Below are 922,746 nucleotides of genomic sequence, written 5' to 3'. Positions count from 1 at the left end.
ATCCAGAACATCAGCACGAGGTCGAGCAGCGAGGTGCGGCTCATCACGAAGTGCAGGCCGTCGAGCGACATCAGCAGTCCGGCGACGCAGCCGAGCAGCGTGGAGCGGAACAGGCGGCGGCCGATCCGGCACAGCATCAGCACCGAGAGCGTGCCGAGCACGGCGAGGGCGAAGCGCCATCCGAACGGGGTGAGTCCGAAGAGTTGCTCGCCCAGCGCGATCGTCCACTTCCCGATCGGCGGGTGCACGATGTACGAGCCCTGCGTCTGCAGGATGTCGTGTTGCCCGGCCAGGATCTGCTCGTTGGCCTCCTTGGGCCAGGTGCCCTCGTAGCCGAGTTCGAGCAGCGACCAGCCGTCCTTGGCGTAGTACGTCTCGTCGAATATCACCGCCCTGGGCCTGCCCAGGTTCCAGAACCGGATGAAGCCGGCCAGCAGGGTCACCAGAACGCAGGGCAACCAGCCGCCGCCGGTGTACGCGCTGTTGTCGGTGTACGAGGGCACCAGCCGCTCGCGCAGCGAGGTCGGCGGTCGGTCCCGGTAACCGAATCGGGCCAGTGACCAGGCCCACCCGCGCGGCTCGGGACGTGCGGCCCCGGTGCTGCCGGGGGACTCCGCATCCCCCTGCGGTACTTGCCTGCGGGTCGGCTGACCGGTCGCCACGTCACTCGTCACCCGAGCATCGTATTGATGTACGAACCAGCCGATTGCCGCTGCGCAACGTTCTGATCCGCGGAGAAGCGGAGAAGCAATGTCGGGCGAGTCGCCCGCGCCGTGAAGTCTCAGTTGCCGTGGTCGGCCGGCCGACCACGAATGCGCCGCCGGCGAGATCCGCGCCTTCCCCGCGCACCGCGGTCGCCGCCGTCGCGGAGCCGACGGAGGACCCCGCGTGAGGGCGGTGTTCAGCCGCCTTCGAGTTCCCGGCGCACGGTGGCGGCGATGCGGGTGAGTGCGGTCTCGAGGTGGCGGCGTTGGGCGGCGGTGAGTGGGTCGAACACGAGTCGCTTCACCTGGGCGACGTGTTCCGGTGCGCTCTCGACGAGTTTCTGCCGGCCGGCGTCGGTCAGGGTGGCGAGGGTGTAGCGGCCGTCGCCGGGGTCGGGTCGGCGGGCGACCCAGGCGCGGGCCTCGAAGCGGTCCATCGCCTTGGACAGGCGGGGCTGGGTGCTGTCGCAGACCCGGGCCAGGTCGCCGAGCCGCATCGTGGCCTCGTCGGCCGTGGACAGCCGGGCCAGCACCCCGTACTCGAAGTTCGAGATGCCCGCGTCGCGCTGTAGTTGGCGGTCGAGGGCCGCCGGGAGGGCGATGACGACCGTCAGCAGCGCCTGCCACAGGTCCTGCTGATCGTCGTCGAGCCAGGGCGACCGAGAGTCCATGAGCCTCATCATACTTGCCCGAGCAACTCGCATCACTTGCCTGGGCAACTCTCCATGAGCTACTTTTTCACTTGCCCAGGCAAGTGAAAGTGCTTGCCGAGGCAAGTGAAGGAGCTGATTTCGATGACCACCACGAGCAGCCCGGCCTCCCCGAACCGCCTGACTTCCCCACTCCCGTCGCGCACACCGGCCGCGGCGTACGACGATCTCCTTGCCCGGGTCCTGCCACAGGCGCGCGAGCAGCGGGTGTGGAACCCCTCCGACGGGCCCTTGCCCAGCCTCTTCGTCAGCCACGGCGCGCCGTTCACCCTCGACGATCCGCAGTGGCTCGGCGACCTCTTCGACTGGGCCCGGTCACTGCCCAAACCTCGGGCCATCGTGGTCGTCTCGGCCCACTGGGAACACGCACCGGTCGTGATATCCGGAGCCGCCGCCGGCACTCCGCTCCACTACGACTTCAGCGGCTTCCACCCCCGCTACAAGACCCTTCCCTACGCGACCCCCGACGCCGGCGACCTGGCTCGACGGCTCAGCGGCCTGCTCGGCCCAACGCCGGTGCACGAGTTCGCCGACCGCGGCCTCGACCATGGCGCCTTCATCCCGCTCATGGCCATGTACCCCGCGGCCGACGTCCCGGTCGTGCAACTGTCGATGCCCAGCCTCGATCCCGGCGCCCTGCTCGAACTCGGGGCACGCCTGCGGCCGCTGCGCGACGAAGGCATCCTCGTTCTCGGTTCGGGCTTCATGACGCACAGCTTCGCCGTCTTCCGCCGACCGGAACTCGCCGCCGACACTGCGGCCTTCGACCAATGGGCCGTCGACGCCCTCGCCCGGGGCGACGCCGATGCCCTCGCCGACTACCGCAACAAGGCACCGGGCGCCGCGGTCGCCCACCCGACGGCCGACCACTTCGTACCGCTGCTGCTCACCGTCGGCGCCGCCGACGACCCCGGCAGCGCCGTGAGCGCCATCGACCGCATGGTGCTGGGCAACTCCACTCGGTCGATGCAGCTGACCTGAGCACACCGACGTGCTCAGCCTTCCCACCCCGATCGCCGCACCCGTCGGCGACGACATCACCACACCCCGAAGGAAGTGCCATGAAGGCAATACGTTTCCACGAGTTCGGCGGCAGCGAGGTCCTGCGCCACGAGGACGTCGACCGCCCGGTCCCCGGCACCGGACAGGTCCTGGTACGGGTCGCGGCCACCTCGTTCAACCCCGTCGACGACCACATCCGCGCCGGCGTCCTGGCCGAGATGATCCCGATAACTCTCCCGTACGTGCCCGGGATCGACCTGGCGGGCACCGTCGCCGAACTCGGCCCGGGCGTCACCGGCCCGCAGGTCGGCGACCGGGTCGTGGCGATGCTGCCCCTCGACTCGGCCGGCGCCGCCGCCGAGTACGTCCTCGCCCCGGCCGAATCCCTCGCCCCGGCGCCCCGCACGATCGAGCTGATCGACGCTGCGGCACTGCCACTGACCGGCCTGGCCGCCTGGCAGACCGCGTTCGAACTCGCCGAACTCGAGCCCGGCCACACCGTCCTGATCAACGGAGCCGGCGGCGCGGTGGGCAGCCTCGTCGTGCAACTCGCCGTCGACGCGGGAGCACACGTGACCGCGGTCGACGCGCCGCAGCACGCCGACCGCCTCCGCGGCTACGGCGCCGACCGGGTGGTCGGCCCCCTCGACCTCGCCGCGGGCCCGGCCGTCGTGGGCGGTCCGTTCCAGGTCGTGATCAACCACGTGCGCCTCTCCCCGGAGGAACTCGCGCACCTGACGCACCACGTCGCCGACGGCGGGGTCGCCGCCAGCACGGCCGGCCCCGTCCCCGACGACCCCACGCGTGGGGTGCGCAGCGCGAACCTGTGGGTCCGCAGCGACGCAACCCAACTCGCCGAACTGGCCGCCAAGATCGACGCCGGCACCCTCCGCCTCCACATCGCCGCCCACCGACCGGCCACCGACCTGGCCGCCGTCCACAACGACGCCGGCACCGGACGACTGAGCGGTAAAACGGTCGTACTCGCCCCCTGAACACACCCCACCCCCGACCGGGCCGCCCGCCATCCCCTTCACCACCGGCGGGCGGCCCGCACCCCCGACAGCGACCACACCCGCGACCCATCGGCACCAGTGGGCCACGCGGGCAGGCCCCGCACTGAAACCCGGCACTGCCGCTCACACACGTTGCCCGGGACGCCGAAGCGTCCCGGGCAACATCGTCTTCACTCGGGCTCCGGCCAGGCCCGGAGCCCGAGTCATCTCGAACGGCGAAGGTGGCGTTCACCAGCTTTCGCGAGGCGGCACGCATGGAGGCCATTCCTGCCTGCTCCCCGCCATCGTCGATCCGAACGATCCCGGGCGGGATCCGACAGGCCTCCTGCTGCCCCCGACGGTTCCGGACCCGTCGACGTCCGACAGGTGACGCACCGCCCACGCACGCCCCGAAACCACCCGACGCAACTGAAACCCACAACCGACAACCGGCCACATCACCAGATCCAAGCCACCGCCCCGGCCGCCACCGGGGCCGCAACGAGAGCACCGTGGGCGAGCGCCTGCCGCGCCCGTACCTTCGCCTTGCGGCTCTTCGCGGTACCCCACATGGCGGAGAACGCCGCTATCTGGCCGGCCGCCAGGAACCATGTGACCGCTTTGGCTCTGAGCTTCCCGGCTTCGGTGTACGGGCCGTCGCAAGAGTTGTCGTCGTGCTCGCAGTTCCCGAACCACAGGTCCGCCAGGATGTGCCAGTCGGCGAAGAGTAGGACCGGCAGTCCGATGAGCGTCACCGCCACCGGGACGCACCACCACCACTGCGGCCGACTCGCCGCAGAGCCAGCACCGTTCCGTTCGTCCAAGGCAGGCATGGCCGTTCAACTCCCCCGAGTCCGGGACACCCCCCAGCGCCCCTCGTGCCCCGACGGTACCCAACCGCGCCCACGAGCGCCGAAGTCAGGCCCGGGTCGGTGTAGCTCGGTCGTGCTCGGTGGCGGGATCTCCTGGCCACCCGACCCGCCGACGAAGTGGGCGCCCTCGACGGCCACCGGGTCCCTGATGCTCGGCGAGCGGCTGCGCGCCTGCCGGTAGTCGTTGCCCGGCCATCCGACTTGGCGAAGTCCGAGTCGTGTTCGGTGCCGTGCACGAGTTCGCGGAGGCCCGAGCGGAAGAAGCTCGGAAGGCGTGTGGGCGCGCGGTGCTTTCCCCACCGGATTCCCAGTCCCGATTGCGCGAGGATGCGCGCACGCGCATGCCCGCATAGGACAATTTCCCCACCCGGCGCACATCGGTTCCCGTCGCATCGAAAAGGCATCCGCACATCCGCATCAGTGCACCACCGCAAGACGGAACGTAACTCCCCCCAACACTCCACTGCGACACACGTATCGTCGGACAGCCCTGCTCCCGGTACACCGCCCACAGAGAGACCGAATTCATGCACTCCGCACGTCAACGATTGACCACGGCGGCGGCGGTGGCCCCGCTGCTGCTGTTCGCCGTCGGCTGTTCCGACGGCTCCGGCAACAACGCGGACGGCAAGAGCGGTTCGCCGACGAACAGTGCCACGACCGGATCCTCGACCAGTGCCCCCGGTTCCCCCCAGGCGTCCGGGTCCGGCGCCCCCGGGCCGTCCGGCAGCGGCACTTCACGACCGTCGGATGGCAAGGGCTCGCCGGCCAAGACGCTCAACGCGGCACAGCTCAAGGCGGCATTCGTGGTCGCCGCCGACCTCCCGTCCACCGGCTGGCGGGTTGCGGCACCGGAGGTCGAGAAGCCGGACGTGTCGACCGTCGACAAGCCGGCCTGCCAGTCCATCATGGATCTGATGGGCGGAGGCGGCGTGACCCATTCCTCCGTCGCACACATCAGCGGCGAACTGACGCCGCCGGGCGCAACGGAGTCGCAGTACGCGTTCTCCCTCGCCTCGTATCAACCGGGCGTGGCCGAGAAGCTGTTGAAGGACGCCAAGGCGGCTCTCCCCTCATGCGGCACCTTCCGCTATGGCACGCCGTCGCTGACATACCACGTAACGCCGCTGCCGAACCCGAACACCGGTGACGAAAGCATCGCCTTCAAGGTCTCTTCGGATATCGGCCTCAGCGCCAGGATGACCACGACGCGCGCCGGTTACGTCATCGTGCAGGGCGCCTCGCAAAACGCCGACCAAGAGATCCCACCGGCCGTCCTCAAGGCGCAAACCGACAAGGTCACGGCGGCACAGCGCGGTTGAGACCTCGTCTCATGCGGAGTACCGGCGGTAGCCGACGAGTGCAAACGGCAGGCGCGCCCGATCACCGTCGCCACCGTGCCCGGCCATCGGTGGTCGCCGACGGCCGGCGACGCCGACCAGGGTCGAACCACACCCGGGCGCCGTGTCGCCGGCCGACGTCGCGTCGGCGCCGCCGTCCCGGGGTGGGACGCGGACGCGTTGGACCCGCGGGTTGCGCCGCACTACGCGTACGCCACCGCCCGGCACTTGCGGTCGGCCGCGTGAACTCACGCCCGGTTGGCCGACCTCGACTACGACTTCGATGGGTCGGCCGGCTTCACGCGCGCCACGGGGCGCCGCATCGTCCCGGTGCGCCCCCGACGGAGCGGCTCCGCCGGGGGCGCACCGCCTCGACCGTCAGCCGCGCTCCACCTCCACGCGAGGGAGCAGCCGATCCAGCCACGCCGGCATCCACCAAGCCCAGCGGCCGAGGAGTTGCATCATCGCCGGTACGACAAGGCACCGGATAACCACCGCGTCGGCGGTACCGGCATCGCCGTCGCCCACCGCCCGCTGCTCCCGCGTCCGCGCCCGCGCCCGCGTCGGGTCGGTTCGCACGAGTGGGCGATGTCGGTGACCTCGGCGACGACCCCGACCGGCTCCGGCTCCGCGACGGTTCGCGCTGGGATCGGACGACCCTGGGATGATCGACCGGGCGCGCGCACCCCACCGCCACACGCACGCGGTTCGTCGATCATGCGGCGCCCCGTCCGCCCGTTTCCCCTGGCAACTGCGATTCTCATGCCCTCCAGACGACGCAGATCCAAGGAGTGTGACATCGGCTCCGGAGACGACGACCGACACCACGTTGCCCCCGCCGGAGCACGCTGCGACCCACCGCCGCTTCGGATTCTGCGGTGATCCCCGGACGGGGGCGTCCTTGTCCTTCGGCACATGCCGAGTCCGGGGCTCACCCGTCGGCCGGCATCGATCCGAACGCGCCGATCAACTCGTCGAACTCCGCGTGCAGCAAGGGCACGTGGGCATCGGCGCCCGGCAGCACCCAGAACCGGTCCTCGCGGATCGCCGCGGCGACCTGTTCGCCGGCCTCCCGGGCGCTCATCGCCCCCGCCTGTGACCTGCGCATCGCGTCGATCACGTCCCGCGCCGCCGGAGTCGGCCCGCCGTCGCCGGGAGTCTCGTCGGCGGCGTCCGCGGCGGGGCGCGCGTTGACCCGGTCGAGCATCTCGGACCGCACCTTGCCCGGACACAGCAGCGACACCCCGACCGCGGTTCCGGCGAGTTCCGCGCGCAGCCCCTTGGTCAGGCCGACGATGGCGTGCTTCGTGGCACTGTAGGGTCCGGTCATCGCGCCGCCGATCAGGCCGCCCATCGACGCGGTGTTCACGATGTGCCCGCCTTCCGGTTGCGCGAGCATCAGCGGGACGAAGGTCCGTACGCCGTGCACGACGCCCCACAGGTTGACGTCCACGACCCACCGCCAGTCGACGAGTTCGGTCTCCCACTGCCTGTTCAGCGTCCACACCCCGGCGTTGTTGCAGACGACGTCGACCCGTCCGAACCCGGCCAGCGCGGCATCCGCGAGGGCTTGGACGGCCGCCGCGTCCCGCACGTCGGTGGGCACCGCCAACACCTCGGCGCCGTCCGCCCCCAGCGTCGCGGCGGCCTCCTCGAGCCGTACCGCGTCCCGGTCCGCGAGGACCACCCGCATCCCCTCGCCCGCCAGCGCCCGCGCGATGCCGTAGCCGATCCCGCCGGCCGCCCCGGTGACCACACCGACACGTCCCACACGTTCCCGCATTCCGCTCTTCCCGTCCGGGCAACCCGCACCGGCCGCCCTCGCCCGCGCGTCCACCGCCCGGGAACCCAAGACCTCGACGTGCGAGACCCCCGATGATCGAGGCTCGGGTGTCCGACCCGATTCGACCGGCGGATTGCCCTCTCTCCCAGTCTTCCGGCCCCGTCAAATCCGGCACCTGGCGAAAGCTTCGGCACTTCCGGCGGCCGAGACCAACGCCACATCCGACACGGCGGCGACCATGCCCCGACGAGGACGCCCCCGCACCGTTCCCGAAACCGAGATTCTCAGGGGCGATCCACCGGACGGCCATCCGGCGTCCGAGTCGGGACGACGCTCAGGACCAGGGCCGAATCCGGATACAACGCCACGCTCGTCGGCACGATCTCCCGCGCCGTGTGCGCGGGCTCCCCCGATCCGGTGTTGCGGGCGAAGCGTGGGTGGGCGCCGCCGCTCAACTGGAGGCGCATGCGATGCCCGGCCGCGAAGCGGTACGCGGTGGCACTCAACACGACGACGACCCGCGCCGGCGATGAGCCGTTCGGGGTCAACCGGAGGATGCCGTCGCACACATTGGTCGACCGGCCGCGTTCGTCGACGTCGCACAGACGGGCGAACACGTCGATGTGATCGGTGCCGGTGGCCGCGTACAGCTCCGCGAGCACGGGACCGCACACCTCCAGCGGCTCGGTCAGCGGCGGTGTGGTGAAGATCAGGACGTCGTCGCGAGCCTCCAACGCGGTGTTGTCACGGGGGCCGGCCTTGGGCGAGAGCGTCGCGCCGCCGACGGAGGGTGTCGGGTCGGCGGGGTCGTAGCGGAGCGTCAAGGGCGCCGAGGCCGGATCGGGCCGGTCGCTCAGCGCGCCGTCGGCCGCGATGTACCGGCGCTGCGCTGCCGCATCCACCGGAGGCCACTCCGGTAGATCCCGCCAGTCGTCGGCGCCGCCCACGTGCACCCGCACCGGGGACTCCCGCAACGTCGACCGATCGTCATACAGGTGCGCGCGCAGCCAGGCCAGACTGTCCGCGAACACCTCCGGCCACCCCTGTTGCAGCATCGAGGCGTGCGTCCACGGCCCGACGAGCAGTGCCGTCTCGCATCCGGCCCGTCGCAGTCGGTGGTACTGGCCGAGGTTCTGCTCGAACATGACGTCGTGCCGACCGGCGACCAGGAGCGTCGGCACGGAGAGCGTGTCGGCGGCGCGGCCCGCGTCCGCGCCCGCCCAGTGCGGGTCGGCGGCGTCGGGGTGGGCGAGCGCACCCTCCAGGAACGGCACCCGCTCGCCGAGTCCGAGGGCGCAGGCGTCCGACAGTGGGAGCGTGCGGGCGACGCGCCGCAGGGTGCGCTGGAGACGGATGGCCGCCTTGACGAACCGCCAATTGCTTCGGTGCTGGTGCAGGAAGCCCGCGGTGGTGGCGAGCGCGTTCTCCAGGTGGAAGACGCCGCCGGCGTGGAAGTACGCGTGCGGGTCGTGCAGGCCGGCGTGGAAAACCATCGCGCGCAACTCCGGGGGTGGGTCGAGCGCCGTGGCCCACTGTGTGTAGCCGAGGTAGCTCGAGCCGATGGTGCCCAACACCCCCGTGAACCAGGGCTGTTCGCGCAGCCACGCAAGTGTCGACTGCCCGTCGGCGGCCTCGTTGTGCCAGAGCGCGAACGTGCCGCCGGATCCGCCGGTGCCCCGGCAGCTCTGCAGGACGACGTGGAACCCGTGTTCGGCGAAGGCGAGTCCGTACATCGAGGACCAGGGGAAACCTCGTCCGTACGGCGAGCGCAGGAGCAACGTGGGGAAGTCGCCGGGGGCGGCCGGGAAGTAGTGGTCGGCCACCAGCGGGCTGCCGTCGGCGGCGGGAATCCGCAGGTCGGCCTCGTATGCCACCCGATACGGGGCGGCGGGCATTCCGCGCAGCGTGCGCCGCATCGCCCGGACCCGACGCGGCGGCTTCCGCGGGGGTCGGTCCGGGGACATCGGGTGGGAGGTGGTGCTCGTCATGGTGCTCTCGCTTTCCGACCTTGCGCGCGATGCACTGGGTCACCGTCGGGCCGTGCTTGGTGGCGATCGCCATTCTCGTACTAAGTACCAGAATAGCGCATGCTTGGATGGACATGCCCGGCACCCACCCGGCACCCATCGAGCACCCACCTGTGAAAGGAGCCGCCGTGGCCGGTCCGGACTCATCCGAACGAAGCCCTGGTGTGGACCCCGAGGCGTTGTGGCCGGCTCGGCCGCAACCCCGTCGTGGCCGCCCGCCCACGCACAGCCGCGCCGAGGTGACGGCCGCGGCCGTCGCGATCGCCGACGCCGACGGGCTCGCCGCCGTGACCATGCGCAGCGTCGCGGCGCGCGTCGGTGTCGGGGTGATGTCCCTGTACTCCTATGTGCCCAACAAGGAGACCCTGCTGGAGTTGATGATCGACCGAGTCGCCGGTGACCAGCCGGATCCATCCGCCCCGACGGGGGCATGGGCCGAGGATCTGCGAGAAATCGCGCACGCCCAGCGGGACCTGATGCGACGTCATCCGTGGCTGCCGGCCGCCCTGTCGGAACGGCAGACGCTCGGGCCGAACACGCTCGCCTTCACGGAACACGCGCTCGCCGTGCTCGAACCGGCGGGGTTCGACGGACACGGCGCACTCGAAGTGATCAGCCTGGTGGTGGGATTCGTGGCGAGCCACGTCGGATACGAGGTCGCCCAAGACCGCGCCGCGGCCCGCGCCGGCCGGACCACGCGCGAACTGGCCGAGGCCCAGGGCCGCTACCTGCGGGCGGTGGCGGCGAGCCCGGATTACCCGCGCCTGTCTCGGGTGATGGCGGAACCGGCCCGTTCCGCCGACCCGGACGCGACATTCGACCGCCTGCTGAGGCACCTCCTGGACGGACTGGCCGCGACTCACGGTACCCACGAGAGGTAGCGATCGGCGGTTTCGTGTCACCAGGCCACGCAACACGGGCCGCCCGATAATCCGGTGGCTCGCTCGGAGGCGCGTCGTTAGCCTCCGTAGGGTGATGTATGAGGACCCGCGGGCGTACCTGCTCGGGCTTGAGGGCATTGCCTTGTTGCGCGCATTCACCGGAGAGTTCGACCGCGACTTCGTGGAGGCCCGGATCGCGGAGATCCGCAGAGTGCTCGCCGACGAGGCACTGGCAGACGCAGCCGTGGAAGTCGACCGGGTCGACACCGTTACAGGCTATCGACTGTGGTCGGCGACATATGACCGGCCCAACTCGGCGTTCGACCTCGACGAGCCCGTGGTCAAGGAGATCGTGGACTCGCTGCCCGGGGGTGTTGCTCTGGACGCCGCGTGCGGGACTGGTCGGCATGCCGAGTTTCTGGCCGGTCGTGGCCATCGGGTGATCGGCGTGGACAGCTCGCCCGAACATGCTCGCGCGGGCGCGTACCCGGGTGCCGCAGGGCAAGTTCCTGCTCGGTGATCTGCACCGACTCCCGGTGGCCGACGCCGAGGTTGATCTGGTCGTGTGTGCCTTGGCGCTGACCCACGTCTCGACACTCAAGCCGGTACTGGCGGAGTTCGCCAGAGTTCTGCGTCCGGGCGGACACCTGGTGATCGCCGACATGCACCCCGAGCGAGTGGCGCAGGGCGCGATTCCACCCGTGCGCAGCGCTGATGGCCGACCTGGACGGCTGAGTACCCACCGCCACTCGATCGGGGACTACCTGCGTGCCGCGCTGCCGGTGGGACTGCACGTGCGTCGCTGCGAGGAACCTCCCCTGCCGACCAACGAACGGGCGGAGTCCGCGGATCGGACAGGCACGTTCGGGGCGGTGGGACCGTGGGAGCTGTGGCCGTGGTGTCTGGCCGACATGGTGCCCGAGGCAACACGAGCCGTCAGCGCAGGCGCGCCGGCGCTGGTCGTCTGGAACTTCCAGTTGGGTGAGTCGTGACACCACTACCGGTGCGGGGCTCTGGTCACGATTCGTTCCAGGAGGAAATACCAGTCCTCATAGGCGTGTTCGTCGAGGAAACCAGAGTTGTAGGTCCTCATGGTGACGTCGGGTGGTGGAACTGTCCGAATCCCTGCGGTGATCAAACCTCGTGGTCTTGACGCGGGAGGTACGGGCTGAAGTGGTCGGCGACGATCTCTGCGACCGCGGCGGCATCGCGGGAACCGTCGACTTCGATCACGCGGATGCCGAGTTGGTGGGCGGTGTGGACGGCGTCCTTGGCAACGAGGTGATCCCGGGCGAAGCGGTTGGCCTGGGCTCGGACCGGATCGCTGACGCGGTGCCCGAGCGAGGCGGCTCGGGGAAGTTCACGGAGTTGGTGTCGGCGGAACGCCGGCGTGGGCACCATGACGACCATCCGGCGCGGTGAGTCGATGATGGGTGCGACGAGTTCGGGACGCAGTCCCCAGCCCTCGGCGATGATCGGGTGGCCCGAGACGAGTGCGCGCAGGTCGTCCAGGGCCCACTCGAACCGGTCCGGGAAGCCGGCCAGGGTTTCGGTGGCCATCTGCTCCGGGGTGGAGTGCACCCACACCTTGTCCGGGTCGGCCTCGGTGGCGGGCTCTCCGAGGCCGAGGCCGAGGCGACGGGCGATCCGGCGATCGTTGTGACCGCGAGCGTCGTGGTAGTCGTAGTGATAGACGGTGACGCAGAACCGGACGGCCAGGAGCCGGGCCACGGTCGACTTTCCGGCCCATTGGCCGCCGCCGATCCACAATGCTCGGTGCAACGTCCCGAAGGGGTCGCGGACTTCGCCGGCCGCGAGGGAATCATGGCTGGTCATCTGCTGTCCTCCTGCGTTGAGGTGCGGCGGCTGACTTCGGCGGCGCAGGCAACCCGGTCACCCGCGGAGAGATGTTGCCGGGCGACGGCGACGTCGGTGTGGATACCCAGGGTGCGGGCGAGTATCGCGGCGGGAATCCCGGTGACGAGCTGGCGGAGCGCGGTGCTGCGAGCCTGGTTGGGCCGAGTCCCGAGCTGGTTCGGCCGCACGTCGTGAACCACCGCCTCCACGAGCATCACCGCGGGTCGTGGAGCCTCGTCTTCAGGCTGCGGCTTCGGGACGTCGGCCGTTGGCGGACCTCGTCGAGATGGCCCGGGTCGAGGGTATCGGCGACGGCCGGCCCCGTCATCATCGCCGAACTCGTCGATCTGGAGGCGACGTCGGACATTCCGTCAACCGGCGCCGCATTCCCGGAGCTTGACACTGCAACACAGGTACGACCTGCTGCGGATGTTCGGGCGGGTGGGCCACCCCACCCGGCCGGGCCGGGCGTTCACCGAGGACGGGCGGATCGGGAAGTCCTTCGTGGAGGCGTCGGGCCGGGAGACCACAGCCGGGCAGGATCAAAACGTCAGCTGGGCAGGCTCATGACGTCCCGCACCCGGCGGACCCGTACGCACAGCCCGGCCCGGCCCGGCCAGGTCAGGCCAGGAACCGGCCACACGCGCGGCCCGCGAAAACGGGAGGCACACAGACGCGGCCCCATCGGTTTTCGGCCGGTGGGGCCGCGTCCCAGGTCGGTGGTTCTACGGCGACCGCATGGCGAGCCGCCACCAAGTCGCCGACGACCCGGCCGCCCGCCATGCGCGATGACGGGCGGGACGGGCGGTGCGGCGCCCGATGTTCGTGGCTACGTGTTCAGGCTGGTGTGGTTCCACCAGCCTTGGCGCCCGGCGGTGAAGGTGACCTCGCGGGTCCCGATCAGGCCCTCGTACGGCTTGCCCTTCACCAGGGGGCTCGTCTGGACCACGCCTTTCGGGTCCTTGATGGCGGGGATGGTGACGGCTGCGGCGTGGTCGAGGTCGCTCTGCTGGAAGCCGGCGGGCTGTGTGGTGGTGATGACCTCGTCCCAGTTCGGCGAGGCCGCGAGCTGGTGGGCGAGGTGGACCTCGGATCCCTGGCCGAAGGCGAGGTAGGTGAGATGGTCGGGGTAGCCGGTGGCGTTGAGCGGCTTGTAGTGGACGACGTCCTGCTCGCGGCACGTGGCGGTGGTCTCGTCGAGGATCTTGGTGAAGGTGCGATTGCCGGCGCTGTCGACGGTCACCCGCTCGAGTTCCACGGGCAGCGAGTCGCGGGTGCCGTCGACGATTTCCTGGAGGGGCCAGTGGCCCTCGGAGAACAGGGAGTAGTACACCCGCTGGTCCTCGTGGTTCGCGAGGTCGTCGAGGTACTTCTTCCGCAGGCCCCCGTCCAGGCCGAACTTGTTGATCATCTGGAAGGCGTGGATGGGGACGCGGTAGAGCGCGAGGTGGTAGGCGAAGATCGTATCGGTGCCGATGAGCAGGAACCGGTGGCCGTGGCGGGGGGCGGCGTCGGCGTCGGACACGGAGATGACGTCTGTGGTGGTCATGCGGACACTCCTGGGGGTGGGATCGGGTCGGGTCGGGTGTTCGGTCGGCCGTCGGCGGGATCCGTCGGGCCGGCCGTGTGGCGGCGACGCCAGAAGGCGTGCCGGGGCCATCGGTGTTCGAGGCCGTAGAAGGTGCGCCGGTTGCGCAGGTGGACGGCGGTGATCGTGTCGAGTTCGGCGGCGTAGCGGGTGAGGGCGGTGCGGTCGCCGCCGAGGTGGTCGTGGACCGCCTGGCCGGCCCGCATGCCGGTGTACAGGGCGGTGAGGATGCCCTGCGACGACAGCGGGTCGAAGGCGGCGGCGGCGTCGCCGGCGGCGATCCACCCGTCGCCGTGGACGGTGTCCAGGCGGACGGTGTGGGCGGGCGCGCGCCGTACGGCGGCGGCCGGCCACGGGTGCGTGGACACCCGGGCGCCGGTGTGGCGAGTGCGGGCCACGTCGGTGAGCAGGCCGGTGCCGCCCTTCCGGGCGCCCGGCAGGTCTGCGTCGGTGTACCGGGCGAGCAGCCGGTGGCCGGCGGGCAGCAGCGCCGTGTACCACCAGCCGTCCGGCGAGGCCTCCACGAGGGTCGAGGCGTCGGGGGTCGGCGTGGTCGAGGGGGGCAGGGTCAGGCAGAGCGCGACCAGCCGGTCGTGGACCACCCGGCGGGCGCCGGCCGCGGTGGCCAGGCCCGCTCGGCGGCCGGTGGCGTCGACCAGCCGGCGGCAGCGCACGGTGGTGCGGCGCCGGCCGGGGCCGCGCAGTTCCACGGTCCAGGTGCCGTCGCCGGAGCGGCCGGCGGGGCGGGCCGTGGTGTGTTCGGCCACTTCGGTGCCGAGGAGGCGGGCGTGCTCGCGCAGTTCCCGGTCGAAGCGGCCGCGGTCGAGGTGCCAGCCGTGGCCGTGCGGGTCGAGGATGGTGTCCTGGGCGGCGAGGTCGTTCGAGCCCCAGGCCGACAGGTTCGCGTAGCAGGGCAGATGGTGGCGTTCGTCGAGGACGTCCTGCGCGCCGAGGTCGCGGAGCACGACCCGGGCGGCGGCCGGTAGCGCCTCGCCGACGGGCGGCGGTCCGGTGGCGGCGTCGGCGAGCAGGACGGTGCGGCCGGCGCGGACCAGGGCCAGCGCGGCGGCGGCGCCGGCCGGGCCGCCGCCGGCGACCACCACGTCGTACCCGCGCGCGGTGGCCGCCGGACCGGTGTGGTCCACCGTCACGAAGGGCCCTCGCGGCGGCCGGTGCCGTTGGCGGCGTCCTCCCCGAAGGGGTCGAGCTTGTCGATGTAGCCGACGGTGATGCTCTCGGGGGCGAGGCCGATGTGCTCGGCGAGGGCGGACAACGCCGCGCCCTGGGCGGCGACGTCGGCGGTCTGCGGTACGTGCAGGGTGACCAGGTTCCGGTCGTCCGGCACCCCTTCGAGGGCGAAGCCGGGCACGGACTCGACCTGGACGTGTGGCGGGTATTTGTTGTCGCCGACGGTGTAGGGGCGGGTCTCCACCACGCCGAAGTGGTGCCACTCCGCCGCGGCCTGCTTCAACTGCTCCTTGTAGGTGCCGTGCAGGCCTCGCAGCCAGGAGGCCCGATTGTTGAACGCCGCCTCGCGCTCGTCCTCCGAGGGGGTCGGGCCACCCTCCTTGTTGACGATCCGGAAGTCGCGCTCGGTCAGCACGTGGTTGGGCACCCGGGCGGGCCAGAAGGTCGGCAGGTGGGGGTCGTAGCGGGGGCCCAGGCCGGCGGTGGACTCGTAGCCCGAGCGGCAGCTGGCGGTGTCGGCCTGCCAGGGGATGGCCATCCACCGGGTCAGACCGCCCGGGCCCTGCGCGTGCAGGGGGCCGTCGGCGGCCAGCGCCTTCTCGGGAGTGAGTTCCGCGCCGTAGTCGGGCTCCGCCTGTCCCGCGGCGCGGTGCAGGATGCGGAACGGTTCGGCGAACATCGTCGCGTGCCGGATCGGCCAGGTGACCTCGCAGCCGGGGTGGAAGGCGTCGGCGAGGCAGAAGTCGAGGGCGGCGCGGTCCAGGAGTCCGGGCTGATCGGCGACGGGTGCCTTCTCCAGGTCGCGTGGGAAGCCGCTCCAGGGGGTGTCGACGAATTGGCCGTTGGACCACTTGAGCAGCATGTCCATCTGGAGGGCCGACAGGGTCATGTACTGCCGCGGTGACTTGGGGCGGCTGGCCATGCCGTCGCCGTAGAACCACGGCCAGGTCATCGGCGCCAGTCCGTCCCGCTCGTAGTCGCGCATGGCGGTGTACACCTGGCGGCGCAGCTCGCGGTAGGTGTTGCCGGGTTTGGCGAGGCGCCGCAGCACCTCGGTGGTGGTGAAGTCCTCCGGGCCGGCGAATCCGAAGTGGGTGGCGAAGCCCTTGTTGACCCACTGCAGGTCGCCGAAGCGCCGCAGGAGGGGCTCGATGTGGTATCTGAAGGACACCTGGGCGGGCCGGGGCAGTTGGCCGTTGCCGACGAAGACGTCGAGGAGCAGGTCGTAGACGGTGCGCACGGTCTTGATGTCCGGCGCGTAGTTGGGCGGGCCCACCACGACCCAGGCGGGTTTGACCTCGATGGGGCGGCCGTCCAGGGTCAGCGTGGCGGTGACCGGGCCGTCCGAGATGTCGTCGTACCAGCCGTCGTTGTTGCCGAACGAGTGCAGTTCCTCATTGTTCTTCGCGCCGGACCGGCCGGAGCCGCCGAGCACCACGAGCCGACCGCGCTCGTCGGTGTGCATCCGGCCCAGCGGGACGGCGATGCCCTGGAACACGCCGCCGGTGAACTCCACGCTCTGGCCGGTGTCGGCGCGCAGGGTCTTGCGGCCGGGATCGATCACCAGGCTGCGGCGGTCGATGCCCTTGTTGCGCCTCGGCGTGCTGTGGCCCTGCATGTCGGGGATGTCGAGGGCGAGGCTGAACTCGTACCAGGCGGCCTTCTGGTTCGCGACGTGGACGCCCCACTCGATCGCGACTCCGGCGTCGGTGGCCGTCAGTTCGCGTACGACGTTGCCGGCGCTGTCGTAGCCGTAGAGGCGGAAGCGGGCCGCCTGGCGCTTGAAGGCACCGGTGTCGTCCTTGAGGGAGCCGACCGGCGTCGGGTCCGGGTCCGGTGTCTCGGGGCCGTAGTACCAGCCGTCGTCGCGGGTGCTGTTGCCCACCCGGGCCACTCCGATCGCGGGGTGGATCTTCGCGTAGGCGATGTCGTTACTCATGGTGGTTGCGGGTTCCTTCCGAGATGGTGAAGGTCGCAGGGTCGTCGTGGCGCACCGGCGGGCGGCCGGGTGAGCGGGTGACGAGGCGGCGGGCCGGGCTGGATGCGGCAGTTCGCGGGCCGGGAGGGCTCCCACGATCGGCCGGGAGAGGGCGGCACATCATTCAGATTGACAGCTCGCATACAATCCATCCCTTTCGAGTGAAGGCTGTTCGCGTACTTCACCCGAATGGCGCGCGCCCGCCGTGTCGGTGGGCGGCCGGTGGGCGAGAGTGCGGTGCGGCAGTCCGACCGGTCCGGTCGAGTGGCGGAGCGAGAGCACCACCGACCACCACCGACCACCGCACGGATACCGGCCCGGTCGCCCAGCGACCGACGACGCTCTCCCGCGCCGGGCACGTCGTGGCGCAGGTGCCGGAAGCCGGCGCCGGCGCGTCGCAATTCGGCGAGGTGGGTCTCCGGGTGGCTTGAAACACCCGAAATGTCATGACCGGCGGGGATATCCGACCCACCGAATCTCCCGAGACGGCGCGATCCCCCGAGGGCACACCCGCGGGCAACTATCTGTTGGGATCTCGGGGTTTGTCTGTGCTTGTGCTCACAATTGGATCTTTGTGTTGTACAAGATCCTTTCGATACCCCATTCTTGGTCATCCTGGGTGGGGACCCCGGGGGGGAACGGATGATTCGCTTCTCGGCGAGCTGAAACTCGTCGGCCTTTCGGGCTGCCCGAACGCCGGTCACGGCTTCGGGATTCGCGCGTGCGCTCCTGAGCGATTTCTTCCATTCGCCATGATTCGATCGGGAGCGCGACGGCGAGATGAACAACATGGGGTACGCGAGCGGCGTGCCCGGCGGGCGGCACCGAGGACGTGCCGAACAGCCGATTGGGGCGGATCACCCGACGGAGATCCTGGCGCCGATTCGCGATGAGCCGCGCCCGGTCCCGGCCTTCGAGCCGACTCCCACAGCAGAGCGTCCCCGGCGACACCGGGCGCGCAAGGCCGAGCCGTTCCGGCTCAGGACCAAGCGTCGGCGTCGTCGTTCGCTGCCGGCCGTGGACGTGCACTCGATGCGGATCACCGCACTGGTGCCCGCGCACAACGAGGAAGCGCAGATCGGCGAGACCATCCAGTCCCTGTACGGTCAGCGTCGACCGCCGGAGACGATCATCGTCATCGCGGACAACTGCACCGATCGGACCGTCGAGATAGCCCGCGGCATGGGTGTGCAGGTCTACGAGACCGTCGACAACAAGCACAAGAAGGCCGGCGGCCTCAATCAGGTCATCGATCACATCCTGCCGAATCTCGGGCCGGCCGACGCGATCCTGGTGATGGACGCCGATTCCACCCTCGGGCCGGAGTTCCTCGGCCATGGCCTGGAGCGGCTGGCGACCGGCGAGTTCGGAGCGGTCGGCGGCACGTTCACCGGCAAGCCGGGCGGGGGTTTCGTCGGCATGTTGCAACGCAACGAATACGCCCGCTATGTCCGCGATGTCGAGCGGCTCCAGGGCAAAGCCCTCGTACTCACCGGGACGGCCACCCTCTTTCGCGCGCTGACCCTCCAAGAGGTCGTCGCGGCCCGAGCCACCGGTGAACTTCCCGGCGCGGCGCACGTGTACGACACCCGCGTGCTCACCGAGGACAACGAACTCACGCTGGGCATCCTGCACCTGGGTCTGCGTATCGTCTGCCCGCCCAAGTGCACGCTGATGACCGAGGTCATGGGCACCTGGTCGGACCTGTTCAAACAGCGACTGCGCTGGAAGCGCGGCGCCCTGGAGAACCTGACCGACTACGGGTGGACACACATCACCCGCACCTACTGGGGACGACAGGTGCTCTCGTTGATCGGCTTGCTGATCATCGTGATCTACCTCGGTTCGCTGCTGCTGTCCCTCGTCCTCACCGGACACGTGCGTATTCAGCCCGTGTGGATGGTGGTGACCTTGATCTTCTCCGTGGAACGCGCCGTGAGCGTCCGCAAACGCGGACCACTGCAAGTGGTGCTCGGCGCGCTCATCGTGGTCGAGATGGCCTTCGACCTCTACCTGCAAGCGGCCCAGGCTCAGGCGTTCTGGGACGCGATCCGAAGAAAAGAAAGGAAATGGTGACCATGTATCACGCAAGTACGGGAGCGGCCGCAGCCGGCGCCGGAGGCGCTCTGGCCGCGACCGGCGCGAACGTCATGTGGGCGCTCGTGGCAGCGTTCACGCTGTTCAGTGCGGGCCTCGCGCTCAAGCGGATCCTGCCCGCGCGCACTCGCTGACGTTCGACCTGCGGTCGACCTTCCGCCCCGGGGGCAACCGGTAAGCCGTTCCCGGCCGCCCCCGGCGGCGGGAGGCCGACCGCAGGGCCACCATCCTTCGATGGTGGCCGGGTTCGTGATGATGTCGAATCTTCGAAAGGAAGTCCGAGATGAAGTCCAGCGTGCGAGTGCGCGCATGGGCGGCCGGGGCGATGGTCGCGGTGGCGGGTCTGATCCTGGGCCCGACGACGGCCGCGCACGCCGATCCCGCGTCCCCCGCCCCATGCTCCGCCGGCTATGCGGCGATCTCGTTCGACGACGGCCCCTCGACCCTGACCCCCGCCTACGTCCAGGCACTGAACGACGCCGGTTGGGTCAAGGCGACCTTCTTCCTGACCGGGGCCCACGCCCTGGATTACCCGCAGTACGTCGCGCAGATCGCCGCCGGCGGCCACTGGATCGGCAACCACTCCTTCTCCCACCCCTTCCTGGACGACCTCGGCGAGCCCGACGCGTTCAACGAACTCCTGGGTACGAACCAGATCCTCCAGTCCCAGACCGGCCACGCGCCGACGCTGTTCCGCCCGCCGTACGGCCGGACCAACGCGGGAATCCGCCAGGACGCGACCACACTCGGCATGACCGAGGTGCTGTGGACCACCGACTCGTTCGACTACAACGGCATCTCCACCGACGACATCGTGGCCAACGCCCTCCAGGTCGGCCCGGGTGGCATCATCCTGCTGCACGAGGGTTACCAAAGCACCCTCGCCGCGATCCCGCGCATCGTCGACGGGCTGGCAGAGCGCGGACTGTGCGCGGGCAGGATCGTGCCGTCGACGACACCGGTCCAGGCATGGCCCGGCGCCACCTACTACGCGACCGCCGCGCACTGGTGACACCACCGCCGAGTTCGGCGCCGGCCGCGCAACCAGGCCCGGTCCGCGCCGAATTCGGTGAACGCCCCTCCCGGGCGTCGGGGTATGGCCTGCCTCCACGTTCGTGATCATGGTGACGAGAGTCCCGCGCTCGTACCGTTGCACGGTGCCGGGCGGTCACTCACCGCTTGGAGCGCCGCCGCCGTTCCCGCCAAGCGCCTTCGGGTGCTCGCCGTCCATCCGCCAAGGCACGGCCGCTCGCCCGACACCGCTGGACGTTTCCCCGGAATCATGGTCCTGGCCCCGGACGACCCCACCCTGCGCAGCATCGTCGAGACCGCCACCTGCGGCGGCGAACGCCGGGTGATCGTCCAAAGGTTCGTCGCCGCGTCCTCCCGAGTCGGCCGGCCGAGCCGGGTCGCACACAACCGTGTCGAGGCGTTCCACCCCGAGTTCGGGCCGGAGCGTTCGAGCGCGTCCGGGTGTGACCCCGCTGGGCCAAGTGGAGGTGCCGGCCGGCGCCGAAGCGGCTCGGCCGCGTGCCGGCTCCGAGCAAGAAGTCGTACCGGCGGCCGTTCGCACGAGTTCGGTGAACCGAGGGTGGGCGAGGGTGAACTCCGAGTAATCTCCGTGTCGAATCAACGACTCGTGAATCAGGGATGCCCAGTGTCCACGGATGTGGGATGCGTGGTCGCCGACCGCTACGCGTTGGTGGCGCGGATCGGCTCGGGAGGCATGGGCGACGTGTGGCTCGCGAGGGACACGATGCTCGACCGTGTGGTCGCGCTCAAGCGCACCCGGGTGGACGATCGACGCGCCGGCCGGCGTCTCAGGGTGGAGGCTCGTATCGCGGCGCGTCTCGACAGCGCGTTCATCGTTCGCGTCCACGACGTCTTCGTCGAGGGCGGGACGTGGTGGGTGGTGATGGAGTACGTGGAATCGCGCAGCCTCGCGCAGGTCGTGGCGAAGGGCGGGCTCCTGCCGCCCGAGCGCGCCGCGTGGGTCGGCCTGCAGATCGCGGAGGCGCTGCGGGTGGTGCACGGACACGGTGTGGTGCACGGCGACGTGACGCCGGAGAACATCCTCGTCACCGAGGATTGGAGAGCCAAGCTCGCCGACTTCGGTGTCTCCCGCATCCTGGGCGAGGACCAGACGCGGACCCGCGGCGGGGTGGTGCGGGGCAAGCCCCGCTATCTGGCTCCGGAGGTGGTCCAAGGGCGCGGATCCGGCCGGCCGTCGGACCTGTTCTCGCTCGGTGCGTCGTTGTTCGCCGCGATCGAGGGACACTCCCCCTACGGGCGCATCGACGCGGACGTGCTGAAGCGGGCGTTCGAACAGCGGATCGAGGCTCCCGTCCGGGCCGGACCGCTGACCGACGTCCTGACGGAGTTGCTCTCGGCCGAACCCGAGCGTCGTCCGCTCGCGAAGGATCTCGCCGAACGATTCGCGTGGGGGGACGACCGCCGGCCGACGGGTCCGGCGTGGGAGCGTGCCGCCGACGACGCCCGATCGGTGACGGTCACCGTCGACGACGGGACACCGATCGTGTGCTCGTTGCCGGTCGACCACACGGATGACCCCGCCGCGTCCGTCGGGTCGCCGGGGCGGGGACCGAGACAATGGTTCCTGCGCCGCCGCGGCCCGATCCTGTCGGTTCTGGGCGCGGCGGTGGTGGCGATGGTGATCGGGGTGGTCTCCTCGATCGTGACGCCGACGTCACCGTCGCGGCCGGAACCGAACGCCATCGGCGACCCCAGGTCGGCGGACCCCTGCGCGCTCCTCGAGCCGACCTCGTTGTCCGCCTACGGCACGGTCGTCCTGGACCCCGCCTACGGCGGGTTCGACAGGTGTGATCTTCTCGTCGATGTTCCCGACGCCGGCCGGATCGCCGACGTCAAGGTCGACTTCTCCACCGGGGGCCAGGAACTCGGGTCCAACGCGCACACCCGACGAGTCGGCGGTTTCACCGTCGTCCTGGAACCCAACAGCGGCAAACGCGAGTGCACGCAGCTCGTGCGTCTGGGGGCCGACAGACAACTCGCGATCGTCGCCAAGCAGTTGGGATCCCGGCCGGCCGACCTGTGCGCGATGGCCGACATCACCACCGCCCACGCGATCACCGTCATGGCACGCGGCCCGATCCCGAGGCGCCCCTCCGCGTCGGCCAAGGAGTCGCTGGTCCGACTCGACGCCTGCGCGATGCTCGATCCCGCCACCCTGGACACGGTTTCGGGCATCGACCCCTCGGAACCCGACGCCGGATTCGCGAACTGGAACTGCCGCTGGCGCAGCACGGTCGACAACGGCGGCGTCGAGGTCTGGTTCGACCAGAACGTGCCGCTGACCGCGCAAGACGGCCTGCCGAGGCGACTGGGCGACAGAAAGGCTTTCGTGAGCCCCGGGGACGGGGACGACGCCTACTGCGTCGTCAAGGTGGAACACCGAACGTACGTGAACGTTCGCGAGCTTCCCGTCGCCGAGGTGGTCGAACTCAAGGTGTCGGGGCCACGCCTCAAGGAGAGCCTCTGCGACACCGCCGTCGAACTCGCCGCCGCGGTTGTCGGGAAGTTGCCGAGAATCTGACCGGCGGGCCCCGGTGGGTCCGTGCTCGCAGCGTCGGCGGGGGTGTGGTCGGCGCTCGCGGGCGGCTTCGTCCGGGCCGGGGTGGTCGTCGGGCTCGGCATGCGTCGACGTCGCGGGTCCGGGTACACGCGCGGGATGGAAACCTTCGAGGTGCTGATCTATCCGTACAACGTGCAGGACATGCCGCCGTCGGCCCGCGGGCCGGCCGTGCGGTCGGCGACGGTCCGTCCCACCGGGGAGAAGGGAGCCACCGGCCATCCACGCTACGCGGGCGACGACGTGCAAGCCGACATCGATCCGGTCTCCAGAACGGTCGAGGCCATCACCGTGGACGGCGCCGAACTCGAGGACGGCTGGTCCGCACAGGTCGCGGACGCATAGCGCGGCGCGCACACCTGTGCGACGCGGCGCGTTCCTGTGTCACCCGGGTGACCCGGGTCGCCCCGGAAGGACCGAGCGGGCCGCTTCACTCGGCCGGTGCGTCCTTGCGGTGCAGCCCGGGATCGGGCAGGTCGAGCCGGAAGTTGTGGCCGCGCCCGGCCACGGTCCCGTGGTGGTTCGGTTCGTCCGGGTCGTTGACGCCCATGGCTCTGATCGCCTCCACGAGCATGGCCGCCGCGGTATCGGTGTGCCCATCGTCGTCCGCGGCGTGGTCGAAGCGTCGTTGCCACCGGCCGCCGGCGTCCGACCGGCCGCGTCCGGCGAACAGGTCGGGGTGGATCGGGTCGGCGTGGTGGACGAAGGACTCGATGCGCACAAGTCGAGCCCGTCGTTCCACGCGCTGACGAAGCGCGGTGGGTCGCGGTGCTCCCCCGAGCGCGCCTTCCACCATCACGCCCGGCCGCGCGCGCCGGTGGCCGGCTCGCGGGTGCGCCACGCGGTCGGCGCGCCCGGGTCCGCGCCGCCGGGGTTTCCGGCGGTGCTGTCGCGGGGTCCGGTGCTCGTCTTCGGACGGCTGTCGTCGGGTGGGGCCGTTACGAGCCGGCGCACGCCGTGAACGCGAGGGCGTAGCACAGGACGTCCTCGCCGATCGCCGCCGGCAGTGCGGGAATTCCGGTATTCGTGGCCGCTTGGCGCCACGCCGCGCCCAGGATCGCGCCGCCCACCGAGGCGCCCGCTCCCACGAGGGCCGCGAGTGTCACCCCACCGCGCGTACGACGGGCCAACATCGCGGCGGCCGTCGCTCCCAGCAGAACACGCGGAGCCAGGCCCGGCAGGCTCAGTCGCGACGGGGCGTCGGGGCGCTTGTCCGCGACGAGTTCGCCGATCGCGGCCGAGCCGACCGCGAGCCGCGACAGCCTGCCCGCGCCGCGAGTGGTCAAGCGAACGGCCGTGACCCCGGCCTGGCTTCGGCCGCCGCTCGCCGCGCCGACCAGGAAGGCCCGTACGAGGGCACTCACTTGGGATCCATCGTCGCGAGCGCCGCGTATGTCGTGAAGCCGTATGCGACGTGCGGCACGATGTCGGCGACCCAGTCGGTCCTCGACCACGCACGCGGGTCCGACACCCGCAGCCCGGCCATCGGGCCGTTGGCGGCGATCATCGCGACGGCGCCCACGAGCAGCGAACCCGCCCAGATCGGCGGTCGTAGGCCGATGCCGCGCAGCAGGCCGAAAGCGGCGCCGACGCCGACGCCGGTCACGATGCCCGACAGCGCACCGAGCCCGGTCAATCGGTTCACGCGCGTGTCGGAGTCGCCTTCGACGGGATGCCCGATTCGGCGCGCGATCGTGTCGATCGTGCGTTGTGGCGTCTCACTGGCCGGGCGCGCCCGACCGGCCATGTCGGCGTAGGTGACCGCGTCGAGGGCGGTCGTGCCGGCCGCACCCGCAGCGGCACCCCGCAGGATCCCTGAAAACATGTCCACCCGTTGCCCGCGCGCCGCATTCACAAACCGTCGTCGGGCATCCACGCGGCCAGGGCTCGGGCGCAGGAGCGGCCCCGCGTCCGGCCGGCGACAACCGCGCGTACCTCACCGGCCTCCACCGCGAGGCATCGGCGAACGTCACCCGTGCGCACGCGGCCGATACCGACGCCGGCCGGGTGGCGTGGGCGGTGGCCGCCGCCCTTGGACGCAGGCTTTCAAGACCGGATCGCCGCCCGGGCCCTGGCCCCCTTCGACGCTTCTGCCGCCAAGCCGGCGACCTGACCGCGCTCGCCCATTGGCGACTTCGTCGCGGTCGTGTACCCGCGGGTTCGCCGGTTCCGCTGTGACTGGTGCCGCGCCACTGGAACGCCTGCGGGAAGCGGACAGTCGCCGAGCGGATCGAGTCCGACCGCGCCCCTGGGACTGCTCGCAGAGGGTCAGGTGACTTCCCAGGCCGCCTCGATCATCCGGAAGATCTCGTCCATGGCGGCCTGCGGGTCGGCCGCCTCGCGGGCCAGCGAATAGGCGTCGATCACGAACCTCGCGATCGTTCGGCAGGCCGTCGTGGTCTGTGCCAGGTCGGGATCGGCGGCAAGTGCCGTGGCCAGCGAGTCGGCATGGCGCAGCCGCATCGACTCCTCGTACTCCCGCAGGGCACGTGACTCGTCGATCATGCGGTAGATCGGGGCGGTGCCGTCCCCCGTGCAGTGCCGGACCATGGCCTGGATCTCGCGGCGCAGTGCGGGGATGAGCGGTTCGTGCGGTGCGCGGTCGGTGACCGCCTGCGTGAGGCGTTGTTCGAAGTTGTCGTCCTGCTCGAACACCAGGGCCTCTTTGGAGGCGAAGTGGGAGAAGAGCGTGGTGACGGCCACGTCGGCCTCGGCGGCCACATCGCGGATGCCCACCGCGTCGTATCCGCGTTCCAGGAAGAGCCGCAGGGCGGTGTCGGCGATCTTCTGGCGGGTGGCGGCCTTCTTGCGTTCGCGGCGTCCGGTCGGCACGGTCATGCCGCTGACACTATCAAATCCAAAGGAGTAACGGTTCCAAAACAACAACTGTTAGTGTTACGGTCGACCGCATGAAGAAAGTGAGCTTCGCCGAGTTCGGCGGTCCGGACGTGCTACAACTCATCGACGCCGAGGAGCCCCACGCGGGCCCCGGCCGTATCCGCATCGCCGTACGGGCGGCGGGCGTGAACCCCGTCGACTGGCGGATCCGTGAAGGGCAGGTCCTCGGTGCCCATCCGACCGTGCTGCCCTCCGGCGTCGGGCTGGACGCCTCCGGGGTGGTGGACGAGGTCGGCGAGGGCGTCGAAGGGGTGAAGGTCGGCGACCACGTGTTCGGCGAAGGTGACAGCACCTACGCCGAGTTCGCCGTGTTGTCGGCCTGGGCGCGGATGCCCGAGGGCCTCACGTTCGAAGAGGCCGCCGGGTACCCCTCCGTGGTGGAGACCGCGCTGCGCATCATCCGCGAGGTCGGTGTGCGGCCCGGGCAGACACTGCTGGCCAGCGGCGCGTCCGGGGGAGTCGGATCGGCGGTGCTACAGATCGCCCGGGAGCGCGGCATCACGGTGATCGGCACCGCCGGGGCCGCGAACCAGGACTATCTGCGCGGCCTGGGCGCCCTCGCCACGACGTACGGCGAGGGCTGGGTCGAGCGGGTGCGGCAGCTCGGCCGTGTCGACGCAGCCCTCGATCTGTCCGGCTCGGGCGTGATCCGCGAGCTGGTCGAGCTGACCGGGGACCCGCGGAAGGTGATCTCCATCGCCGATCTCGGTGCGCCGGAGTTCGGTGTGCGATTCTCCGGCGTCGCCGGGAGCGTGCCGGACGCGCTCGCCGAGGCCACCGACCTCATCTCGCGGGGAAGGCTCCACATCCCGGTCGAGAAGTCGTACACGCTCGCGGAGGCCGTGGCGGCGCACATCGACAGCCGAACAGGTCACAGTCGGGGACGCCGGGTCATCGTCGTCTGAGTCGTTTCCCGCCCGGTTGCACGGCCCGGCAAGCTGCCCGGCCTCATCGCGGAGAGCCGCCTCGCGGACTTCGACGCCGACCGACACGGCGTGCGCTTCTCCCGCTCCGAAGCCGGGGAGTCGCCGGGCTGGGCAGGGCTGCCGCCGGCGGCCGATCTCGCCGACCGCGGCCGCCTCACCGTCCCGCTGCACGCCGTGTTCCCGCTGAAGGAGGCCGCCACGGCTCACGACGTCAGCGCCACCGGCCACGCGCGCGGCAAAATCGTCATCACCGTGCCCTGAACAGCCGTGGGCCCGGTCGCACTCGCCCCCTACCGCCTGGCGACCGGGCCCGACCACCGGCCCATGAAGTTCCGTTCCCCGACCAGGACTTGGCCGTTCCCCCGGGTCGTTCGCTATCCGGTCGACAGACGGTAGGTCACGACTCCGAACCGCACATGATCACCCGGCCGCACGGACACCGGGCCCATGATGCGCAGCCCGTTGACGTGCGTACCGTTCATCGAACCCAGGTCCTCCAGGACCCAACCGTCGGCCCGAACACACAATCGCGCGTGCCTGCGCGAGACGGAATCGTGCGCGAGCCGAAGATCGGCGCGGTGGCTGCGTCCGATGTGCATGGCGGCCGAACCCGGATCCGGCAGTCGCAGTCCGGGCACGCGCGGCTCCACCGTGCGGGAGACGCGCGATGCCCCGGACACGAGGGCGTTCAGCCGCGTCGCCACGCGGCGCAGCAGTCTCGGCCACCACGACTCGTGCGCGGGCAAATCCGCGATCACGTCAGCGACTTCGACGCGGTTGCGGGCGTTGAGCACGATCAGCATCCGGTGCATGAACGTTTCGTGGGACAGCCGCCCCGATCCGGCGCCGTCGCGCAGCACGCCCAACGCGCGTTCCCGCTCGGCCTCCGACAACCGGATCAGCTGGAACTCCCGCGACGACATGGGGAGATCTTCGCCGGCGCTCGACGACCGTGTCCATACCCGTGTGTTGCAACCCTGTCGCAAAACTCTGGCCGTCGAGCCGGTGGTGGCGGCCGACCTCGGCCAAGTGGACGCGGTCGGCGATGGCGCGCATCCGATGGCTGCGACGGCTGCCGAGGCGCCGCTGTGCTCCGTCAGGCGGCAAAAGGCAACGCGGTGGTCGCCGGCGGCCGGATGGAGAAGACGAACACCCGCGCCCGGTCCGGCAACCACGCTCTCGCTCCGTATCAACCTGCGCCCCACCCCTCCCCTGCCGCCGGGACGGGTTCCTCCGCTCCTGCCGTGACGGGTTCTTCCGCTGCCCCCGTGACAGGTTCCTCCGGTGCCGCCGTGACGGGTTCCTCCGGTGCCGAGGGCAGGCCACGGAGTCGACTCACCGGGGAAAGGGCGAGTGCGATGAGCACGGCGGCGGATCCGAACGCCGCAACGGTCAACGCGTCCCGGGCGCCGATCCGGCCGGCAAGCAGACCGGTGGACAGGCCGCCGAGTGCGCCACCGCCGAACAGCAACGTGCGGAAGACCGCCGTCATCCGGCCCATCATCGACTGCGCGGTGCTCGCCTGGCGCAGGCTGACGATGACGACGCCGGCCACGCCGAGCCCGAGGTAGGTGATGAAGAAGGAGAGGACGAACATCCCCACCATCACCGGCCGGGGGCCACCGGCGACGATGATCGCCATCGGGCCGAGGAGAAGGGCCGACTGGGCGACGAGGTAGACGCGACCGAGTCGGAAACGCCGGATGCCCCTCCGGGAGATCGCCGACCCGCTCGGACCGCCACCGGCCGGGACCATCACCTTGGACGGCGACTACGTGCACCGCTCGCTCCAGCCCACCCGGGTTCTGAGCGCGGCGTTGGCACGGGCGGCACGCCGTCCGGATGCCTGGGACCGCGCCCCGACCGGCGGCCTGACGGCGCTGCGCGCCGTGTTCGCCCGCATCGTCGGCGGCGGCGTGACCCCGGAGGACGTGCTGGTCACCGCCGGCGGGGAGAGTGCCCTGTCGATCGCGTTCCGCGCCATCGCCGGGCCGGGCAGCCCGGTGCTGGTGGAGTCCCCCACCTATCCCCGGGCCTTGGCCGCGGCCCGCGCCGCGGGGCTGCGACCGGTGCCGGTACCGCTCGACGCCGACGGGGTACGGCCCGACATGCCGGCCGACGCGTTCGCGATGACCGGGGCACGGCTGCTGTACTGCCAGCCGACGTTCCAGAATCCGACCGGCACCGTGCCGGCGCCCGAACGACGCCGCCAAGTCCTCGATGTGGCGCACGCCTCGGGCGCGTTCGTGATCAAGGACGACTTCGCGCGGCACCTGGGACACGGTGGCGCCGTGCCGCGACCTCTGGTGGTGGACGACGAGGACGGCACGGTCGTGCACGTGACCTCACTCACCAAGCCCGCGGCACCGAGCCTGCGGATCGGGGCTCTGGTGGCCCGCGGGCCGGTGATGGAGCGCATGCGGGCGGTGCGTGTGGTCGACGACTTCTTCGTCACCCGCCCGCTCCAGGAGACCGCGCTGGAGGTGCTCGGTTCCCCGTCCTGGGATCGGCACGTCCGGTCGCTCGGTGCGGCGCTCCGGGAGCGCCGCACCGTGTTGGCCGACGCGCTCGCCCGGGAGGCCCCCGACGCAACCTTGACCGGGCTGCCCGCGGGTGGACTACGCCTGTGGGTTCGTCTGCCGCCCGGCGTGGACGACATGGTCCTGGCCGGCGCCGCCCGGCAACGCGGCGTCGCCGTCGGCGCCGGCAGTCGCTACTTCGCCACCGAGCCACCTGCGGGTCACCTACGTATCGGGTTCGCTGCCACAGCCGACCTCGCCGAGCTGACCGAGGGTGTACGCCGGCTGGGAGTCGCGCTCACGGACCTCGGCCCCGGGCAGGAGTGAGGCGCACGGCGAACACCGGCCGCTGCGGGCCGAGTCGTACGCGCGGCGGACGTCGAGCGGCGGCCGGCCATCCACCGGGCAGCATGCCGCCCCCGGCCCGGGCACCGCAGGGCGGGGCAGGGCAGCGGCATGAAATCTCGCGCGCCACGGCCGGGGGTCGGACGGCCGGAGACTGGGCCGAGGGCGACGGCACCACCAGGGAGTGGCTCCGGTGGGTCCCGGGGTTGGTGCGCACAGGCGCTCAGGCGTACGGTTCGAGGTCGGCGGCCGAGCGGGCCGCCCGCGAGGGGGCGGAATGAAGGCGGTAATCGGCGGATTCGCCGTACTGACAGTGGCGTTGGCCGTGTCGCGGTCCTGGACTGCGGTCGTACTCGGGGTGGTCCCCGTAGTACTCATCGTGCTGTATCAGTGGTGGGAACAGCGCAAGCCGGACCACTGAATGTAGCTTCGGGTGTCTCCTCCCCCGCAGTCGGAGGAGACGCCCACACACCACAGCCGGTTCGAGGCGGGTGGGGTCGGTGACGTGGGTCGCGGCCATGTCCCCCGGAGCGCCGGGCCGTTCCACACCTGTGGCCGCGTCGGCGCCTCGCCGGGCCGGTCGGCGGCGGTGTGCCTGAAAGGCAGGGCGAGCCGGGCAGCCTTCGCACGACGGCCGGTCGACCGGAACTCAGCCGAACTGTCTCGCGAGCCCGGATTCAGCCCCCTCCGGCCCGGGAAGGAAACCGTGCCCACCCATCCCCGTTCCGACGGGACGACGCCACAACCGGGAGCGCCATGCCGACCTGCGAGAACACGCGATGAGCACACCGACACTGGTCGTCGTGAGCGGTGGTCCGGGAACCGGGAAGACCACCCTTGCGCACGCACTCGCCCGAGCCCTCGGATGCCCCGCCGTCATCCGCGACGAGATCAAGCAGGGCATGGTCATGTCCCGCCCGGGCCACCGGAGTGGCGGCGACGACCCCCTCAACCGCCCGACACTCGAGGCCTTCTTCGGGGTGGTCAAGGTGCTCCTGAGCGCCGGCGTCACACTCGTCGCCGAAGCGGCCTACCAGGACCGGCTCTGGCGGCCGAACCTCGAGCCGCTCACCGGCCTTGCGCACCTCCGCGTGATCCGCTGCGCGACCGAGGCCGATGTCGCCCACGACCGCATCGGCCGGCGCGCCAAGGAAGACGCCCACCGGGCCGCCCATGGCGACCAGGCCCTGCTCGACGCCATCGCCGCCGGAGAGCACTCGCTCGAATCCTTCGTGTCGATCTCCTTGGACGTCCCCACCCTGACCGTGGACACCTCACACGGTTACCAGCCGGCCCTGCCGGACATCGCGGCATTCGCCCGCGCGACCGTCCAGGACGATGCGCCACGCGAAAGCACGAGGGCACGCTGACGCTCCTACGAATACGGCTTCGACGCGCTGCGCGGTCGGGCGGGGCAGCCGGCTTCCTCGTCGAGGACGTCCTCCCCGGTGACGGGTGCGGTAGTACTCCCCCGGGTCGCTGACCTTTCGGTGCACGACCACCGACACCCGGACACCGTCTCAGCCGAACTCGACAGCGACCCACGCAAGACGCTCGGCCGGCGGAAGCCCAGCCGAGCGACTGCATGAACTGCCCGCCAGCACACGTCGATCATCACGTGTCACGACGATTCCCGGACTCCGCCCCATCGGCCGGTGCGCGGGCGCACGGCAAGGGCATCCTTGTGCGGGTCGGGCGTCCGGTTGCGCTGGGCCGCAGCGGCGTTGGCGGGGCGGCGGGCCTGCCGACGGGCTACCGGAGCCGGCCCGACGACTTCAGCGCAGCCGGCACCCGCCGATCTCGCCCGAGAGCACAACTCCTGTGCATATGAACGGCGTTGGCTGCTACCCCGGCACTGGCATCACTGCGGTGACACCGACCCGTCAGGCATCGCTCCCCTGAGGAACACGGGAAGCGGGAGCGGGTGTTCCCCGGACCGCCCCGGGCGGAAGAACCAGCGCCAGGACCGCGGCCAGGAGATAAAGCCCGATCACCACGCCCATCCCGATCACCGCGGATTCCACCCCGTCGTGTCCGCCGTCGAGCCGGCCGAAGTAGACGGTCCCGATCAACGCGACACCCGCCGCCACGCCGACCTGAATCGAGGTGTTGATCAGCGCGGATGCCGCGCCGGCCTCGGCCTCGGGTACTTTCGCCAGGACGATGGTGAGCAGCGTGCCGGCGACCATGGCCATGCCGAGCCCGGCAACGACCAGACCGGGGATCAGCTGCCAGGGCGCGATGCCGGTGCCGTACCGATCGACGCTGAACACGATCAGCGCCATTCCGGCCGCCATGACCAGCGCGCCGAGGATCACCACCGTGCGGCCCAGCGGCATCAGTCGTGGTGCGAAGCCCGAGCCGATACCGACCCCGATGGTGAAGGGGATCATCGACAGCGCCGTGCGCAGTGGGGAGTACCCGGCGGCGGTCTGGAGGTGCACCGTGAGCACCAACGTGTACGCGGTCCCGCAGAAGAAGAGCACGGCCACCGAGAGTCCGCCGATCACGCCGCGGTGGCGGAACAGGGCCGGATCCACCAAGGGCGATCCCCCGCGGCGAGCAAGGATCCGCTCGTGTCGGACGAACAGCCACAACAGGAGGGGGCAGGCGGCGGTCACCGCCAGGATCCACAGCGGCCATCCCAACGGGCGCCCCTCGACCAAGGGGTAGAGCAGTGCGAGCAGGCCCGCCGTGGCGATGGCGGTGCCGCGTACGTCCGCGGACAGTGCCTGCTCGGAGCGTGATTCCCGGGTGAGTACGACGGCGGCGATGAACGCCGCGACGCCGATCGGGATGTTGACGAGGAAGATCGGTCGCCAGCCGAGGCCCAACAGGTCGGCGTCGAGCAGGACTCCGCCCAGCAGCGGGCCCCCGAGGCCGCCGAGGGCGAAGCACATGCCGTACATCGACATCGCCTTGCCGTGCTCGGACTTGGGGAACTCGACCTGGAGCATGGCGAGGACCTGCGGCACCATCAGGGCCGCGGCCACGCCTTGGAGTACGCGCGCCGCGATCAACATCTGCGGTCCGGTGGCCGAAGCCGCCAGAGCGGAGGTGACGACGAAGCTCCCGAGCCCGGCGAGATACACCCGACGGCGCCCGTACATGTCGCCGAGCCGGCCCCCGGTGATCATGGCGGCGGCGAACGCGAGGGTGTATCCGGCGATCGCCCACTCCACCTGTGCCGACGAGGCGCCCAGGTCGTCGCGCAGCGAGGGCAGTGCCACGTTGAGCACGGTCGCGTCGATCATGTCCATCAGCACGGCGGCCAGCGTCACGACGAGCGCGGCCCATCGACGCGGGCTGTAGCGCGGATCCGCCACCGGGTCCTTGTGTTTCGTGCTCGGATCCTGCGTGGAGCTCGGATCCTGCGTGGAGCTCGGATCCTGCGTGGAGCTCGGATCCTGCGTGGAGCTCGGATCCTGCGTGGAGCTCGGATCCTGCGTGGAACTGGGCATGGGGTGGCTCCCTGATTTCGGCGTGTCGTCGTTTCGACACACATCGCGTTGAACGCAAGGTCGCTTCGGCGCGGGAAGACACGTCAAGACCGCCCGGTCTCGCGGGCCTTCGTGCCGCCGGTACAGCAGGTTTCGGGGTGGTGCCGCGGCTCTCGGGCCCGGGGCTGAACGTTCGGCCCAGTCCTGCCGAGGCCGGCCGGCCTGGGCCGGCCTGGGCCGGTGCGGCCGGGGCCGTACCGGCGCTTCGTCGATCGGCCGACGCGGCGGGGGCATCGGCCGATCGGTGGTTTTGCGATCTGCGTCCCGGGAGGCGGGTGCGCGGATCATCGCCGCGGCCCGGCGCGGGCCCGTGTCTTCATCCGTCGTCGGATGGAGGCCACGGCCTTCGGTGCCGTGGCTCGGCCCGTCGGGAGGCAGTCGATCCGCGAAGCGTTACGGCAACGAACCTGGGCCGGGACGTCGCCGACCCGATCGACTCGGGAGAACCCGAACCGGACCGGAACGTCGCCGGCCGGTCGACTCGGGAAAGCCCGGCCGGCGAACTGCCCGCCAAACGAGCCTTTACGCTCCGTCCTCGTCGCTTTCCGCGGGCCCGATCCGGCGGAGCTCCACCACCGGGATCACCCGCGATGTTCCGGCCTGATAGGCCGCGAAGGCCGGATCGCGGTCGCACTGGGCCGCGAAGAGGCGGTCGCGTTCGGCGCCCACGAGGGGCGTCGCCTCCGCGACGTAGGTCTCGACGACGGCACGCCCGGCGTCGTCGACACCCAGCTCGACGGCGACCTGTGGCCGCGCGAGCAGGTTGTGATACCAGGCGGGATGGTTTGGACCGCCCGCGTTCGAGGCGAAGATCAGGGTTCGGTCGCCATCGGATGCCCAGACCACGGGGTTGGTGCGCGGGCGGCCGGTGCGCGCGCCGACCGTGGTGAGCAGGACGAGAGAGGCGCCCTCGAACATGCCGCCCACTCGACCACCGTTGGCGCGGAACTCCGCGATGACGTGTGCGTTGAAATCCGCTGGTCCCGGGTGTTGCTCCGACATGGGATGACCTCTCGGCTGGCATCGACAGGAGAATGTCTTTGCTTTGCAAGCAAAGACATTGAGAAACTACGGAGAGCGGTGACGGATGTCAAGAATCGATCGAGCACCCGACGCGCCCGGACCGGCCGCCGTGCCCGCGAGGGCCTTACGGGGCGCCGATCGGGTTGATCAAACTCGGTACGAGGACGGTCTCTCGTCCCCGGGTCAGAGCTCCACCCGCTGGGTGAAGTTGAGCAGGACCTTGACCGGCGTGCGGTCGCGGTTCACCGTGAGCCGGCCGAGACGCAGGTTCTCCTGCGCGTGGTGAAGGTTCCGCTGCCACGTCTCATGCCAACTCGACGGGCTCCCGGTGTACTTCGTCTTCTCGGCGTCCGAGTTACGGATGGCGAACGGCACTTGCTGGGGAACGCGGACGACGCTCATGCCGAGGGCGCGTGCCCGGTCGACCAGGTCGCTGTCCTGGCAGCCCATCGGAAGCAACCGCTCGTCGTAACCACCGAGCGTGTCGAAGCCCCCGCGGGGTAGGCCGATGCGCCCGTACGAACCGTTGCCGGGGTCCGGTCTGCCGTCCGCATTGGGGCTGAATCCCCTGCTGAGGAGGTCCGGCTCCCCGCACTGCAATCGTGGCTGTCCAACGACGTGTCCGAAGTCGTCTGTGTCATCCACGAGGACGACCGTGCCTGCCTCGACGTGGCGCGTCGCCCGCCCGTTCGCGTTCTCGTCACCGACAGGGCCGACAAGCGCGAGGCACTGCGACGAGGATGGCGGACCGTCCCCGCCGACCTGGTCGCACTCGTCGACTCCGACGTCGTCTGGGCCCCCGACGTGGCCGAAACGGTCCGCGCCCCGTTCGCCGACTCCCGGGTGGGCGGCCTCGCGACCGCCCAGCACGCCCTGGACCCGGTCAGCGTCTGGGAGTTCGCGGGAGCACGCTTCAAAGGACGGGACAGGCTACCCGCGTTCACCGTGTCCGGCAGGGCGATGATCCGTCCCATCGGGCGGGCCGCGGTCTACCGGCGTTCCGTGCTCGACGAGGTCGCCGACGCCTTCGTCGACGAAACCTCCCTGGGCCGCCGGTGCGTCGTCGGGGACGACCTGCCGACCACGGCCTCGGCCGCTCCCACGGTGCCGGCATCCGGCTCCCCGCTGGAATCGTGGACGCTCGTGAAGCCGATCACAGGGGAACGCGGCGCCAGTGCCGGCTGATGCTTCCGGAGTCGGCCTGTTGAACAAGAGCCGCCCCGTCGTCGCCGGAGTCCCCGGTCACACCGATCACCTTGCCGCTGCGTACGCTGACCAGCTTGACGTGCCCATCGCCCGCGTCGACGAGGTTCCACAGCTGATTGGTGGCCCCGGTGGGGGCGTATTGGATGATCGGGGCGCCGTCTCGCTGGGTGCCTTCGAAGACGTCCATGGCCAGCCCGGAGTGCACGTTGGTGATCTGGTACGCGCCGCCGGGAGCCGGGCTGAACCTCCAGTGCTGATTGTTCGAGCCGCGCGAGGAGTACTGGATGAGTCCGATGGGGTCGTCGGACGACCCGGGGACGTCGATCAGCTTGCCACTTCGGCGGTTGACCAGGGTGAAGACCGCCGGAGGAACCTCTGGAGCGAGGGTGACGGATCCTCCCGGGGCGAGCCGGACGTCCCGCTCCCAGGACCCGACCCGGACGGTGGTCTCGGTCCCGGCCGTACTGTGCAGGCTGAGCGTGGTGACCGCGCCGGCGGTCCAGGCGAAGTCCACGGTGAACCCGCCGCGTACCCCGACGCCCTCAACACTGCCGGACGCCTGCCAGGCGGCGGGAACGGCCGGCAGGAGTTCGACGAGGCCCGGCCGCGAGTAGACCAGCATGTCGAGGATCGCGGTGGCGGTGCCGAAGTTGGCGTCGATCTGAAAGGTCGAACTGCCACCGAAGCTGTACATGTCGAACATGTTGATGGCGCTGCCGTTGCCGTGGTTCACCGACGGCTTCATCACCGTCGTGACCAACTCGTAGGCCCTGTCGGCGTTCTTCAGCCGGGCCCAACACAGCGCACGCCAGGCACAGGCCCAGCCGAAGCCCCCCGTGCCTCGGTCGGCCAGGAGGTTGCGGGCGCCCACGACCAGTGCCGCGGGGCCGTCCTCGAAGCTGATCCGGTCGCCGGGAAAGAGGCCGATCAGCGGGGACAGGTGGCGATGGGCGGTCTCGCCGAGGCCCTCATCGGTCATCCACTCCTGGAGCCGTTCGGTGGTGGCACCGACCCGCGGCAGGTGGAGCCGGTTCTGGAGCTCGCCGACGACGGCCGCGTGGGCGAGGTCACGACCGAGCACGGCGCATGCCGCGCGGTAGTCCCGGAAGAGTTGCCAGACCAGTTCCTGGGCGTAGGTGATGCCCTTGGCGTCGGTGGGGCCGTGCTCGGGAGACCAGTCGCTGTCGTCGATCAGGACCTGACGCGAGGCACCGGTGGCCGGATCGGTGATCGTGCTGGTGAGCAGCCGGGCCTCCCAGAACTCGCAGGCGCCCTTGAGCAGTGGGTGGATCCTGGCCAGATACGCGGCGTCCAGGGTGAATTCGTAGTGCTCGAACAACTGGACGCACAGCCAGGCGTTCCCGGCCGGGTGCCACCACCAGCCCATGCCGCCGTAGATGTTGGTGGAGATCGCGGTCGTCCAGCCAGCGATCCTGCCGGAGCTGTTGCGGAACCCGTTGCGGGGATCGTTGAACAGCGCGTGGGTCTGCTCCTGCCAGGACGCCACCTGGTTCACGCAGTAGTCCGCGAAGGCGTCGAAACAGCTCGACAATCCCGCGCGGTCGGACAGCCAGTAGTTCATCTGCACGTTGATGTCGGTGTGGTAGTCGCTCATCCAACTCGGGTCGTTGCGGTCGATCCACAGACCCTGGAGATTGAGCGGGAGCCCGCCGCGCGAACCCGCGATCATCAGATAGCGACCGAACTGTAGGTAGCACGCCTCCAGTTCGGGGTCCGGGGCGGAGCCGGCGGCTCCCCGGGCGGTGAGCCTGGCCGCGGTGTCCTGCGATCGCTGCGCCGCGGTGGAGGGGCCGAGGTCGACCGCCAGGGAGCGGAACAGCGGCTGATAGTCGGCGACATGGGTGGCCAAGAGGGTCGCGCCGCCCACGGCGGCGGCGGTGCCGGCCCGCGCGCGGGCCGTCGCCACCGGGTCCACGGACGCGTCCTTGAATCCCGTGGCGGCGTTCGTGGAGTAATTGGTGCCCGCGCAGACGACGATGAGTACCTCCGAGCATCCGGCGAAGCTCACCGTCGCACCGGCCGCCGAGACCGTCCCGCTCGTACCGGTCGCGCAAACGACCGCGCCGTACCGAAGGCCGTTGGCCAATGTCGCGCCGAACGAGACCGTCGCGGCGGCCCGGTCGGCCGTGACCGGCTCCCCTCTGGTCCCCTCCAGCTTCAGGCCGCCGGTGTAGGACCCACCGCCACTGTGGGTCAGCCGGACCACGACGACGTCGTCCGGGTGACTGGCGAAGACTTCGCGGCGGTAGGTCACGCCCTCGAAACGGTAGGTGGTGACGGTGAGTCCGTTGCTCAGGTCCAGTCGACGCTGGTAGTTCTCGATCACCTCGGCGGCGTGGGCGGGGATCGACAGGAAGGCCTTGGCGAGCAACCCGAACGTACCGAAGTTATCGCTGCCGTAGGGGAATTGGCCGTCCCGGTCCAAAGTGGCGTTCAGCCCGCCGGTCCACAAGGTGTTGTCCGCGACGTACAGGGCGTCACGGGCGGGGTCGCCCGTCACCAAGGCGCCGATCCGGCCATTGCCGATCGGGAGGCCCTGTTCGAGGATGGCTGCTTCGGCCCCGGGCCGGCTGTACCAGAGCTTCAAGGCGTCGGCGTCCGGTACCGGCGAGGCCGACGAGGGCCGGATCGCCTCGGCGCGCGCCGTGAAGGTCGGCAGCGACGCGGCCGCCAGGAACATGCCCAGCGATCCGCCGATCCGAAGGAGATCGCGACGGGAAACGGAGGGTGGGCGATGGGAGTCGGACATGACGCCTCCTGGTCGTAGAGGTCTCGACTCGCGCCTCGAAGGCGCGCCTGCGCAGGGCGTGCTCGGCACCGTTCGGGACATGGCCCGTGGAGCGACCACCGGCCATCCGTGATCCCCCTGCGTCGAGGACCGACGACGACCGAGCCGGGTTCCACCGGCGCGGCGCGGGGCGGCTTGCCCGTGTGTTCAGCCGCCGAGTGTCTCCATCCTCGTGGGCCGGAGGGATCGGGCTCAGCCTCCACGCGACCGCGTGAATTGTCCATACACAGGAAGAAGTTTGTTCTCCAGCAAGGAAGATCTTCTTGCTACAGGCAGAAGTCGTCGAAGGGCAACGGTCTTTCCCACCCGAGGCCGCTCGGCCTGCCTGGCACCGCGAGGGCTCAGGACGCGTGGCGCAAAAGGCCCTGGCTCCACGACGACGCGCGCCAGGTCCTCCACGACACAGCCGAGCAACTGCCGCCCGACGGACTGCGGCCGATCGTGGAGCGGACACTCCCCCAGGACTTCGCCCGCCCCCTGCACCAACTCCAACTCCGCTGCGCGTTCGGAAGCCGGGTTCGCCTGAGCGTGCATCCCTCGTCACGCCGCCAACGCCGGCACACCGATGGACGTCGCCTTCGAGACCGGACTCGCCCCTTCGCCAACGCGCGGCAACGACGCGCCGGCTACAAAGAGTGGTCGATGGGGTCAAGGCTGTTCGACGCTGTTGCCGCACTCCACGGCTGCGCCGTCGCTCGATACGTGTTGGCATGGAGTGGTAGGGCCACCCGAGCGGGCCCGGTCGTGCCCGGTGGCCGGGTTCTTGACCGGGTCGCTCAGCCGCGAAGGGTACGCACATGACCTCCGACCCCGACTCGGTCGCGGAATCCGGGCAGGAAGCGGTGGTCGTCGCCGCCTTCGACGACCACCGAAGCGCCGAACACATGCCGGCATCGCTCGGCCGGGATTTTCGCAGGAAGGCGCGCAAGGACGGAACGACCGCCTTCGTGATCACGGGCAACACCGACGGGTCGCTGAAGCTGACACGGTCCCGCGTGCTCACGGCCAGTGGTCTCACGCACACCCTGATGGCCGTCTCCCTCGCATGGACGATCGGACTCGTGGGACTGCGCTCGATGTGGAAAGGCGCCAAGGACGAGGTCCACGCCGTCCACGCGCGTCAAGGACACGTCGGAGCGCAGGAGCAGGCCCGCGAGATCCTCGCCGAAGCCGGCCCGCACGCGGCCGTCACGCTGGTTCGTTGCGCGGACCGGGACACGCGGCAGACCGTCGCGGCAGCAGCCGCCGACTGCGCACGACGCAGCTGGGACGGCACGCTCACGGACTTTCTCGCCGCCCTCGATCCCGGAAGCGCCCACGACTGGGTGCGCGCGGCCCTCGGCGAGCCCACCGGCACGAACCGCTGACCTCCGCGCCCCACGTGCGTTCGCGAAGGTTCCGCGCGGGAGCGAACCTCTCCCCGCGGACCCCGGTACCCCCCAATACCCCGGACGACCTGTGCCACGACTGCGCGGGCGCCCCGCGCCCCTGACCACCTCCGTCGGGGGCGTCGTCGTCGCGCAGGACCGGTCGACCGCGCGCCGGCCACACGGTGAATGGTGGCGGTAGACCGGCCCGCAAGCGCACCGACTACACCCTCGTCGACCCCGGCGGGCCCGGACATCCGCCGCCCTGATCGTCGAAGTCGATCGCCACGGACGTGAGTTCGCGAGCGGCTTCGGGCGCTCACGTCGACCGTGACCCACCATCCGGGGTCGGCACGACGTCGCCCGCGCCGGGACCGGGCGAGGGCGTTTCCCGAACCGACCCACGGATCAACACCCGAGCCGGTCGCGGGCCGGTCGCGCGTCGGCAACCTTCGCGTGCGCGCCGGCGAACGCGACCCGACCGCGAAGAGGTGCCGTGGACGCGGGAGGCCATCCGGACGATACTGACCAGTGAATCCATGCCGGGCCGATTCTCTTCAGGTCGACCACGGACCGTGGGGAACCGAGGCTGTGGTGTCCGTTCGACCGCGTGAGGAATCGCTGGCGGCGGCGTTCGTGGATCTCGCGGACACGCTGGTGCGGGATTTCGACGTCATCAACTTTCTGCACACCCTCGCCGAGCACTGCGTCGAACTGCTGGACGTCGCGGCGGCCGGGGTCATGCTGGCCACACCCGAGGGCCGGGTGGTGGAAGCCGCCGCGTCCGACGAACGCACCCGCGGCCTGGAGTTGGCGAGCATCGAGTGGGACGAAGGGCCGTGCCGGGACTGCTGCCACACCGGTGCCCCGGTCTCCGACGTCGCGCTGGACACCCACAGGGCGCGAGAACGATGGCCACGCTTCACCCCGCACGCGCTGGCCATGGGCTTCACCTCCGTGGTCGCCGCCCCGCTGCGCCTACACGAGACCACGATCGGCGCCCTCAACCTCTTCCGAGACCGCTCCGGCCCACTCGATCAGGCGCAACTGCGCCTGGGACAGGCCCTGGCCGACACCGCCACCATCGGCGTGCTGCAACACCGGGCCGCACACGAGCAGATGACCGTGGCCACCCAACTGCAGGCCACCCTGGACAGCCGGATCGTGGTGGAGCAGGCCAACGGCTTCCTCGCCCACCATCGCGGCATCGGGGTCGATCAGGCGTTCCGGCTGCTGCGCGACCACGCCCACGCCCACGGCGTCCGACTCACCGACGTCGCGCGGGCGATCCTGGACGGCACCGCGGATCCGGCCGCCCTGCTCGGTCCCGGTGCCTGACACACCGCCGGGTGGTGCCACCGCCCCCAGGCAGCGGGATCCGCGATGACCTCGGTGCCGCAGCGCGCGATGGCCCGATACCTACTCGGCCAACAGGCCCGAGCGGGCCCCGGCCTGGGCCCGCTCCCCCTGCCCGAGTGCGCCGACTCCCTCGGCCTGGACGGACTGGCCTTCCTCCTCGCCCCCACCGGCCCACCCCCCGAACTCCTGCAATCCTGCGGCACCTTGACCGCGCCGCTGGAGGACCTGCAACTCACCCAGGGCCAAGGACCCAGCACCGACGCGGCCCGCGGCACGCTCTTCCTCGCCGCCGAGCTCTCCACGATCTCGCCGACCCGCTGGCCCGGACTGCTCCCCGCCATCATGGACCTCGGCGTGCACGCGATCTTCGCCTTCCCCCTACGGGTGGGAGTGATCGTCCTGGGCGTACTCACCGGCCACCGCGCCGCGTCCGGCCCGATGAACCCCGGTCAACTCACCGACGCGTTCGTCCTGGCCGGATCCCTGGGCTCGCTCCTGATCGGCGCCGCCGCACACCCCGACGCCCCCACCGCGCTGCTCGCCGAGGGCCAAGGCCTGCACTTCGCCGAGGTCCACCAAGCCACCGGCATGGTCAGCGCACAACTGGGCATCACGCCGGCCCAAGCCCTGGTACGACTGCGCGCGTACTCCTTCGGCCACGACACGCCCCTCTTGGAGACCGCCCGAGCCGTCCTCGACCGCCGACTGCGTTTCCACACCGGGGACGACGACGACACGAGAGCCGGCCGCCCCTGACAACAGCAAGCCCTCCCGACACGCCCGAAACCCCAGAGCCCCGCCGCGCACCTTCGGACCCGACTCGGATCCATCCCAAGAGGACGACATGACGCCCATCGAAACGACCCGAGACCCGACCACCTCGAACATCACCGCGCAACCGTCGGCCGCCGTGTCCGATCCGGAGCGACTCGCGGCGGTGACCGCGGGCGGCCTGCTCGACAGCCTCCCGGAGGAGTTCTTCGACGATCTCGCCCGCCTGGCCCTGACCATCACCGGCGCCCGCGCCGCTTTCCTGACCGTCGCCGACTCCGAGCGCGCGTTCTGGAAGAGCGCGATCGGCATCGACCCCGACGCCGCCGCCCGCGAGAACCGGCTCGCGGACAGCCCCTGCCACCTGTTGATCACCACCCGCGCACCGCTGATCGCCGAGGACGCCCGCTACGCGCCCCGCGTCGACGGCTTCGAGGTCCTGTCCGCCGCGCGGATCGGAGCCTGGGCCGGCTACCCCCTCTTCTCCATCAAAGGGCATGTCCTCGGCGGCTTCTACGTCGTCGACACCCACCCACGCCCCTTCACCACCACCCAACTCCAGGCACTGCAGACCGTGGCCCGCGCGGCGGCCTCCGAGATCGCCCTGCGCCAGGCCCTCACCCGGGAACGCGACGCCGGCCGCGCCTCCGCCACACTCGCCCGAACGCTCCAGGACAACCTCCTGCCACCACGCCTGCCCACCGTGCCGGGCCTGGACGTCGCCGCGATATACCTGGCCGCCGACGTCACCGGCACCGACGTCGTCGGCGACTTCTACGACCTCTTCCACACCCGCGGCAACGACTGGTGCGCAGTCATGGGCGACGTCTGCGGCAAAGGCATCGAAGCCGCCAGGATCACCGCACTGGCCCACTACACGATCCGCACCGAGGCCACCCAACACCCCGCCCCCGCCAAGGTCCTGCGCCGCCTGCACCAAGCCCTGGTCGAGCAACGCACCGACGACCGCTTCCTCAGCGCCGCCCTCGCCCTCCTGCGCCCGGGCCCCGACGGCATCACCGGCCGCCTCTCCAGTGCGGGCCACCCACCCCCGCTCATTCGCCGCGCCGACGGAGGCGTCGAGGAAGTCCACTGCCCCGGCACCCTCGTCGGCGCCTTCATCAACGACGTCCGCCTGACCGAGACCCGCTTCCGACTCGCCCACGGCGACGCGCTACTCCTGTACACCGACGGCATCACCGAAGCCCGCGCCGGACGCGGACACCCCATGTTCGGCGAACAACGCCTCGCCGAAACCCTCGGCGCCACCCGTGGCCTGGACGCCACCGCGACGGTGAACCACCTCTCCCGCACGGTCGCCGACCACGCCCGAGGCCACGCCTCCGACGACACCGCCCTCATGCTCCTCCGAGCCCCACCCAGGTGACGTGAACCGTCCCCCGCGCGGTCCGCACCGCGTCGGACACATCGCGCGGCACCGGAGGTCGACACCATGTCCGACAGGCATGGCCACGCAGGACGGCCGGATCGGGTGCGTGTACTGCGCCACCGCCGACCGCAACGGCCGTGGTGGCGGGTTTCATCGACGACCTGCCCCGCGATGGTCGAGGAACTCGTCACCACGGGAGGAGACTTCGCGCTCAACGAGCCGATGGTGCCATCCGACCACCGACGCCGGGGTGTCGCCACCGAGCTGATCGGCCACCTGCTCACGCGGTGCGACGGGGCGCGGCACAAGGGGACCGCCTTCCTGTTCCGGCACCGCGAACTCCCGTACGTGCTTCGCCGAATCGGACCTCGCACCGCACGTGGCGTGGCGCGGCTCGTGCCGGGTAATCAGGCGGTTGCCTGGTGGTGTTCGCGGAGGAACGCGGCCAACGCCGCGCGGAAGTCGCGGGCTTCGGGCAACAGGGCCGTATAGACGTGTGCGTTGTGGACGAAGCCGTCCCAACGGCGCAGCGTGGTGGGGATTCCGGCCTCGTGCAGACGCCGGGCGTACGCCTCGGCGGCGTCGCGGCCGAGGTCGTACTCGCAGGTCATCACGAGGGCGGGCGGGAGTCCGGCGAGGCTCTGCGCGCGTATGGGGGACACGTAGGGGTCGGCGGGGTCGCCGTGGCCGCCGAGGTAGAACGCGACAGCCTGCCGGACGAGCGACGCGTCCGGGCCGTAGCCGACGCCGTACTCCGCCACCGAGGGATAGTCGAGCGACAGGTCGGTGGCCGGCACCGTGAGTGCCTGGGCGACCGGCATCGAAAGGCCCCGATCGCGCGGGGCCAGGCACGCGGCGGCTGCCAGGTTGCCGCCGGCGCTGCCGCCGCCGATCGACATCCTGGTCGGATCGACGCCCAGCGCCGTCGCGTGCTCGCCCAGCCACACCCATGCCGCGATGCCGTCCTCCAGCGGGACGGGGTACGGGTATTCGGGCGCCAGTCGGTAGTCCACCGAGACCACCACGCAGTCCGCGAGGGTGGCGAGGTTGCCGCATCCGGAGTCGAAGTGCTCGACGGTTCCCAGCCACCAGGCTCCGCCGTGCAGGAACATGTGTGCCGGGCGACCGCCGGCCGGGGCGTCGCCGGGCGGTGTATACGTGCGCACGCGGATGACCCCGGGCTGCGGGTGGCCGACCGGAACCTCGAGGTCGCGGCACACCACGTCGTTCGGCGTGGGCTCGGCGAACCGGCTGCCTTGCGCCATGCCCAGGTGGATGAGCTCGCGCTTCTCCGCGATCGGCAGATCGGCCGACAGCAGGGCGTCCGCGCCGGCCATCGCTTCGAGGGCCAGCAGGCCGGCGAGTTCGACGATGCGGCGGGTGCCGGTGGACAAGTCGCCGATGAACGCGTTCGCGTAGCGGCCGAGTCCCAGGAAGTCGATCAGTTCGCCTGCTTCGGACTTCTTGGCACGTTCGCCCTTGACCGACTTGGGCAGCCACAGCGCGGCGGAGAGCAGGTCGGTCCGGCCGCGTGCCTCCAGGGCGATCTGCACGGTCTCGGCGACGGTGAGCTCGGGGAACAGTGTCGCGGCCTGGAACGTGCGGCCGAAGCCGAGGGCCGCGCGGCGTGCGGGGACCATCCCGGTCACGTCGCGCCCGAGCAGTTCGACGGTACCGGTCGCGGGGACGAATCCGCCGATGGCGTTCATCAGGGTCGACTTGCCGGCCCCGTTGGTGCCGATGAGGCCGACGATCTCGTGTGCGCCGACCTCGATCGACACGCCGTCCACCGCGGTGACACCACCGAACCGCACTCGGATCTCCGCCGTCTTGAGGACGGGGCCGTCCTCGGGCAGCGGCGCGCGCGCCGGGCGGGCGAGTGCCTTCGGCAGCGCCGTGACGGTCTTGGCGGGCGCCGGGCCCAGGCGCTGTTCCGCCCAGGACAACAGGGCGTCCCGGGCGCTGTACCCGATCTGGACCAGGCCGCCCGGGAAGTACAGGAGCAGCAACAGCAGTCCGACGCCGGAGGCCAACAGGGGCACGATCGAGTTGCCGGGGAAGAAGGTGGGCAACCCGATCACCCACAGCGCGCCGAGCACCGGCCCGCTCGTCGAGCCCAGGCCACCGATGACGACGACCGAGACAAGCATTTGGCCCGCAGGGTATTGACCAGGCCACCATCGAAAGTTTCTTTCGAACCTAGTCAGCCGATCGGCTCCTCTGGCGGACGACGGGCTTGGCGCCGCACGTGTGCCGGGGCCGACGTCGGCATCGCCTACCCGGACATGGCGAGCGTCAAAGCGTCCGTCAACATCGACCTGGGCAACTACGAAGCGGCGTGCAGGGCCCTGATCGACCGGATCAACGCCCGGGGCGGAATCAACGGCCGCGAGATCCTCACGGTGTTCGGAAAGGGCCCGGCATAGTCCTCCCCACTCACTGGCCAAGCCGCGCCCGCGCCTCCTCGACCTGAAGCACGATGGCGTGCGCCCCATGAGCCCGCGCGAGCGCATCCGCCTCGGCGAGAATCTGCAACGCGTGGTCACGGCGCCCGTCGGCGGCGGCGATGTAGCCAAGGCCCACCATGTTCGCCGCGACCCCCGCCGGCTGCCCGGCCGCCCGGCGAAGCTCGGACGACCTGGTCAAGTGCTCCCGAGCCGCCTCGAGACGACCGGCGGCATGGTCGGCGATGCCGAGATGGCGAAGCGCCTCGGCCAAGGTCTCCCGGTCCTCGACCTGTATCGCAAGGTCGCGGGCGCGTTCGAGAAGCGGTACGGCCGTGGCGTGGTCGCGTCGGACGACCTGATGGACGACGCCGATCCAGAACAGCGACTCGCCCTCGCCCCGCACCTGGCCCAGGGCCCGGAACAACGCCAACGCGCGTTCGAATGCGGGCAGTTCGGCCGGATCCTCGGTCGCGTCCAGGTCCCGCCTCGCCAGGAACCGAGCGTGCCGGACCCGTCCGCGAGACAGTGCCAACTCGGCCTCCACCGCGTCCAGTTCGCGATCGGCCGTATCGAGCCCGGCGTGGTCACCGGCAAATACGCTGCGTTCATAGCACGCCTTGGCCCGTTCGATCCGACCATCCGTGACCATGGCTCGCTCCTCGTCGTCTCCCCGGTCGGGTCGTCGACCCGACCCGAGATGTGCGTCGAACAGACCTACGACGGCCACCATGGCCACGGGCACGGCCCGGGCCCCGAATACTCGCCCACCCGCCGGGCGCCGGGCGATGTCCGGGGCATCCGAGGCCCCACGGCATGGCTACACCCAGGTCGGCCGCCGGCTTCGGCATCGCGTCGACCACGCCGGGCCGACAGCGGCGGAAGTCGAACGTCCGGGTCGAAATCCGGCCCTGGGCGGGCAGTACGCCCACTCTGCCGTCACTTGACCACCGATCCTGGCCGCACCAGCGAAAGCCGGTGCGGCCGCCTCGCATACGCAGCCTGCTACACCCAGGCCGTTGCGGTCCCTGAGCAGCTGGCATTCCCGTGGTAACGCTCCACCGAGCAGACGGAGAGAGTGATCTTGTCACCGGACTGCCACGTCGAAGGTATCGGGACGTTCTTCCGGTTGTTGTGGCTCGGCGATCCATCGTGGGTGTAGACCCTGGGGTCACTCCGCGTCACGTTCGTGACCCGCAGCCGCACATAGTCGTTGTCGATCTCGGAGTTGTCCCACATCGACAACGTGTCTGTCGAACTTTCATAGCGGCCCCCGGCCAGATTGCCCGGGCTCTGCACATTCGTGGCCACCGCCTGCGCCGGTGACACGGAGACCATCGTGAAGACGGCGGCCGCAGCCATGACGCCCATCGCGTAGAACTTCCGCACGTTGCTTCCTCTCGTCGGAACCACGGACGCTGCACATCCTCACGACACAACCCCGGCGTTCACCAGGGGAATTGCTGTTCGGGACATGTCCCGAACAGCCCACCGCGCGGATCCCGAGCCAGGGGTGGACGCCGCCGGCCAGGTGATCGCATGGCCCGTGTCCGCGTTCACGCGGTCGGGGCGGGTGCCGCGCGTCGCCCCGGCCCGACGCGTGGCACCCGAGTCGACTCACCCCTGGAGACGGCACGAATCCGCCCCGTGGACGGCCGCATCCCTCAGCCGCCCGAAAATTCGGGTGGTCGGCAGTCAGTGGTTCCGTCCATCCTGTCCGGATGGGAGACAGAGCCAACGTCATCGTGGTCCGCGAGAACGGCACGCACGAGCTGCACCGGACCGGCTGGGCCGTCGGGATCGACCTCGACCTGCTGGACGGGCCGGCTGCCGTGCTCGCCATGCTCCCCGAACTCCGCCGGGACGAATGGTGGTTGGACGACACCATGGCCCAGGGCGGGGTACTGCTCGGCCTCGGCCGGAAGGTGCTGCTGTTCTTCGCCTGGGACGGACCGAGCACCGAACTCCGGCATCGCGCGGCCACCTTCGAGCTGGTCCGGGCGACGTGGCAGGGCTGGGAGGTCCGTTGGCTGTACGACGGCCCGGCCGAACTGCGCGGGTACGTCGGGCTGGATCCGGAGTACGTCCGCTGCCGCGAATCCGCCCTCTCCGTGGCCCCGTTCCTCGCCCCCGAGGACGAGGACCTGGCCTGGCCGGACCCGGGCGATGTGGTGGTCACGGTCGGCACCGACCACTGCCACGTCGCCTCCGGCGTCTTCGACCACCCCGTCCGCGAGGGCACTTCCCTGTTCGACCGCCTGGCGGACGCTCCCGAGCACGGAGTGTGTCACCTGCACGTGAGCTCCGGCATCCACCTGGACCCGGAACGCCGCCGCATGGGCTGGTGGTCCCTCTCCTCCTGCCCGCAGGCATACGAGGTACCGAAGCTGTGGCCGGGCTGGTCGGTGGAGTTCTGGCAGGACGACTGGGCACGGCACGTCCGGGCCTGCGGCGGCCGCTTCTCCCCCGCACCGTTCGACGCCGGGGAGGAGGCCAGGGCCACGGTGCTCGCCGAGGCCGAGGAACGCCGGACCCAGCGGGCCCGTCACCGCGCCCCGGTCGCTCACCTGCGGAGCACAGATGATCTCGGAGGCGAGGCGACCTTCTGATCCCGATCACCGCCGGCCCTCGCCCCCGCACCCGCCACGAACTCCGCCCCCGCCCGCAGGCCCCGAACCCGCCGCGAGTCCGCGCCTACAACATGCTCCCGTCGGACACATCGGACAACGCGTAACGAAGTCCTGCCCGGCGAGTGCGGCGCCTGTGACGGTCTCCGATCCACCGGTGAGCCAGCCGGACGACGGGAGGGAACAACGCGCGGATTGCCTGCTGTCGGTCGGGGGGCATGTCGTCGATGAGCCAGGCGCACAGCGCCACTCCGCTGGTGACTCCGAGGGGGTGGCGTTGGGCGGCGTCCAGGTCCGCCCACTCGCCTGCGGTGATGACGTTCGCGGCGAGCGGCAGGACGACTGCCTGCTCATAGTCGAGGTATCCCGTCAGTGCGGTATCCAGGTCGGCCATGTATTCGGCCGTGCGGCTCGCCGGCCCACGACCGGTCAGGCAGTCGTCGACGGTCGCCGCGAGCAGGGTGATGCGGCGACGCCGGCGCTGCATTTCGGCGGCAACGAACTCGTGGTGGGGGCCGGGAAGGTGCCGCCTGCGAAGAACAGGCCAGAGCACGGCGGCATCGGCGTCGAGAGTGGTGGTCAGGTGGCGCCGGAACCGGCTCCAGCCCGGCGAGGCCACCGGAAGGCACGTGAGCGACCGGATGACGAGACGGTGCAGGTCTCGGCGCAGGGCGTCGTGCACGGCCCGGATCAGCAGCAGGTCGGTGCTCGGACGGTGGGCGGGGGCATCGTCGCCTGGATGGGCGAGCTGTGGTGTCGGGCGCACGCGGGTTTCTCCCGGTTCCGGGGTCACCGGTCGGCCCCAGACCTGTGCTCGGTGGAAATCTCTCCGTGGCCGTGTGGCGCGGTGGCTCCGGCCAAACCCTGCGCGGCCGATGGTTTGCGGATCTGATCCGCGAAGTACCAGTGGGACAGGCGCGCGCGCAGCCGCCGGGTCGGTTTCGCCCGGCGGATCACGCCGTTCTCGTCCGCGGGCGGATCGAGTTCGATGGGATCGTACTGTTCGTGGGCGGTGAGGACGTGTCGCGCTGCGGCGTCCAGCGGCTCGTGGATCTCGATGTACTCGCCGTGCGGGAGCTTCTTGATGACACCGGTCTCGCGTCCGTGCAGAACCTTGTCGCGGTCGCGGCGTTGCAGGCCCTTGCACCAGCGAACGGTGACGTTGTACGTGAGCACCGGCGCGACGAGGAAGGCGACCCGTCCCGTCCAGGTGATCGTGTTGATCGACAGATGGAAGTGGGTGGCGATGATGTCGTTGCTGCCGCACACCCACAGCACGCCGTAGGCGGCGATCCAGGCGGCGCCGAGCCCGGTACGGACCGGCATGTTCCGCGGCCGATCCAGCAGATGGTGTTCACGCTTGTCCCCGGTGATCCACGCTTCGATCCACGGGTACGCGCCCAGGAGAACGAAAAGCACGCCGGGGACGATGACGGCGGGAACCAGGATATTGAAGCTGATCGTGTGGCCCCACGCGGTCCATTCCCAGTTCGGCATGATGCGCAGGGCTCCCTCGAGGAACCCGATGTACCAGTCGGGTTGGGATCCCGCGGTGATCTGCCCCGGGTTGTACGGCCCGTACGACCAGATGGGGTTGATCTGGACCAGGCCACCGAGCAGCGCCATGACGCCGAAGACGAGGAAGAAGAAGCCGCCCGCCTTGGCGGCGTAGACCGGCATGAACGGCTGGCCCACGACGTTGCCTTCGGTACGCCCGGGGCCGGGGAACTGCGTGTGCTTGTGGTAGAAGACCAGGATGAGGTGGATGGTCACCAACGCCACCATGAGGGCGGGCACCAGCAGCACGTGCAGCGTGAACAGCCGTGGGATGGCGTCGTCGCCGGGGAACTCACCGCCGAAGAGGAAGAACTGCAGGTAGGTGCCGACCACGGGGATCGCCAGGACGACGCCGTCCGCGACGCGCAGTCCCGTACCGGAGAGCAGATCGTCCGGCAGCGAGTAGCCGGCGAAGCCGTTGAGCATCGCCAGCACCAGCAGAAGGAAGCCGAACAGCCAGTTGACGTCGCGCGGTTTACGGAACGAACCGGTGAAGAAGTGCCGGAACATGTGCACGAACAACGCCGCGATGAAGACCAGCGCGGCCCAGTGATGGATCTGACGGATCATCAGGCCGCCGCGGACGTCGAAGCTGATGTCCAGGGTCGAGGCGTACGCCTGCGACATGTGCACGCCCTGCAACGGCACGTAGGAGCCGTCGTAGACGACCTCCTGCGCGCTCGGCTGGAAGAAGAGCGTCAGGAACACGCCGGACAACAGCAACGTGATGAAGCTGTAGAGCGCGACCTCCCCCAGCATGAAGGACCAGTGGTCCGGGAAGACTTTTCGGATGTACTTGCCGCCGCCGCGGTACAGACCCAGTCTCGCGTCGAGGGCATCGGCGGCGCGTACGGCCCTGTTGTCCGGAATGGAACTGTGGGCGGCTTCGCCGTTCTTGCCGACCGTGATCGTCGATTTTTCGGCACTCATGCGAGGTCTACCTTTCCCGTCTCCCGCGCTCTCGGGACATGACGTCGTCCTCACTCGTGTGTCGCGCGCGATGTGGATCCTTCGCCCGCGCCTTGCTGCCCTTGAGACACCGCCGTTCCGGTGCCTGTGACAGCGCCGCCGTGTGACGTGCGCCACCGATCGTGGATTCGGAGGCGTGCGGCGCGCGCCCGCAGCGCAGAAGGGAGGCGGGGTGGGCCGTCGTCGATGCGTACCAGGTGTCCGTAACCCAGGTCTTGCCGGCGCCCGAGCGGCCTCACGAGTGGACGCCGCGCTCCGCGACACGACGACGGCGGTCGACGACGGCTGCGGGGGCATAGGGGCTTGTCCGCGCTGACGCCACCCCGGCGTTCGCGGCCGCCAAGCCGTCCGCGCCGCAGGATCAGCCATTACCGGTCGGCGTCGGCGACGTGCTCATGGAGAGGCTTCAAGCCCTCGCGGAGAGCGCGAACGGCGCGAGCCTCTCCCCCGGCCGTCTCCCGGAGCAACCCTTCCCCGCGCTCACACCGGCCGGCCCACCGGGCTCGGCGCGACACCGGCGCAACAGGAGCGTGGCGGTATGCCTGTGCCGAGAGCGCCGGCCGGCCGGGAGGGGCTCGTGCTCAGGCTGCCTGGAGCAGTTCTTCGGTCAGGATGCGGCGGTACGCGGCGAGTCGGCCGGGGCGGCCCACCGTCACCGCGCCGACGAGGCGCCCCGCGCGGTGGTACGTGACCTCCAGCCTGCGGCCGAGGAGGTCGTACCGGGTGACTCGGTGCTCGTCGGCGTAAGCCGGCAGGCCGACGGCGCGCAGCGTGGACCCGTGCAGGTCGGACCAGAAGGACGGCACCGCGGTGAACGGCCGGGCCTCGTCGCGGTGGAACAGGGTGCGCGCGGCGGCCGCGGCTTGTTCGGCGGCGTTGCTCCAGTGGCCGAGCGCGATCGACGCGCCGTCGGCGAGCGGGTGCGGCCACATGGCGACATCGCCCGCCGCGACCACGTTCGGCAGCGGCGCACCGTTTTCGTGCAGCACCCGCAGGCACGGATCGCACGCCACGCCCCCGGCCACCAGCAGGCCCGATCCGGAAAGCCATCCGGTGTTGGGATCGGCGCCCAGGGCGAGGACGGCGAGGTCGGCGTCGATGGTGTCGCCGCCCGAGAGGACGACCTGGCTCAGGGCGGGATTCCCGGTGAAGCCCAGCGCGGTCCGATGGGTGACCAGGGCGATTCCGGCGCCTCGGTGCAGCTCGGCGACGTAGGCGCCGACCCGCTCCCCCACCAGGCGGGCCAACGGCTGGGCGGTCGACACCACCAGGGTGACGTCGAGCCCGCGGCTACGGGCGGCCACCGCGAGCTCGCTGCCCAGGAAGCCGCCGCCGACCACGGTGATCCGCCGGCCCGCACGCAGTTCGGTCCGCAGTGCCGCCGCGTCGTCGCGCCCGCGCAGGGTGCGGACCCCGTCGGGGACGTGGCCGGCCGGATGGGTCCGAGCGGCGGCGCCGGTGGCGATGACCAGTCCGTCGTAGTCGAGTTCGCGGCCGTCGGCCAGTCGGACCGTGCGGCTCGCCGGATCGAGGGCCTCGGCCGGGGTGCCGAGCAGCCAGGTCGCGTCGAGGTCGGGCGGGATCGGCAGGTCGCCGTCCTCGGGCCGTGCCGCATCCGTCAGCTGACGCTTGGACAACGGCGGTCGGTCGTACGGGAGATGGGGCTCGGCGCCGACAAGGGTCAGGGTGCCGCGAAACCCTTCGGCGCGCAGCGCCTGTGCGGCGCGCAGGCCCGCCAGTGACGCGCCCACGATCACGATGCGCCTCATGCGCTGTCCTCGGCGATGGTGATGGCGCGGACCGGGCACATCGAGGCGGCTGTGCGTACGTGCTCGGCCAGGGCGGCGGGGGGTTCCGCGTCGTGGACGAGGTAGTCGTCGTCGTCGAAGGCGAACACGTCCGGTGCGGCGAAGACGCATTGGCCATGGCTCTCGCACACCGTCATGTCCACGGTGATACGCATGGGCGAACTCCCTTACAGGGTCAGGCGACAGGAGGGTTGAAACGCGAGTACTCCGGGGCGCTCCAGCGCAACCGCACGGCGTCGGCGATCTCGACCACGTCGTGCACGGTGAACTCCACGAGGCGCTGGGCGCCCGGGACGGCGGCGATCTCGTCCGTGTCCCAGACGGTGCGCGCCGTACCGGACAGGTGCAGCGACGAACCGTTGTCCCAGCCGGGGACGAACAGGCCGGCGGCCGGATGGTATTCGAGGTTGCCGAGCGTGAGGAACATGGCGTTGCCGAGGTAGTCGGGCCAGCGCAGCAGGGTCGGCGAGAGTACTTGGACGAAGCCCGGATTTCCGCCGCGGTGCGAGGCGTCCGCGTTGCCGGACCCGTCGGTCGTGGCGACGAAGAAGGTGTCGGTGGCGCGGACGATGTCCTGCTGCGCGGTGGTGAGCGCGGTGCCCCGGCGGACCGCACGCGAGCGTGTCGCGCCGCCGGGGGTGTCGACGACTCGGGCGTCGCGCCTTTGGATGTATTTGGGGCAGTTGGCGATGACCTGGTCCAAGTCGACCCGCAGCCCGCCGTCCACCGGGGTGGAGTGCCCGTTGACCCGCATGCGGCGGCGGGTCGCGGGCTCGATGGCGATCATGCCGACCCGGGCCGGGCCGGAGAGCAGTTCGGCCAGCGGGTCCTCGGGGATCGGCAGCGCGTCGACGACCAGGGTGCCCGGGTGGGGAACCCGCAGGAATCCCGGGGCGCCGGTCAGTTGCGTAGCCCAGACGCGGCCCTCGCGGTCCGTGCCGCCGACGATGATCACGGGTTGGTCGGCGAGGAACGCCGCGGCGACCGGTGGGATCGTGTCGCCGATTCCGGCCAGCGCGTGTGATGCCTGACGGGTCAGGCCGGCGCGCTCTTGGACGGCGATCTCCCCGGGTTCGTAGTGGGTTGCCACGGCGTTCCTCCCGAATCGGTGTTGCGGTTGGCTGTTGCGGCGCGACCGCCGCGCGGGTTTAGAAGAAGCCGCAGGTGGGCGCACCCTCGGTGGGCGCGTCGGCCGGGTCGGCGCCGGTCGGGGCGTAGATCTCCAGACGAATGCCGTCCGGGTCGGTGAAGAAGATGCCGCCCGACGTGCCGTTCTCGCCGTGCGGTACCACGCCGTCGTACGCGAACCGCGCGTCGAGGCCGCGCAGGATCTGCTCGACGGCCTTCACCTCGTCGATGGTCTCGACCTGGAACGACAGGTGATGCAGGCCGGCCCGGTCGGCCGGGAACGCCCCCTCGCTCTGCTGCCACAGGGTGACCAGCAGCTTCCCGTCGCGGGCCAGGAAGGCGAACCGGCGGTCGGCCTCCTTGCCCTCGGCCGCGACGTCGAACCCGAACACGGCTTTGTAGAACGACACGGAACGGTCGAGGTCGGTGACGTTGAGGCCGACGTGGCCGGTCTGCAGTGCCTTGATGGTGCTCATCTCGTCCTTGCTCCTCGGATGGTGATGGATGGAGGCGATCGGAAAGAGCCTATCTAATGCTCAGCATAGACTCTATCCATTAGTATGGGAAATCTGTTCCCGTGTTGGGGCGCCTACGGTGTGACGACGACGCGGCCTCGGGTCGCGGGGTGTTCGGCGGTCTCGTGGGCCTGGACGATGTCGTCGAGGGCGAAGCGCCGGACGTCGGGGAAGCACAGGTCGCCCGCGCACAGCGCGGCGGTGAGCTCCACCGCGGCGGCGTGGTTGGCGTGGTCCGGGAAGTCGTCGTTGCCCAGGAAGTGCACGGTGACGTTCTTGACCGCGAGCGACTGGAACGGCACCGGGGCCGCGCTGCGGCCGTTCGCATAGGTCGCGATGGTCGCGCCGTACGCGAGCGTCTCCAACCAGGTCGCGAGGTTGTCGGTGAACGCGCAATCGGCGACGCGGTGGACCCCGTCGGGCGCCAACTCGCGGATCCGTCGGGCGACCTGACCGGACGTCAGGTCGACGGCGTGATGCGCCCCCGCAGCCAACGCCCGGGCGACATGGGCACCCTGCCGCACCGCCGCGACCACCGTGGCGCCCGCGCGCCGGCCCACCGCGAGGGAGCTGCGGCCGACCGAGCCCAGCGCGCCGGTGACCACGACCGTCTGCCCGGTCACCGTCCCGTCACCGAGGATCGCCCGGTGACCCGTGATGCCCGGCCTGCCCAACCCCGCCGCCTGGTCGAACGGGATCCCCGCCGGCAGCGGAACGGCCTGCGGGTCGGGCACGACGGTGTACTCGGCGGCGGTGCCGAACGGCCGGTAGGACTGCGCGAGGTAGACCCAGACGCGCTCCCCGAGCCGGCGCGCGTCGACACCCCGTCCCACCGCGTCGATCACTCCCGCGCCGTCGTCATGGGGGACGACCCGGGGAAACCGCATGACCGATTCCGGCGTCCCCTGCCGCTTGCGGGTGTCGCACCGATGGACGGCGGAGACGGCGACCCGGACCCGGACCTCGCCCGGTGCGGGAAACGGTGTCGGCAACTCGCCGAGGGTCAGGACATCGCGGGCCGGACCGTGGCGCTCGTACCAGGCCGCTCGCACAGCGGCTCACCGCGCGCCGGCCGCGCGGTGCGTGTCGACGGGCGGGGCCGGCGGCGGCGCCGAGTCGTGCGACGCGCCGCGCAGGCTTTCGGAGCGCGCGAGGAGCTTCGCGATATGCGTGGTGGGGTGGTTCACGGCAGGTTCCGTTTCGCTCGGGAGGATACGCGGCACGTCCCGTCGGGCGGCACCGTTGCGGTCCGTCCGCGGTTCGCCGCAGCTCGTTCTGTGACTCTTCGACCGTATGGTCGCCACCCCGACCGGACGAGGGACCCGGCCCGCCACCGAAGGGACGGCACATGCCAACGAGACGGCCACCATCGACGCGGCACCGATCGTGATCTAGCCTCGGGCACTGTGCTCAACGGAACCGTCTCCGCCCGCATGGGGCGCTTCATGGTCGACGCCGCGCGCCAGGCAGGGATGAATCCGGCCAGGCTGATACGACTACCCGACGTCGGCGACATCGTCCTGGCCGACGAGTTCGCCCGGGTGTCCACACCCACCGCACTCGTCCTGTGGGAGCAGATCATTCTCGGACGCCCCGCGGTGCACGCCGGCATGCACGCCGTCCGACTGGCCCCGATGGGGACCTTCGGCGTGTGGGACTACCTGTTCACCTCCGGCGACACACTCGCGGAATCGCTTCGCACCGGCTCGGCTATGTCACGGTCATCGGGGATCCGGGCGCGGAGAAGCTGCACGTGACCGACGACGGCCGCCTGTTCACCGTGACGCACTCCACCGGCCCCGCCGAACCCGATGTGGTCGCCGCCGTGGAGCAGTTCGTCCTGCCGTTGATCAGCCGCCGGGCAACCGAGGGGCTGCGGCGTCCCGTCGTCCCGGTGCGCGTCACCTTCCGACACGGACCGCCGAACACGCTCGGGCCGCTGACCGATCTCCTGGGCACCCGGAACATCGAGTTCGGCGCCCCGGTCAACTCGATCACCTACCTCGCCGAGGACGCGCACGCCCCGATGCCGCAAACCCAGCCGGGTCTGCAGGACGTCCTGCGCAGCCACGCGGACATGACCATCGCATCGGCCAAGCCGGTCCTCGGCTGGCACGGCACCTTCCGCACCACGCTCCGCGCGACCTTCCACGACCCCGACCTGTCCCTGGCCTCGGTCGCCCGGCGGATGGCACTCAGCCCGCGCACGCTGCAACGCCGACTCGGCGAGCTCGGCACCACGTGGCGCGACGAAGTGGAAGTGGTGCGCGAGGAACTCGCCATGGACCTCATCCGCGACAGCGACGTCCCCATGCGAACGATCGCGGCCCGCGCGCGCTTCAGCGACGCGCGTGCCCTGCGCCGCGCCGTCCACCGCTGGCACGGCACCACCCCGGGCGACCTGCGGCGGCGTTACGAACACTCGGCGCCCCCGGCTAGCGAGAACGGATCCCCCGAACCGCCGACCGACAGACCCGCGCCCGACCCGCACACGTGATCCGCACCGGGCACCACACCGGGCCCGCGCCGGCGGCGGCGTCAAGCGCGTAGACGTCCCGTCCCGGCCGATCACGTAGCCGACCACGCCCGCGCGCAGGTCGCCGCCGACCCGGCCGACCGCGAAACGCTCTTCAACGCCGCGACGTACGCTCACATCGCCGGCCGGGACCCCGACTGTTCGACCACCACCCACCCGCCAAGGCGGAACCCGGCACTAGGGTGCGAATTGCAGGCCCTGGACCGCCGTCACGTACCAGTCTCCCGGGGCTTGGGACTTCCTCCTGGCCACTGCCTGGTTGTTGGTGTCGAGGTTGTTGTACTGGGTGCCCCGCCACCCGGTGGTGAGGTCGGCCAGGGGAACGGCGCCGAAGAGTTGGCCGACGGCGGAGGCGTCGTAGGCCCGCGCGGAATGGAGTTCCTGATCCTGCGGGACCTGCGCCTGGATGTTGGTGTTGCAGGTCCTCTCGACGAACTCGACGTCCTGGACCTCCTGGTAGACGCAGTGAGCACCGTTTTGCTGGTCCAGCACGCGCGACCAGGCGTTGCCGACGGTCTTCATCTGTTGACGCACGACGTCCTGCCTGAGGTCGATGCCGGTCTCCTCGAAGAACTCGATCCGGCCCGCGGTGATCACGTCGGGGGCGGTGACGGAACCTCCGGGGATGACGAGTTGCCCCGACCCGTTCAGGACGGTGGGCTGGGTCGGGTTGCCGCCGAAGCGGGACCCGTACACGTTCTTCCAGGCGACCAGGACCCGGAACTGCCTGGGATTGGTGGTGGGGATGTCGTAGATCAGGTGGTAGGCGTACATGTCTTCACCTCTCGCTCGGCGAGTTGCGGTCAGGGTGGCGCGGGCCCCGTCTGCATGTGCCCGCGCTGCCGGGGCGACAGCCGGGACCCCGGTGTGCGGGCTCCGGTGCGAGGCCCCGACGCCGATCGGGAACGTCCACAGGGCGGATGGCTTGCCCGGGGCTGTCGCCCTCAGTCGTCCGTGTCGTCCGTGTCGTCCGTGTCTGCCGTATCTGCCGTGTCTGCCCTGGCCGAGAGGGCGTTGACGACGTCACGCCGGATCACCCAGGCCGGCGGCCCCCGGAACGGCTCCGGCCCCCGCGCCGACCTACCGTTGTCCCTCATCGCAAGCCCCCCGGCTCGATGGGTGCATCTCAGTACGAAACACCCGATACGGCGTCAAGCACCTTCACTCTAGGCACTCCGCCCATCGCTCTGCAGCCGTATGACTATATGGGTGAGGTTTGGCGTAAATCCGTACGGTGTCACCCGAAGTGGCCGGATATACCGCCATCCGTATCGACCGCGCCCCACCGTCGTCGATCCACTCGACTCCGCGGCCACCCGCCCTCGACCTCGCCGAGCTTCCACCCGCACGCGCCACAGGACGGTGGAACGCGCCATGGACCGCCTCACGGCCGATCCCTACGCGCACGCAACCGCCCCGGATGGGTACGAAGACCGCCACAAGGCCGCCGTCACCGACGTCTTCATCGTCCGGGGGCTGGGGCTTCGAACCGGTAACCGCGTTCCACCCGAGCGATACGCACCTCGTAGGAGGCGTACCAGCGCTCCCGTCCCAGCCGCTGGGCATGTCGGTGCTCGGCGTTGTCACGCCAGGCCTTCAGCGACTGCTCGTCGGCGTAGTACACGAGGGTCACGTCGCGACCGTCGGCGGTGCGGGCCGACTCCCGCCCCAGGTAGCCCGGCTGTTTCTCCGCGAGTTCGAGCATCCTCGCCTCGGATCGCGTGTAATTCTCCGAGTCCTCTCCGGACAGGACGGTGCTGAGAATTGCCACGTAATACGGTGGGACGGGCCAACCGCTTCCCGGATTTTCGATGATGACGACTCTCCCAATTCACGACGGTCCGCACATTTCCGGCAGTAGGGGCCGAGTTCGGTTGTTCAGCGCGCCGGCGGGGCCGAGAATCCCCGGGCTAAGGCCGGCCGGGAAGGTCGCTCGGACTGTGCTGAACACACGAGGCAGTCGGCCCTGAGTCCGGCCGGCACTCAGGTCACCATGCCGAGGAAAACACCGCATCGCCGGCGGAAATCGGACCTCGCGTTCGACCCGCGCGGCTTCGTAAGAGTTCGGAAAGATGGGGGACTCCGTCGGAGTCGGTTTCTCCGCTTGACTGTTCGGTGTCGCTGTCGGAGTTCGACCGTCGGGGGATCAACCATGACGCGGGTGTTGCGGGTATTGGCCAAGCCGTGGGTGTCGGGGCTCTTGGTCGCGGGCGCGGTCGCCGTCGGGTTCGGGTTGTACTGGTTCCAGCCGTGGAAGTTGTGGGTGGACGACACGGTCGACGAGGCGCTGCCGCCGGTCGCAGCGGCGCCACCCCTTCAGGTGGGGCCGCCGGCGGCCCCAGCCGGATCGGCCGGCTCGACTCCGGTCACCTCCGCTGCCCCCGCCGAGCCGGGTACGCTCGCCGCCGGTGAGTTCATCAGCCACGAACACGCCACATCGGGCAGTGCGCGGATCGTGCGCCTCGCCGACGGCTCGCGCATCCTGCGCCTGGAGGATCTCGACACCAGCAACGGACCGGCCCTGCGGGTGTGGCTGACCGACGCACCGGTCAAGTCGGGCAAGGACGGCTGGCGGGTGTTCGACGACGGCGCCCATGTGAACCTCGGTGAGCTCAAGGGCAACAAGGGCAACCAGAACTACACCCTGCCCGCCGACCTCGACCTGGCCCGCTACACGAGCGTCTCCATCTGGTGCGATCGGTTCGACGTCTCTTTCGGAGCGGCGGCGCTGACCCCGCCGGCGTGACCGGCCGCGAACACCGATGCCGCCGCGTCCACCGCATCCGCGATGCCGCCTCCCCGGAGGTCGTGGGGGGTTGATGCCGACGTACTCGACGGTGGGTTGGCCGTCAGTCGTCTGCCTTGAGCCCGGACGGCTCCTGGGTGGAGGTGTAGTCCGCAACCAGGTCCGCGTCCGCTGCGTGGACGAGCAGGGTGCCGTCGGCGACCACGTTCGCGCACAAGTCGGGATCGTAGTGGTGGTCCGGCAGCGAGCGTGGACAGCCGGCGGGGGCCGCAAGGCGGCGGGTCAGGAGCAGGGGCATGGCCATGGGCAACCTTCGGATGCGTCGGGTGGTGGCGGCGCGAACCGCCGCGCGTTTCATGGAGACCGAATCGGCTCACGCGTCGGAGGGGCGTGTGCGGTTCGCGCAGTCGGCGTGCGGGTTCGCACACGCCGCGACACCCGGTGTTCGGTGACTACCGTGGGCCGGACACCGTCTGCGCGGCCGTTGTCGGGTGGAGTGTTTTCGGGAGGGCTACGGCTATGGTGAGGCCGCCGTGGTGGTTGGCGGTGGTGGTTATGTGGGCTGCGTGGGCGTGGACTATGGCTTGGACTATGGACAGGCCCAGGCCGGAGCCCTTGGAGGAGCCTGTGCGGTTGGGGCGGAAGCGGCAGAAGGGTTCGTAGAGTTCGGGGATGTGGTCGGCGGGGATGACGGGGCCGGTGTTGCGGACGCGGAGGGAGCCGGCCGAGACGCCGACCGTGACGAAGCCGCCGGCGTGGTTGTGACGGACCGCGTTCTCGACCAGGTTGGTGACCAGTTGGCGCAGGAGCAGCGGGTCGCCGGCGACCATGCTGCCGGCGAGGTTCGCGTCGACTCGTACGCCCGCCCGTTCGGCCGCCGGGCGGGTCTGGCGCAGGACGTCGGCGGTCAGTTCGTCGAGGGCGACCGGGGACGCCTGGACGTTGCCGCGTTCGCTCACGGCGAGGTCGAGCAGGCCGTCGATCAGGCGTTCGGTGCGACGGTTCAGTGCGAGGAGTTGTTCGCGCGTCGCCACGATGTCTTCCGGGGAGTGCGGGTCGGCCAGGCCGATCTCGATCGCCGTGCGTTGGATGGTCAGCGGCGTACGCAACTCGTGTGAGGCGTTGGCGACGAACAGGCGCCTGCTGTCGAAGGACTTCTCCAGGCGATCGAGCATTCCGTCGAACGTGTCGGCGAGTTGCTTGAGTTCGTCGTCCGGGCCCGGCATGGCGATCCGCTCGTGCAGGTTGTGTTCGGACAACCGGCGGGCCGTCGCGGTGATTCCGTGGACCGGACGCAGCACTCGGCCGGACATCCACCAGCCGACCAGGATCGAGGCCGCAGCGAGCAGGAGCAGGGCGGCGCCGAGCACGGTCAGCAGTTGACTCATCGTCACGTCCTGGCCTGTGTCGATGGCCCGACGGATCGATTCGGCGGGGATCACCGTGAATTGGCTCGCAGCGCCTGGCAGCGGCACGGCGGGTTGGGACCGGCCGGTGACGTTCTCGGTCTGGTCGTACGTGCCCGACGTATCCACCGCGAACGTCCTGGCCATCGCCATCGGCAGTTGTCGGGACAACCGCTGGTCGACGAACCAGTACACGATGCCCAGCAGCACCGTGCCGACGACGAGCGACATGCCGCCGTACAGGAGCGCGAGTCGCGCTCGCGCCGACGGCCGGCGAAACAGCGCCCGGGAGAGCAGCCGTACGCCTGTCACCGGGCCGCTCGTCCGGAATCCTCTCGGGCCCCTTCCCACGCATACGCGCCGTCTGCTCATGTCAGGTATCCCGATCCGGGCAAGGTTCGGATGACTTGGGGGGTCGCCGAGTTCGGCGCGCAGATCGCCGCCCAGAGCGGTCCTCGGGCAGTCGGATCGGCCGGTGGTTCCTCGTCCTCGGTCACCAGGACTCGCAAGGTCTCGTCGCTCCGCTTCGGCCAGGGGGAAGGGTGGGGAGTCGGGCCGGAAGGCGTGGGGCGAAGAGCGAATTGCCCGGATTGGCAGACTTCCAACCCGACCCCACCGGTTATACGCGACCTGGCGTTTACTCCGGATAACCGGTTCGAGTAACAGCCTGGAAACCCCCCGACGCATAGAGCTGTTGCCGCATCCTTCGTCGTCACGGCGGTGTCGACGAGGGGTGGCCTCACGACCGACGGCAGGACTACAGGTGGGAGCGGCAGTGATGACGAGGTTTGGGCGCACAGGATCGGGACGACCCTTGGCGCTGCGGTTGGCGGTGGGGGTGGTTCTGGCGAGTGGCCTCGCCTTGAGCACGGCCGGGTGCGGTGACGACGGCGGCGGCTCGGCGAAGAACAAGGTGGCCTCGGGCGGCGGCAGCGGCGCGAAGGCCGAGAGCAGCGGCGGCGGCTCCGGCTCGGGCAAGGGTGACGACGCCGAACGCCGCGACCAGATGGTCAAGTTCGCGAGTTGCATGCGTGAGCACGGCGTCGACATGCCGGACCCGGAGCCCGGTGAGGGCGGCGCGATGCGGATCGGGGCGATGCCCGCGGACGAGGGGTCGTCCAAGACCGAGGACGCGATGAAGGCGTGCGAGAAGTTCCAGCCGAAGAGCGACTTCGATCCCAACGACCCCAAGTTCAAGGAGTGGCAGGCCAAGCACATGAGTTGCCTGCGCGAGAACGGCGTGAACGTGGGCGACGCCGGTGCGGGCGGCGCGATGGTCACCCTCGACGGGAGCGACGACAAGGTGAAGAACGCGATGGAGTTGTGCAACAAGAAGGTTCCGCCGCTGACGAACAAGAAGTAGGGGCGGCCTCGTGGTTTCGATCGACACCCCACAGCACGAGTACGACAAGGAACCCGCGTCGGCCCCTGCCGACCCGGACGGCACGGCGCACCCACGCGGGCGTCGACGTCGCCGTCGCCGGCGGGCCATCGCGGCGGCTCTGGTGCTCGCCTCGGCGGGCGGCGCGGCGGCCGTACTGCTCTCGGACGGCGGCGACGGCTCCGGCGCCTCCACGAACCGCACGAAACTGGATGCGGTCCCGGTGACCCGGGCGGACCTGGTGGACCGGCAGAACGTGGACGGCAAGCTCGGGTACGCGGGTACGTACTCCGTGAACGCGGCCGCGCCCGGTCCGGACAAGGAGACGCCGCCCCCGAACGGCGGGAACAGACCGCAGGGTGGCGGCACTCCGCCTCCGTCGCAGGGCCCGGGTGGCGGCAATCCGCCCCAGGGCTCGGGTTCGGGTGGAGGGGCCGGTACGGGTGGGGGGTCCGGTCAGGGGGGTACGCCGCCGGATGCCGGGAACAACGCGGGTCCCGGCACCATCACCTGGCTCCCGGGCGTGGGCGACACGTTGACGCGCGGGGATCGGGTGTACGGGCGGGACGGGACGAAGGTGCCGCTGTTCTACGGCGAGACGCCGTTCTGGCGGGCGCTGTACGTCGGCGTCGAAAAGGGGGTGGACGTCCGCGAGTTGGAGCAGAACCTCCAGGCCCTGGGCTACGGCGGGTTCACCGTGGACGAGAAGTTCACCGACGCGACCGCCGGCGCGCTGAAGAAGTGGCAGAAGGACATGGGCCACAGGCAGACCGGCCGGTTCGATCCCGGCGACGCGGTCGTATTGCCCGACTCGGTCCGGGTCGGCGAGGTCACCGCCTCGCTCGGCGCGACCTCGCAGGGGCCGCTGTTCAAGGCGAGCGGCACCGGCCGCCGGGTCACCGTGAACCTGCCGGTCAACAAACAGACCCTGGCGAGCAAGGACGCCAAGGTCCAGATCACCCTGCCCGGCGGCAAAACCGCCACCGGCACCGTCACCCGCGTCGGCACCGTGGCCAAGGAGGGCGAACAGTCCCAGGGCGGCGCACCGCCGGGCGGGGACAAGGCCACCATCCCGGTCGACATCGCGCTCGACCAGCCCAAGGACGCGGGCACCCTGGACGGTGCGCCGGTCACCGTCGGGTTCACCGGCAAGGAGCGGAAGGGCGTGCTCACCGTCCCGGTCAACGCGCTGCTCGCGCTCGCCGAGGGCGGCTACGGCATCGAGGCCCTCGAACCGGACGGCAACACGCGGCTGCTGAAGGTCGAACTCGGGATGTTCGCCAACGGGCGGGTCGAGGTGACCGGCGACGGCGTGACCGAGGGCCTGAAGGTCGGGGTGCCGAAGGCATGAGGAGGCATCGCAGAACGAAGCACAACACCGACGAACCGGGGGCGCCCGATCCCGGCGCCCCGGTACCCGTGATCGAACTCGAGCACGTCGGCCGCTCCTACCCCGGCGGCGTGCACGCGCTGATCGACGCGAACCTGACCGTCGGGGCGGGTGAACTCCTCGCGGTCGTCGGGCCGTCCGGGTCCGGCAAATCGACCATGCTGCAACTGATGGGCACCCTGGACCGGCCGACCGAGGGGGTGGTGCGCCTCCTCGGGCACGACATCGCGCGGCTGAAGGACCGTCAACTCTCCGGCGTGCGGGCCAACTGGATCGGCTTCGTGTTCCAGCAGTTCTTCCTCACCGAGCACTTCACCGCGGTCGACAACGTGGCCAACGGCCTCTACTACCACGGCATCCCGGTCCGCGAACGCCGCGAACGCGCCGCCGACGCGCTGGCCCGGGTCGGCCTGGGCAGCCGACTCGACCACGTCCCCCGCGAATTGTCCGGCGGCGAACGCCAACGCGTCGCCATCGCCCGCGCGCTGGTCGCCCGACCCGCACTGGTCCTGGCCGACGAGCCCACCGGCGCACTCGACTCCCGCTCCGGAGCGACGGTGATGCGACTGCTGCACGAACTGCACACGGACGGCACCACCATCGTCGTGATCACCCACGACCCCGGGATCGCCCGATCGCTGCCCCGCCGGGTGGAGATCCTCGACGGCCGCATCCACGCCGACAGCGGTGTCTCCGGCGAACTGCCGGTGGGGGTGCCCGGATGACGATGCCCGACCACGACACCGCCCCCCGCCCGACGCCGACGCCGGTGCCGCTGCCGGGGACGGCCCGGCTCGGACCCGTCGACGTGGTGCGGGTCGGCCTGCTCGGAGTACGCGGCCGACCGATGCGCGCGGTCCTGTCCGGCCTGGGCATCGCGATCGGCATCGCCGCCATGGTCGCGGTCCTGGGCATCGGCACCGCCAGCCAGGCCCGACTCATGGACCAGATCCGGAGCCTGGGCACGAACATGCTCTCGGTGGGACCCGGCGACTCGATGTTCGGCGGCCAGGTGAAACTGCCCGAGGACGCGGTCGACATGGTGCGCCGGATCGGCCCGGTGACCTCCGCGAGCGCCACGGCCCAGTTGGACGGTCGCAGCGTCCGGCGCACCGACCGGATCGATCCGCGCGAGACCAAGGGCATCACCGTCGCCGCGACCCGCGTGGACCTGCTCGACACGATCGGCGGCCGGGTCGGCAAGGGGCAGTGGTTCAACGCCGCCACCTCCCGCTACCCCACCGTCGTGCTGGGCTCGCGGGCCGCCGAACTCCTCGGCGTCGACGGACCCAACCGGCAGGTGTGGATCGGCGACCGGTGGTTCACCGTCATCGGCATCCTGGACCCCATACCCCTGGCCCCCGAAGTGGACCGCACCGCGCTGGTCGGCTGGCAGGCCGCCCGCGACCTGCTCGACTTCGACGGACACCCCACCCGGATCTACGAGCGCTCCGCCGAGGACGCGGTGACCGACGTACGCAACGTGCTCGCGGCGACGGTCAATCCGGCGGACCCGGCCGGGGTCAAGGTCAGTCGCCCCTCCGACGCGTTGGAGGCGCAGCTCGCCGCCAAGAACACCTTCACCGGACTGTTCGTCGGCCTGGGCGCGGTCGCGCTCCTGGTGGGCGGGGTCGGGGTCGCCAACACGATGGTCATCTCCGTCCTCGAACGCCGCCAGGAAATCGGACTGCGCCGAGCACTGGGCGCCGGACGCGGCCAGATCCGGCTGCAATTCCTGACCGAGGCGGTGACGTTGTCCGGCATGGGCGGCGTCGCGGGCGTACTGCTCGGCCTGATCGTCACCAGCGGATACGCCCACGCCCAGGGATGGCCACTCGTACTGCCCTGGCCAGCCATCCTGGGCGGCGTCGCCGCATCCGTGGCGATCGGCGCACTCGCCGGCCTCTACCCGGCCGGTCGCGCGGCACGACTACCACCCACCGAGGCACTGAGCTCGGGCTGAGGAAGGGACGCGGGAGGACTCGGCCGAGCCGGCCGGATCGGTTCCGGATGCTGTCTGGAAGACAGAACCCGGGCACCGGCCGGCCAAGGGTCGGCACTGATGCGGTGTCCGCCCGGCGCCGACTCGGATGCGTATCGCATTCGGCTCGACCCGGCCGGTTTCGCTCCCAATCGGTGACGTCCGACGCCGATTGCACTTCGGTACAGCCCTCCGCAGCCGCTCGCAATCACCCTCGACCCGAAGCGCCCTCCGTTGAAGCCGCCCGTTCGTGGATTCCACCATCCGTGATCGGGCGGCTTCGCGGCTTCGCTACATCCGACGTCCGAAACGGCCGATACCTATGCCGGCGTCCCGCTGCCGCCGGACTTCACGCGGTGCCGGCACCAGCCCGGCGAGGCGGTCGGGTGAGCATCCTTCGCCGTCGAAGCGGACCGCATCTTGCGCATGCCGCAATCCACATCGCACCCGAAAGGCCCTCACCCGTCCAAGATCAACCCATCCTGCGATCCGTCATCAATCTCCGTGGGCAATACATCTACGCTGCGTTCTCCTCCGGGCGAGGGAAGAAGGGGAGTTCGAGGTAGACGCGGTCGGCGGCGGCGAGGATGGCGGAGGCGTCGTCGACCGGTGGGTGGATGGCCTGGTTGATTCGTGTCTTGATGGCCGCGCCGTCCGCGCCCGAAGCCATCACCTTGCGGTCCCAGCCCCGGGTGAAGATCGCACCGGCACCGCCCAGGTCCAGGCAGGTGACGTACGGGCCCGGGGTGAAGTCGCGCAAGGGCAGGTCCAGCAGGTCGGCCGCCGCGTTGTACCCGGCGACCTTGCCGAGCGGGGTCGCGTGTTGGCACGCCTGCATGACCGTGTGCTCGGCGTCGTACGCTGCCGCTGCCGTGTCCCCGGCGACGAACACCTCGGGAAGCGCGCGCAGCCGATGGTCCACCGGCACCCGGCCGAGATCGTCGAGTTCATCCGAAATCTGCCGGGTCAATTCGCTGGCCGTCATCCCCGCGCACCAGACCACCGCGTCGGCCTCGACCCGGGTGCCGTCGGAGAGGACGGCATGGCCTGCTCCGACCTCGGTGACCGTGGTCTCCAGGCGGCGTTCGATGCCCAGCTTGTCCAACGCCGCCTCGATCTCCTCGCGCGGGCCGGGGCCGAGTTGATCGGCGACCGTCTCCGATCGGTCCACCAGCAACACCCGGCCTCGAGCGGCCAGTGCGGTCGCGGCCTCCAAACCGACGAATCCGGCGCCGACCACCACCGCGGAACAGTCCGCACGGTCCCGCAGATGGTCGGCGAGTCGCCGGGCACCGTCCAGCGTGTCGATGTCGAAAAGCCGTTCGGCGCCGGGCAGTTCCCGTGGCGCGACGAGTTTGCTGCCCGCCGCCAGCACCAGGCGGTCGTAGGCGATCTCCTCGCCCGCGGCCACCACCACACGACGGGCGGTGTCGATCGCGTCGACCCGGGACCGCAGGTGCCGGACGCCGATCGGATCCAGGATCCTGGCAAGCTTCACCTTGGCCAGGTCCGGCTCCGGCTCGTACAAACGCGGCCGGAGCACCAGGTGCTCGTTCGGCGCGACGAGGGTGATACTCAGGTCCGCGTCCCCGCGTGCCAGTGCCGCCCCCGCCGCGCTCCATACACCCGCGAAACCGCCTCCGATGATCACAACGTGTGCCATCCCGTCGTCCTCTCTCGCGCGTCGCCCCCGATGGAGGGGGGTTCGGCAGGGAGACAAGACAGCGGGTTCAGATGTGACCGACGCGGGCGAGCTTCTCGGGATTGGCGAGCCTTCTGAACGTCGTGATCCGTCCGTTGGCGACTTCCACGGTGTCGAGCCAGACCGGTTCGCCGCCGCTGTAGGTGACCAGGGCCGGGTGCCCGTTCACCTCGATGATCCGGAACGCGTCCGGGCGCCTGATCCGGATCTGCCCGACCGCGAGCAGCGCGATCGTCTCGGCGCCGTGAACCGGCCTGCGCGCGGCGGTCGTCTTGCCTCCCCCGTCGCCGATGTAGACGGCGTCGGGATCCAACAACCCGACGAGTCCGGCGATATCCCCCGCGTCGGCCGCGGCCTTGAACGCTTTGAGGACGCGTTCGGTCTCGGCCTTGCTCGCGCGGGGCCGCTCCCGGACCTCGGCGACCCGGGCCCGCGCACGGGAGGCGAGCTTGCGACCGGCGGCGGGTGTGCCGCCGAGCACCTCGGCGATCCTGGCGAACGGGAAGTCGAAGACGTCATGCAGGACGAGTGCGACGCGTTCGGCGGGAGAAAGCGTCTCCATCACCACCAGCATCGCGGTGCCCACCGACTCGTCCACGAGCACCCCGACGGACGCGTCCGGCCCGGTCACCACCGGCTCGGGCAACCATGGACCCATGTAGCACTCGCGTCGGACCCGCGCGGATTTCAGCACGTTGAACGACATTCGGGCGGCCATCGTCACCAGCCAGGCCCGCAGATTCCGCACCTCGGACAAATCCTCGGCGGCACTGCGCAACCAGACCTCCTGCGTCACATCCTCGGCCTCGGCGACCGTACCGAGGATCCGGTAGGCCGCCCCGAAGACCGCAGGACGATGCGACTCCCAGTCGGCCTCCGTCAACGTGCCGGTGAGCTCCAACCCGGTCTCCCTGTCCTTTCGGATCGGTTCAGTGGTCGACCTGCGATCCTAGGCAAGCCGCTCTCCCGTCCCGGGCTGGGGGTCGACCACGCGAGCGCGAAACCCGCCGCGGCCACCGAGGGGCTCGGGCCCGCAGCGGTCAACCACACTGTGCCCTGATCGCGCGAAGGACCGCCGTGTGTCACTCCGGGGTGTAGCCGGCGCAGGCGAGCAGAAAGCCCTTGGGGGACCTGGGCGTTGGGGACCGCGGCGGCGATGACGCATCCGCGCGGCAGGACGGGCCGGGTCGGCGGTCGTGGCCGGGTGTCGGCCGGGTCGTGCGGGGTGGTCGCCGCGGCGTACGCCCGGCCGAGTTCGCGTGCCGCCAGGTAGGTCGAGCAGCCGGGTTGTGACTCGTGGGCGAAGCATCCGTGGTCGGCGGCCTTGACCAGGCGGTCGGATCGTGGGTCGAGGCCGCGTGCGCGCAGTATGCGGACCTTCTCCAAGGCGACGTCGAGCCCGCCGTGTTCGGTCCGGTGACCTCCGACCCGACCGTCTCGCGCCTGGTCGACACCCTCGCCGCGGCCAGGCCCGCGCACTCGCGGCGATCCGGCGGACACGACCGACGTCCGCGAGCGAGCCGGGCCGTCGGCCGGCGAGGCGGACCGGGCGCGGGCGACTAGACGAGCAGCCCGCGTCGGTACGCCTCGGCCACCGCTGCCGCCCGGTCGCGGACGCCGAGCTTGCCGTACAGGTGCAGCAGGTGGGTCTTGACCGTGGCCTCGCTGATGAACAGGGCAGCCGCGGCCTCCCGGTTGGTGCCGCCGGCGGCGACCAGACGCAACACCTCCGACTCGCGCGGACTGAGTACCGCCGGGGTCGGCTCCGGTGCGCGGACCCGGCTCATCACCAGGCCGGCCACCGACGGGGACAGCACCGCCTGTCCCGCGTGCGCGGCTTGGACGCCACGCACCAGGTCGTCGCGCGGCGCGTCCTTGAGCAGGTAACCGGTCGCGCCCGCCTCCACGGCGGGCAGGACGTCGCGGTCGGTGTCGTACGTGGTCAGCACCAGCACACGGACGTTCGGCGCCACCTCGCGCAGCGCCCGGATCGCTTCGACGCCGCCCATCCGGGGCATCCGCAGGTCCATCAGCACCACGTCCACTCCGCCCACCCGGACCCGGTCGACCGCCGCCGCGCCGTCACCCGCCTCGCCGACCACGTCGAAGCCGGGGTCGCCGGCGAAGATGCCGCGCAGGCCGTCCCGAACCACCGGGTGGTCGTCGACGATGAGCAGCCGGATCGGGGCCCCGCCGATATCGCCCGGGACAGGGCGCGGGTCGGAACCCGGGCCGGGAGCGGAGTGGGCGGCGGGGGTCATGCGCGGGTCTCCTCAAGGGTGGTGCGGGGAGCGTCGACGGGCAGCCGGGTCGTCGGATCCGGCTCGGCGCAGACCGAGTCCGCGGCCTGTGCGAGTACGCCGCAGGGAGCGTCGACGGGCAGCCGGGTTGCCGAATCGGGTTCGGCGCAGACCGACTCCGCGGCCTGTGCGAGTACGCCGCAGGGAGCGTCGACGGGCAGCCGGGTTGCCGAATCGGGTTCGGCGGGGGCCGGGTCCGTGGCGTGGGCGAGTGCGCCGCGTCCGGTGGGCGGGCCGGTCGGGACGGACACGTTCACCGTGGTGCCCTCGCCGGGCGCGCCCTCGATGGTGACCGTGCCGCCGACCCGGGCCAGACGGTGGCGCATCGCGTACAGGCCGTACCCGCCGTGCCCATCGGGGCGCACGTCGTCGGTCCCGGCCGGGCCGACGCCGTCGTCGCGGACGTCGAGCAGGACCACGTCGTCCAGGTACGTCAACGAGACCCCCGCGCGGGTGGCGTGCGCGTGCTTCGCGACGTTGGCGAGCGCCTCCTGCGCGGCTCGGAACAGGGCTACCTCACAATCCACCGGCAGCGTGCGCACCACGCCGTCGGTTCCGGCCGCGGCGGGCGTACCGGTGGACTCCGACCAGCGCGCGACCAACTCGGCGATCGCCTCGGGCAGATGCACCCGGTCCGCGAGCAGCCCGGGTCGCAGCGCCTCGACCGACCGGCGCGCCTCGCTCAGGCTGTCCCGGGCCAGGTCCCGGGCCTGATCGAGGTGACGTTGCCAGTCGACGGGTACACCGCCGTGTCGGCGGGCCTGCTCGTGGGCCGCGCCCAGTTGGGTGACGATGCCCGCCAGGCCCTGCGCGATGGTGTCGTGGATCTCGCCGGCCAGCCGCTGCCGCTCGGCCAGGACGCCCGCCTCCCGTGCCTGGCTGAGCAGTTGCGCGTGCAGCCCGGTGTTCTCCCGGAGCGCCGTCTCCAACCGCGCGTTGGTGACCGCGAGCGCGTCGATGACCTGTTTGCGCTGGTCGTTCTGCACCTGTACGGCGTTCGCGACCAACACGATCGCCGAGGCGACGATCGTGTTGATGGCGGTGAGCGAGAGGTAGAGCGGGACGTTGGCGACGGTGAGCTGGGTACGGCCGCCCATCTGGGCCGCGGTGATCACCGCGGCGGTGGCCACCGTTCCGACGGTGCCGAGCGTGGTGCGCCGGCCGACGCCGAAGCGGCGGACGTCGACGTAGCCGAGGAACGCGAACACCGCGTACCAGGGGTTGAGCGCGACCAGGACCCCGCTCAGCGCCCATCGGACCCAGTAGTAGACGTGGATGCGCCCCGTTTGCTCCTTCCGGATCGGGCGCAGCGTGTCCATCCACAACGACCACGCGCCGGCCACGAGGGTCAGGGCGAGTGCCGCGAGGTATTCGCCGGCGTCGCCGTAGCCGTTCGCGACGCTCAGGCTCGCGAGCACGGTCGAGGCGAAGAGGAGGAAGAACGGGGCGAACTTGCGGTAGCGGGCGATCCGCGCGTCGTCGCGTTCGGTGCGGCCTTCGAGCGAGGAGGGGTCGAGGTCGGACGGGGGCGGTGTGGTCGGGGCGCTCGGGGTGCCCGCGTTGCTCGAGTCGGTCGTCGTCATCGGCGCGGCGGCCCTCCCTCTCCGTCGGCGATGTGTCCCGCGTGGGCACATCCGGGATCCTCTCACCGGACCCGGTCGGCCCGCCCGGTCCGGGGTCACTCCCAGCGGAAGCGGCGTGCCGCGCCGATTCCGAAGACCAGAGCGTAGCCGGCCAGGACCGGCAGCGCGGACCCGTGCGACCAGCGTCCGGAGGTGGCGTCGCCGAGGGCCTGGACGCCCGCGCCCAGGGGCGTGCAGTCGCCGATCGTGCGCAGCGTGTCCGGCATCTCGGCGCGCGGCAGCCACAGGCCGGCGAAGAACATCGACACGAAGAACAGGCCGGCGCCCGTGCCGTTGGCAACCTTGGTGTTCGCGGCGACGGCGGAGACGAACAGGCCGATCGCGAACAGCGCGAGGGCGGTGAGGACCACGGTGACCACGAACGCCAGCGGTGCTCGCGGGAGGTGTACGTCGAAGGCGAAGCGGCCGATCAGTTCGATCAGCACGGTGGCGAGGGCCGCGATCGCGCCGTGGATCAGGATCTGCGCGGCCAGGACGCGGCTCGGCGGCAGCGGCGTCGTGGACAGGCGGCGCAGCACCCCCTTCTCCCGATAGCCGGCCAGGGTCGGCGGCATCGCGTTGAGCGCGAGCATCGCGAACGTGAAGGCGACCAGGATCGGGACGTACGTCTCGACCGTGGTCTGTCCGTCGAACTTGTCGGTGCGCTCATCGGTGCCGGGGATCGAGCCGAGCACCACCAGCATCAGGACGGGGAAGCCGAGCCCCCACAGCAGCCCGACCGGTTCGCGGGCGAACAGGCGCAGCTCGGTGCGAGTGACCTGGGACAACAAGCGTCGGCCGGGTCGACGTCGAGGGGTCAGGGCGATCGGGGCGATCGGGGCGCGGGTGGTGGGGGTGGAGGCGGACATGCGGGCTCCCGGGTGGGTGGATGTTCGGGTGCTGGGCTGGGACGGCAATCCGGGCTGCGGGTCGGTCAGTTCCGGGTGCCGAATGTGGGTGGATGCTCGGGTGGTGCGGTGGGACGGCAATCCGGCGCGCGGGTCGGTCGGTTCCCGGTGCCGGAATCGGTCAGCGCGAGGTACGCGTCGTCCAGGTCGGGGCTGTCCACACGCAGGTTCTCGGCGATCACGCCTGCCCGCGCGAGCACGGTGGTCACCGCGGCAAGCACGTTCGGGTCGCCGACGATCAGGACCTGACCGTCGATCTCCGTCAGCTCCCGGACCTCGGTGAGCCCGGCCAAATCGGCCCGCAGCGCCGGGCTGAGCGGGGTACGGGGGCGAAAGCGTACGAACTGGTGCCGGCCGACCCGGTCGACCAGTGCCTCCGGGGTATCCAGGGCCACGATCCGACCGCCGTCGAGCACCGCGACGCGGTCGCAGAGCCGTTCGGCCTCCTCCATGAAGTGGGTCACCAGGAGCACGGTGACCCCCGCGTCGCGGATCTCCTCCACCAGCGACCAGGTGTCGCGCCGAGCCTGCGGGTCGAGTCCGGTGGTGAGTTCGTCCAGAATCACCACGCGCGGCGCGCCGAGCAGCGCAAGGGCGATGGACAGCCGCTGCTGGAGCCCGCCGGAGAGCTTCGCGTACGGGGTGCGCAGGTGCGCGTCGAGGCCGAGCCGGGTGAGCAGCGGACCCGGGTCGATCGGCGCGCGGTGGCACGCGGCGTACAGCTCGATCGCCTCGGCCACCCGCAACTTGTCCGGCAGCGCGCTCTGTTGCAGCTGCACGCCGAGCACGTGCCGCACCTCGTCGCGCTGCGTCAGCGGGTCGAGCCCGAGCACACGCACCGCCCCGGCATCGGGCCGACGCAGCCCGGTCACGCACTCGACGGTGGTGGTCTTCCCGGCCCCGTTGGGCCCGACCAGGCCGAAGATCTCACCGACGCCGACCGTGAACGACACATCCCGCAACACGGGCTTGCCGGGGTATCCCTTGCTCAACCCCTCGACCCGCACCGCTTCGACATCCACCATGGCGGCCCCTCCTCACATCCCGGGCCGACCCCGCGCCGCCCCCTGAAGAGCATGCGACGCACCCCACCACCCCCGAATCCACCGACGAGCCCCACCCCGAACTCCCCGCGGTGGACCCACCCCCTCCACCGGGGGACCCACCCCATCCACCGATCGGTGGACCCCCGGGGCGAACGCACCGGGACCGGCCGACCGTGTTCCGCTTCCCCGCCCACGCGCCCGGCCCCAACCCCGCCGAGGGCGTACGGATGGGCACGCATCGCGGTCCCGCCGTGCCCAGGTCGGGGTGCGCCGCGGGAGGATCCGCGTAATCCTCGGATGAGAGTCGATCCCACCACGACTTTCAAGTCCCAAGAAGCGGAGACAGTCGCCATGGCACGAGCCACCACCGGAGATCTCGACGGCTCAGCCGGGAGCCTCTCCGCTGTCTGCGCGCCCGCGGACGACGTCGAGCGACGCGGACTCACTGCGCAACCGCCCCACGCGGGGCCAATGCCGGAGCAAACCCGACACCTTCCCGGCTTGCCGTCACACCCCGGTCCCACGGCCACCGTGCGTCACGCGCACCGCGCCGTCACCGTCCTCCCTCATGACTGAGCCCGACCACCGCAGCGGGCCGGTGGTGTCCAGTCATCGGGCCGAGGCGTCCGCCGTCCGGGCCGGCACCGATCTCGATGCTTCGCCGCTCCCGCGCGCCGACGTGCGGGAAACCCATACCGCGGTGCTGTTCTTCGTAGGCGATCGCGCCTACAAGCTCAAGAAAAGGGTCGATCTGGGTTTCGTGGACTACACCACCCGGACGGCACGGCGGGATGCGTGTGAACAGGAAGTCGCTCTCAACCGTCGCTTCGCCCCGGACGTCTACCTGGGCGTGGGAGAGTTTCACAGCCCGGACGCGGAGATGCCCGAACCCCTCGTGGTGATGCGTCGTATGCCGGCGGAACGCCGCCTGTCCCGGCTCGTGGGTGAGGGAGTCGACGTCGACGACGTCCTGCGCGCCGTCGCCCGACTGCTCGCCGCCCGTCACGCGGAAGCGGCACACGGCCCGGAGATCGACGAACAGGGCACGCGAGGGTCCCTGTCGTCGCGCTGGGCGGACAGCTTTGCGCAGGTCCGCGCGCTGGCCGCCGACGGTCCTGTGCCCGACGGTGTGGAGGAGGTCGAGCGGTTGGTGCACCGCTACCTCGCCGGCCGCAAACCCTTGTTCGACGCGCGCATCCGGCAGGGGCGGGTGGTCGACGGTCACGGCGACCTGCTCGCCGAGGACATCTTCTGCCTCGACGACGGCCCCCGCGTCCTGGACTGTCTGGAGTTCGACGACCGCCTTCGCTACGTCGACGGTCTCGACGACGCCGCCTTCCTCGCCATGGACCTGGAACAGCTGGGTGCTCCGGATGCCGCGGCGTTCTTCCTCACCCGGTACAGCGAGTACTCCGGTGACACCGCACCACCGTCCCTGTGGCACCACTATGTCGCCTACCGAGCGTTCGTCCGCGCCAAGGTCTCCCTGATCCAGGCACGACAAGGCGCGCCGGGTGCGGCTGCCGCGTCACAACGACTGGTCTCGACGACACTGCGCCACCTGCGCGCCTCCGTTGTCGGCCTGACTCTCGTCGGCGGACTTCCCGGCAGCGGGAAGTCCACGCTGTCCGGCGCACTGGCCGATCGCCTGGGCGTCACACTGCTCAGCAGCGACCGCCTCCGCAAAGAACTCGCGGGCATTCCACCGGAGGAGGCCGCGGCCGCCCGCTATGGCGAAGGCCTGTACACGCCCGAGCGGACCGCCACGACCTACGCGGCCCTGCTCAGCCGCGCATCCGCCCTGCTGTCCCGCGGCGAGTCCGTGGTCCTGGATGCCACCTGGTCCGACGCACGACAACGCGAAGCCGCCGTGGACATGGCGGAACGCGCCCACGCCGACCTGGTGGCTCTGCACTGCCAGGCTCCGAACGAGGTGTCGGCGGCCCGCCTGACCGCCCGCTCGGCCGGGGCGTCCGACGCAGACCTCGACGTGGCCGCCGCCATGGCGGCCATCGAGCCGCCGTGGACAGAGGCCGTGGGGATCAACACCGGCGGGCGCTTGGAAACCGCAGTCGCCCAGGCTCTGGCGGCCGTACGCCCACACAGCCCCGGCGACCGAGCCTCGACCTTCCGCCGTTCCCACATGGAGCCGGATTAGAGGCAGCTTCCACGCATGTGCGTGCGCTCCCCTGGGCGGTGAGCATGCCATCCATCGCGGTTCGGGTCTCCTGCGTTTGGCCGGACGGTCGATGCACGCGGTGGTGGGGATCTCGGGTGGTGTGGGGCGTCGCCCGAAGCGTTCGGGATGGGCGGCTCATGCCCGGGCGAGGGTGACCGCACGTTGGTCGCGGACCTGGCCGGCGGCGCCGAAGTGCACGGCGCGCGCGTGTGGTGGCCGATTTCGGAGGGTCGGTGCTCGTGGTTGAAGTAGGCCACGAGTGCGTCGAACCAGTCGCGGGCGTGGGCGGGCGAGTCGATGAGGCGGGAAAGTCGCCCGTTTACCGCCGAGCGCCGAGGCCGCCACGAGGCGAGGCCGTGGAGGCCGCAGAGCGGCGACGCGCGTTCGGACCTGCGCTTTGCCTTGTCAGAGCTTGGCCAACTCCGAAGGGGCGACTCGCACGGTCAGGGCTCGCCGATCACCGAGCAGACCGTGCAGCGTGAACCTGACCTCCAACCGCCCGGGGTTCAGGCAGCGGACGACCACACCTTTGGTTCCCTCGGGGATCGTCTGCCTCATGAAACCGTAGATGTCCTCGATGGCGACGACCTTGTTGCCGGCACGCATCCGTACCCGGGTCACGGCGTCCATTGCGGATCCTCTCGCAGTTTCGATCGGCTCCGGCGCGGTGCCGCACACATGGCGGGCACCGACGACCGGCACCGTCGCGGCTTCCCTCACGAATCGAAGGAGAGCTCGACCCCAGGCTCGTCCCGGTACGGCCGCACCGGCAGTGCCTGTTCGCACCGTGCACAAGGCCGTTCGCCTCTCTCACGAGTCCCGGGGCCAAGCGGGGGTCGAACGGCCCTGTCCGACCGCCCGCGGTTCGAGCAGGCTGATCCGAACGCACGACGGCACGGCCACGTCCGTGTCGAACCCGAGCACGAGGAGATCGATCGCGGCTGCGGCGAACACCCACGCCCCGGGCGAGGCCCGTTCGCACCGCGCGGCGGCTGTTCGACGCAACCCGACCCGACCTGCGTGTCCGAGTTCGGGTCCACCACCGAATGGAGTTGTGACATGAACGAAACCCCGCTCGTGATCGTGGGCATCGACGGATCGGCCGAGGCCGTGCTCGCGGTCGAGGAGGCCGCCGACGAGGCGGCGCTGCTCGGCGCCGAGTTGGAGGTCGTGCACGTGTGGGAGTGGTTCTCTCACGAGGGACGCGATTGGTACGGGCGGGCGTTGCGCGATCACGCCGAACGTCTCGTCCACGACGCGGCGGACAGGGCGCGGATCCGGCAGCCGAGGATTTCGGTGCGCGCGACCCTCTTGGACGACACCCCTGTGGTGGCCCTCATCGAGGCGAGCAAACACGCCCGCCTGCTCGTCCTGGGCAGTCGCGGTCTGGGCGGTTTCGCCGGACTTCTGCTCGGCTCGGTCAGCCTGGGAGTCTCCGCCAGGTCCCAGTGCCCGGTCCTGGTCGTGTCGAAGCCGAGCGTGCCCTCGCGTCCCGTACTGGTGGGGGTGTCCGGTGAGGACAGCAGGCCCGCGATCGAAGCCGCGTTCGAGGAGGCTCGGCGTCGCCACACCTCGCTGGTGGCGCTGCACGCCTGGGCCTTCCCGGACATCCCCTCCAGCCTGTTGTCGCGCCACGACCCGGAATCGCCGCACCATCGGGCGCAGGAGTTCGCGCGGCACGTTCTGGCCAACGCGATGTCGCCCGTCCGGGAGCGTCATCCCGATGTGGCCGTCGAGGAGGTCGTCGTCCGGGCCGGTCGGGCGGCGGCACTCGTCCAAGCGGCCGAAACCTCGGCACTGGTGGTGCTCGCCGCACACCGACGCGCCTATCCGATCGGTGCCCGGCTCGGCCCCACCACGCACGCGGTGCTGCACCACTCACCCGTGCCGATCCTGGTCGTGCCGGTCCAGCCGTGACCGGACTCGCAACCGCCCCGAGGGTGTCTCGACTCGACAGAGCCGCCCGGCCAACGAACAACGGGCCCGACGGCACGGGCACAATCCCCCACAACGCGGGCAAGCACCGCACCGGGTCGAGGTCGAACAGACCCGACCGCGCCGCCGGTTGGTCGATGTCGACCTATCGGCGGCGCGGGGACCGGATCGACCGGTCTACTGGCGGGCCAGGTGCATGCGCATCTCGCTCTCCGCGTCGGTGATGAGCTCGCCGGACACGTCGATGGTCACGGTGTGCAGCGTGCCGGTGAAGCGGAACGGTGAGGTGTATTCGGGGGTCACCGGCGGTCCGGGGTTGGCTCCGCAGGTGAGGCCGCCGGGGTTGAACATGATCGGTGTGGTGACCGGGAAGTCCTTGGCGCCGACGAGTCGGCGGTCGATGTAGAGCTGGGCGCGGCACGGCGTGCCCTTGCCGGCGGCCAGGTCGGGCTTGCCGGTCGGCTCGAATTCGAACCGCAGTTCGTGGTGGCCTTCGGGTACCGGGTCCTCGGAGGTGACGGTGTCCCACGTGCGCCGCACGTAGTTGTGCGTGTAGTGCAGCCTGCCGTCCTTGAGGTAGAGGGCCCAGCCGCCGGCGCTGGTGCCCTGGCTCATCAGTACGCCTTCGGCGCCGTCGGCGGGGATCTCCACGTCGGCGGTGATGCTGTGGGGGCGGTTGAGCACGCGGGGGGAGACGGATGCCGGCAGGGTCTGGGTGCCGGGCCGGAAGGTGAAGGAGTCGCGGGCTCTGGTGATCTGGGGGCGTTCGACCATCATGCGCGCGAGGGTGCTGCTGTCGATGGGCAGCACGCCGTACTTCCCCGCCTCCACGTACCACAGGGCGATCATCTCGACCAGCTTGTCGCGGTGGTCGGCGGCGATGTCGCGGGTCTCGGCGAAATCCTTTTCGACGTGGTAGAGCTCCCAGTTGTGGGCGTCCAGCGCGGAGAGCGTCTCGGAGGTGATGGGGGTGCCGAACGGCTGTTCCGACTCCGTGAACGAGGGACCGGGCCACGGGCACACCGCGCGCCATCCGTCGTGGTCGATGGCGCGGTGGCCCAGCATCTCGAAGTACTGGGTCCGGTGGCGACCGGCCGCGGACGCGTCGTCGAAGGTGTGCGCGAAGCCGACGCCGTGCAGTGGTGATTGGGTGACGCCCTTGATGGTCTCGGGCGGCTCGATCCCGAGGACGTCGAGCACGGTCGGGAGCATGTCGATGAGGTGGGCGTACTGGGTGCGCACCTCGCCCCGTGCCTTGATTCCGTGCGGCCAGTGGACCAGGAACGGGTCGCTCGCGCCGCCTCGGTAGGTCTCTCTCTTCCAGCGCCGGAAGGGAGTGTTGCCCGCCCAGGTCCAGCCCCACGGGTAGTGGTTGAACGTCGTGGGGCCGCCGAGGTCGTCGATCGCGTCGAGGCTGTCCTCGATCGGCTCGGGCGCGTTGTTGAAGAACTGCGCCTCGTTGGCGGTGCCGGCGACGCCGCCCTCCGCACTGGCGCCGTTGTCGGAGACGACCATGATCAGTGTGTTGTCGAGTTCACCGGTCTCGGCGAGGAAGTCGATCAGGCGGCCGATCTGGTGGTCGGTGTGGGAGAGAAAGCCCGCGTAGACCTCCATCATGCGTGCTGCCAGGCGCCGGCTTTCGGGTGTGAGGGAGTCCCATTGCGGCACGTCCGGGTCGTGCCGGGAAAGCTCGGCGTCGGGTGGCGCCACACCGAGGCGCAGTTGGTTGGCGAAGGTCTTCTCCCGGTACGCGTCCCAGCCGTCGTCGAACTGCCCGCGGTAGCGGTCGGCCCATTCCTTCGGCACGTGGTGCGGGGCGTGGGTGGCGCCGGTGGAGAAGTTCATGAAGAACGGCTTGTCGGGGGCGACCTGCTTGGAGTCGGCGATGAACGCCATCGCCTTGTCCGCCATGTCCACGGTCAAGTGGTAGCCCTGTTCCGGTGAAGCCGGGGGGTCGATCCGGTGGTTGTCGTGGACCAGATCCGGATACCACTGGTTGGTGTCGCCGCCGAGGAATCCGTAGAACCGCTCGAAGCCGCGCCCCAACGGCCAGCGGTCGTACGGTCCCGCGGGCGACTCCTGCTCCGAGGGCATCAGGTGCCACTTGCCGAGCATGTACGTGTTGTATCCGTGTTGCAGCAGCATCTCCGACAGGAAGCCGTTCTCGAAGGGGATGTTGCCGTTGTAGCCGGGAAAACCGGTGGCCATCTCCGTGACCGCCGCCAAGCCGTTGGCATGGTGATTGCGGCCGGTCATGATGCACGACCGGGACGGCGAACACAGGGCCGTGGTGTGCATGTTGTTGTACAGCAGGCCGCCTCTGGCGAGCCTGTCCAGGTTCGGGGTCCGTATCGGGCTGCCGTAGCAGCCGAACTGCCCGTACCCGGTGTCGTCCAGGACGATGAACAACACGTTCGGCGCACCCGGTACGGCGCGCATCGGCTCCGGCCAGGCCGGGCTGGACTCGTCGGTCGTCCGCCCGATCACTCCGGGAAACGTACTGCCCGGCTTGTACTCGTCAACAGGCATCGCACCCGTCCTCCTTCTGATCGATCCCATGCGTGTACGTCGCTGCCCGGCACACGTTCCAGGGCATTGCCGAACCGGCTCCGGATATCGCGGAGACCATGAAACGCCCACGGAAATGCGCGTGGTGGAATGAGGCCCCGCGCTTCACTCGAGTGGCAGGGAGTCGCGAGATGACGCACAGCATCTTCCGGTACGAGACCCACCGTTGAGGGGATTTCGGGCACCATCCTTGTGCGCATCGCACGAGATTCATCCTAGGCGCGGCCGAAGGTGAATGCCACTTGCGTATCAAGCGTGTTTCCGGCACGTTGTTCCGGGTAATTCCCAGTGCGTTCAGCGTTCAGCGTGCCGCTGTCGCTGCACCGTGTCGCTGTCGGGAGGCGGCCGGACGAGGGGCTGGACCCTGGCAGTTCACCTGGGCAGTTGCGTAGCGCGACTCATCGTGGACGACGAGTACGTGCCCGCGGCGGGGCCCCTGACCGGATTGGTATCGCAGTGCCGGGCGTTGCGCCCACCGAACAATTGCGGTCGCCCGGGTGGCGCTTCCTTCCGCTCGATTCCAAATGACTTCGCCTCGTTCTCGGGAATGCGGCGATTTACAGCCACCCGGCGCGCGGAGGTCGCCTTTCATGTTCGGACACTGGCATCCTCTCGCCGAAAGCGGAGACGTTTTTCTGAACTCCGCGCCATTCCGGTGCGTAGACTCCGTTGACGTCGCTGCGCCGCCCGCACGCATCTGGGAGATCATCACGGGCGATGCGCTGGTCGAATGGACTCTGGTGTTCACCGCTCTCGCCTGGCACCCCGACCCACCGTCCGGCCCGGGCGCGACCCGAGAGGTCACGCTGCTGCGGCTGCTCACCGTGCGCGAGCGGTTCTTCCGGTGGGAGGAGAACAAGCGCTACACCTTCAGCGCCGTGGCGGCCTCCCTCCCCGGCCTTCGCCGCGTGGCGGAGGACTGGGTCGTCGAACCCACTCCGGGCGGCTCTCGTCTCGCCTGGACCCTCGTCGCCCAAGCCGCCACGCCCGCCGTCCCGCTGCTGTGGGCGAGCAACCCCCTCGTCAAGCTCATGCAACGGCATGTCCTGCGTTCGGTCAGACTGCACGCGGAAGGTGGAAACACGCCGCGCTCACGACCACGGTCCGGACAGCGCCACCCCGGCGGCGGCCGAGCGGCGCCGCTGTGATCCGGGTCATGGCAGCCCTGTCGAATCGGACATATGATGCAAAAATCGTGCCCGGGGTCGCATCGAGCGGATCGTCGACGCGGCGGTTGCCGGGCTCGTTTTTTCGGGTGTCCACACAGGGAGAGCTTCGTAAGGTGCGGCAAGCTTCCCTGGACGACGTGCGGGTGCGCGCGGTCATACAGACTCTCGGTCCCTACAGGTGGCGCAGGCTTACCCCCGAGATGGTGAGCCGTCGCGCACTCGCGGCCGTCGACGGTCACGTAGCCACCGAGACGGTCCCCGTAACGCGGCACGACGAGCGAATCGAAGTGCTCCTCGAGTTCCTCGGGTGCTGTTCCTGGCGCACCCTGACAGTCGGCGCCTTGAGTCGCCGGCTGGTGACCGCTCTGGACACGTGGCGGACGGAAAGCCAATGGCTCGAACTCGAACTACGTTGGGTGCTCGACGCCGACGACTGAGCGAAGCACGGCCCAAGGGCCTGTCTGGCAATGCCCGGCCCCTGCGTCGCCGGACTCCGAAGCAGGGGCCGGGCACACGCGCCGGGGACGCGGGGCATCGCCCTCGTGGGGCGGTCATGGCGTCCGCCGCATTTTTGCCACGTTCGGCCCTGTTCGGTCGACTTCAAGGATGGATGCCCGGTCCCTGAAGGCACCGGGGAGCGACGGGTACAGGAACGTTTCTTCCCACGCCCGGTCAATCCGCGATCAGGACCGCCGCGCCGCGGACGCGATCGGCCGCGAGATCCGCCAGCGCCTGGTCGGCCCGGCTCATCGGGTAGCGCGTCGTCGTCACCTGGAGGTCGATCTCCGTCGCCAGGCGAAGGAACTCGACGCCGTCGCGCCGAGTGTTCGCGGTGACGCTGCGCAGGTTGCGTTCGTGGAACAGGTGTCGTTGGTAGTTAAGCGGTGGAATGTCGGACAGGTGGATGCCGGCGACCGCCACGGTGCCGGACCGATCGAGCGCGGCCAAGGCGGCCGGTACGACCTCGCCTACCGGTGCGAACACGATGGCGGCGTCCAGTGGTTCGGGTGGTGGCGCGTAGGTGTCTCCTGCAGAAGCGGCACCGAGTTCCAGGGCCAGGCGGCGTGCCTGTTCGGACCGGGTCATGACGTGGACGGACGCACCGCGCGCAAGCGCCACTTGGGCGGCGAGGTGGGCGGACGCGCCGAAGCCGTAGATGCCCAGCCTGCCCCCGGGTGGCAGATCGGCGCGCAGCAGGGCGCGGTAGCCGATGATGCCCGCGCACAGCAGCGGCGCCAGGTGCTCGGCGTCGCGGCCGACCGGCAGGGCATAGGCGTAGTCCTCGGGTACCAGGGCTCGGTCGGCGAAGCCGCCGTCCGCGTCCCAACCGGTGTATGTGGAGTCAGGGCACAGATTCTCCGCGCCGGCCCGGCAGTATCGACATCGGCCACAGGTGTGGCGCAGCCACGCGATGCCCACCCGATCGCCGGGTACGAAGCGCGTCGAGCCCGCGCCGACGAACTCGACCTCGCCGACCACTTCGTGACCGGGAACCGTGTTCGCTCTGTGTGGCGCCAGGTCGCCCTCCGCGAGGTGCAGATCTGTACGACAGACGCCGCAGGCCTCCACTCGTACCAAGATTTCGCCCGGGCCCGGTTGCGCCGGTTCGCGTTCGACGACCGCGAGGGGGCGGGTGTCGATGGGCCCGGGGTGGGTCACGACCCATGAGCGTCCCGTGCGGCGTCCAGTCGGTGACGTGTCGACGCTCATGTCATCGTCCAAGCGGTGAGGGGCGGGGCCCGGCCGTCCGCCGAGCACCTTCTTTTCACCGTCGCGCGCGCGAATCACGGACTACAGGGCCGAGTGGCGCGCCTCGCAGGGCCGAAGGTCCCACCGCGGGTCGCCGCACGGTAGGCCGAGCGGCGTCTTCGTCCCGGTCCGAGGGGTCTGGGGGCGAGGGTCCGATGGGGCGAACGGCCCTGTTCGATCCGGGACGGACGGAGCATGGTCGAAACCAGGGCTGCCCTGGTCGGCCCCGGCGAAGGGAGCAGGACATGTCCACCTCAGACGGACGGGCGCCGATCGTCGTCGGCGTCGAAGCGACCACCTCCGCACGCGCTGCCGTCGCGTGGGCGGCGGACGAGGCCGATCGACGGCGACTGCCACTTCGTTTGGTATCTGCGCTCGACTGGCCCGCGGACGCGGATCGGGATCCGGCCGAGCGGAGGCCGACGGAGACGTGGCGCCGAATGTTCGAGGATCCGGGGCGGCGTACGCTCGCCGAAACCCGCGCGCAGGCCGTCGCTGCGCATCCGGCACTGCACGTTGAGGAAGCCCTGATCGACGGCGATCCGGCCGACGTCCTGCGTGCCGAGGCACGTACCGCGAGCATGGTGGTCCTGGGCTCACGCGGACTGTCCTCGGCACGGGAGTTGATGACCACCGGTGGCATCGCGGTACCGGTCGTGGCGCACGCCCCGTGTCCCGTCGTGGTGGTTCGCAACGCGGAGCGTCTCTCGGGTGCCGCGCCGATGATCGTGGTCGGAGTGGATGGATCCGTGGTGTCGGAACGCGCCGTGGCGTTCGCGTTCGAGGAAGCGTCGCTGCGGGGCGCCGAAGTGCTCGCGGTTCATGTCCGTGACCCGCGCCCCGGGTCGGTGGCGGCCTCGGTGGCGGACGCCGACGAGATCAAGGAGGGGCGACGTCGGCTGAAGGGCGCGCTCACCGGCTACCACGAGAAATACCCGGGTGTGAAGATGCAGCGCGAGGTCGCGCTGGGACACCCGGTGCACGTTCTGGTGCGGGCGTCGGAACACGCGCTGTGCCTGGTGGTCGGCACACGCGGGGTCGGCGGATTCCGGGGCATGCTGCTCGGCTCGGTCGGCTACGGAGTGCTTCACCACGCATGTTGCCCGGTGGTCGTCCTGCCACGGACGGGGTCGTAGGTGAACATCAGTTCTTCGGCCCGTACCCCTTCGGCTTTGCCCGCCCCACGTCTGCGGATCCGGAAGCGGGCTCAGGCCGGACGCGTCGGCCCGGTCGGTGGCCTTGCGCAACAGGTCGGCCCGGGACACCACCCCCCACGGGGCGGTCCATCCCGTCCACCACGGGGACGGCGGTCACGTGGTTGTCCGCCAAGAGTTCGACGATCTCCTCGAATGGCCTGTCGGGCCGTGCGCGGACGACCTCTCCGGTCTGCATTCCGCAACCGATCGGTGATGCATGTCGCCTCTCCTTCCCGGGGGTCGGCCGGGATGTCGGTGCGCGTGATCGACCCCCGTGTGATCGGCCCCCGCGTCAGCGGCGCGTCGCCGAGGGAAGCAACGCCTCGGGCTTCTCGACGTGCGTTTCGGGGCCTGGGAAGAACAGCGATTCGTGGTCGTCTTCGGTCCAGCGGACCATGTAGGGCGGGCTGCCGTCCGCGTGATCCACTCGGATCACCATGCCGACGCGCCGGTGTTCGCCCACACGCGGAGACTCGACCACGACCCAGTCACCTACCTGCGCCTCCATGTTGCCGCTCCCTTCCGAAGGGTGTCCCGAGTTCACGGCGGTGGCGGAGTTCATGCGATCCGCCGACTTCAGGATGCCGCCGGGGGATCGCCCGCGCACAGGGCCGAAGGGCCCGGGGCTCTTGCCGACGACCGCACGTGAACGAGTGCCTCGTGGTTCGTCGGGTGGGTCGTGCGCGGCCCCGGGCCGGGGCCGCCTCGTCGGACCCTGGATCGGTCTGCTCGGCGACGGATGGGCAGCCGCCGGGCACGTCCGTGGCTTGGGTGTGTTCCGACGTCGTGGACCTACCCGTTTTCACCGTCGCCGTGCGCGTGTCGCCACTCGTGGAAGGCGTCCACGGCGGTGGGCAGCGTGGGAAACAGGCGGTCCGCGCCGATCGACGCGGTGAGGCCGTAGGCGTGCAATTGCGTGCGCAGGTCCTGTTTCACGCGTGCCAGGGCGATGATCACGCCGCGTTTGTTCAGTTCCTCGCGCACGGACTCGACGGCGTCCAGGGCGGTGATGTCGACCTCGACGATCGCCTCGGTATTGAGCACGAACCACGACACCGGGCATGTCTCCGCGGACAAGGCGGCCAGCGCTCGGCGCCGGAAGTCCTCGGCGTTCGCGAAGAACAGCGGAGAGTCGTACCGGTACACCACCAGTCCGGGGATCGTCCGGGCTTCGGGGTAGTCGTCGATGTCGTGCATGCCTGCCATGCCCGGGACGATTCCTTGGACGGCGTCGTGCGGTCGTGCCACCCGGCTCAGCAACTCGGCAACGGACAGACCCACCGCCACCAGGACGCCGTAGAGGATGTCCAACGCCAGGACACCGATCAGACACGCCAGCGCCAGGAGGAACTCGCGGCGGCGGAAGGACATCAAGCGCCGGAACCCCGCCACGTCGATCATGCGCACGGCCGCGAAGACGACCAGGGCGCCGAGAACCGCCGTCGGCATATGCGTGAGCACCGGACCGAGGAAGAGAAGCACGGCGACGACCACCGCCCCGGCGGCGAGCGCGTACACCTGGGTTCGCGCGCCCGCCGACTTGGCCAGCGCGGTGCGACTGGCGCTGCTGCTCACCGCGAATCCGTGCACCGCGCCGGAGGCGAGGTTGGCGGCGCCCAAGGCGAGCAGCTCCTGATTCGGGTCCAGGCGGGGTGTGCCGTCGGGCGACTCGAACGCGCGCGCGGTGAGTATCACGTCGGTGTATCCGACGAGCAGGATCCCGGCCGCGGGTGCCAGCAGGTCGCGTGCCTGCCCGAAGTCGGGTGCGAACACATCGGGGAACCCGGTCGGGACGTCGCCGACGACGTCGATCCCGTGCCTGGTCAGTCCGAACGCGAAAACCAGCGCGGTGCCCAGAGCGACGGCCGGCAGCGGGCCCGGGAACCGAGGCAGGAAGCGGGCCATGCCGAAGAGGAAGACCAGTGTCGCCGTGCCGAGGAAGACCGTTCCCCAGTGCACGTCGGACACGTTCGTCACGAACGAACGCAACTTCGAACCGACGCCGTCGCCCTCCACGGGTACGCCGGTGAGTTCGGGCAGCTGATCCACCATCATGATCAGTGCCAATCCGGTCAGGTAGCCGACCAGTACCGGCCGCGAGAGCAGGTCGGCGACAAAGCCCAATCGCAGCAGCCACGCCACGAGGGAGAGCACCCCGATCAGCGTGGCGAGGGTGGCGCAGAGAACCGCGTAGCGTCGGGTGTCGCCCGCGGCCAGGGGACCCACCACCGTCGCGGTCATCAACGCGGTGGTCGATTCCGGGCCGACCGACAACAGGCGCGACGATCCGAAGAGGGCGTACATCACGATCGCGGGCAAAATAGCCCAGAGGCCGGCGACGGGCGGGAGGCCCGCGACGGTGGCATACGCCATGACCTGGGGTACGAGGTAGGCCGCGACCGTTGCGCCGGCAAATAGATCGCCGCGCAAATGCTTGCGCTCGTACCCTCGCATCCTCGCCACCCCGGGTACCGCGCGCGCCAAGCGTCGACGAAGCGCCCCGGGAAGGGCCGCAGGCTGCGACATGGGCATCCCTTCGGTGAAGACTTCATGATGCCGCGCACAGTGGACGAATCCGTATCGGACACGAAAACCGGTGTGGGATCAGCGTGCCGCCGCTCCCCCGAAGCGGTCGCCGCGAGCTTGGCTGCGGCGCCGGGCCGTCCCGGTCGGCTTCATCGACGTGTGTCGATCGCGGTGGCCGCCGTCGAGGCGACGGGGTCGATCCCGCGTCCCTCGTGGGTTCGTTTCCGGGCCGGGGCACCCGCGACCGTGTGGGGACGATGGGTCCTTCGCCGAACCGACCGGGCCGAACGGCCCTGCCCCGGGCCGCGCGCCGAGAGCAGAGTCGGGCGAGAGGGCCGGCGCACCGAGTCGGCTCGCCCGGAAGGGAGTGCGTCGTGACCGCCTTCGAAGGATCGGCGTCCGTGGTCGTCGGGGTCGAGAACACCGACGCCGCCCGGCTCGCCGTCCTGTGGGCGGCCGGCGAGGCCGATCGCCGCGGACTTCGGCTGCGTTTGGTACACGCTTTGGACTGGCCCGTCGGCGCCGAGCACGACCCGGACATGAGTAAGCCGTGGGAGACCTGGAGCGGGATCTTTCGACGCTCCGGGCAGCAAACGCTGGAAGAGGCCCACGCACTTGCGCTGGGCGCCCGTCCGGGCCTCGACATCACCCGACTCCTCGTCGACGGACAACCCGATGCGGTCATCCGGGGTCAGGCCACGAATGCCGCCATGGTCGTCCTGGGTTCGCGCCGGCTGTCGTCGGTCAAGGAGTTGACGACCGCCGGAAGCATTGCCGTTCCCGTGGTCGCGCACGCCACCTGCCCGGTCGTGGTCGTCCGCGATCCGGAACACGTCGAAGACGATCCCGGGACGGTCGTCGTCGGAGTGGACGGATCACGCGTGTCGGAAAGGGCCGTCGCCTTCGCGTTCGAGGAGGCCTCGCTGCGTGGCGCGACCGTACTCGCCGTCCAGGTTCGTCCCTTCATCGCGAGCCCGGTGGTCGGCGCCGTGAACAACGCGGAGGAGATCGTCGAAGGCCGGATCCGCCTCGGGGAAACGCTCGCGGGTTGGGCGGAGAAGTACCCCGATGTGCCGGTGCGGCGCCAGGTCGTCCTCGGTCATCCCGTGCACACCTTGGCGCAGGCGTCGGAACACGCGCTGTGCGTGGTGGTCGGGACACGCGGACTGGGCGGGTTCAAGGGCATGTTGCTCGGCTCGGTCGGCCACGGGCTGGTACAGCACGCCCACTGTCCCGTCATCGTCGTGCCGCGCGAGCGCGACGACGGGGACTGACGTCCGCGGGAGAGCGTCCGACCGCGTCGGACGACGCGAACCCGTCGACCTTCTTCGCGCACACCATGATCGGCTCGGCCGCGCCACCCCATCGCCCGGGGAAGCGGCCGAGCTGCCGTCCACCGGCCTCGCCTGCCCATTCCGCTGGTCGCCGCGCGGATTCTGTGGATCGACCTGCTCACCACGGGCTCACCGGGTCGCTCCGGGTGCCGAGCCCACAGGACCGGGCACCATGCGGCGCCCGCTCCGCGCGGCTGCCCGCGCCGACCGGTGGTTCGCGGTACGTGACCGACCGGTCGGCGACCGGTGAAGCCGGATGTGGGACTGGGACTCACGGCCCTGGTCCTCCCGGGGCATCCGGCCCTGTGATCCCGACGTCGGAAGCCCGAGACTGATCACATCCGGCGTCATCCCGATCGGGCCACGTGTTCGACGGCAGGAGGCCCCGGATGAGCGACCGTGCGTCCGCGCGTGACCGGGCCGCCGCCGTCTCCGCCCCTGAAGGCGGAGCCCGACGGGTACAACCAGGACGCGCCGAATCCGCCTTTCCGCATTCGGACGCATCGATGGGCCGTAGGGAGAAATCGACATGACCAAGGCATCCCTGAACCCCGCCGACCTGCGGTATCTGGCCGCCGCGGCCGGTGCGGCACCCTCGCTTCACAACAGCCAACCGTGGTTCTTCCGACCCACGACCGACGGCTGCGGAATCGCGGTGTACGCGGACGGCACGCGAGCGGTTCCGCTCACCGACCCCGATGGCAGAGCCATGCACATCTCCGTCGGCGCGGCCGTGTTCAACCTGCGCGTCGCCGCTGCTCTACTGGGTCGGGAACCGCTGGTGACGCTCCTCCCCGACGATGATGCCGATCCCTCACCGACTGCCGTGCTCGACCTGGGTCGATTCGCCCACACCCCACTTCCCTACGGCCCGGACCTGTACTCGGCGATCGCCCGACGACACTCCAGTCGCCTACCGTTCGCCAACCGCGACGTCCCGGAGCGCGTCCTCGGTGAACTCATCGCCGCCGCCGACGCGGAGGACGTGGTCTTGGCCGTCCTGGAGGAGGCCGACGCGCGCCGCGTCCTGAACCTGACGGCCGAAGCCGAACGCCGAACGGCCGCGGACCTCGCCCGGCAGGCCGAGACGCGCGCGTGGCTGCGCCTGGAGGAACCCGCGGCCGACGGCATCCCCCGGGAGGCCCTGGGCCCCCAGGACCACGACGCCCGGGTACCGGTCCGCGCCTTCACCGGCCACCCGCCGATTTCCCCCACCTCCACGCAGCGCTTCGAGGCGCTGCCCCAGGTGGCGACCCTGACCACCCATTTCGATCGTCCGCAGGACTGGCTGCGCGCAGGCCAGGCCATGGAGCGGGCATGGCTGGTGGCGACCGTCCACGATCTGCGCGTGTCGGTCCTTCACCAAGCCGTGGAATGGCCCGACACCCGCGCGAACCTTCGCGATCCGCAGACCGGTCCCGGCTACGTCCAGATGGTGCTGCGGATGGGGTACGGGCCGCCCGGAACCCCCACCCCTCGCCGCCCCGTGGCGGAGACACTCGATCCGGCCGAAGCCGGTGACGACGTATCGGCCGTGAACGGAACCGACGAGGGGACGCGACCCCCCGTCGCGTCGAATGGGCGATGATGCCTCGTCCGCATCGATGGGGCGGCAACCGGACGCCGGCTCGCCGTGGTCCGGGCAGCCGACGAGCCTGATACAGGCGCTCGACCGGCCGGTCGGAGCCGACCGCGACCCCGTCCCGCACCGCCGGACCCGGAGCGGACGTTTCCGCGACGCGGGCTTGCGTACCCTGGCCGAGGCCGCCGTCCCGGCCTCGAGTAGGCACGCCGAACCGGTCGTGGACACCGCCGTGATCGACGGGCAACCCACCGCCGTCACACGCGCAGAGGCGCTCCGTGCGGCCATGATCGTCCTGGGCTCACGGAAATTGTCCGATCGGACCGCCATGCCACGACGGTCCGGCGACGAGAATCGCGGCGATCAGGGGTGGCGGTGAGCGCAGTCGTCATCACGGGCTCCTTCGTCCTGCTCCATCGAACCCGACCTCTCCCCCGGCCTGCGCGCTCTCCATCCACTTCGACCCGGGTCGAACGGCCTTGTCGGGCAAGCCGAGAGACCCACCCCGGCCGAACCACTCCGCACCCGCGCAGCAGCCCTTGCGGACGCCCCCGACCCGACCGCCGCACGAAGCGAAACAGGACTCGACCTCCAGCCCCATCGTGTGTGGCTCCAACGACGGAGCCATCCGGCGTGTCGCCCGGGGCGGTTCGCCCCGGACCGGACTTCCGGCGTACAGGACCGATTCACATCCCGCGCAAAGCGGGGAATTCGGCCTCCCGGTCACCGGCGGCAGCCCGCGACGGCCCACCGCCATAGGGCCGTTCGGCCCTTCACCCCACGCGTGGTCGGCGCGAGCGTGGGAACGAGCGGAGTTCAGACGACGCACGAGAGAAAGAGAGGAAGACCGATGACGATGGCGATTCCCGAGAGTCCGGACCTGACCACGGTCGACGCGTGGTGGCGGGCGGCGAACTACCTCGCGGTGGGCCAGATCTACCTGAGCGGGAACCCGCTCCTGACCGAACCGCTGCGCCCCGAACACATCAAGCCGCGCCTGCTCGGGCACTGGGGCACCTCCCCCGGCCTGAACCTGATCTACGCCCACCTGAACCGGGTCATCCGCGAACGCGGCACGCACGCCCTGCACGTCACCGGCCCCGGTCACGGCGGCCCCTCCGCACTCGCCGCGTCGTGGCTGGACGGCACCTACAGCGAGCGCTACCCGAACGTCCCGCAAGACGCGGACGGCATGGTCGCGCTCTTCCGCCAGTTCTCCTATCCGGGCGGCGTCCCCAGCCACATCGCCCCCGGCGTGCCGGGCTCCATCCACGAGGGCGGCGAACTCGGCTACAGCCTCTCGCACGCCTTCGGCGCCGCCTTCGACAACCCCGATCTGGTCGTGGCGTGTGTGATCGGCGACGGCGAGGCCGAGACCGGGCCGCTCGCCGCGTCCTGGCACGGAAACAAGTTCCTCAGCCCCCGCACCGACGGCGCGGTGTTGCCGATCCTGCACCTGAACGGCTGGAAGATCGCCAACCCGACGCTCCTCGCCCGGATGCCACGCGAGGAACTGGACGCGCTGCTGACCGGCTACGGATGGCGCGCCATCCACGTCGAGGGCGACGAACCCGCCCGCGTACACGCCGCGTTCGCCGCCGCGCTGGAGGAGTCACTCGACGACATCGCCCGGCTCAAGGCGACCGCGCAGGGGCGCCCGAGGTGGCCGATGCTCGTCCTGCGCACCCCCAAGGGCTGGACCGGACCGGCCACCGTGGACGACCTGCCCGTCGAGGGCACGTGGCGCTCGCACCAGGTCCCGCTGGCAGGCGTACGCGAGAACCCCGAGCACCTGGCCCTGCTCGAGACGTGGATGCGCTCGTACCGTCCCGACGAACTCTTCGACGAGGGCGGCCGGCCCACCCCGATCGTGCTCGCCAACGTGCCCGCCGGCGACACCCGCCTGGGCGCCGTGCCCGAGGCGAACGGGGGCACCATACTGCGGGATCTGCCGCTGCCCGACCCGAACGCCTTCGCCGTCAAGGTGGTCGAACCCGGCGCGTCCTCGTCGGAGCCGACCCGGGCCCTGGGCGAGTACCTGCGCGAGGTCTTCGCCCGCACGGCGACCCGGCGCGACTTCCGCCTGTTCGGTCCGGACGAGACCGAGTCCAACCGACTCGGCGCCGTCTACGGCGCGACCGCCAAGGCCTGGCAGGAACCGATCACCGACCTCGACACGCACCTGGCGCCGGACGGCCGCGTGGTGGAGATTCTCTCCGAACACACCTGCCAGGGCATGCTCGAGGGCTATCTCCTGACCGGGCGGCACGGCGTCTTCTCCTGCTACGAAGCCTTCACTCACATCGTCTCGTCCATGTTCAACCAGCACGCCAAATGGCTGCACGCCTGTCGCGAGATCGGCTGGCGCCCACCCATCGCCTCGCTCAACTACCTCCTCACCTCCCACGTCTGGCGCCAGGACCAGAACGGCTTCTCCCACCAGGACCCCGGCTTCGTCGACAACGTGATCAACAAACGACCCGAGGTCGTCCGCGTCTACCTGCCGCCGGACACCAACACCCTGCTGTCGGTGAGCGACCACGTACTGCGCAGCCGCGGCCTGGTCAACGTGATCGTCGCCGGCAAGACGCCCAACCCCGACTGGCTCACCATGGACGAGGCCGTCCTGCACTGCACCCGCGGGGCCGGGGTCTGGGAATGGGCCTCCAACGACGACGGCGACCCGCAGGTGGTCCTGGCCTGTGCCGGCGATGTACCCACCCTGGAGACCCTCGCCGCCGTCGACCTGCTCCGCCGACACCTGCCCGAGCTGCGGGTGCGCGTGGTCAACGTGGTCGACCTGATGCGGCTGACCCCCGAGAGCGAACACCCGCACGGCATGCCCGACACGGAGTACGACGCGCTGTTCGGCACGGACGTTCCGGTCATCTTCGCCTACCACGGCTACCCGTGGCTGATCCACCGCCTCGCCTACCGCCGCCACAACCACGACCAGCTGCACGTACGCGGATACAAGGAATACGGCACCACGACGACCCCGTTCGACATGGTCGTCCTCAACGACATGGACCGCTACCAACGCGTGATCGACGTGATCGACCGCGTCCCCGGCCTGGGTTCGCGCGCCGCGACGGTACGTCAGGCCATGGCCGACGCACGCACCCGGCACCACGCCTGGATCCTCGAACACGGCGAGGACATGCCCGAGGTCCGCGACTGGGCCTGGTCGAACGACCTGCCGGGTCGCCGCTGACCCCACGCCGGGGCCCGCACAGGAGTCCGCGCCACCCGCATCGGGAGGCGTCGTCGAGTCCTTCGCGGGCCCCGGCACGTCGTCCCGCCCGACGCCCGGCCGCCGGATGCTCGCCCGACTCCGTCGATCGCCCCACCACCACCCAGGAGAATCAGCCATGAGCAACCGCTCCGAGACCGTCTTACTCGCCCCGACCGCGGACACGGGTCCCTCCGACATCGACACCGCGGTGGACACCCTTGTCGCCGATGCCGCCAACGCACTCGCCGCCTACGACGCGTTCACCCAGGAGCAGGTCGACCACATCGTCAAGAAGGCGTCCGTCGCCGCCCTGGATCAGCACACCCGACTGGCCCGCGAGGCGGTCGAGGAGACCGGCCGAGGCGTCTTCGAGGACAAGGCGGCGAAGAACATGTTCGCCTGCGAGTACACCACCGACAGCATGCGGAATCTCAAGACGGTCGGCGTCGTGGCTCGCGACGAGATCACCGGCATGATCGAGGTCGCCGAACCGGTCGGCGTCGTGTGCGCGGTCACGCCGGTCACCAATCCCACCGCAACGGTCGTCTTCAAGGCGTTGATCGCCCTCAAGAGCCGCAACCCGGTGGTCTTCGCCTTCCACCCCTCGGCCCAGCGGTGCAGCGCCTCGGCGGCACGGGTGGTGCGCGACGCGGCCGTCGCCGCGGGCGCGCCCGAGCACTGCGTGCAGTGGATCGAGACCCCCTCGATCGAGGCGACCACCGCGCTCATGCGTCACCCCGGCGTCGCACTGATCCTGGCAACCGGCGGCGAAGGCATGGTGAAGGCGGCATACTCGGCGGGCAAACCGGCCCTGGGGGTGGGTGCGGGCAACGTACCCGCCTACGTCGACCGCGACGCGGACCTGCGTCGAGCGGTCAACGACGTCGTGCTGTCCAAGTCGTTCGACAACGGCATGATCTGCGCCTCCGAACAGGCCGTCATCCTGCACGCCGACATCCACGATGCCGCCCTGTCCGAATTCGCCTCCCTGGGTGCCCACTTGGCCACCGAGGACGAGAAGCACAAGCTGGAGACCTACCTCTTCGGCGGCGGCGCCGGGCCCGGTCGCGAAGCACGCGTCAATCCCGAGGCCGTGGGCCGGAGCCCGATGTGGATCGCCGCCCAGGCGGGGTTCACGGTGTCCGCGGACACCACCGTGATCCTGGCCCACGCCGACCGAGTGGGCCCGCAAGAGCCCCTCACCCGCGAGAAGTTGTGCCCCGTCCTGGCCGTTCTGCGCGCGGACTCGCGCGAGCAGGGGTTCGCGCTCGCCGCCGACATGGTCGCCTTCCACGGCATGGGACACAGCGCCGTCATCCACACGAGCGATCCCGCCGTGGCCGAGGACTACGGGCGACACATGAAGACTGCCCGCATCATCGTCAACGCGCCCTCGTCCCAGGGAGCCATCGGCGGTATCTACACGGGCCTGTTGCCCTCGCTGACTTTGGGCTGTGGATCCTGGGGCGGCACTTCGACGTCCAACAACGTCTCGGCGGTCAACCTGTTGAACGTCAAACGGGTGAGCACCCGCCGCAACAACATGCAGTGGTTCAAGATCCCGCCCAAGATCTACTTCGAACCGCACGCGATCCGCTACCTGGCCGAGATGCCGCACGTGCATCGGGTGACCATCGTCACCGACGCGACCATGACCCGCCTTGGCTACGTCGACCGCGTCCGCCGGGTGCTGCACTCCCGCGAACTCCCGGTCACGATACAGATCATCGACGACGTGCTGCCCGAGCCGAGCATCGACTCGGTACGGCGCGGCGCGGACCTCATGCGGACCTTCCGCCCGGATACCATCGTCGCCCTGGGCGGCGGCTCGCCCATGGACGCCGCCAAGGTCATGTGGCTGCTGTACGAACAGCCCGACGTCGACTTCTCCGACATGCGGCAGAAGTTCCTCGACATCCGCAAGCGCGCCTTCCGCTTTCCCGTCCTGGGCGAACAGGCCCGACTGGTGTGCGTACCGACCACGTCCGGCACCGGCGCCGAGGTCACCCCGTTCGCCGTGATCACCGACTCCGTGACCGGCAAGAAGTACCCGCTGGCCGACTACGCCCTCACCCCGAGCGTGGCCATCGTCGACCCGCTGCTTGCCGCGGAATTGCCGTCCGCGCTGGCCGCCGACAGCGGGATGGACACCCTCACCCACGCGATCGAGGCGTACGTCTCGGTCTACGCCAACGACTTCACCGACGGCCTCGCGCTGCACGCCATCCGGCTGGTCTTCGACAATCTCGAACCCGCCGTCACCGACCGGCAAGCCAGTCCCGAAGCGCGCGAGAAGATGCACAACGCGGGCACCATCGCGGGGATGGCCTTCGGCAACGCCTTCCTCGGCATCGTGCACGCCATGTCCCACACCCTGGGCGCCACCTTCCACATCGCCCACGGGCGCACGAACGCCGTCCTGCTGCCCCACGTGATCCGCTACAACGGCGGTCCGCCCGGCAAACTCGCCGGCTGGCCCAAGTACGAGCACTACCAGGCGCCCGAGCGCTTCCAGGACATCGCCCGCACGCTCGGTCTCCCCGCCGGCACCCCCGCCGAAGGAGTGCGCTCCCTGGCCGCCGCGGTCGAGCGGCTCAGGGATCGAGTCGGCATCGAACCGTCCTTCCGGGCCCTGGGCGTCGACGAGCGGGCATTCCTGGACGCGTTGCCCGAGCAGGCGCTCAACGCCTACGAGGACCAATGCGCCCCGGCGAACCCGCGGATGGCCATGCTCGACGACATGATCGCCATCATGCGCGACGCCTACTACGGCCCCGCCGCCGTCTCGACACTGTGAGCCACCAGTGGCGACCTGCTCGCATGGGTCACGGGCCGTAGCGCAGCCGCGGGCCGGGGACGCGATCGGCGTCCGCCTTCACCCGATCCGAGGGCCGGGATCCGTACCATCGCCGTCCCGCTCACCCTCGCCAGAGCTGCGCCCAAGAGCTCGCTGGGCAAACGGGACCTGTCGGGCCACTCGCTCGGGTCCATGAGGAGGGCCGCGACCCGGGGTGATACCTGCGGCGGCACCACGAGAAGTTCCCTGAAGGGGGCGATCAGCGAGAAGAGCTCGATCCGGTGCGGGTCCTGTCCGGCCACGAATCCGCCCCACCGCACCACGCGGCCCAGCCCGGCGATCCGGAACGGCCGGGGCGTACCTGGCCACAGGCTGCGGTCGAGTGTCGCGCGTGAATACGAACCCACACATTCCATCCCCGTGAACAACGCGGCGAGTTCCTCGACCGTCGCCCTCGAACGGGGCCACCACACGCCGTCCAACTCGTGACTGTTGCCGCCCGCGTGGGGGCAGAGGAACAAACGTGCTGCGGGAGCCGTATCGCTCACTGCCACGGTCAACACGGAAGACCTACCTGCCCGACCGGCACAGCCGCCCTCCGGGGCGACACGACTGTCGGCATCCTGTCGATATCGTTCTTCACCTCAACCGTAGCCCCGTGGCTGTCGGGACGAAACTCCGTGGGTCGCGCGGCGGCGACGGCCCGGATGCCCGACGGCAGCCCACGATGACGCACCGAACGTACGCGGCCGTCATCCGGCCATGGGATCGTGATGGATCCGGGCCAGAACCCGCGCCACATCGTGGCCGGTGACGATTCCGAGCGGCACTCGGCTCCGATCGGCGACGATCAGTGCGTCGGCACCGGCGTCGAGCATGCATTCGACGGCGGTGAGGGTGTCGACCTCGGGGTGGACGATCGGCGCGCAGCGCCGGACGAGTTCGGCGACCGTGCGCGGGCGGCATCCCAGGTGGCGCGGTGCCCCTGCGGTTCGGCGAGTTCACGATCGCTCAGGAGGCCTACCACCGCTCCGGTGCCCGGATCGACGACCGCGAGGTGGCGAAGGCCCAGCGCGAGCAACAGCTCTCGTGCCGTGCGCGGCGTGTCCGTCAGAGCGACATGCGCGACCGGCGCGCTCATGACGTCGCGGATCCTGGGAATCATCGCCTGCGGCACCGAACGCCGGTCCCTCGCTGCCCTGCGTGTCCTCGCGGAGTTCACGTCACCCTCCGTCGGTCGGTCCGCCACTGGTGTCCCCGTCAGCGGCACGCACATCCGGCGCCGACCTCTCCGGAGTGCGTTCACTGTCCACTGTCCGGACCGGCGACATCGGCCGGGAGGGTCGTTCGGCCCGGGCCGGTGGGCCGAAGTGCTCCGGTGCCCGTCGGGTCCCCGATGCACGATGAAGAAGGGGAACTCGGTACGACGTCCGAGGACGGTGAGGACGATGGAATTGGTTCCGGCCCTGGCGGCGATGCCCGCGCGTTACGGCGGGCACATGGACGAGGACAACGGCTGGATGTGGGTGTGGGGGTCACTCCTGATGCTGCTCTTGATCGCGGTGATCGTCGCCGTGGTGTGGCTGTTGGCGCGAGGACCCTCGCTCGGCCACAGGGCCTCGGAATCGCGCGGCTCGTCGGCGACCGAAGTGTTGGCTCTGCGGTATGCCCGAGGCGAGATCGACACCCAGGAGTACCGAGAGCGCCTGGCGGCCTTGACCGGGTGGCCGAGCGCAGCCCGTGAAGGCAAGGCTCGCGGTGGAAATCGGCCGGACGGGCCGGACGGGCCCAGCGGCTGATCGCGGAGACTTGATCGTCAAAGAGTGAAGGTGTGACTGCCCCCGGGCGGGATCTCGACCACCGAGCCGCGGAAGCCGATCGGAACCGATCCGTGCTGCTCCGGACGCAGGCTCACGGTGACCTCCCGTCGAGTGATGGTCACCACCACGCCCCAGTGCTCCCGGTAACGCAACTCGACCTCCAAGCGGGCGAGTCGGGCGGGAAGGCGGGGGTCGAGCCACAGCACGTCCCCGCGTGTGTCGAGTCCGGTGTAGCAACGCTGCAGCGCGTCCACCGTGCCTGCCATGGCACCGAGGTGGATGCCTTCCGCGGTGGTGCCGCCCTGCACGTCGAGAACGTCGCCGCCGAGGGCGTCGCGGAAGAAGAGCCAGGATCGCCGGCGATCCGTTCGGGCCGGCACCCACGCGTGCACCACGGAACTGAGCGTCGATCCGTGCACCGTCCGCGCTCGGTAGTAGGCAATGGAGCGTTGCGCCAACTCGTGACTGGCCGGGTAGCCGAGGCGGCGCAGCAGGTCGCGGATTTCCTGTGGCGGGAAGAGGTAGTAGAGCAGCAGGACGTCGGCTTGTTTGGATGCCTTGTAGTGATTGACGCTGTCGCCCTCGGCCTCGAGGATGCGATCGAGGCGGCGGTTGTTCGGGTACCGACGCCGGTAGTGCTGCCAGTCCAGCTCGGCCAGGCGCTCGTATCCGGCGAACTGGCTCGGCACGCCGTCGTGGAAGGGGACGTGGAGTCGACGGGCGACGCTGCGCCAGCGGTCGAGTTCGGTCGAGTTCATCTCGAGTCGCTCGGTCAACTCCTCGCGCCGGTATCCGGGTAGCGCGTCGAGCACGCGCGCGAGGAGATCGCCTGCCCGAGTGCCTTGGGCGGCGAACCCGACGATCATCACGGTGTTGCGGGGATCGGGCAGCAACTCGCGCAGTGCCCTGGGCCCTCGTGTCCGGCTCTGTGATCCGCGCTCCCGGTCGCCGGGGCATCGAGCACGTGGTTCGCGCGGGCTCAATGCTCGATGCGGCCGCTCCAGGTCGGCTCCACCGCTGCCCAGTCCCGCTCCCACGCGAGCGCACGACGACGGGAGGTCAGCAACCACTCCGCGCCGAAGGCCCCGGCCATCACCAGGAACGCCCCGCCGAACGCCATCGTCCCCGCGACGATCTCGTCGACGACGATCGCGGTGTGGGTCAGCGGCGGGTCTGTGGGGCGACCCGCGACGTCGAGCCAGATGTGGGTGGTGTCGCCCTCGGATGTGCCGAGGGGCACCCGGGCGGTGCCGGTTTGCGTGACGCCGTCGGTCGCGACCCATCGCACGTTCGCCGCCACCGTCTCGGCGCCGGGCGCGGCCACCTGGGGCGGCTTGGCGGTCAGCACGGCGGGAACGCGTTGTTCTTCGGCGAGTTGGCGATTTCGCGTCGCGTCTCCGGAGGTCGCGCTCGCGTCGACGGCCATCACGATCGCCAGCGGTACCACGAACAGCGTCAGGAGCGTCAGCAAGAGCATCGAACGGACGTGCACGACATCACAGTGCCGGTACATCGGCTCGCGCCCGACCAGTGCTCGGACCCATCGCCGCGGTCCTTCGTGCCTGCGCCGAGGTCGCGGCGCCGCGGCGTTCATGGCCCTGCGACGGGTATCGGCACGACGGCCACCGGACAGGACGCGTGGTGGAGCACCGCGTGGGTGGTGGGGCCCAGGCGCATCGGGAAGGGTCCGTGTGCCCGGTGGGCGGCGACCACCAGCAGATCCGCGTGCGCGGAGACACCGATCAGGGCGTGGGCGGGGGCACCGGTCGTGACGATCGCCTCGATCGTGACATCCGGTGTCCGTGCCCGGATCGGGTCCAGGATTTCGGCCAGGAGGTGGTCGTGGGTTGCCGCCATGTCCAGCGGGTCCCCGAGCAGCGGGGCGACCACACCGGGACAGTAGCCGGCCATCGCGAGTGTCCACACGTGCACGGGGACCACCCTGCCGCCGATCCGTCGAGCCCGCTCGACGGCGAACTCGACCGCGGGCGCGTCGCTGCGATCGGCGATGCCCACGACGACGCTCGGGGTGTCCACGTCGTCGGCCGCCTCGGGTACGACCACCACGGGGCAGGTCGTGTGCGCGCACACGCGCAGCGACACCGATCCGAGCAGCAGCCCGGCGAAGCCCCCAAGGCCTCGGCTGCCGACCACGATCAGCTCGGCCCGTCGGCTCGCCTCCAGGATCGCGTCCGCCGCCGGCCCCTCGACCAGCGATGTCTCGACCGCCAGGTGCGGGTGGGCGGCGCGGCTGCGGTCCGCCGCCCGCTCCAGCAGAGCACGGGCGCCTTCCCGAACCTCCTCCGCGTTACCGTGCCGGCCGAGAGCGGCAGCGGGAATGGCCATTGCCAGGTACAGCGGCGTTTTCGCCTCGGCGGCGGCGTGGGCGCCCCAGGCGAGCGCGCGTTCTCCGCCGGGTGAACCGTCGTAGCCGACCAGGACGCCGAGGCCGGGAAGGTGGGTTCCGGTGCTCATGAGCTTGTCCAATCGTCGCGTGCCGACGGCTCTGGCGGCGGGGCCGGTACCGCGAGATCCGATCGACCCCTCACTCTCAGCGTGCTCGCGCTCCACCGGCGGGCACAGGGCCGCCCAGACCCGGGGCCCGGGACCTTCGGCCCGGCCCACCACCCCCACCGGCCCTGTGTTCGGTGCCGCGGAGGTCCGATGGTGGAGACAGGGTGAACCGCGCGATCGCGGACCCCGGACACACAGGAGGCGAGCGCGATGAGGACGAGCAGCGAAACCGCCCCGGGTAACGGCTCCGCCACGCACGCGAACGCGTCCGTGGGTAAGCGCGGCGTGGCCGACGTGATGAGTACGGCGTTGCTCACCGTCGCGAGCGACGAATCCCTGTTGATGGCCTGGGAGCTCATCCAGCGCACCGGGTTCCACCACCTTCCCGTCGTGAACGAGGACGGGCGCTGTGTGGGGCTGCTGGAGCGGGGCGAACTGGCCGTGGCATGTGCGCTCCCGGCGATCTCGCTGGCCGAGCGCTACGTGGGCGACCTCCTACCCGGCGGTTCCCAGCCGCACGTGCCGGTCACCGCTCGACTCGCCGAGGTGGCCGACGTGATGACCGACCACGCGGTCGACGCGCTCGCGGTCACGGACGACGACGACACGATGGTCGGCTTGGTGACGGCTCGCGATCTGGTCTCGGCAATCGCCGGACGCAAGCCCGCGCACGGTCCCAGGGACCACGGGCCGGTGCTCTTCCGACTGGAACCGGTACTGCCCCCGACACGCGACACCTGATCGGCCCTGCCAAGACATCGCCGTTCGGCACTCGATGGCGACCACGACCACACGAAGGAGTCGGACATGGAATCGCTCGGCACCCGCTTCGACCGGGAAACCAACGGCGTATCCCCTCGGCAGGGCGCCGTCCCCGCCGACGAAACCACCGGGAACCGGCCACAGGCCCGGATCGTGGTGGGCTTGGACGGCTCCTTCGGGTCCGCCGTCGCCTTGCGCTGGGCCGCTCGCGAGGCCGCCGAACTCGGGGCGGTCCTGGACGTGGTCGCGGCCTGGACGGACGCCGATCCCGAGCGCCCGACCCTGGACCGGCCCGATGCCCCACTGTCGGTCGCCCGCGAGCGGCTTGAGCACGCCCTGGCAAGCCTGGTGCGCGCCCCGATCCCGCCCGAGCGGATCGTGGCGACCCCACTGCACGGCACGGCCGGCGAGGTCCTGGTCGCCCACGCGCGAAGTGCCCGGCTGCTCGTGCTGGGCACCAGCGGCATCGAGTGCCCCACGATCCCGGGCCCCACCGGCGTGTACTGCCTGCGTCACAGCAACACCCCGGTGGTGTTCGTCCCCGCGCCGGACGCCTGACCTCGCGCACCGTCGAACGCCCGAACCCGGCAATCGGGTTCGGGCGTTCGGGCGTTCGGCGGAAGCAGTCGGCGCCATGAAGCGACGACGGGCTGTCACTGCGCCCTGGAAGGAGTTACCGCCGACCTGTGCGTGGGCGCAACCGGCGGCCGGTCACCCTGCCGGGATGGATACGGAACCACAGTTCGTTGTGCCGGCTGGGCCAGGTATCGTCTCCGGCTTCGGTGAGCCTGGCGATTTCGATGAGGTCGGTGACCGGCTCGACCACACCGATCAGCAGGACGCTCCAGCCCAGTCGGGCGTGCCGGTCCACGTCGTCCACTTCGAAGGCCACCGTTCCGCGAACGTGGGCGAGGGGTGAGCCGGGTCGGGTGGAGAAGACGATATCCCTGCCGTCGGGCACGTAGTTGACGGGAAGTACCCACGGCGTGTGGTCCATGCCACCGGCGAGACGACCGACCTCGTGGGTCGTGAGGCGGGCGTAGCACTCGTTTTCGCTCATCGGGATCAGCTTGCGGGCATCCGGGCGGCTCGGTTCCTCCCGGGTGGTCGGTGGCGTACCCGAGGTGCCGGACACGAGCGCGGTGACACTGGTCTCCAGCGCCACCGCCAGGCTGCCGAGGGCGGCCCGGGACAAGGGGGCGTCTCCGGCCTCGAGTTCCACCAGCCACTTCAGGGGCAGCCCTGCCCGGGCACAGACGTCCGCCCGGGTCAGGCCCAGTTGTTCGCGTCGGGTGCGGATGGTGCGGGGAATGTCGACCATGTCGGGAAGGCGAGTGCCGGCCGTCTCGTTGTCCATTGGATCCTCCTTCTCGACGGGGCCGTTCCACCGACGCGAACGGTCCTCGGTGCTGCTCAGTCGGGCTGGGGTTCGGTGGGTGCGGGCTCGGCCCGGTTGTGGCGGGCGGCGATCGCGGCCCGGGCGGCTTCCAGGCGGGCGCCGGGGAGGCGGTAGGGCGAGCAGGAGACGTAGTCGACGCCGCAGTCGTGGAAGAAGTGGATCGAGTCGGGGTCGCCCGCGTGTTCTCCGCACACGCCGATGCGCAGGTTCGGTGTGGTCGCACGGCCCTGGTCGACGCCGATTCGGACCAGTCGCCCGACGCCGTCGCGGTCGATGGTCTCGAACGGGGAGACGGAGAGGATGCCCTGTTCCAGGTAGGCGGCGAGGAAGGACGCCTCGGCGTCGTCGCGGGACAGGCCCCACGTGGTCTGGGTCAGGTCGTTGGTGCCGAACGAGAAGAAGTCCGCCGAGCGGGCGATCTCGCCTGCGGTCAGTGCGGCTCTGGGCAGTTCGATCATGGTACCGATCGGGCAGTCCACGTCGATGCCGGTGCGGGCGCGGACCTCGGCGAGCACGCGTTCGACCTCGGGGCGGACGATGCGCAGTTCCGCCTCGGTGGCCACGAGCGGGATCATGATCTCCGCACGAGGATCGCCGCCGGCGCGCACGCGGGCGACGACGGCCTCGGCGACCGCGCGGACCTGGGTGGCGATCAGGCCGGGTACCGCGAGTGCGAGGCGTACGCCGCGCAGGCCCAGCATCGGGTTCTCCTCGTGGAGCAACTCGCCGGCTTCGTGCAGGCGCAGGTCGCGGGGATTCGGCGGCTGTCCCAGGGCCTGTGCGCGAGCGATCCGGACGGCCGATTCGGTGTGGTCGGGCAGGAATTCGTGCAGGGGTGGGTCGATCAGGCGGATGGTGACCGGCAGTCCGTCCATCGCGGCCAGGATGCGGGTGAAGTCCTCGCGTTGGAGCGGGAGCAGCGCCGCCAGGGTGGCGTCGCGTTCGGCGTCGGTGCGGGCGAGGATCATGTCCTCGACCAGCCGGCGACGGGCACCCAGAAACATGTGCTCGGTGCGACAGAGTCCGATGCCGCGCGCTCCGTAGCGTCGGGCGCGGGCCGCGTCCTCGGGCGTGTCCGCGTTGGCCAGGACGTCCATTCGACGAATCTCGTCGGCCTGTTCCAGACAGCGGGCGACGGCGTCGACGATGCCGGGCGTTCGGGTGCCGGTCTCGAGGTAGCGGGTGACCGGGGAGGCGACCAACGGCAGTGCGCCGAGGTGGACGGTGCCGGCGGTGCCGTCGACGGAGACGACGGTGCCCTCCTCGATCACGATGCCGTCGGCGGTGGTGAACCGGTGGTGCTCGGGGTCGATGTCGAGTTCCGCCGCCCCGCACACGCACACCTTGCCCATGCCGCGGGCGACCACCGCCGCGTGGCTGGTCTTGCCGCCGCGGCCGGTGAGGACGGCCTCGGCGGCGATCATGCCGGGCAGGTCGTCGGGGCTGGTCTCGTGCCGGACCAGCACCACGTGCTCGCCGGCTTCGGCCCGGCGCACCGCCTCGGCGACGTCGAAGACGACGGCGCCGACCGCGGCTCCGGGCGAGGCAGGTACGCCGTGCGCCAGGATCGGGGTGTCGGGGTCCGCGTCGAAGCGCGGGAAGGTGAGGTGGTCGAGTTGTTCGGCGTTCACCCGCGACAGGGCCTCGGGCCAGGTGATCATCCCCTCGTCCACGAGGGCGCAGGCAATCCGGAACGCCGCCTCGGGGGTGCGCTTGCCGACCCTGGTCTGCAACACCCACAGTCGGCCGCGTTCGATGGTGAACTCGACGTCGCACAGGTCCCGATAGTGCGCCTCCAGCAGACGCAGGTGGGCGCGCAGTCGGGCGTACGAGTCCGGGTCCAGGTGCTCGAGTTCGTCGAGCGCGAGGGCGTCCCGCACGCCCGAGACCACGTCCTCACCCTGGGCGTCGGCGAGGTAGTCGCCGTAGACGCCGGGCCGGCCGGTGCCCGGGTCCCGGGTGAAGGCGACGCCCGAGCCCGAGTCGGGCCCCAGGTTGCCGAAGACCATGACCTGGATGTTCACCGCGGTGCCGAGGTCGGCCGCGATGTGCTCGCGCCGGCGGTAGACCGCGGCGCGCTCGCCGTTCCACGACTCGAACACGGCCACCACCGCGCGCCGCAGTTGCTCGCGCGGGTCCTGCGGGAACTCCCGGCCCGTCGCGGCGTGGATGATCGCCTGGAACTCGCGGACCGTTTCCGCGAGTTGGCGCGCGTCCAGACCCAGGTCGTCGCCCGCCCCGACCTGTCGCCTGCGCCGGGTCAGCACGGCTTCGAAGCGGGCGGCGTCGATGCCGAGCACGGTGGCGCCGTACATCTGCACCAGGCGCCGGTAGGAGTCCCAGGCGAAGCGTTCGCGGCCGGTGCTCTTGGCGAGGCCGATCACGGACGCGTCGTTGAGTCCGACGTCGAGAATCGTGTCCATCATGCCGGGCATGGAGAAGCGGGCGCCCGAGCGTACCGACACCAGCAGCGGGTCGTCGGCCTGGCCGAGGCGGCGCCCGGTGAGCTGTTCCAGGCGCTTCAGGTGGGCGGCGATCTCGCCGTCCAGTCCCTCGGGGACGCTCCCGGTGCGCAGGAAGGCCCGGCACGCGTTCGTGCCCACCGTGAAGCCGGGCGGGACCGGGAGCCCGAGGCGGGTCATCTCGGCGAGGTTGGCGCCCTTGCCACCGAGCAACCCGGCCTGTTCGCGGGAGCCTTCGGTGAAGTCGTACACGTACGCGGTGGTCATGTCCGGCCTTCCTGCGGGTTCGAATGACGTGACGGCTCAGAGACGGCGGGCGACGTACTCGGTCAGGTCGAGCAGGCGGTTGGTGTAGCCCCATTCGTTGTCGTACCAGCCGAAGACCTTGACCAGGTCGCCGTTGACCTGGGTGAGTTCGGCGTCGACGACGCACGAGTACGGGTCGCCGATCACATCGCGGGAGACGATCGGCGCGTGACTGACCCGCAGGATGCCGCGCAGCGGACCCTCGGCAGCCGCCTCGAAGGCCGCGTTGACGCCCGCGGCGTCGGTCTCGCGGCGCAGGATCAGGGTCAGGTCGGTGAGCGAGCCGTCCTCGACGGGAACGCGAACCGAGATACCGTCCAGTGCGCCGGCCAGTTCGGGCAGGACCAGGCCGACCGAGCGGGCCGCGCCGGTACTGGTGGGAATCATGCTCAGCGCGGCGGAACGGGCCCGGCGCAGGTCCTTGTGTGGTGCGTCGAGCAGGGATTGGTCGTTGGTGTAGCCGTGGATGGTGGTCATCAGGCCACGTTCGATGCCGAACGCGTCGTGCAGGACCTTGACCATCGGCACGACGCAGTTGGTGGTGCAGGAGGCGGCGGAGACGACGTGGTCGGTGCTCGGGTCGTACTCGCCCTCGTTGACGCCCATCACGATGGTGGCGTCGACGCCGCGGCCCGGCGCGGACAGCAGCACCTTGCCGGCGCCGGACTTCAGGTGCGCGCCGGCGTCCTCGCGGGTGCGGAAGCGGCCGGTGGCCTCGATCACGATGTCGACGCCGTACTTGTCCCACGCGAGCGCGGCGGGATCGCGGTGGGCGGTGACGGCGATGGGGACGCCGTCGACGACGATCGTGTCGCCGTCGGCCTCGACCGAGCGGGCCAGAACGCCGTAGGTGGAGTCGTACCGGAGCAGGTGGGCGAGCGTGGCGGCGGGGGCGATGTCGTTGATCGCCACCACCTCGATGGGGGTGGTGCCGTCGTCGGCGCGGCCCAGGACGGCGCGCAAATAGTTGCGGCCGATGCGGCCGAAGCCGTTGATTCCCACTCGTACGGTCATCGCGGGATCCTCCTCGGATCTCGTGGAACGCGGTTGGGGCAGGGCCGGCTCACCGGCGGAAGAGGGCGACCTTGAGCGCGCCGGTCTCCCCCGCGCGGGCGAAGGTGTCGTAGGCGGTGAGCATCTCGTCGAGGTCGAACCGGTGGGTGATCATCCCCTCCGTGCCGAGCCGGCCCTCGGCGAGCAGGTCCAGGAGCAGCGGTGTGCTGATGGTGTCGACCAGGCCGGTGGTGATGGTGAGGTTGCGGATCCACAGGTCCTCGAGGTGCAGGGTGGCCGGTTTCCCGTGCACGCCGACGTTGGCGACGTGTCCGCCGGCGCGAACCAGGCGGGTGCACAGTTCGAAGGACTCGGGCACGCCGACGGCCTCGATGGCCACGTGCGCCGCCTGTCCGTCCCTGGTGAGCGAGGCGAGCGCGTCGGGGTCGGCTTCGGGGAGGTCCAGGACGACGTCTGCACCGAACCGCTTGGCGGCGTCACGGCGTGCGGGCGAGGGGTCGACGGCGACGATGCGTGAGGGGGAGAAGAGGCGCGCGGTGGTGATGGCGGCGAGTCCGATGGGCCCGGCTCCCACGACGACCACGGTGTCGCCGGGGCGTACGTGTCCGTTGCGGACGCCGACCTCGTAGGAGGTGGGCAGGATGTCGGCGAGCATCAGGGCCTCCTCGTCGCCGACGACCTCCGGGAGCTTGTGCAGGGAGGTGTCCGCGAAGGGCACCCGGACGTATTCGGCCTGGGTGCCGTCGATCAGGTGGCCCAGCACCCAGCCTCCGCCGCCGGAGCACTGTCCGTAGGCGCCGGCGCGGCAGTTGCGGCAGCGCCCGCACGAGGAGATGCACGAGATCAGCACACGGTCGCCGCGGACGAAGCCTCGTACACCGGGGCCGATTTCGGTGATGGTGCCGATTGCCTCGTGACCGAGGACGCGGCCCGGTTCGACCTCGGGCACGTCGCCCTTGAGGATGTGCAGGTCGGTGCCGCAGATGGTGACGGCGTCCACGCGAATCACCGCGTCCTGGGGGTCGCGGACGGTGGGGGTGGGCACGTCCTCCCACCGGTGGGTTCCGGCGCCGTGGTAGGTCAGGGCCTTCATGGCGTCCGCCTTTCCGAACGTGAGCGGCAACGCTTACGCCTTCAGCGTCACGCCGCGCGGGAGGCCGCCGTAGGGCCGAGTGGCCCGGCCCGGCGGGCCGAGTGACACGTGGATCCCATTCCGCTCCGCTGGGACTCGAGTGGCCGCCGACAATCGCGCACGACGTTTCCGCCGGGCGGGGTCTCGCGCGCGAAGCGGAGCCGGCCCGCGTTGGAATCGGCGGCCGAACTGCCGGTGGCGACCGGCACGTCGTTCTGCGCGATCACCTCGGGCAATGCGCTGCCGTCCGACGATGGCGCCTGCGGTATCGGCCACCGACTCGATGGCGAAGACGGCGGGTCCACGTCTGCTGCCACGCCTCCGTCCGCACCAAGGCTCCTTCGGTTCCGGGGTCGACGATCCCGGAATCGAACGAGCCTCTCACGGCTGTCCGATGCCTCGGGGCCTTGCCGACGGGAGGGTTCCCGCGAACACCGCCGCTTGGACGCGGCGTTCGAAACCCAGCTTGTGCAGCATGGTGGAGACGTAGTTCTTGACGGTCTTCTCCGCGAGGTGCAGGCGCTCGGCGATCTGGCGGTTCGTCAGGCCTTCGGCGACCAGTTCGAAGATCCGGCGCTCCTGGTCGGAGAGGGAGGCGACCCGCGGGTCCTCGTGTGTTCCGGTGCGCACCCGCTCCAGGACCTTCGCGGTGACCGCCGGATCAAGGAGTGATCGGCCTGCGGCGATCTCCCGGACGGCGCGCACCAGGTCACCGCTTCGGATCTGCTTGAGGACGTACCCGGCGGCACCGGCCATGATCGCGGAGAAGAGCGCGTCCTCGTCGTCGTACGAGGTCAGGATCAACGCGTTGATCTCGGGAAAGGACGAGCGCACCGCCCGGCAGACGTCGATCCCGCTGCCGTCCGGAAGCCGTCCGTCCAGAACGGCGACATCGGGGCGCAGCGCCGGTATCCGCCGCATGGCCTCCATGGCCGATGCCGACTCGCCGACGATCTCGATGTCCGCTTCGGCTCCGAGCAGATCCGCCAGGCCGCGGCGGACGATCTCGTGGTCGTCCAGCAGGAACACTCTGATCGCGGTGGCCGAGGACGAGGTCGGCGTCTGTGGCACGAGGGTGCGCGTGGCACCGGCGGTACGGGGCAGACGTGCTCCCGCGACGGTTTCGGTGGTGATGGCGGCTTCCATGGTCTGCTCCCCGAGGATATGGACGCGCTCACCCGGTCGGGTCGGCGCGGTGATCAGTTTCGGGGCGTCGGATTCTCCCGGGCAGGGCCGGTGGTCCCGGGTCGTTCAGGGCCGAGTGGCCCCGGCGCGCGCCGGCGTGGAGGCCGGCTCGAGCGCGCGGGCGACACCGGGCGCGCCGTGTCGGGGCGCGGGCGGGGCCATGAAGCGGCACACGATCGTGCGATGGAGTCGCACCAACCGGATGACGCGGGCCGGTTGGCCGCGGACGCCGGTCAGGACGAGTGTGGTGCGGGTGCGGGCGCATCGGTGCTGCAAGCGCAGGAACAGGTTGATGCCGGAGGTGTCGCAGAAGGCGAGCGCGCCCAGGTCGAGGCGCAGTTCGGCGGGCCCGGATCGGGCCAGTGCGGCCAGGGTCGGTTCGATGATGGCCGTGCTGTCGATGTCCAGTTCGCCGCGCAGTTCGACGGTGATGTGCTCGGCCGGTGACGCCGCGCCGCGGGATTCGCTCCGGGTGGTCGCGATGGTGATCACAAGGCGTCTCGCTTCATCGGGCTGTCGGATCCGCCGGGGCGGCTGCGCGATCAGTCCAGCGGGATCCGCTGCCGGTGCCCAGGGCCGGGCGGCTCCCGGGCGGGGCCGAAGGTCCCGCCCGGGGTCGTCGACGAGTGGACCGCGTCGCGTCCGCAGAGGCGGTCAGGCCGCGCGCCCGGGGGACTTCGGGGAGGTCTCCGAGGCGGCGGGCCACTCGGGAGACGCGGATGCGGAGCACGTCGCCCGCTCGCCGTATTCGCCGCGGTCGCGCTTGAGGTAGATGTAGACCGGGATGCCGAGGAGGACGGCGAACAGTCCGTAGTAGACGGTCTGGTAGCCGCTGCCCTGGATCGACCAATAGGAGAATGCCAGGGCGGTACCGGAAACCGCCACGTCGCGGACGAAGCGGCCCCGGCTCGCCTGACGAGCGTGCGTGAGCAGCCAGTAGAGCTGGGCGGCGGCGGAGAAGAGGTAGGGGATGGCCGCCGTCAGGACGCTCAGCAGCACGATGGTGGTGAAGACGTGGTCGAAGCTGCTGTAGGCGGCCACGGTGATCAGCGAAGCCAGGACGGTGGCGGCGAGGATACCGAAGACGGGGGTGTCGCCGCGCTTGCGGGCGAACGCCTTGGGGAACAGCCCCTCGCGGGCGGCGGCGTACGGCATCTCCGCGCAGATCATCGTCCAGCCGCCCAGCGCCCCGATTCCGGAGACGATCGCGGCCACCGCGACCGCGTTCCCGGCCCACGAACCGCCCGCCATGTGGTCGGCCGCGGTGGTGAACGGCGCGGTGGAGGAGACGAGTTCGGCGTGCGGAACGGCGCCGAAGACGGCCAGGGTACCCAGCAGGTAGACCGCCGCGCAGGCCAGCGTTCCGTACACGGTGGCGCGCGGCACGTTGCGGCCCGGCTCGCGGACCCGGCCCGCGGCGACCGAGACGGTCTCCAACCCGATGTAGCTGAACAGGGCGATGGCCGCGGCCGCGGAGATCGCGCCCATCGGTGATCCCCCCTTGGCGTTGAAGGCACCGAGGTTGTCGGGATCGAGGAAGAACAGACCGAGAGTGCCCATCAGGATCAGCGGGACGAACTTGAGTACGGTCGTGACGACCTGGAAGGCGCCCATGCTGCGCAGGCCGGCGAGGTTGATCGCCGCCGGAATCCATAGGCCCGTCAGCGCGATGACCACCGAACCCCATTTGTCGTGGCCGGTGTTGACGAAGACCTCGACGTAGCCGACCCAGGCCACCACGATCGCCGCGTTGCCCGCCCAGGCGGTGATCCAGTAGGACCAGGCGTTGAGGAATCCGGCGAACTCGCCGAACGCCTCCCGCGCGTACACGTAGGGTCCGCCGCTGCCGGGGACCCGCTGGGACAGCCGCCCGAAGGTGACCGCGAGGGCGAGGGCGCCGACGGTGACGATGGCGAAGGCCACCAGCGAGATGGGGCCGTACGGAGCGAGCGCGGACGGAAGCGCGAACACGCCGGTGCCGATGATGCTTCCCACCACCAACGCGGTGGCGGTGGGCAGACCGAACGTGGAAGCGGAACCACGGGCTCGATCGGCAGGCGAACCCGGTTCCCGACCGATGGCGTCGGTGGGGATCGTTCTCTTTCCGAGCATGGCGAATCCTCGTCGTCGCGATGGAGTTCGGCCGGACGGGGCGATGTGCCGTGGACGAACTGCGCCGGCCGAACGCTTGCAGCGTGGCCGCCGGCGCGCCGGCGCGCCGGTGCCGAAGGTCCCGGCATCAACGCCGATGGTCACCGAGCCCGGCGGGGCCGCACGGCACGCCCCGGCGAGGCACCTGCCGGACCGGGTCGAACGGCCCTGCCCACCGGGCAACGCGGCCCTGTCACACCGCCCGAATCGGCGAGACGCTCGTGGTGTCCGGCCGAAGACGTCGTCGACGCCTCGGCGATTCGTCGCACATCAGCCAGGGGGTTCGCATGTTGCACCGGAAGATCGAGGACGTCATGACCCGCGAGGTCGCCGCCGTCGGTCCCGACGCCGAGTTCCAGGACATCGTCGCCGTACTGGACACCCACCGGATCAGCGCCGTGCCGGTGGTCGACGACGAGCGGCGAATCCTGGGCATCGTCTCGGAGGCCGACCTGCTGCGCGCCCAGGTGGAGCAGGCCGAGGACGCCCACCTCCTGCCCGGCCTGCGCCGGCTGACGAACCGCCGCACCAAGGGTGAGGGGCACACCGCGCGCGACCTGATGACCACACCCGTAGTGAGCGTGGACCCCACGTCGAGCACGCTGCGCGGCGCGCGTCTGATGGACCGCCACCACGTCAAGCGCCTCCCCGTGACGGACGGCGACGGTCACCTGGTGGGCATCGTCAGCCGCTGCGACCTGCTCCGTACCTTCCTGCGCCCGGACGCCGAGATCCGCGCCGAGATCGAGCACGACGTGTTGCGTACCGCGCTGTGGCTCGAGCCCGGAACGATCGAGGTGGACGTGCGCGACGCCGTCGTATGCCTGTCCGGAAACGTCGACAACCGCAGTCTGATCGACATCGTGCTTCGCCTGTGCCGGGCCGTCGACGGCGTGGAGAACGTGACCCACACCCTCACCTTCGACTTCGACGACAGCCACATCAGGCCCGGCCCGGCGCACTTCGCCCGCCGCACGCCCGGCCGCTGAGGAGGATCCCGTGTTCCACGCCACCGGCCGGATCGGCCGCATCCCCAAAGAACACCTGGACCGACTCCTGGCCTTCGGCCGGCCGGTCACGTTCGAATCGGGCTCCCGCCTGTTCGAGGAAGGCCACCCGGCCCGCAACTTCTGGCTCGTCGAAGGCGGCTCCGTCCGTCTGGACGTGCACGTCCCCGGCCGCCACGCGGCAGCCGTGGAGACCCTGGGCAGCGGCGAACTCATCGGATGGAGTTGGCTGTTCCCGCCCTACCGATGGCACCTGGGCGCACAGGCCGTGGGAACCGTCCGCGCCCTGGAATTCGACGCCGCGGCCGTCCGCGCCGAATGCGAACGCGACCCCGACTTCGGCCGCGCGATCACCCTCGCGTGCGCACAGGTGATCGCCGCCCGACTCCAGGCGAGCCGGCTCCGGTTGCCGGACCTGTACGGACCACACGCCTCGGCGGACGACGACTCCACGCGGAACTGACACCCGGCAGGCTCCGGTCGACGCGCTCTCGGCGTCGACCGGGGCCTGCGGCGCTCGCGTGCGGGCGGCGAAGGCCGCGCCCGGTCGCGACCTGGGCGGGTTCGCGGCCCTGCCGCCGGGCTCCGTCTCCCTGTCCGTCGCCGCCGTCGCGCGCTGCCCGATTCTCGTCGTCCGCGCGCGGCACACGAACGCCCCCGAGGACTGCTCGTGCCCATCGACCGACCCGCCCCGACGCGCCACCGCCGGAATCCGCCGGGTGCCGGCCACCCGGCGGATTCCGGCGCGAAGCGGGCGTGGTCAGTCGGGCGGCAGGATCAGCAGTGGCGCGTGCGCGTGATGCAGCAACGCGATCGGCGCGTGCCCCAATCGAGGGCCGAGGTGGTGCGGCGACCGATGCCGCCCCAGGACCACCAGGCCCGCGTCCCTCGATGCCTCGACCAGTGCCGCGCCGGGCCCGGCGCGCACCACACGTTCCTCCACCGGTACCTGCGGGTGTCGTTCACGGATCGGCGACACCGCGGCCGCGAGCACATGCCGCGCGAACTCCTGGGCCCGGTGATAGGGGGACTCCGCTCCCTGCGTCTCCAGGAGCGAGCGCGGGATCTCCGGGAAGTCCCAGGCGTGCAGCGCGATCACCCCCACCCGGCGCGATTCGGCCTCGGTACAGGCGCGTTCCACGGCAGGCCGGCTGTCCTCTCCGACGACACCCACCAGCACCGGAAGGTCGGCCGGCACCCGGCTGCGGACCACCAGCACGGGGCAGCTCGCCCGGCCGGCCAGGCCCAGGCTCACCGATCCCACGAGCATCCCGGTGAACCCGCCGTGCCCCCGACTGCCCACGACCAGCAGATCGGCGCGCTTGGCCACCTCCAACAGGCCTGCCACGGGGGTGTCGTGCACGACCGAGCAGCGGATCCCGATCCCGGGCTGCCGGGCCCGCGCCACCCCTACGGCGTCGCGGCGGATCCGTTCCACGCGGTCGCGCAACGCGTCGCCGTAACCCGCGTGCCGCTCGTGTGCCGGCCACTCCCAGACGAAGACGATCTCCAGTTCCGCGTCCCGGCGGGCCGTCTCGTCGGCGGCCTCGATCAAGGCGTCGGTCGAGGCGGGTGACCCGTCGGTCGCCGCGACCACGAGCGGTGTCCGGTCCATGTCGCATCTCCATTCGCGAGGATCGGTGGAGCCTCATCCCCACCGTCCCGCTGCGACCGGGCATCCACCAGGGCCGACTGCCCCTGGTGGCCGAGCCGCCCGGCCCGCCGCGACGCCCGGGAGGAGGCCGCAGCGGCGCGGGACGGGGTCGGCCGAGGCCGGGCGTCCACGCACGTACCGTCGCCCGAGCCCCGAAGCGGCCCGCCGCCGCACCCGCCGGGGCGCCGGCGAGTGCGCCGTCCGCGGTGATCCGGGCGACGGTGACCTCGGACGCGGCCATTCCTCCCCCGACGATGCGGCGTTCGTGCGGTATCGGTCATGCTCACGCGGGTCGTCGTGCGCGGTCACACCTCCGCTCAGTGGGCCCGCAGTCCGTGTGCTCGGAACTGCGCACGGACGCGATCGACGAGTTCGGCCGTCGGCGACGGTGTGTCCCGCAGTGGGAAGACGATGCCGAGCTCGTCGTACTTGGCGGCACCGAGTTTGTGGAAGGGCAGCACGTCCACTCGTTCGACGTTGCCCAGCCCGGCGGCGAACGCCGCCAACTCGTCGATCATCGCCGCGTCCTCGGTCACGTTCGGAACCAGGACGAAGCGCAACCACACCGGGATGTCCGCCGCGGCGAGCCGGCGGGCGAACGCGAGGGTGGGCGCGAGCTCGCGTCCGGTGAGAGCGCGGTAGGCACCCGGGTCGAAGGACTTGATGTCGAGCAGAACCAGGTCGGTCACCGACAACAGTCGATCCCCCGCCCGGGCGCCGAGGAAGCCGGAGGTGTCCAGTGCCGTGTGCAGGCCCAACTCGCGGCAGCGGCCCAGCACCGTTTCGACGAAGCGCGCCTGGAGCAGCGGTTCGCCGCCGGTGACGGTCACGCCGCCGCCGGCCGCGAGGAGGAAGTCGCGGCAGGCGGTGATCTTGTCCATCACCTCCTCGGTACCCATCCGCCGGCCGTCGCGCAGGTGCCAGGTGTCGGGGTTGGAGCAGTACAGGCAGCGCAACGGACAGCCGTTCAGGAAGAGCACGAAGCGGGTCCCGGGACCGTCCACGCCCGTGGACATGTCCCACGAGTGCACCCGCCCGATCTCGCCGTCGCCGTGCGCGTGGCTGTGCCGCGGAATGGGTCGGGGTGACCGCATCGTGCTCACCGGGTCTCGTGGAAGGTGCGGCCGATCACGTCGAGTTGCTGTTCGCGGGTGAGGCGGACGAAGCGCACCGCGTAGCCGGAGACGCGGATGGTCAGGTCCGGGTAGCGGTCCGGGTGCTCCATGGCGTCCGCCAGTGTGGCCCGATCGAGCACGTTGACGTTCATGTGGAAGCCGCCGGACGCGATGTAGCCGTCGAGGAGGCCGACCAGGTTGTCGGCGCGTTCGCTCGGGTCGTGACCGAGTCCTTCCGGGGTCACCGTCGAGGTCAGCGAGATGCCGTCGCGGGCCAGGTCGTAGGGGATCTTGGCGACCGACAGCGCGGAGGCGGCCATGCCGTGCCGGTCGCGGCCGTTCATCGGGTTGGCGCCGGGGGCGAACGGCGTGCCGGCGCGGCGGCCGTCGGGGGTGTTGCCGGTGTGCTTGCCGTAGACCACGTTGGAGGTGATGGTCAGCACCGACAGCGTGTGTTCGGCGTCGCGGTAGGTGGGGTGCCGGCGCAGTTTGGCCAGGAACGAACGCACCAGGTCGACGGCGATCACATCGGCTCGGTCGTCGTTGTTGCCGAACGCGGGGTACTCGCCCAGGACGCGGTAGTCGACCGCCAGTTGCGTGTCGGGGTCGCGGATCACCTCGACGCCCGCGTGCCGGACCGCCGAGAGGCTGTCCACGACCACCGAGAGTCCGGCGATGCCGCACGCCATGGTGCGGTGCACGGGGTGGTCGTGCAGCGCCATCTCCAGACGCTCGTAGGCGTACCTGTCGTGCATGTGGTGAATGATGTCGAGAGCGTTCACGTAGGTGCCCGCCAGCCAGTCCAGGACGGTGTCGAACGCCGCGTCGAGTTCCGCCGCATCAAGCCGATCCCCGGTCAGTGGAGGGGATTTCGGGCCGACCTGTTCGCCGCTGACCTCGTCCCGGCCACCGTTGATCGCGTACAGCAGGGCCTTGGCGAGGTTGACCCGGGCACCGAAGAACTGCATGTCCTTGCCGACGGCCATCGCCGAGACGCAGCACGCGATCGCGGTGTCGTCACCGGTGCGCGGACGCATCAGGTCGTCGGACTCGTACTGGATCGAACTGGTGTCGATCGAGACCCGGGCGCAGTACCGCTTGAAGCCGCGCGGCAGCCGGGGCGACCACAACACGGTCAGGTTCGGTTCCGGAGCGGGCCCGAGGTTGTACAGGGTGCGCAGGTAGCGGAAGGAGGTGCGGGTGACCAGCGGCCGCCCGTCGGTGCCGACGCCGCCGAGGGATTCGGTGACCCAGGTCGGGTCGCCGGAGAACAGCGCGTCGTACTCGGGGGTGCGCAGGAAGCGGATGATCCGCAGTTTGATCACGAAGTCGTCGATCAACTCCTGCGCACGGCTCTCGTCGATTCGGCCCTCGCGCAGATCCCGCTCCAGGTAGACGTCCAGGAACGTGGAGGTGCGCCCGAGCGACATCGCGGCGCCGTTCTGTTCCTTCGTCGCGGCCAGATAGGCCAGATACAGCCACTGCACGGCCTCGTGCGCGGTGACCGCCGCTCGCCCGACGTCGCAGCCGTAGGTCGCCGCCATCTCCTTGAGTTCTCCCAAGGCCCTTGCCTGCTCCGCCAGTTCCTCGCGGTCGCGGATCACCTCGACGGAGGCGGGCAGGCAATCCAGGGCGCTGCGCTCGGCGTGCTTGGCCTCGATCAGGCGGTCCACGCCGTACAGTGCCACGCGGCGGTAGTCGCCGATGATGCGGCCTCGCCCGTAGGCGTCCGGGAGCCCGGTGATCAGTCCGGCCCGGCGGGCCCGCAGGATCTCGGGGGTGTAGGCGTCGAAGACCGCGTCGTTGTGGGTCTTGCGGTACGTGCCGAACACCGCGCGTACGAAGGGGTCCATCCGGTAGCCGTACGCGTGCAGGCCGGCCTCTACCATGCGCAGCCCGCCGTTGGGCATGATCGCCCGCTTGAGCGGTGCGTCGGTCTGCAGGCCGACGATCAGCTCCCGGTCGCGGTCGATCCAGCCGGGGGCGTGCGAGGTGATCGTGGAGGGCGTCGCGGTGTCCACGTCCAGCACGCCCCTGCGGCGCTCCTCGGGGAACAGCGCGGAGACCTTGGTCCACACCGCGCGGGTGCGCTCCGTGGCCGCGCACAGGAAGCCACCGTCGCCGGTGTAGGGCGTGTAGTTGGTCTGGATGAAGTCGCGGACGTCGATGGTGTCGTTCCACGTCCCGGGGCGGAAATCCCGCCAGGGCGCGTGCTCGGCCTGCGCGTTCGACGCGACGTCGATGGTGGTCATGGTGGCCCTTCGGTTGGCTCGATCGACCATGTCTGCTCACCTCCCACGGTTGTCCCGGGCCGCCGTGCCGAACAGGGTCCAACGGCCCTGCGGCGTGCGCCGGTTGGGCCGGGCGCGCGGACCTCGGCATCCGCGGGGTCGCGTTCCCGGCCACACGCGCGTCGATTCAGTCCTGCTCCCTCAAATGGGGGCGCAGTCGGCGTCCGGTGATGTCGCGCGGGTGGATCCGGGTCCAGACCTCGTGCGTGCCCTCGGACCAGGTCCGGGTCCGGGCCTCCGCGAGCCGGTGCGTCTCGGTCGGGTCGGTCACGTGTTCGGCGTCGCCGATGACCAGCACGCTCCATCCCAGTCGGGCCATCCGGATCAGGTCGTCCACCTCGAAGGCCACCGGGCCGGTCAGGGCGGCGGGCCGGGATCCCGCGGTGCTGCGAAAGACCACGTCCCCCGCGTCGATCACGTAGTCGACCGGCAGGACGAACGGTTCCCGGCTCATCGCGGGGGCCACCCGGCCGACTTCGTGCAGGAACAGTCGGGCTCGGCACTCCTCCCGCGTCATCACGACCAGTTCCCGGATGTCCGGTGCGGGACTCGCCGGGGCCGTCGGGGCCGTCGGGACGTTCGGCGGCGCCTCGACGTTTCCGCTCAGCAGTCGTTCGACGCTGGTACCCAACGCGCCGGCTACGCTCGTGAGCGCCGCGTGGGAAACCGGGGCGGATCCCTCTTCCAGGTTCTCCAGCCATGTCACCGGCAGGTCGGCGCGGCGCGCGAGTTGACGCACGGTCAGTCCCAGGCCGCGGCGCCGCGCGCGGACGCCGAACGCGAGGGCTAGGTGGTCGGGGCGGAGCGTTCCCGCCGTCTGGTCGTGCATGGGTGTACCTCCGTCGGTGGGAGTGTCCGGTTCGACCGACGGTCTCGCTCCGGGCCGCGGATCGACAGGGCCGTTGGACCCACGGGGGGCGAACCTTCCTTGCCGCCGCGGAGGTTGCCCGGCAAAACGCCCGCAGTCACCCACGATCGGCCGTCGGCATTCGGTGGTACAGCGTCACGGGTGTGTACGGCCACGTCGGTGTGAAGGGGGCCAGGGCCAGTCGAACGGCACCGCGAACGCGGCGGAAGGCGGTGGCCGTCGGGGACGCGCCGACCGTGACGTCCGCGAGGACCATGCTCTCGCGCACCGTCAGGTCGACGTGCACGTCGGCGGGGGCGGTCACGCCGCCGAGCGCGAGGGACACGGCCCGGGTCACCACGCGGTGGGCGGTGGGGCCCACCGGGGAGAACGCCGTGCGACAGGCCGACTCGACGTCGGCTTCGCGACACAGGACGTCCGCGCGCGCGAGCATCCCGTCGTGGGCGTCGACGGGTCCGCAGACCACCAGTGGAACTCCGGCCACGAGCGCGCACATCGCCCCCTGCTCGCGCTCGGTCCGCGGTCCCGCGTTCGCGCGCACGTCCACGACGACGTCGATGTCCGGGGCGAGCAGGGGACATCCGCGTCCGGCCGCCCAGGCCACACACGGCTCCTCCGGTTCCGCCCCCGGTTTCTCGTGACAGCGCAGCACGGTGTGTCCGGCCTCGGCCAGATCCGTCGCCACCTGCCGGCATCCGCCCGAGTGCGACTCGGTGATCACGATCTTCAGTCCGCGTCGGTGCACGATCCCTCCCCTGGGTCGCGTCCCAGACTGTCCGCTCCCCCGGGGATCGGGACAGGGCCGAACGCCTCTCGGGGGATGACTCGTTCGGACCCGACGGCCCGCCCCCCTCGCGGGTGCGCGCGCCGGCCCACTCCGGGTGGCGCGCACCGTGGCGCGGCAGGGTTCAGCTCGCCGTCTCGCGGGTTTCGCGCGCGATCCACACATCCTCGCCGGCGGTGACGACCACGGTGCGTACCTGTGCGCCCGCCTCGCCGATCTCGGCATCGGCCCGTGTGCGCGCGTTGGCCTCGAGGTTCACACGCACCCCCAGGAAGCGCAGGTCGGCGACGACGTCGGCGCGCAGCGTGTCGTCGTGCTCGCCCACACCGCCGGTGAAGACCAGGACGTCCAGGCCGCCCATCGCGGCGGCCATGGCGGCGATCCTGGTGCGCACCCGATAGGCGTAGATCCCGCGCGCGAGCCGGGCGCGCGGATCTCCCGCCTCGGCGTCCGTCCGGATCGCGCGCATGTCGCCGCCGTGCCCGGCCAGCGCGCTCAGGCCCGCCTCGTGCTCCAACACCCGCTCCAGCTCGTCCAGTTCGAGGCCGTTACGAAGCAGCCACACGAGCATGCCCGGGTCCAGGTCGCCGGCGCGGGTGGCCATCACCAGGCCCTCGGTCGGCGTGAAGCCCATCGTCGTGTCGACGCAGATCCCGCCCCGGACCGCGGCCAACGACGCCCCGGCACCGAGATGGCAGCTGACCACACGCGCCGACGAGGGTTCCAGACCGGCCAGTTCGCATGCTCGGGCCCCGGCATACGCGTGCGAGAGCCCGTGGAAGCCGTAGCGGCGCAGGCCCCATTCGGCACGCCACGCCTCGGGGAGCGCGTAGGTGCTCGCCTCGGCGGGGAGAGTGTGGTGGAACGCGGTGTCGAAGCAGGCGACCGCGGGCAGTTCCGGACACAGCTCACCGATCGCGTCGATGCCGGCGATCGCCCGGCCCTGGTGCAGGGGCGCGAGGGGGCGCAGCGCGGCGATCCGCGCGTACACCCGCGGATCCAGTCGTGCCGGGCCGGTGAACTCCGCGCCGCCGTGCACGATTCGGTGTCCGACGGCGTCGACGGTCCCGGCCGCGCGCACGAATTCGGCGATCGCCTCGGATGGAATCGTGTCGGCGCAGCTCAGGTTCGAGGTGCACGCGATGGTGTCGTCCGGCTCGACGACCGACAACTTCAGGCTGGACGAGCCGGCGTTGACGACCAGGACCCGCCCGGAGGCGACGGCGCTCGTGGAAGGGGCGGCGTCAGCACGCATCGCGCACCACCGTGTCGGCCAAGGCGCGCAGCCGCTCGCGATCGGCGGCGAGTGCGGCGTCCATCGGACGCCCGTACCGACGCGCGACGGGTCGCCACCACGACCGCCGTACGGCGTGCGTTTCGGCCTCGCGTACGCACCATTCGAGGTCGGCCAGGACCAGGGACATCAGCGCCGGCGACGAGGTGGCGGCGCCCGGTGCGAGTCCGACGTCCATCGAGCGCAAGTACAGCGTGCACGCCTTCGCGCGGCGACCGACGAGGCGACGGCGCGCGGACGTGGGGGTCATTCCGGGGTGTGCGAAGAGGAACACGACAACCGCCTCCTGAGATCCGGGCACCGGGACGCTTCCCAGGACAGCGCACTTCACGCCGGCACACCCGGGCCGAACGGCCCGGTGCCTCGGGTAACGCGGCCCTGACACGGGGTCGGCGGCGGCCGCACGCTGAAGGTGTCCGCCCACCCATTCGGGAGGTGACACCGTGAACGGCCTCGTCGCGTGCGCAAGCGCACGGCGGCAGGCCTCCGCGACCGGACCGGGATCGAGGATGGGCGGACTCCATCGCCGAAGCGCTCGTCGCGAACGCGTCGCCGTCGAGTTCAGGAGGAATGTCATGACACACGGCACCATCGGGGACGTCATGACGCGTGACGTCGCCACCGTCGGCTCGGGCGCCCGGTTCCGGGACATCGCCGGCGTCCTGGAGACCTGGCAGGTCAGCGCTCTACCGGTGGTCGACGACGCCCATCGGGTGCTCGGCATCGTCTCGGAGGCCGACCTGCTGCACGCGCGGCCGGCGGGCTTCGAGTCGTGGCGGGCCCGGCCGGGACGGTGTCGGGAGGTCGCCGGTTCGTCCGACGAGGAGTGCACCGCACGGGGGTTGATGACGTCGCCGGTGGTCACCGTGACGCCCGCGGACAGCACGGCGTGGGCGGCTCGGTTGATGGATCGCCATCACGTCAAGCGCCTGCCGGTGGTGGATCGCTCCGGGCGACTGGTGGGCATCGTCAGTCGTGGAGATCTGCTGGGTGCCCTGGTGCGGTCGGACGCGGACATCCGCGCGGAGATCGAGCAGGACGTGCTGGGCGAGGCGTTGTGCCTGGAGCCCGGGACGATCGGGGTCGAGGTCCGGGACGGCGTCGTCCGCCTGTCCGGCGAGGTGGATCATCCCACTCTCGTCGACATCGTGGTGCGGTTGTGCGCCGCCGTCGACGGCGTCGAGCGCGTCACCCACACGCTCACGCACCCCATCGACGTCGCGCCCCCGGCGCCGACCTTCGAACGCCTCGGGGAGGGACCGGTCCGCTGAACCTGGGACGTCCCCGGGCCCGCTGTCGGGTCCGGGGGCGTCGACGCGGCGGCCGGGGGCGCTCGGGGCCCGTCGTCTCAGGTCCTGTGTCGCTCGGCGTCCTGGTGCAGCTCGGTCGCGTAGACGGCGGCCTGGACACGGCGCTCCAAGCCGAGCTTGTTCAGCACCGCCGAAACGTAGTTCTTGACGGTCTTCTCCGCCAGGCCGAGGCTCTCGGCGATCTCGCGATTCGTCTGGCCCTGCGCGATGTGCTCCAGAACCTGCTTCTCGCGTTCGCTCAGCCCGGTGGGGCCGGGTTCGGCGGTGGGGCCCTTGCGTACCCGGTCCAGGACGCGGGTGGTCACCGCCGGGTCCAGCAGGGATTGGCCGGCGGCCACCGCGCGCACGGCCGCGATCAGGTCCTGTCCGCGGACCTGCTTGAGCACGTAGCCGGCCGCGCCCGCCATGATCGCCGCGAACAGCGCGTCCTCGTCGTCGTAGGAGGTCAGGATCAGCGCGTTGATCTCGGGAAAGCGGGAGCGCACCTCGCGGCACACGTCGATGCCGCTGCCGTCGGGCAGGCGTCCGTCCAGGATCGCGACGTCCGGGCGTAGCGCCGGGATGCGCCGCGTGGCCTCGGCGGCGGAACCCGACTCGCCCACGATCTCGATGTCGGGTTCGCCACCGAGCAGGTCGGCGAGGCCTCTGCGGACCACCTCGTGGTCGTCGAGCAGGAACACGCGAATGGGCGGTGTCGACACAGCCCTCCTCCGAAGGTCAGTCGTGACTCCATTGTCGGACGTCGAAGACGCCCGTGCCCGTCACCGTAGTGGGCGGTGCAGCCCCAGGAGAACGGTCAACAGATCGCGGTCGGTCAGGACGCCGATCGCCGTGCCGTCCGCGTCGACGACGAGCAGGGCGTCGCGGCGGTGCTTCAGGAGTTCCTCCCCTGCCGCGATCACGTCGGTTTCGGGGGCGACGAAGGTGGTCTCGTTTCCGGCGAGAGCGTGTCCGGCGGTGTGCTGTTTGAGGCCCAGCGGGTCCAGGGCCCACACCGCGGCGAGGTCGCGGTCGCTGATCAGACCGAGCGCCCGGGTGCCCTCGACGACGCTGACGTGGTGCAGGTGGGTGGCGATCATCTTGTCCATCGCCGCCCACAGGGTGTCTCGGGTGGTCACCGAGATCACCGGGCCGTGCATCACCTCGCGCACGGTCGGGATCCGAGGGCTCGTCCGTGTGCTGTCCTGTGTCGTGTCGGTCATGGCGTTACTCCTGTCATGTGTGTCGCAACCGATATCGGGCGGTGGTCTTCCTCGACGGACTCGGCGCCCACGGTGACCACCGGGCACCGGGCGCACCGGAGGCACTCGCGGGTGACCGGCCCCAGCGGGCGTCGGTCCGCGTGGCGCGGTCGGCCGCCCAGAACCAGCAGGGAGGCCTCGCTCGCCGCGCCGAGCAGCACCGGCACGACCGGTCCCTCGATCGGCCGCCGGACCACGGTCAGGTCGGGCCGGACGTGGTGCGCGGCCTGCTCGGCCCCGTCCAGAAGCTCGCGGACCCACCGACGCTGCACGGTGGGGTCGACGAGGGTGTGCATCGGCGCGTAGTGCGCGCGGTGGGCGGGAGTCGGCTCCCAGGCGTACACGAGGTGCAGTGCGGCTCCGCGCAGTGCCGCCTCGTGGGCGGCCCATCGAACGGACCTGTGGTTGACCGCGGGGTCGGGATCGACCCCGACCACGACGCACGGCGGGGTGCCCCGCGGCGGGCGCGTGTCCATGGATTCCTCCTAGGCAAGAGGTACGACCCTCACTCTGCTCCGCCCCGGCAGGCCCGCACAGGGCCTCCTGGCCCTGCCCGGGGGCCGTCTCCAGAGTCGTTCGGCCCCACGGGGCGCATCGACAACCGGAATCACAATCGTGTGCATGTGGCGAAGGGCAGACGCGCCCGCCAGGGTTTGACACCATGGCCTCGACAACGTTTCCGCAGGTAACCGAGGCTTGGAGGGGTGGTTGTGGCGTCGGACGAGCGGCCGGTACTGCCGCGCATGCGCCTGGACGAGCTGCTGGACGAGCTCCAGGCGCACGTGGAGGTGGTCCGCGCGACCCGGGATCGGGTGAACGGGCTGCTGGAGGCCGTCCTGTCGGTCGGCAGCGACCTGGACCTGGAGACCGTGCTCCGCCGAATCGTGGAATCGGCGGTGACCCTGGTCGACGCCCGGTACGGCGCCCTCGGGGTGATCGACGACGAGGAACGACTCGCCCGGTTCCTGCCCGTGGGCATGGACCCGGAGACCATCCTGAAGATCGGCCCGTTCCCCACCGGGCGCGGCATTCTGGGACTGATCATCCGCGACCCGCACCCGCTGCGCCTGCACGACCTGTCCGACCACCCCGATTCGTTCGGGTTCCCGGCCGGCCACCCGCCGATGAACACCTTCGTGGGCGTGCCGATCCGCATCCGCGACACCGTTTTCGGCAACCTCTATCTCACCGAGAAACGCGGCGGGGCGGACTTCGACGAGGACGACGAAGCGGTCCTGCGCACGCTCGCGGCGGCGGCCGGCGTCGCGATCGACAACGCCCGCCTGTACGACGACGTCCGCCGCCGCGAACGCTGGCTCGGCGCGAGCTCGGAGCTGACCCGGAGCCTGCTCTCCGGCAACGCCCCCAGCGACGTCCTGCGCACGTTCACCACCACCATCCGGGACATGGCCGACGCCGACCTGGTGACCCTGGCCGTGCCGGTGCACGGGACGGGCGATCTGGTCGTCGAGGCCGCCTCGGGCCCCTTGGCGGACCGCGTCCGCGGGTTGGTCCTGTCCGGTGAGAGCACCCTGATGGGCAAGGTGTTCAGCTCCGGCGAGACGATCATCAGCACCGACATCGGCCACGATCCGGGCGCGGTGGTGGCCACCGCCGCGGGATCCGATCTCGGTTCGGCGTTCCTGCTGCCGCTGGGCACCCGCGAACGCATCCGAGGTGTGCTCCAGGTCGCCAACCGGGTCGAGCGGCCGCAGTTGTCGGACGCGGTGGTGCGCATGGTCACCGGCTTCGCCGACCACGCGGCACTCGCCCTGGAGATCGCGGAACGGCGCCGCGACGCCGAACTCTTGACCGTGCTACAGGATCGCGACCGCATCGCCCGGGACCTGCACGACCTGGCCATCCAACGCCTGTTCGCCACCGGCATGACCCTCCAGAGCGCCACCCGCTTCATCGACCACCCCGAGGCCCTCGAGCGCGTCGAATCCGCCGTCGACGCGCTCGACGACACGATCAAAGTCATCCGGTCGACGATCTTCTCCCTCAAGGCTCGCGGTCGCGACACCGGCGCCGGACTGCGTTCCCGCTGCCTGCGCGAGGTCGACGCGGTGACCGAAATGCTCGGCTTCGCACCGACGTTGCGCGTCGACGGCCTGCTGGACACCCACGTACCGGAGCCGATCGCCGCCGAGGTGATCGCGGTGCTGCGCGAAGCACTCGCGAACGCGGCCCGCCACGCCCACGCGAGTCGGGTGGAGGTCCACATCGAGACCGACGGCGATCACGTGCGGCTTCGGGTGCGCGACGACGGCGTGGGCCCGCCGGCGCACCCGACCCGCGACAGCGGTCTGGGGAACATGCGCGAGCGGGCCGAATCCCTCGGCGGCACCTGCTCGTTCGGGCCCGCCCCCGACGGCGGCGCCCTCCTGGAATGGCGCGTCCCACTGGGCTGACGCCGGCAAACGCCGCCGTCCCGTCTCGACCGGGACGCGGTATCGAACCCCGACGCACGAGCGGTGCCGACGGGGCCGCGACCGGGCCGACCGGCCCGGTCCGCCATGCCGAACGGCCCCTACGGCGCCCTTCGAAATGCGCTGACATGGACTCAACAGGCAGGCCCTGCCGGGGTGTTGCCGTCGAGAAGGGACAAGTCCATGTCTGTCACCCCGCACCCTCCCGCCGGACACGTGGTCGTCGGCGTGGACGGTTCACCCGCCGCGCTGTCCGCCGTCACCCAGGCCGCCCTGGAGGCGGCGAACCGCGGTCTGCCGTTGGAGATCGTCAGCGCCTGGACGCTACCGCAGGACGGCCAACTGGACACCTACGTCAGGCAGGTCCGCCGGGAGGCGGAGGAGGCGACCGAGGCGGCCGTCGCGCACGCACAGGCGCTGCACCCGCAGGTATGGACGATCGCGCGGGTCCGCCGTGGCGCCGCGCACGAGGTGTTGCTCGCCTCCGCCGAACACGCTTCGCTCGTGGTGGTCGGCAGCCGCGGGCACGGACGCATGGCCGGCCTGTTGCTGGGCTCGGTCAGTCTGTCGGTGGCCGCCTACACGCCGTGCCCGTTGCTCGTGGTGCGCGACGTCTCCCGCACGGCGGACGACCTCACTCAGGGGTTGGTCGTGGTCGGCGTCGACGGCGCGGACTGCCGCCCCGCCGTGGAAGCCGCCTACGAGGAGGCCCAGTTGCGGAACCTGAGGGTGTGCGCGCTGAACGCGCTCCCACCGGTCGCGCCCGTGCCGATCGGGCTGCCCGCACCCGCGCTGGAGTCCCTGGCCGCGGCGAGCGCGCTGCGGCGCGACGCCGTGGACACGTGGTTGGCCGCCCCTCGGGCCAAGCACCCCGAGATCGAGTCCCAGGCGCGGCTCGTACGCGAAGGCGCGGGTCACGCGCTGGTTCAGGCATCCCGCGAGGCCGACCTGGTGGTCCTGGCCGCCCACCGACGCACCGCCCGATTCGGGACCCGCCTGGGTCGGGTCAGCCACACGGTCCTGCACCACGCGCACGCACCCGTCCTCCTCGTGCCCGTGGGCTGACCCCGCCGTTCCGGTCCCGCGCGAGCGGAGGGCATGGCATCGATGTGCGGTGCGCTTCGGGCGCTCGTCGGCCGGGGTCGCGGCGCGTGTCCGCGGGCACCGCCGTGAAGCGTGTGACGAGGAATGCCGGCCGCGGGCGGTCGCCCCCGATTCGTCGCGGGCGACCGCCCGCTTTCGGTGTGCGCCTGCGCGACTCGCCCGCAACGCCCCACGGGCAACCGGCTGTTGGACCCGACAGGTCGGGCCGGTCGGCCCTGGGGCGGGCACCGGGCACGCGGGACATTGAAGTCAAGGCCCAGGAAAGCACGTTCGTGGCCGAGCGCCGGGCACCGGGCCCGGCACCACCAGGGAGGGAATCGACATGGCAACCTCACACGATCACCGGCTGTCCCCGCGCCTGCACCTGCCGCACCGCTCCCGTGCGGCATCCCGCCGCACGGGCGGCGAGACCACGCCCGACGTCGCGGCCGGCTCGCCCGCGATCGCCGCCACCGGCACCGCCGATGTCGCCGTGGCGGGACTGCGGGTCCTGCTGGGCTTCGTGTTCCTGTGGGCGTTCTTGGACAAGACGTTCGGCCTCGGCTACGCCACCGCGAGCGGCAAGGGTTGGATCGACGGCGGCTCCCCCACCAAAGGTTTCCTCTCCCACGTGGACGTCGGCCCGATGGCCGGCACCCTGCGCGGCTGGGCCGGCGAGCCCTGGGCCGACTGGCTGTTCATGCTCGGCCTGCTCGGCGTCGGCGTCGCACTGGTCCTGGGCATCGGTCTGCGCCTGGCGGCTGTCGCCGGTACCGCCATGATGGCGCTGATGTGGATCGCCGAATGGCCGCCCGCGAAGCACCTCGACAGCGGCAAGCCCAGCTCCTCCACCAACCCCTTCACCGACTACCACGTCATCTACGCCATCTCCCTGATCGCCCTCGCCGCGGTCGCCGTCGGCAGCCGGCTCGGCCTGGGTGCCCTGTGGGCCCGCCTGCCGATCGTCCGGGACCACCGTTGGCTCCTCTGAGATCGCCACGCGACCCGGCCGGGCATCGTCCATGTGACGGGCCCGGCCGGGTCTTGCGTGCATGGGCCTCCCTGATCCGATCCCATCCCGACGGGGCCGAAGCCATGCGGACACCGCCTTCGCGGCCCGTGGAACCCATCCCCGCACCACCGACCGGACACCCCACCGAATCGGCCGATCCCGTACGTGGCGAGCCACCCGAGCCGATCAGGCGATGGCTCGCCCACTCGGCCCCAGGCACCGCACCCGCCTGGACCTCGGTGGACCTACGCACGCACGGACGAATCCGGGTGCGCCGAAGGTGGTGTCCTTTCGTGTCTCGGCAGACCCCGACCCCGCCCACCGCCTTCCCCTTGGACCCGGCGCGTCCGCGGGCGGCCGGCCGTCCCCCGCCGCTCGACTCCTCGTGCCGTCCGCCCGCCGTGCGGGATGCCGAGCCGGCGGGTGGGGCCCATGCTGGAACCGCCGGACAAGATCGCATGGCTTGCGGGCACGGGCGTCGCCCGTGCCCGTGCACCGCTGCGCGTTCTCGGTCATCGCCGCGTCCTCCCGGATGCGGCGCCCTCGGAAGGGATCAACGAAATGGCGAAGCCCGACTCGGTGTTCATCTACATCGGGACCTACCCGGACCAGGCGGCGGCCCGTGCCGACTACGACGTCGTGAAGGACCTGCACGCGCTGGGCGCGGTCGGCGGCTACGACGCTTCGGTGGTCACCAAGGACGACGCGGGCAAGGTGCACGTCAACAAGGACGAGACGTCCACGCGACACGGCGCATGGGGCGGCGCGGCGGTCGGCGCGCTCGTCGGCATCCTGTTCCCGCCGGCGATCATCGGCACCGCGGCCGTGGGGGCGGCCGTGGGCGGGGTGGGCGGCCACCTGTGGCGCGGCATGTCCCGTGCGGACGTGAAGGAGTTCGGCGAGCTCATCGACGAGGGCGAGGCCGCCCTGGTCGTCGTCGGCGAGAGCACGCTTCAGCACGCGTTGGCCAAGGCGGAGCTGAAGGCGGAGAAGAAGGTGGCCAAGGAACTCGACGTGAGCTCGAAGGACATCGACAAGGCCGTCCGGGACGCCGCTACCCAAGTCTCCTGACCCGCCCTCGCACCACGGCTTCCCGGCCGGGACGCCGCCGACCACGGCGCCTCGGCCGGGAGACCCCGGTGTCCTCCGGATCGACCGCCTCCGCTCGCCCGCAGACCGAGGCCGGGCCGCCCGCCTCGCCCGTGCCGGGGCCGGCGAAAGCCGCCCCGGCGGCGCGTCCGGGGCCTGACCCCCACCGGTGGACAGGTGCTTGAAGAGGCACCGCTCGGGCGCGCGGAGTATCCGGCTCCCCCGCGGTCAGGCGTGGGCATCCGCCGCGAGCCCAGGGTCAGCGCAGTCGCCGCAGGTATGGATCCTGTCCGTGTCGCGGCGCCAACCGGATTCGGGCGTCGACGACGGTGACGCCGTCGGGGCGGGCGACCAGGGGGTTCAAGTCGGCCTCCGCGAGCTGCGGCACATCGTCCGCGAGCCTGGACAGCCGGTGCAGGACGTCCTCGATCCCGGCGGTGTCGGCGGCCGGCCCACCTCGATGGCCGTACAGCAACGGCGCCCCTCGTGAGGCGGCCAGGAGCGAGTGCGCGTCCAGGTCGGTCAGCGGGGTCAACCGCGCACCGTGGTCGGCGAGGACGTCGGTGGCGACCCCGCCCAGCCCGAACACCACCAACGGACCCAGGACCTCGTCCTGGGTCACCCCGGCGATCAGCTCGACCCCCGAGGCGGCCATCGGCTGGACGACCACGCTCTCCATCAACGCCCCGATCCGGTGGGCGAGGTCGGTGAACGCCTCACGTACCGCGTCGTCGCCGACCAGGCGCAATCGCACGCCGCCCACATCGCTCTTGTGCACGATGTGCGGGCCGTACGCCTTGAGCACGACCGCTCCGTCGACGCCCAGCGGGGCGAGTTCACGCGCCACCGCCACCGCCTCCTCGACGTCGAACGCCTGCCGCCACGGGCTCACCTCGATGCCGTACGCGCCCAACACGCGCGCGCATTCGCCGGGTGGCAGCCATCCGCCGTCGGGCTCGCGCAGCAGGAAGTCGGCGGCGAGCGAGCGGGCCGCGGTGCGATCGACGTCGGCCAGGGCCGGCACCGTGCCGCGGGGGCGGGTCAACCACATCGCGCGTTGGTAGGCGTGCGCGAGCGCGACCGCTGCGGTGCGCGCGTCCCCGTACACCGGCACCGCGCCGCCCACGGCGGGCAACAGCTCCACCGCGGCGGCACGTTCGGGGGCGATCACCAGGACGGGCCGCTCCCGAACGGCGGGACCCTCGAGGATGTCGCCGAGCGGGTCGCCGAGGGCCGTCGGCGCCAGGGCCAGGACCACGGCGTCGACGTGACCGGCCGCCAACACCCGGTCCACGCACCGGCGCAGCGTCTCGCCGTCGACGGTGGCGGTGGTGTCCACCGGGTTCGCGCACGCGGCGCCGGCGGGTAGCAAGGCGCGGAGTTCGGCTTCGAGGTCGGGACCGAAACGCGGCACCGCCAGGCCGGCGTCCACGCAGGCATCGGCTGCGAGCACTCCGGCGCCGCCCGCGTTGCCGATCACCGCCACCGATGCTCCGTCGGGCAGCGGTTGGGCATGCAGCAGGGCCGCGATCGCGACCAGATCGCCCAGGGTCTGTACCGCCGTCACCCCGGCTTGACGGAACAGCGCCCCGCGCGCCACGGTCGGAGTCACCGCCGCGGCGGTGTGCGAGCCCGCGGCGCGACGCCCGGCCGCCGAGCGACCCGCGTCCACGGTGAGCACCGGCTTGATACGGCCGACGGCGCTCGCGATCCGGGAGAACTTGCGCGGGTTGCCGAAGGACTCCAGATGCAGAATCGCCATCGTGGTCCGGGCCTCGGCCTGCCACCACTGCAACATGTCGTTGCCGCTGACGTCGTACTTGTCACCGAGCGACGCGAACGTGGACACTCCGATCCCCAGCCGGTTCAACTGCTCGGTCAACGCAATCCCCACCCCACCGGACTGCACCGCCACCCCCGCACTGCCGGAGGCGGGGACCACCCACCCGAACGTCGCGTTGAGTGCGGTGGCGGGGTCGGTCTGCGCGATCCCCAGACAGTTCGGGCCGACCATCCGCATCCCGTGCCGGCGCACGGAGGCATGCACCCGCGCGGCCTGCTCCGACGTACCCCCCGAGGTCACCACCACCAGGGCCCGCACACCGACGCGCCCGCAGTCCTCGACCAGATCGGGAACCCGGTCCGCCGGAACGGCCACCACCACCAGATCGGGCACCTCGGGAAGCAGGTCCGGCGTCGGGAACGCCGGCACCCCGTCCACCTCGGTCGCGGTGGGGTGCAGCACGGCCAGAGACCCGGTGTAGTGCGCCCCCTTCACGTTGCGCAGCAGCGCCCGGCCGACCGAGTCCGGCCGATGCCCGGCGCCCGCGATCACCACCGACCGAGGTGCGAACAGCGGCACCAGACTGGCCACGTCCGCCAGGGCCTCGCGCCGCGCCATCGCGGTCAGATAGCGCTCCGTCGAGGCGATGTCGCCGTCCAACGGGATCACGCAACTCATCACCCCGGCCACGAGTCGGTTGCGCACCGGCAATCCCATGTCCTCCAGCACCCGGAGCATCGGACGATTCCACGGCAACGTGTCCGCGACCAGCGTACGGACCTTGTCGGCGCGGGCCATCGTGACCACGTGCTCGATCAGCAGGGTGCCCACCCCCCTGCCGTGCCAGGCATCGGCCACCGCCAGGGCGAGCTCCGCCTCGCCCGAGTCGGCGTCGCCGTCGTATTCGACGACCCCGATGACCTCGCTCCCGTCGTGGGTCAACGCGATCAGCGCACCGCACCCGGCCCGGCCGGGCGTACTCACCCGCTCGGCGGTCTCCCGTACCGACGTCTGCGAGGTGCCGAAGAACCGCAGGTACAGATTCTCCGCCGACATCGCGCGATGCATCGCGAGCACCCCGCCCCGGTCCTCGGGTCCCGGAGGCCGCAGCAGGACCGTCTCGCCGTCGACGGCCAGTACCCAGACCTCGCGCGGTGTGCCGATCTCGTTCATGGACCCGATCCCTTCCGCCGGGGCGCGTCCGCGCCGCTCACCGCCAGCCTCACGCCGATCCCGCGCGCGAGGCAGGGCCGACCGGTTCCCACGGCCCGGGTCGAACGGCCCTGTCCGCGTCCCACCGGCACGAGCAGTGTTCGTGTCACAGGGCCGACAGCCGATCGGCCTCGGGAGAAGGAGTCGACCGTGACCACGCACGAGGGAACAGCGCCGATCGTGGTGGGAGTGGAACACACCGACGCGGGCCGACTCGCCGTGCTGTGGGCGGCCGACGAGGCGGCCCGCCGAGGTCTGTGGGTGCGCCTGGTGCACGCGCTCGACTGGCCGGTCGGCGCCGACCGCGACCCCTGGACCAACCCGCACCGGCAGACCTGGGACGGACGGTTCCGCGACGCCGGCCTGCGCGCGCTCGACGCGGCCCGCGACTTCGTCGCGACCCGACACCCCGGACTGATCACGGTGACGGTCCTGGCCGACGGAGCACCCGTGGCCGCGTTGCGCGAGCACGCCCGGGATGCGGCGATGATCGTGCTCGGCTCGCGCCGACTGTCCACCACGACGGAACTGCTGACCACCGGCGGCATCGCCGTCCCGATCACCGCGCACGCGAAGTGCCCGGTCGTCGTCGTCCGCGAGCCCGAGCACACGAGCAGCGAGCCCCCGACCATCGTGGTCGCGGTGGACGGAGCACAACGCTCCGAGCCGGCCGTGGCGTACGCCTTCGACGAGGCCGCCCGCCGCGGCGCCACGGTCGTGGCCGTCAACGTCCGCCAACCGCCCGGCGGACTGTTGGCCGGGCTGCGCATGGAGGAGGAGATGCAGGAGGGCAGGCTCCGCCTCGCCGAGACCCTTGCCGGTTGGACCGAGAAGTACCCGGCCGTGCCGGTCCGTCGCGAGGTCACCGTCGGGCATCCGGTCAAGGCATTGCGCGACGCCGCCGAGCACGCCCTGTGTCTGGTGGTCGGCACCCGCGGCCGAGGCGGCTTCACGGGCCTGCTGCTGGGCTCGGTCAGCCAGGGACTGATCCACCATGTCCGCTGCCCGCTCGTGATCGTCCCCACCGGACAGGACGACGCGGAATCGGCCGCCCACGAGTGAATGTGGACCGCCCCGGGCACCCGAGCCACACCCGCCGATCCCGCTCGAACGGGTGGTCTCCGGTGGCCGCCGCGAGGTTTCGCGCGACCGCGGCCATCGGGACCCGACCCGTCGTCAGTTCCGGGAGATCCCCAGCGAGGTCAGCGCTTGGCGGACGCGACCTCCGGAGTCGGCCAACGCGATGCGGCACCGGGCCGCGGTCGGGGCCGGGTGGTCCGCCTCGCGGGCGAGCAGGTACACGACGGCCGTCTTGATGTCGCCGCATTCGTCGAGGGCCGCTGCGGCGTCGGCGGGTCCGGCGCCGGTGGCCTGGGCCACGATCTCCAACGAACGGCCCCGGAGCTTGGCGTTCGTGGCCTGGAGGTCGACCATGAGGTTTCCGTAGGTGTGCCCGAGACGGACCATCAGAGCGGTCGAGAACGTATTCAGGATGAGCTTTTGTGCGCTGCCGGCCTTGAGCCGGGTGGAGCCGGTGAGTGCCTCGGGGCCGGTGTCCGCGACGAGCAGGTGGTCGGCCAGCGCCGCGAGCGGCGCGTCGGGGTTCGAGGTCACCAGGGCCGTGGGCGCGCCCAGTGCGCGTGCCGTCGCGAGGGCCGCGCCCACGTAGGGGGTGCGGCCCGACGCCGCGAGGCCGATGACGACGTCCCCCGGGCGGACGTCGTGCGTGTCGGTGGGCTCTTCGACGTCCTCGGCGTCTTCGACGGCGGTGACGAACGCGGCCGGCCCGCCTGCCTGGTGGGCGATCACGACCTCCTGGCCGACGCCGAAGGTCGGCATGAGTTCGGCGGCGTCGAGTATGCCGAGGCGTCCGGATGTGCCCGCGCCGAAGTAGTGCACGCGTCCCCCGGCTTCGACGCGGTCGACGGCGACGTCGACGAGCGCGGCCAGTTCCGGCAGCAGTTCGGCGACGGTGCCGGGGACACGCAGGTCCTCCTCGTTGAGCAGGCGTACGAGTTCGATCGTGGACACCGTGTCGAGGTTGCCGGTGCGCTGGTTGATCTCCTCGGTGGGTGAGGTCACGCGGACTCCGGTCTGCTTCACGTGCGGTCCTCCTCCTGCCGGCCGTTGCCGATGCCCACGCGGCGGCTCGCGACCGCCTTGCGTGTGATGTCGAGCGCGGCGATGGACTGGTCGTAGCGGCGTTGTGCGACGGCCACGAACAGCACGTCGACGACGCTCAGGGCGGCGATCCGTGAGGCCGTCGCGCCGGAGCGGAAGGTCGTCTCTCGATCGGCTGTGGTCAGCAGCACGTCGGCTGCCCCGGCGAGCGGGGAGTTGGGGGCGCTGGTCAGGGCGATGGTCCGGGCGCCGCGCGCGCCGGCCTCACGGATCGCGTCGATGGTGTCGAGCGTCGCGCCCGAGTGGGACACGCCGATCACCACATCCGAGGGACCGAGCAGCGCGGCCGCGGTGAGTGCCGCGTGTGTGTCGTGCCAGGCGTAGGCGATGAGGCCGATGCGGTGCAGTTTCTGCTGCAGATCGAGCGCGACCACGGCGCTCGCGCCGACGCCGACGATGTCGACGCGGCGTGCTCCCGCGGTCAGCCGTACCGCCTCCGCCATGGCGCCGCGGTCGAGAATCCGCGCGGTGTCGGCGATCGCCTGCCGGTCGGTGTAGGTGATGGTGGCGATGATCGCGTCGAGGTCGTCGTCGCGGCCGATGTCGCTGCCGATCTCCCGGTTGCCGTCCGCGCGTTCCTGCTCGCGGCCGGACTCGGTGGCCAGCGCCACGCGCAGGTCTCGGTATCCCTTCAGGCCGAGTTCGTGGCACAGGCGCAGCACCGTGGTCTCCGACGTCTGTGCGGCCCGGGCGAGTTCGCTGATGGTCTGCGCCGCGACCGAGGCCGGGTCGCGCAGGATGCAGGTCGCCACGCGTCGCTGCGAGGGCACCAGGGACGGTGTGAGTCCGCGCAGGCGCGCGACGAGGTCGCGACGGCCGGTCGGCGTGCCCGGGGCTTGTCCGGGCGGCGCGTTCTCGATGTGGGCCACGGTCATTCTCCCGCTTTCTTGCCGAAGTTCGGGGTGTCTCCCGAGATTGTGCCTGCGGCGGCGCCGGTGAGCCTGCGCCGCACGACGTGGCAGGCGAGGCGGTGTGCGTCGGTGGGCGCTCCGGGCGTGGGTATCGGCAGGAGTTCGGGTTCGGTGGTGCGGCAGAGGTCTTCGGCCAGTGGGCAGCGCGGATGGAAGCGACAGCCCGTCGGGGGGTTCGCCGCGTCCGGTACCTCGCCGACGACGGTCCCTTCGGGCACCGGTGTGTCCAGGGTGGGGTCGGGGATCGGGACGGCTGCCTGGAGGGCGCGGGTGTACGGGTGCAGGGGTTGGTCCGATACGGCGTCCCAGGGGCCGATCTCGACGATCTTTCCGAGGTACATCACCGCGATCTCGTCGGCGAGGTGGCGCACCATGCCGAGGTCGTGGGTGATGAAGACGTAGGTGAGTCCGAGTTCTTCGCGGAGCCGGGCGAGCAGGTTGACGATCTCGGCGCGGACCGAGACGTCGAGCGCGGAGACCGGTTCGTCGAGGACCAGGACCTGTGGTCGGACGGCCAGCGCCCTTGCGATGCCCAGGCGTTGGCGCTGTCCGCCGGAGAGCTGGTGCGGGTAGCGCTCCGCCGCGGTCGCCGGCAGGCCCACCGACGTCAGGAGTTCGCGGACCGGTCCGTCGCCCGAGGGGAGTCCGTGCACGGAGAGGGCTTCCGCGAGGGCCGCGCCGACCCGCTGTCGAGGGTCGAGGGAGGCGTACGGGTCCTGGAACACGAGTTGGATCGTGCGGCGCAGTTCGCGCAGGGCGCCGCGGCGGGCCCGGTCGATGCGGGCGCCCAGCACCTCGACGCTGCCGGCGTCGGGGCGTTCCAGGCGGGTGAGCAGGCGGGCCAGCGTCGACTTGCCGCAGCCGCTCTCGCCGACGATGCCGAGCACTTGTCCGCGCTCGACGTGCACACTCACGTCGTCGAGTGCGTGGACGGTGCCGCGGCCGGGAGCGCGGTAGTGCTTGACCACGTTGCGCACCTCGATCGCCGTCTCCCGCGCCGACGCGGCGTCGGCGATGGGGGTGGCCGTGTCCAGTGCGGCACCGGCACCGGTGGCGTTGCGTGGTTCAGGCATGCGAGGTCACCTCCGACCTGTGTGTGTTCCAGTCCTGCGGCGGCACCCAGCAGGCCGCACTGGAGCCGGAGCGGTGCAGCAAGGGGGGTTCCTCCTCGGCGCAGCGATCGCGTCGGTGTGGGCAGCGTGCCGCGAACGGGCAGCCCATGGGCAGTTCGGACAGGGAGATCGGTGTGCCGCCGATTTGTGGCAGTGGTGCCCGGTGCGGGTGCGCGGGGGTGGGGAGGGAACGCAGGAGACCGTCGGTGTAGGGGTGTTGGGGGTCGGCGAACAGTGGCCGTGTGGGGGCGAGTTCGGCGATACGGCCGGCGTACATGACGGCGACGCGGTCGGCGATGCGGGCGACGACGCCCAGGTCGTGCGTGATCCAGACGACGGCGAGCCCGTACTCGTCGCGGAGCCGGGCGACCAAGGCGAGGATCTGCTGCTGGATGGTGACGTCGAGTGCGGTGGTGGGCTCGTCCGCGATCAGCACCTTGGGTCGCGGTGCGATGGCGCAGGCGATGAGCACGCGCTGGCGCATGCCTCCGGAGAGTTGGTGGGGGTAGAGCCGCATCAGCGAGCGCGGTGACGGCAGTCCGACTTCGCCGAGCACTTCGAGGGCGCGCCGGAAGGCGTCCTGCTTGGACCATCCGTGGGCGCGCAGCCCTTCGGTGACCTGTGTGCCGATGCGCATCACCGGGTTGAGCGAGGTCATCGGGTCCTGGTAGATCATGCCGATCTCGGCGCCGCGCACTGTTCGGCGTTCGTCCTCGCTCAGGTGGACCAGGTCGCGGCCGTCGAGCAGTACCTGCCCGCCGGTGATCTCCGCGCCGGAGGGCAGGAGGCCGGCCACGCTGAGTGCGGTGAAGGACTTTCCGGAGCCGGACTCCCCCACGACGGCGACGGTCTCGCCTCGGTCGACGTCGAGGTCGACGCCGCGGAGGATCTCCAGGGGGCGACCGGCGCTGCGGACCGTGGTGCGCAGGCCCCGGACGGTCAGGAGGGGGCCGGTGTCGGGTCGGTCGTGGTCCTGCCGTTCCTGCCGCCGGTCGTCGTGCGTGCGTTTGTCGCTCCCGTGCCGCTCGTCGCGGTCTCGCGTACGGGGCTCGTTCATGACCTGCCGTCCCGTCGGGGGTCCAGTGCGCTGCGCAGCCCGTCGCCGAGCAGGTTGAGGGCGATGACGGCCACGACGATCGCGAGCGCCGGGAAGGTGAGCGTCCACCAGGCGTTGGCGACGGTGGAGCGGGCGTCCGAGACCATCAGGCCCAGGCTTGCCGCGGGTGGCTGGGTGCCCAGGCCGAGGAACGACAGGGACGACTCGGTGAGGATGGCCCAGGACAGCGCCAGGGTCACCTGGACGACGATGGGTGCGCTCACGTTGGGCAGGACGTGTCGCAGCATGATGCGCGGCAGCGGGGTGCCGAGGACACGCTGTGCCTTGATGTACTCCGCGGCGCCCACGGAGAGTGTGGGTCCGCGGGAGACCCGGGCGAAGATCGGCGTGTAGACGACCGCGATGGCGATCGCGGTGTTCTGCCAGCCGCTGCCGAGCGCCGTCACCACGGCGAGTGCCAGCAGGATGGCCGGGAACGCGAACAGGATGTCGATGAAGCGGCTGATCAGTTGATCGGTCCAGCCGCGGAAGAATCCGGCGCAGATCCCCAGGATCGAACCGATCACGACGGCGATGGCGACGGAGACCGCGGCCACCCGCAGCGAGGTCCAGATGCCGACGGCGACCCGTGCGGCGATGTCGCGGCCGAATTGGTCGGTGCCGAACCAGTAGGTGCCGGACGGGCCTTGGAGCCGGTCGTCCGGGTGTTGTGCGATCGGGTCGTGGGGCAGCACGCCGGCCGCGCCCAGCAAGGCGACCAGGACCAGGAGACCGGTGAGGACCAGACCGACGCGTCCGTTGCGGTCTTGCCAGATCCGGGCGGGCAGTCGGGATCGGGTGGTCGCGGCTGCCGGGACGACTACGGGCTCGGGCTCGGTGACGACGGGTTGGATGCTCATACCGCACGCGTCCTGGGGTCGATGGCCCGATAGAGCAGGTCGACGAGGAGGTTCACCAGGACGAACAGCACCGCGATCACCAGCACCGTGCCCTGCACCACCGGGTAGTCCCGGTTGGTGATCGAGGTGAGCAGCAGTCGTCCCATGCCCGGCAGCGCGAAGATCTGTTCGACGATGACGGTCCCGCCGAGCAGGTAGCCGAACTGGATGCCGGTCAGGGTCACGATGGGGATCGTCGCGTTGCGCAGGATGTGCGCGCGGCGGATCCGTCCGGGGTGCAGGCCCTTGCCGCGCGCGGTGCGCACGTAGTCGGCCTCGGCCATCTCGACGTACTCCGATCGGGTCGTGCGCATGACGTTCGCGGCGAAGGGGATGGCGAGCACGAGCGACGGATACAGGACCTGGCTCATGTTCTCGGAGAGGGAGGAGGTCAGCGAGACGAACGTCCCGGTGTTGGGGAAGTAGTCGAACGCCTCGGCGAGGATGGTGACGACGGCGGTGCCGACCACGAACTCGGGTACCGCCAGTCCGAACAGCGCGACGCCCTGGGTCGCGGTGTCGGCGGTCTTGCCCGCCCGAGCGCCGGCGAGGACACCGAGCAGCACGCCCGCCGCGGTGCCCATCAGGGCTGCCAACGCGGCCACTTCCACGGTGACCGGGAGCGCCGTGCCCAGGAGGTCTGTCACCGATTTTCCGCTGGTCAACGAGATGCCCAGATCACCGTGCAGGGCGCCGGAAATCCATGTCCACAGCTGTTCGAACCAGGACTTGTCGATGCCGTAGTAGTGGTTCAGGGAGGCGCGTTGGGCGGGGGTGAGGGTGCCGGACTCGGTGCCCAGGGATGCCGTGACGGCGTCGCCGGGGATGGTGCGCAGCACCACGAAGACGACGATTGTCACCCCCAGCAGTGTGATGACGGCTCCGCTCATCCGCGCGGCGAACCATCGCCAGGTCAGCATCGCGGCGGGCTCCTCTCCTGCTCGTGGTGGTCCTGTCGACCGATGTTCCGGCCGGGGTGGGGGCCGGCCGGGTGGCGTCCGGCTCGCGTGATGGTGGGCGGTCGCGAGCCGGTCGCCGCGGTGTCACTTGACGGTGGCCAGTGAGGTCAGCAGTTCGTCCGGGCGCGGGGCGAAGCCGTTGACGCCGGACTTGACCAGGTAGTAGTCGTCGGACCGGAACATCCACACCCAGGGGGCCTGGGCCGTGAGTTCCTTCTGGAGGTCGCCGTAGACGGCCTTGCGTCGGACTTCGTCGTTGGTGGCGTTGCCCTGTGCGAGCAGGTCGGCCAGCTTCGGCGACTCGATGCCGCCGGGCTTGGACAGGCTGCCGCCGGTGGCGAAGTAGCGCCCGTACATCAGGTAGGGGTCGTACGAGCCGCCGTTGAGCGCGACCGCGGCGTCGTAGTCCGCGGCCAGCCACGCCTGTACATAGGGCGAGGTGGGCAGTTGCCGCAGTTGCAGGTTCACGCCGATCTTCGCCAGTTGGGCCTGAAGGTTCTGCGCCTCGGCGCCGGCGGTGGCGTATTCGCCGGTCTCGACGATGGTGTTGAGGGTGAACCCCTTGGCGTATCCCGCGGACGACAGCAGTTCCTTCGCCCGGTCGAGGTCGCCGGGCGTGCAGGGCAGGCCGTCGGTGGGCGGGTACTGGTAGGCGGGGCTGGTGATCGGTCCGGTCACCTTGCCGTCGCCGTAGGCGGCCGTCTTCAGCACTTGGTCGCGGTCGACGGCGCATGCGATGGCCTGGCGCACCTGCTGGTTCTGCAGTGGGCCGCGGCGTCCGTTGAGCATCAGCGTGTGGTACGACAGGGCGGGTTGCTTGACCAGGTCGAAGCCGCCGCCCGAGCCGGCCTGCTGGGCGATGGCGGGATCGGAGATCTGGCCGATCTGGAAGGCCCCCGCCTTCATGCCGGACAGGATCGACGCCTCGTCGGGGATGACCCGGAAGGTGAGCGTGCCGATCGCCGGGGCGCCGCCGTAGTAGGTCCGGTTGGACGTGAGCACGACCTGCTGCCCCTGGTCCCACTGCTTCCAGGCGAAGGGCCCGGTGCCGTGCAGGGTCTTGCCGACGGTGCCGGCGGCGATGTCCTTGGCCGAGACGATCGAGGCGTTGACGGTGGCGAGGGAGTACAGGAGCGCCGCGGCCGGCTTGGACAGGTGAAGCACCACGGTGGCCGCGTCCGGTGTGTCCACGCCGGATATCACCGTCAGGTTGGAGCGCGCGACCGCGCCGGTGGCCTGGTCGAGGATCCGCTCGAGCGACGCCTTGACGTCGGCCGACGTGAACGGTGAGCCGTCCTGCCAGGTCACCCCGGAGCGCAGGGTGAGGGTGAGGGTCAGATTGTCCGGCGCGAGCGTCCACTTGGTCGCCAGGTCCGGCTGGATCGAGCCGTCGTTGCCGGTCTTGACCAGCGACGAGTAGACCAGGCCCAGGGTCTGCTGGGTCTGGAACGCGGTGGCGAGCTGCGGGTCGAGCTTGTCGATGTCGCCGGTGCGGGCGACCGTGAAGGCCGAGACGCCGCCCGACGACGAGCCGTTGCTGGGCGAACACGCGGCCAGGCCCAACGTCAGGGCGACCGCCGCGGCTGCGAGGCCTGTGCCGAGCCGACGTCTGCGCGCGATGGGGTTTCGAGGAGGGTTGGTTCCGGTCCGGGCGGTGCCGCGACCGGGCGCTGTACGAGCTGTCATGGCGACGTCCTTCGAGCGACGAGTTGCCATACGTTAAATCTTCACCTCAGTGACAGGCAAGAGGTAAACCATTAACCTGGCGCTCGTGACCCTCCCCACACCACCCCCGTCAGCGGTCCCTCCGTACGACGCGTCGTCGTCACCGGGACCGGTACGCCACACCGTCGGCCCGTTGGCCGACGCCGTCGCCGCCCTGGTCGGCGACACCCTCGAAGGCGCGCCGCCGCCCGGCGCCCTGGTCGCGGTCGCGGCCGGCGGGACGATCGCGTACGCGTCCACGGGCCACGCCAGATCCGGCGCGGCGGGTGTGCCACCCGTGCCGATGGAGTGGGCGACCAGGACCGACGCCGGATCGGTCAGCAAGGTCATGGGCACCACCGCCGCGCTGATGACCCTGACCGACACCGGCCGGATCTCGGTGGACGACCGGGCCGCCCGCTACCTGCCCGTCCCCGATCCGGAGATCAGGCTGCGCGATCTGCTGGAACACCGCGCGGGGCTGTGGGAGTGGTGGCCGCTGTACCTGTCCGCCGCACCCGCGGCCGGTGCGCCTGTGGACGCGTCCGCGGCGCTGGCGTTCGTCGGTCGGTTGCCCCAGCGCCACCGACCGGGGGCGGCGCGGCACTATTCGGACCTCGGGTTCATGCTTCTGGGCGGGGTCGTGGCCCGGGTCGGCGGAGGCCGCCTGGATCGAGCCGTCGGCGAACTGGTGCTCGCCCCATACGGGTTGGCCCAGACCGGATACGCCGCCCCGATCCCCGGCGGCCCGGTGGCGGCCTCCTCCCACGGCGACGGGATCGAGCGGCGCATGATCACGACGGGTGAGCCCTACCCGGTCACCGCGGATGCGGACGCGTTCGCCGGCTGGCGCCGGCACGTCCTGGTCGGCGAGGTGAACGACGGCAACGCCTTCCACGCCTTCGACGGCGTCGCCGGGCACGCCGGGCTCTTCACCACCGCGGCCGACCTGCTGCGCTTCGGATCCGTCCTGTCCGACAGCCTGCACGGCCGCGGCCCGGTACGCCGGGCCACCGCCGAACTCTTCGCCACTCCGGGAGCCGACCCGGGCCAGGCACTCGGGCTGCGCGTGTGGGACGGCCCGTGGGGCCGGGCGATCGGACACACCGGATTCCCCGGCGTCGCCGTCGCGGCACTGCCGGGACACGGCGCCGCCGTCGCCATGGTCACCAACAGACTGCACGCCGCCCCCACCGGATCCCCCGAATCGGCGCAGCGCACGGCGTTCCGGCCGACCGACACCATGTGGCAACTCGTACTCTCGGCGGCCGACCGGCACCTGACCGAGCGGGAAGGGCCCTGAGCCCGCCCTCCCCCGAGCGCGCACCGCCCGCGCCCCCGCATCGCCTCGGCCACGACCGACGAGGCACGCGGGCCACCGGACGGACACGACACACGACGTACGACATCGACCCATACAGACAGGAGACCGGAATGGATCTCACCGTCATCGGCATGATCTCCGGAACGTCCTACGACGCGATCGACGCCGCCGTGGCCGAACTCGCCCTGGACGGCGAAGAGATCGTCTGTCGCCCTCGCGGACTGCACAGCGAGGACGTACCCGAGGAACTCCGCTCCCGACTCGCCGCCGCACTGCCGCCACACCCCACCACCCTGGAGGAGGTGTGCCGCCTCGACACCGAGTTGGGCCGGTTGTTCGGCTCGGTGGCGGCCAACGCCAACGAGCGGATCGCGGGCGGCGGCGCGCAGTTGGTGGTGTCCCACGGCCAAACCGTCTTCCACTGGGTGGACGGCGGACGCGCGCTGGGCACACTCCAACTGGGCGCCGCTGCCTGGATCGCCGAGGCCACCGGCCTGCCGACCGTCTCCGACCTGCGGACCCGCGACATCGCCCGCGGCGGACACGGCGCGCCCCTGGCCTCCATCCTGGACGAACTCCTGGTCCTGGCCGACGAGTCCGATCCGAGCGGGCCCGTCACGCGCGGTTCGCTGAACCTGGGCGGCATCTCCAACATCACGGTGCGCGACCCGCACGGCCGGGTGATCGCCTACGACATCGGTCCGGCGAACGCGCTGATGGACTCCGCGGTCACCGACGGCACCGCAGGAGCCGAGCGGATGGACGCGGGCGGTGTCCGAGCGGCTCGAGGCCGGGTGGACCACGCGCTCCTGGACCGCCTCCTCGCCGAGCCCTACTACCGGCTGCCTCCCCCGAAGTCGACCGGCAAGGAACTCTTCCACGCCGACTACGTGCGCGACGCCGTCGGCGACCGGGCCATCACCACCGACGACCTCCTCGCGACGCTCACCGAACTGACCGCGCGCCTGGTCGCCGACGCCTGCCGGGAACACGGCGTCACCGAACTGGTCGCCGCAGGCGGCGGTGTACGCAACCCCACACTCATGCGCCGGATCGGCGAGATCGCCGCCCCGACCCGGGTACGGCCGATCGACGACTTCGGGTTGCCCGCGCAGGGCAAGGAGGCGTACCTGTTCGCGCTGCTCGGCTACCTGTCGGTGCACGGCATCGACGGGACCATCGCGTCCGCGACCGGCGCCGCGACCGGCTCGGTACTGGGCTCGCTGACCCCCGGCGCACGGCCGCTGGTCCTGCCCGACCCGGTCGGGGTACGGCCGCGGCGGCTGCGTGTGGTGACGTGACCATGGCCGACCACCCGGCCGCGACCCACACCCTGCGCCCGGCGGCCGCCGACGACCTGCCCGCGATGGCCGACGTGTTCATCCAGGCGTGGCGCTCGGGCTACCGGGGCGTCGTGCCGGACGAGGTGATCGACTCCCTGCGCCCCGCACAGGTCGCGCTGGAACTCGCGGGAGGACTCGACGACGCACGGCTGACCACTGTCCTGGCGACCGACACCGACGGACGACCGGTCGGGTTCGCGCGCTACGGCGACTCCGCCGAACATCCGGGCGACGGCTGCCTCGCGGCGTTGTACGTCCATCCCCTCGCGGCCGGCGCCGGCCTGGGCCGCCGCCTCCTGCGCCACGCCCTCGACGCGATGGCCGAACGCGACGTGTGGCTGTACGTCTTCGAGGCCAACACCCGCGCTCGCGGCGTGTACGACCGGGCCGGCTTCCGCCCGGCCGGCCCCCGCCGCACCGACCCGCGCCGGCGGACCCCGGAGGTGCTCATGCTGCGTCGGGCCCGCAACCGGCCGCGCCCGCTCGCGCCACTGCCCGATGTCGAGCTGCCGCGGATTCGCTCGGTGACCACCACGGTGCTGCGTCGGCCGCTGCGCCGACCGTTTCGCACCGCGCTCCGCACCGTCCGCGAGTTGTCGGCTGTCGAAGTGGTTCTGCGCACGGGGGACGGCGACACGGTGTCGGGCACGACCGTGGCGACTCCGGCGATCACCGGCGACACCGAGGAGGCGATACTCGCGGCCGTACACGGCCCGATAGCGAACGCGCTGTGTCGGGGTCCGCGCCCCTTCGGCGAGGGACTGGCGGCGGTCGCCGCCGCGCTGCGCGGGGTGCCGTCCGCGCGTGCCGCCGCCGACATCGCCCTGCACAACCTGGCGGCCCGACGGATCGACCCCGATCCCGGCGGACTAGAGGGCTTGGCGGCGCTGTTCGGCAACCGGCCCGCGCCGGTGCGCACCGACCTCACGATCAGCCTCGACGACCCACCCACCATGGCCGCCGCGGCGCGGGAGGCCGTCGCCGAGGGCTTCGACACGCTCAAGCTCAAACTCGCCGATCCCGAACACGATGTCGAACGCGTGGCCGCGGTCCACGCCGGGCTCGGCGGCGCCTCGCGCACGGCCGTCCTGCGTCTCGACGCCAACCAGGCATGGACCCGTGACGAAGCCGTCCGCACCCTGGATCGGATCGCCGCGCTGGACATCGACATCGAACTGGTCGAACAGCCGGTCGCCGCCGGCGACATCGACGGGCTCGCGTATCTGCGGGCACGGTCGCCGTGGCCGGTGTTGGCCGATGAAAGCGTCTTCACCGCCGACGACGTCCGACGCGTCGCCGACGCCTCGGCGGCCGACCTGGTCAACCTCAAGCTCCTCAAGTGCGGCGGCCTGGGCCCGGCCCGTGACGTGATCGCCGCCTGCGCCGAGGCGGGCCTCGGCCTCGTGGTCGGCTGCATGCTCGAACCCGAGGAGGGCGTGGCGGCCGCCCATGCCTTGGCCGCGGCCGCGTCCACGGGCCCGCACGCCCACGACCTCGACGCGGGCTGGTGGACCGCGACATGACACGCCGTTCCGTTGAACCTCACGTCCACCCCGTCGCGACCACACCGCCGCCTGCTCGGACACTCCGTGGCTGATCGAGACTCCGAAGTAGACAGCTCTTGCCCAGCCGATGCGTGGTGGATCCTGTTCCACTGTCTGCGACCAAAAACCCGTCGCTGACTGGGAGTTCCCGAACACACCCGGGCGGACGACCAGGCACGAGTGGCCACGAACGGTTCCTCCGGGGGCGGACAGGGGCTCCGGGCAGCGCGCGGAAAGCATGAAGAGGATCGCGAAACGCGAGATCGTGCGCTGACGTGCCCCTGTTGCGCTCCGCCATCAGAGTGAGCGGATACCGGAACTCTTGTGGCTGGATTCATTCGTATGGGTTACTGGAGCCATCCAACCGGTGGGCGCCCATCCTCTCGGGGGACACGGCATTCAGCGCATCGCCGACACCCCTGTACCAAGAGGTGAGCGGCTTCCACGCCAAGTGCGGTGATGGGCACCCCCGTTGGGACCTTGGATAGGCCGGTCGGTGTCGAAGACCAGGCACCGACCGGCCCAGTGACCCGTTTCACGCCAGAAGACACCGGCACGGGACACACCGTGATTCGTCTCTTGCTCCTCCAGCCCTTGCCCGGGGCGTCATCCGGTCGCCGATTCCGGCGACCCGGTCGGGATCCGCTCGTGCCCTGAACGATCGCTGCACGAGACGACTCCAAGGATCGGCGCAACCGTTCGGGCCGGCTCACAACCCGGTTCCGGATCGAGCAAGTCAACAAGGAGGAAATCGTGCCCATCTCACCGAACCAAGGATCCACCGGGGGCGGAACCCTGGTGACCGTAACCGGCACGAACCTCACCGGCACCACTGCGGTGAAGTTCGGAATCAAGCCGGCCACCAGTTTCACCAACGTGTCCCCCACCACGGTCACCGCCGTTTCCCCGTCCGGCAGCGGCACGGTCGGCGTGACCATCACCACCCCGGGCGGGACCAGCAACCCGATCCCGTTCTTCTACGTCGGCGCACCGTTCAAGGCCTCGCTCAGCGCCACCGCCGGAGCCACCTTGGGCGGCGAGACCATCACCATCAACGGCACCGGACTGTCGACCGCCACCAGCGTTTCGTTCGGCGTGACCAGTGTGAGCCCCACCATCGTGTCGGACAGCGTGATCACCGTCGTCGTGCCGTCCGGCGCGGCGGCCGGCTCGGTGGGCGTCACCGTCACCACCGCAGGGGGGACCAACAACGGTCTGACGTACACCTACATCGACGCCCCCACCATCACCCTCGTCAGCCCCGACCAGGGCCCCACGTCCGGCGGTACGGCGGTGACCATCACCGGCACCAACCTGGGGAGCACCGAACAGGTCACCTTCGACGGCACGGTGGCACCGTTCTCGGTCATCTCGAGCACCACGGTATCCGCCGTCTCGCCGGTGGGCGCCGCGGGACCCGCCGACGTCGCCGTCACCAACCCGGCCGACACCGTCGTCGACACGGGTGCCTTCACCTACGTCGCCGGCCCCGGCATCTGATGCGCCCCGGCGGTGGCCCGCCGCCGGGATCGCCCGAACCGTGCGATCGCACATCGCTTCGCCGTCCGTGTCCGACGAGGAGCACCGAAATCCCGCACCGAGCCACAGCGGATGGCCCGATCTCGGTCGTGGCTCACCCTTGCGCGAGACAAAGGACTGAAGGCTGTGAATCACCCCGAGTTTCAACAAACCGTCGGCCGGGAGGCCGTACTCGCCGCGCCTGTCGTTTCGGTGCTTTCCCCGGCGCAGGGGCCGGCCGCGGGCGGCAACACGGCGACGCTGACCGGGAGCGGTTTCACCGGCGCTTCCGCGGTGAAGTTCGGCACCACGTCCGCGACATCGTTCACCGTCGTCTCCGCCACCCAGATCACCGCCGTCGTTCCCACCGGAACTCCCGGCCCGGTCGCCGTAACCGTCACCACCCCGAGTGGCACCAGCAACGGCATCACCTACACCTATGTCCCGTTCGTTTCGGCGGTGTCCCCGGCGCAGGGGCCGGCTTCGGGCGGCAACACGGCAACGCTGAGCGGGAGCGGTTTCACCGGCGCTACGGCGGTGAAGTTCGGTACCACGTCCGCGACATCGTTCACCGTCGTCTCCGCCACCCAGATCACCGCCGTCGTACCCGCCGGAACCCTCGGCCCGGTCGCCGTAACCGTCACCACTCCGAACGGCACCAGCAACGGCATCACCTACACCTATGCCGGCGCGCCTGTCGTCACGGTGCTTTCCCCGGCGCAGGGGCCCGCTTCCGGCGGCAACACGGCAACGCTGACCGGGAGCGGTTTCACCGGCGCTTCCGCGGTGAAGTTCGGCACCACGTCGGCGACATCGTTCACCGTCGTCTCCGCCACCCAGATCACCGCCGTCGTACCCGCCGGAACTCCCGGTCCGGTCGCCGTAACCGTCACCACCCTCAGCGGCACCAGCGCTCCGAACATCTTCTACTTCTATCTCTCCGCACCGGTGGTCATCGGGGTCGACCCGGCGCAGGGGCCGATCTCGGGCGGCAACACCGTAACGCTGAGCGGGACCGGGTTCACGGGCACTACCGCGGTGAAGTTCGGCACCACGTCGGCGACATCGTTCACCGTCGTCTCCGCCACCCAGATCACCGCCGTCGTCCCGGCCGGAACCGGCACGGTTCAAGTCACGGTCACCACACCGGGCGGCACCGGCAACGACTTCCCGTACACGTACATTCCCGTGCCTGTCCTTTCGGCACTTTCCCCGGGTCAGGGGCCGACCTCCGCCGGCAACATCGTCACGTTGACGGGTGCCAACCTCACTCTCGTCGGGGCGGTGCGTTTCGGCGTCACCCTCGCCGCCTTCACCGTCGTCTCCGACACCGCACTCGTCGCGGTCGCTCCGATGGGGCCGGCCGGATCGGTCAACGTCACCGTTGAGACACCCGGTGGCACCAGCACCGGCCAGACGTACACAAGAGTTCCGCCACCGAGTGTGTGAGACGCCGAACGCCCGCGAGAGCCGCCCGACGGCCGTCGAGCCGCCGTAGTGCGTTCGCGCTTTCACGGCGATCGCGACCACCGCTCGCGCGCCATCCCCTCGCGGATCCGAACGGCCGCCCAGGGTCGGCGATTTCGGGCTTGGCAGCACGCATGCAGACGAAGGGTTGAAGGGTTCGGGGTCGTCCCCGCGGCGGAGGGGACGACCCCGAAGTGGTCGTCACGTCATCCGTCGGCGTGTGGGTTCTTCACCACGGTCGGGTGACGCCGTTGGTGTCCAGCGTCACGGAGCCGTCGCGGGCCAGGACCTGGCCGTTGACCGTCGTGCCGGCGTTCAGCGTGATCGATGTCTGCGCCAGGACCCTGCCTGCCAGAGCGGTGTCGGTACCCAGAGTGGCCGAACTTCCGATCAGCCAGATGACATTGCGGGCCGTGGCGCCGTTGGTGAGGAGCACACGGCTTGCGGTTGCCGTCGTCAGGGTCGATCCGATTTGAAAGATCCAGTCGGCGTTGCGGTCGCCCTCGGCGTCCAGCGTGAGCGTGCCGCTGAGCCCGATGGACGACACGGCGTTGTAGACGCCCGGAGACAACGTCAGGCCGCCCAGGTCTCCGGAGATGCTTGCGTCCGGGATCCGACCGACGGCGTCGTCGTACGTCGCGACCAGATCGGCGTGCGCCTCGACGGCGTCCGCGTCCGAAGTGTGGATGGTTCCGTTCACCTGGCCGGGCGGGAATCCGGTGACGGACACTCCCGGGCTCACGCCGAGGTCTCCGGTGACGGTGGTGAGGCCGGTGCTGGTGACCGACTGTCCGCCCAGTACCGCGAAGCGACCCAGATAGGTATAGGCGTCCGAGGCGGATGTGGTGCCACCGAGGGTGGTGACGGAGACATCGGCCGAGCCGAGCGCTCCCGCTGGTACCACGGCGTCGATCTCGGTGTCGGATGCGATCCGATAGGAGAGAGCGGGTATGCCGGCAAAGGTGACGCTGGTGGCGTACGAAAACGCGGTCCCGGTGATCACGACCACATTGCCGCCGCCGACCGGGCCCGAGTCGAGGGTGACGACGGTGATGGACGGCGAGTCGAGATACGTGTAGACGACTCCGCCGCCGACGCCGCCCCTGGCGCGTACGGTGACCGCAACCGGGCCCGCGGACGCCGCCGCGGGGACCGTCACGGTGAGTCGGCCATCGGAGTCGACAGTGAATTCGGCGGCCTGCGTGCCGAATCGAACCTCGCTCGTCGTGTAGAGGCCGAGGCCGGTGAAAGTCACCGTATTGCCGCCGGCCGGCGGGCCCGCAGGAGGTGGGGTGAGACGAAAGGAGGGCGGCGGCAGGTAGTAGAACGTGCCGACGACCCCCGTTCCTCCGGCGGTTGTCACGGAGACCGGAACGGGGCCGTGGCCGGAGGGGGTGATGGTGGCGGTGGTGGTGTCGCTGACGACCGTGAAGCTCGCAGCCTGGCGGGAGCCGTAGCGCACGCCGATGCTGCCGGTGAAGTGGCTGCCGGTGAGGGTCACCGCGTCGCCCCCGCCTGTGGATCCCTGGTTTGGTGAGACCGGCATGAGGTCGCTCCCTGAATCCATCGGTCGATGGACGGGACGTCCCTCGAGCCCGCCCGCCCCTCGACGACCGCAACGGTTTCACTTCCTCATTCAAGTAGCCCACCCGTGGAGTGCTGCGGCAATGCCAAGGACCTGATGTCACCCGAAAGGCGGGGTGTGCTCGGTACTCCCCGTCGAGCGGTCGTCTCCAACGCACCACCTCCGCACCACCCATGCACCCCCGCGAACAACACTGCGCCGTCGGCTCACGAATGCGTCCCGGGCCGGCCGAGGCACGCGCCGGGCCGGTGGTCGAGGAACATCGGGACGAGAACTCGGCGCCAATGCCTTCGCGCGCGTGCGGGTGCTTGCTAGGGTCGCGAACGCTCCGAGGGTCGTAGCGGGCGGGGGATCGAGTGAGCGGCCATGGTCAGCCGAAGTGGGCTTGGTGGGTGGTCGGGATCGTCATCCCGGTCGTCGGCATCGCGGTGACGATCTGGGTCGCCGTCGGTCTGTCGTTCGGTGGAGGCGACCGCTCGGACGAAGCCGCAACGGGCTCCGCGCGCTCGCCTTCGCGGACGCTGCCGGCGACGGCTGGTGGTTCCGCCCCCGACGTTCCACCGTGGGCCTCTCCACCCGCCGAGGCACCGCCCGAGGTGCGCATCGGCTCCGTCGAACTCGTGCTGGAACCAGGTTTGCAGTACCTGGACTTGGATGCCGGGCCTCCCATGGCGACGCCGTCCGCCGCGGGTGCCGAGCTCGTGGCGCTGTTCGACGCCCGCCCACCGTCACTGGCCACGGAGGGCCCGACCGCGAGGGTCGCTCGCCTGCCCCAAGGCGCCCGCGCCGCGACGCCCGCGGAATGCAGGGCCGCGCTGGCGAAGTACGGCAGCAGCCAAGCCGTTGCCGCCGCGGTGGGCACGCGTTACTGCGTGGCCACCGACGAAGGCCACGTGGCATACGTGGAGATCGTCCTCGGTGTGCCCGTGGAGCCGCACGTGCGTATGAAGGCGACGGTCTGGAAGTAACGCGCTGTACGGAGCCGGGACGGTTACGCCAATCGGCGAGGTCCTGTGCGGGCTGTTCGTCGTCGCCCTCTTGTGGTGCGCTGTGGGCCCTGGTTCGTGTGTGGTCACGGCACTGTCGTCGCAGGCTAGTCGACCGGTTCGTGCTCCGGGATCGAACCGGCCAGGGTTGCCAGGACCTCCAGAGCCGCCGACAGGGCGTCCGGGGTCGGGGAGGCCAGTCCCAATCGGATCGCATCGTGGGCGGTGGCGGGCGCGACCGCGAAGGCGGCGCCGGGTGTGACCGCGATGCCCCGGCGCGCGGCCGCCGCCACGAACGTGTCCGCCCGCCACGGTTCCGGTAGTTCCCACCAACACATGTAGGCGCCGGGAGCGGTCCGCAGCCGGAAACCCGCGAGCTTGGAGCGAACGGCGTCCTGACGAACGCGCGCGTCCACGCGCTTTGCCTCCAGAACGGCGGCGAGTGTGCCGTCGCTCATCCACCCGGTGGCCGCCTCCAGGGCGTAGCGCTGGGCCGTCCACGCACCGGTTCGCAGCGACGCGCGCACCGCGCCGGCGATCCGGTGCGGGACGACCGCCATCCCGATGCTCAGGCCCGGCGCCACACGTTTGGACAGGCTGTCGATGACGACGGCGTGCTCCGGAGCCCCGAGGGCGATCGGCGGCAACGCGGTGTCGCCGAACCGCGACCAGACCGCGTCCTCGATCATCGGAAGGCGCAACCTGTTCGCCAGGGCCGCGAGTTCGTTCCGCCGCTCGGCCGGCATCGTGATCGAGAGTGGGTTGTGCAGGGTCGGTTGGAGATAGATCGCCTGGAGTCTCGCCACACGGTGCGCGGCGGCGACGGCCGCGGGTCGTACACCGGCGGAGTCCATGGCCAGGGGGACGAGAACCACCCCCAGCCGTGCGGCGATCGCACGGACCACCGGGTAGGTCAGTTCCTCGACCCCGAGCCGGCCTCCGGGCGGAACGAGCGCGGCGATGGTGGCGGCGATGGCCTGGCGCCCGCTGCCCGCGAAGAGGATGTCGGCCGGGTCGGGGGCCCATCCGGCACACGCCAGTGTCGCCGCGGCCGCCGTCCGGGCCTCCGGGGTGCCGGACACGCCGACGGGGAGAAGGGCGTTCCGCAGGACATCGGGCCGATGCATGCGCGCGAGGCCCTCGGCAAGCAGCGGAAACTGCTCGGGGACCGAGGGCACGCTCAGTTCGAGATCGGCGGGGGCGTTCGAGGGGTCGGACAGTGCGAGGGGATGCTTGGCGGCGGCGCGGACGAAGGTGCCGCGGCCGACCTCACCGAGGATCAGTCCCCGACGACCCAATTCGGCGTAGACGCGCCCGGCGGTGGAGTTGGCGATGCCGTGGGTGCGGGCGAACTGCCGTTGGGTGGCCAGTCGATCGCCGGGCCGGAGCCGCCCCGCTTCGATGTCCGCCTGGACCGCGTCGGCCACGCGTCGGAAGTCTTCCATGCAAGTGCACCGCCTCGTAGCGTTCCCGAACTCCCAATTGCACCGAGTGCAATTTCATGATTGCACTGAATGCGGTATGTGCATAGCATCGCATGGTGATCGGTGCACGGGGGTTCCTCACGAAACCGCCGCGGTATCACTCGACACGGTCCCATTCGTCGACCTCGTCGACACCACGACCCGAGCCCGCACCCAGCGAGTGCCGTCTCGGCCGACTCCGACAAGGCCGGAGACGATGCATCCCGACTTCTTCACCATCGGCGGAAGTCCGTTGCCCCAGCGTCTGGGTCTGTCCACCAGGGGCCTGACCGCCCCGGGGATTCCGAGGACGCCCGAGGCGGGTCGACAGGCTCGAACCGTCCTGCGTCGAGCCGTCGACCGCGGGGCGCGCCTCGTCGATGTCGAGGACACCGCCGAGGAATGGGTCGCTCACGCGCTCCACCCCTATCCGGCGCACCTCCTGGTCGCGGCCCGCGCCGGCGACACGAACGCGGGTACCGGTGGCGCGTCCGCGCCGGATCACCCCGATCGGCTCCGTGCGCAGTGCGAAGCCGGCCTCCGCCGACTGCGTACGGAGACGATCGACCTCTACCGCTTGCCCGCGGCGGATCCCGCCGAGACGCCTTGCTGGATGGACCGACTCGGCGTGCTCGCGGATCTGCGCCGTGCGGGGAAGGTACGCCACATCGGGGTCGAGGCCGGCAGCATCGCAGAGGTGCGGCGGGCCATGACGATCACCGAGATCTCCTCCGTCCACGCCCCGTACAACGTCGCCGATCGGACCACGGAGGATCTTCTCGGGTTCTGCGAATCCCACCGCCTGGTGTTCGTGCCCCGACGGCCCCTGGGTACGGGGGCCCGGACGAGATCGGCCGTCACCGCCGTGGCCGAACGCCACGGAGCGAGCGCCGCCCAGATCGCACTGGCATGGCTGCTCGGCAATTCGCCGGTACTGCTCCCCGTCGTCGCCCCGAGCACACCGCGACAGCTGGACGCCTACTGGGAGGCCGCCGAGATCGACCTCTCCGACATCGATCTGGACGCCCTGAACACACTCGCCCGAAGGCACATACCGGCGTGACGCGTCGCCCGCACCCGCGTCCGAGTTCGCACCCGCGTCGACCCCCGCCGCTCGGCGACATGGTGCGCCCCCACGGCTGCCGCAGGCGATACGGCTGCTCGAGAAGGCGGCCGGCGCTCTTGGCGTCGGCAGGCCGACCCGGACACCCGGTCCGGGGCGGCGAAGCACGGCTCAGCAGAAGACGGTGGTGTTCTCGCCGGCCCCGCGGGGCCGGCGAGAACACCACCGTCTTCGGTCGTTGCGTGTGTGGGGTCGAAGACGACCGTCCGTCAAGAACGACCGTTCGCTGCCTCCTGCCACGCCGCCATCCCCGCCCGTGAAGCGTGCTTCGCCTGCCGCAGCTTCACGGCGGCCATTTCGCCTGGCGGGGTGTCCAAGTCCCGGATCAGTTTGCGTACCGCGCCCAGCAGTGCGGATGCGGTGATGGCCAGGCCGGTCAGCGCGATGATCGAACCCGAGGCGGTGAGCACGCTGCCCACCGTGACCGCACGGGTGTCGACGCCGAACCGGTGCTGTGATTCGTGGTGGTTGTTCACAACTCCACAGTCGGCCCGTTCCGGACATCCCGCACCGCGGGGCGGGCGAACGGGTGGCGAAGCCCTGCCCGCGGCCGGAATGCCCGCTCGGCAATCGGGGGACACCGACAGGTCCTCCCGTCATCGTGCACGTGCATCGCCGCCGCGAACTTCTCCGGACGGCCGTCGAGTCACGTCCTCTCTCGTGCGGGCCCGGACGGTGGAAAGGTGCGGGTCAGCGCCGCCCCGGCGGCCCTCACGGTCGTCTCGGCGCTCATCGCGTCGTTCACTTCGGCGTTCGACCCCGTGGGCGACGACGGCTGCCGCGCCCACGACGGCCGCCGGCGCGCGAACCGGTCGGTGCGCCGGTCCCGGACACGTTCGGGCCCCTACGCGCCCCACACCTGCCGGGCGCCCACCCAAGTCGAAAGGATCGGGATCTCCGCGATGTGTTCGGGGGCGACGGACAGCGGGTCCTCGCCCAGGACGGTGAAGTCCGCGAGCATGCCCGGGACGAGGCGGCCCTTCAGATGGCCCTCGCCTGTGGCGTGCGCGGAGCCGATCGTGTAGACGGCCAGGGCCTCGCGGGCGCTGATGCGCTGGTCCGGGCCGAGGACTACGCCGTCGCGGGTCTGTCGGGTGACCATGGTGCGGATCGCGAGCAGCGGCGGGAGGGGGCCGGCCGGGTGGTCGGAGGAGCCGCCCACGAGGATGCCCGCGTCGAGGAAGCGGCGGTGGCCGCAGGCCGCGGCGGCGCGTTCGTCGCCGTAGTAGTCGCGCAGCTTGCCGCCGTGGTCGTGGACGAACGAGCCGAACGGCACGGGGGTGACCCCGGCCGCGGCGATGCGCTCGACCAGGCTGTCGTCGACGAGACTGCAGTGCTCGATACGGTGATTGATCCCCGCGTACGCCGGGTCTGCGGCGCGGGCGGCTTCGATGGCGTCCAGGACCTTGCCGACGGCCAGGTCCCCGTTCGCGTGCACGGCGACGCGGCTGCCGGTCCGGTGGATGGCGAGGACCGTGTCGGCGAACTCCTGGTCGGTCATGAGTTGGATGCCGTTGTCGGCGCCTGTCTGGCTGGGGTACGGGGCGCGGCACAGGCAGGTGCCGCCCGCGAGCGCGCCGTCGATCATCAGTTTGACGCCGACCAGCCGCAGACGCTCGTCGCCGAAACCGGTGCGCAGTCCGGTCCGCGCCAGGTCCGCGAAGTAGCGGTGCCACATGAGCATGCCGACGCGGGCGGTGAGGACCCCGCGGTGCGCGGCCTCCTGGTACAGCCGCAGTTCGCGCGGCGAGACCAACGCGTCGCACCAGGAGGTGATGCCCGCCGCGTGGAACTCACGGACCACCTCGGTGAACGACGGGACCAGGTCGTCGAGGGTGAACTCGCCCAGCAGTTCGGGGGCGCCGCTCGGGCGGAACCACTGGTCGAACCACGCGCCCTCGTACATCCACCCGTCGAGCCGACCGTCCGCTTCGCGGCCGAGCGTGCCTCCGTTCGGGTCGAGGTCGGTGTCGCGGTAGCCGGCGAGTTCCAGAGCGCGGGAGTTGGCGACGGCCATGTGGCACGAGAAGTGCACGGCGAGGAGCGGGTGTTCGGTGGATATCGCGTCCAGGGCCGCACGATCGAGGCGGCCCTGCGGGTCGGCGTTGGGGTCGTATCCCTCGGCCACCACCCAGCCTCCGGGCGGGGTCGCTCGGACGCGCTCCGCGAGCGGGTCGCGTGATCCGCCGGTGGCCGCCAGGGTCTGCGGCGTCAGTGGCACCCGCATGCGGGTGTCCGCCAGCCCGGCGGGGTGGCAGTGCGCGTCGTTGAAGCCCGGGACCACGACGGCGTCGCCGAGGTCGACCAGCTCGGCTGCGGGAAGGCGCGACCGCAGGTCGGCGACGTCCCCGACGGCGACGACGCGATCTCCGAAGGTGGCGAAGGCCTCCGGTTCGGCGGTCGCGGCACCGCCCGAGTCGGCGAGGGTGATGATGCGGCGGGATCGGAAGATCCTCGCGGTGGGCTCGTCCGGGTGGGACAGGCTGCTCCCCGGAACGGATGCCGTGGCGCCGTGGATGCCGTGGGTCGTCATTGCATGTGCCATTCGTTCGTTTGTTCCCTGTCGTGTCGTTCGGGCTCGGGCTCGGCCGGTGCCGGGCTCACGCGGCCGTCTTCCGCGTCGGGCGCGGCATCGCGTCGACCGTCGGCGGCCTGCCGACGGCCAGGCGCCGAGCGGCTTCGGCAAGGAGGCCGACGGCGAGGTTGACGCCCAGGCCGATCAGCCCCGCGTTGACGTGGTTGGTGTCCACGACGTGGCCGTTGTCGCCGAACGTCAGCCAGATGACCACCGCTTCGCCCGCGAGGATTCCGGCCGCCACCGACCACGCGCCGACGAGCGGACGGCGGCCGGTCAGCGCGTACAGCAGTCCGGGCGCCATCTGCGCGAGACCGGAGTAGGTGAGCAGCAGCAGGTTCGCCAGGGCGTCCGGCCGCTCGACGGCCAGGACCAGCGCCACGCCGACGGCGCCGACGACGGTGGTGTGGTTGACCAGCAGGCCCGAGCGTTCGGTGCGGGTCCGGACGACGTTGCGGGCGACCAGCGACGATATGCCGAGCACGATCGCCGCGGACGGCACCATGGCGCACGCGGCCGCCGCGGTGACGACGACGCCGACCAGCCAGTCGGGCATGGCGCCGTTCGTCAGGTGCAGCAGTACGCCGTTGGCACCGCCGGATGCCGCGCCCGCGACCACGATGCCGGTGAACCCGATCAGCATCGGGATCGCCTGGCTGGCGCTGTAGAACGGGATCCAGATGCTGTTCTGCCGCAGGGCCTTCTCGTCCTTGGCGGCCAGGACCGCGGGCCAGCCGTGCGGCATGGTCATGAACATCACGCTGACCAGGCTGGTGATCATGCTGGTGAAGAACCAGGTGCGGTCGAACGGCCCGTCGTGCACGGTGAGCTTGGCCGCGTGCGTGTCGGCGAGCCGGTGCGTGACGTCGCCGAGACCGCCCGCGTAGTGCGCGGGGATGGCGATGGCCAGCACGATCAGCACCACGACCATGAGCGCGTCCTTCAGGTACGCCGCACGTGCCACGCCGCCGATGCCCGACCACAGTACGAAGCCGGTGATCAGCACGGATGCGGCGATCATGCTCGCCGTCCCGGAGCCGCTGTTGCCGGTGGCCAACTCGACGACCAGGCCGAGGCCGGTGATCTGGAGTTGGAGGTAGGGCAGCAGGAAGGCCACGCCGAGCACCGCGGTCAGCGTGCCCAACGCGCGGCTGCCGTAGCGGTCGGCGAAGAAGTCGCCCTGGGTGAGGTAGCCGCGGTCCTTGCCGATCCGCCACACCAACGGCGCGACGACGTACATGCCGACGTACGCGAGCGGAAGGTACGGCAGCGCGTAGACCACGCCGACGCCCGACGCGTACGCCAGGCCGGCGAGACCGAGGAACGTGAAGGTCGTGTAGACCTCGCCGGCCTGGAGGAACCAGGTCGTCACGGCACCGAAGCGGCGCCCGCCGACCGTCCATTCCTCGAGGTTGGCGGCCGGCTTGCGGCGGCCGAGGACGCCGAGCCCGGCGATCAGCAGCATGCCCGCGACGGACACGGCCAGGGTCGTGTTCATTCGCCGCCCCCGTTCCGGCGGCGCGTGCTCTGGTACTCGACGTACGCGAGCGCGGGAGTGAGGGCGATCACCCAGCCCACGCTCCAGGTCATCATCGACGGCATACCGAGCCAAATGTGCGGAGCGTTGACGAACGGCAACCACACCGTCGCCAGCAGTGCCGTCACGGGCACCATCAGCAGAAGCACTGCGAGACGCATGGACCGCTCCTGGGGTCGTCGTATTTCGCGAACCCCTGGAGCATGAAACTTACGGATAGAATCTCGTGGAATTTGTTGATAAGCGTCACTCGGAGGTCCGTGATGAAGCATTCCGCCGAACTTGCGCCAACCGCCGAACTGCGGCCCACCATCCTGGACGAGACCGACTTGGCGCTGGTCAACGCCCTGCAAACGGCACCACGCGCATCGTGGACGCTGATCGGGCAGGCCCTGGGCATGAGCGCCGTCACCGCCGCGCGCCGCTGGGAGCGCCTGCGCTCACGCGGCCTGGCGTGGGTGACCGCCTACGGCGGGCCGTTCGTCCTGCAGGTCAACTGCTCGGCGTACGTCGAGGTCGACTGTCATCCCGCCCGGGTGCGCGCGGTCACCGAGCGGCTGGTGCGCGACCCGCGCATCACCGGTATCGAACATGTGTCCGGTGGTACCGACCTCCTGCTGACCGTGATGGTCGCCGACCTCACCGCGCTGTCCAGACTGGCGATCGAGGTCATCGGCGCGCAGGAAGGCGTCACCGCCATCCGCAGCATGATCGCCACCCACCTGTTCACCGAAGGCAGCCGCTGGGACCTGCGCTCCCTGGACCCCCACCAGCGCGGCCTGCTGCGCCCGGGCGACGACACACCGTCGGCCGGCATCGGGACCGTTGCCCCCGAAGACCGCTCACTGCTCATCGCGCTCGGCGCGGACGGGCGCCTCGGGTACGGCGAACTGGCCGAGGCCACGGGCATGAGCGAGTCGACCGTACGCCGTCGGGTGACGCGCATGCTTCGCGAGGGCAGCGTCGTCCCGCGCTGCGAAATCGCGCACAGCGTCTCGGGGTTCCCGGTGTTCGTGCACTACCTGGCGAACGTCCCCAGTGCGGACCTGGCCCGCGTGGGCGCGTCGATCGCCGCGGTGGCCGAGGTCCGCATGTGCGCCGCGATCGCGGCACGGCACAGCCTGCTGATCACCGCCTGGGTGCGCTCGATTCCCGACACCCGCCGCCTGGAGGCGCAGCTCGCCGAGCGATTTCCCGAACTCACCATCGAGGACCGGTGGTTGACGCTGGCCAACGCCAAGCGGATGGGCCACCTCCTGGATCCCGAAGGACGCAACACGGGGTTCGTGCCGATGGATATCTGGGCGTGACGGCTGGACGTCGCGCCGTGGCGAACGGCGTGCGGAAGTCGGGAATGACAAGCTTGCGAGGTTGGATCACCACGTCGGCGCGCGCCCGGGGCCGGCGTGTCGAGGAGTTCGACGGCGGTGTGGGCTCGGGGTCCACGGGGTGCCTGTCGTCGAGTGAACAGGTGCGTGCCGTTCTCGTCCGCAGTGGCGAACTGCATGCGTGCGTCCGGCCCGTGGCCGGGTCGCCGACCACGGCGCCGTCGCGGGTGGAAGCCCCGGACGGGCGGTTATCGTCGGCGGCATGAGTGCTTCGGCGGTATCACGGGTCGAGATCGACGGCCGGTCCACCACGGTGGAACGGCTGCACGCCGTCGCCGTGGCCGGCTACGGGCATTTCACCGCGATGCAGGTGCGCGGCGGCCGGGTGCGCGGCCTCGCCGACCACCTCCATCGGCTCGACACGGCCAACCGGGAGTTGTTCGGCAGCCCCCTGGACGGGGACCTGATCCGGCGGTACATCCGGCACGCGCTGACCGACGACGTTCCCGACGCGTCCGTGCGGGTGCATGTGTTCGCCGTGGACGAGCCCGGGTCGGTCGCGATCCTGGTCACCGTGCGGCCACCCGGCGACATGCCGCCCGCGCCACAGGCGTTGCGGTCCGTCCCGTATCTGCGTTCCGTCGCGCACATCAAGCGCGTCGGGGACTTCGGGCAGGCGCACTACCGCCGACAGGTCGCCCGCGAGGGCTTCGACGAGGCGCTCCTGACCGGCCCGGACGGACTCGTCGCGGAGGGTGCGATCACCAACGTCGTGTTCTTCGACGGCACTTCGCTGCTCTGGCCGAACGCGCCCGTCCTGGAAGGCATCACCATGGGTCTGCTCGAAAGGGCGCTCTCCGCAGGGCCGTTGCCCTCCCGACGCGGCCCGGTCCACCTGTCCGACGTGGGCTCGTTCCGGGCCGCGTTCGTAACGAACTCGCGCGGGATCGCGCCGGTTCGGCTCATCGACGACGTGCCGATCCCGATCGACACCGCGTTGACGGGGACGCTCGGCAGACTCTACGAGTCGATCGTGTGGGACCCGATCTGACACACATCGTGTGCGGAGGCCGTCGTCGGGGAGGGCGGTATCGGCCGTGATCCGGAAGCCGAACGGCTCGTAGCCGGACGCCGGCGCGCTCGGCGGCTTCGACATCGGGCGTCGGCGCTACCCGGCCAACGCCCTGTCGTCGGGGTTCGGGCCGGGTCTCGCACCGCCTCTCCCCGGACCGGACCGGAAATTCCTTAGGCGAACCCGGGGGGTGACGTTAGGGTCGACCTGCGGGGGCGGCTCCGCGGTGTGCTTCCTTCTCACTCCGATAACCGACAGCGCACCCACTCTCCGCCCTCGCTTCGTCTTTCGTCGGGGGCAACCGGTACATGAGTGGTGGCGTGCGCAGCATCGTTCGAGTTGATACCAGTACCGCGGCCGACGATCTCGACGGCCTCCTGGTACGACGTCTGGCGCAGGTGTACATCGACGCGGAGCGGGTCGGGCCGGATCAGGCGGGTGTGAACGCCCGCGGGATCGCCGCGCTGGAAGCGGATCTGGTGCAGCGCGGCCATGTACTGAGCGCCCCGTTGCGGACCGCGCTGGCCGGCTTGCGACCGGTGGATCTCGCGACACACGGAATGCGGCTGCTGGCGCGGCTGGACGCCCGGCTGGGCAACGACCGCCGGCACCGCCCGCTGTTCGCAGGCTTTCCCGCACAGGTGCCGAACTACGCGCAGGCGCGCTACTCCACCCGAATCCGAGCGTTCCTGCTCAACCAGCCGAACCAGCCCTGCGCGATCTGCGGCCGGGCCGGCGACATCGGCGCGCTCGCGCCCTGCGCGCACCTGCTGTGCTCGACCTGTGCGCCGGCCGAGGAGTTGCGCGCGTGCCCGGTGTGCGCCGAGCCGATACGCCTGCGCAAGCCGCATCTGACCCCGGCCGGCAGCCGGACCGCGGACATACTCGTCCCGATCACCGGCACCCTGGCACCGCTCCGGCTCGGCGTGGACCGGGACGCGGACGCGCTCGGCGAACTGCTGGCCCTGCTCGCCCGGCGCACCCCGCTCGGGCCACAGGACCGGCACGATCTGATCCTGCTCGCCGAGCACGCGCCGGCCGACGCCGAGCGGTGGTTGCCCACCGAGATCCCGGTCCGCGAAAGCAAGGCCGTCGTACTCGCCGGCCTGCTTCCCGACCACCTGCCCGCCGGCCGGCTGGACACCGCGACCGACGTGCTGCGGGTGTTGTGGGCCTGGTCCGGCGCCCACCCCGATCTGCTCACTCCGCCTCGGCTGCGCACGGTGCCGCGGCGACTGCGCCGCATGCTGCTCGCGGTCCTGGACGGGCTGCCACTGGAGCACGTGTACGAGGACCTGTGCCGGCATCGCCAGGCGTGGCTGCGCGCCGGTGAACTGCTGCATCCCTTCGACTACATCGGCACGTACCCCAATGCCGCGCTCGCGTTCGCGGCGCTGCGCGGCACCGACCCGCAGGCACTTCGGGCCGGTCCCGCGCTGCTGCTCGCCGCCGACGCGCACGGCGACGCGGTGGCGGTCGTGGCGAACCGGATCGTGGTGCGCACCTTCGCGTCCCGGGTCGAAACGCTGCTCGCGGCCGGCGACACGACCGGCGCGACCGCGCTACTGATCCGGCGCCCCGGCGAACTGGTGCGCCGGCTACACCACTTGCTCCGGGTCCGGGCGGGCAGCGGCGCGACCACGCTGCCCGCCGGGCTCGTCGCCGCGCTGCCGCACGTGCTGCGCCGGGTCGGCCCCGGTCCCCTGCTCGGCGCGTGGGGTCGGCTGCGGGCCGAACGCGCTGTGGGGGAACGGCGGGTGTGGTTCCCGCGCGGCAGTATCGCGGGAGCGTACGCGCACAACGACCCGGGCGAGCCCGTCCCGGCTGCGCTCAGCGCCCCGGTCTGCGCCCTCATCGAGCGCGAACTGACGCGCCGGGCAGTCAAGTTGCCGCGCCACGACATCGCGTTTCTGGACGCCGGACTGGGCGACCTGATCGCGCCGTTCGCCGAGCACTCCACTGCGAAAGCGCTGGTCGCCATCCCACGCGGAAGCGTCCAGCCGATGCCGCGCGGCGGCCGGATCCGGCTGTTCCTGCACTGGATGCAGGCCGCGGACCAGCGAGTCGACCTGGACCTGTCCGTCGCGCTGTACGACGCGAATTGGGAGTACCTCGGCCTGTGCGACTACACGAACCTGGTCTACGGCCCGGACCGCGCGGTGGTGCACTCGGGTGACTTCACCTCGGCGCCCGCACCGCACGGCGCAACCGAGTTCGTGGATCTGGACATCGCCAAGCTGGCCGCACTGGACGTGCGGTACGCCGTCGTGGTCGTCTTCAGTTACAACGACGTGGCGTTCGACGACCTGCTCGACGCGTTCGCCGGTTTCCAGGACCTGGACGCGGTGGCCGCCGGGCGCACGTTCGATCCGAGTGCGGTCCGGCAGCGTTTCGACCTGGCGGGCGACGCGCGGATCTGCGTCCCGATGACCGTCGATCTGGCCGCGGGCACCGCGCAGTGGACCGACTTGAACCTGTCCGGCCGGGACGGCCTGCACGACGTCTTCCGGCACACCGACCGCCTCGCCGAACTGGCCCGCGACCTGCGCATCCACTTCGCCCCGGGAGGCCGGGCCACGCTCGGCGACCTGGCCCGGATCATCGCCGCCGCGACCACCGACCGGGTGCTGATCCGCGGCCGGCGCGAGGGAGAGGTCACCGAGTACCGCCGAGGCGCCGACGAGGGAGTCGACGCCTTCACGGCCCGCGTGCGCGACGACGTCGGCGCGACAGCGGCCCACCTCGACCCGGCCGAGGAACTCGCCGCCGGCCGCGCGTTCGTGGCCCTGGTCCACGGCGACGTCCCGATCGCCGGCACCGGCACCTTGTACCGGCTCTACCCGGGCCCCTCCGACAGCGCCCCCGCCGACATGCTCCGCTGGTCGGCCCCGGACCTGACCTCGGCCTTCGCTCCGACGGAGTAGATCGCCGAACCGGCATGCCCCGGACGACCATCGCACGCGAACTCGGACGCCGGACACACAGTGTGCGAGCCGCGAATGCGACGCCCGCGCCGGGACGCACCGACCTGTCCCCGTGCGGCCGGGAACCCTACTGCGCGCTGGACGTTCGCTCCGAACGCGACGGACGAGCGCGGGTGCGCCTGGCGTGAGTGCCCCCTGTGCTCCCGCAACGACCCCGACACCGCGCAACCTCCGGCGCTGTCAGCCGGACACGCCGGGGTGTACGAGGCGCTGTCGTTCCCGGATCGGCCGGTCCTCGAGGGATTCGGCGCGGTCCACGCCGAGCGACGCCGCACCCCGTACGCCTACCGGCAGGCGCTGACCGTGGCGCCGGCCGACGGGTTGCCCGAGTATCCGTCGCGGCGGCGTGCCAAGAGCGGCGAACCATGGCCGCCGCGCGCGCCGGGCGAATAACCCCGTTGCCCCGCCTGCGGCTCGGGCCTAGTGTCGTCCTCGTCGGCAGGCACTGCGCCGGCGCACCACAACGTGTAGCTCAGTCAGTAGAGCACCGGGCTTCGGACCCGGAGGGCGCGGGGGCGGGACCCGCCACGTTGGCGAACGCGACAACGGCGTGTAGCTCAGTCAGGGAGAGCACCGGGCTTCGGTCCCGGAGGGCGCGGGGGCGGGACCCGCCACGTCGGCGACATCGGAACGCGGCGGCATGGGACTCGGCCCGGAGAGCTCCGGGCCCGGAACCCGCACAAGGCGGCAGGGCGCGCGGTGCCCGCCGTGCCGACCACACCGACCACGACGTGTAGCTCAGTCAGTAGAGCACCGGGCTCTCAACCCGGAGGGCGCGGGGGCAGGGCCCGCCACGTCGGCATGAACGAGATTCACGTGCAGCCCGTCGCCAACCCCGGCTATGCGGATTGGCAGTTGGCCAAGGCATTCCACACCGCCGCCTCCCACGAGAGCCAGGCGACCCGGCTTCGCGCCGAGGAGCGCGTGCGCCGCTGGACGCAGGTCGCCCGCGGCATGGCCGACGGCTCGTTGGCCATCGGCTCGCGCACGCCCGTGCGCGGGCTTCCCGCCTGGGTCACCCCGGAGGTCGTGCGCGGCGGATTCGCCACCGGCGACGCCGCGGCCGGCGGGCCGTGGACCGCACACGAGGCCGAAGCCGCCGCCCGCGCCGGGCTGCGTACCGGCGATCGGCTCGCGGTGTTCCGGTACTTCCTCACCGACGCGGGCCTGGCCGAGCTCCACACGATGCTCGACACCGGCCGGTATCACGTCGCGGTGCCCGAGGAGGCCGCGCTGCTCACCATCGCGTGGCTGCTGCGCGCCGGGGACCGCTTCGCGGCGCTCACGCTGCTCGACGAGATCGCGCCGTACGCGGACCGCCTCCGCTTCCTGCCGGGCCCCAGCGACACGCCGGTGCCCGACGGCTCCGCCGTGCACCGCGAGTCCGTGGGCTCGTTGCGGGCCACGCTCGGCGCGCGGCGACCCAAGCCCGCGGTCGAGGCGATGAACGAGGCGCTGACCGTGTGGAACCCGTTCGCCGACCAGCTGCTCGCGCACTGGCTGGAGACCGTCGAGGACGGCCGGCTCGACGCGATCCGACCGGCGGGCTGGATCGAACGCGGCCGTGAACTCCTCCAGCGCTACCGGCGTTTGGCGGCGCAGCACACGCTGTGCACCAAGCACCACAACCCCAGGGAAAACTCCGCGATCCTGCTGGCCGCCCTGGCCGAGGCGCTCGGTGACACACGGGCCGGTGATGTTCGCAGCGCCGGCACCCGCATCGCGAACGGCCGCGCCGCCCGCGCCACCGGACCCCGCGCCGCCGGACCCCGCTCCGGCATCCGCGCGAACGTCGGTACGCGTGGGCCGGCCCGCCCCGGCCTGCTCCGGCACGCCGTCGACGCGATGGTCGTCAAGCGCGGCGCGCCCGGTTCGCCGCCGCACGCCGCACTGCGGGCCCGTCAGGCCGAGGACGCGTCGACCGCGACGCTCCACGAGCTGGCACGTGTCCTCATCACCCGGTTGGCGAACCTGCGCGACGACGCGGGTCTGCCCGACACGGCGTGGCTGCTCGTACCGGTGACCGACGCGGAAGCCGAGCGGACCGGCGTGCGCGCGGGCAGCCCGATTCCGGACAGCCTGCGTCACCCGGTCGAGCGCGCGCTGAGCGCGCCCGTCGCGACGCTCGTCGAGCGCGGCATCGTGCCGTCGGCCGAGGTGCTGGCCGAGCTGGTCCCGCAACTGGTCGCCGCGACGACCGCGTTGGCGTACCACGACCCGGCGCTGCGCACGCTGATGACCGCGGGGTACGGGGCGTTCGCCGAGCGTCGGTCGCTGCTGCTCCTCAACCTGGAGCACCAGGTGCGGCTGGAGGAGTTGCCGTGGGTGCGGGCGGTGTCCGCGTATCGGCGGGTGTCGACCGACACCGCGGGAAACGCCTGGGAGGCGCTGACCGAGCTGGGCACGCTGACGGTGCGCGCCTTCCCGGGCACGATCGTCCCGAACCCGCTGCTCCAGGAGCTCGGTTCGCTCGCGCGCCAGGCCGGGGTCAAGGCGGTGTTCACCGAGGAACTCGCGGCGGACATCTTCATGGGCACGTTCTCCGCGAAGTTCTTGCGCGCCGCGCAGGACGCCGCGGTACTGCTCGAAGGGTCGCTGTACGCGCGGTATTACGGCATCGACTACGCCACGATCCGGACGATCGACGACGTCAGGCGCGAGCGTGGGTTCGCGGCGAACACCTCGGACGCCTTCGCCGAGCTGTGCCGGGAGCGGGCCGGCATCGATCCGCGGGGCCGCTGGTGGGTCGCGGCGAATGGGAAGGTCATCGAGCAGGCGCAGATCCTCACCACGCACAACCTCGCCGCGCTCGTGTACCCCATCGGGGTGGAGCCGGTGGAGGGCTGGGCGGAGCCGGCGCGGGGCGCGTACCGCACGGTGTGCCGTCTGGTGCAGCAGATCGCCGGGAACCCGCGGTCGCTCGGCACCGTCAAGGACGCCGCGTACGCGTGGCGGCAGACGCTGTTCTTCCTGTCCCTGTGCGGGGTGGAGGACCAGTTCGCGGTGATCGCGTGGATGGCGGAGGAGACGGCGCGGCGGCCGGAGCACACCGTGCGCCGCCTCGCGCCGGTTCTGGCCGGGCTGCGGCATGTGTTCACGGGCGGCAGCCTGGACGATCCGGCGGTGCCGAACGTCCGGCGCTTCCTCGGCTGGGCCACGGACGGGCACTGGATCCGCGACGTGTGAGGGGCGGGAGCCGCGACCGCAAGCGCGTCCCGCGCGGCAAGTGACGCGCCCGGGTGTTCACCCTTGTCCACTGCGGCGACATGACACCGGCCTCGTCCCGTCGGGACGAGGCCGGTGTCATGTCGCCTGGGCGGTTACACGTCGTACGGCAGTGACCAGCGTGTGCCGGGCTGTCCGACGCAGTCCCAGAGCTGGGCGCGGGCGCCGTTGGACCTGGAGGAGTTCTCGATCTCCAGGCACCGGTTGCTGGTCCAGCTGACGATCTCCGACGACTGCGTGTCGGACTGCCAGAAGAACGCCCAAAGGGCGCCTTCCTGGCCGACGCAGCTCCACTGCTGGACGCGAGCGCCGTTGTAGCCGTTGGAGTTCTCGACTTCCAGGCACTTGCCGCTGTTCTTGTTCACGATCTTGTAGAGGCCGTTGCTCTGCCGCACCGGGTACCAGTCGTCGCCGCGCCGGGAACTGCACGACCACTGCTGGACACGAGCACCGTTGGCGGTGGAGGAGTTCTCGACCTCCAGACACAGCCGGCTGTTCGTGTTGACGACACGATCGAAGTCCACCAGGGCCGGCGCGGCCCCGGCGGTGGAGGTACCCGCCATCATGAGCAGGCCGGCCGCTGCGCCGAGTATGCCGAGTGAACGTCTGCCCAGCCCCATGGTGATTCCTCACTGTCGAATTCGGGGCATGCCACGAGCAGTTCGCGGCCGAGCGTGATCGGCCTGTGAAGGTGTGGTGTGCCCCGCGAGGTGGTCGGTCGCAGCCTAGGCGGCGCCGGTACGGGGCGCTGTCCAGATCACGCGGGGCTTCGTCGCCCGTCAGCGCGCCGTCCGGACTCGCATCCGGTCGGCGCCGCGCTCGCCGAGTTCGGTGTCGAGCCCGCCGGGCAGTTCGGTGACGAAGCCCCGAGGCGACACGCGTCAAGCCTTCAACTCAGCGAGCGGCCCCGATCAGTCGGTGCCGGCGAAGACGCCGGCGAGGGCGGCGGTGTGGACCGCGGCCGCGGCGCGGTCCGCGAGCGCGGTGTCGAGCGGCCGGCGTGTGACGAGCATCCGGTAGTAGACCGGCGCCCCCAGCGCCGCGATGAGTTCGACACCATCGGTCTCGGCGGGCAGCTCGCCACGTGCGATCGCACGCTCGACGATCACCGCGGCGCCGGCGTTGCGGTCGGCGAAGAAGTCGCGCAGGGCACGTTCCGCCGCCGGATCCCTGGTGGCGCCCGCGATGATGGTCTCGATCATGTTGCGGTAACGGATGTCGTCCTTGTACAGGGTCACGATCGACCGCGACAGCGCCCGAAGGTCACCTTCCAATGATCCGGTGTCGGGAAAGGGAATCTCGTTGAAACTGATCCACGTCAGCAGGTCCACGATCAAGCCTTCGACCGTGCGCCAACGCCGGTAGAGGGTGGCCACGTGCACACCGGAGCGACGTGCCACGTTCTCCATGGTGAGTCCGCCTCGGTCGGGCTCACCGAGTTCCGCCAATGCCGCCCTCAGTACCTCCGTGCGGGTACGCGCCGTGCGTCCACCGGGACGGACGGATCCGGGCGTGTGCGCCGGTTCACTCGCGGCTGGCATTGGGCTCCACGACAGTTGGACGGGCTACTGGCAGAACGCCGGTGGGAGTACCCGCGTTCCAGGGTGGCCATCCCCCGCGCCGACAACTCGGTCGTGAGACCCGAGCCATTCTGCCGACCGGTGCCGGATGGACACATCGGCGGGAGAGAACCACACCCCGGTCCCCGATCGAGGCGGCCGACGAACTCTCATCGGCAGCACTCCACGGGGTGACTCCGTGATCGGGGGCCGGGTGTTCCCTCGTCGATCGGACAGTCCCCGAGCGAGGGAGCCCGAGACAGATCGAGGGTGAACCATACGGCCTTCCCGTCGGGCAGCGGGTGCCGGCCCCAGTCGGTCGCGAGTGCCGCCACGAGGGTGAGGCCGCGGCCCGAGTCCTTGAGCTCGGCGGGGTCGTCGGGGCCGGCGGCCCGGGGGTGGGCGTGACCGTGGTCCTGGACGGCAACGGTGAACAGGGATCGTTTCGGGTCGTGCACGAACCGCACGGTGATATCGGTTCCGGGTGCGTGTCGAACCGCGTTGCCGTGAAGCTCGGATACCAGCAGAACGGCGTCGTCCACCACGTCCGACAAGGCTCCGAGATCGGTCAGCCGAAGCCGGACGAAGTCGCGGACGGCGCGCGCGGAGTGAGGATCCCCCGACGCGACGGTGAGATCCGACGGCGCTTCGACGTCCGGAGGTCTGGTGCACGGCGATTCGGGCGAGCGTTCGACGGGAGGAAGACCCGCCCAGCGGGTGCTCGGGCAATCGAACCGGGCCGTTGGGCAGGTGATCGTATGGTTCACGGCGGTCTCCGCGGCAGTGGGCTGTCGGATGGCTTCCTGCTTGGCCCCCGGCCGGACGCGCCCCGGTCTGCCGAACGACCGACGAGGCACCGCCCCACGTGTCCACCTTAACGCGATATGATTCGTATTAGAAGATCATGGGCGAATGTGCGCCTGCGCACAAGCGCACGTGCAAGGCCTTCGCCGGACGGAAGCTCAGGCAGCCCGCGTCGCGGCTTCCGGTGGTGGCGGCTGCCTCCCTCGGTCGGCGCGGCACCAGCGGGTAATAGAGTGCGGGGTCGAAGTTCGTCGGGTCGGAGAGTGCGTTGAGTGAAGGTCCGGCGCCGCCGGGAACCCGGAGGCCTGGAGGGCGTACCGCCCGTACGCGTGCCGCCGTTCTCGCAGCCGTCCTGAGCGAACTGGAGGATGTCGGCTACGGAGCCCTGACGGTTGAGGGTGTCGCGCGCCGCTCCGGTGTGCACGTGACAACGGTCTATCGTCGGTGGCGGTCGGTCGAGGGTCTGGTCGTGGACCTGATGAACACGATCGGATCACGTGAGATCCCGTTGCCGGACCATGGATCGTTGGCCGCCGATCTGCGGGGGCTGGCCCGGGGCATCGTGAACCTCTACCTCAACGACGCGCGCACGCGTGCCCTGTTCGACACGATGGTGGTGGCCGCCACGAGGAACCCCGACGCGGCAGTCGCGATGGCCCGGTTCTTCGAGCTGCGCAACGAGGCCGCCGGAGTAATCGTGGAGCGTGCCGTCGAGCGGGGCGAACTCGCCCGCGAGACGGACAAGTCGGAGGTCATCGCCGCAGTCGGGGCGCCCCTCTACTATCGGATGATCGTGGCACGCAGGCCGCTCGATCTCGATCTGGCCGACCAGGCGGCGCGAGCCGCGTGCCTGGCGGCCGAGAACGGTGTCTTCACGTCTTCGTCGCAACCGGCGGCGCAGCACCCCTGACACGTCCCGCGTTTGCCGACTGCCCGGGCACCGAGCGAGGCCGGGAAGGCCCCGGCCCCGATGCCCGTGGTCGGGTCCGGTCCCCGGGCCATCACCCGGCAGTGGACAACGCTTTCGTGGCCGGCCCTCCCGGCCCGCGGCTCGCTGTCCCTCCTATCCCTCCTATCCCTCCCATCCCTCCGGGATGGCGGCATCCGGCTGTGCGAACCCACCGGTGGCGCCGACGGCCGCGCTCGGGCCGTGCGCCATGCGCTGCTCGGGAACGCACGCCGCTCCGGCCGTGAGGTGTTCGAGGAAGAACGACGTCATAAGCCTCTGCGACTCCGCGAATTCCTCGTTGTAGACCACGAAATGGCCACCGGGCAGGATGGCGAGCCGCTTCGGGTGCAGGGCGCGTTCGTAGGCCGCGAAGGCGAGGTCGCTGTGCGTGAGGATGTCCTGCTGTGCGACGACCATGAGCAGCGGCGTGGGCGAGATGCGCCCGATGTAGTCGCCCGGTTCGTACCCCGACAGCAGTTCGATCGAGCGCACGGTGATCTCGTTGCGCCACGTGGCGAGTCGTTCGGGCTCGATGGACTGGTACCACGCGTACGTTTCGCGGTCCGCCATCGCGGCCATCGCCGTCGGGTCCTCGGTGATCAGCGGGATGACACCGGGCTCCGCGCCTTGGAAGCGTGCCAGGCGGTCCTGGTCGAACATGCGCCGAATCCCGCGCATGGCCTCGGAGTTGATGAATCGGGACAGGCTCGTTCCACCGCTGATGACCGGGACCTGCGCGTATACGCACTTCACCCGGCGGTCGACGGCACCGACGACCAGAACATGGCCGCCGGCGAAGCTGGAACCGAACACGCCGATCCGGTCGGAGTCGATGTCGGACCGGGACTGCAGGAAGGTAATGGCGTTTCGGTAACCCTGTATCTGCGCGACCGGGTCCGCCTCCTGGCGCGGTAGCCCATCGCTGGCCCCGAAACACGGGTGGTCGTACAGGATCACCGCGATGCCGGCATTCGCCAGATTCTCGGCGATGGTGTCGGTGTACTGCTCCTTCACCGCGCCCAGTCCGTGCGTCACCACGACTGCGGGGTGCGGCGCCACTCCGGATTCGGGAATGTAGAGCCAGCCTCGCAGGGTCGTCCCGTCGGAGTCGAACTCGATGTCGTGGCGCATCCTGAATTCCTTTCGACAGGCGTGGACCTGATCGGATGTGAGGTTTGTCGCGATCGTGTCGCGCATCAATGGCAGTACGTCCCCCAGAGCCGGGACATCCTCCCGCTCCGAGCGTCGAACCCGTCTCGGCGCATGCCGCACGTCGTGGCCGCGGGCGAGTCCTCCGGAGGGTCCGAGGGCCGCGGAGGATCGTCGGGAGAGGCTGCGTCGGCGGCGCCCGTGAACTGCGCGTCCGCGATGTCGTCCATCGGTATGCCAGGTGTGAACATGATCGACCCCGGGCGTAGGAGGGGCCGCACCCCGCTCGGGACGTGGGCGATCGAGAGGAGTCGGGGTACGGCGTGGTGCGCGCATCCGGCACTGCGGATACATTAACGCTAGTTCTTTCGTATTAGTAGTGCGCGCGGCTCCGCCTGCTCCTCGACCGCCACCCGGAGAAACAAGGTGATGCGTCGTACCGGTTCACCGGATTCGTTCGTCGAAATCCGTCGTAGCCGGTCAGCCCACCGGGCGTCGCGTCGCCAGGCGCGACGCCGTTCCGAAGGATCGATCACCGACGATCGCCACTCCCCCACGCCGTCGGTTTCGGGGGCGCCGATCCCCTGCCGACTATTGCGTTGGCGCTTCGGGCCCGACCACACCCGCCGTACCCGCCCGGGCCGAAGTGCGAGCCTCTCGCTCCCACTTCCCACCCCGGCCGCGATGTCGCCTCACCGTGTTCCGAACCAGGTTTCGGCGAGGGCGCCCAGGGTTCCTTCGGCGGGTGTGCGGAGTTCGCGCATGTACCAGGGGAGATTGCCGTACCTGTGCAGGAGTGCGTAGGCGAGAAGCACACGGGGGTCGAAGTCGCGTCCGTAGGACGTCGTGAGTCCGGTGAGCAGCGCCGGGTCTCCACCGGGCCGAACGCGTCGGCGTCGCGCTGGGCGATCCTCACGCGTCCACGGGGACGGCGATGATCTCGGCGAGGTCTACCGGCACGGCGGCGAGCGGAAGTTCCGAGCCGTTGGGCCGGGCAGGTGACAGGGCCACGAGGCAACGCCCTAGACTCCGGGTCAACGTTTCGTAAAGCCCGGTACGGCGCGGGGGAGCCCCGTACAAAAAAACGATTGGGGTAGCCAGTGCTTCTGAAGACGTTCGGCTGGTCGTTCGCGGTCACCGCGCTCGGCCTGGTCGCGGCGATATTCTACGGGGGGTGGACCGGCTTCGGGGTCGTGGCGATCCTGTCCATCCTCGAGATCTCGGTGTCCTTCGACAACGCCGTGGTCAACGCCGGGATCCTGAAGAAGATGAATGCCTTCTGGCAGAGGATCTTCCTCACCATCGGCGTCCTGGTCGCGGTCTTCGGCATGCGCCTGGTCTTCCCGGTCGTGATCGTCGCCGTCAGCGCCAAAATCGGTCCGATCGAAGCGGTACGGCTCGCGCTCGACGACAAGGACAAGTACCAGCAGCTGGTGACCGACGCCCACCCGTCGATCGCCGCCTTCGGTGGCATGTTCCTGTTGATGATCTTCCTCGACTTCATCTTCGAGGACCGGGAGATCAAGTGGCTCGGCTGGCTGGAGCGTCCGCTCGCCAAGCTCGGCAAGGTCGACATGCTCTCCGTCTGCATCGCGCTCATCGTGCTGCTCGCCTCCGCGATGACCTTCGCCACCAACGCCCACCAGCACGGCGGCATCCATGTGGACAAGGCGGAGACCGTCCTGATCGCCGGCATCGCGGGCTTGGTCACCTACCTGATCGTCGGCGGCCTCTCCGGCTACTTCGAGAACAAGCTCGAGGAAGACGAGGAGCGCGAGCACGAGGCCGAGGAAGAGGCCAAGAGGACCGGCAAGAAGGTCCCGGCGGTCGTGATGGCCGGCAAGGCCGCGTTCTTCATGTTCCTCTACCTGGAGGTCCTGGACGCGTCCTTCTCCTTCGACGGCGTCATCGGTGCCTTCGCGATCACCAACGACATCGTCCTGATGGCGCTCGGACTCGGCATCGGCGCGATGTACGTCCGCTCGCTCACGGTCTACCTGGTCCGCCAGGGCACCCTCGACGACTACGTCTACCTGGAGCACGGCGCGCACTACGCGATCGGCGCCCTCGCCGCGATCCTGCTCGTCACCATCCAGTACGAGATCCACGAGGTCATCACGGGCCTCGTCGGCGTCGTCCTGATCGGCTGGTCCTTCTTCTCCTCGGTCCGGCGCAACCGCAAGCTTGCGGCGGCCGAGGAAAAGGACACGGGGTCCAACGAGAAGGCCGAGGTCTCCTCCGGCGTCTGAGCCGCTCCGCCGGCGGGGGCCTTGCGGCCACCGCCGGCGGACGGTGTCCGCACCGTATGTGGTGCTGTGACCCGGAACGTGCGCCATGTCGCGTGGTCATGCGGCGAGAGCGTGTCGGCCGCCCCGCGCGTGACGAGGGCGCGGCGCAGCGGCTCAGCCGTTCGTCCTCTGCGGCCACGGTGCCGCCCGGTCGCGCGGAACCTCGACGACGGACCGGTCCCCCGCAATGGGTACGCCGAGGACTTCGTGTGCACCGCGTTGCGCGGAGCGGGCCTCGCGCAGGCCGTCCGGGCCCCAACCCAGGAGGTCGGCGGCGGTGGCCGGGTCGACCAGGAACCGGCGCCATTCCCGACCGGTCGCCGGATCCGGCCGGGCCGGGCCGAGGCGGGTGAGGCGGGCCGCGTAGCGGGCGCGGGCAACCGGCGTGCCGCCGTGGACGAGCGCGTCGTGGTCGTGGAGGTAGCCGAGGTAGGTGCTCGCGCCCAGCACGGCGCCGGCCTCCTCGTATGCCTCGCGGGTCAACGTCGCCAACGCGTCGCCGTCCTCGTCCTCGGTGCCACCGCCGGGCAGAGCGAGCATTCCCTGGTCCGCGACCAGGAGCACCCGCCCGTCGTCGGCGAACAGCCAACCCGACGACTGTGCGACGCGCAGCGATCCGGGTACGGGCTCGTCCGGCTGCCAGACCCACCGCCGACCCATGCGCGGGGCGGCCCGAAGCCCGAGTTCGCGGCGCAGCGGTTCGTTCCCGTGGTCGCCTGCCCGGATCGCGGCCAGGCGCTGCCAGGCGTTGCCGTCGTCGTGCACGGTGTCGTGGGGTTGTTGCAGGTGCAGGGCGTAGGGGGTGCCGGCGCGGATGGCGTCCAGGGCGGCTCGTGTGTAGGCGACGAGGTCGTGGGGCGGGTCGTCGGGGTCGACCCAGACGAGTTCGTCGTGTTTGTGCGGTTCCGCGTTGCGCACGGTGTCCGGTGTGGCGGGGTCGCGTGCGCCGGGCCATCCCTCGGCGGTGAAGAACCAGCCGATCCGCAACGGCCCCTGGGGTGGCCGGTGTTGCAGCACGAGGTCGCAGCGGAGCATGGTCGGGTGCAGGACGACGCCGGTTTCCTCGGCGACTTCGCGCACGGCTGCGGTGACGACGTCCTCGCCGGGTTCGACTTTGCCGGAGGGTAGGCACAACAGGCCGGGTGCGTAGGGCGAGGTTCGGCTCCGGCGCAGGAGCAGCAGTCTCGGTCCGCGATGCAGCAGTACGTGCACGTCGACCGGGCATCCGGTTCCGGGGTGTGCGGTCGGTTCCATCGAGGGACCCTTCGTGAGTCGGTTCGTTGTCCGGCGCGCGGGCACCTTGATCGCGACCATGACCGATCTGCTGCGCGCGAAGTTTCGACTCCGCGGTCACCGCGGCACACGACGCCCCACCGCCATGCGCGCACGCACCCTCTCCTCCGCTCCCGTGGCGGACGCCGCGATGACCACGGCGACGCCCGGCGGCGGCGGATGTCGTACACGACAGACCCCACAGACCCCGAATGACGGGACGAACGGGGGCAGTTCCCGGCCCTCCGCCGCCCACTCCCGAACCAGACCCGCGAAGATCGGAGTCCGAACCTCCCCGGGAACGTCACCGTCGACCCCGGAGACCCCCGCCCGCAGCACAGTCGGGCCGGACGACATCTCGCGCAACGACCGCGCGCCCTCACATGTTCGATCCACATCTCCCATCGATAGCCTCCCGGATACACCCGCCGCCGGGCATTCCAGTGCCGTCACCCGTTCGGACGCCGGCCACGAACACCTCACACCGCTCACGCCCTTCGGTCACCGGCACCGGCCACTCGACCCGCCCATTCGCGAACGAGACCGGCCGCCGCCCCTGCGACACCGCGCGGCCCACATCACCGAACTGCCGACCGCACCGCACAGCGGGGATCCGGCCGAGGCGTGGTTCGGCGAGGCTGCCCTTGCGTTCTGCGCCCATCGGGCCTGCGGGTCGTCTCGACGATTGCAAATCGGGCGGCACCTGCCGGCGCCGCCCGATTTCGGTTTCGGCGGGTCTTGTGGAGTGGAGGGCAACGACGCCGGAGGGGATCCCGCGGCTCGTGCGAACGGGCGCGGTTCAGGGTGCGGGATCGCGGCGTTGGACGGCGGTGGATCGTCGGGGTGGTCGGGTGAGGGTGATCTGGCGTACGAGCTGGTGCAGGCAGGCCGTGGTCGCCACCGCGGGCAGGACGGCGACGACGACGCCCTGGACGGTCATGGAGGCGTGGCTGACGGACAGCGCCATGGACAGGCCGGCGAAGGCGGTGACCACGATCCACGAGTGCAGTGCCCGGCGGCGGTGCAGGCTGGAACGCAGGATCGACAGCGAGGCCACCACCCACGGTCCCTGGACCAGGACGGGCCACCACCGGGCCGGGCCGTCGGTGGCGCCGGCGGTGTGCCGTAGCGGTGCGAGGGTGATCACCGCGCCGAGCACACCGATCGCGGCGACCAGCACGACGCTGACCACCACCAACGTGCGGCTGAGCCGGTCCAATCGCCGCGCACCGGTGGCCGGCAGGGGGGCCTCCGGGGGCCGTCGGCGATGACTGCCGCGCACCCGCATCGGAGCCGAGAGTTCGACGGTGGCGGGAGCGTCCTCGGCCTGGTTCCCCAGCAGCCGGGCCAGGTCGGCCTCGAATCCCGGATCCCCCACCACCGCGAACGACGAGGCGAGCCCGTCGAACGTCGCGGCCTCGTCCGGAGACGGCCACTCCGCCACGCCGGGGAACGATGCGGCACCGGGAGGGAATTGCATGCCGGGCGGGGGGTACGGGTCGTATCCATAACCTTCGTACATGGGCCTGATTCGTTCAAGGGCTCGGGCGTTGCCGGGTGCCGAATACACATTCTCGATGCTCGGTGGGTGGTCGTGGGTGGTCCCGGGATTCACGATCGCGGATCGTCCAGGACGTCGTCGAGTCGGCGCGCGTACTCCGCCGCGATCAACACCATCGTCAGAGCGAACTGCTCCATGTCGGCGGAGCAATGACGAAGCAGGACGCGATGGCCGGCGCGCTCGATGTACGCGTAAGGAGACCGTTTGAGGAACGTCGCCGCGCGAGGGGTGAGTACCCAATCCCCCATGGGGAAGGTGCGTTGGGCGAGCGCGGGGGGAACCGCCACGGAGGCGGAAGCTCGGGAAGTCACGCCGGAGTAACGACGAGATCTGCGCTTCAGCTCTGGTCCGAAACGGTGAACGACGGCCCGGGTCGTGTCTTCTTCGATCTCATTTCGTACATTTCCGAACGCGGGCGCCGGGTATCTCTCGTCACCGAGGACGAGAATTCCGTGCGGCAACAGGGAAGCGTGATCGTTGCCCCAACCAACTCTTTACTTCCACCATGAACAACTCATGAGTCGGCAAAATCTTCCGGACACCGCCGAACGGCAGTCCCATCTTCCGCCGAGCACATATTCGGGTGGATAACTTGTAACCCCGGCCCACCCGGCGCCGGCCCGTCCCGCGCCCACCGGGAGAGGTCCGCCGGGACGACGAGGTCGCTGCGCTCAAGCGGGCGGCGCGCACGTCCCGAATCCCGTCCCGCCGCCACGCCCCGCCCGGGCCCGACCCGTATACCCGGGCAGGACACCGCCGGCCGTCCACTCGGCCGCAGGCCCTCGCCGAGCAGCTCCGCACACCGCCCGTACAGCAAAACCCGTTGCCCGCTGTCGAGCCCCGTGAGAGCATCAAGGATTCAACGGTCCGTCTCCTTTCATTTACGCTTCGCAACGCGAATGAAAGAGTGCGGGCCGTTGCCATGTCCACGGTTTTGAGCAATCCATCAAGATCCGCGAATGGCAGGTACCGTTTGATGTACACAAAAGAGCCGACAGAAGCCTGCATCGAGGATTCGAGCAACATTTTGGTTGCGCCTGCGATGTTGCACGATGATGACTTGATCAGGGACTTCTTCGGGTCCGCAATCACGCCGGATGACCTTGCTTCCGGTTCGGCCGACCTCGCGCAGAAGACCGTCTACCTGTGTGGCGATATACCCGCGATCAGCGGCAGCCGACTGCATGCTGCTGCCCGGGTATTCGTTATCCGTGAGCTGTCACACGGTTACCACGAGGACGTCGACGGATCTTGGCCCCTCGTCGACCTCGGCCGAGTTCCCATCCGTGTGCACGGCATCGGCGTCTACTACCGTCGCTTTTTCGGACTCGGCGCCGATCACTTCGGGCGGATCCGTGCGGAGCACGAGTTCCAGTCCCTGACGGAGTCCACCAAGCCTGGAACAGCCCATCGCAGCGGAATCTATCTGACGCCCGTCACACAAAACGGTGACGAACTGCATTTCCGCCTGCTCCGGTGCTCCACGAATCTCTCGGGGCCGACCGAGAGCTTTCGCCCGACCGACACGCACATCGTCGAGGCTCTGAACCGCGAGGCGGCCGTCGTCTTCCGGAACCAGGCACCGCTGAATCACGTCCTCGCTCAGATCTACCACAACACCCTTGCCACGGCCGAGCGCAAGCAGTCCAAGGCCAAGATCTCGGCCCATGCCGACAAGACCAAGGACATGCCCGTCAATGGCGTCATGGCCTTCTGCACCTTCTATGACGGGCTCGACCATTGTCAGCCCCTGACCGAAGACGCCTTCGACTACGGCGTGAAGGGGGCCAGTGGGCTGACCAGACTCCACTTTCGCCTCAAGGAGCCGATCGAAGAACGCGACGGCGTCGCACTCCCCTCGCAGTTCACCCTGACCCTCTATCCCGGCTCCGTGTTCTTCATGCCGCTTTCCACCAACCGCCTGTATACGCACGAAATCCGGCCCTCAACGCTGGACGCCGAGTTGCTGCCGACCCGCCTGGGGTACGTGGTGCGCTGTTCGAGCGCCGAAGCCGTTCACAAGAACGGCCACACGTTCCTCAAAGCGGCCGGAGATCTGGTGAAGCTGGGGCCACCCACACCGGCCGGCATGAACGAGCTGCGCAGGCTGTACGCCGAGGAGAACAGGACCTCGTCCTTCATCGATTACGGCGACGAATTTCTCTTCAGCATGAACACAGGAGACTACGTTGCCCCCCGAGTCCAGGATCTCGGATGAGATCCTCTCGTGCGCTCTGCCAACCGAGGACAATCTCTTTGCGGAGCTGTCCGCGTCGGCTCGTTTGGAAGACGTGGGAAAGGGCCGACGAGGCGCCGCGCTTACCAGGATCGACGAGACACGTGGTGTGCCCCTCGTCCGTACTACCACTCGCTACAGCAGCCCGGCGCAGCGTTTCCGGGCAGTGCACGAACGGCTGGCGCAACGGGTTCAAGAAGGTGCGGCGCTTTCGGTCGGCTTCAACAACGCTCTCATCGAGAGCTACACGAACGCTTACACAACCATGGGCAGCCATTCGGACCAAGCCCTCGATCTGGCCGACGAGTCGTTTATCGCCGTCTTCTCCTGCTACGAACATCCCGAAGCGAGCCCGCCGAGGAAGCTGATCTTCGAATCGAAGAGGTCCGGTGACGAGAGGTTCGAGATCCCCCTCGCGCACAACAGTATCGTCGCGTTCTCGGTCGACTCGAATCGGCGGCTCAGGCACAAAATCGTATTGGACACGCCCGCCGTCCGGACGGCGGACAACCAATGGTTGGGTGTAACCTTTCGAACGTCGAAGACCTTCGTTCGGTTTCGCGACGGACATGCGTACCTCCCGCAGGGTGCGCGCCTCACGTCGGCCGACGATGAGCAGCGGCGCGAGTTCTACCGACTACGGCGCCGTGAGAACGATGAAACGGATTTCATCTACCCCCCGCTGACGTACACCGTCAGCGAGAGCGACCTGATGTCGCCCGTCTGACCTCGAGGGCTTTTGAACAACCCTCACGGAGCGAAAGGCGCATCACCCAAGCCGAAACGACAACCGTGAATAAACTCGGGTGGCCTCGGCACGCCGTCCGGGTAGAGTTGCGCAATGCCCGAGCTGAAGCGGTTGCATGCCGGCAACGCCCCGGCGGTCCTGGCCTTCGAGCTGGCGAACCGTGCCTACTTCGCCGCCTCGGTCTCCGACCGCGGCGACGAGTTCTACCACCGGTTCGCCGACCGGCACAGCGCCTTGCTGGCTGAACAAGAGGCCGGCGTCTGCGCCTTCTACGTGCTCGTCGCCGAGGATGGCGCGGTTCTGGGCCGGTTCAACCTGTACGACCTCGAGGACGGCGCTGCCGAACTCGGTTACCGGGTCGCGCAGCACGTCGCCGGCCGCGGCGTGGCAACGACGACCGTCCGAGAGTTGTGTCGGCTGGCGACCGTGCGGCACGGGTTGCGAACACTGCGGGCAGCCACCGCTCTTGCCAATGCCGCGTCCCAAAAGGTGCTGACCAAGGCCGGGTTCGTCCCGGTCGGACCGGCCGACCCGGCCGACCTCGGCGGCAAGCCGGGTACCTGGTACCAACGCGACCTGACACTCCAGCCGTAGACCGCGATCTTCCCGGTGCACCAACACGGCACCGCTGTTCGTCGACCTCTTCGACCGTCGCCCACGGTCCGACACGCGTGCGAACAGTCGCCGCGGGGGCGTGCACAAGTGCTTCGACGATGGGCGGAACGGGGACGCCGCTCCCCGCTCGAACGAAGGCCGCGGCATCGTCGGCGGGTAGCGCGCGTGGGCGAAACCACTCCCCGGTACGTCGCGTGCCCGGTGATGGTTCTGACAATTGCCAGGCCGAGGCCGACGCCCGCGTGATCGGCGTGGATGCGCTCGGCCCGGGCGCCTATCCACGGTCTGCTCCGTCGTCGCCGGCCGCCGGTTGCGTGTCGATGCGGTAGCCGACGCCAGGCACGGTGGCGATGATCCAGGGAGTACCGAGCCGCTTGCGCAGTGCCGAGACGGTGATGCGTACGGCGTTGGTGAACGGGTCTGCGTTCTCGTCCCACGCGCGTTCCAGGAGTGCTTCGGCACTGACGACACCGCCTTCGGCGGCGACGAGGACCTCGAGCACCGCGAACTGCTTCCTGGTCAGCGCCACGTAGTGGCCGTCGCGGTAGACCTCTCTGCGAAACGGGTCGAGCCGCAGACCTGCGATCTCCCGCACCGGCGGCCTGTTGTGCGCACGTCTGCGGTCGAGGGCCCTGATTCTGAGCACGAGTTCCCGGAGTTCGAAAGGTTTCGTGAGGTAGTCGTCGGCACCGAGCTCGAACCCGGACGCCTTGTCGTCGAGACGGTCGGCCGCGGTGAGCATGAGGATCGGCATGCCGCTGCCGGAGGCGACGATGCGTTTGGCGATCTCGTCACCGGACGGTCCGGGGACGTCGCGGTCGAGGACGGCGATCTCGTAGGTGTTGATCCTCAGCAGTTCCAGAGCGGTGTCGCCGTCACCTGCGATGTCGGCCGCGATCGCCTCCAGGCGCAAGCCGTCGCGAATGGCCTCGGCCAGATAGGGCTCGTCCTCGACGATCAACACACGCATGCTCTCGATGCTATGAGTGGGCGCGTATCGTCGGCGTACCGAAAACCACATACGTGCCGACAACACCGCGCCGCCTTGACTGGCGGCATGACTCGAACCCCATCATCGGCACGAACACCGACCCGCCGGATTCGCCGGCTCCCCGTCGTCGGCCTGACAGTCGTCACGGCAGCGATCATCGCGACCCTCTTCCACCAGGTTCCGAAGTTCTTGCCCTCCTCGAATACCGATCGCGCTGAGCACCGTGGTGTGTTCGGCGAGGCCGACGGTGTCGTCCCCGACGGCGTGACCGTCTTCGACGACGCGGTTCCGGCCGTGGCCAACCTCGATCCGGATCTGCTCAAGGCCCTCCGCCGGGCCGCCAAGGATGCCGCGGACGACAAGGTCGTGTTCTACGTCAACAGCGGCCGGCGTTCCCCGGCGTACCAGAATCAGCTTCTTCGCGAGGCCGTCGCCAAGTACGGGTCCGAAGACGAGGCCGCCCGATGGGTGGCCACCGCGGCGACGTCTCTTCACGTTGCCGGGGACGCGGTCGACCTCGGGCACTCCGACGCGACGGCGTGGCTGTCCCGGCACGGCGCCGCATACGGGCTGTGCCAGATCTACCGGAACGAGCCCTGGCACTACGAACTGCGCCCCGAAGCGATCAAGCGAGGCTGCCCACGCATGTACGCCGACCCCACCCAGGACCCGAGGATGCGGCAGTGAAGGGATCTGCTGTCCCAGATCCGGGCCCGCCCCGACAACGTCGGCCCGAACTCGCCGCCGAACGACAGTCTCAGCCCGGCCGGGGACGGAAGGTCCGCGAGGGCTGATCGTTCCTGTGGCGCCGGAGGTTGTTCCTGGCGCCGTTGCGGATGCGTTTGGTACGGCCGTGCTCGGCGAGCACCGCGAGGGCATCGGCGACGTCGGCGTCCCGGGCGATCATGAGTTGGAGCCAGTCGGAGGAGTCCTGCCGGCCGACTGAGCGAGTATCCCGCGTATCGCCCCCGGAGACGGGCACCGACGCACGCTACTGCGCCGGTCCGACGTACCGCCCGCATGCCGCTCTGTCGCGGGAGCGATCGGGGGTGTGCCAGGGCTGTCAGCGGTTGCCGGCAGCATCTTTCGTATGAATTCTCGTACTACTCCGCCGCGGCCGGTCGATGTGACCGCGGTGTTTCCCGAGCTGGCTCCGCTGGGGCGCCCGGCGATCCGCCTGCATCCCCGGCCCGGGACTGTGTCGCCGTACGAGAGCTCGGTGGGCGGGCCGTTGCTGTGGCCCGCCGGCGAGCCGTGGCCGATCTGCCGCGAAGACCATACGGGGAGCTCCGCAGGGGGGTATCTGGGATTGGTGCGGCTGGAGCGGCGCAGCCGGGCCCGGCTGCGCCTCGATCCCGGCGGCGACTCCTTCCCCACGCCCGAGGCACAGGCGACGATGCAGCGGCTCGACGCGGCGCTCATGGAGCGGTACGAGCCGTCGGCGAAGACGGGGGACACCGGTCTTCCGCCGCCCGTCGACGAGTCGGTCGCGATGCTGCCGGTGGCTCAGCTGTACGTGCGCGACGTGCCGCTGCTGCGCCCGCCCGCGGGGGCGGATCTGCTTCAGGTGCTGTGGTGTCCGCTCGAACACGAGCCGGAGAACAAGCCTCTCACCATGCTGTTCTGGCGGTCCGCCGCCGAAATCGCCGACGTCGGCGGGCCGCCGGAATGGTCCGAGACTGACTCGGTGGATGAGTGGTACGTGCCGGAGCCGTGCGCGCTCGCGCCGGAGCGGATCACCGAGTACCCCTGCACCGCCGCGGAGTTGGGCGAGGAGCTGTGGCAGCGACTGGGAGACGTGAGCAGGTGGCAGGCGGCCGGCGTCACGCCGGCCGCCTTCCGCCCGTCCGGAGCCAAGAGCGGCTCCCACGTGTCCTACCCGGATTCCTTCTACCGGAGGGAGCTGTCCGTGGCTCCCGGCTGGAAGGTCGGCGGCTGGCCCCCGTGGGGCGTCACGGATCCCTGCATCCGGTTCTGTGCGGCCTGCGACGCCGAGATGGTCCCGCTGCTGACCGTCGCCTCGGGCGAATGGGACAGCGGCAACCGCGGCTGGGTCCCGCGGGAAGATCAAGCCGTCGCCGCGCTCGGCAGGGCCGACGGGTCCAACCCACCCGAGGTCGTGGTCGGCAGAAGCAACCATCTCCAGCTCTACGTCTGCCCCCGATCCCCGGAGCATCCACACACCGACCTGATCCAGTGACACGCAGCCCGGTCGCGGTTCTCTCGCTCCTACCGCGGGAACTCCGTCACATCGGCGACCACACAACCGACGTTGTCGGGACCGCCGGAGCCGTTGGCCAGGGCGACGAGTTCGTGTACGGCCCGCTCGGGATCGGCGACGTCGGCAAGGACCCGCTGCACCTCCTCGGTCGGGACGACGGAGGACAGGCCGTCCGAGCACAGGAGGTAGCGGTCTCCGGGGCGGGCATCGCGCAGGCGTATGTCGGCGGCGGCGTCGGATGCCCCGGCCAGGGCCCGCATCAGGAGCGACCGCTGCGGGTGGGAGGCGGCTTCGTCCGCGGTGATGCGGCCCTCGTCGACCATCGACTGCACCAGCGTGTGATCGTGGGTGATCTGGAAGAACTCGCCGTCGCGCAGAAGGTAGGCGCGGGAGTCTCCGATGTGGACCAGGGCCAGCCGGGATCCGGTCCAGAGCATCGCGGTCAGGGTCGTGCCCGCCTCCTGCGGCGGGGTGCCGCCGCAGGCGACCTCGCGCACGGCCTGCCGAGCCTGCTCGATCGCGTCGCCCAGGACGTTGAGGAGGTCGCCCCCCGGGATGCCGTCGGTCTCCAGACGCTTGAGTACCTCGACGGCGGCCGCACCCGCGGGGGCGCCGGCGGGGCCGAAGCCGTCCGCCACGGCGAACAGCCGGGATCCGGCGTAGGCCGTGTCCTGGTTGCTGTCGCGGACCCGACCGGTGTCGGAGAGTGCGGCATAGCGGATGTGCAGGCGTTCGTTGGTCGATGACACGGCGGGGTCCTTCCAGGACAGGTGGTCGATGAGGAAGGCGGCCAGGTCCCGGCGTGCGGCGGTGTCGGCTTCCGTGCGGGCCCAGAATGCGCGGATCTCCTGTGCTGCCGCGGCCGTTTCCAGGTCGCAGACCTCGCGGATGCGAGCCAGGGGCATGCCGAGCCGGCGCAGCCAGGTCACCAGTTGGGCTCGCTCCAGTTGGTCGGGGGCGTAGAACCGGTAGCCGGTCACCGGGTCGACGCGAGCCGGGGGCAGCAGTCCGAGTTCGTCGTACAGGCGCAGTGCCTTCGGCGACAGCCGGGACGCCTTCGCGAATGCCCCAATGGTCAGCAGCCCCATGCCCGCTCCTCTTCGTGCCGGGCGCCTCGCCCGGTCTCACCGATGCTGGGCCTTCCCCCAAGGTCAAGGTCAACCCGCGGCTCCGGCTCCGCCGACACGGTCGGGTCGTGGGGGCGAAGAAGACCTCGTTCGGCTCGCCATCCGAGGCCGCGGCCAACCGGGGAGTCGTGGGCCGGTTCGCTGGGCACGACGACCGCGGTGCGGAGTGGGCGTCGGCGTGAACGCGGTGGGACGAACGAACACGTGGATGTTCGTACATGTCACCGAACGGACCGCGTCGCCGTCCTCCGAAATCACCCATCATCGGGACCGGTTGATCGTCGGGGTCCGCGAAGCCGTTGCTATCCGTGCTATGTTGATCTCAGTTGCAGTTGTGGTACCCATGAACTTTGTGTGCACCTGACGGGCGTGTTCCGTGGGTGCATTTTTTGTTTGGCCGGTCATCTCCGGGTGGGCTCCTTGCGGCGACGCGGAATCGCACTGTGTGGATTCCGGTACTGCTTCCCAGACAAAGGAGAACGACATGGCGACCACCGGCACCGTGAAGTGGTTCAATGCGGAAAAGGGCTTCGGCTTCATCGAGCAGGACGGCGGCGGCCCGGACGTCTTCGCCCACTACTCGAACATCGCCGCCCAGGGCTTCCGCGAGCTCCAGGAAGGCCAGAAGGTCTCCTTCGACGTGACGCAGGGCCAGAAGGGCCCGCAGGCGGAGAACATCGTTCCCGCCTGACGCCTTTCGGCGGCCGTACCAGGGCCCGCCGCACCGTGAGGTCGCGGGCCCTGCTACGGCGTTCGTGTTTCCACCGCGGGCCGCCCGTCCCTCTTTCCCGAGATCGTGGCGACGGCACGCGACGCAGTACCCCGCCCGGTGGGCGGCAGTCGACGGCTTACGACCGCACACCGCCCACCGCCCCCGGACTTTGCAGTCCGCTCCAGCCGGCCGCCTTTTCCCACGGCGCCGCGCCTCCGAAGTGTGTTCGCGCGAATTCCTTCGCCCCACTTCGTTTCTGCTTTTCATTTCGGCTCGTTCTCGTGATACCTTGCGCGGCTTTCGGCTGCCGGGTCTCCGCGGTACGTGCCGTGTCGAGAAAGGTTCCCCGTGAACCCGAACGCCCGCTCCACCAATTCTTCGTACAGTTCCTCTTCCCGCGGCCGCAGCGGCGGCACCGGCGGCTACGCCCGCTCGGCCTCCGGCGGCAGCGGCTACGGCCGTTCCGGCTCCTCGGGTCGCTCCGGCGGCTACGGCCGTTCGGGCGGTTCCGGCGGTTCCGGCGGCTACGGCCGTCGCTCCTCCGGCGTCCGAGGGGAGTTCGCGCTTCCGGTGACCATCACCCCGGCGCTGCCCGCGGTGGCCTCCTTCGCCGAGTTGCACATGCCGTCCGAGCTGCTGGCGACGCTGACCGGTCTGGGGATGACCGAGCCGTTCCCGATCCAGGCGGCGACGCTGCCGAACTCGCTGGTCGGCCGCAACGTGCTGGGCCGTGGCCGGACCGGGTCGGGCAAGACGTTGGCCTTCGGCCTGGCGTTGCTCGCCCGTACCGCCGGCCGGCGCGCCGAGCCCAAGCACCCGCTCGCGCTGGTGCTGGTGCCCACCCGTGAGCTGGCCCAGCAGGTCACCGACGCCCTGACACCGTACGCCCGTTCGCTGCGACTGCGGATGGCCACGGTGACCGGCGGCATGCCGATCGGCCGCCAGATCACCGCGCTGCGGGCCGGTGCCGAGGTGGTCGTGGCCACGCCCGGTCGGCTCAAGGACCTCCTCGACCGCGGCGCCTGCGTGCTGGCCGACGTCGGTGTCACCGTCCTGGACGAGGCCGACCAGATGGCCGACATGGGCTTCATGCCCCAGGTCACCGAACTCCTGGACCAGGTACGCCCCGACGGCCAGCGGATGTTGTTCTCCGCCACCTTGGACCGCAACGTCGACCTGTTGGTGCGCAAGTACCTGCACGACCCGGTCGTGCACTCGGTCGACCCCTCGGCCGGTGCGGTCACCACGATGGAGCACCACGTGCTGCACGTGCAGGGATCGGACAAGAACGCCGCCACCACGCACATCGCCGCCCGCGAGGGCCGGGTGATCATGTTCCTCGACACCAAGCACGCGGTCGACCGGCTCACCGCGCACCTGCTCAACAGCGGCGTCCGCGCCGCCGCGCTGCACGGCGGCAAGTCCCAGCCCGAGCGCACCCGCACCCTGACCCAGTTCAAGTCCGGCCACGTCACCGTCCTGGTCGCCACCAACGTCGCCGCGCGCGGCATCCACGTGGACAACCTCGACCTGGTCGTCAACGTCGACCCGCCCAGCGACCACAAGGACTACCTGCACCGCGGCGGTCGCACCGCCCGCGCCGGCGAGTCCGGCAGCGTGGTCACCCTGGTCCTGCCCGGCGAGCGCCGCCAGATGGTCCGCCTGATGTCCGACGCCGGGATCACGCCGCAGATCACCCAGGTCCGCTCCGGCGAGGCCGAACTGACCCGGATCACCGGTGCCCAGGCGCCCTCCGGAATCCCGGTCGTGATCACCGCGCCGGTGGTGGAGCGCCCCCGCCGTACCGGCAGCGGTTCCTCCTCACGTGGACGCCGCAGCGGCTCCGCCCAGGCCCGCCGCTCCGGCCCGGCCACCCGCCCCGCACCCCGCGCGGTCACCGCCGCCTGACCCGCGCCCCGCGACATCCGGCCCTGAAGAGCCGGCCACACCCGCCCACCGGGCGGAAGTGGCCGGATACTTCAGGGCCTTCGCCGTCTCCAGGACCCTTCGCCGCACCGGACCCGTCGACGGCGCGAGCCGCGACCATCGCGTACGTCACTGCGGCCTCCGGCGAAAGGTCCCACCGACAACGGTGCATGGACGATCCACCGTGCCCGCGCCGAGAGTCCTGCCCGGAAGTCGCGTGCACGAGCGCCGGCGAACCCGGATCGCGGTGCCTGGGCGTGGTGTTCGGCGTGTGGGCGCTTCCGAAGGCGACGAGGGCGATCGATCCCGCGCGCTCCCGTCCCGCCGAACGGGTCCGACCGCAGGCCGACCTCGAGCCGAATCGGGCCGGACCACGGGCCGGGACCGAGAGTGGCGCGGTGCGGCAACCAACGGAGAGCCGCGTACGATCCGCCGCGGGAGCGCCCGTTGCCTGTCGGATGGGGCACCCCCCGGTCCATCCGATCCCACCCCAGGGCGACCCCACCCCCTCGGCGGGAATCCGTGACGACGGTGTGCGGAGGCCGGTCGGGCAATCCCGTCCGCGGCAACCGCGGCGAACAAGCACGACAGGACACGGCGTATCCGGTGCGAGACCCACCAACTACGCTCGGTACCAGACACGTTCACGACGGGGGCGAACATGGCGAACCTTCACATATCGCGCGCGGGCAGGATCACCGTCGGATGCGCGGCCGCGCTCCTGGCGATCACGACGGCCGCCGCGTGCTCCGGCGGACACGACAAGCCGCGTTCGAAGCGGGCCGAGGCCGGATCCTCCGCGCCTGCCGAATCCGCGGAGCCCGACGCGGACGACGCGAGCGCGGACGACGGGGACGACCTGCCGCCGCCGGGCGTCGACTACTGGGCCGGGAAAGCGGATCTGGCGGTGTTCCTGTGCCGGACCTCCGACCCGAAGGAGAGCGGCTGCGCCGCCGGCCCGGTCACCAACGTCCAACGCGAGGCGACCCTGGCCGCGCTCAAGGCCATGCCGCAGGTCCAACACGTGTACTACGAGAACCGACAAGAGGCCTGGAGACTGTTCCGCGCGCAGAACGCGAACAATCCCCTCCTCCTCGACGCCATGACGGCGGAGCAACTCCCGGAATCCTTTCGCGTCAAACTCAAGGACCGCGCCGCCCTTCCGATCGTCGTCTCCGCGATGGAGGGCCGCCCCGGCGTCGCCTCGACCATGACCCACGGCCCCGCCGCTCCCCCGCCCTCCGGCACCGCGGCTCGACTGACGCAGGAACAGGCGCGGCGGGCGGTGTTGACGGCGAACGACGTCGGCCCCGGATGGCGGGCGGACACCCTGACCGACACCGGATCCAAGCCGGCCTCCGAACCGTACTCGGGGAGCAGTGGCGACGCCGGGTGCGACCGCGCCCTCGCGGACGCCCCGACCGGCTCGATCACCATCGCCCTGGGCGCACAACGGGCGTTCGAGGACCCGAACGGGCTGCGCCTGGTCGCGTCCGTCCAGGTCTACGACGGCGACAGCGCCGCCCTGCAACTGGCCAAGACGCGCGCCCTGCTGAGCGGTTGCTCCGGGCTCTCCCTGCCGTTCCAAAACACCACCGCCCGCTTCTCCGCACTCCCCACCCCCGCCCTCGGGGACGAGGCACTGGGCATGCGCGTCGTCTTCGACCACAACGGCCCCCAGACCCTGGACTCGGTCCTGATCCGCATGGGACCCGACCTCGCCGCCGTCACCGTCGCCGGAGCCACCTCCCTCGCCCCCGCCACCTTGGAACGACTCACCCGCCGCGCCGCCGAACTCCTGCGCTCCGCCGTCCGCGATTGACCCCGGCGTACCGGGCCGTGGGCACCGCGAGGCAAGAGCGGAATCCGTCATGGGATCGAGCAGGGTTGCCGGCAGGTCGAGGACGAGTCGGGTTGGGCCGACTTCCAAGTCCGTTCCGACACCGCTGTCCGCCGCCGGACCCCGGTCGACCGTCACCGGCGTCGCGAAGCCGACGGATGACCCTGCCTGAGGGCGGTGTTCAGCCGCCTTCGAGTTCCCGGCGCACGGTGGCGGCGATGCGGGTGAGTGCGGTCTCGAGGTGGCGGCGTTGGGCGGCGGTGAGTGGGTCGAACACGAGTCGCTTCACCTGGGCGACGTGTTCCGGTGCGCTCTCGACGAGTTTCTGCCGGCCGGCGTCGGTCAGGGTGGCGAGGGTGTAGCGGCCGTCGCCGGGGTCGGGTCGGCGGGCGACCCAGGCGCGGGCCTCGAAGCGGTCCATCGCCTTGGACAGGCGGGGCTGGGTGCTGTCGCAGACCCGGGCCAGGTCGCCGAGCCGCATCGTGGCCTCGTCGGCCGTGGACAGCCGGGCCAGCACCCCGTACTCGAAGTTCGAGATGCCCGCGTCGCGCTGCAGTTGGCGGTCGAGGGCCGCCGGGAGGGCGATGACGACCGTCAGCAGCGCCTGCCACAGGTCCTGCTGATCGTCGTCGAGCCAGGGCGACCGAGAGTCCATGAGCCTCATCATACTTGCCCGAGCAACTCGCATCACTTGCCTGGGCAACTCTCAATGGGTTACTTTTTCACTTGCTCAGGCAAGTGAAAGTACTTGCCGGGGCAAGTGAAGGAGCTGATAGCGCCGGCGGGACGCCGTACACGCGCGGCGTCTCGCCGGACCGGCCCGGTCGGCCCGGTCCGCCCGGTCGGGCAGCTTCTTCGGCGTCCCCTGACGTGGGTGACCCCGTCGCGATGTCGTAACCCGCAGGAGGGGCTTGTGACAGAGACCGGTCGGCAGTTGCGGCGGGCCTGGATCGCGCGGCTGGGCCCGCAAGGTGAGGTCGACGTCGACCGAGCGGCATGCCCGCGCGCGATCGTCGAGGACGCCGTCGCGCGCGTCGGCGCGAACCCCGTGCGCTGGGCGATCGAACTGAGCTCGGTGGTCGTGCGGCGGATCGTCGAGGAGGTGCCGACCCTCGGCGGTAGCCCAGCCGCGGTCGAGATGCTCCGCCGTGGCAATGAAGCGACCACCCTGCGGGCGCTGTTCACTCTGGTGGAAGGCCCGGGCGCCGCTCCGCCCACCGCCGAGGCGACCCTGGAGGGCATCCGCGAGTTCGTCCACCGGGCCGTACCGCTCGAACAGGTGTTGCAGGGCGTCCGGATCGGGCACGCGGCAACGGCCGAGGCGTTCCTGCGGGCCGGTGCCGAGCTGGTCGACCCGGAGGTGGCGGTCGACGAGGTCACGGCGATCTCCCGCGAGCTGTTCTCCTACGTCGACAACCTGTCCGACACCATGATTCGCACCTACCTCGCGGAGCACGAGGTGTGGAGCACCAGCGCAGCCGCGGCCCGGGCCGACATCGTACGTTCCCTGTTGAGTGGTGCCGCGACGGCGGACGTCGGCGAGGCGTCGCGTGTCCTCGGCTACGACCTGCGGCGGACCCACGAGGCGGTGGTGGTGTGGTCGGACTCGCCGAACGGCAACTCCGGTCTACAGGCGGCGGCGATCGCGGCGCTCCAGGCTCGGGGCGCCACCGCGACGCTGGTCGTACCCGTGGCCTCGGGGCGGTTGTGGGCGTGGGGCACCGTGCCTCCGGGCGGCACGCGCCGGACCGGCTCGTGGGAGACCATCGCGAAGGCACTGTCTCGGCAGCAGGTGCGGGCGGCCTTCGGCACCCCGGTCGACGGCGTCGCGGGCTTCCGCCGCTCTCACCGCGAGGCCGAGCGCGGGGAGCGGGTCGAGCGACTGCGGTGTGAGGCCGGGCGGGTTCCCAGGCATGCGACCGCCTACGCGGACGTCGCCGCCATCGCGTTGTTGGCCACCGATCTCGACGCGGCCGGTGACTTCGTGCGCCGTGAACTCGGTGGGCTTGCCGCCCGGAGCGCACCGATGGAGGCACTGCGGACCACGCTGTACCACTACATCGGCGCCGAGCGCAGCCTCGTGGATGTCGCCCGACGCCTGCACGTGGCCAGGGGGACCGTGACCTACCGCGTCAAGCGCGCCCAGGAGGTGCTGGGACGCGACCTCGACGACCGCCGCTTCGCCCTCCACACCGCCCTGGCACTCGCCGAGGAGCTGGGGGACGCGGTCCTCCTGCCCCGCGACGTCGAACGGTGAGCCCGATGCGCCGGTCGCGGCCCGGACCGACACGGCAGACCAACGGGAGGCCGGAATCCTCGGCCGGCAGACCAAGCGCCCGCCCCGGGAGTCGAAGTTCACTGGGTGATGTCGGACGCGGTGACGCACGAGGCCACGCACCCCGACAGACGGACTCGAACACACCGGGAGGCGCATGATGATCGACCGAGAGACCTTCGTCGAGTTGATGAGCGGGGTGTGCTCCCCGGTCACCGTGGTGACGGCGACGACCGCCGACGGACGACCGCACGGCAGCACCGTGTCGAGTTTCGCCTCGCTGTCGCTCGACCCTCCGCTGGTGAGCTTCGCCCTGGACCGCGCCTCGGGTCTGCTGGCCCACCTCCAGCCGGGTGACCGGGTGGGGGTGAACATCCTCGCCTCCCACCAGCAGGAGTTGGCGTCGACCTTCGCCCGCCGACACCGGGGCCCGGGCCTGAAGTTCGACGGCGTCACCTGGACCCTCCGCGCCGGACTGCCCTACCTGCCCGAGTCTGCGGGCTGGACCGCCGGATGCGTCGAACGCCACCTGGACGGCGGTGACCACGTCCTGCTCGTCGTGCACGTCGAGGAGGCCGAGTCGACCTCCACTGCCCCGCTGATCTACGCGCGCCGGGTCTTCGGCACGCACTCCCTTCTCGCCGACGCGAGCTGACCCGTACCCCGCACGGCCCCCGACACCGGAGTGACGACGATGAGCATCATCATGGACGCCCCCCGCACCACCGACGCCGCGCGCATGCTGCGGGCCGACCTCGTCGAGCGCGCCGCCAAACTGCGACCGCTGCTGGCCGGCAACGCCGATACGACCGACCGCGAGCGTGGGGTGCCCGCGGAGAACATCGACGCCCTGGCCGAAGCCGGCCTGCTGTCGTTGATGCAGCCCGCCCGTTACGGCGGTCTACAGACCGACTACCGCACCCTGTTGGAGATCGGCCGCGAGGTCGGGCGTGCCTGCGGCTCCACCGCCTGGGTCGCCGCACTGCTCAACGCCAATGCGTGGTTCGTCGGCCTCTTCCCCGCCCAAGCCCAGGACGACGTCTGGGCCGACACCCCCGACGCCCGAGTCGCCGGCGTCGTCACTCCCTCGGGTACCGCGCGCGTTGTCGAAGGCGGGTACCGGGTGAGCGGGCGCTGGGCCCCCGCCTCCGGGTGCGCCCACGCCGACTGGGCGGTCCTCGGGGTCACCCGGCCGGACGCCGAGGGCACGTCGGACGCCGTCGGCATCGTGCTCGCGCCGATGTCGGAACTGACCATCGAGGACACCTGGTTCGTCGCGGGCATGCGCGGGACCGCGTCGAACACGCTCCTCGGCGAGGACCTGTTCGTGCCCGCGCACCGCTTCCACTCCGTCCCCGACGCCGTCCAGGGCCGCTACGCCACACCCTTCACCGACGAGGCGCTCTACCGGGCACCGTTCGTGCCGGCCGCCGCGCTCGTGTTGACCGGGCCGCAGCTCGGGCTGGCCGCGGCCGCCGTCGATCTCCTGGCCGAGAAGGCCCCGCGGCGAGCGTTGACCATGACGGGCTACGCCTCCCAGGCCGACGCACCCACCATCCAACTCGCCGCCGCGAACGCGGCGTCGCTCGCCGACTCCGCCCAGCTGCACGCCTACCGCGCCGCCGCCGACATCGACGAGGCCGCGCGGGCCGGGGTGTTCCCCGATTACGACGCCCGGGCACGAATGCGGATGGACGCGGGGATGGCGGCGGTCCACGCGCGTGAGGCGGTTCGCATCGTGTGCTCGGCCCAAGGGGCTTCGAGCTTCGGCGAGGCCAACCCGCTGCAGCGCATCTGGCGCGACGTCGAGACCGGGAGCCGGCACGCCGTCCTCAACCCCGAGGTGGCCGCCGAGATCTACGGGAAGTCGCTGTTCGGCATCCGAGGCACGGTGTCCGCACTGGTGTAGGACGATCCCCGCCGACCGCCGGCTGCCGGTCCACGACGCCGATGCTCCGGCTCGGTCGATCGATGCGCTCGGAAACTCACGATCGTTGCCCCGGCCGGCCCGGCCGGAAGCCCATGTCGTTCACGCGGCAGCACAGGAGAGGTTTGATGACCATCGCTGCAATCGTAGGAAGCTCCGTCGTCGACGAGATCTCGGAGCGTGATCCGGACCTGGTCTCTGTCGGTGGCAGCCGGACGTGGTCGGTGTGCGGCCGGAACTTCGTGGTCGCGATCACCGAACTCGAAGCGGGTGACCGCCTCACCGAGCACGACCTGCCCGACGAGTACGTGCTGCTCGTCCAGGACGACGCGGTGGTGGGCGTGGAGCACCACGACCGGACACCGGTGTCCGTGTCCGAACCCGCACTCGTCGTCGTACCGGCCGGCACCAGTGCCGTGCACGCGACGTCGTCGACCACGGTGGCGCGGGTGTTCACCGCTCGTTGCGACGAGCAGATGAGGCGGGCCGTCAACCACGCCGTCGGGGTCGATCTGCGGGCCGCACCGCTACCGGAGCCCATCGCGACCACCGGTGGCACCGGAATCCGGGTGCATCGCATGCGCGACGTACCCGACGAGGAGGGACGCCTCGGCCGGATCTTCCGGACGACGTCGCTGATGGTGAACTGGTTTCCGGTGCACGAGGGGCCACGCGACACCGAACGGCTCTCGCCGCATTCCCACGGGGACTTCGAGCAGATGTCGGTGACCCTGGTCGGGAACTACGCCCATCACCTCCGGGTCCCGTGGACCCCCCGGATGAGTGAGTGGCGCGACGATGAGCACGTCCGGGTCGGTAGTCCCTCGATGACACTGATCCCGCCGACCGTCGTGCACACCACCCGCGCCGTGGGCGCGGGCCCGCACACGCTCATCGACGTCTTCGCCCCGCCGCGCGAGGATTTCCTCGCGCGGGGTTGGGTACTCAACGCCGGCGACTACCGGGGAACCCACCCGTGACGGCCGCTGCGTTCCCTCGGCTCGGTGCCTGGGTCAAGCTCCCCGCACCGGAGAGCGTCGAGTTGCTCGCACTCGCCGGGTTCGACTTCGTCGTGATCGACGCCGAGCACGGCGCGATCGACACCCACACGATGTCGACCATGATCGGACTGGCCCGTGGCTGCGGGCTCGCCCCGTTCGTCCGGGTCGCCGGCACCGCACCACGCGACGTCCAGGTCCCGCTCGACGCGGGTGCGGCCGGCCTGTTCGTCCCGCAGGTCGACGACGCCGCCCGGGCGCGGGACGCCGTGCGAGCGGCTCGCTTCCCTCCGCTCGGACGACGCGGCGCCAGTACCTCCGGGCGAGCCGGGCGATGGGGACTCGACGCTCTCGGCGACTACCTGCGGTCCGGCAATGACGAGGTCCGCCTCGTGGTCCAGGCCGAGAGCATCGGAGCTCTCTCGGCGATCGTCGAGATCGGTGAGGTCGCCGGCGTCGACGCGGTCTTCATCGGCCCGACCGACCTCGCGGTCTCCAGCCGGTCCCGCGAGGGTGACGGCAGGCTCGCAGACCTCGTCACCGCGGCCGAACGACGCTGTGTCGACCACCGCATCACCCTGGGCACCACGGCCTCGGGCAACGCGTCGGAATTGTTGGATCGTCGTGGGTACGACTTCCTCGTCCTGGGGGCCGACACCACGATGCTGCGTCAGGGCGCACACACGTTGGTGAGCGCTGTACGCACCGCCGCGACGGCGGTCGGCCCATGACCGCCGACGCGCGCATCGACGGCCGGCCGACCCTCGCCCGCGTGCACACCGATCTGTCGATGCTGGTGACGGCGCTGTGGTTCGAGATCGACCACGCTGACGGTTCGGCGGCAGCCGGCTTCTTCACCGCCGACGCCGAACTGACCTTCTCGCGCAGGACCTTCCGCGGCACCGACGAGATCGACGGCGCGTACCGCGACCGCGCCGCACGGGGACCGCGGGTCTCGCGTCACCTGATGTCCAACTTCCACGTCCTCCGTCACGAGAGCGATCTCGTCGAGGCCGTGTCCGCCCTGGTGCTCTACGCGCAGGACGGCAAACCTCCCATTGCGACGACCGTTCCGGTGCTGGTCGCCGACGTGTTCGACCGCTTCGTCCGAGTCGGCGAGCCGGACGGACAGGCGTGTCGGTGGCTCATCGCCTCCCGACGGATCGAGAACCGCTTCCTCCTGCCGGGCGACGTCCTCGCTGTTCCCACCGAGTAAGGAGACCGATGTCCAGCCCTCGACACCCGGAAGAATTCCCCCTGCCGAGCACTCGTGGCGATCTGCCGATCGTCGACTCCCATCTGTACGACGACCTGCTGCCCCCGGAGGCGGCCTTCGAGCTGACCGCCGGCCTACGCCGTCATCTCGAGCCCTATGTCGGCGTCACCGAGAACGGCACGCCGCGCCCGGGCCTCTACCGCCTCGACGGTGCGGGGATATCCCCGTACTCCGCCGTCGTGGCCGCCCGGACCTACCTCGACGGACTGGCGCCCCACCAGAGGGTGGTCGGCGCCCTACCGATGGATGCCCCGGAATGGCGGTTGTGGACGAACGCGATCCCGACGTGGCACCCGAAGGGCATGCGCCTGGACCGGCTCGCCGACCGGGACCGCGACCGCGCACTCGCCGTCGTCGAGGCGAGTCTCAGCCGTGCCGGCTACGCCCAGGTGCGCGCGGTGATGGCGCTCAACGAGAACCTGGGCGAGCTCATCGACGACTACCGGGACACCCTTACGGAGTTCGCCTACTGGTTCACCGTCTTCGGGACCCCCTCGGGCGACTCCCCGTGGGGATGGCAGCTGATGGGTCATCACGTGGACCTGCACTGCGTCTTCGTCGGAGGGCAGGTGATTCTCGCCCCCGTGTTCCTCGGCGCCGAACCGACGACCGGGACGGGGCGGTTCGAGGGCGTCCGCGCCCTGGGCGACGAGACCGAGGTCGCCCTGGCGTTTCGCCGCGTTCTGGACCCCGACCGGGAGGAAGAGTTCCTGATGGGGTCGTCGCTGCGCGCGGAAGACCTTCCGCCCGAGCTCGCCGGCCCGTGGAACGGGCGACATCTCGCCGGCGCGGGCAGCGACAACCTCATCCTGCCTCCCGAGGGGATCGTCGCGGCGAGCCTCCCGGCAGACCAGCGCGACGGTCTCGTGGAGCTGATCCGGGTCTATCTCGACCGCCTCCCGCCGCCACAGGCCGAGCGCACCCTGGCGCTCGTCCGTGATCACTTCGACGAGACGCGGTTCGCCTGGCGCGGCGGCCACGACGACGAGTGCGCCTTCTACTACCGGATCCACTCCCCCGTGCTCCTGGTCGAGTACGACAACCATCCCGGTGTCTTCCTCGCCAATCCCGAGCCCGCCCGCTATCACGTGCACACCATCGTGCGTGCGCCCAACGGCAACGACTACGGACGTGATCTCCTCGCCCAGCACTACCGGCTTCACCACGGCGGACGAGGAGTCGATTGACGTCGGGCTCCTCAGCCCTTGACCGCGCCCATCGTCAACCCTCGGACCAGGAACTTCTGGAACACCAGGACGATCACGAACGCCGGGATCAGCAACACCGTCGCCGCGGCCGCGAGCGCGCCCAGGTTCACCGACTGGAAGCCGACGAAGTTGAACAGGCCCACCGGTGCCGTGGTGTGGTTCGACGTCAGGATCAGCGCGAAGAAGAACTCGTTCCAGGACAGCAGGAACGACAGCACCCCGGCTCCGACCAGCCCGGGGACGGCCAGTGGTGCCATCACCCTGCGGAACGCGCCCCAGTGCGAACAGCCGTCCATCTGGGCGGCCTCCAGGAGTTCGCGGGGCACTCCGTCGAACGTCTCGATCAGGATCCAGGTCACCACGCCGATCACGATCACCACATGCATCAGGGCCAGGCCCCACAGGGTGTCGAGGAGGTCGGTGTGTTGGTAGACCAGGTAGAACGGCAGGGCCACCGCCACGGGTGGTGCCATCCTGGTCGACAGCACCCAGAACTCGTAGTCGCGGGCCTGGTGCGTGCGCAGGTGTACGAGCGCGTACGCCGCCAACAGGCCCACCACCAAGGCGATCGCGGTCGCGAGCACCGCGACTTGGAGGCTGTTGAGCAACAGGGCCCGCATCGGCGCGTCGGTGAACGCCTGCCGGTAGGCGTCCAGCACCGGTTCGAAGATCCACTTCGGCGGGATCGAGTTCTGGTCGAGCGGCTTCTTGAAGCCCATCTGCACGAGCCAGTAGATCGGGAACAGGCTCCAGAGCGTGAACACGGTCAGGCCCAAGGCGCGCAGCGCGGCGGTCGCCGGGCGGGCCTCCATCGGGGATCGGCCGCGGCTCATGCCCGAGCCTCCCGTCGCATGAATCGCATGAACACCTTTCCGAAGACGATCGCGACGATCAGCAGCAGCGTGGACACCGCCGCGCCCTTGCCGAAGTCGAGGAATTGCAGTCCCGTTCGGTACGCGAGCATGTTGAGCGTGGTGGTCGCGTCACCGGGTCCGCCTGCGGTGAGGACCTGGAAGCTGTCGAACGCCTTGAGCGAGTCGATGCCGCGGAAGAGAAGCGCCAGCATCAGGAACGGCTTGATGTGGGGCAGGACGACGTAACGCAGTCGCTGCGCCCAGCGCGCGCCGTCCACGTGGGCGGCCTCGATGGTCTCGGCGGGCAGGCCGCCGAGTGCCCCGAGGAGGATGACCACGACGAACGGCGTCCACATCCACACGTCGACCAGGATCATCGTGACCATCGCCATGGTCGGTGTGCCGAGCCAGTCGGGTTGCGGCAGACCGATCTCGCCGAGCAGCCAGTTGACCACGCCCTGGGAGGGGTCGAGAAGCACTTTCCAGCCGAACAGCACCGCGACCGGTGTCGCGGCCATCGGCAGGATCAACGCCGCCCGCAGCAACCGGTGTTCGCGGCGCAGCCCGTTGAGGCCGAGCGCGACCAGGAAGCCGAGCACGATCTGGGCGCCGACCGCGACCACGCAGAACACGAGGGTGAGTCGCAGCGCGTGCCAGAACTGGTCGTTGCCGAACAGGTCGGCGTAGTTGCGCAGTCCGACGAAGTCGCCGCCTCCGCTCGCGGTGCGGTCGGTGAGGCTGATCCACAGCGAGTAGGCGAACGGAAACGCGGTCAGGCCGAGCAGGATGACCGTCATCGGGGTGAGCATGAACCGCCGAAGTCGCACCATCTCCCGCGAATCCCCGCCGACCGTACCGGCACGGCGACCGGGACGCTTCGCGGCGGAGCCGGCGGCGGCCGGCTCGACGGGGGTGAGGGTGGTCGTGTTCGTCACAGCACCCCCTTGAGTGTGCGTCGGGCCTCGCCGAGCGCGCTTTGCGCGCTGCGGTCGGAGGTGAAGACGGAGTTGACCGCGCGCGCGAACGCGTCGCCGATCCGGGGCCATTGCGGGTGCATCCACGCGAGGGTGATCGGCCGGCTGTCGGCGCGCAGGAGCGATGCGAGCGCGGCGTCGGCCGCGTCCGTGCCGAAGGAGGCGCGAAAGCGCGGGTCCTGCCACGCGGACACCCGTGGTGGGGTGCCACCGGAGGCGGCGATCTGGGCGGCGCCGGGACGGCTGGTGGCCCAGAGCAGGAACAGCCAGGCGGCGCGCTTGTGCTTGCTGCGCGCGTTGATGCCCATGATCCAGTGGAAGATGTTCGGCTTGCTGACGCCGTCGTGGGCGGGGAAGGCGGCGGCTCGGATCAGGTCGGGGAAGCGACTCTTCTTGGTGTCGCGCAGGTCGATGGACGCGTTCGAGGAGTCCTGGAGCATCGCGACCTGGCTCTGTTGCATGGCGGTGGTGATCTCCAACCACGACCAGGTCGAGACGCCCTTGGGGCATGCGGACTTGACGATGTCGGCGTACTTCTGCACGCCGGCCGCCGCCTGTGGGGAGTCGAGGGCGAGGCCGCCGCCGGGGTCGACGAGGTAGCCGCCGTAGGAGAACACGTAGCCGGCGGCCGGCCACGCGATCGCGTCCGCGGTCGGTTTGCCGCGCAGCGCGACCCCGGCCGCGGTCTTGCCCGACTCGCCCGCGCGGCGGGCCGCGTCGTGGAAGCCGTCGAAATCGGCCAGGGACGCGGGATCGGTGACCACGTCCTGCCGGTAGAAGGTGACCTGTGCCTCGGCGGTGATCGCGACGCCGTACGTGGAGCCGTCCGCGCGGCGCACGTAGTCGCGCGCGGTGGTGAACACGTCGGCCTGGTCGTACCACGCCGCGTCGGTCAGGGTCGGGTCGTTCAGGTATCCGTCGAGGGGCTCCAGCCAGCCCGACTCCACGGCCTGACCGTAGGACCAGACCATGTAGACGTCGGGCGTGCCGGACTTGCCCGCGAGGGTGATCGGCATCTTGGCGACGTACTGGTCCTCGCCGGACACCTGAATCTGCAGGGTGATTCCGGTGAGTTTCCGGAACTGGGCCAGGTACGGGCGGACGGCGGTGATCCATGGATGCTGTTCGGCGCCCAGGATCAGGGTCGTGCCCTTCTCCGCCTGCCAGTCGATGTTCGCGGCGGTGAAGGCGTCGGCGTTCTGCTCGCCGTCGCCGGTGACACCGAGTTGGGTCGATTGGGCACACGCCGCGAGCGCGCCCGCGGCGGGTACGGCGAGGGCGAGGGCGCCGGCGCGGGACAGGAAGGACCGGCGGGTGACGGCGTTCGGGCGGGGTATCGGCCCGTTCATGGCGTGGCCTGCGACGGCATGGCGTTTCCCTCCGGAGACGGGTGGGTGGCGAAGGATCAGTGGACGGCGCGGGGATCCGGGTCCTGGAGCAGGGCGGAGCGGCCACCGTCGAGGGTCAGGCAGGTGCCGGTGACGAATGCCGACTCCTCGGCCGAGGCCAGGAATCGGATCGCGCGGGCGACGTCCTGCGGGCGGCCGATCCGGCCGAGGGGGTGCAGGGCCTCGACGCGGGCGCGTTCGGCGTCCGGGTCGGCGAAGCCGGCGAAGTACCGCTCGTTGACGGCGGTGTCGATGTAGCCGGGGACCACGGTGTTGACCCGGATGTCGCGGGAGCCGAGTTCGATCGCGAGGGACTGGGTCAGCGCGACGACGCCGGCCTTGGCCACGTTGTACGGGAAGATGCCGGGCATGGTCGCGAACGCGTGATTGGACGCGACGTTGACGATCGCGGCCGGTCCGCGCATCACCTCGGCGGCGGCCCGGGCGCACAACCACACCGCGCGCAGGTCCAGGTCGAGCGCGTGGTTCCAGGTGTCGAGGTCGGCCGCCTCGGCGCCGGCGAACACGTTCGCTCCCGCGTTGTTGACCAGGACGTCGAGCCGGCCGGTGAGCTCGACGGTGCGGCGGATCAGGTCCCGCGGCGCTCGTTCGTCCCGAAAGTCGGCGGGGAGAAAATGGGCCGCGCCGCCGGCGGCGCGCAGTGTGCAGGCCATGGCCTCGCCCTCGTCCGGGTCGAGGCCATGGACGATCACGGTCGCACCGTCCGCGGCGAGGAGCTCGGCGGTCGCGGCGCCGATGCCGCGCGTCGATCCGGTGACCAGTGCGGTGCGTCCCTGCCAGAACACGTCGTTCGGCTCCTGTCGTGAGGGTCGTGATCGGTGGCCCCTGGGTCGAGCGGCCCCGGCGGGTTCTCGCCCGCCGGTCGATGCCGGCCGGCGTCGTCGTCGTTGATCGACATGGCCATGCCTATCAGACAAGCTGTGAGGCAGACAGGGTACCGATCGCACTGTTTACCCATCCGCAACTTCCCGGGAAGTTGCCGTTCCTCCAAAGATGCAGGTGGGAGACACGGGGAGAGAACGAGGGCGCATTTTCAGGGCTTGCGCTACCTGGCTGCTTATCTGATAGGTATGACTCATGCCTGATCCGACTGTGAACCGCGTGGTGACGCTCCCCGCCCCCGACAGCCCCCTGGTGGTGCGCGAGCAGCCACTCCCGCCCGTACTCGACGACCAGATGCTGGTGAGGGTCGAACTTGCCGGGGTCTGCGCCACCGACCTGCACATCCAGCGCGGCCACATCCCGGACTTCGGGTATCCGGCCACGCTGGGCCACGAACTCGTGGGTACCGTCGAGCGGTTGGGCGCAGGCTTCGGCTCCGATGTGAGCGGACGGCGGCTCGCGATCGGCGACCGGGTCGTGGTGATGCCGGCGACGCCCGACGGCGTCTGCCCGTCCTGTAGGCGCGGCAGCCGGGTGCCGGCATGCGACGACTGGGACGTGATCGGCTTCGCGAACCCCGACGAGCGACCGGCGGGCGGCGGCTGGGGACGGTACGTGTTGTGCACATCGGCCCGGGCCCGGGTGTTCGTCACCCGGGCTCCGGCCGAGGTCACCGTGCTCACCGAACCGGCCGCGACCCCGATCGAGGGACTGACCCGGGCCGGGCTTCGTTACGGCGACTCCGTCCTGGTCCAGGGCACCGGCACGATCGGACTGCTCGCGATCGCGGCGGCCCGCGCGCTGGGGGCCGGACACATCACCGCGATCGGCGGTCCGGCGCGCCGTCTGGGGATCGCCCGCGCGCTGGGCGCCGACACCGTCGTGGACATCGGCGAGGTACGCGACGGCGCCGCCCGGATCGAGCACGTCACCGCGGTCTCGCCGGGCGGCCTGGGTTATGACGTCGTGATGGAGTGCGCCGGCGTACCCGCCACCCTGGCCGAGGGCCTGTCCTGCCTCGCCGCCGGCGGCACGTACATCGAACTGGGCCACTTCTCCGACGTCGGCGACGCGTCGATCAACCCCTACCGCCACCTGCTCTCGCGCGACGCGCGCCTGGTCGCGGTCAGCGGATACACCCCCGACGCGTTCCGCACGGCGCTGCGCGTGGTGGAGGGACTCGGCGACGCGGCCGCCGCGCTGGTCACCCACCGGTTGCCCCTGGACCGCGCGCAGGACGCGGTGGACGCGCTGTCTCCGGAGGGCGGCTACCGACTCGACGGCACCGAGGTCGGCAAGATCGTGATCGACCCGTGGATGTGACGGATGGTCACGAGCCGTACGGTGACGGCCGAAGCACTGCCGGCAAGAGCACGCGCACACGAGGGGAATGTCGAGACGATGAGCGAAAGCAGCGCGTCATGGGGTGAAGCGGGCCATCCGGAGCGGATGCGGCGGTCGACGCTGGCCGACCAGATGGCCGAGCGGATCATCGAGCGGATCATGACGCTGGGTCTGCGCCCGGGCGACGAGGTGCCGTCCGAGGGCGAGTTGGCGCGACAGTTCGGCGTCAACCGGCTCGCCGTGCGCGAGGCGATCCGTACGCTGGTCGCCCGCGAGATCCTGGCCTCCAGCCAGGGCAGGCCCGCGCGCGTGACGATTCCGTCGTCGCGCGTCTTCGGGCAGATGCTCGAATTCCGGCTCCGTCAGCAGTCGCTCGACCTCGACAACCTGGTCGACACCCGGCGGGTCATCGAAGGCGAACTCGTCCGCCGCGCCGCCCAGCGCGTCGCGGCCGGCGAAGCGGACCCCGCGCCGGCCCGCGCGCTGCTGGAGGAGATGGCCGGCCGTCAACACGACCGTGACCGCTTCGTCGAACTCGACGTCGCCTTCCACCACGCGATCGCCGAACTCGCGGACAATCGCATGCTCACCCTGATCCTGGAATCCCTCGAGGGCGTCCTGCTCGAGACCCGGCGCGCGAGCTTCGAGGGCCGCGCCCGCGCGGGGCTGAGCCAGGGCCGCGCCCTGCTCGCCCACGCCCGCATCCTCGACGCGATCACGAGCGGCGACGCGGACGCGGCGACGAATGCGATGGCCGACCACCTCTCCGACACCATCCAAGACCTGCGCGCGCCCTGACCGTGGATCCGGACCGCGCCACCCGCACACCCACCGAGGAGCATCACCGATGGAGCCGCAGGCCCCTCCCGCACCACGCAGCCGGAGCTGGTTCGGCGACGGGGACAAGAACGGGTTCATCGCCCGCCACCATCTGCGCGCGGCCGGTTTCGGCGCACACAATTTCGACGGGCGCCCGGTCGTGGGCATCTGCAACACGTGGTCCGAACTGACACCGTGCAACGGGCACTTGCGCATCCTGGCCGACGCGGTGCGACGCGGGGTGCTGCAAGCGGGCGGATTTCCGCTGGAGTTCCCGGTGATGTCGCTCGGCGAGCCGTTCCTGCGGCCCACCTCGATGCTGTACCGCAATCTGATGGCGATCGACGTCGAGGAGTCGCTGCGTGCGAACCCGCTCGACGCGGTCGTCCTGTTGACCGGCTGCGACAAGACCACACCCGCCGCGCTGATGGGCGCGGCCAGTGTCGACCTGCCCGCGATCATGCTCACCGGCGGTCCGATGCTCAACGGCAGCTTCCGCGGCAGGGCGGTCGGTTCCGGCACCGACATCTGGCGGATGACCGAGGACCTGCGCGCGGGCAGGATCAGCCGAGCCGACTTCGAGGAGTTCGAAGGGAGCTTGAACCGCTCGGCCGGACACTGCATGACGATGGGCACCGCGTCCACGATGGCCTGCCTGGCCGAGGCGCTCGGCATGCAACTCCCGGGCGCCTCCGGGCTGCCGGCCGTCGACGCGCGACGCGGCACCTTGGCCGAGGCCAGTGGCGCCCGCGCGGTCGAGTTGGCCCGCGAGGGGCTGCGCCCGTCGCACATCATGACCCGCGAGGCGTTCGAGAACGCGATCGTGGTCAACGCGGCGATCGGCGGATCCACCAACGCCGTGCTGCACCTGCTCGCGATAGCCGGCCGGGTCGGCGTTCCGCTCGACCTCGACGACTTCGACCGGCTCGCCGCCGACATGCCGCTGCTGGTGGACCTGATGCCTTCCGGGCGGTTCCTGATGGAGGAGTTCGCGGGCGCGGGCGGGCTGCCGGCACTGCTCAACGACATCGCCGCGCACCTGCACCGCGATCCGATCACCGTGACCGGCCGTTCGCTCGCGGACAACGTCCAAGGCGCCGAGGTGTACGACCGACGGGTGCTGCGCGCGTTCACCGACCCGGTGCAGCCGGCCGGATCGGGCACCGCCGTCCTGCGCGGCTCGCTGGCCCCCGACGGCGCGGTGATCAAACAGTCCGCCGCCTCGGCGCACCTGCTCGCGCACCGGGGCCCGGCGCTGGTGTTCGACTCCCTGGAGGAGTACGCGGCGGTCGCGGACGACCCCGACCTGGCCGTGGACGAGAACACGGTGCTCGTGGTGCGCGGGGTCGGACCGCGGGGATATCCGGGCATGCCGGAGGTCGGGAACCTGCCGATGCCGCGCAAGCTGCTGGAGCGCGGGATCACCGACATGGTCCGCGTCTCCGACGCGCGAATGAGCGGCACGGCGTACGGCACGTGCGTGTTGCACGTCGCGCCCGAGGCCGCGGTGGGCGGACCGCTCGCGCTCGCGCGCACCGGCGACGAGATCGAACTCGACGTCCCCGCACGGTCTTTGGTCCTGCACGTCGCGGAGGACGAACTCGCCCGCCGGCGGGCCGCATGGACTCCCCCGGCCGAGCACGCGAGCCGCGGCTGGACCCGCCTCTACACCGACCACGTACTCCAGGCCGATCGTGGCGTCGACCTCGACTTCCTGGTCGGCGCGAGCGGTGACGTGCCGCCGCGCAGCGCGTTCTGATCCGCGGACGTCCCTTCGACGGCCTTCGCAGTCTTCCGCAGTCCTTCGACGTTCTCCCCGGGGAGTGCCATGACCACCGACCTGCCCGCGATACCGGGCGTATCCCCCGTCCTGGAGGTGCCCTTCCACCCGGACGGCTCGCTCGACGAGGGTGGGTTTTCCACCGTCGTCGAGCGCGTCCTCGACACCGGCGTGGGCTCGGTGATGTTCCCGGGTTTCGCGTCCGAGTTCCACAAGCTCTCCGACGCCGAACGCACCCGCCTGCTGGCCGTCCTGCTCGGGCACACCGGAAACCGCGAGGACGTCTGCGCGATCGTCTCGATCCCCGACCACGGCACGGTGTCGGCGCTGGCCCGCGCCCACGAGGCGGTCGAGGCCGGGGCCGACGCGATCAACCTGCTGCCGCCGCACTTCCTGGGGCCGACGCGCGACGCGGTGACCGCGCACCTGGCCGCCGTGCTGGACGCGGTGGCATCGCTGCCGGTGATCCTGCAGTACGCCCCCGCCCAGACGGGAACCGCGCTCGACGCCGACGGCATCCGGGAGTTGGCTGCGGCGCACCCGAACCTACGGATGGTCAAGGTCGAATCACAACCGCCGCACCGACTGGTGGCGGCGCTCGGTCACGGCCCCCGCCCGCTGCCGGCGATGGTGGGTTACGCGGGCGTACAGTTGCCGGCCGCCCTGGACGCGGGCGCGGTCGGGGTGCAGCCGGGTTGCTCGTTCGTCGAGATCTACCAGGAGATCTGGCGGCTGCACACCCTCGGCGACGGGGCCGCTGCGCGCGCGCTGCACGGCAGGCTGCTGCCGTACATCTCGACGTGGATGCAGCACGTCGAGTTGATCGTGGCGGCGGAAAAGCTGGTGTCGGTGCGGCGCGGCTGGTTCGCGTCCGCCCACTGCCGGGCCCCCGGATGGATTCTCGATCGCACCGAACTCGCCCTGGTGGACCGCTTCGTCGAGGAATTCGCCTACCTGTTGCCGAAGGTCGCGGCGTGAGCGCGCCCGAGGTCGTGACCTTCGGCGAGGCGATGGCGTTGCTGTTGGCCGAGCCCGGCCGGCCGCTCGACCACGCCGAGAGGTTCCGGCGCTCGATCGCCGGGGCCGAGTCCAACGTGGCCGTGGCCCTGGCCCGATTGGGTCACCGGGTGGGCTGGTTCGGCCGGGTCGGCGACGACGCGTTCGGGCGCACGGTGCTGCGCACGCTGCGCGGCGAGGGTGTGGACGTGTCCCGCGCCCGAGTGGACCCGGCCGCGGCGACCGGCCTGATCGTGCGCGACTGCCATGCCGAGCGGGCCATCGAGGTCCTGTACCACCGCGCCGGTTCGGCGGGCAGCCGCCTCGCGCGCGAGGACATCGATCCGGCTTGGCTCGGCTCCGCCCGGATCCTGCACGTCACGGGCGTCACCGCGGCGCTGTCGGCGACGGCCCTGGACGCGTGTGTGGCCGCGGTCGAAGCCGCGCGTTCGGCGGGCGTGCTGGTCTCGTACGACCCGAACGTGCGCCGCAAACTGCTCGCCGCCGAGCACTGGTCCCCCCTACTGCGGCCGCTGACCGAACGGGCCGATCTGGTGTTGACCGGTCTGGACGAGGCCGCGTTGTTGAGCGGATCACCCGAACGGGCCGCCGCGGCACGGTACTTCCTTGATCTGGGAGCGCGCCTGGTCGTGGTCAAGGACGGCGCCCGGGGCGCCTGGGCCACCGACGGCACGGACACCTGGGCCGAACCGGCCCGGTTGGTCACCGCGTGCGACCCGGTCGGGGCGGGCGACGCGTTCGACGCGGGGTTCCTGTCCGCGTACCTGCGGGGTCTGCCGGTGCCGACCGCGCTCGCCGAGGCCGCGGTCGTCGCCGCCCACGCGGTCCAGGTCCCGGGGGACCTCGACGGCCTGCCCACCGCCCACCAACGCGACGCGGCCCTGACCGGGTTCGCGGACGCCGTGCAACGCTGACCTGCCCACGCCACCGAGGCGGACGCCCACAGCGCCGACTCGTTCACACCGCCGAGAAGGGCGTCATCACGTGTACCGCTGGCAACACCTCGAATTGATCACCCGTCAACGCGTCGTGGGCATCGTCCGCGCCACCGGTGCCGCCGAGGCCGAACGCATGGCCCGTGCGTGTCTGGCGACCTCTCTGCGCGTCGTCGAAATCTCGCTGACCACGCCGAACGCCCTGGAAGCGATCCACACGATCGCCCACGAGCACCCCGATGCCCTGATCGGCGCCGGCACCGTCCTGGACGCCGCCTCGGCACGCGCCGCCGTCGCGGCCGGAGCCCGCTTCCTGGTCTCGCCGTCACTGCACCGCGACGTGATCAAGACCGCGCACCGGCACGGCGCGAGCGCCATCCCCGGAGTGGCCACCCCCACCGAGGCGATCGCGGCCGTCACCGCCGGCGCGGACGCCGTCAAGCTGTTCCCCGCGAGCCAATGGACCCCCCGGTCCTTCCGCGACATGCGCACGGCCCTGCCGCAGATCCCGTTCGTCCCCACCGGAGGTATCACCCCCGCGCACGCCCCGGACTGGATCGCGGCGGGAGCGATCGCGGTCGGCATCGGCGCCTCCATCACCGCGGGCGCCCCGGAGGAGGCGGTCACCCGAGTCGACGAACTGCTCACAGCCTTGGCGTAGTTCCCCGCCCCGTGCGCCGGGACGCCCCGACGCACGGGCCCGCCGGCAGCGACTTCGTCGACCCGCCGGCGCCGCTCGCGTGGAGGTCGCCTCGACGACCGGCACCGATGACGACGTCGCCGTGCGCGTCTTGCGAGCAGAGTCCGTAGGCCTTCTCGAACGACGCCTGCGTGTCGCCTCGGGCGGCGCAATGGGCGCCGCCGGCGGACGTCGTGTGCGGCGGCGGGCCCGGATCAAAACCGTCGGCGACCACTCACTCGGGCGCCGCGATGCCGCAGCCTGGAGGATCGGTCATGAAATGTTCCAGCCCAGCAGGACCGGCTCTTCGCGCTCGTAGCCGAGTGTGCACAGGCGAGCCGTCTCCAGGCGGAACAGCCGGCCGTCCTCGGGCGGCAGCCCCAGCCAGCGGGCGGTCAGCGCTCGCAGCAGGTGCCCGTGCGCGACCAGCACCGCGTCGTGACCGGCCGCCAGCACGGGCCGCACCCGCGCCAGCACCCGGTCCACCCGCCGGCCCACGTCGACGATGGACTCGCCGGGGTGGTCGGCGTCGCCCGGGATCACCCCGTCGCGCCACACGAGCCAGCCCGGCACGCTCTCGCGGATCTCGTGGGTGGTGATGCCCTCGTAGCCGCCGTAGTCCCACTCGACCAGGTCGGGTTCGATCTCGCCCCCGGTGATCCCGGCCAACTCGGCCGTGTGTCGAGCCCGCCCGAGCGGGCTCACGAGCGCGAGCGCGAACTCGCGCCCCGCGAGCAACGACCCGACGGCCTTGGCCTGCGCCTCGCCCTCCGCGGTCAGAGGAATGTCGGTCAGGCCCGTGTGCCGGCCGGACCGGGTCCACTCGGTTTCGCCGTGTCGTACGAGCATCAGTTCACGCATGTGGTGCGATCCCACCTTCATCCGGGTTTGCGGCGACGTATCGACCGCTTGGAAACTGCGCGCTGTCGTGTTCATCCGCCGGCACGCACGAGACTCGCGCAAGGGCGAGCGAGGCGAGCCGGGAGCGCGGGACGACGTGGTCGACGACGTAGGTGACGTCGAGGGCGGCGTCGAGCGTGACCCGTGAGGATCACAGGAGCCCTGGTTCCTCGGTACGGGCGGGGCCGTGCGCATCGTCCGCCGCGCGCCATGCGTACACACCGGCGCCCAGGCAGCCCGCCTCGTCGCCGAGTTCCGCGCGGACCAGGCTCGGGTGGCGCTGGAACGTCAGCCCTTCGGCCAGGCGGGCGCGGACCGGACCGAAGAGGAGTTCGCCGGCCTCGGCGAGACCACCGCCGAGCACGATCAACTCGGGGGCGAGCAGTGTCGTGGCGATCGCGAGAGCGGCCCCGAGCGCCTTGGTCGCGCGATCCCACACGGCCTGCGCATCGGCGTCGCCGCGGGCCACCAGCGCGGCGACCTCGTCGGCACCGCTCACGGGTCGGCCCGACCGAGCGGTGTAGGCGGCGGCGATCGCGGATGCGGAGGCCACCGTTTCGAGGCAGCCGCGGCCGCCGCAGCCGCACACCGCGCCGTCCGGGTCGATCCGAAGGTGGCCGAGTTCGCCCGCGTAGCCCTTCGCCCGGACCGGCCGCCCGTCGCTGACGACGGCGGATGCGATGCCGGTCCCGATCGCCACGAACAACACGTAGCGGGCACCGCGGGCGGCTCCCACCAGGCATTCGGCGGCGCCGCCCGCCCGCACGTCGTGACCGAGCACGACCGGAAGACCGGTCCGCTCCCGGAGGAGGTCGGCGAGCGGGAGGTCGCGCCAGCCGAGGTTCGCCGAGTACACGGCACGGGCCAGATCCTCGTCGACGACCCCGGGGACGACGACCCCGACCCGGCAGACCGTCAGCTCGCCGGCCTCGGCGCACTCCGCGAGTTCCATCAGGACGGCGGCGATCTCGGCCACCACCGCGTCCGGACCCGCATGGCGCGGCGTCGCCCGACGGACGGCGGCCAACGGCCGCAGGCGTCGATCCAACAGCGCACCTTTCATGCCCGTGCCGCCGACGTCCAGGGCAATCACGCATTCACCGGCCGATCCGGCGTCCCGGGCGAGGGTGCGTATGCCGGCGAGTCGGGTGCCCTCGGATTCCAGGTGGGTCCGCAGCGGTGCAAGCGTGGTCGTGGTGCGGGACGGGTTGGTGGTCGGCATGCGACTCCTATGCGCAGATGCAACTTGAGATGCACTGTGACTGCTCGAAGTTGCTTGATGTCTAGCACATCTGCTCAAAATCAAGCAATCTCATCGCCCGTTTGGGCACCATTCGGTCGCTCAAGCGAGCCCGCGGGCGACCGGATCGCCGAAGCGGAGCGCATCGCAAGACACCGGAAACCTCCACAGTGAAGTGCGCAACGCGCACCCGGCCGTCCTGCCTGACGTGCCCCGACTGCCTCGTCGGATTGGTCTAGACCCTGCGTCCGGCCTTCGGGATCGGTGCGGATCTTTCTCCGGCGAGGTGTTGACTGCCGCCACGACGAGTCCGCAAAATGCTCGCTGTTGCTCAACAATTTTCACCAAGTCCACGTTGCGAACAGTTTTGCGCATGTGTGCGCATCACGAGCGCGGCCAACCTCTCACCAACGGTCCTGTTTTCCCGAAGATTTGAAGGCGGTACTGCGATGAAGCGGCACCTGATGGCATTGGCGGCGACAGGACTGTCGGCCGCACTGCTTCTGTCGGCGTGTGGTGGCTCGGACGACAAGAAGGACGAGGACAAGGCGACGCCCGGCGCCTCCGGTGAGGCCGGTGCGCCCAAGGACGGGTCGATCAAGCTGGTCGTGGCCGACTACGGCAGCGGCGACGGCAGCATGCAGAAGTACTGGAACGGCGTGATTTCGAGTTTCAACGCGAAATACCCCGGCATCAAGGTGAACCTGCAGGTCGTCAACTGGGACGACATCGACAAGCAGGTCGCGACCATGATCCAGAACAACGACATGCCCGACCTTCTGCAGACCGGCGGTTATGCCGACAAGGTCGTCGACGACCTGCTCTACCCGGTCGACGACGTCATGTCGCCCGCCACCAAGGCCGACTTCATCGAGTCGTTCACGCCGGCCGCGACGGTCAAGGGGAAGCAGTACGGCATTCCCTTCACCTCCAGCACCCGGCAGCTGATCTACAACACCGACCTGTTCGCCAAGGCCGGTCTGACCGAGCCGCCGAAGACCTGGGACGAGGTCAAGACCTTCTCGGAGAAGCTCAAGTCCTCCGGTGCCAAGGTGCCCTTCGGCCTGCCGCTGGGCAAGGAGGAGGCCCAGGGCGAGTTCATGAACTGGGCGCTGGGCAACGGTGGCGGCTACCAGACCAACGGCAAGTACACGGTCAACAGCCCGCAGAACGTCGAGGCCCTGAACTGGGTCAACGACAACCTGGTCAAGACCGGCCTGACCGAGTCCAACCCCGGCACCAAGAACCGCAAGGACGTCTACACCGACTTCTACGGCGGCAGCGTCGGCATGGTGAACAGCAACCCCACCATGATCGCCACGCTGAAGAAGGACTACCCGAACCTCAAGTACGCGACCGCGGCGATTCCCGGCAAGACCGGTCCGCTCACCGACACGCTCGGGGTCTGCGACTGGATGATGGCGTTCAAGAAGAACGGCAGGAAGGACCAGATCAAGGCCTTCCTCGACCACGCCTTCAGCACCGACCAGCAGCTCAAGTTCCAGGAGCAGTACAGCTTCCCGCCGGTGACCAAGTCGGTGATGGCCAAGATGACGGCCAACCCCGCCAACGCCGGCCTCAAGCCGTACATCGACCAGCTCCCGAAGGCGAAGTTCTACCCGCTCAACGACGTCGCGTGGGACGTGCTCTCGCCCAAGATCAAGGAACAGCTCGGCAGCGCGGTCTCCGGCAAGTCGCCCAAGGACGTGCTGGACCAGCTCCAGAAGGAAGCCGAAGCAGCGGTCGCCCAGCAGAAGAGCTGACACGTCGCCGACTACACGTCCCAGCTCCGAAGGAGGAGGACGGCCTCGTGGCCGAAACCGCCGTACGCGAAACCGCCATACGCGGAACACCCAACGTTCTCACCAGAGTCAAGAAGGCGCTGGCCCCGCTGCCGTGGATCGGCCCGGCCGTCCTCCTGATCGGTGTCGTGGTCCTGTGGCCCGTGGTCGTGATGGTCTGGAGTTCCTTCCAGCGCATCCGTCGCACCGGCATCGTGGTGGGATCCAACGGCACCGACAACTACACCAAGCTGTTCGACGAGCCGGACTTCGTGGCCGTGCTGTGGAACACCGTGGTCTGGGTGCTGGTGGTCGTGGCCATCACGCTCGTGTTGTCGCTGTTCCTGGCGCAACTGTTCAACCAGCACTTCCCCGGCCGGCGGTTCGCCCGCTGGGCGATGATCGTGCCGTGGGCGGCCTCGGTCTTCATGACCGCCGTCGTCTTCAAATGGATGCTGCACGAGAGTCACGGCGCGATCAACACGCTCATGGTCGACCTGCACCTGATGGACGCCGGCAAGGACTGGCTCGGCAGGCCGTCCACCGCGATGCCGTGGATGATGGCGGTCGCCGTCTTCGTATCGCTCCCCTTCACCACCTACACCCTGCTCGCGGGCCTGCAGACCGTACCCGGCGAGGTCTACGAGGCGGCCAAGATCGACGGCGCGTCCACCTGGCGCACCTACCTGTCGATCACCCTGCCGCTCCTCAAGCCCGCGATCCTGGTCGCGGTCGTGATCAACCTGATCAACGTCTTCAACTCGTTCCCGATCATCTGGGCGATGACCAACGGCGGACCGGGCTACGAGACCGCGACGACCACGGTGTTCATGTACCAGCTCAAGGCGTCCGACATCGGCGAGAGCGCCGCGATGTCCGTGGCCAACTTCGCGATGATCATCATCCTGGTCGCGTTCTTCCTCGTCGTCAGCCGCGGGAACAAGGAGACCGACCGATGAGCACGAGCACCGCCGCCGCCGGCCGCAGGCCGGACACCGGCACCACCGGAAAGCCCTCGGGTGCCGCGGCCGGCGGGAACACGCCCGGACGAAGGAAGTCCGTGCTCGGGGGCTCGAAGTACAGCCACAGACAACTGTGGTTCGGCGCGCTCGCGTGGGTGATCGCGATCGTCTTCGTCGCCCCCTACATCGAGATGGGCATCACCGCGCTGCGGCCCAAGGACGAACTCACCGGCGACGGCTACCTGCCGTCGAGGTTCGAATGGGCCAACTTCGTCGACGTGTGGGACAAGTCCACCCTCGGCGACAACCTCAAGGTCTCGCTCCTGGTCGCCGGCATGTCCACCCTCCTGGTACTGGTGGTCTCCCTGCCCGCGGCGTACTACACCGCGCGCAAACGGTTCCGCGGCCGGGGCGTGTTCCTGATGCTCGTGCTCGTCACCCAGATGTTCCAGCCCACCTCCCTGCTGGTGGGCCTGTACCGCGAGTTCTACATCCTGGACCTGCTCGACTCGTACTGGGCGCTCGTCCTCGTCAACGGCGCGTTCAACCTGGCCTTCTCGGTGTGGATCCTGACCGCCTACTTCAGCGCGATCCCGGTCGAGCTGGAGGAGGCCGCGATGATCGACGGTGCCTCCCGTCTCGGGGCACTGCGCAGGGTCACCCTGCCGCTGGCGATGCCCGGCATCGTCACGGCGGTCATCTTCACCTTCATCGCCGCGTGGAACGAATTCACCGTCGCCCTGGTACTGGTGACCACACCGGACAAACAACCCCTCACCGTCGGCATCAACAGCTTCCTCGGCGCCTACCGGGTGGAATGGCAGTACCTCTTCGCGGGATCGGTGGTGGCCATCGTGCCGGTCGTGATCCTGTTCGCCTACATCGAGAAACACGTCGTATCGGGCCTGACCGCCGGATCGGTCAAGTAACCCGAACGACCCTCGGCCCGGGACACCCCCGGGAAACACGAAGCCCACATGAGCACTTCCATCATCGATCTGCTTCCCACCCCGGTCCGGGCGGGCGGACAACCGCCTCCCGGACCGGGCTCCCCGGCCGAGTGGGCAAGGACACGGCTGTACCCCTCGTTCTCCGCCAGTGGCGTCCCCGCGCGGCGCGGCAGCCATGGAGATCCCATCCGGCAGCCCACCCGGACGCAGTTGCGGACCCTGGCGTCCGATGATGCGTGGCAATGCTTGAAGATGATTTCAGATGGAGTAGGAATGCGCCGGAGACTGCTGGTGATTATCGGGGCGCTGGGGGTGGCCGCCACGGCCGTACGCCTGCTTCCTCGCCTCGAGAGCGCCATCGCCGCTGTGCGGGGAGGCGACGAGCCCGCGGAGGAGACCTACGTGGTGTCGCGGCCGAGACCATCGACCGACATCGACGTGTGGCACGACCACCCACTCGGGTCCGGTTTCCAGGCATTCCTCAAGGAGGCCGACCGATGAGTCGCACGCGGCCGGGGCTCGCGAGCCGCTGATGGGCGGTGCGATCGCGTGAGCCCGCCCCCTCGTCATGGGTCTTGGGGGGTGCCGCGATCCGGTTACGACCACAATGGGTCATCCGAGCCGCGGAGTTCGACGCCGTCCGCTGCGCGGCGGCGTCGAAGGCCTATATCGCGCGGACGTCGTCCGCGGCCTCCGCCAGGCGCAAACCGCGGCCCTGACCACGAGTTGCGGAACGTAGAGGCGGGAGCAGCGCCGCGGAGCTTCCCGTCGTCATCGGCGTTCCCGAATGTCGCGTCGCCACAGAGCCGCCATCGCTGTCGAGATCCCGAGAGCCGGATCTCGACATGCACCCAGGCCTGCACGTGGATGTTCGAAGATGCGCAATATCCGCGTCATATGAGTGTGTTCAAGCACTGTCAAGCATCATCGGACGCCGTCGACGCGGGAGTCAATCCCCTGCCCGGAGGGCCGGGACGGCTCTCGGCATGCGGACGGAAGTCTGTGCGCGACCTGACATGTCCGTACAACACCTCGACTCACCTGTGCCCTTCGCCCGGGCCGACATCGCCGAGGTGCCCGTGAGCGGACCAGGACTGCACCGTGGCGGCGGGGGCGTTCACACCCCGAAACGCTCCGTCGACCCACTGAGGCAAGTTCCCCACGAATTGGCAAAGTCGCGAGGGCTCAAGCCTTGACACCCCCCTGAACACCCTGGCACCTTCATGCTTGAAGTTGCTCACAAAGCGCTTGATTCAAGCAATTACAAGCACCATCGCGCTCAGTTGCGTTACGTGCCGCGTGTTTCGCTGCCCACCATGAGCGGCCGGCAGCGCGGCAGGAGTCGGCGGGTTGCACGGAGTGCGCCGGATCGGACCCCCGTGGTCCGGTGCCTGTGCACGAGCACCACGCAGCACCGTCGCCGCCGACGCCAATCGCACACTCCCGACCGCCCCATCCTGGTGTGCGGTCCCCGTGCCTTCTTGTCCGAAGGAGCCGACCATGCGCTGGTTGCACCGACGAGGCAGACGCCTCGTCGCACTCGCCACAGCCGCCGTCACCCTCCCGCTCACGGCCACGCTCTCCGAGGCCTCCGCCGCTCCCCCCACACCCGCCGCCCCAGCTCCGTACGCCCTGGTGCCGCAGCCGGTCTCGCAGAAAGCGGTGCCGGGTGAGGGGTTCTCCCTCACCCCCCAGACCCGGATCTCCGTCCTGTCCCGGGACTCGGAGGCGGTGGGCGTGGGAACCTACCTCTCCAAGCTGCTCGCCCCCGCGACGGGCTACGACCTGCCGGTCGTCAAGGACACCCACGCACCGAAGAACGCCGTCGTCCTCGACCCCAACGGCCCCAAGAAGCTGGGAGCCGAGGGGTACACCATCTCGTCCGGCAAGAACGGCGTCGTCGTCAAGGCACACGGGGCCCAGGGCCTGTTCCGCGGTGTGCAGACCCTGCGCCAACTGCTCCCCGCCGAGGTCGAGTCCCGGACCGGACAGTCCCGTGCGTGGACCGTCTCGCCCGTGCAGATCTCCGACTCGCCCCGGTACGAGTACCGCGGCGTGATGCTGGACGTCGCGCGCCGCTTCTACCCGGTCGCCCAGGTGAAGCGCTACATCGACGAGGCCGCGGCGTACAAGATCAACACCCTCCACCTGCACCTGACCGACGACCAGGGCTGGCGCATCGCCATCGACGCCATCCCCGACCTGACCAAGGTCGGCGCGAGCACGCAGAGCGGCCACACCGGCGGCACCGACTGGTTCTACTCGAAGGCGGACTACCAGGAGATCGTCTCCTACGCCACGTCCCGCTTCATGACGGTGGTACCCGAGATCGACGGCCCCGGCCACACCATGTCCGCCCTGGCCTCGGTACCCGAACTCAACTGCGACGACAAGGCGAAGCCGCTCTACTCCGGCTTCGACGTCGGCATCAGCACCTACTGCCTGGCGGACGGGACACACCAGGGCAACACCAGGCGCTTCCTGAAGGCCGTCATCAAGGAGGTCGCCAAGCTCACCCCCGGCCCCTACATCCACCTCGGCGGCGACGAGGCCCCGCACACCCCGCCGGACCAGTACGCCTCCTACGTCAAGTCCGCCACCGAGGCGACCACCGGACGCCACAAGACGGTGATGGGCTGGAACGAGCTCGCCGACGCCGACATCCCCGCCGGCAGCATCATGCAGTACTGGGGAGAGGACGACGACCGCAAGAGCATCGGCACCGCGGAGGAGAGCGCGAGCATCGTCTCCACCCGCAACGGGGTCGCCCAGGACGCCAAGTTCGTCATGTCCCCGTCCGACCACGCCTACATGGACATGAAGTACGACGCCTCCACCCCCTACGGCCTGAGCTGGTCCGGATACGTGCCGGTGGAGCGGTCCTACAACTGGGACCCCGCGACCATCACCGGCAAGATGGACGGCACCGGCTCCATCGTCCCGGCCGACAAGATCGCCGGCGTCGAGGCCGCCCTGTGGGCCGACCGCGCCTACGAGGGCAGCAGTTCACTGCCCACCCCGGCCACCCGCTGGCCCGAACCCCACGCCTACGCCGACTACATGAGCTTCCCCCGCCTCCCCGCCCTCGCCGAGGTCGGATGGACCCCCCAAGCCGCCCGCGACTGGAAGGACTTCCGTCAGCGCCTGGCCCAGCACGCGCCGCGCTGGACCGCTGCCGGCATCGCCTACCACCCCGCCCCGGGCGTCCCGTGGCCCGGCACCGTGCGGACCGTGGAGGGCGTACACACCATCGAGACCGAAGGCGTCGCACTGGACAGCGCCGGCTCCACGTCCGACGGCACGGACCTGGTCCTGTGGGCACCCAACCGCGGAAACAACCAGACCTGGACCATCGCCCCCCAGTCCGACGGCACCTACACCGTGACCAGTAAGACCTCCAACAAGTGCGCCGAGGCGACCGGCGGCGCCGGCACCACCGTCGTCCAGCGCACATGCAACGGCCAACCCACCCAGCGCTGGAAGATCAACCCGATCGGCGACGACCACACGATCGCCTCCGCCGGCAGCGGCCTCCTGCTCACCGCAGGCTCGGCCACCAACGGCGCCAAGGCGACCGTGCAGTCCGACACCGGCTCCGCACTGCAACGCTGGTACATCGGATAACCCGGCCTCTCCAGGGGCCATCGCACGCCCCCGCTCCGGACGCGCCCCGTCCGGAGCGGGGGTTGCGCCTGTTCTACAGTGCTTCGCCTCTTTCGCAAATCAACCCGGCGGGCGCACAGATGCCTCGCCTCGGCAATGCCGATCGAACCCCGCCGTCCCGGTGCTATTTTCCGACCATGCTCTGGATGGAGGATTGATGGAGAGCATCACCAAGAACCGGCAACCCGTCGAGGTGCTGCGCGCGATGGTCGCCCGCGCCTACGGCCCGGACCAGGTGTGCGACGCGGCCGAGGACTGGGTCGGCGAACTGGGCGACGGCTGCTTCAACGTGGCCTATCGGATCCGGTTGCGATCCGGCGTGCAGGTCGTCCTCAAGATCGCGCCGCCGCCGGACGTCGAGGTCATGACCTACGAGCGCGGCGCCATGGCCACCGAACTGGCGGCGCTGCGGCTGATCCGGGAACACACGAAGGTTCCGGTGCCGGCGGTCGACTTCGCCGATCGAAGCCATGAACTCTGCGACGCCGACTACTTCTTCATGACGTACGTGGAGGCGGACAATCTCGATGCCGTCAGGAACACCCTGGCCGCGACGGAGATCGACGCGTACGACGAGGCGCTCGGCGCGATCACCCGCGAGCTGAACGGCATCCCGGGCACCGCCTTCGGCCCGCCGACAGGACCGAGCGAAGGCACGTGGCGTGCCGCCTTCCTGCGGATGGTCGAGGAGTTGCTGGGCGACGGCGAACGACGCGGCGTCGACCTGCCCCACGGCTACGACGCGATCCGCGAAGTCGTGGCCGCCCACGCCGATTCGCTGGACGAGGTGACCGAGCCCCGGTTCGTGGAATGGGACCTGTGGCCCGGCAACTGCATGGTGCGCGACGGCCGGATCGTGGCGATCGTGGACCACGAGCGGGCGTTCTACGGCGATCCGCTGATGGAGTTCGGCTTCGCCGGGAGCGAGTCCAGCGCATACGGGGACTCGACGGCTTTCATCCGCGGCTACGGCCACCGGCCGTTCACCACCGCCGAGCGGACCCGCCGGCGGCTGTACAACCTGCACCTGGCTCTGGTCCAGATCATCGAGACGAACTTCCGGGCACACACCGGCACCGAGCAGTACGACTGGGCGTGCGAACGCCTGCGGGAGACCGTGGCCCTGCTCGGCGAGCAAGCCCGCTGACGCTCACGCGACCGCAGCGTGCGACGCCACGCGCCGAGCGAGCTTGACGGCCGAATCGCGCTCGCGTCCCAGACCGGATCGACAGGACGGTCTTCAGCGTGCGCACAAACGTGTCTTGTATGCCGGGAGCGCCCGGGCAGTGTCAGCCCGCCATCGCCGGAGCACCGTTGCGCAGCGACTCGGAGACCGGGGCGGCGACCGGGAGCATCGCCCGGACGGTGCGGCCGGCACCGCAGTCTTCGACGTCCACCCCGCCGGCGAGGCTCGCGACGATGTCCAGGCCCCGGCCGTGCTCGTCGGGGTCGCAGACCCGCGGCCGACGCCGGGCGCCGTGGTCCCCGTGGTCGTCCACCACGATGTCCAGCACGCCGGCGTCCAGGACCAGGCGAACGGTCATGACGCTCCGGCCGTACTGCGCCGCGTTCGCGGCCAACTCGCCGACGATCAAAACCGCGGAGTCCCGATCGTCACCGCCCAGACCCCAGCGGGCCAGCACCGCACCCGTGAAGCGGCGGGTGTCGGCGACCCGGACGTCCCGCGCGGGCAGCGCGATCACGGCATGCCGCCGGTCGAGCGACGGCGCGGGATGGCGAACCCGGCCCAGGACACCCGCCCGCGATCCGCCCGTCGCGACCTCACCGCGACGCTGCGGGGCGTCCAGAACGCCGGCGTTTCGGTATGGGCACATCTCGGGTGCCTCCACATCGTGCAGCTCGACCTGCGGCCGAGCGGTCGTGCCGTGCCGGGGGGTTTCGGGGGTTTCGGGCTCTTCCCACAACCCAAACTACCCCTTGGTCCAATAGGTGTAAATAGTATCTTCCGGGACTTAGAATAAGGGGAGACTGTCGCGGACGGACGAGGAGTTTCATGCGCAAGCGAACGGCACGGGACATCCGCCGGCACAACAGGTTCGAGGTGCTGCAGAGCACCTACGCGGCCGGCGAGCACGTGAGCCGGCAACAGATCGCAACCGCGACCGGGCTCTCCACGGCCACGGTCGCCAACCTGACCGGCGAGCTCCTCGACGTCGGCGTGCTCGTCGAGGTCGGACGGGAGGACTCCGGCGGCGGCCGCCCCCGCGCACGCCTCGCGGTCAACGCCGAACGCGGCCTGCTGGTCGGCGTCGACGTCTCCGAGGACTTCGTCCGTCTCGAACTCTACGACCTCGCCATGAACGTCCTGCGCGCCGTCGAACGACGCATGGACCCACGCGGCAGCACCCCGGGCGACGTGGTCGAACACATCACCCTGGGCGTCGACGACCTCCTCGCCACCCCCGACGTGGATCCCGACCGGGTCCTGGGCATCGGGGTCAGCCTGCCCGGACTCGTCGAACGCGAGGGCGGCGTCTCCGTGCTCGCCGTCTACGGACACTGGCGCGACGTCCCCATGAAAGCCCTCCTGGCCGAACGCCTCGACTTCCCCCTCTACGTGGACAACCCGCTCAAGGCCAGCACCGTGGCCGAACTGTGGTTCGGCGCCGGACGCGACGTCGACGACCTCGCCGTCGTCACCCTGCGCACCGGCGTCGGCGTCGGCGTCGCCATCGACGGAACCCTCTACCGCGGCACCACCAACAGCGCCGGCGAATGGGGCCACATCATCCTCGTCATGGACGGACGCACCTGCCGATGCGGCGCCCGCGGATGCGTGGAGGCATACGTCGGCGCCCCCGGCATCCTGCAGACCCTGCGCGAGACCGACCCGCACCACCCGATCCTCACCATCGACGACCAGATCGCCGCGATCGAGGCCCTCGCCGACGCGGCCCGCCGACACGACCCCACGGCCCAGCGGGTCATCGAGGAGACCGGCCGCCACCTCGGCGCGTCCGTCGCCACCATGATCAACATGCTCAACCCCGCCAGGATCGTACTCGGCGACTGGGTCGCCGACCGCCTCGGCGAACCACTGCTGACCGCCACCCGCAACGCCGCAGCACACTACTCACTCGACCAACCATTCGGCGCGGTCACCCTGAGCCTGTCCGAACTACCCGACAACGCGGTATGCCTCGGAACGGCAACCTTCGCCCTCGAAGGCTTCCTCAACGACCTCACCTCGCGTCCCAGCCCGCTGCCCTGATCCACACGGCCGCGTCCGCCGCCGTCACCGGGCCCCGAGTCGGTCCTCCGTGACCTGGAACGCCGCCTCCGACCCCGGGCCGACCGCGGCGTCGATGCGGGCCCGCATGGTGGCGGACATCGGCGGCAGTTCGTCCACCGGGAACCAACGAGCGTCGGTGTTCTCCCCGTCCGCCGGATGCGGCTCGCCCGCACGCCACCGGCACAGGAACACCAGGTTGAGATACTGCGTCCGGTCCCCGTTGGCGTAGACGATCGGCTCGGTGACATCGACCATCGCCAGCCGCTCCGGAACGGCCTCGACGCCCGCCTCCTCGCGGACCTCCCGCACCCCGGCGTCCGCCGGCTGCTCACCGGGATCGATGATCCCGGTGACCGCCGTCCAAGCCCCGTTGTCCGCCCGCCGAACCAACAACACGTGCGCTTCCCGCACCACCACCGCGGTCACCCCCGAAAGCCACAGGGGTGCGGTACCGATTTTCTCCCGCAGCGCGAGCACAAACTCCGGTGTCGACATTCACCCAGTATAGAAAGGCCGGATCGTCGAACTCCCCCCACACACCCCCGAGATGCGCGCTTGCCCAACGCAGGCAACACAGGGCCGAGTTCGAACCGCCGGATGTCCGGGCGACGTCGGCCGTGACCGGCTCGGCTCCGGCAGGGTTCGCTTCACGATTGCTCCACTCCCAGGTCGGGGGTGTCGACCAGCCACGCCTGTGGTCGAGTCGTGGCGTCCAGTTCGAGCAGGACGAGCTCGTTGGTCCCGGTGCGCAGGGTGGGGGCGGGCACGTAGAGGGTGCGCTGGGGCCCGCGGTTCCAATAGCGGCCGAGGTTGAACCCGTTGATCCAGGCCTGGCCCTTGGTCCAGCCGGAGAGGGAGAGGAAGGCGTCGGCGGGGGTGTCGACGTCGAATGTTCCGTGGTGGAAGGAAGGCGTGCCCGGCGGTGTGCCGTCGGCGGGACCGAAGGTGAGTGGGCTCAGGTCGGTCAACGCGAGGGGATGAGTGTCCCATTCGTGCAGCACGGTGCCGTTGAAGGACACCGGCCCGAGCAGTCCCTTCGGATCACCGATGCGTGGCCCGTAGTTGACCCGCCCCATGTTCTCCACCAGCACCTCGAGGGTGGCTCCGGGGCGGGGTACGTGGACCGGCAGGCTCTCTTCGTGGCGTTCGCGTTCCAGGACGCCGGCGGGCGAACCGTCGATGTAGACCCGGGCCCGGTCGCCGACCCCCTCCGCGAAGTGCAACACTCCTTCGCCGGCGGCGGGCAACGTGGTGCGGTAGAGCGCGAGGCCGGCACGCACGCCCAGCGCGTCCAACGTGGGCGGCTCGGTGGTGCGGACCGGGGCGGCCAGTACGCCGGCGCTCGCCGGCAGCGGGGTCCGGCGGTCCAGGTCGACGACGGTGGCGGGCAGTTTCGGCCCGGGTGCGGGCACCGGTTCGTCCGGGACCGGAGCATGGCGGGCGATGACCTCGCGGAAGGCGTGGTACTTCGGGCCGGGGTCCCCGGATTCGGACAACGGGGCGTCGTAGTCGTAGGAGGTGACGATCGGGGTGTAGGCGTGATCGTGGTTGGCGCCGTTGGTGAAGGCGAAGTTGGTACCGCCATGGAACATGTAGATGTTGACCGACGCGCCCGCGGCGAGCAGTGCGTCCAGGTCGGCGGCGGCATCGGCGGCATCGCGCACATGGTGCGGCTCGCCCCAGTGGTCGAACCAGCCGATCCAGAATTCGGCACACATGAGTGGCCCGCTGCTCTGGTGGGTGCGCAACCGCTCCAGGTTGCGGGTGACGTTGCTGCCGAACGTGCCGGTCGCCAGTACGCCCGGCAGGCTTCCCGCGGCCAGATGGTTTTGGTGGGTCTGGTCGCAGGTGAAGAGCAATTCGCCGACGCCGCGGGTGCGCAGCGCCTGTTCCACGTACTGGAGGTAGGCGGTGTCCTCGCCGTAGGCGCCGTATTCGTTCTCCACCTGTACCGCGATCACGGGACCGCCTGCCGCCGCAAGGTGCGGGAGAAGCGCCGGCAGCAGCAGATCGAGGTAGCGGTCGAGCACCTTGGTGAAGCGGGGATCGCTGCTGCGCAGTCGGATGCCGGGGTCGTCGGTCAGCCACGCGGGCAGGCCGCCGCCATCCCATTCCGCGCAGATGTACGGGCCCGGACGCAGCAGGACGTGCAGCCCTTCCTCCTTGGCCAGTCGAAGGTAGCGGGGCAGATCGAGCAGGCCGTCCAGGTCGATGACATCCGGGGTCGGCTGGTGCAGGTTCCACGGTATGTAGGTCTCCACCGTGTTGAGCCCCATCAATCGGGCCTTGTGCAGCCGGTCGGCCCACTGGTCGGGGTGGATGCGGAAGTAGTGCATGGCCCCGGAGATGATCCGGAAAGGCTCGCCATTCAACGCGAACCCGTCAACGGTCGTGGTGAGAGCACTCATTCGGGGTCTCCTCGAAGGGGATCGGTGAGCTGTCGTGGTCTGGTGGTGTGGCCGTGGCACGGCTCAGCCAGAGCGTGGCGGCCACGCACAGTGCGGAAATGCCGGACAGGAGCAGCGGGACGGTGCGAACGCCGGACCATTCGATGGCCTTGCCCAACGCGGGCCCGGCGACGACACCGCCGATCATGGAAGCGGCGATCACCAGCGCTCCGGCCCGGCGGGCCCGGGGAGCCGCCTGGATCAGCCAGGGCAGTGCGGTGGGAAAGATCGGCGCGATGAACAGTCCGACACCGGCGTACGCGTAGGGGGCGAGTCCCGGCACGGTGGCCAGGAGCAGGCACAGCGTCATGCCCAGGCAGGAGGTGGTGATGATGGACTGTGCGGAATACCGCAGTGCGATGGGAGCCACCAGGAACCGGCCCACCGTCATCATCAGCCAGTAGATCGAGGTGGCGGTGGCGGCGAGTCCCGCGCTGTAGCCGACCGTCCGCAGGTGGGTGGGCTCCCAGCCGCCGACGCCGACTTCTATGCCCACATGCAGGACGTAGAGCGCGACGAAGATGGTCAACACCATGGCCAGGCTGCGGTTGCGTACCTGTGTGCGGTCCTCCGCGGCGGTGCTCTCCCCGCTCGTCGACCGTGGGGCCTTGCTGCGCACGCCGCCCAGACACAACAGCAGCGGCAGGTTGAGCAGGGCGAAGCCGAGGAACACCGTCGGATAGTGCTGCGAGCCGACCACACCCAGCAAGGCGGGGCCGAGAATGGCGCCCACGCCGAAGTGGGCGTTGAGAATGTTGAGCATGGCGGTGGAGCGCGGCCCGAAGCCGATGGCGAAGAGTTGGTTGAGGCCGTAGTCGATGCCGCCGAATCCAAGGCCCGCAAGGAACGCCGCGAACAAGCTCAGCTGCCAGTTCCGCGACACGGCGAAGCCGGCGGCACCGACGGCCATGAGCAGGTACGAACTGCCGAGAATCCGGCGGTTGTCGATCCTCCCGAACATCCGGTCGAAGATCAGTACACCTGCCACTCCGCCGATGAAGTGGGCGCTCAGTCCGAGACCGGCGGCCGACGGGGAGAGCCCGAATTCCTTCCGGAGAGCTGGAATGGCGGGCCCGTACAGCGCCTGCAACGCGCCGATGAGGACGAATCCCACGCAGGAGGCCACCACAGCGGCCCTGCTGAAAATCGGGTCGTCCGAAGTGACCGGGGGCCTGGCGACCTGTCTACTCGTCGAACTGTCGGTCATGGGGACTCCAGGTGGCGGCCCACGACCTCGTGGACAACGGACATGATCTGTTCCCTGCGAGCCGGTGCCCGGGCCCGCGCAGTACGCCGGAATCGCACGGATGCCGGTCACCGAAGCCGTGCGGACCGGCGGGCATCCCGCCCGTAGCCGACGAACACACCGCCCACTACGGTCACTCGGTCTCGAGCGATTGCCCCGTGCCGCCGTGCTCGGTCGGCAGCGACCCCAGGACGGCCACTCCTCGCGGGGCCAGGGTGGTTCGGTGCGTGAGGCGGTGATCGTCGGTGAGCAGATCGCGCCGTGCGGTGGGGAGTTCGATGTCGTGGATCGATCCCGTGTGGTTGAGGAGAATCAGGACGTCGTATCCCTCGCCCCGGCGGATGGCCGCCTGGATACCGGCCGGCAGGTTCGGCAGGACGGGGTCGACAGCCGCGTCGGCGCACGCGCGGGCCAACAGGGTGCGCATCGTGGCGACGTCCGGACGGGTCGCGATGTAGCGGGCGGTGCCGGCGCCGTACGAATGGACCGTGGCGGCCGGACGTCCTTCCCAGTGCGGGCCGACGAATTCCAGTTCCGTGCGGGCGCCCTTGAGCGTGACATCCTCGCGCCAGAGGTCGGCGGCGCCGGCCTCGGGCTCCGCCGCTCCCGGTGTGCGCAGCGCGAACGTCCGGCCCACGTCGGTGGGCCAGAACTCCTGGACCGACACGCCCAACGCCTCGCGCAGCGGACCGGGGTAGCCGCCGAGATGTACGCGGTCGTGTTCGTCGACGATGCCGCTGAAGAAGGACACCACGATCGAGCCGCCGTCGGCGACGAAGCGGGAGAGCTTCGCGCCATGTTCGGCGGACAGAAGGTAGAGGCTCGGTACGACGACCAGGTCGTAGCCGGACAGGTCGGCCGAGGGGTGCACGACGTCGACGCCGATGCCGAGGTCGAAGAGCGCGGCGTAGTGGTCGAACGCGCGGTCCAGGTGGCGCACGGCGTCCGAGGGGTGCGAGTCGAGTTCGAGGGCCCACCAGCTGTGCCAATCGGACAACAACGCGACCCGGTTGTGGATCCGGGTGCCGGCCAGTTCCGGTACGCGGGCCAACTCGCCTCCGAGTTCGGACACTTCGCGGAATACCCGGGTGTCGACGCCGGCATGCGGGACCATCCCCGAGTGGAACTTCTCCGCGCCGCCCCGGGACTGGCGCCACTGGAAGTACATGATCGCGTCCGCGCCCTGTGCGACGGCCTGCCAACTCCACAGCCGCATGTCGCCGGGGGTCTTGCCCGCGTTGCGGGAGCGCCAGTTGACGGCGGACGGCGCCTGTTCGGTGAGCAGCCATGGTTCGCCGCCGCCCGCGCAGCGGATGGTGTCGTAGCTCATCGCCGCGCCGATGTGGGCCTGGTCCCGATTCGGGTCGGGGTAGCTGTCCAGGGACAGGACGTCCATGGTCGGTGCCCAGTCGTAGATGTCGACGCTCTTGAGGCCGGCCAGGAAGTTGGTGGTGACGGGTACGTCGGGGGTGATCCGGCGCAGGATCGCGGTTTCCGTCTCGAAGCAGGTGCGCAGTGCGTCGTTGCCGAAGCGTTTGAAGTCCAGTTGTTGGGAGGGGTTGGGGTAGGTCGGTGCGGTGCGTGGGGGCAGGATCTGGTCGAAGGAGGCGTAGCGTTGGGACCAGAAGTCGGTGGACCAGGCGTCGTTGAGGGCGTCGACGCTGTTGTAGCGTTCGCCCAGCCAGCGTCGGAAGTCGGCGGCGGAGGTGTCGCAGAAGCATTCCGCGACGTGGCAGCCGTACTCGTTGCCGACGTGCCACAGACCGAGGGCGGGGTGGTCGCGGTAGTGCGTGGCGACCGCCTCGACCAGGCGCGCGGCGCGGTCCCGGAAGACGGGTGAGGACGGGCAGAAGTGCTGGCGGCCCCCGGGGGACAGGACGACGCCGTCGGCGGTCACCGGCAGCACCTCGGGGTGCTCGGTGACCAGCCACGGCGGCGGCGCGGCCGTCATGGTCGCCAGGTCGGCGGTGATGCCGTGTGCGGCGAGGTCGTCCATGACCTGGTCGAAGTAGCCGAAGTCGTAGGCGTCGCGTGCCGGTTCCACTCGGGCCCAGCCGAAGATCGCGAGGTTCACGACGGTGACCCCGGCCTCGGTCATCAGCTTGAGGTCCTCGGTGCGGGTGGCCTCGGGCCACTGGTCCGGGTTGTAGTCGGCGCCGAACCCGATGCCGCCCAGGCGCGCGCGCAGGGCGGCCACACGGCGGGCGGGAGTGGGTGTGGTGTCGTTCATCGGTGCGTTGTGGCGCGGCGGGGCCTGTGGCCACCGGTCCGTGCGCCACTTCTCCTTCGAGGTTACGGGGCGGGTTCTGGAGGCACGTGACCTCCCAGGATGTGCCGGTTCGCGGGGGACTTCGAGCGCCGCGCACTCGCCGCCGGCCCACATTGGCTTCGCCGGCACGCGACGCGCCCGTGTGGGTTCTTCCGGTTCGGTATGTGCTGGGGTTTCGTTTGGACGGTGGTGGTCAGGCGCCGGGCGGTGCGGCGGTGCTGTCGCGGACGATCAGGTTCGACGCGACCGAGGTCGCGCCGCGGACGTCCGCGTGGCCGATGCGGAATTGGTCGAGCAACAGTGCGACGCACTGCCGGCCGACTTCCTCGAAGTCCTGGTGGACGGTGGTGAGCGAGGGCAGGAACCAGGCCGACTCGGCCAAGTCGTCGAAGCCGACGACGCTGACGTCATCGGGTACGGCGCGGCCGGCCTCGTGCAGTGCGCGCACGATGCCCAGCGCCATCTGGTCGTTGGCCGCGAACACCGCGGTCACATCCGGGTTCGCGGCGAGTTCGAGGCCGGCCGCGTAGCCGCTTGCCGCCGTCCAGTCGCCGTACAGCAGTGGGGGAACGCGCGAGCCGGCGTCCTTGAGTGCGCGATGCCACGACTCGGCACGGCGACGGGCCGCGTACGAGTCCTGGGGGCCGGACACGTGCCACACCGTGCGGTGGCCCAGGTCGAGCAGGTGCTCGGTGGCCAACCGGGCGCCCTCGGCCTGATTGGTGTCGACTCCCGGGTGACGCCGTGTCTCCTCGCCGTCGACCACCACGACCGGCAGGCCGGAGGGCAGGCGTAGCGCGGAGGTGTCGAGGATCTGCGCCTCGATCAGGATGATGCCGTCGACGGCCTGCATGGTCAACCGGTCGAACGCCTCGTGCACGGCGCTCTCGGTCTGCGCGCGCACGCTGACGACGTTCACCGAGTAGTCCGCGTCCTGCGCGGCCGACACGATGGCTTCGAGCGTGCGGGCGTTCCCGTACGCGTTCAGTCCGAAGCTGATCACGCCGAGCATCCGGAACTTGCCGGTGGCCAGTGCCCGGGCGGCCGTGTTGGGTCGGTAGCCGAGCATCCGCATCGCGGCCAGCACGCGTTCGCGCGTCGCCTCGTCCACGTTGCTGCGGTTGTTCGCGACCCGCGAGACGGTCTGGCTGGAGACCCCGGCCATCTCGGCGACATCGGCCATGGACGGGGCGCGCTTGCGCGCTGTGGCGGATCCACCCGTCCCGGGCTTCGCCGGTCCACCTTCCTTCGGCATACCCCGGTCCTTTCACTCACCGCGTGGCGCTTCGGCAGCGCACGGGTCATGTTTGCGCAAACACGAAGCCAGGTCAACGGGGTCAGGATCACGACCTGAGATTGTCCGTTCCGAGGCACCGATGGCGGACTATTTCCGACTTCTTGCCCCACGGTCAACTATTGACAGCACGACACGCTGAGGACACACTCTCGAATCGCAGCCGAAATGTTGGCGCAAACATCAACGAGCGATCCTCGTTTCCGCGATCCCGCCCCCTTCCACCCGAACCGCCTGCGATCCGTCCTCGACTTCGAGCCCGACGTGACGCAGCGTCCCGGAGGACCTTCCGTGAGACTCGACTCGGCCCCGCGTTGCCGCAGAGGTCCGCGGTGAAGCGCGGCGCCCTACGGCGCAACCTCACCGGTCATGCCTTCTTCGCCCCCTTCCTGATCGTCTTCGTCATCGGCGTGGCCGCCCCGCTCGCCTACGCGTTCCGGCTGAGCCTGTACGAGGACCGGATGATCGGGGGCACGGTCTTCGTCGGCTTCGACAACTACTCGAAGGCGCTGAGCGACCACCTGTTCACCGCCGGGCTGGCCCGGGTCGCGCTGTTCTTCGCGATCCAGGTACCACTGATGCTGACCCTGTCGCTGCTCATGGCATTGGCCATCGACAGCGGCCGGTTGCGGGCGCCGGGCCTGTTCCGGGTGGGCATTTTCATTCCCTACGCGGTGCCCGGCGTGGTCGCGGCACTGATGTGGGGCTACATATACGGCGACCGCTTCGGCCTCGCGGCCGAGGTGGGTGACCTGCTCGGCACGAAACTGCCCGATCTGCTCGGCCCGGACTGGATGCTCGCGTCCATCGGCAACGTGGTGACCTGGTCCTACGTCGGCTACAACATGCTGATCCTCTACGCCGCTCTGCGGGCGATCCCCGACGAGCTCTACGAGGCCGCCGACATGGACGGCGCGGGTTCCTTCCGCAAGGCATGGAGCATCAAACTCCCGGCGCTGAAGCCGGCGTTGCTGCTGGCCACCACGTTCTCCGTGATCGGCAGCTTCCAACTCTTCAACGAGCCGAGCATCCTCCAGACGCTCGCCCCGGCGTCGGTACCGACCAACTACACCCCGAACCTGTACGCCTACAACCTCGCGTTCAGCGGCCGCCAGTTCAACTACTCGGCCGCCATCGCGGTGGTCCTCGGCGTGGTCACCGTGTTCGTCGCGTACCTGGTCCAACTCGCCACCGCACGACGGGAGCGCATGCAGTGAGCACTTCCACCCTGCCGGATCGACCGGCCGTGACCGACGAGGCGCCGACCAGGTTCCTGCGCCCGCGCAGCCGCCGACCGCGGCGCGGGCGCCGCGATCGCAAGAGCGCCGCGCTGACCATCGCGATGGCGCTGATGCTCGCATACACCCTGTTGCCGCTGGTGTGGCTGATGTTCGGTGCGACCAAGTCCAACGAGGGCCTGTTCTCCTCGCGGGGCCTGTGGTTCGCCGACGACTTCGCGTTGTTCGACAACATCCACGACGTCTTCACCTACGACGACGGCATCTATTTGCGCTGGTTCGCCAACAACCTGCTGTACTCGGTGGTCGGCGCGGGCGGCGCCGCGCTGATCGCCACCCTCGGCGGGTACGCGCTCGCCAAGTTCGATTTCGTCGGACGCAGGCTGATGTTCGCACTCGTGGTCGGGGCGATCTCGATCCCGGGCACCGCGCTCGCGGTCCCCACGTACCTGCTGTTCAGCGACGTGGGCATCGTGAACACTCCCTGGGCGGTCATCCTGCCCTCCCTGGCCAGCCCGTTCGGCCTGTATCTGATGCGGGTGTACGCGGCCGACGCGGTACCGGACGCGATGCTGGAGGCCGCCCGCATGGACGGCGCCGGCGAGCTGCGGATCTTCTTCACCATCTCACTGCGACTGCTCATGCCCGGCTTCGTCACGGTGCTGCTGTTCGCACTCGTGGCGACCTGGAACAACTACTTCCTGCCGCTGATCGTGCTCAACGACCCGAACTGGTTCCCGCTGACCGTCGGCCTCAACCGGTGGAACGGACTCGCCAACGGCGGCAGCGTCGCGGGCGACACGCCCATCTATCCGCTGCTGCTCACCGGCAGCCTGCTGGCGATCGTGCCGTTGGTCGTGGCCTTCCTCTTCCTCCAGCGGTTCTGGCAGTCCGGCCTGTCGGCCGGTGGCGTCAAGCAGTAGCGGACCTCTCGTTCGCCCGATCCGCAGCCGCTCGCCGAACATCGTCGGCTCGACCACCCCTTCGTCACCCACCCGTTCCCACGTTCGCTTGTCCTCGACCACGCGAAATACCTCTGGAGTGGCACACATGAACGCAAGACTGCCGATCGTCCGCCGACGCACGGCACGCGGGATCACCGCCGCGACCGCCGCGACCCTCGCTCTCGCGCTGACCGCGTGCGGCTCGGACGGCAAGTCCGACGACCAGGGCGGCGGTAAGAAGTCCGACCCCGCCGCGGTCGCCGGAGCGCTCGACAAGCCCGCCGAGATCACGTTCTGGAGCTGGGTGCCGAACATCGAGAAGACGGTGGCCCTGTTCGAACAGAAGTACCCGAAGGTCAAGGTCAAGGTCACCAACGTCGGCCAATCCGCCGACGAGTACACCAAGTTGCAGGCGGCGCTGAAGGCCGGGACCGGCGCCCCGGACGTGGCGCAGATCGAGTACTTCGCGCTGCCGCAGTTCGCGCTCACCAAGCAACTGATCAACCTCGCCGACTATGGGGCGGCTTCACTCCAGGACAAGTTCGCCAAGTCGGCGTGGTCGCAGGTCAACGTCGGCGGCGGGATCTACGGCATCCCCCAGGACACCGGACCGATGGCGATGTTCTACCGCAAGGACATCCTCGACAAGCTCGGCGCGACACCGCCCAAGACGTGGGCCGAGGTCGCCGAACTCGGCAGGAAGATCAAGGCCGCGAATCCGGAGAACTTCGTCACCTACGTCGACCCGGGCGACGCGGGAATCGGCAACAGCATGATCTGGCAGCAGGACGGGAAGCCGTACCAGGTCACCGGCGAGAGCACGGTCACAGTCAAGCTCAAGGGCGACCCGGGCGCGGACAAGTGGGCGGCGACCTGGGGACAAATGCTCGCGGACAAGACCGTCGACACCACCCCGAGCTGGAACGACGAGTGGTGGAAGTCCATGGCAGCCGGCAAGTACGCGCTGTGGATGGCAGGGGCATGGGCGCCTGCCGTGTTCCAGAAGAACGTCCCCCAGAGCAAGGGCCAATGGGCGGTCGCACCGATGCCGCAGGGGCCGGACGGGGCGCCGGCCAGCTCCGAGAACGGCGGGTCCGCGGTCGCGGTGACCAAGCAGGCCAAGAACAAGGAGGCTTCCCTCGCCTTCGCCCAGTGGCTGAACTCCGACCCGGAGGCGGTCAAGTCGCTCAACAGTGACGTCGGCCTTTTCCCGGCGACCAAGGCGCTGCTCGAAGACCCCGCCTTCCGAAACGCCGAAGTCCCGTACTTCCCGGGCTCGAAGCCCAACGAGGTCCTCGCGCAGATGTCCGAGGCCGTCCGGCCGGGATGGCAGTACCTGCCGTTCCAGGTGTACGCGAACAGCATCTTCAAGGACACCATCGGCCAGGCGTCCAAGCCCGGCGGCGACCTGCCCGGAGCACTCTCGACCTGGCAGGAGCGCATCGTCTCCTTCGGCAAGGACCAGGGCTTCACGATCAAGTGACGCTTGCTCTCGTCGCGGGTCGAACAGCGCTCCCCGGGGCGCTTGTTCGACCCGCTTCGGCACGCGTAGGCGCCGCGTCCGGAGGTCACAGACCCGTCTCACCCACCGGCACGGACTTGACTCCACCGCCCGGCGGAAGTGTCATATGATCCAACATGTTTGAACGCGTTGAATCTTGATGGTTCGTGAACCCCCGTCGTGTTCCATCAGCCGCCCGGTCCGGGACCGCCGAACCGCTCCCCAGTACCCGAGGAAACCGCCACAGACCACTGCATGTTCTTGCCGCGGCGTCCCCACGGCAGCGACTGCGACACGCCCACAAGCTACCCGCCCTCACCCCTCGCCATCGGCCACCACACGTCCGGCACTGTCACCACCACGCCCAGAGGAAACTCTTCATGTTGCAGCGTCTCGGCCGCGGGCCTCTGGCCGGCGTAGTCCTGGCGGTCCTGTCGGTGGCGCTGGGCGCGGTCGGCATCGCGAGCGGGACCGCCGCCGCCGAGGGAAGCCCCGTTCCCTTCACGGGCGGTTTCGAGTCCGGCGGCACCGCCGCCTGGCCCCCGCAAGGGCGTCGAGGCCGGAGGCGCCGTGAACGTCACGACGGCGCCCGGCGGCGGCAACGGCAAGGCCGCCCGGTTCACCATGCCCGACGACGGGTCCTACCGGGCCGAGATAGCCACCAGCCACCTCCCCTACGGCAGCTACCGCTACTCCTTCTCCAATCATCTGCCCGGCGACTGGGTGCGGTACGAGAACATGACCATCGTCTCGCAGTGGCACGGCGGGACGGACACCATTCCCGCCATCGCGCTCGCGGTCAAGAACGACCGGTGGATGATGGACATCCACTGGCAGGTGGGCTCCCAGCCGGTGCAGGGGCTCAAGTACGACCTGGGCGCGGTGACGTTCGGGCGCTGGAACCGGTGGACCTTCGACGTCCGGTCATCCTCGTCTGTGCCGGCGCACTGTCGGCCACCGGCCTCCTCATCGCCGTCCGCAGCCGCTCACGGGCGAGGGGCAGGGCAGGTGGGTAGCACCAACTGCTGTTCCCCGCGCACGACTTGACAGCAGGGATGCAGTTCCCTTCCGCCTGCGTGACCCCACGCCCGCCGCGCCGATCCGACGACAGGGACGCCGAACCGGCGCAGCGGCATCGAGTCGGGTCCCGGGTTCCTGATCATGCGATCGGACCCCCGCAGAGCCATCCGATCTCCTCCCCACGAGGGAGGGACAGGAGGCGCGGCCCTCATCCGGGCCGCGCCTCCGCGCCTGTTGACGCCCCAACCATGAGACTCGCCGAACTCACCGGCATGCGCCCGACTGCGCTATTCCGTCCGACACCGGCTACGCCGTGTGGACTCCGTCGGATACGCATAGGCCACCGGGGCACGCACGTTGCGACCCCGAGTCCGCTCCGCGACGACTTCACCGCGGTCGAGGCCGACGTGGCGGCCGGGGGCGTGCCTTCAACGCAGACGGAAACGAACGCGCCGACTTCCTGTGGTCACTCGGGCTCGAGCAGACGCCGCGTTGGCGGGCCGGCATGGAACCCGGGAACGGTCACACCTCGCGGGCGCGCGGTGGTTCGGTGCGTGAGGTCGCGGTCGTCGGCCGGCACATCACGCCGCGCGATGGGCAGTTCGACGTCGGGAATCGAATGCGTGGGGTTGCGGGAGATGACGTGCACGGGTCGGGGGACTGTGCGGGGACGTTCGGGCGGGCCGGGCGCCTGGGTCAGTCGCAGCCCACCATGTGCAGCACCTTGATCGTGCCGCCCTTGCGAATCGGCGCGCCCTCGCCGGGGCTGAAGCCCCGGAGTCGGCACATGCGAAGGTGGTCGCCGTACGGCAGGTCGAACTTGAGACCGGCCGCGCGCACCATGGCGAACGCGTCGGGCATGTACCGGTTGTAGAGGTTGGGCACCACCGTCATGGCGTCATCTTCCTTGGCCACCGTCACGGTCACCGTGGATCCGGGGGAAGCCGTCGCGCCCTCCGCGGGGCTGGTCCGCAGCACCGTGCCCGCAGCCGAGGTCGAGGTCTCGTCCACACGAGTGACCATGAAGCCGAGGGCGATCAGCCGGGCCTCGGCTTGCTCGTACGGGAGGTTCGCCACGCCCGGCACGCTCACCGTGGCGGCGGGCGTGCTCGCGGACGCCGTCGGTCCGGACAACGTGACCGTGATCGTCGTCTTCGCGGGGTGCACCTTCTTGCCGGGAGCCGGATTCGTCGAGGCGATCTTGTCACCCACGCCCACAACGGTGGAGCGAAAGCCCTTCTCGCGCAGGATTGCCAGGCCCTGGGTCCGGGACTTGCCGACCACGTCGGGTACCGCGACGGTGGCGTCGGTCGATGTGCTCGGCGTGATCGGCGCGGGAGTGTCGGAGACGGGTGGGCTGCTCACGGCGGTCGGCGAGGCGATCGCCGACGAACCGGTCACCGGCTGCGCAGCCGGCCTCTCGGCGTCGCCGGGTCCTGACGCGCCGAATCTCACCAGGACGACGGTGACCACGAGCGCGGCGGCGACTCCGGCCAGGCGGAGCCCGCGACCGCGACCTCCGCGCGGACCCCCATACGGGTCGACCGATTCGTAGGGGTACGGCGCCGACGCGAGCCGGTCCGGACGATCCGCGGACGCGGCGCGGATCGAGAACACCGCGACCGCCTCCACCCTCGAATTCCTGGTGGAGACCACTCGGATCACCACGTCGGTGTCCGCCGGCTCCCGTTGGATCGATTCCTCGAACGCACCGCCCGCGCCGAAGTCGGACGCTTGGGCACCGCCGTCGCTCGGGATCCAGGTGTCGACGTCGCGATCGTCCTGCCCGACCGTGTACACGATCGCCCACGTCCGCCGTTCGCCCGAGAAGACGTCGGGAAGACCGGGCCGGTCCACGGCCGTCCGCGACTCGGCATCCGGCGCCAACCGCAGTTCGTAGCGGTCGAGAGCGCTGCCGGCGTTGCGCAGGTTCAACCTGACCATGACCGTCTCGCCGGGTCCGGCCGTCACCTCGCGCGGTTCGCACCACGCCTGCACGGCATACACCGGATTCCCCGATCGCTGACCGCTCAGGTCGGCTCCGCACTGCCCACCCGGGCAGTAGACGTCGGTCTCCGCGTATGGCGAGCCGCACAACACACACCACAACACGTTCGTCGTCCCTCTCGATCCTCATCCAAACGGTCCCGTGCACGGGTGCACCACCTCTCGTGCAGGGTGCGAGGGCGTCCGGAATCGCTGTTCACGGAGCTCTGTCCGGTGTCGTCGGGTCGGACCGGCACGAAGATTCGTGCCGGTCCGACCCGACGATCCGATCCGATCAGGCCCGGGGACGGCCGCGACGCCGGTTCGGGTACGGCGCTCCACCACCGATCGCCATCAGTGCGACCACCGCACCGGTGACGAGGACGACGGCGGAGTCGTGCCCGCCGGTCTTGGCGAGGTCCTCGAAGTCCCGCACCGGGACGACCGGCAGCCACGGGCCTCCTCGGGCACTCGACCTCGGTGGCCGAATCGGCGCCCGGCGTGCTCTCGTTCCGTTGTGCCGCTCGCTATGTCGGGAGGCCGACGGCGCGTTCGCCGCTGCGGCGTTGTTGGATGACGACGGCGACGACGAGGAGGGCTCCCTGGGCGACGTTTTGCCAGAAGGAGTTGACTCCGACGACGTTGAGGCCGTTGTCCAGGGCGCCGAGGAGGAAGACGGCGAGGAGTGTGCCGCCGATGCCGCCCTTGCCGCCCTGGAGGGCGCAGCCGCCGAGTGCGGCGGCGGTGATGGCCTTGAGTTCGAGGCCTTCGCTGCCGGATGTGGGTTGTCCGGAGCCGGTGCGGGCGGTGAGGATGACGCCGGCGATCGCGGCGACGACGCCGGCGAGGGCGTAGACGGCTACGAGGTATTTGTTGATGTTGATGCCGGCGAGGCGGGCGGCGGTGTCGTTGCCGCCGATGGCGTAGATGTTGCGGCCGATGTCGGTGTACTTGAGGAGGACGTGGACGGCGGCGGCGACCAGGAGCAGGGCCCAGATCTGGACGGAGAGGCCGAGGATCTTGCCGCGGGCGAGGAAGATGAAGAAGTCGTTGCCCAGGACGTAGCCCTGTGCGCGGCCGCCGGCCAGGAGTTGGGCGACGCCCTTGTAGGCGGCGAGGGTGGCGAGGGTGGCGATGACGGGGTTGACCCGTCCGTAGACGATGACGATGCCGTTGACGACGCCGGCTGCGATGCCGACGGCGATCGCGGCGAGGATGCCGACGGCGGCGTTGCCGCCGGCCGAGGTGAATGCCATCGCGCTGACCACGGAGGCTATGCCGGCCTGCGAGCCGACGGAGATGTCGAGGGCTCCGCAGATGATGACGACGGTCTGGACGACCGCGAGGAGGCCGGTCACCGCGACGGTGTCGCCGATCACGGTCATGTTGGCGGTGGTGAGGTAGCCGTCGTCGAGCCAGGTGAAGATGCCGACGACGGCGATCAGTGCGGCGATGAGGCTGGTGTTCTGCGCGCCGATCGCGGTGGTGAGGCGGCGTGGGAGTGCCCGGGCGGAGCCGCCGGCGGTGGGGGTGGGCATCGGTGCTGGTGCCTGCCTGGTCGTGGCGGTCATGACGGGTTCCCTGAAGTCGATTTGGCAAGGTCGTAGGCCATGGCGAGGGCGAGGACGCTCTCCTCACTCGCGGCGGCGCGGTCGAGTTCGCCGGTCACCCGCCCGTTCTGCATGACGACGATCCGGTCGGCGAGGCCGAGGACCTCGGGGAGTTCGGAGGAGATGACGAGGATCGCGACGCCGGATCCGGCCAGCTCGTCGATCAGGCGGTAGATCTCCGCCTTCGCGCCGACGTCGATGCCGCGGGTGGGCTCGTCCAGGATCAGGAGCTTGGGACGACGGGCGAGCCAGCGGGCGAGCACGACCTTTTGTTGATTGCCGCCGGACAGCTTGCGGACCTCGTGGTCGGTGGAAGGTGTCCGTATGCCGAGGCTTTCGACGAACTCCTCGGCGAGCAGACGTTCTCCGCGCGAGCTGACGAACCTTTGGCGTCGCAGGCGGTCGAGGACGGCGATGCCGATGTTGAAGCGGACCGAGCCGGTCATGAACAGCGCCTGGGCCTTGCGTTCCTCGGGGGCGTAGCCGATGCCGGCCCGCACCGCGTCCCGAGGCATCCGCAGTCGAAGTTTTCGGCCGTCGACGCGGACCTCGCCGGAGCGGATCGGCTGATCGCCCACGAGGGCGGCGGCCAGTTCGGAGCGGCCGGCGCCGACCAGGCCGGCGAGTGCGACGACTTCGCCCTCGCACACGTCGAGGTTCACCTTGGCGACGTGGTCGGTGGTCAGGTTGCGTACGTCGAGGACGGTTTTGCCGACGGCGTTGCGCTTGCGGGCGAACATCGCGGACAGGTCGCGCCCGACCATGAGTCGCACGACCTCGCCCTCGCCGGTCCGCGCCGCGTCGCGGATGCCGGCCAGTGCCCCGTCGCGCAGTACCGCGATGCGGTCGGCGAGCCGGAAGATCTCCTGCATCCGGTGGGAGACGTAGATGATGGCGAGCCCTCGGTCACGGAGCTGTCGGATGAGGCCGAAGAGGGCCTCCACCTCGTGATCGGACAGGGACGAGGTCGGTTCGTCGAAGGCCAGGACGGTGGCCTCGGTGGTCAGCGCGCGCAGGATCTCCACGAGTTGGCGCTGCGCGGGCGAGAGCTGGGAACCGAGCGTCTGCGGGGCGATGGCGTGCGCGAATCCCAGGCGCTCGAGGTCGGAGCGCATGCGCCGGTACAGAGCGGCCCGGTCGAGTATTCGACCCTTCTTGCGCGGCAACGCGCCGACGTAGACGTTCTCGGCGACGCTGACGTGCGGGACGATCTCGGGTTCCTGCGCGATCACCCGGATCCCGTGCCTGCGCGCGTCCGCGGGGCTGTGCAGCTCGCGGGGGGTGCCTGCGACCGTGATGCGTCCGTCGCTGGGACGGTGGTCGCCGTTGATGATCCTGATCAGGGTCGACTTGCCGGCACCGTTCTCCCCCATCAGGGCGGTGACGGTGCCGCGAGGGAAGTCGAGTGTGATGCCGCGCAGGGCGTGGACCCCGGAGAACTCCTTGTGGATGTTCTCGACCGTGAGCGCGGATCCGGGCGAGTCGAGGGGTGGGCTTTGCGTCATGACTGACCTCGGGGCGTTTCGGGGAGTCGCGACGACGCGGGTAGACGTCGGGTCGTCGCGACTCGCACCGGTGGGTGCCGTCGAAGGCGACGGCTTTCAGGTCGTTGCGGCCGTGGATGCGGGCTCGGTCAGCTGCACTTGAGGCCGGATTGTTGCCAGTTCGAGGGGTCGACCATCTTGGTGGTGGCGAACGCCTCGGGCGCGAAGGGCTTGCCGTTCTTGAGGCGGTCGACCATCGTCTGCACGGCGAGACCACCGACCTCGTAGCCGTTGATGAACAGCGCGGCCTTCATCCCGCTCGGCTTGCCGGAGCCCCAGTCCTTGCAGGCCAGATAGCCGCCCAGGCCCACCCCCGCCACGTCGGCCGCCCCGTAGCCGCCGTTCTGCAGCGCGGTGACCGCCCCGCTGACGTTCTCGTCGTTGCAACCCCACACGATCCAGTGCTTGACCGACCGGTTGCCGCTCATCGTGGCCGCGGTCTTGTTCTGGGCGTCGGGCGGAGTGTTGTCGGTGCCGACCTTGAGCACCTTGACGTCCGCGCCCGTCGCCCGCTTGAAAGCCTCGTGTGCCGCGTTGACACGGTCCGAGCAGACCGTCACGTCCTGCTTCCACGCGGCGATGATCGCGGTGTCCTGCGGAGCCCAACCCGCCTTCTTGAACTCCTCGGCGGCCCGGTCGCCGACCTGGGTGCCCATCTGAGCCCCGCTGAAGCCGACACGCGGCACCAGTTGATCGGCGGAACACTTGGTCGGATCGGCGCCGTTCACACAGATCTGGTCATCCGACGCCAGGAGTGCCGCGCCGTTCTTCGCGATCTCGACGACCTGCGGTCCCACCGCGGGGTCCGGCACGACGATCACCACGCCGTTGTATTTCTGTGCCAGCGCCGCCTGGACCTCGCTCACCGCCTTGTTCGTGTCGTTGCCGAGATTGACGACCTTCAGATCGACACCCAACTCCTTCGCCTTCGCCTTGGCCCCGTCCGCCTCGTCGATGAAGTACTGCTGGTCCCCCTGCTTCTGCAGATACGCGATCTTGACGTTCCCCGACACGGGAGCCGTGCCCGACGTCGTCCCCGCCTTGCCCTCATCCTTGCCCGACGAGCAGGCGGTGAGCCCCACGGCGAGCGCGAGGGCGGCCACCATCGCGGCGCCGTGCCGACTGCGTCTGCGGTGCATCATCATCGATCTCCTTGGGGACAGCGGGGAGCTTGCGATTGTCAAACAAACATCTTCCGACGCAATCACTCGCGACGTGAGGCATATATCTAGCAGTTCAAACATTAACCAACAAGACTCATTTCGGTAACGCAACATCTTGCGTCGAACCGAGCCCGAAACATGCCGATGTGGGACCAAGGTGGAAGTGAAACGAGGGATGAGACGAACGTTGGTACGTTGGAATGTGTTGGATTGCCGTTGCGTCCGGCAGGTTGCTTGGGATAGCGGCACATCGGAGACCGAGTGCGATCCCGGAAAACGGTCGCGGGTCGGGGCAGGGTCCGGGTCGCGGCCCTACGGCGGGGGTTGCACGCCTCGCACCCGACGATTCGACGGAGCGAACGCGTCGGCGGTGGATGAGCGATCGCCCGGGCACGCGATGAAGCGACCGGGGTCGACGGCGGCTCCATCGGGGCCGGGGTTCACGACCACGCCCGATCGGCAGCCGCGCACCTGCGAGGGGTCGCCGGGCGAGGACGGTCGCGCCCGGCGATGAGGTCACATGCCAGGCGGAAACATGACCAGGACCTTGACCCGACATCTGGTGGACGCCCAGGGATCACGGTGGCCACGAACTCGGTTCCGGTGCCCGCCATCTTGCATGAATTCGGTCATATCGACAATTCCGACCAGACCATGATGGCGGCGGACGGGCCGCGCTCCCCCGGGACGCTCTGCTTCGGCCCGCGTCGAGTCGTGAGCGCGCGGCTCGCCCCTGCCGTCGCGCCGGGAACGGCGGTATCCCCCGCGAAGGGGCGTGGGCCGTTCGACCGGGGCGCCTTCACGCCGCCGAAGGATCACCAGCCCGCGAACGGCCGGAACAGAGGCCATGGGCCCGCCCGGCGATGCGGCCCCGGCCGGTCACGTGCTCGTCCGCGGCGAACCGCCGCGTGCCACGACCGCTCCGGTCACCCGGCCATGTCGTTGTTCGGATCGACCACCACGAGTTCCCCGACGTGTTCGGCCAATTCCTCCTGGACTTCCTCGCCCAGGCGCGAGTCGACGATCAAGGCGTCCGCCCGGCCCAGAGGGGCGATCGTGCTGATGCCGATCACTCCCCACTTCGTGTGGTCCGCGACCACCACGAGTTTGCGAGCCGCCCGCACCAGGGCGCGGTCGGTCTCCGCCTCCAGCAGATTGGGCGTGGTGAACCCCGCCCCGACACTCATCCCGTGCACCCCCAGCACGAGCACGTCGACGTTGAGGTTCTCCAACGACGCGACCGCGACGGGGCCCACCAGCGCGTCCGACGGGGTACGCACGCCGCCGACCAGCACGACGGTCTGGTCGACGCGGCCCTGACGATGGAAGACGTCGGCCACGGGAATCGAGTTGGTGACCACCGTCAGGCCGGGCACGTCCGCCAGATGCCCCGCCAGAGTCCACGTGGTCGTTCCGGCCGACAGGGCCACCGCGCTGCCGGGCGGCACCAGATCCGCCGCACGACGCGCGATCGCCTCCTTCTCGGCGGCCTGCCGGCCCGACTTCGTCACGAAGCCGGGCTCCTCCGTCGAACCCATCTCGACCGAGGTCGCGCCCCCGTGCACCTTGGCGACCAACCCCCGCTCGGCCAGCACCTCGAGGTCACGCCGGACGGTCATGTCCGACACGCCGAACATCTCCACCAAGGCGGCGACACGCACCGCTCCCTGCTTGGCCACCAGGTCGACTATCGCGAGTTGCCGCTGCCGGGCCAGCATCCCGCCTCCTATTGATTGCATGGGGCACGTATCAACAGTTTCAAACATATCAGTCACCGAACCGGTCGTATCGGACCCTCGCTTCCAACAAGTCGACCGCTCTCTCGGCAGGCTTCGAGACGTACCCGGGGGCGTGCCGTGATGCGAGTACGAGTCGCTGAGAAATGTTTGAAACCGAGGAACTGATTGTGTTCTTATGATCGAACCTGTTGGGAGAGTGGCTGTAGCTCGTCCCGACCCCGGCCGCGCGATCAAGGTCGCCGCGTTGCGACGAGGACGACATCGTGACGAGCAGGCGGGCGCGTACATCCCCAAGGAGTCGAAAGTGACCACGGTCGACACGAGATGCGCGGCCCGCCGGTCCGCCGCGAACCCCGACCTACCGCGCATGGTCGCGGCCGGAGAAACCTTCGACGTCGTCGAGGTGAGTGCCGCGATCGGCGAGGCGGCCCTGAGTCTCCTGCGGACCCGAGGGGTCCGACCCGGCACGGTCATCCTCGATCGCAGGCGTCACACCGTTGGTTTTCTGGTTCCCCCTCGGCACGAAGGCGCCGGTCGCCGCCTCCGGGAACTTCCCAGACGCCACGGCGCCGGCGTGTGGATCACCTTCCCGCCGTCACCCTGCCCATCGGACGCGGCCGTCGCGTGGCTCGTGGCACCGGATCGGGGCACCTTGCGCACCATGTCGGACCAACAGCTCCAGAGCGCGATCGCCGACACGGTCCGCGAATCCACGGCGTCGAACACCGGCGGCGTCGCACGCGACGGCTGCCGGGACACCAGCGTCGCGACCCGGCAGTGCGAGTGACCCACACATCCGTCGAGCCGAATACCTTGAGCTTGTCGCAGATGCACGCGAGCGTGGCGGCATCGATGGACCGGGGAGTGGAGCCGGCCCGGACCCCCCGTGGCGCATCGCCGCATCGCCGCCTCGCCGGCCACGGCGTCGGAAGAACCTTGTTCGTTCATGACCGCGACACCGACCACACCGGATGAATGGAATGGACATGGACTGGGACGACGCGCACTGGCTCAACCCGCCGACCTCGGCCGAGCGGGACGGCACCGCGCTCGTGGTGATCCCGGCGGAGGGCGCCGACTTTTGGCAGCAGACCTCGTACGGCTTCTCCCGAGACAGCGGGAGCGCTTTGTTGACCGAACTGCCGCCGGACACCTCTGTGGAGGTGACCTTCGAGGGTGACTTCGACGCCCTCTACGACCAGGCCGGCGCCTTCGTGCGCATCGACGAACACAACTGGGTCAAGGCCGGGGTGGAGGTCACCGACGGCGCGCTGCATGTGGGCGCCGTCGTCACCCGCGGAGTCTCCGACTGGTCGATCGCGCCCGTGCCCGAATGGGCCGGCCGACCGGTCACCGTCCGGGTCAGCCGGGCCGGCGACGCCCTCACCATTCGGGCGCGTTCGGCCGACGACCCCTGGCGGACCATCCGACTCGCACCGCTCTCCCCCGACGCGCGCGCCTTCGCCGGACCGTTCTGCTGCTCACCCGAACGCGCCGACCTGCGAGTGCGGTTCACCCGCTTCGTCGTCGGACCTCCGGACGCAGGACTGCACGAGCACCCGTGACCACAGCCATCGGCCGTGCGTTGCCGGGGGCTTGGCAGGCGGCCGTCCTGACCGAACCGCCGTAACGGCGCTCTCGCACCAGGTGGTTTCTCGCGTCGTGGCAACGATCACAGTGTCGATGCCTGGGGTCTTCTTCTGACGCATTGCATGTTGCGGGGGATTCCGGTTCGACGGGAAGCTGACGGCCCGTCGGATCGCGTTCGTCCTGTTCAACGAGGAACCGGAGAACAGGCGTCCGTCAGACGTGTCGTGCCGTTTCCGGCCGCACCCTCAAGGAGGTGGGATGTCCACCCAGCAACAGCCCCTCGACAGTGCCGAGGTCGACGTGGCCGTGCCGATCCCCGGCGAACAGGTCAACCGGCTCAAGGCCAACTCCGTCGGGTTGGTCGGCGTCGTCTTCATGGCGGTCGCCACCGCCGCCCCGATCACCGCGATGACCGGCAACCTGCCGATCATCGCCGGGTCGGGCAACGGCATCGGCGCCCCCGCCGCGTACCTGTTCGCCACCCTCGTGCTGACCGTCTTCTCGGTCGGGTACGTCGCGATGGCCAAACACATCACCGCCGCCGGCGCCTTCTACGGCTTCATCTCGCACGGCCTCGGCCGGGTCGCGGGCATGGCGTCGGGCCTGCTCGCGGTCCTGGCGTACGTCGTCTTCGAAGCCTCCATCATCGGCTTCTTCGCCGCCTCCTTCAAACAACTCGCCGGCGACCAGTGGGGACTCGACCTGCACTGGGGCCACTACGCGATGTTCGGACTGCTGGCCATCGCGGCGATGGCGTTCTTCGACATCCACCTCACGGCCGGGTTCCTCGGCGTCGCACTGGTCCTGGAGATCGCGGTACTCGCCGCCGTCTCCCTCGCGGTGCTGTTCACCGGCGGCGGACCGGACGGCATCCTCGGCGAGGCGGTCGACCCGCTCAAGGCCTTCGACGGAGTCAACGGCAGCATGGGCGCCGCCGGGCTCGGACTGTTCTTCGCCTTCTGGTCCTGGGTCGGCTTCGAGTCGACCGCGATGTACGGGGAGGAGTCCCGCGACCCGAAGAAGGTGGTCCCCCGGGCCACCCTCATCTCGGTGGTCGGCGTCGGCCTGTTCTACATCTTCGTGTCCTGGATGATGGTCTCCGCCGCCGGCAGGTCCCACCTGGCCGAAGCCGCCTCCGAGGGCACCCTGTTCTTCGCACCCCTGGGCGACCACTTCGGCGACACCTCGGTCGAGATCTTCCAATGGCTGGTGGTCACCGGCTCCTTCGCCTGCGCGATGGCCTTCCACCAATGCGCCTCGCGCTACCTCTACGCCATCGGCCGCGAGGGCTTCATCCACCCCGCACTCGGCAGGACCCACCCCAGGCACGGCTCCCCGTACATCGCCTCCTTCGTCCAGTCCGTCATCGCAATCCTCCTCGTGGCGGCGTTCATCGTCGCGGACATGGACCCGTCGGTACACCTGTACGGCCTGCTCGCCCTACTCGGCACAATGGCGATCCTCATCGTCCAGACACTGTGCTCCTTCTCCGTCGTCGGCTACTTCCACGTACAGAACAGACACCCCGAGACCAGGCACTGGTTCACCACCCTCACCGCACCGATCACCGGCGGCCTCGCGATGGCCGCCGTGGTCGGCCTCCTCGTCTACAACATGGACACCGCCGCCGGCGCAGCCGCGGACACCCTGCTCTTCAAACTCATCCCCTACATCGTCGGCGGCTTCTTCCTCGCGGGCATCGCCCTCGCCCTCTACATGAAACACCAACGCCCCGAACGCTACGAGCGGATGGGCCGCATCATCCTCGAAGACGCAGCCGAACGCTGACCCCCTCCACCCGGCCCCGGGCCGTACGCACGTCCTTCTCCGTTCTGCGTACGGCCCGGGGCTTCGTCATGCGTAAGCCCTTCCCGGTTCCGCCCACGAGCCGAGGCTTCGGCGTGCCCCGAACGCCCCGCTCCGGGCCGGGAATCGACTTCCTTCTGTCCAAGGAGCATCACGATGAGCCGAACCCGAGCGATGGCCGCGCTGCAACGCATGGCCGCCGACCACCGGAGCGCAGCGGCCCTGCGCATGCCGGTCGGCGAGTACCGGGACATCCGTGACGAGGCCGCCGCCGACCCCGCCGGGCCGAGCCGACGTGCGCTGATCAAGCGGGCCGGAGTGCTGGGAATCGGCCTGGGCCTGGCCGGCACCGCGCTGAGCCGCCCCGCGCTCGCCGCGGAGAGCGCGCCCAAGCCCCCGGTGAACCCGGGCCGGGTGGTCATCGTCGGGGCCGGCATCGCCGGGCTGACGGCGGCGCTGACCCTGGCCGACGCGGGCGTGAAGTCCACCGTGTACGAGGCGAATCCCACCCGTGTCGGCGGCCGGATGTACTCGCAGAAGACCTACTGGGGCGGCGGCCAGACCTCGGAGATCGGCGGCGAGCTGATCGACACCGGGCACAAGAAGATGCTCGAACTGTGCCGCCGGTTCGGACTGGCCACCGTGGACTTCGCCGGCTCCGGGCCGAACGGCGCCACCGAGACCCTGTGGTTCGACAACGCCTACTACCCGCGCGCCCAGGCCGACGAGGACTTCAAGGCGATGTACCAGGCGGTCCGCCGGGACTACCAGGAATGCGGCGACGTCACCTGGAACCGGACCACCGCCGCCGGCACCGCGATCTCGAACACGACCCTGCGCGACTGGATCCACTCCCGGACCCCGGGCGGCTCCTCATCCGCGCTCGGGCAGTTCCTCGACGTCGCCTACACCGTCGAATACGGCGCGGAGACCGTCGACCAGTCCGCCTACGCCGCCGTCTGCATGCTCGGCTGGCAGTCCAACCCGGGGCACTTCAACATCTGGGGCGGCTCCAACGAGCGCTACCACGTGGTCGGCGGGAACGACCAGGTCCCGCACGCGATCAACGCCGCACTGCCGTCCGGCACCGTGCGGATGGGACACAAGCTGCTCGCCGTCCGGGCCAACGGCGACGGCACCCAGACCCTCACCTTCGACACCGACGGCACGACGACCACGGTGACCGCCGACCACACGATCCTGGCCGTCCCGCTGCCGATCCTCAAGGGCCTCGACCTGACCCGGGCGGGGTTCGACCCGATGATGACGAACCTGCTGCGCGACTCCCGCATGGGCCACGTCTCCAAACTCAACATGCAGTTCACCAAGCGCACCTGGCTGGGGGTGAGCGGCAACGGTCTCGGGCCCTGGCCCGGTGTGGCGGCCGGCGACGCCTTCACCGATCTGCCGTTCCAGCAGACCTGGGACACCACCAAGGGCCAACCCGGCACCAAGGGCGTACTGATCCAATACGGCGGCGGCACCATGGCCTCCGCCCTCAACCCGTCCGGCCCCTTCAACACCGCCGAACAGGACGCCTACGTCGCGAACCTGGCGAACACCTACCTGGGACAGATCGACAACCTCTTCCCCGGCACGAAGGCCCAATGGACCGGCAAGGCCCAACTGTCGGCCTGGACCAGGAACCCGTACTCCCTGGGCGCCTACTCGTACTGGCCGGTCGGCTACCTGCACCGCTACGCCGGCTATGAGGGAACCCGCCAGGGCAACGTGCACATCTCCGGCGAACACACCTCCTACGACTTCCAAGGCTTCATGGAAGGCGGCGCCACCGAGGGCGCGCGCGCCGCGAAGGAGGTCCTCGGCCTGGCCTGACCCAATCCACCGGTGCGGGGCGCGTCCGTCCGGCCGCCCCGCACCGGCCCCGTCTCAGCGGTACCGCAACGCCCCGGTCGCCGTGTGGCCCGCCCCCTGCCGGAAACGAAACGAGGCCTGCCGTCCGCTGTGCAGGGAGCATTCGACCCGGGCCGGCGGATCGAACTCGGTGAAATACGGCGTCCGCAGCCGAAACGCCGTCGGCCGCAACAGTTCGCCGTCGCTCGCGAGTGCGATCGCCTGCCGGGCGGCTTCGACGAGGACCATCCCGGGCACGTGGTCGCCGGCGTGATCGAAGAAGAAGGGATGCAGGTGATCGGCGGGATCCAGTTCCAGGACCCCACCCCCGCCGTGTGCGAGCAGGACGTCGCGGGGCAGGACCGCGTCCACCGCCTCCGGTGTCGGTCTGCGGCACGGCCGAGGCGCTCGAACCCCGGCCGAATCGCCGCGCAGAGCCGCATACGTGCCCGCGTCCAGGAATCGCGCGTTGCCTCCCGCGCGCGCGAAGGTCGTGAGGCCGGCCGAGAGGTGGATACGCAACCGCATGCCCCGAAGTCCGCGCCCGTCGCGGGTGGGCCGCAGGTCGTCGACTTCGGCCAAACAGGTGATATCGGTGGCGCCACTCCGCAAACGCGGCTCCGTGGCGACATTCACGCCGTAAAAAAGGTCCTTGATCAGAAAGTGCGCTTCGAGAGGCACGGAGAAGAACCGCGACGGGATGAAGATTCCCAGCTGACGTAGCGTTTCCACGATCATCAGCCGGCTGTGTCCGCCGTCGCCGGACGGCGGGAATGTGGGATGCGAGCGTGGCCATTGGGCCGCGGCCAGAAAGGTCGCCTCGGCGAGACGGACCACATCGGTCAGCAACACCTCGGCCACCGAGGCCCGGTGTACCGACTCCCGGGCCACGGTGCGCGACCAACTCAACTGCCTCGCCGACAGGCCCGAAGACGCTGCGCGGCCACCGAACGTAGTCATGGATACAAGCAGAACCCAGGGGCCGGGATGGTGCATGTCGTCTTCTCGCCACGACTCCCGCGGCATGAAGCGCGCCTTGGGAAATGCGGCGGTTCCGCTTCCGAGCGATGTCGTGTCGCGTCCGTGGTGCGTCACCACGAGCCCGAACGGCATTAGTTTCTACGCAGGCATCCGAGCTGGAGGTGGCACGTGCAGGAACGGGCAGGAGCGACTCGCCAATCCCTTCTGGAGACGGCGGCACGCCTGTTCCACGAGCGAGGGTTCGCCGGGACGAGCATCAGCGATATCGGCAACGCGTCGGGACTCACCAGCGGTGCCATCTATTTCCATTTCACCAACAAGGATGCCCTGGCCCGCGCGATCGTCGAAGCCCACTTCGCCACCTGGCCGGAGCTCATCGAACGGCAAATCCCGGCGGGCGCCCCTGCCTTGGCGGGCCTGGTGCGGCTCAGCTTCGCGGTGGCCCGGGCCTATCGCGACGATCCCGTGGTCCGCGGCGGGGCGCGGTTGTGGGGAGAGCGCTACGCCATCGACGCGACACTGCCGACCCCCTTCGTGGACTGGATCGCCGCCGCCCACGCCCTCCTGGATCGTGCGCGAGCGGAAGGCGATCTCGCGGACCGCGTCGATCCGGCGGCGGCGGCTCGCTCGATCATCCACGCGTTCTTCGGCATGCACACCGTCTCCGACGCGCTCTCCGGCCGCGCCGACATCGAGAACGACCTGACCGACCTCTGGCGCCTGCTCCTACCGGCCCTGCTCGCCGATCCCCTGCGCACCGAGGACACCCTGACCCGCGCCCTGGCGTGTACTACCGACGGCCCCGGAGTCGCCCGGAAGATCTGCGCGGACGCCGAATAGCCACGGGCCGACAGCGCCGGACGCGCCGTCCCGACCACCCGCGCGAACGCCCTCCGCACCTGCCGGCGGATCACCGTACGACGCGGCGACCCGCCATGACCGGTGCCCCGTGGCGCGACGCACACCGCCGGATCCAGCGGGGCCCGCGCCCGCCTACACCCGCCATCGAGAGCAACACGCTGCCAGAGCGTCATTATTTGATTACTTAACGTATTCAATCTAACGTAATGAGCGTTATGTTTCGGGTCGGCCCACAACGCCGTCTCCGGACCTCGCGCGGGCATCTCGGGGGCCCGCCCTCTCTCGATCGGACGGCCCCATCGATGACAGGCAACTCCCTCCTCTCCTGGACCCCCGCAGCCATCGTCTTCGACTGCGACGGAACCCTGCTGGACAGCGAATGCCACTGGGAAGAAGCGCGTGAGCTCGTGCTTCGCGGGTACGGGGTCACCACCCCGGCCGACTTCGGTGAACGCACCAAGGGCCTGCACTTCACCGAATGCGGGCGGCTCATGACCGAGGTGGTGGGCCTGCCCACCACCCACGCGGACCAGTTGACCGGGCAACTCCTCGAACACTTCCGCAAGTTGGTCGCGGCCCATCCCGTGACGATTCCCGGGGCGGTCGAATTCGTACGCCTGGCCTCGTACTTCGCGCCCTTGGCGGTAGCCAGCAACTGCCCCCGTGACGTGGTGGAATCGGGCCTGGCACATGCCGGACTGGTCCACCGCTTCGTCGACGTCGTGGTCCCGGACGCGAACCTGCGCCCCAAGCCCGATCCGGACGTCTACCTCGCCGCCACCCGAGCCTGTGGCGCCACTCCCGCCGTCACCCTGGCGGTGGAGGACTCGTACTGCGGCATCCTCTCCGCGACGCGGGCGGGGTTGCGCGTCCTGGGCGTGGGCGCCGATCCTCGGGACGAGGAACTGGCACTCGCCGACATGTGGGTGAGCACACTGGCCGACGCCGACCTCCTGCACTGGGCGAAGACACGCGAGAGCCTGCCGGAGTCCCGCGTGCCCGCCGCCGACCGGGGAGCCCGGGCAACGGAGGCGGTCGTGGTCTCGTGACGGCGCGACGGGGGCACCGACGCGCCCTGTGACACCACCGCGACGGTGCGGAGACCCACGGCGCCGCCACCGACGACCGTTCGCCGCGCGACCGGCCGGTTCGCCGAGGGGTCGTTGGAGGCGAGGCGTGGGAAAGGTTGTCACTCCGGCCTGAAGGCGCTTCGACGCGCGCTCGGGGGCGGGCGGCGCACTTTCGGGAGGGGGCGATGTGCACGCCATGCGGTGGCGCCTGCCGGCTCCGAGGGGCCGGTGGCGTGCCGTTCACGGCGGCTGCCGTCCGGTTTCGCGTGTGGTCAGCGGTGTGCTGCTCCCAGTGCGCCGGTGGTGTAGTCGATCAGTGCGTCGGCGACGTCGTGCGCATTGTGGTCGTCGGTCGGGGGCGCGTCGGCGAGGGCGGTGACGATGGTGAGTGCGGCCCAGGCGAAGCGGGTGCGAAGGACGCCAGGCGGCAACGCGGGCAGGGCACGGGCGAGTTCGGCGTCGAAGGGGGCCCGGTGCAGAGCGGCCTGTTCGGCCAGGCGGTCGCGCCAGGGCTGTGCGGCCCGGGCCAGGGCGGCGAGGAAGCCGAGGTAGGTCGGGCCCCAGGGCTCCTCGCGGCGGATTTCGTCCAGGGGACGTACGAAGGCTTCGACGACCGCGCCGAGTTCGGGGGTGTCCGCGACGCCGAGCCGGTCGAGGTAGCGGGCGCGGCGCTGCGCGAGCCGGCTCATGCGGTGGGTGAGCACCGCGTTCACGAGGGCCTGTTTGGAGCCGAAGTGGTAGTGCGCGGCGGCCACGTTCACACCCGCTTCGGCGTTGATCGCGCGCATCGAGGCGCCGTCGACGCCGGCTTCGGCAATCCGCCGCTCGGCGGCCTCGATCAGCCGCGTCGCGGTCGTGTCTCCGTCGGTCTCGGTCATGCCGCCGGTCCGCGCCCCGTCGCTGCTGCCCACCGTGTCCCGCCTTTCCGGTTCTTGCCGATCACACCGGAACCATGATAGCCATCACCTGTTTCCATCACCTGATTCAATCATCTGTTTAAATCAGTCGATGGACGCTCTGGACTCTCGGAGGTTTACATGAACGACCACTTCGCCGATCCGCCCGGCCACGCCGCGGACACGCCGGCTCCCGCCGAGCACCGCACTCCATCCGGCACCATGGGCAGGTTGTTCGAGGTCTGGGCGGAGCCGAAGGGCCGGGCGATCGAGGTCGCGCCGCGCACGTGGCAGGTCACCGCCGGAGTGGTCAACGTCGCGGTGATCGAGACGGACGAGGGCCTGGTCCTGGTCGACACCGCGATGCGGCACGACGGACCGGAGCTGCTGCGCCTGATCCGCACCGTCACCGACGCGCCGCTGCACACCGTCGTGTACAGCCACGCGCACATCGACCACGCGTTCGGGCACGGCCCGCTGCTCGCCGAGGCGGCCGAGCGCGGCGACCCGCCCCCGCGCATCGTGGCGCACCGCGCCGTCCTGGACCGGTTCCGCCGCTACATCCGCACCGCCGACCTCAACACCACCGTCAACGCCCGCCAGTCCGGCGGCCCGCGCACCTGGTGGCCCCGGCACGACACCGACATATTCTGGCCGGACACCGTGTACGACGACACGCTGACCCTGCGGATCGGCGGCGAGGAATTCCACCTGCACCACGCCCGCGCCGAAACCGACGACGCCACCTGGGTGTGGATCCCCGGCCGACGCGTGGTCTGCGTCGGCGACCTGTGGAACGGGGTGTGCCCGAACGCCGGCAACCCGCAAAAGGTCCAGCGCTACGCCGACGAATGGGCGGACGCCTTCGACCGCATCGCCGCCGTCGGCCCCGACGCCCTCATCCCCGGCCACTCCATGCCGATCCTCGGCGCCGCCACCATCCGCGAACGCCTCGGCAACGCCGCCGAACTCCTGCGCCACATCGTCGCCCACACCCTGGACGCACTGAACGCCGGCCGGCGCCCGGACACCATCCTCGACACGCTGCGCATCCCGCCGCGCCTGGCGGACCTGCCGTACCTGCAACCCCTGCACGACCGGCCCGAGTTCATCGCCGCCAATGTCATCCGGCTCAACGGTGGCTGGTGGAACGGCTACGCCGCCGACCTGCTCCCCACCCCCCGCGAGCAACTCGCCGCAGTCCTCGCCGAACTCGCGGGCGGCGCCGACACCCTCGCCGCCAAAGCCCGCGACCTCATCGGCGACGACCTGCAACTCGCCTGCCACCTCGCCGAACTCGCCGTCCTCGCCGCACCGGACAACACCGGTGCCCACGAGGCGGCGGTCGAGGCGTTCACCCGGCGCTTCGACGCCGAGACCTCCTTCATGGGCCGCGGCATCTACCGCATCGCCGCCACCACCTCCCAAGAGGCCCTCCGCACCCTGACGACCACCAAGGACAGCCGGTGAACCCCGCCCACGACCTGACCGACCGGATCGCGGTCGTCACCGGAGCCGCCGGCGGCATCGGCCGCGCCACCGCACTGCGCCTGTCCGACTCCGGCGCCACCGTGATCTGCACCGACCACGACGGCCACGGTGCCGCAGCAACCGCCCGGATGATCGAGACCGCGCACGGGACCGGCCGCGCCTGGCACCACCCCCTCGACGTCACCGACGCCGCCGCCGTCGACGACCTGATCGACCGCACCACGCAACGCCACGGCCGCCTCGACACCATGGTCAACATCGCCGGCATCTCCCACGCCCGCCGCGTCGTCGACACCGACGAAGCCGACCTGGACCGTGTCCTCGCCGTCAACCTCAAAGGCGTCTTCTTCGGCTGTCGCGCCGCCGCCCGTGTCATGACCGCACAAGGCAGCGGCAGCATCGTCAACGTCGCCTCCAGCGCCATCGACACCCTGCGCCCCAACGTCGCCTGCTACGCCATGTCGAAAGCCGCCGTCGCCCAGCTCACCAAAACCCTCGCCGTCGAAGCCGGCCCCGACGGCGTTCGCGTCAACGCCGTCGCCCCCGGCGTCATCGCCACGCCCATGACCGCCGGCGTCCCCCAGGAACGCAACATCGAAGCCGCCGCCCTCCGCCGGATCGGCCAACCCGACGACGTCGCCTGGGCCATCTGCTATCTCGCGTCACCCGCCGCCGAGTTCATCACCGGCCAGATCCTTCGCATCAACGGCGGCACCGCCATGCCCGGCTGACCGGGAGGCAATCCGGAGCAGCCCGGCCGACCGCTTCGGTCGGGCCGCTCCCCCGCCACGTGTCAGGCCTTTTGGCGGGCCGTGTGGTAGAGCTTGACGGTCAACGCGGCGACCTCGTCCTGCGAGGCGCCCTCGCCGCCGATCGTCATCTGCGCCAGGCCGACGACGTTGACGCCGCCGAGGGTGGAGTAGTCGGCCCAGGCGCAGACCGGGAACCGGAAATCCGCGACGTTCTTCGGGGCCGCGTCGCCCGTGCCGTGGGTGACCTTCATGTCCTGGCACTTCATCAGCGCGCCCGCGAAGCCGGCGGGCTTGACGGTCCTGGCCCTTCCGTCGGGCTGTATCTCGATCCCCTGCGCCTTCCCGGTGCCTTTCAGGCCCTTGTTGCCGACGTCGGCCAAGTATTTGTCGAGTGCCTTGGCGGGGTCGGCGATCTCGCCGGAGAAGCCGTCGAAGGTCAGCCGCGTGCCGCCCACCTTCGCCCGGTTCCCGGGATCGGTGCCGGGCGCGTTGTAGACGCCGGACACCGCCTGGGCGTTGTCCACCCCGAGGCCCTCGCCCTCCTTCTCGCCGGGCGTGCTGCCCGGACCCGACTTCGTGTAGGCGTCGACCGACGCCGGGACGACGAGCTTGTGGCCCTTGGTGCCGGCGGCGATTGCATCGCTGCCCACGGAGCCGCCGCCCGAGGCACCGGCGGGGGTCGCGTCCGCGGTTGCGCCGACGCCGGGCGCCTTCGCGTCCTCCTTCTCGTCCTCCGACCCGCCGCACGCGGCGGTCACCACGAGGAGGGGTACGACGGCGGCAGCTAGGCGGGCGCGAAAGCGCATGAGGAATGGGTCCTTCCCAAGACGGTTCGTAGCAGACCGGAGCGTCCGCCAACCGAGGTGACGGGCCGTCAGGCTGCCGCAGCGCCACGGCCGGTGTCCTGGGGATTCCCCTCACCCGGCCGACGACGGCCGGGAAAGCCACGCTGCCTGTGCCGACTTCCGGCCGGCCCGGGCTACCACTCCGGGGCGGGCCGGCAGGCGGGGCTCGCCGTACGCGGTCCGGAGCATGGCGAGAGCACGGGTGACACCCGCCCCACAGATACCCACCCCACCGGGTCACAAGGTCTCGGCCACGGTTTTCGTGTCCGCCGGCGACTACCCGTGGCGGAGCGGGCGGGCCGGCGTCACGTACCGCAGGTGGACGAGGATGTCGAACCACTCGGCCAGGGATCCTCCCGTCATGTGGTGGGCGGTGTCGTCGGCCGGGTCGTGCCGCGGTCCGATGACCCGAGTCTTGGCGGTCCGGGCGAGCCAGTCGGCGACCGGGCGCGGGGGGTTCGCGTGAAGGTCCAGGAACCCCGGCCGGCCCGCAACCGAACCGGCACACCGAACCCGTGACCACCGTCATGCCACTCCGGGCCATCTGCTTGTGCCGCACCCCCCGGCGGTTCGATGCCGGGGGGGTGCGGCACAAGCTCGGTGCCCGTCCGTGAACCGAATGCATCGCGCCCGACCCGCGGTCACGCCGAACCTGCCCATCGGGGCCGGTCGCGGCGGTCGCGCCGCGAGTTCACCGGTGGGCAGGGGCCGTCCCGCGTGGCCGGCGAGGGCCGCGTCCCGCTCTGTCCGGACGCTGTCCTCGGCGGCTACTCCGCGTAGAGCTGGTCTTCGCCCTGGGCGCTGTAGGCGAGGCTCCAGATGTAGCCGTCCGGGTCGGCGAAGGTGCCGCCGTACCCGCCCCAGGGCAGGGCGCCGGCGGGCTTGAGGATCGTGGCGCCGGCCTTCTCGGCCTCCGCGATGACCGCGTCGACCCGCGCCTCACTGCGGACGACGTAGGTGAGGACCAGCCCGCTGAAGCCGCTGCCTTCCGAACTCGTGCCCACCTGGTCGGCCAGGCCTTGGCGGCCGTAGAAGCCGACGGGTGAGGCGCCGTCCGATTCGAAGAACACCGAGATGCCGTAGTCGTTCGCCACCTTCCAGCCCAGCCCCTCGGTGTAGAACCGCTTGGACTCCTCCATGTCCCGGACGCCGAGAAGGATCGAGCTCACGTGCGCTTTCATTGTTGTCTCCCTGGTACTCGAGGTGCTGTGCCGTTCGACCGCCGGCAGGCCGGACAACCGGGTCGGGCCCGGATGTCACATCGGCACGGGTTCACCGGTCAATCGGTAATGACCGACGAGACGAAGGAATGTGACACATGGTCGATCAGGACTGGGTGAACGAGCGGTTCGCCGAGCACCAGGGCCGCCTGCACGCGGTGGCCTATCGGATGCTCGGCACGCCCGGCGAGGCCGAGGACGCGGTGCAGGAGGTGTGGCTGCGGGTCAGCCGCGCCGACACCGGCCAGGTGGAGAACCCGGGAGGTTGGCTGACCACGATCGTCGCCCGGGTGTGCCTGAACATGCTCGAGGCGCGCCGGAATCGGCGGGAGGAGTCGGCCGGGGCGCTGCCGCCCGAGCCGGAAGCGCCGCATGCGACCATCCGGCCGACCGCCCCGTCCGGCCCCGAGGACGAGACGCTGCTGGCCGATTCGGTCGGTGTCGCGCTGACGGTGGTGCTGGACACGCTCACTCCCGCCGAGCGGCTCGCGTTCGTCCTGCACGACGTCTTCGCCGTGTCGTTCGGCGAAATCGGCGCCATCACCGACCGCTCCCCGGCGGCGGCGCGACAACTCGCCAGCCGGGCCCGGCGTCGGGTACAAGGAGCCGCCGACGCATCCGATGCCGCGCGATCGGCCAAACGGGAGATCATCGAGGCATTTCTCGCCGCCGCCCGGGGTGGGAACTTCGCCGCCCTGGTCGAGGTGCTCGATCCGGACGCGGTGGTCGGCGACATCCGCGGCGGCCACGAGGTGGCGACCTTCTTCGCCGGACGGGCTCAGGCCGCCCGGCTCGCTCTGGTCGACGGAGTACCGGCGGCCGTCTGGTCGCACCTGGGCCGACCGAAGGCCGTCTTCGCGTTCACCGTCGACGACGACAAGATCACCCGCATCGATATCGACACCGACCCCGACCGGCTCCGCGACCGCGACATCGTCGTACTTCCCGGCGGCGACAAGGGGCGGCGGTGACCCGCACGAACCTCAGGCTCTCGTCCTGCACGCTCACCGTCCACGATCTCGACGCGGCGCTCGGCTTCTACCGTGACGTGCTCGGCTTCGAGGTACGCGACGGCCACGGATCCGGGAGGATACGACGGGTGAGCGTCGGCCCGCCCGCACAGCCGGATGTGCGAATCGTCCTCGAATCCCCCGGCGCGGACCCCCATGTCCCACCGGCCGACCGGCAGGCGATCGCCGGCCTGATGGCCGACGGCCTGCTGGGCCCCCTCGTCTTCGCGACCGACGACTGCGACGCCACCTTCGAGCGTATCGAGGCCGCGGGCGCCGAGGTGATGCAGGAACCGATCGACCAGCCCGACGGCGTCCGCGACTGCGCGTTCGTCGATCCCTCCGGCAACATGTTGCGCTTCGCCCAGCCGCGGCAGGTGGTCCCGCCTCTGGAAGCAGAGCGGGCTCGATCTGCGACAACCCGGCAGGACGGCGGGAGCAGACCGTGAAGTCCCGAGCCCTCGCGCTCGGTAGCCGTCCGCCGCACTACCGCAGTGTCCCGCCGATTGTTGCGGGTCCCATGCCGGGTCGTCCGACGCCGCACCGCACGGTCGTATCGGGTTGTCCCGCGAGCCGACCATCCGTGGATCGGCCGCTTGTGCCCGTCCAGGCATGGGCGGTCTCGCACGAGGCGGGATCCGGCTGCGCCGTCGCGTTCGAGCGGTACACCGGAAGCGCGTTGCCCGGTGTGCGGTCACAGAGCGGCGAGGCCGAGTCGGGGATCTCGTACAACTTCCTGCCGGCCGCGTTGTAGGCGGTGAACCGTTCACGGCTTTCGACAGGGCCGGTGTTGAGCGGGTTGCGGTTGACGTTGGTTGTCCCCACCCTCTGCTCAGGGATGGCCGCTCCTGCGCGGTTTGTTCCCTCTCAATGGGGCGCCGGCTCGTTGAGGTGGGGACGACCCGTCAGGTGCGGTGCCGGCTGCTGCTGCGGATCATCGACATCAGCAGTTCGTGGGTTTCACCGTCGGCGGCCACGACGAGTCCGCGGCCGGCCTGACCGATCGGGGCACCGTCGATGCCGGTGACCACGCAACCGGCGGCCCGGCACAGGGCGATGCCGGCGGCAAAATGTACGCTCCCGGACAGGTCGCCGCCGTCGGTGACGTATGCGGCGCGCTTGCCGGCGGCGACCCAGGCCAATGCCAGTGTCGTGGACACCACCCGGGGCCGGAACCGTTCGACGAACCGGGGCTGGGCCAACAGGTCCACCGCCCGGAAGCCGGGTGCGTTGGGGAACGGCGGGTCCAGGTTGACATCCACGAGTCGGGTGGCGGGCGTGGGCGACAGCAGGGCATCGGCCCCGTCGTGCCGCACCCGGGCGGTCTCACCGTCGGTGAAGAAGATCTCGCCGCCGAACGGGTCGGCGACCGCCGCAGCCCCGTCGCGCAGCGCCACGTTGACGGCCACCAGCATGTTGCCGACGGCGTAGTTCAGCGTGCCGCACAGGGGATCCACCAGCCACCGGCGCTCGGTCTCCGCGGCACCCTGCTGTCCGCCCTCTTCGCCGAGGACGGCGTCGTCGGGCCGGGCGGCATGGATGACGCCGAGGATCGTCTTTTCGGCCTCCACATCGGCGGCGGTGGCGAAGTCCCCGGCGCCCTTGTCGATGCGCGTGAGCCGCCTGCCGTACATGTTGCGCACCACGTCCGCGCCCGCACGCACCGCTGCTATCGCGACTCCGGCATCGTCAAGGTCCGCATACGAGTTGATCATGCTACGCAGGATATGGGCGCCGGCGGAACCCGCCCGGGGTCGGTCGCCGTCACCGGAGATCTCGTCGGCCGTCGGCGCCGACCGCTGTACGAGGTCCGACCCGTGATCGTCCTGACGTCGATCGCGGAAGCCGCGAACGCCTCGCGACCCGAAGCGCCGGCCCGGCAGTTGCTCATTCTCGTGGAAGGCGCCACGGTGGTGGCCGACCATCCGGCGGACCCACACGCGGCCCAGGCCGCGCTCTCCGCCGCGCGGATCCTCCTCGAAACCGCCGCCGATCCGAGGCGGTAGCCGCACAGCCGCCGGGTGTCGGGCCGCCCGACCCGCTCGGGTCGGTCGGCGCCGCGGCGGCTGAACCCTCGACCCCGTCGTCGCGCAAACCGGGAAGGGTCGATGCCGACCCGACCGCCCCGGGCGTCCGGCCGGCCCGGCGGCTCCTCCGGTGGGAAGGTCGTCGGGAAGACGGCCCGGGAGAGTGCTCCGCAAAGCCCGGGTACGAGGGGACGTGTCGAAGGTAGGGCACGAAGGTGCCGGTCCGCCGGCCGCGCGGTCGGCGGAGCGAGTCCGGGGGCGCCCGTGCGGGTGGGATTCAGTGGTGAAGGGTGAGCGTTGTGTCCCGGGCTTCGGGTGGTCGGGCCGGCTCGGTGGCGGGCGCGGCGTCCAGGTCGGCGCGGCGCCGCCGGCACAGGCGTTCCAGCGCCTCCACCCCCGGTTCCGCGCCGCGGAGCAGGGAGGGTCCGGAGCCGACGAAGCGCGAACAGACGCCCACGTGGGCATGGTGGACGTCCGTCAGAACCTCGGCCAGGCGCCGGTGGGCGGGTCGCAGGGTGGCGGACTTCGCCGGTGCGACCCGGCCCCACTCGCGCAGGCTCCGCACCAGGACACGGTGATCGGCCGACCACAGGCCGGAGAATCCCGTTCGCGAAACGTGCGGTGGGGCCATCGAGGGTCGGACGATGTCGTGGTAGTCGTCGACGCCGAAGCTCGCGGTGACACGCAGGGCCGACGCACTGGCGCGCAGGAAGTGCGCGGCGCTGTCCAGGCCGAGGACGGATCCGGCGGGCGTGGGGGCGTGGAGGGCGTGTCGCAGGGCGACGATGGTGGCCTGGGTGAGGGCGAAGAACAGTCGGTGCCCCTGGATCCAGCGTTCGCGGACCGTGGCGTCCGTCCGGCGTACACGGGAGTCGCTTCGGGGGGTCAGCCCGGCGGCGTGCGCGGCGAGTTCGAGGTCGGGCTCCGTCGGGGTCCCGTCCGGGTTCCGGGATAGGGCGCGCACTTTGGCGAGGGTGTCGTCGAGGGCGTCGATCAACAGGAGCGCGGGGGCACAGGCGCACCGGGCGACGGCGAAGTATTCGTCGAACACGGCTTCGCGAGGCCTGCGTTCGGGGACGCGTCGGTGGTCGGGGGGCGCGTGGTGACGATCGCGTCGGTGTGCGGCCGCGCGCAGGGTCGCGAGGTCGTGGGGCAGTTGCTGCGGAGGAGCGAGCCACAGCACGGATTCGCTTGACATATAGGCCGTTTCAGTAGGTTTTTGCGGTACGTTACCCGTCATGTCACGAATTCCAATGGATGATTCGTTTCGCGGCGCGATCGGCATGGTCGCCGAGATCCTCGAGGACTACTGGGAGGACCTGCGCGAGGAACGCCTGCCGGTGACGCCGGACCTTCGCCCCGGGGACGTGCGCGCGATGTTGCCCGACGGCGTGCCGACGCGGGGGGAGCCGATCCGGGAAGTGCTGGCCGATGTGCGGCGTGTGGTGATGCCCGGCCTCGTGCACTGGCAACACCCGTCGTTCCTGGGCTACTACCCCACCCAGACCAGCCCCGCGTCGGTGGTCGGCGAGCTTTTGGCATCGGGCCTGGCGGTCCAGCACATGATGTGGTCGACGGGCCCGGCCGCCACCGAACTCGAGGAGGCCGTCCTGGACCACCTCGCGCTCGCGCTGGGCCTGCCGGAGCGGTTCCTCAGCGGCGGGGACGGCGGCGGGGTCCTCCAGGACTCCGCGTCCTCGGCGGTCCTGGTGGCCGTGGTCGCCGCCCTGTACCGGGCCTCGGGCGGGCGCTGGCGCGAGCACGGCACCGAGGGCCGCCATCGCCTGTACTGCACCGACCAGGCGAACTCCTGCGTCCCGAAGGCCTCGCGCATCGCCGGCCTGGGCGAACCGGCCCTGATCGCCACCACGCCGGGCACGTGCGAGATGGACCCGCACGCCCTGCGCGAGCAACTGACGGCCGACCGCGCCGCGGGCGTCGTTCCCGCGATCGTGGTCGCCTCCGTCGGCACTACGGGCACCTGCGCCATCGACCCGATCGCCGCCGTCGCCGCGGTGTGCCGGGAATTCGGCGCGTGGCTGCACGTGGACGCCGCCTACGCCGGATCGGCGGCCGTCTGCCCGGAGAACCGCTGGATCAACGACGGCGTCGAACACGCCGACTCCTATGCCGTGAACTGCCACAAGTGGTTGCTGACGGGACCGCCCTGCGACGCCATGTGGGTGGCCGACCGGCACAGCCTCACCGCCGCCATGGACATCCGCCCGGACTTCCTGCGGAACCGGGCCAGCGACTCGGGCGAGGTCACCGACTTCCGGGACTGGCAGGTGCCGCTCATGCACCCCTTCCGCGCCCTGAAACTGTGGTTCGTCCTGCGCACCCACGGCATCGAGGGCCTGCGCACGCACATCCGCGAACAGCTCCTGCTCGCCGACCTGTTCGCCGACCTGGTCCGGGAAACCCCCGGGTTCGAACTCGTCTCGCACACCCTCGGACTGGTGTGCTTCCGCCTCGTCGGCGACAACGCGCGCACCGAACGCCTGCGCGCCGACCTGGACGCCACCCACCGGATCCTGGTGACGCCCACCACCGTCGACGGCCGCTACGTCCTGCGCGCGGCCCTGGGCTCGCGTCTGGCATCGCAGACCTCCGTACGCAACGCCTGGGCACTGGTACGCGAGGTCGCCGCCGCGATCCCCGACCACCGACCCCCATCATCCGAAGCCCCGACGACGGCCCCGGTGGGCGCGCGGTGACCACGAACACGCCCACGCGCGGCCACACCTGCCCAGGGCACCGCGAAACCCACCCCACGCCCCGGGAAGCGGGGACTGCGCACGTGACCGGAATCCGGCCGCACCGGCGCGCCGATGATGCGGGGGCCGAAGACGTGACACGCCCTATGTACACGCGCCCACGCATCAGCCCTCTCACCATGCGAACGACATCCGAGGGAGAACACCGTGCACGGACATGATGCCGCGGCCGCGGCGGGCGAACGCTGGTTCGACTACGCGGCGGCGCACCCCCACTCGAGCATGGAGATCGGTGGCGTGGCCGTGATCACCGGCCCCGCGCCCTCGACCGTCGAACTGCACGCGCTGATCGACTTGGCCCGCGCGGCCCACCCCCCACTGCGCGACCGAGCCCGCGCGCCCGGCGCGAACACGCGCGGTCCGGCCGCGCCCGCCGATCACCTCGAGGAGGTCGCGCTGCCCACCCGCGGCGGCGACGTCGCGCTGCACGCGGCGATCGAGCGCGTGTGCGCCCGGCCCCTCACGGACGTCACCTGGGGCATGACGTTGCTCCACGGCCACCGTGACAACGAGTTCGCCCTGCTCCTTCGCGCCCACCACGGCCTCATGGACGGCATGTCCCTGATCGGGGTCATGCTCGCCGCGCTGGGGGAATCCGGCCTCCCGCGCCGCCACGCACCCCCCAGGCCGGCACGCATCTGGACGCCCGGCCGCGTGCGCGCCCTGCTGCGCGCCGCGATCGACATCGCGCTGCCCGCGCACGCGATCGACCTCGGCCCGGCGCGTGTGCAAGCCCCGACCGGCCCACCGCTACGCCGATGGGCCCACACGCCGCTGCCTCGCATGAAGGCGATCGCGCGCACGAGCGGCACCAGCCTCAACGACGTCTACCTGGCCGCCCTCGCCGGCGCCCTGCGACCCTGGCTGCCCGACGGCGCCACGGGCACCGTGCGGGCGATGGTCCCCCTCGACAGCCGGCGCCGGGACACGAGTAGCGCGGTGGGCAACTTCCACCGCGGCGTCCCCGTCGTCCTGCCGTGCCGAGTGCCCACCGCGGCCGAACGACTGGCCGCCACGCACCTGGCCACCGCGAGCATCCGGACCGGCCGCTGCGATCCCGACGCCGACATCCTGTTCGATACCCTGCCCACCCGTTGGCACGGTCGGGCCCTGGCACGCGTGCTGCACCCGCGGCGCACCACCGTGGTGGCCACCCATGTCCCCGGCCCCGCACGGCCCCTCGAACTCCACGGCCACAACATCCACACCCTGCTGCCGCTGATGTTCCTGCCCGCGGGACACCGCCTGTCGATCTGCCTGGCCGAATACGCCGGAACCGCGCACCTGGCCATCGTCGCCGACCCCAGCCTGCCCGCCATCGACGAACTCCCCACCCGATGGCTGGCCGAACTCGACGCGCTCGAAGACACCCACACGCCCCACCTGCCGATCGCCGCCTCCGCGATCACACCGGGAGCGATCGTCGACTCGGCATCGGGCAGCCCGGAGCGCACCACGACACCCTGACGTCACCGCCACCGCACACCGCGACCCGGGCGGCGCGTGGAGACCCGGCGGTGGCGGCACCATCGAAACCTCCGGGGCCCGCGAGCCGGCCATCCGTGCGCAGCGGCCGGATCGCCGCCCCCGCCGCTGCCGCCGGGCCCGGGTCAGGTGCTGCGCTTGGTGGCGTCGAAGCGCTTCATGCGTTCGAGGACCCGCTCGTGCGTCGGCGTGTTCATCTCGTCGACGATGTGGCCGTCGCCGAGGAAGACGACGCGGTCCGCGTAGGAGGCGGCGACCAGGTCGTGGGTGACCATGACCACGGTCTGGCGCAGTTCGTCGACGCTGCGGCGGAGTACGCCCAGCACCTCGGCGCCCGCGTGCGAATCCAGGTTGCCGGTCGGCTCGTCGGCGAAGATGAGTTCGGGGCGGGACGCGAACGCCCGTGCACACGCGACGCGTTGCTGTTGCCCGCCGGACATCTCCGACGGACGATGGCGCAGCCTGTCACCGATCTCCAGGGTCGCCACCACCTGGTCGAGCCAGGCCCGGTCCGGCTTGTGGTGGGCGATGGACATCGGCAACACGATGTTCTCCATCGCGGTGAGGAAGGGAAGCAGGTTGAACGTCTGGAAGATGAAACCGATCTTGTCCCGGCGCAGTCGGGTGAGATCCTTGTCCTTGAGCGCGGTGATCTCGGTGTCCCCGACCCAGATGTGACCACTGGTCACCGAGTCGAGGCCGGCCAGACAGTGCATCAGGGTCGACTTGCCCGAGCCCGACGGCCCCATGATGGCGGTGAAGCAACCCCGTTCGATGCCGATGTCGACCGCGTCCACGGCCACGACCCGAGTGTCGTCGGCCCCGAACGTCTTGGTCAGAGCGCGCGCACGGGAGGCGAGTTCGGGCCCGCCCGGCAGATCGCGCGGAGTCGCATCGGTGTGGTCGCCGTCGTTCCTGCGGTGTTTGCGCACGGGCTCTCCTCGGTCGGTGAGCGTACGGACTCCTCGAGTATCGACCCGCCGTCGACACATGGGAACGCACAGGAGGGACCGGAGTGCGCCGGAACGAGGCTCCCTTGGGGGCGTCGAGTCCTTTGCCCGACACCGGAAATCGTCGGATCGGCACCCGGTACCCGGGATGCGGTGGGTGACCATTGACGATCCCGGCCGCCCGGCAGAGCTTCCGTCACGGGTGCCGGCGCACTTCGCGCCGCCGAACTCCCGTGGCCGGCCGCGCCGGTGGTCGCTTCGCATCGGCACGTCCGGGACCGCTCCGCGGCCGGGCACCGGTGGTAGGCTCTCCGCGCTTGAACAGGCGTGTATACGGGGGCATTATGAGTAATCAGCCGAAATGGGCCTGGTGGGTCGTCGGGATCGTGATCCCCGTGCTGGGGATCTTCGTGTCGATCCAGTTGGCCACGAAATCGGGTTCCGACGACAAGTCGCCGTCGACGAACGCCGGCGTCCCGGTCGCCCCGGCGTCGGACGGCGGGAACCGGGCGCCGGCGTCCACATCAGGGACCTCACCAGCGGCGAACACATCCGCGACAGTGCTCGCCGGGCCCGTGAAGATCACACTCAAGCCGGGCGCCAACTACATCGACCTGGACAGCCCGTCGCCGTTCCCCCAGCCCGCGGAGAAGGGCGCCGACGCCTTCGTCGGGTTCAACCTCCCCGACCTGGCGCTCGGCCCGCTCAAGTCGGCAAACGTCGTGGCCATCACCCCGCCCGACGGCCCCGGACCCACCCGGGACGACTGCAACCAGGCCATCACCAAACGCGGCACCTACACGAGCGGCGAACTGTCCCAGGGCATGCGCGTATGCCTCCAGACCGGGGAAGGGCACACCGCCTACCTGCGCATCACGACCGTACCCACCCGCGCCGCGCTCACGTTCGAAGCCACAGTCTGGGAGTGACCGAAGGCGTGGACCGAGGGTTCGCGCGCCTTCGACGGTCGTCGCGCACGGCCTCGACGTCGTCGGCGTAGCTCCTCCCGGCGAAACATCGCCCGGGGAGCACCGGCGAGCACTCCTGCCCGTCGCCGTCGTGATCCGGCAACGCCGCGACGGCGAACGGGCCATCGGCCTGCCCACACAGGAACCGGCGGGCGCGGACGGGCAGTTCCGCCAAGGGCTCGCCGGGCACTCGCCGGGCACTCGTCGGGCGCCCGCCGCGGCACTTCGGCCACCCGAACAACCCGACACATATCAACATCACCACGCCCCGAACACTGCGACAAGTGACGTATCTTGCTCCGGTCCATCCCTTGACACGCCCAACTCCCCACCGATGGGATGTCAATTCCCGTTGAAATACGTTCGATCACGATGATTTCCACGGGCCGGAAGTACCCATCGCACCAATCAGCACCTGCGCTCACTCGAATCCCCGAGCTCTGGAGCCGTCCGTGCACAAGGTACGAACCACCCTCACCCGCCGCCTCGCGGCGATCCTCACCGCCCTGCCCCTCCTGACCCCGATGGTGGGCACGGCCGCACTGGCCGGCGCATCCGTCGTCGCCGCCCCGATGGCCGCCGCCGCACCCGACGGCCAAGCCCTGGTACCCCCGATGGGGTTCAACAACTGGAACTCGACCCACTGCCGGGCCGACTTCAACGAGGCCATGGTCAAGGGCATCGCCGACCTCTTCGTGTCCAAGGGGCTCAAGGCCGCCGGCTACCAATACGTCAACCTCGACGACTGCTGGGCCCTCCCCAACCGGGACGCGGCGGGCAACCTGGTCGCCGATCCGGTCCGCTTCCCCCACGGCATCAAGGCCGTCGCAGACTACGTCCACGACAAGGGCCTCAAGTTCGGTATCTACACCAGCGCCGGCACCAAGACCTGCGACAGCGCCGGATTCCCCGGCGCCCTCGGTCACGAGCGCCAGGACGCGAACCTGTTCGCCTCCTTCGGCGTCGACTACCTCAAGTACGACAACTGCAACAACCAGGGCGTGGACGCCAAGAAGCGCTACACCGACATGGCGAACGCCCTGCACGACACCGGCCGTCCCATCGTCTTCTCACTCTGCGACTGGGGCGAGAGCAAGGCCTGGGAGTGGGCCGCCCCGATCGGTCACCTGTGGCGCACCACGGGCGACATCTCGGACAACTGGTTCTCGATGATCAACATCGCCCACCGCAACCAACCCCTCGCCCCCTACGCCGGCCCGGGCCACTGGAACGACCCGGACATGCTGGAGGTCGGCAACGGCGGCATGACCGCCGCCGAGTACCGCACCCACTTCACCCTGTGGTCGATGATGTCCGCGCCGCTGCTGATCGGGACCGATCTGCGCAAGGCGAGCGCGGAAACCTTCTCGGTCCTGTCCAACCCCGACGTGATCGCCGTCGACCAGGACCCCCTGGGCAAGCAAGGCACCGTCGTCGCGAACAGCGGCGGCCTCGTGGTCATGGTCAAGGAGTTGGCCAACGGCGACCGCGCCGTCTCGCTGACCAACGAGACCGGCGGCACCGCCACCATCTCCACCACCATGGACGCCCTGGGCATCGCCAACCGCAGCCCTTACCGGCTCAAGGATCTGTGGACCAAGGTCGCCTCCACCAACACCACCGGCACCATCAGCGCCTCCGTACCCTCCCACGCCACCGTCGTCTACCGAATCACCCCCGGCCCGGCCTCTCTTCCCCCCGCCGGCACCTCGCACCTGTCCGACATCCCCTGGACGGGCATGCTCAACGGCTGGGGCCCGGTGGAGAAGGACCGCAGCAACGGTGAACGGGCAGCCGGCGACGGCCGGGCCCTGACCATCAACGGCACCGTCTACGCCAAGGGCCTCGGCGCACACGCCCCCGGCACCCTCACCTACCACCTCGGCGCCCGCTGCACCCGCCTGACCGTGGACGTCGGCGTCGACGACGAGAGCACCTCGACCGGATCGGTCGCGTTCCGGATCTACCGGGACGACACCAAGGTCGCGGACAGCGGCGTGCTGACCACGTCGGACCCGGCCAGGGCACTCACCGCCGACCTGACCGGAGGGCGCACGCTGACCCTCGCCGTCACCGACGGCGGCAACGGCATCGACTACGACCACGCGGACTGGGCAAACCCCAGGCTCACCTGCACCTGATCCCCGCTCCCGGTACGCCCCCGACGGCCGGCTCCCGGTCACGGTCGATCCGGCCGCGACCGGGAGCCGGTGCTTTCCCGGAGCCGGCCGTGCCCGCGCACCAGCCCGCGCGCACGCCCCCGAGCAGGGTTTCTCGGACACCATCCGGTCCGACGCCGACACGCTCCCGCAGTGGAGCGTTGACCCGGTGAACCAACTGAACCGGGACCACCCGCGGAACTCCTGCGGCCTGCTTGTCCGGGCCGGCGGAACTACAGGCCCGGACCGCGCAGTGCGATGGTGCAGCCGACCTTGGACTGGATGTTGACGTATAGGATCCGGCCTTCGGGATCGAAGGTGGCGCCGGCGAACTCCGCGTCCGGGTCGCCCGGGACCGGGGCCAGGCGCGCGATGTCGAACAGGACACCGCCGCTGGTGAGGCCACGCAGGTAGTTCTCGTTCTTGCCGTCCTCGCACAGGACGAGGGTGCCCCGCGGGCTGACCGCGATGTTGTCGGGCATGTCCAGCACGGAGGAGTGCGGCGACTGGTGGACCAGGCGCAGCCGCTCCGCGCGAATGTCGTAGGCCCATACCTGTCCGCGTCCGGCGCCGAACGCGGACAGTCCCCCCGGACCGGGAGGGAACTCGTCGCCGGGCGCGGCGTCGCCGCCTTGGGTGGAGACGAAGTACACGGTGCCGTTGTCGTACACCGAGCCCTCCAGTCGGGAGAACACCGCGGCGCCCTTGGCCTGGCCTTCGCGGCTGACGGTGGGGGCGGCGTCGAACCAGGTCGCGCCGGGCGCGAAGGTCGGGTCGGGGTCCTCGATGTCGACCCAGGTAATCCGGTAGGTCGCGCCCTCGGGTTGGCCGAGGTGCAGTTGCGCGCGGGGAGTGCCCGTGACGGCGAGCATCTGCAGGCGACCGCCGTCCAGGACGCGCCCGGCGCGCATCGGGTGAACCGGCGGCAGGTAGCGGTAGAACCCGGACGCGAACAGCGGGTTGTCCTCGGTCAGGTAGAGCGCACCACCGACGGGGTCGAGGGAAACCGACTCGTGCTGGAACCGCCCGGCCGCGCGCACGGGTTCGCGGATGCCTCGCCCGCGAACCGGCACCTCGAAGAGGTAGCCGTGCTTGCGTTGAAGCTTGCTGTTGTCCGCGCCGGGGATCGCACTTTTGACGTCGGGCCCGTCGACGGACTCCTCGCAGGTGACCCAGGCTCCCCACGGCATCGGTCCACCGGAGCAGTTCATGATCGTACCGTTGAGGCTGATCCGCTGGTCGGTCAGGCGGCCGTGCCGGTCCAGGGTCAACGTGGTGGTACCGCCTCCGCCGAGGGTGTCGTACGCCTGGGAGAGGTTGCCGAACGCGCCAGGGGTTCCGGGGACTTCGTGGTTGCGGACCAGGACGGTGGTGCCGCCCCAGCCGCGGAACGCGGCCATGCCGTCGGGCCGTGCGGGGGCGGGGTGGCCGTCGTCCATCGGGTCGCCGACCGCGGAGAAGGACCGGTAGCCGAACCCGGGCGGCAGATGGAGTCGTACCTGGCCGTCGCGGTCGTCGGCCACCGGGCGCAGCGGTCCCAGCGGGTGTGATCGTGAGGGGCGGCCGGGGCCGCCGGGTGCGGCGGCGACCAAGCCCTGGAAGGGGCCGGCGGCGACCGCGGTGGTTCCGGCGGCGACCACGGCGGCGCGGGCCAGAAACTCTCTTCGTTCCACGGGGATCTCCCAGCTGAAGGTGTGGAGGTGTTTCGGGTGAAACCGTGCGCTGATCGACGGGCGGTGGAGACGGACGGGGTCTTCCGCGGACGAGGCGGTCGAGGTCTGGGGCATGGCTGGGTCGGTCGGTTGGGCAGGCCGCAGGAGAGGTTTGCCACCCGGGCGGCGGTGGCGGGCCCGCGGACGGCCTGCGTCGGCGGGTCCGTGCTCGGCGCCGGGGTGGGCGCGCCGTGTGCACATGCGGACTGGTTAATGGATTCAGCATCGTGCCGTCCCGCGTCGTCGCCGGGTGTGCGGCGGGTGCGGGGTGGGAGGACGGCCGGCGCCGGACGGGGCGCCGGCGGGAAAAGCGCCCGGACAAGGCCAAGGGCGTGCCGGACGGACAAACCGGGGAGAGCCGGTGGACGCTCGCGGAGCCGACATCCTTGGCGGCCGTGCGACGGGCGCGGGGTGCTGTGGGTGTCGGGACGGGGTCTCGACGGCCGGAACGTTATCGCGTTCTGTTGACCGCCGCCAGGTCTAGGACATGAATCTCTGCTGCGCCAAGAACTCGCACCCGAACGACGGAGCTTTCCCGAACGGCGCGGCCGCGCCATGCGCGCCTCGGAAACGGTCGGTGCAGCGGGCATCAGGCCGGGGTGGGACGGCACCCGACGCGATTGATGGACCACAGACCAGAGACACGGTCGACGCGAGTCCGGACCCGACACGCGTGCCGGCTGCGAGTGCCGGCGTCCCCCGGGGCCACGCGTGCAGCGTCGGTCGCAGAGTTCCCGGTCATCGCCGCCGAGCCGGCCGGCGCACTGGACGTGTCCGGCCGGGCCCAGGCGCTCGACCTGCGCTGCGGCACCCACACGGCGTCGGCACCGGCACCGACGCCGCCGGGCGTCGCCGGGCGCCGCCGGGCATCGCCGCCGCGCGAATCACCCTGCGGCGCGCGGCGGTGCCGGGCCCGGCGCCCGGTCCTCAGATCTGGCAGGCGATCTCGTCCGCGACCCGCTCGCCGGAGGCCACCGCCGCGTTCAGGGTGGAGTTGTCCACGTCGGTGTGCTCGCCCGCGAAGTGGATCCTGCCCTCCTGGACGCCCTCGTAGCCGGCGATCGAGGTGTACTGGCCGACCCGGTAGTAGTGGTAGGCGCCCAGCGACCAGGGGTCGAGGGACCAATGGTCCTCGTACGCCTTGCCGTTGTACGCCGCCTTGGTGCCCGGGAACAGGTACTCGATCTGTCCGTGGAACCATTGCACGTCGGCGGCCGGTGCCGGGCCGTGCGCCGCTCCGGTGAGGGTGTTCCGGGCGGTGTTGCCGCCGGGGAAGTTCACCAGCAGGGCCGGCGCGCCGTTCTCGCCCAGGTGCACCGAACCGTCCCAGGAGGTCTGGTATCCGGCCGGGCCGGTGTTGCTGATGCCGTTGCCGCCGACCGCGGGCCAGGTCTTGCGGGTGAGCTGGGTGACGATCTTCGCGTTCTGCCCCATGCCCTGCTCGCGGATCGCCTTGAGTTTGAGCGCGGACAGGCTCGCACCGGACAGGTCGACGTTGCGCAGCGTGCTGAACGGCAGGGCCAGCACCACGTGGTCGGCGGTGACCGAGACCGGGCTGCCGGCGTGGTCGAACGTACAGGTGTAGCTGCCGGTGGCGTTCCGCCGCAGTGCGACCAGTCGATGGCCCGGTTTGACGGCGCCCGCCGGGAGTTGCCCGACCATGCCGCTGACCAACTGGTCGTTCCCACCGACGAGATGGTACTGCTCGTCGAAGCCGCCGCCGGCGAAGATCTCGGAGGAGCCGAGGAAGCCGACCAGGCTCATCGCCGAGGTGTCGCCCGGCTCGCCGCCCGATTGCAGTTGCAGCGACTGGATGAGTTGGCCGAGCCGGGAGCCCGCCGGCAGTCCGATTTCCGCGAGGTAGTCCAGGGCGGACATCCGGTCGAGTCGGCGCGCCTCGGCGGTGAAGTTGTTGTAACGGGGCGTCCCCGCGGCGGCGTAGGAGGCGCTGAACGCGCTGTAGGCCTGCGCGACCCAGTCGTCCTGCTGGACGGCGCCGTCGTACCCGGCGCCGTTGATCCACGCCTTGTAGTCCCCGGTGGCCAGCGCCCCGCCGGCGGCGACCTCCTTGTTCAGACCCAGTCGGCGGGCGAGGGCGAGGATCTCGGTGTCGGTGGAACTGATGAACGCGCCGCCGTGTTCGTGCACTTGACCGCCGGCGAAGTAGCCGCGCAGGGATCGGCATCGGCCGCCCAGGTGGGTGTCGGCGGCTTCGTACACGGTCGCGGCGACGGGGGTGTGACCCGTCCAGAGTCGGTGTGCGCAGCGCAGTCCGGCCAGACCCGCGCCGACCACGACGATGCGCGGTGCGCCGGTCGACGTGGTCGCCGAGGCGCGTGCGGGTGCGAGCAGCCCGCCCGGCATTGCGGCGGCGGCAACGGCGAACGCGCCCGCGCCGCCGAGGAGTCGGCGTCGGCTGGGGCCGGCCGCGGCCGCCTCGCGTTCCTCGGCGCGCAGGGCCCGTTCGCGCCGGACGGCCTCGGCCCGCTCGCCGGCCACCTCGGCCACGGGCACACCGCGCCGACGAGCCTCGGCGTGGGTGGCGAAGACGGCGCGCAGCGGTGCGGGCAGCCCGGCGCGGTCGACGGTTCTTGCGGGCGAGGTGCGTGGGCCGGAAGGTTCCTTGGGCATGAAATCCCTCGTCTCGGGATCGTGGCGACAAGTGCCGAGCGGTGGTGTTCGCTCTGTCGGGCGAACGCGGCCGACTGCGGCAAGGGGACCCGGACCGGTCGGCGAGCGAAGCGCGACCTGTGCGATGGGACGAGAGTGAAGCGCCTGCGCATCACCGATGTCAACAGTGTTGCGCAGGCGCCGTGGAGAGGATCTTCGTTGATGGTGAGGACGAGTCGGACCGGTTCGCTCGTGCGGCCGGGGTGTCAGCCCTCCCGAATCGCGGCCGCGCGCTGCTCGATCGCGGTGATCAGCGCCTCGACCCGGGTGTGGAAGATCCGGTCGTGCGAGACCTCGGCCAACTCCGCGCCCAGCCGGGTGATGTGCGGGAATCCGCGCCCGTCCACCAGCCGATATTCGATCTTCCAGGCGGACTCGTCCGACGCCCGGACCTCGGGATCGAACAGCAGATACGCCGCGCGCTGGCCGACGTACGCCAGCAGCGAGTCGCCGACCATTCGGTAGTGCAGGGCCGCGTCGGCGCCGTCGAGGCCGGCTTCGGTGACCATGCCCAGGATGAGTTCGACGACGCGGAACTCGTTGGGGCGTCTGGTGGTCCGGCTGGCCATGGTCGAGGCGACCACCGGGTATTTCAGCGCGACGGCGAGCGAGCCGTCGGCCAGCGCGCGCAGTCGACCCCGCCAGTCGAGGCCGTCGGGGATGCTGTCCAGCACCTCGCCCAGCGTGCGGTCCGCGACGGACAGCAGCAGCTCGTCCTTGTCGCGGAAGTGCCGGTAGATCGCGGTCGGATCGGTGCCCAACTCCTCGCCGAGGCGGCGGATCGTGAACGCGTCCGAGCTGCCCCGCGCCGCGATGCGCAGGCTCGCGTCGATGATCGCCTCGGGGGTCAGTTGGGTGCCGGTTCGCTTGCTGCGGACTGGGGTTGCGGGTGGTTTCGGCATGGTGGGACCAGTGTATCGATTCGACCGTCGGGCTGCGCATCACTGTTGACAACAGTGTTGCGCTGCCGTTTCACTCCTCACCACGGCCCACGCCCACCGCGTTCACCGGGCCGAGGTACGCGGCCCGACCGGCGTTCGAGACCGGCGGGTCGCCGCCCGCCCGACCGGCCCGGCGCCGGACGGCACCACGTACCGGCTCGGCGCCGGGCGCACCACAACCTGCCCGACGCCGGACGGCACCACGTACCGCACCGAACACCAAGTGGGCACCGAACACCGCTCCGCGGAACACCGCACCGACCCAGAGGACGCGTTGATGGGGACCACCCGGCCCAGGGCCGACACCGTTTTTGTAGGAGGCAGGGTCTTCACCGCGACCTCGGCCGCCCCGATCGACGCCGCGGTCGCGGTCCGCGACGGTCGGATCCTGACCGTCGCCGACGAGCACGCCGTGCGCGAACTCGTGCACGCCGACACCGAGGTGGTCGACCTCGCGGGCGGCCTGCTGATCCCCGGATTCCAGGACGCACACGTTCACCCGGCGGTCGCCGGCGTGCAGATGGGACGCTGCGATCTGGCGGGCGAACGCTCCGTCGACGGCTACCTCGCGGTGATCGCCGCCTACGCCGACGCCCATCCCGACGCCGACTGGATCTGCGGCGGCGGCTGGTCGATGGACGTCTTCCCGGGCGGCATCCCCACCCGGGCCATGCTCGACGCGGTGGTGCCGGACCGACCCGTACTGCTCACCAACCGCGACGGCCACGGCGCGTGGGTCAACAGCCTCGCGCTGACCCTGGCCGGCGTCGACCGCAACACCCCCGACCCGGCCGACGGCCGGATCGAGCGCGAGCCCGACGGCACCCCGGGAGGCACGCTCCAAGAGGGCGCGATGGACCTGGTCGGCGACCATGTACCGGCGGCCACCCCCGACGAGGCGCTCGCCGGGCTGCTGGCCGCGCAGCGCCATCTGCACGGACTCGGCGTGACCGCGTGGCAGGACGCCATGATCGGCGTCTTCCCCGGCAACCCCGACAACTTCGACGTCTACCTGCGCGCCGCCGGCGACGGCTCGCTCACCGCCCGCGTGGTCGGCGCCCTGTGGTGGGACCGCGAACGCGGCCTGGAGCAGATCCCGGACATCCTCGAGCGCCGGCGCACCGGCCGCGTCGGTCGCTTCGCCGCCACCACGGTGAAGATCATGCAGGACGGCATCGCGGAGAACTTCACCGCCGGGATGCTGGAGCCCTACCTGAACGGATGCGGCTGCGCCACCGCCAACTCCGGACTCAGCTTCGTCGATCCGAAGCTGTTGGCCGAGGCGGTCCGCGAACTGGACCGGCTCGCCTTCCAGATCCACTTCCACGCCCTGGGCGACCGCGCGGTCCGCGAGGCCCTGGACGCCCTGGCCGCCGCCCGCGCCGCCAACGGCGACAACGACAACCGGCACCACCTGGCCCACCTCCAGGTCGTGCACCCCGACGACCTGCCGCGCTTCGCCGCCCTGGACGCCGCCGCGAACATCCAGGCGCTCTGGGCGGCCCACGAACCGCAGATGGACGACCTGACCATCCCGTTCCTGGGCCCCGAACGCGCCGCGCTGCAATACCCGTTCGGCGACCTGGCCCGCGCCGGCGCCCGACTGGTCGCGGGCAGCGACTGGTCGGTGAGCAGCCCCGACCCGCTGTGGGGCATCCACGTCGCGGTCAACCGGATCGTGCCGCACGACGCCCCCAATGCGCCCGCCGATCGGGCCCCGCGCAAGCCGTTCCTGCCCGAACAGTGCCTGACCCTGGCCCAGGCACTGACCGCCTACACCGCCGGCAGCGCGTGGGTGAACCACCTCGACGACGTCACCGGCACGGTCGAGGAGGGCAAGTACGCCGACCTCGTCGTGCTGGACCGGGACCCGTTCGCGGGCCCGCCCCAGGAGATCGCCGGCACCCGGGTCCGCCGCACCTACGTCGAGGGCCGACCGGTCTTCGACGCGGGCGACTGAGCAGCGCGAGCAACCGGGCATCGCGACCGCCCGAGCATCGCGACCGACACCACGACCGACACCACGACCGCGACCGCGACCGCCCGAGCATCGCCGCCGACCCCACCACCGATCGAGTACGGACCCCGCCCCGCCCGACCGCCCCGCCCCCACTTCCCGGAGGAAGACGATGCCCGCACCTCGTACCGGACGCCCAAGACGCCTCCGCCGCATCGCCCTCGCCTGCGCCCTCGCCGCGACGTTGGCCGCGAGCGCGTGCAACGGCGGCAGCGGCAAGCCCGCCGCATCCGGCGACCGCGCCTACGAGTTGACCGCCAAGACGCCACCCGGCACGCAGATCGACTCGTTCACGTGGTCGCTGTTCGCCGAACCCGCGTCGATCGACTACGCGTACGCCTTCGACTACCCGCCGAACCAGATCCTCGCCAACGTGTGCGAGAGCCTGCTGCGCTGGAACCCCGACCTGACCACCTCGCCCGGCCTGGCCAGTTCGTACACCAACCCGACACCGACCTCGTGGGTCTACGAGATCCGGCCCGGCGTGCGTTTCCACGACGGCACCGCACTGACCGCGGACGACGTGGTCGCCTCGCTGCGCCGCAACCTCGACCCGGAGGTAGGCAGCTACTGGGCCTACCCGTACCGCAATGTGCAGTCGGTCGACAAGAGCGGCCCGATGCAGGTCACGGTGACCCTCAAGACGCCGGACTCCACCTTCAACAAGTACCTGGCCGCGAGCCCCGGCACGGTCGAGTCCGCGGCCACGCTGGCCAAGGCCGGCAAGGACTACGGAAACCCGGCCAAGGGCGTCAACTGCACCGGCCCGTTCGCGTTCTCGTCCTGGACCGCGGGCCAGTCGATCGTGCTCAAGCGCTTCGACGACTACTGGAACCCCGACCTCAAGGCCAAGTCGGGGCAGGTGAAGTTCGTCTTCCTGCCGGACGCCACCACCCGGGTCAACGCCTTCCAGACCGGCGAGGTGGACGGCGGCTGGATGGTCCCCGCCAACTCCTACGGGCAGTTGCGCAACACCCCGGCCGGCAAGCTCTACTTCGGCCGCAACACCACCGTCGCCGACGAGGTGGTCGGCAACCTCCAGGGCCCGCTCGGCGACGCCCGGGTCCGTCAGGCGCTGCTGATGGCCATCGACCGCAAGGGCATCGTCGACGCCGGCGTGGGCGGCATCGGCCGAGTGGCGAACTCGCTGGTCACCGACGACGTGTGGGCCGGCGCCCCGGGCCCGGTCCGGGACGAGGTCGACAAGACGACGCCCGTCTACCCGTACGACGTGGCCAAGGCGAAGGAACTGGCCTCCCAGGCCGGCGTCAACGGGCAGAAGATCGTGATCGCCACCAGCCCACTGGACTCGCAGACCACGATCATCACCCAGGCCGTCGCCCAGGCCGCCACCGCGATCGGCCTGAAGCCGCAGATCGACACCATCTCGCCGGAGAAGTACTCCTCGCTGTTCACCGACCCCCAGGCGCGCAAGGGCATCGACCTGTTCCTGACCTTCTGGTACACCTCGATCACCGACCCGCTGGACATGTACGGCTCGCTGCAGACCGGCGCGTTCAGCAACTACGGCGGCTGGTCGCACCCGGAGTTCGACACCGCGGTGAACCAGGCCCTGGGTGCCCCGGACCCCGCCGCGCAGTCCGCCGCGGCCGTGCAGGCCCAGCAGATCGCACTGCGCGAACTCCCGTGGCTGCCGCTGTACACGTCGCCGGTGAGCGTCTTCCTCGGCAAGCGCATCACCGGCGTGCAGCCGTCCATCGCCTACCTCTACTACCCGTGGGCCGCCGAGATCGGGGCGAAGAGTTGACCCTCGCATCCTCGACCGAGGCGGCCGTGCCCGTCGCGACCCGCCGATCCGGCGGGCGCGGCGGGCGCGGCCCGGCGCTCGCCCTGGCCGCGCTGCGCCGACTCGCCGGCATGGCGACAACCCTCCTGGTCACCTCCTTTCTGGTGTTCTCCTCGCTCTACCTGGCTCCCGGCGACCCGGTGAGCTTCCTGGTCAAGGGACGCAGTCCCAGCCCACGGGAACTGGACACGATCCGCGAGCAGTACGGCTTCAACGACCCCTTTCCGGTGCGCTACTGGCACTGGCTGGAGGGCGTGTTGCAGGGCGACTTCGGCCGCTCGTACCTCTTCCACCAGGGCGTCGGCGACGTGGTCTGGGCCCGACTGCCCGCGTCGTTGTTGCTGATCGGCGTATCCATGCTGCTGATCGCGGTGTTCGGGATCGGCGCCGGAATCGTCGGAGCGCTGCGCCGCGGGACCTGGGCGGACTCGACCGTGCTGCTGATGGTCACCGTCGGCGCCGCGGTGCCCTCGTTCGTCGCGGCGATCCTGCTTCGCTCGGTGTTCGGTGTGCAACTGGGCTGGTTCCCGACCTTCGGCAACGGCGAGGGTGTGCTGGACCGGCTTCACCACGTGGTGCTGCCCGCGATCGCCCTCTCGGTGACCTTCACCGCGCTGGTCACCCGGGTGACCCGGACCGCGATGCTCGACGAACTGCGCCGCGAGCACGTCGAGGTCGCGCTCAGTCGCGGTATTCCGCGGCGCAGCGTGATCAGGCGACACGTGCTGCGCAACGCGCTCGGACCGATCGTGACCGTCTCGGCCCTGCTCGTCTCCGGAATGTTGGTGAGCACGGCGCTGGTGGAGACCGCGTTCGGGATGGCCGGCGTCGGCTCGCTGCTGGTGCAGGCGGTGAGCCAACAGGACTTCCAGGTGGTACAGGCCATCGTGCTGCTCGTGGTGGCCGCGTTCGTGCTGATCAACGCACTGGTGGACCTGCTGTATCCGCTGATCGACCCGCGGGTCGCGGCACGAGGGAGCGCCCGATGAGCGCCGTCACGCTTGATTCCACAGCGGCCCCACCGCGCCGCGACCCGCTGCGCCGACTCCGCCGACTCGGCGGCTCGTGGCTGGTGAACACGTGCCTGGTCGTCCTGGCGGTATTCCTGGTGGTCGCCCTGGCCGCGCCCTGGCTGGCCCCGCAGGACCCCAGGTTCGGCGCGTTGTCGGAGACCTTCGCGGACCCGGGCCCCGCCCACTGGCTGGGCACCGACCAAGGCGGCCACGACACCTTCTCGGCCCTGATCGAGGGCACCCGGACCAGTTTGTTCGGGCCGCTCGCGGTGGTCGTCTTCGCCACCGTCGCGGGCATCGCCGTCGGACTGTTCAGCGCGTGGCGTGGCGGCTGGGTCGACGCGGCCATCGGGCGCGTGCTCGACATCCTGTTCGCCTTCCCCGCGCTGCTGCTGGCGATCCTCGCGGTCGCCCTGTTCGGCAAGGGTCTGACCGCGCCGGTGCTCGCCATGGCCGTCGCCTACCTGCCGTACACCGCACGCCTGGTCCGCGGCCTGGCCGCCGCGGAGAAGTCCCGGCCCTACATCGCCGCCTACCGAATCCAGGGCCACTCACCGGTGTTCGTCTCGGTCCGCGGCCTGCTGCCCAACATCACACCCACCGTGCTGGCCCAGGCCACGGTCAACTTCGGCTACGCGCTGCTCGACCTCGCGGCGCTCTCCTTCCTGGGCCTGGGCGTGCAACCGCCGACGCCCGACTGGGGCTCGATGATCAACCAGGGGCAGTCCGCCGTACTCCAGGAACGACCGCTCTCCGCGATCGTGCCCGCGGTCGCGATCGTGCTGGTGGTCGTCGCGTTCAACGTCGTCGGGGAGCACCTCGCCGACCGGGTCGCAGGACGGGACGCCTGATGACGCTGCTCGACATCGACGCGCTGAGCGTCACACTCCCCGGCATGGCCCGCCCGATCCTGGACGGGATCGAACTGACCGTCGCCGCCGGTGAAACCGTGGGCCTGGTCGGCGAGTCCGGCTCCGGCAAGTCGGTCACCGCCCGCGCCGCGCTCGGCCTGTTCCCGGCCGGCGCCGACCTGGCCGGCCGGGTCCGGGTGGAGGACATCGACCTGGTCGGCGCCGACGCCGCGCGGCTGCGCGAGGTGCGGACCGGCATCGCGGCGATGATCTTCCAGGACCCCCGGGCCGGGATCAGTCCGGTGCGTCGGATCGGCGACTTCCTGACCGAGGCGCTGCGCCTGGTCGGCGGCTGGTCCCGGGCCCGCGCGGACGCCCGCGCGGCGGAACTGCTGGCCGCCGTCGGCCTGCCCGACCCGGAGGCCCACCTGCGCCGGTTCCCGCACGAGATGTCCGGCGGCATGCTGCAACGCGTGATGATCGCCGCCGCGCTGTGCGGCGAACCCAGGCTGTTGTTGTGCGACGAGCCGACCACCGCCCTGGACGTCGCCACCCAGGCCGAGATCCTGGCCCTGCTGGGACGCCTGCGCCGCGAGCGCGACCTGGGCCTGCTGCTGATCACCCACGACATCGAACTCGCGGCCGCCTCGTGCGACCGGATCTACGTGATGTACGCGGGACGGATCGTGGAGACCGCGAGCGCGGACGAGTTGTTCGCCCACCCCCGTCATCCCTACACCGCCGGACTGCTCGGCTCCTCCCCACCGCTGGAGGGGCCGTTGACCCGGCTCACCCCCATCCCGGGCGCGCCGATGAGCCTGTTGGAGTCCGCGACCGGGTGCGCGTTCGCGCCGCGCTGCCGGTACGCCGAGCCGGGACGGTGCGATCAGGCGCCGCCCGCGCTCGAACCGCACGGCGCCGGCCTGGTCGCCTGCCATCGCGCGGACGAACTCGGCTCGCCCGAGCCCGCCCACCTCGCCCCGGACTCGGAGGACCGTTGACCACCGACGTCACACCCCATGACGGCACACCCCTGATCGAGGTCAGCGGCCTGCGCAAGACCTATCGCACCGGCACCGGCGAGGTGGTCGCCGTCGAGGACCTGTCCTTCTCGCTGCCGGTCGGCGGCGCGCTGGGCCTGGTCGGCGAGTCCGGATCGGGCAAGACCACCACGGCCCGGATGCTGCTCGGCCTGGAACGCCCCGACGCGGGGCGCATCGTGGTGCGCGGCACACCCTTGGCCGAGACCGTGCGCGGCCGGGCCGCCCGGTTGGCCCGGGCCAAGGCGGTCCAAATGGTCTTCCAGGATCCCTACCTGTCCCTGGACGGCCGGCTGTCCATCGGCGCGACACTCGACGGCGTACTGCGACTGCACGGAGTGCGCGATCCGGCCGCCCGCAGCGCGCGGATCGCCGAACTGCTGGCCCAGGTCGGCCTCGGCCCCCGGGAGGCGGCGACCCGACCGCGCGGACTCTCCGGCGGCCAGCGGCAACGCGCGGCCATCGCCCGGGCGCTGGCGGTGGAGCCCGCGCTGCTGGTCCTGGACGAGGCAGTCTCGGCGCTGGACGTCTCGGTCCAGGCGCAGGTCCTCAATCTGCTCGCCGACATCCGCCGGGATACCGGCATCGGGCTGATCTTCGTCAGCCACGACCTGGCCGTGGTGCGCTACCTGTGCGACGAGGCGCTCGTGCTGCACCGGGGCCGCACCGTGGAGCACGGACCCGTCGGCGACCTGCTCACCGCGCCCGCCGACCCCTACACCCGACTGCTGCTCGCCTCGATCCCGCGCCCCGGCTGGGACCCGGAGCACATCGCCCGACAACGCCGCGAACTGCCCGCGCCGGCCCCCGGCTACGCGGTCCCGAGCGCCTCATGACGGCGAACCGCACCGGTCGACCCGTGACGGTGTGGCGTTGGCTGCCACTCGAGGGTGTGTCGTTCGCGGCCACTCAGTCGATACAGAACTCGTTGCCCTCGATGTCCTGCATCGGGATGCACGAATCAGTGCCGTCATACAGCGTTTGCACGTGTACCGCGCCGAGCGGGACCAGTCGTGCGCACTCGGCCTCGAGTACGGCCAGGCGCTCTTCACCCACGAGTCCGGTGCCGACCCGCACGTCGAGATGCACCCGGTTCTTGGCGGCCTTCCCTTCGGGGACGCGCTGGAAGTACAGCCGCGGCCCCACGCCCGAGGGATCAACGCAGGCGAACCACGCGTCCTGCCGCCCGGGAGGCAGTGAGCGCCGGTAATCGTCCCAAGTGGCAAACCCCGCCGGCGGTGGCGGTGCGACGTACCCCAGCACCTCGCACCAGAAACGAGCGAGGCGCTCGGGTTCCGCACAGTCGAAGGTGACTTGGAACTGCTTGATCGATGCCATCGGTCCATCGTAGAAGCGGGTCTTTCGTCGCCTCCACGGGGCCGTCGCCGACCACGCAGTGTCGCACGCGACCCACTCTTGGCGACGAGCGGGACCTCGAGCCGTGACGATCCTGACGGCGCCCCCCGCTGTAGCCACGCCGCACACAACGAACGCGCGTGCTGGAGGCAACCCGCCCGCGCTCGGCGTCGGCGCGGACGACCCGCGCGCGGGCAGGATGGTGACTTCGGCGATGGCCCCGGACGAGGCAACGGACCCTGACGAACTCTGACGAACCCTTCCGAAGAGGCGACGGCCCCCACCCTCCCGGCTGCCGCAGCCTGACGCGTCCACCTCGTACTGCTTGCCCCTCCCCGGGCGGTCCCGCCTCCCACTCCCGCGTGCGCCCGGCGCGTGGCGGCGATGTCCGGGCGAGAACGGACCCCCGTGGAGTCCGCGCCGAACGGCATGCGTTCGTGCCGGGCAGCGACCCGTTTGGTCGAGCGCCCGTTCGAGGCACGCTCGTTGCTCCCGCGCCCGGCTCGTACATCCGTGCGCTCTGCCGGGGCGAAGCCCACGCCGGAAGCATGAGCGCACGCTTCCGCGAGCGTCCTACGCGGTCCGACCAGGAGGCAGCGACATGACCACGAAAGCCGGAGGAGAACCCTCCTCGCCACGCACGTCCCGCTCGAAACCCGAGGCCGGCGGCATTCCCCGGCAAGCCGTCGCCGAGGATCCGGGCGCGCCGGCAGCGGACGAATCCTCTGATCAGGAACCGGCGTTCGCGCCGCCGGGCCGGGTCACCGACGTCGCGCTGACAAAGATCACCACCCGGGCGATGGCGGGCCGCCTGCCCCGACTGATCATGCGCGCGATGCGCCTGGCGTGGCGGGCCGATCCCGGCGCACTGGTCGCACTGTTGGTGTGCCAGGTCCTCGCCGGTGTCCTGGAAGCCGGTGGCCTCCTCGCGACGACGGGAACGATCACCGCCCTGATCTCCGATGGCGACGTCGCCGACCGCCTGCGCGAGGCCCTGCCCTCGATCGTCCTGCTCGCCTCGGCGGTCGGCCTGCGAGCGGTGTTGGGCATCGCCGTCGTGGGCCTGTCCGCGCGGGTCACCCCTCGCCTGACCCGCGAATCCGAATGGCTCCTCCTCCAGGCCGCCTCACAGGCGGAGTTGGCGGCCTACAACCACCCCGGCTACCAGGACCGATGGGACGCCGCCGACCGCGGCATGCAGTCGATGCGCGGCCTGATGCCCCAATCCCAGGACGTCCTCGCCGCCTGCGCCTCCCTGATCGCCGCCGCTTCCGTACTCACCGTCCTGCACCCGGTGTTGCTCCCGCTCCTCCTGCTCGGCGCGCTGCCTCGCGGGGTCGCCGCCGTGCGCGGCGCCCGCGTCGAGTACCTGACCACACTGCAAACCCAGGACGAACGGCGCCTGCTCGGCATGCTGCGCCGGCACATCTCGGACCAACACTGGGCCGACCAACTGCGCGCATGCACCATGGCGCCGTACCTGCTGAACCGGTACTCCGTCGCGGCCGAGCGCGTGCAACGCGTGACCCAGGCGGGCGCGTGGACCACGGCGAAGATCGGCCTCGTCGGGGCGGCCGTCGGCGGAGTGGCCGCGAGCCTGGTCTGGGGCGCACTCGCCTACCTGCTCTCCACGGACCGCATGTCGGTGGCCGCGGCCGGCACCGCCGTCATCGCGCTGCGCACGGTCGGCACGGCGCTCGGCGGCCTGGTGGCGTCCGGGAGCCGGTTGTACAGCGTGGGCCTCTACCTCGACGATTGGGCGCGGTTCCTGGACCAGGCCGGTGGGCACGGGATGAACCGGGGCGCCCTCGCCCCGCAAGCACCGGTCGTCGTGCGCGCCGAGAAGGTCACCTACAACTATCCGGGGAAGGCGACACCCGCCGTCGACGGCGTCGACCTCGAGGTCCGCAGGGGCAGGATCCTCGCCCTCGTCGGCGAGAACGGATCGGGCAAGTCGACGTTGTCCCGGTTGTTGTGCGGCCTCTACCTGTCCCACGAGGGCCGCGTCACCTGGGACGGGGAGGATGTCGCGGACCTCGACCCGCACGCCGCCTGGTCCCACCTGGGCTACGTTCCCCAGGAGATCGCCCGCTGGCCCCTGTCGGCACGCCTCAACATCAACCTCGGGCAACCACGCGCCGACGACACCGAAGCCCTGGCGCGAGCCGCGACCGCCTCCGGAGCCGACGACGTCATCGCCGGACTCCCACGCGGCCTCGGCACACTGCTCGCCCGGGAATGGTGGGGCGGCGTGGATCCCTCCGTCGGCCAATGGCAGCGATTCGGCATCGCCCGCGCCCTCTACGGCGAACCCGCCCTGATCTGTCTGGACGAACCCACCTCCGCCCTCGACCCCCGAGCCGAACACCGCATCTTCGCCGGACTGCGCGACATCGCCCGGGACAGCGCCGTCGTCCTGGTCACCCATCGCCTGGCCAACGTCGCGGTGGCGGACGAGATCGTCGTCATGGAATCCGGCCGAGTGGTACAGCACGGGTCCTTCGACGAACTCCTCGCCGACTCGGGGGGCCTGTTCGCCGAACTGTGGCAACTCCAACAGGACAGAGGAACCGAACCGGCGCCACGGACGTAGCCGACGCCACAACCTTCCGGGTCCGGACGGCCCTTCCGACCGTCCGGACCCACCTCGCTGCTCCCCCGCCGGCGGGGTCGAGGATCGTCCCGGACGCCCTCTGTTTCGTCCACGGGCTCCCCCGACGCCGCTCTCCCACCCGTCACCTGTCCGACGCGCCTGACCGGCGCGCTTTCCGTCCGACGCGCCCCGACTGGTCATCGAATGTGATCCGGGCCATACCGTGTCACACGTTCCCTCCGTCCGGCGCCTTGTGTGCGAAACCCCGAGCGAACGAAGCGAACGAACGGAACAGGGACCATGACCAAGCACAACAGCGGCCGGACCGAAGTCGTCGTGATCGGCGGCGGATACGCCGGAGTCCTCGCGGCCAACCGCCTCACCGGCCGCGACGACGTGGCCGTGACCCTCGTGAACCCGCGCCCGACCTTCGTCGAGCGCCTGCGCCTGCACCAGCTGGTGGCAGGCTCCGACGACGCCACCCGCCGACAACGCGTCCAGGCCGAGTACCCGAGCCGACCCGCACGCGTGTCGTAACCCCCGGGGCGGCGGGCGGCACCCGCACGCCGCCCGCCCCCAAACCCGGAACCCCCGGGGACGGGCCACCAGGAAAGGGAATGGAAGGATTCGAGGATGCGCGACCACACCGCGGACGCGGCGACCGATGCCTTCGTCGCCCACCGCAATCTGCTCTTCACCGTGGCCTACGAGATCCTCGGCTCGGCGGCCGACGCCGAGGACGTCCTCCAGGAGACCTGGCTGCGCTGGGCCGAGGTCGACCTGGAGCAGGTCCGCGACCAGCGCGCCTACCTCGTCCGCGTCACGAGCCGGCGGGCGCTCGACCGGCTGCGGACCCTGCGGCGGCGCAAGGAGACCTACGTCGGCCCCTGGCTTCCCGAGCCGCTGCTCACCTCGCCGGACGTCGCCGAGAACGTCGAGCTCGCCGAGAGCCTGTCCATCGCCGTGATGCTCGTCCTGGAGACCCTCTCGCCCACCGAGCGGGCCGTGTTCGTCCTGCGCGAGGTCTTCGACGTCGACTACGACGAGATCGCGGAGGCGGTCGGCAAGTCCCCCGCCACGGTCCGCCAGATCGCCCACCGCTCCCGCAAGCACGTCGACGCCCGCCGCCCTCGCCAGGTGGTCTCCGCACGCCAGGCCAAGGCCGCCATCGCGTCGTTCCAACACGCCGTGGAGACCGGCGACCTGCAGGGCGTGCTCGACGTACTCGCCCCCGACGTCGTCCTGATCAGCGACGGCGGCGGCGTCAGGAGCGCCGCGCTACGGCCCGTCATCGGCCTCACGAAGGTGGTCCGCCTCCTGCTCGCCGCCCTCGGCGACAAGGAGGGCGCACTCACCGGCGAGCCCACCACCGTCAACGGCGATCCGGCGCTCCTCCTGCGCGTCGACGGCGAGATCGACAGCATCATGGCGATCCATCTCGACGACGGCCTCGTCACCGACATCTACTTCGTCCGCAACCCCGCCAAGCTCACCCACATCGCCGCCGACACACCACTCACCCTGAACTGACACCACAACGGCCGCGGCCCCACCCCGAGAAGGGGACGAAAGCCGCGGCCGTCATCACTCGAAGGAGCGCGGCCGCCCTCCACGACCCGGCCGCGGGCGACGCGATCCCCCGCATCGCTCGTCGACGCGCTCACCGCGGTCGGGTGGTTCCGGCACGACCCACAGGACGAACCCACCACCGAAGTGGTCGCCGCCGCCGAGGCAAAAGCACGCCACCGCGGCCGACTCGCCCATCCCGCCCGGGAGTCGGCGTCCGGTCGGTACGTCGTACGGATCGGTGCCGGGTGAGCCGACGACCCGCACACCGAACGACTCCTCGCTCGACTCGTCGACCGCCACCGGGAGTTGGGCCCCGCCGAGCTGCTGAAACAAGGCACGCGCGGGCCGCGGCCGACCGCCCGCCCATTGAGCCCCCGCCGCTCCGCCACTCCGGCTCCGCTCCGACGTCTCACCGGGGGGCCGGGCCGCCGAAGTGCTCCATCTCGCGGCCGGTCGGCGGGAATCGCACACGGCAACGACCCCGCACACTGCCCGGCGCGGCCGGGGTGAAGTCGCACCGACTGTGTACGACGGTTGAGTAGAAGTACGGATGCCCGGCAAGCCGGATCCCGGGCAGGGTTGCCGCATGAATCCTCGTACGGTGGCCATCGGGCTGAAGGGGCTGTTGGGCGCGCTGTTGGCGCTCGCCGTCGTGTTCGACGAGTGGGCGCGGTTCGCCGACAAGGCCATGGGCATGCGGGCCGTCTTGTACCCGGTCGCGGTGTTGGCGCTGCCGGTGTGGTGGTGGGTCCGGCGGCGGGGCCAGGCGTTCCCCTGGGATGTGGACGCGCTGATCACCCTGCCGTTCGTGGTGGATGTCGCCGGGAACGCGGCCGACCTGTACGACCGGGTCGCGTGGTTCGACGACGCCTGCCACTTCGGCAACTGGGCGGTACTCGGAACGGCGTGCGCGGTGGCGCTGCTGCGGTGGAGCACCTTGCCGGCGTGGGCGGTCGCATGGTGCTGCGCGGGGGCCGGGGCGGCCACGGCAATCCTGTGGGAGTTCTTCGAGTACGGGGCCTTCGTTCTCGATACGCCCGAGTCGGTGTCGATCTACCGCGACACCGTCGGGGATCTGTTGCTCGGGCTGCTCGGAGCGTCCGCCGCCGGGGCCGCCGCCGGGTGTTGGGCGCGACGGCAGCACCGCAGGCACGTCCCATAGCCCCACCCGGCTCCATCCGGCAGCGGTCGTTCGACCGAGCGGGCGGTGACGCCGATCCGAGGTGATCAAGCCCGAACGCCTCGGTCACGGAGACGGCGGTGTGGCACCTTCAGAGGGTGACCGGGTGCCCGGGAGGGTCAGCCGGCCTTCGGGATGTACAGGAACTTGACCGGGTAGGGCGCGGCTCGGCCCGGCTGATCGACCGTCACCCACACCTCGAAGCCCGCGGCGAAGCCGGATTCCTCCAGCGCGAAGCCGATCACCGCGTCCTTGGTTTCCTTGCTCGTCAACTGCCCGTTGAACGAGGGGGCCGGAGTCCGGTCGGGGAGCAGCGGGTCGATCTGTGCCATGCGTACGGCGTTGTCGTCGTGGCGCACCACGCTCACGTGGACCTGACCGTCCAGGGTCAGCGGCTTCGCGCCGTCGTGACGGAGCCGGAGGTGCACGTCGCCGCGCCGCGATCCGGCGGGCGCGGGGACGTCGCCGGGTGTTGCGACCTGGGTCACCGATACGCGGGCGAGGTTGGGCAGAACGAATTCGGAGCCCAATGCCAGTGGCGGCGGGTCCTCGGGGCCGAGCCACTTCGTGGGTCCGGGTCCGCGCGGTTCTTCGACGGACGACCTGTCCTTGGTCGCGGTCGGTCGCCTCTTGTCGGCTGGAGCTTCCTTCGGTGGGTGGTCGAGGCTGGTGGTGGGCACCGATTCGGCCCCTGATTCGCGGCCGGCCTCGGTGTTGCCGCACCCCGTCAGTGACAGGCCGAGCGCGAGGGCGGCCGAGCAGACGAGCAGGGTGCGGGTGGATAAGGCGATGGACATGTCGTGTCCTCCTCGGATGGACCCGGCGTAACCGGTCACCCTCGGGGACGGCCCGCGGGACACGTCCGGTTGCGGCAAAAGCCACACGTGACGGCGAGACGTACGGGTTTCCCGTCGGGACCGAGTGCGGGCTCGATCGAACGGCTCGCCCGCCCCGACCCGAGGCCGGGTCGGGGCGATGCCGCGTATGCGGCGGACAGGTGCGACGGGATCGGAGCCGCCTACGCCCGGACGCCGGAGGGCACTTCGGAGGATTGCGCGGTCCGGGTCAGCGCGGTCGGTCGCCGAGGATGGTCACACGTTCCATGATTCGCTCGTGTGGGTAGTAGTCGGCGCTCGCGTAGTGCTGTGTGGCGCGGTTGTCCCAGAACGCGATCGTGCCGGGGCGCCAGCGCAGCCGGCACTGGTACTCGGGGTGGCGGGCCTGGTCGTAGAGGAATGCCAGCAGTTCGCGGCTCTCGTCGTCCGGCAGGTCCTCGATGTGGTGGGTGAAGATGCGGTTGACGTAGAGGAGTCGGCGGCCGGTCTCCGGGTGGGTGCGGACGACGGGGTGGGAGACGGCGGGGTACTTCTGCTGTTGCCGGGCCAGTTCCTCGGGTTCGAGGGCACTGCCGAAGGTCTGGGTGAAGTCGTGGACGGCCGTCAGCCCGTCCACGCGGGTCTTCGTCGCCTCCGGCAGGCCGTCGTAGGCCGCTGCCATGTCCAACCACGAGGGCCTCCTTCGGACGACGTGGTGGCGCGGCGTGACGTGGCTCCGGGCAGGGCGAGGTGGCGCGTCGGCCGGGCGGGGGCGGCGGGCGCGTCGGCGGGCGCGGCGACACGCGCGGGCATGGCACGCGGGCGGGCGACTCTGCTCCGGTGGGTGGGGGGATCGCGCCGGGGGAACGAAGGGCGATTTCCTTCCGGTCACGGAAGGGGATCACCCCTGTGGGGCGTGCGGGATTGCTACGGGGCGCCGGGTTTCCGGAACTGTTCCGAAGGGGTTTCCGATGCGGCCAGTGCCAGGGTTTCCGGGCGGCACGGCGCGGTGAGGATGCCGACGCCGGCGTCCACCAGGTCGGCCACGTACAGCGCGGTCGTGCCCGGGGCGTAGTGGGAGTCGACGCTCTGGCGCAGCTCGCGTTCGGCGAGCGCGCGCGTGGCGAATCCGGCGAAGTGTTGCCAGCGTCGCAGGGCGAGCCGGTCCGGGAGGGTGCCGCCGGACAGGTTCAGGGCGCGGGTGTTGAGTTCCTTCAACCCCGTGGTCCACGGGCTCCGCCCGAGGTCGTCGAGTGCGAACGTGACGACGTCGGGGTGCACGGTGTAGGCGGCCTGTACGCAGAACCGCAGGTACCAACTGCCCTCCGACGGGCTGTCGCGCAGTCGGTCGAGCAGTTCGGCGAGGGGCAGCACGAATGCCTCGGCGAGGGCGTACGGATCCTGTGCCCGTCCCTGCCGGTCGAACAGTGCGGTCAGTTCGGTGCGGCGCGCGTTGATCGGACCCATGCGGTACTCGAAGATCGCGTCGACCAGGCCCTGGGGCGACCCGAAGTGGTATTTGACGGCATTCGTATTGCGCTGCCCGGCCGCCACGGCGATCTCCCGAGCCGAGACCGCGTTGATGCCCCGCTCGGCGAACAGGCGTTCCGCCGTCGTCATCAAGCACAGCCGGGTGGCCGCCGAATTTTCCATGCCGCGGACGTTAACGCACATGCGTTAACCATTCAAGAGCCCGAGGCATCCCCAACGCCGGGACGCCGCACCCTTGTCTCGACACTCCGGGAAGGCCCTGCCGCGTCGTGCTTGGCGAGTGCTTCGCGGCGAATCCACCGGAGCAGGGTGGGGTTGTCGACGGTCGTGACGACACCGACGGTGGTGCGCAGGTGACGGTCGTCGTCCAGCAGGGCGAGCATGCAGGCGGCCAGGTCCACACGGGCGGTGAACCTGCCGTCGGCGTGGCCTTGGACGAGGGTGTAGTCGGTGGCGGACGGCAGGTGGTAGAGCCCGCTCGGGCGCACGATCGTCCAGTCCAGGTCGGCGGACCGGACCAGCGTTTCCATCCGCCGCATGTCGTCGTACAGCGTCTTGCCCAAAACCTTGGTCACGTAGGGCAGGAGTACTCGGTTGAACAGGAACCCGCCGTCGGAGTACGGGTGCGGGTCGACGCCGCTCGAGCTGACCACGGTGAGTCGACGCACGCGATGCCGTTTCATCGCGGCGACGATATTGGCCGCTCCCTGCGAATAGGTATTGATCGGCCCCTTCGCGGCGGGCACCCCGAGCGTGGACAGCACCGCGTCCCGCCCGGTCACGACGGCGTCGACGGCCACTGGATCGAGCACGTCGGCACCGACCACCTCGAGTCGATCGTGGTGCAGCGGAAACGAGTCCGGCTGTCGGGTGACCGCGGCGACCCGATGTCCGGCGGCGAGGGCCCGGCCGGTGACCAGGCGCCCGGTGGGGCCATTGGCTCCGAAGACTGCGATCCGCATGATGACGGTCCCTTCCTGATGACGACGCGTTCTCGGAGACGATGCGGGAAGCGGCGCGCGGCGGTCCGGGTGCCCGCGCCCGCGCCGGCGGTTCGTCGAGCGATGCGTGTACCTGCGCCGGGTGCGGCTCCCGCGGCCGGAAGTCGGCGCAGCCCTCGAAGTCCTCGCGCCGCGCCGACGGCGCCGGCCGCGGTCCGATGTCCGCCCTCTGCGGCACGCCTGCCCGCGCGGCATCCGCACCGCCACGACCGCGCCGAACACGCCGTGGTCGAGCGGGCCCGACCGGCTCGGCGCCCCCTGGCCGGTCGGGTCCACAAGCTCGAAGTCCGCAGCGTCGCCCGCGTGTTCGACTACCGGATCCCGTACCCGGTGTGGAACGCGGCGGGCTTTTCGGTCAGTCCGAGTCCCGGTCGGCCTGCTGTGTTTCGCGCAGGACCGCCCAGGCATCCGCCACCGGGCCCACATGCCCGAGCTTGTCGGGGTTGCTCACCGTACGGATCGCCTGAATCCGCCCGTCGAGGATGTCGAGCGTCCAGGTGTTGACGACCCTGCCGTCCCGGTCACGGAAGATCGCGCCGGGCTGGCCGTTCATCCGGTGCGGTTGCACGACGCCGCCGATCCGGGCGAACGGCGGGAGGAAGACGGCGAGCACCTGGGAGACACGGTCGGCGCCGAAGAAGCCCCCGGCCCACTGCGGGGCCTTGCCTCCGCTGTCCGCGACCAGCGCCACGTCGGCGGCGAGCAGTTCCCGCAGCCCGTCGACGTCGCCTTCCCGCAACGCCTCGAAGAAGCGTTCGGCGAGTTCCTCGCGCTCGCGGCGGTCGGCCTCGAAGCGGGGCCGACCCTCGTCCATGTGGCGGCGCGCACGCACCACCAACTGGCGGCACGCCCCTTCGGAGCGGCCCACCGCCGAGGCGATCTCCGGGAAACCGAAGGCGAACACCTCCCGCAGCACGAAGACCGCCCGCTCCAGCGGACTGAGCCGCTCCAGCAGCAACAACGCCGCCATCGACACCGAATCGGCCAGTTCCGCCGACTGCTCCGGGTCCTGGTAGGGGTCGGTGAGCAGCGGCTCGGGGAACCACGGTCCGACGTATTCCTCGCGCCGGACGCGAGCCGAGCGCAGCACGTTGATCGAGACGCGGGTGACCACGGCCGACAGGTACGCCTTGGCCGAGGTGGGGGTTGTCGTGGAGGTCGCGTAGCGCAGCCAGGTCTCCTGGACGGCGTCCTCGGCCTCGGTCACGCTGCCCAGGATCCGGTAGGCGATCGAGAACAACAGCGGTCGCAGCTCCTGGAACTCCTCGGTGTGGGTCACTTCAGCTCCTCCTTGAAGCCCTGCCGCCACGAGGGGTGGCGCAGCTGCCAGCCCAATTCCCGCTTGGCCTTGGCGTTGGAGAAGCCGCGTCCCTCGGTCATCATCACCACCGCCTGATCACCGGCGAGCAGTCGGGCGAGCCACACCGGGATCCGGATCGGCCGCTTCGCGCCGGCGCACGCCGCCAGGTGGGGCAACCACTCGCTCGCCGGGGCCGGTTCGTCGTCGACGATGTTGAACACGCCCCTCGCCTTCTGCTCCACGGCCAGGACCGTGGCGCTCGCCGCATCGTCGAGATGCACCCACGAGCTGTAGCCGGTGGCGCGCCCCACGAGCGGGTACTGCCGCTTGCGCACCAGTTCGACCTGGTCGTCGATGGCGCCCGGCCCGTAGAACGCGCCGTAGCGCAGGACCACGCCGCCGGCCTCGAGGACCACGTCCTCGACACGGCTCAACGCCTTCAGCCCCACGTGCGCCGCCGTGCCCTCGAGCAGGTCCAACGGGTCCTGTTCGGTCTTCACCCATCCGCCCTCGCGGATGCCGTTCCAGGAGGCGTAACCCTGCGCGACGAAATGCGACACACCGGTCGCCTCGGCTGCGGCCAGAAGATGGTCCGTCCCCTCGGTACGCAGCCGGTTGGTCGTGGCGAACCAACGGTCGGGATGCTTGATATCGGGCTTGCCGGCGTGCGCCATGGAGATCGCCGTCATCTGGTGCACGATCACCTCCGGCCGAGCCTTGGCCACCGCCTCGCCGACCGACACCGCATCCAACCCGTCCATCACCACGCCGTCCGCGCCCTGCTGCGCCAACCCGCGCAGCTTGGCCGCGCTCGTGGTCGTGGCCGTCACCTGGTGGCCGCGGGCCACGAGCTGTGGCACCAGCCGCCTCCCCAGAACCCCGGTTCCGCCCGCCAGGAACACCCGCATGATCATCACCTTCCCGACGCAAGAATCTGTCTTCGCTACCCGAGACAAGACAGCGCGGCCGCCTGTGACATGGCGGGGAAGATCAGCCGACCGACAAGGGATCGGTCGCACCCGCCGCGGCGAAGGCGGGGTGGTCGGCGGCGCGGGATTCGAACCGGGACAAACGTGCGGGCGATCGGGGTTCCGTCGCCGACCAGGCGCGGCCGTCGAAGCGGGCGAGGCGGATGCCCGCTCGTGTGGGATCGGCCGGAAGCCCGGCCACCGAAGCCGGATCGCGGCTCTCGTGTGTACGCCGGGTGTTCAGGCGGCCCATTGTCACCCGTGACGCTTCGCCCGCCGCCGAATCGACCGGATACGTCCGGCCCTCGCGCAGGTGTGCCCGTCACGCAACGAGTGGCAGGCCCGGCGCGCGGAACACCGGTGCTCGACGTCGACCGCGAATACCCCATAGCCGTCACGGGCGGCGGCCCGGCACCCCGGCGAGGCCTCCTCCTCCCGACGCGCGCGGGCTGCGCCTCGCGCGATCGCGGCGGTCGGGACACCTTGGTGGTGCCTCGACGGACCAGCCTGTGCCGGTAGCCGGTTCGTACCGGCAGCATGGCCGCAGGTCACCCACCGCAGCGCCGTTCGAATTGCGTTCCCGCTCGACCCGGACCAACGTCACCCCGTTTGCCGGCGGCGCGGGTTCCTTTGCGACGCCGTCGTGGTCAACACCTCCTACGACGGCTGGTATCCGTATCCGGAAGGTGCCGTCGGTTTCCTGGTGCGCTTCCTCGGCAGGCGTGGCCCGGTGAAAGGGCTCCCGCCCAACCTCCCCCGCCACCCCGGCGACGTCGTGGCCATTCGGTAGGCGCCGAGGAAGGCCCTCCGTGAGAGTGCGGCCGATCGCGAGGCTCGAACGGGTTCTCGGACCGGCGCAAGGTCAGGAGAGCCCGACTCCTAGGCCGTTGCCCGCCGGACTCGGTAGTTCCAGCGGGTGAGCGAGCGGACGACGGTTTCGGCGCCGATGGGGTTGGCGCTGTGAACGAAGATCGCTCCGATGCGGAAGGGGCGTCCGTGGAAGGCGGCTTCTTCCAAGAGGGTCACCACGGGCAGGATGGTGTCGTCGCCGCCGAGATCGTGGTCGAGCCAGAGTTCGTCGATGAAGCGGTCGCGGTGCTCCCGCAGGAGCCGGATGCCTTCGCCGCTGGTGCGGGCGATCCGCGTGGCCCTCGGCAGCGGTCGCAGGTCGTCGATGCCGAGGATGACGGGCGTCGGTACGGGCGGGTCTTCCTGCACCCGAACATCATCCTGTACCCGACCACCAGCGCAAAAGAGCGGCCACAGGAAGCGCCGAAGCAGCGAAGGCGGAGCGTCACGAGCAGGTCGCAACCCGCGGCGCCGACCCACCCACCAGGTTGACCCGCACGGTGGCGGTGGCGGTGGCGAAGGCGGTGGCGGCTTACGTGAGTGCCGGCGCGTCGGTCCGAGTGGCGGAGATGAGACCGGCCAGTGAGGTACGGGTTTCCGACAGTGCGGTGATCCGGTCATCCAGGCCCCGGAGGTGTTCTTGGAGGGTCTCCAGCTTGCATTCGGCGACCGTGCCGTCCTGGCCGACACACGGCAGCAGATCGCGGATGACCCGGGTCGGCAGCCCCGCGTCCAGCAGTGCGCGAATGCGACGGACCGCGGCGGGGGCGCTGTCGTCGTAGCGGCGGTGGCCGCTGTCGAGACGGTGGGACGCCAGGAGGCCCTGCTCCTCGTAGTAGCGCAGGAGCCGGACGGAGGTGTCCGTCACGGCGGCGAGCTCGCCGATCTTCATGTGGCGCCCCTCACAATCCCTTGAATCTCACATCGATGTGAGATCTTAACGTGAGGTCCATGACGAACACGGATCACCCCATCTCCCTCTACGGTTTCCTTCGCCCCAGGCCGGAGCGCGCGGACGAGGTCCGGCGCATCCTCTCCTCCTTCGTGGGACCCACCCGGCAAGAGCCCGGAAACCTGCAATACCACCTCCACGAGCACGAGGACGGCCGCTTCTTCCTGTACGAGGTCTGGCGCTCGCAGGAAGACCTGGACCGGCACAACGCGACGCCACCGCTGCGCGCCTTCCTGGAAAACCTGTCCACCTTCCTGGAGGCGGCCCCGGAGGGCTACTTCGACACCATGCTCAGCCCGTATCCCAGGGCCGCACCGGTTCCCGCCTGAGCGGGTGCCCACGGGCAGGTGCCACGCACGGCAGACGCGGGAGGACGCCCGGTTACCTGCGGGTTGCGGTGTGGGAAGGCAGTTCGGCGAAGCGGTCGCGGTACTCGTGGGCGAAGCGGCCGGCTGGGCCGGGAGCAGGGCGGTGACCAGGCAACGCACCTGGCTGCGCTGCAACTCCGGGCGCTGGAACAGGGGATCACCCGAGTCGATCCGTTCGAGGAGGGACCCGACCGGCATCCGCATCGTCCGTCCCTTGGACTCGGCCGGGTCGAAGGCGAAATCGAAGCGCACTGTGGACACCGGCGCGGCGATGCCCGGTCAGCGCGGCGAATTCCTGGTCGACCAGGGCGGCGGCGATCCGCAGGCCCGGGAACCGCGTCCTTTTGCTGCGCAGGGGCCGCAGTTCCTGGGTGTCTCCGGGGTTGGCGACTCCCGCCGTCGCCTCGTCGAGGGTCGCCCGCAGGCCGCCGCACGATGCCGAGATGGCCCCGGAGACACCGATGTTGACGAAGTAGGAGCCGCGGTTGCGGCCCTCGGCCGAGGCGACGCGCACCTGGAGCGGCGAGACGAAGTAGCCCACCGCGAAGTCGTGTGCGGCGACGCCGCGCAGTTCGTGATCGCCGCCGCACAGGTCGTCCAAGGGCGATGTGGCGATCGAGCCGCCGAACAGTCGGGTGGCGGCGTTGAGCAGGTCGGCGGGGTTCCGGGATCTGGTGATCAGGTGATCAGGTGGTTGCGCAGCGGAGTCGGCACGATGGTGGGGTCACCCCCTGAGAGCCCATTGTCAGCCCATGGCGGTAGGCGGATTCCAGCACGAGCGGACGGCCGTCGCGACGGCCGCAGAGGCAAGAGTGGGGCCGAGGGAGGGATTCGCGGGCTACCGGGGCGCGTGGGCGCCGGTCATGTGGGCGGCGAGGTCCTCGGGACGCACGAACGACGGCGGTGGCGGCGGGCCCCAGGAGAACAGGCCCTTGGCGCCTTCGAGTTCCTCCGGAGTCCAGAGTTGACCCTCGGGAACGCAGTCCATGTCGGAGTAGTACTCGCTGAAGTTGCCTGCCGGGTCCTTGAGGTACCAGAAGAAGTTGGACCCCGCGTAGTGCCGCCCCAGACCCCACACATGCCGCTCGGGACGGCCTTCCAGCATGGCGTGGGCGCCGCGGCCGATGTCGTCGATGTCGTCGACCTGCCATGCGGTGTGGTGCAGGAAGCTCACCGGGGAGCGCAGCACGAGGATGTTGTGGTGGTCCTCCGAACAGCGCAGGAAGGTGCCTTCTCCCTTGATGTGGTCACTGACCAGAAAGCCGAGGGCCGCGCCCCATGCCGACTCCCGCGGGTCTTCCGGTGAAGACCAGGTCGCCCGGCAGCGGCGGAGTGACCTTCGACAGCCGGTGGATCAGCTCGGGCACGGTGAAGACCAAGTCCCGCGTACGCCCCTTCCGGACCTGTTCGCCGTTGAGACGGCAGTCGAGCGTGAGATCGTCGGGGTCGTCGACGGTCACGACCCAGAGGGCGATGGGCCCGAAGCCGGGGAACGACTTGCCGAGGGCGAACTGCGGTGGCGTGGCCGCCATCTGCGTGATCCGCTCCGAGATGTCCCGGCCCACCGTCGGTCCCGCCACGCGCGACCACGCCTCCTCCCGGTGCTGGGCGCCGATGCGGCACGCGGCACGTGGATGCGGTGGTACCCGAACGCCGACCTCGAAGTCCTCGCCGGGTGTGGCCACTTCCTCCGGACGAAGCACCCGCCGCACTCGCCGCCTCGATCCGAGCGTTCCTCGAGCACGCGGCGCGGTGACGTCGGGGGACGGGGGCACGCGGCCTCCCGGTGTGGCTACCCCGGATTCGCGGCACGCGTGGTTTTCGACGGGGTCGTGCTGTCGGCCGAGCCGGACACACCCCGAGGCCACGGTCGAGATCACGTGCCTGGTGGGCGGGCCGGGTCGGTCTCGGCGAAGTCGGAGCCTACCCGGAAACCGTGATCCGGAAGATGTCGGGACGCAACCGGTGTGACCGGGTGCGCACTTCCTCGAACGTGCCGGGTGGCCAGGTCGTGCGCGGCGTCCGGATGACGTTGACGATCCGCTTCGCCTCGTGGGCCGGGACCCGGGACAGGTCGGCGACGGACAGGTCGAGGGCGATCGTGTCGCAGGCGGTGGCCGGCCTTTGGCCGATCGCGGTCATGTCGGCCCTGGTGCCCGGCATGCCTCTGTCGCGCACGCGGACGTGGAAGGGTTCCCGGTTGCGCAACCGCTTCAGGGGCCCGGGCGAGTGAGCGGACCCGGCCGGCGATGTCCGCGAGACCACCGTCCTGGAGGCGGTCGCGCTCCTGCACGCTGACGAAGGCGCCGAACCGGTCGTTGCGTCGGATGCGTTCACACGGTCCGGTGTACAGGCGGCGGCCGATGCGGCGCAGCAGACGGGCGAGCATCCCGGCCCGACGGCGCGTTTCCTTGAGCGGAACGTCGTAGAGGTAGGTCCGGGTGTCCGCCGGCGCTTCGACGAGTGCGCGCAAGTCGGCTCGGGCCGAGGCGAGATCGAGCGCGAGCCCGGCGGGGTGGCGCAGCGCCAGGACGCAGTTGACCGACGGGGGGAGCGGGACCCGAACCGGAACCGGTGTCGGCTCCGACGCGACCCTCGGCCGCCACGGCTACTCCGCGACAGAACCTGTATCCGTAGCGGGTGGGTGGCGACGCGGCGGTTGCTTCCGCTTGCGGCGGGGATCCTTCCGCGGGCGTCGCGCACCACGTTTCGGCTTCTTCATCGCCGACCCCCTACCCCGACTCGCGCCGCCCACCACACACCCTCGCGCAACGACACGACCCGGTCGACGTCGCCACGCGAAGCCGTGGGGAAAACTGACGGCGAGACGATCTTCGCGTTTCCTGCCCGTCGAAGATGCCGTGGGCGGTCGGGGCTTCGAGCACCTCGTGGCCGACCTGCGTCGCCCGTCGGGGGTTCCCTCGTTCCCGCTCGGTGTGCGTCATTTCCTCACGGTGTGCGATTCGTTCGGAAGGCGGCGTCGAACGAGGCGTCGGGCGGTTGGATGGCGGCCAGGGAACGTACGAACGCGAGCGCGTCGGGTGCTCCGATCAGACGGTCCATACCGGCGTCCTCCCACTCGATCGAGATCGGTCCGGAGTAGCCGACGGAGTTGAGCGCCCGGAAGCAGTCCTGCCAGGGCACGTCGCCGCGGCCGGTGGAGACGAAGTCCCAGCTCCGGCGCAGGTCTCCCCACGGCAGGTGGGAGCCCAGACGACCGCGTCGGCCGTCGCCGTCGCGCAGCCGGGTGTCCTTGCAGTCCACGTGGTAGAGGCGGTCGCGGAAGTCGACGATGAACGCGATCGGGTCCAGCCCCTGCCACAGCAGGTGGGAGGGATCCCAGTTCAGGCCGAAGGCGGGCCGGTGGTCGACGGCCTCGAGCATGCGCGCCGTCGTCCAGTAGTCGTAGGCGAGTTCTCCCGGGTGCACTTCGGCGGCGAACCGTACGCCGGTCTCGTCGAAGGTGTCCAGGATCGGGTTCCATCGGTCGGCGAAGTCGGTGAAGCCCTCCGCGATCTGCTGCGGGGACACCGGGGGGAACATCGCCACGGTGTGCCAGATGGCCGAGCCGGTGAATCCCACCACGGTCTCCACGCCCAATCGGGCGGCGGCTCGCGCGGTGTCCTGAATCTCTCGGGCGGCCCTGCGGCGCACCCCTTCGGGCGAACCGTCGCCCCACACGTGCGTGGGCAGGATGGCGCGGTGGCGCTCGTCGATGATCGCGTCGCACACCGCCTGTCCGACCAGGTGGTTGGATATGGCCCACGTCCGCAGCCCGTACTTGTTCAGGATCGCCATGCGGCCGTCCACATAGTCGTCTTCGGCGAGGGCTCTTCGGACGTCGAAGTGATCGCCCCAGCAGGCGATTTCGAGGCCGTCGTAGCCCCAGTCGGCGGCGAGTCGGCACACCTGCTCGAAGGGCAGGTCCGCCCATTGACCGGTGAACAGCGTGATGGGGCGAGGCATGGTCGTCCTTCCCGGGGGCGCGTCGCGGAGTCCGCGGCGCGCGGGAGCGGGCGGGTGCGGGTGGCCGCTCGACGGGGCCGGTGCATCCGACGCCCTCCCGCTCTTTCGGTGGATTCGAGGGCAGCAGCCTCCACTCGACCACTTAGTTTGTCCATAGACAGGAACAAGTTTGTTTTCATTCGTGAAAACTCTTCTTGACACAAGCGGAATCCACTACATTCCTGGCGGAACACGGCTGTCGGAACCCGACGAAGGCGGGAAGGAACGCAACACCGTGTTCACGCACCCCCACGACCCCTCCGGGCCCCCGACGCCGCGCGCACACCTCCGGGACGCGTGGCGTTCGATCCCGATGGCGGCGTGCCGAAGCCGTCGAGCGAGTGACCGCGTCCACGACGTCGTCGACCCCGTCGGCGCCACGTACGAACGAGGAGATGTGATGACGGGACTGCCCGAGCCGGGGAGTGAACGCAGACCGAAGGCGCGGCGATGGGTCGAGCCCACCGGGCCCGAGGCACCCGCCCCGGATCACGCGCCGTCCACGTCGCCGATGTCCGCGGCGCCTCCGGCCGAGCGCGCCGGTCGTGTCGGCGTGTGGGTGGTGGGTGTTCGCGGGTCCGTGGCCGTGACCACGATCTGCGGGGCGCTCGCGGCCTCGGCCGACCACGCGCCGCCGCTGGGGTGCGTCACCGCCACCGCGCCCTTCGCGCGATGTGCCCTGGTCGACTTCCGTGATCTGGTGTTCGGCGGGCACGACGTGGACACGATCGGGCTCCGGGCCCGCGCGCGGCGGCTCGTCGCGGACGGGGTGCTCCCGCACGGCTTGCCGGACCGGGTGGGGGCCGGACTCGACGCGATCGACGCCCGCGTGCGTCCGGGCGTGGCCGCCGCCGACCCGCGGCCGCAGGCCGATCAGATCGCCGAACTGGTCCGCGATATGCAGGAGTTCGCCCGCGCGCAGGACCTGTCCCGGGTGGTCGTGGTACATCTCGCGTCCACCGAGCCGCTGCCGAGGCCGCACCCCGCCCACGCGAGCGCGACCGCGTTGGGAGCGGCCCTGGAGACCGGCGTCGACGTGCTGCCGCCGAGTGCGCGCTACGCGTGGGCGGCCGCGCTGGCGGGCTGCGCGTTCGTCGACTTCACGCCGTCGGCGGGTGCGCGAATACCGGGCGTCGCCGAACTGTTCGTCGCGCGCGGCGTGCCGTACGCGGGAAGCGACGGCAAAACCGGGGAGACCCTGCTCAAGAGCGTCCTGGCGCCCATGTTCGCCCAGCGCGCCCTGCGCGTCACGTCGTGGTCGGGGACGAACCTCCTCGGCGGAGGCGACGGCGAAACCCTCTCCTCGCCCGAACGGGCCGCGGCGAAGGTCGAGTCCAAGGACCGGGCGCTGCGTTCGCTCCTGGGCGGGCCGGTGGGCGGCGGGGTGCACATCCACAACGTGCCGGAGCTGGGAGAGTGGAAGACCGCCTGGGACCATGTGAGCTTCGAGGGCTTTCTCGGCACCCGGATGAACCTCCAGTTCACCTGGACCGGTTGTGACTCGGCCCTGGCGGCGCCGCTGGTGCTGGACCTCGTCCGCCTGACGGCGCGCGCCCACGCGGTGGGTTGCGCGGGACCGCTGCGCGAACTCGCCTTCTACTTCAAGGACCCGGTCGGAAGCGACGAACACGCGCTGTCCGCGCAGTACGAGACCTTGCTCTCCTGGGCCCGGGAACGGCTGGCGACGGGCCGGAAGGCGACGCGATGAGCGCGGCCGAGCGCCCACGCGCGCGTGTCTGCGGTCCGGGCGACGGCATGCCGACCGAATCCGCCGCGGACGACACCACGCCCGCGGCGGGCACACCGCCGACGGCACGCTCGGCGCCCGCCCCGGAACCGGCGGCAGAATCGCTCGCCGACCGCGGCGACCGACCGGGGGTCACCACTCGCGTACGAGCGTACGCGGAGCTCGTCCGGGTGTCGGCCGCGTCGAGCGTGCCCGGCGACGTGCTGGTCGGCGCGGCCGCGACCGGCCGCCTGCCGCACGGCCGAACGGCGGCACTGCCGCTCGCCTCGGTATGCCTGTACTGGGCCGGAATGGCCCTCAACGACTACGCGGACCGCGCCTCGGACGCCGACGAACGACCGCATCGCCCCATCCCCTCGGGCCGGGTCGCGCCCGGGGCCGCGTTGGGGGCGGCCGTCGGTCTCACCGCCACGGGCCTGACTCTGGGAACGTGGGCGGGTGGACGCCGTCGGCTGCCCGCGCTGCTGGGCCTGGCGGGCGCGGTGTGGACGTACGACCTGATCTGGAAGGGCACGCCGTTCGCCCCGGCGGGGATGGCGCTCGCGCGCGGGCTGGACGTGCTGGTCGGCGCGGAACCGGGGCGTTACGCGCCGGCCGCCCCGAGCGCCGCGGTCGTGGCCCTGCACACGTACGGCCTGACCGCGTTGAGCCGCCACGAGGAACACGGCACGACGCCGGAGCCCCCGGCCCGTGCCCTGGTCACCGCCGCGGCGACCGCGATCGCCGCCGCCCGGATCGGGCACGGCCGTCGCACCGGCGACGTACAACCGGCGGATCGGGGCGGGGCGACACCCGCGTCGGCCGCCGCGCTGATCGCATACGCGGCCGCGTACGGCCGTCCGCTGCTGCGGGCGAGCGCCGCCCCTCGCGCCCCGGCGATCCGAGCGGCCGTCGGCGGCGGCGTCCTGGCCCTGATCCCGCTACAGGCCGCCCTGTTGTCCCGACTCGGTCGACCCGGCGCCGCACTCGCGCTGTCCGCGTCCTGGCCCCTCGGCCGCGCCCTCACCCGGCACGTGTCACCCACCTGAGCGAGATGAACCCGCCCGTCGCCGGCCCGGACCCGGACCCGGACCACACACGATCCCAGCGGAGGGGGAAGTCCCCGTGAGAATCGCCTACGGCACCAACGGTTTCGCCGACCATCGCATCGGCGACGTGCTCGAGATACTCGCCGACCTCGGCTACGACGGGGTCGCGTTGACGCTCGACCACCACCACCTGGACCCCTTCACCCCCGGTTTGGCCTCCCGCGTCGCGGGAGTGGCCACACGGCTGGACCGGCTCGGCCTGTCGGTCGTGGTCGAGACCGGCGCACGCTACCTCCTCGACCCCTGGCGCAAGCACCGACCCACCCTGCTCGACGACACCGCCGGGGCGGACCGACGCGTGGACCTGTTGGAGCGGGCGGTGCGCGTCGCGGCCGAACTCGGCGCCCCCGTCGTGTCGTTGTGGAGCGGCCGGGCCCCCCGCGACGTCGACCCGCGAGCCTGCTGGGAGCGCCTGACCGCGGGCTGCTCGCGGGTCCTGACGCAAGCGCACGCACGAGGCGTGAGCCTGGGCTTCGAACCCGAACCCGGGATGTTCGTCGACACCCTCGACCGCTACGAGGAACTGTGGCGACGCCTGGGCCGCCCCGAACACCTCGGCCTCACCCTGGACATCGGACACTGCCGCTGCCTGGAGCCGCTACCGGTACCCGACTGCGTGGCACGGGCCGGCCCACACCTGGTCAACGTACAGATCGAGGACATGCGCCGCGGCGTGCACGAACACCTGGAGTTCGGGCACGGCGACATCGACTTCCCACCCGTCCTGCACGCCCTGGCCGACACCGGCTACGACGGGCTGGTCGGCGTCGAACTGCCACGCCACAGCCACGCCGCCACCGAGACCGCCCGCCGCTCGATCGCCTTCCTGCGCGCAGTCGAAAAGGAGATCGCCGGATGAGGCACCCGGAGCACCGCGAAGCGCACACCGGTACACCGACCACGACGCGGCCGGCCGCCGACCCTCGACCGCCCGAACCGCACCTCGACGCACTGCGCGCGGCGTTCGAGGCCGGCGTCCGCCCCGAACTGCGGGACTGGCCCGCCCGGACGGCGGCGAACCCCGCCCGCCTGGCCGCCGGATTCGCCTCGGCGGGCCGGGCCTGCGGACGCGCGGACCTCGCCGGGCTCGCGGGCTGGACCCGCGACGACGCCGCGCGCGTACTGCTGCTGCACGCCGCCGCCCGCGGCCGGGACGGCGGCCCCGCGCCCGTCGACCCGACCGCCCTGGTACGCGCTCTGTACGACCGCGGCGACCCGTGCGAACGCCGCGCGGTACTGCGCGCCCTGCCCTACCTGCCCGACGTCGACCCGGCATCGGCGCGCGACCTGGTCGAGGACGCCCTGCGGACCAACGACCACCGCCTGATCGCCGCCGCGATGGGCCCCTGCGCCCGAGTCCTGGACGCCGACGCGTGGCGGCACGGAGTCCTCAAATGCCTCTTCGTCGGCCTCCCCCCGACCCCCACCGTCGCCGACCTGGACCAACGAGCCGACGCCGAGCTCGCCCGCATGCTCCGCGAACTCGGCCGAGAGCGAACCGCCGCCGGACGGCCCTCGCCCACCGGCATCGAACCCATCGCCACCGCCTTCGCACCGTAGCCGAGGAGCCCCACCGATGCGCGTCTTCGACCCCCACATCCACATGACCTCGCGCACCACGGACGACTACCGCGCCCTGCGTGACGCCGGCATCCGGGCCCTGGTCGAACCGGCCTTCTGGCTCGGCCAACCCCGCACGTCCGTCGCGTCCTTCGTCGACTACTTCCAGAGCCTCCTGGGCTGGGAGCCGTTCCGCGCCGCCCAGTACACGATCGAGCACTTCTGCGCCATCGCCCTCAACCCGAAGGAGGCCAACGACCCCCGCTGCGCACCCGTCCTGGACCTCCTCCCCGAGTTCCTCGCCAAGGACCGCGTCGTCGCCGTGGGCGAGATCGGCTTCGACTCGATGACCGACGCCGAGGAGCACGCCTTCACCCACCAGCTCGCCCTCGCGGTCGAGTTCGAACTGCCCGCCCTGGTCCACACCCCCCACCGGGACAAGGCCGCCGGCGTCCGGCACACCCTCGACCTGATCCGCGACAGCGCCATCGAGCCCGGCCGCGTCCTGATCGACCACCTCAACGAGACCACCGTCGAACTCGTCGCGGACACCGGCTGCTGGATGGGCTTCTCCGTCTACCCCGACACCAAGATGACCCCGCAACGGGTCGTGGATGTCCTGCGCGCCATCGGCCCCGACCGCGTGGTGGTCAACTCCGCCGCCGACTGGGGACACAGCGACCCCCTGTCCACCGTGCACACCGGCCACGCCATGCTCGCGGCCGGCTGGAGCCCGGACCAGGTCGACCACGTCCTGTGGCGCAACCCCGTCGCCTTCTACGCCCAGAGCAACCGCCTCGACCTCCCCGCCCCGGACGCCCTCGTCCGCGCTCGACCCGGCGACACCCACGAGGGCAACTCCATCCTGCGCGGAGCGCGCGCATGAGGTTCCGACACCACGACGGCACCCTCGTCCACGCCGCCTACTGCACCAACGTCCACGCCGCCGAGGACCTCGACGGCGTCCTCGAACAACTCCGCCGCTTCTGCGAACCCGTACGGACCGAACTCGACCTCGACACGCTCGGCGTCGGCCTGTGGCTCGCCCGCCCGGTCGCCACCGCGCTGGCCCGGGACCACACCGCGATCGACCGCCTGCGCCGCGAACTCGCCCTGCGCGGGCTCGAAGTGGTCACCCTCAACGCGTTCCCCTACACCGGCTTCCAGCGCGACGTCGTCAAACACACGGTGTACAGCCCCGACTGGGCCGACCCCGCCCGTCTGGCGTACACGCTCGACTGCGCCCGCATCCTCGCCCACCTGCTCCCCGACGACGCCACCCGGGGCAGCGTGTCCACGCTGCCGCTCGCCTGGCGCACGCCCTGGCCGGCCGAACGCTCCGCCGCCGCCCGACGCGCCCTCGACCACCTCGCCGCCGGCCTCGAAGACATCGAATCGCGCCACGGCCGGCGCATCCGCGTCGGCCTGGAACCCGAGCCCGGTTGCGTCCTGGAGACCACCGACCAGGCCGTCGCCGCTCTGCGCGGCACCGACCCCGACCGGATCGGCGTCTGCCTCGACACGTGCCACCTCGCCGTCGGCTTCGAGGATCCGCACACGGCCCTGGCGACGCTCGAGAACGCCGGCATCCCCGTGGTCAAATCCCAGGCCTCGTGCGCCCTCCACGCCCAGACACCCACCCCCGACGCCCTCCGCCCCTACGCCGAACCACGCTTCCTCCACCAGACCCGCGAAGCCGGCACCCCACCGCTCGCGGTCGACGACCTGCCCCAGGCCCTCGCCGGCGGCCTTCCCGGCAACGCGCCCTGGCGCGTCCACTACCACCTCCCCCTCCACGGCCGACCGCGCGCGCCGCTGACGGCCACCCACGACGTGCTCGACCGCGCCCTCGAAGGTCTGTTCGCCGGCCCCCGCGCGCGCACCGACCACATCGAGGTCGAGACCTACACCTGGCCGGTCCTGGACGACAGCGGGCCACCGACCCCCCGGGCCCTGGTCGCCGGTATCGCCGCCGAACTCGCCGCACTGCGCGCGGCCCTGCTCGACCTGGGCCTGAAACCCGCCGACAGGAAAGGAACCTGATGCCCCGCCTGCTGGTCCTGAACGTCGTCGGACTCACCCCTCGCCTCCTCGCCCACATGCCCGCGCTGCGCCGCATCGCCGACAGCGGCTTCCAGGCCCGCCTGGACCCGGTGCTGCCCGCGGTGACCTGCTCCGTGCAATCCACCTTCCTCACCGGCGACCTCCCGCGCGAGCACGGCATCGTCGGCAACGGCTGGTACTTCCGCGAACTCGGCGAGGTACTCCTGTGGCGGCAACACAACCGCCTCGTGGCGGGCGAGAAGATCTGGGAGGCGGCCCGACGCGTACGCCCCGACTACACCGTCGCCAACATGGGCTGGTGGTACGCCATGGGCGCCGACGTCGACTGGACGCTCACCCCCCGGCCGATCTACTACTCCGACGGCCGCAAGGAACCCGACTGCTACACCGATCCGCCCGAGCTGCACGACGAACTCACCGCCCGCCTGGGCACCTTCCCCCTCTTCCACTACTGGGGACCGACCGCCTCCATCCGCTCCTCGCAGTGGATCGTCGACGCGACCGCATACGTGCTGCGCAGGCATCGGCCCGATCTGACCCTCGCCTACCTGCCGCACCTGGACTACGACCTCCAACGGCACGGCCCGGATGCCCCCGAGGCGATCCGGGCCGCGCGCGAGATCGACACCGCGCTGGCCCCACTCCTGCGCCGGGCCGCCGAGAGCGGCTGCACCGTCGTCGTGCTCAGCGAATACGGCATCACCCGCGCACGCCGGCCCGTCGACGTCAACCGCGTGCTGCGCCGCGCGAGTCTGCTGCGCGTGCACACCCAGGACGGCATGGAGTACCTGGACCCGTGGACCTCGCGGGCATTCGCGGTGGCCGACCACCAGATCGCCCACGTGTACGTCCGCGACCCGGCCGACCGTCCCCGCGTCGCCGCCCTGCTGGCGGAACTACCGGGCGTGGCCGAGGTCTTGGACGCCGAGGGCAGACGCGAGTACGGGCTCGACCACGACCGGGCCGGCGACCTGGTGGTGGTCGCCGAACCCGAGGCATGGTTCACGTACTACTACTGGCTCGACGACGAGCGTGCCCCGGACTTCGCCCGCCAGGTCGAGATCCACCGCAAACCCGGCTACGACCCGGCCGAACTGTTCTGGGACCCCGCCGACCGCCACGTCAAGCTCAAGGCGGGCGTGGCGCTGGCCCGCAAGCGGCTCGGGCTGCGCTACCGCATGGCCGTCGTCCCGCTCGACCCCACCCCGGTCCGGGGAACCCACGGACGACTCCCCACCGACGCGGCGGACGCCCCGCTGCTGTTGTGCAGCGACCCCACCGCCAAGCGCGACACCGTGCACGCGACCCAGGTCAAGGCCCTGCTGCTCGAACTGGGCCTGACGAACGCATAGGCAACGGGTCGCCACCCATACGGGTCGCCACCACACGGGTCGGCAACTCCGGTGTGGTGGTGCGACTTCGCGAACCCTCGTCCCCGGGGCAGCTCATCACGACCACATAGTTTGTCCTTCATCTGGAAGAAGTTGGATTTCTCCTGTGAAAACTCTTCTTCACGCAGGAAGAACGCACTACATTTCTGGCCAAGCACCGGCCGTCCGGGCCGGACAACCCGAAGGGACGCATCCGTGACCACGCAGTTCGACGGTCCGAGCGCAAGCACAGGCATCGGGGTCGGCATGGTCGGCTACTCGTTCATGGGTCGCACGCACTCCCAGGCGTGGCGCACCGTGAACGCCTTCTTCGACCTGGCGCGGGCGCCGACGATGGTCGCCCTCGCCGGACGGGACCGCGCCGCGGCGACGACCGCCGCGCGACGCCTGGGCTGGAACGTCGCGCTCACCGATTGGCGCGCGCTGATCGAGCGCGACGACATCGAGATCGTCGACATCTGCACCCCCGGCGCCTCGCACGCCGAGATCGCCGTCGCCGCGCTGGCCGCCGGCAAGCACGTCCTGTGCGAGAAGCCGCTGGCCAACACGGTCGCCGAGGCCGAGGCCATGGTGGCCGCCGCCGACGAGGCCGCCACCCGCGGCGTGCGCGCCATGGTCGGGTTCAACTACCGCCGCGTACCCGCCGTCACCCTCGCCCGCGATCTCGTCGCGGAGGGACGCCTGGGCGAGATACGCCACGTGCGTGCCCAGTACCTCCAGGACTGGATCGTCGATCCCCAACACCCGCTGGTGTGGCGGCTCGCCAAGGACGAGGCGGGCTCCGGCGCGCTCGGCGACATCGGCGCGCACATCATCGACACCGCCCAGTTCGTCACCGGCCAACTCCTCACCGGGGTCAGCGCACTCACCGAGACGTTCGTCCGCCGACGCCCGGTGGCCGAGCTCACCGCCGTCCACGGCGACGTCGACGTGGACGACGCCGCGCTGTTCATCGGCCGGCTCTCCGGCGGCGCCCTGGCCTCGTTCGAGGCCACCCGCTTCGCCACCGGGCGCAAGAACAGCCTGCGCATCGAGGTCAACGGCTCGGCCGGCAGCATCGCCTTCGACTTCGAGGCGATGAACGAACTGTGGTTCGCCGACCGCACCGACGACGCCCGCACCGCCGGCTTCCGCCGCATTCTGGTCACCGAGCCCGAACACCCCTACGCCGGCGCCTGGTGGCCGGCCGGCCACCTGCTCGGCTACGAGCACACGTTCACCCACCAGGCGGCGGACCTGCTCACCGCGATCACCGAAGGCATCGACCCGACCCCCACCTTCGCCGACGGACTCCAGATCCAGCGGGTCCTGGCGGCCGTCGAGGCCAGCGCCCAGGGCGGCAACGGATGGGTGCCGATCCCGACCGGTCGGCTCGCCGCATCCGTGGGGGGTCTTCGATGACGCTGCTGTCGGTGACCGGAATCCGCAAGGAATTCACGGGTGTTCGCGTCCTGCACGACGTCGACCTCGACGTGGGGGCCGGCGAGGTGCACGCGGTCGTGGGGGAGAACGGCGCGGGCAAGTCGACCCTGATGAAGATCCTCGCGGGCGTGCACACCCCCGACGCCGGCACCATCGCCGTCGATGGCACGCCGGTCGCGTTCTCCCACCCCTCCCGCGCCCAGGCCGCCGGCATCGCGATCATCCACCAGGAGTTCACCCTCCTACCGGAACGCACGGTCGCCGAGAACGTCTTCCTCGGTCGCGAACCCACGCGGCGCGGCCTGGTCGACCGGAGCGCCATGGAGCAGGCCACCACCCGACTCCTGGCCGAACTGGCCGAAACCTCGTTCGGCCCGCGAACGCCCGTCCGCCGCCTGTCGGTTGCTCAGCAGCAGGTCGTCGAGATCGTCAAGGCGTTGTCCACCGACGCCCGCGTGCTGATCATGGACGAGCCCACCGCCGCACTCGCCGACCACGAGGTCGAGCGGCTCTACGCGCTCGTGCGCCGGCTCACCGGACGCGGTCTGGGCATCCTGTACATCTCGCACCGCCTGCGCGAGGTCTTCGACCTGTCGACCCGCGTCACCGTGATCAAGGACGGCCGGCGCGTGGCCACCCTGGCGACCGCGACAACCGACGAGGACACCGTCGTACGCCTGATGGTCGGCCGCGAACTCGGCGCCTACTATCCCCCACGCGCCGCAGCCGCGGACGTCGGCAAGGTGCGCCTGGCTGTCACCGGAGCCGGAAACGCCAAGCTGGCCGCCATCGACCTCGAACTGCGCGCCGGCCAGGTCGTGGGCATCGCGGGACTCCAGGGATCCGGGCGAACGTCGCTGGCCCGAGCCCTGTTCGGCGCGACGCCGTTCACCACCGGCACCATGCGCGTCGACGGCAGGGAGCTGCGTCCGCGCGATCCGCGCGAGGCCATCCGCGCCGGCATCGCGCTCGTCAGCGAGGATCGCAAGGGCGAGGGACTCGCCCTGCGCCAATCCGTGCGCGACAACACCCTGCTCGTCGAACGGGCGGTGTTCTCCCGCCCGTTGCGTGCCCGCCCCGCCCCGGCCGTCGCCGAACTGCTGGCCCGCGTGGCCCTGCGCGCCCGCGGCGAGGACCAGCAGGTGCGCTACCTGTCCGGCGGCAACCAACAGAAGGTCGTCATCGCCAAGTGGCTCGGGGTGCGCCCGGGAGTGCTCGTCTTCGACGAGCCCACGCGTGGCGTCGACGTCGGCGCCAAGGCCGCCATCCACGAACTCGTCCGCGAACTGGCGCGCGAGGGCATGGCGGTGCTCATGGTCTCGTCCGAACTCCCCGAGGTGATCGGGATGAGCGACCGCGTGCTCGTCATGTCCGAAGGCAGGATCGCCGGCGAACTGCCCGCCGGCCCGACCGAAGAAGAGATCATGCGCCTCGCCACCGCCGGTCGCGTGGCCGCCGGGGCCGCCACGTGAACGCCCAGGCCCTCGCGCCCCGAACACGCGCCGCGAAATCCGCCCTCCCCGGCCGGTTCGCCGACCCCACCAGTGTCGTCTACCTGGCCCTGCTGGGCGTCATCCTGCTCGGCTGGATCACCGTCACCGCCCGCGGCGGCTCCTTCCTCACGCTCGACAACACCGTCGGCATCCTGCAGAACTCCGTCGTCCTGGGCCTGGTCGCCGTCGGCCAGAGCGTCGTCGTCCTCACCGGCTCCCTGGACCTGTCCGTCGCCTACCTGGTCAGCATCGCCACCCTCGTCGCCGCCGAGACCATGGACGGCTCCGACGGCAACATCGTCCCCGCGATCGCCGCCGTGCTCACCTTCTCCGTCGCGGTCGGCCTGGCCAACGGCCTCGTCGTCACCAAACTCAAGGTCAACGCGTTCATCGCCACCCTCGGCGTCGGCTTCATCCTGCGCGGCTGGATCGAGGACACCTACTCCGGACCCGCCGGCAAGGTCCCCGAGTCCTTCCAGCGCCTGGGCTTCGACCGCATGGGCCCGATCCCCGTCTCCGCGTTCCTGCTCCTGGCGGTCGCCGTCGCCGTCTGGTTCGTGCTGCGCCGCACCCGGCTGGGCTATCACATGTACGCCGTCGGCGGCGACGAACAGACCGCCCGCCTGTCGGGCGTGCGCACCCACCGCGTGATCATCGCCGCGCACGTGTTGTGCGCGGTATGCGCCGGGCTGGCCGGGCTGTTCCTCGCCGCCCGCCTGGGCGCCGGCTCGCCGTGGGCCGGCACCGAGGCGCGCTACGACCTCACCTCCATCGCCGCGGTCGTGCTCGGCGGCACCGCGCTCGCGGGCGGCCGCGGCGGGGTCACCGGCACCATCGGCGGCGTGCTGATGCTGGCCGTCCTGGACAGCGTGTTCAACCAGATCGGCGTCGACCCCTTCTTCCAGAACGTGGTGCGCGGCGTCGTCATCATCGTCGCGGTCGCGCTCTACGCCCGCCGAGGCACCACCAAGGGGGTCGCGTCGTGATGGTCCACACCCTGGACAAGCGGCGCCGGGCGCCGGGCGCGTCCCCCGATCCGCACCTCGTGGCCCGCACCACGCCCGCACGACGGTTCGCGGCCTCGCTGCGCGCCGGCGCGCCGGTGTACCTGCTGCTCGCGGTGTTGCTGATCGCGCTCGGCATCGAGGACCCGACGTTCTTCCGACCCGATCCCTTCCTCGCGTTCCTCAAGCGCTCGGCGCCACTGGTGGTCCTCGCCGCCGGCCAGTACCTCGTGATCGTCTCCGGCGGCTACGACCTGTCCGTGGGCGCGCTCGTCACGGTCGGCGTCGTGGTCACCGCGGAGACCTACCACGCCTTCCCCGGCGCGCACTGGACGATCGTCGTGGCCGTGCTGCTGATCGGCGGCGCGTTCGTCGGCCTGATCAACGGGCTCGTGACCACGGTGCTGCGAGTGCCCTCGTTCATCGCCACACTCGGCATGACCCTGATCCTCGAAGGCGCCGTCTTCTACTGGACCCAGGGCTCCCCGAGCGGCATCCTGCCCGACGACTTCCGTCGGATCGGCCGCAGCATCGCCTTCGGATCGGTGCCCTGGGCCGTGCTGGTGTGCGTCGCGGTGGGCGTCGTCGCGGTCGTGCTCATGCGATCGAACTTCGGCCGCACCCTGGTCGCCACCGGCGACAACGCCGAGGCCGCGGGACTGGCCGGAGTGCGCGTGCTGCGGGTACGCGTACTCGCGTTCGTCCTGTCCGGCACGGCCGCCGCGGTCGCGGCGATCCTCGTCGGCGGCTTCTCCGGGGTCTCCGCCCAGGCCGGGCGGGGCTACGAGTTCGAGGCGATCACCGCCGTCGTCCTCGGCGGCGTCGCACTCGGCGGCGGCAGCGGCTCGGTGGTCGCGGCGATGGCCGGCGCGCTGTCCCTGCAGACCCTGTTCACCCTGCTCAACCTGCGCGGGGTCTCCAACGCCCTGGAGACCACCGTCCAGGGCGTCATCGTCATCACCGCCGTCGCGCTGGGAGCCGTCGACTGGTCCCGGCTCCGTGCCCGCGTCTCCCCCCACCTGCCCTTCCTGTCCCGACCCTCCCGAGGAGAATCACGATGAGACACAGACTGTCCGTCGGCCTGACCGTCGCGGCCGCCCTACTGGCCACGGCGTCGTGTTCCAGCGACAAGGCCGACTCCTCGTCGGCGACCAAGGCCCCCGGCGTCCCCGGCGCGTCCGCCCCCGGAGCGAGCCCCGGCAAGGGCGATTCCGGCGACTCGAAGTTCTTCGTACAGGCGGACTACGACCGCCAGTTGGCGCTCCTGAAGGCGACCCCGCAAGGCCCCGCGGACAAGCCCTGGGAGCAGATGCTCGACCCGCAGCAGATGGTCGACACCACGCAGTTCAAGAAGGACGGCCCGTACGAGATCTGCTTCTCCAACGCGAGCGTCGCCAACAACTGGCGCCAGACCGGCCTCAAGAACATCCAGGCCGAAGCCGCCACCCACCCCGAGATCGCCAAGTTCACCGTCCTGGACGCCCAGGGCAAGGACGACAAACAGATCTCCGACATCCAGGAACTCGCGGGCAAGGGCTGCTCCGCGCTGATCGTCTCGCCCAACACCACCGCCACGCTCACCCCGGCCGTCAAGGCCGCGTGCGGAAAGATCCCGGTCATCGTCTTCGACCGAGGCGTCAGCACCGACTGCCCGGTCACCTTCGTCAACCCCGTCGGCGGCTACGCCTTCGGCGACACCGGCGCCCGGTTCCTGAAGGAGAAGGTCAAGCCCGGCGGGAAGATCCTCGCGCTGCGGATCCTGCCCGGCGTCGACGTCCTGGAGAACCGCTGGGCCGCGGGCAAGCGTGTGCTGGAGCAGGGCGGACTCGACGTCGTCGACGTGAAGTTCACCGACGGCGACCCGGCCAAGACGAAGGCCGTCGTCAGCGACGCCATCCAGCGCCACGGCACCATCGACGGCGTCTGGATGGACGCCGGCGACACCGCCGTCGCGGCCGTGGAGGCGTTCGAGGACGCGGGCAGGAAGGTCCCGCCGATCACCGGCGAGGACCAGCAGCAGTTCCTGGAGGTCTGGAAGAAGAAGAACCTCACCGCGATCGCCCCGACGTACCCCTCGTACCAGTGGCGCACTCCGATCATCGCGGCTCTGAAGATCCTCAAGGGCGAACCGGTACCCAAGGAATGGAAGCTCCCGCAACCCACCATCACGGCCGACAACCGCGATCAGTACCTCAAGCCCGGCATGCCGCCGCTGCATTACGCGATGTGCGGCTGCGAGACGTTGCCCGGCTATCCCGACAAGTGGGGCGGCAAGTAGTCGAACGAGTCGGGGCGATCGTCTCGTCGCCCCGACTCCGGTCGGTCACCGATCCTGCAGCTTCTTCGATCCCGCCACGACAAGGAGCACGGCCATGCGTGCGCTCGGTGTGAACACCTGGATCTGGGCTTCCCCACTCACCGAAGGCGAGCTCCTCCAACTCGCCCCCCGCATCCGTGCGTTCGGTGCCGACGTGGTCGAACTCCCGCTGGAGCAGCCGGACGACTGGAGCCCGGCCAAGGTCCGCGAAATCCTGCTCGACCACGACCTGACCGCGGCCTCCGTCGCGGCCGTCATGCCCCCGGGCCGCGACCTCGTCGCCACCGACGCGGCCGGCCTGGGTCGGACCCGCGACTACCTGCGCCGCTGCGTCGACGCCGCCGCCGAGGTCGGCGCACCCGTCGTCGCCGGCCCCATGTACGCGGCGGTCGGCCGCACCTGGCGCACCACCGAGGCCGAACGCGCCCGCCTCCTCGACGAGTTCCGCGACGGCCTCACCCCGATCGTCGAACACGCCCGCTCCGCCGGCGTCCTGCTGGCCGTCGAACCCCTCAACCGGTACGAGACCAGCGTGCTCAACACCGTCGCGCAAACCCTGGAAGCCATCGCCGAACTCCCCGCCGACGCCGTCGGCATCGCCCTGGACACCTACCACCAGAACATCGAGGAACACGACCTCGTCGGCGCCGTCCAAGCGGCGGCGGGCCGGATCGCGCACGTGCAGGTGTGCGCGAACGACCGCGGCACGCCCGGCACCGACCACCTCGACTGGCCCGGCTTCCTGACCGCCCTGGCGGCAGCCGGCCATCAGGGTCCGCTCTGCATCGAGTCGTTCACCGCGCACAACGCCTCGATCGCGGTGGCCGCCTCCATCTGGAGACCTCTCGCCGCCACCCAGGACACGATCGCCCGCGACGGCATCGCCTTCCTGCGCGCGACCCTCGCCACGCTCTGACCCGTACGGCACCTCGCCCGGTCCGACCAAACCGGCCACGGAAACCCTCGCACCGTCCCGCTCGCCCGCGACCCGCGCGGCACGAGCAGCGCACCCCTGCGCGAAACGAGGAGAAGCCATGCGCTCGATCGGTCCACCCCGTCCCCTACCCGCCTCGCGATCCGTACGATCATTCGGTGCCGTCCTCGCGATGGCCCTGGCCCTGTTCACCCTGACGCCCGTTCCCCAAGCCCAGGCGCACGCCACGTTCCGCGCGCTGCTGTTCACCGAGGCCGTCGGCTACGTCCACGAGTCGATCCCGGCCGGCATCAAGATGTTCCAGGACGAGGCCGAGGCCAACCACTACGAGGTCGTGCAGTCCAACGACTCCGCCGTCTTCAACGACGCGAACCTCGCCGGCTTCGACGTCATCGTCATGCTGCAGAACTCGGGCATGGTCTGGGACACCGAGGCCCAGCGCCAAGCCCTGCAGAAGTACGTCCACTCCGGCAAGGGCATCGTGGCCCTGCACAACGCCACCGACATGGGCATCGACAACGAATTCCCGTGGTGGGACGACCTGGTCAACGGCGGTGCCCACATGCCCGCCCACTCGCCCGGTGTCCTGCCCGGCACCGCCAAGGTCGCCGACCGCGTGCACCCCTCGACCAAGGACCTGCCGGAGCGCTGGTCCCGCAGCGAGGAGTGGTACAACTTCGACAAGAACCCCCGGGGCAACGTGCACGTCCTGGTGACGGCGGACGAGAGCACCTACGACCCGGGCCCGTCCAGGATGGGCGCCGACCACCCGATCTCGTGGTGTCGCAACGCCGAGGGTGGTCGGGTGTGGGCCACGGCCATGGGCCACACCGCCGCCTCCTACGCGGAACCCGATCTGCGCAAGCACATCATCGGCGGCCTCAAGTGGGCGGCCGGCAACGTCCCCGGCGACTGCGGGCCGACGGTGTGGAGCAGTTTCGAGAAGGTCGCCCTCGACGAGAACACCGTCGACCCCATGCAGCTCTCCGTCGCTCCCGACGGGCGGGTGTTCTACATCCAGCGCGCCGGCGAGGTGAAGGTCTACAAGCCGGACACGCACAGCACGGTCACCGCGGCCAGGCTCGACGTGTACACGGGCGGCGAGGACGGCCTCGTCGGCATGGTTCTCGATCCCGGCTTCGCGCAGAACAGGTGGATCTACCTCTACCACGCACCCAGGAACGCCGCCACGGATGTCAACCGACTGTCCCGGTTCACCGTCACGGGCGACACGATCGACCCCGCGAGCGAGAAGACCGTCATCGAGGTGCCCGCGTACCGCGACCGGACCTTCCCCGAGCCCGGACACACCGGCGGCGCCCTCGACTTCGGCCCCGACGGCAGCCTCTACCTGGGCACCGGCGACGACACGCCGCCCAACCTCGACGCGGCGTGGCAGGGCTACGCGCCGCTCGACTGGCGACCGGGCAGGTCCATGCTCGACGCGGCCCGCACCGCGGGGAACACCAACGACCTGCGCGGCAAGATCCTGCGGATCAGGCCCAAGGCCGACGGCGGATACGACATCCCGACCGGGAACCTGTTCGCCCCGGGCACGGACAAGACCCGCCCCGAGGTCTACGCGATGGGCTTCCGCAACCCCTTCCGCTTCCGCGTCGACCAGGGCACCGGCCGGCTGCACGTGGCCGACTACGGGCCCGACCGCGGCCTGCCCACCACCGACCGGGGCCCCGAGGGACTGGTCGAGTACAACGTCGTCGCGCAGCCCGGCAACTTCGGCTGGCCGTTCTGCCACGGCAACAACCAGCCCTACGCGCCCTACAACCCCGACAACGGGGCCGTGGGGGCGAAGTTCGACTGCGCCGCCCCGACGAACCCCTCGCCCAACAACACCGGCCTGACCCGGCTCCCGGCCGTGCAGATGCCACAGATCTGGTACGGCTACGGCGCCTCCCCCGAGTTCCCCGAGATGGGCAGCGGCGGCAGCGCTCCGATGGCCGGCCCCGTCTACCGCTACGACCCGAACAACCCCTCGACCACGAAGTTCCCCGCCTACTACGACGGCGCCGGCTTCTTCTACGAGTGGGCGCGCGGCTTCATGCGGGAGATCCGCTTCGACGCGTCGAACAAGCTCCACAAGATCAACGACTTCCTGCCGACGGCGCAGCTCGCCAAGCCGATGGACATGACCTTCGGCCCCGACGGCTCGATGTACGTGCTCGACTGGGGCCGGGACTTCGGCGGCGGCAACAACGACTCCGGCCTCTACCGCATCGACTACACGCAGGGCCGACGCCAACCCGTCGCCGTGGCGAACGGAACGCCCACCAACGGCCCGGCACCACTGACGGTCGCGTTCTCCGGCAACGGTACGCACGATCCCAACAACATCCCGATCACCTACGCGTGGGACTTCGAGAGCGACGGCACCATCGACTCCACCGAGCCGAACCCCACCCACGTCTACACCACCGTCGGCGCCTTCAACGCACAACTGAAGGTCACCAACACGACCGGTGACACCGGCTTCGCCAACGTGTCCGTCACCGTGGGCAACACCGCGCCCACGATCAGACTGGACTTCCCGGCCGACGGCGGCTTCATCGAGTTCGGCGACCGCGTCCCCTACAAGGTCACGGTCACCGATCCCGAGGACGGAACGATCGACTGCACCAAGGTCGTCGTCAACCCCGCTCTGGGACACGACGACCACGCACACCACACCACCGACATCCCCGGCTGCGAAGGCACCATCGACACCGGCGACCTGGGCGGGCACCCCGAAGGCGCCAACCTCTACTACATCGTCAGTGCCAAGTACACCGACAAGGGCGCCACCGGCGCACCCCCGCTGACCTCACACACCCGCGCCATCCTTCACCCCCGCCACAAGCAGGCCGAGTACTTCACCGCACAGTCCGGGACCCGGCTGATCAGCGAGCCGGGCGCGGAGAACGGCAAACGCCTCGGCGACATCAGCGACAACGACTGGATCATGTTCGACCCGGCGAACCTGGCCGGCACCAAGTCGCTTCGCTACCGGCTGTCCTCGCCCACGGGCGGCGGGTCCATCGAGGTGCGCGCGGACTCTCCCACCGGAACGCTCCTGGGCAGCACACCCGTACCGGCCACCGGCGGCTGGAACGACTACCGGATCACCCCCGGCGTGCCACTCACCGCGCTCGCCGGAACGCACAAGCTCTACGTGGTGTTCAAGACGCCGACGAACCACGCCTACGACCTGGACGCGGTGCTGTTCGATCCCGAGGTGGTCACCGGCGACATCCAGGCGGGCCTGTACACCCTGACGGCCGAGCACAGCGGCAAGAACATGACCGTGCAGGGGGCCTCGTCGGCCGAGTCCGCGCCGATCGTGCAACAGGCATCGGGCGCCGGCAAGGAACAGAAGTGGCAGGTCGACCCGGTCGGTGACGGCTCGTACACGATCAAGTCGGCGATCGACGGCAAGTGCCTGGAGGTCCCCGGCTGGTCCGGCCAACTCGACGTGCAACTCGTGCAGTACACGTGCAACAACGGCGGCAACCAACACTGGAAGCCCACGGTGAGCGCGGGTACCGGCACATTCGCGCTGGCCAACGTCGCGAGCAAGCTGTGCGCGGACGTCGCCGGCGTCGGCACGCAGGACGGCGCCAAGGTCGTGCAGTGGACCTGCAACGGCGCGGCCAACCAGAACTGGAAGTTCACCAAGGTCGCCACGGACACCCAGGCACCGGTGACCAACGCGACGCCCGATCCGGCGCAGCCCACGGGCAAGGACGGTTGGTACACGGCGGCTCCCGTCAACGTGACGCTCGCCGGCGTCGACGAGGCGGGCGGGTCCGGGGTCGCTTCCACCGAGTACGACCTGGACGGCGCCGGATGGGCCGCGTACGACGGAACCCCGGTGAGCGTCAGCGGCGACGGCGAACACAAGCTCCGGTACCGCTCCAAGGACAAGGCGGGCAACACCGAGGAGGGCCGGGAACTGGTGGTCAGGGTCGACGCCACGGCTCCGTTGACCACGGCGGGCTTCGCGGCGCCGGGAGACAGCGGCTGGCACCGGGGAGCGATACCCGTCACGCTGACCGCCGTCGACGCGTCCTCGAAGGTCGCGGGAATCGAATTCGCGCTGGACGGCGGCGCCTGGACGCCCTACTCGGACAGCCCGGTGTCGGTGTCCGGCGACGGAGAGCACGTGCTGCGCTACCGCGGTGTCGACCGGGCCGGACTCGTCGAGCCGGACAAGGCCGCGACGATCAAAATCGACGGGACCAAGCCCGTGCTGTTGGTCGCCGGGGTCGCCGACGGCGCGGTCTACGGCGACGCGCAGGACGTGCGGGTGAGTTGGGAGGCGATCGATCCGACCTCGGGTGTCAAGACGCTCGCGGGCACGCTCGACGCGAAGCCCTTCACGTCCGGCACCGTTCAACCGTTGTTCGCCCTGAGCCTGGGGCAGCACACGGTCGACGTCTCGGCGACGGACAACGCGGGCAACACGACTGCGACCGCGGTCCGCTTCACGGTGACCACGTCGATGCGCGACATGCAGAACCTCGTCGACCGCTTCCGTAGCACGGGATGGTTGTCCGCGACGGCCAGGACGAAGCTCACCCGACAGATCGAGAAGGCCCGGGTGGCCGAGGCGCAGGGCCGGGACGACCGGGCGATCGCCGAACTCGGCAAGCTCAAGACCCTCGTCGCCGACCCGAAGGTGGTCCCGAACGCGGACGTGCGCACGGTGATCACCCGCGACGCGAATCGGGTGATCGCCGACATCGAAGGGTGATCACCTCCTGAACAGGGCGTAATACCCTCAAAGCCGTACGGTTCGCGATGACGCGCGCCGGCTCGCCCCGAAGTCGCGGCCCCGTTCCGACGGGGCCGCGGCCTTCGCGGTACCGTCGGCACAACTTTGTTATCGAAATGGAAAAAGTTGATGATGCGCCACGCGAACGACGGAAAATCAGGACAAAAGTCCAGTGCCGGTCACCACGTGCCCGTCACCGGTGACGACCCGGGGAATGGCTCGGCTGCCCCGGCGGGATCGTCGCGGGACGTGGACGATGTGATCCCACCGGATCACGAGGGGGACGAGGCCATGGAAACGCAGTTCGGACCGGAGAACCGACACCAGGCGCACCTGCTGGAGTTGTTGCGCGACCACGGGCCGCGGTCCCGGAGCGAACTCGGCGACGCCGTACAGATCTCACGCTCCAAACTGGCCGTCGAGATCGATCGGCTCGTCGAATTGGGCCTGGTGGAGCCCGCCGGACTCGCGGCCTCGCGTGGCGGGCGACGCTCGGGCATCGTACGCATCGCGTCCGCGACGCGGTTCGTCGGCGTCGACATCGGCGCGACGTCGATCGATGTCGCCGTCACCAACGGCGAGTTGGAAGTGCTCGGCCATCTGACCGAGCCGTGCGACGTGCGCGGCGGCCCCGCGGCGGTACTCGACCGGGTATTCGCGCTCGTCGACAAACTGCGCGAGGACGATCCGTTCCCACGAGTCCACGGAGTGGGCATCGGCGTCCCGGGACCGGTGAGCTTTCGCGAGGGCATGCCGGTGATCCCACCCATCATGCCCGGCTGGGACCGTTTCCCGATCCGGGACGTGGTCGGCCGACGACTGGACTGCCCCGTCCTGGTGGACAACGACGTGAACATCATGGCCCTGGGGGAACGCCACGCCGGCGTCGCCCGGTCGATCGACGATCTCCTGCTGGTCAAGATCGGTACGGGTATCGGGTGCGGCATCGTCGTCGGCGGCCGGATCTACCGAGGCGTCTCCGGCAGCGCCGGCGACATCGGCCACATCCGACTCGACGAGTCCGGACCGATGTGCGTGTGCGGCAACGCCGGCTGCCTGGAGTCCTACTTCTCCGGCTGGGCCCTGGCCCGTGAGGCCGAAGCCGCCGCCGCGTCGGGCGCCTCTCCCTTCCTCGCCCGCAGGTCCGCCGAGAACGGGCCCCTCTCCGCCCGCGACGTCGGCGACGCGGTCACCGCCGGCGACCCCGGCGCGGTGACCATCGTGCGTGAGGGCGCCGCCCGACTCGGCCGGGTGATCGCCGCGCTCGTGAGCTTCTTCAACCCCGCGATGGTGATCATCGGGGGCGGTGTGGCCGGACTCGGCCACCCGCTGCTCGCGGAGATCCGCAGCGTCGTGTATCGCCAGTCGTTGCCCCTGGCGACGGAGAACCTGCCCATCGTGCTGTCCGAACTGGGCGGCGCCGCGGGCGTCGTCGGAGCTACACACCTGATCAGCGACCACGTCCTGACCATCGCGTGAGAACCCCGATCGCCGGACCGGCGCGGGCGGCGGGCCCGATCTCGGTGCCCGCGTCCCGGCCGCGCCCGTTGCCGACGACAAGGAGCCCGCGCCGTTACGAGTCCAGAGCGCTGGGGAGGCGCTTGGGGCAGCCGGAGGTGTACGAGGCGTTGTACTCGAAGTGCCATTCCTCGTTGTCGTACATCCGGCACCAGCCGTACTTGCCGCCCTTGGCCTGGAGCCAGGCCTGGGCGTTGGCCGGATAGATGTCCACCGCGACGCCCTGGACGTGCATCGACTTCTCCGGCGGCAACACCCAACGGATCGCCTCCTGACGGGAGCCGACCTCGGCGATCTTCTCGTCCAGCAGCTTTTGCTGGTGCGCCCAACCCCTTTTGCCGGAGTTCAGGTTCAGCTTGATGCCGTCGGCCGCCATCGCGGCGTCGATCCTCTTCCACGCGGCGTAGGCGGCCGGCTTGAGCGCGCTCGGGTCCTTGGGCGCGTCCACGTCGTTGGCCGGCGCCTTCGCGGTCGAGGACGCCGACGAGGACGAACTCGGCGGCTTGCTCGACGACGGCTCGGACGAGGACGAGGCGCCGGTCGGCGGCGCGCTCGTGGGGCCGGGGGCCGGCTCCGCACCCGTCACCGAGTTCACCCGGTCCTTGTTGTCGTCTTCGGCTCCGAGGAACAGCGCCGCCCCGGCGAGCACCAGGGCGCCCGCCAGACCCCACACGACCAACGTGCGTCGACCGCGCCGCGGCGGCTCCCGGTCGTCCCCGCGCCTTCGCCCGATCGGCCCGGACGGGGCCTCCGGCGTGGACTCCGGCCGCGCTGTCGACGCGGACGGCTGATCCCGCAGGTACCAGTCGGCGGGAACCGGCGTGGTCGCCGCGTCGAACGCACCGGGTGCGCCGGATGTTTCGGGTGTGTCCGCCGCGCCCGCGGTGGGCTGTTGCCGTGCGGTGGGCCCTAGCCGTGCGGTGGGCTGTTGCCGTGCGGTTTCCGGGAAGTGTGCTTCTTCGGGTGCGTCCCCTTCGCCGGGCTGGGGACCACTGCCCGCTGCGTGTGTCACCGGTGAAGCCTCCTCGTAGGAAGCCCGGAGCCTTTCCTGGATCACCTCCCGCATTCGCCCCGCCCGGTCGAAGCCGATGTGGGATAAGCCATTGCAACCGGATCGGTCCGACCGGCGTTCCCCTCGACCGTGCCCCGCCGACCAGCCGCGGCCGCTTCCCGAACGGCCGCTTCGGCGCGAACCGGTGGGGTCAGCCGATCCCGTCTCCGGTGATCGTCGAGCCGTCCCCGCGGACACCGAGTTTCCCGGCCCAGGCCAACGCTCCCGCGTGCAGCGAGTCGTGGTCGTCGGTGCCCGCTCCCGGATCGGAGTTCATCAGCTCCGCGAGCACCGCGCCGTCCAGGTCGCGCGCGAGTACGCGGCCGAGGAAGCGCGCGTTGACCTCCCGGTCCCGGTAACCGCACTCGCGGAAGACCTCGGGCAACTCCTCGGCGTCGAGCACTCCGGGCGTGGCGTCGAAGGAGGCCGCCAGTCCGTCGTCCTCGACGAAGTCCGGATAGGACGCGCGTCCCCACCCGAGCGAGCCGGGTTCCCACCAGTAGAGGTAGCCCATTTCGTAGCCGGCGATCAAGGGCCGCAGCGTCTCGGCGGGCAGCCAGGAGGGTGCGCCCGCCAACAGATCCACGGGCTCGTCCCCCGCGTAGGTCGTATCGCTGCAATCGACGTCCTGGCCGTACAGCAGGGCCCGCCCATCCGGTCGGAGCACCAGTGTCCACGCGCCGTTGGAGTGCCAGAAACCGAGTTCGCCCTCCTCGTGCGCATAGTTGGAGGGCAGTCGGGAGCTCTTGGTGAGTGCGAGCAACACCGAAGCGGCGGCGCGTGTCCACAACTGCTCGGGAGTGTCGAGGTCTTCCGGAAGTCCGGGTCGATTCGCCATGTCCGCTCCCATCGTCGCGCACCCGCCCGACGCCCACCGTATCCTCCGCGCTCGGCAACCGGGGACGAGGTCCGTGGCGCGCCCTTCACAGCCCTGCCCCACCGCCTTGGTCGAACCCTCAAAAGCCGTACACGGCCCGGGCGGTGGCACCGAAGACCCGATCCCGCTCGGCGGCCGACAGGCCGACACAGGTGCGCTCCGCGAGCGAGAGGACGTCGTCGTACGACGCCGCGAGTGTGCACACCGGCCAGTCCGAGCCGAACATGGTGCGTTCGGGGCCGAACATCTCCAACGCGTGACGTGCGTAGGGAAGCACCTGTTCGACCGTCCACGCCCGCCAGTCGGCCTCGGTGACGATGCCGGACAGTTTGACCGCGACGTTGGGCAACGCGGCGATCTCGCGCAGCGCGACGGCCCAGGGCTCCCAGGCACCGGCGCCCGCGCCGATGTCGGGCTTGCCGATGTGGTCCAGCACGAAGGACTGTTCCGGATGCTCGCGGGCGACTCGGCACGCGGCGGCCAACTGGGCCGGCTTGACGAGCAGGTCGTACACGAGGCCGGCGCTCGTCAACGCGGCCAGTGAGCGGCCCACATCCGGTCGCAGCAGCCATCGGGGGTCCGGCTCGTCCTGTACCAGGTGCCTGATCCCGACCAGGCGCTCGCCACCCGGGCCGGCACGCAACTCGGCCACCCGATCGGCGATGTCGGATGCGGTCAGGTCCACCCAGCCGACCACCGCGACGACCGGCGTGGTCGGATCGGCGGCCACGGCCAGGAGTTCGGCGCTCTCCGCGGTGTCCGTGACCGCCTGGACCGCGATGGTCGCGATCTCGCCCGGGTTCCGTACGGCTGCCGCGAGTTCGGCCGGCCCGAATCGACCGCGGAGCGGATCGGCCCAGGGACCGTCCATCCAGCCGTACTCGCGTTCGTCGGTATCCCACAGGTGGTGGTGCGCGTCGACGCGGACGGGAACGTTCACACCGCCTCCACGCGAACGCGCGGCACGACGCCGCACTCGGGGCGCGCGACGCCGGAAGCTCCTGCACGCGGGTCTTTCACAAAACGCCACCCCTCCCGATCTCGCAAATCTCCCACACACCGACCGTCATTCATCGGATCAATAAAGATGTTAAGCCCGAATTGCCGGAAACTTTGTGGACATTCCTTCGAATTGATGGGACCACTGAAACGTCATGATCGGTACGGTGTCAAGACTTGACGCCGCGCCGCCCCCACGGGATACCTGTGATCCGATCGCGTCGGACCCGGCGACGCGCCGTCGATTCGCCACCGACACCAAGGAGTTCGAAGCCATGCGCGTAGCCCTGCACACCCGACTCGCAGCGGGCCGCGAGAGCGAGTACGAGCAAGCCCACCGCGAGGTACCGGAGCCCTTGATCGCCGCGATCAAGGCGGGCGGCGCCCACGAGTGGAACATTTGGCGCAGCGGCCGGGACCTGTTCCACCTGATCGAGTGCGACGACTACGCCACACTGCTCGCGTCCCTTGCCGATCTGCCGGTCAACATCGAATGGCAGGCCCGGATGGGCGAGTTGACCGAGGTCGCGCACGACTACTCGACCGAAGGGGCCGACGCGGGCCTGCCGCTGATCTGGAGCCTGTGACCTCGCGACCGCGCCCCCGGCGGTGACTCCGGAGCCGAAGTCACAGCCGGGGGCGCGGTCGCGCACGAGCAACGCGCCCTGGGCGTTCGACGCGGCACACATGACCACGTGGCACCGTGCGGCAGGGCCCGTTTCCCCGGTGGGGAAACGGGCCCGTCGGCTCGCCCTGCCCCAGTGCGGGGCGAGTCGGGTCTCAGGTCGCGGCGGCGAGTTCGGCCCACAGGGCAGCCGGGACGTCCCACTCGCCCATCGCGACCGCGTCGGCCGCCTCCTCCGGGCTGCGGGCGCCGACCAGGACGGTGGCGACCGCGGGGTGCGCGGCGGCGAAGCCGATCGCCGCGGCGCGCAGCGGCACGTCGTAGCCCGCGCAGATCGCCTTCAGCCGCAGCGCGCGGGCGAGCAGGTCGGCGTCGGCCGGTGCGTAGTCGAAGTGGGCGCCGGGACGCGGGTCGGCGAGCAGACCGCTGTTGTACACCCCGCCCGCCAGCACCGAGACGCCGCGCTTCGCGCAGTGGTCGAGCAACGGGCCGCCGCTGTGGTCGAGCAGGGTGTACCGGCCGGCGAGCAGTACGCAGTCCACGTCGGTTTCGGCGACGAATCGATCGAGCATCGCGGACTGGTTCATCCCGACCCCGATCGCGCCCACGACGCCCTGCTCGCGCAGTGCCACCAGGGCGGGCACGGCCTCGTGTGCGGCCTGCTCCCAGTGGTCGTCGGGGTCGTGCACGAGGGCGATGTCGATCCGGTCCAACCCCAGGCGTTCCAGGCTGGATTCGAGGCTGCGCCGCACGCCGTCCGCGGAGTAGTCGCGTACGCGGCGCCGGTGCGGCGTGTCGACGAACCCCTCCGCGGCGGTGGGCGCGGCCGGGTCGTCGACCAGGAGGCGGCCGACCTTGGTGGAGAGCGTGTACGCGTCGCGCGGGTATCCGCGCAGGGCGGCGCCGAGCCGCGTCTCGGACAGGCCCACGCCGTAGTGCGGGGCGGTGTCGAAGCAGCGGATCCCGGCCGCCCACGCGGCCTCGACGCTCGCGCGCGCCTGTGCGTCGGTGCCGGCGGTGTACAGGTTGCCGAACGCCGCCGCGCCCAGGCCGATCGAGGTCGCGACGACGCGCGTGTCGCCGATGCGATTGCTTTCCACGAACGATGCTCCTTGTCCGGTGAACGGGCGTGAGTCCGGGCGGGCGAAGCGGACGCTTCGCCTGCCCGGACTCCACGATCCCGGCGTCTTCGCGTTGGAGTGCTACTCCGGCCGCAGCCGCAGGCCCTGCATGCCGCCGTCGACGGCCAGCGAGGTGCCGGTGGTGGAGGCGGCCAAGGGACTCGCCAGCGAGCAGATCGCGAACGCGACCTCGTCGGCGCCGACGAGCCGGCCCATCGGCTGGCGGGCGGCAAGGGCCGCCCGCTCGCGCGCGGGGTCGTCGGCCGCGTCCAGCAGTCGGCCGACCCAGGGCGTGTCGGCGGTACCGGGATTGACGCAGTTCACCCGGATGCCTTCACGCACGTGGTCGGCCGCCATCGCGAGGGTGAGCGCCAGCACCGCGCCCTTGGAGGCGGAGTACAGCGCGCGTTGCGGCAGACCCGCGGTCGCGGCGATCGAGCAGGTGTTGACGACGGCCGCGTGTGCGGACGCGCGCAGGTACGGCAGCGCGGCGCGGGTGACCCGGACCAGGCCGACGACGTTGACGTCCAGCACCCGGTGCCACTCGGCGTCGTCGTTGTCGGCGACGGTGCCGGCCGCGCCGATGCCGGCGTTGTTGACCACGATGTCCAGGCCGCCGAGGAGTTCGGCGGCGGCCCGGACGGCCGCGGTGACCGAGGCGTCGTCGGTGACGTCGGCGGTGAACACGGACAGTTCCCGGTCGTCGGCGAGGGCGGCGGGGTCGCGGTCGAGTATCGCCACGCGCGCGCCGCGGGCGGTCAGCATCCGGGCGGTGGCCAGGCCGATCCCGGACGCGCCGCCGGTGACCAGGGCGGTGCGGCCGGCGAAGTCCCCGGCCGGGGTGGAAATCGGTGCGGGCGGGTTGCTCACGCGGACACCTCCACGGGAAGCGCCTGTGCGGCGCGGTCGGCGACCCAGAATTCCCCGTCGGGGTGGCGGAATCGGGCGATCGATGCGGGCTTCATGGTCGCGGAGAATCCGGGCCCGATGGGCGCCCGGTAGTTCCCGTCGGCGATCACGACCGGGTCGACGAAATGCTCGTGCAGGTGGTCGACGTACTCGATGACCCGGTCGTCGATCCGACCGCTGACCGCGACGTAGTCGAACATCGACAGGTGCTGGACGAGTTCGCACAGGCCCACGCCGCCGGCGTGCGGGCACACCGGGACGTCGAATTTGGCGGCGAGCAGCAGGATCGCGATGTTCTCGTTGACGCCGCCGACCCGGCAGGCGTCGATCTGCACGAAGTCGATCGCCTGCGCCTGGAGCAGTTGCTTGAAGACGATCCGGTTCTGCACGTGCTCGCCGGTGGCGACCTTGACCGGGGCGATCGCCTTGCGGATCGCCGCGTGGCCCAACACCTCGTCCGGGCTGGTGGGTTCCTCGATCCAGTGCGGATCGAACTCGGCGAGCGAGCGCATCCGGTCGATCGCCTCGTCGACGTCCCAGCGCTGGTTGGCGTCCACCGCGATGCGGATGTCCGGGCCGACGGTCTCCCGGGCGATCCGGCAGCGGCGGATGTCGTCGGCCGGGTCGGCGCCGACCTTGAGCTTGATCTGGGTGAAGCCCTCGGCGACGGCCTCGCGGCACAGCCGGGCGAGTTTGTCGTCGTCGTAGCCCAGCCAACCGGGCGAGGTCGTGTACGCGGGATACCCGTCGCGGCGCAGCGCCCGGGCGCGTTCGGCGCGGGTGGGTTCGGCGCGGCGCAGGATCTCCAGCGCGTCCTCGCGGGTGAGCGCGTCGCCGAGGTAGCGGAAGTCGACGAGGTCGACGATCTGTTCCGGCGTCAGGTCGGCGAGCAGTTGCCACAGGGGTTTGCCGGCGCGCTTGGCCTTGAGGTCCCACGCGGCGTTGACGACGGCGGAGATGGCCATGTGCATGATGCCCTTCTCCGGGCCCAGCCAGCGGAACTGGCTGTCGCCGACCAGGGACCGGGAGAACGCGCCGAGGTCGTCGAGCAGGTCGTCGAGCGGGCGGCCGACCACGTGGGGGCGCAGCGCGTCGATCGCGGCGACCTGTACGTCGTTGCCGCGGCCGATCGTGAAGGAGAAGCCGTGGCCCTCGTGGCCGTCGCCGGCGTCGGTGCGGAGCACGACGTAGGCCGCCGAGTAGTCGGGGTCCGGGTTCATCGCGTCGGACCCGTCGAGTTCCCGGGAGGTCGGGAAGCGGATGTCGGCCGTCGCGAGCTCGGTGACGACGTGTGGGGTCCGTGGCGTGGGCCGGGTGGGCCGGCTCACGCCGTTCGGGTGCTGCGGGGTCACGTGTGGCTCCTCGGTTCTCGGCCGTGCGGCCCGGCCGCCGCGAACGGGATGGGTTCCCTGGTACGGGTTCCCGGTGGTGGGCTCCCGGTGGCGGGTGTCCGGGGCGGGCGTGGCTCTGACGCTCCAGACATCCGATGTATACCGTGCCTGACGTCCACCCGTCCAGCATTCGTCCGATCAATATTTGATTTTCGTTCGATCATTGACCATAATCGACTTGTTTTGCCACCTCATCTGACATATACATCGGATGACTAGTCGATCGACCGTTGGTCGGCTGTTGGTCGGCCACCCCAGACGAACGACACGTTCGAGATGCTTGAGGAGACCGCTGTGAAGCTAGTCCGCGTGGGCGAGCCCGGTTGTGAACGCCCGGCCGTGCTGGACCGGGGCGGGGTCCTGCGCGACCTGTCGGGCGTGGTCGGCGACATCGACGCGGCGTTGCTCGCGGATCTCTCGGTCCTGCCGGATCCGGCGTCGTTGCCGGTCCTCGACGCGCCCGCCGGCGTACGGTTCGGGCCGCCACTCGCCCGCCCCGGCAAGATCGTGTGCGTCGGGTTGAACTACCACGACCACGCGCGCGAGACCGGCGCGCAGACACCCGCCGAGCCGATCGTGTTCATGAAGGCTCCCGACACGGTGGTCGGTCCCGACGACACGGTGTTGGTGCCGCGCGCGTCGACGGCCACCGACTGGGAGGTCGAGCTCGCGGTCGTGATCGGCCGTACCGCCGCGTATCTGACCGCGGATCAGGATCCGTTGGGGTATGTGGCCGGTTACGCGATCAGCCACGACGTCTCCGAGCGCGACTTCCAACTCCTGCGCGGCGGCCAGTGGGACAAGGGCAAGAACTGCGCGACGTTCAATCCGCTGGGCCCATGGCTGGTCACCGCCGACGAGGTGCCCGACCCACAGGCCCTCGCGCTGACCCTGAGCGTGAACGGCGCGCTCCGGCAGAACGGGTCGACGGCCGACATGATCTTCCCCGTCGCGTTCCTGGTCGCGTACCTGTCGCAGTTCATGACTCTGTACCCGGGCGATGTGATCAACACCGGGACTCCCGCGGGCGTCGCCCTGGGACAACCCGAACCCAAGCCGTACCTGCGCGCCGGCGACACCGTCGAACTGGCCGTCACCGGGCTGGGCACGCAGCGACAGACCTTCGCCGACGCCTGATCCCGCGCAGGTGTCCCGCCCGCCGGGTGCGTCCGGCGGGCCCGTGCGGCCCGCGGGGTGCGCGGGTCGTCCCGCGCGTGTGCGGCGGGTCCGGCGCGTCGGCGGACCCGCGCCGACGCCCGGCCCGTCGAACGGCCGCGCGGCCCGTCGACGCGTCATGCCATCTTGCGCAGCCACTGCTCGACACCCGCGATGTGCGCCGTCGACCACGCACGCGCCGCCTCCGCGTCGCCGCTCTCCAACGCGTCCACGATCGCCTGGTGTTCGAGCACCGTCTGCGCCCACGAATCGCCCTGGGTCAGGCCGCGCCAGACCCGGGCGCGCATGGTGGGACTGGAGAGCGAGTCCAGCAGCGAGCACAGCACCACGTTGCCGCTGAAGCCGGCGATCGCCTGGTGGAAGCGCAGATCCTGGTCGATCAGTTGCTCGGGCGTCGGGTGCGGATCGTCCACCTGGGCCAGGGCGCGCAACTCGGCGATCCCGGCGTCGTCGACGCGTTCCGCCGCCAGCGCGGTGGCGGCCGGCTCCAGGATCCGACGGACCTGGAGGAAGTCGAGCACGCTCTTGTCGTGGTGGAAGTCCACGACGAACGCGATCGCGCCCATGAGCAGCCCCGGCTCCAGGCTGGTCACGTAGGTGCCGTCGCCCTGCCGCACGTCCAGGATCTGGATCAGCGACAACGCCTTGACCGCCTCGCGCAACGAGTTGCGCGAGAGCCCCAGCTTCGTGGCCAGGTCGGCTTCCTTGGGAAGCTTGTCGCCGGGCTTGAGCTCCCCGGAGACGATCATCTCCTTGATCCTGTCGATGGCTTCGTCCGTCACAGCCACGCCGATGATCCTTCCAGAGGTCCGATGACTTCCAGTATGGCGGGCTCGGGATCAAGAAGACAGTGCGTCCGGATCTCAGCGCGCCGAGCACTCCCCCGCGCACCGGGTCACGCCCCGTTCGGCGCGGGGCTGATCCGCGGCACCACCGGTGCGGGCACACCGGCTCGAACATGCGGCAGCGGTGGGCTCGACAGGTCCTCGACGGCGCACGCGCCACCATCCCCGCCGAGCCGGGCACGCGTGCCGTCCGCGGCGACCGCGAGCGGCGGCAACACGGGCGCCCCGCGCCCGGACGATCCGGCAAGGTCACGTAAAGGTCACCGTCGCGCGCGGTAAAGCGTGCCCGCAGGCCCTCAGCCGTCCGATCTTCCGCGACGTGCCGGGAACGACTCCCGTACACGGCGTGACCGTCGACCCCCGGCCATGCCCCCATCTCGCGCAATCGTGTCCTGTTCCGGCGAGACCCGACCGGCCGCGTCGGGACCGATACCCGAGTCGGCTCGCCGACGTTGGTCGATACCCACGGGGCGGCGCGCGCCGTTCGCGAGCGGCACGGCGCGCAGGCGTTCACGGTCGCCCCCGCGCCCCTGTCGCGCGGCTCCCGGGTGGGGCGCGACGGTGGGAATGGATGGCGGGACACGCCTTCGGTGAGGCACTTCCCCGGCCGCCGGCGCGTGGCCGCACGACGGCCGCCCCCGCGAGCTTTCCGGGCTTCCGCAAACCGTGTCCGGGACCGCCGCCTCTAGGCCATGGGAACGGCCGATTCCGTCACCATCGCGACCGCGGGTGACCGGTCCCGAACACCCGGACTACCGGATGGTTGTGATCCGATTGCCGACCGGCGCGTATGAAACAACCCGGTTAACTCACCGGGAAGGCCTTTCACGACGGAGATAGTACGTGTTCGGATTATCTCTGTCGGGCGGTCCACCGCCCGCACCGAAACTCCCGGCCGAGCCCTGCCCCAGGGCCGATCCGGCCTGCCCACCCACCACGGATCCCCGTCGCACCCGCCCCGCGAGCCCGCTCGTCCAGGGCGGGCAGTGGACGGCGTCCGACCTGACCCTGGAGCGTCACCGTGTTCGACCTGACCTCCGCAGACCTGCTCGACGCCTTCACCCGTGAGCTGCGCCTGTGCAAGCTCGTCCCCGGCGAGCACGTCGTCGTGCTCGCCGAACCCGGCAGCCGCGGCGACTACGTCGCCGCCTTCGGCGCCGCGAAAACCTGTGGCGCGCACGTCATCGCGGCCACGGTCCCCGGCGGCAGCCCCGCCCCCATGCCCAGCACGCACACCGGCGCCGGACCCGGGCTCACCTCGGTGCTCGAGGACCGCGCGGCACAGGCCCTGCTCAAGTCCGCCGACCTGGTGGTCGACCTGACCCGGGAAGGCTTCATCCACGCACCCGTGCAGCAGGAGATCCTGCGCGGCGGCACCCGCATCATCTTCGTCTGCGACGCCCCCGACGTGCTGATCCGCAACCTGCCCAAGGAATCCGACAAGGACGAGGTGCTCAAGGGCGTCGAACTGCTCGCGTCCGCCCGCACCATGCGCGTCGGATCCGCCGCCGGCACCGACCTGGAAGTGCGACTCCAGGGCTCGAAGCCGGAGTTCCAGTGCGGATTCGCCGACGATCCGGGCCGGTGGGACCACTGGCCGAGCACCATGGTGCTGTGCTGGCCCGAGGTGAGCGACGGCCGCATCGTGCTCGCCCCGGGCGACATCCTGCTGCCGTTCAAGGAGTACGTCCGCGACCCGGTCACCCTCACCGTCGCGGGCGGCCACATCACCGACGTGTCCGGCGGCGCCGAGGCGCACCTGCTCGCGACGTTCTTCGAGGACGCCGACGACGCATGGGCCCGCAGCCTCTCCCACATGGGCTGGGGGCTGATGCGCACCGCCGACTGGTTCGCGACCGCGATGTACGGCAAGGGCGACCTGATGGGCATGGACGCCCGCGCGTTCGCCGGGAACTTCCTGTGGTCCACCGGACCGCACCCGGTGCTCGGCCGCGAGTCCTACGCCCACCTCGACATCGCCATGCGCGGCTGCACCGTGTCCGTCGACGGCGCCGACGTCGTGGTGTCCGGCCGCCTCGCCGCCTGACGGCACGACCGTCCGGCCCACCGCCGGACCATTCCGAAGGAGACGAAGAACCGTGGCCTCCCCCCACTCGTCGACCCAGTCGCTCGAAGTCACCGTCGTAGGCGGCGGACTCGGCGGGCTGACCGCCGCACTGGCACTGCGCCTGCGCGGCCTGCGGGTCACCGTGCTGGAACAGGCGCCGCGACTCGGCGAGATCGGCGCGGGCATCCAGACCGCGCCCAACGCCAGCCGCATCCTCCTCGGGCTCGGCCTGCGCGGCCGGTTGGAGGCCATCCGCACGGAGCCGCTCGACCAGGTGCGCAGGCGCTGGCAGGACGGCAGCATCATCGGACTCACCCCGCTCGGCGAGTTCTGCAAGCGGACCTACAACGCCCCGTACTGGCACTACCACCGCGCCGACCTGCACCGCGTCCTGATGGACGCGTGCGTCGACCCGGACGGCCCGGGCCCGGTCGTCGACCTGCGCACCGACAGCCGCGTCACCGCGCTCGACCGCGGCGACCCGGCCCGCCCCGTCGCGGTCACCGCGGACGGCGCCGAGTACGCCGCCGACGTGCTCATCGGCGCCGACGGCGTCCGCTCCGCGGTACGCGACCTCATGGGCGCCCCCGACACCCTGCGCTTCTCCGGCGACATGGCCTTCCGCGCGCTGATCCCCGGCGACCTGATCGCCGCCGACCCGGCCACCCGCTGGCTCGTGGACCGCTACCAGAGCACCATCTGGTACGGCCCCGACCGCCATCTGGTGCACTACATGATCCGCGGCGGCGAGTTCCTCAACGTCGTCGGCTGCGTACCGTGCACCGACGAGGTCCGCGAGCGGTGGACCGTCGCCTCGACCGCGCGCGAACTCGTGGACGCCTTCCCCGGCTGGGACGACCGCGTCGCCGCGATGCTCGGCAAAGCCAAGGACGACGTGTCGTGCTTCGCGCTCTACCACCGCCGCCGCGACCCGGTGTGGATGGACGGGCACACGGCACTGCTCGGCGACGCGTGCCACGCCATGCTGCCCTACCAGGCGCAGGGGGCATCCCAGGCGATGGAGGACGCGGCCGTGCTGGCCGAGGAGTTGGGCCGGGTCACCCGGGCGGGCGTGGAGACCGCGCTGCGCCGCTACGTGGACCGCCGCGCCAAGCACGCCGGCATGGTGCAGGACGCCTCGCTGCGCAACATGGCCTTCTACCACCTGCCCGACGGCCCGGAGCAGGAGGCCCGCGACGAACTCCTGCGCCGCGGGTTCAGCGGCGAGTCGGACATCTCGTACGACTGGCTGTGGTCCGGCACCCCGCTGCACGACCCCGATCTGGGCGCCTTCGCCTACCAGTTCGCCCGCTGAATCGAGCAAGTACCAATCCGAGGAGAAGAGGAGCCCGCCGGTGAAACCCGCACCCTTCACCTACCACCGGGCCCGCGACGTCGCGGGCGCCGCCCGCCTGCTGGCCGAACTCGGCGACGACGCCAAAGTCGTCGCCGGCGGCCAGAGCCTGGTCCCCATGATGAGCTTCCGCCTCGCCCGCCCCCGGCATCTGGTCGACATCGGCGGACTGCGCGAACTCGACTACCTGCGCGCCGGATCCGACGGCTCGCTGCGCATCGGCGCGCTCACCACCCACCACACCGTCGAAACCGCGCCGGACACCGTGCTCGGCCCCGGCTTCCGGGTCCTGCGCGACGCCATGGGCTGGATCGGCCACCTGCCCATCCGCACCCGCGGAACGATCGGCGGCAGCATCGCGCACGGCGACAGCACCGCCGAGTGGTGCCTGCTCGCCGTCCTGCTCGGCGCCGAGATCACCGCGACCGGCCCGGGCCGCCAACGCCGCATCGCCGCGCGGGACTTCTTCCACGGCTTCTACACCACCGCGCTCGACCCCGACGAGATCGTCGTCGAGGTCGCCTTCCCGCGCCCGGCACCACACGCCGCCCTCACCGAATTCGCCGAGCGGCGCGGAGACTTCGCCATCGTCGCGGCGGCCGTCGACCTCGACGCCGACGCGGCCGGGACGGTCCGCGGCGGCCGCGTCGCGCTCGGCGGCGTCGCTCCCGCGCCCGTCCGGGTACCCGAGGCCGAGGCCGTGCTCGCGGCCGGCGCGCCGCCCCACTCGCACGCCGACCTGTTCGCGGCCTGCGCCGCCCGCGCGGCCGAGGCCGTGAACCCGCCCGCCGACGCGAACGGCAGCACGCACTACCGCCGCACGCTCATCCGCACCCTGGTCCGACGCGCCTGCGAGGAGGCGATCGCCCGATGACCGCCACCCACGCGCCGCACGGCGCGACCCACACCGGCACCGACACCGGCACCGGCACCGGCACCGGCACCGGCACCGGCACCGACGCCGGGTTCGGCACCGGCTCCGACACCGACCATCGCGAGCCGGGCCCCGGGCGCCTGGTCGGCCGCTCGGTGCGCCGCCGCGAGGACCCCCGGCTGCTCACCGGCCGCGGCCGGTTCGTCGACGACATCAGCCTGCCCGGCATGCTGCACGCCCAGTTCGTGCGCAGCACCGTCGCGCACGCCCTGCTCACCGACGTCGACCTGGCCGGTGTCCGCGCGGTCCCCGGCGTCGTCGCCGCGTACACCGCCGCCGACCTCGGGCTCGGCGACATCCGCGCCCTGCTCGACCGGCCGACGTCCGAGTTCGTGCCCACCGACATGCCGATCCTGGCCCGCGACCGGGTCCGCTACGTCGGCGAGCCGATCGCCGTCGTCGTGGCCCGCGACCCGTATGCCGCCGAGGACGGCGTCGAGGCGGCCAAGGTCGCCTACGAAACCCTCGTCCCCGTCGTCTCCGACGCCCAGGCGCTCGCCCCCGGCGCACCCCTGGTCCACGAGAACGCCCCGCACAACACCCTCGTGGACGTGGCGATGTTCGCCACGGACGGCATCGACGACGTCTTCGCCGCCGCACCGTGCGTCGTCACCGTACAGACGAGCACCGGCCGGCAGAACGCGCTGCCCCTGGAGACCCGCGGCGCGGTCGCCTCCTGGGACCACAAGGAGGAACAGCTCCTGCTCCGGACCTGCACCCAGACACCCCATCAAGTCCGCACGGTGGCGGCGCACTGCCTGGGCCTCGACGAGCGCGCGGTACGCGTCGTGGTCCCGGACATGGGCGGCGGCTTCGGCCAGAAGTGCGTCGTCGGCCGCGAGGAGATCGCCGCCGCGGCCGCCGCGCTGCGGCTCGGCCGGCCGGTCAAGTGGATCGAGGACCGCAAGGACGCGCTGACCGCGTCCTTCCTGGCCCGCGAGCAACGCTACGACGTGCGCGCGGCGTTCGCGGCGGACGGCACCATCCTCGGCCTCGACGCCGACGTCGTCTGCGACATGGGCGCGTACTCGTGCTACCCGTTCACCGCGGGCATCGAGCCGCTCATGGCGTCCGCGGAAATGCCGAGCGTGTACCGCGTCCCCGCCTACCGGGTCCGCGGCCGTGCGGTGACCACCAACAAGGCGCCGACCGCGCCGTACCGCGGCGTCAGCCGCCCCCAGTACGTCATGGTCGTCGAACGCCTCATGGAGCGCGCCGCGCGCGAACTCGGCCTGAACGCCGTGGAGATCAGGCGGCGCAACGTGATCACCGAGTTCCCCTACACGGGCGTCAACAACATCACCTACGACCCCGGCAGCTACCTGGAGTCGCTCGACCTGTGCGAGCGCGTCCTCGAGGACGAGGGCTGGTACGCCGCCAAGGAGGACGCCGCCCGCGAGGGCCGCCACATCGGTATCGGCTACTCCTGTTTCAGCGAACGCACCGGATACGGCTCGGCCGCCTTCGCCGCCCGCAGGATGCGGGTGGTGCCCGGCTTCGACATCTCCGAAGTCCGCATGGACACCACCGGGGCCGTCACCGTGACCACCGGTACCCAGAGCCACGGGCAGAGCCACGAGACCACGATGGCCCAGATCGTCGCCGACGAACTCGGGCTCGACCTCGGCAAGGTCCGCATCCACCAGGGCGACACGGACCGCGTCACCTACGGCTGGGGCACCTTCGCCAGCCGGTCCATCGTGGTCGGCGGCAGCGCCGTCCAGCGCGCCGCCGCGGCACTGGGCGACAAGCTCACCGCGCTCGCCGCGCACCTGCTCGGCGTCGAACCCGGTTCCGTGGAGCGGATCCCCGGCGGCGTCCGGCTGCGCGACGCACCCGAACGCGTGCTCGGCCACGCCGAACTCGCCGACGTCGCCTACCTGAAGTCCCACCTGCTGCCCGACGGGATCGAGCCCGGACTATCCGCCACCGCGAGCTTCGACGTCTTCGGCGACGGCACCTTCTCCAACGCGACCCACGGTGTCGTGGTCGAACTGCACGAGGGCACCGGCCGCGTCGAGATCCTGCGGTACGTCTGCGTCGAGGACTGCGGCGTCGCGGTCAACCCGCAGGTCGTCGAGGGCCAGTGCCGCGGCGGGATCGCCCAGGGCATCGCGGGGGCCCTGTTCGAACAGGTCACCTACGACGCCCTCGGCGAACCCTCGGCGACCAGCTTCATGGACTACAAGGTCCCCACCGCCTGGGAGATCCCGGACGTGGCCATCCACCACCTGGAGACCCCGTGCGCGTTCAGTTCGACCGGCGCGAAAGGGGCCGGCGAGGGCGGCACCATCGGCGCCCCCGCGGCGGTCCTGAACGCGGTCAACGACGCGCTCGCGCCCACCGGCGTCGAACTGGACGACACCCCGATCACCCCCGAATCGGTGCAGCGCGCCCTGGAGGCCCGCCCATGACCGACACCCGCCCGGAATCCCGGGAGACACACCTGCTCGTGACGCTCGACGTCAACGGCGAACAGCACGAGGTCCTCGTCGAACCGCGCCGCACGCTCGTCGACGTGCTGCGCCACGACCTCGGGCTGACCGGCACCCACGTGGGCTGCGAGCACGGCATCTGCGGCGCCTGCACGATCCTCGCCGACGGCAGCCCGGTACGGGCCTGCCTGATGTTCGCCGCGCAGGCCGAGGGCATCCCGCTGCGGACCGTCGAGTCGCTCGCCGACGGCCGCGAACTGAGCGACCTGCAACAGGCGTTCACCGACCACCACGCGCTGCAGTGCGGTTTCTGCACGCCCGGGTTCCTGATGCTCGCCGAGGGCTTCCTCGCCGAGTGCCCCGAACCCGACCGGGACGAGATCCGCGAGGTCGTCGCGGCCAACCTGTGCCGGTGCACGGGCTACCAGCCGATCGTCGAGGCGATCGGCGCGTGCGCCGCACGGCGCCGGAAGGAGAAGTGATGCGGTTCACCGGCACTGTGCCCGTCGCGGCAGCGCCCAACGCGGTGTTCGCACTGATCAACGATGTGGAACGGGTCGCCACGTGCATGCCCGGCGCGGTCCTGGAGGGCCGCGACGGCGACGAGTGGCGCGGCGGCGTCAAGGTCAAGGTCGGCCCGGTCACCGCCGCGTACGCCGGGACCGTGCGGTTCCTGGAGGTCGACCCGGCCCACCGGCGGCTGCGCGTCCAGGCGCGCGGCGTGGACACGCACGGCAGCGGCGACGCGGAGGCCGAGGTCACCGTCGCCGTCGTCGACGCCCCCGGTGGCGGCACCCGCCTGGAGCTGTCCACCGACTTGGTGATCCGAGGCAAGATCGCGCAGTTCGGCAAGGGCGCGATCACCGCCGTCTCGGACCGCATACTCCAGCAGTTCGCCGGGAACCTGGGCGGCCTGCTGGACGAGGGGACGGCGCCCACACGAAACGGGTCGGCCGCAGCGAAAGCCGGCACGGCGAGGCCGACCCGCACCGCGGAGCCCGCCCCGACCGGGCCGGACACCTCTCCCCCTGCCGCGTTCCAGCCGGTCAGCGGCCCCGAACTGGACGGCCTCGCGGTCGTCGCGGGCCCGGTTCTGGCCAAGTACGGCCCGCTCGTCGGGGCCTTCGCGTTCGGCCTGTTCGAGGGCTGGCTGCTCGGCCGCCTCGTGACCGTCGAGCGCCAACTGCGCGCGACGCGAAGGGCCGGGTCGTGAACGGCCTCTACGGTTCGCCGACCGACGACGTCTACGACCGCGCCGGATTCGGGGCGCCGGCCGGCGTCGGCACCCACCCCGCGGTGGTCGTCGTCGACCTGACCCGCGGCTTCACCGAGGCCGCCCATCCCACCGGCACGGACCTGAGCGCGGTGGTCGCGGCGACCACCGAACTCATCGACGCGGCACGGTTCGTGGACGTACCGGTGGTGTTCACGGCCATCGCCTACACCGCGGCGGAGGCCGCCGGGACCGGCGTCGCGTGGCTGCGCAAGGCCCCCGGCCTGCGCGGGCTGCGCGAGGGCTCCGAGGCGGTGGCACTCGACCCGCGGCTGCCCCGCGTCGCGGGCGACCACCTCGTCGCCAAGAAGGGCGCGTCCGCGTTCTTCGGCACCTCGCTCGCCGCGCTGCTGACCGGGCTCGGCCGCGACACCACGATCGTGTGCGGCGCGACGACCAGCGGCTGCGTCCGGGCCACCGCCGTCGACGCCGTGCAGTCCGGGTTCGCCGTCCTGGTCCCGCGCGAGTGTTGCGGCGACCGGGCGGCCGGTCCGCACGAGGCCGCGCTGTTCGACATCCAGGCCAAGTACGGCGATGTGACGGGCCTCGACCACGCGGTCGGGTACCTGCGCTCGCTCGCCCCGGCCGGCACATCCCGAGGAGGCCACACATGACGACCGGCCGTGTACTGCCCCAGGCCGCGGTCGCGGACCTGGCCGACATCCCGGCGGTGAGCCGGTGGGTGCGGTCCGGGCCCCTGCGGCTGCACGTCCTCGACTACGGCGGCGACCGGCCGCCGCTGCTCCTGATCCCCGGCATCACGATGCCCGCCGTCGGCATGGACTTCGTGGCCCGCGAACTCTCCGGCACCCACCGGGTGCTGGTGGCCGACGTCCGCGGGCGGGGGTTGTCCGACTCCGGGCCCTCGTACACGCTGGAGGACTACGCCGAGGACACCGAGGCCGTCGTCGCGGCGCTCGGCCTGCACCGGCCGGTCCTCGTCGGGCACTCGATGGGCGCGCGTATCGCCGCCGCGACCGCCGCCCGCGGCAAGGTCCCCGTCGGCGCCACCGTGGTCGTCGACCCGCCGCTCAGCGGGCCCGGTCGCGCGCCGTACCCGACCGCGGCGGAGGCCTTCCTCGGCCAACTCGCCGAGGCCCGGCGCGGCACCACCGCCGACGAGGTCGCCGCGGCGTGGCCGCGCTGGCCGCGCCGCGAGCAGGAACTGCGCGCCCGCTGGCTGGCCGGCTGCGACGCGGAGGCGATCGCCGCGACACACCGCGGGTTCGAGGCCGAGGACTTCTTCCGGTGGTGGCCGGGCGTGCCCGGGCCGGCGGTGTTCGTGTACGGCGCGGACAGCCCGGTGGTGACCGCCGAGGGAGCCGCCGAGGCCGCGGCACGCAACCCCGCGGCGGCCCTGAGGGCGGTGCCGGACGCGGGCCACATGGTGTTCTGGGACAACCCGCCCGCGGCCGTCGGCGCGTTGCGTGACGCGCTGCGCGGCCCGGCGAGCTGACCTCGGCGGGGGCGCGAGGGAGGCGTCGGCCGCGGCCCGGCCGGGCGGCATGCTCAAATGGGCGCATGGCTGATCAGACCGCGTCCGCACCGTCCACACCCGCACCGCCCGCCGCCCTCGTCGCGGCCCCGGGCTACCAGGTACGGCGCCTCCACCAGGCGTACCTGGCCGCCTGGTTCCGCGCGGTGGACCCGGTGCTCACCGGCCCGCAGTTCGCGGTGCTCACCACCATCGACGCGCACCCCGGACAGGACCAGCGATCGCTGGCCTCCGCGGTCGCCCTGGACACCTCCACGATGGCGGACGTCGCCCGGCGGCTGGAAGGCCGGGGCCTGATCGTCCGCAAGACCGCGGCCGACGACGGCCGCCGCAAGTTGCTCTACCTCACCGAAGAGGGCGAGCGGTCTCTGCACGAGGCCAACCTGCGCGCGCGAGCGCTCGACCAGCGGCTCCTGGAGCCGTACGACGCCGAGCAGCGCGAGCAGTTGATGCAGTTGCTGGCAGCCCTCGCAGGTCACTGGGAGGGCCTGAACGAGGCGTTGTAGCCGCCGCATGGAGTGCCCGTGACCGACCACCACATCGGCCTGATCGTCCCCAGCTCGAACCTGACCATGGAGACCGAGCTGCCGCGCATGATGCGCGCTCGCGAAGCCGTCGCGCCCGACGACCGCTTCGTGTTCCACAGCAGCCGGATGCGCATGAAGCATGTCACCCCCGACGAACTGCGCGGCATGAACGCGCAGACCCGCCGGGCCGCGGCCGAGCTCGCGGACGCCCGTCCCGACGCGGTCGCCACCGCGTGCCTGGTCGCGATCATGGCCCAGGGCCCCGGCCGGCACCGCACGGCCGAGGCCGAGATCACCGAGGTACTGCGTGACGAGGGCGCCGCGGCGCCGGTGGTGTCCAGCGCGGGCGCGCTGATCACCGGCATCGAGGCGCTCGGCGCGCGGCGGGTCGCCGTCCTGACGCCCTACCTGCGTCCGCTGACCGAACTCGTCGTGGCGTACCTCGAGGACACCGGCATCGAGGTCGTCGACTCCGTCAGCCTCGAAGTGCCCGACAACATCGCCGTCGCGCGCCTGGACCCGAAGGACCTGCACGACCACGTCGGGCGCCTGGACCTGTCGGGGGCCGACGCGCTGGTGCTCTCGGCGTGCGTACAGATGCCGTCCCTGCCCGTCCTGCAGGCGATCGAGGACGAGGTCCGACTGCCGGTGTTGTCCGCCGCGACGGCAACCGCGTACTGCCTGCTCACCGAGCTCGGCCGGGACCCGCGGGTCCCGGGCGCGGGCGCGCTGCTGAGCGGCCGGTAGTTCCCGCCCGGGCCAGGCGAACATCCGGGTTTGTCCGGATCCATCAGTGGTTCTCGCACGAGACTTGGAGTGGCATATGCAATTTGACATGGCAAAGACAAGATCCGGGGTGAGAACGGCCGCGGTCACGGCGGCGGCGCTGCTCGTGCTCGCGGCGTGCGGCGGCAAGGACCCGTCGACCAAGGGCGGCGGCCCGCGGAACGACACCGAGGCCACCGACGGCAAGGGCACCGTGACCGTCGGTCTGCTCAACCCCACGACCGGGCCGTTCGCGGCTCTGGGGACCGACGTCAACGCGGGCTTCCAGGCCTATCTCGACTCCAAGGGCGGGGTGTTGTCCGGCTACGGCGTCAAGGTCGCCAAGGCCGACGAGGGCACCGACGCCGCGCAGGGCACCACCAAGGCGCGGCAACTGGTCGAGCAGGACAAGGCCCAGGTCGTGGTCGGCCTGGTCAACTCGGCGATCGCCTACGCGGTGGCGCCGTACCTGGAGCAGTCCGACGTCCCGCTGCTGATCACCGTCGCGGGCGCCGACGGCCTGACCCGCAAGCAGAACGGCAACACCTTCCGGCTCTCTTACACCAGTTCGCAGGACGCGATGCCGCTCGGCCCGTACACCTGCAAGGAACTCGGCAAGCGGAAGGCGGTCGTGCTCGGACTCGACTACTCGTTCGGTTGGGAGGCCGCGGGCGGCTTCGCGCGCACCTACGAGGACGCCGGCTGCCAGGTCGTCCAGGAGATCTACGCGCCGCTCGGCACCCAGGACTGGGGCCCCTACGTCAACCAGGTCAAGAAGGACGCCGACGTCGTCTACGTCGTCGCGCCCGGCCAGGACGGCGTACGCCTGCTCAAGGCCTACCGCGACTTCGGTGTCAAGCTGCCCGTGGTGGCACACGGCTCGACCGTCGACGAGACGATCCTGCCCACCGAGGGCGCGACCGCCGAGGGCGTCGTCTCCTCGCTGCACTACACGCCGCAGATCGACTCGCCGGCCAACAAGGCGCTGCTGGACGCCCACGGCGGCAAGGGCAACCAGTACCTGGAGGACGGGTGGGCGGCCGGCATGGCCCTGGAGGCGGCCCTCGCCCGCTTGGACGGCGCCCCCACGCCGGCCGGGATCCGCGCCGCGCTCGCCGCGGTCAAGGTCGACGCGCCACGCGGGCCGGTCTCGTTCGACGCCTACGGACAGGCCGTCTACCCGGTCTACATCCGCAAGGTCGAGGCGAAGGACGGCAAGCGGGTCAACGCGATCGTGGCCACAGTCCCCGACGTCAACCAGTTCGGCACCTACGACCCCGCGACGTACCTGGCCTTCCCGGGCTACGACAAGCTCAAGGGTTCGTGGGCCAAGTGAGAGGCTCGTCATGCTGACCTGGCTCACCCACTCGGTCAACGGACTGGCGTACGGATCCCTGCTGTTCCTGGTCGCCAGCGGTCTGACCATCACCTTCGGCCTGATGCGCACGGTCAACCTCGCGCACGGCGCCTTCTACCTGCTCGGCGGGTACCTCGCGTACGACCTGACCACGAGCGGCACCGACTACTGGCCGGCGCTGTCGGCCGGAGTCGTGGCCGCCGCGGTCGGCGGCATGGTGGTCGAGCGCGCGTTCCTGCACCGCCTCGCGGGCAGTGAACTGCCGCAGATCGTGCTGACCTTGGGCGTCGCGTACATCATCGGCGACCAGATCCTCGCCGGCTACGGCGGCGACCCGGTCGCGCCGCCCACCCCGCCCGGTCTGGAAGGGCCGGTCACCGTCGGGGACTGGGTCTTCCCCAAGTTCCGGCTGGTGCTCATCGGCGTGGCCGTCGCCCTCGCCGTGGTCGTCGGCGCGCTGCTGAAGTACACGCCCACCGGCGCCAAGGTGCGCGCGGCGGTCGACGACGAGGAGATCGCCCGCGCGGTCGGCATCCGGGTGCCCCTGGTGTTCCTGCTGGTGTTCGGCTGCGGTACCGGGCTCGCGGCGTTCGCCGGGGTCTGGGGCGGGGCCTTCACCTCGCTCGCCCCGGACAGCGGCTTCGAAGTGCTGCTGCTCGCACTGATCGTGGTGGTGGTCGGCGGGCTCGGCTCGATCGGCGGCGCGCTGCTCGCGGCGTTCCTCGTCGGGCTCGTGGACCAGTACGGCAAGGTCTGGTTCCCGGAATGGGCGCTGTTCACCTTGTACGCGTCGGTCGCCGCGCTCCTCGCGGTGCGCCCGCGCGGCCTGTTCGGGAAGGCGGTGACCCGGTGAAAGCGCTGTCCACCCGTCGCGGGCTCGCGATCGCGGGCGGCTTCGCGGCCGCCTCGGTCGCCCTGGTGCTGGTGCCGAGCTTCACGGACTCGTTCTACACCTTCGTCGCCACCCGCATGCTGCTGCTCGGGCTGTTCGCGACCGCGTACAACACGGTCTTCGGCTTCGGCGGCATGTCGTCGCTCGGCCACGCGGCGTTCTTCGGCATCGGCGGCTACACCGTCGGCATCGGGGTCACCCGCTGGGGCTGGCCGCCGCTGGTGGTCCTCCCGGTCGCGGTCGTGCTGGGCGCCGCGGTCGCGGCCGTATTCGGCCTGATGTGCCTGCGGGTGCGAGGCATCTACCTGCTGTTGCTCACCCTCGCGCTCGCCCAGGCCATCGCGGGCCTGGCCTTCTACCAGACGGAATGGACGGGCGGCGACAACGGAATCCCGAACATCGCGCGCGACGGCCTGCCGTCGTCGGTGCGCGAGGGCGACGGGTACTACCTGCTGACCCTTGCCGTCGTCGCGGTGTGCGTCATGCTGTTGTGGCGGTACCAGCGCTCGCCGCTGGGCATGTCGGTGGTCGGCGTGCGGGAGAGCGAGGCGCGCATGAGCGCGACCGGCTACCGCACCGGGCAACTGCGCGTGATCGCCTTCACGGTGTCCGGCGCGTTCTCCGCTCTGGCCGGAGTACTGGAGGTCTACCTCCAGGGCTCGGTCTCGACCGCCAACATGTCGTGGCTGATCAGCGCCGACGTACTGGTGTTCGCGATCCTCGGCGGCGCCCGGCACTTCCTCGGCCCGTTCCTGGGCGCCGCGCTGGTCACCGGGCTCGAGGTGTGGGTCAGCACCTACACCGACCGGTGGACGACGGTGCTCGGCGTCGTCTACGTCGCCACCGCGCTCTTCCTCGCCGACGGCGTGCTCGGCCGGGCGGGCTGGGCGGCGCGGCGCGCCAAGGCGTGGCGCACGGGCGCCGACCCCGACACCGGCCTCGGCCCGGACCCGGGCGCCACGGTTCCGACGCCCGGCGGCGGGCCGGCCGAACTCCCGGCGGAGGCACGGGCATGAGCGACTACGCGATCGCGGGCGCCAACCTGACCATGCGGTTCGGGGCGTTCCGCGCCAACGACGACGTCACCCTGGCGGTCCCGGCGGGCGAGCGGCACGCGCTCATCGGGCCGAACGGTGCCGGCAAGTCCACGCTGTTCAACCTGCTGGCCGGGCAACTGCGGCCCACCGAGGGCCGGGTCACGCTGCTCGGCCGGGACGTCACCCGGCTGCCGGCCCACCGCAGGGCCCGGCTCGGGCTCGCTCGCACCTTCCAACTCACCGACCTGCTCGACGAGTTGACCGTGCGACAAAACGTCGAGTTGACCCTCGCGGCACAGAGCGGCGCGCACCGCGTCTTCTGGCGCCCGCTCGGGTCGGTCGGGAGTCTGGCGGCGCGGGCGACGGCGGTCCTGGAGCAGTGGGACCTCGCCGCCTCCGCCGACCGCCCGGTGCGCGAACTGGCCTACGGCCAACAGCGCGTGCTGGAGATCGCCCTCGCGATGTCCCGCGAGCCGAAGGTGCTGCTGCTGGACGAGCCGACCGCGGGCCTGTCGCCCGCCGACGCGCACCGGCTGACCGCACTCGTCGCGGCGCTGCCCCGCACCATCACGGTGGTCATGATCGAACACGACATGGAGGTGGCGTTCACGCTGTCCGACCGGGTCAGCGTGCTCCAGCAGGGCCGGGTCATCGCCGCGGGCACCTCGGATCAGGTCGCCACCGACAACCGCGTGCTCGAGGCGTACCTCGGGGAGGCAGCCGATGCTTGAACTCCGCGACGTCCACACGTACTACGGCGCGAGCCACGTCCTGCAGGGCGTCTCGCTCGACGTCGCCGAGGGCGAGATCCTCGGCGTGCTGGGCCGCAACGGCATGGGCAAGACCACGCTCGTGCACACCGTCGCCGGGCTCCTGCGCCCGCGCCGCGGCTCGGTGCGGTTCGGCGGCCGCGAGATCGGCGGCTGGTCGGCGGAGCGCATCTCGCGTTCGGGGATGGCGCTGGTGCCGCAGGGTCACCGCGTCTTCCCGTCGCTGACCGTCAAGGAGAACCTCAAGGTCGCGGTGCGGCGCGGCGGTCCCGACGGCTGGACGACCGACGACGTCGTGGACCGGTTTCCGGTGCTCGGCGAGCGCTGGGGGCTGTCCGCCGGACTGCTGTCGGGTGGCCAGCAGCAGATGCTCGCGCTCGGTCGTGCGCTGGTGGGCAACGGTCGGCTCGTCCTGCTGGACGAGCCGACCGAGGGCCTCGACCCGCATACGGTCGCCCGGGTCGGCGACGTGGTCGACGAGTTGCGCCGCCGCGGCACATCGGCGGTGCTCGTCGAGCAGAAGGTCGACTTCGCGCTGCGGCGGGTCGACCGGGCGGTGGTGCTCGGCCGCGGTCGCGTCGTGCACAGCACCGACAAACCCCAGGAACTGCGCACCGACACAGCCGCGTTGCGCGGACTGCTGGCGGTGGGCGGAACGGCCGGGACATGACATGACACCTGCGAGGAAAGGTCATCGATGTCCGTCTCTCGGAGAGGCTTCATCGCCTCGACAACCGCCGTCTCGGCAACCGCCGTCTCGGCATTGGCACTGGTGCCCACGCCGGTGTTCGCCGCCCCCCGTACGGGTGCCCCGGGGTCGGCTCCCCGATCGGTTCCCGGCGGGCTGCCCGGGCGGCCCGCCCGGGTGGTCGGCGAGCAGCGCCCGGACGAGCGCACCCTCGACCTGACCGTGGACTCCCCCGCGCTCGGCCGCACCGCCCGGGTGCGCCTGCTGCTGCCACCGGGGTGGTCCCCGGCGGCACGCCGCACGTGGCCGGTCCTGTACCTGCTGCACGGCGCGTTCGGCGACCATACGAGCTGGACGAAGGACGGCGTCCGGGACATCGTCGGGGACACCGACGTCCTGGTCGTCATGCCCGAGGGCGGTGCCACCGGCTACTACTCGAACTGGTGGAACCACGGCGCCTGGGGCACGCCGGCGTGGGAGACGTTCCACACGCGTGAGCTGCGGGCACTGCTCGAACGCGACTACCGGGCAGGCCGTTCGCGCGCGGCCGCCGGGCTGTCGATGGGCGGACAGGGCGCGTTCGCGTACGCGGCACGCAACCCGGGGGTGTTCCGCGCCGCGGCGTCGTTCAGCGGTGTGTTGCACACCGCGATGGTCGAGGGCGACCTGTCCGGTCCCGACGTGATCGGCAGGTTCGTCGGCTTCTCGGGCGCCGATCCGACGGCGCTGTGGGGCGACCCGGTGGCGCAGCGCCACCTGTGGGCCGCGTTCAACCCGTACGATCTGGCCCGGCTGCTGCGCGGCGTGCGCCTGTTCGCATCGTGGGGCACCGGGCAGCCGGGGCCGCTCGACCCGGCGGGGGCGGCGGTCGACGACATCGAGCGGCTGTGCGGCACCATGTCGCGGATGTTCGCGGACCGGGCGCGGCGGCTGCATCTGGACCTGACGGTGTCCACCGGGCCCGGCACGCACACGTCCGCGTACTTCCGGCGCGGCCTCGTCGAGTCGTTCCCGATGCTCATGTCCGCGGTCGGCGCCGGCCGCCGCTGATCCGGACGGATCCCGAAGCGCCGGCCGGGGCCCCGCGGGCCCCGGCCGGCCAGGGCGACCAAGGACGCGGCGTCGGGGTGGGCGGCGAGAGCGTCGCGGGCATGCGCGACGGCCTCGCGCAGCTCCTCGTGGCGCGTGGTGGGCATGGGTGCTCCCCCCGGTCGGGCGGGGTCGCCCCCGGACCGGTGCCCGGTCCCGAACCGCCGCCGATGCCCGGCGCCTACCCGTCGTCGCGACGCCGACGCGGAGCGCGTGGATCGTCGCCGAGCGGGGACCGCGCCTCGTGTGCGCGGGAGCGTACGCCCGCCGTTCGAGCGACCGGACGGCCGGTGCCCTCCCCCGACAGGTGCCCCACCGAATAGCCCAACCGATCGATGGTCCTCGCCTTCCGCGACGACTCGTCGTCGACCGGATATGTCGACCGGGTGACCGGAAGCCCTCCGCCGACCCGGCCCGGGGTCACGGAGCCGGTGGCATCAGGAGGGGGCGGCCGGCGGTCGCGCCGCCGTCGACGTTGATCGATGCGCCCGTCATGTACGAGAACTCCGCGGCGGCCAGGGACAGTACCGCGGCGGCGATCTCGGTGGGTTCGGCGAGGCGGTGCAGGCCGTCGACGTTGTGTCGGCCCAGCCACGCCTTCGCCTGCGCCCACGTGGCGTCGTCCATGCCCGGCGGGCGGACGAAGGCCGTGTCGGTGGTGCCCGGCATGATCGCGTTGACCCGGATGCCCCGCTCGCCGTAGTCCAATGCCGCGGCCTGCACCAACCCTTGGAGTGCGCGCTTGCTCGCCGAGTAGGCGGCGCCGGCGGGGCGGGCCACGTCCACCGCCGAGGAGGACGTGACGATCACGACCCCGCCCCCGCGCGCGATCAGGTGCGGGATCTCGTACTTCATCGCCAGGAACACCCCGCGCGCGTTGGTCGCCAGTACGTCGTCGAACGTCTCGATCGCGAGTTCGTGCAGCGGCGCGGTGCGCCCGATCCCCGCGTTGTTGAAGGCGATGTCCAATCCCCCGTATCGGCGGGCCACTTGGTCGACGAAGGCGCGCACGTCCTCCGCCACGCGCACGTCGGCCCGCTGGTAGAACGCCTCCCCGCCCGCCCGGCGGATCTCCCGCTCGACCTGGGCGCCCGGTTCCACGCGGCGTCCGCAGAAGCCGACCCGCGCTCCCTCGGCGGCGAAGGCCAGCGCGGCGGCGCGGCCGATGCCCGAGGTGGCGCCGGTGATCGCGACCACCTTGCCGGCGAAGCGCCCGCGCCGCGCCGCGCTCGGCCGGGCGCCGGTGCGCGCGGCGGTGGCCGGGGACGCGGCGCTCGCGGCGGTCCCTGCGGCGGCCAGGCCGGCGACGGTGCCGCCGATCAGGGCGCGCCGGCTCGGCCGGGAGGAGGTTGCGGTGCCGTGCTGCGGTTGCGATGTCATGATCCAACCGTCGCCCGGGCCGACCGGCGCGAGCACCCCCCGGGCGGTCGCGATTCCCCGGCCGATCGGCCGGCCGGACCGTCTTCCCCGGGAGTACGCCGGGCCGTCGGCCGCCACCTAATGTGGGGCCGTGCGCTCCTTCACGACATCGCCTCTCGTCCACGACCGATACCTGTGTGCCCATCTCGCGTTGGTGCTCGTCGGCGTCGGCTGGCTGGCTCTCGGCCACTCCGGGGCACAACCCTCGGCGATCGACTGGAGTCTGGGTCTGGCGGGTCTGGCGGCGAGTCCGGGCGGCCGGGCGCGGCCGCTCGCGGTGACGATCGCGCAATCGCTGCTCCTGGTCACCGCCGAGGTCTTCGGGGACGTACCCCCGATCACCGCGAAGGTGCTCGTCGCGGTCGCCCTGTTCGAGTTGGCCGCGTGTCGGCGCCGTGACCGCGACGTCGTGGTGGGCACGCTCGTGGTGGCCCTCGTCTACGCGGGGATTCTCCTGGAGCGGTCGAGCGTCGACGTCGCGGGCTCGCTGTACCGGATGGCGGTGATCGTCGGAGCGCCGCTGATGCTCGGCGTGTACGTCCATTCGACGCGTCGGCTGTTGCACGAGACCCGGGAGCACGCGGCCGAGGTGGAGCGCCGCCGCGAGCTCGCGGATCAGGCCATCCGCACCGCCGAGCGGACCGCGATCTCGCGGGAGATCCACGACCTCGTGGCGCATCACGTGGCCTCGATCGTGCTGCGCGTGGGGGTCGCCCGGCATGTGATCCCGGCTCGCGACGCCGCCGTGCGCGAAGTACTGGACGACGTCCACGAGACGGCGACCGAGGCGATGGACGATCTCCGGCAACTGGTGCGGCTCCTGCGCGACTCCGGCCCGGGCGCCGCCACCGAGAACCGGTCGATGGCACCCGAGGAACTGCTCCCGGCCCTGCACGAGGCCATCGAACGCGGCCGGCCGGTGGGCGCCCGGATGCGGGTCGAGGTGGACCCGAGCGTGCGCGAGGTCGATCCGCTGCGGGCGCTGGCCCTGCTGCGCGTCGTCCAGGAGGGATTGGCCAACGTCGCCCGGCACGGCGGATCGGATCCGACGGTCCGGGTCGTCGTCGGGCCCGACCCCTCGGGCGCCACCCGGGTCGAGATCGCGAACCATGGCGGGAAGGCACCGGCCGGAACCCGGGACGGCGGGTCCCGGCCGGATCAGGGACTGGGTCTCGTCGGGCTGCGCGAGCGGATGACCCTGCTCGGCGGTACGTTGCGCGCCGGCCCCGATACCGGGTCCGACCCGACGGCCGAGGTGGGCTGGCTGCTCGTGGCCACGTTGCCGGCCGGTCCCGCCGACCGCTTCCCGGCCGCCTCGGTCGGAGCGGGGGCGGCCCGATGATCCGGCTCCTCATCGTCGACGATCAACGGCTCGTCCGCGCGGGCCTGCGCATGCTGTGCGCGCCGGCCGACGACCTGGAGGTGGTCGCGGAGGCCGGAAACGGCCAGGAGGCCACCCGGCTCGCCGCGCACCTGCGTCCCGACGTCGTCCTGATGGACCTGCACATGCCCGGTATGGACGGCACCGAGGCCACCCGCCGGATCCTGGCCGAGCGGCCGACGACCAAGGTGGTGGTGCTCACCACGTTCGACGACGACGATCACCTCTACCCCGCCCTGACCGCCGGCGCCTGCGGCTTCCTGGCCAAGGACGTCGCGCCCGACGAACTCCTGGACGCGATCCGCCGCGCGGCCGCCGGGAATTCGCCCTTCAGCCCCGCGACGCTGCGCCGCGTGGTCGCCCGGGCCGTCGCGGCCGAGACCACGCCGGACCCGCGGGCGCCGACCGAGGGAACGCGGCTGACCAGGCGCGAGATCGAGGTGCTCACCCTCGTGGGCCACGGTCTCTCCAACCCCGAGATCGCCGACCGCCTCCACGTGGGCGTGACGACGGTCAAGTCCCACTTGGCCACCATGATGGGCAAGACCGGCACGAACAACCGCGTACGCCTGGCCGTCCTGGCCGCGCGCATGGGCCTGCTCACGGAGTGACGCCCGCCGCCGACCGGCCGGCCGGCGGCGCGGGCCCGTTGCCAACGACGCAGGGGACGCAGCGGGCCAGGCGCAGGCGTCCGGTCGCGGAGTCCGCGCCTGCCCCCACAAACCCATCGATCACGCGCCCCGGCCCACCCGCCACGGTTGCGACGGGTATCGGTTCCGGTCCGGACCTCTGCATCCGGCCCGCTGCCGGATGCCGTTCCAGACGTGGACCGGGTGGGCCAGGGCTTCGTTCGGTTCAGGGCTGCGTTCGGTTCCGGGCTTCCGGCAGACACATGACGTAGTGCCACTGTCCGTCCTGCAGTTCCGTACACCGCGGGTCCGGCAACGCCGCGTACAGTGCCCTGCGCGCGGCCTGGTTCCCGACCTGGATCTGGGCGTGCAGCACACGCACCGAGGCAGCCCGTGCCGGCGACGCGAGTTCCTTGACCAACTGCTTGCCGAGGCCGTTTCCCTGGTACGAGTCGCAGACCAGTGCGGCGATGTCGGCGTGGCGGGGGTCGCTGTTCAGTCCGTACTCCGCCCAGCCCACGACGCGGCCTCCGTCCTCGGCCACGCACGCGTTCCAGGTGCCTTGCGCCCAGCCTTCGGTGATCCGGGCCAGATACCAGTCGGGAATCGTGGTGCACCGCACGCCGAATCGCAGGGCGAGCGTGTCCCGCGAGATGCCGGCGGCGGCTTGGACGAGCTTGTCGATATCGTCCGCGCGCCAAGAGCGAAGGTGCACGGTGTCGGACGCGGCCAGGGTGGTCACGGTGATCAACTCCGGGCACGGCCGGTGATGCCGAGGGCGGTGGCGGCGGACCCGGCGGCGGTGACGGCGATGAACCACCAGGCGTGTCGGAAGGTCTGCGCCGGATCGTGCAGGGGGTCGACCGTGCCGAGGACGGCGACCAGGATGGCGACGCCGAGAACGTAGCCGAGTTGGCGGCTGGTGTTGACCACGGCGCTGCCGGTGGCGGCCTGGGCGCCGGGCAGTCGGGCGGTGGCCTGGGAGAGCATGACGGGCATGGCCAGGCCGATGCCGACGCCGATGACGAGCCATCCCGGCAGGATCTGTGTCGCGTACCGGGTATCGGGGGACGCACCGGCGGCCAGCAGCAGGGCTCCACCGGCGAACAGCAGGTTGCCCGCCGCCACCAGGGCTCCGGCCGGAACATGTGTGGCCAGGCGCCGGCCGACGACCGCGAACAGCGGCACCATCAGCGGGCCCGGGGCAATGGCCAGGCCGGTGGCCAGGGTGGAGTAGCCGGCGGGACCTTGCAACCACAGCACCACGGACGGGAAAACCGCGCCGAAGGCGGTGCAGAACATCAGTACCGTGATGTTGGCCCAGACGAACGCCGGTGTCCGAAGCAGGGCCGGATCCACGACCGGAGCCGGGTGACTCGATATCCGAACGACGAACACCGCGATGCCGGCGGCGGCGCCGGCGAACGCGCCGAGGGTCGCCGCCTCGGTCCACCCCCACTCCTGTCCCTTGACCAGCCCCAGCGAGAGCGCACCGAAGGCGACGACCAACGCCGCCGTGCCGAGCGGGTCCGGCATTCGCACGGCCGACGTGTCACGCAGGTCGGGGAGCACACGGCGGGCCGCGACGAACGCCGCAACGCCGACCGGGATGTTGATCAAGAACACCCAGCGCCAGGACAGCTCCACCAGACCACCGCCGACCACCGGGCCGACCGCGGCGGCGAACGAGCTGGTGGTGGCCCAGATCCTGACCGCTCCGCTCCGGCGCGCCGCCGGCAGCACGGTGAGCAGCAGCCCGAGGCCGGCCGGGGTGAGCACGGCCGCACCGACCGCCTGTAGCACGCGGAAGGACACCAGCCACCACAACTGGGGCGCCGAGGCGCAGGCGGCGCTGGCCGCGGTGAACAAGGCCAGTCCGGCGAGGAACGCCGGTTTGCGGCCGTACCGGTCGGCGAGGCGTCCGGCCGGGATCAACAGCGCCGCGTAGACGATGGCATAGGCGTTGAGGACCCAGCTCAGGTCCGCGAGCCCCGCGTCGAACTCGGATCCGATGTCGGTGAAGGCGACGTTCACCACGAACACGTCGAGCATCGCCACGAACGCCGCGCAGCACACGACGAACGTGATCGCCGACGGTCTACCGGGGTCCTGTCCCACATCCTCGGCGGATGGTGCGGTCTGCGAGGCCATGCGAATCCCCCTGCGATCTATGCCGGTTGTCCGGTCAAAGGCGGCGCGGCCTCCCATCTCGGGAGCGGGAGGCGAGGCGCTGACTATCATCGACTATAGGTAGATGAGTCTGGCTATACAAGACTCAAGTTGAAGCGGGTAGGATGGGGTCATGTCGTTTGTCATGGAGGGTGCGCTGGCCGACCTCGGCGCGTGGAAGACCGACCACTGCTCACTGGTCAAGGCGCTGGAGGTGGTCGGAACCCGCTCCGCGCTCCTGATCCTGCGCGAGGCCTGCTACGGCACGACCCGATTCAGCGGCTTCGCCGGCCGTATCGGCATCACCGACCGCGCCGTCGCCCAGCAGCTGCGGCACCTGACCGAGGCCGGCCTGCTCGCCAAGCGCCCCTACCGGGAGGACGGCGGCCGCACCCGTGACGAGTACGTGCTCACCGACATGGGCCGCGACCTGTTCCCGGTGATCGTTGCCCTGATGCAGTGGGGTGACAAGTACCTGCAGGACGGCACGGCGCCACTGCACTACGTCGACCACGAAACCGGCGCCCCGGCCCACGTCGAACTGCGCAGCGACATCGGGGACACGCTCGACCTGGAACGGGTCGGCGTCCGGAGGAACCCCGCATGGCGGGCACCGAAGCAGGGGCGACAACCGGCTTCCCGACCCACATCACCGTCATCCGCGTCGTGAGACTTGTCGACCGGACACGTTCGGCGGCACCCGGCGGAAGACTGGTCGACCGGTCACGTTCGGCGTCGCGATCGCGTAGGTCCCCCATGAAGCGCGGGCACGCACGCCGTCCGCGGTGAAGAATGGGCCCGGCGACCGGACATCCGGGCTTCAACGTTCCCGACCTTCGCCGGGCCGTCGCGTTCTACGACCGGATCATGCCGCTGCTGGTCTTCGAGACCCACCTCGACGACGCGGCGCAGCACGCCCACCGGCCGACCGGCGGCAAGCGCGGCACCCACCTGTTCCTGGACGAGAGCGCGGACCCGTCCGGCGGGTACTCGCACCACCGCACCGGTCTGCGTCGACATCGCCTTCATGGGCCCGACTCGGACCCGGGTACGGGAGGTCACCGCCGAGGCGGTCGACCTCGGCGGCGAACTCGTGCACGCCCGGCGTGAGTTCCCTCGGCCCCCGCCGTACGACGCGACCCTCCGGACCGAGCCGCACGGATCCCGCATGTGGGCGTGTGCCATCACAACGGGGAGTGACCGCGCCCGATCACGTGATCGTCGGCGCCGGATCGGCCGGGTACGTCCTGGCAAACCGACTCGGTCGCGACCCGGACGCGGTGGCCGAACGGCCTCCTGGCCCCCAGCGATCCGGGCCGTCCGTGGTTGGTCGGCGCCCTGGACCACGCTGCAACGCCTCCGGCGGGGGCATGGTCGACCAAGCCCCCGCCCACCGAACTCCAGACCCTGATCAACGCCTCGGCGCCGGAAGATCCATCGGCCTCTACACCCTGGTCTGACAAAGCACCGCCAAGGCCCTGTCCGGCGGATCCTGGTGGATCGGGCCACGTCGTGAGCGCAGCGAGGAGCCCGAAGGGCGGATGCCGTGCGTCGCCGTACGAACCCTCGTCCCGCCGGTCCTCGTGCCGCAACCAGGGCAGCAGTTCCGCGCGATCCCCCAGCACCTCCAGGAGCGCGATCCGCACCGCACCCGTGTCGCCGGGGTCACGAACACGCTCGCTCAACGCGGCGACCCACCGCTTCGACACCCGCCCGGCCAGGGCGACCGCACAGGCCCGACGACGCCACCACGGGTGCTCCCAGTCGGCCACATACCGCGCGCGTTCGCCCGCGTCGAACTCGCGCAGACCCTCGACGTCGGCCCTCCCGGCGCCCGGAATCAACGTCTCGATGCTCGGCATCCGTGGATGGTACTTCCCGGGCCCGGCCCGATCCCGCCGCGGTCCGGTGCCTCGGCCGGTCAGGCCGCTCGGTTCGGGCTGCCGACGGGGAACATGTCGCCGAAGCGGTGGGCGAGGGCGTCGGCCAGACGGGTCCTGGCCTCGGTCAGGCGGGCGATACGGGCATCCAGTTCCGCCAGGCGGCGCACGGCGACCTCGGCGACCGGGCAGTCGCCCGCACGGACCCGGGGGCCCGGACCCGGAGGCTCGCCGTGGAGCGGGAAGACCATGTCGAGGACGTCGATGAAGTCCTTCAGGTCGCCGATGGTCAGACCGGCTTCGAGGAGTCGGCGTACGGCCGACAATCGGTGCACATCCTCCACTTCGTACTCGCGGTGGCCGGACGCCGAACGCCCGGCCCTGAGCAGGCCCTCCTGCTCGTAGTAACGCAGGGCCCGAGGGGTCAGGCCGGCGGCTGCCGCCGCATCGCCGATACGCACGCGTGATCCTTTCGGGGCGGATGCCCGAGGACGGTCACGCATCACAATTCCACGAGCACCGCACCGATGTGTCGTCCCTCCAGCAGTTCGCACAACGCCCGGGGCGCCTGATCGATGCCGGCGAGCCGGACGTGCGGGAAGACGAGGGTACCCGCGCGCAGACCACGCCCGAACTCGCGCATGCCCTCGGGGATCGCGTCCAGGTGGTCGATGCCCGCCATGCCGCGCAGGGTGATCCCGCGCAGGATGAGCGCGCCGGTGTCCACTTCGACGGGAGCGGAGAACCCGCCGCCGAGTTGACCGGAGAGCGCACCGACCAGGCCGACGCGGGCACCGCGATTGGCCACCGCCAGGGCCGCCGTCAGCTGCTCGCCGCCCACGTTGTCGAAGACCGCGTCCAACCCCTCGGGAGCCGCTTCGCGCAACTGCTCCTCGATCGGGGCGCCGCCTCGGATCACCACGGCGTCGTACCCCAACTCCTTGATCAGGTAGTCGGCCTTGCTCCGCGAGCCGGTACTGCCGATCACCCGTCGCGCCCCGCGCAGCCGCGCGAACTGCCCGGCCATGGTCCCCACCCCACCCGCCGCGCCGGTCACGAACACCGTGTCCCCGTCTCGCACTTCGGCACCCCGGACGACGCCGAGCCAGCCGGTCATCGCCTGCGACAGATACGCGGCCGCATCGGGCAGCACCGCGGGATCGACGGGCTGCGCCTCGCCGACGTCGACGGCCGCGTACTCGCGCCAGCCCCGCATGTGCGTCACGAGATCTCCGGGCACCAACTCGCCGCCGGGTGCCGCGACCACCTCCCCGAGCGCGGGCCCCACATCGGCTCGCCCAACTCGGCCGCCGGGACGGGCAGATCGTCGCCACCCTCCACCAACGTCCGCATCACCGCGACCACGCTCATCAGCCGATTGCGCACGAGCACCTGCCCAACCCTCACCTCGGGGACCGGAACCCGGACCAGCTCGAAGTCGTCGGCCTCGAGCGCCCCGTCCGGCCTGGCTCGCAACCACACCTCACGCTGCTCGGCGGGGACGGCGGGAACGGCGGGGACAGCGGGGACAGCGAAAACGTCGCCAGTCATCACAACTCCTGGGATCCGAGGATTGGGTCGCAACGACGGTAGAACTTGACGCATACGTCAAGTTCAAGCCCCTCGTCGGAATTCGCTGCCGCCGCAGGCAACTTCGGCCTCCCGGCCGCCACCCGCCTCGTGGTGTCGGCGCCCTCCGATCGGCCGGTCTTGCCCTGATCGCCGCCGGCGCCGCGCGGGGGCTCCGGTTGCGGACGGTGCTGCTGGATGTGGCGGATGCGGATTCCTGCCGTGAGGCGATGGCCCGAGTGGCGGAGATGACAGGCGGCGGAGCGTGGGCGGTGATGAACAACGCCGGTGTGCCGCAGGCGGGTTCGGTGGAGGACGTGCCTACCGTGACGCGAACCCGGCCCGGCCGAAGTCGGTGTCGCAACACCGTGACCCCGAGCGGCTGTTCGCCTACTCGGTCGGTGGCCCGCGCCCGACCCCATCCGTGCGTCCCGACCGGGTCCGCGCGCCGCCGACGTGGGCGCCTCACCATCGTGGAGGTACGTCGCGGTCGGTGGGGGCGGGGCGGGGCGGCGTAACCGAATGTCGCAGGCCGTCAGCGTCGGCAGGCCGCGACCTCGCGCAGGATTGTGTCCGATTCCACCAGCCGGGTACCCGGGTCGAACGGCATCGTCGCGTGCACCGGCGCGCCGATCAGCTCCCACGCCTGCCGGCGCTCGAACAGTCGTGGCGGCCGGTCGCCCTTGACCGCCGCCAACCACGTCGCGAGCGGCATCGGCGCGCCCGGGGACAGGAACGGATCGAGCACGAACTCCCCGTCCGCGCAGGTCAGTACGGGCGCGACATGGTGGTTCCAGTGGTACGTCGGGTGCAGGCCGCCGCCGGACGCCACCAACCAGTACTTCACCAGGTGCAGCCGGGCCCAGTCCGGACGATTTTCGTGCAGCCACGTGCAGATCGCGTGCGCGAGGTACTCGCACCCGTCCCGGGCGACCCGCTCCGGCGCCCGCAGGGCCAGGCACAGCGCGGTCCACATCGTGGCCCGCTCGTCCGCCCCGGGTGCCGGCGACGCCGGCGTCGCCAGGGCGACCCGAATGTTCCCCACCGTCCGCACCAGGTCGGGGACCAGCGTAGCTTGGGTGCCCAACCACGTGAGCACGACCGTGGCGCAGCCGGGGCTGCGGATCCAGGCACCGTCACCCACGCATTCCAGCGCGTCCCGGCGCTGTTCCAGCGCGGTCAGCAGCGGCGTCGTCTCGCCGAACCCCTCGTCCTCCTGCCCGATCGCGGTCGCGATTCCGGCGAGATCAAGGCCCACGATCCGCGCGATCTGCGCGCGACTCGGTTGGCCGTCCTCGCCGTCGCCCTCTTCGCCGGAGGACCCCGAATCCGGCTCGTCGTCACCCGACGAGTACTCGTCGTCCGCCTCGTAGCCCGACACCCGTGGACCGGCGGGCGCGCCGACATCCCGAGGGCCGACTACGCGTTGCCGTTTGGCCGCGGGCTCGATGCTCTCACCGGTCGGCTTGCCGAGTTCGTCCCCACGCTTCACAGTCCACCCCCGGACATGTTGCGGCTCTCGTGGGAGCAGCGTATGGGGTACTCCGGATGGATGGTCACGAATCACGAAATCCGGGCGGAGAGCCGTATTTCGCACTCATGGACGTCTCGGTCGTCCGGCGTCGGTCGCACGTCGTATTGCGATTGATCAGGTCCGGGTCCGCCCCCCGTGGTCAGGTGCGTCGGCCGGTGTGCTTGTGCGTGACGAAGGTGTCGGTCACGTACGGGATGTCCATCGGGTCGGGGCGTGTGGCCAGGTGTTCGTGCAGTCGTGCGAAGAAGGCCTCGTGCTCGGCCTCGGGCATCGCGTTCACGTAGCTCAGTGTCGCGATGCGGTCGGCGAGTTGCGCGTGGGTGAGCGTCTCGGTCCAGTGAAAGCTGCGCCGCACCGCCGGTACGTAGTGGCCCGAGGCGTCGAGGTCGGTGCGGAAGTCGCGGCCGACCTCGTACGGCTGGAACTCCTTCCACTCGGTGACCTCGCTCAACGCGAGCGCCTCCGCGTCCGACTCGTCGCGCTCGTTCCACACCAACGCCAGGCCACCGCCCGGTCGCAGTACGCGGGCGATCTCGCGCAAGGCGGCGGGGCCGTCGAACCAGTGGAACGCCTGCGCGACCACAACCGTGTCGAACGAGGCCTCGGGGAAGGGGATTTCCTCGGCGGTGCCGCTGTGCAGCGGAATCCCGGGCAGTGCCGCGGCGAACGCGGCCCGCATCGCCTCGGATGGTTCGATCGCGGTGACGCCAGCGCCCAGCGCGGCCAGTTCGGCGGTCATCCGGCCGGTCCCGGCCGCGAGATCGAGCACCTCGCGACCGGGACCGAGGCCGACCGCGTCGCGGAGATAGGGGATCACCTCGGGACGGTACGCGGGCCGGGCTCGGTGGTAGCGATCGGCGCCGGACCCGAACCCCCGGCGAGCAAGCTCACGCATGTCCATGGCCCCGCATGATGCCCGCAACGGCGGCCGTTTACCAGGGAAATCCGGCCCGCCCGGCGTGCCGACGCGCCTGGGCACGGGCGCCGGGCCGACCCCTTGGCCGCGAGCACGCCCGGGACCCGGCACGAGGCGCGGCGCGGCACCGCACGCCGTCCCGGGATCCGGGAAGACACAGCCCTCGCCTGACATGGCCCGCTCGGCCGGCAGTCCCCTCGGCGGGCGGCCAAGGGGGTGAACGACGATCCTCCGGACGACGGTTCGAGTCCCGCCGGCGGGCGGGTGGGTCAAGGGTACGCGCCGGGGCGGGACTTGGTGGCGGGGAGGGTGTTCGAGGGATCGTCCAGCCACGGGGTCTGTCCGTTGGGGGTGGCGGTGAGACCGAAGCGGGTGCGTTCTGGGCGTCCGTGGCCGTTCCACCACGTGAGCGCGGCCTCGACCTCGGCGAGGATCGGGCGGGGGCCGTGTGCCGCCGTCGCGAACACGTCCGTGCCCGGGGTGTGGTCGACGCAGGCCCAGGAGCGGGTGTCCGCGTCGACCAGCCACAGGGTGAACTCGTCGTCGCCCGGCGCGGCGCCCGGGGGGCGGCCGACCGAGCGGCGCGCTCCGGGGACGAACACGCCGACGCAGAAGGCGGCGTCGCGGTTGTCGATCAAAAGCCGTGGGTCGAGGGTGGTGATGCCCGGTGTGCCGGGGTCCTGTTCGCGGACGGTGTCCATGACGGCGCCGCGCACGCCCTGGCCGCGTTCCCACATGAACGCGGCGTCGCCCACCACCCGTCCCGACGCGCGCGGCCCGGAGTCGGCGTCCGGGTCGACGTCCAGGACGAGCAGCACGCCGTTGTACAGGGCGCTCCCCCACGGGGTGACGATCCGACCCCCGGGCCGGGTCTGGGTGATCCACGCGTGCGGGATCGTGTGCACGGAGAAGGTCGACAACAGCCGATCGAACGGGGCGTGTTCGGCGCTGCCGTGGGTACCGTCGCCAACCGTCAGATGGGGATGGTGTCCCGCGCGGTGCAGCGCGGCACGGGCGTCGGCGGCGACAGCGGGGTCGAGTTCGACCGACGCGACCGCGTCGTCCCCGAGTCGGGTAACAAGCAGCGCGGCACTGATGCCGACGCCGGTACCGATCTCCAGGACGCGGTGTCCCTCGCGCGCGTCGAGAAGGGCGAGCATGGAGGCGACCATGCGCGGCATGCTCGCGCTGCTGGTCGGGCGCAGCGAGAACTCCGGTGCGCGGGTGCCGTCCTCGACCTGGGTGATCAACGCGGTGTCGGTGTGGACGAGAGTGCGCCAGCGTGCGGGGTCGGTGGTGCGATCCAACCGGTGGTACCCGTCGTGTGCCGGGACCCACACCCGGTCGGGCACGAACGCCTCACGGTCGACCCGGGCCCACGCATCGGCCCAGTCCGGCGTGAGCCAACCACCCGCGGCCAACTCGGCCGCCAGAGCGGCGGCACCGCGCACGATCGCGGCGCCGGTCGAGGGGGCGGTGCCGGGGGCATCGACCCCGGGGGCTGTGCTCATTTCTCCGGCGGGGCGGGCGGGTTCGGCTCCGGAGGCGGGATCGGCCGCCCGGGCTGCTGACCGTCGCCCTCGATCGGATCGTCCCCGCCACGATGACGTCCGGGCATCGTCGCCTCCCTTGGCTTCGGATGGATGGCATCACCCAGCGTAGCCGAGCGCATACCGAAACGAAACCTCACGAATCCGGTGAACCCATCCCATCGTGGACGGCCCGGCTCGGCCCTCCCGGACACCGTCGCGGTCATGGTCGACCCCGCCCGCGCGTGGTGGCCATTTCGCGCGGTCGGTATGACGATTGCGGCAGATGGCCATGAAACCTCAACGGGAAGCGGATCCCCAGGTGTTGGATTCGGGCAACAGTGCTCAAGACGAGGGGTAGCGCACATGGTGAGGAAAACTCTGGTGGGTGCGGGTCTGGTCGCCCTCATAACCTTCGGTCTCGCGGCGCCCGCGCAGGCGGCGGGTACGTCCACCGCGGCCGCGTCCTGTTCGAGCGGCATGTACGTCAAGGCCAAGACGAACCTCAAGATTCGCGCCACGCCGACGACCAAGAGCACCGCGCTCGGTGTCTTCCCCGGCGGCAGCAAGGCCTGCAACGTTGCCCAGGGGTGGGGGCAGTACCTGGACGTCTGCGGCGAGAAGAGCGAGGTGTGGCAGAAGATCCGCTACGGGAACACCACCGGCTGGATCCCTCGCGCCTGCGCGATCTACCCGTAACCGAGCCTGGGCCGCCCGCCCGTTGATGGTGCGCGTCGACCACGACGCGCCGCCGGGAGCGGCTCGCTCGCACACGATCCGTACGTGAAACACCCCGATGCCTCCGGCGACCCTTCGCCGGAGGCATCGCGCCGAACCCGTGCACACGAGCGACGATGTCCCTTGTCGACGCGCCGACTCGGTCCTGGAGATCGGGTCCTGGCGATCGGGTCCTGGAGATTGGCCGTATGCCGTCTGTTCACAAGTGGACAAGCGCCCATAGGCTGAGCGACCTTCGCGTTCTCGGGAGGTCTCGTGAACGGTCTCCGTGCGCTCCTCGTCTGCCTTGTGATCGCGTGTGCCGCGGTGGTGTCGCCGGTTGCGGTGGTGTCCCCGGCCGCGGCCGTGACGCCGGGCTGGTCGGCGCTGCCGGTGCCGGCCGCCGCCCCGCCGGTGACCGTGTCCGATCTCGCCGCCCGCGGACCGGGCGAGGCGTGGGCAACCGGGTACGAACAGGCCGCCGATGGACTGCGGCCGATGTTGTACCGGTGGGACGGCACGGCGTGGAGCCGGGACACAACCTTCCCCGGCGCCGGCGAACCGGGTTGGCTCGGCAAGGTGCAGCTCGTCGGCGAGGAGGTGTGGATCCTGCGCAACCGCGCGGGAGCGGTCGAGATCCTGCGCCGGTCGACCGGAGGGTCGGGAGGATGGAGTGCCGTCCCACTGCCGCAAACCCTGTGGACCTACCAGGACTTCACCGCGGTGCCGGGTGCCGCGTGGGTGGTCGGTGAGGACGACACCGGGCTGAAGGTGTTGCACTACGACGGTTCCGGCTGGACCACGCAATCCACCCCGGACGGTGTGTTGTTCCTGATGGGGATCACCGCGCGTACCGCCACCGACGTCTGGGCCTGGGCGGACACCGACACCGGCACCACCATCCTGCGCTGGAACGGCAGGGTGTGGCGGGACGCGAAGGTGTCGCTGCCGCCGAACAGCAACGTACACACGATCCTGCTCGAACCGTCCGGCCGGGTCACGATCGGCGGCAGCCGGTACACCGACGGCGTGGCCCGCACCTACCTGATGACCGGGACCGGGCACGCCTGGCACACCACTTACCCGCCGCTGGGCGATACCTACACCGAGGCCATGGTGCGCGGCCCGGACGGTGCGCTGTGGCTGCCGGTGCGCAGCGACCGCGCGTTCCAGTCGAAGTACGCGCGGGTGGGCGGCTCCCGCACCACCTTCTCCTACGGCCCGGTGCGCACCAACGCGATCGACGTCAAACCGCGTGCACTGGCAACCGCCGGGTTCTCGTTGCTGTCCTTGGGGACCGTCGAGATCTACGGCTCGAAACCGAACCTGATGAGCGAGCGGCTGGGAGGCTGACCATGGCACGCCGACTGCTCGTCGCGGCCCTCGCCGTCGCCATGACCATGACGACCTCGGCCGCGGCGGAAAACCTGTCCTGGCAACACGTTCCGGTCCCGGCGCAGGTACGCCCGCAGGCCGGGCTGAACGAGGCCGTGGCGTTCGGGCCGGACCGCGCGTGGGCGGTGGGTACCGACGCCGTCGGTCGTGAGGCGCCGGGCTTCCCGCTGGTGCTGCGCTGGGACGGAACCGCGTGGCAGCGCCAGAGTCTGCCCGGAATCGGCTGGCAGGGAGAACTGCTGTCCATCGCCGCGACCTCACCGACCGCGGTCTGGGCGGTCGGCCGCGACGCGGCGGGTGGCGCCCGCCTGCTCCGCTCCGACGGCATCACTTGGTACGAGAGCCGACCGCCGCGCGGCGTGGTGCTGACCGAAGTCGTCGCCGGCGGCGGTGAGACCTGGCTGATCGGTTCGCGGGGCGGCGCGCAGGCCCTGCTGCGCTGGGACGGTCGCGGCTGGCGGGACGTGCCGGTGCCGCCGGGTTTCGTGTACGACCTGCACATCCTGGCGGCCGACGACGTCTGGGCCGCGGGCGCCGGCAACTCGGGTGCGGCCGTGTCGCATTGGAACGGGCAGGCGTGGCAGCAGACGATCGTGGACGGGTTCCCGCGGTCGGCCGTCGGCAGCGTGCTGGCGGTCTCGCCGACGGAGGTGTGGGCGGGTGGCACGGCCGGGTTCGTCGGCGGCCCGCCGGGCAAGCCGATTCCGCCACTGCTGGTCCGCTGGGACGGGCAGGCGTGGAGCCGGGCGGCCGTGCCCACCGACTTCGGCTCGATCGACTCGCTGGCACCGGGCACATCCGGCGGACTTGCCTGGGTCTCGGTGGCCCGCTCGCAGAAGTGGGGCCCACCGGGCAGCTATCCACCGTTGGTCCCCGGGCCGGATCTCCTTGCCTGGAACGGACAGTCGTTCACCGAGTACAGCGAACCGGCGGTGGCCGGGGAAGGTGACTCGTGGGTGCTGCGACTGGCGCCGGTGCCGGACACGGCGACGGTGTGGTCGGTCGGCCGCGCCGCCGGTCCCGAGGGCACTTTCGCCCCACGCATCCTGCGGTTCGGCTGACCCGAGGCCCAGGAATCCCTCCGAAGCGGACGAAATCCGCCTCGCGCGTGGCACCTCGACCACGCGGCACCCGCTCCGTGATGCCGCCATGTGGCGCAGGGCGTACGAACGCCGCGTGCTCTCGGGCGGCCGGCGCATCGGGCCGACGCGCCGGGTGGAGCCGAGCCGGGGCGGTGTCGATCACGGTCAACGCAGGTTGCCTTCGGTCCCGTATCGCACCACGGGCACGCCGCGCAGCCACAAACCCAGGCCGCGCCGGCGGATCCGGGCCGCGCCGAGAAGCGGCGCCATCGGGTGACGCAGGGTCAGACCGAGCAGGGATCGCACCGTGTACGGGCGCCGCTCCCCTCGCACCCGAGCCACAAACGGCCGTCGCGCACCCGGATGGTGCAGCGTGACCGTCAGCGCCAGATCACCGTCCGGCTCGGGCAGGCTCAGCCGATAGCCGCCCGAGACGGGGAGGAACGGCGAGACGTAGAACTGCTTTTCGGCCAGGGCTCTTCCCCGGCCGTCGGTGCGAAGTACGTACGCGTGCCTGCCGCCGTAGGTGTTGTGCACCTCGGCCACCACGCACGCAGGCGTGCCGTCGCGGTGGTGGCACCAGTAGACCGAGAGCCGCCCAGCACGGTGCGCCACCTCGGCGAGCCGGAGACGGTGAGCATTCCGTGATTGGCGAGGAAGCGGAACAGGTGCCGCGCGGGGTAGTGGGTGGCCAGTACGCCCGGGCAGGACCAGACCGTGGACACCAGGGGCAGCACGAAGTGTTGCGCGAAGTGGGGCGAGAATTCGCGTTCTCGGAGAAACCGGCCGAGGGTGATGTCCGAGTCGCCCGCGAGCAGTTCGTGCGCGGCGCGATGAAACCGGGGCACCGCGCCGAGCATCCGCAGGTACGCCGGTCGGGCCGCGGTCCCCGGGGCGGCGAACAGCCCGCCGGGGCCGCGCCCGCCCGCGTACTCCAGTGCGCAGCCGTCGCAGCGCACGGACATGCTCATCTCGGTTTCGCGGGTGCTCACCCCCAGTTCTCCGAACAGGCGGGTGAGCAGCGGATAGGTGCGTTCGTTGTAGACGATGAAGCCCGAGTCCACCGCGAGCGGCCGGCCGTCCGAGCCGGTCACCTCGTGGGTGTGCGCGTGCCCACCGAGCCGGTGGTCGGCCTCGTACAGGGTGACCTCGCCGGTGGTGCGCAGCACATATGCGGCGGTCAGACCTGCGATGCCCGACCCGATCACCGCAAAGCGCCCAGTCGGCTCCCGCCCGGGGCCCGAGAGCGCTCCGGACGCATCGGCCGCGCCGTCGGGCCCGCCACACTCGTGGCCGCCGGCGTGGCCGCCGTCGCCGAGCCCAGCACGGTCGCCGTAGTGGTTTCCCATCCTCATATCGAGAATTCGTAGCGTCGCCACCGACGGATGGGTGCGAATCCGACCGGTGTGCGACCACCCGGCACAACGCTGACAGGCCACAGAAGCCCGAACCGTCCGAACCCGATCCGCACACCACTTCCCGACTCGACCCCTCGACCCCTCGACCCCTCGACCCGATCAGGGCAGGGCAGGGCGTCACCCTCCCCCGCAGCACACCGCCCGCATCCGCTTCCGTCGCCGAGGCTTCGAAGCGGGCGAGAGTCTGCGTGCGGAGGTCAGCCCGTGGCGCCGAGAGCCTGGTCGAAGTCGGCCCACACGTCCTCGGGGTCCTCGATGCCCACCGAGACCCGGATGGTGCCCTCGCCGATGCCGACCGCGCGCAACTGCCCGGCGTCGAGTTGGCGGTGTGAGGTGCCGGCGGGGTGGACGACCAGCGTCTCCAGTCCGCCGAGCGAGGCCGCGAGCCGGGCCAGGCGTACGCGGTGGACGAATTCGTGTGCGGCGTCGCGCCCTCCGATCACGTCGAAGGCGAGCATCCCGCCGGGGCCGTCGAGGACCCGGCCGGCGATCTCGTGCCCGGGGTGGCCGGCCAGGCCGGGCCAGTGCACGGCGGCGACGGCCGGATGCCCGACGAGACGCCCGGCCAGGACCTCGGCGACCTCGCAGTGCCGCCGCATCCGCAACGGCAGTGTGCGCAGGCCGCGCAGGGTGAGCCAGGCCGCGAACGGGTCGGGGTTGACGCCGGTTTCGACGGCGCGTTCCCAGACCCGGTGGTGTGCGGCGGTGTCCGCGAAGACGGCGATGCCGCCGACGACGTCGGAGTGACCGCCGACGTACTTGGTGGTGGAGTGCACGACGATGTCCGCGCCGTGTTCCAGGGGGCGACACAGCACGGGAGTGGCGAAGGTGTTGTCGACGACGGTGGGCACGTCGTGGGCGTGGGCGGCGGCGGCCATCGCGGGGATGTCGCACACCTGCGTCATCGGATTGGCGATCGTCTCCAGGTACAGCAGCCGCGTGTTCGGGCGGACGGCGGCCGCCACCTCGGCCGGGTCCTCGCCCGAGACGTAGGTGACCCGCACGCCGTAGCGCCGTTCCAGGTCGCACAACGTCGCGAACGTCCCCCCGTACAGGCGGCGTTGTGCGATCACGTGATCCCCGGACGCGAGGTGGGCACCGAGAACGGCGTTGATCGCACCCATGCCGGAGCCGGTGGCCAGCGCGGCGACCCCGCCCTCCAGGGCGGTCATCGCGGTTTCCAGGGCGTGTGTCGTCGGGTTCCCGTAGCGGCTGTACACACAGGGACCGTCCGACCGGGACATCGCGTCGGCCAACGCGTCGGCGTCGTCGAACGCGAACGTCGACGCCTGGTGGAGCGGAACCGCGATCGGTCGGGAGGGGCCGGTGTACGACTCGTCGCCGGCGGTTCCGCCCGCGTGGACGGCGATGGTGTCGAGGGCGGGAGTGCGGTGTGCACTGCGGGCGGCATCGGCCGTGGGGAAGGTCATGGGACGAGGCTGCCGCAGGGGACCCGCCGTCCGCCGAGCCAATCCGCGTATATTGGCTTGATCATGAAGCCAATCGATGCGGACGCCCTGCTCGCCCGCCTCGGCCGCTGGTCGGCCGGGCGGGGTCCACTGCATCTGTTGCTCGCCCGGCGCCTGCGCGAGCTGGTCGAGGCGGGAGAGCTCCCGCCGGGCGCTCGCCTGCCGCCCGAGCGCGACCTGGCCCGACGCCTGGCGATCGGCCGCAGTACGCTCGTCGCCGCCTACGAACTGCTGCGCCGGGAAGGTCTTCTGACGCGCCGTCAGGGATCTGGGACCTGGGTCGCCGGGACGGCCGAGGACGGCATGACAGCGAGGGTCGGCGGCACCTCCCATCCGATGTTCCTGGGCTTCCTGGAGCCGCCGGACGGTGTCCTCCAGATGGCGTGCGCGGCGCCCGACGCCCCTCCCCCGGCACTGCTCGACGCCTACCGGGCGGCGTTGGACCGCATGGGATCGATCACCGGCGATCTCGGGTACCACCCCGGCGGCCACCCCGCGTTGCGCGATGCGCTGGCCCGGTCGTACGCGGACCGGGGCATCCCGACCGCGCCCGACGAGATTCTCGTGACCACCGGGGCGCAGCAGGCGTTGGCCCTGCTCGTCCGGCACTGGGTCTCCCCCGGGGACGCGGTCCTGGTGGAGGGGCCGACGTATCCGGGCATGCTCGAGCCATTGCGCGAGGCCGCGGCGGATCCGGTCTGGGCAGCGCGCGACCGGGACGGGCTGGATGTCGAGGCGTGGTGTCGGACCCTGGTCGAACGCCGGCCGGCGTTCGCCTACCTGGTGCCGACGTTCCACAACCCGACCGGGACGGTGATCCCGTCGCTGGTGCGCCGGCGCCTGGTGGAGACGGCCGTCGCGCACGATGTACCGATCGTCGACGACGAGGTGCTCTCGGGCCTGTCCTTCGTCGGCGATCCGCCACCGGGGCTCGCGGCGTTCGGCCCCGCCGGACGGATCGTCAGCGTCGGGTCGCTGAGCAAGATCGTGTGGGGCGGCCTGCGGATCGGTTGGATCCGCGCCGACCGCGACCTGATCGCCCGCCTGGCCAGGCTCAAGGCCACCCAGGACCTCGGCGGCGACGTACCGGCACAACTGGCCGCCGCCGAACTCGTCCCGAACATCCCCGCCCTCTCCCGCCACCGCGCGCGGTTGCTGCGCGCGCGACACGACCACCTGTGCGCACGACTGGCCACGGACCTGCCCGACTGGCGTTTTCGCCCGGTGGAGGGCGGCCAGACGTTGTGGATCCGACTGCCGCACGGCGACGGAGGATCCTTCGCACAGACGGCCATGCGGCACGGGGTGGCGGTGCTACCGGGCTCGTCGCTGCATCCGGCGGGCGCAGACGCCGATTGTGTACGGATCTCCTTCCTCGCCGACGTAGGGGTCCTCAACGAGGCCGTGGACCGCCTGGTCCGCGCGTGGAACGCCTATCCGGCGCAGCCGAGGACGAACACCGTGCCCTCCGGCATTGCGGTATAGACCGCGAGACACAACGACATCGCCCACGACGTTGGCCCGCTGACCGGTACGGCTCCGGTGCGGCTCCGGCGGAATTGACCCATGAAATGTCGTCATGAATGAACCATTCCATGGGTCTTTCACGGACATAGATTTACTCATGTCAGCAACGAAAGCCCCGGCCCCAGGTCGGGAGAACGCCCCGGTGTCCTCACGAAAGCAGGCCTCGCCATGCCCTCGACCACGTCCCCGACCGTGTCCGCGGCCCCGCCGCGCCGCCGCCTCGGACCGACCCTGGCACTGCTGGCATTCGCCCAGCTCATCCTCTCCGTCGACTACAACATCGTGTACGTCGCGCTGCCCGAGATCGGCTCCGGCCTCGGGTTCTCGGCGCAGAGCCTGCAATGGGTGATCAGCGCGTACGCCGTCGCGTTCGGCGGGTTCCTGCTGCTCGGCGGCCGGGCGAGCGACCTGTTCGGGCCGCGCCGGATGTTCGCCCTCGGCCTGAGCCTGTACGCCGGCTCATCGCTGCTCGGCGGGCTCGCCGGCGGGCCGGGGCTGCTCATCGCCGCCCGGGCGATCCAAGGGGTCGGCGGCGCGTTCCTGTTCCCCGCGACGCTGACGCTGGTGTCCACGAGCTTCGCCGAAGGACGTGAGCGGAACCGGGCGTTCGCGGTGTGGGGCACGGCCGGCGGCAGCGGCATGATCCTGGGTTCGCTCCTCGGCGGGGTCCTCACGGACGCCTTCGGCTGGGCGTCGGTCTTCTTCGTCAACGTGCCGCTGGCCGGCGCCGCCGCGCTGCTCGCGTTCGTGCTGATCGCCCCGGACTCGCCGCGCGCCAAGGGGCGTTCGTTCGACCTGGCCGGTGCGCTCACCTCCACCATCGGAGTCACCGCGGTCGTCTTCGCGCTCGTGCAGGGTCCGGAATCGGGATGGACCTCTCCGGCCGTCCTGACCGCGTGCATCGCGGGCACCCTGCTGCTCGCCACCTTCGTCGCCGTGGAACGCCACAGCGCCGATCCCCTGCTGCCGCTTCGGCTGTTCGCGAACCGCAACCTGAGCGTGGGCACCGTCGTCACGTTCCTCTACATGGGTACCTTCGGCACGCTGCTGTACTTCCTCACCGTCTACTTCCAGGGCGTGCACGGCTACGACGCGCTGACCACCGGGCTGGCCTTCCTGGTCCCGATGGTGGCGATCGCGGTCGGCTCGCAGACCGCCGGGCGCCTGGCCACCCGGTACGGCATCCGTCCGACCATGATCGCGGCGCTGTTGGTCGGCGCGGTCGGCGCGGTGATCGTCGGCTCAACCATGGCCGTCGGGGCGTCGTACGCCGCGCTCGTCCCCGGGCTCGTCGTGCTCGGCATCGGGCAGGGGGCCGGCTACACCCTGATGTTCGGCGCCGCCGCGCTCGGCGTGCCCGCCGAGGAGCAGGGCATCGCGTCCGGTGTCGCGTCGACCAGCCAGCAGATCGGCGGCGCGGTCGGCCTCGCGCTGCTGGTCGCGGTCGCCAACTCCGGCCTGCACGGCCTCACCGGCGAAGCCCTCCGCGGCGCGACCACCGACGGGTTGCGTACCGCGGTGTTCATCGCGGCGGCCGGGATCGCGGTGACCGCCCTGGTGGCCCTGGGCCTGCGCAAGCCGGCGACGAAGCGCATCGCCGAACACACGTCGGCAACCGAGGGACGACCCGTCGTCCACGTCTGAAGAGATGCCGATGCGCGAACACCGCCCTGCCGGGGCGGTGTTCGCGCATCGGCATGTCGTGTGCATCTCGTCGGCACGTCAGTGGCACGTGATCGGCACGTCATCGGCATGTGGTCGGCCCCGACGGCCGTCACGTCGGCGTCACTCCGTCCCCGGAGGCTGACGAAACGCCCGCTTTCCCGGACCCGTTCGGCGAAATGCAGACAGCCGCAGCATGACCCGGCTACTACGGAGCGGGAGGCCGCGCCCAGGGTGCGAAGCGCTGTTCGGGTGCCGAGTCGTCGCGCCAGTACCTACCTCGGCACCGTTTCCTGGAGGATATCGAGTCCCTCCGCCGCGATCAGGCATCATCACCGCGTGCCGAAAAGGGGCCTCGAACCCGTCCCACGCCGAAGTCTCGTGGGCCCCGCGCCCCGCGCCCCGCGCCCCGCGCCAGCCGCAGGCTACGCGTCCGGCGGTTGTGTGGCGGATGCCTCTCCGCCGAGACGCGACAGACTTGCCACCACCCGCGTCCCGGCACAGCGGAAGGGGCAGTGACGGCAGCGCTGTTGCCGACGCCTTCCACGCCGCCGTCGTCATCACCACGACCGCCGTACGGAAGACCGCAGGCGGAACACCACAGGCGGCGCTACGCTGCTGTGTCGTGCAGGAGACACGCCTCGACACCGATCGGATCCGAGCGGCCCGCCGGGTGATCGACCCCATTTTTCTCGACACTCCGCTGTACCGCTGTGAGGGGCTGGAGCCCGAGCTCGGGTGCTCGGTGAGCGTCAAGCTCGAAACGGCGAACCCGGTCCGCAGCTTCAAGGCCCGCGGCACCGAGGTGGTCACGAGCCTGCTCGTCGACCAAGGCTCGCGAGCCGTCGTGTGCGCCAGCGCGGGCAACCTCGGCCAGGCCCTCGCCTGGTCCGGTCGCGGCCGGGGGCTCGACGTCACCGTCGTGGCCTCCCGGTTCGCCCCCGCGGCCAAGCTTGCTCGCATCCGCGCGTTGGACGCCGAATTGGAGCTGGTGGACGGCGACTTCGAGATGGCCCGCGAGCGGGCGGCGGCCGTCGCGCGGTACGAGGGCATCCGGCTGGTCGAGGACAGCCTGGATCTCGAGACCTGTGAGGGCGCGGCGACCATCGGTCTGGAACTGGTTGAGTCCGTAACGCCGTTCGACGCCGTCCTGATCGCGCTCGGCGGCGGTGCGCTGGCCACCGGTGTGGGGCACGTGCTCAAGGCCCTGGCGCCCGAAGTCGAGGTGATCTGCGTCCAGCCGCTGGGCGCACCGGCGATGACCCACTCGTGGCACCAACGGCGCGTCGTGACCACCGATTCGACCGACACCATCGCCGACGGCGTCGCCGGCCGACGTCCCATCCCGGCCGTCCTGGACGACCTCCTCCTGGTCGCCGACGACGCCGTCCTGGTCCGGGAGGCGTCGATCATCGCCGGCATGCGGATGCTGCTCGACCACGCCGGCCTCGTCGTCGAACCGTCGGCCGCACTCGGCATCGCGGCGATCCTCGAAGACCGCGACCGCTTCGCCGGCCGACACGTGGTGACCATCGTGTGCGGAAGCAACGTCGACGCGGACGCCTACCGCCGCTGGGTCGACGCGACTCCCGCCCACCAACCGCGATAGACGTCGCCAACAACACGAGCAGTACGCACAGCACACCGAGGATCCGGAGCCGGGTCCGTCGCCGTGAGCCGAGCATGCTGCGAAGTGTGTGCGGGACGCCCACGGATCCGTGCCGGCAAGGGGGACCCGGCTCCTCGATGTCGATCCGTTCGAGGGACGGCCCCTGCGCGTCGGCGGCGCGCACCGCGAACTGGGCCCGCATCGCCACGTGTGCGCGCGTCGACGTGGGCGCGCGCTGCGAGCCATACCGGCACTCGGCGGGATCGACGCCCAGCGTCGTGAGCAGCACCGCGACGAGGGGCGCGGACGGCAGGCGGTCTCCGCGCAGCGCTTCGCAGCAGCGCTTCGCACGCCGAACTGCGCGGCAGCCTCCCGTACCCGGCGCGATCGCTCGGCTCGCGCAGGGACGGGTTGCCCGCCGCGGCACGGCGGGCCCGCAACGCCCGGGCGGGCGCCGTCAGCGCCTCGGCGGACGTACCGGCTCGTCGTACCCTCGCCAGGAGTCCCGGACACGCGTCGACGTCCCCGCCAAGTCGGGAGTACCCGCCGACTCGGCCACCCTCGCCAAGTCGGGCGTCCGCCCCCTCCAGGGCACGCCGAGCCGGCGACGGCGCCGTGAATTGCCCCACGGCGACACACGCGCGGTTCTCCTCCCAGCGGCGCCGCCATACCGAACCCCGACGAACGCGCGTGGGACGGACCCTCCCCGGCACTCGGGCCGGACGCACTGATCGCACGGCTCCGGCCGGCCCCGACCAGGGGCGGCAGGCGGCCGGGAGGGGAACACGGCCGGGAGGGGACCACGGCCCGGAACGGCAGGTGGCCGGGGGCGGCGTGTACCCGGGGGCGGCCGTCCTCGTCGCGCCTGTCGACGAGTGGCTGTGACCGTCGGACTCGCGCGCCCTGGGTTCACGGGGTGTGGCCCGGGGCGTACTGCTCGGCGTACTCCCCGGTGGCCGGGACAACGGTGATGACGTCGATCATGACGCCGTCCGGCGCCGCGACGATGAAGTGGCGCTGCCCGAACTCCTCCGTGCGCAGGGAGAGGAGTTCGGGCAGGCCGGCCAGTGCGACCAGCCTGTGGTGCTCGGCGTCCACGTCGTCGACCTCGAAGTTGAGCAGCAGGCCGCCCTGGAGAGGGGTGCGATACCCATCGGGGATGGTCGGATGGGCGTGGTCGAGCAGGGCGAGTTCGTACTGCGGGGCGTCCGGCCGGTGGAGGCTCACGTACCAGTCGGCCTCGAAGGACACCTCGAACCCGAAGTGTCGGGCGTAGAAGTGGCGTGATGCGGCGACATCGCGGGTGGCGATCACCGGGTAGAAGCTGCCGAGCTCGACCTTCATGACACGTCTCCATCTGCCTGCGGATCGACTTTCACATACCTTGGGTATGTGAAATGGAAGGTAGCATACCCGGGGTATGCGAAAGGAAGGGTGAACCGAGGATGGCTGTCACGAGAGCCGAGCAGCGGGCGGCGACACGACGGGCACTGCTGGCCGAGGGGCGCCGGAGGTTCGCCGCCGACGGCTATCACGACGTGGTTCTCACCGACGTGGCGCAGGCGGCGGGGGTCACCAAGGGGGCCGCCTATCACCACTTCGACAGCAAGGCCGGACTCTTCCGGGCGGTGGTCGCCGAGGTACAGTGCGAACTCGGTGACCGGGTCGCGGACGCCGCCGAGCCGTACGACGACCCATGGGAGCAACTGCGGGCCGGCTGCCGGGCCTTCCTCGCCGCCGGGTGCGATCCGACGGTGCGCCGAATCGTGCTGATCGACGCGCCGGCCGTGCTCGGCTGGGACGAATGGCGGGCCATGGACGAGGACTCTTCCGCTCGGCATCTGACCGAGGCTCTCGACGCCCTGGTGGAGGCCGGAGCCATCGCCGACCAACCGGTGGAGCCGCTCGCGCGATTGTTGTCCGGGGCAATGAACGAGGCCGCGCTGTGGCTGGCCCGGTCGGCGAGCGCGGAAGCGTTGGGACAGACCGAGCAAGCGTTGGACCGCCTACTGAACGGGTTGCGATCCCAAAACCACGAGCAGCCGTGAATGCACTGCTCACCACCACTCGTCAAGACCGGAAGCAACACCTTCGCCCCACGCAACGCCGCCACCACAACTCACGACCACGTCGATCCCGGCAACCTCATCCATGCCGGAAAGACGATCCGCCACCGACACAACAGTCCGATGCCGAGGCCGGGGCCGGGGCGGCTGGTCGGCGCTACCCCGCCTGCTGCCCAACCGATGGGCCTGGACCGCGCGGTCCTCTCGCGTAGTGGGTGCTGGTGGTGATCCGCCTCGGCAGGCGGATCAACAACCAACGCACACGGCGCAGTTCACATGTCGAGAAACGGGTGGGACTCCTCGCCCAAACCCGGCACGACGCGCTGAGCTGGGCGGGGGCGCAGATGTGGGTTCCCGGGTGGGTTTGCCGGTGTCACGCGTCGAACCACACGAGCAGGCGCACGCCGTCGTCTCCGCAGGATCTCGCGGCCCGTGCCATCTCCGCCCACACCCGCCCCCATCGCCCGTCGGGCGGCACCGCCTCCCGTCGTCGCATGCGCTCGACACGGAAGACGCGGTCGTCGACGGCCCATTCGGTACCCGGTGGGTAATCCCCTCCCTTGACGAGCCCGCCGATTCCGAGGACACGGGCCAGGCGGGGGCTGTGGGTGGACTTGCCGACGTACTCGAGCCCGTCGCGGGTCCGGCGGTACTCGTAGACCCGATCGTCGAGGCCCTCGGCGGGCTCGTCCCAGTTCACAGCCCGCAGTTGCGCCCAGTCGATCCACGTCTCCCGGTCACCGTCGCATTCCGCGTGCCGCGCACGGGCGAGCTCGCAGGCATCGGACGGAAGCCCACGATCGGCCGCCAGAGGACGGAAGTTCGCCAGATTGCGGAGACCGAACAGGCAACCGAACGCGTCGTAGTTCCGATCGAGGGCGCACTCCGCGATCTCGACCACCACCCGCCACTGCCCTCAGCCCCCACCCAAGGACCGCGTCTCGACGCAGCCGTAGATGTCCGTACCCATGAGCCCATTCTCCCGGTCCCACGGCAGACCCACGGCGAGCGACCCGACCACACCTCCGCGCCGGCTCCCAAAGCCTCACCGCAGTGGGCGGAATGTCCGTGTCCTGATCCGTCGTCGGCGCGGCGCCCCCGTGACCTCGGCGCCCACCCTGCTCGGGATCAGACTTCGTTGCCGCGGACGTCACGCTTCATCGGGGATGGTTGGGCGAGGCCGGATGGTGTGGAGCCGGGGTTGCCTCGCGTCAGACCGTGACCGGTGCCGCGCTCTTGGGGTTGCGAGTCGGAGGAGCCCGCCGTAGCCGCGTCACCGCGCGCGGCGCCCAGGCCCAGGCGCGCCTTGTTCGCCGCCTCCACGCCCCCGGCGCCGGTTTCCGTGCCATGGGCCTGCTGCGGTGCCGTACGGGAGGGCGCAGGGGTGTTGCTTGGCGTACGTCCGGCGGATGTCGTCTCCCGTCGGGTGCGGAAATCGCCCAGTTTCGCCGATGCCGCCGCGGAATAGCGCGAGTTGTCGCTGTCGAGCAGGGTACGCAGCGGGGCCAGTCGCTCGTCCAGGAGCCGAAGGGTGGACTTGGCCTGTGGGCCGCTCGGCGGGGTCTGGGGATCCTGCCCGCCCGCCGCGGCGTCGGCGTCGGCGTCGGCGTCGGCGTCGGCGTCGCGAAAGGTATCGAGAATCAGCTTTTGCACCTCGTGGAAACCCTTGGAGGATCCGGGCGACGGATACTCGCGGACCTCGACCTGGGCAGCGGTCACCCCCGGGCGCTCCAGTGCCGCCCGGGTGCGATGTGGGAACCGGCCGCGGGCGGCTGCCCAGGCGGTGACTTGTGCGAGTGTCTTGTCGTCACGGTCGCGGATCGCGTTGGTCCGCAAAGTTTGCAGTTCGCGCAGCCCTTGGTCGAGAGTCCGCCAGTAGTCCGGCCGTTCGAGGTCGCTCAGTTGTCGACGAAACAGCCGCGTGTCCTTCAGAACGTTGTCCGAAGGAGCGGCCACGGGTTGGCCGACGATCTCCCGGGCACGCGAGGCCGCCACCTTCAGTCGCTCCCAGCGGGTGTTCTCCAGGTTGGCCACCGCGGGTCTCCTCCTCGGGACAGGTCAGGTCGTGGACGCGATCCGCGATGACAGGATCAATCATCGCGCCCGGTCGCCGCAATCTCGGACCCGACCGCGATGGCCACGCTGGGTCGTTCCCCGTACCTGTGTCGAAGGCACCTTCACGGCAAGGACTTTCAAGGCCACCGGGTGTCTCGGGAACCGGTTCGCCGACATCCGGAACGGCTCGACCGCACCGCTCTTCGTCGGCGGACCACCGTGATCCACCGGGAGAAGGTCGCGCCCGACCCCCACACTCTTGGCGGGCCGGGCGTCCACGCACGAAGGCCGGAAGAAACGAAGTCGCCGTCCCCGCCGCGGTCCAGGAGCCGGGACAACCGGACCGGGAACACCGCGTGCGCTCCGACGCGGTACAGGCGGCGAGCCGCCCGCGGGGCGCGCGCGGCTTACGTCGTGCCGGCAAGGGCATGGTCCGCCATCAACTCGCCTACGCCAAAAGCACGTCGGGGCGCGTCCACGTGGCCACGAACCGGGCGGGAAGGCACGGCTACCCCCGGTCTCGCCGCCTCCGGCTTCGGCGCCGCGGTACGGATGGCCCCCGCCCGGGACGAACTGAGAAGCGGTGCGTTCCGCGAGCCGAAAGCACCGGAACAGGGCCGTTCACAAGCGGACCAAGCGCAGCAATACCTGGACGCCTGGTGGCGCACCCGCTCCACGCGCGGCTCCGAACGCAACGGGTAACAGCCACCCGCGCCAAACCGCCCCCACCCGTGGTGGCTCATCGAACCGAGCGGCCGTCCCGGACCGGCTCCGCGCCGCCTGGCACCGCGCCTGCCGCACCGGAGAAACAGCCGAATGGAACCACCATGCGGCTGCTTCTCCGGCACGCCGAGGCACGACACCGGCCGACGCGGCCCGATCCACCAGGATCCACCGGACAGGGCCTAGACCCAATACCGGTGTTTTTAGGTCTTTCTGCGGCAGGTTGGGGTGGTGCGGGTCGGTCCGACGAGCGTGACGTCGGGTGGGTTCGGTGGGGGTGTGCTGCGGTGCTCGGTTCGCTTGAGCGCCCAGTTGGACATCTTGCGCTTGATGACGCGGGGGTTGGAGCGCAACCGCCTCGGCGGCAGGGGCCGTTCGTGGATCTCACACAGGGTGGCGAGGAGTGCGACGGCGAGTCGGGAGGGGGGAAAACGCCGCCTGGCCGGTGACGTGGCGGCGGACGACGCGCAGGGTTCGGATGAAGGACAGCCTGTCCGGGTCGCAGTCCACATCCCGAGCGGCGTGGTGCATCAGGTCGCGCAGGGCGTGGTGGACCAGGAGAACACCGAGGATCTCCTGTTCGACACCCGCCGGGTGACGGGAACGCAACACGTGGCCGGGACCGCCCTGGTGGGTCTTGATCTCGTCGAGGGCGGTCTCGATCTCCCACCGCTCGTGATACAGCGCCGCCGACTCGGCGGCCGGAGCCGCCGAGGGATCGTGGACGGTGGTGATCAGCCGATACACGATCTCCTCCCCACCGCCCGGGCCCAGGGTGTACTCGACCACACGGACCCGGATCGGATCGACGCGCCGGCGGTCGTGACCGGCGAAGATCTCGGACAGGTAGGACCCGTCGGGCAGAGAGGCCAGGACCGGGAGCACGGCGTTGCCCTTGATCCGCCACAACAGGTCCGCGCCGGTCGCGGACGCCGCCCGCCACAGTTCGAAGTCGTGGAAACCCCGGTCGGCCAACAGGAGCATCCCGGGCTCCAACGACGCGAACAACCGCCGGGCCGCGATCGTCTCGCGCACGGCGAGCGGCGCGACGTCGGCCGCGAACACCACGTGGGTGCCGCACTCGACCAACACGGCCACCCGCGCCTGCGGATACGCGCTCCGACCCTGGCCCCGACTCGTACCCGGCCGACCGAAGAAACCCGCGTTCGCCTCGCTGTCGGGCAGATCGAAGGTCGTGCCGTCCACCGCGACCAGACGGCGCCCGCGATACCACGCCCCGACCGTCCCCGGCACCGCCACCGGACGACACACCCGAGCGAACAACACCCTCAACGGCTCCGGCCCCAACCGCAGCCGCGCCCGCCCGATCGCCCCGGTCGTCGGAACCCGCCACGTCCCCACCCACCGACGCTCCCGCTCCAGACCCTGCGTGAGCAGACGCGCGACCTCCTCGTAGCCCTGACCCGAGAACAGACACATCGCCAGGACGAAGTAGACGACCACCCTCGCCGGCAACAACCGACGACGCTGCTCGACCCGCCCACACCCCGCGACCACCTCGTCGACCAACTCCGGCGGAAACGCACGCGTCAACACCCCCAACGCGATCCGATCCGAGAACCGCTCACCCGTCGACGACTTCACCTGCCCAGGCCTTGGCACAACCCATCCAACGAGCGAACCCCATCAAAGTCACTGGTATTGGGCCTAGACCGAGAAACTGTGCACCTTGGTCGGTGTCACGCGGACGATCACCCGGGCGATCTCGTCGGGCTCCGGCGGCGGGGCCTCGCCGAGATACCTGAGCGAGAGCGCGAGTGGAAGCTCCTTCGCCGGGTCCGGGACGATCTCGGCGGTGCCTCGCAGTTCGACCGAGTGGTAGGGGTTGTCCAGGTCGAAGACCGTGACGCTGACCCGGGGGTCACGACGGAGGTTCCGTACCTTCGCCCGCCCCTCGGTCGCGGAGAACACCACGGTGTCGCCGTCCCGCTGATACCAGACCACCGAAGCCTGGGGACCTCCGTCGGCGTTGAGCGTCGACACGGTGGCGAAGTTCCTGCCGTCGAGCAGCTTGCGCGTCGACTCGTCGAGCGTCGTGGACATGGGGTGCTCCCGGTTCTGTTCATCCGACCCGCGCCCCTTGGGGCACTTCGTCTTACGGAACCCATCCTCTGCGCCCCCGGACACCGATGGAAGAAGGCACTTTCATGTCACAGCGGAACATCCAGGTAACGGGGCCGACCGAGTCCACCCCGGGCATGCCGGGTGAACTCGCCTACGTCCTCGACCGGTTAAGCGCAGGTGGAGCACCGCCACCCCCACGAAGGCCCGGCACGGGCCGTACTCCTCACCGGGTCGAAGCGGGGCGATCGCCACGGCATCGGCCGCCGAACGCTCACCCCGACGCCGCGCGGCGCGCAACACCGTACCGACGGACGGACATTGTGCAACTACTGTGTGCCATGTTCCAATGACTATCGGTATACGAAAGGGGTCGTCGTGGGTGAGCACGAAAAGCCGAACGACGGGAAGCCCGACGACAAGCCACAGCCGACCCGGGACCAGGACGGGCAGAATCCGGACGTGCAAAAGCCCGGCGGCGGCAAGCACAAGAAACCGTGAGCCGCCACGAAGCCGCGCTGCGCGAACTCGACGCGGCGGGCGCGTTCTCCGGAGCCCCTTGGATACGTGAGGCGATGGATGCGGTGCGACGCGAGGCGTTCGTGCCCGACGTGATCTGGCGCGACGACGGCGACGTCTACACCCGCGTGGACCGGCGCACCGACCCTGCCGGGTGGTCGGCCGTGGTGGATGGCCGTGGGCCGGTGGTCACCCAAGTCGACGACGGCGTGGGCGCCGAACACGGCGAGGTGGCGACCAGTTCGATCAGCGACCGGCTCGCCGTCGCGAACTTCCTGTCCACTCTCGACGTGCGACCGGGGCAGCGGGTGTGGGAGGTGGGTACCGGCTCCGGGTGGACCGCCGCGCTGCTGGCCCATCGAGTCGGCCCGCGTGGTCGTGTGGTGACGGTCGAAATCGACCGGGCCCTCGCCGACGCCGCCCGCGCGCGTCTGTCCCCCTGGGCAGAGACGGTCCGGGTCGTAGCGGGCGACGGCGAGGACAGCGCCTCGGCCGCCGGAGTGGACGGAGTGGACTGGCGTTGGGATCGGGTTCACGCCACCGCCGCCGTCACCCGGCACATCCCTCAAGCCTGGGTCGAACGTACGGTGCCAGGCGCGGTGTTGGTGGTGCCCTTCTCTCCCCCGTTCGAGTCCGGGAGCCTGTTGCGCCTGGTCGCGAAGGAACACGGCGTGGCCAGCGGCCGGTTCGTCAAAAGCGTGGCGTTCATGCCCCTGCGCGGCCACCGCAACCTCGGGCACGACGTATTCGACGAGATCCGGGCCGCGCACCCGGCTCACGACAGCACTCCCGTGGACTGGCACCTTGCCGGCTTGTCCGCAGACGGCAACCACACGCAAGCGCTCGCACTCAAACTGCCCGATGTCCACCGTTCTACCGGCGCGGGCGGCGCGAAATGGTGGCTGCACGACAACAAGGATTCCTGGGCCCTGGTCGACGACACCGCCGACACCGGACACGCCCTCCAAGGCGGCCCCAGAAAGCTGTGGAACGAGGCAGCCGCGATCATCGCCTGGCAGGACGACGCCGAAGTACACGCCTACGACTTCGGCATCACCGTCGAACCCGACGCCCAATGGGCCTGGGCCGGAACCCCGAACGAACGCTGGCGGATGTGAGGCGGACGTGCGCTCCGGGGGAAGGGGCGGCGTCGCGACCGGCGTAGAAGCGCCTCGCCTCGCCCGAGATCCCCGCCGCCCGACACCGCGAACGCGCCCGCACCCGACGCCGACAACGCCGGTGCCGACGCAGCCCGACCAAACCCGTTCGACGTCCCTGTTCAGCGCACCGACTAGGCGGACTGCCAGAGTTCGATGCGGTTGCCCTCGGGGTCGGTAACCCAGCCGAAGCGTCCGACGCCCGCCATATCCTGGGTCTCGTCGGCTACATCCGCGCCCTTGGCACGGAGTTGCGCGAGCATGGCGTCCAGGTCGCGGACCCGGAAGTTCAGCATGGTCTGCTGGGTACGAGAGCCGAAGTAGTCCGTCCCGACCTCGAACGGCGCGAAGACGGTGAGGCCCGCCTCCTGGTGCCACAGGCCGTTTTCGTCTGCGTCCAAGCCGAGGAAGTCCCGGTACCAGGCCCCCAGATCCGCCGGAGCCGAAGCGCGAATGAAGTATCCACCGATTCCGAGCACACGTTCCATGTCGCGATTTTGCCGGCCCGACGACCCGCCCGTGGCGGGCGACACGCACACCGCCGGCCCCCTCCGCCCGAGACCCCACCAAACCTCCCGCCACCCCGACGCCGAAGGCCGTGATCGAACCGCTGACCTCGTCGGCCGGAATGTACGCGTGGCCATCGGCGTTCGTGGTCCGACGGAGTCGGGTCGCGTAACCGGGCCGGCCCGGCCGGCCCTGGAGGCGTTCCGCGACGAAGGTGACGGGGTTGGTGGAGAGGAGGTCGTTGACGGGTATTCAGCGTGGTGTTCGGGATGCCCGTCAGTGCCCGTCGGTGCCCGTCAGTGTTCGAGGTGGACCGGCTGAGGGGCGCAATAGGCCTGCGGAGGGCCGGAGTGGGGTCGGGCGCTGAGCGTGGAGAGGAGTTGCAGGGCGATGGCGGCGTCCGAGCCGATGGGTGCGCTGTAGATCATCATGGTCATGTCCGGGTCGTCCGGAGCCCGCATCGCGACATAGTCGAGGCTGAGGTCGCCGAGTCGGGGGTGGGCGAAGCGTTTCTTGCCGCGGGTCTTGCCGCGGACGTTGTGGTCGGCCCACAGACGTCGGAAGTCGGCGCTGCCCAGCGAGAGTTCGCCGACGAGACTGGCCAGTCGAGGGTCGTCGAGGTGGCGGCCCGCGTCGAGCCGGAGGTTGGCGACCGTGGTACGGGCCTTGTCCTCCCAGTCGGGGTAGAGGTCCTTGGACGCCTCGTCGAGGAAGACCATCCGGGCCATGTTCCGCTCGACGGCCGGCATCGCGGCGAAGTCGGCGATCAGGGCGCAGGCCATGGCGTTCCAGGCCAGGATGTCCAGGCGGCGGCCGATGATGTAGGCGGGGACGCCCGTGAGGGCATCGAGGGCCTGGCGCATCTCGGAGCCGACCCGCTGGGCGCGGCTCGGGCGCTTGCGGGTGGTGGTCGGGCGGGCCAGGTTGTGCAGGTGCGCGCGTTCGTCGTCGTCCAGACCCAGCGCGCGGGCAACCGCGTCCAGGACGTCGGAGGAGGCGTTGCGGGCCCTGCCCTGTTCGAGACGGGTGTAGTAGTCGACGCTGACGCCCGCCAGGTGGGCAAGTTCCTCGCGGCGCAGGCCGGGCACGCGTCGCCGGCCACCGAACTGCGGAACGCCGGTGTCGTCGGGGTTGAGACGGGCACGCCGGACCCGTAGAAACTCGCTGAGTTGCTGTGCGCGATCCATGGGTCCAGTGTCGCGGACGACCGGCTCGCGGTGCCTGGTCCCGGCAGACCCAGGCAAGCCGGACCGTGGTCGACCGGAGCCCTGGTCGGGGCGGCGAACCGCTCGCAGGATGGGTGTCGTTCGCTCGACGAACAGCCACCGCAAGACCCTGACACCTGGAGTTCTCTGATGTCGAACACCCTCGTCCTCGTCGCCGGCTTCGTCGCCAAGCCGGGCCGGGAGCAGCGCTTGCGCGACGAGTTGAACGCGATGATCGCGCCGTCCGTGGCGGAGGAGGGATGCCTGGGATACCAGCCGTTGGTCGACCCCGACCGCCCGGAGCGGATGATCATCCTCGAGGAGTGGGTCGACAGCGACGCCCTGGACCACCACTTCACGCTGCCGCACTTCCGGCACGTGGCGAAGGTCCTGGACGAGATCCTCGCCGAGCCGTTCACCTTGCGGAGGCTCACCGACATCCCCACCTGACCACTCGGCCCCGCCCGCTCTGCCGCACGCGGCCGTTCCCTGACCGGCTCACGCCGGTCGTGCTGCCGCCGTATGCCCCCGACTCCGGCCCCCGCGACCTACTCCGCGGCCGGTGTGCGATCCGGAACGCCGGAAGCGTTTCGGCTCACCCGCCGAACCGCGTCCGTTCCACCGCCCGTACGACGGCCGCGGGCCCCAAGTAGCAAGATCGGCCGCCGCCCCGGGGACGGGAACCGGCGACCGGGCTGCTTCGTTGGAGTCATCCGACCGCACATCGTCCGGGCATCCGGACATCCGGGCGTGGCGTCCGCGCATCCGGCGGACACGGAACGCGAAGTCGTGCCTTCCCGGGCCACACGCCAACCGGGAACGGCGAGAACAACCAATCCGAGCAGGACCGGAATCGGGAGTGGAAATGGACGCGGCGGTGGAGTGGGTGGACGCACGCGAGCGACTGCCGAAGGACGGCATGCCCGTGGCGGCGGCAACGACCGGCCGCTACCCGTCCGACGACGGGGCGGAGCCGGACGACACCACGTCCGGGCAGGACTTCTGGCTGGTGATGCCCATGCGCTTCGCCGCCCACCACGTCGATGAAGACGGCGCCGAACACCACGACTGCTTCATCGACTCCGACCGCATCATCCGACTTCCCTACGGCCGCCCGTGCGCCGAACCCGTCACCCATTGGGCGGCGCTGCCCACGCTACCCGGCAGCACCGTCCACACCCTGCTCGGTGAAGACGTGCGAACGGCCCTGCGCGACGCCCTGGGATGATGGCCGGTCGGGCACGCGACGCGGCCAGGAGCCGTTTCCCGATGCGGAAAATCGACTCCTGGCCATGTCGGTGGACAGTCGACGGTGGCGGACCTACCTCGCCAACTCGGCCGGTTCGTCCAGCCGCATGAGCTTCTGCGGGTTTCGAACCAGGTAGATCCGAGTGATCCGCCCGTCCTCCACCACCAGGCTCACCACGGCCGGTTCACCGGCGACCTCGATACGTCCCGCCGGCGCGCCGTTGAGCCACACCATCGTCGCCTCGACCGCGGCGGGCGGCCGGTCCGCCCGCGCGAGCAGCCTCGCCACCGGCTCGACCCCGTGGATCGGGGCCAGGGCGGCGTTCGCGAGCCCGCCGCCGTCGGCGACCAGGATCACGTCGGGCGCCATCACCTCCATCAACTCCTGCAACTGCCCGGTGCGCAGCGCGATCAGGAACCGCTCGACCGTCGCCTTCTGTTCCGATCGGCTCACCCGCACCCGCGGCTGCCGGGCGGCGACATGATCACGTGCCCGCCGCGCGATCTGCCGTACGGTCACCGTGGACTTCCCGACGGCGTCGGCGATCTCGCCGTACGGCATGTCGAAGACCTCGCGGAGCACGAACACCGCCCGCTCGGTCGGTGCGAGCGTCTCCAGCACGGTCAGCATCGCGATCGACACGCTTTCCGCGAGTTCGACATCCTCTGCGACGTCGGGGCTCGTCAGCAGCGGTTCGGGCAGCCACTCGCCGACGTAGTCCTCGCGGCTACGCGCCAACGACCGCAGCCGGTTGAGTGCCTGCCGCATGACCACCCGGACCAGGTAACCCCGCGGGTCGCGCACGTGCGCCCGGTCCACGGTGGCCCACCGCAACCAGGAATCCTGCAGCACGTCCTCCGCGTCGGCCGCCGATCCGAGCATCTCGTACGCGACGGTGAACAGCAGCCTGCGATGCGCGACAAACGGATCCTCGGCCACGCCGTCCTGGGTCGTCCCGTGTCCGGTCACGCCGTCCCCACTCCGTCTCCGGTCATGTCGTCCCCGGTCATGCCGTCGACGTTGCGCCGGACTCTTCCGAACGCGTGGCCAGTGGGATCTCGCAGGCGTCGGAGTAGCCCTGCGAGGTGACCCCGTGCGCGGTGTTGGTCCTGGCCGACAGGTTGGCGAAGCCGATGATCACGGTGAGTTCGACCAGCGCCGCCGGGCCGAGTTCGTCGAGCAGACGCGCGGACAGCTCGTCGGTGACGGTCGTCGGCGTATTCGTCATGGCCTCGGCGTACTCCAACACGTCCCGCTCCAGCGGGGAGAACACCTGCGACCCGCGCCAGCGCGGCACCTGGCTCGCCTTCGCCGGGTCCAGGTCCTTGTTCAGCGCCATGAAGTAGTTGACGTCCAGGCACCAACTGCAGCCCACCTGCGCCGCAACGGCCATGTGCGCGTAGGACTTCAGGCTCTCGTCGGCCGCGTCCCACGTGGCCGCCTTGGCCCCGAACTCCAGGTTCGCCTCGGCGACCTTGGCGTTGTGCCACACCACTTCCACGGGCTCGGGGACCGCACCGAACTGCTTGACCAGGTTCTCCCGCATCTCGGCGTCGATTTCCGCCTTCGGAATCCGCAATGCCATGGTGTCGTCCTCCCTGTCTCGGCCGCGTATGGCGGCCTGTCGGACATGAAGACACCGCCCGGCCCAAAAACGTGACACCCCACCGTTCGGGGACGGTCGGCAGGCGTGGGTGTACGCCGCGCAAGCCCCACCCGCCGTCCCCCGCCGCCGCACCAGCACCAGCACCAGCACCAGCACCAGCGGCGATCGTCGCGGTCACAGTCCACGTCGCGTTTGCGATCACGCGTGCCGCCGCGTGGCCGGCGGCATGGGCCTCGCCGTCCAGGCGCGGAGGAGGGGCCGAATTCGAACGGCGCCGCCCCGGCAAACGGGACGGCGCCACGAAACGTCGAAGGTCGGTGAGGGTGGCCGCCTCACGGCGGAAGGCACACCGTGGCTCCAGCCGAGCGGTATTCCACGGAGGCAATGGTTGGGCCCGGGGGCACACCCTCACCGACCTCCACCACAACCGACACCACCCCGGGATCATTCCCACCGGATGGCACCGATGTCTCCGGGGCCGCCCGAGGCCGGAGACGAGCGTGGGTGGTCGTGGCATCCCCACGCGCGCCACGCCCGCCCCCGACCCGCACCCGCACCCGCGACATGGACCGTCAACCGTGCCGGGGGTGTCGAGCAGGGAGACGGCGGGCCGATCGGCACCACTTGGGCCGCGCCGGGAGTGGCGGGCTGCCGATGCGGGCGTGCGGTCCGGGTCAGCGGTGGTCGGGGGTGGGGGCGAACCCGTGGTGGAGGTAGGCGGTGGTGTGGGTGGTGAGGGCGTTGGCACAGGCGTCGAGGCGGCGGGCCATGTGAGGGGCCATGAGGGTGCTCCACTCGGCGGGGGTCGCGAGGCGCCAAGCGGTGAGTTCGCCGGCGGCGAGGCGGATGTGTGCGCGGGCGTGGGCTTCGGTGATGGGCCCGCCGTCGAAAAGGTGGTTCGCGAGGGCGGGACGGCCGTCGGCTTGAGGCGGGACCCAGTCGACGGCCAGGAGTCGGCCGGGGGTGACGTCGAGTCCGAGTTCCTCCGTGATCTCGCGGCGGGCGGTGTCCCAGGGGTACTCGCCGTCGTCCATGGCGCCGCCGGGAATCTCCCAATGGCCGTCGCCGTAGGCGGGTTCGACCAGGAGGATGCGGCCGTGGGTGTCGTGCAGAATCGCTCCGGCGCCGCCGATGTGACGGGGCAGCGTGGCGTAGTACTCGGCAGGAGGCAGGTGGGTCATGCCCGGGGACGCTACCGCCGTACGACTGCCGGGGTGCGGCGGCACAAGGGTTGCGACGAGCGTGTGACACAGCAGCGTGACGATCACGCCCGCGCCGATGTAGGCACCCGTGCCACCGCAAGCTCTGCTGCGGACCTGCGGCAGTCCGCACATCGCCGCCCACGGCGTGCTCCCGGACACGACAAACAGGTATGGCCCCCTACCTGGGGGCCATACCTGTGGTGAGGGGCCATACCTGCCGCTCGAACGGTGCACCTCTGGCGGGCTCGCGCAACGACCGGCGGTGACGTGGGCGGGCTCGTCCGGCGGGAAGAGCGGTGTGGGACGGGTTCGGACCGTTCGGACGACTGCGGGCGTGCGGCGATCACGCCGGCATGAGTTGCGGTTCCAATTGCTCCGCCGGCGCAGCCTTCGGCTCCCAGAGCCTGGTCGTACGCACGTAGCAGTAGATGACCGAGGTCATCGCCAGAATGAGCAGTGGTCCGAACACCCACGGATGTCTGGCCATCTCCATCGGCAGATAGCGATATGACACCAAGAGCACCGCGAAAACCGTCGCGCCGTAGATGACCAACCGAATTCCGGACCGGTTCCAGCCATGGTCGAGCGAGCGCAGCGCCCCCTCTATCGTGAGCACGAACACCACACCGGCCACGAGGTCCGCGCCGTAGTGGTAGCCGAATCCCAACGTGGCCGCGAGCGTGGCGACCAACCAGAACGATCCGGCGAATCGGATGAACCGCGATCCCTTGCGGGAATGAATGAAGATCGTGGTGGCCCACGCCGTGTGCAGGCTGGGCATGCAGTTGCGCGGGGTGATCTCGTCGAACCGTATCGGGTGCGGGGTATTGATCGACGGCGGCGTATCCGGCCACAGGTTGGCCACCGCCCACTGCCCGCCTTCGGCGCTGTAGGCGAAGACCGGTCCGACCACCGGGAAGATCATGTAGATGCCGGGCCCGAGCAAACCGATGACCAGAAAGGTCCGCACCAGGTGGTGCCCCGGGAAGCGGCGCTCGACCGCCACATGACGCAGTTGGTACAGCGCGACGATGGCCGCTGCCAGCGGCAGCTGACCATAGACGCCGCCGAGAATATGGGAGCCGATCGGGTCGGTGGCCTCGAGCATCCGGCCTACCAGCCACGACGGGTCACCCAGTGCGTGATCGGCGGTTGCCACGTACTCGTCGAGCACGGTCGGGCGGGTCGTCGACGTGATGAGCAGCCAGGTATCGCCGGTCTTGTGGCCCGCCACCAACAGCAGTCCCAGTCCCGCGCCCTTCAGCAGCAGGACACGTTCCCGGCCGGTACGGCGTGTGAGGGCAATGACCGCGCAGCCCAGAATCACCCACAGCGCGCCGTTGCCGAAGTTCATCCTGGCGTCGACCACCCACCGCACCAACCAGAAGGTGAGGTCGATACCGATTGCCGCACCGGCCGCGATAAACCGCTCGCGCCAGGTGAGCACCACCATCGTCAATGCCAGGCCGGCGTACAGCAGCGGCCCCGAGTCGGGAGCGAATATCACCTCCCGGGCCTGATTGGTGATCGGCCCCGCGGGGCCGTAGTGCCGTGCGATGATCTCCAAGGTTATGAGAAATCCGAGGGCCGCCACACTCACCGTGGCCCACAGAATCGCCCGCGACCGACGCTGCACGGCGACCATGCTTTCGCGACGTATTCGCGAAAACTTTCGCAATGTTATGAATATCAATTACTTGGCCAATTTTGTTGGATTCCAGTAAATAGATCACCCTTCGTGCCGGATTGCGTGGTTCTTTGGTGAAGGACAGCGCTTGGGGTGATCGTCGTGAGATCGATCATGTTATCGGAGCGCCACGGGCGAGTCCGGAGGTGTTCTCCTGGTGTTTCCACGCCGGTGGCTTGGTCGCGCTCGCGGCGGCGTGGTAGGAGGTGGCCTGCCGTGGTGGCCGCCGTCGCCGACCACTCGCGAGCGCGCCGAGGCGACGTCGTCGGACGACGGCTCCACGCACGCCCACGCCCAGCCCACGCCCAGCCCACGCCCAGCCCCCGTCCCCCATGGACGCCTACACGCTCGCAACCCGCCTCAGCCCTCGGCGGCGTCGAGCATGTCCCGCACTCGCGTAACCTCCCACGGCGCGTCCTCCACAGGCCAGTTCGCGCTCAGTTCCCGAAGCATGGCGCGATGCTCCTCGATGACCGCCTCCCACATCAACCCCCACGCCGCAGCGGCCTGAACCTCCACCTCGGGGCAGCGCGTCGCCCGCACGAGCGCGTCCACGGAGTTGGTCCCGGGAGACTCGTCCAGCAGTTCCAGAGCCCTGACACGGTGACGCAAGGGCACTTCTTCGGCGCAGGCGACATTTCCCAGCGCCGCACAGAGCCGCGGGTCCGCCTCCTCCGCGCCCTCGAACAACGCTTCCACCGCATCGAGAGCCCGCTCGCGAACGTGATCACTCGCGGTCGCCTCCACGACCTCGGCCAACAGGGAGGGCTCCTCCGCTGCCACGATGTCCAGCGCCGCCAGGGCGCTGAGATTCATGGCCTCGGGCCCGTACGTGCGGCTGAGTTCGACCGTCGAGGGAGGCTGCCGCAGGACCTCCCGGATGCGATCCAGCACGAGTGCCCTCGCCGGCTCACGTGCCTCCTCGCCGCCGCGCTGCACGGCCCCGTCGGGACTCCACCAGTGGTCGAGGGCGATACCCACGGCCGCCTGGTCGTCGCTTTCGAGCAGCGTACGAAGCGCCTGATGGTACGACTCGTCCACCATCGGGGCCCGCACCCTCTTGTGGGCGCGATACAGGCCCGGGTCCGTCAGCCGGTGTCCCCGCCAGTGCACGCTGTGCGGCTTGCCGAAGATCAGCTCGATGGGGTCCTCGCCCCAGGGGAGTTGGGGCGGCCGGCCTTCCCAGCTCTCGGCGACCTCCTCCATGATGGCGCGGTGCCGATCCAGGCCACCCGTCTTGACCAGGTAATAGGACGCGTGGGCCTGCACCTTCGGCTCACCCTCGCGAAGCGCCCGGACGAGAAGGTGGTCCGCGTCCGCACCGAGGCTGTCGGCCAGAGCGCGAATCGCCGTCTCCTTCGTGATGTAGAAGCCGACGGACCGATCGAGGATCAGGTCGCCCAGGGCCGTGACGAGCCTGTCGTCCCTCACCTCGGCTTCGTCGAGCACGCCGTAGGCCATCCGGATGGCCTCGACGCGCACCGTGTCCGAGTCCGTACGCGTGAGTACGTCCAGCAGGAGGTCGGCGTCGCCGGGCTCGGCGTGGCGCGCCCCGATCACGTTCAGGGCGCTGACCTCGGCGGGAGACATCGGCCGCCGGAGCACCTCCCGAGCCCGAGCCAGAACCTCGGGCCGGTATGCCTCGGCGCGTTCCTCGTCCTCCAGCACCCGACGCAGCCCCTCCGAGGACTCGTAATGGTCGAGCGCGATGCCCACGGCGACCGGATCCTCGCTGCGGAGCAGGTCGGCGAACGCTTGCAGGCATCCCTCGTCGCCAAGTGGAAACCTCAGCTCGTCATGGGCCTTCCGGAGCACCGGATCGTTCGGCTCGGTGTCCTTCCAGTAGGTGCTGTGGAAGCCCTCGAGGGCTTCCCGAATGTGCTCCGCCTCCCAACCCGCGTCTTCCGGCCAGGACTCCGCGAGCCGCCTGACGCGGTCGCGGTGCACACGAAGGCGCAGCGGTGTCGCGAGGCAACCCGCCGCGTACACCTGGAGTTCGAGTTCGGCCGACTCGCTGAGACGGACGATGAGTTCCTCGACCTCCGGGAGATCGAGATCGGCCAGGGCGCGCATGGCGTCCTGGCGATCCCCTACATCGAGGCCCTCGTCCAGCACCATGGCGGTGATCAGCCCCAACAGCCGCCGATTCGGTTCCTCGCCCTCCTCGAGCGCGGTGCCGGCCGCGAGAAGCGCCATCTCGCGCACTGCGGCGTCCGGGGCACCGTGGAGGGCGTCGGCGATCGAGTCCGCGTCCTCCTCCTCGGCGAGATGCCACAGCACGGTGAGAGCACTCACGTGGCTACTGCCCGACGGAGGTTGGCCCAGGAGGTCTCGGGCGGCGAAGCGCACCTCATTGGCCAGCGGCCAATAGGGGTTGTCCACGCCCCACCGGGTATCCGCCTGTGCCGACTGGTAATCGTCCAGGGTCCTGCGGACGACATCGATGTCGCCGCTCTCCAGCCGAGCACTGAACTCGCCGAGGCGGGACTGCTCGTCGTCGGTCACGAGACCTCCTTGATGATGTCTCTTCAGGCTGGCAGAGCCGTCCGGGCGGTGTCCCCGCATTTTCCGAGCACCCCGCCCCCGACACGACGCGCCGGAACTCCCGCCGACGAACACCCCCACGCGGCAATGCAGACCGAGACATCACCACCCCACCACCCCACCACCCCACCACCCGCGGCAAGCGTGCGCCTTCGTGCGTCACGTCTCCGGCGGTCCGGCCGGTGTCCAGTTCCCGTGGAGTCCGAGAGGAACACGCGTCGGGACTCGAATGCGCGCCACCGGCCCGGATCCGGGGTCCTCGTCCGGAATGACCAGGAGCCAACTCGTGTCCTGGGTACGGTCGATGGCAAAGGTCAGCCAGTAGCCGTAGGGGGACGGCGGCGGGCGGGATGGAGATGGGCTCGTCAGCCGGCCAGGCGTTCCGCCACCGGGAACCCCTCCACCCTCGTCATGAAGAACGTCGTCGACGCCCGCCCGCTGCCGCGGTAACGGACCACCGACGGGAACGCCGACGGGCGGCGACGTCTCTTCGCCGTGCCCACCGTGCGTCGCGGAAGCCGGCGGCGTCTCACCTTCCGATGACTGTCGTACGCCCCTCGAATGAGGTTGTCCCCCGGTGCCCCATCGGGAAGGCTGTGGCCAATGACCTCCAATCCGCCCGGCACGGCCGGCACGGCAACCGCCACCTTCTCCGTCGGAGGCGAATTCCGGGTATCCCGAGTCGGGTTCGGCGCCATGCGCCTGTCGACCGACCCCGGCCCCGAACGCGACGCCGCCATCGCGGTGGCCCGACATGCCGTAGAGGCGGGTGTCACCCTGATCGACACCGCCCACCTCTACGGCTGGGGAGCCAACGAGGAACTCCTCGCCGAGGCCCTCCATCCGTATCCGGACGACCTGCTGATCACCACCAAGGTCGGCGTCACCCGCACCGGCCCCGAGGGGTGGGCGTACGACGCACGGCCCGAGAGCCTGCGCGAGCAGGTCGAGCAGGGCCTGCGCCGACTCCGGATCGAACGCGTCGGCCTGCTCCAACTACACCGGATCGATCCGGACGTTCCCTTGGCCGAGCAGGTCGGCGCGCTCCACGAACTCCGCCGGGAGGGCAAGATCGGCCATATCGGCCTGTCCGAGGTCAGCGCCGCACAACTCGCCGAGGCCCGACAGACCACCGAGATCGCAAGCGTGCAGAACCGCTTCAACCTCCTCGATCGGGAGTACGAACCCGTTCTGGACGCCTGTGAAGCCGCCGGGATCGCTTTTCTCCCCTGGCGCCCCGTCGCCGCGGCGACGCCCGGGCCGGCAGCCGCGCTCGATGCCGTCGCCGCCGAACTCGACGCCACCACGCCCCAGGTCCTGCTCGCCTGGCTGCTCGCCCGCTCCCCCGTCGTTCTGCCGATCCCCGGAACGAGTTCGATCGCCCATCTCGACGAGAACCTCGCCGCGGCGGACATCCGCCTGACCGAGTCCCAGCGCAAGCGCCTCGACGCAACGGCTCTTCCCGCCCGGTGACCTGAACGGACGCCGCCGGTCGCGACCGCCGAGACCGCTGTCCTTCCGCGATCGGAACGTGGCTCAGGCAGTGCCGTCCGGGGTCGATTCGGGTTTCGTGTGGAGGACTTCGCGGGCCTGCTCCGCGGCGCGGGCGATGCTCTCGGAGACGAAGTCGACGAAGCGGCCGATGTTCTCGAGGCGGGTGGCGGCCGGGGTCCCGGCGCCGAGGACGTCGACGCCCTGGCGTGCGACGTCGCCGAGATGGGCGGTGGAGCGGGCGCTGGCCATCATCGACTGGTACCAGACGTCGTCGTCGACGAAGTAGCGCTCGCGCCGGCGTTCGTCGCGTTCGCGGCGGACGAGGCCCTGGCTCTCGAGGAACGCGATCGCCTTGGACACGGACGCCGGACTGACCTGGAGGCGCCGGGCGAGGTCGGACGCGGTGAGGCTGCCCGCGTCGGTGGTGTAGAGACACACCAGGACCCGGGACATCATCCTGGCCAGGCCCGATTGCACGAGCACGGTGGTGAACACCTCCTCGTACTCGCGCACGGCCTCGGCATCGCGCCCGTGCGCCTGCGGGGGCGCCTCCGACCCCGGGTGAGCGGCCTGCCCGCGCCGGCGGGCGCGCCGTTCCGTGGCGCGGTGGGCCACGTCGGCGCGATAGGCGGTGGGGCCGCCGTTGCGCATCACCTCGCGCGTGATCGTCGAGGTCGGACGGTCCAGCCCCCTGGCGATCTCGGCATAGGCGAGGCCGTCGGCCAGCCCCAACGCGATCTGCCGACGTTCCTGCTGGGTGAGCCTGCCTCCCGGCATCGCGGTCTCCTTCATGCTCCGTGGGGGCCTCACGCTAGCGTTCAGCCTCAAGTTATTGCAACGAGCAAAGCAGAGGTCGTTGCATTATCCACAAAACCATTGCAACGAAATCCTGACCTTGACCTGCAAATATGCCAATCCCATGCAACGATCCGATTGCCCATTCAATGAACGCAACGTAGCTTTTCCCTCATCGGAAACAGCGCGCCGCAAGGGGCACGCTGCACCGGAAGGAGAGCACGATGCAGAAGTTCGACACCCCCACCCCCGTCACCGCCGTCCTGGACATCCCCGCGGGACGCATCCACTTCATCGCCGCCGACCGGACCGACACCACGGTCGAGATCCTGCCCGCGGACGCCTCGAAGGCCCGCGACCTGAAGGCGGCCGAGCAGACCACCGTCGGATACGACGGCGGCGTCCTGCGGATCGAGGCCGCACCGGCGAAGAACCGGATCCTCGGCGCCTCCGGATCCGTCGAGGTCACGGTCCGGCTGCCCACCGACTCCCGCATCGACGCGAAGGCCGCCGCCGCCGACCTCCGCGGCGTCGGACGCCTCGGCGACGTCGCCTTCGAGGGCGCCCAGGGCACGGTCAAACTCGACGAGACCGCGACCGCCCGCCTCACCCTCCAGGCCGGCGACGTCTCGGTCGGCCGTCTCGGCGGCCCCGCCGAGATCGACACCCGCAAGGGCGACATCCACATCACCGAGGCCGTCCACGGCACGCTCACGCTGCGCACCGAGTACGGCGAGGTCTCCGTCGGCGCCGCCCGCGGAGTCTCCGCCACCCTGGACGCCGGCACCACCCACGGCCGCATCCACAACACCCTCAAGAACCCCGACGGCGCCGGCGCCGGCCTCAACATCCACGCCACCACCGCCTACGGCGACATCACCGCGCGCAGCCTCTGACGAGTACCCACCACTACCGACCCGGCCGTCGCCGCGCGGGGGCTGCGCAAGCCCCCGCGGCGACGAGGTCGTCCTCGACCTCGCCACGTCCGCAGCGGTACCCGAAATCGACAAGGCGCCCCTCCCGATGCGGGAGCGGCGCCACGAAACGTCGAAGGTCGGTGAGGGTGGCCGCCTCACGGCGGAAGGCACACCGTGGCTCCAGCCGAGCGGTATTCCACGGAGGCAATGGTTGGGCCCGGGGGCACACCCTCACCGACCTCCAGCACAACCGACACCACCCCGGGATCATTCCCACCGCCGAGTCACACCCGCGGAACCCGGGCCCGGCGCGGGCCGGCCCGATGGTTCCTTGGGCGCAAGGTCCCTCCGGCGTCCTTCAGCCGAGTTCCTCGGCCAGTCCGACGATGATGCCCTCGGGACCGCGGACGTAGCAGAGCAGATAGCTGTCCTCGAACCGCGACACCTCGCCGACGAGTTCGGCACCGTGAGTGCGCAGCCGGGCGACGACGTCCTCGATGTCGTCGACGGCGAACATGATGCGACGAAGGCCCAGCGTGTTCACCGGCGGGTCCTTCGGCTCGGTGCCGATCGCCTTGGGCGTGTGGAACATCGCCAACTCCACTCGGCCATGGCCGTCCGGCGTCCGCAACATCGCGATCTCCTGTCGGGCGCCCTCGAGCCCGATGATGCGGTCCACCCAACTTCCCTCGTGTGGCGCCCTGCCCTCCGGTTCCATGCCGAGTTCGACGAAGAACGCAATGACCGCGTCGAGGTCCTCGACAACGATGAGAACGTTGTCCATCCGCTTGATCGTCATGCCGCGTCTCCTTGGTGTGGTGGGGGGCCAGGGTTGCCCCATCCACCCTGGGACGGAGCGGCCGGGTCTTTCTCGACATCCCCTGCCACATTTCTTCGAGAATCTCGCGGCCCGGGGACGCCCGTCACGCGCCGGCCGTGCCGACTCGGGCGAAACGGCGCAGAGCCGGATGAGCGATCCGCACACTCGAATTCCGACGACACACAGCCATACTCAAGCTTCGATGTCACATGACAACCGTATGGTTGCGACTGGGTTTCCCTGAAGCTCGCCCGGTTCGCCGGCGGTATTCGGCGGGCCGACGCAGACTCGAAGGATGGAGATCCACCAGGCTCACGGATACGTCACAGTCCCCGGCCGCGGCGACGCCGAGGTCACGCTCGACCTGTTCGACTGGCCGGTCGACGGCGATACCCTCCCGCGCACCTGGAGCGCGATCATCGACGAAGGCCCGATCATGGACGCCGGCACCCACGGCGTCCTGCACCTGGAAACCGAACCCACCACCCTCGGCCACCCCTTCGTCGTCGCCGCCGGCGGGGACCACGTCTCGCAGATCATCGGACGCGAGGCATCGTGACCGGGAGTTCACGAGCCCAGGACCACTACGACGGCCCCGCCATCGTCGCCGCCGACGGCGCGAGCATCCCGGTCGAGGCCCACCTGCGCCTGGGCGAGGACGGTGCCTGGCACGGACGGGTGTGGACCGACGACCCCGCCGTCGACCTCGACCGGATCACCTCGGCCCGCGTCCGCCTCCTGCGTGTGGACCAACGCGCGGCGAGTTTCACCGTCGACCGAGTCCTGGACCACCACGCCCACATCACCGGCACCGGCGTCCCGCCCTTCTGACCACACACTTGCGACCACCGTCCCCGGTCGGCCCGCGGGCAGCGTGCCATGCGGCTCGGCGTTCACCGCGTGCGATCCACGCAAGTACCCGGCACCGACCCACAATCGACCAACACGACCATCGGGCCGCGGCATAGGGTGTGCCGATGACCGAACCCCCGACGTGGATCGACATACGTCCCAAGCCTGTAGCCGCCATGCCACCCCAGGTTCGGATCGCGAGGTGGTGGCTGTACGCGATGGCCGGCATCGCCTTGGCCGTTGTGACCCTCGTCCTCGCGTCCGTCGATGCCGAGGGCGAGAACGACGCCTTCCACGCGGGTCGGCTGACCGCCGGCATGCTCCCGGTGCTCTTGGGCCCGCTGCCCGCACTCCGGTTCGCGCGCGGCACCGACAGGGTGCGCGTGGCCGCGGTCGTCTGCGCCGCGTCGATGATCCTCTTCGCCCTGAAAACGGTGGCCGACGGCGAACCCGCCGCCCTGATCCAGATCGCGGGCGGGATCGTGATCATCACACAACTCGTCCAGACCCCTGCCAAGGAATGGTTCGACCGGCCTGCCTCCCAACGAGCCTGACGAACGACGACTGCGCTCCGGCACTGCCTCACCCACCGCGAACACCACTGAACCGGACGAACGAATCGGCCGCGAAACGTTGTCGCGCCGCGCGCCTGCTCGGGCAGCTCAACACCTGCGCTCCTGCGCACCCATGCACCCGTACGCCCTCGCACGTCCGGCGCACAACCGGGCGCCGGCGCACCGTCTCGTCGACGACCTGCTCGACGCACCGCGCTTCTTGCCCGGCTCGGTTCGGTGTCGCACACGGCGTGCTGCGCTACGTGGACGCGCTCGCCGCGCACAAACTGAACGTGCCGCACCTGCACCTCACCGACGATCAGGGGTGGCGCGTCGAAATCAAGCGCTGTCCACGGCTCACCGAGGTGGGCGCGTGGCGGCCCCGCACTCGGCCGGGATGGGGAGAGCCCGCGCTCTGGGACGAGCGTCCACACGGGGGCTTCCACACCCAGGACGACCTGCGGGAGATCGTCACCTACGCGACCGAGCGGCATGTTCGGATCGTCCCCGAGATCGACCTGCCCGGGCATTCGCAGGCGGCCGTGGCGGCGTACCCGGAACTGGGCAACACCGACGTGGTGGACACCGGCGCGCCGGCGGTGAAGACCGATTGGGGCATCAGCCCCCACGTACTGGCCCCCGGCGCGGCGGTCATGTGCCGGCGCTGGTACACCGGAGGCGTTGCCGCCGCCGAGGCCGGCCATGACGTCGTGATGTGTCCTCAGCAGGAGGTCTACCTCGACCACGTGCAATCGGCGGACGCGGGTGAGCCCGTTCCCTTCGGATGGGTGCACACGCTGGAGAACGTCTACCGGTTCGAACCCGTACCGCCACGGTGAGCGGCACTCCCCACGCGGCGCACGTGATCGGCGCCCAGGCCAACCTGTGGAGCGAGGTCACCGAGAACCGCGCCCGCGTGGACTATCAGGTGTTCCCCCGCCTCGCCGCCTTCGCGGAGGCGGCGTGGTCCACGCTGCCGCACCCGGACGAGCGCGACTTCGCCGACTTCGACCGGCGCATGCGCGAAGCGCACTACGGCCGCCTGGAAGCGATGAGCTTCGCTTACCGACCCCCCCACCGGCCCACACCCCTGGCAACAACGCCCAGGCGTCCCCGGCCGAATGCACCACAAACCCCGCCGCCTCTGGCACACGGCCTGAGCCCCCGTCCCCTCCCACTCCCGTCGAAGCGCTGCCCCGGCGGGAGCGTCCGTACGTCGCCGCCGTGGTACAGGAACGGGAGAACACCTCCGGCAACGGCGGTTCCAGGAGTCGAGTAGATAGCTGCCGACGCCCGCGCTCAGGACGGCGTCGAGCGCGTCCTCCGGTTGGCCTCCCACGAGATCGCCTTGCCAGAACCGCAAGTTCTCGTGCCGTATCAGATGCTCCTGGCAAGACTGAGCGTGTCCCGACGCAAGGAACCTCAGTGAGCACCACCAGCATCCCGACCCCGTTGATCGACCCTGCGGGAAGTCCTCCGCAGGTGTCGATCCGCCCTCGGCGACGCGGACGTTCGTCGAGCGCTCGGCATTGGTCGGGGCGAAGTCACCGATTGCCAGGCGATGTTCCCGACCCTACCGGCTCCCACACCGGCCGGCCGGGCCTCCGCCGCGGACCGATCAACGCGACCGGACACCGACTGCACCGCCCTCACCAGGACAGGAACACATGATTCCCGCACCACGCTCACCAGCGCAGCACGCCCTGCGACCGGCGCGGACGATCGCGACCGTCGTCCTTGCCTTCCTCCTGACGATCGGCGCCGCCGCCTGCAGCACGCAGGCCGACGACGACATCCCCTCCTACGCCGCCGCCACCCGAAACGACCCGAAGTTCACGAGCAGGTTCCAACACAAGTTCGCCGACGTCGACAACGTCCGGATGCACTACGTGACCGGCGGAAGTGGCCCGCCGGTGGTGCTGATACACGGCTGGCCACAGACCTGGTTCGGCTGGTGGCCGGTCATGCCGGCACTCGCCGAGCACCACACCGTCTACGCGGTCGACCTTCCCGGGCTGGGCGACAGCACCGGCTCCCCGACCGGCTACGACAAAGCCACCCTGGCGCGCTACGTCCACACGCTCATCACGGATCGGCTCGGCGTACGCGACGCCCGGGTCGTCGGACACGACTTCGGTGCCGCGGTGGCATTCCAGTACGCCGCCCAATTCCCCGCCGACACCTCGCGCCTCGGCTACCTCGACCTCCCACTCCCCGGCCCCGCGGTCGACGGGCCCACATACCGCTCATTGAGCTGGCACATCGCCTTCCACTCCCAACGCCGGGTCCCCGAAACCGTGGTCGGCGACGACGTCCGCGCATACCTGGCGCTGTTCTACCCCCAAGTCTCCTTCGGCGGAACGGCGTTCGGCGGCACCTCGGATCGCTCCCCATTCACCGACGCCGAGATCGACGAGTACGCGCGGACCTACCGCCGGCCCGAGGTCCTGTCGGGCGGCTTCGAGCTCTACCGCGCCCTCGACAAGGACGTTCGCGACACCACGGTCGCCACACCGGTACACGTCCCGACCCTGCTCATGACCGCCCAGGGTCAGCTCGACCCGATCCGAGCCACCGCGGCCCCACGCATCACCAACATCGTGCAAGCGGTGGACGTACCGAACGCGGGCCACTGGCTCGTCGAGGAGAACCCACGGTTCGTCACCACGGAACTCCTCCGCTTCCTCGACGGATGACCTCCCCACCCCAACCCGGCGCGGGGTGCCACACACCACCCCGCGCCGACGGAGACCGATGCCGTCGGCGATCGCGGCCGACTCTCGGGCGCGCCCTCCGGCTCGCCACCGCCGCGGCCCCGGCCGGGCCGAGGCCTCCAGCGGCCTGGCCTTCGACTCCCTCACCGACACGGAACCACCGGCGGGCGCAACGACCGGGTTGACCCCGCTCGCCACCCGGGCCCTCGCACCCGCCCTGCCCTGAGCGGCCCTGTGGGGCGCGACCGTCGGCGTCATCGTCGTCCCACAACAACACCGACTCACCGCCCTCGGCCCGGCCGCCCCGCCGTGCCCGGCCCCGCGGCACCGGCACCGGCACCGGCACCGATCGCGGCCGAGTCGGAATCGTCGAAGGCATGACGTCGGCGGGCCGGGATCAAGCGAGCCGGCCGCCGCCGTCCACGTGCAGCACGGTGCCGGTGACGTACGCGTTGTCGATGGCGTAGAACACGGCCTTGAGCAGATCCTGCGGGCAGCCCACCCGGCGGGCCGGGTTGCGCTCGGCGACGCCGCGCAGGAACGCCTCCTTGTCGGCGCCCAGACCGTCCCAGGAACCGGTGTCGACGATGCCGGGCGAGATCGCGTTGACCCGGATCGGGGCGATCTCCACCGCCAACGCCTGGACAAGGAAGGCCAGTGCGCCGTTGGTGGTGGCCATCACCGTGCGCGCGGGCGTCGGCCGCCAGGCGGCCACACCGGAGAAGAAGGTGAACGAGCCGTTCTGGGACACCTGCCCGACCAGGTGCTTGGCCAGCAGCAGCGGACCGATCACCTTGGCCGCGAACGCCCGCTGCACATCCACCGCTTCGAGATCCTTCAACGGACCGTTGGCCGGGATCGCCGCGGTGGAGACCAGGTGGTCGAACCGGCCGACGCGGGCGGCGAAGTCGGCGATCGAGCGCTCGTCGACGAGGTCGAGCGCGAGCACCTCGGACGGCCCCGAGAGCTCACCGGCCGTCCACTCCAACTTGCGCGGATCCGGGCCCGCCAGGACGACAGCGGCGCCGGCGGCCGAAGCGGCCCGGGCGAGGGCCTGTCCGGTACGCGACCCCGCACCCACCACAACGAGCCGCTGTCCCTGGAGGACCGTGCCGTGCGACACGGTGCCGGACCCGACGTCGGGCTTGGCATCGGACTTCACGGCGGACTTGGCATCGGACATGAGAGGACTCCTTCGCGTGATCGGGTGATCGGTGATCGGTGATCGGTGATCGGTGATCGGGTGATCGGCCGCCCACTGCTCCCCGTGGCGGCCACATCGACGACCCTCTCGCGACCTCCCGCGATGAGTCCAAGGCATGTCTTCTATCCCGGCGATAAAATCTGCTCATGGCAATACCGACACTGCGGCAGCTCGAATACCTGGTGACCGTGGTCGACACCGGCTCCTTCACCCGCGCGGCGGAGCAACTGCACGTCACCCAGCCCGCGCTCTCCCACCAGATCCGGGCCCTGGAGAGCACGGTCGGCGGGCCGCTGCTCGAACGCCTGCCGCGCTCGGTACGGCTCACCCCGATGGGCCGGGCGGTACTGCCGCACGCGCGCGCCGCACTGGCCGAGGCCGAACGCCTGACCACGGTGGCCCGGCGCACGGCCGGCCTGGAGGAGGGCGAGTTGGAGGTCGCCGCCGTCTACTCGGTCAGCCTCGGCATCCTGCCGCCCGTCCTTCGTGCCTGGCGCCGGCGGCACCCCGGCGTACGGATCCGGCTGCGCGAGTACCCGCACGCCGACAAGCTCCAGGCCGCCATGAGCGCCGGTCGCGCCGACCTCGCCATCGGCCCCGCACCGGCCGACTGGCCGGGCCCCATCCGCGAACTCGGCGTCGAGGAGTTCGCCGTCGTCGTGCCCGTCGACGACCCACTGGCGGACAACGCCGGCAGCCGAGTCGCGCTCGGCGAGCTCGCGGACCGCGCCTGGGTGCACTACGCGCCGGACAACGGTCTCGCCGACCTGCTCGACCAGGTCTGCGCCCGGGCGGGCTTCCACCCGCACGTCGCGATCCGTGCCGAACAGACCTCCGCCGTACCGCTGCTCGCCGCGGCCGGACTCGGGCCGGCGCTGGTCCCGGCCAACATCATCCCGCCCCACTTCGACGGCCTCGCGCTTCGCCCCGACCCCCCGGTCCGCCGCGCCCTCACCGCCTACACCCGCACCCGACCCGACCCGCTGACCGTCGCCTTCGCCGACCTCCTCGCCCAACAGGCCCGCCTCGACCCGGCGGGCTTCCCGACCGACCCGGCACGGCGCGCCGCCGGCACGGAGGAATCACCTTCGGCACCGTGATACGGACAGCCGGCCAAGGCCTCTCCCTCCGCCGGCCCAACCCCCGGCGGAATGCGGTTCGAACCGGGTCTCAGGAAGCCTCGGCGGGCAACATCCGCACCGCGCGATCGAAGGCCGAATCCCGGTGGTTGGCGAACTCGTCCTCGGTGAACACCGGCTCGCGCACGTTCGGCGGTATGCCGGCGCCGTCGAAGGTATGGCCGTCCCGGGTGCGGAACACCTCGTTGGGCACACCCGTCTGCCAGTCGTTGGGCAGTCGGCGCTGCATGACGTCGGAGAAGACGCCCTGAGTGGACTCACCGATGCGGATGGTCGAGCCGGGTCGGCCCATCATCGCCTGGACGAAGGTCTCGCCGCGCTGACCGTGGAGCCGCCGGTCAGGATGGCGATCGGGCCGGTGTAGCGGGTGGTTCGGGGATCGGGACGCACCTCGATCGGCTGGAGGCGGGTGAACCGGCTCGGGTCGCGCGGGTCGTTGCGGGCCTGTTTCGCGTAGGCGAGATACGGGCGGTCGCTCAGGCGGGCGGCCAGGCGCAGCCCGAGGTTGTCCATGCCGCCGTCGTTGACCCGCACGTCGATGACCAGCCCGCGCAGCCGGTCCAGTCGTTCCGGCGTGAGCACGGCGTCCAGGGCACGGTCGAGTTCGGCGCTGTCGGTGCGGTAGCTCGGCGGGCGGTCGGGAAGGTAGGCCATGAATTGGGCTGCCCGGCGGTCAGTTCGGGAGCAGGGACTCCAGCGGGACCTGGGGGTCGGTCAGGCGGGCCGGGTCGACGGCCGCACCGGAGCGGATGAGGGCCCCGACGGGTTCGACCACGTCCCAGACGTTGACGTTCATGCCGGCCAGGACCCGGACACCGGACAGCCAGAAGGCGACGAACTCGCGGGCGGCAACGTCGCCGCGGAAGACGACCCGGTCGTAGCCGTCGGGTTCGACGTAGCCGGTGTACTCCATGCCCAGGTCGTACTGGTCGGTGAAGAAGTACGGCAGCCGGTCGTAGACCGCGTCCTGGCCGAGCATCGCCCGGGCCGCGGTCTGCGGCTGGTTCAGCGCGTTGGCCCAGTGTTCGACGCGGATGTGCCGCCCCAGCAGCGGATGGTGGGCGTTGGCGACGTCGCCCGCGGCGTAGACGTCGGGGGCGGACGTACGCAGGTGCTCGTCGGTGACGATGCCGTTGTCGACCGCGAGCCCCGCTGCTTCGGCCAGGCCGGTGTTGGGGGTGACACCGATCCCGACGACGACCGCGTCCGCCGCGATCCGGGTGCCGTCCGTGAGCAGGACACCGTCCACCGCGCCGGCGTCGCCGCTGATCTCGGCGACCTCGACGCCGAGGCGAAGGTCCACTCCGTGATCGCGGTGCAGCTCGGCGAAGACCCGAGCCGCCTCCGGGCCGAGGGCCCGCAGCAGCGGCAGTTCCGCGCTTTCGAGCACCGTCACGTCGGCGCCCGCGGCGCGCGCGGCCGCGGCCGCCTCCAGGCCGATCCAGCCGGCACCGATGACGACGATCCCGGCCCCGGGCCGGAACACGGCCTTGAGCCGGTCGCTGTCCGCCAACCTGCGCAGGTACGACACCCCGTCCAGGTCCGCGCCGGGAACCCGCAGCCGGCGCGGCGAGGCACCGGTGGCCAGGAGCAGCGCGGCGTAGTCGAGCCGGCTGCCGTCGCCGAGGGTCAGCCGGTGCGCGGCGGGATCGAGCGCGGTCGCCGTCGTGTCCAGGCGCAGGTCGACCCCGTGGTCGGCGTACCACCGCTCCGGATGGACGTACGCCTTCTCGCGCTCCTCCTTCCCGAGCAGGTAGCCCTTGGACAGGGGCGGGCGCTCGTACGGGCGTTCCCGCTCGTCGCCGATCAGCACCAGCGGGCCGTCGAAGCCCTGTTCCCGCAGAGTCTGCGCGGCCTTCGCCCCGCCCAGACCCGCTCCGACGATCACGTGGGCACGGTTCACGGTCATGCTCTCCTCCTCCTTTGTCGGGTTCCCGCACCGGTCCGGTCACGGGGACGGGGGCAGAGGCGGAACCGAACGCACGGCTCCCGCGACGGCGACCGACACAGTCCGCGGCACCACGCCGCGAAGGCGGGACCGACACAGCGAGTGGACCTCCCGCCGGGGAAATCCGGGAACCGGCCCCGCCATCCTGACCGCCCCGCGCACCCGCCGACGGGTCCGAACGCCTCCGCCACCCCCGAACCACCCGAACGGCCCCGCTCGACCGCGTCCGACACCGACCTGAGGGCGATGCTCGAACAGAACCTGCTCGCCGGACGTATCGTCATCGCCTCCTACCAGGAGATCGCCGGCCGGCTCGGGGATCGGGACCCCACCACGCGGCGCCTGATCGAGTCGATCCTGGAGGAAGAGGAAGAACACGCCGACGACCTGCCGGACCTCCTCGGATCCTGATCGGCATCGCTCCCGAGTAACCGGGGCTCCTCGGGTGCGGTGCGCCTCCGAATCCCGGATCCGCGACGAGCCGGCCCGCCGGAACGGTCACCGGCGCACCGGGCGGGCGCCGTCGAGATCGAGCAGGTCGTGGCCGAAACCGCGCGGCGCGCGCGGGTCGGTGCGCGCCGAGGTGAGGACGCGCAAGGCGTCGGTATGCAGTACCCGACGGCCCGCCACCTTCAGGGCTTCGACCAGCGCGCCGTCCTCGCCCACCGCCATCGCCGCGAATCCGCCGACTTCCAGGTACGCGGCGCCGGAGAACCCCAGGTTCGCCCCGTGCACGTGCCGCTTCGTGTCGGACCGGCGGTCGTATCGGGCCTCGAACGCCTCCCGCACGCCCGGTGGGTGCCCGGACCAGTCGCGAACGCGAACGGTGCCGGCGACGGCGTCCCAACCGTCGCCGGCCCAGGCGATCTGTCGGGTCAACCACCGGGCGGGCACCCGGCTGTCGGCGTCGGTGGTCGCCAGCCACATGTCCCGTACGTCGCACCTGTCGCCCAACATCGCCGCGAATCCCGCGGCGCGCGCGACCCCGGCCGCCCCGGCGTCGGTTTCCACCACGTGCGCCCCGAACGCGCGGGCGACGTCCGCCGTACGGTCACGGCAACGGTCTGCGGTGACCACTGTGGTGACGGGTACGCCCGAGGCCGCGGCGCGGGCGTTGGCTCGAGCGAGCGCCCGCAGGCAGCCCGGGAGTTCGTCCTCCTCGTCACGGGCGGGCACCACCACGAGCACGCGCCGCATCCGAGGCGGGCAACCACCGTGGGCCCTCAACGCAGTCCCTCGAGCGCGGCCGGGGACACCTGCGCGGCGGAGACCGTACCGGTCAGGTCCCGGGTGTCGATCAGCACGTCGAGGAGGAAGTCGGGCTCACGATGTTCGACCACGCGGACCAGGTCGGGCAGCGCCCGCACGGCGGCATGCACGTGCTCGGCCGAGTCCACGTGTCCGGGCGCGGGCGGGCGCCAGTGCACCGCGACCACGGATCCGCCCGGGGCCAGGGACGCGCGGGCCCGGGCCAGGACCAGGTCCCGTTCCGAAGGTTCGAAGTAGTACAGGAACTCGGACAACACGATCAGGTCGAATCCGTCGGGCCGGTCCGGCCATTCCCGGGGCAGGACTCGGCATTCCACCCGGACGTGCGGAAGGTCGGCCGTGCGCGTGCGCGCCTGCGTGACGGCGACCTCGGAGAGATCGCAGGCCAGCAGCCGATCACAACGTTCGGCGAGCAGCCGGGTGAGGACACCGACCGAGCACGCCGGTTCGAACGCGTCGCGGTATCGCGTTCTCGGCAGCGACGCCACCGTGAGCGCGTACTTGCGCCGGTCGTAGGCGCGGTCCGCGAGGCTCCATGGGTCCGCAGCGGCGGCGTACATCGCGTCGAACGCCTTCCTCGGCAACGCCGCGCTCATCGGAACACCACCTCGTAGGGGCGGACGAAGTGCTCGATCTCCTCGGGCGGCAGGATCACCCGATCGTCACGGCCCGGGGCGTGCGAGCGCAGCTGCGTCTCGAAGCACGCGACGGCATCGCGTTTGCGCCGTCGCAGTTCCGGGGTCAGGTCCACCCGGACCGCGCGATCCCACGGGACGCGCGGATCGTCGGGTCGGGCCCAGTGCCACATCCACACCGGGTACTGGACATGGGCCACGCCGGCCGACGCGCACGCGAGCGCCGCGGCCCGCCCCGCCGCCTCGTGATCGCCGTGGACGTCTCCCGACCACGGGGCGGCGCAGGTCCCGAAGCCGGCCACGAGCGCGACGAGGGTGTCCGCGGCCTTCGCCTCGTGCTCGGCGACCCCGGTGTCCGGCAGCCGCATGCGCACGATCTCGGCGGTCGAGGTCCCCGCCGGTCCGAGCAGGCCCAGGGCCCGTTCCGTCTCCCGGATTCGGCGTGCGCGCAGGAGCGGGGGCGGGATCGGCCCGCCCGGGTGGGACCTCTCGCCGTCGGTGAGCAGCACCACGCGTACGCGCGAGCCCGTGTCGAGGTGGGCGGCGATCAGGCCGGCGGCGCCCAGGATCTCGTCGTCGGGGTGCGCGGCGACGACCACGAGGCCACCGGCGCGGGCCGGACCGGCCACCTCCGAGGGGTCCACGCGGGGCAGGTCGGTCAATGCGCGCCAGGCACGCCACACCGGCTCGGGCGTACCGGGGGCCTGGATGGGATCGGCGGGCGCGCGCTCGCCGGTCACGAGGTCGCCTCCGGGCGCCGGCCATCCGCCTCGGTCGACACCGCGGCGGCCCGCAGGGCTCCCAGACGTGCCAGGTCGCGTTCGGCGTGGTGTTGGCGGATGTACACCGTCAGGTCGGCGACCGCGCGGGCGTGTCGGGCGTCGTGACCCAGTGGCCCGGCGCCCAGTGCCCGCCCGACCCGCTCCAGGACCTCCGCACAGGTGCGCTCGACGACGGCGCGGACCCGCAGCGCCCGGACCTGCGCGGCGCCCGACCGGTCCAGGGGATCGGCGTCGATGTCCGCGGCGGCCTGCGCCAGGAGCGTCCGGCCGACGGTCAGGGCGAGGTCGACGCCGCCGAGGTGGGCCAGCCCGTGCTCATCGAGCCGACCCCTGCCCGCCGCCTCGACGAGTGGTCGGCTCACCGCGCGGGCGCCGCCGAGCCAGCACGCCGCCACACCGACTCCGCCGTGATGAAAGCCCGGACGGTCGAGGTAGGCGCCCACCTCGCCCACGGGTTCGGCCGCGACCGCGTCCAGTTCGACATCCAGGGTCTCGCTCGCGGCCATGCCGATCGCCGGCCACGAGTCGGGCAGTACGCGATATCCGGGGGGGCCGACGTCGATGGTGAACAGGCGCGGCCCGTCCGGGGCGTCGGCGGTCACGAGCGCGTGCGTGCAGATCAGGGCGCCCGAACACCAGCGTCGGGTCCCGTGCACCCGCCACCGGCCCCGGTCGAGCCGTTCGGCGGTGAGCTTGCTGCCGGGCGGCTCGGCCGCCCACACCCCCCAGCGTGCCCCCGGGACCGCGACCGCGACGCCGTCGCCGACCTCGGCGATGATCGCGAGAGCGTCGGCATGACCCTCCGCCAGTCGCCCGAGGGCGAGGTCCCGTTCGGCCGTGGCGGTGAGCGTCTCCCACCGCTTTCGGGTCGCCCCTCCCCCGGGCGCGTCGAGGCCGGTCGGGTACCGGCGGGCGAAGTCGACGAACCAATCCCGCACGTCCCCCCGGTGGAGCCGAGCGATCGTCTCCGCCGACGCCCCGACCTCGAGATCCCGCTCCCGGAGACCGCGCGCATCGGCGCTGATCTTGTCGATACTCATCCCACACCGCTACCCCTCACGCCCATCTGCACGCTCCGTCCCACGAGAGCGGCAAGGGTCACGGCGCCGGACGGGTGACGAAGTGGTCGCGTGCGGCGTGTCCCGCTCAGTGCGAGTGTTGCCCGATGTTGATCACGTTGCCGTCCGGTGCCCGGACGAGGAATCGGCGGTGGCCCCATGGCTCCGTCGTCAACGGGTGCACGATCTCGTAGCCCAGACGCCGGGCTTCCGCATACGCGCCCTCGACGTCGTCCGTGAGGACGGAAACGATCGAGTCCTCGGGCGCGGTCGCGTCCCGCGTGACGAGTTGCACGTTCGCCGCGGTGTCGGGCGAGGTGTAGCGGGCCACCCACCCCAGGTTGAACTCCTCGGTACGCAGCCCGAGATAGTCGACGTAGAAACCTTTGGTCGCCTCGATGTCGGCCACTCGAAGATTGGCCGTGATGCGCGTGGCACGCATGTAATCCTCCTGCCGGAAACCGGACGGAAATACCCCGCTCCACCGCCATCCACACCATACGACCCGCCCCGCCCGGGCAGGCGCACCGAAACACTCCGCGCCGGCGGCGAACGGCTTCGGGTGGCCACGGTTCGAGGCTCCGGGTGCAGGACGGAAAGGCCGGTTGCGCGTGCCGGACGGAGCACCGGGTCGGACGCCACCGTCTCTGTCGGTGGGGATCTCTACACTCTGCGTGATGACATGCAATCCAGTCCTCGCTTCTCCCCGACCGGCTCCCGTGGATCGGCTCCGCCCCGATCGCGCGGTCGCAACACCGCGCATCCGCAGCGGCATTCGCCGAACCGTGGGGGTTGTGCGATGAGCGGCCCGGAAGACGTCGCGGGGGCCGCGGTACGGGTCCCGCACTCGCGGACGGGTACGCAGGGCGTGTTGAACATCGTCGGCGCCCACCTGTACGCGCAGGACTCCCAGGGGCGGATCCTGCTCGGGCTGCGGCATCCCGATTCCCTCTACGCGCCCTCGACCCATCACTTCCTGGCCGGTCACTGCGAGCAGGAATCCGCCGTCGCGTGCCTGGTGCGCGAGGCCCGGGAGGAGGCCGGGCTGGTGATCGACTCCGACGACGTCGAGTTCGCACACGCCGTCCACCTCGTGGATCCGCCGGGGACTCGCCCACGGATGCAACTGATCTTCCGGGCGCGCCGGTGGAAGGGTACGCCGACCGTCCTCGAACCGGACAAGTGCGTCGGCTGGGGGTGGTGGCACCCCCACGACCTGCCCGACCCGACCGTGCCCTACGCACGTGCCGCGATCGAAGCCATCCGGGCGGGCCGCCTCTACACCGAGATCGGCTGGACCTGATCCGAACGCGGCCCCACCCGTCTCGGACGAACTCCTGCGCGTCGAGCGGAATCAGCCGGCCCCCTCGGCCGTCCGCGCTCCGGTCGTCGGTACCTCGCCCCGGAGCCCACGACCGTCACAGCGGCCAACGGCGATCGGCGAGCACCGGGAACTCCGCCCGTACGGTGTCGACCACCGCGGGGTCGACGTCGCAGAAGGTCACGCCCTCCGCGGTGCCGGCCTCCGCGAGCACCGTGCCCCAGGGGTCGACGACCCGGCTGTGGCCCCCGAGTTCGACGCCGCCGTCCTGCGTGCCGACCGCGTTGCACGCGATGACGAGTACCTGCTCCTCCACGGCGCGGCAGGTGGTGAAGAGCCGCCAGTGCTCGCGTCGGGCGGCCGGCCAGGCGGCCGGTACGATCACCGACTTCGCGCCGCGATCGACCAACCCCCGCCACAGTTCGGGGAAACGCAGGTCGTAGCAGGTGGTCGCGCCGATCGGGCCGAGCCCGGTGTCGGCGACCTCCAACGTGTCGCCCGGGGTGAGGAGTTCGGCCTCACGGGAGGCATAGCCGAAGACGTGCACCTTGCGGTACGTGTGGGCGATCTCGCCGTCCGGGTCGATCAACACGGCGGTGTTGAACAGACGTCCCCGGTCGTCGCGCTCGACGATGCTGCCGAGGTGCACGTGGGCGCCGAGCCGCCGGGCCCAGCCGCGGGCCGCCGTCACGGTGGGACCGGCCAGGGTCTCGGCCCGCTCGGTGTAGGCGTCGAAGGCGAAGTATCCGGCCGCCCACAACTCCGGCAGCACGACCAGGTCCGCTCCCCGCGCCCGGGTGACCATCCCGTCGACCCGCTCCCGCCGCTGTCGCGGGGACTCCTCCGGCGGGCTTGCGATCTGAAACAGAGCGATTCTCATGAGTCCTCCTCCCGGGCGGCGAGCCCCGTCCAGTCCGCCATGTCCGGCACGCTCAGGGCAGCCAGCGTGCTCGTCAGGTGGGCCGCGACCGCCTGCCCCGCCCGCTCCGCGTCCCCGTCGCGCACCGCGGCGACGATCGTTCCGTGCTCGTCGAGCACGGCCCGGGCCCGGCTCTCGGTACGGGCCACCGCGCGCAACCCCATCCGGATCTGCCGATCCCGCAACGATTCGTAGAACTCGGCCAGTACGGGGTTGCCGGCCGCCCGCACGATCGTGCGATGGAACACCCGGTCGCAGTCGATGAAGGCGACCGGATCGGCGAGCAGGCCCGCCTGCTCCGCCACCAGGCGCTCCAACTCGACGGCGAACTCCGACCCCCGAGCGGCGACCCGCCGGATGGTCCAGTCCTCGACCATCTCCCGGGCCTGCATCACGGCGCGGACCTCGGCGTCCGAGATCGGCGGCACGTAGGCGCCCTTCTTCGGCACGATCCGGACGAAACCCTCCGCCTCGAGCCGAAGCAGGGCCTCCCGGACGGGGGTACGCGAGGTCCCCGCCGCCTGCGCGACCTCCGACTCGGTCAGGAACGTGCCGTCGTGCCGGGGCATCTGCGCGATGTGCCGCTTCAGCCAGCGGTAGGTCAGGTCTTGCGCGGAGCCGCGTTGCGGGCTCGCAGCTCGTACGCCACTCATGAACAACATGTATACAAGTGGCGTATCAGTCGTGCAAGTGATGTTCGACAGCGCATGTCCGCACGCCGCTCCCACCGGACGACGGACGACGGATCACGGATACGCAGTCACCGGAAGCCGTGCGGCCGGTGCGCTCCACGGCCCGGGAGAACCCATCGGGCTGCCCGCATTGCGCAATCCGGTTCGATGCCCCGAACGGCTGCGGTGTGCCGTCCGGTTCGCCGTGCCGGCCTCGGATATCATCGCTGTTCGAGGCCGGAAACGACTCCGGAAGATCATCGTTTCGGTCCCGGAGGGAACCCGATGCCCACCTCGCGCCACGAGGACCTGCGCGCCGCGATCACGTGTGCCCGGGAGGCCCTGGCCGCCCATCCCGACGCCGCCACGTCCCCGGCCCTGGCAGCCCTGATCACGGCCGCCGAGCCGTTCGCCAACTTCGCCCCGGCGGTGCCACCCCCGGCCAAGCGTCCGTAAAACGCAACATTTCGGGCGGCGTGTACCACCGACGCGGCTCGACGGGCTGATAATTTGCGCAGATGATCACAGGTGCACACACGATCATCCACGCGACCGACGCCGAGGCGGCACGCGCGTTCTTCCGCGATGTGCTTGGGTTCACGCACGTCGACGCCGGCGGCGGCTGGCTCATCTTCAAGTCCCCACCGAGCGAACTGGCCGTACACCCGGCCGGCCCGGACTCCGCCGGCGTCGCCGAACTGTTCCTGATGTGCGACGACCTCGCCGCCACGGTCACGGACCTGAAGGCCAAGGGCGTCGAATTCACCACGAGCATCACCGAACAGGGCTGGGGCTCGGTCACCACCCTGGCCGTGCCCGGCGCGGGCACGCTCGGGCTCTATCAACCACACCACGACACCGCATACGACCTGGACTGACCCACTTCCGCCACCGCGCTGCTCGCCTCGCCCTGGCACGGCACGGCACGGTGATTCAGGTGGTCACGGTCGTGCCGCACGAATGACCGCGGCGGGCAGGTCGGGCCCGGCCTCGCGCGTGGAGGTCGCGCCGATGGCGGTGTCACCGGGCAGGAGCTCGCCGATCAGGGCGCGGATGTGCTGCTCGATCTCGTCGCGGATGGGGCGCACGGCGTCGATGCCCCGGCCCGCGGGGTCGGGCAGCCGCCAGTCGAGGTAGCGCTTCCCGGGGAAGATCGGACAGGCATCGCCGCACCCCATGGTGATCACGACGTCCGACGCCTGCACGGCCTCGGGCGTGAGCACCTTGGGGTTCTGGTCGGCGATGTCGACGCCGACCTCCTTCATCGCCTCGACGGCGACGGGGTTGACCCGGTCGCCGGGAACGGATCCGGCGGAACGGACCTCGACCCGGTCACCGGCGAGGTGGCGCAGGAATCCGGCGGCCATCTGCGAGCGGCCCGCGTTGTGGACGCAGACGAACAGCACGGAGGGCTTGTCGGGCATGGCGATCGGGTTCCCTTCCAGGGACGACGGCGGGTGCACCGCGACTGCGGGCGGGACGGTTCGGGCCGCGGCCACCGGCGCGGCGGGTTCGGCCGGCGGTCGGGTATCGGCCCGGACCGTGCCGGGGCGTCCGAACACGACGGCGACCAGCGCCAGACCGACGACCCCGCCGACGAGCTGGGCGGCGACGAAGCCGGGCACGGAGGCGGGTTCGATTCCGGCGAAGGTGTCGGAGAACGCGCGGCCGACGGTGACCGCCGGGTTCGCGAAGGAGGTGGACGAGGTGAACCAGTAGGCCGCGCCGATGTAGGAGGCGACCGCGATCGGCGCGAAGCGCAGCCGGTCGGTCCGGGCGAGGCCGAAGACCAGCAGTACGAGTCCGGCGGTCGCGACGACTTCGCCGAGCAGGAGATGCCCGGCCGAGCGATCGTGGCCCGACCACTCGACCAGCGCACGGTCGAACATCGCGTCCGCCAGGACGGCGCCCCCGATCGCGCCCGCGACCTGGGCCGGGACGTACGCGGCGACCTCGCGGCCGGTCACGCCGGGCCCGCCGCGGCGGGCGGTCCACCACTCGGCGAGCGTGACCACCGGATTGAAGTGCGCTCCGGATACCGGCCCGAACAGCAGGATCAGCACGCCGAGCCCGAACACGGTCGCGAGCGAGTTCGCGAGCAGTTGTACACCGACGTCGCCGGTCAGTTCGCCGGCCTGAATGCCGGACCCGACCACGACCGCGACCAGCGCGGCGGTACCGACGAGTTCGGATGCCGCCCGCCGAGCGAGCGGTATCCGGGGCGGCGTCACGCTCGGCGTCGACCCTACGTCCGCCGCCGTCGTCGATGTGGACGCGACCGGGAGCCCGCCGCTCACGAGGAGAGGTCCAGCACGCCCGCGAGCGCGGCGACCACAGGCGGCGCGACCTTGTAGTACACCCACGTTCCGCGCCGCTCCGACGTGACCAGCCCGGCGTCGCGCAGCTTCTTCAGGTGGTGCGACACCGTCGGCTGCGACACCCCCACGTCCTGAATGTCGCACACGCACGCCTCACCGCCCTCGTGCGAGGCGATCAACGAGAACAACCGCAGCCGCACCGGGTCCCCGAGCGCCTTGAACATGACCGCGATCCGCTCGGAGTCCTCGACCCCCAGCGGTTCGCGCGACAGCGGCGCGCAGCACGGCACCGCCTCGGCGCGATCCGCCTCCAGGAGCGGAAGCGTCTTGGAATTCGACATACGTCGATATTGACAGGTGTCTATACCGGTGGCAAGGTTGCCGATATCGATATCCATCAATACAAGGAGTCGACCGGGGACCTCGGGGTGGACCTCGTGAACAGCCACCGGACCCGGCCCACCGGCGCCCACCACGCGTTCCGGTCCGTTCCGGTCCGCCCCGCCCGCACTCATCGGCTTCCCATTCACCTCCCGGAGGTTTCCGCCATGTCCCGTGTACAACTCGCCCTGCGTGTCGCCGACTTGGAGGCCTCGATCGCCTTCTACAGCAAGCTGTTCGGCGCCGAACCCGCCAAGCTCCGCGACGGCTACGCCAACTTCGCCATCGCGGAACCGCCCCTGAAGCTCGTCCTCATCCAGGGCACCGAGGGCGAGCCGACGGTGATGGACCACCTCGGCGTCGAGGTCGAGACCGCCGACCAGGTCACCGCCGCCACCACCCGACTCGCCGACGCAGGCCTGGTCACGCTCGAAGAGAACGACACGTCCTGTTGCTACGCCGTCCAGGACAAGGTCTGGGTCCACGGCCCCGGCGCCGAACCGTGGGAGGTATACGTCGTCAAGGGCGACGCCGACCGGATGGCCAAGGACGCAGGCTCCGCCTGCTGCCTGCCGTCCACCGACACCGGCGTCCCCGCCCCCGCGAGCGCGCAGGTCCTGACCGAGCTGCGGCCCGCGAACTCCGGCGGCTGCTGCGACTGACCCGCCCGAGCCGAACCCGTCACCGACGGTCCCGCACCACCACCCCGGCGTGCGGGACCGCCGCACGCCCTTCCGGCCCCACAGCGCTCTCCCCGCCGCAGACGATCCCGCGCGCTCCGCCCGCGCGTCGTCGCGACTTCCACGCATCCGGCGAGCCGGCTACGGCCGGTGCCCCCGGCGCGATCCCGGTGCGTCACGTAACGCCTGCCGGCGGTGCGCGCGGTTTCGGCGATGCCTCGGGGTCAGAGTCGGCGCAGGTCGGCCCGCAGGGTGCGGATGCGGCCTGTGGCGGCGCTGAAGGCGGCGGGGTCGAGCCGGCCCGAGGCGAGAGCGTCGGCGAGGGCGGCGGTCGCTTCTTCGCCCTGGGCCACGTCCCTGCCGGAGCACAGGATGACGTCCGCGCCCGCGGCCGCGGCGGCGACCGCGCGCTCGCCGGTGCTGCCGTGATCGCGCAGCGCGCCGGCTTCGAGGGCATCGGTGATGGTGACGCCGCGGTAGCCCAGACGCCCGCGCAGTTCGCCGGCCACCACGGCGGGCGAGAGGCCGGCGGGAAGATGCGCGTCGAGGGCCGGGTAGACGGCCCACGAAAGCATGACCAGCCGCACGCCCGCGTCGACCGCCTCCCGGTAGGGCGCCACGTGCACGTCCCGCAACGTGACCGCGTCCAGCGGCAGGGTCACCGGGCGCCGGTCGGTGTTGTCCCGGGTGGGGGCGGCGCCCAGTCCGGGGAAGTGTTTGGCCGTCGCGGCGATCCCCTCGCGCTGCTGGGCGCGGATGAACGCGCCGCCCAGGGCGCCGACTCGGGCCGGGTCGCTGCCGTAGGAGCGTTCGTGGTGGTCGATCGAGTCGTCCGGGGTGTCGTGGACGTCCAGGACCGGGGCGAGGTTGACGTTCAGCCCGAACCCGGCCAGGTTCCGGCCGGCCGCCGTACCAGCCGCCGCGGCGCTGCCGGTCGGTTCATCGGTCCGTCCGACCTGCCGGGCCGAGAGTTCCGGCGCGCCGGGCAGCCTGCGTACCGGACCGCCTTCTTGGTCGGTCATCAACAACAACGGCTCGGTGACACCGCCGGCCAGTCGCGCATCGTGCAACAGACGCACGGTGGCGGCGAACTGCCGCGGATCGGCGTAGTTGTCGCGGAAGAAGATGACACCGGCGGCCCGGCCTGCGCGGATGTCGCCGAGCAGGTTCTCGGGCGGGGTGCGGCCGGGGTAGGAGTAGACGACCCGTTGCCCCGCCCGTGCGAGCGCGTCCGGACCGGGCACCCGGTGCTCGGCCCGGGCGGCGGTGACCCATCGCGTGGGCACGGGCATCCGCCTTCTCCTTCACGACTCGGCCGCGACAACGCCAGGCTAGGGTGCGGCGGACCGTGCGACGGCGATCCGCGGCGCGGCCGAACGGGTGACATCGCACCGTTCGCGACGCCCTCGGCCATCCGAGCGCCGCCCCCCGAACAACACGCCGCGGTGGTGCGGGCGGATCAGCCCATCGTTTCCGGGAGTTGGAACCGGTGCGGCAGGTAGTCACCGAGGAACCACGTGACGGCGTGGATGCGGTCGTCGCCCACGGTGAGAACGATCAGCCCGGCCGCACGCGCGGTCGACTCGTCGGGCTCGGTGAGCCGGCAGCCCAGGGCCGGCTGGGTGTTGGCGCGGGTGGGAATCACCCGCAGGCGACGGCGTCCGCGCCAGGCGTGGAACGTGCCGAGGAAGGCCGCGATCGCCGCCGGGCCGTGGTACTCGTGTGGCGCCGGCGGCATGGCCAGCCACGCGTCGTCGGTCAACAACCTCACGAGGCCGTCGATGTCGCCGGCCGTGAACGCGTCGGCGAAGCGCCGGGACAGTTCGCGCTCTCCCGGCGAGTCCGGAAGTGCCATTCGCTCGCGGTCGATGCGGTGCCGGCGCAGCTGCGCACGAGCACGCTGCAAGACGCCCTTGATGGCAGTCGTACTCGTCCCCAGCATGTCCGCGACCTCGTCGGCGGGATACCCCAGCACGTCACGCAGGACGAGGGTGGCGGCTTGGCGTGGCGGAAGGTGCTGCAGCCCTGCGACGAAGGCCAGCTCGACCGCTTCCCTGGAGTCGTAGCGGGCCTCGGGTCCCGGTGCCCCGTCGCTGATGTGCTCCAGGAGCGTGTCCGGACAGGGCTGCAACCAGGTGACGGCGCTGCGGCGGGTGGGCTCGGGTGGAACGAACGGCGGCGTCGGCTCGGGCGGCCGGCGCCGGCCGGCATCACGGACCGCGTTGAGGCAGCGGTTGGTGGCGATGCGATAGAGCCACGTCCGCAGCGATGCCCGGCCGGCGAAACCGTCCAGGCCGCGCCACGCCGCGATCAGGGTCTCCTGGAGCATGTCCTCGGCATCGGTGAGCGACCCCAGGATCCGGTAGCAATGCACCAGAAGCTCGTGCCGATACGGCTCGGTGAGCTCGCGAAACGCCTGCTCGTCCCCGGACCGCGCGCGGTCCAACGTGTCGTCCCGACTCACCGCGTCATCCTCCCACGGCAGCCACCCCGCCCGGATTCCTCCGACCGAGACCGTTCCGTTTACGGCGCCGGTGGTGTCTCGACAAGAGAAGGACCACAACACGCACGAAAGGACGGCGACCGGCCATGGACATGGACGTATTCGAGCGGGCGAGTCGGCTGGTGCTCGAAGGACATCCCGACGACGAGCGCGGCCGCATGTTGCACTCGCCGGGATTGAAGACCGCCGGCAGGTTCTACGCGTTCGTCGCCGGCGACGGCCTCACCGTCAAGTTGGCTGCCACACGCGTGTCCGAACTCATCGCCACGGGCGTGGGCCGAGCCTGCGAACCCCGCCGGGGGCGGCCGATGAGGCAGTGGGTTCGCGTCACGCCCGCCGACACGGACGCCTGCACCGCGTACCTCATGGAGGCGCGGACCTTCGTGGCCGACCTCGACGACCGACGACACGAAACTCCGAGTACACGGGGAGCAGAGCAGTGACCCACGAGCCCGAATCCCATCACCTCGGGAACGTAGCGAGCCCCGACACCCGCAGCGACACCGACACCGAGCTCGCCAATCCCACCGAGTTCACCGATCTCACCGATCTGGCCGTGGTCCTTCGAGCCGTCGGCAACCTGGTCGCCGACGTCCCGGAAAGCCAGTGGCACGCACCCACCCCCTGCCCGGAGTGGGACGTACGTGCCCTCGTCAATCATCTGGTCCTCGGCAGCCACCTGTTCACCGCCGTGCTACGCGACGAGACGCGCGCCGCGCCCGACGCCTTGGACCCCACGGTTCGGGACATACTCGGCGACCGTCCTGCGGCCGCCTACCGGAACGCCGCCGAGAACCTCCTCTCCGCGTTCGCGCAGCCGGGCGTGCGGGCACGGGTCTTCCACCTCCCCGCCGGGGTGGTCCCGGGCATCGCCGCGGTACACCTGCGCACCGTCGAGGAGCTCGTCCACGGATGGGACCTCGCCCGGGCGACCGGGCGGCACCTCCGCTTCCCCGACGACGTCGTCCGGCGGGAGCTCGCCTTCACCCGCGACAGACTCGTCGACGTCGCACCGGGCCGGACCCCGTTCGCACCGCCGCAACCGGCCCCGGCCGACGCCCCGATTCTCGATCGACTCGCCGCTCTCCTGGGCCGCCCGGTCGACCCGCCCCGCTGAAGACCACCCTCGCCCCGCACATCCGAAGCGCTCCACATCGATCGCCGGCGCCACACCCGACAGCACACGCCGACGAACGCGAACGGGATCCGCGGCCGCTCTCCGGGCCGTCCGCGGATCCCGGTCCGCACAACGGCGGCTACCTCGCGCGTACCGCGGGCGACGCGGCGTCGGGTAGGTGCTCGTTGGCGATCAGCCGCCCCATGGCCCGCAGCAACGGAGCGGCGGCGGCGATGGAGCGTTCCGGGTCCGGTTCGAGGCCGGCCAGGGTGTAGCCGGCCCGGAATCCGGCCGCGGCGAGCTGATCGCGGGTCAGGCTCAGGCGTCCGCATACGGCGATCACGGGTACGCCGTGGAGGCCGGCGCGGCGGGCAACGCCCAACGGGGCCTTGCCCTGGAGGGTTTGCCGGTCCAAGGAGCCCTCACCGGTGACCACCAGGTTGGCCGCGCGCAGTTCCCGGTCGATCCGCACCGCGTCGAGGACGACGTCGACGCCGGGTCGGCACCGCGCACCCAGGCCGACCAGCGCGCCGAAGCCGGTGCCACCGGCGGCCCCCGCACCCGGCAGGACCGCGAGGCGGGCGACCCGCGGACCCGCGGTCCGCGTCAGGACCTCGAACAATCGCGCGAGTCCGGCCTCCAGTACGGCGACGTCCTTGGGCCCGGCGCCCTTCTGCGGTCCGTACATCGCCGCGGCCCCGCCGGGTCCCGACAAAGGCGCGTCGACATCGGTGGCGAGCACGAACTCGGTAGCCGCCAGCCGCGGATCGAGGCCGGACAGGTCGACGTCGGCGAGGCCGCGCAGGGCCGCGCCGCCGTCGGGTATCGCCTGCCCGTCGGCATCGGTGAACCGGGCCCCCAGCGCGCCGAGCAGCCCCGCTCCCCCGTCGGTGCAGGCGCTGCCACCCAGACCCAGCACGACGGTGCGCGCACCGGTGTCCAGCGCCTTGCGCACGACCTCGCCGGCGCCCCTGCTGCTCGCGGTGAGCGGCGCCGGGATGTGGCCGGGCAGCAGCCCCAGTCCCGAACTCTGGGCGAGTTCCACCACGGCCGTGCTGCCACGCTGCGCATAGCAGGCGCGTACGGCCCGGCCGGTGGGCCCGCCGACGGTGACCACCCGGCGCCCGAAGCCGCCATGGACCAGGGCGTCCACGGTGCCCTCGCCACCGTCGGCGACGGGCAGGCCGGTCACCGACAGGCCGGGGCGGGCCCGGCGCAGTCCGGCCGCGAGATGCCGGACCACCTCCGCCGCGCCGAGCGAGCCCTTGAACTTGTCCGGCGCGAGCAGGACGTGCGGCGCCGGCATCCCGCGCGGCCCGGGACCCGGGTCGGCGCCGGCATCCCGAGCCGGGTCGCGTGGTTGCGGGGCGGACGGGCCCCGGGTCATCCGAGACCCTGTCCGGACGGCGGTTCGACCGGGCCCCGGGACCAGGACGCACCGCGCAGGGCGGCTCGAACGAGGTCCGTCATCCGCTGCTGGTCGTGGATCTCCTGCCCGCGACTGCTGGTCTCGTGGCCGCCGCTGAACCAGTCGATGCACACGTCTGCGCCCGCGTCCTGCAGGGCCTTCGCGTAGGCGTAGGCCTGCTTGGGCGGAGTACGCGTGTCGTGGGTGGCCTGCATGATCCAGACGGGTGCGCGCACCGCGTCGACGTACGTGATCGGCGAGGAGTGCCGGAAGCGGTCCGGGTCGAGGTCGGGGGCGGCTCCGAAGAAGGCCTTCCAGGCCGCGCGCAGGGCCGGGTTCATGTCGTCGTAGGCGGTCACCCAATCAGCCATCGGGACGAACGCCATGGCCCCCGCGAACAGTTCGGGCAACCGACCCACCGACAGCAGGGAGAGGAAGCCTCCGTAGGAGGCACCGGTGACGAAGATCCGTCCGGCGTCGGCCACACCGTCGGCGATCAGTCGCCGAACCGCCGACTCGATGTCCTCCAGTTCCCGGTCGCCGATGGAGCCGATGAAGCCTTCGCGGAACCGGCGGCCGAAGGTGACCGAGCCTCGGTAGTTCAACGACGCGTACGCCACGCCCGAGGCGACCCAGGCCTGTGCCTGCGGGTTGTAGGAGTCGACGGAGACCAGGTTCGGGCCGCCGTGCAGGTTGAGCACCAGCGGAAGCGGCCCGTCGGCGTCCGGGGGTCGGCACACCCACAGTTGCAGGGGGGTGCCGTCGGTGGAGTGCACGGTGTGCGAGCCGGCGCGGACGCCCGGCGCCGGGCGGGTCGGCGCGTCGGCCGGGAGTATCTCCCCCGTCCGGCGGTCGACGTGCAGCACCGTCAGCGGCTCGTCGAAGCGCTGGCGCAGCAGGCGGATGCGTCCGTCGGCGGCGTAGTGCGAGGCCCACTGGTTCAGGTGGGCCGCGGCGACGTCGGGCTCGAAGTACGCCCCGTCCGGATGGGCGATCGCCGTCAGTGTGCGGCTGTGCAGGTCGAACTCCAGCACGTGGTGCAGGCCTTCGTCGACGTGCACCAGCAGGATCCGGGAGCCGTCGTCGGACCAGTCCAGGGCGACCAGGTCGCCGTTCAGGTGCGGGGCGTCCACGTCGATCCGGCTGCCGTCGGCGGGGTTCCAGACGCACGGGCGGGCGAAACCGGTCCGCTCGGTGGAGACGAGCAGGCGGCCGTCGCCGTAGACCGGGGAGAACCGTACCGCCCGCACGGGTGCCTTCGGCCCGTCACTGAGGCGATCGAGCACCTTCCCGGTGTCGGTCGCGACGACGGTGACGGCGAAGCGGCGCACTCCGGGGTTGTGGTCGGTGGTGTCGACACTGGCGGTCTGCCCGTCGGCGGAGATCAGTCCGTTCCATGCCTCGTGCGGCGAGGTGAAGAGCAGCCTGGGCGCCGAGGTCCGGGAGTTGTGCACAAGCCAGAGGCTGAAGCCGTCGGGGGCGGCGGCGGTGATCACGGTGGCGTCGCCGCGTCGGGCGGTGTCGATGCCCCGGAGCGTGTAGGGCCCGAGGGTGGGGGTCAGGTCGCGGCGGTCGGCACCGTCCAGCGAGGAGGCCCACACGTGGCCGACCTCGGAGCCGTTGTCGTCGTGCAGGCTGAGCACCCACTCGCCGTCCGCGCTGAGAATGGCTTCACCGGGGTCGCCGAAGTCGACCTCGCCCGGGAACGGCCGGTCGGTCCCTTGCTCCGCGTCCCGGCGGGCGAGCGTCTGGCCGTGCTCCGTGTCCCGGACCACGAGGGAGAAATCGCGCTCTCCCCGGCCGCGTCGCATGGACAGGATCCGGTCGGTGGTGAAGAAGCGGTGCCAGGACTCGGTCATGGGGCGATCCTCTCGGGGGTGGTGCCGGCGTCCGGTTGCGGGAGGACTTCGGCGAAGTGGCAGGCCGTCAGGTGTCCGTCGCCCGTCTCCACCAGGGGCGGGGTCACGTCCGCGCACACCTTCTGCGCCTTCCAGCAGCGCGTGCGGAACCGGCAGCCGGAGGGCGGGTTCAGCGGACTGGGTATGTCGCCCTCCAGCACGATCCGCTTGCGGGTGCGCTGGATGCGTGGGTCGGGAATCGGCACGGCCGACAGCAGCGCCTGGGTGTAGGGGTGCCGAGCCGACTCGAACAGCGAGTCCACCGGCGCCTGTTCGACGATCCGGCCGAGGTACATCACGGCCACCTCGTCGCTGATCTGCCGGACCACGGACAGGTCGTGGGCGATGAACAGGTAGGTGAGTCCGAGCTGTTCCTGGAGGTCTTCCAACAGGTTGACCACCCCGGCCTGGACGCTGACGTCCAGCGCGCTCACCGGTTCGTCCAGGACCAGCACGTCGGGTTCCACGGCCAGCGCCCGGGCGATCCCGATGCGCTGCCGCTGCCCGCCGGAGAACTGGTGCGGGAAGCGGTGGGCGTGCGCGGCGTCGAGGCCCACCAGGCCCAGCAGTTCGTGTACGCGTTCGCGTTCGCGGTTGGCGTGCAGGCCGTGGATGCGCAGCGGCTCGGCGAGGATCGCCTGCACGCTCATCTGCGGGTTGAGTGAGGAGTAGGGGTCCTGGAAGACGAGTTGCACGCGGCGGCGCAGCTCCGACAGGGTGCGTCGGTTCGCGGTGGCGATGTCGGTTCCGTCGAGCAGGACCCGTCCGCCGGCCGGGGTGACCAGGCGGACCAGGCAGCGGCCGAGGGTGCTCTTGCCGCAGCCGGTCTCGCCGACCAGGCCCAGGGTGCGGCCGCGGGCGATGGAGAAGTCCACGCCGGAGACGGCCTGTACGACGGCGGCCTTGCGGCCGCGTCCGGTCCGGTATTCGGCCACCAACCCCGTGACGTCCACCGTGGTCGTGGTCATCGCGTCACCTTCTCGATCTCGTGGAACCGCACGCAGGCCGTGGTGTGGGTCGCGCCGACGTCCAGGGGCGGTGCGTCGACCTCGCCGCAGACCGCCGGGACGGCGTGCGGGCAGCGGGGCTGGAACGGGCATCCGGTGGGGCGTTCGGTCGGCAGCGGCGGCTGGCCGGGGATCTGGGTCAGTCGTGCCGCGCGCCGGTCGATGCGCGGCAGCGCGCCCAGGAGGCCGGTGGTGTAGGGGTGGGCGGGCTGGTGGAACAGCGCGTCGACCGGGCTTTCCTCGAGCTTGCGTCCGCAGTACATGACCATGACGCGGTCGGCGATGCCGGCGACCACGCCCAGGTCGTGGGTGATCAGCAGGACCGAGGTGTGGGTGCGGTCCTGGACCCGTTCGATCACGTCCAGGACCTGTGCCTGCACGGTCACGTCCAGGGCGGTGGTCGGCTCGTCGGCGATCAGCAGGGCGGGGTCGTTGGCGATGCCCATCGCGATCATCACGCGCTGGCGCATGCCGCCGGAGAGCTCGTGCGGGTACTGCTCGGCGCGATCCCGCGGGGAGGCGATGCCGACCAGATCCAGCAGGTCGACGGTGCGCTCGCGCAGGGCCTCGCGCCCGTGACTCGCGTCGTGCACGCTGACGGCTTCGGCCACCTGTGCCCCGACGGTCATCATCGGGTTGAGCGCGGCGAGCGCGTCCTGGAAGACCACCGCGATCTGGTTGCCGCGGATCGTGCGCAGTTCCCGGTCGGAGAGGTCGAGCAGTTCCCGTCCGCGGAAGAGCACCGATCCCTCGGCGGTCGCGTTGCGCGGGAGCAGGCCCATGATCGCCATGGTGGCGGCGCTCTTGCCGGAGCCCGATTCGCCGACGATGCCCAGGGTTTCGCCGGGTGCCACGTCGAAGGACAGGCGTTCGACCGCGGTCACGGGACCGGAGTCGGTGCGGTAGGTGACGGTGAGGTCGCGCACGGACAGCACGGGGGACGTGTCGGTGCTCATCATTGCCTTCCTTGCGGGTCGAAGGCGTCGCGCAGGCCGTCGCCGACGAAGTTCACGGCCAGCACGGTGATCAGGATCGCCAGGCCCGGTACGTACAGCAGGTAGGCCTGCGAGGTGCCGATCAGCCCGGCGGCCTGGCTGAGCATGTTGCCCCAGCTCGACTGGGGCGGTTGGATGCCGAACCCGAGGAAGCTGGTGGTGGATTCGAGGATGATGGCGGTGGCGACCGCAAGCGACACGTTGACCGCGATGACGCCGGTCAGGTTGGGCAGCAGGTGGCGGACCACGATCCGCGGGTTGGAGGCGCCGATGACCCGGGCGGCCTGGATGAACTCCTTGTTGCGCAGTGTGAGTACCTGCGAGCGCACCACGCGGGCGATCATGGTCCAGCCCAACGCGGACAGGATCAGGACGATGGTCACCGGTGAGGGACCCAGTGCCTCCAGGGCCAGGGCCAGGACGGCGATGGCGGGCACGATCAGGAACAGGTCGGTCACCCGCATGATCACCTCGTCGGGCCGGCCGCCGGCGAATCCGGCGATCGCGCCGACGGCCGTGCCGACGAGGGTGGACAGCAGCGCGACGCAGATGCCGATCGCCAGCGAGACCTGGCCGGCGAACAGCAGTTCGCTGAGGTAGTCGCGGCCCAGCGAGTCCGTGCCCAGCCAGTGCTCCGAGGAGGGCTGTTGGGCACCCAGCAGGAGGTCTTGTCGGTTGTGCGGGTAGGGGGCGATCCAGTGTGCGCCGAAGCAGGAGATCGCCAGTGCGACCAGGATCAGCAGGCCCACGACGGCCAGTCGGTGGCGCAGGAATCGTTCCAGTACCAACCGGTGCCGGGGCTTGTCCTTGGCCCGCGCGGGCTCGGCCGGTGTGGGCGACGGGGCGGTCGGGGTCGCGGATTCGGCGATCCGGAATGCGGCGGAGTCGGTCATCGCAGGGCCACCCTCGGGTCCAGAAGCGCGTAGGCCACGTCCGCCAGCAGGTTGAAGAGGATCACGGCGACGGCCACCACGAGCATCCACGGGATCAGCACGAACACGTCGCCGGCCAGGATCGAGCTCAGGAAGAGCCGGCCCATGCCGGGGATCGAGTAGATCTGTTCGGTGACGACCAGGCCGCCGACCAGGGCGGCGGCGTCGAGCGCCACGACGGTGACGAACGGGGCCAGCGCGTTGCGCAGGGCGTGCCGGAACAGGATGCGACGGCGCGGCACGCCCTTGGCCCGGGCGGTGCGCACGTAGTCGCTCGAGAGGGCCTCGAGCATCGAGGCCCGACTGAACCTGGACCAGCTCGCGACCAGGCCGATGGTGAGCGTGACCACGGGAAGTGCCAGATGGCGGAAGTAGTCCGCGTTGATCCCGGTCCGGCCGACCGAGTGCAGTCCGACGAAGTACAGCGGGGGTTCGCTCAGGCCGAACTGCTGCCTGGGCCACACCGCCAGGACTTGGATCAGGACCAGGCCGAGCCAGAAGGCGGGCATCGCGATGCCCACGTAGGAGAGCCCGGTGAGCAGGTAGTCCCCGGCCGAGTACTGGCGGGCCGCCGAGTAGATCCCGATGCCCAGGGCGATCACGGAGGCGAACAACACGCCCCAGAACATCAGTTGCACGGTGACTTCGAGCGCGGACCCGATCATCGGCAGCACCGCTCCGCCGGTCCTGCTGCTGGTGCCCCAGTCCCCGGTGACGAAGGCCTTCATCCACAGCAGGTACTGCTCGGGCACGGATCGGTCCAGGCCGAGCAGTTCGGTCTGTCGGCGCACGGCGCCGGGGTCGGTGGACTGGCGCAGCTTGGCGAGCGGGTCGAAGGTGGCGCGCACGGCCCAGAACAGGATGAAGGAGGCGATCACCATCACGGGCAACGAGTACGCCAGCCGGCGCACGGTGTATCTCAACATGGGGTGTCCTCGGCGAGGAGTCGGGCGCCGGTCATTTCGCCAGTCCCCATTGGGCGAGGTTCCAGAACGGGCCCTGGACGGGGTTGATGCTGATCGGGCCGCCGACCTTCTTGGCGGTCAGCAGGATGTTGGGGACCGCGCCCAGCGGCAGCGAGGGCACGGATTCGGCGAGCAGCTTCTCCGTCTCGCGGGACGCCTGCATCCGGGACGTCTGCTCGACGTCGGTGCTGACCCGGCCGAGCAGCGAGTCCAGGCCGGGGATGTTCGCGCGGATGAAGTTGATGCCCGAATCGCCGTTGGCGGCGCTGGGGATCGACGTCGAGGCGAAGGTGGCGTCCAGGGTGGGGACGGGGAAGGTGTCGATCAGCGTCCACAACCCCAGTTGGAAGTCCCCGGCCGGGGCTACCTTGCCGAACAGGTTCGCCGCGCTGGTGTTCTTGATGGTCATCTTGAACCCGGCCTGTCGCAGTTGCGACTGCAGTATCTGCTCGGTGAGTTCGCGGCTCTGGTTGCCCGCGAGGGAGACGATCGTGAACTGCGCGGCGCGGCCGTCCTTGGACCAGATCCCCTCACCGTTCTTGGCCCACCCGGCGGCCGTCATGATCTCGCGCACCTTGTTCACGTCGCGCCGGTAGACCGCGAAGTCGTCGGCCGCGAACGCGGACACCAGGGGCGAGAGGAAGCTCTGCGCGGGTGCGCCCACGCCCAGCGAGCCGAAGAGCTTGCGCACGATCGCTTCACGATCGACCGAGTAGGCGAACGCCTGGCGGACCGCGACGGAGTCGAACGGGAACGTCGAGTTGTTCATCCACAGTGCCTGGAGGTTCCCGGTGCGGCTCTCCACCTGCATGTTGGCGCTGCCGCCGAGCGAGTTGATCTGGGAGAGCACGTCGAGTTGCGGCGTCGGGTACAGGGCGTCGAGCTGGCCGCTGGCGAACGCCTGGAACTCGGCGGCGGTGTCGGTAGTGAACTGGAACGTCACCTTGTCCAGGTGTGGTTTCGGGCCCCAGTAGCCCTCGTTGGGCACCAGGGTGACGGAGGTGCCCCTGACCCAGGAGGCGATCTTCCAGGGGCCGCCGCTGAACGTGTAGCCGTTCTTCATCAGCGCGTTGCGGTCCTTGCCCTCGAGCAGGTGTGCCGGCAGCACCCCGAACTCGGCGCCGAACAACTGCCGCCAGTTGGCGTAGGGGGACTTGAGCGTGACGACCGCGGTCCTCGCGTCCGGCGTGTCGACCGAGTCGATCAGGTCGTAGCCGTTCCGGCTGAAGATGTCCTTGCCGTCGCGGATCTGCAGCGCGGTGTACTTCAGGTCGGCCGAGGTGATCGGCGCCCCGTCGGACCAGACCGCGGCGGGGTTGATTCGGTAGGTGATCGTCTGCCGCCCCTCCGCCACCTCGGTGGTGGGCGTCTCGGCCATCAGGTCGGAGGCGACCGGGACCCAGTCCTTGCCCTGCTGCACGACGGTGAAGACCTGCGGGATCGTCTGGGCCTGCATGAGGTAGGTGCCCCAGATGGACCCGGCGCAGGTGGCGATCCAGTCCGCGCAGTCCGGTTCCTGCTCCGCGCCGATGACCAGGCTCCCGCCCTGCTTGACCGGGACGTCGGGAATGGAGTTCGTCCCCGGTGCGAGCGCGGGCGCGCCCGATGTGCATCCGGTGGCCACGAGAACCGCGAGTGCCGCCAGGGCGCTTCCGACCGGAGTTCGACGCCGTCCGGCTCTTCGCGGCCGGCGCTCGTTTCGTGTATGAATCATGGATTTCGACCTTCCCTGTACGGGATGTCCCCGGGACTCGGTGATCAAGGGTAGGGAGACGTCAATCGCTTAGCAATACACATAGGCTAGAAGGTAGCCAATGAGATTGACTTGAAATGTGGCCATGCCTCCGGCAGGCTCGGTACAACGGGCGCCCACCGGCGCCGACTCCCCAGGAAGGACCCGCATGACCGCCCCGAAAGCCGAGGACACGTCCGGTGCGCCACCCAAGAACACGGGTCCCACGCGCCGGCGGCTCCCCCGCGACACGCTGAGCCGCCAGGTCATCCTGGACGCCGCCGAGCGGGTCGCCGCGCGGGACGGGCTCGACTCCTTCACGTTCCAGTCCCTCGCCAAGGAGGTGAACGCCCATCCGACCTCGCTCTACCGGCACTTCCGCGACAAGGACCAGTTGGTCCGCGAGCTGATCGACGACCTCCGGGCCCGCTCCTACGGGGGGCTGCTCAAGGCCACCGACTCCTGGCGCGAGGACCTGCGCACGTCGGCCCGCTACATCCACGAGCACTACCTGCGCTACCCGCAGTTCGCGGTGCAGATGGCGGCTCGCACCACCCGCAGGCCCACCGAGTTCGCGAACGTGGAGTTCGCCCTGGACGCACTGCTGCGGGCCGGCCTGGACGAGGCGGACGCGGCCAAGTACCTGCGCGTGTTCGGCAACGTCATCCGCTCGTTGTCCAGCATGGAGGCGGGCATGCTGGCCCTGGATCCGGAGACCCGGGACGGCGACACGCTGGCCTGGCAGTTGGAGTACCGGCGGCTGCCGGCCGAGCAGTACCCGCGGATCGCCGCGATGACCGGAGAGCTCCTGGACATCGGCGACCCGACCGTCTTCGACACCGCCGTGGACCTGTTCCTCGACGCCATCGAGGCCCGCGCCGAACAGGCCCGCGAGAACAGGTCCACGCCGACGGAGGGGTGAGCCACTCCGTCGTCGGAGCCCGCGCCGGATCCGATCACCCGATCCGCGTCATCGCATCCCCGTCACGGGATCGACAAGGCGGCGGCTCCCTCCCGCAGCAGCCCGGCCACCAGGACCGCGCGCTCGGGAAGGGAGCCCAGGTCCAGCCACTCGTGCCGGGCGTGCGCCCCACCGCCGGCGGGGCCGAGCCCGTCCAGGGTGGGGATGCCCAGCGCGGCGGTGAAATTGCCGTCGGATCCGCCGCCGACCCAGGCCTCCACGACCGCGCCCAGGCCCTGCTCCCGGGCCAGCCGCCGCGCGGCGAGCAGGAGCCCCCGGGACATGTCGCGTTCCAACGGGGGCCGGTTGATACCCCCCGCCAGTTCGACGCCGGCCCCCGGCAACCGGGAGCACAGCACGTTCAGCGCGTCCTCGACCCGCTCCAACTCCGCCCGCTCCCAGGCCCGTACGTCGACGTCGACGTAGCCCGACTCGGGCACGGTGTTGGTCGTGGTGCCGGCCCTGCCGACGGTGGGGGTGACCGTCGTGCCGCGACCGGTGTCCCCGAGCCCGCTGATCGCGAGCACCTGGTGCGCCAGTTCCACCAGGGCGTTCACGCCGAGTTCGGGCTCCAGCCCGGCGTGGGCAGCGCGTCCGCGCACGCCCAGCCTGTACATGGCCACACCCTTGCGGGCGGTCTTGACCGCCCCGTCCCGGCTGGGCTCCAGCACCAGCACCGCGCGGCAGCCGGCGGCGGCCTCCTCGATCAACGCGCGTGACGTGAGCGACCCGCGCTCCTCGTCGCCGGTGACCAGCATCCGCACGTCGTCGGCGCCGCCGGTCAGCTCCAGCGCGTCCAGGGCCGTCACCAGACCCGCCTTCATGTCGAACACCCCCGGCCCGGTCACTCGGCCCTCCGCCACGGTGAACGGGCGCTCGGCGAGCGTGCCGAGCGGCCAGACCGTGTCGGCGTGCCCGAGCAACAACACCGGAGCAGTGGCCGGATCGCGCACCCGCTCGTGCACGTAGAGGTGCGGCACCCCGTCGACGACCACCCGTTCGGACTCGCCCAACAGGCCGCCCGACCACGAGGCCAGCAATTCGTACAGCGGGTCCAGTCCCGGCACGTGGCCGGATGGCGTCTCCAGGTCGACCAGTTGTCGCAGTCGGGACAGGGAACGGTCGGTGTCGACCTTGCGGGTGGTGTTCAACGGGGCTCTCCCGATTCGACATTGCGACAGAACGAGGTCAGGGCGTGCGCCACCGCGTCGGGTGCCTCCTCGCACAGGTAGTGGTCGGCGTGCACGGACACCGCGTCGACCCGTCGCGCGTAGGACTTCCAGACCCGGGCCACGTCGAAGTTGCGTCCCACGTAGCTCCCGGCTCCCCACAGCGCGAGCAGCGGGGCTTCGATCAGGCGGCCCCGCTCGCGGTCCCGCCGGTCGTGCACCAGGTCGACGCCGGCCGCGGCCCGGTAGTCGGCGCACGAGGCGCGCACCGTGGCCGGGTCGAAGCAGCGCTCGTACTCGGCCATCGCCGCCTCGTCGATGTCCCGTCCGCCGGCGTTGCGACCGGCGAACCGGCTGCGCAGCCAGGCACGGGTGTCCGCCAGGATCAGCCGCTCGGGCAGGTCGGACGACTGTGCGAGAAAGAACCAGTGGAAGTACTCGGAGGCCATCGCCCGATCCACGCTCTCGAACATGTGCAGCGTCGGCACGATGTCCAGGACCGCCACGGACCGCACCCGCTCGGGGGAGTCCAGCGCCATCCGGTGGGCGACGCGTGCGCCCCGGTCGTGGCCGACGACCGCGAAGCGCGCGAATCCCAGGGACTTCATGAGCGAGACCTGGTCGGCCGCCATGGCCCGCTTGCCATAGGGGTCGTGGGAGGGGGTGTCGCCGGGTTTGTCGCTGTCGCCGTAGCCGCGCAGGTCGGCCAGCACGACGGTGTGCCCCGCCGCGATCAGTTCCGGGGCGACCCGGTGCCACATGGCGGACGTCTGCGGGTAGCCGTGGAGCAGCAGGATCGGCGGACCCTCGCCCCCGACGAACGCGTTGATCCGGACGCCGTCGCGGGCGGATTCGACCCGCCGCAGCCCGGGCAGCAGGCGCGCGTTCATCCGACCGCCCCGGTCCCGCGCAGCTCCTCGATGAAGACGTCGCACACCTGGTCCGTCGACAACTTGCCGCCGAGGTCGGGGGTGACCGAGCCGGCCGCGACGACCCGGCCCATCGCCTCGACGAGTCGTGCGGCCGCCTCCGCCTCGCCGAGATGTTCCAGCATCAGGGCGGCGGACCAGATCTGGCCGATCGGGTTGGCCGATCCGGTGCCGACGATGTCCGGCGCGGAGCCGTGGATCGGCTCGAACATCGAGGGCCCGCGCCGGGTGGGGTCGATGTTGCCGCACGGGGCGACGCCGATACTCCCGGCGAGGGCGGCGGTCAGGTCGCTGAGGATGTCGCCGAAGAGGTTGGAGGCCACGATCACGTCGAAGCGCGTGGGGTCCAGCACGAGCAGCGCGGCCAACGCGTCGACGTGGTACGGCGTCAGCTCGACGTCGGGGAAGTCGGCGGCGACCTCGGCCACCACCTCGTCCCAGAACGGCATCGTGTGCACGATGCCGTTCGACTTGGTGGCCGAGGCCACCCGGCCCGAGCGGGTACGGGCGAGCTCGAAGGCGTAGCGGGCGATCCGCTCGACGCCCAGTCGGGTGAAGACGGACTCCTGCACCGCCAGTTCGTGCGGACGGCCCCGATACAGCCGTCCGCCGATCTCGCCGTACTCGCCCTCGGTGTTCTCCCGCACCACCACCAGGTCGAACGGGCGCTCGTCGCGCAGCGGCCCGCGGACCCCGGGCAGCGAGCGCACCGGGCGCAGCGAGACGAACTGGTCGAACTCCCGCCTGATCGGGATCAGCAGCCCCCACAGCGACACGTGGTCGGGCACCTCCGGCGTGCCGACCGCGCCGAGCAGGATCGCGTCCGCTTCGCGCAGGCGTTCGATGCCGTCCACCGGCATCATCACGCCGCTCTCGGCGTGGAACGCGCAACCCCAGGGGTGCTCGGTCCAGGCCAGTTCGAATCCGTGTGTCGCGGACAGTACGTCGAGGACCCGCCGAGCGGCCGGCACGGTCTCTCGACCGATGCCGTCGCCGGGGATCGCCGCGATCCGATACGTGCGCACCTGAAATCCCCTCGCCGTTAGCAATGCTCATAGCCTAGGAGATAGCCACGAGGAATTGCTAGAGAGCAGCGCGGGTCGCTTTCGTCAGCGAAGACCTGTGCGTCCACCCCGAGCCGACCGCCGGGCCGACCGCCGGGCCGACCGCCGAGTCCGCACCACGAGCCGCGCCACCGGGCCGCACCACCGGGCTCCTCACCCGATCGCACGCGCCCGAACGAAGGCGGCTCGCGGCCCGGCGGCAATCGTCCGGCGCATCCCCCACCCGCACGCGCCCGCGGAACCCTCCCCCGAACCGGCGAGGCGACAAGGGTTTTCCCTGATTCGCGCTCCGGGGTCGGATGACTACCCTTTGATAGCGGTCCCCTCGACCTCCGGTGCCGCGGTGCCGAGCACGTCCCCCGTACCGAATCACCTCCGGCGCGCGCCATCGCGCGCCGTGCGATCCGCCCGAGCGGCCCGTCGTCGGCCTCCCACCGACGGCGTCCGTCGACACACGACGCAATCCCTCCGGCATCGGAGCGCTCCGATGCCGCCACGAGGAGGTACACGTGTGAAACGCAAACGCCTGTCCGTCCTGACGGCTGCCTTCACCGTCGCTCTCGCGATGGTCGCGGTCAACCCCGACCCCGCCGTCGGCGAGAAGGCACCGTCGTCCGCGGATGCCACGACGTCGGCCGAGTACAGCGTCGTCGGCGTGCGAACCACCCAACAGCGCAGCGCCATCGCGGCGACGGGCGCCGCCGTCAACGGTGTCGAGGACAGCCGCCTGTCGATCACCGCGACCCCGGAGGAGGTCCGGCGGATCAGGGCGCTCGGCTTCACCGTGAACGCGGAGGCCCCGCCCGCCCCCGGCGGCCGGATCAACCGGGACTTTCCGCCCGCGGACTCCGGCTACCACAACTACGCGGAGATGGTCACCGAGATCGACAAGGCGGTCGCCAACCACCCGACGCTGATCACGAAGCAGGTGATCGGGCGCTCCTACGAGGGCCGCGACCTGTACGTGCTGAAGATCTCGGACAACGTGACGGTCGACGAGGCGGAACCGGAGGTGCTGTTCACCCACCACCAACACGCCCGGGAGCACCTGACCGTCGAAATGGCCCTCTACCTGGTCAAGTTGCTCGGCGACGGCTATGCCGGCGACCCGCGCATCAAGGCACTGGTGGACAGCCGCGAGATCTGGATCATGCCCGATGTCAACCCGGACGGAGGCGAGTTCGACATCGCCACCGGTTCGTACCGAAGCTGGCGCAAGAACCGGCAGCCCAACTCCGGTTCGAGCAACGTCGGTACCGACCTCAACCGCAACTGGAATTACAAGTGGGGCTGTTGCGGCGGATCCTCGGGCAGCACGGGCAGTGAGACGTACCGCGGGCCCAGGGCCGAATCCGCGCCCGAGGTCAAGGCGGTGACCGACTGGGTGAAGGGCCGCGTCGTCGGCGGAAAGCAGCAGGTGACCGCGGCGATCGACTTCCACACCTACAGCGAACTGGTGTTGTGGCCCTTCGGTTGGACGTACGACGAGGTCGTGCCCGGCATGACCGCCGACGAGTACAACACGTTCGCCACCATCGGCCGGGCCATGGCGGCGACCAACCGCTACACCCCCGAGCAGTCGTCCGACCTCTACATCACGGACGGCTCGATCGACGACTGGCTGTGGGGCGATCAACGCATCTACGCCTACACGTTCGAGATGTATCCCGCGTCGGGCAACGGTGGCTTCTATCCGCCCGACGAGGTCATCGATCGCGAGACGTCCCGGAACAAGGCCGCCGTCCTGCATCTGCTCGACTACGCGGACTGTCCGCCACGCGCCATCGGCAAGACCTGCGGCGGGGAGCCGCCCGGCACGACGTTCGAGAACACCAACGACGTGGCCATCCCCGACAACGGCGCGGCCGTCTTCAGCGACATCGCCGTCACCGGCGTACCGGGCAACGCGCCCGCCGGATTCCAGGTCGGCGTCGACATCAAGCACACCTGGCGCGGCGACCTGACCATCGACCTCGTCGCACCGGACAACTCCGTCTACCGACTCAAGAACTCCAGTGCCAACGACTCGGCGGACAACGTCATCACCACCTACACCGTCGACGTCTCCGGCGAAGTCGCCAACGGCACCTGGCGGTTGAAGGTGCAGGACGTCGCCTCCGCCGACACCGGCAAGATCGACTCCTGGAAGGTCACCTTCTGAGCGGGTGCCCCGGCGGTTTCCCGTTTCGCATGACCTCGGCCCGGCCCGATTCCCCTTCGGGTCGGGCCGGACCGCGTGCGCGGCGGCGATCTCCCACCGACCCGGCGCGGCACGCGCGGCCCGAACGACCCACACCCACCGACGGGGGTTGATGCCGGACATGCCCGATGGCTAGGGTTCAGTCCGGAATTCCCCCTCTGCCGGGAGAGACGATGGCCGACCAGGTCGCCGGCTCCGCCGAAACCCTCGACCCGCCGTCGGCCCCCTTGGTGGGTCGGGCCGCACTGCTCGCCTCCGTCGAGTCGCGGATCGCCGCCGGAGGCAGCGTGGTGCTGACGGGGTCGAGCGGCATCGGCAAGACCACCGTGATCGGCGCCGTGTGCGGATCGGCCACGGCCCGCGGCGAGAGAGTCCTGCGCACGAGCGGCACCGAGATCGGTCGGCGGGTCCCCTACTCCGGGCTGGCCGCCCTGCTGCACCGTGTTCCGCCCGAACTGCCGGCCGCGCTGGCACCGGCGCAGCGCTCCGTCGTGGGCGACCTGCTCGCGGGCGAACACATCCGGATGTGCCCCGAGGCCTTCCCCCGCAGCCGCTCGCCGTGGGAGAGCCGGGCGTCCGCAGCCCGATTCCACGACCTGTGCGGGCGGGCCTGGCAGGAACTGCTCGAACGTTCCTCCGCGCTCTTCCCGACCCTGGTGGTGGTCGACGACGCGCACTGGCTCGACGCCGCCTCGGCCGACGTCCTCACGCACGCGCTGCACCACCTGGCCGGCCCCGACGTGCGGGCGCTGGTCGCCGGCGGGTGGCCCGAGCGGGGTGCGGCCGCGAACGGCGAGGACCTGCCCTGGCTGACCGCCCCGATCGCGGTCGAGGTGGCCGTACCGCCACTGCCGGCGGAAGACCTGGTGGAACTCTTCGACCGGCACGGAGTGCCCGCACGCGTCGCGAACAAGCTGCACGCGGATTCCGGCGGCAACCCGTACCTGGCCCTGGCCCTGGCGGGCGGACCCGCGGATCGGGCCCCGCGCCACGGCCGACCGGCGCCGTTGCCGCATCGGGTGCGCGCGTTGATCGGCGAGCGCGTCGCGCGCCTGTCCGCACAGACCCGCGAGACGTTGCTCGTCGCGGCGCTGACCACCCGCCCGACGCTCGAACTGCTGCTGCGCGCGGGCCGCGCGGACGCCGAGTACGACATCCGGGTCGCCGCCGCCACCGGGCTCGTGGTCGGCGAGGGAGGGCAGATCAGGTTCACGCCGCCGGCCGTGGCCGGCGTGCTCGCCGAGTCCGCGCGCGCCGACCATCGCGCGAGGCTGCACTCGGCCCTGGCCACGGTGGTCACCGACGCCGCCGCGCGCGTCCGGCATCGGGCACTCGTCTGCGCGGACCCGAACGCGGAGCTCGCCCGGGAGTTGGAGAGCACCGCCGCCCAGGCCCGCCGGCGCGGGTCCCGCCGGCTCGCCGCCGAGCTGTATCTGCTGGCCGCGGAGCGCACCCCCGCCGAGTTGGACGGCCGGCGACTGGATCGGCTGGTCGCCGCGGCGGAGGTGGGTGCCACCGCCGGGTTGTCGGAGGTCGTGCACCGGGCGGCGGACGCCGTGCTGGCCGCCGACGCGCCGGCCGCGCAGCGCGTGCGCGTGCGCATGGCGTTGATCGATCTCGCCGGCCAAGGGGTTTTGGACATGGACGAGTTGTTCGCCGCGGCCCTGCTCGACGCGGGTGAGGATCCCGCCCTGACCGGGCCGTTGCGATTACGCCGCTCGTGGGCGGCGATCGTCGCGGGCGAGCACGAACGCAGCGCCCAGCACGCCGACTCGGCGATCGCCTTGGCCCGTACGGCCGGCGACCGGGCCACCGAGTCGATGGCGTTGGCCGTGACGGCGATAACCGCGCGGGCCACCGGACGCGCCGACCACCGGCTGCACATGAACCGCGCGCTGGCGCTGCCGGAACCCGAACTCGACGGCCGGTTGCACATGACGCCGCGCTTCGTTGCCGCGCGATTCGCGGTCTTCGACGACCGGCTCGACGACGCCCGGCACGATCTGCTCGCGATGCTCGCCCGGACCGAGGGCGGCACCGGCGAGGAGATCGTCGCGGTCCTGCGCTCGTTGTCCGAGGTGTCCGCGCGCCTGGGCCGGTGCGCGGACGCGCTGCACTTCGCGGACCGGGCGATACGGATCGCCGAGGATTCCGGTCTGAGCCCGGGACCGGGTTGGTACAACGGCGCGATCGCCGAACTCGCCGGTGGCAGCGTGGCGCGGGCCGGGGCGTACGCGCAACGCGGTGTGCGCGCCTCGGAGCAGGAGGGCGACTCGATCTTCCTGAAGCGCCATCTGCATGTCCTGGGACAGGCGCGGTTGCGCTCCGGCGACCTGTGCGGCGGCATCGAGGCGTTGCGGCGGATCGCCGACCCGGCGCGGGACCGGCGGGTGTCCTCGCCGTCGATGTTGCGCTGGCACGGGGATCTGGCCTCCGCGCTGGCGCTCGGAGGCCGGCTCGACGAGTCGGAGCAGGTGATCCGGTCGGCCCGACAGGCACTGGACCCCGCCGACAACGGGCGGGGCACGAGCGCGCACCTCGACCGTGCGGATGCGGTGCTGTGCGCCGCTCGGGGCGACGTGGGGCGGGCCGTGGAGTTGCTCGACCACGCCACTCAGGTCTTCGAGGACCTGCGCCAGCCGCTGGAGGCGGGCCACTGCCTGTTGGTCCGAGGCCGGATCGAGCGCAGCCGCCGCCGGCACGCCGCCGCGCGCACCGCGGGGGCGCAGGCGTTGGCGCTGTTCACCCGGTACGGCGCACGGCCGTGGATGGAGCAGGCACGTCGTACGCTCGCCGGGCCGCCGGCGGCGGGTGGGCCGCCGACCGGCCCGCCGCGCTCCGATGCCGCCGCGGCGTTCGCGACGCTGACCGCGACCGAGGAGCGGGTGGCGCGGCTGGTCGCGCAGGGGGCGAGCAATCGGGAGGCGGCGGCGGCCCTGTTCCTCAGCGTGAAGACGGTCGAGGCGTCGCTGACCCGCATCTACCGCAAGTTCGCCGTGCGTTCGCGCACGCAACTCGGCTCGCACCTCCGCGACGCGTTGGGCCTGCCGGAGCACCCCCGCTGACCGGCCGTTCCGCGCCCCAAGCGGCGGCCGGCCCCTCCTCCCGTCGTGCGGATCCTGCCCCCGTTTGCCCCGGCCCTCGGGGAGGTGAACCATGGAGACAGGATCGCCGTACGACCCTCGCGCGCACCTGGAGCAGGACGATGTCGGGTCCTTTTCAAAAATTTCCGCTCGACGGGGGCTCGACCGCGGATCTGTATCTGCTCCGCTACGACAAGGACGGCGGGCTGCGCAGCCCGGTCGCCGAGCAGGAGATCAAGGACCGGCTCGCCGGGGTCGGCGACGTCTTCCTGTTCTCCCACGGGTGGAACAACATCTTCGCGCAGGCCCTCGATCGTTATCGCGGCTTCATCAGCGGGTTCATCGCCCAGCGGCAACAGTTCGGGGTTCCGGTTCCACCGGACTACCGGCCCTTGCTGATCGGCGTCATCTGGCCCTCGACCAGTTTCGTCATGCCGTGGGAGGCGGGCCCGAACATCGCGGCCGATCCGGATCCCGACGGGGCACAGGCGCGCCAGGTGGAGGAGATGCTCGGTCTGGTCACCGAGTCCCTGGACGCCGCGGCGGACCCGGAGTTCGTCGAGTTGGTGGACGGGCGCTCGACGATCGACTCCGATGCCGCGCTGCGTGCGGCGGAGATCGTGCTCGACGCGCTGCGGGCCGGCCGCGATCCGGACGATGGTTCGCCGCCGCCCACGGCGAAGGAATTGCTCACCGTCTGGGCGGCGTTGGACGGCGCCGGCGCCCCGGCCGCGCCCGCCGATCCGGACGACTTCGGCGTCGCGGGCGGTGCGTCGCCGGGTCTGCTCGTCGCCGGTGGCGGGGGTTTCGATCCCCGCGGTCTGCTGCGCACGGCCACCGTGTGGAAGATGAAGGCCCGCGCGGGTGAGGTGGGGAGCAACGGAGTGGGTCCGCTCGTGGCGCACATCCTGCGCGAGAGCGGGGTCCGACTGCATCTGGTCGGCCATTCCTTCGGCGCGAAGGTGTTGTTGTCCGCGCTCGCGTCCGCCGCCCCGAACCGTCCCGCCCGGTCGATGTTGTTGTTGCAGGCCGCCGTCAACCGCTGGTGCTTCGCGGCGGACGTCGCCGGCACCGGGCGCCCCGGTGGCTACCACGCGGTCCCGGAACTGGTGGAAAGGCCGTTGCTCACCACGTTCTCCGCGTTCGACGACCCGCTGACCAAGTTCTTCCATCTCGCGATGCGCGGAAGTCAACCGGGCGAACCGGGCGTCGCCGCGATCGGCGATCCCGAACTGTACGGTGCGCTGGGCGGGTTCGGCCCGGGCGGGGTGGAGGGGATCTCCGCCCGTCGACCGGCGGCCGTCCCCGGTGCGGAACGCTACGACCTCGGCGGCGGGTTGCGCGTGATCGCCGTGGACGGCGGGATCGAGATCGACGGTAAGCCGGCCATCACCGGGCACGGCGAGGTGAGCAACCCGGCCACGTGGTGGGCCATGCACGCGCTCGTGCGGCCCGACTGAAGTGCGGTACGGGCACGCCGACGCGCCCGCGACCCCGACCGTGGCCGGGCGCCGGCACGACGGCCCGGAACACACGTGGCCCACGTCGAAGGGAGCGATGATGGCCGAGGCTCTCATCGAGCGATGGCGCCTGGCGGTGCTGCGGGTACGGCTCGACCTGGCACGGTCCTCGCCGATCGCGACGGCCGAACTGGTCGGATATCCCGCCGACGGCGCCACGACCTACTGGCGCGCCGACTTCGACTACGGCGGATTCGGGCTCTCCGAGGGCACCGGGCCGCCGACGCGCCTGGTGGTGCCCCCCGACCTGGTCGAGGCCGTCACGCACTGCCTGGACGTGGACTTCGGGGCGGATACCGCGCTGTGGTTGCGGCTGGTGCCCCCGTACGGCCACCTGGGCGCCGTGCCGTGGGAGGCCGCCCTCGTACCGGCCACCGGTCGTCCGCTCGTGCGCGTTCCCGATCGACTGCCGCCGGGATCCGACCCGGGTCGGGTGTGGACCGTGGCCGTCGCGGTGTCCGTGGCACCGGACGCGCCCTGGGTCGCCGGCTACCTCTCGTCGTTCGTCTCGTCCCTGCGCTCCGCCGTCGCGGGCGACGTGGATGTGCACGTGTTCACCGACCCGGGCGCCGAACAGGCGTTGCGTACGCTGCTGCACGAGGGTCCGGACGAACCGCGGGTCCGGCTGCACGACTCCCGGGACGCCGTGCGGCTCGATCGCTCGGGACAACACGACCCACACGCCGGCGGCGACGTACTCCCCCCGCCGGGGCGGGTGTTGTGGGGCGACTGGATCACCGCAGGGCTCGACGGCCGCGCGGTGCGGGCGCTGCACATCGTCACGGACGGCGCCTTCGACGGTGATCGCCCCGTGCTGTCGGTGAGCGCCGATCCCGCGGTGCCCACCGCGGGATCCGGTCGCGCGTACGTGAGCGCGGACCGCGTGCGGCGCCTCGCCGACCGGATCGGCGCGTCCGTGTTGTCCATCGGCTCGCCCCCGGGCAATCCCTGCGACGCGGCCACCCGGATCATCGCCGACCACGTCGGTCTGCGGCGTGCGGGGCCCACCCTCTACAGCGCGTTGCCGCTGGATCCCGCCGGATACGCCTTGGCCCAGGCACACGCGTTCGTCGCCGGCGCCCCGGGATCGGTGCCGATACCGCGCGACCCCTCGCTGTTCGCGTACCTCCAGCCGGAGTTCGTCCAGGCCGCGCTCCAGGACCCTTGGCCCGATCCGGACCGGCCCGGCCAGACCTGGCTCAGCGGACGGGCGCCCATCGGCGATTCGGCGACCAGTGGGGCGATCCTGCCGGGCGCGCTCGGCGTGGCCGGCGGCGACGCGATCACCGCGCGCTACGCGGACGCCGATTCGGTACCGATGTGGGTTGCCGCGTCCACGCGTTACATCGAGAACCAGGTGGCCGCGCTGGTCCGTACGGCGGGCGTGCCGGGCGAGACGCCCGCCGCGAAGCAGGCCTACGACCTCGGGGTCGGGCAGGCCATCGCCGAACTGCGCGCCCTCGTCGACCGGCGGATGCGGGAGTCGTGATGCGTACCGTCCTGGGCTTCGAGCCGTTCGGCGACAGCACCGTGCTCAAGTTGCGGGAGGCACCCGCCACCATCCCGGGGCTGGGCACCAACGAACTCACCGACGTCACCGACCCCGGCGGCTCGATCGCCTCGCGCGGCGCGGCCCTGCTGGAGCGGCTCCTGCGCCATCCGGTGGTGAGTCGGGGGCTGGACGCCGCCCTGGCGCAGAAGACGGCCGCCGGACCGGGGCCGCTGTACCTGCATCTGGTCTCCCACCAGGCCGATCAACTGCCCTGGGAGCAACTGCTCTCCGCGTCACAGGGTTTCATCGCCCTCGACGCCCGCTGGCCGATCGCCCGTATCGCCGCCATCCGCAGCCCCGTCGATCGCCGCACGTTCGCTCCACCGCTGACCATCGTCGCCGTGCTGTCCGCGGCGCTGCGCAGTGGCGTGCCCCAACTCCAAGCGCTGCTGGCCGCCACCGCGCTGCCCGACGCCCGGGCGCTCGACACCCGCCTGCACGTGATCAGCGCCGAACAGGCCGTGCTGGATGCCGTCGCGGCGACCGGACGACCCGAGGTCACCGCCGAGGCGATGCCCGCGACCGCCCCGGAGCTGGCCAGGCGGATCACCGCGGCCCGGCCGCACATCGTGCACCTGTTGTGTCACGGCGGGGCCTCCGCCGGTGTGCGCACGCTGGCCTTCGCGCACACCGCCGACGTCGACGCCCGCGAACCGGTCGGCTCCGTACAGTTGAAGCTGCCGGACCTGGTGGTCGCGTTGTTGCCGTGCGCGCCGTGGCTGGTCGTGCTCGGGGCCTGCCGGACGGCACAGACCTCGGACACGCTCTCCCTCGCCCACGAGCTCGTCTCGCAGGGGTTGCCCGCCGTCGCGGGCATGCGCAGGCTGATCGACCTCAACGACACCGACCGGTTCTGCGCCGCGCTGTATCCGGAGGTGATCGCCACCGTCCGGATCGCCGTGAAGGAGGCCGGAGAGCACGAGATCGACTGGGCCGCGACCTTCACCGCGCCGCGCCAGGCGATGGCGCAGGCCGATCCGACCCTGACCGACTCGTGGTCGGATCCGGTGCTCTACGTACAGGACGATCCGCTGCGGATCGTCTCGAGTTCCGCGCTCGGTGTGTCCGACACGGCGAACCTGCAGGGCCGGCTCGACACGTTCGAGCGGTTCCGCGCGACGCTCGACCCGACCACCGCCGACCCGGGCCTGGTCGAGCGGGTCGACGCGCTGATCGCCGAACTGCGGGCCCGATCGGCCGGTGGTGATCCGTGACTCTGCCGTCGGACATCCAGCTCAACGCCTGGACCGGGGACGAGGTGGCACGAGCCACGACGGGCAAGGACGCGGCACTCTGGGGTGCCGGCACGCGCGGCATCCCGCGTTCGCAGGCCGTGCTCCCGTTCGGTCCGCCGGTCGATCCGCGCGACTGGCGCTCGGCCGACGTCGGCTACGGAATCCTGCTCCCGGACAGCACCGATCCGAATCTGTCCGATGCCGCGAAGGCGGCCGGCGAGGACGCCGAGGCGCCGATCCGCGAACTGTTGGCGGCCCGGCCGGACACCGTGGTGTTGCGCTGGAGCCCGGATCTGCCCGACCACCTCCTGCGCCGATACTTCGCGCACGACCAGCCACAGGAACCGGCCATCGGGTTGTCCGAGTTCGGCACCGGCCGGGGTCGGCTCCCGAGGTACGTGGCGATCGTCGGCGGCCCCGAGGTGATTCCCTGGTCCGTGCAGTACGCCCTGGGCACCCGGCACCTGGTCGGGCGCATCCCCCTGTCCGGGGAGCCGCTGGCCCACTACGCGCACGCGCTGCTCACGGACTGGAGCGACGCACCGGCCCGCACGGATCGGGCGCTGGCCTGGACGGTCGACCACGGTCCCACCGACATCACCGCGTTGATGCGCGCGGTGATCGCGTCACCGCTGGCCGATCGGCTCACGCCGCCCCCGCTCACGCAGTTCCGCGATCTCACCGCGGCCGAGGCCACGGCCGCCTCGCTACTCGGCACCCTGGCCGAGATCCGCCCCGGACTGCTCGCGACCTCCAGCCACGGTCGGACCGGACCGCTGGGCAACCCCGCCGAGATGCGCGCCACGCTCGGGCTGCCGGTCGACGGCACGCACACCACGGTGCCGCTGGGCACGCTGTGCGACGCCGTGCCCGGTGGCTGCGTCTGGTACGCCCAGGCGTGCTGTTCGGCCGGCGCCGCGGGCGAGAGCTTCTACGCCGGGCTGCTTCCGGTCGGCAGTTCCGCCTTCGGTACGGTCGAGGCCGTCGCGGGCCTGGGCACGATGGTGGCACCCGCGGCTTTGCGACTGCTCGGTCGGCAGGACCCGGTGCGGGCCGTGCTCGGCCATGTCGAACCCACCTTCAGTTGGACGCTGCAGGTCGAGGACACCGGCCAGGGGCTCGGCGGGCGCCTGGTCTCCGCGCTGTCCACGCACCTGTACGCGGGCGAACCGCTGGGCTTAGCGTTGGCCGAATACCGGGCCGACGTCGGCGAGTTGCACACCCGCTGGGCCCGGCTGCGGGAGGCGCTGGCGGGTGGCGACACGTCGGTCCGCGAGACGCTGACCAGGCTGCGCGTCTCGGCCCTGGACCGACAGAGCCTGGTGCTGCTGGGCGATCCCACCGTGGCCCTGCCCGCGTTGACCCACCCACCGTGACCCGACGTCCTCGACGGGCGCGCCGACCACCGGCCTCGATGATATGCCGTGCGGCTCGACCGATCGGCTCGGAGGGGCTCACGATCGGGTGCGGGTCGCCGTCCCCCGGTGTGTCGCGCCCGGTTCCGGTGTGCCCGCCCGCCACGATGGCCGGGTCCGCCCGGCGCGGGTCCGGGCCCGGTGGGAAGGGATGCCCATGCCACTGCGGAACTACGGAGTGCTGGCCGCGCGGGCGGTGGCGCGCGTACGCGAAGGCGCCACCGACACGCCGCACTACCAGATTCATCTGACCGACGACGCGGGCACCGCGTACCGTGCGGCGGTCAACGTGCTGTCCAGTCAGGCGCCGTCCGAGCTGCTGTTCGTGGTGGTGGAGGACTTCCGCCACCCGCTGACCGATTCCCTGCCGGCCCCGGGCAGCGGGTGGACCGAGCTCGCGTCTCGACCCGGCGGCGCCGCGCTCGACTTCATCCGCGCCAACCTCTTCGATCCGGCGACCGCCCGCCCGCTGCCGCCGGATGTGCCCGGCAAGGACAACGACCTGGCCGATCTGCTCGACCACTACGTGCAGCGGGTGATCGGCGACTCGGCGGCGGCGGTCTACCTGTTCGGCGAGCGCTTCGGCCCCGAACCCGGCAAGCCGGACCAGGTGTTCGGCTTCCTGCCCGGCAACGGCGTGCACGCCGTGCACATGAACCAGGGCAACAGCGAGGAGTTCCGCCCGGACGACGGGGTCTGGCAGGACGGCGGCCTGCTCATCCGCCTGCCGGACGGTCGCTGGGTGGCCGTCTTCCTGGCCTTCCAGTCCCAGGCGTGGCATACCGACGACACCACCGGCCACGCCCTGGACACCGCGCCGCCCCTCCCGGGCGCGGGCGAGGAACCGATGCGGATCGTCGCGGCACTGGTGAACCCACCGGGACCGGCACCCGAGGCGGAGACCGTCACGCTGCTCAACGCCTCCCCCGCACCGATCGCACTCGACGGTTGGCGACTCGTCGACCGCAACAAGGCCGCCCTGCCCCTCCCCGCGACGACCCTGGCTCCCGGCGCCACCCTGGTGGTCCCCGGAATCCCGACCTTCCAACTGGGCAACCGCGGCGGCATGATCACCCTGCTCGACCCCTCCGGCCTCAAGATCCACGGCGTCTCGTACACCGCCGACCAGGCCCGCCGCGAGGGTTGGACCATCGTCTTCTGACCGATCCGCCCCGCTCCGGTGATCACACGCGAAGGGGCGACGCAGCGCGCGTCGCCCCTTCGACGCGTGCTCCGGGCGACCGGTACCGGTCGCCGCGTCGCGCGCTCATGCGATCGCTCCTTCGTCGGCGCCCTGGGATTCCGGAGCCGAGGGGGACTCGTGCCCGCCCGTGGCCGGCCGATTCCACGTCGACGATGCCCGAAATCCGCGCGCCGCGAACGGTTCCCGCGTCGGGCGGCGGAGCCGGCACCGATTTGACAGAACTAGCCGGATGTCGCCGACGGCTTCACCGCCTCCCCTTGCCCGTGTGAGTGTTTCGCTCGCTCGGGCACGCAGCCGGCCTGCACGGTCACCCGCGTCACTCACAAGGCGGACGCGGCGCGGACCGGCGACGTGGTCGAGTCTCCCCCACCCAAGGAGTCTCGATGAACCGCAGAACGACCACGGCCGGGACCGTCCTGGCCATGCTCGCCGGCCTGGCCATCGGCACCGCCGGCCCGTCCTCGGCCGGAGCCGACCCCTCCCCTCCCCCCGCCAACTCCCAGGCACTCGCGGTATCCGCCGCCGACCGGGCGGCCGCCGGCGGCCTGGACAGTCTTGCCAAGGGGCCCGACGAGCAGTACGAACGCCAGGTCGTGACCCCGTGGGTCGACGACCTGTACTCGGTCGCGTACCAGCGCACCTACCGCGGCCTCCCGGTCGTCGGCGGGGACGCGGTCGTGTTGGCCGACGGCCAGGGCCGGATCCGCTCGACCCAGTCCGCCACCGGCACTCGGATCGCGGTCACCACCCAGCCGACCATCACGGCCGGCGCCGCCGAGAGCACCTCCAAGGCGCAACTCCCGGTCGTGGACAGGGTCGACTCGCACCGCCTGGTGGTCCGGGTCAAGGACGACAGGAGCGCGTTGGCCTGGGAGACCGTGCTGGTCGGTCGTACCGCGAGCGCGCCCAGCAGGTTGCACGTGTTCGTCGACGCGGGCACCGGAGTGGTGCTGAACAGCTACGACGACGTGCGCGCCGGCAGCGGCAACAGTCAGTGGAACGGGCCCAATCCGCTCGCCATCGACACCAGCGGCTCGGGCGGTTCCTTCTCCCTGCGCGACAGCACCCGTCCCGGCCTGTCCTGTGCGGACTACGGCACCGGTCAGGTCTTCACGAAGTCCACCGACTCGTGGGGCAACGGGCAGGCCACCAGCAAGGAGACGAGCTGCGTCGACGCCATGTGGGGCGCGCAGAAGGAATGGAACATGCTCCGCGACTGGCTCGGTCGCAACGGGCACAACGGCAACGGCGGCAGCTGGCCGATCAAGGTCGGCCTGAACGAACTCAACGCCTACTGGGACGGCTCCTCCGTCACCATCGGCCACAACCAGTCCAACCAGTGGATCTCGTCGATGGACGTCATCGGCCACGAATTCGGCCACGGCATCGACCAGTTCACCCCCGGCGGCGCGGGCAGCGAGGCCGGACTCGGCGAGGGCACCGGCGACATCTTCGGCGCGCTCACCGAGGCCTACACCAACGAGCCCTCCCCCTACGACGTCCCCGACTACACCGTCGGCGAGACCGTCAACCTGGTCGGCCAGGGCCCGATCCGCTACATGTACAAGCCCTCCACCAACGGCGACCCCGACTGCTACAGCTCCTCCATCCCGAGCACCGAGGTCCACAAGGCCGCCGGCCCGCTCAACCACTGGTTCTACCTCCTCGCCGAGGGCACCAGCCCCGGCGGCGGCAAGCCCAACAGCCCCACCTGCAACAACACCACCCTCACCGGGGTCGGCATCCAACAGGCCGGCAAGATCTTCTACGGCGGCATGCTGCTCAAGACCAGCGGCATGACCTACAAGAAATACCGCACCACCACCCTGACCTCGGCCAAGACCCTCGACCCCACCTGCGCCCTGTTCAACAAGACCAAGGCCGCCTGGGACGCCGTCAGCCTGCCGGCGCAGCCGAACGACCCCACCTGCACCTCGGGTCCGACCGACCCCGACTTCTCGATGACCCTCAACCCGACGTCGGGCAACGCGCCGCCCGGTGGCAACGTCACCACCACGGTGAGCACCACGACCACCGGCGGCACCGCGCAAACGCTCACCCTGACCACCTCGAACCTGCCCGGTGGGGTGACCTCGGAGTTCACGCCCGGCACCATCCAGTCCGGTGCCAACTCGTCGCTGAAGTTCTCGGTGAGTTCGTCGGCGACTCCGGGCACGTACCCGGTGACGGTGACCGCCGCCGGCACCACCACCCATACCGCGCAATACACGCTGACCGTCGGCAACGGCCCCGGCGGCTGCACCGCACCCGCGTGGAACGCGAACACGGTCTACACCAACGGCAGCGTGGTCTCGTACAACGGCCACACCTACCGCGCCAAGTGGTGGACCCAGGGCGAAGTCCCGGGAACCACCGGCCAATGGGGGGTGTGGGTCGACCTCGGCGCCTGCTGAGCAACCCGCACGCGACCGGTCCGCGCGACTTCGGCCGTGATCGGTCTTCTTCTTCGAATGACGCTGCCCGGTAGGCCCGTTGCATGGCCTACCGGGCAGTGCCACGTCCGGAACATCACAATGACCCGGCTGCTGCGACGTCCGTCCGGGCGGGGCCGCGACCTGGCCTTGGGCCGTGGACTCCACTACTGTCTCGTTGCCGGTCCCGGACGGCCTCGAAGCAACGATCCCGCTGCGGAGAGTGCTCCTGCGCTTCGTCGACCTGCTTTTGAGGAAGCCAGAGGAAGCCAGTCGACACCGTTGGAGCCGTTCATGTCGCATGACCACAAGACCCTCGCCGTGACCGACGAGGGCGGCGTGCTGCGGGTTCGTCTCGACCGCCCCGACAAGGGCAACGCGCTCGACGAGACCATGTTGTCCGAGCTCGGCACCATTCTCGCCGGACTCCGCGAATGCCCCGACATTCGTGTCCTGGTGCTCTCGGGTGCGGGTGACGACTTCTGCCTGGGCGGAGGTCGGGCCGAGATGACCCAATTGTTGGCGGCCGACCCCACGGGCCTCGCGCTTCGCCGCCTGGGAGACCGCGCCCGGGCCGTGTGCGAGGCGCTGGCCGCGGCCGAAGTCGTCACGATAGCCCGGGTACACGGCAGAACGATCGGAGCCGGGGTGGCCCTGGCACTGCACTGCGACCTGCGCGTGGGCACCGAGGACAGTCGCTTCCGGCTTCCCGAACTCGCGCTCGGACTCCCCACCACCTGGGGCGGCGCGCTCGCACGGCTGATCAGCGAACTGGGCATGTCGCGCGTCCGGGAACTGATACTGACCGCCGACGCCCTCGACGCGCAAACCGCCCACCGAATCGGCCTGTTGCACCGCGTGGCGCCCTCGACCGACATCGACCGGGTGGTCGACGGCTGGATCAGGCCGACCCTGCGCAGGTCGGCCTCGGCGCTGCGCACGAGCAAGGCGCTCCTGCACGCGTACTCCGCCCCGTCCCGGCTCGCGGACGTCGGGCTCCTGGACAGCCACCTCCTCGCCGTCGCGGTCGGCGAGACCACCGGCGGCTGACCGGCACACCCATGCCCGGCCGTCATCCGCGGCCGGTGGATTCGACTGCCTCGGTGACCACTTGGCCGAATCCGATGCATCCCCGGCGCCGGTCGTCGTCGCGACGGGCCCGTAGTCGACGCGGAATCCACCCGTCCGCCGCGTGCCACGCCGGGCTGGTTCGAGCGCACCATGCGCGCCGCGCCCGCCGCACGAGCCGCATCCCGCGTACCACCCCTGCCTCGCGACGTGGGCACGGCATCGCCCCCGGCATATCGCCCACCGGCGTCTATCCATATGACGCATTCCCTCCATCCGATTCGCGCATTCCGGACCGCAATCTTCGCCGACTTCTCCAATCGGCTGATTTCCCACGCGAAATCCGTCGCCGATCACCGGTCGTACCGTCGGCCGGGATAAAGCATCATGTCTCGATACTTCGGGACATACTCGCGTACTTCGTCAAGTCCGTCGCAGAACGGAATGGCCGAAAAGCGCCGCGTGACGAGGATTCGATCTGGGCAACTCAACGCCATTAGAATCACAAGGCCCTACAACCGAGAGAGCAATGCCAAAAGTGACGCTTGGTGTCAATCAGACATATTCGGCGCGTACGGAGAGGTCGGGTCGAACCGCGGCCGACCGCTCGTGTTGTCGACGCACCCGCCGAACCGAGCCGACCACCCGGGCTTGCCTTATCGCGTGACGAGGATCTTGTAAATGGATTTCATGCACGACCCCGCACTCTGGTACGGGGTGATCGGCACGGGCGCCGCCGGGATATACGCGGCGCGAAGCCGAAGAACTGTCAAGGGTTTGCGTGAAAGAAACCGCACACTCGCCGAGAATGTGAATATGCGCGACGACGAGATTCTCAACGTGGCGCGAACCCTGCTGCCCGCCCTGGTCGAATCGGGCGAACGGCTCAAGGGCTCCGTCCTGCTGCACGAGGAGCTACGCGACACCCCCTACGCGCAGGGCATCGAGACGGTGGTGGAGATGTTCACCACCGCGGTCGAGGACGCCCGGAACCGCGCCGATCATTCGGCCAAGACCGCTCTCAAGGCCGCGATGCGGACCCTGCAGGGACTGGCCAGTGAGCAGCAGCTCGCGATCTCCGAGATGCAGAAGAACTACGCCGATTCCCAACTCCTCCAGGACCTGTTGGGAATCGACCACATGAACTCGCAATTCGGCCGACGGGCCCAGGTGATCGCCGCGCTGTGCGGCGGTTGGACCGGAAGGCAGCGCAACGCCACACCGCTCTACGACGTCATGCGCGGCGCCAAAGGACGTATCCGGGACTATCTGCGGGTCGAGATCCGGATGCAGTCCAACGTGGCGGTCATCGGCCGAGCGGTCGAGCCGGTGGCTCTCGCCGTGGCCGAACTCCTGGACAACGCCGCCAGTTACTCGCCCCCGCACACCACGGTCGAGATCAACTTCCAGACCGTGCCCAACGGCGTCTGCATCATGGTCGACGACGCGGGTGTGGGCATGCACGAGGAGGTCCGGCAAAGCGCCGCGCGCTTCCTGACCGCGGACGAGCCGGTCGGCATCACCCGGCTGGGGCATCCCCCGCAGTTCGGCTTCCCCGTGATCGGCATGCTCGCGGCCCAGTACGGGTTCACCGTCTCGGTGGACACCCGCTCCCCCTACGGCGGTACCCGCGCGGTGGTCATGCTGCCTCCCGAACTGCTCACCACCGCCGTGGACACGGGGCCGTCGCCCGAGCAGCCGAGTCGACGCGAGCGTAGGGTCGCGGTCCAGCCCCGGGAAGTCGCGCCGTCCGCCCCGCGGGCCGCGCAGCCGGCCCCGGCGGCCGCACCCTCGGAGGACGACCTGCCGCAGCGCCGGCGCCGAGCGCCGCTCCCGGCCGCGCGGTCCGAACAAGCCGACCCGCCGGACGCCCCCGCCCGATCGGACGCGGAAGTCGCGGGACTCATGGGTGCCTTCCAACGAGGCACCCGTTCCGGCCGCGTCCCCGACACAGACACCAAAGGGCACGAATCTCGATGAACAACGACCTGGCCTGGATGCTCAACGACGCACTCAAGCTTCCAGAGGCCCGACACGCGATTCTCCTGTCCGCCGACGGGATATTGCGGGCGCATTCCGACGGAATCTCCCGCGATGAGGCGGATCGACAGGCCGCGGCGCTTTCCGGCCTCCAGTCGATCAGTCGCAGCACCGCGGAGTTCACCGGCAACGCGGAAACACCGTGGCGGCAGACCCTGGTCGAGTTCGGTGACGGCTTCATCTTTCTCGTGGCGGCCGGCCCCGGAGCCTATCTGGCGGTGTCCGCCACCGAACACGTCGATATGGAGATCATCACGTTTCGCATGCAACAGCTGGTCCGTCAGCTAGGAAAGGAAATGACCAGCCCGCCCCGACAGGACGTGGATCACGCCGTATGACGACGCCCGACAAGCCGGAGCCCGGCACTCCCGAATTAGTCCGTGCCTACGTCATCACCCAGGGCCGCGGGCATCCCACCCGCGACGGCCTCGACCTGGTCAGTCTGGTGATCGCGCTTCCCGGCGACATGTCCCCGCACATCCTGGATCCGGAGAAGAAGCGCCTGGTCGCCCTGTGCCGGGGCGGCATCCTCTCCGTGGCCGAGGTGGCCGGGCATCTCGAACTGCCCATCGGCGTCGTCAAGGTGCTGCTGTCCGACCTCATCGACAGCGGCATCGTCGCCACCCGGCAACCCATACCCCCGGCCGAGTTGCCGCGGCGTGAACTCCTCCAGGAGGTGCTCGATGGACTCGCTCGTCTCTGACGACCGCCCCGGTGCCGGCCCCCCCGTCACCGTGGCAGACGTCTACCTCTCGGACAGCGTGCGCGTCGCGGCCAAGATCCTGATCGTCGGGCACTTCGCGGTGGGCAAGACCACCTTCGTCGGCACGATGTCCGAGATCCGCCCGCTGACCACCGAAGAGACCATGACCCAGGCGAGCGTCGACGTGGACGACCTCACCGGCGCCGGCCGCAAGACCACCACCACCGTGGCATTGGACTTCGGCCGGCTCACCCTCAGCGAGCGCGTGGTCCTGTACCTGTTCGGCACCCCCGGGCAGCAGCGATTCGCGCAGGTGTGGAAGGACATGACCATCGGCGCCCTCGGCGCCCTGGTACTGATCGACCCGCAGCGCTTCGACCAGTCCTTCGACGTGATCGGACTGCTCGAGGAACACGACATCCCGTACGCGGTCGCGATCAACCGCTTCGACGGATCCCCCACCTACCCCATGGACCGGCTCCGCGACGCCCTCGACCTCCTTCCCGAGACACCGCTGATCACGTGCGACGCCCGTGATCGCAATTCGTCGAAGGAGGCCCTGATGACCCTCGTCCGCTACCTCCAGGCCCGTGCGCAAAAGGAACCCGCGTGAACTCTCGTCCCGATGACCCGTCCGCGCCACCCCCCGGCTGCCCCGCGCACGCCGGCAGCGGCGCGACCTCGCTGCACGGCAAGGCGTTCTCCATGGACGCCCATGCCGTGTACGCCGAACTGCGCCGCCAGGGACCTGCCGCGCCCGTGGAGTTGGCGCCCGGCGTCGACGCCATGCTCGTGACCTCGCACGCCGCCGCGCTGCACGTACTGCACTCGCCGGAGGTCTTCGCCAAGGACCCGCGTCGCTGGCGGGCACTGGCGGACGGCACGGTGCCGGCCGACAGTCCGGTCGTGCCGATGATGATGTACCGACCGAACTGCCTGTTCACCGACGGCTCCGAGCACCTGAGGCTGCGTCAGGCGGTGACCGACAGTCTGAACCGGATCGACCCGTACGAGCTGCGTCGATTCGTCGAGAGCAGTTCGGACTACCTCATCGACCAGTGGGGCGACAGCGGCTCGGTGGACCTGCTGCACGGCTACGCCAAAACCCTGCCGCTCCTGGTCTTCAGTCGACTCTTCGGCAGTCCGGCCGAGTTGGGTGACCGACTGGTCGCGGGAATCTCGGGAATCTTCGAGGGCGTGGACGCGGAGAACGCCAACGCGGTGCTCACCGGCGCCCTGGTGGAACTCGTCGCGCTCAAGCGCGCCCATCCCGGACCCGACGTCACGTCGTGGCTGATGGCGCATCCCAACCGGCTGAACGACGAGGAGATGATCCATCAACTCGTCATGCTGATGAGCGCGGGCACCGAACCGCAACGGAACCTGATCGCCAACGGGCTGCGGCTGATCCTGTCCGACGAACGTTTCTCGGCCAGCCTGTTCGGGGCCGGGGGTTCCGTCGAGGACGCGCTCGAAGAGGTGTTGTGGACCGACCCGCCGATGGCGAACTACGCCGTGCACTACCCCGTGCGCGACGTCGACCTGTCCGGCGTCGCGGTGCGCCAGGGAACGCCGGTGGTGATCAGTTTCGCCGCCGCCAATACCGACCCCACACTCTTCGCGCACGGACAGCGCCCGAGCAACCGCTCGCACCTCGCCTGGAGCGCCGGGCCGCACGCCTGCCCGGCCAAGGACTCCGCGTGGCTGATCGCCACCGCCGCGATCGAGAAGCTCCTCAATCGCCTCCCCGACCTCGAACTGGCGATCCCGGTTCAGGAGTTGGACTGGCGGCCGGGCCCCTTCCACCGGGCCCTGAACGCGCTGCCGGCGCGCTACACCCCCGTCCTCACGCACCGGGCGGCGAGTACACCACCCCCCGTACCGACCGCCGCCCCGCGCGTCGCCGCCGGCCCCGCCGACCGCGGTGAGGAAGTCCGCAAGCCGGGTGTGTGGAGTTCCTTCCTGAACTGGTGGCGCAACCAGTAACCCGCCGTACCGCCACCTGATTCACCGAACCTCCCGGCCCGATCGGCCACTTCCCGAGGTTCCCCCACCGGCCCCACCAACCGAAGAAGTCCAAGAGCGTCGGCCGCCCGGCCATCCGGGCGGCCGACCGATCACGCCTGTGCCGAGCGTCTAGTTGACATCCTGTTGAGTTCCACCAAGGAGACGTCATGCAGTCCTCAGTATCCGCCACCGTGATTGACCGCCGGACCGTCGTCGGCCTGTTGTCCCGCCTGCGCTCCATCGGCGGACAGGCGGACCCCCTGCCCATCTACGCGGAACTCAGAGCAATGGGCGAAGTCGTGCCCGCGCCCTGGGGCGGATATCTGCTGACGTCCTATCAGGCCTGCGATCAGGTACTGCGCAGTCCGGCCTGGCTCGCCTTGGACGGCGCGTGGCGCGCCGCTCAGACCGACGGTTCCCGCTGGACGACGCCCGCGTCCCGGGAACTCGCCCATACCCTGGTGGCACTCAATCCGCCGCAGCACACCCGACGGCGCCGATCCATCAGCAACATCTTCGACCGGAGCACCCTCGACGCGATGCGGCCCGCCGTCGAGCGGATCACGGACGGATTGATCGACCTCCTCGTGGAACGCATGGCGGCGGGCGAAGCCGACTTCGTCGACACCGTCGGCGAACAACTCCCGGTGGCGACGGTCGGCCACTGGCTGGGCGTGCCGGCCGAGGACTTCGATCTCCTACGCGCTCTGACGCACGCCCAAGCGTACTCGCAGGAGTTGCTGCCCACCAAACGCCAACTCCGCGAGGCCGACGCCGCCGCGATCGGACTGCGTGACTACTTCACCGCGTTGGTCGCGGAACGACGCGCGAAGCCCGGAGACGACGTGATCTCGACCTGGCTGCGTACCTGGGACGGCATCGAGCCGGACCGGGAAGTCGCGGACGAGGAGGTCTACTTCCTGGTCATGTTCATCGTCATCGCCTCGCTGGAGACGACGTCGACCCTGTTGTCCACCATGATGTGGATCCTGCACCGACACCCCGCCCAGCGGTCCTGGCTGCGCGGACGACCGGACGCGGTACCGGACGCGATCGAGGAGGTCTTCCGCTACGACCCGCCGATCCACGTGACCACCCGCCTGGCCGGCGAGGACACCGAACTCGCGGGGGTGTCCATCGCCCGCGGGGAAGTGGTCCACACCATGCTCGGTGCGGCGAACCACGACCCGGCGGCCACACCCGACGCGGACGACTTCGATGTCACGCGCCGGGGCCGACACATCTCCTTCGGCGGCGGAATCCACTACTGCATCGGCGCGGGACTGGCCCGCCTGGAAGCCACCGTCCTCCTGGAGAAGACCCTGCGCCGCCTGCCCACCCTCCGCGTCGTCACCGAGCCGAACTGGGAACCCCGCCTGGCCTTCCGCCGCATCACCACCCTGCGGGTGAGCGAACGCTGAACCCCCGCAGTCCACTTCCGGCTCCGTCGGGCACCCGCCACCGCCTTGTGCGGGAGGTGGCGGGTGCCGCCGGGCGACAGCCGGGCGCCGGGCCCGCGCTCAGGTCTTGTTGCCCGCGCGCAGCCATGCGATGTAGTCGCCGGCGGCTCGGTCGGTGTCGTACTCGGCCCGGTAGTCGGTGTCTTCCTGGAGACGGCCGATGTCGAGGACCATGTGCTGCCCACCGCCTCCGGTCGGGAGGTCGATCCGAGCGTCGGGAACCACCTTCCTGATCGCCTCGACGAGCTCGGCGTTGGTGGTGGACCGACCCGAACCGACGTTGTAGGTACGGTGGTTCAGTTTGTCCGAGAGTTGGAGAAGGGCGATGGCCCGCCCGGTGTCCTTCACGTAGTTGAGGTCGAGCCCATCCTCGGCGAAAGCAGGCCCCGCCAGGTGGGCGAGGTTCGGTGTGGTGCCGTGGGCGGCGGCGTGCACGAGGGCGGGCGCGGCGAAGAACGGATCGGGGTGTCCGAGCGGGCCCCAGGTCCCCGAGATGCGGTAGTCGACGATGTCGATGCCCGCGGTGTCGGCGAGGAATCCGCCCAGCATCTCGCCGACCTTCTTGAAGGTCGGGATCGAGACGGATGCGCTCATCGACAACGGCGCGTCCTCGCGGAGCACTCCGTCGTTCGGGGTGCCGAAGTAGACCCCGATCGTGCTCGCGATGCCCAGCCGTCGCACACCCCAATCCTGGGCCGCCTGCACGACGTTCAGCAATCCACCGAGCGCCTGCCGGGTCTCCTCCACCGGAGCGTCGGGGACGGGGGGCCAGGGGTAGGACCCGGCCAGGTGCACGATGCCCGTGATGTCGTGGCGGTCGCCGATCGCGAGCAGGGCATCGAGGTCGGTGATGTCCGCCTGCTTCACGGTCACCCGCGACCCGGCGAGCACGGCGGGCAGTTCGCGGGTGCGGCGCTGGACCGCGACGCAGTCCTGACCCAGGTCGAGCAGCGCTCGCACGGTGTGGGAGCCGATGAAGCCGAGACCTCCGGTGACGAGGATCATCGCCCGTCCTTTCCTTAGTGATCCTGATCCGTGGCGGGCCTGTTCGTCCGCGGCGCCGACGATCGTGTCGGAACGTCCGCCGGGAACAGGGCCTTTACTTGCTGCGCAGCGTCCCCAGCGGGTCGGCGGCGTCCTCCAGTGCGGCGACCGCGGTCTTCCAGTCGGTGTCCTCGGGGTAAAGGGCGCTGCGGAGGAAGGCCGTGGTGAACCGCTGGATCAGGGCGACGCGCGCGGGGCTCTCGTCCGTCGTCTCGGCGACCTCGTAGCCGGGGATGCCGCCGAGCGAGTGCTCCGCCCCGAACAGGGTGAGCAGGCTCTTGTCTCCCGGGCTGTGGGTGTAGGGGTCGGTGAACCAGTCCGGGCCGCGGGTGGACAGGTGGGACTGGTCGTGGTCCCCGGCGACGATGAGGGCCGGGGTGGTCATGGCATCGAAGGACGGCCTCAGGAAGGGGAGGTGCTCGACGGCGAAGGGAGTCAGGTCGTCGCCCAGGCCGGTCAGAGCCAACAGCACGCCCGCCTTGACGCGGGGGTCGGACATGTCCTCGCCGGGAACGCCGTCGGCGTCGAGGACACGCGCCCCGAGCAGCGCGCTCGCCGACTGGGCGCCCCAGGAGTGGCCGGCGACCGCGATGCGACCGCGGTCGACGCGGCCGGCGAGGCCCGGCACGGACGCTTCGAGGATGTCGAGCCCGTCCAGCACGCGGGTGAGGTCCTCGATCCGAATGCGCCAGATCCGGGGCGTACGCGGGTCCTCGTGCGGGATGGCGAGCGTGCGGGAGTCGAGGTGGGTGGGCTGGACGACCACGAAGCCGTTCGCGGCCCAGTGGTCGGCGAGCGGCGCGTAGCCGTTCATCGACCAGCCGAATCCGTGCGAGAAGACGATCACGGGCAGGTCGCCACCGGTCGCGGGGGCGGACACCCGCACCTGGAGGTCCGCACCGCGCCCCGGGGCGGGCAGGACGATCGGCTTCGCGGAGACCACCGTGGCGCTCGTGACGTTTGTGGCTTTGGTGAAGTCCGTGGTGTTCGAGTCGGACATGGAACTGCCTTCCGTTCGGCTTCTTCGCAGTCTTGGTTCGGCGGACCCGGCCGCCGCCCGCGTCGGGGCGGCGGGCGCGGGTTGGGTTGGCGGCGAGGACCGTCTTTGACACGCGGGCACACCGACGCCGCCTGTCGACGGTCGTGTGCCCTTCCCCGGACGGAGCGCGAGCCCGCCGGACGGCATCGTCCGCGGTCTCTCGATCTGCCATCATGGGCGAAACGGAACCTCGCTCCGCCAACGATACGGAACATGGTTCCGCTTTGCAACGGCACGAAAGGACCCGCGGCGATGAACGACGACAACCGGCAGGGAAGCGCGGCCGAATCCAAGCGCAAGGACGTCCGGCGCAACCAGAAGACCCTGCTGGACGCGGCCGCCGCGGTCTTCGTCGCCTCGGGAGTGGAGGCCCCGGTACGCGACATCGCGGCCAAGGCCGGCGTCGGGGTGGGTACGGTCTACCGCCACTTCCCCACCCGGGCGGACCTCGTCATCGCCGTCTACCGCCACCAGGTCGACGCCTGCGCCGAGGCCGGCCCCGCCCTCCTGGCCGCGGGCCCGACCGCGCACGTCGCCCTCGAACGATGGGTCGACCTCTTCGTCGACTTCCTGGTCACCAAACACGGCCTGGCCGCCGCGATGCAGGCCGACAACGCCGGCTTCGAGGCCCTGCACGCCTACTTCCTCGACCGCCTCGTACCGGTGTGCACCCGACTCCTCGACGCCGCGGTCGCAGCGACCGAGGTCCGCTCCGACCTCACCGCGTACCAACTCATGCGCGGCATCGGAAACCTGTGCATCGGCGCCGAGACCGACCCCCGCTACGACGCACGCGCCCTGGTCGCACTCCTCGTCGCGGGCCTACGCCAACCTCGCTGACCCGCCATCCGGCCACCCGCGCCCTCGCCGTCGGGCCCGGTGGCCGTACGCGGTGGGCGGCGCGGTCTGCCGCCGCGCCCAGGTGACGAAGGCGACGGTCGCGGCGTCGGAGTGCGAGCCCGCGCCCAAGGCGCGTCGACCTTGTTGGCACCGATCGCGGATCCTTGACGAACGAAGATGTGAGTGATTAGCTACTCACATCTCGACCGGCAATGGCAATACGCCAAGGCCAAGTCGACATACCCCATGAATTTCTGTCAATCTGCCCAACGTTCCGCGGCCCAAAATATGAGTGATCAATCACTCATGAGGCCTTCTCGTCAAGGAGATCGCGCCATGAGCACCGAAGCCACCCCACGCGCCGCCGGCACACCCAACGCCCTCCTCCCCCCGATCGAGGCCGTCGACGCCGACGCCCCCGTCATCGTGCGGCTCGCCATCACGGTGAACGCCCCGCTCGCCGACGTCTGGGCCCTGCACAGCGACATCGACGCCTGGGCCGACTGGAACCCGGACATCGACCGCGCCGAACTCGACGCCCCACTCGCCCCCGGCGCGCGGTTCCGGTGGCTCACCCACGGCCTCGACATCACGTCGACCGTCTACCAGGTCGTCCCCGGAAAGCGCGTCGTCTGGGGTGGCCCGGTGCAGGGCATCGAAGGCGTCCACGTCTGGACGTTCCACGAGCAGGACGGCGTCGTGACGGTCCGCACCGACGAATCCTGGAGCGGCGCACCGGTCGACGCCGCGCCCGACGACATGCGCCTCGCGCTCGACCACTCGCTGCGCGAATGGCTTCGACACCTGAAGGACCACGCCGAGCGCCGGCAGCGGTAACACCTCCGCCGCGATCGACGCCCGGCCGCCGACCCGCCACCCACCACCCACCACCGAACAACTTACGGAGATCACCATGACCAACCCCGCCGACGCACAGACCAGCCCCCCGATCTCCCTCACCAAACAGCACCTCGAAGCACCCGCCGAGTCCACCCACGACGAGGCCGGGCGGTGCACGGACGCGAAGGGCCAGGGCAAGTCCAAGAACAACGGCAAGAGCAAGAACAAGGGCAAGAAGCGCAAGGCCACCAAGCACCGCCTGACCGAAGCAGCCGCCTACACCGGTCTGGGCCTGTTGGTCCTGATCGAACCGTGGGTCCTGCTGTTCCTCGTCCCGGTGATCCTCTTCATGATGTGGAAGTGACCCCACTCCGGCTCCGCCCTCCATGAGCGCGGGGCCGGAGTCGTGCCGTTCCAAGGCCGGGACCTCGTCTGCGGCCTCGCCGAGATCGAACTCGCGGGCGGCGGCGCGGCCCACCGGCCGCGCCTCGGGGCGGAGGCGGCGGGCCTGCGCGAGGCGGTGCGCACGCCGGTCGCCGAAACCCGGGACGGATGACATGACGCGGCCGTCGACCTGCTCGGACCTGATCGGACCTGATCGGACCTGATCGAAGGCTGGATTCCCGTCTCGCGGGTAATCGCGATCGAATTCACGTCGTCTCACGAAGGGAGCCGGTGATGAACACCGCGAAGATCGCGTACAAGCCGATCGGCCTGCTCGCCGGGGCACTGAGCGGAATGGTCGCGGGTGCCGTGTTCAAGCAGACGTGGAAGGTGCTGGGCCACGAGGACGACGCCCCGGATGCCACCGACGAGGACCGTGGGTGGCGTGAGGTGCTCATCGCCGCCGCGCTGCAGGGGGCGATCTTCGCGGCCGTCAAGGCCGCCACAGACCGCGGAGGGGCAACCGCCGTCCGCCGCGTGTCGGGCAAGTGGCCGGGCTGACCGACGCGGCCCCGAAACCGAGCGGAGACCGCGACGGCGACGGCGACGGCGACGGCGACGACAGGGCCTCCCCCGCACGCCGGCGCCCGAACCTGCTCGTGCACCGCGTCGGCCTCGACATGCTCTCGTCACGCGTAAGGTGCCGAACATATCTCGGGAGTCCGGCCTCGGAAGGAATCCGAACTCCGGACCACGGTACGCGGCAAGTTCCTCGACCGGAATTCCCCGGCCGGATTTCTTCGGCCGAGGAACCCGTGTCGATCTCGGCGTCGCGACGGTAATTCACACCGCTTTCGTGATGCCGCTTCGAGCGCCGCCGAATTCGGGCCGGCTAGTGGCTCAGTGCGGCGAGTACCGCCCCGGCCATGGCGCTTTCGCCGGCCGCGTTCGGGTGGAAGGGAAGTGTGGGTGAACCCGGGATCAGGCCTTCGACCCACGGTTGGTCGGAGCACACGTCGTGGCCCTTGCTCACGGTGGCCGTGTCGACGTACGTCGTGCCGTTCGCGGCGGCCGTGGTGGCCGGCATGCCGTTCAACCGGGTGATGATGCCGCGCAGGTACGCGACGTCGCCGATCGCCGGCGGCCGGCGACCCAAGCACGTCCACTCGTTGTCCGGAAGGACCGACGGATAGCCGACGAGGACGATCTTCGCCCCCGGCGCCTTGGTGTGGATCGCCTGGAGGGCCGAGGCGAGTCGCGGTGCGGTCGCCGTGATGGCGGCGGCGAGGACGTCGTTCTCGTAGACCCATGACGCGGTGCCGAAGTCGAAGTGCCGGTCGGCGTATTGGTTGTGGCACGGAGCACCGAGCGGGTCCGACCCCGACACCAGGATGCACTTGAGAATGACTTCGACGACGCCGAGGGGGGAGGCGCTGAGGTCGTTGCCGCCGATGCCGAGCGTCACCAGGTCGGTGTCCCTGTCGACGGCATCCAACTGTGGCACCGGGGATACCTGAGCTGCCGTCAGATCGAGGACCTTCGCACCCGCGCAGGTCACGTCGCTGTAGTCGGTCACGCCGAGCGAGGCCGCGAGGACACTCCCGAAGTTGTGGTTCGAACGCAGGCACGCACCGGCGGACACATCCGGTATGCCCGCGCCCGCGGCGTACGAGTCGCCCAGCGCGGTGTACTTCGAATAGGACGGCGCACCCTGCGCGGTGGCCGGCCCGGTCAGGACCGTGGCGGCGAGTAGTGCGGCAGTACCGAGTAGAACGGGGGATCTTTTCAGGATCGTGCGGAGCACAATTCCTCCCGGATGACCTTCATGGGAATCTGTTTGTCGTACCGGCCGGTAAGCTACTGTCGAGTCACCAACATGTCCAGAGATACGGAAAGCAGATCGCCGATTGATTCCCATGGTTACTACGGTCCTTTTCCCGCATGCCGATCCGTGTGAATAATTCAATGTACGGGCATGCCGAAATCGATATTGCCGCACTCTGTCGCGCATTCGATCCCCACCGTCGCGGCACGGCCCCCAGGTCCCGTGCCGCGACGGCTGCCCCGACGGCGGCCCCCCACGGCATCCACACCGGCGTGCGGTCGCCCTGCTCGCGCACGAGCCCCGGCTCGGTGCCGGCGGTGGTGCAACCACCGCCGGAGCATCAGAGGGTGAATGTGGTGGTGATGTGCGGGTCGGCGGCGTGCCTGCCGATGGCCAGTCGGTAGGTGCCGGGCACCGTGGTCCAGGCGTTCGCCTCGGTGTCCCAGCGCTCGAGGGTCCGCGGTGTGACGTGGACGCGGACGGCCTCGGTGGCACCGGCGGGGACGTCCACGGCGGTGAAGCCGATCAGCCGAAGTGGTTCGGGTGCGCCGAACAACGTGCCGTCCGCGGGTTCCAGATACACCTGCACCACTTCGCGGCCGTCGCGCGTGCCGGCGTTGGTGAGTGTGACGTCGATGGTCAGGCCCTGGTCGGCATCGCCTTCGACCTCGGCGTCGTCGTAGCGCCAGTCGGTGTAGCCGAGTCCGTAGCCGAAGGGATAGGCGGGCTTGGTGCCGTGCCGTGCCCACAGGCGGTAGCCGATGGTGTGGCCTTCGGTGTAGTCGATTCCGCCGTCGACGACCTTCGTCGACAGCAGCGGGACGTGCTCCTCCTCGGCCGGGAACGTCGAGGGCAGCCGGCCGCCCGGTTCGACCTCGCCGGTCAGGACGTCGGCCAGTGCCGCGCCGCCTTCCTGGCCGGGTAGCCACGCCCACAGCACCGCGGCCACCCGATCGCGCCACGGCATGAGAACCGGTGCACCCGCGTTGACGACGACGATGGTGTTCGGGTTGGCCTCGGCGATCCTGGTCACCAGTTCGTCGGTACGGCCGGGCAGCGCCAGGTTGCTGCGATCGAAGGATTCGGATTCGATGTCGTCGGTGGTGCCCACGACGACGATCGCGACATCGGCCGCGGCGGCGTCGGCGATCGCCTCGATGAGTTCCTCGTCGTCGGACAGCCGCGGGGCGCCCCAGCCCATGCCGATCTTGCCGAACATCGTTTCGACGACGCTGTGGAAGACCAGTTCGATGTCGACGGGCACGCCGGCCCGCGCGTCGACGTCCAGGCGCCGCAGCGGCGGGCGCAGCAGCATCGCGCCCATGTCGGCGCTCTCGGCGGCCGAATGGATCTCGTGGGACACACCGTCGACCGTGAGCGTGAACGCACCCGCGCCGACGACATCGATCAGGTGGGTCCCGTCCACGACCGGGGTGAGTCTGGTGCGCATCACCACGGCGGTGGTGCCCTCGACCAAGGTGCCCGGCCAGAAGACCATGCCGGGGTCGAGGCGCACGGTGGTGTCCAGCACGATGCCGTCGGCGGCCCGGTATTCCAGGCCGACGCCGGGGTCGCCGGTGGTCGGGTCGACGATGGCGTCGCGGGGCAGCGCGGGGAGGTACCGGTGGGTGAACGCGCCGGACCGTACCATCAGTTCGACGTCGGGACCGAGGGCGGCTCGCAGTCCCTCGGGGATCCCGACGATGTGCTCGGGGTTGACGTGCGCGGAGCCGCCGCCCTGGGCGGACACGCGTACCGCGTTCGGGCCGATCAGGGCGACCCGGCGCAGCGCCGAGGCGTCCAGGGGAAGCGCCCGGGCACCGTTCTCCAGCAGCACCATGGCGCGGGCCGCAACCGCGCGCAGTTGCGCTGTCGCGTCCGCCGGAGTGCACGTGTGGCTTCGCGCGACTTCCTCCTCGAGCACACCGACACGGGCGGCGAGCCGTAGGACGCGCAGCACCTTGTCGTCCAGGACGGCCTCCTCGACCCGGCCGGCCCGGACCGCCTCGACAAGTGGTTCGAGCCACTGCGCGGTGGGGCCCGGCATGGCGACGTCGGTGCCTCCGACGACCGCGGGCTCGGTGGAGCGGACCGCCGTCCAGTCGGAGACCACCACGCCGTCGAAGCCCCACTCGTCCTTGAGGACGTCGTTCTGCAACCGGGAGTTCTCGGTCATCGACGCGCCGTTGACCGAGTTGTACGCCGACATCACCAGCCACGCCCGGGCCTCGCGGACCGCCGCCTCGAACGGCGCGAGGTAGACCTCGCGCAGCGCGCGCTCGCCGACGCGGCTGTCGTAGGACATGCGTTCGTCCTCGGAGTCGTTCGCGACGAAGTGCTTGATCGTCGCGGCGACTCCGGTCGACTGGACGCCCTCGACGAACGCGACGGCGGTCCGCGCGGTGAGCAGCGGGTCCTCGGAGTAGCACTCGAAGTGCCGTCCGCCCAACGGGGTGCGGTGCATGTTCACGGTCGGTGCCAGCAGGACGTGGACGTCCTTGTCCAGGGCCTGCGTGCCCATCAGCCGGCCCACCCGGCGTGCCGTCTCCGGATCCCAGGTGGCCGCGGTCGCGGAGGGGCACGGGAACAGCAGCGAGGTCTCGTGCTCGCCCATGCCGGTGCCGCGCACTCCTGCCGGGCCGTCGGACATGCGCAGCGCGCGCAGGCCGATCCCGGGCAGTTCGGCCAGCGACCACATGTCGTGGCCGGCGACCAGACGCACCTTGTCTTCGAGGGTGAGCCGGCCCAGCAGGGCGGTCAGGTCGTGGGCGTCGGCCGGGTCCGGCGGGATGAGGTGGTTCATGTTCGACTCCATGGCATGCGTGTCGGTGCCTTGCCCTGCTGCTGCGGAACAGTCAGCCGAACGATCAGGGGAGCAAGCGGCCGAGCGATCAGGACGGCACCGCGATGAAGCGGTTGGTGCCCGGCTCGTACGCCTGCACCCGGAAGGGGAGCGCGCCGCTCGGCGTCTGCTGTGCGTACGTCGCGTCGTCCCGGTAGTTGGGCAGGCGGTACTTCCCGAGGCCGAACCCGGCCTGCTGGAAGCTGTTGTAGTTCAGGTCCTTGCCGGCCTTCCCGGCGATCGACTTGAACAGGGAGAGGTTGATGCAGGCCGTCTGGACGGACCCACCCAGCGTCGGCAGGCCGGGGGCAACGGTGGTGGGGTCGACGAGCTTGCCGGTGAGCGAGGGGTCGGCCTGCTCGACGGTGTGCACGCAGTCCACGATCTGCGGTTCCGTCCAGTCCAGAACGGGGTTGACCACCACCGAACCGGTGAGCGTGCCGAAGTCGTGCCGGCCCTTGTCCTGCGTGTAGCCCGAGGGGTTGAGGCTGAACAGCAGGCGCGGCCGCCAGTCCGACTTCTCCAGCATCGCCGGTATCTGCGAGGCCGCGCCGCCGGTCAGCAGGATCGTGTCGGCGCCCGCGGTCCGGGCCTTCTGCAGGAGGACGGTGCCCTGTTGCAGGGTTGCGGCCGGGTCGCCGACGGTCGACCCGAGGTATCCGGTGGCGACGGGCGTGACGCCGTAGCGCTTGAGCGCGGGCAGGAGGATGTTCTCGGCGTCCGTCTGCCCCTGGGTATCGGCGACGACGGCGACCTTCCGGTCCTTCAGGTCGCCGTGCGCCGCGAGCGCGTCGACGGCCTTGGCGGAGGCGTCGCCGTCGATGTCGGTGAACCAGGGTGCCTGGGCCTGGGCGTACAGCGCGGCCGGCATGGCCCCGCCGATCAGCGCGGTCTTGTGGGTCTGGACGTAGCACGAGGTCTGGTCGGCGATGGGCAGCATGCCCAGGACCGCGAAGACCTTCTCGTCCTCGGTGAGCTTCACACAGGTCTCCTGCGCGGAGGCCGGAGCCAGCAGGTTGATCTTCGCGAACACCGGGACGATCTTGCGGCCGTTGATCCCGCCCGCGGCGTTGAGCTTGGCGATCAGCGCCTTGTAGGCGACCTCGAAGTCACCCGCGTCGAGATTGACGAACGGCTTGAGCGCGGCGAAGTCGGGGTAGACGACGCCGATCTTGATGCTGTCCGCGGTGACCCCCGGCGCCACTGCCGGGATGGCCGGAGCGTTCGAACCCGAGGGGGTGGTGGGCGACTTCTTGTCCTCGACGGTGCAACCCGCCGCGGCTGCCGCCACGCACAACGCGGCCAGAATCGAGGTGGCGCGTCGGGCGGTCGGACGGATACGTCTGGTGGAGGTCATGCCGGGGAGTCCTTTCGAAGGGCGGGGCACAACTGGAGGGCAAAGCACAAGAAGACGGGGTCTGACAGGCGGCGGGACCGGCTCAGGTGGGCACGGGGTCGCTGCGTTCGATGGCGCGTTCGTCGGTGCCGAGGTAACTCGCGACGACCTTCGGGTTGTTGCGCACGGCGGAGGGCGCGCCGGCGGCGATGACGCGGCCGGTCTCCAGGCAGTACACGCGGTCGCTGATCCCCATGATCAGCGGCATGTCGTGCTCGATGATCAGCATGGACGCGCCGAGTTCACGCCGGATCTCCACGATGAGCGGGCCGAACGCCTCCGTCTCGCGCTGTGCGACACCGGCGGTCGGCTCGTCCAGGCACAGGACACGGGCGTCGAGCGCGAGCAGGCCGGCGAGTTCGACGATTCGCCGGGTGCCGGTGGACAGGTCGCCGATGAACGCGTTGGCGTATCGGCCGAGGCCCAGGAAGTCGATGAGGTCGTGCGCATGGGCCTTCTTGGCGCGCTCCCCCTTCAGGGATTTGGGCAGCCACAGCGCGGACGACAGCAGTCCGGTACGCCCGCGCGCCTCCAGGGCGATCTGCACGGTCTCGGTGACCGTGAGCTCGGGAAAGAGCGTCGCGGCCTGGAAGGTGCGACCCAGGCCGACGGACGCGCGGCGCGCGGGCGCCAGTGTGGACACGTCCCGGCCGAGGAGTTCGATGGTGCCGGTGGCGGGGACGAACCCGCCGATGGCGTTCATCAGCGTGGACTTGCCGGCGCCGTTGGTGCCGATCAGGCCGACGATCTCGTTCGGCATGACCTCGATCGCCACGCCGTCGACGGCGCTGACGCCGCCGAACCTGACGCGGATGTTCGAGGTCGCCAGCACCGGCTTCCCGTCGGGCAGCGGTGCGCGCTCCGTGCGGGTGAGCGACGTGGGGATGGCACCGACGGTCTTCGCGGGTGCCGGGCCCAGACGTCGTTCCGCCCAGGAGAGCACGGCATCGCGCATCGCGTAGCCGATCTGGACCAGACCGCCGGGGAAGTACAGCAGCAGCATCAGCAGGCCGAGGCTGGAGGCGAGCAGCGGCACGATGGAGTTGCCGGGGAAGACGGCGGGCAGGCCGATCACCCACAGCGATCCCCATACCGGCCCCGAGGTGGCGCCGAGTCCGCCGATGACGACGACGGATACCAGCGTGAGGGAGTCCGCGCTGCGGAAGTACGCGTCGCTGTAGGGCACCGTCTGGAGCGCGCCCGCGAGCAGCGCCCCGCCGATCCCGGCGACGCCTCCCGCCAGGGCGAACGCCCGCAGTTTCACCCGGGCCGCGGGCACGGTGTAGGCGGACGCGGTCGCCGGGTTGTCGCGTACCCCGATCGTGGTCCGGCCCACGCCCGTGCGGTGCAGCCTGCCGGTGATCACGAGCACGGCCGCGAGCACGGCCAGCACCACGTAGTAGTAGGAGCGTTGCGACGTGACGTCGATCCCGAAGACGTCGGTGCGCGGGAAGGACGCGGCGGTCTGCGTCGGACTGTCGTGGAAGACGTCCTGGGTGTAGACCCACTGCTCGCAGGCGACCGCGAACGCGAGCGTGCTGACCGCCAGGAGCAGTCCCCGCACCCGCAGTGCGCCGGCGCCGATCACGGCGGCGAGCGCCGCGGTCAGCAGCGCCGCGGCGCACACGGCGGTGGGGAAGGTCAGGCGCTGGACCACCAGGACGTTGCCGCCGCCGAGGTCCAGCCGCAGTCCGCGCGAGAGCGATGCCGCGGTGAGCGCGCCGATCCCGGCGAACGCCATCTGCCCGAGCGAGAGTTGCCCGGCCCAGCCGGTGAGCACGGTGACCGACGCGGCGCAGATCGCGTACGCCAGGATGGTCGTGTAGAGCAGTTGCTTGGACGGCTGTGTGACGAGCAGCGGCACGACGACCGCGATCAGCCCGAGGAACATCAGGCCGAACCGCTCCAGGTTGCGCACCCACCACAGCTCTTGCAGGCGTACCGGGATCGCCCGGACCTTGGGCGCGAAGGAGAACGTCGACGCCTCGGTGTCCCGACCGCGCCCCACGACGAACACCGCGACGAGGACGAGCGCGAAGACGACCATGTCGGTCAGGCCGGGCCGATCGATCCAGTTGAACTGGACGACGGATTCGAGGAGTCCGAGGACCACCCCGGCGACCAGGGCGACCCGGAAGGAGACCATGCGGGCGATCACCGCGGCCGCCAGCGCCCTCATCAGGGTGGTCATGCCCAGTACCGCGGGGGAACCGACCGATCCGGTGCGGCCGGAGATGAGGATCAGGCAGATCGTCGCGACGAGCCCGGCGATCGCCCACACCGCGGTGGAGACGGCCTTGGGGCTGATGCCGTTGAGCCTGGCCAGATCCGGGTTGTCCGCCGAGGCCTTGACCGTCTTGCCGAGCACGGTACGGGCCAGGAACCAGCCGAGCGCGACGGCGACGAGCGGGACGACGACGAGCACCGCGAGCTGGGTCGCGGTGACCTCTACGCCGGCGGGACTCCACTTCGACGTGGACCACACCGGATACGTGTTGGCGGCGTCCACCTCCGGATAGGCCATGACGATCACCAGCGCCAGTTGGGCGACGCCGATCGTGGCGACCAGCAGGATCACGCGGGGGGCGGCGAACAGGCGTCGGACCACGACGAGGTCGACGACCGCGCCGAACGCGGTGCCGACGACGAGGGAGACGGCCAGCGCGATCCAGAACGGCACGTCGTAGCGGAGATTCAGCAGCGCGAACAGCGCCGAGCCGACCAGGCCCATGTTGGCGACCGCGAAGTTGACGATGCGGGTGGAGCGGTGGACGAGCACGATGCCCATCGCGAGCAGGCCGACGACCATGCCGTTGACGACGCCGTCGAAGGCGAGCTGCCGGGTGAGTTCGATCATGGTCAGCCACCGTCCTTGCCGAGGAACACCGCGCGGGCGAGGTCGTCGCGCTCGGCGAGTTCACGGGCATCACCGGTGAACCGGACCTGCCCCTTCTCCAGGAAGACCGCCCGGTCGGCGATCGCCAGCGCCACATTCAGGGACTGCTCGACGATGATCATCGTCAGGCCGTCCGCCTTGAGGCGCTCGATCACCGCGAGCAGGTCCTGGATCACGACGGGGGCGAGGCCGAGCGAGAGTTCGTCGATGAGCAGCACCTCGGGGTCGTGCATCAGCACCATGGCGAGGGCGAGTTGCTGCTGCTGGCCGCCGGACATGCTGCCCGCCCGCTGCGCGAGGCGGTCGTTCATGTCGGGGAACACGTCCAGCACGTAGGCGAGTCGGGCGTCGCGGTGGGCCCGGTCCCGATCGCGGAGCTGGAACGCGGCCATCTCCAGGTTCTCCGCCACGGTCATGCCGGGGAAGGTGCCCTTGCCGCCGGGCAGCAGGCGGATGCCGTACCGGCCGCGCTGTTCGGGCGAGACATACGTGATGGTCTTCCCGTTCAGCCGGACCACGCCGCGAGAGGGGGTTCCCAGGCCGCAGATCGCCTTCAGGATCGTGGACTTGCCGGCGCCGTTCGTCCCCAGGAGGGCGAGGACCTCGCCGCGCCGGACTTCGAATCCGACGCCGAACAGCACCTGCACGTTGCCGTATTCGAAGTCGATGTCGTTGACCTGGAGCACCGGGACCTGCTCGGGGTCCCGGGCCTGGCGGTCCCGCTCCGCGAGTTCCTCCCGCAATTCATGGACGACCAAGGCGAGGTCGTTCTTGATGAACGAGGAGCTGCGGATCAGCATCAGGCTGCCCACCAGCGTCGCCGGGACGCCGATGACCAGTGCCGCCGCGCGCGCGTCGTACGAGTCCAGGATGAGCGCCGACAGCAGCGAGCCGCCGGTCGCGCCGATGAAGAAGATGTAGATCGCCGCGAGCGCCGTGCCCAATCCGCGCAGTTGGTAGGGGGACACGGACTGCATGACCGGGCCGATCATCGCGAACGCCGCGGACAGCAGGACCAGCGGCAACATCTGTGCGATGACGAACGCGGGCGCGGTCGGCATGAACCACTGCGCCGGCGTCAGCGCCGCCACCGGCAGGATCAGGTAGCCGACCAGCTTCAGGGCGCGCGCCGGGTCGGTGCGGTAGAGCCGGTCGTAGCGCGGGCCGACGAACGGCAGGACGGCCGGCACGCCCAGGCCGCCGAGGGTGCCGTACACCCCGCGTTCGAACGTGCCGAGCCCGAAGTGGTCCTCCATCCACAGGTTCGTCAGCACCGGCCCGGTGAACAGGCCGAAGCCCATCGCGGCGAACGCCAGGATGACCGTCTTGGTGGTACGGATGCGCATCAACCGGGCGAACGCCGCCTCGATCGAGATCGGCATCGGCTTGTCGTGGGTGATGACCTCGCCGAGCACCGCCTTCATCTCGTGCTGTCCGCGCGGGGGTTCGGGCAGCCGGAAGGCGTACAGCGCCACGAGCGCGGTGGGGATGCCCAGGACGAAGAACGCCCAGCGCCAGCCGTCGTCGCCGCCGGCGAGCGCGGCGATCCCGCCGACCACCAGCGGGCTCAGTACCCCGGCGAGGCGGCCCGCCATACCGGTCGCCGCGGCGATGCGGCCACGTACCCCGATGGGGTAGGTGTCCGCGTTCAGCGAGCCGTGCACCGGCAAGGTGCTCGCCTTGGCCACCCCGACGCCCAGCCGGGCGAGGAACATCAGGAATACGTTCGCCGCCAAACCGCACGCGAACACGAAGGCGGCGAAGGCCAGTCCGGCCCATCCCGCGACCTTGCCGCGCCGGTACCGGTCCGCCAGCCAGCCCATCGGGAGCGCACCGAGCACCAGGAACGCGCCCGACGCCGCCGACAGGAACACGATCGCGCCGTCGCTCATCCCGAACGAGTCGCGGATGTCCGGGGCCAGCACGCCCAACGTCGCGGTCTCCAGCTCGTCGAACGCGGAAAGCGCCATCAGCGTCAGGAACGTCGCCGAACCACCCGCGGCCAGGCCCCGGCGGAGGGTCAGCTGCTCGCCGCCCACTCCGGGCAACAGATCGTCGGCGAACAGCACCTCACGTTCGGCCTCGGCCGCCTGGGTACGTTCCGCCTCGGCATCGACGAGTTCGGCGGCCAGGCCCGCGGCGGAGCGGCGCTGTTCGCTCCGCGGCGCGAACGCCTCGCCGGCATCGTCCGTGGTGGCGTCGTCCACCGTGCCGCTCACCGGCAACACCCGTACCGCGCGGTCCGGTTGCGCCGAGCCGCCGCCTGCGGCCGCGCCGGATGACGCGATCGCCGGCCGTGCCGCCCGTGGGACGGATCAGGCGCGGGGGGAAGGAAGGTCGTACGCATCGGGCATCCTTCGCGGCTCGGAACGGTCACCACACAGACGAACCCGCAGGCGTGACACCCCCGACCGCGCGTATGCGGCCGTGACGTCTCCCGGTGCGGAGCCCAATTGTTTATTCGAGATTAAATAAATGTCCAGACCCTGGAGGGGAGGACTTCTCGGGGCCGTTCGGGCGCGGCACCGCGATCGGGGGCATGCCGAAATGCCGAACCATCACGGCCGTACGCGAAGCGCCCTGCAGGCCTTGGCGCCTGAAGGGCGTGCGGTCGACTGCGCCCGAGGTGGCCGGGCGGGTCGCGGGTCGGCGGGTCGGCGGGTCGGCGTCCGGAGGATCACCGTGTGGGCGGGGCTGCGGGGATCTGTCGCCGTGGTCGGCCGGGTGGGTCGCTGTCGCTCAGCTCTCCACGTCCACCGAAACCCAGAAGTCCGCCAGCGCCTTCGCGGTCTCCTCCGGTCGTTCCTCGTTCGGCGTGTGCCCCGCGTCGGCGATCACCACGTGCCGCGCGTTCAGGTCCCGGGCCATCTTCGCCTGCGTCGCGGGCGTCCACGGCATGTCGTTCTCGCCGCACATCACCAGGAAGCGCACATCCGTTTGCGCCAACGCCGCCACCCGCGACGGCTCTCCCAACATCGTGCGGATGATCCCGATCAGGTTCGCCTTGTGCGTGTGGACGAGCCGGTGCTTCAGCCACACCTGGGAGCCGTGCGCGAGTCCGGCCTTCCTCAGTTGGCCGCGCATGAGCATCCACAACAGCGACGTCCCGCCGATCCGCAGGATCCACACCAGCGGCCCGACCATCTTCGCGCCCGCGAACTCGGTGTTGCCCGGACCTGTGCCGAGCAGCGTCAGGCTCCGCACGCTCGCCGGCGCGTCGGCCACGGCGCGCTGCGCCACGATCCCGCCGAAGCTGTGTCCCAGCAGGTGCACCGGCGCGGTGTCGACGGCCGCGATGACCTCGGCCAGTTCGGCCGCGAAGGCGGTCACGTCGTAATCCCGCCACCGGGTCGGGCCGGGTGACTGGAACTGGCCGCGCTGGTCGTACGACACGACGCGATAGCCCTCGGCGGCCAACGGCTCCAGCATCGGCAGGAAGTCTTCCTTCGAACCGCTGAACCCGGGCACCAGTACCGCGGTGCCCCTCGTCTCGACGCCTTCCGGCGGCGTGATCTCCAGGGCCGCCAGCGGCCCACCGGTCGTGCGCAGTTCGATCCGCCGGGCGGACTCGGGCAGCGGGGTCGGGTAGAGCGATGGGTCGGCAACGGTGGCCATGGACACTCCTCGATCTGACAAACGTGGCTTCGGAAACGACGCTGAAACGAGTCAGCGGCCGGGAGGCGCCGAGTGTAGAACCACCGAAAGTGCAAGGGAAGACTCAGCCCACACGTCGACGAGGCTCAGGCCGCCCGGTGGGGTCGCCCGGTTCAGCTTCGGCCGGGGTCGACGGGCGAGGGCACCGAAGAGGCCCGGACCGCCCGATGACGCCGTCCGGTTCAGCTCCGACCGGGGTCGACGGGCGAGGGCGCCGAAGAGACCCGCCACGCGGTGGGGCCACGCGGGTCGACCCACCCGGAGCCGACGGGCGAGGGCGCCAAAGAGGCCCGGACCACCCGGTCCTACCCCGACCGGGAGCGATAGGCGAGGGCGCCAAGCACGCTCGAGCCACGCGATGGGCCGCCCTGTCCAACCCCGGCCGGGGTCAACAGGCAAGGACGGCGAAGTGGCTGAGCCGCCCGGTGGGGCCACCCGATTCAACCCCGACCGAGGACGACAGGGGAGGGCACCAAAGCGCCCGGACCACCGATGAGGCCACGCGATTCAGCTCCGGCCGGGGCCGACAGGTGAGGACACCAAAGCACCCGGACCACCCGATGAGGCCCTGCGATTCAACCCCGACCGGGACCAACAGGTGAGGACACCAAAGCACCCGGACCACCCGAAGAGGCCCCGCGATTCAACCCCGACCGGGACCAACAGGCGAGGGCGCCAGGCCGGCGAGCACCGCGTCCAGGTCGAAGGCGAACTGCGCGTCCGGGTCGTAGTCGCCATGGCCCGCGGCGCGCATCAGCGGCAGCGCGTCCGGCTCATCGCGCAGAATCTCGCTGATCGTCGCGCGATGCGGCTCCTGCCCTTGGGCGCGCAGCATGAAGACCGAGCGAACGTTGATGTGTACCAACTCGCCGATCAGCGTCACGCACCGCCCCGCGACGACCGGGTCGAAGCCCGCGTCCACCAAGACCTCGTGCAGCCGCTCGATCTGGTCCAACTGCTGCCGCCCGGCCGGTCCGCTGAACGCGAAGTACTCCGCATGCCCCGGCAGGGTCAACGACGCGTCGCGGGTGGCGTGGGCGAACGCTCGCAACCAGGTGCGCCAGTCCGCGTCCGGCGCGGGCATCCACGACTCGTCGAGTACGCGCTCGATCCGCGCCGCTGCCACCAGCGCCGCCAGCGAATCGCGGTCGCCCACGTGGTGGTAGAGATTCGGCGCGTGCACCCCCAGACGGTCGGCCACGGCCTTCATGCTCAAGGGCTCGCCGGCCGCGTCCAACTCCAGGGCCGCCTGCACGATGCGGTCGCGGTCGATACGCGCCGGCCGTCCACGTCCACGTCGGCCGCCGTTCATGCTCCGACCTCCCGCAATGTGTTCTCCCGCAAATCTCCGGGGCAGCCGCCACCGGCGCACCGCGAGTGGGAATCTTCGGTGAGATTCTTCCACGGGCGGGCGATCGGGCGCCGCGCGGCCGGGCGACCGCCGCGAACAGCCGTGGCCGGCAGACCCGCCGGTCGGAGCCCCTACGAGTAATTCCCTGCGGCCGTCCGCGAGTTCGACCCCGGCTCCGCACGCCCGTCGGCGGCGCCCGGACGATGCGGTTCGTGCGCGGGTATCGACGAGCGGTGGCCGCCGACGCGCATGGCTCCACCCGATCGGTTCTGCTTGCAACCTTTGTTACCCAGTGGTACAAAACCCGAGCTGACTCGATTCAGCGGCGTGGCCGCGATGCCACCGATGCATCGATGCCCCCGTGCAGGGGCCGCTGGATCTTCAGGTTCCGGTACACCGGCAGGCGCCGGTTCATTGTTCCGGTACACCGGCATGCGCCGGTTCGTTCGGCGCCTTATCGAAAGGCCCCTCCATGTCACGAACCCGTACCGCCGCCAAATTCGCCGCGATGGCAATCGCCGCGGTGACGGCGGCAAGCACCCTCACCGTCACGTCCGGCACGGCCTCGGCTGCCGCCGGCTCGTGCGCCGACATAGACGCAACCTACGCCATGGGCACGCAGTTCGGCGTGTCCGACCCGCCCGACTCCGACCCCGTCTACGACGCCCTCGTCTCCGCACTCGACACCCGCCTCGGCGGCTCCAAGACGGTCTCGTACTACCGCGTGAACTACCCCGCCGGCCTTCAGCCCTGGTCCGTGTCCCTCGGCAACTGGGACCTCGTCCGGCACATCGAAGCCCAGGCCGCCGCCTGTCCGAACCAGAGGTTCGTGGCGGTCGGTTACTCGCAGGGTGCCAACGTCGTGTCCAACTCCGTCGGCGTCAGCAGCCTCGGATCCCTCACCGGCGCGCCCATCGTCGCCGTCATCCCGGCGAACATCGCACCCCGGGTCGCGGCGCTCGTGCTCTACGGCAGCCCGCAGCGCGGACTGCCGCTGTACAAGCCGACCACGATCACCGGCACCTACCAGGCCCGTACCCTCGACGACTGCGCCACAGGCGACCCCGCCTGCGGCGGCGGCGTCGACTCGGCCGCCCACCTGTCCTACTCCCAACCCGAACACAGCCTCCCTGCCGCGGACTTCATCGCGGCACGGGTCTGACCGACGCCAAGCGTGCCGTCCGCCGGGCCTCCGCACCGCCGGGAGGCCCAGTCGCCGGGCATGCCGCGATGGCCGCCGACCGCCGCGAGGACCGACCCATCCGTGTCGGCCGTCCCGGTCGGCGCCCGGAACGGCTGAGTGCGCGGCCAAGTCACCGGCGAGGGCCGCCGGTTCCCTGGCATCCCCTACGCCCGGCCGCCCACCGGCGACCTGCGCCGGCAGACACCGAGACCCGCTGCCGACTGGCACGGGGTCAAGGACTGCGACCCGGTACGGCAACTCCTGTGCGCAGCCGCTTGGAACTGGTCGCGCGTGATGCAAACCAGCTTGGCAAGGCCGGACTTCGTTGTGCCGAGGAGGCTGATTCCCGGTCTGCACGGGACGACCCTTCACCTCGCCTTGGACGTGTCGATCCGTTCGACAGCCGCGGCGTGGCACCTTGCCTCGCACCATGGTTCGGTGGCCGGGACTCCGGCTCCACGACTGCCTTCCACCAGGAGCGGCCCGTCCGAAACAACGGTCGCCCTGCGGGCGACGTCGGCCGCGGTGACATTGGCTCCCCGGGCCGCGGCGGGCAAGGCGAGCGCACCGCTGCCGGTGCACCCGTCCGGCGCTTTCGTACCCGGGACGAATTCCAGGCCAACGCCTGAGCCGGCGGTCGACTGTTGTTCGCGGTCGAGGCTCGGCATGCAATCCGCTACCAGACGCCGCTGGAGTACCTGTTGAACCGACAGCGCTTGGGTCGGGTCGTCCTGTGCGGCCAGGTCGCCCAGCAGCGTGTGTTGTCTTCCGCGCTCGATGCCCACCTCCGACACTTCCGGGTCGTGGTGGCACAGGACGCGGTCGCGCGGATCGACGCCGACCTCGCCCGAGCCGCCTTCCGCATGATGGAACGCGCCATGCACGCCGACATCCGCCCGTGGCGCCGCCTCGACCTTCGACACATGGCCGCCCACCACACGCCGAACCGCCGAACACCACCCTCGCCGCGCCCGGCGCGGGTCCACCACGGCGGATGGGGTCGCGCGTGCGCGGCCCCATCCGCCGAAGCATCACCGGTACAAGTCGGGGTAGCGGTTTGCACATGATCGCTCTGGCTCAGCTCGAATCGGCCTCGGCGGGAACCGTGGCCGCGGTGGCCATCCCCGCCGCACTCCTGATCGCCGTCCTGCTCATCATTCCCGTGGTCAGCGGGGTGCGCCGCCGGCGCCGGCCGCCGCCCGCGCCTCCGCAGGGAATTCCCACCACCGCGTCCGAGGCGCCGACCGGGGGCGGGCGGCGGGAGTCCGCCGAGATGCCCCGGGACGGGCACCGGAGGGGCCCGCACGACATGCCCGGTTTCGGCAATCTCGGTTCCCGGGCGGCCGATCCGCATAGGGAAGACCGGGGCGGCATCTGACGGGAACACCCGACTTGGTGCGATTCGACTGCGAACGCGACGTTTGTCGACAATACGTGTGGGCAGCAGGGGCGGTGGGTCGCCGACACAACCGATCGGCGGCCCGCTTCCCCTTGCCGTGAACCGCGAACCGAAGGGCCAACCCCGATGAACGACAGCGACCTGACCGGCCGACGCATCCTGGCGATCGTCACCAACTACGGCGTGGAGCAGGACGAACTGGTCGTCCCGGTCCGCCGTCTCCGCGAATCCGGTGCCCGAGTCGACATCGCGGCACCGTCGGCGGAACCGATCCGGACCCTCGTCGGCGACAAGGATCCGGGCGTGAGCGTCGAGCCGACGCTCACCCTGTCCGACGCGGACCCCTCCGGCTACGACCTCCTGCTCGTGCCTGGCGGCACGCTCAACGCCGACTCGTTGCGCCTGAACGACACCGCCGTCGGGATCGTCCGCTCCTTCACCACCTCGGGCCGCCCCGTCGCGGCCATCTGCCACGGTCCGTGGATGCTGGTCGAGGCCGACGTCGTACGCGACCGCACGCTGACCTCGTACGCGTCCGTCGAGACGGACATCCGCAACGCCGGCGGCCGTTGGCTCGACGAGCCGGTCGTGCGGGACGACACGGGCGACTATGTACTGATCACCTCCCGCACGCCCGATGACCTCAAGGACTTCGTGCACCAGATCGACGCGGCCCTGACGATGTCCGGCCTCGGGTCGACTCGCCAGGTGTGACCCGCGAACCACCTCCCGGCACCCGCGACGTCCGGCTTTCGAACCACCGACCACCGACCACCGAACCAATCGATGGCGCTCCCCCCGCTCGGCGGGATGGGGCGCCATCCGCATGTCCGCAGCGTCCGAAACCCCACGCTCCCCGGGAGGCGAATCAGCTTGACCTGCGGGCCTCGGAGCCCCGGAGCCGCGGAGCGAGGGCGAGGCAAGCCCAACGGCGAACGCGAACGCGACGGCGACGGCGACGGCGACCGCGACCGCGACCGCGACCGCGACGGCCAGGCGAGCGGCGACAGTCGTTGCCGCAGTCAAGATTATGAGCATGCTCACAATCGCCGGCGCCGCCATCGCCAATCCTTGCTCTCTGCAATGATCACGACACGTTATCGACGTGTTGCACGATGGTGATCCTTCGGCTTTCACGCAGAATCTCTCGCCGTGTTCAGATTCCGGCGAAGATCTTCCCGCATTTCGCCGCCGAATTCGAAGCATCTGCGGTCCGAGAACATGCGCCGTCGAGCACGCGCCGACCGGAGGTTTGGCGTCCGGCTTCCGGGCAACGTGCGCGCGTGCACCCGAAGATTACGAAGAGGTGCCCAGGCGGGGAAGGTCCGTCCTTCCCGTCCGCCCAGAGCACCTCGGTAGGTTCGATCCGCATGTCCGCCGAAACGAAATTCTTCGCCGAAACGGAATCCGCACATCCCGTCGTCTCGATGGGTCCACCCGAGCTGCGCGACGGCGCGGCGCTGTGGCAGCTCGCCCGCGACAGCGGATCGCTGGATCTCAACTCCTCGTACAGCTACCTGCTCTGGTGCAGGGACTTCGCGGCGACCTCGATCGTCGCCCGTGACCACGACTCCCGCGTCCTGGGCTTTGTGACCGGCTACGTCAGACCCGGTCTGCCGGACACGCTCATGGTGTGGCAGGTCGCGGTGGCCGAATCCGCCCGGGGGCACGGGCTGGCCACGCGCATGCTGACCGCGTTGATGCGGCGGCGCGTACCGCATGGGCAAACCCGCCTGGAGACCACGATCACCCTCGACAACTCGGCGTCCATCGCGCTGTTCACCGCGCTGGGACGCGAACACGGGGCGGGCGTGAGTCGTACCGAACTCTTTCGCGCGGCGCTCTTCCCGGATGGGCACGCCGACGAAGTCCTCTTTCGGGTAGGCCCGTTCACCGCAGCCGCCTGACCCCCGACAGGCCCCGAACCGGAGGGGGCGGCACCGTCGGACGTGGCTCGCCGCTGCCCTCGACCATCCGATCCAGGAGAAACATGACTGTTTTCGAAACTCTCGAGTCCGAGGTCCGCAGCTACTGCCGGAGCTGGCCGACCGTGTTCACCCACGCGCGCGGCAGCCGGATGCACGACGAGAACGGCCGCACCTACCTGGACTTCTTCGCCGGAGCGGGCGCGCTGAACTACGGCCACAATCACCCGCTGCTCAAGCGCGCGTTGCTCGACTACCTGGAGAGCGACGGGGTCACGCACAGCCTGGACATGTCCACGGCGGCGAAACGCACCTTCCTGGAGCGCTTCGACGAGGTGGTGCTGGAGCCGCGCGGCCTGGACTACAAGGTGCAGTTTCCCGGCCCCACCGGCGCCAACACCGTGGAGTCCGCGCTCAAGCTGGCCCGCAAGGTGACCGGGCGCGAGGCCGTGATCGGGTTCACCAACGCGTTCCACGGCATGACCCTGGGCGCGCTCGCCGTCACGGGCAACGCGAAGAAGCGCGCCGGCGCCGGAATTCCGCTGGTGCACGCCACGCCGATGCCGTACGACAACTACTTCGACGGGCAGTTGCCCGACTTCATCTGGTTGGAACGCCTGCTCACCGACGGCGGCAGCGGCCTGAACCTGCCCGCCGCGGTGATCGTGGAGACCGTGCAGGGCGAGGGCGGCGTCAACGTCGCCCGTTTCGAGTGGCTGCGCGCACTGGCCGAGCTGTGTCGGCGCCACGACATCCTGCTGATCGTGGACGACGTGCAGATGGGCTGCGGTCGCACGGGTCCGTTCTTCAGCTTCGAACCGGCCGGGATCACCCCGGACATCGTGTGCCTGTCGAAATCGATCGGTGGCTACGGCCTGCCGATGGCGCTCACCCTGTTCCGCCGCGACCTGGACGTGTGGGAGCCCGGCGAACACAACGGCACCTTCCGCGGCAACAACCCGGCCTTCGTCACCGCCACCGCGGCGTTGGATCTGTGGGCGGACGGATCGCTGGAGAAACAGACCACGCTCAAGGGCGAACTGATCGAGCGTCACCTCGACGACATCGTCACCGAACATGCCGAACTCGGCGCCTCCCGACGCGGTCGCGGCCTCATCCAGGGCCTGACCTTCGCCGACAACTCCTTCGCCGAGGCCGTGTGCGCGCGGTCCTTCGAGGACGGACTACTGGTCGAGACCTCGGGCTTCGAGTCGGAGGTGGTCAAGCTGATGCCCGCGCTGACCACCACCGAGGACGAACTCGACGAGGGTATGGGGATCCTCGCGAACGCCGTCCGCGCCGTCCGCGCCGCCGCCTGAACTCCCCTACGCCACCGACCACAACGGAAGGACCACCACGATGATCGTTCGCACACTGGACGAACTCGACGGCACCGACCGCGACGTCGTCGCGGACACGTGGCGCAGTCGCCGCATCGTCCTCGCGAAGGAGGGCGTCGGCTTCTCCGTGCACGAGACGGTGATGTACGCGGGCACCGAGACCTCGATGTGGTACGCCAATCACATCGAGGCTGTCTTCTGCACCTCCGGCGAGGGCGAACTCACCGACGAGGAGACCGGCCGGACGTACCTGATCACGCCGGGCACGACCTACCTGCTCGACGGTCACGAACGGCACACCATGCGGCCGAAGACCGACATCCGGATGGTGTGTGTGTTCAACCCGCCGTGCACGGGCCGCGAGACGCACGACGAGAACGGGGTGTACCCGCTGCTGCACGAGGAGGCGGGCGCATGACGATCCACTCGCTCGACCATCCCTCGGTCGACCTCTACCCCACCCGGCACGTCACCGGCTCGCTGCGCGTGGAACGACGCGAACCCGTGGTGTGGGCCGACTCGTTCGAGGGCCCGATGGACCGGGACGAACTGCGCGGCTACGAGCGGGACGGATTCGTCACCGTCGAGCAGTTGCTCGACCCGGACGAAATCGTGGCGCTGCGCGCCGAGTTGACCAGGCTGTGCGGTGATCCCGAGGTTCGCGCGGACGAACGTACCGTGATCGAGCCCGCGTCCGAGGCCGTGCGGTCGATCTTCGAGATCCACCGGATCAGCCCGCTGCTGCGCGAACTCGTCCACGATCCACGGCTGGTGGGCCGGGCCCGCCAAATCCTCGGATCGGACGTGTACATCCACCAGAGCCGCGCCAACCTGAAACCCGGCTTCGACGGCTCCGGCTTCTACTGGCACTCCGACTTCGAGACCTGGCACGCCGAGGACGGCATGCCCGCGATGCGAGCCGTGAGCATCTCGATCGCGCTGACCGAGAACCACGTACACAACGGCGCGTTGATGATCATGCCGGGCTCACATCGCACGTTCGTCGCCTGTCCGGGCGAGACGCCGCACGGTCACTACCGAACCTCCCTGCGCCGCCAGGAGATCGGCACACCCGACCCGGACTCGCTGACCGAACTCGCGGACCGACACGGCATCTCGGTGATCACGGGTCCGGCAGGCTCGGCGACCGTGTTCGACAGCAACTGCATGCACGGCTCCGCGGAGAACATCACCCCGTTCCCCCGCAGCAACCTGTTCATCGTCTACAACAGCGTCGACAACGCCCTGACCACCCCCTACGCGGCCCCGGCCCCCCGCCCCGACTTCATCGCCACCCGCACCCGTCCCGTCACCTGACCCTCCCGCCCCGGACCCCGAAACCCGGGGACCGCATCACCCGGCGCCCCTGACGAAGGGGGCGCCGGCCCGGCTCCCGCACCCGCCCCGGCGACCCCGCCGGGGCGGGCCGGCGGTCGAGTGTGTGCCGCAGCGCGCGCCGTCCCACCCGTAAGGGTGGTGGTGCGGCCCGCGATTTGTGTGCCGACGTCCCCGCAGGGCCTGATCGGCATGGTTGCCGGGGCCGCGGCCGGGAACAGCGGGGCCGACTTCGGGCTCGGTCGGCATGGAATCGTCACCCCACCCTCGAAGTCTTCACGGCGGCCGTCGTGCAAGCCGCCCGGCACGCCCGGTTGTGCCGCGCGTCGACCCGACCCTCGCCCACGCGCGAACCCGAACGGCCACGCGCAGCCAGGGTTCGTCCTCGGTCACGTGAACACACTCGCCATCGCGGCGGCGGCCTTGAGGCCCGATCCGGTCAGGACGACCACGACCCTGTCGCCGGGCCGGATCGCGCCCTTGGCGGTGAAGGCGTCGATCGCGGCGGCGGCCGAGGCGGAGGTCGGCTCCGCGTAGAGGCCGATGCCCGCCAGTCGGCGGGTCGCCCCGATGATGTCGTCCTCCGGGATCGCCACGGTGTCGCCGCCCGATCGCCGGATCGCGTCCACGATTTCCGGTAGCCGGATGGGCGACTCGATCGCCGTGCCCTCGGCGATCGTGGGCCCGACCTCGACGGCGGGGCCGCCGTGGAACGCGGCGTGGATGGGCGCGCATCGTTCGGGTTGGGCGACCAGCAGCCGAGGGCGCCGGTCGATGTGACCCGCGGCGAGCAACTCGCCGAAGCCCAGATCGCATCCCAGTACGATGCTGCCCGCGCCGGCGACCGTGACGACGACGTCCGGCGCGGCGAAGCCCAGGTCCTCCCAGATCTCGTACGCCAAGGTCTTGGTGCCCTCGAGGAAGAGGGGATGCCAGTTGTGCCCGGCGTACGCGGTGGTTCGCGCCTCGCGCATCGCCTGCTCCCCGGCGGCCGCCCGACCGCCCGGCACGAGCACCACCTCGGCACCGTACGCCCGGGCCTGCAACACCTTCGCCGCGGACGTGCCCTCCGGGGCCAGGATCCGGGCTCGGATGCCGGCGGCGGCACTGTAGGCCGCCACCGAGGAGCCCCCGTTGCCGGAGCTGTCCTCGAGCACCGACCGCACTCCGCGCCGGGCGAGCAGCGACATCATCACGCTGGTTCCGCGATCCTTGAAGCTGCCGCTCGGGTTGAACCATTCGAGCTTGAAGTGCACCTCCCGCTCCCCCCAACGCCCTTCGATCAGCGGGGTGCACCCCTCGCCGAGCGACACCGGTCGGGTGACGTCTCCCGGGAGCGCGGCACGGTAGCGCCACAGGGAGCGCGTGGAGGTCTCGATGTCCTTCGGCCCGATGCCCGGCCGCGGCCCGACCACCAGCGGCGCGCCGTCGTCGCCTTGCCAACGCAGCGCGTCGAGTGGGTAGGTCCGGCCGGAGCGCGGGTCGAGATAGACGTCCATGTTCACCTTCCTCGCATTGGACGGGAAGTCTAACATTGGACGTACAGTCCAATCTGGTGTCGGGCGTCTGCTCCGGTCGGGCATCAGGCATCAGGCATCGGACTTCGGGCGTAGGGCGCCGGCAGCGGCACCCCGCGCCCGACGCCTCACTCCCGTAGGCAACTCAGCGCCTGCATGGCCTCGCGCTCGATGCGAGCCAGATCGCCGACGACGGCGCCGGCCTGCGCAAGGCATTGTCCGTCGCCCGATTCACCGGCCTTCGTGATCAGTTCCGCCGCTTCCGTCCACAGGATGGCTGCCTCGGTGTACAGCCCGAGGCCGGTGCGCAGGTGGCCGCTGTCGATCCATTGCGCGCATTCGGCGAGAAAGTCGCGGTAGAGATTGCGGAACAGCGCGCCGCCGGTCCCGGCCTTCTCCATCAGGACGGCGGCCTGGGGCAGATCCCGTCGCGGGGCGTCCGTGCGCCGGCGCCAACCGGGTATCGACTTGCCTGCCTTCTCGATGCCCCGGTGACCCAGGTTGGCGATGGGCGGGTTGAGGAAGGCCTGGGCGCAGGCCGTGATGGCGGGAATGACCAGGTCCTGCACCGAGGGCGGGTTCTCGGGCACGGTGAGGGTGAAGGATCGGTGCCTGGCGGTCATCGGGCCGCGCGCGGCCCTGGCCCGGGCGAGGCTGATCAGACTGGTGGATACCGCTCCGCCCTGCTGGTCGGTGTCCACCAGGTGCGCGTCGTGGTCGTCGTAGCCGTACATCGCCACGACATGGGCGCCGAAGTGCACCTTCGACCCGAAGTAGTCCAGGTGATAGCTGTCGAGTTGCAATCCGACGGGGCGACCCGCGTCGATGGCGGCCACCACGTTCTCCCATGCCTTGCGCGGCGAGGTGGTCTCCTGGACCAGGAGTTCCAGGTCGAGTCTTTCGGCCAGGTTCCTGGTGAGCTCGAACGGCTTGACCCGTCCGCCGAGGAACGGGAAGCCCAAATTCTTGCCGTCCCAGTAGATGAAGGACAAACCCGAGCCGAGCCCGAAGAGCATGGGCTCGGACAGATCGAGTCCCTGGTGCCGCAGCAGCACTCCCAGGGCTGTCGTCTCGCAGTGCCGCATCCCGCGGGCGTCGATGTCTTCGAGCGTGGTCATGCCGTGTCCTCCTGGACGGGGATGATCAACCGGGTCATCAGCTCTTCCTGCGGTGCCTCGGCCGGCGCGACGAGATAGACCTCGCGTACGGGCGCCTGCGGGCGCAGCCCCCGCTCGTGGATGGCGGCGAAGAGCGCGTTGTAGGCCAGCGGCAGTTGGGCGTAGGGCCCGATGTGCACGGTCTCGGCCACCGGGCCGCCGGGCAACACCTCGAATTCCAGGCCCGGCGTGGCCTTCGCGTGCGGCGTGTACGCCCCGAGGGCGATCTCCATCCGGTCTTCCGGATCCAGCGGGTACAGGGCCCACAGCGGCGGCTCCCAGGCGATTTCGGCCCCGGCGAGCGCGGGCAACAACCGACCCACGCACTCCGCGACCGTCGCTCCGATCCCCGCCGGGGCACAGACCGCTCGTACCACCGCCAACCGGCGCTCCGGCTCGCTGCCCATCGTCACCTCATAGCCGGGCAGGCCGCCTTCGACCAGGCGTTCCAGCATCTCCAGCCGTGCCCGGTCCCTGCTGATCCGCTCGGCCAGGCGATCCCGTTCCGCACCCAGGATCCGCGCCCTGGACGCGGGCTCGGCGACCAGCGCCCGGGCGATGACGGCCAGCGGCAGATCCATGTCCCGCAGCAGGCCGATGGTCAGGGCGTCCCGGGCCTGTTCGGGCGCGTAGTAGCGATACCCGGAGCCGGCGTCCACGTGGGCCGGTGCCAGCAGCCCCAGTTCGTCGTAGTGCCGAAGCTGCTTGACACTGAGCCGACACAGGCGGGCGAAGCGCCCGATGGTGAGAAGTTCGTCGTGCACACCACCATCGTGGACTCTCCCACGGGGGGAGAGTCCACCGTCGTGCCCGAGCCGATCGACGACGACCCCGGCACACCGCCCGACGAGCGACCCGAACGCACTTGCCCTGTTCCGCAGGGCCCTCGTCCGGCACCGGCCCACGACGACCCCTTCACCGCCGCGCCCCGCCATGACCGCGCGAAGATGCCACCGGTACTCCAGATCGACCATCACCCGTCGGTGCGCTCGGTGCGGTCCGCGACGGCGAGGGAGCGGGACCCGGTGTACGGGTGCGTCGAGATCCCCCGGGATCCATGCTGACGACGTCGATCGCGCGCCCGGACCGGTGGCCGGGCGACTCGGACCGCCGTTTCCCGTCGGCGGGTGGGGCATGGCCGCCCTCGACCGCCCTCACTCGTCGCTCGGTGTCCGCGTTCGGGCGTTGTCGGGCAGGGACGGGTCGGCGAGGAGGGCGTCCACGCTCGACGTGTCGTCCCATGGGACATGCGTGCCGTACGCGGCGTCGAAGCGCGCGTCGCCCAGGGTGTCGCGGGCCCGCGCCGTGATGCGGACCACGTCGTCCTGTTCGCCCTCGGGCAACGGGATGCCGACCGAACGGCGGGCCGCCGCAGCCGCGCCCAGCAGCCGCGCCGCGTGCTCGGCGTGGCCCCCCGACACCTGTGCGCCGGCCAGGCCCTCCAGGGCCAGCGCGACCGCCCGGGGGTCCCCGGAAGCCCGGGCCGCGGACAGGCCCTCGAGTTGCAACTCCAATGCCGTCGTCACCTCGCCCCGCAGCTCGGCGACGAACCCGAGCTCGGCCAGGATCAACGCCGGCAGGCTCGGCTCGTACCCCATCCGCCGGTGCACCTCCAGCACATTCCGCATGTGCTCCTCGGCGGCGTCCAGGTCGCCCGCGCGCCGGGCCCCCATCCCGAGTCCGATCTCCGCGTACTGCTCGCCGAAGGTGTCCGCCTGCGCGACCGCGACCCGCTTGGCCCGCTCGTGGAATTCCCGGGCTCCCGGGTGGTCCCGGGTGAGCATGGCGATGCGTCCCAGGCCCGAGAGTTGGAAGGAGACCTCCGGCCACAGCCCGAGGTCCTCGGCCATCCGCAGCCCCTCGCGGTGCAGCCGCCCGGCGCGTTCGTAGTCGCCCATCACCTCGGCCAGCGTCTGCAGCGGCACCATGGCCCGCAACTGCCCCCACTGGTCGCCCAGTTCCCGGAACAGCTCCAGGCTCCGCTCGCCATGGCCGCGCAGCACGCCGAAGTCCCCGCGCAGCTTCGCGTGGAAGGCCAGGCCGGCGAGCGCCGCGGCCGTGCCCCACCGGTCGCCGATCGATCGGAACGTCGCGAGCGCGGACTCGACCAGGTGCAGGCTCGGCGAGGAATCACCGACGCCGTACAGGTTGGACGCCACGAACCACTGCGCCCGGGCCCGGGCAGGCGGGTCGTCGACGGTTTCGTACGGCCGCAGCGCGGCGCGGTACTCGCCGACGGGGTCCGCGCTGCCCCGGAGCGCCAGCGTGACACCGCCCAGCCAGGCCGTCGCCTCGGCCACCGACGCGGCGGGGGCATCGGTACCGACCGACAGGGCCGCGGCGAGGGAGCGTTGGGCCTCGTTGTTGCGCCCCCGCAGACACCAGTACCAGGCCAGCGCGTTCACCAGGCGCAGCGCGCAGTCGGCGTCCCCGGCCCGCACGGCGCCGTCCAGCGCGGAGCGCAGGTTCGCGTTCTCGGCGTCCAGCCGGCGCAGCCATCGGCGCTGCTCGTGACCGCGCAGGTGCGGCTCGGCCCGCTCGGCCAGCGCCGTGTAATAGGCGCGATGCCTGCGCCGGTGGACCGCGGACTCGCCGGATTCCACCAGTCGTTCCGTGGCGTACGCGGCCACCGACTCCAACATCCGATAACGGGGTCCTTCGGTGTCGCCCGGGCTCTCGGTCATCACCACGAGCGAGCAGTCCACCAGCCGGGCCACCAGGTCGAGCACCTCCGCCCGGTCCACGCCGTCCCCGGTGCAGAGCTCCTCCGCGGCGGCGAGCGTGCACCCGTCGGCGTGTACGGCCAGACGCCGCAGCACCGCCTGTTCCCGGTCGCCGAGCAAATCCCAGCTCCAGTCGATCACCGCCCGCAACGTACGCTGCCGGGCCGGGGCCCGGCGCGCCCCCACCGCCAGCAGATGGAAACGGTCGTCCAGGCGGGCGGCCAACTCGTGCACCCCCAGCGCCCGTACCCGCGTCGCGGCCATCTCCAAGGCCAGCGGAAGGCCGTCCAGGCGCCGGCAGATCGACACCACCGCGTCCAGGGTGCCGTCGTCCAGGACGAAACGGGGTGCGGATGCGGTGGCCCGCGCCACGAACAACTCCACCGCGCCGAACCGGAGTACGTCTGCCGCGCTCAGTCCTTCGGCGGACGCCGGCTGCCGCAGCGGCGGTACCTCCCACAGCCGTTCGCCGGTGATGCCGAGCGGCACCTGGCTGGTGGCCAGGATGCGCAGGCTTGGGGCCGCCTTCAGCAGTTGCTCGGCCAACTCGGCCACGGGCTCGGCGACATGCTCGCAGTTGTCGAAGATCAACAGGGCCGGCCGGTCCCCCAGCGCGTGCGCGACGCGCGCGGTTGACGACAGCGGCTCGTCCCCGGGGCGGATGGTGTCGTCCCGTACCCCGAGCACCGCACCGACCACCTCGTCGACCTCGGCCCACGCACCGGTCCGAACGGTGGCGGATGTCGGTTCGAGCGCGGAGAACTCCGCCAGGTGGATGCCGGCGGGGAACGTCGCGCCGAGCTGCGCGGCGGTCGCCAGCGCGAGCTGCGTCTTGCCGACGCCGCCGGGGCCGGTGAGCGTCACCAGCCGGTGGGCGGCCGGCAGCAGTCGCAGTTCGGCGACCGCCTCGTCGCGGCCGATCAGTGCGGCCGGCAGGGCCGGCACGTTGTTCGGCGGGCGGCTGGAAGGGGCTGCCGGTGCGGGTGGGGCGGCCGGGGCGAGGTCCTGGGTCAGGATCGCCCGGTGCAGGGCGGTCAGTTCGGGCCCCGGGTCGAGCCCCAGTTCCTCGGCCAGCCGGGTACGCAGATCCGCGTGGCTGCGCAGGGCCGCGTCCTGGCGACCGGCCAGATACAGCGCTCGTACATGCGCGGCGCGCATCCGCTCGCGCAGCGGGTGCAGGACCACCAGGTCATTCAACTCGTCGGCGACAAGGGCGTGTTCGCCGAGTTCCAAGCGGGCTTCGGCCTGTTCCTCCAACGCGGTCAGCCGCTGCTCCTCGAGCAGGGTCGCCGCGGTGCGGGTGAACTCCTCGTCGGCGAAGTCGGCGAACGCGGGACCGCGCCACAGGGCCAGCGCGTCCGCCAGCACGGCGGCCCGGGTCCGCGGATCGGCGACCGCCCGCGCCCGCCCGAGCAGCTCCTGAAAACGGTCCGCGTCGACCGCGTCGGGACCGACCCGCAGCTCGTACCCCGGCGGGCGCGAGACCACCAGGAGCCGTCCGCCCGGCTCGGCGTCCTCCAGCGCGCGCCGCAGTCGCCACACCTTCGTCTGCAGCGCTCCCGGGGGATCGCTCGGAGGCTTTGATCCCCACAGGTCCTCCACGAGTCGGTCCGCGGAGACCGGGCGCCCCCGGTGCACCAGGAGACACGCGAGAAGGGCGCGGGCCTTCGACTCGGGGACCTTGCTCTCCGACCCGTCATCCGACCACACGCCGAGCGAGCCCAGCACGCCGAAACGCATACGGCCAGGTTAGTCGACGGCACCCGGCGGCCGACGGGACGGCGCGGGGAGCACCGGGCACGGGGCCGGAACCGGCTCGGTGCGAACCCGGGAGCGGACCGGGAACCGAACCGAGAGCCGACCCGGACGAGCCGGACGAACCGCAAGCCGGCCGAACCCGGACCGAGAGCCGACCGAAAGCGGCGTGGCGCACCGTGAAACACCCAAAGCGGAACACGGATACCGATCGAAGGCAGCCCCGCTCCGGCAACCCCCGACTGTCCGGGAGGTGTGCAACAGTGCACGCCATGACCTTGCGAAGCACCCCGCACAACTGGACGGAGACCGTCGCACTCTTCAAGCGGCGGGAGTTCCCCGAATCCTCCTACGGGAACCTGTACGACGAGACGTACGACGTACACGAGGGCAACGCCTCGATACCCGGCCACTTCGACCTGGACGAGGCCGAGCCCACCGGCACGGGCTACGTCATCGACGGCGATCTGACCGTCGACGGCAATGTCGTCAACGTGGACGACGGGTGCCCGGCACTGATCGTGCTGGGCGATCTGCGCGCCCGGAACATCTACCTCGAAGGCGACGCCAAGCTCCTGGTCCGGGGAACCGTGCACGTGGACGCCTTCATCGGCAACATGACCGACAAACTCGTCATGATCCACGGCGACCTGCGGGCGACCGTGACCGTCCTGTCCGCCGAGTTCTCCCCCGACCTCGTCGGCGGCGAACTGCACGGCGGCGTGATCGCCCCCGCATATCTCGAACTCGCCCAGGACCGCGATCCGGCCGCGCTGCTCGTCCCCGAGGTCCTGGTCACCGACGAGGACCCCGACGATGACGACGACCGCCGCGGCTTCGACGCGCCGAAAATACACGGTGGCCGCCTGCTGCGCCGCATCGAGAAGGGACTCCCGGTCACCCTGGGGCCATGAACGTGCGAGGCATCATGACGACGCGTCATGTCCTTGCCGTGCTCTACGGTTTCGCGCATGGATGAAGTACCTGATCCGGCACTCGCGGTGGTGGAGCGGGCGTTGGGTGCCGGGCCGTACACCGCGCCGAGCATGAGTCGACTACGAATCTCGGATCTGGCGGCGCATACAACATCACGCGCCCTCACGCTGGTTGCCGTCGACCGGGACGAAGTCGACGTCCCCGCCCGTGCTTTGGCACTCGTCGAGACCGCCCGGGCGATCGAACGCCTCGCTGCCGAGTTGCTGACCGCCACCGTGGTCCACGCTCGTACCGTCGGCGCCGGCTGGGACGAGATCGGCGACGCCGTCGAGGTGACCCGGCCGAACGCGTCCATTCGCTTCGGGCCCGCCGCCGCAGACTGGCTCGAGCGCAGCGCCGGTCCCGACGGGCTGCCGCGCGTGCCGATGTATCGCTCGCCCGAACACCTTGCCGACTACCTGGACCGGTGGGCGGCCGAGCGTGGCGGCCCGGAACGGGCCCACCCCGACAGCCGCGCCGTCTCGGCCGGCCTGCGACGTCTGGACATGGTCGAAGAACTCGCCCTGCTGCGCACCGCCGCGAACACCCGGGTCGGTGCGGACGCCCTCCCCTTGCGCGACCTGTCCGCGCTCCATACCCGCGAAGCCGACCTCCTCGAACGCCTCGCCGATTCGAGCGGCGCGAGCGGCGAGAACGGCAAGAGCTGCGAGAACGGCGGCAGCGGCGGCAGCGGCAGCGGCGAGGATGACAAGCCTTACCGATCCGAAGCCGAGGCCGCGCGGCTCCGGGCCACCGAACTCGCCCGGCTCCTGGCAATACAGGACGCTGCGGAGAACGATGCGTCCCGAGCCGCGTACCACGCGGGGGACGACGAAGGTCCGCCGTCATGGGCGGCGCGAAGAGCACCACAGATCCAACAGGCCCTCGCCGAACTCCCCACGCACGACGGCGAGTGACCGCCCCGGCCCCGCAAGCGGGGAAGCGCGGGGGCGTTCGCACCTCGCTGCGCCGGCGCGTCTCCCATGCCGGTAGGCACGTCCGACCGGGAATCCTGCCGTCTGCCGCCGCCCCGTCCTCGCCGCCCCCGCCTCGATCCTGAAACGCTCGGGCCATGAACAACGGCGTGACACAGGAGAGTTTTGAGGTCGAGCCAGGGAACTCGACACATTCGACGGGTCTTGGCGCGGCCGGGCCCGATGCTCCACGGTCGGGTCGCCGGGTTGCGTGGGTGCGGGGAGTCGGGTGTTGAGGTTGAGGGAGATCGCCGAGATCCCGTCCGTGCTGACGTGGGGTACGAAGCTGCCGGACGGGTCGCGGTTGCTCGTGCGTCCCCTCGGGTTCGGCGACATGGAGGGCCTGGCCGGGTTTCTCGAAGGGTTGTCGCCCGAGTCGAGGCGATTCAGCACATTCGGCGGCTACGACGTCGAGGCGGCTCGCGAGATGTGTGCGGCGATCGCGCGCTTCGACAAGCTCAGGCTGGTCCTGGAGACGCCGACCGCCCGAATCGTCGGCCTCCTCGAATTCAGCCTCGCCCTGACGGACGCGGACGTGGCCCGCTACCGCGCGGCCGGCATCCGACTCGCCGAAACCGACTGCCGCTTCGGCCCGACCCTGGCCGACGACCACCAGGGGCACGGTGTGGGAACGGCGGTGTTCCCATTCGTCAGGGAGGTCGCACGGCGGCTCGCCAGGACGCGGATCATCCTGTGGGGTGGCGTGCTCACCGACAACCGGCGCGCCATCCGCTTCTACGAGAAGACCGGCTTCCGCCCGGTCGGCACGCTCACCGGAACGGACGGCACGTCGTCCCTCGACATGATCCTGGATCTCCTCGAAAGGCCTTGAGTCTCCAGTGGCGGGAGACGCCAGGATGAGGGACATGAACGACGCGGCCCTGCATCCGATCGGGGAAGTCGCCCGACGCACCGGATTGTCGGTGAAGACCATCCGCTTCTACTCCGACTCGGGGTTGGTGCCGTTCTCCGGTCGTAGCCCCGCCGGCTACCGGCTCTACGACCTCGACGCACTGCTGCGCCTGGACCTGGTCCGCACGCTGCGGGAGTTGGGCCTGGACCTCGCCACGATCCGGCGCGTGCTGGACCGCAAGGTGTCGGTGGCGGAGGTCGCGGCGGTCCACCTCGACGCCGTCGACGTGCAGATCCGGACGTTGCAACTGCGTCGAAGTGTCCTGCGAGTCGTGGCCACCCATGGCTCCAGCCCGGAGGAGACCAACCTCATGCACAAGCTCACCCGACTGACCACGGCCGAACGTCGACGCCTGATCGACGACTTCATCGGCGCCACCTTCGGCAGCGAACCCGCCTACCGCGATCTGGCGACCATGGTGCGCGCCGCCGCCCCCGACCTCCCCGCCGATCCCTCCCCCGAGCAGATCCAGGCGTGGGTCGAGCTCAACGAACTCATCGGCGACGAGGACTTCCGCACCCGCATGCGCAAGTCGGCCGAGCGCGAGGGCGACCGGGCCGATACCGGCATCTCCGACGAGGTACTGGAGGCCGTCCGCGAGGGGATCACCGCAGCGAAGGAAGCGGGCGTCGACCCACTCGGCGCGGCGGCCGAACCCGTCGTCGAGCGCATCCTCCACCTGCTCGCGCGGGCGTACCCGCACGTGCCCGACGCGGAGCTGCCGGCCTGGACGATCCGACACCTCGAACGCATCGACGATCCGCGCGTGGAGCGGTACTGGCGGCTGGTGTGGGTCGTCAACGACTGGCACGTACTGCCCGGCCTGCTCCCGGACTTCACCTGGCTGCTCCAGGCGCTGCGCAAGGACCGCAACCTCTGAGCGGACGGGCCGGGCGGCCCACCGGCTCGAACTCGGGTATCGGACCACCGGCGTGTTTTCCAGGCCGGGAATCGAGAAGGGACCGAGAAGAGGGCCCTCCCATGCGGCCATGCGCGAGCGCATGCCGCACGGGCGGGCCCCGGTTCGGCCCGGCGCGGATCACCCGTCTCCGGGAAGGGTGCCCGGCGGTCAGGCGCCGGCGGCCTTGGCCCGGTAGGTGGCCACGTGGACACCGGTGCCGCTGGTGACGGTGGAGACGAGGTCGAAGGCGCGCAGGGCTCCGTCGGCCGGGTAGATCGTCTTTCCGCCACCGAGCAGCACCGGCATGATCATCAGGCGGAGTTCGTCGGCGAGTCCTTCGGCGATGAGAGTACGGGCGAGCGAGGCGCTGCCGGTGACGACCAGGTCGCCGCCGTCGATCTCGCGCAGCTTCCCGATCTGCTCCAGGGCCTGGTCGCCCGGTATGCGGATGGTGTTGTTCCAGGTCAGGTCGTCGTCGGTGAGCGTGTTGGTCACCACGTACTTGGTGACGTTGTTCATGTGGTCGGCGAACGGGTCGCCCGCGCGCTCCGGCCAGGCGGCGGCCATGACCTGCCAGGTGTTGCGGCCGAACAGCATGGCCCCGGTATCGGCGCTCCATTCGGCCAGGGCCTTGCCCATCACCGCCGGGTCGAAGTAGGGGTGGGTCCAACCACCGTGGGCGAAGCCGCCGTCGGTGTCCTCGTCCGGGTGGCCCGGTGCCTGTACGACGCCGTCAAGACTGACGAACTCGCCGATTACAATGCGCATTTGAGCATCTCGCTTTTCCTCGTGGTGGCGACATGGGGTAGTCGGTGCGGTGGTCACCGGCACGGGTGCCATGGCGCGTTGGACCGCGCCGCCTCCGCAACTCGCGATCCGGGACGTTCCGTTTTCCAACTGGGGAAACGCTAAGTTGCATTCACTGGAACGTCAATCGACAAGATCCTCGGCTCTCACTATTTATGCAGGTGAGGGCGAGTTACATCGTTGCAATGAAATGCCATCGAACGCAAACGTCGCTAGCCAGGCGTTGCAATGACCTGTCGCTGAACGTCCCCGGAAGGATCGTGGCGGTCAGCCGGTCGACGCCGGCTGGTTGGTGAGGAAGTCACCCGCGGGCGGGGCCAGCAGCCCGACGTTCGGGTTGTGGCTGAGCTTCGGGATCTCGATGTGCCGGGCATCGGGCAACACCGCGGTGGCGGCCCGGGCCGCGGTACGCAGCAGCGCGTCGCTGCGCGCGCCGGAGAGCACCAGCACCGGCACCCGTACGCCCGCCCAGTCGGCGGGGTCGAGCGGCTCGCCGCGCATGTACTCGCCCATCACCGCCCAGTCGTGCGGCGTGGAGCCGGCCACCGCGGTGAGCTTGGACCACATCGGGGTGATCCGCATCAGCCCCACGAACGGGGCGGGAATGCCGATCGCCTTGGTCATGAAGTACCGCACGACCTTGCCGCGTCGGTCGGCGGCGACCAGTGCGTGCAGGGTCTCGCCCAGGTCCGCCGGCGGCACATGACGGGTGCGGTCGACGACGAAGGGCGGCTCGAAGGCAACCACCCGGCCGATCCCGGGAATTCGCCCCGAGGCGGCGGCCCGCAGCGCCAGGCCCGCGCCCGAGGACCAGCCGAACAGCGCCGCCGAGCCGCCCTCGGCGGCGACCACCGCGGCCAGGTCGTCGATCTCCTGCGCGACGTCGTAACGCCCCGGGGTGTCGCCGCTGTCACCACGACCGCGACGGTCGTAGTCGACGACGGTCAGCCCGTACGAAGCGACCAACAACCGCGCCAGTTCCACCATCTTCGGGAACCCCCGGTAGCTGAAGGCGCCGCCGACGAGGATCACCGTCCCCCTGCTGTCACCCGTCGGCGTGTGCCGGTCGTACACGATGGTGGTGCCGTCGGCGGAGGTGACGGTGTGCGTGGTGGCCATGGAAGCTCCCGTGTCTGTGTTCCGGCGTCTCGCGTCGCTCTCGTTCCCGCTGCGAACGCTGTGATTGATCAGACCGGGCCCAGCCGGAAAACTCATCGCCGTCCCGGAACCTCTTTTCGATCACCCACCGTTCACCGCGGCCGTGCCGCCCGGCGCACGGGTCGCGATACACCGGGTCGAGGCGCACGGGTCGCGGCACGCCGAGTCGAGTGGATCCGGCCGCGTGCCGGCACGTCGGCCCCGAGGCGGTGCGTTCGTCGGACGCGGGATATCGCCGTGCGCCGCCGAATCGCCGAGTGGTAGTCCTTGACCTGTGATCATTCCCTTCCGGGCGGCGTCCTTCCGCCGCTCCATACCCGTGGCCGTGGCCTTGCTCGTGGCCGCGGGGTGCACCTCCGGCACCGGCGATACGGCGTCCGACGCCGCCGGCGCGAAGCCCGTTCCCACACCGGTGACGACCGCGCCGGCGACGCCCACCCCGCCGCCGGCGAAGCCCAAGGGAGCGGCGGACCCCGCGCTGCGTCCCTTCTACGAGCAGAAGATCTCGTGGAAGGCGTGCGAGGACGACCCGGCGACTCCCAAGAAGGACGAGGGCGAATTCCGGTGTGGGACCTTCAAGGTCCCGCTGGACTACACCGCTCCCGACGGCAAGTCGCTCGACATCGCCGTGATGCAACATCCGGCCGCCAAGCCCGATCAGCGGATCGGCTCGCTCGTGCTCAACCCCGGCGGACCCGGCGGCTCCGGCCAGGACTTCGTCAAGTACGCGTTCGCCGAGTTCGACGGCGTCCTGCACGACCGCTACGACGTCCTCGGCTTCGACCCGCGCGGTGTCGCCGACAGTTCGCCCGTGCGCTGCCTCGACGACAAGACCCGGGACGAGCGCAACGCCCAGGACTCGCCGCACGATCCGATCGAGCGCAAGGCGCACGGCGAGCGGAGCGGCAAGGCGTTCTCCGCCGCGTGCCAGGAAAAGTCCGGCGACCTGCTCCCGTTCGTGGGCACCCGCAACGCGGCGCGCGACATGGACGTCCTGCGCGGTGCGGTCGGTGACGACAAGCTCAACTACCTCGGCGTCTCCTACGGAACCTACCTCGGCTCGCTGTACGCCGAGGAATTCCCCGACCGGGTGGGCCGCCTCGTCCTGGACGCCGTGGTGGACCCGGCGGCCGACAAACTCGACGCGGCCATCGACCAGACCATCGGCTTCGAGCGCTCGTTCCGCGCGTTCGCCGCCGATTGCGCCGCCCGCACGGGCTGCCCGCTGGGCGGCAACCCGGACAGAGCCGCCGAGATCGGCGCCGACTTCCTCGACAAACTGCAGGACAACCCCCTGCGCACCGCGAGCGAAGGCCGCAAGCTGACCGCCAGTCTCGGCTGGGCGGGTGCGAAGAGCCTGCTGTACGGCAACAAGGAAACCTCGTGGAAGTACCTGCGCGAGGCATTCACCGTGGCCATGATCGGCAAGGACGGCAGCGCGCTGTTGTTCTACGCGGACAGCTACCTGGGTCGGGACAAGAAGGGGCACTACGACAACGGCTCGGATTCGCGCGCGGCGATCCGCTGCGCCGACGGCGCCGCTCCCGCTCCCTCCCCCGAGGCGGTCCAGCAGGTCCTGGCGAAGCTCAAGGCCGACGCACCGCTGTTCTCGAAGGACACCGTCGCATCCGACATCGAGGGTCCCGGTTGCGAGTTCTGGCCGTATCGGACGCCCGAGAAGCCGCACGTGATCCGGGCCGAGGGCGCCGCGCCGATCCTGGTCGTCGGCACGACGGGCGACCCGGCCACCCCGTACGCCGCTTCCGAGAAGCTGGCCAAGGATCTCGCGCACGCGACGCTGTTGACCCTGGAGGGCGAAGGCCACGGCGCGTTCGGCCGCAGCAAGTGCGTCGACGCGAATATCATCGCCTACCTCGTGGACGGCAGCCTCCCGGCAGCCGGAACACGGTGCACGGACGCGAAGTAGACGAAGCGGGCGGGATCGCCCCGACGTCGTGCCGAACCCGCCGCGACCGGAAGGCACATCCGGTCACGGCGGGTTTCGATCCGGTGCGCTCACACTCCCGCGGCGGCCGGCTTCGGCTTCCGCGGCGCGCGGTCCGCGTGCTCGGGCGCCGACTCCGCGAACGGGCGCCGCGGCCACAGCAGGTGCGCCACGAGGGTGACCGCGAGATTGGGTGCCAGGGCGATCAACCCCGCGTCCCAACTCCCCACGTCGACATGGGCGAACGTCAGCCGGCTCAGTACGCCGATGCCCGTCGTGATGCCCAGGAGCGCGGGCATCGCGGCCCGCGGGTTGCGCCGGCGCAGCGCCATCACCGTGGCGGGCGCCAGTTGCGACAGGCCGCCGTAGGTGAGCAGCAGCAGGTTGGCGAGCAGTCCCGGGCGGCCCAGGGCCAGGATCAGGGCGAGGCCGGACGCGAGCACCACGCACGCGTGGTTGACCCGGAGTCGGTTGCGCTCGCCGCGTACCGGCACCAGGTTGTGCGACACCAGGGTCGAGATGCCCATCACGATCGCCGCCGACGGCACCATCGCCGCGGCGGCCGCGGCGACCGCGACCACGCCGACCAGCCAACCGGGCATCGAGTGCCCGGCCATGGTCAGCAGCACGCCGTTGCCGGCGCTGTCCGGCGAGAGTTCGAGCACGGCGGCGAATCCCACGATCACCGGGACCGCGAGGGCGACCTGGTACAGCGGGAGCCAGATGTAGTTCTGCCGCAGGGCGCGTGCGCTGCGCGCGGAGAGCACGGGCGGCCACAGGTGCGGCATCGTGTTCAGGCCCGATCCGATCGCGCTGATCAGCAGCGCGGTGGTGTACCAGGTCTTGTCGTAGTCGCCGCCGACCGTCAGCAACGACGCGTGGCTGTCCCGGACGGTGTCGAAGATGTGCGCGAACCCGCCGGTGACCGACATCGGCACCGCGATCAGGAGCGCGACGAGCGCGACGACCATGAGCACGTCCTTGGCGTACGCCACACGGGCGATGCCCCGGATGCCGGACCACAACACGAAGCCCGCGGTCAGGACGGTCGCGAGCACCATGCTCAGGTGACCGCCGGCCTTGCTGCCGGTGGCCAGTTGCACGATCAGCCCCAGGCCGGTGATCTGCAACTGCAGGTACGGCAGCAGGAACACCGCGCCGACCACCGCGACCACCTTGCCCAGCAGCGGGCTGGCGAAGCGGTCGGCGAAGAAGTCGGCCTGGGTCAGGTAGCCGCGGTCGCGGCCCAGTCGCCAGGTACGCGGGCCGATGAAGTACATCGTGACGAGGGAGATGGCGAGATAGCCGAGCGCGTAGGTGGCCGCCACGCCACCCCCGAAGGCGAGACCGGCCAGACCCAGGAAGCTGAAGGTGGTGAAGGACTCGCCGGCCTGGAGGAACCACGAGGTCATGGCCGAGAAGCGGCGGTTGCCGACGGTCCATTCGCCCAGTTCGCCCTTGGCCGGCCGACGGGCGCCGACGCCGATCCCGGCGAGTGCCACGATGCCGAGCACGGTGATGACCATGGTGCTGTTCACGATGTGATCTCCGATCCGGCTGTGGCCTTCGTGGCGGATCCGGCGCCGTCGTGCTCGAGGTCGTCCCCGTGCTCGAGGTCGTCCCCGTGCTCGACGTCGACCTCGTGCAGGTCGTCCTCGCGCTCGTCGGCATCCTTGTGCTCGTCGTCGTCCTCGGGGTGATCGGCGTAGCGCTCGATCGCGAACAGCGCGACGGTGCAGCCGACGGTCCACAGGACGGCCCAGACCAGTACCGAGGGCAGGCCGAGCCACAGGTGCGGGCCGTTGACGAACGGCAGGTAGGGAGTTGCGAAGAAGGCGAGCACGGGCAGCGCGGCCCAGGCGGCGTGGCGTTTTCTCATCGGGGCTCCCTGGAGGGGACGGAACACGGCGGGGACGAGGGCGGGTTCAGCCCCGGGGCGGGCGTCGGCGCCCGTGGCGGGTCGCGGCCTCGAACGCCGCGCCGATCCGCAGCGTGGTCAGGTCCGACCGCGGCGCGGTGACGATCTGCAGGCCGACCGGCAGCCCGCCGGGCGTGAATCCGGCCGGCACCGACAGCGCGGGGGCGCCGAGCAGCGTGACGTAGTACGCCGAGCGCATCCAGTCGAGGTAGGTGTGCTGCGCGACGCCGGCGACCGATTGCGGGTACTCCAGGTCGGCGTCGAAGGGCACGACCTGGCTCACCGGGGCCAGCAGCACGTCGTAGCGATCGAAGAAGTCGATGCCGCGCGCGTACAACCGGCTGTGCGCGATCGTCGCGCGCGCGAGATCGTCCGAGCCGAGCCCGCGGCCCTCCTCGATGTTCCACACCAGACTCGGCTTGAGCGCCGCGCGCGAGGAATCGAGCAGGTGGCCGAGGCCGAGGTTGAACTCGTGGGCGCGCAGGGTGCGGAAGACGTCGTCGGCGCCGCGGAAGTCGGGGCTGTCCGACTCGACGTGGCAGCCGAGGTCCGCGAACACCGCGACCGCGTCCGCCAGGACGTCGAGCACCTCCGGGTCGACGGGCACGCTGCCACCCAGGTCCGGTGCCCAGGCGACCCGCAGCCCGCGCGGGTCGAAGTCCAAGGGCGCCGCGAACGCCGAGCCGGGTGTCTCCAGGGCGGTCGGGTCGCGCGGATCGGGCCCGGCCATCGCCGAGAGCAGCAGCGCGGTGTCGGCGACCGTGCGGGCCATCGGGCGCCGCGAGCACAACGCGCCGCCCACCCTCGGCCAACACGACGCGAGCGTGCGGGCGTGGCTGGACGCGCGGGACGCCGAGGACGAAAACCCCTCGCACGCGCACCCCTCCGCCTCGCCCCGGACCGCCGACGACGCGCCCTGCGACGCGGGGCACTTCGTCTCGGCCGGCGTGCACGAAGCCTCACGCACCGACGTGGGGACACGCCGATGACGCCCGCCGCCGCGACCCGCGGTCGGCCCACCGCCCTCGACTTCGCCACCGACCTGCTCGACCCCGACAGCTTCCGCTCCTGGGACGAACCGATCCCGCCGCGCACCGCCCCGGGCCCGTACGCCGACGCCCTCGCGCACGCCCGCGCGCGCAGCGGGAGCGACGAGTCCGTACACACCGGCGAGGGGCGCATCGCCGGGCACCGGATCGCCGTGCTCCTCGGCGAATTCGGCTTCCTGGCCGGATCGATCGGGGACGCCGGCGCGAACCGCCTGGTGGCGGCCATCCGTCGGGCCGGCGCCGAACGACTGCCGCTGTTCGCCTCACCGGTCTCGGGCGGCACCCGGATGCAGGAGGGCACGCCGGCGTTCGTGCGGATGATCGACATCACCGCGGCGATCGTCGCGCACAAGGCCGCGGGCCTGCCCTACCTGGTCCACCTGCGCCACCCCACCACCGGCGGGGCGTTCGCCTCCTGGGGTTCGCTCGGACACGTCACCACCGCCGAGCCCGGGGCACTGATCGGGTTCCTGGGGCCGCGCGTATACGAGGCGCTGCACGGCGCACCGTTCCCGGAACATGTGCAGCGGGCGGAGAACCTGTACCGCCGGGGCGTCCTGGACGCGGTGTCGACCACACCCGAACTGCGCCGCCGCACGGCGCGGACACTCGACCTGCTGTCCGGGGAACGAGCCACCACCACGGCACGAACGACCACCTCGGCGCACTCGGGCTCGGGGCCGAATCCCGCCGCGGCGCCCTCACGCCGGTACCGGAGTCCCATCCAGGCGCCCCCGAACCCGCGTCCGTGTCCGGCCCACGCGCCACACGACGTCTGGCGATCCGTCGTCCTTACCCGCCGGGCGGACCGCGTCGGGCTCGCCGACCTGCTGCGCCGCGCCGAAACGCTCGTACCGCTGTCGGGGACCGGGGCCGGCGAGCGCGACGACGCGATGCGGATCGCCCTCGCCCGGATCGGCGGTACGGCCTGTGTCGTGGTCGGCCACGATCGTGAACGGGCGGCCGTGGGCGGCCCCGTGGGACCGGGCGGCCTGCGCACCGCGCGGCGCGGGATGCGGCTGGCCGCCGAACTGGGCCTGCCGCTGCTGACCGTCGTCGACACCGCCGGTGCCGCGCTGACCCCGGCCGCCGAGGAGGGAGCCCTGGCCGGCGAGATCGCCCGCTGTGTGGCCGACCTCGGATCCTCCCCCGTGCCGACCGTCAGTCTGCTGCTGGGCGAGGGTGCGGGCGGCGCCGCGCTGGCCCTGGTACCGGCGGCCCGCCGGATCGCGGCCGAACACGCGTGGCTGGCCCCGCTACCACCCGAGGGCGCGTCGGCGATCGTGCATCGCAGCACCACCCGGGCCGCCGAACTCGCCGACGAACAACGAATCGGCGCCCGGACCCTGCTGGCAGCCGGAATCGTGCATCGTGTGGTCGCGGAAAGCGCGGGAGCCGCCGAAGTCACCGAAGTCGCGGAACCCGGGCCGCTCGCGCCGGGCGACTTCCTCGACCGACTCGGCGCGGCGATCGCCGAGGAGTTCGCCCACGCCCGAGCGGCCCGCTGAACCCGGCCGTACCGCCTGCGACTCAGCCGACGCCGGCCCCACGCCCGGCCCCGGCCCCGGCCCGCGCATCGAGCAGTTCGCGCAGTCGTGGGGTCGGGGTCGCGCTGCGCATCAGGGGTTCGACCACCAGGTGCGACTGCACCGCCTCCACCCGCCGCACCCACGGCGAGGTGGTCAGGAACTCGTGCAGCGCCTGCTTCGACGGCTGCACGACGTCGACCAGGATCTGGTACTCCCCCATCACCACCGCCGCGTAGCGCACCAACGGCGAGTCGAGCAGCAGCCGACCCACCGCCTCGACGTCGTCGGGCCGGGTGCGGATCCACAACATGGCCTCCACCGGAAAGCCGAGCAGGGCCGGTTCGGTCGAGGCACGGATGCTCACCATGCCGGAACGGGTCAGCGCCTCCACCCGCCGGCGCGCGGTGGCCTCGGAGACACCCGCGATGGCGGCGAGTTCCTCGTGCGTTCGCCGGCCGTCCTCGGCGAGCGCGTGCAGAATGCTCCACTCCTCCGGGCCGACATCGGCGTCCGCCGGCTCGACGTTCTCGGTCGGCGTGGGAAAACGCGCGAGCGCACTCGCCTCGTCGGGGGCGAGGATGTCCGGCTGCCATTCGTGCACGGTGCGGAAGTACCGCAGCACCGGCGAGACCTGTTGGGAGACCAGGCCGGGCAGGGTGGGCAGTTCCTCCAACATCAACCGCGCGAGTCGATCGGGCGGACACTGCACCTCGGCCACACAGTCCACCGAGCCGGCCAGCACGTACGCGAACACGGTGCCGCTGCCGGACGCCGCGGCGATGGCCGCCTCGCGGACCTGCCCCGGCCGGCAGTTCAGCCGCACGATCACCGTGTCACCGCCGGCGACGAGGCCCGTCACGGTCACCGATCGGGTCTCCAGCAGGCGCAGCCCTCGGCGCGCCACGGTGCGCTCGGGTTCGCCGAGCGCGGTCGCGATCCGACGCCAGGAGGCGCGGCCGTCGACCTGGAGGGCGGCGATGATGCGGCGGTCAAGGGCGTCCACGCCCGAGTCGACTGGGGTCACCGGAAACACGGTACCCACCGACCATGCCGACCCGGGACCGCCCCACCGGGGCGACCCGTCCGAAGCCGGTATCGGCCGACCGGCCACCCGGCCGGCCGGGGAAATCCGCGGAACCGCGCGCGGCGCCCGACCGGAATCCTTCGACCGAGCGCCCCGCATCGATCACCCGCTCGATCCCCACGCGTCGCGCAACGGGCTCGATGGTGGACACCTTCGCGTCCTCGCGGGCATCCGGCCCGCCGCCCGCCGGGCGGCGGCGGGCGGCGGCGATCGGCTTGACGCGCCCACGGGCCCGCCCCGACGCGTCAACTCGCCGCAGGAGAAGGCGAGACACTCCAGAAATCGGCGTAGCGGCCCCCGTGGCGCAGCAGTTCGTCGTGGTTGCCGGATTCGACGATCCGGCCCTCGTCCAGGAAGACGATGCGATCGGCGCGTTGCACGGTTCGCATCCGGTGCGCCACCATCACCACCGTCCGGCCCGCCATCAGGCGTTCGATGCCCTCGTGGACGGCCGCCTCGTTCATCGGGTCCAGCGCCGAGGTCACCTCGTCCAGCAGCACTATCGGCGCGTTCTTGAGCAGCGCTCGCGCGATCGAGACACGCTGGCGCTCGCCGCCGGACAACAGTGCGCCGCCCTCGCCGACGTGCGTCGCCCATCCGCCGGGCAGTCGCTCGATCACCTCGTCCAGCCGGGCCGCGGTCGCCGCCGCCCGCACCGCCGCGTCGTCGGCGTCCGGACGGCCCAGGCGTACGTTCTCCTCGATCGTGCCGTCGAAGAGATAGACGTCCTGGAAGACGATGGCGAACCGCTCCATCAACACGCGCGAATCGATCGCGCGCACGTCCACGCCGCCCACCCGCACCGCGCCGGCGTCCACGTCGTGAAACCGTGCGAGCAACCGGAGCAGGGTGCTCTTGCCTGACCCCGACGGTCCGACGACGGCCAGCCGTTGTCCCTCCGGCACGGACAACGACACGTCGTCGATCACCGTACGGTCGCCGTATCGGAACACGGCGGACTCGAACTCCAGGCCGTGGCCCACCGGTTGTATCGGTTCGGCGGCTTCCGGCAGCGGTTCGGCGCGCAGCACCGCGTCGAGACCCGCGAGCACGGAACGCGCGCCGCGGAGTTTGCCGGCGATGTCCGTCAGCGACAGCAGCGGATCCGCGCAGCGGGCCGCCAACACCAGGATCGTCAGGACCTCCGCCGCGCCGACGTCCCCTTCGAGCGCGAGGTAGGCGCCCAGGACCAGCAGCACGGTGAACATCGCCTGCACCACGAGGGTCAGTCCCACCACGCCGGGCAGCGCCGACAGCGTGGAACGGCGGGAGGTGCGCCGCACCTCCCGCAGCGAGTCGTCGAGCAGCCGGAAGCGTTCGAGGGTCCGGCCGCCGGCCCGCAACACCGGTTGGGCCTGGAGGTATTCGATCACTCGTCCGGTGGCCTCGTGGTCGCGTTCGGTGCGCTCCGTGTCGGCGGCGGCCATCGAGCGTGCGGTCCGGATCTGGATCGCCGCCACGATCGGTGCGGCGGCCAACGCCGCCAGCCCCATCTGCCAGTCGAAGGCGAGCATCACGACCGCGATGGTCAGTGGGGTCACGCAGGCGGAGACGAGCGGTGCCAGCAGATGCGCGATCACGCCCATGGCCTCCAGGACGCCCCGACTGGCCAGCGTGGACACCTCCCCGACGCGGCTCGCGCTGTACCAGCCGATCGGCAACCGGGCCATGTGATCGCCGAGTCGGTGGTACGTACCCCGCAACACCGTGGTCCCGATCCGGAATCCGGACAGGTCGCCGCTGTAGCGCAGCGCGGCGTAGACCGCGACCCCGAACGCGATCAGCCAGGGCCAGGCGTCCTCGGGAGTGCTCCCGAACAACGCCCGCAGCACCGGGACCAACAGTGCGTACGACAGGCCCTCGACCAGCGCGGCCGTCGTCATCAGCGCCACGGTACGGCGCATCGGCCGGGCGTGCTCGTCGCCCAGCACACGCAGCAACATGCGGATCATCGGGACTCGTCTCCTTGCGCCGCGTCATCGGGGGTGTCCCCCTCGTCGGCGACAGCCGATCGGTGGGTATGCCAGAACGCGGCGAACTTCCCCTCCCGAGCCAGTAGTTCGGCGGGGCTGCCGCGTTCGACGATCGAGCCGTTCTCCAGCATCACGACGGTGTCGGCGTCCGCGATCGTCTCCAGGCGATGCGCGATGACCAGCATGGTGCGATCGCTTCCCGGCGTCGTCAGGGCTCGGCGCACCGCCAGTTCGGTCTGCGGGTCGGCGAACGCGGTCGCCTCGTCCAGCACCAGCACGGGTGTATCGGCCAGCAGGGCGCGGGCGATCGAGATCCGCTGCGCCTCGCCTCCCGACAGTCCGGCGTCCGCACCGATCACCGAGTCGTATCCGCGCGGCAGTTCGAGGATGCGATCGTGAATGTTCGCGAGGCGGGCGGCACGCACGACGGCGTCGAGGTCGGCCTGCGGTACGGCGAGCGCGATGTTGTCCGCGACGGACGCGCGCAACAGGCGGACGTCCTGGAAGACGAAGGAGACCATCCGGTAGAGCTCCCGGCTGTCGAGCTCGCGCAGATCGACACCGCCCAGGGCGACCGATCCGTGGGTCGGGTCGAAGAACCGCGGCAACAACTGGACCAGCGTGGACTTTCCGCTTCCCGACGGCCCGACGATGGCGGTGACCGTTCCCGGTTCGAGTACCAGGTCGATCCCGCGCAGCACCTCGTGATCGGCTTCGTAGCCGAATCGCACATCGCGCAGTTCCACCCGGTGGCCGTGTGGTGTGGCCGGGTGCGCGGGCTCCGGCAGCACCGGCGCGTCGAGTACGTCCCGGATCCGGCCGACCGCGCGCCCGGCGGCCTGCATGTCGTCGAAGCCGTGGCCGAGCGCCGCCACCGGCGCGGTCAGGCCCAGTCCGAGCAGCAGGAAGGGCAGCAGATCGGCCGGGTCCATGCCGCCGTTCGTGATCAGCGCCGCGCCGCCGACGAGCACGACCAGCAGCACGAACGGCGGCGACAACACCACCTGCATCGCGGCGGCGATCCGGGACAGCCCCTGCACCCAGCGGTGGAAGGTGTCGACGAAGTCGTCCGCGGCGGTGCGGAACTTGCGGTGGGCGCGCCCGGATCCGCCGAACGCCTTGACCACCGCGATGCCCTGCACGAACTCGACGACGGAACCGGAGATCCGTCCCATGGCCGCGTCGAACTCCTGCTGCTCGCCCAGCCGGGTCGGCGTCATCATCAACGGGACCATCGCCACCGCGAGCGCCACCGGGATCAGCGTGATCAGCGTGAGCCGCCAGTCGATGGTGAACAGGTAGATCAGCGACGCGAGCGGCACCACGAACGCGGAGACGAGTTCGCCGGGGGCGTGCGCGATGAAGGGGTGCACGGCGCTCACGTCCTCCCGCACCACCTTGGCCAGTTCGCCGGTCCGCCGCCGGGAGAACCAACCGATCGGAACGCGCCCCAACCGTGCGGCCAGTTCCCGACGGAACATCAGTTGCACCCGGCCGTCGAGGATGTGCCCGATCCCCGACGACGCCGCTGTGAGCACCAGCCGGACCAACATGCCGCTCGCGCCCGTGATCACGACCATCCGGACGTGATCACGATCGGTCGGGCCGGGCGACAGCAGGGAGCGACCCAACTCGACGACCGCCAGCAGCGGCGCCAAACCCGCGAGCGCGCCGACGACCTGCAGGACGACAACGGCGGCGAAGCTCCATCCGTACGGGCGCAACAACCGCACCAGGCTCTTCCCCGCCGCGGCATCGGCCTCCGGCGGGGATGGCTGTGATGGCGGGGATGGCGGCAGGGCCGCCGCCGGCGGTACGGACTGCGCCTCCGTCTGGGCGAGGTCGGCGGCCTTCATCGCTCTCCCGTCTGCGCCGTCATCGCGGACTCCGATCCCGGGCGCGGCTCGATCGACTTTCCGAACATGTTCCGAAAGTAGCATCGAGCCCATCCCGTGTCGACCACGAGACCCGAACCCGCGCCGACGGCACGAGGAAGGAGAAGGAGTGGCGCGGCGCGCCTGCGGAAACCACGCCCCGGCCGACCCCGGAACCCACGGGCGCACGGGTCCTCGCGGTCCACGATCCGCACCGCGACCCTCATCCGGCGCCGACCGGACCCTTGCGGTGCGTCAGCACGTTGACCACCCGGCCGTTGGGGTCGCGGACGAAGAACCGGCGTACTCCCCACTCCTCGTCCTGCAAGGGGTGCACGATCTCCGCGCCGCTCGCCCGTACCGCCGCATGGACCGCGTCCACGTCATCGACCTCGACGCTCACGTCGGGTACGACCGGCGCGGTCTTGTCATGGGTCATGAAGGTGATTTGCGCGGTGGGGTTCGACGACGAGGCGAGCGTCATCACCCAGCCGTGGTTCATGACCTCCTCGAACCCCAGGAGACCGTAGAAGTCCCGGCTCTCCGCCATGGCCTGCGAGGGAATATCGGGCATCACACGGCGAATGGACATGGGCGACTCCTGGTGACGGGCCGGGGAGCAGCGAAGAACCGCCCGCCGGCGGGCGAACACCGACGAGGGTGCCCGAAACCGCCACCGCGGTCTTGTACAAATGGGAACGCCACGCCGAACGGCCGACGACGACCCGTCCCGCGCGACGACCCGTCCCGCGGCCGCCCGGCTTCGACGAAGAGCGGCCATCGGAGGGAGCGGGCGCCGGCCGGCGGCGTACCGGATCCTCCTTCGCCGGGGAAAACCGCGTGCCGTGTCCGTTCGGACCGGGAAAGAATCGGCGCATGGCGGACATGCGAGCGTTCCGGGACGCGGTTACCGGCTGGGCGGCGGGCGGCCCCGGTGGGCCGGCGGGTGAGTTGGCCGCGCGACTGCGCGTGCGGACCGCGGTGTTGCTGGAAGGGCCGAGCGATCTCGCGGCCGTCGAGACGTTGGCCGCGCGGCGCGGCCGGGACCTGTCCTCCGAAGGGGTGTGCGCACTGCCGATGGGCGGGGCGATGAGCGTCGGCCGATACGCGGCCCTGCTCGGGCCGCCGGGGCTGGGTCTTCGCCTGGCCGGACTGTGCGACGAGGGTGAGCAGGGCTTCTACGACCGCGCTCTCGAGCGGGCCCGCGCACCGCGCCGCGGGTTCTTCGTGTGCGTGTCGGACCTGGAGGACGAACTCGTCCGCGCGCTGGGCGTGGCACGGGTCGAGGAGATCCTCGCGGCCGAGGGCGACCTTCGGGCCTGGCAGACCTTCGTGAGCCAGCCCGCCCATCGGGGCCGCCCCCCGCACCAACGGCTGCGGCGCTTCCTCGGTACGAAGAAGGGCCGCAAGATCCGCTACGGCCGACTGCTGGTCGAGGCCCTCGACTCCGAGCGGGTACCCGCGCCCCTCGACGATCTGCTCGCGAGCCTGTGACCGAGGCACCGATCGGGACCGGCGGCGGGCGCGGCGCGGTGGCGGCGGTCAGTTCGAGGAGTCGGGCCGGTAGGGACTGTGCATGGTGAGGAACCGGATGTCCAGGTCGGACTGGAGATAGTCCATGCGGCTCTCCCAGAAGGCGCTCATCCGGGGAAGCGCCAGGTGGGCGTCGAGATCGGCCTGCGAGCGCCACGCCTCGTAGAAGACGAAGACTCCGGGTTCGTCGCGGTCCTCATGGAAGTGGTATTCGAGGCAACCGGGTTCCGCTCGCGTGGGCTCGACGAACGAGAGCAGGAGCTGCTTCAACTCGGCGGCGCGTTCGGGCTTGGGCCGGGCGGTGCCGACGAGGGTGAGCGGCTGGGGCATCGGATTCTCCTCTGGCAGGTATGACGAAGTTCGTACCTAGTGCCCGGTGGACGCTAGCAAGGCAATAGGTATGATGCAAGCCGTACCTGAAGGGAGGTGGCCGCATGCCCGACGAGGAAGGTCATCCGGCCGTCGAGGAGATCGAACTCGGCCGGGTGCTCTCGGCACTGGCGGACCCGCTGCGTCGTCGGGTGGTGCGCGAGTTGGCCAACGAGCCCGACGCCACGGCGCGGACCTGTAGTTCCTTCGGGCTGCCGGTGTCCAAGGCGACCCTGACGCACCACTTCCGCACGCTGCGCGAGGCCGGGTTGGTCCGACAGGTCGACCGGGGCAACAGCCGCATGGCCAGCCTGCGTCGAGCCGACGTCGAGCGGCGATTCCCGGGACTGCTGGACATCGTCGCGGCCGAACCGCAGGACTGACCAGCGGCGCGCCCTCCCGACCCGGGGGCCGGCTCCGTACCACCGGGCCGACCCGCGTGGCGCGCCGGAGCGCCCGGCCCTTTGTGGTGGCCGGCCGTCATACCGGAGACCTACCTCCGCGTCGTCGTGCGGCGCGTGGACCTCGGCCTACCCGCTCGTGCCGTGGTGACCGCGGCTATTTGCCGGGCGTGGCGTAGTCGTGGATGTTCCCGGCGAAGTCGAAGACGACCGCGGTCTCGTCGCCGACGACCCACGCGTCGTGGCCGGGATCGCAGACGAAGACGTCACCCGCGCCGAGATCCTTCTCCTCACCGTCGTCCATGCGGATGTGCAGGTGCCCTTGGGCGACGTAACCGTTGTGGTGGAACTGGCAACTGTCGGTCCCCGCGATGGGTCCGACATCCTGCGACCACCGCCAGCCCGGTTCGAATCGGGCAACGCCGAAATCGACGCCTTCCAAACTGACTACGTCGAGGTGGCCGTGCGGCATGTCGCGGCTCTCGTCGGCCTCGTTGATCGAACGCACAGCAAGCATGGTGAATCATCTCCTTCGGAGTTCACCACTTCCATCCTGCGCTTCATCGCGAGCGAACGCGAACGCAATCCCGAACCGCAACCCGGGGCACCCATACGAATGAGTACCCCCTGCCGAGCGGGTCCGGCGGCGGGCCGGGAGTGCGGTGCGCGCGGCGGCCGGCCGCTTTGCGCGCGGGGGCCGTCGACGGGGGAACGGCACGGCAGCATGAGGGGCGCCGAGAGCCGCGGGACGGCGCGGCTCGGGAGAACGAAAGGTGACGGCAGATGCCCTACGGGATCATTCTCCTGCCCGACACGCGGACATCGGCGCGCCTGGTGGCGTATGCCCGCTCCATTGCCCGCGACGTACCCACGATCATGTGCGTGGACGAAGTGCGCCGACCACACCTGACGTTGCGGCACGTGGACTGCGATCGGGCCGAGGCCGCCGAGTTGTGGGGGCGTACCTGCGCGACGGTCCCGGCGGAGTTGCCCGTGGTGTTGTCCGGTACGCAGATCGCCGCGTTCGCGACCGGCGACCCCTACGTGCCGCAGGGCGGTGTGTACGTCGGGTCGGAGGCGCTCCGCAGCGCCGACCTCGACGCGGCGCACCGCGAAGTGCTTCGGCACGCCCGCGAGTTGTCGCTGGGCACGCTCACCTCGGCGGGCGCGGACTACCGCCCGCATGTGACCCTGGCGGTGCTCGAGACGACCGACCGCGTCCTGGTGCCGGTGCCGCCGCAGGAGTTGTCGGTCCCGTTCACCGGCCACCTGGCCTGGGGAGCGATGGGGCCGTACGGGACCTTCCCGGACATCATCGAAATCCGGAACGCCGCGGCCACGTGAGCGAACGCTGTGCGGTCGTCGCGGCGATGGTGCCGCGGAGGCGAGGGCCCCCGGGGCTTCGGCGATTCGGGGTTGGTCAGCGTAGTACGGCCGCCAGCAGGTCGGTGCCCAGGGTCGTCACGTCGGGCAGGTTGAGGGTGTAGCGGACGTAACGGCCCTGGCGTCGGGCGGTGAGCAGGCCCGCGCGGCGTAGGACGGCGAGGTGGCGGGAGACCTCCGGGGGTGACAGCTCCCAGACGTGGGCCAGTTCGCCGGTGGTGTGCGGGCTGCGGGCCAGGGTGCGCAGCAGGCGCAGCCGTACCGGATGGGCGAGTGCCTCCAGGCGCAGGGTGACCGTTTCCAGTGGCACCGGTTCCGAGGCGCTCGACTCGGCCACGGGGTACTGCACCACCGGATGCCACCCGGGCGCGTGGACCACGACCAGGTGCGGGCGATTGAAGACGGTGGGGATGAAGGTGACCCCGGTGTCGTACGCGGTGGTCGCCTTGTCCTGCAGCTTGTCGATGACGATGCGGTCGCCGTCCGGTGCCAGCGCGATCGCGCCGGAGACCGATGCGAGGGCGGGCCCGATGCCCTTGCGCTTGAGCAGGTCGTTCTTCAGGCGCAGGTCGGTGGCGAGTTGTATGGCGACGCCCGACCAGGCGGCGTCGAAGAAGGCCTCGGCGCACTGTTCGAGGGTTTCGCGCATCCACACCCGCACGGTGGCCGGGTCCGCGAGCAGCCGTTCGGCGAAGGCCTCCTGTCGTGCGCCGCGGGCCTGGGCCAGATCCAGGGCCCGTTCGCGGGCGGTGGAGTCGGTGAGCGGCGAGGGTGCGGCGAAGCGGACCCGGTTGCCGCCGCACGTGGTGACGAGTGCGGCGGTCACGTATCTCTCGTCGTCGATCCGGTCCACGTCGTGCAACTCCTCGGCGAGGGTCGGCCGGGGCCGGGCGGGGATCAGGAAGTCGGCCTGTGAGGAGCGCCAGAGAAAGTCCGCCTCCCGCAACCGTTCGGCGAGCTCCGGTGACAGCCCGGCCCAGACGTCCCCGGCCCAGGCGGCGAACTGCGGATGATGCCCGGGTTCGGCCAGCACGTGCAGCATCGCGGTCAGTTCGGCCAGCGGGGATGCGGCGAATCGCACTCGCCCGGACGGCAAGCCGCTGATGTCGATCCTCAAGGTCACCCCCTCATCATCACCGACCGTACGACCGGCGACCGCGTCGATTGACGGTGTCCGTCAACCGACGCGGGCGAACCCGGCGGCCGAAAGCACCGTTGTCGCCATGCCAACCACCATCAAGATCCGGCCCCGTGCCCTCGTCCGTGCCTCCGGAGGCCCCCACTACGCCGTCGCCCTGGCCGTGGACGCGCTCGGCACCGGCCTGTTGCGGCCCTTTCTGCTGCTCTACGGGATGACGGTGCTGAGGTTGTCCGCGCCGGCCACCGGTATCGCCATGACGGTCGGCGTCGTCGTGGGCCTGGTGTGCATGCCCGCCGTGGGTCGATGGCTGGACCGGGGCGCACGCAGCACGGTCGTGGCGGCGTCGATGCTGGTTCGGGTGCTGGGAGTGGCGCTGCTGCCGGCCACCCCGGCGGGGCAGGTCTGGGTGTTCGCGGCGGCGGCGCTGTTCCTCGGCATCGGCAACCAGGCATGGCCGGCCGCCCACGCGGCTCTCGTGGCCACGATCGCCCACGGCCGGGAACGCGACGCCGCTCTCGCGGCGGGCCGTGCCCTGCGCAACGCCGGCCTGGGGGTGGGCGCGCTCCTCGCCACCGTGTGCCTCGCGGGCGGCGCCACCGCCTTGCAGGCACTGGCCGCCGTCACCGGGCTCGCCTATCTCACGGCGGCGGCCCTGGCCTGGTCGGTCCACCTGCGCGCGCATCCGGCGGCCACCGCGGTCGAGGACCGGGACGAGGGGCCCGCTCCCCGGATGCGCGCCGTGTTGGCCGGCAACGTGGTCTACGTCTTCTGCCTCAACGTCCCCGAGATCGCGCTCCCGCTGGTGCTGGTGACGCAGTTGCACGCATCGCCCGTGTGGTCGGCGGCCATCTTCGTGGCCAACACGGTGCTGGTGGTCACGCTGCAGGTTCCGCTCACCGTGCTGATGTCCCGATTCTCCCGGCGGACCGTGCTGGCTCTGGCCGGCGTCGTACTCACCGCGTCCTACCTGGGCTTCCTCGCGGCCACCTCACTGGGGCACGGCTGGGGTGCCCCGGCCGTCGTGGTGATGTCCGTGCTCTGCACCATCGGCGAGATCCTCTACGCCGGCAGTGCCACCGCCCTCGTCACCGCCCTCGCCCCGGCCCACGTCCTGGGACGATCCCTCGCCCGCTTCCAACTCTCCACGGGCTTCGGCCTCGCCGTCTCCCCGGCGGTCTTCACCTCTCTCGCACCGCACGGTCCGACCGCACTGTGGGGCAGCCTGGCCGCTGCGACACTCCTCTCCGCGTCCGCGGTCGCCATCGAGAAGGACGAAGGAACACAACCAGGCGAAAGCGCCCACCGGGCGCGAGCGGCCTCGTGAGCTCGGGGGAGCGTCGGCAGGCGCTCGTCGGCCGACACCTTCGTCGAGACAGCTCTTGTGAATTTAAATCGATCGAGTTAAGTTCGCCGCGCGGGACGGCGGACGGAGGACCGCCGAGCGCCGGAACCGCGATTTTCGGATCGACGGTTCCGGCGTCCCCGCCCATGGGGGACGCGGGTTGCCCCGGATCCGGCCGGCGGAGCGGCCCCGACCGAACTCCGGGCGCTCGCGCTCGTCCACCGGCACGCCGACCACCGCTCATGCGTCGTCGTCCCGAAGTCCTGCGGCGGGCTTGGGATTCCGCCCCCGAGCCGAGCCGATCCCGAGCCGGAGAGCAGCGAACATGCCCGCACTCGGGTTCGCGATCCGCACCGCCTTGCACAGCGACTGATTCGCCGCCCGCGACGTGGACCACCCGTCACGCGGCACACCACCCACCCCATCCCACCTTCGCAAGGGGACCACCATGGATACCGAAGACCTCCTCGACGGCAACGACGCGGTGGGCCTGGCCGCGCTGGTCCGGGACGGACGGATCTCGCCGCACGAACTTCTCGACGCCGTCGCAGCCCGCATCGAGGCACGCGATCCGGTCGTCAACGCGTTCGTCGCCACCCGCATCGACCGGGCCCGCGCCGAGATCGACGCGGGATTGCCGGACGGACCGCTGCGGGGTGTGCCGTTCGCGGTCAAGGACATCTCCTGCGACATGGCCGGACTGCCCACCACCGCCGGGTCCCGGCTGTTCGCCGATGCCGTCGCCGCCGACGACGGGGTGTTGGTGACCCGCTACCGGCGTGCCGGCCTGGTCCTGGTCGGCAAGACCAACACCCCCGAGTTCGGCAAGAACGCCTCCACCGAGCCGGTGTTGCACGGCCCGACCCGCAATCCGTGGCGCCTGACCCACTCGGCGGGCGGATCCTCCGGCGGCTCGGCCGCGGCGGTCGCCGCGGGCATGTTGCCGGCCGCGCACGCGAACGACGGCGGCGGGTCGACCCGGATCCCGGCCGGCTGCTGCGGCCTGTTCGGGCTCAAACCCTCACGGGGGCGCGTCCCGGACGACCGCGGCGCGGGCGCCTTCGCCTATCCCGTGGCCGCGCACCACGCGCTCACCCGCAGCGTCCGGGACAGCGCCGCCCTGCTCGACGCGGTCACCGGACCCGTGCCGGGCGACCCGTACGCCGCGCTGCCGACTCCGGTCGGCGGTTCGTTCCTCGCCGCGCTCGCCACACCGCCCGCCCGGCTCCGGGTCGGCATGAGCACCCGGGCCCCGGGCGGTGGCGTCGCGCCCGAACTCGTGCGCGCCGTCGAGCACATCGCGGCGCACCTGACCGACCTCGGTCACCACGTCGAGGAGGCAGCACCGACCTGGGACGCCCGCAAGGTCTCCCGTGCGAGCGCGATCGTGATGGCGGCGTCGTCGCGCGCGCAGATCCAGGACCGACTCGCCGTGCTCGGGCGTGAGCTCGCCGACGACGACCTGGAGCCGTTCACCCGGTACCTGTACGACGCGCTGGGCGGCTCCGGCGCGGTCGACCTGCATCACGCGCTGAAGGACATCGAACGCGCCGGCCGCGAGATCGCACCGTTCTTCGATCGATACGACATCTGGCTGACGCCCACGATGGCCGTCACCACCCCCGAACTGGGCGTCCTGGACACCACCGACCCGGCGGCGATGACGGCACACGGACCGAACGCCACCAGGTTCACCCAGATCTTCAACGTCACCGGTCTGCCGGCGGCGAGCATCCCGGCCGGGTTCGACGGCGCGGGCCTGCCGGTCGGCGTACAGATCGCCGGCCGCATGGGTGCGGAGGCCGTGCTGCTGCGGCTCGCCGCGCAACTGGAGGAGGCCGCGCCGTGGCCCTGGCAGCCGGTCTGGCCGCCGGCGGGAGCCCGGCCGGACATCGAGCCGCCGGTGGGCGGCTGACCCGGGCATCGGCCGCCGACGCGTCAGGGCCCCGGCGGCGCGTCGGCGGCCAGGGTCTCCGCGCTGACCGGGGTGGTCAGCGCGGCGACCGCGACGTCCACGAGGTTGGCCACGAACTTCGCGTGCGACATCCGGAACGCGTGCTCCGGCGCGCCCTCGGCGATGCCCCTGGCCCGGGCGGAGGCCGCCCGGCTCACGAACGCGCCGACGAGCAGGCTGCGGATCTCCAGAATGTCGTCGGGGACGTCCGGACAACGTTGGGCGACGACCCGCAGTACCTCCGGCGCGCCGCCCTTGTGCACCCGTTCGCGCACCTCCTCGCTCGACCACACCGGATGTCCGGTCAGGTCGGCGTGGATCTGCAGGTACGCCCGGTCGCGCCAGTCCCCGTCGCACAGGTCCGCGATCGGTCGCACCAGGGCCTCGACCACGGGCCGCATCGCGCTGGGCGACGCCGCGGCGGCCTCGCCCAGCAGGGCCAGGCGCCGAGCCCGCAGCCGCTCGACGTTCTCGGCGACGATGGCCCGCAGCACACCTTCGCGATCCTTGAAGTGGTAGACCAGCGCGGCGGTGTTGCGCTGACCGGCGGCGCGTACGATCGCCGCCTGCGAGACGGCGTTCACCCCGTGCTCGGCGAACAGGCGCGTGGCGGCGTCGATCAGCTTGCGACGTGTGGGTTCGGGATCCGGAGCCATGGCGACCTCACTCTAGCCGGCGCTGCACCATCCACCGGCTCCGGGCCTTCCGGATGGTTCTCGTCGTCGGGACACGTCTCGATCGCATGGATCCGACAATCCGATCCAGATAACTCGGAGTCTTTAAATCGTATCCAACGGGCCGACATTTCCGCGAGTGCGCGGGTGATGCCACCGGTGATCCGCCCTGATCCCCCGGCTCCGCGCCACCCGTGAACGCGCCGAACCGGCTCACCCATATCGGGGCACCTGCGCAATGGCTGATCCGGCCGCGCCCGGCCGCCGACCGGGCGAGCCGCGCAGGCGGGGCCCTGCCGACGGCTCCGGGTTCAGTTCTTGTGCGGATCGTGGGCCACGACGCAGAACGGGTGGCCGTCCGGGTCCTCCAACACCACGAAATCCGGGTCGTCCGGGTAGTCCCACTCGGGTCGACCGGCACCCAGTCCGATCAGGCGTTCGACCTCGCCGGCCTGGTCGTCGGTGTACAGGTCCAAGTGGACCCGCACCGGTTCGACTCGCTCGCGCACCTCGCCGAGTTGAAGCGAGAGGGCGTGCCCGCTCCCGTCCGGTTCGACCAGGACGACGAAATCGGTGTCCTCGGTGACCCGATCACGGGGGCGAAGCCCGAGCGCGGACGTCCAGAACTCGATCGCTCGCGGCAGATCGGTGGTGGTGATGACCGTACATCCCATGCGTAGCGTCATGTCCTTGCCGCTTCCCGACAACGATCGTTCGATTCCTCGCCCCCGTTGCGGGTAACGGCTCCGCCGACGGTGATCACCCTCGCGACACGGAGCGGCCGGCCATGTCTTCCAAGAGCGCCACATCCCCTGGCCCGACCAAGACGGCCGAGACGAGGCGCGAGCTCGTCGGCGCGGTGCTCGCCGAGGCGGGCACGACGTACGCCCGGCAGGCCGGCATCCGTCTGACGAACAAGCCGGCGCCGCTGTGGCGGCTGCTCGTGCTGAGCAACTTGATCTCCACGCGCATCAAGGCCGATATCGCGGTGCGCGCGGCGCGGGAACTGATCGACGCGGGCGGCGGCACACCGAAGGGCATGGGCGACCTGACCTGGCAACAACGGGTGGACGCGCTCGGACGGGCGCACTACGTGCGCTACGACGAAGGCACCGCGACACGGCTCGGCGCATGCGCCGATCTGGCTCGCGACCGTTACGCGGGCGACCTGCGTCGCCTGGCCCGGGAGTCCGGCGAACGCCGCGAGCGAGTGCTGGAACTGTTGCGCGAATTCCCCGGCATCGGCCCGTCCGGCGCCTTGATCTTCTGCCGTGAGGCCCAGGAGGTGTGGCCCTTCCTGCGCCCGGTTCTGGACGAGAAGGCGCTCGCGGGGGCGACTCGTGTCGGCCTGCCGAAGACCGCCGCCGCGTTGGCCGAACTGGTCGACGGCGACGACTTGGCGCGCTTCGCGGCGGCACTGGTACGCATCGACCTGAACCGCGACCTGGCGGCAAAGGTCACCGCGTCCGGGTAGGGACACCGGCGCGCCGCCGCGCACTGCCGCGGCAAAAGTATCGAAGAGTAGATATTTCGTTGTACAAGCCGGTCCGCCCTGCGCATGAAGACCGTTGCCGGTGGAAACGGGACGCTGGAGTTCCCCCCTCGATCACTCGAAAGGAAGAACCGTGAACAACAAAAAGAGGTTCGCCGTACTCGCCACCGCCGCAGCGCTGTTGACGGCGCCCGGCCTGACGGTGAGCCAAGCCGTGGCGACGACGGGATCGGCGACCGTCCCCGCGACCGGATTCGCGGCCGCCGCCCCCTCGGTCGGCCCCGGCTGGCACCACGTGCAGGACTTCGCACCCGAAGACTTGGGCGGCTGCCACACCAGGGGCCAGTGGTACCTGGACAACGGAGCCAACAGGTACGAGTGCCGACCTGCCGGCGTCTGGCAACTGTGGGTGCTCACGGACTCGTGAGCCGCCCCTCGGGCGGGACCTCGGCGGTGCTTCGGACCCACCGCCGTAGGTCCCGCCCGGGGTCCGCCCCGATCCGGACGCCGAACGGCACGGGCGGGTGCGACGCAGCGCGGCGACGGCGGGCGCGGGTGGGTGTGCGCTGACCTCGCGGCCGGCCCCCTTGACCTTGACACCGTGACAAGGTCTTGACTACGGCCGAGGAGGTGGTCCCGATGACCTTGCCGAAGCAGGAGACGGATGCGCCGCGCGTTCTTCGGGCGCTGGAGGACGGCCGCTCGTCGGTGCGGCTGCGGGCGGCGATGGTGGCCGGCACGACCCCGGACCCGCGGTTCGTGGACAGGCTCGTCGAGCGATGCGCGATCGAGCCCGATTTCCAGGTGCGCGAGATGCTCACGTGGGCACTCACCCGCCACGCGTCGTCGACGACGGTCCCGGCACTCGTCCGTGAAGTCCGCTCGGAGCGGGCGCAGGCCCGAAGCCAGGCGCTGCACACGCTGTCCAAGATCGGGGATCGCCAGGCGTGGCCGGCGATCACCCGGGCGCTTTTGTCCGACCCGGACGACGAGGTGGCGCGGAGCGCTTGGCGGGCGGCGGTCGTCCTCGTGCCCGAGGGTGAAGAGCCCGCGTTGGCCGCGGTGTTGGCGACCCAACTCGGGCGCGGCGAGCGCGAGACCCGGCTGAGCCTCAGCCGGGCGCTGATCGCGCTCGGTGAGGCGATCGTGCCGATCCTGCGCGCGGCGATGACGGTTCTCGACCCTGACGTGCGCCGGCACGCGATCGCCACGGAGCGACTGTTGCGCGACCCGGACGCGGGATTCGAGTTCGCGACCGAGGAGGCGAAGCGTGTCGTGGCCCTCGGCAGGGCCGGCCGGGAGGAGTGACCGGCCGTGTTGATCGGTGATGTGGCACGACGGTCCGGGGTCAGCGCCCGCATGCTCAGGCATTACGAATCGCTCGGGTTGTTGCGGCCGACGGGTCGCACCGAAGGCGGCTATCGCGAGTACTCCGGGGAGGACATCCGGCGCATCTTCCATATCGAGAGCCTGCGGTCGCTGGGGTTGTCGCTGCGTGAGGTCGGATCCGCGCTGGATGATCCCGGCTTCAAGCCCGCGGAACTCGTCGACGACCTGATCCTCCGGACGCGGGAACGCATCGCGCGTGAGACGGCGCTGCTGACTCGACTTCGTCGGATCGAGGCCGCGGAACCCGCCGGCTGGGAGGACGTCCTCCAGGTCGTCGCACTCCTCCAGGCCCTGGGGTCGGAGAGCGCCGGGAAGCGCCAGCGCGCGGCGTTGGCCTCGGCCGAAGAGGTTCCGGTGCCGGTGGAGGCCCTGGTCGAGGCGACGTTGAGCGAAACGGACCCGAACGTCGCCGGGGCCCTTCGATGGGCCTTGGCGCGATCGGACGACGGCGGATGGGCGCGGCCACTGGCGGAGGGTCTCGACTCACCGTCGGCCGAGGTGCGCGAACGTGCCGTCCGGGCCATCGCGGAGATTCCGAACGACGAGGCGTCCGCACTGCTGCGGGACGCCCTCACGCACTCCGACCTCGTGGTCCGCAGGTGTGCGGCTCTGGCGCTCGGTCCGCGCGGAGTGGCCGCCGCGGTCCCGACGCTCGTGGACATGGTCGTCCAGGACACGAACGACGTCGACGCGGCCGATGCGCTGAGCGCGTTGGCGAGTCGTCCCGCGTTGGCGGATGAGATCGCCGGCAGGCTCGTCGACTGCCTCGCCCACGGCACCGCCGAAGCGTCCGCACGTCGACGGCTGACCCAGGCACTCGCGGACATCCCGGGACTCACGGCGTCCCGCGCCCTGGCGGATCTGTCACGTGACGAAGACCGTGCGGTCGCGCTCACGGCGGCATACATCCTCACGCTGCGCGACGCGCGATGAAGGTTGCCTTCCGGGTGCCGTGCACGGGTCTTCCATCCTCGTTCCCCGTCACATAATTGAACACGTTCAAATCCTCTGACATGATGCGTCGTGGTATCCGGGGAACGCTCCATGAGGGGACCATGGCCATGACGAGTTCGCTGCTTCGACCCAGGCGCCGTATCCACGGGGACACCGTCGATCGGAGAGTGGTCGCCGGAAGCACGGCGCCGACGCGGATCCTCGACTGGCCGGACCGACGCGTGATCGCACTGGCCGAGCGCGCCGCGAGCACGGCGTCGACCGAGCACCCGGGAAGCGTCGAGAACCCGGGAGGCGCCGGGGGCGCGATCAGCGCCGCGGATCCGGGCATCGCCGGGAACGCCATCCGTCGGGTGCAAGTCCTGCGTACAGCCCATCGCTTGATCACCACAGCCATCCGACCCGTGTACTCCGTGCAGGACGAACGCCCCACGTCGCAGGTGCTGCGCCTGGGTCGCGGATCGTGCAGCCAGCGCCTGGCCGTACTCGAAGCCGTGGCCCGCGCGTCCGGAGTGGCCACGCGGGTGCGCGGTCTGCTGCTGGACGGAGCGTTCTGGTACCCGCGGTTCCCGCACCTGCGTCGGATCGTCCCGGACCAAGTGGTGCTGGCCTGGCCGGAATTCCACCTGACGGGCCCGTCCACCGGCGAGCACCTCATGTCGCACTGGTTGACGGTCGCGGAACTCTTCGGCGACCTCGACGAGTTGAGCAACGCTCCCGGCGGCGGCTTCACCAACACCGGCCCGGAGACCCTCTTCGAGGCGCTGTCCAGGACGGCGATCGACTGGGACGGGACGACGCTGTGCCCGACCACCGACGCCGGAACCGCGTGCGACCTCTCCGGCTACGTCCTGGCAGACTTGGGCCACTTCGGCTCGCGCGACGAACTCTTCACCCGGCACGGCCAGACGTTGTGCCGCGTGGCGCGACTCGTCGCGGAACCCGTCCTCGGCCGACACGCGGCGGGCGCCCGGTAGTTCCGCACAGACCCGGGTGAACCACCTCGTGCCAGGACTTCCGACGGGATCCGACGAGGGGGTACGTCGGGTCGTGGGTGGTGGCAGACAATCGGGAGTGGTGAGGAAGCGTCATGTCGATGTGGTTGACCCTGGTGAAGGTCGAGCCCGCGGTGCTCGGCGAGCTCGCGGGTTCTCCGGGGCCGGTCGGCGAGCTGTTCGTCGACACAGGCGACAGCGGCTCGGTCCTCTCCGGGTTTCACCCGGGGGTGGACCGCTACGGATGCGACTATCGCGTGTTGAGCACGGCGGCCGAGGGCCGACTGGAGGCCGAGGGCGGTGCGGGACGTTGGACCAGGGAGTATCCCTGGTTGGCCAGGGCGGTCGGGTACGGCTGCGACATCGTCGAGGGTGTCGAATTCGCGGGTGAGCCCTCGTACTTCCTGCCTCCGGAGCAGGTCGGGCCGGTGGCGGAGGGACTACGCGACGAACGGTGGGCCACCGGCGCCGGCGCGTCCCGTCCCTGGAACGGGACCACCGGAGACAACGCGTTCGAGGACCTGATCGTGTTCCTCACCGCAGCCGCCACCGAGGGCAAGGCCGTCATCAGCACGGTGACCTGACCACCCTCCACCCACCCCGATCCCCGCGCGCCACCGCTGGGCACCCACCCAAGTCCGACCAGGTCGGACCACTCCAGTCGCGGCACGTCGCGGCCCCGACGTCGGCGAACCCCCGGCGCGGGACTCGGATCCGACGTCGCCGCACCGGTCGACGCCTGCTGTTTGCGCCATGCGGCCGCGAAGCGCCGCGAAGCGCCGCGTAGGGTCGATCGAAGAGGCGATCACCCCTACCGGCGGCCCGGTGCCGCCGCGGAGGGCACGCGTCGTCGAACATCGCACGGGGGATTCTTCGCATGACCACCCACGACTCGCCGGACTCACCGGACACACCGAATGCGCGTGTCGAATCGGGTGCCTCCGTGCCCCGCGACCACGACGCCGGGCCGGCCGCGGTGTACGGCCCGCCGCCGGCAGCACCGGGCGCACCGCCGCCGAACGGGTGGTCCGTCGTTGTCACAGACCCGGACCGGGGAACACGGCCGTGGTGAACGAGGTCCCGCCGGGCCCGGAACGCGCCGCCGGCGCGCGACGCCCGGCGCGGTTCGACCACATCGACACCCCTCGCGCAGCGGGCCCGATCGGCCCCGGGAACGGAGACACCACGTGTACGCGCTCGCACACCTGCGACGGATCGCCCTCGCGATCGGCGCCGCCATCGTCCTGGCCGCCGGGCCCATCGGCTCGGCCCACGCCGCCACCGGCACGTTCACCTACGAGACCGTCGACGGCGAGGGGTTCCGGCTGGTCGACCCGGCCGACGGCGAGTGCCTCCCGCTCGTCGGCGGCGCCCGCATCGCGACGAACGACACCACCACGGTGGCCAAGGTGTACGCGGACCAGGGGTGCGAGGAGGGACCGTACTGGCTGCTGGGCCCGCACACCACGCTGGCGTTCGCCGCGCCGATCCCCCACAGCGTGAAGTTCGGCTGACTCCGCGCGTACGCCGACCCCGCTCGTACCGAGGGCCCTACCGGAACGCGGCCCCGAAGGATCCCCCGGAACCGGGCCACCGCTCCCACAACCGGTTCCGGGTGGTCCGCAGCGGATTCCTCGTCTCGCCGCCGACCGACTACTCGATGACGAGTTCGACCGGGATGTTGCCGCGCGTCGCGTTCGAGTACGGGCAGACCTGGTGGGTGGCCTCGATCAGCGCGCGCCCCTCCTCCGCGGACAGGCGCTCCGGCAGTTCCACCCGCAGGGTCACGCTCAGGCCGAAGCCGCCGTCGCCATTCGCGTTCAGACCGACCTCGGCCGTCACCGAGGCGTCCGCGGCGTCCACCTTCTGCCGCTTGGACACGAGCTGCATCGCGCTCGCGAAGCACGCCGCGTAGCCCGCCGCGAACAGTTGCTCGGGGTTGGTCCCCACGCCGTCCCCGCCGAGTTCCTTCTGCATGCCCAGCTTGACGTCGAGCTGCCCGTCGGAGCTCACCGCACGTCCGTCGCGTCCGGCGGAGGTGGCGATCGCGGTGTACAGGCTCATGGTCCCGCCCTTTCGAAGAGGTAGACAGATGGGTCTGTCTTGGTGTGATCCCGAATGTAGACAGACCTGTCTGGTAAAGTCAAGGTGTGAGTACGACACCTTCCGACCATCGCCGCGAGAGCCCGGCCCGCCGCCGCGTCCTCGACACCGCGACCGCGCTCTTCTACGCGGAGGGCGTGCACGCCGTGGGCGTCGACCGGATCATCGCCGAGGCCGGCGTGGCGAAGGCGACGTTCTACAACCACTTCCCGTCCAAGGACGAGCTGGTCCACGCCTACCTGGACGAGCAGTACCGCACGCAGCGCGACGGTGTCGCGGCGCTGTTGGCCGGATCGACCGATGTACCGCCGCGCGACATGCTGCTGCGGCTCTTCGAACTGATGACCGAGATCGGCCGCGAACCCGGCTTCCGGGGGTGCCCGTTCATCAACGCCGCCGCCGAATTCCCGGACGTGTCCCACCCGGTGCGCAAGGCGGTCCTCGACCACCGCACCTGGTTCCGCACGATGCTGACCGACCTGCTGACCGCCGCCGGCGACCCGCGCCCCCTCGCGACGGCCGACATCCTGATGCTGCTGCGCGACGGCCTGGCGGTCGGCTGCTACCTGGACGACGCCGACGCCATCCGGCGGATCATCCCCGACGCCCTGAACCGCGTACTCGCCACCCCCGGCGACGCGGGCCACTGACCAGCGGCACGGCGCGGCCCCCGACGCACCCACCGGCGCGGCATGTCCGGCCCGTGCGCCCCGGCCACCACCCGGTCGACACCGGCAGTCCGAGCCCGACCGTGACGCCGTACGTCTTCTACGCGGGGGCGGTCACCCGCTCGTGAGCTCGGCCATCAACCGGAGGGCGACGGGTACCGGTGTGCCGTGCCGCGTGGCCGCGCGCAACAACGCGCCGCCGATCGCGTCGAGTTCGGTGGGACGGCCCGTCTCCGCGTCGCGTTGCATGGACGACTTGGTCTGCGCCGGGAAGGAGTCGTACAGCGCCAGGGATCGCGCGGGATCGACCGGCGCACCGCAGGCCGCGCCCACCGCGGCCGCTTCCTCGACGAGAGCGACCAACTCCGCCCGGCGCTCGGTCCTCACCTCGCCGATGGTGAGCCCGTAGCGGGTGGTGAGCAGGGCAAAGGGCGCGAGGAAGGCGAGCTTTGCCCACAGGGCGGCGGTCTCGTCCCCCACCGTGCGCGTGTGCACGCCGGCGTTCGTGAGCACGGCCGCCAGGGAGGCGAGTTGCTCCTGCGGTCCGGCCAGGTCGATCTCCGTGAACGGGCTGCCGTGTTCGATGACGCCCGGTGCGGTGCGCGTCGACTCGACGCGGATCACGCCCGGTGCGACGACGTTCCGTTCGCCGAAGTACCCACGCAGCACGGAGGGGTGCTCGATGCCGTTGAGCAGTGGCACGATCAGGCCCTTCCCGACCGCCTGCGGCGGTATGCGTTCCAGTGCGCCGCGCAGCGCGGTGTGTTTGACCGTGATCAGGCACAGATCGACGGGATCGCGCAGTTCGGTATCCGTCTCGACGTGCGCGGTGAAGTCGCCGAACTGCCCGCTGCGCACCCGAATCCCGCTTCGCCGCATGGCCTGTGCGGTCTCCTCCCCCGCGACACAGATCACCCGGTGACCGGCCCGGGACAAGAGCGCGGCGAGCAGGCCGCCCACTCCTCCCGGCCCGAGTACCGCGACCGTCCACGGGCGCGCGCCGGCGTGTTCGTTGTCCCAGGGGGTCGAAGCGGACACGGGATATTCCTCTCGATGGTGGTCGGGTCGGCACCTGCTCCACCGGGCTCTCCTGTCCGGACGAGGGCGCGTGGGTGAGAGCAGGTTGCCGCCCGGATCGATCATCGAACCGGAGCACTTCCAAGTCAATCCTCGGGTTTTATGCCAACTACCCAAGCGTTACCTTAAGTCCATGACTCTCGATGATCTGCGCGTCTTCGTGGCGGTGTGCCGAGCCGGGAGCCTGAGCGCCGTCGCCCGGGAACTCTCGTGCACACAGTCGGCGGTGAGTCAGCATGTGAAGCGGCTGGAACGGGAGACGAAGGTACAACTCCTGGAACGCCACCCCCGCGGCGTCGCCCCCACCGCGGCGGGACGCCTGTTGCGAGCGGCGGCCGCCGACGGCATCGCCGGCCTGGACGTGGCCTTGCGTCGCCTCGACGAACTGGCCCACGGCGAGGCCGGATCCGTACGGGTCACAACGGGCGCCACCACCGTGCGGCACTTCCTGTCCGAGGCCGTCGTCGCCTTCCGCGGCCGATACCCCAAGGCCAGCCTGGAGTTTCGGACCGAGACCTCCAGTCGCAGTTGCTTCGACGCGCTCGCCTCCAACACCCTCGACCTGGCCTGGATCACCGTCGGCGGCCCGATTCAGGGCATCCAACAACGCCGCGTCGCCGAATTGCCCTGGGTGTTGGCCGTCCGCGCCGACGATCCGCTCACCGACCGTACCCACATCGACACCGCCGACCTCGTCGGCATCCGGCACATCAGACTTCCGGAGGACTCCTCCTCGCGGGCCCACCTCGACGCGGCCTTCGCGAAGCTGGGCATCCACGTCACATCCGACACCAGCGTCGCCGACTGGGAGACCGCCATCCTGCTCGCCGAACTCGGCCTCGGACACGCCGTCGTGCCGGCCCTCCCCGACCAGCGCGGCACCGACAAAACCGGCCCGATACGTTTCCTGCCCATCCCCGACCTACCACCCTTGTCGGTCGGCTGGGCCGTACGCCGCTGGGACGACCTCACCCCTCTGGCCCGAGCCTTCGCCGACAGCGTCGCCCTCGACGGCCCACGGTGACGAACGAGCCGGCACGGTGGTCGCCGTGGCGGCCGGCGGGACGGCGCTTCTCGATCGGGCGGACACCTGTGGATGTCTTGGCGCGTCGGCTTTCGACGATCGCTTGAGGGGCCGGGACCGGGCCGGGACCGGAGCGGGGTCGGGACGGGTTCGGCCGAGTCGGGCGTCGATGAATTCGAGGATGTGCCGCTCTCGGGCTTGCGCAGAACCGTTGTGACGCCCGCGCCGCCGGGGCCGGCCCGCGCGTGGGTGACCGGTGGCTCGGGTGGATGCGGGACCGGTCGGGGACTGCCGGCTCAGGCGCCCGGGACAGCGCGAGACCGATGGTGAATGGCAGATACCGCGATCCGGACTCGGATCCGAAATCCGGATCGAACGGTGAATCCGGGATCGGGCCCGAGGGCCGCGTGTCGTCTCGGTACGTCCCCCCACCACCGCTCCACGCACAGCAAGGCAACCGCAATGATCCGCACCGAACGCTGCCACGGGCCGGCCCTGCCCCGCCCCGTCGGCCGTCCCACCGACACCACAGGCAGCACGGGCAACACGGGCGCCATCAGCAACACCGGAGGCGCGGGAAACACCGGCACAACGGCGGCTCGCTCGACCCTGCCCCGTGTCCATGACTCGCACCCGCCGCCTCGCGGGCCGACCTCGCCGCTGCCGGAGGTCGAACTGCCGGCGACACCCCTGGCCCGCCTCGAACACCTCGTCGGCGCGGCACGGCTCGCCGAGGTGCGCGGCGCACTGCGCGAGGCCCGCGAGCATCTCGACGGGCGCGAGGTCTGGCACGTGAGTGACAATCCGACGCGCGGTGGGGTCGCCGAGCTTCTCCGCACCACGCTGCCCCACGTACGCGGTGAGGGCATCGACACCCGGTGGGCCACGATCGAGGGCAGCCGCGCGTTCCGCGCCCTGACCAAGGCGCTCTACTACCGGATGTGCGGCGTGGCCGCGCACGCACACGAGGAGCCACCGAACCCGGAAAGCGGACGGGCCCTGTACGAACGCATGTCGCGCGCGGCCGCGGAGCGCCTGCTCGGCGTCGTCGGCCGACGCAGCGTGGTCGTCCTGCACGATCACCAGACGGCGGGCCTGATCCCGTACCTGCGCGAGGCCGGGTGCACCGTGTTGTGGCAATGCCACATCGGCACTCCTCTGCGTGCCGAACCGGCCGGTCCCGCCTGGCAGTTCCTGCGTCGATACCTGTCCGCCGCACACGGCTTCATCGCGTCGTACGACGGAGCGCTTCCGGTCGGGCTGCCCGACATACCGATCCGCATCCTGTCGCCGTCGATCAATCCGCTGTCACCGAAGAACCTGCCGCTGCGTCCCGCCGTGGACACGGCGCGCCTGATGGCGCGGATCGGCGTCTTTCGAGAGCCGAGCGGCGGTGCCGCGGATCCGTCCGGTGGCTCCGCCTTCGCCGATCCGCTCCTCCGCCGTACCGCGCGGATCGATCGTCACGCGGGTGCGTTGCCGGCGGGCACGCCGCTCGTCACTCAGGTGAGCCGCTGGGACCGGGTCAAGGACATCCCGGGCGTGATCGAGGCGTTCACCGACCATGTCGACCCGGACTTCGGTGCGCACCTGCTGCTCGTGGGGCCACGGGCGGCCGGCGACGCGCAGGCCGAACAGGTACTCGCGGAGTGCCGCGAGGCCCGCGAGCGTCGGCGGAACCGGCCGGGTCGGGTACATCTGGTCGAGATTCCCACCGATCATCCGACCGAGCACGCGTTGACCATCAACGCCATCCAACGGTGTTCGACCGTGGTGATCCAGAAGAGCCTCGCCGAGGGATTCGGATTGACCGTGTCCGAGGCCGCCTGGAAGGGGCGGCCCGTCATCGCCTCACCGGTGGGCGGCATCCGACAACAGATCCGACACGGCCGATCCGGCCTGCTGCTGGCCCACCCGCACGATCTGCCGGGACTCGGTGCCGGTATCGACCGACTGCTCGCCGACCCGGTGTACGCCCGGGAGTTGGGCGAAAACGGCCGCCGCCACGTACGCACGAACTTCCTCACGGACAGCGGCGTGCTGGGGTTCGCGCGGATTCTCTCCGACCTCCCGTAACAGGCGGCGGCGAATCCGTACGCCGACGGACCGCACGACGTGGCACATCGGACGCACTCCCGAGGTGAACCCAAGAGCCCGGCAACGCCATCCACCACGACGTCCACCCCGACACCAAGGACCGATCGCCATGCGAATCCTCGCCCTCGGCGCCCACCCCGACGACGTCGAACTGCTGTGCGCCGGAACCCTCGCGCGCTACCGAGCGCAGGGCGCCCACGTGAGCATCGCCGTCCTGACGAACGGCGCACCGGGCTCACCGACCGAGCCCCCGGCCACGCCCTGCATCCCGTCCGCGTCCCCGTCTCCGTCCGCTTCCCCGTCCGCTTCCCCGTCGCCGTCCCCGTCCCCGATCGCCCGTATCCGCGCCCACGAGGCCCGCGCGGCCGCGTCCGTACTCGGAGCGGACTCGATCATGCTCGGACTGCCGGACGGCTTTCTCTACGACACCCCCGAGACCCGCCTGCTCGTCGTAGACGTGCTGCGCCGAACCCGCCCCGACGTGCTGTTCGCGCATCACCCCGAGGACTACCACCCCGACCACCGGGCCGCGGGCGCCCTCGCGAGCGCCGCGCGGCTATTGGCTCGCGAACCGGGCCTCGAAACCGGGCACGCCGCCCTCGACACCGTCCCGGCGTTGTTCCGGATGGATACGTTGACCGGCGCGAACGGGGGTACGCCGGACCTGTGGGTGAACATCACCGACACCATGCCGACCAAGGAGGCCATGGTGTCGCGGCACGCGAGTCAGAACGACGGCCGCCGCCGACGCGGCGGCCACGACTTCGTGGACCTGGCCCGACGGCAGTCCGCGCTGCGCGGCCGAGAGGTGGGCGTCGCGCACGCGGAAGCGTTCACCCGTGCCCGCGCCCATCCACCGACGACGGCGGCCGACCTCGCGCTGCCCTGGATCACCCCCACCACACCCGTCACGCATGACCCGCCCGGAGTCGTCGCGAACGTAGCCGGCCGCCGCCCGAGCAGGACGTGAAACCACACGCAGAACGGAGAACGGAGAGCCATGCCCATCCGCCCCGACGCACCCGGCACCCGCCGCGAGTCGCGCCGACACCGCCGAGACCGGGAGCACCGGCGGGGTTCCGGCCGGTGGGGGCTGTACGCCGTGTTCTTCCTCAACGGGATGGTCCTCGCCAGTTGGGCGCCGCGCATCCCGCAGGTCAAGGCCGACCTGCACCTGTCGGACGGACAACTGGGCATCGCACTGCTCGGCGTCGCGCTCGGGTCGGTACCGGCGATGCCGGCGGCCGGCGTCCTGGTCAATCGATGCGGAAGCCGCCTCGTCACCCGCGTCGCGCTGCCGATCTACGCGTCGGCGCTCGCCCTGCTCGCCATGGCCGACGGTCTGATCGCGCTCACCCTCGCCCTCGCGGTCCTCGGCGCCGCCGTCGGCGCGCTCGACGTGGCCATGAACACCCACGCCGTCGACGGCGAACGCGACGCGGAACGCCCACGCATGTCCTCGTTCCACGGCCTGTACAGCGCGGGCGCGCTCACCGGCGCCCTGATCGGCACGGTCGCGGCGGCGGCCGGCGTCCCTCCGGCCACCCAGTTCGTGGTCACCGCCGCCTTCGCCCTGATCGCCTCGGCGCCGGCCGTCGCGGCGCTGCGGCCGGCCGTCCACCACATGCCGAAGGCGCGTCCCGAACCCGCGTCCCGGATCCGGCCGGGACTGCGGGGACGCCTGTTGTGGCTCAGCCTGCTCGGGCTGTGCGTCCTGCTCATCGAGGGCGTGGTCACCGACTGGGGCACCGTGTATCTGGCGGATTCGGTCCACGCGGCGCCCGGTGTGTCGGGGGCGGGCTACACGGTGTTCGCACTGGCCATGACGCTCGGACGGCTCGCCGGTGACCGCGTGGCCGCGCGCTTCGGTCCGGTGCGGGTCGTGCGCTTCGGCGCGTTGGCGACCGGATCCGCCGCCGCTCTCGCGATCGCGGCGCCGTACCCGTGGGTGGCGGTACCCGCGTTCGCGGCCGTCGGCCTTGGCATCGCCTCGTCGTTCCCGCTCGTGGTGGGCGGCGTCGGCCGGCAGTACCCCGACGCCCCCGGCCCCGCGGTCGCCACCGTCTCCACCGCCGGCTACCTCGCCTTCCTGGCCGGACCGCCACTCATCGGCTTCCTCGCCGGCCACCTCACGCTGCGCTTCGCCCTGCTCCTGCTGCCCCTGCTCGCGGTCGTCGCAGCATGCCTCTCCGGACTCCTGTCCGAGAACCGAACCTCCCGGAGTCCCAAGGGCGTTGGGGGCGTTCGCGATTCGCGGCAGGCCCCGACGGTTCGGCGGCGGGATGAAACCCCGCCGACGACGGCCTCTGCCACCCGACCGGGTCGCGCGGGCCGTCGCCACCATCGAGAACGCGTGCCGCCAAGACTCGCCTAGGCGCCCAGACACGCCCGCAATTGGGCGGTGGCGAAGGCCTTGCCGCCGAGGTTGTAGTTCATGTCGTAGGCCTTCATGCACTGCGGCAGGCGCCCATGCTGCGGCAGAGTGGCGTTCGCCGATGTTCCGGCGGCCAGCACGAAGACGGGTGCCAGGACGGCGGCGGAAACGGTCGTGACGATCAAGCGGCGCATTTTCACGAAGAGTTGCATCCTTCCGGTTGAGGATTGGCAGCGGTCGATTCCGGGACGAGGCCCGAATGAGCCTCGACCTGGGGGTACACACCGCCCGCGATGGGCGACGATGCCGAACGGGCAGATCCGGATACCGATCCGGCCCCGCTCCGGCCCCGACCGACGATGCCGGCCGGTGCGTGGCCTCGATACCGACGAAAGTTGCCTGCCCCAACCCGAAAGTCGAACCGGACCCGGCCGCGACACGGAACGTGTCGTCGTCCCGGGAAGATGTGCGACGCTGTGGTCATGTCAGCGCCCCGAGACCTCGCCGAGGTCCGCATGCGGATCGATGAACTCGACTCCGAAGTGGTCCGGTTGCTCGCACAACGTCAGGAACTGGTGCGCACCGCCGCCGGGTTCAAAAGCGACGAGCAGGCAGTCAGGGCTCCCGATCGAGTCGAACGCGTCATCGCGGCAGTACGTGACCGCGCCGTCACGGCGGGACTGGCACCCGAGGTGGCCGAAGCCGTCTGGCGGGCCATGATCGCCGCGTTCATCGATCTCGAACTCCACGAACACCGCCGAAACACCGACATGACCGCGGCCGATCCCGTACCGCACCAGGAGCCGTAGGCAGCCCGGCGTGTCCCCCGGTCGAGCTTCGCTATTCGGCGACCTGCGTGTACCTGCCCTCTTCGGGGCTCTCCGCTTCCCACGGGGTGCACGCCTCGGAGAGGTCGACGGTGACCCCGGTCGGTTCGAGGGCTTCGCGGAGCCGTCGGGCGGCGCCGTCACCGAGGAAGTGGTGATGGATGGCAAGCCGTTCGAGGTGGGTGAGGGGCCGGCCGGCGAGCAGGGCCTCGGCGCCGGTGTCGGAGAGTGTGCCCATGGACAGGTCGAGCGAGCGCAACCGCGCGACGACGGGGGCGGCGGCGACCGCCGCGGCGACCTCGTCCTGGATCTCGCTGTTCATCAGCCCGAGGTGCCGAAGCGCGGGGTGCCGGGTGCCGTCCAGGAGATCTGCCAGGTCGGCCGTGGTCGCGTCGCCTCCGTACATGTCCACGCCGAGCCACAGGTCGAGGTGGTCCAGGGCGGGGAATTCGCACGCCGCGACCGCCCGGGGCAACTGCGCGGGCATGCCGCCGGTCTGCAGGACGAGCTTGCGCAGCCGCGCGTGCCGGGTCGGGCGCAGCACGTGTCCGGGCTGCGCGGTGCGGAACTGGCCGAACCGGTAGCCCAGTTCCTCGAGGTTCGGGAAGGCGTCCAGGAGCGGTGTGATGTCCTCGGGTGGGATCCACGAGACTTCGTGCTCTTCGCTGGTGATGTCGGCGACGAACAGGTGGCGCAGCGCGGGGAACCGGTCGGCGTGCGCGCAGAGCAGGCCGATGACGGGTTCCTCGTCGCCGTCCAGGATGTCGGTGGCCCAGTAGCCGATGACCAGCGCCCGAACCTGGGTGGTGTCGACGGTCTTGAGGAAGAGCTCCAGCACCTCCGGGAATTCGAGCTCGGCGTCGAAGTGGGTGGCGATCTTCCAGGCGACCGCTCCGGGTTCGGGTGCGGAGGCGACGAGTTCGGCAAGGTGCTCGTCGTTGTCCGGCTCGAAGGTGTCGATGTCGTCGTCCGCCAGGAACGGATGCACCGTGAGCCCGCCCAGTTCGGCGAGATGCTTCCACACACTCATCAGGGTCTGCTCCGTTCCCGATCCGCCGTCGTCCCGGCGGAAGCCTACGGACCCCCGCGGACACGGCGCGTGCGCGGGGGGCCGGGGCGAGGCGCGCCGACGGATCGGCCGCGTGTGCCGGATCGCCGCGTCGGTCGCCGCACGCCGTCGCCCGCCGACCGGCCCACCACTATCGACGTTCGACCCTCAGCAGGCCCGCGATCATTTCGGCGGTCTTCTCCCCCGCGCGCTGTTTGATCAGCCCTTCCTTGGCCGTACCGCGAACCACGACCCGCGTGGTCTCGGATTCGCTCGTGAGTACGACGGTCACCAGAACCGGGTTCATCCGCAGATGGCCACCGCCCGTGACCACACGGATCGTCCGCCGGCCCGGAGCCGATTCGCCTCCACCCGACTGCGGCGCAACACCCACGCCGGCCAGGATTGCCGCGACGTGTCGCACGGCCCCGTCGAACGACATCGGCAGATCGAGGGCGACCTCGTGGGAGTTGTTCCTCATCAACTTGACCACGAACCCCACGCCGTAGCGGCGGCGGAATTCGGCATTCACCACCGCGTCCTCGTCCGACATCATCGCCCCTTCGCACCGTCCGGATCCTGCGTGCATCGCGCCCGGCCCGGCCGTGCGCGGGGCGGGTGGCAACCGGGACAACCGGTCGCCTACGACGACTTCGACGAAGACTAGGTCCCGACCTGGGGTGATCTTTCGCCCCCGGGTTCGCGCCCCTACCTTTGAGATGCTTCCGAGATGCTTCGCGAACCGAGGGGAGGACAGGCCGTGGCCTACATCCAGCGGCACCGATTCAAGCTGATTCCGTGGCCGTGGACCACGATGGCCTGGGTGCAGGTCCCCGAAGGACTGGAGTACACCCTCTACGAGGTCGGCGACGTCGTCCCACGTGTGCAGCGGGTCCGGTGCCTCCCGGAGGAGTACGCCCGGTGGTACCGCGCCTTCGAGACCTTTCAGGGCGAGCTGCGATCGGCCGAGTCCGATGTGCGATACCAGCACGGAATCCGTTATGTGTCACGACCGTTCGCCGACCGCACCGTCATCCGCCGGCACTGGGTCGACCTGATGCCCAACCGCCGCGAGCGCTCCCGCGCCTCCTTCGAACGCTGCGCAGCCCGCATGCGCGCGGCCGACGCGGTGTACGCCCCGATCCGCCTGGTCATCGAGGAACGATTGGCGGAGGCCCGCGCGGCGCAGGCACCTACGCAAGCCGCCGAGGAGTAACCCGGCACCGAGGCACCTCCCACGCGAAGGCCGAGCAGGCGGCGGCAAGTCCGCGCGCGTCCGTCGCGTACCCCGAACGCCAAGGCCCCGGGGGAAATCCCCGTATCCGGTGCGATATCACCGCGCCACACTGGTCGTCCGGTCTCACGGACGGAAGGAGGAGGGCCTTGACGACGACCCACCGGTACTGGGCCCATTCGAGCGACGGTCGCCCGCACGAGGTCCGCCTGAACCAACTCACATACGACGTGTTCATCGAGTGCGACGCGTGCGGTACGCGCCGCGCGGTGTACCTCATCACGCCACGCCAGGCCGCGGCACGCCACCTTGCCGAGGCACACGCGGCGTACGACCGTCCCGGATGCAAGCGCACGGCCGGGTGGTACTCCGGACTCTTCTGGCGCATGCTCGGCTCCGCCTGATCAGGACCACCGACAACCCACCCGAACGGCCGAGCCGGACGCACGTCACCATCGCGCGGTACGGATGCGGATCCCGTCGACACGGGTGATCATGAAGACCGCCCGAGGAGAAGGCGGCATATATCCATGATTGTTGCGGAAGGCCTCACCAAGAGGTACGGAGCGAAGACGGCCGTCGACGACGTCGGCTTCGAGGTTCACCCCGGACGGGTCACCGGGTTCCTCGGCCCCAACGGCGCGGGAAAGTCCACCACGATGCGGATTATTCTGGGCCTGGACCGGCCCAGTGCCGGTCGGGTGACCGTGGACGGTCGGGCCTACCGGGATCTGGCCGCGCCGATGTTGGAGGTGGGGGCGCTCATCGACGCCAAGGCCCTGCACGGCGGCCGCACCGCCCGGGACCATCTGGTGGTGCTGGCGAAGTCGAACGGCATCCCGCTCACCCGGGTGGACGAGGTGCTGGACACGGTCGGCCTCACCTCCGTCGCCAGGAAACGCTCCGGGGGCTTCTCCCTGGGTATGGGCCAGCGCCTGGGGATTGCCGGGGCGCTGCTCGGCGACCCTCGGGTGCTGCTGTTCGACGAACCCGTCAACGGGCTCGACCCCGAGGGCATCCTGTGGATCCGGAACCTGATGAAGCGGCTCGCCGGCGAGGGCCGCACGGTCTTCGTCTCCTCCCATCTGATGAGCGAGATGTCCCTCACCGCCGACCACCTGCTGGTCATCGGGCGCGGAAGGATCCTCGCCGACACGGGCGTGGCCCAGTTCATCGCGGAGAACTCGATCAGCCATGTGAAAGTGCGCTCGCCGCAGGCGGACCGACTCGCCCGGCTCGCGACCGACGCCGGCTGGCAGGTGACACGGGATCGGGCGGGGGCGCTGCTGGTCCAGGACGTGAGTACCGATCAGGTCGGTGATCTCGCCGGACACAACGGGGTGTTCCTGCACGAACTGGCGAAGGTCGAGGCCTCGCTCGAGGAGGCGTTCATGCGGCTCACCGCCGACAGCGTCGAGTACCACACCGGCGGCACACCCCCGGAGGCCGCCGCGGCGGTCCCGGGCTGGGGTCCGCCGACCACCGCCGACCGGATCGGATGAGGCCTCCATGACGACGACCACGCCCACCGCGCCCACCGCCCTCGGGCACGCCCCGCGGCTGACCTTCGCCCGGATCCTGGATTCCGAGTGGGCCAAGATCAAGACCGTGCGCTCGACCATGTGGACGCTGCTCGCCCTGTTCGCGGTGAGCGTCCTGATCAGTTGGGGCATCGCCGCCCTGGCTGCGGGCGACGTGGCCAAGGACGTGGCCGAGGGGAAGGACAACGACGCTCCCGATCTGCTCACCGTCGGCGTCGCCTTCGGCCAGATCGCCGCCCTGGTGCTCGGGGTGATGTCGATGACGGCCGAGTACTCGACCGGCATGATCCGTACCAGCCTGACCGCGGTGCCGTGGCGCGCCTCGATGCTCGCCGCCAAGGCCCTCGTCCTGGCCCTCGTGCTCTTCGTGGTCGGGGCGGTCACCGCGTTCTGCTGCTACTTCCTGGCCAACCTGATGCTCGACGCCAAGGACGTCGGTGTCGGCCTCGGCGAACCCGGCGTGCTCAGGGCACTGATCGGCACGGGCCTGTACCTGGCCGTCCTGGGACTGTTCGGGATGGCGCTGGGCGTGCTGCTGCGGCACACCGCCGGCGCCATCACCCTGGGCATCGCGCTGATCTTCGTGGTCGGCGGCGTGGTGGGCCTGATCCCCGGCAAGACCGGCGACTGGATCGCCAAGCTGATGCCCGCCAACGCCGGTGGACAGGTCATGGCGGTGGAGGCCGCGGACAAGATGTTCCAACCGTGGACGGGCTTCGCGGTCTTCGTCGCCGAGACCCTGCTCCTGCTGCTCCTGGGCGCACTCCTCCTGGAGAAGCGGGACGCCTGATCCGGTGGGCCCGTCATGCCCTCGCGTCCCGCGTCCGGGATCCTCCCGCGAACGCGCGCTTCGCGGCGGCGCCGCATCCGTCCACCCGACGCACACCCGGTGGACGTCGCCCCACCGCGACACCCTCGACGAGGTGACGTCCGTGCACCGGCACGGGGGTTCACGATCGGGCCAGGTGTTCGACCCGCTTGTGGAGTCGGTCGACGTAGTCCTCGGATTCCGGCTTCATCAGCACGCTGCGCAGGATCCGGGCGCCTTCGGCATCGGCTGTGATCTTGGGGTGGCGGGCGGTCAGTCGTCGGGCGTCGATGCGGAGCGTGCTCAGGAAGACCGGATCCTCGGTGTCCCGCATGCCCTCGTGCAGGATTCGGGCGGCGGCTGCGTCGATGTGCGCGAGGGTGTTCGGTGAGGTGACCGGGAAGTAGCCGACGATGTCGAGTTCCGGGGGCTGGTAGAGCTCCAAGTGGTCTGATTGTTCGATCAGTTCGGCCCACCGCAGGGCCGCGCGTCGGCCGGCCGCCAACGACTGCCCGAGTCCTTCGCGGGTGGGCGGCAGCAGTTGGAAGGTGAGCCACAGAGCCGCGGCGGCGGCGCCGGCGCGCGAGCATTCCAGGCTGATCTCGCCGAGGTGCAGTTCCTCGGAGGTGAAGTAGGTGTACGGCGAGTCGTGCAGGTAGAAACGGCCGACGGCCGGGTCGCGGAACAGAACGGCGCCGCATCCGTAGGGCTGGAGAGCGTGCTTGTGCGGGTCCACCACGATCGAGTCGCACTGGGCGATGGCCTGCCACGGGGCCGCCGGCAGCCCCTCGGGGCCGTCCATCCCGGCCAGCAGGGTGAAGAATCCGCCGTAGGCGGCGTCGACGTGGATCCGCACACCGTACCGCTCGCGCAACGCCCGCGCCTCGTGGATCGGTTCGACGGCGCCGAGCCCGGTGGTGCCCGCGGTGAGTACCACCGTGCCGACGCGCCCCGTCCTCAGGAGTTGCTCGAGCGCGTCGAGGTCCATCCGCTCTCGGTCGTCGACCGGGACGGGGTGGCCCTCCACGCCGAGCACGCCACACATGCGCCCATGGGTGTAGTGGGCCTCGGTGCTGTAGGCAACGCCCTTGCCGGGGTGGAGTTCACGCGCCACGAAGAGGGCTTCGAGGTTGGCGATGGTCCCGCTGGTGGTGAGGTGTCCGAGGTGGGCGTCGTACCCGAACATCGTGGCGAGCTGCCGGACGACCTCGCGTTCCATCTCGGCGGTGGCGGGTCCCCCGTCCAGTGCGTGGTTGTTGGGGTTGATCAGCATCGCGGTCAGGTAGCCCACGACCGCCGCCGGGTGCGGCGGCTTGAGCATCTGTCCGGCGTAACGCGGATGGAAGAAGGGGTAGTTGTCCTTCAGGCGCTCGGTGAAGGTCGCGAAGACCGCGGCGAACCGTTCGTCGTCGACCGCCTGCGCCGGATGGTCCGGATACGGGCCGAAGCCGTCGGACCAGTGCTCGTTCGACGTCACGGCCGCTTCGAGCCAGTGGCGCAGATCCACGATCTTCTCCTCCGGTTCGGTGCGTTCGGGACGCCGGCACGGTCCGTGCGGGCCCTGATCGTCGCGCTCCGGCCCGAACCGGCACGAACGCGTCGGCACCGCGGACCGGCAACGCCGATCACGCACCCCTCGACCGCTATTGTTTGGCTCCAAACAAGCTAATGCGACCGCGAAAGCCGGTCAAGACACCCGGGCCACACCGAACCCCACCACCCCGGCCCACGAACACGCCGGAAGGCGCCGACCGCACAACGGTCGACGCCTTCCCCTGCCACACCGTCGCGGACACGCAACGCGCAACGCGCGACACGACGCACAACGCATCGGCACGCCGCGCCCGGATCGACGGCTCTACTTCGCCGGGTCGACCCCGAACGTGCGGGCCAGGTCGTCCAGGACCACGTCCGCGCCCTGGAGGGACACCGCCGTCATCCAGCTCTCGTCCTTGACCTCGTACACGTGTCCGGCCTGCACGGCCTTCAGCCGCTGCCACAGCGGGTTGGCCATGAACTTGGCCTTGCGCTCCTCGCCGCCCGAGAAGGACGTCAGGAAGATGTAGTCGGCGTCGGCCTGCCCGATCTGCTCCTCGCTGACCTCGATGTTGAACTTCTCGGGGTCGCGCTGGTTCTCGGGACGGGTCAGGCCCATGTCGCTCAGGATGATGCCGCTGAACGTCTTGCCGAGGTAGATGCGCGTCGGGCCGTCCACGAAGCGCACGATGGACACCGTCGGCTTGTTCGCCTTCGCGTTGATCGCGTCGCCGACCTTCTTGGCGCGCGTCTCGTACGCGGTCAGCTTGGCCTTGGCCTTGTCGTCCTCGCCGAGCGCCTGGCCGACCAGCTTGACGTTCTCCTTCCAGATCGGACCGGTGGTCTTGACGAAGACGGTCGGCGCGATCTTGGACAACTGCGCGTACAACTGGTCGTGTCGCACGGTCGCGGAGACGATCAGGTCGGGCTTGAGCAGCGCGATCTGTTCGAGGTTGGGGCTGTCGAGCGGGCCGACGTCCTTGGTGTTCTTCACCGCGTCGCCGAGGTAGGGCGGGAAGCCCTTCTGGTCGCGGTAGGAGCCGATGCCGCCGACCAGCGGAACGTCGAGGGCGGCGACCGCCTCGACCAGGCTGTTGTCCAGCGCCACCACGCGCTTGGGCTTCTCCTTGATCGTGGTGGTGCCCTTGTCGTGCGTGATGGTGCGCGGGAAGGAGGCCGTGGAGGCGGCTGCGCCGGAGGACGCCGCCGCGGGCTTGTCGGTGCCCGCGGCCTTGCCGTCGGAGTCCTCGCCGCAGGCGGCGAGGCTCGCCGTCAGCGCGATCGCCAGTGCGGCGAGGCCGAGACGGGCGCTCCGTCTGCGGCGTCCGAGCGTGAGCATGTGCCCTCCATGGATGAGCGATTCGGCGGGTTGTCCGGGCACGGCGCAGCGCGAGGCCATCCGCATCCGGGAAGTGGAGATGAGGTTAGCCTTGCCTATCCGGGCACAAGCGACAGGGTCGTGTTTTCCGGAATTTAGGCGTGCCTTACCTTACGTTCGTGCCTTCGAACCTCGATCTCGCCGCCCCACGCGCGGCACCCGAACGACCACCGGTGCCGGAGCGCCACGGCGCCGGCCGCCGCGTCACGGTGGCGGCCGTACTGCTCGCCGCCCTGGCGACCGTCCTGTTCGCGTCGCTCGCCATCGGCGCCAAGAACGTCCCGCTCGCGGATGTCTTCCATGCGCTGGGCGGCAGCCGCGAGGGCGACGCGATCATCGTTCGGGACCTGCGCGTCCCGCGCACCTTCCTGGGCCTGTTGGTGGGCATCTCGCTGGGTGTGGCGGGCGCGGTCGCGCAGGACATCACCCGCAACCCGCTCGGCGACCCCGGTCTGATCGGGGTCAGCGCGGGTGCGGCCTGCGCGGTCGCCGCGAGCATCGGCCTGCTCGGGCTGACCAGCCCCTACCAGTACGTGTGGTTCGCCTTCCTCGGCGGCGCGCTCGCGGGCCTGCTCGCCTACGTCGTCGGCGGCACCGGATACGGCGGCGCCACCCCCGCCAAACTCGCCCTCGCCGGCGCCGCCGTGACCGCGCTGTTGGACGCGTTCACCAACGCTCTCGTGCTCCTGGACGTCCGCACCCTCGACCAGTACCGCTTCTGGGCGGTCGGCTCGCTGGCCGGACGCGACACCGATCTCGGCGTCCGCCTCCTGCCGTTCGTGGCCGTCGGACTGATCCTGGCCCTCGGTCTGTGCGGCCGGCTCAACGCCCTCGCCCTGGGCGACGACCTCGCCTCCACGCTGGGCGTCAAGGTCGGCACCACCCGCGCGCTCGGCGCCCTCGCGGTCATCCTGCTCGCCGGCGCCGCGGTCGCCGCCGCCGGCCCGATCACCTTCGTCGGCCTGGTCGTTCCGCACGTGGTCCGGGCCTTCACCGGCCCGGACGCCCGCTGGCTCGTCCCCTGCTCCGGCCTCGCGGGCGCGACCCTCACCATCGGCGCCGACGTGATCGGCCGGGTGGTGGCGCGCCCCGGCGAACTCGAGGTCGGCGTGGTCACCGCGATCCTCGGCGCGCCGTTCCTGATCGCGCTGGTCAAGCGCGGCAAGCTCAAGGAGCACGCCCGATGAGAGTCGAACTCGGCCCCTTCGGCATGTCCGTTCGCCCGCGCGTGGCGATCGTGGCCGGCACACTGCTCGCGATCATCACGGGCGGCCTGGTGGCGTCGGTGTCCATCGGCACGTACTCCATTCCGATCCGCGACGTCGTCCACTCGCTGCTGGGCATCGGCTCCGGCGACGCCGACCTGATCGTGCGCGAACTGCGGCTGCCGCGCGCCCTGACCGCACTGCTCGTCGGCCTCGCGTTCGGATTGTCCGGCGCGATCTTCCAGGCCGTCACCCGCAATCCGCTGGCCGGACCTGACCTGATCGGCATCTCCGCCGGGGCGAGCGCCGGCGCGGTCTGCACGATCCTGATCGGCGGCGTCACGTCGGCGGGCGCCGCGTCCTTCGGCGCCGTCCCCTTCGGCGCGCTCGCCGGGGCGTTGCTCGCCGCGGTCTTCATCTACGTGATGGCCTACCGCGGCGGCACCATCACCGGCTACCGGTTCGTGCTGGTCGGCTTGGCGGTGCACGGCGTGCTGATGGCCCTGACCCGCTGGATGCTCGCGCGGGCCGACATCGACCAGGCCTCCCGGGCCATGGTGTGGCTCACCGGCAGCCTCAACGGGCGCGACTACGCGCACGTGCGCTGGGTGGGTGTCGCGCTGCTGGTCCTGGTGCCGCTCACGCTCGCGCTGGCCCGCCCGTACCAACTCCTGCAGTTCGACGACGACACCGCGCTCAGCCTCGGAATGCCGCTGCGCCGCGCCCGGATCGCGCTGCTCGTGGTGGCCACGTGCCTGGCGGCGGTGGCCGCCGCCTCGGCCGGACCGGTGGCCTTCATCGCGCTCGGCGCACCACAGATCGCCCGCCGACTCGCCGGCACCGCCGGCATCCCGCTGATCGCGAGCGGACTGGTCGGTGCCGCGACCCTGCTCGCCGCCGACCTCGCCGCCCGGCTGGCCTTCTCGCCGACCGAACTGCCGGTGGGCGTCGTCACCGGCGCGGTCGGCGCCCCGTACCTGATGTGGCTGCTCGCCCGAACCAACCGGGCCGGAAAGGGAGGCTGACGTGACCACCAGCGCACTCGACACCATGGGGCTGTCCGGCCACGGCCTGCGTCTGGGCTACGGCGACCGCGTCGTCGCCGACGACCTCGACCTGCGCATCCCCGCCGGCAAGGTCACCGCGCTCGTCGGCCCCAACGCGTGCGGCAAGTCCACCGCGTTGCGCGCCTTGGCCCGCCTGCTCAAGCCCGCGGCGGGCGTCGTACACCTGGACGGGAGCGACATCGCGGACCTGCCCGGTCGCGAACTCGCGCTACGCCTGGCCCTGTTGCCCCAGACGCCGACCGCGCCCGACGGCATCGCCGTACGCGATCTCGTCGCCCGCGGCCGTACCCCGCACCAGCGCTGGTGGCGGCAATGGTCCTCGGCCGACGAAGCCGTGGTCGATCGTGCCCTCGCGGTCACCGGCGCCACCGCGCTCGCCGAGCGCTCGATCGACGAACTCTCCGGCGGCCAGCGGCAACGCGTGTGGATCGCGATGGCGCTCGCCCAGGACACGAACGTGCTCCTGCTCGACGAGCCCACCACCTACCTCGACCTCGCCTACCAGGTCGACGTGCTCGAACTCGTCGCCGACCTCAACCGCACCGACGGACGCACCGTCGTGATGGTCCTGCACGAACTCAACCACGCGTGCCGTTACGCCGACCATCTCGTCGCGATGCGCGCCGGCCGCGTCGTGGCCGCGGGTCCTCCCGCCGAGATCGTCACCCCCGAACTGGTCCACGAGGTCTTCGACTTGCGCACGTCGGTCATCCCGTGCCCGGTGTCGGGCGTGCCACTGGTGATTCCACTGGGCGGCCGGCGGGAGGCCGGCGAGCCGTCCGTCAAGGCGTAACCTCCCGCGCGAGCGGCCGACCCGCCTCACCGGCGGTCGGCCGCTCGCGCCGTTCCGCACCGGGTGAATCGCGGCCCTCGAACCGGGCGCCGGCCACACCGATCGCCATCCCGCGGAACCACGACACCCTCCCCGCAACGCCGGAGTACGCGCCCGCCCCACGCGAAGCCGGGGGCCACCGCGCGGGCCGAGCGTCCGCCGCCGCGCGAACCGGGCGCCCGGCCGTCGCGCATCCACATCCCGAGATGATCGATCGAGTTTCCTTGACTGTCGTCATGCCAACGGCATACTGACCTCGGCGTCGGACGCCGCTCGGGTGTCCGGCGCGGACCGAAGGGAAACCATCAGCATGCAGGATTCTCCTCCCGACGTGATCGTGTCGACCACGCACGGCGCCATCCGTGGCACCGCGCTCGGAAATGCCTTCGCCTTCCAGGGCGTTCCCTATGCCGCGCCGCCGATCGGCACGCGGCGCTTCGGCCCGCCGCAGCCCCCGGAGCCCTGGATCGGGGTCCGCGACGCCCGGGCGTACGGGCCGGCCGCGCCGCAGAACCACGACGCCGTCCTGGAACGCATGTTCGGCCACCCCCCGTTCGTTCAGGACGAGGCGGAATGCCTGAATCTGAACGTGTGGACGCCCGGCCCCGATACCGCGCGGCGGCCGGTGATGGTGTGGCTGCACGGCGGAGCCTTCCTCACCGGCAGCGGAAGCGACCCGGTGTTCGACGGGGCCCGTCTGGCGGCGCGGCACGACGTCGTGGTGGTCACCGTCAACTACCGCCTCGGCGCGTTCGGTTTCCTCTACCTCGGCGAACTGCTCGGCGAGGGCTACCGGCACTCCGGGAACCTCGGCCTGCTCGACCAGCGCGCCGCGCTCACCTGGGTCCGCGACAACATCGCGGGCTTCGGCGGCGACCCCGCCAACGTGACCCTGTTCGGCCAGTCGGCCGGCGCGTGGAGCGTCGCCGCCCACCTGGCCGCCCCCGAGTCCGGCGGCCTGTTCCACAAGGCGATCCTGCAGAGCGGCAGCGGCGAGGGCACGCACGACACCGTCTCGGCGGCCGAGGTGACCCGCGAGGTACTCGCCGAACTGGGGATCGACCCCGCCCGGGCTCGTCGACTCCTGGACGTGCCGAGCGCGGACCTGCTCCGCGCCCAGGACGTGGTGAGCCGGGCGCGGTGGGCGAGAAGCGAGAGTGTGGCCCTGGCGTTCGGGCCGGTCGTGGACGGCCTGACGCTGACCGGGACGCCGCTGGCGCGGATCCGCGCCGGCGCGGGCGCCGACGTCCCGCTGATCCTGGGCGCCAACGCCGACGAGGGCCGGATGTTCACCGTGTTCGACCCGTCGGCGAGCGAGGTACCGGAGGCGGCACTCGCGCCGATGTTCGCCGCGGCCTACGGCGCGCCGGAGCCGGCCCTGGCGGCCTTCCGCGGTCTCGAACCGGACACCTCGCCGCTGGGCCTGGTCTCCGCGCTGATCGGCGACCGGGCGTTCCGGGCCCCGACCCGGCGGCTGGCCGAGGCGCGGGCCGGTCTCGACGGCGCCGGCGTGTGGCGGTACCGGTTCCGCTGGCCCTCGACCGCGCTCGACGGCCGGCTCGGGGCCTGCCATTCGCTCGAACTACCCTTCGTCTTCGACAACTTGGCACTCGACGGGGTCGAGCGGTTCACCGGGGCACGGCCGCCCCAGGAACTCGCGGACATCCTCGGTCGGGCCTGGGCTGCGTTCGCCCGGGAGGGTGACCCGGGGCTGTGGCCGGCGTACGACCGGGTACACCGGCACACCATGACCTTCGATCACGCCTCGCATGTCGAGCAGGATCCGGACCGGGCGCTGCGACTGCTCGACGACGTCGCCGAGGCGCGCTGAACGCGCGAATGGGCGCCATGGTCATGGACGGACCGACACCAGCATTTATCGCGCCTCATTGACTGTCGTCGAAATATCAAGATACTGGGGCCTCGGCCTTCACGCCGACGCTCCACCGCTCCACCGCTCCACCGCTCCACGACGACAGTCCATACCCAACGTGTTCGCCGCACACCGGACCGGCCCACCCCAAGCCGTCCGCGCGGGCGTTCCACGACAGTCCACATTCCGCCGCGCAGCGAGCCGGCCCACCTCGGCCGCCCACGCCCGGCAGTCCACGACAGCCCCACGTTTCGCCGCGTTCGCCGCGCACCGAGCCGCCGGCCCACCCCGAGCCGTGGCGTATCCGTACCCGTCGACGCCGGCGTTCCGGTCGGTCCACGTTTTTCGACACGTCTCGACGGTGGTGCACGTCGAGGGCAGGAGGAAGTCCATGGGCATGGTCGTCAAGACCACCGGCGGTGAGGTCGAAGGCGTGGCCTCGACCCCGCTGACCATTTTCAAGGGAATCCCGTTCGCGTCCCCACCCGAGGGCCCGCTGCGCTTCCAGGCGCCGAGCGCGCCGCCGAAGTGGACGGGCGTGCGACCCGCACGAGAGTTCGGCACCGCGCCGCCGCAGCTTCCCCTGGTGCCCGGCTCACCCAGGGTGTGGCTACCCGAGGACGGGATGGACTGCCTGAGCGTCAACGTCTGGACGCCGGGCGGTGCGGGCGATCGTCTGCCCGTCATGGTGTGGATCCACGGCGGCGGCTGGAAGTCCGGGCACTCCGGCGACCCGGCGCACGACGGCGCGGTGCTCGCGCGCGGCGGCGTCGTGCTGGTCACCTTCAACTACCGGGTGGGGTTCGAGGGGTTCGGCCACGTTCCCGGCGCTCCCGCCAACCGCGGTTTCCTCGACCAGATCGCGGCACTGGCCTGGGTCCGGGACAACATCGCCGGGTTCGGCGGCGACCCGGACAACGTCACCGTCTTCGGCGAGTCCGGCGGTGGCGCCTCGATCGCGGCCTTGATGACCGCGCCCGCGGCGCACGGCCTGTTCCGCCGCGCCATCGTGCAGAGTCTGGCCGGCCGCTACATCCCGGAGGAGGAGGCGCGGCGGATCTCGACCCTGATCACCGACGCGGCGGGCGTCGACCCGGACCACCTCGCCGACGTGCCGCCCGAGGTCCTGCTGGCCGTCCAGGACGTCCCGCTCGCGGCGATGGAGGCGGATCCGGCCGCGTGGAGCACGCCGGAGGCGATCACCGCGTTCTCACCGACGATCGACGGGATCACGGTGCCGGACAAGCCATGGCTCGCGCTGGCCTCGGGGGTCGCCCGCGACATCGACCTGATCTCCGGGTACACCCGCGACGAGTTCACCCTGTGGTCGCTCCAGCAGGGCGCGATCAAACCCACCGTGCTCGGCATGGTCAAGTCGCTGCCGATGCTCCTGGCGATGGCGCGCAGCCGACCGCCCCGGGACAAGGCGGCGCCCAAGCCCGCGCGCCGCTCGACCGACCCGGCCGAGACCGCGAGGCTGCTGGGCCTGGACGCCGACGCGCCGGCGGGCTATCGGGCGGCGATGCCCGGGCGCGGCGACGGCGAGGTGTACACCGCGATGTACTCCGACTCGTTGTTCCGGATGCCGTCCACCTGGTTGGCGCAGGCGCACGCGGCCGCCGGCGGCCGCGCCTTCCTGTACGAATTCGCTTGGCCCTGCCCGGCGTTGGGCGGAGTCCTGGGGGCCGTGCACACACTCGACGTGCCGGCGACGTTCGGGCACGCCAAGGGTGAGCTCGGCGGGTTCCTGTTCGGCGGCAAACAGCCGCCGGCGAGTTTCTTCCAGGTCTCCGCGGCGCTTCGCTCCGCGTGGATCTCGTTCGCGACCACCGGCGACCCCGGCTGGCCGCAATTCACCGCCTCGGACGCGTCGACCCGGATCTGGGACGTCGAGCCCACCGTGGTCGTGGACCCGCTCGCCGCCTCGCGCCGCCTCTGGCGGGTTCGGTCGGAACTGTAATCTCGCTCGTATGCAGTAAATATAGCGGTGGTCAAAATTCCGCAGTACGATTCCGCTGATCGCTGAATCGAATCAGCGTCGACGGTGAGTTGATGGTGATCCGACGCGGTGCTCCGCCACCGCGCAGTCGAGGGACCGGCGCGATCCGCTTTCGTCCCGCTCGCCGCACGACCTCGAAAACCTGCCCACGGCGCCGGACGGTGCTTGCGTTCCGCCCGTCCGGCGACCGCGGACAGCCGGGGCCGGTCACCGGCCGACCAGGCCGATCGCCGGCCGACCACCCCTCCAGGGCCGGCCAGGCCGAGCACGGCCGACCACCCCTCTTCAACGCTCCCGGTGACGGCAATGGCGCCGCCCGCTCCCCGCGCCCGACGGGCTACACCCCACCCCATGAGGTGAGCGCATGGCAGTACTCCGAACAGTGGCCAGACGGCTGCTGTCCTCGATCCCCCTGTTGTTCGCGGTCTCCGCCCTCACGTTCGTCCTGGTTTCCCTGGTGCCCGGGGACCCCGCGCGGACCATCGTCGGCCAACACGCGACCGAAGCGCAGTACCACACCGTTCGCGACCAACTGGGCCTGGACCAGCCGCTGCCCGTGCAGTACTGGCACTGGCTGAAGGGGGTCGTGCGCGGCGACCTGGGATCCTCGCTGTTCAGCGGCGAGCCGGTCACCGCGATGCTGGGCAGCCGGCTCCCGGTCTCGCTGTCCCTGATCCTGGCGGGCACCGCGCTGTCCGGGATCGTCGGTGTCGCGCTCGGCGTGCTCAGCGCGCGACGTGGCGGGACACTGGTCCGGGCCGTCGACGTGTTGTCGCTGCTCGGACTCGCCGTCCCGGCGTTCTGGCTGGCCCTGGTACTGATCGCCGGACTGGCCGTGAAACTCGCCTGGTTCCCGGTCACCGGCTACGTGCCCCTCGCCGAGGACCCCTTCGAATGGGCCCGTTCGCTGGCGCTGCCCGTGCTGTCGCTGTCCCTGGGCGCGGTCGCGATCATCGCGAAACAGACCCGGGACTCGATACTGGACGTCTCCGGCAAGGACTTCATCCGGGTCATGGAGGCGAACGGCTTCTCCCCACGCTCGATCCTGTACCGCCACGTGTTGCGCAACGCGGCCATGCCGGTGGTGACCGTCCTGGGCGTCGTCCTGGTCAACCTGCTCGCCGGCACGGTCTTCGTCGAGACCGTGTTCGCGATGCCGGGCCTGGGCGGAGTGATCCAACAGGCCACCGTCCAGCACGACATCCCGCTCATCCAGGGCACCGTCCTGTACATCACCCTGCTCGTGGTGCTGGTCAACCTGCTCGTCGACCTCGCCTACAGCCGGCTCGACCCGAGGGTGCGTGCGGCATGAACGAGCCCACCACAGAGGCGACTTCCGGCGCCTCGACCCCCCGGGCCGCACCTTCCGACGCCCCGACTTCCAACCCTGCGACCTCCGAAGCGACTTCCCATGCCACCTCCCATGCGACTTCCCATGCGACTTCCCACGCAACTGCCGACCGGGTGACTTCCGACCCGGCCGCCTCCGGCACCGTGACATCCGACCCCACAACCCCCGACCCCACGACCCCCGACCCCGGCCGGCACACCCCCGCCAAACCGGTGCGCGCCGGTCTCGCCCGTCGCGTGCTCCGCCGACCCGTCGCGGTGTTCGCGCTGGGATGGCTGGTACTGCTGACCCTCGCCACCACCGCCGCGTCGGCGATCACCACGTACGGGCCGCTCGAACAGGATCTCGGCAGCGTCCTGTCGGGACCCTCCGGGGCACACCTGCTCGGTACCGACGGCCTCGGCCGCGACCTGCTCAGCCGGCTGCTGTTCGGCGGCCGGTCCACCCTGCTCGCCGTCGCCGAGGCGCTCGTGGTCTACCTGCTCCTCGGGGTGACCCTCGGCCTGCTCGCCGGCTACCTCGGCGGACGCGTGGACCGGCTGATCACCTGGATCGCCGACCTGATGTTCGCACTGCCCGGGATCATCATCGTGCTGGTGGTGTTGTCGGTCTTCCCCGGCAACCTGCACGCCGCGATGATCACCTTCGGGATGCTCGGCAGTCCCGGACTCGTCCGCATCCTGCGCTCGCAAACCCTGGGCATCCGCGAGGAGTTGTACGTCGACGCGGCCAAGGTGGCGGGCCTGTCCCACCCGCGGATCCTGGCGCGGCACATCCTGCCCCGGATGGCGAGCATCGTCATCGTCCAGGCCGCGCTGTTCGCCGCGATCGTGGTCACCATCCAGGCCGGACTCGGCTTCCTCGGGCTCGGGGCGCAGCCGCCCGACCCCTCGTGGGGCGGCCTGGTCTCCGACGCCTCCCAGGCCATCGACCGCGACCCGTGGATGCTCGTCCCCGCCGGCGTCCCCATGGTCGTCACCGTCGTCGCGCTCGCCCTGCTCGGCGACGCGGTGCGCGACGCGGCCGTGGAGAACTGGTCGGTCCGGCAGGGCTCCAACGCGGCGCGGCGGGAGAGGGCCGACCGGCCGACCCCGGGGAGCGCCACCGGCGCGCCGGATCCGACGGCGCTGCTGTCGGTGCGGGACCTGTCGATCGAGATCGGCGGCGTACTCGTCGTGCACGGGCTCAGTCTCGACGTGCGGCCCGGGGAAACCCTGGGAGTGGTCGGCGAATCCGGCTGCGGCAAGTCGGTCACCTCGCTCGGCATCCTGGGCATGGTCCCCGGCGGCGGCCGGATCAGCGCCGGCAGCGTGCTCTTCGACGGGATCGAACTCGTGGACGCGCCACAGGCGTTGGCGAGCGTGCGCGGATCCGGCATCGCCTACGTCTCCCAGGAACCCATGGTCGCCCTGGACCCCACCTACCCCGTGGGCCGACAACTCGCCGAGGCGATACGCCGACACCGTCGGTGTGATCGCGCCGCCGCCCGGCGGCGCGTACGCGAGCTCCTGGACCTGGTGAACCTGCCGAACCCGGAAGCGGTGGCCCGGCGTTACCCCCACCAGCTCTCCGGTGGCATGGCCCAGCGGGTGGCCATCGCGCTGGCCCTGGCCGGCGAACCCAGGCTGCTGATCGCGGACGAGCCGACCACCGCGTTGGACGTCACCGTCCAGGCGGAGATCCTCGATCTGTTGCGCACGCTCCAGGCCGAGACCGGGATGGCCGTACTCATCGTCACGCACGACTGGGGCGTGGTCGCCGACCTGTGTCGACGCGCGGTGGTCATGTACGCCGGCCAGGTCGTCGAACAGGCCGTCGTGGACGCCATGTTCGAGGTACCGCTGCATCCCTACACCGCCGGGCTGATGGCGGCCAACCCCCATCACGCGGGCGCCCGCGGACCGCTCCCGACCATCCCCGGGTCGGTTCCGGCGCCCGGAAACCGGCCACACGGCTGCGCGTTCGCCGCACGCTGCCCGCGCGTGACCGACGCGTGCACACGCGAGCCGGTGGCCCTGGTCGAACCGGCACCCGAGCGACTCACCCGCTGCGTGCATGCCGAGCACCTGCTCACGGAGGGATCCCGCCGATGACACCACCCCTCGTCCTCGACATCCGCGACCTGGCGGTCGAGTTCCGCCAGGGCCGAAAGACACCTCCGCTGCGCGCGGTGGACGGCGTCTCGCTGAGCATCCGCGAAGGTGAGACCGTCGGCCTGGTCGGCGAATCCGGCTCCGGCAAGTCCACCATCGGGCGCGCCGTCCTGGGCCTGAACCCGATCCACTCCGGTCGGGTGCACTTCGAGGGCACGGACATCACGCACGCCGCCCGCGCCACGCGCCGCGGCCTGGCCGATCGCCTGCAGGTGGTCTTCCAGGACCCGTACTCCTCGCTCAACCCCGCCCGGACCATCGGTCGGACCCTGGCCGAACCGCTGGTGGCGCAGCGGCGGTCGGATCGGGCGGCGATCGCCGAGCGCGTCGCGACGATGCTCGAACGGGTCGGCATGCCCGCCGACACCGCCGACCGCTACCCGGGACAGTTCTCCGGCGGGCAGCGCCAGCGGATCGCGATCGCCCGGGCCCTGATGATCTCGCCGCGGCTGGTGATCTGCGACGAACCGGTCAGCGCGCTCGACCTGTCGATCCAGGCCCAGGTGATGAACCTGCTGGGAGACCTGCAACGAGAGTTCGCGCTCAGCTATCTCTTCATCGCGCACGACCTGCCCGTGGTCCGGCACCTGTCGCACCGCATCATCGTGCTCTACCGCGGCCGGGTGATGGAATCCGGCACCGCCGACGAGGTCTACTCCGACCCCGTCCACCCCTACACACAGACCCTGCTGGCCGCCGTTCCGGTTCCGGATCCGCGCGCGCAACGCGCCCGCAGGCAGCGCCGCGTCGCGGCCGAGCCGGCGCGCCCGCCCTCGGCGGCCGGCTGCGTCTTCGCGCACCGCTGCGCGCACGCGGTGGACATCTGCCACATCGTCCGCCCCGAACCGCTGCCCCTGCCGGGCCCGTCGGGCACGCACACGGCCGCGTGCCACCGCAGTGCGGAACTGCACCCCCATCCCGTCGCCGTGAACCCTTCGGCGAAGCAGCACCCGGTTCCCACCGGTCACCACGTGAGAGAGGGATCGTCTTGCGAAGACTCCGAATAGCCCATGCGGTAGCGGCCGTTGCCGCACTCGTGTTGGTCGCCGCCGGTTGTGGCGGCTCGTCTACGGGCAGTTCCGGCGGCAAGGGCGACACGCTCACCCTCGTCTCCCTCGGCCCGCCGGCCAGCCTCGACCCGGCCAAGGCCAATGTCGGCTCCGACAACTGGTTCGTGAACCTGACCTACGACACGCTTCTTCGGCTCGACCCGAACGGCAAGACCCAACCCGCATTGGCCACCGAATGGGGCTATGTCGGCAGCGGCAACACCGACTTCGAGTTCAAGCTGCGCGAGGGCGTGACGTTCGCGGACGGCACGCCGCTCACCGCCGAGGCGGTCGCCGCGTCGCTGAACTACACCCGCAAGAACGGGCTCAACGTCTCCTGGTTGTCCTCGATCGAGTCGATCACCGCGACCGGCCCGCTGAGCGTGCGCATCCACTGCGCCACCCCGAACCCGGTGCTGCCCCGGCTCCTGGACCACGTGTCCCTGGTCGGTTCGGTGATCAGCCCGGCCGGCCTCGCGGACCCCGCGAAGATGGGTACCGCCTCGTTCGGCGCCGGCCCCTACGTCCTCGACGTGGGCCGCACGGTGTCGGGCGACCACTACACGTACACGCCCAACGCCCGGTACTGGGACAAGAGCAAGATCCACTGGAAGACGGTGGTCATCAAGGTCATCCCCAACCCCAACTCGGCCCTCCAGACGGTCAAGACCGGCCAGGCCGACGTCCTGAACATCACCGCCGGTCAGGTCGACACCGCCAAATCCGGCGGCCTGGAGATCAGCAACACACCCCTGTTCACCCTCGGCGTCGACCTGGTCGACCGGGCCGGCACGGTGGCGCCGCCGCTCAAGGACGTCCGGGTCCGACAGGCGCTCAACCACGCCGTCGATCGCGATTCGATCACCAAGGCCCTGGTCCAGCAATACGGACAGCCCACCACCCAGGTCGCCCTGCCCGGGGCCGACGGCTTCTCGGCGGAGACCGATCGGCGCTATCCGTACGACCCGGCGAAGGCCAAACAGTTGCTGACCGAGGCCGGCTACCCCAACGGCTTCTCCTTCGACATGGAGACCACGAACCTGCTCGGCATGGACCTGGTCACCCAGGCCGTGGTCGAGCAATGGAAACAGATCGGCGTCAACGCCAAGGTCACCACCGACACCAGCGTCGGCCAGTGGCTCGCCAACGCCACCTCCAAGAAGTTCCCCGTGCTCGCCTTCGGCTACGGCGCGGCCCCCACCTATCTGATGTCGCTGGACTGGCTGCTGCCGCACGCCACCGCGTTCAACCCGTTCGCCTCCGAGGACCCCGAACTCACCCGCCGACTGACCGAGGCCGCCGCGGCGCCCGCCGACCGGCAGGGGGCGCGTTACGAGGAGGTACTGCGCTATGTCGTCGACCAGGGTTGGTTCGTGTCCGTGATGCGGATGGACGGCATCTACGCCTTCAACGGCAAGAAGCTCTCCGGTTTCACCTCCGCCCCCAATTACCTGCCGGACGTCGCGTGGGTGGTCGCACCCCGGTAGGACGGTCGCCCGTGGCGTCGCGAGACGCCACGGGCTTCCGATCGCGGTCCGGCGGACCTGGGACGGGACGGCCGGGTCGGGTTCAGGCGTCGGCACCCTCGCCGGCGCCGGCGCGCTTGGGCAGGAGCCCCACGTCGGACACCGGTCCGAGGTGGCCGAGCTTGTCGGGATTGACCACCGAGTGGATCGCCCGGACCACGCCGTCGACGATGTGCAACTCGACCACACTGGCCACGCGCTCCTCGGCGTCGTACATCACCACCCCCGGCCGGCCGTTGACCCGGGCCGGTCGAACGGAGACGCCGAGCATGCGAACCCGACGGAATCCGCCGACGAGCAACTGAGCGACGCGCCCCGGCTCCGTCTGCGGCCGGCCGATCGCCTGCGCCTTGCCGCCGCCGTCCCCATGGAACACCACGTCCGGTGCGAGCATGCCGAGCAGCGCGTCCAGGTCGCCGCCGTCGGCGGCCTCGAAGAACCTGCGGGCCAGTTCCTGCCCTTCGGCCCGCCGCGCCGGGGGCGGCGCGCTGTCCCGCACCCGCCCCGCGGCGGCGATGCGCTGCCGGGCGCGGGTGAAGATCTGCCGGCAGTTCACCTCGGTCTTGCCGATCGCCCCGGCCACATCCGGGTAGCCGTACCCGAACACCTCGCGCAGCATGAACACCGCCCGCTCCATGGGGGAGAGGGACTCCAACAACACGAGGAACGCCATCGACAGCGAGTCGGCCAGCTCGGCGTGCTCGGCCGGGCCCGCCCCGTCGGCGGGCGTGACGACCGGCTCGGGCAGCCACTCCCCCACGTACCTCTCCCGCCGCACCCGCGCCGAGCCCAGGTGGTTGATGCCCAGCCGCGTCACCGCCGTCGTCAGATACGGCTTCGGATCGACGATCGTGGTTCCCGCCCGGCGCGCCCGGGTCAGGCCGAGGAAGGCGTCCTGCACGATGTCCTCGGCGTCGCCGACCGAACCGGTCATCCCGTAGGCGATGGAGAACAACAGCGGCCGGAACCGGGCCACGTCCGCCTCGTCCACCGACCCGGACGCCGATTCCCGCGCGCCGCCCGGCGTCTCGCGACTCATCTCCACACCCTCTCGCTCGACGGCGCTTCCGATCGCGCGCGACGTTCGGCAGGCTATCCGAGGACGGCCGGCCCGATGATCATGACGTACGCGGCACGATCACCCGCGGTGCCACGACCCGGGGTCGGTGTCGGATGCCCGTGCCGGTCCTCCGACTTCGACCCCGCGCAGGTCGCGTGGCGCTCACCAGGCAACGGGGCCGAGGCGGTCGGTGAAGGTCCCGGTCGGGCCGTCGGCGTCGAGCAGCGCGAGCCTGACGATCGAGTCGGTGCCCTCGGTGACCGTCAGCTCGCCGGTGTGACGATTCATGTCGGTGGCGGCGAACTTGCGATTGGCGACCTCGCCGGGAGTGGCGACATTGAACTTGATCCCCGGGAGTGCCTGCGCGTATCGCACGGTGAGCATGTTCAGCGCCGCCTTCGACGAGCTGTAGGCCAGCTCGTGCATCTTCGAGACGGGCTGGGCCGGATCGGTCACGACCGCGAAGGAACCGCCGCCGCTGGACACCATCACCACCCGCGGCTGTTCCGCCGCCCGCAGCAGGGGAAGGAACGCGTGGGTGACCCTGATCGGTCCGTAGACGTTGGTGTCGTAGACCGAGTGGATCTCCTCGGCCGTCGCGTCCGCGGGCGCGATGCCCCTCCCTGGCGCGCCGGCGTTGTTGATCAACACGTCGAGCCGGTCGGTGTGCTCTCGAACGAGCCGTACGGCCGCGGCCACCGACTCGTCCGAGGTCACGTCCAGCGGGACCATGACCACCTTCGCGCCGCCGTCGGTCAGCTTCTCGGCGGCTGCCCGTCCCCGACCCTCGTCACGCGAGCCGAGAAAGATCGTCCAACCCAGCTCCCCGAGGCGCCGAGCCGCCTCGAAGCCGAGCCCCTTGTTGGCGCCGGTGATCAACACTGTGGTCTGTTCCGAGTTCGTCATGGTCTCCAGGACAGCCCTCCCCTGTCGGCTGTGACACATCCGGGCCACCTGTGACCGGCCTCACAACCAGCCGTCGCGGGCCGGCCGTACCGGCCGCGCCCGCGTCACGGCGCGTCGACGCCGACCGGTTCCCGGTTGCGTCGGACGAAGTCGGCCGGGTCGAGGGTCCCGCCCAGACGTGGCGCCAGTCCCACCTCGGCGACCCGCCCGAAGTCGGGCGCCGTCGCGGCATCCTGCGCGAGGGCGCCGGCCGGCGGTTCGCCGATCGTGTGGGTGAGATCGGCGAGGTTGGAACGGGCGGCGAGGTCGGGTTCCGTCGACCAGGCCCCGATGACGACTCCGGCACAGGGTACGTCTCGCGCGGCCAGCGCCTCCAAGGTCAGCGTGGTGTCGTTGAGCGTGCCCAATCCGGCCGCGGTGACCACGAGCACCTGCGCGCGCAGTTCCTTCGCCAGGTCGGCCACCGTGCAATCGCCGAAGCGCACCAGCAGCCCTCCGGCCCCTTCGACCAGCACCAGGTCGCGCAGGGCGCCCAGCTCTGCGATCGACGCGGCGACATCGTCCAGTGCCGGCACCGGGCGGCCCTCGCGGCGGGCGGCGGCCTCGGGCGAGAGCGCGTCGCGGTAGCGGGCCATCTCGTGCAGGTCGTCGGCGCCGGACAGGCGACGCACCTCGGCCAGATCGCCCGGCTCGTCGGGCGTGACTCCGGTCTGGGCGGGCTTGACCACCGCGACCGACCGGCGCCGCGCCAGTGCCATCGTGGCAACGGCCGCGGTGGTGACGGTCTTGCCGACGCCGGTCCCGGTTCCGGACACGATCACGATTCCTTCGAGCACGACGAATCCCCTTGCTGTGGTCGGTGGTTCCCGGCCCTGCGGGCATGCCCCGCGCGGGCCGAGCCTCGCGGGCGCACTCCGCGTCCGTGCCCGTGCCCGGCAGTCTCACCGAGCCCGGCCCTCTCCCACAGCGGCGCGATCCGACAAGATCGACGCCCCGACTTTGTCCGCGCCCGGATTGTGGGTGGCGGGCGCTCGGCGGCGGGAGCCGGGCCGCCGAGTCCGACGGCCGAACCTCAGGTTTCCCGGAGCGTGCTCCGGGCTCGCGCGCGCCTCCACGAGGCGGATCACGGTGGGGCGTCGGCGTCCGCACGGGGGTTCGGGACGAGGAGTCGATCGGGTGGTGATTCTGGCGATCATCGCGTAGGCGTCCCGCTCCACTTCGACGACCGTGCCGTCGTGCCAATGCGAGGTCGCCGCGGCGATCTCCTCCGGCATCGGGTCCACGCAGCGCGCCAAGGACTCGGGGTCGTGGTCGTGAGCGTTCCCCTGCGTGGTCGGTGCGCGATCGTGGGCTCGCCGGATGCCGGCGGTGCCGGACAGGCGCGGCCCACGCGGGCTCGACGTACGCGCCGGTGCGCCGGTGCCTCGGCCTCGGTGCGTCGATGCGTCGTCGCGTCGGGCGCGTCGGGCGCGTCGGGCGCGTCGGGCGCGTCGGGCGCGTCGGGCGGCACCCGCATGCCCGTTACGGCGGACGGTTGCCGAGGCCGACCGTCGTACGGGGTGCGCCGGCGGGGCTGTGCCTCGGGCGCTGGGGGTACCGAGGCCATCGGCCCTCCCTTCGTCCTCGGCGGACGGGTGTGGCCGACGGGCCGGGGCACGTGCGGTCACGGCAGAAGCGCGCCCCCGCCGCTCCAGCCGCCAATCCGTCGCAATCCCGACATCAGGAGCACGACCCGCGCCCGAGTGCGCACCACCGACGCGGCCCCACACCCGGCGCCCACGGCGCAGGTCGCCACTACGCGCGGACTCGCGCGGGGCGCGGCCTTGACCGCGACGCACCGCGAACGAAGTCGCCGCCGTTGCGCACGAGTTCGGGTCGACGACTCGCGATCAGGCGCGCGGCCCCAGGAACAGGCCACCACTCGCGTCGATGACCTGTCCGGTGATCCAGCGCGCGGCGTCGGAGGCGAGGAACACGACCACGTCCGCGACGTCGTCGGGCCCGCCCAGCCGATCGAGTGCCGTGCTCGCGGCGATGAGTTCGGCCAGGCCCGGCGCCTCGAAGACCGATGTGTTGCTCGCCGTGCGAGTGGCGCCGGGGGCAACCGCGTTCACCGTGATTCCGCGGGTCCCGAGTTCGTTGGCCAACGTCATGCCCATCGTCTCGACCGCGCCCTTCGTCATCGCGAAGGATGTCTGGCCGGGGTTGGCCATCCGGGTCGCCACGGACGAGATCGTGACGATGCGCCCACCGTCGCGAAGCAGGGGCAGTGCTCGTTGGATGATGAAGTACGGCGCGCGCACGTTCACCGCGAAGAGGCGGTCGAACTCGGCCCGCGTCGTGACTCCCATCGGGCCGGCGGGCGGGGCCGCCGCGTTGTTGACGAGGATGTCCAGCGGCCGTCCGCCCAGACCCGCCTCGACTCCCGCGAACAACGTCTCGACGTCGTCGTCGCCACCCAGCTCCGCCCCTACGGCGAAGGCGGTCCCGCCGCCACGCTCGATCTCCTCGACCGTCGCCTTCGCGCCGTCCTCGTCCGTGCCGAAATGTACGGCGACCATCGCCCCCTTCGCCGCCAGCCGGGCCGCGATCGCCCGCCCGATGCCACGCGACGCCCCGGTCACCAGAGCCGTCTTTCCGGCCGAATCAGTCATGCCGTCCTCCCCGTGATGTCAGTCACTACCGATTGGATAGCCGCTACCGACTTGGTAGTCACTATCACTCCGGTAGGGTCTACCACATGGCCGACCAGCACTCAACCCTGCGAGCGCAACGACGAGCCGAGACCCAGCGCACGATCCAGGCGCATGCGGTACGGCTGTTCACCGAGCGCGGCTACGACGCCACGACCATGACCGACGTCGCCGAAGCCGCCGGCGTGTCGCCGATGACCGTGTACCGGCACTTCCCCACCAAGGAAGACCTTGTGCTCGCCGACCACCACGGCCGACTCGTCGCCGAGCGGATCCTCGCGTCGCCCGCCGCACAACCCCTGGTCCGCCGGATCGGCACCGCACTCGTCGACTCGGCCACGACGTTGACCGGTCGCGGCGACGGAGACGACCCGTCGGCGAACAAGCGGTTCCTGCTCGCCCGCCTCCGGCTGATGATCTCGACGCCTGCCCTGCGCGCTAGGCACTTGGACAACCACTACGCGCTCCAGCAGGCGATCGTCGACGCCCTCGGAGACGAGGCCGGCGATCCCGACGCGGCGTTTCAGGCCCAGGCGGCGGCCGGCGCCTGCCTGGCCGCCATGCACACGGCACTGGTGCGCTGGGCCGAGGACGACGGACGCACCGAACTGCCCGACCTGATCGCGAAAGCACTCGCCGCCGCCTTCGGCAACGACGTCGTCGGCACCGACCTGGGCGCGTGACAACGAGCCTCGACACGCATTCTCCGGGACGCGAAGCCACGCCCGCGGTACATGGCCATGGCGCCGGTCATCGGCGTCCCTGCCGTCCGGCGCGCTCAGGACCCCGATCGTCCGGCCGCCGCGGCGCGTTCGGCGGACGCGCCCGCCGCCCACATCGGACTCGGACTCCACCTCACCCGGACTCGGACTCGACCCCGGGTTCGAGCCCGGACCCGGGCTCGGGCTCGGGCTCGGGCTCGGACGCGGACGCGGACGCGGACGCGGACGCGGACGCGGACTGTACGAGCACACGCCGAAGCCAACGCAAACGCGCGTCGCGAGCGTCCCGGCTCAGCGCCGCCCCCGGCACGAACGTGTCGAAGCCGTGGAAGGCCCCCGGCCACACGTGCAGTTCGGCTTGACCACCCGCCTGCCAGATCGCATTGGCATAGGCCACGTCCTCGTCCCGAAACGTCTCGACCGACCCGACCTCGATGTACGCCGGGGGTAGCCCGGACAGATCCGTGGCGCGGGCGGGCGCCGCGTAGGGCGACAGGTTCGCGGCTCCGTACCGGTCGCCCAGCAGCGCCTGCCACGCGGTCGCGTTGGATGTTCGGTCCCAGGTGTCGACGCCGGCCATCTGGTGAGCGGAGAAGGTGTCGTTGCGGTCGTCGAGCATCGGGCACAGCAGCAGTTGCCCGATCGGTGTGGGCCCGCCCCGGTCGCGGTTGAGCAGGGCGAGTGCCGCCGCGAGTCCACCACCGGCACTCTTTCCTCCGATGACGACGCGGCTCGCGTCGATGCCCAGTTCGGCCGCGTGCGCGGCCATCCAGACGAACCCGGCGTGGCAGTCCTCCACCGGAGCGAGGTACCGCGCCCGCGGCGCCAACGGGTACTCGACGGAGACGACGGCCAGCCCCAGCGGGAGCGCCCATTCGCCAAGCAACTGCGGCAGTACGGACCACGCGTTGCCCATGATCATGCCGCCGCCGTGCATGTAGTACAGCAGCGGCAGCGGCCCGTCCATCCCGGCAGGTCGTGCGCTCACCAGCGTGACCTCCCGTCCGCCCGACGCCCCGGGCACGCGCAACTCGTCCACCTCGAAGCGGCCGTCGGCGCGGAGCTCCCCAACCGTCGGCCTGGGCCGGGTCGCGGCATCCCGCTCCTGCCGGGCGGCGAGGTTCTCCGGGGTGAGCGGCTCCCTGTCCTCGTCCCCGAAGGCCGCCGACGCCGCGCTCAGTTCGGGGTCGAAGGGGGGCGCGACCCGGGTCGTCGAAACCGGTCCGGGCTCCGCCGGCATGCCGGCCCCCACACTCACCGCAGGCCATCCCGTCCGAGGAACGCACATCGGCAGCCGGCAGCCCGACCGGAACCCCTCATCGACACCTCCGTGCCCGCAGGAACGCTCGCGCGATGTCCATGCGACGTAGTCAATCACCGATGATCCGGCCGCGTCGGGACGAGGGCGGCGACGCGTGTGCGCGGCGAGGCGACGACATCCGTCCTCGCCGACCGATCCGGGCCCCTACGGCGGCCCCGCCGACGTCCCGTGGCGACTCCCCTCGCCGCCCCGCCCGAAGCACAAACCGGCAACTACCCTCCCTACGGCCGCGGAACGCCGTCACATCAGCGAACGTGCCTTGTCCAGCGCCGGATCCCGGCCCGCGGACAGGTCGGCCGCCGTGGCCGGCACATAGTGGTCGGGTGCCACCCCGATCGTGTCCACGATCTTCTTGTCGGCGCTGATCTCGTGGTACTTGGGCAGAGTGAGCAGCGACCCGTTGTCCAGCCGATACGTCTCACCGGGGCCGGAGACGAAGCCGGCGGTACGTGTGCCGACCAGGGTGCCCAGTTCGAGATCCTTGACCGCGCCGGCGAACGAGTCGCACGCCGACAGGCACTGCCGGTCGGTGAGCGCCACGAACGGCAGGTTCAGCAACGCCACCGAGTCGTCGGTGTGGTTGGGCCTGCACTTGCCCTTGACGTCGCACCAGTAGCTGGTGATCCTCCCGTGCGCGAGCGCGCCGAGCAGCTTCTCGACCGCCTTCGGGCTCCCACCGCCGTTGCCGCGCAAGTCCAGGATCACACCGCGCAGTTCGGCTCGCGTACGCATCTCCGCGATGGTCGCGAGAACCTTGTCGGCCAGATCCGGGGAAAACCCCGACATGCCGACGTAGGCGATGTTCCCGTCCAGCAGCCGGGATTCGAAGCCGTCCAGCGGCGGCGGGGGGTACCTCGTGGCGACCAGATTCACGGTGAGGGTCTCACCGGTGACCGGTCGGCGCGCGGTGACCTTCACCGTCGACCCCGGCGCCCCGTCGGTGAGCCACGCCAACGCGCCGGTACCGACCACCCCGTTCGTGTACAGCGGCACATCGTTCACCGCCTGGATCACGTCGCCCGGCCGCAGTCCGGCGTTGGCGGCCGGACTGCCCGCGGCGATCCGCCTGACGTGGGCCGGCTCGCCCGCGGCCGGGTCGGTGACACCCGGGGCGCGGGAGACGGACAGTTCGAGACCGTACGGGTTCGGGGTGAACTTGCTCGTCCAGCGCGCGTGGTTGTCGTCCAACTCGTCGACCATGGCCTGGATGGCCGCCGCCGCGACGCGGGCGCGGGACTCGTCGTCCGGCAGCGCGCCGGCGATGCGTTCGTACGTCCCGGCGAAGGCGGCCCAGTCGGGGTTCCTGCGACCGGTCAGCGGCGGCAGGCCGGCCGCGGGCTGGTCGAGGCCGCGGCGCTGCATCTCCTGGGTGATCGCGGCGAACGCCGGCACGAGCAGGGAACGGCTGTCGAGCGTCGGCCCGCTGTAGTAGTTGTCGAAGATGCAGCGATACACCTGCCCGACCGTGGTCAGTGTGGGTCGCGACGGCGGGGCGGGCGGTTGTCCCGGCCCTTCGGCCTTGGCGCAGGCGGGCGGACGGCCGGCGCCACGATCCTCGGTCGCGGCCGTGCCGGCGGCGGCGAGCCCGGAACCGACGAGCGCCGCGGCCGCGACGAGCACGGCGGCGCCGCCGGTGGGCGTACGCCATCTGAGTTTCACCGGAAATCCCCTTCGATCGACGGAACTTGCAGCCCAACGTGCAGGTCGACGCGCGGGTCGACGCGCACATTGACGTGCAGGTCGACGTGCAGGTCGAGTTGTATCCGGGAGGAGGTATCGACCGGGTTTCGTCGGCGACGAAACGACGCCGAAACCCCGGGCGGGTGATACTGCTGCGAATGCGGCTGCTGGTGATCGAGGACGACGAAGAGATGGCGCAGACGGTGGCGATCGGACTGCGCCGAGCGGGCATCGCCGTGGACGTGGCGTTGGACGGCAGCGCCGGGCTCGAACGCGCGCTGTGCACCGACTACGACGTGATCGTGCTGGATCGGGACCTGCCCGGCACCCACGGCGACGAGGTGTGTACCGCACTGACGACGGCCGGCTGCCGTGGTCGGATCCTGATGCTCACCGCCGCCGCCGGCACCCGGGACCTGGTCGAGGGGCTCGCGCTGGGAGCGGACGACTACCTGCCCAAACCGTTCGACTTTCGCGAACTCGTGGCTCGGATCGGGGCCCTGGCCCGGCGGGCCCACCCGGTCGCGCCACCGGTGCTGCGCCGTGGTGACCTGGTGCTCGACAGCGCGCGTCGCCGGGCCGCCCGGGGCGATCGCGCGCTGGAGCTGACCCCCAAGGAGTTCGGCGTCCTGGAGTTGTTGCTGGCGGCGGAAGGCCGGGTGGTGTCGGCCGAGGAACTGCTGGAGCGGGTCTGGGACGAGGCGACCGACCCGTTCACCAACGCCGTCAAGATCACCGTCAGCAGGCTGCGCGCCAAGCTCGGCGAGCCGCCGGTCGTCGAGACCGTGACCAAGAGCGGATATCGGATCTGATGATGCGTCGGCTGTCCCGCCCCCGCCTGCGGTCTCTGCCCTTCGCGCGCCCGCGACTGCCGCGCCGAACCGTACGGTTGCGGCTGACCTCGCTGTACGGCGGGCTGTTCGCGCTGTGTGGCGCGGCCGTGCTGACCGTCACCTACGTGCTGGTGCGCTACGCCGTGGCACCGAACGGCGGGGTGCAACTGTTCCGGTACCCCTTGCCGGACGGGCAGGCGCCCCCGGACGGCGAACCGATGCGATACGACGCCGAGGCGGCTGCCGCCCGAACCCGAGAGGCGTTGGCGGACCAACGGCGGGCCGTGCTCGACGAGATGCTGATCCAGTCCGGAATCGCGCTCGGTGTGGTGCTCGTCCTCGCGCTCGCCCTCGGTTGGTGGCTCGCGGGCCGCATCCTGCGCAGGCTCCGTACAGTCACCACGGCCGCGCGGGAGATCTCCGCGAACAATTTGCACCGCCGCCTCGACCTGTCCGGCCCCGACGACGAACTGAAGGAACTGGGCGACACGTTCGACGACTTGGTGAGCCGGCTGGAGGCGTCCTTCCGGGCGCAACGGCAGTTCGTGGCCAACGCGTCGCACGAGTTGCGCACACCGCTCGCCCGTCAACGCACGATCGGGCAGGTCGCGCTCGACGATCCGAATGCCACGGTCGCCTCGTTGCGTGCGGCGCACGAGCGCGTCCTCGTCGCGGGCGCGCAACAGGAACGCCTGATCGAGGCGCTGCTCGCGCTCGCGCGCGGCCAGGCCGGCATCGACGTCCGTCATCGCTTCGACCTCGCGGACGTGGTCACCGAGGTCGTCGAAGCCTGCGCCCCGGCGGAGGTGAGGATGCGGGCGTCGATCCGAGCCTGCCCGGTGTCGGGTGACCGCGCGCTGGCCGAGCGCCTGGTCACCAACCTGGTGGACAACGCCGTCCGGCACAACGTGCCCGCCGGCTGGGTCGAAGTCACCTGCGGGGACGGGCTGCTGACCGTGACGAACACCGGGCAGCAGGTGCCGGCGGACGAACTCGACCGGCTCTTCCAGCCGTTCCAACGCCTGTCCCGTGCGCGCACGGGACGCGGTCTGGGGTTGGGACTGTCGATCGCGCAGGCGGTGGCGACCGCCCACGGCACGACCATCGACGCCCATCCGCGCCCGACCGGCGGCCTGATGGTCACCGTCGCCTTCGACTAGGCCGCGTATCCAGTTGAGATCAACAGGTGCCCCGGCTGAGGGCGTTGACCCAGATCATCGCGGCGCGAAGGTGGAGGCCGGCGAGGTAGCTCTCGGGGGTCTTGTCGTAGCGGGTGGCGATGCCTCGCCAGGCCTTGAACCTGTTTATCAGGCGCTCGACGGTGTTCCGTTCCTTGTAGAGGTCTGCGTCGTGGCCGACGGGCCTGCCGCCCCCGGTGCCCTTCCTCTTGCGGTTGGCGGCCTGGTCCCTCTTTTCCGGGATGACTGCCTTGATGCGGCGTCTCCGCAGGTGGGCGCGGTTGCCACGGGACGAGTAGGCCTTGTCTCCGGCGACCGCGTCGGGCCGGGTGCGGGGACGCCCGACGGGCCCGCGGACCCGTACCTTCCCGAGGACGGGGACGAACTGCGGGCTGTCGGCGGCCTGTCCCGCAGTCAGGATCAGCGCCAAGGGCCGGCAGTTGCGGTCCGAGGCGAGATGGATCTTGGAGGTCTGTCCACCCCGCGAGCGTCCGAGCAGGGCGGCCCTCAGCCGGATCCGATGCCGGCGCCGGACACGTCGTCGTTCCTCCCGGTCCGGGTCGATTCCGGCTCCGTTCCCGCTTTGTTCCTCCGGATCGCCCCCTTTTGCCGGGCCTTCTCCTCCTCGGCGGCGGCCTTCTCCAGAGCGGTGAGCGTGTCCGGGTCGAGATGCATCCCGGCGGCGTCGTGGTGCGCCCGGACGGTGGTCGAGTCCACGCTCACCAGCGACATGTCCACCACGCCCCGCTTCGCGGCCTCCGCGATCAGGCCCTCCAACAGGGCCTCGAAGACACCGGCGTCCCGCCACTGCCGAAAGCGGTTGTGCACGGTCGGCCACGCACCGAACCGCTCCGGCATCTCACGCCACTGCGCACCCGTCCGAAACTTCCAGATCACGCCCTCGAACTGCTGCCGCAGCCGCTCGGGATACGGACCGAACCCACCGATCGGCAGATACGGCCCGATGAACTCCCACTCCACGTCCGTCAGTTGCTCTCGCGTCACAACAAGACCAATTACCAGACCAGGACCGGGTTGACGACGAATCCCACAGATCGATCACAACCCGATACACGCCCTAGAAGGTCGATGAAAATCTTGGGACCGGTTCCGTCGCGTCAGTGGCGGAACGGGTCGCGTTTCGGGTGCTGTGCCCCGCTCAGGCGGTGGTGGGCAGGCGCCAGGTGGTGCCGTCGTGGGTGAGGCCGAGGCGGATGAGGGTCCGCAGGTTGATCGCGGCGGCGCGGACGTGGAGCCAACGATCGTTGGGGGCGGTGCCGCGGTGGCGGAGTCTGCGGTTGCCGCGGGCGACGATCCAGGCGACCGCGCGTTCCACCGGTGGGCGCCAACGCCGGTACTCGGCCTGCCAATGGAGGTCGGTGGCGGCCTGTCGACGCGCGGCGGCGAGGTGGTCGTGGTGCGGACGGATGGTGAGGGTCCGCCCGGCTTCGGCCTTGGTGCACCGGCCTCGGAGCGGGCAGTCGGTGCAGTGGTCGCCGAAGAACGCCTTGCGTTGGCGGTGTTGTCCGGCGGGGGCTGCCAGGGCGGCGGTGTGGCCGGCCGGGCAGGTCGCGGTGTGGGCGGTGGTGTCGACGGCGAAGTCGTCGAGGGTGAACCCGCCGGGCACCGCGCTGCGCAACGGGGCGGGTTTGAGGAACAACCGGTGCCCGGCGGCCTCCAGGACCGCGCGGGCGTCGCCGGTGGAGTAGGCGGTGTCGCCCAGGAGGTCGACCGGGTCCGGCTCGTCGGCGAGAAGGTCGAGGACGACGTTCGCCTCGTGGTGTTCGGCGCCCGAACCCGGGGTGAGTGCCACCGCGGTGAACAGGAGCGTCTCGGGTTCCACGACCAGGTGGGCCTTGTAACCGTCCTGGTGGCGGCTGCGGGTCTTGTGGATGTGTCGGGACTGCGGGTCGACGACCGAGACGACGCGGTCGGGGGCGGTGCCCCGGGTGATCCGCCACCTGCCGTCGCGGCCGTCGGAGCCGTCGGCGGGCTCCACGTCCTGCCCCGCCACGAGCGCGAGCAGGCCGATCGCGTTCGCCGCGCGTTCGCCGTGCTCGCGGTCGGGCAGGTTCCCCAGCAGCAGGAACGCGTCGCGGACCAGGGCGTCCACCAGATCGGCTCGGGCGGCCGGGTCGTTCCAGGCGATCCTGGGTTTCCCCGGGTCGGTGTAGTCGTGGGCGCGGCAGTGTTCGGTCGCGACGGCCGCGGCGTCGGGGACCTCACGGATCACCGCGCGCACTCCGGAGACGAGTTGGGTGACGGTGTCCTGGGTGGCGACCGCGTCGTCCAGGACGGTGGAGTCGACCGCCCGACGCTGCCTGCCCTTCAACACGCCGGTGGCCCGCACGACCTCGCGGACCGCGTCGAAGACCCGGTCCGGACGCGCCGACCGGGCCAGGCGGCGACGGAAGTACGCCAACAGCGACGGGTCGAACGCGATGTCGTGCAGGCCGAGCCCGCAGGCGGCCTTCCACCGCAGGTCGCACCGCAGTTCCTGCACGGTGTCGAAGTCCGAGAGCCCGTTCAGGGCCTGCAACGTGATCGCCGCCGCCAGGACCTGCGGCGGCATCGACGGACGCCCGTTCGCCGACGGATACATGTCCGCGAACATCACCGCCGGAAACAACGCCTCGCGATGCTCGGCCAGGAACGCGAACACACTCCCCGCCGGGATCAGCTCCCGACACGTCGCCCACACGTCCGGCCCGATCAACTCACCCGACCATTCCCCCTGCACCATGAAAACGAGTCTGGTCCCGCCGCTGACGCGGCGGGGCCAGAACGCAACATCTTCATGAGTCTTCTAGGCCCTGTCCGGCGGATCTTGGTGGATCAGGCCGCGTCGTGAGCGCAGCGAGGAGCCCGAAGGGCGGATGCCGTGCCTCGGCGTGCCGGAGAAGCAGCCGCATGGTGGTTCCATTCGGCTGTTTTCTCCGGCACGCCGAGGCACGGCCCAGGCGACGCGGCCGCACCAACATCCGCCGGACAGGGTCCAGTGTCACGAACGCCTAACCGGCCGGGAGGTCGTACACGACGAAATAGTGTTCCCGCGGGTCGCACGGCGGCGAGGCCGACGTGCGGAACGATTTCACCGATGCCACCGGTGCGCCGTCCGCGGCGAGGTCCACCCGGGGGATCAGACCACCGCATCCGGGGATCAGGAACGCGAACCTCCGCTCACCCTCGGGCACTTCGGTGCGCACTTTCTCGCCCGCGTGGACGCCGAGTCGATACCAGTCCCTGAAGGACGAACGGTCGGTGACCGGCAGAACGCGGATGGGCGGGTCCGAGGGATCGACGCGCTCCGTATCCTCCGCGATCAGGATGCCGACGCCGATGTCGTTCGGCGGCCGGTCGCCGAGCCGAGGATGCGCGGGCAACCGGTCGAGCGGCACCACGAATTCGGCGAGCAGCGAGAACGGTGCGTAGCACTCCTGCCATTCCTCGTCGAGGTCGCGGCGCAGCGCCAACCGATCTCCGTCGGCGTACAGTTGCGCGGCCTGGGGCTTGGCGCAGCCGCTTTGGGCCGCGATCGTCACCACGGCCTCGCGGGTGAAGTCGACGGTCGTGCCCGCCCCGGAATGCAGATATCCGGTGACCAACCGGTGTTCGCGCGCGGTTCGAGCGACGTACAGACCACTGCGATAGCTGTCGACCGAACCCTTGACGAGGCCCCCGACGCCGATGCGTTGCCCGGGCGGCGCATCCTCCATCGGCGGATCCCCATCGTGCGAGCACCCGAGCGTCGCGCACCCGAGCAACACGACGAGTGTCAGGACCGTCAGCAGTCGTGTCGGTCGTCGTTCGGTCGGCTTCCCGAGTCCCCCGCGATTGCTGCGCATGGCCCTGCGACGTCGCCGACCGGGTTTCGGTTCCTTCGACGTACCGCCGACTCCCCCGGCCCGCGCGCAGCTCGCCGGCGGCGGCCTTGCGGGCGATCCTCTTCCTGGGCGCCCTGTCGTCCCCGACGGTGACCACTTCCACGGCGTACAGGTAGTCGACCGTAAGGCCGAACAACCGGGAGAGCAGGCCGTATCCGCCGGACACGTGCCCGCCGAGGCCGACCGAATAGCGGGAACCGCCGGGCAGCGCCATGCCGGTCGAGGCGTAGAGCCGAGTGGTGCTGTGCCGATTCGTCGCCCCCGCCTCGATGCAGTAGGCGTTCTCGCGGGGGTCGAAGTAGACGCGGTTCCTGCAGGTCCGATATTCGGAGAACCCGATTGCGTCCTTGTATATGCCATCGGAAGCGCCGTGGATCATCGAATGATGGCGGACCACGAAGACGTCGCAATTCGAAAAGGACGATCTCGATTTGCTACTGCTCGCTTGTTGTCGGAATCGGCTCGGTATCGGCTCAAAATCGTCTCGCTATCGGCTCGGGCCCGGCCCGGACTCGGCGTGCACTCGGGTTGGGACTCGGTGCGCTCCGGGGTTCGCACTCGACTCGCGCGCAACTCACACTCGACATCGACACGCGATCACCGATTGCCCGACCCCGGCGTATGCGCACGCGGCCGAGCCCCCGCTTTCGGGCGGGAACTCGGCCGGGTGTTCTCGGGCTTGCGTGGGGCACCGGGGCGTGTTGTACGTTCGTACTCCCGTATGCCCCGCCGCCTCCCGGGCGGTGCCTTGGCGCGGCGGTTCGGCCGGGGCCGAGGGTGCCCGTGGTTCTGTCCGTACTTTCACTACGGACAGCGTCCACCACGGGTACCCGAGGCCGGCGACCGAACCGGTTCGGTTCGTCCGCACGCGCGTCATGTTCGACCATGCACGCGTGTCCCGTTCGACCGCGTACGCGCGTCCGGTTCGTTCGGATCGCGACCGGATCGGGAGTCGATCAGATCGGGAAGCCGGTCGGAGCCGGGGACGCCTTCAGGGTGCAGGTGACGGTCAGCCCGGGCGGCGTGATTGTCATGACGATGCTGCTCGGCGCGCTGGGGATGCCCACACTGGCCGCCTTTTGCAGGACGATGCTGGTGTGCACCCCCGCGCTGATCGCCGTGGGGTTGGCCAGGCCGCTCTGGTTGCCGGTGAGCGTTCCCGTGATGCCACCCGCCGGGATGGCGGTCGGCACCCAGTAGGTGATGTTGGCCGTCAGCGTGAGCAGGTTGGTCGCGCTGCGGTTGAACGTGGCGCCGACCGAACTGCCGTAGATGCCACAGTCGTAGGTCGCCTTGCCGGTACCCGCCGCGGAGGCCGGGGTGACCATGGCGGCGGTGGCGGTGGGTGCGTCGATCACGGTGGAGCCGGGTGAGGTGGAGCTGCCGGTTCACCGGGCACCGGACGGTGACGTCTACTCGGGTTCGACCATCACGCTCACCGGCAGCAGGTTCGCGCCGAACGGCACGCCGCGGGTGGCGCTGTGCGACGCGAACGGCAGCGGATGCGACGCGGGCAAGTTCCTGATGAACACGCTCGCCATCGACGCCCAGGGCAACCTGACCGGGACCGCGATGTTGTACCCGTTCGGCATCGACGACGGTCGCTACGTCGTGCGCGTCTCCGACGGTTCCAAGGAGGCGACGGACACCCTCTCCATCAAGGCGTTCGTGCCGGGGCAACGGGTGCTCACGGCCGACAAGACCTCGGGCCCGGTGGGCACCGTGGTCAGGCTCTCAGGCCACGACTGGGTTCCCAACTACGAACTCCAGATCAGCGGTGTGGACGCGGACGGCAACATCTCCGACGTCCCGATCAGTGTCATGACCTCTCCCGACGGCAAGTTCGCCGCCGAGTACGTGATCGGGGCCGCCGAGGACGCCGCGATCCGCGCCGTCGCGGGCTTCGAGGACGAGGGCATGTCGGTGCCGTTCACGGTGACCGACGGCGGCGGCGGCCTGGAGCAGTCGCTCACCGGCACGATCACCCCCGGCGGCCTGACGATGACCCAGACCGCGGCGGGGATCGACTTCGGTACGACCACCCTCAACGGTCGGGTGCAGACCATGCACGCGGCCTTGAACCGGGTGACCGTGGTCGACGCGCGTGGCAGCGAACTCGGTTGGCAGTTGACCGGGTCGGTGTCCGACCTGACGTCGGACCGGGGCACCATCCCGGCCGCGAACGTGGCCTGGACGCCGTCCTGCGCGGCGACCCAGGGAAGCCCGTCCACCGTGTCCTCGGGATCGACCGGCCCGATCGGGTCCGGCGCGACCCTGTGCACGCAGGCCCCGGGCGCCGGCCCGACCGGCGGCACTTTCACCGCGGACGCCGCCCTGGCGCTGACCGTACCGGCGTACGCGGCACCGGGCACCTATGGCGGGACGATCACGCTGACCCTGTCGTGACCGATCCGGCTCGCCGCTCGCGCAGGACCGCGTGACCGGCCCCGGCGCATCGTCCGGCCCCGTCCGATCGGACGGGACACCCGATGCGCCGGGGCCTTCGCGTGCCCTCGGTCGAGCGGGTCGGGCGGTCAATAGGCGGGTGCCGACCGCCACTTCGGCGGCGCCGAGGCCGCCGGGACCCGCGCGCGGGCGGTGCCGGTGGCGGGTCCGGCGGCAGGCGCGGCGCGGGGTGCGGGGTCGGTGACCGATTTCGCCGAGGGTCGTCCGGGAAGTGCCGCCGCGGTGCAGGCGGCGGCCAGGGCTGCCACCGCGGCCAGGGCGAAGACGATGAGGTAGGCGCGCAGGGTGGGGTACGCGGTGCCGTGCACGTCGGTGGTGAACTGTGCCAGCACGGCCACCACCGTGGTGCTGCACACGCTTTGGCCCATCGTGCGCATCAGGACGTTGAGACCGGTCGCGGAGGCGGTCTGCTCCTGTGGCACCGCTTGCAGGACGAGGGTGGGCAGCGCGGAGTACACCAGTCCGGTGCCGACCGAGCACAGGGTCGCGCCCAGGACGATGGTCCACAGGGTGCCACTGGTGAAGATCCGGAACACGTACGCTCCGGCGATCACCAGGGATCCCGCCAGGAGCGTCCAGCGGCCGCCCCGGGCGGCCGACAGTCGCGCGGAGACGGAGGACATGCAAACCATGACGAGTCCTCCGGGCACCAGGCACAGACTCGCGGTCAGCGCCGACGCGCCCAGGCCGTACCCGGTCGAGGTGGGGGCCTGGACCAGTTGCGCGGTGGCCAACCAGTTCGCGTAGAACGCGAAGCCGGTGAGCAGGGCGGCGGTGTGCGGCAGCGCCACGGTACGGCGTCCGGCCAGTCGCAGGTCCACCAGCGGTTCACGGGCCCGCAGTTGGCGCCAGACCCACAGGCCCAGGGCCACCACGCCGGTGGCCGCCGACACGGCCACGGGCATGCTGCCCCAGCCCCAGACGGCGCCCTTGGACAGCGCCAGCAACAGCGCCACCAGGCCCACCGACAGCAGCACCGTGCCCGCGACGTCGAAGCGGCCGCGGGTACGCACCGGGGAGTTCGGGACCACCCACCACGAGGCGATCGCGGTCAGCGTGCCCAGCGCGGTGGTCACCCAGAACAACGCGTGCCAGTCGGCGTGTTCGACCACCACCGAGGCCAGCGGCAGGCCCAGCGCCGCGCCGATGCCGACGGTGGAGCTCATCAGCGCGACGGAGGATCCGATGCGGTGCCCCGCGAGTTCGTCGCGCAGGATGCTGGTGGCCAGCGGCACCACCGCGGCGGCGGCGCCCTGCATCGCACGGGCGGCGATGAGCACCCGGATGTCGGACGTGAGCGCGCACAGTGCCGACCCGACGGTCATCGTCACCAGTGCGCCGATCAACACCGGGCGTTTTCCGTACATGTCCCCGGCCCGGCCCAGGACCGGATTGAGCACCGCGCCGGTCACCAGGGTCGCGGTGAGCATCCAGCTCACCGTCGAGGGCGAGGAACCCGTCGCGCGGGGCAGGTCCGGCAGCATGGGCACCACGACGGTCTGCATCAACGCCATCAGGACACCACCGAACGCGAGCACCGGCACCAGCAGCCGCCGCCGCAATCGCACCCCGAGTGCGGCCGGGTGGGCCTCGGGCCCGGCGTCGGGCCCGGTCGGGGGCGACGCGGAATGGTCACGGGGTTGTTCCATGGTGCTCCTGAGACTCGGCGAGCCGCGCCCGTCGTCGATCGACTATCGATCACAGTCACGCATGTACCGTGCACGTGATCAAGGGCCGCCACGATGGAACTGACGCTCCGTCAGATGACTTGTCTCACACACGAGGCCGTGGATCGGCGCCGCCCCGGAAGCACCCCCGAGAGGCGCCGGTGCCCGGTGCCCCCGCGGCGGTCGCCACGCGCGGCCGGGCATCGCGCACAGGGCAGGGAGCGCGGGGCGCAGAGCGCGGGTGCGTGACACGGGGACGAGAGGCACCGGGGCCGCGGACATCGGCCACGTGCGCGGCGCGCCGCCGGTGGGATCGTTGCCGCCCCCGGTGCTGCTCGCCGTACCACCGCCGCCGCCCGGAAACCCTGTTGCCCGCGATCGGGCGCACGCCGGAGGATTTCGACATGTCCGAGGCCGCGTCCGACAGTCCCGTGTGGACTCCCTACCCCAAGATCTCCGCGAAGGCCCGGCTCGGGATGGCCGGGGGTCGGGAGTGGCTCGCGCAGGAGAAGGTGCACGGGGCGCACTTCGCGGTGGTGTGCGACGGCTTTGGGGTCCGGCCCGCGAAACGGCGCGAACTGCTGTCCGACGACCTGCTCGACGACTTCTTCGGCGTCAGCAGGATCTGGCCGGGGTTGTCCGTGTCCGCCGCACGATTCGCCGCCGCGCTGCGCGGTGTGTGGGGCGACGCGGCCGTGGTGACCATCTATGGCGAACTGGCCGGCGGGCACTACCCGCATCCCGATGTTCCCCGGGATTCCGCGGCCGAGCCGGTGCAGACCGGCGTCTGGTACACACCGGACCTGCACTGGTTGCTGTTCGACACGACGGTCGAGACCGAGGACGGGCGTTGCTGGATCTCCGACCGTGCTCTGCGCGATGCCGCGGCCGGCGCCGGGCTGCGCTGCGTACCGACTCTCGCGCACGGTTCGCTCAACTCGCTCCAGCGGTTGCCGTGCGCGTATCCCAGCCTGGTTCCGGGCCTGTTCGGACTGCCCGCACTCGTGGACAACCTCGCCGAGGGGTACGTACTCAAGCCCGCCGGGGACTGGTGGGAGCACGGCGACGCCGGGACGAAGACCTCCCGCGCCCGCCCGGTGGCCAAGGTCAAGCAGGACGGATTCGCCGAGGACGAGCGCTTCGCCGGTTCCCGCCCGTACCTCGCGCCGCCCGAGGGCGCGGCCGGCGTGCCCGCGTGGCTCCTGGTCCGGGCGGCGGCCCTGCTCACCCCCACCCGCGCGGCCGCGGCGGTGAGCAAGCTCGGGCCACGTGCCCCCACCGACGCCGTGGTGGAGGAGATCACCCGCGACGCGGCGGAGGAGATCGCCGACGCGGTGGGCGGCCTGCCCGACGCGCACCTTCGCGCCCTGACCCGCGCGCTCGAACCGGGAGCACGCGCCCTCACCCGCTTCGACGCCGACGAACGCCGGGCCGCCCGCCCCGGGGGCCGACTGCCGTAGCCGTCGCGCCGTACGGGATGCATGCCCGACTCCGAGACGGATACCCCGATAGTGGAACCGTTCGACGCATTCGATCCATCCGACCCGCACGGCGACCCGCACGGCGACCCGCACGGCGGCTCGGCGTGCGGCGAGACATCCCATCGACTCATCCCGGGAGAGAACATGACGCCCCCCGAGGCTCCGAAGACACAGCCGGTACGTCAACTACGCCTGGTCGTCGAGGCGGACGACTTCGAGGCCGCCCTGGCCTTCTACCGTGACGCCCTCGGCCTGCCCGAACAGGCGGCCTTCTCCGGGGACGGCGGCGCCCGCGTCGCGATCCTCGACGCGGGCCGCGCCACCCTGGAGATCGCGAACCCGGAACAGAAGCGAATGATCGACGACGTCGAAGTCGGCCGTCAGGTCGCACCCAGACTTCGCATCGCCTTCGAGGTCGACGACACCCGCACCGCGACGACCCACCTCATCGCCGCGGGCGCCACCCAAATCGCACCCCCCACCCGCACCCCCTGGAATTCCCTGAACTCCAGACTCGACGCCCCCGCCGACCTCCACATCTCCCTCTTCCAAGAACTCACCGACCCCGACGACCACCCCGCACCCGACACCCCACGGTCGACGGAACCCACCCCTCCCCGCACCGACTCCTGACCCCCGCCCCGGATCCCTCGAACCCCGCCCCCACGAGCACACCTTTGCGAACCACCGACCCGCCCGTCGGATGGCGGGGGGGTTCGGGAGGCGGGCGTCGTTGAGTGGGGGTAAACGATGAGGCGGGCATCGGGCGTTGATCGGCGACGTCGTGGACGTGAGGGTTGAGGTGTTGGCACACCACCTCGGGAGCAGTCGTCATGAGCCTGGAAACCGTCGAATCCGCACTCCCTCAACCGCCCAAGCCCTCCGGCGACGACCCGTACGAACCCGACGAGTTCACGGACGCGGCGCTGCGGAGCGTGGAGCGGGTGTACCTGGCCGCCGTACGGCTGGCCGGCGATCGGGACACGGCGGTGGATCTCGTCCTGGACACGTACGCACACGCGTACCGGAGCCATCTGGAAGGCGGTTCGGGCACCCCGGCCGGCTTGCCGCGGGAACCGTGGTTCAGCGCCTGGCTGCTCCTGGTCCAGTACGAGCTCTGGTCGGACGGGGGCAAGGGGGCGGCGGCCGGGAGTCGATGACCCGGGCCCGCACGGGGCTTGGGCGAGGGCCGGGTCGCGCCCACCACGGAGAGCCCGAAGTGCCGCGTGCCGGTGGGGCCGGCCGACTACCTCTCACGCTCGGTGCCGGTGGGGTGCGGCCGACCGCCTCCCGCGCTCGGACGAGGTCGCTCCCCCGTCTCGACCGAGCGCGAGAGCGCCGACCGAGCTTCGGCGGCCCGGTCCCGGGTGCCGGGACCGGGTGGCCGGCCGCACTCGGCCGCGTTCGGGACAGTCGGTCAGCGGACGTACTTGATAGAAACCCAACCCTTGATGCCCGACGCCTGGTGCTTGACGTAGTACCACTCACTGGCCTCGGCGTCGCCGTCCCGGTACACCACGCCCTGGCAGTAGACGGTGACCTTCGCGCCCTTCTGCAGGACCCGCAGAATCGGGTTCCAGGTGCCCTTGGCCTTGCGCAGGCTGACGTTGTTGCCCGTGATCTTGGCGGTGTGATCGCTGAGATCCCGGTAGCACGCCGGGTGGCTCGCGGCGGATGCGGACGGTGCGAGCGCGACGCCCACACCCGCGAAGAGCGACACCGACGCCACTACCGCGGCGGCGCTCCGGCCCAGCTTGCTCACTGGTGATTCCTTTGGTCGAAGGGAGGAACGGGTCGGGCCCATCCTTCCCGTTGCCCGCCTCGGACGGATATCCCATTCGCGCGACGGCGGCGCCAAAGCCTTGCTGCGGTGGGGAGTTCGTGGGACAGGATCAGGTACGGCCCGCGTCGTTCTGGGCCTGCCGCAGGATCGCCGAGGTGGGCATCCAGTCGGCCCGGACCACGTGGAATCCCGCGGCCTCGTAGGCGTCGCAGACCTGGGCATCGTCGTCGACGACCATGGCAACGGTCCGGCCCCGTGCCAGTTTGCGCAACAATTCGGGTTTGGCGACACGGGCCGCACGGCGGTCCCGGTCGGCGCGCATCAGCAGCCGGCCGGAGGGCAGGCCGTGCCGGTCCAGCCAGGCCACGGTGTCACGGCGGCAGCGCTCCGGGCGGCCGGTGACGTACACCACCTCGTGTGTCTCGGCGCTGTCCCTCGCCAGCGCGACACCCTCCGCGAGCGGCGCGTCGTGCGCCGCGGCCGCGAAGAACGCCGCCCAGTCACGCGGACGCGACTCGACGAGGTGCAACCGGTGACGAGTATCGGCCACGGTGCCGTCCAGGTCGAACACCGCCAACGGGCGGGATATCACAAGCGCCTCCAAGGCATTCCGACTCGGCCGGGGAGTCTACGCCGAGCCCGGCCGCGGCCTGCCGGCGCCCGGAAACCCGAGCGCGTCGGCTCGGCGCGGTCTTGGACCATGCCGGATGGCCCACACTCTCGAAGCCCTGATCGTCCGACATGTCCGCCGCCTCCGGTCCCCTCCGGACCCGCCGAACCCGCCGGGCAAGGCGACGTCGCCGCACGGCAATTCGACGCCGCGCCGGCCGGGGTGTCGTCGGGTACCCCGGCCTCGTCGTTTTCCCGGACACCGCGGACACCGCGCAGGGTGGGCCGGCGCCGTGCGTGCGGTGCCGGCCCGGGTGCTCACGGATCGCCCTGGCGTGCGGACTCGCCCGGAACCGCGGGGAGAGTGTCGATGATGTCGAAGTCCGCCCGCAGGCCCGGAAGTTGCAGGACGTGCCGGACGAACGGGTCGACCCGGAACAGGCGCAGGTCGCCGTTGCGCGCGTGGGCGCGCTCGCGGCCTCGGGCCAGCACGGAAATGGCGCGGGCTCCGAGGAAGGTCACCTCGCCCAGGTCGACGATCACGTGGGGCCGGTCGATTCCGGTCAGGGCGTCCAGCGCGCGGGTGAGCGGGAGGACGGTGGCCACGTCGAGTTCACCGCGTGGGGTGAGTACGAGGTGGCGTCCGTGCGATCGCGTCGACAGGCGCGGGCGGGCGAGGGCTCGGTGCGTGCGGGCCATGGCGGAATCGACCTTCCTGGCGGCGGGTGGGCATGCGGGAGGGACGTGCGGAACGTGCGGGACGTGGCGGGCGGAACCCGGCGCGATTCCGGGTACCGCCCACCACGTCGGCGGGGTGAGATGCCGACCGACTCCCGTCCGGGGGACCCCGGTACGGCCGCATCGTCCGGCACCGCGACCGCGCGGCGCCCGCACCGCGTCGAGATCCCCCGAACCTGCTAGACGTGTCCGGCGGCGGCGAGCAGACAGGGGAAGCGGTCGTTGGGTCGGCAGATCTCGCCGAGATCGGGATCATCGACCTCCTCGATGCCCGGTTCCACACGCGCGACGTACGCCTGCGGATCGCCCGCGCCCTCGATCTCGGCCGGCACCGGGGCGGGCGTGGCCGCGTGCAGGCGGCCGGCCCAGTGGTGGGCGTCCTCGGGTTCGCCCTCGACCCGATGGTGCAGGGTGAGCAGGCGCATCGCCTCGACGGTGTCGGCGCCGGCGGCGTACCTCCACCAGAACGCGGCGGGTGCGGGCCGGCCGGTGAGGTACAGCAGACATCCGAACACCAGCGCCCCCGCGGGAATGCGCCTTTGCACGAAATCCCCGAGGAGGGGGCCGGTGGTCGGTCGGGCGACGATCGCCTGGCAGAACTGTTCGAGTTCCGCCGCGGCGGCGTTCTGCGCGGCGTGGGCGTCCGTGAAACCCGCGCCGCGCGGGCGTCCGATGCCGGCGGGCCGGACCAGTGCGGCCACGAGTTCCTCCTGGACGATGCGGTCGGCCAGGCGGCGGGTGGCGGCGGCGGGGTCGTAGTCGGCGAAGGCCGTGTCCATGTCGCGACGGCGCTGTTGGAGGGCGCGGTCGAGCGGGGTCAGGTCGTTCATGCGTTGGGTTCCCGGGGGTGCGTGGGGGTCGATGGGGTGGGGGCCGGTGGGACGTGCCGGGTTCGGTCGAGGGCGTTGGCGAGTTGTTTGCGGGCCGCGTGGACGTGGCTGCGGACGGTGGAGATGGTCACTCCCAGGTAGTCGGCGACGTCCTGGAGGGGCAGTTGCATCACCAGGTGCAGGCGGGCGCAGGTGGCGCGTTTGGCGGGCATGGCGGCGATGGTGCGATCGAGGGTGTCCAGGTGCGGAACGAGGGCGGCCGGGTCCGCGGTGGTCGTGGACGCGACGTCGGGAGCGCCGGGAGCGGTGAAGTCGATCGGTATCTCGAGGCTGCGCCCACGACGGCGGCGGATGTCGACGACGCGCCGGCGCAGGATCTCGTAGGCGAGCGCGAGCGGCGGCCCGGGATGGCGGACGATCTCGGGCCAGCGCCGGGACAGGGCGAGCAGGACGTCGGCGACCGCCTCGTCGGCGTCGTGCGGACAGCCCAGTTGTTTCCAGGCATGGTCGGTCAGCGTCTGTTGGTGCTCGCGACAAAACCGTACGAAGTCCCTGGGCGCGTCGAGGACCGGACCGCCCGGGGCGGGACGCCATCGACCGAGCGAGTCCCGGTCGAGCGAGTCGCGGTCGGGCGAGTCGCGGTCGGGCGAGTCCCGGTCGAGCGAGTCGCGGACGAGGTCGCGGCGCAGGCGACGGTCCTCGAGGGCGTCGGTCAGCATGCGGAACGCGCGCTTGACCGGCGGGGCGGGCTCGCGCAGTACGTCGTCCCAGCGCCGGTACAGGGCCAGGAGGACGTCGGCGACGATGTCCTCGGCCTCGGGGCGCGATCCGAGGTGGTCGTACGCGAAGCGGGTCAGGGTCGGGTGGTGGCTGTGGCAGAAGGCCACGAAGTCGACGCGCAGGAGGTCCACCAGGTCCACCGGGTCCATTTCCACGACTCGGGCCTGGTCGGGGCGCAGCGGTTCGGTCATCGTCCGCCGCCCTTGCCGCGCGCGGGGCGCGTCCGGCGATGCCCGGAGCCGCAGCGGTGGTTCGGCTCGGGGAACGCCGTGCCGCGCATCAGGGCACCGAGCGGCGCGCGCACGACGACGACCAGCACGCCTATGACCAGCCACAGTTGTCTGGCCTCGGGGCCGAGAATTTCGTTCAAGGCAGCGCATCCTTCCGTGAAGTCCGGCGCGGACCCTGCCGGTTACGAAGGGCTTGTCCCCGGCGGCGTCCACGAGGCCCGAGGGCCTCTCACCCCATAACTCGCCCACCGGGCACCCCGCGTCCAAGCCGAAACCGCAAAATCTCACCCACCACGCCCGAACGACCACACGTTCTCGCACCACCAGGGAAAACACCGACGGCTATGGCCACGCGGCGGCGCACGCGAGTTGACGGATGCCTTTGGACGCACGGCCGTTGCCGGTCGGCGGCACGGGCGGGCTCATCGCGGGCGGGGGCGCGCCGGACCGACGGCGGCGGCGAGCAGGTCGGCGAGGTCCGGAGGGGTCGGCATCGGCGCGGTCGTGGACACGTTCGCCCGGCCGGTGTTCCCGACCGGGTGGCGCCCGGTGGTCGACCCGGGGGCGGTGACCGCGAGCCGGACGGGTTGCCCGGCCGCCTCGCGCGGGTCGCGGGTACGCACCGCGCGGGCGAGCATCGCTCCGTGCACACGCACGTGTGGCCACGCCCACGGCCGGGACAGGACGTGCGCCCGCTCCGGATCCGCGCACCTCCGCGTTCCCGGCCCGGCGGCGCGGGCGGCGGCCGACTCCGCGTCCGGCGCGGCGCGTACGCCATCAGGCAGCTTCGGCATGTCGATCCGATCAGTCCCGCGCCGGGATGGGATCGCGGTCGTCGGTCCGGTCGACCTGTTCGACGCGTGCCGGCGGGCTGGTCCGACGCAGGACGGTGAGGGCGATGACGGCGGCGACGACCACGAGCGCGGCGCCGAGGGTCAGCCCGAGCGCGTATCCGTCGTTGAGGGCCTCGCGCGTACCGGTGTCACCGGTGCGGTCGTGCGCGGCGGTGCCCAGGGCGGCGAGTCCGAGCGAAGCACCGATCTGGCGTGAACTGGCGAGCAGGCCCGACGCGGTGCCGGCCTCGTGCGGCGCGACACCGGCGGTGGCGATGGAGACCACCGGCCCGAGGCACAACCCGAAACCGAGACCGGCGACGATCGAGGGTCCCAGGACGTCGCCGGCGAAGCTGCCGTCGGGGCCGATCAGGCCGAACCATGCGAGTCCGGTCGCGGTCAGGAGTCCGCCGGCCACCAGCAGGAGACGCGGAGCGAAGCGGTAGCCGAGTTTCACGGCGATCACGGAACCGGCGATCACGCCGAAGGCGAGCGGCAGGAACATGGTCCCGGTCAGCGCCGCGCCCGTCCCGAGCACTCGTTGCAGGTAGAGGGACGCGAAGTAGAAGGCCGAGGCCATGGCCGCGCCCACCAGGAGGTTGTAGGCGTTCGCACCGGCCACCGCGCGATTGGCCAACAGGCCGAGCCGGATCAGGGGTTCGCGCGTGGTGGTCCGCTCGACCCGGATGAACGCCGCCAGCAACGCGACGGCGACCGCCAGGGTGGTCAGGGTGACCGACGAGGTCCACGCGTACCGATCGGTGCGCACGACGCCGAACACCAACAGGGTCATGCCCGCAGCGGCCAGGACCGCGCCGAGTACGTCGGGACGCCCGCCGCGCGAGGTCGGCGCACTCTCGGCGATGCCACGCCACGCCAGGGCCAGCGCACAGGCCGCCATCGGCACGTTCACGAACATCACCCAGCGCCAGCCGGCGTACTCGGTGAGCAGGCCGCCGATCAGGACGCCGAAGGCACCCCCCGCGGCGTTCGTCGCGCTCCATATCCCGAACGCCCGGACGCGGGCCTTGCCGGTGGGAAACGTCGCCGTCAGCAGCGCCAACGCGGCCGGGGCCAGCGCGGCGGCCCCGATGCCCTGTGCGGCTCGGGCGGCGACGAGTTGGCCGGGCTCCCGGGCGAAGCCACCGAGAAGCGAGGCCAGGCCGAACAGGCCCAGCCCGAGCAGCAGCACCCGTTTGCGGCCGTACCGGTCGGCGGCCTTGCCACCCAGCAGGAGCAGCCCGCCGAAGGTGAGGGCGTAGGCGTGGATCACCCAGGTCAGGCCCACCGCACCGAAGCCGAGACCGGCGGCGATCTCCGGAAGTCCGACGTTCACGACGGACAGGTCCAGCGACACCATGAACTGCACGACGGCCACCACGGCGAGCGTGAGCCCCGGCCGGGCACTCGAAACATTCGTCCTATGCGTCATCGCGAACTCCGTCCTCCGTGCTGCCGGTTATCTTTTCGAACATGTTCCGAAAGTAACATCGAGGCAGGCCGCTGTCGACCCGCGAACGGCCGACCCCGCACCGGTTTCGCGGCGCAAGAGGGCGGAGCGGCATGATGGGACGATGCCCTCACCGCCCCCATCGCCCGTACCGCACGGCCGCACCGGCCGCCCGCCCGTGACCTCCCGCGCGCAGATCCTGACGGCGGCCCGCCGGCTCATCGACCGGGACGGCTGGGAGAAACTGACCGTGCGCCGGCTCGCCGCCGAGACCGGCATCGGGGCGACGACCATGTACCACCACATCCGCGGCAAGGACGACCTGCTCGTCCTGCTGCTCAACAGCTACGTCGACGAGATCGAACGCCCCCCGCTCCCCGACGACCCGCGCGAGCGCATCCTCACGGCCGCCACCGCGATGCACGACGCCCTCGCCTCCTGGCCCTGGGCCGCGGAGATCCTCTCGGCCGACGGCTTCGTCGGCCTCCTCGACGAATCCGCGCTGTGGATGGTCGACGCCATCGTCGGCGGTGCCCGCGACCACGGCTGCGCACCCGCACAGACCGTCGGCGTCTTCCGCGACATCTGGTACTACACCGTCGGGGAGGTCCTCGTCCGCGCCCACAGCGCCCGCGCCCGGGACAACAACGAGCACCCCGCCTACCGCGAAATCTTCGACGCCACCCGGGTGCCCCACCTCGCCGCCGTCGCCCACCTGTGGGCCGAGGAAGCCGCCCGCGACAGCTACCCCCGGGGCCTGCGCGCCCTCGTCGACGGACTCCTCGCCCAGACCACGCCGACCGACTCCCCCGGCACCGACTGAGCACGGGCGTCGAACCCGGGCGGGACGGACCGTACGCCCCTCGCGCGGACCGCGACTCGCCCTGCCGTCGGCAACCCGCCGCTAGGCTCGCCCCGTGTTCGAATACCACGGCTGGATCACGATCGTCGAAAGCGCCGCGGTCGACGAGGACGACAGCCGGTTGGCCGAGATCGTCGAGAGTCTCCGGCAGCGCGTCCGGGAGATCGCCGACCCCTACCTCCTCGACCTCCGCTGGATGAACGGCCAACCGTTCATCCACATGGCGGGCTTCCCCAACCATCGGACCGCACCCGAGATCCTCGAACTCTTCGGCCACGTCGGCGCGATCGCTCCCGGCTCCTACGGCCTCCTGCACATCCGCGACGACGAAGACCCCGCTCACGACAACGACTTCCGCGTCCTGAGGCTCACTCGCGGAAACGTGACCGAGCACACCGAGCCGCTGCTGTCACCGTGCGTCCCGACCCTCGAGGATCCGTACGAGGGGTGACCCGACGGATTCACCGACCGCCCGGAGCGGTGCCTCGGCGCGGCCCCTGCCCGCGCCCGCGGCCGGTCAGCCGGAGCGCAGGGTGGTGGCGGCCTTGTAGGTGCGCAGAACCGGCGCGGTCTCGATGCGGGTGATGGCGTCCAGGGCGACTCGCCGGGTCAGGTAGTGGTGCAGGGCCTCCGCATCGCCGCACAGGGCATGGGCGACCAGGTTGGTGGGGCCGGTGGTGGCGGCGACGACGGCGAGTTCGTCGTGGGCGGCCAGCGCGGTGGCGACCTCGTCGAGGCGACTGGGGGCGACCTGCATCCACAACAGCGCGGACACCGTGGCGCCCAGGAAGGCCGGTTCGACGTCGACATCGAAGAACAGCGCGCCTCGCGTGCGCAGTTCGGTCAGGCGGCGGGTGACCGTGGCGGGCGTGGAGCCGGTCGCCGCGGCCAGGTCCGCATAGCCGACGCGGGCGTCCTCGCGCAGCACCGCCAGCAGGCGCAGGTCGGCGTCGGTGAACGTGTACGGCTCCCCCTCCTCGACGCCCGCCGGGACGTCGTGGGCGCGCAGCCGAGCCTCCTGCTCGGGGGTGAGCGTGCCCAGCCGGCCGCGCCACGGGGTGGGCCCGCCCAGGTAGGTGTGCAGCAGGTAGTGCGCGGAGACCGCGGTGATGCCGGCGGTGCGCGGGATGTCGCGCAGCAGGAGCGAGTGGGCGTCCGGGCCACTGGGCGCGGTGTGGATGATCGCGACGATCTCGGTGCCGCCGGAGGTCAGCCGGACCCACGACGTGTCGGGGCGGCGAGCCAGCGCGAGGGCGATGTCGTGGGCGGTGCGGGTGGCGGCGGTCAGGCGCACGAACCACTGGTGTGCACGGGTGTTGCGCGGGTTCGGGAGGGCGACCACACGCAGGCCGGCCTCCGCGTACATGCGGCGGTAGCGGCGTACCACGGTCTGGGTCGAGGAGCCCAGGACGTCGGCGATGAGGGTGAACGGCGCGCGTGCGTCCACGTGGAGGGCATGAATCAAGCCGCGGTCGAGGGCGTCCGGTTCGAGCATATCCATCAAGATAGCCGCCTTCGATGGATGAAATCGTCGATCCGTCGACCGTCAATGGAACCACATGCGGGAACGGCGTCAGGGTGGCGATCGAGCGGGACGCCGGAACGACCGCCCGGCAACCGCGGTTCCACCCACCACACCACCCACGGGGCCCCGATGACCGAGCACTCCCCCGCGCCCGCCGGCGCAACCGACCACACCGTCGACCGCACTGCCCGGAAGACCCCGGCCGCGCCCGGCGCGCCGACCCGCACCGCGTACCCCCGCCGGTGGATCGCCCTGATCGCCCTGCTGACCGCCGAGGCCATGAACCTGCTCGACGCGACCATCGTCCAGGTCGCCGGCCCCGTCATCCACGCCGACCTCGGCGGACCCGCCGCCACGATCCCCTGGTACAGCGCGGCCTACACCCTCGCCTTCGCCCTCGGCCTGCTCACCGCCGCCCGCGTCGGCGACATCGCCGGTCGCCGCCGGATCTTCCGGATCGGCGTCACCGCGTTCGCCCTCACCTCGGCGGCCTGTGCACTGGCTCCCACCGCCGCCGCCCTCATCGGCCTGCGCGCGGCACAGGGCGCCGCCGCCGCCCTGATCATTCCGCAGACGTTCGGACTGATTCGCGCCATGTTCGACGGCGACGAACTCCCCAAGGCGTTGGGCGCCATCGGCCCGGTCATGGGGCTGTCCGCGGTGCTCGGCCCGGTGCTGGGCGGCGTACTCACCCACGTCGACCTGTTCGGCACCTCGTGGCGCGCGGTGTTCCTGGTCAACCTGCCACTGTCGGTCGCCGTCCTGGCGATCGCACCGCACCTGCGGGAGGACCGCGCCCCCGTACGCCCCCGCCTCGACCCGACCGGCACCGCCCTGGCCATGGTGGGCACCGCGCTGCTGGTGTGCCCGCTCGCCGCCGGCACCGGCGCGCCCGGTGCCCGCGCATGGGCCGTCGCCGCGTTCGGCGCGCTCGTCCTGATCGCGTTCACCGTCCACCAGCGCCGCGCGGCCGCCGCGGGCCGTACCCCACTGGTCGAGCCGTCGCTGCTGCGCGGCCGCGCCTTCCCTGGCGCGCTGGCCACCTCGACCCTCTTCTTCGCCGTCATGAACGGCGTCATGATCACCGTGGTGCTGCACCTGGAACTGGGCCTGGGCACCGGCCCACTCACCGCGGGCCTCACCCTGCTGCCGTGGTCCGCCGGCCTGGCCGCCGCCTCCTGGGCCGCCGGCACCCATCTCGTCTCTCGCCACGGCACCCGCGTCCTGCACGCCGGGATCGCCGCCCTCGCCGCCGGCCTCGCCGCCGCGGCCCTGGCCTACCGCGCCGCACCCGCCGGCCACTACCCGGTCGGCCTACCGTTCGCCCTGGTCCTGGCCGGCCTCGGCGTGGGCCTGTTCACCCCACCCTTCTTCACCGCCGCACTACGCCACGTCTCCCCGCAGGAAACCGGCTCGGCGGCGGGACTCCTCAACGCCGTCCAACAACTCGGCGGCACACTCGGCGTCGCCGTCATCGGCGGCATCTACCTCACCGGCACCCACTCCGGCCACACCGCAACCCTCAACGCCCAGCACGCCCTCCTCGCCGCCGGCGTCCTACTCGCCGCAACCGCCCTCGCCGCCCGAACGATGACCGCCCGCCCCCACGCCCAGCCGGCCCCGATCGCCGCCGAGGCTCACCGACCTGCGCGGCATTCGGGGCCCGACGGACCCCCGTCGGCCGCGCAGATGCCGCGGATCGACTCGGCGTCCACGACGGAACAACGCGGAGCGAAGCCATGATCGAGAGGAACGACGATGACCGAGACGGCCACGAGGCACACGGGTGCGCGGGCCGTGGTGGCGAACCTCGGCATCTCGCCGGACGGGTATGTGACCGGACCGGGTGGCGATGCCGACATGAGCCGGGTCGTCCGGCACCCGGTGAGCGACCAGGCCACCTGACAACCCACGCGAAACGAACGAAGCCCGCCTCGGTGCGACGGACCGATGACCGACGGCCACCCGCAGGGCCCGCGCACCGCCTCCCACGTCAAACGATGCTTGCGGCCGCGGCCGTGACAGGTCCCGAACCCGGGTCGGCGCCGTCCGCTATGGCGGCGATGATCCCGGCCGCCCAGTCTCGAGGGTGGTCGTGGCCGAGGGCGGTCGACAGGTGGATCATGCGGGTACGGCGTTCGCGGTGGGGCATTCGCAGTGCCCGTCGGAGGGCCCATACGAGGTCGGCCGGCGAGCGGGGGTCGGTGAGGAGGGCGCCGTGGGCGAGTTCCTCGGCTGCTCCGGCGTAGCGGGACAGCACCAGCACGCCGTTGCCGCCCGCAGCCGATTGGGCCGCCACGTACTCCTTCGCGGTGAGGTTCATCCCGTCCTGGAGCGACGTCACCCAGAACACGTCCGCGGCGAGGTAGTGGTCCAGGACCTCGACGAACGAGAGGTTGTACGGGAGGTATTCGACCGGTTGCCAGGTCGCGGTGCCGAACCGGGCGTTCACGTCGGCGATACGTCGTTCGAGGGCGACGCGGGTCGAATCGTAGGCGGTGATGCCGGGTTCGGGCGGCGGACAGACCAGTCGGAACCGGAAGCTGCCGTGCAGATCCGGGTCGGAGGCCAGAAGGGCGGCGACGGCGGCGACCTTGCGCTCGGGGGCCTTGACGTAGTCCAAGCGCTCGACGGAAAGCACCAAGTGGCCCACGGTGGACGGAGCGTGCGGCCCGCGCGACCGCACCATCGCGTCGATCGCCGCTCGGTCGACGCCCAGCGGATGCACGCCCACCCGCGGCACCCTACCGGCATCGCCCAGTGTGGCCCGGAAGTTGGCGGCGAATCCCTCGGTCTGGAAACCGGCCCAGTCCAGCGTCGTCAGCGAAGTTCGCACCTCGGCCGCCACCGGCAGCGAGTCGAAGACCCGGGCCGGCGGGAACGGCGTGTGATGGAAGAGGCCCACCCGCAAGTCGGGCCGCGACGCGCGCAGCAGCCCCGGTACGAGCCACAGGTTGTAGTCGTGCAGCCAGACGGTCGCCCGCTCGGCCGCCCGGTCCGCGATGTGCTCGGCGAAGCGGCGGTTGACGGTTCGGTACTCGACCCAGTCGGCGCTGTCGAAGCGCACGCGTTCCGGCTGCGACATCAGCGCCGGCCACAACGTTTCCTTGCAGGCCCGGTGGAAGTAGGCAGACCACGCCGCAGGTTCGAATCGCTGCAAGGACAACGCGAGGCCGCGATCGTCCTCCCCGGCCCCCGGGCCGAAAGCCGGGCCCGGACCCGCAGCCACGTCAACGCCCGCTCCGGCTCCGGCCAGGTCCGCCTCCCCCACCGCCCCCGCAACCCACAGCGCCGGGAACACCTCGGAGCCGTCCCCATGTTCCGCGCCGAGAACCGAACACAACGTCGGCAGGATCCCGTTCGGGCTGACCGGAGCGCGCCACCCGGTGGGGGTCCATACCCGGGGCGGCCGGTGATAGCCCACGACCAACGCGTGCTCCGGCTCCACCCAACCCAGATTCCGCAACGCTGCCACGATCCCCGCCGCGCCGTGCTGTTCGGTGCGGTACACCGTCTCGTCGCCGGCCACCGCCCGTTCCAGGGCGGGCTCGGCGCCACCGACCACCACACCGTGCGCGCCGATTCCGAACATCGACAGGTCGTTGAGCGAGTCGCCCGCGACCAGCATGTCCGCCCGGTCCCAATCCAACGAGCGCGCCAGGGCCACGACCGCCGCGCCCTTGTTCGCCCCCGGAGGCAGAACGTCGAAGTACCGATCGGCCGAGTACGCCCACGAGCACCCCAACGCGGCCACCGTGGCGATGAGTTCGTCGGTCAACTCCCCGGGAGGCAGGTCGAAGGAACACCGTCCCTCCTGCGGCACCCCGTCCTGATACCTCAGGGCGGAGAATCCGGAGAGCCCGTCGCGCACCCGGGCCGCACCGGGCCATCCCGCGCGCAGCCGGGACTGCAGATTCGCGACGGTACTCAGGTCCCTGCCATCGGCCAGGCTGGCTCCGACGTCGGCGACGACCCACCGTGGCCTGGGCACGAGCGGGTCGGCCAGCACCTGGCGCACCGAGGCCAGCCCGCGGCCGGTTGCGAAGACCACCGTGATCTCGGGATGACGCGACAGGATCCCGTGCAGCCGCAGGCGTTCGGCGTCCGTACCGCCCAACAACGTGCCGTCCAGATCGGTGACCAGGACTCTCACCACACCCCCCGACCGACCGATGAGCACGCCACGAACACCCCACACACAAACGAACGTCGATCGACCCACGTGCAAAACACGCTCCGCCCGACGAGCCGGAGAAGTGGTCGATCGACAACCTCGAAACGCTAACACGCGCGCGCAACCGTGGGGAGTACCGCAACTACCAGGGGTGATACCCGAGTTGCGTCGCTCGGAGCGGCGGCACCGGCTCGGCCGGCGCGAGCCACGCGGACAGTTCGTCGGCGTCCAGGGCCCCGCCCGATCCCGGAGCGGTAGCCGCCGCCGATCCGCAGGCCACTGCCGCCGCCAGAGATCGGGGCAGATCCCAGCCGGCGAGCAGACCGTGCACGAACCCGGCGTTGAAGCAATCGCCGGAACCCGTGGTGTCCACGACGCGAACCGGCACGGCGGGAACGGCGATCCGATTCCCGGCCCGCAGCGCGAACGCACCGTGCTTTCCGCGCTTGATCAGGACCGTGCTCACCAGTTCGCCCAGCAACGTCGCCGCGTCGTCCGGCGTGGCGGCACCGGTGAGGCGCAGCGCCTCGTCGACGTTGGGCGCGAAGACGTCCACACACGCCAGGACTTCACGCACGGTCGGCGTCTCCAACGTGACCGGTACGTCCTGGCAGTCCATGAAGATCGACGTGCCCGCCTCCCGCACCGCACGCAGCGTCTCCACGACCCCCGGGCCGTACCGCAGTTCGGGCAGTACGAGGATCCGCGGCCGGTGCACGCGCACCAGTTCGTCCACCGGGCGCGGCGTCACCGGATCCTGAAAGCTGACCATGGCCCGGTCCGCGCTGTACGAGAGCGCGACCGTGACACTGCGCACGGGCCCCGGATGGTGCCGGAATCCGGACTCGGGCAACCCCGCGGCCCGAGCCCCGTCCAGGACGTGCCGACTGAACTCGTCGTTCCCGAAGTCGGTGGCCCACACCACGTCGTCCCCCAGCCGGTGCAGCGCCATCGCCGGATTGAAGGCGCCACCGGGCAACATCTCGAACCCGCCGGCGAACGTCTCACGCCCCACGGCCACCGTCCGGGGCAGATCACGAAAGATCAGATCGGCGAAGTACGCCCCGGCAACCAGCACATCGCAACGAGCCTCGGAGATCCCCATCCCCGCATCATCGCCCCACCCTCGTCACGAGCGTCGGGCGTCGGGCGTCGGGCGTCGGGCCTGGGCCTTCGGGCATCGGCCGCCGAGTCCCGCCGAACCCGATCCTGACGACACGAGGCGCTTCACCGCTGGGAAATCGAAGACCCGCCCTGGCTTCGAGGAAGGCACCAGTCGCGGGTGGACGGGCGTAGCGCCGCGGCCATGGCGGCGACCCCCACGACGGCCGTCAGCGGGGCGACGACGAAGACGAGCACCGCGGGGGGTGCGTCCATCGTCAATCGCCCTCCCGTCATCAGGTATTGCGCGCTGCCACTCAAACCTTGCACGGCCACCACGCCGCCGGTGATCGCAATCATCCGGCGCCCGGCCGCGTGGCGCCGGAACAGCGACAGCGCGCCCGCGGCCAGTACGACCACCTCCACGATGGCCACCACCATGTTCGCCCTGATCACCCCACTCGGCGCGCCGGTGCCCGGTCTCAGGAATTCGTTGAACTTGAAGATCATGAACAGGAGCCCCGGAAGGCACAACACGGCCAGCACCACCGCGGCGGCCGCGGCGCCACCGGTGACCCGCTCCGGCGTCGCGTCGTTCCCGCTGTCGGGCGAACTGCCGAGGCGTGTCCAGGTGTTCGTCGACACCGCGGTCGGCGTCGCGGTCGGTACCGTGGTCGGCGTCGCGGTCCGCGACGATACAGCCGGCGGTTTCCTGCTCACCCCTACGGTGGAAACCGCAGGCGGCAGCGGAGCCGTGCGCGGCGCCGTGGCAGGCGGGGCGAACTCGTGTGTCGTCGGCACGGGTTCGGGCGCGTGGTCGAGGTGTCGCAGGGCCCGGGAGAGGTCGGCCGCAGTCGGATACCGCTCGTCCGGGTCCTTGCGCAGCAGCGTCAGCACGAGATCGTCCCAGGCGGACGGGACACCCGCGGCCACCGAGCCGGGGGCGGGCGGTTCCTCGGTGAGGTGAGCCGAGAGGTGGCCCACGGTGTCGGGCGCCCGGAACGGCAGCCGGCCCGTGATCAGTTCGAAGATCAGGCAGCCGAGGGCGTACAGGTCGCTGCGCGGTTCGGGGAAACCGCGCGCTTGTTCGGGAGCCATGTACGCGGGTGTGCCCACGATGAAGCCGGTCCGGGTGAGACGATCCGCGGTCGCGTAGGGGTCGGCTGCCCGCGCGACACCGAAATCGAGGACCTTCACGATGCCCGAACGCGTGACGAGGATGTTCGAGGGCTTGATGTCCCGGTGCAGGATCCCGGCTTCGTGCGCGTCCGCCAGCGCGTCGCATATCTGCGCGCCCCATCGGGCGACTTCCGGCAGGGTGACGCCGCCTCGGCGCAGCATGGCGTCCAGGCCCTCGCCTCGGATCAGCTCCATCACCAGAAACGGGGCCCGGGCGCCCTCGGTGTCGGTCTCACCGAGATCGTGGATGGTCACGATGTTGGGGTGTTGCAGTCGGGCGGTGATCCGAGCCTCGCGCAGGAACCGGGCGCGTGCCTCCGTGCCGTGGCTTCCGCCACCGGCGAGCATCGAGATCACCTTGACCGCGACGCGTCGGTCCAGCGACTCGTCCTGTGCCTCCCAGACCTGCCCCATGCCGCCCTCGCCGAGTTGCCGCACCAATCGGTAACGGCCTCCGAGAAGTTGGTCCCGCACAGCGTTGCCTCCCCCGTTGCGAACATCTCCGTCCTCCGTCGGCGAACCGACGCCCTGTGATCATGCCGTGTGACCGGAGCGGCGGCACGCCCATACGCGGAAAGCGCACCGCGCACGGGCGCCACCGGGTCGGCCGCATCGGGTCAGGTGAATGTCGTATCGGCCAGGGTGGTACCGAGGTAGGCCGCGGCCAGGCCCGCTGCGATGCCGATGATCACGTTCGCGGCGGCGAACGCCTTCGCGCCGGTCTCGGTCAGGCGGACGGTCTCGAAGGAGAAGGTGGAGTACGTGCTGAGCGTCGCGCACAGCCCGGGGCCGATCAGGTGTTGGAGGGCCGCGGGCACGGTGGTGGCGGTGGCGGCGCCGGTCAGGAAGCCGAGCCCGGCGCAGGCGGCCAGGTTGACCGCGAGGGTGCCCCACGGGAAGACGCCTTTGTGCCGGGCCTGGATGGCCTTGTCGGTCAGGTAGCGCAGGGGTGCGCCGACGAGGGCGCCGGTGATGACCATGAGCCAGTTCACGCCGGGCCCGCCTTCCGGGCGGCGCGGGGCGGCGCGAACCGCCGGGTGAGGCCGGCCGCACCCCACAGGGCGAACAGGGCGGCGGCGAGGGTGGCCGCGAGGTAGGCCGACGCGACGCCGGCGCGTCCGTCGTCGATCAGGTGTCGGGCGTCGACGGCGTAGGTGGAGAAGGTGGTGTAGCCGCCGAGGACGCCGGTGCCGAGGAAGGGCCGCACCAGGGGGTGGGCGGTGGTGCGTTCGGTGATCAGCACCATGAGCACGCCCATCAGGGCGCTGCCGGTGACGTTGATCCAGAAGGTGGTCCACGGGAACGTGCCCGGTGCGGTCGGCCAGATCAGGGTCGCGCCGTAGCGGGCACACGCGCCGATCACACCGCCCGCCGCGATCGCGGCGAGGATCTCGGCTTGCCGGCGGCGCGGCCCGGGCCGCGGCCACGGATCGATCGCGGTGTCGGGGTCGACCGGTTCGGCCTGCCACCCGCCCGGCGCGGCGGGTTCGGCGGGTTGATCGGGGCGCTGGTCAGGATGCACGGCGTTCAGGCTCCCACCTGATCGACTTGGCCCCGTGGCGCGCGGGCACGCACGGGGAAGGTCAGGTAGGGACCGTTGGCGACCGGGTCGCGGTTCGGGTACGGCGGGCCCCACCGCCGTGCGGCCGCCCATCGGACGACCGCACGGTCAGGATACCGACATGCGCGGCCGAGTCGGACGCGTCGAGGCTCTCGCCGGAGGGCCGGTCGGCGCGGCGGAGCCGGCTCGGGCGGCAGGCGGGCCCGCCGCCCTGCCGGCTCGTCGGCCGACAGCGACGACCGTAGGGAAGCCGGCTTGCGCGCAAAAGCGGGCTCGCTGCCCTACCGTCCGGGCGGCGTTCGCTACCGCGTCGCCGAGCCAGGCCAACACCGCGATCGCCGCGAGCTCGACCGCCAGGAAGACCCCGGTGACCCAGGCGTTGAGGCGAATGCCCAGGACGGCGACGAGCGAGGCCAGGGCGATGACGGCGAGTCCGGTGCGCTTTCCGCCGAGCGAGCCCCACACCACACCCAGGTAGTCGCCGGTGCCCAGCGCGATCACCGCCACCGTCAGGACTCCGCCGAGCGGGCCGAGCGCGAACAGCGCGAAGCCCGTCGACCGGCCGAGGGTACGCGCGGCGAAGGCGTACTCGCCGCCGGTGATCGGGAACGCGCTGGACAACTCGGCGTAACACAGGGCCATCAGCATCCGGGCGACGGCCGCGAGCGCGAAGGCCAGGGCCGCGGCGCCGGCGAGCCCGCTGATCGCCGACGGCATGATGATGAAGACGCTCGACGCGGGCGTGACCGAGGACAGCGTGATGAACATGTTCTCGCGCAGGCCGAGCGAGCGGGACAGGTCCTGGGCGTAGGCCGTCGGCTGCGCCGGCGAGGTGCCGGCGGGCGTCTGACTGCCATCGGATTCGACCATGAGACTCCCTTGTCAGTTCTTTGACGCCGGAGTCAATGATATGGAAGACTCCCACGTCAATAGGTATTCCATAACTTGGCACTCAGGACAGGGAACGGTGCATGGCGCGACCGAGGAACCAGACGGCGAGACGTGAGCAACTGGTCCACGCGGCCACCGCGGCGGTCGGCCGGCACGGTCTGGCCCAGTTGCGGGTGGCCGACATCGCCGAGGTGGCGGGCGTCGCCCGGGGGTCGGTCAGCTACTACTTCAGCGACCTGGGCGACCTGCTGCGGCAGGTGTACCAACAGGCCGCGGACCGCTTCTACACGTCCCGCACCGACACCGCCTCCCGGCTGCCCGACGCCCGCGACAAGCTCGTGGCCTGCGCACGGCGCGGCCTGCCGACCGGGCCGGAGGACGAACTCGCGGTCGTCCTGTACGAGTTCAGCGCCGCCGCTCGCGACGAGAGCGAATACGCCACGTTGGCGCAGAGCCTGTACGACCGACAGGTCGCCATGTACGGCTCGATTCTGGAGATCGGGCAGGCCCAGGGCCACTTCCGGTTCACCGAACCGATCCGGGACGTGGCCGCGAACCTGGTCACCCTCGAGGACGGCTACGGCCTGCACATCGTGAGCCGCAACTCATCGCTGCCGCCCGAGCGGGCCCTGGCCCTGATCCTGACCCACGCCCGCCAGGCCACCGGCTGCCCCGACCTGCGCCCGGACCGAGCCGTCCCCGATCCCGACACACCGGGCCGGGACGCGCCGGGCCGGGACGCGCCCGACCAGGGCACGCCGGCCCCGGACGCGGACGACCGCGGCACCGGTGGCCACCGCGCTCCCGACGACGACAACACCCGGAAAGGCACCGCGTGAACGCCCCCGCACCATCCCCCCTGACCTCCACCCCGTCGGGTCGCCCACGCGCCCGGGCCCTGGGCATCCGCCTCGACGGCACACCCGGGCCGGCCAACGCGCTCACCGACGTCCCCGGAGTCCGCATCGGCTACACGACCCTGGTCCAGGGGTCGTCGGTGCGCACCGGCGTCACCGCCGTGTTGCCGCGCGGCCGGGACGGCGTCGGCGTGCCGTGCGCCGCGGGTCGGTACACGCTCAACGGCAACGGCGAGATGACCGGCAGCAGTTGGCTCGACGAGACCGGCAGCCTGGCGGGCCCGGTGATGATCACCAACACACACGCGGTGGGTCCCGTGCACCGGGGGGTCGTCGACTGGACGGTGGCCAACCGACCCGAACTCGCGCGGCAGTGGCTGCTTCCGGTGGTCGCCGAGACCTGGGACGGCTACCTCAACGACATCAACGGCCCGCACGTCCGCGCCGAGCACGCGATCGCCGCGATCGACTCGGCTGCCTCCGGCCCGATCGAGGAGGGCTGCGTGGGCGGCGGGACCGGCATGAACTGCTATGGCTTCAAAGGCGGTTCGGGGACATCCAGCCGGGTGGTGGAGTACGGGACGGCCCGCTACACCGTCGGCGCCTTCGTCCAGGCCAACTTCGGCGCGCGGCGCGAACTGGTCGTCGCCGGCGTACCCGTGGGCCGGCGGCTGACCGAGGACAACCCGATGGAGGACACCGACTGGTTCGCCCCCGGCGGGGCCGGCTCGGTCATCGTGGTGATCGGCACCGACGCTCCCCTGCTGCCCGGTCAGTGCAAGGCCCTGGCCCGCCGGGTTCCGCTGGGCCTGGCCCGGACCGGCACGACCGGCAGCCACTTCTCCGGCGACATCTTCCTGGCCTTCTCCACCGCCAACCCCGGTGCCCTGACCAGTGTTTTCCCGCAATCCCCGCCCACGGACGAGGACTACGACACGCTGCGCCACATCCCCTGGGGCCGCATCGACCCGTTCTACGACGCGACCGTGCAGGCCGTCGAGGAGGCCGTACTCAACGCCCTGGTCACCGCCGAGGAGACCACCGGCCACCACGGCCACCGCACCCCGGCCCTCCCGCACGCCCGCCTCCGCACCCTGCTCGCCGAACGAGGCCCCGACATCGCCGGGTGAGGCCGTCTGCTCGATGGGTTCGGCCACGTCTCGACGCAGACCTCGCCTTCGGCGTGGACCACACGCCCACCATCCGCCGGGGCGAGGCGTCGGCGGCCCGCCTCGGCCCGGCGCACGGGAGCACCGGGTCGGATCCGGCCTCCGATATCCCGTTCGCGCGACCGCGCCGGCCGGATGGCGCGAGGCCTCGCGGGCCTGAATTCGGCCCGAGTGCCTCCCTGTACGGTGGTTTTCGGCCGGCGCCGAAAGGCGCGTCCACGGCCTTGGACGAGGGGGTTACGGGGATTTGAAAGTCACGGGGAAACGCCGAATATCGTTGGTCGCCGCGTTCGCGGCAACCGCCGCGATCGTGGGTGGATTGCAGCTCTCGGGCTCGGCGTTCGGCGACCAGAGCGACCAGGACGCCAAGCCGGCTCCGACCGCCGAGGCTCCGGCGCCGAACCAGCAGGCACTGGAAGGGGTCGAGGCACCCGACACGGGCTGGTCGGATGTGGACGGCACCGCGTTCGTCAACGGGCGGATGACGATTCCCGCGGTAAACCCCACCAAACAACGCGCGGCCGTCTCCGCCGCCGCGGCGGCGCCGTCCGGGCCCGGTTGGAAGTCGGGCGGCGCGACGAAGCTCCTGTCGACCGGCTACACGATCAAGTTCTACGACCAGAAGTCCGTCGACTGGCTGGGTCCATACGTCAAGCGCTCGGCTTCCGAGATCCAGCGCGAGACCGCGCTGCCGATCAAGGTGGACACCAAGCCGGTCGGCCACGACTACGTCCGTCCCAAGGGCGAGATCGTGATCGGCGCGTTCCTGAACCCGTGCGTGACGACCACCGACGGCAGTCCGTGGAAGATCGTCATGGACGGATCCGGTACCCCGGGGTGGAGTTGCGGGTTCCATTCGCGCAGCACCCCGGACACGGTCACCAGCGGGCACGCGTACATCAACACGTCCTTCTTCACCGCCGCCGGCAAGCCCACGGCGCGCTTCGGCGAGGTCGGCATGCGGAACCACATCAGCCACGAACTGGGCCACACCCTGGGTCTGGCACACGCCGACGACTCGCCCGGGAAGTGCGTCAAGGGCACGGACTCGGGTGAGAACCCGGTCATGTGCACGCTCTTGAACGCCTACCCGGACTCCCGAGCGGGCCAGTACGTACAGCAGTTCGACGTGCAGGGTCTACGCTCGCTGGCCGCCGCGGCCGGCGCTCCGGTGTCCCCGCAGGGCAAGGTCACCGGGATCGCCGGCAAGTGCCTGGACGTCAAGGGCGGCAAGCCGGCCAACGGCACCCAGATCCAGATCTACACCTGCAACACCGGCCCGGGCCAGTCCTGGATCCTGCACCCGGACGGCACACTGCGCTCGATGGGCAAGTGCCTGGACAACGCCCGCAACGCGAGCACCGAGAACAACAAGATCTCGCTGTTCGACTGCAACGCCTCGGCCGCGCAGAAGTGGCGGATCGACGCCAAGGGTCGGATCGTTCACGTCGCGAGTGGCAAGGTCCTCGACGTCAAGGGCGGCAACACCGCGAACAGCACCGTGGTGCAACTGCACTCCGCCAACGCGGGCAAGGGTCAACTCTGGAACGTCCCGAAGTAGGGACGACGGAAGCCGGACGGTGGAATTCCCCGTCGATCGGTGACGCGAGCCTCGGCAAGCGCACCCCTCGACAAGACGGCCCGGGTCGGCTCCCCCGACCCGGGCCGCCGCGCGTGCGACCCGGGACCCGGGGCGGCGGCCGCGTCGGTCAGCGACCGGAGGTCGGGCGCTTCGGCGGCTCGATGCGCACGCGCCGCTCGGCGGGCGCGTCCTCGAGGTCGTCGAGCTGCGCGACGATCGTGCTGCGCAGGTCGTCGTAGTCCGCGAAGTAGTAGTCGTTGAACAGGGTGTAGCCCGTCCACATCAGGTTGGCGCACACCCGCGCCGGCACCCGGCCGGTCTGCGCGCCCATGCCGACCAGCGCGACCGACGCGATGCTGCCCGGCGCCTCTTCGTTCTGCCGGTGGATCGCCTGGAACGCGGCGGCACACGCCAGCGCCACGTTCAGCGTCTCGCTGACGTTCTCCGACGACGTCTCCATCGTCGGGGTCGAGATCAGGAACTTCGGGTTGATCGCGCCGGACGAGACGCACACCGCGCTTCCCACCGGGAGGCTTCCCGCGAACCGGTCGCGGATCGCCCGTTGCACACGCAATTGAATACCCGCCCCGAGGTGGCGCTTGATGACCGCGTCGACCCCGCCGTCCATCCGCCCGCGCGAGTTGGTCGGGGTGACCCAGGCGTCGACCTTCTCATCGAGAATCGACCCTTGGTGAATCTCGATGCCGGGAGTGTCGGCGAACGCCGCCCGCCACGCCTGCACCACGTCGGCACTGATGTCGGTCAGCACCACCTCGAGCGGCGACTGCGCGCGATTTACCGTCATAACCCACTCCGATCAACGAATGCATCTTCCCGGCGTCTGCCACTGTTCAGGAACGATACCGAGTCGCACCGACAATGCGGATGTCGGTCGGGCTGCATACCCTGTCGTCATGATTGCGAGCGCACCGGCCCGGCGCCGGCGACGCTGTCGGCGGGGGAGCTCACGAATCCGAATATGTGAGCGTTTTGGGCTCTTTGTCACCGAGTCCTGGGCTTTCGCGTGGAAATCGTCCGGCTCGCCGATCATGCCCATGTCAGCACGGTTTGATAATTCGGAGCCTGTCCACAATGAGCGACGCCAACGTCACCGCCCACGACTCCGCCACGCCCGACCCGAACGACCCGCAGGCCCTCGCCGACCTGTTCAAGGGCGGCGGCGAACCGTGGCTTCCGCTGCTGAAGCCGGTCATCGAGGCGCAGCCGGACGCGGCCGCGTTCATCGGCCCGGGCCGCGGCCCCGAGGTCGTCCCCGTCCGTGAACTGACCTTCCAGGCGCTCAAGCCCAACCCGCCGCACAAGTGGAAAGTCGTCGTCTTCGGCCAGAATCCGTACCCGCGGCCGGAGAGCGCCACCGGCATCGCGATGTTCGACAACACCTTCCACGACTGGAAGGACAGTCAGTTCGGCAGGGTGGTCAGTATCCGCTGCATCATCAAGGCAGCGGCCATGTGGAAATACGGAATTCCCAAGAAGACCCCCATCGCCGATATACGCTCCCTTTTGGCGAAGCAGGACACCGTGCAGCCGCCGGAATGGTTCCAGGCGATGCTCACGCAGGGCGTACTGCTGTTGAACGCGGCACTCACCGCCAATAGCGACGGGGCAAGGGGTACCGACCGGCACACCGCATTCTGGCGTCCGGTGATCGAACGGATCGTGGAGGGAATCCTCGAAGCCAAGCAGAATGCCGACGAGGACCGCAGCGTCGTCTTCGCGTGGTGGGGGGCGCACGCGCGCAACCTGAAGAAGGTCGTGCTCCGGCTCGAGAAGAAATACCCCGGCGTCGAGGTACGGCATATCGACCACGCCAATCCCGCGGCGCAGGGCGACCTCTTCTGCGACGGCGACCACTTCGCCATGGTGAACGACGCCCTCGCGTCGCTGGGCGCCGACGAGATCGACTGGTTGCCGAGCCAGGGGTGGAACAAGCCCGCGGCGGGGACCGGCGGGGCGAGCGCCGACACGGCCGAGCGCATGGGCGCGTTCATCGCGTCCACCATGGAGTTGCACCAGCTCTACCTGGAACGGCTCGCCGGCGTCAAGGACGAGGGGCTCGACCTCCCGGCGATCACCGGCGTGTTCGACACCGCGCTGATGGACTTCCGCGACGCCGTCACCCCGGTCGCCGAACTGCTGGCCGGCCTGGACCGGCACGTCGAGCGGTCGCACGAGTTCGGCAAGCGGCGGGCGGACGAGGCGGACGGCGACCTGTCCGCCGACGCGATCGCGGCCCTGTACCTCTACACCTGCGAGTCCACGTTCTACCGGGAGATCAACGCCATTCTGCGCGCCCCGGACCGGGCGAAGGTCGTCCCGTACCTCCCGTATCTGCGGCTGTTGTTCTCGGCGGTGTCACGGCTTCCCGCTCGGACGGAGCCGCTGTGGCGCGGGGTGTCGCTGGACCTGCGTGCGCAGTACCCGCTGGGCCGGACCGTGACGTGGTGGGGTGTGTCCTCGTGCACGTCCGAGGTGGGCGTGGCACGGGCGTTCCTCGGCAGCCGCGGCAAGCGCACCCTCTTCGAGGTGCTCCCGGCCCGGGCCGTGGGCATCCGCCGCTTCTCCGCGTTCACCGACGAGGAGGAGTTCATCCTCCTGCCGGGCACGCAGCTCAAGGTGACGAGCGTCAAGGCCGAGCGCGGCGGCCTGTGCACCGTGCACCTGACCGAACTGGAGGAGCAGACCCTCGTGTCGTGATCCGACGCCGGTGCGATCCACCGCACCGGCGCTCACGCGGGAAACGGAACTCGCCGCGCCCGAGCCGGGCGCGGCGAGTTCCTGTCGTTCTCCCCCGGTCGAGCCCGCTTGGGCTCCAGTGGCTGTCGCACCACCCTCAGCAGCCGGGCGTCGTCGACTCGGGCTCCCCGCAGACGCCGGCGTCGTCGGAGACCGCCAGTTCGAGCAGGTGGAAGAGGCTGTCGCGTTGGGCGGGGGTCAGCGCGCCCAACACCTCCTCCTCGGCCGCCGCGAGGGCGAATTCGGCCCCGGCGAGCATGCGCAGCCCGGCGTCGGTGATGTGCACGGTGTGCCGCCGCCGGTCCTCGGGAGAACGTCGGCGCTCGGCGAGTCCGGCGGTCTCGAGTTCGTTGAGCAGCCCCACCACGTTCGCACGATCCAGCGTCAGCTTCGCCGAGAGCGCCTGCTGACTGCTGCCGTCGATGTGCCGCAGCACCGTCAGGGCGACCAAGTGCCGTGGGCGAAGCCCCAGTTCGGTCAGGACGGCCTCCGAATGCACGCGCATCCTGCGCGCGAGGTGGTCCAACAGGGCGCCGGAGCGGCGCACCGGCTGATTCACCACGGGCAAGGAGGCCATGCAAGGAGGGTACCCATGCCGCCGAAGATATGTATGCTGTGAATCGTTGGCGATGCACCAATCAATTATGGAAGGCAAACCGATGCCTCATTTGTTGCACATCGACTCCAGCATCCAGGGCGACCGCTCGATCAGTCGCCGGCTCACCGCGCGCGCCGCGGCCGCCTGGCAGGCCGCGCACCCCGACGGATCCGTCACCTACCGCGACCTCGGCGCCGATCCCCTTCCGCACGTGGACACGGCCTCCGCGTCGGCCGGAGCCGTTCCGGCGGACGAACGCACGTCGGCTCAGGCCGCCTCGTGGGAACTGGTCGAGCGGGTCGTGGGCGAGGTGCGGGAGGCGGACACGGTGCTGCTGGGCCTGCCGCTGTACAACTACGGCGCGCCCAGCAGCGTCAAGTCCTGGGTCGATCACCTCATCGCCCCCGGCCTGTCCCTGGACGCCGCGACGGGCGAACCGCTGCTGGCCGGACGGGAGTTCCTCGTCCTCGCCGCCCGCGGCGGCGGGTACGGTCCCGGGACCCCGCGCGAGGGATGGGCGCACGCCGAGCAGTGGCTCACGCACGGGGTCTCGCTGACCGGACTGGATCCGGTCTTCATCACCGCCGAGCTCACCCTGGCGCCGGTGCAACCGGCCATGGCCGAACTGATACCGCTGTTCGAGGAGAGCCTCGCCGAGGCCGAACAGGCCATCGACCGGCACTGGACCCGCGTGACCGTGGCGTAGCACGCCCGAGGCCGGGGTGGGAGGGCAGCGGCGGGATCCGGCACGGGTCGGCCGCGTGCGGGCGCCGGGTCGGCCCGACGGACGGCGGGATCCGTGCCCGGGCCGACCCGTGTCACCCGACCCGTGTCACGCGACCCGTGTCACGCGAAACTGGTCGATACCGGCTCCGCCGCGTACCGACGGTAGGCGTGTACCGCGACGGCGAGGTCCTCCCAGGCCATCCCCACACTCTTGAACAGGCGCGGCCGGTCGTCGGGAACGGCCGCCCGTCCGCGCACCAACTCCGCGAGGTTGACCGGCGCGAGCGCCCTGTCGAACGCCTGCTCACCGGTGGGGATGATCAGGTCCCCGGCCTCTTCGAGCGCGGCGGCACGAGCCTCGACGTACACGGCCGAGCGACGCACGAGCGCGGTGTCCACCTCGCGCGCGGTCGGTTCGTGGGATCCCACCGCCGCCACGGCGGCGTGGGCGGGGACCAGGTCGCCGTCGAACAGCGGGGTGCGGGCCGTGGTGGCGCACACCACGATGTCGGCGCCGGCCACCGCTTCCGGACCGCCGACGGCCGCCGCGACACCGAGCGAGCGGGCGTACTCGGCCAGTGCCCGAGCCGACGCGACGCGGCGGGCGACCACGGTGAGTCGGGTCAGGGGGCGGATGGCGAGCATGGCCCGCAGGTGTGCGTACGCCTGCGGGCCCGTGCCGAACAGCACCAGGTGCGACGCGTCGGGGACGGCGAGGCGACGCAGGGCGACGGCGGTGACGGCCGGGGTGCGGATCGCGGTGAGCGCGGCGCCGTCGAACAGTGCCAGCGGCTGGAGCGTGGGTCCGTCCAGGAGCAGATAGCTGCCGGTGATCCGGGGCAGGCCCCTGGCGGGGTTCCCGGCGGCCACTCCGGCGATCTTGACGCCCACATGGGTCGACAGGGCGGCGGGCATCAGCAGTAGTTCCCCGGCGGGAACGGCGATGCTCGAACGTGCCGGCACCCGCTCGGGATCCAGCCCCGCCGACAGGGTGTCCTCGATCGTCGTGACGGCCTCGATCGGCGTCGAGGCGAGCTCGATCGTGGGGAGTCGGTCCGTCGTCACAGCAGAAACCCGGTGCCGAGGCGATCGTCGGCTTCGAGCACGAAGCGGTGTTCGCCGGTGCGATGCGCCGTACCGGTCACCTCGGTGATCACGCCGGCGGGGTGTTCGCCGGCGATCCGGCCGGTGAAGACGGTGCCGATGACGGACTCGTGCCGCAGTTCCTCGTGCGGTCCGATCCGACCGCTGTCGGCCAGCAGCGCCAGTCGGGCGGAGGTGCCCGAACCGCACGGAGACCGGTCTATCTGGCCGTCCGCGAAGACGGTGACGTTGCGTTGACGGGGTCCCGTCGCGGTGTCCGGGAGTTCCTCGTACAGGATGACGCCGTAGACGCCGGACAGGCGCGGGTCGTCGGGATGCCGGGTGGCCGGTTCGTCGCCGAGAGCGGCGCGGATCTCCCGGCCGATCGCCGTGAGTTCGGGAAGTAGGGCCGGTTCGACGGCGAGCCCGAGAGCCGCCGCGGAGACGGAGGCGTAGCACGCCCCGGAGTGGGCGATGTCGACGTGCACGAGGCCGCGGGAGGTGGTGATCGGGATCTTTCTGGCGGCGACGCCGGTGGGGACGTTGCGGAAGGTCACCGCGGTGGTGCGACCGGCCCGGCGGTGCACGGTGGCGGTGACCCTGCCGGAGGGGACGTCGATGCGCACCCGTGCCGGACCGTCGGCGGGGGCCGCGACCAGTCCCGAGTCCACGGCCCACGCGCCGAGCGCGATGGTGCCGTGGCCGCAGGCGGTGGAGTAGCCGTCCTTGTGCCAGAAGAGCACCCCCAGGTGCGCCTCGTTGTCGTCCGCGGGCACGACGAACCCGCCGTACATGCCGCTGTGTCCGCGCGGTTCGCGGGTGAGCAGTCGGCGGATGTCGTCGAGCGGTCCCGGACGCGGGGCGGTGGCGGTGCCGCCCGCGCCGAGGGCGATCGCGCGGCGCTCGGCGACGGTGTCGCCCGCGATGGCGGGCAGTCCGCGCGAGACGATCCGGAAGGGTTCTCCCGCGGTGTGGTAGTCGACGGCGTCGATGGTCACAGGCTCGGCACTCACCAGGCAACTCCTCTATGAGATGTGACATGGTACTGAGCCTTGTCGACGCGCCGCAAGACGCCGGCGCCTCCCGCCCCTCCCCCGCGACGGCGGCACCGTCACGACCACCGGCATCCACCCGAAAACGGCGAATACCGCGACCGGGGCGGGCCGTTGTCCGATCTAACGCCGCGGCCCGGGCGGCCGGCTCTGCGAAACGTCCTTGACGAACACGATCCCGTCGATTCCGGCGAGGTGGGCCGGGTCGAGCGGGGCGTAGCCGAACCAGGTGGACGCGCGCGGGGTGGGCCGGCTTTCGCCCAGCGCGGTGGCGAGCCGGCGGGGGTCGACGACGCGGGTGTCGTGCGGGAGCGCGTACAGGAGCCCTTCGACGGTGTCCGGGGGCGGGGTGTGCACGCCCCGGTGCCCGATCGTGCCGAGGGCCGTGTGCACGAAGGCGTACCCCTCGCCGAGATGGGCGTTCACGATCGCGCCGGCACTCCACCACTCCAGCGGCAGGCCGTCCATCCGCGTCGTGCTCATCTCCCGCTGGAGATGGCCGTTGTGCGCGTGCACCAGTGCCGGGCCCCGCGCGGCGACGGCGAGAAGGTTGTCGGCCATCATCTGATCCCGCGCACCCAGCAGTTGCGTCAGGCGGCTCGGTGTGGGGTCGGCCATCCGGAAGTGGTAGCGCAGCAGGCCGGTGGCGGTACGCCCGTACAGACGCGCCCGGTCCCAGTCCTCGCGCGAGCCCGCCGCGATCAGCTCCGGCGTGCGAGCGTCCAGCAATGCCACCAAGTCGTCGACGAGCAGCCGCAGTTCCCCGGCCTCGGCCGACCGCCCCACGGACCGGGAGGGGTCCCTCATCGCGGCGGGCTCGGTCCAGCGCTCGTCCGCGCCGAGCAGGCGGTCGAGCGTTTGCGCCGCGTGGGGGAGCAGTTCCGCGGCCACCAGGGCGGCGAGGTAGTCGTGCAGCGCGGTGACGGCCTGTCGTGGGCTCGCCGCGCCGGTGATCTCCAACGGGCCGTCGACGCCGGCGAAGCGGAGCTGCTCGGACGCGGGCCGTCCGTCGTTGAACGCCCGCATCCAGCGCACGAGTTCGCGGTTGGCGGCGGACGCGCCGAAGCCGTGGCTGAAGCCGCGCTCCATCACCTCGTCGAGGGTGCCGGTGCCCGAGGTGACGTAGTCGTCCACGACCAGGCCCATCATGCAGTCGCTCTCGATCGCGATCGTCCGGTAGCCCTCCTGCTCGACGAGTTGTCGGAAGAGGTGGTTGCGGAGTTCGAGCAGGACGTCCTCGCCGTGGGTGGGCTCGCCCAGCGCGAGCAGCCGCGGCCGGACCGGGAGCAGCCTCATGACGGCGGCGGCCTCGACGGCGTGGGCGGTGTCCTCGACGGCGGCGGTCATACCTTGTCCAGTAGCCATGCCTTGAACGGTATCGTTGAACTTTCGGTTGAAACTTTTCCGCTGGAGTATCGAGAGAATGCGCCGAAGTGGTGGGCAGAACCCTCAAACCGGTGATCGGCTCAGGCCGATCGACCTGGCGCGCGGGCACGGTCTGTCCACCCAGGCCGTGCGGAACTACGAGGACGCCGGCATCCTTCCGGCCGCCGATCGCACGGCCCACGGATATCGCACCTACACGCCGCTGCACGCGCGTGCGCTGGGCGCGTTCCTGGCCCTGGTGCCCGGCCACGGCCACCGCACGGCGAGCGCGATCATGCGGGCCGTGAACGAGGGTGCGGTCGACGAGGCGTTGCGCCTCGTCGACGAGAGCCACGCTCGACTCCTCGAGGACCGGCAGACGCTCCAGGCCGTGCGGGGCGCCCTGCGCGACCTGGCGCCCGCACCGGCGTCCGCGCCCGACGCGGCGGTGTCCGGTGGGCGCGCCGGCACGTTCATCGGGCCGCTGGCGGGAAAGCTCGGGGTCCGGGCCGCGACGCTGCGCAAATGGGAGCGGGCCGGGTTGGTGCGTCCGCGCCGCGACCCGCTGACCGGGTACCGCGTCTACGACGAGGCCGACGTACGCGACGCCCGGCTGGCCCACCAACTCAGGCGGGGCGGGTATCTGTTGGAGCAGATCGCACCGTTGATCGCCCGGGTGCGGGCGGCGGGCGGTCCGGAACCGCTGGATGCCGCGCTCTGCGACTGGCGCGACCGGCTGTCCGCTCGCGGGCGGGCGCTGCTGGCCGGCGCCGCCGAACTGGAGGCGTACCTCCGCGCGCGCGGCTGACACTTCGGCCGCCGGGCGGGCGGGACACGCACCCGAAAGGCTTGGCGGTCCCCGACCGCGCGGCCCTCGAGGTCACCGCTCCGGCCCGGCTCACGGCGGATCCGGGCGAGCCGGCCTCGGCCTCGCCCCACGCGGCGGTGCCCGCGGTTCGCGGGCGGCGAGACGATCGGCGTCAGCCGAGGAAGAGCGGGAACCGCGCCGCCGACTCGCCCAGTTCGGCCTTCTCCGCGTCGGTAGGGGCACGCCGCCCGGTGCCGATCAACAGCGCGTCCCGGTCCGAGAACGACGCGGGGAACGCGGTGCCGGCGATCTGCTCCAGCATCTCGCGCGTCCGGGCGAGGCCCTCCGCCGGTGGCTGGGTCGCGTCCGGCAGATGCGCGATCAGGTCGAGGTGGTGCAGCGTGCACTCCAGGACGTACACGCACAGGTAGTCGCGCACGGTCAGGACCTGGTCGCGGGTACCGACCCGAAGGTCCGGGTCGGCGAGTTCGGCGGCGCGACCGGCGGCGGAGCCGACGTCGTCCAGGTGGAACTTGAGCAGCCCCGGCTCCTGGTACGCGGCGGCCAGCCGAACGGTCAGCGCGTCGAGCGGGTCGTCACCGGTCGGCGCCGCCTCGGCGACGTCCCAGTAGGTCACCGCGTCGCGGGTGGGTTCCGTCTCGGCGGGGGTCACCAGGGTGATCAGGACATCCTGGGCGTCGATGACCAGATGGCACACCAGGTCGCGCACGAGCCAGCCGGTACAGCCGGACGGCTTCGCGAAGTCCTCGTCGGAGAGATCGGCGACCGCCGCGCGCAACGCCGTCCACGAATGGGAGAAGAGGTCCACGTGGGCACGGTAGTGCGGTGCCGCACGGGCGGACAAACGCATTTGCGGCCGGCGGCTCGTGTCTCCGGACGGCCCGCCCGGCCACGGCGGCGCGGGGCGGACGGCACTCGAGAGGCCGCGTTCCGCGCCTTCGGTTCGGATGTGACGCGCGGCACAGGGAACGAGACCGCGGTTCACGGCCTCTTCCGGACGTCAACATCGTCGACATCCGTGGAGGCAACGGTGCGGTCCGGCACATTCACCACACGCCGAGTGTTCGGCAGACGCGCGACGGCATCGGTGCGGCGTCGCGGGGACGCGAAGGCATACCGCGATCGGCGTGACGCGCCGGCGGGCGAGGACTCCGCGCGGCCGGCCGCATCGTTCCGCCCCGATCGCCTTACCGCCGACATCAACGCACCCTCGACCCTCCTCGGCCTCAACGAACGCGACTGTCGTCTCCTGCTGCGCTGACGACCGTCGAACTCGCACACCACACCCGCCGTCCCACCGCCGGCGCCCGGCGTCGGCCGCGTCGAGATCTCCATCACGCAGCGCCGTACCAAACGCGCCGGACCGGTGGCTCCCGTGGCGTCCCGGCCGCCAAGCACCCGATCCGACGACACGACGAAAGTCGTCCCGTCCGGGGTGAGGCAAACCGCCGACCGAGCCCGGGGCACTCTCCCGACCGGGCGGCGGCCCGCCAAAATGGGGTCGAGCCCGAGCCGTCGTCGTCGGGGAGCCCGGGTCAGCTCAGCAACAGGGTCCGGTCCCACGTGGGGGGAACGTCGGTGGCGGCGGCCAGCAGGGCCAGGATGGTGCCCGCCGCGCCGTCGAGGAAGCCCGGTCCCGCGGCCGGCAGGGTGTCGCGCAGGCGCAGGAGGTGTTCGGTGAGGCCGCCCGCGGCCTCGACGAACGCGGGGTCGCCGGTGTCGTGGGCGAACCGCAGGGTGATCTGCAACAGGCCGGCGACACCGTGGCACAGGCCGGGCGTGTCGTCGACGAGCCGCGCCGACGCCGGGCGGCGGTACACGGCCTTCAGGGTCCGCGTCGCGAGTTCGCACAACGACGCGTCGCCCAGTGCGGACCCGGCCAGCCACAACGCCCGCGCGATGCCCGGGCTGCCGTAGCACCACGAGGCACGCGCGGCACGGGTGTTCGCGGGATTCGGGCGGGAGGATCCGGGCGTCCCCGGGGGTTCGGGTACGGCGACCATCGCCACCCAGTTGGGCCCCCACGCGTCGTCGGCCCGATGGTCGGTCAACCAGCGCGCCGCGGTCGTGACGACCTCGCGTTGGCCCTCGACCCGGACACCGGCCTCCAGGGCCAGTGCCAGCAGCGCGAGCGGGCCGGAAATGCCGTGCGACATACCGCAGTTGAGCGTGCCGTACGGGAACATCGCACGCACCTGCGGATCCTTCGCGGCCTCGACCGGCGTGTACCAGTACGGCGTTCCCTCCCGCTCGGCGCACAGCCCCACCAGGGCGGTCAGAATCGCGCGCAGCGCCGCGCCCGAGGCCGGGTCGGCCGCCGACTCCGGGTCCGAGTCCGCGGCGCGGCGCAGCAGGTAGGCGCCGGTTCCGGTCAGCCCCGAGATGACGTCGAACTCCCTTACCGGCAGCCCGGATCGGCGCGCGCCGAGCGCTCGGGCACGGGTGACCGCGTCCGCCACGACCCGGTCGTGTGGCGTCTCGCGGCCGTCGCCGTCGGGTTTTCGGTCCGCCGTCCAGGCCGCGAAGGCGGGTCCGGCGAGGCCGCCGAACAGGCCGGGTGCGCAGGCGCCGACCCGTTCCGCACCGGCGTTCGCCGCGGTCAGCCAGCCGTCGGCCGTGGCGCCCCAGCCCCGTCCGGGCAGGCACAGGTCGAGTTGCCGGTACGCCAAGGCGAGGCCCGTGCCGCCGCCGGCGAGGTCGTGTCGCACGGCGCGGGGAAGCTCGCGTGGCCGCCCGGCCAGGGCGACGACGTGGTCCAGCACGGCGGCCGACGTCGCGTCGGGCAACACCGCCCTCCATCGCGCGTCGCCCAAGGCGTTCCCTCCCACGACCCGGCCGGTGCCGTGCGGGCGGCGATGCCTCGCTCGCACCCGCCCCGCCCGCACGGCACCGCGTGCGTCGAACCGAGCGTCAGCCGTGGCAGCGCGGCGGTTCCGTACAGGTGTCCGTGCACTCGAAGCTGGTGTGCATCGTGTCGCAACACATCACCGGCTCCAGCAATTGCTCGTCCGTTTCCGGCAGTTCCTGCAGTTCCAGAACCAGAGTCTCCGTGGTTTCCATGGTCGGCGTCCTCCCTTCGGGGGTCCTCACGCGTGGTCGTTCGGCCGCGACGGCGATCGGCCGGCATCCACCAGCCACGAACGATCGCCGCCGAGTCTGAGGCGCAGCAGGAAGTCCAGGACGCCCGCCAGTCCGACGTTGTAGCTCGCGCAGACCTCCCGCATCGTGTCGTCGGGGACCAGCAGCCGGCCGTTTCGGCGCGTGGCCCGCACGAATAGGCAGTGCGCCATTTCGGCCGCCCGGACCCGATGCCGGTCCTCGCCCGTCGCGTCGGCCAGGTCCAGGAGCAGCTCGGCGTTTCCGGCGACCCCGTGGCAGGTGCCCGGGCCGAGCCGCCAGCGGTCGCGGTATGCCGCGAGCGCGGCCCGTTCGGCGTACTCGCGAAAGTACGGGTCGTGGGTGGCCCGCCACAGACGGACCAGGAACGTGCCCACCCCGGAGGTGCCGTTGCACCAGAGGTTCAGCCCGACGCCGTCGGTTCGGCGTGGCCCCTTCGGCCACCGGGCACTGTCGCCGCGGCGCTCGGCGACGGCGCACAGGAGATGTCCGCCGCCGACCGCCGTCTCGGTCCACTCGGGCCGCTTCAGGTCGCGTCCGGCGGCGAGCAGGAAGGCCGCGTTGCCGGCGACGCCGTGCCCGAAGCCGTACAGGACCGAGCCGCGCAGGTCGTCGGGGTGCTCGGGGCCCAGCGGCCAGTCGACGCCGGTTTCGGCGTTGCGGGTGATCCGGAGCAGTCCCTCTGCGCACCGGGTGACCCGGTCGGCGAAGCGTTCGTCGCCGCTCGCGTGCCACAGATGCAATTGCGCCATGCCGGCGCCGGCCAGTCCGTGGCAGATGTCGGGGTTGTTCCACTCCAGCGGGATGCGCAGTGCGTACTCGCTCGCCCGTCGGGCCAGTTGCCGGTCGCCCAGGGTGTGTGCCGCGTCGTACAGGGCCCAGGCGGTGCCGGAGCGACCGAAGTACAGGCCGGGCAGGACGCGGCCGGGCAGGGTCAGGCGTCGGTCGAGCCAGTGGGCGGCGGCGGCGAGCGCGGGCTCGGCCCTGGTGTATCCGTGGCGCACCGCCCGGTCGAGGACGGCCAGCACCCCTGCCGCGCCGACCTGCACGTTGCAGGCGTCCCCGTACGGGAGCGAGCGTGGGCGCGCCCACAGGTATTCGCCGGCCGGGTCGATCGTGTCGCCGAGGTGGGCCAGGCCGTCGTCGATCAGCCGGTCGAGGTCGGCGTCGGCCGCCGTGGGCCCCGCGCGTACCGGCCCCGCGGCGGGTTCGCGGTCGAGGAACGCCGCGGCCCTGGGCAGCGACCAGCGGGCCGGGCCGTCCGCGGTCAGCCCCAGCACCAGTGGGGCGAGCGCCCGCAGCGCGGGGAAGGCGGGCGCCGCGGCGTGCACGATCGCCGCGATCCGGTCGCCGGACGACCTGGCGGGCGCGGTGTCCGCGGCCTGCACCGGGTTGATGCCGGTGGTGACGTACAGGAGTGTGGCGCCCAGGCTGTACGCGTCGACGTCCGGGCCGGGCGCGGGCGGGGCGGTGTGCGCGTCCCGGCCGGGGCCGTTGAGGTATTCCGGTGCGGTGAATCCCTGGGTGCCGGCGACGTGCGCGGGCTCGTCGAGGCGGACCGTGCACTCCATGTCGACGAGTACGGGCGCGTCGCCGGGAGCCATCACCACGTTGCTCGGCTTGAAGTCGCGCACCACGAAGCCGGCGGCGTGCACCTCGCCGAGCAGTCGGACGAGTTCGCGGGCCAGGCGCCACGCGCGCGGCACCGGCAGGCGACCGTCCGTGTCGTTCAGCCGGTCCGCGGCCCACTGTTGCAGGCTCTTGCCGTCGATGAGGTCCTCGACGAGGAACACGTGGCCGGCGCTCTCGAACACCTCCCGTACGGCGGGCGTGACCCCGCGCGGCGCCAGGCGGGTGAGGATGTCCGCCTCGTAGCGCAGCCAGTCGCGGGCGTCGCGGCCGGCGAGATCGGCTCCGACGTGGGGGCGGGCCTCCTTGAGCAGGACGTCGTCGCCGGTGTGTTCGTCGAGCGCGCGGTAGACGCCGCCGCGGTTGGAGTGCCGGATCGCCTCCTTGACGAGGTAACGCCCGCCGATGCGCACGGGGTCGCCGCGCCGCCGGCCGGGGACGGCGGGGGCGGGCGGGTCGAAGGGCGGGCGGGCCCACGCGGGAGGCGAGAACCACGGGTCGCGCCGATCGGGTACGAGCGTCCCGTCGGGGGCTTCGAGGCGCCCTTCGTAGAAGCCCTCGTCGGTCAGCTCGCGAGGTCGGGCGAAGCAGCCGAAGCGGTAGTGGACCAGGCTGTCGGGTCGGTAGCGCCGGTCCGAGAGGATGGCCGGGCCGGGCAGTCCGAGTGTCACCGCGTGCAACTGCTCGGCCAGTACCCGCAGTTGGGCGTCGTCGGCCGGGTAGGCGGTGAGGAACTTCCCGGACTGGGCGCGGTTGGCCCGAACCGAGTTGATCTCGGCGGTGAATCGCGGCGTCACCGCGAATTTGAACGCGCATTCGTGCGCCACCAGGACCCGGGCCGCGTGCTCCAATACCGCGGGCGCCGACGCGGGGGTGGCCGAGATGTGCAACTTCCAACCCTGCGAACGGCGTTCATGACGGGGCGGGGTCACCATGCACCAGGATTCGCCGTCCCGGATCTGCCACGCGCCGGGCGGGCTCACCGCACTCAGGATCTCTTTCGTGATCGACTGATAGCTGCGTGTCACGGCACAAGAATGGCACCGGCGGGGTTGGTCCGGGAGTGCGGCCACCGGAAAGTCCGAAAACCGACGGTCCGGGGACGGGAACCGGGAACGCGAGCGACACCCCGGCCGGACCCGACCGGAGGCGATCGCGCTGCGGTCGGCTCCGATTCCCCTACCTCGGCAGAGGGAGGGGCCCTACCTCGACCGAGGCATCACCGTCGTCCGGGCGATCGGCGCAGGTCGTGTCGAGGCTGGTCGCGGGGCACGGGTGTGGACGGACTCGGCGCACTCGGCGTGCCGTTGCGCCTGTTCGCGGCAGGTGCTCGCGTATCGGGGTCGGGGACGACCCGGAGAATTGTTCCAGGGACGGGTCGGGGACATCTCCGATGGTGGCCCGGGGCGTGGACCGGCACGCTCGGGGCATGACAACCTCACCCGGCCCGGCCCCGAACCCCCTTGACGGACAAGGGAGTTCCACCGCATCGACGACATCGCCCGGGGGCGGCGCGCACGGCACTGCTTCCCCGCCGCCACTCCCCCAGTACTCCCTCGCCGCAGTGCTCACGGTCTGGGCCGCGGCCGTCGTCCCGATGGCACTGCTCGCCTGGGTGGTGACCCCGATGGTCGCCGGCGACGACGCCTCGAAGGGGCGGTTCGCCACGGTCCTGATCACCGCCCTGACCTGTGGCCTGGTCTGGCAGGGAATCCTCGTCCTGGGCCTGGTCGCCCGCGAACAGTCGAGCCTGCGTTGGTCGGTGCTGCGCGACGCGTTGTGGTTGCGGGCCCCTTCGGACGACCGGGGTCGGCGGGGAGGCGGACTGTGGTGGTGGGTGGCGGTGTTCGCGCTCGGCTTCCTGCTGGTGCAGTTCCTCCCCACCGGCCTGTCCGAGCCGTCCGACCGCAGCCTCGGCGCGTTCCTGGAATCGACCGAAGGACAGGACTACGTCAGCGGCGCGTGGGGGTGGCTGGCACTGGTCGCCGTGATGATGACGTTCAACAGCGTTCTGGGCGAGGAACTCCTCTTCCGTGGACTGCTGTTGCCGCGCATGCGCGGGGCCTTCGGCCGGCACGACTGGTGGGTGAACGGTCTGCTCACCGGCCTGTATCACGTGCACCAGCCGTGGTCCATGCCCGGCGCGGCGGTGGCCGGCGGCCTGTTCGCCTACCCGAGCAAACGATTTCGCAGCGCGTGGATGGGAATCGCGATCCACTCGATCCAGAACGTCGTCCTGATCGTGCTGATCCTCGCCCTGGTCGTGCGCTGAACCGGCCCTCGCCGTACCGGTGATCCCCGCGCGCACCGGACACACCGGTGTCGCGTCGGCAGTCCGGAACTCCCGGTGTCGCTTCGACGCTCACCGGACTTGCGGGTTGCTTCGACGGGCACCGGAGTCCGGGGTCACCTCGGTCCGGACTCCGGGGTCACCTCGGCGGCCCCGGACTCCCGGCGTAGTCGGCCGTCCCCCGCTCGGGGGACGTGTCACGGGTCCGCCGGGTGACGCCGCGAAGCCGCCCGCGCTGCGACGGTGAGGAGTCCCGATCCCGGCACCGGAGGTCATCGTGGCCGCTCCCGTCGACTCGCCCGCTCTCGACTCGCCCACTCTCGACACCGCCCCGTCCGATCCGAACGGGCGCCGCGCCGTGCGCGGGTCGCGGCGCCGACGGTGGTGGCGGCGGTGGCCCGTCTGGGCGCCGACCGCCGCGGCGGTCTCGGCCGGGGCGTACGCCGTCGTCGAAGCGGCATGGGCGGTCACCGACTCCGCGGTCCCGTGGAAGGCCCACTCCGCGTACCCGGGCGCGGTGCAACTCGGCCTGGGCGCACTGGCCTTGGTGGCAGGCGGGGCTGCTTGGGCCGGTCGCCGCGCGGTGGGCGCGCGGGTACGCCGAATCACCGGCGGCGTGCTGGTCGGCAGCATCCCCGTGGTGGGCTTCGGCATGGCGCCGCTGCCCGCGTACGTCGTCACGATCACCGCGGGCGCGGGCGTGGAGAGCGCCACCGGCCTGGCGCACGTCCTGCTCAGTACGGTCCTCACCACCGCCCTGCTCCTCACCGCCCTCGCGCACCGACGACGGTCGGCCGGCACCTGCCCCCGCTGCGGCCGAACCCACGCCGCCGCCGACCCCGACGTGTCGCTCGTGCATCCGGCGCCGTCGACCGCGTCCCGCCGGACCAGGAGAACCGCGTTCCTGCTGACCTGCGGCCTGCTTCCCTGGGTGATCGTGAAGACCGTCTGGACGCTGGGAGGCGACGCGCTCGGCATCACCGGGCAACGCTGGAAGGCATCGAACTCCGGCGAATCCCGGGCGGCGCGAGCGCTCGCCGCCGCGGGCATCGACGCGACCGTACTGGCCGCGGGGCTGGCCGTCTTCCTGATCGCGGGGCTGATGTACCCATGGGGGCAACGGTTTCCGCGCCGGATACCGTTCCTCGCCGGGCGCCGCGTCCCTCGCCTGTTGCCGCTGATCCCGGCGTTGCCGACCGCGTTCGGGCTCGCCCTGTACGGCGTGTTCCTGTCGGTGTACGCCCCGCTCGCCGCGCTCGGCGTCGTCCCCGCCCCCGATCCGGACCCGGCGCTGGGCGGCACCCGGTCCGGCACCCTGTGGTTGGTCGCGTTCGGCGCGTCGGCGTTCGGCGGCCTGGGCTTCGCCCTGCTGATCGCCGCCCGCTCCTACGCGACCCGCACACGCCCCGCGTGCGCGTCCCCCTCCGGGCAGCCGGAAGCGCCCCTGCCCACCGCGTGACGGGCGGCCCGCCGTACGTGTCGCGCCCGAAGAGAACGGGGAGGGCCCGGGGCCCACACGGACTTCCGGTCCGCTTCCGATGCGTTGCAGTGCGCCGCGGTGCGCCTCCGTACGCGCTGACAATATGGGCTCGTGAACGTAGAGAACCTCGGCGAGTTCGTCGTACGCCGCGCGCGGGAGTCGGACTCCGACGCACTGGTCGGAATCGACGCGGTCGCGCTCGAAGGCGACGTCGCGCGTCGGGCGAGCATCCGACGCTGGTGCCGGCAGGGCCTGGCGGTCGTGGCCGAGGACGGGTCCGGCGTGCTCGGCTACTGCGTCGTCGAGTACACGTTCTTCGAACAGGGCTTCGTCACCATGCTGATGGTCGCCCCGTCGGCACGCGAACGAGGCGTCGGGCATCGGTTGTTGGACGCCGTGGCGGCCTCGTGCACGACACCGAAGCTGTTCACCTCGACCAACGTCTCGAACCAGCCGATGCAGCGACTGCTCCAACGGGCCGGATGGGGACCGGTCGGCCTGGTCCACGGCCTCGACGAGGGTGACCCCGAATTGTTCTACCTCCACCGACCGCAGGCCAAGCAAGCGCACTCCTGACCCGCTACTTCCGGGCGCACCGTGCGAGTTCATCCGATGGACACATAGTGTGCTCGATCGAACTCGTATCGCGACACGCGTGTTTGCGTGTGCCGAACGGCGTGCGACGGACCACACTGGCACCCATGAAGGATCACGAGGGCTCGGCAGTCGTGGTCCTGCCGAGCGGACGGCGAATCGGTGTCCACGCGATCGTGGACGCGGACGAAGAGCGCCTGTACGACCCCGGACCGGACGCGACACCGATCGGCTGGAGCGCGACGCTGAGTCCCAGAAGCCCGGCGTCCCGCACAGACCTGCACGAGATCTATCGGGCCGGTCACGGAAGGTTGTGCCTCCCCTGTGGCACGCGCGAGAACTTCCTGGTGGTCGGCATTCGCATCGGGGCCGGTCAGGGGGATCGGGTCGACATCCAGGGCACGGGCGCGCCGCCGAGCGAGTGACGCCGCCGAGGAGGACCCACGATTCCGGCGTTCCGGCCCCTGCGGGCCCGTCCCGTTCCGCCCCCGCCGCCCCTACGTCTGGGCGGCGTGTCGGCCCGGAGCGCGGAAGTGGCGTCGCCGACGCCGCAGGCCCGATTCCGAACAGACGGTTGGATCGGTTCCCGGCCCGCCGAGCGACGGGTGCCGGTCCCGGCTCACGCGGCGACACGAGATGGCCCCAGTGGTACCGCAGGGGCCAACGGCCCGCCGATTCCGGACCTGGACCACCGCCTGACCCAGGAGCCGCGCCCGCCCCCGATTCCCCCGGCCGGGACGAGCGCCGGGCCCCCGAGCCCCGCGCGTACGGAGGAAGTCGCGACGCCGGTGCCCGTTCGCCGCACGGGCCTCAGCCGACCGCCTGCTTCACGAGTGCGGCGATCCGCGTCTCCACCTCGGCCGTCACCTCGACCAGCGCGAACCCGGCCGCCCACATCGGGCCTTCGTCCAGCTTCGCCAGGTCGCTGAACCCGAGCGTCGCGTAGCGCGCCTTGAACTTCTCCGCGCTCTGGAAGAAACAGACGACCTTGCCGTCCAGCGCGTAGGAGGGCATGCCGTACCAGAGCTTCGGCGCGAGCACCGGGGCGTTGGCTGTGATGACGGCGTGCACCCGCTCGGCCATGACCCGGTCCGAGTCCTGCATCTCGGCGATCTTCGCGAGTACGTCCCGCTCCGCCTCCGCCGCCTTGTCCGCGCGCGAACCGCGGCGCGCGGCTGCCTTCCCCTCCTTGGCATGCTCCTTCATCGCGGCCCGCTCCTCGGCTGAGAAGCCCTCGTACGTGCCGCCGTCGTCGTTGCCCATGACAGACCTCCCCCGTCGATGATCATGCTGTGAACGATCTTGAAATGGGACCTTATCCCGGCGCCAAGGCAGCGACCAGTACCCAACGCGCGGACGGATCCGGCGTCGCCGACTCTCCCGTTCCCGCGGAACGTCGACCGGGCATCGGCGCCGGCCGAAGGCCCGTCAGCGGTGTGGGCCGTGCCGGCCGAGGGTCCGCACGGGGGTCGTGGCCGGGCGGGTCCGTTGCGGTGGTCGGCGACCCGTCGGGCCCCGGCCGCCGACCGGGCTCGTCAACGCCGCGTCAGTCGGCCGGCCGAGGCGGTGTGTCGGGGAGTTCGCGGCGGACGCCGTCGAGAATCAGCCGCACGCCGTAGGCGAAGCGCTCGGCCGGGTCCGCATCGAACGCCGTCGTCAGCGCGGTGCGCACGTACTCGGAGTCCGGCCGCCCCACCACCAAGGCATCCTTGCGATCCTTCCAGATCCCGTCCGCGGACAACTGAGCCTGGGCCTGTTCCTCGATGGTGTGGCCCAGCACGTAGTGGCCGAGGCTGAGGGCCACCCACCCGGCCCGCTCGGCCGGGAAATCGGCCGCCTGAAGGATCCCGAAGACGGCGTCCTCGACCAACCGCGTATTGGGACCGGCCACGTACGTGCCGGCCACCACCCGGGCACCGTCGCGATGGGACAGCAGCGCGGCCCGCAATCGTCCGGCCAGGAAGGTCAGTTGCTCGTCCCACGGACCGGCCGGCAGGGGCGCGGCGACCGCTTCGAGCAGCCGGTCGGCCATCGCGTCCAGGAGCGCCTCCTTGCTCGGGAAGTGGCGGTACAACGCCGGCCCCCGGACGTTGAGCGCGGCCCCGAGCTTGCGAGTCGTCAGTCCGTCGAGTCCCTCGACATCCAGAAGCGCGATCGCTCCATCCACTACATCCGCCCGTCGCAACAAGCTCCGCACTCCCCTCTTCTCGATTTCCGCCCAGCCTAGTCGTTGCTGTTATCATCGATCACTGTTACCGTTGATAACATTAGGACAGGCTAACCTAATCAATGAAAGGGGCGAGATGATCAAACGCGAAGTCTCGGCAACACGGCGGCTGTTGCGGGCGCGGGTGGTGCGCCGCGAACGGCCCTCGGAGCACGTCGCAACGGTCACCATCGGTGGACCGGAACTCGCCGACTTCGACGCCATGGGCGCCGACCAGTGGGTACGACTGTTCTTCCGCCGCGAAGGTCAGACCCGGCTGCGGATGCCCACGTGGTCGGGCACCAGGGCACTGCTGCAGATGTTGACCATGGACACCGAGACGAAGCCCTGGGTCCGGAGCTACTCCGTACGTTCCTTCCGCGCCGCGGACCTGGAACTCGACATCGACATCGCCTTGCACGGTGGCGAGTCACCCGGCTCGCGCTTCGCCCTGAACGCTTCGCCGGGAGAGGAAGTGGCGATTCTCGACGAAGGGATCACCCATCTCCCACCGGCCGGCGCCCGCAGGCTGCTCGTCGCGGACGACAGCGCCGTTCCCGCCGCGCTGAGCATCATCGAATCCGCGCCGCCCGACCTGGAGGCCGTCGTGCTGCTCGAGGTCGCCGCCGCGGCCGACATACGCAAGATCCAGGCACCCGCGGGGGTGGATGTGCGCTGGATCCACGGGCGGGCGGCGCACGAGACGCCGGGACGACGGGCTCTGCGGGCCCTGGCGGACACCGACATCCCGCCGCCGCCCTTGTACGCCTGGATCGCAGGCGAAAGCGGGCTGGTCAAAGGGGCGCGCCGGCTGCTCGTCCGGGAACGCGGTGTCCCCCGGACGGCCATCACCTTCACCGGCTACTGGAAGGAAGGACGCTCGGCGGCGAGTTGAGAACCGCCGAGCCTCCCCACGAAAGAAGGATGGTCATGGAAACGACCGAACTCCGCTACCGGCGCCTGACGCCCGAAGACGTGCACGCATTGATCGGTAGCCCCAATCCGATGGCGAAAGCCAAGAAGCTGGATCGGATCGACTCGTACTTCCACCGTTTCATCGCGCACTCGCCGTTCGTTTCGCTGGCGACCGCCGATGCCACCGGACTCCCGGACTGCTCTCCGCGCGGGGATTACCCGGGGTTCGTGAAAGTCCTCGACGAGCGCACGCTGGCGTTGCCCGACCGCCCCGGCAACAAACTCGCGGACTCCTTTCACAATCTCGCCGAGAACGACGGCGTCGGGCTGCTGTTCCTGGTCCCCGGAGCCCGTGAGGTCCTGCGCGTCAACGGGCGCGCCTACCCCAGCGATGAGCCGGACGTTCTCGCGCGTATGCAAGTCGAGGGCAAATCCCCGTCGTTGGCCCTGATCGTCGAGGTGGTCGAAGCGTATTTCCACTGCGGCAGAGCGCTGATCCGCTCCCGGCTGTGGGAACCCGAGTCCCGCGCGCTCGCCGACGAGGTGCCCTCCGTCGGGGAGGCCGCCGTCGCGCAACTCGGGCTCGACGTGGAGGCCGCCGTCATCGACCGTGCCATGCAGGACAGCTACCACACCCTGTACTGAAGACTCGAGGAGGCTTGCAATCCATGCAGGAAGCGTTGGTCGAGCAGATCGAGTCGGTTGCTCTCCAAGTCGCCGTGGTCACCTTGCGGGGAACCGGCGGGCCGCTGCCCCCTGGGAACCCGGGGCCCACATCGATATCTCCCTCCCCAATTGGCTCACGAGGCAGTACTCGCTGTGCGGATCGCCGACCGACCGCGATCGCTACCGGATCGCGGTGCGGCACGATCCGCTGAGCCGAGGCGGCTCGGAGTACGTCAATCTGTTCCTTCGAGCCGGGCGCCGCGTGCGGATCTCCGAGCCCCGGAACAACTTTCCTCTCGACGGGGCGCGCAGATATCTCTTCATCGCCGGTGGCATCGGCATCACCGCGATCCTGCCGATGATGCGGGCCGTCGCCGATCGCGCGGCGGCGGACGCCACTCTCGTCTACGTCGGGCGCACGGAGGACGCGATGCCTTTCGTCGCGGAGATCCGTCGGACCTTCGCCGACCGCGCTCTGGTCATCGCCACCGAACGCGACGGCCGACCGGATCTCGCCGATCTCGCACGCCGACTCCCGGAGGACACCTCGGTCTATTGCTGCGGGCCCGTCGGCATGCTCGACGCCTGTAGCGCGCACTTTCCCGCGGACCGGCTTCACCTCGAACGCTTCCGCCGAGCCGAGAGGAGCTTCGCCCCCGACTCGCCGTTCGAGGTGGTCTGCGCACGCTCCGGGGACCGGGTCGCTGTCGCGTCCGGCGAGACGATGCTCGATGCCCTCAACCGCTCCGGCCACCCGATGGCATCCGGATGCCGCGAGGGATTGTGTGCCGCCTGCGACGTCGTCGTCTTGGAGGGAACCCCCGAACATCGTGACGACATCGGCGCACCTGCCGGTCACATGTACCCGTGCGTATCGCGTTCCCTGTCGGCTCGACTCGTCGTCGACCTTTGAGTTCGACGCCGCGAACGGCACGGTACGGGTGGCACGGTACGGGTGGGTGAGGCAGTGCCCGCGTGGGGTTCCTACCCGCTGTGCACGATCTGGATCAGGTTGCCGCAGGTGTCGTCGAAGACCGCGGTGGTGACCGGGCCCATCTTCAACGGCTCCTGGGTGAACTGCACGCCGAGTTCGCGCAGCCGGTGGAACTCCGCGTCCACGTCCGCCACGGCGAAGGACGCGGCCGGGATGCCGTCCTCGACCAGCGCCGTCTTGTACGGCTTCACCGCGGGATGGCCGTCCGGCTCCAGCAGCAGTTCGGTCCCGTCGGGATCCTCCGGCGAGACCACGGTCAGCCACCGGACCTCGCCCAGCGGGACCTCGGCCTTCTTCACGAAGCCCAGCACGTCCGTATAGAAGCGCAGGGCCTTCTCCTGGTCGTCGACGAAGACGCTGGACAGGTGAATCCTCATGGCGTGCTCCCGGGTGCGTCGGGCTTGAGCCAACGGGTCACGATGCGCAAATATCGACTTGCCTATCAAATCGAGGCGGGTGCAATCGGACCACGAGGGTTGTCGTGGTGTCGTAGGCTCCGGGACATGCACAGCAGCCTGACGGAGCACGCACGCTGCCTCTACGGCGACGAGTACCGGCCCACGCCGCCGTGCGACCTCGAACACCGCGAGTCCTACTTCGTCGAGGAGTTGACCTTCGCCGACCCGGATTCGATCCTCGCCATGCTGCGCGAGTTGTCCCCGCACCTGGTCGACGGCCGCCTGCCGGTCTGGATCCGCAACCTGTCCTACCGGCTCGTGCTCCTGCAACGCCCGGACGAGCCGGCGCTGATGCGCGAGGCCGCCGAGAACCTGTGGCTGCACGGACCGGACTGGGACCACATCGCCGCGGACCTGACCAGGGCGGCGGACGCTCTGGGCACGGGCTGACCACGAGCCGAGCCCGAGCACTACTCGGCGCGCAGAGCCTCGCGCGGCGCCTGTACGGCGCCGCTCGGGTCGTAGCCCTCGGGTACGCCCTCGATCAGGATGATGTCGCCCTTGATGTGCCGCGAGCGCAGCGGCGCGATCCTGCGGTACGCGGGCGATTCCCACCAGGCCCGCGCCTCGGCGATCCCGGGGAAGCCGATCATCACGACGTTCCCGGCCCAACCTCCCTCCAGCACCTCGTGTTGCGTAACGTGCACGAGGTACCGGCCGCCGTAGGGCCGGAAGGTGCCGGGGAGTCGCTCCGCCGGGCCTGCCCGGCGGGTTCCAGTGCTCTGTCCTACGCGGTTCCAGTCCTGCTTTCCGCAGGTCAAGACGTTACGGACAGACCAGCGACCCGGAATCAGTCACGCATCAGTACTTGGACGAAGGTCGTCACCCACGCGCTCGAGCTCGATCGACGCTGGACTTACTAGGACGTCCGACTATATCGTCTTGAACTACAAGGTCCGCGGTGCAGGGAAGTCGGTGTGAATCCGGCACGGTCCCGCCACTGTGACCGGGGAGTGCGCTGCCGAGGCACCACGCCACTGGCGAAAGCCGGGAAGGCGGGCGGCGTGTGTCGATCCGGAAGTCAGGATACCGGCCGCGGGTATATCCGTGTTGTCCACGAGGATGGAGCAAACACGCATGACGCCGGTCTGCGCACTCGCCCCGGACGATCTTGCGAACGTCGAGGTCGTCGGGCTCGCCTGACCACCCTCACGTGCCACCCGACCTCGGCAACTCCGCGCCCCGCAGCGGCGGTTGCCGTGGTCGGGTCATTGCCCCGCCTCCGGATCGCACCTGACGAGAGACAGGTCGTTCATGGTCCGCGAGCTTTCCCACTTCATCGGCGGCAAGCACGTCCACGGCGCGTCCGGCGCGTTCGGCGACGTGTACGACCCCAACACCGGACGCGTGCAGGCGCGCGTCCCGCTGGCCGACCGCGCCGACACGCTGGCGGCGATCGACGACGCCGAGCAGGCACAACCGGGTTGGGCCGCCTGGAACCCCCAAAAGCGCGCCCGGGTGCTCTCCCGGTTCCTGCAACTGGTCGAGTCCGAACGCGATTCGCTGGCCGAGCTGTTGTCGGCCGAGCACGGCAAGACCATCGCCGACGCCCACGGTGATCTGCAACGCGGCCTGGAGGTTGTGGAGTTCGCCGTCGGCATCCCGCACCTGCTCAAGGGCGAGTTCACCGACAACGCGGGTACCGGCATCGACGTGCACTCGCTGCGCCAGCCGCTCGGCGTGGTCGCCGGCATCACCCCGTTCAACTTCCCGGCGATGATCCCGCTGTGGAAGATCGCCCCGGCCATCGCGTGCGGCAACGCGTTCGTCCTCAAGCCGTCCGAGCGCGACCCCTCGGTACCGCTGCGCCTGGCCGAGCTCTTCCTCGAGGCTGGACTGCCGCCGGGTGTGCTGAACGTGGTCAACGGCGGCAAGGAGTCCGTCGACACGCTGCTGGAGGACCCCCGCGTCCAGGCGCTGGGCTTCGTCGGCTCGACCGCGATCGCCGAGTACGTGTACACCTCGGCCACCGCGCGCGGCAAGCGCGCCCAGTGCTTCGGCGGCGCCAAGAACCATCTGATCGTGATGCCGGACGCGGACCTCGACCAGGTCGTCGAGGCCCTGATCGGCGCCGGATACGGTTCCGCGGGCGAGCGCTGCATGGCGATCTCGGTGGCGGTTCCGGTCGGTGCGGAGACCGCGGACGCGCTGGTGGCCAAGCTCGTCGAGCGCATCGCCACGCTGCGGGTGGGCCCTTCCCACGACCCCGACGCCGACTTCGGCCCGTTGGTGGGTCGGGACGCGCTCACCCGGGTGCACGACTACCTGGACATCGGCGTGCGCGAGGGCGCGAAGCTGCTCGTCGACGGCCGCGACGTGCGCGTCCCCGGCCACGAGGACGGCTACTTCGTCGGCGCGTCGCTGTTCGACCACGTCACGCCCTCGATGCGGGTGTACCGCGAGGAGATCTTCGGTCCGGTCCTGTCGGTGCTGCGCGCGGCCGACTACGAGGACGCGCTGCGACTGGCGAGCGAGCACGAGTACGGCAACGGCGTGGCGATCTTCACCCGCGACGGCGACACCGCCCGCGACTTCGGTCGCCGGGTGAACACCGGCATGGTCGGCGTCAACGTGCCGATCCCGGTACCGGTGGCCTACCACACGTTCGGCGGGTGGAAGCGGTCCGGATTCGGCGACCTCAACCAGCACGGACCCGACTCGATCCGCTTCTACACCCGGACCAAGACGATCACCTCGCGTTGGTTCTCCGGTGCACGCGAGACCGCGAGTTTCACCATCCCCACGATGGGCTGACCCGATGACCACCCTCACCGAGGATCAGCTCGCGATCGTCGAGACGACGCGGGACTTCGCCCGCGAGCACCTGGCCCCGCACGCGATCGAGTGGGACCGCGCCAAGCACTTCCCGGTCGATGTCCTGCGCAAGGGCGCCGACCTCGGTCTCGGCGGCATCAACGTCCGTGAGGACGCGGGCGGTTCGGGCCTGAGCCGACTGGATGCCGCACTGATCTACGAGGCGTTGGCCGGCGGTTGCCCGAGCATCGCCGCCTACTACTCCATCCACAACATGGTCGCCTGGATGATCGACCGGCACGGCACCCCCGAGCAGCGCCACAGGTGGCTCCCGGACCTGTGCGCGATGCGCGGTCTGGCCAGCTACTGCCTGACCGAGCCGGGCGCGGGGTCCGACGCCGCCGCGCTGCGCACCCGCGCGGTGCGCGACGGGGACCACTATGTCCTGCACGGGGTGAAGCAGTTCATCTCCGGCGCCGGGTCCTCGGCGGTGTACGCGGTGATGGCGCGGACCGGTGGGGACGGCGCCGACGGGATCTCCGCGTTCGTCGTGGAGGCCGACTCCCCCGGGCTGTCCTTCGGTGCGAACGAGCTGAAGATGGGCTGGAACGCCCAGCCCACCCGTCAGGTGGTCCTGGACGGCGTGCGCGTGCCGGTCTCCCATCGGCTGGGCGCCGAGGGCGACGGCTTCCGGATGGCGATGGGCGGCCTCAACGGCGGACGGATCGGTATCGCCGCCTGCTCGCTGGGCGGCGCCGGGGCGGCCCTCGACGCCGCCGTGGCTCATCTCACCGATCGGGAGGCATTCGGCGCCAAGCTGATCGACGCCCAGGCGTTGCGTTTCGAACTCGCGGACATGGCGACCGAGTTGGAAGCCGCGCGCACGCTGGTCCGGCACGCGGCGTGCTGCCTGGACCAGGGCGATCCCGCCGCACCGCAACTGTGCGCGATGGCCAAGCGGTTCGCCACCGACACCGCCTTCTCGGTGGCCGACCGCGCGCTGCAACTGCACGGCGGCTACGGCTACCTCGCGGACTACGGCATCGAAAAGATCGTCCGCGACCTGCGGGTGCACCGCATCCTCGAAGGAACCAACGAGATCATGCGCGTGATCGTCGCGCGCGGACTGATCGGAGCGACCCGATGACCTCCACAACGGAGCAGGAGACGGTACTGACCCGCCGTCAGGCGGGCGTGGGCCGGATCGTGCTCAACCGGCCCAGGGCGCTCAACGCCCTCACCCACGCCATGGTTCGCGGGATCGACGCCGCGCTCACCGCGTGGGAGCACGACGAGGATGTGCGACTGGTGGTGATCACCGGCGCGGGCGAGCGTGGGCTGTGCGCGGGTGGCGACATCCGGGCCATCCACGCCGACGCCGTCGGCGGCGGCACCGGCAGTCTGGACTTCTGGCGCGACGAGTACCGGCTCAACGCCCGCATCGCCCGCTATCCCAAGACCTATGTCGCGGCCATGGACGGCATCGTGATGGGTGGCGGTGTCGGTGTGTCCGCGCACGGCGGCCTGCGGATCGTCACCGAACGCTCGACGATCGCCATGCCCGAGACCGGCATCGGGTTCGTCCCCGACGTCGGCGGCACCCACCTGCTCGCCCGTGCGCCGGGCGAGTGCGGTACCCATCTGGCGCTCACCGGTTCGGCGATCGGCCCCGGCGACGCGATCGCCTGCGGGCTCGCCGACCACTTCATCCCCTCGCACCGGCTCGACGCGGCCCTGGAGGCGCTGGCCGGCCGCGACAGCGGCGAGGTCGTGGCGCGGTTCGCCGAGCCGGCGCCGGGCGGTGAACTCGTCGAGCGACGGGGGTGGATCGACGCGTGCTACGCGGGCGACAGCGTCGAGGAGATCCTCGAACGCCTCGATGCCGATGGGGAGCAGGCCGCGAAGCAGGCCGCCGAGCACATCCGGGCCAAGTCGCCCACCGCGCTCAAGGTCACCCTGGCGAGCCTGCGGCGGGCACGCGAACTCGCATCCCTGGAGGCCGTGTTGGATCAGGAGTATCGGGTCTCGACAGTGGCGCTGGGCACGCCCGACCTGGCCGAGGGCATCCGCGCCCAGGTGATCGACAAGGATCGCGCGCCGCGCTGGTCCCCCGACACGCTCGAAGCCGTACGGGCCGAGCAGGTCGCCGCATTCTTCGAGCCGCTGGGCGCACGCGAGTTGGGCCTGGCGATCTCGCCCTCGACCGAGGAGGCCGGCCGATGAGCACCACGATCGCGTTCGTGGGATTGGGCAACATGGGCGGCCCGATGGCCGCCAACCTGGTCGCCGCCGGACACCGGGTCACCGGGTTCGACCTGGTCCCGGAGGCGTTGGAGCGCGCGCGGGAGAGCGGTGTGCGCATCGCCGCCTCCCCCGCCGAGGCCGTCGCGGACGCCGATGTCGTGATCACGATGTTGCCGAGCGGGCCGCATGTGTTGGACTGCTATCGGGGTTCCGCGGGCCTGTTGGCGGCGGCGCCCGCCGGTGCGGTGTTCGTCGACTGTTCCACCATCGACGTCGCGGACGCGCACGCCGCGCACGAGGCGGTGGGTGCCTCCGGACGCCGGTCGCTGGACGCACCGGTGTCCGGTGGGGTGGTCGGCGCGGTCGCCGGAACGCTCACCTTCATGGTCGGCGCCGCCGACGAGGACTTCGCCGCGGTCGAGCCGGTGTTGACCGCGATGGGCCGCCGCGTCGTGCACTGCGGCCCTCCCGGCGCCGGACAGGCGGCGAAGATCTGCAACAACCTGATCCTGGGCGTCACGATGATCGCGGTCAGCGAGGCATTCGTACTGGGCGAGCAACTCGGGCTCTCCCACCAGGCGTTGTTCGACGTGGCCTCCGCGGCCTCCGGCCAGTGCTGGGCGCTGACCACGAACTGCCCGGTACCCGGGCCGGTTCCGGCCAGCCCGGCCGACCACGGCTACCGGCCCGGGTTCGCCGCGGCCCTGATGGCCAAGGATCTGCGACTGGCGGCGAACGCGATCCGGGTGGGCGGAGTATCCGCCGAACTCGGGCTGCACGCGGCCGAGGTGTACACGGCGTTCGCCGAGAACGGCGGCGCCGAGCGCGACTTCTCCGCCGTCATCCACGCCATCAGAGACCACGCCGACACCGGCGCGAACGAAGGAAACCGCACCGCATGAGCGACTACGAGACCATCCTGCTGGAGCGGCACGACCGCACCGCGGTGATCACCCTCAACCGCCCGAAGGCCCTGAACGCCCTCAACCTCCAAGTGATGGCCGAGGTCGTCGACGCCGCGACCACACTCGACCGCGATCCCGACGTCGGCTGTCTGGTGATCACCGGGTCCGCCAAGGCGTTCGCCGCCGGCGCCGACATCAAGGAGATGCGGCCCAACGACTACATGGACGTCTACCTCGCCGACTGGTTCTCCGCGTGGGACCGACTCGGCGACGTCCGCAAGCCCACCATCGCCGCGGTTTCCGGCTACGCGCTCGGCGGCGGATGCGAACTCGCCATGTTGTGCGACATCCTCCTCGCCGCCGACACCGCCGTATTCGGCCAGCCGGAGATCAAGCTCGGCGTCATCCCCGGCATCGGCGGCTCGCAACGCCTGACCCGGGCGGTCGGCAAGGCCAAGGCGATGGACCTGTGTCTGACGGGCCGCACCATGAACGCCGAGGAGGCCGAACGCGCCGGCCTGGTCTCGCGGGTCGTGCCCGCCGCCGACCTGCTCACCGAGGCCCTGGCCACCGCCGGGATCATCGCGGGCATGTCCGCGCCGATCGCGATGATGGCCAAGGAGAGCGTCAACCGCGCCTTCGAGACCACCCTGGCCGAGGGTGTGCGCTTCGAACGCCGCCTCTTCCACGCCACGTTCGCCACCGCCGACCAGAAGGAGGGCATGGCGGCCTTCACCGAAAAGCGCCCGCCGTCGTTCATCCACCGCTGATCCAAGGGGTGGAGCGCGCCCGGCCCCTGATCCGGGGCCGGGCGGCCGTCGGGTACGCCGCGGGCATGCACCCCGCGGCGTGCCCGGTCGCGACGGACGGCCGAGGCCCATTTCTCGCGCCACCGCGATCCGGCCGAACCCGTCGGTGCCGCCAAGCGGCATGACGGATGGTCCACTCTTTTGCGCGGTCCACGTTCGGTGTGTCGCCGGGCCATCCGGATGCGACGCCCGCGGTCCCATGTTTGCCTGAACGGGAGTCGTTCCGGTGCGTCGCGCGCCGGAACACGCTTCGCTACGGCCCCGATCGAGTCGCAAGCCTGCTCTCCGGTCGGGGATACGCGGAAGGATCAGCGGTGGAAGAGTCCGAGGGTCCCACCCGGCGCCCGGGGTCGGGGCGGAGCCGGCGACTGATCGCGGTCTCGGGGTTGCTGGGTGCGCTGGCCTGCGTCGGAGTCGGGGTCGTGGCGCCGATGGGCATCGCGCACACCCAGGTTGCACCGCCGGCACCGCCACCTCCACCACCTCCGCCGCCACCGCCGCCACCGCCACCTCTGGCACCGGAACCTCCCGCACCACCGGCACCGCCACCGGCACCCCCACCGGTCACCTATCCACCGGACGGTCCCTCCCCTGTGGCTCCATCCCCATCCCCGCGCCCTCAGGGAACGACGGCTCCGCCACCCTCCCCGAGCAAGCGGCCTCCCTCCGCGGTGACGACGCCTGCCCCTGATCCTCGATCGCGCCCCGCTCTGGTCCTGGCCCCCGCGAGGGGCGGGGCCGGCATGACGGTGGCGATCTCCGGTTCGGCCTTCTCGGCGTGCCGTCCCGGATCCCGGATCGACATTCGTTGGGACGGTGCCGGAATCGCCTCCCTCGATGCGCCGGCTACCCCGAACGGAGGCAGTTTCAGCGTCCGGTTCGTGGTCCCCAAGGGCGCGTCGAAGGGGAGCCACCAGGTTTCGGCGCGATGTGCGGAAGCGGACGCCTCCGCCTCCTTCGAAGTCACCACGGGCGCCGGATCGGGTTCTTCTCGGCAGCCGACCACAACCCACGCTCCGTCGTCGTCGACCGCGGTGCCCGGCACCGGAGCCGGAGCCGGCGCAAGCTCGGGCTCCGGCTGGGTGATCGGGGCGGCGGTGGCCGGCGGTCTCCTGGTGGCCGCGCTCGCGGGCTACTTGGGCTTCTCCCACCAACGGCGGGGACCACGCTGGACCCGTCGACACGTCCGCGCGGTGCTGCGACCGGGTTTCGCGTCGGGCGGGGTCCAGGACGTCCGGGACACGCGCGGAGCGAGCCGAACGGTACGGCTCGAACCTCGTTCGGACCCCGGTGAACAGACCATCAAGGAAGTGGACCCATGACCGACACCGTGCCGCATCCCGCGTCCGTGCGCGAACTGTTGTTCGGCGAGGACGTCGAAGCCGCTGCGGAATCGCTCGTCGACGCGGCTCGCGAACACGAGGTCGCCGCGATCCTCGAGCGCGGAGCCCAAGGCCTGACGGACAACGCGGGCCGGACCGTCGAGCGTGAGGTCGCCTCGGTGGTCAACGGCTTCCTGAGCCTGGATCTCCTCGACCTCGTGGCCGCCGGATGGGCCAAGCACGGCGCGATGGTCGAGGCCGCGCGACGTACCCGTGCCGCTCCGGACACCGAGGAGGTCGTCGCTCTGGCAACCCACCAGGTCACGTCCACCCATCGCCCCTGCGTCGACCTGAGGGTCGACGGTGTCCGGGTCGGCACCCTGGAGATCGGCCTCACCGTCGCCTTCGACGTCGAGGGGATGCTGGCGGTCGTCCGCCAGGCCCACCTGATGTCGCTGCGCTGCGGCACCTGCACGACCACCGGCACGCTGGCGATGCAGGAAAGAGTCGTCGCCAGTCGCCACTGCAACCTGGATCTACCGGGCGCCATGCGCTTCAGGTCGGGCATCGCCCTCCTCCCGGCACGGGATCAGGCGCCGCACGGCGACCCGGCATAGCCCCGGCCGCGCCTGGAGCGTCCCTCCGAACCCACAGACCACCGGGAGTGCGTCGAGCGCATCGGGGCCCTGCGGCGCGCCGTACGAGGGCGAATCGCGGGTCCGGGGAACCGCGCCGCCTGATGGTGCGTCACATCGGCGCCGCGCAGGGTGCGCGGCGTTCCGGAGGTGGACCCGTGCCCGTCACCACAGCGCGTTGGGCCCTGGCTCTCGCGGCCACGCTGTTCGCGACCGTCCTGACCGCGTGCGGTGAGGAACGTGATTCGGCCGGCCCGAGTGGACCCACACCGAGCGGACCCACGCCGAGCGGGCGCGCGCCGGCCGACACCGGCGCGCAGGCCCGACGGGACGCCGAACAGGCGGCCGACCGCTGGGAGGCGGATCACGCGACGGACAGGCCACGCGCGTTCATCGTCGGCGACCCCTACCCGACCCAACTCGGCAATTGGGAAGCGCACAACCACGCCTTCAAGGTCTCGCTCGCCGACGGCTGCTTCGCGCCTCCCGAGCCCGGAGTCCTGCCGCCGACACCGGTCGACGGCGAGGTCCGCTGGGCCGACGGGGTCGTCCAGCGCCGCCCGTCGAAGGCCCCGCTCCAAGGCTTCGGCGCGTCCCTGCCGGCCGAGTTGAAGGCCCGCTGCGGAACGGCGGAGTCGCCCCGGCTGACCGTCGCCTCCGCCACCGCCACCACACGCACCGTACAGACCACCGAAGGCGCCGCGACCGTCCCGGCCTGGGAGATCACCTTCGCGGGAACCTCCGTACGGGTGACCACCCTCGCGGTCACGAGCGACCCGCCGCCGTCCTCGCGCAGCGCGATCGCGAGTGCGAGCAGCGCGACCGTGGGCGCGGACGACCGCACCGTCATCGTCGGATTCAGCGGCGCACCGGACGGACCCGGCCCGTGCGGGAGCGACTACGAGTTGGTGACCGTACAACGCGACAAGGTCGTCGCGGTGGCCGTGGTCACCGTCCCGAAGCCCGGCCCGACCGCGGCCGCCGACGGCAGGCCGCTCGCGTGCCCCGCGATCGCGGCCCTGCGCACCGAGACGGTCACTCTCGACGCGCCGCTGGGCAACCGGGCACTGATCGACACCGACGCCCTGCCGCTCGCCCCCGCCCCCGCGATGCCACAGAGGTGACCGCCGCAGTGCCCGCCCGCCGTGTCGTCCCGAAACGCCCGGCGGGATTCGCCGCCTCGATGTGCCCGTGGGCCGACGCCCGCGGGCACATCCCGTTTATCGCCGAACTCCGCACGCAATAGCGGCCGTTCGCCTCCGGGCGACCTCCAGGTGACCACGCCGCCCGGTTCCGAGGTGACCTGGTTCCAGTACGACCAGGAGACCGGGAAGGTCAAAAACGGCATCCCGATCGTCCTGCGCAACGCGGGCCCGGACGCCTATGCCACCGCCCAGGCGACCATTCAGGCCCAGGGGGGCGTCCGCTTCGACGCCGCCCCGAAGGAATGCGTCAAGGTGAGCGACACCAAGCTCACCTGCGCCTCGAACGGGTCCACCGCGGAGAAGGGCGAGGAAATCAAGCTCGTCATCCCCGCGACCATCTCCGGCAAGCGTCAGGCGTTCGTCGTCGACTTCACCGGCACCGGTGCGGTGGATCGCGACAGGTTCGACAACGAGAACGTCGTCATGCAAACCGCGTTCGACGTGAAGCCGAGCAAGCCCACCACGCCTCCCACCACCCCGGCGCCGTCCAAGCCGGCCGACTCCGCCGCGCCGGTTCCGCCGGCCCAGAAGCCGGAGCAGCCCGGCACGGGCAAGGGCGAACTCGCCGAGACGGGTGGCGACAACAACAGCGCCGCCATGCTCGGCGGCGGCGCCGCGCTCCTGCTCGCCGTCGGCGGCGGCTCGGTGCTGTTCGCGCGCAGGCGTCGCACCAACGCGCCGGTCACCTGAGCGACCGTCACGGCCGATTCCGCGAGTCGGCACGCCGCGGGCAGGACGGGCATCCCGCCCGTCCTGCCCGCACCGACGGAACACCCGCCCCGTTCGCCGGGGTTCCGCAGGCCGCGGGTCACCACACCGCCCGGGCCGGCGCCGCCCGGATGGTCAGCAGGGCTGGTCGATGTGGTCCGGGTGGAAGTGCACGGCCCCCAGGCCGTTCGGGTCGAAGAGGTCCAGGAGGCCGCGCAGCGGCTCGTCGGGCTGCCCGGGTCCCCACAGTTCCAGGGCCATCTCGCCGTGGTAGAGCATCGGCCAGCGCACGTAGTGGCGGGTGTCCGCGGGGTCGTGCAGGGCACGCGAGGCGGCCAGCGTGGAGCGGGCGACGTCGATCATCAGGTCCGTCCCGCAGCCGAAGCCGTAGGGATAGTGCTCCCGGTCCGGCGGGATGGTCTCGATCAGGGCCGGGTCGGCGTGCGAGATACCGACGTGCGCGTGCAGGCCCGCCCGGATGGCCGGTACCTCGTGGGTGCCGTTCGGGTCCCACTGCCAATGCCCCGCCGCGTTCCTGCCGACCCGTACGGTGGGCGCCGCCTCGAACAGCGCGCACACCTCCCACGCCTCCACGGACGGCGCCATCGGCTGCGCGCCCTCGGGGGCCAGGACCCGCAACCGGCCCCGGTTCAGCCGGTGGTCGACGGCCACGAGGTCGGTGTCGGAGAGGTCGCGCTTGTCCACACCCCAGCGTCCGGACGCGGTGACCACGAGCGCGTTCAGGTCGGGGTCGAACGCGAAGAGCATGCCCTCGCTGAATCCCTGCAGGTTGAGGTACATCGCGTAGGTGCGGCTCAACCGGGGCGACACGAAGTCGCGCATCGCGTGTGGGGCCGGCAGCAGCCCGAGGTCCCCCATCCGCGTACCGGCCACGGCCAGGCTCCGCGGTGCGCGGGCGGCGGCCCACGCGTCGGCGGTGATGGCGTTGGGCACCACGTCATGCCGGCCGGCCACCTCGTGCGCGCAGGCCGCGGAGACCAGCCGGTCGCAGATGCCCTGGGCGACCTTCTCGGTCTCGGTGGGGTGTCCGCCCTCCATCGTGCACAGCGTCGCCTCGGCGACCTCACCGGGCACCGCGCCGGGCGTGATGAACACGACGGTGAACACACCCACCCTGGCCATCAGGATCCGCGCGGCGCGCACCACCTCGGGGTGCGACATCTCGCTCAGCCGCTCGGGCACTTCCGCCACCGCGACCAGCCGCCCGACCGTGCCCTGTCGGCCCTGCTCCTTGCGGAGCTTGAGCATCAACGGGGTCTGTTCCTCCACGATCCGGTCGGCCAGCGGCTCGGGGCCCTCGGGTACGGACACGCCCACCAGGACCACGTCGAACCTGGTCTCGCTCTCGCCCGGCGGGATCACCCGGTGCCCGCCGCGCTCGAACGCCGCCGCCAGGTCGTGCAGGAACGAGCGTGTCACGTCGGACAGTTCGGGAGCCGGGTCGATGACCCGGACCGTGCACGAACGCCACCAGTCCAACTCCTCGAGCCGTCGACCCGGGGCCGGGGCGGCGGATCGCGCCGATGTCGATTCCGCCCGGGTTACGGTGGTCATGAAGGAGCTCCTGACGTTGCTGTGCGGAAGGCGAGGACGGCGTTCTGCCCGCCGAACGCGACCGACGTGGAGATCGCGGTGTTCAGGCGGACGGGGCGGCGCGGGGTCTTGGCGACCACGTCCAGGTCCGGACCCAGGTCCGGGTCCGTGCGGTGGTGGTTGGCGGTGGGTGGAATGCTCCCGTGTTCGAGGGTCAGGACGGTCACGATCGCCTCGATCGCGCCGCCCGCGCCGCCGGTGTGGCCCAGCACGCTCTTGACGGCGGTGATCGGTGGGCAGCGGTCGAAGGTGGCCGCGAGAAAACGCGCCTCGGCGGCGTCGTTGAGCAGTGTGCCGGTGCCGTGCGTGTTGACGTGGTCGACGTCGGCCGGATTCCAGCCGGCGTCGGCCAGGGCCGCGAGGGTGGCCAGTCGCGCGCCGCGGCCGTCGGGGTGCGGCGCGGTGAGGTGGTGGGCGTCGTTCGCGGCGCCGTAGCCGGACAGCAGGGATCGCACCCGGGCGCGGCGGGCGTGTGCGTGCTCCGGGCGCTCCAGCACCACGATGCCCACGCCTTCGCCCAAGACGAATCCGTCCCGTTCGGCGTCGAACGGCCGGCAGGCGTGCGCCGGGTCGCCGGGGTGCGTGGACAGGGCGCCCAACTGGGCGAAGCCGGCCGCGGTGAGTGGATTGCACATGATGTCGACACCGCCGGCGAAGACGATGTCCAGGGTGCCCGCGCGCAGCAGGTCGCGGGCGACGCCCAGTGCCGTGGCGCCGGAGGCGCAGCCGGCGGCGGGCGCGAAGTTGGTGCCCTGGGCGCCGAGATCGAGGCCGACCTCGGTGGCCGCGGTGTTGGGCAGCGAGCGGGGTACACCGGCCGGGGAGATGGCGGTGACCCGGCCCGTGAGCAGCCTCTCCATGCAGGTCAGCAGGGACTCCATGGACGGTCCGCCCGCGCCGATGACGACGCCGACGCGGGTGGGGTCCCAGGTCCCGGGATCCAGCGCCGCGTCGGCCAGGGCCTCCCGGGCGGCGACGACGGTCATCTGGGCGCTGCGGTCCATCCGCCGGGACAGTCTCCGGCCGAGAATGGCGTCCGGGGCGAAGCCGGGCACCGTGCAGGAGATGTCCACGGGCAGGCCGGCCAGCCCCGGGTCGCGGCGAGCGGTGGACACCCCCGCGCACAGGGTCCGCCAGGTGGCTTCGACTCCGATCCCGCCGGCGGTCACCAGGCCCAGGCCGGTGACCGCAACCTCGGAGGACGGCATCTCAGCTCGCCGGGGACGCGACAGGGGCCGGGGGCTGTGCCGGGGCCGGGACGGGGGGCGAGGCCGACTCGGTGGCGGGCGCGCCGGTGGCGGGCGCGGTGGCGGAGGGCGCGCCGGTGGCGGGCGCGGTGGCGGAAGGCGCGGTGGCGGAGGGCGGGGCGGTGGCGGGCGCGGTGGCGGAAGGCGCGGTGGCGGAGGGCGGGGCGGTCCGGACGAACGGTTCGGCCTGCGGGGCGGCCTCGAACGCGGCGACGGCCTGGGCCAGCGTGGTGTCCTTGCCCAATTCGCCGAGCCTGCTGAAGTCCTTGCCCGTCTGGTCCGCGATGATGACGGCCAGTTCCGCCATCGACAACGAGTCCAACTCCAGCGCGCTGAAGGTCGCTTCCGGAACGACATCCCCGGCGTCGATGCCGAACTCCTCGACCAGCAACTCACACAGCATCGCGTACACGGGGAATGCCTTCCTGCTCGGTGGGACCGCGCACACCCGGCGGCGCGTGCTCGTACGGCACCGATCGGGTATGCGATCGAGCACCTTGTGTATCGGTGGTGAAGGCTCGGGCAAAATTCCCGCCACGCGTCTCCCATGGCCCCGAACCCGCCCTCCACCTGGGGTGATGCGCCGGGAACAGGGCCGGACGACGCATTGATGTTCACCCGCAAGTACGCAGCACCACGCGCCCGGACCGAGGCCGCGGCGGCGGCGCGTGACTTTTCCGGGGCCGGTTCGGTTAACGACCCGGACGCCTCGGAACGAGAACCCTCGGAGAGAAAGTAGGCCAGCGATGTCCACGGCCCTGGTCACCGGCGCCAGTCACGGCATCGGTGCCGACCTCGCGCGCGCTCTCGCCGCCCGCGGCCACGATCTGGTGCTGGTCGCCCGCGGCGCCGAATCACTGGACGCTCTCGCGGTCGAGTTGGAGAAGGAGCACGACGTGTCGGTGCGCACGCTGCCCGCCGACCTGACCGTCGAGGGCGACCTCGAACGTGTGGCCGCCGCGGCGCGTGACGTCGACATCCTGGTCAACAACGCCGGCGCGAGTCTGGGCACTTCGTTCGAACGTACGGCGTGGGCGGACGAGCGGCGCATGCTCGACCTCAACGTGGTCGCCCCGTCGCGGCTCGTCCACGCCGCGCTTCCGCAGATGCTCCGGCGGGGCAACGGCCGCATCCTGACGGTGTCCTCGGTGTCCGCCGTCGCCCCGGTCTGGCAGGGCACGGCGTACGGCGCGACGAAGGCGTACGAACTGGTGATGACCGAGTCGTTCGCCTACTCCCGGCGCGTGCGCACGTCGCCGGTGGCGTTGACCGCGCTCGTACTCGGCTACACCGCCTCCCGGTTCCACCTCAGTGCCGGCATCGCCGCGCCGCCCCCCTCGCTCACGCTCGCGTCGCCGTACGTCGCGGAGCGGGCGGTGCGGGCCATCCACCGACGCCGCCCACCCGTCGTCTGCGTGCCGAGCCTGCGCTACAAGGTGCTGGCGGGCCTGTTGCGGCACACCCCCCGCCGGCTCCTGACCCTGCCCGGTCTGGCCAAGGACTTCACCACCCTCACGGGTGACGTCGACGCCGCCGCCACCACCGTGCGCGCAGCGCGGAACGTGCCCGACGTCTCGGTGGAGGCCCGCGTCCCCGGCCCCATGGAGCCGCGGCCGTAATTCCCCGGCCGAGCCTTCCGGACACGTGGCGCGACTTCGCTCCGCGGCGGCGGGCTCGGGTGCGCCTCGTGTCGCCCCGGGTCGTATCGGCGCGGGAGCGGCGGGGTGCGGGGAAAGTCGGCGGGGACCCGTCGGGTCACGGGTGCGCGGCCTTTCCGGTGGGTGGCGTCTGCCCGGCCGTCGCCGGCGCCAGGGTTTCGACGGTCCCGCGATCCACGGGCTCGCGATCCACCGGCCGGCGCCGCACGGACCCGGTCGTCCGCACGGGCTGCGTCTTCACCGGCTCCGGGAAGTGGCAGGCCACCTCGTGTCCGGGTCGGCCCTCCAGCGCGATCAGCGGCGGTTCGGTCGTCGCGCACACGTCCTGCGCCTTGTGGCAGCGGGTGCGGAACCGGCAACCCGAGGGCGGGTCGATCGGGCTGGGAACGTCCCCGCTCAGCCGGATGCGCTCGAGCCGGGTGCCGTCCGGGCCGGTCGCGCCGGGCACGGCGGACAACAGCGCGTGGGTGTACGGGTGGTGGGCCCGTTCGTACAACGAGTCGCGGTCGGCGCTCTCCACGACCCGCCCGAGGTACATCACCATCACCCGATCGCAGAAGTGCCGGACCACGGCCAGGTCGTGCGCGATGAACACGAACGCGATGCCCAGATCGCGCCGCAGATCCCCGAGCAGGTTGATCACCTGTGCCTGGATGGACACGTCCAGCGCGGACACCGGTTCGTCGGCCACGATCAGGCTGGGCCCGGCGGCGAGCGCCCGGGCGATGCCGATGCGTTGCCGCTGCCCGCCGGAGAACTCGTGCGGGAAGCGGTTGCGGTGCTCGGGGTTGAGGCCGACCGTCTCCAGGAGTTCCCCGATCCGGCGCTCGCGTCCGCCGGGTGGATCGATGTCGTTGACGTCCAGCGGGGCGCGCAGGATGGTGCCGATGGTGTGGCGCGGGTTCAGGGACGAGTACGGGTCCTGGAAGATCATCTGGATCTGCGCGCGGATGGGCGCCAGTTCGCGGCGCGAGGCGTGCGTGATGTCGCGTCCCCGGTAGGCGATGGTGCCCGCGCTCGGCTCCAGCAGTCGGGTGATCAGGCGCCCGGTCGTCGACTTGCCGCACCCGGACTCGCCGACCAGGCCGATGCTCTGCCCGGTGCCGACGGTCAGGTCGACGCCGTCGACCGCGCGCACGGCCCCGGTGCGACGGCGCAGCAGGCTGCGGCCCGTGGGGAAGTGCTTGGTCAGTCCGCTCACCCGGAGCAGCGGCGGCTCGGGCGCGTCGAGCGACGTGGTCTTCATGGGGTGGCTCCTCGCAGGTCCGTCGGCGCCGCGGTGCCCGGCGCCCCGTCCAGATGGCAGGCGGCGGCGTGCTCGCTGCCGCCGGATCCCGCGTGCACGCGCTCCAACAGGGGAAGCACCGTGCGGCACGGTGTCTCGGGGCCGTCGATCACCTGCGCGCAGCGCGGATGGAATGCGCAGCCGGGCGGCGGCGCGAGCAGGCTGGGCGGCGAGCCCGGCACCGGTCGCAGCGGCCGGTCCAGGGCGTCGGACAAACGCGGGACCGAGGCGAGCAGACCTCGGGTGTACGGATGCCGGGGCGTGTCCAGGACCTCGCCGACCGCGCCGAACTCGACCGCGCGCCCCGCGTACATCACCAGCACGTCGTCGGCGACGTCGGCGATCACCCCGAGGTCGTGGGTGACCAGGATGATCGCGGTGCCCAACTGCTCCTGCAACTCCGCGAGCAGGTCCAGGATCTGGGCCTGCACGGTGACGTCGAGCGCGGTGGTGGGTTCGTCGGCGATCAGCAGGTCGGGTTCGCACACCAGCGCCATCGCGATCATCGCGCGTTGGCGCATGCCGCCGGAGAACTGGTGTGGGAACTCCCGGGCCCGGCGGGCGGGTTGCGGGATGCCGACCCGGTCCAGCATGTCGACGGCGCGGGCCGTCGCCTCGCGTCGGCCGGCGCCGGTGTGCCGGCGGTAGGTCTCGACGATCTGCGCGCCGACCGTGAAGTACGGCGACAGGGCGGTGAGCGGGTCCTGGAACACCATCGACACGCGTTGCCCGCGCAGGTCGCGCAGGACGCGTTCGGGGGCGCCGACCAGTTCCGTCCCGTCCAGGATCGCGCTGCCCTCGATGGTGGTGCGCGCGGGGTTGTGCAGACCGAGCAGGGTGAGGTTGGTGACGCTCTTGCCGGAGCCGGACTCGCCGACGATGCCGAGCGTGCGGCCGCGTTCGACGTCGAAGGAGACGCCGTCGACGGCCTTGACCACGCCGCCCTCGGTGGCGAAGCGCACCCGCAGATCGCGGACCGCGAGGAGAGGAGGGGTCATCACACACGCACCCGGGGGTCGATGACGGCGTACACGGCGTCCACCGCGACATTGGCGAGCACCATCGCGGTGGCGGCGATCAGCACCACGCCGGTGATCATCGGCAGATCGGAGTTGGCGACCGCGTTCACCGCGAGTTTGCCGATGCCGGGGATGTTGAAGGTGGTCTCGGTGACCACCGCGCCGCCGAGCAGGACGCCGAGTTCGATGCCGTAGACGGTCACCACCGGGGTGATCGCACCCCGCCACGCGTGTTTGACGTAGACCTGACGGGACGTCAATCCCTTGGCCCGCACGGTGCGTACGTGGTCCTCGCCGAGCGCGTCGATCATCGACGCCCGGGTCAGTCGGGCGTACACCGCGGCCTGTACGCAGGCCAGCGTCAGCCAGGGCAACAGCAGCCCGCCCGTCCATCCGCCGGGGTCGTCGAGGAGGGGGATGTACTCGGGCTTGGGCAGCCAGCGCAGTTGGTCGACCAGGACGTAGCGGGCGATCACCCCGAGGAACTGAATGGTCACCGAGGCGCCGATCAGCGAGAACGCCATCGTGGCCTTGTCCAGCCAGGTGCCGCGGCGCAGCGCCGCGAGCATGCCGATCATGATGCCGACGCCGAGGAAGATCACCGATGCGCCCAGGGCCAGCGACAAGGTCGCGGGGAAGCGGTCGAGCAGGGTGTCGAGCACGGGCTCGTGGTTGACGAACGAGTAGCCCAGGCACGGCGCGGAGCAGTGCGAGGAGCCGAAGTCGCGGCCGGCGAAGACGCCGACGATGTAGTGCCAGTACTGCATCGGTACCGACTCGTCCAGGCCCAGGTCGCGTCGGATCAGGGCGAGCGTCTCGGGCGTGCAGGTCTTGCCGCAGGACAGCCGGGCCGGGTCGTCCGGCATCGCGAAGAACAGGAAGAAGGTGACGGTGAAGACGACGAACAGGATCAGCGCCGCACCGAGCAGTCGCTGCACCAGGAATCGGAACATGGGGCCCTCACTGGAGGTCGGACCGGGGAGTGGCCGGGCGGCCGGGCGGCGCGGGTGGGAAGGGGCGAGCCTTCCCACCCGCGCCGCCGGTCGGAGCCGGGGCCGCCCCGCCCGGGGGCTACTTGACCCAGACGTCGATCGGATAGGTCGAGCCGATGAAGCCGACTCGTACGCCGCCCAGACCGGGGCCGTACAGGGTCAGTTGGCGCCGGTACACGAACGGCACCACCGGGGCCTCGGCCATGATCTTCTTCTCCAGGTTCGACCATTCCTTGCCGGCCGCCACGACGTCCGACATCGCGGTGATGCGGTCCATCTCGGTGCTCATCGCCGGGTTGTTGTAGAGGCTGTAGACGGAGCCGTCGTCGATGATCTTGCGGCCGTCGAACTTGGCCGGGAGCACGGTGGCGGCGCTGGGCCAGTCGGCGCCCCAGCCGGACCAGTACAGGTCGTACTTGTTGTCCATGCGGCCGATCTCGGTGTAGTAGCTCTTGTCGTTGATCGGCTGCGGAACCACCTTGAAGCCGGCCTGCTGCAGGGCCTGGACGATGGTTACCGAGACCTGTTCCCACAGCGGGGTCTGGTTGTACGCGTAGGTGATGCTGGGGTTGGGGGTGCCGGACTCGGCGAGCAACTGCTTGGCCTTGGCCGGGTCACCGGTGTTCGGCACGCCGGCCAGGTCGAAGGGTTCGAAGCCGAGCACCGTCGCGCCCATCAGCGTGGTGGCGAACTCGCCGTACGCGGGGCCGCCCAGGATCTGCCGCACCTGTTCCTTGGGGAACGCCGCGATCAGCGCCTGGCGTATCTTCGGATTGGTCTGGCGCCGGTTGTTGATCTCGAAGTACTCGGTGTACGGGGTGGCCGCGTCCGCCGTGCGAGCCTTCAGGTCCGGTGTGGTGAGCACCTGTTGGGCGACCTCGCGGCCGACCGCGACCCGGAACGTCATCGCCGTGCGGTCACCACCGTTGGCCGCGATCAGCCGCTCGTTGATCTGCTGGTTGGACGCGCCGAACTCGAACTTCCACTGGTCGGGGTAGGCGTGCCGGACGGCGTCGGTGTTCGGGTCCCAGTGCTCGTTGCGGACCATCGTCATGGACTTGTCGATCTCGCGGGTGGAGATCTTGTAGGGGCCGCTGGAGAACGGGTGCTTGTCGTATTCCAGTTTCGTGTCCTTGGCCCGCGGCACCGGAGTGCTGGTGTGCATCGCCACCGCGAACGGGAAGTCGCCGCGCGGAGCCGGGAGGGCGAAGGTGATGGTGCGCGCGTCCGGGGTCTTGATCGCGTCCAGTTCGCGGCCGGCGTAGGGGCCGTCGTACACCGAGCGGAAGTCGGCGTTGCCGACGAGCCATTCCTGGATCCAGGTGGGGCCGCCGGTGATCTCCTTGGCGAACGAGCGCTCGACGCCGTACTTGACGTCCTGCGCGGTGATCGGCGACCCGTCCTCGTACTTGAGCCCGTCCTTGAGGGTGAAGGTCCAGGTCTTGCCGCCGTCGGGGCTGGTCCCGGTGTCGGTGGCCAGGTCGCCGACCAGGGTGGTGTGGTCGCCCTCCTGCTTGTACGTGGTGAGCTGACGCGAGATCAGCAGCTCCGCGGTCTGCTCGTGCGAGACGTAGACGCGCGCCGGGTCCAGGTGGTTGAAGTCGGCGCGCTCCAGGACCGTGGCGGTGCCGCCGGGCTTGGCACCGGGGAGTTCCTTGGCCGGGCCCTTCGACTCGGCGGCGGCGCCGATCGACACGGCGCGGACCTGGGCCTTGGGGGCACCCTTCCCGGGCTCCTTGTTGCCCGGGGTGCCGCCGCCGCCGGAACAGGCGGCCGCGCCGAGGGCGAGGGTGAGCGCGGCGAGCGCGGTTCGGGTGAGGCGAGTGGGTCTGCGCCGAGGGTTCATGGTTCCTTCCGAGGGTTGCCGTGCGGGTGCGGTGTGGCGAAGGGACACTGGTGCCGGACGCGACGTCGGAGGCTCAGCGGTCGCTCTTGGGATCGAGCGCGTCGCGGACCGAGTCGCCGAGCAGGTTGAAGGCGACGACGAAGACGAGCATCGAGATGCCGGGGACGCACATGTAGGTGATGTCGGTCCGGTAGACCTCGGCGCCCTTGAGCAACATCCGCCCCCAGTCGGGGGTGGGTTCGACCATGCCCACACCCAGGTAGGACAGGGCGGCCTCGGTGGTCACGTACGCGGGCACCGCCATCGACGCGGTGACCAGGATCGGTGTGACCAGGTTGGGCAGCAGTTCGCGCAGCACGATGCGGCCGGGCGAGGCGCCGATCACCCGCGCCGCCTCGACGTATTCGCGAGCGCGCAGCGAGAGCACCTGACCGCGCAGCAGTCGGGCCACCGAGGCCCAGCCGAACGCGGAGAGCACCGCGACGATGACCGCCCCGCGCAGCAGCGGCGACATCTGCTCGCCCGGGCGGGTCAGCAGCGAGGTGACCACCGGGGTGAACGCGATGAAGAACAGCGTCGCCGGGAAGCTGAGCATGACGTCGATCAGTCGGCCCACGAGGAAGTCGGTACGTCCGCCGAGGTAGCCGGCGGTCACTCCCACCAGCACGCCGAGCACGGTGACGATGGCGACCACGGCCAGCGAGATGAGCAGCGAGGTGCGGATGCCGTACAGGAGTTGGGTGAGCACGTCCCGGCCCAGGCCGGGTTCGAGGCCGAGCCAGAACTCGCCGGACATGCCGCCGTTGGGTGCGATCGGGAAGCCGAACTCGTTGAGCAGGCCGGGTCGGTTCTGACCGTAGGTGGTGTAGGGGTCGTGCCCGTACCACCGGGCGAACAGCGGTGCGCCCAGGCCCGCGACGACGAAGACGGCGACGACGCAGGCGGCGACGATCCCGGTGCGGTCGCGCCGGAAGCGACGCCAGGCGAGTTGCGAGGGGCGCAGCCCGGTGGGGGCGGTGCCGACGGCGGGCGAAACCTGATCCGCCGGCGGATCCGTGGGGGGCGCGAGCGTGGTCATGGTGGCGGGCCTCTCGGGAGGCGGCGGGGTGGGGTGGTTGGTGGGGAACTCTGCCCACGGGCGATGCAATGGTCAAGGTCTGGACCGTGTCACATTTGAGGTGCGACATTGTATTTGCATTTCCTTTACCATCCACCTGCGGCTTTACCATCCACCTCGTCTTTCGATGCGATCGAGGTCGGGCCTGGCGGAACAGTAAAGCAATGTGACATTGTACTGAGGTGGCCACGGTGGAAACGCCTGCCACCACCGCGATCCACGTCACCGCCGACGGCGACAACGACGTCCCCGTCGCCGTCACCACTGCCATCGACACCCGAGGAGCCCCCGTGTCCGGCCCGATCCCCACCGACCACATCCGCCGGCCGTGGCGCGGCCTGATGGTCGCCACCACGCTGCCGCTGCGCGCGGACCTGAGCATCGACTACGACGCCTTCGCCGACCACGTGCGCGGGCTCGTCGACGCGGGCTGCGACGGCGTGGTGCCCAACGGTTCCCTGGGCGAGTACCAGGTCCTGACCGCCGAGGAACGCGCCGAGGTGGTCCGCGTCGCCGTCGAGGCCGTGGGCGGCGACCGGGTGATGCCCGGCGTCGCCGCGTACGGCTCGGCCGAGGCGTGCCGCTGGACCGAGCAGGCGGCCCGGGCCGGCGCCGAGGCCGTCATGCTGCTGCCGCCGAACGCCTACCGCGCCGACGAGGCCGAGGTGCACGCGCACTACGCCGACGTGGCCTCGGTCGGCCTGCCCGTCGTCGCCTACAACAACCCGTTCGACACCCGGGTGGACCTGGCCCCCGAACTGCTGGCGAAGCTGCACGCCGACGGCCACATCGTCGGCGTCAAGGAGTTCAGCGGCGACACCCGCCGCGCCTACCGCCTCGCCGAACTGGCCCCCGGCCTGGACCTGTTGGCGGGTGCCGACGACGTGCTCCTGGAACTGGCCGTGGCCGGCGCCAAGGGCTGGATCGGCGGATTCCTCAACGTCCTCCCCCACTCCTGCATCGAGCTCTACCGCGCCGCCGTCGCCGGCGACCTGCCCCGGGCCCGGGAGTTGTACGACGTCCTGCACCCGCTGCTGCGCTGGGACACCCGCACCGAGTTCGTCCAGGCGATCAAGCTGTCCATGGACGTGGTCGGCAAGCCCGGCGGCCCCTGCCGTCCGCCCCGCCGGCCGCTGAACGCCGAGACCCGGGAAAGCGTCCGACTGGCGACCGAGCGGGCCGTCGCGGCCGGGCTGAGCTGAACCGGCCCCGCCGCACCCACCCGACACGACGCCGACTCCCGCCGGGCCGTCCGGCCGACCGGACGACCGATCGTCCGGCCGACCCCGGCACACCGTCACCGAACGCGCCCCGGATCACCGCCCCCCGGCGGCCCGATGCCTCCACCGACCCCTTCCCGAAGGGCTTCCCGCCGTGACCACCACGTCCGCCGCACCGCCGGTGCGCAGCCACAACCCCGCCGACCCCGACGAACTCGTCGCCGAGGCACCGGCGGTGTCCCCCGCCGACGTGCACCGCGCCGCCGAACGCGCCCGCGCCGCCCAACGCGATTGGTGGGCGGCCGGGGCCTCGGCCCGCTGCGCCGCGCTCGGCGCCGCCGCCGACCGACTCGCCGACACCGCCGACACCTTCGCCGACCTGATCGTGCGCGAGGTCGGGAAGCCGATCGTCGAGGCACGCGGCGAGATCGCCCGCGCCATCGCGATCCTGCGCTACAACGCGCAGCAGGTCTACGACCCGGTCGGCTCGGTGCACGAGCCCGCCTCGGGCCCCGGCCTGCTGCTGACCCGACGTCGACCGTACGGCCTGGCCGGGCTGGTGACACCGTGGAACTTCCCGCTCGCGATCCCGCTCTGGAAGGCCGCGCCCGCGCTCGCCACGGGCAACGCGGTACTGCTCAAGCCCGCCCCGCAGGCGCTCGGCTGCGCGCTGCGCCTGGCCGAACTGCTCGACGCGGTGTTGCCGGCCGACCTGTTCACCGTGCTGCCGGGCGAGGCCGCCACCGGAGCGGCCGTGGTCGAGGCCGCCGACGTGGTCTCGTTCACCGGTTCGACCGCCGTGGGCCTGGACGTGGTCCGCGCGGCCACCGCGCGAGGGCTTCCCGTGCAGGCCGAGATGGGCGGTTGCAACGCCGCGCTGGTCCTGCCGGACGCCGATGTGCGGGCCACCGCCGCGCAGTTGATCGCGGCGGCGTTCGGCTACGCGGGCCAGAAGTGCACCGCCACCCGGCGGATCATCGTGGTGGGCGATCCCGATCCGCTGCGCGAGGCGCTGGACGCCGCCGCCCGGGCGCTGCCGGTGGGCGACCCGGCCGACGCCGCGACGGTGTGCGGGCCGGTGGTGACCGAGGCGGCCCGCACCCGGGTGCGCGCCGCGCTCGACTCGGCGCTCGCCGCCGGCGGCCGGGTGCTGACCACGGGCCGCGCGTACGACGGCGCGGGATGGTTCGCCACACCGACCATCCTGGAGCGGGTGCCGACCGGCCACGCCGCGCTCCACGAGGAGATCTTCGGCCCCGTCGCGGTCCTGCAACGCGCGAGCGACCTGGATCGGGCCATCGAGCTGGCGCGCGACGTGCCGCACGGCCTGGTCGCGTCGGTGCACACCCGCGACCTGGACGCCGCGCTCGCCGTGGTCGACCGGATCGACACCGGCCTGGTCAAGGTCAACGCGCCCACCACGGGCGTCGACTTCCACCTGCCCTTCGGCGGATCGAAGGCCTCCAGTCACGGGCCGCGCGAACAGGGCCGTGCCGCGGCGGACTTCTACACCGCCACCCGCACCGTGAGCCTGCTGCCGGCGAATCCGACGGGCGCTGCGTGAGCACGGCGCAGCACGCGGGCGCCGCGATGTCGGGGCGCCGGGGCATCGCGCGTCGGGGGCCGGACGGGGAGGTGGTGGGCACAATGCCGAACAGACTGTAACATTGCACATTGCACAGGTTTTCGAGGTGCACCCGGCCTCGAGGAAGGACACCCGATGAGAGCGCACGCCGAAGTGCCGACCGAGCCGACCGGCGAGACCGCCGCCGCGGCGAACACGCTGGAGCGGCCCCTGGATCTGCCGTTCGTGCAGGAGCGCCGCAGCCTGCGCGACCAGGTGACGCACGCCCTGCGCGCCGCCCTCATCGCCGGTGAGCTGCGCCCGGACGTCATCTACTCGGCGCCGAGCCTGGCCGCCCAGTTCCGCGTCTCGGCGACCCCCGTGCGCGAGGCGATGCTCGACCTGGTCAAGGAAGGTCTCGTCGAGGTCGTCCGCAACAAGGGCTTCCGGGTCACCGCGCTGTCCGGTCGCGACCTCGACGAGTACACCGAGATCCGGTCGATGATCGAGATCCCGGTCGTCGTGGGCCTGGCCGAGACCGCCGACCCCGCCGCCCTGCAGGCACTGCGCCCGGTGGCCGCCGCGATCGTGGCCGCCGCCGAGCGACGCGACCTGATCGGCTACCTGGAGTCCGACCGACAGTTCCACCTCGGCCTCCTCGAACTCGGCGGCAACCAGCGCCTGGTCGAGGTCGTCGGCGATCTGCGCAAGCGCTCGCGCCTGTACGGACTCACCCAACTCGCCGAACGCGGCGCGCTGGTGGCCTCCGCCCGCGAACACGAGGAGATCCTCGACCTGTTGCTCGCCGGGGACGGCGAGGGCGTGCGGGCGGCGATGAGCGAACACCTCGGCCACATCCGCTCGCTCTGGTCCGACCCGGCCCGCGAGCCCGCGCCCGGGTCCGCACCCGAGTAACGCGCGTCGCCGGTGCGGTGGCCGGGAACCCACCACGGTTCCCGACCACCGCATCGAAGGCGAACCTCCCCGATCACCCGCACCGATCGAGGTTCGCCAACACCCGGTCGGCACGGTGGCGCCACGTGTGGCGCGCCTGCACTTGGCTCCGGGCCTCGCCGCCGAGCGCGCCGCGCAGTGGTTCGTCGGCCAGGAGTTCGGTGATCGCCCGTGCCCAGGCCCGTGCGTCGGTGGGTGGGCAAAGCAGGCAATTGATCCGGTCGTGCAGGATCTCGCGCAGGACGGGCAGGTCGGACGCGACGATGGCCCGCCCGTGGGCCATGTACTCGAACATCTTCATCGGAGACGCCCAACGGCCCGTCTCGCAGTGTCCGTCGGCGGTGTAGACCTTGCTCTGATAGGGGGCCAGGACCACGTCGAACAGCGGGTAGTAGGCGCCGACGGTCGCGGGCGACCGGTGTCCGTGAAAGTGCGCGTTGGCGACGCGGTGACCGGGCCCGGTCCAGCGCGCGAGGTCCTCGGGGGTGCCGCCGACGAGGTGGAAGTCCAGGTCCGGGAGCCGGTGTGCGAGGTCGAGGACCAGGTCGATGCCGCGCCCCTCGTAGAGGTGTCCGACGTAGCCGATCCGCGGAGCGTGTGCCCGCCCCGGGAGTTCCGGTGGGCTCTCGACGCCGGCGCGGGTGTCGGGCGGGTCGGCGCCCTCGGGGGCGACCAGGATCGGAAGCGGTGCGACCGCGCCGTACACACGCCGGTACTCGTGTTCGAGCGCGTGCGTGATCACCACGATCCGCGCGAGCATGTCCGCGTGCAGCAGGTCGTGTTCGATGCGCAGCGTGTTCGGGTCGTCCCGCAGCCGGTGGGTCTCGTACACCAGCGGTGCCACGCCGACCGCGGCGGTGAGGGCGTACAGGTCGTGGCCGTAGATCAGGTCGGGGGCGTCGCGGACGAGCAGCGCTCGCACGCGTTCGGCGCGTACCCGGTATCCGGCCGGGGTGTAGTCCGGGCTCGGCACCGTGTGGATGGGGAAACGGTGCCGGACGCCGTAGTAGGCGTGCGCGTCCTCGACGTCGTACGAGCCGGGCGCGGTGTAGAGGGTCACCCGGTGACCGGCCCGGGCGAAGGCGTCGCACATGCGCATCGCGTGCACGCTGTTGGCGTAGCGGGAGGGGATGCTGCCGGGGTGCAGATAGGCGATCCGCATGCCCGGGCTACGCCCGGGCCGACGCGACCGGTGAACGCCGCGTCACGCGGCGCGGCGACGTCGTGGGAGCCCGCTTCCCCTCGTCCTGCCGTTCGGCCCGAGCGTCCGGGCTCGGTACGAGGTCGTCGCGCATGTCCGGGCTCCCTTCGAATGGCCGACTTCCCCGCCGTCGGCGCGGAACCTCACCAGCGCCATGGTGCGGGCGGGTCGGCCCCGAGGACAAGACGTGGCGCGAGATCGACACGAGGTCGCGCGGTCGGCGCGGCGCCGCGGTGGCGGGTCGTCCCGGATCCGCAGGCATGACAGGTCATCCGGGTTCCGCCGGCACGGACGCGTCCTTCGGAGCACACGACGCGGGCCCGGGGTTCCGGGACAACATGGTGATCACGTTGTGGGTGATGGTGCGCACCTGCCGGTCCAGGGGAAGCACGCGCGGCCAGTCGACGGTGCCGGCGGTGAAGACGGTGCCGCCTCGGGTGTACAGGCCCAGTGTCGCCATCCGTGCGCGCCCCTCGCTCTCGCGTGCGGCGTGATGCCAGCCGGCGGCCGGGTCCGCGGGGAGTTCGGCGACGCCCAGGATCGTGAAGTCGACCGGCGTGCCGTCCTCGCCGGTGGCCACGGCCGCTCCCGACGCGTCGCGGCGCAGTGCCGCGCCGTCGCATTCGTAGCCGACCAGGGCGTGCTCGGCGCCGAGGAGGTCCCCCTCGCGCAGTCCGGTGCCGGTGAAGACCGGGTGGTGGGCGTGTTGCACGGTGAAGCCGAGCGGTGCTCGGGGCCCGAGCCAGTGGCCGCCGCCGTTGCGGTAGCTGACGCCGATCAGGGTGTTCTCCGGTTCGGTTTCCCACCAGTGGTCGGGGACGCCGCGGAGCGCGTCGAGGTCGACGCCCAACGCTGCGCCCGGTGGGAATTTGGTGCAGGCCAGGGCGGTGCCGTCGTCGGTCACCGTGACGCGCCACCAGCAGGTGTTCGCGCCGAAGTTGGCGATGTTGCCGCCTCGGTCGCGAAAGGCGGTGACGTGTCGGCGGGTGGGCGCGCTCCAGTACTCGTCGTGGCCGGCGGTAAGCAACAGCCGGTGCCCGTCGAGGAGTTCGGGCGACTCGTGCAGGTCCAGGTCGGTGCAGTAGTCGACCGTGTGGCCGTTCGCCTCCAGCCAGGCGATGAAGGGGGCGTCCCAGTGTGCGAACGTCTGGCGCGGGGTGCGCGGATCGTGGGCGTCCGGCTGCCCCTTCACCGGACCGCCGATCCCACCGCCGGGACGTCGCAGACTGACGATCCTGGTGCCGCCCGGCGGCGGGGCCGCGGTGTAGTGGGTCGATCGGTAAAGGCTCCCGCCGCCGCTGTCGTTGTAGGCGTGGTAGGTGAACACCGGCACCTTGTAGAGGATGCGCGCGGTCGGCACCCGGGGCGTCACCACGAACAACATCCGTCCCGCGCGCGCGTCCACCGCCTCGGCGCTTACGGGAGCCGGATCCGGCGGTCCGTCCGCGTCCGCCCTCAGGATCGCCACGTACACGCCCGAGGGCCAGTTCGCGGGAACGGCGAAGTCGTAGCCGGGCCAGCACCAGTCCTGCTCGGGTCGACGGGCGGGGGCGTGCCGGCCGTCCGCGATCAGGAAGGCCATGTGGCGCAGGGTCTCACCGCACCGGTACACGTCCATCCGGAACCGGTCGGCACGGGTGGACACATGCAGCCGCAGCGTGTCCCCCGCGCGAACGGCCGGCCGGCCGGGATAGCCGTCGACGACCGGCTCTCGGGTCGAGGCCGCGACGTCGGGCCCGGGCCGTGCGTGCGGTGGTGAACCGGTCATCGGATGTGTCACCCCTCGGATGGGTACGTGGACCGGGATGCCTTCCCGCCACGGGGCCGATTCGGACGCCGCGCTCACCCGTCGGTGGTGGCCGCATCCCCCGCCGACGCCTCCCGCCGGCTTCGACCGCACTCGAAGTCTGGCCACGCCACAAGGTCCATAACCCTGACCCGCACACCGACACACGCCCCCGCGGCAGGCGCCCTCGGTGCCGGATCGGTCATCGGCCGGAGGTAGCGGCCGGGCTGCCCAGGGCTGCCAGTTCGACGCGGGAGGTGATGCCGAGTTTGGGGTAGGCCTTGTAGAGGTGGTAACCGATCGTGCGCGGGCTGAGGAAGAGTTGGGCGGCGATGTCGCGGTTGGAGAGCCCGTCGGCGGCCGGCCGGACGACCTGGAGCTCCTGCGGAGTGAGCCGGTCGAGGATGGATCTCGCGGGCTCGGTCGGGATCGACACGCCCGTCGCGCGCAGCTCGGCCCGGGCCCGATCCGCCCACGGTCTCGCGCCCATCCGGTCGAACGCCGCCGGCGCGGACCGCAGTTGCGAGCGGGCCTCGGTCTTGCGGTGCTCCCTGCGCAGCCATTCCCCGTAGAGCAATTCGGTCCGCGCCCGCTCGAACGGACGCCCGCCACGCTGGTGCAGGAGTACCGCCTCGGCGTACAGCCCGCCCGCGTCCCCCTCCGCCGCGATCAGCGCCCGACAGCGCAGCGCGACGGCGTCGGCCCAGGGCCGGTTCGCGGCGGCGGCCCAGCGCTCGAAGCGGGCCGGCGGCGCGGCGGCGCGGGCGGGCTGTCCACCGCGCATCGCCGCCTCGACCTGATCGGGCGCGAAGACGGCACCGCGGACACCCGCCGCATCCACCGGAGCCGGAGCCCGGCGTTGAGGTCCCATATCGTGCGCGCCCCCGGCACCGCACGGGGAGCGGCGGCCGAGGCGGCCCGGAGAGGATTCCTCCGGGCCGCGTCGATACCCGCGAACAGGGCTCGTCGGTCGGTCAGTCGGCGATCTCGGTGATCTGTGCGCGGGTCTCCGCGGCCTGGGCCTCGATCCGGCGCTGCACCTGGGCCGGGACGTGCTTGGAGCGGAAGTGCCCGACCATCCTGTCCAGTACCACCGTGGCCTGTGCGACGTCGCCTTCCTTCGCGTGCACCGTCGCCAGCCGTCGCATCGCGGCGTTGAGGGTGATGTTGTCGAGGCCCTCGTCGCCCTTGGACGCCTCGATCGCGGCGGACAGTTGGGTGATGCTCTCCTTGATGTCGGGTTCGCGGACCTGGACCCGTCCGTCGCGCAGATGCTGGAAGTGGCGTCCGGCGTTGGCGCCGCGCGCCAGGCGGGCGTACGCGGCGAGCGGGTGCCTGCCGTGCTTCTCCACGACCTCCGCCAACGCGTCGTTCCCCTCCCGCAGTTGCGGCGCGTCGGAGCCGAGCAGGGCGAGCAGCGTGCCCTGTTGGTCGCCCAGCAGCAGGTCGCCGACCTCCTGCTCGACGCGGGTGATCGGGTGCCGGACGCGGATGGCCCGCGCTTCGGAGACCACCCGGGAACCGTCCGGCGCGAGATACACGGCGGTGACCTTGTACCGGCCGGGGTCGGAGAAGTACAGGCCGTCGCTGCCGTAGCCGATGAAGGCCGTGTCGTAGACGGCCGGTTCCGCCTCGGTCAGCGTCCGCACCGGCACGCCCGGTCCGTGACCGGTACACAACCGCGCGATCGGCCGGAACAACCGGGTTCGGCCCTGCGGGTCGCCCACGAAGATCGCGACGTGCTCGCTCTTGGGGGTCAACTCGGGGACGACGCGCACATCGCCCCGGGTGCCGGTGCGGGTCAGCTTGAGTTCGGCCATGACCGGCTCGCCGTACTCGAACGTGGTCTTTCCGCGCACCTCCAGACGCAGCCCGGACTCGTCGGTGATCGGGGCCATCGCGACCTCGGCGCCGCCGAGGTCGAGCGCCGAGTCGACCACGAAGTTGTCGCCGCCGGGCACGACGTGCCGGTAGAAGCCGTGCCGCAGGTGGCGCAGTTCGTCGTCGGAGAATTGGAAGGCGAACGCGCCCCAGAACGCGTCCTCGCCGTTGTCGCCGGACGGACCCTGGTAGTTCTGCGGGTAGTTCATCCAGGACAGGTCGCCGAAGCCGTTGTTCGGGCCGAGCGGCGCGGGCGGCCGGGCCAGGTCCTTCTGCCACGCGTGCAGCAGGTTGAAGGCATGGCCCAGCTCGTGCACGTAGGTGTGGAATTCGTGGTTGCGGCCGACCAGTCCGAAGTCGGCGAGGGCGCTGTGGAACACCGCCATGCCCTGGCGCTGCGCGCCGCTCTGGTCGAACATCACGCCGATGACGCCGTTCTTGGTGTGCCGGGTCGTCACGAACGTCCACAACTTCCACTGCGGGACGTCGCGTTGCAGGCTGAAGTTGGCCACCATCGACGCGTGCAGTTCGGCCTCGGACCAGCGCAGGTCCGCGCCGGAGGTGTCGGCGGGCACGTTGGTGGTGCCGGCCACGCGCAGTTCGATGCCGGCTTCGGCGTACGCGTCGGGGACCGTCGCCACCCGGTGCCGGTACCACGCGGGCGCGGGGCCGCGCGAGGTGTCGTAGCGCGTGAACGGAACCGTGCCGGCGATGTTGTCGGTCTCCACGTCCACGCTGCGGAAGGCCGTGGATTCGTACGCCGCCGACCACTGGTCCCCGTCGTCCCAGGCCGGGACGGCCAGGATCAGGTCGGCGTCGCCCTGGGGTTGCCCGACGGCGCTTCGCGGGACGACCACCTGTAGGTCGGTGCGGGTGGAGGGGTTGGCGAACCGTACCGAGCCGGTCACGTTGATCTGCACCTGGTGCTCGGACACCAGCGCGTCGACGCCGCCCGCGCGGAAGGAGTTGGTGTATGTCGTCGTGCCACCGGTGACGGTGAACACGTCGCCGCTGACCGTGTTGAGCGCCCGGTCGCCGTCGACGTCCAGCCGCAGTTCGACCCGGCCGGCGCCGTTGACGCCCACGTACCGGCCGCTGACCGGGCGGTACCGCGTCGTGAACGGGGCGGGCAGCGCGGCCAGGCCGGGCATCAGCGTGGCGAGCGGGCCGGTCTTCTCCGCGCCGGTCGCCCAGCCGAGCACGCAGCCGATCTCGCCCCGGATCAGCAGCGAGCGGCGTGTGCCGTCGGCGGCCGGGGACAGCGCGAGCACGTGGTCCAGGTCGGCCCGGAAGTCGGCGGGCAGTCGCGCCCATCCGGCGCAGCCCGCCGGGTCCGGGCCCTCGGTGATCAGGCGTTCGCGTTCGACCCCGGTCACCCAGTGCAGGGTCAGCACGCGCGGCCCCTTGAAGAAATACGTGCGCCAGTTGCCGTCGGCGGAGTTCGGTGCCTGCGACATCGCGTCGATTCCCGAGCGGTATCCGGCGGGAAGCGCGATGCCCCAGTTGTCGTTCCGCGTCCACGGCACGTCCCGGATGACGCCGCGGTCCCAGTTGTAGAGCAGCGCGCCGTCCCCGCGCACGAACATCGTCTGCCACGATCCGTGCGGGTCGTCGGGCAGTTGCAGCAGGCCGTCGGTGTAGAACCAGTACGGGTCGGGAACGCCGCCGAGCTTGCCGCCCCCGGCGCCCGCCAGGTCGCCGTTGTAGGCGAGGCCGTTCTCGTCGATCACGGCGACCTTGTCGCCGCGCAGGAAGAACGCCTGCCAGGCGGTCGCGGGAGTGGCGAACGCGCCCGCGAATCCGGTGCTCTTGTGTCGTATCAGTGCCATGGGCTCTCTCCGTCCGCCAAGGGTGGAGGTGCAGGCCGGGAGGCTCTTCGCGTTCGGCGCACGGCCGACACGACCGGGTATGTGCCGTTGGTTGCTCCCGAGTCGGAGTCTGACACGCCCGACAGCGGGGTCGGGGCGATACGGCGAAAGACGTCATATTGTTGTTCGAAGGCGGTGATCCCGCCCCGAGGCGGACGGAGCGGGCGGTCGGCGTCGCGAGGGCGACGCGCGAAGCGGCGGTCGTCGATCCGGCATCGCGCGGATGGACGACCGGCCGCTCCCGGAGCGCGAAGTCCGGGCCCTGTGCTCGCTGTTCGACAGCAAGGACTACTTGTTGATCTTGGTGACCTGACCCGCGCCGACCGTACGTCCGCCTTCGCGGATGGTGAAGCGCAGGCCCTCCTCCATCGCGACGGGCTGGATCAGGTTGACGGTCATCTCGGCGTTGTCGCCGGGCACCACCATCTCGGTGCCCTCGTTGAGGGTCACGACGCCGGTGACGTCCGTGGTGCGGAAGTAGAACTGCGGGCGATAGTTGTTGAAGAAGGGGGTGTGCCGGCCGCCCTCGTCCTTGGACAGGATGTAGGCGGTGGCCTCGAACTCGGTGTGCGGGGTGGTCGAGCCGGGCTTGATGATGCACTGGCCGCGTTCGACGTCCTCACGCTTGATGCCGCGCAGCAGCAGACCGACGTTCTCCCCGGCCCGACCCTCGTCGAGCAGCTTGCGGAACATCTCGATCCCGGTGACCGTGGTGGTGGTCTTCTCCGGCTTGATCCCGATGATGTCGACGGTCTCGTTGACCTTGAGCACGCCGCGCTCGATCCGGCCGGTGACCACGGTGCCGCGGCCGGTGATCGTGAAGACGTCCTCGACCGGCATCAGGAACGGCTTGTCGACGTCGCGCTCGGGCTGCGGAATGTTCTCGTCGACGGCCTTCAACAGGCCGAGCAACTTCTCGCCCCACTCCTTGTCGCCCTCCAGGGCCTTGAGCGCCGAGACTTGCACCACCGGGGTGTTGTCGCCGTCGAATTCGTACTCGTTGAGGAGTTCGCGGACTTCGAGCTCGACCAGTTCCAGGATCTCCTCGTCGTCCACCATGTCGGCCTTGTTCAGCGCGACCACGATGTAGGGCACCCCGGACTGGCGGGCCAGCAGCACGTGCTCCTTGGTCTGCGGCATCGGGCCGTCGGTCGCGGCGACCACGAGGATCGCGCCGTCCATCTGCGCGGCACCGGTGATCATGTTCTTGATGTAGTCGGCGTGCCCCGGGCAGTCCACGTGCGCGTAGTGCCGGCTTTCCGTCTGGTACTCGACGTGCGCGATCGAGATCGTGATGCCCCGCTGCCGCTCCTCCGGCGCCTTGTCGATCTCGTCGAACGGCGTGAAGGGATTCAGCTCCGGATGGGCGTCGTGCAGCACCTTGGTGATGGCCGCGGTCAGCGTCGTCTTGCCGTGGTCGACATGACCGATGGTGCCGATGTTGACGTGCGGCTTGGTCCGTTCGAACTTCGCCTTCGCCATGCGAATCCTCCTCTTGCCCGGACGGTCCGACCCGGTCTCACCGGCTCACCGTCCACTCTTCCGATCGGACAACGCGCGAGTACGACCGCCGGGACGAGAGATGTATCCCGAGATCAGAAGTCACCAATGGTGGTCATATCGACGCGCACCGTAACCATATCGGGATCACGGCGAGCGCCCCGGATCCCCACGCTCGCCCCGCCAAGTGCGCCCCGTGTGTGTCCGGGCGTCAGGGGCGCGGTCGGGCTTCGATCGACGGCACGTCCCGTTGGGCCGGGCCGGAACGAGTGGTCGACGGCGAGTTGTTGGACCGGGTAACCGCGGTGGGTCGGCGAGTTCGAGGCGTCGTGGAGCCGGGTTTCTTCGCCGAGTCCGACACGCTATGGCTGGGCGCGGACGTACGCGCGGCGCCGGCCGACGAGGCGTGCGGGGCCGATGTCACGCCTGCCGAGGCCGAGGAACCGGCCCGGCGCATGCCCGCGGTCGCGCGTGCCCTGGTCACCCTGCATCGGCGCTACCGGGACGGCGCGGACCAGGTCGCCGCGCTCGCCGGCTCCGCCGCGTGGACCGGCCCCTCGGAACCGCACGACGAGATCCGCGACTTCTTCGCCCGTCGGCACGATCACGTGGCCGAACTCGACCACGCGGCCGAGGAACTCGCCCGGGAGGCGGGGGTACTGCCGGGCGCCGCGGCGCCCGGCCTGGTGGCCCGGCTGGAGCGGCGGCACGGGGTCCGCGTGGTCGACACGCCGGCTTCCGCGCGAGCGGTGGACCCGCGCGCCTACGATCCGGTCGGCCGCATTCTGCACCTGGACGCGCTGCCGACCCAGGACGGCGCGCCTTCCAGACGGCGACACAACTCGCGGCGCTCGAACAGGGCCCGCTGCTGGACGCGATCGTGGCCGACGCGGACCTCGCGGGCCCGGTGTACGAGGCGTTCTCCGCGCCGGGCCGCATCCTCACCCGGATCGCCACCATGCCCGACGGTCGCGCCTACTTCCGGATCGCCCGTACGGTCACCCGCGGGCGGCGCGCGTGGGGCGGTGCCGGGGCCGGCTTCGCGGTCGCCCTGGGTTGCGAACTCCGGCACGCACACCGACTGATGTACACCGACGGCCTCGCCCTGAGCGATTCGCGGGCGGCGACGCCGATCGGCCTCGGATGCCGCGTGTGCGAGCGCCGCGACTGTCGCCGGCGGGCGTATCCCGCCGCCGGGCACCGGCTCGCCGTCGACGAGAACCGCACCACCCTGGTCCCGTACCGGGTCGACTCCCCCGGAGTGTGACCCGAAGGCCCCGGGTGCGCGCGGCGCCGGTTTTCGGGCGAAATGTGTCGTGCCGCGGTGGCCTGCGGCCACCGCGGCCGGCGACGTACTAGGAGGCGACGATGTTCTCCGCCTGCGGGCCCTTCTGGCCCTGCGTGACGTCGAAGGTCACCTTCTGCCCCTCGAGAAGCTCACGGTACCCACTGCCGGAGATGTTCGAGTAGTGGGCGAAGACGTCGGGGCCGCCGCCGTCCTGCTCGATGAAACCGAAGCCCTTTTCGCTGTTGAACCACTTCACGGTGCCACTGGCCACGGTCGAACTCCTCGATCAGATAAATGGAATCGCGCCACGCGAGGTGCGGGCCCGGAGGTGATCGCCATGGTCCGAGAAGCGCTGTGGACAGCAAAATCGCCCGTGATCGCGATCACGGGCGAACGAACGTCGAGCCACGACTACTGGGGAACGACCGTACCCGAGCAGGGTTCGCCGCGCCATGTCCCCGACCAAACAGTCACGAGCGCAACACCGGCTCGGGGGTCAGACAGTGCCCTCGGGCACGGATTTCGGTCGAACTCCCGGAGTGCGCACCCATCAGCCGGCGGTTCGACGAAATTCCGGCTACCCCTCCCCCCGCTCGTTGCGCCATGCTTGGTCGGTCAGGGGGGATCGGTGCGAACGGGCTCAAGCCCCACCGATCGGGCACCGCACGAGGAGCCACGAAACCTGTGACCACACGGCCGAACCACGATTTCGAGGACCGTCGCACGTTCCAGGGCTGGGGCACCGTCCCCTGGCCACTGCTGCAGGCGAACCAACTCGCCAGGCTGGATCTGCCCCGTAACCCCGGCGCACGCGTCGCCGCGCGCGTGCGGGGCCGGGACTGCGACAACGAGAACGTCGTGCGCGCGCTGTACGACGCACGCGAGTCGACACCCGACGGCGCCGGCATCGAGGAACTCCTCACCGCTCGCACCGGTCGACACGTCTGCTCGGGATGCGACGCCCGCACCGAACAAGTGACGACGCGATGCGACGACGGCCGGAATCTGTGTCCGGCCTGCCTGACCGTCACGATGATCACTCTCACCCAGGCGAGGGCCCGCGAGGAACGGGCCCGGCAGGCCGCGTGGGCCCACGAGGTGCTCGCCGACCCCGCGTCGACATGGGTGCACGTGGACGCGACGCCCGGGAGCACGGCACCCGACGGACGATCGGGCCCCGCGGCCACCGTCACCGTCACCGCGATCGACCGCTCGCGGACACCCCTGCCGCCGCTGTCGATACCCCTGGTCACCGCGTCCCCGGACGCCCCGTCGCGGGCCGCCGCGAGCCGGGCGACGCACGCGGCCGTCACGAGCCGGGACACGGACGAGACCGTCGCCTCGAGGTGGCGCGGGCGGCGCCTGATCGTCTGGGACCACGACCACGGACGGATCCTCACCGCCTGGTCCGAGCGCGGCGAAGTGCGCTTGCGCTGCGACTATCGGGACATGCTCCACCACCGACTGCCCGCCTGGCGCGGCCTGGTCGACACCGCCGGGAAACCCGTACGCGAATGCCTGCCCCCGGGACGCGCCGACCGACTGTACGTCGCCACCGCCCGCATGGCCGCCGGCCCCGACCCCGCCACGCCCGACCCCACCCCGGACGCCTCGCCCGACTGACCCCCGAACTCCGCGCGAACCGCGCGCAGTTACCCCGACCGACCCCCACCCAGCAGTTCGTCGCCCAGCGGCGCGCGACGGTACAGCACGTGCCGTCCGTCGCGCGCCCGGGAGACCAGGCCGGTGGCATGCAGCACGCGCAGGTGCTGGGACACCGCGCTCGGGGTGACGCCGAGCCGGCGGGCGATCTCGACCGTGGGCAGCGGCTCGTCCAAGAGGCCGAGCAATCCCGCCTTCGACGCACCCACGAGGGACACCAGAGCGGCCGGGTCGGCGACGGGCGAGCGTGCCCACAGCGTCGCCACCGCGCGGCTGGGGTAGGCCAACGACGGCGGTTCCTCCGGGCTGACCGGGGGCGCGGGCTTGTGCGCGAACACCGACGGAACGAGCAGCAGGCCCCGGCCCGACGCCGAGACGTGATGCCGGCCGATCATCTTGTCGATCTCCAGCACCCCGTTGTGCCAGCGCAGATTCGGGTGCATGTCGGCGAACAGCAGGCGGGCGCCGCCCACGGCCAGTTGCCGCGCGCGGTAGGTCATGTCCGCCTCCAGCAACAGGCGCATCCGCGGCCACATCGGCTCGACGGCGATCTCCCAGTACCGCCGCAGGAGTTCGCAGATGGCGTCACGGAGCGCGAGCACGGGCGCGTCGTCCTCGGCGCCGGCGTCGAGCAGCGCGACCGGCAGCGGGTCCGGGGCGTGCGTGGCCGACAGGTCGCGCCGCACCAGATCCGCGGGGGTGCGTCGCACCACGGCCAGTTCCTCGTCGAAGGTCGCCGCGAAGGTCGCCGGCCGCGGCGTCAGGAAGTCGGGGAGGGTAAGCCTGGCCGCGACCAACGACATCAACAGCTCGGTGTCGAGCGCTCGGAGCTCGCCCAGCACCGCTCTGCGCCACGGCAGGTGCAACGCGGCCAGTCCCGGCTCGCGCAACACCCGCAGACTGACCACGGTCTCGTGCAGCGGCGAGAGCGCGAACCGCGTGTCCGCGAGATCCTCGACGCCGAGCTCGAAGCTGATCATTAAGCCATACGCTACATCCATTGGCGGCGTGGCACGGGTGCCGTGAACTGCCACGCATGACACACGCAGCCCGCCCCCGGTCCCCGGGGCCCTCCCCCGGAACGACCCGCCGCGTCGCCGACACCGTGGACGCGCACGACTCGGTGGACGTGCAATGAGCCGCGGCCTGGTCCTGATCCTGTCCCTGACCTGCGCCGTCGGCGTGGGCAACATCTACTTCCCACAGGCGATCAGCCCACTGATCGCCACCGGACTGCACGAGTCGCCCGACGCCGCCGCACTGGTGGTGACCGCGACCCAAATCGGCTACACCGCCGGGATCTTCCTCCTGGTGCCGCTCGGCGACCGACTCCCCCACCGCACCTTCCTGGTCACCCTGCTCGCCCTCACCGGCGTCGCCCTCCTGGCCGCGGGCTGCGCCCCGACCCTGCCGCCCCTGGTCGCCGCGAGCGCGCTCGTCGGCGTCACCACCGTGGCCGCCCAGATCGTCGGCCCGCTCGCGGCCGGGCTGGTCGCCGCCGAGTGCCGCGGCGCGATGATGGGCACCCTGCTGAGCGGCTCGATCGGCGGCATGCTGCTGGCTCGCACCTTTGGCGGGTCACTCGGCGAATGGCTGGGGTGGCGCGCGCCCTACCTGGTGGCTGCGGTCCTGGTGCTGCTGCTCGCCGGCGTCCTGGCGCGCGTCCTGCCGAAGACGGTCCCGCCCTCGCGCCGGCCGTACCCGGCCCTCCTGGCCGAACCCCTGCGCCTGCTGCGCACCGAACCGGAGTTGCGCCGCTCCTGCTTCTACCAGGCGACGATCTTCGCCGGGTTCTCGGCCGTGTGGACCTGCCTGACCCTCCTGCTCACCGGCCCCACGTACGACCTGGGCGCCCACGCGGTGGGAATGCTCGCGCTGGTCGGCGCGGCAACCATGGTCTGCGCCCCGATCGCCGGACGCCTGGTCGACCGCGGGGGACCCGACACGGTGAACCTGGTCTGCCTGCTCGCGGTCCTCGGCTGTGCCCCCGTCCTCGCCGCGGGCGCCGTGGGCGGCACCCCGGGTCTGGTCGCCCTGGTGCTCGGCACCCTGCTGCTCGACATCGCGATGCAGTCCGGCATGGTCGCCAACCAGGCCCGGGTGTTCGCGCTGCGCCCCGACGCCCGCAGCCGGCTCAACACCGCCTACATGACCTGCGCCTACCTGGGCGGCAGCGCGGGTTCCTGGATCGGGGTACAGGTCCACGGCCGGGCCGGATGGCCCGGCGTGTGCGCGCTCCTGGCATTCCTCGCCGCGCTCGCCCTGGCCCGCCACCTCGTGGCGCTGTACGGCCGAGGATCCCGCACGAACCGATCGTGCCGGACGGACCACGCCCGCACCGACGCGTGAGCAGCCCGCATCGCGATCGGATCGGATCGGATCGCGAAAGCGGGCCGGAAACCGTGTACCGGGCGTTCGCGGGGCGGGTCTAGACTGGCCCGAGTTGTGCAGGCACCTCGTTCGGTGAGGCGTCGTCACGGACACAGGCCACTGACCCCACGACGTCGAGAGACGCCCAGGTTCAGGACAGGTCTCCCCGGCTTAAGGGGTGACCCCAAGTGGCTGCGCGCGGGCTCCCGGGCGCTACGCCGTGGCGTGCCAAAGCTCTGACGAGACAAGGGGTGCGCCGTCCGCGATCCGCGGGCCGGGCCTCCTGTTGCCGCGATCGGCGACGCCGTCGGGCGTCCGAGGGCAAGGAGGTGAGAGCTGTGGCATGCAGTAGTCCGGGTCGAAGTCGACCCCACCCAGCCATGTCCCCGTCCTCGTCCCGTCCCCCTCGCGTCCCGCGCCGGCCCTCGCTCGCGACCTAGCGTCCGCCCCTGCCCTGCCGAGTCTCGGCACCGGGGTGGCGACGCGGGTCCGCCGTGGGTGGGCTGCCGCGGAATGCCCCCGTCGTGGTACCGGCTGTTCGCCGCTTCGCCATCTCGCCGTGCCTTCCGGGCAGGCGCGCGGTGGTGGAGTGGGGTGATGCCCGTGGCGGGTGTATCCCTCTGGAGGTTCCTGTCATGTCCGACTGGCGTGCACGCGCGGTCCGTGCCGGAAAGCGGCCGTTCGTCCGGCCGACCCACGCGACCCACGGCACCGGGGCGCAGCCCGCCCCCGAACACTCGATGGACCCGCGGGCCGACCCGCAGACCCCGGTCGAGGTGTCCCTGGCGCGCAGCGTGGTCGACGCCGCCGTGTATCGGCAGGGGCGGCGGATCGACGCGCCGGCGACGCCGGAGGAGATCTACCGGAAGTTGCCCGGCGCGCCCGGCACCCTGACCTGGATCGGGCTGTACCAGCCGGCCGAGACCCAGTTGCTGGCCGCCGCCGAACGCTTCGATCTGCACGAGGTGGCCGTCGAGGACGCCATCGTCGCGCACCAGCGCCCCAAGCTGGAGCGCTACGGCGACACGCTGTTCGTGGTTTTGCGGGCCGCTCGCTACCTGGACGCGAGCGAGCAGGTGGACTTCGGCGAGATCCACCTGTTCGTCGGCCCGGAGTTCGTGCTGACCGTGCGCCACTCCGAGTCCCCGGACCTGGCCGCGGTACGCAATCGGCTCGAAGGCGACCCCGAACTGCTCGCGTTGGGCCCGGAGGCGGTGCTGTACGCGGTGTTGGACGCGGTGGTCGACGGGTACGCCCCGGTCATCGCGGGCTTGCAGAACGACATCGACGAGATCGAGACCGAGGTCTTCGGCGGCGACCCCAAGGTCTCCCGCCGGATCTACGAACTCTCCCGCGAGGTCATCGAGTTCCAGCGCGCCACCCGTCCGCTCCTGGAGATCATGAGCAGCCTGGAGGCGGGATTCGAGAAGTACGGCACCGACGAGGAACTCCAGCGCTACCTGCGCGACGTCGCCGACCACGCCACCACCGCCGCCGAGCGCGTCGACGGCTTCCGGCAGATGCTCGGCGCCATCCTCACCCTCAACGCCACTCTGGTCTCCCAGGCCCAGAACGAGGAGATGAAGCTGCTGGCCGAGGCCGGCCACGCGCAGAACAACGAGATCAAGAAGATCTCCTCGTGGGCGGCCATCCTGTTCGCCCCGACCCTGATCGGCACCGTCTACGGGATGAACTTCGACACCATGCCCGAACGCGCGTGGACCTACGGATATCCCTTCTCGATCGGCATGATGGCCGCCGTGTGTCTGAGCCTGTACGTCGTCTTCAAGCGCCGCGACTGGCTCTGACCCGCGGCCTCTCACCCACGACCTCGTACCCACCGCCTCTCTCACCCACCGCCTTCGACGTACCGCCTGCGGCCGACGGCGTCCGACGCACCCCCGCGAGCCGCTTCGGCTCGCGCACGGGGGCGTTCGGCAATATGTGACAGTGCTTATATAAGTGCTGTTATGATTTCCGCATGCCCCAGGACCACGCATCCGATCCCTCCCGGCACAGCCACTGGCGTCCGCTGCGGCTGCTCCAGGCGTCGATGGACGCGGACATCGCCCGGCTGTACGCGGAGAAGCGCATCGAGGGGCTCAAGCCGAGCTTCGTGATGGAACTGCTCCGGCTGCACGCCACCGGGCCGATGACCATCACCGAACTCGCCGAGTCCGTCGGCCGGACCCATTCGGCGCTCAGCCAGAAGGTCTCCGCGATGCGCACCGCCGGTTGGGTGCGGACCGTCGCGGGTGAGGACGCGCGCAGCAAGAAGGTGACGCTCACCGACGAGGCCCGCGACATCGTCGGGCGACTGGCGGCGGAGTGGCGGGCCACCGAGGCCGCCATCGCCGAGATCGAGGCGGAGATCCCCTATCCGCTCACCCGCGTCGTCACCGACATCGAACAAGCCCTCGAACGCAAGAGCTTCCACGACCGGATCGCCGAGAAGCTGGCGCAGGACCCCGCATGGGAGTGAGGCACGCGCTGATCGACGTGTCCCCGCTGCGGACGTCACCACCGTTTCGACGGTTGTGGATCGGTCGGACCCTGTCCGGCCTGGGCAGCCAAATGGCGGTCGTCGCGGTGATGTTCCAGGTCTGGCAGACGACCGGCAGTACCGCCTGGACCGGTGCCGTGGGCTTGGCCCAGGCCCTTCCGATCGTCGCGTTCGGACTCTTCGCCGGGTCGCTCGTCGATCGCGTGGACCGGCGGCGGTTCTATCTGATCACCACCTGCGGCCTGGCGTCGTGCTCGCTGCTGCTCGCCGTGCAGGGCTTCCTCGGACACCTCCCGCCCACGGGCGTGCTGCTGTTGGTCGCGCTGCAATCCTGCTTCGTGGCCGGCAGCGGCCCGGCGGCCCGCACCTTCATCCCGCACCTGCTGCCCAGGGAGCAACTCGCGGCCGGGCTGGCCCTGAACGGGATGTCCTTCCAGGGCGCCATGCTGGTGGGCCCCGCACTGGGCGGGCTGATCGTGGGCGGATTCGGCGTCGGCGCCTGCCACCTGATCGACGCCCTCACCTTCCTCGCGGCGATCCACGGCGCGCTGGGCCTGCCCGGGATGAGCCCCGGTGACGAGCAGGTGCGCCCCGGTCTCCGAGGCGTGTTGGACGGCCTGGCCTTCCTGGTCCGTACCCCCGTCATCCGCGGAGCGCTCCTGACCGATCTGGCCGCCACCGTGCTGTCGATGCCGATCAGCCTGTTCCCGTTGATCAACGCCGAGCGGTTCGACGACAATCCGCGCACCCTCGGGCTGTTCCTCACCGCCATCGCCGTCGGCGGCGTCGTCGCGTCCGTGCTCTCCGGGGCCTTCACCCGACTGCCCCGCCCCGGCCTGGTGATGCTCGGCGGATCCGCCGCATGGGGCGGGTCGCTCGCGCTGTTCGGTCTGTCGCCCAACCCGTGGGTGGGGCTCGGCTTCCTGGTCCTGGCCGGCGCCGCCGACACCGTGTCCGTCATCTCCCGGAACACCATCGTCCAGTTGCACACCCCGAACGAGTTCCTCGGCCGGGTCGGCGCCGCCGAACAGATCGTCGGACAGGCCGGGCCGGACATCGGCAACCTGCGCGGCGGTCTCGTCGCGAACGCCACCTCGGGTACGGCGGCCCTGATCGGCGGCGGCCTCCTGTGCGTCGGCGCGGTCGCCCTGGTCGCGACGACCACACCAAGCCTTCGCCGATTCGCCGCGACGCCTACCGGTCCGGCCGCGCTCACCAAGTCCTGACCGGCAACTCGCCCGCACCGCATCGAACTTCGCGGGCGAGCCTGCGACCGGGAGGGGACCGTCGCGGCGCGCGGCAGGGCAGCCGGAGGCCCGCCCGGAACACGGCGGGTGACCCGGGCTCGTGAGACGGCACACGGCGGATGAACTCAGCTCGCGAGTTCGCCCCGCACCCCACCCGGGTTGGGCCCGGTCGAGACGGGGAGCGCGAAGACCATGGTGAGCCCGCCGCCGGGCGTGTCCTCGGCGGCGAGCGAGCCGCCCATCGCCTCGGCGAAGCCGCGTGCGACGGCAAGTCCCAGGCCCACACCGCGACTTCGCGGGGCGTCTCCGTGCCGCGCGAACGCCTCGAAGACCCGGTCCTTGGCGTCGTCGGGCAGGCCGGGACCACGATCGACCACCCGCAGTTCGACCCGGCCGCGGGCCGTCCCGGCCGCGACCGTCACGGGCGTGTCCGCCGGAGTGTGCAAAACCGCGTTCTCCACCAGGTTTGCCATCACCCGCTCCAACAACTCCGCGTCGGCCCGAACGGTCGGCAACGTCTCCGGAATCGACACCCGCACCCCCGACCTCGCGGCCCGCGCCACCGCCCCCGGGATCACCTCGTCCAGCGCGATGTCGCTCGGCAACGGGTCGACCGTGCCCATCCGCAGCCGGCTCATGTCGAGCAGATTGCCGATCAACCGGTCGAGCCGATCGGCGCCCGCCTCGATCGTGGCGAGCAACTCGGCCCGGTCCGCCCGCTCCCAGTCGACCTCCTCCACCCGCAGACCGGAGGCCCCGGCCTTGATCGCCGCCAGCGGCGCCCGCAGGTCCCGGGCCACCATGGCGAACAACGCGGTGTCGACCCGGTTGCCCTCGTCGAGCCGACGCGCCTCCGCCGCCTCGGCGACCAGGGCACCCCGCTCCAGGACCAGCGCCGCCTGCGCGGCGAACGCGCCCAGGACACGGCGTGTGTCCGCGGGCAGCGGGCGACCGGACAGGACCAGCACGAGCGACTCGTCCACCGCGACCTCGACCTCCGCCGTGTCGGGCCGCGTCGGCGGATCCACGCCGACCGACCCGACGCTCTCCCAGGACCCGCGGGGTCCGTCCCGGCGCAGCAGCGAAACGGATCGCATGTCGAAGGTCACCCGAACCCGCTCCAACAGGGCGGGCAACGCCCGTTCGCCCCTGAGCACGCTCCCGGCGAGGAAGCCGAGCGTCTCCGCCTCGGCCCGACCGCGTTCGGCCTGCTGGGTACGTCGCGCGGCGAGGTCGACGACCGACGCCACCGCCAGCGCGATCACCACGAAGACCACCAGCGCGAGCACGTTTCCCGGCGCGGCGATGTCCAGGGTGTCCAGCGGCGGCGTCATGTGGTAGTCCATGAACAACGAGCCGAGCACGGCGGTGGTCACCCCCTGCCACAGGCCGCCGAACAGCGCGACCGCGACGGTCAGGGCCAGGAACAGGAGCATGTCGTGGGGCAGCGCGGCGTTGCCCCGGATCGGCACGAGCGCGGCGGTCAGCGCGGGTGGCCCGAGCAGCGCGACCACCCAGGCCAGCACGGCTCGCCCCCGGGCGGTGACCGTGCGCCGGGGTCGGTCGTCCCGCCCGCGACCGGCGTACTCGTGGGTGACGATGTGGGTGTCGATGTCGCCGGCCCGGGCGGCCACGGTGGCGCCCACGCCCGGGCCCAGGACGAACTGCCAGGGCTTGCGCCGACTGCTGCCGAGCACGATCTGCGTGGCGTCCTCCCCACGGGCGAAGTCCAGCAGGGCGCCGGGTACGTCGTCGCCGACGACGGAGTGGAACGTGCCGTCGAGCGAGTCCACCAGCCGGCGCTGGCGGGCCAGGTCGGCCGGTGAGGATCCGGACAGGCCGTCGCTGCGGGCCACGTGCACGGCCAGGAGTTCCCCACCCGAGCCCCGACCCGCGATCCGCGCCGCCCGCCGGATCAGCGTGTCGCCCTCCGGCCCGCCGGTGAGCGCCACCACGACCCGTTCCCGGGTCGGCCACATCGCGTCGAACCCGTGCCGGCCCCGGTGTTCGCGCAGATACTCGTCGACCCCGTCGGCCACCCACAACAGGGCCAGCTCGCGCAGCGCGGTCAGGTTGCCCGGGCGGAAGTAGTTCGCGAGGGCGGCATCGGCCCGCCCGGGGGTGTACACGTCCCCGTCGGCGATTCGGCGGCGCAGCTCCTCGGGAGTCAGGTCGACGAACTCGATCTGATCGGCCCGACGTACCGCGGCGTCGGGTATGGTCTCGCGCTCGGGGACGCCGGTGATCGACTCGACCACGTCGTTGAGCGACGCGAGTTGCCGCACATCGACCGTGGAGATCACGTCTATCCCGGCGTCGAGGATCTCCTCGACGTCCTGGATCCGCTTCTCGTTGCGCGATCCCGGCGCGTTGGTGTGCGCCAGGTCGTCGACCAGCGCCACGCGCGGCCGGCGGGCGATCACCGCGTCCACGTCCATTTCGGTGAACTTGCCATGCTGGTGGCCCAGTTCGCGTGGCGCGACGATCTCCAGACCGACCAGCATCTCCTCGGTGAGCGGCCGACCGCCGCAGTCCACGACACCGACCACCACATCGGTTCCCCGGAGGAGCCGGCGATGGGCTTCGTCGAGCATCGCGTACGTCTTGCCGACGCCGGGCGCCGCGCCGAGGTAGACCCGCAACGCGCCGCGCCGCGAGGGCTTCGTCCGCGGGACGGATCCGCTCGCCTCCGCGGCGGCGCGCTTCGACGACTTCCGGCACCGGCCGTGTCCGTATGGCACCCGCGCTCAGCCCTTCCGTTCGTGCGCTCGCGGCCGGGTGAGGGCCGGGGTCGGGCATGTCGACCCCACCCGTGCGGCGACCCGCCCGCCACCCGGTACTTCCGACGACCGGGCTCCGGACATTGTCGTGGACGAACGTGCCGATCACCGCCGGGTGGAGCCGGCCGGCACGACCGCGGGACCGGCGACGTCGGCACGGCCGGGCCGGATCGGTCCCGGCCCGGGACCTGCGTCGGCGGGGACGAAGGGCCGACAGGGCGAAGGCGGGGCGGATTACGCTCGTTCGAGTCTCGCGGGCCGGATCCGGGTGCGGCCACGGCGCGCGGTCGCGCGCCGGTGCCTTCGGGTGCGCGCGCACCACCCCCACACGCCCTGCCACGCGAGGGGGTTCGGGTGATGGAGTGGCAGCCGGGCAGCCACGCGGCCGCCCGGAAGGAGCGGCGTGCGACCGACCGGGGCGGACCGGGATGTGCCCGTCGTCACCGGCGCGGTGGGCGGCATCGACCGGACGGTGCGCACGGCGACGCGGCCGCGCATCGCGTGGGGATCCCGCCGGGGCCCGTCACGTACCCCGCGTCATCGCCGACGTCGACGTGTCCCCCGCCTCCGATCACACCCGTCGTATCACCCGCACCGCCGCCACATCGACGACGGTGCGTCCCCGCGCGGCCGGCACCACCAGCCGCACGACCCCCGGGAGCGGATCATGTCCCACGACCCGGCACACTGGCTCCTGACCACGTCCCGGCACGTCCTGCGGGCCCGGTCCACCACGCCTCTTCCGACCCAAGTCCCGCTCGGTCCCGGGCAGTTCACCCGAGCCGCGCACGCGGCCGCGAGAACACTGCGCGACGCCGACCCACGCTGGTGCGTCGTCGGCGCCCTGCCCTTCGACGAGGACACCCCCGCCGCGCTCGCACTCGGCCGGGTGACGGCCACACCCCGGCAGCGCCGGCCGGGCCCGCCGGCCGTACCGACCGGACCCCATCGCGTCGACACGCGGGGTGAGGCGGCCTATGTGGGAGCCGTCGCCAAGGCCGTGCGCCGTCTGCGTGCCGGCGAGGCCCACAAGGTGGTCCTGGCCCGGACGCTGACCCTGCGCCGCGACATCGACCCCGTCGCGACGCTGGCCCTGCTGGACCGACTCCACCCGCTGGCCCATCTCTTCCACGTCGCCCTCGACCCGCCGGGCACGCCCGGCGCCCGAGCGCTGCTGGGCGCCTCCCCCGAACTCCTGCTCACCCGACAGGGCGACCTGCTGGCCCTGAACCCGCTCGCCGGCACCGCCTCCCGACATCGCGACCCCGTGCGCGACCTGGCGGCGGCACACGCGCTCGCCGCCTCCGTCAAGGACCTGCGCGAACACGCCCTGGTCGTCGACGAACTGCGCCGCGTCCTGCATCCGCTGTGCACCCGCCTGCACATCCCCGACCGACCCCGACTCAAGGCCGCCGGACGCCTGTGGCACCTGTGCACCCCGATCCGCGCCCGGCTGCGCCGGCCCGCGCCCACCGCGTTCGCGCTGGCCGCCCTGCTCCATCCCGCCCCCGCGGTGTGCGGCCTGCCCCGCGAGGCCGCGCACACGCTGATCCGCCGACTGGAGACCCGCCCCCGCGACTACTACGGCGGTCTCGTCGGCTGGACCAACCGGCACGGCGACGGCCAATGGGTCGTCGCCCTGCGCTGCGCGCAGACCGACCCGGACGGCGTACGCCTGCACGCGGGGGCGGGCATCCTCGCCGAATCCGATCCGAGACGCGAACTCGCGGAGACGAGGGCCGAGTTCACCACCATGCTGGACGCCCTGCGACCGGCTCCGGCCGTCCGGAGCCACAACGCCGCCTTCCGGTGATCCCGAACACACCTGCCCCCGCGCGGTTCCCGCACACGAAGACGGGGCCGGGTCCGCCGTGGAACCCATCGACGGCGCGCCGAAGCGGCTTCCGCGCGCGGCCGGCCCCGGAGGCGGGCGAGCCCCGGGGCGGCGGCGTACGAAAGCCGCGTACGTGTGCCGGTTGTTACGCCTTGGGCGTCTGCGAGATGCGCACCATGTTGCCCGAGGGGTCCCGGAACGCGCAGTCGCGCGGGCCCCAGGGCTGGTCGATGGGCTCCTGGAGCACCTCGGCCCCGGAGGCGCGCACCCTCTCGAAGGTCGCGTCGAGATCGTCGGTGCGGAACACGACCATCGGCAGCACACCCTTGACGAGCAGTTCCTGCAGGGTGTCGCCGTCGGACTCGGACCGGCCGGCGTGCGGCACCGACAGGACGAGTTCGGCGTCCGGCTGGGAGGGGCTGCCGAGGGTGATCCACCGGAACCCGTCCGAGCCGACGTCGTTGCGCACCTCGTAGCCGAGTCCGTCGCGGTAGAAGGCGAGCGACTCGTCCACGTCGTTGACGGTGATGTGGCAGTACTGGAGTGAAATGGTCATGCGAACAACGCTAGACGGCGGTGCCGGGGGCCGCTTCTCCAATCCTGACCGATGACTCCCTGGTCGGCCGGGTGCGCACCTTGGCCACACACGTGGGCATCGCCAGCACGGCCTCGTGGTCCGCGGCGCGGTACGCGCTCGGCGTCATGCCCACCAGTTCGGTGAACCGCGAGCTGAACGAGCCGAGGGAGGTACAGCCGACCGCCATGCACGCGTCGGTCACACTCATGCCCTCGCGCAGCAACGCCATCGCCCGCTCGACCCGACGGGTCATGATGTAGCTGTACGGCGTCTCGCCGTAGGCCGCCCGAAAGGCCCGGGAGAAATGCCCCGGCGACATCAGCGCGTGGCGGGCCATGGTCGGCACGTCCAGCGGACGCGCGTACTCGCGGTCCACCAGATCCCGCGCTCGGCGCAGGTGCGCGAGGTTGGCAAGGTGTTGCTGGTCCATGCCATGAGCCTACCGCCGCACCCCGACAGCCCCGCCGACCTGCATGAACGCGGCTCGGCGGGGTTCGTGCCCGAGGGATCGCGGACCCGCCGCCGGCCCACCGTCGCGCACCCGCGCGATCGGGCGGGCGGCGGGCGGCGGGCGGCGGCCTCAGGCGTCCACGGCCGACCGGGAGTCGTCGGTCGTGAACGCCGCGGCGTGGTCGCGGACGAAGTCGGCGATGTCGCGCGGCGGGCGACCGAGCAGGTCGGCGACCGTACCGGTGGTGAAGTCCCCCCACCCGGAGGCGTACGCCTGCGCGTACTCCTCGAGCATGTCGACGATCCACGGCGGAACGCCGTAGCCGAGCAACGTCTCGCGCTTGGCCGCGTCGCCGACCGGCAGGTACGCCGTGGGTCTGCCGAGAACGCGGCCCGTCTGCTCGGCGACCTCGTCGAAGGTCAGCGAGCGCGGGCCGGTGAGGGTGTACGTCTTGCCGTGGTGGCGATCCGGGTCGTCCGACAGCACACGGGCGGCGCACTCGGCGATGTCGCGTGCGTCGATCATGCCGATCCGCGCCGAGGCCATGTTCAGCGCGAACGTGCCGCCGGCACGCATGTCGCCGGCCTCGTTCAGCAGGTTCTGCATGAACCAGTGCGGGCGCAGGATCGTCCAGCGCATGCCGCAACGTTCGGTCTCCCGGTCGGACAGCGCGTGCAGCCTGCCGCTGCGGTTCGGCGCGTCGTGCGCCGCGCCGACCACGGACAGGCGCACGACGCGCTCCACACCGGCCCGGCGGGCGGCCCAGAGCACGTTCATGTTGTTCTCCGGGGCGCGCGGACCGTTCGGGGTGAGCAGCCACAGGTCGTGCACACCCTCGAAGGCGGGCGGCAGCGACCGGGCGTCGTCGAGGTCGGCGACGAAGACCTCGGCGCCCTGCCCGCGCGGGCCGTCCGCCTTGCGTTCGTCGTGCACGAGCGCGCGAAGCGTCATGTCCTTCGCCGCCGGCGTGTCCAGCAGCGCGGTGGACACGGTTCCGGTGGCTCCGGTGATCAGCACGGTGCGCGTCATGTTCATTCTCCCTTGGCGGTGGCGGGGGTACGGACCAGGTCACGGACGACGTCGGGGGTCAGTTGCGCGGCGGCGACGGCGGTCAGCGCGAGCACGAACCCGAAGCACTGCCACGGAGTGAGCGATTCGTCCAGGAACAACCACCCCAGGAGCGTGGCCACCACGGGTGAGAGCAGGGCCAGGAACGACACCGCGACCACGGGCAGCCTGCCGATGCCCTGGAACCAGACCAGGAAGGAAAGCAGGGCGCCCACACCGGACAACCACGCGTAGCCGCCGAGCGCACGAGCGTCCAGTCCGGACGGAAGTCCCTCGAAGACGAGCGCGAGCGGCAGGAGCACGAGCCCGCCGGCGGTGAGTTGCCAGGCGGCGATGGTCGCCGGGCCGACGCCGTCCGGACGTCCCCAGCGTTTGGTCAGGACGATCCCGCCGGCCATCACGCCGGCGGCCGCTATGCCGGCCAGGACGCCGAGCAGGTCGAAGGAGAGCCGGCCGCGCAGCACGATCAACCCGACGCCCAGCACACCGACCAGCCCCCAGCCCAACCGCCAGCGGGTGGGCCGCTCGCCCAGGAGCAGGTACGCCAGGCCGACGACGAGCAGCGGCTGGACGGCGGTGAGGGTCCCCGCGACGCCACCCGGCAAGCGGTAGGCGGCCACGAACAGCAGGGCGAAGAGCGCGCCGATGTTGAGGGTGCCGAGCAGCAGGGAGCGCCACAGCCACTTGCCGTGCGGCAGTCGCCGGGTGACGGCGAGCAGGATCAGCCCCGCCGGCAGCGCGCGGATCACTCCGGACACCAGCGGATAGCCGACCGGGAGGAACTCGGTGGTGACCAGGTATGTGGTGCCCCACGTGGCCGGTGCGGTCGCGGTCAGCAGGGTCAGTCCCAGCGTGCCGCCGGACGGGGACGCGCGTCCCGTGTCCGACCGGCTCGGGTCCCGGAGCATCTGTTCTCCTTAACGTTGAACTATTCAACGTTGGCGAATGTAGCTCCCTGTTAGGATGGCGTCAAACAGTTTCACGTTAAGAGGTTCTGGGAGGCGGCAGCCCGTGGAGGACAACGTCGACTGGCGGATGGACCAGTGGCGGGTCGAGCGGCCCGACATCGACCCCACGCCGATGGGCGTCGTGGCCCGGATCCAGCGCGCCTGCCGACTGCTCGAGCGTGAGCTTCGCGACCACTTCGCCACGCACGACCTGCAGCTTTGGGAATTCGACATCCTGGGTACGCTGCGCCGATCCGGGCACCCGTACCGGCTCACCGCCAAGCAGCTCGTCGAGTCGTCGATGGTCACCTCCGGGGCGATCACCAACCGGATCGACCGTCTCGTCGCGAGGGAGATGGTGACCCGCGAACTCGATCCGCTCAATCGGCGCAGCGTGCTGATCACGTTGACCGACCGTGGCCGCGACCTCATCGACGGCGTCGTCGTCGACCACGTCGACCTGGAGGCGAGACTCCTCGCGAAACTGAGCGGCGACGACCAGGAACGCCTCGCCGGCCTCCTGCGCCAACTCCTCAACAGCCTCGGCGACCACGCCCCCGGCAACCCCCTGAAAACCGACCGACCCAACGCGTAGCCCCCATGCGGGGATACGGGCGATCCACCTCGGAACACGGGGCGATCTCGCGAACGTTCGGGCAAGCCGCGCTTGTGGGGTTCGGCGTGGGGTGCCCCGCGAGGGGGTGCCCGTGGTGGCCGGTGGGGGTGACGCGGCGTTGCGCGGGCTTCGGGGGCGCGTGCGACGAGGGTGCGCTGTGCGCGAACCGGCTCCGGCCTCCCCGGTGTTGCCCGCGCCTTCGGCGAAAGTGTCGGCACATGTTGCCTGTTGCCCGCCGAACCCGGAGGACGCCGGCCTTACGATCTCGGCGCGCCCGGTGTGCCGCGCTCCGCGCCGGGAGCCCCGATCGCGCCGGACCTCGCGGATGCCGGCGGCGTGCGCGGCGACGGCGCCGAGGGTGGATCAGATGTCGAGGAAGCGCACGTCCTGGGCGTTGTGTTGGATGAACGAGCGTCGGGCCTCCACGTCTTCGCCCATCAGGACGGCGAACAGGTCGTCGGCCAGGGCGGCGTCGTCGAGCGTGATCTGCCCCAGCACGCGATGGTCCGGATCCATGGTCGTGACGCGGAGTTCCTCGGCGTTCATCTCGCCGAGCCCCTTGAAGCGTTGGATGGTGTCGTCGCGCAGGCGCTTGCCGTGTCGCCGGCCGATTTCCACGAGGGTGTCGCGTTCGCGGTCGGTGTAGGCGTACTGGCTGTCGTCCCGGCTCCACTTGATCTTGTAGAGCGGGGGTCGGGAGAGGTAGATGTGTCCGGCTTCGATCAGGGGCCGCATGAAGCGGAAGAGGAAGGTCAGCAGCAGGGTGTTGATGTGCCGGCCGTCGACGTCGGCGTCCGCCATCAGGATGATCTTGTGATAGCGGAGCTTGCCGAGATCGAAGTCCTCGTGGACCCCGGTGCCGAACGCCGAGATGAGCGCCTGGATCTCCTGGTTGTGCAGGATCTTGTCGATGCGCGCCTTCTCGACGTTCAGGATCTTGCCGCGGATCGGCAGAATCGCCTGGTACCGGGGGTCGCGGCCGGACTTCGCGGAGCCGCCCGCCGAGTCGCCCTCGACGATGAAGATCTCGCACGCGTCGGCCTCGGTGGACTGGCAGTCCGCGAGCTTGCCGGGTAGCGCGGCGGATTCCAACATGCCCTTGCGGCGGGTGAGATCGCGCGCCTTGCGGGCGGCGACCCGGGCACTCCGGGCCGCGATCGCCTTGCGGACGATGTCCGCCGCTTCGTTCGGGTTCCGGTCGAACCAGTCCGCCAACTGCTCGTGGACCACCTTGTGGACGGACGTCCGCGCCTGTGTGTTGCCCAACTTGGTCTTGGTCTGGCCCTCGAACTGCGGCTCGGTCAACTTCACCGCGACGATCGCGGTCAACCCCTCGCGCACGTCCTCGCCGGAGAAGTTGTCGTCCTTGTCCCGCAGCAGCCTCCGCTCCCGGGCGTAGCGGTTGACCACACCGGTCAGGGCGGTACGGAATCCCTCCTCGTGCGTGCCGCCCCCGTGGGTGTGGATGGTGTTGGCGAACGAGTACACGCCTTCGTTGAAGCGGGTGCTCCACTGCATCGCGACATCCACGGACAGGTGTTGCCCCGTGCCCTGGGCCCGGAGGGAGATGACCGAGGGGTGTACCGGGTCGCCCCTGCGGGAGTTGAGGTGCTTCACGAAGTCGACGATGCCGCCCTGGTAGCGGTACGAGACCGACCGGGCCCGGTCCGCCCCCGCCTTCTCGACACCGCCGTCGCCCGAGCCCGACGGCTCCCGCGCGCCCGCGCGTTCGTCCGTCAGCGCCAGGGTCAGGCCCTTGTTGAGGAAGGCCATCTCCTGGAGGCGGCGGGCCAGTGTCTCGAAGGAGTACTCGGTGGTCTCGAAGACGTTCGGATCGGCCCAGAAGGTGAGTGAGGTGCCCGTGTCGGTCACGGCTTCGTGCCGAGCCAGGGGCGCGGTCGGCACACCGTTGCGATATCCCTGACTCCACCGGTATCCGTCGGCGCGCACCTCCACGAACAGGCGCGTGGACAGGGCGTTGACCACCGACAGTCCCACTCCGTGGAGCCCGCCGGAGACCGCGTATCCGCCGCCGCCGAATTTCCCGCCGGCATGCAGCACGGTCAACACGAGCTCGACGGCCGGTTTGCGCTTCTCCGGGTGCAGACCCACGGGAATGCCACGCCCGTTGTCCACCACCCGAACACCGCCGTCGCCGAGCAGCGTCACGTCGATCCGGTCCGCGAAACCGGCCAGGGCCTCGTCGACCGAGTTGTCCACGATCTCCTGCACCATGTGGTGCAGTCCGCGCTCATTGGTCGAACCGATGTACATGCCGGGCCGTTTGCGAACGGGGTCCAGCCCCTCCAGCACGCTGATCTCGTTGGCGCCGTACGCCACGCCCTCCCCGCCGTTGCCGTCGCGGGACGTGGGTGCGAGTGCGGGGGCGGGGGCGGCGGAGGGATCGAGGGAACCGTCGGCTTCGGACTCGGTGGCGACGGAGAGGATGCCGGAATCAGTCACAAGGCACTCTTTTCTGGCACTACAAGCCACGCTCCCGCCGGGCGACGGGAGCGTACGTGTCTTCGGGTGGAGCCGGCCACACACGGGCAGGCCGAACAAGGCCCTCCGGGGGCTGCGCTCCTCAAGCAAGAACAGGCTCCAGCATACCCATCGCGCGCTCATCAAACAGGCATGGAAGCCATTTCATCATCGATACAGTGTCCAAAAATCCCATCCGACAAGTCCCCCCACGCCGAAACGCTCTCAGGCCCGCAGATCGCCACACAGAGCCTCGATGAGCATCGGTCGGAGCGCCCCTGAACCCGACTCCCAGTGCCCCTTCGCAGGCCGCCGAAGGGGCCTGGGAGGCACTGGTTCCCACTCCCGAGGGTGATGGGACCTCCTCCGGACGTCGGCCCGTGAACACGCGACGAGAGGCCGGGAAGGAGCGACCCGACAGGGCGTCCGAGAGCGCCATCACCCGGCCATCGAGCCCGCGTTGCGGTCGAAGGAAGCGGCCCTGCGCATCGCTCGATGCCATCGGACCCACCGCCGGACACGGCCTGCGGGAACCGGTCGACCGGGACCACGGCACCCACCGGGTCCGTGGAATCCGGAGCTTCCGAACGGAATCGGCACAGCCCGCGGGCGGCCTCCGCACTCGACGATCGACGCCACGGGCGGCCGTAGCGGATGGCGGCGCGGGCGCCGGGGAATCGGTCTCGGATTTCCGGCATGCAAACGGCCGGGGCGGCCGGGATGATCAGGGCGACCGGAGCAGCCGGAGCAGCCGGAGCGACCGGCCGAACGGCCGAACGGCCGTCAGGGGCTCGGCACGAGAACCGAGGTCGGCGGCTGGGTCGCGCGCCAACGGATCATGAACGCGGCCGGTTCGCCCGGGCCGACGTCGATCCGTGCCACCACCATGGCGATCACTCGCGCCTGATGCCCGGTCGAGGAGGCGTTCCACGTCTCGACCACCTCGTCGACGGTGCGCTTCGCGGGCGCGAGCTTCCTCGACGCGCAGATGCCGGCCACGACCTGTGTCGCCACAACCTCTTCCAGCATCAGCCCCCGCACGGCGAACCGACACGCCCCGCAGCGATAGACATCGCCCTCGACCTCGAACCGCGGGCGCTCGTCACAGGTCGCGCACCACACCAGGCCCGCCGGCAGAGCGCCGTCCTCGCCGAGTTCCCGCAGTCGTGGAACCCACGCCTCGACGATCCAAGCGCCCTCCTCGGGCACCACACGTTCATTCACACGCCTCAGCCAACCCGGGCATCGCCGCGACGTCGAAGAGACTTCCCCCACTGGGCAAAGCCACCGACAACGAACCCGGCCGCCCCGAAGGCAGGGTCCACGCCGGACCTTCGGATGCCTCGTGTGCGGGTCATCTCATCCGAGCCTTGATGTGGTCGATCACCTCGGTGAATTCCTCGGTCGGCGAGAAGTCCACGTACTCGCAATCCTCCAGTGCCTCCGGCACGTGACCGGGTGCCCAATAGAACGCCTGGCCCGCCTCGTAGATCTCGTTCCCGTCCTTCGTGCGCATCCTCAGCCGCCCCTTGAGCAGATAACCCCAGTGCGGGCACTGGCACATGCCGTCGGGCAGTCCTTCGAGCCCCGGTGCCATATCGGCGCCTCGCGGGAATCGCACGAATGTGACGGACATCCCGCCACCGACTTCGCGCATCCGAAGTTCGACACCGTCGCCTTCGATCGCAACGGGTGCGTCGTAACGTGTCGTTGCCGTCATGGCTCCTCCATGTGGCGATGGGCGCGCGCTCGGACGCACCGAACCACCGAGTCGACGACCACGCCCATCGGACCGCCGGAAAGCGGCACCGACCCGGTCACGGACCGCGGCCGACACGGCTACAACCCGTCTCGGCCGAAGCTCCGGTGCGGCCCCTTCCAGAGTGACACCGCGCGAGGAAGTCGGCGACACGCCGATGCCACCTCGGTGATCGTCCCGGGATACACCCGATCGTTCGGCCGTCGGTATCCGCCCAACGCGTGCGAGATGCCACGGACGGTGAGCGCGAGGTCCTCCGGCAGTGACGACGTGCGTGCGCCGTCGGCGATCCGTTCCCGTCCGATGCCGCCGCCCCCGACCCGTCCTTCAGCCTTCGCCTGCCTCGTACGGCGGTGACGGTCGGTTCCGGAAGTCGTCCAACCTGTCGATGATCAGGCGGAGTTCGCGTGCGCTTCGACGCGACAGGGCCGACGTCAGGGTGTCCAGGAGAGCGCGGGCTTCGAGGGGATTGCCGCAGCAGTACCAGTGCGCGTTGCCCCACTCGTAGTCGCGCCACAGGTCGCGCTCGGAACGGCGGACGTGGTTCCTCCACAGACGCACGGCCGCCCCGACGTCTCCCGGCCGCAGGTAGTTGCGGGTGCGTTCGAGCCGGAAGATCTCGGACATCGCCCGCGCGGACAGTCCGTCGATGGCCGTCCTCGTCCCCGGTGTCCGCCGGCGCAACACGCCGGCCCGGACGTATCCCGGCCGCCTACGCGGCATGGACCCTTCGGTTCGTCGTCATGCCATGCATGGTGCCACGACCACCGCACACCTCACCCACCCGACCCCGAGTTCGCCCAGGCCCCGGAGCAGGGCACGACCCAAGCGCCGCGGGATTTCGGGAGCTTCGATGGCGGTGCTCGTCTCGACCGAGGGTTGGGCGCGACGTGCCGCGGGCCGCCCCCGTGGCCACCGGCGCCGCGCCCGGCGCACCCGGTGTGCCACCGCGGCCACGGGGCCGGCCGGCGAACCGGCCCGGGGTCGGGCGGTAGCCACTCGGTTGGTCGGGCGCGCGTTCGAGTGGAACGTGGCCGCCGCACGCCTTACTCGCACATCCACGCGCTCTGTCGGCGGTCCCGGCCGTTGACCACCATGAGCGAACGCCGCCGATCCGGGCTCGCCCCGGCCGCGCCAGGCGATATGCGAACGCCCCTCGACCGGCCCCTCCCCGGGTGCGCCCGGTCGACCTTCGGCGACCGGAACTCCGCTCGCCATGAGGAAAGTCGGGAACCAACGCGTGAACATCGGCACGAAGGTCAAAGCCCAACAGGACATCGGTGAGGGCCTGCAGCAGCGAGTTCCCCAAGGGACGGAGGGAGTGGTGACCGGCAAGGCGTTCGGCGGAAGAATCGTCGTCCGGTTCGTACTGCCCGGAGTCTTCGGCGGTACCCGCAGCGTCGACGTACCCGTCGATCCCACACAGGTCGTGACCGTGTGAAGCTCGAACTCCGACCGGGTCCCAGGGCGCCACCACGGTTGCTTCCGGACCGCGTACGCGATGTCGGCGGTCGGCGCCGATCCGTCCGCGTTTTCGGGCCGGGCCGCAGGCACCGCGACGATTCGCGGCGCGCCGCGGGCCGGACGGTGCGCTCGGGTGAGCGGCCTCGATCGTGCGCGGACGAACCCCGGCCCGATCCTGGTCGGCCGCTCCCGGATCGACGTCTGTGCCCGGACGTACTGGCGCGCCACCACCACCCGAGGAGAGTCGGGCGAGGGCTTCAGCCCTCTTCCGGGAGGCTCCCCCACGCGTCGCCGTCGCTGAAGAGTTCGTAGCCGTGCTCCGCGGCGATTTCCCGGGCATGCGCCCGGCTACGGATCACCGTGTCGTGCCGGTTGCTGACCACCTCGCCGTGGGCGCCGCCGTCCTCGACCACCTCGATCGAGTATGTCTCGTACACGACGTGCTCGGCCGCCTCCGACTTCCAGACCACATGCATGCTCGTCGCCAACGAAACTCATCCTCCGAGGGTTCGGCCCTGCGCCAAGGTCGACTCTGCACGGGAGTTCCCCGCCGGTTGTGAGGGTTCCAGTCCGCACCTCCGGCCGGGCCGTGACGCTCCGCACGCGGACGGTCCGCCACTCCATCGGGTGAACACAGGGCAGGTGCGCGCCGGCGACACCGGGGCGCCGACGATGCGGTTGTCCCGGCGATCGCGGGACGGCCGGATCCTCGTGTCGCCTCGAGACGGCCGTACCCGCAGGCGTGTGGGGTCGCCCCGGGCCGTCGAGGGTGACCCCACACGCGAGTGGGAACGGCGCACGCGCCGACCAGCGCGTTCGTGATCGGGACTCGCGGCTCGCTGCCGTGCGATCACTGCCGTCCGAAGAGTCGCTTGAATCGGCCCGACCGGGATCCGGCGGGCGGCGCGGAGGGGGCGACGGGCGCGGCATCGTCCGTGCCCGTACCGGCCTTCGCGGTGCGATCGTCCGTCGGTGAGCGCGCGCCCTCGTCCCGCTCGTCCGACGGTCCGCGCTCGTCCTGATCGGAGGCATCGTCGGCCTCTCGGCGGTCCCGTTCGGCCAGGTTTCGCGCCAGGCGCAGGGCGTGTTCGTCCATCCAGGGGCAGCAGAGCATCAGCGCGCAGATCGAGCGCAGGATCGTCACCTCGCGATGTCTGGCGCTCTCGGCGACGTTAATCAGTCGTTCCAGCACGAGTGCGCCGATGTCGTCGCGGGTGTCGGGGTGGGTCCAGGCGACGGCGACCAGCGCGAAGCCGGCGGCCTCGGTGGTCCAGTCCTCGGGTCCGAGCAGCAGGTCGACCAGCACCCGGCGGCGCTCCGACTCCGCCCAGGGCTGGTCGGTGCGGTGGTGGGCGATGCCGAGGCAGGCGAAGGCCTGGACACCGCGGATCCACAACTCGGGTTGGTGGGCCAGGAGTTCACGCCCCAGCGCATCCTCGCGCGGAGCAGGTGGGTGGACCAGGGCACCGAGCAGGTCGGCGAGTTCCAGGCCGGCCAGGCGTACGGCGTGGTCGTAGGCGGCCGGAATGGTCGGCCAGGCGATCTCGGTGGTGACCCGGATCAGCTCGGCTCCCGACGGGGACGGCGCCGGGACGGCGGGATGCGGGTCCAGGCCGTCGAACTCCCAGACCCGGGTGGAGACTTCACGCAGTGGCAGGCGCGGATCCGGCTCGGCCAACGACTGGTACTCGACGGTGCTCCCCGGAAACGCCAGACGCAGCGCCAATTGCGAACTGGGCGGCTCCCATCGGGAGACGTTGCAGCTCAGTTCGCTGCTGCGGTTCTCGGCCGGCGAGCTCAGCACCTGCTGTACCAGGTTGACGGTCGCCTCGGCGGCCGAGTGGACCATGCCCAGCCAGGGCTGTCGCCGCCCGAGTCGGGCCAACAGGTCCAGTGCGTAGTCGTGGTCGGGATGGGCGCGGTGGTGGTCGAACAGGCCCAACAGGTGGGCGATGTCGCCGTCGGACCGGTGGCGCAGACCGTATCGGGCAGGAGCCGCGGTGGGGTGATCCGGTTCGGTGGCCAGGACCCGCTCGAGCCGGTTCAGGCCTTCGGCCGGGCGGTCGGTCGCGCCGTACAGTTCGGCGACGTCCACGGCCAGGTGGGTGTCGAACTCGCGGGCCAGTTGGGCCTCCCAGACCGCCAGGGCCCGGTCGGGGCGGCCATCGGCGCGCAGCGCGTTGCCGAGCATCACCGCGGGCATGTAGCCGGGGGCGATCCGATGCGCGTGTTCGGCGATGCGAACCGCCTCGACGGCGTCACCCATGCGCCTGACGAGTGCGGAGGTCATCACCGACAACAAGACGTGGTCGGGGTGTCGGGCCGCGACCGAGCGCACGAGTTGTTCGAACGGCCTTAGTACGGACCGCTGTTCCTCGGACATCGGGTCCGGTAGGGATGCGATTGCGCGGGAGACCGCCTCCGCGAGCGCGTCCGGGTCGAGAAGTTGTGCCGGTTCCGTCGCGGCCGGCCAGGCCGCCGGGGTCCAGGGCGTGGTGGGGTCGAAGCCGATGGCCGAGGCGATCAGTCCGACGGCGGCGTCCCAGTCGCCGATCGCCGCCTCGACGTAGGCCCGGCAGACCAGCGTGCCCAGGTATATCTCCCCGTCGAGCGGGAAGAGCTCCCGGGCCGCCGCCGGTCCTCCCGCCTTCGCGCACAACTCGGCCAAAGCCTCGTGCAGTTCGGGCAGTTGGGGGTTGCCGAGCATGGCGTCCGCCAAGTGCCGTGCCGCGTGCGGGAGATCGTCGTCGTGCAGGGCCAGTCGGGCCACCGCCACCTCGCCGTCGGCGGCTCCGATGGCCCCCGCGGCCCCGATGTCGGCCTTGTCGCCGCCACCACCGCCGTCCTCCACGGCCCGTGGTTCGTCACCGTGTTCCGGGTGCCGCATGCCCCACTCCCCACGTCGCACGCCTGTGTCGAGGCCCGAGGCTATCGACCGGACCACGTGGGATCACGCCGGGTCGGGGTGGGACCGGGTTCGGCCGGGTCGAACCGGTCGAACCGCGCGCATTTCCGCGGCCGGAGAGCGCACGGCGCCGCGCCGGGGCCCGGCGCTGCCGGCGTCGCGGGCGACGATCCGTATCCCCCGACGCCGGCGATCGCGGGTCCTACGAGCGGGTGTAGGTGAGGAAGGCCGCGCCGCTGTCCAGGACGGTGTGGTCCGTCAGGTTCCAGATGCGCGGGTCGAAGGCGGCCGTGCGGCCGAAGAGGGGGATCCCCGTGCCGATGGTCAACGGGCCGAGCTTGATGATCAACCGGTCGATCTCGGTGTACAGGGCGCCCGCCAGTTCGCCGCCGCCGACCAGCCAGATGTCCTTGCCGTCCTCCTGCTTCAGCTCCCGCACCTTCGCCACCGGATCGCCGGCGACCAGTTCGACCGCCGGGGCGGGGGCCTCGGTCAACGTGGTGGAGAACACCAGGTGGCGCAGATGCGGGAAGGCGTCGGGGATGCCGGCGGCCAGGCCGATCTCGTACGACTTGCGCCCCTCCACGACGGTGTCGAAGTGCGTGCCCTCCGCCGTGATCGACAGCGCGTCCCGGGCCGGGCCGGGCAAGGTCTCGGGGTACTCCCCGGCCAGGTGCCGCAGATAGTCGCCGGGGATCGGCCAGAAGCCGCCGGGTCCCGAGGGGTCGGCGCCGTCCGGACCGGCGATGAAACCGTCGAGCGTGGAGGCGATGTAGTACACGAGCTTGCGCACGGAGGGTCCACTGTGGATCTGTGGATCGATCGCCCTCCGGCCGTTCGGCCGAACGGCGACTTTCATGATCACCTTGCGTCTGACCTGGCACAATACCCGACCGTTCGGATCCCCCCGGCGCAGAACCCACCCTGACCGCGTCGCCCGCGCACGTTGCGTCGACGCCTGCCCGGCCTGACGAGGGCTCACCGTGCGCTGCCACGACGAGCCCCGCTGTCACGACGTCGTCCTCCCCGACGCACGGGCCATCCGCCGACTCCGTGCCCCGGCCCACAGGCGCCGGGGCCGGCCCGCGCGGGGCACCGAACGAGCCCCCTTCCGCACCGGCGCAGGCGGACAACGGGCAGCGCCGCCCGGTCGCCGACCACGTCGATTCCGGCCAGTACAGTACGTGGATGGCGAACCCACGCGAGCAGATTCTCGCCGAACTCGGCGTCAAGGCGACCACCGTGCCCAAGGTCGAGATCCGGCAACGGGTCGACTTCCTCAAGGACTACCTGCGGTCGACCCCGGCCAAGGGCTACGTGCTCGGGATCAGTGGCGGCCAGGACAGCACGCTGACCGGCAGGTTGTGCCAACTCGCGAGCGAGGAGCTGCGGGCCGAGGGGCACGAGGCGGTCTTCGTCGCGGTGCGGTTGCCGTACGGCGTACAGGCCGACGAGCACGACGCGCAGATCGCGTTGGAGTTCGTCAAGCCGGACCGGTCGATCACGGTCGACGTCAAGCCGAGCGCGGACGCCGTCGCCGCCGAGGCGGCGCTCGGCCTGCGGGAGCTGCTCGGCGGCGAGCCCACGCTGCGGGACTTCGTGCGCGGCAACATCAAGGCCCGCGAACGCATGGTGATCCAGTACTCGATCGCCGGCCAGCTCGGCCTGCTGGTCGTGGGCACCGACCACGCGGCCGAGGCGGTGACCGGCTTCTTCACCAAGTACGGCGACGGCGGCGTCGACATCACCCCGCTGACCGGACTGACCAAGCGCCAAGGCGCCGCGCTGTTGCAGGAGTTGGGCGCACCGCCGAGCACCTGGGAGAAGGTGCCGACCGCCGACCTCGAGGACGACCGGCCCGCGCTGCCCGACGAGGTGGCCCTCGGCCTGACGTACACCCAGATCGACGACTACCTGGAAGGCACCGACGTCACGCCCGACCTGGCGGCGAAGGTGGAGTCGGTATACCTCGCGACGCGACACAAGCGGACCGTCCCGGTCACTCCGCTCGACGACTGGTGGCAGGGCTGATCCGGCACGGCAACCGCCGCCGATCGTCCCGAGCGGTCGGGTCGCTCAGGGCGCTCGGATCGCTCGGGTCGGCGATGCCGGCAAGCGTCTCACCCACGTCGTAACCGTCGCCGCCGCCCCGGCCGGCCCCCTTCCTCGGTGCCGGCCCGGACGAGGGCCGAGTCCGCCGTCGCCCGACAAACGCGCGACGGCGAACCCGGGGTGGGATCAGTGGTGCGTGCCGGGCATCGCCGACGTGCTCGGCGTATTCGGGGTGCTCGGCGTCGCGCCGCCCTTCCCGCCGAGGAGTTGTTGCATCCGCCGGATCTCCGTCGCCTGGGAGGTCTTGATCCGTTCGGCGAGCTCGCGGGCGTCGGGGTTGGTGCCCTTGGCGAGTTCGGTGTCGGCCATGGCGATCGCGCCGTTGTGGTGGGCGATCATCATGGCGAGGAACTGCCTGTCGAACTCGGCACCGGTGGACGCCTTGAACCTGGCCATGTCCGCGTCCGACATCATGCCGTCGCCGTGGCTCATGCCGCCGGGTACGGCCGCGGGCTTGCCCCAGCCGGCCGGCCAACCCTTCATCTGTGCGATCTCCGGGGCCTGTGCGGCCTCGATCGCGGCCGCGAGCTTCTTCACCTCGGGGTCGGCTGCCTTGGCCGGGGCTTCCTTGGCCATCTCCACGGCCTGTTCGTGATGCGGGATCATCATCTGCGCGAACATCACGTCCGCGTCGTTGAACGCACCCGCCGATACCGGGGCGGAAGTGCTCGGCGCGGCTTGGGGGTTCGCCGGGGCCGAGGCCGACGGCTTGTCCATGCCGTCCATGTCGTGACCCTTGTCGTCGCTACCGCAGGCGGCGAGGACGAGCGCCGCGGTGGTGGCGGTCGCGGTCAGGGCGATGTTGCGGGACAGTCGTTTCACGGTGGTTCGTCTCCTGGAGGTACCCGGGTCCGCGCGGTGCGACGGCCCGAGGATGCGAAAGCGGGCGCGACGTCACGGGCCGTGGCTCGTGACCGAGCGGCGGCCTATATGCGCAGTACCTGCAGGAGCGAGAGTTCCGGTGGTCCGGGCGGGGGCAGGCCCGACACGAACCGCGCCGCTCGCGCCCGCGGACGGAACGCGGGCAGATCGCGGGCGCGGCGAAGGGCGAGTAGGGCAAGCGCCGTGGCGAGCGCGCCGAGGCCGGCGAACAGGACCGCCAGGCACATCGAGGCCGGGTCGGTCCCGTGCTCGGACCCGTGCTTGTCGCCGGACCCGTCCCCCGGCGCGCAGTCACCGCGCGGGCACGCCTCCCCGTGACCGGTCGCGGGTTCGTTCGTCACCGCATGATCCACGGCAGCGGCCGCGACACCCATCCCTGCGACGGACTCGGCCCCCGACACGGCGACTGGCTCGACCTGCGACGCGACGCCGGACCCGGCAACCAACGCGACGCCGGACAGCGCGCCGGACCCGGAATCAGACGCCCCGCCGGACCCGACAACGGTGCTCGCCGGGTGGCCCAGGGTGTGCATGCCGACCACACCACACGCGAGCACGACGAGCAGGATCCACCGGGTGAGCACACCGACCCGCCGGTTTCGCCCGCGGGAGGCGGATCGGGTCGTGGGGACCACGTCGCTCACCTCCCGTCTCGCGTCGCCGGCGTACCGACACCGGCATCGACACCGGCACCGGCATCCGCACCGGTCGCGTCCCATGGTGCCGGCTCGGCGATGTCCCACGCCGACAGGGCGTACCCGGAAGGACTTTGCCGTCGACCGCGCGATCGACCGACCGTGCCGCCGACCGCCGGCGGCGTTCCCTCCCGACACCGCCCGGACCACGACACCCACCGGACCGGCGTGCCGGGGCCGAACCCAGCGTCCGCGACCGGGTGTCGGCGCCTCACCCGGGTACGGCCAGGACCGTGCGCAGCGTCGCGGCGATGGTCTCGCCCGCGGCGGCGCGATCGAGGCGGCCCGCGTCGACCTCGTCGGCGGCGGTGTGGATCAGGCCGTAGTACGCCGCGGTGAGCCACGCGGCGGGCACGTCGGTACGGATGTCGCCCTCACGCCGACCGCGCTCGACGAGTTCGTCGACCCTGGCCAGGACGTGGGCGTGCTGCCGGCGCAGGCTCGCCTCACCCAAGGCCTTCAGGGCCGCCGTACGCAGGCCCCGGCAGCGGTCCAGCACCTGCCAGCCCTCGCGGGCCAGTCGGGTCAGCGCCTGCGGGGCGGGTCCGACGGTGATCCCGGCGTCGTCCATCGCGGCGTGCAGCTCGCCCAGCACTTCCTTGATCGCGGCCTCGATCAACACCTCGCGGGAGCCGAAGTGCCCGTACAGGGTCACCCGTCCGACCCCGGCCGCTCGCGCGATGTCGGTCATCGTGACGTCGGGATCGCGCGCGAAGGCGCCGATCGCGGCGGCCAGGATCGCGGCGATGTTGCGTTCGGCGTCCGCCCGTCGACGTGTGCCGGATGGTGGTGTCGCGCCCATGGTGGTCAACCCTACGGTCGGGAACGTGGTGGTGGTCGTGCGGGCGGCGCTGCTCAGTGCACGTGCCGCGGGCCGTCGGAGACCGGCGGCCTGCCCGCCGGCACGAGTACGAGCACCACGAGCGCCGCGACGAGGGCCGTGCCGGCGCAGGCCCGGAACGCGTCGGTGTAGCCATCGACGACGCCGGCATCGGCCCCGGCGACGAGGCTGGGCGCGGCGATCGCCGACGCCAGGGCGACGCCGAGCGCGCCGCCGAGTTCGTGGAAGGTGTTGACGACCCCCGAGGTGATGCCCGCCTCGTGGGGTCGTACATGGGCCATCGCGGTCGTGGTCGCCGCGACGAACGCGGGTCCCACGCCCGCCGCGGCCAGGGCCAGTCCGGGGACGATGTCGAGCGTGTCGCCGCCGTGAGCGGGCAACCGGCTCAGCCACAGCGCCCCGGCCGCGGCGATCGTCAGGCCGAGGGCTCCCACCGGCCGGGCGCCGAGGCGGCCGACGAGCAGACCCCCGACGTGCGCCCCGAGGGTCACCGCGACGGCGACCGGGAGGAAGGCCGCTCCGGTGCGCAACGGGCCGAATCCGAGCGTGTGTTGCATGTAGAGCGAACCGAGGAAGAACAGCGGGATCATCAGCGCGCTCGCCACCGTCATCACGAACGCGCCGGAGACGACGGGCCGTCGGGTCAGCAGCGCCAAGGGCACCAGTGGATGGCGGGTCGCACGTTCGACGCATACGAAGAGCGTGTACCCGACGGCGGCACCGGCGAGCGGCACCAGTGTCCAGGGCGACTCCCAGCCGACCTCGCCCGCACGGGTCACGCCCAGGATCAGCGCCACGGTGCCCCCGGTGGCCGCGAGCGCGCCCGGCAGGTCCGGACGTGCGCCCGAGGCGATCCGCGGCTCCGCCGGTATCACCGACACCGCCAGGGCCGAAACGGTCAGGCCGATGGGGACGTTGGCGAAGAAGATCCATTCCCAGCCCGGCCCGGCGGTCGCCAGTCCGCCGACCAGGACCCCGGCCGCCGCGCCCGCGCCGCCGATCGCGGCCCACACCCCGAGGGCGCGGTTGCGCTCGCGGCCGTGGAAGGTGACTGTCACGAGCGCGAGCGCGGACGGCGACAACAGCGCGGCGGCGGCTCCCTGGGCGACGCGGCCGGCCAGCAGCACCGCGCCGTTGGGCGCGAAGCCGGCCGCCAGCGACGCGGCGGTGAAGACGGCCAGGCCGAGCAGAAATCCGGTCCGCCGACCCAGCGTGTCCGCGATCCGGCCGCCGAGGATCATCAGGCCGCCGAAGGTGAGCGCGTAGGCGGTGACCACCCAGGTCAGGGATTCCCGCCCCAAGCCCAGGTCCGCGCCGATGCTCGGCAGCGCGACGTTCACCACCGTGACGTCCAGGATCAGCATGAACTGCGCGACGCACACCAGGGTCAGCACGAACCACCGCCGGCTCGGCGCGGACTCGTGCGCGGCGTCGTGCGCGTGGTGGTCGGCGCCGCCGCCCGTGTGGTGGACGCCGTGGGTGTCGTGGGTCAAGGTCCGCTCCTTCGCCGGCGACACGAGCCGCCGGGCCGGCCTTCCGAATCCGGGCCCGTCGACACATGCCGCTATCCCGTACAGGTGTGTACGGGATAGCGAACCGCAAGCATTGAACATGTACAACTGTGTTCGAGTTAGCTGCCCGGCCCTGGCTGCGGGCGGAGACCGCCCCGGCTCACGGGCCTGTTCGGGACTCGCTCGAATCCGGCCCGGCCGGCGGTGTCGGGTGCGTGTGCCGCGCGTCCCTGCGCCACAGGGCGCTCGGCCACCACATGCGTTCGCGCAGGTCGAGGATCAGCGCGGTGACGACCACGGAACGCACCACCAGCGTGTCGACCAGCACACCCAGTGCCACCGCGAAGCCGATCTCGGCGAACCCGACGATCGGCAGCGTCGCCAGGGCGGCGAAGGTGCCGGCGAGGACCAGACCGGCCGAGGTGATCACGCCGCCGGTCGCCGCGAGGCCGGTCAACGCACCGGTCCGGGTGTCGCTGCGGATGCTCTCCTCCCGCACCCGGGTGGTCAGGAAGATGTTGTAGTCGATACCCAGCGCGACCAGGAAGACGAAGACGAGCAGGGGGAAGGAGGTGTCCTCGGCGGGGAAGTCGAAGATGTGCCGGAACACCAGCGCGCTGACACCGAGCGCCGCGGTGAACGACAACACCACGGTGGCGATCAGCACCACCGGGGCGACCACGGCCCGCAGCAGCAGCGCCAGGATGATCAGCACGACCGCGAGGATGACCGGGATCAGCAGCTTCTCGTCCCGCACCGACGCCCGGTTGCTGTCGAGTTGGGCCGCCGTACCGCCGCCCACGAGCGCGTCGGCCTGCGGCACCGCGTGCACCGCGGCGCGGGCGTCGTCGACCGTGTCCTGGGCCGCGCCGCTGTCGGCGGCGTCGGTGAGGGTGGCCTCCACGTACGACCGCCCGTCACGCTCCGCGGGAACGTCCGGCGGCACCACGATGCTCTCGGGCACCACGCCGGATACGGTCGCCAGCGACGCGCGGACCGCGTCCAGGGACGATGTGTTCGCGACCACCTGGAGCGGCTGCCCGGTACCCGCCGGGAAGTAGCGGGCCTGCACCGTCTGGCCGACCACCGAATCGGGTTTGCCGGTGAAGCTCTCGGCGGTGGTGAGCCCTTCGGCGTTCAGCGCCAGCAGGCCGAACGACAACGCGCCCAGGGCCGCGACGGTACCGATCCACACCGCGCGCGGCCGGCGGGCGATGCGCCGACCGGTCCGGGCCCACAGGCCCGTCTCGGTGGGCTCGGGCGAGCCCAGGTGCGGGATCACCGGCCAGAAGATCCATCGCCCGAGGATGAGCAGCACCGCCGGGAACAGGGTCAGCATCACGAGCAGGGCCACCGCGACGCCGATCGCGGCGACGGGACCCAGGCCGTTGGTGGAGTTCATCTCGGCGGCGAGCAGACACAGCATGCCGAGGATCACGGTCGAGGCACTGGCGATCACCGCGGGGCCGGCGCGATGCAGGGCGAGCGCCATCGCCTCGTGTCGATCCTCGTGACGGCGCAGTTCCTCACGGTAGCGGGCGACGAGCAACAGCGCGTAGTCGGTGCCGGCACCGAACACCAGGACGGTCAGAATGCCCGCGCTCTGCGCGTTGACCACCAGCGACGCGTGCCGGGCCAGCACGTAGATCAGCGCCTGCGCGACGAACAGCGCACCGACCACACACACCACCGGGACCAGGAGCAGCGTCGGGCTGCGGTAGGTGAACAGCAGGATCACCACGACCACGGCCAGCGCCGCGAACAGCAGGGTCCCGTCGATGCCCTGGAACGCGTCGCTGCTGTCGGCGGCGACCCCGCCGGGGCCGGTGATGTGCGTTTCCAGGCCGTTGTCGGGGTTGTCGTCCAGGACCGCGCGGATCTCGTCCACGGCCTTGCCGATGGAGTTCCACCCGTTGTCACCGAAGGTGATCGGCACCAGGACGAGCGCGGCGCGTGGGGCCTCCGCCCGATCGAGGATGGGGCCCTGCACCTGGGCGCCGACGATCCCGTGGGCGGTCAGGGTGCGCATCTGCGCGGCGTCGGAGGCGATGATCCGGTTGTCGGCCGGTGTCAGACCGGACGAGCGCGCGAACACGACCACGGCTGTGACGTTCTGCGGCAGGAAGTCCTTGGACTGGTCGACGACCTTGGTCGACTCGGCGTTGCCCGGCAACCACGCGGAGGCGTCGTTCTTCTCGGCGTCCGTCAACTTGCTTGCCGCCGGCCCGGCCGCGGCGAGTACCACGACCCACAACACAAGGATGATCCACTTGGCGCGCCGACCGCATACCAGCCGCGCGGCTCGCCCCGCTCCGCCCATCGTGGCCACCTCCACCGCTCGAACGTGTTCTGGTGTCGCCCGAGGTGCACTCTCACCAGGATGGCATCGGGCCTGCGATCACGCGCCCGCTGGAACACTGCGCACGAGCGGAACGCTGCGAACGGGCGCCTCCGGTGCGGCGATCCGCGTCCGGCGCGGGTGGGGGCGGCCCGCCCGCGGCACGGCGAATGGCCGATCGTCGCCCGCCGCGCGACCGTGGAGGACATGAGCGACAAAGCACACGGCCGCTTCGACCTGGTGGTCCAGGCGTATCCCCCGGGGCAGCCGTACCGACTGGTGATGCTCGCCGACGGCTCCTACCGCCGACTGCACAGCCGTCGCGAACTCGACGAACTGGCCGCGCGTCTCGGCCTCGACCCCGCGGACCGCGATCGGGTCGCGTGGGAGGGCGGCGACGAGTGGCCCGAGAGCGACGCCCGATGACCCGGCCACCCTCGGCGCGGCCAGGGCACACGGTGTAGCCGAGGGCACACGAACCGAACCCTCGACTCCTCATGATCGAGCCGGCCGGCCGAGACGGAATCACATCCGACGAGCCGACCGAGCCGACCGGGAATCCCGTCGGCGACCAACTCATCGTCGCCGTTACCCACATCGTTCATATCGCGAACCAGTTCGAACAACGTGCTCGGATCTTTGGAAGTCGGATCCTTCACCCGATTTCCCTCCCCCTACCGAAATTTCCCCGGGAAGACGTAAAGGATCCGGTGTCGGTTCGGCATGGCACCCATCAATTCGTCGATACCTGGGGCGCGGACCTCGAATCGAAAGAAATGGCGCGGTGGGCATGCGGATCCGGACACGGAGCGGGCGAACTCGATCGGATGTCTCGGGCATCCCGGTCGTATCACTCCCGCGGGAACGCCCACGACAAGTAATCCCGGCAGAGCGATCAGGAACGTTTCCCGGTCGATCCGTGGCGTCCGCGGCAAACACCGGACGTCGAATCCTCAAATTCAGCACAGATCCAACGAACCTGTAGTCCGCCCTGGTTAGTGTTCGCGGTTCCGAGCCGACACATCGGGGGAAGCGAGGATCCGGGGACGTGACAGCCATCTGTACCCATGACCGTGACACCGGCAGCCAGGCACACCCGACGCCCGAGAGCGAACTCGCCGAACTCGCCGAACTGGTCTACCGGCGCTACTCCATGCAGTTGTTGTCCTTCTGCCTCAAGCTCACCGGCGGAGACCGACCGTGGGCCGAGGACGTCGTCCAGGAGACCATGCTGCGGGCGTGGCGCAACGCGGACTCGATCGCCGACGCCGCGTCGGACCTGATGCCGTGGCTGGCGACGGTGGCGCGCCGAATCGTCATGGACGATCGTCGTGCGCGCCGCGCCCGACCGCAGGAGTGCAGCCCCGAACCGCTGGAGTACGTGGCGGCCGACGACCAGTGGGAGCCCCTGCTCTGGAAGATGGCCGTGGCCGACGCACTGCCCTCGCTCACCGCCGCGCATCGCGAGATCCTCACCGAGACGCTGTTGCGCGACCGTGAACTCAAGCAGGCCGCCGAGATCCTCGGCATCCCGGTGGGAACGGTGAAGTCCCGTATCCACTACGCGATCCGAGCCCTGCGTCAGGCTCTGGACGAGGGCAGTGCAGGATGAACGCGGCGCAGGGGGAGCGCGGCGCACGATAGGCACCCGGGATTCCATGGTGTGTCGCCCTGAAGGCACGGCACCGCGACCGGGTGATTCCCTGGACGTCCGTTGGGAGGAGTTACCCGGCACATGAGGAACACCGATCCGCTCGACTTCTTCACGAACCACCGTGACACGATCCTCCGTTGGGGCGGCATCTCCGCTGCCGTCCTGATCCTCTTCCTGATCATCCGATCCATCGCGATGCGATTCGGTGGGTGGAAGGCGGCATCGCGTCGCCTGGGTCGGGAAATCGCGCTGACGGCATACGCGTTCGGTGCCCCGATGCGGACCTGGCTGCGCTACCGACGCTCGGTGCGGCTGCTGGTGGCGCGATTGGGCGCGAGCACGACCTGGCGGGACGCGGAACGTGCGCTGGTGGCGGCCAAGTTCGCCGCCGCTCCCGGTCAGCCGTATGCCGCCGTCGTCGGCGACGACACGGTGACGGTGCTGTTCGCCGCCGCCGATATGCCGCCGCCTTCGGGCCTGTGGCAGCCGGTGCCGGACGACCCCTGGGCCTGGACGGCCTCCAGGGCACAGCTGCCGTCGGTCACGCCGGACGCCGAGGGAAGCAGACCGGTCGTCGTCGCCTTGGGCGAGCGCGACCGGGACTGTGTGTTCCTCGACCTGGTGGTCGGCCCGCCGATGGTGTGCGTGCAGGGCGATCCTCGGTCGGGACCGGCACTGTTCCAGGCCGTCGCGGCGCAGCTCGACGCGCGGCTGCCGGGTGGACAGGTCGTGGTCGCCGACGGGGTGCACCGCGACGTACCCGGACCGCCGGTACGGGACGCGTACCGAACCGCCCGCGCCACGCCGCCTCGACTGGGCCTGCCGGTGTTCCTGGCGACCCCGGAACTGCCCGACCCGCTGCCGCCCGAACTCGCCGAGCCGCAGGGCGATTCACCCTCGTTGCGCGTGCTGCTCGGCGGACCGGGGCGGAGCCACGTACGGACGTTGTCGACCGATGTGCACGGTCGAGTCGGCGTACCCGGAACCCCGTTGGTGGTCTCGTGCAACGCACTCGGGGCTGCCCTCGCCCGGGTGCTGCCGACCGTTCCGCCGGTGCTTCCGCCCGTCCCCGCGCCGGTTTCCCGGGCCGGGGCGGGTCACGCCGAGTGGTTCGTGGAGGAGGAGAGCGGAACCGCGGTCGCGGAACCGCAGGCGGCGCGGACGACAACGGCGGATCCGGTGACGACCCTGGAACCGGCCGGAACCATGGCGTCGGCGGTCTCGGCACGTACCGCCGTCGCGGAGCCGCCCGCGCGATCGTCGGGCGGACAGGCCGCTCCGGGTACGTCCCGGCCGGCGGCGTGGAGCACACGCCCCGCGTCGCCTGTCGCCAACACGGGCCCCGAGCCCGCTCCTTCCGTCGGCGAACCGGCGGCCGGGACCCCCGCACGGACGTCGACCGCGACGGTGTCGGCGACCCTGACATCGGACCACGAACCGCCGTTCTCACCCGCCGTGTCGGCCCGAGGGAATCCGACGTCGGAGCGGGAGCCGAAGCCGCCGACTCCGAACGACGGTCCGGAACAGGCTCCCGTCCCCGACCCGACACCCGAGCCCGACCCGACACCCCAACCCGAACCGACACCGCAGCCCGACCCGACACCCCAACCCGAACCGACACCCGAGCCCGAACCCACCCACGACCCCGGCCCCGAACCGACACCCGACCCCGAACCCACACGAGAACCCGACGCCGCGAACCACCCGACGGCAGGCCCCCAGCCCCCGTCTCCTCCCGCACCGCCGTCATAGGCCGCCGCCCACCACTTCCCGACCGTCCCCCGCGGTCCACCCCCACCCCGCCGTCTCGCCCTCCCCGCGAGAGAGTTGGATGCCCGTGAATCTCGCCGTCACCACCACCGATCCGCAGGGCCGCCGCGCCGATCACCTGCTGGACGTCCCCGATTCGGCGACCGTCGCCGAACTCGGTTCAGTGCTCGGCGCCGCCGACCTGTTCCTGGGGAGTCGACGGCTCAACCCCGACGTGCGCGTGGGCGCGAGCGGCATCCGCACCGGGGCGCTGCTCGGCCTCGACACTCCCGCGCCGACCGAGACGGCGACGCGCGCGTGGCGACCGCCCGGGTCGGATCCGGTGCTCGTCACCGTGCGCCACGCATCGGGACCCGGTGCGGGTCGGGTGTGGCGGCTCGGCCCGGGGCGTCACGAGGTCGGCACGGACCGGGCGTGTGCGTTGCGGCTGGACGGCGGCGAGGCACCCGCACAGGGCACGTGGATCACGGTCGCCACGAACGGATCCGTCACGGTCGCGCTGCCGGACGACGCGGACGAGGACCGGTGCGGCCTGCGCAGCCTCACCCCGCCGCCGCCCGTGGATCCGATCACCGGAACGCCGCTCACCGCCGAGGAGCCGGCCGGGACGCAGGAGGGCGGCCCCGGCGGGCACTCCACCGAGCCCGCGCCACCGGGGCCGGACGGGCTGCCGAGCGCGCCGCCGTTGCCGCCGATCGGTTGGCTTCCACCGCCCGACGACGGCTCGCTCCCCTGGCCGACGTACGCCGACCTGTCGCTCGGCGAGCATCTCCTGCGCCTGGGCCCACCGGACGAGCCCGAGGCGGCGGTGCGCGCGTCGTCGGACGGACTCGGCGTGGAGTACAACCGACCGCCGCGCATCGCGCCGCACCTGGACGGCGAGTCGATCCGGATGATGGGTCCGCCGACCGACAACACCAAGCGGCCCTTCCCCTTCCTGATGATGATGGCCCCGCTCGTGATGGGCCTGGCGATGATGTTCCTGTTCCGGAGCCTGTTCTTCGTCGTCTTCGTGTTCTTCACACCGATCATGGCGCTCGGCAACTGGGTCTCGGGTCGGCGCAGCGGGCGCAAGCAGTACGAGGAGGCGAAGCGGGTCTTCCGGATCCGCCGGTCGGCCCTGGAACTGGAGATGCGGCGCGCGACCGTGGAGGAACGCGGGCTGCGCAACACGACGTTCCCGGATCCCGCGGCGGTCCTGCTGACCGCGACCGGGCCGGGCCTGGGTCTGTGGCAGCGCCGTCGCCGGGACACCGACCACATGACCATCCGGCTGGGCACGCTTACCCGCGCGTCGCTCAAGCGCATCGACGACCAGGCGCGCGAGACGCACTACCGGCAGGTCAACTGGCGTCTGGCCGACGTGCCGTTCGGTGTCGAGATGGCGGACTTCGGCGTGCTGGGCATCAGCGGCCCCGGGGCCGCGCCGCGCCGGATCGCGAGTTGGGCGGTGATCCAGACGGCCGTGCTGCACAGCCCGCGCGACGTGCGCATCGTCGTGTTGACCGAGGACGAGCACGCCGACGCGTGGCAGTGGGTCCGCTGGTTGCCGCACCTGCGGCCGGGCCGGGCGGGCGCGGCGGTGGTCGGGCTGGGCACGGATCCCGAGAGCACCGCGCATCGGGTCAACGAGTTGATCGCCGACATCCAGACCCGCGTCGACTCCGCGCAGTCGGCGCTGGGCCGCACGCTGCTGCGCGTACCGGACGTCCTGGTGGTCCTGGACGGCGCCCGTCGGTTGCGCGATGTGCCGGGCGTGATCGAGGTGTTGACGACCGGTCCGGCCGTGCGCGTGTTCAGTCTGTGCCTGGAGGAACGCGAACACCAGTTGCCGGAGGAGTGCACGGCCGTGGTGACCGCGAACGGCGCTCGCCTGAACGTGAAGGCGTCGCACGTTCCGGAGGTGGCGGACGTGCGGGCCGATCTGGTCGACCCGGCCTGGTGCGAGGAGGTCGCGCGGGCGATCGCGCCGATGCGCGACGTCACCGTGGACAGCGACTCGGGCCTGCCGGCCGAGGTCGCGCTGCTGCCGCTGATCCGCCAGGAGCCGCCGGACGCGGACGTCGTGGTGGGCGAGTGGGCGCGCCGCCCGGCGTCCACGACGTTCGTGCTGGGCTCCGGGTACGAGGGCACCCTGCGGCTGGACCTGGTCCGCGACGGCCCGCACGGCCTGATCGGCGGAACCACCGGATCGGGCAAGTCGGAACTGCTCCAGACCGTGATCGCCTCGCTCGCCGCGGCCAACCGGCCCGACGAACTCACCTTCGTCCTGGTCGACTACAAGGGCGGCAGCGCGTTCCGCGAATGCGCCGAACTGCCGCACACACTCGGCATGATCACCGACCTCGACGGTCATCTGGTCAAACGTGCCCTGGCCTCCCTGGACGCCGAACTCCGGCGCCGCGAGACGGTCCTGAACGAGGTCGAGGCCAAGGACCACACCGAGTACCGGATCAAGCGCTCGCGCGATCCGCGACTGCCCGCGCTTCCCCGACTCATCCTGGTGATCGACGAGTTCGCCACCCTGGTCCGCGAACTGCCGGACTTCGTCCCCGGTCTGATCAGCCTCGCCCAGCGCGGCCGGTCGCTGGGCCTGCACCTGCTGCTGGCCACCCAGCGGCCGGGCGGCTCGGTCAGCAACGAGATCAAGGCCAACACCAACCTGCGGATCGCCCTGCGCGTCACCGACCGTTCGGAGAGCCAGGACATCATCGACAGCGGCGACGCCGCCGGGATCTCGCCGAACAATCCGGGTCGGGCGCTGGTCCGCCGGGGTGAGGGCGCACCCACGCCGTTCCAGACCGCGTTCGTCGGCGCGGAGCGGCCCGGTGCGATCCCGAGCGCGGTCGCCGAGGCCGCCGCGTCCCGGCCGGTACGCGGCGTGCAACTCGGCTGGCAGCGCCTGGGTCGCCCGCTGGACCTCTCGGTCCTGGGTCCGGACTCGCACGCCGACCCGCAGGAGGGTGGTACGACGACGCCGTCCGAGGAACAGCCCACCGACCTGCGCGCGTTGGTGGACGTGCTGCGCGAGGCGGCGGACCGACTGCCCGACTTCGAGCCGCTGCCCAGTCCCTGGCTGCCGGCGCTGGACGGCCGGCTGCGTCTCGACGATCTGCCGGCCATCCCGGAACCCGAGCCCGGCGCGCTGCCGATGGTCCCCTACGCGCTGCTCGACATCCCGCAGTTGCAGTCCCGACGGCTGGCCGCGATCGACTTCGCGACCTTCGGGCACCTGTACATCATCGGCGCACCCCGCTCGGGCCGCACCCAGGTCCTGCGCAGCATCGCGGGCGCGGCGGCCCTCACCATCCCCTGCTCGGACCTGCACATCTACGCCATCGACGCGGCGGGCGGCGGGCTGGGCGTATTGGAGGCGCTGCCGCATTGCGGCGCGGTCGTCTCGCGCCACGACGCGGAGCGCATGGAACGGCTGATCACCCGCCTGTCCGGCGAACTGACCCTGCGACAGCGGCTCATCGCGCAGCACGACTGCGCAGGCGTCACCGAACTGCGGGCCAAGCTGCCCAAGGACCGCCGACCCGCGCACCTGGTGTTCATGGTGGACGGCTGGGACGCACTGAGCAACATGCTCGACGACTACGACGGCGGCCGGCTGTACGCCGAATTCGTGCGGCTGTTGCGTGAAGGGCAGGCGGCCGGGATCCACGTGATCGCCACCTCCGAGCGCCTGCTGCTGGGTGGACGCCTCGCGGCGCACAACGACCGCAGGCTGTTGTTGCGGCAGACCGACCCGGGCGACTTCACGCTCATCGGCATTCCCCGCAACAGCGTTCCGACGCATGTCCCCCCGGGTCGCGGCTGGTTCGCACCGGGAGCGGTCGAGGCCCAGATCGCGTTGTTGCCCTCGATCGCCGAGTCGTCCGGCGGCCGGCCGTCGACCGAGCAGCCGTCGACGGCCTCTGCCCTGGGTGCCGTCGAGGAAGGTGACACCTCTGCGGGCGACCAGAGCGACCAGGCCGAGGCGATGCGGGATTTGGCTCGGCGGGCGATGATCCGCGACACCAACGTGCCCGGCGTACGGCGGCCGTTCCGGGTCAACGAGATGCCGACGCTGATCGGCTTCCAGGAGGCCCACGACCGGGTGCCGCAGGCGCTGCGCACGCCGCTGCGGGCCCTGTTGGGCGTGGGGGGCGACGCGGTCGAACCGCTGAGCTACGACTTCTCGGACGGCGCCGGGTCGTTCATGGTCACCGGGCCGCCGCGCAGCGGGCGCAGCACGGCGTTGGCCGCCATGTGCGTGTCGCTGCTGATGAGCGGTACCCATCTGATCGTGCTCACGCCGCGCGACTCACAGTTGCGCAAGCTGGCCGCGCACGGCCTCGCCGAGGTGCTCACCGACCCCGATCCGTCCCCGGAGGAACTGAACGAGGCGTTGGCGGCGGTAGAGGGGAAGCCGGTGGTGGTCGTGGTGGACGACGCCGATCTCATGCTGGCGTGCGACGCCGACTCGGTGCTGCGGAAGTTGGCGACGTCGGGCCGCGACCGCGGGCAGGGTCTGTTGTTGGCCGGCACGGCGGAGTCGATGAGTTCGCTGGGCTGGGTCGGCATGGCCCGCAGGTCCCGCCGCGGCCTGCTGTTGGGGCCGAAGACCCTGGGCGAGGGAGACCTGATCGGGGTCAGGTTGTCGGCCGAGCAGGTCCGCGCGTCGCTGGGTCCGGGTCGGGGCTGGACCGCGGGCGACGCGGGGTCGGCGATCGCGGTGCAGGTGCCGCTCACGGTCCTGGACGGCTGACGGCCAAGAGCGCGCACGGCACCCACGCGCGAGGCGGGGCGGGGCGGCGAACGGCGGTGTGTGCGCCGCCCGCCGCCCTTGCGGCGGCTACTTCTTCTGGGCCGCCGCGTCGGCCTTCATCTTGTCGATGGCTTTCCTGATGTCGGTCGTCAGGTTCTCGTCGGAATCCGTGAGCGACTTCGCGATCTCGCGGAAGTTCTGGCCGTACGAGTCGATGTTCTTCGCGGACGACTTCATCTGCGCGCTGAACGTGTTGTATGCCTCCGTCAGGGCGGGGCTGGCCTTCTCGAACACCAGGCCGTCTTGAAGCAGACCGCTCACGGCCGTCTCCAAATCGCCGAGCTCTTTGGAGATGTCGGCCAGCTTGGCGGCCATTCTCGTTGCGCCGCGGGCGATTTCGTCGACATCGACGTGGATATCGGCCATGCGGTCCTCCCAAGGGGTCGCTTGTCGGTTTCCGGTATGGGTAAACAGGCTGCTACTGGGGCGAGTTGACCTTGTCGGCGATGTCCTTGTCCAGATCCTGCACGGACGTCATGATCTGGCGAAACTGCGTCGCGTAGCCCTTGATGCTCTCGGTGGCCTGGGTGAGCGCGGTGTTGAACTTCTCGTACTGGGTCTGCAACGCCGGACTGGCCTTGGTCAGCACGAGGTTCTGGGTGAGCAGGGTGTCCACCTCGTCCTTGGCCTCCTTCATCCGGGGCACGAGCGTGTGGTCGACACTGTTGTCCAACAGATTGGACACCCGGGTTATCTCGGCGTAGGTGAGTTTGATGTTGGCGGCCATCGCGAATCTCCTCGGTCACGGAAGCGAATGGAAGCGGGAACGAGAGCGGGAACGGAAACGGGAGTCGGTGCGGAGGCGGGTACGAGTGGGCGGGTGAACGCCGGTGGGGCGCGGGGCGGGGTCAAATGACGTGGTTTTTGCCCTTGTCGCCGGTGCCGGTGCCCGTCTTCTTGTCGCGACCGGAGTCGCTGTCGGCGTACGCGGGATCCAGCTTCCACTTGTCTTTCGGTCCGTTCCGGATGTAGTGCTCGGACTTTCCGTCCGCGGTGGAGATCATCGTGCCGCTGCCGTCCTTGTTGATCGTGAAGACGGCCGTACTCGAGGTGCCGTCACCGAAGTTGGTGGTCATGGTGTAGTCGCGGACGTCGATCCGATCCGGCTCGTCGCCCTTGTCGTCGCCGTCCGGGACCTCGACCCATTCCGGGGGGCCCGTGTACGTCGTGATCGTCTCGTAGCTCTGCCCCTGCGAGGTGGTGATCTTCGAGGTCTCCTTGACGACGTTGTTGTCCTTGTCCAACTCGACGCTGACGTCGATCTTGCCGTCCTTGTCCTCGTGGTGGTACGAGGTCGGAGGCTTGTCGTCGGGCTTGGGCGGCTCCTCCCCGGGTTTGGGAGGTGCGCTGTCCTCGCCCTTGGCGATCCACGCGGCACACCACGCCGGGGCGCGCGGGTCGTGGCATACCGACCGGATTCTCGCGTCGGGATGATCGCGGAAGTAGCCGGTGGCGCCGATCGAGGCCAGGTACGCGTCCCACTTGGCCTTGTCCGCCACCCATTTGTCGTGCGTCGCCTTGATGTTCCGCCACTTGTCCAGGCCCAGACCCACGGTCATCAGACCGGCCCCGGCGGCGATCCGCTGGTCGGCGTCGAAAAACCGGTCGGACACCGCCTTGAAGGTGTCCGCGAGCTGGTTGAGGCCCTCCTTGGCCTTGCCGGTACGGGACTTCGAGTGGCGGTGGAAGCTGTTGAACGCGTACGACAGACTCGACGTGCCCAGACACGCCTTGCGTTCGCCGGCCACCGCCTCGCCGAGTTCCCGAAATGCTCCGCCACTTCCCGAATCGGCCTGCTTGGCGAGGTTTCGGAGCTTGCTCTGGATCGTGTACAGGTTGCTGTAGTCGACCGCGAAATCGACCATTTCGACCTCCTGTCCCTCGGCGAGCCCGCGTCGTGCACCGCTCCTCGAACTGCCTCCACTTCTGTACGCGTTGCAACCCACGGAGGTTCAACGACGTTATCCGAGAAAGATTGAACCTCCTCCGAGGAAGGCGCGTACAGAAGACGGCCGTGGTTGCACGATCGAGCGAAAGGGGTACCTCGATGGCTCGTCCGGGAGACTGGAGCGCGCTCGGTCTCGACCGCGACCCCACCCCCGGCGACCCCGATCGGATCGACCGCGTGATCGCCGCGGAGCTCGAATTCATCGATCTTGCACGGGAGATCGACAACGGCCTGAACGAGGTCAAGAACACCGCGAGCACCGTCTTCATCGGCAAGACGGCAAATGCCATGCGCGGCGTCATCGACGGCAATCTGCGCAACTACATCTCGACGTACAAGACGGCGCACGAAAAGGTACGCGCCTCCCTGATGACCTATGTCGGCGTCATGCGCGCGCAGCAACAACGCGCGGACACCGCCCTGTCCGCCGCCGCCGCGCTGGCCGAGGACGACGACGCGGGCCGGGAGACGCACAAGGCCACCGCGGCGGACGCCAAGACCACCCTGGAGGACGCGGCCGACACCGCCGCGCGAGCGCTCAACGCCGCCGCCGAGTCCATCGCCTCCCCCGTGGACGAGTGCGACGAGTTCTGGAAGGCGCTCTCCTGGATCGCGATGTTCCTGGTCGTCCCGGCGATCTTCCTCGGCGGCGTGGTCGCGCTGCTGTCCATCGCCCTGAACGTCGCGCTCATGATCAAGACCGCGATCGACTTCGCGCACGGCAAGGCGGGCGTCACCGAACTCGTGCTGGGCATCCTGGGCATGATCGCCCCGACCACCAAGGGGCTGCACCTGGGCAGCCTGTGGAATGTCATCAAGGGCACCGGCACCCGCGGCATCGCCGGCACGAAGACCTTCTTCCGCGGCGGCGCCAACTCGTTCGGCCTGCTCGGCCGGATGGGGCTGGGCATCGACGACGCGCTCGCCGCGGGCGGCGCGTGGATCAAGGGCGGGATCCAAGGCATCAAGCTGGGTCCCGCCCTGACCCACATACCCGAACTCTCCATGTTCGGCGTCAATGTCGGGCGCGGCATCCGCGTCTTCCCGATCGGCGCCGACCTGACCGTGATCAACCTGGCCGGCGCGAAGACGTTCTTCGGCCTGCGCAGCATCGTCAGAACGGTCAACGCCTTCAAGGGGCTGGGCGGTTCGATCGCGAGCGGCCTGAGCGGCTTCAAGAGTCTGCGGCTGTTCCTGCCGGTGGCTGCCGACGAGATGGGCCAGGGCCTGGGGCTCGCCTTCCGGATCGGCTTCATCGACCGCGGCATGTTCAACATGTACCGCTACGGCGCCTTCATCGACGGCAAGTTCATCGGCGCGGGTTCCAAGATCACCGGCGGCGTGCACGCGGGCTTCACCGCCTTCGGGTCGGGCGGCGGCCTGGGGAAGCTGCCGCATGTCGACATCGGTGGGCTCAACTCGCTGCAGAACGGTCCTCTCGGCCACGGCTTCGACATGCCGCCCCTGTCCACGCGGTTCACCAGCGGGCTCGGCGAGTTGGGCATGGTGAACGTCCCCTCGCTCGGCAAGTTCGGCGACGGGTTCCACGCGGGCACCTTCCCGAGCCTGGACACCTATCTCGCCAACAGCGGCAACCTCGGCGCGGTGGCGCCGCTCACCGGGTTCGGGGCCAAGATCGTCGACCTGCCGCCGTTCTCCTTCAACGGACTCGGCACGTTGGACCTCGGCGGCAGACTCGGCGTCCCACCCGCCGTCACCGGGACGGGCGTGACCGCGCTGGGCACGGGCGGGCTCCACGCACCGGCGGGTTCGCTCGGCCACATCAGCATCCCGAACCTCGACACGGTCACCAACGCGCTGCCCAAGGTCGACGTCGGGCTGCCGGGATCGAGCGCGCTGGTGCACGATCTGCCCTCGACCGGCTCGATCGCCCTCCCCCATGTCGAAGGCATGGGGACCGTCGCCCTTCCGCAGATCGGCAACATCTCACTCCCGCACTCGGGCACCGTCGCGCTGCCCAACGTGGCGACGCCGACGCCGACGCACGTCAATCTCCCGACCGTGTCGACCACACCCGTCCCCGGCCTCACCGGTTCCCTTGCCCCCACGCTCGGCCACAACGCCGGGGCGTTCCCGGGCCAGCTGCTCGGCGACCTCAAACCGCCCGCCGTCGGCGCACAACTGGCCGACGTACCGGCCGTTTCCTCCGCCAACCTCTCCACCCCGCAGGTCACCGGGCTGCACGACGGCGCCCGGGTCAACGTCCCGGAGATCGGTTCGGTCCCGCTCACGTCGCAGGTCCAGGCGCCGAGCGTCGGCGCAATACCCCACGCGGGTCAGATCGCCACGCCGGGGGTCGGCGTCACCGGGGGACTCGGACACGTCGCGACCCCGAACCTCGGCGGCGTGCCCAACGTCGCACAGTCGGCCACGCCCAACGTCGGCGGAGTGTCGGGCATCACCCCGGTGGGCACGCCCGACGTCCGGACGCCGCACACCGGCCCCGGGGTCGGCGCGCCGAACACCGGTGCCGTCGAAGTACCCCCGGTACGCGGCGGGCACGTCGACGCCTCGCCCACCGCGCCGGCCCCGAACACGGCCGACCTCAAGGGCACCGGCGGCGCGACGACACACGTCGAAGTCAACGGCAGCCGCGTGACGCTCGGCACCCTGTCGCCGCGCGGCGGACCGGGCGACACCCCGCCGGTGGGCCCCGCGGGCACCGCGGGCGTGGGCGGCGTCCCCACCACCGGAGGCCACTTCCCCACCCTGCGCCCGGCGGCCGACGACCTCACGGTGTTCATGGTGAACAACGTGCGGTACGACTTCGCGCACACCTTCAACAACATCCCCGGCCTGGGCGGCGTCGAGGTCCGGGTGCTGCCGAGCGCCCGGGCGGACCGACTCGTCGACATCCACGTCGCCGCAGGCGGGCGCACCGACATCACCGCGAACCACATCACCGTCGGCGACCAACAGATCCTGCGGATCGAACAGGCCTTCGCGGGCGGCGTGCACCGGTGGGACTACGAACTGAGCGCGCTGAACAACCACCGGCTCCTCGACGACCAGATCATCGACGCGCACGTCACCGGCCCCGCCCCCGGACAGTCCGTCGAGCTGACCACCATGCCCCCGGCCGGCACGATCACCGGGTCGACGACCCTCGGTGCCGGCACGACCGTGCCGACGGTGCCCGGCCCGGGCACCGTGACCGGCCCGGGCTCGCACCTCGTCGACATCCCGGGGCTGCCCGGGACCCGGATCGAGGTCCGCCTCGGCGCCGACGGCATCGGGGGAATCCGCACGGTGGGCGGTGCGGACGGACCCCCGCTGGTCCCCTCGCACCACACCGGACCGACCGGGAACACCATCGTGCGCGTCGAGCAGGACGTGGTGCCGAACGTCGAGATCCGCCGTTGGGACTTCGACATGTCCGCGGCCGGCGGCCGACTCGTCGACATCGAGCGGCGCATCACGCTCAGCGGCGGCGACTTCGACCGCAACCTCGTCGTCATCCGCGTCGATGTGGCGGACCAACCCCTCGGTATCACCCACTTCGACGCCGACGGCAAGGTGCACAACCCGGGCGGGTCACCGGTACGGGTCAACCCGACCGGGGTCAACATCCCCACCGGCACCGGCTTCCGGATATACGACCGGACGACCGGCGCACCCTCGCACAGCGGCCTGCGGCTGACCGATTCCACCGGCCACGTACTGCCCATGCACGTGCTGACCCCGGACGACGGCGGGGCCCTCTCCCTCGTCGACGCCGGCGCCACCAGGACCCTGGGCTCCGTCACCGTGCCACCAGGCGCGAACGGCATGTTCCACGTCGTCCCGACCGACGCCGGTCCCGCCGTCCGGGTCTTCGGCACGAACGGCCGGTTCTCGCACGACTCACTTCCGCTCGGCGGCATCGACGGGCTGGGCGTGCCGGGTGGTCACATCCGCTCGCCGCACGTCGACACACCGCATCTGGCCGGCGCCGACGGCACGCCGATCCCCGGCACCCGGGTCGTCCCGCAAGTGGGCGGCGAGTTCCGGATCCAGCACGCGGGCGGGCAGTTCCACGTCGACGCCACAGGCGCCCGCGGACACGACGTCGTCACCCTCACCACCGCCGACAACCGGGGAACGGGGCTGCACGTCTTCACCCCGGTCGGCGCCGCGGACCCGCTGCCCGCCCCGCGCGGGGCGGACGGTACGCCGTCCACGACCGCGACCGTCGCCCACGTCGACACCACGTTCCACGTCACCCGCACCGGCCCCGACGGGCAACCCCATGGGACGGTGGACGTGCACACGCCACAGGGCGCGTTCTCGCACACCGCGCTCCCGCTCACCGGCGGCGGTGCCCCCGGCGGGTTCATCCGGATGCCCGAGAACGTCGGCGGCACGCTGCACCTCACCCGAGGCGACGGCACGACCGTGCCGCACACGAGCGTCACACCGCAACACGGCGGCGGGTACCTGGTCGACTACCGCGGCGGCGCGATCCTCGTCGACGGCGCGGGCGCGCGCACGCACAACGTCCTCGAACTCAGGGTCGGCGACGCGTCGGTCGGGCAGTACGTGCACACGCCGGTCGGCACCCCCGAAGTACCGGTACCGCACCCGAGCAACCAGGCCGGCGTACCCGATCCGAACCTCACCATCACCCGGGCCGGCAACGAACTGCGGCTCACCGACCCCGACGGGTCGTTCACCGCGCACGGTCTCGACGGCATGCGCCGGTACCAGGCGATCCACGTGGCCGGCGGCCCGTTCGGGGGCCGGTTCGTCCGGGTCGACGCCGCCGGGGCCGTCACCCTCGTCGACGGACGACTCGGCCCCGTCCCGAACGCACACGTCGTGCGGCAGAGCGGGTTGCAGGGAGACGGCTTCCGGATCCTCGACGACGCCGACCACGTCGTCGTGGGCTTGCGGGGCGAGCACCGCTTCGACGCCATCGGCCTGCGTGGCCCCGACGGGGCTCCGACGGGCGAGTTCGTCTTCTTCAGCCCCGCCCCGGCAGCGGGGGCCGCCGGGGCGCCCGCACCCGGCCCGCTACCGCTCGTCAAGCACACGGACGGCGCCAACCTCGGCTTCTCGGTGCACACGCGCCCCGACGGCACGCTCCAGGTCACCGGCGTCTCGTCGCCGTCGATCCGGGTCTTCTCGAACACCGGCGAGTTCGACTTCCAGGTGTTGCGCCTGCGCGACGCGGGCGGCGCGCACGTGCCGCAGAACGTCCGGGTGCACCCGGGCGGGGCACATTCCCTGGTCGACGGCGACCTCGTCGACATCCCGAACATCACCGTGCACCCGCGCGACGGCGGCGGGTTCAACGTGCGCACCGCCGACGGCGGGTTCCGCCTGTTCGACCGGAACGGCGGGCTCGACTTCACCGCGACCCCGCACCAGGTGCCGCGCGACGGTGGCCACATCACCGTCTTCCGGGTGAACGACGGCGCCGGCGTCCACCACTTCGACGGCATCGGGCTGTCGGACGCACGGGTCGGCAAACCCGGGCAGACGCGATTCCTGGACACGACGGCGGGCAACCTGCGGATCCTGGACGGCAATCTCGACGCGGTCCCGGGCCTGCGGGCGATCCCGCAGCCGGGCGGCGGATACCGGGTCGACGGCATCGGCGCGCAGACCCGCGAGTTCCGGCTCTTCGGCGCGGGCGGGCGCCTGGAGTTCCAGCGCATCGACCTGGTCGACGCCAAGGGCCGGATCCACCCGAATCGGCACTTCACGATCACCCACCCGGCCGACGGCGATCCCACGTGGGCGCTGGTCAAGACCGACGCGCACGGCGTGCCGGTGCCCGCTCCGCCGACCCGGAAGTGGTTCGAGGGCGGCCCGGTCGACATGCAGGGCGCGGCGGCGGGCCGGGTCCACCTGATCAGCCATCTCAAGGTCACCGTCTTCGAACGTCGCTGGTTGCCCGACGGCGGCATGCTCGACGCGCACCACTCGACCGCCACCCTGGGCACCTTCGGCTGGTTCAATCAGCGTGGACCGTGGGCCGAGTTCACCCCGAACGGCAACCTGGTGCAGCACGGCACCCGGCACTGGGGCGAGAGCACGCGCAGTTGGTTCGACGTCAAGAGCGTGTTCGGCTTCGACGTCCGCGTACGGCACTTCCAACTGAGCGCGGACGGCGGCCACGTGCTGGCCAAGCTGGACACCGTGCCGGCCGGCCAGAGCTTCGCGGACACCACATGGGTCCGGTACGACGCCGACTTCGGGCAGATCGCCTCGGGAACCCGGCACTGGGGTCCCGGGCGTGGCTGGACCGACAAGATGAACCACCCGATCACGAACCGACTCCTCACCTCCCAGGAGAAGTACGGCCGCTTCCAGTTCGGTCTGCACGACGTGCGCCGCTATCACCAGGTCGAGATGGGCCCGGACGGCATCCCCAAACGGGACTTCGTCTCCCGGCACCCGGACGGCAACGTCAACGGGTTCGGCAAGACACTGTTCAACGGCGACTTCCTCAAGGTCGAGCGGTTCGCCGAGCAGCGGCCTCCGGTGTTCTTCCGCAACATGTTCAGCTCCGACATCCGCTCCACCGACCTCAGCGGGCACCAGTGGCTGGCCAAGGACAACCGCCTGCGCGTGGCGACGTGGACCCAGGAGCCGGCGGGCGGCGGCGCGGGCACCCGCGGCGTGCAGTTCACCACCAACAACAAGACCGTGATCGACGTCGCGAGCAACGGCGACATCGTCCGCGAGACACGCACGCTGCTCGGCGGCAAGACCCTGACCGTCGGCGACGTACAGCTGCCCGCCGTCCACGCGGGGCCGAACATGGGGCAGCCGGTGGCACATCGCCCGAACTACCTCCCGTGGACCGAAGGCGCCGGCGGCCTCCACGGCCACCGGACGTTCGTGCGTGGCGACTTCGTCCCGACCCCGGGCGTGGGCAGCAAGCGCGTCACCTGGCAGGACCGCGTCACCGACGACCTGGCCGACGGCGACTGGTACACCCCGGGCGCCAAGCCGTGGACCGTGGTCCGGACCGGCTTCGACGACGGCACGTTCATCGACTACCGGCCCAGGCCGAACGACGGCGCAAACGGCGCGGGGCCCAACACCCGCACCTCCATCGACGCCCACAACGGCGACTGGACGATGTACAACCACCACGGCGTCGTCGTCGGTCGCTCGGACTCCTTCCCCAATCCCAACGGGGCCGGGCACCTCGACATCGTCGGCACCATGGGGGCGAACACCCGCCAGTTCCGGTGGCACGACGCGGCCCACCCGGAGACGGGCGGCATCCGCACCACCGCGTTCGAGCGGCAGATCACGCCGTGGCACTTCGACCGCGAGTCGTTCCAGGACTACGAAGCGACCGGCAACCTCATCCGCGACCATCGACAACTCGGCGAGGGTCTGAGCGTCGTGGCGTGGCGCGGCGTCGACGCCCGGGGCAATGAGGTCTGGCACTGGAACAAGCTGGATCCGAACGGCAACGTGATGTCCTTCGGCGACGGCGTCGGCGACCGCGTCCGGCACTGGTTCGACGCGGACGGCAACCGGCTCCCCGGCTGGGCGAAGGGCGCCCGGTGGTCCGACCGGATCAGCAGCCTCGACGACCAGGTGGTCCAGGAGATCCCGGAGCGCAAGTTCACCAACGCGATCCGGGACTTTCTCACCGACAGCCCGTTCCGGGTGCGCGACTTCCGCCCGTCGCCCACCACGACGTTCGACCGGCACGTGTGGCAGGAATCCGACCAAGGCATCCTCTCCCAGGTCAAGATCCGGCTCTCGGACGGCACGTTCCTGGAGACGAACAACTTCAACAAGCACGCGCGGCGCTACGACATCGACGGCGTCACCGTCATCAACGACCGCACGATCCCCGGGTACATCCACGAGTACGACGTCAACGGCGTCGACACCATCATCGGGCGGGAGACGCACTTCACCGGCTGGGCCAACGAATACCGCGGCCTCAACCGCACGTTCCGCGAGCCGAACCGCTGGACCTTCGGTCCGTCCGTGGACGGCGAGGCGGTCCCGGCGCCCTTCGCGCTCCGGGCGATCCAGTCCATCGGCATCGACATGACGCACGAGTTCCTGCTCGACTTCGCCATGAACCTCGTCGTCCTGTCCATGGTCCGGATGATCTCCGGCGGCGCGTTGAGCATGGTGGACGTCGGACGCGCCGCGTTCGGCGCCTCGTTGAGTTCGATGACCAAGGGCAGCGTCTCGGCGGCGCACATGGCGTTCAACCGGGGCGGCTGGAAGGTGCACTGGTCGAACATCGACTATGGGCAGCCGGGGAGTTGGCGGCCCAACGACGACAGTCACAACACCGAGTGGGGGGCGAACGAGCGTCCGGTGCGGTGGCGCGGGGGCACCTACGAGTTCGCCCTCGGCCTGGGCACCGGCGCGCTCGCCGGGTTCGTCAGCGGTGCGTCGCAGGCCGCCATCTTCGGGGTCCGCGGCGCCGACGGCGCGATCATCAAACTCACCGGCGGCGACGCCGCGTTGGCCGGCCTGGCGTCCATGGTCGGCGGGGCTCTCGACACCGTCTCGGTCGGCGCGCTCCGCACCCTGGTCCAGCATCTGGTCGGCAGCAGGTGGATCCACCGCCAGGGGCCGATGGACATCTTCGTGGTCGGCGCGATGGGCAAACTGGTCGACAAGCTCGTCGGCCTGCTGGTGTTCAGTCCCGCGACCGTGCGCTGGATCGGTCACGTTCCCGACGGAACGTCGTCCGACAACCTACTGCCAGGAACAGGTACCGGATGAGCACACCGGTCTTTCGCGTCGGCCCCAGGGGCCGAGGCACCCACCGCGACATCGGGGCCGCACTCGCCGCCGCATCCGCCGGCGCCGAAATCCTCGTCGCGCCGGGCGAGTACGAGGAGCGCCTGCGGCTGGAGCGGCGGGTGGTCCTGCGGCCGGAGAACGGGGCGGGAACCGTGGTGCTCCGCCCGCCGGCCGGAGTGGCCCTGACCGTCGCCGCCCCCGGCTGCGTGGTCCGCGGCCTCGTCCTGCGCGGCGCCGACCCGGCGGAGCCGGTGGTCCGGGTGGAGGACGCGGCCGGCCTCACCCTCGACGCGTGCGAACTCGACCGCGGCCGCGTGGACGTGCTCGGCTCGGCGAAGGCGAGCGGCAACGCGCGGAACGCCACGCTCGCCATCGCCGACACCCTCGACGCCGACCTCGGCGACCCGACCGGCGGCGGCGTCCTGCTGATCCGCCGGACCCGGCTGCGCGGGGCGCGACACGCCGCGGTGGCGCTGGATGGGGACGCCCGGGCCCGCGTCGAGGACACGGTCCTGGAGACCATCGACGGCGTCGGCGTGGTGTTGTCCGGTCACGCGGTACTGATCGCCGACCGGTTGCGGGTGCGCGAGACCTCCGGTTCGGCGCTGCGGGTACGCGGCGACGCCCGACTGCTGGCCCGGGACAGCACGCTCGACGGCGCCGGACGCAACGGCGTCCTGGTCGAGGAGCGCGGCGAGGTGCACCTCGACGACTGCCGCGTCCGCGGCGTCGGGCACAGCGGCGTCCAGGCCGAACACCAGGCCCGCGTCCGCCTCGACGACTGTCGGATCACCGACGCCGAGGGCAGCGCGGTCGCGGTCGGCGGTACGGCGCACCTCACCGCGCACGGCTGCCGAATCGCCGCCCCGGCCGCCAACGGCGTCGTCGCGCTCGGCGAATCCGAGGTGACCGTGACCGCGTCGCTGATCACCCGCACCGGGTTCACCGCGGTGCACCTCGGCGGGAACGCCCGGGCCCGGATCGGCGGTTGCCGTCTCGACGGCAGCGAGGAACACGGCTTCGCGGTCGTGGGGTCCGCCCACGCGGAGATCGTGGACACCACGGTCACGGGGGCGAGCATGTGCGGAGTGCACGTGGCCGACGAGGCCACGCTCTCGATGCGCGCCGGCCGGATCGAGGGCGGCGAGACGGGCGTCCGGCTGCGCTCGTCCGCGGCCTGCGAACTGCGCGAATGCGTGGTGAGCGGGCCGCGCAGGACGGGCGTCGAGATCGGCACCGACGCGGTCGCCACGCTGTACGCGACGCGGATCGCCGAGACGGGCAGCGCGGGTGTCAGCGTCGACGCCGGTGCCCGGCTGCGGATGGACGGCGGCGGCGTCTTCGCGGTCGGCGGCAGCGGACTGGTGGTGGGTCGCGGCGCCGAGCCGACGGTGCGCGGCATCCGGGTGGAGGGGACCGCGAAGAACGGCATCCTGTTCGGCGAGGGCGCGCGCGGGGTGGTCGAACACAGCGACCTGGCGGCGTGTGCGTACCCCGCCCTGCACATCGGCCGCGACGCCGAACCGCGCTTCGTCGGTTGCCGGGTCTTCGACTGCGCGCAGGACGTCGGCCACGGCGAGGGCGCCCGCCCGGTGTTCGAGGAGTGCGTGTCCGTCCGGGTGGCCGCGCCCTCGTTGCCCACCCTGTCGGAGGCGTCCACGCGGACACCGCGTCAACCCGCGGCGCCGCCCGGGGTCGCGGCAGGCGTGGCTTCGGCGGGCGGGCTACCCACGGTCGCAGCGCCCGTGTCGGCCGATCTGGCCGAGTCGGGCGAGGCTCCGCCGCCGCCCGAGACCCTGGAGGACCTGCTCGCCGAACTCGCCGAACTCGTGGGACTGGGCGGCGTCAAACGCGATGTCGGCGGCATGGTCAAGCTGATGCAGACGGTGCGCATGCGTCAGGAGGCCGGGCTGCCCGCGCCGCCGCTGAGTCGTCACCTGGTCTTCGCGGGCAACCCGGGCACCGGGAAGACGACCATCGCCCGCCTGTACGGAAGGTTGTTGAAGGCGCTCGGCCTGCTCGAACGCGGCCATCTGGTCGAGGTCGACCGCAGCTCCCTGGTCGGCGAATACGTCGGGCACACCGGCCCGAAGACGACCGAGTCGTTCAATCGCGCCCGTGGCGGCGTGTTGTTCATCGACGAGGCGTACGCGCTCGTGCCCGCCGGTGTCGCGAACGACTTCGGCGGCGAGGCCGTCGCGACGCTCGTCAAGCTCATGGAGGACCACCGGGACGAAGTCGTCGTGATCGTCGCCGGATACCCCGGCGAGATGGAGCGGTTCATCGCCTCGAACCCGGGCCTGTCCTCGCGTTTCACCCGCAGCCTGCTGTTCGACGACTACTCGGCCGACGACCTGGTGCGCATCGTCGAGCACCACGCCGGCCTGCACCGCTACGAACTCAGCGTCCCCGCGCGCAAGGCGCTCGGCGAGGTGTTCACCGCGATGCCGCGCGGCGCGCAGTTCGGCAACGGCCGCACCGCGCGCCAGGTGTTCCAGCAGATGACCGAACGCCAGGCCATGCGGATGGCCGAGATCGACACGCCCGACGAGCGGCAACTGGTCGTCCTCGACGAGATGGACCTGCCGCGACTGGTCGGCTCCGACTGACGGCGCACACCGCCCCGTCAGAATGTCGTGCCCACGAAGGAGAGCTTGTGTCCGAACCCAACGAAACCGGCGCGCACGTCGGTTCGTCCGCGCCCTCGTTGGCGCAGGCGTACGCCCGCCGGCCGACCCGGCCCCGACGCGGTCTCGCGCCGGGGCGCCGGGTGTGGGTCTCGCTCGGCTCGGCCGCGGGCATCGCCGCGGTCACGACGCTGGCCGTGGCGCTGACCCCGACCGGCGCGAGCGGCGACACGTCGGCCGGCGATCGCACGGTCGCGGCCGCGGGGGCGGGGGTGCCGGGCGCCGTGCCGCCCGGTGAACCCGGGGCGGTCGGCGCACCGGGTGCGCGTGGTCTGCCCGGTTCACCCGGGGCACCGGGTTCGCCGGGGGCACCCGGCGCGCCCGGCCTACCCGGTGCACCCGGCACGCCCGGGGAGGCCGGCGCGCCAGGCGAGGCCGGCTCGACGCCGACGGGCGCCGGGTCGACATCGCCCGCCACGACTCCCGGAGCACCGGTCGCCGAGCGACCCCCTGCCGGCGGGCGGCCCACGACGCAACCCGCCATGGAGCCCCGGCATATGCCTCTGTCCAAACCCGCCCCGGAGCAACCCAAGGTGGCACCCCAGCCCCCGCCGGCCCAGCCGAAGCCGAACGTCCCGGGCAACCCGCTGCGGAACGGGTACTCCGGCAAGTGCCTGAGCGGGTCGGCGGGTTCCGACGGCACGCCGCTGGTCCTGTGGTCGTGCAACGGAGACGTGAACCAGAAGTGGGACATCAGATCCGACGGCACGATCCGCACCAAGGGCCTGTGCATGGACGCGGCCTGGGGCTCCACCCAGAAGGGCACCGTCATCCAACTCGCCTACTGCAGTGGGAACCCCGCCCAACAGTTCACGCTGCGCGGCAACAACATCTACGCGAAGGCCTCCAACATGTGCGCCGACGTCTGGGACTTCAAGACCAACGACGGCGCGGCGATCCGCCTCCACCCCTGTCACGCCGGGCAGAACCAGGTGTGGACCCGCGCCTGAGTATCGCAACGCCCGCTCGACGGCTGTGACCGAACCACGGGCTCGGCTCCACCACGAAGCAGGGATCGGCTCCGACCGCCCGTGCGGTCGGAGCCGATCCCTGCTTCGTGGTGGAGCGGGATCAGGTCCGTGTCCCGGGCCCGGTGGGGCGGGGAGGTAGGCGGTTGCCGGCTCCGGGGTCGATGGGCTTCGTGCCGAGGGGACGCGGGCGATCAGCCCCTGCGTGCGCTCGGGGTGGTGCCGCCGTCCGTGGGTCGAGGGCCGGTGTAGACGCCGACGGCGCGGTAGCGCAGGCCGGGTTGTCGGTATTCCTCGAGCGCGTGGGCGAGCCAGCCGACGGTTCGCGCCGTCGCGAAGATCGCCTCGCCGGCGTCCGGGCGCATGTCCAGGGCATGGGTCAGCGCCGCCAGGGCCAGGTCGGCATTGGCGAACATACGCTCGCGGGCCGCGGTTTCGTGGGTGAGGGCGTCCACCGCGTCCAGTACACGCGCGACTTGGTCGTCCTTGTCGGCCAAATCGCGGAGCAGGCCCAGGAGTCGGTCGGCGCGGGGGTCGCGGTCGGTGTAGAGGATGTGGCCGAGGCCGGGTAGTTGTTCGCCGGCACGGAGTCGGTCGGCGATCGCCGTGGTGGGGCTGCCGAAGGGGTCCAGGGCGTCGCGCAGGAAACGGTGGGCCAGTCCGATCGCGGCGCCGTGGTGTCGACCGTCGAAGACGCCGAGCCCGGCGGACACCACGGCGTACACGTCCGCCCGCGCGCCGGCCGCCACCCGCGCGGCCAGCGTCGACACCGCCAGGTCGTGGTCCGCCTTCAGGACGAGTGCGGCGTTGAGCAGGTGGAGGTGCTCGGGCGTGGCCGGGCGGGCAGTCAGTTTCGGCCACAGTCGCCGGGCCAGGTCGCGGCCGGTCGGTGGCCGCGCGCCGGGAAACGGCGGCAGGGTGTCGACGATCACCGCGAGGAGGGTTTCGCCGCCGCGTACGACGGCCTGCTCGGACAGGTCGAAGCGCAGCGGATCGGCGGCGCCCGCGGCGGCCACGATCATCCGGATGCGGTCGGTGAGGCGCGCGCCGTCCGGCAGGAGGGCGACCGTACGCCGGATCAGATCGGTCAGCTCGGCGGAGACCTCGAAGGGGGGTACGTCGGCGAGTTCGGCGCGCCACAGCCAGTGGGCGACCGATTCGAGGCGGTGCTCGGCGAGTTCGGCCACGTCCCGGCCGCGGTAGTAGAGGTGGTCGTCGGCGAGCAGGGTCAGTTGGGTGTGGATGCGTTCGATCGAGCCGTTCGGGTCGCGGCGCCCGCCGATGCGGTCGGCCAGGGCCTCGACCTCGGCGGTGGCGAAGCGACTGCCGCGCCGGCGCACCTGGCGCACGCTGGTCAGCAGTCCGCGGCTGACGTAGGCGTAGATCGTCTCGGGTTTGACGCCGAGCCGTTGGGCGGCCTGGGCGGTGGTCAGGTAGTCGTGCGGGTAATCCTGCTCACCTTCGCCTTCCGGAGCAGGGCTCCGACCAGCCATTTCGTTCCAACCTTCCGTTCATGTTGATCCCGTCAATATTGACGATACTCGATGCGTGATCGACATTCGTGGTGGGCGGGATGTACGGGCTGTGTGCCGGCGACACTCCGCCTCGCCGGCTCCGTCGAGACATGGGAGGCGTGTCATGTCGGTCGTCACCGACGATGGGATGCAGATGGCTGGGATCGATGTACCCAGGGGCCTGAAGGGGGTGGTGGTCACCACCACCGAACTGGGCGACGTACAGGGCACGAAGGGCTTCTACCACTACCGGCAGTACTCGGCGATCGAACTGGCCCGCACCCGCACCTTCGAGGACGTGTGGTTCCTGTTCGTCCACGGTCGACTTCCCTCGGCGCGGGAACGCGGGCCGTTCGCCGCGGAGGTGGCCCGGCTGCGGGTACTGCCCGAGGAACTGCGTCCGGTGTTGCGGTCCATCGCGACGGCCGGTGAACGCTTCGACCCGCTCGCCGGACTGCGTACCGCGTTGTCGCTGATCGGCGCCGCGCGCAACCTGCCGCCGCTGTGGGAGTCCGCGCCCGAACGGCGGGCGGCGGACGCGCTGTTGGTCGGCGCGGTGACGCCGACCATCCTGGCCGCGCTGTATCGCATCCGCGCGGGCGCCGAGCCGCTGGAGCCGCGGGCCGACCTGTCCACGGCGGCCAACTGGCTCTACCTGGTGACCGGCACGGACCCGGAACCCGCGCACGTGGCCGCGATCGAGCGCTACCTGACCGCGACCGTCGACCACGGCTTCAACGCCTCCACGTTCACCGCGCGCGTGATCGCGTCCACGGGAGCCGATCTGGTGTCCGCGGTGACGGGCGCGATCGGCGCGTTCTCGGGTCCGCTGCACGGCGGCGCGCCGGATCGGGCCCTGGAGGCGCTGGATCGCATCGGCACTCCGGACCGCATCGACTCGTGGGTGCGCACGAAGATCGCGGCGGGGGATCGCATCATGGGATTCGGCCACCCGGTGTATCGCACCGAGGATCCCCGCGCGGTGATGCTGGCCGAGATCGCCGGCGACCTCGCCGGGCATGCCGACGCGCGCGGCGTCGAGTTGGTCGATTTCGCGAACGCGGTGCACCGTCGGGTGACCGAGATCCTCGCCGAGTTGAAGCCGGGGCGGGAACTGCACGTGAATGTGGAGTTCTACGCGGGCGTGGTGATGGAACTGTGCGGCATCCCGCGATCCATGTTCACTCCGACGTTCACCGCGAGCCGGGTCGTCGGCTGGTGCGCCAACATCCTGGAACAGGCCACCGACACCAAGATCATCCGACCGATCGCGCGTTACACCGGACCTCGCCCGGGCCAAACGGTCCCAGCCGCCTGAGCGGCATCCCCCAGCTGGGCAACCAGCCGCCTGAGCGCACCCGACGGACATCGGCCCCGGGCGGCCGGAGGCCCCGGACGCACGCGGTCGGGACTGGCCAGGACTTTGCGGCGGACGTTCACCGGCGCTCCGGAAGCGGTGCGGTGAAGTGCCAACTCTCGGCCACGAGTTCGTCGACCAGCCGGTTGACGCGCGATCGCCGTCGGCGGCACGCACGAGGCGCGCTCGGCACGACGAGGTCCGCGCCTTCGGCAGCCCGGGTCGGCTCGGCGGATGTGCGCAGGCAGGGACGAATCCGGGGGCGGGACGGCGGACCGGTGGGTAGGCTTCCGCTCGTCGCCGTAGGCGATGCGACCCGAAATGGCCGCAACAGCGAACTTGGGAACGGGGACCGATGAGCGAGCACGGGGGCCGCAACGACGGGTGGAACACCTCACCCCGGCATCGGGCTTGGGGTTCGCCGCCAGGACAGGGCGCCGGACCGCCCGCGCCCACGCCGCCGCCATGGGGCCATCCGCAGCAGGGCTGGGGAGGCGGCGGGCTCCCGCCGGAACCGACCCGGTTGCAGCGCCTGAACCACAGGATCGGCCCGATCGCCGTCGCCAAGCGGGTCTTTCGTCCCTCGCGCGAGGGACGCGTGCAGGACCCCACGATCAAGAAGCTCCAGATCGCCCGCTCGCTGATCGGGATCGTGGTCACCATCTGGTTCCTGGTGACCTACCGGCTGATCGCGGACGCCGGCGAGGTGGTCGACGAACGCACGCAGCAGGTCTGGATCAACGTCCTGATGCTGGTGTGCTCGTTCCCGTTCGTCGTCGGCGCGTTCATCGCGCTGACCCGGCCCCCGCAGCGTGCCCTGTACCTGCGCCGAGCCAAGCGCTCGCTCGGCGCGCTGCTGAGCGTCATGGGCGGGATGTTCTACTTCGTGCTCATGCAGGCCCCCGAATTCTCCGGCCTGCGCGACCCGCTGGGCATGCCCGGCAAGGTCGTCGGCGGTCTGCTCGCCGTCTGGTTGATCTTCTTCGTGCTGTACGGACTGGTGTTCTCGCTGGTCGAGGTGTTCCGGACCGCCGACATCCACGAACTCGTACCACCGCTCCTGGTCAGCGTCCTGTCCTGGGAAATGGCCTGCCTCGACGTGATCACCGGCGCCTACGAGGGGGTTCCGCCCGGCGTACGGGCGGCGTTCATCCTCGGCGCACCCGTGTCGGTGACGATCGTGTCGTTCTACGAGGCCCGACGCCTGCGCCGCCACCACGGCCTGACCCTGCGTGGCGCACTGTTGCGATAGGGAACGCCGGGCGCAGAACACGAAACACGCCGGGCGGGGATGTCCCCCGTACCCCAAGCGGCTGATCGGTGCGCCCGGCGGCCCATTGCTCCCGGCCTACGCGTCCGCATCGTCCCGGCGCCCGTGAGCATGGCGTGGGCGTCTGGTGTCGACGTTGTCGGTCAGGCTCGTGAGGATGCCGGGTAGTCGCTCCACGGTTGTCGAACTCCCCGCGTGTTGGGCCCGGTCGGCGCGGCAGCGCGTGTGTGGACTCGTCACCCGGTTCCCCTCCGGCCACACGGCGCGCGTATCGCGGGCCCTGTCCCGCCCCGGAGGCATACGGACCGCCGGAGGCGGGTGGGCGCGGGTGACGGGCTAGGATTCCGGGTCCCGCAGCACCGTCAGGAAAGGGCCCGTCGTGGCATTGGACATCGAACCGGAGCGCCTGTCGGCGATCGTGGCCGAACAACCCGATCCGCTCGTGTTCGCCACCGTGTCCGGCGCACACCTGTACGGTTTTCCCTCCCGGGATTCCGACGTCGACCTGCGCGGCGCGCATCTGCTGCCGCTGACCGCGTTGGTCGGCCTGCGCGAGGGCGAGCACACGCGCGGGCGCATGTGGGAGGCCGACGGCGTGGAGAACGACCTCGTCACCCACGACCTCGGCAAGTTCGTACGGCTCCTGCTGCGCCGCAACGGCTACGTCCTGGAGCAGTTGCTCTCTCCACTGGTGGTACACACCACACCGGCGCACACCGAGTTGGTGGCGCTCGCCCCCGGGCTGGTGACCCGGCACCACGCGCACCACTACGCCGGGTTCGCGCGCACCCAGCTACGGCTGTTCGAGCGGACCGGCGAGCTCAAGCCGCTGCTGTACACGTTCCGGGTCCTGTTGACCGGGATCCACCTGATGCGCTCGGGACAGGTCGTGGCCGACCTCCACACCCTGGCCGACCTGTGCCGGGACACCGCTCCGGCCTATCTCGGCGACCTGGTTGCCGCGAAACGCGAAGCCGAGCACGGCGCGCTGGACGAGTCGGTCGCCGTCGACGCGGCACGGGCGGACGTCGATCGGCTGCGGGCCGCACTCGACGACGCACACGAGGCGTCCACACTCGCGGAACGCCCCGAGGGCCACGACGCGCTGCACGACCTCCTGGTACGAGTACGCCTGACCGGACTCTGACCGGCACGCACGCGACGGAGCTGCCCGCATGCGCCCGACCGCTCGCGATCCTCGTCCCCCGGAGGGTTTCGCGGGGCCGATTCTCGGCGTTGCTCGGCTACGGTGAACGACCATGACCTACGTCACCGACCCCCGAGTCGACGACTACATCGAGGCCCTGCCCGATTGGCAGCAGGCCATCTGCCGCGAGGTCCGCGACCTGGTCCATGGTGCCGACCCGGAGGTGGCCGAGACCATCAAGCGCACCGTTCAACCGTACTTCGTCCTTCAGGGCAACATCTGCGCTCTCCTGGCGGCGAAGGACCACGTCAACGTGTTCCTGTACGACGGGGCCATCGTCCCCGACCCCGAGGGGATCATCACCGGCGGCCACGACAACAAGACCGCTCGCACCGTGGCCGTACGCCGGGGCGAGACGATCAACGCGCCGGCCCTGACCGCCATGTTCGAGCAGATCATCGCCAACAATCGTGCGGGCGGTTGGCGCAAGCTCAAGCACTGACATCGCTCGCCCCGCCGGCGATCGGCGCCCTACGCGAGCAACTGCTCACGATCGCGCCAGGCCCGTTCCCATTGACGGGTCAGCGCCGGGTAGACGATCAGGTAGCGAAACGGTGCGATGAGGGCCATGTACACCCTGCCGTACCGCCCGTTGGCCTTGACCAGAACCGCCATCCGCAATTCGTAGTCGCCGACGTCTCCGTTCCCGTCACCGTCTCCCTCCCCGTCACCGCCACCCGGGTCCCCACTCCGCACCCACCCCAGATGCATGATCCCGTGCACCGTCCGGTTGGCCAGTTCGCGCACGGACTCGTTGTCGAGGTCGTACACGGGCGTGAACGGACTGCCGGCGGGGAGGGAGAGGTCCACGGTCTCCGCGAGCTCGCGCGGCACGCGGTCGCGCAGCGGCCGGACCCGCGTACCCAGGCCCGTCTTCGGCTTGTCCCAGCCGAGGAGGGCGCCGAGCTTCCAACGCACCGCGAACAGGAACCGGGCCGGGAGCGCCTGCTTGTCGAGTCCGCCGCCGGCGCGCATCGCGGCGAGCATGACGGGGAAGTCGTCCGGACCGGAGCCGGGAGCACGGTAGGACCACACGTCCTCCACCCGGAAGTCACGGGCGAGTTCATGGATCCGCCACGGCTGATCGGTATGGGCTGTGCGGGGAAGTCTCACGGCGCGCCGCCGCCTTTCCTGCCTCGGACCATCGCTGCCACCTCTGTTATACGCTTGCGTATAACACCAGGCAAGATCGAATATACGGTTGCGCATAACCGGACGGGCGATTGCGTACATCCGGTGCACCGGCACGACGGGCACGAAGGCCACGAAGGGACACAACGTGGGCGCTGCTCGCACACCGCGCGACAGGTGGGTCGAGGAGGGCCTGCGCGCGCTGGCCGACGGCGGCCCGGACGCCGTGCGCATCGAGGCGCTGGCGAAGCGGCTCGGCGTCACCAAGGGCGGGTTCTACGGGTACTTCGCCGACCGCGACGCGCTGCTGCGGGCGATGCTGGACGCCTGGGAGCGGGAGAGTACCGATGAGGTGATCGACCGGGTCGAGCGCGAGGGCGGCGACCCGAAGACCAAGATCCAGCGTGCGGGCATGCTCACCTTCTCCGACGACCGACTGCTCCCCCTCGACCTCGCGGTCCGCGACTGGGCCCGGCGCGACGAGGCGGTCGCCGAGCGCCTGCGCCGGGTGGACAACCGGCGAATGGCACTGCTGCGCGAGATGATCGGCACCTTCTGCTCCGATCCCGACGAGGTCGAGGCGCGCAGCCTGCTGGCCTTCTGCGTGGCGATCGCACACCGCTCGCTCGCCACCGATCACGAGGGCCGCACCCGCGCCGAGGTCCTCGCCCACGCCGCCGACCTGATCCTCGACCGCCCACGCCCCGGCTCCCGTCAGGGCACTGATCCTGCTCCGTGATCCCTTCGGCGGGCGCGAACCCCGCCGGGAGTCCGACTTCACACGCCCTGCGGGCGATTCGTCGCCGATGCCCGTGGCGGCGTGATCCGCACCCGGGTACGCTGCGGCGCCTGCCGCAGGTGCCGGTTCCGGTCGGCCGGACGACGTCGAGTCCGCGGATGTCACCGCTTTCGTCTCGTTTGTGTATCGGACCGTACGGGGACTCCCGGCGTGCGGTGGACTCGAACAAGCGGAACCGCCCGCCCGGAGCGGCGTGTTCTTCGGCGTGTGATGGGGGAGACAGTGACCGACACCTGGGGCTGTGAGTGTCTGGTGGAGCACGGCCGCGCACGGGTGGTGGTGCCGAGGGTCGTGGACGCGTCCGTCGCCCACCGGCTGCGCAAGGACCTCGTGGCGCGGATCAACGCCCTGCCCGACGACGTCGTCGAGGTGACGTTCGACCTGGTGGCGACCGAGGTGCTGGACGAGGCGGGTGCGGCGACGATCGGATCCGCGTACCGGCACGCCTTCCTCCTCGGCCTGCGCCCCACCTGGCGGGCCGCGTCAGCGGAGGTGCGCGCCGCGCTGCTCCACGAGGGCGGCGAACTCGGTGCCCGGGAGAACGAGTTGAACGCGTCTCCCGCGTAGCGCAGGCAGACCGGCGCGCGTTCGGGCCTGCCCGTCGAGCGACGGAGCCGGTCGGCGCGCCGGAGGCGGGATCTTCCTCGGTGTCGGCAGTACCTCCGGGTGGGGCCGTACGGATCGGGCGCGCAGGCATGCGCACCCGCTCCCGATCCGCCGCACCCATCCGCCGCACCGAACACCGACGTGTCGATCCGCCGGGCCCCGGCTCCCCCGGACCCGAAGAGTCGTCCCCGCCCGCAAGGGCTACGAGGAAGGCGCCGGGAACACCTTCGAGAAGATCAGCTTGGTCAGTTCGTCGGCCGGCGCCTTGCCGTCGGGAGACTGGTTGAGGTTGACGAGGACGACGACGGTCGCGCGCGACTGCGGGTTGTAGCCCACGAAACTGTTGTAGCCCGGCAACTGGCCGTCGTGGCCGAGGAAGCCACCGAAGTCGGCGATGGCGAGACCGTAGGTCGGCGCGCCGGGCTGATCGGAGGCGGGGACGAAGGTCAACCGCTCGCGCTGGACCTCGGGGCTCAGCAAGGCGCCGGTGGCCAGTGCCGGGGCCCAGCGGAGCAGGTCGTCGACGGTGGAGACGGCGGCGCCGGCCGCCCAGGCCCACGAAGGATCGGAGTTCGTGACGTCCTTGGGATTGCCGGCCGACCAGTCGGCCCAGGCCGCTTCCTTGCCCTCGAGTACCGGCGCGGTCAGGCTGTCGACGTTGGAAATGAACTCGTAGCCGTGCGCGTGCGGGCGGGGAAGGCGAGAGTCCGTGGCCAGGCTGCTCTCGGACATGCCCAGCGGCTCGAAGATGCGCTGCCGGAACAACTCGGCCAGTGGCTGTCCGGTGAGTTCCTCGGCGATCAGTCCGAGCAGGACGGTGTTGGTGTTGGAGTAGTGGAACCCGCCCCCGGGCGGGAAGTACGACGGGTGCGCGAAGGCGATCGCCAGTAGTTCGTCAGGGGTCCACGGGGCCTGCGGATGCTCGTCGAGCGCCCGGTTGAACTCGGGATCCTCGGTGTAGTTGTACAGCCCGCTGGTCATCTGGAGGAGCTGACGGATGGTGATGTGCTGCCCGTCCGGTACGTCGGGCCGGTAGGCGGCGACCGGGTCGTCGAGGGACAGCCGGCCGGCCTCGACGAGTTGCAGGATGATCGTCCCGGTGAAGGTCTTGGTGATGCTGCCGACCCGCATGTGGTCCGTGGACCGGATCGGCGCCCCGTCGGCCAGGTCTCCGGTGCCGAGTGTGGTGGTCCACGTACCCGACTCGGGGGTGCGGATGGAGACGATGGCGCCGGGCACGCGCATTCGCTACATCAGGGCGATCAGATCGGGCGTCAGCGTCTCGGCGAAGGACGGAACCCGCTCCGCGGACCCGGCGGGCGCGTCGGATCGAATCGCGGTGGCCGGCGCCGGCGCGGCGGCCGTCAGGCTCAGCAGCGCCGCCGCCAGCACGGCCGCGGCTCTGGAGCGGCGCAGGCGGGGCCGGGTTCGACGCGAACCTCGTTCGGCGGGCGGGATCGGGCTCGACAGTCGGGTGCGCACCAGGTGGTCCGTTTCGTTCGGGAGCGGTGAACCCCACAGATACCGGCCACATTCCACGCGTACCCGGCGTTGCGCCACCGGTGGGCGTGTTCGCCCCACCGTCCCGCCCGACACCGGGCAACCGGAGCCGGTTTTCGCGCGGCCCCGAGCACGGGCGGGTCGAGCGTGTACACGCTGCCGGCGGGTCGCTCGTGTACGCGCTGCCGGCGGCTCGGTTCGAGGAGCCGGGCCGGCCCGTTCGGCCTCCCTGTCGGCCGAACGGGCGCGCGGCCCGACGGAACGGCGGCTGCGGGCGTTACACCGCCGCCTCGTCCCACAGTTCGCTCACGTGGGCGTCCACGAGGGCGCCCACGCGTGCGAGCACGCCCTCGGCGGGTTGCGGACCGATGCGGCGGCCGTCCCGCAGGCGTAGGGCGATGTGGTCGTTCGCGGCCTCCTTGCTGCCGATGACGGCCTGGTACGGGACGAGACGGGACTCGCGGATCCGCGCACCCAGGGTGCCGCGTTCGGGCTCGGCGATCTCGACCCGCAGTCCCACCTCCAGACAACGCCGGGCGAACGCCCGCGCGTTCGGGAGTTCGGTCGCCGAGATCGGGAGCACCACCAGTTGCACGGGCGCGAGCCACGCGGGGAAGGCGCCGCCGTGCTCTTCGATGAGGTGTGCGACGGCCCGCTCCACGCTGCCGATGATGCTGCGATGGATCATCACCGGTCGGTGCTTCGCGCCGTCCGCGCCCATGTAGTGCAGATCGAACCGCTCGGGCTGGTGGAAATCGATCTGGACGGTGGACAGGGTGGACTCGCGCCCGGCCGGGTCGACCACCTGGACGTCGATCTTGGGGCCGTAGAAGGCGGCCTCGCCCTCGACCGCCTCGTACGCGAGCCCCGAGCCGTCGAGCACGTCGGTCAGCAGCGCGACGGACCGCGCCCACATCTCGGGCGCGGCCACATACTTGCCTCCCGTACCCGGCAGCGAGAGTCGATATCGCGCCGCGCCGATGCCGAGCGCCCGGTACGCGCGAGCGATCATCTCCAGGGCTGCCCGCGCCTCCTCGGCGACCTGGTCCAGGGTGCAGAAGATGTGCGCGTCGTTGAGCTGAATGGCCCGGACCCGGGTCAGCCCGCCGAGCACGCCGGACGGCTCGGACCGGTACATGCCGCCCAACTCGGCCATACGCAGCGGCAGTTCACGGTAGCTGCGGCCGCGGGAGCGATAGATCACCGCGTGATGCGGACACAGGCTCGGCCGCAGCACCACCTGCTCGCCGCCCACGTCCATCGGCGGGAACATGTCGTCGCTGTAGTGCGACCAGTGGCCCGAGATCTCGTACAGCTCCCGCTTGCCCAGCACCGGCGAGTACACGTGCCGGTAGCCCGCCCGCCGTTCGGCGTCGCGGATGTACTCCTCCAAGGCGTGCCGTACGGCGGCGCCGTCGGGCAGCCAGTACGGCAGTCCCGCGCCGATCAGCGGGTCGGTGTCGAACAGCTCCAGCTCACGGCCGAGTCTGCGGTGGTCGTGCATGGGGTCTCCTCGCGTTCATCGGGCGAGTGACCGCAAGACAAAGCCCCGGGGCACTCGCCCCGGGGCTTCGACCAAGAACTTCGTCAGCGCGCCGGGACACTCTCCGGCGTCGTCGTCATCATGTGGGCGCGCTTCATGCCATCGACGCTAGCAAACGCGCCGCGCTACCGCGATCACATTTCGCCGGAGCCGCGCCGAAGCCCCTCCCCGCGGAGCGACCCTCACCGCGCCCGGCGCGTCGCTCACCTCAGACGAGGATCCGGAATCCGTACGGACGCCATGCCCGCCGCCGTCGCCGCCTGGATGCCCATCTCCGTGTCCTCGAAGACCAGACAATCCTCCGGCGGCACGTCGAGGTGCTCGGCCGCCCGGAGATACCCCTCGGGGTCGGGCTTGGCCCTCGTGTAGTCGCCGGCGCACACCAGTACGTCGAACCTGTCGAGCAGACCCAGTGCGGTCAGCGACGCCGTGACGGAGTCGCGGGTGCTGCCGGACACGACGGCCATCGGTATACGCCCGGCGGCGTGTTCGATGTGCGCCAGGACGCCCGGTACGACGGTCACTTGCGGGAGGTACTCGCGGAAGAGGAGCTCCCGTCGATGCGCGACGGCCTCCACCGGCATGGCCAGTCCCTGGTCCTCGTTGAGCGACGTGATGATGTCCGCCACCGTTCGCCCGCCCCAGGCGTAGAACAGATCCTCGGGGAACACGCAGCCCCACTCGTCCAGGGCCTGCTTCCAGGCCCGGTGGTGCAGCGGCATCGAGTCGGCGATGGTGCCGTCGCAGTCGAACAGGTAGGCACGGAAATCGCCGGGCGGCACGGAAAGGATCATCGCGTCAGCGTATGGCCCCGCACCCGAGCACCCGCGTCACCGTATGGCCCCGCACCCGAGCACCGGCCCGCCGGCAGCGTGTGGACGACTTCGACTGATCCGTGTGGCCCCGCCCGGGATGCCCGGAACACGGGTCTCGGTCACGATCGGGACATGCGCCATCACCCGCCGACCGGTGAACGAACCACTCGACGCTCCCCTGGACCCGCGATCCCGGTGTGCTCGGACAACGAGTGGGATCCGCTGGAGGAATGTGTGGTCGGCACCGCCCGACGATCGATGTTCCCGGCCGAGGACGAGCGCATGATCCGCGCCACCATGCCCCGTGAGCACTGGCACCGGTTCGTCGCCGGGAATCCGTTCCCGGCCGACATCGTCGACAACGCCGAGCGCGAACTCGACGGGCTGAGCGCCCTGCTGGAGAGTCGCGGCGTACGCGTCCGCCGTCCCCGCCCGGTGGACTGGACGGAGCTCGGTGGCTACACCGCCGCGATGCCCCGGGACGGATTCCTGGTGGTGGGCGATCGCATCGTCGAAGCACCCATGGCCTGGCGCAGCCGACGCGACGAGTTGTCCGCCTACCTGCCCCTGATCCGTGAGTACCGCCAGGACGGGGCGACCTGGCTGCCCTCGGGTGTCTCCCACGACAGTGCCTGCCTGTTGGAGGGTACGGCGAGCCCCGACGGCGACTGGGCGATCAACGACTCGCGGCCCGCGTGGGATGCGGCCGACTTCCTGCGCCTGGGCGAGGGAATCGTCGTCGGCCAACTCAGCCATGTGACCAACCGCTCCGGAGTCGAGCACCTGAGGGAGCGCCTCGGGCCCGGGTATCGCGTCCACCTGCTGGAACCGGACGACCCGCACGCGATGCACATCGACGCCAGTCTGTGTCCGCTCACGGAAGGTCTGGCCCTGTACAACCCGGACCGCCTCACCCCGCGCCGGCTGCGGCACACTCCCCTGCACGACTGGCGGTTGGTACCCGCACCGGTGCCGAAGCACCGCACCTGGCCGCCGTTGTACATGACCAGCCCCTGGATCAGCATGAACCTGCTCGTCCTCGGGCCGGAACACGTGCTGGTGGAAGCCGAGGACGACGACATGTGCGCACTGCTCGAAGAGTTGGGCTACCGGCCGCTCCGCTGTCCCTTCCGGCACGTGCAGAGCCTGGGCGGTTCGTTCCACTGTGCCACGCTCGACATCCGTCGCCGCGGCGACCGGCCCGGGTGACGGCGCGCCCACCGCCTCGACGCACCGAGCGTCTGCCTCCGCATCCGCGTCCGCGTCCGTCGCCGCGCCGACCGCCGGCGCCGGCCGTCCGCCCGACCGCTCGATGTCCCCGAGGGTCAAAGCGCTCCCGCGGCCGCTCCCCGGGCGCGTCGCGACGGTGTGCGCACGGCGACGGCCTTGGCGTTGAAGGCTCGGATGCGGGCGGTCTCGTGCGAGGCGCGCCACACGAAACCCCATTCGATGGGCGGGGCGTCGCAGATGGGCACGTAGGTCACGTCGGGGCGGGTGTAGAAGCGGATCACCTGGCCGCCGACGGTGAACGCGCCCTCGTCGGCCGCGATCAGGGCCAGGGCTTCCTGGAACGAGGCCACCCGCGGCCCGTGCGCGATCGGCCGGCCCTGTGGCGTCGCGGCCGGGACCCGGTCGTCGGCGATGGCGGCGGGGGCGTTGGCGGGCATGCGCAGCAGGGTGACGCGGGCCAGGTCCTCCAGGCGGATCTCCGACCGGGCGGCCAGTCGGTGCCGCGCGGAGACGGCCAGGTATCGGGGCTCGCTCCACAGCGCGGGCCCGGCGACCATGTCCGGCTCCGTGACCGGTCGGGTGTTGAGCACCATCTCCGTGCGGTGCTCGCGCAGTTCCGTGAAGCAGTTGTCCATCTGGAGTTCGTGCACGATGACGTCGCCGGTCGGGTGCTCGGCGCGATAGGCGCGGGCCGTCTCCAGGACGAGCGCGCCGGCCGCGGCGCCGAGAAAGCCGACCCGCAGCGGGCCCTCGAAGCCGCGAGCGGCCATGATCGCGCGTTCCAATGCCCTTTGCACCTGCTCGTGGCCGGGGCGCAGGTCGTCGTGGAACAGGGTGCCGATCGTGGTGAGCGTCACCAACCGACTCGTACGGTCGAACAGGGCTGCCCCGACCCGGCGTTCGAGCTTGCGGATGATCTGGCTGACCCGCCCCGTGGACACGCCCAATCGCTCCGCCGAACGACCGAAGTGCAGTTCCTCGGCGACCGTCAGGAATGCCTCGATCTCGTACGTCTCCACGCAGGCCCCCGCCCGATCGTTGAATCCTGCTCAACGATAGTTGATCATGACGGCGTTGTTCCCGTCCGGCGGCTGAACGATCTTTGAGGAACACATTCACGATGCCGAACGGACACGACATGACGGTGAATTCGAACAAGATCCTGGTACTGGGCGGGACCGGCAAGACCGGTCGCCGGATCGTGGACCTGCTCCGCGCGCGCGACGCCGACGTACGGGTGGGCTCGCGCGGGGCCGACCCGGGGTTCGACTGGGAGGACCCGGCGACGTGGGCACCCGCGTTGCGGGACGTGGACAAGGTCTACGTGTCGTTCTTCCCGGACCTGGCGGTACCCGGGGCCCCGGCGGCGATCCGGGCCTTCACCGAGGCGGCGGCGAGCGCGGGCGTACGGCACCTGGTGCTGTTGTCCGGGCGCGGCGAGGAGGAGGCCCAGGTGTGTGAAGGCGTCGTGGCCGATTCGGGAATCGCCTGGACCGTGGTGCGCGCGAGCTGGTTCAGCCAGAACTTCAGCGAGGGTTACCTGGTCGGGCCGGTCCTGGAAGGACAGGTCGTGCTGCCCGTCGGCGACGTGGGGGAACCCTTCGTCGACGCGGAGGACATCGCCGAGGTCGCCGTCGCCGCGCTCACCGAGGACGGGCACCACGGGCAGACGTACGAGCTGACCGGGCCGCGCCTGCTCACCTTCGCCGGCGCGGTCGCGGAGATCGCCGCCGCCACCGGACGCCGCGTCGACTTCGCGACCGTGGGCGCGGACGAGTACGCCAAGGCACTCGAGGAGGCCGGCCTGCCCGCCGGCGACGTCGACTTCCTCATCTACCTCTTCACCACCGTGCTCGACGGCCGCAACGCACGCGTCGAGGACGGCGTCCGCCGGGTCCTCGGCCGCGCACCGCGCGACTTCGCGGACTACGCACGCGCCACGGCCGCCACCGGAGCCTGGAACCCGGAAACCTCGTGACCGGCCGGCCGACCTCGGAGCCGGCGACCACACGGCGCGGCTGAACCTTCGGCCCGTTCGCCGGGTCGCCGACTCGCCGATACTCGGTGACGTCGGGACCCCCGGCGCACCACACCACGACAACCGCGCCCGGATCCGGCACGCAAGAGCGCCGGCACCGACCACGGAATAGGGCAACCTCGACGACCGCGGACCCGGGTCGGCGGCAGGGACGGGCACGAAGCCCGGCCCGGCCGCCCGGCCCGGGTCGTACGCGTGCCCCCGCGCACCCCACGCAGTCGCGCCCCGCCCGGCCCCCGGCCCGTGCGGGACCTCGTCGTCCCGCCGGTCGCGACCCGCGTCGGTGGATGTGGGCCGCGGGTCGAAGCCGGGCCCGTCGATGCGGTGACGGAGACGGCAATTCGAGGAGCATGATCGGAGCGTGCGGCCGCAAAATCGGAGGTTCCGCTTCCTTGAGATTGTCAACGATATGCGGTGGGGTCATGGCCGGAAAATGCGTGGGTGGATCCGGTCGGGCGGGGAAGATCGATCTCGTCCACGATCTCGTCCATGTGCGGCTCGCCTCGCGCGCGGTCGGCCGATATCCAAGGTAAAGCGCCTGATCAATGGCACCTCGGCAGTTGTCAAAGATTGGGGAACCGGAATACGATCTTCGCGTTTCCCGTCCGCCGGCAGGTAATCGATCTTTCCCGGAGGGTCGCCGCGACGCACTAGCCAAGCCGCCGGCGCTGCTATAGAGTCTATCTCGGTCATCAGCCCGCGCGGACTCGCGCGAAAAGATTTGATGACGCGACTCTTCGGTCAAACCAAAGTGAATAGCTGAGTAATAGCCGTTCCGAAGCTTCTCCGCGGAGTCGGTACCCCTTCCTCCAGTCGTCACCGACTAAACGGACGGACCGGGACCGAAACTCCGTGACCTGCCTGCCGTGCTCGAAATCGAGATTAAGCGGGCAGGGAATCTCGTGTGCCTGAAATCCGACCACCTGTCGCCGCCCGGCGTGCGCGCGGACAACCGTTCGACTTCCGCAGCGCGTGGCGGCCAACCTCCGAGAAGCATCTGTCGTGAAGCTCCGCGTGGGCCGGTTCCCGGCGCACCGGGGCTGTTCCCCGGTTGTGTCGCGAGTTACGCGCGTTGCGCTGGGGGATTTCGCCGGATGACCAGTCCTGCGCGAGTGCTGGGAGTGTCGTCGAGCCGTGGGGAAATCAGTCGAAAACCGTATTCCGGAAAAAAACGAACCCCAGTCGGCGCAGTACCGCTGTGTCGGCATCGGAGTCGGTCCTGCCAACCTGAGCCTGGCGTCGCTGCTGCACGGGCGCTCGGAGACGCCGAATCTCTTTCTCGACCAGAAAGAGCAGTTCGGCTGGCACGACAATCAGCAGATACCCGGCGCGTCGTTACAGGTGTCACTGCTCAAGGATCTCGTCATCCTCTCCGACCCGACGAACGGGTTTTCCTTCCTCTCGTACCTGCACGAACAGGGGAAGATCTACCACTTCATCAACGCTCAGTACGAGGCGGTTCCTCGTCGGGAATTCAGGAATTATCTGGAGTGGGCGAGTCGGCGCAACGAGAACATCGTGTTCGGTGAAAAAGTGGTCTCCGTTGAATTCGACGACGCGGATGATTCATTCGTCGTGCACACCAGTCGCCGCACCGTGACCGCGGACAACATCTGCGTCGGCGTCGGCACCAGACCCTGGGTTCCGGAACAGGCTCGGGACAAGCTCGGCGACACCCAGTTCCACGTCTCCGACTTCATCGACGGAACGCGCGCGGGACTCGTCGGCAAGAGAGTGGCCGTGGTCGGTGGCGGCCAGTCCGGAGCGGAGGCGTTCCTGGATCTGATATCACGGACGCCGAAGGAATTACCCCGGCGGGTGACCTGGATATCGCGGCGCGGGAACTACTTTCCCATCGACGACTCGCCGTTCACGAACGAGTACTACATGCCGAGCTACTCCGAGTACTTCTCCGGCCTGGACAAGGCGGTGCGCGAGTCGCTCAACAATCGCAACGTGCTGAGCAGCGACGGCATCTCGGAATCGACGCTGCGCGAGATCTACCAGCGCTGCTACGAGCACCGCTTCATCGACGGGGCGCAGGATCTGCTGGCGTTGCTTCCCAATCGTGGCGTCACCGACGTGAGCGCGAACGAGTCCGGCGGGTGGACCATCAAGATGGGCCACAACGACCGACCGGGTGTGGTCGAGCACGTGGATGTGGACACCATTGTGTGGGCCACCGGATTTCGTCCGGCGTCGACGGATTTCCTCGCGCCGATCGAAAGCCGCCTGGAACGCGAGGGCGACGAGTACCGCATCGACCGGGACTTCGCCGTGCAGTGGGACGGCCCCCGCGATCGCCTGATCTTCATGCAGAACGCGGCACGTGGCCAGCGCGGACTGGCGGATCCCAATCTGAGCCTGACCGCCTGGCGCAGCCGGCGCATCCTCGACCGGCTGCTGGGCGTGGGCTCCGACGAACAACTGCCGTCGTTCGTGGAGTGGTCCGCCAAGCCGCCCGTCGACGAACTGGACGCTTTGTGAGCCCGGAACGCACCGATGTGGCCGTCGTCGGCGCGGGAATCGTCGGGTGCCTGGTCGCCCGGGAGATCACCGCACGCGCGCCGGAGGCGTCCGTCGTACTCCTGGACCGGGACACCGTCGGCGCGGGCGCGAGCCGACGGTCGGCGGGACTGCACTGTCCGCGCGGCGCGACGGAGCGGGTCCGGCACATGACGGCGTACAGCCAGGACTATTACGCCCGGCTCAAGCACCGCGCCCCGGAGCTGCCCATCCACGCGGTACCGATGTCGGTGGTCGCCTCACCCGCGAACGCGGCGCGAGTGCGCGAGATCTACCTCGACAGCGCCGAGTTGACCCGCATCGACACCGTGACCGGCAGTCCCGCCCCGTGCGATCCCTCCGGCGCCCCACCCGGGCAGGATCCGTCCGAGCAGGATCCGTCCGGGCCTCCCGACCTCCGCCTTCCCGAGGACGCGCGGATCTGGAACTGTCGAGGCGCCCAGTACGCCGACGTGTACGCCCTGGTCCACGACCTCGCCCGCGAGCTCCGTCCCCGGGTCACCCTGCGCGAGGGCGTCCATGTGGACGCGGTCCGCGCCCTCACCCACGCGAGCCCGGGCCGCGACACGAGCGTGAGCGGTGTCGAACTCACCCTCGGCACCGGCGAGACGCTGACCGCGGATCGGGTCGTCCTGGCTCCGGGACCGTGGCTCGCCGAGCCCGCGTGGCGGGAGTTGCTCGCCCCGCTGGGCGCCCGGGTCAAGAAGATCGTCGCGCTGCACATCGAGCGGGTCCCGACCCGCGCCGACCGGGCCGTCGTCTTCCAGGACGAGGACGCCTTCCTGTTGCCCCTGCACGCCTCGGGGCACTGGCTGTTCAGCTACACCTGCACGACCTGGGACGTCGATCCCGACGACCTGGTCGACGGGCTGTCCGCGGACGACGTCGACCAGGCGCGCGCGAGCCTGCGCCGCTACGCCCCCGAACTGGCCGAACGCTGCGTCTCGGGCCGGGTGTTCTGTGACGCGTACAGCCCCACCGGAGAACCGCAGGTACGGGCGCTCGGCGAGGGGCGCGTCGTCTTCGCCGGCACCGCCAACGGTTCCGGGTATCGGCTCGCCCCGGCGATCGCGGCGGAGGCCGCGGACCTGCTGGACCTGTCCTCGATTCCTCCGCACGCGTGGGAGAAGCAAAGGAGTCTGTCGTGAAGATCAGCACCTACCGCCCCGACGCCCCCCGCGCCGCCGACGGCGTCGCCGTGGCCGCCGTCGAGGCGGGCTCCGCGACGCGACTGGGTGTCGGCGCGACCTGGGTCGGCATCGCCCCCGGCACGCGTTCGCAGGCGCACCAGCACGACGAGACCGAGACCTGGGTGTTCGTCTCCGGAACCGGGGAACTGACCGTGGACGCCGAGCGCCATCCGGTATCCGCCTCCACCGTCGTGCAGTTCGAACCGTTCGAGACGCACTCGGTGGAGAACACGGGCGACACCGACCTGCTGTTCGTCAGCTTCTACTGGCGCGACGGCGAACGAGCGGTACACGCCGCCGACGACACCGGACACCGCGGGTTCGGCAAGCGTCCCGTGTTCGTCTTCTCCTCCGCACCCACCCCCAACGGCGACCTGCACCTGGGGCACCTATCCGGGCCGTTCTTCGGCGCCGACGTGTTCGTCCGGCACCAGCGCATGCTCGGCGCCGACGCGTGGCACATCACCGGCAGCGACGACTACCAGAACTACGTCGTGGCCGCCGCCCGCCGGGAGGGCCGCACCCCGGCGCAGACCGCCGCGCACTACAGCGCCGAGATCCTGGCCACGCTGAAGCTGATGGACATCGACGTCCACCAGTACACCGCGACCAGCCGTGACGACGCCTACCCGGCCGCGCTGCGCACCTTCTTCTCCCGGCTGACCGCCTCGGGGACCGTGGCGCCGAGGGAGAGTGCCGCGCTGTTCGCCGCCGACACCGGCGAGTACCTGTACGAGTCGGGGGTCACCGGACGCTGCCCCGCGTGCGACGCCGACAGCGGCGGGAACGTCTGCGAGACGTGCCTGGAACCCAATGTGTGCACCGACCTGGTCGAGCCGCGTTCCGCCGCGTGCGACGCGCCACCGCGCGAGAGTCCGCTGGTGCGATACACCTTCCCGTTGCACGAGTTCGGGGAGGTGATCACCGACCACCACCGGCTCGGCCGCGTCCCGGCGGGGGTCAAGGAACTGGCCGAACGGCTGTCCCGCCGCGGGCGGTTGCACATCCCGGTCACGCACCCGGCCGAATGGGGCATCGCGCCCGCCGAATCCGACGTGCCGGGCCAGGTCGTCTGGTCGTGGCTGGACTACGCGTTCAGCATCCTCTACGGCATCGGGGCGCTCGGCCGCGACCTGGGCCGCGACTGGGACGCGGAGGCCCCCGGGGCCGACTGGAAGATCGTGCACTTCCTGGGTTCGGACGGCAGTTTCTTCCACCCGATGTTCATCCCGGCGCTGTACCGCGTCGCGCATCCGCGATGGCAGCCGGACATCGACTACAACATCAACGAGTTCTACCTGCTCGAGGACAGCAAGTTCTCCACCAGCCGCGGCCACGCGATCTGGGGCAAGGACGTGCTGAACCCGCGCACGGTCGACGCGATCCGCTTCTACCTGGCGCTGACCCGTCCCGAGGGCCGACGCACCAGCTTCTCCCCCGACGCGTACGAGGGCTTCGTCCGCGACACCCTGGTCGGCACGTGGCAGGCGTGGCTGAACGACCTGGGCGAGCGCGTCGCGAAGCGGTACGGCGGGGTGGCGCCCGACGCCGGCACCTGGCGGCCCGAGCACGCGGCCTTCCTGGCCCGGCTGGAGGCGCGCCGATCGGCGCTGACCGGAGCCCTCGGGCAGGACGGCTTCTCGCTCAACCGCGCGGCCGAACTGTTGGACGGCATCGTCACGGACGTCACCACCTTCGCCCGCCTCCAGGCCCCGGCCGCGGACGTGGCGGACTTCAAGGACGAGGCGCGCACGGTGGTCGCCCTCGAACTGGCCGCCGCCCGACTGCTGGCCACGTGCGGCGCGCCGGTGATGCCGAGGTTCGCGGACCGCCTGTCGACCGCGCTCGGCGTACCCGCTCCGACCCGGTGGCCCACCGGGATCGACCTGGTGCCCGCCGGAACCGCCGTCGACCTGGCCGGCCAGGTGTTCTTCGCCGACTCGGGAACAACCGCCCCGCCGCCCTCGAACCCGGCGTCCGAACAACCGTCTTCCGAGCAGCCGAGCCCGCCGCTGCTCCCCTGGTTCAGCGGCCTGGTGCGCGACCTCCTGCGCCTGCCCGCGGACGAGCCCGTGCGGGACCGGTCCCTGGTCCAGCTCGGCATGGAATCGTTGCAGGCCATCGCCCTGCAATACCAGCTCACCGAGCAGGTCGACGCCGACGTGCCCATCGAGGAGTTGCTCGGTGCCCGCACCGTCGCCGAACTGAGCGCGCTGATCGCCGAGGGCCTGGATCCGGACGACGTCGCCGCGCACACGGAGGTGCCGGCGTGAGTCACATCCGGGTTCTCCGCGAGATCGAGGCCAGGGGTCTGACCATCACGGCCGCCGGGGCCGACCTGCGCCTGCAGGGCCCCAGGGAGCGCATGGATCCCGATCTGCTGCGCCTGATCAAGGAACACAAGGCGGAGATCGTCGCCCATCTGGACGCGCCGGACGGCTTCGCGATGACCGACCTGCAACGCAGCTATCTGGTCGGACGGGGCGAGCACGTCGAGATGGGCAACGTGGCCAGCCACGTCTACCACGAGATCGAGGGCGTCTGGGACATCGACCGCCTGGAGGCGGCGCTGCGCGCGGTCGTGGCGCGCCACGGCGCGTTACGCACCCGCTTCACGCCCGACGGTCGACAGGTCCGAGAGCACGACGTCGATGTGCGCGTGGCACGCCTGGACATGCGCGGCGCGTCCGAGGAGGCACAGCACGAACATCTGCTCGCCGAGCGCGAGTCGCGCTCGCATCGCATCCTGCCCGCCGATCGCGCGCCGCTGCTGGTGGTCGACGTCACCGTGCTGGCGGACGACCGGATGGTGCTGCACGTCGACCACGACGGCCTGGTCATGGACGCCATCAGCATGTTCCTGTTCTTCCGCGACTGGCGGCACGCCTACGACGTGACGGCGGACGCGACGGCCGAGGCCGCCGAGGCGGCCGAAAAAGCGACCGGCGAGTCGGGCGCCGAGCACGCGGATCCGCCGGAGGAGGCGTCCTTCGAGGCGTACGTGGCCGCGTTGGAGGCCGCGCGCACCCGTGCCCCGGCCAAGCGCGCCCGCAAGTACTGGCTGGACCGGCTCGAGGGTCTCGCGCCCGCTCCGGACCTGCCGCTGCGCACGAGTCCCTCCTCGATCGTGGCACCGCGCTTCTCGGCGCACTTCGCGCGGCTGACCCGGTCGCAGTGGATCGCGCTCAAGGCCCGGGCGGCGACGGCCGGACTCACCCCCTCCGCACTGCTGTTCGCGATCTACGCGGACACCCTCGCGGCGTGGGGCGCCGGTTCGCGCTTCACGATCAACACCACGGTGGCGAACCGTCCGCCGATCCACCCGCGCATGTTCGAGGCCGTCGGCAACTTCTGCGAGACGATGCTCGTCGAGATCGAGGTGGACCGGCGAATTCCCTTCGTGGAGCGGGCGCGTGCGCTACAGGCCGGGCTGCGCCGGGGGTTGGACAACCGACACTTCACCGGCATCGAGGTGCTGCGCGAGGCGGGTCGGCGCGGCGGCGCGGCGCGCGGGCCGATGCCGTACACGTTCAACAGCGCGCTGGGCTACGCGCACGCCGACGTCGACGGCTCGGCCCTGGAGTTGTTCGGGGCGGAGGTGTACACCTCCAGCCAGACGCCGCAGGTGTGGCTGGATGTCTCCACGTTCGAGCAACACGGCGGCGTGGTGGTGCAGTTCGACAGCGTGGACGGGTTGTTCCCGGATGGTCTGGTGGCGGACCTGGTGTCCGGCTACCAGCGTCTGCTGGAGGCGCTCCTGGCCGAGCGGGCGTGGTCGGCGACCACGTTCGACCTGCTGCCCGAGGCGCAGCGCGAGCGCCGCCGGGCGGCCAACACGACGACGGTGACGCTGCCTTCGCCCGGGATGCTCACGGACGCGTTCCTGGCGCACGTGGAGCGCGCGCCGAACGCGCCCGCGGTGCTGACCGGCGCGGCGTCGTACAGCTACGCGCAGGTGTACGGGCACGCCGCGCACGCCGCCGCGTGGTTGCGCGCCCGCGACGTGTGCCCGGACGAGTTGGTCGGGCTGGTGATGCGCCGCGGGCCCGAGCAGATCGTCGGCATCCTCGCCACGATGCTCGCCGGGGCCGCGTACCTGCCCGTCGACGCCACGCTCCCGCGGGCGAGGCGGGCGTACATGCTGGGCAACGGCCGGGCGCGGGTGGTCCTGACCAACGACGCGGAGGCCGCCGGCGACGACACCGGGCGCGAGGTCCTGGTGCTCGACGCGAGCCGCCCGCTGCCGGCCGGCCCGGTGCCCGATCCGCGTCCGGTGCCCGGCGCGCAGGACGACGACCACCTGGCGTACGTGCTGTACACGTCAGGGACCACCGGCGAGCCCAAGGGTGTGATGGTCAGCCGCAGGAGCGTGGCCAACCTGGTCGCCGACTGCAACGCGCGGTTCGGCGTAGGGCCGGCGGACCGGTTCTTCGGGATCAGCGCCTTCAACTTCGACCTGTCCGTCTACGACGTCTTCGGCGCCCTGTGCTCGGGTGCGGCCGTGGTGTTGCCGGACGCGGACCGGGCGGCCGATCCCGCGCACTGGTTGCGGTTGTGCGGCGAGCGGGGCGTGAGCGTGTGGAACTCGGTTCCGGCGATCGTGTCGCTGCTGCGCGACCAGGCGGCGGAGGGCACGAACGCGCTGGACACGCTGCGGCTGGTGATGATGAGCGGCGACCGCATCCCGCCGACGTTGCCCCTGGACCTGCGCAAGCTCGGGTTGGACCCGCGGATCGTCTCGCTGGGCGGGCCGACGGAGACCACGATCTGGAACGTGTCGCACCCGATCGGCGAGGACGAGGACGGCTCGCGCAGCATCCCGTACGGCCGGCCGAACGCGAACAACCGGGCGTACGTGCTGGACGAGTACGGGTGCGACGTGCCCGACGGGGTCACCGGCGAGATCTGGGCCGCCGGGGTGGGCCTGGCACGCGGCTACTGGGGCGACCCGGAGTTGACCGCCGAGCGCTTCGTGATCGACCCGGAGCGGGGCGAACGCCTGTACCGGACCGGGGACCTGGGCCGCTATCTGCCGGACGGCGAGATCGACATCCTCGGCCGCGGCGACTTCCAGATCAAGGTGAACGGCTATCGCATCGAGGCCGGCGAGGTGGAGACCCGCCTGGTCGCGTTGCCCGCCGTGGAGCGTGCGGTGGTCTCCCGACAGGGCGGCGCGCAAGGCGATCGGCTGGTCGCCCATCTCGTGCCCGCCGGCGACGAGCGTCCGGACGTGGAGGCGCTGCGCGCTGCGCTGCGCGAGCATCTTCCGCAGTACATGATCCCGGCCGGGGTGTACTGGCACGCCGCGCTGCCGCTGACCCGCAACGGCAAGGTCGACCGGGTCAGGCTCGCGGAAGCCGCCGAATCCGCCGCGCCGTCCGCGTCCGCGCCCACCGCCGCCGACTCGGAACTGGAGCTCGTGGTCGCCGGGTTGTGGGCCAAGCCGCTGCGCGTCGCGGACGTGGACCTGGACGTCACCCGCCCGCTGTACGACCTGGGCGGCGACTCGCTGGTGGCCGCGCGCATCCTGGCCGGGGTGCGCAAGCGTTTCGGCCTGACGATCACGCTGGACCGGCTGCCGGAGGTGGACACGGTACGCACGATGGCCGGGCACATCGAGCGCGGCCTGGCCGAGCGCGGCGGGGCGGGGGCGAACGCGACATGAGCGACTCGGTGATCAACCACATCGTCTCCCGGGCTCCCGCCCCCGGCTCGCACATCTCCTTCTTCCGGCTCGGCGGGATCCGGACGATGGAGCTGACCGAATTGCACGTACGCGCCGGGCGCCTCGCCGTGTGGTTGCGCGACCTGGGCATCGATCGGGGCGACCGGGTCGGCATCCTGGCCGCGAACCGTCTCGAGTGGGTGCTGCTGGATCTCGCGGCGATCCGCCTGGGTGCGGTGACGGTGGGCTTCGATCCGGCCAAGTTCGACACGGACACCGGTCTGCGCGAGCGCTACCGGTTGGGCGTGCTGTTCACCGACGGCCCGCCGCGGGCCCCGGGCAGCAGGGCCCTCGCGGAGGTCGACGCGGCGGCGGGCGCACCGGACGAGCGTCGCCTCCCGGAGCCGATCGTCTACTCGCCCGACGACGTGTTGTCGCTGAAGCTCACCTCGGGCAGTACCGGCGAGCCCAAGACGCTCACCGCGTCCGTCGGCAGCGTCGACGACGATCTGCGCGCGGTCCAGGAGATGTTCGGGCACGGCGGCGCGGACAATCTGCTCGTGTTCCTGCCGCTGTCGGTGCTCCAGCAGCGCTACTGGACGTATTCCGCGCTGCGTTGGGGCCACGACGTCACGATCAGCACCTACGAGGCGGCGTTCCCGGCGTTGCGCCGGATCCGGCCGACGGTGGTGATGGGGGTGCCGGGCTTCTTCGAGACGGCCAGGAAGCACATCGAGGCCCGGATGGGTGGTGCCGGCCTCGTCGGCGACGAGGCGACGGCGCGCCGCGGCGCCGCGCGGCAGTTGTTCGGCGACCGCATCCGCTATCTGTGGACCGGTTCGGCGCCGGCCTCGACCGGCACGCTGGCCTTCTTCGAGGAGGCCGGGTTGCCGATCTTCGAGGGCTACGGGCTCAACGAGACGTGCATCGTCACCAAGAACCACCCGGGCGCGCACCGGCGGGGCAGCGTGGGGCGCGTACTGCCGGGCAAACGGGTGTTGTTGGACGCCGAAGGGGTGATCCACGTGCAAGCCGAGCACCCGGTGTGCAGGGGCTACGAGCAGGCGCCGCCCGGGGTGTCCGAGCGGGTGTTCGCCGCGGACGGGACGGTGCGCACCAACGACATCGGCCATCTCGACGAGGATGGGTTCCTGTTCGTGCACGGTCGCGCCGACGACGTGATCGTGCTGGACAACGGCCGCAAGATCGTCGTCCGGCCGCTGGAGGAGCACATGAAGTCCAGCCCCGTGATCGAGGAGTGTGTGGTGTTCTGTCCGACGCAGACCCATCTGGTCGCGGTGGTCTCGCCCGCCGCGGATCCGGTCGGGCCCGCCGAGGAGCGCGCCATCGCCGAGCAGCTCGCGTGCACCAACGCCGCGTTCGGCCAGGACGAGCAGATCCGCGCGGTGGTGGTGGCCAGTCCTCGGTTCAGTGTCGAGAACGGGCTGCTCACCTCTCAGCTCAAGGCCAGGCGCGGGCGCATCCTCGACGCCTACCGTTCCCGGATCCACGACAACCAGGGAAGCATCCATGCAGTGCGAGATTGAGACGGTGGCCAGGCGGAACCTGGCCCAGGTGCTGGAATCCGGCGTCGCGCCCCAGGACATCGACCTGGACCAGGACATGGTCGGCACGTACGGGTTGACCTCGCTGAACAAGGTCCTGTTCCTGATGTCCGCCTGCGACGATGCCGGGGTGGACCTGGCCTGCTTCACCGAACCCGACGTGGCGGCCATGAGCACGCTGCGCGATGTGACCGAGGCGCTGTCGCGCCACGCCGGAAAGGTGGCTTGAGATGACCTGGGTGCAGACCGCGTCGACGACGCTGGAGAACGAGCACGTGCTGCTGCGGCCGATCGTCCCCGAGGATCGCGAGGCGGTGCGCAAACAGGCGATGGACCCCGAGATCTGGCGCTATTTCGTGCTGGTGATCGCCACCGACGCCGAGTTCGACGCGTTCTTCGACGCGGCCCTGGCCGATCAGGCCGCCGGTCGCCGCGTCGTCTACAACGTGATCGACAAGTCCGTGGATCGCACGGCGGGCAGCATGAGCTTCTGCGGCATCGCCGAGCCGGACGGGCGGCTGGAGATCGGCTGGTCGTGGCTGGGCGCCGAGTTCCGGGGCAAGGGCATCAACCGCTGGGCGAAGTTCCTCATGCTGGAGCACGCCTTCGAACGACTGAACGCCGAGCGCGTGGAGTTCAAGACCGACGTGCTCAACCTCCAGGCGCGCGCCGGACTGCGCAACATCGGAGCCACCGAGGAGGGTGTGCTGCGCAGCTTCAATCCGATGCCCGGCGGCAGGCGCCGCGACGCGATCTACTACAGCGTGCTGCGCGCCGAATGGCCTTCGGTGCGCGCGCAGTTGCTCACCGGTCCCAAGGTGACCCGACCGACGGGGAAGGCATGACCGGGGCCGGCCCGCGGGTGCCGGTGATGCGGGCTCGGGGCGACGCCTTCGAGTGCGGCCGACGGCACGGCGTCGAGCGCGCCGAGAGCCTGCGCGCCTTCCTCGACGACGGGCTGGCCCGGCTGAACCGGATCATCCCGGCCCCGGTGACGTGGGCGACGCTGAAGCCGACGCTGGATGCGTACCGGGTCGAGATCGAGACCCAGACGCCTTTGCTGGCCCAGGAGTTGCACGGGCTGGCCGAGGGCGCGGGGCTCGGTGCCGACGAGGCGCTGCTGTTGCAGATCCGGCGCGAGATCATGGGATACCAGCGCATACCGACCATGGGCGACTGCACGACGTACGCCGTCGGCGGCGCGGCCGGCCCGGTGCTGGCGCAGACCGTCGACCTCAACGGCGACCTGGACGACCAGATCTGCGTGCTGGACATCGCGCGGACCGGCTCGCCCCGCCGGGTCCTGGTGCTCGGCTTCGGTGGGCTCCTGGGCTACCTCGGGGTCAACAGCGACGGTCTCGCGGTCGGGCTCAACCTCGTGCTCGGCGGCCGGTGGCGACCGGGCCTGCCGCCCTACCTGGCCATCCGCCACCTGCTGGACAGCGCCCGCGACGTGGACGACGCGGTGCGGATCCTGCGTACCCTCAAGTTGGCGAGCTCGCGCAACCTGGTGTTGTGCGACGCCCGCAAGTCGGCGTGGGTGGAGATCCTCGGCGACGAGCTGCGGGTGAGCGAGTCCTCGACGAGCACGCACACCAACCACTTCCTGCACCCGGACTTCGTCGCGCACGACGAACTCAACGTCTTCGCCCGCAACTTCTCCCGGCAGCGGCTGGACGCCTGCCGTGCCCGCCTGAGCGAGTTGGCGCCCGAAGCGGGCGTCGAGGAGCACTTCGCGCTGCTGTCGCGCGCACCGATCCGGGTCGAGGGCAACGGCGACGTCCGCCGCGAGCGCACGGTGGCGGCCGTGGTGCTGCGGCCGGACCTGGGCGAACTGCACGTGCGGCCGGGCGATCCGGCGCTCCATCGCACCCACTCGTTCTCGCTGCGCGCTGCCGTGGCCCAGGGCGCCGCACCGGCGGAGGTGATCTCGTGAGCGTGTCCGTGGCCGGCGACGGCTGGTTCGTCACGCGCGACGGCGCCGCGGCACACACCCCGCGCGTGTACTGCTTCGCCCACGCGGGCGGCGACGCGCGTTCGTTCCTGTCCTGGCAGGAGGAGCTGGGCGACGAGGCCGAACTGGTCGCGGTGTGCCCGCCCGGCCGCGCGCATCGGGCACGGGAGGCCCGCCCCACGCTGGCGGAGTTCGCGCACGGCGCGGCCTCGGCGATCCGGGCCCGGGCCGAGGAGTCGGGCGCCGACGGCACGCGGCCGGTGTACCTGTTCGGGCACAGCCTGGGCAGCCTCGTCGCGTTCGAGACCGCGCGTCGGCTGCGCGATCTGCCCACGCTGCGCCGGTTGTTCGTCTCCGGCGTGTCGGCCCCCTCGCTGGCACCCTCGCAGCGCGTTCGCCATCTCGCGGCCCTGGAGGGCCGGGAGTTCGCCGAGGCGCTCCAGTTCTTCGAGGGTCTGCCCCCGGAGGTGATGGCCCAGGAGGAGGTGCTGGACCTGCTGCTGCCCGGCGTGATCGCGGACTTCCGGATGGCCGCCGGTTACGAGTACACCTCGGCCGCCCCGCTGGCGGTGGGCGTCACGCTCATCGCCGGCCGCGACGACCCCTACCTCTCCCCCGACAAGCTGGCGCTGTGGGACCGCGAGTGTGTGAGCCCGCCCGAGTGCCACTGGGTCGACGGCGGCCACTTCCACTTCCGCGACAAGGGCCCCTCGGCGGTGATCGACCTGCTGCTGAACGCCGTTCGGGCCGACCAACACATCGAAGTGATCTGACCCCGCAAGAACACGCTGAACGCATCGAAAGCGCATCGGAAGGAACGGCAATGCTGCTCGACCCGGCAGACCGGTACCGAAGGGGCCACGCCTTCAAGGAGGCGCACGAGAGCGAGCGGGCGTTCGTGGTGGCGAACGCGTGGGACGCGGGCAGCGCCCGCCTGCTGACGCAGCTCGGCTTCACCGCGCTGGCGACCACCAGCGCGGGCCTGGCCTTCGCGCTGGGCCACTCCGACGGCGTGAACCTGTTGGATCGCGAGCAGGCGCTGGACAACGCGCGCGCGATCGTGGCCGCGACGCCGCTGCCGGTCGGCGCCGACCTGGAGAGCTGTTACGGCACGTCCGGCGAGGAGATCGCCCACACGATCCGGCTGGCCGCCGACGCGGGCCTGGTGGGCGCCTCCATCGAGGACGCCACCGGCGACCCGGACGATCCGATCCTGCCGATCGAGGCGGCCGTGGAGCGGGTGACGGCGGCCGTCGAGGCGGCCCGGGCGCTGCCGTTCCCGTTCACGCTGACCGCGCGGGCGGAGAACTTCCTGTACGGCCGGGGCGATCTCAAGGACACCATCGTGCGGCTACAGGCCTACGAGGCCGCGGGCGCCGACGTGTTGTACGCGCCGTGTCTGCCGGACGTCGAGGCGATCCGCACCGTGTGCTCGGTGCTCGATCGGCCGGTCAACGTGCTCGCGGGGGTCGGCCCGGCGTTGTCGGTCGAGGAGTTGCGGGAGTGCGGCGCCCGGCGGATCAGCCTGGGCTCGGCGTTCGCCCGAGCCGCGCTGGGCGGCTTCCTGCGCGCCGCGCGCGAGGTGCGCGAGCACGGGACGTTCGCCTTCGTCGGGCAGGCCGTGCCCTACGCCGAGGTGAACGCGCTGATGTCCGAGCCGGCCGCCGAACCGGAGGAGGACTCGTGACCGGACCGTCCGCCCACCTGCACGGGCCGCGGTACGTCCTGGGCGAGTTCGAGGTCCCGCACACGAGCATCGCCAACCTGTCCGCGCGCGCCGCGGAGTTCAAGATGGCGCCGACGCCCGGCCTGTGGGGCTGGGGCGCCGTGCGACGGACCGAGCGAAGCCTGGAGGCGATCGCGGCGGAGAGCGCCGCCGCGACCCTGCGGGCCACGACGAGCGGCGCCGACGCGGTCGTGCTGTGCTCCACCCGGGTGCCCGGTCCCTCGGAGGGTCACGGCGCGTTCATGGAGACCTTCCTCGCCGAGTCGGGCCTGGGCGACGTCCCCTTCTACGGGCAGAACATGAACCGCTGCGTGAACCTGCTGGCCGCGATCGACACCGCGACCGCGTTCGTCCGCGCCGGCCGCCACCGGCGGGTGCTGGTGGTCACCACCGACAGCGCCGCGCACGAGGACGACCGGATGGCGAGCTACGCGCTGTTCAGCGACGGGGCGGCGAGTTGCCTGGTGGCGGCCGAGGGCGAGGTCGAGGGTGGCTACGAGATCCTCGCCTGCGCGAGCGCCCAGGACCCGGGCAGGCTGGCGCACGCCAACGAGATCAGCGCGGACCTGGCCCGCACGGTGAACGAGCGCCTGCTCACCCCCCTCGGGATGAAACCGGGCGACATCGCGGGGTTGATGCACGCGAACATCTTCAAGCCCGTGGTCGTGATGAAGGAACGGCAGGCCGGTTTCACCCCGGCCCAGCTCCATCTGGACAACATCACCCGGGTGGGCCATTGCTTCGCCGCCGATCCGTTGATCAACCTGGTCGACCGGGCCGAGGCGGGACACGTCGAACCGGGCCGGCACTACCTGCTGGCCGCCGGCGTTCCCGGTCAACGGATCGGAGTGCTGCTGCGCAGGGCCGCCGAATGACCGTGGACGACACCCCGAGGAGGAGGCCCAGGATGACCACCGCACCGCGTACGCCGGGCCGCGACCGTGGCTTCGTGCCCTTCGTCCTTCCCGACACCATCGACGCGCTGCCGCACCGGCCCTTCGCGTTCAGCCGCGCCGGCTGGGAGGAGGCCCGGGCGGCCACGCTCGCGGAGCCGAACGAGTTGTTCCGGCTCCTGCTGCGCGACCAGGAGTCGGAGTCGACGCTCCTGGTCGCCCGGCGCGTGATCGACGCCTTCCTGCCCGCAGGCGAGGACGGGACCCCGGACGCGGCAGCCGATGCCGATGCCGATTCGATCGCCGCCGAAGTGCTCGCCGTCCGCGACGAATCGGCCGCGGTCCTGGCGGCCCTGACCCGATCGGGCCCGCGGGCGCGCGCGAGCGCCCTGCGTGGGCGGGCGCCGCTGGCCCTGTCGGCCGGCTGCCGGCTGGACACACTCTCCCAGCCCGCGACCCAGCCCTCCGTCGTCGTCAACCGGCTCTTCGCCCACCATCTGACGCTGCGCGGCGGCGGCAACCCCGAGCGCGGCCAGGCCCAGCTGCGCCGGCGCGCGTTGGAGGGCGCGGGCGTATTCCTGCCGGAGATCGCCGCCGCCGACTTCCTGGACAAGGCCCGGGCCCGCCCGCTCACCGCCCTGCACGGCAGCTTCCACCTGGCCCTGTCCCGGCTGCCCGCCAACTTCCTGCCCGAGGTCTCGGGCGTGCACTACGCCTTCCACGCGCTCGGCGTGGACGACCTGCTCACCGACACCGCGCCGCTGCTGCCCGAGCCGGACCTGCGCGAGGTGCTGGCCGAACACCTGGCACTGGCCGGGCCGGCCACGCGGCGCCGGCTGTACACGGCCGTGCGGCTGACCCTGGACCTGGAGCGGGAACACGTCGCGATGCTCGCCGAACTCGGCGCCTGGCACGACAACCTCACCCTGGAGTCGACGGTCGCCGACATCATCGCGCGCCACGCCCCGCTCGCCGGCCGCCAGCACGGCGACGTGCGGATCGGCGGCAAGGCCCTGACGGACGTCTTCGGCGCCGCCCGGATCGACCTCGCCGGCTTCCTGGCCGACCTGCGCGAGTCCGGCCACCTGCGCGGGCCCGGCAACGGCGACTGCCGACTCCTGGACGCGATGCGCTTCGGCGGGCCGATGTTCGGGATCTTCGACGAGCACGAGGCGGCGACCTTCCGGGCCTGGGCGGCGAGCGTCCAGGCCGGCGAGCGGCCCGCCATCGAGCTCTCCCCCGAGACCGCCGGCGACGAGGCGGCCGGGCGCCGGCGGGCCGCGATCGCCCGCAGCGCCCCCGCCGACGTCGTGATCGACGAGGCCGAACCACGCGACCACCGCGAGTTGTTCCACCGCCTGGTCAACATCGAGAACTTCCCCAACACCCTGCCGATCGCCGCCGAGCGGGCCGAGCGCTGCTTCCGGGACGCGGAGATCCTGTTCGCGCACGGCGCCGGCGGCCGGTACACCGACGCGACCTGGTTCGACTACAGCCCACAGGCGCTGTACGAGCGGGCCGAGCGGGTCTATTGGGAGAAGCTGGTCGACCCGTACGAGCCGCTGCGCGAGATCCCGGACCGCGACGAGGTGCTCTTTCGGCAGTCCACCTACTACCTCACCTACCTCATCGACGGCGCGTGGCTGCACCGCCTCGGCAATCTCGGGCACGACGAGCGCGAAACCGACGCCATGTTGTTCGCCATCTACGCCGACGAGATGGGCAACGGCGATCTGCGCAAGAACCACATCACGCTGACCCACCGGGTGTTGGCCAGCGCGGGCATCCGGCTTCCGCACATTCGCGACGAGGCCTTCATCGAGCAGGACGAACTCCCGGACGACCTCTACGGGTTCGCGATCCAGCAGTTGTGCATGTGCCTGTTCCCGGACCGTTTCCACAACGAGATCCTGGGCTACAACCTGGCGATCGAGATGTTCGGCTCCGGCGAGATGCGGCTGCACGAGTTGCAGAAGCTGCGCCATCACGGCATCGACGACTGCTACGAGCAGGCACATCTGACCATCGACAACTTCTCCGCCGGGCACGCCAAGCAGGCCGCCGACATCATCGTCGGCTACCTCGACCGGGTGCGGCGCACCGTGGGCGAGGCGGCGGTGGCCGAACAGTGGCGTCGCGTATGGCGCGGGTACGCCTCCTTCGCGTACTTCCTCGAACAGCCGATGCTCAAGCGCATAGCCGCCGGCGACCCGCCCGCCGGCCCGGACACCCCGTCCCCCGGCGAGGCCGACCTGGTCATCTGAGTCGGCCCCGACCCCGCGAGACCACGAACCGGCAACCGGAGGGCACCACATGGCCGATCCCCACCCGCGCACGACCGACGTCCGGATCACGATGCGACACGAGGCGCGCGAGAGCGAGCGGCGGGCACCGATCGTGCCGGCCGATGCCGCGCGGTTGGTCGCGCACGGCATCACGCTCACCGTCGAGCACTCGCCGCAGCGCGCGTTTCCCATCGCGGACTATCTCGACGCCGGCTGCGTGGCCGCCGAGGCCGGTGCCTGGCTCGACGCCCCGGCCGCGGAGTTCGTCGTCGGCCTCAAGGAACTGCCCGCCGAGCCTGCGGCGTTGGCGCACCGGCACGTGTATTTCGGCCATGCGTACAAGGGCCAGCGCGACGCCGCGGCGCTGCTGCGACGCTTCGCGGCGGGTGGCGGCGCGCTGCTGGACATGGAGTACCTCACCGACGCGGACGGGCGGCGGCTGGCCGCGTTCGGTTATTGGGCCGGGTACATGGGCGCCGCGCTCGCGGTACTCCGGCATCGGGGACGGCTGGACCTGCCGCTGCGACCGCGGGCGAAGGAGGCACTGGATCGGGTGTTGCGCGAGACGTCCGGCGACACCCGGCCGAGCGTGCTGGTCGTCGGGGCGCTGGGTCGGTCCGGGCGCGGCGCGCGGGACGCGCTGGCGGTCGCGGGGATCGAGCCGACCTGCTGGGACGTCGCCGAGACCCGAACGCTGGACCGCGCGGCCCTGATGGATCACGACATTCTCGTCAACGCCGTGCTGGTGACCGCGCCGACCCCGCCGTTCGTGACCGTCGAATCGCTGCGGACCGGGCCCCGGCGACTGTCCCTGATCGCGGACGTCACGTGTGATGTCACCTCGCGCGACAACGTGTTGCCCATCTACGACGACACCACCGATTGGCGCGAGCCGGTCCGCGCGTTGCGCGACGTCGGCGACCCGCTGGGCGTGATCGCCATCGACAACCTGCCGTCGCTGCTGCCTCGCGAGGCCAGTGTCGCCTTCTCCGCCGAACTGACGCCCCATCTGCTGACCCTGGGAGAACCCGGCCAACCCTGGCAGCGCTGCCTGCGGGTCTTCCGCGACGCATGCGAAGCGAACGGCCTGGAAACGGAGAACATCCATGTCTGACGCGATTCCCGCCGACGGAACCGTGCACTGGATCGGCACCGGCCTGTCCACCGGCAGCGGCTTGCGCGTGGTGGCCGACCGGGCCCGGCGGCTGCTGGTGTGGGGCCGCACCGACACCAAGGCCGAGCGCTGCCTGGCCCGGCTCGGCCTGACCGACCGCGCCGGCGCCCGCGGGTACGATCTCGATCGGCTCGCGCAGGAGTTGCGCACCGGCGACATCGTGGTGTCGATGTTGCCCGCGAGCGAGCACCCCGCGCTGCTGCGGCTGTGCGTCGAGCACAACGCCCACTTCGCGTGCAGCAGTTACGTCTCCGAGGACATCCTGGCCGAGGCGGCGGCCGCGGCAAAGGCGGGCCTGGTCGTACTGACCGAGGCCGGCCTCGACCCGGGCATCGACCACCTGTTCGCCGACCTGCTGGTGGCCAGGGGTCGCGAGGTCGTCGGCGACGGCCCGGCCACGGTCGAGTTCACCTCGTACTGCGGCGGAGTGCCCGCCGAGCCCAACGAGTTCCGCTACCGCTTCAGTTGGGCACCGCGCGGGGTGTTGAGCGCGCTGCGCGCACCGGCCCGCTACCTCGACGAGGGCGTCGAGCGGGTGGTCGACCTCCCGTGGACGGCGACCCGTGCGCACGTGCTCGACGGCGAGACGTTCGAGGCCTACCCCAACCGGGACAGTATCCCCTATCTCGCCCAGTACGCCTTCCCGCCCGCCTGGCAGGCGCGCGTGTTCGTCCGCGGCACGCTGCGCCTGGAGGGCTGGTCGCGGGCCTGGGAGGACGTGTTCGCCACGGTGCGCACCGGCGACGGGGACCGCATCGCCGCCCTCGCCGACGAACTCGCCGCACGCCATCCGACCACCGACGCCGACCGCGATCGGGTCGTGCTCGCCGTCGCGCTCGACATCAGCGGCGCGAACGGCGCCTCCTGGCGCGGCGAATACGTCCTGGACACGGTCGGCGACGCCGAGGAGAGCGCGATGGCGCGGTGTGTGTCCCTGCCGCTGGCGTACGGCATCTCCGAGATCCTCGACGGAAAGACGCCCGCCGGCCTGCGTCAGGCCGCCCAGGGCGCCGAGGACGCTCGGCGGTGGCTGGCCTTCCTGAGCGCGAACGGCGTCGACTGGCGCTTCGACGAACAACGCCGGACGGGCTGAGCACCGGCTCGCCCCACGATCCACCGATCCACCGATCCACCGATCCACCGATCCAGGAGGACACGGAACCATGACCCAGGCACGACTCGAGTCGCGGGATTCCGCCGACCGGCCCAAGGCATTCATCCTGACCGGCTCGTTCCCCGTGATCCGCCGCAATCCGCTGTATCTGACCGAACTCTCCGGGCGCGGCCTGGAGATCCTGGTCATCACCGCGGAGTCCTACCGCGAGCAGGCGACGGCGGCGATGGCCGACACCTCCAACCCCGCCTCGCAGATCACCGAAATCGCCTACGTCACCGGTGACTTCACCGTGCAGGGCGCATTCGTCGCGGGCGCGATCGCCCGGACCGCGGCCTGGCGCGAGGCGTACACCATCGTCGGCGCCTACGCGGTGGGCGACTACCTCGCCGAGCCGACCGGCCTGCTCGCCGACGGACTCGGCGTGCGCTCGCCGGGCTTACGCGCCAGCCGCGCCTGCCGCAGCAAGTACCTCCAGCGCTGGTACGCCGCCGACCTGGGACCGGCGTCGCTGACCATTCCCGCCGGCGAGCGCGCGAGCGTCGATCTGGGCGCGGTGCGCTTCCCGGCCGTGGTCAAACCCGCCTCGCGCGCCTCCAGTTCCGGCGTCGAGACGGTCGACGACGTGGCCGCGCTGCGCGAGCGGCTGGCCGGCTACCCCGAGCACGAGGTCGTCCTGGTCGAGGAGAAGGTGCTGGGCCCGGAGTTCTCCGTGGAGAGCCTCGTCCAGGACGGCACGGTGGTCTTCGCGTCGGTGACGGACAAGGTCACCACCGACAGCCACACGCACACCTTCGTGGAGATGGCGCACAGCGTGCCAAGCGTGCGCGAGGACCTGCGCGAGGCGCTCGTGACGGCCAATCGGCGACTGGTGGAGGCGCTCGCGTTCGAGAACGGGATCGCGCACTCCGAGTGGCGGGTCGGCGACGACGGCCGCCCGCGCCTGATGGAGGTGGCCGCGCGCACCCCCGGCGACGGGCTGCTGACGCTGTATCAACTGGCCACCGGCCGCCCCTTGGAGCCGGAGATCCTGCGCGTCGCGCTCGGCGAACCGGCCGGCTACCCGCGGCCGCACCGCTACACCCGGCAGGTCTACCTGGAGCACCGGCCCGGCACGCTGGAGGACGTCGTCCTGGACTGGCCGGACGTACGGCCCGAGTGGATCGGCGACAGCGGTGTGTGGCCGGACATCAAACCCGGGGGGCCGGGCGACGAACCGACGCTGCGTGCGGTGCTGGTCCTGCGGAAGCGCGGTGCCTCGCTGGTCCCGCTCGCCGATTCCGACGACCGGTCCGTCACCTTCTTCATCGACGCCCCCACGCCCGACGGACTCGACGCCCTGGAGCAGCGCGTCCGCGCCGCCATCCGCATCGTCATCGGCTGACCGGCATGACCGACGTCGTCCACGAGGAGGACCACGACAGCGACAAGGCCGCCGTGGTGGCCACCTTCCGGCAGGCCTCGCTCCCGGCGAAGACGCTGCTCGCCGGCGCGTTCGTCAACCGCCTCGGCGCCTTCCTGAACATCTTCCTGGTGTTGTTCCTGACCTCGCAGGGCTACTCGGACGGTCAGGCGGCGTTCGCGCTGGGAGTGTACGGCGGCGGCGCCATCGTGGGCGTGCTGTTGGGCGGGGCGCTGTCGATCAGGCTCGGCGCGCGCAACGCGAGCGTGCTGAGCATGGTCGGCGCGAGCGTGCCCCTGGCGGCCATCCTCTACCTGCCCTCGTTCGGCCTGATCCTGGTCGCGGTGGCCCTGGTCAGCCTGGCCGGGCAGCTCTACCGTCCGGCGTCGGCCACCCTGCTCTCCGACCTCACCCCGGCGAACCGCCAGGTGATGATCTTCGCGATGTACCGCTTCGGGCTGAACCTGGGCGCCACCGTCGCGCCGCTGTTCGGATTCGCGCTGTACAACCTGGCGGGCCGCAGCTACGCCCTGGTCTTCTGGGTCGAGGCGACGATCGCGCTCTTCTACGCGACCATCGCGTGGCTGACGTTGCCGCCCCGATCCGCCGAGCCGGGCGCGGCGGGCGCGCCCGTCGCCGCGGACGCCGACGGGGAGGAAAGCGCACAGGAGGCCGATCGAGTCGGGCGGGGCGGGTATCGCGCCATGCTCCGCGATCGTCGCTACATGCTCTACCTGACCGCGATCTTCTTCTTCGGGGTCGTCTACGTGCAGTACCTGTCCACGCTGCCGCTCGACGTCAAGGACAGCGGCGTGGCGATCTTCTGGTACACGCTGGCGGTGTCGCTGAACGGCTTCATCGTCATCTCGTTCGAGTTGCTGGTGACCAAGTACGCGCAGGCGTGGTCGCAACGCCTGACCATGGCGTGGGCCCTGGTCCTGGTGGGCGTGGGCGTGGCCGTGTACGGACTGCCGCTGGGCCCGGCCGTGATCCTGCTCGGCACGCTGATCTGGTCCGTCGGCGAGATCCTCGGCGGTCCGGCCACCACCGCCTATCCGGTGGTCGCCGGACCCGCGCGTCTCAAGGGCCACTACATCGGCGGCTTCCACTTCGCCTGGAGCCTGGGCGCGGCGGTCGGACCGGTCGTGGGCGGGTGGTTGTTCATTCGCTTCGGGCACCAGGTGTGGCCGGTACTGACGGTGGGTTCGGTGTTGTCGATCGTGCTGGTGTTGGTGTCGGTGCGGGACGAACCGGCGGCGGAACCGGTGGGTTCCGATGCCGCCGACGCGTCGAGCGCCCCGGCCGGCGCGTCGGGCGGGTGACGGGGGGAGCGTGTGACCGGGTGACCGAGGGCGGGCGTTGGTCGCGGCCGGGATCACCGTGTTGTCGTGGGCCTCGGCGTTCGTCGTCGTGCCGATGTCCTGGGCCCTCCTCGACGCGGTGCCCGAGCCGGTGGTACCGGCGGGCGGCGCGCTGTGTCCGACGGGGGTGCCGGTCTCCCGGCGCGGACCCACGCCCGAGGCGTCGACGGCCGTGCGCGAGGGAATCAGCGGATCGAGGGCGGGACGTGTCGCTATCGTTGCGTACCGTCCGTGCCCGTCCGGGTGCGCCGAGGGAAGGCTCATGGTGTTCACAAGCGTTCTGATGGTCGAGCAGCCGCTGTCCGCGGCGGACGTCGAGCTCGTCACCACCCTCCACGACGAGACGATGTCCTTCGTCGTGCTGATGCAGCCGCGCGGCAACGAGGACCGACTGCTGCGCTCGATCGACGACGTCGCGCTCGGAGAGCTGAAGCAGGCGGTCCACGAGGCGGACGAGCCGGAAGGCGAGGGAGCCGAAGGGCCCGCCGCCCTGGCACTGGAGCACTCGCTCCGAAGCCTGCGGGAGGCCGGCAGTGAGGCCGTGGGCCAACTCATCGAGGGCCACCCCTTGGACCTGCTTCGATCCGTGGTCGACCAGACGCACGCCGACGAGGTGATCGTGCTGACCGCCCCGCACCTCGTCGAGGAGTTCTTCCACCGGGACTGGGCCAGCCGGGCCCGCCACAAGGTGGGTGTTCCGGTGCTGAAGCTGTACGCCCACGACGACCAGGAGGAGTGACCCGGCACGTCCGCGACGGCGGCGAGCCGAACGGACTCGCCGGTCGCCGCCGCCCGCCCCGGCACTACGGCTGCCCTCGCCGGCGCCGACGGTGGGATTGTTCAAGATCCTTTCCGGGGCGCCGATTGTCTCGGTGTGAATTTCTCGTTCCCGATTTCAAGGGCCTCCGGCCGCATGTGGCGGCTCCGCTTCGGCCCGTGCCACCGGCACGCCGGCGACGTTGGACGGGGGTCGTCGTGGCGGTCGCCGTGACGTCCGTTCTGGTGACGGGCTCGGCGAGCCCGAGCCCGAAGCGGCCGGTGACCTCGCTCGCGTCGGCGAACAGCAAGCAGGCGGCGGGCATCACGCTCGACGGTGACCACCTGACCTCGCGCGGATGAAGGCCGTACTGCACGGGAGCGCGGGTGCGGTACGCCTGGCCCCGGCCGCCGCCACGCGCATGCGCACCGCCCGCACGGGAGCGTTGGCGGCGCTCCCTCGCGGGCAACGCGTGTACGGCTGGAACCAGGCGCGGGGCCCGCTCAAGGACCATCCCCTCACGGGATCTGAACCCCCGCGCGATCGCGCCGGGTCGGCGGCGTCGACGCGGGTCGACGCCGCCGACCGGGCCGGCCGTCCCGGAGCCGTCGGGCTCCGGAAGCGGTGCACGCGGCGTCTCCCGCGCCGCGGGGCGCACGATCGCGACCCTTGGGACCCGGGTCCGGGCGCGGGTCACTACGCTGCCGTCATGTCCTCGCCCGAGCCGGTCCTGCCGCCGTGGATCGAAGGGGAGGTGTGCGGGTACTGCCCGTCGCTGCGCTTCGCCCCCGGCGAGTTCGACGTGGCCGGCCGGCCGGACCCGGCGTGGCCGTGGCGCCCGGGCGAGGGGCGCCGCATCGACGCCGAGTCGGGTGTGGGGGTGTGCGTGCATCCGCACAAGGTCCGCTTGCCGGTGGGCCGCTGGGGCAGCGAACGCCGGGCCCCGGACCTGTCCGCCTGGCACGCTCCCGAACCGGACACCGCGCCCTCTCGGGACCCGGAACCCGCGCGGCCCGCCGAGCCGGTCACGTTGTCCCCCGGCCTGCGACGCCTCCTGCGCGGCACACGTCCCACCGCGCGCAAGCCGCGGCGCGACGAGCGGCGTCCTCCGGCGGTACGGCCCGCCCCCTCGGTACCCGGCCTCGTGCTGCCGGAGGTCCCGGCCGACGCCGACCGCCTCGTTCCATGGCTGCGCGAGGTGCTGGGCCGTGCGGAACCCGACCGGTTCGCCGACGTCCTCGACGCGGCCGAACACGCCGCCGCCGCGACCCACCCACCCGAAACCATCGTCGCCGCGCTGCGCGACGCGATGTCCTAGCCACGGTTCATCGCGCGGAGCGCGGCCGGGGCTTCGGAGCCTAATCGAGTGCCGGCGGGACTCGGACGTAGAACACACGCCGGTGGGCGGGACCCCGAAGGAATCCCGCCCACCGGTGGGCCTCGACCGCGCGCGGGCGCGGGCTACGGCCGGTTCTCGACCGTGACCGTCTCGTTGTCCGAGTGCACCAGGAGTCGGTGCTTCCGGTCCGGTTGGTCGGCCATCCACGCCACCTGGTTCGGTACGTCGACGACCACCCGGGCCGGGTGTTCGCCGTGCGCGCGGGCCACGTGCTCACGCATCGCGACCTCCTCCGCGTGCAGTCGGGCCGGAGCCCCGACCGGCAGGCCGTAGACGTAGGCCAGCCCGCCGGTCGGCCAGTCGGCCTGCTCCAGTACCGCCCGGTCCAGCCGGCTGGCGCCCCCGACGACCTGGGACATGCTCATCGCCGGGGCGTATCGGCGCTCCAGGAGGAAGGCCCGCCGATCCGCGCCGGATTGCAGCTCCAGCACACTCGGCGGCGAGACCATGCTGACGTTGCGGAACGCGGCGCACAGCCGATCCCCCGCCAACACCTGGAAGTCGACGAAGAGCAGATCACCCTCGGCTCCGGCCGGACGGGCCTCCACGCGCAGTTGCCCCTCCGTGGGGAACGGGGCGAACAGGTCCATCCGGACCAGGCCGTGTGGATAGGGCACCACGTTCGGCCCGACCTGGGGATAGGGCAACCAGAACACCCGATCGGCGATGATGTGCGTCGCCGCGTCGAGCAGCCCGGGATGGGTGAACGTCCCGGGGACGGAACCGCGTCGCGCGTCCAGGATGCCGACCGCGCCGCCGCTGCCGTAGCCGACCTCGGTGAGGTACTGGAAGGCCGGGCCGTGCGGCAGCCGATTGGTCAGATACGGCAGTTCCGCGCGCTGGGCATCGGTGAGCGGCGGCAGCGGAGCCGGCGTTTCGGGCCGATCGAAGGTGATCGTCGCCTCGGCCACGAGCTCGAACCGGGACAGCGCCTCGTTCCGGGCCGGCCGCCACATCAGCAGGCTGACGTGTACGTCCCGGTCCCGACCCGCGATCGGCTCGACCCTGGTGGCCAGACGGGTGAGGCTCACCACCGGGATCCAGCGCTGGAGGCGCAGTTCCCGCAGGCCGGTCGCCCGGAGACCGGTGTGCGTGCTCGCCGCCTGGAAGAGGTGGTCCACCGTGCACATCATCGGCAGCACCGGCAACGTCCAGGTGGGGCAGTGGTCCAGCACCCACGGATCGTCGTCGGGGCTGACCACGAACTCGCGCTCGGCCGGGCCGCGTTGCGGCGTCGGCATCGGCGCGGCGACCTCGGCGACCGGTTCGGCCGGTTCGGCCGGCCGCACCGGGGCGATCGAGACGACCGGAGGCACCGGTTCCCCCGATCCCACCGGGTGCGGTACGGGTGCGCCCGCCTGCGGCACATGCGGTACGGGTACCGCCGCCTCCGACGGATACGGATCCCGGAACGCGCTCGCGACCTCCAGCAGCGCGCGGGCCGCCCGCTGCTGCATCTCCAGGAACAGCAGGTGGTTCTCGTGCCGAGCGTTCAGGAACTGCAGATGCGACCTGCCCACGAGCCGCTGGTGGGCGCTGAGCGCGGCCGGTACCAGGCTTTCCTCGACCGACACATGGCTCGGCGGCGAAGGAGGCGGGGCCGCGGCCATGGCCGGGACCGGGACCGTGGCCGGGACCGGGACCACGGCCGAAGTCCGGGCCGGCGCTTGTGCGCCGGCACCGATCTCGACCGCCGGCACCGCGCGGGCCGCCGGAAGCGCCACGAGCTCGCGCGCCGGGCGCGCCTCCTGGAGCCGGAGCACGGTCCTGAGGTCGAAGAACGCGATGCTGGACAGACGCCGGGCGGGCGTCTCCCCTTCGGCCCTGCGGCCCAGTGTCGCGAAACCGGTCTCGGCCGGGGCCGTGTCCCCCGCGTTCAGGACCAGCTCGGCCGGCGGCGCCCCGAGCGCGGCGACACTCACCTTCGCCCGGGTCAACTCCGGCCGTGGCACTGCCACGGCGCCCAAGGTGGGCACACTGCGGTGGTACAGGGCCACGGTCGCACAGGCCACACTCAGGAGGCCGGCGGCACAGTGCGGACGACCGAACAGACCGGACGGATCCAACCGGTCGGACCGGTCCGACTGCGCGGGCACCGATTCGAGGTCGCCGACCACCAGATCGACGGCATCCGACGCCGCCGCTCCGTCGGCCGAGTCCCGGTCCCGGCCCTGCGGTTCGATCACGGCGAGGACGGGGTCGCCGTCCCGACGCGCGTGGTCGAGTCGCTTCAGGGCCAGCACCACGGCCGCGTTCCCCTCGGCTCCGGGGAGTCCGAGGTCACGGACGACCGCTCGGTGGACCACCGTGGAGGCGAGGTCGACCGCGCCCACGAGTGCCGCGTCGCTCGCCCCGCTGCCGATCGCGTCGACCGCCATGTCGAGCGCACGGATCCCGGAGGCCTCCTCGGCGCAGACCGCGACGCTGTGGTCGGTCAGCCGAAGTTGCGCGCTGATCCGGTTGGCGGCGATGTTGCCCAGGCCCCCGAGGGACCACGGCGGACAGTTCAACGGGTCGGCGACGCGGTCCTCGGAGGACGCCTCGGCCGCCGCCGACCGGCGGGCCTCCAGGGTGGTGCGGTTGTGCCAGACCGAGAACTCGGCGTGCACGGTCGCCGCGCCCACGCCGACGAGCACCATGGTGCGCTCCTCGGGCAGTTCCAGCGCGCGGGCGGCGTCGCGGGCGGCCTCCAGCACCAACAGGTGTTCGCCCGAGGTCTGGAGCATGTCGTTGGGCGGCATGCGCAGGCCGTCCACGCGCAGTTCGACCGTACGCGGCGGTCGCAGCCTGGGCTCGCCCGCCAGCAGGGCGTCGACGAAGTCGCCGGTGGTGTCGCCGTCACCGACGCGGGCGCCGAGGCCGACGACCGCCACCTGGTGCCGGCGGCGCGCGGCGGGGCCGGGCACGGCCACGCCGGGGAAGGAGACCGACGCCCGGTCGGCGGTGTTCCAGGCGTCCACGACCAGGTGGGCGTTGACACCGCCGAAGCCGAATCCGCTCACCGCGGCGCGCCGAAGACCCTGCCACTCCTCCGGCCGGGCCAACGGACGCAACGGTGTGCCGCGCATGGCGTCGATGGCCTCGTCGGCACCGACGGTGGGCGGCAGCGTGCCGTGTTCCATCGCGCCCAGCACCTTGAGCAGCGCGGCGCCCGACGCGGCGGTGAGCGGATGGCCGAGGTTGCCCTTGACCGAACCGACCGGCAGGTCCGTACGTTCGGCGAAGATCCGGGCCGCGCAGCCCGCCTCCACGGTGTCGCCGACCGCGGTGCCGGTGGCGTGGCACTCCAGCAGGGACACCGTCTTGGGGTCGATGCCCGCGGCCTGGTAGGCCAGGCTCATCGCGCGTTGTTGCCGGCCGCCGTCCGGGACGAGCATGCCGCCCCGGCCGCCGTCGTTGGTCGCCCCGATGCCGCGGATCACACCCAGGACGGGCACGTCCGCGGCCAGGGCGTCCTCCAGCCGCATGAGGGCGACCATGGCGGTCCCCTCCGCGGGGACCAGACCGTCGGCGTCCCGGTGGAAGGGCCGGGAGCGTCCGCTGGGGCTCAGTGCCCCCAGCCGACCCATGCCGTGACTGATGATCTCGGGCGCGCCGCCGTTGAGCGCCCCGGCGACCATCAGGTCCGCCTGCCGGAAGGAGAGCTTCCGGCAGGCGAGTTCGATCGCGTACAGCACCGACGCGCAGGCCGCTTCCAGGACCACCGCGCCGGCGCGCAGCTCGAACGCCCGGGCCACCAGCTGCGCCGGAAGCCCGAAGCAGAATCGGCTCGCCGGGATCGGCGCGTGCCGGTCGTGCCGGGGCCATCCGGCCCGGACCTCGGCCGGCTGCGAGCGCAGCCAGACGTCCTCGGCGTAGGCGGTCATCGACGTGGTCGGGCACGAGATGTTGCCCAGGACCAGGCCGGCGCGTGACTGCAGGCCGAGCCGGCCGACCTCGGCGAGTGCCTGTCGGGTCGCGTGCATGACCCAGCGGACGGTCGGATCCAGGCCCATGACCTGTTCGGCGTCGATGGCCAGGCCGTTCGGGTCGAAGCGCTCCTCGAACCCGGTGACATGGCCGAACACGGTGCTCGCGGGGTCGGCCCCGCTCCAGTCGGGTCCGGCCTTCGAGCGCCCGATGGAGAACGGGGTCAGTCGTACCGCGCCGGAGACCACGGTGTCCCACAGTTCGGCGGGATCGTTGGCTCCGGGCAGAACGCAACCGCGTCCCACGATGGCGATGGCGGGAAAGTTCATGCCCCTCACGCGTCCGTCGAGATCAACGCCGCGGTTCGCTGCGGGCTGGACAGGTCCGGGCGGTAGACCATCTCCACGCCGGCGAGCACGCCCAGGACCCGCTCCGCGCCCTCGTGCTCGGTGGTGAGCCAGATGTCGCAGATCGCGTTGTCGGTGCCCTGCATGACGCTGTGGACGGTGCACTTGACCGGGGTGTCCACCGCGCCGTTCGACAACACGCGTACCTCACGAACGCCCATCGGCAGGGACTGCACGCTGGCCGAGGACAACACCCACAGGCAGGCCGCCTGGAGCGCGCCGTCCATGACGAGCGGGTCGGTCTGCCAGGCGTCGTGCGCCCAGCCGAGCTGTCGCAGCCCGACGAGGTCGCAGGTCGCCCCGGCGGAACTCAGCCCGTTGATCGTGGTGATGGCGTGGAAGAGCGGTCCGTGGAAGAGCATGGCCCCGTCGTAGACGGCGCTGCCCGGGTGTACCTCGAAGCTCTCGTCGACGGGCTCCGCGGCCGGGGCGGTCAACGTCGCGACCTCGCCCGGACCCGCGAGGGCCGCGTAGTGCAGGGCGCCGTCGGCACTCTTGAGTTCCAGGCGCAGCGGGGCGTCCGGGTGGGTGGCGTCGGGGCGCGCGTGCACCCGCAGTCGGGTCTCCTCCACACCGAACTTGTCCAGTGCGACGGCGCGCAGCACGCGCAGGTCGCGGACCAGCACGGAATCCTGGTCGGGCAGGGCCACTCGCGCGGCGCGGGCGAACCATTCCAGGACCAGGGCCACCGGCACCACGGGGCGTCCCGCGATGCTGTGGTCGACCAGGTAGGGGTGGGTGTCGGCGCCGACCAGGATCTCGGTGACGCCGCCGTGGTCGGTCTCGACGGCGGGACCGGCCGCGCCGGCGGCGATCGAGACGCAGGCCGGGCCGGACTGCTCGAGTTCGGTCATGAACGCCTGGACGCCCGCGCTCTCTTCCAGGAGCGGGACGCCGAGCCGACGGAAGTGCTCGGCGTGCGCGGGGGAAACCATGCCTGCGGCCCAGGGGCCCCAGGCCACGGCTCGCACGGTGCACTCCGGGCGGTGGGCCGCCTCGGTCGCGGTGATCTGCTCCATGGCCTGGTTGGCCGCCGCGTAGTCGCTCTGCCCGGCGGTGCCCAGTCGCGCGCTGACCGAGGAGAAGGCGCACACCAGGCGCACCGGGTCGTTGTCGGTCAGCTCCAGGAGGGTGCGGAATCCGCGCACCTTGGTGTCGTAGACGGAGGTGAACTGGGCCTGGGTCTTGTCCGAGATGTTGCTGTCGGCGATGACCCCGGCGGCGTGGATGATGCCCGTGATCGGACCCCAGTCCCGGCGTACCTCGGCCAGCGCCTCGAAGACCCGCTCGCGGTCGGTCGCGTCGGCGGTGACGTAGCGGGTCTCGGCTCCGGCGACGGCCAGCAGGTCCAGGGTGGTGCGGATCTCGCGGGAGGCGAGCACCCGGCCGGAGGCGACGGCGAGTTCGGCCAGGGTCGGGGTCGCGCCGGTGTTCTCGTCGCGACGGTTGCTCAGCACCTTGCGGATGGCGGTCTCGTCCGCGGCGCCGCGCAGTTCGTCGTCCTCCTCGACGGGGCGGGTCCGGCCCAGGAGCAGGAACTTGGGCCGGTGGGCGCCGGCCAGGGCGATCAGGCAGGACGCGGTGATGCCGCGGGCTCCGCCGGTGACCACGATCACCGGGTCCGGGCCGAGGTCGAGCGGCCGCGGTGTGCCGAGGGTCTCGGTGGTGCCGCGGAGCAGCGCGCGCGAGCCGTCGGCGGTCAGCGCGACGTCGGTGGTGTCGTCGCCGTGCAGGAGCTCGGTGGCGATGGCCTGGGCGAGGTCCTGGGGGGCGCGGGCGGCCCGCTCGATGTCGATCGTCTTGATCGAGGCGTGCGCCCATTCGTTCGCGGCGGTCCGAGCCAGCGCGGCGATGCCGGCGCAGCCCTCGCGACCGCGGATGCCGGAGGTGCCGAACGCGCCGCCGGTGTCCTGGACGACGACCAGGACGCCGCCTCGGCGCTCCATCGCCTCGGCGATGGTGTTCAGGGTCGTGAAGACCTCGCGGGTGGGTGCGTCCGGGTCCTGCTCCGGGTCGATCGCGCGCAGGCCGGCGAGCACGATCACGGCGGTGGAGTCCTCGGTCACCCGGTCGGTGACGGAGACCTTGATGCCCTCGCGGCGCAGGGTTTCCGCCAGGCATTCGGCGACGCCGGTGCCGTCGTCGGTGATCAACAGCGGTTGTTCGCGCAGGCCCTTGAGGGGGCCGCCGTTCGCGGCCTCGGTGGGTACCAGGGTGGTGCCGGTACGCAGGACCGTGAGCTGGGGCGCGGCGTGCTTGGCCTGCGCGGGGATCTGCTCCTGCGCGCGGGCAGCCGGCGCGGTGGGCACGACCGGGGCCGGGGCCGGGGCCGGGGTCTGCGGGGTCGCGACGTCGGGCGTGCGCAGCGAGGTGATCTTGTCGGCGATGGCGGCGATCGTACGCAACCGGGCCAGGTCCGCCGGGTCGACGTTCGCCTCGTCCGGGAAGTGGTCCCGCAACCGGGTCAGGATCTGCACCCGCTTGATCGAGTCGACACCCAGGTCGACCTCGAGGTCCATGTCCGGCGTGAGCATCTCCACCGGATAACCGGTCAGCTCGGCCACGATCGCCAACGCCACGTCCGCGCCGCTCTCCTGGGCCGGCGCCGAGGCCGATTCCGGAAGCGGGGCCAGGGCCGGGGCCGGAACGGAGGTGAGCGCCCGGGTCTGCGGGGTCGCGCCGTTCGGCGCCCGGAGCGAGGTGATCTTGTCGGCGATGGCGGCGATCGTACGCAACCGGGCCAGGTCCGCCGGGTCGACGTTCGCCTCGTCCGGGAAGTGGTCCCGCAACCGGGTCAGGATCTGCACCCGCTTGATCGAGTCGACACCCAGGTCGACCTCGAGGTCCATGTCCGGCGTGAGCATCTCCACCGGATAACCGGTCAGTTCCGCCACGATCGCCAACGCGACGTCCGCGCCGCTCTCCTGGGCGGGGGCCGCGGGAGCCGCGGAGACCGCGGGCGCCGCGACCGGAGCCGGGGCGGGGGCGGAGGTGAGGGCGGGGGCGGCGGTCGGCGCCGGGATCTGCCGGAGCGCGGGCGCCGCGTGTACGGCGGCGGGTTGCGCCGGGGGCCGGGGCTGAGCCGGGGCGACCTGTGCCGCCGGCACCGGCGGCCGGGCCTGGGTGACCGGGGTCGGCGGGTACTGCGTCACCGGGGCGGGCGCGGGGCTGATCTCCCGGGGGGTGTGCGGCCGGGCCTCCAACGCCTGCGGGGCCGGTGCGAGCGGAGCGGGCGCCGGCATGAGCGCGGGCGCCGGAGCGGGCGCCGGAGCCGTCGCGGCACGGGGCTCGGCACCGGGCTGCCAGGCCATCAGGCCGTCCAGCGAGGTCCTGGCCAGGTCGAGGTAGGAGGCGTGACTGGCCGAGGTGGTGCTCTGGTACGCGCTGTGCGCGTCGCTCGCCTGCCGCTGTACCTCGAGGAAGGCGTGCAGCCAGGCACCGGACGAGGTCACCGGCGACCAGGTGGCCCCGGACGAGGTGACGTCGTGCGTCGTCGCCTCCGCGACCGGTGCCTCGTAGGTCCGCATCGGCACGGCGGGCGTCGCCTGCGCGGGAACGGGCGCGGGCACCGGTGCGGCCGGCGCCACCGGAGCGGGCGCCGCGTACTGCGCCACCGGAGCGGTCGGGGCGTATTGCGCCACCGGGGCGGGCGCGGCGTACTGCGCCACCGGAGCGGGCGCGGCGTACTGCGTCACCGGCTCGGGCGCGGAGTACTGTGCCACGGCCGCGGGCGGAAGCGCGGCCTGCGGCGCGGCCTGGACGAGGGCGGGCGGCGGTGCCTGGGTGACGGCCGCGGGCGTCGGCGGTGGCGCTTGGTGCACCGCGGCGACCGGCGGGGTCGGGGTCATCGGCGGGCCGGCCTGCCTGAACCCGGCGGCCGACTCGCGTACGGCGGGCGCGGCGGGGGTCTTCTCGCGGTGACCCACATCGGGGTTGGGACCGGAGATGGGGATGGTCATACCCGTCCTTGTTGACGATGGCGAAGGAGTGCTCGAGGTGAACGAGGCCCACAACGGGGCGAAGTCCAGGGGACGTCCGGCGACGGCCAGCGCGCCCAGGACGCGGTGCAGTGCGGTGAGTCCGGATCCCCGGGTCTGGTCCGCGCTCAGCGCGACGTGCGGACGGTCCGCGAGGATCCGACCGACCAGGCCGGTGAGTACGGTTCCCGGCCCGGCCTCGACGAACGTGCGGACGCCGTCCTCGTGCATGGCCAGGATCATTTCGGCGAAGCGCACGGAGGAGGTGACGTGATCGCGCAGCACGGTGCGGATCTCGGGGGCCGTGTCCGGATACGGCTTGGCGTCGGCGTTGCCGTAGACCGGCAGCCGCGGCGCCGTGAACTCGTGTTGTTCCAGGGTGGGCCGCCACCCGGAGGTCGCGGACTGCAGCAGCGGGCTGTGGAAGGCGCACGAGACCGCGAGCCGCTGGGTGGGCAGTTGCTGCTCCAGGGCGCGCTGCTCCACCTTGGCGATCGCGGACTCGGCCCCCGAGACCACGTGCTGCGTCGGGGAGTTGTAGTTGGCGACCCAGGCCCTGCGGATGCCGCGTACCAGGTCGTCCGCTTCCTTGCTGGAGGCGGTGACCGCGAGCATCGCGCCGGAGACCTTGCTCGCGTCGCGCAGGAGTTCGCCGCGGGCGCGGGCCAGGGCCATCAGCGTGGCGTCGTCGTAGACGCCGGCCGCGTGCAGGGCCGAGAGTTCGCCGAAGCTGTGCCCCGCCACGCAGTCCGGCACGAAGCCGACCGCGCCCAGGATCTCCTGGATCATCAACGCGTGTGCGGCGAGCGCGGGTTGCGCGCACTCGGTGGCCTTGAGCCGCTCGGCGTGCTCGCGCTCGGCCGCCTTGTCCGCCACCGGCGGCGGGAAGACGGCGCGGTGCAGGGGGCGTCCGTCGATCTCGAAGTCGGCCACCGCGTCCCACGCGGCGAGCGCGCGCGGTTGATGCAGCACGACGTCGATCCCCATGTCGGGGTACTGGCTGCCCTGTCCCGGGAACAGCAGCGCGATCTTGTCGGTCGAGGCGGCGCCGCACGCGTAGCGCATGCCGGCGGGCGTGTGGAACCCGCTCTGCGGTTCCGCCGAGATCCGGCGTCGGGCGTCGGAGGCCTGGGCGCGAAGCTCGTCCTCGTCGCGGGCCACCAGGCACAGCCGGTGTTTCGCCGCGGCCTCGAAGGCGAGTTGGGTACGGCGCGCCAGGTCGTGCAACGGCGCGGTGTCCGCGGTCAGCGCGTCCAGCGCGGCGACCAGCGCGGGACCGGACTCGGCGCCCAGCAGGACCAGTTCGCTCGGGGCACTGCGGGTATACGCGTCGACCGCCGGGACGGACTCTTCGGTGCGGTGTTCCTCGAGCGTGACGTGGAAGTTGGTCCCGCCGAACCCGAAGCTGGAGACCGAGGCCCGGCGCGGGTGTTCGCTGCCCCGGATCCAGGGTCGGGTCCGGGTGCTCAGGTAGAAGGGACCCTTTTCCAGTTCCAGGGCCGGGTCGGCCCGGTCCGCCTTGAGCGTGGGCGGCAGGATCTTGTGGTGCAGCGCGAGCGCGGCCTTGGCCAGTCCGACCGCGCCCGCGGCCGTACGGGTGTGGCCGATCTGCGACTTGACCGATCCGAGTGCGCAGCGCGCGATGTCGGCCGGGTCACCGGTGCCGAATACCTCTTGCAGGGCCGTGACTTCGGCGGTGTCGCCGGCCTTGGTGCCGGTGCCGTGCGCCTCGATCAGTTCCACCGTCGCGGGGCTGTAGCCCGCACTGGCGTAGGCCCGGTGCAGCGCGCGGACCTGACCGGCGACGGCGGGGGCGTAGATCGAGGATCCGCGTCCGTCGGAGGAGGTTCCGACGCCGCGGATCACCGCGTAGACGCGGTCGCCGTCGCGCTCGGCGTCCGCCAGCCGCTTGAGCATGACCATGGCCACGGCCTCGCCCAGGAGGGTGCCGTCCGCCTCGGCGGAGAAGGGCCGGCACTCGCCCGACGGGGACAGCGCCGGGGTCTTGCTGAAGCAGGTGAATCCGAACGCGTCACACAGCGGGTCCACGCCACCGGTGATCATCATGTCGGCGCGGCCGAGCGTGAGTTCGTCGATGGCGGCGCTCATCGCCGAGAGCGAGCTGGCGCAGGCCGCGTCGGTGGTGTAGTTGCTGCCGTGCAGGTCGAAGTGGCGGGCGACGCGTCCGGCGATGACGTTGGTGAGCATGCCCGGGAAGGAGCTTTCCTTCCATACGGGATACGAGGCCGAGATCGCGTCGCACAACTCGTCGGCCTTGTGCTCGTCGACGCCGCCGGCCAGCATGACCCGACGCCAGGTGGGCCGTTGGGACCGGAACGACATGCGAAAGGCCAGTTCGGTGGGGCTGGCACCGAGGATGATGCCGGTGCGTTCGCGCAGCGTCTCGGACGGCCCCTGCTCACCGCAGGCGTCGCGCAGAACGCGTTCGGCCGCGATCAGGCTGAGCAGTTGCGCGGTGTCGGTGGCGTCGATGGTGGACGGCGGCGTGCCGAAGGCCAGCGGGTCGAACGCCACCGGCGACATGAACGCCCCGCGCTTGCCGTACGTCTTGTCTGGGGCGGTGGGGTCGCTCGAGTAGTGATCGCTCACGAGCCAGTGGGTTTCCGGCACGTCTCGGATGAGGTCACGGGCGTGAACCAGGTCGCGCCAGAACCCGGCGACGTCCGCGGAGCCGGGCACCAGAGTGCTCAGACCGATGACGGCGATGGGCGGCTGCGAGGGGCGGGAACTCTCGGGCACGGGGCTCCTTGCAGTGGACGGATCAGAGCAGTTCATGGGCGGGGAAGGTGAACGCCTGGGCCGGCAGGTCGACGCCGTGGCTGCGCAGTTGGTGCGCGCGGGTCAGGACCGTCGCGCCCTCCATCAGGTTGCGGGCGATCTGCACCACGGACAGGTTCGCGGGGTCGGCGAGGAAGCCGTCCTTGCGCCAGTCGTTGAACGCGCCTACCGCGGGACCGCACCAGATCTGGTAGTCCACGCTGCGGTCGGCGGTTCCGGTGGTCGCCCAGGTGCTGGACATGCCCAGGTACCAGCGGAACACCAGCGCCATGCGGTGCTTGGCGTCCACGGCCGCCCGGTCGGCCTGCGCGGGCTCCCTGGCGCGCCAGAACTCCTCGGTCTGCGCCCAGACGTCGGCCAGCGACTGCCGGAACATCTCCCGCTCCAGGCGGGCGATCTGGGCCGGGGGGATCTCCTCCAGTGATTCGTGATCGCGGTAGAGCTGAGCCAGTTTCGCGGCCCGGGCCGCGAACATCGTTCCCCGACTGAGGACTTGGACCTTCGCCCCCAGCTCGAACATGTCGGCCGACGGCGCCATGGCCACGTCCATGGTGTCCGCGGCCTGGAGCATCGTCCGGGCCCGGTCGGAGGTGTCGGCCTCCAGGCTGAGCTGGTTGACCGATCCGGTCACCACGTACGCGGCGCCCATGGCGAAGGCGGCGGCGACGGCGTGTGGGGTGCCCAGGCCGCCGGCCGCGCCGATCCTGGTGCGCGGCGCGATGCCGTGCCGGTGGGCGACCGCGTCGCGCAGGGCCAGGATCTGCGGGAGGGCGGTGGACAGCGGCCTGCCGTCGGTGTGCCCGCCGCTGTCGGATTCCACGGTGAGGTCGTCGACCATCGGCACGTGGGCCGCGAGGGCGGCCTCGTCCGCGGTCAGGAGTCCCTCGGCGACCAGCTCTTGCAGCAGGGCCGGCGGCGCGGGGGCGAGGAACTGCTCGGCGACCTCGGGACGCGAGACCTTGGCCATCATCATCCGGGGCCGCTCCACCCGGCCGTCGGCCCGCGCGCGCAGGCCCGCGGCGCAACAGTGCACGAGGGCTCGGGTCACCTCGCTGAAGGCGGACACCGAAACGCACCGCACGCCGTGTCGGATGGCGAGGGCGGCCACCTCGTTCTCCCAGGCGGGCGAGTGCGGGTTGTGGATGATGTTCACGCCCCACGAGGCGTGTTCGGGCAGGTCCCGCCGCAGTTCCTCGATCGCCCGCCGGACCGCGTCGATCGGCAGGCCGGCTGCGCCGAAGATCCCCAGCAGATCCGCCCGGGCCATGGCCTTGACCATGGCCACGCCCGCGATCCCCTGGGCCATCTCACCGGCCACGTAGGGGAATCGCACGCCGTGATCGGCGGTGAAGGATCTGTCGCCCAGCCATTCGGGGTACAACGGAGGGAGTGTGCCGACGACTTCGCAGCCTTCGACCGGCGCGTCACCGGGCACGGCTACGGTCGCGGAGTCGGACCGACGCCGAACGATCGTGGCCGCGCTCCGCGGTTGGCGGAGCACGGCCAGGAGACCGTCGGCGGTGGGGTCCGACAATTCACGACGGGGTGATGCCTGCAGTCCGATGGTCATGAACGGTTTCTCCTGTGGCCTTTCGGAAAGTTGGCCGGATTTCGGGGTCGTCGACCGTCATAGAATCCCGTGCGTTCCGGCCAAGAGGTAGGCCATGTCGACGGGCGTCCGGGAACAGGGCGCGCCCAGGACGCGGCGCGCGTTGCGGTCGTCGAAGACGCGCGTGTGGCGAAAGTACGCGGAGAATCCGGCGTAGCTGTGAAAGCGCTGTTCGGCCGGGGAGAGCCGCTCGGGCAGCGCGGTTTTCAGCACGATTCGGATCGGCGCGAACTTCTCGAAGAGCTCGATGAGCGTCGTGGCCGCCACGTACTCCGGATGCACGATGTGATGGGTCTCGACGGTCTTCGAACGGTATTCCGCGGCGATGCCGACCATGGCGTTCGCGGCGTCCTCCACAGGGAGGCAGTTGAGCTGTGCGTCGACCCGTCCCACCATGTGGATGACCGGCCGCAGACCTCGCGGAATCGAAAGACCGGCGATGCCTCTTTCGATGGTCGACGCGCGCAGCAGTGCGCTGATGGTCTGAAAGGGGTGGGCCGGCAGACCCGGCACCGGCGGGCGGTCGGTCAGGAGAATGCTGGGGCGCATGATCAGCGCCGGGATTCCCTTCTCGCCGGACCAGCGGTGCACGAGGGCTTCGGCGTCGCACTTGGACCGCTCGTATTCGTTCTCGAAGCCGTACGTGTCGACGAGGTCGGCCTCGTACACCGTTCCGGATCGTCGCGCACCCGCCACGAACGCGGTGCTGACATGACAAAACGGCGCGCCGTGGGGGCTCCTGGACGCGATGTCGAGGAAATTTTGCGTCCCGTTCACATTGACGGGTCTGATCGCACGGGCGCCCGTGTTGAGGTCGATGTTGCCGGCGCTGTGGAGGAACATGTCGGTCCGCCGGACGAGCTTTTCCACCATGTCGTCCGGGAGGCCGAACAACGGTTGCGCGATGTCGATCTCGATTTCGTCGGCACGCCGACGAAACTTGTCGATGAAAGTCGACGACTCCGCCAGTCGACCGAAAGCCTGGGAGGCTCGGTCGATCGCACTTACATCGCCGCGACGCGACAGCAGGGTGACGGAACAATTCCGGTTCACAAGTTCACGAATGAGTCGCAGGCCGAGGAAACCGGTGCCACCAGTCAATGTAACCCGCAAGATCGTGTGCCTCTTCTCGATGGGACCCGATGACCGGTATTGCGGGTCGATTCTATGCACGGGCACGGCACCGGAAAGCTCCGGTAACGGACGATCGAGTCGGATTCATCATGATGGACCAATTGTCTGCGGACGCGTCGCCGGGTCGGCGAATGACCCAAATGGACGAAACCGGCACATATTCGTACGCGCATTCGCTCGAATCTCGGTGCGAATATCAGATTATCTTCGTCCGAATTCCGGGATCTGCGTGGTCGATGTCCGCAATCGCGAGTTGCCGGTCCGCGGCGGGGTAACCTCGCTTCCGGCGCGAGCAGCGATTCCCCGGACATCCCCGTGTGTGCGGCGGACCGCCGGCAACGAAATACCCCCTCGTCGATGGCCGCCGGCCCCGTCCGCCGACCGTTCGGGGCCCGCCGCGTCTCCACCTGATCTCGGTTCACGGGCGACGCCACCCACCGCGCGGGCGACGTCGCCATGGGAGGACATGCAATGCTCGACACAATCCCGGTCCCGCCCCCCGAGCACGAGGTGTCGCACGAGCGCCCGCCCGGCGGCGCGCTGAACCGCCTCGCCGGGTGGTGTGTTCGGCATCGTCGCTGGCTCCTGGTGGGCGCGATGATCGTCCTGGTGTTGGCCGCCACGGTGGTCGCCGAGGCCAGGGACCGCTGGTCCAACGGCGGGTTCACCGCGACGGGCACCCAGGCGGCCGAGGCCGAGCGCGTCGCCGCCCGCTACGGGGCGAAGGCCGCCGACCTGGTGCTCTACGTCCGCTCCGACACACCCGTCGACGACGCCGCGGTCGCCGAGACGGGCCGCCGGCTCACCGCCGCGGTCGCGGGACGCCCCGGCGTGCGCGAGGCCCAGTCCTACTGGACCACCGGCTCGACCCTGTTGCGCTCCCGGGACGGACGCGGCGCCCTGATCCGCGTCGACCTCACCGGCACCGAACGCGACCACGTGGCCACCTCGCGCGCCCTGGTCCCGGCCGCCCGCAAGGCCGCCGGCGACGGTCTGCGGGTCAGCGCCACCGGGCCCGCCTGGCTGAACGCGCAGGCCACCGACGAGTCGGAACGCGACCTCAAACGCGGGGAATTGCTCGCGGCGCCGCTGACCATGATCATCCTGTTGCTGGCCTTCGGGTCGCTCACCGCGGCGGCGATCCCGCTGGCCGTCGGCGCGGTCTCGGTGGCGGGCGCCCTGGCCGTGCTGGCCACGTTGACCCTGGTGATGCCGATCACCGTGTTCGCGATCAACATCTGCGCCGCCCTGGGCTTCGCGCTGTCCGTCGACTACGCCCTGTTCATCGTCACCCGATATCGCGAAGAGCTCTCCCGGGGCGCCGATTCACGCCGGGCCATCACCCGCAGCATGGCCACCGCCGGACGGGCCGTGCTGTTCTCCGCGGCGACGGTGGCCCTGTGCCTGTCCGCGCTGTTCGTCTTCCCGCTGGAACTGCTGCGCTCGTTGGCGTGGGCATCGATCCTGGTCGTGATCATCTCGGCACTGACCTCCCTGCTCGTACTGCCCGCGCTGCTGGCCGTGTTGGGGCCGCGCCTGGACCGGCTGGACCCGTTCCGCCGGTTCCGGCGCGGGTCCGGGCGCGTGGGCGGCGGCAGTCCGCTGTGGCGTCGGATCGCGACCGTCGCCACCGCCCGCCCGATCCTGTGCGGCGGCACCGCCGCGGTACTGCTCCTGGTCCTGGCCCTGCCCTTCCTGCACGCGCGGTTCACCACCGTCGACGAGACGATCCTGCCGACCCGCTCCGAACCCCACGCCACGGCCGACCTGTTGCGCACGGACTTCGTCGACCCGCCCGAGCGCGTCATCCCGGTCGTACTGCCCCGGGCGAACGCGGCGACCGACGGCCCGGCGATCGACGCCTACGCCCGACGGTTGTCCGCGTTGCCCCATGTCGCGCACGTACTCGCCGACACCGGCGACTACCGTGCCGGCCTGCCCGTCCCGAAACCGCAGTCGCCCCCGCCCGCGAGCGACGGGCCGCAGTCGCCCTCGCCGCCGGCACCGGCGATCGACGTACCGGCCCCCGACGACCAAACGCGGGTCGTGGTGCGCCCGGTCGAGCCGCCGGCGCCGGCTCCCCCCGTCGTCACCGGCAGTGTGCTGCGGGTGGTCGGTACCGCCGACAGTCAGGCGCCGGAGACGGTCGCGCTCGTGCACACGTTGCGTACCCTGCCCGCACCGCAACCCCACCTGGTCGCGGGCAAGGCCGCGGAGTTGACCGACACCAAGCACACCCTGCGCGAGGCCCTCCCCTACGGCGCGGGCATCATGCTGATCGGCACCCTGGTCATGCTCTTCCTGTTCACCCGCAGCGTCCTGGTGCCGATCAAGGCGGTCCTGATGGGGCTGTTGAGCATCACCGCGAGTCTGGGCGCCATCGTCTACGTCTTCCAGGACGGTCATCTGCGGTGGCTGGTGGGCGACTTCACCACCAACGGATCGTTGGAGACCACCATGCCGTTGCTGACCCTGGCCGTCGCCTTCGGGATCTCCGTGGACTACGAGGTCTTCCTCCTCGCCCGGATCAAGGAGGAGTTCGTGCGCACCGGGGACAACACCCGCTCGATCGTCTTCGGGATCGAGCACACGGGTCGCCTGTTCACCGCCGCGGCCCTGATCGTCGCCGCCACCATGGTCGCGCTGACCATGTCCAACGTCACGCTGCTCAAGACCGTCGGCGTCGGCCTCGCGGTCGCGGTCGTCGTGGACGCCACCATCGTACGCGGCATTCTGGTCCCCGCCCTGATGCGCCTGACCGGCCGAGCCAACTGGTGGGCGCCCACCCTCCCCAGGCGTCGCCCCCGCGAGACCGGCGCCAAACTGCCCGACGCACGCGCCGAGGCCTGCCCGGAGCTGGTCGGCCGGACCGCGGACTCCGCGGCCGAAGGCCCGGACCAACCGACACCCTGACCCGGCCCCGGGATCGACGCCGGCGTGCCATGGCATTGCAAAGACTCGACCACGAAACGGAGTTCGGTCCGTATCCGTGGTCGCCCCCCGATCCGGGTGTGACCGCGATCCGAACCCGTAATGCAAGTCGGCATATTCGAAAGGCCGTTCCGGCTATTTGTCGATAGCGTCGGCTCCATTACCCCGTTCGGCGGATCGTGTTTCGGACCCAACTCTCGCGGGGGCATAGAGTTTCCGCGATCAGCCGGCTTTCGCCGAGCGCACCCGATCCCGCCGCCTTTTCGCGCGAGACGAATCGAGAATCGCCTGTGGAATCCATCTGCCGTCCGCTCAGCACTTCTCCACGCCCGGACCTCGTCACCTTCACACCCCGGCCGCAGGCCCCGGTAAGGCTGTTCGCCATCCCCTACGCGGGCGCGGACGCGATGATGTTCGCGCCGTGGGTCGAATACCTGCCGGACTCGGTCGAACTGACCGCGGTACGACTTCCGGGACGCGGCGCACGGGCGGGCGAGGTCTCGCTCACCGATCCGGCGCAACTGTGCGCGATGGTCGCGGAACTCGTCCTGGACACCGACGACGGCCGTCCCTACGTCTTCTTCGGCCACAGCATCGGCGCGATGATCGCCTTCGACACCGTGCGTGAGCTGCGCCGATGCGGCCATGCCATGCCGTCGCTGCTGGCCCTGTCCGCCGTACCCCCGCCCCAGGGCGGCGCGTTCGCGCGGGCGTGCCGACCGATCCTGGTGTCGGACCAACCCTGGCGCCAATTGGGCCTGACCGACCTGCTTCCCCCCGAGGTGTTTCGAGACCAGGGCGCGATGACGGCGTTCGGTCCGCCGATGATGGCCGATCTCCTGTTGGCCCTCCAGCACCAATACGTGCACGAGGCGGCGCTGGATTGTCCGATGAGTGTGTTCGGCGCCCGGGGCGACACGCTGGTCGCCGTGGAATCCCTGTCGAATTGGCAGGAGCAGACCACGTTCCCCGTGCGGCTGCGCACCTACCCCGGTGGACACCTGTACGTGCACGAGGCATTGCCGAGTCTGCTCACCGACCTCTCCGCCGATCTGCGCACCACCGTCGGCGCCTTCTCCTGAGTTCGGGGGCGCCGACCGTCAGCCGAATGTCTTCCAGTTTTGGAGTGAGCCCGTGATTCGGGACTACGCAGGACGCGTGTGCACGGTGACGGGAGCCGCTTCGGGGATCGGCCGGGCTCTCGCGCTCGCCCTCGCCGGACAGGGCGCGCTGTTGGCCCTCTCCGACGTCGACGCGGAGGGCCTGGACGAGACCGCGGAACAGGCCCGGCAGTTGGGCGCGAAGGAGGTGTACGCCGACGTGGTCGACGTGGCTCGGCGCGCGATGGTGCAGGGCTGGGCGGACACCACGGCGGAGCGCTTCGGCCAGGTCAACCTGGTGGTCAACAACGCCGGTGTGGCGTTGACCGCGAGCGTCGACGAGATGGAGTGGGCCGACTTCGAGTGGATCATGGGCGTCAACTTCTGGGGCGTGGTCCACGGTACGAAGTCGTTCCTCCCGCACCTTCGCCGCGCCGCTCCGGAGCGCGGCGCCCACGTGGTCAACGTCTCCTCCTCGTTCGGGCTGTTCGGCATGCCGATGCGCAGCGCCTACTCGGCGACCAAGTACGCCGTCCGGGGGTTCTCCGAATCGCTGCGCAACGAACTCCGCCGCGAGGGCACCGAGATCGGGGTGACCACCGCCTACCCGGGCGGGATCAAGACCGCCATCGTGCGCAACTCGCGTGCGGCGGAGGGAACCGACCGGGCCGAGGTCGCGGCGATCCACGACTCGTTGTCCAAGACCTCGGCACAGGACGCCGCACGGGTGATCCTGACCAGCGTCCGCAAGGGTCGCTCCCGTGTGTGCGTCGGCCTCGACGCGAAGGTGATGGACCTCGGCACCAGGTTGCTGGGTTCCGCGTTCGAGCCGGTCGTGCACGCCTCGATCGAACGCGCCACCGCGAAGGTCGCGCGTCAGGCGGCGAAGGACACCGCGGGCACATTGTCGTAGCGAGCACCGCGTCGCCGTGACGAGCGCCGCAACAAACTCGGCCTGCTCGATCCGATCGGATCGAGCAGGCCGATGTCGTCCGCGGCTGCGGCGTGGCGGTGGTTACCGCAGGCCGCCCCAACCGCCGCCGCCACCTTCGCCACCACCGCCACCGCCGCCCCACGGGCCCCAGCCGCCGCCACCGCCGCCGCCGTTGGCGTCACCGTGGCCGTGGCCCCAACCACCGAAGATGCCGCCACCACCACCGCCACCGCCGGAGTCGCCGTCACCGGAGCCGTGGCCGCCCGGCTGCGGGGTCGACGCCGGCCGGTCGGCGACGCCGTCCAGGGCGAACGCCGGCGCGGCGGACGCGGCGCCCGCCAGGAGCACGGCCGCGACGGCCGTGACGGAAGCGCGAGTGAGCCTGCGCATGAAAACCCCTTGCCTTGGAAAGCACCACCTCGGCCGAGGTGGTCGGATTCATCCTGAACGCAGATCCGGGGCCGAAGTGCACAGCAGACACCCGAAACGCCGCCGGATTTCCGGCGTTTCGGGCATCGTCGCTGCTCACCGCCCCTGCGTCGGAATTTCGGAACCACCCGTACGGACGCAAGCCGCGCTGCTGCATTCAGGGGTCAGCGGCGGGTCGACTCCGGCGCGGGCGCCTCGTGCCGGGATACCCGCTGTTCGCCCTGGGCCGCCTCCGCACGGCGCTCGTCGGTCGGGTGCAGGCGGGACTCGATCGCCTCGATGATCCGCGGGCGCAACTCCGCGGCGCTGATGATCGCGTCGACGGAACCGACCTCCACCGCACGCCGAATGTCATGCACCCGGTCGAACTCCGCGGCCACCTCGCCAAGTTTTTGCGCCCGCACCGACGAGCGCAGTTCGTCGAGTTCCGCGATCAACGCGGCGCGGTCTGCACCACCGGCCGCCGCGACGAGGGCCTCCAGATCGCGCACGCGCGGATCGGCCGCCGTACGGCGGTTGACCTCGCCGGAGAACACCACCGCCGCGGCGGGCGCGCCGCCGAGGACCGAGGCGAAGGACCCTTCCAGGGCCAGCACGGTCATGTTCGGGTTGAGCGCCTTCGAGAAGACCACGAACGCGCCCCCGTGGTAGCGCGAGATCACGCAGAACACGATCGGCCCACGGAAGTTCACGATCGCCCGGCCGATCTCGGCGCCGTACTCCAGTTGCAACTTGCGCATGGATTCCGGTGATCCGTCGAACCCGGAGAGGTTGGCCAGCACCACGAGCGGCCGGTTGCCGGAGGCGGCGTTGATCGCCCGGGCGGTCTTCTTCGAGGACTGCGGGAACAGGGTGCCGGCGGTGTAGGTGTCCGGACCGTCCGTGGGCGGGAAGCCGCGTCGCGGCACCGACCGGGACTCGATGCCGATCAGACACACCGGCACGCCCCCCAGATGCACGTCCTGCACCGCCGCGGTGTCCGCGTCGGCCATGCCCGCCCAGCGCTCCAGCACCGGGTGGTCCTGGTCGGAGAGCGCGCGCATCACGGTCCGGATGTCGAACGGCTTCTTGCGGTCCGGGTTGTGCTCCGCGGAGAAGATCTCGCCGACGGTGGCGAAGTCGCTGCCGCCCATCTCGTGCCGGAAGTCGCGGACGTCGCGATCCACGGGGTCGGACGTCCGCGCCCGCCGCGGCAGTTCCTCGCCGGGTACGACGTAGGTGTGGTCGTAGTGGGCCATCAGGACGTCGCGGGCGGCGGCGAGGTCGGGTGCCCAGTACTGGGCCTGGCCGTTGGGGCCCATCACGCGGTCGTAGCCGCCGATGCCGAAGTTGTCCTCGGCGGAGACGCCGCCGGAGAAGTCCAGCGACTGCTTGCCGGTGAGCACCATCGCCGAGTCCGGGGTCATCACCAGGATGCCCCTGGTGTGCATGAGCATCGTCGCCTCGGCGTTCCAGTACGGCTGCGCGCCGACGGTGATGCCCGCGACCACGATGTTGATCTCGCCGCCGTCCTGGGTGAACGTCACGATCCGCCTGAGCGCCGCGGCCACCCAGTCCATGTTCTCGGTGCCCGAGGTCATCGAGATCCGCGCGCCCGCCGAGAGCGCGAACCACTCCAGCGGGACCCGCATGCTCTCCGCCAGGTCCAACGCGGCGATCACCCGACGGCACTCCGGCTCCGACAACGCACCCAACGCCTTCGTCGGGTCCCCGAGCAACACGACACGGGTCACCCCCTCCGGATGCCGCTCGGTGGGCGTGATGACCACCCCCGCGACGATCGCCGCGGTATTGCCGCCCCTGAGCCGGTCCACCGGGACCAGCGCACCGTGCTCGTCGAGGTCGTACTCGGCGAAGCCGCCGAGCAGGCGGACCAGTTCATACGGGTACACGGTGTTGCGACCACTCGCGCGCAGCACCTTCTGGCGGTAGTCGTCGACCGGCTCGACCGGCTCCACCGTGCGCTCGCCGACCGTGAGTTCGGTGCCGCCGGAGGCGTCGAAGGTGATCCGTACGACGATCTTGTTCAGTTCACCGGTCCCGCGGTCGCGCTGCCGCAGGATGAACAGGATCTCCTCCAGGCCGGCGCCCGCCGTGGTCGGCAGTACGCGTCCGGCGATCGTCTCCAGTTCCGCGCGGGTGATCTCGCTCGGCGGCCAGACGTAGATCACGATCCGGTTGGTATTGGTGTGTTTCGTGGTCGACCGCCGCGACCGCGCGCGGCGGATCGAGTCGAGGCAGGTGGCGAAGACGTCCTCGGCCGTCGGCAGCGCGAGCAACCTGCCGTCGTGCCCGCGTAGTTCGGTCAGGTCGCGGACCTGGGCACAGGCGACGAGCCGGTCGTCCGACGGGTTCTCCTTCGCCACGCACTGATAGAGGTAGACCTCCTCGTCCGACGACGGCAGGCGGGTGAGGTCGAACCGGCTCAGCCGTTCCAACTGCATGCGCTGCGCGATGTAGGGATGCAGACCGCGAATCAGTCGCTCCTCGGCCATCCCGGTGCCGGACGGGCGGAACGTGAAGTGGTGGTGCATCACCGCGCCCCGGCTGCCCGCGACGGTGACGGTGAGTCGACGGACCCGGTTCGGCAGCGCGTGCGTGTCCAGGACCTCGTGCAGCGCCGCCGCCATCTCCTCGGAATCCGCCGGCTGCTTCTCCCAGGCGAGATAGATGTCGGCTTCGACGGCGTCCTCGCCCGCCAGTCTCGCCAACCCGCGCAGCGCGCCGCTCAGCGCGTCGAACCGTACCGCCGCGGAGACCAGGTGTGAACTCGCACGCTCGGCGACGACGAACCTGCAGCCCGCGACCTCGGTGGTGCGCACGCCGGTCAGAGCCTTGTTGCCGTAGTACCGCCGGGTCAGCACTTCCAGCATGATCGCGTTGTCCCGGTCGTCGCGCACGAGCCGCCGGCCCAACAGCCGCACCAGCGGCTCGGTGCTGCGCACCATCGCGGCGACGCGCTCGGCGCGGTCCGGCGCGTCCGGGTGGGCGTCCAGGTGGCGCAGGTGCTTGCGAACGTCGGCGTACACGCGAGCGCGGTTGCGGCGCAGCAACGGCTGGGCGAACCAGGCGAACACCATGCCGCGCGCGAGATCGGCGACCGCCGGGAAGCGCACCTGCGTGGCGGCCACCAGCCGCTCCAGCACCAATCCGGCGGGCTCGCGCAGCGTCTCGTCCGGCGGCGGGTCGCGCAACCACGCGCGCAGCAACGTGGTCACCAGCGACGCGTCGGCGGACGCGCGTTGTTGGGCGAGGAAGATCCGGAACACCGCGGCCTCGAGCGCGGCCGAGGGCTCCGACTCGGTGACGCCGTAGTGTCCCAGTGCCTTGGCGAGCTTGGCTCGGAAGGCCTCGGGCAGCCCGGCCCGTTCGACGTCCAGGCTTTGCAGATAGGTGTGGAAGTGTTCGCGGGCGCTGTGTACGTGGCCGTCGCCGGCGCCGTCCTCGCCGGCCGGGCGGTTGCGGCTCAGTTCGGCGAGGTCGGCGAACATGTCGACGAGTTCGAGTTCCGCGGCCAACGGTCGCCCGTGGCCCTCCTCCGCGGCCGCCCGGCGCGCGACGAGGTAGTCGTCCAGGACCCGGCGTTCGTCGTGCGGATCGACGTCGAAGCCCAGAAGCAGGCCGCGCAGGTCCTCGCAGCCGCGGGTGACTCGCTCCTGCGTCGGGATGGTCGCGGGCGCGGCGGGCAGGTCCAGTTCGACGGATTCGGCGGACGAGGTGTCCTCGGCTCGGGCGTTGTCGTCGGCGAGCGGTTCCAGTCGCAGCAGCGGTGCGCCGGTGTCCACCTGGCTGCCCACGGACACGGCGCATTCCTTCAGCCGCGCCTTGAACGGCGCCCGCAGCACCGTCTCCATCTTCATGCTCTCCAGCACCAGGATCGGCGCACCCGACTCGACCTCGGCCCCGACCGCCAGCGGCGTGGCGACCACCAGCGCGGGCGCGGGCGAGCGGACCACGCCGCCCTCGTCGCGGCTGACCCGGTGGGTGACGCCGTCGACCTCGACCTGGTGGATCGGCCCGTGGGTGTCGGTGAGCAGGCGGTAGGGGGTGCCGTTGACGATGATCTGGCCGGCGTGCCGGTCGAAGCGGTCGAGCTCGAAGTCGGCGGTGCGGATGTCGTCGCCCGCTTGGATGCCGACGCGGAACCGGTGTGCGCCGACCCGAGCGACGCGTACGCGGTAGCCGACGCCGCGCAGCTTGAGGTCCAGCGGCCGGCCGCTCTCGTGCCGCACCTGCGGGCGTCCGCCGAACGCGGTCGACAACAGCCGCCGGCGCTCGACGCGTTCGTCCTCCTCGTACGCCTCGATCGCGGCGGCGGCCAGCGCGACGGCGGAGTGCCGGTGCGTGACGAGCCGGCCCTCGGCACGCACACGGTCGATCCAGCCGGTGTCGGCGCTCGCGTCGATCACCTCGGGCTGGTCGAGCAGGTCGAGTACGAAGCTCTTGTTGGTCGCGCCGCCCTCGATGATCACCGTGGTCTGCGCCATCGCCCGGCGCAGTCGGCCCAGTGCCTCGTCGCGGTCGCGGCCGTAGGCGATGATCTTGGCGATCATCGAGTCGAAGTCGGCCGGGATGGTGTCGCCCTCGCCGACGCCGGTGTCCACCCGGATGCCCGGTCCGGCGGGCAGGTTCAGTCGCGCGATGCGGCCCGGGGAGGGCGCGAAGTCGCGGTCGGGGTCCTCGGCGTTCAGCCTGGCCTCGATGGCGTGCCCGCGCTCGGCGGGCGGCTCGCCGTCGAGCCTGGCCCCGGATGCCACCCGCAGTTGCGCCTTGACCAGGTCGAACCCGGTGGTGATCTCGGTGATCGGGTGCTCGACCTGGAGGCGGGTGTTGACCTCGAGGAACGCGAAGCGTTTGTCGCCGGGGTGGTAGAGGAACTCGACGGTGGCCGCGCCGCGGTAGGCGACCGCGATGGCCAGTCGTTCGGCCGATGCCTTGAGTTCGGCCGTCTGTTCCGGGCCGAGGACCGGCGAGGCGGACTCCTCGATGACCTTCTGGTTGCGCCGTTGGATCGAGCAGTCGCGGACGCCCAGCGCCCACGCGGTGCCCTGCCCGTCGGCGATCACCTGGACCTCGACGTGCCGGGCCCCGGTGACCAGGCGCTCGAGGAAGACGATGCCACTGCCGAACGCGCGCGCGGCCTCGTGGCTGGTGCGCTCGTAGGCGTCGGTCAGCTCCGCCTCGCTCGTGACCACCCGGATGCCGCGCCCACCACCGCCCGCGGTGGCCTTGAGCATCAGCGGGTAGCCGATCTCGGCCGCCGCCGCCAGGGCGGCGTCCAGGGTCTCGACCGCGCCGCGACTCCACGGCGCGACCGGGACGCCGACCTCCTCGGCGATCAGCTTCGCGCCGATCTTGTCACCGAGCCGGCGCATCGCCTCCGCGCTCGGGCCGACGAACGCGACGCCGATCCGCTCGCACAACTCGGCGAACGCCGGGTCCTCGGCCACGAAGCCCCAACCGACCCAGGCGGCGTCCGCCCCGGTCTCCACCAGCGCCCGCTCCAGGACGGCATGGTCGAGGTACGGGCGGGCCGAGGCCGGGCCGAGATCGTAGGAGCGGTCGGCCTCGCGCACGAAGGTGGCCGCGTGGTCGACGTCGGTGTGCAGGGCGACGGTCTCGATCCGGGTCCCGGTTTCCGCGGCCAGTTCCCGGACGGCGTGGACAAGCCGCATCGCGGCCTCACCACGGTTGACGATGGCGACACGACTGAACACCCGAACGACCCTCCTGTGAACCGACGATGAGCGCGCCGCGACAGGGGGGCCCGGCGGTGACGACCTCCGTCCCGCGGCCATGGCCATATCGCAGACGGCGCACGCTACAGGTGACGGGGTGTGCCGAACGACCACCGACCGTCGCGTGCCGCGGCCCGACCGGGGCGGGCGTGGCGGTGCTCGTGGCAGGCTCCGCCGCACCCGAACCCGCACCTCGTGGCGGGTCCTCGGCACCGCCCGCCCCGATCACCCACACGACGGGTGCCCTCGGATCCGGCTCGATGATTGCCTGATTGGCCGTCATCCGTTCGGAGCAGCGTCGCTCGTCCCGGTCTTCGGTCCTCACCCTCGGCACTCACCTTCGGCCGAGCCGAGCAACCCCCCGTACGAGTGGCCGCGTTGGGGGTCGTGTCGCCCGTGGTCGACTCGTCGGTCCGGTCGGCCGCGGCCGTCGCGCGGTGTCGGGCACGTGGGCTCGGTGGCCCTCCTCCGCCGAGTCGCGCGCAGGCGCGGGCGCGTCGAGCCGACGTTTCGCCATGGTCTCGTCGCTTTCCGTGCTACCTTGATTCCAGTTGCAGTTGTGGTCCTCATGAACTTTATGTGCACCTGACGGGCGTGATCCGTGGGTGCACTTTTTGTTTGGCCGGTCATCTCCGGGTGGGCTCCTTGCGGCGAACACGGAATCGCACAACGCGCATTCCGGCAGTGCCCCCGAAAGACGGAGAATGACATGGCGACCACCGGCACCGTGAAGTGGTTCAATGCGGAAAAGGGCTTCGGCTTCATCGAGCAGGACGGCGGCGGCCCGGACGTCTTCGCCCACTACTCGAACATCGCCGCCCAGGGTTTCCGCGAGCTCCAGGAAGGCCAGAAGGTCTCCTTCGACGTGACGCAGGGCCAGAAGGGCCCGCAGGCGGAGAACATCGTTCCCGCCTGACGCCCTTCGATATCCCTGGCGGGACCCGCGCCGTGAAGGCCGCGGGTCCCGCTTTCACTTTCGCTGTCCCGACCGCGCCGCCCGCGTGCCGGTCCGCGGCGGCCACCACGGGGCACCGCATGCCACGTGTACGAGGGCGCGGTCACGCGAGGGTCGGGGGGGGTTGCCCCCACCGGTGGCATACCTGCCGGGATTCCCGTTCATCGGAGACGTTTCCGCAGGGAGACGGAGACCGCCGCCCGCCCGACTCGACGAGCAATCGCCGGGCTCGGCCCGGGATTTCGCGCCGGTCGGTCGGTGGTGCGGACACGCTCGTCGGCCGAGACCGACATGTCGCTCCTCGCACCGGGCCGGGCGCGGGGCAGGAGCAACGCCGGCAGCAGACCCAGGGCGGCGAGTCCGGCCAGGGTCAGCAGGGTGGGACCCATCGTCGGGGCGAGCGTCGCGCTCGCGGGTCCGACGTCGGACGACTTCGGCAGCATGATGCCGGCGGCGACCGCGATGCCCAGGGTCGGACCGACGTTCATCGCGGTCTGCTTGAGTCCGCCGACGACCCCGGCGTACCCGGGCGGCGCGTCGCCGACGACGGTCCCGGTGCCGGTGACCATCACGGCGGCGAACCCCGCGCCGAGCACGGCGAAGGCCGCCTCCGTGAGGATCCATGTGCTGCCGGGGCCGATCCGGGACAACGCCGCGATGCCGAGGACGACCAGCCCGACGCCGGCGGTCGCGGTGTGCCGCGCTCCGTACCGGCGCAGCGCGGCGGTGGCGACGGGTGCGCCCAGGACCATGAGCGCGGTCAGCGGAAGCACCCGCAGAGCGGTGTCGAGCGCGTCGAGCCCGAGCACGCCCTGAAAGAAGAACGTGCTCACGAACAGCGCCCCGAACATGCCGCCGCTGACGACCAGCAACAACACCATCGATGCCGTCACCGGTATGGAGCGGGCCACCGCCGAGGGCACGATGGGATGCGCGGCGCGGCGCTCGTGCACGACGAACACCACCGCGACGCCCGCGGCCACCGCGAACCCGAGCCACGTCGGCGCGGCGGTCCATCCGCGCGCCGGAACGTCGGCCGGCGTGTGCACCAGGATCGCGAGCGCGCTCGCGAGCAGGGCCGCACCGACGAGGTCGAGCCGCTGCGACCCGGTACGCGCGGGCGTCGGCACCCGCAGGGCGAGGGTGAGCGCGGCGATCACGAGCGCGACGGGGACGTTGATCCAGAACACCGCGCGCCAGCCCAGTTGTTCGACGAGCACGCCCCCGAGCAGGGGCCCGGCCGCCGCGGCGATCCCGATCGCGCCGGTACGGATGGCGACCGGCGTACCCAGGCGATCCGGCGCGTATGTCAACCTCAGCAAGGCGAGGGTGGCGGGTTGCAGCAGTGCGCCGAACACCCCCTGGACGGCCCGCAGGACGATCACCCAGCCGATGTTCGGCGCGAGCGCGATGCCGGCCGAGGCCGCGCCGAAGCCGAGCACGCCGATGAACATCAGGCGGGGGTGTCCGTACCGGTCCCCCAGGCGTCCGGCGATGACGAGCAGCCCGGCCACCGCGAGCAGGTAGCCGGTACTGGTCCATTGCACCTGCGCCACACTCGCGCCGAGGCCGCGCTGGAGGCTGGGCTGCGCCACGAGCAGGACCGTGCCGTCGAGCGCGACGATCATCGCGCCGGCCACACTGACCGTGAGGGCGAGGTGTCGCCTCGTGTTCTCGGTCATGCGGTCGCCGGGCCGAGGTGAGCGTCCAGGGCCGCCGTGACGAGCAGGTCGAGATGTCCTCGGTCGGGGCCGACTTCGGGGCCGACTTCGGGGCCGCCCGCGGATCCACCTGCGGGTCCTCCTTCGGATCCGCCGCCCGCCGACGTGGTGTCGAACGCGAGTTGCAGGCTGTCCCAGGCCCACAACTGGGCGATGCCGTGCAGGTTCGACCAGAGCGCCGCGGCTGTCATCCCCGGCGACGGCGACGGCCCGGCATGGCTCGGTGCGCCGCCGCGCCGCGCGTCCTGCTCCTGCTCCGTCCGGCATTGCGTGATGAGCCCGACGATGATCTCGAACAGCGGGAGGGTGGACTCCCGGAGCCTTGGTTGCTCCGATCCGTGTCGTTCGCTGTCCAACAGGTCGTGCCGGAACATCAGCTCGAACATGCCGCGTTGCTCCAGCGCGTACCCGACATACGCCCGTGCGAGCGCCGCCAACCGGTCGCGCGGCGACACGCCGGCGGCGATCGCGGCCTCGAACCGGGTCCTCAGGTCCGCGAAGCCGCGCCGGGCGATCGCCGAGAGCAGCGCGTGATGCGTGGCGAAGTACCTGCGCGGGGCCCCGTGCGACACCCCTGCCCGGCGAGCGATCTCCCGCAGACCCAGTGCGGCGATCCCGTCGGTCGTCACGACGTCCACGCCGACGTCGATCAGCCGTTCCCGAAGCGATTCCTCGCGTGCCATGTATGCCATAGACAGTGTCTACCACATTCGTAGACAGTGTCTACGGATGCGGGTCCCCGAAGTGCGGGTCCCCGAGGTGCGGGTCGCACGGGCGCAGGTCGTCGGGCCTCATGCCTTCCGCAGGGCGATCGGGCCCGAGGCCGACGCGGCCGGCTCGCCGACGGGGCTGCTCAGGGGCAGCCGAACCGTGAAGACCGTCGCCGCGGGGCGGCTGGTCACGTCGATGGTGCCCCCGTGCGCTCGGACCAGGGACCACGCGACCGCCAGGCCGAGGCCGCTGCCGCCGCGTTCGCGGCTGCGGGCCCGGTCGACGCGGTAGAAGCGGTCGAAGATCCGGGCCTGGTCGGCGGCCGGGATGCCGGGGCCGGAGTCGCCGACGCGTACCACGGCGGTGCCGCCCTCCACCGAGAGCGCCACGGTCACCCTCGTCCCGGCGGGAGTGTGCACGGCGGCGTTGGTCAGCAGGTTGTCCAGCACCTGCCGGATCCGCATCGGGTCGAGCCGCAGCCGCACCGGATCGGGCCCCGCCGACAGGGTCAGCGGGTGGTCGGGGCGGCCCGCGCGGAAGGCGTCCGCGGCTTGGCGCACCAGTTCCACGAGTTCCGCGTCCTCCAGCCGCAGCGGCGCCTCGACCTCACCGGCGTCCAGATGGGCGAGCAGCAGCAGGTCGTCCAGGAGCACGCTCATCCGGGCCGCTTCGGCGCGCAGACGGGCCAGATGCCGGTCCCGCTCTTCGGGCTCGTTGGCCGCCGCGTACTGGAACAGGTCCGCGTACCCGCGCACCGACATCAGCGGGGTGCGCAACTCGTGCGACGCGTCCGCGACGAAGCGCCGCAGCCGTTGTTCGACCTCGGTACGCACCGCCAGCGAGTCGTCGATGTGTTGCAGCATCGTGTTGAAGGCGGTGCGCAACTCCTCGACCTCCGGCCCGCCGTCGCTGCCGTCGGCGCGCATCGACAGTCGCGCGGCATCCGTCAGGTCGTGCGAGGTGATGCCGTGAGCGGTGCGCGCCATGTCGCCGAGCGGCATCAGGCCCCGCCGCAGCAACGCCCGGCCGAGCAGCACCAGTGCCGACAGGGCCAGGGCGAAGGTGACCGCGAGCACGGTGATCAGCCGGCGCATGGTGTCCTGGATGTCGTCCATCGGCGCGGCGCTGACCAGGATCACGCCCGGTTGCACGTGGCACGCGCGCACCAGGTAGTCGCCTTCGCCGTCGATCCGCACCGTGCGCAGCAGATGCGCGTCGTCGGACCGGCGCATCGCCTCCGCGGCGGCGGCGAAGGCGCGGGTATCGGCGGGAACATCGGCGGGCGGACGCAGCGCGACGCGGTCGCCGTCGACCTGGTAGACCGCCGTGTACCAGCGGTAGTACGGCTTGCCCTGCACGGTGCCGTGCAGCATCGCGTCCTTGGTCTGGGTGAGCTGGACCATCCGCATCTGGTCGCCGAGCTGACGCTCCAGATAGTCGCGCATGTACGCGGTCATGACCGTCCCGACGAGCGCGAAGACCGCCAGCGCCAGCACCCCCAGCCCCAGCGCGAGGCGGGTGCCCAGGCGCATTCTGCGGTACGTCTGCCGCAGCCGGCGGATCACCCGGCGACCTGCCGGACCACGTATCCCACGCCGCGCACGGTATGGATCAACGTCTCGCCGGTGTTGGCGCCGGGGGCGATCGCCGCACTGGTCCCCGACGTGTGCGACCGCGACGTGTTCGTGTGCGGCCCGCCCGGCATGACCGGCGCCGTCCTGCGCGGTCTGCGTGAACTGCGGGTGCCCACAGCGCAGATCCATGCCGAGCGCTTCAGCCTGGCCTGACCGGAGGGACGTCATGAAACGAGCATTGTTCGTCGTCGCGGTGAGCGCCGTGGGGTTGATCCCCCTGTGGCGGTTCGAGCCGTCGGCCGGCACGTCGACCGTCGTCGCCGATGCCCCGGCGCCGGCACAGGCCCCTGCGGCGGCCGGCGCTGCACCCGACCCGGCCGGCTCGGCCACGCCGGGTGCCGACGGCACGCCCCCGACCGCGGCGACCGGCGGCACGCGGGTGATCTCCGGGCCCACGATCGCCACCAAACACGGCAACGTCCAGGTGGAGATCACCTACACGGGCGACCGGATCACCTCGGCGCGCCTGCTCAAGCAGCCCGACAGCGGGCCGACCCGCAAGGCCGTGCCGCAACTCGTCCAGGAGACCCTGGTGGCGCAGAGCGCCGACGTGGACTCGGTCTCCGGGGCGACCACGACCAGCCAGGCCTACGTGAAGTCGCTGCAGGCCGCCATCGACGCGAAGGGGGCGTGAGTGCGTCGCGTCGAGCACATCATGGGTCTGCCGATCTCGGTGGCCGGCGACGCGGTGCTGCCCGGCGAGGCCGCGGACCCGGTGTTCGCGTGGCTGCGCGAGGTCGACGCCAGGTTCAGTCCGTTCCGCCCGGACAGCGAGGTCTCCCGGCTGGACCGCGGCGAGCTCACCGAGGACGAGTTGAGCGCGGACCTGACCGAGGTGCTTCGGTTGTGCGAGGACTACCGCGTCGCCAGCGGCGGCGCGTTCCGGGTGCGGCTGCCCGGGCGCGGGCTGGACCCCTGCGCGATGGTCAAGGGCTGGGCGGTGCAACGCGCGGCCGAACTGCTCGCGGTGCGCGGCGTACGCAGGTTCTGCCTCAACGCCGGGGGCGATGTCGTCACGGCGGGCGGCCCGTGGCGGATCGGCGTGCGGCATCCGACCCGGCCCGACCGGCTGTGCACCGTGCTGGAGATCGCCGACGGCGCGGTCGCCACCTCCGCGCGGTACGAGCGCGGCGACCACATCCTCGACGGCCGCACCGGCCGGCCGGCGGTCGGCCTGCTCAGCATGACGGTCGTCGCGCGGTCGCTGACCGAGGCCGACGCCACCGCCACCGCGGCGTTCGCGATGGGCGCCGACGGCATCGCGTGGGCCGCCGCCCGCGACGGCTGTGAGGTGTTCGCGATCGACGCCGAGCACCGGGTGTTCCGCACACCGGGCCTCCCGCTCGCGGGATGAGCGACCCTCGCGTCCGCGCGCGAGGGTGTCGGCTCGGTGTGGTGGACTCCCGGCCGAGGCAACGGTCGTTCCACCACACACCCGGCGGGACGACGAATCGAGAAGCGGGAGTTCGCGGTGTCGATGCATGAGATCGAGGATCTGGTGGCGGACTCGATCAGGGTCCTGGACGCCCACCACGGACCGGACGAGCCGCGCCTGCGCGAGTGGTTCGCCGTGCTGTACGGCTTCCAGGACGGGTTCGACTGCTCGTTCACCCATTTCCGGGTGATGGACATCCTGTTGCGCCGCCGGTTCAGCTACGCCTTTCCCCTCGATCGGCACCCGGACTACCCGAAGCGGCGGGACTATTTCGACGCGCTGCGCGAGTTCACCGGATTGCGGACCTACCCCGAGGACGCGGAGGAGCACGACGACTTCGACGGCTACGCCTCCTGGCTCGAGGACGGCTACGTCGATCCGCCGTTGTTGTATTGCGACGCGGGCTCGCAGTTGTGGCGGCGCATGGTGGAGTCCGGCCTGCTCGACGGCCCGGACGCGGCGGCGCCGCGGCCCGTCCCGTTGATCGACGTGGTCCGCGAGGTCGCGGTCGCCGCCGAGAAGCACGGCGACCGGGAGATGATCGCCATGTGGTACTCGCTGGGCTGCCACATGCTCCTGGACGGCCCCGTCGGCTGCCCGTCCGACGTCGAGGAGTTGGCGGAGATGCCCGCCGTCCGCGAACTGCGCGCCATCGTACGCCGCACGCACGCGCTCGCCGTCGACGTGCCGCCGGGAGACCGCCCACCGGCCGAGGTGCTCGACGGCGACGAGCTGGAATCCTGGTGGTGGACCGGCGTGTCCGCACCGGGGATGCCGTAGCGACCCGCCGACACGTTCGTTGCCGATCGTCCGGACGACCTCGCCCTTTCGAGAGCCTCCCCGGCTCTCACGGCGGGCGACGTGCCGTGACGAGGTGGATGCCGTCGACCTCGCGAACCCCGGTGTGCTCGGCGATGGCGACGGCGCGCCGGGCCGCGCCGGGCCGCCGACGACCTTCCCGGCCCCGGCCCACGCACCATCCTGCTCGTCTCGGACGGGCAGGAGACGTGCGGCGGACGCGCACCGCCTGGCGTATCTGGCCGCCGAGCACAACCTGGCCGATCCGGTCATGGAAAGCCTGTTCCACGCCTACCACACCGACGGTCGCAACATCACCGACCCGGAGGTCCTGGCGTACCTGGGCACCACGGCCGGGCTGCCCGGGTCCGATGTCCGCCGCCTGTTGCACGGTGACGCCTACACCCGGGAGGTACGAGCGGACGAGGCCCGTGCCACGGCTCTGGGCATCGCCGGCGTTCGGTCGGTGGTCATCGACGGGCGCCCCCGACCTCGGGCATCCAACCTCCGGCTCGTTCGCGCCCTGCTCGAGGATGCCATGTCGGCAACACGCGTCGAAGCCGCGGACTGACGGGCCGGGCCGCCCGGCCGGGCCCGTCAGTCCGCGGGGCGAGGGGTGTCGGCAACCCTGTGCCGACACCCCTCGCCCCGCCGCGTCGGCGGGGCGCCGACCGCCCCCACGCCGCACGTACGCACCGCCCGATCAGCGCTTCGGCAGCCGCGGGGTGCCGGTGACGGCCGCGACCAGGGAGTACAGCGAGGTGTTGGCGGCCAGAAACATCCGGTTGCGCTTGGGGCCGCCGAAGGTGATGTTGGCGACGGGCTCGGGGGTGCGGATGCGGCCGATGAGGGTGCCGTCGGGGGCATAGCAGTGCACGCCGTCGGCCATCGCGGCGACCCACAGACGGCCCTCGTCGTCGAAGCGAATGTTGTCGAACCGGCCTTCACCGGGGCGGCATTCGACGAAGACCTCGCCGTCCGAGAGCGTCCCGTCCGCACGAACGTCGAAGACGCGCACGTGGTTGGCCCGAGTGTCGGAGACGTACAGCCGCCGCTCGTCCTCGGCCAGCACCAGCCCGTTGGGTCCGGCGAACCCATCGGCGACCAGGCGTACTTCGGCGGTCACCGGGTCGATCCGGTAGACGTTGGTCGCCCCGATCTCGCTCTCCGCACGATGGCCCTCGTAGTCGCTGGTGATGCCGAAGTCGGGGTCGGAGAAGTAGATCGAGCCATCCGAGTGCACGACTGCGTCGTTGGGGCTGTTCAGCCGCTTGCCCCCGAAGCGGTCGGCCAGCACGGTGATCGAGCCGTCGTGTTCGGTACGGGTGACGCGACGGTTGCCCTGTTCACAGGTGACCAGTCGGCCCTCGCGGTCGAGGGTGTTGCCGTTGGGGTGTCCGGCCGGCGAACGGAAGACGCTGACGACACCATTGGTCTCGTCCCAGCGCAGCATGCGGTCGTTGGGGATGTCGCTCCAGATCAGGAAGCGTCCCGCGGGGAAGTACAGCGGGCCCTCCGACCAGCGGCCACCCGAATAGAGCGTCTCCAGCCGGTCGTCACCGTTCATGCATCGCCCGGTGCGGAAACGTTCGTCGATCATGTCGTAGATCGGGGTTTGTGCGTCGGACATCGTCTCGCAACTCCTCGCAACCGCTGAACATCATCCTATCGATCATCATGATTGCAGAATATGCTTCAGTTACGTCAAGGCTTCACCGAACCCGATCCATATCGGCGGGATCGTACGTACGAGCCCACGCACGCGGGCCCGGCGCCGCCCCGGTCGGTCGCGATCGCGGCCGGCCGCACGCGGTCACGGCGGCCCCGACACGGCTCGCTACCATCGAGCCCCCTCGATCGGCGCGACAACGGAGGAACCGCAATGGACGACATCGATCGGGGTCTGCTGGCGCTGCTTCAGGAGGACGCCACGCGCACGTACGCCGAACTCGGCAAGGAGGTCGGCCTGTCCGCCGGCGCCGCACACGAGCGGGTACGCAAGCTGCGGGCGACGGGCGTCATCCGCCGCACCACCGTCGACATCGACCCGGTCGCGGTGGACCTGGACGTCCTGGCCTTCGTCACCGTCGACTCGGTCGCGTGGATGGGCGACTCCGCACCGTTCTTCGCGGCCATCCCGGAGATCCAGGAGGCACATGTGATCGCCGGGACGGCCTCGATCCTCCTCAAGGTCCGTACCGGCTCCACCGCTGCGATGCAGGACGTCCTGCGCCGCGTCCACGCCATCACCGGCGTCAGCAGCACACAGGCCACGATGGTCCTCGAAACCTTCTTCGAACGCCCCATCCCCACGGGCGACACGAGCACCTGAGCAGAAGGGAGCTGCCGTGAACGCAATGGCGCAAGGCGGCCCGGCCCTCGCCGACGGACCCATCTACCTGGACTACAACGCGACCACCCCGGTCGACCCGCGTGTCGCGCTCGCGATGGGGCCCTTCCTGACCCACTGGTTCGGCAATCCCTCCAGCGATCACCCCTACGCCGACGAACCGCGTGCGGCCCTGGCGACGGCACGCGCCCGGGTCGCGGCCCTGCTCGGAGCGGATGCCGAGCGCATCGTGTTCACCGGTTCCGGCTCCGAGGCCGATCAACTCGCGATCCGCGGCGCGGTCCTGGCCTCCGAGGCCGCGCGGCCGCACGTGATCACGCAGGTCACCGAGCACCCGGCGGTCCTGGAGACATGCCGCGCGCTCGAGCGTCTGCACGGCGTACGCGTGACGTATCTGCCGGTCGACGCCGACGGACTGGTCGATCCCGGCCGACTGGCCGCGGCGCTGGACGCCGACACCGTCCTGGTGTCGGTGATGGCCGCCAACAACGAGACCGGCGCCCTCCAGCCCGTCTCCGAACTCTCCGCGGTGGCCCACGAATACGGCGCGCTGTTCCACTGCGATGCCGCCCAGGCGGCCGGCCGGATCCCCCTCGACGTGCGCGACCTCGGCGTGGATCTGCTGACCGTGGTCGGGCACAAGATGTACGCCCCCAAGGGCACGGCCGCCCTGTACGTGCGCGCGGGGCTCGCCCTGGAACCGGTGGTCTACGGGGGCGGCCAGGAGTACGGCCTGCGCGCGGGCACCGAGAACGTCGCCTTGGCCGTCGCACTGGGTACGGCCGCGGACATCGCGGCGGCCGAACTCGCGGACGGCGCGGCGACCCGAATCGCGGCGCTGCGCGACGACCTGCACCGCCGCCTGGCCACCGCGCTGCCCGGTCGCGTACACCTCAACGGCCCCGAGAAGGAGCGCCTGCCGAACACGGTCAACATCAGCATCGACGCCACCGTGGGCCACGAACTCCTGGCCGCCGCACCGGACTTGGCCGCGTCCACCGGTTCGGCCTGCCACCGCGGCCGGCACACCCCCTCCCCGGTCCTGACCGCGATGGGCATCGCCCCGGAACGCGCACTGGGCGCGCTCCGGCTGTCCCTCGGACGATGGACCACACCGGAGGACATCAGCACCGCCGCGACCGCCCTGATCAACGCGGCAGGCGCACCGTGATGTCGATCCGGCCGACCGATGTCGGTGCTATGCCTGCCCCCGGGCGCGCCCGCTGTGCGCGAGGGCACTGGGAGTGCTGCAGCCGACGATCGCCGGGGCCTCCCGGACGAGCGTGTCGTCGGTGAGCGCCTCCACCATGAACAGCGCGAAGTCCACCCGGCGGGTCAGGTCGCTGGCCAGTACCGGGTCGCCCACATGCCGGCTCCATACCGGCAGTCCCTGACTGTCGCCCTCCTTCAGGGTGCTGCCGCGCACCACGGTCCACCGGGTGTCGCTTTCGAACACCCGGCGGCACGCCTCCACTTGGTCGTCGATCTCGACGGCGCGGACGAGCTTGCCCAACACGGCGGCGATCCGGACGCCCATCGTGAACATCCGCGAATACCGGTCCTTGCCGTCGCGGGTGATGTGCCAGCCGCAGGAGAAGACCAGGCGCGCGCCCGGCCGTGCGTGGTCGAGCACCGCCTGCGCCGTGCCCGACGCGTACTGCCGCACGCCCCACGGCACCAGTACCGTCAGGACCCCGTCGCAGCCGGCGACCGCCCGCCGGATCACCTCCGGGTCGTTCGTGGGCCCGGGAACGACGGTGATCCGGCCGTCGAACGCGGCCAGCTTGGGCACGCTGCGCTCGCGACACACGCCGACCACCTCGTAGCCGCGGTCCAGCGCCTGCCGGACCATGTACTGCCCGAGCTTCCCCGAGGCTCCGACGATGCAGACCTTCTTCATTCGATCCGTGCCCATGGCGCGGCCCTTTCGTCGAAATGATGACCTTATGTTGTAAGGTACGCTAGCCTTATGTTGTAAGGTAGTCAACAGAAGCAAAAGGAGGAGCGGATGAGCGAGGAAGGCAGGCGCCGACGCGGGGCCTCGGCGCGCACGCCGCTCAGTCGCGAGCGCGTGATCCGCACGGCGGTGGCGGTCGCGGACCAAAAGGGTTCGGCCGCGCTCACCATGCGCGCGATCGCCGAGCCGCTGGGCGTCGAGGCGATGTCGCTCTACCACCACGTCGCGGGCCGGGACGACGTGCTCGACGGCATGGTGGACGCGGTGTTCGGGGAGATCGACCTGCCACCGCGCGACACGGACTGGAAGAGCGCCATGCTCCTGCGAGCGTCCTCCGCCCGTTCCGTACTCCGGCGCCATCCGTGGGCCGTCCCCCTGCTGGACTCCCGCACCCGACCCGGCCCCGCGACGCTGCGCCACCACGACGCCGTCATCGGGGCATTGCGCGCCGGTGGGTTCTCCGTCCGGATGACCGCGCACGCGGTGTCGCTGATCGACAGCTACGTGTACGGCTTCGTGATCCAGGAGTCGAGCCTGCCGTTCGGCGACTCCGCGGAGTTGGACGAGGTCGCGGGCGCCATCCTGCGGGAGATGCCCGCCGACACCTACCCCCACCTCACCGAACTCGTCACCGAACAGGCCCTCGAACCCGGATACGACTACGCCGAGGAGTTCACCTTCGGCCTCACCCTCATCCTCGACGCCCTGCACCCGGACGAAGTCGTGGGCGGCTAGCGCCTCCCCCGCGCGACGCGGCGGAAAACCGGCTCAGCACCGCGCTTTCTGGTGCTCGGCGCGCCGGCTCGGAATCCCGTCACGACCGAACATGGCCGGCGAGTGCGTCGACAATCCGCGGCGTGGCCGGAGTCGCCCGCCGGCGCCGGGGCCGCGCATCCGGATCGGGCCGGCCACAACGGCCCGGTCGGAGGCGAACACGGGTCAATGCGGCGCTTTTCGCGCCCCCCGACCGGAAATTCGGGTTGCGAGATTCCACGTCGCAATATTCTCCCGGTTCACTTTCCCTTTCCTCGGCCGAATTCCGGCCACCAGAAACACTGGGCATGGATCTCATTGCCCTTCCCTCGGCCGTCGGCCAGCATCGAGAAGTTCGTGCGGGTCCGGATCGACGCCGAGGAGAGTGCATGAACGGCAAAGTACGGCTGTCCCGACGGGAAGCCCTGAAAGTGGGCGGCGTATTCGCGGTGGGCGCGACCGTGGTCCTGACCACGGGCGTGGGCACCGCGGGAGCCGCCGAAACCGGGCCGGCCGATGCCGGCTCGAACGCCGGCACCGGCAAGCGCGGCGACCTGGCCCGGGTCACCGGTGTCGGTGGTACCGGTGCCGGCGCCGCCCGCGCCGGCGTTCTGCAGGTGGCGACACCCGCCGCACCGGTGGGCAACGCACTGCGCGCGGCCGGCGAGGAGGTTCCCTATGTGGGCTTCCCGGACAACTTCACCCTGCGGGCCGGCGATCTGGTCACGGTGACCGATCAATGGCCGGGTGTGGCGATGGCCGCGGTGCCGGTGTGTCGCTGGGTCACGGGGGTGCCCAAGCGGCAGAGGAACGGGGACTTCACCGTCGCGGGACGTCGGGTCGTCGAATCCCCGCTGCTCCGGGAGGGAAAGCGGATCAGGGTCTGCCTCCTGGACACCGAACTCCCCGACGCCCAGGTGCTGAAGACGCTGGCAGCCTGATCGATGATCATCGCGTCGGCCGCCGTCGTACGGTTCGTGGCGGCACTCGTCCTGCTCTACGCGGCGGCGCAAAAACTGGTCGCGCCAAGGCTGTTCCGGCCGACGTTGCACGCCCTGCGGATTCCGGGGGTGGGCGCCGTCACCATCCTGGTCCCACTCGCGGAGATCGGTGCGGCCGTCGGCCTGGTGTCGTTTCCGCACGCGATGCCCACCCCCGTCCTGGTGACCGGCTTGGGGGTGTCGTTCGCCGTGGTCGCCGCGGTGGCGATGCGGCGTGGCGAGCGGATCCGGTGCGCCTGCTACGGCGAGGCCGGTGACGCGGTCCTGGGTGTACGGCAGATCGCGGCCCTGCCGGTCTGGGTGGGTGTCGCCCTCGTCGGTTTCCTGGCCCCGGTCGGGGCGACGAGCGGTGTCCGGTACACCGCGGCGCTCGGGCTCGTCACGGCCGTCGCGGTGATCGTGGCGAAGCTCGTCCCCTTGGCCCGTGAGAACCACTCCTACATGCAAAGCAGGGAAACCCCATGACGTTCCTGTGGGTGGCCGTCGGCGTGCTGAGCCTGCTCGTGGCCATCTGTGTACTCGCTCTCGTCGATCAGTATCGGACCCTGGAACTGATCCGCGCCAAGCTCAAGCTCGAGGACAACCCGACCCCGATCGAACTGCCCCTGGAGCGGGACCTGTCGCCGTCGGCGATCGGGATGACCGCGGACCTGGACGCACTGGAGCACCTGGTCCTGCTGTTCCTGTCCACCTCGTGCAACACCTGCCGCGCCATCGCCGAGGCGATGAACGGCCGTCCCCCCAAGGGGGTTCGGGTCGTGCTGGAGCAGGTGCACAGCGCGGAGGAGGGCGCGAAGTGGCTGGCCGAGAACAACATCCCGGCGCAGTTCGCGACGGTCGACGTCACCGGTGACATCGCGTCCGCGTTGGGCATCGACGTGACACCGTCCGCCGTGTTGTACCGCCTGGGCGCGCCGATCGCCGCCCAGACCATCCCCTCCTACCGGCAGCTCGAGCCGCTGCTGTCGGTGCCCAAGTCGATGCCGAAGCTCAAATACGCTGCTGAAGGGACGATCTCGGCATGAGCATCACTCAAGAATGCGTGCAGGTCGCGGACACCGACATCGAGCCGCGCAAGGGTGCCCGCGGCATCGGGGTGAAGGCGCTGGCCGGGGCCTCCGCGTTCATCGCGGGTCTGGCCACACTGATCAACGCCACCCCGGCCGCCGCCGACTGCCAGGGATCGCCGTGCTGTTCGCTGGCGAGCTGCACGATGTGCAACTACCGGGTGGCCCACGACCGCTTCTACTGCCCGACCGGCTACAACCGCACGGTATGGAGTTGTGTCTCGGGCAGCTCCATGTTCTGGTGCGGCGAGTGCTCCGGCGGCACGAGTTGCTGGAACGGGCCGTTCGCGTGCTCGATCTGGTTCAACAACTAGCCGGGGACGACGCCTCATGCCCTTGATCACGTTGTGGACGGTGAGCATCGCGGCGATCGCGGGGTTCGCCCAACTCTTCAGCCCTTGAGGCCAGTCCTTCATCGGAGTGATCCGCCCCTTCGTGCAAGGGGATTCCGACACCGGACGGCGGATGGCCGTCCGTTTCGCCGCGACGCTCGCCGCGGGTCACCTCGCCATGTCCGGCCTGTTCGTGGCGTTGCTCTACCAGATCGGTACCGTCACGGCCGGACACCTGCCCCGCGATGTCGCGCTCGGCACCTGTGTCGTGGCCGCCGTCGCCGCGATCGGCGTGGACGCGCGCGCCGTCCGCGACAACGGGTATTCCCTGGGGTTCCGACGACAGACGTCGAAATCCCTGATGCACGACGAGGGCCGGCCCTGGTGGGTCACGCCCCTGTTCTGGGGTCTGGACACCGGGCTGATCGGCAGCACCTTCCGGGTCTCGTGCACGTCGTGGGTGCTGCTGTTGGCCGCGCTGCTCAATGTCGCGCCGCAGTGGAGCGGGCTGGTGTACGGGTTCTGCTTCGCGATCCCGTTGTTGGTCTCGATCGTCGCCGGAAACGGCGAGGGGTTCGGGTACAAGGGTTCCCAACCTCCGCTGCGGATGGCCCAGTCGGCCGGACTGGCCATCCTGGGCACGCTCCCGATCGGCATGTTGTGGGGTCTGTATGCGATCGGGTGAACCCATGAGGATGGAATCGAGCCGATGAGGATGGAAACGACGCGGCGCGTGGTCGCCGCGACCCTGGGAACCGTCGTCGCGTGTGTCGGGTGGTCCGGCTGCGCGTCGAACGGGGATCGGGGAAGGCAAGCGGCGGGGTGTGACGATGCCGTCGTGCCCACCGATGCCGGGTTGCCCCAAGCCCTCCACGACGCGGGTTCGCCCCGCGTCGTGGGCGGCGGCGGCATCTGGTTCTACGCCCCGAACACCGGCCACTGGGGTGACCTGTTGTCCGAGCGCGAGGAAGGCTCCGCGGGCAAGTACCCGTTGTGGGTGGGGGATTCGTCCGCACCCACGGTGACCGTCCGGGGCGTCTCGGGAACCCGGGGCGTTGGTCGGGCCGAACTCGCCCCGACCGCTCAGGGACTGCCCGGCCCGTTGCCGATGGGCGTCGAAGTGCCCGGGCCCGGGTGTTGGTCGGTGACCGCGCACAGTGCCACGGGCACCGCGAGCATCACGGTGCGGGCGAAGACGTAGCCGAGCCCGAGCCCGAGTTCGGGTCGGTCTCCGGATCCGAGTCCGGCTCGGGTGCGAGCGTCGCGCCGGCCGCCGGCAGTCGCTCCGCGAGCACGCGACAACGACTCACCGGTTCCGGCAGGTCGAGTATCTCGAAGTCGTGCCCGAGCAGGAGTACGTGCATCAACACGACGTCGAGGTTGCCGGCGCCGCTGAGCACCTCGCAGCGCTTGCCGCCGCGTGGTCGCACCACGGCCGCCGACGCCGAGATCTGCGCGCGCACCGTGTCGGCCGAAGCGTGCACGAGAAAGCGCGCCCGGTGCGGGTAGACCCGACTCGCGACACCCTCCTGCACGTACGTCGCCGCGTCCGGCGCCGCGCGCGGCCGAAAACGCCAGGTGCGGGCGGACACGGCGGTCATCCGATCGACCCGGAAGCTGCGCCAGTCGTCGCGATCGAGGTCGTAGGCGAACAGGTACCAGCGCCGGTCGGAGGCGACCAGGCGGTAGGGCTCGACCCGCCGCCGCCCACTCCCGGAGTCCCGGGTGCCCCCGGATCCCCCCGAACTCCCGGTCGGACAGTCGAAGCCGGCCTCGACCTCGTCACGGCAGGCCCTGGCCGGCGTCATGAGCACCTCGGGGTCGACCGACGTACGGCCCGCGCCGAACGACTCCACCGAACCCGAAAGCGCACGCACCTCGTGAGCACCCGCTCCGTCGTACCCCGCTCGTCACCACGCGCCACGTCCATATCGAACACCCTGCCGGCCATGGCGGACAGATCCCGTCCGCCTATGGTGTCAGGGTGGGTCCATGGACGCGGACGTGATCGACGGGAACCGGACGCCGCGCGAGCGGTGGGAGGTCCGCCGGAACCGCCGGCTCCGCACCCGGCTCGACGGCCTCACCGAGGCGACCATGGCCGATCCGGCGCCGCACATCCACCGCGACCCGAGCCACCGCCCGTCCGAGGTCCGCCGGCCGCGCGACCTCGATCCGCACATCCGACCCGCCATGAACGGAGCAACCCGATGAGCCGCCACATCCAGGTGACCTTCGACGCCCACGACCCGGGGGCGCTGGCGTCCTTCTGGGGCGAGGCGCTGGGCTATCTCATCCCCGGCCCGCCCGGAGTCGACCTGCCCGAGGGGGCCGACCCACTGGCCGCCTGGGACGAGTTCCTCGCGCGGATCGGCGTGCCCGAGGACCAGCGCAACACACGGTCGGCGCTCGAGGACCCGGACGGAAACGGTCCGCGAGTGTTCTTCCAGCAGGTACCCGAGGGCAAGGTCGCCAAGAATCGAGTGCACCTCGACGTGCGGGTGACTCCCGGGCTACAGGGGGAGGAGCGCATGGCGGCGTTGGAGGCCGAGTGCGCCCGGCTCGTCGCGTTGGGGGCCACCCGGGTGCAGCGCCACGAGCCCGCTCCGCCGCTGGGCAGCGGCCACATCGTGATGACCGACCCCGAGGGCAACGAGTTCTGCCTGGACTGACCCGCCCCTACCGCGGTCGCCGGCCGGCCCGGCCGCCCTTGCGGTCGAGCCCGGCCGGCGGTGGCGTGAGGCGCTTCCCCGGCTAGCCGGGCACGGCTCCGGACCCGTCGTCCCGCACCACGATCCGGCGATCGTCCGGCAGGCGGCGGATGTGGCCCGTGCGCTCCAGGTGTTCCAGGACGGGCATCGCCACCCGGCGCGTGGTGTGCAGCGCGGCCCGTGCCCGCGCGACGGTGAAGGGCTGCTCCAGTACGGCCAGCCGACGCATCGCCTCCCGCGGCGCGTCGGGCAGCAGGAGTACCGCGTCGGCGGCCCGGAACAGCGCGCCGGCGCGCACCGAGGCCGCCACCTCGCGCCGGCCCAGGCCGAGTGCGGCCAGGCCCTCGGCCGTGCGGGCGGCGAAGGGGGCGTGGGTGAGTTCCTCGACCAGTACGTCGACCGCCGCCGCCACGCCGGCGGGCAACGCCGTGGTCCGGGCCCGGTGCACGATCCGCCCGTGCCGGACGGTCAACGGCGGGTCGACCAGGGCCAGGACCAGTTCGCGATCGGCCAGCCCGAGCGTGCGCCGAGCCTCCTCGACGGACAGCCCCGCGTCCAGGTCCCGATCGGCGTGTACCGCGTCCACCAGGCCGCGCAGCCGTTCCCGTAGTGCGTTCCAGTGCGTCGGATCCGCGAGCCAGTCGCCGACCACCGCGGCCCGATCCGTGTCGATGCCCATCGCGCCGAGATCCCGGCGGCGTACCAGCTTGCGCCGGGACAGTTCGCCGGCCTCGTCGGGGATGTCGCGCATGCCGGCCAGCTCGACCGCGCGGGCCGCGGCGGCGCCCCGGCGCCCGCGCAGTTCCGGCGGGCGCACGTCCAGGATCACGACGCCGCCCAGGATCCGGCGCAGCCCCGGATCACGCAACAGCGCCCGCTCCCCCAGCCGCAGCGGCAAGGCCGTCTCCGCTCGCAGGCGCGCGGTGTCGGTGCCCAGCGCGCGCACGCGCACCGCGACCGCCGCCGAGCCGATGTGCAAGACCGCGCCGCGCGGCAGCGAAGCGGCCGGGTCGCCGTGCACGCGTACGTCGAACTCGCCGGTGGAGACGAACCGTTCGGGGGTCAGCAAGGCGTCCCCTCGGCCGATCTCGGCGACTTCGACGCCGCGCAGGTTCACCGCGACCCGGGCCACCGCCGCCATCTCGGAGACCGCCCGACCCAGGGCCTGTACGCCGCGCACCCGCACCCGCCGGTTCGTCGAGGCGATCGTGTAGGTGTCGCCCACCCGCACCCGGCCCGCCGCCAGGGTGCCGGTGACCACCGTGCCGCTGCCGCGGATGGAGAAGGAGCGGTCCACCCACAGCCGTACCGGCCCGTCGGTGACCGGGGTCGGCAACGCGTCGGTGACCCGCGCCAACGCGGCCCGCAGATCGTCCATGCCGTGTCCGGTGCGGGCGCTGACGGCCACCGCCTCCACCGCGCCCAGCGCGGACTCGCCGATCCGCGCGCGGGCCTGCGCCATCGCCGGTCCCGGGTCCGCCAGATCGGCGCGGGTGACCACGAGCAGGCCGCTGCGCACGTCGAGCGCGTGCAACGCGGCCAGGTGCTCGGTGGATTGCGGCATCCATCCCTCGTCCGCCGCGACCACGAACATCACCGCCGGGGCGGGTCCCACTCCCGCGAGCATGTTGGTCACGAAGCGTTCGTGCCCGGGGACGTCGACGAACGCCAGATGTCCGCCCGAGGGCACCCGCGTCCACGCGAAGCCGAGATCGATGGTCATCCCCCGCCGGCGCTCCTCCGCCCAGCGGTCCGGCTCCATCCCGGTCAGGGCCCGCACCAGCGTGGACTTCCCGTGATCGACATGCCCCGCCGTGGCAACCACCCGCATCTCACAGCCCCCCGCGCGGGCGTGGGGCCGCGCCCGGCCGTCGCGGGCCGCGAACGGCCCGCCCCGTGGACCCGCGCACGACCGGGATCGCCCCGCCCCGGACTCGCACCCACACCTCACGCCTCCGTGTGTGCGCGTACGACCGCCGCGATCACATCCGGGTCCCGGTCGGCCGGCACGCAGCGCAAGTCGAGCAGCAGCCGGCCCTTGTCGACTCGTCCCACGACGGCGGGTTCGCCGACGCGCAGGGGTCCGGCGAGTTCGTCCGGCAGCGCGACGGCGAAGGATGCCAGTGCCACGCCCGGCGCTCCCCCGCCACCGACCCGGCCCTGTGCCTCGACCACCCGCGCGGGCACCCCGGCCGCCTCCAGTGTGGCGGCCAAGTCCGAGGACCGCTCCGCGAGTTCCCGGGCCGGGGTGTGCAGGGCGGCCGTCACCGGTGGGCGTGGCCCGCGCAGGGTCGCCTCCAGGGCCGCCAGGGTGAGCTTGTCCACGCGCAGCGCGCGGGCGAGCGGGTGCGCGCGCAGCGCGGCGATCACGTCGGCGTGCCCGAACAGCAGTCCTGCCTGCGGGCCGCCGAGCAGTTTGTCGCCGCTCGCGGTCACCAGCGTCGCTCCCGCGCGCACCATCGACGCCGCGTCGGGTTCGTCGGGCAACAGCGGTTCGGGCGAGAGCAATCCGGAGCCGATGTCGACCACCACCGGACAACCGAGCGTGGCCAGCGACCCCACATCGACGGCCGCGGTGAAACCGGACACCACGAAGTTGGACGGATGCACCTTGAGCACGAAGCCCGTGTCCGGGCCGACCGCGTCGGCGTAGTCGCGCAGGTGGGTGCGATTGGTGGTGCCCACCTCGCGGACGCGCGCGCCGGTGGAGGCGATCAGTTCGGGCAGTCGGAAACCGTCGCCGATCTCCACCATCTCGCCTCGGCTGACCAGGATTTCGCGTCCGCTCGCGAGCGCGGTCGCGGCCAACACCAGGGCCGCCGCACCGTTGTTGACGACATGTACGGCCGGGGCGTCGGGCACTGCCGCGGCCAGCGCCGCGAGAGCGGAGCGTCCGCGCGGGGCGCGCCGGCCGGTGCCGAGGTCGAACTCGACGTCGGTGTGACCCGCCGCGTCCGCCACCGCCCGGATCGCCGCGTCGGACAGCGGCGCCCGGCCCAGGTTGGTGTGCACCACGACGCCGGTGGCGTTGAGCACCGTACGCCCTTCCGGGGCGTGCTCCGCGAGCGCCGACACGACCGTCCCGACCAGCCGTTTCGGCGTCAACTCGCCGCTGCGGACCGCCTGTTGGGCGGTGTGGATGGCGTCCTTGACGGCGGCCCGGCCCAGCCACCGCAGCGGTTCCGCCAACGCGGGGTCGGCCAGGACCGTCCCGGTCGCCGGCGTACCCCGACGCGGATCCGCGCCCGGCCTCGGTCCGTCTTCCCTCGTACGCACGCGTGGTTCCCCCGGAGACCCGGTCATCCGGGCACCCGGTCGGGTGCCCGGTGGCGGAGGCGGACGGGAATCGAACCCGCCCGGCCCGGATATCCGGACCACATCGGTTTTGAAGACCGAGGGGGGCACCAGCCACCCGAACGCCTCCATGCCGCCGACTCGGGCGGAATGTGTCACCAACTGTCGGACTGCGTAAGCATGATGACATGACCATGTCTTCTGTGTCCGCCGGACTTCGCCTGACCCGATACGCACACGGCGGCGGATGCGCGTGCAAGATCCCACCGGGCGAACTCGAGGCCGTCGTCGCCGGGCTGATCCCCGATGGGGCCGACGACGGCGCACATCCCCTGCTGGTCGGCCTGGAATCCGGCGACGACGCCGCCGTGGTCGGCTTCGGCCCCGGGAACGCGCTCGTCCTGACCGCCGATTTCTTCACCCCGGTCGTGGACGACCCGTACGACTGGGGACGCATCGCCGCGGCCAACGCGCTGTCCGACGTGTACGCGATGGGCGGACGGCCGATCGTCGCCGTCAACCTGCTCAGCTGGCCGCGTGACGTATTGCCGATGGAGGTGGCGGCCGAGGTGCTGCGCGGCGGCGCAGACGTCGCGCGGATCGCCGGCTGCCTGGTCGCCGGCGGTCACAGCGTCGACGACCCGGAGCCCAAGTACGGCATGGCCGTCACCGGCTCCGCCGACCCGGAGCACCTGCTGCGCAACGGGGCCGGCCGCGCGGGTGTCCCGCTCACCCTCACCAAGCCGCTGGGGGTCGGGATGCTGAACAACCGGCACAAGAGCACCGGCGAGGTCTTCCCACAGGCCATCGCGTCGATGACCGCGCTCAACGACGTCGCGAGCCGGGCCGCGTTGGCCGCCGGCGCGGTCTGCGCGACCGACGTCACCGGCTTCGGGCTGCTGGGCCACCTGCACAAACTCTCCCGCGCGAGCGGTGTCACCGCCGTCGTCGACACCGCGGCGGTGCCCTATCTCGAAGGCGCCCGTGAGGCCCTTGCCGCCGGCTACGTCAGCGGCGGCAGCCGCCGCAACCTCGACTGGGTAAGTGCCCACCTGGACGCGGGCAAGGCGGACGCGGACGAACTCCTGCTTTTGGCCGACGCCCAGACCTCCGGCGGACTCCTCGTCGCCGGCGAAATCCCCGGCCACCCCGTGATCGGCGAACTCGTGCCCGCGCGCCCGGGAGTCACGATCGCGCTGCGCTGATCGGGACTCGCGCCCCCCGGGGCCGGGCTACCACCGGCCCCGGGTGGGGCTCGGGGCCGGGGGCCAACGCCCGGGAACCACCGCTCCGGGGTCGCTGTCCGAAAGAAGCAGACCACCTCACGGCGCTGCCGCCCCGGGGCTATGTCCCGAGCAGCGGCACCACCGGAAACGTGTGGTCGCGCCAGATCAGGCGGGAGGTCTCCTCCGGGTAGGCGACGACGGCCCGCCGGGTGTCGAACAGCCGCACCAGGCGTCGTTCGAGGTCGTACGCCGGCCAGCCGGGATCGCCGTGGGCGGCGAACGCCGTCCACGCGGTGCGCATGGCCGCGGACAGCGCCTCGGCCTCCGGGGACGGGTGCTCGCCGATCAGCACGGCGGGCTGACCGCGATCCAGGTTGCCGAAGACGAGCGGCACGTCGAGGCCGTGGCAGGCGCCGAAGACACCGTCCATGCCCGGAGCCGACCAGGTCAGCTCGTACATGTGCGCACGGCCGCCGCCGGCGATCTGCGCGTGGGCGAGGTGAGCGGACGGCATGCGGAACAACCAGTCGGAGCGGACCAGTTCGTACAGCTCGTCCGGGCCGGCGGCGGGAAACCCGTCCCGGTAGGCGCGTGCGCCGTCCGGGCCGGGAGCGAACACGTCCAAGGCGGCGGCGGCCTGTTCCCGGGTCACCCGGCCGAGCAGACCGTCGAGCATGGTGAGCAGTCGCTGTTCGTCGCGGGTGTGGCCGACGAGGAGTTCGACGTCCCGGCCGGCGCCGTCGGCCAGCGCCTGCCACGGGGTGACGGGCAGTGTGTCACCGTCGACCACCGGCGAGAACGGAATCGACGCGTGCGCGACCCGGCCCCAACGTCGCGCCCACTGGGCCGTCTTGGCGCCGACCGCGTCACCGGCGGCGGACAGGCGGTCCGGGGCCACCGTGGACAGGTCGGCCGCGGTGGGCCGCAGCCCCAGTTCGGCGGCGCAGACGCCGGCGATGTCGGCGGCGAGCTCCGGCGAGAAGTACGTGCCCTGCACGCTCTGCGCGACGGCGCGGCCGAACAGCCCGGCCGCGCGCGGCATCGCGAGCAGCGCGGCGACCGATCCGGCGCCCGCCGACTGGCCGAAGACCGTGACGCGCTCCGGGTCGCCGCCGAAGATCCGGATGTTGTCCCGCACCCATTCCAAGGCGGCGATCTGGTCGAGCAGACCCCGGTTGGCGGGCGCACCCTCGAACTGCCCGAATCCCTCGAGACCCACTCGATAGTTGAACGTCACCACGACGACGCCACCCTCGCGCGCCAGCCGCACGCCGTCGTACTCGGGCAGACCGGATGTGCCGATCGTGTAGGCACCACCTTGGATCCACACCATCACCGGCAGTCCCGCACCCGACCCGGAGTCCGGGGACCAGACGTTGACCGTCAGCCAGTCGTCGTCACCCACCGCGTCCCGCGACAGCGCGTCCATGCCGAACACGCCGCCCTGGGGCGGCGGTGGCCCGTACGCCACCGCCTCCCGCACTCCGTCCCAGCCCCGCACCGGGCGCGGCGCGGCGAACCGCAACGAACCCACCGGCGGCTCGGCGAACGGGATGCCGCGGAAGACCGCCACACTCGCCTCCCGGCTGCCGTGCAGCACGCCGGCCCCGATACGGACCTTGGGCCGGGATCCGGACGGCTCCGACGCCTTGGACGCCTTGGCTGTCCTGGTCAGGTCGTACGGCTCGTACGGCTTGGACGGCACGGACCGCTCGGACGGCTCGGACGGCTCGGACGGCTCGGACGGCTCGGATGCGTCAACGGTCATCGCAGATCCCTCCATGAGCAAATGGCGCGCGAGCACAGCCAGGTTTCGCGTCGGCCCCGACACCGCACATCGTCCTGCCCCGTCCGGACCCGCGCCGGCCATTTACCGACGACCCGGACTCGGCCGACGGCGTACCGCCGAATCCCTCGGGGTCCCTCGCCTTCGGGCAAGGGTCCCTCGGGATCGGGACGCGATCTTTCGTCCGCCCGTGGGCGGCGAAAGACTCGTGCCCTCGACCGATCCATGGGGGAACTCAGCACATGCGCAGCGCACGATTTCGTCTTGCGACCCTTGCCGTCGCCACGTCGGTGCCGTTGTTGTTCGCATCCGCGTGCGACTCCGACTCCGGAACGGACGACAAGGGTGCCAAGGGGATCGTCACGACCGGCGCCGCGGCCGATGGGCCGGGTCGGTCCCAGGCGCCCGGCCCCGCCGACCCGAACGGCTCCGGCACGGCGGGCGCCAAGTCGCCCTCGGCGACCCCGAATCCGTCGAGCGGCGGCGGGTCGACCGGATCGGCGGGCCGGGTGCTGACGCAGGATCAACTCTCCTCGGTGGTGGTGACGCAGCCGGAGATGAACACCGGGGCGGACTACACCAAGGATGTTCCCAACCCCCGTGTCCTCGGCGGGAAGGAGACCGCCGAGCGGCCCGAATGCCAGCCGTTCGTCGACCTCATGCTGCCCGGCAACGGCACGCCCGCGCCCCTGGCCGCCATCAAGGCCGCGACGTCCGCGGACTCGACCCCGGTCGACCCGATGCCGAGCCGCGTCGACATCGTCGAGTTGTACGCCTTCGGCCCGGGCCAGGCGGAGGACCTGCTCGCCAAGGGCCGCGCCGCCCTCGCCGCGTGCTCGACCATCACGACCAGGGACGAGCAGGGCACGCGCACCACGATGGCCTACACCCGGGCGAACGGGCCCGCCCTGGGCGACGAGTCCCTCGCGGCGACGGCGCAGGACCCCGAGGCGGGAGCGAGCGGCCTGTTGCTGGTGCGGGTCGGATCGCACCTCGTGCTCGTATCGACCGTCGACCTGGAGAGCACCAAGGCGGTCCAGCCCAACCAGACCCTGGCCCGCACCCAGGTGGGCAAACTCCAGGCGGCCGTGCGTTCCTGACCGGAGCGGCGTGCCGGGATCCGCCTCCGGGCACGCCGCGACGAGGACCGGTCCGAGGGCTTCACCCCGGGTGGCGAACGCGGGTGTCCCGCACCCCGCGCATGGGACAAAACAGCGGCCCCGGGAGCGTCGAGGCAGACCCGAGAGGGAAGCAAGAGGGAACCGAGGGAGAGTCTTTGCCCCTCCGACGGCCCGCACGGGCCGCGAGGCCGGTTTTCCCGCCCCGCTCTCGGGCCGGATTTCGCCGTGGCGGCGGCGGTTCGACTACGCGTCGTGTTCGAGTGATTCCGTCGGGTCCGACCATCCGGGCCGCTTCACGGCCCCGGCGGGACGTCGCCCGGCCCACCTCCGCCGAAGATCCGGAACGCCGGCGGCGCAGCGCCCGAAGGGCACACATTCCGACGATCCCCTGGTCGACCGGCTTGGTTCCCAGCCGGCTCCGGCGGCGTCGGGGATCCCCCCGAGGGCCCTCGGCGCACACCCGTCTCGTCCCGAATTCCACCCCGACGGGACATTGCCGCCGTTGCCCACAGGTTCCTGCGAACGGCCGCCGTCGGGTCACTCGACGTATGCGCCCACCCACGCCAACGGGCCAACGCACGTTGGCTCGTATTCACCTGTTGGCATCCGTACGCCCGAATCTATTTTTCATTTCGACTTCAATCGTGTCCGCGAAGAAAGTGCAATCCTCAATCGAGGCCGCGAAAGGCAGCGGGATCGTGATCCTTCCGGGGAGGAATGATCACGGCTTCGAATTACATCGGATGCCGGGTCTCCGTTGTCGCGCAGCGTCGAGTGTCGGTGGAAGAGCGGCGCGGGCATCCTTATCCGATCGTCCGTCGCGGTTTCGCCCCCGGGCAACGTCATTTCGCGAGAGCGTCCTTCGCGCCTCGGCGGTTCGCCGGAACCTGCCGCGCGCCACCACGGGCGCCATCCCACCCCGGGCGGAATGCCACGCCTGCGCCGGCGGATGGCTCCTCCTTTGCCCCGATAAGGCTTTTCACCTGCGCCGATGTTGCACATCCGCACGCCCGCACGCCCGCACCCTCTTGCACATCGCACACGCGGCGCCGGTCACGCCGCCCGCGCCCGGCCGCGTTCGGCCGCGCGCCGATCAACGGCGATCCCGGTCGTGCATGTGGATCAACAATCCAATAGGACACGAATCAAATAATTCAACGGGCTTTACATAAATCCCATACGAGGATCCCCATGACCGCTGCGAGATCTACTCCGGGACCGGCGAAGACGGTGATCGCCTCAGATATATCACCGCCGGCGACCACCCTCGACACCACACCGATCCGAACCCTCCCGCATTTCTTCGAACGCTCCTGCGACCGCAATCCGGACGCGATAGCCGTCGTCTGCGAAAACATCGAGCTAAGTTACGCGGAAGTAGATTCACGGGCCAACCGGCTGGCGAATCTGCTCCGGAGACGCGGCGTGCTTCCGGGACACACCGTCGGAATCCTGCTCGAACGATCGATGGACACCTACGTCGCGCTCCTCGGCGTGATCAAGGCGGGTGCCGCCTACGTCCCGCTGGACCCCTCCTTCCCGGCCGAACGCATCGCCTTCATCACGCGGGACGCCGACCTGTTCGACCTGGTCACCACGTCCGGCCTGCGCCACCGCACCGCCGAATCGGCCTGTCCCCGCCTGGAACTCGACAAGGCGGCCCACGAACTGGCCGCGCAGTCCGACCGGCGACCCGACATCGACATCGAGCCGAGCTCGTGGTCGTACGTGATCTACACCTCGGGAACCACCGGCCGTCCCAAGGGCGTGGCCGTATCGCACGCGAGCATCGCCAACTTCCTGCGCGTGGTCACCCCGATCTACCGGGTCCAGGCCCGGGATCGGGTCTATCAAGGGCTCTCGATCGCCTTCGACTTCTCGGTGGAGGAGATCTGGCCCGCCTGGATCGCCGGGGCGACGCTGGTCGCGGGCCCCGCCGACGGTCGGCGGGTCGGCGCGGATCTGAGCGGCTTCCTCCTGGCCCACGCGATCACCGTGCTGTGCTGCGTACCGACGCTGCTGACCACCATCGAAGCCGAACTGCCCAGCCTGCGCAGCCTCCTGGTCAGCGGTGAGGCGTGCCCCGCGGATCTGGTACGCCGCTGGTCACGTCCGGGCCGACGCATCCTCAACGCCTACGGGCCGACCGAGACGACCGTCACCGCCACGTGCGGCGAACTCGAACCCGGTCGGCCGGTCACGATCGGCGTGCCGTTGCCCACGTATCGCGTCTACATCCTGGACGAGCGCCTACAGCCGGTCGGCGAGGGCGTCGGCGGCGAGATCTGCGTCGGCGGTCCGGGGGTGGCCGTCGGCTACGTCAACCGGCCCGAACTGACCGCCGAACGCTTCGTGCCCAACCCGGTCGAGCACGAACGGGCCGAATTCCCGCGCGTCTACCGCACCGGCGACCTCGGCAGGTTCACCCCCACCGGGGAGATCGAGTACCTGGGCCGCGTCGACACCCAGGTCAAGATCCGCGGCTACCGCATCGAGTTGGCCGAGATCGAGGAACTGTTACGCGAGGACGCCGCGATCGAGAACGCGATCGTGACCCCCCTGGAACGCGACGGCGTCGTCCAGGAACTCGTCGGCTACGTCACGCTCACCGATCGAACCGACGGCACCAACAACTCCGACAACGGGAACCACACGTCCCACGAGGCGCTCCGTGAGCGACTGCGGGTGGCCCTGCAAAGACGCCTCCCCGACTACATGATCCCGTCCTTCGTCGAGGTCCTGCCCGAATTCCCGCTCCTGGCCGCCGACAAGGTCGATCGTGCCACTCTGCCCGCCCCCACCTCGCCACCGCTGAAACGGCGTTCCGACACACACGTCGCCCCCGCGACCCCGTGGGAAGGGCACCTGGCCGCGCTGTGGAAGGAGATCCTCGGCGGCGAATCGGTGTCCGTCGAGGACGACTTCTTCTGCGACCTGGGCGGCCACTCGATGTCCGCCGCCCGACTCGTCTCGCGGCTGCGCCGGGAGCCGAGGCTGCGCGGCGTGGCGATGGGCGACCTGTACGCCCATCCCACCATCCGCGGCCTGGCCCACTTCATCGAGACCGAGACCGAGACCGAGAGCGAGACCGAGACCGAGACTGCGATTGCGACCGAAGCCAGGGCCGAACCCGAGGCCGAGGCCGGAACCGAAACGGGACCCGAAGCCGAAGCCACGCCCGGATCCCCGCCGTCGGCCTCGACGACCCCCAACCGCCCCCGTTCCTGCGTCACTCGAACACCCGGGTGCTCACCTGCGGCCTCGCGCAACTGGCCTGCCTGTACGGCTGGTTGCTGTTGTTCGGCTTGCCCACGATGGTGCTGCTCTACCGACTGTTCCTGGTCTGGCGGCTTCCGGTGCACCGGCCCGCCGACGGTGGCGTGCTCGACCGACTCACGCACATGAACCTCCCCGGCTTCGTGCTCCTGGAAGTCGGCTGGATCCTGCTGAGCCTGCTGATCCCGCTGCTGGGCGGCCGATTGCTGATGCTCGGCGTACGGCCCGGGCGGTATCCCCTGTGGGGTGCGACCTACCTGCGGTTCTGGCTGTACGGCAAGATCCTCGCCTTCAGTCCGCTCGCCTTCCTCACCGGTTCCCCCCTGCTGGCCCCGTGGTTGCGGCTGCTCGGAGCCCGGATCGGCCGGGGCTGCCACCTGTCGGCCGTGATCGCCCTGCCCGCGCTCGTGCAGATCGGCGCGGGCACCAGCATCGGCTACGGTGCGCGCCTGCAACCGTACGTGGTCGAGAACGGCCGGTTGCTCCTGGCGCCCATCCGCATCGGCTCCGGCAGTTTCGTCGGCACCAACAGCGTCGTCCTGGCGGGCGCGGTGATCGGCGACCGGGCCTCGGTGGGCGAGCAGTCCCTGGTCCCCGCCGACCACGTGGTGCCCTCGGACGAGCACTGGGCCGGATCGCCGGTCACCCGCCAGGACGCCGCGCCCGCCCTGTTGGCGGCACTTGCCGCCGAGGACGACGAACGACCGTGGACATGGCCGGTGTTGCTCGGGTTCGGCGCCGGGGCCCTCCTGCTCGCCCTGGTCCCGCTGTTGATCGCCGCCGGGGCCGGCGCCCTGGTGGGCTGCGTGGCCTGGCAGTTCGGCTTCGGCTGGGCCGTCGCCGCGACCGCCCTGGCCGGTCCCCTGGTCATCCTGCTCACCTGCGTGCTCGTGCTCCTCGTCAAGTGGGCCGTACTGCCGCGCGCACGGGCCGGCATCCATCCCGAACGCAGCGGCTTCGGCGTGCGCAAGTGGATCGGCGACGGCATGATGACCACCAGTCTGACCGTGACCCACTCGCTCTACTCGACGCTGTACCTGGTGCCGTTCCTGCGCCTGCTCGGTGCCCGCATCGGGCGCTGGTCCGAGGTGGCCACGGTCGGCTTCATCGATCCGGACATGCTGATCATCGGCGAACGCAGCTTCGTGGCGGACGTCAGCGTCGTGGGCCCCGCGGTCTTCCATCGCGGCCATGTCTCGCTCGCGCCGGCCGAGATCGGCGCACGCGCCTTCGTCGGCAACGGCGCGCTCGTACCCGGTTCGTGCCGACTCGGCGAGAACAGCCTGCTCGGCGTGCACTCCCTGGCGCCGACCCGACCGACCGACCCCGAGACGACCTGGCTGGGCTCACCCGCCATCTTCCTGCCGCGCCGCGAGGCGAGCCGGGACTTCCCCACGAAGCTGACCTACAACCCCACCCGGGGCCTGATCGCGGCGCGCCTGGCCATCGAGTACTTCCGGGTCACCCTGCCCGCGACGATCGCGACCCTGGCCGCGCCGGCCAGTCTGTACGTCTCCATCCGGGTCGCCGAGAACGTCCCGCCGTGGGTCCTGTTCCTGCTCGGCCCCGCTCTCTTCCTGGCCGTCGGGGCGGGCTCCACCCTGGCCGTGGTGGTGCTCAAGTGGCTGGTCATCGGCCGCTATCGGGCCCGGACCGAACCGCTGTGGGGTATCTGGGTGCGCCGCACCGAGGTGATCACCGGGCTGTTCGAGAACCTCGTCGTACCGAGTCTGCTGAACTTCCTCACCGGCACGCCGCTGATGGGCCCGGTGTTGCGACTGTTCGGCGCCCGCATCGGCCGGCGGGTCTGGCTCGCGACGACCTACCTCACCGAGTTCGACCTGGTCGAGGTCGGTGACGACGCGGCGGTGGCGGAGGTGACGTCGTTGCAGACCCACCTGTTCGAGGACCGGGTGATGAAGATGTCCGAAGTCCGGGTCGGGGCGGGTAGTTCGGTGGGCACTCGATCCGTCGTGCTCTACGACGCGCGGGTCGGCGCCGGCGCGGTGTTGGACGCGATGTCACTGGTGATGAAGGGCGAACACCTCCCCGACGGCGCCCGTTGGCGCGGCATCCCGGCCCGGCCCGGCTGAACCACGGCACGGTCCATCGCTGTTCCGCTCCGGCTGCGGCCGGGTTCCGAGTTCGCTCCCATCCGCCCGGCCCCGGTTCCCATCGCGTTCCGGTCCATCCCGCCCCGGTTCCCGCCTCGCTCCCATCCACCCCGCCCATCCGCCCCGTCCCATCCGCCCCGTCCCATCCGCCGCCACGCCATCGGAGAGCCTCATGGCACCGCTCGCCCAACACACCATGACCCGGCCGCGAGTCGACTGCGACCTTCCCGGCCCGCGTTCCACCGAACTGCTCGCGCGCCAGGAGCAGCGCGAGTCCACCGCCCGCACCTATCCCCGGCACCTGCCCATCGCGTTGGCCGAAGCCTCCGGCAGCTTCGTGCGCGACGTCGACGGCAACGTCTTCATCGACTTCCTCGCCGGCGCCGGGGTGTTGTCCCTGGGCCACAACCACCCCGAGTTGGTGCAATCCGTCGTCACGCAGCTCGGCGTACTCACCCACGGCCTCGACTTCCCGACCCCCGTCAAGGACCGGTTCCTGGAAGCCCAACTGTCCATGTTGCCTCCGGGGATGCGAAACCGGACGAAGGTGCACTTCTGCGGCCCGACGGGAGCCAACGCCGTCGAGGCGGCGATCAAGCTCTGCAAGGTCGCCACCGGCCGCGGCGACATCGTCACCTTCCAGGGCGGCTTCCACGGCAGCACCCATGCCGCGATGGCCCTGACCGGGCTCGTGACGCCGAAGGCCGCCGTTCCGCACGGGATGCCCGGCACCCACTTCTTCCCCTTCTCCTACTGCGCCAGGTGCCCGCTCGGCCTGAGTCCGGACACCTGCACCACCAACTGCGCGGACTACCTGCGGCGTTCGCTCACCGACACGCACGGCGGCATCCCGCTCCCGGCCGCGGTGATCCTCGAACCGGTCCAGGGCGAGGGCGGCGTCATCCCCGCCACCGTGGACTTCGTTCGCCGCCTGCGCACGATCACGCGTGAACTGGGCATCCCGCTGATCGTCGACGAGGTCCAGACCGGATGCGGGCGCACCGGAACCTGGTTCGCCTTCGAGCAGTACGACATCGAGCCCGACGTCATCGTCGCGTCCAAGGCACTCAGCGGCATCGGCGCACCGGTCGCGCTGATCCTGTACGACGAGAAACTGGACGCGTGGGCGTCCGGCGCACACATCGGCACCTTCCGCGGCAACCAACTCGCCTTCGCCGCCGGTGTCGAGACCGTCCGCATCGTGCGCCGCGACGACATCCTGGGCAACGTGCGCCGACGCGGGTCGCAGATCCGCGAGCGCCTCTTCCCGCTGCTCGCCGACCCGTGGGTGCGCGAGGTACGCGGCAGGGGCCTGATGTGGGGCATCGAACTGGCGGACCCGGACACCGGCATGCCCGCCGGCGACTTCGCCGCCGCCGTCCAGTCCCGCGCGCTGCGCCGCGGACTGATCGTCGAACGCGGGGGTCGCGGCGACGGCGTGGTACGCATCCTGCCGCCGCTCAACGTCGCCCCGGACGTCGTGGACATCGCGTGCTCGATCCTCGTCGACGCCATCGAGGCCGGCAATCCGTAGACCGGCGCCGCGAGGTCGGCCCGATCGGGTCGGCCTCGCGGCGATCGGCCGCCCACCACCGGCAGCGTCTCGAGGAGACCTCCCCCATGGTTCTCATCGTCCAGAAATACGGCGGTTCCTCGGTGCACGACACCGAACGCATCCAGCGAGTCGCCGAACGTGTGGTCGCCACCCACCGGGAAGGCCACGACGTCGTCGTGGTGCTGTCCGCCATGGGCGACACCACCGACGAACTGCTCGACCTGGCCCGGCAGGTCTCGCCCCTCCCCCACCCGCGCGAACTCGACATGCTGGTCACGGCCGGCGAGCGCATCTCCAATGCCCTGGCCGCGATGGCGATCCGCGCCCTGGGCGCCCGGGCGTGCTCACTCTCCGGCCCCCAGGCCGGGGTGTTCACCACCTCGGAATACGGCAACGCCCGTATCGTCGAGGTGGCACCACGGCGCGTGCGCCGGGAACTCGACCGGGGTGTCATCGTCCTGGTCGCCGGGTTCCAGGGATTGAGTCGGGCCACCGACGACATCACCACGCTGGGACGAGGCGGCTCCGACACCACCGCCATCGCCCTGGCCGCCGCGCTCAAGGCCGACGTCTGCGAGATCTACACCGACGTGGACGGCGTCTACAGCGCCGACCCGCGGATCGTCCCGAACGCCTCGCTCCTGAGCCACATCGGCTACGAGGCGATGCAGGAGATGGCGGCGGCCGGCAGCAAGGTGCCGGCCCTGCGTTCGGTCGAGTACGCGCGGCGCTGCGGCGTGCCCATCCACGTGCGCTCGGCGTACGGCGACCGGCCCGGAACCACGGTGTCGGGCGCGCCCGACACCGCCGACGCCGGGCAGTCGACGATCACCGGCGTGGCGCACGACACGTCCGGGGCGAAGGTCACCGTGACCGGTGTCCCGAACGACTCCGCGACGGTGGGCCGGCTCGTGCGCACGGTCGCCGACGCCGGGGGCGAGATCGACATGCTGGTCCACAACGCGGCGCCGGCGAGCGGCGGACGCACCGACCTCACCTTCGTCCTGGCCGGGCAGGGCGCGCTCGCCGCACTGGTCGCCCTGCGCGCGTGTGCCGCGGAGATCGGCTTCGAGGAGGTGAGCCACGACGAGGACGTCGGCAAGATCTCGCTCATCGGCAGCGGCATGCGCACCAGCCCCGGGATGACCGCGACGTTCTGCGAGACGCTGGCGGCGGCGGGCGTCAACATCGAGATCATCTCGACCTCGGAGATCAGAATCTCCGTGCTGTGTCGCACCGCCCGAGTCCCCGACGCGGTCCGCGCCCTGCACACCGCATTCGACCTCGACGCAACCACGCCGGCCCCGATCCACGCGGGGACCGGCCGATAGCGACCGGATGCGAGGCCGTGCGGGGCTGTCCGGCCACGGCGTCGGCGGCCCCCGCGGGTACGAAGGGCCGGTCCCGGAGCGGGCGGGTCGCCCACACCGGCACGGCACCGCAGGCCGCACACAGCGCGCGTCAGGCGGGGAAGGTGGGCAGGCCCGCCTTGTCGAGGCGGGCCAACAGCGCGGTCTTGCGCCTGTGTTGGCGGCGAAATTCGGCGATGCGCGGGGTGAAGGTGTGCAACGCATCGCCCCTTCGCGCAAGTTCGGCGAGGCAGGTGAGCAGTTCGACGGCCTCATCGTAGTCCCGGTTCCGCCGTGCGGCGATCAGGGCGTCCACGCGCAACCAGGCTCCGGGTACGTCCGCCGCGAGGGTGTCGAGGTGGCGTTCGCGGGTCTTGGCGGCCTGTGCGGCGCGACGGGCCTCCTCGGCCACGCGTCGACGGTCGGCGGCCCGCGTGCGAGAGCGCCGCCGTTCGACCGCATCGGCCAGGAGTTCGGCGACCGTGCGGCCGGCCGCCGCGGGTTCCTCGGCGAAACCGCGGTACCCGCGCTGCAGTTCGGCCCGCACCTGTGCATCGTCACCCTCGGCGACCCGGAGCAGGTAAGCGTCCTTCTCCCGGGTCGGCAGGGCCCCGATCCAAGCGGCGAGCCGAGGCTTGGCCGTCTTTCGTCCCGGGCGCGACAGCGGTGAACTGTCCGCTGCGGCCGCCAAGAGGTCCCCGTCGACGCGCAGGAAGTCGGCCAAGGCGCGCTGCGGCCCGGTCAACACGGACATCCCCGCCGGGAGCGGCGGCGGTTCGTATCCGCTGACGGACTCCACGTCGAATCCCGCCGCACCGATGCCGGCGAGCCAGGCCACGTACAGCCCGCGCAGGTCACCGGCGGCCACCTCGGCCCGGATCCCGATGAGCGAGGACAGCGTGTACTCGGCATCGTCCTCCCACTCACCGTCCTCGTCCTCACCGACGAGGCTCACCAGGGTGTTGCCGTCGGCACCCCACACTTCCACGGCCTCCGGGACGCGGTAGCGGGCAGCGGCGGCCGGGTCGAGCAGCGCGCCGGGGAACTTGAACAGCACGTGTCGGCTGCCCCAGTTCGCGAAGTAGAGGTGGGCGTCGTAGTAGCGCTCCACCAACCGGCGTGGGTCGCCCCGGAAGTCGCCCCACTGGTAGTCGTTGACGAAGCGTGTACGCGTCATTCTCGCTCGCGTCGACATCGCGCGCACCGCGGCGAACTCGTCGTCGTCCAGCGGCCTGTCCACCGCCACGAATTCGTAGTACTGGTACTCGCTCACGACACGCCCCTGTACGCGCTATCCGACCCACAGCCGATAGGCCTCGATCCACTCCGCGCCTTCCGGCTCCGGATCGGGCAATGGGAGGTCGAGCAGTCCCACGACCTGCCGATGTTGCCCCGCGACGCACACCGCGACGATTCCGACCGCAGGCCGGGAATCGATCGCCTTCACCGTGACGGGTACGCCGAGCACGGCCGTGCTGAACGGCAACGCGAGGTGTTCCTCCAGCATGGCGAACAGCCCGCTTTGTTGCTCGTCCTCGTCCCAGCAGTCGACGACGGCCTCGGCCACCATCGCTTCCAGGATCTTCCGGTCCGGAGTTCGCACGGTTCGACCATATCGACTCGCGCGTCTCCGGGACGGTTCCTTCGGAAAGCGATCGTCAGAGTGCGGGTTACAGGCCGATTGCTCCGTCGATGCGTTCGCGGAGGAGGTCGGCGTGGCCGTTGTGGCGCGCGTACTCCTCGACCATGTGCACGAGTACCCAGCGCAGGGACACCGTGCCGCGCCACTCGTCATCGCCCTCGACGTCGAGGTCGGACGCCTCGATGGTGAAGCGCTCGGCGAAGGCGACCTCCGTACGCCAGGCCTGCCAGGCCTGCTCGACGATCGCGGCGTCGGGCACCGCGCCGTCGAAGTCGCCGTCGGGATCGGCCGGCGAGGAGAACCGGGCCGGTGCGTCCTGGCCGGCCAGCACCCGGCGGAACCAGCGCCGCTCCACGTCGGCGAGGTGGCGCACGATGCCGAGCAGGGAGAGGGTGGAGGGTTCCACGGATCGCCGGGCCAATTCCGGGCCCAGACCGGCGCACTTCAGTTCCAGGGTCGCGCGCTGGGCGGCCAGGATGTCGGTCAGGATGCCGAACTCGCCACCCGTGGTGGGGCCGTCGAAGCGCCGGTTGGTGGCAACGCCCACGATCAGGTCGCCTCGTCTGGTCGGATCGGTCGTGTCCGTCATGGTCGGCCATCACGATCTGCCCGGTAGGGCCTAGGAATTGTCGGGGACTCGGGGACTCGGGGACTCGAGGACTGGAGGACGCGGGGGCTCGGGGACTGGAGGACGCGGGGGCTCGGCGCCGCGCCTTGTCGGCGAGGTCGCAGGGCCGAGGCCGAGGTCAGGTCTTGACGGCGTGCAGGATGCGCGTACCTCGTGGGCCCGTCGTGTCGTCGCGGATTTCCAGTCCGGCCCGCCGACACTGTTCGTTCAGCCAGTCCGAGGCGATGCGCAGCTTGGGGTAACTGCCCGCCCGCAGGCTCCAGGTGTCCCCGCTCCGGGTGTGCAGGAGGTCGTGGACCATGACGGTGTCCTCGTCGACGTACTCCAGGAAGCACGTGAACACGCGATCCCGGTCGCCGCGTACGGGGATGAACCGGTCCGTCCCGTGCAGGGGTCGGGACTGGTCGCGATAGGTGACCACGAACCGGCCCCCCGGAGCCAGTGCACGCGCGGTGTCGGCGAGCAACGCCGTCACGTCGGCCCTGCTCGGCAGGTGGGGAAGGGTGTCGCCCATGCACACGACCACGTCCACGGTCCCGGGTCGGGCGACCTGCGGAAGCACGCCGCGGATGTCGGCGTGGACCGGGTCGATCCCGGCGATGTCCCGCGTGTGCCGGACGAGTTCGGCCGGCAGGAGCTTGCTGCTGTCGACTGCGACGACCGACGCGAAGCCGGCGCGGGCCAGGGCGAGCGTCTGTTGGCCCGGACCGCATCCCAGGTCCACGGCCACGCCCGGAGCAGGCCCGGGCAGCACGCCCAGGTCGCGGAGCAGCGCGGCTTGTCCGGCGGCGAGTGCTTCGATGTCGTCGCCGAGCATCCAGGTGTACTGCTCGGCCAGGAGTCGGTCGTAGTGAACGGTTGCGTCGGTCAAAGGTCTCGATCCTTCGTTCTGGGTCGACCGGTTGAACGGTGAACCGGTCCGCACGCGGCGCGCGTCGATTGGTCGGCTCCGGCCTCAACCCCGGCTCCGGCCTCGGCCCAACTCACGTACCGCGAACCCAGCCGGCCAGTTCGGCCAGGTGGACGTTGTCGCGAGCGGCGTGCAACTCGGCACCGAGCGCCGCGCGGTAGGTGGCTGTCGCCTGCTCGTAGCGAAGGTGTCCGGCCGTACTGATCGTCGCGCGCACGCCCCGGCCGTCCTCTCCACCCACGGAGGTTCGTTCGGCCATGCCCTGGGCCTCCAGTCGCCCCACGAGTCGGGTGACCGAGCTGACCTTCAGGCCGATGCGCTCCGCCAACTCCCCCATCCGCAGGCTTCCTCCGCTGTCCTCCCTGCTCAGTGCGCACAGCGCCCGATACTCCGAGAGCTGCAGGCCGTGGGACTGCCGCAGGGCCTGGTCCAACCGTTGTTCGATCCGACCCAACAGACGCACCGCCATGCACCAGCGGTCGTCCTCGTCGTCACCGGCGGGCGCCGCCTCGGGCCCGCCGGTCGGCATGAATTCCGACATGGCGACAACCTACATACTGCTTGTACAAGCAAGCAAGTCCCTCGGGCCGAGCGAACGGCGCGCACCCGGGCATCCGGCACCCGGGCACCCGGCCATCCGACGCGCCGCCGCTCCGTGCCCCGCCTCTACTCCGTAGCGCAGAGTCCGTCGATCGTCGTCGCCAGCAGCGCTGTTCGCATCGGCATGCTCGTGATGTCGACGAACTCGTCGCGCGCGTGCGGGTGCCCTCCGACGGCGCCCATGCCGTCCAGGGTGGGGATGCCGATCGCGGCCGTGAGATTCCCGTCCGACCCGCCGCCCGAACGCACCGTCTCCGGCTCCGGGACCCCCATCTCGCGGGCCGCCGCGCGCACGCGCGCGAGCAGGTCGAGGGACATGGCTTCTTCGAGCGGATAACGATTGACACCGCCGCTCACCGAGATCACGGCCTGGGGCAGAACCGCGCGCAGACCCTCCATGTGCCGCGCGACACGGTCGAGTTCGGCCCGGTTCCAGGCGCGGACGTCGACCGCCAACGTCGCCGCCTCCGGCACGGTGTTGACCGTGGACCCGGACGCCGCGACGGTGGGTGTGACCGTCGTGCCCAGCTCCGCGCGCGCCACCGGGACCAGCGCGAGTACCTGGTGGGCGAGTTCCACCGTCGTGTTCACGCCGAGCTCCGGTTCCAGGCCCGCGTGGGCGGCCCGGCCACCGACCTCCACCCGAAAACGGGCGACCCCCTTGCGTGCGACCTTGACCGCGCCCCCGTCCGCGCTCGGCTCCCCCACCAACACCGCGCCCGACTCGGCGGCCACCTCCTCGACCAGGGCACGTGAGATCAGCGATCCGGTCTCCTCGTCGCCCGTCAGAAGCATCCCGACCCGATCCCGCGCCGCGCAGGCCCGGGCCGCGTACAACATCTGTACGATCCCGGCCTTCATGTCGAAGACACCGGGGCCGCGCGCCACTCCCTCCCGCACCGAGAACGGCAGTTCCGCGAGGGTTCCCATCGGCCACACGGTGTCGTAGTGCCCGAGCAGGAGCGGCCCGCGTCCCCTCGGCCGCCACACCAGATTCGTGATGCCGTCCAGCACCACACGCTCGGGTTCACGACCGAGGAACCGCGTGCCCACCGCGGCCAGCAACTCCGCGCACCGATTCAGGGCCGCACGATCCTCGGACGGGGATTCGCAGGTCACCAGATCGCGTAACAGGACCACCATCGCGTCGAGCTCGGCCGACATGTCCTCGAGACAGCGCTTGGGGGAAGCCATAGGGGAAGCCATACCCGAATACCTGTCCAGTCGACCGGCGCGATCCACCTCGACATCGCCGCGGGCGGCGGCATCGGCGTCGGCGAGTCGCACAGCATCGCGGATCGATCTTCGTGCACGACGACGATTCGAGACGCGCGGACGCTGCCTAGCGTGTCGACGTGTGCGGCGAGCGCCACATCCCCAGGAGGAATCCCGTGACGAGACGATCCGAACTGCCGGGCCCGCCGCCCGGCCACCGCCGACGAGCGGTGGCCGACGAGTCGGGCGCGGCGAACGGCCCCGGTCACGCCGGCGCCGACCGCCGCACGGGAAGTGTGCGGATGCGACGCATCTCCCGAGGAGCCGGGGCGGCCGTCGCACTGGGGCTGCTGGCCGCCGGGTGCGGGGGGACCGACAGCGGCGGCACCTCCGCCGGCGGCAACACGGTCACCATCGGGGTGGCGGGCGACCCCGGTGGCATGAACCCGCTGACCACACTGGCCTCCAGCGCGGTGATGATGAACCGCTTCGCGTACGACTCGCTGGTCAACATCCAACCCGACGGGCGCATCGCCTCCGGCATCGCCGAGACGTGGACCGCCGACACGACGACGGCGAACTTCACCCTCCGGCGCGGCGTGATGTGCGACGACGGCACATCGCTGACCCCGTCCGCGATCGCGGCGCAGTACAACTACATCGGCGACCCGGCGAACAAGTCGCCGATGGCGGGCCTGTTGGTGCCCGTCGGCGCCACCGCCACCGCGGACGACGCCGCGGGCACCCTGACCCTGAAATCCCCGGAGCCCGCCCCGTTCCTGCTGCGCAGTGCCGGGACCGTGCAACTGGTGTGCCCCTCCGGCATGCGGTCGCAGGAGAAGCTGGACCAGGCGTCCGACGGCACCGGTCCCTATCGGCTGACCGAAGTGGTGGCGGGCGACCACTTCACCTTCACCAAGCGCCCCGGATACACGTGGGGCCCGGACGGTGCCGACAACGCCGCCACGCCGGACCGGGTGGTCTTCAAGTTCGTCGGCAACGAGTCCACCAGGACCAACCTGCTCCTGGGTGGACAACTCGACGTGGCACGGGTCATCGGTGCCGATCGGGCCCGGCTGACCGCGGCCGGCCTCGGGTTCGAGATCCAGCGGGACCCGTTCGGCATGCTGCTGTTCAACGAGGCCCCGAATCGCGTCACCGCCGACGCCCAGGTGCGCTGGGCCCTGATCGCCGCGCTCGACCTCAAGCAGATCGGCGCCGTGGCCACCGGCGGCAAGGGGGCGCCGGCGACTCGGCTCGGCACCACGATGGCACCGCCCTGTCCCACCGACTCGGTCACCGCCAACCTCCCGCCGCACGACGTGGCCCGCGCCGCGGAGGCACTGCGCGCCGCGGGATGGAAGAAGTCCGGTGGGCGCTGGAGCAAGGACGGCCGGCAGTTGTCCCTCGCGATGCCCTACCCCGGCTACCAGGGCAACCAGGTGATCGCCGCCGTCGAATTGGCGGTCCGGCAGTGGAAGGCCTTCGGCGTGAAGGTCGACACCAGCCAGACCTCCCAGTCGACCAACGTCTCCACCTTGATGGCCGGCCAGTGGGACATCGCCTGGGCGCCGATCTCGGTGCCCACCCCCGATCAGAACCTGGTGTTCTTCTCGGGTCCCAAGCCGGCCGAGGGCCTCAACCTCGGCGCCACCGACAACCCCGAGTACCAACGCCTCACGGCCGAGGCGATGACCAAGCCGGACACCGCCGGCTGCCCGGAATGGACCGCGGCCGAGGCCGAGTTGATCAAACGCGTCGACGTGGTGACCTTCATGGACTCCAACTCCCCCTGGTTCACCCGTCGTTACGCCTTCGAGGTGGACGGCGGCGGTATCCTGCCGACCACGCTGCGCAAAGCCGCCAAGCGATGACCTCCGCCTCCGGGGCGAACTCGCCCCGGAGGCGCACGGCTTCCGCGGCGTCGGCGCCTCCCTGACGGGAGCCGACGCCTCGCGGCCGTCGCCGATCCGTCCCGCCGCCTCGACGCTCGCGTTGCCGACTCGACGCTCGGCCGGCTCGCCCGCCGCTCGGGCACACCCGTGCGAAGCCGCAGACGATTCGTCGTGACCTCGCGAACACCGGGTCGTTGGGATGTCGTATGCCACGCCTCCCGGGCAGCCCACGCGTCCCGCCGACCGCACCGACGGCGGCCGATGCGGGCCGAGGGGGTGCGGCCGTCGTACCCGGCAAGGAACGCGAAGGACGGACACACCACCATGACCACCGCGGCAACGAACTCTCCGGTCCGGGCCACGCCCCGGTCACCCAAGGCACCGGTGCCCGAGTATCGCGGCGAACGGCGCACCGGACTCTCGGATCTCGACCGCTTCGCACGCGTACACAACCTCGCGCAGATTCGCTACATCGAGGATGCCCGGCAGCTCACCGCCGCCGGTCCGGCCGGCGACGCGGTGTCGGACGTCGGTTGGACAGCCGTGCAGCGTGACACCTCGTTCCTGGTCCCGCTGCCCATGCTCGCCGAACCGGTACGTCCGGCCACCACGGTCATCCGGCTCGGTCGGTCCACGATGACGCCGTCCACCCGGATCGAGCACCGGGGCGTCGTACACACGCAATCCTTCGGCCGCTTTCCGGCGTGCGAGCACAACGGCATGCGCCGACGCCCGGACGACGGCGAGTTGCGCCGGCTGCGCCGCTGGATGCCCGGCACGCGCGAGATCGCCGTCGGCACCGGCGCGCCGCGGCACCAGGGCAGATTCGCGTGAGCGGCGACATCACGGCGAACCCGTGCGCCGGCGATCCGGCCACCGATCCCAGCCGCGACCAGCGGGCCGGACTGGCCTGCGCGGCCTGCGGCACCGACCTGCGCACCCGCCAGGACGCCGTGGTCACCGGCGGCACCCCCATCGCCCAACTCCTCGCCTGCCCCGGCGACTGCGCCCGAGACCTGACCGGGAGCCCGTACGGCCTCGACCAGGCACCCATGCCCCTGGCCATCCGCATCGGCCGGCACGAAGGCTGGTCCTGGTAACCGCGCCACCGACCCCACCCCACCGGCACCCACGCGCCCGAGCGCATGCCGCGCGGAACCCGGTCGAACCGGGTGAGCCACGGGATCGCGGCCTCGTGTCATGCCCGACGACCGTCCCCAGCCGCCGAACCATCGGTGGCGGACTCGCCGCCGATCCGAAGCCCGTGATCGACCGTCGACGCGGCGCCGGGCGATCTGCCGTCGCCCCGCACCCGGCCCGGCCCCACCTGCCCCACCTGCTCGGCGTCCGGCTCGAACGTGCGGCCGTACGCCGACCGCGCCCACGAAACCGACGGCGGGCCGGCGCGGCGGGCGGCGCCTCGGCCGACGAGGCGACCCACCCGTAACCGTTGCATGCCGACGGGCGTTGACCCGCTGTCGCCGGGCGACGCGAAGTCCGCGCCCGGGCGCTCCCCGACAGGGAGGCGACGGAGATCCGCCCCACCGGGGCGTGACCCGTGACCCATGACCCATGACCCGTGGTACGGAAGGGACTTGCACATGACTCTTCGAGGACGGCTCGGCGAGATCGCCGTGCTGACGGCATTGGCAGCAGTCGGTACGGCCGCGACGGCGGGCAGCGCCCACGCCGATCCCGCTCCGCAACCCCCGACGACCGCGGGAGCGATCCCCGGAGCGGCGGCCGGCGCGTTCGCGGACGCGGTGACCACGGGCGGCCTGCCGATCGGCGGGGTGCAGACCGGTCAACTCCCCCTCGACGAGTTGCCCACGCTCGGCTGAGCTCGGCCCGAGGTCCCGATCGAGAGGTCGAGAGGTCGAGAAGGTCGGGAAGTCGACAGGGTCGGGGAGTCGAGAGGGTCGGGGAGTCGGGGATGCGGGCGGCCGTCAACCCACCGTCGCCGAGGGCGACATCGGCGCGAATGAGCCGAACCAGATGTCCGTGACGGCGCTGACGTAGCGTGCGCCGCACCGGTCGGACGGGACGACGAGCTGGGTGCCGTGCGCGTCCAACGCGTGACCGTCCATGGCGGTGGCCAGGAGGACCGGGGCGTCACCGAAGTCGGCGTCGATCTCCGCCCAGGACAACACCGTGTGGTGGCCGTCGTCGCCGGTCACCACGAGGACGTATCGGGAGCGGTCCTTGCGTCGCCGAACGTCGAACGTCGGGCCCGCGGCGGCGACGACCTCTCGCAGGAGCGGACCCTCGAACGCGTGCCGTTGCGGGCCGTTCGTCGCGCAGTCGAACGTCACGACGGCCTGATGCTGCGTCCACCCCTCCCGCAGCTCGGCGACCGTCACCGCGACGGGCCGGGCCAGACTCCCCCGCAACCCGAACGGTGTGGTCCGCATCGGCACCCCAAGTCGGCCCATCGACCCCGTCTCCCCGCGATCGGCACACCCTCGTCCCCGCAAGCATGCCCGGCGACGCGTCACGCGAAGCGCAAATGCTCCACCAGAAGCCCTTCCTCCTCGCGGATGACCGGGTCGATCGGGCCTCTGCCCTCGCATCTGCTTCGCGAGGATCGTGGGGTGCGCCGGTCGGTGGTGTGCGCTCGGCCGGCTGCGCGGGCGCTCAGTCGGCGGCCGGCGCACCCTCGCCGGCGCTCGGACCGTTCAGCCAGGTGCGGATGCCGGCGAGTGCGGCGGGGCCGTAGTCCTCGTCGACGCTCCTGGCCAGATCCGCGATGGTGATCGCGTGCAGCGCCGCGCGCCACGCGGCGTCGGCGGCGGCCATCGCGCGGGAGATCGCGCAGGGTCGGGTGCACGCCTCCGGCGCCGCCGCCAGGGGACCCCTCTGGCGGATCTCGGTGCACACGAACGCGGGTTCGGCGCCGTCCACGGCCGTCACGACGTCCAGGACGGTGATCCGTTCGGCCGCCCTGGTCAGCACGTACCCGCCCGACTTGCCCTGGATCGAGCCCACCAGATCCGCGCGGGAGAGCGCCTGGAGTTGTTTGGCCAGATAGCTGCCGGAGACGCCGTGGAGTTCCGCGAGCCGCGCAGCGGGTACCGGCTCCGTCGCCGTGGTCAGCACCACACAGCAGTGCAGCGCCGACTCCACTCCGCCCGACAGCTTCATCCGCTCGCCCGTCCCTCCGGTTGACTCGGATGAACTCTATCCGAGTATTATCACGGACAAGATGTATCCGAGTTTGGATGCGTTCCCGCGCGACCTCGCGCACTCGACGAGAGGCAGGACAACCATGAAGATCACGGTCGTCGGCGGAACCGGGCTGATCGGCTCGCAGGTGGTGCGAAAGCTGACCGCGAGCGGCCACGAGGCCCTCCCCGCGGCGTTGTCCACCGGTGTCGACCTGATCACCGGGAAGGGCCTGCGGGAGGCGCTGGAGGGCGCCGAGGTGGTGGTCAACCTGGCGAACTCGCCGACCTTCGACGAGAAGTCCCCGGACTTCTTCCGCACCTCCATGGGCAACCTGCTCGACGCGGGGGCGGAAGCCGGGGTCGGACACCAGGTGATCCTGTCGATCGTCGGCGTGGACCGGGTACCCCGGTTGGACTACTACCGCGCCAAGTCCCTGCAGGAGGACCTGCTCCGCCAGGGGCCCACGCCGTACTCCATCGTGCGCGCCACCCAGTTCTTCGAGTTCATGGACGCCGTGCTGTCCTGGACCTCCGACGACGACACCGTCCGTCTGCCCGCCACCCCGATCCAGCCGATCGCCGCCGCGGACGTCGTCGACGCGGTCGTCGAGGTCGGTGTCGGCACCCCGCTCCAGGGCATCCGCAACGTCGCCGGCCCGGACGTCTTCACCCTCGACGAGCTCGGCAGGATCACCCTGGCCGCGCGCGCCGACGCCCGCACCGTGGTCGTCGACGACACGGCCGGCATGTTCGCGGCCGTCCCCGGCGACGTGCTCACCGCGGGGCCGGACGCGCACCTGGCACCGACGCACTACCGGGACTGGATCCGAACGGACCGGTAGCGGCGGCGTGTCGCCGGAATCCGAGGGGTCCGGGAGTAGGGTTTCGGTGCGGTCGGGTGCGGCGACATCGTCGCGGGGGAATCCACCGCGGCCGGACACCGACGAGGAGGACCCATGTCGAAGCCGCCACTGCCCGAGCAGGCGATCGAGATGTTGCGGCAGCCCAATCCCGCGGTCGTGACGACGCTCCGGGCCGACGGCCAACCCGTCTCCACGGCGACCTGGTACCTGTGGGACGAGGGCAGGGTGCTCGTCAACATGGACGAGGGACGCAAACGGCTCGAGCACATCCGCAACGATCCGCGCGTCTCGCTGACCGTGCTCGACACCGGGAACTGGTACACGCATCTCAGCCTGATCGGCCGGGTCACCGAGATCCGCGACGACAAGGACCTGGTCGACATCGACCGCCTGTCACGTCACTACGGCGGCCAGGACTACCCGCAGCGCGACCGGGGCCGAGTCAGCGCCTGGGTCGAGATCGACCGCTGGCACGGCTGGGGCACACTCAAGGACAGTGACCAGGCGGGCGGCAGCCGTACCACCGCGGAATAACCGAACCGGCCCCGGGCGATCGCGGCGGCGGCGCGACCGCCTCGGAGCCGGGCCCGGGCCGATGTCGACCGCGCGGCGGGGGCGTTGCCGTCGGATCGGCGAGTGCGGCATCGGCAGGGGTGCCGCGCCGCCGCACTCGCCGACCGACCAGGACGCGCCCGTACGCGTCGGCAGGTCCCCACGTCATCGTCGAGGAAGTCGGTCACGGCACCGCGGACCGCCGGAGCCGCGTGTTCCGGCAGCGCCGCGTGCCCGGCCTCGGGGATCCGTGCCCGCAGGTCACCGACGTACGCCCGGCCTCGGTCGCCGACACGACCCCACCTCGAAGGCGCACCGTCGCACGTGACGTGCACCGACGGGTCCGGCGCGGGATGTCACCGCGCCGCGCCGGTCCCGTCGGCGGTCAGGGGGACGGCCGGAGCGTCCGTAATCGTTGCGCGGGATGGGCAGCACGATCTCGCACAGGGGGCGGTCATCGGCACACCCCCATGGGCGATCCGCGGGTGATCACCACCGTTTGCTCCTGATTCCCCTCCGGGCACGGGCGTTCGTCAACGGCCCCTCCTCGGTTCTCGCGGGTCCGGTTCGTTCCCGAGACGGGAACCCACACCCGGCCCGACACGTTGGAGTTAGGTAAGGCTAACCTACTTGATCACTACTCAACAAGGGTCGCCGAACGCGCATCGCGCGCGCTTCGCCGACGAGGGGACACTCGCGCGGCCGTGCCCATGATCGAAGCCAAACCCCATGCGGGAGAGGCCCCTTCGACCTCGAACCGCCGGGCCCGCACGACTCCGGGACGTCGACGGCCCACCCGGATCCGACGTCCGTCGCCGGATCCGCGCTTGCCGCTCCGACCCCCTTTCCCCACCCATGCGCTACTTCCGAGGACGGTGCAACCAGTGACCATCGACTCCCCCGCGACCGCGCCCACCCGCCGCTACCTGCACGTTCGTCGAGAAGGGAGATACGACCCGCCCGCCGTCGCGGTGCGGTTGGCCGAGTCCGGACTCTTCGAGGAATCCCTCGTCTACGCGAGCGACGCGCGCTGGTGGTTCGCCGGCGGCGCGGCCGTGGTGCTCACCATCCACCACGACACCGTGGTCGGGATGGGCGAGGGTCGACGTACGAGCGTGCCGTGGGCGGGCTCGCCCGCCCGGGCGATCGAGACCCTGCTGGCCGACGCGCCGATCCGGGACTGGCGGCTGTACGGCCGCCTGGACTTCGAACTCGGCTCAGTATCAGAGGAGTTCCCATCCTCGGGCCTGGGCCAGGAGTTGGGCCGGCTGACCGTTCCCCGCGTCGAGGTCGAGGTCGACGAGACGTCGCTGACCGTGCGCGCCCTGGCGGGCGAGGACCTCGACCGGGTGTTGCTCGCCGCGACGGCCGCCGACCGGTCGAGCACCACGACGACGCGGCCTGTGGAGGTCGAGACCGACGAATTCGCGTTGTTCGCGGCCACCGTGGCAGCCGCGATCGACCGCATCCGAGCGGGCGAGCTCGACAAAGTGGTCCTGTCCCGAGGTGTCGAGGTCCCCTACCCGGTGGACTTCCCCGCGACCTACCTGCGCGGGCTTCGCGCGAACACACCCGCGCGGTCGTTCCTGCTCGACCTGCCCGGACTCCGGGCCGCCGGGTTCAGTCCGGAGACCCTCGTGGAACTCGACGCCGACCTGCGGATCGCCACCCGACCGCTCACCGGCACCTGTCCACGCGACGGCGACCCGGTGTTCGACGCACGGCGGCAGGCCGCGCTGGTCCAGGACGCCAAGGAGGTGTACGACCACGCGATCTCGGTACGCCTGGCGCACGACGAACTGGCCGCGCTGTGCGACCCGGACGGTGTCGGCGTCGACGAGTTCATGACGGCCAGGGAACGCGGCGGCGTCCAGCACATCGGCTCGCGGGTGTTCGGGCGCCTCGACCCGCGACACGGGCCGTGGGACGCGCTGTTCGCGCTGTTCCCCGCGGTGACCGTGTCCGGCGTGCCGAAGGCGGTCGCGTGCTCGATGATCGCCGAGTACGAGGAGGCGCCTCGCGGCCTGTACGCGGGCGCGGTCGTACGGGCCACGCACGCCGGGCAGTTGGATGCCGCGCTCGCGCTGCGCATGGTCTACACGCGGGACGGCCGCACCTGGTTGCGCGCGGGTGCGGGCGTCGTGGCCGACTCACGGCCGGTGCACGAATACCGCGGAACGTGCCACACCCTCGCCACCGTCGCCCCGTACGTCGTGCCGGCGACACCCGAGGACGAACCACCCACGGTCTCCGCCGCGTCCGCCGCCGGCTGAGCGAACACCGGTGTCGAAGCCCGTCCGCGCCGAGTCCGCGCCGCCCCGGAGCCGCCCCGGATCGACAACCGTCCGGCGCTCGCGCGCGTCCTCCGCATAACGCGGTATCCGGCCGCGTTCGCGTGCGCCACGGCGTACGGAAGGAGAGCGTCCATGTCGCAGATCCAGGATTCTTCGAGCGCGGACCACCACCGTTGGCTGGACGACTTCCGGGCGGCGGCGCGACGACGCGCGGACGACGGCGACCCGGTGTGGGCGGACGGCGCCCGGCTGCACCCGGCCGTGGTCCGCAGCATCCAGCGCTTCCAGGTCGGCGAGGGCAGTGACGGCCGCATCCTGATCGCCAAGGCCGCCGCCGACGGCGACGACGTCTACACCGCGACGATCCGGCTGTTCGTGGCCGAGGAGCAGAACCACGCCCGGCTCCTGGCGCACCTGCTCGCCGCGGCCGGCGCGGGCACGATCCCGGGCCACTGGTCCGACGCGGTCTTTCGCCGGCTGCGCCGTTCGCTCGGCCTGCGCCTGGAGTTGATGGTCCTGATGGTCGCCGAGGTGATCGCGCTCCCGTACTACCGCGCGCTCCACGACGGCGTCGGCGACCCGCTCGCCGCCGAGGTCGCCGCCCGCATCCTCGCCGACGAGGAACGCCACGTCCCCTTCCACTGCGACGCTCTGCGCACCTCGTTGGCCGACCTGGCACCGCCGACCCGAGCGATCGCGGTCGCCGGTTGGTGGATGATCACCGCGGGCGCGACCGCCGTGGTCGTCTACGACCACGGCAAGGCACTCGCGTTGCTCGGCACGACCCGCCGCCGCTTCGCCGGTCGGGTGGCCCACGACTTCCACGCCGTCACCCGGCGGATTCACTCCCGCCCGCACCCGAATTCGCGGGCGCCCGTGGACAGTTCGTGAGACCTGAGGGGGTGAAGGGACTCCAGCGATGCGGCTATAGTAATCACATGATTACACTTAGTCGCTGTTCTCGTCCTCGTTCTCGCTCTCACCCCCACCCGCACCCGCACTTACGCTTACGCCGCGCGTCGAGCGGAAACGCGCCTTCACCACGAGGCGACCGTGCTCCGATCGGGCGGGAGACGGGTCGGTGACGATACGTCCCGACACGAGCACCGCACACGTCGACCTCGTCTCCGCGTCCTTTCGCAACGATCCCTACCCGGCACTGCGGGCTCTGCGCGAGCACGATCCCGTGCATTTCGACCCCCGGTGGAATGCCTGGCTGGTCACCCGGTACGACGACGTGGTCCACGGAATCGCCCATCCCGCCATCTCCGCGGACCGGATCACCCCACGCCTGCGGCAGTTCCCGCCCGCCCACCGCGAGCGGTTCCGTCCATTGGCCGAGTTGCTCTCCCGCTGGCCGCTGATGGCCGATCCGCCCGAACACCGGCCGCTGCGTGCTCCGGTGACACGTTCGATGAACCAACGCGTCATCCGGTCCTTCCAGCCCCTGGTCGAGCGCACGGTCACCGAGATCCTCGACCGCACCCTGGCGCGCGGCGAGTTGGACGCGGTCGCGGACCTGGCCGTGCCGCTGCCGCTCTACGTCGTCTCGGAGATCATCGGCGCACCGCGCGAATCCCACGAGTTGCTCAAACGCTGCGCCATCGGCATCGTCGACTTCTTCGGCGCCGCGCCCGCGACCTACCTGTCCACCGCCGCCGAGGCGTTCGACAGTGTCCGCGAAGCCTCCGCCCACCTGGGCGAGTTGGTCGCCCGGCGCCGCCGCGCGCCGAACCACGACCTGATCAGCGTGCTGCTCCGGGACGGTTCCTCGTCGGACGAACAGGTGGTCTCCACCTGCCTGATGATGGTGTTCGCGGGTTTCGAGACGACCACCAACCTGCTCGGCAACGGCCTGTTGCTGCTGCTGCGCCATCCCGGGCAACTCGCGCGCCTGCGCGAGAGTCCCGACCTGCTGCCCTCGGCGATCGAGGAGATGTTGCGCCTGGAGAGCCCCGTGCAACGCCTGTCCCGGATGGCGCGCCGGGACCTGGTGCTGGGCGGTCGGGAGATCCGCGAGGGCGACCTGGTGTTCTTCATGCTCGGCGCCGCGAACCGCGATCCGAGCGTCTTCGTCGACCCGGATCGGTTCGACATTGCCCGCGAAGGGCGCCGGCACCAGGCCTTCGGGCCGGGGGTCCACGCCTGCCCCGGCGCCGCGCTCGCCCGCATGGAGGCGTGCATCGCCTTCGGCGAACTCCTGCGCCGCGCACCGGTGATGTCGCTCGGTGACGACGACATCCGGTGGCACGACAACCTTTCCGTACGCGCGCTGCGCGAACTGCGCGTACGACTGGACTGACAGCGCCCCGGCCCCGCCGGTGATCGACGCGCGGGGTCGGGGCACGTCGCACGGAGCGCGTCGGCGGGCGCGGCCCCCGCACGATCCACGCGCGGCCGGCCCGGATCCTCGCCGCCCGCGACGCACCGCCGACGTCGCGTCACCCGTTCGGCCCTGACCGATCACCCTTGCGAGGCATCTTCGGCCCATACGCGTGACAGGGCGGGCCGGAACCCGGTTGTCTCCCCCTATGCCCGGGTCATCCGCCAACACCGGGTCGTGACAAGGGCGTTGCCCCGATCGTGCGAGATCCGCGCGGTTTCGACCCGCCGGGGCGTGCCTTGTCCGGATCCGCCCGTCCCGTACGGATGTGCCCGCCGCGACGCGCACGCCGTCCCGCCCGGCCGAGGAGCCCCATGCGCCGTTCCCGTTCCGTCTACCGCGCGGCAGCGATCGACGAACCACGTCTCGTCGAAGGCTACGAGGCGTGCCGCAGGGCGATCCGCCGGGCAGGGGGCACGGAGTACCCGACGGCCCGGCTGATGCCACCGGCGTTACGCCCGGCGCTGTGGGCGATCTACGCGACGGGCCGGGTGATCGACGACGTCGCCGACACCGGTGATCCCTCCGGCAGAGAGGCGCTGTTCGACGCCTGGACCACCGCGTTCGACGAGGACCTGCGGCGCGGTGACAGCGAGGATCCGGTACGTCGGGCCCTGGTGCACACGATGCTGACCTGGGACCTGCCGACCGACGGCCTGTCGGCGGCGTTCGCCGCCACCCGAGCGGACATCGCCGGCCGTACCCATCCCACCTGGAAGGCGTGGAGCACCTATTCCCAGGCGGTCAACACCTCCTTCTTCGCCCAGGGCGCGGCGCTCCTGGCCGCCGCGGGCCTGTACCTGCCGCTGCGGTTGCGCTATCTGGACGCCGCCCGGCAGTGGGTGGACGCGTTGAGCGTCATCGACAATCTCGAGGACCTCGCGGAAGACCTCGCCCAGGGCCGGGTCACCGTGCCCGTGGAGGTGCTCACCGACCACGGCCTCACAGCGGCGGACCTGACCGGCGGCACGCACGACGCACCCGTCGAGGCGATGATCGGGCATCTGGCGGCGCAGGCCCGCCTGTGGCTGGCCCAACCCGACCTGTTCCGCGAACTGCCCCCCGCACTCGCCGTGGTGGCGCGTGCGGTGACCGACATCGGCCGGCTGCGACTGGAACGCGTGGAGCGGGCCGGGGCACAACTGCTGCACGGAAAGCCCCGGTTGCCCCGGCTGGCGAGCCGGCGCATCCTGCTCCCGGCCCGGCTCAAGGCGCACGTCGCGTGGCGGTTCCTCACGCCGATCGGCCCCGCGCGGTCCCGGCGGGACACCGCGACCCCTCACCCACCCACCCTGGCTGCCCTGTTGCCGGCGCCCCGCACCGAGCTCCCCACGCCTCCCCGGCCGCATCCCTCGGGCGCGCGCCCGCCGAGCTGCCCCACGCGCCGGCTCCCCCGGCACGTGGCGGTCGTGATGGACGGCAACGGCCGCTGGGCCACCGATCGGGGCCTGCCCCGTACCGAAGGCCATCGCGCGGGCGGCGAGTCGATGCGCGACGTCGTACACGGCGCCCTGGAGATCGGCCTGCGATATCTGACGCTCTACGCGTTCTCCACGGAGAACTGGCGTCGGCGACCCGAGGAGATCGACGGCCTGCTCGCCCTCGTGCGAGAGGACATGGTCGATGCGGCCGTGCTCGATCACGACGTGCGCTTCCGCTGGGCCGGCTCCGCCGAAGGACTGCCGCAGGATGTCCTGGAACGGCTCGTGCGCCTGGAACACGCCACCAGGGATCGCACCGGGCTGACCCTGACCCTGTGCGTCAACTACGGCGGCCGGATCGAACTCACCCAGGCCGCCGCCTCGTTGGCCCGCGCCGCCGTCGCCGGCCGGATCGACCCGGCGCACATCTGCGAGCGCGTGTTCGCCGCCCACCTGGCCCTGCCGGACCTGCCGGACGTCGACCTGCTGTGGCGCACCGGCGGCGAACAGCGCACCTCGAACCTGCTGCCCTGGCACGCCGCGTACGCGGAACTGCACTTCAGCGACACCCGCTGGCCCGACGTCGACCGCCGCGACCTGTGGCGGGCGATCACCGCGTACGCGGACCGCGGCCGCAACTTCGGCGCCGTACCGGATTCCGCGGCGCCGGCGGCGGGGCCGCCCGCCCACGACGCGGGCGCACCGGGCCACTGACGCGGTGCCCCCGCCGAGAGAGCGTCGCAAGGAACGGTTTCAGCGACGTGCAACGCGGAACCGGTGGTGCAGGGCGCGTACCTCCTCCGCCAAGTCCGGGACCGGACCCTCCACCACGAGCGCGGGAACGATCTCCCGGATCGGGTGGTTGCGTACGGGCGCCGCCGGAACGCCGAGTTCGGCAAGCCAGGTGCTCGTCTGTTCGGCGGAGCTCACATAGACGATGCGACCGAGTCCCACCCAGCCGTGCGCCGCCGCGCACATCGCACAGTGTTCGCCGGATGTGAAGACGGTGGCCGCCGCCCGCTCCGGCGGTGTCAGGTTCGTGGCGGCCCAGCGGGCCAGTTCGAACTCCGGATGGCGGGTGGGATCGCCGGTGGTTCGCTCGCGGTTGCGGTCCTCGGCCAGGACGCTGCCGTCGGCGGCCACCAGGACCGACCCGAACGGCTCGTCGCCGGCCTCCACCGCCTCGGCGGCGAGTTCCACGCAGCGGCGCAGGTGGGTGAGGTCGTCCGGGGTCACTGCCATGGTGTCTCCGTAAGGTGATGGGTGAGCGGGCCCACCCGCTCGGCCACGGTGGCGAGCATCCGCCATGCGGCCTGCGGGTGCGCCGTCTCGCCGGGGTCGCCGTTGAACGGGTCCAGGACGACGGTGTCGGCGCCCAGGGCGCGCAGGTGGTCCAGGTCGACGGCGATCTGGTCGATGCTTCCCTCGCCGGCGAGGCGCTCGGCATCGGGCAGCGGTGCCTGGGTGACCCGGAGCGCGATGCGCGGAACCAGCGCCGGCACCGGGAGCTGCCGCTCGACGGCGACGGCCCGCAACCGGTCCGTCGCCGCCCGCATCCAGGGCAGGGTGCGTCGTAGCGGGTGCCACGCGTCGCCGAGGCGCACCGCACGCTCGATGCCCGCGTCACTGTTGCCGCCGACCCAGATCGGGATGCGGCCGGCGCCGTAGTCCCCCTCGTCCTCCCAGGCCGTGCGAATGGCCGCGAGATGGTCGTCGGTCAGCTTCCCGCGCTGCCCGAACGGGACGCCGAGCGCCTCGAACTCCTGCCGCGCCCAGCCGACGCCCACGCCCAGGACCAGGCGGCGCCCGCTGAGCTGATGGAGGTTGGCGGCCATCCGGGCCACGAGCAGGGGATGCCGATAGGGGACGATGAGCACCGTGGTCCCCAGACGCACCCGCCGGGTGACACCGGCCAGCCAGGCGAGCGTGGTGAAGGGTTCGTAGAACGGGGCGGGGTACTGCTCCGCGACATCGGGCGTGACCGCGACGTGGTCGGAGACCATCAGCAGATCGAATCCGAGCCCCTCCACGGTCTGCGCCCAGTCGCGCAGGACGCCCGGATCCGTGCCGGGGCCGAAATTGGGAACATTGACGCCGAGTTGCATGTCCCGAGGCTATCCGGCGACAACCGCATATCTGAAGACGTCATTCACTGCCTTTCCCGGGGTCCACCGTGGATCTGCCGGTATTCTGCCCGGATGACCGAGGATCTCGACGACACCGATTGGGCCATCCTGGCGGAGCTGCAACAGGACGGGCGCATCGCGTTGACCGAACTGGGACGACGCGTCAGCCTCAGCGCCTCCGCGACGACCGAGCGGGTCAGACGCCTGGAGACCATCGGCGTGATCACCGGATACCGGGCCGAGGTCGACCTCTCGAAGGCGGGCTTCGCCGTACTGGCCGTGGTGCGCCTCAAGTACCCCGGCAGCCGGCACGCGCCCCTGCACCGACTCCTCGAAGAGCGCCCGGAGATCCTGGAGTGCCTGCGCACCACGGGAGAGGACTGCTACACCCTCAAGGTGGCCGCCACCTCGATGACCCACCTGGAAAGCACCATCGACCGACTCGCACAATTCGGCAGCACCACCACCAACATCGTCTACAGCCAAACCCTCCCCTACCGAGGCCCCCACCGCCCCACTCCACCCACCGACGACCGGGACGCGTAGCGCACACCGGGCACGCCCGGGCGGCGCCGGGACCGGCCGTCCGCGCCGGGCTCGACGGGCGGTGTGTTCGTCGAGTTCGTATCGAGGCACGCCGACTGGCAGGGAGCCGAATTCACCGCCGAGTCGGGCTCACACGTGTCCGTCTACCGACTCCCAGCGCCTCCCGACGCGAATCGTGCCGGTGCCGGCACGGAATCGCCGACCGAGGACGGCGGCTGACCCAGCCCGGGACAGGCGCCGACGGGGCGCGATCAGCGGTCGGGTCGGGCACGCTCCGATCACCCGTCCGGTTCCTTCCGTACGCTCCCGGATCCACGGTCCACCCGCAGCGGCGACTCGGCGCAGCGGGCGATGCGTACCGGCACGGCGGTATCTCGCGGCGCGTTCGCACGGACTCATACGCCATCGCGGCCCGGCGACGCTTGCCCCGTCGCGGTGTCCGGTGCGGTGCCTCGGCGTGCCGCCGGAAACGTTCTCGTACTGGAGTACTTGGACGTTTTCGGCGGTGCGGCGAGGGGCCCTGCCGGGCGCCGCGACGGGGCAAACGTTGCCGGGCGCGGCACTGGCATGCATGCCATGCCGGACACCGCGCCTCGCCCCGAGCCGTTCACCCGGCAGACCGCTCCCGCGGCGCTCGAGGATCTCCGGACCCGGCTGCGTGCGACGCGTTGGCCGGATGCGCCCGAGGATGCCGGGTGGTCGATCGGGACCGACCTCGACTACCTGCGCGAACTCGTCGCCTACTGGGCGGACGGGTTCGACTGGCCCGCGCGGGAGGCCGAACTCGGCCGGCTCTCCCGCTTCCGTGTCCCGCTCGGCGGCCTCGGGATCCACTTCGTGCACGCCCGGGCCGTCGCGCCGACCGGCCCCGTCCTGCCGCTGGTCCTCAGCCATGGCTGGCCGGACTCGTTCTGGCGCTACACGAAGGTGATCGCGCTCCTGACCGACCCCGGCGCGCACGGCGCCGATCCCGCCGACGCGTTCGACGTGGTCGTGCCCGACATGCCGGGCTACGGGTACTCCGACCGCCCCGCCGGACCGCCCCTCGACTCGATCGCCGTCGCCGGACTTTGGGCCGAGTTGATGGACGTCCTCGGCTACCCGAGATTCGGCGCGGCGGGAGGGGACATCGGCAGCCACGTGAGCCGCTACCTCGCGCTCGACCATCCCGACCGGGTCGTGGCCGTGCACCGTACGGACGCCGGCGTACCCATCTTCACCGGCGACCCGGCGGACCTCGCCCCCGAGGAGCGCGCCTGGATCGAGGACGCCGTGGCGTGGGGTGGGAGCGAGGGCGCGTACGCCGCCATGCACCGCACGAAGCCGCAGACCGCCGCCTTCGGGCTGACCGACTCACCGGCCGGTCTGGCCGCGTGGATCGTCGAGAAGCTGCGCGCGTGGAGCGACTGCGGCGGCGACATCGAGCGCTCCTTCACGAAGGACGAGATCCTCACGAACCTCACGCTGTACTGGCTCACCGGGACGATCACGTCGTCGATGCGGATGTACCGCGCGAACGCCGCGATCCCGCCGGCCCAACTCGCCCGCCGGGTCGAGGTACCGTCCGGCTTCGCGCTCTTTCCCGGCGACATCGTCCGCCCGCCGCGGGCCTGGCTCCAACGCACCGCGAACGTCGTGCGCGCGACCGAGCCCGCGCGCGGCGGACACTTCGCGGCGTTCGAGGAGCCCGAGCTCTACGCCGAGGAACTGCGCGCGTTCTTCCGCCCGTTCCGGGCGGCGGCCGCGGGCTGAGAGGGCCGCCGCGCGCGGGCGGGACCACCGGGCCCCGCGCTCACGGCCGCGGGCCCCGACCGTCGCCACCGCCCGTGCGCGACGGCTCCCGCTGACACGATCCGGATCGTGTCAGCGGGAGCCGGGTGAGGTGAGCCCGTGTGCGTCCAGCCACCGGGCGATCGCCGTGCCGATGGCGTCGGGCCGGTCCTCGGGGGCGTGGTGTCCGGCCGGGCCGCAGTGCTCGATGTCCAGGGCGGCGATGTGCTCGCGGCTCCAGGCGATCATCTCGTCACCGATGAGCAGCGTCGGCGAGGAGTCGAAGGTCAGGAGCAGCTTGGGGACGTCCGTACTGGCCCCGAGCCAGGCGTCGTAGTCGGTGATGCGGGCGACGACGTCGGCCGGCTCTCCGTCGATGGGCATCATCCGCGGCCAGGCCAGCAGCGGACGCCGGCTCTCCGGCGTCGGGTACGGGTCGCGGTAGGGCCGCACATCCGCCTCGCTCAGCGGATTCAACACGCCGCCCTTGAACGCGGTCTCGATGAAGACGTTCTGTTCGAGCACCAGTTCCTCGCCGACTCCGGGCGTACGGAACGCCTCGAAGCGGGAACGCGCGGGAGGCGGGAGTTCCTCGGCGGTCAGCGGCTTGAGCATCGTCTCCAGCATGACCACCCCGCGCACCCGTGTGGGGTGCCGAGCCGCCCGGTCCAGGGCGAGCGCGCCGCCCCAGTCGTGACCGACCAGGACAACCTCGCCCAGGTCCAGGGCATCGAACCAGGCATCCAGGTAGCGGGCCTGGTCGGCGAAGTCGTAGTCGATGTCGGGCTTGCCCGAGGCGCCCATGCCGATCAGGTCCGGGGCCAGGGTGCGGGCTCGGCCTGCGACGTGCGGGGTGACGTTGCGCCACAGGTGCGACGAGGTCGGGTTGCCGTGCAGGAACACCACGGGCAGGCCGTCGCCGGTCTCGGTGTAGGCGATGTGGGAGTCGAGGACGTCGACGGTACGCATGGTGAGTGTTTCCTCTCGTGGTGCCCGGCTGTTCGGACCCGGCTTCGGACCCTGACCCGTGTCGGGATCGGGATCGAAAGTGGGTGTGGCAACATCCCGGGTCATTCATTCGAGCAGTGAACGTTCGTGCCTCTAACGTTTGATCTCCTGGACCATATATCGTTAGTCTCACTAACGCAACGGAGTAACATCGATGCCATGAGCACCCGAGCGGCCGACGACACCGCCGCGAAGACCAGCGCCCCCGGGACCTGCGGCGACGGCGCGGACGCGGGGGAAATGCCCGCCCGGGTACGCGGCCTGCCGAGCAAGCTGCTGACCGGGAACGCGATGCACGCCGATCGTCTGGTGGCCGACGGCCTCGCCGCCGAAGGCGCCCGCACATGGCATTTCGTGGTCCTCGTCGCGCTCACCCGGAGCGGCCCCGCCAGTCAGTCGGCGCTGAGCCGTCGCACCGGCGTGTACCGCAGCGACATGGTCGCCGTCGTCAACGACCTCGCCGAACGCGGCTTCGTGGACCGTACGCCCGACCCGGACGACCGCCGTCGCAACGTCATCACCGCGACCCCCGAAGGCCGCGACCACCTGCGCCGCCTCGACGCGATCATCGACCGGGCCCAGGACGACCTGCTCGCGCCCCTGACCCGGGCCGAACGCCACACATTGACCGGTCTGCTGACCCGACTCCTGGACCATCACACGGAGACCACACCGCGCACCGCCGGCGATTGATCACGGCCCCACCGCCCCCGACCCCGCGCGGAAACCACCGCCGCCCGCCCACGGACCATCCATCCCTCGCCACACGTTCGATACCCGGCCTGACGCAATCGCGTCCGAGCGGCCTGCGCGCACACCGCCTCCCCGCACCGCAGCGGAGCGGACAACCGTTGGTTGACGTCGGGGGGATCGTGAGACCCTGGCCTACGTGGGCCGCGCGTGGCCGTACCGGTCGCCGGCGCGGCTTCGGAGGCCGGGCGGGTCGGCCAGCCGCGAACCTGGGAGTACGAGTTGAGCACGACCGAGAAAGCCGTCATCGCCGCCGCGTGCAACCTGGCCTGGGTGAACGTGGACGACATCACCGGGACGACGAACCTGGAGAGCGACCTGGGATTCGACTCGATCCAAAAGGCGGAACTGCTTCTCAACCTGGAACGCGAACACGGCATCACCTTGACCGCGAGGGAGCGACTGGCCACCGTCAACGACGTGGCGGCGGCCATCGACGCCGCCAAGCGGGCCGGGTAGCCGAATCCCCTCACGCGCGGCGTCCACGCGGCGCCACGTCGGCGGAGAAGTCGAGCCGGGTCGATACCGACGTGCGCGGGTCACCCGAGAGCGATGTCGCTGAGGTGGGCGAGGTCGAGGGTGAGCCGATTCCTCCGGTCGTTCGCGGAGGAGACGGCGGTCCCTCCTTCGTCAACCGTTCGACCACTCCCACACCCGAACCCCGCCGCTCCGCCCGCCCGGCACTCCCCGCACACAGGCGAGGACACGGCACCGCCACGTCTCGCCCCCCGCCGACTCCGTGGATCGCCGACTCGGCGCAGCGAGGCGATCGTGCGTCAATCGGGTGAACCGTTGAGATAGCGGTTTCCCGAACCGAACAGCCTCGTTGAGAGGAGTGCGCGTCGTCATCGGGCGGCGCGGATGCGCTACAGGGGAGATTGTCGTGAACTCGTTCAAGAAGGCCGGTGTCCTGGCTGCCGGTACCGCCGCCCTCGTGATGGGGGGCACGGGCGCCGCGAGCGCGAGCTCCGAGGCCGACGCCGCCGCGGTGCACTCCTCGGGTGTCTTTTCCGGGAACATCGGCCAGTCCCCGTTCCACACCCCGGCAATGGGCTGCGGCGACACCGCCAACGGGGCCGCTGCGCTCAACCCGGCGTTCGGCAACGAATGCGTCATCGCCGAGGTCGAGAACGAGGTCTACTACGACGGCGACCACGAGCACGAGGGCCACCGTCCGCAGGGCCACCCCCACGGTGGTGGCTACCAGCACGACGACGGCCACCGCTCGCTCCTCGAGCGTGTGGGCGTCTGACGCCTCGTTCGGTGTATCCGGTTCGGCCGCCTCCTCCGCGTCCGATACCCGGGGCCTCTGCGGGTTCTCCGCGGGGGCCCCGTCGTGTTGCCCCACACACCACGAGGCGGACACGTACCCCGAAGCGGCAAACCGGCCCGAACACAAGAGCCGACCTCATCGAACCGCGCCACCCACCTCCAACCCGCGACACCGGTCCGCCCATCCACCCCCACAACCAAATCCGCCGGCGCCCACACCCCCTCGATGCCACGATGGCCTCGATGGACACCCTGCCGCCTGCCCGCAGGCCGTTCCCTCTGCCGGTACCGGACCCGCGCGCCCGCGACGTCGCACTCGACTACGCGGGCATGGACGCCCTGGTCGCCGACCTCGTGCTGCCCGGCGAGGCGTCGATGCACGTCATGAGCGCCCTGGAGACCTCCCGCGAACTCATCCGACACTCCTACTACCGGTACGAGTTCGCCACGGTCGCGGTCACGCACTCCCTGTACGCGCTGGAGCACGTGCTCGCCGAGCGTACGGCCGGCGACGAACCACTCCGGGACCTGATCGAACGGGCCGCCGAGGCAGGGCTCATCCCGGCCGAACTCGCCGCCATACTCGACCGCGGCCGCGTGTTGCGGGACGACCTCACGCACGGCGCCGTGACGAGTGGCGCCGTCCACCCGACCAGGGCCATCACCATCGTGCGTGCCGTCTTCGACGCCGTCGCCCTGCTCCGTCGCCCGTCGTCCGCGCCAGAAACGACATCCGCCGACGCGGGCGGCGAGGCGCATCGCGGTGGGCTGCTCGGGCGGCTCTGGGACGAGCATCGGCGGGCGTCGTTCCCCGCGAGCTTCCGCGGCGTGGACATCGCGGGTGTGGAGTTGATCCTCCTGGACGCCGACGTCGCCGGTCTCGTGTCGAGAGAGCTGAGCGGCGGGCTCGACGGCGATGGCACCGCCATCCTCTGGGCGTGCATCGCCGACCTCGACAAGATCGCGCCCCTGCTCAACGAGGAATACTGCGCCTCCTACTTCTCGAAGCTGCGCACGATCGCCAACCTCGCGGTAGCGCGGCACGTGCCCACCGCGACCTGACCGTCGGGTGGGGGGAGGCCCGGGTGCGCGTGGTGCAAGGGGCCGAAGCGCCCCCGCGATACTTCCGGCGTTGACGCCTCCCCCGCCGCGCTCCCCGACTGATGCGCACGCCTCGAGAGCGCCGCCGGTGCGCCTCTGCCGATCAGGCCGGGCCGCTGCCAGGCTCTCGTGCATGGCTGCTTGGGACGGGACCCACATCGTGCGCGGCGAGGCGATCCACCGCCCGCTCGAATAGACGGCCGTACCGGCCACGCCTCGCCGCAGAGTGAGTCCTCGACCGCTCGAGGCCGGTCGAGACCGGTCGAGGCCCGCGCACGGAGCAGCTCAGCGCGGCCACCCTCGACGCAACAGGCCGGAACCGTGGACGCGTTCATCCGACGTGAGAAGCGTCACGGCCGCCATCACCCGCACCCGCGTCCGCCCGGGCGCGCTTGCCCGACGGGCCCGTCCGCGCAGGTCGTCGCGATCCCGCAACCTGCGGCCCAAGGCACGCGGGCGCACTCGCCCCCGGGGCCGAGACCCGGGCACCGACCGTCGAGCGGTCGCGCGCGAGACCACCCGGTGAAGAAAAACGACGCAGGGTGGCAACCGGGTGGATCCGGTATTCGAGTAATTCAGTAAGCGCCGAAACAACAACCGGCGCCGACCACTCCGACAGCAGTACGCCGCAACCGACGCCCGACGACGATCGCCTCGTTCGCGGCGCGCCGACAGGATCACACTCGTCGCCGGCATGGGTCTCCCCCATCCCCGTGTTGTCCCGGACCGGGCACCGGCGGCGGACGGTCCGACGCCGACGCCCGACCGCGTTCACGGCATCCACCACCGACCGCTCACGACCCGTCCCACGACACCTTCATCGAAGGCATCCCACCCAGGAGATCCAGTGAACCCCAACGACAAGCCCGTCGACCAGGTCCTCGGTGCCCAGGCCGCAGGCGCCCTCGTCAACGCATGGATCGACACCTTCATCACCGAGGACCTCCTCAGCCGCGAGGCCGCCACCCGCGCGGCCTGCGAGCGCCTCGCCGACCGCTCGCCGTGGCTGATCGTCGAACCCGGGCAAACCTGGTGCCTACGCGAGGAGTTCGCGCCCACCTCCGACTTCTCCCCGGGCCGGGTCCACGTCCTCGCCGTCCGCCACGCCGGTGGCATCCATCCCCATGAGGGCACCGCGGCCGTCCGGATCAGCGATGCCGAACACGACCCCGACCACGCCATCGGCTGGATGGACCTGGAGGACTTCGACATCCTCTACGCCCTCGACGCCTGGCCCCGATCGAGCCCGGCCACCCGCGACTCCACCACCACCGTGCTCGAAGGCCCCTCGACCGAAACGCTGATCGAGCGCCTCCAGGAATCCGAATGCGGCCGGCGGGACCAAGGAATCGAATAGCCATACCGCAGGTGGACTCGCCACGGCGAACAACCGAGCCCCGGGCCCGAGTCCGACAGATCGAGCAGAGGGATCGACGACAGGGATCCACGACAGGAATCGACCGGAGGGGTCGACAACCGGCCACCTGCGGCCGAATCACCTGGGAAAGCCCGGAGCTTGGCGCAAAACCTACCTGCGAGGTGTTCGCGGATAGTGATTGGGTGACTTCCGTCGGTTATCGCGCTGAGGTGGGGAGTCACGCGTGATCATTCAATTGTACGGCGAGTGGACCGGGCGTTCGGATACGGTCACCGGCTACCAACAGGCGGTGGCCGGTTGCCCGGAACTTGCCGATCGGCACAAGGAATACGTCACCTCCGGTCGGCGGCGGTTCGAGCGGGCGATGCTCGACAAGGGACTCGCCCTCTACATCGACGTCCCGCACCACCTGCTCGGCTTCGACGACTCCGGCGCCCGTGGCATCGCCGAGATCAAGCCGAACAGCTGGGAAGGCGGCTTCCTGAGCTTCGAGGTGGGCAGCGGCCGGCACTGGACCGACGGCCTCGTCACCGCACCCGAATCGGTGTTGTGGCAGGCGATTCACGCCTATTGGAGCGTGAAGGTGCCGGCATACGAAGGCGCGTCCGCGCAGGAGCGGCAGGCGTACCGGCGAGGGCGTCTGCCGTCGGAGGCAAAGGGCGTGCCCACCATCGAGGACCTTTCCGGCCTGATCGACTACACCCGATGCGAGCAGTCCGGGCCGGTCCTGGTGGTCAAGGGCTGGAACATGGAGTTCGAGCAACCCGACAACCGGGACGAGGAGTTGCCCTACCTCGTCGCGCTGTCCGACCCGCTCCGCCATCCCGTCCCGCTCACCGGCCCCTACGGCTCCGGAGGCGATCGCGACGAGACGGCACGGCTGGAGCGCATCAGAAACCAGGATTCCCCGATGCGCATGGGCCGCCGCCGCTGGCCCCGCCCCACACGACGCCCCCGCCCACCGAGAGGACGCACACCCGCCCCCGAAAGAATCACCCCGAACCCCTCACTCACTCGATGACCGAAACCGAACCCGAGTCCGAGCCAAGGCGAGGACGAGGCCCAGACCCGGGCCCGGGGTGAGCACCAGGCGCGCGTGGTCGTCGATTGTCGGCAGCCACCTTTAGGTTGTTCCGGATGAGAACAACGCCGTTGGAACAATTACTGCGTGCGGACTCGGACGACCTCGCCGCCTGGCGTGCCTACAGCGATGTGCTGCTGGAGCAGGGCGACGCCCGGGGCAGGTTGATCGAGTGGGAACTGCGCCTCGTACGCGAGGTACGGGAGGACCGACGCGAGGCACTGCGAACAGAGATCGACCGACTGACGAGGGAGCACGAAGGAAGCTGGGACGCCGAACTCCCGGAGGGTGTCCAGGCCGTCGCGCGCGTGTACGGCTTTGCCACCAAGGTGGCGGTGAACGGGCCGGTGGAGACGCCCGCGCGCATAGCCGAGGCCCTGCGGGGCCGCTTCGTGACCGCGCTGCGCATCCGGCCGGGCACCGTCGCCGAGGAGGCGGACGCCGAATACTGGAGCGACGAGCCCGACTTCGACGATGACGACCTCCCGCTCCCGCCGCCACCGCATGATCCCGGTGCCCTCGCGGACCTCGACCTCGGCCGGATCCGCGAGTTGGACCTCTCGTACTTCCGGATCGGCGATCCCGGAGCCGCGGCCCTCGCCACCGCCGCCTCGGCCGGACTGATCGAGACGCTCGATCTGCGCTATTGCGGCATCGGCGACAACGGCGCTGTGGATCTGGCCTGTTCCGGGAACTTCGGCAACGTCCGGCGGCTGCACTTCCAGCACAATCGGATCACCGGCGAGGGCATGCGCGCACTGGCACGTCTCGACCGACTCGAGGAACTCGACCTCCGGTACAACCACATCGGCGCGGACGGCGTACAGGCCCTGATCGAGGCTCCGTTCGCGGGCTCCCTCAAGCGTCTCCTGCTCCACCGCCAGGACGTCTCCGAGGCCGGTGCGCAGATGCTCGCATCCGCCTCTCGACTCCCGACCGCCCTGCGCAGCTTCTGGAGGAGCGTGTGAACACCGAACTCCGCGACCGCTTCTTTGCCTTGTCGACCGGCTCGGCCGCCCCGGACGAGGTGGCCCGCTATCGCGCCGAGGTCGACGCGACCGATACCGAGGCCGTCGCCGTGATCGACGGACTCGCGATCTCCTGGCATCCGACGGCTCGTTTCAAGGCGGTGCGCTTCATCGACGCGGAGCGCATCGACGAGAGCGTGCGCGAGCTGTTCGCCCGCGCCGGCGAGGAAGCCTCGCACCTGGCCGCCGTGTTCGTGGACCCGCACGAGTTGTCGTTCCGCACCTTCGAGAACATCGTGCCCCTGGACCGGCTGTTCGCGAACGTCCCGCTGAACCTCACGCTCGCCGGGCCCACCGAGATCACCCGGGACGCGTATGTGGCACGCCTGGACCTGCCGGACCTCGCCCGCGCCCGCGTCGAGGGCCTGGACGGGCTGAACCTCTATGTCCCACCACTCAACTCCGGCTCCCGCGGCGGCGAACGCTTCATCTTCCACTCGGCCCTGCTGGCCGACGCCCTCACCAAGGCGGTATCCGAGGCGTTGCCCACCGCCCTCCCGGCCGGCTTCTCGCACGTCAACCCGGTGTTCCGCTGCAACCGCTTCGAGCCCGGCGACGCCAACTTCCACCGCCACCGGGACACCCCCTACTACGACAGCGTCCGAGGACACGTCTCCCGGTACACGGTGCTGCTCTACCTCACCGGCGGCTCGGGCGAACCCGCGCTCGACCTCACCGGGGGTATCGCCCTCACCGACATCGAAGCCTTCACCTGCGTCATCTTCGACCAGCGGTACGAACACGAGGGCGCGCCCTACCGCGACGGCCGCAAGGTCTTCCTGCGCACCGAACTCGTCTTCCATCAGGCCGAGGCCGAGATCGCGCACGACCCGGACATCGGCGCGCTGTTCGGCAAAGCCTGCTACCTGACCGGCGAGAGCGTCTTCGCCCCGGAACTCGCCCGGCACGCCGAGACCTACTACGACCGGGTCGCGGCCGCGCACTGGGGCAGCCTGTCCGCCGATCACGGCGGGAGCGAGCCGTTCGTCCACAAGAGGTTCCGCGGGGTGGACTTCGTCGCGAACGGCTACGACTTCTGGTTCGCCAAGAGCACCGGTCTCTCACTCACCGAATGCGCCGCGATCACGCTGCTCGACTACTTCAACTGCAAGCTCGGCGAGACGGCATTCCGCGACGAGTGCGTGTCGTCCGTGATCGAGGCCAAGGGCACGGACTGGATCCCGGGCTTCCTCGCCGCGCGGCGAGACGGGAGCGGCGACCGCGCGGCGGACGTCGTCGCGGCCTTCGACAAGTCCCTGCTCTTCCCCGAGTCGGAGGAAACGAACGATGCGTGCTGTCCGTTCCACTCCTGGGGCGAGTTCGACGCCACGCGCTTCGACGAGATCGTCGACCTCAACGAGGCAGCGCAGGCCTTCGCCAAGACGCACATCATGCCGGCGCCGATCCTCATGCTCGGTCAGGACGTGGTCCTGGACCCGGAGAAGTTCGTGGTGCGGGGCAACCGGATCCACGTTCTCGGCAAGGAATCACTCACCCCGGTGAACTTCGCGGCGTGCTGGAACTCCGGGGGCATGCCCGCGAATTACATCGACGTGGCGGCCACCGTCGGTGCGGCCCACTTCCTCGTGCCACCGATCCTCTTCACCGAGACGGACGACTGCCACCACCTGCAGTTCGACTTCTTCCGCAACACCTGGATGGTGAAGCACGAGCAACTGCGGGTACCCGTCCCCAGGATCCGCGGCCTCGACGAAATGGAATACGACCCCGACGACTGGGACTCACAGTTCGAAGCGGCCGAGGCCTATCCCTGGATGAGCGCCGTCGACTCCTCCTTGATCGAGGAGCCCCACGGAACCCGTAAGGCCGCTCCGTGGTGGACCGGCGACCGGCCCCTCCTCGATGAGCTCTACAGCCATCTCGCGGACATCGCAGAGGAGTACGAGGACGAGGACGACGACGAGGACGACGAGGAGGACGAGGACGAGTAGCAGGTCGAGAGCGGTCCCTGACGTTCCACCGCAGTAGGTGGTCGAAGTCCTTCGCGGCCTCTGCCGATCGGGTCAGGCATCCCACATGTCGGTCCCATCCGGTCTCCCGATCGGCGGATGGTCCACCGCCCCACCCACCGACGAAGGTTGAGGCATCGCAGGAACGACTCCCGAAAAGGACGCAGACATGACCGCCGCCACGATCGCCCGACCCGCCCAGTCGCCCGCCGGCGGCGTCGCCCCCGAGTCGCCCGCCGGCCCGGTCGTCTCCCGCCGGGTCCGTTGGGCCGCGAAGGGGGCCGCGCTCACTCTGCTGCCGACCGGCCTGTGGCGCACCGCGATCGCCTTCGGCATGCCGAGCGGGTTCGCCGCGGGCGATCCGCTCCACCAGTCCGACTACCCCGGCGAGTACTCGTTCTACTTGATCGGCCTGAGCGTCTTCGCCGAACTCATCGGTCTGCTCGCCCTCGGCCTGGTCCAGCGCTGGGGCGAGGTGATGCCCCGCTGGGTCCCGTGGCTGGGCGGCCGCCGCATTCCGCGCCTGGCCGCGGTGATCCCCGCCGCGACGGGCGCCGTCCTGGTCACCCTGATCACCGTCTTCGGCGCCATCGGTTGGAACGACCCCGACAACATGGGCCACCCCGACTCCCCCGACGGCGGTTACTACTGGTTGATGACCGCCGCCTACGCCCCTCTCCTCCTCTGGGGTCCGCTGCTGGCCATCGCCACCGTCGCCTACCACCGCCGCCGCAAGATCACCGGGTGACGACGACAGGCTCAACGGATCAACGCGTCACCTGCACGATCCCGATGCCCTGCCGCCGTTTCGCTCGCTGTGGACCGTGCCCCGGCGCTCTACCACGGCACGGTCTCGCCGTGCCGATCCAGGAACTGCAGGCCGGGGGCGCCGATGTGCGCCTCCAGCACGTCGACGACGGCCGGGATGCTCTGCTCGGCGGCGAGGGGCGCGTCGGGTCCGCCGAGCCGGGTCCGGTTGTGGCCGGGGTCGATGAGCAGTTTGGTCCGGCCGTCGTCGGCGTAGCGGGTGGCGTAGCTGCGCATGAGCTGGTTCAGCGCGGCCTTGCTGGCCTTGTACAGCTCGTAGCCGTCCTCGGTGTTCCGCGTGATGCTGCCCTGCTCGGAGGACATGACCGCGACGGTGCCGCCGGGCACCACGAGGTCACGGAGGGCCTCCAGGGTACGCAGTGGGCTCAACGCGTTGGTGACCATCACCTCGGTGAACATGTCGGTCGGGACCTCGCCGATCGGCAGGTTGCCTCGGTCGATCGCGGCGTTGACGAAGAGCAGATCGAGTCGCCGGCCGGCCAGGCGTTCGCGCAGCGCGGCCAGCTCGTCGGAGCTGGTCATCTCCAGTGATTCGACCTCGAGCAGCCCGTTCGAGGCATCGGCGTTCGCTTGCAGTTCCCCGCCGCTTCGGCGCGCGGTGGCGGTGACTCGCCAGTCGCGTCGAGCGAGCTCGTTGGCGAGGACGAGTCCCAGTCCTCGGGAGGCTCCGATGACGAGAGCTTGGCGGTTGGACGTGACGGACACATCGACTCCTTCTCGGTGAGTGGAGTTCAACATAGACGCGACGTTGCGTCTAGGCAAGATTATATTGCCGCAGCCGGACGGGTACCGTGTCCCGCATGCCCGCCGCCAGCCCCCAGCCCCGCAGGACGCACTCCGGCAACCGTCGCGACGAGGTCGCGCGCCTGGCCGTGCTTCACGCCGCGGACGATCTGCTCGTCGAACACGGCTTCGGCGCCCTGACCGTCGAGGCGATCGCGCGCCGCGCCGGCGTCGCCAAGCAGACGATCTACCGCTGGTGGCCCTCGAAGGTCGAGATCCTCCTCGACACGCTCATCGAGGACAGCGAAAAGCTTCTTCCCGTCCCGACGGAAACGCCCACGGCGGACGGCATCCGCCGCTACGTACGCGATTTCGCGCGATTCGTCACCGACGACCCCGCCGGCAAAGTCCTGCTCGCGCTCATCGCCGAGGCACAGCACAACCCCGACACGGCCAAAAGCCTGCACCGCCGCTACCTGGCCCCCCGCCGCGACCGGGAACGCGCCATGCTCACACACGCCATCGACGCAGGCGAGATCTCCCCCGCCCTCACCCCCGACGACACCATCGACGCCCTCATCGGCCCGATCGTCTACCGCGCCCTGACCCGGTCGCCGCTCTCCCGCGAATTGCCGAACACCCTCACCGAGGAACTCCTCAAACCTCGCTCACAGTGAGCATCACCAGAGCGACGGCGGCGGGTCGTGGACGCCGACGGCCTGTGCTCCCGCGCGCTCGGCGAGGCCGTGAACGGCCCCTGGCGGCACCGGAGTAGGGGGCGCCGGGTGGGTCGCGACACGAAGCCCGGCGCCCTCGTGGGGGTTTTCCCGGGTCGGGGCGGGGCAGCCGCGAAGGCGACCCGATCGGAGGACGGCGATCATGACCAGTGCGACAACCCCGGGCAGCGCGTCGGACGAACGCAGAACCCTCACCACCGATGTTCCCGCCCGCCTGGACCGGTTGCCGTGGTCATGGTGGCACTGGCGCATTCTGATCGGCCTCGGCACGGTGTGGATCCTCGACGGTCTCGAGGTCACCGTGGTCGGCAACGTCGCCGGCCGGTTGTCCGAATCGGACAGTGGGCTCGACATCACCGCGGCTCAGGTCACCGGGCCGGCCGCCGCGATGTACGTCGCGGGGGCGTGTGTCGGTGCGCTGTTCTTCGCGTGGCTGACGGATCGATTCGGCCGCAAGAAGCTCTTCATGGTCACGCTCGCCGTGTACCTCGTGGGCACCGCGCTGACCGCCCTGTCCGTCCAGGCCTGGATGTTCTTCCTCTTTCGGTTCATCACCGGCCTGGGCATCGGCGGCGAGTACGCGGCCATCAACTCCGCCATCGACGAACTCATGCCGGCCCGCTACCGAGGCCGGGTCGATCTCGCCGTCAACGGCACCTATTGGGCCGGAGCCGCCGGCGGCGCGCTGCTGTCCGTGGTGATGCTCGACACCTCGATCTTCCCCGCCGACATCGGCTGGCGTCTGACCTTCGCGCTGGGCGTCGTGCTCGGCCTGGTCATCCTGTTGGTCCGCCGACACGTCCCCGAATCACCGCGCTGGCTCTACCTGCACGGCCGTGGCGACCAAGCCGAACGCCTGGTCTCCGAGGTCGAGGAGGAGGTGGTGGCCGAGACCACGCGAAGCACCGGCGAGAAGCGCGTATTGCCGGACCCCGAGGGCGAGTTGACCATCGACACCGGCAAGGCCGCGGGTCTGGGCGCGATCGCGCGCAGCGTGGTGCGGGACCATCCGCGTCGGTCGGTCCTGGGCCTGTCGTTGTTCATCGGCCAGGCATTCCTCTACAACGCCATCACCTTCGGCTTCGCGTCGATCCTGGAAACCTTCTACGACGTGCCGAGCAACCGTGCCGGCTACTACTTCGCCGTCATCGCCGTCGGCAACCTGCTCGGTCCGCTGCTGCTGGGGCCGTTGTTCGACTCGGTCGGACGACGCGTGATGATCACCTCGACCTATGTCGGCAGCGCGCTCGCGCTCTTCGTCACCGCCTGGCTGTTCGGAGCAGGGCACCTGAACGCCACCACGCTCACCGCGTGTTGGTGCGTCGTGTTGTTCCTCGCCTCCACCGGCGCGAGCAGCGCCTACCTGACCGTCTCCGAGATCTTCCCGATGGAGGCCCGGGCATCGGCCATCGCACTGTTCTACGCGGTGGGTACCGCGGCGGGCGGAATCGCCGGCCCCCTGGTCTTCTCGGACCTGACCAAGTCCGGCGACGTCGCGGACACCGTGCTCGCGTTCTGCATCGGCGCCGGCCTGATGCTGGCCGCCGGCATCGTCGCCGGATTCCTCGCGATCAACGCCGAAGGGCGCTCCCTCGAGGACATCGCCCCGCCGCTCTCCTCGGTCGACCGCGGCTCGGCGAGCGATTGAGGCCGGTCGTGTCCATCCCCGGCCTCCCCACATCGACGGACGCGCGCTCGGAAGCAGGAACAGGAGCGGAAGCAGGAGCGGAAACGGAAGCGGGTGCGGAGACGGGGCCGGGAGCGCCGCCGAAGCCCCACCCACGCCCCGAACCCCCACCCATCACGTCGAGTTGGTGGCGCGCCGGTGGGTCGCGCCGATGTGGTGCAGGTGGATGAGGATGTCGTAGCTCGCGCGCAGCCGAGTGTTCTCGTATTCGTCGCTGGGCCAGGCGACACCGAGGTTGCGGGTGGGGTGCGCGGCCCCGATCCAGTCGTGCGCGACGCCGGGGGCCGCGGCACGGGTGTCGAGGTACCAGTCACGTCGGGAGACCCTCTCCAGGACGTCCTCGCCGGCGCGGGTGGCGGGCGGGCCGATCGTGAAGCGACGCCACGGTGCGCCGGGGGCGTTCTTGTCGATCGCGTTGAACGATCCCTGGCCGAAGGTGAATCCGGCGTTGACGTAGCGGGCGCCGAGACGTTCGCGCAGGATGCGCCCCTGCGTCCCGCCCGTCGACCGTCAGCGGTACGTATCGGGCCCGGAGGCACGCAGTCGGCGGGTGAAGTCCGCGACGTCACGCGGCTTGCCCAGGGTGGCGACCCGTCGTTGTCCGCGTTCACCCGGCATCAGGTCGACGAAGCGCTGGTGGGTGTACTCGGTGAAGGCCACGGTCCGGCCGTCGGGGACACGATTCATCCCGGCGCAGGACGCCGTGGGCTGGATGCCGGATGTGCACCACGCGCAACTCCTGTTCGGTCTTCTCCGCCGTCGTCGCCGTCCTGCGCACGACCAAGGAGCCGCCGTCGGGCTCCGCCGAGCGGGTGCACTCGTCCTGCGCACTCGTCTTGTCGCAGGCCGGGACGTCCTCAAGGTCGGCGCGACTGCCCAAGACGGGACGGGTGAGCACCACAGTGAGCGCGGAGGAGCCGTTCCGGTTGGTGTATGTCGCGGAGACGCTCGCCTCGGTCCTGAGCACTCGCGGGGAGTCCACCTCGAATCGGGTCACCCCATCGGTGGGTCCACCGCCCGGGGGAACGGCCTTCGCCAGGAGAGGCAACAGGTCGCGCGGTGCGGGGGCCGCCCGGAGGTCGCCGGTTCGATCGGCGGGTCCGGACCCGCCCGTGCGGGATCAGGCGTCGGCGTCCTGGGGTTCGTTCAGCCACTCCTCCACCGTCTTGCCTCGGCGCCAGTAGCCGGCCGCGTGCAGGGTGTCCCGGTTCAGACCGCGTTCGTTGCGCAGGTAGCGACGGATGGTGCGCACGGTGAGTGCCTCGCCGGCGACCCAGGCGTGCACGGTGCCGTCCGGCCAGGGGAATTCACAGACCGCGTCGGCCAATTGGTCGTCGTCGGGGTCGGTCGAGGTGTCCCGGTGCAACCATCGGATCCGCACGTCGGTGCCCGGTGCCGCGCTCAGGGGCTGCTCCTCGAAGCGGTCGGCGACCTCGACGAAGACGTGCGCGCGTGTGCCGGGGGTGAGGCGTTCGAGAATCGAGGCCACGGCGGGCAGCGCCGTCTCGTCCCCGGCGATCAACAACTGGTCGGCGTCGGCGGGCGGGAGCGTACCGACCGCCGGGCCGGCTATCCCGAGCACGTCGCCGGGTCGGGCCTCGCGGGCCCATTCCACGGCTCGGCCGTGGCCGTGGATCACGAAGTCGATGTCGAGTTGGAGCCCGGCCGGGTCGAAGCGCCGCACGGTGTAGTTGCGCGCGTGCGGCGGTGTCGCGCCGGCGGGATAGATCAGGCCCTCGGGGCCGAATTCGGGCAGCACCGGTATGCGTTCGCCCCGAGGCGGAAAGAAGAGTTTGACCCGTTCGTCGGCCTGCCTTCCTCCCTCGAACGTACGCAACTCCTCGCCACCGAGCGTCAACCGCAACATTCTCGGCGTCACCTCGGCCGACCGCACGACCGTGGCCCGACAGGTGCGAATCGGCGATCGTCCGGTACGGTCACGGGTGTCGCCGGCCTGGTCGTCTCGCGCCATGGGATGCCCCCTCGTCGTTTCGGTCCCGATTGCTCGGCGCCTCGGGTCGGAATCGGCTTGCGTGTGCGACGCCCGGCGGTACGGCGTCGCAACCGGGCGTACTGGGCAAGTCTTTCAGGTATGCCTTACCTTACTGGGGTGTCTCTCCGGGTCGATTCCCCCGATGCCCCGTCCGCCGTCGCCGCGTCCGACGCCCGGGCCGCGCCCGGCCGTTCCTCGCGTGTCGGGCTGCTCGTGATGCTGGCCGTGCTGCTGCTCGGCGCGCTGTTCGCGTCCCTGGCGATCGGCACGCGCAACGTCGCGCCGAGCGAGGTGCTCGCCATGCTCGGCGGCGAACGTACCGGTGACGCCGGGCTGATTCGCGATCTGCGGGTGCCGCGCACGCTCCTGGGACTCCTGGTGGGCGTCGCGCTGGGGATGGCCGGCGCCGTCGCCCAGAACGTGACCCGCAACCCGTTGGCCGACCCCGGTCTGATCGGGGTCAGCGCGGGTGCGGCGTTCGCGGTCGCGGCGAGTGTGGGTCTGCTCGGACTGACCGGATCGCACAGCTACCTGTGGTTCGCCTTCCTCGGCGCGGCGATCGCGGGTGCGATCGCCTATCTGGTGGGCGGGGCGGGCGTGGGTGGTGCGACACCCGCCAAGCTCGCGCTCGCGGGGGCCGCGGTCAGCGCGCTGCTGGAGGCCGGGACCGGCGCGCTCGTGCTGACCGATCCCGACTCGCTGAACCGCTACCGCTCCTGGGCGGTCGGTTCGCTCGCCGGCCGGGACAGCGAAACCACCTTGTTCCTGGTGCCGTTCGTCGTGGTCGGGATCTGCCTCGCGCTGAGTCTGACCGGTCGGCTCAACGCGCTGGCGCTCGGCGACGAGTTGGCCACCACGCTGGGCACGCGGGCGGGCACCACCCGGGCGCTGGGCGCGCTCGTGGTCGTCCTGCTGACCGGCACCGCGGTCGCCGCCGCGGGGCCGATCGTGTTCGTCGGTCTGGTGGTGCCGCATGTGCTGCGGGCCTTCACCGGTCCCGACGCCCGCTGGCTGGTGCCGTGTTCGGGGCTGGCCGGTGCGGTGTTGTTGCTGGTCGCCGACGTGGTCGGGCGGGTGATCGCACGGCCCACGGAGGTGGAGGTCGGCGTGGTCACCGCCTTCCTCGGGGCGCCCTTCCTCATATATCTGGTCAGGCGCGGAAGGATCGGGGAACACGCCGGATGAAGACTGCCGATCCCGCACCGCGCGTCCTGCGCTGGGAGCGCGGGCCCCTGGGGTTCGCCGTGCGCCCGCGTACGCTCGCCGCCGCCGTCGGCCTGACGGTGCTCGTCTTCGTCGGCCTGATCGCGTCACTGGCGCTGGGCGACTACCACCTGCCGTGGCGCGACGTGGTCACCGGGCTGTTCGGGGCGGGTCCCGCCGACGCCGAGTTGGTCGTGCACGAACTCCGGCTCCCGCGGGCCCTGGTGGGAGTGTTGGTCGGATTCGCACTCGGGATGGCCGGGGCGGTCTTCCAGGCCGTGACCCGCAATCCGCTCGCCGGGCCGGACCTGATCGGGATCACGGCCGGCGCCGGGGCCGGCGCGGTGCTGGCGATCCTGCTGGGCGGTGTGAGCACCACGCAGTCCACGACCTACGGCGCGGTGCCCTTCGGCGCCCTGGTCGGCGCGCTCGCGACGGCCGCCGCCATCTATCTGTTGGCGTTTCGCGGCGGCACCATCTCCGGGTACGGCTTCGTGCTCGTGGGCATCGCGGTCAACGGCATGCTCGCGGCGCTCACCCGCTGGATGCTCGCGCGCGTCGACGTGAACACCGCGACCCGGGCCACCTCGTGGCTGACCGGCAGCCTGGACGGGCGCGAGTACACCCACGTGCGCTGGTTGGGCTATGCGCTCGTGCTGCTGGTGCCGGCGACGATCGCGCTCGCGCGGCCGTACCGCATGCTCCAGTTCGACGACGACACCGCCGCGAGCCTGGGCATGCCGGTCACCCGCTCGCGGATCGCGCTGCTCGTGCTGGCGACGGGACTGACGGCGGCGGCCACCGCGTGCGCGGGACCGGTGGTCTTCGTCGCGCTCGCCGCCCCGCAGATCGCCCGCAGACTGGCCGGCACCCCCGGGTTGCCCCTGGTCGTGAGCGGTCTCGTCGGCGCGGCCCTGGTGGTCGTGGCGGACGTGGTGGCCCGCACCGCGTTCACCAACGAACTCCCGGTCGGCATCGTCACCGGTGCCGTCGGGGCGCCGTACCTGCTGTGGTTGCTCGCCCGGAACAACCGGGCCGGAAAGGGAGGCTGACGTGGGTTCCGCGCCGGAGCAGACGAAGCAGACGGATCACCCGGACGACACGGAGGCAACCGAGCCGGCCGAACTCGCCGGAACGGTCGGACCGGTCGGACCGGTCGGACCGGTCGCGCAGTCCGCGCCGATCGAACCGGCCGAGCGGCCCGGTCCGACCGGGCAGGCCGCGCAGGCCGCGCAGGCCGCGCAGATCGGACCGTCCGTGCAGGCCGAGCACACGACGCAGCACACCGCACCGGCGACGGAGCAAGGCGCGCCGGACGCCGCCCCTCCCTCCGCTCCGCCGAAGAACGCCTCCGGTACCCCCGCGACGACCGCCGCCCCCGGGATGACCGCCGAAGGCATCACCCTCGGCTACGGCGAACGCATCGTCGCCCGGGACCTGGACCTCGACATCCCCGCCGGCCGGGTGACCGCCCTGGTCGGGCCCAACGCGTGCGGGAAGTCGACCGCTCTGCGCGCCCTCGCCCGGTTGCTGAAACCGCGTCAGGGCACCGTCCTGCTCGACGGCGAGGGCGTTTCCCGGTTGTCCGGGCGGGACTTCGCCCAACGGCTCGCGCTGTTGCCCCAGTCCCCGACCGCGCCCGAGGGCATCACCGTGCGCGATCTGGTCGCGCGCGGTCGCACTCCGTACCAGCGGTGGTGGCGGCAGTGGTCCTCCTCCGACGACGCCGTCGTGGACGCCGCGCTCAAGGCCACCGGCGTGGACGCGCTGGCCGGTCGAGGCATCGACGAGCTCTCCGGCGGGCAGCGCCAACGGGTATGGATCGCGATGGCGTTGGCCCAGGACACCCCCGTGCTGCTGCTCGACGAACCGACCACCTACCTCGACCTGGCCTATCAGGTCGACGTGTTGGAGCTGGTGGCCGAACTGGGTCGCGCCGAGGGCCGGACCGTGGTGATGGTCATCCACGAGCTCAACCACGCGTGCCGGTACGCCGATCACCTGATCGCGATGCGCGACGGCCGGGTGGTCGCGGCCGGGCCGCCCGCCGAGGTGGTCACGCCGGAGCTGGTGCGCGAGGTGTTCGACCTGCGCGCGGCGGTGATCGAGTGCCCCATCGCGGGCACACCACTGGTGATCCCGGTCGGGGGTCGTCGCTAGACCCGCGTCGAACAAACCTCGCGACGGGGCCCTCCTCGCTCCCACCCGGCGGTACACCATGCCCGCCCTTCGCGCCGCACGGCATCCCCGGCGGCGCGAAGGCGCGCCTGTCGCCCCTGTCGAAGACGCCCGTCGCTCAGTGCGCGGGCACCAGATAGCCGGCCACCGAGCGCAGCTTCTCGCAGGTCTCCTCGAACTCGCGCCCGGGCTCGGACTGTTCCACGATGCCCGCGCCCGCCTGGAGCCACGTCCTGCCGTCGCGCCGGAAGAGCGTGCGCAACACCAGGGCCGCGTCCAGCGTCCCGTCGTGGTCCATGGTCAACACCGCGCCGCTGTACAGCCCGCGCGGACCCGTCTCGTGTCGCCGGATCGCGCGGTACGCCGCCGGTTTGGGCACGCCCGACGCGGTGACCGCGGGGAACAGCGCCGCGAACGCGTCCCACGATCCGACGCCGGGCGCGAGCCGGCCCACCAGTGACGATGCCAGGTGCTGCACGCTGCCGCGCGGCTTGACCGACATATAGTCGGTGACCATCACCGTGCCCGGGTCGCACAACGGCACCAGTTCGTCGTAGGCGACCTTGACCGAAATGGCGTGCTCGTAGATCTCCTTGGCGTCGCTGAGCAGGTCGTCGCGTCGCGACAGGTCGGCCGCCTCCCCGCCGCCGAGTGCGCGGGTGCCGGCGAGCGGCTGGGTGCCGACGTTGCGATCGGCGTCCACGGACACCACGATCTCGGGACTGAAGCCGGTCGCACACACGCCGCCCAGGTCGAGCAGGAACGAGCGGGTGGGCGTGTTTCCGCGCCGCCCGGCGAGGTAGGTGCCGACCATGTCCACCGGTGTGGGCACCTCGACGGTCCGGGACAGGATGACCTTGCGCAGCAGCCGTGCGCGGATCTCGTCCACCGCCGCGCCGACCGCCGAGCGGTACTCGCCGGCGCCGCCGGCCGCGACGTCGAGGGTCACCGGATCCTTGCGCGGCGCCGGTCGATGTGCGGTCAACAGTGCCACGACCGCGGCGAGTTCCCCGGCGTCGACGGCGCGTATTCGTGCCCGGCCCTGCCTCAGGCGTACCTCGATGCGGGGAACGAAAAGGTGCAACAACGGTTCTTCACCCACCAGTTCCGGCATGCCAGCCTGAAGGTAGGCGAACTCGAACCCGGCCCACCCGTAGGCGCGCCAGCGTGACACCGGGGCCTCGCGCAGGAATTCGTCCACCACCGGCAGCGGCGAGTCGACCCACGACCGCACGCTGTCACCACCGCCACCGCCACTACAGCGGACCTCGTGCTTGGTCACCACGACCTCGACGAGCGCTCCCAGGCCCACGCACCATTCGTCGTCCCGCTCGTAGACCACATGCGCACGGCCGCCCACGATGCTCGACGATGCCTCGGCCAAGGCTGCGGCCAGGTCCAAAGGATCTTCGGACAAAGGGAGTTCCCGCTCGACGTAGTCGGACACGACAGCCTCCGCGATTCGGCACAGTGACAGGTTAGGCAAGGCTAACCTATTGATCCACAGCCCTGGTCACATCGCGCGAGGTTAGGTTAGCCTCCCCTACTGAAAGGCAATAGTGCTTCGTGTGCCCTTCGAGGCCACCACTCAGAAGGGAAACGCTCGTTGACCTCCTCTCGGCACGACGGAAAGACCACTCACGACCTGATCGGGGTCGGATTCGGGCCTTCGAACCTGGCGCTCGCCGTCGCGATCGAGGAACACAACGCGCGCACCTCGTCGGACCACCGCGTGGACGCCCTGTTCCTGGAGAAACAGCCCACCTTCGGCTGGCATCGCGGCATGCTCGTGGACGGCGCGACGATGCAGGTCTCCTTCCTCAAGGACCTTGCCACGATGCGCAATCCGACCAGTGACTTCAGCTTCGTCAACTATCTTCACTCGATCGACCGACTCGTCGATTTCGTCAATCACAAGGTGTTCTTCCCGCTCCGGGCCGAGTTCCACGGATACCTCGAATGGGCCGCCGCCCGGGTGGCCCACCATGTGCGGTACGACGCCGAGGTGTTGGCCGTCGAGCCCGTTCTCACCGATGGCCGGATCACCGCGTTCGACGTCGCCGTGGCGGGGGATCCCACCACCCACCGCGCCCGCAACGTCGTGCTCGCCCCGGGCCTGATGCCGCACCTGCCCGAGGGAGTCGAGGCCTCCGCCCGGGTCTGGCACAACTCCCGGCTCGTGCCCAACGTCGCCGCCACCGACCCGACGACCGTGCGCACCGCGGTGGTCGTCGGCGCCGGACAAAGCGCCGCCGAGACCGCGGACTACCTCTACCGACGCTTCCCCGACGCCGAGGTGCACGCGGTCTTCAGCCGCTACGGCTACTCCCCCGCCGACGACAGCCCGTTCGCCAACCGGATCTTCGACCCCGCGGCCGTCGACCACTACTTCGAGGCGCCCGAGCAGGTCAAGCGGCAACTGACGGAGTATCACCGGAACACGAACTACTCGGTCGTGGACGGCGATCTGATCGAAGAGTTGTACCGGCGGGTGTACGAGGAGCGCGTCCAGGGCCGCCAACGCCTGTACATCCGGCACGCCTCCCGGGTCGTCGACCTGCGGGACGACCCCGAAGCAGCGCACGTGGACGTCGAGTTCCTGCCCACCGGCAAGACCGAGACACTGCGCGCCGACGTGGTCGTCTACGCCACGGGATACCGCCCCGGCGACGGACTCGCGCTCTTCGGCAACACCGCCCGGGCCTGCGTGCGCGACGAGTACGGACGCCCCCGCCTCGGCCGCGACTACCGGGTGGTCACCGAACCCCCGCTCAGCGCCGGGATCTACCTTCAGGGTGGCACCGAGCACACCCACGGCATCGGCTCCACCCTGCTGTCCAACATCGCGGTCCGCGCCGGCGAGATCCTCACCTCCATCAACGACCGCTCCGGCCCGGACCCCACCACCGCGACCGAGAACCCGACCGCGATCGCGAACGGCCTGATCCCCACCTCCCGGCAGGGTTGATCGGTGCGCCTGGGCGACATCGCGGTCGACATCACACCACTGCGGGCCAATCGCGAGTTCCGGCTGCTGTTCTCCGCCACCGCACTGTCCATGCTCGGGACCGCGCTGACCTCGGTCGCCGCGAGCATCCAGGTCTACGACCTGGGCGAGTCCTCGCTGCACGTGGGGTTGGTCAACCTGGTGATCGGCGTCAGCCTGTGCGCGGGCCTGCTGGCCGGCGGCGTACTGGCCGACCGCACCGACCGGCGCCGGCTCATCCTGTCCACCCGCGCCGGTTCCGCGGTCGTCGTGCTCGCGCTGGCCGGCAACGCCCTCGCACCCGAGCCCCAACTGTGGTTCGTCTACCTCGCGGCCATCGCCGCCGGCATCGCCGGCGGCCTGGGCGCACCCGCCCTGATGGCCGTCACACCGGCCCTCGCCGGGCGCGAACACCTCGCGGCGGCAGGGGCACTGCTCACCCTGACCACCCAGTTCGGCGCGATGGTGGGCCCCAGCCTGGCGGGCCTGATCGCCGCCGGCCCGGGCGTCGCGGTGTGCTACCTGATCGACGCGGCCGGGTTCGTGGTCGGCGCGGCCCTGCTGTGGCGACTGCCGCAACTGCACCCCGAACCCGACGAGGACGCAGACGCCGACACCGCGGCCACGCAGCACCCCGTGCAGGCCATCCTGGACGGGCTGCGACACGTACGCGCGAACAGGATCATCCGCGGGCTGATGCTCGTCGACCTGGCGGCCGTCGTCCTGGCCATGCCGTACGCCCTGTTCCCCGAGATGGGCCACGAGGTCTTCGACGGCGGACCCACGGCGGTCGGCCTGCTCTACACCGCCCCCGCCGTGGGTGCCTTCCTCGGTGCCCTGGCCAGCGGTTGGGTCTCGCGGGTGCAACGCCCCGGGGTGACCCTGATCGCGGTGGCCGCACTGTGGGGCGCGGCGATCGCCGCCTTCGGCCTGACCCGGCACCTGTGGCTCGGCCTGCTCGTCCTGGCGGTGGCCGGCGGCGCCGACACCATCTCCGAGATCCTGCGCCGCGCCCTCCTCCAGCAGTACACGCCCGACCGGCTCCAGGGCCGGGTGGGCAGCCTGTGGCTGGCCCAGGCCACCGCGGGCCCGGCCACCGGCAACGCGCTCTCCGGCGGCGTCGCCCGCCTGATCGGCCCCGGCGCCACCCTCGTGGCCGGCGGCCTGGCCTGTGTCGCCGCGGTCCTCGCGGTCGCCACCGCGCTGCCCGCGCTGCGGGCCGCGGAACCGACCTCCACGCCGGCCGCAGAGGCGGCGACCCCGACCGATCCCGCCGCGGCCGATGACCCCTCCCCCGGCGCCACGCCGCCGACGACATCGACGACCACGAAAGGCTGACCCGCCGTGACGAACCCCTTCGACGACGACTCCGGGACGTTCCTGGCCCTGCTCAACGACGAGGGCCAGTACTCCTTGTGGCCCGCGTTCCTGAACGTGCCCGACGGTTGGCGCGCCGAACACGGACCCGCCGCACGGGCCCAGTGCCTGGAACACATCGAGACCAATTGGACCGACATGCGGCCGCGTTCCCTCGTGGCTGCCACCGAGAACTGAGCGGAGAGCACCGGTGCTGCGCACGCTGCTGAGTGGCAAGATCCATCGGGCCCGGGTGACACAGGCCGACCTGCACTACGTCGGATCGCTGACGGTCGACGAGGACCTGCTCGACGCGGCCGGCATCACCGAGGGCGAGGTGGTCCAGGTCGTCGACATCGACACCGGGGCGCGCCTGACCACGTACGCGATCCCCGGCCCGCGCGGCAGCGGGGTGATCGGCGCCAACGGGGCCGCGGCGCGGCTGATCCACCCGGGCGACCTGGTCATCGTGATGGCGTTCGCGCTCCTGGACGAGGCCGAACTGGCCGCGCATCGCCCGCGCGTGGTGCACGTCGACGCGGACAACCGCATCGTGGCACTGGGCGCCGACCCGGCCGAGCCGGTGCCCGGCATGCCGGGACAGATCGCCGGCACCACGGTCGCCGTACTCTGAGCCGGTCGGACCTCGAACGGCCGAGCCCCCGACTCCCGTGCGTCGCACGGGAGTCGGGGCCCTTCGCATTCCGTCGGGTGCCCGCGATCAGCCCTTCGCGGCCTGGGCCGCGGCGTCCACGCGCGGCATGATCTTGTCGATCACGTACTCCACGGCGAGCGGGGTCGGCGCACGCAGGGCCCAGAAGTCGTTGGAGTCCAGCGGGACGTACGAACCACGCTTGACCACGTTCAGCTTGGCGAACTGCGGGTTGCCCTCGATCGCCTTCTTCAGCGCGTCGTCCGCGTTGTAGTTGCTCAACAGCACGCCCACTTCGAGCACGTCCAGCCGCTCCATGCTCAACTCGGCCGCGAATCCGGCGCCGGGCAGACCGGCGATGGCATCCGGGAACGTCATCCCGAACCCGGCGAGCAGCTTCACCGAGGTGTCCGACTTGTCCTTGAGCACCGCGACCGTGCCCGCGTTCTGCGCGTTGGTCAGCGCGAAGGACTTGCCCTTGATCGCGGGATGGCTCGTGGCCACCCCGGCGATCTTGGCCTCCAGGTCCGTCACCAGCTTCTCGGCCTCGGTGGACTTGCCCAGCGCCTTGCCGACCTGCCGGGTCACCTGCTGCCAACTGTCCTGCGAGGGGCCGGTCTCGAACGCCGTGGTCGGCGCGATCTTGCTGAGCTTGTCGTACTCCTGCTCGACCCAGTAGTCGGTGTTCGCCAGGATCAGGTCGGGCTGAAGCGCGAGCACCTTCTCCAGTGGAGCACCGTTCTCGCCCATCGTGATGATCTGCGGCTTGTCGCCGGCCAGCTTGGGCTTGGCCCACGGTGCCACCCCGTCCGGCGGGGTCGTCTCGACCATGCCGGCGAGCTTGGTCGCCAGCGCGAGCGCGGCGTCCTGATCCCCCTCGCCCAGCGCGACGATGCGCTTCGGCGCCTTCTTGATCGTGGTGGTACCCAACTTGTGGGTGATCGTGATCGGGTACGTCGGCGCCGCCGCGCCACCCGTCCCGGGAGAGCCCGCCGCCGGACCGGAGGCGGGCGGGGCGCCGGAGGCATCCTTCTTGTCGTCGTCGCCACAGGCTGCGAGGCCGAACACGAGTGCCACGGCTATCCCGGCCGCGGCGAGGCGGCCGGTGCCGGTGCGGCGGGCGGCGGTGCGGCCGACGAAGGGCGGCGCTGCGATTCTTCGCATGATGCTTCAGTGCCTCTCTGAGTGTGTCGCGTCCGACCGTCGGCGTACGAGTGGGCCCCACTGGTCCACTGCGGCCGAGGTCAGCAGATCGTCGTGCTCGTGGTCGACGACGTACTCGTCGACCACGCCGAGAACATGGGCCGTCCAGGCCCCGCGGCCGGTGCGCGTGCGGTTCTCGCGCGCCGCGACGCACAACACGTCGCCGCGGAAGGCCGGGTAGGGGTCGGCGGGCACGAGCAGTTCGTAGGCGACCCGCGTCCGGAGCAGGGCCGCCACCACCTCCTCGCCCAGTGCACCGGCCAGGTCCACCTCGGCCGGTGTCGCGCGCAGCAGATGCGCCCGCGCGGCCTCCTCGTCGAACCCGCCGTCCGCGCCCGCCCCGTCGGCGTGCGCGCGCGGCACCGGCGGTTCGGCGTCGACGAGCACCAGCAGATCCACCCGCTCACCCGCGCGCTGCAATTCGGCGGCCAGCGCGAACGCGAGCTCGCCGCCGAAGGACCAGCCCAGCAGGTGGTACGGCCCCTGCGGCTGGAGCGTGCGCACGGCGCGCAGTTGCTCCGCGACCACGTCCTCGAACCGGGTCGGCGCGGCGGCACCCGACAACATCGGGGCCTGGAGCCCGTACACCGGACGGTCGTTCGCCACGTGTGCGAGCAACGTCGTATACGGCCAGGCGAACCCGAATCCGGCGTGTATGCAGAACAAGGGCGCGAGATCACCGTCGGGCCGCAACGCCAGCAGGGGCGCGGTCAACTCGTCCGTGCCGGTGCCCCCGCGCAGCCGCTCCGCCAGGTCGGCGACCGTCGGCGCGGTCAACACCAGTGCCACGGTGACCGTGTCCGGGTCGGCCACGATCCCGGCGGCACGGATCGCGCCGACCAGGCGGACCGCGAGCAGCGAATGCCCGCCCAGGGTGAAGAAGTTGTCGTCGATACCCACCCGGGGCAGGGCCAGGGTGTCCGCGAACACCCGGCACAACACGGCCTCGACCGTGTCCCGCGGCCCTCGCGCGGTGACCGCCGCGGCGAAGTCCGGTTCGGGCAAAGCGGCCCGGTCGAGCTTCCCGTTGACGGTCAACGGCAGCACGTCCAGCGGCACGAACGCGCCGGGGACCATGTAGTCGGGCAGCCGCGCCGCCGACCAGGCGCGCAGCGTCTGCGGATCGGCCTCGCCGACCACGTAGGCGGTCAGCCGGGTCCCGTCCGCGCTCGGCACCACCGCGGAACGCAGCACGTCGGGATGGGTGTCCAACACGCTTTGGATCTCGGCGGGTTCGATGCGGTGACCGCGGATCTTGACCTGGTCGTCGGTGCGGCCGAGGTAGTCGATGATGCCGTCCGGCCGGCGCCGTGCGAGGTCGCCGGTGCGGTAGAGCCGGCTCCCGGGCGGCCCGAACGGATTCGCCACGAACCGCGCGGCGGTCGGACCCGGACTGTCGAGATAGCCGCGCGCCAAACCGATGCCGGTGACGTACAACTCGCCGGGCACGCCCACCGGTACGGGCTGGAGGTTGGCGTCGAGGATGTGGGTGGCGGTGTTGAGGATCGGTCGCCCGATCGCGGGCGTGGTGCTGTCCTCGGTGCCGGCGCCGAGCGTGTTGATCGTGTACTCGGTCGGCCCGTACAGGTTGTAGCCCAGCACACCCTCGGTGTCGCGCAACCGATTCCACACCGCATCCGAAACAGCCTCGCCGCCCAGCAACACCAGACACGGCCGATGCCCGCCCCGCGCCGGGTCGTCGTCGAGTAGACCGAGATCCAGGAGGTGTTGGGCGTAGGTGGGGGTGACGTTGACGACGTCGATCCGGTGCCGGTCCACATACCGCGTCAGCGCGTGCGCGTCACGCCGCAACTCCTCGTCGCACACGTGCACTTCGTGGCCCTCGACCAGCCACAACAACTCCTCCCACGACATGTCGAACGCGAACGACACCGTATGCGCCACCCGCAACCGCCGACCCGCCGCCGCCACCACCGGATCGAAGATCTCCCGACGATGATTGACCTGCATGTTCGTCAAACCCCGATACGGCGTCACCACACCCTTCGGACGACCCGTCGAACCCGACGTGTAGATCACATACGCCGGATGCTCCAACCGCGACCCGTCCGAACGCACGAAATCCGAACGCTCCGCATCCGACAGATCCGCCCCCGACAACCCCGCCAACTCCGCACGCACCGACGGATCGTCGAGATCGACGGTGTTCTCGCCCACGATCTCGCCGGCGGTGAGCACGCACACCGGTCGGGCCTCGTCGACCATCCACGCGATGCGTTCGCGCGGCAGGTCACGCTCCAGCGGCAGGTAGGCAGCACCGGTCTTGAGCACCGCGAACAGTGCCGCCACCATGTCGGCGGTCCGCGGCAACGCCAGACCCACCACCCGCTCCGGACCCGCACCCCGCGCCCGCAACAACCGCGCGATCCGATTCGACCGCTCGTTCAACTCCCGATACGACCACACCAACGGCACCGCACCATCCGGATCCTGCACCACCGCAACGGCATCCGGAACCAACCCCGCACGCTCCTCCAACAAATCCGCCACCGTCACCTCCGGCACCGGATGCGAAGTCGCGTTCCACTCGTCCACGATCCGCGTGGCCTCGGCGGGCGACAGCAGTTCGTACGCACCCACGCGGCGGTTCGGATCGTCGGTGATCCCGGCGAGCAGCCGCAGCAGCCGCTCGGCGAAGTCCTCGACGGTGGAGTGGTCGAAGAGGTCCGCCGCGTACTCGATGCCCAGCTCGACCGCGCCCTCCGGCACCACGGCCAGATCGGTCTCGCGGAAGACGAAGTCGAGGTCGAACTTGGCGGTGGGTGGGGTGAATCGTTCGCCGACCGGTGCGATGTCGCCGAAGCGGACCTCGCCCACGCCCTGGTTCTGGTAGCCGACCATCACCTGGAACAGCGGGTTGCGGCCGAGCGAACGCGCCGGGTTGAGTTCCTCCACGAGGCGCTCGAACGGCAGGTCCTGGTGCGCGAACGCGTCCAGGTCGGTGTCCCGCACCCGGGCCAGCAGGTCGGCGAAGGTCGGGTTGCCGGTCACGTCCGCACGGATGACCACCGTGTTGACGAAGAAGCCGATCAGGTCGCCGAGTGCCTCGTCGTCGCGCCCGGCCACCGGACTTCCCAGTGGAATGTCGGTGCCCGCCCCGAGGCGGTGCAGCAGCGCCGCCACCGCCGCCTGGTAGAACATGAACGCGCTGGCGCCCGCGGCCGAGGCCACGGCACGTACGCGCTCGGCGAGTTCGGCGGGGATCAGGCGTTCGACGGTGCCGCCCCGGTAGCCGGCCACCGTGGGGCGCGGCCGGTCGGCGGGGACCTCCAGTTCCTGGGGCAGCGCCGCCAGAGCGGTTCGCCAGTAGGCGAGTTGGTGAGCGTAACGGCCGGTGGGATCGGCCGGATCGCCGAGCAGGTCGCGCTGCCACAACGTGTAGTCGGCGTATTGCAGCGGCAGCGGCTCCCACGCGGGTGCGTGTCCCGCCGCACGTGCGGTGTAGGCCGCGGCGAGGTCCTGTGCGAACGGCCGGATGGACCACTCGTCGATCGCGATGTGGTGGAACACCGCGAGAAACACGTGCTCGTCCGGGCCGACCCGGAAGACCGTGGTCCGCAGCGGCAGCTCGGTGGCCAGGTCGAAGGGGCGGCGGGTGGCCTCGGCGACCAGCGCGGCCAGCGCGGGTTCGGCGTCGATGGCGCCGAGGGTGTCGGTGTCGACGAACTCGACGACGGCGTGCGCGTCCTCCGGGGCCAGGATGTGTTGGAACACCTCGGCGGCGCCGCTTCCCGCGGGCTCCTGCGCCGCGACACACAGCGTGCGCAATGTCTCGTGACGGTTCGTCACGTCCTGTACGGCGGCGCGGAGCGCCGCTCGGTCCAGGGTCCCGCGCAATCGGACCGCGATCGGTTCGTGGTAGGCCGCGCTCGCCGTCTCGAACTGGCCGAGCAGCCACAGTCGCCGCTGGGCGAACGACAGCGGCACCCGGTCGGGGCGCTCCTGCCGCGTGACGGCGGGTCGCAACGACCGGGCGCCCGCGTGGTCCGTCCCGGCGCGTTCCGCGAGCAGCGCGGCCAGTGCGGCGGTGGTCGGGGCGGTGAACACGTCCCGGATGGCGATCTCGACGCCGAGCGTGCCGCGGGCCTTGGCGGCCAATCGGGCGGCGAGCAGGGAGTGGCCGCCGAGGTCGAAGAAGTTGTCCTCGGCTCCGATGTCGGCGACGCCGAGCACCTCGGCGAACAGCGCGCACAGGGCCAGTTCGGCGGCGCCGGCCGGGGCCCGCGTGGGCGCGCGACCGACGCCGGCGTCGGGGGCGGGCAGCGCGCGACGGTCGAGTTTGCCGTTGACGGTGAGCGGGAGTCGATCGAGCGGGACGAATCCGGCGGGCACCATGTACTCGGGCAGCCGCTCGCGCAGGAACGCGCGCAGCCGGGGTACCAGCGTGCCCGCCTCGCGGGCGGCGGCGGGGTGGTTGGCGTAGCCGGACAGGTCGGCGCGGCCCGAACCCGTCGGTACGTAGGTGCCCACTACGGTGTTCGCGGCGCGCTCTCCGGCCACGAACACCGCGTCGAAGGCCCCGGATCCCGCGCTCGACCAGGTCGCGGCCACGGTGTAGCCCAGGTCCGCGCCCAGCGCGTACAGCGTCTCGGGCTCGACCGCCGCGTCGTCCGCCTGCTCGGCCGCGGTGCGCGCGTCGCGCGCCTCGGTGCCGGTGCCGCCGTTGGCCAGCACACGCTCCGCGGCGATTTCGCCCGCGAGTCGGGCATTGGGTACGGCTCGCACGCGCAGCGCGTCGGGCCGATCGTCGGTCAGCCGGCGGGCGACCGCGTCGGTGCCCTCGGCGGCGTTCCACGGCACGCTCGATATGTCGGCGAGGGTGGTGGCCGGGTCGCCGCCCACTCGGCGCAGTACCGCGTCGTAGCGGTGTCGGGACAGCTCGTTGTGCAGGTGCCCGCGTTTGATCCGCAGGTCGACGCCCGCGAGGTCGGGCAGCAGCTCGGTCAGGGCGGCGAAGTAGTCCGGGTGGACCAGGAGTTCCTTCTCCAGCAGCACGGCGCGCTCGATCGCGGCACGCACGCTCGCGTCGTCGGTGTCCGGTGTCGCCTGGCCGAGTCGAATCGCGCTGTGGAAGGTTCGGGCGAGCCGCAGGTTGCGCACGTCGCCGACGAACACCGCTCCGCCGGGCCGGACCAGGTCGAGCGCTCGGCGCAGCACGTCGGTGAGGTAGTCCAGGCTCGGGAAGTACTGGGCGACCGAGTTGATCACCACCGTGTCGAAGAACGCCGCGGGCAGGTCGCCGAGTTCGTGCGCCGGGGCGGTGCGCAGCTCGACCTTCGCGGCGAGTTCGGGGTCCCTGCACAGGTCGGCGCGCAGCTTCTCGATGACCGGGGCGGCGAAGTCGGTGGCCCAGTAGCTCTGGCTCGCGGGCGCCAGTTCGCCCAGGAGCAGGCCGGTGCCGACGCCGATCTCCAGAACTCGTGACGGGCGCAGTTCGGTGATGCGTCGGATGGTCTCGGCGCGCCATTCGCGCATGTGCGCGAGCGGGATCGGCGCGCCGTCATAGCTGCTGTCCCAGCCGGCGAAGTCCTCGGTGAACACCGCGGTGTCGATGGCGGTGTACTCGTCGGCGTAGATCTGCCGCCATTGCGCGATGTGTTCGTCGTTGGTGTGCGCGTCGACGGGTCCGGCCGTCTCGGGCACGACGTAGGCGGTGAGCTGTACCGCGCCGTCCGGGCCGGTGGTGGGCACGATCGCGCTGCGGGCCACCTGCGGATGGGTGTCCAACACGCTTTGGATCTCGGCGGGTTCGATGCGGTGGCCGCGGATCTTGATCTGGTCGTCGGTGCGGCCGAGGTAGTCGATGATGCCGTCCGGGCGACGCCGCGCGAGGTCGCCGGTGCGGTAGAGCCGGCTGCCGGGCGGCCCGTACGGATTCGCCACGAACCGCGCGGCCGTCTGTCCGGCGGCGTTGAGATACCCGCGGGCGAGGCCGATGCCGGTGACGTACAACTCGCCGGGCACGCCGACCGGTACCGGCTGGAGGTTGGCGTCGAGGATGTGGGTGGCGGTGTTGAGGATCGGTCGCCCGATCGCGGGCGTGGTGCTGTCCTCGGTGCCGGCGCCGAGCGTGTTGATCGTGTACTCGGTCGGCCCGTACAGGTTGTAGCCCAGCACACCCTCGGTGTCGCGCAGTGCTGCCCAGACTCCGTCGGACACGGCTTCGCCACCGAGCAGGACGAGCGCGGGCCGGTGCCGTCCGGCAGTGGCGTCCGACTCCAGGAGCCCTTCCTCCAAGAGGTGTTGGGCGTAGGTCGGGGTGACGTTGACGACGTCGATCCGGTGCCGGTCCACATACCGCGTCAGCGCGTGCGCGTCACGACGCAACTCCTCATCGCACACGTGCACTTCGTGGCCCTCGACCAGCCACAACAACTCCTCCCACGACATGTCGAACGCGAACGACACCGTATGCGCCACCCGCAACCGCCGACCCGCCGCCGCCACCACCGGATCGAAGATCTCCCGACGATGATTGACCTGCATGTTCGTCAGACCCCGATACGGCGTCACCACACCCTTCGGACGACCCGTCGAACCCGACGTGTAGATCACATACGCCGGATGCTCCAACCGCGACCCCTCCGAACGCACGAAATCCGAACGCTCCGCATCCGACAGATCCGCCCCCGACAACCCCGCCAACTCCGCACGCACCGACGCGTCGTCGAGATCGACGGCGTCGGGGGTGTCCGGGCCGGGGCCGCTGGTGAGGACGCAGACGGGCGCGGTGTCGGCGAGCATCCACGCGGTGCGTTCGGCGGGCACGTCGCGTTCGATGGGAAGGTAGGCGGCACCGGTCTTGAGCACGGCGAACAGCGCCGCCACCATGTCGGCGGTCCGCGGCAACGCCAGACCCACCACCCGCTCCGGACCCGCACCCCGCGCCCGCAACAACCGCGCGATCCGATTCGACCGCTCGTTCAACTCCCGATACGACCACACCAACGGCGCCGCACCATCCGGATCCTGCACCACCGCAACGGCATCCGGAACCAACCCCGCACGCTCCTCCAACAAATCCGCCACCGTCACCTCCGGCACCGGATGCGAAGTCGCGTTCCAGGCGTCGACCACGCGTCGGCGTTCGGCCGCTTCGAGGATGTCGACGCGGGCACAGGCGCGGGTGGGGTCGCTCGCGAAGGCTTCGAGGATGCGCAGGTAGCGCTCGGTCAGTAGCTCCACGTCGGCGCGGTCGAAGGCGTCGTCGTGGTACATCGCGCGCAGGCGGGTGACCTCGCCGGGGGTGATCACCACGGACACCGGGTAGTGGGTGGCGTCGCGCACCGCGTGGCCGAGGACGCGCAGTCCTCCCTCGGGGCCGAACTCGCGGTTCTTGTCCGGCAGCGGGAGGTTCTGGAAGACGAAGAAGGTGTCGAACAGCGGGCCGGCGCCCACCATCGCCTGGAGTTCGCTCAGGCCCAGGTAGGGGTGGTCGTGCAGGTCGGCCTTGTCGTCCTGGGTACGCCGCCACAACTGCGCGATCGGCTCGTGCGGCGCGACGCGGACCCGTACCGGGACGGTGTTGAACAGCACTCCGACGGTGGTGTCGATGCCGTCGACGTCGGGGTGGCGTCCCGACACCAGCGCGCCGAACACGGTGTCGTCGCGTCCGGTGAGTCGGCCCAGCAGCAGCCCCCAGGCGCTTTCGTACAGCGTGCCCACGGTGACGCCCGCCTCGCGGGCGCGCGCCGCCAGGCGGGCGGCGAGTGCGGCGGGCACCTCGCGGTGGATCTCGCCGGCCGACGCCGGGGTGGCGTCGTCGCCGGGCCGGCGCGGGCCGGCCAGGAGAGTGGGTTCGGCGACGTCGCCCAGGTAGGCGTACCACGCGTCGCGGGCCGCGTCCCGATCGCGGGTGCCCAGCCAGCGCAGGAAGACCCGGAACGGCGTGGTGGCCCGCGTGCTCTCGGCCTCGGCGTCGGTGTAGAACTCCAGGAGCGAGGTCAGCGCGAGGCCGCCGGACCAGCCGTCGAGCAGCGCGACCTGGGACGTGAGCAGGAGTCGGTGGCCGGTGTCGGAGGTACGGGCCAGGGCGAAGCGGATCAGCGGGGGCCGGGCCGCGTCGAACGGGATCTCCCGTTGACGGTCGGCGAACGCCTCGAAGGCGGCGTCGACATCGGCCCCGCCGTCGGTGAGGTCGGCGTAGGCGAACGGCACGGTGAACCGCTCGGGGATCACCTGGACGGGCCCGTCCTCGGTGCTCACAAAGCCCGCGCGCAGGTTCGGGTACTTCTCCAGAACCTGCCGCGCCGCGTCCGCGAGGCGATCGGCGTCCACGGGGCCGTCGAGGAACAGGACGGCCTGCTGTACGTAGATGTCGCGGGCCGCGCCGTCGAGCATCAGGTGGAAGAGCAGACCCTCCTGCAGCGGCGACAGCGGCAGCACCTCGGCCACGCCCAGGCCGCCGATCGCGGAGTCGAGGGCGGCGTCACGGGCGGCGAGGTCACCGGCCTGCGCGTCGTCCTCGGGTCCGGCCCGGGCCGCGTCGAGCAGGGCGGGTTCCAGTGCCGCGCGCCAGCTCCGGAGCAGGGCCGCGACGTCGAGTTCGGGCAGCGCCTTCGGGTCGGCGACCACCCGCAGCGCGACGCGTCGCCCGGCTCCGGCGGGCGAGTGGTCCACCCACAGGTCCAGGCGCAGCGGATAGCGCGAGGCGGCGTACCCGTCGCTCTCGCGGTCGTAGGCGAGCAGTTCCTCGTCCCCGAGGTCGGTATGGCCGTAGGCCAGGAGTACGCCCGCCTCGGGTGCGTCCGCGAGGGCTCCCGCGGTCTGTTCGCCGAGGTAGAGCGCCAGGCCGAAGTCGGCGGCGGCACGCGGGGTCGCGGGCAGCGCGTCGGTGTCGGGCGAGCCGGGTTCCAGCAGGGCGGGGAAGACGCGTCGCAGGTCGCCGACGGTGTGGGCGAAGCGGCCGTCGTGGCGGTCCCGGTCGTCCTCTACCACGTCCACGAACAGCGGCCCGGGGGCGAAGGGGCCCAGGATCCGCGCCGCGGTCGAGGCGACGATCGTGCGCAGCGGCGTCCGCGGGCTCAAGGGGCCGGTGTCGAAGGGGAGTTCGAGCATGGTCGCGGCGCCGGTGGGCGGCGTGTCCCAGGCTCCGGGTTCGCTCCCGGGCCACGGCGCGGGCGCGTCCAGGTCGTCCACCCGGTCGATCAGGGTGAACCAGGCGGTGGCCCGGTCGACCAACTGCGGGTCGTCGGCCTCGTGGGCGACGGCGCCGGCGTAGTCGGCGGTCGGCGCGGGCTCGGGTGCGATCGGTTCGCCGCGCAGCCCCGAGCGCAGTTCGTCGGCGAGGATGCGCCACGAGGTCCCGTCGACGACGGCTCCGGGCAGGGCGAGGACCAGCAGCCCGGGCAGGTCGGGGCCACGATCCACCCACGCGGTCGCGGGCGTTGCGTCCACCCGTGCCACCCGGGCGGTCGAGCGGCGGGCGTCCGTGTCGACCGTGAAGGTGCCGCACCACGCCGTCGGGCCGCCGCTGCTCAGGTCCCGGTGTCGGGCCAGGACCGCCACCGCGCGGGTGTGCGCGGCCTCGGGCGCGAGTTCGCGCGGGGCGACCATCGCGCGCACCGTCGGCGGCGCGTTCTCGAACGCCTCGCGGCTCCACAGCGCCGCCGGGGTGTGGGCCGGGTGGTCGTTCGAAGGGTTGAGGTCGCTCACATCGTCCGCCCGGTGTCCGTGTTCGGTGTGGTCGTCTCGTGGTCGGTGGTCGCGCCGGCTCCCGGGACGCGCGCGGTGGTCTGCGCGACCCACGTCGCCAGCAGGCTGCGCGCGTCCTCGGCGTCGACGGTGGGCCCGGCATGCAGGGTGAGCCGGCACCGCGTGCCGTCCTCGCCCGCCGAGACGGCGATCGCCGCGTCCAGCGGCCAGCGCGTACTGACCGCCGAGGGCAGGTCGTCGGCCCAGCCGTGGGCCGGCGCGTCGCGCAGGACGATCTGCGCGCGGGCCACCCGGCCCAGGACCCGGGCGCCGGATCGGCTCGCGTAGCGCACTCGGGTGTATCCGGCGCCGCGCAGGTCGGCGGCGTGCACGTCCGGCAACGCCCCTTCGCGGTCGAAGGCGAGCGGGTAGGCGTAGGCGAACGACCCGACCGGCGCCGCCGTTTCGCCCGATCGGTGCGGGTCCACCACCCGGTCGATCAGCAGTCTCTCCGCTTCGGGGCCACGCGTACGCAGCGCAATCAGGAAGGCCTCGCCGGCGGCGGCCCGAACGGCCTCGACGGGGCCGGCGCCGGGGGTGCCGACCACGGTGGCGGTCAGGAACAGGGGGCGGCCCGAACCCGTGCCTCGTACGGCAGGCGCGGGCGTCGCGTCGCGCAACTCCTCGGCCCAGAGCACCGGATCCGCGTCGATACGATCGGCGTCCGCCGGCGAAGCGTCCCCGGGCGTCGCGTGCGCCCGCGCGGAGATCCCCGGGCAGGCGTCCGCCGCCGCACTGCCGGCCCGCGCGGCGACCTCCGGTCTCGCGTCGGGCTCCGCAGCCGATGGCGATGGCGGATCCGCCCGCACGCCGGCAGCCAGTTCGTCCGCGATCCGTTCGACCGCCGCCGCGTCGAGCACCAGTGCGTGCGCGGCCACGAACAGGCGTCCCGGTGTCAGCGTCACCGCCAGCGTCGGCCCCTGGACCACGTCCAACGCGGCCACCGCCCGCGCGAGCTGCTCGGCCACGTCTTCCCGCGTGCCCTCGACCACGCCCACGCTCGGGTGCGCCTCGGCCGTCGACGTGGTGCGCCACAGCCGCTTGCCGACCGTCTCGATCCGCAGCCGCAAAATGAGGTGGCGACGGCTGAGTTCGGCAACGGCCGTCTCCAGAGCGTCCGTTCGCCCGGAGGCGACGGCCCGCACCGCGCACACGTGGTGGCCGTTCGGCCCGGTCCCGCCGTCGCGGAAGACGTGGGCCAGCGGCGGGTCGGCGAGCACGAGCGGTGCGGGGGGCGCCGTCGGGGCCTCGTCGCGGCGGGCGACCCGGGCGAGCGCGCGCACGCTCTGGTGCCGGAAGACGTCCCGCACGGTGAACCGCAGTCCGATGGAACGGGCCTTGGTCGCCACCAGCGTGGCCCCGATGCTGTCCCCGCCCAGTGCGAAGAACCCGTCCCGCACGCCGACGCGGTCCACCCGTAGCACCTCGGCGAAGATTCGGGCCAGTTCGGCCTGCGCGGGATCGCTCGGCGCGCCGTCCGCGGTCGGCGCGGCGACGGCCGGATCCGGCAGCGCGGCCCGGTCGATCTTGCCGTTGGCCAGCAGCGGCAGCACGGGCAGGACCACGATCGCGGCCGGGACGAGGTGTTCGGGCAGGTGATCGGCCAACTCGCCGCGCAGCGCCTCGGGGTCCACGGACGCGGCGGCGCTCGCGACCACGTACGCCACCAGCAGCGGTGCACCGGTCGGCCCGGGCCGGGCGGTGACCACGGCGCCCGTCAGCTCCGCCCGCCCGGTCAGCCGCGCCTCGATCTCGCCCATCTCCACCCGCACGCCGCGCAGTTTGACCTGATGGTCGGTGCGGCCGAGATACACCAGGGCGCCGTCGGCGCGCCGGCGCACCAGGTCCCCGGTGCGATACATCCGGGTGCCGGGCGGGCCGTACGGGTCGGCCACGAAGCGTTCGGCGGTCAGGCCGGGGCGGTGCAGGTATCCGTCGGCGAGTTGGGCCCCGGTCAGGTACAACTCGCCCGGCAGCCCGATCGGGGCGGGTCGCAGTCGGGCGTCCAGCACCAGGGCGCCGGTGTTCCACACCGGGCGTCCGATCGGCACGATGTCCTCGACCACGGTGCCGGCGGGATTCCACGCGGTCGCGGTGATGGTGGCCTCGGTGGGGCCGTACGTGTTGTGCGGCATCAGCCCGAGCACGCGGGCGCTGCGCCGCACGGTGGCCGGCGACAACGCCTCGCCACCGCACAGGAGCAGGCGCAACGCCCGTTCGGCCGGCGGCGTCGGGCTCGGGCCGCCCGCGGCTTCCACGACGTCGAGAACGGCGTCCAGCATGGGCGGGACGAAGTGCGCGACGGTGACCGCACGGGTGTCGATCAGTGCGGCCAGGTGTGCGGGATCACGGTGGCCGTCGGGATCGGCCAGGACGACGGCTGCGCCCTGGCACAGCGGCCAGAACAGCTCCCACAACGACACGTCGAACCCGATGGGCGCCTTGTGCAGGACGCGGTCGGCCGGTGTGAGCGCGTACTCGCCCTGCACCCAGGCCAGTTGGTGGGCGAGGGCGCCGTGCGAGACCAGCACGCCCTTGGGGCGGCCGGTGGATCCGGAGGTGTACAGCACGTACGCGGGGTGCGCGGCCCGCGGCGGTGCCGGGAGTTCACCCGGGGCCGCGGCCGCGGTCGGGTCGTCGGTGATCACGGCGACCGGCACGCCCCAGGGCCGCCGCGCGTGCGCGGTGTCGGTGAGCACGAGCGCCGGGCGGGCGTCGGCGATCGTCTGCGCCAGGCGTGCGGGCGGCTCCTGGGGATCGAGCGGCACGTACGCCGCGCCGCTCGCGAGCACCGCCAGGAGCGCGACCACCAGGTCGGCCGAACGGGGCAGTGCGATCGCGACCAGGGCGCCGGGCCCGACACCTCGGTCGATCAGCCGTCGCGCGTTCGCCCGTACACGAACCGCCAGTTCGGCGTAGCCGGTGGCCGTGCCGGCCGCGTCGATCAGGGCGGGTGCGCCCGGGGTGCGGCGGGCCTGGGTGGTGAAGCGCTCCACCACGGTCGTCGGGGGCACCTCGTGCGCGGTGGCGTTGACCTCGTGCACGAGCAGCCGGCGTTCGGCGTCGGTGAGCAGGTCCAGGCCGCTCAGGCGCGCGTGCGGGTCGGCAAGCACGCGGGAGAGCAGCCGGTGCAGCCGGTCCAGCAGCGTGACGACGCCGGTGTGCTCGAACAGGTCGCACGCGTAGCCGGCTTGCACCCGGATGCCGTCGGTGGCGGTCTCCACGAAGCGCAGGTCCAGGTCGAACATCGCCGCGCCCGTATTCGGCGCGAAGGGCTCGGCGTGCGCGCCGGGCAGCGCGAGTTCGATCTCCTCGGCACGGTGGTGGGTGACGGTGGCCTGGATCAGCGGGTGCCGGGAGAGCGTACGGGTGGGGCGCAGCCGGTCCACCACCCAGTCGAAGGGCACGTCGGCGTGCGCGAAGGCGGCCAGGTCGGCGGTCCTGGTGCGCTCCAGGAGTTCGGCGAAGGTCGGGTCGCCGTCAACCCGGGTGCGCAGCACGACTGTGTTGACGAAGTAGCCCACCACACGGTCGAGATCCTCGTCGGTGCGGCCCGCGACGGGCGCGCCCAGGAGGATGTCCTCGCCCGCGCCGAGGTGGTGCAGGACGGCGACCACGGCCGCGTGCAGGGTGGTGAACACACTCGTGCCGGCATCCTGGGCAACGTCGCGCAGGGTGTCGACGAGGTCGGCGGGCAGGGTGTGTTCGACGCTCGCACCGCGATGGCTGCGCTCCGTGGGCCGGGAGCGGTCGGCGGGCAGCGCCAGTTCCTCCGGCGCGTCGCGCAAAGCCTCGGCCCAGTAGTCGAGTTGACGCCTGGTCAGGTTGGTGGGCGTGTCCCGCGCGCCGAGGATCGCGCGCTGCCACGCCGCGTACGAGCCGTGCCCGACGGCCGGTTCGGGACGCGCCTGCGGCGGGGATCCGGTGGTGTGCGCGGTGTAGGCGGCGGTCAGGTCGGCCAGCAGCGGGCCGAACGACCAGCGGTCGGCGGCGCTGTGGTGCAGCACCAGGACCAGGACGCACTCCCCGTCGGCGGGTCCGACGAACACCGCGGCCCGCACGGGCAGGTCGGCGCCGATGTCGAAGGGGCGGGCCACCAGGGCCGCCACCTCGGCGGCGATCCGCTCCGCCGGCCACGTGTGGGCCGCCACGACGGCGCAGTGCAGCCGCGAGTGCGCGACGGCGGGGGTGAGTTCCTCGCGGACGGGTGTGCCGTCGGTGCCGGGCACCAGGAGCGTGCGCAGGCTCTCGTGCCGCGCGACCACGTCGCGCAGCGCCGCCCGGATCGCCTCCGGGTCGACCCGACCGCGCAGTCGCATCCCCAGCGGCAGGTTGTAGGCCGCGGACGGCCCGCGCACCTGTTCCTCGAACCACAGACCGACCTGCGCGAACGACGCGGGTGCCGGGTCGGATACCGGGATCTCGCGGACGCGCGGGCGCACCGGCTCGGCGGTGTCCAGCAGTCGGGCGAGCGCGGCGGGTGTGGGCGCGTGGAAGACGTCGGGCACGGCGAGTTCGACCGCGAAGGCGCCGCGCAGCCGGTTGGCCAGCCGTGCCGCGAGCAGCGAGTGCCCGCCCAGCGCGAAGAAGTCGTCGTCCGGGCCGACCCCATCCGGCGCCGGGTCGAGGAACTCGGCGAAGATCGCGCACAGGGCGCGCTCACGGTCGTCGGCCGGGACCCGCTTCGGCGCGGTGCTCGCCTGCGGGACGGGCAGCGCGGCCCGGTCGAGCTTGCCGTTGGGGTTGAGCGGGAACGCGTCCAGGACGACGTACGCGTCGGGCAGCAACGGCGCGGGCAGGGTGCGGGCGAGCTCGGCCCGTACCGCGTCGACGTCGATCGAGGTGCCCCGGGTGGGCACGAGATGGGCGCACAGCGCGCTCCCGGACCGGATCGGCACCACCACCGCGCGGGCGATGCCCCGAAGTCCCAGGAGTCCGGCCTCGATCTCGCCGGGCTCGATCCGCACACCGCGGATCTTGATCTGGTGGTCCGCCCGGCCCAGGAATTCCAGTTCGCCGTTCGATCGCCGACGAACCAGGTCGCCGGTGCGGTACAGCCGGCTTCCCGGCGGCCCGTACGGGTCCGCGACGAATCGCTCCGCCGTCGCGGCGGGGCGGCCGAGGTAGCCGCGGGCGAGGCCGTCGCCGGCGAGGTGGAGCTCGCCGGGCACCCCGATGGGCACCGGGCGCAGCGCCGCGTCCAGCACATGGGCGCGGGTGCGGGAGATCGGCCGGCCGATCGGCACGGTCGCGGACGCGGCGGGCGGGCGGTGGACGTGCGCGAGGCTGTCGCCGGCGGCCTCGGAGCAGCCGTACAGGTTGACCACGCGGGCGTCGGGCCAACGTGCGGTGACGGCGTCGGCCAGGGTGGTGGGCAGGGCCTCGCCGGAGCAGATCCACGTGTGCACGCCGGCCAGGGATCCCGGCGGCGCGGTGTCGAGGAGGGTCTCCAGAAGGCTGGGCACGACGGTGAGTACGCCGGCGCCGTGGCGGTCGGCGAGTTCGGTCAGGCGCAGCGGGTCGCGGGCGGTGGCGTCGTCGGCCAGGATCAGGGTGTCGCCGGCGACGAGGGCGCCCAGGAGTTCGGTGCTGCCGTCGATGAAGGCGAGCGCGCTCTTGGCCACGCGTACGCTCGTGCCGGGCGCGGCGGTGAGCGCGGAGCGGCCCCAGCGCAGCCGGTTGCTCAGGGCTCGCTGGGTGCCGACGACGGCCTTGGGGCGGCCGGTGGAGCCGGAGGTGAAGACGACGTAGGCGGGCGCCTGCGGGTGGATCCGCGGGCGGTCCGCACCGGGTGTCGCGGCGCCGCCGGATGCGGCGGGGAGGTCGTCGACGCGCAGCACGGGCGCCGCGTCGGTGGGCGGGGTGTAGGCGGCGTCGCACACCAGCAGGTCGGGTGCGGCGTCGGCGAGCATCGCGGCGACGCGCGCGGGCGGGTGGGTGCGGTCGAGCGGCAGGTAGGCGGCGCCGATCCGCAGGACGGCGAGCAGGGTCGCGATCAGGTCGGCGGTGCGCGACAGGGCCAGGGCGACGACGGGTTCGCCGCCGGCGCCGTTCGCGCGCAGGGCCTCGGTGAGGGCGGCGGCGATCCGGTCGGCGCGCGCGTCCAGATCGGCGTAGGTCCAGGTGGTGTCGCCGGCGCGGACGGCGACGGCCCGCGGTCGTTCCCGGATGGTGTCGTCCACGAGCGCGGCGACGCCGCCGGCGGGGAAGTCCTCGGCTTCGTCGACGGGTTGCTCGACGATCTCGTCCGCGGGGGTCGCGTCGATCAGCGCGAGCGGCGCGTCGGGTTCGGCCAGCGCGGCCGTCAGCAGCGTCTCCAGGTGGGCGAGCAGGCGTTCGATGGTGGCGGGTTCGAACAGCGGCGTGCGGTAGGTGGCCTCCACGAGCAGGTCCTCGTCCCGGAGGAAGCCCTCCAGGGCGAGGTCGAACTGGGTGGTGCCGTTGTGCACGTGCCGCCAGGAGGTCTCCAGGCCGGGCAGGTCGAGTTCGCCCAGTTCCTGGGTGAGCAGCCCGAACATCACGTCGAACAGCGGCGGCCGACCGGGGCGGCGCGGCGGGCGGACCTCGTCCAGGACCCGGTCGAAGGGGATGTCCTGGTGCTCGAACGCGTCGGCGCACACCGCGCCCAGCCGCACCGCGGTCCGGCGGAACGTCGATTCGCGGGTGTCGTCGGCGAGATCGGCGCGCAGCACGACGGTATTGCCGAAGTTGCCGATCAACTCGGCGGCGTGCGCGTTCGCCCGGTCCATCACCAGCGTGCCGATCGGCAGATCGTCGACCCCGGTGTAACGCCGGAGCACCGCCGCGAACGCGGTGAGCACGACGGTGAACGGGGTGACGCCCGCCTGTGCAGCGAACGTGCGGATGCGGGCCGGGAGTTGCGGGTCGAAGCGGCGCACGACCCGGCCGCCGCGCTCGTCCGGCGGGGGCCTTCTGGGGCCGTCGGCCGGCAGTTCGGGCGGGTTCGGCGGCGGGGTCAGCCGTTCGCGCCAGAATTTCGTGCCCGCGTCGTCCAGGGGCCGGGCGTGCGCCCATGCGGCGATGTCGGCGTACTGTACGCGCGGCACGTCGGCGGTGAACGCCGGCTCCGCTCCGCGGGCGCGCCGGTAGAACGCCGCGAGATCGCGCGCGAGCACGCCCCACGTGCCGCCGTCCCAGGCGATGTGATGCACGACCTGGACCAGAGCGTGGTCCTCGGGCCCGAAGGCGAGGAGTTCGTGGCGCACCGAGCGCTCGCGCGCGAGGTCGAAGGGGCGTGCGGCCAGGCGCAGCGCGACCCGATCGGCCTCGGCCTCCCGGGACTCGGCCGGAATGTGGGCGAAGTCACGCATCGGTAGCGGCACTTCGGGTGTCGCGGTGACCACCTGGTGCGGCAGGCCGGTGGGGTCCGCGTGGTAGGTGGTGCGCAGGACCTCGTGTGCGCGCAGGAGTTCGCGGGTGGCCACCCGCAGCGCGGCGACGTCGAGCGGGCCGCGGATCCGAATCAGCAGGCAACCGTTGTACGACGTGCTTTCGGGGTAGGCCTGCTGGTGCAGCCACAGGCTGTGCTGTACCGCGGACAGCGGCGCGGGCGCACTCCGGTCGCGCGGTTCGATGGCGTCGGCGGGGGTGTCCGGTTGCATGCCCGCTTCGGCCAGCAGCCGCCGGATCAGCTCTCGGCGACGGTCGGCGGCCTGGTTCGCACTCGTCAAGGCGTGGCCCCTTCGGCGCCGGTCCGAGGAGCGGCGAACTGTCTTGATCGATCGAAAAGCCTTGCCCGACTTAGGTTTGCCTAGCCTATATTTGTGACGCTCGGGGTGGGTGTCAAGGACGTCTCGGATGGACACCGTCGCACTCGCGTCCCGCGGACACATTCGTGATCGAAGGAGAACAGCGTGCGGCTGACCGTCGAGGACGTACGGCGCGACGTGGCGGAAATGCTGGGCGTGGCACCGGAATCCCTGAGCGACGGGGACGACCTGATCGCACACGGACTCGACTCGCTGCGCCTGATGCGCCTGGCCGGCGGATGGCGCCGGGCCGGCGCCCGGGTCACCTTCGCCGACCTGGCCACCGCACCCACCGTCGCGGCGTGGGTCGCGCTGCTGGCGGACGGCGAGCCGGCGGCGTCCGAGCCGGATCCGCTACCGACGGTCGAGCCGGCGGCGGAACCCGGCACCGGGTCCGGGTCGTTCCCGCTCGCGCTCATGCAACACGCCTATTGGATCGGTCGTTCCGAGGGACAGACCCTGGGCGGTGTCGCGGCACACCTGTACACCGAGTTCGACACCGAACCCGGCGCCGCCGTGGACCCGGCCCGGCTGGAGGCCGCCGCGCGCGCCCTGGTCGCCCGACACCCCATGCTGCGCGTGCGGATCACCGACGACGGCCGCCAGGAGATCCGCCCCACCGCGCCCGGCGACGTGCTGCGGGTGCTGGACCTGCGCGACGCGGACGCTGCGACCGCCGCCGAGCACCTGGACCGCGTCCGCGACGAGTGTTCGCACCAGATGCTCGACATCGAAGCCGGCCGGGTCTTCGACCTGCGGGTGAGCCTGCTGCCCGACGGCCGCAGCCGGTTGCACCTGGACGTGGACATGGTGGCCGCCGACGCGCTCAGCTACCGGGTGTTGCTGGCCGATCTGGCCCACCTGTACGCGCACCCCGAGCGGGTGCCGGCCGAACTCGGCTACGACTACCGCAATTACCTCGCCGCCCGTCCCCCGCTGCGGCGCGCCGCGGCCGAACGCGCGGCCGCCTACTGGCACGAGCGCATCCCCGACCTGCCCGGCGCGCCCGACCTCCCGCTGCGCGCCCCGCTTCCGGCCGACCTGACCCGGGTGACCCGGCGTCACCTGTGGCTGACCGCCGAGGAGCACGGGCACTGGTCCGCCCGCGCGCACGCGCACGGCGTCACCCCGGCGATGGCCTTCGCGACCGCGTTCGCCACCGTGCTGGCCGGTTGGAGCGCCGGCCCCCGATTCCTGCTGAACGTGCCGCTGTTCGACCGCGAGGACCTGCACCCGGACGTACCGCGCCTGGTCGGCGACTTCACCGGATCGGTGCTCCTGGACGTCGACATGTCCGCGCCGCGCTCGTTCCTGGACCACGCCCGCGCGCTCCAGTCCCGCATGCACCGCGACGCGGCGCACGCCGACCACTCCGGCCTGCACGTACTGCGCGACCTGGCGCGCGCTCGGGGCGAACAGGTGCTCGCCCCGATCGTGTACACCAGCGCACTGGGCCTGGGCGAACTCTTCGACGCCGAGGTTCGCCGCCTGTTCGGCGAACCGTCGTGGATCGTCTCGCAGGGGCCGCAGGTGCTGCTCGACGCCCAGATCACCGAGCTGCGCGGCGGTCTGCTGGTCAACTGGGACGTGCGCGAGGACGCCTTCCCGGACGGTGTCGTGGACGCGATGTTCGCCGCGTACCGGGAGTTGGTCACCCGCCTGGGCACGGCCGAGGCCGACTGGCGGGAGCCGATCCCGGACCTGCTGCCCGCCGCTCAGCGGGCCGTCCTCGATCGGGTGAACACCACCGACGCCCCCCGTTCGCGGCGCACCCTGCACGAGGGATTCTTCGCGCACGCCGCGGCACGACCGCACGCGCCGGCCCTGCTGTGGGGCCCCTCGGACGCCGACGGCGGCACGTTGTCGTACGGCGAACTCGCCGAGCGCGCGCTGCGCGTGGCCGACGCCCTGCGCGCGCGGGGCGTCGCGCCCGGCGAGACCGTGGCGATCACCCTGCCCAAGGGGCCGGAGCAGATCGTGGCGGCGCTGGGCATCCTCGCCGCAGGCGCGGCCTACGTACCGATCGGCGTCGAGCAGCCGACCGCGCGCCGCGAGCGCATCCACCGCACCGCGGGCATCCGGCTGGTCCTGGACACCGACGGCGCCGGTGGTGCCTCGCCGCTCGCGCCCGCGCTCGCCCTCGCCGAGGCCGCCGCACACCCCGCGCCCACCGCCGAGCCGCCGGTCCGCGTCGACGAGGAGAGCATCGCCTACGTGCTCTTCACCTCCGGCTCCACCGGTGAGCCCAAGGGTGTCGAAGTCCCGCACCGCGCCGCGATGAACACGATCGACGACCTCGTCGAGCGCTTCGCGCTCGGACCCGGCGATCGCGCGTTGGGCCTGTCCGCACTCGACTTCGACCTGTCGGTGTTCGACGTGTTCGGCCTGCTGTCGGCCGGCGGCGCGGTGGTCCTGCCCGCCGACGAGGACCGACGCGAGGCCGGCCGCTGGGTCGACCTGGTACGCGAACGGCACGTCACCGTGGTCAACTGCGTACCGGCGCTGCTCGACATGCTGCTCACCGCGGGCGCGGGACCCACGGCGGCGGGCCTGGGCGGCGCACTTCGGGTGGTGCTGCTCGGCGGCGACTGGGTCACCGTCGACCTTCCCGGGCGGCTGCACGCGCAGGTCCCGCGCTGCCGTTTCGTCGCGCTCGGCGGCACGACCGAGACGGCCATCCACTCCACCGTCCACGAGGTGCCGGCCGGCAGCGAACTCCCCGCCGAGTGGCGGGCGATCCCGTACGGCACGCCACTGCGCAACGTGCGCTGCCGGGTCGTGGACGCGGTGGGCCGGGACTGCCCGGAGTGGGTGCCGGGCGAACTGTGGATCGGCGGCGACGGTGTCGCCGCCGGATATCGCGGCGATCCCGAGCGCACCGCGGACCGCTTCGTCGAGCTGGCCGGGCTGCGCTGGTACCGCACCGGCGACCTGGCCAGGCGACTGCCCGACGGTGCTTTGGAGTTCCTGGGCCGCGCCGATCACCAGGTCAAACTGCGCGGGTTCCGGATCGAGCCGGGCGAGATCGAGGCCGCGCTGGCCGGCGTTCCCGGGGTGCGCCGCGCGGTGGCGGGCGTGCACGAGGGCGCCCTGGTCGCAGCGGTCGCCGCCGGGGTTGAGGTACGTGTGGAGCAACTCCTGGACGCGGCAAAGAAGTCGCTGCCGGTGCACATGATTCCCGAGCACGTCGTGCGGGTCGACGAACTGCCGCTGACCGCCAACGGAAAGATCGATCGCCGCGCGTTGGCCCCGCTGTGGGGACGCCGACCGGCGGGCCCGCCGCCGGAGCCGCCGCGCACCGACCTCGAACGGCTGATCGCGTCGGTATGGCAGGAGGCGCTGCCCGCCGGCGAGCGCGAACTCGGGCGCGACGACGACTTCTTCGCACTGGGCGGGGACTCGATCCTGGCCACGGCGATCGTTGGCCGACTGCGTGAGGTCCTCGGTGCCGGGGCGGTCACCGTGCGCCTGGTCTTCGCCGCCCGCACGGTCGCGTCCCTGGCCACGCGCCTGCGGGCGCAGGAGACCACGCCCGGTCGACTGGAGCGGATCGCCGGGATCCACGTGCAGGTCGCGGCGCTGTCGGACGAGGCGGTCGACGCCGCGCTCGCGACGCGGCCCTCCACGACGCCGTGACCGACGCCCCGGGCGACCGCCCCGAGGCGATCACCCGCCCGCACGACCACCACCGCTCGATTCCCTCGATCCCCTCGATCACGGAGCCCTCGATGCATGCCGAGAACACCATGTCCCTGCCCGGTTGCGTGCCGTGGCCGGACGAGTTCGCGCGGCGCTACCGCGCGGCCGGGTACTGGCGCGGCGACACGCTGGGCGCTCTCTCCCGCTCGTGGGCCAAGGCGTGGCCCGAACGCACCGCCCTCGTGGACGCCTCGGGCCGCGTCACCTACGCCGAGTTGCACCACCGGGTCGAACGCACCGCGGCCGGCTTCGCCGAACTGGGCGTGCGAACGGGCGATCGGGTGGTGGTGCACCTGCCCAACACCGCCGACTTCGCCGTCGTCCTGCTGGCCCTGACTCGGCTGGGAGCCGTCCCCGCGCTGTGCCTGCCGGCGCATCGCGCCCACGAGATCGGCCACCTCGCCGCCCTGTCCGAGGCCGTCGCGTACGTCATACCCGATATGTACGCGGGCTTCGACTACCGCGCCCTGGCCCGGGAGATCCGCGACCGGGTCCCCTCGCTGCGGCACGTGATCGTCGCGGGCGAGCCGGACGGCCCGGATCACACGGCGCTGGCCGACGTCGACGCCGAGCCGGTCGAACTCCCCGGCCCGGCACCCGCCGACGTCGCCGTCCTGCTCGTCTCCGGCGGAACCACCGGCCTGCCCAAGCTGATTCCGCGCACCCACGACGACTACGCGTACAACGCCCGGGCGAGCGCCGAGGTGTGCGGCCTGACCGCCGACGACGTCTACCTGGTCGCCTTGCCGGCCGCGCACAACTTCCCGCTCGCGTGCCCGGGCATCCTCGGCATCCTGGGCGTCGGCGGCACCGTCGTGTTCGCCGCGGACCCCAGCCCCGACACGGTCTTCCCGCTGATCGAACGCGAACGCGTCACCGTCACCGCCGTCGTGCCGCCGTTGGCCGACCTGTGGTCGCAGATGTGGGAGTGGGAGCCGGGCGACCGCTCGTCGCTGCGGCTGATCCAGGTCGGCGGCGCGCGGCTGAACGCGGACCTGGCCCGCACCCTGGGCCGGAGTCTGGACTGCACGGTGCAACAGGTCTTCGGAATGGCCGAGGGCCTGCTCAACTACACCCGTCTCGACGACGGCCCGGATCTGGTCGCCGAGACCCAGGGCCGGCCGCTGAGCCCGGACGACGAGGTACTGGTCGTCGACGACGAGGGACGACCGGTCGCCGAGGGCGAGATCGGCGAGTTGCTCGTACGCGGCCCGTACACGATTCGCGGCTACTACCGGGCCCAGGACCACAACGCCGGCGCGTTCACCCCACAGGGCCACTACCGCAGCGGTGACCTGGTCCGCCGCCTCGCCGGGGGATACCTCGTGGTCGAGGGCCGCGTCAAGGAAGTGGTCAATCGCGGCGGCGAGGGCGTTCCGGCCGGCGAGCTGGAAGAGCACCTGGCCACCCACCCCGGCGTGCGGCACGCGGCGGTGATCCCGCTCCCCGACCCGGTCCTGGGCGAACGCGTGTGTGCGGTGATCGTCCCCGCCGACCCGGCCGCTCCCCCGACCCTGCCCGACCTCAAGTCCTTCCTGACCGCCCGCGGCCTCGCCGCCTACAAGTCGCCCGACGTCCTGCGTTTCGTGCCCGCGCTCCCGCGCACCGCCATCGGCAAGACCGACAAACGAGCGCTGGCCAACGACTTGACCCCCACCCCCGACGCCCCGGAGAAGCCCCACCCGCACGCGCGCTGATTCCCTACCCGGACCCCGCCCCGGGCCGGCCCGACACGCGATCGGACCGGTCCGGGGCGATCCGGGTGTCCGAATCCCGCACACCAACTGCCGATTGGCGCAGATCGTTCGCTCAGTCGCCGGGTGGCCGAGATCATGAGCCTGGGCCCGGTCGCACGGATCGGTCCGTGTACTTGGAGGGACCCAGCGCGTGTACCAGAACCACTTTCGCTACTCCGGCGCCCGCCTGCTGCTCACGCCCTTCCTTCACCCGGTGTCCGAGGGCATCCCGGTCGACCCCGAGAAGCGGGCCGAGGCCCTGCAACCGCCGCTGCGCGTGTTGTGGGACCGGTCCGAACGCGGTGGCCTGACCGTGTTCGAGGCCGCCGCTCAGATCCGGGCCGTCGGGAAGGCACTGGCGACCGGCGGCACGGCCGAGGACCAGGTGCCCGACGATCTCCAGGAGCTCGCCCGGCGCTCCGGCGCGGGCGGCCGACCCGAGGTGTTCCTGGACGTCGCCGAATACGTCGACAGTTGGACGGTCGGCCTCAGCGCCCGACTGGCCGGACAGATTCCCACCGCGTGGGAACTGCGGCAGCGGTTCGGACGCCTGGCGGACATGCTCGAACTGTACTTCGGCCAGGATGGGATCGCCCTGGAGGAGGAGACCCTGTCCGATGCCGAAGGCATCGCCCTGTATGTCGAGCACACCCACCAACAAGGTTTGTGCCATTGGTACTTGCCGATGGTCGTCGCCGAGTGCGCGGAAGCCCTGGCGCTGTTCCCGGACGACGGCGCGCTGTACCGCTTCTTCCGGATCGAACGCGGCCTGGGTTCGGGATCGCACGAGTCCTGGACCGCGTGGCTGAACCTGATCTCGGACATCCTGACCAACCACCTGCGCCAGGTGCACGGGCCCGTCACCTGGACCGGCGGCAGCAACCCCAACGGAGGAAGCTGACCCTCGACGGGTGCCTCACCCCTCAGGCCTCGAAGCGCTCCCGGGACGTCTCGATGCGACCGAGGTGCCGCTGGGTCCGGTCGCACATGCCGTCGACCGTCTTCGCAGGTCCCGGCCCGGCCCGGTGAGGGTGTACTCCACACGCGGCGGCACGGTCGCATACACGCACCGCTCGACCAGGCCGTTGCGCGCCGGCATGCGCAGGTTCCGGGTGAGCATCCTGTGGCCGATGACGATCACGACCGGCCCGAGGCCATCGCCGTCCTCGACCGAACAGGGGCCGCCGCCGGCGAACACCGGCTTCGGGGGAACCGCGACGTCAGGCCGCCGCGTAGGCACACGCGCGTTGCGCGATCGGGGCGGGCACCCCGTCGACGCCGGTCAGCAGGCTGCGACAAGCCGACACACCGGCCGGGCCACCGGCCCCGTACCCGCACGCCGTGCCGGCGATCATCGACCCGTGCCCCCTCGCTGGGCACCATCCCGGAAGGCGTCGAACTCCCCCGCATGGCGCTGCCCACGCACGCCGGTCCGCTGACCCGCGCCGACCACAACTCCGGGTGCCGAAAGCGCATTCGCCCTCGCGTCACTCGGCCCCGTCGGACGCGACGGACGGGTAGGCGACCTCGATGAGCCACTCCTCGCGGGAGAGCTTGTTCAGGTGCTGTTCGGCCATTCGGCGGGTGATCTGCTCGGGCACCAGGCAGGTGGGGCACGCCGTGGGCCCGGCCGTGATCGTCAGCATGACGTTGCTGGCGCCGGCATGGCTCACCTCGAGGCGGAAGTCGTCGGCGGCGAGCACCGCCGACAACGGCGCGAGCGCACGGGTGATCTCCTCGGCGGATGGCGACATCGTGCTCTCCTTCTCGGGCATCTCACTGTCGTGGAAGCCGGCCCACCCTAGCTTCGTTCGAAAAAGCAATCAATATAGTTCGATTATTCGAACTCCTTCACGCCTTGTAAGCAGTGCCACGTTGCCCGCGGCCCACCCGGCTCCTAGCATTCGACTATGCGACCCGTCGATCCGACTATTCGGAAACCCGTCGTGGTCGACGCCCACGTGCACGTGGCGTCGGCGGACCGCGAGCGCTACCCGCTCGCGCCCTCCGGCGTCGGCAGCCCCTGGTTCCACGCGGACGACGTCGGTACGCGGGACCTGTCGACCGGGATGCGCGCGAGCGGGGTCGACCGCGCGGTGATCGTGCAGGCGGTGGGCGCGTACGGGTACGACTGCTCGTACGCGATCGACGCCGTGCGCGCCGACCCGGATCGCTTCGCCCTGGTCGGCGCGGTGGACATGGACGGCGCCCACCCCGTCGACGCACTCGCGGCCCTCGCCCGCGACGCCGGTGAACTCCTGTGCGGTGTAAGGACCTTCGGTGTGCACGGGCACCGGCCACGCTGGCTGGAGGACGGGCGCGCGGACGAGGTGTGGGCACTGGCGGACGAGACGGGGCTGACGATGGTCCCGGTGCTGTTCCCCGACGCCCTTCCCGGGCTGGGCGCGGTGGTCGCCGCGCACCCCGACGTCCCGGTCGCGCTGGACCACTGCGGGTTCGCCGATCTGTCGGGTGGTGCGCCGTTCGCCTCCGCCACCCCGCTGTTCGACCTCGCCGTCCTCCCGGCGGTGCGGGTCAAGGTGTCCACCCACGTGCTGAGACACGCGGCGGCCGAGGGCGATCCGGCCGATGTGGTGGACAAGCTCGCGGCGACTTTCGGCGCGGACCGGGTCATGTGGGGGTCGGACCACCCGCAGACCGTCGGCTCGACGTACCCGGAGATGGCCGCCCTGGGCCGGCACGCCGCACGCCGCCTCTCCCCCGCGGATCGCGCCCGCTTCCTCGGCCACACCGCACTCGACCTCTGGTGGAAAGCCTCATGACCCCTGTTCGGCCCTCCCCCTCGCTCGCGAATCCCGCCGCCGAACCCGGCGACCGGTCCGCCTCCCCGCCCACCGACCGGGTGATCGCCGTACTCGATCTGCTCTCGGCCCACCCGGGCCGCGAGTTCACCCTCACCGAGATCATCCGGCACAGCGGGATCAGCAAGGCGACCTGCCACGCGGTGGTACGCCGCCTGGCCGACGCGCACTACCTGCTGCACACGCCGACCGGGTACAGCCTGGGTCCGGCGCTGATCGCGGTCGGCCACGCGGCCGAGCGCTCGTTCCCGGCCGCCCGCGCCGCGCAGCACCATCTGGTCTCGTTGGCCGAGGAGTTCGGCGTGCCCTGTACCGCCGCGGTGCACGATGCCGAGACGATCACGGTGGTGGACGCCGCGGGGCCCAGGTCTGCGGGCGACGCCTCCGGGATCGGCCTGCGCATCCCGTTGGTGCCGCCGTACGGCGCGGTCCAGATCGCCTGGTCGGGCGAGGAGGCGATCCGCGCGTGGCTCGACCGGGCACCGCGCGCCGACGACGAGTTCCGGCGCCGGTTGATCGGCGTACTGGAGACCATCCGCCGTCGCGGGTACGACGTGCACCGCGAGAGCCCGGCGTCGATGCGCCTGCGCGATGCCCTGTACGGGCTGATGCGCGAGGACCTCTCCGCGTCCCAGCAGGAGGCCGTGGCCCTGCTGTACACCGAGCTCAGCCACATCGATTCGTTGCCGGAGCGCCTCGACGACCGCGTCCCCTACGACGTGAACAGCATCTCCGCGCCGGCGTTCGACGCCCACGGACGCACCTCGGTGGTGCTGTCCCTGCTGATGGCCAAGCCACTGCGAGGCACGGAGATCACCCGCGCCGGCAGGCGCCTGCTGGCCGCCGCCGCGGACGTCACCGGGTCCACCGGCGGCCGCGCGCCCGAGAGCGGCGACGGTCACCGGCGCGCCCGCGGATCGAAGTAGCGGCGCCGGCGGCCGCTCGGGTGGGCCCGACCCCGAACGATCGTCGACGCGCACGCTCGCGGATCAGTCCACGGTGAGTTCGGGGCGGTTGCGGGAGAGGAACGCGCCCTTGTCGGAGAGCACGAACTGGCCGGTGGTGTGGGCCGCGAAGTCGGAGACCAGCAGCAGTACGAGCCGGGCCATGTCCTGCGGATCGGACAGGCCGCCGAGCGGGATCGAGGTCTCCAGCGCGCGGCGGTACTCGGGGGTCAGCGCCGCTTCGACGTCGCGGGTCAAGGTGGTGCCGGGCGCGACGGCGTTGACCCGGATGCCCAGCGGCGCCAACTCGATCGCGAGGGTCCCGGTCAGGTGGTTGACCGCGGCCTTCGCGGCCGCGTACAGCGCGGTGAGCGGCGCCGGGCGGGTGGTCTCGCCCGAGCTGACGTTGACGATCACGCCGCCGCGGCCGAGCACGCGGGCCTGGGCCTGGCAGGAGTACGCGGTGGCGAGCAGGTTCCCGGCGACCACATCGCGCATCGCCCGCGGGGTCCAGTCGAGGAAGGGCACCGCCGGGTGACCCGCCATCATGCCCACGTTGTTGACCGCGATGCGCAGGCCGCCGAGTTCGCCCGCGGCGGCCCGTACGGTGCGCTCGACGTCGTCCGGCACCGTCATGTCGCCGACCAGCGCGATCGCCCCACGCCCGGTCGCGCGCACCAGCCCCGCGGTCTCCGCCGCGCCGTCGGCGTCGATGTCCACGACCGCGACGTCCGCGCCCGCACTCGCCAGCATGACCGCGACGGCCCGCCCGATCCCGGCCCCGGCACCGGTGACCAGGGCCGCACGGCCCGCCAGGTCGATCTCTACAGCCATCGGTTCCCCCTCCCGCGTGCCGTCCCGTTCACCGTGCGCAGCCGAACACGGGGCCGCGCGCGAAGCCGCGCGCACGGCCGGATACGAGACTCGGCGTATGCGGGGCCGTTCACGGGGCGGTGGGCGTGGTCGTGGCCAGGAACAGCGCGTCGTCGACGGCTTCGGCGGCCATCGCGTCGAGTTCGGCGTCGGTCGAACCGCCCAGCGGGCCGCGCACGGTGAGCACGCGCGCCTGCGGTAGTCCGTACAACGAGCACACCTGGCGGGCGATCTCGGTGAAGCCCGCCGTGGCCAGGAGCAGGGTGGGGATGCCCAGTTGCTCCAGTTCGACGGTGTCGTGGCTGCTCCAGGACGTGCACGAGCCGCAGTCCGCGGAACCGGTGATCACCACGTCGGCGCTCTCGAGGATGCGTTGCATCACCTCCGGTTCGGCGGGCAGCGCGGCGCTGATCTTGGCGATCTCCAACGTGACGGTGGCGCCGGTGCGTTCGGCCAGCAGGCGGGCGATAACCCCTTGGATGTGGCCGGCGTGCGGTTTGAGATTGTCCAGGACCGCGATGCGCTTGCCGGTGAGGACGTCCGGGCCGGGTGCGAGCCGCTTGGCGGGTTCGCCGACGTGGCCGGTGGGGTCGATGATCGTGACGCTCATGGATGCGGCTCCGTGGGAAGGGCTCGGATGATCAGGCCAGCGGGACGGTGACGCTGCGGGTCAGTCCCCAACTGGGCACGACCAGCGAGTGTTTGCCCGGGCCGCCGGCCACCAGGACGCGGATGTTGTCCGGGCTCTCGGTCATCGGCTGGAGGTCGTCGTCGCCGAGCGCGCGCATCCACGGACGCCACAGCGCGGCGGTGAAGTGCGCGCGGAACTCGCCCGCGGGGCGGCGGGCCTTCTCGAACAGGTAGGCCTGCACGTCCTGGCGGGCCCAGCCCGCCGCCGCGAGCGTCGCGGCGTGTTCGGGGCCGACCACGACGAAGTACTCGGCACTGGAGACGACCGCGTTGTTCGTGCCGAACGTCGCCATGACACTGGCGGCCTTGTCCAGAATCGGCGCGGGGTTGTTCCGGGTCTCCATGTCGTGCACGTTGTGCGGGTTCTCCATGCCCGCGACGGTCACCGCGCTCGGCGCGTCCAGGCCCAGCGAGCGCGGGTAGGTCGGCCACGGACTGGTCTCGGCGTTCTCCGCGAGGCAGAAGGTGTACTTGGACGGCTGGCCCTGGGTCGCCGCGTCGCCCAGGCCCTCGTCGCCGACGCCCTTGGCGGTGCCGCCGCCGATGTGCATGAGCGCCAGGCGCACCGCACGGCCGAGAGTGGCGTTGGCGCGGTTGCCCGGGCCGAGGGTGCCGGTGCCGGCGTTGAAGCCGCAGCGGCGCACCGCTTCCCCGTGCACGACGACCATCACCGAGACCGGGTGTGTGGTGGAGTTGACGCCACGCAGGTTGAACTCGGGCGCGCACATTCCCCGCACCGCGGCGACGAGCAGCGGCAGCGACCGTGGCGGGCATCCGGCCATCACCGCGTTCGCGGCCAGCACCCGCGCGGTCGCCTCGCCCAGGCGCGGCGGCAGGACGCCGATCACCTCGTCGGGGTCGCCGTCGTAGTCGGCAAGCATCGCGTCGACGCGCCCCGGGGTCGGCGCGACGATCGGAAGTCCGTCGCCCCACCCGCGTTCGGCGAGCAGTGCGTACAGGGACTCGGGGCTCTCGTCGGCCAGTGGGATCACCGCGGGAGCCGTGTCGCGGTCGGACGTTTCGGCGTCTGCTGCCATCGCATTCCTTCGATCGTGTGGCGAGGTCGCGGGCCCGACCCGGGAGCGGTCACAGCGGCTCGGGGCGACACTCCCGCACAGGCGACGCACACCCCGGATGGCCACCGGCCGACCACCGCCGAAGGTAGGCCGACGACCCGTCACACACAAGAGAATCGTTCGAAAATCCGATGTGATCGTCCCAACTCTCGAACAAAGGGCGTCTTCGGGGGCCGCAGGGCGTGCGGCGACGGGGCCCGGACGGGCCAAGCGCGTGCGCACCCACGCGGGATCGGGATCGACGTGTGCCCGGCCGTCGCCACGGCGGTCGGCGCGGTCTCGTCACCCTCGTCGACCGCGCGCCGTCGCCGCCGCACCGACCGGGTCACGCCGGATGTCGACCCACATGCGCCGTCGGTCGCGCACCCGCGACCCGTCGACGATCCGGCAACGGACGACCCGTTCAGTCCAAGTCCCAAGCCTCCTCGACCGGTACGGTTCCCTGCTCCGCCCAGATCGTCTTTCCGGACTGCTCGTAGCGGCTCCCCCACCTGCGGGTGAGTTGGGCCACCAGGAACAGACCGCGGCCGCCCTCGTCGGTGCTGTGCGCGCGGCGCAGGCGCGGTTGGGTGTTGCTGGGGTCGGAGACCTCACAGATCAACACATCCCGGCCGCGGATCAGCCGCAGCGTGATGGGGCCGCTTTCGCCGTAGCGGATCGCGTTGGTGACCAGTTCGCTGACGACCAGTTCGGTGGTGAACACGAGGTGTTCCAGCCCCCAGGCGGCGAGTTGTCCGGTCGTCAGGTCACGGGCCCGTGCCACGTGCGCGGGATCGACGGGCAACTCCCAGACCACGCAATCCTCGTCGGGCAGCGGGCGGACCCGGGCCAGCAACAGGGTGGTGTCGTCGTCGCACGAGCCGACCACCGCCGGGTCGAGCAGGTCGCGCCCGATCTTCGCCAGATCCTGCCGCGGGGCGTCGGTGTGTTCGAGACGATCGAGGAGGCGCCGCATGCCCGCGCCGAGATCGTGGTCGGGCCCGCTGAGCAGGCCGTCGCTGTAGAGGATCAGTACGCTGCCCGGCGCCAATTCGATCTCGGCGATCTCGAACGGCATGCCGCCGACCCCCAACGGCGGACCGGCCTCCAGCTCCACGAAGTGCGCACGTCCGTCGGGGGCGAGGACCACCGGCGGCGGATGCCCGGCGGACGCCATCCGGCAGCGGCCGGTCACGGGGTCGTACTCCGCGTACAGGCACGTGGCGCCGGACACCGCCTCGGCACCATGGGACCGGTTCGGGAACCGCTGGACCAGGTCGTCCACATGCGTCAGCAGCTCGTCCGGCGGCAGGTCCATGTCGGCGAGCGCCTGGACGGCGGTACGCAGGCGCCCCATCGTCGCGCTGGCCTGCAGGCCGTGCCCGGTCACGTCACCGACGACGAAGGCCAGGCGCAGCGAGGACAACGGGATCGTGTCGTACCAGTCGCCCCCGATCCCGGCCGAGGAGGACGTGGGCAGGTAGGCCGCGAAGGTCTCGGCGGCCGGTTCGTCGCTGCCCTCCTCGGGCAGGAGGCTGCGTTGCAGGGCCAGCGCGACGTTGTGCTCCCGGGTGAAGCGGCGCGCGTTGTCCACGCTCAGCGCGGCACGCGAGGCGATCTCCTCGACCAGGCGGGCATCGTTCTCGTCGAACGGATCCGGGCGCTCGGTGCGCCACAGTTGCACGCTGCCGAGCGAGTGGCCGCGCGCGAACAGCGGTACGGCCAGCAGACTGTGCGCGTTCGCGGGCACCGCGGAGTCGCCCGGCGCCGGCTCGAGTCGCGGGATCAGCAGGGTGGCCCCGCCCTCCATGGCCCGTACCGAGGGGATGTCCGGCGGGACGGGCAGCCGTTCGCCGACCTGGACCAGTTCCCCGGGCCACGCGTCACCCGCGAAGGCCACCCCGGCCCGGACCTCGGGCGTGTAGCCGGTCGTCGGGTCGACCGCGGGCTCTTCGCCGGCGACGACCGCCTCGGCGAGGTGCACGGCGGCGAGGTCCGCCAGTCGTGGCACCACCAGGTCCGCGAGTTGCTGGGCCGTTTGGGCGACATCCAGCGAGTCGCCGATGGTCTGGGCGGCCTCGCGGACCACCTCGAAGCGGGATTCGGAGCGCACCAGATCGGTCATGTCGTTCACGGTGACGAGCAGGCCGAGGGTCGAGCCCGGCGCGCGCTCGATGCGCAGGACGCCGATGGTGAGGTGCAGCAGTTTCCCGCCCGCGGTACGTGCGGCGACCATCTGCCACCTGCGCAGGAGCGGTCCCGCCGGGGACAGCGCCCGCCCGAGCACCGGCACCAGGTATTCGAGGCCGAGGGCGGCGAAGACGGCGGCCATGTCGTCCCCGGGACCCATCGGGATCTGCGGGAAGCGCTCGGCGGTGGCGTTGGTGGCGACGACCCGCAGATCCGGATCCACCGCCGCGAGGAGCATCGCGCCCTGATCGAAGACGGCGTGCGCCAGCGGGCTCGCCCAGTCCGCGGGCAGCTCGAAGGGAAGCGCACCGTGACCGTCTTCCGTCACCCGTCGATCCTTCCGGACTCCGAGGTCGATTTGCCAAGTATCGCCCACTGGCGCCGACCCCACACACGGGTCCGTATCGAGGTGGATCACGCTCTCGACCGAAAACCGCACCGCGCCCCGGATGCCGCCGACCGCCTGTGACCCCGGATGGCGCCGCCCGTCCGGATAGAGTGACGAATAGTCGACGATCAGTGTCGAGCAGCATTGTTGTCGGGCAGCTCCGGTAGCCGTGCCCTGCCACCACCTCTACCGCCCACGGCCCCGCACCCGGCGGCCCGCTCCGCCGTCGAGGGATCGAGGCCTCGAAGAACGGACACGTGATGAACAGCGCACCGGACCGCGAGCAGTGGTCGGCCATCCCGTCCCCGCCCACGGACCGGGTCGTCGCCGTCACCGAGTTCCTGGCCTCCCGCCCCGGCGAACCGGCGACCGTGGCCGAACTGGTGCGTCGGCTCGGGCTCAACCGCGCCACGTGCCACGCCGTGCTGGCCTCGCTGGTACGCGCCGGCTGGGTGGTCCGCGATCCCGTCGAGAAGACCTTCACCCCGGGCCCGGCGCTGATCGCGCTCGGCCGCGCGGCCGAGACCGGCGTACCGGTCGCCCGCGCCGCCGAGGGCGAACTGGCTGCACTGGTCCGCGAGTTGGGCATGGCCGTGACGGCCGGCTACCCCAGCGGCGAGCACATCGTGGTCGGCAGTCACCTCGCCGTGGACGGCGACGACGCCGATGCAGACGTCGTGCGCGTCGGGCAACGCATCCCGTTCGCCCCGCCGTTCGGCCCGGGACTGGTCGCGTGGGAGGGGGAACCGGAGATCGCGCGCTGGCTCGCTCGCGCCCCACACGCCGATCCCGCGCGCACCCGGCGCTTCCGCGCCGTGCTCGCCACCGTCCGCCGACGCGGCTATACCGTCGAGAGCGACACGCCCGCCTCCCGACGCCTGCGCGCACTGCTCGTCGAACTCGACTCGCTCTCGCCGCGCGGGCGCCCCGCCGTCACCGAACTCCTGCACGAGATCGGCACGATCGACTACCTCGACGACGACCTCCAGGAGGCCCGCACCTACCCCGTGGGTGTCATGTCCGCCCCGGCGTTCACCGGTGCCGGCGTCACGGCGCTGAACATCAGCGTGTACGTATGGGCCGACCTGGACCCGGCCGGCATCCGGGCGGTCGGCGACCGCCTGCTCGCCGCGTCCCGCACGATCACACACAACCTACGGGGAACACCCCCGCGCGACTTCCCCCGGGGCACGGTCGATTCCTGAGGATCGAGCGCACGGCGCATCGCCCCGAACGGGGACGCCCACGCCGCCCGGCACGCGGCCGATCCGTGCGCGCGAGCCGTTGCGCACGCGGACGCGCGCACGGATCGGCCGCCGGGTCCGGCCTCGCGTCGGTCCTCGCTCGGGAGCACGGCCTCGGCTTTCGCGCCTGTAGCCGCACCGTGCGGGCGGCTACAGGCGTCTCGCGCGGTCGTTCCGCACACTTCGTGAGCGGTTGGCGGGCGGCGTTGCCGATTTACACGGCGCGGGTGTCGATGCCGTGTTCCTCCGGGTACTGCTCGAGGTCGCCGTGCCGGCCGGTCCTTCCGGTGCCTGGTGGGTCAGTGGAAGGTCATCGGGGCGGAAGGCCGCGGTGCCGGGGTCGGGCCGGCGAGGAGGCCGCCGTCGACGGTGAAGTCGGCGCCGGTGGCGTAGGAGGCCCCAGGCGAGGCCAGGAACGCCGCCATGTGCGCGATCTCGTCCGGTTCGCCGACGCGGCCCAGCGGCAGTCGCGCGAACCGGGTGTCCTGCGCGGAACCGCTGCGGTCGGCCGGGAGCATCGCGGTACGGATCGTGCCGGGCACGATGGCGTTGACCCGGATCCCCGCCTCGCCCAGTTCCACGGCCGCGGTGCGGGTCAGGCCGCGCAGTCCCCACTTGGACGCGGAGTACGCGGACGCCCACGCCTGCGCCTGCATGCCGCTGACGGAGGCGATGTTGACGATGGCCCCGCCGCCCGCGGCCCGCATGTGCGGAACGACGGCCCGGATGCCGAGGAAGGGGCCGAGCAGGTTGACGTCGAGAATGCGCCGGAAGGCGTCGGCCGTCTCGTCCTCGAGGGCGATGATCCGCATCGCCGCGGCGTTGTTGACCAGGATGTCGATGCCGCCGAAGCGCTCCACGGTCAATGCGACGGCGGCCGCCCAGGCGTGCTCGTCACTGACGTCGAGGGTCACGAAGGCGGCGTTGTCGCCCAGTTCTTCGGCGAGCGCGGCACCTTGCTCGGTGAGCACGTCGGCGAGCATCACCGAGGCGCCACACGCGACGAACAGACGCGCCTCGGCGGCTCCCTGTCCTTGCGCGGCGCCGGTGACGAGCGCGACCTTTCCTTGCAGGTCGTACATGGGGACCCCTTCGGATGGCGATGGCGGATGGAGATGGCGGAGGCCGGGGCGGGAGCCGGGGCCGAGCCCGAAGCGCAGGCAGTGGCGGCGGGACGGTGGCGATGGCTTCTGCCCCATGGCTCGTGCCGCATGGCTTCTGCCGCGTCGATGGCAGTGCGGCCCGTGGCCAGGGCGTCCCGGGGACGTGCCACTGGAGCTCGATGAGCTGCCCGAGGGCGACCGGGCCGCGGGCGACGACTCGGAAGCGGCCATGCCGGGACTCCTCGTCCGTGGGGATGCGGCGACGGCCTACTCCGGGGCCCGTCTTGTTTCATGGCTATCATGGTTATGATGGCCTCACAAGATGCGACCGTCCACCCGGCAGGCCGAGCCGACCGAAGGGCACGTGAGGATGCGATGCGCTACAGCTTCAACACCTTCAACCACTCGACCTACTACGGACTGCCGCCGTCCCTCCCGCGGCAGATCGCCGCCGCCGCGGCGGCCGGCTACGACCACATCGGGCTCGACCTCCTCTCCGTGCTCGCGCACGAACGCGAGGGCCTGCCGGTGAGCGAACTCGCCGCCCACCTGGGGCGGCACGATCTGCCCTGCCACGAGTTGGTCTCGCTGTCGATCTCCGCGGACGAGACCAGGACGCTGCGCAGCCTGGAGCAGATCCTTCGGGTGGCGCGCGTACTGCGCCCGGAACAGGTGCTGTGTGTGGTCACCGGCGAGATCGACGACGCGGTGGTGGCCAATACCGCCCGGTGCGCCGGATCCCTGGCCGAGGAAGGCGTCGGCCTGTCGGTGGAGTTCCTGCCCACTCGGCACGTGGACTCGATCCCCGAGGCGCTGCGCCTGTGGGAGCGGGTGGCGCATCCGAATCTGCGCCTGGTCGTGGAGAGTTGGCACTTCTTCCGGGGGCCGAGCACGTGGGCGGACCTGGTCGCGCTGCCGCTCGATCGCATCGGCTTCGTGCAGTTCGCGGACGCGCCCGCGCCGGTGACCGACGACACGCACCACGAGTCCATGCACCGCCGGGTCCTCCCGGGCCGAGGCGTCCTGGACCTGGACCGGTTCTGCGCGACGCTCGCGGCGAAGGGCTACGACGACGTGGTGAGCGTCGAACTGCTCGCCGACGACTGGCGCACCGCCGACCTGCACACGTTCGCCGAGGCCACCCTCGCCGCGACCCGCGCGGCCTGGGAGACGGCGGCGCACGCCGCGTAGGCCCGGCCGACGCTCCCCGAACAACCCTGTCCCTTTGAACGAAACAGTCGAGTCCGCAGTCACCGAAGTGGAGGAGTCGCCCATGTCAGCCGGCCGACCGAAGCCCGATCCCCAGTCCGCGACCGCGTCCACGCGCGACGGCCGATCCCCCGACGGCGGTCCGGGCACCTTCGACGTCGTCGTGGTCGGCGCGGGCTCGGCCGGATGTGTCCTGGCCGCCCGATTGTCCGAGCGATCGGATCGTACGGTCCTGCTGGTCGAGGCCGGTCCCGACCATCGCGCCGACACGATGCCGGACGAACTGCGGCATCTGTCGCGGCCGGTGGCCTGGCCGTACAACTGGGGCGACAAGGTCGCCTCCACCGCGGGGCGCATGCTCAACTACGCGCGCGGGCGCGGTGTCGGGGGCTCGTCGGCGACCAACGGCGCGGTGGCGATGCGCCCTGAGCCGGAGGACTTCGCGTCGTGGCCGGAGGGAATGCGGTGGGAGCGGATGTTGCCCTACCTCAACCGGATCGAAGACGACCTGGACTTCGGCGACGAGCCCCACCACGGCGACGCCGGACCGATCCCGATCGTGCGGCACCCGGAGGCCGACTGGAGCCCGTTGCAGCGCGGCTTCGTCGACGGATGCCTGGCCGAGGGGCTGCCGTTGTGCGCCGACCACAGCCGTCCGGGATCGACCGGGGTCGGCCCGATCCCGATGAACCGGCGTGGCACCCGACGCGTGTCCAACACGGTCGCCTACCTCGACGCGGCACGCGCCCGCCCGAATCTGACCGTACGCGGCGACGCCCACGTACGGCGCGTCCTGCTCACCGGCGGCCGCGCGGTCGGCATCGAACTGGCCGACGGCGAACGCATATACGCGGGCCGGGTCGTGCTGTCCGCGGGCGTCGTGCAGAACCCGCTGTTGTTGTGGCGCTCCGGCGTGGGACCGGCGCACGGCATCTCCGGGCTGGGCATCGAGCCGGTGCACGAGCTCCCGGCCGTCGGCCGCGGCTTGAGCGATCACATGGTGGTGTCCTATCGGGCGGCGGTCCGACCGGACGCGGTGCCCGACGGTGGACCGACGCTGCAGACGATCGCCCGCGCCACGGCCCGTCCGGACCGGGGACGCACCCACGACCTCCAGTTGACCCCCGTCGCCCGGCGCAATCCGGACGGCACGCGGGAGATCGAGATCAGCGTCGCCCTGCAACTGCCCAACGGCTTCGGCTCGATCGTCCCCACCGGCGCCGCGCCGGATGCCCCGGCGCGGATCTCCTGGCCGTTCACCACCGACCGCGACAACCTGGAACGGCTGGCGATCGGGGTGCGCCTGGCCGCGCGCGTCGTGGCCGCCTCCGGCCTCGCGCTCGATCCGGACGCCGCGCCGCGTGTGTCGGACATGCCCGACGATGTGCTGTGCCCGTCCTTCGCCGCCTCGCACTACGCCTTCTACCACGGCGTCGGCACCTGCCGGATCAACACCGATCCGGCGGCCGGCGTGGTCGACGCGGACCTGCGCGTGCACGGCCTGAACGGCTTGCACATCGTGGACGCCTCGGTCGTGCCGACCGTGCCGCGTGCCAACACCCACCTGCTGGCGACCGCACTGGGCGAGCTGGGCGCGGAGTTGATCGCGGCGTCCGATTAGCGCGACGGCGGAGCAGATCGTCCGCGGAGCGGTCGCGGGTCGGCACCACTCCGGCGCCCGGCGCCGGTCACCCATGCGTGGTCGGGTGATCGGCGTCCGCGGTCGGCGATTTCCGGTCGGCTTCGAGCGTGTCGCACCGGATCAGCGCCCCGCCGTCCGGGTGAGCGGGGCGACGAACTCCTCGACATGCTCGCGGTGTTGATCACCCGGCGCGGGCGACGGTCATGGTGTCCGCCATCCGGTGTGGCGTCCGGGTACGGGTCCGCACCGGTCCGCGGGTGCGGGTGTCGTCCGGGCCGGCTCGGGCGGAGGGGCGGCACCGGGTTCGGCTCTCGTGACGCCATCGGACGGGGCCGAAGGCGGGGCGGAGAACGAGGCCGGGGGCCCGTCACCGGGCTGCGGGCTCATCAACCGCAGTTGCAGGGTGATCGCGAAGCGCGCCGACGGGTCCTGGAGGTCGATCCGGCCGACCTCGGCCATCCGACGCATCCGGTACCGGAAGGTGTTGGCGTGCACGAACATGCTCGCCGAGGCGGAGGTCACGTCGCCGAACGCGTCCAGCCACGCCCGCAGCGTGTCGACCAGGTTGGTGTTGTGCTTGGCGTCGTAGGCGACGAGCCGGGCGAGCGGACCGACGAGTTCGTCGCCGTTGGCCGCGGCGAGGTCGCGAATCTCCAGGAGCAGCGCGTCGATGTAGACGTCGGTGATCGAGGCGACCCGCTGCTTCACCTGCCCGCCGGCCAGCACCCGCAGCGCGCGGTCCGCGTTCGTGCGTGAGCGCCGCAGTGCGGCGGGTTCGTGCGCGATCGTCCCGATGCCGATCAGCGCCTTGACCCGGTCGCCGGTGCGGTCGAGGAAGTTCGTGGCGATCTGCACCGCGCGCTCGCACGCGGCGGCCGGGTCGCCGGGGGCCGGGAGGACGGCGTAGGCGGTGTCGCCCAGGAGGGCGACGGCCGAACGCGGTTGCACGGCGTTGAGGTGGATCGCGAGGGCCCCGGTCAAGCGTTGGTGTTCGGCCGTCGACTGGGTGTGGTCCTCGCCGTGGCCGTGGGCCAGGCCCAGCGCCAGCACCACCGTGGGCTCGTACCCCAGTCCCAGACGGGCGAGTGCGTCGACGGCGCCGGGGCCGCCCTCCAGCACGGTGGTGACCAGGTCCGCGCGCAATCGGTTCTCGGCGTCGGTACCGGCTCGGTGCCGCAACAGGTGCAGAGCCACGAGCTTGGACGCCTCCACGAAGGCTCCGGCGCGTTCCGGGCTGAGCGGCTCCCGGACGGCGGCCCACATCGAACCGAGGATCTCGTCGCCCGCCCGAACGACGATCGCGGTACGGGCGAGCGCGGCCTCGCCGTCCAGGATCACCGGGGGGATGAACATCGGCTCCCGGCTGCGGTACAGCTCCTTGAAGACGCCGCGGTCCTCGAAAATGCGCAGGTACGTGTCGGGTACTCGGCGAGCCAGGATGGTCGCCACGCGCGAGGGATCGGCCTCGTCCTGGCGGCCGGAGAAGGCGAGGATGTGCGAGCGGCGGTCCTCGATGGTGATCGGGGCGTCGAGGAGCGTGGCCACGGCGTTCGCCAGGGCGAACAGGTCGCCGGAGGGCACGCCGCCCAGGGTCTGCGTGCCGGCTTCGCCGACATCGCCTTCGGTGAGCAACGTGCGGAGCATCGCCGCGAGTTGCGCCCAGGACGCGCCCCGGGTCAACGCCAGCAGCGCCACCCCCGCCCCGGCGGCGGCGCGCTCGACCGCGGGGTCGGGCTCGACCGGCCCGCGCACGATCAGGGCGGCGACGCCGTGGGTGCCCAGCGTGCGCAGGAGACCGGCGATCTCGGCGGGGCCGTGCACGGCGGCGCCGAGGACGACCGCGTGCGGTGGGTACTGCGGTTCGTCGTACGGGTCGTGGATGACCACCCCGCCGATCTCCTCCACGGCGTCCGCGTCGCCGTGGATCAGATCGAGGAGTGTGGAGCCGAAGTCCTCCAGCACCCGACCGAGGCTTCTGCGGGGATGGGTCGTCACGTGGGGGTCACCTCTGTGGAGTCGAACCGATTCGGTCCTCCGATGCGCTGCGCGGGGACCAGAATAGGCACAGCCGAGGGAACGAGGTCGCAGGTCACGGCGGTGCGTACGCTCGATCACCGAGCGTGCGACGAGAGTGATCGAGCCACCCGCCGGCCCCGTTCGCCGCGTGGCTCGCTCGACGTACGCCGGCCCGGGTCGGGTCGGGTCGGGACATGCGGGCGACGACCTCGTCGGCGAACTCGCGCATGAAGCGCAACGGCTCCGGGACGAACTGGGCGACGATGACGTTGTCGATGCCCGACTCCTCGATCTCGGCGAGGCGCTCGGCGCAGTACCCGATGGGGCCGGCCACGGTGGAGTGTCCGGCGAGCCGGCCGGTCAGGCCCAACTCGTCCACGAGCGCCGCGTTGTGACCGGCGGTCTCGGGCGACGCGTGGTGCGCCGAGTCGTAGCGGCGCTTGAGCTCGTTCACCTTCGGCACCAGCGACGACGGCAATCCCTTGCCCTCGGTGGTGAACCGGAACACGTGATTGGCGGTGCCGGCGAGGACCGACCGCACCTGCCGGATCCCCTCCTCCTCGGTACGGGCGGGGACGACGTTGGCCATGCACCAGATCTCGATGTCGGCCACGTCCCGACCGGCCTCGGCCGCGCCCGCCGCGATGTGCCCGAGGTTGCGGGCATACGCCTCGCGCGTCAGCGAGTTGGAGAGGATGACGCCGTCGGCGCAGCGCCCGGCCGCGCGAAGGGTGCGCGGGCCCTCGGCGGCCATCCAGACCGGGGTGCCGGCGGGCGCCCAGCGCTGGACGAGTTCGATGCCCCGCCAGTCGGCCGGTTCGCCTCGGGTGAGAGCGCGGACGGCGCGCACGTACGCCTCGGTCTCGTCCACCGTGCCCGGGCGCACGCCGATGTTGCGCAGCGCCGAGTCGCCCGAGGCGATGCCGAGCACGAACCGACCTCCGCTGATCTGCTGGAGGGCCGAGGCGGCGGAGGCGGCGACGGCCGGGTGGCGCGTCCTGGGGTTGGAGACCGTGACGGCCAGGCGCTGGGTGGTGGTGCGCTGCGCGGCGAAGGTCAGACAGACGTAGGGGTCGGCCCACAAGGATTGCGAGTCGCCGGTGGTGAGCATGGCGTATCCGCAGTCGGCGGCCACGGCGAGCCAGGCCGCGTAGTCGTCGAAGTCGCGCACCGTCGTGCCGGTCGCGAACCTCATCGTGAGTCCTCCCGATCGTCCAGGCCCAGGATCCGGCGCGCGTTGTCGGCGAGGATGAGCTGTTTGTCCGTGTCGGGGAGGTCGGCGTCCAGGATTTGGCCGAGCAGGTGGGTGCGCCGGTAGCCCAGGGGCGCGGAGTACAGGTCGGTGCCGAACACCAGCCGGTGTGCACCGTGTCGGCGCACGAAGGGCTCGATCAGATCGAACGAGTAGGCCAGCGAGGTGTCGAAGACCAGGTTCGGCGCCGACTCCCCCACCGGGAGCGCCTGTCGCACCTGTTCGAAGGTCGAGAAGGCGTCCAGGGCCAGGATGGTGAGATCCGGGAAGTCCCGAGCCAGTTGCCGCACTTGCCACAGCGCCTCGTCCGGTGTCTCGCCGAGTGCGTGCACGAACGGCGCCAGGCCGCGCTCGCCGCAACGTTCGACGATCGCGCGCACGAGCGGGGAGCCGACGGGCACGCCGTGGAAGCGGGCGTGCACGCTGATGCCGCGCAGGCCGAGTTCGTCGGCGCAGCGGTCGATCTCGGCGAGCCCCGCCGCGCCGTGCAGCGGCTCGGTGACACCGATCGCGACAGGGAACCGGTCGGGCGCCGCGTCGCGGTAGGCGGCGATGGCGTCGTTGACGCAACGGGTGTCGGCCGCCCCGTTCGGCCGCAGGTATCCATGCCCGGGGATGACGACGGCCTCGTGGATCCCGTTGCGCTCCATCGTCGCCAGGCGCGTCGCGCGATCACCGGCGGCGCCGGGGCGGGTCGCGGCCTCCGATTCGGGCGTGCCGTGCGCATCACCGACATGGTGGTGGCAGTCGAGAACGCGAAAGCCGGAGTCGGACCGTGCCATGGCGCGTACCTCCCGCAACGAAGCTCCTGCGAAGAGTGTCGAATATTCGACACCGAATGTCGAATGGGTACGCTAGCCGTGCCCGGTCGCAGGATCAACGGGCAACCCACGATCTCGGGGCATTCGCGTGGCCGACCACGCGAAACACCGAGGCCGGCGGAGAGGCCCGGTCCGCTCGGCCATCGGCCGCCGCCCGCCCGCGCGCCGCCCGCCCGCCGTCGGCCCGCCGTCGAGGCGCTCCGAGACGTGCGGCGCGCCGAGACGTGCGGCGCTCAGACTTCGAAGGGCGCACCCCCGACGATCAGGTCTCCGGAGCGGGACCTGGGCGTCAATTCGAGTCGGATGCGATGCTGTGCGGCGCTCGACGCCTTCTCCGGTCCGCCGGCGAGAACCATCACCCGCACACCGCCGCCGCGAGCGGCGTCCGTTCGCAGCTCGACTCCGAACTCCAGTTCCACCGTGCCCACTTCGAACTGCAGATCGCTCCCGGCAGCATGGTGGGCCGCCGCCCTGAGTTCATCGCGCACCGATTCGATCGCGGTGGCCAGGTCCACATAGGTGTTGCTTTGTTCCGCCACTGCCTTGGTTCCTTCCTTGGGGGAATCCTCAGGGAGCCCCGGCTGCATGTCGTCCGGCTCCTGCGAACCGAACCCCGTCAAACGCACGCTGCTGGAAGAGGTGCCGAAGTCCACCGCTGCGACGCGCGGGTCGTGCAGCACCGCTTGGACGTAGGCGTGCGCGGCCTGCTCGCCCGCGTCGTCCCCCGCTGACGCCCCGACCGCTTCCCCGATCGCGGCTCGGGCCTGCAACGCCCGGCTGAGCAACGCCTCGCCATGCCGCGCCCCGGCCGAGATCGCCGCGCGATACAGGTCGATCGCCTCCGCCACGTCGCGTTGTGCCGCCGCGAGGTCGCCGGCGGCCCCCGAGGTCACCGCACGGTTGTGGAGCCCCTTGGCGAGCAGCATCGTCTCCTCGGGCCCGTGACCGGTGGCCCGGGTCAGAGCCCGGTACGCGGCGACTGCCTCGTCCGCGTGCTCCATCGCGCCCGCGAGGTCACCCTGCGCCGCGATCAACCCGGCCCGCATGTCCAGAGCGCCCGCCAACACCCGCCACGACTCCGGATCGTCGGGAGACCCGGCCGCCCTCGAACGGGCCGATTCCACGGCCTCGTCGACGATGTCCGAAGCCTCCAGCGGGGATTCGGCGGCGACCAGGCAATCGGCGAGATGCAACAGAGCTCGGTTGTACAGGGCTTCGTGTCCGCCGTCTGGAGCGCGAGCCAACGCGAGGCGGGCGGCACGGACCGACTCCTGGCCGAGCGCCAGGGCCGTGCGCAGATCCCCCGCGTCCCGGGACTGCGTGCTCGCCTGCAATGCCAAGGCCGCCAGGGACGCCAAGTCCGCGAACGCGCCGGGGTCCGCGGCGGCTCGGCGCCGCAGGTACTCCAACGCCTGTCCAAGGCGCGGACTAACGCTGCCCATCGTCGCCTCCTTTCCACTTTTCCTCGAACGCCCCCTGGTGCAATGCGATGATCCGCTCGGCCAGAGCCGGGTCGAAGACGTCGAGGTCGCCCGCCGGGGTGCGCCAGGTCAGCAGGCGTCGCGCGTCGTTCTCGGGACGCGCGTCGTCGCCCGGCACGGGCGCGGGGTCGGCGGCGACCCCTTCCATGGGCGCGGGTGCCGGAACGACGGCCGCCTGACGCATGATCAGCCTGTCGGCGGTCCCCACGATCGCCATCACCGGTTTCTGCGGGACCTTCGCCCTGTGCATGCGCCGCTCGGTGCGCAGGAACAGTGTGCTCAGGAGCAGAGGTTCGCGGTCGTTGTCCTCACGATTCTCCAACGATGCGACGAAGTGACCGGTGAACGTGGTGAGATCGGCGGCCCCGAGCACACCGTCGGCCCCGGAGGTCTGCGTGGGTCCGCTCGACGCCAGGACGCACACCCCGTCGAGGAGACCATCGTCGACGTCCTCCTTCAGGGCGGCCCGGTCGAGGAGTTCCTCCTCCGCGAGTTCCTCGACCACGGCGTCGTCGCCGCCGAGTACCTTGGCGGCGACTCCGCTGAAGCAGCAGTCCAGGACCAGTACGACCACGCGGGCGCGCGCCGCCCGCAGCAGATCGCGCAGGACCGTGTAGCGCAGCCCGGTGGTCACGACGGATTCGGCGCCGGCTGTCGTGCACGACGTCAGATACAGCTCCCGTTCTATGCCGACCCGGGAGCCGTGCCCCACGTAGTACACGAACAGCACGTCGGTCGCCTGCTCGGCCGCGCGCTTGACCGCGGCACGCACCCCCTCGCCGGTCTGCGGGTTGACCAGCGAGCGGGTGTACTCGGGCGTGCCGTGGAACCCGGCGTACGCCGGGTCGGTGAGCAGGCCTTTCAAGCGCAGGACGTTGTGCAGTGCCGCCTCGACGCTCGCGAAATCCCCGCCGTCCGGGTAGTCGGCGACGCCGATCAGCACCGCGCGGGACTCACCCGGACGCAGTGAACGCATGGATCGCTCAGGCCGAGGTCGACTCGTCGAGCTTGCGCCGGATCTCGTCCGGGTCGGTACCGGTCACCGCGAACTCCTTGCCGTCCTTCTCGACGGTGACCGTGATTCTCGGAGCGCCCTCACGACGCCGGTTCTCGCGAAACGCCGCGATCGCGACGCCCAACGAGCTCGCGTTGAACCCGACGGTCAGGACAAGGGTCACCACGGCCAGGACGCCGAGTTGGCCCGGCGCGGGTTTATCCGGCTTGACCTCGGGTGTCGCGTGCCTGCGTGCCTGCGTGCCTCGGGGATATCGACCAGCCACTCGCACAGTTCGGCGGAGAGATCGTCGTCCCCCTCCGCGACACACCGGATCGTGACCCGCATGGCAGCCCCCCGTCGCTCGGCACTCCCCGTGAGGATATGAGGCGCGGGACCGAACGTCCTGCGAACGCGGCAATGCGCGGCGCTCGGGCTGCCGGCAGAACCTCGGGCACGTCCGCGCCCGGACCGGGCGCGTCCGCGTGACGCCTACCCGCGCGTGCGGACGGTACCGCCCGTGCAGGGGAGGATCTGGCCGGTCAGGGACGGGAGACGGGGGTCGGCGAGGAAGGCGATCGTCTCGGCGATCTCGTCCGGTGTGGGTTCGGTGAAGCCCTCCTGGGGCGGTGCCGACACCGCGACCGCGTTGACCGCCACGCCCGCCGGTCCCAACTCCCGAGCCAGCGACTTGGTCAGCGCGATCGCCGCCGAGCCGACCGTCGCGTCGGCGGTGGCACCCGCCGCCCCAGCCAGACCGCGCGCGTCGACCACCAGGACGATCCGCCCTCCGCCCCCGGCGGCCAGGTCCCGACCCGCCGCCTGGGCCCGGTCGAACAGCGCGGACAGCCGACGCTCGACGTCGGCCCACCAGGTCGTCGGGTCGATGTCCGCGAAGTCGGCGGCCGGTTGCGGCTCGGCGACGCCGATCACGAAGAGATCGGGCGCCGATCCGCCCCGGTCGCCGGGCGCCGTCACCCGGGCGCCGCGCGCGCTCGACGCCCGCGTCAGGGCCCGGCCGATCTCGGGCGCCAGGCCCACGAGCACGGCCTGATTCGACGAGGAGAGCTCCATCAGATCACCGTTCCTGCGTTGGGGGACACGACCTGTCCGGTGAGCGCGCCTCGGCCGGACAACAGGAAGGCCGCGGTGAGCGCGATCTCCTCCGGTTGCACCAGTGCCCCGGTGGGCAGCGTGGCCAGGTATGCCGGATCGCGCCACACGGTGCCGGCGGCCAGCATCGCGGTGTCGGTGGGGCCGGGGGCCACCGCGTTCACCAGCACGCCGGTGGGCGCCAGTTCCGCGGCCAGCGCCCGGGTCAGGCCCAGCAGGGCGCCTTTGGCGGTCACGTAGTGGGCGGCGTCCTCGCCCCCGGCGATGGCCAGTTCGGAGGCCACCGCGACGATCGCGCCGTGGCCGCGCTCCAGCATGGCCGGCAGCGTGGCCCGGGTCAGGTGATGCAGGCCGCCCAGGTGCACGCCGAGCATGCGCCGGAAGGCCGCGGGCGAGATCTCGGCGAGCGGGATCTCCTCGACGTATCCGGCGGCGCTCAACACGCCCGTGGGCGGCCCGAATACGGCGGTGACCTCGTCGACGAAGCGCGCGACCGCCACCGGGTCGGCGACGTCCACCACCGCGTCCAGGTCCGCCGCGCCACCGGCGCGCAGGTCGCAACCGGCCACCAGCCAGCCCTGGTGGCGCAGTTCGCGAACACAGGCCAACCCGATGCCGGCCGCCGCGCCACTGACCACGGCCACCCGGGCCGGCGCGCCGTCGCCCGTACCCGTGTTCATCGACCCTCCGCCTCGGCCGGGCCGAACTCCGCTCGCACCACCGCGACGAGCGCGTCCGTGGTGCTCGTGAAGATCGCCTCGCCGATCGCGGCCGAGCTGCCGTGCGCGGTGCGCAGCACGCCGGACGGGTCGACCAGGCCCGGTCGTTCCGGCAACACCGTGTAGGGCGGTGGGGTGATCGCGACGGTCAGCGGGCTGATCGCGTCTGCGTGCACCCGGGCCGGGTCCAGGTGCAGCATCAGCGACGTCTCGACGATCCCGGCGTGTTCGGCCTCCCAGCCCGGGAAGTCGCCCGCGAAGATGCGATCCAGCGCGTCGGTGCCGATCACCTCCCACCAGTTCACCACCAACACCTGCGCGTCGGCGCCGCGTTCGAGTGCCAGATCGACTCCTTCCACGGCCGGTGCGGTGTTCTCGAAGTGGCCGTTGACCAGTACGATCCGCCGGTGTCCGTGTCGGGCGTAGTTGACCACGAGGTCGGCGACGATCGCACTGTGTGTCGCGGCGCTGAGTGAGACCGTGCCGGGAAACCGTTCGCCGCCGCCGCTGATCGGGCGGGAACGGGATCCGTAGACGAAGCCGGGCGCGACCAGCCCGCCGGTTCGGGCGCAGGTGGCGGCGGCGAAGCGTTCGGCGATGTGCGTGTCGGTGTCCACCGGCAGGTGCGGGCCGTGTTGCTCGATCGAGCCGAGTGGCAGGAACAGCACCTCGTGCGCCGCCCGGGCGGCGATCCGGGGGCCGGTCAGGTCGCGCAGCCGAGTCCGGTCGGTCATGGCTTCTTCCTCCGCTGGTCGAGGGTCTCGTGATGACGGGTGATCAGGTCGGCGAATCGCCCGCGTGGCTCCCAGCCCAGCGCCGCGCGCGCCGCGTCGGCGCCGACCGCACCGGCGTGCGGGTCACGGGCGAAGCGCTCCCGGTCGGTGTCGGCGGGCAACTCGCCCACCTCGCGGGCGTACCAGTCGAGCGTCGGGTCGGGGTGGGCGCTGTCGGCGGCGGCGAGCAGGTACGGCCCGAAGCCGGGCGCGGTGGTCTCGACGGCCGCCCGGAAGGCCCGGGCGACGTCCTCGGCGGTGACGTAGTCGTGCAGCGTGCGCGGGCCGCCCGCCGGCGCGGCGACGAAGGTGTGCAGGTTCTCCGGGAAGACCACCGCGCACGGGCGCAGGCACACCACCTCGACGTCACCGGCATCGGCGAAACCGCGCGCCGTCACCTCGACCATCGCCTTGCTGATGCCGTACGCGTCCACCGGCCGGCTCGGGTGCGTGTCGTCGACCGGCAGGCGCGTCGGCACCCAACCGGCGCGCAGTTCGTGCAGCCCGGTGGCGGCGACGCTGGAGCACACCACCACCCGGGCGACGCCCTGTTCGCGGGCCGTCTGGAGCACGTTCCAGCAGCCGAGGGTGTTCACCGTGACGCAGGTCCGGGGGTCGGTGGCCCAGTCGTAGTCGATCCCGGCGAGGTGCACCACCACGTCCGCGCCCGCGAACGCCTGGGCCAGGCTCGCCGGATCGAGGATGTCCGCCCGGCGGAACGGTGCGTCGGGACCGCCTGCGCGCGGGCCGAGGTCGGCGTTGAGCACGTCGTGCGTGTCGGCGAGTTCGGCCAGTACGTACCGGCCGACCCGACCGGAACCGCCGGTGACCACGACCCGCTTGCCCCGGGCGCTCATGCCGCCGCTCCCGAGATCGTGGTCGAGGGCTCGGCCGGGCGCGGTTCCTCGTCGAGCCCGCGCCGGCGCGCGAGCAGCAGGATCACGCCACCGACCATCCACACCACCACCACCGGCAGCGCCCACACGAACGGGCTCTCCGGCAGCGGGTCCAGCGACTCGTACGCCACCAGGACCAGCGCGGCGCTGCCCAGGAACGGCACCACGGCGTGCTTGATCCAACCGAACTCCTCCCGCGCCATGGTCCGGTACATCCGCCACACCGCGACGCTGCCCATCAGGTACACCACGGCGAGGGCGAAGGTGAACATCAGCCCGGTGAACGAGTAGACGTTGTACAGCCCGACCGTGCCGATCATGGCCAGTCCGACCACGACGTTGATCACCGTCTGCGCGCCGATCGCCGCGACCGGCGTCTGATGCCGGCTCAGCCGCGCCAGCGGCCTGGGCAGCGCGCCGGTGCGGGCCATCCCGTACATGAACCGGGCCGAGGCGTTCATGCACGCGATGGCGCCGCCGACGATCGAGTTGAGCAGGGCCAACAGGGCCAGGAACCACAGCGCGCCCCAGTACTTGTGCGCGAGCACGAACATCGGGATCTGCTCGGACTCCACCAGCCCCTGGATGTCGCGGGTCCCCCACCCGGCGAGTTGTCCCCACGTGGTCAGCACGACGAACACGCCCAGGATGGCGATCGAACCGAGCACCGCCTTGGGGATGTTGCGGCGCGGGTCCGCGGTCTCCTCGCCGAGCGAGGCGGCCGCGTCCCAGCCGGTGTAGGTGTAGATGCTGAACACGAAGCCGAGGAAGAAGCCGTTGCCGGTGGGCGCCCCGCTCCCGCCGAGCCAGGACAGGCTGGTCCCGCCGTCGCCCGGTTGGAACAGCCCCCAGACGGAGAGCGCGACCATCACCACGATCTCGAACACGCCCAGCGCCACGGTGACGCCGACGGCCAGTTCGACACCCCGGTAGGCCAGTGCCGCGATGCCCACCAACAGCAGCATCATCGGCGCCCACCAGGGCACGTCCCAGCCGTACTCGCTCAGCAACACCCGATGTGTGGTCGAGCCGAACAGTCCGCACAACATCGCGGTGGCGACCGGATAGAACAGCAGGTACGCCCACGCGGCGAGGAATCCCCAGCGCGGGCCCAGCAGTCGGCTGACGAAGCTGTGGTAGGTCCCGGCCGAGGTTATGTGCCGGGCCAGTTGGGCGAGCGTGTAGCCGAGCAGGTAGGACACCACGGCGGCGAGCAGCACCACCAACGGGCTTGCCACGCCGGCGGTGCCGGCCAGGAAGGGCACGGTGAACGCGACCGTGATGGCCGGGGACATCGTGGTCACCGATTGCATGATGGCCCCGGGAAGCCCGATGGCGTTCGCCTTGAGGCCGGTCGCTGCCGGCCGTTCCGCCGGGACTCGGTCGTCGGTTCTCATCGTGCTGCTCCTCGCGTGGCCGGGATGCGGTGGGGGTGGTCGGGATGGTCGAGAGGTGTGGGGTGGTCGAGAGGTGCGGGACGGGCCTCGTCGGGACCCGGGCGCGCGCTCATCCGCCGTCGGTCCGTTCCGTGTGGGTGGGCGCGAACATCCGCAGCACGGCGGGGAGTACGACCACCCGGGGGCCGGACGCGGCCAGGGACGCCGCGAGATCGCGCTCCAGCGCGGCGGGCGTGGTGGACACGGCGGGCACGCCGAAGGATTCGGCGAGCCGGACGAAGTCGGGGCGGGCCAGCTCGGTCCCGGTCGCCGCGCCGAAGGTGTCCGTCATGTACTCGCGCAGGATTCCGTAGCCGCCGTCGTCGACGATCAGCCACGTCACGTTCAGGTTCTCCTGGCGGGCGGTGGCGAGTTCGGCGATCGAGTACATCGCGCCGCCGTCGCCGGACACCGCGAGCACCGCACGCCCCGGCTCGGCCGCCGCCGCGCCGAGTGCGGCCGGATAGCCGTAGCCGAGTCCGCCCGCGCCCTGCGCGGAGTGCATCGCGCCGGGCCGGCGGGCGTCCCACGCGGACCAGGCCCAGTAGCCCAGGATGGTCATGTCGAAGAAGACCGGGCTGTCGTCGGGCAGCGCGGCCCGCACCGCGGCCAGCACGCCCTGTTCCAGGTCCAGCCCCTGGTCGGCGATCCGCGCGGCGACCAGGTCGCGGAGTTTGCGGGCGATCGCCGCACCCGGCCCGGGCGATCGGGCCGAGACCGAGTCGCCGAGCACGGCCAGCGCGGTGCGCGCGTCGGCGTGGATGCCGAAGGCGGGATGGCCCGCCTCCAACTTGCCCGGGTCGGCCTCGATCTGGATGATCCGGCCGCGCGGCGCGAGCGTGTGGTAATTGGTGGACAGCTCGCCCAGTCCGGAGCCGACCACGAGCAACACGTCGGCGTCGTCCAGGAGTTCGGTGGTGTGCCGGTCCTCCAACCAGGATTGCAGGGAGAGCGGGTGCGCCCACGGAAAGGCGCCCTTGGCACCGAACGTGCAGGCCACCGGGGCATCCAACAGCTCGGCCAGGCGCAGCAGTTCCGCGCTCGCCCCGGCCCGGACCACGCCGCCGCCGGCCAGGATCACCGGCCGTTCGGCGGCGACCAGCAGCGCGGCCGCCTCGGCGAGCAGTTCGGGTCGGGCCGCCGGTATCCGCGGACGCGCCCGCAGGCCGGTCACCCGGGGCACCTCGGTCGCGGCGAGCAGCACGTCCTGTGGGATCTCCACCCACACCGGGCCGTACGGCGGGGTCAGCGCGGACTCCCACGCGGCCGCCAGCGCCGAGGGGATCTGCGAGGCCGCGCCCACCAGGTGCACGGACTTGACCACGTCGCGAAAGCTCGCCTGTTGGTCGACCAGTTCGTGCAGATAGCCGCGTCGTCGGCCGCCGAGTCCGGCCGAGGGGATCTGGCTGGAGACGGCCAGGACCGGCACCGAGGCGGCGGCCGACTCCTGGAGTGCCGGCAGCGCGGTCAGCGCGCCGGGGCCGGTGGACAACAGCAGCGGGGCCACCGTGTCGGCGCGGCGCGCGTAGCCGTCGGCGGCGAAGCCCGCGTTGTTCTCCACCCGCAGGCCCACGTAGCGCAGTGCCGAGCGGCGCAGCGCGTCGAACAGGCCGAGCGCGTGTTGTCCGGGTACTCCGAAGACGTGATCCGCGCCCAGGTTGACCAGCGATTCGACGACCAGGTCGCCGCCGGTGCGGCTGCGGGGCGCCTCGGGGTCGCGGCGCGCGGTCACGCCCGCTCCCGGACGAGCGGCGTTGGGAAGGGGTCGACGGGGCCGCGTACGGCGATGGAACTCATGACGGGGGACCTCGCAAGGGCGGCAGGAATCGCCTGCGGAACGGGAATGTCGAGGAGGCGGGGACAGCGTGGGCGCTGTCCGGGGCCGGGGCCGGAGCCCGGAACGGCGGGGTCGGCGACGCTCGTCGTGCCGGGTTCGCCGTCGCGACCGCTCGCCTTGTGGATATGAACCTACGTCCGGGCGGGGACACCGGAGAAGTGGCTCTTCCGTCCATTATCATGATTCAAAATAGATGAATCATCCCGACCGGGAAGGGTCGCCATGCCGTCGGTCGACTCCTCCGTGCCCCGTCCGGCCGACCGCACCGGCGACGGGCCGGACATCGCGAACACGCCGAGTGTGCCCAGCGTCCCGCTGAGTGTGCTGCTCGCCGACCCGGCGCTGGGGCTGCGGCAGATCGCCGGGCCGCGCGAGGACCGACCGGTGTCCACCACCGGCGTCACCGAGTTGGAGGATCCGACGCCGTACCTGATCGGCGGCGAACTGCTGCTCACCGCCGGGGTACCGCTGCCCAAGACGCCCGAGGGCATCGACGCGTACGCGGGGCGGATCGCCCGCGCGGGCGCCAGTGCCCTGGGCTTCGGCCTGGTTCCGGTGTACGACGAGGTGCCGGCGGCGCTGGTCGAGGCGTGCGACCGGCACGGGCTGCCCCTGCTGCGGGTGCCCGACGGCACGCCGTTCGTCGCGGTCAGCCGGGCGGCGCACGCCGCGATGACCGAGTCGCGCTACCGGGACCTGCGCCGGATCAGCCAGGCGCAGGGTGCGCTGGTCACCGCCGCGGTCCGGGCCGACGCGCTGCGCTCGGTGCTCAATCGGCTCGCCGTGCAGCTCGACGCGTGGACCGTGCTGCTGGATCCGGTCGGCAACGAGTTGGTGGCGGCGGGTGTTCGGCCGGATCCGGCGGCGCCGGAGCGGCTGCGCGCGTTGATGGCGCGCACGATCGCGCAGACCCGCGACGGCGGGGCCGGTCGGGGTCGCATCGCGCCGACGACGGCGGCCGATCACCACGGCGGGCTGCATCTGACGGTGCACGCGCTGCCCGGTGCCGAGGGCGGCGCGGCGCCGCCGGCGATCGGGGTGGTCGCGGGCACCGCGCCGACGGCGGTCCAGCACTCGGTGACGGCGGTGGCGGCCGTGTTGTTGTCGTTGCTGACCAGTCCGCGGCACGCGCTCGGCGGCGACAGCCAGAGTTCGGCCGCGCTGGTGCGGCTGATGCTCGGCGGGTCGCCGCGGGAGGTGGCGTCGTTGTTGTTGCCGGCCACGCCCGGGGCGTGCTGGGTCGTGGTCCGCGGGCGGTTGGGCCGGCAACGCTCGGGGCGCGGGCTCGACGCGGGCGAGGACGCGGTGCAACTGGCGGCGTTGGGCACCGCCCTGGCCACACCGTACCTGGATCTGCGCGAGCGGGACGTGTACGCGCTCGTGCCGGTGACCCCCGGCGCGCCGACGCCGGATCCCGCGGCGGCGCACCGGCTCGGCTGGACGCTGGGTTTCAGCGCGCCGTCCGCGACGGCCGACCTCGCGGTGGCGGCCAATCAGGCCGAGCGCGCGCTGCGGCACGCGCTCGCGGCGGGGGTGCCCACCGGGCGGCATCGGGAGCAGGATCTGAGCGTGCATTCGCTGGTCCCGGCGGCCGACGCGGCGGCGCTGGCGCGGGCCCGGTTCACGGCGCTGGCCGACGCGCCCTCGCCCGGGTACGACGTACTGGTGGAGACCCTGCGCACGTGGCTCGCCCATCACGGCAGTTGGGATCGCACCGCGACCGCGCTGGGCCTGCACCGCAACACCGTGCGCCAACGCGTCGGCAGGATCGGCGACCTGTTGGATCTGGACCTGGGGGACGCGGACGTGCGGATGGAGCTGTGGTTCGCGTTGCGCTGGCTGCCGGGCGAACGACCGGGCGCCGAGCCGGCGGATCCACCGTCGGCGCGGCCGGACGCGCCATAGCCGAACGCGGAGTGGTCGAACGCGGAGTGGTCGAACGCGGAGTGGCCCGCCGCGAGCCAGGCAGGGCTCCCGACGGGCGGGTCGACTCCGAGGACCGGTCAGCCGGTCGTGCGAGGTCGGGCGCGTACGACGGCGTCCGCTCCGTCCAGGTGGGTCTTGCTGCGCTCGACCGCCTGTTGTTCGGCGGCGAGGTCGAGGCCCCGGGTGGTGATCCAGTAGGCCGCGCCGGAGACGACCAGTCCGACGACGAAGGCGATGTCCGCGCCGTCGAGGGTGTCGACCATCGGGCCGGTGTAGAAGCCGGTGACCATGAACGGCACCAGGGCGGCGACGCCCAGCGCGTAGGAGAGCAGGCCGCGGATGCCCCAGCGTCCGTAGATGCTGTCGGGGCTGAAGATCTCGGTGATCGCGTAGTGGCCTCGACGCACGAAGTAGTAGTCGATCAGGTTGACCGCGGTCCACGGCGCCAGGACGTAGAGGATCAGGGTGATGAAGTCGTTGAAGCTGCCGAGGTACTTCGACGGCAGGCCCTCGGCCACCGCGAGTGCGATCGCCGCGCCGGCGAGGATGCCGGTGACGCGGGTGCGCACGGTCAGCGCGACGGGGCGGAAGGCCTGCACGATGCTCAGGCCCGAGAGCATCGCGCCGTAGAGGTTGACGCCCATGATGGCGATCGCGCTGGGCACCAGGACGGCGACGACGGCGGTCTTGCCGAAGCCGTCGAACAGGGTGTCGCCGATGTCCTGGAGGTTGACCAGCGCGTCGGGCACCGGAACCGAGCCGGCGATGAAGTTGCCGAGCACCATGAGCCAGATCGCGGACAGCGCGGCCCCGGCGTACGTCCAGCCGATCACCCCGCGTTCGGAGGTATCCGCGGGCAGGTATCTGGAGTAGTCGGAGACGTAGACGGCGTACCCGAGTTGGTAGCCGGCCGCGGCGACGAACTGGGCGAGTGCCGCGGCGGGGGTGAAGGCGGAGTCGTGCGGGACGGGGTGCGGCTCCAGGTGCGTCAGCGCCAGCACGGTGAGGACCGCGAACACGGGGACGACCAGGTACGGCAGCAGCCGCAGCACGGCGTGCAGCAGGTCGTAGCCGACGATGGCCACGGTCGCCGCGAGCACGACGATGACGACCGCCCACAGCGTCGCCGAGCCGGGCAGCACCGATTCGAGCACCTGGGAGGCCAGCAGCACGCCGAACGCGCTGAAGCCGATGTACACGCAGATGACCGCGAGCATCGGCACCAACGCGCCCCGGGTGCCGAACTGGGCGCGCGACTGGATCATCTGGGGCAGGCCCATGGTGGGCCCCTGGTTCGCGTGGAACGCCATGAAGCAGGTGCCGAACAGGACGCCGAGTACGGTGGCCGCGATCGACCAGCCGATCGACAGTCCCATGACGGGTCCCGCGAAGCCGACCACCATCGTGGTCGGCACGAACTGCCCGGTGAACCAGAACGGCGCCTGGTGCCAGGCACGGCCGTGCCGCTCGGACTGCGGGACGTAGTCGATCGAACGCGTTTCCAACACCGGGCCGCGGGCGGTCCCGGTTCCTGCTGCCCGCCGGCCTGTCACCGCGTCTGACTGGTCAGCCATGTGCCCTCCTTCATGTGGCGCAGAACATACACTTTTCCTGTAGGTTTGTCTGCGCAATGGGTGGTTTTGCGGCAAAGACGTGGTGCGGCGCGGTCGCCGATCCCCGCGCCGACGGGTCGCGCGCGAACCCGTCGGCGCGCCCGGCGCCGGCGGGACCCGAGCGGGTCCGGCGGCGCCTGATCGTGCTCATCCGACCGCGAGGGTCGGGTTCCGGTCAGTCGCGCGGCTGCCCGGCGCGCTCGGCTGCCGTCGACGACGACGACGTCCGTGGTGTCCGCGCCCGCGATCCCTCCCGGGCGCCGGTGCCTGCCACGAAGTCGGCGAACCCCGCCATCGCGCGGGCGAAGGTCCGCGCGGCCGAGGCCAGGTCCTCGATCGCCACCCACTCGTCGGCGCCGTGCGCCTGCCGGATCGACCCCGGCCCGTAGACGACGGTGGGAATCGCGAGGCGGTTGCGCAGGAAGCGCGCGTCGGAGCCGAGGAACAGCCCCACGAAGCCCGCGTCGTCCCGCGCCTCGCCGGGACGGCACATGTCGACGAAGTCCGCGAAGGGGTGTGGCAGCGGCAGCTCGGACGCCTCGCAGAAGAACGTCGGGACCACGCGGTAGTCGACATCCGGGCAGGCCGCGTCGATCGTGCGGACGATCGAGGCGTGCACGTCGTCGGCCGTCTCCCCCGGCAGTGTGCGCCGGTCGATGGTCAGCACGCAGTTCGGCGCGATCACGTTGGCGGCGACCCCGCCGCGCACCATCGCCACATTGCACGTCGGGCTGCCCAGCAGCGGATGCGGGACGTCGTGGAAGCGGGCCAGATGCAGGGCGGTGGTGACGCGGGCCGCGTCCGCGACCGCCGAGCGTCCCCGCGCCGGGTCGCCACCGTGCCCGGCCGTGCCCGACACCTCGATCCGGGCCTGCCAGGAGCCGCGTTCGGCCACGGCCGGCCGCAGGTCGGTCGGCTCGGGAACGATGCACGCGTCGGCCCGGACCACACCGGCGGTCACGAGCTCCTCCGTCCCGTGCACGCCGCCGGTCTCCTCGTCGGCGACGAGGTGGAAGACGATGTCGGCGCCGAGGTCGATGCCGGAGTCGACGCACGCGCGCAACCCCTCGATCGCCGCGGCGATGCCGCCCTTCATGTCCGCCGCACCGCGCCCGATCAGGCGCCCGTCGCGCACGACACCCTCGAAAGGGGGCACCGTCCAGTCCGACTCGGCCACCGGTACGACGTCCACGTGGCCGTTGATCAGCAGTGTCGGGCGGCCCGGCGCGACGCGGCCGTAGCCGGCGAGCACCGAGGGTCGCCCGGATCGCGACGTGAACACCTCGGTGGCACAACCGATCGCACCCAGCAGTTCCAACAACGCGGGCACGGCCGCGGACTCCCTGCCGGGCGGGTTCCGGGTGTCGATGCGCACCAATTCGGCCGCCGTCTCGCGCACCCGGTCGACCCGCACGAACGTGTCCACCGCGGGGCGCGGGCGGTTCGCGTCGAACCCCCCGGGCCGGGGCGGCCTCACGGCCGCACCTCGACCGTCGGCAGGATCCCGATCCGCTGGAGACCACGCGCGAACTCGCCCAACTGCGGCCGATCGGCCGTGAGTTCCGCGAGCAGCGCGCCGCCGGCCGCGCTCTCGCCGCAGCGCAGCAGGATGACCGCCCGCCACAGGTCCGCCTCGCGGTTGGCGCCCAGGCCGGGCGCGACGCCCGCGAGCGCCTCGACCATCGCCCGGGCATCGGCGGCGGTGATCCGCGACGCGTCGCCGATCACCAGCGGCGGGGCGAACAACGCGGCCCCGATCGCCCGGAAGCCCTCGTGCACGGGCAACAGGCGGCGCAACTCGCCCACCGGGTCGGCGTGGTCGTCGACCCGGATGTCGGCGAGCACGTGCCGCCAGGGCCGCTCGCCGCGTACGCCGTTCACCACCTTCAGGACCGCCGACTGCGATCCCCTCGCGTCACCGCCGGCGCGCTCGCCCGCCTGGAGCGCGGACACCAGGCGCCGGGCGTGCGCCGTTCCCGGGTCGTGGTGGGCGGCCGTCAGCACGGCGGCACACACGCCGTCCGAGGCCAGCATGTTTCCGGCCACGGCCACACCTTCGCCGCGTGCGACGCCGGCGTGCGGCGCGCATCGGTCACCGGTGAAGCAGGCGTAGCCGCCGCCGGCGTCCATGACGATGGCCTGCCGGTAGTCGGCCAGCGGATCGCTCGCGGTCAGCGTCGCCAGCACGTCGTCGGGCGCGGCCCCCGCGCGCAACATCGCCAGCCCCTCGTGCGGCCAATCGGTGTTGGCGAAGGCCTGGCTGACCACGACGCCCACGCCGGCCTCGGCGTCGCCGACCACCGAACCCACGGCGAAGAAGTGCGACTGCGCCGCGAATCCGAGCGAACCGTCGTGCGGATCGAAGCTCACTATCGAATAGGTCATCGGTGTCTCCCATCGCTGGTGCGTGCTGTACCGGCGCGGCGGCCCCGCTGTCGGGGTCGACCACCACCCGGTGCCGTGCGGGGTGGCGGCCCCGAACCTCGGGGTCGACCACCACCCGACCTCGAAGCGCCGTCGCACCGCTCTCGGCCGCGGCGGTCGGGCGGCGGTCGGGCGCGCCGGCGCCCATCGGGCCGTCGAGCCCGGGCGGGCCGAGGGATCCCGCCCGGGAGAATCGTGTCGCGCGGCCGAACCGACGCCCCCGGGCCCGGGTTCCGCACCCGGGTCCGGCCCGCCCGGCCCCGCGACATATCACCCCGCGGAGCGAACCGCCCGGACCCGGGGCAGGAGTTCGCGCGCGAGGAGGTCGACCTGCGCCTCGGCGTCCTGGTCGGGCAGCGGACACAGCGCCACGCAGTGCGCTCCCGCCTCGGCCAGCAGCGCGATCCTGCGGGCGCAGTCATCGGGCGTGCCCACGACCGCCAGTTCGTCGATCCACGCGTCCGGAATCGCCCGCACGGCGTCGTCGAAGTCCAGCGCGGCCAGGGCCTCGGCCGCGTCCGCGATCCCGTGCGCCTCGGTCATCGGGTTGCGCGGTCCGGCCAGCAGGTAGAGACCGAAGAGTTCGCGCAACCGCTCGCGGGCGACGGCGGCATCGTCGTCGACGGAGCACAGGACGTACGCCACCAGGTCGTGCGTGGGACCGGCGCCGCCGGCCGCCACGGCATCGGCCGCCCACCTGACGTATTCCGTTCCCGCGAGCACCGAGAGCACGGTCCCGTCGGCGGACCCGCCCGACATGGCGAGCGCCTTCGGCCCGCCCACACCCGCCAGGATCGGCGGCACCACCGCGGGCGGATGGGCCAGTCGCACCTCCCGGGCCTGGTACGAGGACGCCTCGACGGTCAGCGTCTCCCCGGCGAGGAGGGTACGCAGCCCGGCGATCACGTCCCGCACCGAGGACAGCGGCTTCCTCGATCGGATCGCCATCTGGTCCAGCCAGTCCGGCACGCCCGCGCCGACACCGGCCTTGAGCCGCCCCGGGTACAGCCCGGCGAGGGTGGCCAACTCCATCGCCAGGAGCGCGGGATGGCGTGAGGTGGTGGGCACGATGCCGATCCCGACCGGGAGTTCGGTGGCGGCCAGGACGGCGCCGGCCGAGGCGATCGCGCCGGTGTAGAAGTAGTCCTCGCCGACCCAGAGTTCGTCGAAGCCGCCGCGCTCGGCGGCCTTGGCCGCCGCGACGATCTCGGCCGGACGTTGCGAGCTGCCGAGCACGAGTGCGATGCGCGGGGATCCTTGGGCCGCGCGCGCGGAACCGTCGGCGATACCCATGCTCAGACGCCCTTCGGGAGCGGGTTCCACGGGACCCAGCCCAGGCCGCGGCTGTTGGTGGAGTCGTCGAAGCCGGGCCGGGTCTCGTCCAGGTCGGGCAGCGCGGTGATGTGGGTGTGCCACATGCGCCACTCGGGTGCGCCCTGCCCGTTGTCGCGGTGGTAGATCTCGGTGGCCCGTCCCACCGTCGCCTCGACCGAGTCCGCGGTCCACTCCCCGCCGTCGAGCATCTCCGCCTCGACGGTGAACTCGCAGGCCAGCCAGGCGGTGTCGCCGCGTACCTCCAGGCGCATGATCCGCGTCGTCAGGCCGCCCGTCTGGGCGATGATCTCGCGGTACCACTTCCACAGCGCGACCTTCTCGGTCATGTTGAAGTACGGGTGCCCGTTGAAGTTGAACATCAGGTACTCGTCGCCGGGGGACGGGAACACCTCGACCATGCGGTCGATGTCCCAGCCGATGTTGGATTCCCACCACTGCGTGTGGAGCCTGCGGATCTCGGCGATGTCCGCTGCGGGCGCCGTGCGCTCGGCGAACGTGGTTTCGGTCATGATTGGCTTCCTGTTCCGGTGGTGAGACGTCGATGGGGGGCGCGGTCGGGCCGCGTTGCGTCGACGAGGGATCCGAGGTACGCCGCGACCCGGGCGGGGGCGGTGTACATCGGCAGGTGTCCGTGTCCGACGATGACCGCGAGCCGGCCGCCGGTGAGTTCCGCGAAGGCGCGGGAGTCCCGGACGGGGCAGCCCACGTCCTGGTCCCCGACGATCGCGAGGGTCGGGCAGCGCAGTCGGGGCGCCGCGCGCAGTCCCGCGGCCACGGCGGCCGCGGTCCAGATGCGCGCCGATTCCTCGTCGGAGTTGACGCTGATGTCGGCGGCGACGGCGGCGACCAGGGCGGCGTCCATGCCGGCCTCGCTCGCCAGGATGTCCAGCACCGCCGCCCGGGTGCCCTTGGCGGCGACGGCCGCCAGGAACGCGTGCGAGTCGGCCGGCTCGGCCGCACGGAAGGCGCCGCCGACCGTGGTGACGCTGCGGACCCGGTCCGGGTGTGCCGCGGCGAGCTCCACCGCGACGGCCGCGCCGACCGAGGCGCCCACCAGGTGCATGTCCGCGACCTCGGCGGCGTCGAGCAGTTCGACGCACTCCCGCACCCACCGGTCGACGCCGTAGGTGTCGTGGCGCACCGAGGACCCGTGCCCGGACAAGTCGATCGCCAGGCACCTCCACTCGGCCGGCACCGCCGCCAGAACCTCCTGCCAACACCGGGCCTGGAGGTTGGCCGGGTGGACGAAGAGCACCGTCGGGGAGCCGGCCGCTCCGCCTCGCCGCGACAACGCCGACCCCGAGCCTGCTCCGAAGAAGATGCGATCCACGGATGACATTGGGCTCCCCTCTCCGCTTGGGGCGCCATAGTTACAGTAACGATGTAAGTTTGTCGAGACTCCGGGCTTGGGCCGCCCTAGACTCCGAGCATGAGTTGGCGAAGCATTGGCGATGTCGCCGCCGAGGTCGGGGTCAGTCCCCAGACCCTGCGGGCGTGGGAGAAACAAGACCTGCTCGTGCCGGACAGAACGGCCGGCGGGCAACGCCGCTACGGCCCCGAGCACGTGAGCCGTGCCCGCCGGATCGCCGACCTGCGACAGCGGCACGGCTGGAACCCCGCGGCCATTCGCACCTCGCTGAGCAGCCCCGACACCCCGGCCCCCACGGACGAGGCCGCCGACGGCGGTCGACTCCGCCGCGCGCGCCAGGCGAGCGGCCTCTCGCTCAAGGAACTCGCGGCGATGACGGACACGTCGGTGTCCCACCTGTCCTCGATCGAACGCAGCGTCGAACGGGCCTCGACCCAGTTGATCGCGCGCATCACCGACGCGCTCGGCGTTCCCATGAGCAGCCTCGCGTCCTTCACCAAGACGAACGCGAGCGTCGTACGCGCCGACGAGCGGGCCACCGTCGTCCTCGAGGGCGGCGTCCAGTGGGAGGAACTCCTCCTCCCCGGCCACGATCTCGAACCGGCCCTGCTGTCCATTCCGCCGCGCGGCTCCAGCGGCGGCCCCTACTCCCGGCCCGGGGAGACCTTCGCCTTCCTGATGTCCGGGTCCCTGCGCTTCCGGGTGGGAGGCGGGCTCGGCGACCACGCGCAGGTCGCGGAGCCGATAGACGTCGCCGAGGGCGACTCGGTCTCCTTCCCGTCCCGGACCCTGATCTCCTGGGAGAACGTCGGCCGCAAGACGGTGCGCGCGATCTGGATCGAGGTGCTCTCCCCCAAGGCCTGGTCGGACCCGATGACCAGGCGCATCATCCGCGCGGCGTCCGGGTTCACCGCACCGGACGACCCCGCCGCACCCGCCCCCGCCCCCGACGAGCCGTCCTAGTGCCGCGTCCGGGATCCGGAGCCGGGCGCGGCCACCGCCCCGACCGTCAGCGCGGTCACCGCCCCGGGCCCGGCCACCCCCCGGCGACGGAGGTGCGCGCCGGGAGGCACCGACGACGTCAGCCGCCGAGGAGCCGCCGCTTGGCCTGGGCGAACTCCTCGTCGGTCAGGGCGCCGTGGCGGTGCAGCACGACCAGACGTTCGATCCGGTCGAGCAGCAACGGCTCGTCCTGCGGCCGGCCGGGCGTACCCGCCCGGCCGAGGGTCCGCTCCGCACTCGCGGCGGCGGCGACGGCGTCGCGCAGCCGTGCGGCGAAGGTCGCGACCTCGGCGACGTTCTCCCAAGCGTGGTCGCCCGTGACGGCGGTGACCTTGACGATGTTCCCGGTGAGCCGGGATCGGCCCACCTCGACCTCGGCGATGCCCGCCAACGGCACCGCCACCGCGGGCCTGCCCTCCTTGGTGTAGACCAGTCGGCGCGTGGTGAGCACCAGGGTTCCGTTGGTCCACTCCTGACGGGCGCGCGCGGAGGTCACCAGCAGCGGGACCTCGCCGGGCACGGCGGTCTCGGCGATGTCGCGCGTCATCGAGTTCGCGCCGCCGAGCCGGTCGAGCGCGATGTCTGCGAGGTCTCCCCAGTCCATCTTTCCATCACCCCTGTGTTCATCGAATTCCGTTACCGACATGGGGCCTTCGCGGCCGTTCCCCGAGCCCGGCCGCCGCCCCGAGGGCGGATCCGCGCGGCACCCGATCGCGCCTGGGTCGGCGCGTACGGGCCACGGGCCCCGGCCGCGTGGACGGCGCGACCGGGGCACGAGTCGCCGGGTCCGAGGCAGCGCGGCCGAGGCAGCGCCGCGCGTCCCACGCGCCGTGTCCAATCGGTGCGCAGCGCCGTGAGCACGTCGAGCCTCGCGGCGCGTCGGGCGGGCCAGGCCGCCGCGAGCACGCCCACGATCGCGGCCAGGACCAGGAAGATCAGCACCCGGTCCCACGGGACGACCACCGTGAGGTCCTTGGTGGAGCGGGCCATGCCCTTGACGCCGCCCATCACGGTGAACACCTTGGGGTTGCCGGTCGCCGAGCCCTTGATGCCGGCGAGCAGGACGGCGCCGCCGAGTGCGAGGGTCAGCGCGCCCGCGATGTTGCGCCGGCGCAGGCTCGACGTACTGGGCGGCAGGTTCGTGCGCAACGCCGCGACGGGCGGGATCTTGGCGGCCCGACGCACCGGCAGCCACGCGGCGAGCAGCGTGACGCCGATGCCGACGAGCAGGCTCCACAGCGCGGTCGTGCCGGCGACGACGGTCGGCCCGGGCGTGAGGTTGGCCCCGACACCGTTGAGCACGCCGCGCAGGCCGATCGCGAGCCCGATGCCGATCACGAACCCGCCGAGTCCGGCGACCACGCCCACCGCCAGGGCCTCGAACATCACCGAGCGGGTCACCTGCCTGCGGGTGGCACCGATGGCGCGCAACAGCGCGAGTTCGCGGGTGCGTTGGGCGACGAGCATGGCGAAGGTGTTGGCGATGATGAAGCTGCCGACGAACAGTGCGATGCCGGCGAACACCAGGAGCAGCGTGCGCAGCGACGCGATCTCCTTGTTCACCTTGTTCCGGTCGTCCTGACGCAGCCTGTCGCCGGTCAGGGCCTCGGCACCGCCGGGAAGCAACGGGGCAGCCGCCGCCCGCAGTTGCTCCTGGGAGGTGCCCGGCCGTGCGTTCAGGCGCAGTTCGCCGTAGACGCCGGGTTCCAGGTAGAGCTCCTGCGCTGTGGCGGTGTCCAGGAGGGTGAGCGAGCCGCCGGCCTCGACGGCGGTGCTGTCGGTGGTGAAGACGCCGACCACGGTCTGATCCAGTACCGGCCCGCGCGCGACGATCCGGACCCGGTCGCCGACCTTGTACCCGGCGGCCTTGGCGGTCCGCTCGTCGAGCGCCGCCTCGCCCGCCTTGACGGGCAGGCGTCCGGCGATCAGCGGGTATCTGGGGTCCTTGCCGTCCGGACCGGGCACCGCGTTGGCGCCGATCGCGCTCGTCTTCTTGCGGACGAGCGCGCCGGCGCGGTCGACCACGGCGGTGAAGCCGGTGACGTGACCGGTGACCGAGGCGGTGCCGGGCAACGCGCGGAGCCTGGCCGCGAGCGGCTCGTCCAGGGGCGGGATCTGAAGGTGGTCGACGGCGTACTTGGTGCCGCGGACGTCGACCGATATGCCGCGGTGTTCGCGCAGCGCGGCGTCCGTCATGGCCTGCTTGAGCGTGTCGCCGAAGACCAGCACGGCCGCCACGAACGCGACGCCGAAGACGACGGCGAGCGCGGTGAGAGCGAGGCGCACCTTGTAGGCGACGAGGTTGCGCAGGGAAGTGCGAAGCACGGTCGGGTCCTTCAGAGGGAGAGGGCGGAGACGGCGGGCGCGGCGTCGTCCGGTTTCCGGTTGAACCGGCGCATGCGCTCCAGCACCCGGTCGGAGCCGGGCTCGGCCATGTCGTCGACGATGCGGCCGTCGGCCAGGAACAGCACCCGGTCGGCGTACGACGCGGCGACCGCGTCGTGGGTGACCATCACGATGGTCTGACCGGATTCGGTGACCGACGCGCGCAGGAAGTTCAGCACCTCGGTGCCCGAGTGCGAGTCGAGATTGCCGGTGGGCTCGTCCGCGAAGATGATCTCGGGTCGGCCGGCCAGGGCCCGGGCGCACGCGACGCGTTGTTGTTGGCCGCCGGACAGTTGCGTGGGCCGGTGGTCGAGGCGGTGGCCCAGTCCCACGGTCTCCACGACCTTGTCGAGCCACCCGGGGTCGGCCCGCCGTCCGGCGATGTCCAGCGGCAGGGTGATGTTCTCCAGTGCGGTCAGCGTCGGGAGCAGGTTGAACGCTTGGAAGATGAAACCGAGCCTGTCGCGCCGCAGGTGGGTGAGACCGGTGTCGTCGAGCGAGGCCGGTTCGACGTCGCCCAGCCGGACCGAGCCCGAGGAGATCTTGTCCAGGCCCGCCATGCAGTGCATGAGCGTCGACTTGCCGGAGCCGGAGGGGCCCATGATCGCGGTGAACTCGCCGGCGCGAAAGCCCACGGACACGTCGTCGAGGGCCCTGACCTCGGTCTCTCCCTCGCCGTAGACCTTCATCAGGTTCGTGGCCACGGCGGCGTCCGGTGCGCCGCCGGCCGACGGTGGACGTGGGCCGGCGGTGCGGCTGTGGCGGGGTGTGCTCATGGGTTCTCCATCGGTACGGCCCGCGCCTCGTTCGAGGCGCGGACAGGCCCGCCCCGAGGGGCGAACGAAATAATAGATCGACGAGTCGGTCTAATTTAACGGGACGCTCCGACGCCGACGTCAACCATGTGGGGTAGGAGCGCATCAGCCCCAGGGTGGACGGGACACCGTCGCGTCGTACGTCGCGCCCTACACCGTCAGGTGCGCCGGATCACGCGGCCAGGACCCGCGCGTGCGGCTTCTCGACCGCATGCCGCGCCGACACCATCGATCCGTGCTGCCGGCCCGACATGTTGCTCAGCCAGTCGCCGGCGAAGAAGACCCTCCCGCTCGGATCGGTGAGCGGACGAAAGCGCGGGGTGTTGACGGCGCCGTTGTTCTGCGCATCGGCCGCCTGCCGGCCGCCCTCGACGAACGGCTCCAGCCTCCACATGACCGAGAGCGAACTCGCCGGCTCCGTAGGCGCCTTCGGGCCGTGCACACGCACGTTGCGGTGCACCGCCTCGGCCGACCGCTGGGCCGGCGGCAGTCCCTGGACCGTGGTCTCCGCCCGCTCGAAGTAGGCGACCATCACGCCGCGTTCGCCATGGTGGTCGTACGACGGATACCACAGCGACCCGTCCGCACCGTAGGAGGTGAGGCCGCCGTAGATCGCGAAGTCGTCCTCCCACCACCGACTGCGGTACTCCAGCCCGATCTTGCCGGGGAACTCCGCCATGAAGCCGCCTTGTGCCGCCGGCAGCTCGCATGTCGCCGTGGGGTCACGTGTCGCCGTCCACCGGTCCGCGTCACCGTGCCGCGGCGTTCGAGTGGACCCTCCTCGAAGGGCCGCGTGCGGTGCGCGGTGCGCGAGGTTGTGCGGGCCGGCGCTCGCCCCACGGTGCTCGCTCTCGGCGGATCGGGATCATTCGGTCCGTGCTCGAACCCCCGTGACGTGGGGCGACGTTCCACGACATGATGTCCGTGGCCGCCCGTGCACGACACGAGGCCGGCGGGAATCGGCGACGCGAGGACGCGCGCGAACACCCCGCGATCATCGACAGGGGACCGAAGACAGTGCTGTGTTCATCGTGTGGCGGGCCATCCGGCATGCCCGGCCGCTGCACCGACTGCGTTCTCCGGAGCGTCGTCCCGCCCCCCGGGGAGGACCCCCGCGGCCCTCATGGCCCTTGGCCCGCGCAATTCGGTTTCGCACCCCCGGTCCACGGGTCACCGACTGCCCACGCCTGGCCCCACCCCTGGCCCCACCCGGCCTGGCCCGCCCCGACGCCCCACCCGCGCTCGCTGCGCGGGCTCGCGATCGCGCTGTACGCCCTCCTGGGATTCCAAGTCGCCCTCTTGGCGTTCTCCGGAGTCTGGCTCCTCGAACGCGCCTCCCAGTGGGACGACATCGCACACGGGCGGGCTCCCGACGGGAATCCCTACCGGGTCGGCGATGCGGTGACCCTGTTGTGGCGCGTGAGCGCGATCCCGATTCTCGCCCTGTTCGTGGTCTTCCTGATCTGGTTCTACCTGGCACGCACCAACATCGACACGTATCCCGACCGCCGGGCTCGGACCTTGTCCTCCGGCTGGTCGGTAGGGGGTTGGTTCTGCCCCGTGGTCAACCTGTGGTTCCCGATGTTGGTCACCCGGGACATCTGGCGCGCAAGCGATCCGCGCCCGCCCCACCCCGACAACGCCCCCGAGCGCGGCGGGCTCCGCCTGGTGTGGGCCTGGTGGGCCACCCTCATGTGCGTGATCCCGCTGTACGTCTACACCCGCCACGTCCGACCCGACGGTGAGCCGGACCTCTCCGACGACACGTTCAACCCCATCCCCTATGCCGAGGCAGCCCGCACCGCGGACACCTGGCTCGCCGGCGACTACCTGATCACGACCATCGCCGCCGGCCTTCTCATCGCCGTTGTCGCACGCATCACGCGCTTCCAGACCGAACGCGAACACCGCATGGTCGCGGCCAGGTTCGGACCGCCGCAATACGCCCACACACCGCCGGCCCACGGCCACCCGACCGCCCGGGCGATCGCTCCCGCGCGCCTGCCCGACGCCCCGCAGCCACCGCCCCGACCGCAATACGCGCCGAGCAATCAGACGAAGCAGCCCACCTGATCGGCGACGCCCGCGACAGGGCCGTCGCGCGGGGGGGGCGGTCACCCGCCCGCCGCGCGTCGATCACAGCCCGGGAGGGGCGCGTTCCCGAGCGGTCCCCGACACCTTCACCCGAGGCCACCGAGCAGGTTGGTGGGCCGCGTGCCCGGAGTCCGCAAATCCCGTGTCTAGGGCGCGGGTTCAGTTCTTGCGGGCTACGGCTCCGTAGCAGGAGACGAGGGCGGGGTCGATGGGAGTGCCGGAGGTGGGGTGCCAGCGGGAGACGGGGACCACACCCGGGGCCTCGATCTCCCAGCCGTCGAAGAGTGCGGTGACCTCCGCGAGTCCGCGTGGACGTACGGTGATTCCGGCGTCCGCGTAGGCGCCGACCAGTCGATCCCACCCCTGCGCGTCGTAGTCGCCGGTCACGTGGGAGATGACCAGGCGGCTACCGGGCGGCAGGCGTCGGGTCAGGCGGCGCAGCGGAGCGAGAGGGTCCCGGTGATCGGCGACGAAGTGGAGGGAGGCGACGAGCAGGAGGGCGACCGGCTCGTCGGCGTCCAGGGTTCGGGCGAACTCGGGGTGTTCGATGATCGATTCGGGGTCGCGCAGGTCGGCATCGAGGTAGGCGGCGCTGCCGTGCGGGCCGCTGGTGAGCAGGGCCTGGGCGAGGGTGAGCACGATCGGGTCGTTGTCGACGTAGACGACTCGGGCGTCGTCGCGGACGGCCTGGGCGACGTCGTGCGTGTTGCGGCCGGGGACCGGTATGCCGGAACCGATCTCGACGAACTGGCGGATGCCCGAGCGCGCGAGACGCTCGACCGTACGCAGCAGGAACGCGCGGCTCTCCCGGGCGGTGGTCCGTAGCGTGGGGAAGGCCGCGAGGGCGGCGTCGGCGGCCTCGCGGTCGGCGTCGAAGTTGGTGGTCCCGCCCAGGTAGTAGTCGTACATGCGCGCGGGATGTGCGCGTTCGATGCCGATCTCCAAGGATGTGTCCGTGCCGAGTCGTTCGGACCGGTCCGCCGTCACCGTCGCCCCCATGATCGTCGGCCGGACTTCCGCGTGGCCCGGTCGCTTCGCGTGATCATTGCGAATCCGCGCCGTCTTCGAGGCGCAACAGGGCGTTACCCACCGCGATGGGTGCGACAAGCGCACAATGGGGCGGCGTGTGTCCGGGGGCGGCGTGCGTCCGAGTGCGCGATCGGTCGGGGGCGGCGATCGGTCGGAGCGGGCGCGATGGGGTGGAGGGCTTCGGTTCGGGGTGTGGACTCGGGGTTCCGGCTCGCGGTTCCGGTCCGGATGTCAGCACGGGGTGTCAGTACGGGGTTCCGGTCCGGGGTTTCAGTCCGGGGACTCGGCATCGGGGATGCCGAGGGTGCGGGCGATGCTCTGTCTCGCGTGGCGAACGTTCGAGCGGATCGTGGCGGCGCTCATGCCCAGCAGGTGGGCGGCCTTCTCGTCGTCGTACTCCAGGATGTAACGCAGCGCCATCGCCTCGAACTGTCGATCGGGAAGTCGGGCGATCGCGCGGAACAGGCCGATGGGTCCGTCGAGTTCCGCGAGTTGGTCACGGGACAGGTGCAGCGAGCGTCGGGTGACGGCCGCCGAGTCGGGGTCGTCCTCGCTCAGACCCTGCATCAGGATCGCGACCGCGTCGTGCCGAAGCTCGCGCACGGTCTTCTCGCGGCGGCCGAGCAGGCGTGCGGTGTCCTGGTTGCTCTGCCCCAGGACCCGGGTGAGAAGGAAGACCTCGTAGTGGTCCCGGGGCAGTTGGTGGACGGCGGAGAACAGGGCCATACGGTGTTCGAGGGTGTCGAAGACCTTCGTCGGCAGCCGCAGCGCATCGAAGACGGCCGGGTCGAAGACGGCGGTGTGCACGAACGCCGAGGCACGGCCCTCGCGTTGCAGTCGGCGGGCGATGTGCCGGCGCAACATCCGCCAGGCGATCGGGTCGACCGGTCCGGGCGTACGCCCCCATATGGTCCCCAGTTCGATGTAGGCCTGTCGGACCACCTCGGCGGCGGCCTCCCGTACGCCCAGTTCCAGGTGCGCGACGCGCGACCACAGGACCGCGTGCGCGCGATGGAACCGGGCGAGATCGGGCGGGAGTTGCCCGTCCTCGGGTCGCTCCCCCGGGTTCGTCACCACCCGCCCTCCCTGCCGTACCGCGGCGCTGCGCACGGGTCGCCTTCCGCGCCGGCGGAGACCATGGCGCGGGCGGAGGCCGTCACGTGGGCGGTGGATAACGATGCGCGGCTCCGGCGCGGTGCCTCCGTCCCCGGCGCGGGGAGAGGTATCTGCCGGCCGTGCCCGGTGGCCCGCGGCGTGGTTGACAGCGTCTCCACGGGGAGACCTCTTCTCTTGTTCTGTTGGCACTGCCCGGGTCCGCACGGGTCCCGGGCGTCGAAGCGGGACGCGGTTTTCGCTCCCAGGCAAAGCAAACCCGCTCGAAGCCCCGGTTGTGCAAGAAGGGGCTAACTGCATGTAAGTGTGTATGCGCAGTCCGTTGATCGGGTCGGACTGTTTCACCCATACTTGCGATCGTTTGTGCGAGATGGGGTGGGACGGCGTCCACGCGGGCCGGTCGGGCATGAGGGTGGGCCCGCCGGACTTGCCGAGCCTGTCCGGCCTCCCGGCGTGCGCGTGAGTCGGTCGGGCTTGCCGTCGGCAGGTCGGGCCGTGTTGTGGCAGGTGACCCCGGGTCCCCGGGCTCCCCGATACCCGGGGCCGGCGCCTCCGCCTCCGGCGTCTCGACGCCCGCGCGGCAGCCGTCTCCTCGCCTTCTCGCCTTGGACGTCGCGTTTCTCCCCGTCGCCCGAGTCGGGACAAATCATTTCCCACGCATTTGCACAGACGGGCCTGGTATCGGCTTGGCTGGACACGTCGAACCCCCTTTTGGCCGCGCGAAGTCCTGTCGATGTCCGCATCGCGAAACACCCGGCCTCCGACCCACGCGACGAACGAAACAGGGATGTCCATGAGCCGCCGACGAAACCCGAGCCACCCCGGTCCCGCCGACCCGCACCCCTCTTCGGCGATCCGACGCCACCCCCCTTCCCCGGAACCGGTGAACGCCCACCGCACCCGTGCCCGCGGATGACCTCCGCCCGGGCCGCCACCGGCGGCGAACCCCGCCTGGTACCCGTGTCGTTCGAGGCCTACCGCCTCGCACACGCGGCGAGTTGGTTGCACTACGCCCACGCCCACCTCGAGAGCCGACCTCGGGCACACGCCGTGATCGACCGGGCCTTCGACGACCTCGCCCACACCTGGACACACGCGCTCAGCCGCCCCAACGTCCAAGCCCACGCCTGGGCGCTGTTCAAGCGACATCTCGGCGCCCACCCCCCGCCGGTCGCGATCGCGAGCCTGATCCGGGACGCGGTGTCGGCGCTCGCCCGACGGTCCCCGACCTCCGATGCGGATCCGGGGCCACCCCGGGCCTCGTCGTCCCTTCCCGCCCGGTATTACGACGTGCTCGTCCTGCACGTGCTCCTGCGTCGCTCCGAGGAGGAGGTCGCGAACCTGCTCGGGACGACCGTCGACGAGGTGCGGTGCGACCTGCGTTGGGCGCTGCGGCGACCGGCCACTCATCCGGGCACGACCGACACGAGCGAGGACACCCCGTGACCACTCACCACGACCGTCGCGAAGACCGGCCCTCCATCGACGACTTGCTGGGCGAGGAAGGCGTTCTCGCGCACGAGTACGACAACTACGACTTCGACGCGGAGGAGCGCGCCATCGCCGCCGCCCTCTACGGCACCCCGACCACCGCCGGCGCCGCCGCCGATGCCGATCCCAATCCGCCGGCGCTGCGCGAGCGCGCCGGCCACGAACTGTCCCTGGCCGCGGCCGTCGTCCTCAACGCCGACCAGGCAACCGACGCCCTGGAACGCCTGTCCACGCTCACCGACGGCGCCCCCGACGGAGCCCTCGTGTTCGCCTGTCTCCTCTACCTCGCCCACCACGAGGACGGCGCGCGCTTCTGGTGGCAGGTCGCGGCCGGATGCGGAAACCGCACCGCCGCCCACTGCCTCTACCTGCTACACCGCAGCCACGGCCAGACCCGCGACGCCGACCACTGGCGCGGCCAGGCCGAACGACCCACCGCCACGCGGCTTCCGCACGTGAATCGGGGTGAGCCCCGACCGCTGCTCACCGACCGCGTGCGACACGCGCTCATCGCCGCCAGCCACAGCGGAGCCGACCCACGCCTGCCACCCGCGGTCGAACAGGTCATACACGACCTCCCGGTCGACGCGGCCGCACACGACTTCGGCGAGGTCCCGGTCCCCGAACCCACCCTCGCACAAGAACTCGCCGTCGCAACGACCCCGTAGCCGGCGGCGCCGCGACCTGCCCGGGCATCACCAACCACTCCCACGCACAGAGTCGTTACAGCGCGAGCCCCGCACTGCCCACCCGAGTTGCACACAGCCGTTCCCGGCGATTCGGTGAGTCCGCGCACCGAGTTCGTGAGCACGACGAAGGCAAGGCACCGTGGCCGCGGTTCCACTTCGGATGCGCGGACCGACCGGCCGGATGGGCCTCACCGGGCGCGGTTCAGCGGCACAAGGCCGCTTCCACCACGTTGTCCACCCGCTTCCTGGATGCCGCGTCGTTCAGCTGGATGGTGACCGCGACGTTGGCGGCGCGGCCGTCGTCCGTGGCGCCGCCGCGGGTCTCGTAGCCCGGGAAACTGCCGCCGTGGCCCCAATAGAGCAGGTCGCCGCGGCCGCACGGCAGGGGCTTGCTCACGATCCCCAGTCCGTAGCGGGCGCCCTCACCGAAGGTGGCATCGGCGGGGAGGGTGGCGGACCGCATTTCGGTGAGTTGGGCCTGCGGGAGGAGGTGACCGGACAGGAGCTCGGTGAAGAACCTGTTGACGTCGGAGTTCGTGGAGATCAGCTGACCTGCCGCCCAGCCCCAGGAGGGGTCGGTTCCGGTGACGTCGCGCAGCGGCGCCCCCGGGGCATCCTGGTAGTAGCCCTTGGGGTGGGGCCCTCGGATGGTCACGTCACCGGGGGCGGGGAAGTAGGTGTGACGCAACCCGATGCGCTTGAAGATGCGCTGGTCCATCTCCTTGGCGAGGGGTCGACCGGTGACCTTCTCGACGAGAAGGCCGGCCAGCACGTAATTCGTGTTGCTGTACGCCCACTTCTCCCCGGGATCGAAGTCGGCCGGGTGCCGAAGAGCGATGTCGACGAGCTCGCGGGGCTCGAAGTACCGGACCTCGTCGCCGAGATGGTTGCTGTAGTTGGGAAGCCCGCTGGTCTGCTGCAGGAGGTGACGGACCTTGATCTTTCGACCATCGATGCCCTCGCCGTGAACGAGGCCGGGCAGGTAGGTGTCGATCGAGGTGTCGAGGCCGATCTTCCCCTCGGCGACCAGTTGCAGCACGAGCACCGCGGTGAACGTCTTGGTGTTGCTGCCGATCCGAACCTGACCGTCCCTGGGCACCTTCGAGCCGGTGGCCAGGTCGCCCACCCCTGCGGTGTAGGTACGGTCGTGGCCGTCGCGACCCTGGACGCTCGCCAGCGCGCCGGGCGGGCCTTCCGGCTGGATCAGCGCGTTCAGACCCCGCTGGACGTTGTCGGGCCTACCGGCGGCGGACGCCGAGGGCGGCGCCAGGATGCCCATCGTCACTACGCCCACGGCCACCGCGGCCGCGGCCGAAACGGCCTTGCGCCGACCACCACGCCGCGTGGGAGAACGGAATCCCTGCCATACCTGCTTACGCACGAGCCAACTCCTGTGGAATCGCTGGAAACCAACCGTATGTGCAGGACCCAGCATGTCCGGACGCGGCCACTCCGAACGATCCCGTTATCCGCCGGATTCCGGGTAGGGCTAACCCCCGACGCGCCCAGCCGACGGGAAACGAGCGGATGCACCGGATGGATCATGGTGCTTCACATACGGCGGGCCGCGAGCTCCGGTAGGGCGGCGACGTTGCCGAAAGCGTGTCCAGCCTCATGCCACCGCATCGCGGTGAAGTCCCGGCGTGATCAGGTCTGTTGCCGGCCGACGGCACCGCGCCGGCTGGTTCGGCGGGCCGGAAACCAATCGGAGCAGACCCCTTCCGGTCCCGGATGCCGGTGCCGCCGCGCCGCGTTCGACCGGCTTCCGGGGCGTGGCGATTCGGTCGGGACGGCGGTGCTCGTCACGAAGAATTCACGCCGCGTGGGGTCCCGGTGACACACACGACTCGGGCACGCTGGGGCGCCGATCCGTGCTCGCCCCGGGCCGGACGTCACCATGACCCTCGGGAGGCCCCGCCATGACCACTCCGACCACGCTACGCCGCGCCGCAACCACCGTGTGTATAGCCGGACTTGCCCTGGCTGCGACAGCGACCGCGATCACCCCCGCGCAGGCCGCGCTGCCCACACCGATATCGGCGGCAACCGCCCGCTCCTACCTGTCCGGCATGTCCGCGAGTGCCGAGACACACGGTGACAGCTACGACCGCGACCTGTTCCCGACCTGGATCACCATCTCCGGGACCTGCGACACGCGCGAATGGATCCTCAAGCGCGACGGCACCGGCGTGACCACGAACAGCGCCTGCACCGCCACCTCCGGGACCTGGACCAGCGCCTACGACAACGCGGTCACCACGAACCCGTCGACGTTCGACATCGACCACGTGGTACCGCTGTCCGAGGCCTGGGCGTCCGGCGCCTGGGCCTGGACCACGACCCGGCGCCGCGCCTTCGCCAACGACGTGACCGCCCCTCAACTCATCGCCGTCTCGGCCTCGTCGAACCGCTCCAAGGGCGACAAGGACCCCGCCGAATGGCTCCCCCAGGCCTCCTACCGCTGCACCTACGCCCGAGCCTGGGTCCAGGTCAAGCACGACTACGCACTGACCGTCGACGCCACCGAGAAGAGCGCCCTCACCACGCTCCTCAACGCCTGCTGATCCCTGCCGCACGCCGACCGCACGTGTGCCGTCGGAAGTCGCGGACGGCACACGCGGTCGCCGTGCCGGTGGACGCCGCCACTGCCGCGCCTACCGCGAGAACCACTGCCACGGGTCACACCGCAGGCCGCAGGAAGCCGACGACCTTCGACCGTTCGGCCTCGATGCCCGCTTCGACCACGGCAGACAGCGGCTCGAACGCGCTCACCTCGATGGTGCGTCCGCCGGCGAGGCGGGTCCAGGTGGCAACGGCCAGCCCGTCGACGGTGATCGTGGGCCGGATGAGCCCGCCGCCCGGGCGGACCCGGTGCTCGTAGGCGGCGGGGACGGCCGATTCGCGGCTGCGATAACCGACGAGGTAGCCGTCGTAGGCGGGCAACATCCGCACGTCCGGCGCCTCGGACGACATGGCGACCGAGTCCTCCGCAGGATCGACCGACCCGGTCGGTGCGCCGTCGTCGGTGATCGCGCCCGACCACGCCAGTGCCTTCCACGCCTTGCGGGCCCAGGTGATGGGCAGGCCCGACCAGGTCGCGAAGTCCTCCGCGTCGACCGGTCCGTGCGACTTCAGGTAGCGGAGCGCGAGTTCGGCGAGGTCCGACTCCGACTCCTCTCCGGCGTCCTCGGGTTGCACCGGTACCCAGTCGTCGAGAAGAGCGTAGGTCGCCTCACCGGCGCGTTCGGGGCCGTGGCACACGATGCCGGTGAGGGCCGCGTGGCGGATCAGGTGGAACGCCGCCTGTCCTTCCGGCGGGACGCCGAGGGTGCCCAGGCGGTCCGTCAGTTCCTGACGTGTGAGCGGCCCATGTGTGGTCAGGGCGTCCCGGACGAGGCGGTCGGCGCGCTCGCGCAGGCCCTCGTCCAGGCCGAGTTCCCGATAGCGGCGACTGGTTCCGTCGAGGAGGCGGGGCGCGAGCAGCCGCAGGAGCCGGCGCACGTCCTCGGCCGCGACGGTGTGCAACGTCCCGCGCATGAGCCAGGTGCGCACGACGCTGCGCTCGTTCTCGTACGCCGCGCGGACGTCGCGCGCTCCGATGCCCCTGCCCCGTACGCGGATGCCCAGGTCGGCGGCGGTGGCGTCCTGGGCCTGGATGGCCAGGGCCCGCCGCAGGACCGCCTCGACGGAGTCCTCCCGGACCCCCTCCGCCAAGGCCTGCGCACGGGCTCGCATCCTGCGGATCCGCTCCGGGTCGAGCATCGACAGTGCCTCGCGTCCTCGTCTGTGGGAATGGGACCGACCGCCCAGGTCGGACCATATCGTGCGCGTGCCGGAACGTCGTTGGCAGCGCGCCTGGTTGGCATCGGTTCCGGCAGGCGAGCGGGAGCCGACCGGACTCCCGATCGCGGCCCGGTCAGAAGTTCAAGCGCTGGAGATGCACGGCCGGAACGACCTTGGAGGGAAGCCCCGCCCGGGCGATGGTCGCGCGAAGTTCGGCGACCGCCTTGGGGTTCACGGTTCCCGGGAGGGCCGGGTCGTCGTAACCGGTGATCATGTCGTCGTGGTGGCTGGGGATGACGTAGCGCGGCCCGCCCAGCGCGGTGAGCAGCCTCGGAAGGTACTCGTGGACCGTGCTGTAGTCGGTCATCGACACCATCACCACGTCCGGCCGCATCCCCGCGATCTCCCGCTCCACGAAGTTGGTGCCGCCGAACAACATCACCTTCAGCCGGCCCGGCACGGTGACCTGGTACGCGAGCGTGCCGCCCTCGACCAGGTCGGCCGTGGTCGTCGGCGGCGGAGGCGGCGAGGTGCGCGAGCCGGGCGCGAAGAAGCCGTGGCCGGCGGACTGGCTGTGCAGGCTGCGGATCACCTCGACGGTGTAGGCGCCGCCGCCGAAGCTCAGGTACTCGCCGCCCGAGGCGACGATCACCGGGCGCTCGACGCCCATGGCCCGCAGCAGATGGGCGTGCGTCTCCGTACCGATCGTGTCGATCGTGCGCGCCGCCCACTCCTTGCGGGTCAACAGGTAGGGCACGTCCGCCATGTGGTCCCAGTGGCCGTGGCTCACCATGACCAGTTCGGGCGGTCCCGCCAGTCGACCGGAGGCCAACAGCCCTTCGATCACCCGCGGGTCGGTGCGCAACGCACCGCCCTGGAGGCGATAGTCGAAGCGGCTCAGGTACGGGTCGAAGTACAACACCCGCCCGTCGAAGGTGATTTCCCAGCCGGCCACGCCGAGCCACCGCAGCCCCACCCCCACGGGTCCGCGACTCGCTTCCACCGCGACCTCGGGCTCCGCCGCCGCAACCGGTGCGCCGCCGGCAACCGCGAGCCCCGTCGCGGCAAGCCCCGCACCACCCAGCACCGCCGTGCGCAACAGTCCTCGACGGCTCGCGCCCGCCTGCCCGCCGGCGGTCGTGCAGTTCTCACACATCTCGTGCTCCCCGTTCCATTGCGATTACGGGGGCAGCACATCAAGGGCCGTCGCCACGTGTCCAAGACCGGATCCGACCGGAAGCCATAGGCAATCAACTATCGCCGCTGGTAGCGGACTTGCTCACCACGCCGGCCCCGCCCGGCGATCCGCTCCGGACGTCCGTGCGCCCGACCCGATCGGTGACCCAACCGGAGGCGGGCGCCGAGCCACACCCGCACCCATCACCCTGCATCCGTCGCCGCCCCGCTTCCGGCCCACCGGCGCCCTCTCCCGGCTCCCGTTGCCTGCCTCCGACTCACCGACGCCCCCTCCCGGCTCACGGATGCCGCGACCGCACCAGCGGCTTCCGGCCCCGATCCGGCAGCAGGTGCCGGCTCCGATCCGTGCGGTGCCGGCCCCGATCCAGCAGGTGCCGGCTCCGATCTCGCGCCTTCCAGGTGGAGCCCGAGCCCGGGGCCGGCCAACCGCCGGCACCGATCCGAGCTCCCGGCACTCCCGGGCGGGTCGGCGGCAGCCGGCCGGGCCGCGGGACGGAGAACGGAGCACTGGGAGGCAGTCGTGACCCTTGTCGTCAACCCCTACGAGATCATGTCCGCGTGGCGCGCGGCCGGACGCCCCGCCACGTTGGGGAGTCATGTCCGGGGACAACTCGACCGGCTGTGTCGGGTGACCGGCGTGGCCGATCCCGAAAGACGGTACGCGGACTCGCTGACCGACCTGCTCGGCACCTCGGCCGACCGACCCCTCGGCGCGCCGCCCGCCTGGCCGTCCTTCGTATCCGACGATCACACGCCCGCCGAGTTCTCGGTGACGGTCCCACGCGGCGGCCCGCCGAGTGTGCGGGTGCTGACGGAGCCCGGCTGCGGTGCGGCGACACTCGCCGGCAACGGCCGGTCGGGGTGGGCGGCGCTGCGCCGGTTGGCCGGTCGTTGGGAATTCTCCCTGGAGCCGCTGCGTCGGGTCGAGACCCTCTTCTTCCCGGCCGCGCCGCAGGGTGCCTTCGCGCTGTGGTGCGCGATGGAGTTGCGGGCGCACGAAGGCCCGGGGTTCAAGGCGTACGTGAATCCCGGGGCGCATGGGCCCGGACCCGCGGCGGAGGTGGTCGACGAGGCCATGGCCCGGTTCGGGTACGCGCGGGCCTGGGCGGCGGTACGCGCACACATCGCGGCGCGCCGGCCGGACGACGACCGGTTCGCGTTCGTCGGGGTGGATCTGGGGTCGTGGGCGGCGCCACGCGTGAAGGTCTACGTCGCGCATCACCGCTTCGACCTCGACGGTGTCCGCCGCGTCGCCGGGCTGCACGGGGGCGGATGTCCGGAGCGGGCCGTGCGCTTCTGCCGCGTCGCCGGCGCCACGAACCGCTTCGACGGTCGTCCCCTGCTGTCGTGCCTGTCCTTCAGCGGTGGCCCCGACACATCCGGCCCCACCGGTCACACGCTGCACCTGCCGGTACGCGACTACGTCGGGGACGACGCGTGCGCCCGCGACCGCGCGGCGTCGGTACTGCGCGACCAAGGCCTGCCCACGGCCCTGCTCGATCGGGCGCTGGGCGCGGTGTCGAGGCGCCGCCCGGCCGACGGGGTGGGTCTGATCTCGTACCTCTCACTCGTGCAGGCCGCAGGCCACCCACCGAGGGTGACCGCCTACCTCTCCTCCGAGGCCTATCGAGTCGGGTCGCCGCGCACGCGGCGGCCCCGCCCGGAGAAGTCGTAGCGGCGCACGCTCGACACACAGCGCGATCGCTCCCGGACCAACGCAACCACCGCCCAACCATCCTTTCGAGCGAATCCAAGCGTCGCGTGCGGCGCACGGACGCGCCGCCTTCCTAGAGTCGACATCCTGTCGACAGTCCGGAGTCGACGGCGGCCGACCGATTCGCTGCGGCATGCGGCGGTTGGTCGCCGCCTCATGATCCCGCCCGAGAGCGAAAGGACATCGTGCCTTCCGCACTCATCGGCAGAGCCGACTGTCTCGACGTGTTGCGGTCACACGTGGAGCGGGCCCGCACGGGACACGGCGGACTGGTGCTCGTCGGCGGGGAGGCCGGGATCGGCAAGACCACCCTGGTGCGCCACATCGCGTACGAGGCGCCGGGCCTGGGGATGCTCGTGCTGCGCGGGACGTGCTGGGACTCCGGCGCCACGCCCGACTACTGGCCCTGGACCCAGGCCCTGCGCAGCCTGCGGAGCGAGGTCGCCACCGACGAGTGGGACCGAATGACGGTGGCGGTCGGCGGAGCGCTTCCGGTCCTGCCACCCGAGCACGTCGCATACGGAAGTCCGGACACGGATCCGGACACGGATCCGGACAGGGATCCGGACGGGCGACCCAACCGCTTCGCGATCGGTGACGCCGTGACGACGATGCTGACCACCGTCTCCCGCAGGCGACCGGTCCTGGTCGTCCTCGAGGATCTGCACTGGGCCGACGCGGCGTCGCTGGACCTGGTGGAGTTCGTGGCCCGGCACACCTGGTTCGAACGGTTGCTGGTGGTGGGCACCTGCCGTGAGTTCGAGGCGCGGCAGGCCGGGCGACGGCTGCCGGCGGCGGGCGCGGAGACGGCGATCGTCCGGCCGGCCGGTCTGACCCGCGCGGAGGTGGCGGAGTTGATCGCCCGCACGGTGGGCGCCTCGCCGCCGGACGCGGTCGTCGACGAGGTGCACCGGCGCACCGGCGGCAATCCGTTCTTCGTGGAGGAGGCGGCTCGGTTGTGGTCCGCCGGGCAACCGGTCACCGCGATGTCCGCCGGTGTGCGGGCCGCGGTCCGGCGACGACTCGAACTCCTGGACGAGTCCGTCGTGGAACTCCTCCGCGTCGCGGCCGTGGTGGGTCGGCGCTTCGAGGCCGACCTGCTCGCGCGGGTGGCGGGTGTCGGCGCGGTCGCGGTGGCGCGGCTGTTGACGGACGCGGTGGACGCACACCTGGTGGAGCCCTCCACGAACGGGGAGTTCGCCTTCCGGCACGATCTCGTACGCGAGACCCTGTACGTCTCGGCGGCCGAGGACCGCCGCTGTCGCCTGCATGCCGCCGTGGTACGCGAGTTGCCCGTCGCGGCGTGCGTCGCCGACCCGGCGCGGCCGAACGAGGCGGCGCACCACGCCTATCTCGCCGGCGCCGAATTCGACCGCGACACCGTGGTCGACCTCCTGGTGGCCGCCGCCCGGCACGCGGCGAACCGACTGGCCAACGAGGAGGCGGTGCGCCACTATCGGCGCGCGTTGGAGCGGCTGGGCCCCGACGCACGGCGCCGGCGGGTCACGCTGACCCTGGACCTGGCCCTCGCGTTGCAACTCACCGGCGACTACCGACGGTCCTGGCTCGTCTTCGAGGACGCGGCCATGTCGGCCCGCGACGAGGACCCCGTGCTGCTGGGTCTGGTCGCGCTCACCCTGCTCGGCACGGACGGCCGCGGCGACGCGTCCGGCCTCAAGTCCCGCCTCACCCACGAGGCGCACACCGCCCTGACCACCGCTCGCCCGAACGCACGACCCGCCCGCCCCGACCACCTCGCACCCCCGCCCGCCGACCCGACACCACCCACTCCCGCGTCACCCACTCCCCCACCTCCCGCCGCCGCGCCACCCGCTCCCCCGCCACCCATGTGCCTACCACCACCCGAGGACGACCCCACCCCCCTCGCGGCAAAGGTGGCCCGCCATGTCATCGCCGCCGCCCGCCGTACGGGTGACGACGACGCCCTCCAGACCGGGTTGTGGGCCGCCCTACAGGCCTCGTGTGGGCCGCACGCCGTGGCCGAACGTGCGGCGTTGACAGCCGAGTTGAGCCAGGTGTCCCGGCGCCGAGGCGACCGCTGGATGGAACACATCGCGATGTCCCTGCGCTGGGTGGCCCTGCTGGAACTGGCCGATCCGCGCTACCTGGACCAACTGCAGTCCCTGGTGGCGGTGGCTCGGGCCGGCGGCTCGCCCCGAATGCGGTTGACCGCGCTGATCGACCGAAGCGTGGTGTACGCCTGCCAGGGCCGCTTCGAGGAGGCCGAGACCCTGCTCACCGAACTCGCCACGCTCGACGGGCCGCACCCCAGCTACCGGCACTTCGGCGGCCACCACCGGTGGGCGTTGGCACTGTTGCGCGGCCGATTCGCGGAATTGCCGTCGGTGCAGAACGCGTTGCGGGATGACGACCACCCGTTCGCGGACCTGTTGGCGAACATCGCCGCGCTGGAGGCGGGCGAGCGTCCGCGGTTCCCGTGTCCGGTGCCGGTGGGCGACGGCGAGGCCACGGTGGCGCATCGCAGCATCGTTCCGCTGTGGTTGCGCCACCAGGCACAGGCCGCCGCCGCGGAAGGTGATCCCGCGCGCTGCGAACAGGCCCGCGCCGCGCTGGGTCCGTACCGGGGGCAGTGGTTGGTATCCCTCTACGGATGGGACATCGGCGGTCCCGCGTCGCTGTGGACGGGCATCGTGGACGCCGCCCAGGAGCGCTGGGACGACGCGGTGGAGGCGTTCGACGACGCGCGCTGCTCCGCCGACCGCCTGCACGCGCGTCCCTGGTCGGTGCGCGCCCGGATCGAGCTGGCCGAGGCCCTGCTGGCCCGGCACATCGGCGACGATCGCGCCCGCGCCGGTGTGCTCCTGGCGGACGCCGGAGCGGAGGCGCACGAACTCGGCATGGCGCACCTGGTCGACCGCGCCCGTCGGCCGAGTCTCCCGCCGCCGGCCGCTCGCCCGGAACCGGCGGAGCGTACCGCCGAGTTCCGTCGCGAGGGGGCCGTGTGGCGGCTGGATTTCGCCGGCCGAGTGGTGCACGTGCCGGATGCCAAGGGCCTGCGGGACGTGCACCACCTGCTCGAACGGCCCGGTACGCCCGTCCCGGCGGCCCGACTGCTCGATCCGGACGGCGAGCCGGCGGTGTCGGCCGCGGGGGCCATGGGCGCGGACGCGCTCCTCGACGACGAGGCGCGGATGCGCTACCGCCGGCATCTGGACCGGCTCGACGAGGAGATCGCCCGGGCCGAGCGGTGCGGCGACGACGCACGGGCGGCGGAGTACGACCGGGAGCGGGCCGAGCTGTTGGCGGAGTTGCGCCGCGCGGCCGGCCTCGCCGGGCGCGTACGCCGTCTGGGCGACCAGGGCGAGCGCGCCCGCAAGACGATCACCGCACGCATCCGCGACACGCTGCGGCGCCTGGACGAGCGACATCCGGAGCTGGCGGCGCATCTGCGCGCGAGTGTGTCGACCGGGTCGACGTGCTGCTACACGCCGGATCCGCAGGTGCGTTGGCGGTTGTGACCGACGCCGGATCCGCGGGTGTGTCGGCCGCTGCGATCGACAGCGCACGAGGCCGGCTCGCCCCGGGGCCGGCTCCCCGCCACGAAGCCGATTCATCACCACCCGGATGGGCGGACCGGCAGAGCCGGGCCCAGGAGAGGAAGAACCTTGCGAGCGAAACGAGCCGTTGCGGTGGCGGCACTGGCCGCCGCGGTGTTGTCCGCGACGACCGCCGCGACGACCACGACGACTACCGCCGCGTCGTCCGGATCCGCGACCGGACTCGGCCACCCCAGCAACGCGTCCGCATCGCCCACGCCCGCCGGTACCACACTGGCGCGCACGGACGCGGGCCTGGTGCGCGGCGTCCGTACCGCCGCCCACCGCACCTTCCGCGGCATCCCGTACGCCGCGGCCCCGATCGGCGACCTTCGCTGGGCCGCGCCGCGGCCGGTCCCGCCGTGGTCGGGGGTTCGGGACGCGACCGTGCCCGGCCCGCTGTGCGCGCAGGTACCCGCCGCCCACGCGCAGTTGGCCGCCGTCGAGGAGGACTGCCTGGTCGTGAACGTCACCGCCCCGGCGCGGACCCACGCGCCCGGACGAACCGCGCCGGTGCTGGTGTGGATCCACGGGGACGGCACGGTCGGCGCGGGCGAGTTCTTCGACGGCCGCCGACTCGCCGACCGAGGGGTGGTCGTGGTCACCGTCAACTACCGGCTGGGTGTCTTCGGCGGCTTCGCCCATCCGGGTCTGCCGGGTTCGGGCACCTTCGCGCTCCAGGACCAGCAGGCCGCGCTGCGCTGGGTACGGCGCAACGCGACCGCGTTCGGCGGTGACCCCGATCGGGTGACGGTGGCGGGTTCGTCGTTCGGTGCGACGGCGATCACCGCGCACCTGACCTCGCCGTCCGCCCGTGGGCTGTTCCAGCGGGCGGCCCTGTCCAGCGGCGAGGGCATGATGGACATGCCCGCCGGGGCCATGGGCGCGGGTGTACCGGCGTACCCGTGGTACGGCTGGCGCACCACGCGCGAGATGCAGGTCACCGGGGCCGAGACGGCCTCGTCGTTGGGGTGTTCGGCGCCCGATCCCGACGCCGCGCTGCGGTGCCTGCGGGCGCTGCCGGTGGAGCGCCTGTTGCGCGTTCCGTACATCATGAACGCCTTCCAAGCTTTCGCCTTCGACAACGAGGTGTTGCCCGAGTTGCCGGAACAGGCGCTGAGGGAGGGCCGATTCCACCGTGTTCCGGTGTTGTCCGGGGCCACTCGTGACGAGCATCGCCTGTTCGTCGGCGCCGCCCACGACGCGGTGCAACGGCCGTTCACCGATGAGCAGTTCGGCCGAGCGGTGGAGACGGCGTTCCCGGGCACGCGGGAGTGTGTGCTCGCCGAGTACCCGGTCCGCGACCATTCCTCGCCGGCGCTGGCCTGGTCCGCGGTGGTCACCGACCGCATGTGGGCCCGGGGGACCTACGCGCAGCACATCGCCTTGAGCCGCTTCGTGCCGACGTACGCCTACGAGTTCGCCGATCGGGACGCGCCGATGTACCTGCCGTTTCCCGCGTCCTTCGACTTCGGCGCCTACCACGCCTCGGATACGCCGTACCTGTTCGAGGATCCGCAGGCCCAGCCCCGATTCACGCCCGCCCAGGTGCGGTTGTCGAACACGATGAGCGACTACTGGGCGGCGTTCGCGGCCGACGGCAGTCCGAACGGTCCCGGCCTGCCGGACTGGCCGCGCTTCGTCGACACGCACCATCCGTCCGCCCCGCCGCACACCCAGTCGCTGGCTCCGGACCGGATCGGGCCCGTCGACTACGCGAGCGTCCACAACCTCGATTTCTGGCACCCGAACGGCACCGGCTGCGCGGGGCAACCGTCGCCCCGGTGACCCGAATCCGCGGGCTCGGGCGGCCAAGGGAGGTGCCCCGAGCGGCCGTTGCGGCCGGTCGGGGCACCTCCGCGGGGAGTGGGTGTTCAGCACTCGTACGCGTAGTAGGCGGCTGCGTCCGCCGCGAAAGTGACCCGGCGCGACTCCTTCGCGGGGATCGCGATGCAGTCCGGGTCGTAGCCGTCGACCTCGACCGAGGCGTTGATCCCGTGCGAGCAGTCGTTGTTGATGTTCGCCCAGCCGGGGCCGTGGTCACCCAGCTGGGCGCACCCCGGTCCCTCCGCCGCGAGGCCGGGGCCGGCGGCGGCGATCGGGGCGGTGAGCAGCGTGGCCGGGATCGCGAGGAACGCGGCGGCGGAGACGGAGACGAGGGTGGTACGCAGGCGAGTCATGGTGATTCCTTTGTCGTTGTCGCCGGGGATCTTGGCCTCGGCGGGGTCGTTCACGATGGGGTTCGTTTCTCGCGTGGCCGGCGCCGTGGCACCCGCCGGCGGGCCCGGCCGCGGCGCCTTGTCGCATCGTGCTCGTGGCCGGATGTGCGCCCCGGAATCACAGTGCCGGGGCCGCGGCCGCCAGCGCGTCGCGGTGGCGTGAACTCGCCACTGGTACAGGCTTCAACGGTTCGCCGGCCGCCCACTGCCCGGCGCCCGACGCGCGACGCCTGACGCCTGACGCCTGACATCAACCACCCGAACGGACCTCGGCCCGGGCCGGCCCACGGAAATGAGTCGACACGCGGTGCGTATAAATGCGTACTCTTGGTAACGACAGCCTGTCGTAATCACACGAGGAGGAAGCGCGTGTCGGTGGTGGCCTCCGGTCGGGTGCCCACGCGCTCGGCGCTGCGCGAGACCTTGAGTGAAACGCTCGAGGAGTCCGCCTTTCACTCCGATCGCGGCATCAGGCCACCCGCGCAGTGCGTACGGCCGGAAAACGTCGGTACGGCCGCCGCTCGGCTCGCCGCCGCCACCCGGCACGAGCTGCTCACCTTCGACGACCCGTCCGGCTGCATCGGTCAGGGCGTCCCCGAGCGCATGCTCGTCCACGCCGCGGCGTGCATCCGTCAGATCGTGGATCGTGTGCCCGAGGTCCGCCAGATCACCTCGCGACGCGGCCTCGCCCAGGACGCGGACGTGGGCACCATCCGCTGGCGGCACGGAGCGCAGGCTCGCGTGATCGACCGAATCCCCTTCCGGATGGGCGTCATGGACCGCTCGGTCGCGCTCGTCCCGATCGATCTCGACGTCCTGTACAACGGCATGCTCCTGGTGCGCGATCCCGTCGTCGTACGCACCCTGGTCCGGGCCCACCAGTGCTCGTGGCGGTCCGGCGAGGATCCGAACGCCACCTCGTCCGACGAGGAACTGCCGGCCCACCTGGTCCCGGTCCTGGACTGCCTGCTCGCCGGCCTGACCGACGACGCGGCCGCCGCCCGGATCGGCCTGTCCGCGCGGACGTACTGCCGCCGGGTCGGCGACCTCCTCACCCTCCTGGGCGCGGCCGGCCGCTTCCAGGCCGGCGCCCGAGCGGCCCGCAGGGGCTGGGCCTGAGGACACTCGCCCGTCGTCCCGTCGACGCCTCGGCGCGTCGACGATGCTCGACCGGAGGAAGCCGGCCCAGCACCCAATGGACCGGTCGACCGCCTCGGAAGTGGACCTGGGCACGAGACCACATGGCCGACAGGGTCGACGTATGAACACAGTCGAGACCGCGTTCCCGGGGACCGAATCATGGCGGTGACCCTGCTCTGGGTGGCAGCCCTCGTGTTGATCGCGTGGGCGGGCGCCACCGGCCGCGGCGTACGGGACACCCGCGACCCGGACTACACCATGCGCCCATCCGCCCCGAGGCCCTGCCGAGGCACATCCGCCGCGACCTGCTCACCCGCTGTCGGCGGTCGACTCTCGGGCGACGCCGCCGTGATCGCGATCCGGCGCACGCCCGTCGAGCACACGTCGGCGGCCGTCGCGGAGTGAGCGAGCCCGACCGGAGTGACCCGGGCCCGGGGGCAACCCTGGTCACTCGTCTGTCGGTTGCGTGTGGAAGGTTCTGGTGTGGCGCAGGCGATGCCCTGTGTCGCGCGGGGTGTGCCGAGGTCGGTACCGGTTGCCGCGCGTACCCGGCCGGCCGCGGTGTCCGGTCGGTCGTTCCCTGGTTCGGAAGGTGGGTGCCGACGGCATGGACAGCACGCTCTCCGCCGCGATCGTGGTCGCTTACGACTTCGTCCCCTCGGCGGATGTCGGTGACCTCGTGCGGCGGTTGCGCACCGAGACGACCGGGATGCTGAGCTACGCGGCGCGTCTGCCGCCTCGGCTCGTGCGGTACGTACTGAATTCCGACGACCGCGAGTTGCGTGCCGCGCTGGCGGCGAACGTCGGCGGTCGGTGCGGAACGATGCCGTGGCGCGCCATGCTCGCCCGGGTCGGCGATCCCACGCTCGCGGTGGCGCTGTACACCGCCGATCCGGCACTCGACGACAACGAGGCCACCCGTACGGCGGTCTGGGCCGCCGCCGATCCGGCCGACGCCGGATGGCTCGCCCCCGGCGGCCTGGTCGAACTCCTCACCCGTACCACCCCTCCCGTGGCCCCGAATCTGCTGCGACCCGCCCTGCGCGCTCCGTTCCCCGACGCGGTGATCACCGCCCTGGTCGCGCTGGCCCCGTCCATGACCCCTCGGCATGTGACACGGGTGTGCCGCCACCTGTTCGACCTCGGGGGCCGGCCGGCTCTCGCGGAGGCGGTCGCGCGGCTTTCGACCGCAGGCGAACTGCATCAGCCCGACCTGCTCGGCCTGTTGCGCGCTGCCCTCGACGCATCCGAGCCCGCGCGGGTCCTGGCCGGGGAGGTCTCCTCGACCGACGAGGCGCTGCTGCGGGTCCGCCTGCAGCGGGGTCGGGCGTTCGAAGTCGAGGTCGCCGATTGGGAGTCGATCCGCGCCGAGCAGGCCCGCCTGCCGTTCGACAACCGGGACTGGTGCGTGCTCGTCCGGTGGCCCGACTGTCCCGACGACCTGGTGCTGTCGGCGTTGCGCAACAATCCGTACGACGTCGCGAACAACGCGGCACGGATACCCTTCGACGCGCTGACCGAGCCGTGCCTGATCACCGACGGGAAGTTGCTCGAACGGCTGCTGCGGCGCGGGATCACCGAGCGGTGGTGGTCGGCCGAGCGCGTCCTGGACGAAGTCACCCCCGCTCGCCGCGCGCTGGCCGCGATGCCGGACGACGACCCGGCCGTCGACGTCCTGCTGACCCGCGTGGTCGAACCGCTGGGCACCGAGCCCGCGTTGTGGTTGTCGCTGTACCGCAGTCTGCAACGCTTCCCCGGGACCGTGCTCGACCTGATCGAGACGGCCTGCCGGCAGGCGGACCGAACGCGTCCCGCCGCGTGGTCCTCGCCGCTCGCACCGCTGTTCCCCGGGCGTGCTCCCGAGGGTTCGCGCGCGGTGCTGCTGCGGCTGCTGCGATGCGCGCCCGAGGAGGCGACTCGGGCGATGATTCCGGTCCTGGACCCGCGCGGGGTACAGCAGTTGCTGCTGTACGGCCGGCTGACACCACGCCTGCGCGACCAGGTGTACGCCGTGCGCGGCAGCGCCGCGCAGGCCGCGCACGCGTCGCGCTGGGACCTGCCGGCCGAGGATCTCGCCAACCTGTCCAACCTGGACGATCCCGAGGTCAACGCCAATCTCTTTCTCTTCACCCTCGTCGACAAGGCGCAACGTGCGCGCATGTTGGCCGGTGTCGGCCGCTCCGGGAATCCGGTGGCGATCTCCGAACGGCTGGTCACGGCGGTGCGCGGCGCCGACACCTCGGTCGACCGGGAGTCCGTCACGGCCGGCATCGCCTCCGGT

Annotated in this window: 776 protein-coding genes, 4 tRNA genes, 21 pseudogenes and 2 riboswitches (2 of these 803 only partly in view); of the genes and pseudogenes, 416 read left to right on the top strand and 385 right to left on the bottom strand. The window is 71.2% G+C overall.

Annotated features, from left to right (window positions below; genetic code table 11):
* Together OG948_RS54435 and OG948_RS54430 are read right to left on the bottom strand one after the other, a co-directional pair.
* Nucleotides 1-674, bottom strand: the 5' portion of a protein-coding gene (locus OG948_RS54435) for a phospholipid carrier-dependent glycosyltransferase (RefSeq protein WP_331772507.1). 1,051 nt of this gene lie to the left of the window's left edge; only the first 674 of its 1,725 coding nucleotides appear in the window; its start codon is at nucleotides 672-674; its stop codon lies beyond the left edge, outside the window.
* 227 nt (nucleotides 675-901) lie between these two features.
* Complete coding sequence (locus OG948_RS54430) at nucleotides 902-1,375, bottom strand: MarR family transcriptional regulator (protein WP_331772352.1); 474 nt, start codon at nucleotides 1,373-1,375, stop codon at nucleotides 902-904.
* Nucleotides 1,376-1,498: 123 nt separating this feature from the next.
* On the opposite strand from OG948_RS54430, the gene OG948_RS54425 reads away from it, so the two are divergent.
* Complete coding sequence (locus OG948_RS54425; RefSeq protein WP_331772506.1) at nucleotides 1,499-2,395, top strand: class III extradiol ring-cleavage dioxygenase; 897 nt, start codon at nucleotides 1,499-1,501, stop codon at nucleotides 2,393-2,395.
* Between the two features lie 80 nt (nucleotides 2,396-2,475).
* On the top strand, nucleotides 2,476-3,411 hold the full coding sequence (locus OG948_RS54420; protein WP_331772505.1) for an NADP-dependent oxidoreductase: 936 nt from the start codon (nucleotides 2,476-2,478) through the stop codon (nucleotides 3,409-3,411).
* 458 nt (nucleotides 3,412-3,869) lie between these two features.
* Here the strand turns inward: OG948_RS54420 and OG948_RS54415 are convergent, their stop codons facing one another.
* A complete protein-coding gene (locus OG948_RS54415) occupies nucleotides 3,870-4,172 on the bottom strand; it encodes a hypothetical protein (RefSeq protein WP_331772504.1) in 303 nt (100 codons plus the stop codon).
* Between the two features lie 677 nt (nucleotides 4,173-4,849).
* Between OG948_RS54415 and OG948_RS54410 the strand changes: the two genes are divergently transcribed.
* Nucleotides 4,850-5,605, top strand: coding sequence for a hypothetical protein (locus OG948_RS54410; protein WP_406300760.1), 756 nt, complete (start codon nucleotides 4,850-4,852; stop codon nucleotides 5,603-5,605).
* A 949-nt stretch (nucleotides 5,606-6,554) separates the two neighbouring features.
* On the opposite strand, the gene OG948_RS54405 is transcribed toward OG948_RS54410, so the two are convergent.
* Both OG948_RS54405 and OG948_RS54400 read right to left on the bottom strand, forming a co-directional pair.
* Entirely contained in the window at nucleotides 6,555-7,406 is an 852-nt protein-coding gene (locus tag OG948_RS54405) for an SDR family NAD(P)-dependent oxidoreductase (protein ID WP_331772501.1), read from the bottom strand.
* A gap of 284 nt (nucleotides 7,407-7,690) precedes the next feature.
* On the bottom strand, nucleotides 7,691-9,394 hold the full coding sequence (locus tag OG948_RS54400; RefSeq protein WP_331772500.1) for a CocE/NonD family hydrolase: 1,704 nt from the start codon (nucleotides 9,392-9,394) through the stop codon (nucleotides 7,691-7,693).
* Between the two features lie 167 nt (nucleotides 9,395-9,561).
* Between OG948_RS54400 and OG948_RS54395 the strand changes: the two genes are divergently transcribed.
* Nucleotides 9,562-10,314 (top strand): TetR/AcrR family transcriptional regulator C-terminal domain-containing protein, encoded by a 753-nt coding sequence (locus OG948_RS54395; RefSeq protein WP_331772499.1) that lies wholly within the window; start codon nucleotides 9,562-9,564, stop codon nucleotides 10,312-10,314.
* A 91-nt stretch (nucleotides 10,315-10,405) separates the two neighbouring features.
* Nucleotides 10,406-11,306 (top strand): annotated as a pseudogene (locus OG948_RS54390) (class I SAM-dependent methyltransferase).
* A gap of 142 nt (nucleotides 11,307-11,448) precedes the next feature.
* Here the strand turns inward: OG948_RS54390 and OG948_RS54385 are convergent.
* Nucleotides 11,449-12,150, bottom strand: a complete 702-nt coding sequence (locus tag OG948_RS54385) for a hypothetical protein (protein ID WP_331772498.1) — start codon at nucleotides 12,148-12,150, stop codon at nucleotides 11,449-11,451.
* Nucleotides 12,147-12,386 (bottom strand): hypothetical protein, encoded by a 240-nt coding sequence (locus OG948_RS54380; RefSeq protein WP_406300926.1) that lies wholly within the window; start codon nucleotides 12,384-12,386, stop codon nucleotides 12,147-12,149. Before OG948_RS54380 ends, OG948_RS54385 begins: the two co-directional genes overlap by 4 nt.
* Nucleotides 12,387-12,567: 181 nt before the next feature.
* Between OG948_RS54380 and OG948_RS54375 the strand changes: the two genes are divergently transcribed.
* Nucleotides 12,568-12,741: a hypothetical protein gene (locus tag OG948_RS54375; RefSeq protein WP_331772496.1), complete on the top strand. Its 174-nt coding sequence runs from the start codon at nucleotides 12,568-12,570 to the stop codon at nucleotides 12,739-12,741.
* A gap of 259 nt (nucleotides 12,742-13,000) precedes the next feature.
* On the opposite strand, the gene OG948_RS54370 is transcribed toward OG948_RS54375, so the two are convergent.
* Genes OG948_RS54370 through OG948_RS54360 form a run of 3 tightly spaced genes read right to left on the bottom strand, consistent with a single transcriptional unit; the run spans nucleotide 13,001 to nucleotide 16,886 of the window.
* Nucleotides 13,001-13,720, bottom strand: a complete 720-nt coding sequence (locus tag OG948_RS54370) for a hypothetical protein (RefSeq protein ID WP_331772495.1) — start codon at nucleotides 13,718-13,720, stop codon at nucleotides 13,001-13,003.
* Nucleotides 13,717-14,910 carry a tryptophan 7-halogenase gene (locus OG948_RS54365; RefSeq protein ID WP_331772494.1) on the bottom strand — a complete coding sequence of 398 codons (1,194 nt, stop codon included), beginning with the start codon at nucleotides 14,908-14,910 and terminating at the stop codon, nucleotides 13,717-13,719. The genes OG948_RS54370 and OG948_RS54365 overlap by 4 nt, the downstream gene beginning before the upstream one ends.
* Complete coding sequence (locus tag OG948_RS54360) at nucleotides 14,907-16,886, bottom strand: LodA/GoxA family CTQ-dependent oxidase (protein ID WP_331772493.1); 1,980 nt, start codon at nucleotides 16,884-16,886, stop codon at nucleotides 14,907-14,909. Before OG948_RS54360 ends, OG948_RS54365 begins: the two co-directional genes overlap by 4 nt.
* A 1,056-nt stretch (nucleotides 16,887-17,942) precedes the next feature.
* Between OG948_RS54360 and OG948_RS54355 the strand changes: the two genes are divergently transcribed.
* From OG948_RS54355 to OG948_RS54335, 5 genes are all read left to right on the top strand, one after another.
* Nucleotides 17,943-19,001, top strand: coding sequence for a glycosyltransferase (locus OG948_RS54355; protein ID WP_406300759.1), 1,059 nt, complete (start codon nucleotides 17,943-17,945; stop codon nucleotides 18,999-19,001).
* Between the two features lie 2 nt (nucleotides 19,002-19,003).
* Nucleotides 19,004-19,156, top strand: coding sequence for a hypothetical protein (locus OG948_RS54350; RefSeq protein ID WP_331772491.1), 153 nt, complete (start codon nucleotides 19,004-19,006; stop codon nucleotides 19,154-19,156).
* A gap of 149 nt (nucleotides 19,157-19,305) precedes the next feature.
* Nucleotides 19,306-20,034, top strand: a complete 729-nt coding sequence (locus OG948_RS54345; protein ID WP_331772490.1) for a polysaccharide deacetylase family protein — start codon at nucleotides 19,306-19,308, stop codon at nucleotides 20,032-20,034.
* Between the two features lie 645 nt (nucleotides 20,035-20,679).
* Nucleotides 20,680-22,596, top strand: coding sequence for a protein kinase domain-containing protein (locus OG948_RS54340; RefSeq protein WP_331772489.1), 1,917 nt, complete (start codon nucleotides 20,680-20,682; stop codon nucleotides 22,594-22,596).
* A 21-nt stretch (nucleotides 22,597-22,617) separates the two neighbouring features.
* Entirely contained in the window at nucleotides 22,618-22,977 is a 360-nt protein-coding gene (locus OG948_RS54335; RefSeq protein WP_331772488.1) for a hypothetical protein, read from the top strand.
* Between the two features lie 85 nt (nucleotides 22,978-23,062).
* On the opposite strand, the gene OG948_RS54330 is transcribed toward OG948_RS54335, so the two are convergent.
* From OG948_RS54330 to OG948_RS54315, 4 genes are all read right to left on the bottom strand, one after another.
* Complete coding sequence (locus OG948_RS54330; protein ID WP_406300758.1) at nucleotides 23,063-23,374, bottom strand: hypothetical protein; 312 nt, start codon at nucleotides 23,372-23,374, stop codon at nucleotides 23,063-23,065.
* A 196-nt stretch (nucleotides 23,375-23,570) separates the two neighbouring features.
* Entirely contained in the window at nucleotides 23,571-23,996 is a 426-nt protein-coding gene (locus OG948_RS54325) for a hypothetical protein (RefSeq protein ID WP_331772486.1), read from the bottom strand.
* Nucleotides 23,993-24,457 (bottom strand): hypothetical protein, encoded by a 465-nt coding sequence (locus tag OG948_RS54320; RefSeq protein WP_331772485.1) that lies wholly within the window; start codon nucleotides 24,455-24,457, stop codon nucleotides 23,993-23,995. Before OG948_RS54320 ends, OG948_RS54325 begins: the two co-directional genes overlap by 4 nt.
* A gap of 443 nt (nucleotides 24,458-24,900) precedes the next feature.
* The gene (locus OG948_RS54315; protein ID WP_331772484.1) at nucleotides 24,901-25,470 is read right to left on the bottom strand and encodes a helix-turn-helix domain-containing protein; all 570 of its coding nucleotides are present in this window, start codon (nucleotides 25,468-25,470) and stop codon (nucleotides 24,901-24,903) included.
* A 71-nt stretch (nucleotides 25,471-25,541) separates the two neighbouring features.
* Here OG948_RS54315 and OG948_RS54310 point away from each other — a divergent pair, with 71 nt between their 5' ends.
* On the top strand, nucleotides 25,542-26,435 hold the full coding sequence (locus OG948_RS54310) for an NADP-dependent oxidoreductase (RefSeq protein WP_331772483.1): 894 nt from the start codon (nucleotides 25,542-25,544) through the stop codon (nucleotides 26,433-26,435).
* Nucleotides 26,436-26,495: 60 nt separating this feature from the next.
* Nucleotides 26,496-26,717 (top strand): annotated as a pseudogene (locus tag OG948_RS54305) (zinc-binding dehydrogenase); the annotation flags it as partial.
* Between the two features lie 113 nt (nucleotides 26,718-26,830).
* Here OG948_RS54305 and OG948_RS54300 read toward each other — a convergent pair.
* Both OG948_RS54300 and OG948_RS54295 read right to left on the bottom strand, forming a co-directional pair.
* Nucleotides 26,831-27,379 carry a DUF1707 and FHA domain-containing protein gene (locus OG948_RS54300; RefSeq protein WP_331772481.1) on the bottom strand — a complete coding sequence of 183 codons (549 nt, stop codon included), beginning with the start codon at nucleotides 27,377-27,379 and terminating at the stop codon, nucleotides 26,831-26,833.
* Between the two features lie 365 nt (nucleotides 27,380-27,744).
* Nucleotides 27,745-28,197 (bottom strand): annotated as a pseudogene (locus OG948_RS54295) (MFS transporter); the annotation flags it as partial.
* On the opposite strand from OG948_RS54295, the gene OG948_RS54290 reads away from it, so the two are divergent.
* The 3 genes from OG948_RS54290 (at nucleotide 28,160) to OG948_RS54280 (ending at nucleotide 30,690) form a co-directional block, all read left to right on the top strand.
* Nucleotides 28,160-29,302 carry a PLP-dependent aminotransferase family protein gene (locus OG948_RS54290; RefSeq protein ID WP_331772480.1) on the top strand — a complete coding sequence of 381 codons (1,143 nt, stop codon included), beginning with the start codon at nucleotides 28,160-28,162 and terminating at the stop codon, nucleotides 29,300-29,302. The pseudogene OG948_RS54295 and the gene OG948_RS54290 sit on opposite strands and share 38 nt — an antisense overlap.
* Nucleotides 29,303-29,597: 295 nt before the next feature.
* The gene (locus OG948_RS54285; RefSeq protein ID WP_331772479.1) at nucleotides 29,598-29,741 is read left to right on the top strand and encodes a hypothetical protein; all 144 of its coding nucleotides are present in this window, start codon (nucleotides 29,598-29,600) and stop codon (nucleotides 29,739-29,741) included.
* Nucleotides 29,742-30,099: 358 nt separating this feature from the next.
* A complete protein-coding gene (locus OG948_RS54280; protein ID WP_331772478.1) occupies nucleotides 30,100-30,690 on the top strand; it encodes an AAA family ATPase in 591 nt (196 codons plus the stop codon).
* Between the two features lie 513 nt (nucleotides 30,691-31,203).
* Here the strand turns inward: OG948_RS54280 and OG948_RS54275 are convergent.
* The 3 genes from OG948_RS54275 to OG948_RS54265 form a co-directional block, all read right to left on the bottom strand.
* Nucleotides 31,204-32,781, bottom strand: coding sequence for an MFS transporter (locus OG948_RS54275; protein ID WP_331772477.1), 1,578 nt, complete (start codon nucleotides 32,779-32,781; stop codon nucleotides 31,204-31,206).
* A 561-nt stretch (nucleotides 32,782-33,342) separates the two neighbouring features.
* Entirely contained in the window at nucleotides 33,343-33,822 is a 480-nt protein-coding gene (locus OG948_RS54270) for a nitroreductase/quinone reductase family protein (RefSeq protein WP_331772476.1), read from the bottom strand.
* 204 nt (nucleotides 33,823-34,026) lie between these two features.
* Entirely contained in the window at nucleotides 34,027-34,488 is a 462-nt protein-coding gene (locus tag OG948_RS54265; RefSeq protein WP_406300757.1) for a glycosyltransferase family 2 protein, read from the bottom strand.
* On the opposite strand from OG948_RS54265, the gene OG948_RS54260 reads away from it, so the two are divergent.
* Nucleotides 34,462-35,028 carry a glycosyltransferase gene (locus OG948_RS54260; RefSeq protein ID WP_331772474.1) on the top strand — a complete coding sequence of 189 codons (567 nt, stop codon included), beginning with the start codon at nucleotides 34,462-34,464 and terminating at the stop codon, nucleotides 35,026-35,028. The two genes, OG948_RS54265 and OG948_RS54260, sit on opposite strands and share 27 nt — an antisense overlap.
* On the opposite strand, the gene OG948_RS54255 is transcribed toward OG948_RS54260, so the two are convergent.
* On the bottom strand, nucleotides 34,997-37,819 hold the full coding sequence (locus tag OG948_RS54255) for a glycosyl hydrolase family 95 catalytic domain-containing protein (RefSeq protein WP_331772473.1): 2,823 nt from the start codon (nucleotides 37,817-37,819) through the stop codon (nucleotides 34,997-34,999). The two genes, OG948_RS54260 and OG948_RS54255, sit on opposite strands and share 32 nt — an antisense overlap.
* A gap of 836 nt (nucleotides 37,820-38,655) precedes the next feature.
* Here OG948_RS54255 and OG948_RS54250 point away from each other — a divergent pair.
* The 4 genes from OG948_RS54250 (at nucleotide 38,656) to OG948_RS54235 (ending at nucleotide 42,742) form a co-directional block, all read left to right on the top strand.
* On the top strand, nucleotides 38,656-39,225 hold the full coding sequence (locus OG948_RS54250) for a hypothetical protein (RefSeq protein WP_331772472.1): 570 nt from the start codon (nucleotides 38,656-38,658) through the stop codon (nucleotides 39,223-39,225).
* A gap of 594 nt (nucleotides 39,226-39,819) precedes the next feature.
* Nucleotides 39,820-40,563: a GAF and ANTAR domain-containing protein gene (locus tag OG948_RS54245; RefSeq protein ID WP_331772471.1), complete on the top strand. Its 744-nt coding sequence runs from the start codon at nucleotides 39,820-39,822 to the stop codon at nucleotides 40,561-40,563.
* Nucleotides 40,564-40,608: 45 nt separating this feature from the next.
* On the top strand, nucleotides 40,609-41,340 hold the full coding sequence (locus OG948_RS54240; RefSeq protein WP_331772470.1) for an ANTAR domain-containing protein: 732 nt from the start codon (nucleotides 40,609-40,611) through the stop codon (nucleotides 41,338-41,340).
* A gap of 88 nt (nucleotides 41,341-41,428) precedes the next feature.
* Complete coding sequence (locus tag OG948_RS54235) at nucleotides 41,429-42,742, top strand: GAF domain-containing SpoIIE family protein phosphatase (protein WP_331772469.1); 1,314 nt, start codon at nucleotides 41,429-41,431, stop codon at nucleotides 42,740-42,742.
* Between the two features lie 410 nt (nucleotides 42,743-43,152).
* On the opposite strand, the gene OG948_RS54230 is transcribed toward OG948_RS54235, so the two are convergent.
* Together OG948_RS54230 and OG948_RS54225 are read right to left on the bottom strand one after the other, a co-directional pair.
* Complete coding sequence (locus tag OG948_RS54230) at nucleotides 43,153-44,097, bottom strand: alpha/beta hydrolase (protein WP_406300925.1); 945 nt, start codon at nucleotides 44,095-44,097, stop codon at nucleotides 43,153-43,155.
* Nucleotides 44,083-44,895 (bottom strand): annotated as a pseudogene (locus tag OG948_RS54225) (ATP-binding cassette domain-containing protein); the annotation flags it as partial. The gene OG948_RS54230 and the pseudogene OG948_RS54225, both read right to left, overlap by 15 nt.
* 135 nt (nucleotides 44,896-45,030) lie before the next feature.
* Here OG948_RS54225 and OG948_RS54220 point away from each other — a divergent pair.
* On the top strand, nucleotides 45,031-45,171 hold the full coding sequence (locus OG948_RS54220) for a hypothetical protein (RefSeq protein WP_331772468.1): 141 nt from the start codon (nucleotides 45,031-45,033) through the stop codon (nucleotides 45,169-45,171).
* A gap of 10 nt (nucleotides 45,172-45,181) precedes the next feature.
* Here the strand turns inward: OG948_RS54220 and OG948_RS54215 are convergent, their stop codons facing one another.
* Nucleotides 45,182-45,841 (bottom strand): tetratricopeptide repeat protein, encoded by a 660-nt coding sequence (locus OG948_RS54215; RefSeq protein ID WP_331772467.1) that lies wholly within the window; start codon nucleotides 45,839-45,841, stop codon nucleotides 45,182-45,184.
* Between the two features lie 353 nt (nucleotides 45,842-46,194).
* On the bottom strand, nucleotides 46,195-46,578 hold the full coding sequence (locus OG948_RS54210) for a hypothetical protein (protein WP_331772466.1): 384 nt from the start codon (nucleotides 46,576-46,578) through the stop codon (nucleotides 46,195-46,197).
* A 332-nt stretch (nucleotides 46,579-46,910) separates the two neighbouring features.
* Here OG948_RS54210 and OG948_RS54205 point away from each other — a divergent pair, with 332 nt between their 5' ends.
* A complete protein-coding gene (locus tag OG948_RS54205; protein WP_331772465.1) occupies nucleotides 46,911-47,798 on the top strand; it encodes a hypothetical protein in 888 nt (295 codons plus the stop codon).
* Nucleotides 47,799-47,883: 85 nt separating this feature from the next.
* On the opposite strand, the gene OG948_RS54200 is transcribed toward OG948_RS54205, so the two are convergent.
* The 8 genes from OG948_RS54200 to OG948_RS54165 form a co-directional block, all read right to left on the bottom strand.
* Complete coding sequence (locus OG948_RS54200) at nucleotides 47,884-48,582, bottom strand: hypothetical protein (protein ID WP_331772464.1); 699 nt, start codon at nucleotides 48,580-48,582, stop codon at nucleotides 47,884-47,886.
* Between the two features lie 23 nt (nucleotides 48,583-48,605).
* A complete protein-coding gene (locus OG948_RS54195; RefSeq protein WP_331772463.1) occupies nucleotides 48,606-50,303 on the bottom strand; it encodes a cytochrome bc complex cytochrome b subunit in 1,698 nt (565 codons plus the stop codon).
* 620 nt (nucleotides 50,304-50,923) lie between these two features.
* Nucleotides 50,924-52,111 carry an FAD-dependent oxidoreductase gene (locus OG948_RS54190; RefSeq protein WP_331772462.1) on the bottom strand — a complete coding sequence of 396 codons (1,188 nt, stop codon included), beginning with the start codon at nucleotides 52,109-52,111 and terminating at the stop codon, nucleotides 50,924-50,926.
* Entirely contained in the window at nucleotides 52,108-52,305 is a 198-nt protein-coding gene (locus OG948_RS54185; RefSeq protein ID WP_331772461.1) for a ferredoxin, read from the bottom strand. The genes OG948_RS54190 and OG948_RS54185 overlap by 4 nt, the downstream gene beginning before the upstream one ends.
* A gap of 20 nt (nucleotides 52,306-52,325) precedes the next feature.
* Nucleotides 52,326-53,240, bottom strand: coding sequence for a pyridoxamine 5'-phosphate oxidase family protein (locus OG948_RS54180; RefSeq protein ID WP_331772460.1), 915 nt, complete (start codon nucleotides 53,238-53,240; stop codon nucleotides 52,326-52,328).
* A gap of 58 nt (nucleotides 53,241-53,298) precedes the next feature.
* Nucleotides 53,299-53,754 (bottom strand): VOC family protein, encoded by a 456-nt coding sequence (locus tag OG948_RS54175; RefSeq protein WP_331772459.1) that lies wholly within the window; start codon nucleotides 53,752-53,754, stop codon nucleotides 53,299-53,301.
* A gap of 113 nt (nucleotides 53,755-53,867) precedes the next feature.
* Nucleotides 53,868-54,845 carry a zinc-binding dehydrogenase gene (locus OG948_RS54170; protein ID WP_331772458.1) on the bottom strand — a complete coding sequence of 326 codons (978 nt, stop codon included), beginning with the start codon at nucleotides 54,843-54,845 and terminating at the stop codon, nucleotides 53,868-53,870.
* A 6-nt stretch (nucleotides 54,846-54,851) separates the two neighbouring features.
* A complete protein-coding gene (locus OG948_RS54165) occupies nucleotides 54,852-54,980 on the bottom strand; it encodes a hypothetical protein (RefSeq protein WP_331772457.1) in 129 nt (42 codons plus the stop codon).
* A 219-nt stretch (nucleotides 54,981-55,199) separates the two neighbouring features.
* Between OG948_RS54165 and OG948_RS54160 the strand changes: the two genes are divergently transcribed.
* Nucleotides 55,200-55,550, top strand: coding sequence for a hypothetical protein (locus OG948_RS54160; protein ID WP_406300756.1), 351 nt, complete (start codon nucleotides 55,200-55,202; stop codon nucleotides 55,548-55,550).
* Nucleotides 55,547-56,290, top strand: a complete 744-nt coding sequence (locus OG948_RS54155) for a helix-turn-helix domain-containing protein (protein ID WP_331772455.1) — start codon at nucleotides 55,547-55,549, stop codon at nucleotides 56,288-56,290. The genes OG948_RS54160 and OG948_RS54155 overlap by 4 nt, the downstream gene beginning before the upstream one ends.
* A gap of 216 nt (nucleotides 56,291-56,506) precedes the next feature.
* Here the strand turns inward: OG948_RS54155 and OG948_RS54150 are convergent, their stop codons facing one another.
* Both OG948_RS54150 and OG948_RS54145 read right to left on the bottom strand, forming a co-directional pair.
* Nucleotides 56,507-57,103: a hypothetical protein gene (locus tag OG948_RS54150; RefSeq protein ID WP_331772454.1), complete on the bottom strand. Its 597-nt coding sequence runs from the start codon at nucleotides 57,101-57,103 to the stop codon at nucleotides 56,507-56,509.
* A 688-nt stretch (nucleotides 57,104-57,791) separates the two neighbouring features.
* Nucleotides 57,792-58,100 (bottom strand): antibiotic biosynthesis monooxygenase, encoded by a 309-nt coding sequence (locus OG948_RS54145; RefSeq protein WP_331772453.1) that lies wholly within the window; start codon nucleotides 58,098-58,100, stop codon nucleotides 57,792-57,794.
* A 381-nt stretch (nucleotides 58,101-58,481) separates the two neighbouring features.
* Here OG948_RS54145 and OG948_RS54140 point away from each other — a divergent pair, with 381 nt between their 5' ends.
* On the top strand, nucleotides 58,482-59,075 hold the full coding sequence (locus OG948_RS54140) for a DM13 domain-containing protein (protein ID WP_331772452.1): 594 nt from the start codon (nucleotides 58,482-58,484) through the stop codon (nucleotides 59,073-59,075).
* Between the two features lie 103 nt (nucleotides 59,076-59,178).
* Here OG948_RS54140 and OG948_RS54135 read toward each other — a convergent pair whose 3' ends face one another.
* Both OG948_RS54135 and OG948_RS54130 read right to left on the bottom strand, forming a co-directional pair.
* A complete protein-coding gene (locus OG948_RS54135; RefSeq protein WP_331772451.1) occupies nucleotides 59,179-59,379 on the bottom strand; it encodes a hypothetical protein in 201 nt (66 codons plus the stop codon).
* Nucleotides 59,380-59,527: 148 nt separating this feature from the next.
* Nucleotides 59,528-60,793 carry an ATP-binding protein gene (locus OG948_RS54130; protein WP_331772450.1) on the bottom strand — a complete coding sequence of 422 codons (1,266 nt, stop codon included), beginning with the start codon at nucleotides 60,791-60,793 and terminating at the stop codon, nucleotides 59,528-59,530.
* 502 nt (nucleotides 60,794-61,295) lie between these two features.
* Between OG948_RS54130 and OG948_RS54125 the strand changes: the two genes are divergently transcribed.
* From OG948_RS54125 to OG948_RS54110, 4 genes are read left to right on the top strand one after another with little or no spacing between them, the layout of a single operon-like run.
* A complete protein-coding gene (locus OG948_RS54125) occupies nucleotides 61,296-61,844 on the top strand; it encodes a hypothetical protein (RefSeq protein WP_331772449.1) in 549 nt (182 codons plus the stop codon).
* Between the two features lie 10 nt (nucleotides 61,845-61,854).
* Nucleotides 61,855-63,213: a peptidoglycan-binding protein gene (locus OG948_RS54120; protein WP_331772448.1), complete on the top strand. Its 1,359-nt coding sequence runs from the start codon at nucleotides 61,855-61,857 to the stop codon at nucleotides 63,211-63,213.
* Nucleotides 63,210-63,977: an ABC transporter ATP-binding protein gene (locus OG948_RS54115; RefSeq protein WP_331772447.1), complete on the top strand. Its 768-nt coding sequence runs from the start codon at nucleotides 63,210-63,212 to the stop codon at nucleotides 63,975-63,977. Before OG948_RS54120 ends, OG948_RS54115 begins: the two co-directional genes overlap by 4 nt.
* A 2-nt stretch (nucleotides 63,978-63,979) precedes the next feature.
* The gene (locus OG948_RS54110; RefSeq protein ID WP_331773608.1) at nucleotides 63,980-65,215 is read left to right on the top strand and encodes an ABC transporter permease; all 1,236 of its coding nucleotides are present in this window, start codon (nucleotides 63,980-63,982) and stop codon (nucleotides 65,213-65,215) included.
* Nucleotides 65,216-65,750: 535 nt separating this feature from the next.
* Here the strand turns inward: OG948_RS54110 and OG948_RS54105 are convergent.
* Both OG948_RS54105 and sigJ (OG948_RS54100) read right to left on the bottom strand, forming a co-directional pair.
* Nucleotides 65,751-66,896 carry an FAD-dependent oxidoreductase gene (locus OG948_RS54105; protein WP_331772446.1) on the bottom strand — a complete coding sequence of 382 codons (1,146 nt, stop codon included), beginning with the start codon at nucleotides 66,894-66,896 and terminating at the stop codon, nucleotides 65,751-65,753.
* 67 nt (nucleotides 66,897-66,963) lie between these two features.
* The gene (gene sigJ, locus OG948_RS54100) at nucleotides 66,964-67,836 is read right to left on the bottom strand and encodes an RNA polymerase sigma factor SigJ (RefSeq protein ID WP_331772445.1); all 873 of its coding nucleotides are present in this window, start codon (nucleotides 67,834-67,836) and stop codon (nucleotides 66,964-66,966) included.
* A gap of 395 nt (nucleotides 67,837-68,231) precedes the next feature.
* Here sigJ (OG948_RS54100) and OG948_RS54095 point away from each other — a divergent pair, with 395 nt between their 5' ends.
* Nucleotides 68,232-68,498 (top strand): hypothetical protein, encoded by a 267-nt coding sequence (locus OG948_RS54095; RefSeq protein ID WP_406300755.1) that lies wholly within the window; start codon nucleotides 68,232-68,234, stop codon nucleotides 68,496-68,498.
* On the opposite strand, the gene OG948_RS54090 is transcribed toward OG948_RS54095, so the two are convergent.
* From OG948_RS54090 to OG948_RS54075, 4 genes are all read right to left on the bottom strand, one after another.
* A complete protein-coding gene (locus OG948_RS54090) occupies nucleotides 68,495-69,196 on the bottom strand; it encodes a response regulator (RefSeq protein WP_406300754.1) in 702 nt (233 codons plus the stop codon). The two genes, OG948_RS54095 and OG948_RS54090, sit on opposite strands and share 4 nt — an antisense overlap.
* Nucleotides 69,193-70,818, bottom strand: a complete 1,626-nt coding sequence (locus OG948_RS54085) for a sensor histidine kinase (protein ID WP_331772444.1) — start codon at nucleotides 70,816-70,818, stop codon at nucleotides 69,193-69,195. The genes OG948_RS54090 and OG948_RS54085 overlap by 4 nt, the downstream gene beginning before the upstream one ends.
* A gap of 95 nt (nucleotides 70,819-70,913) precedes the next feature.
* Entirely contained in the window at nucleotides 70,914-71,726 is an 813-nt protein-coding gene (locus OG948_RS54080; protein WP_331772443.1) for an ABC transporter permease, read from the bottom strand.
* A gap of 65 nt (nucleotides 71,727-71,791) precedes the next feature.
* Nucleotides 71,792-72,790, bottom strand: a complete 999-nt coding sequence (locus OG948_RS54075) for an ABC transporter ATP-binding protein (protein ID WP_331772442.1) — start codon at nucleotides 72,788-72,790, stop codon at nucleotides 71,792-71,794.
* 700 nt (nucleotides 72,791-73,490) lie between these two features.
* On the opposite strand from OG948_RS54075, the gene OG948_RS54070 reads away from it, so the two are divergent.
* Entirely contained in the window at nucleotides 73,491-74,969 is a 1,479-nt protein-coding gene (locus tag OG948_RS54070) for an AAA family ATPase (protein WP_331773606.1), read from the top strand.
* A 426-nt stretch (nucleotides 74,970-75,395) separates the two neighbouring features.
* On the opposite strand, the gene OG948_RS54065 is transcribed toward OG948_RS54070, so the two are convergent.
* Nucleotides 75,396-75,620: a hypothetical protein gene (locus OG948_RS54065; RefSeq protein ID WP_331772441.1), complete on the bottom strand. Its 225-nt coding sequence runs from the start codon at nucleotides 75,618-75,620 to the stop codon at nucleotides 75,396-75,398.
* Nucleotides 75,621-76,049: 429 nt separating this feature from the next.
* On the opposite strand from OG948_RS54065, the gene OG948_RS54060 reads away from it, so the two are divergent.
* Nucleotides 76,050-76,907, top strand: coding sequence for a universal stress protein (locus OG948_RS54060; protein ID WP_331772440.1), 858 nt, complete (start codon nucleotides 76,050-76,052; stop codon nucleotides 76,905-76,907).
* Between the two features lie 195 nt (nucleotides 76,908-77,102).
* On the opposite strand, the gene OG948_RS54055 is transcribed toward OG948_RS54060, so the two are convergent.
* Nucleotides 77,103-79,454, bottom strand: a complete 2,352-nt coding sequence (locus OG948_RS54055) for an arylsulfatase (protein ID WP_331772439.1) — start codon at nucleotides 79,452-79,454, stop codon at nucleotides 77,103-77,105.
* A 563-nt stretch (nucleotides 79,455-80,017) separates the two neighbouring features.
* Here OG948_RS54055 and OG948_RS54050 point away from each other — a divergent pair.
* Both OG948_RS54050 and OG948_RS54045 read left to right on the top strand, forming a co-directional pair.
* Nucleotides 80,018-80,641: an SRPBCC family protein gene (locus tag OG948_RS54050; RefSeq protein ID WP_331772438.1), complete on the top strand. Its 624-nt coding sequence runs from the start codon at nucleotides 80,018-80,020 to the stop codon at nucleotides 80,639-80,641.
* A gap of 134 nt (nucleotides 80,642-80,775) precedes the next feature.
* Nucleotides 80,776-81,099: a hypothetical protein gene (locus OG948_RS54045; protein ID WP_331772437.1), complete on the top strand. Its 324-nt coding sequence runs from the start codon at nucleotides 80,776-80,778 to the stop codon at nucleotides 81,097-81,099.
* Nucleotides 81,100-81,334: 235 nt separating this feature from the next.
* Here the strand turns inward: OG948_RS54045 and OG948_RS54040 are convergent, their stop codons facing one another.
* Complete coding sequence (locus OG948_RS54040) at nucleotides 81,335-82,372, bottom strand: zinc-dependent alcohol dehydrogenase family protein (protein ID WP_331772436.1); 1,038 nt, start codon at nucleotides 82,370-82,372, stop codon at nucleotides 81,335-81,337.
* Between the two features lie 284 nt (nucleotides 82,373-82,656).
* On the opposite strand from OG948_RS54040, the gene OG948_RS54035 reads away from it, so the two are divergent.
* On the top strand, nucleotides 82,657-83,547 hold the full coding sequence (locus OG948_RS54035) for a universal stress protein (protein ID WP_331772435.1): 891 nt from the start codon (nucleotides 82,657-82,659) through the stop codon (nucleotides 83,545-83,547).
* A 352-nt stretch (nucleotides 83,548-83,899) separates the two neighbouring features.
* Here the strand turns inward: OG948_RS54035 and OG948_RS54030 are convergent, their stop codons facing one another.
* Together OG948_RS54030 and OG948_RS54025 are read right to left on the bottom strand one after the other, a co-directional pair.
* Nucleotides 83,900-84,115, bottom strand: a complete 216-nt coding sequence (locus OG948_RS54030; RefSeq protein WP_331772434.1) for a DUF1918 domain-containing protein — start codon at nucleotides 84,113-84,115, stop codon at nucleotides 83,900-83,902.
* Between the two features lie 284 nt (nucleotides 84,116-84,399).
* Nucleotides 84,400-86,133 carry a sulfate permease gene (locus OG948_RS54025; RefSeq protein WP_331772433.1) on the bottom strand — a complete coding sequence of 578 codons (1,734 nt, stop codon included), beginning with the start codon at nucleotides 86,131-86,133 and terminating at the stop codon, nucleotides 84,400-84,402.
* Between the two features lie 374 nt (nucleotides 86,134-86,507).
* Here OG948_RS54025 and OG948_RS54020 point away from each other — a divergent pair, with 374 nt between their 5' ends.
* The 4 genes from OG948_RS54020 (at nucleotide 86,508) to adhE (ending at nucleotide 95,081) form a co-directional block, all read left to right on the top strand.
* Nucleotides 86,508-87,407 (top strand): universal stress protein, encoded by a 900-nt coding sequence (locus OG948_RS54020; RefSeq protein WP_331772432.1) that lies wholly within the window; start codon nucleotides 86,508-86,510, stop codon nucleotides 87,405-87,407.
* 589 nt (nucleotides 87,408-87,996) lie between these two features.
* Complete coding sequence (locus tag OG948_RS54015; protein WP_331772431.1) at nucleotides 87,997-89,055, top strand: Acg family FMN-binding oxidoreductase; 1,059 nt, start codon at nucleotides 87,997-87,999, stop codon at nucleotides 89,053-89,055.
* Between the two features lie 844 nt (nucleotides 89,056-89,899).
* Nucleotides 89,900-92,263, top strand: coding sequence for a phosphoketolase family protein (locus OG948_RS54010; RefSeq protein ID WP_331772430.1), 2,364 nt, complete (start codon nucleotides 89,900-89,902; stop codon nucleotides 92,261-92,263).
* 157 nt (nucleotides 92,264-92,420) lie between these two features.
* Nucleotides 92,421-95,081, top strand: coding sequence for a bifunctional acetaldehyde-CoA/alcohol dehydrogenase (gene adhE / locus OG948_RS54005; protein WP_331772429.1), 2,661 nt, complete (start codon nucleotides 92,421-92,423; stop codon nucleotides 95,079-95,081).
* On the opposite strand, the gene OG948_RS54000 is transcribed toward adhE, so the two are convergent.
* Both OG948_RS54000 and OG948_RS53995 read right to left on the bottom strand, forming a co-directional pair.
* The gene (locus tag OG948_RS54000; RefSeq protein WP_406300923.1) at nucleotides 95,051-95,629 is read right to left on the bottom strand and encodes a DUF5994 family protein; all 579 of its coding nucleotides are present in this window, start codon (nucleotides 95,627-95,629) and stop codon (nucleotides 95,051-95,053) included. The genes adhE and OG948_RS54000 overlap by 31 nt on opposite strands.
* A gap of 302 nt (nucleotides 95,630-95,931) precedes the next feature.
* Nucleotides 95,932-96,222, bottom strand: coding sequence for a hypothetical protein (locus OG948_RS53995; RefSeq protein ID WP_406300753.1), 291 nt, complete (start codon nucleotides 96,220-96,222; stop codon nucleotides 95,932-95,934).
* A gap of 307 nt (nucleotides 96,223-96,529) precedes the next feature.
* Here OG948_RS53995 and OG948_RS53990 point away from each other — a divergent pair, with 307 nt between their 5' ends.
* Nucleotides 96,530-96,880 (top strand): hypothetical protein, encoded by a 351-nt coding sequence (locus OG948_RS53990; RefSeq protein WP_331772428.1) that lies wholly within the window; start codon nucleotides 96,530-96,532, stop codon nucleotides 96,878-96,880.
* A 17-nt stretch (nucleotides 96,881-96,897) separates the two neighbouring features.
* Here OG948_RS53990 and OG948_RS53985 read toward each other — a convergent pair whose 3' ends face one another.
* The 3 genes from OG948_RS53985 to OG948_RS53975 all read right to left on the bottom strand — a co-directional run bounded on the left by OG948_RS53985 (nucleotide 96,898) and on the right by OG948_RS53975 (nucleotide 99,376).
* Nucleotides 96,898-97,794 carry a glycosyl hydrolase family 65 protein gene (locus tag OG948_RS53985; RefSeq protein ID WP_331772427.1) on the bottom strand — a complete coding sequence of 299 codons (897 nt, stop codon included), beginning with the start codon at nucleotides 97,792-97,794 and terminating at the stop codon, nucleotides 96,898-96,900.
* Nucleotides 97,795-97,880: 86 nt separating this feature from the next.
* Entirely contained in the window at nucleotides 97,881-98,393 is a 513-nt protein-coding gene (locus OG948_RS53980) for a hypothetical protein (protein ID WP_406300752.1), read from the bottom strand.
* 98 nt (nucleotides 98,394-98,491) lie between these two features.
* Complete coding sequence (locus OG948_RS53975; RefSeq protein WP_331772425.1) at nucleotides 98,492-99,376, bottom strand: universal stress protein; 885 nt, start codon at nucleotides 99,374-99,376, stop codon at nucleotides 98,492-98,494.
* 249 nt (nucleotides 99,377-99,625) lie between these two features.
* Here OG948_RS53975 and OG948_RS53970 point away from each other — a divergent pair, with 249 nt between their 5' ends.
* Both OG948_RS53970 and OG948_RS53965 read left to right on the top strand, forming a co-directional pair.
* Nucleotides 99,626-100,156, top strand: coding sequence for a CBS domain-containing protein (locus OG948_RS53970; RefSeq protein WP_331772424.1), 531 nt, complete (start codon nucleotides 99,626-99,628; stop codon nucleotides 100,154-100,156).
* Nucleotides 100,157-100,222: 66 nt separating this feature from the next.
* Nucleotides 100,223-100,735, top strand: a complete 513-nt coding sequence (locus tag OG948_RS53965; protein WP_331772423.1) for a universal stress protein — start codon at nucleotides 100,223-100,225, stop codon at nucleotides 100,733-100,735.
* 115 nt (nucleotides 100,736-100,850) lie between these two features.
* Here the strand turns inward: OG948_RS53965 and OG948_RS53960 are convergent, their stop codons facing one another.
* From OG948_RS53960 to OG948_RS53930, 7 genes are all read right to left on the bottom strand, one after another.
* Nucleotides 100,851-101,534 (bottom strand): pyridoxamine 5'-phosphate oxidase family protein, encoded by a 684-nt coding sequence (locus OG948_RS53960; RefSeq protein ID WP_331772422.1) that lies wholly within the window; start codon nucleotides 101,532-101,534, stop codon nucleotides 100,851-100,853.
* A gap of 56 nt (nucleotides 101,535-101,590) precedes the next feature.
* Entirely contained in the window at nucleotides 101,591-104,305 is a 2,715-nt protein-coding gene (gene ppdK / locus OG948_RS53955; RefSeq protein ID WP_331772421.1) for a pyruvate, phosphate dikinase, read from the bottom strand.
* A gap of 36 nt (nucleotides 104,306-104,341) precedes the next feature.
* Nucleotides 104,342-105,358 (bottom strand): type I glyceraldehyde-3-phosphate dehydrogenase, encoded by a 1,017-nt coding sequence (gap, locus tag OG948_RS53950; RefSeq protein WP_331772420.1) that lies wholly within the window; start codon nucleotides 105,356-105,358, stop codon nucleotides 104,342-104,344.
* A gap of 49 nt (nucleotides 105,359-105,407) precedes the next feature.
* Complete coding sequence (locus OG948_RS53945) at nucleotides 105,408-106,451, bottom strand: zinc-dependent alcohol dehydrogenase family protein (protein WP_331772419.1); 1,044 nt, start codon at nucleotides 106,449-106,451, stop codon at nucleotides 105,408-105,410.
* 420 nt (nucleotides 106,452-106,871) lie between these two features.
* Nucleotides 106,872-107,636, bottom strand: a complete 765-nt coding sequence (locus OG948_RS53940; protein WP_331772418.1) for a response regulator — start codon at nucleotides 107,634-107,636, stop codon at nucleotides 106,872-106,874.
* A gap of 105 nt (nucleotides 107,637-107,741) precedes the next feature.
* Nucleotides 107,742-108,167, bottom strand: coding sequence for an STAS domain-containing protein (locus OG948_RS53935; protein WP_331772417.1), 426 nt, complete (start codon nucleotides 108,165-108,167; stop codon nucleotides 107,742-107,744).
* A gap of 162 nt (nucleotides 108,168-108,329) precedes the next feature.
* Nucleotides 108,330-109,673, bottom strand: a complete 1,344-nt coding sequence (locus tag OG948_RS53930) for an amino acid permease (RefSeq protein ID WP_406300921.1) — start codon at nucleotides 109,671-109,673, stop codon at nucleotides 108,330-108,332.
* Between the two features lie 440 nt (nucleotides 109,674-110,113).
* Between OG948_RS53930 and OG948_RS53925 the strand changes: the two genes are divergently transcribed.
* Nucleotides 110,114-110,815, top strand: coding sequence for a CBS domain-containing protein (locus tag OG948_RS53925; RefSeq protein ID WP_331772415.1), 702 nt, complete (start codon nucleotides 110,114-110,116; stop codon nucleotides 110,813-110,815).
* A gap of 10 nt (nucleotides 110,816-110,825) precedes the next feature.
* Nucleotides 110,826-111,296 (top strand): cyclic nucleotide-binding domain-containing protein, encoded by a 471-nt coding sequence (locus tag OG948_RS53920; RefSeq protein WP_331772414.1) that lies wholly within the window; start codon nucleotides 110,826-110,828, stop codon nucleotides 111,294-111,296.
* 297 nt (nucleotides 111,297-111,593) lie between these two features.
* On the opposite strand, the gene OG948_RS53915 is transcribed toward OG948_RS53920, so the two are convergent.
* From OG948_RS53915 to OG948_RS53885, 7 genes are all read right to left on the bottom strand, one after another.
* Nucleotides 111,594-112,448, bottom strand: coding sequence for a universal stress protein (locus tag OG948_RS53915; protein ID WP_331772413.1), 855 nt, complete (start codon nucleotides 112,446-112,448; stop codon nucleotides 111,594-111,596).
* 356 nt (nucleotides 112,449-112,804) lie between these two features.
* The gene (pflA, locus tag OG948_RS53910; protein WP_331773605.1) at nucleotides 112,805-113,581 is read right to left on the bottom strand and encodes a pyruvate formate-lyase-activating protein; all 777 of its coding nucleotides are present in this window, start codon (nucleotides 113,579-113,581) and stop codon (nucleotides 112,805-112,807) included.
* Nucleotides 113,582-113,586: 5 nt separating this feature from the next.
* A complete protein-coding gene (pflB, locus tag OG948_RS53905) occupies nucleotides 113,587-115,854 on the bottom strand; it encodes a formate C-acetyltransferase (protein ID WP_331772412.1) in 2,268 nt (755 codons plus the stop codon).
* A 166-nt stretch (nucleotides 115,855-116,020) separates the two neighbouring features.
* Entirely contained in the window at nucleotides 116,021-116,722 is a 702-nt protein-coding gene (locus OG948_RS53900; RefSeq protein ID WP_331772411.1) for a pyridoxamine 5'-phosphate oxidase family protein, read from the bottom strand.
* Between the two features lie 136 nt (nucleotides 116,723-116,858).
* Nucleotides 116,859-117,506, bottom strand: a complete 648-nt coding sequence (locus tag OG948_RS53895) for a hypothetical protein (protein ID WP_331772410.1) — start codon at nucleotides 117,504-117,506, stop codon at nucleotides 116,859-116,861.
* A 163-nt stretch (nucleotides 117,507-117,669) separates the two neighbouring features.
* The gene (locus OG948_RS53890; RefSeq protein ID WP_331772409.1) at nucleotides 117,670-118,800 is read right to left on the bottom strand and encodes an acetate/propionate family kinase; all 1,131 of its coding nucleotides are present in this window, start codon (nucleotides 118,798-118,800) and stop codon (nucleotides 117,670-117,672) included.
* Nucleotides 118,790-119,113, bottom strand: coding sequence for a hypothetical protein (locus OG948_RS53885; RefSeq protein ID WP_331772408.1), 324 nt, complete (start codon nucleotides 119,111-119,113; stop codon nucleotides 118,790-118,792). Before OG948_RS53885 ends, OG948_RS53890 begins: the two co-directional genes overlap by 11 nt.
* A gap of 301 nt (nucleotides 119,114-119,414) precedes the next feature.
* On the opposite strand from OG948_RS53885, the gene OG948_RS53880 reads away from it, so the two are divergent.
* Nucleotides 119,415-120,110 carry a CBS domain-containing protein gene (locus OG948_RS53880; protein ID WP_331772407.1) on the top strand — a complete coding sequence of 232 codons (696 nt, stop codon included), beginning with the start codon at nucleotides 119,415-119,417 and terminating at the stop codon, nucleotides 120,108-120,110.
* A gap of 77 nt (nucleotides 120,111-120,187) precedes the next feature.
* Here the strand turns inward: OG948_RS53880 and OG948_RS53875 are convergent, their stop codons facing one another.
* Genes OG948_RS53875 through OG948_RS53865 form a run of 3 tightly spaced genes read right to left on the bottom strand, consistent with a single transcriptional unit; the run spans nucleotide 120,188 to nucleotide 121,866 of the window.
* Nucleotides 120,188-120,850, bottom strand: a complete 663-nt coding sequence (locus tag OG948_RS53875) for a response regulator transcription factor (RefSeq protein ID WP_331772406.1) — start codon at nucleotides 120,848-120,850, stop codon at nucleotides 120,188-120,190.
* 60 nt (nucleotides 120,851-120,910) lie between these two features.
* Complete coding sequence (locus OG948_RS53870) at nucleotides 120,911-121,351, bottom strand: CBS domain-containing protein (protein WP_331772405.1); 441 nt, start codon at nucleotides 121,349-121,351, stop codon at nucleotides 120,911-120,913.
* Nucleotides 121,348-121,866: a universal stress protein gene (locus OG948_RS53865; protein ID WP_331772404.1), complete on the bottom strand. Its 519-nt coding sequence runs from the start codon at nucleotides 121,864-121,866 to the stop codon at nucleotides 121,348-121,350. Before OG948_RS53865 ends, OG948_RS53870 begins: the two co-directional genes overlap by 4 nt.
* Before the next feature lie 267 nt (nucleotides 121,867-122,133).
* Between OG948_RS53865 and OG948_RS53860 the strand changes: the two genes are divergently transcribed.
* The 4 genes from OG948_RS53860 to OG948_RS53845 all read left to right on the top strand — a co-directional run bounded on the left by OG948_RS53860 (nucleotide 122,134) and on the right by OG948_RS53845 (nucleotide 126,988).
* Nucleotides 122,134-123,804, top strand: a complete 1,671-nt coding sequence (locus OG948_RS53860; RefSeq protein WP_406300920.1) for a GAF domain-containing protein — start codon at nucleotides 122,134-122,136, stop codon at nucleotides 123,802-123,804.
* A 201-nt stretch (nucleotides 123,805-124,005) separates the two neighbouring features.
* Nucleotides 124,006-124,887, top strand: a complete 882-nt coding sequence (locus OG948_RS53855) for a universal stress protein (RefSeq protein WP_331772402.1) — start codon at nucleotides 124,006-124,008, stop codon at nucleotides 124,885-124,887.
* A 361-nt stretch (nucleotides 124,888-125,248) separates the two neighbouring features.
* On the top strand, nucleotides 125,249-125,896 hold the full coding sequence (locus OG948_RS53850; RefSeq protein ID WP_331772401.1) for a hypothetical protein: 648 nt from the start codon (nucleotides 125,249-125,251) through the stop codon (nucleotides 125,894-125,896).
* 582 nt (nucleotides 125,897-126,478) lie between these two features.
* Complete coding sequence (locus OG948_RS53845; protein ID WP_331772400.1) at nucleotides 126,479-126,988, top strand: DUF1269 domain-containing protein; 510 nt, start codon at nucleotides 126,479-126,481, stop codon at nucleotides 126,986-126,988.
* Between the two features lie 277 nt (nucleotides 126,989-127,265).
* On the opposite strand, the gene OG948_RS53840 is transcribed toward OG948_RS53845, so the two are convergent.
* Nucleotides 127,266-129,962: a bifunctional GNAT family N-acetyltransferase/acetate--CoA ligase family protein gene (locus tag OG948_RS53840; protein ID WP_331772399.1), complete on the bottom strand. Its 2,697-nt coding sequence runs from the start codon at nucleotides 129,960-129,962 to the stop codon at nucleotides 127,266-127,268.
* Between the two features lie 189 nt (nucleotides 129,963-130,151).
* Between OG948_RS53840 and OG948_RS53835 the strand changes: the two genes are divergently transcribed.
* On the top strand, nucleotides 130,152-131,063 hold the full coding sequence (locus OG948_RS53835) for a universal stress protein (protein WP_331772398.1): 912 nt from the start codon (nucleotides 130,152-130,154) through the stop codon (nucleotides 131,061-131,063).
* Between the two features lie 114 nt (nucleotides 131,064-131,177).
* On the opposite strand, the gene OG948_RS53830 is transcribed toward OG948_RS53835, so the two are convergent.
* The 7 genes from OG948_RS53830 to OG948_RS53800 all read right to left on the bottom strand — a co-directional run bounded on the left by OG948_RS53830 (nucleotide 131,178) and on the right by OG948_RS53800 (nucleotide 138,845).
* Nucleotides 131,178-132,104: an N-acetylmuramic acid 6-phosphate etherase gene (locus tag OG948_RS53830; protein WP_331772397.1), complete on the bottom strand. Its 927-nt coding sequence runs from the start codon at nucleotides 132,102-132,104 to the stop codon at nucleotides 131,178-131,180.
* Nucleotides 132,101-133,057, bottom strand: a complete 957-nt coding sequence (locus OG948_RS53825) for a MurR/RpiR family transcriptional regulator (RefSeq protein WP_331772396.1) — start codon at nucleotides 133,055-133,057, stop codon at nucleotides 132,101-132,103. The genes OG948_RS53830 and OG948_RS53825 overlap by 4 nt, the downstream gene beginning before the upstream one ends.
* Complete coding sequence (locus OG948_RS53820) at nucleotides 133,054-134,166, bottom strand: ABC transporter ATP-binding protein (RefSeq protein ID WP_331772395.1); 1,113 nt, start codon at nucleotides 134,164-134,166, stop codon at nucleotides 133,054-133,056. The genes OG948_RS53825 and OG948_RS53820 overlap by 4 nt, the downstream gene beginning before the upstream one ends.
* Nucleotides 134,159-135,262, bottom strand: a complete 1,104-nt coding sequence (locus OG948_RS53815) for an ABC transporter ATP-binding protein (RefSeq protein ID WP_331772394.1) — start codon at nucleotides 135,260-135,262, stop codon at nucleotides 134,159-134,161. Before OG948_RS53815 ends, OG948_RS53820 begins: the two co-directional genes overlap by 8 nt.
* On the bottom strand, nucleotides 135,259-136,161 hold the full coding sequence (locus tag OG948_RS53810; protein WP_331772393.1) for an ABC transporter permease: 903 nt from the start codon (nucleotides 136,159-136,161) through the stop codon (nucleotides 135,259-135,261). Before OG948_RS53810 ends, OG948_RS53815 begins: the two co-directional genes overlap by 4 nt.
* Nucleotides 136,158-137,120: an ABC transporter permease gene (locus OG948_RS53805; protein WP_331772392.1), complete on the bottom strand. Its 963-nt coding sequence runs from the start codon at nucleotides 137,118-137,120 to the stop codon at nucleotides 136,158-136,160. The genes OG948_RS53810 and OG948_RS53805 overlap by 4 nt, the downstream gene beginning before the upstream one ends.
* Before the next feature lie 123 nt (nucleotides 137,121-137,243).
* Nucleotides 137,244-138,845 (bottom strand): ABC transporter substrate-binding protein, encoded by a 1,602-nt coding sequence (locus tag OG948_RS53800; RefSeq protein WP_331772391.1) that lies wholly within the window; start codon nucleotides 138,843-138,845, stop codon nucleotides 137,244-137,246.
* A 172-nt stretch (nucleotides 138,846-139,017) separates the two neighbouring features.
* On the opposite strand from OG948_RS53800, the gene OG948_RS53795 reads away from it, so the two are divergent.
* From OG948_RS53795 to OG948_RS53775, 5 genes are all read left to right on the top strand, one after another.
* Nucleotides 139,018-140,166 (top strand): serine hydrolase domain-containing protein, encoded by a 1,149-nt coding sequence (locus OG948_RS53795; RefSeq protein ID WP_331772390.1) that lies wholly within the window; start codon nucleotides 139,018-139,020, stop codon nucleotides 140,164-140,166.
* 131 nt (nucleotides 140,167-140,297) lie between these two features.
* Nucleotides 140,298-141,488, top strand: coding sequence for an anhydro-N-acetylmuramic acid kinase (locus OG948_RS53790; protein WP_331772389.1), 1,191 nt, complete (start codon nucleotides 140,298-140,300; stop codon nucleotides 141,486-141,488).
* A gap of 2 nt (nucleotides 141,489-141,490) precedes the next feature.
* A complete protein-coding gene (locus OG948_RS53785) occupies nucleotides 141,491-143,053 on the top strand; it encodes a GNAT family N-acetyltransferase (protein ID WP_331772388.1) in 1,563 nt (520 codons plus the stop codon).
* Nucleotides 143,054-143,827: 774 nt separating this feature from the next.
* On the top strand, nucleotides 143,828-144,574 hold the full coding sequence (locus tag OG948_RS53780) for an IPT/TIG domain-containing protein (RefSeq protein WP_331772387.1): 747 nt from the start codon (nucleotides 143,828-143,830) through the stop codon (nucleotides 144,572-144,574).
* A 165-nt stretch (nucleotides 144,575-144,739) separates the two neighbouring features.
* Nucleotides 144,740-146,041 carry an IPT/TIG domain-containing protein gene (locus OG948_RS53775; protein ID WP_331772386.1) on the top strand — a complete coding sequence of 434 codons (1,302 nt, stop codon included), beginning with the start codon at nucleotides 144,740-144,742 and terminating at the stop codon, nucleotides 146,039-146,041.
* A gap of 247 nt (nucleotides 146,042-146,288) precedes the next feature.
* Here OG948_RS53775 and OG948_RS53770 read toward each other — a convergent pair whose 3' ends face one another.
* Complete coding sequence (locus OG948_RS53770; protein ID WP_331772385.1) at nucleotides 146,289-147,605, bottom strand: ice-binding family protein; 1,317 nt, start codon at nucleotides 147,603-147,605, stop codon at nucleotides 146,289-146,291.
* A 431-nt stretch (nucleotides 147,606-148,036) separates the two neighbouring features.
* On the opposite strand from OG948_RS53770, the gene OG948_RS53765 reads away from it, so the two are divergent.
* Nucleotides 148,037-148,612, top strand: coding sequence for a hypothetical protein (locus OG948_RS53765; protein ID WP_331772384.1), 576 nt, complete (start codon nucleotides 148,037-148,039; stop codon nucleotides 148,610-148,612).
* 125 nt (nucleotides 148,613-148,737) lie between these two features.
* Here OG948_RS53765 and OG948_RS53760 read toward each other — a convergent pair whose 3' ends face one another.
* Complete coding sequence (locus tag OG948_RS53760) at nucleotides 148,738-150,075, bottom strand: PLP-dependent aminotransferase family protein (RefSeq protein WP_331772383.1); 1,338 nt, start codon at nucleotides 150,073-150,075, stop codon at nucleotides 148,738-148,740.
* A 235-nt stretch (nucleotides 150,076-150,310) separates the two neighbouring features.
* On the opposite strand from OG948_RS53760, the gene OG948_RS53755 reads away from it, so the two are divergent.
* Nucleotides 150,311-151,156: an aldo/keto reductase gene (locus OG948_RS53755; RefSeq protein WP_331772382.1), complete on the top strand. Its 846-nt coding sequence runs from the start codon at nucleotides 150,311-150,313 to the stop codon at nucleotides 151,154-151,156.
* A 269-nt stretch (nucleotides 151,157-151,425) separates the two neighbouring features.
* On the opposite strand, the gene OG948_RS53750 is transcribed toward OG948_RS53755, so the two are convergent.
* The 4 genes from OG948_RS53750 to OG948_RS53735 all read right to left on the bottom strand — a co-directional run bounded on the left by OG948_RS53750 (nucleotide 151,426) and on the right by OG948_RS53735 (nucleotide 155,489).
* Nucleotides 151,426-151,692, bottom strand: coding sequence for a hypothetical protein (locus tag OG948_RS53750; RefSeq protein ID WP_331772381.1), 267 nt, complete (start codon nucleotides 151,690-151,692; stop codon nucleotides 151,426-151,428).
* Between the two features lie 368 nt (nucleotides 151,693-152,060).
* Entirely contained in the window at nucleotides 152,061-153,761 is a 1,701-nt protein-coding gene (locus OG948_RS53745; protein ID WP_406300751.1) for an amidohydrolase, read from the bottom strand.
* 55 nt (nucleotides 153,762-153,816) lie between these two features.
* Nucleotides 153,817-155,289, bottom strand: a complete 1,473-nt coding sequence (locus OG948_RS53740; protein WP_331772379.1) for a sodium:solute symporter family transporter — start codon at nucleotides 155,287-155,289, stop codon at nucleotides 153,817-153,819.
* Complete coding sequence (locus tag OG948_RS53735) at nucleotides 155,286-155,489, bottom strand: hypothetical protein (RefSeq protein WP_331772378.1); 204 nt, start codon at nucleotides 155,487-155,489, stop codon at nucleotides 155,286-155,288. The genes OG948_RS53740 and OG948_RS53735 overlap by 4 nt, the downstream gene beginning before the upstream one ends.
* Nucleotides 155,490-155,591: 102 nt before the next feature.
* On the opposite strand from OG948_RS53735, the gene OG948_RS53730 reads away from it, so the two are divergent.
* The 8 genes from OG948_RS53730 to OG948_RS53695 all read left to right on the top strand — a co-directional run bounded on the left by OG948_RS53730 (nucleotide 155,592) and on the right by OG948_RS53695 (nucleotide 163,898).
* Nucleotides 155,592-156,638 carry an Lrp/AsnC family transcriptional regulator gene (locus tag OG948_RS53730; RefSeq protein WP_331772377.1) on the top strand — a complete coding sequence of 349 codons (1,047 nt, stop codon included), beginning with the start codon at nucleotides 155,592-155,594 and terminating at the stop codon, nucleotides 156,636-156,638.
* A 280-nt stretch (nucleotides 156,639-156,918) separates the two neighbouring features.
* Entirely contained in the window at nucleotides 156,919-157,707 is a 789-nt protein-coding gene (locus OG948_RS53725) for an aminotransferase class IV family protein (protein WP_331772376.1), read from the top strand.
* Between the two features lie 341 nt (nucleotides 157,708-158,048).
* Nucleotides 158,049-160,652, top strand: coding sequence for an MXAN_6230/SCO0854 family RING domain-containing protein (locus OG948_RS53720; protein ID WP_331772375.1), 2,604 nt, complete (start codon nucleotides 158,049-158,051; stop codon nucleotides 160,650-160,652).
* A 258-nt stretch (nucleotides 160,653-160,910) separates the two neighbouring features.
* Nucleotides 160,911-161,105 (top strand): hypothetical protein, encoded by a 195-nt coding sequence (locus tag OG948_RS53715; RefSeq protein WP_331772374.1) that lies wholly within the window; start codon nucleotides 160,911-160,913, stop codon nucleotides 161,103-161,105.
* Nucleotides 161,106-161,173: 68 nt separating this feature from the next.
* Nucleotides 161,174-161,246, top strand: a tRNA-Arg gene (locus tag OG948_RS53710).
* Between the two features lie 12 nt (nucleotides 161,247-161,258).
* Nucleotides 161,259-161,332: transfer RNA gene (locus OG948_RS53705), tRNA-Arg, on the top strand.
* Nucleotides 161,333-161,439: 107 nt separating this feature from the next.
* Nucleotides 161,440-161,512: transfer RNA gene (locus tag OG948_RS53700), tRNA-Glu, on the top strand.
* A 1-nt stretch (nucleotide 161,513) separates the two neighbouring features.
* A complete protein-coding gene (locus OG948_RS53695; protein ID WP_406300750.1) occupies nucleotides 161,514-163,898 on the top strand; it encodes a hypothetical protein in 2,385 nt (794 codons plus the stop codon).
* 134 nt (nucleotides 163,899-164,032) lie between these two features.
* On the opposite strand, the gene OG948_RS53690 is transcribed toward OG948_RS53695, so the two are convergent.
* The 3 genes from OG948_RS53690 to OG948_RS53680 form a co-directional block, all read right to left on the bottom strand.
* Nucleotides 164,033-164,557 (bottom strand): RICIN domain-containing protein, encoded by a 525-nt coding sequence (locus tag OG948_RS53690; RefSeq protein ID WP_331772372.1) that lies wholly within the window; start codon nucleotides 164,555-164,557, stop codon nucleotides 164,033-164,035.
* A 291-nt stretch (nucleotides 164,558-164,848) separates the two neighbouring features.
* Nucleotides 164,849-165,478 (bottom strand): TetR/AcrR family transcriptional regulator C-terminal ligand-binding domain-containing protein, encoded by a 630-nt coding sequence (locus OG948_RS53685; RefSeq protein WP_331772371.1) that lies wholly within the window; start codon nucleotides 165,476-165,478, stop codon nucleotides 164,849-164,851.
* Nucleotides 165,479-165,666: 188 nt separating this feature from the next.
* The gene (locus OG948_RS53680) at nucleotides 165,667-166,263 is read right to left on the bottom strand and encodes an ATP-binding protein (RefSeq protein ID WP_331772370.1); all 597 of its coding nucleotides are present in this window, start codon (nucleotides 166,261-166,263) and stop codon (nucleotides 165,667-165,669) included.
* Nucleotides 166,264-166,568: 305 nt separating this feature from the next.
* Between OG948_RS53680 and OG948_RS53675 the strand changes: the two genes are divergently transcribed.
* On the top strand, nucleotides 166,569-167,210 hold the full coding sequence (locus OG948_RS53675) for a TetR/AcrR family transcriptional regulator (protein ID WP_331772369.1): 642 nt from the start codon (nucleotides 166,569-166,571) through the stop codon (nucleotides 167,208-167,210).
* Nucleotides 167,211-167,372: 162 nt separating this feature from the next.
* On the opposite strand, the gene OG948_RS53670 is transcribed toward OG948_RS53675, so the two are convergent.
* Entirely contained in the window at nucleotides 167,373-168,446 is a 1,074-nt protein-coding gene (locus tag OG948_RS53670) for an alpha/beta hydrolase (protein WP_331772368.1), read from the bottom strand.
* Between the two features lie 1,052 nt (nucleotides 168,447-169,498).
* Between OG948_RS53670 and OG948_RS53665 the strand changes: the two genes are divergently transcribed.
* Entirely contained in the window at nucleotides 169,499-170,647 is a 1,149-nt protein-coding gene (locus OG948_RS53665) for a DUF475 domain-containing protein (RefSeq protein ID WP_331772366.1), read from the top strand.
* Nucleotides 170,648-170,800: 153 nt separating this feature from the next.
* Here OG948_RS53665 and OG948_RS53660 read toward each other — a convergent pair whose 3' ends face one another.
* From OG948_RS53660 to OG948_RS53650, 3 genes are all read right to left on the bottom strand, one after another.
* Nucleotides 170,801-171,940, bottom strand: coding sequence for an NUDIX hydrolase (locus OG948_RS53660; RefSeq protein WP_331772365.1), 1,140 nt, complete (start codon nucleotides 171,938-171,940; stop codon nucleotides 170,801-170,803).
* Nucleotides 171,941-172,757: 817 nt separating this feature from the next.
* A complete protein-coding gene (locus OG948_RS53655; protein ID WP_406300749.1) occupies nucleotides 172,758-173,402 on the bottom strand; it encodes a DUF2637 domain-containing protein in 645 nt (214 codons plus the stop codon).
* A 167-nt stretch (nucleotides 173,403-173,569) separates the two neighbouring features.
* Complete coding sequence (locus tag OG948_RS53650) at nucleotides 173,570-173,806, bottom strand: hypothetical protein (RefSeq protein WP_331772363.1); 237 nt, start codon at nucleotides 173,804-173,806, stop codon at nucleotides 173,570-173,572.
* 689 nt (nucleotides 173,807-174,495) lie between these two features.
* Here OG948_RS53650 and OG948_RS53645 point away from each other — a divergent pair.
* The 3 genes from OG948_RS53645 (at nucleotide 174,496) to OG948_RS53635 (ending at nucleotide 177,097) form a co-directional block, all read left to right on the top strand.
* Nucleotides 174,496-175,737: a hypothetical protein gene (locus tag OG948_RS53645; protein ID WP_331772362.1), complete on the top strand. Its 1,242-nt coding sequence runs from the start codon at nucleotides 174,496-174,498 to the stop codon at nucleotides 175,735-175,737.
* The gene (locus OG948_RS53640) at nucleotides 175,709-176,482 is read left to right on the top strand and encodes a hypothetical protein (RefSeq protein WP_331772361.1); all 774 of its coding nucleotides are present in this window, start codon (nucleotides 175,709-175,711) and stop codon (nucleotides 176,480-176,482) included. Before OG948_RS53645 ends, OG948_RS53640 begins: the two co-directional genes overlap by 29 nt.
* Nucleotides 176,483-176,596: 114 nt before the next feature.
* A complete protein-coding gene (locus tag OG948_RS53635) occupies nucleotides 176,597-177,097 on the top strand; it encodes a GNAT family N-acetyltransferase (protein WP_331772360.1) in 501 nt (166 codons plus the stop codon).
* 295 nt (nucleotides 177,098-177,392) lie between these two features.
* Here OG948_RS53635 and OG948_RS53630 read toward each other — a convergent pair whose 3' ends face one another.
* Nucleotides 177,393-178,088 carry a response regulator transcription factor gene (locus OG948_RS53630; RefSeq protein WP_331772359.1) on the bottom strand — a complete coding sequence of 232 codons (696 nt, stop codon included), beginning with the start codon at nucleotides 178,086-178,088 and terminating at the stop codon, nucleotides 177,393-177,395.
* Nucleotides 178,089-178,175: 87 nt separating this feature from the next.
* Between OG948_RS53630 and OG948_RS53625 the strand changes: the two genes are divergently transcribed.
* Nucleotides 178,176-178,796, top strand: a complete 621-nt coding sequence (locus OG948_RS53625; protein ID WP_331772358.1) for a M15 family metallopeptidase — start codon at nucleotides 178,176-178,178, stop codon at nucleotides 178,794-178,796.
* 70 nt (nucleotides 178,797-178,866) lie between these two features.
* Here the strand turns inward: OG948_RS53625 and OG948_RS53620 are convergent, their stop codons facing one another.
* The gene (locus OG948_RS53620) at nucleotides 178,867-179,091 is read right to left on the bottom strand and encodes a hypothetical protein (protein WP_406300748.1); all 225 of its coding nucleotides are present in this window, start codon (nucleotides 179,089-179,091) and stop codon (nucleotides 178,867-178,869) included.
* 108 nt (nucleotides 179,092-179,199) lie between these two features.
* Between OG948_RS53620 and OG948_RS53615 the strand changes: the two genes are divergently transcribed.
* Entirely contained in the window at nucleotides 179,200-180,309 is a 1,110-nt protein-coding gene (locus OG948_RS53615) for a hypothetical protein (RefSeq protein ID WP_331772356.1), read from the top strand.
* Nucleotides 180,310-180,338: 29 nt separating this feature from the next.
* Here the strand turns inward: OG948_RS53615 and OG948_RS53610 are convergent, their stop codons facing one another.
* Nucleotides 180,339-181,418: a MerR family transcriptional regulator gene (locus OG948_RS53610; protein ID WP_331772355.1), complete on the bottom strand. Its 1,080-nt coding sequence runs from the start codon at nucleotides 181,416-181,418 to the stop codon at nucleotides 180,339-180,341.
* A 523-nt stretch (nucleotides 181,419-181,941) separates the two neighbouring features.
* On the opposite strand from OG948_RS53610, the gene OG948_RS53605 reads away from it, so the two are divergent.
* The 3 genes from OG948_RS53605 to OG948_RS53595 all read left to right on the top strand — a co-directional run bounded on the left by OG948_RS53605 (nucleotide 181,942) and on the right by OG948_RS53595 (nucleotide 185,917).
* Nucleotides 181,942-182,148 carry a cold-shock protein gene (locus tag OG948_RS53605; protein ID WP_020554951.1) on the top strand — a complete coding sequence of 69 codons (207 nt, stop codon included), beginning with the start codon at nucleotides 181,942-181,944 and terminating at the stop codon, nucleotides 182,146-182,148.
* Nucleotides 182,149-182,517: 369 nt separating this feature from the next.
* Entirely contained in the window at nucleotides 182,518-184,077 is a 1,560-nt protein-coding gene (locus OG948_RS53600) for a DEAD/DEAH box helicase (protein ID WP_331772354.1), read from the top strand.
* Between the two features lie 679 nt (nucleotides 184,078-184,756).
* A complete protein-coding gene (locus tag OG948_RS53595) occupies nucleotides 184,757-185,917 on the top strand; it encodes a permease-like cell division protein FtsX (protein ID WP_331772353.1) in 1,161 nt (386 codons plus the stop codon).
* Between the two features lie 199 nt (nucleotides 185,918-186,116).
* Here the strand turns inward: OG948_RS53595 and OG948_RS53590 are convergent, their stop codons facing one another.
* Complete coding sequence (locus tag OG948_RS53590; protein ID WP_331772352.1) at nucleotides 186,117-186,590, bottom strand: MarR family transcriptional regulator; 474 nt, start codon at nucleotides 186,588-186,590, stop codon at nucleotides 186,117-186,119.
* A 258-nt stretch (nucleotides 186,591-186,848) separates the two neighbouring features.
* Between OG948_RS53590 and OG948_RS53585 the strand changes: the two genes are divergently transcribed.
* The 7 genes from OG948_RS53585 (at nucleotide 186,849) to OG948_RS53555 (ending at nucleotide 193,598) form a co-directional block, all read left to right on the top strand.
* Nucleotides 186,849-188,192 carry a helix-turn-helix domain-containing protein gene (locus OG948_RS53585; protein ID WP_331772351.1) on the top strand — a complete coding sequence of 448 codons (1,344 nt, stop codon included), beginning with the start codon at nucleotides 186,849-186,851 and terminating at the stop codon, nucleotides 188,190-188,192.
* Nucleotides 188,193-188,367: 175 nt separating this feature from the next.
* Entirely contained in the window at nucleotides 188,368-188,865 is a 498-nt protein-coding gene (locus OG948_RS53580; RefSeq protein WP_331772350.1) for a flavin reductase family protein, read from the top strand.
* 39 nt (nucleotides 188,866-188,904) lie between these two features.
* Entirely contained in the window at nucleotides 188,905-190,119 is a 1,215-nt protein-coding gene (locus OG948_RS53575) for an acyl-CoA dehydrogenase family protein (protein ID WP_331772349.1), read from the top strand.
* Nucleotides 190,120-190,265: 146 nt separating this feature from the next.
* Nucleotides 190,266-191,117: a hypothetical protein gene (locus tag OG948_RS53570; protein WP_331772348.1), complete on the top strand. Its 852-nt coding sequence runs from the start codon at nucleotides 190,266-190,268 to the stop codon at nucleotides 191,115-191,117.
* The gene (locus OG948_RS53565; RefSeq protein WP_331772347.1) at nucleotides 191,114-191,866 is read left to right on the top strand and encodes an aldolase/citrate lyase family protein; all 753 of its coding nucleotides are present in this window, start codon (nucleotides 191,114-191,116) and stop codon (nucleotides 191,864-191,866) included. The genes OG948_RS53570 and OG948_RS53565 overlap by 4 nt, the downstream gene beginning before the upstream one ends.
* Nucleotides 191,863-192,351: a nuclear transport factor 2 family protein gene (locus tag OG948_RS53560; RefSeq protein ID WP_331772346.1), complete on the top strand. Its 489-nt coding sequence runs from the start codon at nucleotides 191,863-191,865 to the stop codon at nucleotides 192,349-192,351. The genes OG948_RS53565 and OG948_RS53560 overlap by 4 nt, the downstream gene beginning before the upstream one ends.
* An 8-nt stretch (nucleotides 192,352-192,359) precedes the next feature.
* A complete protein-coding gene (locus OG948_RS53555; protein WP_331772345.1) occupies nucleotides 192,360-193,598 on the top strand; it encodes a DUF3500 domain-containing protein in 1,239 nt (412 codons plus the stop codon).
* Between the two features lie 11 nt (nucleotides 193,599-193,609).
* On the opposite strand, the gene OG948_RS53550 is transcribed toward OG948_RS53555, so the two are convergent.
* From OG948_RS53550 to OG948_RS53535, 4 genes are read right to left on the bottom strand one after another with little or no spacing between them, the layout of a single operon-like run.
* A complete protein-coding gene (locus OG948_RS53550; protein WP_331772344.1) occupies nucleotides 193,610-194,452 on the bottom strand; it encodes a carbohydrate ABC transporter permease in 843 nt (280 codons plus the stop codon).
* Complete coding sequence (locus OG948_RS53545; RefSeq protein ID WP_331772343.1) at nucleotides 194,449-195,408, bottom strand: sugar ABC transporter permease; 960 nt, start codon at nucleotides 195,406-195,408, stop codon at nucleotides 194,449-194,451. Before OG948_RS53545 ends, OG948_RS53550 begins: the two co-directional genes overlap by 4 nt.
* Nucleotides 195,405-196,796 carry an extracellular solute-binding protein gene (locus tag OG948_RS53540; RefSeq protein ID WP_331772342.1) on the bottom strand — a complete coding sequence of 464 codons (1,392 nt, stop codon included), beginning with the start codon at nucleotides 196,794-196,796 and terminating at the stop codon, nucleotides 195,405-195,407. Before OG948_RS53540 ends, OG948_RS53545 begins: the two co-directional genes overlap by 4 nt.
* A 56-nt stretch (nucleotides 196,797-196,852) precedes the next feature.
* The gene (locus OG948_RS53535) at nucleotides 196,853-197,641 is read right to left on the bottom strand and encodes a glucose 1-dehydrogenase (protein ID WP_331772341.1); all 789 of its coding nucleotides are present in this window, start codon (nucleotides 197,639-197,641) and stop codon (nucleotides 196,853-196,855) included.
* A 292-nt stretch (nucleotides 197,642-197,933) separates the two neighbouring features.
* On the opposite strand from OG948_RS53535, the gene OG948_RS53530 reads away from it, so the two are divergent.
* From OG948_RS53530 to OG948_RS53505, 6 genes are all read left to right on the top strand, one after another.
* Nucleotides 197,934-199,061, top strand: coding sequence for a zinc-binding dehydrogenase (locus OG948_RS53530; protein WP_331772340.1), 1,128 nt, complete (start codon nucleotides 197,934-197,936; stop codon nucleotides 199,059-199,061).
* Nucleotides 199,062-199,139: 78 nt separating this feature from the next.
* Nucleotides 199,140-199,880: a FadR/GntR family transcriptional regulator gene (locus OG948_RS53525; protein WP_331772339.1), complete on the top strand. Its 741-nt coding sequence runs from the start codon at nucleotides 199,140-199,142 to the stop codon at nucleotides 199,878-199,880.
* Nucleotides 199,881-199,929: 49 nt separating this feature from the next.
* Nucleotides 199,930-201,660: an IlvD/Edd family dehydratase gene (locus OG948_RS53520; RefSeq protein WP_331772338.1), complete on the top strand. Its 1,731-nt coding sequence runs from the start codon at nucleotides 199,930-199,932 to the stop codon at nucleotides 201,658-201,660.
* A 69-nt stretch (nucleotides 201,661-201,729) separates the two neighbouring features.
* Nucleotides 201,730-202,659: a dihydrodipicolinate synthase family protein gene (locus OG948_RS53515; RefSeq protein ID WP_331772337.1), complete on the top strand. Its 930-nt coding sequence runs from the start codon at nucleotides 201,730-201,732 to the stop codon at nucleotides 202,657-202,659.
* Nucleotides 202,656-203,612: a sugar kinase gene (locus OG948_RS53510; protein ID WP_331772336.1), complete on the top strand. Its 957-nt coding sequence runs from the start codon at nucleotides 202,656-202,658 to the stop codon at nucleotides 203,610-203,612. Before OG948_RS53515 ends, OG948_RS53510 begins: the two co-directional genes overlap by 4 nt.
* Nucleotides 203,613-203,682: 70 nt before the next feature.
* Nucleotides 203,683-204,294, top strand: coding sequence for a bifunctional 4-hydroxy-2-oxoglutarate aldolase/2-dehydro-3-deoxy-phosphogluconate aldolase (locus OG948_RS53505; protein WP_331772335.1), 612 nt, complete (start codon nucleotides 203,683-203,685; stop codon nucleotides 204,292-204,294).
* 291 nt (nucleotides 204,295-204,585) lie between these two features.
* Here OG948_RS53505 and OG948_RS53500 read toward each other — a convergent pair whose 3' ends face one another.
* On the bottom strand, nucleotides 204,586-205,173 hold the full coding sequence (locus tag OG948_RS53500; RefSeq protein WP_331772334.1) for a histidine phosphatase family protein: 588 nt from the start codon (nucleotides 205,171-205,173) through the stop codon (nucleotides 204,586-204,588).
* Nucleotides 205,174-205,363: 190 nt separating this feature from the next.
* Nucleotides 205,364-206,434: an ROK family protein gene (locus tag OG948_RS53495; protein WP_331772333.1), complete on the bottom strand. Its 1,071-nt coding sequence runs from the start codon at nucleotides 206,432-206,434 to the stop codon at nucleotides 205,364-205,366.
* A 467-nt stretch (nucleotides 206,435-206,901) separates the two neighbouring features.
* On the opposite strand from OG948_RS53495, the gene OG948_RS53490 reads away from it, so the two are divergent.
* The 6 genes from OG948_RS53490 to OG948_RS53465 all read left to right on the top strand — a co-directional run bounded on the left by OG948_RS53490 (nucleotide 206,902) and on the right by OG948_RS53465 (nucleotide 214,955).
* Nucleotides 206,902-208,215: an extracellular solute-binding protein gene (locus OG948_RS53490; RefSeq protein ID WP_331772332.1), complete on the top strand. Its 1,314-nt coding sequence runs from the start codon at nucleotides 206,902-206,904 to the stop codon at nucleotides 208,213-208,215.
* A gap of 47 nt (nucleotides 208,216-208,262) precedes the next feature.
* Nucleotides 208,263-209,192 carry a carbohydrate ABC transporter permease gene (locus OG948_RS53485; protein WP_406300747.1) on the top strand — a complete coding sequence of 310 codons (930 nt, stop codon included), beginning with the start codon at nucleotides 208,263-208,265 and terminating at the stop codon, nucleotides 209,190-209,192.
* Nucleotides 209,189-210,124 carry a carbohydrate ABC transporter permease gene (locus OG948_RS53480; RefSeq protein WP_331772331.1) on the top strand — a complete coding sequence of 312 codons (936 nt, stop codon included), beginning with the start codon at nucleotides 209,189-209,191 and terminating at the stop codon, nucleotides 210,122-210,124. The genes OG948_RS53485 and OG948_RS53480 overlap by 4 nt, the downstream gene beginning before the upstream one ends.
* A gap of 294 nt (nucleotides 210,125-210,418) precedes the next feature.
* A complete protein-coding gene (locus OG948_RS53475; RefSeq protein WP_331772330.1) occupies nucleotides 210,419-210,646 on the top strand; it encodes a hypothetical protein in 228 nt (75 codons plus the stop codon).
* A 999-nt stretch (nucleotides 210,647-211,645) separates the two neighbouring features.
* Entirely contained in the window at nucleotides 211,646-213,769 is a 2,124-nt protein-coding gene (locus OG948_RS53470; RefSeq protein WP_331772329.1) for a family 20 glycosylhydrolase, read from the top strand.
* Nucleotides 213,770-213,965: 196 nt separating this feature from the next.
* Nucleotides 213,966-214,955, top strand: a complete 990-nt coding sequence (locus OG948_RS53465) for an aminoglycoside phosphotransferase family protein (RefSeq protein WP_331772328.1) — start codon at nucleotides 213,966-213,968, stop codon at nucleotides 214,953-214,955.
* Between the two features lie 142 nt (nucleotides 214,956-215,097).
* On the opposite strand, the gene OG948_RS53460 is transcribed toward OG948_RS53465, so the two are convergent.
* Nucleotides 215,098-215,643, bottom strand: a complete 546-nt coding sequence (locus OG948_RS53460) for an ATP-binding protein (RefSeq protein ID WP_331772327.1) — start codon at nucleotides 215,641-215,643, stop codon at nucleotides 215,098-215,100.
* Nucleotides 215,644-215,822: 179 nt separating this feature from the next.
* Between OG948_RS53460 and OG948_RS53455 the strand changes: the two genes are divergently transcribed.
* A complete protein-coding gene (locus OG948_RS53455) occupies nucleotides 215,823-217,040 on the top strand; it encodes an ROK family protein (RefSeq protein ID WP_331772326.1) in 1,218 nt (405 codons plus the stop codon).
* Between the two features lie 24 nt (nucleotides 217,041-217,064).
* On the opposite strand, the gene OG948_RS53450 is transcribed toward OG948_RS53455, so the two are convergent.
* The 5 genes from OG948_RS53450 to OG948_RS53430 all read right to left on the bottom strand — a co-directional run bounded on the left by OG948_RS53450 (nucleotide 217,065) and on the right by OG948_RS53430 (nucleotide 224,206).
* Nucleotides 217,065-217,556 carry an NUDIX domain-containing protein gene (locus OG948_RS53450; RefSeq protein ID WP_331772325.1) on the bottom strand — a complete coding sequence of 164 codons (492 nt, stop codon included), beginning with the start codon at nucleotides 217,554-217,556 and terminating at the stop codon, nucleotides 217,065-217,067.
* A gap of 152 nt (nucleotides 217,557-217,708) precedes the next feature.
* Entirely contained in the window at nucleotides 217,709-219,469 is a 1,761-nt protein-coding gene (locus OG948_RS53445; RefSeq protein ID WP_331772324.1) for a glycoside hydrolase family 35 protein, read from the bottom strand.
* A complete protein-coding gene (locus OG948_RS53440) occupies nucleotides 219,444-220,715 on the bottom strand; it encodes an MFS transporter (RefSeq protein ID WP_331772323.1) in 1,272 nt (423 codons plus the stop codon). The genes OG948_RS53445 and OG948_RS53440 overlap by 26 nt, the downstream gene beginning before the upstream one ends.
* Nucleotides 220,716-220,887: 172 nt before the next feature.
* The gene (locus OG948_RS53435; protein WP_331772322.1) at nucleotides 220,888-222,984 is read right to left on the bottom strand and encodes a beta-galactosidase; all 2,097 of its coding nucleotides are present in this window, start codon (nucleotides 222,982-222,984) and stop codon (nucleotides 220,888-220,890) included.
* Between the two features lie 232 nt (nucleotides 222,985-223,216).
* Nucleotides 223,217-224,206: a LacI family DNA-binding transcriptional regulator gene (locus tag OG948_RS53430; RefSeq protein ID WP_331773603.1), complete on the bottom strand. Its 990-nt coding sequence runs from the start codon at nucleotides 224,204-224,206 to the stop codon at nucleotides 223,217-223,219.
* Between the two features lie 443 nt (nucleotides 224,207-224,649).
* On the opposite strand from OG948_RS53430, the gene OG948_RS53425 reads away from it, so the two are divergent.
* The 4 genes from OG948_RS53425 (at nucleotide 224,650) to OG948_RS53410 (ending at nucleotide 229,047) form a co-directional block, all read left to right on the top strand.
* Nucleotides 224,650-225,534 carry a sugar ABC transporter permease gene (locus OG948_RS53425; protein ID WP_331772321.1) on the top strand — a complete coding sequence of 295 codons (885 nt, stop codon included), beginning with the start codon at nucleotides 224,650-224,652 and terminating at the stop codon, nucleotides 225,532-225,534.
* Nucleotides 225,531-226,478: a carbohydrate ABC transporter permease gene (locus OG948_RS53420; RefSeq protein WP_406300746.1), complete on the top strand. Its 948-nt coding sequence runs from the start codon at nucleotides 225,531-225,533 to the stop codon at nucleotides 226,476-226,478. The genes OG948_RS53425 and OG948_RS53420 overlap by 4 nt, the downstream gene beginning before the upstream one ends.
* 127 nt (nucleotides 226,479-226,605) lie before the next feature.
* On the top strand, nucleotides 226,606-227,982 hold the full coding sequence (locus OG948_RS53415) for a sugar ABC transporter substrate-binding protein (RefSeq protein WP_331772320.1): 1,377 nt from the start codon (nucleotides 226,606-226,608) through the stop codon (nucleotides 227,980-227,982).
* Between the two features lie 588 nt (nucleotides 227,983-228,570).
* Nucleotides 228,571-229,047 carry a heparin lyase I family protein gene (locus tag OG948_RS53410; protein ID WP_331772319.1) on the top strand — a complete coding sequence of 159 codons (477 nt, stop codon included), beginning with the start codon at nucleotides 228,571-228,573 and terminating at the stop codon, nucleotides 229,045-229,047.
* 439 nt (nucleotides 229,048-229,486) lie between these two features.
* Here the strand turns inward: OG948_RS53410 and OG948_RS53405 are convergent, their stop codons facing one another.
* From OG948_RS53405 to OG948_RS53375, 7 genes are all read right to left on the bottom strand, one after another.
* Nucleotides 229,487-229,669, bottom strand: a complete 183-nt coding sequence (locus OG948_RS53405) for a hypothetical protein (protein WP_406300745.1) — start codon at nucleotides 229,667-229,669, stop codon at nucleotides 229,487-229,489.
* Nucleotides 229,670-229,716: 47 nt separating this feature from the next.
* Entirely contained in the window at nucleotides 229,717-231,027 is a 1,311-nt protein-coding gene (locus OG948_RS53400) for a PASTA domain-containing protein (protein WP_406300744.1), read from the bottom strand.
* A gap of 274 nt (nucleotides 231,028-231,301) precedes the next feature.
* Nucleotides 231,302-231,442, bottom strand: coding sequence for a hypothetical protein (locus tag OG948_RS53395; protein ID WP_331772317.1), 141 nt, complete (start codon nucleotides 231,440-231,442; stop codon nucleotides 231,302-231,304).
* A 91-nt stretch (nucleotides 231,443-231,533) separates the two neighbouring features.
* Nucleotides 231,534-232,544, bottom strand: a complete 1,011-nt coding sequence (locus tag OG948_RS53390; RefSeq protein WP_331773422.1) for an ABC transporter permease — start codon at nucleotides 232,542-232,544, stop codon at nucleotides 231,534-231,536.
* A gap of 29 nt (nucleotides 232,545-232,573) precedes the next feature.
* Entirely contained in the window at nucleotides 232,574-234,121 is a 1,548-nt protein-coding gene (locus OG948_RS53385) for a sugar ABC transporter ATP-binding protein (RefSeq protein ID WP_331772316.1), read from the bottom strand.
* A 128-nt stretch (nucleotides 234,122-234,249) separates the two neighbouring features.
* The gene (locus OG948_RS53380; RefSeq protein ID WP_406300919.1) at nucleotides 234,250-235,299 is read right to left on the bottom strand and encodes a substrate-binding domain-containing protein; all 1,050 of its coding nucleotides are present in this window, start codon (nucleotides 235,297-235,299) and stop codon (nucleotides 234,250-234,252) included.
* 950 nt (nucleotides 235,300-236,249) lie between these two features.
* A complete protein-coding gene (locus OG948_RS53375) occupies nucleotides 236,250-237,041 on the bottom strand; it encodes a DeoR/GlpR family DNA-binding transcription regulator (RefSeq protein ID WP_331773424.1) in 792 nt (263 codons plus the stop codon).
* 682 nt (nucleotides 237,042-237,723) lie between these two features.
* Between OG948_RS53375 and OG948_RS53370 the strand changes: the two genes are divergently transcribed.
* From OG948_RS53370 to OG948_RS53355, 4 genes are all read left to right on the top strand, one after another.
* On the top strand, nucleotides 237,724-237,849 hold the full coding sequence (locus OG948_RS53370) for a hypothetical protein (RefSeq protein ID WP_406300743.1): 126 nt from the start codon (nucleotides 237,724-237,726) through the stop codon (nucleotides 237,847-237,849).
* A 199-nt stretch (nucleotides 237,850-238,048) separates the two neighbouring features.
* Nucleotides 238,049-238,627 (top strand): DUF1349 domain-containing protein, encoded by a 579-nt coding sequence (locus OG948_RS53365; RefSeq protein WP_331772314.1) that lies wholly within the window; start codon nucleotides 238,049-238,051, stop codon nucleotides 238,625-238,627.
* Between the two features lie 283 nt (nucleotides 238,628-238,910).
* Nucleotides 238,911-240,440 (top strand): APC family permease, encoded by a 1,530-nt coding sequence (locus OG948_RS53360; RefSeq protein ID WP_406300742.1) that lies wholly within the window; start codon nucleotides 238,911-238,913, stop codon nucleotides 240,438-240,440.
* A 174-nt stretch (nucleotides 240,441-240,614) separates the two neighbouring features.
* Nucleotides 240,615-242,294, top strand: coding sequence for an NAD(P)/FAD-dependent oxidoreductase (locus OG948_RS53355; RefSeq protein ID WP_331772313.1), 1,680 nt, complete (start codon nucleotides 240,615-240,617; stop codon nucleotides 242,292-242,294).
* 54 nt (nucleotides 242,295-242,348) lie between these two features.
* On the opposite strand, the gene OG948_RS53350 is transcribed toward OG948_RS53355, so the two are convergent.
* Nucleotides 242,349-243,272, bottom strand: coding sequence for a ScbA/BarX family gamma-butyrolactone biosynthesis protein (locus tag OG948_RS53350; RefSeq protein ID WP_331772312.1), 924 nt, complete (start codon nucleotides 243,270-243,272; stop codon nucleotides 242,349-242,351).
* A 189-nt stretch (nucleotides 243,273-243,461) separates the two neighbouring features.
* Between OG948_RS53350 and OG948_RS53345 the strand changes: the two genes are divergently transcribed.
* Nucleotides 243,462-244,133 (top strand): ScbR family autoregulator-binding transcription factor, encoded by a 672-nt coding sequence (locus tag OG948_RS53345; protein WP_331772311.1) that lies wholly within the window; start codon nucleotides 243,462-243,464, stop codon nucleotides 244,131-244,133.
* 323 nt (nucleotides 244,134-244,456) lie between these two features.
* Nucleotides 244,457-245,203 (top strand): HAD family phosphatase, encoded by a 747-nt coding sequence (locus OG948_RS53340; RefSeq protein WP_331772310.1) that lies wholly within the window; start codon nucleotides 244,457-244,459, stop codon nucleotides 245,201-245,203.
* A gap of 293 nt (nucleotides 245,204-245,496) precedes the next feature.
* Here the strand turns inward: OG948_RS53340 and OG948_RS53335 are convergent, their stop codons facing one another.
* Nucleotides 245,497-246,102: a TetR family transcriptional regulator gene (locus OG948_RS53335; protein WP_331772309.1), complete on the bottom strand. Its 606-nt coding sequence runs from the start codon at nucleotides 246,100-246,102 to the stop codon at nucleotides 245,497-245,499.
* A gap of 159 nt (nucleotides 246,103-246,261) precedes the next feature.
* Here OG948_RS53335 and OG948_RS53330 point away from each other — a divergent pair, with 159 nt between their 5' ends.
* Both OG948_RS53330 and OG948_RS53325 read left to right on the top strand, forming a co-directional pair.
* Nucleotides 246,262-247,590, top strand: coding sequence for an alkyl sulfatase dimerization domain-containing protein (locus tag OG948_RS53330; RefSeq protein WP_331772308.1), 1,329 nt, complete (start codon nucleotides 246,262-246,264; stop codon nucleotides 247,588-247,590).
* Nucleotides 247,587-248,342 carry an SDR family NAD(P)-dependent oxidoreductase gene (locus tag OG948_RS53325; RefSeq protein WP_331772307.1) on the top strand — a complete coding sequence of 252 codons (756 nt, stop codon included), beginning with the start codon at nucleotides 247,587-247,589 and terminating at the stop codon, nucleotides 248,340-248,342. The genes OG948_RS53330 and OG948_RS53325 overlap by 4 nt, the downstream gene beginning before the upstream one ends.
* A gap of 62 nt (nucleotides 248,343-248,404) precedes the next feature.
* On the opposite strand, the gene OG948_RS53320 is transcribed toward OG948_RS53325, so the two are convergent.
* The 3 genes and pseudogenes from OG948_RS53320 to OG948_RS53310 all read right to left on the bottom strand — a co-directional run bounded on the left by OG948_RS53320 (nucleotide 248,405) and on the right by OG948_RS53310 (nucleotide 250,389).
* Complete coding sequence (locus OG948_RS53320; RefSeq protein ID WP_331772306.1) at nucleotides 248,405-249,169, bottom strand: hypothetical protein; 765 nt, start codon at nucleotides 249,167-249,169, stop codon at nucleotides 248,405-248,407.
* A 315-nt stretch (nucleotides 249,170-249,484) separates the two neighbouring features.
* Nucleotides 249,485-249,688: pseudogene (locus OG948_RS53315) on the bottom strand (erythromycin esterase family protein); the annotation flags it as partial.
* A 287-nt stretch (nucleotides 249,689-249,975) separates the two neighbouring features.
* On the bottom strand, nucleotides 249,976-250,389 hold the full coding sequence (locus OG948_RS53310; protein ID WP_331772305.1) for a VOC family protein: 414 nt from the start codon (nucleotides 250,387-250,389) through the stop codon (nucleotides 249,976-249,978).
* Nucleotides 250,390-250,526: 137 nt separating this feature from the next.
* On the opposite strand from OG948_RS53310, the gene OG948_RS53305 reads away from it, so the two are divergent.
* The 3 genes from OG948_RS53305 to OG948_RS53295 all read left to right on the top strand — a co-directional run bounded on the left by OG948_RS53305 (nucleotide 250,527) and on the right by OG948_RS53295 (nucleotide 252,192).
* Nucleotides 250,527-251,399, top strand: a complete 873-nt coding sequence (locus tag OG948_RS53305) for a sigma-70 family RNA polymerase sigma factor (protein WP_331772304.1) — start codon at nucleotides 250,527-250,529, stop codon at nucleotides 251,397-251,399.
* Nucleotides 251,396-251,887: a VOC family protein gene (locus OG948_RS53300; protein ID WP_331772303.1), complete on the top strand. Its 492-nt coding sequence runs from the start codon at nucleotides 251,396-251,398 to the stop codon at nucleotides 251,885-251,887. Before OG948_RS53305 ends, OG948_RS53300 begins: the two co-directional genes overlap by 4 nt.
* Before the next feature lie 149 nt (nucleotides 251,888-252,036).
* Nucleotides 252,037-252,192 carry a hypothetical protein gene (locus OG948_RS53295; protein WP_331772302.1) on the top strand — a complete coding sequence of 52 codons (156 nt, stop codon included), beginning with the start codon at nucleotides 252,037-252,039 and terminating at the stop codon, nucleotides 252,190-252,192.
* A 151-nt stretch (nucleotides 252,193-252,343) separates the two neighbouring features.
* On the opposite strand, the gene OG948_RS53290 is transcribed toward OG948_RS53295, so the two are convergent.
* Nucleotides 252,344-253,153 carry an inositol monophosphatase family protein gene (locus tag OG948_RS53290; protein ID WP_331772301.1) on the bottom strand — a complete coding sequence of 270 codons (810 nt, stop codon included), beginning with the start codon at nucleotides 253,151-253,153 and terminating at the stop codon, nucleotides 252,344-252,346.
* A gap of 102 nt (nucleotides 253,154-253,255) precedes the next feature.
* On the opposite strand from OG948_RS53290, the gene OG948_RS53285 reads away from it, so the two are divergent.
* Nucleotides 253,256-253,444 carry a hypothetical protein gene (locus OG948_RS53285; RefSeq protein WP_331772300.1) on the top strand — a complete coding sequence of 63 codons (189 nt, stop codon included), beginning with the start codon at nucleotides 253,256-253,258 and terminating at the stop codon, nucleotides 253,442-253,444.
* 298 nt (nucleotides 253,445-253,742) lie between these two features.
* Here OG948_RS53285 and OG948_RS53280 read toward each other — a convergent pair whose 3' ends face one another.
* Nucleotides 253,743-254,663 carry a hypothetical protein gene (locus OG948_RS53280; protein ID WP_331772299.1) on the bottom strand — a complete coding sequence of 307 codons (921 nt, stop codon included), beginning with the start codon at nucleotides 254,661-254,663 and terminating at the stop codon, nucleotides 253,743-253,745.
* A 40-nt stretch (nucleotides 254,664-254,703) separates the two neighbouring features.
* Between OG948_RS53280 and OG948_RS53275 the strand changes: the two genes are divergently transcribed.
* Nucleotides 254,704-256,182 (top strand): pyridoxal-dependent decarboxylase, encoded by a 1,479-nt coding sequence (locus tag OG948_RS53275; RefSeq protein WP_406300740.1) that lies wholly within the window; start codon nucleotides 254,704-254,706, stop codon nucleotides 256,180-256,182.
* 207 nt (nucleotides 256,183-256,389) lie between these two features.
* The gene (locus OG948_RS53270) at nucleotides 256,390-257,709 is read left to right on the top strand and encodes a wax ester/triacylglycerol synthase domain-containing protein (RefSeq protein WP_331772297.1); all 1,320 of its coding nucleotides are present in this window, start codon (nucleotides 256,390-256,392) and stop codon (nucleotides 257,707-257,709) included.
* Nucleotides 257,710-257,852: 143 nt separating this feature from the next.
* Here the strand turns inward: OG948_RS53270 and OG948_RS53265 are convergent, their stop codons facing one another.
* The gene (locus OG948_RS53265) at nucleotides 257,853-258,605 is read right to left on the bottom strand and encodes an ABC transporter ATP-binding protein (protein WP_331773599.1); all 753 of its coding nucleotides are present in this window, start codon (nucleotides 258,603-258,605) and stop codon (nucleotides 257,853-257,855) included.
* A gap of 424 nt (nucleotides 258,606-259,029) precedes the next feature.
* Complete coding sequence (locus OG948_RS53260) at nucleotides 259,030-259,200, bottom strand: hypothetical protein (protein WP_406300739.1); 171 nt, start codon at nucleotides 259,198-259,200, stop codon at nucleotides 259,030-259,032.
* A gap of 52 nt (nucleotides 259,201-259,252) precedes the next feature.
* Here OG948_RS53260 and OG948_RS53255 point away from each other — a divergent pair, with 52 nt between their 5' ends.
* Both OG948_RS53255 and OG948_RS53250 read left to right on the top strand, forming a co-directional pair.
* On the top strand, nucleotides 259,253-259,606 hold the full coding sequence (locus OG948_RS53255; protein WP_406300738.1) for a hypothetical protein: 354 nt from the start codon (nucleotides 259,253-259,255) through the stop codon (nucleotides 259,604-259,606).
* 563 nt (nucleotides 259,607-260,169) lie between these two features.
* Complete coding sequence (locus tag OG948_RS53250; RefSeq protein ID WP_406300918.1) at nucleotides 260,170-261,786, top strand: NPCBM/NEW2 domain-containing protein; 1,617 nt, start codon at nucleotides 260,170-260,172, stop codon at nucleotides 261,784-261,786.
* Between the two features lie 251 nt (nucleotides 261,787-262,037).
* Here the strand turns inward: OG948_RS53250 and OG948_RS53245 are convergent, their stop codons facing one another.
* The 3 genes from OG948_RS53245 to OG948_RS53235 all read right to left on the bottom strand — a co-directional run bounded on the left by OG948_RS53245 (nucleotide 262,038) and on the right by OG948_RS53235 (nucleotide 267,088).
* Nucleotides 262,038-263,477 (bottom strand): alkaline phosphatase PhoX, encoded by a 1,440-nt coding sequence (locus tag OG948_RS53245; RefSeq protein ID WP_331772295.1) that lies wholly within the window; start codon nucleotides 263,475-263,477, stop codon nucleotides 262,038-262,040.
* A gap of 966 nt (nucleotides 263,478-264,443) precedes the next feature.
* Nucleotides 264,444-266,147 carry an NAD(P)/FAD-dependent oxidoreductase gene (locus OG948_RS53240; protein ID WP_331772294.1) on the bottom strand — a complete coding sequence of 568 codons (1,704 nt, stop codon included), beginning with the start codon at nucleotides 266,145-266,147 and terminating at the stop codon, nucleotides 264,444-264,446.
* A gap of 245 nt (nucleotides 266,148-266,392) precedes the next feature.
* On the bottom strand, nucleotides 266,393-267,088 hold the full coding sequence (locus tag OG948_RS53235) for a TetR/AcrR family transcriptional regulator (protein WP_331772293.1): 696 nt from the start codon (nucleotides 267,086-267,088) through the stop codon (nucleotides 266,393-266,395).
* Nucleotides 267,089-267,404: 316 nt separating this feature from the next.
* Between OG948_RS53235 and OG948_RS53230 the strand changes: the two genes are divergently transcribed.
* The 6 genes from OG948_RS53230 to OG948_RS53205 all read left to right on the top strand — a co-directional run bounded on the left by OG948_RS53230 (nucleotide 267,405) and on the right by OG948_RS53205 (nucleotide 274,691).
* The gene (locus OG948_RS53230; protein ID WP_331772292.1) at nucleotides 267,405-269,087 is read left to right on the top strand and encodes an amidohydrolase; all 1,683 of its coding nucleotides are present in this window, start codon (nucleotides 267,405-267,407) and stop codon (nucleotides 269,085-269,087) included.
* A gap of 169 nt (nucleotides 269,088-269,256) precedes the next feature.
* Nucleotides 269,257-270,912, top strand: coding sequence for an ABC transporter substrate-binding protein (locus OG948_RS53225; protein WP_331772291.1), 1,656 nt, complete (start codon nucleotides 269,257-269,259; stop codon nucleotides 270,910-270,912).
* Nucleotides 270,913-270,938: 26 nt separating this feature from the next.
* Nucleotides 270,939-271,940, top strand: coding sequence for an ABC transporter permease (locus tag OG948_RS53220; RefSeq protein WP_331772290.1), 1,002 nt, complete (start codon nucleotides 270,939-270,941; stop codon nucleotides 271,938-271,940).
* Nucleotides 271,937-272,815 (top strand): ABC transporter permease, encoded by an 879-nt coding sequence (locus OG948_RS53215; protein ID WP_331772289.1) that lies wholly within the window; start codon nucleotides 271,937-271,939, stop codon nucleotides 272,813-272,815. The genes OG948_RS53220 and OG948_RS53215 overlap by 4 nt, the downstream gene beginning before the upstream one ends.
* Nucleotides 272,815-273,816, top strand: a complete 1,002-nt coding sequence (locus OG948_RS53210; protein WP_331772288.1) for an ABC transporter ATP-binding protein — start codon at nucleotides 272,815-272,817, stop codon at nucleotides 273,814-273,816. Before OG948_RS53215 ends, OG948_RS53210 begins: the two co-directional genes overlap by 1 nt.
* Complete coding sequence (locus OG948_RS53205) at nucleotides 273,813-274,691, top strand: ATP-binding cassette domain-containing protein (protein ID WP_331772287.1); 879 nt, start codon at nucleotides 273,813-273,815, stop codon at nucleotides 274,689-274,691. The genes OG948_RS53210 and OG948_RS53205 overlap by 4 nt, the downstream gene beginning before the upstream one ends.
* A 73-nt stretch (nucleotides 274,692-274,764) precedes the next feature.
* Here OG948_RS53205 and OG948_RS53200 read toward each other — a convergent pair whose 3' ends face one another.
* A complete protein-coding gene (locus OG948_RS53200; protein WP_331772286.1) occupies nucleotides 274,765-275,193 on the bottom strand; it encodes a VOC family protein in 429 nt (142 codons plus the stop codon).
* A 619-nt stretch (nucleotides 275,194-275,812) separates the two neighbouring features.
* Here OG948_RS53200 and OG948_RS53195 point away from each other — a divergent pair.
* From OG948_RS53195 to OG948_RS53185, 3 genes and pseudogenes are all read left to right on the top strand, one after another.
* A complete protein-coding gene (locus tag OG948_RS53195) occupies nucleotides 275,813-277,804 on the top strand; it encodes an ABC transporter ATP-binding protein (RefSeq protein ID WP_331772285.1) in 1,992 nt (663 codons plus the stop codon).
* Nucleotides 277,805-278,104: 300 nt separating this feature from the next.
* Nucleotides 278,105-278,284 (top strand): annotated as a pseudogene (locus OG948_RS53190) (oxidoreductase); the annotation flags it as partial.
* Between the two features lie 153 nt (nucleotides 278,285-278,437).
* Complete coding sequence (locus OG948_RS53185; RefSeq protein ID WP_331772284.1) at nucleotides 278,438-279,334, top strand: RNA polymerase sigma-70 factor; 897 nt, start codon at nucleotides 278,438-278,440, stop codon at nucleotides 279,332-279,334.
* A gap of 54 nt (nucleotides 279,335-279,388) precedes the next feature.
* Here OG948_RS53185 and OG948_RS53180 read toward each other — a convergent pair whose 3' ends face one another.
* The gene (locus tag OG948_RS53180) at nucleotides 279,389-279,706 is read right to left on the bottom strand and encodes a hypothetical protein (protein WP_406300737.1); all 318 of its coding nucleotides are present in this window, start codon (nucleotides 279,704-279,706) and stop codon (nucleotides 279,389-279,391) included.
* A 253-nt stretch (nucleotides 279,707-279,959) separates the two neighbouring features.
* Here OG948_RS53180 and OG948_RS53175 point away from each other — a divergent pair, with 253 nt between their 5' ends.
* On the top strand, nucleotides 279,960-280,535 hold the full coding sequence (locus OG948_RS53175) for a hypothetical protein (RefSeq protein WP_331772283.1): 576 nt from the start codon (nucleotides 279,960-279,962) through the stop codon (nucleotides 280,533-280,535).
* Between the two features lie 137 nt (nucleotides 280,536-280,672).
* Here the strand turns inward: OG948_RS53175 and OG948_RS53170 are convergent, their stop codons facing one another.
* The 8 genes from OG948_RS53170 to OG948_RS53135 form a co-directional block, all read right to left on the bottom strand.
* Nucleotides 280,673-281,350, bottom strand: a complete 678-nt coding sequence (locus OG948_RS53170) for a hypothetical protein (RefSeq protein WP_331772282.1) — start codon at nucleotides 281,348-281,350, stop codon at nucleotides 280,673-280,675.
* 268 nt (nucleotides 281,351-281,618) lie between these two features.
* Complete coding sequence (locus OG948_RS53165; RefSeq protein WP_331773597.1) at nucleotides 281,619-282,050, bottom strand: TauD/TfdA family dioxygenase; 432 nt, start codon at nucleotides 282,048-282,050, stop codon at nucleotides 281,619-281,621.
* A 245-nt stretch (nucleotides 282,051-282,295) separates the two neighbouring features.
* Entirely contained in the window at nucleotides 282,296-283,021 is a 726-nt protein-coding gene (locus tag OG948_RS53160) for a helix-turn-helix domain-containing protein (RefSeq protein WP_331772281.1), read from the bottom strand.
* A gap of 32 nt (nucleotides 283,022-283,053) precedes the next feature.
* Entirely contained in the window at nucleotides 283,054-283,821 is a 768-nt protein-coding gene (locus OG948_RS53155) for an NAD(P)H-binding protein (protein ID WP_331772280.1), read from the bottom strand.
* 394 nt (nucleotides 283,822-284,215) lie between these two features.
* Complete coding sequence (locus tag OG948_RS53150; RefSeq protein WP_331772279.1) at nucleotides 284,216-285,139, bottom strand: RNA polymerase sigma-70 factor; 924 nt, start codon at nucleotides 285,137-285,139, stop codon at nucleotides 284,216-284,218.
* Complete coding sequence (locus OG948_RS53145; RefSeq protein ID WP_331772278.1) at nucleotides 285,136-286,068, bottom strand: NAD(P)-dependent oxidoreductase; 933 nt, start codon at nucleotides 286,066-286,068, stop codon at nucleotides 285,136-285,138. Before OG948_RS53145 ends, OG948_RS53150 begins: the two co-directional genes overlap by 4 nt.
* Nucleotides 286,069-287,007: 939 nt before the next feature.
* Nucleotides 287,008-287,346 (bottom strand): cyclic-phosphate processing receiver domain-containing protein, encoded by a 339-nt coding sequence (locus OG948_RS53140; protein ID WP_331772277.1) that lies wholly within the window; start codon nucleotides 287,344-287,346, stop codon nucleotides 287,008-287,010.
* A 163-nt stretch (nucleotides 287,347-287,509) separates the two neighbouring features.
* On the bottom strand, nucleotides 287,510-287,869 hold the full coding sequence (locus tag OG948_RS53135) for a MerR family transcriptional regulator (protein ID WP_331772276.1): 360 nt from the start codon (nucleotides 287,867-287,869) through the stop codon (nucleotides 287,510-287,512).
* 59 nt (nucleotides 287,870-287,928) lie between these two features.
* On the opposite strand from OG948_RS53135, the gene OG948_RS53130 reads away from it, so the two are divergent.
* Nucleotides 287,929-288,258: a putative quinol monooxygenase gene (locus OG948_RS53130; protein WP_331772275.1), complete on the top strand. Its 330-nt coding sequence runs from the start codon at nucleotides 287,929-287,931 to the stop codon at nucleotides 288,256-288,258.
* 196 nt (nucleotides 288,259-288,454) lie between these two features.
* Here the strand turns inward: OG948_RS53130 and OG948_RS53125 are convergent, their stop codons facing one another.
* The 5 genes and pseudogenes from OG948_RS53125 to OG948_RS53105 all read right to left on the bottom strand — a co-directional run bounded on the left by OG948_RS53125 (nucleotide 288,455) and on the right by OG948_RS53105 (nucleotide 292,263).
* Complete coding sequence (locus tag OG948_RS53125) at nucleotides 288,455-288,898, bottom strand: hypothetical protein (RefSeq protein ID WP_331772274.1); 444 nt, start codon at nucleotides 288,896-288,898, stop codon at nucleotides 288,455-288,457.
* 237 nt (nucleotides 288,899-289,135) lie between these two features.
* A pseudogene (locus tag OG948_RS53120) lies at nucleotides 289,136-289,564 on the bottom strand (dioxygenase); the annotation flags it as partial.
* The gene (locus tag OG948_RS53115; RefSeq protein WP_406300917.1) at nucleotides 289,545-289,862 is read right to left on the bottom strand and encodes a fumarylacetoacetate hydrolase family protein; all 318 of its coding nucleotides are present in this window, start codon (nucleotides 289,860-289,862) and stop codon (nucleotides 289,545-289,547) included. The pseudogene OG948_RS53120 and the gene OG948_RS53115, both read right to left, overlap by 20 nt.
* A gap of 358 nt (nucleotides 289,863-290,220) precedes the next feature.
* A complete protein-coding gene (locus tag OG948_RS53110) occupies nucleotides 290,221-290,475 on the bottom strand; it encodes a hypothetical protein (RefSeq protein ID WP_406300736.1) in 255 nt (84 codons plus the stop codon).
* Between the two features lie 771 nt (nucleotides 290,476-291,246).
* On the bottom strand, nucleotides 291,247-292,263 hold the full coding sequence (locus tag OG948_RS53105) for a sugar phosphate isomerase/epimerase family protein (RefSeq protein WP_331772272.1): 1,017 nt from the start codon (nucleotides 292,261-292,263) through the stop codon (nucleotides 291,247-291,249).
* A gap of 550 nt (nucleotides 292,264-292,813) precedes the next feature.
* On the opposite strand from OG948_RS53105, the gene OG948_RS53100 reads away from it, so the two are divergent.
* From OG948_RS53100 to OG948_RS53025, 16 genes and pseudogenes are all read left to right on the top strand, one after another.
* Nucleotides 292,814-294,010, top strand: coding sequence for an inositol-3-phosphate synthase (locus tag OG948_RS53100; protein ID WP_331773596.1), 1,197 nt, complete (start codon nucleotides 292,814-292,816; stop codon nucleotides 294,008-294,010).
* Nucleotides 294,007-295,077, top strand: a complete 1,071-nt coding sequence (locus tag OG948_RS53095) for an SCO3242 family prenyltransferase (RefSeq protein ID WP_331772271.1) — start codon at nucleotides 294,007-294,009, stop codon at nucleotides 295,075-295,077. The genes OG948_RS53100 and OG948_RS53095 overlap by 4 nt, the downstream gene beginning before the upstream one ends.
* A gap of 76 nt (nucleotides 295,078-295,153) precedes the next feature.
* Entirely contained in the window at nucleotides 295,154-295,996 is an 843-nt protein-coding gene (locus OG948_RS53090; RefSeq protein WP_331772270.1) for a sugar phosphate isomerase/epimerase family protein, read from the top strand.
* Nucleotides 295,993-296,697 carry an EboA domain-containing protein gene (locus tag OG948_RS53085; RefSeq protein WP_331772269.1) on the top strand — a complete coding sequence of 235 codons (705 nt, stop codon included), beginning with the start codon at nucleotides 295,993-295,995 and terminating at the stop codon, nucleotides 296,695-296,697. Before OG948_RS53090 ends, OG948_RS53085 begins: the two co-directional genes overlap by 4 nt.
* 16 nt (nucleotides 296,698-296,713) lie before the next feature.
* A complete protein-coding gene (locus OG948_RS53080) occupies nucleotides 296,714-297,583 on the top strand; it encodes a TatD family hydrolase (protein WP_331772268.1) in 870 nt (289 codons plus the stop codon).
* Entirely contained in the window at nucleotides 297,580-298,740 is a 1,161-nt protein-coding gene (gene eboE / locus OG948_RS53075; protein ID WP_331772267.1) for a metabolite traffic protein EboE, read from the top strand. The genes OG948_RS53080 and eboE overlap by 4 nt, the downstream gene beginning before the upstream one ends.
* A complete protein-coding gene (locus tag OG948_RS53070; protein ID WP_331772266.1) occupies nucleotides 298,740-300,113 on the top strand; it encodes a nucleotide pyrophosphatase/phosphodiesterase family protein in 1,374 nt (457 codons plus the stop codon). Before eboE ends, OG948_RS53070 begins: the two co-directional genes overlap by 1 nt.
* 285 nt (nucleotides 300,114-300,398) lie before the next feature.
* A complete protein-coding gene (locus tag OG948_RS53065) occupies nucleotides 300,399-301,553 on the top strand; it encodes a Gfo/Idh/MocA family oxidoreductase (protein WP_331773595.1) in 1,155 nt (384 codons plus the stop codon).
* Nucleotides 301,550-303,046, top strand: a complete 1,497-nt coding sequence (locus OG948_RS53060) for a sugar ABC transporter ATP-binding protein (protein ID WP_406300735.1) — start codon at nucleotides 301,550-301,552, stop codon at nucleotides 303,044-303,046. The genes OG948_RS53065 and OG948_RS53060 overlap by 4 nt, the downstream gene beginning before the upstream one ends.
* A complete protein-coding gene (locus OG948_RS53055; RefSeq protein WP_331772265.1) occupies nucleotides 303,043-304,053 on the top strand; it encodes an ABC transporter permease in 1,011 nt (336 codons plus the stop codon). Before OG948_RS53060 ends, OG948_RS53055 begins: the two co-directional genes overlap by 4 nt.
* Nucleotides 304,053-305,132, top strand: coding sequence for an ABC transporter permease (locus OG948_RS53050; protein ID WP_406300915.1), 1,080 nt, complete (start codon nucleotides 304,053-304,055; stop codon nucleotides 305,130-305,132). The genes OG948_RS53055 and OG948_RS53050 overlap by 1 nt, the downstream gene beginning before the upstream one ends.
* On the top strand, nucleotides 305,129-306,349 hold the full coding sequence (locus OG948_RS53045; protein WP_331772263.1) for an ABC transporter substrate-binding protein: 1,221 nt from the start codon (nucleotides 305,129-305,131) through the stop codon (nucleotides 306,347-306,349). Before OG948_RS53050 ends, OG948_RS53045 begins: the two co-directional genes overlap by 4 nt.
* Before the next feature lie 94 nt (nucleotides 306,350-306,443).
* A complete protein-coding gene (locus OG948_RS53040) occupies nucleotides 306,444-307,304 on the top strand; it encodes a sugar phosphate isomerase/epimerase family protein (protein ID WP_331772262.1) in 861 nt (286 codons plus the stop codon).
* A gap of 190 nt (nucleotides 307,305-307,494) precedes the next feature.
* Nucleotides 307,495-311,004, top strand: a pseudogene (locus tag OG948_RS53035) (ThuA domain-containing protein); the annotation flags it as partial.
* 12 nt (nucleotides 311,005-311,016) lie between these two features.
* Complete coding sequence (locus OG948_RS53030; protein ID WP_406300914.1) at nucleotides 311,017-312,069, top strand: OmpL47-type beta-barrel domain-containing protein; 1,053 nt, start codon at nucleotides 311,017-311,019, stop codon at nucleotides 312,067-312,069.
* Between the two features lie 312 nt (nucleotides 312,070-312,381).
* Nucleotides 312,382-313,569 (top strand): ROK family transcriptional regulator, encoded by a 1,188-nt coding sequence (locus OG948_RS53025; protein ID WP_331772261.1) that lies wholly within the window; start codon nucleotides 312,382-312,384, stop codon nucleotides 313,567-313,569.
* A 94-nt stretch (nucleotides 313,570-313,663) separates the two neighbouring features.
* On the opposite strand, the gene OG948_RS53020 is transcribed toward OG948_RS53025, so the two are convergent.
* The 3 genes from OG948_RS53020 to OG948_RS53010 all read right to left on the bottom strand — a co-directional run bounded on the left by OG948_RS53020 (nucleotide 313,664) and on the right by OG948_RS53010 (nucleotide 316,476).
* Complete coding sequence (locus tag OG948_RS53020; protein WP_331772260.1) at nucleotides 313,664-314,620, bottom strand: D-alanyl-D-alanine carboxypeptidase family protein; 957 nt, start codon at nucleotides 314,618-314,620, stop codon at nucleotides 313,664-313,666.
* A gap of 190 nt (nucleotides 314,621-314,810) precedes the next feature.
* Nucleotides 314,811-315,497: a hypothetical protein gene (locus OG948_RS53015; RefSeq protein WP_331772259.1), complete on the bottom strand. Its 687-nt coding sequence runs from the start codon at nucleotides 315,495-315,497 to the stop codon at nucleotides 314,811-314,813.
* A 118-nt stretch (nucleotides 315,498-315,615) separates the two neighbouring features.
* Nucleotides 315,616-316,476, bottom strand: coding sequence for an amidohydrolase family protein (locus tag OG948_RS53010; RefSeq protein ID WP_331772258.1), 861 nt, complete (start codon nucleotides 316,474-316,476; stop codon nucleotides 315,616-315,618).
* 334 nt (nucleotides 316,477-316,810) lie between these two features.
* Between OG948_RS53010 and OG948_RS53005 the strand changes: the two genes are divergently transcribed.
* Nucleotides 316,811-317,122 carry an L-rhamnose mutarotase gene (locus tag OG948_RS53005; RefSeq protein ID WP_331772257.1) on the top strand — a complete coding sequence of 104 codons (312 nt, stop codon included), beginning with the start codon at nucleotides 316,811-316,813 and terminating at the stop codon, nucleotides 317,120-317,122.
* Nucleotides 317,123-317,315: 193 nt separating this feature from the next.
* On the opposite strand, the gene OG948_RS53000 is transcribed toward OG948_RS53005, so the two are convergent.
* From OG948_RS53000 to OG948_RS52990, 3 genes are all read right to left on the bottom strand, one after another.
* On the bottom strand, nucleotides 317,316-318,260 hold the full coding sequence (locus OG948_RS53000; RefSeq protein ID WP_331772256.1) for an aldo/keto reductase: 945 nt from the start codon (nucleotides 318,258-318,260) through the stop codon (nucleotides 317,316-317,318).
* 102 nt (nucleotides 318,261-318,362) lie between these two features.
* A complete protein-coding gene (locus OG948_RS52995; protein WP_331772255.1) occupies nucleotides 318,363-319,151 on the bottom strand; it encodes an SDR family oxidoreductase in 789 nt (262 codons plus the stop codon).
* On the bottom strand, nucleotides 319,148-320,542 hold the full coding sequence (locus OG948_RS52990; RefSeq protein WP_406300734.1) for an L-fuconate dehydratase: 1,395 nt from the start codon (nucleotides 320,540-320,542) through the stop codon (nucleotides 319,148-319,150). Before OG948_RS52990 ends, OG948_RS52995 begins: the two co-directional genes overlap by 4 nt.
* Before the next feature lie 333 nt (nucleotides 320,543-320,875).
* Between OG948_RS52990 and OG948_RS52985 the strand changes: the two genes are divergently transcribed.
* A complete protein-coding gene (locus OG948_RS52985; RefSeq protein ID WP_331772254.1) occupies nucleotides 320,876-321,718 on the top strand; it encodes a fumarylacetoacetate hydrolase family protein in 843 nt (280 codons plus the stop codon).
* Between the two features lie 155 nt (nucleotides 321,719-321,873).
* On the opposite strand, the gene OG948_RS52980 is transcribed toward OG948_RS52985, so the two are convergent.
* The gene (locus tag OG948_RS52980) at nucleotides 321,874-322,545 is read right to left on the bottom strand and encodes a FadR/GntR family transcriptional regulator (RefSeq protein WP_331772253.1); all 672 of its coding nucleotides are present in this window, start codon (nucleotides 322,543-322,545) and stop codon (nucleotides 321,874-321,876) included.
* Between the two features lie 1,078 nt (nucleotides 322,546-323,623).
* Here OG948_RS52980 and OG948_RS52975 point away from each other — a divergent pair.
* From OG948_RS52975 to OG948_RS52900, 16 genes are all read left to right on the top strand, one after another.
* Nucleotides 323,624-324,649, top strand: a complete 1,026-nt coding sequence (locus tag OG948_RS52975; RefSeq protein WP_331772252.1) for a hypothetical protein — start codon at nucleotides 323,624-323,626, stop codon at nucleotides 324,647-324,649.
* Between the two features lie 52 nt (nucleotides 324,650-324,701).
* The gene (locus OG948_RS52970; RefSeq protein WP_331772251.1) at nucleotides 324,702-325,985 is read left to right on the top strand and encodes an FAD-dependent monooxygenase; all 1,284 of its coding nucleotides are present in this window, start codon (nucleotides 324,702-324,704) and stop codon (nucleotides 325,983-325,985) included.
* Nucleotides 325,986-326,025: 40 nt separating this feature from the next.
* The gene (locus OG948_RS52965) at nucleotides 326,026-326,898 is read left to right on the top strand and encodes an FAD binding domain-containing protein (protein WP_331772250.1); all 873 of its coding nucleotides are present in this window, start codon (nucleotides 326,026-326,028) and stop codon (nucleotides 326,896-326,898) included.
* On the top strand, nucleotides 326,895-329,372 hold the full coding sequence (locus OG948_RS52960; RefSeq protein WP_331772249.1) for a xanthine dehydrogenase family protein molybdopterin-binding subunit: 2,478 nt from the start codon (nucleotides 326,895-326,897) through the stop codon (nucleotides 329,370-329,372). The genes OG948_RS52965 and OG948_RS52960 overlap by 4 nt, the downstream gene beginning before the upstream one ends.
* A complete protein-coding gene (locus tag OG948_RS52955) occupies nucleotides 329,369-329,875 on the top strand; it encodes a (2Fe-2S)-binding protein (RefSeq protein ID WP_331772248.1) in 507 nt (168 codons plus the stop codon). Before OG948_RS52960 ends, OG948_RS52955 begins: the two co-directional genes overlap by 4 nt.
* Nucleotides 329,875-330,606, top strand: coding sequence for an SRPBCC family protein (locus OG948_RS52950; protein ID WP_331772247.1), 732 nt, complete (start codon nucleotides 329,875-329,877; stop codon nucleotides 330,604-330,606). The genes OG948_RS52955 and OG948_RS52950 overlap by 1 nt, the downstream gene beginning before the upstream one ends.
* Nucleotides 330,603-331,280 carry an isochorismatase family protein gene (locus OG948_RS52945; RefSeq protein ID WP_331772246.1) on the top strand — a complete coding sequence of 226 codons (678 nt, stop codon included), beginning with the start codon at nucleotides 330,603-330,605 and terminating at the stop codon, nucleotides 331,278-331,280. The genes OG948_RS52950 and OG948_RS52945 overlap by 4 nt, the downstream gene beginning before the upstream one ends.
* Nucleotides 331,277-332,122, top strand: coding sequence for an alpha/beta hydrolase (locus OG948_RS52940; protein WP_331772245.1), 846 nt, complete (start codon nucleotides 331,277-331,279; stop codon nucleotides 332,120-332,122). The genes OG948_RS52945 and OG948_RS52940 overlap by 4 nt, the downstream gene beginning before the upstream one ends.
* A gap of 65 nt (nucleotides 332,123-332,187) precedes the next feature.
* Nucleotides 332,188-332,667 carry a MarR family transcriptional regulator gene (locus OG948_RS52935; protein ID WP_331772244.1) on the top strand — a complete coding sequence of 160 codons (480 nt, stop codon included), beginning with the start codon at nucleotides 332,188-332,190 and terminating at the stop codon, nucleotides 332,665-332,667.
* An 18-nt stretch (nucleotides 332,668-332,685) separates the two neighbouring features.
* Nucleotides 332,686-333,435, top strand: a complete 750-nt coding sequence (locus tag OG948_RS52930; RefSeq protein WP_331772243.1) for an Asp/Glu racemase — start codon at nucleotides 332,686-332,688, stop codon at nucleotides 333,433-333,435.
* 88 nt (nucleotides 333,436-333,523) lie between these two features.
* Nucleotides 333,524-334,789, top strand: coding sequence for an ABC transporter substrate-binding protein (locus OG948_RS52925; RefSeq protein ID WP_331772242.1), 1,266 nt, complete (start codon nucleotides 333,524-333,526; stop codon nucleotides 334,787-334,789).
* A 10-nt stretch (nucleotides 334,790-334,799) separates the two neighbouring features.
* Nucleotides 334,800-335,663 carry a branched-chain amino acid ABC transporter permease gene (locus OG948_RS52920; RefSeq protein ID WP_331772241.1) on the top strand — a complete coding sequence of 288 codons (864 nt, stop codon included), beginning with the start codon at nucleotides 334,800-334,802 and terminating at the stop codon, nucleotides 335,661-335,663.
* Nucleotides 335,660-336,718 carry a branched-chain amino acid ABC transporter permease gene (locus OG948_RS52915; RefSeq protein ID WP_331772240.1) on the top strand — a complete coding sequence of 353 codons (1,059 nt, stop codon included), beginning with the start codon at nucleotides 335,660-335,662 and terminating at the stop codon, nucleotides 336,716-336,718. The genes OG948_RS52920 and OG948_RS52915 overlap by 4 nt, the downstream gene beginning before the upstream one ends.
* Nucleotides 336,715-337,470: an ABC transporter ATP-binding protein gene (locus tag OG948_RS52910; RefSeq protein ID WP_331772239.1), complete on the top strand. Its 756-nt coding sequence runs from the start codon at nucleotides 336,715-336,717 to the stop codon at nucleotides 337,468-337,470. The genes OG948_RS52915 and OG948_RS52910 overlap by 4 nt, the downstream gene beginning before the upstream one ends.
* Entirely contained in the window at nucleotides 337,463-338,179 is a 717-nt protein-coding gene (locus tag OG948_RS52905) for an ABC transporter ATP-binding protein (RefSeq protein ID WP_331772238.1), read from the top strand. Before OG948_RS52910 ends, OG948_RS52905 begins: the two co-directional genes overlap by 8 nt.
* 27 nt (nucleotides 338,180-338,206) lie before the next feature.
* Complete coding sequence (locus OG948_RS52900) at nucleotides 338,207-339,247, top strand: alpha/beta hydrolase family protein (protein ID WP_331772237.1); 1,041 nt, start codon at nucleotides 338,207-338,209, stop codon at nucleotides 339,245-339,247.
* A 459-nt stretch (nucleotides 339,248-339,706) separates the two neighbouring features.
* Here the strand turns inward: OG948_RS52900 and OG948_RS52895 are convergent, their stop codons facing one another.
* Nucleotides 339,707-340,666, bottom strand: coding sequence for an SDR family NAD(P)-dependent oxidoreductase (locus OG948_RS52895; RefSeq protein ID WP_331772236.1), 960 nt, complete (start codon nucleotides 340,664-340,666; stop codon nucleotides 339,707-339,709).
* 130 nt (nucleotides 340,667-340,796) lie between these two features.
* Here OG948_RS52895 and OG948_RS52890 point away from each other — a divergent pair, with 130 nt between their 5' ends.
* Together OG948_RS52890 and OG948_RS52885 are read left to right on the top strand one after the other, a co-directional pair.
* Nucleotides 340,797-342,047, top strand: coding sequence for a histidine kinase (locus OG948_RS52890; protein ID WP_331772235.1), 1,251 nt, complete (start codon nucleotides 340,797-340,799; stop codon nucleotides 342,045-342,047).
* Nucleotides 342,044-342,697 (top strand): response regulator transcription factor, encoded by a 654-nt coding sequence (locus OG948_RS52885; protein WP_331772234.1) that lies wholly within the window; start codon nucleotides 342,044-342,046, stop codon nucleotides 342,695-342,697. The genes OG948_RS52890 and OG948_RS52885 overlap by 4 nt, the downstream gene beginning before the upstream one ends.
* A gap of 244 nt (nucleotides 342,698-342,941) precedes the next feature.
* On the opposite strand, the gene OG948_RS52880 is transcribed toward OG948_RS52885, so the two are convergent.
* Together OG948_RS52880 and OG948_RS52875 are read right to left on the bottom strand one after the other, a co-directional pair.
* A complete protein-coding gene (locus OG948_RS52880) occupies nucleotides 342,942-343,457 on the bottom strand; it encodes a GNAT family N-acetyltransferase (RefSeq protein WP_331772233.1) in 516 nt (171 codons plus the stop codon).
* 5 nt (nucleotides 343,458-343,462) lie between these two features.
* A complete protein-coding gene (locus OG948_RS52875; RefSeq protein WP_331772232.1) occupies nucleotides 343,463-344,866 on the bottom strand; it encodes an MFS transporter in 1,404 nt (467 codons plus the stop codon).
* Between the two features lie 151 nt (nucleotides 344,867-345,017).
* Here OG948_RS52875 and OG948_RS52870 point away from each other — a divergent pair, with 151 nt between their 5' ends.
* On the top strand, nucleotides 345,018-345,554 hold the full coding sequence (locus OG948_RS52870) for a helix-turn-helix domain-containing protein (protein ID WP_331772231.1): 537 nt from the start codon (nucleotides 345,018-345,020) through the stop codon (nucleotides 345,552-345,554).
* A 122-nt stretch (nucleotides 345,555-345,676) separates the two neighbouring features.
* Nucleotides 345,677-345,994: a hypothetical protein gene (locus OG948_RS52865; RefSeq protein WP_331772230.1), complete on the top strand. Its 318-nt coding sequence runs from the start codon at nucleotides 345,677-345,679 to the stop codon at nucleotides 345,992-345,994.
* Between the two features lie 74 nt (nucleotides 345,995-346,068).
* Here the strand turns inward: OG948_RS52865 and OG948_RS52860 are convergent, their stop codons facing one another.
* The 6 genes and pseudogenes from OG948_RS52860 to OG948_RS52835 form a co-directional block, all read right to left on the bottom strand.
* Nucleotides 346,069-346,746: a hypothetical protein gene (locus OG948_RS52860; RefSeq protein ID WP_331772229.1), complete on the bottom strand. Its 678-nt coding sequence runs from the start codon at nucleotides 346,744-346,746 to the stop codon at nucleotides 346,069-346,071.
* A gap of 59 nt (nucleotides 346,747-346,805) precedes the next feature.
* The gene (locus OG948_RS52855; RefSeq protein WP_331772228.1) at nucleotides 346,806-347,225 is read right to left on the bottom strand and encodes a MerR family transcriptional regulator; all 420 of its coding nucleotides are present in this window, start codon (nucleotides 347,223-347,225) and stop codon (nucleotides 346,806-346,808) included.
* Between the two features lie 41 nt (nucleotides 347,226-347,266).
* Nucleotides 347,267-348,315, bottom strand: a pseudogene (locus OG948_RS52850) (MDR family NADP-dependent oxidoreductase).
* A 553-nt stretch (nucleotides 348,316-348,868) separates the two neighbouring features.
* Entirely contained in the window at nucleotides 348,869-349,825 is a 957-nt protein-coding gene (locus OG948_RS52845; RefSeq protein WP_331772227.1) for a protein-glutamine glutaminase family protein, read from the bottom strand.
* A gap of 181 nt (nucleotides 349,826-350,006) precedes the next feature.
* Nucleotides 350,007-350,684, bottom strand: a complete 678-nt coding sequence (locus OG948_RS52840; RefSeq protein ID WP_406300733.1) for a class I SAM-dependent methyltransferase — start codon at nucleotides 350,682-350,684, stop codon at nucleotides 350,007-350,009.
* Between the two features lie 368 nt (nucleotides 350,685-351,052).
* The gene (locus tag OG948_RS52835; protein WP_331772225.1) at nucleotides 351,053-352,294 is read right to left on the bottom strand and encodes a methyltransferase domain-containing protein; all 1,242 of its coding nucleotides are present in this window, start codon (nucleotides 352,292-352,294) and stop codon (nucleotides 351,053-351,055) included.
* A gap of 384 nt (nucleotides 352,295-352,678) precedes the next feature.
* Here OG948_RS52835 and OG948_RS52830 point away from each other — a divergent pair, with 384 nt between their 5' ends.
* The 3 genes from OG948_RS52830 to OG948_RS52820 all read left to right on the top strand — a co-directional run bounded on the left by OG948_RS52830 (nucleotide 352,679) and on the right by OG948_RS52820 (nucleotide 355,485).
* Nucleotides 352,679-353,011 (top strand): SH3 domain-containing protein, encoded by a 333-nt coding sequence (locus OG948_RS52830; protein ID WP_331772224.1) that lies wholly within the window; start codon nucleotides 352,679-352,681, stop codon nucleotides 353,009-353,011.
* Between the two features lie 294 nt (nucleotides 353,012-353,305).
* Nucleotides 353,306-354,382 carry a hypothetical protein gene (locus OG948_RS52825; RefSeq protein ID WP_331772223.1) on the top strand — a complete coding sequence of 359 codons (1,077 nt, stop codon included), beginning with the start codon at nucleotides 353,306-353,308 and terminating at the stop codon, nucleotides 354,380-354,382.
* Nucleotides 354,383-354,384: 2 nt separating this feature from the next.
* The gene (locus tag OG948_RS52820) at nucleotides 354,385-355,485 is read left to right on the top strand and encodes a hypothetical protein (protein ID WP_331772222.1); all 1,101 of its coding nucleotides are present in this window, start codon (nucleotides 354,385-354,387) and stop codon (nucleotides 355,483-355,485) included.
* 186 nt (nucleotides 355,486-355,671) lie between these two features.
* On the opposite strand, the gene OG948_RS52815 is transcribed toward OG948_RS52820, so the two are convergent.
* From OG948_RS52815 to OG948_RS52805, 3 genes and pseudogenes are all read right to left on the bottom strand, one after another.
* Nucleotides 355,672-356,043, bottom strand: a complete 372-nt coding sequence (locus tag OG948_RS52815) for a DUF1365 family protein (protein ID WP_406300732.1) — start codon at nucleotides 356,041-356,043, stop codon at nucleotides 355,672-355,674.
* A 47-nt stretch (nucleotides 356,044-356,090) separates the two neighbouring features.
* Nucleotides 356,091-356,714: pseudogene (locus OG948_RS52810) on the bottom strand (FAD-dependent oxidoreductase); the annotation flags it as partial.
* A 407-nt stretch (nucleotides 356,715-357,121) separates the two neighbouring features.
* Nucleotides 357,122-358,354 carry an aminotransferase class I/II-fold pyridoxal phosphate-dependent enzyme gene (locus tag OG948_RS52805; RefSeq protein WP_331772221.1) on the bottom strand — a complete coding sequence of 411 codons (1,233 nt, stop codon included), beginning with the start codon at nucleotides 358,352-358,354 and terminating at the stop codon, nucleotides 357,122-357,124.
* Nucleotides 358,355-358,417: 63 nt separating this feature from the next.
* On the opposite strand from OG948_RS52805, the gene OG948_RS52800 reads away from it, so the two are divergent.
* From OG948_RS52800 to OG948_RS52790, 3 genes are all read left to right on the top strand, one after another.
* Nucleotides 358,418-359,878: a PLP-dependent aminotransferase family protein gene (locus OG948_RS52800; protein ID WP_331772220.1), complete on the top strand. Its 1,461-nt coding sequence runs from the start codon at nucleotides 358,418-358,420 to the stop codon at nucleotides 359,876-359,878.
* A 210-nt stretch (nucleotides 359,879-360,088) separates the two neighbouring features.
* The gene (locus tag OG948_RS52795; protein WP_331772219.1) at nucleotides 360,089-361,564 is read left to right on the top strand and encodes an MFS transporter; all 1,476 of its coding nucleotides are present in this window, start codon (nucleotides 360,089-360,091) and stop codon (nucleotides 361,562-361,564) included.
* A gap of 643 nt (nucleotides 361,565-362,207) precedes the next feature.
* A complete protein-coding gene (locus OG948_RS52790; RefSeq protein ID WP_331772218.1) occupies nucleotides 362,208-363,191 on the top strand; it encodes a pyridoxal-phosphate dependent enzyme in 984 nt (327 codons plus the stop codon).
* Between the two features lie 909 nt (nucleotides 363,192-364,100).
* Here OG948_RS52790 and OG948_RS52785 read toward each other — a convergent pair.
* Complete coding sequence (locus OG948_RS52785; RefSeq protein ID WP_331772217.1) at nucleotides 364,101-364,535, bottom strand: VOC family protein; 435 nt, start codon at nucleotides 364,533-364,535, stop codon at nucleotides 364,101-364,103.
* Between the two features lie 101 nt (nucleotides 364,536-364,636).
* On the opposite strand from OG948_RS52785, the gene OG948_RS52780 reads away from it, so the two are divergent.
* Nucleotides 364,637-365,239, top strand: a complete 603-nt coding sequence (locus OG948_RS52780; protein WP_331772216.1) for a TetR/AcrR family transcriptional regulator — start codon at nucleotides 364,637-364,639, stop codon at nucleotides 365,237-365,239.
* A gap of 391 nt (nucleotides 365,240-365,630) precedes the next feature.
* Here OG948_RS52780 and OG948_RS52775 read toward each other — a convergent pair whose 3' ends face one another.
* From OG948_RS52775 to OG948_RS52760, 4 genes are all read right to left on the bottom strand, one after another.
* Nucleotides 365,631-366,161 carry a hypothetical protein gene (locus tag OG948_RS52775; protein WP_331772215.1) on the bottom strand — a complete coding sequence of 177 codons (531 nt, stop codon included), beginning with the start codon at nucleotides 366,159-366,161 and terminating at the stop codon, nucleotides 365,631-365,633.
* Nucleotides 366,162-366,385: 224 nt separating this feature from the next.
* Nucleotides 366,386-367,291: a hypothetical protein gene (locus tag OG948_RS52770; RefSeq protein ID WP_331772214.1), complete on the bottom strand. Its 906-nt coding sequence runs from the start codon at nucleotides 367,289-367,291 to the stop codon at nucleotides 366,386-366,388.
* Nucleotides 367,292-368,419: 1,128 nt separating this feature from the next.
* Nucleotides 368,420-369,658, bottom strand: a complete 1,239-nt coding sequence (locus OG948_RS52765) for an IS4 family transposase (protein ID WP_331772213.1) — start codon at nucleotides 369,656-369,658, stop codon at nucleotides 368,420-368,422.
* A gap of 45 nt (nucleotides 369,659-369,703) precedes the next feature.
* Nucleotides 369,704-370,099 (bottom strand): PPOX class F420-dependent oxidoreductase, encoded by a 396-nt coding sequence (locus OG948_RS52760; protein ID WP_331772212.1) that lies wholly within the window; start codon nucleotides 370,097-370,099, stop codon nucleotides 369,704-369,706.
* Between the two features lie 396 nt (nucleotides 370,100-370,495).
* Between OG948_RS52760 and OG948_RS52755 the strand changes: the two genes are divergently transcribed.
* Nucleotides 370,496-370,618 carry a hypothetical protein gene (locus OG948_RS52755; protein WP_331767677.1) on the top strand — a complete coding sequence of 41 codons (123 nt, stop codon included), beginning with the start codon at nucleotides 370,496-370,498 and terminating at the stop codon, nucleotides 370,616-370,618.
* A complete protein-coding gene (locus OG948_RS52750) occupies nucleotides 370,615-371,754 on the top strand; it encodes an rRNA adenine N-6-methyltransferase family protein (RefSeq protein WP_331772211.1) in 1,140 nt (379 codons plus the stop codon). Before OG948_RS52755 ends, OG948_RS52750 begins: the two co-directional genes overlap by 4 nt.
* A gap of 173 nt (nucleotides 371,755-371,927) precedes the next feature.
* Here OG948_RS52750 and OG948_RS52745 read toward each other — a convergent pair whose 3' ends face one another.
* A complete protein-coding gene (locus OG948_RS52745) occupies nucleotides 371,928-372,281 on the bottom strand; it encodes a VOC family protein (protein WP_331772210.1) in 354 nt (117 codons plus the stop codon).
* 315 nt (nucleotides 372,282-372,596) lie between these two features.
* Nucleotides 372,597-373,487, bottom strand: coding sequence for a helix-turn-helix transcriptional regulator (locus OG948_RS52740; RefSeq protein WP_331772209.1), 891 nt, complete (start codon nucleotides 373,485-373,487; stop codon nucleotides 372,597-372,599).
* Between the two features lie 168 nt (nucleotides 373,488-373,655).
* Between OG948_RS52740 and OG948_RS52735 the strand changes: the two genes are divergently transcribed.
* Both OG948_RS52735 and OG948_RS52730 read left to right on the top strand, forming a co-directional pair.
* The gene (locus tag OG948_RS52735; RefSeq protein WP_331772208.1) at nucleotides 373,656-373,955 is read left to right on the top strand and encodes a putative quinol monooxygenase; all 300 of its coding nucleotides are present in this window, start codon (nucleotides 373,656-373,658) and stop codon (nucleotides 373,953-373,955) included.
* A 415-nt stretch (nucleotides 373,956-374,370) separates the two neighbouring features.
* Complete coding sequence (locus tag OG948_RS52730) at nucleotides 374,371-374,733, top strand: AQJ64_40280 family protein (RefSeq protein WP_331772207.1); 363 nt, start codon at nucleotides 374,371-374,373, stop codon at nucleotides 374,731-374,733.
* Nucleotides 374,734-374,826: 93 nt separating this feature from the next.
* Here OG948_RS52730 and OG948_RS52725 read toward each other — a convergent pair whose 3' ends face one another.
* The 6 genes from OG948_RS52725 to OG948_RS52700 all read right to left on the bottom strand — a co-directional run bounded on the left by OG948_RS52725 (nucleotide 374,827) and on the right by OG948_RS52700 (nucleotide 382,111).
* A complete protein-coding gene (locus OG948_RS52725; RefSeq protein ID WP_331773591.1) occupies nucleotides 374,827-375,693 on the bottom strand; it encodes an RNA polymerase sigma-70 factor in 867 nt (288 codons plus the stop codon).
* A gap of 67 nt (nucleotides 375,694-375,760) precedes the next feature.
* Nucleotides 375,761-376,339, bottom strand: coding sequence for a carboxymuconolactone decarboxylase family protein (locus OG948_RS52720; RefSeq protein WP_331772206.1), 579 nt, complete (start codon nucleotides 376,337-376,339; stop codon nucleotides 375,761-375,763).
* A 695-nt stretch (nucleotides 376,340-377,034) separates the two neighbouring features.
* Nucleotides 377,035-377,721 carry an NUDIX hydrolase gene (locus OG948_RS52715; protein WP_331772205.1) on the bottom strand — a complete coding sequence of 229 codons (687 nt, stop codon included), beginning with the start codon at nucleotides 377,719-377,721 and terminating at the stop codon, nucleotides 377,035-377,037.
* Between the two features lie 184 nt (nucleotides 377,722-377,905).
* A complete protein-coding gene (locus OG948_RS52710) occupies nucleotides 377,906-379,207 on the bottom strand; it encodes a phosphatase PAP2 family protein (RefSeq protein ID WP_331772204.1) in 1,302 nt (433 codons plus the stop codon).
* 402 nt (nucleotides 379,208-379,609) lie between these two features.
* Nucleotides 379,610-381,754 (bottom strand): hypothetical protein, encoded by a 2,145-nt coding sequence (locus OG948_RS52705; RefSeq protein ID WP_331772203.1) that lies wholly within the window; start codon nucleotides 381,752-381,754, stop codon nucleotides 379,610-379,612.
* A gap of 198 nt (nucleotides 381,755-381,952) precedes the next feature.
* Nucleotides 381,953-382,111 carry a carotenoid oxygenase family protein gene (locus OG948_RS52700; RefSeq protein ID WP_406300913.1) on the bottom strand — a complete coding sequence of 53 codons (159 nt, stop codon included), beginning with the start codon at nucleotides 382,109-382,111 and terminating at the stop codon, nucleotides 381,953-381,955.
* A 285-nt stretch (nucleotides 382,112-382,396) separates the two neighbouring features.
* Here OG948_RS52700 and OG948_RS52695 point away from each other — a divergent pair, with 285 nt between their 5' ends.
* The gene (locus tag OG948_RS52695) at nucleotides 382,397-383,266 is read left to right on the top strand and encodes an aldo/keto reductase (protein WP_331772202.1); all 870 of its coding nucleotides are present in this window, start codon (nucleotides 382,397-382,399) and stop codon (nucleotides 383,264-383,266) included.
* 63 nt (nucleotides 383,267-383,329) lie between these two features.
* On the opposite strand, the gene OG948_RS52690 is transcribed toward OG948_RS52695, so the two are convergent.
* Nucleotides 383,330-384,064: a helix-turn-helix domain-containing protein gene (locus OG948_RS52690; protein ID WP_331772201.1), complete on the bottom strand. Its 735-nt coding sequence runs from the start codon at nucleotides 384,062-384,064 to the stop codon at nucleotides 383,330-383,332.
* A 242-nt stretch (nucleotides 384,065-384,306) separates the two neighbouring features.
* Here OG948_RS52690 and OG948_RS52685 point away from each other — a divergent pair, with 242 nt between their 5' ends.
* Nucleotides 384,307-384,978 (top strand): DUF4097 family beta strand repeat-containing protein, encoded by a 672-nt coding sequence (locus OG948_RS52685; RefSeq protein WP_331772200.1) that lies wholly within the window; start codon nucleotides 384,307-384,309, stop codon nucleotides 384,976-384,978.
* A gap of 379 nt (nucleotides 384,979-385,357) precedes the next feature.
* Here the strand turns inward: OG948_RS52685 and OG948_RS52680 are convergent, their stop codons facing one another.
* Nucleotides 385,358-385,798 carry a VOC family protein gene (locus tag OG948_RS52680; RefSeq protein ID WP_331772199.1) on the bottom strand — a complete coding sequence of 147 codons (441 nt, stop codon included), beginning with the start codon at nucleotides 385,796-385,798 and terminating at the stop codon, nucleotides 385,358-385,360.
* Between the two features lie 316 nt (nucleotides 385,799-386,114).
* Between OG948_RS52680 and OG948_RS52675 the strand changes: the two genes are divergently transcribed.
* From OG948_RS52675 to OG948_RS52655, 5 genes and pseudogenes are all read left to right on the top strand, one after another.
* Nucleotides 386,115-386,378, top strand: a complete 264-nt coding sequence (locus OG948_RS52675; protein WP_331772198.1) for a hypothetical protein — start codon at nucleotides 386,115-386,117, stop codon at nucleotides 386,376-386,378.
* A complete protein-coding gene (locus OG948_RS52670; protein WP_331772197.1) occupies nucleotides 386,375-386,650 on the top strand; it encodes a DUF4873 domain-containing protein in 276 nt (91 codons plus the stop codon). Before OG948_RS52675 ends, OG948_RS52670 begins: the two co-directional genes overlap by 4 nt.
* Nucleotides 386,651-386,796: 146 nt before the next feature.
* Nucleotides 386,797-387,225, top strand: coding sequence for a hypothetical protein (locus OG948_RS52665; RefSeq protein WP_331772196.1), 429 nt, complete (start codon nucleotides 386,797-386,799; stop codon nucleotides 387,223-387,225).
* A gap of 248 nt (nucleotides 387,226-387,473) precedes the next feature.
* Nucleotides 387,474-388,385, top strand: a pseudogene (locus OG948_RS52660) (family 20 glycosylhydrolase); the annotation flags it as partial.
* Between the two features lie 507 nt (nucleotides 388,386-388,892).
* On the top strand, nucleotides 388,893-389,921 hold the full coding sequence (locus tag OG948_RS52655; RefSeq protein WP_331772195.1) for an alpha/beta hydrolase: 1,029 nt from the start codon (nucleotides 388,893-388,895) through the stop codon (nucleotides 389,919-389,921).
* A 415-nt stretch (nucleotides 389,922-390,336) separates the two neighbouring features.
* On the opposite strand, the gene OG948_RS52650 is transcribed toward OG948_RS52655, so the two are convergent.
* Nucleotides 390,337-391,122: an SDR family oxidoreductase gene (locus tag OG948_RS52650; protein WP_331772193.1), complete on the bottom strand. Its 786-nt coding sequence runs from the start codon at nucleotides 391,120-391,122 to the stop codon at nucleotides 390,337-390,339.
* 173 nt (nucleotides 391,123-391,295) lie between these two features.
* Here OG948_RS52650 and OG948_RS52645 point away from each other — a divergent pair, with 173 nt between their 5' ends.
* Nucleotides 391,296-392,243, top strand: coding sequence for a LysR family transcriptional regulator (locus OG948_RS52645; protein WP_331773590.1), 948 nt, complete (start codon nucleotides 391,296-391,298; stop codon nucleotides 392,241-392,243).
* Between the two features lie 70 nt (nucleotides 392,244-392,313).
* Here OG948_RS52645 and OG948_RS52640 read toward each other — a convergent pair.
* Nucleotides 392,314-392,951: pseudogene (locus tag OG948_RS52640) on the bottom strand (S41 family peptidase); the annotation flags it as partial.
* A 4-nt stretch (nucleotides 392,952-392,955) separates the two neighbouring features.
* Nucleotides 392,956-394,191, bottom strand: coding sequence for an FAD-dependent oxidoreductase (locus tag OG948_RS52635; protein ID WP_331772192.1), 1,236 nt, complete (start codon nucleotides 394,189-394,191; stop codon nucleotides 392,956-392,958).
* A 258-nt stretch (nucleotides 394,192-394,449) separates the two neighbouring features.
* On the opposite strand from OG948_RS52635, the pseudogene OG948_RS52630 reads away from it, so the two are divergent.
* A pseudogene (locus OG948_RS52630) lies at nucleotides 394,450-394,641 on the top strand (ferritin-like domain-containing protein); the annotation flags it as partial.
* 87 nt (nucleotides 394,642-394,728) lie between these two features.
* Here the strand turns inward: OG948_RS52630 and OG948_RS52625 are convergent.
* The 5 genes from OG948_RS52625 to OG948_RS52605 form a co-directional block, all read right to left on the bottom strand.
* Nucleotides 394,729-395,427, bottom strand: coding sequence for a glycosyltransferase family 2 protein (locus OG948_RS52625; RefSeq protein WP_331772191.1), 699 nt, complete (start codon nucleotides 395,425-395,427; stop codon nucleotides 394,729-394,731).
* A 26-nt stretch (nucleotides 395,428-395,453) separates the two neighbouring features.
* Nucleotides 395,454-396,095 (bottom strand): class I SAM-dependent methyltransferase, encoded by a 642-nt coding sequence (locus OG948_RS52620; RefSeq protein ID WP_331772190.1) that lies wholly within the window; start codon nucleotides 396,093-396,095, stop codon nucleotides 395,454-395,456.
* Nucleotides 396,092-396,874, bottom strand: coding sequence for a PIG-L family deacetylase (locus tag OG948_RS52615; protein WP_331772189.1), 783 nt, complete (start codon nucleotides 396,872-396,874; stop codon nucleotides 396,092-396,094). Before OG948_RS52615 ends, OG948_RS52620 begins: the two co-directional genes overlap by 4 nt.
* Nucleotides 396,871-397,956, bottom strand: coding sequence for an acyl-CoA dehydrogenase (locus OG948_RS52610; RefSeq protein WP_331772188.1), 1,086 nt, complete (start codon nucleotides 397,954-397,956; stop codon nucleotides 396,871-396,873). The genes OG948_RS52615 and OG948_RS52610 overlap by 4 nt, the downstream gene beginning before the upstream one ends.
* A gap of 106 nt (nucleotides 397,957-398,062) precedes the next feature.
* Complete coding sequence (locus OG948_RS52605; protein WP_331772187.1) at nucleotides 398,063-398,416, bottom strand: VOC family protein; 354 nt, start codon at nucleotides 398,414-398,416, stop codon at nucleotides 398,063-398,065.
* Between the two features lie 357 nt (nucleotides 398,417-398,773).
* Here OG948_RS52605 and OG948_RS52600 point away from each other — a divergent pair, with 357 nt between their 5' ends.
* Nucleotides 398,774-399,277: an NUDIX domain-containing protein gene (locus OG948_RS52600; protein ID WP_331772186.1), complete on the top strand. Its 504-nt coding sequence runs from the start codon at nucleotides 398,774-398,776 to the stop codon at nucleotides 399,275-399,277.
* Between the two features lie 115 nt (nucleotides 399,278-399,392).
* Here the strand turns inward: OG948_RS52600 and OG948_RS52595 are convergent, their stop codons facing one another.
* Together OG948_RS52595 and OG948_RS52590 are read right to left on the bottom strand one after the other, a co-directional pair.
* Entirely contained in the window at nucleotides 399,393-400,175 is a 783-nt protein-coding gene (locus OG948_RS52595) for a carbon-nitrogen family hydrolase (RefSeq protein WP_331772185.1), read from the bottom strand.
* A complete protein-coding gene (locus tag OG948_RS52590) occupies nucleotides 400,172-400,867 on the bottom strand; it encodes a GntR family transcriptional regulator (RefSeq protein WP_331772184.1) in 696 nt (231 codons plus the stop codon). The genes OG948_RS52595 and OG948_RS52590 overlap by 4 nt, the downstream gene beginning before the upstream one ends.
* Before the next feature lie 303 nt (nucleotides 400,868-401,170).
* On the opposite strand from OG948_RS52590, the gene OG948_RS52585 reads away from it, so the two are divergent.
* Both OG948_RS52585 and OG948_RS52580 read left to right on the top strand, forming a co-directional pair.
* Nucleotides 401,171-401,341 (top strand): hypothetical protein, encoded by a 171-nt coding sequence (locus tag OG948_RS52585; RefSeq protein WP_331772183.1) that lies wholly within the window; start codon nucleotides 401,171-401,173, stop codon nucleotides 401,339-401,341.
* 62 nt (nucleotides 401,342-401,403) lie between these two features.
* A complete protein-coding gene (locus tag OG948_RS52580; RefSeq protein ID WP_331772182.1) occupies nucleotides 401,404-401,763 on the top strand; it encodes a VOC family protein in 360 nt (119 codons plus the stop codon).
* Between the two features lie 63 nt (nucleotides 401,764-401,826).
* On the opposite strand, the gene OG948_RS52575 is transcribed toward OG948_RS52580, so the two are convergent.
* Complete coding sequence (locus OG948_RS52575) at nucleotides 401,827-403,116, bottom strand: aquaporin (protein WP_331772181.1); 1,290 nt, start codon at nucleotides 403,114-403,116, stop codon at nucleotides 401,827-401,829.
* A gap of 62 nt (nucleotides 403,117-403,178) precedes the next feature.
* Nucleotides 403,179-403,544 carry a metalloregulator ArsR/SmtB family transcription factor gene (locus tag OG948_RS52570; protein WP_331772180.1) on the bottom strand — a complete coding sequence of 122 codons (366 nt, stop codon included), beginning with the start codon at nucleotides 403,542-403,544 and terminating at the stop codon, nucleotides 403,179-403,181.
* A gap of 207 nt (nucleotides 403,545-403,751) precedes the next feature.
* Between OG948_RS52570 and OG948_RS52565 the strand changes: the two genes are divergently transcribed.
* On the top strand, nucleotides 403,752-404,246 hold the full coding sequence (locus tag OG948_RS52565; RefSeq protein ID WP_331772179.1) for an ArsI/CadI family heavy metal resistance metalloenzyme: 495 nt from the start codon (nucleotides 403,752-403,754) through the stop codon (nucleotides 404,244-404,246).
* A 242-nt stretch (nucleotides 404,247-404,488) separates the two neighbouring features.
* Here OG948_RS52565 and OG948_RS52560 read toward each other — a convergent pair whose 3' ends face one another.
* Nucleotides 404,489-405,556: a glycoside hydrolase family 3 N-terminal domain-containing protein gene (locus OG948_RS52560; RefSeq protein WP_331772178.1), complete on the bottom strand. Its 1,068-nt coding sequence runs from the start codon at nucleotides 405,554-405,556 to the stop codon at nucleotides 404,489-404,491.
* A gap of 167 nt (nucleotides 405,557-405,723) precedes the next feature.
* Nucleotides 405,724-406,728: an RNA polymerase subunit sigma-70 gene (locus OG948_RS52555; protein ID WP_331772177.1), complete on the bottom strand. Its 1,005-nt coding sequence runs from the start codon at nucleotides 406,726-406,728 to the stop codon at nucleotides 405,724-405,726.
* A 125-nt stretch (nucleotides 406,729-406,853) separates the two neighbouring features.
* On the opposite strand from OG948_RS52555, the gene OG948_RS52550 reads away from it, so the two are divergent.
* Together OG948_RS52550 and OG948_RS52545 are read left to right on the top strand one after the other, a co-directional pair.
* Nucleotides 406,854-407,210 carry a hypothetical protein gene (locus OG948_RS52550; RefSeq protein ID WP_331772176.1) on the top strand — a complete coding sequence of 119 codons (357 nt, stop codon included), beginning with the start codon at nucleotides 406,854-406,856 and terminating at the stop codon, nucleotides 407,208-407,210.
* Nucleotides 407,207-407,884 (top strand): TIGR03086 family metal-binding protein, encoded by a 678-nt coding sequence (locus tag OG948_RS52545; protein ID WP_331772175.1) that lies wholly within the window; start codon nucleotides 407,207-407,209, stop codon nucleotides 407,882-407,884. The genes OG948_RS52550 and OG948_RS52545 overlap by 4 nt, the downstream gene beginning before the upstream one ends.
* 139 nt (nucleotides 407,885-408,023) lie before the next feature.
* Here the strand turns inward: OG948_RS52545 and OG948_RS52540 are convergent, their stop codons facing one another.
* The 7 genes from OG948_RS52540 to OG948_RS52510 form a co-directional block, all read right to left on the bottom strand.
* On the bottom strand, nucleotides 408,024-409,190 hold the full coding sequence (locus OG948_RS52540; RefSeq protein ID WP_331773589.1) for a glycerate kinase: 1,167 nt from the start codon (nucleotides 409,188-409,190) through the stop codon (nucleotides 408,024-408,026).
* A 77-nt stretch (nucleotides 409,191-409,267) separates the two neighbouring features.
* On the bottom strand, nucleotides 409,268-411,151 hold the full coding sequence (locus OG948_RS52535; RefSeq protein ID WP_331772174.1) for a prolyl oligopeptidase family serine peptidase: 1,884 nt from the start codon (nucleotides 411,149-411,151) through the stop codon (nucleotides 409,268-409,270).
* On the bottom strand, nucleotides 411,148-412,158 hold the full coding sequence (locus OG948_RS52530) for an oligopeptide/dipeptide ABC transporter ATP-binding protein (protein ID WP_331772173.1): 1,011 nt from the start codon (nucleotides 412,156-412,158) through the stop codon (nucleotides 411,148-411,150). The genes OG948_RS52535 and OG948_RS52530 overlap by 4 nt, the downstream gene beginning before the upstream one ends.
* Nucleotides 412,155-413,153 carry an ABC transporter ATP-binding protein gene (locus OG948_RS52525; protein ID WP_331772172.1) on the bottom strand — a complete coding sequence of 333 codons (999 nt, stop codon included), beginning with the start codon at nucleotides 413,151-413,153 and terminating at the stop codon, nucleotides 412,155-412,157. The genes OG948_RS52530 and OG948_RS52525 overlap by 4 nt, the downstream gene beginning before the upstream one ends.
* The gene (locus OG948_RS52520; protein WP_331772171.1) at nucleotides 413,153-414,085 is read right to left on the bottom strand and encodes an ABC transporter permease; all 933 of its coding nucleotides are present in this window, start codon (nucleotides 414,083-414,085) and stop codon (nucleotides 413,153-413,155) included. The genes OG948_RS52525 and OG948_RS52520 overlap by 1 nt, the downstream gene beginning before the upstream one ends.
* Nucleotides 414,082-415,050 carry an ABC transporter permease gene (locus OG948_RS52515; protein WP_331772170.1) on the bottom strand — a complete coding sequence of 323 codons (969 nt, stop codon included), beginning with the start codon at nucleotides 415,048-415,050 and terminating at the stop codon, nucleotides 414,082-414,084. Before OG948_RS52515 ends, OG948_RS52520 begins: the two co-directional genes overlap by 4 nt.
* A gap of 31 nt (nucleotides 415,051-415,081) precedes the next feature.
* Nucleotides 415,082-416,713 (bottom strand): peptide ABC transporter substrate-binding protein, encoded by a 1,632-nt coding sequence (locus OG948_RS52510; protein WP_406300731.1) that lies wholly within the window; start codon nucleotides 416,711-416,713, stop codon nucleotides 415,082-415,084.
* 277 nt (nucleotides 416,714-416,990) lie between these two features.
* Between OG948_RS52510 and OG948_RS52505 the strand changes: the two genes are divergently transcribed.
* Complete coding sequence (locus OG948_RS52505) at nucleotides 416,991-417,743, top strand: TetR/AcrR family transcriptional regulator (protein ID WP_331772168.1); 753 nt, start codon at nucleotides 416,991-416,993, stop codon at nucleotides 417,741-417,743.
* A gap of 62 nt (nucleotides 417,744-417,805) precedes the next feature.
* On the opposite strand, the gene OG948_RS52500 is transcribed toward OG948_RS52505, so the two are convergent.
* The 3 genes from OG948_RS52500 to OG948_RS52490 are packed head-to-tail and all read right to left on the bottom strand — an operon-like array spanning nucleotide 417,806 to nucleotide 420,905.
* Entirely contained in the window at nucleotides 417,806-418,933 is a 1,128-nt protein-coding gene (locus OG948_RS52500) for a M20 family metallopeptidase (RefSeq protein WP_331772167.1), read from the bottom strand.
* Nucleotides 418,930-419,841, bottom strand: a complete 912-nt coding sequence (locus OG948_RS52495; RefSeq protein WP_331772166.1) for an alpha/beta hydrolase — start codon at nucleotides 419,839-419,841, stop codon at nucleotides 418,930-418,932. The genes OG948_RS52500 and OG948_RS52495 overlap by 4 nt, the downstream gene beginning before the upstream one ends.
* Nucleotides 419,838-420,905 (bottom strand): tartrate dehydrogenase, encoded by a 1,068-nt coding sequence (locus OG948_RS52490; protein WP_331772165.1) that lies wholly within the window; start codon nucleotides 420,903-420,905, stop codon nucleotides 419,838-419,840. The genes OG948_RS52495 and OG948_RS52490 overlap by 4 nt, the downstream gene beginning before the upstream one ends.
* A gap of 550 nt (nucleotides 420,906-421,455) precedes the next feature.
* On the opposite strand from OG948_RS52490, the gene OG948_RS52485 reads away from it, so the two are divergent.
* From OG948_RS52485 to OG948_RS52415, 15 genes are all read left to right on the top strand, one after another.
* On the top strand, nucleotides 421,456-423,105 hold the full coding sequence (locus OG948_RS52485) for a M14 family metallopeptidase (protein ID WP_331772164.1): 1,650 nt from the start codon (nucleotides 421,456-421,458) through the stop codon (nucleotides 423,103-423,105).
* Between the two features lie 212 nt (nucleotides 423,106-423,317).
* On the top strand, nucleotides 423,318-426,209 hold the full coding sequence (locus tag OG948_RS52480) for a LuxR family transcriptional regulator (RefSeq protein ID WP_331772163.1): 2,892 nt from the start codon (nucleotides 423,318-423,320) through the stop codon (nucleotides 426,207-426,209).
* A 140-nt stretch (nucleotides 426,210-426,349) separates the two neighbouring features.
* Entirely contained in the window at nucleotides 426,350-427,687 is a 1,338-nt protein-coding gene (locus OG948_RS52475) for a hypothetical protein (protein WP_331772162.1), read from the top strand.
* A 100-nt stretch (nucleotides 427,688-427,787) separates the two neighbouring features.
* On the top strand, nucleotides 427,788-429,236 hold the full coding sequence (locus tag OG948_RS52470; protein WP_331772161.1) for a hypothetical protein: 1,449 nt from the start codon (nucleotides 427,788-427,790) through the stop codon (nucleotides 429,234-429,236).
* Entirely contained in the window at nucleotides 429,236-430,513 is a 1,278-nt protein-coding gene (locus OG948_RS52465) for a CHAT domain-containing protein (RefSeq protein ID WP_331772160.1), read from the top strand. Before OG948_RS52470 ends, OG948_RS52465 begins: the two co-directional genes overlap by 1 nt.
* Nucleotides 430,510-431,910 (top strand): hypothetical protein, encoded by a 1,401-nt coding sequence (locus tag OG948_RS52460; protein ID WP_331772159.1) that lies wholly within the window; start codon nucleotides 430,510-430,512, stop codon nucleotides 431,908-431,910. The genes OG948_RS52465 and OG948_RS52460 overlap by 4 nt, the downstream gene beginning before the upstream one ends.
* A 196-nt stretch (nucleotides 431,911-432,106) precedes the next feature.
* Nucleotides 432,107-433,111 (top strand): DUF2278 family protein, encoded by a 1,005-nt coding sequence (locus tag OG948_RS52455; RefSeq protein ID WP_331772158.1) that lies wholly within the window; start codon nucleotides 432,107-432,109, stop codon nucleotides 433,109-433,111.
* Nucleotides 433,112-433,536: 425 nt separating this feature from the next.
* Nucleotides 433,537-435,567, top strand: a complete 2,031-nt coding sequence (locus tag OG948_RS52450; protein ID WP_331772157.1) for a M4 family metallopeptidase — start codon at nucleotides 433,537-433,539, stop codon at nucleotides 435,565-435,567.
* A 312-nt stretch (nucleotides 435,568-435,879) separates the two neighbouring features.
* Nucleotides 435,880-436,635 carry an enoyl-CoA hydratase/isomerase family protein gene (locus tag OG948_RS52445; RefSeq protein ID WP_331772156.1) on the top strand — a complete coding sequence of 252 codons (756 nt, stop codon included), beginning with the start codon at nucleotides 435,880-435,882 and terminating at the stop codon, nucleotides 436,633-436,635.
* 834 nt (nucleotides 436,636-437,469) lie between these two features.
* The gene (locus tag OG948_RS52440; RefSeq protein ID WP_406300730.1) at nucleotides 437,470-438,633 is read left to right on the top strand and encodes an ATP-binding protein; all 1,164 of its coding nucleotides are present in this window, start codon (nucleotides 437,470-437,472) and stop codon (nucleotides 438,631-438,633) included.
* On the top strand, nucleotides 438,630-439,031 hold the full coding sequence (locus tag OG948_RS52435) for a roadblock/LC7 domain-containing protein (protein WP_331772154.1): 402 nt from the start codon (nucleotides 438,630-438,632) through the stop codon (nucleotides 439,029-439,031). Before OG948_RS52440 ends, OG948_RS52435 begins: the two co-directional genes overlap by 4 nt.
* Nucleotides 439,028-439,396, top strand: coding sequence for a DUF742 domain-containing protein (locus OG948_RS52430; protein ID WP_331772153.1), 369 nt, complete (start codon nucleotides 439,028-439,030; stop codon nucleotides 439,394-439,396). The genes OG948_RS52435 and OG948_RS52430 overlap by 4 nt, the downstream gene beginning before the upstream one ends.
* The gene (locus OG948_RS52425) at nucleotides 439,377-440,009 is read left to right on the top strand and encodes an ATP/GTP-binding protein (RefSeq protein ID WP_331772152.1); all 633 of its coding nucleotides are present in this window, start codon (nucleotides 439,377-439,379) and stop codon (nucleotides 440,007-440,009) included. Before OG948_RS52430 ends, OG948_RS52425 begins: the two co-directional genes overlap by 20 nt.
* On the top strand, nucleotides 440,006-441,382 hold the full coding sequence (locus OG948_RS52420) for a cytochrome P450 (RefSeq protein ID WP_406300729.1): 1,377 nt from the start codon (nucleotides 440,006-440,008) through the stop codon (nucleotides 441,380-441,382). Before OG948_RS52425 ends, OG948_RS52420 begins: the two co-directional genes overlap by 4 nt.
* A gap of 188 nt (nucleotides 441,383-441,570) precedes the next feature.
* The gene (locus OG948_RS52415) at nucleotides 441,571-442,824 is read left to right on the top strand and encodes a cytochrome P450 (RefSeq protein ID WP_331772151.1); all 1,254 of its coding nucleotides are present in this window, start codon (nucleotides 441,571-441,573) and stop codon (nucleotides 442,822-442,824) included.
* Between the two features lie 99 nt (nucleotides 442,825-442,923).
* On the opposite strand, the gene OG948_RS52410 is transcribed toward OG948_RS52415, so the two are convergent.
* Together OG948_RS52410 and OG948_RS52405 are read right to left on the bottom strand one after the other, a co-directional pair.
* Nucleotides 442,924-443,868 (bottom strand): NAD(P)-dependent oxidoreductase, encoded by a 945-nt coding sequence (locus OG948_RS52410; RefSeq protein WP_331772150.1) that lies wholly within the window; start codon nucleotides 443,866-443,868, stop codon nucleotides 442,924-442,926.
* A 94-nt stretch (nucleotides 443,869-443,962) separates the two neighbouring features.
* Complete coding sequence (locus OG948_RS52405; RefSeq protein ID WP_331772149.1) at nucleotides 443,963-444,907, bottom strand: chlorophyllase/cutinase-like alpha/beta fold protein; 945 nt, start codon at nucleotides 444,905-444,907, stop codon at nucleotides 443,963-443,965.
* A 291-nt stretch (nucleotides 444,908-445,198) separates the two neighbouring features.
* Here OG948_RS52405 and OG948_RS52400 point away from each other — a divergent pair, with 291 nt between their 5' ends.
* The 5 genes from OG948_RS52400 (at nucleotide 445,199) to OG948_RS52380 (ending at nucleotide 447,571) form a co-directional block, all read left to right on the top strand.
* Nucleotides 445,199-445,786 carry a helix-turn-helix domain-containing protein gene (locus tag OG948_RS52400; RefSeq protein ID WP_331772148.1) on the top strand — a complete coding sequence of 196 codons (588 nt, stop codon included), beginning with the start codon at nucleotides 445,199-445,201 and terminating at the stop codon, nucleotides 445,784-445,786.
* A gap of 336 nt (nucleotides 445,787-446,122) precedes the next feature.
* Nucleotides 446,123-446,623 carry an SRPBCC family protein gene (locus OG948_RS52395; RefSeq protein ID WP_331772147.1) on the top strand — a complete coding sequence of 167 codons (501 nt, stop codon included), beginning with the start codon at nucleotides 446,123-446,125 and terminating at the stop codon, nucleotides 446,621-446,623.
* Nucleotides 446,624-446,699: 76 nt separating this feature from the next.
* On the top strand, nucleotides 446,700-446,990 hold the full coding sequence (locus OG948_RS52390; protein WP_331772146.1) for a hypothetical protein: 291 nt from the start codon (nucleotides 446,700-446,702) through the stop codon (nucleotides 446,988-446,990).
* 42 nt (nucleotides 446,991-447,032) lie between these two features.
* The gene (locus OG948_RS52385; RefSeq protein ID WP_331772145.1) at nucleotides 447,033-447,182 is read left to right on the top strand and encodes a hypothetical protein; all 150 of its coding nucleotides are present in this window, start codon (nucleotides 447,033-447,035) and stop codon (nucleotides 447,180-447,182) included.
* A gap of 122 nt (nucleotides 447,183-447,304) precedes the next feature.
* The gene (locus OG948_RS52380) at nucleotides 447,305-447,571 is read left to right on the top strand and encodes a DUF4235 domain-containing protein (protein ID WP_331772144.1); all 267 of its coding nucleotides are present in this window, start codon (nucleotides 447,305-447,307) and stop codon (nucleotides 447,569-447,571) included.
* 331 nt (nucleotides 447,572-447,902) lie between these two features.
* On the opposite strand, the gene OG948_RS52375 is transcribed toward OG948_RS52380, so the two are convergent.
* The 8 genes from OG948_RS52375 to OG948_RS52340 all read right to left on the bottom strand — a co-directional run bounded on the left by OG948_RS52375 (nucleotide 447,903) and on the right by OG948_RS52340 (nucleotide 461,568).
* The gene (locus tag OG948_RS52375; RefSeq protein WP_406300728.1) at nucleotides 447,903-448,928 is read right to left on the bottom strand and encodes an SGNH/GDSL hydrolase family protein; all 1,026 of its coding nucleotides are present in this window, start codon (nucleotides 448,926-448,928) and stop codon (nucleotides 447,903-447,905) included.
* Nucleotides 448,929-449,175: 247 nt separating this feature from the next.
* Complete coding sequence (locus OG948_RS52370) at nucleotides 449,176-451,638, bottom strand: glycoside hydrolase family 3 C-terminal domain-containing protein (protein WP_331772142.1); 2,463 nt, start codon at nucleotides 451,636-451,638, stop codon at nucleotides 449,176-449,178.
* Between the two features lie 88 nt (nucleotides 451,639-451,726).
* Nucleotides 451,727-453,034: an ABC transporter substrate-binding protein gene (locus OG948_RS52365; protein WP_331772141.1), complete on the bottom strand. Its 1,308-nt coding sequence runs from the start codon at nucleotides 453,032-453,034 to the stop codon at nucleotides 451,727-451,729.
* Nucleotides 453,035-453,116: 82 nt separating this feature from the next.
* Entirely contained in the window at nucleotides 453,117-455,930 is a 2,814-nt protein-coding gene (locus OG948_RS52360) for an ABC transporter permease subunit (protein ID WP_331772140.1), read from the bottom strand.
* 2 nt (nucleotides 455,931-455,932) lie between these two features.
* Nucleotides 455,933-458,188 carry an ATP-binding protein gene (locus tag OG948_RS52355; RefSeq protein WP_331772139.1) on the bottom strand — a complete coding sequence of 752 codons (2,256 nt, stop codon included), beginning with the start codon at nucleotides 458,186-458,188 and terminating at the stop codon, nucleotides 455,933-455,935.
* Between the two features lie 520 nt (nucleotides 458,189-458,708).
* Nucleotides 458,709-459,584, bottom strand: a complete 876-nt coding sequence (locus OG948_RS52350) for an alpha/beta hydrolase (protein WP_331772138.1) — start codon at nucleotides 459,582-459,584, stop codon at nucleotides 458,709-458,711.
* 682 nt (nucleotides 459,585-460,266) lie between these two features.
* Nucleotides 460,267-460,878 carry a TetR/AcrR family transcriptional regulator C-terminal domain-containing protein gene (locus OG948_RS52345; RefSeq protein ID WP_406300727.1) on the bottom strand — a complete coding sequence of 204 codons (612 nt, stop codon included), beginning with the start codon at nucleotides 460,876-460,878 and terminating at the stop codon, nucleotides 460,267-460,269.
* A 507-nt stretch (nucleotides 460,879-461,385) separates the two neighbouring features.
* Nucleotides 461,386-461,568, bottom strand: a complete 183-nt coding sequence (locus tag OG948_RS52340) for a hypothetical protein (protein WP_406300726.1) — start codon at nucleotides 461,566-461,568, stop codon at nucleotides 461,386-461,388.
* A 16-nt stretch (nucleotides 461,569-461,584) separates the two neighbouring features.
* Here OG948_RS52340 and OG948_RS52335 point away from each other — a divergent pair, with 16 nt between their 5' ends.
* The 9 genes from OG948_RS52335 (at nucleotide 461,585) to thpD (ending at nucleotide 468,138) form a co-directional block, all read left to right on the top strand.
* Entirely contained in the window at nucleotides 461,585-462,136 is a 552-nt protein-coding gene (locus OG948_RS52335; RefSeq protein ID WP_406300725.1) for a cutinase family protein, read from the top strand.
* Nucleotides 462,137-462,274: 138 nt separating this feature from the next.
* Complete coding sequence (locus OG948_RS52330) at nucleotides 462,275-462,862, top strand: carboxylesterase family protein (protein WP_406300724.1); 588 nt, start codon at nucleotides 462,275-462,277, stop codon at nucleotides 462,860-462,862.
* Nucleotides 462,802-463,224: an isochorismatase family protein gene (locus OG948_RS52325; RefSeq protein ID WP_406300722.1), complete on the top strand. Its 423-nt coding sequence runs from the start codon at nucleotides 462,802-462,804 to the stop codon at nucleotides 463,222-463,224. Before OG948_RS52330 ends, OG948_RS52325 begins: the two co-directional genes overlap by 61 nt.
* A complete protein-coding gene (locus OG948_RS52320) occupies nucleotides 463,221-463,535 on the top strand; it encodes a DUF6479 family protein (protein WP_331772135.1) in 315 nt (104 codons plus the stop codon). Before OG948_RS52325 ends, OG948_RS52320 begins: the two co-directional genes overlap by 4 nt.
* A gap of 147 nt (nucleotides 463,536-463,682) precedes the next feature.
* Complete coding sequence (locus tag OG948_RS52315; RefSeq protein ID WP_331772134.1) at nucleotides 463,683-464,270, top strand: type 1 glutamine amidotransferase domain-containing protein; 588 nt, start codon at nucleotides 463,683-463,685, stop codon at nucleotides 464,268-464,270.
* 656 nt (nucleotides 464,271-464,926) lie between these two features.
* Nucleotides 464,927-465,463 carry a diaminobutyrate acetyltransferase gene (gene ectA, locus OG948_RS52310; RefSeq protein ID WP_331772133.1) on the top strand — a complete coding sequence of 179 codons (537 nt, stop codon included), beginning with the start codon at nucleotides 464,927-464,929 and terminating at the stop codon, nucleotides 465,461-465,463.
* Between the two features lie 83 nt (nucleotides 465,464-465,546).
* Nucleotides 465,547-466,800, top strand: coding sequence for a diaminobutyrate--2-oxoglutarate transaminase (ectB, locus tag OG948_RS52305; protein ID WP_331772132.1), 1,254 nt, complete (start codon nucleotides 465,547-465,549; stop codon nucleotides 466,798-466,800).
* Nucleotides 466,801-466,840: 40 nt separating this feature from the next.
* A complete protein-coding gene (locus OG948_RS52300; protein WP_331772131.1) occupies nucleotides 466,841-467,239 on the top strand; it encodes an ectoine synthase in 399 nt (132 codons plus the stop codon).
* The gene (gene thpD / locus OG948_RS52295) at nucleotides 467,236-468,138 is read left to right on the top strand and encodes an ectoine hydroxylase (RefSeq protein WP_331772130.1); all 903 of its coding nucleotides are present in this window, start codon (nucleotides 467,236-467,238) and stop codon (nucleotides 468,136-468,138) included. Before OG948_RS52300 ends, thpD begins: the two co-directional genes overlap by 4 nt.
* 407 nt (nucleotides 468,139-468,545) lie before the next feature.
* Here thpD and OG948_RS52290 read toward each other — a convergent pair whose 3' ends face one another.
* The 4 genes from OG948_RS52290 to OG948_RS52275 all read right to left on the bottom strand — a co-directional run bounded on the left by OG948_RS52290 (nucleotide 468,546) and on the right by OG948_RS52275 (nucleotide 475,293).
* Complete coding sequence (locus OG948_RS52290) at nucleotides 468,546-469,655, bottom strand: pyridoxal-phosphate dependent enzyme (RefSeq protein WP_331772129.1); 1,110 nt, start codon at nucleotides 469,653-469,655, stop codon at nucleotides 468,546-468,548.
* 146 nt (nucleotides 469,656-469,801) lie between these two features.
* Nucleotides 469,802-470,791 (bottom strand): BtrH N-terminal domain-containing protein, encoded by a 990-nt coding sequence (locus OG948_RS52285; RefSeq protein WP_331772128.1) that lies wholly within the window; start codon nucleotides 470,789-470,791, stop codon nucleotides 469,802-469,804.
* Nucleotides 470,788-471,594, bottom strand: coding sequence for a MerR family transcriptional regulator (locus OG948_RS52280; protein WP_331772127.1), 807 nt, complete (start codon nucleotides 471,592-471,594; stop codon nucleotides 470,788-470,790). Before OG948_RS52280 ends, OG948_RS52285 begins: the two co-directional genes overlap by 4 nt.
* Nucleotides 471,595-471,984: 390 nt before the next feature.
* Complete coding sequence (locus tag OG948_RS52275) at nucleotides 471,985-475,293, bottom strand: BTAD domain-containing putative transcriptional regulator (RefSeq protein ID WP_331772126.1); 3,309 nt, start codon at nucleotides 475,291-475,293, stop codon at nucleotides 471,985-471,987.
* Between the two features lie 287 nt (nucleotides 475,294-475,580).
* On the opposite strand from OG948_RS52275, the gene OG948_RS52270 reads away from it, so the two are divergent.
* From OG948_RS52270 to OG948_RS52255, 4 genes are all read left to right on the top strand, one after another.
* The gene (locus tag OG948_RS52270; RefSeq protein WP_331772125.1) at nucleotides 475,581-476,222 is read left to right on the top strand and encodes a hypothetical protein; all 642 of its coding nucleotides are present in this window, start codon (nucleotides 475,581-475,583) and stop codon (nucleotides 476,220-476,222) included.
* 57 nt (nucleotides 476,223-476,279) lie between these two features.
* Complete coding sequence (locus OG948_RS52265; RefSeq protein ID WP_331772124.1) at nucleotides 476,280-477,200, top strand: hypothetical protein; 921 nt, start codon at nucleotides 476,280-476,282, stop codon at nucleotides 477,198-477,200.
* Nucleotides 477,201-477,486: 286 nt separating this feature from the next.
* Nucleotides 477,487-478,089: a GNAT family N-acetyltransferase gene (locus OG948_RS52260; protein WP_331772123.1), complete on the top strand. Its 603-nt coding sequence runs from the start codon at nucleotides 477,487-477,489 to the stop codon at nucleotides 478,087-478,089.
* Between the two features lie 34 nt (nucleotides 478,090-478,123).
* Nucleotides 478,124-479,050: a MerR family transcriptional regulator gene (locus OG948_RS52255; protein WP_331772122.1), complete on the top strand. Its 927-nt coding sequence runs from the start codon at nucleotides 478,124-478,126 to the stop codon at nucleotides 479,048-479,050.
* A gap of 189 nt (nucleotides 479,051-479,239) precedes the next feature.
* Here OG948_RS52255 and OG948_RS52250 read toward each other — a convergent pair whose 3' ends face one another.
* Both OG948_RS52250 and OG948_RS52245 read right to left on the bottom strand, forming a co-directional pair.
* The gene (locus tag OG948_RS52250) at nucleotides 479,240-479,839 is read right to left on the bottom strand and encodes a dihydrofolate reductase family protein (protein WP_331772121.1); all 600 of its coding nucleotides are present in this window, start codon (nucleotides 479,837-479,839) and stop codon (nucleotides 479,240-479,242) included.
* A gap of 306 nt (nucleotides 479,840-480,145) precedes the next feature.
* Nucleotides 480,146-480,997, bottom strand: a complete 852-nt coding sequence (locus OG948_RS52245) for an alpha/beta hydrolase (RefSeq protein ID WP_331772120.1) — start codon at nucleotides 480,995-480,997, stop codon at nucleotides 480,146-480,148.
* 364 nt (nucleotides 480,998-481,361) lie between these two features.
* Between OG948_RS52245 and OG948_RS52240 the strand changes: the two genes are divergently transcribed.
* Nucleotides 481,362-482,963, top strand: a complete 1,602-nt coding sequence (locus OG948_RS52240; RefSeq protein WP_406300721.1) for an alpha/beta hydrolase — start codon at nucleotides 481,362-481,364, stop codon at nucleotides 482,961-482,963.
* A gap of 89 nt (nucleotides 482,964-483,052) precedes the next feature.
* Here OG948_RS52240 and OG948_RS52235 read toward each other — a convergent pair whose 3' ends face one another.
* Genes OG948_RS52235 through OG948_RS52225 form a run of 3 tightly spaced genes read right to left on the bottom strand, consistent with a single transcriptional unit; the run spans nucleotide 483,053 to nucleotide 485,671 of the window.
* Nucleotides 483,053-484,519, bottom strand: a complete 1,467-nt coding sequence (locus OG948_RS52235) for a sodium:solute symporter family protein (RefSeq protein WP_331772118.1) — start codon at nucleotides 484,517-484,519, stop codon at nucleotides 483,053-483,055.
* On the bottom strand, nucleotides 484,516-484,860 hold the full coding sequence (locus tag OG948_RS52230; RefSeq protein ID WP_331772117.1) for a hypothetical protein: 345 nt from the start codon (nucleotides 484,858-484,860) through the stop codon (nucleotides 484,516-484,518). Before OG948_RS52230 ends, OG948_RS52235 begins: the two co-directional genes overlap by 4 nt.
* 46 nt (nucleotides 484,861-484,906) lie before the next feature.
* Nucleotides 484,907-485,671 (bottom strand): amidase family protein, encoded by a 765-nt coding sequence (locus OG948_RS52225; RefSeq protein WP_331772116.1) that lies wholly within the window; start codon nucleotides 485,669-485,671, stop codon nucleotides 484,907-484,909.
* On the opposite strand from OG948_RS52225, the gene OG948_RS52220 reads away from it, so the two are divergent.
* A complete protein-coding gene (locus OG948_RS52220; RefSeq protein ID WP_406300720.1) occupies nucleotides 485,661-485,888 on the top strand; it encodes a hypothetical protein in 228 nt (75 codons plus the stop codon). The genes OG948_RS52225 and OG948_RS52220 overlap by 11 nt on opposite strands.
* Nucleotides 485,885-487,456, top strand: a complete 1,572-nt coding sequence (locus OG948_RS52215) for a carboxyl transferase domain-containing protein (protein ID WP_331772114.1) — start codon at nucleotides 485,885-485,887, stop codon at nucleotides 487,454-487,456. Before OG948_RS52220 ends, OG948_RS52215 begins: the two co-directional genes overlap by 4 nt.
* A gap of 22 nt (nucleotides 487,457-487,478) precedes the next feature.
* Here the strand turns inward: OG948_RS52215 and OG948_RS52210 are convergent, their stop codons facing one another.
* The 4 genes from OG948_RS52210 to OG948_RS52195 form a co-directional block, all read right to left on the bottom strand.
* Entirely contained in the window at nucleotides 487,479-488,501 is a 1,023-nt protein-coding gene (locus tag OG948_RS52210) for an Lrp/AsnC family transcriptional regulator (protein ID WP_331772113.1), read from the bottom strand.
* Nucleotides 488,502-488,806: 305 nt separating this feature from the next.
* Nucleotides 488,807-490,513, bottom strand: coding sequence for an ABC transporter ATP-binding protein (locus OG948_RS52205; protein ID WP_331772112.1), 1,707 nt, complete (start codon nucleotides 490,511-490,513; stop codon nucleotides 488,807-488,809).
* Complete coding sequence (locus tag OG948_RS52200; protein WP_331772111.1) at nucleotides 490,510-492,390, bottom strand: ABC transporter ATP-binding protein; 1,881 nt, start codon at nucleotides 492,388-492,390, stop codon at nucleotides 490,510-490,512. Before OG948_RS52200 ends, OG948_RS52205 begins: the two co-directional genes overlap by 4 nt.
* A gap of 241 nt (nucleotides 492,391-492,631) precedes the next feature.
* The gene (locus tag OG948_RS52195) at nucleotides 492,632-493,000 is read right to left on the bottom strand and encodes a VOC family protein (RefSeq protein WP_331772110.1); all 369 of its coding nucleotides are present in this window, start codon (nucleotides 492,998-493,000) and stop codon (nucleotides 492,632-492,634) included.
* 284 nt (nucleotides 493,001-493,284) lie between these two features.
* Between OG948_RS52195 and OG948_RS52190 the strand changes: the two genes are divergently transcribed.
* Entirely contained in the window at nucleotides 493,285-493,902 is a 618-nt protein-coding gene (locus OG948_RS52190; RefSeq protein ID WP_331772109.1) for a TOPRIM nucleotidyl transferase/hydrolase domain-containing protein, read from the top strand.
* A 48-nt stretch (nucleotides 493,903-493,950) separates the two neighbouring features.
* Here OG948_RS52190 and OG948_RS52185 read toward each other — a convergent pair whose 3' ends face one another.
* Nucleotides 493,951-494,271, bottom strand: a complete 321-nt coding sequence (locus tag OG948_RS52185; protein ID WP_331772108.1) for a putative quinol monooxygenase — start codon at nucleotides 494,269-494,271, stop codon at nucleotides 493,951-493,953.
* 104 nt (nucleotides 494,272-494,375) lie between these two features.
* Between OG948_RS52185 and OG948_RS52180 the strand changes: the two genes are divergently transcribed.
* Entirely contained in the window at nucleotides 494,376-494,693 is a 318-nt protein-coding gene (locus OG948_RS52180; protein WP_331772107.1) for a helix-turn-helix domain-containing protein, read from the top strand.
* 175 nt (nucleotides 494,694-494,868) lie between these two features.
* On the opposite strand, the gene OG948_RS52175 is transcribed toward OG948_RS52180, so the two are convergent.
* On the bottom strand, nucleotides 494,869-495,228 hold the full coding sequence (locus tag OG948_RS52175; protein ID WP_331772106.1) for a cupin domain-containing protein: 360 nt from the start codon (nucleotides 495,226-495,228) through the stop codon (nucleotides 494,869-494,871).
* Between the two features lie 266 nt (nucleotides 495,229-495,494).
* Between OG948_RS52175 and OG948_RS52170 the strand changes: the two genes are divergently transcribed.
* Nucleotides 495,495-496,055 (top strand): hypothetical protein, encoded by a 561-nt coding sequence (locus tag OG948_RS52170; RefSeq protein ID WP_331772105.1) that lies wholly within the window; start codon nucleotides 495,495-495,497, stop codon nucleotides 496,053-496,055.
* Nucleotides 496,056-496,131: 76 nt separating this feature from the next.
* Here the strand turns inward: OG948_RS52170 and OG948_RS52165 are convergent, their stop codons facing one another.
* Nucleotides 496,132-497,217, bottom strand: a complete 1,086-nt coding sequence (locus OG948_RS52165) for a helix-turn-helix domain-containing protein (RefSeq protein WP_331772104.1) — start codon at nucleotides 497,215-497,217, stop codon at nucleotides 496,132-496,134.
* Between the two features lie 100 nt (nucleotides 497,218-497,317).
* On the opposite strand from OG948_RS52165, the gene OG948_RS52160 reads away from it, so the two are divergent.
* Entirely contained in the window at nucleotides 497,318-498,559 is a 1,242-nt protein-coding gene (locus OG948_RS52160) for an MFS transporter (protein ID WP_331772103.1), read from the top strand.
* A 466-nt stretch (nucleotides 498,560-499,025) separates the two neighbouring features.
* A complete protein-coding gene (locus OG948_RS52155) occupies nucleotides 499,026-500,492 on the top strand; it encodes an amidase (RefSeq protein ID WP_331772102.1) in 1,467 nt (488 codons plus the stop codon).
* A 23-nt stretch (nucleotides 500,493-500,515) separates the two neighbouring features.
* Here the strand turns inward: OG948_RS52155 and OG948_RS52150 are convergent, their stop codons facing one another.
* Together OG948_RS52150 and OG948_RS52145 are read right to left on the bottom strand one after the other, a co-directional pair.
* Nucleotides 500,516-501,187, bottom strand: coding sequence for a helix-turn-helix domain-containing protein (locus tag OG948_RS52150; RefSeq protein WP_331772101.1), 672 nt, complete (start codon nucleotides 501,185-501,187; stop codon nucleotides 500,516-500,518).
* Nucleotides 501,188-501,516: 329 nt separating this feature from the next.
* A complete protein-coding gene (locus OG948_RS52145) occupies nucleotides 501,517-501,891 on the bottom strand; it encodes a VOC family protein (protein WP_331772100.1) in 375 nt (124 codons plus the stop codon).
* A gap of 101 nt (nucleotides 501,892-501,992) precedes the next feature.
* Between OG948_RS52145 and OG948_RS52140 the strand changes: the two genes are divergently transcribed.
* From OG948_RS52140 to OG948_RS52110, 7 genes are all read left to right on the top strand, one after another.
* Nucleotides 501,993-502,679, top strand: a complete 687-nt coding sequence (locus tag OG948_RS52140) for an endonuclease (protein ID WP_331772099.1) — start codon at nucleotides 501,993-501,995, stop codon at nucleotides 502,677-502,679.
* A gap of 151 nt (nucleotides 502,680-502,830) precedes the next feature.
* Nucleotides 502,831-503,124 (top strand): hypothetical protein, encoded by a 294-nt coding sequence (locus OG948_RS52135; RefSeq protein ID WP_331772098.1) that lies wholly within the window; start codon nucleotides 502,831-502,833, stop codon nucleotides 503,122-503,124.
* Between the two features lie 212 nt (nucleotides 503,125-503,336).
* Entirely contained in the window at nucleotides 503,337-504,005 is a 669-nt protein-coding gene (locus OG948_RS52130; protein WP_331772097.1) for a HEAT repeat domain-containing protein, read from the top strand.
* Nucleotides 504,006-504,011: 6 nt separating this feature from the next.
* On the top strand, nucleotides 504,012-505,019 hold the full coding sequence (locus OG948_RS52125) for a HEAT repeat domain-containing protein (RefSeq protein ID WP_331772096.1): 1,008 nt from the start codon (nucleotides 504,012-504,014) through the stop codon (nucleotides 505,017-505,019).
* Nucleotides 505,020-505,147: 128 nt separating this feature from the next.
* Nucleotides 505,148-506,017 carry a transglutaminase domain-containing protein gene (locus tag OG948_RS52120; protein ID WP_331773587.1) on the top strand — a complete coding sequence of 290 codons (870 nt, stop codon included), beginning with the start codon at nucleotides 505,148-505,150 and terminating at the stop codon, nucleotides 506,015-506,017.
* A gap of 113 nt (nucleotides 506,018-506,130) precedes the next feature.
* Nucleotides 506,131-506,619: a hypothetical protein gene (locus tag OG948_RS52115; protein WP_331772095.1), complete on the top strand. Its 489-nt coding sequence runs from the start codon at nucleotides 506,131-506,133 to the stop codon at nucleotides 506,617-506,619.
* A 603-nt stretch (nucleotides 506,620-507,222) separates the two neighbouring features.
* Nucleotides 507,223-507,549: a hypothetical protein gene (locus tag OG948_RS52110; RefSeq protein WP_331772094.1), complete on the top strand. Its 327-nt coding sequence runs from the start codon at nucleotides 507,223-507,225 to the stop codon at nucleotides 507,547-507,549.
* 139 nt (nucleotides 507,550-507,688) lie between these two features.
* Here the strand turns inward: OG948_RS52110 and OG948_RS52105 are convergent, their stop codons facing one another.
* Nucleotides 507,689-508,099 carry an organic hydroperoxide resistance protein gene (locus OG948_RS52105; protein WP_331772093.1) on the bottom strand — a complete coding sequence of 137 codons (411 nt, stop codon included), beginning with the start codon at nucleotides 508,097-508,099 and terminating at the stop codon, nucleotides 507,689-507,691.
* Nucleotides 508,100-508,185: 86 nt separating this feature from the next.
* On the opposite strand from OG948_RS52105, the gene OG948_RS52100 reads away from it, so the two are divergent.
* The gene (locus OG948_RS52100) at nucleotides 508,186-508,788 is read left to right on the top strand and encodes a TetR/AcrR family transcriptional regulator (RefSeq protein WP_331772092.1); all 603 of its coding nucleotides are present in this window, start codon (nucleotides 508,186-508,188) and stop codon (nucleotides 508,786-508,788) included.
* A gap of 132 nt (nucleotides 508,789-508,920) precedes the next feature.
* Here OG948_RS52100 and OG948_RS52095 read toward each other — a convergent pair whose 3' ends face one another.
* Nucleotides 508,921-509,844 carry a 2-dehydropantoate 2-reductase gene (locus tag OG948_RS52095; RefSeq protein WP_331772091.1) on the bottom strand — a complete coding sequence of 308 codons (924 nt, stop codon included), beginning with the start codon at nucleotides 509,842-509,844 and terminating at the stop codon, nucleotides 508,921-508,923.
* Nucleotides 509,845-510,016: 172 nt separating this feature from the next.
* Here OG948_RS52095 and OG948_RS52090 point away from each other — a divergent pair, with 172 nt between their 5' ends.
* The 4 genes from OG948_RS52090 to OG948_RS52075 all read left to right on the top strand — a co-directional run bounded on the left by OG948_RS52090 (nucleotide 510,017) and on the right by OG948_RS52075 (nucleotide 515,378).
* Nucleotides 510,017-510,907, top strand: coding sequence for a LysR family transcriptional regulator (locus OG948_RS52090; RefSeq protein WP_331772090.1), 891 nt, complete (start codon nucleotides 510,017-510,019; stop codon nucleotides 510,905-510,907).
* A gap of 462 nt (nucleotides 510,908-511,369) precedes the next feature.
* The gene (locus OG948_RS52085) at nucleotides 511,370-512,983 is read left to right on the top strand and encodes a glycosyltransferase (protein WP_331772089.1); all 1,614 of its coding nucleotides are present in this window, start codon (nucleotides 511,370-511,372) and stop codon (nucleotides 512,981-512,983) included.
* Between the two features lie 130 nt (nucleotides 512,984-513,113).
* Entirely contained in the window at nucleotides 513,114-513,974 is an 861-nt protein-coding gene (locus OG948_RS52080) for a PIG-L deacetylase family protein (RefSeq protein ID WP_331772088.1), read from the top strand.
* 30 nt (nucleotides 513,975-514,004) lie between these two features.
* On the top strand, nucleotides 514,005-515,378 hold the full coding sequence (locus OG948_RS52075) for an MFS transporter (protein WP_331772087.1): 1,374 nt from the start codon (nucleotides 514,005-514,007) through the stop codon (nucleotides 515,376-515,378).
* On the opposite strand, the gene OG948_RS52070 is transcribed toward OG948_RS52075, so the two are convergent.
* Nucleotides 515,375-515,578, bottom strand: a complete 204-nt coding sequence (locus OG948_RS52070; protein WP_331772086.1) for a hypothetical protein — start codon at nucleotides 515,576-515,578, stop codon at nucleotides 515,375-515,377. The genes OG948_RS52075 and OG948_RS52070 overlap by 4 nt on opposite strands.
* A gap of 282 nt (nucleotides 515,579-515,860) precedes the next feature.
* On the opposite strand from OG948_RS52070, the gene OG948_RS52065 reads away from it, so the two are divergent.
* On the top strand, nucleotides 515,861-516,187 hold the full coding sequence (locus OG948_RS52065) for a chorismate mutase (protein ID WP_331772085.1): 327 nt from the start codon (nucleotides 515,861-515,863) through the stop codon (nucleotides 516,185-516,187).
* 31 nt (nucleotides 516,188-516,218) lie between these two features.
* On the opposite strand, the gene OG948_RS52060 is transcribed toward OG948_RS52065, so the two are convergent.
* Both OG948_RS52060 and OG948_RS52055 read right to left on the bottom strand, forming a co-directional pair.
* Nucleotides 516,219-517,235: an STM4015 family protein gene (locus OG948_RS52060; RefSeq protein WP_331772084.1), complete on the bottom strand. Its 1,017-nt coding sequence runs from the start codon at nucleotides 517,233-517,235 to the stop codon at nucleotides 516,219-516,221.
* Nucleotides 517,236-517,404: 169 nt separating this feature from the next.
* Nucleotides 517,405-517,806, bottom strand: a complete 402-nt coding sequence (locus OG948_RS52055) for a hypothetical protein (protein ID WP_331772083.1) — start codon at nucleotides 517,804-517,806, stop codon at nucleotides 517,405-517,407.
* 207 nt (nucleotides 517,807-518,013) lie between these two features.
* Here OG948_RS52055 and OG948_RS52050 point away from each other — a divergent pair, with 207 nt between their 5' ends.
* The 4 genes from OG948_RS52050 to OG948_RS52035 all read left to right on the top strand — a co-directional run bounded on the left by OG948_RS52050 (nucleotide 518,014) and on the right by OG948_RS52035 (nucleotide 520,818).
* Nucleotides 518,014-518,469 carry a hypothetical protein gene (locus tag OG948_RS52050; protein WP_331772082.1) on the top strand — a complete coding sequence of 152 codons (456 nt, stop codon included), beginning with the start codon at nucleotides 518,014-518,016 and terminating at the stop codon, nucleotides 518,467-518,469.
* Nucleotides 518,470-518,636: 167 nt separating this feature from the next.
* Nucleotides 518,637-518,891: a hypothetical protein gene (locus OG948_RS52045; RefSeq protein WP_331772081.1), complete on the top strand. Its 255-nt coding sequence runs from the start codon at nucleotides 518,637-518,639 to the stop codon at nucleotides 518,889-518,891.
* Between the two features lie 126 nt (nucleotides 518,892-519,017).
* Nucleotides 519,018-519,989 (top strand): ATP-binding cassette domain-containing protein, encoded by a 972-nt coding sequence (locus tag OG948_RS52040; RefSeq protein WP_331772080.1) that lies wholly within the window; start codon nucleotides 519,018-519,020, stop codon nucleotides 519,987-519,989.
* Nucleotides 519,990-519,996: 7 nt separating this feature from the next.
* A complete protein-coding gene (locus OG948_RS52035) occupies nucleotides 519,997-520,818 on the top strand; it encodes an ABC transporter permease (RefSeq protein WP_331772079.1) in 822 nt (273 codons plus the stop codon).
* A gap of 160 nt (nucleotides 520,819-520,978) precedes the next feature.
* Here OG948_RS52035 and OG948_RS52030 read toward each other — a convergent pair whose 3' ends face one another.
* Together OG948_RS52030 and OG948_RS52025 are read right to left on the bottom strand one after the other, a co-directional pair.
* The gene (locus OG948_RS52030) at nucleotides 520,979-522,343 is read right to left on the bottom strand and encodes an aminotransferase class I/II-fold pyridoxal phosphate-dependent enzyme (protein ID WP_331772078.1); all 1,365 of its coding nucleotides are present in this window, start codon (nucleotides 522,341-522,343) and stop codon (nucleotides 520,979-520,981) included.
* A 351-nt stretch (nucleotides 522,344-522,694) separates the two neighbouring features.
* On the bottom strand, nucleotides 522,695-523,711 hold the full coding sequence (locus OG948_RS52025; protein ID WP_331772077.1) for an iron-siderophore ABC transporter substrate-binding protein: 1,017 nt from the start codon (nucleotides 523,709-523,711) through the stop codon (nucleotides 522,695-522,697).
* Between the two features lie 158 nt (nucleotides 523,712-523,869).
* Here OG948_RS52025 and OG948_RS52020 point away from each other — a divergent pair, with 158 nt between their 5' ends.
* The 9 genes from OG948_RS52020 to OG948_RS51980 all read left to right on the top strand — a co-directional run bounded on the left by OG948_RS52020 (nucleotide 523,870) and on the right by OG948_RS51980 (nucleotide 536,766).
* Nucleotides 523,870-524,937 carry a FecCD family ABC transporter permease gene (locus OG948_RS52020; protein WP_406300719.1) on the top strand — a complete coding sequence of 356 codons (1,068 nt, stop codon included), beginning with the start codon at nucleotides 523,870-523,872 and terminating at the stop codon, nucleotides 524,935-524,937.
* Nucleotides 524,934-525,980 carry an iron chelate uptake ABC transporter family permease subunit gene (locus OG948_RS52015; protein ID WP_331772075.1) on the top strand — a complete coding sequence of 349 codons (1,047 nt, stop codon included), beginning with the start codon at nucleotides 524,934-524,936 and terminating at the stop codon, nucleotides 525,978-525,980. The genes OG948_RS52020 and OG948_RS52015 overlap by 4 nt, the downstream gene beginning before the upstream one ends.
* A gap of 25 nt (nucleotides 525,981-526,005) precedes the next feature.
* Complete coding sequence (locus OG948_RS52010; RefSeq protein WP_331773586.1) at nucleotides 526,006-526,815, top strand: ABC transporter ATP-binding protein; 810 nt, start codon at nucleotides 526,006-526,008, stop codon at nucleotides 526,813-526,815.
* Between the two features lie 349 nt (nucleotides 526,816-527,164).
* Nucleotides 527,165-528,685 (top strand): carboxylesterase/lipase family protein, encoded by a 1,521-nt coding sequence (locus OG948_RS52005; protein WP_331772074.1) that lies wholly within the window; start codon nucleotides 527,165-527,167, stop codon nucleotides 528,683-528,685.
* Nucleotides 528,686-529,118: 433 nt separating this feature from the next.
* Nucleotides 529,119-530,687 carry a carboxylesterase family protein gene (locus tag OG948_RS52000; protein ID WP_331772073.1) on the top strand — a complete coding sequence of 523 codons (1,569 nt, stop codon included), beginning with the start codon at nucleotides 529,119-529,121 and terminating at the stop codon, nucleotides 530,685-530,687.
* Between the two features lie 403 nt (nucleotides 530,688-531,090).
* Nucleotides 531,091-532,038: an ABC transporter permease gene (locus OG948_RS51995; protein WP_331772072.1), complete on the top strand. Its 948-nt coding sequence runs from the start codon at nucleotides 531,091-531,093 to the stop codon at nucleotides 532,036-532,038.
* Between the two features lie 152 nt (nucleotides 532,039-532,190).
* Complete coding sequence (locus OG948_RS51990; protein WP_331772071.1) at nucleotides 532,191-534,170, top strand: dipeptide/oligopeptide/nickel ABC transporter permease/ATP-binding protein; 1,980 nt, start codon at nucleotides 532,191-532,193, stop codon at nucleotides 534,168-534,170.
* Nucleotides 534,167-535,237 carry an oligopeptide/dipeptide ABC transporter ATP-binding protein gene (locus OG948_RS51985; protein WP_331772070.1) on the top strand — a complete coding sequence of 357 codons (1,071 nt, stop codon included), beginning with the start codon at nucleotides 534,167-534,169 and terminating at the stop codon, nucleotides 535,235-535,237. The genes OG948_RS51990 and OG948_RS51985 overlap by 4 nt, the downstream gene beginning before the upstream one ends.
* On the top strand, nucleotides 535,219-536,766 hold the full coding sequence (locus OG948_RS51980; RefSeq protein WP_331772069.1) for an ABC transporter substrate-binding protein: 1,548 nt from the start codon (nucleotides 535,219-535,221) through the stop codon (nucleotides 536,764-536,766). Before OG948_RS51985 ends, OG948_RS51980 begins: the two co-directional genes overlap by 19 nt.
* A gap of 82 nt (nucleotides 536,767-536,848) precedes the next feature.
* Here the strand turns inward: OG948_RS51980 and sigJ (OG948_RS51975) are convergent, their stop codons facing one another.
* The 4 genes from sigJ (OG948_RS51975) to OG948_RS51960 all read right to left on the bottom strand — a co-directional run bounded on the left by sigJ (OG948_RS51975) (nucleotide 536,849) and on the right by OG948_RS51960 (nucleotide 541,425).
* The gene (sigJ, locus tag OG948_RS51975; RefSeq protein ID WP_331772068.1) at nucleotides 536,849-537,844 is read right to left on the bottom strand and encodes an RNA polymerase sigma factor SigJ; all 996 of its coding nucleotides are present in this window, start codon (nucleotides 537,842-537,844) and stop codon (nucleotides 536,849-536,851) included.
* Between the two features lie 183 nt (nucleotides 537,845-538,027).
* The gene (locus OG948_RS51970) at nucleotides 538,028-538,771 is read right to left on the bottom strand and encodes an SDR family oxidoreductase (RefSeq protein WP_331772067.1); all 744 of its coding nucleotides are present in this window, start codon (nucleotides 538,769-538,771) and stop codon (nucleotides 538,028-538,030) included.
* 104 nt (nucleotides 538,772-538,875) lie between these two features.
* A complete protein-coding gene (gene bioD / locus OG948_RS51965; protein ID WP_331772066.1) occupies nucleotides 538,876-539,607 on the bottom strand; it encodes a dethiobiotin synthase in 732 nt (243 codons plus the stop codon).
* Between the two features lie 1,053 nt (nucleotides 539,608-540,660).
* Complete coding sequence (locus OG948_RS51960; protein ID WP_331772065.1) at nucleotides 540,661-541,425, bottom strand: SDR family oxidoreductase; 765 nt, start codon at nucleotides 541,423-541,425, stop codon at nucleotides 540,661-540,663.
* 86 nt (nucleotides 541,426-541,511) lie between these two features.
* Here OG948_RS51960 and OG948_RS51955 point away from each other — a divergent pair, with 86 nt between their 5' ends.
* Nucleotides 541,512-542,147: a helix-turn-helix domain-containing protein gene (locus tag OG948_RS51955; protein ID WP_331772064.1), complete on the top strand. Its 636-nt coding sequence runs from the start codon at nucleotides 541,512-541,514 to the stop codon at nucleotides 542,145-542,147.
* A gap of 172 nt (nucleotides 542,148-542,319) precedes the next feature.
* Here OG948_RS51955 and OG948_RS51950 read toward each other — a convergent pair whose 3' ends face one another.
* Together OG948_RS51950 and OG948_RS51945 are read right to left on the bottom strand one after the other, a co-directional pair.
* On the bottom strand, nucleotides 542,320-543,426 hold the full coding sequence (locus OG948_RS51950) for an alpha/beta hydrolase (RefSeq protein ID WP_331773585.1): 1,107 nt from the start codon (nucleotides 543,424-543,426) through the stop codon (nucleotides 542,320-542,322).
* A 321-nt stretch (nucleotides 543,427-543,747) separates the two neighbouring features.
* Nucleotides 543,748-545,166 (bottom strand): S41 family peptidase, encoded by a 1,419-nt coding sequence (locus OG948_RS51945; RefSeq protein ID WP_331772063.1) that lies wholly within the window; start codon nucleotides 545,164-545,166, stop codon nucleotides 543,748-543,750.
* A 179-nt stretch (nucleotides 545,167-545,345) separates the two neighbouring features.
* On the opposite strand from OG948_RS51945, the gene OG948_RS51940 reads away from it, so the two are divergent.
* Both OG948_RS51940 and OG948_RS51935 read left to right on the top strand, forming a co-directional pair.
* On the top strand, nucleotides 545,346-545,999 hold the full coding sequence (locus tag OG948_RS51940; protein ID WP_331773584.1) for a response regulator transcription factor: 654 nt from the start codon (nucleotides 545,346-545,348) through the stop codon (nucleotides 545,997-545,999).
* Nucleotides 545,999-547,180 (top strand): sensor histidine kinase, encoded by a 1,182-nt coding sequence (locus OG948_RS51935; protein WP_406300718.1) that lies wholly within the window; start codon nucleotides 545,999-546,001, stop codon nucleotides 547,178-547,180. The genes OG948_RS51940 and OG948_RS51935 overlap by 1 nt, the downstream gene beginning before the upstream one ends.
* A gap of 19 nt (nucleotides 547,181-547,199) precedes the next feature.
* Here the strand turns inward: OG948_RS51935 and OG948_RS51930 are convergent.
* From OG948_RS51930 to OG948_RS51915, 4 genes and pseudogenes are all read right to left on the bottom strand, one after another.
* A pseudogene (locus OG948_RS51930) lies at nucleotides 547,200-548,203 on the bottom strand (IS5 family transposase).
* Nucleotides 548,204-548,357: 154 nt separating this feature from the next.
* The gene (locus OG948_RS51925; protein WP_406300154.1) at nucleotides 548,358-549,938 is read right to left on the bottom strand and encodes an IS1182 family transposase; all 1,581 of its coding nucleotides are present in this window, start codon (nucleotides 549,936-549,938) and stop codon (nucleotides 548,358-548,360) included.
* A 271-nt stretch (nucleotides 549,939-550,209) separates the two neighbouring features.
* Nucleotides 550,210-550,914, bottom strand: coding sequence for a hypothetical protein (locus tag OG948_RS51920; protein ID WP_331773671.1), 705 nt, complete (start codon nucleotides 550,912-550,914; stop codon nucleotides 550,210-550,212).
* Nucleotides 550,915-552,038: 1,124 nt separating this feature from the next.
* Nucleotides 552,039-552,440, bottom strand: coding sequence for a hypothetical protein (locus OG948_RS51915; protein ID WP_331772061.1), 402 nt, complete (start codon nucleotides 552,438-552,440; stop codon nucleotides 552,039-552,041).
* A 16-nt stretch (nucleotides 552,441-552,456) separates the two neighbouring features.
* Here OG948_RS51915 and OG948_RS51910 point away from each other — a divergent pair, with 16 nt between their 5' ends.
* The gene (locus tag OG948_RS51910) at nucleotides 552,457-553,488 is read left to right on the top strand and encodes a hypothetical protein (protein ID WP_331772060.1); all 1,032 of its coding nucleotides are present in this window, start codon (nucleotides 552,457-552,459) and stop codon (nucleotides 553,486-553,488) included.
* A 128-nt stretch (nucleotides 553,489-553,616) separates the two neighbouring features.
* On the opposite strand, the gene OG948_RS51905 is transcribed toward OG948_RS51910, so the two are convergent.
* The gene (locus OG948_RS51905; protein ID WP_331772059.1) at nucleotides 553,617-555,197 is read right to left on the bottom strand and encodes an MFS transporter; all 1,581 of its coding nucleotides are present in this window, start codon (nucleotides 555,195-555,197) and stop codon (nucleotides 553,617-553,619) included.
* Nucleotides 555,198-555,619: 422 nt separating this feature from the next.
* Here OG948_RS51905 and OG948_RS51900 point away from each other — a divergent pair, with 422 nt between their 5' ends.
* The 3 genes from OG948_RS51900 (at nucleotide 555,620) to OG948_RS51890 (ending at nucleotide 557,856) form a co-directional block, all read left to right on the top strand.
* Complete coding sequence (locus tag OG948_RS51900; RefSeq protein WP_331772058.1) at nucleotides 555,620-556,675, top strand: RNA ligase family protein; 1,056 nt, start codon at nucleotides 555,620-555,622, stop codon at nucleotides 556,673-556,675.
* Between the two features lie 165 nt (nucleotides 556,676-556,840).
* Nucleotides 556,841-557,329 carry a VOC family protein gene (locus OG948_RS51895; protein ID WP_331772057.1) on the top strand — a complete coding sequence of 163 codons (489 nt, stop codon included), beginning with the start codon at nucleotides 556,841-556,843 and terminating at the stop codon, nucleotides 557,327-557,329.
* A gap of 200 nt (nucleotides 557,330-557,529) precedes the next feature.
* Nucleotides 557,530-557,856, top strand: a complete 327-nt coding sequence (locus OG948_RS51890) for a hypothetical protein (protein WP_331772056.1) — start codon at nucleotides 557,530-557,532, stop codon at nucleotides 557,854-557,856.
* Between the two features lie 257 nt (nucleotides 557,857-558,113).
* On the opposite strand, the gene OG948_RS51885 is transcribed toward OG948_RS51890, so the two are convergent.
* The 8 genes from OG948_RS51885 to OG948_RS51850 form a co-directional block, all read right to left on the bottom strand.
* Nucleotides 558,114-558,458, bottom strand: coding sequence for an SH3 domain-containing protein (locus OG948_RS51885; RefSeq protein WP_331772055.1), 345 nt, complete (start codon nucleotides 558,456-558,458; stop codon nucleotides 558,114-558,116).
* Nucleotides 558,459-558,588: 130 nt separating this feature from the next.
* Complete coding sequence (locus OG948_RS51880) at nucleotides 558,589-559,071, bottom strand: hypothetical protein (RefSeq protein WP_331772054.1); 483 nt, start codon at nucleotides 559,069-559,071, stop codon at nucleotides 558,589-558,591.
* A 335-nt stretch (nucleotides 559,072-559,406) separates the two neighbouring features.
* Nucleotides 559,407-559,787 (bottom strand): STAS domain-containing protein, encoded by a 381-nt coding sequence (locus OG948_RS51875; protein WP_331772053.1) that lies wholly within the window; start codon nucleotides 559,785-559,787, stop codon nucleotides 559,407-559,409.
* A gap of 218 nt (nucleotides 559,788-560,005) precedes the next feature.
* Nucleotides 560,006-560,656, bottom strand: coding sequence for a hypothetical protein (locus tag OG948_RS51870; protein ID WP_331772052.1), 651 nt, complete (start codon nucleotides 560,654-560,656; stop codon nucleotides 560,006-560,008).
* On the bottom strand, nucleotides 560,653-561,627 hold the full coding sequence (locus tag OG948_RS51865) for a sigma factor (protein ID WP_331772051.1): 975 nt from the start codon (nucleotides 561,625-561,627) through the stop codon (nucleotides 560,653-560,655). The genes OG948_RS51870 and OG948_RS51865 overlap by 4 nt, the downstream gene beginning before the upstream one ends.
* On the bottom strand, nucleotides 561,624-561,806 hold the full coding sequence (locus OG948_RS51860; protein WP_331772050.1) for a hypothetical protein: 183 nt from the start codon (nucleotides 561,804-561,806) through the stop codon (nucleotides 561,624-561,626). The genes OG948_RS51865 and OG948_RS51860 overlap by 4 nt, the downstream gene beginning before the upstream one ends.
* 282 nt (nucleotides 561,807-562,088) lie before the next feature.
* Entirely contained in the window at nucleotides 562,089-562,460 is a 372-nt protein-coding gene (locus tag OG948_RS51855; protein ID WP_331772049.1) for a DUF3703 domain-containing protein, read from the bottom strand.
* A 10-nt stretch (nucleotides 562,461-562,470) separates the two neighbouring features.
* Nucleotides 562,471-563,931: an MFS transporter gene (locus tag OG948_RS51850; protein WP_331772048.1), complete on the bottom strand. Its 1,461-nt coding sequence runs from the start codon at nucleotides 563,929-563,931 to the stop codon at nucleotides 562,471-562,473.
* Nucleotides 563,932-564,073: 142 nt separating this feature from the next.
* Here OG948_RS51850 and OG948_RS51845 point away from each other — a divergent pair, with 142 nt between their 5' ends.
* Both OG948_RS51845 and OG948_RS51840 read left to right on the top strand, forming a co-directional pair.
* The gene (locus OG948_RS51845) at nucleotides 564,074-564,772 is read left to right on the top strand and encodes a TetR/AcrR family transcriptional regulator (RefSeq protein ID WP_331772047.1); all 699 of its coding nucleotides are present in this window, start codon (nucleotides 564,074-564,076) and stop codon (nucleotides 564,770-564,772) included.
* Between the two features lie 94 nt (nucleotides 564,773-564,866).
* The gene (locus tag OG948_RS51840) at nucleotides 564,867-565,262 is read left to right on the top strand and encodes an Imm7 family immunity protein (RefSeq protein ID WP_331772046.1); all 396 of its coding nucleotides are present in this window, start codon (nucleotides 564,867-564,869) and stop codon (nucleotides 565,260-565,262) included.
* A 66-nt stretch (nucleotides 565,263-565,328) separates the two neighbouring features.
* Here the strand turns inward: OG948_RS51840 and OG948_RS51835 are convergent, their stop codons facing one another.
* Nucleotides 565,329-566,306 (bottom strand): Lrp/AsnC family transcriptional regulator, encoded by a 978-nt coding sequence (locus OG948_RS51835; RefSeq protein ID WP_331773583.1) that lies wholly within the window; start codon nucleotides 566,304-566,306, stop codon nucleotides 565,329-565,331.
* A 159-nt stretch (nucleotides 566,307-566,465) separates the two neighbouring features.
* On the opposite strand from OG948_RS51835, the gene OG948_RS51830 reads away from it, so the two are divergent.
* Both OG948_RS51830 and OG948_RS51825 read left to right on the top strand, forming a co-directional pair.
* The gene (locus tag OG948_RS51830; RefSeq protein ID WP_406300717.1) at nucleotides 566,466-568,079 is read left to right on the top strand and encodes an MFS transporter; all 1,614 of its coding nucleotides are present in this window, start codon (nucleotides 566,466-566,468) and stop codon (nucleotides 568,077-568,079) included.
* A gap of 15 nt (nucleotides 568,080-568,094) precedes the next feature.
* Complete coding sequence (locus OG948_RS51825; protein ID WP_331772045.1) at nucleotides 568,095-568,241, top strand: hypothetical protein; 147 nt, start codon at nucleotides 568,095-568,097, stop codon at nucleotides 568,239-568,241.
* Between the two features lie 88 nt (nucleotides 568,242-568,329).
* Here the strand turns inward: OG948_RS51825 and OG948_RS51820 are convergent, their stop codons facing one another.
* From OG948_RS51820 to OG948_RS51795, 6 genes are all read right to left on the bottom strand, one after another.
* Nucleotides 568,330-570,489 carry a trehalose-6-phosphate synthase gene (locus OG948_RS51820; protein ID WP_331772044.1) on the bottom strand — a complete coding sequence of 720 codons (2,160 nt, stop codon included), beginning with the start codon at nucleotides 570,487-570,489 and terminating at the stop codon, nucleotides 568,330-568,332.
* Between the two features lie 163 nt (nucleotides 570,490-570,652).
* Nucleotides 570,653-571,615 (bottom strand): carbohydrate kinase family protein, encoded by a 963-nt coding sequence (locus OG948_RS51815; RefSeq protein WP_331772043.1) that lies wholly within the window; start codon nucleotides 571,613-571,615, stop codon nucleotides 570,653-570,655.
* A 122-nt stretch (nucleotides 571,616-571,737) separates the two neighbouring features.
* Nucleotides 571,738-573,264, bottom strand: a complete 1,527-nt coding sequence (locus OG948_RS51810; protein WP_331772042.1) for a serine/threonine-protein kinase — start codon at nucleotides 573,262-573,264, stop codon at nucleotides 571,738-571,740.
* Between the two features lie 143 nt (nucleotides 573,265-573,407).
* Nucleotides 573,408-573,782, bottom strand: a complete 375-nt coding sequence (locus OG948_RS51805; RefSeq protein ID WP_331772041.1) for a CrcB family protein — start codon at nucleotides 573,780-573,782, stop codon at nucleotides 573,408-573,410.
* Nucleotides 573,779-574,312, bottom strand: a complete 534-nt coding sequence (locus tag OG948_RS51800; protein WP_406300716.1) for a fluoride efflux transporter FluC — start codon at nucleotides 574,310-574,312, stop codon at nucleotides 573,779-573,781. The genes OG948_RS51805 and OG948_RS51800 overlap by 4 nt, the downstream gene beginning before the upstream one ends.
* A gap of 147 nt (nucleotides 574,313-574,459) precedes the next feature.
* Nucleotides 574,460-575,221, bottom strand: a complete 762-nt coding sequence (locus OG948_RS51795; protein WP_331772040.1) for an amino acid permease — start codon at nucleotides 575,219-575,221, stop codon at nucleotides 574,460-574,462.
* A gap of 101 nt (nucleotides 575,222-575,322) precedes the next feature.
* Between OG948_RS51795 and OG948_RS51790 the strand changes: the two genes are divergently transcribed.
* From OG948_RS51790 to OG948_RS51780, 3 genes are all read left to right on the top strand, one after another.
* Nucleotides 575,323-576,081 carry a TetR family transcriptional regulator C-terminal domain-containing protein gene (locus OG948_RS51790; protein WP_331772039.1) on the top strand — a complete coding sequence of 253 codons (759 nt, stop codon included), beginning with the start codon at nucleotides 575,323-575,325 and terminating at the stop codon, nucleotides 576,079-576,081.
* Complete coding sequence (locus OG948_RS51785; RefSeq protein ID WP_331772038.1) at nucleotides 576,078-577,229, top strand: P1 family peptidase; 1,152 nt, start codon at nucleotides 576,078-576,080, stop codon at nucleotides 577,227-577,229. Before OG948_RS51790 ends, OG948_RS51785 begins: the two co-directional genes overlap by 4 nt.
* Before the next feature lie 349 nt (nucleotides 577,230-577,578).
* A complete protein-coding gene (locus OG948_RS51780) occupies nucleotides 577,579-578,829 on the top strand; it encodes a ricin-type beta-trefoil lectin domain protein (protein ID WP_406300715.1) in 1,251 nt (416 codons plus the stop codon).
* 148 nt (nucleotides 578,830-578,977) lie between these two features.
* Here OG948_RS51780 and OG948_RS51775 read toward each other — a convergent pair whose 3' ends face one another.
* On the bottom strand, nucleotides 578,978-579,655 hold the full coding sequence (locus OG948_RS51775) for a macro domain-containing protein (protein ID WP_331772036.1): 678 nt from the start codon (nucleotides 579,653-579,655) through the stop codon (nucleotides 578,978-578,980).
* 287 nt (nucleotides 579,656-579,942) lie between these two features.
* Between OG948_RS51775 and OG948_RS51770 the strand changes: the two genes are divergently transcribed.
* On the top strand, nucleotides 579,943-581,568 hold the full coding sequence (locus tag OG948_RS51770; protein WP_331772035.1) for an ADP-ribosyltransferase domain-containing protein: 1,626 nt from the start codon (nucleotides 579,943-579,945) through the stop codon (nucleotides 581,566-581,568).
* Between the two features lie 136 nt (nucleotides 581,569-581,704).
* Here the strand turns inward: OG948_RS51770 and OG948_RS51765 are convergent, their stop codons facing one another.
* A complete protein-coding gene (locus OG948_RS51765) occupies nucleotides 581,705-582,184 on the bottom strand; it encodes a MarR family winged helix-turn-helix transcriptional regulator (RefSeq protein WP_331772034.1) in 480 nt (159 codons plus the stop codon).
* An 82-nt stretch (nucleotides 582,185-582,266) separates the two neighbouring features.
* Between OG948_RS51765 and OG948_RS51760 the strand changes: the two genes are divergently transcribed.
* Nucleotides 582,267-582,911, top strand: coding sequence for an NAD(P)H-dependent oxidoreductase (locus tag OG948_RS51760; RefSeq protein WP_331772033.1), 645 nt, complete (start codon nucleotides 582,267-582,269; stop codon nucleotides 582,909-582,911).
* Nucleotides 582,912-583,051: 140 nt separating this feature from the next.
* Here the strand turns inward: OG948_RS51760 and OG948_RS51755 are convergent, their stop codons facing one another.
* From OG948_RS51755 to OG948_RS51745, 3 genes are all read right to left on the bottom strand, one after another.
* Entirely contained in the window at nucleotides 583,052-583,996 is a 945-nt protein-coding gene (locus tag OG948_RS51755; RefSeq protein WP_331772032.1) for an ornithine cyclodeaminase family protein, read from the bottom strand.
* On the bottom strand, nucleotides 583,993-585,027 hold the full coding sequence (locus tag OG948_RS51750) for a proline racemase family protein (RefSeq protein WP_331772031.1): 1,035 nt from the start codon (nucleotides 585,025-585,027) through the stop codon (nucleotides 583,993-583,995). Before OG948_RS51750 ends, OG948_RS51755 begins: the two co-directional genes overlap by 4 nt.
* Before the next feature lie 162 nt (nucleotides 585,028-585,189).
* Nucleotides 585,190-586,431: an erythromycin esterase family protein gene (locus OG948_RS51745; protein ID WP_406300714.1), complete on the bottom strand. Its 1,242-nt coding sequence runs from the start codon at nucleotides 586,429-586,431 to the stop codon at nucleotides 585,190-585,192.
* A 58-nt stretch (nucleotides 586,432-586,489) separates the two neighbouring features.
* On the opposite strand from OG948_RS51745, the gene OG948_RS51740 reads away from it, so the two are divergent.
* The gene (locus tag OG948_RS51740; protein WP_331772030.1) at nucleotides 586,490-587,239 is read left to right on the top strand and encodes a TioE family transcriptional regulator; all 750 of its coding nucleotides are present in this window, start codon (nucleotides 586,490-586,492) and stop codon (nucleotides 587,237-587,239) included.
* A gap of 172 nt (nucleotides 587,240-587,411) precedes the next feature.
* On the opposite strand, the gene OG948_RS51735 is transcribed toward OG948_RS51740, so the two are convergent.
* From OG948_RS51735 to lanL, 4 genes are all read right to left on the bottom strand, one after another.
* Nucleotides 587,412-588,068 carry a maleylpyruvate isomerase N-terminal domain-containing protein gene (locus OG948_RS51735; RefSeq protein ID WP_331772029.1) on the bottom strand — a complete coding sequence of 219 codons (657 nt, stop codon included), beginning with the start codon at nucleotides 588,066-588,068 and terminating at the stop codon, nucleotides 587,412-587,414.
* A 727-nt stretch (nucleotides 588,069-588,795) separates the two neighbouring features.
* Nucleotides 588,796-590,046 (bottom strand): lanthionine synthetase C family protein, encoded by a 1,251-nt coding sequence (locus tag OG948_RS51730; protein WP_331772028.1) that lies wholly within the window; start codon nucleotides 590,044-590,046, stop codon nucleotides 588,796-588,798.
* Between the two features lie 124 nt (nucleotides 590,047-590,170).
* Entirely contained in the window at nucleotides 590,171-590,320 is a 150-nt protein-coding gene (locus OG948_RS51725) for a hypothetical protein (protein ID WP_331772027.1), read from the bottom strand.
* A gap of 26 nt (nucleotides 590,321-590,346) precedes the next feature.
* Nucleotides 590,347-593,034 carry a class IV lanthionine synthetase LanL gene (gene lanL / locus OG948_RS51720; protein WP_331772026.1) on the bottom strand — a complete coding sequence of 896 codons (2,688 nt, stop codon included), beginning with the start codon at nucleotides 593,032-593,034 and terminating at the stop codon, nucleotides 590,347-590,349.
* Between the two features lie 401 nt (nucleotides 593,035-593,435).
* Here lanL and OG948_RS51715 point away from each other — a divergent pair, with 401 nt between their 5' ends.
* The 4 genes from OG948_RS51715 to OG948_RS51700 all read left to right on the top strand — a co-directional run bounded on the left by OG948_RS51715 (nucleotide 593,436) and on the right by OG948_RS51700 (nucleotide 596,795).
* The gene (locus tag OG948_RS51715) at nucleotides 593,436-594,278 is read left to right on the top strand and encodes a CPBP family intramembrane glutamic endopeptidase (RefSeq protein ID WP_331772025.1); all 843 of its coding nucleotides are present in this window, start codon (nucleotides 593,436-593,438) and stop codon (nucleotides 594,276-594,278) included.
* A gap of 295 nt (nucleotides 594,279-594,573) precedes the next feature.
* Nucleotides 594,574-595,755 (top strand): hypothetical protein, encoded by a 1,182-nt coding sequence (locus OG948_RS51710; protein ID WP_331772024.1) that lies wholly within the window; start codon nucleotides 594,574-594,576, stop codon nucleotides 595,753-595,755.
* 132 nt (nucleotides 595,756-595,887) lie between these two features.
* Nucleotides 595,888-596,352: a GNAT family N-acetyltransferase gene (locus OG948_RS51705; protein WP_331772023.1), complete on the top strand. Its 465-nt coding sequence runs from the start codon at nucleotides 595,888-595,890 to the stop codon at nucleotides 596,350-596,352.
* Nucleotides 596,353-596,477: 125 nt separating this feature from the next.
* Nucleotides 596,478-596,795 carry a hypothetical protein gene (locus OG948_RS51700; protein WP_331772022.1) on the top strand — a complete coding sequence of 106 codons (318 nt, stop codon included), beginning with the start codon at nucleotides 596,478-596,480 and terminating at the stop codon, nucleotides 596,793-596,795.
* A 385-nt stretch (nucleotides 596,796-597,180) separates the two neighbouring features.
* Here OG948_RS51700 and OG948_RS51695 read toward each other — a convergent pair whose 3' ends face one another.
* Complete coding sequence (locus OG948_RS51695) at nucleotides 597,181-597,633, bottom strand: DUF1801 domain-containing protein (RefSeq protein ID WP_331772021.1); 453 nt, start codon at nucleotides 597,631-597,633, stop codon at nucleotides 597,181-597,183.
* 283 nt (nucleotides 597,634-597,916) lie between these two features.
* Nucleotides 597,917-598,537, bottom strand: coding sequence for a TetR/AcrR family transcriptional regulator C-terminal domain-containing protein (locus OG948_RS51690; RefSeq protein ID WP_331772020.1), 621 nt, complete (start codon nucleotides 598,535-598,537; stop codon nucleotides 597,917-597,919).
* Nucleotides 598,538-598,673: 136 nt separating this feature from the next.
* Here OG948_RS51690 and OG948_RS51685 point away from each other — a divergent pair, with 136 nt between their 5' ends.
* The 3 genes from OG948_RS51685 (at nucleotide 598,674) to OG948_RS51675 (ending at nucleotide 601,070) form a co-directional block, all read left to right on the top strand.
* Nucleotides 598,674-599,471, top strand: coding sequence for a siderophore-interacting protein (locus OG948_RS51685; protein ID WP_331772019.1), 798 nt, complete (start codon nucleotides 598,674-598,676; stop codon nucleotides 599,469-599,471).
* Nucleotides 599,472-599,506: 35 nt separating this feature from the next.
* On the top strand, nucleotides 599,507-600,136 hold the full coding sequence (locus tag OG948_RS51680; RefSeq protein ID WP_331772018.1) for an MSMEG_1061 family FMN-dependent PPOX-type flavoprotein: 630 nt from the start codon (nucleotides 599,507-599,509) through the stop codon (nucleotides 600,134-600,136).
* Between the two features lie 214 nt (nucleotides 600,137-600,350).
* Nucleotides 600,351-601,070, top strand: a complete 720-nt coding sequence (locus OG948_RS51675; RefSeq protein WP_331772017.1) for a PDR/VanB family oxidoreductase — start codon at nucleotides 600,351-600,353, stop codon at nucleotides 601,068-601,070.
* Between the two features lie 71 nt (nucleotides 601,071-601,141).
* On the opposite strand, the gene OG948_RS51670 is transcribed toward OG948_RS51675, so the two are convergent.
* On the bottom strand, nucleotides 601,142-601,528 hold the full coding sequence (locus OG948_RS51670) for a VOC family protein (RefSeq protein WP_331772016.1): 387 nt from the start codon (nucleotides 601,526-601,528) through the stop codon (nucleotides 601,142-601,144).
* 126 nt (nucleotides 601,529-601,654) lie between these two features.
* Here OG948_RS51670 and OG948_RS51665 point away from each other — a divergent pair, with 126 nt between their 5' ends.
* Nucleotides 601,655-601,999 carry a hypothetical protein gene (locus tag OG948_RS51665; RefSeq protein ID WP_331772015.1) on the top strand — a complete coding sequence of 115 codons (345 nt, stop codon included), beginning with the start codon at nucleotides 601,655-601,657 and terminating at the stop codon, nucleotides 601,997-601,999.
* A 20-nt stretch (nucleotides 602,000-602,019) separates the two neighbouring features.
* On the opposite strand, the pseudogene OG948_RS51660 reads toward OG948_RS51665, so the two are convergent.
* Nucleotides 602,020-602,301 (bottom strand): annotated as a pseudogene (locus tag OG948_RS51660) (DUF1330 domain-containing protein); the annotation flags it as partial.
* A 190-nt stretch (nucleotides 602,302-602,491) separates the two neighbouring features.
* Nucleotides 602,492-602,662: riboswitch (cobalamin riboswitch) on the top strand.
* 201 nt (nucleotides 602,663-602,863) lie between these two features.
* Here OG948_RS51660 and OG948_RS51655 point away from each other — a divergent pair.
* The 8 genes from OG948_RS51655 to OG948_RS51620 all read left to right on the top strand — a co-directional run bounded on the left by OG948_RS51655 (nucleotide 602,864) and on the right by OG948_RS51620 (nucleotide 612,173).
* Nucleotides 602,864-604,363, top strand: coding sequence for a CoA-acylating methylmalonate-semialdehyde dehydrogenase (locus OG948_RS51655; protein WP_331772014.1), 1,500 nt, complete (start codon nucleotides 602,864-602,866; stop codon nucleotides 604,361-604,363).
* A 4-nt stretch (nucleotides 604,364-604,367) separates the two neighbouring features.
* Nucleotides 604,368-605,510, top strand: coding sequence for an acyl-CoA dehydrogenase family protein (locus OG948_RS51650; RefSeq protein ID WP_331772013.1), 1,143 nt, complete (start codon nucleotides 604,368-604,370; stop codon nucleotides 605,508-605,510).
* Nucleotides 605,507-606,586 (top strand): enoyl-CoA hydratase/isomerase family protein, encoded by a 1,080-nt coding sequence (locus OG948_RS51645; protein WP_331772012.1) that lies wholly within the window; start codon nucleotides 605,507-605,509, stop codon nucleotides 606,584-606,586. Before OG948_RS51650 ends, OG948_RS51645 begins: the two co-directional genes overlap by 4 nt.
* On the top strand, nucleotides 606,583-607,509 hold the full coding sequence (mmsB, locus tag OG948_RS51640) for a 3-hydroxyisobutyrate dehydrogenase (RefSeq protein WP_331772011.1): 927 nt from the start codon (nucleotides 606,583-606,585) through the stop codon (nucleotides 607,507-607,509). Before OG948_RS51645 ends, mmsB begins: the two co-directional genes overlap by 4 nt.
* Nucleotides 607,506-608,282, top strand: coding sequence for an enoyl-CoA hydratase (locus OG948_RS51635; protein WP_331772010.1), 777 nt, complete (start codon nucleotides 607,506-607,508; stop codon nucleotides 608,280-608,282). Before mmsB ends, OG948_RS51635 begins: the two co-directional genes overlap by 4 nt.
* A gap of 1,357 nt (nucleotides 608,283-609,639) precedes the next feature.
* Nucleotides 609,640-610,260, top strand: coding sequence for a hypothetical protein (locus OG948_RS51630; protein ID WP_331772009.1), 621 nt, complete (start codon nucleotides 609,640-609,642; stop codon nucleotides 610,258-610,260).
* A gap of 176 nt (nucleotides 610,261-610,436) precedes the next feature.
* Entirely contained in the window at nucleotides 610,437-611,402 is a 966-nt protein-coding gene (locus OG948_RS51625; protein WP_331772008.1) for a hypothetical protein, read from the top strand.
* A 174-nt stretch (nucleotides 611,403-611,576) separates the two neighbouring features.
* The gene (locus tag OG948_RS51620; RefSeq protein WP_406300713.1) at nucleotides 611,577-612,173 is read left to right on the top strand and encodes an LAETG motif-containing sortase-dependent surface protein; all 597 of its coding nucleotides are present in this window, start codon (nucleotides 611,577-611,579) and stop codon (nucleotides 612,171-612,173) included.
* 153 nt (nucleotides 612,174-612,326) lie between these two features.
* Here the strand turns inward: OG948_RS51620 and OG948_RS51615 are convergent, their stop codons facing one another.
* The 3 genes from OG948_RS51615 to OG948_RS51605 are packed head-to-tail and all read right to left on the bottom strand — an operon-like array spanning nucleotide 612,327 to nucleotide 615,455.
* On the bottom strand, nucleotides 612,327-613,766 hold the full coding sequence (locus OG948_RS51615; RefSeq protein WP_331772006.1) for a hypothetical protein: 1,440 nt from the start codon (nucleotides 613,764-613,766) through the stop codon (nucleotides 612,327-612,329).
* Nucleotides 613,763-615,013, bottom strand: a complete 1,251-nt coding sequence (locus tag OG948_RS51610) for a beta-ketoacyl-[acyl-carrier-protein] synthase family protein (protein ID WP_331772005.1) — start codon at nucleotides 615,011-615,013, stop codon at nucleotides 613,763-613,765. The genes OG948_RS51615 and OG948_RS51610 overlap by 4 nt, the downstream gene beginning before the upstream one ends.
* A 1-nt stretch (nucleotide 615,014) precedes the next feature.
* The gene (locus tag OG948_RS51605) at nucleotides 615,015-615,455 is read right to left on the bottom strand and encodes an acyl carrier protein (RefSeq protein ID WP_331773579.1); all 441 of its coding nucleotides are present in this window, start codon (nucleotides 615,453-615,455) and stop codon (nucleotides 615,015-615,017) included.
* A gap of 343 nt (nucleotides 615,456-615,798) precedes the next feature.
* Here OG948_RS51605 and OG948_RS51600 point away from each other — a divergent pair, with 343 nt between their 5' ends.
* Complete coding sequence (locus OG948_RS51600; protein ID WP_331772004.1) at nucleotides 615,799-616,671, top strand: SDR family NAD(P)-dependent oxidoreductase; 873 nt, start codon at nucleotides 615,799-615,801, stop codon at nucleotides 616,669-616,671.
* A gap of 136 nt (nucleotides 616,672-616,807) precedes the next feature.
* Here OG948_RS51600 and OG948_RS51595 read toward each other — a convergent pair whose 3' ends face one another.
* The 5 genes from OG948_RS51595 to OG948_RS51575 all read right to left on the bottom strand — a co-directional run bounded on the left by OG948_RS51595 (nucleotide 616,808) and on the right by OG948_RS51575 (nucleotide 622,930).
* A complete protein-coding gene (locus tag OG948_RS51595) occupies nucleotides 616,808-617,956 on the bottom strand; it encodes an oligopeptide/dipeptide ABC transporter ATP-binding protein (RefSeq protein WP_331772003.1) in 1,149 nt (382 codons plus the stop codon).
* Nucleotides 617,953-618,993 (bottom strand): ABC transporter ATP-binding protein, encoded by a 1,041-nt coding sequence (locus OG948_RS51590; protein WP_331772002.1) that lies wholly within the window; start codon nucleotides 618,991-618,993, stop codon nucleotides 617,953-617,955. The genes OG948_RS51595 and OG948_RS51590 overlap by 4 nt, the downstream gene beginning before the upstream one ends.
* The gene (locus OG948_RS51585) at nucleotides 618,993-619,967 is read right to left on the bottom strand and encodes an ABC transporter permease (protein ID WP_331772001.1); all 975 of its coding nucleotides are present in this window, start codon (nucleotides 619,965-619,967) and stop codon (nucleotides 618,993-618,995) included. The genes OG948_RS51590 and OG948_RS51585 overlap by 1 nt, the downstream gene beginning before the upstream one ends.
* 118 nt (nucleotides 619,968-620,085) lie before the next feature.
* Nucleotides 620,086-621,852, bottom strand: coding sequence for an ABC transporter substrate-binding protein (locus tag OG948_RS51580; RefSeq protein ID WP_331772000.1), 1,767 nt, complete (start codon nucleotides 621,850-621,852; stop codon nucleotides 620,086-620,088).
* 73 nt (nucleotides 621,853-621,925) lie between these two features.
* The gene (locus OG948_RS51575) at nucleotides 621,926-622,930 is read right to left on the bottom strand and encodes an ABC transporter permease (RefSeq protein WP_331771999.1); all 1,005 of its coding nucleotides are present in this window, start codon (nucleotides 622,928-622,930) and stop codon (nucleotides 621,926-621,928) included.
* A gap of 380 nt (nucleotides 622,931-623,310) precedes the next feature.
* Here OG948_RS51575 and OG948_RS51570 point away from each other — a divergent pair, with 380 nt between their 5' ends.
* The 3 genes from OG948_RS51570 to OG948_RS51560 all read left to right on the top strand — a co-directional run bounded on the left by OG948_RS51570 (nucleotide 623,311) and on the right by OG948_RS51560 (nucleotide 626,668).
* The gene (locus OG948_RS51570) at nucleotides 623,311-624,171 is read left to right on the top strand and encodes a dihydrodipicolinate synthase family protein (RefSeq protein ID WP_331773578.1); all 861 of its coding nucleotides are present in this window, start codon (nucleotides 623,311-623,313) and stop codon (nucleotides 624,169-624,171) included.
* Between the two features lie 172 nt (nucleotides 624,172-624,343).
* Complete coding sequence (locus OG948_RS51565; protein WP_331771998.1) at nucleotides 624,344-625,753, top strand: aldehyde dehydrogenase family protein; 1,410 nt, start codon at nucleotides 624,344-624,346, stop codon at nucleotides 625,751-625,753.
* Between the two features lie 156 nt (nucleotides 625,754-625,909).
* Nucleotides 625,910-626,668, top strand: a complete 759-nt coding sequence (locus tag OG948_RS51560) for a GntR family transcriptional regulator (RefSeq protein WP_331771997.1) — start codon at nucleotides 625,910-625,912, stop codon at nucleotides 626,666-626,668.
* Between the two features lie 73 nt (nucleotides 626,669-626,741).
* Here OG948_RS51560 and OG948_RS51555 read toward each other — a convergent pair whose 3' ends face one another.
* From OG948_RS51555 to tuf, 5 genes and pseudogenes are all read right to left on the bottom strand, one after another.
* Entirely contained in the window at nucleotides 626,742-627,869 is a 1,128-nt protein-coding gene (locus OG948_RS51555; RefSeq protein ID WP_331771996.1) for a glycosyltransferase family 4 protein, read from the bottom strand.
* A gap of 307 nt (nucleotides 627,870-628,176) precedes the next feature.
* Entirely contained in the window at nucleotides 628,177-629,676 is a 1,500-nt protein-coding gene (locus OG948_RS51550) for a N,N-dimethylformamidase beta subunit family domain-containing protein (RefSeq protein WP_331771995.1), read from the bottom strand.
* A 220-nt stretch (nucleotides 629,677-629,896) separates the two neighbouring features.
* Nucleotides 629,897-630,499, bottom strand: a pseudogene (locus tag OG948_RS51545) (LuxR C-terminal-related transcriptional regulator); the annotation flags it as partial.
* A 169-nt stretch (nucleotides 630,500-630,668) separates the two neighbouring features.
* A complete protein-coding gene (locus OG948_RS51540) occupies nucleotides 630,669-633,404 on the bottom strand; it encodes a hypothetical protein (RefSeq protein ID WP_331771994.1) in 2,736 nt (911 codons plus the stop codon).
* 327 nt (nucleotides 633,405-633,731) lie between these two features.
* Entirely contained in the window at nucleotides 633,732-634,925 is a 1,194-nt protein-coding gene (gene tuf, locus OG948_RS51535) for an elongation factor Tu (RefSeq protein ID WP_331771993.1), read from the bottom strand.
* A 449-nt stretch (nucleotides 634,926-635,374) separates the two neighbouring features.
* Between tuf and OG948_RS51530 the strand changes: the two are divergent.
* Nucleotides 635,375-636,210: pseudogene (locus tag OG948_RS51530) on the top strand (short-chain fatty acyl-CoA regulator family protein); the annotation flags it as partial.
* Nucleotides 636,211-636,298: 88 nt separating this feature from the next.
* On the opposite strand, the gene OG948_RS51525 reads toward OG948_RS51530, so the two are convergent.
* Nucleotides 636,299-636,502 carry a cold-shock protein gene (locus OG948_RS51525; RefSeq protein ID WP_331771990.1) on the bottom strand — a complete coding sequence of 68 codons (204 nt, stop codon included), beginning with the start codon at nucleotides 636,500-636,502 and terminating at the stop codon, nucleotides 636,299-636,301.
* Between the two features lie 413 nt (nucleotides 636,503-636,915).
* Here OG948_RS51525 and OG948_RS51520 point away from each other — a divergent pair, with 413 nt between their 5' ends.
* Nucleotides 636,916-637,854, top strand: coding sequence for a hypothetical protein (locus OG948_RS51520; RefSeq protein ID WP_331771989.1), 939 nt, complete (start codon nucleotides 636,916-636,918; stop codon nucleotides 637,852-637,854).
* 29 nt (nucleotides 637,855-637,883) lie between these two features.
* On the opposite strand, the gene OG948_RS51515 is transcribed toward OG948_RS51520, so the two are convergent.
* Complete coding sequence (locus OG948_RS51515) at nucleotides 637,884-638,873, bottom strand: ArsR family transcriptional regulator (protein ID WP_331771988.1); 990 nt, start codon at nucleotides 638,871-638,873, stop codon at nucleotides 637,884-637,886.
* 154 nt (nucleotides 638,874-639,027) lie between these two features.
* Between OG948_RS51515 and OG948_RS51510 the strand changes: the two genes are divergently transcribed.
* The 4 genes from OG948_RS51510 (at nucleotide 639,028) to OG948_RS51495 (ending at nucleotide 643,992) form a co-directional block, all read left to right on the top strand.
* Nucleotides 639,028-640,242 carry an MFS transporter gene (locus tag OG948_RS51510; RefSeq protein WP_331771987.1) on the top strand — a complete coding sequence of 405 codons (1,215 nt, stop codon included), beginning with the start codon at nucleotides 639,028-639,030 and terminating at the stop codon, nucleotides 640,240-640,242.
* Between the two features lie 99 nt (nucleotides 640,243-640,341).
* A riboswitch (M-box (ykoK) riboswitch) is annotated at nucleotides 640,342-640,521 on the top strand.
* Between the two features lie 377 nt (nucleotides 640,522-640,898).
* Complete coding sequence (locus OG948_RS51505) at nucleotides 640,899-642,071, top strand: magnesium and cobalt transport protein CorA (protein WP_331771986.1); 1,173 nt, start codon at nucleotides 640,899-640,901, stop codon at nucleotides 642,069-642,071.
* A 173-nt stretch (nucleotides 642,072-642,244) separates the two neighbouring features.
* The gene (locus OG948_RS51500; protein WP_331771985.1) at nucleotides 642,245-642,745 is read left to right on the top strand and encodes a MarR family transcriptional regulator; all 501 of its coding nucleotides are present in this window, start codon (nucleotides 642,245-642,247) and stop codon (nucleotides 642,743-642,745) included.
* A complete protein-coding gene (locus OG948_RS51495; protein WP_331771984.1) occupies nucleotides 642,736-643,992 on the top strand; it encodes an MFS transporter in 1,257 nt (418 codons plus the stop codon). The genes OG948_RS51500 and OG948_RS51495 overlap by 10 nt, the downstream gene beginning before the upstream one ends.
* A 146-nt stretch (nucleotides 643,993-644,138) precedes the next feature.
* Here the strand turns inward: OG948_RS51495 and OG948_RS51490 are convergent, their stop codons facing one another.
* On the bottom strand, nucleotides 644,139-646,607 hold the full coding sequence (locus OG948_RS51490; protein ID WP_406300912.1) for an ATP-binding protein: 2,469 nt from the start codon (nucleotides 646,605-646,607) through the stop codon (nucleotides 644,139-644,141).
* 853 nt (nucleotides 646,608-647,460) lie between these two features.
* Here OG948_RS51490 and OG948_RS51485 point away from each other — a divergent pair.
* Entirely contained in the window at nucleotides 647,461-648,606 is a 1,146-nt protein-coding gene (locus OG948_RS51485) for an isochorismate synthase (RefSeq protein WP_331771982.1), read from the top strand.
* 166 nt (nucleotides 648,607-648,772) lie between these two features.
* On the opposite strand, the gene OG948_RS51480 is transcribed toward OG948_RS51485, so the two are convergent.
* The 4 genes from OG948_RS51480 to OG948_RS51465 form a co-directional block, all read right to left on the bottom strand.
* Complete coding sequence (locus tag OG948_RS51480; protein ID WP_331771981.1) at nucleotides 648,773-649,183, bottom strand: VOC family protein; 411 nt, start codon at nucleotides 649,181-649,183, stop codon at nucleotides 648,773-648,775.
* Nucleotides 649,184-649,193: 10 nt separating this feature from the next.
* Nucleotides 649,194-649,634 (bottom strand): helix-turn-helix transcriptional regulator, encoded by a 441-nt coding sequence (locus OG948_RS51475; RefSeq protein ID WP_331771980.1) that lies wholly within the window; start codon nucleotides 649,632-649,634, stop codon nucleotides 649,194-649,196.
* A 150-nt stretch (nucleotides 649,635-649,784) separates the two neighbouring features.
* Nucleotides 649,785-650,684, bottom strand: coding sequence for an NmrA family NAD(P)-binding protein (locus tag OG948_RS51470; protein ID WP_331771979.1), 900 nt, complete (start codon nucleotides 650,682-650,684; stop codon nucleotides 649,785-649,787).
* Between the two features lie 2 nt (nucleotides 650,685-650,686).
* Nucleotides 650,687-651,631 carry an EamA family transporter gene (locus tag OG948_RS51465; RefSeq protein WP_331771978.1) on the bottom strand — a complete coding sequence of 315 codons (945 nt, stop codon included), beginning with the start codon at nucleotides 651,629-651,631 and terminating at the stop codon, nucleotides 650,687-650,689.
* 103 nt (nucleotides 651,632-651,734) lie between these two features.
* Between OG948_RS51465 and OG948_RS51460 the strand changes: the two genes are divergently transcribed.
* Complete coding sequence (locus OG948_RS51460) at nucleotides 651,735-652,265, top strand: MarR family transcriptional regulator (protein ID WP_331771977.1); 531 nt, start codon at nucleotides 651,735-651,737, stop codon at nucleotides 652,263-652,265.
* Nucleotides 652,266-652,649: 384 nt separating this feature from the next.
* Here OG948_RS51460 and gyrB read toward each other — a convergent pair whose 3' ends face one another.
* The 4 genes from gyrB to OG948_RS51440 all read right to left on the bottom strand — a co-directional run bounded on the left by gyrB (nucleotide 652,650) and on the right by OG948_RS51440 (nucleotide 657,249).
* Nucleotides 652,650-654,749: a DNA topoisomerase (ATP-hydrolyzing) subunit B gene (gyrB, locus tag OG948_RS51455; protein WP_331771976.1), complete on the bottom strand. Its 2,100-nt coding sequence runs from the start codon at nucleotides 654,747-654,749 to the stop codon at nucleotides 652,650-652,652.
* Between the two features lie 801 nt (nucleotides 654,750-655,550).
* Nucleotides 655,551-655,991, bottom strand: coding sequence for a hypothetical protein (locus OG948_RS51450; protein ID WP_406300712.1), 441 nt, complete (start codon nucleotides 655,989-655,991; stop codon nucleotides 655,551-655,553).
* Nucleotides 655,992-656,121: 130 nt separating this feature from the next.
* The gene (locus tag OG948_RS51445) at nucleotides 656,122-656,487 is read right to left on the bottom strand and encodes a hypothetical protein (protein WP_331771974.1); all 366 of its coding nucleotides are present in this window, start codon (nucleotides 656,485-656,487) and stop codon (nucleotides 656,122-656,124) included.
* A gap of 366 nt (nucleotides 656,488-656,853) precedes the next feature.
* Entirely contained in the window at nucleotides 656,854-657,249 is a 396-nt protein-coding gene (locus OG948_RS51440) for a hypothetical protein (RefSeq protein WP_331771973.1), read from the bottom strand.
* A gap of 517 nt (nucleotides 657,250-657,766) precedes the next feature.
* Here OG948_RS51440 and OG948_RS51435 point away from each other — a divergent pair.
* Complete coding sequence (locus OG948_RS51435; RefSeq protein ID WP_331771972.1) at nucleotides 657,767-657,967, top strand: hypothetical protein; 201 nt, start codon at nucleotides 657,767-657,769, stop codon at nucleotides 657,965-657,967.
* Between the two features lie 280 nt (nucleotides 657,968-658,247).
* On the opposite strand, the gene OG948_RS51430 is transcribed toward OG948_RS51435, so the two are convergent.
* The 3 genes from OG948_RS51430 to OG948_RS51420 form a co-directional block, all read right to left on the bottom strand.
* The gene (locus OG948_RS51430; protein ID WP_331771971.1) at nucleotides 658,248-658,478 is read right to left on the bottom strand and encodes a hypothetical protein; all 231 of its coding nucleotides are present in this window, start codon (nucleotides 658,476-658,478) and stop codon (nucleotides 658,248-658,250) included.
* Between the two features lie 362 nt (nucleotides 658,479-658,840).
* The gene (locus tag OG948_RS51425) at nucleotides 658,841-660,877 is read right to left on the bottom strand and encodes a hypothetical protein (protein ID WP_331771970.1); all 2,037 of its coding nucleotides are present in this window, start codon (nucleotides 660,875-660,877) and stop codon (nucleotides 658,841-658,843) included.
* A gap of 220 nt (nucleotides 660,878-661,097) precedes the next feature.
* Nucleotides 661,098-661,688 (bottom strand): dihydrofolate reductase family protein, encoded by a 591-nt coding sequence (locus tag OG948_RS51420; RefSeq protein ID WP_331771969.1) that lies wholly within the window; start codon nucleotides 661,686-661,688, stop codon nucleotides 661,098-661,100.
* A gap of 395 nt (nucleotides 661,689-662,083) precedes the next feature.
* On the opposite strand from OG948_RS51420, the gene nadE reads away from it, so the two are divergent.
* Nucleotides 662,084-662,926, top strand: coding sequence for an ammonia-dependent NAD(+) synthetase (gene nadE, locus OG948_RS51415; protein ID WP_331771968.1), 843 nt, complete (start codon nucleotides 662,084-662,086; stop codon nucleotides 662,924-662,926).
* Between the two features lie 207 nt (nucleotides 662,927-663,133).
* On the opposite strand, the gene OG948_RS51410 is transcribed toward nadE, so the two are convergent.
* From OG948_RS51410 to OG948_RS51390, 5 genes are all read right to left on the bottom strand, one after another.
* The gene (locus OG948_RS51410; RefSeq protein WP_331771967.1) at nucleotides 663,134-663,829 is read right to left on the bottom strand and encodes a DUF305 domain-containing protein; all 696 of its coding nucleotides are present in this window, start codon (nucleotides 663,827-663,829) and stop codon (nucleotides 663,134-663,136) included.
* Nucleotides 663,830-663,933: 104 nt separating this feature from the next.
* Nucleotides 663,934-664,230, bottom strand: coding sequence for a DUF6153 family protein (locus tag OG948_RS51405; RefSeq protein WP_331771966.1), 297 nt, complete (start codon nucleotides 664,228-664,230; stop codon nucleotides 663,934-663,936).
* A gap of 565 nt (nucleotides 664,231-664,795) precedes the next feature.
* Nucleotides 664,796-665,386: a TetR/AcrR family transcriptional regulator gene (locus OG948_RS51400; protein WP_331771965.1), complete on the bottom strand. Its 591-nt coding sequence runs from the start codon at nucleotides 665,384-665,386 to the stop codon at nucleotides 664,796-664,798.
* A gap of 53 nt (nucleotides 665,387-665,439) precedes the next feature.
* A complete protein-coding gene (locus OG948_RS51395) occupies nucleotides 665,440-666,918 on the bottom strand; it encodes an MFS transporter (RefSeq protein WP_331771964.1) in 1,479 nt (492 codons plus the stop codon).
* A gap of 178 nt (nucleotides 666,919-667,096) precedes the next feature.
* Nucleotides 667,097-669,256 carry an MMPL family transporter gene (locus OG948_RS51390; protein ID WP_331771963.1) on the bottom strand — a complete coding sequence of 720 codons (2,160 nt, stop codon included), beginning with the start codon at nucleotides 669,254-669,256 and terminating at the stop codon, nucleotides 667,097-667,099.
* Nucleotides 669,257-669,481: 225 nt separating this feature from the next.
* Here OG948_RS51390 and OG948_RS51385 point away from each other — a divergent pair, with 225 nt between their 5' ends.
* The 4 genes from OG948_RS51385 to OG948_RS51370 all read left to right on the top strand — a co-directional run bounded on the left by OG948_RS51385 (nucleotide 669,482) and on the right by OG948_RS51370 (nucleotide 677,451).
* Nucleotides 669,482-669,700 carry a hypothetical protein gene (locus tag OG948_RS51385; protein WP_331771962.1) on the top strand — a complete coding sequence of 73 codons (219 nt, stop codon included), beginning with the start codon at nucleotides 669,482-669,484 and terminating at the stop codon, nucleotides 669,698-669,700.
* A gap of 622 nt (nucleotides 669,701-670,322) precedes the next feature.
* On the top strand, nucleotides 670,323-670,886 hold the full coding sequence (locus OG948_RS51380) for a sigma-70 family RNA polymerase sigma factor (RefSeq protein WP_331771961.1): 564 nt from the start codon (nucleotides 670,323-670,325) through the stop codon (nucleotides 670,884-670,886).
* Between the two features lie 123 nt (nucleotides 670,887-671,009).
* On the top strand, nucleotides 671,010-672,680 hold the full coding sequence (locus OG948_RS51375) for a hypothetical protein (RefSeq protein ID WP_331771960.1): 1,671 nt from the start codon (nucleotides 671,010-671,012) through the stop codon (nucleotides 672,678-672,680).
* 79 nt (nucleotides 672,681-672,759) lie between these two features.
* Nucleotides 672,760-677,451 (top strand): FtsK/SpoIIIE domain-containing protein, encoded by a 4,692-nt coding sequence (locus OG948_RS51370; protein ID WP_331771959.1) that lies wholly within the window; start codon nucleotides 672,760-672,762, stop codon nucleotides 677,449-677,451.
* 87 nt (nucleotides 677,452-677,538) lie between these two features.
* Here OG948_RS51370 and OG948_RS51365 read toward each other — a convergent pair whose 3' ends face one another.
* From OG948_RS51365 to OG948_RS51355, 3 genes are all read right to left on the bottom strand, one after another.
* Nucleotides 677,539-677,877 carry a hypothetical protein gene (locus OG948_RS51365; protein ID WP_331771958.1) on the bottom strand — a complete coding sequence of 113 codons (339 nt, stop codon included), beginning with the start codon at nucleotides 677,875-677,877 and terminating at the stop codon, nucleotides 677,539-677,541.
* A gap of 52 nt (nucleotides 677,878-677,929) precedes the next feature.
* Nucleotides 677,930-678,238, bottom strand: a complete 309-nt coding sequence (locus tag OG948_RS51360; protein WP_331771957.1) for a hypothetical protein — start codon at nucleotides 678,236-678,238, stop codon at nucleotides 677,930-677,932.
* Nucleotides 678,239-678,359: 121 nt separating this feature from the next.
* On the bottom strand, nucleotides 678,360-679,376 hold the full coding sequence (locus OG948_RS51355; protein ID WP_331771956.1) for a serine/arginine repetitive matrix protein 2: 1,017 nt from the start codon (nucleotides 679,374-679,376) through the stop codon (nucleotides 678,360-678,362).
* Nucleotides 679,377-679,558: 182 nt separating this feature from the next.
* Here OG948_RS51355 and OG948_RS51350 point away from each other — a divergent pair, with 182 nt between their 5' ends.
* From OG948_RS51350 to OG948_RS51340, 3 genes are read left to right on the top strand one after another with little or no spacing between them, the layout of a single operon-like run.
* Nucleotides 679,559-688,180 carry a hypothetical protein gene (locus OG948_RS51350; protein ID WP_331771955.1) on the top strand — a complete coding sequence of 2,874 codons (8,622 nt, stop codon included), beginning with the start codon at nucleotides 679,559-679,561 and terminating at the stop codon, nucleotides 688,178-688,180.
* Nucleotides 688,177-690,810 (top strand): right-handed parallel beta-helix repeat-containing protein, encoded by a 2,634-nt coding sequence (locus OG948_RS51345; protein WP_331771954.1) that lies wholly within the window; start codon nucleotides 688,177-688,179, stop codon nucleotides 690,808-690,810. Before OG948_RS51350 ends, OG948_RS51345 begins: the two co-directional genes overlap by 4 nt.
* Nucleotides 690,811-690,857: 47 nt before the next feature.
* Nucleotides 690,858-691,838: a ricin-type beta-trefoil lectin domain protein gene (locus OG948_RS51340; RefSeq protein ID WP_331771953.1), complete on the top strand. Its 981-nt coding sequence runs from the start codon at nucleotides 690,858-690,860 to the stop codon at nucleotides 691,836-691,838.
* A gap of 212 nt (nucleotides 691,839-692,050) precedes the next feature.
* On the opposite strand, the gene OG948_RS51335 is transcribed toward OG948_RS51340, so the two are convergent.
* Complete coding sequence (locus tag OG948_RS51335; protein ID WP_331771952.1) at nucleotides 692,051-693,349, bottom strand: citrate synthase; 1,299 nt, start codon at nucleotides 693,347-693,349, stop codon at nucleotides 692,051-692,053.
* Between the two features lie 175 nt (nucleotides 693,350-693,524).
* Here OG948_RS51335 and OG948_RS51330 point away from each other — a divergent pair, with 175 nt between their 5' ends.
* From OG948_RS51330 to OG948_RS51315, 4 genes are all read left to right on the top strand, one after another.
* Complete coding sequence (locus tag OG948_RS51330) at nucleotides 693,525-694,688, top strand: citrate/2-methylcitrate synthase (RefSeq protein WP_406300711.1); 1,164 nt, start codon at nucleotides 693,525-693,527, stop codon at nucleotides 694,686-694,688.
* A 394-nt stretch (nucleotides 694,689-695,082) separates the two neighbouring features.
* Nucleotides 695,083-695,979 carry a hypothetical protein gene (locus OG948_RS51325; protein WP_331771951.1) on the top strand — a complete coding sequence of 299 codons (897 nt, stop codon included), beginning with the start codon at nucleotides 695,083-695,085 and terminating at the stop codon, nucleotides 695,977-695,979.
* Nucleotides 695,980-696,376: 397 nt separating this feature from the next.
* Entirely contained in the window at nucleotides 696,377-697,144 is a 768-nt protein-coding gene (locus tag OG948_RS51320; RefSeq protein WP_331771950.1) for a DNA polymerase beta superfamily protein, read from the top strand.
* A 112-nt stretch (nucleotides 697,145-697,256) separates the two neighbouring features.
* Complete coding sequence (locus OG948_RS51315) at nucleotides 697,257-697,646, top strand: DUF1801 domain-containing protein (protein ID WP_331771949.1); 390 nt, start codon at nucleotides 697,257-697,259, stop codon at nucleotides 697,644-697,646.
* Nucleotides 697,647-697,675: 29 nt separating this feature from the next.
* Here the strand turns inward: OG948_RS51315 and OG948_RS51310 are convergent, their stop codons facing one another.
* The gene (locus tag OG948_RS51310; RefSeq protein ID WP_331771948.1) at nucleotides 697,676-698,317 is read right to left on the bottom strand and encodes a DUF2867 domain-containing protein; all 642 of its coding nucleotides are present in this window, start codon (nucleotides 698,315-698,317) and stop codon (nucleotides 697,676-697,678) included.
* Nucleotides 698,318-698,483: 166 nt separating this feature from the next.
* Between OG948_RS51310 and OG948_RS51305 the strand changes: the two genes are divergently transcribed.
* Together OG948_RS51305 and OG948_RS51300 are read left to right on the top strand one after the other, a co-directional pair.
* Nucleotides 698,484-699,074, top strand: a complete 591-nt coding sequence (locus tag OG948_RS51305) for a TetR/AcrR family transcriptional regulator (RefSeq protein WP_331771947.1) — start codon at nucleotides 698,484-698,486, stop codon at nucleotides 699,072-699,074.
* A 282-nt stretch (nucleotides 699,075-699,356) separates the two neighbouring features.
* Nucleotides 699,357-699,701, top strand: coding sequence for a hypothetical protein (locus tag OG948_RS51300; RefSeq protein WP_331771946.1), 345 nt, complete (start codon nucleotides 699,357-699,359; stop codon nucleotides 699,699-699,701).
* A 240-nt stretch (nucleotides 699,702-699,941) separates the two neighbouring features.
* On the opposite strand, the gene OG948_RS51295 is transcribed toward OG948_RS51300, so the two are convergent.
* The 4 genes from OG948_RS51295 to OG948_RS51280 form a co-directional block, all read right to left on the bottom strand.
* Entirely contained in the window at nucleotides 699,942-700,979 is a 1,038-nt protein-coding gene (locus tag OG948_RS51295; protein WP_331771945.1) for a serine hydrolase domain-containing protein, read from the bottom strand.
* 9 nt (nucleotides 700,980-700,988) lie between these two features.
* Complete coding sequence (locus OG948_RS51290; RefSeq protein ID WP_331771944.1) at nucleotides 700,989-701,222, bottom strand: hypothetical protein; 234 nt, start codon at nucleotides 701,220-701,222, stop codon at nucleotides 700,989-700,991.
* Between the two features lie 295 nt (nucleotides 701,223-701,517).
* Complete coding sequence (gene thrS, locus OG948_RS51285) at nucleotides 701,518-702,744, bottom strand: threonine--tRNA ligase (protein WP_331771943.1); 1,227 nt, start codon at nucleotides 702,742-702,744, stop codon at nucleotides 701,518-701,520.
* A gap of 242 nt (nucleotides 702,745-702,986) precedes the next feature.
* Nucleotides 702,987-703,577 (bottom strand): HAD family phosphatase, encoded by a 591-nt coding sequence (locus OG948_RS51280; protein ID WP_331771942.1) that lies wholly within the window; start codon nucleotides 703,575-703,577, stop codon nucleotides 702,987-702,989.
* A 153-nt stretch (nucleotides 703,578-703,730) separates the two neighbouring features.
* Between OG948_RS51280 and OG948_RS51275 the strand changes: the two genes are divergently transcribed.
* A complete protein-coding gene (locus OG948_RS51275; protein WP_406300710.1) occupies nucleotides 703,731-704,807 on the top strand; it encodes an amidinotransferase in 1,077 nt (358 codons plus the stop codon).
* A 116-nt stretch (nucleotides 704,808-704,923) separates the two neighbouring features.
* On the opposite strand, the gene OG948_RS51270 is transcribed toward OG948_RS51275, so the two are convergent.
* Nucleotides 704,924-705,847 carry a LysR family transcriptional regulator gene (locus OG948_RS51270; protein WP_331771940.1) on the bottom strand — a complete coding sequence of 308 codons (924 nt, stop codon included), beginning with the start codon at nucleotides 705,845-705,847 and terminating at the stop codon, nucleotides 704,924-704,926.
* Between the two features lie 119 nt (nucleotides 705,848-705,966).
* On the opposite strand from OG948_RS51270, the gene OG948_RS51265 reads away from it, so the two are divergent.
* The 20 genes from OG948_RS51265 to OG948_RS51170 all read left to right on the top strand — a co-directional run bounded on the left by OG948_RS51265 (nucleotide 705,967) and on the right by OG948_RS51170 (nucleotide 731,796).
* A complete protein-coding gene (locus OG948_RS51265; protein WP_331771939.1) occupies nucleotides 705,967-706,806 on the top strand; it encodes an NAD(P)H-binding protein in 840 nt (279 codons plus the stop codon).
* A 1,194-nt stretch (nucleotides 706,807-708,000) separates the two neighbouring features.
* Nucleotides 708,001-709,353 carry a SidA/IucD/PvdA family monooxygenase gene (locus OG948_RS51260; protein WP_331771938.1) on the top strand — a complete coding sequence of 451 codons (1,353 nt, stop codon included), beginning with the start codon at nucleotides 708,001-708,003 and terminating at the stop codon, nucleotides 709,351-709,353.
* On the top strand, nucleotides 709,350-710,540 hold the full coding sequence (locus tag OG948_RS51255) for an FAD-dependent oxidoreductase (protein WP_331771937.1): 1,191 nt from the start codon (nucleotides 709,350-709,352) through the stop codon (nucleotides 710,538-710,540). The genes OG948_RS51260 and OG948_RS51255 overlap by 4 nt, the downstream gene beginning before the upstream one ends.
* Nucleotides 710,537-712,855: a class I tRNA ligase family protein gene (locus OG948_RS51250; protein WP_331771936.1), complete on the top strand. Its 2,319-nt coding sequence runs from the start codon at nucleotides 710,537-710,539 to the stop codon at nucleotides 712,853-712,855. Before OG948_RS51255 ends, OG948_RS51250 begins: the two co-directional genes overlap by 4 nt.
* Nucleotides 712,852-716,247 (top strand): amino acid adenylation domain-containing protein, encoded by a 3,396-nt coding sequence (locus OG948_RS51245; RefSeq protein ID WP_331771935.1) that lies wholly within the window; start codon nucleotides 712,852-712,854, stop codon nucleotides 716,245-716,247. Before OG948_RS51250 ends, OG948_RS51245 begins: the two co-directional genes overlap by 4 nt.
* A complete protein-coding gene (locus OG948_RS51240) occupies nucleotides 716,244-717,794 on the top strand; it encodes an AMP-binding protein (RefSeq protein ID WP_331771934.1) in 1,551 nt (516 codons plus the stop codon). The genes OG948_RS51245 and OG948_RS51240 overlap by 4 nt, the downstream gene beginning before the upstream one ends.
* On the top strand, nucleotides 717,778-718,041 hold the full coding sequence (locus tag OG948_RS51235; RefSeq protein ID WP_331771933.1) for an acyl carrier protein: 264 nt from the start codon (nucleotides 717,778-717,780) through the stop codon (nucleotides 718,039-718,041). Before OG948_RS51240 ends, OG948_RS51235 begins: the two co-directional genes overlap by 17 nt.
* Nucleotide 718,042: 1 nt before the next feature.
* Nucleotides 718,043-718,657, top strand: a complete 615-nt coding sequence (locus tag OG948_RS51230) for a GNAT family protein (RefSeq protein WP_331771932.1) — start codon at nucleotides 718,043-718,045, stop codon at nucleotides 718,655-718,657.
* On the top strand, nucleotides 718,654-719,748 hold the full coding sequence (locus OG948_RS51225; RefSeq protein WP_331771931.1) for a C45 family peptidase: 1,095 nt from the start codon (nucleotides 718,654-718,656) through the stop codon (nucleotides 719,746-719,748). Before OG948_RS51230 ends, OG948_RS51225 begins: the two co-directional genes overlap by 4 nt.
* Nucleotides 719,745-720,539, top strand: a complete 795-nt coding sequence (locus OG948_RS51220) for an alpha/beta fold hydrolase (protein WP_331771930.1) — start codon at nucleotides 719,745-719,747, stop codon at nucleotides 720,537-720,539. Before OG948_RS51225 ends, OG948_RS51220 begins: the two co-directional genes overlap by 4 nt.
* Before the next feature lie 50 nt (nucleotides 720,540-720,589).
* Nucleotides 720,590-721,453: an isocitrate lyase/phosphoenolpyruvate mutase family protein gene (locus tag OG948_RS51215; RefSeq protein ID WP_331771929.1), complete on the top strand. Its 864-nt coding sequence runs from the start codon at nucleotides 720,590-720,592 to the stop codon at nucleotides 721,451-721,453.
* Entirely contained in the window at nucleotides 721,450-722,367 is a 918-nt protein-coding gene (locus tag OG948_RS51210; protein WP_331771928.1) for a 3-oxoacyl-ACP synthase, read from the top strand. The genes OG948_RS51215 and OG948_RS51210 overlap by 4 nt, the downstream gene beginning before the upstream one ends.
* Before the next feature lie 32 nt (nucleotides 722,368-722,399).
* Nucleotides 722,400-724,649 (top strand): iron-containing redox enzyme family protein, encoded by a 2,250-nt coding sequence (locus OG948_RS51205; RefSeq protein WP_331771927.1) that lies wholly within the window; start codon nucleotides 722,400-722,402, stop codon nucleotides 724,647-724,649.
* Between the two features lie 49 nt (nucleotides 724,650-724,698).
* Nucleotides 724,699-725,784, top strand: a complete 1,086-nt coding sequence (locus tag OG948_RS51200; RefSeq protein ID WP_331771926.1) for a saccharopine dehydrogenase — start codon at nucleotides 724,699-724,701, stop codon at nucleotides 725,782-725,784.
* A complete protein-coding gene (locus OG948_RS51195; protein ID WP_331771925.1) occupies nucleotides 725,777-726,937 on the top strand; it encodes a saccharopine dehydrogenase family protein in 1,161 nt (386 codons plus the stop codon). The genes OG948_RS51200 and OG948_RS51195 overlap by 8 nt, the downstream gene beginning before the upstream one ends.
* Nucleotides 726,938-727,007: 70 nt before the next feature.
* Nucleotides 727,008-728,342 carry an ATP-grasp domain-containing protein gene (locus OG948_RS51190; RefSeq protein ID WP_331771924.1) on the top strand — a complete coding sequence of 445 codons (1,335 nt, stop codon included), beginning with the start codon at nucleotides 727,008-727,010 and terminating at the stop codon, nucleotides 728,340-728,342.
* Between the two features lie 5 nt (nucleotides 728,343-728,347).
* Nucleotides 728,348-729,682, top strand: a complete 1,335-nt coding sequence (locus OG948_RS51185; protein ID WP_331771923.1) for an MFS transporter — start codon at nucleotides 728,348-728,350, stop codon at nucleotides 729,680-729,682.
* 304 nt (nucleotides 729,683-729,986) lie between these two features.
* Entirely contained in the window at nucleotides 729,987-730,460 is a 474-nt protein-coding gene (locus OG948_RS51180) for an indole-3-glycerol phosphate synthase (protein WP_331773576.1), read from the top strand.
* A 248-nt stretch (nucleotides 730,461-730,708) separates the two neighbouring features.
* A complete protein-coding gene (locus OG948_RS51175; protein WP_331771922.1) occupies nucleotides 730,709-730,840 on the top strand; it encodes a hypothetical protein in 132 nt (43 codons plus the stop codon).
* 347 nt (nucleotides 730,841-731,187) lie between these two features.
* Nucleotides 731,188-731,796 carry a hypothetical protein gene (locus tag OG948_RS51170; protein ID WP_331771921.1) on the top strand — a complete coding sequence of 203 codons (609 nt, stop codon included), beginning with the start codon at nucleotides 731,188-731,190 and terminating at the stop codon, nucleotides 731,794-731,796.
* A gap of 143 nt (nucleotides 731,797-731,939) precedes the next feature.
* Here the strand turns inward: OG948_RS51170 and OG948_RS51165 are convergent, their stop codons facing one another.
* Genes OG948_RS51165 through OG948_RS51150 form a run of 4 tightly spaced genes read right to left on the bottom strand, consistent with a single transcriptional unit; the run spans nucleotide 731,940 to nucleotide 745,679 of the window.
* A complete protein-coding gene (locus tag OG948_RS51165; protein WP_331771920.1) occupies nucleotides 731,940-736,115 on the bottom strand; it encodes a beta-ketoacyl synthase N-terminal-like domain-containing protein in 4,176 nt (1,391 codons plus the stop codon).
* Between the two features lie 5 nt (nucleotides 736,116-736,120).
* Complete coding sequence (locus OG948_RS51160) at nucleotides 736,121-742,930, bottom strand: SDR family NAD(P)-dependent oxidoreductase (RefSeq protein ID WP_331771919.1); 6,810 nt, start codon at nucleotides 742,928-742,930, stop codon at nucleotides 736,121-736,123.
* Between the two features lie 22 nt (nucleotides 742,931-742,952).
* Nucleotides 742,953-744,539 (bottom strand): PfaD family polyunsaturated fatty acid/polyketide biosynthesis protein, encoded by a 1,587-nt coding sequence (locus OG948_RS51155; RefSeq protein ID WP_331771918.1) that lies wholly within the window; start codon nucleotides 744,537-744,539, stop codon nucleotides 742,953-742,955.
* Between the two features lie 57 nt (nucleotides 744,540-744,596).
* Entirely contained in the window at nucleotides 744,597-745,679 is a 1,083-nt protein-coding gene (locus OG948_RS51150) for an SDR family oxidoreductase (protein WP_406300708.1), read from the bottom strand.
* 504 nt (nucleotides 745,680-746,183) lie between these two features.
* On the opposite strand from OG948_RS51150, the gene OG948_RS51145 reads away from it, so the two are divergent.
* From OG948_RS51145 to OG948_RS51135, 3 genes are all read left to right on the top strand, one after another.
* A complete protein-coding gene (locus tag OG948_RS51145) occupies nucleotides 746,184-748,625 on the top strand; it encodes an efflux RND transporter permease subunit (RefSeq protein WP_331771916.1) in 2,442 nt (813 codons plus the stop codon).
* A gap of 308 nt (nucleotides 748,626-748,933) precedes the next feature.
* On the top strand, nucleotides 748,934-749,725 hold the full coding sequence (locus tag OG948_RS51140; RefSeq protein ID WP_331771915.1) for an alpha/beta fold hydrolase: 792 nt from the start codon (nucleotides 748,934-748,936) through the stop codon (nucleotides 749,723-749,725).
* 55 nt (nucleotides 749,726-749,780) lie between these two features.
* On the top strand, nucleotides 749,781-750,656 hold the full coding sequence (locus OG948_RS51135) for an SDR family NAD(P)-dependent oxidoreductase (RefSeq protein ID WP_331773575.1): 876 nt from the start codon (nucleotides 749,781-749,783) through the stop codon (nucleotides 750,654-750,656).
* Between the two features lie 102 nt (nucleotides 750,657-750,758).
* Here OG948_RS51135 and OG948_RS51130 read toward each other — a convergent pair whose 3' ends face one another.
* Both OG948_RS51130 and OG948_RS51125 read right to left on the bottom strand, forming a co-directional pair.
* Nucleotides 750,759-751,067, bottom strand: coding sequence for a hypothetical protein (locus OG948_RS51130; protein WP_331771914.1), 309 nt, complete (start codon nucleotides 751,065-751,067; stop codon nucleotides 750,759-750,761).
* A gap of 203 nt (nucleotides 751,068-751,270) precedes the next feature.
* Nucleotides 751,271-756,823 carry a carboxyl transferase domain-containing protein gene (locus OG948_RS51125; protein WP_331771913.1) on the bottom strand — a complete coding sequence of 1,851 codons (5,553 nt, stop codon included), beginning with the start codon at nucleotides 756,821-756,823 and terminating at the stop codon, nucleotides 751,271-751,273.
* A 730-nt stretch (nucleotides 756,824-757,553) separates the two neighbouring features.
* Between OG948_RS51125 and OG948_RS51120 the strand changes: the two genes are divergently transcribed.
* A complete protein-coding gene (locus tag OG948_RS51120) occupies nucleotides 757,554-757,760 on the top strand; it encodes a cold-shock protein (protein WP_020554951.1) in 207 nt (68 codons plus the stop codon).
* Between the two features lie 200 nt (nucleotides 757,761-757,960).
* On the opposite strand, the gene OG948_RS51115 is transcribed toward OG948_RS51120, so the two are convergent.
* The 3 genes from OG948_RS51115 to OG948_RS51105 all read right to left on the bottom strand — a co-directional run bounded on the left by OG948_RS51115 (nucleotide 757,961) and on the right by OG948_RS51105 (nucleotide 761,796).
* The gene (locus OG948_RS51115; protein ID WP_331771912.1) at nucleotides 757,961-759,481 is read right to left on the bottom strand and encodes an MFS transporter; all 1,521 of its coding nucleotides are present in this window, start codon (nucleotides 759,479-759,481) and stop codon (nucleotides 757,961-757,963) included.
* Complete coding sequence (locus tag OG948_RS51110; RefSeq protein ID WP_331773574.1) at nucleotides 759,478-760,203, bottom strand: TetR/AcrR family transcriptional regulator; 726 nt, start codon at nucleotides 760,201-760,203, stop codon at nucleotides 759,478-759,480. The genes OG948_RS51115 and OG948_RS51110 overlap by 4 nt, the downstream gene beginning before the upstream one ends.
* Nucleotides 760,204-760,311: 108 nt before the next feature.
* Nucleotides 760,312-761,796: a HAMP domain-containing sensor histidine kinase gene (locus OG948_RS51105; protein WP_331771911.1), complete on the bottom strand. Its 1,485-nt coding sequence runs from the start codon at nucleotides 761,794-761,796 to the stop codon at nucleotides 760,312-760,314.
* An 87-nt stretch (nucleotides 761,797-761,883) separates the two neighbouring features.
* Here OG948_RS51105 and OG948_RS51100 point away from each other — a divergent pair.
* The 5 genes and pseudogenes from OG948_RS51100 to OG948_RS51080 form a co-directional block, all read left to right on the top strand.
* Nucleotides 761,884-762,018: pseudogene (locus OG948_RS51100) on the top strand (oxidoreductase); the annotation flags it as partial.
* A 13-nt stretch (nucleotides 762,019-762,031) separates the two neighbouring features.
* Nucleotides 762,032-762,499, top strand: a complete 468-nt coding sequence (locus OG948_RS51095) for an FMN-binding protein (RefSeq protein ID WP_331771910.1) — start codon at nucleotides 762,032-762,034, stop codon at nucleotides 762,497-762,499.
* Complete coding sequence (locus tag OG948_RS51090; RefSeq protein WP_331771909.1) at nucleotides 762,500-763,219, top strand: FAD:protein FMN transferase; 720 nt, start codon at nucleotides 762,500-762,502, stop codon at nucleotides 763,217-763,219.
* 123 nt (nucleotides 763,220-763,342) lie between these two features.
* Nucleotides 763,343-764,080, top strand: coding sequence for a hypothetical protein (locus OG948_RS51085; RefSeq protein WP_331773573.1), 738 nt, complete (start codon nucleotides 763,343-763,345; stop codon nucleotides 764,078-764,080).
* Nucleotides 764,081-764,174: 94 nt separating this feature from the next.
* Complete coding sequence (locus tag OG948_RS51080; RefSeq protein ID WP_331771908.1) at nucleotides 764,175-764,669, top strand: DsbA family protein; 495 nt, start codon at nucleotides 764,175-764,177, stop codon at nucleotides 764,667-764,669.
* Between the two features lie 132 nt (nucleotides 764,670-764,801).
* On the opposite strand, the gene OG948_RS51075 is transcribed toward OG948_RS51080, so the two are convergent.
* Nucleotides 764,802-765,728 (bottom strand): SMP-30/gluconolactonase/LRE family protein, encoded by a 927-nt coding sequence (locus OG948_RS51075; RefSeq protein WP_331771907.1) that lies wholly within the window; start codon nucleotides 765,726-765,728, stop codon nucleotides 764,802-764,804.
* A gap of 252 nt (nucleotides 765,729-765,980) precedes the next feature.
* On the opposite strand from OG948_RS51075, the gene OG948_RS51070 reads away from it, so the two are divergent.
* The gene (locus OG948_RS51070; RefSeq protein WP_331771906.1) at nucleotides 765,981-766,430 is read left to right on the top strand and encodes an Lrp/AsnC family transcriptional regulator; all 450 of its coding nucleotides are present in this window, start codon (nucleotides 765,981-765,983) and stop codon (nucleotides 766,428-766,430) included.
* 25 nt (nucleotides 766,431-766,455) lie between these two features.
* A complete protein-coding gene (locus OG948_RS51065; protein ID WP_331773572.1) occupies nucleotides 766,456-767,619 on the top strand; it encodes a cysteine desulfurase family protein in 1,164 nt (387 codons plus the stop codon).
* Between the two features lie 27 nt (nucleotides 767,620-767,646).
* Here OG948_RS51065 and OG948_RS51060 read toward each other — a convergent pair whose 3' ends face one another.
* Nucleotides 767,647-768,363, bottom strand: coding sequence for an NAD(P)H-binding protein (locus OG948_RS51060; RefSeq protein WP_331771905.1), 717 nt, complete (start codon nucleotides 768,361-768,363; stop codon nucleotides 767,647-767,649).
* A 93-nt stretch (nucleotides 768,364-768,456) separates the two neighbouring features.
* Here OG948_RS51060 and OG948_RS51055 point away from each other — a divergent pair, with 93 nt between their 5' ends.
* From OG948_RS51055 to OG948_RS51025, 7 genes are all read left to right on the top strand, one after another.
* Entirely contained in the window at nucleotides 768,457-769,140 is a 684-nt protein-coding gene (locus OG948_RS51055; protein WP_331771904.1) for a TetR/AcrR family transcriptional regulator, read from the top strand.
* A gap of 407 nt (nucleotides 769,141-769,547) precedes the next feature.
* On the top strand, nucleotides 769,548-770,099 hold the full coding sequence (locus OG948_RS51050; protein ID WP_331771903.1) for a hypothetical protein: 552 nt from the start codon (nucleotides 769,548-769,550) through the stop codon (nucleotides 770,097-770,099).
* Between the two features lie 3 nt (nucleotides 770,100-770,102).
* On the top strand, nucleotides 770,103-770,624 hold the full coding sequence (locus tag OG948_RS51045) for a MauE/DoxX family redox-associated membrane protein (protein ID WP_331771902.1): 522 nt from the start codon (nucleotides 770,103-770,105) through the stop codon (nucleotides 770,622-770,624).
* The gene (locus OG948_RS51040) at nucleotides 770,621-771,184 is read left to right on the top strand and encodes a hypothetical protein (RefSeq protein ID WP_331771901.1); all 564 of its coding nucleotides are present in this window, start codon (nucleotides 770,621-770,623) and stop codon (nucleotides 771,182-771,184) included. The genes OG948_RS51045 and OG948_RS51040 overlap by 4 nt, the downstream gene beginning before the upstream one ends.
* On the top strand, nucleotides 771,181-771,540 hold the full coding sequence (locus OG948_RS51035; protein WP_331771900.1) for a hypothetical protein: 360 nt from the start codon (nucleotides 771,181-771,183) through the stop codon (nucleotides 771,538-771,540). Before OG948_RS51040 ends, OG948_RS51035 begins: the two co-directional genes overlap by 4 nt.
* A gap of 151 nt (nucleotides 771,541-771,691) precedes the next feature.
* Nucleotides 771,692-772,243 carry a hypothetical protein gene (locus OG948_RS51030; RefSeq protein ID WP_331771899.1) on the top strand — a complete coding sequence of 184 codons (552 nt, stop codon included), beginning with the start codon at nucleotides 771,692-771,694 and terminating at the stop codon, nucleotides 772,241-772,243.
* 153 nt (nucleotides 772,244-772,396) lie between these two features.
* Nucleotides 772,397-772,759 carry a hypothetical protein gene (locus OG948_RS51025; RefSeq protein ID WP_331771898.1) on the top strand — a complete coding sequence of 121 codons (363 nt, stop codon included), beginning with the start codon at nucleotides 772,397-772,399 and terminating at the stop codon, nucleotides 772,757-772,759.
* Here the strand turns inward: OG948_RS51025 and OG948_RS51020 are convergent.
* Nucleotides 772,737-773,441: pseudogene (locus OG948_RS51020) on the bottom strand (helix-turn-helix transcriptional regulator); the annotation flags it as partial. The gene OG948_RS51025 and the pseudogene OG948_RS51020 sit on opposite strands and share 23 nt — an antisense overlap.
* A 109-nt stretch (nucleotides 773,442-773,550) precedes the next feature.
* On the opposite strand from OG948_RS51020, the gene OG948_RS51015 reads away from it, so the two are divergent.
* Together OG948_RS51015 and OG948_RS51010 are read left to right on the top strand one after the other, a co-directional pair.
* Entirely contained in the window at nucleotides 773,551-773,772 is a 222-nt protein-coding gene (locus OG948_RS51015) for a hypothetical protein (RefSeq protein ID WP_331771897.1), read from the top strand.
* The gene (locus tag OG948_RS51010) at nucleotides 773,769-774,230 is read left to right on the top strand and encodes a VOC family protein (RefSeq protein WP_331771896.1); all 462 of its coding nucleotides are present in this window, start codon (nucleotides 773,769-773,771) and stop codon (nucleotides 774,228-774,230) included. The genes OG948_RS51015 and OG948_RS51010 overlap by 4 nt, the downstream gene beginning before the upstream one ends.
* Before the next feature lie 82 nt (nucleotides 774,231-774,312).
* Here the strand turns inward: OG948_RS51010 and selB are convergent, their stop codons facing one another.
* From selB to OG948_RS50995, 3 genes are all read right to left on the bottom strand, one after another.
* Complete coding sequence (gene selB / locus OG948_RS51005) at nucleotides 774,313-776,100, bottom strand: selenocysteine-specific translation elongation factor (RefSeq protein ID WP_331771895.1); 1,788 nt, start codon at nucleotides 776,098-776,100, stop codon at nucleotides 774,313-774,315.
* 116 nt (nucleotides 776,101-776,216) lie between these two features.
* Nucleotides 776,217-777,572, bottom strand: coding sequence for an L-seryl-tRNA(Sec) selenium transferase (selA, locus tag OG948_RS51000; protein ID WP_406300707.1), 1,356 nt, complete (start codon nucleotides 777,570-777,572; stop codon nucleotides 776,217-776,219).
* 24 nt (nucleotides 777,573-777,596) lie between these two features.
* Nucleotides 777,597-777,693: transfer RNA gene (locus OG948_RS50995), tRNA-Sec, on the bottom strand.
* Between the two features lie 64 nt (nucleotides 777,694-777,757).
* On the opposite strand from OG948_RS50995, the gene selD reads away from it, so the two are divergent.
* Nucleotides 777,758-778,768, top strand: a complete 1,011-nt coding sequence (gene selD / locus OG948_RS50990; RefSeq protein ID WP_406300911.1) for a selenide, water dikinase SelD — start codon at nucleotides 777,758-777,760, stop codon at nucleotides 778,766-778,768.
* A gap of 139 nt (nucleotides 778,769-778,907) precedes the next feature.
* Here selD and OG948_RS50985 read toward each other — a convergent pair whose 3' ends face one another.
* A complete protein-coding gene (locus OG948_RS50985) occupies nucleotides 778,908-780,557 on the bottom strand; it encodes a carboxylesterase family protein (RefSeq protein ID WP_331771892.1) in 1,650 nt (549 codons plus the stop codon).
* Nucleotides 780,558-780,817: 260 nt separating this feature from the next.
* Between OG948_RS50985 and OG948_RS50980 the strand changes: the two genes are divergently transcribed.
* The 5 genes and pseudogenes from OG948_RS50980 (at nucleotide 780,818) to OG948_RS50960 (ending at nucleotide 789,972) form a co-directional block, all read left to right on the top strand.
* On the top strand, nucleotides 780,818-781,675 hold the full coding sequence (locus tag OG948_RS50980; RefSeq protein ID WP_331771891.1) for a hypothetical protein: 858 nt from the start codon (nucleotides 780,818-780,820) through the stop codon (nucleotides 781,673-781,675).
* Nucleotides 781,676-782,887: 1,212 nt separating this feature from the next.
* Nucleotides 782,888-784,696: pseudogene (locus OG948_RS50975) on the top strand (non-ribosomal peptide synthetase); the annotation flags it as partial.
* 245 nt (nucleotides 784,697-784,941) lie between these two features.
* Nucleotides 784,942-787,065, top strand: coding sequence for a Pls/PosA family non-ribosomal peptide synthetase (locus OG948_RS50970; protein ID WP_331771890.1), 2,124 nt, complete (start codon nucleotides 784,942-784,944; stop codon nucleotides 787,063-787,065).
* Nucleotides 787,066-787,258: 193 nt separating this feature from the next.
* Nucleotides 787,259-788,620 (top strand): diaminobutyrate--2-oxoglutarate transaminase family protein, encoded by a 1,362-nt coding sequence (locus tag OG948_RS50965; protein ID WP_331771889.1) that lies wholly within the window; start codon nucleotides 787,259-787,261, stop codon nucleotides 788,618-788,620.
* Nucleotides 788,621-788,706: 86 nt separating this feature from the next.
* Nucleotides 788,707-789,972, top strand: a complete 1,266-nt coding sequence (locus OG948_RS50960; protein WP_331771888.1) for an aspartate kinase — start codon at nucleotides 788,707-788,709, stop codon at nucleotides 789,970-789,972.
* A gap of 130 nt (nucleotides 789,973-790,102) precedes the next feature.
* Here OG948_RS50960 and OG948_RS50955 read toward each other — a convergent pair whose 3' ends face one another.
* From OG948_RS50955 to OG948_RS50930, 6 genes are all read right to left on the bottom strand, one after another.
* A complete protein-coding gene (locus OG948_RS50955) occupies nucleotides 790,103-791,263 on the bottom strand; it encodes a hypothetical protein (protein WP_331771887.1) in 1,161 nt (386 codons plus the stop codon).
* An 18-nt stretch (nucleotides 791,264-791,281) separates the two neighbouring features.
* Nucleotides 791,282-791,593: a calcium-binding protein gene (locus tag OG948_RS50950; protein WP_406300706.1), complete on the bottom strand. Its 312-nt coding sequence runs from the start codon at nucleotides 791,591-791,593 to the stop codon at nucleotides 791,282-791,284.
* A gap of 67 nt (nucleotides 791,594-791,660) precedes the next feature.
* The gene (locus OG948_RS50945; RefSeq protein WP_331771886.1) at nucleotides 791,661-792,221 is read right to left on the bottom strand and encodes a DinB family protein; all 561 of its coding nucleotides are present in this window, start codon (nucleotides 792,219-792,221) and stop codon (nucleotides 791,661-791,663) included.
* A 157-nt stretch (nucleotides 792,222-792,378) separates the two neighbouring features.
* Nucleotides 792,379-793,131: a class I SAM-dependent methyltransferase gene (locus OG948_RS50940; protein WP_331771885.1), complete on the bottom strand. Its 753-nt coding sequence runs from the start codon at nucleotides 793,129-793,131 to the stop codon at nucleotides 792,379-792,381.
* Between the two features lie 112 nt (nucleotides 793,132-793,243).
* On the bottom strand, nucleotides 793,244-793,711 hold the full coding sequence (locus OG948_RS50935; protein WP_331771884.1) for a MarR family transcriptional regulator: 468 nt from the start codon (nucleotides 793,709-793,711) through the stop codon (nucleotides 793,244-793,246).
* A gap of 125 nt (nucleotides 793,712-793,836) precedes the next feature.
* The gene (locus OG948_RS50930) at nucleotides 793,837-794,964 is read right to left on the bottom strand and encodes a M20 family metallopeptidase (RefSeq protein ID WP_331771883.1); all 1,128 of its coding nucleotides are present in this window, start codon (nucleotides 794,962-794,964) and stop codon (nucleotides 793,837-793,839) included.
* Between the two features lie 197 nt (nucleotides 794,965-795,161).
* Between OG948_RS50930 and OG948_RS50925 the strand changes: the two genes are divergently transcribed.
* The 4 genes from OG948_RS50925 to OG948_RS50910 all read left to right on the top strand — a co-directional run bounded on the left by OG948_RS50925 (nucleotide 795,162) and on the right by OG948_RS50910 (nucleotide 798,721).
* Nucleotides 795,162-796,859 (top strand): ABC transporter substrate-binding protein, encoded by a 1,698-nt coding sequence (locus OG948_RS50925; protein WP_331771882.1) that lies wholly within the window; start codon nucleotides 795,162-795,164, stop codon nucleotides 796,857-796,859.
* Between the two features lie 345 nt (nucleotides 796,860-797,204).
* Nucleotides 797,205-797,714, top strand: coding sequence for a hypothetical protein (locus OG948_RS50920; protein ID WP_331771881.1), 510 nt, complete (start codon nucleotides 797,205-797,207; stop codon nucleotides 797,712-797,714).
* Entirely contained in the window at nucleotides 797,711-797,980 is a 270-nt protein-coding gene (locus tag OG948_RS50915; RefSeq protein ID WP_331771880.1) for a hypothetical protein, read from the top strand. Before OG948_RS50920 ends, OG948_RS50915 begins: the two co-directional genes overlap by 4 nt.
* A 501-nt stretch (nucleotides 797,981-798,481) precedes the next feature.
* Nucleotides 798,482-798,721: a hypothetical protein gene (locus OG948_RS50910; RefSeq protein ID WP_331771879.1), complete on the top strand. Its 240-nt coding sequence runs from the start codon at nucleotides 798,482-798,484 to the stop codon at nucleotides 798,719-798,721.
* Nucleotides 798,722-798,826: 105 nt separating this feature from the next.
* On the opposite strand, the gene OG948_RS50905 is transcribed toward OG948_RS50910, so the two are convergent.
* Complete coding sequence (locus OG948_RS50905; protein ID WP_331771878.1) at nucleotides 798,827-799,291, bottom strand: molybdopterin-dependent oxidoreductase; 465 nt, start codon at nucleotides 799,289-799,291, stop codon at nucleotides 798,827-798,829.
* Nucleotides 799,292-799,514: 223 nt separating this feature from the next.
* Complete coding sequence (locus OG948_RS50900) at nucleotides 799,515-800,021, bottom strand: Rrf2 family transcriptional regulator (RefSeq protein WP_331771877.1); 507 nt, start codon at nucleotides 800,019-800,021, stop codon at nucleotides 799,515-799,517.
* 124 nt (nucleotides 800,022-800,145) lie between these two features.
* Here OG948_RS50900 and OG948_RS50895 point away from each other — a divergent pair, with 124 nt between their 5' ends.
* From OG948_RS50895 to uppS, 6 genes are all read left to right on the top strand, one after another.
* On the top strand, nucleotides 800,146-800,886 hold the full coding sequence (locus OG948_RS50895) for an NAD(P)H-binding protein (protein WP_331771876.1): 741 nt from the start codon (nucleotides 800,146-800,148) through the stop codon (nucleotides 800,884-800,886).
* Nucleotides 800,887-801,000: 114 nt separating this feature from the next.
* Nucleotides 801,001-801,441, top strand: coding sequence for a PPOX class F420-dependent oxidoreductase (locus tag OG948_RS50890; RefSeq protein WP_331771875.1), 441 nt, complete (start codon nucleotides 801,001-801,003; stop codon nucleotides 801,439-801,441).
* A 902-nt stretch (nucleotides 801,442-802,343) separates the two neighbouring features.
* A complete protein-coding gene (locus OG948_RS50885) occupies nucleotides 802,344-803,732 on the top strand; it encodes a salicylate synthase (protein WP_331771874.1) in 1,389 nt (462 codons plus the stop codon).
* A gap of 153 nt (nucleotides 803,733-803,885) precedes the next feature.
* On the top strand, nucleotides 803,886-804,644 hold the full coding sequence (locus OG948_RS50880; RefSeq protein WP_331771873.1) for a ferritin-like domain-containing protein: 759 nt from the start codon (nucleotides 803,886-803,888) through the stop codon (nucleotides 804,642-804,644).
* A gap of 190 nt (nucleotides 804,645-804,834) precedes the next feature.
* Nucleotides 804,835-806,055, top strand: a complete 1,221-nt coding sequence (locus OG948_RS50875) for a cytochrome P450 (protein ID WP_331771872.1) — start codon at nucleotides 804,835-804,837, stop codon at nucleotides 806,053-806,055.
* Between the two features lie 395 nt (nucleotides 806,056-806,450).
* Nucleotides 806,451-808,271 (top strand): polyprenyl diphosphate synthase, encoded by a 1,821-nt coding sequence (uppS, locus tag OG948_RS50870; protein ID WP_331771871.1) that lies wholly within the window; start codon nucleotides 806,451-806,453, stop codon nucleotides 808,269-808,271.
* Between the two features lie 39 nt (nucleotides 808,272-808,310).
* On the opposite strand, the gene OG948_RS50865 is transcribed toward uppS, so the two are convergent.
* Both OG948_RS50865 and OG948_RS50860 read right to left on the bottom strand, forming a co-directional pair.
* Nucleotides 808,311-808,799: a nucleoside deaminase gene (locus OG948_RS50865; protein ID WP_331771870.1), complete on the bottom strand. Its 489-nt coding sequence runs from the start codon at nucleotides 808,797-808,799 to the stop codon at nucleotides 808,311-808,313.
* Nucleotides 808,790-809,662 (bottom strand): LLM class flavin-dependent oxidoreductase, encoded by an 873-nt coding sequence (locus OG948_RS50860; protein ID WP_331771869.1) that lies wholly within the window; start codon nucleotides 809,660-809,662, stop codon nucleotides 808,790-808,792. Before OG948_RS50860 ends, OG948_RS50865 begins: the two co-directional genes overlap by 10 nt.
* Nucleotides 809,663-809,755: 93 nt before the next feature.
* Between OG948_RS50860 and OG948_RS50855 the strand changes: the two genes are divergently transcribed.
* Complete coding sequence (locus OG948_RS50855) at nucleotides 809,756-810,229, top strand: Lrp/AsnC family transcriptional regulator (protein ID WP_331771868.1); 474 nt, start codon at nucleotides 809,756-809,758, stop codon at nucleotides 810,227-810,229.
* A gap of 576 nt (nucleotides 810,230-810,805) precedes the next feature.
* Nucleotides 810,806-811,981, top strand: a complete 1,176-nt coding sequence (locus OG948_RS50850) for an epoxide hydrolase family protein (protein ID WP_331771867.1) — start codon at nucleotides 810,806-810,808, stop codon at nucleotides 811,979-811,981.
* Nucleotides 811,982-812,092: 111 nt separating this feature from the next.
* Here the strand turns inward: OG948_RS50850 and OG948_RS50845 are convergent, their stop codons facing one another.
* A complete protein-coding gene (locus OG948_RS50845; protein ID WP_331771866.1) occupies nucleotides 812,093-813,073 on the bottom strand; it encodes a haloalkane dehalogenase in 981 nt (326 codons plus the stop codon).
* Nucleotides 813,074-813,166: 93 nt separating this feature from the next.
* Between OG948_RS50845 and OG948_RS50840 the strand changes: the two genes are divergently transcribed.
* The 9 genes from OG948_RS50840 (at nucleotide 813,167) to OG948_RS50800 (ending at nucleotide 822,335) form a co-directional block, all read left to right on the top strand.
* A complete protein-coding gene (locus tag OG948_RS50840) occupies nucleotides 813,167-813,700 on the top strand; it encodes a MarR family winged helix-turn-helix transcriptional regulator (RefSeq protein ID WP_406300705.1) in 534 nt (177 codons plus the stop codon).
* Nucleotides 813,701-813,979: 279 nt separating this feature from the next.
* A complete protein-coding gene (locus OG948_RS50835) occupies nucleotides 813,980-814,216 on the top strand; it encodes an acyl carrier protein (RefSeq protein ID WP_331771865.1) in 237 nt (78 codons plus the stop codon).
* Nucleotides 814,217-814,640: 424 nt separating this feature from the next.
* Nucleotides 814,641-815,009, top strand: a complete 369-nt coding sequence (locus OG948_RS50830; protein WP_331771864.1) for a chaplin — start codon at nucleotides 814,641-814,643, stop codon at nucleotides 815,007-815,009.
* A 263-nt stretch (nucleotides 815,010-815,272) separates the two neighbouring features.
* Nucleotides 815,273-816,091, top strand: coding sequence for a hypothetical protein (locus OG948_RS50825; protein ID WP_331771863.1), 819 nt, complete (start codon nucleotides 815,273-815,275; stop codon nucleotides 816,089-816,091).
* An 886-nt stretch (nucleotides 816,092-816,977) separates the two neighbouring features.
* Complete coding sequence (locus tag OG948_RS50820) at nucleotides 816,978-817,487, top strand: hypothetical protein (protein ID WP_331771862.1); 510 nt, start codon at nucleotides 816,978-816,980, stop codon at nucleotides 817,485-817,487.
* 244 nt (nucleotides 817,488-817,731) lie between these two features.
* Nucleotides 817,732-818,529: a hypothetical protein gene (locus OG948_RS50815; protein ID WP_331771861.1), complete on the top strand. Its 798-nt coding sequence runs from the start codon at nucleotides 817,732-817,734 to the stop codon at nucleotides 818,527-818,529.
* Nucleotides 818,530-818,645: 116 nt separating this feature from the next.
* Nucleotides 818,646-819,557, top strand: coding sequence for a hypothetical protein (locus OG948_RS50810; protein WP_331771860.1), 912 nt, complete (start codon nucleotides 818,646-818,648; stop codon nucleotides 819,555-819,557).
* The gene (locus tag OG948_RS50805; protein WP_331771859.1) at nucleotides 819,554-821,569 is read left to right on the top strand and encodes a hypothetical protein; all 2,016 of its coding nucleotides are present in this window, start codon (nucleotides 819,554-819,556) and stop codon (nucleotides 821,567-821,569) included. The genes OG948_RS50810 and OG948_RS50805 overlap by 4 nt, the downstream gene beginning before the upstream one ends.
* A gap of 187 nt (nucleotides 821,570-821,756) precedes the next feature.
* The gene (locus OG948_RS50800) at nucleotides 821,757-822,335 is read left to right on the top strand and encodes a hypothetical protein (RefSeq protein WP_331771858.1); all 579 of its coding nucleotides are present in this window, start codon (nucleotides 821,757-821,759) and stop codon (nucleotides 822,333-822,335) included.
* An 89-nt stretch (nucleotides 822,336-822,424) separates the two neighbouring features.
* Here the strand turns inward: OG948_RS50800 and OG948_RS50795 are convergent, their stop codons facing one another.
* The gene (locus tag OG948_RS50795) at nucleotides 822,425-823,153 is read right to left on the bottom strand and encodes an SDR family NAD(P)-dependent oxidoreductase (protein ID WP_331771857.1); all 729 of its coding nucleotides are present in this window, start codon (nucleotides 823,151-823,153) and stop codon (nucleotides 822,425-822,427) included.
* Between the two features lie 62 nt (nucleotides 823,154-823,215).
* Here OG948_RS50795 and OG948_RS50790 point away from each other — a divergent pair, with 62 nt between their 5' ends.
* Together OG948_RS50790 and OG948_RS50785 are read left to right on the top strand one after the other, a co-directional pair.
* A complete protein-coding gene (locus tag OG948_RS50790; RefSeq protein ID WP_331771856.1) occupies nucleotides 823,216-823,815 on the top strand; it encodes a TetR/AcrR family transcriptional regulator in 600 nt (199 codons plus the stop codon).
* Nucleotides 823,816-824,017: 202 nt separating this feature from the next.
* Nucleotides 824,018-825,523: an MFS transporter gene (locus OG948_RS50785; protein ID WP_331771855.1), complete on the top strand. Its 1,506-nt coding sequence runs from the start codon at nucleotides 824,018-824,020 to the stop codon at nucleotides 825,521-825,523.
* 153 nt (nucleotides 825,524-825,676) lie between these two features.
* On the opposite strand, the gene OG948_RS50780 is transcribed toward OG948_RS50785, so the two are convergent.
* The 3 genes from OG948_RS50780 to OG948_RS50770 all read right to left on the bottom strand — a co-directional run bounded on the left by OG948_RS50780 (nucleotide 825,677) and on the right by OG948_RS50770 (nucleotide 827,534).
* Entirely contained in the window at nucleotides 825,677-826,045 is a 369-nt protein-coding gene (locus tag OG948_RS50780) for an erythromycin esterase family protein (protein WP_406300910.1), read from the bottom strand.
* A gap of 27 nt (nucleotides 826,046-826,072) precedes the next feature.
* A complete protein-coding gene (locus OG948_RS50775) occupies nucleotides 826,073-826,249 on the bottom strand; it encodes a hypothetical protein (RefSeq protein WP_331771854.1) in 177 nt (58 codons plus the stop codon).
* A gap of 433 nt (nucleotides 826,250-826,682) precedes the next feature.
* Nucleotides 826,683-827,534: a siderophore-interacting protein gene (locus OG948_RS50770; protein WP_406300704.1), complete on the bottom strand. Its 852-nt coding sequence runs from the start codon at nucleotides 827,532-827,534 to the stop codon at nucleotides 826,683-826,685.
* A 234-nt stretch (nucleotides 827,535-827,768) separates the two neighbouring features.
* Here OG948_RS50770 and OG948_RS50765 point away from each other — a divergent pair, with 234 nt between their 5' ends.
* From OG948_RS50765 to OG948_RS50755, 3 genes are all read left to right on the top strand, one after another.
* Entirely contained in the window at nucleotides 827,769-828,740 is a 972-nt protein-coding gene (locus OG948_RS50765) for a FecCD family ABC transporter permease (protein WP_406300909.1), read from the top strand.
* On the top strand, nucleotides 828,737-829,810 hold the full coding sequence (locus tag OG948_RS50760) for an iron chelate uptake ABC transporter family permease subunit (protein ID WP_331771851.1): 1,074 nt from the start codon (nucleotides 828,737-828,739) through the stop codon (nucleotides 829,808-829,810). Before OG948_RS50765 ends, OG948_RS50760 begins: the two co-directional genes overlap by 4 nt.
* Before the next feature lie 331 nt (nucleotides 829,811-830,141).
* Nucleotides 830,142-830,918 carry an ABC transporter ATP-binding protein gene (locus OG948_RS50755; RefSeq protein ID WP_331773569.1) on the top strand — a complete coding sequence of 259 codons (777 nt, stop codon included), beginning with the start codon at nucleotides 830,142-830,144 and terminating at the stop codon, nucleotides 830,916-830,918.
* A 136-nt stretch (nucleotides 830,919-831,054) separates the two neighbouring features.
* Here the strand turns inward: OG948_RS50755 and OG948_RS50750 are convergent, their stop codons facing one another.
* Nucleotides 831,055-832,383, bottom strand: a complete 1,329-nt coding sequence (locus tag OG948_RS50750; RefSeq protein WP_331771850.1) for a salicylate synthase — start codon at nucleotides 832,381-832,383, stop codon at nucleotides 831,055-831,057.
* A gap of 159 nt (nucleotides 832,384-832,542) precedes the next feature.
* On the opposite strand from OG948_RS50750, the gene OG948_RS50745 reads away from it, so the two are divergent.
* Genes OG948_RS50745 through panD form a run of 4 tightly spaced genes read left to right on the top strand, consistent with a single transcriptional unit; the run spans nucleotide 832,543 to nucleotide 835,912 of the window.
* On the top strand, nucleotides 832,543-833,904 hold the full coding sequence (locus OG948_RS50745) for a lysine N(6)-hydroxylase/L-ornithine N(5)-oxygenase family protein (RefSeq protein WP_331771849.1): 1,362 nt from the start codon (nucleotides 832,543-832,545) through the stop codon (nucleotides 833,902-833,904).
* 3 nt (nucleotides 833,905-833,907) lie between these two features.
* Complete coding sequence (gene entS / locus OG948_RS50740; RefSeq protein ID WP_331771848.1) at nucleotides 833,908-835,260, top strand: enterobactin transporter EntS; 1,353 nt, start codon at nucleotides 833,908-833,910, stop codon at nucleotides 835,258-835,260.
* Nucleotides 835,261-835,266: 6 nt separating this feature from the next.
* The gene (locus tag OG948_RS50735) at nucleotides 835,267-835,476 is read left to right on the top strand and encodes an MbtH family protein (RefSeq protein ID WP_331771847.1); all 210 of its coding nucleotides are present in this window, start codon (nucleotides 835,267-835,269) and stop codon (nucleotides 835,474-835,476) included.
* 13 nt (nucleotides 835,477-835,489) lie between these two features.
* On the top strand, nucleotides 835,490-835,912 hold the full coding sequence (gene panD / locus OG948_RS50730) for an aspartate 1-decarboxylase (protein WP_331771846.1): 423 nt from the start codon (nucleotides 835,490-835,492) through the stop codon (nucleotides 835,910-835,912).
* 87 nt (nucleotides 835,913-835,999) lie between these two features.
* On the opposite strand, the gene OG948_RS50725 is transcribed toward panD, so the two are convergent.
* From OG948_RS50725 to OG948_RS50715, 3 genes are read right to left on the bottom strand one after another with little or no spacing between them, the layout of a single operon-like run.
* Nucleotides 836,000-837,094: an ABC transporter substrate-binding protein gene (locus OG948_RS50725; RefSeq protein ID WP_331771845.1), complete on the bottom strand. Its 1,095-nt coding sequence runs from the start codon at nucleotides 837,092-837,094 to the stop codon at nucleotides 836,000-836,002.
* Nucleotides 837,095-837,100: 6 nt separating this feature from the next.
* Nucleotides 837,101-846,808 (bottom strand): amino acid adenylation domain-containing protein, encoded by a 9,708-nt coding sequence (locus OG948_RS50720; protein ID WP_331771844.1) that lies wholly within the window; start codon nucleotides 846,806-846,808, stop codon nucleotides 837,101-837,103.
* Nucleotides 846,805-854,538 carry an amino acid adenylation domain-containing protein gene (locus tag OG948_RS50715; RefSeq protein ID WP_331771843.1) on the bottom strand — a complete coding sequence of 2,578 codons (7,734 nt, stop codon included), beginning with the start codon at nucleotides 854,536-854,538 and terminating at the stop codon, nucleotides 846,805-846,807. Before OG948_RS50715 ends, OG948_RS50720 begins: the two co-directional genes overlap by 4 nt.
* 183 nt (nucleotides 854,539-854,721) lie before the next feature.
* Here OG948_RS50715 and OG948_RS50710 point away from each other — a divergent pair, with 183 nt between their 5' ends.
* The 3 genes from OG948_RS50710 to OG948_RS50700 all read left to right on the top strand — a co-directional run bounded on the left by OG948_RS50710 (nucleotide 854,722) and on the right by OG948_RS50700 (nucleotide 860,952).
* Entirely contained in the window at nucleotides 854,722-858,252 is a 3,531-nt protein-coding gene (locus OG948_RS50710) for an amino acid adenylation domain-containing protein (RefSeq protein ID WP_331771842.1), read from the top strand.
* A gap of 92 nt (nucleotides 858,253-858,344) precedes the next feature.
* Nucleotides 858,345-860,012 (top strand): AMP-binding protein, encoded by a 1,668-nt coding sequence (locus tag OG948_RS50705; protein ID WP_331773568.1) that lies wholly within the window; start codon nucleotides 858,345-858,347, stop codon nucleotides 860,010-860,012.
* A 190-nt stretch (nucleotides 860,013-860,202) separates the two neighbouring features.
* A complete protein-coding gene (locus OG948_RS50700; RefSeq protein WP_331771841.1) occupies nucleotides 860,203-860,952 on the top strand; it encodes a hypothetical protein in 750 nt (249 codons plus the stop codon).
* A 22-nt stretch (nucleotides 860,953-860,974) separates the two neighbouring features.
* On the opposite strand, the pseudogene OG948_RS50695 reads toward OG948_RS50700, so the two are convergent.
* From OG948_RS50695 to OG948_RS50685, 3 genes and pseudogenes are all read right to left on the bottom strand, one after another.
* A pseudogene (locus OG948_RS50695) lies at nucleotides 860,975-861,183 on the bottom strand (winged helix-turn-helix transcriptional regulator); the annotation flags it as partial.
* 88 nt (nucleotides 861,184-861,271) lie between these two features.
* Nucleotides 861,272-861,406, bottom strand: coding sequence for a hypothetical protein (locus tag OG948_RS50690; RefSeq protein ID WP_331771840.1), 135 nt, complete (start codon nucleotides 861,404-861,406; stop codon nucleotides 861,272-861,274).
* A 132-nt stretch (nucleotides 861,407-861,538) separates the two neighbouring features.
* Nucleotides 861,539-861,805 (bottom strand): hypothetical protein, encoded by a 267-nt coding sequence (locus OG948_RS50685; RefSeq protein ID WP_331771839.1) that lies wholly within the window; start codon nucleotides 861,803-861,805, stop codon nucleotides 861,539-861,541.
* 156 nt (nucleotides 861,806-861,961) lie between these two features.
* On the opposite strand from OG948_RS50685, the gene OG948_RS50680 reads away from it, so the two are divergent.
* The gene (locus OG948_RS50680) at nucleotides 861,962-862,834 is read left to right on the top strand and encodes an amidohydrolase family protein (protein ID WP_406300703.1); all 873 of its coding nucleotides are present in this window, start codon (nucleotides 861,962-861,964) and stop codon (nucleotides 862,832-862,834) included.
* The gene (locus OG948_RS50675) at nucleotides 862,831-863,799 is read left to right on the top strand and encodes a helix-turn-helix domain-containing protein (protein WP_331771837.1); all 969 of its coding nucleotides are present in this window, start codon (nucleotides 862,831-862,833) and stop codon (nucleotides 863,797-863,799) included. Before OG948_RS50680 ends, OG948_RS50675 begins: the two co-directional genes overlap by 4 nt.
* Nucleotides 863,800-863,862: 63 nt before the next feature.
* On the opposite strand, the gene OG948_RS50670 is transcribed toward OG948_RS50675, so the two are convergent.
* From OG948_RS50670 to OG948_RS50655, 4 genes are all read right to left on the bottom strand, one after another.
* Nucleotides 863,863-864,651: an SDR family oxidoreductase gene (locus OG948_RS50670; protein ID WP_331771836.1), complete on the bottom strand. Its 789-nt coding sequence runs from the start codon at nucleotides 864,649-864,651 to the stop codon at nucleotides 863,863-863,865.
* A 109-nt stretch (nucleotides 864,652-864,760) separates the two neighbouring features.
* Nucleotides 864,761-865,300, bottom strand: coding sequence for a hypothetical protein (locus OG948_RS50665; RefSeq protein ID WP_331771835.1), 540 nt, complete (start codon nucleotides 865,298-865,300; stop codon nucleotides 864,761-864,763).
* Between the two features lie 31 nt (nucleotides 865,301-865,331).
* Nucleotides 865,332-866,417: a hypothetical protein gene (locus OG948_RS50660; protein WP_331771834.1), complete on the bottom strand. Its 1,086-nt coding sequence runs from the start codon at nucleotides 866,415-866,417 to the stop codon at nucleotides 865,332-865,334.
* Between the two features lie 442 nt (nucleotides 866,418-866,859).
* Nucleotides 866,860-868,953 carry a SpoIIE family protein phosphatase gene (locus OG948_RS50655; RefSeq protein ID WP_331771833.1) on the bottom strand — a complete coding sequence of 698 codons (2,094 nt, stop codon included), beginning with the start codon at nucleotides 868,951-868,953 and terminating at the stop codon, nucleotides 866,860-866,862.
* Nucleotides 868,954-869,273: 320 nt separating this feature from the next.
* On the opposite strand from OG948_RS50655, the gene OG948_RS50650 reads away from it, so the two are divergent.
* Nucleotides 869,274-870,218 (top strand): helix-turn-helix domain-containing protein, encoded by a 945-nt coding sequence (locus OG948_RS50650; protein ID WP_331771832.1) that lies wholly within the window; start codon nucleotides 869,274-869,276, stop codon nucleotides 870,216-870,218.
* Between the two features lie 338 nt (nucleotides 870,219-870,556).
* Here OG948_RS50650 and OG948_RS50645 read toward each other — a convergent pair whose 3' ends face one another.
* Entirely contained in the window at nucleotides 870,557-871,339 is a 783-nt protein-coding gene (locus OG948_RS50645; RefSeq protein ID WP_331771831.1) for a glucose 1-dehydrogenase, read from the bottom strand.
* A 396-nt stretch (nucleotides 871,340-871,735) separates the two neighbouring features.
* Here OG948_RS50645 and OG948_RS50640 point away from each other — a divergent pair, with 396 nt between their 5' ends.
* Nucleotides 871,736-872,551 carry a sugar phosphate isomerase/epimerase gene (locus OG948_RS50640; protein ID WP_331771830.1) on the top strand — a complete coding sequence of 272 codons (816 nt, stop codon included), beginning with the start codon at nucleotides 871,736-871,738 and terminating at the stop codon, nucleotides 872,549-872,551.
* Nucleotides 872,552-872,633: 82 nt separating this feature from the next.
* A complete protein-coding gene (locus OG948_RS50635) occupies nucleotides 872,634-874,190 on the top strand; it encodes a GMC family oxidoreductase N-terminal domain-containing protein (RefSeq protein ID WP_331771829.1) in 1,557 nt (518 codons plus the stop codon).
* A 222-nt stretch (nucleotides 874,191-874,412) separates the two neighbouring features.
* Here the strand turns inward: OG948_RS50635 and OG948_RS50630 are convergent, their stop codons facing one another.
* From OG948_RS50630 to OG948_RS50575, 12 genes are all read right to left on the bottom strand, one after another.
* Nucleotides 874,413-876,206, bottom strand: coding sequence for a helix-turn-helix domain-containing protein (locus OG948_RS50630; RefSeq protein ID WP_331771828.1), 1,794 nt, complete (start codon nucleotides 876,204-876,206; stop codon nucleotides 874,413-874,415).
* A gap of 94 nt (nucleotides 876,207-876,300) precedes the next feature.
* Entirely contained in the window at nucleotides 876,301-877,422 is a 1,122-nt protein-coding gene (locus OG948_RS50625) for an LLM class flavin-dependent oxidoreductase (protein WP_331771827.1), read from the bottom strand.
* Nucleotides 877,419-878,261 (bottom strand): amidohydrolase family protein, encoded by an 843-nt coding sequence (locus OG948_RS50620; RefSeq protein WP_331771826.1) that lies wholly within the window; start codon nucleotides 878,259-878,261, stop codon nucleotides 877,419-877,421. Before OG948_RS50620 ends, OG948_RS50625 begins: the two co-directional genes overlap by 4 nt.
* A gap of 272 nt (nucleotides 878,262-878,533) precedes the next feature.
* Nucleotides 878,534-879,742: a trypco2 family protein gene (locus OG948_RS50615; protein WP_331771825.1), complete on the bottom strand. Its 1,209-nt coding sequence runs from the start codon at nucleotides 879,740-879,742 to the stop codon at nucleotides 878,534-878,536.
* Nucleotides 879,729-880,757, bottom strand: a complete 1,029-nt coding sequence (locus OG948_RS50610) for a caspase, EACC1-associated type (protein ID WP_331771824.1) — start codon at nucleotides 880,755-880,757, stop codon at nucleotides 879,729-879,731. The genes OG948_RS50615 and OG948_RS50610 overlap by 14 nt, the downstream gene beginning before the upstream one ends.
* Before the next feature lie 7 nt (nucleotides 880,758-880,764).
* Nucleotides 880,765-881,061 carry an effector-associated constant component EACC1 gene (locus OG948_RS50605; RefSeq protein WP_331771823.1) on the bottom strand — a complete coding sequence of 99 codons (297 nt, stop codon included), beginning with the start codon at nucleotides 881,059-881,061 and terminating at the stop codon, nucleotides 880,765-880,767.
* Between the two features lie 206 nt (nucleotides 881,062-881,267).
* The gene (locus tag OG948_RS50600; protein WP_331771822.1) at nucleotides 881,268-881,849 is read right to left on the bottom strand and encodes an SDR family oxidoreductase; all 582 of its coding nucleotides are present in this window, start codon (nucleotides 881,847-881,849) and stop codon (nucleotides 881,268-881,270) included.
* The gene (locus OG948_RS50595; protein WP_331771821.1) at nucleotides 881,849-882,568 is read right to left on the bottom strand and encodes an SDR family oxidoreductase; all 720 of its coding nucleotides are present in this window, start codon (nucleotides 882,566-882,568) and stop codon (nucleotides 881,849-881,851) included. The genes OG948_RS50600 and OG948_RS50595 overlap by 1 nt, the downstream gene beginning before the upstream one ends.
* A complete protein-coding gene (locus OG948_RS50590; protein ID WP_331771820.1) occupies nucleotides 882,565-883,341 on the bottom strand; it encodes a creatininase in 777 nt (258 codons plus the stop codon). The genes OG948_RS50595 and OG948_RS50590 overlap by 4 nt, the downstream gene beginning before the upstream one ends.
* A complete protein-coding gene (locus OG948_RS50585; protein WP_331771819.1) occupies nucleotides 883,338-884,237 on the bottom strand; it encodes an NAD(P)-dependent oxidoreductase in 900 nt (299 codons plus the stop codon). The genes OG948_RS50590 and OG948_RS50585 overlap by 4 nt, the downstream gene beginning before the upstream one ends.
* The gene (locus tag OG948_RS50580) at nucleotides 884,234-885,673 is read right to left on the bottom strand and encodes an APC family permease (protein WP_331771818.1); all 1,440 of its coding nucleotides are present in this window, start codon (nucleotides 885,671-885,673) and stop codon (nucleotides 884,234-884,236) included. Before OG948_RS50580 ends, OG948_RS50585 begins: the two co-directional genes overlap by 4 nt.
* A gap of 109 nt (nucleotides 885,674-885,782) precedes the next feature.
* A complete protein-coding gene (locus tag OG948_RS50575; protein ID WP_331771817.1) occupies nucleotides 885,783-887,444 on the bottom strand; it encodes a thiamine pyrophosphate-binding protein in 1,662 nt (553 codons plus the stop codon).
* A gap of 327 nt (nucleotides 887,445-887,771) precedes the next feature.
* Here OG948_RS50575 and OG948_RS50570 point away from each other — a divergent pair, with 327 nt between their 5' ends.
* Complete coding sequence (locus tag OG948_RS50570) at nucleotides 887,772-889,454, top strand: PucR family transcriptional regulator (RefSeq protein ID WP_331771816.1); 1,683 nt, start codon at nucleotides 887,772-887,774, stop codon at nucleotides 889,452-889,454.
* A 98-nt stretch (nucleotides 889,455-889,552) separates the two neighbouring features.
* On the opposite strand, the gene OG948_RS50565 is transcribed toward OG948_RS50570, so the two are convergent.
* The 6 genes from OG948_RS50565 to OG948_RS50540 all read right to left on the bottom strand — a co-directional run bounded on the left by OG948_RS50565 (nucleotide 889,553) and on the right by OG948_RS50540 (nucleotide 896,186).
* Nucleotides 889,553-891,049: a purine-cytosine permease family protein gene (locus OG948_RS50565; protein ID WP_406300702.1), complete on the bottom strand. Its 1,497-nt coding sequence runs from the start codon at nucleotides 891,047-891,049 to the stop codon at nucleotides 889,553-889,555.
* 214 nt (nucleotides 891,050-891,263) lie between these two features.
* Nucleotides 891,264-892,565, bottom strand: coding sequence for a M20 family metallopeptidase (locus OG948_RS50560; protein ID WP_331771815.1), 1,302 nt, complete (start codon nucleotides 892,563-892,565; stop codon nucleotides 891,264-891,266).
* Entirely contained in the window at nucleotides 892,562-893,473 is a 912-nt protein-coding gene (locus OG948_RS50555) for a DUF1028 domain-containing protein (RefSeq protein WP_331771814.1), read from the bottom strand. Before OG948_RS50555 ends, OG948_RS50560 begins: the two co-directional genes overlap by 4 nt.
* 309 nt (nucleotides 893,474-893,782) lie before the next feature.
* Complete coding sequence (locus tag OG948_RS50550) at nucleotides 893,783-894,805, bottom strand: LLM class flavin-dependent oxidoreductase (protein ID WP_331771813.1); 1,023 nt, start codon at nucleotides 894,803-894,805, stop codon at nucleotides 893,783-893,785.
* Nucleotides 894,806-894,807: 2 nt separating this feature from the next.
* Nucleotides 894,808-895,356, bottom strand: a complete 549-nt coding sequence (locus OG948_RS50545) for a nuclear transport factor 2 family protein (protein WP_331771812.1) — start codon at nucleotides 895,354-895,356, stop codon at nucleotides 894,808-894,810.
* Entirely contained in the window at nucleotides 895,353-896,186 is an 834-nt protein-coding gene (locus OG948_RS50540) for an alpha/beta hydrolase (RefSeq protein ID WP_331771811.1), read from the bottom strand. Before OG948_RS50540 ends, OG948_RS50545 begins: the two co-directional genes overlap by 4 nt.
* A gap of 90 nt (nucleotides 896,187-896,276) precedes the next feature.
* Between OG948_RS50540 and OG948_RS50535 the strand changes: the two genes are divergently transcribed.
* Nucleotides 896,277-897,179, top strand: a complete 903-nt coding sequence (locus tag OG948_RS50535) for a MerR family transcriptional regulator (RefSeq protein ID WP_331771810.1) — start codon at nucleotides 896,277-896,279, stop codon at nucleotides 897,177-897,179.
* A gap of 118 nt (nucleotides 897,180-897,297) precedes the next feature.
* On the opposite strand, the gene OG948_RS50530 is transcribed toward OG948_RS50535, so the two are convergent.
* The 4 genes from OG948_RS50530 to OG948_RS50515 form a co-directional block, all read right to left on the bottom strand.
* Complete coding sequence (locus OG948_RS50530) at nucleotides 897,298-897,822, bottom strand: SHOCT domain-containing protein (protein WP_331771809.1); 525 nt, start codon at nucleotides 897,820-897,822, stop codon at nucleotides 897,298-897,300.
* A gap of 32 nt (nucleotides 897,823-897,854) precedes the next feature.
* Nucleotides 897,855-899,543, bottom strand: coding sequence for an FtsX-like permease family protein (locus tag OG948_RS50525; protein WP_331771808.1), 1,689 nt, complete (start codon nucleotides 899,541-899,543; stop codon nucleotides 897,855-897,857).
* An 11-nt stretch (nucleotides 899,544-899,554) separates the two neighbouring features.
* On the bottom strand, nucleotides 899,555-900,292 hold the full coding sequence (locus tag OG948_RS50520; RefSeq protein ID WP_331773566.1) for an ABC transporter ATP-binding protein: 738 nt from the start codon (nucleotides 900,290-900,292) through the stop codon (nucleotides 899,555-899,557).
* A gap of 298 nt (nucleotides 900,293-900,590) precedes the next feature.
* The gene (locus tag OG948_RS50515; protein ID WP_331771807.1) at nucleotides 900,591-901,097 is read right to left on the bottom strand and encodes an FAD-dependent oxidoreductase; all 507 of its coding nucleotides are present in this window, start codon (nucleotides 901,095-901,097) and stop codon (nucleotides 900,591-900,593) included.
* 620 nt (nucleotides 901,098-901,717) lie between these two features.
* Here OG948_RS50515 and OG948_RS50510 point away from each other — a divergent pair.
* Nucleotides 901,718-902,491, top strand: a complete 774-nt coding sequence (locus tag OG948_RS50510; protein WP_331771806.1) for a DUF4328 domain-containing protein — start codon at nucleotides 901,718-901,720, stop codon at nucleotides 902,489-902,491.
* Between the two features lie 180 nt (nucleotides 902,492-902,671).
* Here OG948_RS50510 and OG948_RS50505 read toward each other — a convergent pair whose 3' ends face one another.
* Entirely contained in the window at nucleotides 902,672-903,457 is a 786-nt protein-coding gene (locus OG948_RS50505) for an SAM-dependent methyltransferase (RefSeq protein ID WP_331771805.1), read from the bottom strand.
* A gap of 354 nt (nucleotides 903,458-903,811) precedes the next feature.
* Nucleotides 903,812-904,615 (bottom strand): sigma factor-like helix-turn-helix DNA-binding protein, encoded by an 804-nt coding sequence (locus OG948_RS50500; RefSeq protein WP_331771804.1) that lies wholly within the window; start codon nucleotides 904,613-904,615, stop codon nucleotides 903,812-903,814.
* A 951-nt stretch (nucleotides 904,616-905,566) separates the two neighbouring features.
* Between OG948_RS50500 and OG948_RS50495 the strand changes: the two genes are divergently transcribed.
* Nucleotides 905,567-906,100 carry a hypothetical protein gene (locus OG948_RS50495; protein WP_331771803.1) on the top strand — a complete coding sequence of 178 codons (534 nt, stop codon included), beginning with the start codon at nucleotides 905,567-905,569 and terminating at the stop codon, nucleotides 906,098-906,100.
* The gene (locus tag OG948_RS50490; RefSeq protein ID WP_331771802.1) at nucleotides 906,097-906,813 is read left to right on the top strand and encodes a hypothetical protein; all 717 of its coding nucleotides are present in this window, start codon (nucleotides 906,097-906,099) and stop codon (nucleotides 906,811-906,813) included. Before OG948_RS50495 ends, OG948_RS50490 begins: the two co-directional genes overlap by 4 nt.
* Before the next feature lie 223 nt (nucleotides 906,814-907,036).
* Here the strand turns inward: OG948_RS50490 and OG948_RS50485 are convergent, their stop codons facing one another.
* The gene (locus tag OG948_RS50485; protein WP_331771801.1) at nucleotides 907,037-908,215 is read right to left on the bottom strand and encodes a serine hydrolase domain-containing protein; all 1,179 of its coding nucleotides are present in this window, start codon (nucleotides 908,213-908,215) and stop codon (nucleotides 907,037-907,039) included.
* Nucleotides 908,216-908,753: 538 nt separating this feature from the next.
* On the opposite strand from OG948_RS50485, the gene OG948_RS50480 reads away from it, so the two are divergent.
* The gene (locus tag OG948_RS50480) at nucleotides 908,754-909,398 is read left to right on the top strand and encodes an HNH endonuclease family protein (protein WP_406300701.1); all 645 of its coding nucleotides are present in this window, start codon (nucleotides 908,754-908,756) and stop codon (nucleotides 909,396-909,398) included.
* Nucleotides 909,399-909,513: 115 nt separating this feature from the next.
* Here OG948_RS50480 and OG948_RS50475 read toward each other — a convergent pair whose 3' ends face one another.
* Both OG948_RS50475 and OG948_RS50470 read right to left on the bottom strand, forming a co-directional pair.
* Nucleotides 909,514-910,596 (bottom strand): winged helix DNA-binding domain-containing protein, encoded by a 1,083-nt coding sequence (locus tag OG948_RS50475; protein WP_331771800.1) that lies wholly within the window; start codon nucleotides 910,594-910,596, stop codon nucleotides 909,514-909,516.
* Nucleotides 910,597-910,750: 154 nt separating this feature from the next.
* Nucleotides 910,751-911,773, bottom strand: a complete 1,023-nt coding sequence (locus OG948_RS50470) for an MBL fold metallo-hydrolase (RefSeq protein WP_331771799.1) — start codon at nucleotides 911,771-911,773, stop codon at nucleotides 910,751-910,753.
* 561 nt (nucleotides 911,774-912,334) lie between these two features.
* Here OG948_RS50470 and OG948_RS50465 point away from each other — a divergent pair.
* From OG948_RS50465 to OG948_RS50455, 3 genes are all read left to right on the top strand, one after another.
* Nucleotides 912,335-913,489, top strand: a complete 1,155-nt coding sequence (locus OG948_RS50465; protein WP_331771798.1) for a tryptophan dimethylallyltransferase family protein — start codon at nucleotides 912,335-912,337, stop codon at nucleotides 913,487-913,489.
* A gap of 224 nt (nucleotides 913,490-913,713) precedes the next feature.
* The gene (locus OG948_RS50460) at nucleotides 913,714-917,028 is read left to right on the top strand and encodes an AAA family ATPase (RefSeq protein WP_331771797.1); all 3,315 of its coding nucleotides are present in this window, start codon (nucleotides 913,714-913,716) and stop codon (nucleotides 917,026-917,028) included.
* A 147-nt stretch (nucleotides 917,029-917,175) separates the two neighbouring features.
* Nucleotides 917,176-918,894 carry a carboxylesterase family protein gene (locus tag OG948_RS50455; protein WP_331771796.1) on the top strand — a complete coding sequence of 573 codons (1,719 nt, stop codon included), beginning with the start codon at nucleotides 917,176-917,178 and terminating at the stop codon, nucleotides 918,892-918,894.
* 86 nt (nucleotides 918,895-918,980) lie between these two features.
* On the opposite strand, the gene OG948_RS50450 is transcribed toward OG948_RS50455, so the two are convergent.
* Complete coding sequence (locus OG948_RS50450) at nucleotides 918,981-919,340, bottom strand: hypothetical protein (RefSeq protein ID WP_331771795.1); 360 nt, start codon at nucleotides 919,338-919,340, stop codon at nucleotides 918,981-918,983.
* Nucleotides 919,341-919,694: 354 nt separating this feature from the next.
* On the opposite strand from OG948_RS50450, the gene OG948_RS50445 reads away from it, so the two are divergent.
* The 3 genes from OG948_RS50445 to OG948_RS50435 form a co-directional block, all read left to right on the top strand.
* Nucleotides 919,695-920,444 (top strand): DNA-binding response regulator, encoded by a 750-nt coding sequence (locus tag OG948_RS50445; protein WP_331771794.1) that lies wholly within the window; start codon nucleotides 919,695-919,697, stop codon nucleotides 920,442-920,444.
* A gap of 180 nt (nucleotides 920,445-920,624) precedes the next feature.
* On the top strand, nucleotides 920,625-920,870 hold the full coding sequence (locus tag OG948_RS50440; protein WP_331771793.1) for a hypothetical protein: 246 nt from the start codon (nucleotides 920,625-920,627) through the stop codon (nucleotides 920,868-920,870).
* A gap of 202 nt (nucleotides 920,871-921,072) precedes the next feature.
* On the top strand, nucleotides 921,073-922,746 hold the 5' portion of the coding sequence (locus OG948_RS50435; RefSeq protein ID WP_331771792.1) for a hypothetical protein. 765 nt of this gene lie beyond the right edge of the window; the window shows 1,674 of its 2,439 coding nt (coding positions 1-1,674); the start codon lies at nucleotides 921,073-921,075; its stop codon lies beyond the right edge, outside the window.

It is taken from the genome of Embleya sp. NBC_00888, assembly GCF_045207655.1.
In the GTDB taxonomy this organism is placed as follows: domain Bacteria; phylum Actinomycetota; class Actinomycetes; order Streptomycetales; family Streptomycetaceae; genus Embleya.
The sequence above is the reverse complement of the archived record's forward strand: the minus strand, read 5'-3'. Positions and strand labels throughout refer to the sequence as shown.

Bases quoted from the DNA above. Each gene is read 5' to 3' on its own strand.
- OG948_RS54430 (WP_331772352.1), bottom strand. From the start codon at position 1,375: ATGGACTCTCGGTCGCCCTGGCTCGACGACGATCAGCAGGACCTGTGG.
- OG948_RS54425 (WP_331772506.1), top strand. From the start codon at position 1,499: ATGACCACCACGAGCAGCCCGGCCTCCCCGAACCGCCTGACTTCCCCA.
- OG948_RS54420 (WP_331772505.1), top strand. From the start codon at position 2,476: ATGAAGGCAATACGTTTCCACGAGTTCGGCGGCAGCGAGGTCCTGCGC.
- OG948_RS54405 (WP_331772501.1), bottom strand. From the start codon at position 7,406: ATGCGGGAACGTGTGGGACGTGTCGGTGTGGTCACCGGGGCGGCCGGC.
- OG948_RS54400 (WP_331772500.1), bottom strand. From the start codon at position 9,394: ATGACGAGCACCACCTCCCACCCGATGTCCCCGGACCGACCCCCGCGG.
- OG948_RS54385 (WP_331772498.1), bottom strand. From the start codon at position 12,150: ATGACCAGCCATGATTCCCTCGCGGCCGGCGAAGTCCGCGACCCCTTC.
- OG948_RS54380 (WP_406300926.1), bottom strand. From the start codon at position 12,386: ATGCTCGTGGAGGCGGTGGTTCACGACGTGCGGCCGAACCAGCTCGGG.
- OG948_RS54370 (WP_331772495.1), bottom strand. From the start codon at position 13,720: ATGACCACCACAGACGTCATCTCCGTGTCCGACGCCGACGCCGCCCCC.
- OG948_RS54360 (WP_331772493.1), bottom strand. From the start codon at position 16,886: ATGAGTAACGACATCGCCTACGCGAAGATCCACCCCGCGATCGGAGTG.
- OG948_RS54350 (WP_331772491.1), top strand. From the start codon at position 19,004: ATGTATCACGCAAGTACGGGAGCGGCCGCAGCCGGCGCCGGAGGCGCT.
- OG948_RS54345 (WP_331772490.1), top strand. From the start codon at position 19,306: ATGAAGTCCAGCGTGCGAGTGCGCGCATGGGCGGCCGGGGCGATGGTC.
- OG948_RS54320 (WP_331772485.1), bottom strand. From the start codon at position 24,457: ATGTTTTCAGGGATCCTGCGGGGTGCCGCTGCGGGTGCGGCCGGCACG.
- OG948_RS54315 (WP_331772484.1), bottom strand. From the start codon at position 25,470: ATGACCGTGCCGACCGGACGCCGCGAACGCAAGAAGGCCGCCACCCGC.
- OG948_RS54310 (WP_331772483.1), top strand. From the start codon at position 25,542: ATGAAGAAAGTGAGCTTCGCCGAGTTCGGCGGTCCGGACGTGCTACAA.
- OG948_RS54300 (WP_331772481.1), bottom strand. From the start codon at position 27,379: ATGTCGTCGCGGGAGTTCCAGCTGATCCGGTTGTCGGAGGCCGAGCGG.
- OG948_RS54290 (WP_331772480.1), top strand. From the start codon at position 28,160: ATGCCCCTCCGGGAGATCGCCGACCCGCTCGGACCGCCACCGGCCGGG.
- OG948_RS54285 (WP_331772479.1), top strand. From the start codon at position 29,598: ATGAAGGCGGTAATCGGCGGATTCGCCGTACTGACAGTGGCGTTGGCC.
- OG948_RS54280 (WP_331772478.1), top strand. From the start codon at position 30,100: ATGAGCACACCGACACTGGTCGTCGTGAGCGGTGGTCCGGGAACCGGG.
- OG948_RS54275 (WP_331772477.1), bottom strand. From the start codon at position 32,781: ATGCCCAGTTCCACGCAGGATCCGAGCTCCACGCAGGATCCGAGCTCC.
- OG948_RS54270 (WP_331772476.1), bottom strand. From the start codon at position 33,822: ATGTCGGAGCAACACCCGGGACCAGCGGATTTCAACGCACACGTCATC.
- OG948_RS54255 (WP_331772473.1), bottom strand. From the start codon at position 37,819: ATGTCCGACTCCCATCGCCCACCCTCCGTTTCCCGTCGCGATCTCCTT.
- OG948_RS54250 (WP_331772472.1), top strand. From the start codon at position 38,656: ATGACCTCCGACCCCGACTCGGTCGCGGAATCCGGGCAGGAAGCGGTG.
- OG948_RS54240 (WP_331772470.1), top strand. From the start codon at position 40,609: ATGACCTCGGTGCCGCAGCGCGCGATGGCCCGATACCTACTCGGCCAA.
- OG948_RS54235 (WP_331772469.1), top strand. From the start codon at position 41,429: ATGACGCCCATCGAAACGACCCGAGACCCGACCACCTCGAACATCACC.
- OG948_RS54220 (WP_331772468.1), top strand. From the start codon at position 45,031: ATGGCGAGCGTCAAAGCGTCCGTCAACATCGACCTGGGCAACTACGAA.
- OG948_RS54215 (WP_331772467.1), bottom strand. From the start codon at position 45,841: ATGGTCACGGATGGTCGGATCGAACGGGCCAAGGCGTGCTATGAACGC.
- OG948_RS54205 (WP_331772465.1), top strand. From the start codon at position 46,911: ATGGGAGACAGAGCCAACGTCATCGTGGTCCGCGAGAACGGCACGCAC.
- OG948_RS54195 (WP_331772463.1), bottom strand. From the start codon at position 50,303: ATGAGTGCCGAAAAATCGACGATCACGGTCGGCAAGAACGGCGAAGCC.
- OG948_RS54190 (WP_331772462.1), bottom strand. From the start codon at position 52,111: ATGAGGCGCATCGTGATCGTGGGCGCGTCACTGGCGGGCCTGCGCGCC.
- OG948_RS54185 (WP_331772461.1), bottom strand. From the start codon at position 52,305: ATGCGTATCACCGTGGACATGACGGTGTGCGAGAGCCATGGCCAATGC.
- OG948_RS54175 (WP_331772459.1), bottom strand. From the start codon at position 53,754: ATGAGCACCATCAAGGCACTGCAGACCGGCCACGTCGGCCTCAACGTC.
- OG948_RS54150 (WP_331772454.1), bottom strand. From the start codon at position 57,103: ATGTACGCCTACCACCTGATCTACGACATCCCCACCACCAATCCCAGG.
- OG948_RS54140 (WP_331772452.1), top strand. From the start codon at position 58,482: ATGACGCGGGTGTTGCGGGTATTGGCCAAGCCGTGGGTGTCGGGGCTC.
- OG948_RS54135 (WP_331772451.1), bottom strand. From the start codon at position 59,379: ATGGCCATGCCCCTGCTCCTGACCCGCCGCCTTGCGGCCCCCGCCGGC.
- OG948_RS54115 (WP_331772447.1), top strand. From the start codon at position 63,210: ATGAGGAGGCATCGCAGAACGAAGCACAACACCGACGAACCGGGGGCG.
- OG948_RS54110 (WP_331773608.1), top strand. From the start codon at position 63,980: ATGCCCGACCACGACACCGCCCCCCGCCCGACGCCGACGCCGGTGCCG.
- OG948_RS54105 (WP_331772446.1), bottom strand. From the start codon at position 66,896: ATGGCACACGTTGTGATCATCGGAGGCGGTTTCGCGGGTGTATGGAGC.
- OG948_RS54090 (WP_406300754.1), bottom strand. From the start codon at position 69,196: ATGACCCCCGCCGCCCACTCCGCTCCCGGCCCGGGTTCCGACCCGCGC.
- OG948_RS54085 (WP_331772444.1), bottom strand. From the start codon at position 70,818: ATGACGACGACCGACTCGAGCAACGCGGGCACCCCGAGCGCCCCGACC.
- OG948_RS54080 (WP_331772443.1), bottom strand. From the start codon at position 71,726: ATGTCCGCCTCCACCCCCACCACCCGCGCCCCGATCGCCCCGATCGCC.
- OG948_RS54075 (WP_331772442.1), bottom strand. From the start codon at position 72,790: ATGGTGGATGTCGAAGCGGTGCGGGTCGAGGGGTTGAGCAAGGGATAC.
- OG948_RS54065 (WP_331772441.1), bottom strand. From the start codon at position 75,620: ATGGACGCCGTGACCCGGGTACGGATGCGTGCCGGCAACAAGGTCGTC.
- OG948_RS54060 (WP_331772440.1), top strand. From the start codon at position 76,050: ATGAACGAAACCCCGCTCGTGATCGTGGGCATCGACGGATCGGCCGAG.
- OG948_RS54055 (WP_331772439.1), bottom strand. From the start codon at position 79,454: ATGCCTGTTGACGAGTACAAGCCGGGCAGTACGTTTCCCGGAGTGATC.
- OG948_RS54050 (WP_331772438.1), top strand. From the start codon at position 80,018: ATGACTTCGCCTCGTTCTCGGGAATGCGGCGATTTACAGCCACCCGGC.
- OG948_RS54040 (WP_331772436.1), bottom strand. From the start codon at position 82,372: ATGAGCGTCGACACGTCACCGACTGGACGCCGCACGGGACGCTCATGG.
- OG948_RS54035 (WP_331772435.1), top strand. From the start codon at position 82,657: ATGTCCACCTCAGACGGACGGGCGCCGATCGTCGTCGGCGTCGAAGCG.
- OG948_RS54030 (WP_331772434.1), bottom strand. From the start codon at position 84,115: ATGGAGGCGCAGGTAGGTGACTGGGTCGTGGTCGAGTCTCCGCGTGTG.
- OG948_RS54025 (WP_331772433.1), bottom strand. From the start codon at position 86,133: ATGTCGCAGCCTGCGGCCCTTCCCGGGGCGCTTCGTCGACGCTTGGCG.
- OG948_RS54015 (WP_331772431.1), top strand. From the start codon at position 87,997: ATGACCAAGGCATCCCTGAACCCCGCCGACCTGCGGTATCTGGCCGCC.
- OG948_RS54010 (WP_331772430.1), top strand. From the start codon at position 89,900: ATGACGATGGCGATTCCCGAGAGTCCGGACCTGACCACGGTCGACGCG.
- adhE (WP_331772429.1), top strand. From the start codon at position 92,421: ATGAGCAACCGCTCCGAGACCGTCTTACTCGCCCCGACCGCGGACACG.
- OG948_RS53995 (WP_406300753.1), bottom strand. From the start codon at position 96,222: ATGAGCGCGCCGGTCGCGCATGTCGCTCTGACGGACACGCCGCGCACG.
- OG948_RS53990 (WP_331772428.1), top strand. From the start codon at position 96,530: ATGGAATTGGTTCCGGCCCTGGCGGCGATGCCCGCGCGTTACGGCGGG.
- OG948_RS53975 (WP_331772425.1), bottom strand. From the start codon at position 99,376: ATGAGCACCGGAACCCACCTTCCCGGCCTCGGCGTCCTGGTCGGCTAC.
- OG948_RS53970 (WP_331772424.1), top strand. From the start codon at position 99,626: ATGAGGACGAGCAGCGAAACCGCCCCGGGTAACGGCTCCGCCACGCAC.
- OG948_RS53965 (WP_331772423.1), top strand. From the start codon at position 100,223: ATGGAATCGCTCGGCACCCGCTTCGACCGGGAAACCAACGGCGTATCC.
- OG948_RS53960 (WP_331772422.1), bottom strand. From the start codon at position 101,534: ATGGACAACGAGACGGCCGGCACTCGCCTTCCCGACATGGTCGACATT.
- ppdK (WP_331772421.1), bottom strand. From the start codon at position 104,305: ATGACCACCGCGTACGTGTACGACTTCACCGAAGGCTCCCGCGAACAG.
- gap (WP_331772420.1), bottom strand. From the start codon at position 105,358: ATGACCGTACGAGTGGGAATCAACGGCTTCGGCCGCATCGGCCGCAAC.
- OG948_RS53945 (WP_331772419.1), bottom strand. From the start codon at position 106,451: ATGAAGGCCCTGACCTACCACGGCGCCGGAACCCACCGGTGGGAGGAC.
- OG948_RS53940 (WP_331772418.1), bottom strand. From the start codon at position 107,636: ATGGAAGCCGCCATCACCACCGAAACCGTCGCGGGAGCACGTCTGCCC.
- OG948_RS53925 (WP_331772415.1), top strand. From the start codon at position 110,114: ATGTTGCACCGGAAGATCGAGGACGTCATGACCCGCGAGGTCGCCGCC.
- OG948_RS53915 (WP_331772413.1), bottom strand. From the start codon at position 112,448: ATGGACCGGACACCGCTCGTGGTCGCGGCGACCGACGGGTCACCCGCC.
- pflA (WP_331773605.1), bottom strand. From the start codon at position 113,581: ATGCGGTCACCCCGACCCATTCCGCGGCACAGCCACGCGCACGGCGAC.
- pflB (WP_331772412.1), bottom strand. From the start codon at position 115,854: ATGACCACCATCGACGTCGCGTCGAACGCGCAGGCCGAGCACGCGCCC.
- OG948_RS53900 (WP_331772411.1), bottom strand. From the start codon at position 116,722: ATGCACGACCAGACGGCGGGAACGCTCCGCCCCGACCACCTAGCCCTC.
- OG948_RS53890 (WP_331772409.1), bottom strand. From the start codon at position 118,800: ATGCGTGCTGACGCCGCCCCTTCCACGAGCGCCGTCGCCTCCGGGCGG.
- OG948_RS53880 (WP_331772407.1), top strand. From the start codon at position 119,415: ATGACACACGGCACCATCGGGGACGTCATGACGCGTGACGTCGCCACC.
- OG948_RS53870 (WP_331772405.1), bottom strand. From the start codon at position 121,351: ATGACCGACACGACACAGGACAGCACACGGACGAGCCCTCGGATCCCG.
- OG948_RS53865 (WP_331772404.1), bottom strand. From the start codon at position 121,866: ATGGACACGCGCCCGCCGCGGGGCACCCCGCCGTGCGTCGTGGTCGGG.
- OG948_RS53860 (WP_406300920.1), top strand. From the start codon at position 122,134: ATGCGCCTGGACGAGCTGCTGGACGAGCTCCAGGCGCACGTGGAGGTG.
- OG948_RS53855 (WP_331772402.1), top strand. From the start codon at position 124,006: ATGTCTGTCACCCCGCACCCTCCCGCCGGACACGTGGTCGTCGGCGTG.
- OG948_RS53850 (WP_331772401.1), top strand. From the start codon at position 125,249: ATGGCAACCTCACACGATCACCGGCTGTCCCCGCGCCTGCACCTGCCG.
- OG948_RS53845 (WP_331772400.1), top strand. From the start codon at position 126,479: ATGGCGAAGCCCGACTCGGTGTTCATCTACATCGGGACCTACCCGGAC.
- OG948_RS53840 (WP_331772399.1), bottom strand. From the start codon at position 129,962: ATGAACGAGATCGGCACACCGCGCGAGGTCTGGGTACTGGCCGTCGAC.
- OG948_RS53825 (WP_331772396.1), bottom strand. From the start codon at position 133,057: ATGACCGTGGCCCACATCGAGAACGCGCCGCCCGGACAAGCCCCGGGC.
- OG948_RS53820 (WP_331772395.1), bottom strand. From the start codon at position 134,166: ATGCCTGAACCACGCAACGCCACCGGTGCCGGTGCCGCACTGGACACG.
- OG948_RS53815 (WP_331772394.1), bottom strand. From the start codon at position 135,262: ATGAACGAGCCCCGTACGCGAGACCGCGACGAGCGGCACGGGAGCGAC.
- OG948_RS53810 (WP_331772393.1), bottom strand. From the start codon at position 136,161: ATGAGCATCCAACCCGTCGTCACCGAGCCCGAGCCCGTAGTCGTCCCG.
- OG948_RS53805 (WP_331772392.1), bottom strand. From the start codon at position 137,120: ATGCTGACCTGGCGATGGTTCGCCGCGCGGATGAGCGGAGCCGTCATC.
- OG948_RS53800 (WP_331772391.1), bottom strand. From the start codon at position 138,845: ATGACAGCTCGTACAGCGCCCGGTCGCGGCACCGCCCGGACCGGAACC.
- OG948_RS53790 (WP_331772389.1), top strand. From the start codon at position 140,298: ATGGATCTCACCGTCATCGGCATGATCTCCGGAACGTCCTACGACGCG.
- OG948_RS53785 (WP_331772388.1), top strand. From the start codon at position 141,491: ATGGCCGACCACCCGGCCGCGACCCACACCCTGCGCCCGGCGGCCGCC.
- OG948_RS53770 (WP_331772385.1), bottom strand. From the start codon at position 147,605: ATGCCGGTCTCACCAAACCAGGGATCCACAGGCGGGGGCGACGCGGTG.
- OG948_RS53760 (WP_331772383.1), bottom strand. From the start codon at position 150,075: ATGGAAGACTTCCGACGCGTGGCCGACGCGGTCCAGGCGGACATCGAA.
- OG948_RS53755 (WP_331772382.1), top strand. From the start codon at position 150,311: ATGCATCCCGACTTCTTCACCATCGGCGGAAGTCCGTTGCCCCAGCGT.
- OG948_RS53745 (WP_406300751.1), bottom strand. From the start codon at position 153,761: ATGGCACATGCAATGACGACCCACGGCATCCACGGCGCCACGGCATCC.
- OG948_RS53740 (WP_331772379.1), bottom strand. From the start codon at position 155,289: ATGAACACGACCCTGGCCGTGTCCGTCGCGGGCATGCTGCTGATCGCC.
- OG948_RS53735 (WP_331772378.1), bottom strand. From the start codon at position 155,489: ATGCGTCTCGCAGTGCTTCTGCTGATGGTGCCCGTGACGGCACTGCTG.
- OG948_RS53730 (WP_331772377.1), top strand. From the start codon at position 155,592: ATGAAGCATTCCGCCGAACTTGCGCCAACCGCCGAACTGCGGCCCACC.
- OG948_RS53725 (WP_331772376.1), top strand. From the start codon at position 156,919: ATGAGTGCTTCGGCGGTATCACGGGTCGAGATCGACGGCCGGTCCACC.
- OG948_RS53695 (WP_406300750.1), top strand. From the start codon at position 161,514: ATGAACGAGATTCACGTGCAGCCCGTCGCCAACCCCGGCTATGCGGAT.
- OG948_RS53690 (WP_331772372.1), bottom strand. From the start codon at position 164,557: ATGGGGCTGGGCAGACGTTCACTCGGCATACTCGGCGCAGCGGCCGGC.
- OG948_RS53685 (WP_331772371.1), bottom strand. From the start codon at position 165,478: ATGCCAGCCGCGAGTGAACCGGCGCACACGCCCGGATCCGTCCGTCCC.
- OG948_RS53670 (WP_331772368.1), bottom strand. From the start codon at position 168,446: ATGCGCGACACGATCGCGACAAACCTCACATCCGATCAGGTCCACGCC.
- OG948_RS53660 (WP_331772365.1), bottom strand. From the start codon at position 171,940: ATGGAACCGACCGCACACCCCGGAACCGGATGCCCGGTCGACGTGCAC.
- OG948_RS53645 (WP_331772362.1), top strand. From the start codon at position 174,496: ATGTACACAAAAGAGCCGACAGAAGCCTGCATCGAGGATTCGAGCAAC.
- OG948_RS53635 (WP_331772360.1), top strand. From the start codon at position 176,597: ATGCCCGAGCTGAAGCGGTTGCATGCCGGCAACGCCCCGGCGGTCCTG.
- OG948_RS53630 (WP_331772359.1), bottom strand. From the start codon at position 178,088: ATGCGTGTGTTGATCGTCGAGGACGAGCCCTATCTGGCCGAGGCCATT.
- OG948_RS53625 (WP_331772358.1), top strand. From the start codon at position 178,176: ATGACTCGAACCCCATCATCGGCACGAACACCGACCCGCCGGATTCGC.
- OG948_RS53615 (WP_331772356.1), top strand. From the start codon at position 179,200: ATGAATTCTCGTACTACTCCGCCGCGGCCGGTCGATGTGACCGCGGTG.
- OG948_RS53610 (WP_331772355.1), bottom strand. From the start codon at position 181,418: ATGGGGCTGCTGACCATTGGGGCATTCGCGAAGGCGTCCCGGCTGTCG.
- OG948_RS53605 (WP_020554951.1), top strand. From the start codon at position 181,942: ATGGCGACCACCGGCACCGTGAAGTGGTTCAATGCGGAAAAGGGCTTC.
- OG948_RS53595 (WP_331772353.1), top strand. From the start codon at position 184,757: ATGGCGAACCTTCACATATCGCGCGCGGGCAGGATCACCGTCGGATGC.
- OG948_RS53590 (WP_331772352.1), bottom strand. From the start codon at position 186,590: ATGGACTCTCGGTCGCCCTGGCTCGACGACGATCAGCAGGACCTGTGG.
- OG948_RS53580 (WP_331772350.1), top strand. From the start codon at position 188,368: ATGATGATCGACCGAGAGACCTTCGTCGAGTTGATGAGCGGGGTGTGC.
- OG948_RS53575 (WP_331772349.1), top strand. From the start codon at position 188,905: ATGAGCATCATCATGGACGCCCCCCGCACCACCGACGCCGCGCGCATG.
- OG948_RS53570 (WP_331772348.1), top strand. From the start codon at position 190,266: ATGACCATCGCTGCAATCGTAGGAAGCTCCGTCGTCGACGAGATCTCG.
- OG948_RS53560 (WP_331772346.1), top strand. From the start codon at position 191,863: ATGACCGCCGACGCGCGCATCGACGGCCGGCCGACCCTCGCCCGCGTG.
- OG948_RS53555 (WP_331772345.1), top strand. From the start codon at position 192,360: ATGTCCAGCCCTCGACACCCGGAAGAATTCCCCCTGCCGAGCACTCGT.
- OG948_RS53550 (WP_331772344.1), bottom strand. From the start codon at position 194,452: ATGAGCCGCGGCCGATCCCCGATGGAGGCCCGCCCGGCGACCGCCGCG.
- OG948_RS53540 (WP_331772342.1), bottom strand. From the start codon at position 196,796: ATGAACGGGCCGATACCCCGCCCGAACGCCGTCACCCGCCGGTCCTTC.
- OG948_RS53530 (WP_331772340.1), top strand. From the start codon at position 197,934: ATGCCTGATCCGACTGTGAACCGCGTGGTGACGCTCCCCGCCCCCGAC.
- OG948_RS53525 (WP_331772339.1), top strand. From the start codon at position 199,140: ATGAGCGAAAGCAGCGCGTCATGGGGTGAAGCGGGCCATCCGGAGCGG.
- OG948_RS53520 (WP_331772338.1), top strand. From the start codon at position 199,930: ATGGAGCCGCAGGCCCCTCCCGCACCACGCAGCCGGAGCTGGTTCGGC.
- OG948_RS53515 (WP_331772337.1), top strand. From the start codon at position 201,730: ATGACCACCGACCTGCCCGCGATACCGGGCGTATCCCCCGTCCTGGAG.
- OG948_RS53500 (WP_331772334.1), bottom strand. From the start codon at position 205,173: ATGCGTGAACTGATGCTCGTACGACACGGCGAAACCGAGTGGACCCGG.
- OG948_RS53495 (WP_331772333.1), bottom strand. From the start codon at position 206,434: ATGCCGACCACCAACCCGTCCCGCACCACGACCACGCTTGCACCGCTG.
- OG948_RS53490 (WP_331772332.1), top strand. From the start codon at position 206,902: ATGAAGCGGCACCTGATGGCATTGGCGGCGACAGGACTGTCGGCCGCA.
- OG948_RS53480 (WP_331772331.1), top strand. From the start codon at position 209,189: ATGAGCACGAGCACCGCCGCCGCCGGCCGCAGGCCGGACACCGGCACC.
- OG948_RS53475 (WP_331772330.1), top strand. From the start codon at position 210,419: ATGCGCCGGAGACTGCTGGTGATTATCGGGGCGCTGGGGGTGGCCGCC.
- OG948_RS53470 (WP_331772329.1), top strand. From the start codon at position 211,646: ATGCGCTGGTTGCACCGACGAGGCAGACGCCTCGTCGCACTCGCCACA.
- OG948_RS53465 (WP_331772328.1), top strand. From the start codon at position 213,966: ATGGAGAGCATCACCAAGAACCGGCAACCCGTCGAGGTGCTGCGCGCG.
- OG948_RS53460 (WP_331772327.1), bottom strand. From the start codon at position 215,643: ATGTGCCCATACCGAAACGCCGGCGTTCTGGACGCCCCGCAGCGTCGC.
- OG948_RS53455 (WP_331772326.1), top strand. From the start codon at position 215,823: ATGCGCAAGCGAACGGCACGGGACATCCGCCGGCACAACAGGTTCGAG.
- OG948_RS53450 (WP_331772325.1), bottom strand. From the start codon at position 217,556: ATGTCGACACCGGAGTTTGTGCTCGCGCTGCGGGAGAAAATCGGTACC.
- OG948_RS53445 (WP_331772324.1), bottom strand. From the start codon at position 219,469: ATGAGTGCTCTCACCACGACCGTTGACGGGTTCGCGTTGAATGGCGAG.
- OG948_RS53440 (WP_331772323.1), bottom strand. From the start codon at position 220,715: ATGACCGACAGTTCGACGAGTAGACAGGTCGCCAGGCCCCCGGTCACT.
- OG948_RS53435 (WP_331772322.1), bottom strand. From the start codon at position 222,984: ATGAACGACACCACACCCACTCCCGCCCGCCGTGTGGCCGCCCTGCGC.
- OG948_RS53430 (WP_331773603.1), bottom strand. From the start codon at position 224,206: ATGGCCGATGTCGCCGAGATGGCCGGGGTCTCCAGCCAGACCGTCTCG.
- OG948_RS53415 (WP_331772320.1), top strand. From the start codon at position 226,606: ATGAACGCAAGACTGCCGATCGTCCGCCGACGCACGGCACGCGGGATC.
- OG948_RS53390 (WP_331773422.1), bottom strand. From the start codon at position 232,544: ATGCCCACCCCCACCGCCGGCGGCTCCGCCCGGGCACTCCCACGCCGC.
- OG948_RS53385 (WP_331772316.1), bottom strand. From the start codon at position 234,121: ATGACGCAAAGCCCACCCCTCGACTCGCCCGGATCCGCGCTCACGGTC.
- OG948_RS53380 (WP_406300919.1), bottom strand. From the start codon at position 235,299: ATGCACCGCAGACGCAGTCGGCACGGCGCCGCGATGGTGGCCGCCCTC.
- OG948_RS53375 (WP_331773424.1), bottom strand. From the start codon at position 237,041: ATGCTGGCCCGGCAGCGGCAACTCGCGATAGTCGACCTGGTGGCCAAG.
- OG948_RS53370 (WP_406300743.1), top strand. From the start codon at position 237,724: ATGTCGGACCAACAGCTCCAGAGCGCGATCGCCGACACGGTCCGCGAA.
- OG948_RS53365 (WP_331772314.1), top strand. From the start codon at position 238,049: ATGGACTGGGACGACGCGCACTGGCTCAACCCGCCGACCTCGGCCGAG.
- OG948_RS53360 (WP_406300742.1), top strand. From the start codon at position 238,911: ATGTCCACCCAGCAACAGCCCCTCGACAGTGCCGAGGTCGACGTGGCC.
- OG948_RS53355 (WP_331772313.1), top strand. From the start codon at position 240,615: ATGAGCCGAACCCGAGCGATGGCCGCGCTGCAACGCATGGCCGCCGAC.
- OG948_RS53350 (WP_331772312.1), bottom strand. From the start codon at position 243,272: ATGACTACGTTCGGTGGCCGCGCAGCGTCTTCGGGCCTGTCGGCGAGG.
- OG948_RS53340 (WP_331772310.1), top strand. From the start codon at position 244,457: ATGACAGGCAACTCCCTCCTCTCCTGGACCCCCGCAGCCATCGTCTTC.
- OG948_RS53335 (WP_331772309.1), bottom strand. From the start codon at position 246,102: ATGACCGAGACCGACGGAGACACGACCGCGACGCGGCTGATCGAGGCC.
- OG948_RS53330 (WP_331772308.1), top strand. From the start codon at position 246,262: ATGAACGACCACTTCGCCGATCCGCCCGGCCACGCCGCGGACACGCCG.
- OG948_RS53320 (WP_331772306.1), bottom strand. From the start codon at position 249,169: ATGCGCTTTCGCGCCCGCCTAGCTGCCGCCGTCGTACCCCTCCTCGTG.
- OG948_RS53310 (WP_331772305.1), bottom strand. From the start codon at position 250,389: ATGAAAGCGCACGTGAGCTCGATCCTTCTCGGCGTCCGGGACATGGAG.
- OG948_RS53305 (WP_331772304.1), top strand. From the start codon at position 250,527: ATGGTCGATCAGGACTGGGTGAACGAGCGGTTCGCCGAGCACCAGGGC.
- OG948_RS53290 (WP_331772301.1), bottom strand. From the start codon at position 253,153: ATGATCAACTCGTATGCGGACCTTGACGATGCCGGAGTCGCGATAGCA.
- OG948_RS53280 (WP_331772299.1), bottom strand. From the start codon at position 254,663: ATGTCAAGCGAATCCGTGCTGTGGCTCGCTCCTCCGCAGCAACTGCCC.
- OG948_RS53275 (WP_406300740.1), top strand. From the start codon at position 254,704: ATGTCACGAATTCCAATGGATGATTCGTTTCGCGGCGCGATCGGCATG.
- OG948_RS53250 (WP_406300918.1), top strand. From the start codon at position 260,170: ATGGTGGGCACGGCCGCACTGGCCGGCGCATCCGTCGTCGCCGCCCCG.
- OG948_RS53240 (WP_331772294.1), bottom strand. From the start codon at position 266,147: ATGCCCAAGGAACCTTCCGGCCCACGCACCTCGCCCGCAAGAACCGTC.
- OG948_RS53235 (WP_331772293.1), bottom strand. From the start codon at position 267,088: ATGCCGAAACCACCCGCAACCCCAGTCCGCAGCAAGCGAACCGGCACC.
- OG948_RS53230 (WP_331772292.1), top strand. From the start codon at position 267,405: ATGGGGACCACCCGGCCCAGGGCCGACACCGTTTTTGTAGGAGGCAGG.
- OG948_RS53225 (WP_331772291.1), top strand. From the start codon at position 269,257: ATGCCCGCACCTCGTACCGGACGCCCAAGACGCCTCCGCCGCATCGCC.
- OG948_RS53215 (WP_331772289.1), top strand. From the start codon at position 271,937: ATGAGCGCCGTCACGCTTGATTCCACAGCGGCCCCACCGCGCCGCGAC.
- OG948_RS53210 (WP_331772288.1), top strand. From the start codon at position 272,815: ATGACGCTGCTCGACATCGACGCGCTGAGCGTCACACTCCCCGGCATG.
- OG948_RS53200 (WP_331772286.1), bottom strand. From the start codon at position 275,193: ATGGCATCGATCAAGCAGTTCCAAGTCACCTTCGACTGTGCGGAACCC.
- OG948_RS53195 (WP_331772285.1), top strand. From the start codon at position 275,813: ATGACCACGAAAGCCGGAGGAGAACCCTCCTCGCCACGCACGTCCCGC.
- OG948_RS53185 (WP_331772284.1), top strand. From the start codon at position 278,438: ATGCGCGACCACACCGCGGACGCGGCGACCGATGCCTTCGTCGCCCAC.
- OG948_RS53175 (WP_331772283.1), top strand. From the start codon at position 279,960: ATGAATCCTCGTACGGTGGCCATCGGGCTGAAGGGGCTGTTGGGCGCG.
- OG948_RS53170 (WP_331772282.1), bottom strand. From the start codon at position 281,350: ATGTCCATCGCCTTATCCACCCGCACCCTGCTCGTCTGCTCGGCCGCC.
- OG948_RS53165 (WP_331773597.1), bottom strand. From the start codon at position 282,050: ATGGCAGCGGCCTACGACGGCCTGCCGGAGGCGACGAAGACCCGCGTG.
- OG948_RS53160 (WP_331772281.1), bottom strand. From the start codon at position 283,021: ATGGAAAATTCGGCGGCCACCCGGCTGTGCTTGATGACGACGGCGGAA.
- OG948_RS53155 (WP_331772280.1), bottom strand. From the start codon at position 283,821: ATGCGGATCGCAGTCTTCGGAGCCAATGGCCCCACCGGGCGCCTGGTC.
- OG948_RS53145 (WP_331772278.1), bottom strand. From the start codon at position 286,068: ATGCGGGTGTTCCTGGCGGGCGGAACCGGGGTTCTGGGGAGGCGGCTG.
- OG948_RS53135 (WP_331772276.1), bottom strand. From the start codon at position 287,869: ATGAAGATCGGCGAGCTCGCCGCCGTGACGGACACCTCCGTCCGGCTC.
- OG948_RS53130 (WP_331772275.1), top strand. From the start codon at position 287,929: ATGACGAACACGGATCACCCCATCTCCCTCTACGGTTTCCTTCGCCCC.
- OG948_RS53105 (WP_331772272.1), bottom strand. From the start codon at position 292,263: ATGCCTCGCCCCATCACGCTGTTCACCGGTCAATGGGCGGACCTGCCC.
- OG948_RS53100 (WP_331773596.1), top strand. From the start codon at position 292,814: ATGTCCGCGGCGCCTCCGGCCGAGCGCGCCGGTCGTGTCGGCGTGTGG.
- OG948_RS53095 (WP_331772271.1), top strand. From the start codon at position 294,007: ATGAGCGCGGCCGAGCGCCCACGCGCGCGTGTCTGCGGTCCGGGCGAC.
- OG948_RS53085 (WP_331772269.1), top strand. From the start codon at position 295,993: ATGAGGCACCCGGAGCACCGCGAAGCGCACACCGGTACACCGACCACG.
- OG948_RS53080 (WP_331772268.1), top strand. From the start codon at position 296,714: ATGCGCGTCTTCGACCCCCACATCCACATGACCTCGCGCACCACGGAC.
- eboE (WP_331772267.1), top strand. From the start codon at position 297,580: ATGAGGTTCCGACACCACGACGGCACCCTCGTCCACGCCGCCTACTGC.
- OG948_RS53070 (WP_331772266.1), top strand. From the start codon at position 298,740: ATGCCCCGCCTGCTGGTCCTGAACGTCGTCGGACTCACCCCTCGCCTC.
- OG948_RS53065 (WP_331773595.1), top strand. From the start codon at position 300,399: ATGGTCGGCTACTCGTTCATGGGTCGCACGCACTCCCAGGCGTGGCGC.
- OG948_RS53060 (WP_406300735.1), top strand. From the start codon at position 301,550: ATGACGCTGCTGTCGGTGACCGGAATCCGCAAGGAATTCACGGGTGTT.
- OG948_RS53050 (WP_406300915.1), top strand. From the start codon at position 304,053: ATGGTCCACACCCTGGACAAGCGGCGCCGGGCGCCGGGCGCGTCCCCC.
- OG948_RS53045 (WP_331772263.1), top strand. From the start codon at position 305,129: ATGAGACACAGACTGTCCGTCGGCCTGACCGTCGCGGCCGCCCTACTG.
- OG948_RS53040 (WP_331772262.1), top strand. From the start codon at position 306,444: ATGCGTGCGCTCGGTGTGAACACCTGGATCTGGGCTTCCCCACTCACC.
- OG948_RS53025 (WP_331772261.1), top strand. From the start codon at position 312,382: ATGGAAACGCAGTTCGGACCGGAGAACCGACACCAGGCGCACCTGCTG.
- OG948_RS53015 (WP_331772259.1), bottom strand. From the start codon at position 315,497: ATGGCGAATCGACCCGGACTTCCGGAAGACCTCGACACTCCCGAGCAG.
- OG948_RS53005 (WP_331772257.1), top strand. From the start codon at position 316,811: ATGCGCGTAGCCCTGCACACCCGACTCGCAGCGGGCCGCGAGAGCGAG.
- OG948_RS52960 (WP_331772249.1), top strand. From the start codon at position 326,895: ATGACCGCCACCCACGCGCCGCACGGCGCGACCCACACCGGCACCGAC.
- OG948_RS52955 (WP_331772248.1), top strand. From the start codon at position 329,369: ATGACCGACACCCGCCCGGAATCCCGGGAGACACACCTGCTCGTGACG.
- OG948_RS52950 (WP_331772247.1), top strand. From the start codon at position 329,875: ATGCGGTTCACCGGCACTGTGCCCGTCGCGGCAGCGCCCAACGCGGTG.
- OG948_RS52940 (WP_331772245.1), top strand. From the start codon at position 331,277: ATGACGACCGGCCGTGTACTGCCCCAGGCCGCGGTCGCGGACCTGGCC.
- OG948_RS52935 (WP_331772244.1), top strand. From the start codon at position 332,188: ATGGCTGATCAGACCGCGTCCGCACCGTCCACACCCGCACCGCCCGCC.
- OG948_RS52925 (WP_331772242.1), top strand. From the start codon at position 333,524: ATGGCAAAGACAAGATCCGGGGTGAGAACGGCCGCGGTCACGGCGGCG.
- OG948_RS52920 (WP_331772241.1), top strand. From the start codon at position 334,800: ATGCTGACCTGGCTCACCCACTCGGTCAACGGACTGGCGTACGGATCC.
- OG948_RS52910 (WP_331772239.1), top strand. From the start codon at position 336,715: ATGAGCGACTACGCGATCGCGGGCGCCAACCTGACCATGCGGTTCGGG.
- OG948_RS52905 (WP_331772238.1), top strand. From the start codon at position 337,463: ATGCTTGAACTCCGCGACGTCCACACGTACTACGGCGCGAGCCACGTC.
- OG948_RS52900 (WP_331772237.1), top strand. From the start codon at position 338,207: ATGTCCGTCTCTCGGAGAGGCTTCATCGCCTCGACAACCGCCGTCTCG.
- OG948_RS52895 (WP_331772236.1), bottom strand. From the start codon at position 340,666: ATGACATCGCAACCGCAGCACGGCACCGCAACCTCCTCCCGGCCGAGC.
- OG948_RS52885 (WP_331772234.1), top strand. From the start codon at position 342,044: ATGATCCGGCTCCTCATCGTCGACGATCAACGGCTCGTCCGCGCGGGC.
- OG948_RS52875 (WP_331772232.1), bottom strand. From the start codon at position 344,866: ATGGCCTCGCAGACCGCACCATCCGCCGAGGATGTGGGACAGGACCCC.
- OG948_RS52870 (WP_331772231.1), top strand. From the start codon at position 345,018: ATGTCGTTTGTCATGGAGGGTGCGCTGGCCGACCTCGGCGCGTGGAAG.
- OG948_RS52865 (WP_331772230.1), top strand. From the start codon at position 345,677: ATGGGCCCGGCGACCGGACATCCGGGCTTCAACGTTCCCGACCTTCGC.
- OG948_RS52860 (WP_331772229.1), bottom strand. From the start codon at position 346,746: ATGCCGAGCATCGAGACGTTGATTCCGGGCGCCGGGAGGGCCGACGTC.
- OG948_RS52835 (WP_331772225.1), bottom strand. From the start codon at position 352,294: ATGAGCACAGCCCCCGGGGTCGATGCCCCCGGCACCGCCCCCTCGACC.
- OG948_RS52830 (WP_331772224.1), top strand. From the start codon at position 352,679: ATGGTGAGGAAAACTCTGGTGGGTGCGGGTCTGGTCGCCCTCATAACC.
- OG948_RS52820 (WP_331772222.1), top strand. From the start codon at position 354,385: ATGGCACGCCGACTGCTCGTCGCGGCCCTCGCCGTCGCCATGACCATG.
- OG948_RS52805 (WP_331772221.1), bottom strand. From the start codon at position 358,354: ATGACCTTCCCCACGGCCGATGCCGCCCGCAGTGCACACCGCACTCCC.
- OG948_RS52800 (WP_331772220.1), top strand. From the start codon at position 358,418: ATGAAGCCAATCGATGCGGACGCCCTGCTCGCCCGCCTCGGCCGCTGG.
- OG948_RS52795 (WP_331772219.1), top strand. From the start codon at position 360,089: ATGCCCTCGACCACGTCCCCGACCGTGTCCGCGGCCCCGCCGCGCCGC.
- OG948_RS52785 (WP_331772217.1), bottom strand. From the start codon at position 364,535: ATGAAGGTCGAGCTCGGCAGCTTCTACCCGGTGATCGCCACCCGCGAT.
- OG948_RS52780 (WP_331772216.1), top strand. From the start codon at position 364,637: ATGGCTGTCACGAGAGCCGAGCAGCGGGCGGCGACACGACGGGCACTG.
- OG948_RS52760 (WP_331772212.1), bottom strand. From the start codon at position 370,099: ATGTCCACGACGCTCGACGAGTCGACGCGCAAGCTGCTCGACGGCAGG.
- OG948_RS52745 (WP_331772210.1), bottom strand. From the start codon at position 372,281: ATGGAACGTGTGCTCGGAATCGGTGGATACTTCATTCGCGCTTCGGCT.
- OG948_RS52740 (WP_331772209.1), bottom strand. From the start codon at position 373,487: ATGGATCGCGCACAGCAACTCAGCGAGTTTCTACGGGTCCGGCGTGCC.
- OG948_RS52735 (WP_331772208.1), top strand. From the start codon at position 373,656: ATGTCGAACACCCTCGTCCTCGTCGCCGGCTTCGTCGCCAAGCCGGGC.
- OG948_RS52730 (WP_331772207.1), top strand. From the start codon at position 374,371: ATGGACGCGGCGGTGGAGTGGGTGGACGCACGCGAGCGACTGCCGAAG.
- OG948_RS52720 (WP_331772206.1), bottom strand. From the start codon at position 376,339: ATGGCATTGCGGATTCCGAAGGCGGAAATCGACGCCGAGATGCGGGAG.
- OG948_RS52710 (WP_331772204.1), bottom strand. From the start codon at position 379,207: ATGGTCGCCGTGCAGCGTCGGTCGCGGGCGATTCTGTGGGCCACGGTG.
- OG948_RS52695 (WP_331772202.1), top strand. From the start codon at position 382,397: ATGACCTCCAATCCGCCCGGCACGGCCGGCACGGCAACCGCCACCTTC.
- OG948_RS52690 (WP_331772201.1), bottom strand. From the start codon at position 384,064: ATGCCGGGAGGCAGGCTCACCCAGCAGGAACGTCGGCAGATCGCGTTG.
- OG948_RS52685 (WP_331772200.1), top strand. From the start codon at position 384,307: ATGCAGAAGTTCGACACCCCCACCCCCGTCACCGCCGTCCTGGACATC.
- OG948_RS52680 (WP_331772199.1), bottom strand. From the start codon at position 385,798: ATGACGATCAAGCGGATGGACAACGTTCTCATCGTTGTCGAGGACCTC.
- OG948_RS52675 (WP_331772198.1), top strand. From the start codon at position 386,115: ATGGAGATCCACCAGGCTCACGGATACGTCACAGTCCCCGGCCGCGGC.
- OG948_RS52665 (WP_331772196.1), top strand. From the start codon at position 386,797: ATGACCGAACCCCCGACGTGGATCGACATACGTCCCAAGCCTGTAGCC.
- OG948_RS52655 (WP_331772195.1), top strand. From the start codon at position 388,893: ATGATTCCCGCACCACGCTCACCAGCGCAGCACGCCCTGCGACCGGCG.
- OG948_RS52650 (WP_331772193.1), bottom strand. From the start codon at position 391,122: ATGTCCGATGCCAAGTCCGCCGTGAAGTCCGATGCCAAGCCCGACGTC.
- OG948_RS52635 (WP_331772192.1), bottom strand. From the start codon at position 394,191: ATGACCGTGAACCGTGCCCACGTGATCGTCGGAGCGGGTCTGGGCGGG.
- OG948_RS52625 (WP_331772191.1), bottom strand. From the start codon at position 395,427: ATGCGGCGCGTGCTCGTGGTGGTGCCCGCCCGTGACGAGGAGGACGAA.
- OG948_RS52620 (WP_331772190.1), bottom strand. From the start codon at position 396,095: ATGAGCGCGGCGTTGCCGAGGAAGGCGTTCGACGCGATGTACGCCGCC.
- OG948_RS52610 (WP_331772188.1), bottom strand. From the start codon at position 397,956: ATGAGTATCGACAAGATCAGCGCCGATGCGCGCGGTCTCCGGGAGCGG.
- OG948_RS52605 (WP_331772187.1), bottom strand. From the start codon at position 398,416: ATGCGTGCCACGCGCATCACGGCCAATCTTCGAGTGGCCGACATCGAG.
- OG948_RS52600 (WP_331772186.1), top strand. From the start codon at position 398,774: ATGAGCGGCCCGGAAGACGTCGCGGGGGCCGCGGTACGGGTCCCGCAC.
- OG948_RS52595 (WP_331772185.1), bottom strand. From the start codon at position 400,175: ATGAGAATCGCTCTGTTTCAGATCGCAAGCCCGCCGGAGGAGTCCCCG.
- OG948_RS52590 (WP_331772184.1), bottom strand. From the start codon at position 400,867: ATGAGTGGCGTACGAGCTGCGAGCCCGCAACGCGGCTCCGCGCAAGAC.
- OG948_RS52585 (WP_331772183.1), top strand. From the start codon at position 401,171: ATGCCCACCTCGCGCCACGAGGACCTGCGCGCCGCGATCACGTGTGCC.
- OG948_RS52580 (WP_331772182.1), top strand. From the start codon at position 401,404: ATGATCACAGGTGCACACACGATCATCCACGCGACCGACGCCGAGGCG.
- OG948_RS52570 (WP_331772180.1), bottom strand. From the start codon at position 403,544: ATGTCGAATTCCAAGACGCTTCCGCTCCTGGAGGCGGATCGCGCCGAG.
- OG948_RS52565 (WP_331772179.1), top strand. From the start codon at position 403,752: ATGTCCCGTGTACAACTCGCCCTGCGTGTCGCCGACTTGGAGGCCTCG.
- OG948_RS52560 (WP_331772178.1), bottom strand. From the start codon at position 405,556: ATGCCCGTGCCCACGCGATGGGTCACCGCCGCCCGGGCCGAGCACCGG.
- OG948_RS52550 (WP_331772176.1), top strand. From the start codon at position 406,854: ATGGACATGGACGTATTCGAGCGGGCGAGTCGGCTGGTGCTCGAAGGA.
- OG948_RS52540 (WP_331773589.1), bottom strand. From the start codon at position 409,190: ATGCCGGCGCCGCACGTCCTGCTCGCGCCGGACAAGTTCAAGGGCTCG.
- OG948_RS52535 (WP_331772174.1), bottom strand. From the start codon at position 411,151: ATGACCGAGTCCTGGCACCGCTTCTTCACCACCGACCGGATCCTGTCC.
- OG948_RS52530 (WP_331772173.1), bottom strand. From the start codon at position 412,158: ATGACCACGACCACGGTGGACGTCACGGGGTTGGTGGCCGAATACCGG.
- OG948_RS52525 (WP_331772172.1), bottom strand. From the start codon at position 413,153: ATGAGCACCGACACGTCCCCCGTGCTGTCCGTGCGCGACCTCACCGTC.
- OG948_RS52520 (WP_331772171.1), bottom strand. From the start codon at position 414,085: ATGACCGACTCCGCCGCATTCCGGATCGCCGAATCCGCGACCCCGACC.
- OG948_RS52515 (WP_331772170.1), bottom strand. From the start codon at position 415,050: ATGTTGAGATACACCGTGCGCCGGCTGGCGTACTCGTTGCCCGTGATG.
- OG948_RS52505 (WP_331772168.1), top strand. From the start codon at position 416,991: ATGACCGCCCCGAAAGCCGAGGACACGTCCGGTGCGCCACCCAAGAAC.
- OG948_RS52495 (WP_331772166.1), bottom strand. From the start codon at position 419,841: ATGAACGCGCGCCTGCTGCCCGGGCTGCGGCGGGTCGAATCCGCCCGC.
- OG948_RS52480 (WP_331772163.1), top strand. From the start codon at position 423,318: ATGGCCGACCAGGTCGCCGGCTCCGCCGAAACCCTCGACCCGCCGTCG.
- OG948_RS52475 (WP_331772162.1), top strand. From the start codon at position 426,350: ATGTCGGGTCCTTTTCAAAAATTTCCGCTCGACGGGGGCTCGACCGCG.
- OG948_RS52470 (WP_331772161.1), top strand. From the start codon at position 427,788: ATGGCCGAGGCTCTCATCGAGCGATGGCGCCTGGCGGTGCTGCGGGTA.
- OG948_RS52465 (WP_331772160.1), top strand. From the start codon at position 429,236: ATGCGTACCGTCCTGGGCTTCGAGCCGTTCGGCGACAGCACCGTGCTC.
- OG948_RS52455 (WP_331772158.1), top strand. From the start codon at position 432,107: ATGCCACTGCGGAACTACGGAGTGCTGGCCGCGCGGGCGGTGGCGCGC.
- OG948_RS52450 (WP_331772157.1), top strand. From the start codon at position 433,537: ATGAACCGCAGAACGACCACGGCCGGGACCGTCCTGGCCATGCTCGCC.
- OG948_RS52445 (WP_331772156.1), top strand. From the start codon at position 435,880: ATGTCGCATGACCACAAGACCCTCGCCGTGACCGACGAGGGCGGCGTG.
- OG948_RS52440 (WP_406300730.1), top strand. From the start codon at position 437,470: ATGCGCGACGACGAGATTCTCAACGTGGCGCGAACCCTGCTGCCCGCC.
- OG948_RS52435 (WP_331772154.1), top strand. From the start codon at position 438,630: ATGAACAACGACCTGGCCTGGATGCTCAACGACGCACTCAAGCTTCCA.
- OG948_RS52430 (WP_331772153.1), top strand. From the start codon at position 439,028: ATGACGACGCCCGACAAGCCGGAGCCCGGCACTCCCGAATTAGTCCGT.
- OG948_RS52425 (WP_331772152.1), top strand. From the start codon at position 439,377: ATGGACTCGCTCGTCTCTGACGACCGCCCCGGTGCCGGCCCCCCCGTC.
- OG948_RS52415 (WP_331772151.1), top strand. From the start codon at position 441,571: ATGCAGTCCTCAGTATCCGCCACCGTGATTGACCGCCGGACCGTCGTC.
- OG948_RS52410 (WP_331772150.1), bottom strand. From the start codon at position 443,868: ATGATCCTCGTCACCGGAGGTCTCGGCTTCATCGGCTCCCACACCGTG.
- OG948_RS52405 (WP_331772149.1), bottom strand. From the start codon at position 444,907: ATGTCCGACTCGAACACCACGGACTTCACCAAAGCCACAAACGTCACG.
- OG948_RS52400 (WP_331772148.1), top strand. From the start codon at position 445,199: ATGAACGACGACAACCGGCAGGGAAGCGCGGCCGAATCCAAGCGCAAG.
- OG948_RS52395 (WP_331772147.1), top strand. From the start codon at position 446,123: ATGAGCACCGAAGCCACCCCACGCGCCGCCGGCACACCCAACGCCCTC.
- OG948_RS52390 (WP_331772146.1), top strand. From the start codon at position 446,700: ATGACCAACCCCGCCGACGCACAGACCAGCCCCCCGATCTCCCTCACC.
- OG948_RS52380 (WP_331772144.1), top strand. From the start codon at position 447,305: ATGAACACCGCGAAGATCGCGTACAAGCCGATCGGCCTGCTCGCCGGG.
- OG948_RS52375 (WP_406300728.1), bottom strand. From the start codon at position 448,928: ATGGGAATCAATCGGCGATCTGCTTTCCGTATCTCTGGACATGTTGGT.
- OG948_RS52370 (WP_331772142.1), bottom strand. From the start codon at position 451,638: ATGAACCACCTCATCCCGCCGGACCCGGCCGACGCCCACGACCTGACC.
- OG948_RS52365 (WP_331772141.1), bottom strand. From the start codon at position 453,034: ATGACCTCCACCAGACGTATCCGTCCGACCGCCCGACGCGCCACCTCG.
- OG948_RS52360 (WP_331772140.1), bottom strand. From the start codon at position 455,930: ATGATCGAACTCACCCGGCAGCTCGCCTTCGACGGCGTCGTCAACGGC.
- OG948_RS52350 (WP_331772138.1), bottom strand. From the start codon at position 459,584: ATGGCCACCGTTGCCGACCCATCGCTCTACCCGACCCCGCTGCCCGAG.
- OG948_RS52340 (WP_406300726.1), bottom strand. From the start codon at position 461,568: ATGTCGGCGCACGAGCCGGCGGCAGCCGAGGCCGTGCCGGACGTGACG.
- OG948_RS52335 (WP_406300725.1), top strand. From the start codon at position 461,585: ATGGGCACGCAGTTCGGCGTGTCCGACCCGCCCGACTCCGACCCCGTC.
- OG948_RS52320 (WP_331772135.1), top strand. From the start codon at position 463,221: ATGATCGCTCTGGCTCAGCTCGAATCGGCCTCGGCGGGAACCGTGGCC.
- OG948_RS52315 (WP_331772134.1), top strand. From the start codon at position 463,683: ATGAACGACAGCGACCTGACCGGCCGACGCATCCTGGCGATCGTCACC.
- ectA (WP_331772133.1), top strand. From the start codon at position 464,927: ATGTCCGCCGAAACGAAATTCTTCGCCGAAACGGAATCCGCACATCCC.
- ectB (WP_331772132.1), top strand. From the start codon at position 465,547: ATGACTGTTTTCGAAACTCTCGAGTCCGAGGTCCGCAGCTACTGCCGG.
- OG948_RS52300 (WP_331772131.1), top strand. From the start codon at position 466,841: ATGATCGTTCGCACACTGGACGAACTCGACGGCACCGACCGCGACGTC.
- thpD (WP_331772130.1), top strand. From the start codon at position 467,236: ATGACGATCCACTCGCTCGACCATCCCTCGGTCGACCTCTACCCCACC.
- OG948_RS52290 (WP_331772129.1), bottom strand. From the start codon at position 469,655: ATGGACGTCTATCTCGACCCGCGCTCCGGCCGGACCTACCCACTCGAC.
- OG948_RS52285 (WP_331772128.1), bottom strand. From the start codon at position 470,791: ATGACCACGCTCGAAGACATCGACGCCCGCGGGATGCGGCACTGCGAG.
- OG948_RS52275 (WP_331772126.1), bottom strand. From the start codon at position 475,293: ATGCGTTTCGGCGTGCTGGGCTCGCTCGGCGTGTGGTCGGATGACGGG.
- OG948_RS52270 (WP_331772125.1), top strand. From the start codon at position 475,581: ATGACCTTGCGAAGCACCCCGCACAACTGGACGGAGACCGTCGCACTC.
- OG948_RS52265 (WP_331772124.1), top strand. From the start codon at position 476,280: ATGGATGAAGTACCTGATCCGGCACTCGCGGTGGTGGAGCGGGCGTTG.
- OG948_RS52255 (WP_331772122.1), top strand. From the start codon at position 478,124: ATGAACGACGCGGCCCTGCATCCGATCGGGGAAGTCGCCCGACGCACC.
- OG948_RS52250 (WP_331772121.1), bottom strand. From the start codon at position 479,839: ATGCGCATTGTAATCGGCGAGTTCGTCAGTCTTGACGGCGTCGTACAG.
- OG948_RS52245 (WP_331772120.1), bottom strand. From the start codon at position 480,997: ATGGCCACCACGCACACCGTCACCTCCGCCGACGGCACCACCATCGTG.
- OG948_RS52230 (WP_331772117.1), bottom strand. From the start codon at position 484,860: ATGAGAAAACGCCACGCCGCCTGGGCCGCGCTGCCCGTGCTCGCCTTC.
- OG948_RS52225 (WP_331772116.1), bottom strand. From the start codon at position 485,671: ATGGCCCGCACGGTCGCCGACACCGCGCTGCTGCTCTCGGCGATGGCC.
- OG948_RS52215 (WP_331772114.1), top strand. From the start codon at position 485,885: ATGACGCCCGCCGCCGCGACCCGCGGTCGGCCCACCGCCCTCGACTTC.
- OG948_RS52205 (WP_331772112.1), bottom strand. From the start codon at position 490,513: ATGATCCGCATGTTGCTGCGTGTGCTGGGCGACGAGCACGCCCGGCCG.
- OG948_RS52200 (WP_331772111.1), bottom strand. From the start codon at position 492,390: ATGAAGGCCGCCGACCTCGCCCAGACGGAGGCGCAGTCCGTACCGCCG.
- OG948_RS52195 (WP_331772110.1), bottom strand. From the start codon at position 493,000: ATGTCCATTCGCCGTGTGATGCCCGATATTCCCTCGCAGGCCATGGCG.
- OG948_RS52190 (WP_331772109.1), top strand. From the start codon at position 493,285: ATGGCGGACATGCGAGCGTTCCGGGACGCGGTTACCGGCTGGGCGGCG.
- OG948_RS52185 (WP_331772108.1), bottom strand. From the start codon at position 494,271: ATGCCCCAGCCGCTCACCCTCGTCGGCACCGCCCGGCCCAAGCCCGAA.
- OG948_RS52180 (WP_331772107.1), top strand. From the start codon at position 494,376: ATGCCCGACGAGGAAGGTCATCCGGCCGTCGAGGAGATCGAACTCGGC.
- OG948_RS52175 (WP_331772106.1), bottom strand. From the start codon at position 495,228: ATGCTTGCTGTGCGTTCGATCAACGAGGCCGACGAGAGCCGCGACATG.
- OG948_RS52170 (WP_331772105.1), top strand. From the start codon at position 495,495: ATGCCCTACGGGATCATTCTCCTGCCCGACACGCGGACATCGGCGCGC.
- OG948_RS52160 (WP_331772103.1), top strand. From the start codon at position 497,318: ATGCCAACCACCATCAAGATCCGGCCCCGTGCCCTCGTCCGTGCCTCC.
- OG948_RS52155 (WP_331772102.1), top strand. From the start codon at position 499,026: ATGGATACCGAAGACCTCCTCGACGGCAACGACGCGGTGGGCCTGGCC.
- OG948_RS52150 (WP_331772101.1), bottom strand. From the start codon at position 501,187: ATGGCTCCGGATCCCGAACCCACACGTCGCAAGCTGATCGACGCCGCC.
- OG948_RS52145 (WP_331772100.1), bottom strand. From the start codon at position 501,891: ATGACGCTACGCATGGGATGTACGGTCATCACCACCACCGATCTGCCG.
- OG948_RS52140 (WP_331772099.1), top strand. From the start codon at position 501,993: ATGTCTTCCAAGAGCGCCACATCCCCTGGCCCGACCAAGACGGCCGAG.
- OG948_RS52130 (WP_331772097.1), top strand. From the start codon at position 503,337: ATGACCTTGCCGAAGCAGGAGACGGATGCGCCGCGCGTTCTTCGGGCG.
- OG948_RS52120 (WP_331773587.1), top strand. From the start codon at position 505,148: ATGACGAGTTCGCTGCTTCGACCCAGGCGCCGTATCCACGGGGACACC.
- OG948_RS52115 (WP_331772095.1), top strand. From the start codon at position 506,131: ATGTCGATGTGGTTGACCCTGGTGAAGGTCGAGCCCGCGGTGCTCGGC.
- OG948_RS52105 (WP_331772093.1), bottom strand. From the start codon at position 508,099: ATGAGCCTGTACACCGCGATCGCCACCTCCGCCGGACGCGACGGACGT.
- OG948_RS52090 (WP_331772090.1), top strand. From the start codon at position 510,017: ATGACTCTCGATGATCTGCGCGTCTTCGTGGCGGTGTGCCGAGCCGGG.
- OG948_RS52085 (WP_331772089.1), top strand. From the start codon at position 511,370: ATGATCCGCACCGAACGCTGCCACGGGCCGGCCCTGCCCCGCCCCGTC.
- OG948_RS52080 (WP_331772088.1), top strand. From the start codon at position 513,114: ATGCGAATCCTCGCCCTCGGCGCCCACCCCGACGACGTCGAACTGCTG.
- OG948_RS52075 (WP_331772087.1), top strand. From the start codon at position 514,005: ATGCCCATCCGCCCCGACGCACCCGGCACCCGCCGCGAGTCGCGCCGA.
- OG948_RS52065 (WP_331772085.1), top strand. From the start codon at position 515,861: ATGTCAGCGCCCCGAGACCTCGCCGAGGTCCGCATGCGGATCGATGAA.
- OG948_RS52060 (WP_331772084.1), bottom strand. From the start codon at position 517,235: ATGAGTGTGTGGAAGCATCTCGCCGAACTGGGCGGGCTCACGGTGCAT.
- OG948_RS52055 (WP_331772083.1), bottom strand. From the start codon at position 517,806: ATGTCGGACGAGGACGCGGTGGTGAATGCCGAATTCCGCCGCCGCTAC.
- OG948_RS52040 (WP_331772080.1), top strand. From the start codon at position 519,018: ATGATTGTTGCGGAAGGCCTCACCAAGAGGTACGGAGCGAAGACGGCC.
- OG948_RS52035 (WP_331772079.1), top strand. From the start codon at position 519,997: ATGACGACGACCACGCCCACCGCGCCCACCGCCCTCGGGCACGCCCCG.
- OG948_RS52025 (WP_331772077.1), bottom strand. From the start codon at position 523,711: ATGCTCACGCTCGGACGCCGCAGACGGAGCGCCCGTCTCGGCCTCGCC.
- OG948_RS52015 (WP_331772075.1), top strand. From the start codon at position 524,934: ATGAGAGTCGAACTCGGCCCCTTCGGCATGTCCGTTCGCCCGCGCGTG.
- OG948_RS52010 (WP_331773586.1), top strand. From the start codon at position 526,006: ATGGGGCTGTCCGGCCACGGCCTGCGTCTGGGCTACGGCGACCGCGTC.
- OG948_RS52005 (WP_331772074.1), top strand. From the start codon at position 527,165: ATGCAGGATTCTCCTCCCGACGTGATCGTGTCGACCACGCACGGCGCC.
- OG948_RS52000 (WP_331772073.1), top strand. From the start codon at position 529,119: ATGGGCATGGTCGTCAAGACCACCGGCGGTGAGGTCGAAGGCGTGGCC.
- OG948_RS51995 (WP_331772072.1), top strand. From the start codon at position 531,091: ATGGCAGTACTCCGAACAGTGGCCAGACGGCTGCTGTCCTCGATCCCC.
- OG948_RS51985 (WP_331772070.1), top strand. From the start codon at position 534,167: ATGACACCACCCCTCGTCCTCGACATCCGCGACCTGGCGGTCGAGTTC.
- sigJ (WP_331772068.1), bottom strand. From the start codon at position 537,844: ATGAGTCGCGAGACGCCGGGCGGCGCGCGGGAATCGGCGTCCGGGTCG.
- OG948_RS51970 (WP_331772067.1), bottom strand. From the start codon at position 538,771: ATGACGAACTCGGAACAGACCACAGTGTTGATCACCGGCGCCAACAAG.
- OG948_RS51960 (WP_331772065.1), bottom strand. From the start codon at position 541,425: ATGACTGATTCGGCCGGAAAGACGGCTCTGGTGACCGGGGCGTCGCGT.
- OG948_RS51955 (WP_331772064.1), top strand. From the start codon at position 541,512: ATGGCCGACCAGCACTCAACCCTGCGAGCGCAACGACGAGCCGAGACC.
- OG948_RS51950 (WP_331773585.1), bottom strand. From the start codon at position 543,426: ATGCCGGCGGAGCCCGGACCGGTTTCGACGACCCGGGTCGCGCCCCCC.
- OG948_RS51940 (WP_331773584.1), top strand. From the start codon at position 545,346: ATGCGGCTGCTGGTGATCGAGGACGACGAAGAGATGGCGCAGACGGTG.
- OG948_RS51935 (WP_406300718.1), top strand. From the start codon at position 545,999: ATGATGCGTCGGCTGTCCCGCCCCCGCCTGCGGTCTCTGCCCTTCGCG.
- OG948_RS51920 (WP_331773671.1), bottom strand. From the start codon at position 550,914: ATGGAGGATGCGCCGCCCGGGCAACGCATCGGCGTCGGGGGCCTCGTC.
- OG948_RS51905 (WP_331772059.1), bottom strand. From the start codon at position 555,197: ATGGAACAACCCCGTGACCATTCCGCGTCGCCCCCGACCGGGCCCGAC.
- OG948_RS51900 (WP_331772058.1), top strand. From the start codon at position 555,620: ATGTCCGAGGCCGCGTCCGACAGTCCCGTGTGGACTCCCTACCCCAAG.
- OG948_RS51895 (WP_331772057.1), top strand. From the start codon at position 556,841: ATGACGCCCCCCGAGGCTCCGAAGACACAGCCGGTACGTCAACTACGC.
- OG948_RS51890 (WP_331772056.1), top strand. From the start codon at position 557,530: ATGAGCCTGGAAACCGTCGAATCCGCACTCCCTCAACCGCCCAAGCCC.
- OG948_RS51875 (WP_331772053.1), bottom strand. From the start codon at position 559,787: ATGGCCCGCACGCACCGAGCCCTCGCCCGCCCGCGCCTGTCGACGCGA.
- OG948_RS51870 (WP_331772052.1), bottom strand. From the start codon at position 560,656: ATGAACGACCTGACCCCGCTCGACCGCGCCCTCCAACAGCGCCGTCGC.
- OG948_RS51865 (WP_331772051.1), bottom strand. From the start codon at position 561,627: ATGACCGAACCGCTGCGCCCCGACCAGGCCCGAGTCGTGGAAATGGAC.
- OG948_RS51855 (WP_331772049.1), bottom strand. From the start codon at position 562,460: ATGCCGAAGCTGCCTGATGGCGTACGCGCCGCGCCGGACGCGGAGTCG.
- OG948_RS51850 (WP_331772048.1), bottom strand. From the start codon at position 563,931: ATGACGCATAGGACGAATGTTTCGAGTGCCCGGCCGGGGCTCACGCTC.
- OG948_RS51845 (WP_331772047.1), top strand. From the start codon at position 564,074: ATGCCCTCACCGCCCCCATCGCCCGTACCGCACGGCCGCACCGGCCGC.
- OG948_RS51835 (WP_331773583.1), bottom strand. From the start codon at position 566,306: ATGCTCGAACCGGACGCCCTCGACCGCGGCTTGATTCATGCCCTCCAC.
- OG948_RS51830 (WP_406300717.1), top strand. From the start codon at position 566,466: ATGACCGAGCACTCCCCCGCGCCCGCCGGCGCAACCGACCACACCGTC.
- OG948_RS51825 (WP_331772045.1), top strand. From the start codon at position 568,095: ATGACCGAGACGGCCACGAGGCACACGGGTGCGCGGGCCGTGGTGGCG.
- OG948_RS51815 (WP_331772043.1), bottom strand. From the start codon at position 571,615: ATGGGGATCTCCGAGGCTCGTTGCGATGTGCTGGTTGCCGGGGCGTAC.
- OG948_RS51795 (WP_331772040.1), bottom strand. From the start codon at position 575,221: ATGGTCGAATCCGATGGCAGTCAGACGCCCGCCGGCACCTCGCCGGCG.
- OG948_RS51790 (WP_331772039.1), top strand. From the start codon at position 575,323: ATGGCGCGACCGAGGAACCAGACGGCGAGACGTGAGCAACTGGTCCAC.
- OG948_RS51775 (WP_331772036.1), bottom strand. From the start codon at position 579,655: ATGACGGTAAATCGCGCGCAGTCGCCGCTCGAGGTGGTGCTGACCGAC.
- OG948_RS51770 (WP_331772035.1), top strand. From the start codon at position 579,943: ATGAGCGACGCCAACGTCACCGCCCACGACTCCGCCACGCCCGACCCG.
- OG948_RS51765 (WP_331772034.1), bottom strand. From the start codon at position 582,184: ATGGCCTCCTTGCCCGTGGTGAATCAGCCGGTGCGCCGCTCCGGCGCC.
- OG948_RS51760 (WP_331772033.1), top strand. From the start codon at position 582,267: ATGCCTCATTTGTTGCACATCGACTCCAGCATCCAGGGCGACCGCTCG.
- OG948_RS51745 (WP_406300714.1), bottom strand. From the start codon at position 586,431: ATGGCTACTGGACAAGGTATGACCGCCGCCGTCGAGGACACCGCCCAC.
- OG948_RS51740 (WP_331772030.1), top strand. From the start codon at position 586,490: ATGCGCCGAAGTGGTGGGCAGAACCCTCAAACCGGTGATCGGCTCAGG.
- OG948_RS51725 (WP_331772027.1), bottom strand. From the start codon at position 590,320: ATGGAAACCACGGAGACTCTGGTTCTGGAACTGCAGGAACTGCCGGAA.
- OG948_RS51715 (WP_331772025.1), top strand. From the start codon at position 593,436: ATGACAACCTCACCCGGCCCGGCCCCGAACCCCCTTGACGGACAAGGG.
- OG948_RS51700 (WP_331772022.1), top strand. From the start codon at position 596,478: ATGAAGGATCACGAGGGCTCGGCAGTCGTGGTCCTGCCGAGCGGACGG.
- OG948_RS51695 (WP_331772021.1), bottom strand. From the start codon at position 597,633: ATGGGCAACGACGACGGCGGCACGTACGAGGGCTTCTCAGCCGAGGAG.
- OG948_RS51685 (WP_331772019.1), top strand. From the start codon at position 598,674: ATGATCAAACGCGAAGTCTCGGCAACACGGCGGCTGTTGCGGGCGCGG.
- OG948_RS51680 (WP_331772018.1), top strand. From the start codon at position 599,507: ATGGAAACGACCGAACTCCGCTACCGGCGCCTGACGCCCGAAGACGTG.
- OG948_RS51670 (WP_331772016.1), bottom strand. From the start codon at position 601,528: ATGAGGATTCACCTGTCCAGCGTCTTCGTCGACGACCAGGAGAAGGCC.
- OG948_RS51665 (WP_331772015.1), top strand. From the start codon at position 601,655: ATGCACAGCAGCCTGACGGAGCACGCACGCTGCCTCTACGGCGACGAG.
- OG948_RS51655 (WP_331772014.1), top strand. From the start codon at position 602,864: ATGGTCCGCGAGCTTTCCCACTTCATCGGCGGCAAGCACGTCCACGGC.
- OG948_RS51650 (WP_331772013.1), top strand. From the start codon at position 604,368: ATGACCACCCTCACCGAGGATCAGCTCGCGATCGTCGAGACGACGCGG.
- OG948_RS51645 (WP_331772012.1), top strand. From the start codon at position 605,507: ATGACCTCCACAACGGAGCAGGAGACGGTACTGACCCGCCGTCAGGCG.
- mmsB (WP_331772011.1), top strand. From the start codon at position 606,583: ATGAGCACCACGATCGCGTTCGTGGGATTGGGCAACATGGGCGGCCCG.
- OG948_RS51635 (WP_331772010.1), top strand. From the start codon at position 607,506: ATGAGCGACTACGAGACCATCCTGCTGGAGCGGCACGACCGCACCGCG.
- OG948_RS51630 (WP_331772009.1), top strand. From the start codon at position 609,640: ATGACCGACACCGTGCCGCATCCCGCGTCCGTGCGCGAACTGTTGTTC.
- OG948_RS51615 (WP_331772006.1), bottom strand. From the start codon at position 613,766: ATGACCACCGTAACCCGGGCGGAATCGACATCGGCGCGATCCGCCGCC.
- OG948_RS51610 (WP_331772005.1), bottom strand. From the start codon at position 615,013: ATGCCGTCCTCCGAGGTTGCGGTCACCGGCCTGGGCCTGGTGACCGCC.
- OG948_RS51605 (WP_331773579.1), bottom strand. From the start codon at position 615,455: ATGCTGTGTGAGTTGCTGGTCGAGGAGTTCGGCATCGACGCCGGGGAT.
- OG948_RS51600 (WP_331772004.1), top strand. From the start codon at position 615,799: ATGTCCACGGCCCTGGTCACCGGCGCCAGTCACGGCATCGGTGCCGAC.
- OG948_RS51595 (WP_331772003.1), bottom strand. From the start codon at position 617,956: ATGAAGACCACGTCGCTCGACGCGCCCGAGCCGCCGCTGCTCCGGGTG.
- OG948_RS51590 (WP_331772002.1), bottom strand. From the start codon at position 618,993: ATGACCCCTCCTCTCCTCGCGGTCCGCGATCTGCGGGTGCGCTTCGCC.
- OG948_RS51585 (WP_331772001.1), bottom strand. From the start codon at position 619,967: ATGTTCCGATTCCTGGTGCAGCGACTGCTCGGTGCGGCGCTGATCCTG.
- OG948_RS51580 (WP_331772000.1), bottom strand. From the start codon at position 621,852: ATGAACCCTCGGCGCAGACCCACTCGCCTCACCCGAACCGCGCTCGCC.
- OG948_RS51575 (WP_331771999.1), bottom strand. From the start codon at position 622,930: ATGACCACGCTCGCGCCCCCCACGGATCCGCCGGCGGATCAGGTTTCG.
- OG948_RS51570 (WP_331773578.1), top strand. From the start codon at position 623,311: ATGGTCGCCACCACGCTGCCGCTGCGCGCGGACCTGAGCATCGACTAC.
- OG948_RS51560 (WP_331771997.1), top strand. From the start codon at position 625,910: ATGAGAGCGCACGCCGAAGTGCCGACCGAGCCGACCGGCGAGACCGCC.
- OG948_RS51555 (WP_331771996.1), bottom strand. From the start codon at position 627,869: ATGCGGATCGCCTATCTGCACCCCGGCAGCATCCCCTCCCGCTACGCC.
- OG948_RS51550 (WP_331771995.1), bottom strand. From the start codon at position 629,676: ATGACCGGTTCACCACCGCACGCACGGCCCGGGCCCGACGTCGCGGCC.
- OG948_RS51540 (WP_331771994.1), bottom strand. From the start codon at position 633,404: ATGGCACTGATACGACACAAGAGCACCGGATTCGCGGGCGCGTTCGCC.
- tuf (WP_331771993.1), bottom strand. From the start codon at position 634,925: ATGGCGAAGGCGAAGTTCGAACGGACCAAGCCGCACGTCAACATCGGC.
- OG948_RS51515 (WP_331771988.1), bottom strand. From the start codon at position 638,873: ATGATCAGCTTCGAGCTCGGCGTCGAGGATCTCGCGGACACGCGGTTC.
- OG948_RS51510 (WP_331771987.1), top strand. From the start codon at position 639,028: ATGAGCCGCGGCCTGGTCCTGATCCTGTCCCTGACCTGCGCCGTCGGC.
- OG948_RS51505 (WP_331771986.1), top strand. From the start codon at position 640,899: ATGTCCGACTGGCGTGCACGCGCGGTCCGTGCCGGAAAGCGGCCGTTC.
- OG948_RS51500 (WP_331771985.1), top strand. From the start codon at position 642,245: ATGCCCCAGGACCACGCATCCGATCCCTCCCGGCACAGCCACTGGCGT.
- OG948_RS51495 (WP_331771984.1), top strand. From the start codon at position 642,736: ATGGGAGTGAGGCACGCGCTGATCGACGTGTCCCCGCTGCGGACGTCA.
- OG948_RS51490 (WP_406300912.1), bottom strand. From the start codon at position 646,607: ATGCTCGACGAAGCCCATCGCCGGCTCCTCCGGGGAACCGATGTGGTG.
- OG948_RS51485 (WP_331771982.1), top strand. From the start codon at position 647,461: ATGTCCCACGACCCGGCACACTGGCTCCTGACCACGTCCCGGCACGTC.
- OG948_RS51480 (WP_331771981.1), bottom strand. From the start codon at position 649,183: ATGACCATTTCACTCCAGTACTGCCACATCACCGTCAACGACGTGGAC.
- OG948_RS51475 (WP_331771980.1), bottom strand. From the start codon at position 649,634: ATGGACCAGCAACACCTTGCCAACCTCGCGCACCTGCGCCGAGCGCGG.
- OG948_RS51470 (WP_331771979.1), bottom strand. From the start codon at position 650,684: ATGACGCGCACCGTGCTGATCACCGGAGCCACCGGAACCGTGTCCACC.
- OG948_RS51465 (WP_331771978.1), bottom strand. From the start codon at position 651,631: ATGCTCCGGGACCCGAGCCGGTCGGACACGGGACGCGCGTCCCCGTCC.
- OG948_RS51445 (WP_331771974.1), bottom strand. From the start codon at position 656,487: ATGACGGCAACGACACGTTACGACGCACCCGTTGCGATCGAAGGCGAC.
- OG948_RS51440 (WP_331771973.1), bottom strand. From the start codon at position 657,249: ATGCCGCGTAGGCGGCCGGGATACGTCCGGGCCGGCGTGTTGCGCCGG.
- OG948_RS51425 (WP_331771970.1), bottom strand. From the start codon at position 660,877: ATGCGGCACCCGGAACACGGTGACGAACCACGGGCCGTGGAGGACGGC.
- nadE (WP_331771968.1), top strand. From the start codon at position 662,084: ATGGCGAACCCACGCGAGCAGATTCTCGCCGAACTCGGCGTCAAGGCG.
- OG948_RS51400 (WP_331771965.1), bottom strand. From the start codon at position 665,386: ATGGGCGCGACACCACCATCCGGCACACGTCGACGGGCGGACGCCGAA.
- OG948_RS51390 (WP_331771963.1), bottom strand. From the start codon at position 669,256: ATGGGCGGAGCGGGGCGAGCCGCGCGGCTGGTATGCGGTCGGCGCGCC.
- OG948_RS51385 (WP_331771962.1), top strand. From the start codon at position 669,482: ATGAGCGACAAAGCACACGGCCGCTTCGACCTGGTGGTCCAGGCGTAT.
- OG948_RS51375 (WP_331771960.1), top strand. From the start codon at position 671,010: ATGAGGAACACCGATCCGCTCGACTTCTTCACGAACCACCGTGACACG.
- OG948_RS51370 (WP_331771959.1), top strand. From the start codon at position 672,760: ATGCCCGTGAATCTCGCCGTCACCACCACCGATCCGCAGGGCCGCCGC.
- OG948_RS51365 (WP_331771958.1), bottom strand. From the start codon at position 677,877: ATGGCCGATATCCACGTCGATGTCGACGAAATCGCCCGCGGCGCAACG.
- OG948_RS51360 (WP_331771957.1), bottom strand. From the start codon at position 678,238: ATGGCCGCCAACATCAAACTCACCTACGCCGAGATAACCCGGGTGTCC.
- OG948_RS51355 (WP_331771956.1), bottom strand. From the start codon at position 679,376: ATGGTCGATTTCGCGGTCGACTACAGCAACCTGTACACGATCCAGAGC.
- OG948_RS51350 (WP_331771955.1), top strand. From the start codon at position 679,559: ATGGCTCGTCCGGGAGACTGGAGCGCGCTCGGTCTCGACCGCGACCCC.
- OG948_RS51345 (WP_331771954.1), top strand. From the start codon at position 688,177: ATGAGCACACCGGTCTTTCGCGTCGGCCCCAGGGGCCGAGGCACCCAC.
- OG948_RS51335 (WP_331771952.1), bottom strand. From the start codon at position 693,349: ATGGCTGGTCGGAGCCCTGCTCCGGAAGGCGAAGGTGAGCAGGATTAC.
- OG948_RS51330 (WP_406300711.1), top strand. From the start codon at position 693,525: ATGGCTGGGATCGATGTACCCAGGGGCCTGAAGGGGGTGGTGGTCACC.
- OG948_RS51325 (WP_331771951.1), top strand. From the start codon at position 695,083: ATGAGCGAGCACGGGGGCCGCAACGACGGGTGGAACACCTCACCCCGG.
- OG948_RS51315 (WP_331771949.1), top strand. From the start codon at position 697,257: ATGACCTACGTCACCGACCCCCGAGTCGACGACTACATCGAGGCCCTG.
- thrS (WP_331771943.1), bottom strand. From the start codon at position 702,744: ATGCACGACCACCGCAGACTCGGCCGTGAGCTGGAGCTGTTCGACACC.
- OG948_RS51280 (WP_331771942.1), bottom strand. From the start codon at position 703,577: ATGATCCTTTCCGTGCCGCCCGGCGATTTCCGTGCCTACCTGTTCGAC.
- OG948_RS51275 (WP_406300710.1), top strand. From the start codon at position 703,731: ATGCGCCATCACCCGCCGACCGGTGAACGAACCACTCGACGCTCCCCT.
- OG948_RS51265 (WP_331771939.1), top strand. From the start codon at position 705,967: ATGACGGTGAATTCGAACAAGATCCTGGTACTGGGCGGGACCGGCAAG.
- OG948_RS51240 (WP_331771934.1), top strand. From the start codon at position 716,244: ATGAGCGACTCGGTGATCAACCACATCGTCTCCCGGGCTCCCGCCCCC.
- OG948_RS51235 (WP_331771933.1), top strand. From the start codon at position 717,778: ATGCAGTGCGAGATTGAGACGGTGGCCAGGCGGAACCTGGCCCAGGTG.
- OG948_RS51230 (WP_331771932.1), top strand. From the start codon at position 718,043: ATGACCTGGGTGCAGACCGCGTCGACGACGCTGGAGAACGAGCACGTG.
- OG948_RS51225 (WP_331771931.1), top strand. From the start codon at position 718,654: ATGACCGGGGCCGGCCCGCGGGTGCCGGTGATGCGGGCTCGGGGCGAC.
- OG948_RS51215 (WP_331771929.1), top strand. From the start codon at position 720,590: ATGCTGCTCGACCCGGCAGACCGGTACCGAAGGGGCCACGCCTTCAAG.
- OG948_RS51205 (WP_331771927.1), top strand. From the start codon at position 722,400: ATGACCACCGCACCGCGTACGCCGGGCCGCGACCGTGGCTTCGTGCCC.
- OG948_RS51200 (WP_331771926.1), top strand. From the start codon at position 724,699: ATGGCCGATCCCCACCCGCGCACGACCGACGTCCGGATCACGATGCGA.
- OG948_RS51195 (WP_331771925.1), top strand. From the start codon at position 725,777: ATGTCTGACGCGATTCCCGCCGACGGAACCGTGCACTGGATCGGCACC.
- OG948_RS51190 (WP_331771924.1), top strand. From the start codon at position 727,008: ATGACCCAGGCACGACTCGAGTCGCGGGATTCCGCCGACCGGCCCAAG.
- OG948_RS51185 (WP_331771923.1), top strand. From the start codon at position 728,348: ATGACCGACGTCGTCCACGAGGAGGACCACGACAGCGACAAGGCCGCC.
- OG948_RS51170 (WP_331771921.1), top strand. From the start codon at position 731,188: ATGTCCTCGCCCGAGCCGGTCCTGCCGCCGTGGATCGAAGGGGAGGTG.
- OG948_RS51165 (WP_331771920.1), bottom strand. From the start codon at position 736,115: ATGAACTTTCCCGCCATCGCCATCGTGGGACGCGGTTGCGTTCTGCCC.
- OG948_RS51155 (WP_331771918.1), bottom strand. From the start codon at position 744,539: ATGACCATCGGACTGCAGGCATCACCCCGTCGTGAATTGTCGGACCCC.
- OG948_RS51145 (WP_331771916.1), top strand. From the start codon at position 746,184: ATGCTCGACACAATCCCGGTCCCGCCCCCCGAGCACGAGGTGTCGCAC.
- OG948_RS51130 (WP_331771914.1), bottom strand. From the start codon at position 751,067: ATGCGCAGGCTCACTCGCGCTTCCGTCACGGCCGTCGCGGCCGTGCTC.
- OG948_RS51120 (WP_020554951.1), top strand. From the start codon at position 757,554: ATGGCGACCACCGGCACCGTGAAGTGGTTCAATGCGGAAAAGGGCTTC.
- OG948_RS51115 (WP_331771912.1), bottom strand. From the start codon at position 759,481: ATGACCGAGAACACGAGGCGACACCTCGCCCTCACGGTCAGTGTGGCC.
- OG948_RS51110 (WP_331773574.1), bottom strand. From the start codon at position 760,203: ATGGCACGCGAGGAATCGCTTCGGGAACGGCTGATCGACGTCGGCGTG.
- OG948_RS51095 (WP_331771910.1), top strand. From the start codon at position 762,032: ATGAAACGAGCATTGTTCGTCGTCGCGGTGAGCGCCGTGGGGTTGATC.
- OG948_RS51085 (WP_331773573.1), top strand. From the start codon at position 763,343: ATGCATGAGATCGAGGATCTGGTGGCGGACTCGATCAGGGTCCTGGAC.
- OG948_RS51075 (WP_331771907.1), bottom strand. From the start codon at position 765,728: ATGTCCGACGCACAAACCCCGATCTACGACATGATCGACGAACGTTTC.
- OG948_RS51070 (WP_331771906.1), top strand. From the start codon at position 765,981: ATGGACGACATCGATCGGGGTCTGCTGGCGCTGCTTCAGGAGGACGCC.
- OG948_RS51065 (WP_331773572.1), top strand. From the start codon at position 766,456: ATGGCGCAAGGCGGCCCGGCCCTCGCCGACGGACCCATCTACCTGGAC.
- OG948_RS51060 (WP_331771905.1), bottom strand. From the start codon at position 768,363: ATGGGCACGGATCGAATGAAGAAGGTCTGCATCGTCGGAGCCTCGGGG.
- OG948_RS51055 (WP_331771904.1), top strand. From the start codon at position 768,457: ATGAGCGAGGAAGGCAGGCGCCGACGCGGGGCCTCGGCGCGCACGCCG.
- OG948_RS51050 (WP_331771903.1), top strand. From the start codon at position 769,548: ATGAACGGCAAAGTACGGCTGTCCCGACGGGAAGCCCTGAAAGTGGGC.
- OG948_RS51045 (WP_331771902.1), top strand. From the start codon at position 770,103: ATGATCATCGCGTCGGCCGCCGTCGTACGGTTCGTGGCGGCACTCGTC.
- OG948_RS51040 (WP_331771901.1), top strand. From the start codon at position 770,621: ATGACGTTCCTGTGGGTGGCCGTCGGCGTGCTGAGCCTGCTCGTGGCC.
- OG948_RS51035 (WP_331771900.1), top strand. From the start codon at position 771,181: ATGAGCATCACTCAAGAATGCGTGCAGGTCGCGGACACCGACATCGAG.
- OG948_RS51030 (WP_331771899.1), top strand. From the start codon at position 771,692: ATGGCCGTCCGTTTCGCCGCGACGCTCGCCGCGGGTCACCTCGCCATG.
- OG948_RS51015 (WP_331771897.1), top strand. From the start codon at position 773,551: ATGGACGCGGACGTGATCGACGGGAACCGGACGCCGCGCGAGCGGTGG.
- OG948_RS51010 (WP_331771896.1), top strand. From the start codon at position 773,769: ATGAGCCGCCACATCCAGGTGACCTTCGACGCCCACGACCCGGGGGCG.
- selB (WP_331771895.1), bottom strand. From the start codon at position 776,100: ATGCGGGTGGTTGCCACGGCGGGGCATGTCGATCACGGGAAGTCCACG.
- selA (WP_406300707.1), bottom strand. From the start codon at position 777,572: ATGACCGGGTCTCCGGGGGAACCACGCGTGCGTACGAGGGAAGACGGA.
- selD (WP_406300911.1), top strand. From the start codon at position 777,758: ATGTCTTCTGTGTCCGCCGGACTTCGCCTGACCCGATACGCACACGGC.
- OG948_RS50985 (WP_331771892.1), bottom strand. From the start codon at position 780,557: ATGACCGTTGACGCATCCGAGCCGTCCGAGCCGTCCGAGCCGTCCGAG.
- OG948_RS50980 (WP_331771891.1), top strand. From the start codon at position 780,818: ATGCGCAGCGCACGATTTCGTCTTGCGACCCTTGCCGTCGCCACGTCG.
- OG948_RS50965 (WP_331771889.1), top strand. From the start codon at position 787,259: ATGGCACCGCTCGCCCAACACACCATGACCCGGCCGCGAGTCGACTGC.
- OG948_RS50960 (WP_331771888.1), top strand. From the start codon at position 788,707: ATGGTTCTCATCGTCCAGAAATACGGCGGTTCCTCGGTGCACGACACC.
- OG948_RS50945 (WP_331771886.1), bottom strand. From the start codon at position 792,221: ATGACGGACACGACCGATCCGACCAGACGAGGCGACCTGATCGTGGGC.
- OG948_RS50935 (WP_331771884.1), bottom strand. From the start codon at position 793,711: ATGTCGGAATTCATGCCGACCGGCGGGCCCGAGGCGGCGCCCGCCGGT.
- OG948_RS50930 (WP_331771883.1), bottom strand. From the start codon at position 794,964: ATGGCTTCCCCCAAGCGCTGTCTCGAGGACATGTCGGCCGAGCTCGAC.
- OG948_RS50920 (WP_331771881.1), top strand. From the start codon at position 797,205: ATGACCACCGCGGCAACGAACTCTCCGGTCCGGGCCACGCCCCGGTCA.
- OG948_RS50910 (WP_331771879.1), top strand. From the start codon at position 798,482: ATGACTCTTCGAGGACGGCTCGGCGAGATCGCCGTGCTGACGGCATTG.
- OG948_RS50905 (WP_331771878.1), bottom strand. From the start codon at position 799,291: ATGCGGACCACACCGTTCGGGTTGCGGGGGAGTCTGGCCCGGCCCGTC.
- OG948_RS50900 (WP_331771877.1), bottom strand. From the start codon at position 800,021: ATGAAGCTGTCGGGCGGAGTGGAGTCGGCGCTGCACTGCTGTGTGGTG.
- OG948_RS50895 (WP_331771876.1), top strand. From the start codon at position 800,146: ATGAAGATCACGGTCGTCGGCGGAACCGGGCTGATCGGCTCGCAGGTG.
- OG948_RS50890 (WP_331771875.1), top strand. From the start codon at position 801,001: ATGTCGAAGCCGCCACTGCCCGAGCAGGCGATCGAGATGTTGCGGCAG.
- OG948_RS50880 (WP_331771873.1), top strand. From the start codon at position 803,886: ATGTCGCAGATCCAGGATTCTTCGAGCGCGGACCACCACCGTTGGCTG.
- uppS (WP_331771871.1), top strand. From the start codon at position 806,451: ATGCGCCGTTCCCGTTCCGTCTACCGCGCGGCAGCGATCGACGAACCA.
- OG948_RS50865 (WP_331771870.1), bottom strand. From the start codon at position 808,799: ATGGCAGTGACCCCGGACGACCTCACCCACCTGCGCCGCTGCGTGGAA.
- OG948_RS50860 (WP_331771869.1), bottom strand. From the start codon at position 809,662: ATGCAACTCGGCGTCAATGTTCCCAATTTCGGCCCCGGCACGGATCCG.
- OG948_RS50855 (WP_331771868.1), top strand. From the start codon at position 809,756: ATGACCGAGGATCTCGACGACACCGATTGGGCCATCCTGGCGGAGCTG.
- OG948_RS50850 (WP_331771867.1), top strand. From the start codon at position 810,806: ATGCCGGACACCGCGCCTCGCCCCGAGCCGTTCACCCGGCAGACCGCT.
- OG948_RS50845 (WP_331771866.1), bottom strand. From the start codon at position 813,073: ATGACCCGGGATGTTGCCACACCCACTTTCGATCCCGATCCCGACACG.
- OG948_RS50840 (WP_406300705.1), top strand. From the start codon at position 813,167: ATGAGCACCCGAGCGGCCGACGACACCGCCGCGAAGACCAGCGCCCCC.
- OG948_RS50825 (WP_331771863.1), top strand. From the start codon at position 815,273: ATGGACACCCTGCCGCCTGCCCGCAGGCCGTTCCCTCTGCCGGTACCG.
- OG948_RS50810 (WP_331771860.1), top strand. From the start codon at position 818,646: ATGAGAACAACGCCGTTGGAACAATTACTGCGTGCGGACTCGGACGAC.
- OG948_RS50800 (WP_331771858.1), top strand. From the start codon at position 821,757: ATGACCGCCGCCACGATCGCCCGACCCGCCCAGTCGCCCGCCGGCGGC.
- OG948_RS50795 (WP_331771857.1), bottom strand. From the start codon at position 823,153: ATGTTGAACTCCACTCACCGAGAAGGAGTCGATGTGTCCGTCACGTCC.
- OG948_RS50790 (WP_331771856.1), top strand. From the start codon at position 823,216: ATGCCCGCCGCCAGCCCCCAGCCCCGCAGGACGCACTCCGGCAACCGT.
- OG948_RS50785 (WP_331771855.1), top strand. From the start codon at position 824,018: ATGACCAGTGCGACAACCCCGGGCAGCGCGTCGGACGAACGCAGAACC.
- OG948_RS50775 (WP_331771854.1), bottom strand. From the start codon at position 826,249: ATGAATCGTGTCCCCGACGGCCGGACCGTGGCCTTCACCGAGTACACC.
- OG948_RS50770 (WP_406300704.1), bottom strand. From the start codon at position 827,534: ATGGCGCGAGACGACCAGGCCGGCGACACCCGTGACCGTACCGGACGA.
- OG948_RS50760 (WP_331771851.1), top strand. From the start codon at position 828,737: ATGAAGACTGCCGATCCCGCACCGCGCGTCCTGCGCTGGGAGCGCGGG.
- OG948_RS50755 (WP_331773569.1), top strand. From the start codon at position 830,142: ATGACCGCCGAAGGCATCACCCTCGGCTACGGCGAACGCATCGTCGCC.
- OG948_RS50725 (WP_331771845.1), bottom strand. From the start codon at position 837,094: ATGCGAAGAATCGCAGCGCCGCCCTTCGTCGGCCGCACCGCCGCCCGC.
- OG948_RS50705 (WP_331773568.1), top strand. From the start codon at position 858,345: ATGCATGCCGAGAACACCATGTCCCTGCCCGGTTGCGTGCCGTGGCCG.
- OG948_RS50690 (WP_331771840.1), bottom strand. From the start codon at position 861,406: ATGATCGCCGGCACGGCGTGCGGGTACGGGGCCGGTGGCCCGGCCGGT.
- OG948_RS50685 (WP_331771839.1), bottom strand. From the start codon at position 861,805: ATGTCGCCATCCGCCGAGGAGATCACCCGTGCGCTCGCGCCGTTGTCG.
- OG948_RS50680 (WP_406300703.1), top strand. From the start codon at position 861,962: ATGCGACCCGTCGATCCGACTATTCGGAAACCCGTCGTGGTCGACGCC.
- OG948_RS50675 (WP_331771837.1), top strand. From the start codon at position 862,831: ATGACCCCTGTTCGGCCCTCCCCCTCGCTCGCGAATCCCGCCGCCGAA.
- OG948_RS50670 (WP_331771836.1), bottom strand. From the start codon at position 864,651: ATGGCTGTAGAGATCGACCTGGCGGGCCGTGCGGCCCTGGTCACCGGT.
- OG948_RS50665 (WP_331771835.1), bottom strand. From the start codon at position 865,300: ATGAGCGTCACGATCATCGACCCCACCGGCCACGTCGGCGAACCCGCC.
- OG948_RS50660 (WP_331771834.1), bottom strand. From the start codon at position 866,417: ATGGCAGCAGACGCCGAAACGTCCGACCGCGACACGGCTCCCGCGGTG.
- OG948_RS50650 (WP_331771832.1), top strand. From the start codon at position 869,274: ATGAACAGCGCACCGGACCGCGAGCAGTGGTCGGCCATCCCGTCCCCG.
- OG948_RS50645 (WP_331771831.1), bottom strand. From the start codon at position 871,339: ATGTACGACCTGCAAGGAAAGGTCGCGCTCGTCACCGGCGCCGCGCAA.
- OG948_RS50640 (WP_331771830.1), top strand. From the start codon at position 871,736: ATGCGCTACAGCTTCAACACCTTCAACCACTCGACCTACTACGGACTG.
- OG948_RS50635 (WP_331771829.1), top strand. From the start codon at position 872,634: ATGTCAGCCGGCCGACCGAAGCCCGATCCCCAGTCCGCGACCGCGTCC.
- OG948_RS50625 (WP_331771827.1), bottom strand. From the start codon at position 877,422: ATGAGGTTCGCGACCGGCACGACGGTGCGCGACTTCGACGACTACGCG.
- OG948_RS50620 (WP_331771826.1), bottom strand. From the start codon at position 878,261: ATGGCACGGTCCGACTCCGGCTTTCGCGTTCTCGACTGCCACCACCAT.
- OG948_RS50615 (WP_331771825.1), bottom strand. From the start codon at position 879,742: ATGGGCAGCGTTAGTCCGCGCCTTGGACAGGCGTTGGAGTACCTGCGG.
- OG948_RS50610 (WP_331771824.1), bottom strand. From the start codon at position 880,757: ATGCGTTCACTGCGTCCGGGTGAGTCCCGCGCGGTGCTGATCGGCGTC.
- OG948_RS50600 (WP_331771822.1), bottom strand. From the start codon at position 881,849: ATGGAGCTCTCCTCGTCGAATCAGGCCGTGCTCGTGGGCCTGGCGCCC.
- OG948_RS50595 (WP_331771821.1), bottom strand. From the start codon at position 882,568: ATGAACACGGGTACGGGCGACGGCGCGCCGGCCCGGGTGGCCGTGGTC.
- OG948_RS50590 (WP_331771820.1), bottom strand. From the start codon at position 883,341: ATGACCGACCGGACTCGGCTGCGCGACCTGACCGGCCCCCGGATCGCC.
- OG948_RS50585 (WP_331771819.1), bottom strand. From the start codon at position 884,237: ATGAGCGCCCGGGGCAAGCGGGTCGTGGTCACCGGCGGTTCCGGTCGG.
- OG948_RS50580 (WP_331771818.1), bottom strand. From the start codon at position 885,673: ATGAGAACCGACGACCGAGTCCCGGCGGAACGGCCGGCAGCGACCGGC.
- OG948_RS50570 (WP_331771816.1), top strand. From the start codon at position 887,772: ATGCCGTCGGTCGACTCCTCCGTGCCCCGTCCGGCCGACCGCACCGGC.
- OG948_RS50565 (WP_406300702.1), bottom strand. From the start codon at position 891,049: ATGGCTGACCAGTCAGACGCGGTGACAGGCCGGCGGGCAGCAGGAACC.
- OG948_RS50555 (WP_331771814.1), bottom strand. From the start codon at position 893,473: ATGACCTATTCGATAGTGAGCTTCGATCCGCACGACGGTTCGCTCGGA.
- OG948_RS50550 (WP_331771813.1), bottom strand. From the start codon at position 894,805: ATGGGTATCGCCGACGGTTCCGCGCGCGCGGCCCAAGGATCCCCGCGC.
- OG948_RS50545 (WP_331771812.1), bottom strand. From the start codon at position 895,356: ATGACCGAAACCACGTTCGCCGAGCGCACGGCGCCCGCAGCGGACATC.
- OG948_RS50540 (WP_331771811.1), bottom strand. From the start codon at position 896,186: ATGTCATCCGTGGATCGCATCTTCTTCGGAGCAGGCTCGGGGTCGGCG.
- OG948_RS50535 (WP_331771810.1), top strand. From the start codon at position 896,277: ATGAGTTGGCGAAGCATTGGCGATGTCGCCGCCGAGGTCGGGGTCAGT.
- OG948_RS50530 (WP_331771809.1), bottom strand. From the start codon at position 897,822: ATGGACTGGGGAGACCTCGCAGACATCGCGCTCGACCGGCTCGGCGGC.
- OG948_RS50520 (WP_331773566.1), bottom strand. From the start codon at position 900,292: ATGAAGGTCTACGGCGAGGGAGAGACCGAGGTCAGGGCCCTCGACGAC.
- OG948_RS50515 (WP_331771807.1), bottom strand. From the start codon at position 901,097: ATGGCGGAGTTCCCCGGCAAGATCGGGCTGGAGTACCGCAGTCGGTGG.
- OG948_RS50495 (WP_331771803.1), top strand. From the start codon at position 905,567: ATGACCTCCGCCCGGGCCGCCACCGGCGGCGAACCCCGCCTGGTACCC.
- OG948_RS50480 (WP_406300701.1), top strand. From the start codon at position 908,754: ATGACCACTCCGACCACGCTACGCCGCGCCGCAACCACCGTGTGTATA.
- OG948_RS50475 (WP_331771800.1), bottom strand. From the start codon at position 910,596: ATGCTCGACCCGGAGCGGATCCGCAGGATGCGAGCCCGTGCGCAGGCC.
- OG948_RS50470 (WP_331771799.1), bottom strand. From the start codon at position 911,773: ATGTGTGAGAACTGCACGACCGCCGGCGGGCAGGCGGGCGCGAGCCGT.
- OG948_RS50440 (WP_331771793.1), top strand. From the start codon at position 920,625: ATGGCGGTGACCCTGCTCTGGGTGGCAGCCCTCGTGTTGATCGCGTGG.